This is a genomic window from Cupriavidus sp. C2SS-8b, assembly GCF_057073745.1.
The window spans coordinates 278,843-1,190,921 of record NZ_CP172717.1 but is presented as its reverse complement, the minus strand read 5'-3'; the positions used below and the strand labels follow the sequence as shown (position 1 = coordinate 1,190,921).

The window sequence follows — 912,079 nt, the reverse complement described above, 5'->3', positions numbered from 1 at the left end:
GCAATGGACTCGGCAGAGCGGCGCGCGTGCAGGGCGATCAGGCAGTCGGGCAGGGCGCCGCCCGGGCTGGCCGCCAACCATTCCGCGTCCAGTGTGACCGCATAGTCTTCCTGCAGGAACCGGGACCAGCGATGGGCGGTTTGCCAGTTGCCGTTGTTGGCTTTGCGCAGCGCCGGACTGATAATCGCGACGTTGGCCTTGGGAGGACGCATGACGACAGGTTCCGAGGGGGCGGTAGCAAGAAGGATAAACAAGTTCGGGCTCGATGCGGCGTTTGCCGGGGCGCACCGGCGCACCTGGGCCGTGCTTCAGGGTCTGTCGGCGTCGCAGTGGCAGGTTCCCTACGACGCGGGCATCAATCCGCCCTTGTGGGAGTATGCCCATATCGCCTGGTTCACGGAGCATTGGGTGCTGCGCGAGCCGCGTGCAGGGCAGGACGGCCGCTGGGTCGCGCGCCTCCCGTCCATGCTGCCGGACGCCGACCGCCTGTTCGATTCCATGCGCGTCGCCCACCAGGATCGGTGGCATCTGGCGCTGCCTCCGCTCGCCGAGATTCGCGACTACGCTGCCGCCGTGCTGGCGCACGTTCGCGCCAGGCTCGCCGCATCGGACGATACCGACGCGGCGCTCTATTTTTACCGGCTCGCCTTGTTCCACGAAGACATGCATGCGGAGGCGCTGACCTATATGCGCCAGACGCTCGACTATCCGCTGCATGCCCCGCTGGCCATGCCTGCCATGGCGCCGGACTCGGAGCCGGTCGCCGCAGGCGGCGACATGTTCCTGATGGGGACGTCCGATGGCGACGGCTTTGCCTTCGACAACGAGAAATGGGCCCACCCGGTCCACGTCGCGCCGTTCCGCATCGATCGTACGTGCGTGAGCAACGCCGCCTTCGCGGAATTCGTGAACGCCGGCGGCTACCGCGACCCTCGGTGGTGGTCCGACGACGGGCGCGCATGGCTGCGGCAGAGCGGACTGACGCATCCGGTGCGCTGGCGCGAGACGGATGGCGGGACCGCGCGGCAATGGGCTCTGCGCTGGTTCGGGCAATGGCTGCCGCTGCCGCCGGAACAGCCGGTGTGTCACGTCAATGCCTACGAGGCGGAAGCCTATTGCCGCTGGGCCGGCAAGCGCTTGCCTACGGAGTCCGAATGGGAATATGCGGCCACGCATGACCTGATCCAGTGGGGCGGCGCCGTGTGGGAATGGACGGCGGATCCGTTCGCGCCCTATGCAGGCTTCTCGCCCGACCCCTACCAGGAGTATTCCGCCCCCTGGTTCCACACGCATCGCTCCGTTCGTGGCGGATCGTTTGCCACGGATGCCCGCATGCAGCATCCTCGCTACCGGAATTTCTACCTGCCGCGCCGCAGCGACCTCTTTGTCGGATTCCGCTGCTGCGGTTGAGGGTGCAGGGCGGTAAGATCGTCTGACTCACGCGCCAAGGAGCATCGGATGCGGTTTCTCTGGCCACACATGCTCTGGCTGCTGGCCTTGCTTCCCCTGCTGTCAGCGGCCTACCTGTACCTGATTTCGCGACGCAAGAAGTACGCGCTGGTGTACGCCAGCCTTGCGCTGCCGCGGGCAGCGCTGGGCCGCAGGCAACGGCTGCGGCGCCACCTCCCGCCCCTGCTCCTGCTGGTCTCGCTGGGTGCGGCCCTGCTGGGTTGCGCGCGGCCCATGGCGACCCTTACGCTGCCGTCCGACACCATCACGCTGGTACTGGCCATGGACGTGTCGCGCAGCATGGCGGCGACGGATGTCGCGCCCACGCGGATCGGCGCCGCCCAGCAAGCTGCCCGGGATTTCATTGTCGAGCTGCCGGCCAGCGTGCGGCTGGGTATTGTCTCCTTTGCCGCGACGGCGATCGTCATCCTGCCGCCTACCGAGAACCGGCAGGACATGCTCGACGCGGTCGACCGCTTCCAGCTGCAGCAGGGCACGGCCACAGGCAGCGGACTGATCCAGGCGCTGTCCGTGCTGTTGCCCGACGATGGCATCGACCTGGAGGCGATTCTCTTCAGCGGCGAGTCGCTCGCGCCCGGCGCCGCAGGAAGATCGCTGACAGAGGCTGCGGCGGCGGATGCCGTCCGCGAGCGCGAACAGGAAGGGCGGACCATCCAGGCGGGCGCTTACCGGCACGGTGCGGTGATCCTGCTCAGCGATGGCCGCCGTACCACCGGGCCCGACCCGCTGGACGCCGCGCGCATGGCCGCCCAGCGCGGCGTGCGCGTCTTTACCGTGGGTTTCGGTGCACCGCCGGATAGCAGTGCGGCGGCATCGGGCATGGACTTCACCATGCAGCCGGATGAATCCACCTTGCGCTCCGTCGCGATGCTCACGGAGGGCGAATACTTCGCGGCGGGGTCGTCCGCGGACCTGAAGCAGGTGTATCGCCAGTTGAGTGCGCGCTTCGTGCTGGAGCGCAAGGAAATCGAGATCAGTGCCTTGCTGGCGGCAGCTTCCGCCTCGCTGCTGGTGGTAGCGTGCGCTTTGTCGCTGCTGTGGTTCCGGCGGTGAACTTGGCCGCCAGCGCCGGGTTCAAAGGGGGCGGTTTATCGGCATTTATCCAATTCCGATAAATCATCGCTGCCAAATAAATGGCGATAAATGCTCCGGCCGCCATCGGTGTCGGAGACCATGCCGAGGCAAGTGATGCCCGGTGAACGCAGTGGACGCGGCCGGAACGAAGGGCGCCTGAGGGAAAGGCGCGGGCAAATATCCGGTGCCCGGCGCGCCGGCTCAGGGAACGGTTGTTGCTTGAGCATGGCCATTGCCCATTGTCAGTTTCGTCGCCGTTTGGCGAATGCCCGCGTGATTTTCCCTGGACACCTTTCACTTCGAGCCGCCGCGGAGCTGATCCGTGACAGCGTGAATTCATGGATCGATGACTACGCGCCGAGCATGGGCGCGGCCCTCGCGTACTACACCGTGTTTTCGATCGCGCCGTTGCTGGTGATCGTCATCACCGTCGCCGGCGTCATATTTGGCACGGATGCGGCACGTAACCAGGTGGTCGGTGAATTGACCGGCCTCATCGGCGATCAAGGGGCAGAGGCGATACAAGAGATGCTGGTGGCGGTCAGCAAGCCGGCCGCCAGTACGCTGACGGCCGTCCTCGGCGTACTGGCGCTGCTGGTTGGCGCGACGACCGTCTTTGCCGAACTGCAGTCAGCGCTCGACCGCATCTGGCGGGTCCCGCAGCGACAGAAGATATCAGGACTGATCTCGCTGATCCGCGCGCGACTGCTTTCCTTCGGCATGATCCTTGGCATCGGGTTCCTGCTGGTGGTGTCGTTGCTGTTCAGCGCGGCCCTTTCTGCCCTGGGGAGGGAGTGGGGGCCGCTGCTCGGCGTCAACGAAGCCGTCGGACATGTCCTGGACAGCATCGTCAGCCTGGTTCTGCTCACCGTGGTGTTCGCGATGATCTACAAGATCATGCCGCGCACGAAGATACGCTGGTTCGACGTGTGGCTCGGTGCGGCCGTGACCGCCGTGTTGTTTACGCTGGGAAAGTTTCTGATCGGCTTGTATATCGGGAAAACCGCCGTAGCCAGCGGTTATGGCGCGGCGGGATCACTGGTGGTCCTGCTGGTGTGGGTGTATTACGCTGCGCAGATATTTCTTCTTGGGGCGGAATTTACCTGGCACTTCGCTCGCCGGTTTGGCTCTTTAAGGCACAGTGATCTGCAGTCACCCGTGCGCGACGTCTCCCCGGATCCAGCAAAGGATGCCGGGCGTTCCCCTTCCGATTAGCGGGCTGTCCGGAATGCGGCAGTTGTGGCCCGGATCTCCTATTGCGCCGGATCTATGCTTAGTACGACCATCGTGGGGCATCGCGTGGCCCGGCCGGCTGGCAACGAATCGGTCGTGCGCACGTCGATGCACGCGAGTCGCTTAGCCGGCTCCGGCAACGGATCATAGAACCGAAACGCCATTTCCATCGGGCAGTTCGTTACGGCGAATGCCGCTTCCCGGCATAAGAAAAATGTCGGCCCAGGCAGGCCGACAACTCCGCATTGCGCATTGGGGGACACGCTGCGGGTGACGAAAGCATCGCGAGGTTGTGAACGGCGCACTGACGGCGCGGCATTGATGCGCCAGCCGTTTTGCACGGCGTCGCTTTCCCCGCTGTTCGGATGAGACGACCGACCGTTCAACCGTAGCCGAACTGAAGCATATTTGCAGCATTTCACCCGATGCTTCCTTTGCGGCGCAATAGCGTCATGCATGGCGAGTGGGGTACATTTGTTTTTGGTAATTGTAATTAAAGGATCTGGGAAGATGGGATGGTTTTTGTTTAACAAAAGCAAGAATAATTTTTACCATTTCTCCAGTAATTATTGATGTGATTTTACGAATCTTTAGGCGTAAGGCAGACATGGATAAATCGATGCAAGCATTAAGGGCGTATCAGCTGTGATACGGAATTGGCCAAGCACCACCCTAGCCGAAAAAAGGTGGAACCCCGTTCGCTGGACACCGACTGGACTCTTGCAATGGAACAAGCTCGAAGGCTTCAAAAAAATCAAGGAGACGTCTTCCTTTTTTTCTGTCGGTGGCGGAACGCCTTCTCGCGCCGCCTTGCTGCACTTTCGACGTGGCGGCTGTGGCACGCGAGCATTTCGCAGTTCCACGTGTGATACGGAATGGCGCGGAGGCCGACCGTGAGCCCGACCGTCGAGAGCGGGAATCGCCCTGTGGCCGCCAGTTTTGTGTGCTTGGCACAAGCTTCGCTAATGGCCTCCGCATGCTGCCCTCCAGTGTTCGATATCCCCGGGTATGTAGGCGGCGCGAGTGCGGTGCATCGAAGGCTTCCATGCGTCCCATGCTCACGAACCGAAGATCAACATACCTCGGCGTAATCGCTGGAGGAGGAGCTTGTCATGCAGAAGGTCCTCGCTGTGTTTGGCACGCGTCCCGAAGCCATCAAGATGGCACCGCTGATCCACCGGCTGCAGAGTTCGCCTGACTTCGACTTGCGGGTATGCGTGACTGGCCAGCATCGGCAAATGCTCGACCAGGTGCTTCAGCTCTTCAGGATCGTGCCGGACTTTGACCTCAACGTGATTTGCAAAAGCCAAAGCCTTTCCGACATCACCACAAGAGTGCTGGCTGGCGTCCAAACGGTTCTTGAAGAATTCACGCCCGACACAATGCTGGTTCATGGAGATACCACCACGACATTGGCGGCGACGCTGGCGGCGTTCTATCGGAGCGTCCCGGTCGGCCATGTCGAGGCCGGATTGCGAACCGGAGACCTGACCGCGCCCTGGCCCGAGGAAATGAACCGGCGCGTGACGGACATCATGGCATCGTGGCATTTCGCGCCGACGCAGCAGGCGCATGACACGCTGTTGCGCGAAGGGGTCAACCCGATCCGCGTCCGGTTGACTGGCAATACAGGCATTGACGCCCTGCTCGAGGTCAAGCAGCAGATCGACGCCGATTCGCATACGCGCGCGCGCCTGGCCGACAGTTTTCCGTTCCTGGATGAATCGCTACGGCTGGTGCTGGTCACCGGGCATCGGCGCGAAAATTTTGGCGCGCCATTCGAGCGCTTCTGTACCGCGCTGCGCATGCTCGCCGATCGGAACAAGGACATCCAGGTCGTCTATCCGGTCCACCTGAATCCCCGGGTACGCGAGCCGGTCAATGCCATCCTGAGCCAGCATCCCCGGATTCACCTGATCGATCCGCAGGACTACCAGCCGTTCGTGTTCCTGATGTCGGCTGCTTACCTGATCGTGACGGACTCGGGCGGGATCCAGGAAGAGGCGCCGGCCCTGGGCAAGCCAGTCGTCGTGACGCGCGAGACCACGGAGCGCCCCGAAGCGGTGGTGGCCGGTACGGCGCGCCTGGTGGGAACGGATACCGACCGGATCGTCATGGCTGTCGAACTGCTGCTTCGTGATCACGAAGTGTATTCCCGCATGTCGCGTGCCCACAATCCGTTTGGAGACGGGCGTGCCAGCGAGCGAATTATCAGTGCCCTGCAACAACCTGTTAAGGCGATGTGTACCGCCGCCTTCTCTCGCGCAATGCACGCGGCGCCGGTAACGGACCCGCGCGTCATCCAGCTGGACGGCAACATCGCAACCTGGAGGAAAACATCATGAAATCTGCAGCGACCTTGGCGGCGGCCATCCTTGTTGCAGGCGTGTGGGCCGCGGGGCCGGCGCACGCCCAATTGTCGCCGGAGGCGGCCGCGGTGATGTCCGGGCCGATTCTCTATCTTCCGGCAAGCCCGTCCGATCCGGGCGGTGTGAATGGCTACGACCACGACCGGCAGTTCGTCGGTGTCGAAGCCGACGACCCTGGCAAGAACAAGGCGAAGCGCGCCAACCTGATAAAGAAGCCCAACAAGGCCGTGGCCGGTCCGAAAGTCAACGCCGGCACTTACGTGCTGTCGACTGCCCCGGGGGAGGTCAAGAAGTAAGAGGCCTGTGGCGCCCGGTTTAACACAGATGTTCGGGGACGTCCGCCATGGCTGACATTCAGCCCCTGGCATATCCGGCCCCGGTTTCCGCTTCGCGCTCTGGAGACGATCGTGTTCCATAAACTGCGTTTGATGCTGCTGCGACTCAGCACCGTGGTCTTCATGGTGCTGCTGGTGGCCACCACGGGACCCGCCCGAGCCGCCACCAACCTGATTGCCATGGTGGTACCCGACAACTATTCGCCGACCGATCCGCGCATCACCGCGTGGCTCGACGCCGCACTGGAAGAGGGGCTGCAGATCAAGCTGATCACCGACACGCAGGTGCTTCAGGGCGTCACGCCGGCCCAGTACCCGGGCATGATCCTGCCGGATCAGGTGCATCCCAACGCCAGCGATGCCATGGTGACGGCGATCGAGACGTATGCGAATCAAGGCGGCAATGTGATGCTCGTCTACGACTTCGGCGCGCTGACGACAACCGGCTTCTATGCTTCGCAACGCAGCCGCTTCAGTAATCTGGCTGGCGTGAACTACGTTCTCTACGACCAGTACGGCGGCAACATGATCGGTCTCGGACCGATCACCGGGCTGAGCAGCACCTTGCGCGCCATCCAGGTTCCCCCCGGCAAGTCCATGGCCTGGACGACCACATCGTCCAGTGACCCGGTGGAGGGTGTGTCGGGCTATGTCTATGGCTTCCTGACCTACCCAAGCTATGTCACGCAGGGGGCTTACACGGGCAAGGCTTTCCTGACGTCGCCAAACTTCGGACTGGTTGCCGGTCTGCGTTCGTTCGGTTCCGGCCAGGTGCTCTTCGTCAATCTTCCGCTCACGTACCTGAAGGGACAAACCGACGGCGTGCTGATGCACGGGTTCGTACGCTACTTCGGTGAAAGCATGATGGTCATGCCACGGCTCTCGGCACAGCCCAAAGGCCTGGCCGGTCTGGTGCTGAACTGGCACTTCTGCGCGGGCGACCAGATCGCGCCAGCCTACCAGCTCAAGAACTGGGGCATTTTCAACAATGGCCCGTTCTCCGTCGTGATTACCGCCGGGCCGGACCAGATCAACTTCGGCGACGGCAAGGGGGTGAACCTCTCCAACAACGCCTCGGCGAAGCAGCTGGTCGCTTACCTGATGAACAAGGGTCACCATATTGGCGACCATGGCGGATGGATCCACGACTACTACGGGGACAATGCCAGCGAGACCAACCAGTCGACGTTCCAGCAGTACCTGGTGCTAAACAAGCAGAGCGTTTCCGCGGTGACAGGGATGAATACCGTCGAGTATGCGGCGCCACAAGGCAACACGCCGCAGTGGTCGCTCAACTGGCTGGAGCAGAACGGTGACACCGGCTACTACTTTGTCGGCCATACCGGCATGGCGCCCACGCGCAGCTACCGCAATGGCGCCTTGCTGAACCAGACCATTCGCGCGTTCCCGGTCGTGCCGTTCGGATCGAATGCGACGTTCGAGGAGTTCGAGGATTTCAACGTTCCGACGGCCAGCATCAGCGCCTGGTACCGCCAGCTGACAGACTTCGTGGTGAAGAACCGCACCAGCCGGCTGATCTACATGCATCCACTCGGCGCCGTGGACTACCGGAGCGTGCTCAATGGCATCTTCTCCTATGCCAACACCCTCAAGGGGCAGGGCGTGTTCAAGTGGTACACCATCAACGAACTCGCCGTGTTCGGGCAGCGGCGCCAGCAAACCACGTGGCAATCGACTGACATGGGCAACAGCTGGAGCTTCCAGGCAAGCAACCCCGCCGGGTTGACCGACATCACCTGGGTGCTGCCGAAGATTGCCTACACGCAGCCGGTCGTGACGCAGGGCGCCGCAACCGTGACGTGGGACTCGACCAACTGGCTGGTCACGGCAGGGGCGGGCAACACCGTGGCGTTCACCAGCGGCAAGCAATGACAGCTGGCCACCTCGCTTCCGTCTGCCGGGCGGCAATGTAACGCCGTCCGGCGATTTCCCCGGACACAGTGGATCACTCATGCCTCGATCACTAAGCACTATCCTGCTGCTGGGCGCGGTGTTTTCCGCGATGGTCCATGCTTCGCCGGGCGCCGCCGAGCCGCACGCTACACACGCGGTTGTCGCGAGAAGGGTGGCACCGGCTGACATCGCGCAAAGCGACAGAGTGCCGGCAGGCCCGGTGAAGGACACTCCAGCGATGGTCGCTGTGCGACAGCCTGCGGGCAGCTTCAAGGACGAGCCCGACGATACCCTCGAGCAACCGCCTGCCCCGGTCTTTGAAAAGCCGGTGACCGGTACGAAGGCGGGTCACATCGCTGTCTCGACGATGACGGGGCTGCTGACCCTGATCATGATCCTCATCGTGCTTTACGCAGTGCGGCACTACATCTTCACGCTGAACCGCCTGTTCGGCAGGCAGCGGCATCCCTATCTCGATATCGATGTGGCGGAATGGCCGTCGCTGACTGTCATGATCGCCGCGCACAACGAGGAAGCGGTGATCGCCGGCTCCCTGCAGTGCCTGCTGCGGACGGACTATCCGGCGGACCGGCTGACGATCATGCCCGTCAATGACCGCTCGAACGACCGCACGCGCGAGATCATCGAAGGATTCGCCGCGCGGCATCCCGGCCGCATCCACCCGTTTCACCGGATCGCCGGGAAACCCGGCAAGGCTGCCGCGCTCAAGGATGCGAGCGAGACCGTCAAGACCGACATCATTGTCGTCTTCGATGCCGACTACCTGCCTCCGGTCGGCCTGCTCAAGCAACTGGTGGCCCCGTTCTTCGATCCCGAGGTCGGCGCGACCATGGGCCGGGTCGTGCCACTGAATCTCGGCAGCAACCTGCTGACGAGGTTGCTCGATATGGAGCGCTCCGGTGGTTACCAGGTGGACCAGCAGGCGCGCATGAACCTCTGGCTCGTGCCCCAGTACGGCGGTACGGTCGGCGGCGTCCGTGTGCGCGCGCTGCGCAGCGTGGGTGGCTGGCACGATGACGTGCTGGCCGAAGACACCGACCTGACGTACCGGCTGCTGCTGGGAAACTGGAAGACGATCTACCAGAACTGGGCCGAATGCTACGAAGAGGTCCCCGAAGCGTGGCCGGTCCGCATCCGGCAGATCATGCGCTGGACCAAGGGCCACAACCAGTCGTTCTACCGTCACGCCCGCCGTGTGGCTGCGTGTCCGGGACACGGACTGCTGGAACGCCTGGATGGCGTGGCGCTGCTTGCCATCTACACCATGGCACCGGTCATGCTGCTGGGCTGGGCGCTGACGATCTTCCTGTTCTACACGAGCGGCTTCGCGCTGCATAGCACGCTCATCCTGCTCGCGCTGATGTCTTACGGCACGCTGGGCAACTTCGCGGCATTCTTCGAAATTGCAGCGGCCGTTCACCTCGACGGCGGCCGCGAACGCATCCGCTTGCTGCCGTTCAATTACTTCGGATTCATCGTCAGTGCGTTCACGATCGCGAGAGCCATGTTCGACCAGGTGATCGTCGATGTCCTGTTTCAACGCAAGCTGTATTGGGACAAGACCAAACGCTACCGCCAGGGCGGCTGAAAAGGAGCTGAAAAAATGTGGCCAATCCTGCTGGTCGTCCTGACCTTCCTGGCTTTCGGTCTGCCTCTGATGCCGGCCTACGTGGAATGGCGGCGGCGCCGTGATATCTCGCCGCTGGCGATCGATGGTGAGCTGACGCTGGACGTCCGCGCCGTCGCGGCCGAGTTCCGTGCCATGCTGGATGCCAATCCGGGCGATATGGTCAGGGCAGGGGCGTTGCGCGACGACGTGCTGGAAGTCGGCGTCGACTGGGTACCGACATCCTCGGAGATGACGCGCAAGCGCTGCGATCGCGTGCTGCTGGCCCAGGGCGACCTGGAGTTGCCGGACAACTTCACCTTTACGCGCGACCTGTATGCGAAGCGCAATGTCCACAGCGGGGAATGGAACCGCCTGCGCGTGGTCGTGGCCGAAGGCGGCCTGGTGCTTCGCGAGGGCAGCGTGCTGGACCATTGGGCGCATGCGCGCACGGCGCATGTCGCGGCGAACTGCCGCTTGATTGGTCCGTTGGCTGCCTTGCAGGGGGTTGTCGTGGAAGAGGGGTGCAAGTTCACCTCGCTGGCGGGAAGCACGATCCGTTTCGGCAATCCGGATCATCGCAAGGACGCCACCGTCAATGGCCAGCGCCGGCCTGTGCTGGAGCCCAGGGAGCGAACGGGCGCGGGACCATCCGCGGATCTCGGCCGCCGCATCATGGAGCATGACTATTATCTTCCGCCCGACATCCGCTACGACGGAGACCTGATCGTCCACGGCAACCTGAAGATCGGGAGCGGGACGCGGATAGCGGGGAGCGTCAAGGCAACCGGTTCCATCCGGGTCGGGGCGCGTGTCCGCATCGACGGCACGCTGGTGTGCGGTACCGCGCTTTATGTCGCACCTTGCTGTGCCATCATGGGCCCCGTTGCCGCGGAAGAGTCGGCCAGCATTGCCGAGAACTGCCTGATAGGCCTCTTGTCCAGCCCCACCTCACTGGCTGCTCCCGAGGTCTATGTCTGGAGTGGGACGACGGTGCATGGCGCGGTGAGCGCGATTGTCGGAGGAAGGGTAATGCCGGCCACCACGGCTTCGCCGAGCGACGAGCATGAATAGATTCTGCGGGCTCCTTCTCCTCTGCGCTTCCATGCTCGGCCTGAATGGCTACGCTGCGGAACTGCGCCTGACCGGATACCAGCGGCCAGACGGTGCCATCACGACCTACTACGGCGGTGACTCGGTCGATCCATACTTTGCCATGAAAGCGCTGCTGGTCGCGTCGGATATCGGCCTGGACGCCAACGCCGCCGCGCGCCGGTGGATCAACTGGCTGATGCCACGACAGCTGAAGAGCGGACAGTTCGAGCGCTACTGCCTGACGCGCGGCCGTTTTGCGTCGTGCCGCCGGGCGGACGCGGACGATGCCCTGCTTGCCACCTGGATGGAGCTGCTGGTCCGGTTTTCACCGCCCGGGGGCATGCCGCCGGCGTGGAAACGGAGCTTCGACAAGGCGAGCCGCTATCTCGACAGTTTGCGCGATCCGCAACTTGGGGTTTTCCATATTGCCGCAGACCTGCCTGTTTCCCTCATGATGGACAACGTCGAGATCTACAGCGCATTCAGGGCCGTGGGCAAATACTCGGCAGATGCCGAGGACACCGAAGCTGCGCAGAAGTGGACGGTGAAGGCCGACCAACTCGAGCAGAACATCCTGAAAGTGTTCTGGCGGCCGGGCTTTGGCTATCAGGTCAGCACCCAGGAGCGCGACAAGGTCGAGTTCTATCCAGACACAGTTGCGCAGATATTTCCTATCCTTGCTGGGGTAGCGCCCGATGACCAGCCGGCTAAGGTGCGTTACGCGGCCTGGATGGCGCAACACCGCTTTGTCTGGCTACAGTTGCCGGAGACCGATTTTCCCTGGGGCCTGGTGGCCCAGGTGGCCGACAAGATGGGGGACCAGGATGCCATCACCTGCTGGCGCGTGCGTGCAACCCAGTTCCGGCACGGGACGCACTGGAACGTCCTGGAGGAGGCGCTATACCAGGCCTTTGTCGCCCGATTGACCCCGGAACAGGCTATCGCGCCTGTGCCGGCCGGCTTGCGGTGTCGATAGCCCTTCCTAAAGACGGGCGGGTCCGTAACGATCAAGCAGGGCTCCCCAGAGTTGCGCCGTAGGCATTGGGGCCATGACCACTGGAGGGTGATGACAATATGCGCCACGGAAAGCTGCGGGGAATCCATGCCGCCCACGGAAGCCGAACCTGGCTTCCCGTGCTGGGCATGCTGATGGTAGTGACGTCAACCAATGCCTTTGCCCAGGTGGAGGGCACCGGGCCGCGCACCTTCGCGCCGCTGCTGACGGGGTTTATCGAGGGTGGCCTCGGGCATGCCAACCTGACTGGCGATAACCCGAACTGGAACGACCAGTACCTTCGGGGCGGTGTAAACCTGACGCCCAACGATTACGTGACCGGCGAGATCAGCCATCAGAGTCACTTCGGTGATCAGGGCACGTTCTTTGGCCTGGGCTACACGCGGACGTTCAATGAGGACTGGTACGCGTTCCTCAGCGGCGGCACCAGTGCGGGTGGCTTCTTCCTGCCGGATTACCGTTTTGACGGGATGCTGTTTCGCAAGCTCCTGCCCAAAAAGAACCTGGTGGCGGGCCTGGGCTTTACCTACTACAAGGCCAAGGAAGTCTATGACGACAAGACTTTGCTGGTGGGCCTGACCTACTACTTTGACCAGCCCTTCATCGTTCAGCTTCTCGGGCGGTTCAACCGCAGCGACCCTGGCAATGTCCGGTCCAATCGCGGCGTCATTGCGCTGACCTATGGCCGCGACAAGGATCAGTTCATCACCTTCAAGTACGAAGGTGGCAATGAAGCGTATCAACTGACTGGCCAGCAAACCTTGCTGAATGATTTCAACAGCCAGGAATTCACACTAACGTGGCGCAAGTGGATCACCAAGACGTGGGGGTTCAATGTGCGCGCGATCTACTATGACAACCCGTCCTACAAGCGCAAGCAAGCGGAGGCGGGGGTCTTCGTGGAGTTTTAGCCATGATGCATGCATCCACGCAAATTTCCGCCGCCCCTGACAAGGGCGAGTCCCTGGGCCGTACCGTGATCAGTGTCGCGAGGCACCGATCGCTGGATCGCCTGAGCCTTTCGGCGCCGACCATAGCGGCGATCGTGCTGGTTCCCTTGCTGTTCAACGCGATCGAATGGATCCTGCACGACGATATCAGTGCCGCCTGGGCCGGCACCTTCGCCTTCTGGCTCGATAAGCTCGAAATCCCGGGCGCCGTCGGGGAGCGCCTGACCAGCGTGGCTGGGCTGGACTTGTCGCTGCCCCACCTTGACGTGGTGGCGGGTCTGCCCGACGTGGTGACGTGGCGCATGTCGGCGGCGCTGACGGTCCTTGGCGGCCTGCTCACCTTGCGCATGCCGGACAGGATGCTGCCGCTGCGCTATTTCCTGCTGTTCGGGATCCTGATCCAGTTCACGGCGCTCGCCTTCTTTGCCGTCATGCCCGAGAAGTTTCCCTACACCGTGAGCAGCTTTATCGACAACGGGATGAAAGCCGCGGTCGGCTTCCTGATCGTCCTGCCCTGGGCGCATGCGCTGGTCTACTACATCTTCGATTATTCATGGCCGAAGAAGATTGCCTTGACCGTTATCACGCTGGCTTTTGTGGCAGTCGCGGTCCCATTGCAGCTGATGCTGCATGTCTACATCGTGCAGAAGTTCTCGATGTTGTGGCTGCCCGTGTTGTCGTTCCTGTTCGGCCCGACGCTTGTCATCTTTTCCTGTATCGCGTTGTACGGGTGGGGGATGAGCTGGCAGCGACTAAGGGCTGCGCGCACTCAGTGAAAACCGAGGGAAGACAAGAGAAGAAACGGAAGCACCAGCATCGGCGCCGTTGATGCCGTCCCGCCTGCCGACTAGAGAGCCGCGCAGCAGCCGAAGGCGATGATGCGATATCGCGGGCAGTGTCGGGCCACGGACAGGTTCGGGGCTGGTTCAATCATTGTTGGAGAGCCTGTAGGCGGACGCGCACCACGCGGCAGGCAGCGGGGCAGACTCTGAAGCGAGTACCCGTACGAAATTCCTCGCACGCTACGATCAATATTCGCCCGTTAGGGCAAGTCAACGCGTTTTTTGGTTACTTTTTGTCGCTCGGACAAAAAGTGACTCGCAGGCTGTGCCTGCGAAACAGCGGCATTTGCCAAGAGCGACGACTCGATCATGACCACGGAGCCCCGCCCGGCTGTGCCTGCGAAACAGCGGCATCTGCCAAGAGCGATGACCCGATCATAACCAGCGCCCCCAACCAATTTAAAGCGTGGCGAACTGGCCACCAATACAGCGATCGCACAGCGACCCTGCTATCAGTGAAGCGTTGACATCAACTCTGTACAAAAAAGGCGGACCGACGCCGGGGAAACGCCGGTCCGGGCTGGGTCGACAAGCAAAAGTCCGCACAATTGCCGTAACCCAGATTCAAGCGATTGTTTGGTCTCATTCGGCTTTCGCTAATGTAATACCCCGTGCCCGGCAAGCTCGCACGAGCCAAGCGAAGCTGTCCCGTTTTATCGGCGCATCTTGTATTGGGGGAGGCGTCATTCCGGTGCCAGGGCCGAAAGAGCCTGCGTCGGTCCGGGGAGGGAGCGGGCACATCAAGATAGCGGATGGCCTGCGTCTAGCACTCGGGCATGCCTGAATAATATTCGCCCGGATTAGCGAGGCGTTCGTTCAGAACGTATTCATTCTGAACGCCGAATTCGCTCCACCGACATAGCAGGCATCATCACTAAGTGGTCTGGCCGGGCGGCTCGTCATCCGTCGATGCCTCGAGCAAGGCCCGTATGCATCAATTTCCTTTTGCGTTCGCGCCTGGCTTTCCGCGATCTTCGCGGGCGTCACTTCGCCGTCGATAAATTCGACCGACACCTGGTTCACACGCGAATCCTTGGAAGAGCGGAATATACCGCACGGCCGCGCAATGCAGGCCTCTGCTTGAGCAGCTTGCCGAAGTACAAAGGGCAGCGCCGTGCCGGGTCCGCGCAATGTTCGGTAGGGCACATCGCGGGTCCCTGCGCGGTCCCCTCCTTTCCTATCCTCATTGCTGATGCGTCCGGACCCTGTCCACCTTGTCGCCGAGGGTGAGCGCAGGCCACCGGGCCACGCCATCGGGACGATGGGCTGATCGTTGTCGCCATATTTGTCGGCAATGCCGGTATCTGTGCACTGGCTTGCCTGACACGTGCCGTCACGTAGACCGAAACCCGTCCACGCCATAACAAGACTCAATGCTCGAACAACCCGCGTCGGCGCGAGGCCAGGGTCCCGTGCCGCGCAAGGCTGGAGAGGAAAGGTGATGGCCGCACAGACGGATGGTCAGGCGTCGACAGATGCTCTGGAACCCGGTCCCCGCTTTGCACTGGAAAGGCCGGCACTCTCGGTCCGGATCCTGGTGGCGGCCTATATTGTCAGCGGCATCATCTACTTCATCTGGCGTAGCGGCACCTTCAACCCGGAAGCGATAGGGTTGTCGCTGGCCCTGTACGCCGCCGAGCTGTTCGGCTTCGTGAACGGCCTGTGCTACGTGATGATGACCTTCCGGATGAGCGTCCGGGAGGCGCCGCCTGCGCTGAGTGGCGTCAGCGTCGATGTCTTCGTGCCGACCTTTGACGAGTCCGCGGAGCTCGTGCGCAGGACGCTGCTGGCCGCCAAGAACATCCAGTACCCCCATGTGACGTGGCTGCTCGATGACGGCAATCGGGACGAAATGCGCAAGCTGGCGGCGCAACTCGACTGCAAGTATCTCGCGCGCGGCGTGAATGCAAACGGCAAGGCCGGCAATCTCAACCACGCATTGCTGTACAGCGGCGGCGAATTCGTCGCTATCTTCGATACCGACCACGCCCCGCGCAAGGACTTCCTGTCCAAGACGCTCGGATACTTCTCCGATCCGGAGGTGGCGTTCGTGCAGACGCCGCAGGACTTCTACAACGTCGACGCCTTCAGCCATCGTGTTGCCGGCGAGGCGGTCTGGAGCGAGCAGTCGGTATTCTACAAGGTGATCCAGCGCGGCAAGGACACCTGGAACGCCAGCTTTCTCTGCGGCAGCTGCGTGCTGCTGCGCAGGTCCGCGCTCGAAGCCGTCGGCGGCTTTGCGGTCGACACGGTGACCGAGGATATCCATACGTCGATCCGGCTCCACAAGAAGGGGTTCCGCTCGGTCTACCACGCGGAGTCGCTCGCCTATGGCCTGGCGCCCCACAACATCGATACCTACCTGAGCCAGCGCATACGCTGGGGCACGGGCGCCATGCAGGTGCTGCGGCGCGAGGGTGTGGTCTTCAGCCGCGGCCTGAGCCTTGGGCAGCGGCTGAATTACCTGGCGTCCATGCTGATCTATTTCGAGGGCTGGCAGAAGCTGGTCTTCTTCCTGACGCCGCCGGCGGTGCTGGGCTTCGGCATGCTGCCGATCATCGGCTCGACATGGACCTTCTTCGCGATCTTCTCCGTTTACTACCTGGCGTCCCTGCTGGTCTTCCTGGAGCTGGGCAGGGGCTACGTCTCCTTCCTGCTCAACGAGCAGTACGGCATGGCGCGTTTTTTCGCGTTCATGCTGACGATCACGGGCCTGTTCCGCAGGAGGGTGTCGTTCGCCGTGACCTGCAAGGACTTCAACAAGCGCGGCAGGACCTGGCTGTGGCTGGCCCCGTCGCTGGGCGTCGGCGTGCTGAACGTCGCATGCATTCCGGCTGGCATTGCCCGCATGCTGCAGGAGGAGATTCCGCTCGGTGCCGGGATCATCTCGATTTTCTGGGCAAGCGTGACGGTCTGGACAGCGATCCTGCTGGCGCGCTTCAGTCTGCGGGTCGGCCGCCGGGCCGGCGGGGATTATCGCTTTCCGCTGCGCATTCCGCTGACGCTCACCATGCAGAACCAGTCGTTCTTTGGCCTGACCGTGGACCTGTCGGCCAGCAGCGCGCTCTACCGCGGCGAAGTCGTGCCGGCACTCCCGCACGAGGCCAAGGTCGATGTGGAGGTGCACCTGCCCAACGCCGTGGTCCGCTGTGATGCGGCTGCCACCTTCACGTCGCGGCAAGGTGCCTCCGGCCAGGAGGATTGCCTGATCGAACTGCACTTGCAGTGGGCGTCTCCCGAAGCACGGCGAATGCTTGACACCTTCCTGTTCGGCAGCAGCCTCCAGTTCGAAATGGGGCGGCTGCGCGAAAGGCAGGCGCCGCCACTGGCGCGGCTGGCAAGCGCGCTGCGGCGCGATCCCAGCCTGCCGGCGAACGACGAGATCTGGGAGCCCGGCCTGCTGTCGCAGCAAGGCAGCGATGCCGCCTCGCCGATTGCCGTCGCCTACGCGAAGGGCGAGGCCGGGCATGCGCTGTCGATGATCGCGAGCGGCATGGCCTTCGACGTGCGTGCGGATACGGTGCTGCGCCAGCGCATCGCGGGGCGGCAGTCCGAGCAGCACATCAGCCTGAGTCCGGCGGGAATGCTGGAAACACCGACCGGCGCGATCCATCTCTACAACGCCGCGCCCGCCACGTTGGCGCGCCAGCCACAGCAACCACGGCAACAATAGGACCGTTCCAGGGAGGGCGGGCTGGTGTGGTGTTTACGCCGGCTTGCCAGGCAAGTCGTGTTGCCAGCAGCCGCGCGCCCGGCCAGAATCGTGTCACCACATTCTGGCAACCTCACCGGGGAGGGCCGTGCATGAACCGCAGCCGGCGGCACTGGATCGCGAGCACCCTGGCATTTTCCGCGGCCATCGGGTGTCGCATTCGATTCGCGCGGGCCATCTCCCAGCCGTCGTGGGCGCTGTGGGATCGCTATGCCAGCGACGCCATCAGTCCGGACGGGCGCGTCATCGAGCACGCCCGCGAGGCCCGCACGACATCCGAGGGCCAGGCCTATGCCTTGTTTTTTGCCCTGGTCGCCAATGACAAGGCTCGCTTCGACCTGCTGCTGGACTGGACGCTGAACCACCTCTGGACTGACCGGGCGCAACCGCCGGCATGGCTGTGGGGGCAGCGCAAGGACGGCAACTGGGGCACCCTCGACAGCAATACCGCGACCGACGCCGAACTCTGGATGGCGTACACCTTGCTTGAGGCGGGGCGCATGTGGGAGCGCCCGGCATGCCGGCAACTGGGCACGGAAATGCTTGCCGCCATCCGGTCCAGCGACATGGCGCGCCTGGCTGACGGCAGCTTTATCCTGATCCCGGGCAAAAGCGGATTCCGCCTGGACGAGCGGACCTACCTGCTGAATCCGAGCTATGCCCCGGTGCAGCTGTTGCGCCGTCTTGCCTCGCACCAGCCCGAGGGCCCCTGGCAGTCGGTCGCCGCGAATCAGGCCAAGCTGCTGGCCCAAAGCGCTCCTGCCGGCTACGCACCGGACTGGTGCCGTTTCAGGGACGGCGCCGGCTTTTCGTTCGAGCCATCCAAGGGTCCGACCGGTGGCTATGACGCCATCAGGACATACCTTTGGGCAGGCATGCTGAATCCGGCAGATCCGTCCGCCGCGCAACTGCTGAACGCGCTCGGCGGCATGGCGAAGACGTTTGCCGCCAGCGGCCGGGTGCCGCACTACGTGAACGTGCAGACGGGCGAAGTGTTCGGCGAGGGCCCGGCGGGATTCTCTGCCGCCGTCTATCCGTTCCTGGTTGCCGCGGGACAGGCGCAACTCGCCGACAGGCTGCGGCAAAAAATGGAAAGCGATATCGAGCGCCAGTGGCCGTCGCTTGGCTATTACGACAGGAATCTCCTGCTGTTTGCCTCGGGGTGGGCGCAGCAGCGATACCGGTTCGACGTGGGCGGTTTTCTTCAGGGGAACGCATTTCCCGTCAGCGTGTCAACCTTCGGCGTCCGATAGCCATTAAGGGAACAAGCCGGCAGCATGACGGGGAGACCGGGGCAAAGCATTGTGCCGTAGCCAGAACCTGCCAGGCCAGGATGCCCCCTGACTGAGCAGCGGTTCCGGTACCGCACTGGAAAGATACGAAGGCCGCAGTGAATAACATTGTCATCATCGGCTCGGGCGGACACGCCAAGTCCATCATCGATGTCGTGGAAAAGCAGTTAAAGCACCGCATTGTCGGCCTCATCGATGGGACTCCCCGAGACGTAATGGGTTATCGCGTGATCGGCGATGAGGGTTCGCTTGAGTCACTCGTGAAGGCATACCAGATCGATGGCGCGCTGATTGCCGTTGGCGACAACAGCGTGCGCGCCCAGGTGGCGGAACGCGTGCAGGCGCTGTGCCCCGACCTCCCATTTGCCGTTGCCATCCATCCCGCGGCCATTATCGGCAGGGATACCGTGATCGGCGCCGGCACGGTCGTCATGGCGGGCGTGGTGATCAACGCCTGCTCGACCATCGGCGGCCATTGCATCATCAACACCCGGGCGTCCATCGATCATGACTGCGAACTTGGCGATTTTGTCAGCCTTGCGCCAGGGGTCGTCACAGGGGGGGAATGCAGGATCGGCGCCTATGCCGCCATCGGATTGGGAGCCAGCCTGATCCACGGCGTCGCCATCGGAGAGGATGCCGTCATCGGCGCTGGGGCGATGGTCGCAAGGGACATCGAAAGCCGGGCCGTCGCATATGGCGTTCCTGCCAGGGTGGTCCGCTTGCGCCAGCATGGCGATCGGTATCTCGGGTGACGGGAGACGCGCCTACTTCAGCAGCTTGCTGAAGTCCCGGTCCAGCCGGGCCAGCGATGCATCGATGGTGCCGCGCGTGGTTCTGATCCAGGCCTCCTGCTGGGCAAGCCGCTGGTCTGCCTCCTTCAGCATGCGTGCCATCTCCGCAGGTTGCGGACCGCCGCTCGTCACGCGGTGGTTGACGATCGCGACCGGATCCAGCGCCGCGCGAAATTCCGTCTCTCTCATCGGGAAGTCGGTATTGCTGCTGTAGTCGCGCACGGACGCGGCGTAGATGCGCCGCGCCTCGGCGTAGGGGAAGGCGCTCGGCCGGATGTCATGCGCCTTTGCGTACTCGACGAGTTCCGAGGCGAAATGGTGCCCGACGCGAAATGGGAGCTTGTACTTGCGCATGAGTTCGTCGGCCAGTTCCTGCGATGCGGTCCAGTCGCTGTCGAGTTCCTCCAGCGCGCGCTTTGGGTCGATGACCAGGGCCTGCATGATCCTGTCCCAGCCCTGCAACACGCGGATCGCGCTGTCGACCATCTCGCCGTTGACGACGGCGTCCTTGGCATCCGACATGCCCGGCGGCAGGTTGTGCGCGCGCATGACCGGCCCCATCGCCAGTGTCAGCGCGGTCGACGCGCGCTCTCGCGTGGAATTCAGCAGCCCGGGATTCTGCTTCTGCGGCATCGCGCTCGACACGTAGGTATTGCCGCCACCTTCGCGCAGGAGAATCCAGGGGTGCGGCTGGGCGTATTGCGTCATGACGTCCTCGACGAAGCTGCCGGCGTGCAGCGCTATGCTGGTCACGATCGATGCCGCCTCGACCGGCAGGTCCACGGCGCTGATCTGCGACGCGTCATAGGCATTGTCGACCAGCGCGGAAAATCCGAGGTAGCCCGCCATCCTGGTTCGATTCAGCGGCCAGCCGGTGCCGTTCAGCACTGTGGTGCCCATCGGCGAGCGGTCGATGCGGCGATAGGCTTCGCGGATGCGCTCGGCATCGCGGTCCAGCCCCGCCGTGATACCCAGCAGGTAATGCCCGTAGCTGTTCGGCTGCGCCGCCACGCCATTGGTGTAGTTGGGCACGATGGTGCCGGCATGCTTCCTGGCCAGTCCGACGATGGTGGCGGAGGTCTGGTTCAGCTGATCGGCCAGCGCCAGCATTTTCTCGCGCAGCATCGCCGCGCGCACCGTGGCAAGCATGTCCTGGCTGGAGCGTCCGGCGTGCAGCAGCGTGACTTCCTGGCCGGCCGCCTGGATCATCAGCGGCTCGAACGTGATCACGGTGGACGGGCGCTTGCCGCCGGGCTTGTCGCCGTTGGCCAGCACGGTTGCAATCCCGCCGGCGACTCTCGGCGCCAGCGACTTGTCCAGCAGGCCTTCGTCGGTATTGATGACGGCGGACGCCTTGTTGATCTCGCCGAGCCAGTAGAAGGCATCATGGCGAACGTTGTCGGCGGCCAGTGCGGCATGGGGGAGTATCGACGCATGTATCGACGCGGCAGCAGCGATGAAGCCGGACGACTTCAGGATGCGGGAGGCGTTGTGCTTCCACCGTGTAAGGGGCATGGCTTGTCCTGGGGCTTGTGGGGTTGAAGGCCTCGACGTATCAGATCCCGGCCACGGTATGACGTAGCACGTATTCTGGGGTAATAGTCGGTAGCGCCTATTGTCTCTTGCCACGGCCCCCGGGCGCCAGGCGCTTATCCCCGTCAGTGGACCATGACGACAAAACCGTGGCTGGAGATTGCCGAGAATTTGTATTGAATGCGATGGACCGTCAGGTAGGCCATATAGTCGCTGGCCAGGGCCGCGGTGGAAAAGACCGTCTTTTGCATGAGATGCCTCGTCGTAGAGGAAGGTGCGTGCGATCGGTGAAACGTCAGGTTCGTCAGAGCCCGATCAGGCCATCAGTTCATCGACTTCGATTGCCAGCATGGTGCAGGCCACCTGTTCGAACGTGGCAAGGGAGACAGACCTCGGCAATACGTGCGAGATGCCGGGCCGCGCATGAACCGGCGCGTGCAGCCACATATTGTCGGACAGGATCAGCAGGCGCTTCGGCACCAGCATTTCGTTGATGTTCCGGAGCACGCGCAAGCTGCTTCGCAAATCCGCCGCGATGCCGAAGACCAGAAGGTCCGGCTCCCGCATGGAGGCGCCCAACATGAGCAGGTCCTCCGGATCGAGCGACTCCACCACATCGAGCGTTTTGATGTTTTGCAGCGTCTGGAGCATGCCCTGCCGGAACAATGCAGTGTCGTCGATGACCACCGCCCGGCCGATGTCACGACACGGCCATGCTTGCGGTTGTGTTTGCTCGGCGGGTAGCGCGGGCGTGGCGGCACTGGCGTTCGTCTTGTCCATGGTCCCTTCCTGTTTCGTTCTTGAAGCACTGCTTGCCCACAAGAGAAACAGCAACGGACGTGCCAGCTTGTCGAAAGGGCCGTTTGTGGCCCGAGGCAGCGGGATCTTCGCCGAACTTCCGCGAAAACGGCAACTGGTTCGGATGGCGGGACTCCGCCAGGACGTTACGTGTAACGTAACACGTTCCCCGTTTTTCGCCCGGCTCCTTGGGGCAAGCGGTCTCGTTACGCAAGCGCATCGCGTTTGTCCACCGCAAACAAAAATGACAGCGGCTGCCGATGAAGAAAATCCGGTTGCGGGGCGTGTGCGAGGCGTTCCGGAATCCGTTATCCGTTAAAGCTAATTCAGGGCAGAGCGTTCCAGCGGTTATACTCCGCGCTCCACAACCAACGGGTAATAAATATGGTCGTAGCAACCAAAGCCGCCGCTCCGAAGGCCGCAGTCGCCAAGAGCAAGCCTGCCGCGAAGAAGATCGCCGCACCGAAGCAAAAGGCCAGCGTGCTGGCACGCGAAGCCGTGGCGGCGAAGAAGCGCCTGCTGAAGCTGCGCGCCGACACGAAGAAGGCCATCGAAGCGGCCAAGCGCGAAGTCGCCCAGGCAGCCGAAGCCGCCAAGTCGGCGCTGCGTTTCGAGAAGCAGGCCGCCAAGGACAAGCTCGCGGCGAAGAAGGCAAAGACCGCCGGCGCCGCCAAGGCAACGCGCAAGACCGCCGCCACCAAGGCCGCGCCGAAGAAGGCCGCGCCCGCCAAGGCTGCCGCGAAAGCCGCGCCGAAGAAGGCCGCTGCAAAGCCTGCTGCACCGAAGCGTGCCGCCGTGAAGAAGGCAGCGCCGAAGGCCGCCGCCGTTACGCCCCAGGCTTCGGCCTGATGCTTGCCTCGGCCGGCTAGTTATTCCCTGCCGGCCCATTGACGCCAGAAGGGCGCACGGTCACCGTCCAGGTCCCTGTACCGCGGGGCCGTGCATCGAACCCCCTGGCTCAATCTGCTTTACGCTGTATCGCCCAAACGCGTTTCCCACGCCGCCGGGCGATGCAAGACTGAAAAATCTTTCCGCGTCCCGCGCGACAAGACGGATGCAAGATACCGACGACACGCTTCCCGAGGACGAATCCTCCGCCATTCACGAGCCTCGGCTCTGGCGAGACAAGGGCTGGACGGCCCGGGTGATCAAGAACGAGGATGGCGATGGCTGGGCGGTCGAGATGATCCGCGACGGCAGCGCCGAACCCGCCCTGGTCGGTCCGTGGACCATGGGGCGCAACAAGGTCGATCCGAAGCCGCTCGATGCCACCGCCCACCAGACGCTGGTGAAGACCGCATCGGAAGTCATCCGCCGGCACGAGCAGCAGCTGCACGCGCAGCTCAACAAGCAGTGCCATATCGAAACCGAATCGGGCACGCTGACAATCAGGCTGGTTGTTACGCCTGACGAGTTCGAGCCTTACGGCACGCTCACGGCCGTCGACGCCTTTGGCGAGGTCGTCGCCACCGTCAAGGTCGCGCCTGACTTCCGGCTGACACGCGAGCGCGCTGCACGCTGGGCAGCGGATGGCTTCGGCCGGGTGGCCTGAGACCTTTCGCAGGCCCGGAAGTCCATTGGGGCGATTCGCTTACCGCCCACAATCCGCTGCCCCGGCAGATCTTCGGGGCGGGCCCGCACACCTCCCATCGCATTGTGTGCGCGATGCCACACGCAATGGCCCCATGCTCGCAGGCCAGCCGTTATATAAAGAACCTGACGGGTCCAGATAATAAGAAACGCTGCTGCTCGCTGCGGCTATGCCGGGGGATTCTGACCCGATACGGCAATTTGCGAGAGGCGTCGTGAGCGAAAACGTCAAGACCAGCGTGCTGTCCTTCGCCTTGCTGGGGGCGATCTTCTACGGCCTGATCACCGTGTTGGGCTTTGAATCCACGATTTCCGACATCGGCAGCCGGCTCATGCAGGCCGCGAGCCAGCTGATGTACCGGCTATTGCTGTAAGCCGTGGCCATCGCAAAGGGGAGGGCCAGGCGGCCATCTCCCCCCGATCAAGCATCAGCCCAGTCCGGTTGCGTACCGGCTGGCCGCGATCGATTCCCGGTCGCTGGCGGCGTCCTGCAGGCGAAAGTCGAACTGCACGCGGGTAAACGGACCGCTCAGGCCCAGCGATTCATAGCCGGCCGCATCCTGCACGGGCTGCAGTGCCACCACGAGCCCGTCGCGCGTGGCGAAAGCGAAATCGTCGTCGAGGAAGGTGTCGCCGGGGATATTGACCTGCGTGGTCAGCGCGCGTTTGCCTTTGCCCGAAACCAGGAAGTGGATGTGCGCCGGGCGGTTGCCGTGGCGGCCCAGCAGTGCAAACAGCTCGGACACGGGACTGCCCGGCGGAATCGCATAGCCCGGCGGCAGGAAGCTGCGGAAACGGTAGCGACCCGCATCATCGGCCTGGATGCGGCGGCGCAGGTTGTAATCGGGCTGCGACGGGTCGAAGTGCGAGTAGCGGCCGAACTCGTTGCAGTGCCAGACGTCGACCGTGGCATGCGGCACCGGACGGCCTTCGGTGTCGAGCACCCGGCCTTCCATGACAAACGGGGCGCCCTTGTCTTCATTGCCGGCGTCCAGGCGGACTTCCTTCTCCGACAGCGGCGCGCCGGGCACATAAAGCGGACCTTCGATCGCGCGCGGCGTGCCGGCGGCGCGTTCGGCGGCCTGGTCGGCTTCGTCCAGACGAATGTCGAGCAGGCGGTCGAAGCCGAGGCCGGCGGTGATGAGGCCGATCATGTCGGCCTGCCCCAGGCGGGTCAGCCATTTGACGGCGTTCCAGAACTCGTCCGGCTGGACGTCGAATTCGTCGATGGTGCGGAACAGGTCGCCGACGATCCGGGCGGTGATGGCGCGCACGCGCTCATCGCCGTCGTCGCCGAGGCGGCGGCTGTTGACCCGTTCAAGCAGCAGGGCGGCACTCATTTCAGCCATGGCTTTGTCTCCTTGTTGTGTTGTGCCCGCGAGGGGCAGTGGGGATGGTTACTACAGGTCCAGTACGATCCGGGCCGTGCGCGCACGCGAGACGCAGGCACAGATCTGCTTGTTCGAAGCTTTCTCTTTCTTCGAGAGGCAGTTGTCGCGGTGATCCGGCTCGCCGTCGAGCACGGGCACCACGCAAGTACCGCAGATGCCTTCGCGGCATTCGGTGTCGATCTCGCAGCCGGCCGCGATCAGCGCGTCGACCAGCGTGGTACCTTCCCGGACGACGATGACCTTGCCGCTCTGCGCCAGCTCGGCCTCGAAGGCGCCAGCGGGCAGGCTGGCCGCGGACGGGTCGGCCTGGAAGTGCTCCAGGTGCACGGTGTCGGGGCCCAGCACGCGCTCGCCTTCCTCGACCACGCGCGCCATAAAGGCGGACGGGCCGCAGGTATAGGCCAGCGCGCCCGCGCCGGCACCCGCCATGCAGTCGCCCAGCACTTGCCCGAGCGCTTCGCGCTCCACGCCGAGGTGCAGCGTCACCTTGCCTTCGAACGGCGCGGACTCCAGCAGCCGCAGGAACGCGGCGTGCTCGCGCGAGCGGGCGAAGTAATGCAGGTGATAGGGGCTGCCCTCGCGGTTGAGCTTGTAGGCCATGCTCAGCAGCGGCGTGATGCCGATGCCGGCGGCGAACAGCAGGAATGCGCTGGCCTGCGGCGCGAGGCTGAACAGATTGCGCGGCGCGCTGATGGCCAGTTCGGCGCCTTCCTGCACGTTGTCATGCAGGGCCGCGGAGCCGCCACGCGAGGCATCCTCCCGCTTGACTGCGATCAGGTAGCCGGACGCATCGTCGGGCGGGCTGCACAGGGAATACTGGCGCGTGACGCCGGTCGGGCCCAGCACGTCCACGTGGGCACCGGGCTCATAAGGGGCGAGCGCCGCGCCATCACAGGGCACGAGACGGAACGAACGAATGCCGACCGCCTCTTCCACAACCTTTTCGACTCTGACTTTCAACATGGCTACCCTTCCAAAACGACTACCTTGATTCAGATGGCGACGCGCAACGGCTTACCGCATCAGCAGGCCGCCGTTCGCATCCCAGTTGGCGCCCGTGATGGCGCCCGCGGAGTCGGACGCCAGCAACAGCACCATGTCCGCCACGCACTCCGGCGAGCCCAGCCGCTGGACCGGGATCGACTTGCAGATCGCCTCCAGGCGCTCGCGCGGAACGGTCTCGTGGACGACGGGCAGGTCGAGCGGGCCGGGCGACACGCAGTTCACCGTGACCCCCTGCGGCGCGAGTTCGCGCGCGAAGATCTTGGTCAGCACGCCCACTCCGCCCTTGGCCGCCGCGTAGTGCGCGCCGGTCGCCGTGCCGCCGTTCTGGCCGGCCAGCGAGCCGATGTTGACGATGCGTCCGAAGCCCCGCGCGGCGAAGTGCGCGCCGAACACCTGCGAGCCGGCGAAGGTGCCGCGCAGGTTGATGGCCACCACCTGGTCGAACTCCTCCGGGCTGATGTCCATCAGCGCTGACACCTGCGACTTGCCGGCGTTGTTGACCAGCACGTCGGTGCCGCCCCAGCGCTCCTCCAGCGCGGCCCTGGCCGACTCGAACGCGGCCTTGTCGGTCACATCGAGGGCGAGCGCCATGGCGGTGTCGCCGGTGGGGTCTAGTGAATCCGCCACGGCGCCGGCGTCCCGCGCATTGCGGTCGCCGATGGCGACCCGGTAGCCGGCCGCGTGCATGCGGCGGGCGATGACTTCGCCCAGGCCGCGTGCGCCGCCAGTGATCAGGGCAACTCGCCTCATCACGTCTCCTTAGAGCAGGAAGCCGAGAGCGCTGAGGCTGTCGGTCGAGTTGATCAGGCGCACCACCTTCTGTTCCAGGCGGATGCCGGCCTGCGTGAAGCGCAGGCGGTGGGTGAGGTCGGCGGCGAACAGCGTGTGGCGCTCGCGCTTGTAGGCGACCAGGATCTGCGCGGAGCGGACCTCGATGACATTGGCCCCGCTCGACACCTCGGTGAAGCGCGACACGGTGCGCACCGTGCGCGCCGCATCCACGGCCGAGACGGCGTGGCCCGATGTCAGGCGCTCGATGCGCATGGCGCGCATGCGGGCATCGTCGTAGGCGTAGTTCAGCGCGGCTTCGAAATCGGTCGTGTCCGGATCGATGGGGATCACGTAGTGGCCGCTGTCGCTCCACAAGCCGGACCACTGCGGGTAGTCCTTGCGGTCAAGCAGCTCGGCCTCGCGCCAGATGAACTCGGTGGCCTGTTGCAGCGAGGGCGCGACCCGGTTCAGTTCGTTGGCATTATTCATCGCTCATCATCCTTTTCCACATCCGATAGGCTTCGCGCATGCCGCCTTCGTCGGTGGCATGCGAGACCTTGTCGCCGTTCGCGGCGACGATTTCGCGGTTCAGGCCGCGGTTGACCAGGATCGGCACGTTCTTGCCGGCGTACGAGCCGCGTTGCACGCGCTCCCAGGCTTCGGCATCGTCCGGGCTGCCAAAGCCGAGCGGGCCCTGGAAATGCTCATGGATGCGCAGGCGCTCTCGGTTGGCGATCTCGGGGCCGCCATCCATGCCGAGCGCGACATGGCGGATCTCGGTCTCGGTGGCCGACACCGGATGCAGCACGCGGAAGAAGGCCATCGACATCGCCACGTTGGGGAACAGGTTCAGGTTGAAGCCCGCGCCATGCAGCGAGCGGACGATGCGGCGGACCTGCTCGGGCGGCATCTCCTTTGACAGCGCCTCGGTGATGTGGGCGAAGCGTTCCTGCAGCGGCTCGGTGCCGTCGTCCTGGTCCAGGTCGACGTGTTCGGGCACCATCACCATCACGCTGTGGCCGTTGCCGAGCGCGTGCGTGACGGCCTTTTCGTCGGTCATGAACGACAGCATCTCGGAGGTCTCTTCATCGACCGACGACATCCACGACTTGTGCACGATCGGGAAGTGATAGCCGTCGGTGGTGTTCTCGAGCTGGATCTTCCAGTTACCGCGGAAGCTGAACTTGTGCTCGCCCTGCGTCTTGACCGGGAAGCCCGCGCCCTGTTTCATGAACAGGTCGATCCAGTGCTTCGCTTCGCCGAGGAAGTCGCCCAGCGGCTCCACGTCCTGGTTGAAGCTGGCGAACACCATGCCGGCGTAACTGTCCACGCGCAGCGCGCGCAGCGGCAGCTCGGACTTGTCGAGAATGTCCTCGTAGCCATCCGGGTAGGGCAGGGCGCGCAGCTTGCCGTCCAGGGCATAGGACCAGCTGTGGTACGGGCAGGTGAAGCCGGTGGCGTTGCCCTTGCTCTTCTCGCACAAGGTGGCGCCGCGATGGCGGCAGCGGTTTTCCAGCACGCGGATCTGGCCGGTCTTGTCGCGCACGACGATGACGGGCTGGCGGCCGATCTTCGTGGTCCGGAAGTCGCCCGGGTTGCGGATCTCGCTTTCGTGCGCGACCCAGACCCAGGTCTTGTAGAAAATGCGTTCGAGCTCGGTTTCAAACAGCGACGGCTCGTAGTACATCGAACCGTCGACGCGGTCGTCCTGCACTAGTTGCCCGGGCTTGGCCGTGAACGTCACCGGCTGGTAGTTGTCGTGGGAACACATGCTAGTTCTCCGTGGGGTCATTGGGAGGCGACAGGGTCAGTCAAGGCGCGCTCGATCCGGGATGCGATGGCGCAGAGCGTCTCGTCCGCGCCCTTGCGGCCCACCAGTTGCAGACCGGCCTTGATGGCGGCGCCGGCGACGGGCACGGGCAGCGTGAGCGCGGGATGGCCGCTCAGGTTGAAGGGGCGGACCAGCGATGTCAGGCCCAGGATCGACACGCCGGCGCGGACTGCCGCGAGCGTCGGCGGCAGTTCGGGCAGGGTGGGCAGCACGATGGCGTCCACCTTGCCGAGCACGGCATCGACCTGCGAAGTGAAGGCGCGGCGCACGCCTTCCGCTTGCGCGACATCGTCGCGGCTGACGGCACTGGCGGCCCGCAGGCGCTGTTCGACGTCAGGCTGGAGTGCGCCCGCGCCGGTCAGGTGGCCGCAGGCGGCCCAGGTCTCGGCGTTGATGACCTGCATGCCGGCCTGGTAGGCCGCGACCATGCCATCGAGGCGCACCGGCTGGATGTCGAAGCCGGCCTGGCGCAAGGCGCTGGCGATGGCATCGAGGATGGCGGCATCGGCCTGCACCTCTTCGAGCAGGCCGATACGGAACGGCTGGCCGCTATTGCGTGCCTGCGCGGCGTCGAAGTCCGGCGCGATCACCGCCATCGCGGCGACGATGCCTTCGATCGAATCCGCGAACGGGCCGACGCAATCGAGCGATGACTCTGCGGGATGCGCGCCACGGCGGCTGACGCGGCCGAAGGTCGGCTTCATTCCGGCCACGCCACAGCACGCCGCCGGCATGCGGATGGAGCCGCCGGTGTCGGTGCCCAGCGCGATATGGACTTCGCCCGACGCGACCGCGGCGGCGGAGCCGCTGGACGAGCCACCCGGAATGCGGTCGGGCGCTTGCGGGTTGACCGGCGTGCCGGCGAAATCATTGATGCCCGAGATGCCGAACGCGAGTTCGTGCATCGTAGTCTTGCCGACGATCGACCAGCCGGCCTCGACGAGGCGGCCAACCACGTCCGCGTGCGCGGCGGCCGGTGCAGCGTTGCTCAGTGCCCGGCTGCCGGCGACGGTCGGGTAGCCCGCGATATCGATCGAATCCTTGATGGCGATGGCAGGACCGTCGCCCCCCAGGCGAAAGCGGGAGACAAAGGCGGTCATATCCCTGCCTCCGCGAGCGTCTGGCACGACAGCCGCTCCGTCTGGAAATGCCGCATGCGTGCGGCGCCGTCATTGTCAATGACGAATTCGACCGCCAGCCGCGCCGAGATCAATTCTGTCTTGCCGCCGACATAGACCGACAGTTGCTGCATGATCCAGTGGCCGCGCACCACGCTGCCATCCGCGACCAGCGCCTCGCTGGTCAGGCCATGCACGTTGCGCTCGAAATGCGCGACGGGCGGCAGGTACCTGCGCAGGAACGCGCCGATGGCGGCGGGGCCGGCATGGCGGCCGAAGCCCGACGCGTACGCCGCGCCGACGCCTTCCCACACGGCGTCCTCGGTGAAGAGGGTCGGCAGTTCGCCATCACCGGCATCGGCCGGCGCCGGCACGTCGCACAGCGACATGTAGCGGGACAGCGTGCGCCGTGCCGCGCTTTCGGCTTCGAGGGCCGCCAGGCGCCGGCCGAGGTCGGCGACGCTTGCGGGGTTCTGTGCGTTGGTCATGGCGTCAGGCTCGCGTCAGGCGGCTTCGGCCGGAATCTCTAGTGCGCGGCCGACGCGCGCCTCGATCTTGGCGTAGCGCCACAGGCTGTGCTCGCCGACCGGTGTGGTGCGGAACAGGTTGCAGGCCGCGACGACGGTGTCGTAGTCCTTCACGTCGGCCATGATGTACACGGTCCACGGCGACGCCGTGGAAGGCCCGACCATCAGGCGGTCGTCATCGATGGCGCCGAGGACGGAGACGCCGGGCATGGCGCCCATCGACTTCATCATGGCGCTGAATCCCTTCCACACTTCAATGCCCTGGCCGGTCGGCAGGTCGAAGAAGTTCTGCGTGATGCCGATGCAGAAAAGGACGCGCAGGGGGCTTTGGGCGGGTTGCGACATATTGGCTCCGGTCGGTATCAGGTTCGGTGTGGAGGCTGGTGCAAGGTGGCAATTCAGATGTAGCCAGGCATAGGCGGCACGCCGAGGCTGACCGCGCCGGCGGCGTCGTACAGGCCTTCGCCGAGGAAGGCGTGCTGCGTGACGACCATCGCGTCGCGCAGGTAGCGCTGCAGCGGATGGCCGTCGTAGATCGCGGCGGTACCGGCGAGCAGGTAGGCCGCCTGCACGGCGCTGGCGCCGGAGCGTGCCGCCTGCACCGCCGACAGGCGCAGCAGGCTGGTCTGTTCCGGGGTAACGTCGTCGCCCTTGAGGATCGTGTCCCAGGCGGACCCGGTGGCGTCGTAGAAGAAGGCGCGTGCCGAGCGCAGTTCGGCTTCGGCCCTGGCGACCGAAATTCGCAGGTAGGCACGGTCGGCCATCTTCGGAGCGCCGGTGATGCCGGTGCGGCCACCAGCCATGCGCAACACTTCATCCAGCGCGGCACGGGCTACGCCGAGGTTGACCACCGCCAGCACCTGCGCGGCGTAGGCAATGGACGGATAGCGGTACAGCGGTTCGTCGATGCTGGGCGCACCGCCGCGCACGAAGGTCCACTCGTCGGCGACAAAGACATCGTTGACGCGCAGGTCATGGCTGCCAGTGCCGCGCAGGCCGATCACTTCCCAGTTCTCGATGATTTCCACGTCCTGCGGACGCAGTACCGCGGTACGTGGCTTGCCGCCCTGGCCCGCGCCAATGCCGACGCCCAGGATGTCGGCGCCCTTGCAGCCGCTGGCGAACTTCCACAGGCCATTGACACGGTAGCCGCCCTCCGCCGCTTCGGCCGGCTGGATCGGGAACAATCCGCCGGCGAAGGCGACATCCGGCCCGTCGGCGTACAGCGTGGCGAGGGTCTCGCGAGGCAGGGCGGCGAGATAGACCGCTGCCGAACCGAAGCTGGCGACCCAGCCCGCGGAGCCATCGGCTTCGGAGATGGTCTCGATCAGCTTAAGGAATTCCGCAGGGGAGCACGCGTCGCCGCCGAAGCAGCGCGGCGTCGCGGCGCGGTAGACGCCCAGCTGCTTGAGGTGGGCTACCATATCGCGCGGCACGTGCCGCTTCGCATCGAACTCTTCGCGGCGGGCGCGGATCTCGGCCAGCACGCGGTCGAGCGTGGCCTGGCGCGACACGGTCGGCTCGGCAGGGGGTGTGGCAACGACGGGGCGCTCATACAGGAGGCTGTCCGTCACGGCGGAATGCAGCATGGTTGTCTCCGGTGGACGTTGTGGGCCGGCCAGGGACCGGCTTGGGGTCCGGTTCTGACGGCGTGGACCGTTGAATGCAGTCTATCGACGGGCAATGGCAGGGAACAATTGGAGCGGGGCGTGCATTGCCGGGCGGTTTTCCGGGGGTGCATAAAGGAATTACCTATACGGCGCGGGCTCCACCGGCGCTACGCTGCGGGTTAGGTTCATTCCGCCGTCATGGCTTTGGGCAACACATGTATCGATTCGGACAAGACGACTTCTTCCGCATGGTCGAGGCGCTGATATTGCGCGTGATCGTCCATGACGCCGACACCAAGTCCATCCTGTGGGCGAACCGCGCAGCGCGCGAGGCCCTGGGGTTCACGCTGGAGGAATTTCCGGCGCTGAAGGCACCGGATATGACCAGCAGTGCAGAGAAGTACCGGCGCGAGGTCGGGCTCAAGTGGCTGGACGAGGCGGCCCGCACGGGCCAGAGCGTGATCGAGTGGTGCTACCGTGCCAAGAACGGCAGCGAGATCCTGTCGGAGGCCGTCGCCACGCGCGTGTCGCTGGAGGCGCGCGACGTGCTGATGGTGCAGTTCCGCGATATCTCGGCGGAAGAAACGCTGAAGCGCGAGCTGCGCCGCTCCGAGAGCCGGCTCCGCGCATTCATGCAGGACCTGGCCGAAGGCGTGGTGGTGGTGGATCCGCACGGGCGCGTGGCCTATGTCAGCGAGTCGGGGTGCCGGGTGCTGGGACGGACGGAAGAGCAGGTGCTCGGCGCCGAATTCGACAGCTTCTGCGAAGTGCCGCTGATGCCCGTGCTGCGCGACCATGTGGCACCGGACGCGACCGCACGGGGCGCATTCTCCACGCGCTTCCAGGTGCGCACCGCTAGCGGCGAGTTTCGCTGGCACCAGGCTGTCACGCGCTACGTGGAAATCCAGGACGACGTGACCGGCTACCTGCTGCTGTTCCGCGACGTAACCGCGCAGGTCGAAGCCGAGTCACTGGAGCGCGAACGCGAGCGCGAGATCGAATACCTCGCGCGCTACAACGCGATGGGCGAAATGGCCATGACAATCGCGCACGAGCTGAGCCAGCCGCTGGCGGCCACGCGCAACTTCATCGAAGGCGCGTCCATGCGGCTCGCGAAGAACCATGCCGATCCGGAGCAGATCCGCTTCGGCCTGGAGGCGGCCGCACGCCAGGTGGAACATGCGTCGCTGATCATCAAGAGCATCCGCGAGTATGTGGTCAAGCTGGAGCAGGCCGAGGCGCTGGTCGACCTGAATGACATCGTCCATGACAGCGCCTATTTCATCTCGCTGAAGTGTGAAGAGGCCGAGGTCAGCCTGGAACTGGCACTGTCGCCAGATCCGCTGCCGATCAGCTGCGAAAAAGTGCTGATCGGCCAGGTGATCCTGAATATCGCGTTCAACGCGATCGAGGAGATGGCGGCGCTGCCAGCCGACCGGCGCACGCTGCGCATCGAGACCTGCACGACAGGCGATGATGATGACAAGGCCATGCTGATCGTGCACGACCTCGGGCGCGGGCTGCCGCAGGCGGCGAGCCAGCGAATCTTTGACGGCTTCTTCTCTGGCAAGCCCGGCGGCAACGGCATCGGGCTGGCGCTCTGCAAGAGCATCGTGTCGCGGCATCGCGGCGATATCTGGGCGCAGAATCGCGTGCCGTTCGGCACGTCGTTCGCGTTCTCGGTGCCCTTGTGCGCCGATTTGGCGGATAGCCAGGGCCGCCGCCCGGCGCGCTAGCCGAGCGCGCTGGTCTTCGACGACGCCCAGACCTCCATCACTTCCCGCACCAGCGTGGCCGTGCTCACCACGCCGAGCTTCTCGCGAATCTTGGTGCGGTGGACATCCACGGTTTTCACGCTGATGTGCAGTTCGTCGGCAATGATCTTGCTCGCCTTGCCGTCCAGCACGCGGCACAGGATCTCCTGCTCGCGCGCGGTCAGCTTGTCCAGCTTGGCGCGGATCTTCTGGCGCTGCTCGGCGCTGTCGTGCAGCTGGATGGCCTGCTTCAGCGCGCCCTGGATTTTCTCCAGCATCTGCTGCGGGTTGTAGGGCTTTTCGACGAAGTCGATGGCGCCGTTCTGCAGTGCCTTCACGGACATCGGGATGTCGCCGTGCGCCGAGACGAACAGGATCGGCAGCGTGGCGCCCCGGTCGTTGAGAATCTGCTGGAGCTGGAAGCCGCCGGTCTCGGGCATGCGTACGTCGAGTACCAGGCAGGCCGGCCGCTTCGGATCGTAGCCGGCGAGGAATTCCCGCGCGCCGGCGAAGCACTCAGCCTGGACGGACACGGTCTCGAGGAGCCAGGCCAGGGAGGTGCGGAGGTCTTTGTCATCGTCGACGATATAGACGATAGCCGAGGAAGCGGTCATGACAGGGGCAGTCTTGATAAGGCGGAATTCATTTCGGCCGGTGCGCATCTGTTGTGCGGTTTGCCGGGCAGGATGCTTGAGGTCTTAAGCGTACACCAGGGACTACCGGGTCCACGATAAAGAAAACACGTAGAAGGTGGCGTACAAGCCTGCGAATCAGGGTAGATCCTATGAATAGCGGGTGGCGGGGGCATTGCCCTAGGCTTTCGTACAAGCCGGCAACGAGGTCGGCAACCGGCCGACGCGCCCCCTAGCGAGATCACCCGATGAATGCCGTCAATCAAACCGAATTCCGCCAGGCTATGGCGCACTTGCCCGCAGGGGTCAATATCGTCACCACGCAGGGCGACGCCGGCCGGTGCGGCATCACCGCCAGCGCGGTGTGTTCGGTTACCGACTCGCCGCCGACGATCCTGGTCTGTGTCAACCGCGGCAGTGCCTCGCACGGCATTTTCCAGCGCAATGGCCGCCTCTGCGTCAATGTCCTGAACAGCGAGCAGGAGGAGCTTGCCCGGCACTTCTCCGGCATGACCAAGGTGCCGATGGAGGACCGTTTCTCCTGGGACATCTGGGATGACGGCGACGCCGACCAGCCGGCCCTGCGCGACGCCATCGTCAAGCTGCAGGGCACGATCAGCGACTGCAAGGAGGTGGGCTCGCACTCGGTCGTGTTCGTCACGCTCGACCGCGTCGCGGTCAATGGGGACAAGGGCGGCCTGGTTTATTTCAACCGCGATTTCCATCGCGTGAACGGTTCGCGATAGTCGTTCGCAGCTGCTGCCCTGTGTCCCTGAGCCAAGCGCCCCGACAGGGGCGTCTTCGTTGCATGCCTGCGAGCGTGCCGCGGTGACGACGGCCTTCGGGTGCCGCCTAAAGGAAATACGTAGGCACCCCGTCGGAACCCTCAGCCGAGCGCATACGCGACCCAATATCGCCCATTCGCGGTACGTCTTACGCTGCGCTGGGATGACCAACCCGAGTCAACCGAAGTCCAGAACCAACGAACCGCACAAAGGAGACACGCCGTGCCAGTCATGCAGATTTACCTGATCGAGGGCCGTACACAGGAGCAAAAGGAGGCCTTTATCACCGACGTTACCGACGCCGCGGTCAATGCGCTGGGCGTGGACCGTTCTTCGGTCCGGGTGATGTTCCTGGACGTACCGAAGACCGACTACGCCATCGGCGGCCAGACCGCGAAGGCACTGGGGCGCTAGGCGCCCAGCCAGCCTGGCAAGGGGTGCCACGCACTGCGGCAATACAGAGGCTTTAGCCCCCCGCGGTCGTTGCGCCCGGTATCCACAAAGGAACTAGGAGACAAGTCATGAGACCAGATGGCGATCTGACGATCGATGCCACGCAGGCCCCCACCGCATCGCGCACCCTGCAGGGCGAGCGATTCCCAGAGGCGCATACCGCCCTCGCCACCGATGCCGCGGCGGACGAAGCCGTCGTAGGAAAGATCTACCGACGCCTGATCGGCTTCCTGTTCGTGCTGTTCGTGTTTTCGTTCCTCGACCGCATCAACATCGGCTTCGCGGGACTGACCATGGGGCGCGATCTCGGGCTGTCGGCCACGGCCTTCGGCCTGGCCTCCACGGTGTTCTACGGCGCCTACATCCTGTTCGGCATTCCAAGCAACATCATGCTCGGCAAGCTCGGCGCGCGCCGCTGGATCGCCATCATCATGGCGGCGTGGGGGATCGCGTCCACCGCGACCATGTTCGCGTGGGATGCCAATAGCCTCTACCTGTTGCGCATTCTCGTCGGCATTACCGAGGCTGGCTTCCTGCCGGGCGTGCTGCTTTACATGACGTTCTGGTTTCCCGCGGCGCATCGCGCGCGTGCCAATGCCTTCTTCATGATCGCGATGCCGGTGACATCGGCGCTTGGCGCCGTCGTCTCCGGCTACCTGCTGAAGCTGGACGGCCTGCACGGGTTGCATGGCTGGCAGTGGCTGTTCATGCTGGAAGGCCTGCCGTCGGTGCTGCTTGGTGTCGCGGTCTGGCTGTACCTTGATGACACGCCTGAAAAGGCAAAGTGGCTGACCCCGGCCGAACGCGCGCGGCTGGCGGCGATGTTGGAAAAGGATGCCGCCAGCAGCCCGGCCCGGAAGGCGGGAGGGCAGGAGGTATCGCTGAGCCAGGCATTGTTCTCGCTGCCCGTCATGCAACTGGCCGTGGCCTACTTCCTGCTGGTCAACACGCTGGGCATGATCAGCACCTGGGTGCCGCAGATCGTCAAGAGCTTCAACCAGGGCAGCAGCGACCTCGCCATCGGCATGCTGACGGCGGTGCCGCATGTCGTTACCATCGCGGCGATGGTTGTGTGGGGACGCCGTTCCGACAAGCACCAGGAGCGCCGCTGGCACGTCGCGCTGCCAATGCTGTTCGCCGCGGCCGGCTGGGCGCTGACCTCGGTCGCCTCCGACCCGATGGTCAAGCTGGCCGGCCTGTGCGCAGCGTCCGCGGGCGCCTATGCTTCCATGACGATCTTCTGGACGCTGCCCGACATGGCGATGGCCGCGAACCATCGCGCCATCGGCATTGCCTTCATCAATGCGGCGGGCATTGTCGGCGCGGCGCTGAACGCGGTCATCGTTGGCTATCTGCGCGACGTGACCAGCAGCTTCACGTCGGGGCTGCTGTACGCGGCGGCGGTACTCGTGCTGGGCGCCTTGGTGGTGGTCACGTTCGCACGCGCCGGCTCGGCCGCGAAGGGCGCCGCCTGATTCCTGCGTGCCTTGCCAATCCGGCGCAAGCCGTGCCAACGTGCGGCTTGTGCCCGATGACGCAATTGCGCAAGGAAATCCACGAGGCCTTCATCGCGGGCTGCATCCTGCTGATCCCGCAACGCGCGTCGCGCCGGGCGGCTTCGTCATAGTGTCGATGCGGGCGCCAACGGGCCTAAGCGGATTCCGTCTCTTCCAGACGTTTCGCCGATGCCTCGAGGCCCTCGAAAATCCGGTCGGAAACCCGGGCCGGGAATCCGGCAGGGAGGCTTTCTGCCACGCTCGAAATCACCGAAGGAACTTTGGCAAGCAAATCCCGAAGGATCGGCTCCGCGGTTTCGCCGGCATAACACCTGGCAGCCATGGCATTGAAATGGCGGCGCCGGATATCTTTCAGGTGGTAATGGCGGTTTTTGCCATCCACTGCCATGGCCAGCTTGGCCTTGTGGTAGGAGATGTGATTCGGCCCGTCGCCGATAATCGGCCAGGCAGACAAGACATCGTAGAGTGGCGTGAGGGTGTAGCGCCCGCCTGGCAGCATATGGATGCTGAAGTTCTTGGCGTGTCCGTCGGTTGCGGCCAGCAACCAGAACAGGATTTGCGCGGACAGGAACGTTTCGAGATCCTGGTCAGGCGTCTGCGATTGCCGCAGGACTCCCGTGATGTCGACCATCCCCGGGCCGCCTTCGGCTTCGTATTTCAAATGCGGAGGCACGCCGAGCGCCTGGCAAAAGTCTTCCTGTGGCAATCGCATGATCCAGTTGCCGCTGCGATGTAGCTGCCGGTCGAACCGCTCCACGACCAGCACCTTTTGCTTGCCGAAAGTCACTATCTCGCAATCGGGCACCGGAAGCCCGAACGCCCTGACCAACTGCATGCAGAGCCATTCGTTCTCTACCGAAGTCGTCAGGTCCGCCTTGCGGTTGCCGACCAGGCCGAGCGGCAGCTTGACAATATGCGTGGTCGGCGTGGCGCCATGCGGAAGCAGCCACCGGCCTTCATGCCGGAGCAGGGCGGTTTTTTCCTGGGCGCCGGCAATGGAGATGCGGAAATCCTCGTCTTCCTTCAGCGTCCCGGGCCCCGTCGTCGTGACGGTGTTCTGTAGCAGTCTTTCGATGTCGGCATCGGACAGCGGGGTGCCTTCGATCCGGTCGACATGCTGCGGCGCCTCATCTTCCGTGAGCAGCTGAACGGCGCCCACGCAATCGCGCCCAATCGCTTCCAGCAAGTCGAAGGCATCGGTGGAGCCGGTCTGAAAGCGGGTGGCCAGCCGCCTGCGGATGTTGTCGTTATCTGGCAGGAGGTTGTCAAAGTAGTTTCGGACCCGCTCCCCCTTCAAAGGCGAGTCGTCAACACCAAACGGTAGCGACAGGGACAAGGGACGGCCCGCGGCCGATTCCATCCAGTCTTTGTCGTACTGGAACTCCATCGGACTGTGCGCAGGGATGCGCCAGGTGCCAACCCGAAGACCGTTGGCCCAGACTGACAGCGCCCGGGTGTGTGACTTTCTTCCCACTGCGCTTACCAGTCCGTCTTTTCGGATGCCGGGGCGGCGTCCTTGGACTGGATGATCAGTTCCAGCCCATAAAGGTTCACCAAAGCCAGCAGCTGTTCCGCGGAAATCGCTTTAGGCACAAGTTCCAGGGCGGACAGCCGGCTTTGGCTCAGGCCCAGCCGGATTGCGGCCTGGCCTTGCGTGAGTTTCCTGGCCCGACGCGCCGAGCGCAGAATCTGGCCCAGTTGGGGAGTCGTCGAAAGCACTTGCGTCATAGGGAATACCTGCTATACGGATAAGTCAATGTTAGCGGCATTGCAGGTAAAAGCAAGTTACCTGTATTGCGCGTATTCAAGATTTAGTCTTATTGCAGGTACTGGGCGATGGATGGCGATGCGGCGCACAGCCATGGGCAGGCCGACCCCGTACGGAATGGCTCGCCCAGGATGCTTCAGCTTCAGTCCATATGCTGCCCGCCGTTCATGGCGAGATTGGCTCCGGTCAGGTAGGCCGCGTCGTCGGAGCACAGGAAAGCCACCAGTCCCGCCACCTCTTCGGGCTTGCCAAGGCGCCCCATTGGAATTTGCGGCAGGATCTTGCTGTCCATGACGTCTTTCGGCACGGCCATCACCATCTTGGTGGCCAGATAACCCGGTGACACCGTGTTCACCGTCACGCCTTTCCTCGCGACTTCAAGGGCCAATGCCTTGGTGAATCCATGCATGCCGGCCTTTGCGGCGGAATAGTTGGTCTGACCAAAGGCGCCTTTGGAGCCGTTGACCGAAGAGATGTTGATAATGCGGCCCCAGCCGCGCTCGACCATGCCTTCGCAAAGTGGCTTGGTGACATTGAACACGGAATCGAGATTGGTCCTCATTACGGCATCCCAGTCGGGCTTGCCCATTTTCTTGAAGGCCATGTCGCGCGTGATGCCGGCATTGTTCACGAGGATGTCAACCTGACCCACATCGCCCAGGATTTTCGCCATGCATGCCTGGCAGCTTTCGAAGTCGGCCACATCGACTTCGTATGCACCCATTTCGCGACCGTTCGCTGCCATGGTGGCAAGCCATTCCTGGACCTTGGTATTGCCGGGCGAATGCGTCACCACAACCTTATGGCCTGCGTCATGCAAGCGGATGGAAATGGCCTCTCCCAGGCCGCCCATGCCGCCCGTAACGACTGCGATTTTCTTCGTCATGCTGATTTCTCCTCTGAGAGCTAAAAGACCCCGGGCCTGCGGAGTTCGCAGGCCGACGTAATGGACCGACAACGGTGATAACGCTGTAACCCTGCTGGGGAAAGGTGCTGGCCTCTTGTGACCGGTAGGGCCATGAATCCGGCCCTGACCGTTCCGCTGAGTGCTCTCTTGTAAAAATTTCCGGCGGCCGAGGAGGTTGATCTTAGCGAGGGTGATGGACAACCGGGATGTCCGGAATGCACCCCTTGTGGCGGTGCGGCAAGGGGACTTTGAAGGCGATCCGCGACACGATGCGCGTGACTTTTTATTAACTTGCAGCATAAAGCGAGATTCCCTTGTTACGTCGCCGGCGGTAAAATCGACGCGACCTTTATGCGCCGGCCGCGAGAATGCATACCCATTACGATAATCTGAAGATTTCTCGTGACGCCCCGCCCGAGGTTATTCGCGCGGCATACGAGGCATTAAGTCAAAAGCACCATCCGGACCGGAACCGGGATTCGTCCGATTCCCATCGGGTCATGACGATTATCAACTCGGCTTACGAGGTCCTGATGGACCCCGCCAGGCGCGCCCAGCACGATGCCTGGATCCTGGCGCAGGAACAGGCCGCGGCGTCGGTCCGTGCCGCGCAACGCGCCCGGCCGGCTTCCTCGGCCTCCGGGGCACCCAACGGGACGGCCTCCAAGTCAGGTTCGGCGGCGCGCCAGGCCTCTGCCGCTACCGGGGCTTCAACAGCCGCCCGGGCCTCGGGGAATGCCAAGGGCATGACCAAGCCGGCTGGGAATCGCACGATTTCAAAGTCGCTGTTCGTGCTGGTGGTGGCGGGGGTCGCGATTTACCTGATCATTCCGACCTCGCGCACGCCAGTGGAGAATTCCGGGCAGTCCGCGACGGTGCCCGCAGCGCCCGCCGAGTCGCGCACGCTTTCCGCCACGCCGGGAAAGTCGCCAGAAGCGCTGCCGCGCTATGCACGCCAGCCCACGGCGCCGAACGGCCAGTCGTGGCCGGCATGGTCCAGCTACGTTCCCGGCTATCCCATCCGCAAGACGGGGGGATTGTCGTCGCTGACGGTCGACAACTCGCGCAACCCGTCCGACGTCTTTCTGAAGGTGTTCTCGCTGGAAGGGGGCAGCCCGGTCCCGGTGCGCTTCGCGCTGATCAAGGCGGGCGCGTCCTTCGAGTTTTCCAATATGGCTTCGGGCAACTTTGATGTGCGCTTCATGGACCTGGATACCGGGCAGCTTTCCAGGTCGGAGCCCTTCGCGCTGGAAGAAATCGCTGAGGGCAATGGCACGCGATACAGCCGGATGTCGCTCACCCTGAATACCGCGCGCAGCGGCAATGCACGAACCCAGGCAATCGGCGAAAGCGAGTTTTAGGCGGGGCGTCGAGTCGCGCAGAGGCGCTCGCCAAGGGGCGGGGATCCCCTTGGCTGTCCTGATTGGCGGCCGCCGAATGGCAGCCGCGACCGGGCTTGCCGGTTCGGTCAGGCAAGCGCCGGATAGTCCGTATAGCCTTCTGCACCAGGGTGATAGAACGTCTCCGGGCGCGGCGCATTGAGCGATGCGTCGAGCTTGAGGCGGCGCGGCAGGTCCGGGTTTGCGATGAACAACTGGCCGAATGCCACGGCATCGGCTTCGCCGGCGGCCAGCACGCGCTCGGCGGTCTGCTTGGTCATCTTTTCGTTGGCGATGTAGACGCCGCCGAACGCTGCCTTCAGCGCCGGACCGAGGCGATTGTCGCCCAGTGCCTCGCGCGAGCAGATAAACGCGATGCCACGCTTGCCGAGTTCGCGCGCGACGTAGCCGAACGTCGCGGCAAGGTCGGAATCGCCCATGGTATGCACGTCGCCGCGTGGCGACAGGTGCACGCCCACGCGGTTGGCGCCCCACACCTCGATGCAGGCGTCGGTCACTTCCAGCAGCAGCCGCGCACGATTTTCGATCGGGCCGCCGTAGACGTCCGTCCGCTTGTTGGTGGAATCCTGCAGGAACTGGTCGAGCAGGTAGCCGTTGGCGCCGTGGACTTCAACGCCGTCGAAGCCCGCCTTCTTGGCATTCTCGGCACCGTGGCGGTAGGCCGCGACCACGCCCGCGATTTCCTCGGTTTCCAGCGCGCGCGGCGTGACATAGGCGCGCTGCGGGCGCACCAGGCTGACATAGCCGCCCGCCGCGATGGCGCTCGGCGCCACCGGCAGTTCGCCGTCCAGGAAGATCGGGTCGGAGATCCGGCCGACGTGCCAGAGCTGCAGGAAGATGCGGCCGCCGGCGGCGTGGACGGCGTCGGTCACCTGCTTCCAGCCTGCGACCTGCGCATCGGTCCAGATGCCCGGCGTGTCGGCATAGCCCACGCCCTGCGGGGTCACCGCGGTGGCTTCGGAAATGATCAGGCCGGCCGAAGCGCGCTGCACGTAGTACTCGGTCATCAAGGCGTTCGGCACGCGCTCGCCGCCCACCGCGCGTGAACGCGTCAGCGGCGCCATGATGACGCGGTTGGGAAGGTCGAGGTCGCCGATGCGGATGGGGTCGAAGAGAGTAGGCATAGGATCCTGGTTTTTGTCGGGAGGGAAGAACGCACGGGTCTGTGCAATGGCAAGACGCGGGTAGCGCCGGGCCGGTACGAATCTGAGCCTCAGAGCGTCAGGGCGTCAGAGGTCCTGATGGATATGGTCGAGAAAAGCCTGGATCGTCTCTTCGTCACGCTTGAAGAAAACCCATTGGCCAATGCGCCGGCCACGGATCAGCCCGGCACGCTGCAGCGTCGCGAGGTGCGCCGAGACCGTCGATTGCGACAGCCCGCAGTGCGCGTCGATCAGCCCCGCGCAGACGCCCATGTCGAGCGGGTACTCCTGCGCGGCGAAGTACGCTTCCGGCGTGCGCAGGCAGGCCAGGATGTTCCGCCGCACCGGATTGGCCAGGGCCTTGTGGATGGCATCCACGTCGATCTCTGGCTTGGCAGGGGCGGTGTCCGTCGCGGGTTGTTTCGGTGATTCGCGAACCATATATCGGGAAGCAACAAACTGTATATCGGGACTATACGATATAAGTGGGCAGTCTGCATGACCCCTTGAAGGGTGCGGGTTTGTTCAACAGATTTTTCCCACCGCCCAAGGATTTTTGTCATTCCCGCCGCATCGGCACGTTTTTTTGCACCGGTATGCGAAGAGGGCTGCCCAATTGCCCGGGCAGCCCTTGAAGTCCTTAGGCCAGTGACACCGCGCGTGCCGCCGTCAGCCGCCGCGGAGCATATGTTTCTGGATCTTGCCGCTCGTAGTCTTGGGCAGCGCGTCCAGGAAATGGTACCGACGCGGCCGCTTGTAGGCGGCCAGCCGGTCCCCTTGCAGCAGGTACGCATCAAGCTGTTCGGCACTGACCTGCGCGTCCGGCCGCGTGACGACATAGGCGCCGACCACCTGGCCCCACGTCGCATCCGATTCGCCGACGACCGCGACCTCCAGCACGGCAGGATGCTCGATCAGCGCGTCTTCCACTTCGCGCGGGTAAACGTTCTCGGCGCCCGAATTGATCATGTAGTCGATACGATCGCGGATCCAGAGGTAGCCGTCGTGGTCCAGGCTGCCCAGGTCGCCGGTGTGGTACCAGCCATGGGCTAGCGCCCGTGCGTTGGCATCGGGCCGGTTCAGGTAGCCGCGCATCATGCACGGCCCGCGCACCAGGACTTCGCCCACCTCGCCGGCTTCGCATCGCTGGGAGGGATCGGTCGGCTCGCCGTCGTCGCGCAGGCGGGCCACCACAAGGTCGTGGCCCAGCGACGGCAGGCCCGCCGAGCCCGCGTGGCTCAGTTGCTCGTGCGGATAAAGCACGGACATGCAGGGACCCATCTCGGTCGTGCCGTAGACCTGCACCAGGCCGGCGCCGATCTTGCGATCCCATTCGCGGATCAGGTGCGGGGCCATCGAGGCGCCGCCATATTCCACGAGCCGCAGCGAAGACAGGTCGCGCCGCGCCGCGTCGGGATGGTTCAGCAGCATGCCAACCATGGTCGGCGCGGCGAAGAAGTGCGTCACGCGCTCGGCCTCGACCAGCGCCCAGGCCTCCCCCGCATCGAAACGCCGCTGCAGCACCTGTGTGGCGCCGAGTTGCAACCGGGGCAGGAAGCTCGTGTGCAGCTCGGCGGTGTGGTTGAGCGGGGCCATCGACAGGCCCACGTCCTCGCGCGTCAGGCCCATGGCCTGATGCATCATCGCGTTGTGGAACAGCTTGCTGCGATGGGTATGGACCACGCCCTTGGGCCGGCCCGTGGTGCCGCTGGTGTACATGAGGATGCAGGGATCCTCCTCGTGCACGATGACCTCCGGCGCCGTGGTGGCCTGGCTGGCGGCCAGCGTGGACAGGTGGTGCGTGGCAAACGACGGCGCCTCGCCGTCGTCCGCATAGATCCGCAGCGGCGTGCCGGTGGCCTGCGCCGCGGCCTTTTCCGCGACCGTCGCGACTTCGCGCTCGAACACCAGCGCCCCGGCCTTGCCATCGTTCAGGATGTAGGCCAGTTCCTGCGCGGCCAGGCGATAGTTGACCGGGTTGAACACCGCGCCGATGCGGGCACAGGCCAGCAGCGTGAAGACGAAGGCCGGCGTGTTGTAGAGAAAGGCCGCTACGACGTCGCCCTTGCCAAGGCCGATCGAAAGCAGGGCATTGGCGTGGCGATTGACTTCGGCATCCAGGCCGGCATAGGTCCACGCGCGCCGTGCCGTACCGGTGCCGGTGACCAGCGCGGTCTTGCGCGGCAGGTAGCGCGCGGGCCAGGAAAGGGTGTCGCCAAGCGTCAGGCCGTCAGTCAACTTTGTACTCCAGGGGCGCGGGCAAGCGTGCCCATACGCCCGTTTCGTTCGCGTGAATCGCGAACTATAAGGCGGGGATTACCTGGATGTGAAATAACGATTTCCTCTTTTCTTATGCGTGAAGCGGCACACATGGCGCCCGCCGTTGCTGGAGGAAGCTGGCCTGAAGGACGGTGGCATGGCAAACTCCCCCGCCGGTACGGTAGTTGCTTCGCAGCATGCAACAAGCCGCCTGCATGGAAAGACATAACCCCCGCTTCCGGGAGGACACGCTGCGATGCCAATGACCGACCAATACCTTTCCGACGCGCCCCTGCGTGCGGAGATCGACGCCCTGCCTGGTGCCACGGTGCTTGAATTCGGCACCGGCTGGTGCGGCTATTGCCAGCGTGCCCAGCCTGCGCTGGCCCAGGCCTTTGCCAGCTACCCCGGCCTGCGGCACATCAAGGTGGAAGACGGCAGCGGCCGCCCGCTCGGGCGCTCGTTCCGGGTCAAGCTGTGGCCCACGCTCGTGTTCCTGCGCGATGGCCAGGAGGTATCGCGCCTGGTCAGGCCCGCCGATGCCGCGCCCATTCTGGAGGCCATGGCGGCCATTGCCTGAGTCCGCCCGGCTTGCCGGGCTCCCCCGGAGCAAAGATAAGCGTGCTTGCAATCCCCGCTTCAGGAGGGAACAGGTTTCGCTCGTTCCGGCCGATTCTTCGATTGGCGAACCCTGCGGGTGGCAGCACTCCCCGTGGGCGCCTGGTCCCTGAATCCGGCACATGGCTGCTTCGCACATCGGCGAGGCGGCCGGCCAATCCTAAGCCTTGAACATGAGCGCCGACAGCCCCGAGCAGCGACCCACCGTCCTAGTCGTCGACGACATTCCCGAGAACATTGCCGCCATGGTGGCAATGCTGCAGGACCAGTACCGCGTGCGCGTGGCCAACCGCGGCGCCAGGGCGCTGCAGCTGGCCGCCTCGTCGGCGCCGGACCTGATCCTGATGGACGTATCGATGCCCGAGATGGATGGCTATGAAACCTGCCGCCAACTCAAGGCCAACCCGGCCACCGCGCATGTCCCGGTGATCTTCCTGACCGCCCGCACGGACGAACGCGATGAAGCGCGCGGGTTCGAGGTCGGCGCGGTCGACTACATCATGAAGCCGGTCAGCCCGCCCGTGGCCCGCGCCCGCATTGCCAGCCAGCTCACGCTCAAGCAGGCGCACGATTTCCTGCGCGACCGGTCGGCGTACCTGGAGGCCGAGGTTCAGCGGCGCACGCGTGAAATCACGCAGATCGAAGACGCCACCATCATTGCGCTGGCCGCGCTGGCCGAAACGCGCGACAACGAGACCGGCAACCATATCCGCCGGACCCAGCACTACGTCAGGGCCCTGGCCCGCGCGCTGCGCCACGACCCGCGCTTCAGCGCGCAGCTGGACGACCGCACCATCGACCTGCTGTTCAAGTCCGCGCCGCTGCACGATATCGGCAAGGTCGGCATTCCGGATCGGATCCTGCTCAAGCCCGGCAAGCTGACCGCGGAAGAATTCGAGACCATGAAGTCCCACACGCTGCTGGGACGCGATGCCATTGCCGATGCCGAGGCCCAGTGCGGCACGGGCGATTCCTTCCTGCGCTATGCACGCGAAATCGCCCAGTACCACCATGAGAAATGGGATGGCACCGGCTATCCGGAGGGGCTTGCCGGCGATGCCATTCCCGTATCGGCCCGCCTGATGGCGCTGGCCGATGTCTATGACGCGCTGATTTCACGGCGCGTCTACAAGCCGGCCTTCTCGCACCAGGACGCCGTGCGAATCATCCTGGAAGGCCGCGGCCGGCATTTCGACCCCGGCATGGTCGACGCATTCGAGGGCATCGCCGACGATTTCCACGCCATTGCGCTGCGCTTTGCCGATCCCGCGGACGCGCCGCAGCGCCAGGCCGTGCCCGCCATCTGAACGATGTCCAAGCCCGATTCCCACGCAGGCTTCTGGCTGCGCGGCTCGCTGCCGGCCTACGGCGCGCTGCTAATCCTGGCGGTCTGGCTGGTGGCGTTCGCCGCCATGTCAATGGTGCGCCAGAACGAGCAGGCCAGCGTCGGTGCGCGCCTGGGCGCCACCGTGAACACCACCGCGCGCCAGCTTGAGACCTGGGCCGCCGACCAGCGTCGCCGCGCCGTCTCCATGAGCACGCTGGACGAGACAGTGCGCCTGGCGCGGCCGCTGCTGGCCAAGGGCGCGCAGCCCAGTCCCGAGCAATTGCGCGACTTCATCAACTGGATCACGCCGCTGTACCGCTCCAACGGCTATATCGGCTACGGCCTGATCACGATGGATAACCGCATACTGGTGTCGGACCTGGCCGAGCGCAACGGCAAGACGCTGCAGCCCGAAGCCGCCGCCACCGCGACGCGTGCGCGTGAGAACGGCGCGTCGGTGTCGGCGCCGTACCCGGGGCCGCTGCTCCAGGACGGGCCGGTCGGACCGGCGGGCCACAGTCCGTTCCAGATCGTGTGTTCGCGCCTGTGGGACCATGATCGCGTGGTCGGCGCGCTATGCCTGCGCATCGATCCGTATGCCGTGATGCTGCAGATCCTCAAGGCCGCGCGCTTCGGCAACTCGGGCGAGCTGTATGTGATCGACCGCGACGGCCGCCTCAGTTCGCCGAGCCGCTTCGACGAGACGCTGGCCGGACAGGGGCTGCTCCAGCCAGGCGATGCTTCCATGTTCAACCTGCGCCTGCGCGTGCCGACCGACCTGGGCAACGGCCGCTGGCGTGCCGCCGATGACGCGCCGCTGACGAACATGGCGCAGCAGGTGCTGCAATCGGAAACCCTGCAGCTGGCCTTTGGCTACCGCGACTACCGCGGCCAGCGCGCGGCCGGGGCGGGGCTATGGATACCGGCACTAGGGTGCGGGCTGATCCTGGAGCAGGACATGGAGGAGGCGCTCAGCTCCTACCTGTCCACGCGCACCGTGGTGGCCAGCATGGCGGGCGCCATCATGCTGCTGATCGCCGTGGCGGCCTGGGCCCTGCGCAAGAGCCAGCACAAGCTGGCGCAGAGCGAAGAGCGGCTGCGCGCCTTGCTGGACCATTCGCCGGCCATCATGCACCTGAAGGACCGCAACCATGCCTTCCTGCAGCTCAATCCGTCCCTGGAGGCCCTGCTCGGGCAAGAGCGCGATGCGCTTCTGGGCAAGACCGACCGCGAGCTCGCGGTCATGCCCGGCGGCACGCAGGAGCGCTGGGAGATCGAGGAACGCGTGATGGCCACCGGCCAGGCCGAAGAGCAGATCTACGCGCTGGCCTCGCCGGAAGGCACCCGCCAGCTGCGGATGATGCGTTTCCCGGTACAGGACCCGACCAGCAAGGCCGTGGTGGGAGTGGGCGCGGTAGGCATCGATATTACCGAGCAGGAGCGTGCCAATCGCGAACTGAAGGAGATGTCGCAGACGCTCGAGCACAAGGTGTGGGAGCGCACCCGTGAGCTGGCCGTGGCCAACGCCGAGCTGGCCAAGGCCAAGAACGAAGCCGAGTCCGCCGCCCAGGCCAAGGCGAGCTTCCTGGCTAATATGAGCCACGAGATCCGGACGCCGATGAACGCGGTGATCGGCATGGCGCACCTGGCGCTTAGCACCGATCTCGACTCCCAGCAGCGCGACTACATCGAGAAGATCCAGCGTGCGGGCCAGCACCTGCTCGGCATCCTGAACGACATCCTGGACCTGTCGAAGATCGAGGCCGGCAAGCTGGAGATCGAGCAGATCGATTTTTCGCTGGAGCGCCTGCTGCGCACGGTCGGCGACCTCGTCAGCGAACGCGCCGCCGCCAAGCAGCTGGAACTGGTGGTCGACGTGCAGCGCGACGTGCCCAATTCGCTGCGCGGCGATCCGCTGCGCATCCGCCAGGTGCTGATCAACTTCACCACCAATGCGGTCAAGTTTACCGAGCGCGGCGAGATTGCCATCCGCGTCGCGCGCTGCGCCGGCGAAGACGCCGAGACGCGGGTCCGGCTGCATTTCGAGGTGCGCGATACGGGCATCGGTATCGATGCCGATGCCATGCCGCGACTGTTCCGCAGCTTCGAACAGGCGGACAGCTCCACCACGCGGCAATATGGCGGCAGCGGACTGGGGCTGGCCATCAGCCAGCGCCTGGTCACGCTCATGGGCGGCACGATCGGCGTGCAGAGCGAGGCCGGCAAGGGCAGCACATTCTGGTTCGAGCTGTCGCTGCTGCCGGGCACCAGGTGGGCGCCGGCACTGCTGGTGCAACCCGAACTCGCAGGGCGCCGCCTGCTGGTGGTCGATGACCACGGCTATGCGCGCCAGGTGATTGCCTCCATGCTGCGCGGCTTCGGCTTCCGCGCGGACGAAGCCGAATCGGGCGAAAAGGCGCTGGCCGCGATCCAGCATGCGGATGCCGTGTCCGATCCCTACCATGCGGTCTACATCGACTGGCGCATGCCCGGGCTGGACGGCATCGAAACCGTGCGCAGGCTGGCCGCGATGTCGTTGCAGGGCCAGCGTCCGCGCCCGCTGATGATTACCGCCAACGGCCGCGAAGAGGTCGTGCGCGAAGGCCAGCGCAATGGCTTCGAGACCGCGCTGCACAAGCCGGTCAGCCCGTCGGTCCTGTTTGACGCGACCATGCGCGTGCTGGCGTCGGAGCCGGGGCGCATGGCCGACCGGGGCGCACCGAAGTCCGTGACGGGGCCAGGCTGGACGCTGCCGCATGCGCGCGTGCTGCTGGTCGAAGACAACGAGATCAATCGCGAGGTCGCCACCCACCTGCTCCAGCAGGCCGGCATCACGCCCGATACGGCGGCGAACGGCGCGATCGCACTCGAACTGCTGGCCGGGCAGGACTACGACCTGGTGCTGATGGACATGCAGATGCCGGTCATGGACGGCTTCGAAGCCACGCGCCACATCCGCGCCAATCCTCGGCTGGCGTCGATGCCCGTGGTGGCGATGACGGCCAACGCCTTGCCCGAAGACCGCAACCGCTGCCTGGCGGCGGGCATGGACGACCATATCCCCAAGCCCATCAGTCCCGCCACCTTCTTCACGACGCTGCACCGCTGGCTGACCGGCACGCCGTCAAGGACTGGCGCCGGCACGCACGAGGCCGCAGGCTGGCATGACGATCCGCACGTCGTGCACGACGCAATCGTGGCACGCCCAGGGAATGCGCCGGACTGGACCCTCGCATTGGCTGCCACGGGCCTGGTCGATGTCGATGGCGCCGTCGCCCGGGTGGGCGGGAGCATCGACACGTTCCGCCAGTTGCTGAAACGCCTGCTTTCAGGCTATGCCCGCACACCGGAGCGGATCGCCGAGTTGCTGCGGGGCGGCGAGCCTACCGAGGCCGCGCGCCTGGCGCACACGCTGGCCGGACTGGCCGGCAACCTTGGCGCCAGGCACGTTGCCGGGGCCTCGGCATCGCTGGAGTGCGCGCTGACGGGAATGGGGTCGGAAGATCCGTCTGCCTTGCTGCAGACGCTGGAACAGGCGCATGCCAGCCTGTGCGAAGCCTTGCGCGAGCACCTGCCGCCGGATACCCCGGAACCCGCCGGCCCGGTTTCCACCCAGTCCGTCAGTACCGCGGACGTCCTCGACTGTCTGCGCCGCCAGCTGGCCGATGGCGCCAGCGAGGCCAGCCTGACGCTTGTGGCCCACCGTCAGCGGCTGGCGGATGCGTTGGATGCCGATCGCTTCGGCCGCCTGTGCGAGGCGGTGGAGAACTATGACTTCGACGGGGCGGTGGAGATTCTGGCTGACGGGGAAGGCTAGGGACGCGCCTTGGTGGATCGGGCAAACGAGCCGCACGGATAGCGCAGTCCGGCAGGTTGGCTACAGCGGCATCAACGGCCGTGCGGCCACCGCGCTGATCAACCGTGGTGCGTAGCGCCGGGCGCGCTCGCCGCCGTGATTCTGGTCGGACGCTGGTGGGTGCCGGTGCACGGATGCGCCGCTCGCGCCGCTGCGCGACCGCGCTCGATGACGGCCCAGTCGGGGCCGGCCATGGCGGGCCACGCCGCCGTGACAGCCGCGGCGCCAAGCAGCGCCAGCAGGATGGTCTTCATTGCGATCTCTGGAAGGAATGGTGCGCGCAGGCTTCGTGGCAAACGAGGCCTGCGCCGGTATGCGTTCTGATTACGCGTTGGCGTCCGAGAGCGCTGCGCCATGTGCGGGCGGCGCAGACACGCCGGAGTGGTCCATGCCAGCGATGTTCATGCCGGCACCCGCGCTGTGGCCGCCGTCGGTGAAGGCGTCGCGCTTGTCGGTGACGTGGCCGCCGTCGGTGAACGGGTCACGCTTGCCGATGGCGTTGGCGCCGTCCGTGAACGGGTCGGGCTTACCTTGGCGCATTACGTAGCCGTAGCGGTCCCCGGAGATGCCACGGTCCTGCATGCCTTGGGCGCAAGCCTGGCCGGCGATGGCGCTGGCACCGAGGATGATGGCGGAAAGGAGGAGGGCGTTGAGAGTCTTGTTGTGCATGGTTGCTGCTTCTTCTGACTGATTTCAGGCGGCATTCCCCGTGTGACTGGTGGGGGCGCGGGGCGGCGGATCTGCCGCCCTGCATGCCGTCCAGTTCGCCTTGTGAGCGGTGCCGTAGTGTTTTTTGTGCGGCACGGAAGCTAGTGTAATCACGCACAGCTATTCCGATGATGATTTAAATGGCGATTTTGAAGTCGTTTTTTTCATCGTTTGGATCGGCCTTCCGGCGCACGCTCAGGGTTACCCCGCTCCATCGCCGGGCGTGCCGTGCGTAGGGTCTCGGCGGGAGTCTTCGGCCACCGTTGCGCCGGCAGGCGGCCGGGCCTTGCGCCCCGGCTTCCCGCGGCGCATGCGCTGGCGTGCAGCGCCAGGATGGGCAATCGGCATACCGGGGAAATGACTGAGTGGGCGGTGGGGGCCGGGCAACGGAGGGTTCCATGCGCCGTCATGGCGCACGCTTCGCCTTCAGTCAGGGCTGGAGGGGTGACCGGGAGGCGTTGCTGCGCCGTGCCGGAGCATGGTCGCGTCTGGCGGACTATCCGATTTTGGCAACGGGTGCGGGGCGCTAGCCCGGCGTTGCGCCGGTGGCGGCACGCGGATCGGGAGGTTTTGACTGCTGCCACCCCCCGCCAAGCGCCAGGAACAGATCGATCTGCCGCATGGCCACCAGGCTGTCCGACTCCGCCACGGCGGCCTCGGCATCGGCCAGCGACCGTTCCGCATCCAGCCGTGCCAGGTAAGGGGTCCGGCCAGCCTCATAGCGCCGCCGTTCCTGCCGCGCTGCATCCGCGGCCTGGTCGCGCGCCAGGCGCAGCGCCTGCTGGCGCTCCAGCGCGCGCGTGTAGGCGCTGAGCGCGGTTTCCGTCTCCTGCAGGGCCCGCAGCACCACCCCATCAAAGTGCGCCAGCGCCGCATCCGCGCCGGCTTCCATGCGCGCAATGCGCGGCCGCACGCCGTTGGTCGGGAAATTCCAGCTCAGCATCGGACCGAGGCTCCAGCGCGCCGTGGGCCCGCTGCCGAGATCGCTCAGCAGCCCGGTCAGGCCGGCCGACGCGCCGATCCGGATGCTCGGATACAGGTCGGCCGTGGCTACGCCGATCTTTGCCGTGGCCGCGGCCAGTTCGCGTTCGGCCTGGCGGATATCGGGCCGGCGCTTGAGCAGCGCGGCGCCGTCGCCCACTGGCAGTGGCTGTGTCAGTGCCGGTTCCTCATGGCATTCGATGTCCTTTGGCGCCAGCGCCGCCGGCGGCTTGCCGAGCACCAGCGCCAGCTTGAACCTGGCCGCTTCGCGCGCGGCCTCCAGCGGGGGCAAGGCAGCGCGCAACGCATCGGCGCGCGATCGGGCGCGGATGGCATCGGTGGGCTCGGCGCGGCCCGCGGCCGCCAGCCTTTGCGTAGCGTCGGCCGCGCGCGCCTGCAGCGCGATCTGCTCGCGAGCAACTTCCAGTTCGTGGCTGGCTGCGCAACCCTGCACGTAGGCGCGGACTGTCTGCGCGACCACGCCGACGCGGGCCAGCTCCAGGGCGGCCTCGCTGGCCTGCACGTTCGCATGCGCGGCTTCGTCGGCCCGCGCGAGCTTGCCGAAGAAATCGATCAGGTAGGACACGCCCGGGCCGATATCGCCCAGGTTGAAGACCGGCGGCTTGGTGGTCTGCAGATAGCTCTCGCCCGATAGCTGGGCCCGCGCCAGGCTCGCGCCGATGCCGCCCTGCGGCAGGTTCTCGGCCTCGACCTCGTGGAACGCGGCCGTGGCCCGGCGCAGGTTGGCCGACGCCACGCGGAGGTCGGTATTGGCCGCCAGCGCTTCGCGCACCAGGCGGTCGAGGCGCGGGTCGTCATAGAGCTGCCACCACGCGTCGGGAACGGGGCCGACCGATACTGCCGGACTCGATGCGCCCGTGAGTTTGCCGTTGGCGTCGGGCGTGCGGACCGCTGCACGATCCGGGACGTGGTAGTCGGGGCCGACCGTGGTGCAGGCGAACAGCAGCGGGACCAGCGGCACCAGCCACGCGCAATGCCATGTCTTCACGGGCGGTGCCCCGCGGAGGGTTGCTGCACGGATACCGTGGCCGTGCGTCCCGACACCAGCCGCACGTCCGCGGGGACCGCGTCGAGCGTGATGCGCACCGGCACGCGCTGCGCCAGCCTTACCCAGTTGAACGTCGGGTTCACGTTGGGCAACAGGTTGGATCCGGCGCTGCGATCGCGGTCCTCGATACCGGCCGCAATGCTCTGCACATGCCCGCGCAGGTGGCGCGGCTCGCCCATGATGTGCACATCCACCGGGCTGCCGATGCGGATGCGGTGCAGCTTGGTTTCCTCGAAATAGCCTTCCACATGGAACGACGCCGCATCGACCATGGACAAGACCGGCCGTCCGGTCGAGACATAGTCGCCCAGGCGCGGCAGGCGGTCATTGAGGTAGCCGTCGGCGGGGCTCAGCACGCGGGTGCGCTCCAGGTTCAGGCGGGCCAGGCGCACGCTGGCGTCGGCCTGGGTGAGCGCGGCTTCGGCCTGTTCGACGCGGGCGCGCCCCTGTTCGGCGACTTCGCCGGCGACCAGGCCATCGAGCGACCGGTTGCGCGCGGATTCGCGCCGCGCCTGCGCCAGCGTTGCGCGCAGGGCGGCGGCATTGGCCGTGGCCTGCTGCAGCGCCAGCGCGTAGCGGTCGCGGTCGATCTCGAACAGTACCTCGCCGCGCCGCACCGGCTGGTTGTCGCGCACCAGCACGCGCGTCACCAGTCCCGAGACATCGGGGGCGATCTGGACGATATCGGCGCGCACGTGGCCATCGCGCGTCCAGGGTGCGGCCGTGTAGTAGTCCCACAGGTGCCGCAGCACCACGACAGCGGCGACGACTGCCACCAGCGTGGGCAGCAGCTTGAGGACGGAGCGAGTTCTTGGTGTCATGTCGGCAGCTTGAGACCGAGGGCGACCACGCCGCCCAGGACAATCACATAGAGGCAGAGATTGAAGAGAGAGCGATGCCACACGTGCCGGTAGAAGCCCACGCGCGCCAGCAGCAGGCGCACGCACGTCGTGAGCGCGAAGGCGGCGAGCATCACCACCAGCAGGGCCGGCACGAATACGCCGTACAGGTCGATCTCAGTGTTCAACGCCAGCTCCTGAAGCGGTCGTGACGGACATGGCGGCCATGTCCGGCTCATGCAGCGTGACGCGCAGGACCACCAGCGCGGCAATGGCGTCGTCATGATTGCCGGGCAGCGCGCCGACCTGGGCCATGGCTGCATCGATACTGCCCGGCAGCGCGGCGGATGTCGCTATGGCGTCCGCGTGGCGAAGGCGTGCGCGGTAGTGGCGCGCCACCAGTGCCAGCACGCGCCGCACCGGACGTCGCGCGGCCGATGGCATGGACGGCAGCGCGCGTCGCAGCGCCAGCGCGCAAAAGCCCACATGCAGTTCGTTGAATCCATCGGGGCCCGTACTGCTGGCGCCGAGCCGCGGGACCAACTGGCCGAGGCGGTCCAGCATGCGCGCGCCAAGCTTGGCGTCATGGTCCGCGCCGGGCCAGGCGGCGGCGCCGGCCAGGTCCTGCCAGCTTGCGCGGATCAGCCGGTGCGCGGCCACGCTGGCGCCGAACGGACGCGTCGCCAGGGCCCACAACGGCGCGAACAGCATGGCCGCGGCATTGACCAGGCTGCCGTTGAAGGTGCCGAGGAAATTGGCGTCGTAGACGCTCTGGATATTGGCGAACGAAGCGGTGTTCACCGACAACAGCATCGCGATCAGGTTGAAGCCCGGACGGGCGATCAACATGCCGATGCCGAGGTAAGGCACGGCCAGCATCCCCGCCAGCGTCTCGAAGCTCTGCGCGTGCGGCACCACCAGGAACAGGTAGAACGAGGCCACCACCAGGCAGACGGCACTCCAGCGCAGGAAGGAGCGCGCCACCGGCCGCGGCTCGTCGATGGTGGCAAAAAAGCAGCAGGCAATGGACGCCACCGCGACCGCGCCGGCGCCCTCGGTCCATCCGGAAAAGATCCAGAGCAACCCGGCACAGAACACGGCCAGGCCCGTGGAGACAGCACCAAACAACAGCATGCCGTGGTCATGATGGTGGGCACTTCCGGCGGGTACCGCGTCAGCGGCCGGCATCGCGCTGAGCGTCGGAAACGGCCGGTCGGGCCGGTCGCCGATACCGTGCTGCAGTGCTGCGCAGTCCGCGCATAGCGCCGCCAGCCGGGCGAGCTGGCTGCTTGCCGCCGTCAACAGGCGTCCATGCCAGCCATCCGTGGCGGCATCAGCCATTGCGGTTCGGTCGACCTGTGGTGCAGGACCCGTCATCCCCGTTCGCAGCCACTGCGACAGCCTGGCCAGTACGAGCGAGAGCGAGTCGGGTACACCGGCCGGATGCCTGCGCAGCGCTTGCAGCACCGCGGACAGCGCGGACAGCAGCGGCATCAGCGCGGTCATGCGCGTGCGCAGCGCACGGGCATGACGCAGCGACGCGGCGCTCTCGGTGTCGTAAGAAAGCTGGGCAATCAACTGGTCCAGCGCCAGGATGTCGGCCGCGAGCCGGTGGCGGCCGGCGTCGGCGCGCGGGTCCGCGCACAGGATGTCGTCCGCCCACGCGGCGGCGTCCGCCAGCCAGCTCGCAGCACGCGCGCGCAGGGCCGGCGCCACTTTGGCCGGCAGGAGGATCGACCCGACCAGCCCCGCGCAGACAATGCCGATCACGATCTCTTCGATGCGCGCCACGGCGACATCGAAGATCTGCGCGGGCTGGTCCACCGCCGGCAGCGCCACGATCGGCAGCGTATAGGCCGCCAGCAGGAACACATAGGCGCGCGGCGAGCGCTGCAGCGTGGACAGGTAGACCAGCGCGACGATCCACAGCGAGATGGCGGCCATCAGCACGATCGGCATATTGACCAGCAGCGGCACGGTGGCCACTGCCGCCGCCGCGCCCAGCACCGTTCCCGCCACGCGATAGGCGGCCTTGGAGCGCGTGGCGCCGGTCAGCGGATGCGAGACGAAATACACCGTCGCCATGGCCCAGTAGGGGCGCGGCAGGCCGAGGGCCAGCGCGATATAGAGCGCGAGCATGGCGGCCAGGAATGCCTTCAGCGAAAACAGCCACTGTCGGGCCATTGGCCGCATCGCCATGGGTAGGAATCGCACAGTTCGTGATTGGGGGCGCATCGTGTGCGCCTGGCCGGTCTGGTTGCCGGCTGCAGGCACAAGCGAAGCGTGGAAGCGAAGTGTAGTCAAATGGCGCGCATTCCAATCATGATTTAAAATTCCCGACTTCATTCCATATTTTCATGGAAGTGCCAAATTCGCCATGCCCATCGATATCCGTGCCCTGCGTTACTTTGTTGAAACCGCGCGCTTGAGGAGCTTTACGCAAGCGGCGACCTCGCTGTTCGTCACGCAGTCGACCATCAGCAAGATGGTGCGGCAGCTGGAAGACGAAGTCGGGCAGCCCTTGCTGATCCGTGAGGGCAAGACGGTGCGCCTGACCGACGTGGGCCGCGTGGTGTACGACCGCGGCCAGGAGGCGCTTGGTGTCGTGCACCGCCTGACGCTGGAGGTAGCGGATCTGTCTTCGCTGGGCCGCGGCCAGTTGACCGTGGGGATCCCACCGATGGTCAACCTGTTCTTCTCGCCAGCGGTGAGCGCCTTCCGCAAGCGCTATCCGAACCTTGAGCTGAGCCTGGCCGAGCATGGCGGCCATCTGGTGGAGCAGATGGTGGCCAGCGGGACGCTGGAAGTGGGCGCCACGGTGCTACCGGTGGACAGTGGGCTGGAACTGGCCACGCAGACGTTCGCCAAGTACCCGATCTGGGCGGTGGGGCCGCGCAAGGCGCCGTGGGCGCGCGGGAAGACGGTGAGCCTGGCGGCGCTGAGCGACGAGCCGCTGGTGTTGCTGACCGAGGAATTTTCGCTGACGCACAAGTTGCGGCAGGCGTTCCTGGAGGCACGCATCGAGCCGCGCGTGGTGGCGCAGAGCGGCCATTGGGATTTCCTGGCTTCGATGGCGGCAGCGGGTCTGGGAACTACGTTCCTGCCCGAGCCGTTCCTCACCCGGCTGCAGGACCGCGACAACCTGGCCGTGGCGCGGCTGACCGAGCCGGATATGGACTGGGCGCTGGCGCATGCGTGGCTGCCAGGGCGGTATCTGTCGCATGCCGCAAGGGCCTGGCTGGCGGTGTGCGAGGAGGTGCTGGGCGGAAACGGGGTGTCGTCCTGAGCCTCTCCGCCGGCGTGTCGGGAAAGGGCCAGTGCCGCAAGTCTGTCTCGCGAATCATGCAGGACGGAGACTCACCACCGAAGCAGGCGCGGCGCCAGCAATGCGCCGATTGCGGCAGGCGCCAGCATGCCGAGGACGTACCACACGCCCCAGAACGCCACGCCCATCTCCGGACAATGCAGGCAGTAGGCCAGCGTCGCGACCGCGCCGGACAGCAGGCCACCCACGGCGCCTGTCAGCCGCAACCGCGTCGGCGCCAGTCCGCGCAAGGCCCAGAACACGGCAATGAACACCGGCACGGACAGCATGGCGATATTGAACGGGCAGACGCGCCAGGTTTCTCCCAGCACCGCCGCGGCGCGTTCGCCGGCCGGCGTCCGGGTCAGCACATAGAGCGCTGCCAGCCAGACGGCCGCGAAGGGCACGGTAACGCCTGGCCAGCAAGCACCGGTTGCCATGCCGGGACGCGCGAGCCGCGTCGTCATCCACAATGCACCCAATGCCAGCGAAAGCGGCAGCGCCACCTTGGCCCAGAACAGCGGGGTGGCGGCGACCTCGGCCAGGTCGGAGCGAAAATGCAGCGTGGCGGCCACCAGCACGGCCGCCAATGCCGCGCCCGTCGCCACGGCCAGGCCAAAGCGTCGCGCGACCGCGTGGCGGTCCACGGGGGCGATGCCTTGGGCCAGCAGGGCAATCAAGTGGTCTGTCTTCATCGCGTTCCTCGAATCTTCGCCGCGAGCGCCTTTAGCCCGCGATGCACGCCAACCTTCACCGCCGATTCCGACATCCCGGTCATCTTCGCGGCCTCGCTGACGGACAATCCCTCCAGCTTCACGTGCACGATCGGCAAGCGCTGACGGTCCGGTAGCTGCTCGAGCAGCAGGTTCAGGTCCCGCTTCGCCTGTGCAGGCTCCAGGTCGGGCGCTGCCAGCACGTCCTGCGCCGAATCCAGGGGATCGCTTAGGGCATCGTGTCGCGCATACGCGCGAAAATGGTCGGCGAGCTTGTACCGGGCGATGGCATGCACCCACGCCGTGAGCGGTTGTCCCGGCAGGTAGGTATGGCGCGCGTTATGCACGGCCAGCAGGACTTCCTGCGTCAGGTCCTCGACGTCGCCCGCTTGCTGCGGGAGACGGTTGCGGAAGTAGCCGCGCAACATGGCGGCCAGTTCGGTGAGACATTGCGCGTACGCCATCTGGTCGCCGGCCAAGCCGTCCGTAAACAGGTCGAGCAGGCGAGCCTCCCGCCTTTTCAGCGCATCCTGTTCGACAGTTCGCTCCATCGATCGGTTTGGTTACACCTGGCCATGTGGATGGCGCGAATTCTACGCTGCGGTGGCGGTTATGCGTGTTGCAAGGCGCATGAGTGATGGGGTGGTACCGCGTACGTTCTTCGGCGAATTGCGGCTGGCGTCGTGCTTGGCAGGCGCCGCTGTTTCGCAGGCGTAGCCTGCGAGTCACTTTTTGTCCGAGCGACAAAAAGTAACCAAAAAACGCGTCGCTTGTCCTAACGGACGAATATTGATCGTAGCGTGCGAAGAATTTCGTACGGGTACTCGCTTCAGAGTCTGCCCCGCTGCCTGCCGCGTGGTGCGCGTCCGCCTGCAGGCTCTCCAGCAATGATTGAACCAGCCCCGAACCTGTCCGTGGCCCGACACTGCCACCGTTATCGCATCATCGCCTTCGGCTGCTGCGCGGCTCACAAGTCGGTTAGGCGGGGGTATCACCGGCGCTGATGCTGGCGCTTCGTCCCCGCAATTCAGCGACGAACCAAAAAATCTCCGACCGCTGTAACCGAAGGCGCTCCTGCCGCGAATTTCCCATCAGACGCACACAGACGTGTGAATCTGGCACCCGCCGATACGGCGTGGCGCAATGTTCCATCCACCGGGACGCCCCGGTCCAACACTCAACAACGAGGAATCAAGATGAACAAGATCGCTATCGCCGTGGTTTCCACAGCGTTCCTGATTGGCGGCACCACCGCATACGCCCAGACCGGCGGCTCGATGGCCAAGGATTCGATGGCCAAGGACTCGATGTCGAAAGACAGCATGTCGAAGGACACGATGTCCAAGGACGCCATGTCGAAGGACAGCATGCACAAGGACGGCATGCACAAGGACAAGATGGGCAAATCGAAGTCGCACGACAAGATGGGCAAGGAAGGCGATGCCATGTCCGGCGGCATGAACAAGTAGCACTGGACCGGGCAAGCTTGACCAGCCACCGCGCGCGGCATCGTGTCGTGCACGGCGTCTGGATTCCTGAGGAGGCCGACATGGAACTCTCGCATGACGCTGTCGATTCGCGCGCTGCCCCGCGCAAGATCCAGCCGGGGTGGCTGCGACTCTCCCACTGGCTCAACGCGCTGGCCGCCGTGGTGATGATGCTTTCCGGCTGGCGCATCTACAACGCCTCCCCCGTGTTCGCCGGGTTTCGCTTTCCGGCCGACTTCACGCTGGGCGGATGGCTGGGTGGCGCGCTGCTCTGGCATTTCGCGGCCATGTGGCTGCTGTTTTTCAACGGGCTGTTCTACCTGGCGATGAACGTCGCCACGGGGCGGCTTGCCCGCAAGTTCTTTCCGTTAAGCCCGCGCGCCGTGCGGGACGATCTGGTTGCCGCGCTGCGAGGACGCCTTTCTCATGCGGATCTGAGCCACTACAACGCCGTGCAGAAGCTCGCCTACCTGCTGGTGATGATCGTGCTGCTCGTACTGGTGCTTTCCGGCATCGCCATCTGGAAGCCCGTGCAATTCCCGCTGCTGCGCGAACTGATGGGCGGCTACGACTTCGCGCGCGTGGTCCATTTCTGCGCCATGTCGTTGCTTGCCGCCTTTATCGTCGTGCATATCGTGATGGTGGCGCTCGTGCCGCGCAGCCTGCTGACCATGATTCGCGGACGCTGACATAACCGGAGCCTGAATCGTGAATCCGAGACCTTCCCGACGAACGGCCGTCGACCGCGCGTCGCTGATCATCGATGTGCGTCGGGAACTCGACGCGCCGTCGCGCCGCCTGTTCGGCAAGCGCCTCCTTACGCTGGGCGGCCTGGCCATGCTCACCGGCTGCAGCCTGAGCGACGATGCCTCCGTGGAGACCTTCCTCTCGCGTGTGTCGCGCATCAACGACAAGGTACAGGCCTGGCTGTTCGACCCGAACCGGCTGGCGCCAACCTATACCGAAGCGCAGATCACGCGCCCGTTTCCGTTCAACGCGTTCTACGGCATCGATGAGGTCACCGTGGTCAACGGCGACGACTTCCGGCTCAAGGTCGGTGGACTGGTGCGGGAAAAGAAGAGCTGGACGCTTGAAGAACTCTACGCCCTGCCAAACGCCGAGCAGATCACGCGGCACATCTGCGTGGAAGGCTGGAGTGCCATCGGGCGGTGGGGCGGCACGCCGTTTGCCGGCTTCCTGAAGCGGATCGGCGCCGATACCAGCGCGAAGTATGTGGGATTCCGGTGTGCCGACGACTATTACGAGAGCATCGACATGGCGACGGCGCTGCATCCGCAAACCTTGCTGACGTTCACGTATGACGGCGAACGCCTGCCGCCCAAGTATGGCTATCCGATGAAGCTGCGGATGCCGACCAAGCTCGGCTACAAGAATCCCAAGCACATCATGGAGCTGTTCGTCACCAACACCTACACCGGCGGCTACTGGGAGGACCAGGGCTACAACTGGTTCGGCGGATCCTGAAAAAGGGCCTGGAGACCTTCAGGAGCCAATGCCTTCCGTACACCGGCCCGGCGGGACGTGCAGCGTCACCAGCGGCTCCTGGCCGGCCATGTAGCGGTAGTCCAGCGTCACGCCAAGCTTGCCGAGCACCGGCACATCCGGGTTCCGGCAGATCCCGCGTTCAAGGATGGGCCTGGCCGAGACCATGAAGTTCCGGGTGTCCTCGCGCCGCGGATCGACCCCCGTCACCTGCAGGTGAAACTCGACGACCTTGCCGGCCCGCACGGCGCAGCCGGACAGGCGCGTGGAGTCGTCCAGCACCATCGGTGCCATCCGTGCCAATTCCGCACAGGCCATGCCGAGTTGCCGCTCGGCGTCGCGGGCGGTCAGCCGGGTCACGCCCGACATGCCGCTTGGCTTGCCGCGTACGGTGCCCAGCAGCAGGCTGGCCAATTCGGACAGCGGCGGGGCGGCCATGCCGAGGGAAGATCCTGCGCCGATAAAGAGGGCCAGCAGGCTAATGGCCAGCGGCTTGACGACTGGGAAACCAGGGAAGGGCATGGGGCGCAATGCATTCGGAAGCATCCCGGAACGGGCGATGCCACTGTAGCGCGCGCCGTGGCCGATTGTTGTCAGGCTCTGTCCTACGCCGCAACAGCCTTCGCCGGCACGGCGGCCGGGCTATTGCGTCCAGTAGACGTCCACCGGCGTACTGTCCTGGTGGAGCAGGTAGCTGACCGGCAGCATCGGCGTGGGCTCCATGGTGGCGGCATCGAATACCTGCTTCTTCCACGGGCCACTGAAGCTCAGCAAGACGCGGCGTGCGCCCAGCAGCGCGCTCAGGTTCAGGCTGACGCGGCGGTGCGGCGCGGCGCGCGGGTTCAGCGCCAGATATCCCGCCGGCTCGGTCAGCGACAGGCCAACCGGCAGTTCCGGAGCATCCGCGAACAGCGAAGCCGTGTGCCCGTCGTCGCCCATGGCCAGGACAACCACATCGGGCTGGCGGTAATTGCGGTTCAGCTCGGAAACCACGGCCGAAGGATCGATTTCGTCGATTTCCATGCAGAACGATGGCACCGGCGGATGGAAGGAGGCGCGCGACGCGGCTTCCCGCAACAGCGCGTCGCAGACCAGGCGCGCATTGCTGTCGTCGTGGCCAAGGGGCACCATGCGCTCGTCGACGAGCATCACGCTGATGCGATCCCACGGCAGCGCCCGTTGCTGCAGCGCCTTGAACAGCGGCAACGGCAGGCGGTCGCCCGCGATGGCCAGGCAAGCATGTTCCTGGCTGGCCAGCGTGCGCTCCAGCTCGCACGCCACGGCTCGCGCCATGGCATCGGCATGGGCGCAGGCATCGTTCAATTCGATCTGGCGCATGGCTTCCTCCCTGTTGGTGGCGAGCATGGCAGGACGCAACCTGCCATGGCCGCTGGCGGCGGGACAGCGCTGTCATGCGGCTGTACCGGCGCAATGACCGGGTCGCGCCTTGGCCCGGATCGGCTGGCTGCCGGGCTCAACGCTTGTTGGTGGATTCGATTCTATGTGCCAAACGGTGCGGCGCACAATGAGGCGTGCGCTGACATGGCGAGCAAGACGCTCGTTGCAGCCGAATCGCCCTCAACTATGCGCAAAACCGCACAAAATTGCGACGCATAGCGCGTATGAAGGCCGCAGCGACGCCCGACCGGCCCGCTGCTGCGGCGCGATAATGCGGCTCAGGAAGCGCCGCGGCCGACCAGCACAACGGTGACGAGCAAGGACGTATTGGTGATCGCCGTGACATCGTGGGCGGCCGACGCGCCCAGGTACAGCAAGTCACCCGGATGCAGCCGGCGCTGGCTGCCGTCGATGCCGATTTCCGCTTCGCCTTCCAGGCACTGGATGGTCGATGGTCCGGCGACCGCATGCGTGGCGACATGCTTGCCCGCCGGCAGCACCATGCGCATCACTTCCAGCTGCGGTTCCTTGAACAGCGCGGCGCTTGGCGTCTGTGCGAGCTGTTTGCCCAGCGGCAGCACGCTGGCGACTTCACCGGAAGACAAGTGGGGCAGGGACATGGCGGGGCTCCTCGTGGCGGTGTGGCGTTTATGAAAGGCCTCAGGTCATTGTAGGAGGCCGCGTCGCGCCGCCAGCTTTGGGCAACGCCGGCCCGCCAACATTGCGCGGGCCGGCCAGCGGCGTTCAGGACGACGGCCCCGGCGCAGCAGGGGGCGCCGCGTCGGTTGCGCTGCGGGTCTCGTCATGCCAGCCACCCCCGAGCGCCTTGTACAGGTTGACCTCGCTGGTCAGCTGCTCCTGCCGCGCAACGATCAGCAACTGCTGCGCGTTGTAAAGAGAGCGCTGCGCATCCAGCACCGCCAGGTAGCTGTCCACGCCCGTGCGATAGCGGCGGTCGGCGAGGTTGTAGGCGTCCTGCGCCGCTTCGACAAAGCGCACCTGCGCTTCCAGCTGGCTCATGTACGTGCCGCGCGCGGCCAGGCCGTCGGCGACCTCGCGGAAGGCCGTCTGCACGGTGCGTTCGTACTGCGCGACGTTGATGTCCTTCTGGATGCTCGCGTAGTCCAGGCTGGCCTTGAGGCTGCCCGCCGTAAACAGCGGCAGGCTGATCTGTGGCTGGAACAGCCAGGTGCCCGAGCCGCCTGCGAACAGGCCCGACAGCTGGTTGCTCGCCGTGCCGGCCGAAGCGGTCAGCGCAATGCGCGGGAAGAACGCCGCGCGCGCCGCGCCGATATTGGCGTTGGCCGACCGCAGGCGGTGCTCGGCAGCGAGCACGTCGGGCCGGTTCTGGAGCAGGTCGGACGGCAACCCGGGGGGGACATCGGCCGTGAGCTTCTCCTGCAGGCCAAGCGGCGGCGGCAGGTCCGCCGGCATGCCGGTGCCCAGCAGCAGCACGATGGCATTCTCGTCCTGCGCCACCAGCCGCGTGTAGCGCGCCAGGCTCGCACGCGCATTTTCTACAGCGGTCTGGGATTGCCGCAGGTCCAGGCGCGAGGCAATGCCTTCCTCGTAGCTGCGCCGCGTCAGGCCATAGCTGCGCTCGTAGTTGGCCAGGGTATCGCGCGTCAGCGCCAGCAGCGCCTCGTCGGCGCGCTGCGCCAGGTAGGCATTGGCCACGCTGGCCACCAGCGCGATCTGCGCGCTCCGGCGCGTCTCGTCGCTGGCGAAGTACTGTTCCAGCGCCGCTTCGCTGAGGCTGCGGATGCGGCCGAACAGGTCGAGTTCCCATGCGGTCGTGCCCAGCGATATCCCGTACTGGCTCGTGATCAGGCGCCGGCCGGTGGTGGACAGGTCGGCGGGAATGCGCTGGCGCGTTTCCTGCGCGGCGACGCCGATGGCGGGGAACAGGTCGGCGCGTTCGATCCGGTATTGCGCGCGGAACGCTGCCACATTCAGCGCGGCCACGCGCAGGTCGCGGTTGTTCTCCAGCGCGACCTCGATCAGGCGGCGCAGCCGCGCATCGGCGAAGAAGTCGTGCCAGCCGAGATCCACGGCGCGAACCTGCTGCGCCTGCGCCGTGGCGTCGGCCGCCGGATAGGCGGTGCCTTGCGGATACGCCTGCGCGACCGGCAGGTCCGGTTGCCGGTAGGTGGGGATCAGGCTGCAGCCGGCCAGCAGGGCGACGGCGGCAGCGCAGGTCAGCGTCTTCTTCATGGCAGCGCGCCTTTCTCCGCGGGGCCATCGGGCCGGGTCGGCTTGCGCTTGCGTTCGACCAGTGCATTGACCACCACAAAGAACAACGGCACCCAGAAGATCGCGAGCACCGTGGCGGTAATCATGCCGCCGATCACGCCGGTGCCGATGGCGTGCTGGCTGCCCGCGCCGGCCCCGGTCGAGACCGCCAGCGGGAACACGCCCAGCATGAAGGCCAGCGAGGTCATCACGATCGGGCGCAAACGCATGCGGCAGGCTTCGATCGCGGCGTCCACCAGGCTCTTGCCGTGCTCGTGCAGGCTCTTGGCGAATTCCACGATCAGGATGGCGTTCTTGGCCGACAGGCCGATGGTGGTCAGCAGGCCAACCTGGAAGAACACGTCGTTGGACAAGCCGCGGCCCATGGTGGCGAGCAGCGCGCCGATCACGCCTAGCGGCACCACCAGCATCACCGAAAACGGGATCGTCCAGCTTTCATACAAGGCCGCCAGGCACAGGAACACCACCAGTAGCGACAGCCCATACAGCGCCGGCGCCTGCGAGCCCGACAGCCGTTCTTCATAGGACAGCCCGGTCCAGGCGTAGCCCACGCCCGGTGGCATCTGCTTCATGATTGCCTCGATCGCCTTCATCGCCTCGCCCGAGCTGCGGCCAGCAGCCGGCTCGCCCAGCACCTCCACCGCCGGCACGCCGTTATAGCGCTGCAGCTTCGGCGACCCGTAATCCCACTTGCCTTCGGCAAACGCGGAGAACGGCACCATCTCGCCCTTGTCGTTGCGCACGAACCATTTGTCGACATCATCGGGGTTCATGCGTGAATCCGGACGACCCTGTACGTAGACACGCTTGACGCGGCCGCGGTCGATAAAGTCGTTCACATAGCTTGAACCCCAGGCGATCGTCACCGTGCTGTTGATGTCGGCCAGCGAGAGCCCCAGCGCACGCGCCTTTTCATCGTCGATGACGAGCTGGTACTGCGGCTGGTCATTGAGGCCGTTGGGACGCACGCGCTGCAGCATCGGGTCTTTCGCGGCCAGCCCCAGGAACTTGTCGCGCGCGTTCATCAGGGCCTGGTGGCCCAGGCCGGCCTGGTCCTGCAGGTACAGGTCGAAGCCAGTGGCGTTGCCCAGCTCCTGCACGGCCGGCGGGGGGAACGCGAACGACATGGAGTCGCGGAAGGTCGCGAACTTGCGCTGGGCGCGCGCCGCCAGGTCGAAGACGCTGGTGTGGTCGCCGCTGCGCTCCTCCCACGGCTTGAGCAGGATGAAGGCAAGGCCGGAGTTCTGGCCGCGCCCCGCGAAGTTGAAGCCGCTCACGGTGAAGAGCGAATCCACCACGCCGCCTTCGTCCTTGAGCAGGTAGTCGCGCATTTCGTTGAGCACCTTCTGGGTGCGTTCGGCAGTGGCCCCCGGCGGCGTCTGCACCTGCGCGTAGAGCACGCCCTGGTCTTCATCGGGCAGGAACGACGTGGGAATGTGCGTGAACAGGAAGGCCATCACCGCGAGGATCGCCAGGTAGATCAGCACGAACGGCAGGCGGCGCTTCAGGATGGTCGACACCCCGCGTTCGTACCCTTGCGTGGTCGCGATGAACTTGCGGTTGAACCAGCCAAAGAAACCGCCCTTGTTCTCGCCATGGTCGCCTTTCTCGATCGGCTGCAGCATGGTGGCGCACAGCGCCGGCGTCAGCACCAGCGCGACCAGCACCGACAGCACCATCGACGAGACGATGGTGATGGAGAACTGCCGGTAGATCACGCCGGTCGAGCCGCCGAAGAACGCCATCGGCAGGAACACCGCCGACAGCACCATGGCGATTCCGACCAGCGCGCCCTGGATCTGCCCCATCGAGCGCCGCGCCGCCTCCTTGGGCGGCAGGCCGTCCTCGGCCATCACCCGCTCGACGTTTTCCACGACCACGATGGCGTCGTCCACCAGCAGGCCGATGGCCAGCACCATGCCGAACATCGTCAAGGTGTTGATGGTGTACCCGAACGCGGCCAGCACGCCGAACGTGCCCAGCAGCACCACCGGCACGGCGATGGTCGGGATCAGCGTGGCACGGACGTTCTGCAGGAACAGGTACATCACCAGGAACACCAGCGCGATCGCTTCCATCAGCGTCTTCACCACCTCCTTGATTGAGCCCGAGATCACCGGCGAGGTGTCGTACGGGTAGACCACCTTCATGCCGGCAGGGAAGAATGGCTCCAGGCCGTCGAGCGTCTTGCGGATGGCGCGCACCGTCTCAAGCGCGTTGGCGCCGGCGGCCAGGCGCACGGCAATGCCCGAGGCCGGCTGGCCGTTGTACTGCGCGTTGATGTTGTAGTCCTGGCCGCCCAGGCCGACATCGGCCACATCCTTCAGGCGCACCTGCGAGCCGTCCGGGTTGACCTTGAGCAGGATGTTGCCGAACTGCTCGCTGGTTTGCAGGCGGGTCTTGCCGATCACGCTGGCGTTGAGCTGCTGGCCCTTGACCGCGGGCAGGCCGCCAAGCTGTCCCGAGGCGACCTGGACATTCTGTGCCTTGATGGCGTTGCTCACGTCCAGCGGCGTGAGCTGGTAGCTGTTGAGCCGGGCCGGGTCGATCCAGACCCGCATGGCGTACTGCGAGCCGAACACCTGGAAGTCGCCGACGCCATACGTGCGCGACAACGGGTCCTGGATATTCGAGACGATGTAGTTCGACAAGTCTTCCCGCGTGATCTTGGGATCGGTGGAGATCAGGCCGACGATCAGCAGGAAGTTGCGCACCGACTTCGTCACGCGGATGCCTTGCTGCTGGACTTCCTGCGGCAGCAGCGGCTGCGCGAGCGCAAGCTTGTTCTGCACCTGCACCTGGGCGATATCGGGGTTGGTGCCTTGCTCGAACGTGACCGTGATGGTCATGCTGCCGTCGGCGTTGCTTTCCGACGAGATGTAGCGCAGGCGGTCCAGGCCGTTGAGCTGCTGCTCGATGACCTGGACCACCGTGTCCTGCACGGTTTCGGCCGACGCGCCCGGGTAGTTGACCGAGATGGCGATGGTCGGCGGCGCAATGGCCGGATACTGGCTGATCGGCAGCGAGCGGATCGACAGCACGCCGGCCAGCATGATGACCAGCGCGATCACCCACGCGAAGATGGGTCGATCGATAAAGAAATTGGACATGAATGCTCCCTCGCCCTGGTGATGCCGTCAGGGCTTGGCCGCGACCGCGGCGGATGCAGCCGACGCCGCCGACGCAGCGGCGGGCGGGTTGCCTGGCCCGCTGCCGGCCTGTGCCACGCGGACCTTCGCGCCGGGCTTGACGAACTGCAGGCCCTCGACGATGACGCGGTCGCCGGCCTTGAGGCCGTCCGCCACCAGCCATTTGTCGCCGATCACGCGGTCGGTGCGGATCTGGCGCAGCTCCACCTCGTCCTTGGCGTTGACCACCAGCGCCGTGGCCTGGCCCTTCATGTCGCGCGTCACGCCTTGTTGCGGCACGAGCAGGCCATCGGCCTTCACGCCGTCGCGCAGGCGCGCGTGGACGAACATGCCGGGCAGCAGTTCATGGCGCGGATTCGGGAACACGGCGCGCAGCGTGACCGAGCCCGTGCCCTGGTCCACGGCGACCTCCGAGAACTCCAGCCGGCCGACTTCCGGATATTTGGTGCCGTCCTCCAGCACCAGGTTGACCTGCGCCGCGTTGGCGCCGGCGCTTTGCAGGGTGCCGTTGGCGAGCTCGCGTCGCAGCCGCAGCAGCGATGCCGAGGGCTGGGTCACGTCGACGTAGATCGGATCGATCTGCTGCACCACCGACAGGGCCCCGGCCTGGCCGTTGGTCACCAGCGCGCCCTCGGTCACGTTGGAGCGTCCGATGCGCCCCGAAATCGGCGCCAGCACTTTCGTATAGCGCAGGTTGATCTGCGCGCGGTCCACGGTCGCCTGCGCCTGCAGCCAGGCAGCCCTGGCCTCGTCATACTGCTGCTTGCTGACGGCCTCGTCGCCCACCAGGCGCCCATAGCGCTCGGCCAGCAGCTTCGCCGATTCCAGCGAGGCCTTGGCGCTCTTGTAGGTCGCGTCGTAGGTGGAAGGGTCGATCTGGTAGAGCTGCTGGCCCTGGGTCACGTCGCTGCCTTCCTTGAACAGCCGGCGCAGGATGATGCCATCCACCTGTGGCCGCACTTCGGCAATGCGGAAGGCCGAGGTACGGCCGGGCAACTGCGTGTCCAGCGTGACCGGTTCGGTCTTGAGCGTGACCACGCTGACCTGCGGCGGGGGCGGGGCCGCGGCCTCCTTCTTGCTGCCGCATGCGGCGAGCGTCGAGAGGGCGATGGCCAGCGTAACCGGAACCCAGGCCCGGCAGCCGCGTGATCGTTGCATTGCGATTTCCTGCGAAAAAATCCTGCGAGTCATGGTGTCGGCGTGCCGGAGCCGGGCAGGGGGCGAGCGTCATGCGCGGGGCCGCTTCCGGAACCAACCGGGCAGCCCATCCGAATGCAGCAAGCCCCGCCGCGGCCCTGCGTAGCCGAGAAGTCTATCCCGACTTACGGAAACGTTTCGGCCGATTATCGGCTTTCCATATTTCAGATTCTTTCAAGGAATTTATAGGGCATGGCCACGGATGGGTTTTCGCGAAAGCGTTGCGCATGCCGCACATCTTTGCCATGGTCTTTCCCGGAGCGCTGTCATTCGGAATCGAGCTATCACCCGTCCGGGGGTGTCTTTGCGCACGGCGACCTGTGAGAATCCGGCACTGAGAGACTCCACTCAAGTCCTCAAGCCCTTATGCCCGTGCTCTGCACGGGCTTTTTCTTAGTTCATCGTTGAATTGCGGGGACGGCGTGTTTGGCAGACGGGGAGCTGAGGTTACGACAAGACGAAGGGGAAGAGAGGGGCCAGCGCCGGTGATACCCCCGACTAACCGACTAGTGAGCCGCGCAGCAGCCGAAGGCGATGATGCGATAACGGTGGCAGTGTCGGGCCACGGACAGGTTCGGGGCTGGTTCAATCATTGCTGGAGAGCCTGCAGGCGGACGCGCACCACGCGGCAGGCAGCGTGGCAGACTCTGAAGCGAGTACCCGTACGAAATTCTTCGCACGCTACGATCAATATTCGTCCGTTAGGACAAGCGACGCGTTTTTTGGTTACTTTTTGTCGCTCGGACAAAAAGTGACTCGCAGGCTACGCCTGCGAAACAGCGGCGCCTGCCAAGCACGACGACCCAGTCTCTACGCGAGCATCAGGTTCAGGTTTTGAATCGCAGCGCCGGAGGCACCCTTTCCAAGATTGTCGAACACGGCAGACAGCAGGACGTGTCCGTGTTCCTTGCCAGGAAATACGCTCAGGCGCATCTCGTCCGTCCCGTTCAGCCGTTGCGGAACCAGATGCTTCATGGCGCACGATTCCTCCAGCGACGAGACATGTACGTGGTCCGCTTCGGCATAGTGCTGCGTGAGGCATGCGTGCAACGTGGCGCCATTCACGCCCGGTGCCAGCATCCGCAACGCCAGCGGGACCGTCAGCACGATGCCCTGGCGGAACGCCCCGTATGCCGGGACGAAAATAGGAGGCTGCGCGAGCCCGGCGTGCTGCCGGATTTCCGGCGTGTGCTTGTGGGCGAGTTCCAGCCCATAGACCTGGTATGAAGGCGCGTCAGCGGCTCCCGGCCCTTCATATTCCTCCACGCCGGCGCGTCCGCGTCCGGAGTAGCCGGATACCGCATGAATGCTGATGGGGTAATCGCCCGGTATGAGTCCAGCCTGCACCAACGGGCGCAGCAGGCCGATCGCACCGGTCGGATAGCAGCCAGGGTTAGTGACCCGACGTGCGTTGGCAATGCTCTCGGCCTGCTCCGGCGTCATCTCCGGAAATCCGTAAGTCCAGTCCGGATGTGTACGGTGGGCGGAGCTTGCATCGATGACGCGCACCGCAGGATTGACAATGGCGGCCACTGCCTCGCGCGCGGCGGCGTCCGGCAAACAGAGGATGGCGATGTCGCAGGCGTTGAGGGCTTCTGTGCGACGCCGCAGATCTTTGCGCTCCGCAGCAGCCAGCGTCATCAGCCTGATGTCGGTCCGGTTACGCAGCCGTTCGTGGATCAGCAAGCCGGTGGTGCCTTGGTCGCCGTCGATAAAAACAACGGGAGAGCTCATGGGTGAAAGACTCCGATGATGTTGGATGACAGTAAGCAGAACGAAGAACCGTTCCCATATTGGGCTGAACGCTACAATAGAGAAAGTTGAATTTCATGACCTCCACATTCAGCTTTTCTGAATCAGGACGCCGCTATGCGAGAGATCAGCCTGGACCGCTTGCGTACCCTGGTCGCGATTGCGGACCGGGGCTCATTTGCCGACGCGGCGCGTGCGTTGCATCTGGCCCCGCCAACAGTCAGCCTCCATATCGCTGACCTTGAAGACCGCATTGGTGCTCCGCTCCTGTCGCGCAAGCGCGGGCAGGTCAGGCCCTCGGCGATAGGAGAAGTGCTGGTGGAGCGCGCGCGCCGGCTGCTGGCCGACGCGGAGCAGGCGTTGGACGATATTCAACGCCAGGTGCAGGGACTCGAAGGCCGCGTGCGGATCGGTGCGTCGACGGGCGCGATTGCGCACCTGTTGCCGCAAGCGCTCGAGGGGCTGCGCCAGCACCATCCCGCTATCGACATTCAGATTGCAGTGTTGACGTCCCAGGAAACGTTGTCCCGATTGGGGGATGGGACGCTGGACGTGGGGCTGGTCGCACTGCCTCAGCCCTCGGTGGCGGGACTCGTGATCAAGCCTTGGCGGCGCGACCCCGTGATGGCCTTTGTGCCGGCGCATTGGCAATGCCCGGCTCGCGTCACGCCTGAATGGCTCGCTTCTCAACCGCTCATTCTCAATGATGCGACCACGCGTCTTTCCCGTCTGACTGCGGAGTGGTTCGCGACCGGTGGGTATCAGCCTGCGCCGCGCATCCAGCTCAACTACAACGACGCGATCAAGAGTCTGGTCGCTGCCGGTTACGGCGCCTCGCTGTTGCCGCATGAGGCGACGGCGCCATTACCTGACCCGCGCATTGTCATGCGTCCGCTGCGCCCGGCGTTGTGGCGACGGCTCGGCGTTGCCCATCGCGCGGGGTACGTCGAGCGCTCCACGCAGCACGTATTGGATATGTTGCGGGATCTGCGATTAGCCTAGGCTTCAGACTGGAGCACGGTGATGAACGGGGACAGCGCCGTTGCCGTCTGAGAAGGGGTATCGATCCGTCACTTGCCATCAAGGGAACCAGAAAAATGAAGACTCTTATGCGCTTCTTCACGGTCGTCCATGGGCTGATGGCAGTGCTCTTCACCTGCGCGGCGCTGATGTTGATTGCGATTGCTGCTCGCATTGGATTGACCGTGTTTGCAAGTCAATGGGACCAGGCAAGCGCGCTATCCGTCATTGAAGCTTTGGGGTTGCTGGCAGGCGCCGTTGTCGCATTGCAGATCGCCGAGACCATCGTTGAGGAAGAGGTCATCCGGGAGGCTGACGTGAGCGCGCCGACACGGGTACGGCGTTTCATGTCGCGATTCCTGGTGGTGGTGGTCGTCGCGCTTGCCATCGAAGGGCTGGTGGCGACCTTCAAGGCGCTGCATCACGATCCATCGCAGCTTCGCTATGCGGCCGGGCTGATTGCATCGACCGCCTTGCTGCTTGGCTCGTGGGGGCTGTTCGTTCACCTGAACCGGTCCGCCGAAGAGCTGGAGCCGGAGGCCATGGCGGAAGCGAAACGCGAGGATAAGAAGGTGCAGTAGGGTGGTGCCGAATGTGCTGACCTGATCGGGGCATTTCGACGCTCAGCAATTTGGGTGAGTGGCACTGCCCTTGGTACAGCTGACAAAGTCAAAATCCCGAGGGTTGTCTCCCCTCTCCCGTTTATGGGAGAGGGGCGGGGGAGAGAGCAGGCGTTTCCACGAAGTGTGGCGCCACGGTGCTTGCCATGCGCCTGCCCTCCCCCCAACCCCTCTCCCGCAAGCGGGAGAGGGGAGCAAACAGGCTGGAGTTTCAGTGCTGCAGGGCCTGCACGATGCCGCCCACATTGTTAATGGTGTTCGTCATCGTCTTCAGATCGACATTGGTGCGGGTCGAGGCATCGACCTGCGTAACCGGCGCGAAGATCGTGTTCGGGCTGGCGAACGAAACGCCACTGCCACCGGTGATGGCGTTCACGCCAGAATTCACGAAGATGCTGCCGCCGCGCACGGCGCCCATCTTGGCGTGGTCAAGGTCTTGTTCGAGCGAGAGGTTCTGGATGGTCAAGGACATGATGGTCTCCTGGGGAAGGCTGGAATCAACGAGATGAGAGGGACGCGATTTAGTGCTGCGCGGCCTGCACGATGCCGCCGACGTTGTTGAGCAGGTTGCTGATGCTCGTGAGGTCGACATTGGTGCGGGTCGAGGCATCGACCTGCGTGACAGGCGCCACGATGATGTTGGGGCTGGCGAAGGACACGCCGGAGCCGCCGAGGATCGCGTTGACGCCATTGTTCAGGAACAGGCTGCCGCCGCGGACGGCGCCCATCTCGGCGTGGTCCAGGTCTTGTTCGAGGGGCAGGTTCTGGATGGTGAGGGACATGATGTGACTCCTTGGGTAGGCTGGTCTTGCTTAGGTTAGAGAGCATCTGGTGTTGCGCTCGAGGTCATATACGCATGGGATGTGCCAGCCCGCGGCCCAGACCATCAAGAAGTCATCAAGTCATTGAAAATAAAGCAGAAAAATACCTCCTGCCGCGGAGGGACATGCGGAGGCGCCGCCCATGCATGTTGGACGCCCGCAAACAGGTCCGTGCTCTGTTGTCTGGATACGGCAAACACATGCGCACGCGTCGCGCTTTAAAGAACCCCCGCGCCGCGCAGCCTTTCCATGTCGCGGCACGTCAGGCCCACCTCCGCGTAGACTTCCGCGTTGTGCTCGCCGACTGCAGGCCCGGTTCTCGGTGGAAGCGGCGCATAGCCGGAGAAGCGCGGAACCTGGCAAGGCGCGGGAATGGAGCCGAGGTCCGGGTCGGGCAGGCGGACGATTGCCTGACGGGCACGGAAGTGCGGATCTTCAACAATGTCCGCGATCGAGAAGATCTTGCTGAACGGTATCTCGCGCGCAGTCAGCGCCGCGGCAACCGCCTGGTAGTCATGCGCGGCGAACCAGCCGCCGATGATGAGGTCGAGCGATTCAAGGTGCCGCACGCGTTCGGGGTTCGTGGCGAAACGCGGATCGTCCGCCAGCTCCGGATGGCCGATCGCCGCGCACAGGCGCCCGAAGATCGGGTTCGATGACGCGACCATCGACACCCATTGCCCGTCCGCCGTCGCGTACATGTTGGAGGGCGCGGTATAGGTGGCCCGGTTGCCCGCGCGCTGCCGGACCTGACCGAGCTGCTCGTACTCCACGGCGAGCGGCTCCAGCAGGCGGAACAGCGCTTCGGTGGCGGACAGGTCGATCTCGCGGCACGGTGCGTCCGGGTGCAGACGGCGTTCCGCTGCGGCCGTGGCGATGGCGAAGGCGCCGAACAGCCCTGCCATGACATCGCCCGCCGGATAGTTCATATGTAGCGGCTGCCCGCCGGCGTCGCCGGTCAGGTTGGTGAAGCCGCTCATGGCCTCGAATACGCGGGCGAAGCCGGCGCGCGCGGCGTAGGGACCGGTCTGCCCGAAGCCAGTGAGGCGAAGAATGATCAGGCGCGGATTGGCCGCGCGCAGCGTGTCGAGATCCAGGCCCCAGCGATCGAGCGTGCCGGTGCGGAAATTTTCGACCAGCACATCGAATCCGGGAAGCAGCTTGAGGAACAGTTCCCGGCCTTCCGGCTGCCGTACATCCAGCGAGATGCCGCGCTTGCCGCGGTTCGCGACCTTCCAGTAGAGCGGCAGGCCGTCCTTGACAGGGGCCAGTCCGCGCAGCGGGTCGCTGCCGTCGGGGAGTTCGAGCTTGACCACATCGGCGCCCATGTCGGCGCACAGCGTGCAGGCGAACGGCGCGGCCAGCACGGTGGCCATGTCCAGGATGCGCAGGCCCGCGAGCGGGCCTTGCGCAGGCGAGTCTGCCCTGGCGTGGTCCATAGTCGTTTGGGAGGGAGGGTTCATGCATCCACCTTGATGTCGCGAGCCTTGATCAGCGCGGACAGCCGCGTCGATTCGGACTGGATGAAACTGTCGAACTGCCGGGCGTCGAGCGCGAGGATTTCGGCATCGAGCGCGGCCAGCTTGTTGCGCACGTCCGTGGTGGCCAGGGCCGACTGCAAGGCGTTGCCGAGGTAGTCGACAATGGCCGGCGCGGTGCGCGCATGGACGGCCAGGCCATACCATGACTGCACCAGGGCCTCGGGATAGCCCGCTTCGGCAATGGTGGGAATGTCCGGCAGCGACCGCGTGCGCCGCGTGGCGTTCACTGCCAGCGGGCGCACGCGCTTCGACTGGATCAGCGGCAGCGCCAGGTTCTGCGACAGCAGCGCAAACTGCAGTTGCCCGCGCCCGAGGTCCAGCACCGAAGGCGGCTGGCCCTTGTAGCCGACGTTGGTCACGCGCACGCCGGCGGATTCAAAGAACAGTTCCTGCGCGAGATGGAGCGAGCTGCCCGTGCCGGGCACCGGGACGTTGACCGCGCCGGGCCGTGCCTTGGCCCACGCCGCGAACTCCTTGAGCGTCTTCGCGGGGACGTCGTTGTGGACGACAAACACCGAGGGCACTGCACCGATCGAACCAACCGCGCGGAAGTTCTGGATGCGGATGCCGGACTCCGGATAGAGCGTCTGGGCCACCGCAAGAACCGGCGACACGCCGAGCAGCGTATATCCGTCCGCAGGCGCCCGGCCGGCAAATTCGATGGCAATGCGTCCATCCGCGCCGGGACGGTTCTCGACCACCACGCGCTGCGGCAGGTCAAGCGACAGGCGGTCGAGCGCGGCGCGCAAGGTCACGTCGACCACGCCGCCGACCGGATAGGGCACCACGGCGTGCAGCGGCCGGGCGGGAAAGCCTCCCGGCCCTGCCGCAGCGGCCGCGCGTGCCAGGGCCGGCAAGCCGGGGAGGGACGTCATCAGCGCTGCCTGAAAGGCAGTCCTGGCAAAGGTGCGGCGATTCATAGATTTCCTCCTGTTCGTAGTCCGGTCTGGTGCCGAGGCATTCGCTCAAGCCCGCAGATAGGGACGAAGGTGGTCGAGCGACTGTCGCGTTTCGCGCACCAGCCGGGCCATGATCTGCGCCACGGGTTCTATCTCATGCACCCATGCAACGCTTTGTCCGGCCGCCTCATACATCAGCGGTGCGACCTCGTGCTCTTCGACTGCTGCCAGCAGCCGCCCGGTCAGGGCTTGCTGATAGGGCATGTCTAGCGGCGACGGCGCATCAGGGGCTTCCCACGCATCGGAGAATGCGCTGCGCACCACGCGGCACGGCTTGCCGCTGTGCGCCCGTGTGATCACCGTGTCCTCGCTCCTGGCGGCTATCAGCTTGTCGGTGAGCGCGGCCGGGAGCCGATGCTCGGCGCTGCCAAGCCAGACCGTACCGAGCCATGCGCCTTCTGCCCCCATGGCAAGGGCGGCGGCGATCTGGCTTCCCGCGCCGACGCCACCCGCGGCCAGAACCGGCCGGCCTTGCGCAGCGGCGATGATCTGCGGCACCAGCGTGAAGGTGCCGATGGCACCGGTATGGCCGCCTGCGTCATAGCCTTGCGCCACCAGCACGTCCACGCCGGCCTCGATGGCCTTGCGCGCATGCTTGACCGCTCCGACCAGTGCGATGGTGGTCTTGCCGGCCTGGCGCACCCGCGCAAGGCAGCCGGCGGGCGTGCCCACGCCCGCCGCGAAGACGTCCATGCGGCTCTCCGCCACGGCCGTGACCTGCTCCTCGAACAAGGCCTGCGAGCGCACGTATTGCGAAAAGAAGTTGCCCTGCGTGGCCGCAGGGACCTCGAATCGATCGAACAGCCCATCGACAAAGCGGCGATGCCCGTCCGGGATGGCCGCCGCCAGGTCATCGGGCGTGGTGGCGCCGGGCAATGAGGTCGGCAGCAGCAGGTCAACGCCGACCGGTGCCTCGGGGCACAGCGCGCGCAGTGCGGACAGCTTGTGGGCGAGTTCATTGGGGCCGTCGCGCGCAGCGGCATAGACGCCGAGACCGCCGGCGTTCGAGATGGCCGCCGCCACTTCGATGCTGTGCGCCAGCCCGAAAATCGGGTATCGGATGCCAAGGCGCGCGCACAGCGCGTTGGTCAGGGAATCGGACACGGGGGCGTTATCAATTGTCGCCATCACTGGGCTCCAAACAAGTCCGGTTCGAAGTCCAGGCACGGATGCTGCGCCATGGCCGATGCGGTCTTCATGATGTAGCGGCCGATCAGGTTCTTGTGGACTTCGCTGGTGCCTTCGCCAATCTGGTTCATCTTGGCGTCGCGCAGGAAGCGCTCGATCGGATACGCGTTCAGGTAGCCGTTGCCGCCGAACAGCTGCGCGCAATCGACCACTACGCGCATGCACAGGTCCGTGCTGTGCATCTTGGCGATCGATGCGTGGATCGAGGTCTCGGGGTCCGTGCGGTCATAGCGCTGCGCGGCGCTGTAGACGAGGCAGCGCGCGGCTTCGATGCGGGCGGCCATGTCGGCCAGCATCCATTGAATGCCCTGGTGCTCGCCCACTGCCTTGCCGGACACCTGGCGGTGCCCCGCATACTGCGCCGCAAGCTGCAGCGCGCCAGTCATGCGCCCGAGCGCGATGGCTGCATGGCCCACACGTGCCCGGACCAGCGTGTCCTGCGCCAGCGCCATGCCCTGGCCTTCTTCGCCAAGGCGATGCGAAGCCGGCACCCGGACGTTGTCGAGCCGCACTTCGGCAATCGGCACGCCATGCCAGCCGAGCTTGGGGATGATGGGCGAGACCGACAATCCTTCGGCGTCGCGCGGCACCAGGAAGGCCGTGAGGCCGCGGCTGCCGCCGGGGCCGTCGGCGAGCGAGGCCACCACCACGAACATATCGGCCACCGTGGCGCGCGTAATGAATTTCTTCACGCCCGTGAGGCGGTAGTCGCCCGCATCACGGGTTGCCGTCGTGCCCAGCCGCGCCAGGTCCGACCCGGCGCCGGGTTCGGTCAGCGCAAACGCGGACTGCGTTTCGCCGCGGGCCAGCTCCGGGACGATCCGTGCGCAGAGGTCCGGGGAACCGCCGGCCACGATGGGCCGCGACGACAGGTCGGTGCCGGTGATGATCGACGCCGCGGTGCTGCACACCCGTGCAATCTCCTCGATGATCCTGACGCGCAGCAGCATGGACGCCTCGGAGCCGCCCAGTTCCCGAGGGAACGCCGTGGCGACGATGCCGGTGTCCGCCAGCGTGCGGAAGGTCTCCCAGGCGAAGTCATCATCGCGGTTCACGGCATTGGCCTTGGGACCGATGGTGTCCTGCACCAGTTGCTGCACACGGCCAAGCAACGCGGCGTCCTGCGCATTGAGCGGCGCCAGCGGGTGGTTGTGAGCGGTCAGCGGCATGTGGGCTTGTCTCCTTGGTATTTTGTGTGGGGGGTGGTTGCTTCTTACGATAAAGAGCCGATATCCTGCGATCAATGACGAATCGAGAAAGCAGATATCTCTTGATTGGATAGCGGGGAAGACGGATGCAGGCAGAGACGGAACAGGAACTCACACTGAAGGCGCTGGCGACGTTTATTGCCGTGGCGCATGCGCGCAGCGTCTCGGGCGCCGCCGCGCAGCTTGGCCTCGCGCAGTCGGCCATCAGCCGGCAGATCGGCCTGCTGGAAAAGACGTTCGGGGGCGCGCTGTTCTATCGCACGGGTCGCGGCGTGCGGCCGACGGCGCTGGCGGAGCAGGTGCTGGGCGATGCGGAGCCGTTGCTTGCCGGCGCCCGGCAACTGGTGGAGTCGGCGCGCGCGCAGGCCGGCAACGTGACTGGCGTGCTGACGGTCGGGCTGGTGCCGGCGGTGGCGCCGTTGATGTCGAGCCGCCTTTTCGCGGCAGTGCAGGCGCGCATGCCGGCAGTGCGCTTGCGCATCGTGGAGGGCTACAGCGGTGAAATCGAGGCTCGCCTGACACAGGGCAGCATCGACCTGGCCGTGGTGAACCGCTATCGGGCGGAGGGCCGGAACAGTTACCGCCGGCTGCTGGAAACGCCGCTGATGCTGGTCGGGCGGCGCGATGCAATGCGCGCGCACTGGCGCGCCACGGGCGCGGCGCCGGCTGCCATGCAGCTACGCCAGCTCGGCGGGCTGCCGCTTGTGTTGCCGGTGCCGCCGAATGCCATCCGCAGCCTGCTCGAGGAAATGACCAGCGCGCAGGACGTTAGCCTCGACGTCTGCATGGAAGCCTCGTCATCCGTCGTGATCAAGCGCATGGTCACGGATCATGCCGCCTTTACCGTGTTGCCGTATCACGCGGTAAGCGCCGAACTGGAAAGCGGGATGTTCGAAGCGGTGCCAATGGCGGACCGTGCCATGCGGCAGACCGTGGTGCTGGCCACGAGCAGCCAGCGACCGTTCACCACGGCGGCGCGGCGCGTGGCGCAAATGATTCCGGGGATCGCGGATGCCTTGATCCGTGAAGGGCAGTGGCGACGGTAAAGGGGCCGCTGTCTGCCGGGCACCGACACCCGGCGCGTTGCCAAGCCATGGGCGGGCTTCGGGAAAGCTAGAATGTGCGTCTTGGCTTCAGGAGCGCGGACATGAAGAACCCCGAGGTGCAGGACGGCAAGTCTCCTTCCCAACTGATCGACGAGAGAATCCGTGAGCTGGACGACTGGCGCGGCGAAATGCTCGCCCGCATCCGCAAGCTCATCCGGGCCGCGGATCCGGACGTGGTTGAAGAGTGGAAGTGGCGGGGCGTTCCGGTGTGGTCGCACGCCGGCATCGTCTGTACCGGAGAGACCTACAAGAACGTCGTGAAGATGACCTTCGCCAAGGGGGCGTCGCTGGCGGACCCTTCGCAGCTTTTCAATTCGAGCCTGGAAGGGAATACCCGGCGCGCCATCGATCTGCACGAGGGCGAAGACATCGACGAGGCGGCGCTGAAGGCACTGATCCAGGCCGCCGTGGCGCTGAATCAGTCGAAGCACCGGCGCTGACCGCCGGCCTCGCCGACGCCGGTGCGGTCGTCCAGGGCCAGCGCGTATCCGGAGAGCGGGATGGTGGTGCTGCAGGTGGCCGAATTCGGCCTGTTTGGACCGTTGCATGAGGCCATGGCCCGGCAGTTCCCCACGGCAAGGTGCGACTTGCCGGTGACGTATTTCCCGCGCAAGCCGAAGTGAAGGCGGAAACAGCCAGGGTTCGCCCCGACGTCACCTGGCAGGATCGGCGCCGGCGCTGCGCAGGATCTCGGCCAGCGCATCGATATCGACCGGCTTGACGATGTGTCCGTGAAAGCCGGCCTGCGACGTTTCTTCCCTGATGCCAGGCTCGCCAAAACCCGTGAGGGCGTAGAAACGGGTGTGGTGAAGGTGCGCGTAGTCGCGCAGCTCGCGCATGAGTTCGAATCCGTCCATGTCAGGCATGGCAAGGTCAATCAACGCCACGTCCGGCGTGAAGTCTTCCACGCTGCGCAGGGCCGTGACGCCGTCATAGGCCACCTTGATGGCATGGCCGGTCATCTGGAGCAGCAGCCCCATGCTGTCGGCCGCATCGCGATTGTCGTCGACCACCAGGATGTTGAGCCCGGCACGGGTACGGGCGATGAACGGCGCAGCAGAAGTGTGCCGCTCGGTGACGATCGGCAGCCTGACGCTGAACGTGCTGCCCAGGCCGACGCCCGGGCTCGCCGCCGTAATCGAACCTTCGTGCAGCTCGATGATCGACCGGCACAACGACAATCCGATACCGAGTCCGCCAGTGCCGGTCTGGCCCGGATGGCCGCCCTGCACGAACAGGTTGAACACTTTTGACAGGGCCTCCTGAGCGATGCCGCAACCCTGGTCGTTAATGGAAACCTGCCCGGTGCGCCCATTGAGTTGGGTGCGCAGCGTGATCGTGGTCCCTTCCGGCGAAAACTTGGACGCGTTGATCAGCAGGTTCTGCAGCACTTGCGCCAGCCGCGTGAGATCGCCGAAGACGTGGAATTCCACGTTGTCCGGATCCATGGCGAGGCGCTGCGCCCTGGCGTCGAGTGCCGGCGCGCTTCCCTCGACAGCGGCCGCGATGACCTCGCGGATGGCAATCACCGAGCGGCGCAGTTCGAGCTTGCCGGCGGCGATGCGGCCAACGTCGAGCAGATCGTCCACGAGCCGGGTAAGGTGCCTGAGCTGGCGCGCAACGATGCCGAGATTGGCCCTGACCAGCGCTTCGTCCCCGGGCGCCCGTTCCATCACGGACGTGGCGCTGTACATCGGCGCCAGCGGGTTGCGCAGTTCGTGGGCCAGGGTGGCAAGGAATTCCTTCATGCGCTGCGCCGAGGCTTCGACCTCTTCGAGCTTCTTGCGCTCGCTCATGTCGCGAGTCACTTTCGCGAAGCCGCGCAACTGGCGATGCTCGTCGTAGATGGCCGTGAGCGTGACATTGGCCCAGAGCAGCGAGCCGTCCTTGCGGACCCGCCAGCCTTCGTCCTGCACGCTGCCATCCTCGCGGGCTCTCTGGATCAGCCGCTCCGGCTTGCCCGCCGCAATATCCTCGGGCAGGTAGAACACGGAAAAATGCCGGCCAACGATTTCGCTGCTCAGGTAGCCCTTGATCTGCGCCGCGCCAGCGTTCCAGCTGATGACATGGCCGTGCGGGTCGAGCATGAAGATCGCGTAGTCCTTGACGTTCAGCACCAGCAGCCGAAACGTCTCGTCGCTTTCGCGCAGCTTGGCTGCGCCTTTCATCTGCTCGGTCATGTCCCGCGCGACCTTGGCAAAGCCGATCACTTCACCGGCCTCGTTGTGCAGGGCGGTGATCAGGACATTGGCCCAGAAGCGGGTACCGTCCTTGCGGATGCGCCAGCCTTCGTCTTCCAGGCGGCCATGCCGCCGGGCCAGCTCCAGCTCTTTCTGCGGCCAGCCGCGCGCGATGGCGTCCTCGGAATAGAAGCGCGAGAAATGTGAGCCAATGATCTCCGCCGCCTCGTACCCCTTGATGCGCTGCGCACCCCGGTTCCAGCTCATGACCGTACCGTCCGTGTCGAGCAGGAAGATCGCGTAGTCCGAAATCGTTTCGACGAGCGTGCGGAAGATATCGCGCCGTTCAGGCGCGACGACGGGGCTGGCGGGCGGGCCGGATGGCGACATGGAGGGATCAGCGATAGGGCTCCCGCAATAGTGGCCTAAAGCCCGCCGGTCTGCTGTCCGGTTCCATCCTACATGCCGCCCGTCGTTCGGTGCACATTGCCCCGGGGCTGATTTGAGCAACGCGTCCGGATGCCGTATCGCGTACAAGCAAAGGCCCAATACGGGCAAGGCGATAGGACGGCCCGATAATGCGCCAGGGTTCAGAACAGGTGGCGGATGCCGACGCGTGACAGGAACTGCTTGTCCGAGGACGAAGTTCCCGCCATGGCGATCGACGCCACCGTGCCCGAGGCGCCGCTGGCGCGCTGGGCGTGCAGGTCGAGATACACGTCGGTTCGCTTGGAGAACCGGTAGTCGACCCCGGCGGAAAGCGTGATCCAGCGCGAGCTGTCGAGCCGGTCGAGCGAGACCTTGCCGGACAGCAGGACGTTGCCATTGAACTGGTATTCGCCGCCCATGTGGAGAACCTGGTCGCGCGAGTGGTGGCCGGCAAACGCCAGGTCCGTATTGGTATAGAGCGCCGACAGCTTCAGCGACTGCAGTTGGTAGGACGCGCCCGTGGCAATGATGCGCTGCTTATCGGCAAACAGCGTGGTGGCTGGCGTCAGCGGACGGCCAAACATGGCGGGGGCGCCCGTCAGGCCCGCATAGACCGGCGCGCCGTTGATATCGGTGTAGGCAACGCCAGCCGAAAAAGCTGCCGCACTGTACTGGGCCAGCCCGCTGATGGCGCGGCCCTTGTTGGTCGACGAATTGCCGGAGTCCGTGCCGAAGCTGTAGATGCCCCCGAACCGCAAGCCACCGAATTCCTTGCTCAGGAACTGGATCGAATCGTTAAGGCGCTGTCCCGAGACACGGTCCAGGTCGGCGTTCTCGACGCTGTGGATGCCGCACTGCAGGCACGGCAGGTAGCGCAGCATCTGATAGGCGAAGTCGTACTGGCGACCCAGCGAGATATCGCCGATGTCCCGGTCGCCGAGGCCGACCAATGCCTGCTTGCCGAACATCAGGCCGCCTTGTCCGAGCGCACCCGTGTCGACCGAGAAGCCGTTTTCCAGCCGGAAGAAGGCCTGCTTGCCGCCGCCCAGATCTTCCGATCCGGTAAAGCCAAGGGCATTTGCCTTGTTGATGCCGTCCTGGGTCGCCACCAGGGAATGGCCGCGAACATTGCTGGTGTAGGTAATGCCCTCGTCGACGCTGCCGTAGATGCTGACGCCTTGTTCGGCGTGCGCGGCCGTGCCGAGGCACGCCAGTGCCAGGCTGGTGATGGTAAATCGCTTCACGGATTCTCCCTTGGTCTCTGCATGTCGTCGTTGCGGGCAAGACGTTTCCCCGCGGCCCCCGGCGGGGCCGTGCTTTTTCTGAGCGAACGGTGGGGGCGCGGCGGGATCAACGGATCCCGCGCCGCATCAGATTTCTACATCGCGGGTTTCGGGCAGCATCCACATCGCCACCAGGCTGACAAGGCTGGTGATGGCCAGGTACCAGGCCGGCGACATCGGGTTGCCGGTCCAGGCCAGCAGCCCGGTCACCGCGAACTGCGTGGTGCCGCCGAAAAGCGTCGTGCCGATGGCGTAGACGAGGGAAATGCCGGTGCTGCGGAACGACGCGGGCAGCAGTTCGGGAATGACGACCATGGCCGCCGCCGCACTCATGGCGGTCAGCGCGGCGATCACCGCCGTTACGGTCAGGAAGCTGAACGCGCTGGGCGCCGCGATCAGCCACGAGAACATCGGCACGATCAGCAGCATCAGCAGCACCCGGGGCAGCACCAGCACGATCTTGCGGCCGCGGCGATCGCACAGCCAGCCACCCAGCAGCGCGAACACGAAGGTCAGTGCGCCGCCTGCCAGCGCGCTGGTCTGCGCCAGCGTCGCGGGCAGGTGCAGGGTCTGGATGGCATAGGTGGTCATGTAGTTGCCGATCTGCGACGACACCGCGCCGGCCAGCGTCATGAGCACGCCAAGGATCAGGTAGCTGCGGTAGCGGCGCACCACGCCGCCAAGGATCTCGCCGGTGCTGTGAGTGGTGCCGGCCTCGAAGGTCTCGGGCAGGCTGCGCCGGATCTTCACGGCCACGGGCACCAGCACGATGCTGATCAGGAACGGCACGCGCCATCCCCACGCCGCCAGTTGCTCGGCCGTCAACGCCAGCGATACGGCGACGCCCAGCAAGCCGCCGACAGCGACCGCGATGCCTTGGCTGGCCAGCTGCCAGCTCGCATACAGGGCGCGCTGGCCCGGCGGCGCGGCCTCGACCAGCAACGCCGTGGCGGGGCCGACTTCACCGCCCAGCGCGAGGCCCTGCAGCAGCCGGCATGCCACGACGATCAGCGGTGCCGCGATGCCGATCGAGGCATAGCTGGGTGTTGCGGCCATGCCCAGCGTGCCGACCGTGATGAGCGCGACGGTCAGGATCATGGCCGGCTTGCGTCCGGCGCGGTCCGCCAGCGCGCCGATCAGGATCGCGCCGAGCGGCCGGGTAAAGAAGCCGACGCCAAAGGTGGCGGCCGACAGCAGCAGGCTGCCGAACTCGCCACCGACCGGGAAGAAGGCACGGCCGATATAGACGGCGAAGTAGGCGTAGATGACGAAGTCGTAGAACTCCAGCGCGTTGCCGGCGACGGCGGCGGCCACGGCGGCGCGGCCGATCACCGGGCGCGCGGCGGCCGGTGCGGGCGGGTGCCCCGTATCGAGTAGGGTGGAAGCGGGCATGTTGTCTCCGTAATGCATGGCTGTCGTTGTTCTGCGCGGCGGCGCAATCAGGCCGCGCCGGCGGTGGTCTCGGCGAGCCCGCGCACGGTCTGCAGGAATACCTCGCACCCCTGTTCCCAGATGTCGCGCTGCCAGTCGTCGGCCTGGGGATAGAAGGCGTCCTTCAGGGTCTGGCGGATGGATGCGGCCTGCCTGCTGTCCGTGCTGCCGCGGCGCTGCAGCCAGTGTTCGGCGCGCATGGCGCCGATGACCTGCTGCGTCGGATACGTTCCGAACTCAAGGCAGACATTGGTCTGGACCGCCTGCGGGCATTCCTCGTACAAGGCGTACTGGATCGGCCCGGTCATCGGGATGCTGGTGGAGCTGCCGGTATTGACCGACGTCACCTGCTCGCCCCACCAGCGGCGTGCGCGCTCGAGCGCGCCGTCCGTGTCCACGCACGCAAAAATGCGCTCGCCCACGCCGTACGGGCCAAGGCCCGTGTGGATGTCGATGGAGCCGATCTGCCGGCTTTGCGCGGCGTAGCGGCGCAGGATGCGGCGGAACGTGACGTTGCTCCACGCCGGCGCCTGGCCGCCGAAATGCATGCCGTCGGCAAACGCGTACTGGCCCAGTGACACGGCGCGCTGGAAGCCGCGTGCGCCCACCTTCTGACGGTAGCCGTCGAGGATGGCCTCGTTGGCGTCGACGGGCGGCCACGCGTCGGGCAGCAGCAAGTCATGGATTTCCGCATAGGGCGCGTTGACCGGGAGCGGGGCCGAGAAGTCGACGAAGTTGCGGTTGAGGTCGACATTTTCCTGCGTGGCGCGCCGCGAGTAGGAGAACCCGTACGGGTTGACCGCGTGGACATGCAGCACCGCGGTGTGCGCCGCATGGGTGGCGCCCAGCCCGAGCAGGCCGGTCTGGATCGCGGAGCCGCAATAGCCTTCCACCCCGTGTACGCCGCTGATGACGATCAGCAAGTTGCGCGCATCGGCCGGCCCATCGAGCACGACGTCGGTCGCCAGCGTCTCGCCGTCGGCCCCGCGCATCGGGAGTTCGAACGACTCCACGGCCAGGCCACGGCGCGCCGCTGCGCCGAGGAATTTTTCGCGCGCTTCGGCGTAGTTGCGGCTGAAGAGCGATCGGAGGTCGAGGATGTGCATGGATGCTGCGCTTCTACAGTAGGGACGGGGTACTCATTGGCCGGCGCGGGCACGGGCGCGCTGCGCGCACGCGTCGCCGAACGCGGCAAAGATGCGGTGCGCCAGGGCGCTGTCGCCCACGCGCATTTCCGGGTGCCATTGCACGGCCAGCGTGAACTGCGGCGCTGCCGCGACCGACAAGGCCTCCACCAGCCCGTCCGGGGCGGTGGCTTCGACACGCAGGCCGTCGCCGAGGCGCTCGATGCCCTGGTGGTGCAGGGAGTTGACGAGGCAGGAGCCGTCCGGCGCAATCGCCGCCAGCCGGCCGCCGGGCACGACCTGGATCGCATGGCGATCCTCGTACCACTGCGCGATCGGCCGCTCGTGATCACCTTCCCGGTGGTCGAGCCGTCCCGGCTGGTCGTGCACGGCGCGCTCCAGCGTGCCGCCGTAGACCACGTTCAGTTCCTGGAATCCACGGCAGATGCCAAGCAGTGGCACGCCAGCGGCGATGAGCCGTGGCAACAGCGGCAACACCGTGGCGTCGCGGGCCAGGTCCTGCTTGGTGGAGGCCGGTAGCGGCGCGGCGCCGTAGCGCTCCGCCGCCACGTTGGACGGGCTGCCGGTCAGCAGGATGCCGTCCACCGCGTCGATCAGCGTGTCGGCGTCCATGGCTTCCGGGCAGGCCGGCAGCAACAGCGGCAGCGCCCCTGCCGCCGATGCGACGGCGCGAACGTAGCCATCGAAGGCCGAATAGGCGACGTGGTTATACAGTTCGATGCGGTCGGTGATGATGGCCACGACCGGGCGACGGGCGGGGGAACGATGTGCGGCTGGCATGGCTCGGCGTGCATGGGAAGACGAGCGCAGTGTAGGGAGGCGGCATACTTCTGTATATTGCAACTAAATTGATATTTGGTTGCAGACTCCGCAAGCCACCATGAACACACGGCAATTGCGTCACTTTCTGGCGGTTCTCGATAGCGGCTCGCTGCTCGCGGCGGCGGAAACCGTCCACCTGAGCCTGCCCGCCCTGTCGCGCAGCATCCGCGCGCTGGAAGACGGGTTGGGCGTACCGTTGTTCGATCGCAGCGACCGGCGGCTGCAACCCACCGTTTACGCCCACGCCTACGCTTCCCGCGCACGCCGGATGGTGCTGGATGAAAAAGAAGCGATCCGGACGCTCGACCTCATGCGCACCGGCGATCTCGGCACGGTGTCGATGGGGATGGGTTCGTCGCTCGCGGAACCGATACTCCGGCCGATGCTGGCGGAGCTGCTGAGGACCTCTCCCGGCTTGCGGCTGCGCAGCCTGATCGAAACGTCTGACCGCCTGCTCGACGCCCTGCTGGCCGAGCGGCTGGACTTCTTCGTTGGCGACATCCGCATGGCGCAGGGGCATCCGGAACTCTCCGTCGAGCCGCTGCATCGCAGCACCTTCGGCTGGTACGCCCGCACCGGCCATCCGCTGGCCGGGGAGCGCGAGATCGACAGCAAGACGCTGCGCCGGTATCCGCTGATCGCGACCGGCTATGTGGAACCATCCATGCTGATGCAGCTGGGGCAACGCTATGACTTGCCGGCGCCGGTGCTCGACCAGTTTGCGTTGATTGCCGATGACCTGGGCACGGTCCGGGAGATCGTCGCATCCAGCGACGCGATCGTGCCGGCGACTGACATTGCCATGCTGGCCGCCGTGCGCTCGGGCGTCATGGCGACACTCGATGTGACGCCGCCGCTAACGCTGGACATGACCCTGGGCATTGTCCGGCCGAGCCAACGAACCCTGGCCCCCGCGACCGAAAAGGCGTTCGGACTGGTGCGCCGCCTGTTTGACGCCGTGGCAGGCGAAATCGCGGCGGCCAGGGCAAGCGCCGGCCGGCCAGGATAGGCGGGGCATGGCTCGCCGGCATTAGCGTGGGCTACCGGCGGCCGCCGCCGCGTCCTCCACGTCCGCCGCCAAATCCACCACCGCGGCCCGCGCCGGACCGCAGGCTGGAGCTGCCCCGATTGAAGTCCCGCTGCACGGCACCGCCGCCAGCGCCCACGCCCTGGAAGCCATTGTCCCGGCCGCCGCCCGCATCGCGCCCGCGAAAGCCGCTGCGACCCGACGCGCCGGCCGTGCTCCGGCCAAACTTCTCGCGCGTGGCATTGTCGCGGTAGGCAACGCCCTGGCGGTGCCGCGCGTCGTGCTGCCAGCGGTCGCCCTGGAGCTTGCTCGCGTCGAAGTTGCGGTCGATGTTCCTGGCCTTGTGGTGCTCCACATGGACCCCGCCGTTGTTCCAGTCGCAGTTGCCGAAGATCGCGGCGGCGGCGGCCAGGCCGATGCCAAAGGCGATGCCGCTGCCGATAGCGGCGCCGGGCGGGTAATAGGCGCCATAGGGCGGCCAGTAGTAGTACGGATACGCCGGATAGCCCCAGCCCCCGTAGACGACGGCCGGATCGTAGGCCGGCACATACACCACGTCCGGGTTGGTGGGCTCGATGCGCACGATGGTCTGCGGCGCGCCGGCCCCGCCGGCCGTTGCGACGGTCACGGTCTGCTGCGGCCCAGACTCCAGGTGCCCGGCCTGCCGCGCACGCGCGCGCAGGCGTTGCACGGCATCGAACACGTCCTTTTGCTGGGCCAGGAAGGCATCGCCCAGCTTCTGGGTCCAGTCGAGCTTGTCGCTCATCGGTTCCAGGATCTGCGGGAACGCCACCAGCGACTTCACGCTGACATCCCACGTTTCACCCTGTACCGACTTGACCGCCGCGTCGCCCTTGAGATCCGGATGCGCCTTGACCCACCGCGCGGCCAGCGTGACTTCAAGCGGGTAGGTCGACGCCATCAGGACCTGCGCGAGCAGGGGATCCGGGTAGAGCGCAATCGGCGCGACCATGGCCTCGATCTCTTCAGCCTTGTAGGGCGCCGGCTCGCCCTGCGCTTGCGGCACGGGAGCGCCGGGCACTGCGGGCGCCGGTCCCGCTGAGGATGGCGGCGCAGCGGTCTGGCATGCGCCCAGCATCAGCACGGCACAGCAGGCGGTGGTCAGGATGCGCGGCTTCATGGCGACACCTTCTTCCAGCCGGGCGCCGGATCGAAGGACTTCGTCGCCGCGGCCTTGGCGGCGGTGCCGGGACCAAGGTCGCGCTGGTAGACCTGCCCGTTGTGGTTGACGATGAAGCTCATCACGCCGGTGTCGCCATAGCGGACCGGCCACGCCATGACAGCGAAGCCGCCGAACAGCCTGCCGTCGACCATGTAGTTCAAGGCACCGCCATCGCCGTGCGGCCCTTGAGCGGTCAGCAGCTTGTACTGGTAGCCGTGGTAGCCCTCCGGGCTGGCGTTGCGCGCGCCGGCGTCGCGGAAGGCGGGGCCGAGCGGGCTGGGTGCCTCCTGCGGGCCGGTCGGCCAGTAAAGGCCATCGTGCTTGCCGGGGGAACTCGACAGCATGCTGGCATAGACCATCCGCTTCTCGCCGTCATGGGTGGTCTGCGCGTACTCGTCCTGCGCATCGCAGATAGCCTGCAGGGTCTGGATCACGGCCAGTTCGTTCCGGCCTATGCGGCGCACGCGCATTTCGCGGGCGCCGGCCTGGGTGTCGAACTGCCATCCCTTGCCCGACTGAACCAGTGGCACGGGCAGGGTCCAGCCGTCGTTGCCCACGGCGATCGTGGCGCGCTTGCCAGTTTGCTGCACGCGGTGCGACACGGCCCAGGCACTGTCGAAGCGGCTGCGAACGCCGGCGCCGGCTGGCGGAATGATGTCGCGATAGTTGGCGCCCAGCATGCCCTGCATTGCCGCTTCGTCATTGTCGCGGATCGCCTTGCCGAAGGCATTCATGGCAGCGTCCGGGGTGTCGAAATACTGCACTGCCAGGGCATGCGTGGCGGCCAGGCCGAGCAGGCAGGTACAACTCAGTGCAGCGATGGACTTCCTCAGGTTACCCGATGGTCTTTTCATAATCCCCAGCCAGTGGTCACGAATTTCCGTCCGGCGTAGTGCGACGCTGAGCATGACCGGAAGTATCGCGGTCGCGTGCGCGGTGACGCTGGCGACCAGAAAAAGGGGGTTCCAGTAAGCAAGCATGCGACGCTCCCTTTGCAAAACCCTCCGCTGTGCTAGGGTTTATATGACCTTTTCGGCGGAAACGCCAGTATGGCGCCTACGGCGCCTCCGACAGGGGCGAGAAGATGGGACTGGTTCGTATGAGCATCGAAGGGCGCCCGGTCGAGGCGCCCGCCAATTGCTCCATCCTGCAGGCGTTCGTGCATGCCGGCGAAACGCTGGTCGAAGGCGTCGGCTGCATGGGCCAGGGCGTATGCGGTTCCTGCCGCGTCATGGTGCGGCGCACCGGCGATCCCGACGTGAAGACCGCGCTGGCCTGCGAGACGCTGGTCGAAGACGGCATGCAGGTGGCCTTCCTGGACTATTTCACGGAGTCGGAGCGGCACGTCTACCGCATCGAGGAGATCGGCGACAGCTGGGACGCATTGGGCACGATCGCCAGCGTATTCCCGGAGGCTGCCCATTGCCGTCATTGCAGCGGCTGCGATCGCGCGTGCCCGAAGGGACTCGAAGTACAAGAGGGCGTGCGCAGCGCCGTAGAAGGCAGGCTGACCGCGGCGAGCCGGGTGTTCGACGAATGCGTCATGTGCAACCTGTGCACGCTGGCTTGCCCGGAGCATATCCGCCCCAACCATCTCGGCCTGTTCGTGCGGCGCATGATCGCCGCGCAGACGCTGCGCCCGGGCAACCTGATGCTGCGGCTCCAGCAGATCGAGAGCGGCCAGATGGGGATCGATTTCGACGCGCCCGGCGCGCGGCCACCTGCCTGAGGGAGCCCGATCATGCCAGCGGGCATTCCCTACGTAGACGCGCGCAGCCGCTACCGTCCCGGCGTGGCGCGGACCCTGCGCAGCGACGATATCGGCGTCGATGAACTGCTCAAGGGCTACCACCCCGATCACGGGCCCAATGCGCGCGTGGCGCTGGCGGTGGGCGTCAATCGCGGTGACCCATGCCAGCCCGATCTCGCGCGCACCCTGCAGGCCAATGCGCTGATCGACGACGTCGACATGGCCGGCGCGCAGCTGGTGTCGACCGATGTGCTGGTCATCGGCGGCGGCGGTGGCGGCTGCGCGGCGGCGCTGACCGCGGCCGGGCAGGGCGCGAAGGTGATCCTGGCCACCAAGCTGCGCCTCGGCGACAGCAATACCGTGATGGCGGAAGGCGGCATCCAGGCGGCCATTGGCGAGGACGACAGCCCGCAGCTCCATTTCGAGGACACGCTGCGCGCCGGGCATTTCCGCGGCGATCCCGAGCTGGTCGCGCAGATGGTGATGGACGGGCCCGACGTGGTCCGCTGGCTGATCAAGCTGGGCATGATGTTCGACCAGGAAGAGGAGCGGCCCTTCGGCGGCGACCTGTTGCGCAAGAAACCGGGCGGCGCCTCGGCCGCGCGGATCCTTTCCTACCGCGACTACACCGGGCTGGAAATGATGCGCGTGCTGCGCGAGGCCGTCGACATGGAGCCCGGCGTCGCGGTCTGGAACCGCTGCCCGGCGGTCGAGTTGCTGTCCGACGAGCGGGGCCGCTGCGCCGGAGCCGTGCTCTACAACCTGGAGTGGCGCACCTTCGTGCTGGTGCGCGCGCGTGCCGTGATCCTGGCCACCGGTGGAGCGGGGCGCCTGCACCTGAATGCGTTCCCGACCTCCAACCATTACGGCGCCACGGCCGACGGGCTGGTGCTGGCCTACCGGCTCGGAGCGCGCCTGCGCGAACTCGACTCGTTCCAGTACCACCCGACCGGCATCGCCTATCCGCCGCACCTGGCCGGCGGCCTGATCTCGGAAGCGGCACGCTCGGCCGGCGCGAAGCTGCTCAATGGCGAGGGCGAGCGCTTTGTCGACGAACTCAAGCCGCGCGACGTGGTGGCCTCGGCAATCCTGCGGGAATGCGCGCAGGGGCGGGGCATCGTGCGCGGCGAACAGGTTGGGGTGTTCCTCGATACACCGACGCTGGAGATGGAGAATCCCGGCATCCTTGAAAAGCGGCTCGTGACGCTGCGCCACCTGGCGCACAAGTGCGGGCAGGATGCCGCGCAAGAACCTTTCCTGGTCTATCCAACCTTGCACTACCAGAACGGGGGCATCGCAATCGACAAGACCGGTGCGACCAGCGTGCCGGGGCTGTATTGCGTCGGCGAGGTCACGGGCGGCATCCACGGCCGCAACCGGCTGATGGGCAATGCCTTGCTCGACATCCTGAGCATGGGCCGGCGCGCCGGCGCCGATGCCGCGCGGAGCAAAGGAAGCCTGATGGCGGCGCGCGCGGGAATCGGCCATGTGCATGCGTGGCAGCGCGAACTGACGCTGGCCGGGCTGCCGCTGCATGTCAAGGCGCCCCAGCTTTTCCCGGGGTATGCGCATTTCGACCTGCGCGTCGATGCAGGACTGAACGCCGGCGCCCGTGGCCGGGCAGTCGGCGGCACGCGGTAATCGGTCCACGGAGCGCACGATGGATAGCTTGAATCAGGTACTGCTTAACGAGGACATCCGGGTCGGCGCGGACCTGGAAGCGTGGCTTGCGCGCGGCGGCGGCGAAGGTCTGGCCGCAGCGCTGCGCGATCCGGGCGCTATCCTTGGCATCATCGAACAGGCGGACCTGCGCGGCATGGGGGGGGCGGGCTTTTCCACGCATCGCAAATGGGCGCCTGTAGCGGCCGTGGCGGACGGCGACAAGTACATCATCTGCAATGGCAACGAGGACGAGCCCGGCACCTTCAAGGACCGGTTCCTGCTCGAGCACACGCCGCACCAGGTGATCGAGGGCGCATTGATCGCCGCGGCCGCGACCCGCGCCAATCATGTGGTGCTGTACGTCAACCCGCATCAGCCGGTGTCGCTTGCGATGGCCCGCGAGGCGGTCCGGCAATGGCAAGCGCATCCGCTGTTCGCGGAACTTGCGCGGCGGGTCGGCGGGGCAGTATCGCTCGGCGTGGTGCCGAGCTCGGGCCTGTATATCGGCGGCGAGGAAACCGCGGTGATCGCCAGTGTCGAGGGCGGCTTCCCGTTCCCGCGCCGCAAGCCGCCTTTTCCCGCCCAGCATGGCGTGCATGGCGCGCCGACCGTCGTGAACAACACCGAGACGCTGGCCCATGTGCCGGGCATCCTGCGCCACGGGGCGCAGTGGTATCGGGACCTGGGCATCGGCCAAGCCGCCGGCATCAAGCTGTATTCGCTCTCGGGCGATGTCCTGCGGCCCGGCCTGTACGAACTGCCGATGGGCACCAGCCTGGAGACCCTGGTGTTCCGGCACGGCGGCGGCATGCTGCAGGGCAAGGAGTTCAAGGCCGTGTTCACGGGCGGCCCCTCCAATACCTTGCTGACCAAGCGCGACCTGGACGTGGCGCTGGACTTCGACTCGGTCCGGCAACGGCGTTCGCGGCTGGGCACCGGGGCCATGATCGTGGTCTCGGAAGGGACAAGCATCGTGCGCAAGGTGGCCGAGTACGTGAGCTTCTTCGCGCAGGGTTCCTGCGGCCAGTGCCCGCCGTGCAAGGGCGGGACCTTCCAGCTGATGCGGCTGCTCAACCGCATCGATACCGGCCGCGGCGTGCGCGCGGACCTGGAAGCGCTGGAAAATCTCTGCCGCATCCTGCCCGGCAGCGGACGCTGCGGCCTGATCGACGGCGCGGTGACCGTGGTGGACAGTTCGCTCCATCAGTTCCGGGACGAATACGATGCGCTGCTGATGGCTTAGGGCAGGGGAGTCCCTTGCCGGCGTATCGCGGCTGCCATCTATATCTATTGGCGCGCTGCAATAGCGTCTAGAATTCGCCCATCATCCGACACGAACGGAAAAGCGAATCATGGGTCTCCTCGTTGACGCCGTGCTGTTCCTGGCCGCTGCCCTGGTTGCGGTGCCGATATCGGTCAGACTGGGGTTCGGCTCCGTGCTGGGCTATCTGGTTGCTGGCGTGGCGATCGGGCCCTCGGTTCTCGGCCTGGTCACGGAGGTGGACCCGGTTTTCCACGTGTCCGAACTCGGCATCGTGCTGATGATGTTTGTCATCGGCATCGAGATGGATGTCCGTAAGCTGTGGGAGATGCGGCAGTCCATTTTCGGCTACGGCGGGATCCAGGTCGCGCTGTGCGCAGCACTATTGGCGATCGCTTTCATCAGCTTCGGCGTGAACTGGCGCGTCGGCATTGCCGCGGGATTTGCGCTGTCCTTGTCGTCCACGGCCATGGTCATTGCGATTCTGGAGCAACAGGGCCTGATGCATACGCGTCTTGGCCAGACCAGCTTCGGGATCCTGCTGTTCCAGGACATCGCCGCGATTCCGATGATCGCACTGTTGCCGCTGCTTTCGCCCGTGCCGGCCGCAAATGCCTCGAATGACGGCTGGAGTGTCGCCCTCAAGGCGCTGGCCATGCTGGCCGCGGTCATCGTGATCGGCAGCTTGCTATTGCGTTATGTGCTGCCTTTCATCCGGCGCAGCGGCACCCGGGACACGCTGACGGTATTCGCGCTGCTCTGGGTGATCGGCATTGCGCTGCTGATGCACCATGTCCACCTGTCGATGTCGCTCGGTGCGTTCCTGGCCGGTGTGCTGCTGGCCGGGTCCGATTGCCGCGAGGAAATCGAATCGGATATCGCGCCATTCAAAGGCGTGCTGCTCGGCTTGTTCTTCATGGCCGTGGGCATGTCCATCGATTTTGGCGTGCTGGCAAGAAATCCGCTGCTGGTCGCGGTACTGGTTGTCTTGCTGGTAGGCACCAAGCTGGGGGCCTTGCTGTATCTGGCAAAACAGTTCCAGGTGCCGCAGCGCGAGCGTTTGTATTTCGCGATCCTGATTTCCCAGGGCGGAGAATTTGCGTTTGTCGTCATGGCCGCTGCGGAGTCGTCGCGACTGGTCAACGGCGAGCAGATGTCCATCGTCACTGCAGTGGTGGCGCTATCGATGGCCGCCACGCCGCTATTGATGATGGCCCAGCGCGGTATGGCACGCCGGAAACAGGGCGATCCGTACGGGGTTGCGGAAAAGCCGGCCGGGGAGGCGCACGATGTGGATTTGCGGTGACAGGCATGTCGTCATGCCCTTCGGTAAATACAAAGGCCGCCTCAGCGCTGGCTAACCGGGCCTCACCTCAAGTCCTGCGAACAGCAGTCGCCAGCGATCCAACCATTGGCCCCGCGTCCAGAGGAAGCGGCCGCTGGGCTAGTTACCTGACCCCGTCACGCGGGCTGGCCGCTTACGTCAAGCACTCGAGTGGAGACGTAGGTGCGGGCCCCGTCTGGCCATTCCACGCGCACCTCGGTTGGGCTCACGACGCTGGTAACGGTCAGGCGCTTGCCGCGAAATACCCAACGGGTGCCGGGCTTGTAAAGGCTCGCGCGGCATGCCGCGCGGCGTTGTCTGCTGTTCATGGTTGGGGTCCGGCCCGCCGTTCGGGCGGGTAGTGGTTTTTGTCAGGTCGGTACCGCGTCGGTCCGAGCACGTATTGATGGTGCGTCAGGCCAGCGGCAGGCAGTCCTGATATTCGTCGTGCAGCCGGCGCACCGGCTCCATGCTTGCTGGATCGCCGGATAGGATGGCCGCGAACTGAACCGCCAGACACACAAGCCCGTTGGCGTTACGCACGACATTGGTGACCAGTTCGTCGGGGTATCCCAGGGCCGAGCGGGACATCGGGTGCTTGCCGCCGTGGGTGAAGCTGTTCAGGGCTTTCCAATTCACGCCGCGGTATTGATCGAGATTCGCCACGACTGCGCGCACGTCCGGCCGATCTATTGTGGCCAGTTCGTCGAACATTTCCTTCACATCTGGCGCTCTGTCGGCGGCATTTACCGAGGAAGCGGTCAATGGTTCGTGATACTGCCGTACCCATTTCTCGTCAGCGGCGTAAAGCAGCCAGATGCCACGAAGCAGGGTCTCAAACTGCGGGCGCAAAAGGGCGAGAGCGGCGTTCGGCAATCCCATGGACAGCAAGGCCAGCATGCCCGATGAATGCTCGATGGACATGAGCGCGCACTGGTAGGCCGGGACAGACCGCTCGCCGTCAACCGGCTGTGACAACGCCATGCAGCCGACCGCCGCGTTGTGGAATGACGCTGTCCTCTCAAGGAATTCGTTGCTCGACATGGTCTCTTTGTTGCACCTTATGCTTTGGTTGCCGCCCAGGGCGGCTCGCCTCCCGCATCCGGCTATTCTGGCCCCGCGTCCCTGGGCCGCCTCTTCAGGATTCTACCGGTTGGAATGGCTCCGCACCGGCCCATCACATCGCGCACGACCACTTTTGACCCCTTGAGCCGGGCGGCAACTAAGAGCGAGGTAGACGTAACGGGCGGCGCTCGTCTTTGATCATGTGTGCTGACACCGCGAAGGCGCAGCGGACTCAGGCCTAGGCGTGTCGCGGCAATGCCGGTCTTCGGGTGACCGTCCGCCAAGGCCTGCAAGACCTTGAGTCGATCCAATTGGCGCATCGTCATGGTGATCGTGTCCGGTCGCATGGCGGCTCCCTGGCAGGCTGCGACTGGACAGGGTACCTTGCCAGGACTCGGACATTTGAATCTGGCTATAAGCGGACATTAGAATCTGGCCACAACACATGTTGTCCAGCCGGTTTTGAAAGGTCCTCGGTTCCGCTAATTTCAAATGTCGGCACGGGCGTGCTTTTTGTGCGGGTTTTGATGCTTTTTGGGTGTGCCTGTCGGGCGGTGTTGCTGGCCTGACGTGACAGAGTTGGGATCCGGGTGGGGCGGTTCCGTCACCGTGGGCAACATTAAAATGTCCGCCTGCTGCGTGAGCGGCGAGGCCGTCCCCATCGCGCGCTCCAGATCCAGCCGGTTGATCTGCCGCTGGCGCTTGGTGTTCGGCGCTGGCTGGTGCGGGCGCGGCGGTTCCCCCGCCAGCGTGCGTGACGGCCCGATAGTCTGGCGGCTGTCGCGCAACGCCTGCACCTGGGCGGCCACCGCCAGCGCGTGGCCGAGCCGGCTTGTGCTCGACGACCGCGCCCTGGTCAATCTCGGACAGGCGGTCATAGGTGGTGTAGGGCAGAGCAGTGCCATCGGCCCACAGCGCGATCCTGCCGTCCGGATATTCGGCCACCTCGAGGTAGCGGTGGACCAGGCGACGGTGCTCGGGGCGGTCCTCGAGCAGGTACATCACCTTCTTGTACTGCAGGGTCAGGCTCTGCGAGACCTTGCGCCATTCGCGCCAGCTGAAGATCCGCTCCAGATCCTCATCGCCGCGCAAGGCGCGGTGGGCATCAAAGTCGCTCTTCGGCACCTTGGCAAAGCGTGCATTGAAATCGGCCATGAAGGCCGGTGCATAGGCATTGGCGGCGGCCATCGTGCTGATCCCGCGCAGGCGCAGCTCCTTCACCAGCCGGTCCTGCAGCGTGCCGTTCATCCGCTCCACGCGGCCCTTGGCCGGGCTCGAATTGGCGCACAGGATATCGATGTTCAGCTCGAACAGCGCACGCCCGAACTGGGTGTAGCCGCGGCCTTCGGCGTTGTCCTGGGCGTTGACGCGGAAGATGCCGGCCTTGTCGGAATAGAACGTGAGCGGCTTGCCGTGGCGCTCGACATAGGCCCGCGTGGCGGCGAAATACGCGGTCGTCGATTCGGTCGGCACGAACAGCAGTTGCATCAACTGGCTGGTCGCGTCATCGACAAACACCAGCAGCGTGCAGGCCGGCGCGCGGTCCTCGAACCAGGCGTGGTCGCTGCCGTCGATCTGGACCAGCTCACCCAAACAGGCGCGGCGGTTGCGCGGCTGGTGGACCTTGGGCGGGCGCAGCTTGCGCGGCACCCAGAAACCGGCGTCGATCATGATCCGGCGCACGCAGGCCGGCGAGATCTCGATGCCGTGGCGCTCGCGCAGCTTCTCCCAGGCGAGGGTCGGGCCAAAGTCGGCATAGCTGTCGCGGATCAGACCACGGACACGGGATTCCAGGCCGGGGGGCAACTGGTTGTGGCCGGGTTGGCCCCATTTGCGCGAGACGAGTCCTCTGGGACCGTCCTGCCGGTAACGCTGCACCAATCGCTCGACCTGGCGCCTGGAAATGCCAAGCTTCTCGGCGGCGCGCCAGACCATCAGGCCGTCCTGAACGACGGCTTCGATGACCTTGCAGCGATCCAGTTCCCGCATGCTCATGGTGATCGTGTCGGGTCGGCCCATGATCGCGCTCCTGGCTCGGCAACAAGGCTGCCAGCTTGGCATGATCCGGGACGGGGTACGACATTTGAATTCATCCCAAGTACGACACTACAAAAAACGGCCAACACATATGTGTCGCATAATACATCTTATGTTAAATCAAAGATCATGCAAATAAGCAGGCATCCGACAGCTTGACCGCTGGTACCCGGACACAGTCGCGCTGTAACGCTCTGCTCCTGAGGGGTTTATGCTGATTGGGCATAACGAAGAACCAGTCAGCACCAATCCATGAAATCTCCGCATTGGCTGTGGTGCCGGTGCGGCCGGTTCCATAGACTGTTTCCCAGCATTGCCTCTACGCAAGGAGCGTAACCATGACCGCCGGACTCTTCAGAATCGAACATGATCTCCTGGGGGACCGCGAGGTTCCGGTCCAGGCCTACTACGGCGTACACACCCTGCGCGCGGTCGAGAATTTTCCGATCACAGGCACCCCGATTTCCATCTACCCCGAACTGATCAAGGCGCTGGCCGCAATCAAGCAGGCCGCCGCACAGGCCAACCATGACCTGGGCCTGCTCGACACCGCCCGTTGCGACGCCATAGTCGGTGCCTGCCAGGAACTGATTGGCGGAAAGCTGCATGACCAGTTCGTCGTCGATGTGATTCAGGGCGGCGCCGGCACCTCGACCAACATGAACGCCAATGAGGTCATTGCCAACCGCGCCCTCGAATTGCTCGGATACCAGCGTGGCGAGTACCAGCACCTGCACCCGAACGAACACGTCAACATCGGGCAGAGCACGAACGATGTTTACCCCAGCGCGCTCAAGGTCGCTACGTGGTTCGGCATCATCGGACTCGTGGACGCCATGGCGGTGCTGCGGCGTGCCTTCGAGGCCAAGGCCGATGAGTTCGCCCACATCATCAAGATGGGGCGCACCCAACTGCAGGACGCCGTGCCGATGACGCTGGGCCAGGAATTCAGCACCTACGCCGTGATGCTCGGAGAGGATGAAGCCCGCCTGCGCGAAGCCGCCATGCTGATTTGCGAGATCAACCTGGGCGCGACGGCCATCGGCACCGGCATCACCGCACATCCTTCGTATGCCCCGGTGGTGCTGCGGCGCCTGCGCGAGATCACGGGCATCCCTCTGCAAACCGCGCCCAATCTCATTGAAGCGACACAGGACTGCGGCGCTTTCGTGCAGCTTTCCGGCGTGTTGAAGCGCGTTGCCGTGAAGCTCTCAAAGACGTGCAACGACCTGCGGCTGCTGTCGAGCGGCCCGCGTGCGGGGCTGGGCGAGATCAACCTGCCACCGATGCAGGCCGGCTCCAGCATCATGCCCGGCAAGGTGAATCCCGTGATCCCCGAAGTCGTGAACCAAATCGCCTTCGAGGTCATCGGCAATGACATCACGGTCAGCTTTGCGGCCGAGGCGGGCCAGCTTCAGCTCAATGCGTTCGAGCCGATCATCGCGCACAGCCTGTTCAAAAGCATCAGCCATCTGCGCAACGGCTGCCTGACGCTTGCCGAGCGCTGCGTCAACGGCATCACCGCGAATGCCGACCGGCTGCGCGCCACGGTCGAGAACTCGATCGGCGTCGTGACGGCGCTCAACCCGTACATCGGCTATGCGAATGCGACGGCCGTTGCCCAGGAGGCCCATGCCACGGGCGGCAGCGTGTACGAGATCGTCTTGCGCAAGGGCTTGCTGTCGAAGGAAGAACTCGACCGGATCCTGCGGCCTGAGACGCTGACGCAACCGGTGCCGCTGGACTTGCACGGTAAATTGCATTGAGCGCGATCTCCGCGGCAGGCGGAGCGTTTCCCATATAGACGATGCCGGTGGGCGTATAAGGCCCCCCTCCTCTGTTCCCGGCTTCTGCGCCCTCCCCGGATTCGCGTTAACATTCCGCAGTCCCCGCACCCGGCTTGACTTCCTCATGAGCAACCTCAACCAGCAATCGGTACTTACCGTTCACCACTGGACAGACACGCTGTTCAGCTTTACCTGCACCCGCGATCCCGGCTTTCGCTTCGAGAATGGCCAGTTCGCCATGGTCGGCCTGGAAGTCAATGGCCGCCCCTTGTTGCGCGCCTACAGTATTGCCAGCGCCAATTACGAAGAGACGCTGGAGTTCTTCAGCATCAAGGTTCCGGGCGGTCCGCTGACGTCTCGTTTGCAGCACCTGAAAGTCGGCGACCCGGTTTTCGTCGGTAAAAAGCCGACCGGCACCTTGCTGGTCGACAATCTGCTGCCAGGCAAGACGCTATGGCTGCTCGCCACCGGCACTGGCCTGGCTCCGTTTCTCTCGATCATCCGCGACCCGGAGGTGTACGAGCGCTACGACAAGATCGTGTTGACCCATACCTGCCGGTATGTGGAAGAGCTGGCCTATCAGGAACTGATTTCAGAGCACCTGCCGCAGCACGAATACCTCGGTGAACTGGTACGCGAGAAGCTGGTCTATTTCCCGACCGTCACCCGCGAGGATTTCCACACCCGAGGCCGGATTACCGAACTGATCGAGACCGGCGAGCTGTTCGACCGGCTGGAGGTTGGGCCCTTTTCGACCGAACGCGATCGCGTCATGCTGTGCGGCAGCCCGGACATGCTCAAGGAAATTCGCGCCCTGCTCGAAGCGCGCGGCTTCGTGGAAGGGAATATGAACCACCCGGGCCATTTCGTGCTCGAAAAGGCCTTTGTCGGGTAGGCATCAGGCTTGCCGGCGTCGAAGGCATGGGTGATCGCCGGCAAGAAAGACACCCGGCGAAATCCCGTTCACCCTCCCCCGCCGGAAAACATCGTCATTCGCTGCGAGATATGGTCCAGCAGCGCCAGCGCCGCCGCCGGTAAAGGGCGGCCGGCCTTGACCAGCAACCGCGCCTGCGTTCCCTGGAAAAGCGGATGGTCAAGCGGCACCACAGCGAGGGTGCCGGCCGCGATCTCCCGATACGCGGCGAACTCCCCGATCAGCGTCATGAAGTTTTCGTAGGCGACGAACTGCTTGAGCGCGGTGAGGGAATTGCTCACCAGCGTCGGGCGAATCCGGATGTTCTCGGCAAATTCCAGCATCTGCAGCGCGTGCCCGACGCCGAACGATGGCGGCATCATCGCCAGCGGATAGGACTGCAGGTCCCCAATGCTGGCCGGGCCGCCCCGCAAGGCCAGTGGATGGTCGCGCCGGAGCAGCAGCACCACGGGCTGCGATGCGCTCGCCCGGTACGCGATGCGCGGATGCGGCGGCGGATTGTAGGCCAGGCCGATGTGCGCGCGGCTTTCCGCGACTTCGTTCAGCACGTCATCGACCGGCAGGATATCGAGCCTGATGTCGAGCTCCGGGTATTGGGCGCAGAACGGCGCCAGGACTTCATTGACCAGCGGATCCACATAGCCCTCGCTCATCGCCAGGTGGACCTCGCCTTGCCGCAGCCCCTGCAGCGCGTGCAGCTCGTCTTCCAGTTTCTCCTGGTGCGATCGGTAGCCGCGCCAGAACTCAATCAGGTGCGCGGCCGCGGCTGTTGGACGCAGGCCCCGCGGCTCCCGCTCGAACAGCGTCGCCCCCAGTTCTTCTTCCAATAGCCGGATCTGGCGCGTGATGACGGACGGCGAGGTGTTGAGGCTGTCCGCCGCCCCACGGATGGTCCCGTGCGCCAGCACCTCCCGGAAATACCGCAAGCGCTGCTGGTTGATCTCACGCATTCTGGAATGTCCGCAGGACCGATGTGTGTCGGGAACGCCCACCTTACCCGAACCACGCGGCTTGTGCGCATCATGGCTCGCCGCCGTGCGATGTGCCAGTCATCTGCGTTGCTCAAAAGGCAACGACCTGTGTCCACAGTTGCTGTTTGCCGGAACACTCCGCGCTGTCACGATCCGTTTCCAGAAGACGCCATTCCCAGGCGATACCAAGGAGACAGGCATGTTTGCAAACCCGACCGCAAGCGCCGTTGACAGCGCGACCGCGCTTTACAGCAAGATCAACTGGCGGCTGCTTCCCTTCCTGCTGATCTGCTATCTGTTCGCTTACCTTGACCGGGTCAACGTGGGCTTTGCCAAACTGCAGATGCAGAGCGACCTTGGCTTCTCCGATGCGGCGTACGGCGTCGGCGCCGGCATCTTCTTCATCGGCTATGTGCTGTTCGAAATACCGAGCAACCTGATGCTGCCTCGCATTGGCGCGCGCAAGACGTTCAGCCGAATCCTGGTGCTGTGGGGCATCACCTCCGCCTGCATGCTGTTCGTGCGCAATGTGCCGATGTTCTATGCCATGCGCTTCCTGCTGGGCATCTTCGAGGCTGGCTTCGCCCCCGGGATGATCTACTACCTGTCCTGCTGGTATGGGCCGCAACGCATGGCCCGGGCGATCGCCATTGTCTTCCTGGCGGGGCCGATCGGTGGCATTGTCGGCGGTCCGGCCTCGGCGTGGCTGATGACCACGCTCGCCGGCACCGGCGGCCTGGCGGGCTGGCAGTGGATGTTCCTGATCGAGGGCCTGCCCTGCATCCTGCTCGGCATTCTTTCGCTCCGGTTCGTGCCAAACCGCCCGGCGGACGCCACCTGGCTGACCACGCAGGAACAGCGCCTGCTCGAAGCCGAACTCGGAGTTCCCATCGGCCACAAGCACGCCTTCAGGGCCGTGGCCCGGGACGCGCGCGTCTATGTGCTGGCACTGGCCTACTTCTGCCTGATTGCCGCGATCTATGCCATCAGCTTCTGGCTCCCGAGCCTGATCAAGGCGCTCGGCGTGTCCGACACGGTGCAGCTTGGCTGGTACTCGGCCATCCCCTACGTCGCTGCCGCGTTTGGCATGTATTTCATGGGGCGCAGGTCCGACCGGGTAGGCGAGCGACGCATCCACTGCGCGGTACCCGCCATGGCGGCCGGGCTGTTGCTGGGCGCATCGACACTGGCCGGTGGCAGTCTCGCCGTCTCGCTGGTCTTGCTCACCCTCGCCACGATGTGCCTGTGGATGGCCTACACCGTGTTCTGGGCCATGCCCGCCGAGTACATCAAAGGCCCGGCGGCAGCCGGTGGCATCGCGCTGATCAACACCATCGGATTGTCGGGCGGCTTCTGGGGCCCGGCAATCATCGGGTGGGCCAAGACGGCGACCGGCACCCTGCACGCCGGCTTGCTCGTGCTTGCCTTCCTCCCATTGGCCTCGGCGCTGGTCATTCTGGCGAACAAGCTGCCCGCAAAGCGGTAATCAACCTGCAGGCAGCGTGCGCCGCCATGTCAAACTGTCCGATTCTGGTAGAGCGGACGAGGAAAAAGGAGTCACAACCATGCTTTTACATCTGTCGACCTGGTCTGAAATCGAGCGGTTCCTGCAGCGTAGCCGCACCATCGTCATCCCGATCGGTTCCAACGAGCAGCATGGCCCCACCGGCCTGCTCGGGACCGACTGGCTGTGCCCGGAGATCATTGCGCGCCAAGCCGAGAAAGCCGCCGACATCCTGGTCGGGCCGACGTTCAATATCGGCATGGCCCAGCATCACCTGGGCTTTCCGGGCACCATCAGCCTGCGGCCGTCCACCTTCATTGCCGCGATCGGTGACTGGACGCGCTCGCTGGTAGGCCATGGCTTCGAGAAGATCCTGTTTCTCAACGGGCACGGCGGCAATATCGCCTCGATCGAAGCCGCGTTCTCCGAAATCTACGCCGAGGCGAGCTTTGGACGGCGACGCGCGGGTTTCGCCCTGAAGCTCTGCAACTGGTGGGACCTGGATGGCGTGGGCGACCTGGCGCGCGAGCAGTTTCCGAGCGGCCATGGGTCGCACGCCACCCCCTCGGAAATCGCCATTACGCAATGGGCCTTCCCCGATGCCATCAAGCACGCCGACTACGTGCCACGAATCGCCCCGTCAGGCCCAATCCGCGATGCACTCGACTTCCGTGCGCGCTACCCCGACGGCCGCATCGGCTCCGACCCTGGACAGGCCACTCCGGAAAAAGGCGAGGCACTCGTCATGCTGGCCGCGCAAAGCCTGGCGCGCGAACTGGAAAGCTTCGGCAGCGAGCCCATTCCGGCCTGATAGCGTCCGTGACGACTGCCGAGGGGTGAGGAAATCCACTGGCTAGCAGATCCGCAATGCCTCGCCCCCCTGCTCCCCTACTCCGCCCGGATGTCCGCGCGCGCCGCCACCGCGCGCATTTCCGGCAATTCCTTCTCGACTCGCGCCTTGACCGCCGCGCCATTGCCATAAGCCGGTGTCAGGCCCAGTTCGACCATCCGCGCCCGGGTCGCCGGCGCATTGGCGACCTCCTCCAGCGCCTTCTCCAGCTTCTGCTGCACCGGTGCAGGCAGCCCGGCGGGCGCCATCAAGGCGAACCAGGTGCCCATCTGGAAGCCCGGGTAGCCGCTTTCCGCCACCGTGGGCACTTGCGGCAACGCCGGCAGCCGCTGCGCCGACAGCACCGCCAGCGGCTTGATCTTGCCGCCCTTGATCAGCGGCAGGCTGGCCACCACGGTGTCCACCGCGACCTGCACCTGGCCGCCGGCCAGCGCGGTCAGGCTGGGTGCGCTGCCATTGAACGGGACATGGACCATGCGCGTGCCGGTGGCTGCCTTCAGCATCTCGCCGCCGAAATGGACCGACGAGCCCGCGCCGAAGGAGCCATAGGAAAACTTGTCGGGATTCGCCTTCGCCTGGGTCACGAGGTCCTTCAGCGAATTGACGGGGATCCCGGGGTTGGCCACCAGTACCAGGCTCATGTCCGCGACCAGTCCCAGTGGCGCAAAGCTCTTGAGCGGGTCGTACGCCAGGTTGTGCCGGATCGCCGGGTTCAGTGTCAGCGTGGTGCTCGCGGCGAGCAGCAGCGTGTAACCGTCCGGCGTGGCCTTGGCCACCTGCGTGGCGCCGATGACCGTGCTGGCCCCTGGCTTGTTTTCCACCACCACGGATTGCCCAAGCTTCTCGCTCAGGCCGACCGCCAGCAAGCGGCCCAGCACGTCGGTCGCGCCGCCGGCCGCAAAAGGCACCACGAGCCGGATCGGATGCTCGGGCCAGTGGGCCCCCTGCGCCGCGGCCGGCGTCGTGGCCAGCGCGGCGGCCAGGCCGGCGCATGCAAGGAAAAGCTTCGTGGGCGTTGCGGTCATCGTTCAACTCCTGCCTGCAGTTTTTTGGGGGAAAGCGGGGGAAACGGGAGAAAGCGAAGCAATGCGCGTGGCGGCGTGCCACCCGCTCGACAAACTTGACGCCTGGGGAACCTACCCCAGCAACGGGCTGCGCAGGCGAGAGAAGCCGCTCGCCTGGTCATAGGCATGGCCGAGCTGAAGCACCGCAGCGTCGGTCTGCGCGGGTCCGATGATCTGGATGCCGGCAGGCAGCCCCTGGTGGCCGAAACCCGCTGGCGCCGCCAGGGCCGGCAGTCCCGCCATGGTTGCCGGCACCACGGCCTGCATCCAGCGGTGATAGGTGTCCATGTCGCGGCCGTCGATGGCGTGCGGCCAGTCCAGCTCGGCGTTGAACGGGAAGACCTGCGCCGCCGGCATGACCAGGTAGTCGAAGCGCTCGAACAGCGTGCGCAATGCCTGGTACCACGCGCTGCGCTCGCTCATGGCCTCATACACGCGCGGACCGGACAGTGCCAGCCCGCGTTCGATTTCCCAGACGGCCTCCGGCTTGAGCTGGGCGCGCGTGGCGGGATCACGGTAGAGCGCGTGGTTGGCGCCCGCCACGGCAAAGCTGCGCAGGTCGATCCACGCATGCCAGAGGCGCTCCAGGTCGAAGTCCGGCAGCGCAGCGTCGACCGTGCAGCCCAGCGCACGCAGGTGACTGAGCGCCATGACGCACGTGTCGAGCAAGCCGGCTTCGGTTGGCAAATGGCCGCCAAGGTCGCCCAGCCAGCCGATGCGCACGCCCGTCCAGTCTCTCTCCGGCGGCAGGACGAAACTGCCCGGGGCCTCGGCGCGGCGCGTCAGCGGCAGGCGCGCGTCGAACCCCGCCTGCACCGACAGCAGCAGCGCCAGGTCCGGCACATTGCGCGCCATCGGCCCCGCCACGCTGAATTGCTGGAAGAAGACCTCGTCGGATGGCCCGTGCGGCACGCAGCCGAACGAGGTGCGCAGGCCATAGACATGGTTGAACGCGGCCGGTGTGCGCAGCGATCCCATCATGTCCGAGCCATCGGCCACCGGCAGCATGCGCAGCGCCACCGCGACGGCCGCCCCGCCGCTGCTGCCGCCGGCCGAGCGCGCCGGCTCCCAGGCGTTGCGGGTGGTGCCATAGACCGGGTTGTAGGTATGGCCGCCCAGCCCGAACTCGGGCGAATTGGTGCGGCCGACGAACAGCGCGCCGCCGGCGCGCATGCGCTCGAAAATCACGGCGTCGGTCTGGCTGACCTGCCCCGCGAAGATCGGCGACCCCTTGGTGGTGACCATGCCGGCGGCCGGCGAGATGTCCTTGGGCGCCTGCGGGAAGCCGTGCAACGGGCCGCGGCTGGCGCCCCGGGCGAGTTCGTCGTCGAGTCCTGCCGCTTGCTTGCGCAGCGTGTCCCGGTCCACCGGCGCGACGATGGCGTTGACGCGCGGATTGTGGCGGTCGATCTGCGCCAGGTACGCATCGAGCACCTCGGCGCACGATACCTCGCGCGCCTGGATGGCCCGTGACAGGGCAACGGCGTCGAGTTCGACGATGGAATCGGTATCGGTCGCGGTGCCGGGAATCGCGTTCATGGAAGCCTGTCTCCTCTGTCCTTGTGTCAGGAAAGAGCATAGGGGCGGCGTGGGTTTCCCACAATCGACGATTTTTTCAAATACTCTTGCGTAAAACGCAAACCTCAACCCTTGAACATCACCGATGCTCTCGCACCGCCTGCAGGACACCTCGCTGCGCTATTTCCTGGAAGTCGTCCGCACGGGTTCGCTGACCGACGCGGCGCACCGGCTCAACGTCACCGTGTCCGCGGTGAGCCGCCAGGTGGCGGCCATGGAAGCCTTGCTGGGCGTGCCGCTGTTCGAGCGCCGTCCGCGCGGCATGGTGGCCAGCGCCGCAGGCGAACTGCTGGCCGCCTATGCACTGCGCAATGCGCTGGAGGCCGATCGGGTGGTGACGGAGATCGCCGCGCTGCAGGGCTTGCGGCGGGGGCGCGTGCGGGTGGCCAGTTCGGCGGGATTCGCCATCGAGTTCCTGCCGCGCGCCATTGCCGACTTCCGCGAGCGCTATCCGGGCTTGCACTTCCATGTGCGCGTGGCCCCGCCGGCGGAGGTCACGGGCATCGTGCTGCATGGCGACGCAGATATCGGCATTACGTACAGCCGGGCCGCCGAGCAAGGGATACGGGTCGAACACCGCCAGGCGGCGCCGGTGATTGCCATCATGCGGCCCGATCATCCGCTGGCGCGGTTTCGAAGCCTCACGCTGGCGCAAATGCAGCCGTATCCGCTGGCGCTGCCGGAAGGCGACAACACCGTGCGCCAGCTCTTCGACATTGCCTGCGGCGAACGCGGCATCGCCTTCGAGCCGGTGCTGGTCAGCAACCAGTTCGAGACCCTGACCAGCTTCGTGCTGCACGGCGGCGGATTGTCGATCTCGGGCGGGGTCACGGTGGGCGACCGCCTGCGCCGCGGCGAACTGCACGCCGCGACGATCCGCGAACGCGGCATGAAAAGCCGCGCGATCGAACTGCAGTCCCTGGCCGGGCGGACCCTGCCCGATGGCGTGCGAACGTTCCTCGACTTCGTGCGTGACCGGCTGGTGGAGGAAGCCGCCCTCGCCGCCTGAGCGCGCCCCGCGCGCCGGCTTACTTCGCGAACAGCGAGGACATGTCGGCAAACGCCTTCAGCTCCAGCGCGTTGCCCGACGGGTCCAGGAAGAACATGGTGGCCTGCTCGCCGACCTCGCCCTTGAAGCGGATATGCGGTTCGATGACGAATTTCACGCCGGCCGCGGCAAGCCGGTGCGCCGCGGCTTGCCAGGCTTCCATCGACAGCACGACGCCGAAATGGCGCACGGGCACGGCGTGGCCGTCCACGGCACTGGTGCCATGGTGGCCGCATTCCTCGGGCGACAGGTGCGCCACGATCTGGTGGCCGTAGAAGTTGAAGTCGATCCACGCGTCCGAGCTGCGGCCTTCGGGGCAGCCGAGCAAGACGCCATAGAATTCGCGCGCGCTGGCAAGGTCGTGGACCGGGAAGGCCAGGTGGAACGGGGGCAGGACGGCGGTGGTGACGCTCATGGTTTCGGGGCTCTCGAGGATAAAAACGTTGGAAGGAGGCCGGCCCAGGCCGGGCCGGCGTCCACAGAACGCAAGTCTATGTATGACGAATGATGATGAAAAGCGATATATTTTCACGCTGAGCCACATCACAATTGATCAATCGGCATGCTGCGAGAACTACGCACCTTTATCGCCGTCGCCCGGCACGGCACCTTTGCCGGCGCTGGCGCACGGATCGGGCTGACCCAATCGGCGGTCAGCGCGCAGATCCACCGGCTGGAAGAGGAATTGGGTTTTCCGCTGTTCGACCGCACCGGGCGCTCGGCCCGCCTCAATGCCGCGGGCCGGGACACGCTCGGACTCGCCGAGGAACTGGTCGCGCTGTATGAGCGGATCGGCCACCAGGGACCCGATGCGCAAGGCGGCATGGTGCGCATCGGCGCCATTGCGTCGGCGCAGGTGACTTTCCTGCCCGATGCCATCGCCCGCTTTCGGGCCGAACTGCCGGGCTGCCGCGTGCGCATGGTGCCGGGCGTCTCGCTGAGCCTGCTGGGCCAGGTCGATGCCGGCGACATCGATATTGCCGTGCTGATCCGGCCGCCCTATGCGCTGCCGGCAGAACTGGACTGGCGCCCGCTGCTGCGCGAGCCGTTCGAGCTGCTGGTGCCGCCGGCCATGGCGCACTGCGACTGGCGCGACGCCATCCAGTCGGCGCCGTTCATCCGCTACGACCGCGGATCGTTCGGCGGCCGGCTGGTCGACCAGTTCCTGCGCCAGCAGCGCGTGGTGGTGCAGGAAGCGGTCGAACTCGACGAACTGGAAGGTATCGTGCAGCTCGTGGCGCGCGGCCTGGGCGTGGGGCTGTCCCCGCGCACGTTTGCCGCGGCGCCATGGCCGCCGGGCGTCGTGGCGCTGCCGCTCGGTGCGGACACGTTCTATCGCGAGGTCGGCCTGGTCGAGCGGGCGCCGCACAGCCGCCAGCCGGTCGCCAGCCGGCTCGCCGAGCGCATTGCCGAAGCGGCGCGGGCGCTCGCCGGATAGCGTTACTGCCCGGCTACCGCCAGAATAGAACCCTCTGCGCAAGCCCGACCGGGGAATGACCTGGCGCGTGCAGGCAAGGCAACCGAATCAAAGGACCCAACCATGACCACACAATCCGAAATCGCCATCCTGGCAGGCGGCTGCTTCTGGGGCATGCAAGATCTGCTGCGGCGGTATCCGGGCATACTCGCCACGCGCGTGGGCTACACCGGCGGCGACGTGCCGAACGCCACCTACCGTCACCACGGCACCCACGCGGAAGCCATCGAGATCGTCTTCGACGCCAAGCAGATCAGCTATCGCCAGATCCTGGAGTTCTTCTTCCAGATCCACGATCCGACCACGAAGAACCGCCAGGGCAACGACATCGGCACGAGCTACCGGTCCGCCATCTTCTATCGCGACGATGCGCAGAAGCAGGCGGCGGAAGACACGATTGCCGATGTCGATGCGTCCGGACTGTGGCCCGGCAAGGTCGTGACCGAGGTGGCGCCCGCAGGTCCGTTCTGGGAAGCCGAGCCGGAGCACCAGGACTATCTGGAACGCTATCCCAACGGCTACACCTGCCATTTCATCCGGCCGGGCTGGAAGCTTCCCAAACGCGCCTGACGGCACGGCAGTCCGGGCGGCGTGGCCTGCAGAGCCGCGCCGCTCCCGCTCAAAGGGCAACCACCACGCTCACCAGCAGTGAAGCCCACATCAGCGCAGTGGCGAGCCACGCGAGCGAATGCACCAGTACGGGCGTACGGAACTCTCCCACTACGGCCTGGCGTCGGGACATCAGCTGAAGCATCACCATGGCGGGCGCCGCGGCGACACCGTTCAGCACCGCACTCCACACCAGCATTTTCGCGGGCTCGATGGGCAACCAGCACAGCGTGGTGCCGATGAGCATCGTGATGGCGATCACCGCGTAGAAACTCCTGGCCGATAGCGGCTTCTCTTCCAGGCTGCGTCGCCAGCGCAGCGCCTCGGCGGCCGCATAGCCGACGGATCCGGCCAGGACGGGGACGGCGAGCAGCCCGGTTCCGATAATGCCCAGGCTGAACAGCAGCACTGCCCACTTTCCGGCTACCGGCTCCAGCGCCTTCGCCGCGGCTGCCGAACTGTCGATGTCCAGGACGCCGGCCTGATGCAAGGCATACGAAGCGGTGATCATGATGCAAAGGGCGATGGCCGCGGACACGACCATGCCCGTGACGGTGTCGACGTTGATGCGCCGGAATTGCTCACTGGCCTGCTCTGGCGCATCGTGAAGCGGCAACGCGGCACTGTCGATGCCTATCTCCTCCACTTCGGTGGCGGCCTGCCAGACGAACAGGTAGGGGCTGATGGTGGTGCCGAGCACGGCAACGACGATGGCCACATAGCTGCCGGAGAGTTCGAAGCGCGGCCATACCGCTGCCAGGGCGGCTTCGCGCCAGTCGATGTGGAGCAGGAACATCGCGGCGACATACACAAGCAGCGAGAGACTGAGCCAGCGGAGATAGCTCGCGTACTTCCGGTACGGGACGAATAGTTGCAGCCCCAGGGACACCGCTGCGAAGACCACCGTGTAGAGCCAGCGCGAGCCGCCCGCCACCAGCGCCAGGGCGTCGCCCATGGCCGCCAGGTCCGCGCCGACATTGAGCGTGTTGGCAACGACCAGCAAGACCACGAAGCCGTACGCGAGCGGTCGCGACTGATGGCGGCGAATATTGGCGACGACGCCCCGCCCGGAAATGCGGGCCAGCCTGGCGCAGACCAGCTGTATGGCGATCATCAGCGGGAGCGTCAACAGCACGCTCCAGAGCAAGCCATTGCCGAACTGCGCGCCGGCCTGGGCGTAGGTAACGATGCCGCTGGGATCATCATCAGCCGCGCCCGTCACCAGGCCCGGCCCCATGAGCTTGTACCAGGGCACGTTGCCGTCGGGTTTTGTTCCGGCCGCGGCCCCTGATTCGGCAACCACGCCTGCGTTGGGCTTATCCACGAGCGGCTCCCCGGTTAGCAACGCCCGCCGTGCCACGGCGCTGGCCCGCACGACGCAGATACCGCGGCAGGAAGCGGCGCACGCCGTCATCGGGAAAGCGCACTTCCACCCACTCCGCGGACACGGCGACCACCGTGCCTGCACCGAAGCGCCGCGCGCGCACCTCGTCGCCCTCGGCGAACGGGGCTGGCGTCGTGCTGGGCAACACCGCCTGATCGACGTTGCTCTGATGCGCCGTGGCCTCTGCGAGGCGCCGGCAACTATCGCAGGTGCCGCAGCGCTCCGGCCCTTCGGTTTCGTCGTAGTACTCCAGAAGCAGCTTCCAGCGGCAGCGCCCGCTATGCGCATAGTCAAGCATGGCCTGCAGCGTCTCGCGGTCTTCGCGGCTGCGCGCGTCGTAGCGCGCGACGATGTTCTCGATGTCCCCGGCCTGGCCGTCGCGCAAGGAGAAGCGGCCGTCGCGGCCACGCTTCACGATGCCGAAGTCCGCCAGCATTCTCATGCCCGCCTGCAATCGCCGTGCGCCAATCTGCGGCAGCGCCGTCCGCATTGCCGGCAGGGCCATGGGAGTGCCCCGCAAGGCCGTTGCCATTTGCCGCAGGTCGGAGGCCGCCGGATAGCGGTTGGCCAGGAAGAAATGGTGGATGCGCTTGTCCTTCTCGTCGAAAACCAGCGTACAGCGCGCGGTCCCGCCGTCGCGCCCGGCTCTCCCGGACTCCTGGTAATAGGCATCGAGGCTGCCCGGACACTGCGCATGGACGATGAAACGCACGTCGGGTTTGTCGATGCCCATGCCGAAGGCGTTGGTCGCGACCATCACGTCCGCGCGCCCCGCCATGAACGCCTGCTGTGCCTCGCGGCGCTGGGCGGCCGTGCGGCGGCCATGATAGAGCGCCACGTTTTTCCCTGCCTGCTGCAGGTCGCCGTAAAGTTGCTCCGCCAGCGCGACCGTGGCGGTGTAGACAATGCCCGCGCCGCGCCCGGCTGCCACCTGTCGCAGTACGGCCTCCAGCCGCTCGGACTCGCCCGACACATGCTCGACCGAATAGACCAGGTTGGCCCGGAACAGCGGCGCTCGCACGATGCAAGGCTTGCGCATGCGCAGGTGGGCGGCGATGTCCTTGACGACCGCGTCTGTCGCCGTGGCGGTAAGCGCCAGGATGGTCGGTCGCGACAATGCCATGGCGGCATCGCCCAGCCCAAGATAAGCCGTTCGAAAATCGTGTCCCCATTGCGAGATGCAATGCGCTTCATCCACCACGAACAAGCGGACGTCGTTGCGGCGCACGGCTTCCATGACCGCCTTGTCCTCGAGTTGCTCCGGCGTCGTCAGCAAGATGCGCTCGCCCCCTCGTGCGAGGCTGTCCAGCGCGGCATCCCCTACGGCACTGTTGACCACCGCGGGCGGCAGATCCAGCCGATCCAGCTTGCCTGCCTGGTCCTGCATCAATGCAATGAGCGGTGAAACGACCACGGTGAGTCCTTGCTGCAACAGCGCAGGCAACTGGAAACACAGAGACTTGCCGCTGCCGGTCGGCATGATGGCGATCGTGTCGTGGCCCCGCAGCACACTGGCAAGGACGTCGGCCTGCCCGGGACGCAGGTGCGTCACGCCAAAGCGGTCACGCAGGATCTGCATCAGGGCGCGCGGCAACGTCTGCGGCATGGGCGTCGGAAGAAAGTATCTCCCTGAGCCAGCAATATCCGTGCCGCTCGTGCATTGGCTTGCGGCCCTTGCCTGGGATTGGAGCGGACCATGGCGCGCCCGTTGAAAAGGCAGCCTTTTTGCGACGGCTCTGGCCCGAACTTACATTCCCGCGCGTGCCGACCCGTTCGCGCTGTCTGCAATGCCCGGATTACGAACATCCGGCGACCATTTCAATTTGCGCGGAATTTCACTAGCCTGATTTCCCTGGGAGGCTTGCGCGAATCACTTTTCCACAAGACGGAAACACGCGCACGCATCACCGCACAACGAAAAAACTGGAGAAGAGATCATGCGTTCAGTATTTCATCCAGCCAGTCCGGAAAAGGTCGCCGCGAAGGAACTGCAGCAGATGCGCCTCACCCTGTTCCAGTCGGAGCGCCGCCTGCTCAATGCGCAGATGCAGGCGGCTTACTACCGCGATATCGTCGCCTTTATGGAGGATGTCGCCTCAAGCGGACTGGAAAGCGTCGTCGACAGGCGGGCTGCGCCGCCGCAACCTGCCCCTGACCTTCCTGCCCCGCCCTTGCTCGAATCCGCCACGGTCCCCATCGCCCCTGTCGCGGCGTAACGAGCCTGGCCACGCCACTGCCCGGCCCCGCTACGCAATCGCGCGGAACTGCGCGCAGAGCCGGAACACGTCTTCGGTCAGCGCGATCTGCTTTGCCTTGACGTAGCGCGTCGCGAGTTTCATCAGTTCCTTGATGTCGCGTCCGCTCGCGTTCGGATAGGCAGCGGTCAGGGCCTCCACCAGTGCATCGCACAGCGACGCGCCGCACTGCTCGGCCTGCAGGCGCCACAGGCGCGCCGCATCGTCCCGGCCCGGGCTCTCGTAGTGGATCGTGGCGATGCAGCGCGACAGGATCGCGTCGTCGACATCGCCGGTGCGGTTCGTGGTCATGAACAGCAGGCCGCTGAAATACTCCAGCGTGCGCAGGAATTCCGCGACGATGGCGTTGTGCTCCAGGTCGTTGTCGCGGCGGCGGATATAGACGTCGGCCTCGTCGAGCAGCAGCACCGCATTCCAGCGCATGGCACGGCGCAGGATTTCCATGAGCGATGCGCCCACCGAGGCCGCGGTCGTGCCGAGCTGCCCCGAATGCACGCGATACAGCGGCTTGCCGACGACTTCCGCATACACCTCGGCAGTCAGTGTCTTGCCGAGTCCGGGCGCTCCCTGGCACAGGATGGTCGTGCCGCCCGACTTGCCGGGCACGAAGTCCTGCACCAGCACGTCCATGTGCGAGGTCAGGATATCGATCAGGTCGCGATGGTGATCCGGCAGTACCAGCTTGTCGCGCAGTTCGGGCCGGTACCGGTATTCGGCCAGGTGCTGGACATGGACCAAGACGTTCTGGTGCCACTCCAGGTGGAACAGGTGGACGTAGCCGTGCAGCGGCACTTTCTCGAAGCCGCTGGGAACGCCAGCCCTGCGCCAGAACTCGGCATCGCAGGCCACTTCGAAACGGCGTTCGAGCCGTTCCTCGTCATTGATGCAGCGTGCGGCCACGCCATCGCCAAGGCGCGCCAGCGCGACGTTGCCCTTGCCCTCGACGGTGAAGGCGGCTCCCGTCGCGATGAACTGCGCGCCAAAGCGGCGCTGGTAGCGCATGAAGCGCTGCGCGTGCAATTCGTACTCCTGCCGGAACTCCGCGCACTCCTTGAAGAAGCCGAAGTCCGCGAGCAATTCGGGAATGGTGCGGTCGACGATCTCGTCGCGCGTGATGACGATCGAAGTCGTCATGCCTCCTCTGCGGCGGGTCGGATCGGTGAGGGTCGAGTTGGCCGACAGCATGGTGTTTGCCAGCATGTCGATGGCGACATACGGCATGCCCTGCTCCGGCTCCACATGGCGGATGCGCAGGACCAGCCACGGCAGCAGCACGCCATCGCGGCCGCGCTGGTACAGCCACCCATCGATGGCATCGCGCGACAGATAGGCAACCAGCCCGGCCACCAGCATCTCCAGGCCCGGTATGGTGCGCGCCTGCGGTGCGTTGTAGATGTTGTCGAGCGCCAGCATCTGGAACAGCAGCTCGCGCTCGTTCTGCGCCTTGCTCAATGTATAGAGCGAACTCAGCGACTGTGCATCGAACAGGCGCGCCGACACCAGCATGTTGCCGTGGCAGAGCCCGTGTTCCCTGAGCTGCCGCGCCAGTGGCGATTCGGCCTCGATCATGGCGAGCAGCGGATGGATCAGGGACTGCGGGATTTCGAAGTTCATGGGTTGCGCTCCGTTAGCGTCGTACCCCCGGGCCACGCAACGGTGCGCTATGCCAGGAAGAAGCGGACGGCCTCGCCGACCACGGCCGGCTGGATGGCATGCGGGCCGTCAAACTCGACATACTCGACATCGTAGCCGGCCGCCTGCAGCTTGGCGGCATGGGTCCGCCCGCCGGTCTGCACGGGCAATTGCTCGTCGCTCGATCCATGCGCGATGAAGATCCTGGGCGCGCCCTCCTGCATGAACACGGACATGAAGCCGCCCGAAAAGGCGATCACGTGGCTGGCGATATCGCCATTGGTAATGCCGATCGAGAGCGCGTAGCTCGCCCCATCCGAAAAACCGGCAAACGCGAGCCGGTCGCGCCGGATCGGGTAACGCGCCCCGACCGCCGCCAGTGCGCGATGCAGTTGCTGCAGGTCGGGACCGTTGCCGCCAATCACGATGTCCCACGTGGGAAAGGTCGAATGCGGCGCGAGGATCAGGAACTTGTGCGCATCCGCATGGGGTTCGATAAACGGCAGCACCTTCTCCGGAAACCCGCCCGCACCGTGGAACATGATCCACAGTGGCACCGGCGCATCCACCGGGATGCCTTCGGGCACGTACAGCACCGCGTCGCGTTCGCCGGCGACGCCAAGGCGATGGCGGCCCGGGGGCAATGGCAGGTCCGACGGACTGGCGTGCGTAAAGGCCATCCGGCCGAGCAGGGAAGGATCGAACATGGCGAAAACCGAGCAAGGATCACATTGTGATATGTAATATATCACCATGTTGTGCGCAAGGCGACCTTTGGGGGCCGTTGCCCGGTGACGCCATCAATGCGTGAGATCGTGCTGATAAACGACGCGCTGGCCGTCGGCGTTGGCCGCTGCCACCGCTTCGATGGCCGCGCTTTCGGGCAAGGGCCCGGTCAGGCTCAGTTCGATCTGATCGTCAAGCATCGGGCGTGCCATCAGGAGTCGTTCGTGGTGCCGGCAATACAGCGCGAAGCTGACGCCACGGCCCATCGCATGCCTGGCCCCGGCACAGAAGCGGCCGACGCAGATCGGGCAGTTCCAGTGCCAGGCACCCGGGGCGGACTCCGGCGCATGGGCGTAGCACTGGATGAATTGTGAGGGTGTCGCCATGAAATCCCCGGGCTTCTCGGGATGAGACCTTCACCAGCGTAGGACAAAGGCGCCGGGATTGCGGCCCTTTTTCGGCAGCATTTGACCGGACACCATCGCGATGTCCGGCAGCCTGCATTGCACCATGAGCGGCGCCAGCAGGACTGCTGCGCTAACGGCTAGTAGCGCCCGTATCGGCCGCCATAAAACGAGCCACTGCGCGGATTGGAGATGATGAATGCGCGGCTTCGCGCCCACGTTTGAGCAGCGAGGAAGACTTCAGGTTCGCGCTGGCTCCAGTCGCTCACCATCAGCGGGTCCGCGCCGTCTTCCGACGTCGGATAAACAGCCGCCCTGTGCAGGGCCGCCTGTCCGGGAGTGCCCGGCACCGTAATCATACGAATCGTCACGCGCATCAGCGATTGCATCAAAGCCCGATTGAGGAGGATTCTGTAAAGCGATTATGACTGTTGCGTGACGAAATTCAACTACACGTTTTCTCGCCCTTTCCTTGCGGCAGCCCTGTCATTCGTCATCGTTCTGTCATGGCTGGCAGCCAGAATGCGCACGTCATTCAAGCAAGGGAGTCAGATGATGCATGCCATCGAAGTGCGCGGCCTGACCAAGTCGTTCCGCGCCGACCGCAAGGCGCTAGACGATGTCACGCTGCACATCGCGCCCGGCGAAATGGTCGCACTGCTGGGCGCTTCGGGCTCCGGCAAGTCTACGCTGCTGCGACACATCGCCGGCTTTGTTACCAGCGATGCGCGCTGCGGCGAGATCCTCGTGAACGGCCGCACCGTCCAGAGCCACGGACGTCTCGCGCGCAACGTACGCAGCGTTCGCTCGGAAATCGGTTTTGTGTTTCAGCAGTTCAACCTGGTCGGGCGCTTGCCGGTCATGACCAATGTGCTGGTCGGCATGCTCTCGCGCCTGCCGAAGTGGCGCAGCCTGTTGCGCATGTTCAAGGCCGACGAGATCCAGGCGGGCCTCGATGCGCTTGCCCAGGTTGGTATAGACGACTATGCGTTCCAACGGGCCTCGACGCTGTCGGGTGGCCAGCAGCAGCGCGCCGCCATCGCGCGCACGCTGGTGCAGAACGCCCGCGTGATCCTGGCCGACGAGCCGATCGCCTCGCTGGACCCGGAATCGTCGCGCCGCGTGATGTCGTTGCTGTCGCAGATCAACCGCACGCGCGAGGTGGCCGTGGTGGTATCGCTGCACCAGGTCGACGTGGCCATGCGCTACTGCCCGCGCGTGGTCGCGCTGCGCCATGGCAAGGTCGTCTACGACGGCCCGTCCGCCGCGCTCACGCCTGACATGCTGCGCGAGCTGTACGGTACCGAGGCGGAAGAGCTGCTGCACGACACCCTGGACCGCGAGCCGGAAAGCGTGCCCGTTGCCGCGCCCGTGCTGGCACCCATGAATCTCGCGACGGCCTGAAAGCGGTCGCGCGTCGCTCTTTTTTTCAGACGTACCCTAGACGTTCTCCACATCGAATTCCAAACGGAGTCATCCCATGCTTCGCAGAACTTTTCTCGCCGTGGTGGCATCGGGCGTGGTCGCCATGCCCGCTTTTGCGCAGGACGCCAAGACGCTGAACATTGGCTTTATCTCGACGGAGTCGTCGTCGAACCTGAAGTCGGCCTGGCAGCCGCTGATCGATGACCTCAGCAAGTCGCTGGGCGTCACCATCAAGCCTTTCTTTGCCTCGGACTACGCCGGCATCATCGAAGGCATGCGCTTCAACAAGGTGCAGATCGCATGGTTCGGCAACAAGTCGGCCATGGAAGCCGTGGACCGCGCCAACGGCGAAGTCTTCGCCTCGGTGATCGACAAGGACGGCAACCCGGGTTACTGGTCGCTGCTGATCGTCAACAAGGACAGCGACCTCAAGAGCGTGGAAGACGTCATCAAGCGCGGCAAGGAACTGAGCTACGGTGCCGGCGACCCGAACTCCACGTCGGGCACGGCTGTGCCGGGTTACTACCTGTGGGCCGCCAACAAGGTCGAGCCGAAATCCCTGTTCAAGGCTGTGCGCGCCAGCAACCACGAAACCAACCTGCTGTCCGTGCTGAACAAGCAGGTCGACGTGGCCGTCAACAACTCTGAGAACTTCGAGCGCTACCGCATCAACACGGGCAAGAACCCGTATGACCAGGTGCGCGTGTTGTGGAAGTCCCCGCTGATCCCGGCGGACCCGCTGGTCTACCGCAGGGACCTGCCGGCCGACCTGAAGAAAAAGATCCAGACCTTCTTCGTCAACTACGGCAAGGGCGCCGACGCCGCACGCGAAAAGCAGGTGCTGGCCACGCTGACCTACCAGGGCTTCCGTGCGTCCAGCGACGCGCAGCTCGTGCCGATCCGCCAGATCGAACTGGCCAGGGAAAAGGCGCGCATCGAGACCGATACCACGCTGGCGGCCGCCGACAAGCAGAAGCAGCTTGCCGACGTATCGCGCCGCCTGGCCGAACTCGACAAGGCCGTCAGCACGCAGTAACCACCCTGGCGGCTGGCGCGCGCACGTTGCGCCAGCCGCCGCATTTTGTCTCGTCTTCTTGCCACATTGGATTGTCCCCCATGACCGCCACCACCCAGCGCGCCCAGCCGCCCTCCCCGAACAGCCAGGCCCGGCCGCCGCGCACGCCGCTTTCCGTGATGCTGATCTGGGCGATCGTGCTGGCCATGCTGGTCCTGTCCTGGAACGGCGCCGACATGCGTCCGCTGGATCTGCTGCGCGATTCCGGCAACATGGCGAAGTTTGCCGCCGACTTTTTCCCGCCTGATTTCCGCGACTGGCGCCACTACCTGGACGAAATGCTCGTGACCGTGCAGATCGCGGTATGGGGCACCGCCATCGCTGTCTTCATGGCCGTGCCGCTGGGTCTGCTGTGCTCGGCCAATATCGTGCCGGCATGGGTCTACCAGCCCGCCCGCCGCGTCATGGACGCGTGCCGCGCCATCAACGAGATGGTCTTCGCCATGCTGTTCATCGTGGCCGTTGGCCTGGGTCCTTTCGCCGGCGTGCTGGCGCTTTGGGTCCACACCACCGGCGTACTGGCCAAGCTTTTCGCCGAGGCCGTGGAGGCCATTGATCCGCGCCCCGTCGAAGGCGTGCGCGCCACCGGTGCCGGTCCGCTGGAAGAGATCGTCTACGGCGTGATTCCGCAGGTGCTGCCGCTGTGGCTGTCGTTCGCGCTGTACCGCTTCGAGTCGAATGTGCGCTCGGCTTCGGTTGTAGGCATTGTCGGCGCCGGCGGCATTGGCACCGTGCTGTGGGAAATTATCCGCAGCTTCCAGTACGGGCAGACGTGCGCCGTGATGATCATTATCATTGTGTTCGTGACCGCGATCGACGTGGTCTCGGCGCAGATCCGCAAGGTGCTGGTCTGACCTCTCGAACCCAAGTCCCTCTTCTTGCAGAATCCGATGCTGACCCTGCCCCGCATTGAATCCCTGTTTGCCCGCCACGGCACCGCCTACTACGGCGGCGAGGCCATCAGCCAGACCGCCCACGCGCTGCAATGCGCGCAACTGGCCGAACAGGCCGGCGAACCGGAACCGCTGATCGTCGCCGCGCTGCTGCACGACGTCGGCCACCTCATGCTGGCCGAAAGCAGCACCACCGACATGCGGCACCAGGAAGCGGCCGCCGACGCGCTGGCCGGACTCTTTGACGCGGCCGTCACCGAGCCGATCCGCTTGCACGTCGCCGCCAAGCGCTACCTGTGCACGGTGGATGCGAACTACTTCGGCACCCTGTCGCCGGCGTCGGTCCACAGCCTGGCCCTGCAGGGCGGCCCGTACGACGCGACCCAGGCCGCCACGTTCGCCGCGGGCCCGCATGCCGACACAGCGGTGCGGCTGCGCCGCTACGACGACCTGGCCAAGGTGGTGGACTTGCCCACGCCTTCGCTCGCCCACTACCTCGACATGGCCGCACGCTGCACGCGCGCCGCGGCATGAGCGATCCGGCGATGACGCTGCGCGAGGTGCAGGGCAGCGACGAAGAGCTTCAGCAGCTTGCCGCCCTGCTCGCGACCATGGACAACGAGCCGGAACTGCCGCTCGCCACCCTGCGCGAGCGCTTCGCGGCGATGCGGGCGTTCCCGTCCTATCGCTGCTACCTCATGGTCGATGCGAATGGCGTGCCGCTGGGCACCTTCAGCCTTCTGCTGTTTCCGGTCATGGTCCACGACGGACGTCCGGAAGCCATCGTCGAAGGCGTGGTGGTCGCCCCCGCCATGCGCGGCACGGGCATTGGCAAGGCCATGATGCTGGAAGCCATGCGGCTGGCACGTGAGGCCGGGGCGTGCAAGCTGGCCCTGTCCTCAAGCGCGCGCCGACTGCGCGCCCATGCGTTCTATCGGAGGCTCGGGTTTACCGAGCACGGCATCAGCTTCAGTACGGCGCTATAGGCGCTGGCGGCTACGCAGTCAGACGCCGACCAGGCGCGCGAAGGCTTCCGTCGAGTCGGCCAGTGCGCCGCTATTGTCGATCTCCACCAGCCGGCATTGCGCCGGCACGGCAAAGTCTTCCGTCGCGCGTGCCAGGCGCCGCGCGATCGCCTCTTCCGATTCCCGGCCGCGCTGGCGCAGGCGTGCCGCCAGCACTTCCGGCTTGACGCGGACATGGACGGCGCATAGCGCCGGATAGCGCGCCACCGCATGCGGCAGGTACTCGCGCGAGCCGTTGACGATGACCTTCAGGCCGCGCGCCAGCCACGGCTCGATCTCCACGCCGATGCCATAGTGCAGGCCATGGCTGCGCCAGTGCAACGCCAGGCAGCCCAGGCCGGCCCGGCGCTCGAACTCGCCAGTGGTAAGGGAGACGGAGGCCTCGTTGGCGTCCGCATCACGGGTAATGTAGCGATGGGCCACGACCACCCGGTCATCCGGCCCCAGCCGCGAATGCAGCGCGCGCAGCAGCGAATCCTTGCCGCTGCCTGAAGGTCCCATCACGTAGAACAGGCCGTTGCCATCGATGCGCATGGGTTGGCTCACGGTTCGAGATAGGGGGTGCCAACGCCGTCCACCACGCCGCCGTCGAAGCGGTAGTGCCTGCCGACGACGAAGTCTTCGCCGGCTTCCGGCTGCACGAAGACGCTCACACCGTCCACGTGCAACGGCGCTTGCAGCAGCGTGCGGCAATCGGCGGACAGCCTGGCAAGCGCGGCGCCGGCCTCCTCTGGCGTCAGCATGCCGGTCAGCGTGATATGGAATTTGAAGGTGTCGAAGACATAGGGGTAGCCCCATATCTCCAGCATCTGGCGCTGCGCGGGCGTGAGTTGATCGGGCTTGCGGCGGGCCAGTTCCTCGGCAGTGGCCGGTGCGCGGAACGGCTCGAAGGCCTGTACGCAGGCATCGGCCAATGCGTGTGTCGCACGGGCGCCGGCGGTGTTCTCGTCCAGGCACCAGGCCAGGAACCCGCGCAGCGAGTGCAAGACCAGCGGCGCATCGAACGCGGCGTGTTCGCGGGCAAAGGCGCGGGCCGCGGCGTCCAGCATCGGCGCCGACGTGCCCGCGGCCAGCCTGAACGGCGGCTTCAGGGTGGCGTGCAGGCCGTAGTGCGCTGGCGCGTCGATCCATGCCTGCGGCCGGTCCGGGTTAGGCAGCGCGGTGCCGGTGTCGGCGTCGCGGCCGAGCCACTGGCTGCCGAAGGCGCGGTACGGATCGCCGGGGGCGAGGTAGATGGCGTAGCGATGCGCTTGCATGATCAGGCCGCCTTGCTGTCGTTGCCGGCGAACCGGGCATCGGAGATGTCGATGACGGGCAGCGACATGGCGGCGTGCCTGACCTCGCCGCCAACGATCGTTGCGACGACGCGCGGCAGGCCAGGCTGGCGGTCATCAACCACGATCGCGTCGGCGCGCAGGCCCGGGGCCAGCGTGCCGCGATCGCGCAGGCCCGCGGCACGCGCCGGATTGCGCGAGACCAGATTCCAGGCGGCCGGAAGATCCGCCACCCCGAGTTGCACCAGCCGGAACGCGGCCTGCAGGGGCGCCGGATAGTAGTAGTCGGATGCGAGCACCGTGCACAGGCCGGCCGATACCATTTCCGTGGCATTGGGCGCGCCGGTGTGGCTGGTGCCACGCACCACATTGGGTGCGCCGAACACGACATCGTCGCCTAGCTGGCGCGCCAGTCGCGCGGTCTCGACCGTCATCGGGAACTCCGCAATGCGGCAACCCTGCCGGTGGTAGTGCTGCCGTGTGGCGAGGTCCGGGTCGTCATGCGACGCCACGGGCAGCCCAGCGCTGCAGGCTGCCGCAACCAGCCGGGACATCGCTGCCGGCACGTCCTGTGCGTGGCGGCTGGCCGTGCGCAGACGATTGCGGAACGTCTCCATGTCGCACTCCGCGCGCTCCGCGTACTGCAGGACCTTGCGCTCGTCGCCGATGCGGCGGGCCATGGTCGGCAGGTGGTCGTTGATCGCCAGCAGCCCGACGCGCCCCGCTTCCATCCAGGCCAGCGCGGTTTCCACGCCATCGAGGTGACAGGCCTCGAAACGCAGGTGCACCTTGTGCGAGGCACCCAGCACCGGCCCGAGCTGCGCCAGCGCTTCGAACATCCGCAGCGCGTAGGCCTCGCCGCGCAGGCCGCCTTCCCACGACAGCGTCACGCCGTGGAACTCCGTCGTGATGCCGTGCGCGAGCAACTGGCGATCCACGTCGAGCAGCGCGCCCGCATAGGGAAAGCTCACGCCGGGGCGCGGCATCACGGCACGCTCGAAGGCATCGCCATGGATATCGACGATGCCGGGCAGCACGAGCAAGTCGCCTGCATCGAGGCAAGTCCCCGCCTGCGGCACCTGTTGCGCCACGCCGCCGTCGTGGAACCCCAGCGTGGCCGGGACGATGCCGCCCGTGCCGAGCACGCGGCGGCTGGTTATCCCCGCAAGCGGGGGCGTAGTGGATGGGCTAGTGATAGGCATGGTCGATACGTTAGCGCCGGCAGGTGACAGCCAGATGTCTAGACCAATGCTTCAGATCGAGATCGTTCCAGGCCGTCATGAAGGTGCTCCCGATGCGCGTGGCTCGATGGGCTATTCGTTGTCGGAAACGGTGAGCTGCACCCAGTCACCGGCAAAACGGGTCATGCTGTACTGCAATGGCGCGCCGTCGATATCGACATTCAGCGCTTCCACCTGCAGGATGGGACGTGTCTTGGGCTGGTTGAGCAGCCGCGCAACGGGTGCGGTGGGCATCGATGCGGTGATGCGCGACCATTTGCGCGTGTAGTCGGCAATGCCGAAATGCGCCAGCCCGCGCGAGATCGACAGCTTTTCGCGCACTTGCTCGGCCAGGCCGGGAAAGCGCTTGTTGTCGAAGTAATGGTCGGCGACGTCGATGGTGCGGTCTTCCGCCTTGCCGATCATCTGTACGTGCAGGATATCCGCCGTGCGCGGCAGGCCAAGCTGCTTTGCCATGTCGGGCGCACGCATGACGCGGCTGTCCAGGATCTCGATATGGCCGCGCATGCCCTGCGCCGCAAGGTTCTGTGAAAAGCGCGTGCGGCGCCCGATCGCATAATCGATCGCGTGTTCCTGCACGAAGGTGCCGCGGCCCTGCTCGATCCGCACCAGCCCGTTCAGTTCCAGCTCGCCCATGGCGCGGCGGATGGTGTGGCGGTTGACCGCGAAGCGGCTGGCCAGCTCCGGCTCCGGCGGCAGTTGTTCACCGGGGCCATAGAGCTTGTTGCGGATGTCTTCGGCCAGTGCCTCGCCAATCTGGCGCCATACCGCAACGCCGGAACCCCGTTCGACTTCTCGATCAGACATTGTCTTGCCTTGCCCTTTGTCATCAAGCATTCACCGGAGCGGATTCCACTAGAGGCATGCAAAAGACTTCCCTGCCTTTGTCCGTTCCATCCCCGCAATTGTGCCTCAGCCCCGGCGCGCAACGTTCGAGTCCGAGCATTGGGCGGGTCCGTCACAAAAGCTTCATACCCGTGTGTTCTAGTGTCGCCGTGTTGAGACTGCTAACATCTAAACGTATAGACGTATAGGGGTGACAATGGAAGACGATACCACGGCAGATGCCAACGCAGCCCGCGCTGCGTGGCTGCGCATCCTGGCGCTGGCGCCGCCGGATGCGCTCGATGCGGCCTACGTGCAGCTTTCCCGGCAGGACGCCCTGCCCGCCTATCGGCTGCTGCGCAAGCCGGAAGCCGGCATGGCCATGGTGCGCGCCCGTGCCGGCGGTACCGGTGCGCAGTTCAACCTGGGCGAAATCTCGGTGACGCGCTGCGCCGTCGTGCTCGACGGCGGCACGGCGGGCGTTGCCTACGTGCAAGGGCGCGGCACGCGCCATGCCGAGCAGGCAGCCGTGCTGGACGCCCTGCTCCAGCGCGCCGACTGGCACCGCCGAGTGCACGACGTGGTGCTCGCGCCGCTCGCCCGGGCTCACGCCGAGCGCGCGGCCAGCCGCGCGGGCGTTGCCGCACAGACGCGCGTGGAGTTTTTCACCATGGTTCGCGGAGAAGACTGACATGCAAACGCTTCAAACAACCTCCGCCGCCGCGAGCGGAGCATTGCTGCCCGGCTTCGGCAACCCGGTCGAAGACGCCCAGCAGGTATTCCGCCATACGCTGGATGCCATGGCACGGCCTGGCACCGTGCAGCCGCTGCCGGTGACCAGCGGCGTGCCGGAAGGCCTCTCGCCGGCCCAGGCCGCGCTGCTTCTGTCCTTGGCGGACGCCGACACACCGGTCTGGCTGCCAGCGGGCGTGCCCGCCGCGGTGCGCGCCTTCCTGCGTTTCCACTGCGGCTGCCCGCTGGTGGACGACGTGGGCGCCGCCACCTTTGTTTGCGTTCCCGCCGGCCACGCCCGGCCGCCGCTGTCCGCTTGCGCGCAGGGCGAACCCGCCTATCCGGACCGGTCCGCCACGCTCATCGTGGAAGTCGCGTCGCTTGACGTCGGTGAGGCGCTGTCGCTGCGCGGCCCTGGCATCGAGACTACTCGAGCGCTTCGCGTGGCGGGCCTGCCCGAAGACTTCCGCGCGCAATGGGGCGCCAACCATGCTGCATTCCCGCTGGGCGTCGACCTGCTGCTAACCAGCGGCGACCAATTCTGCGCGCTGGCCCGCACCACGCAACTGGAGGACTGACATGTACGTAGCCGTCAAAGGGGGCGAACGTGCCATCCTCAATTCCTACCAAATGCTCGATGCCTACCGCCGTGGCGACACCGCGGTGCCCGAGCTGACGCTGGCGCAGATCCGTGAGCAGATGCCGTTGGCGGTCTCGCGCGTGATGGCCGAGGGTTCGCTATACGATCCGCACCTGGCGGCGCTGGCGCTCAAGCAAGCCGCTGGGGACCAGATCGAAGCGATCTTCCTGCTGCGCGCCTACCGCACCACGCTGCCGCGCTTCGGCTACACCCAGGCCGTCGAAACGGGCAAGATGCGCCTGGAGCGCCGGATCTCGTCGACCTTCAAGGACGTTCCGGGCGGACAGGTACTCGGCCCGACCTACGACTACACGCAGCGCCTGCTGGACTTCTCGCTCGAAGCCGAACGCGATCCGGCGCCGCTGCCACCGTCGCCCGAACCGCTGGCCTCCGACATGCCACGCGTGACCGCGCTGCTCGAAGCCGATGAACTGGTCGAGGCCGATGCCATCCCAGCCGGCGATCCGGCCCCGCTCGACCTGACCCGCGAGGCGCTGACGCTGCCGGCGGATCGCGCCGCCCGGCTGCAGAACCTGGCACGCGCGGATGAAGGCTTCCTGCTGTCGATGGGCTACTCCACGCAGCGCGGCTACGGTAATTCGCACCCGTTCGCGGCGGAGATCCGCTATGGCACGGCCGAAGTCGAGCTGTTCGTGGAAGAGCTTGGCTTTGCGGTGACGATCGGCGAAGTCGAGCTTACCGAATGCCAGATGGTCAGCCAGTTCACCGGCAACGCCAGCGAGGCACCGCGCTTCACGCGCGGCTACGGCCTGGTGTTCGGCTACGGCGAACGCAAGGCCATGTCGATGGCGCTGGCCGACCGCGCCATGCGCGCCGGCGAGCTTGGCGAAGCCGCCGACGCGCCAGCCAATGACGTGGAATTCATGCTCTACCACAGCGATAACGTCGAGGCCTCCGGCTTCGTGCAGCACCTGAAGCTGCCGCATTACGTGGACTTCCAGGCCAACCTGGAACTGCTGCGCCGGCTGCGCGCGGAACAGGAAGCGGCCCGGCCCGATGCGGTGCCTGCCGCAGCTACGTCCGATACCCAGCCCCAGGAGGAGACGCTGGCATGAGTCAGACCAACGCTACCGCCGCGCCGGCCACCGTGGACCGCGACGACCACTACAACTTCGGCTACCTCGACGAGTCGACCAAGCGCATGCTGCGCCGCGCGCTGCTTAAAGCCGTCGCCATCCCCGGCTACCAGGTGCCGTTCGGCAGCCGCGAAATGCCGCTGCCGTATGGCTGGGGCACGGGCGGCATCCAGGTCACGGCCGCCATCATCGGCACGCAGGACGTGCTCAAGGTGATCGACCAGGGCTCGGACGACACCACCAACGCCATCAATATCCGCCGCTTCTTCGGTCGCGTGACCGGCGTGAAGACCACCGAGCGCACGGCCGAGGCCAGCATCATCCAGACCCGCCACCGCATTCCCGAATCGCCGTTGCGCGCGGGCCAGGTGATGGTGTTCCAGGTGCCGATTCCGGAGCCGTTGCGCTGGCTGGAACCGAGCGAGCGCGAAACCCGCACCATGCATGCGCTGGCCGAGTATGGCTCGATGCATGTCAAGCTGTACGAGGACATCGCCCATCATGGGCATATTGCGACGACTTACGACTATCCCGTGATCGTCAACCAGCGCTACATGATGCGGCCATCGCCAATCCCGAAATTCGACAATCCGAAGCTCGACCGCAGCCCAGCGCTGATGCTGTTCGGCGCCGGGCGCGAAAAGCGCGTCTATGCGGTACCGCCGTACACCTCGGTCAAGAGCCTCGATTTCGTCGACCACCCGTTCACGGTCGAGACATGGAGCCACTGCTGCGCCCAGTGCGGCGCGACCGACAGCTTTCTCGACGAGATCATTACCGATGACGCCGGCACGCGCATGTTCGTGTGCTCGGACACCGAGTACTGCGGCGACCGCGTCGCCGCGCAGCAGGCTGCAGGAGCCGCACAATGAGCGCCAGGCCACTGCTTTCCGTCCGCGGCCTCACGCGCACCTGGGACGGCGTACATGGCTGCCACGACGTGAATTTCGATCTCTACCCCGGCGAAGTGCTGTGCGTGGTGGGCGAATCGGGCTCAGGCAAGAGCACGCTGCTGCAAGCCCTGTCGATGCAGGCTCCGCCGCAACGCGGCACCGTCAGCTACGACATGCGCGAAAGCGGCCTGACCGACCTGGCCACGCTTTCCAGCGCGCGCATGCGCCTGCTGGCGCGGACCGACTGGGGCTTCGTGCGCCAGCATGCTAGAGACGGGCTGCGCATGCAGGTCAGCGCCGGCGCCAATATCGCCGAACGGCTGATGGCCGTGGGCGAGCGCCACTATGGCGACCTGCGCGAGATCGCCGGCGCGTGGCTGGAGAAGATGGAAATCGACCTGGCCCGCCTGGACGACGTACCATCGACGTTCTCGGGCGGCATGCAGCAGCGCCTGCAGATCGCGCGCAACCTGGTCACGCATCCGCGGCTGGTGTTCATGGATGAGCCGACGGCGTCGCTCGATGTCTCGGTGCAGGCGCGCCTGCTGGACCTGCTGCGCCGCCTGGTGACCGATCTCGACCTGGCCGCCATCCTGGTCACGCACGACCTGGCCGTGGCCCGGCTGCTGGCGCATCGCACGCTGGTCATGCAAGGCGGCCGCGTGGTGGAGCAAGGCCTGACCGACCAGATCCTCGACGACCCGCAGCACCCGTACACGCAGTTGCTGGTTTCGTCCATCCTGCAAGGCTGACCCATGACACGAGCCGAACCCAAGCAATCCATGATCGAGGTCCGCGGCCTCGGCAAGATGTTCACGCTGCACAACCAGGGCGGCATCCGCCTGCCCGTGCTGCGCGCCATTGATTTCGATGCGGCAGCCGGCGAATGCCTGGTTCTGTCGGGCCCGTCCGGCACCGGCAAGAGCACGCTGCTGCGCTGCCTGTATGGCAACTACCTGGCCACCGAAGGCACGATCCGCCTGCGCGATACCGCTGCGCCGGACGCGCCGTGGGTCATGCTGAGCCATGCGCCCGAGCAGGTCATCCTGAAGCTGCGCCGCGACGTGATCGGCTATGTCAGCCAGTTCCTGCGCGCGATTCCGCGCGTGGCGGCGCTCGATGTCGTGGCCGACCCGCTGCAGCAGCGCGGCACCGGCCGCGACGAGGCCCGTACCCGCGCCGCGGCGTTGCTGGAGCGGCTGAACCTGCCGCGCCGCTTGTGGGATCTGCCGCCGGCGACGTTCTCGGGCGGCGAACAGCAGCGCGTGAACATTGCGCGCGGGCTGATCGGCGGACACCCGATCCTGCTGCTCGACGAGCCGACGGCATCGCTCGACGCCGACAACCGCGCCGTGGTGGTGGCGTTGATCCGCGAGGCCCTGGCTGAGGGCCGCTGCCTGATCGGCATCTTCCACGACGACGCCGTGCGCGAAGCCGTCGCGACGCGCCTGCTTCCGCTGCAGCCGGCCACGGCCATCGCCTGAATTGCCTGCCTACCGAAACAGGAACCGGAATTGGAACTGGAAATGTCTTCCACCTACCTGACGCACGCCACACTTGTCCTGCCCGACCGCGTGCTGCATGACAGCGCGCTCCTGATCGAGAACGGCCGCATTGCCGCCATCGAGCCGGCACCGCATGCCGTGCCCGCCGCCGCACAGGTCGTCGACCTGCACGGCCACACCGTGATGCCTGGCCTGATCGACGTCCATTCCGATGCCATCGAGAAGGAAGCCGAGCCACGCGCGGGCGTGATGTTCCCGCTGGACTTCGCCGTGGCACAGGTCGACCGCCGCATTGGGGCGGCCGGCATCACCACGCCGTACCACGCGCTGTCGTTCGCCAGCAACCAGTTCGGCGTGCGCAACAACCAGACGGCTGCCACGCTTGTGCGTACTGTGGCCGCCTACCGCAGCCACGGCCTGGTCGACAACCGCATCCACTGCCGCTACGAGGTGACGGATGCCTCCGCCGTGCCGGTACTCGAAGCGCTGATGGCCGAAGGCGTGGTTGACCTGCTCTCGGTCATGGACCATTCGCCCGGACAAGGCCAATTCAAGACACTGGAAGCCTACCTGTCGTACATGATGGGCAACCATGGCATGAGCCGCGAGGAAGCCGTCGACGCCGCGCAAAGGAAAACCGCGCAGCTCGAAGGCGCCAACGAGCGCGTGCAGCGCCTGCTGGCGGCGGCGCAAGCTTTGCAGATTCCTACAGCTAGCCACGACGACGATTCGCCGCAGCGCATTGCCGCCATGCACGCGCTGGGCGTGCGCATGAGCGAATTCCCAATCAACGTCGAGACAGCGCAGGCAGCGGCCGATCGCTTGCTGCCAACCATCCTGGGCGCGCCCAATGTGCTGCGCGGCAAAAGCCAGAGCGGTTCAATGCGCGCGATCGATGCCGTCCATGCGGGCGTCGGCCATATCCTGTGCTCGGATTACCAGCCATCAACGCTGATCGCCGCCGCGTTCGCCGCAGCGCAACAGGCGGAACTGCCGCTGAACGAAGCGCTGGCGCTGGTCACGTCCAATCCGGCCGATGCCTGCCTGCTGAATGACCGCGGCCGGCTGGTGGCGGGCGCGCGCGCCGACGTGATTGCCGTGGCGGCCATCGCGGGCCAGCCGCTGGTGACGCATACCTGGTGCGCCGGCCGGCTGGTGTTCTCGGCCGGCTATCCGGTGGTGCAGCATGCGCGCGCGCACGCGCCGGTGGCGGTGCCACAGACGGCCGAGCGCGAGGTTGCCTGACGTGCCGCGGCCACCGCACCGCTCGCTGGAGCGGGTGTAGCCGGCGCTCAACGATGGTGATGGACTAGAAACGCTCGGGCACGCGACGGTACGCGTGGTCCGGCTCCTTGTAGCCCTCCGGCTTCTGCCGGGCCGGCAGTTTCGGCTTCTTGCGCGGAATCGCTTCGTAGGGAATGCGGTCGAGAACATGGCTGATGATGTTCAGCCGGGCGCGCCGCTTGTCGTCGGAGCGGGTCACGAACCAAGGCGATTCGTCGGTGTCCGTGGCCGCGAACATGGCATCGCGCGCGCGGGAATAGTCGTACCAGCGCGAGTACGACTTGAGATCCATGTCGGTCAGCTTCCAGGTCTTGCGCTGGTCGGTGATGCGGTCCTCCAGCCTGCGTGTCTGCTCTTGCTCGCTGACTTCCAGCCAGTATTTGAGCAGTACCACGCCCGACTGGATGATGGCCCGCTCGACTAGCGGTACACCACGCAAGAAGACGTCCACCTGCTCCTCGCTGCAAAATCCCATGACCCGTTCCACGCCCGCCCGGTTGTACCAGCTGCGGTCGAAGATCACGATCTCTCCGGCGGCGGGCAGGTGCGGGATATAGCGCTGCACGTACATCTGGCTCTGTTCGCGCTCGGTCGGCGCCGGCAGCGCCACCACGCGAAACACGCGCGGGCTCACGCGCTCGGTCATGGCCTTGATCACCCCGCCCTTGCCGGCGCCGTCGCGGCCCTCGAACAGGATGCAGACCTTGGCGCCGGTCGCCTTGACCCAGTCCTGCAGCTTGACCAGCTCGACATGCAGCCGGAACAGCTCCTCGTCATACTGCTTGCCGGTCATCTTCCCGCCGGCGGCGCCGGAATGGTCTGCATCGCGCTCGCCCTGCTTCTTTTTGCCCATACCCAGTCTCCCGTGGATGACCGGCCGCGCCGGCCCACTTGCTACTTTGGTGCCTCGGACGCCATAGGGCAAGTCTTCGTTGCGCTGCCGGGCGGCGTACGCCCTGGCATCGGCGCGTATGCGCACGCTGCAGGTGACCGGGACCGGGACCGGGCCGTGTGCCGGGCCGATTCACGCAGACGCATTCGTGTCCGTCTTGCGCCGCCATCGTTTAGCGGGTCCCGGCCGTGACATTGCCCGCCAGCCAGATGCGCGCGGTGGCTTCGCCGGCCCGCGTCAGCGTCATGCGGTAGTCATGGCAGTGCGGCCGGTACAGGCCGCACAGCCATTGCACGGGATAGCCGTCGACATCCCGCACGACACGCACCACAGACAGCAAGGCCGAGCCTACCGGCTCTTGCAGCAGCGGCGCCGAGAACGCATCGGCCGGGCAACTCGACACCGATTGCTCGGCGGCGCCAATGCGTATGCCGCCCTGCTCCAGCAGCGCGAGCATTGGCTGCTGCGCAAGCGCGTGCGGCGGCAGCAACGGCGACATGTGTGTCGGCAGATAGGTCATGATCAGCGACACCGGCTTGTCCTGATGGCAGCGCAGGCGCAGGACCCGCAACGCATTCTGTCCCTCCGTCAGCGATAGCCCCGCAGCGGCCTCGGCCGGGCATGGCTGCACCCCGTACTCGAGCAGGCGGACCGTGGTCTGCGCGGCCGAGTCAATCACGTTGTCCAGCAGTCCTAGAATCCTGGGCTGGCCTTCCGCTCGGCTCGGGTGGTCAGGCTTCACGAAGGTGCCCTGCCCCGGCCGACGGTAAACCATGCCCTCCCTGACCAGCTCGATGATGGCGCGGCGCACCGTTACCCGCGCCACCTGGTATTGCTCCATCAGCCTCAGTTCGGGGGGCAAGCCGGTCCTGTCGTAGAGACCGCTCACAATCTGGTGGCGCAGTGCCACGTAGATCTGGTGGTAACGGGGCATGGATGAGCGAGGTGGGCAGTCCAGTGTTATCCGATGGCGTCGATGCCTCTGCCATATGGCGATGGCAATACTCGTCCACGGCAGGAGGTAATCCTGGCCGCCATGACTTTCCTGAAACAGTGGAATTATCGGAATGGCGCTAAAGGTATATCAGCGCCATTGTTATCTCAACAGGACATGAAATAGGACATCCAAAATATCTCCATAACGGGAGATTTTCATGGGTGCCAGTCTCGCCGGCGTCCGTTTTCAGCGTTTGCTGAGTATGCGCAACAACTCGGACGCCTGCGGCGAGTACGCGGATCTCGACAATACGTAATCAGAAAAATTGATAAATGACGGTAGGTCATTCCGACGCGATATTCTGCGCGATTTTCCGCACGGGATGCTGTCGATTAGCTGTCAGTCCCTGTCATATCACTGTCATTTCGGTGTCGAATGGCTGGAAAGGCGACTGTGATTATTGGAGGGCGATGGAGAGAATTACTGAAAGACCGCAAATATAAAACAAAAATTGCACGCAAACCGGACGGCTGGCTGCCGGCGCCCGCACCCGGCGGCTGGCCTGGTGCCGGAGGATTCGACCCGGACGCGTAGCCGGCTTTACTTGCTGCCGTCGCGGGAATCGCCGCCCAGCGGGTCCACGATGATCATGGTGCGGTCCAGTACGCCCCGGTCATCGAAATAGGCGCTGAAGTGCGCGGGCTGGTAACCGGCGACGTAGAGACGGTACGACCACGCCTCGCGCTTCATCAACGGGTAATACTGCACCGGCTCACGCGGCGAGCCGAAGCGTTCGGCGACATCGCGCTTGGTCCAGACGCCGGGACGCGCGCTGTAGATCTCCTCCTCCGTCAGCATCTGGCGAAAGTTCGTCAGCTTGCCGCCGGCATCGAAGTCGGCCGCGTACACCGCGAAGCCCAGCGGCTGCTTCGAGTAGATCCAGCGGCTGCTGCCCTCATTGAGCGTAAAGGTCTCCGTAGGCTGGCCAAAGGCATCGCGCACGCTGGCCTGCGTGCTGCCGATCATCTTCTGGCCGGTCTCGACCGGCTGCAGGGTTGCGCACGCGCTCAGCACGAGCGCGGCGGCTGCCAGCCAACTGCCATTTCGGAATTGCATGACCTTTCTCCAGTGTCGGCCAGCGCCGTGGCGCCGGGGGCCCACGACCTCAGCATAGTCCTCCGGCAGTGGATGCGCCGGACGACCCTACGGGTAAACACCTGCAGGGCCTAAAATATTCCGGCCCAGACGGCGCGAACGCGAAAATTCCGCCGCGACTATCGGAAGTGACCTGATTGCCACGCGATTTTCGCACCAAAATTGGGCAAATTGGCGATTCCCGCGCAAGAAATGCGCTGGAAGTCAGCCGCCCGAAAGCAAAGTCAGGCAAAATTCTGTGTTTGCCGGAGGGCTGATTGGTCCAGCCGCCGGCGCGTGGTTCTATTCTTTGACATCCCCCCGATCAAGAGGCAAGCAATGAGTACGCAGCAACCCACCATCATTTACACCCTGACTGACGAAGCCCCCCTGCTGGCGACCAGTGCTTTCCTACCCATCATCCGCACGTTCACCAAGCCGGCCGGCGTTGAAGTCACGACCAGCGACATCTCGGTGGCCGGCCGTATCCTGGGCGAGTTCCCCGAGTTCCTGAGCGAAGAGCAGCGCGTGCCGGACAACCTCGCCGAACTGGGCCGCCTGACCCAGCTGGACGACACCAACATCATCAAGCTGCCGAACATCAGCGCATCGGTGTTCCAGCTGATGAGCGCCATCAAGGAACTGCAGGGCAAGGGCTACAAGATTCCGGATTACCCCGAAGACCCGAAGACCGAGGAAGAGAAGGCCATCCAGAAGCGCTACTCCAAGTGCCTGGGCAGCGCCGTGAACCCGGTCCTGCGCGAGGGCAACTCCGACCGCCGCGCCCCGGCCGCCGTCAAGAACTACGCGCGCAAGCATCCGCACAGCATGGGCGAGTGGAGCATGGCCTCGCGCACGCACGTGGCCCATATGAAGCACGGCGACTTCTACCACGGCGAAAAGTCCATCACCCTGGACAAGGCGCGTGAAGTGCGCATGGAACTGCTGACCAAGAGCGGCAAGACCATCGTGCTCAAGCCGAAAGTTTCGCTGCTGGCGGGCGAGATCGTCGACAGCATGTTCATGAGCAAGAAGGCCCTGCTGGCCTTCTACGAAGACCAGATGGAAGACGCGCGCAAGACCGGCGTCATGCTGAGCCTGCACGTCAAGGCGACGATGATGAAGGTGTCGCACCCGATCGTGTTCGGCCACGCCGTCAAGGTCTTCTACAAGGACGCTTTCGCCAAACACCAGAAGCTGTTCGACGAACTGGGCGTGAACGTCAATAACGGCCTGGTGGACCTGTACACCAAGATCGAAACGCTGCCGGAATCCAAGAAGGAAGAAGTCATCCGTGACATGCACGCGTGCCACGAACATCGTCCGGAACTGGCAATGGTGGACTCGGCCAAGGGCATTTCGAACCTGCACGCGCCGAACGACGTGATCGTCGACGCCTCGATGCCGGCCATGATCCGGATCGGCGGCAAGATGTGGGGCGCCGATGGCCGCACCAAGGACACCAAGTGCCTGATCCCGGAATCGACCTTCGCCCGCATCTATCAGGAAATCATCAACTTCTGCAAGACCAACGGCGCCTTTGATCCGGTCACGATGGGCACCGTGCCGAACGTGGGCCTGATGGCGCAGAAGGCTGAAGAGTACGGCTCGCACGACAAGACCTTCGAGATCGCCGAAGACGGCGAAGCCCGCATCGTCGACAACGCCACCGGCGAAGTGCTGACGGCGCTGACGCAGCAGGTCGAGCAGGGCGACATCTGGCGCATGTGCCAGGTCAAGGACGCCCCGATCCGCGACTGGGTCAAGCTGGCCGTCACGCGCGCGCGCAACTCGGGCATGCCGGCCGTGTTCTGGCTGGATGCGTACCGTCCGCACGAGGCCGAGCTGATCAAGAAGGTCGAAACCTACCTGAAGGACTACGACACCAAGGGTCTCGACATCCAGATCATGTCGCAGGTTCGCGCCATGCGTTACACGCTCGAGCGCGTGATCCGCGGTCTGGATACCATTTCGGTGACCGGCAACATCCTGCGCGACTACCTGACCGACCTGTTCCCGATCATGGAACTGGGCACCAGCGCCAAGATGCTGTCGATCGTCCCGCTGATGGCCGGTGGCGGCATGTACGAAACCGGCGCAGGCGGTTCGGCGCCGAAGCATGTGCAACAACTCGTGGAAGAAAACCACCTGCGCTGGGACTCGCTCGGTGAATTCCTGGCGCTGGCCGTGTCGCTCGAAGAGCTGGGCATCAAGTCGGGCAACGACAAGGCCAAGGTCCTGGCCAAGACGCTGGACGCAGCGACCGGCAAGCTGCTGGACAACGCCAAGAGCCCGTCGCCCAAGACCGGCCAACTCGACAACCGTGGCAGCCAGTTCTACCTGGCCATGTACTGGGCCCAGGAACTCGCCGCGCAAACCGAAGACGCCGGCCTGGCCGCGACGTTCGCGCCGCTCGCCAGGCAGCTCACCGAAAATGAGAAGACCATTATTGGCGAACTGTCGGACGTACAAGGCAAGCCCGTGGACATCGGCGGCTACTACATGCCGGACGCTGAAAAGCTGTCCGCCATCATGCGCCCGAGCAAGACGCTGAACGCGGCCCTGGCATCGGTCCAGGCCTGATCGGCACATCCGATCCCGCAGGCGCCGCCAGGTGCCTGCCTGAAGCCGGAGGTTGGCATCCAGATGCCGGCTCCGGCTTTTTTTTGGTTCTTTGGCGGATTGCGGGGACGTCGTGCTTGGCAGACGCGGCTGTTTCGCCGGCGTAGCCGGCGAGTCACTTCTTGTCCAAGCGACAAGAAGTAACCAAGAAACGCGTTTACTTGCCCTAACGGGCGAATATTGATCGTAGTGTGCGAAGAATTTCGTACGGGTACTCGCTTCAGAGTCTGCCCCGCTGCCTGCCGCGTGGTGCGCGTCCGCCTGCAGGCTCTCCAGCAATGATTGAACCAGCCCCGAACCTGTCCGTGGCCCGACACTGCCACCGTTATCGCATCATCGCCTTCGGCTGCTACGCGGCTCACAAGTCGGTCAGTCGGAGTCATCAACCACGCTGACGCCGGTGCTTCCGTTTCTTACCTTCCCTCTGTCTTGACTGAGTGCGCGCAGCGCAGCCGTAGGCGTCCTCCCGATGGCGGGATTAGCAGGAGAGTAATCCGGGCTCGCTCATCCACAGCCACACCGATTGTTCAAATTTATTGAATCATTAGCCCTAATCTAGCCTCGAATAGACCGCGGCTTCCGGCCTATATTTCCGTACATGAACGACACACCTCAAAAGCAATCGTTCTGAAAAATTCAACCAAATCGGAGATCATCATGTCGCGCGCTATCGTTGTCCGTACCGTTGCATCCGCCCTCCTCTTTTCGCTCGCTGCCGCCGTCGGCACGGCGTACGCAGCCCCGTCGACGAGCACCCATGCCGGAGACCGATACGGCTACGAGTTCCGCGTCGGCAATGCCAATCCGTACAGCGATGGTGCCCGCATTGTGGCCGACACCCACTCCGGCGACCGCTACGGCTACCAGTTCCGGACGGCAGATCCGTACATCGACGGCGCCCGTACAGTGGCCGGCCTTGATCGCGGCGGTGTTTCGAGCAGCCCGGCGCGCGGCTTCGATCCTTATAGCGACGGCGCGCACGCCTGAAACACACCCCCGCTCATCCACCGAAACTGGAGGTAATCATGACCCTTCGTGACAATGCACTGATCCTGGGCGGGTGGGTGATGCTCTGCCTCGGCAGCGGCGTGCTGATGAAGCTGGCCGCCCAAGCCCTTGCTTTCTGAGCCGTCACGCGCCTTCACGCTGAAGGCGCTACCCCGCCCCTCGCCGGACTTGATCTTCGGCAAACCATGTAGCCGCCCGGCGCGCCATACTGATCGCAACATTTTCGTTGCACCGGCACAGCGTCCCGCCCCGACCGCATCATGGCAAAGAAATTCCCGATCCACCCAAGCCATCCCGAACGCATCTGCTGGGGTTGCGACAAGTATTGCCCGGTCGACGCCATGGGCTGTGGCAATGGGTCCAGCCGCACCCAACATCCCGCCGAACTGCTCGGCGATGACTGGCTGGAATTTGGCGATTGGGGCATCGAGCCCGATCAACCCAAGGCGGTTGATTTGCGTTAGCGCGATCACAGCCAGCACACCGTCTCAACTTCTATAGCTTCGCTCCCGCCGTCGCCGATCGGCGAGGCTATCCCGCATCCATGTTCCGCCGTGGTGGCGCGATCCATGCATGAACGATGGCATCCGGGCAGTTCCGGGCCGGGCTTGCACTAGCCATCCACAACTCCCTCACACCACAAAGCATCGCAAGCGCTACGCCGGGCCAGCCCGCCACCATGTCTGGCGGCGATTACAATGCCTGAATCGCGCCAACCCCTCCCGGCAGTCTTTTCAATGGACGAACGACCATGCTGAAGCTCCAAGACCCCACCCTGCTGCGCCAGCAGTGCTATCTCGACGGACGCTGGATCGACGGCGAACGCCACATTGACGTGACCAACCCCGCCACCGGCGAACGCGTGGCGCAGGTGCCGCAGCTCGGCGCCGCGGAAGCCCGGCAGGCTGTCGAAGCCGCCAACCGCGCGCTGCCGGCCTGGCGCGCGCGCGTAGCCAAGGAGCGCTCGGCGTTGCTGCGCAAGTGGTTCGAACTGATCCTGGCCAACCAGGATGACCTGGCCCGCATCATGACCGCCGAGCAAGGCAAGCCGTTTGCCGAGGCCAAGGGCGAGATCGCCTATGCGGCGTCGTTCATCGAATGGTTTGCCGAGGAAGGCAAGCGCGTCTACGGGGAAACGATTCCGGCGCCGATCAGCACGCAGCGCATTGTCGTGACCAAGGAACCGGTGGGCGTGTGCGCGGCGATCACGCCGTGGAATTTTCCGGCGGCCATGATCACCCGCAAGGCCGGCCCGGCATTGGCCGCCGGCTGCACCATGGTGGTCAAGCCGGCGTCGCAAACCCCGCTGACCGCGCTGGCGCTTGCCGTGCTGGCGGAACGCGCCGGCATCCCGGCCGGGGTGCTGTCCGTGGTAACCGGGTCGGCTAGTGCCATCGGCGGTGAACTGAGCAGCAACCCACTGGTGCGCAAGCTGACCTTCACGGGCTCCACCGAAGTCGGCCGCGTGCTGATGGCGCAGACCGCATCTACCATCAAGAAGGTATCGATGGAACTCGGCGGCAATGCGCCCTTTATCGTGTTCGATGATGCCGACCTGGATGCCGCGGTCGAAGGCGCCATCATCTCCAAGTACCGGAACGCGGGCCAGACCTGCGTCTGCGCCAACCGGATCTACGTCCAGGACAAGGTCTACGACGCGTTTGCCGAGAAGCTGGTCGCGGCGGTCGCCAGGCTGAAAGTCGGCAATGGCATGGACGAAGGCGTGCGCATCGGGCCGCTGATCGACGAGAAGGCCGTGGCCAAGGTCGAAGAGCATATTGCCGACGCCCTTGGCAAGGGCGCGCGCGTGCTGGAGGGCGGCCACCGGCACGCGCTTGGCCACACGTTCTTCGAGCCGACCATCCTGGCCGACGTCGCGCCCGGCATGCTGGTGGCGCGTGAGGAAACCTTTGGCCCGCTGGCGCCGCTGTTTCGCTTCAAGACCGAAGACGATGTCGTGGCCATGGCCAACGACACGGAGTTCGGCCTGGCCAGCTATTTCTATGCGCGCGATCTTGGCCGCGTCTGGCGTGTCTCGGAACGGCTCGAGTACGGCATGGTCGGCGTGAACACCGGGCTGATTTCGAACGAGGTCGCGCCGTTTGGTGGCGTGAAGCAGTCCGGCGTGGGCCGCGAGGGCTCGCACTACGGGATCGAGGACTACCTGGTGATCAAGTACACCTGCATGGCGGGCATCTGAACGAAGCCCACCTCCGCGCGTTCAGCGTTTGCCGTTGGCGCAGGCCACGGTGCGGGTCAGGTCGGCCCAGTCGCCGGCGCCCGGCAGGCAGGTCTTGCGGAACCGTTCGAGCTGCTCGTGGAAGCGCCGCATCAGCTCGAACTGGTACGACGCGCTCTCGAAAGTGAAGCGGGTGCCAAACTCATAGAGCGCGCCTTCGGCAGCGTGCGACAGCCGCTCCAGCCGCTGGGCCAGGGCGCGCCCTTCTACGCTGCGATGCCGCCGCAGCCGCCAGCTCAGGGCCTCCTGGCCATCCTCCAGCAAGCTCTGGTCGAGATAGCCGAGGCGGCCCGCCGCGGCGCGCGCCTCATACATCGCGGACAGGTAGGCACAGACCACCGACAAGCGCTGGTTCATCTCTCCGTCGCGCAGCAACAGGTCGCGCGCGCAGGCGCGCAAGTGCTCGGCGGTGCCATGGTCGTCCTGCACGCCTGCGTGGCGCGCGTACTCCACCAGCGGACGGATGCCCAGGGACAGCCCCGGCGGCAGTACGCTGGTGATGCATTCGGCCAGTCGGGTCTGCAGCGCACCGTCCAGTTCGCAGCAGGTTCCGCAGTCGGCGTCAAGATAGAAATCCAGGCTGATCCACCGGCCCGGTCCCGTGGTGATCACGGTGCGGACCGGCTTGTGGCCGGCGCTTTCCAGCACCTCCAGGCCAACCTGTACGCATCGTTCCCGCTCCTCGTCGCCACCCAACGCGTTGACGATGTCGCGCGATCTTGTGGGCCCGAGGAACTCCGTGCGCGTGATCGGGTGCATGGTCGGTCCGAGCCGGTGCGATGCGCCGGCACGCGCCGGCAGCAGCAGTGTCTCGGGGTGGCTGGTTCCATTGACTGTCATTGGGCCTCCGGTGTCAGTGGGGCGACCCGGACTTCCGGGCGTGTATCCAGTAGCAGCGATGCCGGGGGCAATCGCGATCGTACCGCTGCGCTCATAGGACGGGCACCATGCCGAATGCCTGCCCCATGGCGGGGGGCAGGCTGCCAAGGCCGGGCGAGGCAGGTTCCGCCACCCTGCTCGGCGCCGGGCGGCGCGTCCCGCGGCGCACGCGTGATGGGGGCTCGCACAGGCTGCAGATAAACGAGCCCTGCGGTTCATGGGCATGCGTGACAAAGCGGCCGCCGCAGCAACGGCACGTGGACAACTGCAGCAGCCCTCCTTCGCGAAAGCGCACCAGCGTCCAGAAGCGCGTGAAGCTGATCAGGCACGCCTCGTCGCTGGCGCGCATATGGCCCGCATAGACGCGGTAGCTGTTGAGCACTGCGCGTATGCCCCGCAGCCCCGCCCGCTGCTGCATGAACTCATGGACGTTCAGCAGGTACGACGCGTGCGCGTTGGGGCGCCAGGTCACGAACCAGTCGGCCGAGAACGGCAGCATGCCCTTTGGCGGGGATCCCCCCGTCAGCTCCCGATACAGCCGGTACACGCGGCTGCGTGACAGCGCCACTTCCGCTTCCACGACCTGGGGCCGGGCTCCCAGGCCGATCAGTTCGATCGCAAGCTGGGTGTCGCTGGCATCCTGCAGTGCACTGCGCGCCGGTGCCGATTGCGCGGTGTTTTTCATCGTCCCTCCTCCAGGGCTTGCGCGGCCAGCACGATGGCCGTATGCATATTGCACAGCTCGTGCCGCGGCCGGATGCCCGCCAGCGCTTCGAGCAATGAACAGTTGTCAAGGCGGAAGCGGCACAGCACCATGCTCGAGCGCGCAAGCCCCAGTAATTGCGCCGGCGTCAACGCCAGCAGTGCCTGCGCCACCTCTTTGCGCAGGCCGAGCCGCAACAGGGCCTCGGGCTCGTTCTGGCGCATCAGCCGCTGCACCAGCAGCAGATAGGCCAGGTTCACGTCCTTGATCTCACCTACCAGGTCACTGCTGTCCATTGCCGGCCTCCCAAGCGAAAGGAATTATCTTCACACCGTCAGCGTGCCGGGTGCCGGCCGCGGACTGGGGCAAGACCCGCGCCGTCCACGGTTGAGCGGACACCAAGGCTCCCGTTCCCTGCGCCGGCACGCGCTGCCCACCCGCGCGCCGGCCGGTGGCAACAGGCCCTACGGCAGAGATCGCCGGACGGGCGGCAATGGCGCGCAGCCCTGCCTTGTCGACCAGCACCACGCTGCGGTGCTTGACCCGGATCAGTCCGCCTTCCGCAAGCCGGGAAAACTGACGGCTGACCGTCTCGAGCGTCAGGCCGATATAACTGCCGATTTCTTCGCGACTCATGCGAAGGATGAATTCGCTCGATGAAAAGCCGCGCGCCGACTGTCCTTCGGAGATCCACAGCAGGAACGTCACCAGGCGCTCTTCCGCCGTCATCAGCGCCAGCAGGGTCTGCAAGGCACGCGTCCGGTGCGCGTGGCGGTCCAGTGCCAGGAACACCCGGCTGGCGAAGATCGGCGTGCTCGCCGCCCGCGTGCGCAGCGTATCCATGGGGATCATGCAAACCTTGGTGTCTTCCAGCGCCGTCGCATAAGAGGCGTACTGGCGGCGGCCGATACTGTCCAGGCCGACCATTTCGCCAGGGAAATGGAATCCGACCACCTGCGTGCGTCCGTCTTCCGTGGCGACGTGCGTCTTGATCGTACCCACGCGGATCGCGAACAGGGCCGCCACCGCATCGCCAAGCAGATACAGCGGCTCGCCCTTGCGCAATCGAATCACGCGCTGGGCGAGCCTGTCGGCCAGTTCGATGCCGCCGGGCGCACGCTCGCCAAGCAAGCAGAAGCGCGCCATGGAGCAGCCGGCACAGCACGGGATCGAATCAGGCGGTGTCGGACAGGTTGTCAGGGTCATGGTGGGCGCCTCGGAAGATGGAATTTCAGGGAAAGGTTTCCGGCGACTCTTCGGAGGTGGCTCCTAGTCAATTGGATTGGCTACGGAAATCAAATCACGAAAACCTTAAATTCAATTCTATTGACGTGTACCCGCAGAACAATCTGTAGTTTCTGAATATCCATTAGGAGTTTTCCTACTCTACTGCGGCAAAGTCCTCGACGGCCCTCCGAAACGGCCGGAAAGCCCCGCCACGCCGGCATTGTTGGCGCGGATCAAGGACGTTGCGGAAACGCCTTCCTATCATCGCGGCGATTTCTTATTGATTCTGGCTGCCTCAGATTCGAAATGGATTTTCGCAGTGCCGTTAAAAGGCGCCGTGAAATTCATTCTGCGCATTCGGTACATAAATCCGCATCCGGAAATTGCCGGCTTCCTTCTGGAATATTCCCATGCAAGACCCGCTTCCCGCCTTGTCCGACCTGCCCATGCCCGGTCCTCGCGATGCCGAGGTGCTGCACTTCGGGCGCCAGGCCATCGTGAGTGCCGCCGGCGACCCGCAGGCCTATGAGCTGCTGTACCGCGAAGCCGGCCGAAACTGGGCGAACGTCCTCGACGACACCGCGGCAACCGCCCACGTGATAGCGCGGGCGCTGGGCGGCACGGGCCTGGACTGGGCCTTGCGCAAGCATGCGGGCTTCGTGAACCTTGGTCGCCAACTGCTGCTCGACGATCTGCTGTTGTTGGTCCCGCCGGAGCACTTCGTGCTTGAAGTGCTCGAAAGCGTGCCCATGGATGCCTGTGTAATGCGCCGGCTGGCGTGGCTGCGAGAGGCCGGCTACCGCCTGGCCCTCGACGACGTCGCGGCGCTGACCGACGATGTTCGCAAGGCGCTGCCGGCCGTCGACTTCGTCAAGGTCGATTTCCGGCTTGCCCGGCGCACAGATCTTCCGCGCCTGGCCGAGGCGGTGCTGAGCGCGGACCGCCTGTTGATTGGCGAGAAGATCGAAACCGCCGACGACTTCGCACTCGCGCAACAGCTTGGATTTCACCTGTTCCAGGGCTTCCACTTTGCGCGCCCCGAACCCTTGACGGCGCCATGGCCGCACCTGGATCACGGCGCGCTGGCGCGGCTGCAGGCGCTGCTGATGCAAGGCGCGGACACCGATGCCCTGCTTGCCGAACTGCATGCCGCTCCCGGCATGGTGGCCCAGTTGCTGCGGCTTTCGGTCGCGACCGGCGTGCAGCCGGGCGTCGGCTTTGCCAGCGTGCGTGGGCTGCTGGCGGCGATTGGTCCCGACAGCCTGCTCCGCTGGGTGCGGCTGCTGCAGATTTCCGATGGTTTCCGCCTGCCCGGCGAACCGACCGTGCGCAGTCAGGCGGCACACCGGCGCGGGACCTTCATGGAACAGGCCGCGCGCCGGGTCCGCCCGCACGATACGGCGTTCGCCGAAGCTGCCTTCCTGACCGGCGTACTGTCGCTGGCCCCGCTGCCGCCCCACGGTACGCGGCGTGATATCCAGGACACATTTCCAGTGACCCGGACCATCCGGGATGCCGTTCTCCACGGGCATGGCGAACTGGGCGCGCTGCTGAAGGCCGCCCAGGTTTACGAGTGCGGCGGCAAGGCAATGGCCATGCCGGGCCTGCCCATCACGTAACGGCCTCACGCCGCGCGGCGGCGAAACTTCGCCACCACGCAGCCGCAAACCCCGCCTTTGCCAATTCGAAACCCGCGTCCGCGCGCGCTGCGACACACTGCCGCTTTCCATCGCCAAAACATGACAAGGGGAGACAGCGATGAAGAGCTGGTTCAAGCATGCGGCCGCAGGGCTGCTGGTCTCACTGGCAGCTGCCGGCAGCGCTTTCGCGGCGTACCCGGATAAACCGGTGCGGCTGGTGGTGCCGTTTCCGCCCGGCGGCGCCACGGACCTCCTGGCGCGCGAGATCGGCAACGCGCTGTCGGTGCGGCTGGGACAACCGGTCGTGGTCGACAACCGTCCGGGCGCCGGTGGCAATCTTGCAGCGATTGCCGTGGCGCGTGCGCCGGCCGACGGCTATACGCTGTTGTTCGGCACCTTCGGCTCGCTGGCCGTCAACAAGAGCCTCTACGACAAGCCTGGCTACGATCCGCTCAAGGATTTCGCCCCGGTGGCCTCCGTCGCCTATCTGCCCAACGTGCTGGTCGTGCACCCGTCGGTGCCCGCGCGGACCGTGCCGGAGTTGCTGGCGCTGGCGCGCAAGGAGCCCGGCAAGCTGACCTATGGCTCGTTCGGCAACGGTTCGTCGTCCCATCTGGCGGGTGAGCTGTTCACGCACATGGCCGGGGTCGAGATCACGCATATCCCGTACAAGGGCAGCGCCGCGTCCATGACGGACCTGATCGGCGGCCGCCTGACCATGATGTTCGACAGCGTATCGACCGCGCTGCCGTATATCCGCGACGGCCGCGTGCGCCCGCTGGCGGTCACGACGCAGAAGCCGTCCGAACAGTTGCCCGGGGTGCCGACGATGGCGGCTGCCGGCGTACCGGGGTACGAACTGACGGCCTGGTTCGGCGTCGTGGCGCCGGCCGGCACGCCGAAGGCCGTCGTCGACCGGCTCAATGCCGAGATCGTGGCTTCACTGAAGCAGCCGGAAATGGCAAGCAAGCTGGCAAGCCAGGGCACGGTGCCGTTCCCGGCCACGCCCGCCCAGTTCGGCAGCTATATCCGGGCCCAGTACGAGAAATGGGATGGGCTGATCAAGTCGGCCCATATCCGCGTGGACCAATAAGCCGGTCCGCCGCCAACACGCTCAGGCCGGCGACTGCATGGCGCCAAAGCGCCACGAGAGCCGGTGCGCCGCCTGGCGCACCAGTCCGGCGGTGGCACCTTGCGTGCGGCTGTCGAAACTGCCGGTCGAGCCCATCACCGCCACCACCAGGGCCAGGCTGCCCGTATGGTCGAACACCGGCGCGGCGAGCGTGTCGATGCCGGGCACAGGCCGGCTCAGCGCGTTGTCGACCTGCTCCCGGCGCACTTGCGCAAGACGGCCGGCATAGCCCGAAGCAAGCCTCCCGTCATCGCCAAGCACCTCTGACGGCGCGGCGCCGGCCATGCGCAGGTCGTCACGCGCAAGCAGGCCAGCCAGCACGTTCTCGGGCAAGTACGCCGCCATGGTGCGTCCGATCGCGGTATGGACCAGCGACAGGACCGTGCCGACGCGCAAGCTCACATGCTGCGGACGGGCCGATTCCTCCAGCCGCACCACGGTAGGCCCCAGCGGCCCAAGCACCGCCATCGCCACGCTCAGGCCCGTGGCGACTGCAAGTTCGATGATTTCCGGCTCGGCTTCACGCGTGGGCGACAGGCGCTGCAGGGCGATCAGCCCCAGTTCCAGGCTCAGGGGCCCGCACATAAAGTTGCCCGCGGCATCGCGCGCGAGCAGGCCGGTCTTCTGCAGGCTGACCAGGTGCGGAAAGGCCTTGGCCGGCGCCATGCCGGCCGCCTGTGCCAGGTCGCGCAGCGACAGCGGCCGGCCCGCCTCCACCAGCGCCGCCAGCAGTTGTCCGGTACTGTCGAGCGACTGGATGCCGCGCTGGGGCTTGCCGGCATCGCCGGCCCGGTCATCGTTCGGGGTCGCTTGCGTGCTCATGCTTGTCCCAGGTGCGTGCCGATGGCGTGGGCAGTCGCCCGCAGCGCCGCCGCCACCGGTCCCTGCCAGTCCACATCGATGGTGCCGGTGGAGCCCACGATGGTCAGCACCAGCCGCAGCGCGCCGCCCGCATCGAGCACCGGCACGCTCAGGCTGCTGATGGCCGGGCTCGGGGCGTCGATGCTGCGTTCGATCCCGCGTGCGCGAATGGCTTCGAGCGTGGCATCGAACGCGGCGCGATCCGCGGCGCTCGCCTGCGGCTGTTGCTGCCGCCAGCTCGCTTCCCAATCCGCGCGCGGCCGGAATGCGCAATAGACGCGACCCGTTGCGGTAGCGGCCAGCGCCATCACGGTGCCGACGTGCAGGTTCACGTGCAGCGGCGCAGCGGCCGGCACATAGCGCACGATGGCGGGCCCCTGCGGGCCGGCAATGCTGATGGCAACGCTGAACCCCGTGGCTTCGGCCAGTTCGTCCACGCGCGGCACGGCGGCGCGGTAGGCCGGGTCGGAATCCAGGTGCATCATGCCAAGCTGCAGCGACAGCGGGCCCGGCTCGTACCGGCCCGACAAATGGTCGCGCTTGATCAGCCCGAGCCGCGTCAGGCTGACCAGGTACGCATGGGCCTGCGCCGGCGCCAGTTCCGCCGCCTCCGCCAGTTCGGCGAGCATCATCGGCGCCCGCGCGGCCGCGAGCGCGCCCAGGAAACGGCCGGCGACTTCCACGCTCTGGATGCCACGCTGCACCTTCTCCTCGCGTTCTGCCTGCGCCGCCTTGCGCCCCGCTGTTGCCATCGTGCTCTCCGGAAAGCCCAGATATTAATCGAACGTCACCGGGGTCAGGTCTCCCGATCGGTGTTTACCCGCGATTCGTCGCTTCAAGCCCATAATTATCCATAGGCTAATCGCTTAGCTATTGATTAATTTTTGATGGTTTCCTAATATGGCACTACCCCGTCGCGCAGCGCAACGTACGCGCTGCGACCCAAGATCAACGAACGGGGCGAGACAGCCGCGCCATACCGCGCATTGGCATTGCGTGCCGCTGTCCCGCCTGCCCCACGAAAAGGACTGACAGCATGAGCAAGGCATTCGCATCCCAGGCCGACCTGGAAGCCAAGCAGATCACCTTCACCCAGTTGTCCGAGAACGCCTATGCCTACACGGCCGAAGGCGACCCGAACTCCGGCGTGATCATCGGCGACGATGGCGTGATCATCATCGACACCACGGCCACCCCGGCCATGGCGCAGGACCTGATCGCCAGGATCCGTTCGGTCACCGACAAGCCGATCAAGTACGTCGTGCTCTCGCACTACCACGCGGTGCGTGTGCTGGGCGCGTCCGCGTATTTCGCCGAGGGCGCGCAGCAGATCATCGCCAGCCGCGGCACCTACGAAATGATCGTGGAGCGTGGCGAAGCCGACATGAAGTCGGAAATCGAACGCTTCCCGCGCCTGTTCGCCGGCGTCGAGACCGTGCCGGGCCTGACCTGGCCGACGCTGGTGTTCGAGAAGGAGATCACGCTGTTCCTGGGCAAGCTGGAAGTGCGCATCGCCCATCTCGGCTCGGGCCATACCAAGGGCGACACCGTAGTGTGGCTGCCGTCGCAGAAGGTGCTGTTCTCGGGCGACCTGGTCGAATATGACGCGGCCTGCTACTGCGGCGACGCCCAGCTTGCCGAATGGCCGGCGACGCTCGACGCGCTGGCTGCGCTGCAGCCCGAAAAGCTCGTCCCCGGCCGCGGTCCGGCATTGACCACGCCGGAAGAAGTCAGCCAGGGCATTGCCTATACCAAGGACTTTGTCACCACGCTGTTCCAGGCCGGCAAGGAAGCCGTGGCCGACAAGCTCGACCTGAAGGCCGCCATGGCCCACACGCGCCGCGCGATGGACCCGAAGTTCGGCCAGGTGTTCATCTATGAACACTGCCTGCCGTTCGATGTGTCGCGCGCGTTCGACGAAGCCAGCGGCATCCGCCATCCGCGCATCTGGACCGCGCAGCGCGACAAGGACATGTGGGCCGCGCTGCAGGACTGAGGCGCGCACCTCACGACAAGACAGAACACTGAACGAGAGTGGACGGAGACCTAGGCATGACCATCGATTACCAGCGCCTGTCATTCGAGTACCAGCCCTGCGCGGAACAGCGCGACGGGCAAGCGGGCGGCACGATCCATCCCGTTGTCGTGGTCGGGGCCGGGCCTATCGGCCTGGCCACCGCGATCGACCTGGCGCAACGCGGCGTGCGCGTGGTGCTGGTCGACGACGACTGCACGCTGTCGACCGGATCGCGCGCCATCTGCTTTGCCAAGCGGACGCTGGACATCTTTGACCGCCTGGGCTGCGGCCAGCGCATGGTCGACACCGGCATCAGCTGGAACGTGGGCCGCGTGTTCCTGCGCGACCAGCAGGTCTACAGCTTTGACCTGCTGCCCGAGGCGGGCCATCACCGCCCCGCCTTCATCAACCTCCAGCAGTATTACGTCGAAGGCTACCTGCTCGAACGCGCGCTGGAATTGCCTAACATCGAGATCCGCTGGCGCAACAAGCTCGTCGGGCTCGAACAGCGCCAGTCGGGCACGGCCGACGAGAGCGTCGCGCTGACGATTGAAACGCCGGACGGCTGCTACACGCTGGCAGCGCGCTACGTGGTGGCGGCCGACGGCTCGCGCAGCCCGGTGCGCAAGCTGCTCGGCCTGGACAGCAAGGGCCGCACCTTCAGGGACCGCTTCCTGATCGCCGACGTGAAGATGGAAGCGGACTTCCCGACCGAGCGCTGGTTCTGGTTCGACCCGCCCTTCCACCCGAACCAGTCAGTGCTGCTCCACCGCCAGCCCGACAATGTCTGGCGCATCGACTTCCAGCTCGGCTGGGATGCCGACCCCGTCCTGGAGAAAGCGCCCGAGCGCGTGATCCCGCGCGTGCGGGCACTGCTGGGCCCCGACGCGAAATTCACGCTGGAATGGGTCAGCGTCTATACGTTCTCGTGCCTGCGCATGGACAGCTTCCGGCACGGCAACGTGCTGTTCGCCGGCGATTCCGCGCACGGTGTCTCGCCGTTCGGTGCACGCGGCGCCAACAGCGGCGTGCAGGACGCCGAGAACCTGGCCTGGAAGCTTGCCTACGTGCTCCAGGGCCGCGCCGCGGACAGCCTGCTCGACACCTATGCCAGCGAGCGCGAGTACGCCGCCGACGAGAACCTGCTGAACTCCACCCGCGCGACGGATTTCATCACGCCCAAGAGCCCGGTAAGCCGGCTGTTCCGCGATGCGGTGCTCGGCCTGTCGCGTCGCCATGCCTTTGCACGCGGCCTGGTCAACAGCGGCCGGCTGTCGGTGCCGGCGGTGCTGCACGGATCGCCGCTCAACACGCCCGACGCGGACGGCCTGGGCGGCGCCATGGTGCCCGGCGCGGCCTGCGTGGACGCCCCGGTTTCCGATGCGCATGGCGCGGGCTGGCTGCTCCAGCATCTCGGTGGAGAGTTCACCGGGATGGTGTTCGGCACGCCGGACAGCCTCGACAGCGACAGCCGCGCCGCACTCGGCCAGCTGGAGCAGTCTGGCTTGCCGATTCGCCTGCTGTACCTCGGCACGCCGGCGCAGCCTGCCTACGGCAGCGCTGTCCTGCGCGATGATGAGGGGCTTGCGGCGCAGCGCTACAGCGCCGCACCGGGCACCTTCTACCTGATCCGCCCGGACCAGCATGTTTGCGCCCGCTGGCGCCATATCGACGCGCAATGCATTGGCGATGCACTGGCACGCGCCAGCGGGGCGCACCTGTCTGGCAATGCAAAGCAACCGGCCGCCATGGCGGCATAAGCCGACGGACACAACATTCGGAGACCACGCCATGCCAAGCCAAACCGAGGCACACGCGCTCAACACCCAACCCAACCTGGCCCGTCCTGACGACTTCTACGAAGCACTGATCGACATGCATCGCGACCTGGACGACGCGCAGAGCCAGGCCGCCAACGCCCAGCTCATCCTGCTGCTCGCCAACCATATCGGCGATCACCAGGTACTGCTCGCGGCCATGCAGGCCGCCCGCGAAGGCATCGCCGGCAACACCGCCGCCGCAAGCTGACCCTGCGGGCACGCACACGCGTGCCCCAACCCTTCCCGCCGCACCCGTAGCGAAGGCCTGCCAAAAGGCCTGCGCGGGGCGGCGCTCACACCGGAGACAAAGCAATGAGCAATCTGGCCTCAGGGGCGATTGCGGCCCCCGCTTACGCCGCGCATGACGAAGACGCGCTATACCGCAAGATCTGGCTGCGCCTGATCCCGTTCCTGTTCGTGTGCTACGTGGTTTCATTCCTGGACCGAATCAACATTGGCTTTGCCCAGTTGCAGATGAAGCAGGACCTGGGCTTCAGCGACGCCATGTACGGCCTGGGCGCCGCGGTGTTCTACGTCGGCTACGTGCTGTGCGAGGTGCCCAGCAATATGCTGCTGGCACGCTTTGGCGCGCGCCGCACGTTCACGCGCATCATGGTGCTGTGGGGTGTGGCCTCGGTCGCGATGATGGCCGTGTCCTCGCCGGCGCAGTTCTATACGCTGCGCTTCCTGCTCGGCGTGTTCGAAGCGGGTTTCTTTCCCGGCATCGTGCTCTACCTGACCTACTGGTTCCCGGCAAAGCGGCGCGCCGCCGTGATGGCCATCTTCTTCGCGGGCGTCGCCGTTGCCGGCGTGCTGGGCGGGCTGGTGTCGGGCTGGATCATGCGCGACATGGCTGGCGTGCTCGGCATGCAGGGCTGGAAGTGGATGTTCGCGATCGAAGGCGCACCGGCCATCGCGCTCGGCGTGCTCGCCGCCTTTGTCCTGGTCGATGAACCCCGCCAGGCAAGCTGGCTCACCGACAGTGAGAAGGCATTCCTGACACGGGCCCGCACCGAAGGTCATGACATCAAGGCGCATTCGCTGCAGGCGCTGCTGCAGGTCCTGCGCAACCCGCGCATCTACCTGTTCGCGTTCATCTACTTTTCGCTGACCTGTGGCTCGCTGGCGCTGAGCTTCTGGATGCCGCTGATGATCCGCGACTTCGGCGTCACCGATGTGGTCTCGATCAGCCTCTACTCGGTCGTGCCCAATGCGGTGGGCGCGATCGGCCTGATCCTGATCGCGCGGCATTCCGACCGCAGCGGCGAGCGCCACCGGCATTTCCTGCTGTGCACGGCAGGCGGCGCACTGGCGCTGGCCGCGCTGACACTGCACCTGCATAGCCTGGCCGCGATGCTGGCCATCCTGTCCGTGGCCGCGGTCCTGATCTTTGCCGCGCTGCCGGTGTTCTGGTCGCTGCCGCCCAGCTATCTGCCCGCCAGCGGCGCAGCCGCCGGCATTGCCTTCATCAGCAGCGTGGGGATTACCAGCGGTATCGTCAGCCCCTGGGTGATCGGGCAAATCAAGGTGCAGACCGGAAGCCTCGACAATGCGCTATACCTGCTGGCTGCGTTGCTGCTTGCGAGCGGCCTGTCGATGTGGCTTGGCGTGCCACGCCAGCCGGATCAATCTTGACGCCACGTGGCCGCGCCCGGCCCGCCCCCCTGCGGGTTGCGGCCGGGGGTTCCACTAATGCGGATGGCCGCAAGGAATCACGCCGGCGATTTCCTCGCGCATGACTTCCACTACGTCGTCGATCTCCAGCCCTTCCGCGGTGACCAGGACTTCCTGTCCACGGCTGATCGCATAGACCACGCCGCGCCAGCGCCCGGACGCAACGACTTCGCTCAGGCGGATGTCGAACGCCGTGTCCTGGCCCTGGCTGTAGACTGTCACCAGGTCCCCGACCTGGGGCATCCAGCCAACTTCGCCGTCGAAAGCGCGGGCCACCACAGTCACTGGAGACTGTGTCAGTCCCCGCGCAAAACTTGCACGCATGGCTAGCTCCTTTACAGGCGATTTCCAGTCCAGCTTACAAGAGCAAGCCCAAATGACCAGAAATTTTCGACCATAAGTCGACCTTGCTGCTCCTGGCTTGTCAGAGGGTGACTGATAGACAGCGGCGCCAATGAGGCCACAATGAAAGAGCCGACGCCTTGCGCCGGCGCCTCAGGAGACAAAGATGGGCAGCAACCTACACGTCGTGCCTTACGAAAATGGGTGGGACGTCATTCATGAAGGCGCGCGTTACGCGGAATCCCACCACGCGACGCAGGAGGCCGCGATCCAGGCGGCTACCTCGGTGGCGCGGCGCAAAAAGGTCGAGCTGCTGATTCATGCGAAGGACGGCACTGTCCGGGCGCGCAGCAGCTATGCGGGCCGCGACCTTAGCGCCATTGCCGGCTAGGCAGCCTGGCCACGCAAGGCGATCGCACCCGGCGATGCCGGGGCGGCCGGCTTATCGGTTCAGGACGACGACGGTTTGGCCGGGCCGCCACGGCAGACACGCAGGCGATTGAACAGGTCGCGCACGCCAAAGACGTCGTCCACGATATCCTCGACACGGTACTTCTGCAGGCGATCCGGCACGCTACCTTCGAGCCTGACCACGCCGCTGTCGACGTGGACTTCGACGTCGCGTACATCGAGGCGGCCACTGCGCGTCAGGCGGTCACAGATGTCCTCCAGGATCCGCGCATCGCTGCGCTGGTATCCGCGCGGCCCCACTGGCCGGTAGCGCGGCGAAGTACCCTGCCTGCCACGCGACGCGCGTTCATTGAACCCCGTGAACTGCTGGTAAGCCTGCCCGGATCCGTAGCCTTCCGAAGGCTCCTGCTGCGGCGCCGGCCGCGCGCGTGGCCATTGGCGGCCTTCCTCGCGTAGCCCCGCGAACTCGGCGGGATCCACCGGCTGGTCGTAATCGAAGACGCCATACGCCCCGACGTAATGGCTGCGCCAGTCGGCATCTTCGGGCAGCGGTCCTTCACGCCATGGCGTGTCCGGTAAGGCGGTTCGGCGGCTTCGGTCCATATCTGTCTCCGGCGTTCACTGCGGGAACACAGGTCCTGCCATGCAAGATGGACGCCACATTGTCCGGCGCGGGTACGGTCCTGCGCGCATGCTGGTGCGCGGCAGGAATTACAAGATCCATTGCGCCCTTGCACGTACATTCTTCTGCCCAGCGTGTCCATGCAGCAGCAGCGAGCGGCGATGTGCCTGACACGGCTGGCACGGAAACTGCCGCCGCGTCAGTCATCGACAACCGACGCAACGTGCCATGGATTCACTGACCGGCCTCGTGCTCGCCCTGATGGGAGAAGGCGACCACCTCACGTGGTGGCAGGGCGCGGTGCGCGCCTTCGTCGTCTTCCTGTCTACCTGGCTGCTACTGCGCGTGGCAGGCCGCCGCGCGTTTGCCCAGAAGACCGCGTTCGACCTGTGCGTGGTGCTGCTGCTTGGCGCGGTGCTATCGCGCGCCATCATCGGCGCGACCGCCTTTGCAACCGCCTTCGCGGCGTCCCTGGTGCTGGTGCTGATGCACCGGGCGGTCGGATGGCTGTCGTCGCGCTACGCCGCCTTCGACCGCATTACGGGCGGATACGCGATCGACCTGATCGAGGATGGCGAGGTCGACCGCTCGCGCATCGCGCAGGCCATGGTCAGCGAGGAAGACCTGAAGGCCAACCTGCGCGCGACGTTGCAGAAGGAATCGCTGGAGGGCGTCACCCGCGTGGTGCTGGAGCGCGATGGCGCCCTGACCTTCGTGCGTGAAGCGAAAAAGCCATCGGCGACCGGCGGTCGGGCAAAGCAGGCCCATGCCGACGACAGAGACACGCCAGCCTCACGGCATACCGTTGAAAACGCCGACAAGGTCAATGGCACGTCGGTCTCCCGCTGCTCCGGGCGATGAGTATGCCCCGGGGCCCGCGCCTGCACCGACCTGCCTTCTCGCCGCCATCCGCGCCCGGCCCAGTGCCTGGCAACGGCGTGCGGCGCATCACCGTGCGCGAGGCCGCCGCCGATTGGGCGCTGGGGCGGCTGTGCCACTACTGCGAACTGGCCCGACGTGGCAACACCAGCCGTGGCTGCCAGAACACCAGCGCCGTACTTTCGTCGCCTGACGATAACCGGAGACCGACATGAAACGGATCCTCGCCACCACTGCACTGGTGATCGGCGCCGCGCTTTGCCTGCCCGCCTTTGGCCAGCAAGCCCCGGCATCCCCCAATGCGCCAAACCCGAGCGCCCCGCCGGCGCCAGAAGGCGCGGGCACCTCTCGCAACGCGCCCGCCATGACAACCCCTGGCTCGACCGACATGCACAGCGGCACCGGCATGGCATCGGACCAGCCAAAGCACAAGGCCAAGAAGCACAGCGGCACGCAATCCGGCACCACCGCGCGCTACAAGAAGCCACGCGAGCAAGGCACGCCGCCCGCGCCGACCGCCGAAGCCCCGAGTGGCCCGAAGGGGGACTCGCCTGACCCGCTGCCGAAGCAGTAATCCGCGCGCATGACCAACGGGGTGTCTCGTGCCGCCTGGCGCGCGACGCCCCGTTGCTTACCCCGGCCGCCGGGCGCCGGCACGCGCGGTGTCTTGCCAGGCCTTGGCGGCCTTGCGCATGCCGCGCACGTTCATGGCGACCAGCGCGACTTGCAGCACCATCAGTGCGTACGCGTCGCCCTGCCAGCCCCATGCTATCCACAGGACATTGCTGAACAGGAACACCCAGAACCCCGCACGCCTGCGCGCGCCCGAGCGCGATCCCACCAGCCACGTCCCGATCACGGTGGCCACCATGGCAGGCCATTGCATCGCTTCCAGCCAGTCCTGCATGGTTTCCCTCCGTGCATGTCCGGCCCCGGACCGAGCATGAATCGTACCCATACGCCCCGGCGGATCGGCGACACGCACCGCAAGCGCGGTGCTGCGAACGCAATTTTTGCAATGCCGGCCGCGCTCCCTGAAGTTTTTACACGCCGCGCATCGCGGTTGGGTCGCGCCTGTCACAGCAAGGCTGCGGTTGCTGCCCTTGCCCACGCTCGGATATGCCGGACGCGCTGCTCGCAGGCGCCGCGCTTGGCACGCGCTTCGCATGGCTCGGTTTAATTTCATCCCGCCGGGGATGGGGGCATGCGGGCCGATATCGATATCGGCATCGGTACCTGAATCGGTATTGGCTCGGTATTGGCGCCGGATGTCGGCCTGCCCTTGTTGGCCAACAGCCAAGGGAATACTACGTGCGGATCTGCCTGCTCAATATCGACCGAATCACCGAACTCTCCGATGCCCAGCACGACATGCTCCGGCGCGTCGCCGCGCTGGGATTCGACCATGTCCTGCTGTCCGGCCGCGCCGCTGCCCTGCCCGGAAACCCCGACACGCTGTCCGCGCTGGCGGCGCTCTGCGCGGACAGCGTGCGGCAAGGCCTCACCCCGTTGCTCGATATCTCGCTGGACCGCTTTCCGGAGCATGGCAACGGTATCGATCCGACATGGATCGATCGCGCCGCGCCGGCCTTCACGCCGCACGATACCGACAACCACCTGCCCGGGGTGCGCCTGCGGTGGCAGTCGCCCGCGGTGGCTGCAGCGCTGGTGGAGTGGTGGGCCACGCAACTGCGCGCCGCACTGGCGGCCGGCATTGCCGGCTTCTGCCTGCGTGCGCCGGCACGGGTACCCGGCCGATGCTGGGCCACGCTGACCACCGCGCTGCGCGGCGATGGCCTCGCGCCGCAAGGCCCGCGCCCGATCTTCCTGGCCTGGACGCCGGGCCTGACGCCGGCACAACTCGACGACCTGATGCCTGGGCAGTTCGACGGCGCCTTCTGCTCGCTGCCATGGTGGGACTTCCGCAGCCCGTGGCTGACCGAGGAGATCGCACGCCTGCGTCCGTTCGGACGCGTGCTGGCGGCGCCCTCGCAGTCGCCGGCCAGCCAGGATGCGTTGTCCGCGCGGCGCGCCTTGTGGACCGCCGCCGCGATCGGCGATGGCCTGCTGGTGCCCGAGGGCTTCGAGACCGGCGGCACGAACGCCCATGACCCCCTGGCCGATGATGGCGGCGCCCGGGACGGCGCACCGTACGACATCACGCATGAAGTGCTGCAGGCCAACGCCTGGCTGGCCACGCGCCCGTCCGCGCCGGCGGTGTCGGTCAGGCTGCTGAGCGGGCCCGACGCCGCGCTGACCGTGCTGGCGCGGCTGCAGGCGCCGGACAGGCGCGACGGCGACAGCGCCGCGCTGACGGAATCCGCGCTGACGATCGTGGTCAACCCGGACACGCAGGAACCCGGCACGCTCGGCGTCGACCGCGTGCTGGCGACGCTGCCGTGTGCATCGTCCCGACTGGCGTTGTCGGACGGCGGCCCCGGCGGCAGCATGGACGCGGTCGACGCCCTCGATGCGCTGGCCGACATGACGCTGGCGCCCGCCGACATCCGGCTCTATCGCGCGGTCCCGGCGCACACGCGTCATGCTCCGCGCATGCCGCAGCCCGGCGACGCCGTCAGCGCGAGCGGCCTGGGCAGCGTGGTGGCCGCGCTCGAGGCGCCGCGCATTGCGATCGAAGCGGTCGAGCCTGCGTGCGATAGCGGACGCTTCCCGGTGCGCCGCGTGGTGGGCGAGCGCGTCGAGGTCAGCGCGGATATCTGGATGGATGGCCACGACAAGCTGGCCGCCGCCATCCTGTGGCGCGCGCCGGGCGATGAAACCTGGCAGGAAGCGCCGATGCGCCCGCTGGTCAATGACCGCTGGGTCGGCAGTTTCCCGCTGGTCGGGCTGGGCCGCCACGCGTTCACAGTGGAAGCCTGGCGCGACACCTTTGCCAGCTGGCTCGACGAGATCGGAAAGAAGCGCGCCGCGGGCGTGGATATTTCGCTGGAGATCGAGGAAGGGGCACGGCTCGTGGCCGATGCGCTGATGCCCGCGCAGGGCGACACGCCTCCCGACAGCGAGTTGTCCGTGCTGGTCGATGAACTGACCGCCAGCGCCGGAGACGACAACGCGCGGCTCGAAATCCTGCTGTCGCCGCGTACCGCCGCGGCCATGCATGCCGCCATGCAGAAGCCCGAGGGACGCCCGTTCGCGAGCCGGCATCCGGTGCCGATGCCCGTGGAAGCGGAACGGCTGGCCAGCCGCTTTGCCAGCTGGTACGAACTGTTCCCGCGCTCCGCCAGCAACGACGAAAGCCGCCACGGCACCTTCGATGATGTGATCGCCCGACTGCCATCGATCCGCGCGATGGGCTTCGACGTGCTGTACTTCACGCCCATCCACCCGATCGGCAAGACCCATCGCAAGGGCCGCAACAACAGCCTGCGCGCGCAGCCCGACGACCCGGGCAGCCCGTACGCGATCGGCGCCGAGGATGGCGGCCACGATGCCCTGCACGCCCAGCTCGGCACCTTCGAGGACTTCGAGCGCCTGCGCATTGCCGCTGCCGCGGCAGGGCTGGAACTGGCGCTCGACTTCGCGATCCAGTGCTCGCCGGACCATCCGTGGCTCAGGCAGCATCCGGAATGGTTCGCGCACCGTCCGGACGGTTCGCTGCGCTATGCCGAGAACCCGCCGAAAAAATACGAGGACATCGTCAACGTCGACTTCTACGCGGCAGCGCCCGCGGCCGCCGCGCTGTGGCAGGCGCTGCGCGACGTGGTGATGTTCTGGGTCGAGCACGGCGTGCGCATTTTCCGCGTGGACAATCCGCACACCAAGCCGCTGCCGTTCTGGGAATGGATGATTGCCGACGTGCGCGCGCGGCACCCCGACACTATCTTCCTGGCCGAAGCCTTCACGCGCCCCAAGATGATGGCGCGGCTGGCCAAGCTGGGCTTCAGCCAGTCCTATACGTACTTCACGTGGCGCAATACGCGCGCCGAGCTGGCCGAGTACATGACCGAGCTGACGCAAGGCCCGCTGCGCGAGTTCTTCCGGCCGCATTTCTTCGTCAACACGCCCGATATCAACCCGTACTTCCTGCACCGCGGCGGCCGCCCGGCCTTCCTGATCCGCGCGGCGCTGGCCACGCTGCTGTCGGGGCTGTGGGGCATGTACAGCGGCTTCGAGCTGTGCGAGTCCGCGCCGTTCGTGCTTGACGGCAAGGAGCGCGAGGAATACCTGGACTCCGAGAAATACCAGCTGCGCGCGCGCAACTGGCACCAGCCGGGCAACATCGTGGCCGAGATCACGCGGCTGAACCACATCCGCCTGGGCCACCCTGCGCTGCAGAGCCACCTGGGGCTGCGCATCTATCCGGCCGGCAATGACGCGGTGCTGTACTTCGCGCGCTTCGTTCCCGGCACGGGCTCGACCTTCGGCGACGACGTGCTGCTGGCCGCGATCAGCATGGACCCGTTCGCCGCGCAGGAAGCCACCGTCGACATCCCGCTGTGGGAATGGGGCCTGCCCGACCACGGCAGCGTCGCGGTGCAGGACCTGATGGACGAGCATCGCTTCGCGTGGCACGGCAAGCGCCAGCGCATCCGGCTCGATCCGGCGCGGCTGCCGTTTGCGCTGTGGCACCTGACCCCGATCGGGCAGCCGGTACGGCGCGAAGCCATACCGTCGCCGGCTTACGATCCGCACGGCGCGTAATGCGGCGACAACCCCAGGCACTGGCATACCTGGCAGAACCAAGGCATGGAGATACGGATGAAACGCCTGACCGAACCCGCCAACGCCCTGCTGCTCAATGCCGATCCGCTCTGGTACAAGGACGCCGTCATCTACCAGCTCCACATCAAGTCCTTCTACGATGCGAATGGCGATGGCGTCGGCGATTTCGCCGGCCTGCTGGCCAAGCTGGACTACCTGGTGGACCTTGGCGTCGACACCATCTGGCTGCTGCCGTTCTACCCGTCGCCGCGCCGCGACGACGGCTACGATATCGCCGACTACCGCAGCGTGCATCCCGACTACGGCACGCTGGCCGAAGCGCGCCGCTTCGTGGCGGCGGCGCATGCGCGCGGCATCCGCGTGATCACGGAACTGGTCATCAACCACACCTCGGACCAGCATCCATGGTTCCAGCGCGCGCGCAAGGCCAAGCCAGGCTCCGCCGCGCGCCGCTACTACGTCTGGGCCGACAACGACCAGGCCTACGCCGGCACGCGCATCATCTTCTGCGATACCGAAAAGTCCAACTGGAGCTGGGACGCCGTGGCGGGCGCGTACTTCTGGCACCGCTTCTATTCGCACCAGCCGGACCTGAATTTCGATAATCCGCAGGTGATGAACGAAGTGCTGTCGGTCATGCGATTCTGGCTGGACATCGGCGTGGATGGGCTGCGCCTGGACGCCGTGCCCTATCTGGTGGAGCGCGAGGGCACCAGCAACGAGAACCTGCCCGAGACCCATGCGGTCATCCGCCATGTGCGCGCCCACCTGGATTCGCATTACCACGGCCGCATTCTGCTGGCCGAGGCCAATATGTGGCCCGAGGACGCGCAGCAATATTTCGGCCGCACGAGCGCCGATACGAGCACGGGTACAAGCACGGACGATCGCGGCGACGAATGCCACATGGCCTTCCACTTCCCGCTGATGCCCCGCATGTACATGGCGATCGCGCGCGAGGACCGCTTCCCGATCACCGACATCATGCGCCAGACCCCGGAGCTGCCCACCGACTGCCAGTGGGCCATCTTCCTGCGCAACCACGACGAGCTGACGCTGGAGATGGTGACCAGCAGCGAGCGCGACTATCTCTGGGAGGTCTACGCCTCCGACCGGCGCGCGCGCATCAACCTTGGCATCCGGCGCAGGCTGGCCCCGCTGATGGAGCGCGACCGGCGCCGCATCGAGCTGATGAACAGCCTGCTGTTTTCCATGCCCGGCACGCCGGTGATCTACTACGGCGACGAGATCGGCATGGGCGACAACATCCACCTCGGCGACCGCGACGGCGTGCGCACGCCGATGCAGTGGTCCCCGGACCGCAATGGCGGCTTCTCGCACGCCGACCCCGAACGGCTCGTGCTGCCGCCGCTGCAGGGGCCGCTCTATGGCTACGAGGCGGTCAATGTCGAAGCGCAGGCGCGTGATCCGCATTCGCTGCTCAACTGGATGCGCCGCATGCTGGCGCTGCGGCGCAAGCACCGCGCCTTCGGCCGCGGCACGCTGCGCTTCCTGTTCCCTGGCAACCGCAAGATCCTGGCCTACCTGCGCGAATACGAGGACGAGCACATCCTGTGCGTGGCCAACCTGTCGCGCGCGCCGCAGGCCGTCGAACTCGACCTGGCCAGCTTCAACGGCCGCGTGCCCGTGGAGATGATGGGGGCGACGCCGTTCCCGGCCATCGGCACGCTCACCTACCTGCTCACGCTGCCGCCCTATGGCTTCTACTGGTTCGTGCTCAGCGACGAGGCGCATCCGCCCGCGTGGCACGTGAGCGCGCCCGAACAGCTGCCTGACCAGATCACGCTGGTCCTGCAGAACAAGGGGCGGCTCGAACTGACCGAGGCCTCGCGCCAGATCCTCAACGCCGAAGTGCTGCCGCCCTATATCCGCCGCCGGCGCTGGTTCGGTGCCAAGGACGAAAGCATCCACAGCGCCTCGCTTGCATACCTGGTGCCGTTTGCGCGGGGCGCCGCGGGCGAGGAGATCTATCTTGGCGAAGTCGAGGTCCGGCTATCCGGCGGGCGCACCGAGCGCTACCAGCTTCCGGTTGGGCTGCTGTGGGACCGCGAGAGCGCCGATGGCGTGTCCCAGCTTGCGCATGGGCTGTCGATGGCCCGCGTGCGCCAGGGCAGCCGCATCGGCCTGGCCACCGATGGCTTCGTGCTGGAGCCGTTCGCGCGCGAGGTGATCCAGGCCTTGCGCGCCGGCGTCGAGCTGCACGGCCCGCAGGAAACCATCCGCTTCCGTGCGGAGCCGGGCTTGTCGGCGCTCCAGCCAGAACAGGAAGAGATCCAGTGGATGTCGGCCGAGCAGTCCAACAGCTCGCTCTCCTACGACAGCACCGCCGTGCTCAAGCTGGTGCGGCGCCTGTCCGGTGGCATGCATCCGGAAGTCGAGATGACGCGCTACCTGACCGCGCAGGGCTATCCGCATGCGGCGCCGCTGCTCGGCGAAGTGTCGCGCACCGGCAGTGACGGCATTCCGCACACGCTGATGCTGGTGCAGGGCTATATCCTCAACCAGGGCAATGGCTGGGACTGGACGCTGGACTACCTGAGCCGCGTGATCGACGACGCGCTCCCCGCCGACGAAAACCAGGACGAGTTCACCGAAGCCATGAACGGCTACGTCACCATGGCCGGCACGCTCGGGCGCCGGCTGGCCGAGCTGCATGCCGTGCTGGCGCGGCCCACGGACGACCCGGCCTTCGCGCCGCAAGCCGCCACCGAGGCGGAAACGGCGCAGTGGGCCGAACAGGCGATGGCGGCCCTGTCGCGCGCGCTCGCGCTGCTCGAAACGCGTCCACACGACGATCCAAAATCCGCCAGCAAGCGTTTCGAAGTCGATGTCGACACGCTGATGAAGGCCCGCGAAGCCCTGCCCGAACTGGTGGCGCGGCTTGCGGCCGCCGCGCCCGGAAGCCTGCAGACCCGCATCCATGGCGACTTCCACCTGGGCCAGGTGCTGATCGCACAGAACGACACCTACCTCGTCGACTTCGAAGGCGAGCCCGGGCTGCCGCTCGACTGGCGGCGACGCAAGACTTCGCCGCTGCGCGACGTGGCCGGATTGCTGCGTTCGATCGACTACGCCGCGGCCACGGTCGGCACCGACCGCCAGGAGCGCACCCATGCCGAACTGCCTCCGGCGCTGGCCGAGCGGCGCGGCGGTCTGCTGGAGCGATTCCGCTCGACCGCCAGCGACGCGTTCCTGGCCTGCTACAGCCAGCACATGGAGGCCTCCGGCGCGCCCTGGGTGCAAGCGGAGCAGCTCCGCCCGCTGCTCGACCTGTTCCTGCTGGAACGCGCCGCCTACGAAGTCGAGTATGAAGCCGCCAACCGCGTGGCGTGGATCGACCTGCCCGCCAGCGGGCTTGCGCGCATGGTGCGCAAGCTGTTGGCCGGGAACCTGGAGGCCCAATGAGCCGCGTCGAAAACCCGGCCGCCGAGCGGCGGACCGATACCCTCCCCGAAGACGCGCTGAATGCGCTGCTGGCTGGCCGCCACGGCGACCCGTTCGCCGTGCTGGGGCCGCACCAGGACGGCGATACGCTGGTGGTGCGCGCCTGCGTACCGGGCGCGCAAGCCGTGACGCTGACCGATGCGCAGGGTACGCCGCTGGCGGACATGACGGCCCTGCACGATGGCGGGGTGTTCAGCGGACGCATTGCCGCCGGCCACCCGGACTACCAGTTGCAGATGCGCTGGCCCGACGGCCGAACACAGCTCAGCCGCGACCCCTATGCCTTCGGGCTGCTGCTCGGCGAACTGGACCTGCACCTGATCGCCGAGGGGCGGCATTTCGAGCTGGGTTCCTGCCTGGGCGCGCAGTGGCGCCGGATCGACGGCGTCGAAGGCGTGCGCTTTGCCGTGTGGGCGCCCAATGCGCGGCGCGTATCGGTGATCGGCGAGTTCAATGGCTGGCACCCTGCCCGCCACCCGATGCGCCTGCGCCAACCGAGCGGCGTCTGGGAGCTGTTCATCCCGGCGGCCATGGGCGCAAAGCCCGGCTGCCACTACAAGTTCGACCTGCTCGACCCGCACGGCGCCGAACTGCCCGACAAGGCGGACCCGCTCGCGCTGGCCACCGAGCCGCCCCCGGCCACCGCATCGGTCGTGGCCGAGCCCGCGGTGTCCGCCCCGCCCTTCCCCTGGCAGGACGATGACTGGATGCGCCTGCGCAATGCCGTCGAGCCGTACGCGGCGCCGCTGTCGATCTATGAAGTCCATGCCGGGTCCTGGCTGCGAGCGGCCAATGATCCCGCGCACGGCTGGGACATCCTGGCCGAGCGGCTGATTCCCTACGTCTGCGAACTCGGCTTCACGCACATCGAGCTGTTGCCGGTGACCGAGCACCCGTTCGGCGGCTCATGGGGCTACCAGCCGCTGTCGCTCTACGCGCCCACGGCGCGCCTCGGGCCGCCGCAGGCGTTCGCCGCGTTCATCGACCGTTGCCACCGCAGCGGCATCGGCATCATCCTGGACTGGGTGCCGGCGCATTTCCCGACCGATCCGCACGGGCTCGCGCATTTCGACGGCACCGCGCTCTACGAACACCAGGACCCGCGCGAAGGCTTCCACCAGGACTGGAACACGCTGATCTACAACCTCGGCCGCAATGAAGTGCGCGGTTTCCTGCTGGCCGGCGCGCTGCACTGGCTCGAGCACTTCCACATCGACGGGCTGCGCGTGGATGCAGTGGCATCCATGCTCTATCGCGACTACAGCCGTGCGGCCGGCCAGTGGGTGCCCAACCGCTTCGGCGGCCGTGAAAACCTGGAAGCCGTGGCGTTCCTGCGCGAACTCAACTCGGTCGTGCATGAGCGCTGCCCCGGCGCGCTCACCATCGCCGAGGAGTCAACCGCGTGGCCCGGCGTCACGGCCAGCACCGCCAGCGGCGGGCTCGGCTTCGACTTCAAGTGGAACATGGGCTGGATGCACGATACGCTGCGCTACCTGGCGCTGGACCCGATCCATCGCGCCTGGCACCACCAGGACATGACATTCGGCACGGTCTACGCCTGGTCCGAGGCCTTCGTGCTGCCGCTGTCGCACGACGAGGTCGTGCACGGCAAGGGATCGATGATCGGCAAGGCCCCCGGCGACGACTGGCAGCGGTTTGCCGGCCTGCGCGCGTACTACGGATTCATGTGGGCGCACCCTGGCAAGAAACTGCTGTTCATGGGCGGCGAGCTTGCGCAGTGGCAGGAATGGAACCACGACGCGGAACTCGACTGGGCGCTGCTCGACCACCCGATGCACCGTGGCGTCCACACGCTCGTGCGCGACCTCAACGCGCTGTACCGCGAACTGCCCGCGCTGCACGAACTCGACCATTCGCCCACGGGATTCCAGTGGGTGGTCGGCGACGATCACCAGAACAGCGTCTTCGCCTGGCTGCGCCGCCCCGCGCCCGGCAGCGGCGACGTGGTGCTGGCCGTGGCCAACATGACCCCGGTGCCGCGCTACGGTTACCGCGTCGGCGTGCCCTTTACCGGCTGCTGGCACGAACGCCTGAATACCGATGCGGCCTGCTATGGCGGCAGTAATGTCGGCAATGAAGGCGCGCTCCTGGCCGAGCCCGTGCCGGCGCATGGGCAGGAGGCCTCCCTGTCGCTCACCCTGCCGCCGCTGGGCATGCTGGTGCTCCAGCATGCCGGCGCGCAGGCATGACCATGGCGCTCCAGCCCGCGGACCGCCTGCTGGCCGGCAAGCCTTACCCGCTCGGCGCCCACTGGGACGGGCTCGGGGTGAACTTTGCCGTGTTCTCGGCCAATGCCTCGCGCATCGACCTGTGCCTGTTCTCCGGCAACGGACGCAAGGAACTGTCGCGCATGCCGCTGCCCGAATGCACCGACGAGGTCTGGCACGGCTACCTGCCCAACGCCGCGCTGGGCACGCTGTACGGATACCGTGCCTTCGGGCCGTATGACCCCGTGCGCGGCCACCGCTTCAACGCGCACAAGCTGCTGCTCGATCCTTACGCGCGCCAGCTCAGCGGACCGGTGCGGTGGTCCGACGCCTTGTTCGGCTACCGCCTGCACAGCGCGCGCGGCGACCTGACGCCCGACCGCCGCGACAGCGCCCCCACGATGCCCAAGGCCGTGGTGGTCGACGAGAGTTTCCACTGGGGCAACGACCGGCCGCCCGACGTGCCGTGGCGCGACACGGTCATCTACGAGGCGCATCTGCGCGGGGTATCGATGCTGCGCGAAGATGTCTTGCCGCACCAGCGCGGCACGTTCGCCGCGCTGTGCGATCCTCGTTTCCTGGACCACCTGCTGAGCCTGGGCGTCACCGCCGTGGAGTTGCTGCCGGTGCATGCCATCCTGCAGGACCGCTTCCTGCTGGAGCGCGGCCTGCGCAACTACTGGGGCTACAACACGCTGGCGTACTTCGCGCCGGAGCCGTCCTACCTGGCCACGAACCAGCTCCACGAACTCAAGGTCGCGGTGCGGCGGCTGCACGCGGCCGGCATCGAAGTCATCCTCGACGTGGTCTACAACCACACCTGCGAAGGCAATGAATTCGGCCCGACGGTGTCGTGGCGCGGCCTGGACAACGCCAGCTACTACCACCTCGTGCCCGGCGACGAACGTCACTATCTCAACGATACCGGCTGCGGCAACATGCTCAACCTGCCCCATCCGCGCGTGCTGCAGATGGTGCTGGATTCGCTGCGCTACTGGGTCGAGTGCTACCACGTCGACGGCTTCCGCTTCGACCTGGGCACCACGCTCGGCCGCGAGCAGAACGGCTTCGACCCGGGCGCCACGTTCTTCGGTGCGGTGCTGCAGGACCCGGTGCTCAGCCGCGTCAAGCTGATCTCCGAGCCGTGGGACCTCGGCCCGGGCGGGTACCAGCTCGGCAACCAGCCGCCCGGCTTCGCCGAGTGGAACGACAAATTCCGCGACACCGTGCGGCGCTTCTGGCGCGGCGACGCCGGCCAGCGCGGCGAACTGGCGGCGCGGCTGGCCGGCTCGGCCGACCTGTTCGACCGCCGCTACCGGCGGCCGTGGTCGAGCATCAACTTCATTACCGCGCATGACGGCTTCACGCTGGCCGACCTGGTCAGCTACAACGGAAAACACAACGAAGCCAACGGCGAAGACAACCGCGACGGCACCGACAACAACCACAGCGCGAACTGGAGCCCGGACGGCACCGTGGAAGGCCCCACGGACGATCCCGCCATCCTCGAACTGCGCGCGCGCGTGGCCCGGGCCATGATGGCCACGCTGTTGCTGGCCCAGGGCACGCCGATGCTGACCGCCGGCGACGAGTGGGGCCGCAGCCAGGACGGCAACAACAATGCGTACTGCCAGGACAACGCGCTGTCCTGGCTGGACTGGAAGCAGGCGCAGACGCCCGAAGGCCAGACCTTGCAGGAAATGGTGCGCCGGCTGCTGTCGCTGCGGCGGCGGCTGTACGCCATCGGCGCCCACCGCTTCGCGCACGGCAACCATGAGCCGATGCCGGGCATCGACGATATTGCGTGGTTCGACACGGACGGACAGCCGCCGAGCCCCGACGCCTGGGCCGACCCTGAAATCCGCACGCTCGCAATGCGCCGGGCGGAACGTCCGGAACCAGCCCGGCGCGCCGGGCGCAACGGCCAGGGAGGACCGGTGCAGGTGACGCTGTTGCTGCTCAATTCCGGTGACACCGACGCGGTGTTCCGCCTGCCTGAGCCCGCGCTGGACTGGCAGTTGCTCTTTGACAGCAGCCAGCCGGAACTGCCCGAAGCCGGCCGGTCGGCGGCCGGCGTGACGTTGCAGGCCGTGCCCGCCCACGCGCTGGTCCTGCTCGCCGCCCAGGCCGAGCCGCAGCGGCAAGCGCGCCCGGCCGCCCCGCCACGCAGCCCCTCGCAGGAGCCAGACGCATGACCTTGCCAACCGCCTCGGCGTTGCACGCGCTGGCACTGCGCGCCGGCCTGCAGCCGCACTGGCTCGATGCCTGGGGCCACCCGCAGCAGGTCGCGGATGCGACGCTGCGCCGCCTGTTGCAAGGCCTGGCGCTGGCTTGCGACACGCCCGCGCAGTGCCGTGCCTCCGGGGCACGGATGGACGCCGAGGACGGCGCCCTTGGCCTGCCCCCGCTGATCACGGCGGACCAGGGGCGGCCCGCCGCGGTGCCCTGGCCCGATGGCGCCGAAGCGCGGCCGTACCGGATCGAGCTTGAAGACGGCGGCCAGCTCGACGGCACGGCGGAGCCCGCCGCGGACGGGACGCTGCGCCTCGCGCCGATCCCCGCATGCGGCTACCACCGCCTGCACATCGGCGATGCGCAGACCGTGCTGGCCGTGGCCCCGCCACGCTGCTTTGGCGTGGACGATGCGCTGCGCGCGGCGGGCCACCGCTCGACCTTCGCGGCAGGCGAACGCGCGTGGGGCCTGGCGGTGCAGCTCTATGGCCTGCGCCGCGGCGCACCGACCGGCATGGGCGACCTCTCGGCGCTGGCGCAGTGCTGCCAGGCCGCCGCCGCCGAGCACGCCGATGCGGTGGCGATCAATCCGCTTCATGCGGGCTTTGCCGCGCTGCCGGAGCGCTACAGCCCTTATTCGCCGTCCAGCCGGCTGTTCCACAACCCGCTCTATGCGGACCCCGCCGCCGTCTTCGGACAGGACGCGGTCGACAGCGCCATCGCGGCGCTGAGCGCGGGCGCGGCCTTCGCGGAGCACGAGGCCCGCAGCGAGATCGACTGGCCGCACCTGTCGCGATTGCGCCTGTCCGTGCTGCGCTGGTTGTGGGAACACCGCGAGCAGCTGCTACCGCCTTCCGCGCTGGACGCCTGTGCCGCGTTCCGCGCGCGCGGCGGCACTGCGCTGCATGCGCACGCGTGCTATGAAGCGATCCAGGCCGCACGCCTGGCCGAAGCGGCCAACGGCATGAACGCCAACGGTGCGGCGGACTGGCGCTGCTGGCCGGTGACGCTGCGCTCACCCGCTGATGCGGCCGTGACCGCATTCGCGATGGCCCACCCGCAGGAAATCGATTACCACGCATTCCTGCAATGGCTGGCCGACGACGGACGCGCGCGTGCGCAGCAGGCCGCGCGCGATGCAGGCATGGCGATCGGCGTGATTGCCGACCTGGCCGTGGGGGCCGACCCGGGCGGCAGCCAGGCATGGTCGCGCCAGCAGGACTTCCTGGACGGCTTCCACGCCGGCGCGCCGCCCGATGTCTACAACCCGCACGGACAGGACTGGGGTGTGACGGTGTTTTCGCCCCGAAGCCTGCACCGGCACGGCTATGGCGCCTTCATCGAGATGCTGCGCGCCAACCTGGCCCATGCCGGCGGCTTGCGCATCGATCATGTGCTGGGCCTGGCGCGCATGTGGCTGGTGCCCGCCGGCGCGTCGGCACGCGACGGAGCGTATCTCGAATTTCCGCTGCAGGTCCTGTTGCGGCTGGTGGCGCTTGAATCATGGCGGCACCGCGCCATCATCATCGGCGAGAACCTGGGCACGGTGCCGGCCCACCTGGACAGCGCGCTGGCCGCGCGCGGCGTGCTTGGCATCGACGTACTGTGGTTTGCGCGTGCCGCACCGGCATTGACGGAAGCAGACGGCACCGAACCCGATGCTCCGGCCGAAGTGGCGTCGACGGATACGCCGCCGTTCCTGCGCGCCGAGGACTGGCCCAGGCACGCGGTCGCGACCACCTCGACCCACGACCTGCCGACGGTCGCGGGCTGGTGGCAAGGACGAGACCTGGCATGGCGCGAACGTCTTGGCTTGCTCGCGCCGGACGAAACGCCCCAGGGCGTGCGTGACGCGCGTGTGCGCGAGCGCACCGCGCTGTGGCAAGCGCTGCGCGACGCTGGGCTTGCCGGCGCGGACATGCCCGGCCCGGAACATCCGCCGCTTGAGACCGTGCTGGCCTGGCTTGGCCGCACGCGCACGCCGCTGCGCCTGTTGCCATTGGAGGACCTCCTTGGCGTGGCCGAACAAGCCAACCTGCCCGGCACCACGGCCGGCCATCCCAACTGGCAGCGCAGGCTCGATGCCGATGTGCGCCGGCTGTTCGATGAGCCGGCCCTGCGTGCAAGGGCACGCGCGGTGCGCCAGGGCCAGCTGCCCGGCGCGCGGCGCGCGCGCTGAGCCGCCTTGATACGGAGGTCGCCCCATGACGGAAGCCAGCCGGTCCGAGCATGCCGACGATACCCGCACCGCCCTGTCGAGTGCCACGATCCGCCGCGCCTTCCTGGACCATGTGTTCCATACCCAGGGCAAGCCGCCCGAGCATGCCAGCCAGAACGACTTCTACCAGGCGCTGGCCCATACCGTGCGGGACCGGCTCGTGCAGCGCTGGATCAGCACCGCCGAGGCCTACCTTGACCAGCCTTCGCGCACCGTCGCCTACCTGTCCGCCGAGTTCCTGATGGGCCCGCACCTGGGCAACAACCTGATCAACCTGGGCATCTACAGCGAGGTGGAGGCCGCGATGCAGGCGCTCGGGCTGAACCTGGAGCAGATCCTCGCGCAGGAGATCGAGCCCGGGCTTGGCAACGGCGGCCTGGGGCGGCTGGCCGCCTGCTTCATGGATTCGCTGGCGACGCTGGAAATTCCGGCGCTGGGCTACGGTATCCGCTACGAATACGGCATCTTCCAGCAGGCCATCATCGACGGCATGCAGGTCGAGAAGACCGATAGCTGGCTGCGCCATGGCAACCCGTGGGAGATCCAGCGTTCGGAGTGGGCGGTGCAGGTGCGCCTGGGCGGCCATACCGAGCACTACACCGACGACCGCGGGCACTATCGCGTGCGCTGGGTGCCGGCCAAGACGGTGGTGGGCGTGCCGTTCGATTCGCCGATCCTCGGGTACCGCGTCAATACCGTGAACACGCTGCGGCTGTGGCGCGCCGATGCCACCGAGGCGTTCGACTTCCCGACCTTCAATCGCGGCGACTACCTTGGCGCGGTCAGCAAGAAGATCACCTCGGAAAACCTGACCAAGGTGCTCTATCCCAACGACGAAACCGAACAGGGCAAGGAGCTGCGGCTGGAGCAGCAGTACTTTTTCGTCGCGTGCTCGCTGCAGGACATGCTGCGCCTGCTCGCGGCCGACCGCATGCCAGTGTCGCGCTTCCACGAGAAATTCGCGGTCCAGCTCAACGACACGCATCCGGCCGTCGGCATTGCCGAGCTGATGCGCCTGCTCGTGGACGAGCATGACCTGCCCTGGGAAGAGGCCTGGGACGTCACGCGCCGCGCCTTCGCGTATACGAACCACACGCTGTTGCCCGAAGCGCTGGAGCAATGGCCACTGCCGTTGTTCGGCCGCGTGCTGCCGCGCCATCTCGAAATCATCTTCGAGATCAACATGCGCTTCCTGGAAGCGGTCCGCATCCGCTTCTATGGCGACGACTCGCGCCTGGCGCGCCTGTCGCTGATCAACGAGCATGGCGAGCGGCATGTGCGCATGGCGCACCTGGCGTGCGTCGGCAGCCACGCCATCAATGGCGTCGCGGAACTGCACTCGCGCCTGATGCGTGAAGACGTGCTCAAGGACTTCCACGACATGTGGCCGGAGAAATTCACCAGCATCACCAACGGTGTCACGCCGCGTCGCTGGCTGGCGTTGTCGAACCCGCGCCTGTCGCGGCTGGTGACCGATGCCATCGGCGAGGGCTGGGTCACGGACCTGGAACGGCTGCGCGTGCTGGAGCCCTTCGCCGACGACGCGGGGTTCCGCGACCAATGGCAGGCCGTGCGGCACGCCAACAAGGTGACGCTGGCGGAACTGGTGCGCGACAGCACGGGCGTGGTCATCGACCCGTCGTCGATGTTCGACGTCATGGTCAAGCGCATCCACGAGTACAAGCGCCAGCACCTGGCCGTGCTGCACATCATCGCGCTCTATCACAGGATCAAATCCGCCCCCAATCTCGACCTGGCGCCACGCACGTTCCTGTTCGCCGGCAAGGCCGCGCCGGGCTACCAGTATGCCAAGCTGATGATCCGCTTCATCACCAGCGTGGCCGATGTCGTGAACCGCGACCCGCAGGTGCGGGACCGGCTCAAGGTGGTGTTCCTGCCCAACTTCAACGTCACCTACGGTCAACGCATCTATCCGGCCGCGGACCTGTCGGAGCAGATTTCGCTGGCCGGCAAGGAAGCGTCGGGCACCGGCAACATGAAGCTCGCCATGAACGGTGCGCTGACCATCGGCACCATGGACGGCGCCAATATCGAGTTGTGCAATGCCGTCGGCGACGACAATTTCTTCGGCTTCGGGCTGACCGCCCCAGAGGTCTATGCCTTGCGCGCCGCCGGCTACGATCCGGCGCTCTACTACCACCGCAACCCTGAACTGCGCGCGGTGATCGACCTGATCGAGCAGGGCTTCTTCTCGCATGGCGATCCCGCGGTCTTCCGTCAGCTGTTCGACGGGCATCCGCGGCATGACCCGTACTTGCTGCTGGCGGATTTCGACGCTTATATCGCCTGCCAGCAGCGCGTCTGCGAAGCCTATATGCAGCCGCAGCGCTGGCAGCGCATGTCGGTGCTGTCGTGTGCGCGCTCGGGGCACTTTTCGTCGGACCGTGCCATCCGCGAGTACTGCGAACGGATCTGGAAGGTCAGGCCCGTGCCGGTTCACCTGCTGCACCGCGCCAGCGGCACGCGGCCGCATGCGGACAGCCGCATGCATGCCGTGGACAAGGACCGTTAGCGCCATGCATGTTCTACAAGGCCGCGCGCAGATGCGCCTCCCGACCATGCAACGGCAAGCCCGCCACGCGGCGGGCCGCGACCCCTGGCCTGGCATGGACTTCGCAACGCCGAAGCAATGCCCGGCTCCTGCCGCCTTCCGCCTTCCACAAACGGTCCGCGCCCTTCCGGCCACCACTGTCTGGAGCTGATCTTGAACCCGCATTCGTTTTTCCTCGGCACCGGTGCCACCTCGGCAACGCCCCGGCTGTCGCCGCTGGACAGCTTTTCGGCTGGCGCACCGCAAGTGCCCGCGGCCAACGACGATCCGCACGGCTATGCGTTTGGCCCGGTATGGCTGCCCGACGGGCGCATCGGCTTCCGGCTGTGGGCACCGGACGCCGCCCAGCGTGGCGAGTCGGTGCGGCTGGAAATCGCCGGCATGGGGCCCGTGCACATGACAACTGGCGGTGACGGCTGGTTCAGCGCCGTCGTGCCGTGCGGCCATGGCACCCGCTACTGGTTCCGGCTCGATGACGGCACCGCCTTTCCCGATCCGGCTTCGCGATGGCAGCCCGGCGACGTGCATGGCCCCAGTGTCGCGTGCCAGCCCAAGGCCGACACCTATCCATGGACCTGCCCGGACTGGCGCGGGCGGCCGTGGCACGAGGCCGTGATCTGCGAGCTCCACGTTGGCCTGTGCGGCGGCTACACGGGTGCCATGCAGCAACTGCAGCGGCTAGCGGCGCTGGGGTTCACCGCCGTGGAACTGATGCCGCTCGCCGAGTTTCCCGGCGCACGCAACTGGGGCTATGACGGCGTGCTGCCGTTTGCGCCCGAATCCGGCTATGGCACGCCGGACCAGCTGCGTGCGCTAGTGGATCATGCGCACAGCCTTGGCATGATGGTGCTGCTCGACGTGGTCTATAACCACTTCGGACCTGAAGGCAACTACCTGCACCACTATGCGAGCGCCTTTTTCCGGGACGACCGGACGACGCCGTGGGGACCCGCGATCGATTTCCGCCGTCCGGAAGTGCGCCGCTTCTTTACCGAGAACGCGCGCTACTGGCTGGAAGAGTTCCGCTTCGACGGCCTGCGCCTGGACGCCGTGCATGCCATCGACGACGAAGGCTGGCTGACCACGCTGCCCTCGGACCTGCGCGCATCGCCGGGCGTGGCCGGGCGCCATGTCCATCTCGTGCTGGAGAACGACCACAACGACGCGTCGCGCCTCTCGGCCGGGTTCGATGCCCAGTGGAATGATGACGCGCACCATGCGATGCATGTGCTGCTGACCGGCGAGGACGACGGCTACTATCGCGACTACGCCGCAGAGCCCGGGCAGCGCGACCGCCCGTCGAGCCCGTCTTCGCCGCTGCGGCACCTGGCCCGCGTACTGGCCGAAGGCTTCGCCTACCAGGGCGAAGTGTCGCCGTTCCGCTCGGCCGCCGGCGATTCGCGCGCGCCGGTCCGGCGCGGCCAGCCCAGCGGCCACCTGCCGCCCACGGCCTTTGTCTCGTTCCTGCAGAACCACGACCAGATCGGCAACCGCGCCTTCGGCGAGCGGCTAGCCACGCTGGCCGACGCCGATGCGCTGCGCGCCGCGGTGGCGCTGCAGCTGCTCTGCCCACAGGTGCCGCTGGTGTTCATGGGCGAGGAATGCGGGGCGCAGACGCCGTTCTACTATTTCACCAGCCATCCGCCGGCACTGGCCGAGGCCGTGCGCCAGGGACGCAGGCAGGAGTTCGCCAGCGTGGCGGCGTTCGGAGACGAGGCGCGGGCGCAGGAGATCCCCGATCCCAACGACCCGGCAACATTCGAAGCCTCGCGGCCGCCGATGGACATCGAGAACGACTGGTCCCGCTACTATCGCCGGCTGCTTGCGATCCGCCAGGAATGGCTCATGCACCGGCTGCCGCGCGCCCGCAGCGCGGGCGTCGACGTGCTGGGACGCGCCGCGCTGCGCGCACGCTGGCGCCTGGGCGACGGCGCATGCCTGTCGATCTGGCTGAACCTGGGCCGGCAGGCCGTGACCTGCCAGCCGCCGGCGCCCGGCTACGCCATGCTTCACGAAACCGCAGCTGGCCACGCCGATGCGCTAGCCAGCGGATCGCTGCCCGCGCTGAGCTGCATCGCCCTGCTGTCCGGCCACGGCAAGCCAGGCCATGGCGTCGACGCCAGCGTCCGCTGACCGGACTGCGGAGCCAGGCGCGCCAGGCGCGCCATTAGCGCCGCGCGCCACCGCGCGCCTGCAACTGCACCCTGGCTTCACGCTCGCGGACGCGGCGGGCGTGGTTGGCTACTACGCGGCGCTCGGCGTCAGCCATCTCTATCTCTCGCCGGTGTGCGAGGCACGGCCGGGCTCCACGCACGGCTATGACGTGACCGATTTCACGCGTGTGCGCGCCGAGCTTGGCGGCGAGACCGCGCTGCGCGCGCTGGCCCATCGCGCGCGGGCCGCCGGTCTCGGGCTGATCCTCGACATCGTGCCCAACCACATGGCCGCCGACGCGACGCACAACGCGTGGTGGCGCGACGTGCTGGCGTACGGGCAGGACAGTCCACACGCCGCCTGCTTCGATATCGACTGGCAGCCGCCCGATCCGACGCTTCATGGCAAGGTGCTGGTACCCGTGCTCGGGCAGCCATACTGGGAAACCCTCTCGCGCGGCGAGCTGCGCGTGACCCAGGCAGCGGGAAGCGATACGCCAACGCTGCGCTACTTCGAGCACGATTTTCCGTTGGCCCCCGACGACGTCTCCAACAACGCCGCGAACCGTCCGGACTGGTTCGATGCCACGCACGATGCCGGCCGCGGCCGCCTGCATGCCTTGCTCGAGCGCCAGCACTACCGCCTGGCCTGGTGGCGCACGGCGGCAACGGCGCTCAACCGGCGGCGCTTCTTCGAGATCAGCGACCTGGTCGGCATCCGGCAGGAAGACGAGGCCGTTTTCGCCGCTACGCACGCACTGGTCTTCCGCTTGCTGCGCGAAGGCCTGATCGATGGCGTGCGGGTCGACCACGTCGACGGACTTGCCGACCCCGCGGCCTATTGCCGCCAGTTGCGTGCCTGCCTGGATGCGCATGCGGCCCATCGGGCCTCCGCGCCGGCCCGCGCGCGCCCATGGCTGGTGGTGGAGAAAATCCTGGCTCCCAGCGAAATCCTGCCCGCCGACTGGGAGGTCGACGGCACCACCGGCTATGACTTCATGGACCAAGTCAGCGGCGTGCTGCACACCGAGGCCGGCGCCGTCCCGCTTGCGGCGTTGTGGCAACGGGCCGGCGGCCGGCCCACGCGCTATCCGGCCGCCTTCGCCGATGCGCGACGACAGATCCTGCAGCATCACCTGGTCGCGGAGCTCGAAGGCGCCTGCGCGCGTCTGCACGCTTGCGCGGCTGGCGCGCCCTCCACGCGTGACCTGACCCAGCCGGCGCTGCGGCAGGCATTAGCCGGGCTGCTGGAAGCCATCCCCGTTTATCGGACCTATCTTGACGGCGCCCCTTCGAGCCGTGACGCGGTCGCGCTGCATGCCGAACAGGCAATGCTCGACACGGCAACCCGCAGCGCCCGGGCCGCGCTCGCACCGGAACAGGCAGCGGCGCTCGACTTCATCCTGGCCTGCCTGCACACCGCCGAGCCAGACGCCAGCGCGCCGGCGCAGGCGCGGCGCCGTGTGCAGCAACTGATGCCGGCGCTGGCCGCCAAGGCCGGCGAAGACACGGCGTTCTACCGCTACGGGCCGCTGCTGTCGCGCAATGAGGTCGGCAGCCATCCAGCTGTGCTGGCCCTCTCGCCGGAGGACTTCCATGCCGCCATGGCCGTGCGGCGCCGGACGTTTCCGCATGCGATGCTGGCCACCGCGACGCATGATCACAAGCGTGGCGAAGACGCGCGCATGCGCCTGGCCGTGTTGAGCGAGCTGCCGCACGAGTGGGCCGCAGCCGTGCGCGCCTGCGAGGCCGATGGCGCGCGGCTGCTGGCATCGCTGCCGCGCGCTCCGGACCCTGCCGACCGGCTGATGCTGTACCAGACGCTGGTCGGCGCCTGGCCCATGCAGGCCGATGCGCTGGCGCTCCCTGAGGCGATGTCGGCATTCCTCCAGCGCATCGGGCAGTGGCAGCGCAAAGCCATTCGCGAAGCCAAGCTGCATGGCAACTGGACTCAACCGGACCCCGGCTACGAAGACGCTTGCGACGCCTTCCTCCACGGGCTTGCCGCGGACTGGCCGCATGGCGGCCCGCTGGTGTCAATCGGCCGGTTCGCGGCACGCACTGCCCCGGCCGGCGCCATGAACAGCCTTGCGCAGGCCATGATCCAGCTCACGGCGCCAGGCGTGCCAGACCGCTACCAGGGTTGCGAAGACTGGGACCTGAGCCTGGTCGATCCGGACAACCGCCGACCGCCCGACTATGCGCGCCTGCAAGCGCAACTGGACGGCGGCGGCGCGGGATGGGATGCATGGCTGCCGCACTGGCGCGACGGGCGGGTGAAGCAGCAACTGTTGCGGCACGTGCTGGCGGCACGCCGCGCGCACCCAGCGCTGTTCCTGGAGGGCGACTACCAGCCTCGCTTGGCGCAGGGTCCGCTGGCGGACCATGTACTCGCCTTTGCGCGCACGCTTGGCGGCCGCGAAGCATTGACCGTGGTGTCACGCCTTGGCGCGGCCCTCGTCGGCCATGACCTGCCCCGCATCCCGCCGGCCCGCTGGGACCACACCTCGCTCGACGTGGGCGAGCAGCCGCTGGCAAGCTGGGTGAACGCCTTGACGGGGCAAACCTTCATGGCCGGGAGGGACGGAACGCTGCCCCTGCGGGAGGTGCTTGCCGGACTGCCTGTCGCACTGTTGCTGCAGCAGGCGTAGCCCGCAGGCAATGCCCCTTCACAATAAAGGCGTGATGCCAGAGGTGCGCTGGCGAGCGAGCGGCGTCAGCGGCAAGTCCGCCCGCGCCTCGGTAGGCGACGCACCCTGCTGCTGCGGCAGGTATGGCCGGATCACCAGTGCCACGTAGTCGTCTTCCTTCGGCGTGACGACGATGTACGCCAGGCCCGACATCACCAGGCCGACCTCGCCGAGTTCGGTGGAGATGCGTGCGACGATGAAGCGTTGCAGCAAGCGCGGATCGATCGAGTTGTCGATCGCCAGGGCCGCCGTGCAGATGGTCAGGAAGCAGCGCTCCACTTCCTGGCAGACCACCACGACCTCGTCGAGCGCATAGCCGGACTGGCTCGCGCGCACCAGCACCGAGACACCGGTGCTTGGCGCGGCCCGGTGCCAACCCGATTTGACCTTGAAGGAAGGAAGCGTGAGTCCCGAGCCAGTGTCATGGGCGACGGTATTGAAGCGCTGCGAAAAGGCCGAGGGCGTCATGGCGAGCAATTGCCGCTCGACGGGCGTCGACGACACCGCCACGGACGAGGCGAGAACAAGGGAAGACAGGACGGCGGCCAAATGCATAGCTTCCTCCCAATCTGTGAGCCGCTTTTCCCCCGGGCCGGCTGCCTGGACGTCACCCCGCGAACGTTTCAAGGCCAGCATTGTTCTTCACTATAGACGTGGCTGCACGCAATTGCCGCGCCACATACAAGCGCACTACGCGGCGGCGCCACCACCTCCCGCCACTGCGCCCGACGCCCATGCAGTTTCTTCAGCCGCGGTAAAAAGTACTGCAGCGCTGCAGCGTTCGCGCCACCCTGGGCCCACGCCTGCGTTGTCGGTGCCCCGGAATGAAGCTTGCAGCGATAAGGGCAAGGGCCGGCCAAGCGCAGGGGCATGCGGCCGTTGCTGTCGCTGCATGTCGCCTTGAGCATGGGCTGGCCGTCATCCGGAGGACTCGCCATGAACACATGCCTGCGCGCCAAACTCGCCACGCCAGCCGTGGCAGCCGCGCTGCTGTTCGCCGGCAGCGCTATCCAGGCCGCGCCAACCGATCCGGTCGCGGCGCCATCATCGCCTGGCCGGACCGCCGAACCCCGTGACACCCAGGCCAGCAGTGACCGTGACATCACCACGGAAGTCCGGGCGCGGCTGGCGTCAAGCCGGGCTATCGACCCCGCCAATATCCGCGTCAGCACGACCGACGGCGTGGTGCGGCTTGAGGGCACGGTGCGCGACGACGCGCAACGCGCGCGGGTGATGGACATGGCGCGCGGCGTTCGCGGCGTCACCGCGGTATCCGATGAATTGAAGGCCCGCACCGACCACTTTTGAGGAGGCCAGCGACAATGCATACGCACCGTCAGCACGAGCACCGTCAGCACGAACACGATAACCAGCAGGATCTCAAGCGGACCACACACAAGGGGCCCGATGTCGACCATGAGCGCGGCAAGCCCGGCCGTGACCCCCGACGCAGCGTGGAACGCGAGCACGACGTTCCCGACGAAAACGGCGAGCCGCCGTCCGTGCGTCGCGGTGGCAACCCCGAAGCCAAGGAGCCGCCGGTCGAGAACACCTGAACCAATCTGAACGCAATCGGAGAGCAGGATGAGCAAGACTGTACGAACCGGAGGACGCGCCGACAAGCGGGCGTCCGCGGCGTCACGCCCCCAACCCGGCAGTGCCCCCCGCGCCCCCAGCGTCCCAACGCGCCCGCGCAATGCGGAACGCAAGCGCAGCGACGCGCGCAGTTCCAGGGAGGCGACTGGCGGCAATGTGCCCAGCACGCTCGACCCTGACCTGACCGAGCCGGCCGAGGATATCGACGCCGAACTGGAGCAGATCGACCATGAGCGCCATGAGCCGCCCGACGAAGAAGCGCTGCCCGAGGAACTGATCAGCGAAGAGATCGAGCGCGCGGCGGAGCGCCTGCCCGCTGATGTGCCCGTCGACAAGGCCGACCGCACCGACGAACGCGAGGAGCGTCCGCCTTCGCCACCGAAAATCGGCTAGATCGATCCCACATGCGAAAGAAGGAAAAGCGCCCCGGCATCGCCGGGGCGCTTCAGTGATGGCTTCAGTCGCGTGAAAACGGCCTACTCCGAGGCCAGCATGCCGTAGCGGTGCACGTGGATATGGTTTCGCACATCGCGTACGCCGAACACCGACTCCGCGACGTCTTCGATCGCGTACTTGCTGCGCCGGTCGTTCACCGTCCCCTCCATCGTCACCACGCCGTCGTGGACATGGACCGTGACTTCGCTCACATCGAGCCCGTGTTCATGCGCGAGCCGCGTGCACACATCGTCGTGGATGCGGTCATCGGCGCGCTGATAGTTGCGCGGGCCTTCGCCGCGGCGGTATCCCGGGTCGCCACGCCCGTATTGGCGGCGTTGGCGCTCCCGCTCGCGTTGCTCCTCGATCCCGCACTGGAGATAGCGGCCCGGCTCATGGCGCGGATCAAGGCGGGCATCCTCGTACTCGTCGCGCCTGGAAGCCCCGTACCGGGCTCTGTTCCACCCTTCGGCATAGTCGCCGCCCCACCGCTCATCGGGCATTCTTTCCTGCCGCCCTCCCAGGCCACGCCCGGCTTCGCGCGGCAACCGCTCTTCAGGGTTGCCATGCTGTGCGGAGAGATGGCGCATGCGTTCGCTTCGCGCATGCGCCGGCAAATTGCTGTAGCCCTGGTCATTGCTGCCGTACTTGCGCTGGGCCGACCTGCGCAGGTAATCGTCATCGCCGCGCGGGAAGTCGTCATCACGGCGGCGATCGGGATAATCGCTTCGTCTCATTGGTTGATCTCCTTTGCCTGCGCCGGCGCCATGGCAATGATTTCAAGCAGCGGTAAGAACGACCTCGTGAGGCGGCGACGCGTCAGCGGCCGCCCCGCGACGCTTAAGCCCCGTCCAGGAAGTAGCTTGGGCGCCCCATGGGCCGTCCAAGGTTCGGGCTGACCCACTGCGCGCCGTTGCCATACGGGTCAGGCATCCGCTGCTGCATGGTGCCCGGCATATTGACGTCTGGTTGCATCGGCATGGCGCCAGGCTGTGCCGGCATGGTCGAAGGCTGCGATTCGGGAGCCAGGTCCTGGCGCGTCGTCGCATTGGTGCCCTGCGTATAAGGATCGAACTTGTCGCCTACGCGTGCGCCCTGCGTATAGGGGTCGCGCGGCGCTGCCGGCGTCTGTGCCATGGCAGGAATCGCCGCCGCGGCGAGCACCGCGGCCAATAACGCGCGGCTCGGTCGTAAATACTTCATGGTTACCTCCGTTCGCGCGCACCAGTGCGCGCGTGTCGCCTTTATCTAGCGAAAGGCATGCCCGGCGCGGAGGAGAAGTGGTGCACGTGGCGCACCGAATCCGGAAGCAAAACCCGGAACTGCCTCGACAGGTCCGCGGGACGGCCCTGTCGAGGCAATCGGCATGCCGGCGTTCAGCCGACGCTGGCGCGTGCCGGCTCCTCGGTACGTGCCAGCACGGGCACCAGCGCCGCGCCGGTGTGGCTGGCGGGCAGGCGCGACAGCGACTCCGGATCGGTCGCGCCGACAATGGTGCCGCCGCCTGCGCCGCCTTCGGGGCCCAGGTCGATGATCCAGTCGGCCTCGGCGATCACGTCGAGGTCATGCTCGATCACCACCACGCTGTGACCACCGTCGGTGAGCCGGTGCAGCACGCGGATCAGACGCGCCACGTCGGCCATGTGAAGGCCCACGGTCGGCTCGTCCAGTACGTACAGCGTATGCGGTGCCTTCTGCCCGCGCCGCGTGATGTCATCGCGCACCTTGCTCAGTTCCGTGACCAGCTTGATGCGCTGCGCTTCGCCGCCCGACAGCGTGGGGGACGGCTGGCCGAGCGTCAGGTAGCCCAGGCCGACGTCCTTCATGAGCTGTAGCGGATGAGCGATGTTCGACATCGCGGAGAAAAACTCCACCGCTTCGTCAATCTCCATCGTCAGCACTTCGCCGATGTTCTTGCCGCGCCAGGTCACGGCCAGGGTCTCGGGGTTGAAGCGCTGGCCGTGGCAGACATCGCATGGCACCTTGACGTCCGGGAGGAAGCTCATGCCGATAGTGCGCACGCCCTGCCCTTCGCAGGCCGGGCAGCGGCCGTCGCCGGTATTGAACGAGAAGCGCGACGCGGTGTAGCCACGCGCACGCGCTTCCAGCGTGTCGGCGAACAGGCGGCGAATGGTGTCCCACACACCGATATACGTGGCCGGACACGAGCGCGGCGTCTTGCCAATGGGGGTCTGGTCGACTTCCAGCACGCGGTCGATCGATTCCCAACCCGTGATCGCGTCGCAGCCGTACCAGTCGTGCTCGACCTTCAGCGCCTTCTTCTCTGCCCGGGCACCCTTGGCGCCGGCCGCCTGCTGCGCGGCATTGCGTGCGCGGCGCGTGGCCGGCGACGACATCACCGAACGGCCCACCGCATCGAGCAGGTTGGTCATCAGCACATCGCGCGCGAGGGTGGATTTGCCCGAACCGCTCACGCCCGTGATCGCGACCAGACGCGCCAGGGGAACGCGCGCCGTGACGTCGCGCAGGTTGTGCAGCGACGCACGATGGACGGTCAGCCATTCGGACGGATCGGCAGGCTTGCCGGCCGCGCCTGGCCTGACCGTGCGCCGCGCCTGCAGCGGATGGACGATGGGACGGGCCAGGAACTGCCCCGTGGTGGAATCCGCAGCGGCGGCCAGGTCCGCCACACCGCCCTGCGCCACCAGCGTGCCGCCACGCTTGCCCGCGCCCGGACCGATATCGATGATGTGGTCGGCACGACGGATGGTGTCTTCGTCGTGCTCCACCACCACCAGCGTATTGCCCTTGTCGCCGAGCTTGCGCAGCGCATCGAGCAGGATCTTGTTGTCGCGCGGGTGCAGGCCGATGGTCGGTTCATCCAGCACATAGCACACGCCCTGAAGGTTGCTGCCGAGCTGCGCGGCCAGGCGGATGCGCTGTGCCTCGCCGCCGGACAGGCTCGGCGCGGCACGGTCCAGGCTCAGGTAGCCAAGCCCGACTTCCTCCAGGAACTGCAGGCGGCTGCCGATCTCGCTGATGACATCGCGCGCAATGTCGGCGTCGCGACCGTTGAGGCGCAGGCCATCGACCCAGCGGCGGGTGTCCGACACCGTCCACTGCGCCACGTCGACAATCGCGTTCTCGTCGAACGTCACGGCCCGCGCGACCAGGTTCAGACGCGTACCGTGGCAGTCCGGGCACGGGGTATCGCCCACGCCTTCCGGCTCCTGCTCCTCGGACGGCAGGCTCTGCTCGCGGCCACGGTCATCGCCGGCCAGGACGGTGTCGTCGAACACCGCGCGCTGCTCGCGCGTGAGCGTCAGGCCCGTGCCCACGCAGGTGGTGCACCAGCCATGCTTGCTGTTGTAAGAGAACATGCGCGGGTCCAGCTCGGGGTAGCTGGTGCCACAAACGGGGCAGGCGCGCTTGGTCGAAAACACCTTGACCTCGCCCACATGCGCGGTGCCGTCGCCGCCATGCATGGCGTCGTGCAGGCCGTCGAGCGGCGCCAGCAGGTGCATCACGCCCTTGCCGGCTTCAAGCGCCTGCGCGAGCAAGGCGCGCAACTGCCCTTCGTTGTCGGGCGAAACCACCAGGTCGCCCACGGGAAGCTCGATGGTGTGCTCGTGGAAGCGGTCCAGACGTGGCCATGGATCGACCGGCAGGAATTCGCCGTCCACGCGCAAGTGCGTGTTGCCGCGCGCCTTGGCCCATTTGGCGAGATCGGTATAGACGCCCTTGCGGTTCACCACCAGCGGCGCCAGGAAACCGACATGCTCGCCGCGATGGTCGCGCAGGAGCTGCGCGGCGATGGAGTCAGGACTTTGCGAGGTCACCGGCGCGCCGTCATGCACGCAGTGCTGGATGCCCAGCTTCACATACAGCAAGCGCAGGAAGTGCCAGACTTCCGATGTGGTCGCGACCGTGCTCTTGCGGCCGCCGCGCGACAGGCGCTGCTCGATCGCGACGGTCGGCGGGATGCCGTAGACCGCGTCGACCTCCGGCCGGCCCGCCGGCTGCACGATCGAACGCGCATAGGCATTGAGCGACTCCAGGTAGCGGCGCTGCCCTTCGTGGAACAGGATGTCGAACGCGAGCGTCGACTTGCCCGAACCCGATACGCCTGTCACCACGTTGAACTTGCCGTGCGGAATATCGACGTTGAGCGATTTCAGGTTGTGTTCGTGCGCGTTGACGATGCGCACCACGTCCTCGCCTTCGATCGCCCGGCGTGCGCGCCGCGCCTGCAGTGCGGCTTGCAGCGGCACGCCGTCGCTTTCGGCGCGCTCGGCGGCCAGCGTCCCGGCCTCGCCCAGCGCGGCGTCGTAGTGGATCAGCGCCTGGCCGGTATGCGACTCCGCGCAACCCTTCACATCGTCCGGCGTGCCCGTGCAGACCACCCGCCCGCCGGCATCACCGCCTTCCGGGCCCAGGTCGATCAGCCAGTCAGCAGCGCGGACCACGTCAAGGTTGTGTTCGATCACCACTAGCGAATGGCCTCCGTCGAGCAGCTTCCCGAACGCGCGCATCAGCTTGGCGATATCGTCGAAATGGAGGCCCGTGGTGGGCTCGTCGAACATGAACAGGCGCTTGGGGGATGTGTCCGGGCGAATCACGCGGCCCTTGGGCTGCGCCGCCTGCGCGGCTTCGGCCAGGAAGCCCGCGAGCTTGAGGCGCTGCGCCTCGCCGCCCGACAACGTCGGCACGGGCTGGCCCAGCTTCACGTACTCGAGGCCGACATCGACGATGGGTTGCAGCACGCGCAATACCGCAGCGTCAGCAGCGAAATAGGCAGCGGCTTCCGACACCGTGATTTCCAGCACATCGGCCACGCTCAGTGCGCGCGAAGGCTGTCCCGGCACCGTGCGCTCGATCTTCACTTCCAGCACTTCGGGACGGTAGCGGGTGCCGTCGCAATCCGGACAGCGCAGGTAGACGTCGCTGAGGAATTGCATCTCGACGTGCTCGAAGCCCGAGCCGCCGCAGGTCGGGCAGCGCCCGTCGCCCGAGTTGAAGCTGAAGGTGCCGGCCGTATAGCTGCGCTGTATCGCCATCGGCGCCTTGGCGAATATCTTCCGGATCTCGTCGAATGCGCCCACATAGCTGGCCGGATTGGAACGCGCGGTCTTGCCGATCGGCGACTGGTCGACGAACACCACGTCATCGACGAGGTCCGCGCCACGCAGCGCGCGATGCGCGCCGGGCGATTCCGTGGCCTTGCCGAAATGGCGCGCCATAGCGGGGTACAGCACGTCCTGCAGCAGCGTGGATTTGCCCGAGCCGGACACGCCTGTCACGCACACCAGCCGCTGCAGGGGGATGTCCACCGTCACGTCCTGCAGGTTGTGCTCGGTCGCGCCTTCCAGCACGATGCGCGGCACGGTGTCATCCACCGGGCGACGCTGCCAGTGCGAAGCGTCGGCCACGCGCTTGCGTCCCCCCAGGTAGTCGCCGGTGAGCGTGCCCGCGGCGCGGATGTCCTTGGGCGTGCCGTCGAAGATGATGGTGCCACCCCGTTCGCCCGGGCCCGGGCCCATGTCGATCAGGCGATCGGCGGCCAGCATCACCGACGGGTCGTGTTCGACCACCACGAGCGTGTTGCCGGCATCGCGAAGGCGGTGCATGGCCTCGACAATGCGGTTCAGGTCGCGCGGGTGCAGGCCGATGCTAGGCTCGTCCAGCACGAACAGCGTGTTGACCAGCGAGGTGCCGAGTGCCGTGGTCAGGTTGATGCGCTGGACCTCGCCGCCGGACAGCGTGCGGCTCTGGCGGTCGAGTGTCAGGTAGCCCAGGCCCACGTCGCACAAATACTTGAGTCGTGTGCGGACTTCGGCCAGCAGCAGCTTGAGCGCATCGTCGAGCATGCTGCTCGATAGCGTCAGGTCATCGAAGAAACGGCGGATGCGCGCGATCGGCATCAGCATCAGGTCATGCACGGTCAGGCCGGGCAATGCCTCGAGCTGCGTGCGGTCCCAGTCCACGCCGCGCGGCAGGAAGCGCCGGTCCGGCGCGAGCACGGTGTCGGCGTTGTCCTTCGACCCCAGCCGCCACAGCAGCGATTCGGTCTTCAGGCGCGCACCGCCACAGGTTTCGCACGGCGTGTAGCTGCGGTACTTGGACAGCAGCACGCGGATATGCATCTTGTACGCCTTGGACTCCAGATAACTGAAAAAGCGCATGACGCCGTACCACTGCTTGTTCCACTGGCCATTCCAGTCGGGCGAGCCATGCACGACCCAGTGACGCTGGGCATCGGTCAGCTCCGACCACGGCGTGTCGCGCGGGATGTCGGCCTTGATGGCGTAGCGCATCAGGTCGTCCTGGCATTCCTTCCACGCCGGCGTCTGCATCGGCTTGATGGCGCCCTGGCGCAGGCTCTTGCGCAAGTCCGGAATGACCAGCCCGAGGTCCACGCCGATCACGCGGCCAAACCCGCGGCAGGTCTCGCAGGCGCCATAGGCGGAGTTGAACGAGAACAGCGCCGGCTGCGGATCGGCATAGCGCAGGTCGCTGTCGGGGCTGTGCAGCCCAGTGGAAAAGCGCCAGATGGGGCCCTCGCCTTCCTCGGCCAGGACGTAGATGTTGACGCGGCCGCCGCCACGCCGCAGCGAGGCTTCGATGGCTTCCACCGCGCGCGCCTTTTCGACCGCCCCGATGCGGAAGCGATCGGCCACCACGTCGAGCATCTTGCGCGTCCCGGTCGGCGATTCGACCACGCGCTGCGCCTGCACGCGCGTATAGCCGCTGACCGACAGCCATTGCTGGACTTCCTCTTCGGTGGTCGACTCGGGCAGCTCGACCGGGAACGTCACGACCAGGCGCGCATCGTGGTGCGGCTGGCCATCGGCCGTGCGGGAGACCAGTTCCGCATAAATCGTTTCCGGCGAATCGTGCCGCACGGGCTGCGCGGTCTGCCGGTCGAACAGTTCCGCGGCGCGCGCATAAAGCAGCTTCAGGTGGTCGTTCAGCTCGGTCATCGTTCCGACCGTCGAGCGTGAACTGCGCACCGGGTTGGTCTGGTCGATGGCAATGGCCGGCGGTACGCCATCCACGCGCTCCACCTGCGGACGGTCCATGCGGTCGAGGAACTGGCGCGCGTAGGCGCTGAACGTTTCCACGTAGCGCCGCTGGCCCTCCGCATAGAGTGTGTCGAACACCAGGCTGGACTTGCCCGACCCGGAGGGGCCGGTCACCACCGTCATCTCGCCGGGGCGGAGATCGAGGTCGACATCCTTGAGGTTGTGCTGGCGGGCGCCCCGAATACGGATCAGCTGCTTGCTCGACACGTTTTTCTCTTTTGGATCAAATGGTTAATCGGCCAACGGGCGTGCCGGGCCGCGCGAGAAAAATACCTTAGCACAGCGGTAGGCGGGCGCATGCACGCCCTTTGGGGACCGCTCCAAACTCACGGAACCCGCGCCGCGCAACCACTGTATATCCATACAGTTTAACACTCTGGAAAGGAACAAGACACGCTTCTTGCGGCATCAGCGGAAAGCACTATCGTGGCGGGATCGACAACTCAATGCGTTTCGTTTATTGCGAATTTCGTTTGTTTCGAATAGAGTGTCCGGACTGCTGCTGAAACCAATGAGATTCCGAAAATGACCGCCAACCTGACCACCATGAGCCTTCCCGGAGAAAAGGAAGTCCAGGCCGCCGAACTGGGCCAGCGCATGCTGGCCGCCTACCTGGCGACCGGCTTCGATATCCAGAAGATCCAGATCTTCGACGACAGGAATGAACCCCACCAGATCGAGCTGCCCACCACGGCGCTGCGGCTGCTGGTGGATATCCTGGCTCAACTGGCCGATGGCAACGCCGTGCAGGTCGTCCCGGTTCATGCGGAACTGACCACCCAGGAAGCGGCCGATCTGCTCAATGTCTCCCGGCCGTACCTGGTCAAACTGCTTGAAGACGGCGCGCTGCCTTTCCACAAGACCGGCAAGCACCGGCGGGTACGTTTTCACGACCTGATGGAGTACAAGCAAAAACGCGATCGGGTCAGTACCGATGCAATGACCGAGCTCGCCGCACAGGCACAAGCACTGGGAATGGGCTACGAGTGAGGCATTCCACATTTACGGTGTTGTACGATGCCTGTGTCCTCTACCCGGCGCCGCTGCGCGATTTGCTCGTTTGGCTGGCGCTTTCGGGGCGCTTCCGCGCGCGCTGGAGCGCGCGCATCCATGAGGAATGGAAACGCAATCTGCTGAAGAACCGGCCGGACCTGTCGCGCTACCAGCTCGATCGGACATCCACCCTGATGGACACCGCCGTACCGGATGCGGTGGTGTCTGGCTATGAGAACCTGATGGCGGGCCTGGCATTGCCAGACCCCAACGACCACCACGTCCTCGCGGCCGCCATACGCTGCAGCGCCAGCGTGATCGTCACGTTCAATCTCGGAGATTTCCCGTCACGCGTGCTGGATCCGCTCGGCATGGAAGCGCAGCATCCGGATGAGTTCGTGGAGAACCTGCTCGATCTCGACGCTGCGGCAGTGGTCGGTGCTGTGCAGAACCACCGGCGCACCCTCAAACATCCTGCGCTCGGTACTGCCGGCTATCTGGAAACCTTGTCAAGGCAAGGTCTGCCGCGCACGGTGCGCGGTCTGGAACCCTACGGGCCAACCTTGTAGCAGGCCCGGCCAGAGGCTCAATCCAGTAAATGCCCCATCCGGGACCGCTTGGTCGCCAGGTATTTTTCGTTCTCGGCGTTGGACGGCACGATATGCCGCAACTGCTCTTTCACGACGATGCCGGCCTTCTCCAGTGCATCGGCCTTGAGCGGGTTATTGCTCATCAGGCGCACGGATTTCACGCCCCACTGGTGCAGCAGGTCGGCGGCGAACGCATAGTTGCGTGCGTCGATGGCCTGGCCGAGTGCCAGGTTGGCGTCGACCGTATCGAGCCCGGTGTCTTGCAACGCGTAGGCGCGGATCTTTTCCGCCAGGCCAATACCGCGGCCTTCGTGGCCACGCAGGTAAAGCAGGATCCCGCGCCCTTCGGCGGCGATCTTCTCCATCGCCAGTTCCAGTTGGGGACCGCAGTCGCAGCGGCAGGATCCGAACACGTCACCGGTCAGGCACTCCGAGTGCATGCGGATCAGCACATCTTCGCCCGTGATGTCACCCACGCTGAGGGCAAGGTGCTCGATGCCCGAATCTACGCCCTTGAAGGCGTGTGCCGTAAATTCGCCGAATCGGGTGGGCAGGCGCGCCGAATCGATCAGCGTAATTTCTGTGTCATTCATACCGGTATTCAAGGAAATCAGGGGCCGACGGGGCCGGCGCCGCTCGATATTATGAGCGGAATTGTATCTTGGCGCTTGCGGACGGCGCCCACAGGCGCTTTGAACGCCTTGTTCAGAAGCCTGCAATCGCCTTATGCAAACCGCTGGAATCGACCTAAGGCGCGACGGACGGCTCTCTTTTCAAGGTGCGCAGTATGAACGTCGAGTGACTGTGGCGAAGGCCTGGCAGCTTGTAGAGCTTGTGCCGCAGGAACTCCTCGTAGCCCTCGGTGCCGGCTACGGCCACCTTGATCAGGTAGTCATACTCGCCTGTCAGCAGATGGGCCTCCAGCACTTCCGGCAATTCGGCCAGCGCCTTGCCGAAACGGTCGAACATTTCGTCGTCGTGGCGCTCCAGCGTGACCTCGATCAGGACCGTATCCGGCAGGCCCAGCGCCTTCTGGTTCAGCAGCGCCGCGTAGCCTTCGATCACGCCGCTTTCTTCAAGTGCGCGTACGCGGTTCCAGCACGGCGTGGCGGACAGGCCAACCTGCTCCGCGAGCCTGGCATTCGACAACCGGCCATCGCGCCGCAGCTCCCGCAGGATGCGGCGGTCGATTTCGTCGAGCTTGGGGGCAGATGCCACGGGATATCTCCAAAGAAAGGAATCATCTTTTGAGTATTCTATTTCATAAAGATGATTCTTCTCGTGATATCGCCATTTCGCAGGTATTTCAGAAGCTCATTTTCCTGGCAGGCTGGTAAATTTACCTGACCGATACACTTGCTTCCCAAGCCACATGCCCGCCACCTCCCGCCCCACCTTGCGACTCGATTTCCGCCTGAACGACGACGAACTGCTCGGCGCCATGGAGTGGGTATTGGCCAATGCGCGTCGCACGGGCCTTTCGCTGCAGCAGTTGCGCTTCGATGCCGCCGCACGGCATCTGGTGAATGCCACGCTGACCGCGCCGGATGTGGATCTGCTGCACTTGTTCGTGCGGCGCCTGGGCAACGGCATGGACGTCGAAATCGTGATGGCCGATTTCGGGGAGGCCGAGCGCGACGAGTACGCCGCCGTCCCGGCCGCGTTCGAACCAGCCCTTGCCCTGCACGCCTGACCGGTCAGTTCAGCCCGGCGGGAGCAGTTCGATGCCGTCCAGCTGCGCGGCGCAGATATCCCGGACGATCGACACGAAATCCGCCACATAAGGCCGCTGCGAGAGGGCGGCCGGGACCGTGGCGTACAACTCGCTCCACAGCCCTTTCGTGCCAATGCGTTTGGCCAGCACGTAATCGTGGTCGACGTAATTCTTCACGCCCCAGTTCGGCAGTGCCGCCACGCCACGGCGACTGGCGACCAGTTGAAGCACGGCCACAGTCAGCTCGGCGGTACGCCGCTGCAGGTGGATTCCCGCCGGTTCCAGCACCTCGCGAATCAAGTCGATACGCGGCTCGGGCACCGGATAGGTGATCAGGGTCTCGCCCTCCAGGTCAGCCGCCTCGATGCGCCGCTTGTTGCGCAGCCGGTGCTCGTTGGCCAGCACGGCCAGGATCTCGAAGCGGAACAGCGGCGCCACTTCAAGGCCGCGTCGCGTCGCCGGCATGGAGCCGATCACCATGTCGGCCCGCCCTTCGCCGAGCAAGGCGATCGGATCCGCGTGAAAGCCCGCCACGAGGTCGACTTCCACCTCCGGCCAGCGCCGGCGGAACTCGTCCATTACCGGCATCAGCCAGTCAAAGCAGGTGTGGCACTCCAGCACTACCCGCAGTTCGCCGCGTGTATCGCCCTTGAGCCGCTCGATATCGCGATCGGCCGCGCTGACGGCGGCCAGCACCTCGCGCGCCAGCGCCAGCAGGCGTTCGCCCGCTGGCGTGAACCGCAGCCCCTGGCGGGTGCGGTCGAACAGCGGGAGCCCGTAGTGCGCCTCAATCGCCTTGATCTGGTGGGACAACGCCGACTGGCTCACGTGCACGCGCTCGGCGGCTGTCGCCAGCTTGCCCGATTCCGCGATCGCCACCAGCGAGCGGAAATGCCTGACCTCGATCACCGCTGGCCCCTTGCGCCGGCAAGCTGCCGGTTCTTGATATGAAATACATTCATACTTTGTTTAAAACATGTCGCTTGATTCATTTTACGGTGAAACCGACACTGTGCGCCAGACAAAACCTTTGGGAGCATCGTCATGGCACGCACACATATCCTCGGCTTTCCGCGCATTGGCGCGCGCCGTGAACTGAAATTCGCGCAGGAGTCGTTCTGGCGCGGCGAAAGCACGGAAGCGGACCTGCGCACCGTGGCGGCCGGACTGCGCCGCCGCCACTGGCAACTGCAAGCGGACAGCGGCCTGGACTCGGTCGCCACCGGCGACTTTGCCTATTACGATCAGATGCTCGGCCTGACCACGCTGCTCGGCGCGCTGCCGCGCCGCTTCGGCTTTGATGCGGCCGGCCTGACGCTGGCCCAGTACTTTGAACTGGCCCGTGGCAACCGCGAGCAGCCGGCGATGGAAATGACCAAGTGGTTCGATACCAACTATCACTACCTGGTACCGGAACTGGACTCGGCCACCCGCTTCGACGGCGGCCCTGACTGGTTCTTCGAGGAGATTGAAGAAGCGCTGGCGCTTGGCCTGAAGGCGCGGCCGGTGCTGATCGGGCCGGTCACCTACTTGTGGCTGTCCAAGACGCATGAAGAGGGGTTCGACAAGCTGTCGCTGCTGCCGCAACTGGCGCAGGCCTACCAGCGCATTCTTGCCCGCCTGAAGGCCCGTGGCATCGAGTGGGTGCAGATTGACGAGCCGGCGCTGAGCCTGGACCTCGACGCCGACTGGCTGAACGCCTTTGACCAGGCCTACGCCTTGCTGGCCCAATCCGGTGTGAAGCTGCTGCTGGCCACCTATTTCGACAGCGCGGCCGACCATGCCGCCCGCGCCGCCACGCTGCCCGTGCAAGGCTTCCATATCGACCTGGTGCGTGCGCCCGCCCAGCTCGACGCCTGGCGCCAGGCGCTTCCGGCCGATGCCGTGCTGTCCGTCGGCGTGATCGACGGCCGCAATATCTGGCGTACCGACCTGCGCCGTGCGCTCGATACGCTGCGGCCGTTGCACGCCGAACTGGGCGAGCGGCTGTGGATCGCGCCGTCGTGCTCGCTGCTGCATGTGCCGGTATCGCTCGAACATGAAGTGCGCCTAGACGCCGAGCTGAAATCCTGGCTGGCCTTTGCCACGGAGAAGCTGGGCGAGCTGCGCGTGCTGGCCACGGCGCTGAACCAGGGCGAGGCCAGCGTCGCTGCCCATCTCAAGGCATCGGATGCTGTCCAGGCTTCGCGCCGCCAGTCGCGCCGCGTGGTCAATCCGCGTGTGCAGCAGCGCCTGGCCGCGGTCACGCCTGACATGGCCGACCGCGCCAGTCCGTTCGATGCGCGCATCGAACGCCAGCGCCAGGCCCTGCAACTGCCGCTGTTGCCCACCACCACGATCGGCTCGTTCCCGCAGACCGCCACCATCCGCCAGACCCGTGCGGCGTTCAAGCGCGGCGACATCGGCGCGCTGGAGTACCTGCAGCGCATCCGTGGCGCCATCGAACTGGCCGTGCGCAAGCAGGAAGCGCTGGGGCTGGACGTGCTGGTCCACGGCGAAGCCGAGCGCAACGACATGGTCGAATACTTCGGCGAGCAGCTGTGCGGCTACGCCTTCACGGAAAACGGCTGGGTCCAGAGCTACGGCTCGCGTTGCGTCAAGCCGCCCGTCATCTACGGTGACGTGTACCGCCCCGAGCCGATGACCGTGGACACGGCGCGCTATGCCCAGTCGCTGACCGACCGCCCGATGAAAGGCATGCTGACCGGCCCGGTCACCATGCTGCAGTGGTCGTTCGTGCGCGACGACCAGCCGCGTGCCGATACCGCGCGTCAACTGGCCCTGGTGATCCGCGACGAGGTGTGCGACCTGGAGCAGGCCGGCATCCGCGTGATCCAGATCGACGAGCCGGCGCTGCGCGAGGGCCTGCCTCTGCGCCGTGCCGACTGGGATGCCTACCTGGCGTGGGCGGTCAATGCCTTCCGGCTGTCGGCGGCGGGCGTGGCGGACCAGACCCAGATCCACACCCATATGTGTTATGCGGAGTTCAACGACATCCTGCCGTCGATCGCGGCCATGGACGCGGACGTGATCACAATCGAGACGTCGCGCTCGGCCATGGAACTGCTGGAAGGGTTCGGCGATTTCGATTACCCGAACGAGATCGGACCGGGCGTCTATGACATCCACTCGCCCCGCGTACCGTCGGTGGAGGCCATGGAAACGCTGCTCGACCGCGCCTGTGAAGTCGTGACGCCGCAGCGCTTGTGGGTCAATCCCGACTGCGGATTGAAGACGCGCGGCTGGGAAGAAACCGAGGCGGCGCTGGCCAATATGGTGTCGGCGGCCCGCAAGCTGCGCAGCCGCCTGGCCGGGCAGGATGCGTTGGTATGGCAGCGCGTATCGCGCCCGCGGGCGGTCCCTGCGGCACATCGCCACGGCGCGGACTGCGGCTGCAACGCGCGCGCTGCCTGAGCGGCGCGAGGCCCGCCGACTGTGACCCCCGCGCCGCCTGTGCGGCGCTGTGTCACATAGCCGCGGCGCCCCGCGCTCCGTATCCTTGCCGGCTGTCGAATTACACTCAGAGCACCGGCGTCCGTTCCTGGCGGATGCCGATGTGCCGGCAAAGGGAAATCATGAAGAGAGCCAGACACTGGCGGCGCGCGGCGGCGCTGCCAGCCGCCGCACTGACCGGCGCTGCCATCGCGCAGTCCGTTCCTGTCACTGGAGCGGAGCCGGTCACGCTGCCCACGGTCACCGCCACGGCCAAGGCCGAAGGCTCGCTGACCGCGCCGGGCGTCGCCAGGCAGCGCGAATCGCTGTACCAGTCGGCCGGCTCGGTCGGCTTTGTCGATGCGGAAAGCTACGCCAACACCTACGCCAGCAACCTGCGCGATGTCCTCAAGGACGCTCCCGGCGTCTATGTGCAGGAGCGCTATGGCCAGGAATTGCGGCTTTCGATTCGCGGATCCGGCATTGCGCGCGGCTACCACACGCGCGGCCTGGAGATCCTGCAGGACGGCGTGCCGACCAACTTCGCCGATGGCAGCGGCGACTTCTACCAGATCGACCCGATCGGCCTGAACGCGGCCGAGGTCTACAAAGGCGGCAACGGCCTGGCGTATGGCAGTTCCACGCTCGGGGGCGCGATCAACTTCACCACGCCTACGGCCTCCACGGTGGAGGCGCCCAACCAGGTGCGCGTCGACGGCGGCAGCTTCGGCACCGTGCGCGCGGCCGGCCAGGTCTCGCGCCAGATCGGCAACTTCGATTTCCTCGCCAACCTGAGCGTGGACCACTCGGAAGGCTATCGTGACCACGAGCGCGGGCAGTATGAGCAGCTCAACGCCAACTTCGGCTATCGCTTCAGCCCGACGGTCGAAACGCGCTTCTATGTGGGCGCCTATGTCGTGGACCAGCTCCTGCCTGGCACGCTGTCGCTGCAAGAGGCGCTGAACACCCCGACCAAGGCCTCCGCCAGTGCGCTGGCCGGCGACCAGGCGCGCAATACGCGCACCGAGCGGCTGGCCAACGTCACCACGGTCAAGCTCGACAGCGGCCAGCTCGATTTTTCCACGTGGGTCATCCATAAGAGCCTGTACCACCCGATCTTCCAGGTCATCGACCAGGATTACTGGACCTATGGCTTCGCGCCGCGCTATACCGGCACGCAGACGGTAGGCGGCATGCGCAACCAGGTCATCGCCGGGGCCAGGTTCTTCGGCGGCAACAATGACGCGCGCCAGTATGTCAACGTCTCGGGCAACCGCGGCGCCCAGACGCTCGATGCCAGGCAGGATGCCTACAACTACGAGGCCTACCTGGAAGACCGCCTTTACGTGGTGCCAACCGTCGCGCTGATGGCCGGTGCCAAGGCCTACTACAACGAGCGCCGCTACAAGGACTTCGGCGGCCTGGCCGCCAACCCCGTGCCCAAGGCGGACGACACCAGCTACAGCGGCGTGAACCCCAAGTTCGGCGTGCTGTGGGAGCCCGTCAAGGACGTGCAGGCCTTTGCCGACATCACGCGCAGCGCCGATGTGCCGGATTTCAGCGACTTGAACCAGACCATCAGCACCACCACGCAATTCGTCCCGCTCTCGGCACAGCACGGCTGGACCCTGGAGCTGGGCACGCGCGGGCGCCGGGAGCGTCTGGCCTGGGATCTCACGCTGTACCGCTCGCTGGTGCGCGACCAATTGCTGCAGTACACGACCAACCCCAACGTGCCGGCCGCCACCTTCAATGCCAACCGCACCACGCTGCAGGGCGTGGAACTGGGCTTGACTGCCGACCTGCTGCAAAACGTCGCCACCACGGCCGACAAGGTCACGCTGTCGCAACTGTGGAACTACAGCGATTTCCGCTTCGACAACGATCCGCAGTACGGCAACAACCGCATTGCCGGCGTGCCCGAGCACGTGCTGCGCACCACGCTGGCGTACAGCCAGGCGTCGGGGCTGCGCATCGCCGGCACGATCGACTGGGTACCGACCGGCGCCTTCGTCGACTACGCGAACACCCTGAAGGTGCCGTCGTACGTACTGTTCGGTGTGCAGGCGAGCTACGACTTCAAGCAGGGCCTGACCGTCTTCCTGGATGCGCGCAACCTTGGCAACAAGCGTTACGTGAGCGACTTCAGCACGGTTACCGATGCGCGCACGGCCAATACGGCAGTGTTCTATCCGGGCACCGGGCGCGCGCTTTATGCAGGCGTGCGATACAAGTTCTGACCGAATTGCAAGGCAGTCGAAGCAAAAGGCCGCGTCGCTGGGACGCGGCCCTTTTTTTTTTGCGATCGGCAACCGCCTCAGTTCGCTCGCACCACCGGCGGCGGCATCCACGAGCCATCGAGCAGCGCCTGCTCCGGCCAGTACGCGCGCAAGGTCATATTGAGGCCATCGGGCGGGGCCGGCAGCCAGTTGGCCACCCTGCCACCCTCCGGGCGCTCATGCTGGATATAGATGTCAAGCGAGCCGTCGCGGTTGTAGCGCAGCCGGTCCCGGCTGCCGATGGCGTAGCGGCCAATCGGATTTTCAACGAAGGCCTGGCGCTGGTTATACAGCGACAGCGACCAGAACGCCTTGGCAGGCGGCAACTGGTCCTTGGCGAAGTGCAGGACGTAGCTGGAGCTGCCTTGCAGCGCCCTGCCGCCGGCATCCGTGCGGGTCGAAGCATAGATCGCGTCTTCCGGCAGGTTGGCGCCCAGCCCGACCATGGCCGTGACCGCGCGGCGCCCGTAGTTGGCGCCGTAGTTGCCCAGGTCGCGGTGCATGACCCAGCCATTGCCGGCGTCGGCGTTGCCCCGGCGGGACATCTCGTAGATCCCCTGCAGCGCCGCGGTCGCGCCTTCCTGCACGGCACGCGCAGTGGCAGGTTCAAGCACCGTGGTCTTGAACGGCACGCCCGGCTCCAGCCCCATGCGGCGAATTTTCTCCACCATGGCGGCATCCGCGGGGGCGGGCGGATTGGCCGGCAACAGGCTCGCAAAGCGGCTGAAGAACGCCTGCGCGTCCATGGCCGCGACCTGCTCGACCGGCGGGGATTGCGTGTCCAGCGTTGGCGAAGGCGCTGCCGGCTTCACCGGCGCCGCGCGTACGCCCATCTGCCACGCGGACAGCGGCGTCAGCCGGTACTGGTCCTGCAGGCGGTGCACGGCGGGGAAATCCTTCTTGCCGTTGGCCTGCGTGCGGCCGATCAGCCATACCATGGCCGTGGGCGATTTGATCTCCTTCATGCCCTTGGGCAGCGACCCTTCCCAGCCCGGACCGGTGATGACGAAGTTGCCGCGCTGCGTGCCGGTGGTGCGCTTGCCGGGCGAGGCGAAGACGTTGGTCCACGCGTCCATCAGCGGCATCAGGTAGTAGCGGCCGCGGGTATCGGGCACCGACAGCACCACGGGCTCCTTGGACAGGTCCAGCCAGGCCGACGAATACAGCGTGTCGGCATTGGGGGTGACCACTTCGGTGAAGCTGGCGTCCGGGAAGGTGCGCTTGTGGCTGAAGGTATTGGGTGGCGTGCGCAGGCTCATCAGCTCGCGCGTCACGTCCATCAGCACCAGCGGGTAGGCGTAGGTGAAGACTTCGGCGGAGAGCGCCTTCATGGCCTGGTTCGACGGCGGCTGCTCGGCGGCAACCGGCGCGACAGGTTCATGCGTGGTGGAGCAGGCGCCGAGCAGGAGGGCGAGCGCCGCGACGCCCGCCATGTGGCGGATGGAAGGATTCATGACCCCGATTCCCTGATTTGTTCTTGGCGCCCTTCTTGCGGGGTGGACCATGGCATGAGCCAAGTTACCCCGGAGGCGCATCTATTCCGACCGAATCATGTCCGCCCACCCCGTATGTGTCAATTCCTATGAGGCACAGATGCGAGGGGAAGCGAACCAAGCAGCGCCGGAAAGGCGCCATTGCCCATCAACTGTAGGCCTGCTGCAACAGATTGCAACACGATGCGCAGATCTTCGCGGAAGCTCTGCCGTGGAGGCGCTCAATAGCGCAATTGCACGTCGTCGACGCGGGCCGTGCGCCCGTTGTAGAGGCAGGTGAAGCGGAATCCGATCGAGGCCTGGCTGTTGTCCGGTTCGAACGTGCCTTCCCCAGTGACTGCGGCCATGCCGCCGGGGCGCGGGCTGACCTGTTCGCGGTCTTCCAGCAGGAAGAGGCTGCCGGGCTCGGGGTGTCCCCTTTTCACATTGCTGGTAACGGCCTGCTCGCAGGCGTCGGCCGCCACCTTCGGCACGATCCTGGGCTCCGGCGCCGGGTGCAACACGGTCCGGGTCGCCTGCTGCGGCGGCGTCTCGCAAGCGGCCAGCAGCAACGCGAAGGCCAGGCATAGGTACGAGGCTCGGGACACAGCGGGCATCCTCCTAAAAGTGCAGTACTGCAATCAGATTAGGTCTTCCTGGCCGGAAATGCCAAATGCACAACTCTGCACCAGCGCGGCCATACAGAAATCCCCGGGTCGGAGCGAATCTGCCATCGCCGCTACACTATGGGGCTGCCTGCCACGAAACATCGCAAGAACCTAGCACCGGCGCCAGACCGGTCCTGCCACATCCAGCCGCGCGGCCCCCGCGCGCCGACACAATGACAACGACAGAGACAACCCAGATCCAGCCTGCCAGACCATCCACCCTATTGCGCGCCGCTGCCAGCCTGCTGGTGGTGCGCGATGGCGCGCAGGGCATGGAAATCCTGCTGGTCCGCCGCGTCGAGCGTGCCAACGACCGCAGCAGTGGCGCCTATGTATTTCCCGGCGGCACGCTGGATCCGCAAGACGAGGCCCTGCATCGCCATGCCGCGGGGCTCGACGATGCCGCCGCCAGCGAGCGCCTGAACCTGCCGGCCAAGGGTCTGGACTTCTACCTGGCGGCCGTGCGCGAATGCTTTGAAGAAGCCGGCTTGCTGCTGGCTTACCACCGCGACGGCGAGATGCTGGCGCCGGGCCACCTCGATGCCGCCCAGCAGGACTTCCTGCGCCAGGCGGTGCAGCGCGGCGGCCCCGGGCTGGCGCACGCTTGCGCGGAACTGGGCCTGCGGCTGGCGCCGGACCGCCTGGCTTACCACAGCTACTGGCTCACGCCGCCCGGCCTGCCCAAGCGCTTCGACACGCGATTCTTCGTCGCGATCGCGCCCACCGGCCAGGTCGCGATCCACGACGGCATGGAGATCGTCGAGCATCGCTGGATCCGCCCCGGCGAAGCCGCGGACCCGGCCAGCGGCTTGCCGATGATGCATGTCACGCGCCGCACGCTGCAGTCCATTGCCCACTTCGAGACGGCGCACGACTGCTTTGCCAGCACCGCGAAGTTGCGCGACATCGCCTGCATCATGCCGCGGCTGGCCACCGGCGCGGCCGGCGTGCGGCCGGTCATGCCCAACGAATCGAGCTATGCGGAGATCGGCCGCATCGACCCGGAAGGCAGGACCCACGCGCGTTACGAGCTGGCCCCCGGCGAGCCCGTGCAGCTTTCGGAGCGGGTCTGGCGCGTCACGGCCAATAACGGCAGCGTCATGACAGGCCCCGGCACCAATACCTACCTGGTCGGCGGTGGCGCGCGCAACGAGTGGGCCGTGATCGATCCGGGCCCCGACGATGCCGCCCATGTCCGGGCCGTGCTGGCGGCCGCGCCAGGCCCGATTCGCTGGATCGTGGTCACGCACACGCATCTGGACCATTCGCCCGCGGCCGCCGCGCTGCAGGCCGCCACCGGCGCCACGGTACTCGGCCGGGCCGCGCCGGCGACCCAATGGCAGGACACCGGCTTTGTCGCCGCGCGCGAGCTGCAGCATGGCGAGCGCCTCGCCATTGGCGACGATTGCACGCTGCGCGTCATCCATACGCCGGGCCATGCGTCGAACCATCTTTGCTATTTGCTCGAGGAAGAAAAGACCCTCTTCACCGGCGACCATGTGATGCAGGGTTCCACGGTCGTGATCGCCCCGCCCGACGGCGATATGCGCGCCTACATCGATTCGCTGGCTGTCCTGCAGGAAGAAGACCTGGAGTGGCTGGCGCCGGGCCACGGCTTCCTGATCGCACGCCCGCAGGAAGCCATCCGCCTGCTCATGCGGCACCGGCTGCATCGCGAGGCCAAGGTCGTCAACGCGCTGCGCGATCTCGGCCCGGCTCCGATCGAGGCCCTGCTGCCGCGCGTCTATGACGATGTGCCGGAGCGCATGCACCCGGTGGCCCAGCGTTCGCTGCTGGCGCACCTGCTCAAGCTGGCGGTGGACGGCAAGGCCATCGAAACAGCGGGCCTCTGGCAAACCGCTTGATCCGCCCGGCCGGACCACCGCGCCGCTAGCGCAGCGGCGCGGCGGGCGCACCCGCCTGCCAGGCCCGGCGCAGCGCACGCAGGTCCTCGGCGGAGGCATCGGTAATGGCCAGGAACCGCATGCCGTCGGCGTCCCAGCTTTCGAGCTGGTAGCCCTGCCGCGATCCCGATACCCTCGGCGGCAGGCTTGCCGCGCCCTCCGGGAAGACGAACACATCGACGGGATGCTGGTTGCGCCGGTACACCACCACGGCCACCGGTCGGCCATCGAGGTAATCGAGCCTTCCGCCGGCCAGCACGAACCCTTGCGTCGAGAGGTCCCGCACGACTGGCGCATAGTCCAGCCGGCCGTTGAACCACGGCTTGACCGTATGCTGGTCCAGCGACGCCACGTCGAGCGGCCTGCCCGAGAGCAGCGCCCGAACGTGGCTGGACACCATCTCGCGGGCTACCGCGTCCCCTTCGTACCGGTAGCGGGCCAGTTGCCCCGCGCCGAGCGCCACGGCGAGCACCATGGCCAGCGCCAGGCCGAGGCGTGCCGGATTGCCCCAGGAGATCCACCTGCCCAGCTTGCCCCACGTCGTACCGGAACGTTCCCGCGGCGGCGCCGGCAGGCTTGCCATCAGCCGCGCCCGCAATGCGCTGTCGGCGCGATGATAGGTGGCACCTTCGCGCACCACGTCGCGCATGGCACGGATGCGGGCCATCTCCCCGGCGCAGGTGGGACACGACGCCAGATGCGGATCCAGCCGCGCCAGGTCGGCCGGGCCGAGTTCCCCGTCCGCGCCGGCATGCAGCAACCACCGAGCCTCATTGCAGTCCATTGCCCACCTCCCCGGCCGTTCCTGCCAGGCCATCCGGCCGGGCCGCTTCCGCCGGCGGCACGCCGGCCCGCTCCACGCGCAGTGCCGATATCGCGGCGGCCAGCGCATGCCGTGCCCGGGCCAGCCGCGACATGACCGTGCCAAGCGGGATCGCGGCAACCTGCGCGATATCGCGGTAGCACAGGTCCTCCAGTTCGCGCAGGACGATCACCTCCCGCAGCGGCGCCGGCAGGCGCGCCAGCGCCTCGTGCACCAGGCGGACATCCTCGGCGCGCAGCAGGCAGCCCAGCGGCTCGCGCTCGCCGGCGTCCTGCCAGCCGGGCCACGCCTGGGCGACGTCGATGCCGTCTTCATACGGCGCGGCATCGCGGGCGGCCCGATCGCGGTTCCAGGCGGAGAACCAGGTATTGCGCACGATGGCCAGCAGCCACGGTCGCGGCCGGTCGCCGTGATAGCTGCCGAAATAGGTGTAGGCGCGCAGCAGCGCCTCCTGCACCACGTCTTCCGCCTCGGCCGCGCCACCGCTCAGCCATCGCGCAAGGTTGTAGGCCGCATCTAGGTGCGGCAGGACCAGCTCGGCAAACCGGCGGCGCTCGTCAGCGGCGTTCACGGCACTCCTTAGTCCAGACCCGGCGGAGTCCGCGCGATGGCCTCCGTCCGCCGTGTTTACCGGCGTCGGTAGCAGTTTATTCCGTTGCCCCGCTTTGTCGGCATGTCCGCAAGCCAGCGGGAATAGAAGCGGGCCCGGCGCGGTATGACAGGCATGCGGCCTTGTGCCGGACTCCCGAGGAGAACACCATGCCTTCCAACCCCGTTCCGAACCGGCGCGATTTCCTGCGCCTTGCCAGGCTGGGCGGCGGCGCCGGGCAAGGACTTCTACTTCGTGCAGCTTTCCGACCTGCACTGGGGCTTCCAGGGGCCGCCGAACCCCGACGCGCGCGGCACGCTGCCCAAGGCCATCGCGGCCGTCAACGCACTGCCCGCCCCACCCGATTTCATCGTCTTTACGGGCGACCTGACCCACACCACCGACGACCCCGACGAACGGCGCCGGCGCATGCGTGAAGTCAAGGCGCAGATCGACACGCTCCAGGTCAAGACCCGCTACCTGATGCCCGGCGAACACGATGCCAGCCTGGATCAAGGCAAGGCCTTCCAGGAGTTCTTTGGCCCCACGCATTACACCTTCGACCACCAGGGCGTCCACTTCATCGTGCTCGACAACGTCTCCGACCCGGGCGGGCGCGTCGGCGCGGCCCAGCTCGACTGGCTGGCCTCGGACCTGTCCCGCCAGCAGCGCGACGCCCCGATCGTCGTGTTCACGCACCGGCCGCTGTTCGACCTGTATCCGCAATGGGACTGGGCGACGCGCGACGGCGCCGACGTCCTGCAGCGCCTGGACCCGTACCGCAACGTCACGGTCTTCTATGGCCACATCCACCAGGAACACCATCACCAGACCGGCCACATCGGGCACCACGCGGCGCGTTCGCTGATGTTCCCGCTGCCGCCGCCGGCCTCGCAGCCGATGCGCCAGCCCGTGCCGTGGGATGCCGAACACCCATACCGGGGATTGGGATGGCGCCAGGTCGCGACGCAACAGCCACCGTTGCGCCTGGCACTGGAAGAACGGCCCATCGCTACCTGACCGCGGCCCGAAAAGGAGAATGACGATGATCGAGCAAACGCCCTTCCGCCCCGCGCGCCGCCGCAGCCTGGCCTGGCTGGCGGCGCTGGCCGCATCGGTACCATTCTGGACCGCGTCGGCCGCCGTGCCGCGGCGTATCCCCGTCACCGCGCGGCGCTTTGTGTTCACACCGAACCAGATTGCCCTGCGCAACAATGAATCCGTGATCCTCGAGCTGACCGCGCTCGACGTCATCATGGGCTTCAGCGTGCCGGACCTTGGCATCCGCGTGGACCTGCCGCCCGGCAAGAAGGTGGAGGTTCCGATCCATGCCACGGCAGCCGGGTCCCACGTGTTCCTGTGCGACATCTTCTGCGGCTCGGGGCATGAATCGATGAACGGGCAAATCGAGATCCGTTGACCGTCGCGCCATGGCGGCGCCCGTTGTGGCTGCCGACCGCCTAGCATGGAAGCAATCGGCCGGGCCAGCGCGGTCCGGCCCCAGCTGGGAGACAACCATGCCGCAGCGCGACAGCGACAAGTTCACGGGTGCCGTTCCCGAACTGTATGAGCGGTACCTCGTGCCGATGATCTTCGCCCCATACGCCGCGGACCTCGCCTGCCGGGCGGCCGCTCTGCAACCGGCCAGGGTGCTGGAAATGGCGGCCGGCACCGGCGCACTGACGCGCGAGCTGGCCCGGCAGCTGCCGCCACAGGCGTCCATCGTGGCAACGGACCTCAACCCGCCCATGCTGGAACGGGCGCGGGCCGCCGGCACCAGCCGCCCGGTCGACTGGCAAGTGGCCAATGCCATGCAGTTGCCGTTCGATAACGGGAGTTTCGATCTGGTTGCCTGCCAGTTCGGCGTCATGTTCTTTCCCGACAAGCCCGCCGCATTTGCCGAAGCGCGACGCGTGCTGGCCCCGGGCGGCACGCTCTTGTTCAACGTGTGGGACCGCATCGAGGACAACCACTTCACCGATATCGTCTGCCAGGCACTCGCCACGCTGTTTCCGGACGATCCCCCGCTATTCATGACGCGCACGCCCCACGGCTATCACCGGCTGGCCGAGATCGCCGGGCACCTGCGGCAAGGCGGCTTTGTCGCGGCGCCTGCCATGGAAACGCTGCCACAGACCAGCGTCGCGGAATCGGCGCGTATCGCGGCGGTGGCCTTATGCCAGGGGACGCCGCTGCGCCCGGACCTGGAGTCGCGCGGGCCGGACGCATTGCAGCGCGCCACCGACCATTGCGAGCAGGCGCTGGTGCAGGCCTTCGGTACGGGCGTCATCGAAGGCCGCATGCAGGCGCATGTGGTCGCCGTCGTCGCGTGACGGCGAGGCCGGCACGCCCCACCTTGGCAGGGGATCCCCCAAACAGGTGATGTGGCCGTAGGCACTGTTTTCCATAATCCCTGCTCGACCGGCCATAGAGCCGGCGCCTGAAGGGGTCAGTCATGGAAACCATCACCTTGCTGGGCGGCTATATGGTCGCCGTCCTTGTCGCATTGCTGGTCGCTGCGCGCTGGCGGCTCAAGCATGACCCGGCGCTGCGCATGGATCCGCCGCCGGATTCCCCTGGCCAGCCCTCGTCTCCACCTGGCGACTGACACGGCGAGGGCCGCGCTCCGTATCATTGCGGTTTTGCCCTGCGGGGCCATCCCGCCCCTGGATTTCGCCTGATGTCCGTTCCTACCGCGCTGCTGGTCATCACCGCGGCCCTCAGCGCCATGATGCTGGCGATCGTCTGGTCCCTGCGCCGCTGCGGCTTGCCTGGCGTCGCGGACTGGTGCCATGCCAACCTGATCGTCACCCTCGCCCTGGCGCTGTTCGCGCTGCGTGGCCAGATCAGCGACCTGCTGTCCATCGTGCTCGCCAATACCGCGCTTTGCTGGGCGCTGGCAATGTTCTATGCGGGCTGCGTGCGCTTCACCGGCGGGCAGCCGCGCTGGGGCCGGCTGGCCGCGGGCACGCTGGCCACCATGGCCGTGGTGGTGGCCTGGCGCTATGTCTTCGACGTCTTCACCACGCGCGTGGTCGCGGTCTCCGCCTTTCATGCGGTGCTGTGCGCGCTGACCGGCATCACGCTGATCCGCAGGCGGCCGCGCGGCGGTGCCGGCAACTATCACCTGACCACCGCCGCCTTCGCGCTCTTTTTCGCCGCCGGTCACACCGCACGCGGCCTGCTGTCGGCGCTTTCGCTGATGGGCGACCCGTACAGCCTCCAATCGCCGGGACTGAACACGCTGTTTCTTACGCTCGGCGCGCTGGTGATGCCGGCACTGACCATGGGCGCAGTGCTGATGATCCACGACACCATGGTGCGCAAGCTCGAGGCCATTGCCAACACCGACGGGCTCACCGGCGTCATGTCGCGCAAGGCCTGGGAGGAAATGGCCAGCCGCGCGATCGCCAAGGCCGGCCACGGCAACGCAACGCTTGCCCTCGTCATTGTCGACATCGACCGCTTCAAGACCGTCAACGATACCTACGGCCATGCCGCCGGCGATGCCGTGCTGCGCGGATTCGCCGGGCTGGCCGCGGCACAGGTGCGCGCCGCCGACTGCGTGGGCCGGCTGGGCGGCGAAGAGTTCGCCGTGCTGCTGCCCGCCACGCGCCTGGCCGATGCACTGCCCGTTGCGGAGCGCATCCGCACTGGCGCGGAACAGCAACGCGTGCGGATCGGGGACCACGGCGCCACCGTGCGCTACACGATCAGCGGCGGTGTCGCCGTCCTGCACGCTGGCGAATCGCTGGCGCAGCTGTGCGCCCGCGCCGATGCGGCGCTGTACCGGGCCAAGCTGGAAGGCCGCAACCGCATCGTCGTGCATGACGACCGGCAGACAGGCTCCGGGATGGTTACCCCGGTGCGCGAAGCACTCCCGGCCTGAGCGGGAAAGCAACGGACGGACTCAGCCCTCGCCTGCCGTGCCGCGATACGCACCGGGCCGCGAGCCGGTCCAGCGCCGGAACGCGCGATGAAAGGCGCCGGGCTCGGCAAAACCCAGTTCCGCAGCAATATCGGCCACAGGCTTGCTGGTACGGCTGAGCGCGTCGATCGCCAGGTCGCGCCGGAGCTGGTCCTTGAGTTCCTGGTAGCTCGCGCCTTCGTCCATCAGGCGCCGGCGCAGCGATGACGCCGAGAGATTCAGGCTCAGTGCCAGCGCCTCGAAGGTCGGCCACTGCTCCGGGCGCTGGTTGCGCAACTGGCGCCGCACGCGGGCAGCCACGCTGCTGCGATCCGAATATTTCACGACCACGTTATGCGGCGCGTCGCGCAGGAATGACTTGAGGCTGCGCTCGTCCTGACGCACCGGCTGGTCGAGCAGTCCTGCGTCGAATACCAATGCCGTCGCGGGCTGGTCGAATGCCGTCTGGCGCGAGTACATGACCCGGTATTCCGCGCCATACGGCGGCTCCGGATAGGCAAAGGACGCCAGCAGGATCGGCACGCGACGGTGCAGCAGCCAGCTCATCAGGCCCTGCAGCATGATCAGCATGGTTTCCTGCGCGAACACGCCTGGCAGCCGGCCCTGCGCAGCGGACGGCGCGGTCAGTAGCAGCGCCGCGCGGTCTTCGTGCCGGTCCAGCCGCACGCCGAGATCATCGAGCAGCAGGCCGAAATAGCGCGCCACCCGTTCCAGTGCCTGGGCAAAAGTCCGGCTTCCCGCCACCGCGTGGCACAGCATCGCAAAACTGCCGCACTTCATGCTGCGCGAATCCTGGCCGAAGAATTCATCGTCGAGCGCGGCGGCCACGGCCATCCACAGGTCGCTGTAGCTGGCCGTGGAGACACGCGCCTGCGGCACCGCCAGCAGCGCCGGCGCGATGCCGGCGCTGCGCAGCACCGGCTCGGGATCCATCCCGCGGGCCTGCAGCCCCGAGATGGCGTGGTGGACAAAGCAAATCGCGACGCTGCCTTTTTCCATGGTGCGGCCACGCTCCGGGCAACCGCAAGGCGCCGGAGGGATGGCATTCGAGTTCACAAAGAATGGCGGATTTTGGCATAGGAGCGCCGGCTTGCGGTTTCTACACTGCGCCTGTTCGATACGAAGACCGCCAAAGACCCCTCAATCGCGCCAGCCGCGCCCCAGCCATGCACAGCGACTACACCGAAGAGCAAACCATGATCCGCGACAGCGCGCGCGCCTTTGCCAGCGAGCGGCTCGCCGCGGGCGCCGCCGAATGGGACCGCGCAGGACGGCTGCCCGCGGACGTGGTCGCCGAGATGGGTGCGCTCGGCCTGCTCGGCATGATCGTGCCGGAGGAATGGGGCGGCACCTATACCGACTACGTCGCCTATGCGCTGGCCATCGAGGAAATCGCCGCCGGCTGCGCCGCGTGCGCCACGCTGATGAGCGTGCATAACTCGGTCGGCTGCGGGCCGGTCCTGCACTACGGCACCGACGCCCAGAAGCAGCGCTACCTGCAGCGCCTGGCCAGCGGCGAGATGATCGGCGCCTTCTGCCTGACCGAGCCGCAGGCGGGCTCCGAGGCCCACAACCTGCGCACGCGCGCCCAGCCCACCGAGCGCGGCTGGGTGCTGAACGGCAGCAAGCAGTTCGTCACCAACGGCCAGCGCGCCGGCGTGGCCGTGGTGTTCGCCGCCACCGAGCCGGAACGCGGCAAGAAAGGCATCTCGGCCTTCCTGGTGCCGACGGACACGCCGGGTTTTATCGTCCACGCACCCGAGAAGAAGCTGGGCATCCGCGCCTCGGACACCTGCGCGATCACGCTGGAAGATTGCGAAGTGCCGCATGACGCGCTGCTCGGCGAGCCTGGCGAGGGCTTGCGCATCGCGCTGTCCAACCTGGAAGGCGGGCGCATCGGCATTGCCGCGCAGGCCATCGGCATCGCGCGTTCCGCGTTCGAGGCCGCGTGCCGCTATGCCTCGGAGCGCGTGCAGTTCGGACGGCCGCTGCGCGAACACCCGCCCATCGCCAACATGCTGGCCGACATGGCCACCGAACTCAACGCGGCGCGCCTGCTCGTGCATCGCGCCGCGCGGATGCGCACGCAAGGGCTGCCGTGCCTGTCGGAAGCGTCGCAGGCCAAGCTCTATGCCTCCGAGCTGGCCGAACGCGTGTGCTCCAAGGCGCTGCAGATCCACGGCGGCTACGGCTACCTGGAGGACTACCCCGTCGAGCGCCACTACCGCGACGCGCGCATCACGCAGATCTACGAAGGCACCAGCGAGATCCAGCGCATGCTGATCGCGCGCAGCCTGTAGCACCGGCTTGACCCATCGAAACCGCCTGACTTGCATCCCCATCCAGAACCGACCGGAGACATCATGAGTGCACTGCCCCAGACCGCCAACGCCGTTCCGACCGTCCCGCTGCTGATCAACGGCGAGTGGGTGGAGTCGTCCGCCACGGAGTTCCGCAACGTGGTCAACCCCGCCACGCAAGAGGTTCTGGCCCGCGTGCCGCTGGCCACGGCCAGCGAAGTCGCCGCGGCGGTGGAGTCGGCCCAACGCGCCTTTGCCACCTGGCGCCATACGCCGATCGGCGCGCGCCTGCGCATCATGCTGCGCTACCAGGCACTGATCCGCGAACACAGCAAGCGCATCGCCGCCATCCTCACGGCCGAACAGGGCAAGACGCTGGCCGATGCGGAAGGCGACATCTTCCGCGGCCTCGAAGTGGTGGAGCACGCATGCTCGATCGGCACGCTGCAGCAAGGCGGCTTTGCCGAGAACGTGGCGGCCACGGTCGATACCTACACTCTGCAGCAGCCCATCGGCGTGTGCGCGGGCATCACGCCGTTCAACTTCCCGGCCATGATCCCGCTGTGGATGTTCCCGATGGCCATCGTCTGCGGCAATACCTTCGTGCTCAAGCCGTCGGAGCAGGATCCGCTGTCGACCATGGAACTGGTCAAGCTGGCCGTGGAAGCCGGCGTGCCGCCGGGCGTGCTGAACGTGGTGCAAGGCGCCAAGGAAGTGGTCGACGCGCTGTGCACGCACCCGGATATCAAGGCCGTGTCTTTCGTCGGATCGACTGCGGTCGGTACCCATGTCTACAACCTGGGGAGCGCGCATGGCAAGCGCGTGCAGTCAATGATGGGCGCCAAGAACCACGCCGTGGTGCTGCCCGACGCGCACAAGGAGCAAACGCTGAACGCGCTGGCAGGCGCGGGCTTTGGTGCTGCCGGGCAACGCTGCATGGCGACCTCGGTCATCGTACTGGTCGGCGCCGCACGCGAATGGGTGCCTGAACTCGTGGCGAAGGCGAAGACGCTCAAGGTCGGCGCGGGTGCGGAAGCAGGCACCGATGTCGGCCCGGTCGTTTCGGTGGCGGCCAAAGAACGCATCCTCGGTCTGATCGCCGCCGGCGAGAAGGAAGGCGCCACGCTGGTGCTGGACGGCCGCAACGTCGACGTGCCGGGCTACCCGCAAGGCAATTTCATCGGCCCGACCATCTTCACCGATGTCACGACCGACATGTCGGTCTACACCAACGAGATCTTCGGCCCGGTGCTGGTGGTCATTGGCGTCGAGACGCTGGACGAGGCCATTGCACTGGTCAACCGCAACCCGTTCGGCAACGGCACTGGCGTATTCACGCAGAGCGGCGCCGCGGCGCGCAAGTTCCAGAGCGAGATCGATGTCGGCCAGGTCGGCATCAACATCCCCATTCCGGTGCCCGTGCCCTACTTCAGCTTCACCGGCTCGCGCGGCTCCAAGCTTGGCGACCTGGGCCCGTATGGCAAGCAGGTGGTGCAGTTCTACACCCAGACCAAGACCGTGACGGCGCGCTGGTTCGACGATGCCACCGTGAATGACGGCGTGAACACGACCATCAGCCTGAAGTAAGCGCGCCCGCACCGACCCGCCAGAACATATCCAGGAGACCCGACATGCATATCGCCTTCATCGGCCTCGGCAACATGGGCGCCCCCATGGCGCGCAACCTGCTCAAGGCCGGCCACGCGCTGACTGTGTTCGACCTGAACGCAGCTACCGTGGCATCGCTGCGCGCCGATGGCGCGGCAGCGGCCGACTCCGCCCGCAAGGCGGTGGCGGAGGCCGACTTCGTCATCACCATGCTGCCCGCGGCCGCACATGTCCGCACGGCCTATCTTGGTGAGGAAGGCGTGCTGGCGGGTGTGCGCCCCGGCGTGCCGCTGGTCGATTCCAGCACCATCGACCCGGCCACTGTGCGCGAACTGGCCGCTGCAGCCGCCGCGCATGGCAATGCGCTGGCCGACGCACCGGTGTCCGGCGGCACCGGTGGCGCGCAGGCCGGCACGCTGACCTTCATGGTCGGCGCGACGCCGGCGCTGTTCGAGCAGGTCAAGCCTGTGCTCGCCAATATGGGCCGCAACCTCGTTCATTGCGGTGACACTGGCACAGGACAGGTCGCGAAGATCTGCAACAACCTGATCCTCGGGATCTCGATGATCGGCGTGTCGGAGGCCATGGCACTCGGCGTGCGGCTGGGCATCGATGCCAATGTGCTGGCAGGCATCGTCAATACCTCGACGGGCCGCTGCTGGTCGTCGGACACCTACAACCCGTATCCCGGCGTGATCGAGACCGCGCCTTCGTCGCGCGGCTACACGGGAGGCTTCGGCGCGGAGTTGATGCTCAAGGATCTGGGCCTGGCGGCCGATGCCGCACGCAGCGTCAAGCAGCCGCTGTTCCTCGGCGCACTCGCGCAGGAGCTCTATCAGGCCATGAGCCAGGCCGGCGACGGCCAGCTCGATTTCTCCGGGGTGATCCGGCAATACCAGCCCAGGACCGGGACCTGACCGAGACAACTCATGATCGAATTCTCCCTGGACGGGCACATCGCCCGCCTCACGCTCAGCCGCCCGCCGGCCAATGCCTTCACGGCCGAGGGACTGCTGCAGTTGCAGGATCTTGTCGCGAAGATTGACGTCGACCCGGAAGTCCGCGCCGTCGTCATCACCGGCAGCGGAGACCGCTTCTTCAGTGCCGGCGCGGACCTCAATGGCTTCGCCGAAGGCGACCGCGCCCATGCGCGCGTCATGGCGCAGCGTTTTGGCGCGGCGTTCGAAGCGCTGCAGAATGCGCGGCCACTCGTGATCGCCGCGATCAATGGCTACGCCATGGGCGGCGGGCTCGAATGCGCGCTCGCCTGCGATGTGCGCATCGCCGAAGAGCAGGCGCAGATGGCCTTGCCTGAGGCGGCCGTGGGCCTGTTGCCCTGCGGCTGCGGCACGCAAACCCTGCCGTGGCTGGTCGGCGAAGGCTGGGCCAAGCGCATGATCCTCACCAATGAGCGCGTGGATGCTCCAACGGCGCTGCGCATCGGGCTGGTGGAAGAAGTGGTGCCACGCGGCAAGGCGCTGGACGCCGCGCTGGCCATGGCCGAACGCGCCTGCGCCGTGAGCCCGCGCGCGGCGGCCTACAGCAAGCAGCTCGTACATCTTGCGCGCCAGGGCGTGCCGCGCCAGGCCGCACTCGCGCTGGAACGCGAGCGCTTTGTCGATCTCTTCGATGGCGAGGACCAGCGTGAAGGCGTCAATGCCTTCCTGCAGAAACGCACGCCGCAATGGCGCAACGGCTAGGAAGCGATCATGCGACTGACACCGGAAAGCACCGCTGCCAACTCCGCCATCGACGCCGAGCCCGAAGTCCTGTTCGAGGTCATCAACCGCGTCGGCCTGGTCACGCTGAACCGGCCACGCCAGCTCAATGCGCTGTCCTACCCGATGATCACGATGCTGGCGGCGCAGCTCGATGCATGGGCCGGCCAAGACGAAATCGAAGCCGTGGTCCTGCGCGGCGCCGGGCCCAAGGCCTTCTGCGCGGGCGGCGATATCCGCGCGCTGTATGACAGCCATCGCGACGGCACGCCGCTGCAGCGCCAGTTCTTCATCGACGAATACCAGCTTGATTACCGCCTGCACCGCTATCCCAAGCCGGTGGTGGCGCTGATGGATGGCATCGTGATGGGCGGCGGCATGGGCTTGTCGCAGGCGGCGCACCTGCGCATCGTCACCGAACGCTCGCGCGTGGCGATGCCGGAGACTGGCATCGGGCTCGTGCCGGATGTCGGCGCGAGCCATTTCATGTCGAAGATGCCGGTCCAGCTGGCGCTCTATCTCGGCCTGACCGGCGTAACCCTTGGCGCCGAGGATGCCTTGCTATGCGGTCTGGCCGATGCTGCGGTCAACAGCGTGACGCTGGCCGGCCTCGAAGACACCTTGCGGACGGTACGTTGGAACGGCGAGCCGCTGGATGACCTGCGCCGCACGCTGGTACGCGAGCCGATCTGCAGCGCGGCGGACGCGCCGCTGCTCGATGTGCTCCCGGCTCTGATGCGGCATTTCCCGGCTGATGCGAGGCTCCCCGAGATCATCGCCGGCCTGGCTTGCCAGGATGATCCGCGCTACGCCGAATTGGCGACCCGCACGGCGGATATCTTGCGCAAGCGTTCGCCGCTAGCCGCATGCGCCACGCGTGAACTGCTGCTGCGGGGCCGCCGGCTCGACCTGGCCAACTGCTTCCGCATGGAACTGGCGGTGGTGGTGCAGTCGTTCACCCGTGGCGATTTCATCGAGGGCGTGCGCGCGCTGATCGTAGACAAGGACAACGCGCCGAACTGGCGTGTGAGCAGCTACGACGCCGTGGACCAAAGTGCGGTCGATGCGCTGTTCGCGCGCTGGTGGCAACCGGGCGACGATCCGCTGCACAAGTTGCGCTGAGGCCAGTGCTGGATCCGGAAGGCCTGCGCCGTTACCACGCAGGCCTGCTTCCCGCCCCTCAGGCTTTATTTTTGCCGTGCCCGTCCGCGGGCTCGGCGACTGGCACCTTGACCAGCCCATCCGCCCGGAACATCGCCTTGATGCCGCGCACGGCCTGCCGGATGCGGGCTTCGTTCTCGATCAGCGCGAAGCGCACGTATTCATCGCCATAGTCGCCGAAGCCAATGCCCGGCGAGACCGAGACTTTCGCCTTGGCCAGCAGCTGCTTGGCGAACTCCAGCGAACCCAGCGAGCGGTATGGCTCGGGGATGCGCGCCCAGATATACATCGACGCCTTCGGGATATCCACCGGCCAGCCCGACTCGATCAGTCCTTTCGCCAGCACGTCACGACGCGACTGGTAGTGCGCGGCAATTTCCTTCACGCATTCCTGGTCGCCCTCCAGCGCGGCAATCGCCGCCACCTGCACCGGCGTGAAGGTGCCGTAGTCGTGATAGCTCTTGATGCGCGTGAGCGCGGCCACCAGGTCGGGGTTGCCGACCATGAAGCCGATGCGCCAGCCCGCCATGTTGTAGCTCTTGGACAGCGTGAAGAACTCCACGGCAATATCCTTCGCGCCCGGCACCTGCATGATCGACGGCGCCTTCCAGCCGTCGAAGACAATGTCGGCATAGGCCAGGTCGTGGACAACAAAGATGTCGTGCTTGCGCGCCAGCGCGATAACGCGCTCGAAGAAATCCAGCTCCACGCACTGCGCGGTGGGGTTCGACGGGAAGCCGAGCACGATCATCTTCGGCTTCGGATAGCTGCCGCGGATGGTGCGCTCCAGCTCCGCGAAGAAATCGACGCCCGGCACCAGCGGCACGGAACGGATATCGGCGCCGGCAATCACCGCGCCATAGATATGGATCGGGTAGCTCGGATCAGGCACCAGCACGGAGTCGCCGCGATCGAGCGTGGCCAGCATCAGGTGCGCCAGGCCTTCCTTGGAACCGATGGTGACGATGGCTTCGGTATCCGGATCGATCTCCACGTCATAGCGCTCGCGATACCAGTGCGAGATCGCGCGCCGCAGGCGCGGTATGCCCTTCGACGTGGAGTAGCCATGCGTATCCGGCCGTTGCGCCGCCTCTACCAGCTTGGCGACGATATGCGGCGGCGTGGCCCCGTCGGGGTTGCCCATGCTCATGTCGATGATGTCCTCGCCACGGCGGCGGGCGGCCATCTTCAACTCGGCGGTGATATTGAAAACGTATGGGGGAAGGCGATCGATGCGCGCAAAGCGGCGCTTGCCAGAGCTGGCAGTCATGAAAGAGTCCTTTACGTAAGCGCCCGGAACCGTCCGAGCGACGTCGGCAACCGCTGTCTCGGCTGCCGGGGGACCATGTTAGCGGGGATGGGGGGATTGCACAACGGGGGAATGGCGCTCAGCGGCGTCGGCTACCAGATCGTCTTCACGTGTTTGTAGGCACGGATCTTTTCGTCCTTTGTGACCAGAGGCGCCGCGAGCCTGCGCGCTGTAGCGACGATCATGCGGTCCGCCGGATCCTTGTGAAACTCTCCCGGCAACTGGACCGATTTGATGGAGATATCGACGTCGACCGGGAAGAAGCAGACCGCATCAATATCCGCCACCGTGTCCAGCCAGATCTCCACGTCCATGGACAGCACGAGCTTCTCGCGCTCCACCAGCATCGTGATCTCCCATGCCGAAATCGCCGAAACGACGATTTGCCCTTCCCGACATTCGCGGTCGATCGCCGACTTCGCCTTTGCACTCAGCTCTGCGCTTCCACTCGCCCACCAGACCAGGGCATGCGTGTCCAGCACGATCACTGGCCCGCCTCCCATTCCACGTCGATCGGGTCCGTCGGGTTGTCATAGCGGACGACCGTGCCGGACAGGATTTCCAGTGGGTCCCGGTCAAGGCCGTGAAAGGGACTTATTACCAGCGCGGGCTTGCCGTGGTCCGTCACGACCACATGCTCACCAGACTGCTCGATTTGCCGAAAGTATTCCAGCGCCTTCGCCTTGAACTCCGTTTTGGAAACCTGGATGCCTTGCATGGTAAGCCCTCGAGTTTTCTTCGAACGCATCATCGCACCCTAAATGACTAGATTGAATAGTCATTTTACGACATGAGGCCGAGATTAGTCTTGCAATCGGAAAGGCCCATGCAAATCGGCCCGTGTGCGAGGTGCCAGGCAGCTTGCCGCTCTGTTACAGCAACTTTCCGCCTGGCGGACTGCTCGGCCGATCCGCCGGCAAGTGCTGGATGATGCAGTCCAGCGCCCGCGTATCCGCCTTGCCAGCACCCAGCGTCCCGCCGACCGAAGTGCGGTACTGCGCCGGACTGATCCGCCTGTAGTAAAGGCGCGAGGTCTGGTCCAGCCAGTAGACGTAGTCGTCGTCCCCTGTGCTTCCGCTGTTGCGTAGCCACTCGCTGATGTTGTTGGTGCCGATGACCATATTGGGACAGGCCATCTTCAGCGAATCCAGGTAGGCATTGAAACCCTTGGCCTCGATGTTGCGGACAGAGTCCGGTGCGCAGGCGGCCAGCGTCAGGGCAACGCCTGCCGCCGCGGCAGCTTGAATCCATTTCCAGCCCGAGGGGATGTTCGGCACAGCAGCCTCCTTGCGAGTTGCGTTGCCGTCATCTTAGGGCATTCGGGCCCAGGTCAGTCTTCAAGAGTTTCGTGCACCGCCGCCGCGCCGCGCTTCCAGTAGCTCGAAGCGCGGATGCGCGTTTTCGCAATGCCACGCTCGGCAACAAGATGCTGGCGAACTGCCTTGATCGCGGCCGACTCCCCGGCCGCCCAGACATAACCTTCGCCATGCGGCAGGCCGATCTTGCGCAACGCCGGTTCCAGCAAGCTGCCCTCGGGCGCATTGCCCCGGTGCAGCCAGTGGACCTCCACATTCGCGGCGCTCGGCAGGGGGATTTCGGCCGTTGCGTCAGGCACTTCTATGACCACCAGTGCGCGGGTATTCGCTCCCAGTTCCTCCAGCCGGCGCCCGATGGCTGGCAAAGCGGTTTCATCGCCAACCAGCAGGTGCCAGTCGAACTCCGTGGGGACCACGAAGGAGCCGCGCGGCCCCCCTACGCCAAGGTACTGTCCCGGCTGCGCCTGGGCGGCCCATGTCGAGGCGGGCCCATCGCCATGCAAAACGAATTCGATATCCAGTTCCTGCGCGGCCGGATCGTAGCGGCGCGGCGTGTAGTCGCGCGCGGGCGGCCGTGGCTTGCCCTCGGCAAAGACCGGACCATTGGGGCCGACCTCCGGCATTGCCGGCTTTTCGGCGCCGCCTTGCGGGAAGAAGACCTTCACATGGTCGTCAAACGAGGCCGAGATAAAGTCGGCGAGATCGGGGCCGTGCAGGGTCACGCGCAGCAATTGCGGGGAAACAAGCCGGGTACGCACGACCTGGAGCATCCGCATCTTCAGCGGATGACGCACCCGCTGCACGCTCAGGTCGCGAGGGGCTGGATTGGTTTCTGTCGGTGTGGTCATGGAATTCCTCAGGTGACGGGCGCTCGCCGCCCACGGCGGACGCGAAGGTCAACGCCACGATTCAGCGCTTAGGGCCGGCTTCGATTTCCGCCGTGGCTTGCGCGAGGATCGCGGCGATGCGCCGCTGCTCATCGGGCGAGGCATCGCTGCGCAGCGCCAGCGCGCGCTTGAGCGCTACACGAGCCTGGACAAACTCGGGTGCCCAGCCGCCCTGCTCCGGCTCCACTTGCGGCTCGCCAGCCATGGCGCGACGAATCCAGTCCATTTTGCGCGCGGCATGGCGCAGGCGTCCCAGCATCAGATCGAGCCGGTCCTTGTTGGCGACAAGGTAGGTTCGGCCGGCATCGGAAAGGTGGTAGCGCTTCTTGTTGCCCTCGGTATCCACCGTGGCGTAGCCGACTTCTTCCAGATAGGTCAGCGCCGGATAAACCATGCCGGGGCTGGGCTTGTAGAACCCGCTGGTGCGCGTCTCCAGCGCCTTAATAAGCTCGTAGCCGTGGCTGGGCTTTTCTTCCAGCAAGGCGAGCAGCAGCAATTGCAGATCTTCGGCGCTGAACTTGCGGCCGCGCCGCCAGCCCTCGCCGTCAAAGTCACCGGGACCGTCAAACCCGTCGCCGCTACCTTGACCGCCCCAAGATCCGCCGCCATGTGAATGCCGCCCAATCGCATGGCGCGGGAAATGATGAGAAGGCCGCATTCCGAGACGGTGACCGAGGCCGGAATGGTCGAATGGAGCAAATAGATGTCGCACGAACGCCTCCGATATATCTTAAAACATATCTTAAGATATATATCGGAGTCGCCGAAGTCAAGTTTTGCAGCCCGCCGGATGGGGCTAGGACTGGCGGTACCGCTACTTCATCCGGTACCAGTGGAATCCGTCTTGCCCGGTTTCCCGGATCGCCTCGCCCCGGTGCATCAGATAGTTCAGGTGCGCGATGCTCTCGCCCGTTGCCATGCTGAGCAAGCCGGGGCTGTCGATGGGGCGTGAAAACAGCTGACCGAATACGTCGATGGCACGCCGCGGCTCCGACAGTGCATCGCGCAGGCGGTCCAGCGCCTGATGCTGGCTGCGCGACAGGTAGTCCAGGCGGGCGTGCAGGCCACGGAACGGCTCATTGTGCGCGGGCAGGACCAGCACGTCGTCCGGCACCTCGCGCCGGACCTTGTCGAGCGAGTCCAGCCAGTCACCCATCGGGTCAGCTTCGGGTTCGGTCGGGAACACCGAGACATTGGACGAAATGCGCGGCAGGACCTGATCGCCGGAGATCAGCAACTTCAGCGACGGGCAGTACAGGCAGGCATGTTCGGGGGAATGCCCCTTGCCGACGACCACGCGCCATTCATGTTCGCCGATGCGTAGCACGTCGCCATCCGTCAGGCGCTGGAAGCTCTCGGGCAGCGCGTGCACATACTTGCCGAAGCCGCCAAAACGGGCCCGGTAAACTTCGATGTCGTCCTCGGTCCACCCTGCCTGCCGGTAGAATTCGACGCCTTCCTGCGGCGCGGCGCGGCCGGTATCCGCGGCCAGTACGCGGCACATCAGGTATTCCATCGACGACATCCAGAGCCGGCAGCCGAACTTCCGCGTGAGCCAGCCGGCCATGCCAATATGGTCCGGATGCATGTGGGTGACGAACAGTCGCGTCAGGCCGCCGCCGGCCAGCGCGCCGCCATCGGCGAACAGCGCGCGCCACGCCGCCGCGGTCTCGGGCGTCTGCAGGCCGGAATCCACCGCCGCCCAGCCGGCGCCATCGCGGATGGCCCAGAGATTGATGTGGTTCAGTCCCAGCGGCATCGGCATGCGCAGCCAGCGCACGCCGGGCGCGACTTCATGCGCCTGGCCCGGCGCGGGCGCGTCGCCGCAGGGATAGTCGAGGGTGGGCTTTTCGAGAGGAGACTGCGTGGTAGGGGCGTGCTGGCTCATGCTTTCTCGGCCTTGTCAGAGTCGGGCTGTGCGCCCGGGTGACAGCCGCTGCGGCCAGCCCCGGGTCTCTTTTCCAGCAGACACCTTAGCCGAGTTGGACCATTCGTGTCACGCCCCGATTCAGCGGGTTACTGACGTTGCGCCGGCAGTACCTTGCCCGGATTGAGCAAGTTGCGCGGGTCCAGCGCCTGCTTTACCTGCCACATCAGTTCGATTTCCACGGTGGATTTGAACTGCGTGAGGTCATCGCGCTTGACCACGCCGATGCCGTGTTCGGCCGAGATCGAGCCGTTCTCGGCATGCGCCATGGCGTCAACCAGACCGGAGATGCGCGCGTACCACTGCGCCAGGAATTCCTTCGCCGGCTGATCCTTCGGACGCAGCGGATTGAAGTGGACGTTGCCATCGCCCATATGCCCGTAGATCACCATGCGGGCCGACGGCTCCAGCGCCAGCACCTGCGCCGACGCCTCTTCGACAAAGGCCGCGATGCGCGACAGCGGCACCGAGACATCGCACTTGATGCTGCCGCCCGTGCGGGTCTGCGCGTCGGAAATCTCTTCGCGGATGCGCCAGAAGTTCTGCGCATCGGACAGGCTGGCCGCGACGGCTGCGTCCAGTACCAGTCCTTGCTCGAAGCCCGACTCCAGGACCTCCATCAACGTAGCATTGAGGCTTTCGGCATCGGTGCCCGACGTCAGTTCGATCAGTACCATCCAGTCGTGCATCGCGGGCAGCGGCGAGGGGACGTTGCCCAGGTACTCGAGCACCAGTTCGAGCGCCGGGCGCGAGATCAGCTCGAACGCGGTCACGGCTTGGCCGGACAAGCGCTTGGCCTCGCCAAGCAACTGCACGGCCGCCGCGGGGCTCTGTACCGCAACGAATGCGACCGCCGCACTGCGCGGCTGCGGCATCAGCTTGAGCACCGCGCCGGTGATGATGCCGAGCGTGCCTTCCGCACCGATGAACAGGTGCTTGAGGTCATAGCCGGTGTTGTCCTTGCGCAGGCCGCGCAGCTGCGAGTAGATGCGCCCGTCCGGCAGCACCGCTTCGATGCCCAGCACCAGGTCGCGCATATTGCCATAGCGCAGCACAGCGGTGCCGCCGGCATTGGTGGACAGGTTGCCGCCGATCTGGCACGAGCCTTCCGAACCGATGCGCAGCGGAAACAGGCGCTGCTCCGCTTCCGCCGCGCCGCGCGCCGCGCTAAGCGTGACGCCAGCCTGCAGCGTCATGGTGTCGTTCACGGTGTCGATAGCCAGCACGCGGCTCATTCGCCGCAGGTTGATGACCACGGCCGCGCCCGTGCCGTCAGGCACCGCGCCGCCCATCAGCGATGTGTTGCCGCCTTGCGGCACGACCGGCACGTGGTTGGCATAGCACCACTGCATGACCTGGCTGACTTCTTCCGTCGACGCAGGCAGCACCACCACCTGCGCCTTGCCATGGTAGATGCCGCGGTAGTCGGTGACGAAGGGCTGCATGTCGGCGTCGCCGCTCAGGCAGGCGTTCTCGCCGACTATGGCCTGCATTGCGCGCAGAGTGGTTTCCGGATTCGTGGCTTGGGCTTCGGCTGGCATGTTGCGATGGGAATTCGAGGGTCGTGTTCAATAAGCGGCGGAAGGTGCGGCAACCGTGCTGCCGGCCTGCTGCGGCTTGAATTCTGCCGCCAGGCGCCGCGCCGCGTTGGCGTACATCGTCACGTCGACGCCGGTTGCCACGAAGGTGCAGCCCAGCTCCAGGTAGCGGCGCGCCAGCACCGGGTCGGAAGTCAGCGTGCCGGCGGCCTTGCCGGAGGCAATGATGGTCCGCATCGCACCCTCGATCGCAGCCTGCACTTCCGGATGTCCCGGCTTGCCGCGATAGCCCATCGACGCAGCCAGATCCGCGGGGCCGATGAACACACCCTCCACGCCATCCACCGCGCAGATTTCCTCAAGGTTCTTCAGCGCCGTCACGGTTTCGGCCTGCACCAGCAGGCAAACCTCGTCATCGGCCACGTCCAGATAGTCCGTGCGGCTGCTCCAACGTGAAGCGCGCCCCACCGCACTGCCCACGCCGCGGATGCCTTGCGGCGGGTAGCGCGTGGCACTGACCATCATGCGCGCCTGCTCGGCCGTATCGACCATCGGCACCAGCAATGTCTTCGCGCCGATATCGAGCAGCTGCTTGATCAGCGCGACCTCGCCTGCCACCGCGCGCACCACCGGCTGCGACGCATACGGTGCAACGACCTGCAGCGCCTGCAGGGTCGAGCGCAGGTCGTTCGGCGCGTGTTCGCCGTCGATCAGCAGCCAGTCGAAACCGGCGGTGGCCGACACTTCGGCCAGGTAGGGCGTAGCCATCGAGAGCCAAAGGCCGATCTGCGCCTGGCGGGCCGCCAGCGCGGCCTTGAACGAATTATGTGCGGGCATGATGCTCTGTATTCTTGGTACGGGAGTACTGGGTGTTGCCGCTCAGCCGAGCTGGCCCTGGCAAAGGTACTTGGTATGCAGGTAGTCGTCCAGCCCGTGGCGGGAGCCTTCACGCCCATAGCCGGACTCTTTGACACCGCCAAACGGCGCGGCCTCTGCGGCGATTGCGCCTTCGTTGATGCCGACCATGCCGGTCTCCAGCGCCTGCGCCACGCGCCAGATGCGGCGCAAATCGTTCGAGTAGAAGTACGCGGCCAGCCCGAACGGCGTGTCGTTCGCGTCGCGGATCACCTCGGCTTCGTCGCGGAAGCGGAACACCGGCGCCACCGGCCCGAAGGTCTCTTCGCAGGACAGCTCCATCTCGGGCGTGGCATCGACCAGCACGGTCGGCGCGTAGTAGTGCGGGCCGTCAGCCGTGCGCACACGGCGTCCGCCCGTCACCACGCGCGCCCCCTTGGCCACCGCGTCCTCAACGTGCCGCGCGATCTTGTCGACCGCGCGCGCATTGATCATCGGCCCGATCTGCGCGTTCTCGTCCGTGGCCGGCCCGACGTGCAGCACGCCCACGCGGCGTGCCAGCCGTTCGACAAAGTCGTCATGCACTGTGTCGTGCACGTAGACGCGGTTCGGGCATACGCAGGTCTGCCCGCCATTGCGGAACTTGGAGGCCATCAGGCCATCGACCGCCGCGTCGAGGTCGGCATCCTCGAACACAATGAACGGCGCATTGCCGCCGAGTTCCAGCGACAGCTTCTTGAGGGTGCCAGCCGATTCGCGGGCGAGATGCTTGCCCACGGGCGTTGAGCCCGTGAACGTGATCTTGCGCACGCGGCTGTCGGCCAGCCACGCATCGACCACGGTCGGCGTACTTTGGCGCGACGCCGTGACGATATTGAGCACGCCCGCCGGCAGGCCGGCCTGCTCGGCAAGCCAGACCAGCGCAAGCGCGGTCAGCGGCGTGTCCTCGGCGGGCTTGGCCACCACCGTGCAGCCCGCGGCCAGCGCCGGGGCAATCTTGCGGGCGATCATCGCCAGCGGGAAATTCCAGGGCGTAATCGCCGCCACCACGCCTACCGGTTCCTTGAGCACCAGCAGCTTGCGGCCCGGCACGGCCTCCGCGACGATGTCGCCGCAGATGCGCGTGGCCTCTTCGGCAAACCACTCGACGTAAGACGCGCCGTACAGCACCTCACCAAGCGCTTCCTTCAACGGCTTGCCCTGCTCGGTCGAGATGATGCGCGCCAGGTCTTCCTGGTTCGCCAGGATCAGCGCGTGCCAGCGCTTGATCAGTTGCGCACGCTCGCGCGCCGGTCGGGCGCTCCAGGCGGGGAACGCTTCGGCGGCAGCGTCCGCTGCACGGCCCGCGTCGTCATCGTCGCTGTCAGGCACATGGGCGAATACTTCGCCCGTGGCCGGATTGGTGACCTCAAAGCGGGCGCCCTGCCCGGCATCGCGCCATTGCTGGTTGATGAAATTCTGGCTGCGCAGCAGCGCGGTATTGGCAAGCGTCAGGGACATGGAAGATGCGTAAAAGGTGCAAAACAACGGCGGATACAGCGATCAGCTGACGATGCCCATGTGCCAGGGCACGAACTCATTGTCGCCCAGCCCCAGCAGCTCGCTCTTGGTCGGCTGCCCGGACGCGGCCTGCAGGATATGTTCGAAAATGCGCTGCCCCATTTGCTCGATCGTCAGCACGCCGTCGATCACAAGCCCGCAGTTGATATCCATGTCCTCCTGCAGGCGGGTGTACATGGGCGAGTTCGACGCGAGCTTGATGGTGGGCGCCGGCTTGGAGCCGAACATCGAGCCTCGGCCCGTTGTGAAGCAGATCAGGTTGGCACCGCTCGCAATCTGGCCAGTCACGGCCACCGGATCGTAGCCGGGCGAGTCCATGAAAACAAAGCCGGCCTTGTCGATCGGCTCGGCGTATTCGTACACCGCCTGCAAAGGCGTGGTGCCGCCCTTCATGGCCGACCCGAGCGACTTCTCGAAGATGTTCGCCAGGCCGCCCTGCTGGTTGCCGTGGCCGACCACGCCGTTGAACTGGGCGTTGTGCCCGGCGGTGTAGCGCTCCCACCAGGCCAGGCGGTCGAGCAGCTTCTGGCCGACTTCCGGCGTCACCGCGCGGCGCGTCAGCATGAATTCGACACCGTGGATCTCCGGCGTCTCCGACAGGATCGCGGTGCCGCCGTGGCGCACCAGGATATCCATGGCCGCGCCCAGCGCAGGATTCGCGCTGATGCCGGAAAAGCCATCCGAGCCGCCGCATTCCAGCCCGATCTTCAGGTGGCTGGCCGGCACGCGCTGGCGCACCGCATGGTTCGCGGCCGGCAGCATCGATGCCACGGCGCGGATGCCGGCCTGGATGGTCTCGCGCGTGCCGCCAGTGTCCTGCATGACCAGCGTCTGCATGGCTGCGCCCGGTTCCAGCCCTTGCGATTCCACCAGCCCGGCCACCTGGTTGCGCTCGCAGCCCAGCCCCACGATCAGCACGCCAGCCAGGTTCGGATGCCGCGCATAGCCGGCCAGCGTCCGGCGCAGCACGTCGAAATGCTCGCTCGGCGACGACATGCCGCAGCCGCTGGTCTGCGCAAAGGCCACCACGCCATCGACGTTCGGATAGGCCGCCAGCCGCTCCGGCGTGAAATGCGCGGCGATCTGCCGGATCACCGTCGACGAGCAGTTCACCGACGACAGGATGCCGATGAAGTTGCGCGTGCCGACACGGCCATCCGGGCGCACGAAGCCCATGAACGTGGCCCGCTCCGCTTCGGGCACGTAGTCGATTGCACGGACGTCCTGGCAAAAGCCAGGATCACGGTAGAAGTCCACCAGCTTCAGGTTGTGCGAATGCACGTGGTCTCCGGCCGCAATGTCGCGCGCCGCAACGCCGATCACGGTGTCGTACTTGCGCACCGGCGTGCCGGCGGCAATGGCGCGCGCAGCGATCTTGTGGCCGGCCGGGACTTGCGCGCGCACGCGCAGCGCCGGATCGGACAACTGCTGCCCCAGCGCCAGTTCGCCTCGGGCAATCAGGACGTTGTCGTTCGCGTGCAGCCGGATGACGGGATTCGTTTTCACTTGGCAATCAACCTTGCTGCAGCAATTCCTTGAGCCTCAGCTTCTGGATGAGCTGGGTTTCCTGGGCGTAGACGGTTGCCACGTACTTCTTGTAGTCGGGGCCATCGAGATACATCACGGGTGCGTCCAGGCGCGCCGCCACGTTGTGGAACTCGGCGCTCGCCACCGCGGCGCGGAAGGCGTCGCGCAGCTTCTTCTCCACTGCAGGCGGCAGCCCCTTCGGCGCGCCGATACCGTTCGGCGCCTCCACCACCACGTCGTAGCCAAGTTCCCTCAGCGTCGGCGTGTCCTTGAAGCGCGTGGCGCGCTGCTCGCCCCAGGTGGACAGCAGGCGCAGCTTGCCGGCCTCGACATGCGGGGCCCACGAACTGGAATCGGCCAACAGGTCCACCTGTCCGGCCAGCACGTCCTGCAGCGCCGCGGCACCGCCCTTGTAGGCGATGGCGTTGAACTTCACGCCCGCCGCCAGCGCGAACTGCTCCATACCCACATGCGTGGCGCCGCCGATGCCTGCATGGGCATAAGTGATCCGGCCCGGATTGGACTTGGCCGCCGCCACCACGTCCTGCATGGTCTTGAAGCGCGAGTTGACCGGCACGGCAATGCCGAAGGTCTGCCCGGAAGTCCGCGCCAGGTAGGTCAGCTCGGTGCGCGGATCGAGCTGCAGCATGCCGAGCTGCGAGAAGCGCGTGACCGAGATCGGGATCTGGCCGATGGTGTAGCCGTCAGGATTGGCCCGCGCCAGTGCCTTGGTGCCGATCATGCCGGACGCGCCCGCGCGGTTCTCGACCACGATCGACTGTTTCATGATGCCCGATGCCACCTGGCACAGGGCACGCATTGACTGGTCGGCGGTCCCGCCAACGGGCCACGGGCAGATGAACGTGATCGGACGCTCGGGATACTCCGCCGGGGCAGCCTGAGCCGCGCCGGGCAGCAGCATGCCGGCCGTACCCGCGGCGGCGGCCGCCGCACCGCCGATGAGCAGTTGACGACGCTTCGGATTGAAGGGGAGTCCTTGGGTCATGTGGGGTGTCTCGCTTGTTATGCGGCGGAGGGTCCGACCGCGCTGTGCCGTGCATTGTGTTCTCGCCTAACATAACAATCCAATCACAAACTGGCATTGCTTCATAACATCTTCATTATGTAGACTCGGGCATGGCCAACATCGATCGCGCGCTGCGCTCCAACATCAAGTTACGCCACCTGCAACTGCTGGTGGCGCTCGACGAATTCCGGCACCTGGGCCGCACGGCGGAATTCCTGTCCGTCAGCCAGCCTGCCGTTTCGCGGGTGCTGACCGAGGTCGAGAAGATGCTGGGCATGGCGCTGTTCACGCGTTCCACGCGCGGGACCGAACCGACGGCGGCCGGCGAATCGCTGGTGCGGTTTGCGCGCTCGGTGCTGGCGCAATACGAGCAGACGCGCGACGAAATCGCGGCCGTGGAAAGCGGTGCGTCGGGGCGCATCCGCATCGGCTCGATGGGGGCGGCGCTGCCGGCCTTGCTGGCGCGCGCGGTTGGCATGCTGAAGGAGCGCTCGCCGCGCGCCACCGTGCTGATCGAGGAAGGCGACCTGCCCCACCTGCTGCCCAAACTGCGCCTCAGCGAGCTGGACCTGATCGTGGGCCGGCTGGAACCTGGTTACGCCGCCCCCGACCTGCTGGCCGAAGCCTTGTATGCCGATCCGATGGTGGCCGTGGTCAGGCGCGGGCACCGTCTCACGCGCAAGGCCAACCCCGGTTGGCGCGACCTGGCGGAGGTGCCGTGCGTGCTGCCGCCGCCCTGGGCCTCGCTGCGGGTCAAGATCGAGCAGGCTTTCCACCAGCACGGCCTGCATCCGCCGCAGGACGTGATCGAATCGTCGTCCTACCTGACCCTGGCCACCTTTGCCGTCGCACGCGACGCCGCGGGCTTCATGGCCCACTCCGCGGCGCAGGCGCTGGAGGCCGAAGGCCGCCTGCGGATCCTCGCCATGGAAGTGCCGGTCGAACTGCCGCCGGTTGGCGTCATGACCTTGCGCGAACGCCCGCTGACCAGCAGCGCGGTGCAGATGATCGACTACTTGCGGCGAACAGCGGCGGCGTTGAAGCCATCCGGCGGCGTGTCGTGAATCGTTGCGCTAGGTCAAATGCAGCTGCCAGCGCCCCGGTAAGCTGCTACGCCTCAGCCAATCAGCGAGGAATGACCATGAGCACGGCCCACCCGCCCTTCCTGTTCGACGCCAGGGGCATTTCGAAGCGCTTTCGCCATGCCGCCATCTTTGGCGCGCTGGAATCCCTGGGCGACGGGGAAACGATGCGCTTCGTCAACGACCACGACCCGCAGCCACTGCTGGAACAACTGCGCCAGCGCTACCGCAACCAGATTCAGATCGAGTACGTCCAGCGCGACCAGGAGGCTGTGGTGATCGATTTTGTCGTCCACCCCTTCAAGGCCGAACAGGCAGCCGGCGGCTCCTGTGGCGGCGGGGGCGGCGGCTGTGGCTGCAGCGGCGGCTGACACCAGCCGATTGACGCTTGCATGGCCCATACCTTCCGGCAGACCGGCCTCTAGGGCTACCATACCGCTTTGCCCCGATCATCGAGCGCACGCCATGCAAGATCCGCAGACCTCTACTCACAGCACGGCCGAGGGCTGGCCAAGGCCCTCGGACCGCACCAGCGTATCCGACGACGCCCGCGTCGACGACATCATCCCGTTGCCGCCGCCTGAACACCTGATCCGGTTCTTTCCCATCAGCGGTACGCCGGTTGAATCGCTGGTCACGACCACGCGGCAACGCATTTCCCGCATCCTGCACGGGCAGGATGACCGGCTGCTCGTCATCATGGGGCCTTGCTCTATCCACGACCCGCACGCCGCGCTCGACTACGCGCAGCGGCTGATGGCGCAACGCGTTCGCCACGCCGCGACGCTGGAAATCGTGATGCGGGTGTACTTTGAAAAGCCCCGTACCACGGTCGGCTGGAAAGGCCTGATCAACGACCCGTATCTCGACGAAAGCTACCGCATCGACGAGGGACTCCGCATGGCGCGCCATCTGCTGGTCGACATCAATCGACTCGGCCTGCCGGCGGCGGGCGAGTTCCTGGACGTGATCTCGCCTCAATACATCGGTGACCTGATCAGCTGGGGCGCCATCGGCGCACGTACGACGGAAAGCCAGATCCACCGTGAACTGGCATCGGGCACGTCGGCGCCGATCGGCTTCAAGAATGGTACCGACGGCAATATCAAGATCGCGATCGACGCAATCCAGGCCGGCTCGCGTCCGCACCATTTCCTTGGGGTGCACAAGAACGGGCAGGTCGCGACGGTACACACGCGCGGCAATCCGGACTGCCACGTCATCCTGCGTGGCGGGAAGGCCCCGAACTATGACGCCGATTCCGTGGAATCCGCCTGCAAGGAGCTGGAAGCGGCCGGCCTTGACCGCCGCCTGATGGTCGATTGCAGTCACGCCAACAGTAGCAAGCAGCACCAGCGCCAGGTCGACGTCGCGCGCGACGTGGCGCAACAGGTCAGCGGCGGCAGCCGCTCGGTCTTTGGCGTGATGGTCGAGAGCCACCTGGTTCCTGGCGCGCAAAAGTTCACGCCCGGTCAGCACAACCCGCGCGAACTGACCTACGGCCAGAGCATCACCGACGCCTGCATCGGATGGGAAGACTCCGTTGCAGTCCTTGACATGCTGGCGGACGCAGTCACGGCTCGGCAGCAAAAGACAAATTCCTGACCCTTCCCGCTCAGATACACGCAATACGACGCGCATCGGGCCCAATCGACTCGATGTTGCACCGCACCATCGAGTTACACTTCTTCCTGTTCCCGGACGAGGGGTCGGTTATGCGTCGTTATCGCCGCTTTTTTGCCTGAAGCCGGGACTCTAATCTTGCACGCATTGCATCGGAAATCCGGAATCCCATCCGAAGACGAAGAGACACAGAAACATGAGCGCTGACAACCAATTGCAGTTCACCGTGGAACGTCACCCCAACCCCACGCCGGCCGACAAGATCGCGGCCGCGCTGGTCGACCCCGCCTTCGGACGCGTATTCACCGACCACATGGTCACGATCCGCTGGACCGAAGGCCGTGGCTGGCATGACGCCAAGGTGGAAGCGCGACGTCCGTTCCAGATCGACCCGGCCTGCGCCGTCCTGCACTACGCGCAGGAAATCTTCGAAGGCATGAAGGCTTACCGCGGCGCGGACGGCAAGATCTCGCTGTTCCGCCCGCAGGAAAACGCCAAGCGTTTCCGCGCCTCGGCCGCCCGCATGTCGATGGCCGACCTGCCGGAAGCCGATTTCCTGCGCGCCGTCGAGGCGCTCGTGGACATCGACCGCGACTGGATTCCCGGCGGCGACGGCAGCCTGTACCTGCGTCCGTTCATGTTCGCCAACGAGACCTTCCTGGGCGTGCGTGCCGCGGCCGAGTATGTGTTCTGCGTGATCGCCTGCCCGGTCGGCCCGTACTTCAAGGGCGGCAAGTCGGCCGTCACGGTGTGGGTGTCGGACCAGTACACGCGTGCGGCGCCCGGCGGCACCGGCGCGGCGAAGTGCGGCGGCAACTATGCAGCCAGCCTGATCGCGCAGACCGAGGCATCGCAGAAAGGCTGTGACCAGGTCGTATTCCTGGATGCCGCGGAACACCGCTGGATCGAGGAACTCGGCGGCATGAACGTGTTCTTCGTCATGGACGACGGCTCGCTGCAGACCCCGCCGCTGTCCGGCACGATCCTGCCCGGCATCACGCGCGCCTCGATCATCGAACTGGCTCGCCGCGAAGGCCTCAAGGTTTCCGAAACCCCGTACGCGTTCGAAGCCTGGCAGGCTGATGCCAAGAGCGGCCGCGTCAAGGAAACCTTCGCATGCGGCACCGCGGCCGTGGTGACCGCCATCGGCACCGTGCGCCATGCCGCTGGTGAATTCTCGATCGGCGACGGCGGCGAAGGTGAAGTTACGCGCCGCATCCGTTCGCTGCTGACCGGCATCCAGCGCGGCAAGGAGGCCGACACCTTCGGCTGGGTCCACCACATCGCCTGAGAACTGTGCCCTGCCCCAGACTGACCGGGTCAGGGCCGGGCCAGCAGCCCCGGCAGCGAGGAGCCCAGCAGGACCACGCCTGACGCCGTCAGCAGCGTCAGCACGATCTTGCGGAAGGCGGCCTCGCTGATGCCCAGGTAGACCCGGGCGCCGAGCAGCGACGGAATCAGCATCGCCGGCGCCACCACCAGGAACATCGGCAACATGTCGCGCGTGACAATACCCTTGCCGACGTAGGTGGCCATGGTCACCGCCAGCGTGGCCAGGTTGAAATTCTGGATCACGGCGCGCTGCTCGTCCTTGTCGAACCCCCGCAGCGTGCACCACAGCGTGGGAATGACGCCGGTAAAGCCGCCGATCCCGCCCATAACACCTCCGGCAGCCCCCGCCACGCTATCTGCCAGACGCCCGCCATGCCTAATCGCAGGCAAGCGCTGCGCCATCAGCATCACCGGACACCACAGCGTCAGGAAGGCACCGAACACGGCCTTGAAAAGCTGGGCATTCAATGCCGGCAAGATTGCCACGCCAATAGGAATGCCGACCAGCCCACCCGCCACGAACGGCCACAAGCGGCGCAGCGACAGGCCGCGCCGTACCGAAAAAGCTGATAGAAGCTGCCCGGTCAGCGCGCCGAATACCGTCATCGCCGACGCCATGTGTGGTTCGATGGTCCACGCCCAGAACGACATCGCGACCATGCCGAAGGCAAACCCCGACAGCCCCTGCACAAAGCCGGCGACGGCGGCACCGAGGATGACGATGATGAGTGTGAATTCCATGCGGGTAGCAATCGGCGGAAAGCGGAAAGTTGACGAATATGCGCTTTTTGCCAGGCGTTGTCACGGCCCGCATCTGATATGGTCTTTTTCTCATCTATTGCCTCTGTTTTCCCGGCAGGCTCACGCTTAGCATCGAACCGTGCGACAAAGGCCCGGCGACGTCATGCGACGATATGTCGCCCGGCGTCCGGCGCCCTTGCCGGCACATGGCGGCGCATGCGGCGTACACTACGCTCACCGCACGCGCCAACGGCCCGCGCCCCTGGCGCGCTGTCGGCCAACCTCCACGCCTTATGGGCATGACGGTGCAGCCGACGACGTGCAAAGGGCCAGCGCCACGGAGAACAAGACATGTTTGGCTTCACCGCGCTCGAACTCGCCCGTATCCAGTTCGGCTTCACCATTTCCTTCCACATCATCTTTCCGGCCATCACCATCGGCCTGGCCGCGTATCTCGCGGTGCTCGAGGGCTGCTGGCTGCGCACGCAGCGACCGGTCTACCGCGACCTGTACCACTTCTGGTCGAAGATCTTCGCGGTCAATTTCGGCATGGGCGTGGTGTCGGGTCTCGTCATGGCGTACCAGTTCGGCACCAACTGGAGCTTTTTCTCGGAGTTCGCGGGCAGCATCACCGGCCCGTTGCTGACCTATGAAGTGCTGACCGCCTTCTTCCTCGAAGCAGGCTTCCTCGGCGTCATGCTGTTCGGCTGGAACCGCGTCGGACCGGGGCTGCATTTCTTCGCGACCGTCATGGTCGCGCTCGGCACGCTGATTTCCGCGACCTGGATCCTCGCTTCCAACAGCTGGATGCAGACGCCGCAAGGCTACGAAATCATCAATGGCCGGGTCGTGCCGACCGACTGGTTCCAGGTCATCTTCAACCCGTCGTTCCCCTACCGCCTGGTGCATATGAGCGTGGCAGCCTTCCTCGCCACGGCCTTGTTCGTCGGCGCATCGGGGGCGTGGCACCTGCTGCGTGGCCGCGACAACCCCGCCATTCGCAAGATGCTGTCGATGGCGATGTGGATGCTGCTGATCGTTGCGCCGATCCAGGCCGTGATCGGCGACATGCATGGCATCAACACGCTCAAGCACCAGCCGGCCAAGATTGCCGCGATGGAAGGCCATTGGGAAAGCCACGGCGAGCAGGGTTTCCCGCTGCTGCTGTTCGGCTGGCCCGACATGGAGCGTGAAGAAACGCGCTTCGCCGTTGGCATTCCGCGCCTGGGCAGCCTGATCCTCACGCACAGCCTCGATGGGCAGATCCGGGGCCTGAAGGACTTTGCGCCGCAGGACCGGCCCAACTCCACCATCCTGTTCTGGTCATTCCGCGTGATGGTCGGGCTGGGCGTGCTGATGATCCTGCTGGGCCTGTGGAGCCTGTGGCTGAGACGCGGCAAGCGGCTGTTCCAGTCAAGGCCGTTCCTGCGCGTGGCGCTGTGGATGGGGCCGGCGGGACTGGTCGCGATCCTGGCGGGCTGGTTCACCACCGAGATCGGCCGCCAGCCGTGGGTCGTCTACGGCCTGCAGCGCACCGCCGATGCCGTCACGCCGCACAACGTGCCCGAACTCGCGCTGACGCTCGGCCTGTTCATCGTGGCCTACTTCTTCGTGTTCGGCGTGGGCATTGCGTACATGTTGCGCCTGGTGCGCAAGGGGCCGGTGATCGACGAAGGCAAGCATGAGCCCCAGGGCGGCCCAGGCCGCGGACATACGCCGGCCCGACCGCTTTCGGCCATCGAGGACGACGATGTGATGGCGCCCAACCAACCCGCTCGCAGCAGGAGCTGACACCATGGGCATCGACCTTTCCCTTCTCTGGATCCTCATCATCTTCTTCGGCGTGATGATGTATGTCGTCATGGACGGCTTCGACCTGGGCATCGGAATGCTGTTTCCGTTCATGCCTGATCGCCATGACCGCGATGTCATGATGAACACCGTCGCCCCGGTCTGGGACGGCAACGAGACATGGCTGGTCCTCGGTGGCGCGGGCCTGCTGGCGGCGTTCCCGCTGGCCTATGCCGTGGTGCTGAGCGCGCTCTACCTGCCGCTCATGCTGATGCTGCTGGGCCTGATCTTCCGCGGCGTGGCGTTCGAGTTCCGCTTCAAGGCCAATGACCGCGAGCGGCCGGTATGGGATGCCGCGTTCATCGGCGGTTCGCTCACCGCATCGTTCTTCCAGGGCGTGGCGCTCGGCGCGTATATCGACGGCATCCGCATGGAAGGCCACCGCTTTGCCGGTGGGCCATTGGACTGGCTCGCGCCGTTCCCGCTGTTCTGCGGCGTGGGCGTGGTTGTGGCTTACACCGTGCTCGGCGGCACCTGGCTGATCATGAAGACCGAAGGTGGCCTGCAACAGCGCATGGTACGGCTGGCCGGCACGATGGGCTGGGTACTGCTGGCCGTTATCGCAATCATCAGCGTATGGACCCCGCTCACGCACCCCGAAATTGCCGAGCGCTGGTTCCGCCTGCCGAACCTGGTGTGGTTCTCGCCGGTGCCGCTGCTGGTGGTGCTGTGCGTGTTGGGGCTGATGCGTTCGCTGCGCCGGTCGCACCATATCGCACCGTTCCTGTACGCGCTGGGCCTGGTTTTCCTGGGCTATACAGGCCTTGCCATCAGTGTCTGGCCGAACATCATTCCGCCCGGCATCTCGATCTGGGAGGCCGCCGGGCCGCCGCAGAGCCAAGGCTTTGCGCTGGTGGGCGCGCTGTTCATCATCCCGTTCATCCTGATGTACACGGTGTGGGCCTACTACGTGTTCCGCGGCAAGGTCCGCCACGGCGAGGGGTACCACTGATGGGCACCCAAACGGGCGGCGCCCGCCTGTGGCTCAAACGCGTCGGCTGGCTCCTGCTGATCTGGGCGGCCAGCGTTGCGGCACTGGGCGCAGCAGCCTGGCTGCTGCGGCTGCTGATGGCGGGCGCCGGCTTCCACCGCTGAGCTGTACGGCAGGCTCCCGCGCCCCGCCGGAGATTGCCACTTCCTTCCCCTACCGACCCTGAAAGAGCCGCGCGGCACTGCCCGCGCGGCCTTGTCACGCCTGCATTGTCTGCAATGTCCGCAAGATTCCGAATGCCGGAATCAGGATTCTTTGCCCCTCTGTCACCCCGGTGACAACCGCCTCTCTTACTCTGCCAGCGCATTGCCGGCTGCCAAGCCCGCCACGCAATGCCAAGCGCAGAGCCGCGCAGACCGAACACCCCCATTCCCTGAAGAGAACACGATCATGACAAACCCACTCAGCATGCTGGCGCGCTCGCGCTGGATAGGCGCCGTACTGCTGTGCACGGCACTGACCGCCTGCGGCGGCGACGGCGCGGACAGCGGTGGACAAGGGCCTCTTACACCCAGCAGTGCCGGGCAAAACCCGAATCAGGGCGGTGGCAACCAGCCCAACCAGCCGCCTGCCGCCAAGCCGGTCATGCGCTGCGCGCCCTGAACGGCGCCGGCCCGGTTTCCAGACATATACGCCGCCCACCAACCTATCCGGCTACCGAACCCCATGAACTCCAACAGCAGACGCAATTTCCTCAAGCTCGCCGGCACCGGCGCCGCCGCCACTGCCGCGCTGGCCGCCTTTCCGCCGGCGATCCGGCGAGCGCTCGCCATCCCCGCCAACAATGCCACTCGCTCCATCCGCGACGTCGAGCACGTGGTGATCCTGATGCAGGAAAACCGTTCGTTTGACAACTATTTCGGTACGCTCAGGGGCGTACGCGGCTTTGGCGACAGGTTCCCGATCCCGCTCGCGGGCGGGCTCAATGCGTTCCAGCAGACGTATATCAGCAATGGCGCCAGCCGCGTGGTGCTGCCCTACCACCTGGACAGCACTGCCGGCAATGCCCAGCGCGTCAACGGCACGCCGCACAGCTACCCCGACGCCCAGAACGCCTGGGACCTGGGTCGGATGAACAAGTGGCCCACCTACAAGAAAACGCAGTCGATGGGCTACTACACCGAAGCCGAGGCCGATTTCCAGTTCGCGCTGGCCAATGCCTTCACGATCTGCGACGCCTACCACTGCTCCTTCCATGGCGGCACCAATACCAACCGGCTATTCCACTGGACCGGCACCAACGATCCGACCGGAGCGATGGGCGGCCCGGTCATCGACAACAGCGGCGACTCGCTCGACGCCACCAAAGTCAGCTACCGCTGGACCACCTACCCGGAGCGCCTGCAGGCTGCCGGCGTGAGCTGGAAGGTCTATCAGAACCTGCCGGACAACTTCACCGACAATCCGCTGGCCGGCTTCAAGCAATACCGCGACGCCAACGCCGCGCGCGGCAACCAGCCCAACGGCAGCCCGTACCCCCCGTACAGCCCCGCCGACGAGGCCGTCAGCCCGTTGCTCAAGGGCATTGGCAATACCATGCCCGACGGCGGGTTCCTGCAGGCGCTGAAGGACGATATTGCCGCAGGCACGCTGCCGCAGGTGTCATGGATCGTGGCTCCTGCCACCTACTCGGAGCACCCGGGGCCATCCAGCCCGGTGCAGGGCGCCTGGTACACGCAGGAAGTCCTGAACGCGCTGACCGACAATCCGCACGTGTGGAGCAAAACCGTGCTGCTGGTCAATTTCGACGAGAACGACGGCTTCTTCGACCACTTGCCGCCTCCCTGCGCGCCAGCCTATGAAAACGGGGTGCTGGCTGGCGCCTCCACCGTGTCGACGGCCGGCGAATACCACACCGACCAGAAACCGTACGGCCCCGGCCCGCGCGTGCCGATGTATGTGCTCTCGCCGTGGAGCCGCGGTGGCTGGGTCAACTCGCAGGTGTTCGACCATACTTCGGTTCTGCGCTTCCTGGAAGCCCGCTTTGGCGTTCAGGAGCCCAATATCAGCGCCTATCGCCGCGCGGTGGCTGGCGACCTGACTTCCGCTTTCAACTTCCTCGATCCCAACTCCGGCGCAGTTCCTTCCCTGCCCAACCGCGACAGGCTCAGCGCCGATGCCATCCGTACCGCTCAGGGTGCCCTGCCCCAGGTGCCGTTGCCCTCGGCGGACAGCCAGCAAATGCCGGTCCAGCAGACGGGCATACGGCCTTCGCGCGCGCTGCCCTACGAGCTGCATGTCAGCGCCCGCGAAGACGCCGCCGCACGCAAGCTCTGGCTGCTTTTCAGCAATACCGGCACGCAGGCCGCCGTATTTCATGTTTACGACCGCCTGCACCTGGACCGCGTCCCACGCCGCTATATGGTTGAGGCAGGCAAGGACCTGAACGGCAGCTGGGACACATTCGCCGGCGACAACGGCAAGTATGACCTGTGGGTGCTCGGTCCCAACGGATTCCACCGTGCCTTCAGCGGCGACGTCAGTGCCGGGGTGGCCGCCGGAGCCAGCGCGCCGGAGATCCGGGTGTGTTACGACATCGCCAACGCAGCCGTGTACCTCACCATGATCAACACGGGCAGCGCCCCTTGCACCTTTACGGTCCGGCCCGATGCCTATCGTACCGACGGGCCCTGGTCCTACGAGATTCCCGCCGGCAAGCAGTTGGAACAGCACTGGCCGGTGGGCAGGCAGGGCAACTGGTACGACTTCAGCGTGAGCACGGAGCAAGGCGGCTTCACGCGCCGCTTCGCGGGGCGGCTCGAGACCGGCGAAGACAGTGTGTCGGATCCGGCAATGGGCACGGGAGGCTGACGTCGCCGCGTCGTGGGCCGGCAATGGCGCGCCCATGTGCCGCCCGACTACTTCCCTCTCCCAAGAAGGGAGAGGGACTGGGGAAGGGGAAACCGTGTTGGTATCGGGAAGTGCCGCGGGAAGGCCTTAGCTGTTCTGTCATATTGGACCGCTAGACTGCGCCGTCGCAGCGCGTCTGCCGCCTCCCAGCCCCTACTCCCCGGAATCTCAATGCTCGGCGACCTTCTCACGACCTTCTTCGAAGTGGCACGCCAGGGCAGCATTACCACGGCTGCCCGGCAACTCGGCGTGAGCCAGCCCACGGTCACGGCGCGCATCCGCCAGCTTGAGGATGCCTATGGCGTGGAGCTGTTCTATCGCCGTGCGAGCCGGATCGACCTGAGCGACGTCGGTGTCGCGCTGATGCCGGTGGTGGAGCAGTTGATGCAACAGGAAAGCAATGCCGACTATCTGCTGCGCAACGCCGGGAACCTGCGTTTCGGCAACCTGCGCATCGGCGCGACCGGACCCTACTACATCCTGCGCAGCGTGGCCGCGTTCCGGCAACGCTTCCCGGCGGTCGAGGTCAGCATCGAGATCGGCAATTCGCAGCAGATGATCGAGGCGCTGCTGGAGTACCGCATCGACGCCGCGGTCTCCTCGCACGCCGTCGAGGATGGCCGGCTGGCGCGTACCCGCCTGGCTTCCGATCCGATGGTGCTCGTGGTCCATGCGGACCACCCGTTCGCGCGGCTGCCGCATGTCGATATCGCCCGGCTCGCCGAATGCCACCTGCTCGTGCGCGAGCATGGTTCGATGACCCGCCAGGCCACCGAGGCGGCGCTGTCCGCCTGCGGCCAGGAATTGCCGCGCCATATGGTCATCGGCAGCCGCGAGGCCATCTACGAAGCCATCCGGCAGAACCTCGGGGCGAGCGTCGTGCCCGCCGGCGAGGTGCCGCGCGACCCGACCCTGCGCATCGTGCTATTTGCGCAGCGTCCGCCCGTCCTGCACGAATACCTGTACTGCCTGGAAAGCCGGCGCCATACGCGCCTGGTGGGCGCCTTCCTGGAATGCGTGAATGCCCTGGCGCCTGACCCACAGGCACAGGCCGCCTGAGCGATGCGGGGCGCGCCCTGCGCGGCGGCCACGTGGCCGCCACGCCGCCCAGCGCCTATATTGGTGCCATGAGCGAGCACGCCGCTTTTGCCGAATACGAACAGTTGCTGGGCCTGCTGGATGCGGGCAGCCGCGTGCTGGACGCGCGCGCGGTTTGCGAAACCTCGGTGCGCGGCCATCGCTTCTCGGTCTATGCGGCCACTGTCGGCGCCACGGCGCCCGACGCGCCGGCCATCGGCATCTTCGGCGGCATCCACGGACTGGAGCGCATCGGCACGCAACTCGTGCTGGACTACCTGCGCTCGCTGCTCTGGCGCCTGGAGTGGGATGAGTTGCTGCACGAGGAGCTGCAGTCGGTGCGGCTGGTCTTCATGCCCATCGTCAACCCGGGCGGCATGTGGGCCGCCACCCGCGCCAACCCCAACGGCGTCGACCTGATGCGCAATGCGCCGCAGGACGCCGACGCGCGCGTGCCATTCCTTGCCGGCGGCCAGCGCATCGGCGCCTGGCTGCCATGGTTTCGCGGCCGGGCCGGTCTCCCGATGGAAGTGGAAAGCCAGGCCTTGCTGAGGGTGGTGCAAAGCGAGCTGCTGTCGCGGCCGCTCAGCTTCGCGGTGGATTGCCATTCGGGCTACGGCTGGCGCGACAGCATCTGGTTCCCGTATGCGCGCACGCACCGCCCCATGCCGCACCTGCCCGAGATGTACCTGCTCAAGACCATGTTCGAGCAGGCCCATCCGCACCATGGCTATGCATTCGAGCCACAGAGCCACCAGTACCTGCTGCACGGCGACCTGTGGGACTACGCGTATGACCTGGCGCCGCCGGAGAACCTGTTCCTGCCGATGACGCTGGAGCTGGGCTCGTGGCTGTGGATCAAGAAGAATCCGCGGCAACTGTTCTCGCGCGATGGCATTTTCAACCCGATCAAGGCACACCGCACCGCGCGGGTACTGCGCCGCCATGTGAGCCTGTTCGATTTCCTTGGCCGCATCGCCTTTGCGCCACAGCGCTGGCTGCCGACCGGCGAGCGCCGCGCGCAGTTGCAAGAGCAGGCGCGGGCGCACTGGAACCAGCAGCCCAATACATGACGGATTGGGTATTCCTGCGCGGCCTTACGCGCGAAAGCCGGCACTGGGGCACGCTGCCCCAGCGGTGGCAGGCATCCGGGCTGGGCACGCCGCTGGCGCTGGACCTGCCCGGCAATGGCACGCTCTGTCACGAAGTCTCGCCGGCAAGCGTGCCGGGACTCGTAGCGTCGGTCCGGGAGAGTTTGAGACAGGCAGGACAGCCGCGACACTGCCGGGTGCTGGCGATGTCGCTGGGTGCGATGGTGGCGGCGGAATGGGCGCGCCGGTTCCCCGACGAGGTGGCCGCGCTGGTCCTGATCAACACCAGCATGCGGCCCTTCAGCACCATGACGCAGCGCCTGCGTCCGGCCAACTGGCCTGACCTGCTGCGCATGGCTGCCGCCTGGGAGAACCGGGATTATTGCGAGCCCACCATCCACGGGCTGACCTGCGCACGCAGCGATGCAAAACAGGCCGACATTCAAGCGTGGAGGCAAATCGCGACCAGCGCGCCAGTCAGCCGAAGTTCGGCGCTACGGCAACTGCTGGCGGCTGCACGCTACCGCGCCGATCGCCGGTCGCCCTGCCCGTCCACCCTGCTGATTGCTTCGGATGCCGACCGTCTGGTCGACCCGGTCTGCTCCGACCATCTGGCGCGCATGTGGAAGGTGCCGCTGCTACGCCACCCATGGGCAGGTCATGACCTGCCGCATGATGATCCCGACTGGCTGTGCGAAACGGTAGCGCGCCAGCTCGCGCTTACGGCATGACCCCGGCAAGCACGGCCGCGGCAGCTTCGAGACGCTCATGCGTGCCGAACAGCCTTGCGGCCATCAACCCGTTCTGCAGCGAGCCGTAGACCACTTGCGCCAGTTGCGCGGGCGGCACCGGATACGGCTTGTCGCGCAGCGGCTGGGCGCGTTCAAACAAGCCGGTCAGCCACTTCTCATGCATGTGAACGTACTCGCGCATTGTCGCGCGCACCGGCTCGGAGAGCGACAGCACATCGGCCGACAGCATCCCCACCAGGCAGGCCTGATCGGTGCCGAAGCCCGCGCGGACCGGCTCCAGGTATTGCCGCGCCTGTTCCGCGGGAGGCAGCCGGGTGTCGATCGCGCGGATGCGCTCCTGGACGCGCGCGCTGTATTCACGCACCGCCTCGAGCACGAGATCGTCCTTGGACGGGAAATAGTAGTGAATGCTCGAGGTCTTGACGCCCACCAGCTCGGCGAGGTCGCGATAGCTGAAGCCGTTGAAGCCCTTGCGACGGATCAGCACCAGCGTGTGCTCGATCAGTTGTTCGCGAACGGATAGTGTTTTCATGGCTTCAGACCCCTTGCAATGGACTGCCGGTCAGGCCGGCAGCGTTTGCGCGAGTAGCGTGATGAGTGAACCGCTGAAGAGGCAGAGCCCCACCCATCCAACCAGTATCAGCGCGCTGTCACGCAAACTCATGATGTTCCCCTTGGGAGCGGGCGACGTACCGCCCGCTGTGAATCTCAGTTGGCCGGCCGCTCTGGTCAGGCGAGTGCGCCGTCGGTGTACGGGTCGAACTTGCCGACCTTGGCGCCGTCCAGGTACGGATCAACGCTGCGTGCCGGCGTAGCCGAGACGCCACGCGTATCCAGGCCGGCTACCGTGCGGGCGCCGTCGGTGTATGGGTCGGTCTTGCCAACCTTGGCACCGTCCAGGTACGGATCAACACTGCGTGCGGGCGATGCCGAGACACCATGCGTATCCAGGCCGGCTACCGTACGGGCACCGTCCGTGTACGGATCAGGCTTGCCGACGCGTGCGCCATCGGTGTAGGGATCAGCCTTCCCCACGCGTGCGCCATCGGTGTACGGGTCGAATTTGCCAACCTTGGCGCCGTCGGTGAATGCATCGACCTTGCCGACGCGGTAGTTGTAGCCATAAGTGTCTCCGGCAGAACCGCTGCCGTTCGGGGCGGCGGCCTGCGCGAGGCCAGTGGCGAGTGCGGCGGCAAGGGTGGCTGCAGTGATAACGGTCTTGGCGAACTTGGCATTCATGATGGGCTCCTGGGCTGGCGACCTCCCGGTGGGCGTCGCCTGGGTTCGGTTCAATTTCAGGTCTTCTTTTGATCCCGCATCTACTAGTAGATAGATAATCGGATTCAAAAAAAGACCGTCTTCACGGTATTGCGATGGTCCCGTTGCAGGACCGGCTTCCTTTTTTCTTGCCGGTGGAGCAGCGCTTCCATGAGCCAAATACTATCTACTACTAGGTAGATAGTCAAGGAAAAAGATTCCTATCGCACCGATAGGCATTCCGTGATGGCTTTAACCCCGTGATAAATAACGATATGGCCGCCCCCCTTAATGCCAGCGGGGGCCTTGCATCGATGCCCATTCCACAAACAAAAAAAGCTGCCATGCAGCACTCGCCACATGGCAGCTTTACGCCGTTCTATCTGACGCGGCGTCAACCGGCTACGGCAGCCAGTAGGGTATCCGCGGCAGACTCCACCCGGTCAGACGTACCGAACAGGCGCGCCGAAATCAATCCGCTCTGCAGCGAGCCGAACACGACCTGCGCCAGTCGCGCAGGCGGCACCGGGAACGGCGTCGTCCTTTGCGGTTGGGCGCGTTCCAGCAAGCCCGTCAGCCACCGCTCGTTCATCAGGAAAAAGCTCTGCAGCAATTCGTGGACGGACTCAGGCAGGCACAAGGTCTCGGCCGACAGCATGCCGCACAGGCAGATCTGGTCCGAGCCGCAGCTGGCGCGGAACGGGGCCAGGTAGATGGCGGCCTGCTCGGTTACGGGCAGCGTGGTATCGATCGACCGCAGGCGTTCCGACATGGCCGCGCTATATGTCTTGACGGCCTCCAGGACGAGATCGTCCTTGGTCGGAAAGTAATAGTGGATGCTCGACGTCTTGACGCCGACCAGTTCCGCCAGGTCCCGGTAGCTGAAGCCATTGAAGCCCCGGCGCCGGATCAGGACGAGCGTGTGCTCGAGCAGTTGCTCTCGTACGGTTTGCGTTTTCATGAGGCCAGTTTATCTACATGAAGATAGACGCTCAAGGAGAACGCCTGAAGGCGCGGGTAATCCCTTAGGACCGGTGCCGGGCAGAGACCCGCGCACCCGGATTTGCCGGCGCCCCCGACGGGCACAGCCCCGGCATAACCGGGGCGTGCCATGGTGAATCGGTTCAATCAGGCGGCTTAACCTGGCAGGACCTGCGCGGCGAAGGTGATCATCGAGCCACTCGTCACGCAGACCAGCAGCCATCCGCCGAGCAGAAGGATACTGTCACGCACATTCATGATGGACTCCATTGCGGCCAGCCAGGTCCTGCGTGGACCTGGCGGCCGTGGCGAAAGAATGCCGCCGGCCTGCAAGGCCGGCAGACGGATCAGGCGAGCGCGCCGTCGGTGTACGGGTCAAACTTGCCGACCTTGGCACCGTCCAGATACGGGTCCGCACTGCGGGCCGGCGTGGCCGATACACCGCGCGTATCCAGACCGGCTACCGTGCGGGCGCCGTCCGTGTACGGGTCGAACTTGCCAACCTTGGCGCCGTCCAGGTACGGATCAACGCTGCGCGCCGGCGTGGCCGACACACCGCGCGTGTCCAGACCAGCGACAGTGCGGGCACCGTCGGTGTACGGGTCGGTTTTGCCGACCTTGGCACCATCGGTGTACGGGTCGAACTTGCCAACCTTGGCGCCGTCGGTGAACGCATCGACCTTCCCGACGCGGAAGCTGTAGCCGTACTTGTCACCGGCAAAGTTGCCGTCGCGCGGGCCCGAAGCCTGGGCGACACCGCTGGCGAGCGCGGCGGCAAGGGTTGCGGCAGTGATGACGGTCTTGGCAAACTTGGCATTCATGATGGGCTCCTTGGCTGGCGACCTCCCCCTTGGGCGTCGCGGAATCGGTTCTCGACTGGGGTCTCTCTTTGATCTCGCATCTACTAGTAGATAGACGACTGGATCTAAAAAAAGACCGCTTTCACGGTATTGCGATGGTCCCGTTGCAGGACCGGCTTCCTTTTTTCTTGCCGGTGGAGCAGCGCTTCCATGACCCGAATACTATCTACTACTAGGTAGATAGTCAAGGAAAAAGTTTTCTATCGGCCCGATAGCTGATGTTCGGATGACTGGCGAGCCATTGCAGGTCGATCGCCTCACACTTATGGCTGTGCCAATTGCGCGACACCTGATAGCCTTGACAGGCACCCGCGCACACCGGCAACCATGCAGCCTCCCCGCCAATCTCCACTTCCCCGCTGGCTGGCCAGTACGGCCGGCATTGCCGTATTGGCCGGGCTTGCACGCCACCTGCTGTTCCGCGCAGTCGAAGGCGAGGCATTCGTCACGCCGGCCAGCGCGCCGCCGGAGCCCGACCAACCCGATGCCAGGCTGCAACACAGCACGTTTCTCAGTGGCGCTCGCGTGCTCCATGCCGCTTACGCGCCTGCGGAACACGGGCAGGCACCGGCGCTGATGGTGTGCCACGGCGACGACGAATGCCTGTCCGACTGGGCGCCCGTGCAAGCCATGCTGGCGGATTCCGGCATCAGCAGCTTCGTATTCGATTACAGCGGCTACGGCGCGAGCAGCGGACGCCCCAGCGTCCGGCACCTGCGTGAAGACGCACGCGCGGCCTATCGGATGTTCCGGGCGGCAACGCCGGACGCAACGCGGCACTACGTTCTCGGCCACTCGCTGGGGTCCGGGGTGTTGCTGGATGTCGCGCGCGGGTTCACGCCAGCCCCTGACGGGATGATCATCGCCTCGGGTTTCAGTTCTGCGCGTGCCGCCGCGGTCCAGACCGGCCGTGTGCCCGCGCGGCTGGCGTGGCTGCTGCCAGATCCGTGGAACAACGCGGCGCGCCTGCGCCGGATCGGATTGCCGCTGATTGTCGTGCACAGCCGCGCCGACCAGGTCCTTCCACTGGCCCATGCCGAACGTCTTGCGCAGGCGGCTGCGAATCTTCAGGAACTGGTCTTGTTTGACGGCATGCCGCATGACGCGGCTATCCTGGCCGACCACATGCATGCGTACTGGGCGCCCGTCATCGCATTCATGCTTGGCCGCAGGCACGGCCTCGATCGGGACCCGACAATCTAACCGAGTCTGTGCACCGCGGCAATCATCCTTGTGGGCGAGGCGCGACGCATGGGCAGGCTGAGATTCTTTTCCCGATTTCTTGTCTATATTTGTTCTCATGGCAAAAGCATCGGTTAATCGCTGTTGAACAGCATTGGAGGGAATGCCATGCGCCGGCTTGCAAACTTGTTCAGTCCGCCGACCCCGGAAAAGATTGCCGAAAGGGAACTGCAAGACATGAGGCTGACGTTGTTCCAGGCCGAGCGACGCCTGCTCGAGGCGCAAATGCAGGTCGCCTACTATCGCGACATGGTCGCGTTCCTGGAAGACGTGGCGACCAAGGGCGTCGAGGACGTGGTGGACAAGCGCCGCGCCGCCCCGCCGGCCGCCATCGAGACCTTCTCGGCACCGCGTGTCGCGCCAGGACTGACCACCGTCCCGATCGTGCCCTCGGCCGCCTAGCGGGCCGAGTATGCGGCGGCAAATTGCCTGACCTACGGCGGAGTCCTTCGTACTCCGCCCGTCATTGATAGCGCCGCACGGCTCGCGGGAACGCGTGCCGACCTGTGCGATACTCGCGCTGCCCGCCGCGCAAGCCGGCTGGCGCACCGTCACACAGGAGCCCCCCATGAACGAACTGCTGCCCGCGATCGAGATCGAGACCGCGCCGAATCCCGCTTTCACCGTGATCTGGATGCACGGCCTGGGCGCGGATGGCAATGACTTCGTGCCGGTGGTTCCCGAGCTTGGCCTGGGAGACACGCCAGGCGTGCGCTTCATCTTTCCCCATGCACCGGCCATTCCCGTCACCTGCAACGGCGGTTACGTCATGCCGGCCTGGTATGACATCTACTCGTTCGACGAAGCCGGCCGGCGTGCCGATGAAACGGGCATCCGGGTTTCGTGCGAGCGCATCCGGGCGCTGATCGCGCGCGAAAATGCCCGCGGTATCGCGACGGACCACATCGTGCTGGCCGGCTTTTCGCAGGGCGGCGCAATCGCTTACACCACCGCCATCACCCATCCGGACGCGCTTGCGGGCATCGTCGCCCTGTCCACGTATATCCCCGCTCCGGACACGCTGGCAGCGCAGGCGACCGCCGCCAACGCCGCCATCCCCGTCTTCGCCGCCCACGGCACGCAGGATGATGTTGTGCCGCTGCAGCTTGGCGAACAGGCGCGCGACTTCCTGCAGGCACGCCGGATTCCGGTGGCATGGCACACCTATGCCATGCCGCATTCGGTCTGCATGGAAGAAATCGCCGCCATCGGCGCGTGGCTCCGGGCCACGTTCGCCCGCATCACGCAGCAATCGGCGCAAGGCTGAGCCCCGCCACGGTCATCCCCATGAACATGAAAGCAGCACCGCTTCTGAAGATCGATTTCAACACCCGCAAGGCACTCGTGTTTGCGCTGACGGCCGAGCGGCTGTCCGCCTACTACGAACATGGCAAGTGGCTCACCGATGCGCAGGGCGCCACGCTGGCGGGAGAATGGCTGTCACGCTCGAAGCTGCAGCTCGCCCTGTCGGAGCGCCGCCTGCTCTCGGAACTGAGCGACCAGTTCGCACGCCAGCTGGCGGAGACGCTATCGCGCGAAGCGGGGCTTTATGCCTCGCACGAAATGATGGAAGCGCTCGACCCGAACTACCAGTCCGCGTTCGCGCACGACATGCTCGACGAATGCGAGCGCCTGTTGCGCGAGAACGGCGTCAACGAGTAGCAACGAACCATCGCCTCAAACCCGCGGGAACGCCTTCACCACATGACGCAGCAGGCGGTCCGCCACCGGTGACAGCGGCCGCCCAGTCCGGGTGATCACATGGATGCGGCTGTTGTTCAGGATCGGGTTGGCAAGCGGCAGCGACACCAGGTCCGCGAATTGCGCGCCCTTCAGCGGCACCGAGCGCGGCGTCATGATGTAGCCCAGCCCGAGCGCAGCGAATTCCCACAGCACCTTGAACGAGTTGGTGGTGAGCATATGGTTCAGCGTGATGTGCTCTTCGACCTCGGCTGCCTCGATATGCTTGCGCACGCCGAACGATTCAGTCAGGGACGCGCCCTGGTGCGGCGCCAGGTCGGCCAGCGTCAGCGCGCCCCGCTTGCGTGCCAGCGGATGGTCCTTGCGCACATGGACGCGGATCGGTGCCAGCCGTGAATAGTGCGAACGCAGCCGCACGTCGTCCGGCGGCTGGAACACCAGGCCGATATGCGCCAGGTCCTCCAGGATGCAACGCACGGTCTCTTCCGTCCCCGCCACGCGGATGTTGTACGTGACATCGGGGTACTGGTGCTGGAACCCCCGCAGTACCGGCTCCAGTACCAGATCGATAAAGCCCTCGCCGAAAACGACTTCCACGTGGCCGCGCTGGGCGTTCTTCAGGTTATTGACCTCCGCCAGGAAGGTGTCGCTCAGATCCTGCTGGCGCCTGGCGAACAGCGCCAGCAGCCGCCCCGCATCCGTCGCCACGACGCCCCGGCCACGCCGTTCGAGCAGCGCCAGGCCGGTGTCCTGCTCCAGCTTGGCCACGGCGCGGCTCACCACTGACGGGTCCAGTTCCAGCACATCGGCCGCGCCGCGCACCGAGCCGGTCTCGATGATCTGCAGCAGGCACAGCGCCCGCTTGCGGTCCAGGACATCGTCCATCGTTCTCCCCTCCTCGTCTCGCAATCGTTGCAATATACACAACGTTTTACCGCAATCGTTGTCATGGATGCCGCGGGCCGGCGCAGCGAGAATATGAACACGATCCCATTCGCCGAACCCATGAACCCATCCAGCCTTGCAGACCTGCGGCAGTCCATCCAGACCCTTTCGCCGGAATTTGTCGATATCCGCCGCAAGATCCACGCACATCCCGAGCTGGCCTTCGAGGAGCGCCGGACCAGCGATCTCGTTGCCGAATGCCTTGCGGCATGGGGCTACGAGGTGCATCGCGGCCTGGGCACCACCGGCCTTGTCGGCAAGCTGAAGAAGGGAGCAGGGACAAAGGCGCTCGGCATCCGCGCCGACATGGACGCACTGCCGATCCAGGAGAAGACCGGCCTGGACTATGCGAGCACCCTCCCCGGCAAGATGCACGCATGCGGGCACGATGGCCATACGGCCATCCTGCTCTGTGCGGCCCGCTACCTGGCCGAGTCCGCCGATTTCAATGGCACGCTGAACCTGATCTTCCAGCCCGCGGAAGAGAACGAAGGCGGTGCGCTACGCATGCTGGAGGACGGCTTGTTCGAGCGTTTCCCGTGCGACGAGATCTACGCGCTGCACAACGCCCCGGGATTGCCAGTCGGCCAGATCGGTGTCAGCGCCGGGCCCGCCATGGCCTCGTTCGACCGCGCCACGGTGACGCTGCGCGGACGTGGCGCGCACGGCGCCATGCCGCATCACGGCATCGACCCCATGCAGTGCGCCGCGAGCATCGTGCTGGGGCTGCAATCGATCGTCAGCCGCGAAATCGATGCGCTCAAGTCCGCCGTGATCACAGTCGGATCGATCCAGGCCGGCGCCACTTACAACGTCGTGCCGGAAAGCGCGCTGATCAAGATCGGCGTGCGCACGCTCGATCCGCGGGTACGCACGCTTGTCGAAACGCGTATCCAGCAATTCGTGAGCGCGCAGGCCGAGAGCTTCGGGCTGCAGTCCGAGGTCGTCTACGAACGCAAGTATCCGGTGCTGGTCAACCATGCCGCACAGACCGAGCGCGCGCGCGAGGCCGCCATCCGGCTGGTTGGCGAAGCCAATGTCGTGGCGCGCCCGCCGGTCATGGGCAGCGAGGACTTCGCCTACATGCTCGAACATCGCCCCGGCGCTTACGTCCGGCTCGGCAACGGCCTGGGCGAGGATGGGGGCTGCATGGTCCACAACCCGCTCTATGACTTCAACGACAAGGCCTTGCCCGTGGGCGCCGCATTCTGGGTGCACCTGGCGCAGAGCTACCTGGCCTGAACCAGCCACCAGCCTGAAAACAAACCAAGAACGGGGACAACCATGCATTCGCTCAACCGCCGCCGCTTTCTCCAATACGCAGGATTCGCCGCGGGCAGCACCGCGCTCGGCAGCCTGCCTGCGTTCGCGGCCGAAGCCTTTCCGACCAAGCCGCTCTCGCTCGTGGTGCCCTACCCGGCCGGGGGCGCCAGCGACACGTCCGCACGCATCTTCGGTGAATCGATCAGCAAGAGCGTCAAGCAGCAGGTGCTGGTCGAGAACTACGGCGGCGGCACCGGACTGATCGGCGCCAACAAGGTGCTGGCCGCGCCGGCCGATGGCTATACCTTCTTCCATGGCTCGATCAACGAGGTCTTCCTGGCCCCGCTGCTCAATCCGGCCGCACGCTACAAACCGCAGGACTTCATGCTGGCCGCACCGATCAGCGACGCCAACATCGTGCTGATGGTCCGCAACGGCATTCCCGCCGATACGCTCGACAAGTTCATCGACTACGCGAAACAGAACAAGGGCAAGCCGCTGACCTACGCGACCGTCGGCATCGACTCCATCTACCACCTGATGGGCGACGCGCTGGGCGCGCGCCTGGGCCTGAACTTCCTGCACGTGCCGTACAAGGGTGCCGCGCCGGCGCTGCAAGGACTGGCAGGCGGCGAAGTGGACTTTGCGATCCTGCCTTACCAGTCGAGCTTCGACGCCATGCAGCAGCAAGGCCGGCTAAAGGTGCTGACGAGCTTCTCGAAGACGCTGCCCGCATCGCTGAAGCACATTGCGCTGATCTCCCAAAGCCGGACAGTGCCTGACTTCGAGTACATGATCAGCGGCGGCTACTTCGTCAAGCAAGGCACGCCCGCGGATCGCGTGGCGGTACTGCGCAAGGCCATCGGCGAAGCGTTGAGCAAGCCTGAACTACGCGCCAAGCTGGAGGCGGAGGGACGCACCGTGGTCCAGCCCGTCGACAGCCAGCAGCAGGCGAACCAGTTCTTCGACCAGTACCAGGCGCGTGTCACGCAGCTGATCCGCAACGTCGGACGCAAGACCAACGCGGCCTGATTGCGGCGCATTCATGGCGTGCGCGCCGCAGCAGGCGCCGCACGCCTTCCCTTGCCGAGTTCCACGACATCCAGCCGCCGGAACACGAGCGCCGACAGCAGCGTGATGGTTCCTACCACGACAAACGCCAGCCGGAAGGCCGGACCGGCCTCGCCGAACTGCGCGCTGAACAGCGTCACCAGTCCGCCGCCGACCGTCACGCCCAGGCCGATGGCCAGCATCTGCACCATCGAAAACAGGCTGTTGCCGCTGCCTGCATCCTCTACGCTCAGGCCCTTGAGCGTGACACTGTTCATCGCCGCGAACTGCATCGAGTTGGTCGCGCCGAACAGGGCGAGCTGCGCGATCGACAGCGCCAGCGGCCAGCCCGGCGACATCGCGCCGAACGATGCGATCGACGCCCCCACCAGCGCCGTGTTCACCAGCAAAAATTTCTCATAGCCGAAGCGCGTCACCAGCGGCACGATCCAGCGCTTGGACAGCGTCCCGGCCAGTGCGGCCGGCAGCAGCATCAGGCCGGCGTGAAACGGCGTGTAGCCAAGCTGCATTTGCATCAGCAGCGGCAGCAGGAACGGCACCGCGCCGGAACCGATGCGGCAGACGAGATTGCCAGCCAGTCCCACGCTGAAATTCGGCTCGCGGAACAGCGCCAGACGGAACAGTGGCGCGTGGCTGCGGCGCGCATGGGGGATATACAGCAGCGCGGCGGCCACGCTGAGCGCGGCAAGGCCAGCGTTCCAGCCGGCGTGGCTCGCCTGTGCATCCAGGGCGAGCGAGAACGCCACCATGCACAGGGACAGCAGTCCGCAGCCAATCCAGTCGAACGGCGGCGCGCCGGCCGTGTCGCCCGCGGGCAGGTAGCGGCGCACGGCGAGCAGGCCGACCACGCCGACCGGCACATTGATCAGGAAGATCCAGTGCCAGGAGACATGCTGTACCAGCCAGCCGCCCAGCACGGGCCCGAAGATCGGGCCCACTTGTCCCGCGATCGAGACGAAGGCCAGCGCGGCGATGTACTGCTCGCCCGATACATTGCGCAGCACGGCAAGCCGTCCGATCGGCAGCAGCATGGAGCCGCCAATGCCCTGCACCACGCGCGCGATCACCAGTTGCGGCAACGTCTGCGCCCCGGCGCAGAACAACGACCCCAGCACGAAGATCAGGATGGCGCTGAAGTAGACCCGTCGCGTGCCGAAGCGGTCCGCAAGCCAGCCTGACGCCGGCGTGAGCATGGCCATGGTGAGCGTGTAGGCCACCACCACCGGTTGCAGGTCCAGCGGCTTGCGTCCGAGGCTGTGCGCCATCGACGGCAATGCGGTATTGACGATGGTGGTGTCGAGCGTCTGCATGAAGAAACCCGCAGCGACGATCCACAACATGGCCTTGAGAGAGGGAGTGGAAGCTTGGCTCATGGGGGGCATGTGCTTGGCGCGGCGTGCAGGCTGGAGACAATCTGCAAAGCCCTGGCAGCCGTGTCATGGAATCGATCATAGCTGCCGCCAGCCGATCGGGAACCCTGCCAGATATACTGACTGCCATCGGATATGCCGATAACAATATTCCCCCATGCTCAACCCTGTCTGGATCCAAACCTTCGCCACGGTGGCGGCCGCACGCAGTTTCTCCGAGGCCGGCCGGCAGCTGGACCTGTCGCAGTCGAGCGTCAGCGACCATATCCGGCGGCTGGAGCAAAGCGTCGGGCGTCGCCTGTTTATCCGCGATACGCACTCGCTGTCGATGACGCCCGACGGCGAAGCGCTGCTCGTGCATGCGCGGCTGATCCTGGAGGCGATTGCACGCGCGGAGTCGCAGTTCACCGCGCCCCGGTTGCGTGGCCGTGTCCGGCTCGGGACTTCGGAGGACCTGGCGCAGGGGCCGCTGTCGGGCGTGCTGTCGGCGTTCCGCAATACGCATCCCGACGTGGAGATGGAAATCACCATCGCCATGACCAGCAAACTGTACGAGCTGATGGATGCCGGCGCGCTCGACCTGATGCTCGGCAAGCGCCGCCAGGGCGACCGCCGCGGCGTACCGCTGTTTCGCGGCTCGCTGGAATGGCTCGCGCGCCCCGGGACCCTGGTGGACCTGTCCCAGCCCTTGCCGCTGATCCTGGTGCACGAACCGAGCGTGACGCGCTCGGTCGTGCTCGATACCCTGGCCAAGGCGGGCTGCCAGTGGCAGGTGGTCTGCAGTAGCAGCAGCCATTCCGGGTGCCTTGCCGCTGCCCGCGGCGGCCTTGGGCTGACGGTACGCTCGCGCTATCTCTACGGCGAAGGCGTGGCGCCGCCGCTCAATTGGGAACGCCTGCCGACGCTGCCCGAGGTGGAGTTCATTTCGCTGTCGGCGCGCCGGCTGAGCCAGCCGGCCGAGACCTTGCTGCGGCTGCTGCAGAAGAGCGATTTGCGCGCCGCCAGCAACCGCATCGCTGGTTAGCGCTGCGCCAGTTCGTCCAGCGCCTCGTATGCGGTAGCGAGGTGGTACGGCGACGTGGACGGCATTTCGGCCCGCACCACTTCGCCGGACGGGGCCACGCATTCGTGCCAGCCGCCCGCGTGCAGGAAACGGCTACGGTATTGGCGCAACTGTGCCTCCAGTGTCGCCAGCGACTCCGGTGTCCCATCGACGGCCAGCGCGCGGGCGAATTCCGTCTGCGCCCAGATGCGTTCGGTGCCGTCGAGCAGGCTGCCATCGGCATTCAGCGCGGCGCTGACGCCCAGTGTGCCGGGGACTACGCCATGCGCCTGCGCGAAAACAAAGGCGCGCTGCAGCGAAGCGCCAAGCGGCGCGCCCTCGAACAATGCAGGGTTGCCGGCGACGAGCGAAAACCACTCGAACTGATGGCCGGGCTCGATGCGATTACCCGCCGTCTCCTGCGGCAGCTCGGCGATGCAACCACTGGCCGGATCCACGAACCGGCCCTGCACGGCCGCGGCGATCTCGCGCAGACGCACGGCATACCACTCGTCGCCGGTAGCCTCCAGCGCCGCGAGGTAAGCCTCGGTCAAATGCATGATGGGGTTCTGCTGCACGCCCGCGCCCTTGTCCTTGAAAAACTCCGACAGCGCCGCGTGGTACAGCCCGAAACCGTCTGCAAAGCGCTGCTCGACCAGCTCGCGCGTTTCCTGCAGGATGGCCAGCGCGTCCTCGTTGCCGCCGCAGGCGTAGTAGTGCGCGCACGCGAAGATCACGAAGGCATGCGTATAAAGGTCGCGTGTCGAGTCCAGCGGCATGCCGGCCGCATCGACACTGTAGATCCAGCCGCCGTCGCCGGTGCTGAAGTAGGCCTGCAGCGAACCGAACAGCGTATCGGCGTGGTCGAGCTGGCCGGCCACCGAAAACACATAGATCTGACGCGCACAGGCCATGGCCCGGTAACGCACCGGCGGCAGGGCATCGCCGCTGGCGCCATCCAACGCTTCATAGGGCAGCAGCAGTTCCGCGTTCCAGCCTTTGGCGGTCCAGTGCGGCAGGATGGCGGTGTCATAGTGTGCGCGCAGCGACGCAACCAGTTCGGCAAGTTCAGGTGAGATGGGCATGCGGGTCCGGAGAAGCGGGCGCCACCCGGCGCCCCGGAGCAGACGATACTGGAAACCGCGCGGCGGCGGAAGATGCACGGTTCTGCACGGCGCCGCTAGCAACGGGGCTTCTGCGCTGGAATTGGGTTCGCGCAATTGCTAGCATCTAGGGGTCGCCGTTATCGGAGACCGTCATGTCGACCCAGCCCCTGACCCTTGCCGACAGCCACCGCACACTCGTGCTCCATGTCCTCGAAGATCCGCCGGGCCTGTACACCTGGCGCATCGTGATGGAAGAGCACTGCGGCGCGGCGGATGCCGACTGCACCATCGAAGCCACTTCCGCTTACGGCTCCGAAGCCGAAGCGGAAGCCGCCTGCTGGGCAGCAGGCAATTACATGCTCGACGGGCCACGCGCCGCCGGAGAAGTGCGGCTATCGTGACCTCTGGCGTCCGGCTACTTTGCTCCGCCGGGCGCATCGCCTAATCTGAAATCGTTGGCAGTGGCAACGTGGAGGCATTTTTTCTCCACGTTCCTCCGGCCACCCCGATCCTGCGGGGCTCATGCCATTGCCCGAAATATTCCTGGCCTTTACTACCGCGTATGCCGGCCCCGTGCACGTAAGATGCGCCCGACGGCAGCGCCGCAGGAGTCAGCTATGGAAAAGCCGGTCGTCAGTCCGCAGCGCTTTGTCGAGTTGATGAACGAGCGCCTGTCCAGGCACCCTCTGTTCCAGGAGGGCATGCACGTGTACGCCATCCCGCAGCACACCGATCATCCGCGCAGCCTGGTCTGCGTGGGGCCGCGCGGTACTGCGGGCGTCTGCGCCACGATAGAGAATATCGTTCGTGGCGAATGCGAGGTGTTCCCTGATATATCGCAGGAGTGGCACAGGCCAGGCGCCGTGCCGCAGCAGGCAGCGAGTTTGCGCTGAAATCCAGCAGCCATGCCGAGCGGATCACACGAGCATAGCGACAGCTATCGTGGCTACCGCATCCATATCGTAGCGTTGCGCTACGGCGGCCAGCACGACGGCTGGTGGACGCTGCGTGCGCGCATCTGGCAGCACGGCCACGCCCTGCCCTTCGCGGACCCGGACGCTGGCGTGCGCTTTGCCTGCGCCGCCGACGCCAGCCGTGCGGGGCTGGCGTGGGGCCGCGAGGTCATCGACCGGCTGATTGCCGGCCAGCAGGCCGCCGAAGAGGCCGCCTTCTCCTGACCGCCGCTTCAGACGTCGATCGCGGCATCCGACTTGACCTTGCGGCGCAATTCGAACTTCTGGATTTTGCCCGTCGAGGTCTTGGGCAGCGGACCGAAGTACACCGCCTTGGGCACCTTGAAGCCCGCCAGCAGCGTGCGGCAGTGCGCCATCAGTTCCTCGGCGGTTGCGCTGGCGCCCTCTTTCAATTCGACGAACGCGCAAGGCGTCTCGCCCCACTTAGCATCCGGCTGCGCGACCACCGCTACGGCCAGCACGGCCGGATGACGATAGAGCGCATCCTCCACCTCGACACTGGAAATGTTTTCTCCGCCCGAGATGATGATGTCCTTGCTGCGATCCTTGATCTTGATGTAGCCGTCCGGCATGCATACGCCAAGATCGCCGGTGTGGAACCAGCCGCCCGCGAAGGCCTCGCGCGTGGCCTTCTCGTTCTTGAGGTAGCCCTTCATGCAGATGTTGCCGCGGAACATGATCTCGCCGATGGTCTCGCCATCGGCCGGCACCGGCTGCATCGAATCGGGATCGAGCACCGTCACGCCCGCCTGCAGGTGGTAGCGCACACCCTGTCGGGCCTTCTTCACGGCACGTTCTTCCTGCGACAGGCTGCTCCAGTCGTCCTGCTCCGCGCATACGGCGGCCGGGCCGTACACCTCGGTCAGGCCGTACACATGGGTCAGTTCGAAGCCCATCGCTTCCATCTGCGCCAGCACCGCGGCAGGCGGCGGTGCGCCGGCCACCATGCCACGCACGGGACCGCGCAGGCCTTCGCGCCACGACGGCGGCGCGTTGACCAGTGCGGTGTGCACGATCGGCGCTGCGCAGTAATGCGTCACGCCTTCGTCGCGCATCAGGTCAAAGACCAGACGCGGCTCGAACTTGCGCAGGCAAACGTTGACGCCCGCGCGCGCGGCCACGGTCCACGGGAAGCACCAGCCGTTGCAGTGGAACATCGGCAGCGTCCACAGGTAGACCGGGTGCTTGGGCAGGTCCCACTCGAGGATGTTCGAGATCGCGTTCATGGCCGCGCCGCGGTGGTGGTACACCACGCCCTTGGGGTCGCCGGTCGTGCCCGAGGTGTAGTTCAGTGCAATGGCGTCCCACTCGTCGGCAGGCATCTTCCACGCGTAGTCCGGATCGCCCGAGGCGAGGAAGGACTCGTAATCGGTATCGCCAAAGGGCTCGGCCCGTGGCCCCAGCGCGTCTTCCACGGCGATGACCTTCAAACCCGGGATTTCCAGCGACACCTGCCGGGCAAGGTCGGCGAACTCCGTATCGGCCAGCAGGACGCGCGCCTCGCCATGGCGCAGCATGAACACCAGGTTGGCGGCGTCGAGGCGGATATTCAGGGCGTTCAGCACGGCACCCGCCATCGGCACACCAAAGTGCGCTTCGACCATGGCCGGCGTATTGGGCAGCAGCGCCGCCACGGTATCGCCCTTGCCGATACCGGCGCGCGCCAGCGCACTCGCCAGGCGCCGCGCGCGGGCATAGGTGTCGCGCCAGTTCTGGCGTACCGGGCCGTGCACGATGGCTAGCCTGTCGCCATACACCTCGGCCGCACGGACCAGGAAATCGATCGGGGTAATCGGCACGAAATTGGCCGCATTGCGGCCCAGGCCGCTGTCGAAATCTGTGGGCATTGCTTGTGTCTCCGCTGAACTCTTCTGTACCGGGGCGCTGTTACTTTTTCGTGCACAAGGCTATCATCGCACACGCCCGGGCTCTGTCATCCGGATGACAAATCGCCCGGAAACCCGCGCCAGGCAAGGCTTACAGGATTCTTACACGGCCAGGGCCATGGTCACGCAAGGCCGCCTTTCCTGACCGCCCAACCCGCCTTCGATGACCGCGTCCGACTGTTCCCCGCCCACCTCGCCACTGGCAGGCCATGCCTGGTTCCATGCGCTTGCACCGGAGCATCAGGCGCTGGCCACGCGCACCACGATCCTGCAGGAGTTCGCCGCCGGCGCCCTGATCGCCCGGCGCGGGGAACCGTCGCGCGACTGGATCGGCGTCGACAGCGGGCTGATCAAGCTGGCCGTCTACACCCCGGACGGCCGGGGCTGCACGTTTTCCGGCGTGCCCGCGGGGGGCTGGTGCGGCGAAGGCAGTGTGATCAAGCGCGAGCTGCGCCGCTATGACGTGATCGCCATCCGCGATTCGCGCGTGCTGCTGGTGCCAGAGCCCGTGTTCAACACCTTGCTCGCCCAGAGCCTGCCATTCTCGAGTTTCGTGGTCACGCAGCTGAACGAGCGCATGGGGCAGTTCATTGCCACCGTGCAGAACGACCGCCTGCTCAGCGCCGATGCGCGCGTGGCGCAGGCTATCGCGCAGCTTTTCCATCCGTCGCTGTATCCGCGCACCAGTCCCGTGCTGGAACTGTCGCAGGAGGAAATCGGGCTGCTGACCGGCCTGTCGCGCCAGCGGGTCAACCAGGCGTTGCGGCGGCTGGCCAACGAGGGTCTGGTGCACCTGGCGTACCAGACCATTCGCGTGACCGACCTGCCACGGCTGCGTCACTTCGGGCTGTCCGAACTGTAAGCGGGCGCTCCGGCGGCCTGCGCCGACAGTTGCGCGGCCCGTCGAATGCTGCGACAGTAACCGGCTGCGCTCCAGCCACTGCCCGCATGCCCATTGTCAGCCGCAACCCCGTCCGCATTACCCGCCTGCGTTTTCCGTTCGCCGTGCGCGTGGAAGCCCAGCAGGGCGCGGCGCGGCTGCGCGACGCCAATGCACGGCGCGACGTGCGGCCTGGCGATCCCTTTGTGGTGCCTGCGTTTGCCTATTTCGACTGCGAGTTGCAATCCGCCCCGGGCCAGGCGTGCGCTATGACGTTCGAGGCGGTGCCCGATGCGGTCTGCCCGCGCATGAATGCGATCCATCATGACAAGCACTGGTCCCGCGCGCTCGCGCGGCTGGTGTTCGAGCAGCCGACCGTCGACTGGAATGCCGCGCGGCTCAGCGAAGACTGGCAGGTGGCCCAGCGGCTGGTCCGTGCGCGCCTGTTTGCCGAAGGCGAAGCGCTGCATCCGCTGGTGCGCGAGCAACGCGCGGCGCGGGCGCTCTACCTGCTGGCGCTGCCCGAGGCGAGGCCTGAGCCGACGCCCGCCCGGCTCGATTTACTTGCCACCCAGTCCGGCCTGCGCTCCGCCGCGGCATTCGCGAGCGCGTGCGCCAACCTGTTTGGCGTGGAGCTGGCGCAATTGCTCCCCGGCAAGTCCGATCACCGGCGTCCCGATGCCTCGGCCTGGCCCGGCTGGCCGGTTCCCGCTGCGGCCTGGCTTCGCACAAACGGTTGAAGGGCCTTCGCCGTTCGGCAGGCGCGGTTATCGCCGCAGGCTGAGCACGATCACTCCGGCGGCGACCAGGCCGATGCCCAGCCACTCACGCGGGCAGGCCGTTCGCCCAGGAACAGCACCGCGAACAATGCCACCAGCACCAGGCTGAACTTGTCGACGGGGGCCACCTTGGAGGCATCGCCAATCTTCAGCGCACGGAAGTAGCAGACCCAGGAGGCGCCGGTCGCCAGGCCCGACAGCGTGAGGAAGATCCAGTTGCGGGCCGAGAACGTCGACGGGTCCATCCATTTGCCGGTAGCCACCACGAACGCGGCCAGCACCACGAAGATGATGACCACGCGCACCAGCGTGGCCATGTCGGAATCGATGCCGGACAAGCCGACCTTGGCGAAGATCGCGGTCAGGGCCGCGAACACCGCGGACAGCGCGGCCCAGGCGAACCAGCTCGATGCGGCAGGCATCATCGTGAATGCTCCGAGATTGGCGGGCGCCACGGCCCGGCGGAGCCTGAAGTATATCGGCGCGGCGTCGGCGCTACGCGAGCCGGGGCATAGGGGCCGCCGTCCGCGCGGCCCCTCTTCCGACACTATGCGTGCGCCGGATGCGCAGCCGGTGCCGCGCTCGCATGCTGCTGCAAGCCGGCCATCCGCAGCTTCGAGCGCTCCGGGTTGATCATGGCCGCACCGGCAAAGCCGCCCACGATCATCAGTGCGCCGCACACCGCGAAGCCCGTCTCGTAGCCATGCGCGCCGGTGGCGTTCTGCACGAGGTAGCCCGTCACCAGCGGCGCCAGGATGCCGGCAATCGATGAGATCGAAGCGTCGATCGACAGCAGCGCGCCGCGCTGTGCCGGCGGGCAGACCTCGGCCAGCATGGCCGGGCCCAGCGAATAGATCGACGGTGCCAGCGCGCAGCTTGCCGCCAGCAGCGCCACGCGCTGCCAGGTGACCAGGCCGGGCGACAACAGCGCGGCCAGGCAGAGCCCCGCGCCCACGAGCATCAGCGCGGCCAGGCGGCCTCGGGCGATGCGCGATGGCATGCCTCGGCGCAGCATGCGCTGCGACCACCATGCCACGCCGAGCGTCACCGGCATGTTCGCCGCGATGATCGCCGCGAACAACCGGCCCGAGGTGGCATGGTCAAAGCCGAGTCCGCGCTGCAGGTATGCGGCGAACCACGTCAGCGACAGCGCCAGGCTCCAGTAGGCGACAAAGCGCAGCAGGAAGCAGCCCAGCACCGTGGCGTCGCCGAGCAAAGCGCGGTATGGCACGCGCGGCTGGCCCGCGGTGTCGGCCGAAACCTGGTCGACCTTGCCCTCGCCGCCGAACAACAGCCACAGCACGGTCCAGGCGGCGCCCAGCGCGGCCAGCACGTAGAAGTTGGCGCGCCAGCCCCAATGCGCCGTGATGTAGGGAATGGTGATGCCGGCCAGGATCAGGCCGGTGGCGCCGCCTTGCGTAAAGAAGGCCACGGGGAGCGTGCGGCGATCATCGGGAAACCACTTGTAGGCCGCGTGAATGGCAATGGCCGTGGACGGTCCCTCGGCAATGCCCAGCAGCACACGCGCGGCGATCAGCACCGCCAGGCTCGACGACCACGCCAGCGGCAGCTGGAACACCGACCAGGCGATGGCCATCAGCAACAGCAGCAGCGTGCAGGACACGCGGTTGGCCACGAAGCCGCCCGCCACACCGGCCACGGCGAACAGCCAGAAGAAGCTGCTGCCGACCAGCCCGAACTGGGACGGCGTCAGGCCCAGTTCATCCATCATCGGGCCGGCAAGCAGGCCGACGCTGATCTTGTCGAGGAAATTGACCACGACGAACAGGAACAGCAGCACGGTAACGACCCATGCCCGGCCCCGTTGATAGGTTGCACTCATTCGCTCTTGTCTCCGATTTCTTGTCCATGGACCCGGGCCAAAGCGCGGGTGTCGGAAAAATTCTGGACAGGGTCCGGTGAGGGTTACTCGTCGTATCCGACGATTTGCCGGGCGGATCGGGGAATGCCTGAGGGCGCGGAGAGCGAATTTGCTAGCGGGGGCGCGGTGGTTTTGGTTGAGGCAAGTGAATTATTGCGAAGCCTGCATGGGGGCGGGACTACGCGCCAATGGCGATTGTTCTGTGGGGTTCCAGGGAAGCAGGCGATGAGACCGGCAGCGCCGCCACTTATGAAGTCAGCAGAAAGGCACGTCGCATGGCAGCTGGCCATCGACGAGGCGCTTCCTGGTTCTGGCGGCTTTGGTTTCGCGAGGCCGGACTATGGCGAACTTGCTGCGCAGACTTATCCCGCAGCGTGCATCGGCGAGAGGGAATACGCGAGTACCAGCACAGCGACAATAGCCGGAGACCCCAGCCTTATCGCATTGCTTCGCGTGAGTACGCCAAGATAGACGTACAAGCACACCAGCACCATCGCAGTCAGGTACAAGAGGCCGTCATAGACTTGCATGGATGTCTCCCGTGGGGTCTTGCCCCGGATGTTTTTATTGGTCTACATCGTGCTGCCGCCAGGCTGCTTCTTTGGGGGGACGCCCTGGCGCAATGCCTTTGCTGTCTGTTGCGGTCCATGATTGCCACTTCAAAGCCGGGTGGCAATCATGGAAATCCCTGCGAAATAAGGTAAATCGTTGGTGCGATGCGCAAAATCACAGGAACGATTTGCCCTGCGAAAGTATCTTTTCGCAAACCTGTTCGGTGGCCTTCGCCTTCAGGCCGGTGCCGCTGATGTCCAATGTCTTGCCGTGGCCGTCCTGGAGAATGCCTCTCGTGCCATTGCCATAGCCGCTATCGGTCGATGCCTTCGACGGGCCGCCAAGCTTGTCCATCAGCTTGTCCTTGACCGAACCCGCCCCGCCCGCGCCCAGGTAGTTGTTCTTGATGCAGAAGTCGAGCAGCCCGGCCACATTGCCCAGGCTGCCCGAGGAAAGCGACTGCAGCGAAAGACCGCCGCCCAGTCCGCCCAGCGCACTGCCCGCGCTTTCCGCCCCGCCACCACCCATGGGGTTCTTGAGTACGTCCCCCAACTGCGCGTGCGAAGCCGGAGACAGACCGGTCAGCACCGCCGCCAGTGCCATCGCGGCAGCGCGCCGCGCCCGCCCGAGCGTTGTCTTGCCTGCCTTCATGGTGCCAGCCCTCCGTCTATGCGCCGCGTAGGATCCGCTACCACTATAGTGCGCGCACCAGCCTTGCGCCGTGCCCCGCACTTTCGCCCGCGATCAGTCGGCTGGCAGCATCTGAGGGTTCCAGGCGACCTCCCAGAGATGGCCGTCCGGGTCGGCGAAATAGCCGGCGTAGCCGCCCCAGAAGGTCGTCTGCGCGGGCTTGACGATGGTGGCGCCGGCAGCGGCTGCCTGCTGCATCACCGCGTCCACCTCGCCCTGGCTGCCAACGTTGTGCGCCAGGGAAGCGCCCGCCGCCGCGCGGACGGACAGCGGCAGGCCGGTGTCGTGGGCGAGGCTTGCGCGTGGCCAGATGGCCAGCTTGAGGCCGGGCTGCAGGTCGAAGAAGGCCACCGCGCCATGCTCGAACTGCGTGCCGATAATGCCCTCGGTCGGCAGGCCCAGCCCGTCGCGGTAGAAGCGCAGCGAGCGCTCCAGGTCATCGACGCCGAGCGTAATCAGGGTGACACGGGGTTTCATGCGGTCTCCTCTTCCTCTTTCGGCTTCGGCTGAAGATGGCTCAGCGCTGGCCGAAGCTCGCGTCCGAAAACAGGTCTTTCAGTTCGCGTGGCTGCGAGCGCCAGTATTGCTTCGGCGCTATCACGCTCGCGCCCAGCCTGGCGGCGGCATGCCACGGCCAGCGCGGGTCGTATAGCATCGCGCGGGCCAGCGACACCGCATCGGCCTCGTTGCCGGTGATGATCGACTCGGCTTGCTCCGGTTCCGTGATCAGGCCCACGGCAATGGTAGGCAGGCCTACCTCAGCCTTCACGCGCTGGGCGTAGGGCACCTGGTAGCCCGGCCCCAGCTTGATCGCCTGCGCTGGCGACACGCCGCCGGTGGTGACATGGATGGCCGCACAGCCGCGCGCCTTGAGCGCCTTCGACAGCGCCACCGTACCGTCGATATCCCAGCCGCCCGGCACCCAGTCCGTCGCGGAAATGCGCATCCACACCGGAACGTCCGCGGGCACGGCCGCACGCACGGCGTCAAAGACCTCGATCGGGAAACGCATGCGATTTTCCAGGCTGCCGCCGTACGCGTCATCGCGATGATTGGCCAGCGGCGACAGAAACTGGTGCAACAGGTAGCCGTGCGCCCCATGGATCTCGATGCCCTGGATGCCCAGCCGCACCGCGCGCACCGCGGCCGCGACGAAATCATCGCGCACCTTGTCCATGCCCGCGCGGTCCAGCGCGGCCGGCGGCACTTCGTCCTGCGCATGCGGCACGGGTGACGGCGCCACGGTGTGCCACCCCTCGGGCGCGTCGGGCCGGACCTGCTTGCCGCCTTCCCATGGCCGCTGGCTCGACGCTTTGCGCCCGGCGTGTGCGAGCTGGATGGCGACGGCGATCGGCGAGTGCGCGCGCATGGCTCTGAGTACGCGGCCCAGCGCGGCCTCGTTGTCGTCATCGTAGAGGCCCAGGTCCCCGGCGGTGATACGGCCTTCCGGCGATACCGCCGTGGCTTCAATGATCAGCATCCCCGCGCCGGACAGCGCCAGCGAGCCGAGGTGGATCATGTGCCAGTCGCCGGCATTGCCGTCCTGCGCCGAGTACTGGCACATCGGCGCAATGATGATGCGGTTGGACAGGCTCAGCTTGCCGATATCGAGGGGATCGAACAGATGGCTCATGGGGATACCTTGTCTTGCGGATCTGGGCACTGCGCGTGGCCGCGCCGCGTTAAGAGGATGCCTGCAGTGGAATGGGTGATTCTAGGCCGACGGCGACTTTGCCGCTTGCCGCCGCCCTACAGGGATTGGAGTTCAGCCAGTCAATGCTTGACCGGGGGCATCGCCAGCCGCAGGCCGCTGGCAATGGCCGCGACGCCTGCAAACCCGGCGCCCAGCGCTAGCGCCAGTCCCGGCCCATGGTCGCCCGCAAGGCCGAAGCTGAGCGCCACAAGTGCCGCGCCCGTGGACTGGCCCAGCAGCCGCGCGGTCGCGATCACGCCGCTGGCGCCGCCGCTGCGCTCGCGCGGGGCGCTGGCCATCAGCGCCTTGAGGTTCGGCGACTGGAAGAAGCCGAAGCCCGCGCCGCAGATGCACATGCGGATGCCGATCTCCAATGAGCTCGGATTGGCCGGCATCAGGGCCAGCGACGCCATGCCCGCGCTCATCACGGCAAGCCCGACAGCGCCCAGCAGACCCGGCGGATAGCGATCGGAAAGCCGGCCGGCGATCGGGGCCATCAGCGCCACCACCACGGACCACGGTGTCAGCAGGAATCCGGTTTCCACCTGGCCGCGCCCGAGCACGTGCTGGAAATAAAACGGCAGCGAGACAAAGGCCAGCCCCTGCGCCGCAAACGAACAGATCGCGGTCAGCGTCGACAGCGCGAACATCGGCCGGCGGAACAGGTCGACCGGCAGCATCGGTGCGGGGTGGCCGCGCTCGCGCCACAGCAGCAGGCCGAACGCCACGACAAAGACCGCCGCCGCGGCCAGCGACTCCGCCAGCGGCGCGCGCTGGGCGCCCTCGCCCAGCGCGAAGATCAGCGCGGCGAATGCCACCACGTTCAGCATCGCGGCCACGCGGTCGAACCCGTGCTGGCTGCGCGGCGTCTGCGGCAGCGCGCCACGCGCGATACCAAGCGCCAGCAGGCCGATCGGAAGATTGACGGCAAACAGCCACGGCCACGTGCCGAAGGACAGGATCACCGAAGCCACGGTCGGCCCGAGCGCAAATGACACGCCAACCACGAGCGCATTCAGCCCGACCCCGCGCCCGAGCCGCTGGATCGGGAAGATCGCGCTGATCAGCGCGGTATTGACGCTCATGATCGCGCTGGCCCCGATGCCCTGCAGCACGCGCGCCGCCGCCAGCGATGGCAGCGACCACGCCAGTGCGCAGACCACGGAGGCCGCAATGAACACCGTCACGCCGCCGATATAGACGCGCCGGTGCCCGAGGATGCCTCCCAGTGCCGCGAACGGCAACAGCGTGGCCACCATCGCCAGCTGGTAGGCGTTGATGACCCAGACCGACGCCGCGGGCGTGGCGTTCAGGTCCGCGGCAATGGAAGGCAACGCGGTATTGGCGATCGCCGTGTCCAGCGTGGCCAGCGCCACGGCGATCATGATGGCCGCCATGCCGCGGCGCTCGCGAGCAGTCATGGCAGGCGAGCCAATGGCGGCTGGCGCCGGGGTTGAGGCAGTTTGGAAGGGAGCGGGACTGGACACGGCGCGAGTCGGGTTGCGGCCGGAGTGCTGCCCGGCACGGATCAACCGAGACAATACGGGAAATCCCTTCAACGCGCTGAAGACGGCTTCATATGTATGCACATTTCAAGCCGCTCACATCGATTTAAATTACCACCAACATTTATTGAACAAATTATGACCATCATCTAAACTGCGTCAAACATCAATTTTCGAAGAGGCCTTCAGATGGCGCGCGCATCACGGGAACAGGTCGACAAGAATCGGGAAGCCATCGAACAGGCGTCGTCGCGGCTGTTCCGCGAACGGGGGCTCAATGGGGTCAGCGTGGCCGAACTGATGGCGGGCGCGGGGCTGACGCATGGTGGTTTCTATGGGCATTTCGCCTCGAAGGACGCCCTCGCGGCGCAAGCCTGCAAACGCGCGTTCGAGGAATCGGCCGCGCGCTGGGAGCGCCGGATCGAGCGTGCCGCCGGCGACCCGCAAGCCATCCTGGCCAGCCTGATCGAGCCGTACCTGACGCAGGCCCATTGCGCCGATCCTGGCCACGGCTGTGCGGCCGTTGCACTGGCCAGCGACGTGGCAAGGGAGCCGGCGGACAAGCCGGTACGGTTGGCTTACCTGGAGGGGCTCCGGTCCCTGGTCAAGGACATGGAATCGACCGTGGCCAGCGACAACGCGGACACGTGCCGCCACGAAGCGCTGATTCGCATGGCCATGCTGGTCGGCGCCGTTACGCTGGCGCGCGCCGTGGAAGGCGACACCTTGTCGGACAACATCCTGGACGCCGTCCGCGAACGGTTGCTCGGGCCATCCTCCGGCTGATCGGCCGACCTTCCGGAAGCACCTGAACCACCAATCTCCGCGCCCCCGCCGGAACGCGGATGGGCCGAGGCACCCTGACGCCCCGCAAGCGCCCCTGACAGAGAGAAACCCATGTTCGCCCAGGCAATTTCCAGCCGGCTCGACCGGCGCGGCATCCACTATGCATGGCTCATCGCCGCCGTCACCTTCCTAGTCATGCTCACCACGTCGGCAGCGCTAGGCCTGCCCGGCGCCTTCCTCAAGCCGCTGACGCGCGAAATGGGATGGAACACGGACCAGATTTCATCGATCCTGGCCTTCCGTTTCGCGCTGTTCGGATTGATGGCGCCGTTCTCGGCGATCCTGATGGAGCGCTTTGGCGTGCGCAACGTAGTCTGCGCAGCGCTGGCGCTGATTGCCGGCGGCATGGCGCTGGCCACCGTCGTCACGCAACTGTGGCAGTTGTTCCTGGCATGGGGCGTGATGCTCGGCATCGGCTCCGGCATGACCGCGCTGGTGCTGGGTGCCGTCGTGGCCAATCGCTGGTTCAGCGCGCGGCGCGGGCTGGTGATCGGCCTGCTCACGGCCAGCTCGGCCACCGGCCAGCTCGCATTCCTGCCGCTGGCCGCCTGGCTGATCGAACATATGGGCTGGCGTGTCGCGGTGCTTCCGGTGCTGGTTGGCTGCGCGGTACTGGCCGTGCTGGTGTTCGCGTTCATGCGCAACCGGCCCGCCGACGTCGGTCTGGCCGCATTCGGCGAAGTGCCCGCTGCAGTCGCCGTTGCCCCTGCCGCACCGCCCGCCCCGCTCACGCTGCGCGGCCCCTTCGTCGTGCTGCGCGATGCCATGCGCAACCAGACGTTCTGGGTACTGGCCGGCACCTTCTTCATCTGCGGCCTGTCCACCAACGGGCTGATCCAGACCCACTTCATCGCGCTCTGCGGAGACTTCGGCATGGGCCCCGTGCCGGCCGCCTCGGCCCTGGCCATGATGGGCGCGTTCGACTTTGTCGGCACCATCCTGTCCGGCTGGCTGTCGGACCGCTATGACAGCCGCAAGCTGCTGTTCTGGTACTACGGGCTGCGCGGCCTGTCATTGCTGTGGCTGCCGCATTCGACCTTCACGCTGTACGGCCTGTCGATCTTCGCGATGTTTTACGGCCTGGATTGGATCGCCACCGTACCGCCCACGGTCAAGCTGGCCGCCACCGCTTTCGGCCGCGATCGCGCGCCAATGGTTTTCGGCTGGATCTTTGCCGCCCACCAGATCGGCGCGGCCACCGCGGCGTTCGGCGCGGGCCTGAGCCGTACGCTGCTGTTGACCTATACGCCGGCGCTGTATGCCGCGGGCGCGGCGTGCTTCGTCGCGGCGCTGCTGGCACTGTTCGCCAGGCGTGCCGCGACGTCAGGCAATGCGGCCGCGGCGCAAGCCGCTAACGGCTGACCGCGGCGCGCCACAGCGTCAGAACTTGGGGATCCTCAGGGTCTTGCTGACCATCAGCGACCCCGACAGCGCGAACAGCAGCACCAGCGGGTGCAAGTCCGCGGGGCCGATGGTCCATGAACCGCCGGGCAGCGCCACGTCGAGGCGTTGCTGCGCGGCGCACCAGGCCAGCACGCCGGTCAGCAGCACGCTGGTGGGAATCGGCGTGCCTTCGAAATACTTGACCTTGTCGCTGCCGGCCGACAGCGTTTCCGCGGTGACGTTGAATCGTGCGAGCCGGCTGACGCCGCAGCAGACAAAGAAAATCAGCACCGCCAGGTCCCAGCCGCCGCGCATGCCGGCGGCAAACGCCAGCGTGGCCGGGCCGACCCCGAAGGAGATGATGTCGGCCAGCGAATCGAGCTCGCGCCCGAGCGCCGAATGCTGGTGCCGCCAGCGCGCGATGCGCCCGTCCAGCACGTCGAAGATGAAGGCCAGCGGCGCCAGCGCGGCCGCCGTGAAAAAATGCGACGGCGTCGGCGTGGCCACATAGAACATGGCGAAGAACACCGATGCCATCCCGCAGGCGGCATTGCCCAGCGTGAACACGTCCGCAAGCTGCAGCTCGCGCAGCATGGAGAAATGGCGGGGCCGCTCCTGAGGCGTCGGCATCGGGGAGCCGGCTCAGAGAACCTTGGACACGTGGCCGACTTGCGGCGGCGCCGCGAAGCAGTCGCTGACGAGCGCGCGCCACTCCTGGAATTCAGGCGCTTCGCGGAAATGCACCATGTGGTTCTCGACCGTCTCCCATTCGACCACGAGCGTGTATTGCTGCGGCTGCTCGATCGAGCGGAACAATTGCACGCCGTGGCAGCCGCGCGAACGCAGGAACAGCGGCTTGGCCTTGCCCACGCCCTCCTCGAACTGGCTTTCGCTGCCGGGCTTGACGGTGATTTGCGCGATTTCCTTGATCATGATGTCCCTGTGTGTGGTTGGGGGCTGCCGACGCATGCCGGCGGGATGACACTACCTTAGCACGATCGAGCGCGCGGGTCGTGGCCGCAATCCTTTCGTTACTCGCGCACCGTAGCATCGCGGCTTCCGTTGAATCCGTGAGGAACGCCATGTCGATGAAGCCACTGAATGCCTTGAAGGCCGGACTGTTTTTCGCCGGTCACGCCACCTGTGCCCTTGCGGCCGCTGCGCCGTGCGGTGCGCCGTCCACCTTCATCGCCGACGTGCGGGCGGCATCGGCCACTTCCCCGCTGGCGGGCAAGCTGGTGGAGATCGAGGCGGTGGTCACGGCCGACTACAGTGGTCCCGATGGGTTCATGGGCTTCTTTGTCCAGCAGGCCGACGCGCAGCGACAGCATCGGGCGGGCGTATCCGAGGGCCTGTTCGTCTACGCGCCGCGCTACGCTGCGCGCGCCGGCGACCAGTTGCGGCTGGCCGGCACCGTGGAGGAGCGCTACGGACAAACCCAGCTGGCCTTGTCGGGCCTGCCATCGGTCTGCGCTTCCGGGCGCTCGGTCACGCCGGCCACTCTCGCCCTGCCCTTCTCCAACGACATGTCACCGAGGGCGCTCGAGGGGATGCTGGTCACCGTGCCGCAAACGCTGACCGTCAACGACACGCATGACCTGGGCCGCTATGGCAGCCTGCTGCTCGGACACGGGCGCCTGCACATTCCCACCGCGATCGCCGCGCCGCGTGAAGGTGCCGCGCAGCTTGCGGCAGACAACGCGCTGAACCGGCTGGTGCTCGACGATGGGTCCAGCCAGCAGAACCCCGCGATCGTTCCTTACCCCGCACCGGCACTGAGCACCGCAAACCCGGTGCGTGCCGGCGACACCGTGACCGCCCTGCGCGGCGTGCTGGAGAAGCGCTACGGCAACTGGCGCTTGCAGCCTGTGCCCGGTGCGGCGCCGATCCGGTTCACTGCCGCCAATCCACGCCAGCCCGCCCCCATACGAGCCGCCGGCACCGACGCGCGCGTGGCCGCGTTCAACGTGCTCAACTACTTCAACGGCAATGGCCAGGGCGGCGGCTTCGATGCGCCCGACAACCGTGGCGCGCGCAACGCCGCCGACTTCGCGCGACAGGAAGCCAAGCTGCTTGCGGCACTGCGCGCGCTCGACGCAGACGTGATCGGCCTGATTGAGGTGGAGAACAACGGCTTTGGTCCGCGCAGCGCCGTGCAGCGCCTTGCGTCCCAACTAGGACCGGACTGGCGCGCCGTCGAGCCCGGCACGCCAAGGCTTGGCCTGGATGCTATCTCGGTCGCGCTGCTCTATAACCAGCGCACCGTGATGCCGCTTGGCACGCCTGCGACCACAGTGCTGGAAGCACGCAGCCGGCAACCGCTCGCGCAGACATTCGCGCCAGTCGGCAATCCCTCGCAGTCGTTCACCGTCGTGGTCAACCACCTCAAGTCCAAGAGCTGCGCGGATGCCGAGGGACCCGAGCGCGACCAGGCCGACGGCCAGGGCTGCTGGAACGCGGCCCGCTCGCGTGCGGCCCGGACGCTGGCCGACTGGCTCAAGAGCTCGCCAACCGGCGTCGCTGCCGCGGGCACGCTGGTGATCGGCGACCTCAACAGCTACGCCCGGGAAGAGCCGATCCGACTGCTGGCAGAAGAGGGATACGAAGACATGGTGGCAAGGCTGGCCGGACGCGACGCCTACACCTATGTATTCGAGGGCCAGGCGGGCTACCTCGACTACGCGCTGGCCGACGCTGCCCTTGCCCGGCGCGTCCGGAGCATCAGCATCTGGCATGTCAATGCCGACGAACCCGCTGCCTTTGCCTATGCGCAGGCGTATCGCAGCGCTGCCCAGCAGCAGCGCTACTACGCGCCGGATGCCTGGCGTGCTTCGGATCACGACCCCGTGCTGGTGGACCTGTCCTGGCGCGCGTCCGCGCCGGACACCGCACCCGCCCAGGGCGCAGGCGGCAACGCCGTGGCCGAGCCCGAAGGCGGCGGCGGCAGTGTCGGCGCCGTCGCGCTGCTGGCGATCTTGCTCGCCGCCAGTACGGCGCTCGTCATACCGGCGCTGCGCCGCCGGTCGATGTGAGAGCCGATCGCCTTCAAAATACCAAGAGAAAACCCCAATACAACTTCACAAAAATATAATCCAATAATCAATCGAGCCGCATCACAGCGTTATATTTCTATCCGCGCAATACGTGTCGCCGATTCGTGGTGGAGTCGGACACGCGCCTCAGCCCGCACGCCCAGCCTGCGGGCTTTTTTTTGCGTAGCGGTTCATTCCGAACACGCGTCAATCGCATTTTCCACAACATCTCTGAATAAATACATTCACATAAATATCTGGATGTTCTTTTTCTCTTGACTTGCATGATATATCACATATTGTGTATCCCTATGCGGAGCGCCAAGGCGCTCTGGCACAAGAGAACATGACAATTTTGTCATCTGGCGATAAGCACGCGATTTTTGGAGAGGTACAACCAGACATTTATTCAACCATTTGCCGGAAACCAGATCGGTCGATCTGAAAAATCCATTTTGATCCATTTTCGGCAGCCGGAATATATACCGGAGAGCCAGGGTATTTTACGTCCTGAAAATGCAGAAATACCCAAACCGATAAGCCGATGGAACAGGAGACATGAATATGACAGCGACCCGCGCCAGACCCCCAGAAATCCGCCTGCCGACGCAGGCCTGCGCCATTGAACCGGCTGAATCAACCGATACAAGGAGCGCGCAATGAATCATCCGTCGGAAGCAACCCTCCGCCCGCAGCAGGGTTCCGAACGCACGCGCTGGATGCAGCTGTTCGTCGGCGTCGTCTGCATGATCGCCACGGCGAACATCCAGTACGCGTGGACGCTGTTTGTCCCGGAGATCCAGGAGACCTATGGCTGGTCCCGCGCCAGCATCCAGATTGCCTTTACGGTGTTCGTGCTGGTCCAGACCTGGCTCGCGCCGATCGAAGGCTACTTCATCGACAAGTTCGGCCCGCGCATGATGGTCGCGTTCGGCGCGATCTTCATCGGCACGGCGTGGGTCATCAACTCACAGGCCACCACGCTGATGGGGTTCTACATCGGCGCGGCCGTCGGCGGTCTTGGCGTGGGTTCGATCTACGCGACCTGCATCAACAATGCGCTCAAGTGGTTCCCGGATCGTCGCGGCCTCGCCGTGGGCCTGACAGCAGGCGGCTATGGCGCGGGCTCCGCGGCAACGATTCTCCCGATCGCGGCGATGATCGAGTCGTCCGGCTTCCAGCCCACCTTCCTGTTCTTCGGCATCCTGCAAGGATCGCTCGCCTTTGTCGCGGCATGGTTCCTGCGCTCGCCCAAGGCCAATGAAGTCAGGGCGTCGCAGAAGCTGGTCCAGGCCACGCGCGACTACACGCTCAAGGAAGCCATGAGCACGAAACTGTTCTGGCTGATGCTGGTGATGTTCGTGCTGGTCGTCACCGGCGGCATGATGGCCGTCGCGCAACTCGGCGTCATCGCCAAGGACCTTGGCGTGAAGGAGTTCAAGGTTGACCTGCATTTCTTCGTGATGGCCGCACTGCCGCTCGCGCTGATGCTGGACCGCATCATGAACGGCATTTCGCGTCCGCTGTTCGGCTGGGTCTCCGACAATATCGGCCGCGAGAAGACCATGGTCATCGCGTTCACGCTGGAGGGCCTGGGCATCATCGCGCTCGGGTACTTCGGCAGCAATCCGTATGCGTTCCTGATCCTGTCCGGCGTGGTGTTCCTGGCCTGGGGCGAGGTGTATTCGCTGTTCTCGGCGCTGGCCGGCGATGCGTTCGGCACCAAGCACATCGGCAAGATCTACGGCGTGCTCTACACGGCCAAGGGCATCGGCGCGCTGTTTGTCCCGATCGGCAACCTGCTGATGGAGGCCACCGGCACGTGGTCAACCGTGCTTTACACGGTCGCCGCCATGGACCTTACCGCCGCGTGCCTGGCCATGATGGTCCTGCGCCCGGTCCTGGCGGCGCATGTGGCCACGGCAAGGAGTCTTCATTCAAAGGAGATGGCCGCGACGGGTGCGCAGGTTCCGGCGTGACACGCGCGGCATCGGCATCGCAATGAAAGAGCGGGCTTCTTCGGAAGCCCGCTCTTTGGTCTGGACCGGCTTGTTCCCCGCCCTTCGGCTGTCACGACTTGACTTCGTGGCGCGCCAGCCCTTTCACCAGGTACAGCACCACCAGCAGATTCGCCACGGCCAGGCTTGCATGGATCCAGCTCGGATGCACCAACGCTTCGTAGAGTTCCAGAGGCAGGTAGATGCCGCCGGAAAACACGCCCAGCCAGTTGCCCCAGGCCAGCCGGTGCCACAGTCCCCACGCTTCGGCAAAGCGCATCAGCGCGTACACCGCAGCCGAGCCGCCGATGGCCCACAGGCGCGCATCGCTCGGGTGCGACAGCAAGGCCAGGAAAATCGTCGGGTAGCGGCTGGCCGGGTTGACGTGCAGCCGCATGATGATCGACTCGGCCAGCGCCTGCGCATCACGGTGGAGAAACGCTACCAGCCCCAGGCCGGCCACGATGACCAGCGCGCCTTTGGCCGCTTCGAACAGCGCAATGGTCCTGAGGCCGAATATGTCCTGCTTCGCCATGACGTGGCTCCGGGGTGGGGTGTGATCCGAGGCCCATATTGTGCAATACGGGCCGCCCCGGACACCACTGCCCTGGCCATGCGCGCGCGTCAGCGTGCGTACTCGCGCTCCTGCATCGGGCCATCCGCTTCAATGCCGCCGTTCGCTTCCAGCGGGCCATCGACGGAAATGGGCCCGTCGACATTGAGGTCGCCCTTGATCACGAGGTTGCCATGCACGGTCAGCGGCCCGTTGAAGACCTTGAGGTAGCCCGCTGCATAGGGCAGCCCCCGGGCTGTGGCGGGGCCGGAGAAAAATGCGGCGGACAGCGGGCCGCGCGCATGCACCCGTCCCGCGACGATCAGCGTGCCGTGCACAGTCACCGGCCCGCGCACATGCGCCGATCCGCCCACGGTGATCGATCCGGTTTCCTGCGGCTGGGCCCGCAACGCCATGGCTGAGCACAAGGCCAGCGCCGCCGCCAGTGCCAGGCTCACAGCGCGTACCTGTGCGGCATGCATCGGAAGATGTGGGGTTTTCATTTGGCCTTTTCGCGTCACCACGTCATCACGTCACGCCGCTCCGCAGACCACCAGCCAGCCGCGCAACGGAGCCGGCAATGTGATCCCCGCGGACTGCGGCCGGCCGCGGCCGACCAGGAGGGTAATTTCAACTTAGTGCGGATCCTGGCGCGGCGCAAGGCGCATGGCGCCTGGTCAACGCGAGGCTTCGAGCTTTGCCTTGAGCCGCCTCACGGCTTCCGCCGATTCCGCCTCGATGCGTGGGCGCAGCATCAGGCGGTTGAGCAGGACGAACAGCAAGGTGGGCGACTGGTAGCTGAATTCCCGCTCGAAGCGCGTGCTTTCCTCGCTCGGCGTGAGTGAAGGCGTGAGGGCCGGGGTCAGCGTATAGGCCACCGAGCCGGCCTTGCGTCCCGCGATCTCGCCTTCGATCCGCCAGGTTCGGGGCGGCTCGCTCTTCGTCACGGTCCACACCACCACGCCGCTGCGTCCCGCCACCACGAAGGTCTCGGTCACGCGCTCGCCGGGGCGCAGCGAGTGATCGGTGGCACCCGCCACGCCCAGCGAAGACGGGTGCCATGCCGGCCAGTTTCCGGGCGTGGACACGTAGTCGAACACCGCCGCCGGCGGCCGGGCAATGACCACCTCATTGCGGATGCGCGTGGTGTCGGCCCAAGGCAGCGGCACGAACAAAGCGGCGGCGCCTGTGGCTACTGCAATCAAAATCCAGAACAGCGTCTTGTGTCGTCGCATGGAGGCGTGAGGCGCACGCACGTTCGGTGGCGTGGCGCATTGCTTTCAGTGTAGTGAACCGATTGCATCGCGCCACCCCGCCGCCTCCAGGACGACCGCCGCTGTCAGGGCGTGGAAGCCACCGCTTCCGATGCCGGAACGGGCCCCCACCCTCCGCCGAGGCTGCGCACCAGCGCCACCGTCGCCGCGGCCCGCAATCCGGCCACGGCGTTGGCGTCGCGTTGCGATTGCAGCACCGTGCGGTCGGCGTCGATGACGGTCAGGTAGTCCACCGCGCCTGCGTCATAACGGCTGCGCGAAATGCGCTGGGCCCGCCTTGCGCCAGCCAGTGCGCCGTCGAGCGCCGTGGATTGCTGGCTGAGCCAGCGGACATCGGCCAGGCTGTCTTCGACTTCGCGGAAGGCCACCAGCACGGTCTGGCGGTAGCGCGCGACGCTTTCCTCATGCCCGGCACGCGCGCCGGCCAGGTTCGCGCTGTTGCGGCCACCGTCAAACACCGTTTGCGCGATGGTCGAGCCCACGAGCGGTCCGAGTGCCCACGTGCGCGATGACCACTTGAACAGGTTCGACAGGTCCGCCGACTCGAAGCCGAACAGCGCCGTCAGCGAAATGCGCGGGAAGAACGCAGCCTTCGCGATGCCGATGCGGGCATTGGCCGCCGACATCTGCCGTTCCGCCGCCGCGATGTCGGGACGGCGTTCGAGCAGTTCCGACGGCAGGCCCGCGGGCACGGCCACCGGTGCGGCGTCGAACGGCTTCGCGGCCAGGCCGAACTGCGACGGCGATACGCCGGTCAGCACCGCCAGCGCATGCTCCTGGTTGGCGCGACGGCGCTCGATGCCGGCCAGGTCGGCGCGCGCCGTGCCAAGTTCGGCTTCGGCGCGGGCTGGGTCCAGGTCCGTCGTCTCGCCCGCCTGGTAGCGTTTGCGCAGCAACGACAGCGCATCTTCACGCAATTGGATCGTAGCGTTGAGCAGTTCGCGTTCGCTGTCGAGTGTACGAAGCGCGAAATACGCTTGCGCCGTATCGGCCTGCAGCGCGAGCTGCACCGAGCGATACAGATCCTCGGCGCCCCGCTCTTCGGCGCGCGCCGCGTTGACGCTGCTGGCCACCCGGCCAAACAGGTCCAGCTCGTAGCTGGCGAATGCGCGGGCCTTGAGCACGGTCTGCGGTGCGACGCGGGTGCCGTCCGGCAGCCCCTGCGACGCCGCCGAGGGTTGGGCGCGGGTCGGGTCCAGACCGACGCTCAGTTGCGGATACAGGTCCGCTTCCGTGGCGCCGGTGAACGCGCGCGCCTGCTTGAGACGCGCCGCCGCGGCAGCGAGATCCTGATTGTAGGTGTTGGCCGCGTCGATCAGCCGGTCGAGTTCGGCATCGCCGAAAATCTTCCACCAGTCGCCGCGATGCTGGCCTTCGGCCGGCGCCGCGGTCTTCCATTGCGCGCCTTCGGCGGCCGCGGCATCGGCCTCCTTGAAGGTCGCGGCGGTGGGCGTTTCCGGCACCTTGTAGGTCGGCGCCAGCGAGCAGCCCGCCAGCACCAGCGCTGCGGCCAGTGTGGCCAGCCTCGGCAGGTATTGCGTCATCACGTTCTTCATATTGATCACCATCACTCTGCGGACGGCATGGCGTGCGAGGCCGATGCATGGTTGGCCAGGGCCTCGCGGCGCTGCTTGCGCGTCGCCAGCAAGCGTAGCGCCACATAGAACACCGGCGTCAGGAACAGGCCGAAGAAGGTCACCCCGAGCATGCCGGCGAACACCGCCACGCCCATCGCATGGCGCATCTCCGCCCCGGCGCCGGTCGACACCACCAGCGGCACCACACCCATGATGAACGCGAACGAGGTCATCAGGATCGGGCGCAGGCGCAGGCGGCTGGCTTCGATCGCGGCCTGCACCACGGTGCGGCCGTGGTGCTCCAGCTCCCGGGCGAATTCCACGATCAGGATCGCGTTCTTCGCCGACAAGCCGACCAGCACGATGAAGCCGATCTGCGTGAAGATGTTGTTGTCCCCACGCGTCAGCCACACGCCCGTCATGGCGGCCAGCAGGCTCATCGGCACGATAAGGATCACCGCCAGCGGCAGCGTCAGGCTTTCATACTGGGCGGCCAGCACCAGGAACACCAGAAGCACGCACAGCGGGAAGATCCACACGCCCGCGTTGCCGGCCAGGATGTCCTGGTAGGTCAGCTCGGTCCACTCGAAGCCGATGCCCTTCGGCAGCGTTTCGGCGGCAATCCGCTCCGCCGCGGCCTGCGCCTGGCCCGACGAGAAGCCCGGGGCCGGGCCACCGTTCATGTCGGCCGCGGTAAAGCCGTTGTAGCGGCTCACGCTGTCCGGGCCAAAGCCCTGCTTCACCTTCACCAGCGACGACAGCGGCACCATCTCGCCACTGGCGCTGCGCGCCTTGAGCTGCAGGATGTCCTCGGCATGCTGGCGGAACTGCGCATCCGCCTGCACCTTGACCTGGTACGTGCGGCCGAACTTGTTGAAGTCGTTCACGTAGGCCGAGCCGAGATAGGTCTGCAGCGTCTCGAACACGTCGGTGACCGGCACGCCGAGCTGCTTGGCCTTGGTGCGGTCGAGCTGCACGTCCAGCTGCGGCACGTTGACCTGGTAGTTGCTGAAGATGCCGGCCAGTTCAGGCGTGGCGCGCGCTTTGCCCATGAAGGCATTGGTGGCCTCGAACAACGCGTCATAGCCCAGTGCGGCGCGGTCCTCGATCATCATCTTGAAGCCGCCGATCGTGCCCAGCCCCTGCACCGGCGGCGGCGGGAACACGGCGATAAACGCATCCTGGATCGAGCCGTACTGCTTGTTCAGGTCCGCGGCGATCGCGCCGCCGGACAGCGCCTTGCCCTTGCGCTTCTCGAACGGGTCCAGCGTGACAAAGACGATGCCGGCGCTCGGGCTGTTGGTGAAGCCGTTGATCGACAGGCCCGGGAACGCCACCGCCGATTCCACGCCCGGATGCTTGAGCGCGATGTCCGACATGCGGCGGATCACATCCTCGGTCCGGTCCAGCGTGGCGCCATCCGGCAGCTTGGCAAAGCTCACCAGGTACTGCTTGTCCTGCGCCGGCACGAAGCCCTTCGGCACCATCTGGAACACGCCCCAGGTGGCCACCAGCATTACCGCATACACGCCGAAGACCGAGCCCTTGCGGCGGATCACGCCCTTCACGCCGCGGCCATAGCTGTCGGAGCTGCGGCCGAAGAAGCGGTTGAAGCGCGCGAAGAAGCCGCCGAGCACCTTGTCCATGCCGCGCGTGAGCCAGTCCTTGGGCGCGTCGTGGCCCCTCAGCAGCAGGGCGGACAGCGCCGGCGACAGCGTCAGCGAGTTGAAGGCCGAGATGATCGTCGAGATCGAGATCGTCAGCGCGAACTGCTTATAGAACTGGCCGGTCAGGCCGGTCATGAAGGCCAGCGGCACGAACACGGCGATCAGCGTCAGCGCGATGGCGATGATCGGGCCGCTGACTTCGCGCATGGCCTTGTAGGTGGCTTCCTTCGGCGTGAGCCCTTCCTCGATGTTCCGCTCGACGTTCTCCACCACCACGATGGCATCATCAACCACGATACCGATCGCCAGCACCAACCCGAACAGGCTCAGCGCGTTGATCGAGAAGCCGAACGCATGCATCAGGCCGAACGTGCCGACGATCGACACCGGCACCGCCAGCAGCGGGATGATCGATGCGCGCCACGTCTGCAGGAACAGGATCACCACCAGCACCACGAGCAGGATGGCCTCGAACAGCGTATGGACCACGGCCTCGATGCTGTGGCGCACGAACTGCGTCGGGTCATAGACGATGCTGTAGTCCACGCCTTCCGGCATGTTCTGCTTCAGCTCTTCCATGGTCTTGCGTACATCGTTCGAGATCTGGATCGCGTTCGAACCGGGAGCCTGGAAGATCGGGATCGCGACCGCGGACTTGTTGTCCAGCAGCGAACGCAGCGCGTATTCCGAGGCGCCGAGTTCGATGCGCGCGATGTCCTTCAGGTACGTCACTACGCCGTCGGGCGAGGTCTTGACGATGATGTCGCCAAACTCCTCCACGGTCTGCAGGCGGCCCTGCGCGTTCACCGACAGTTGCAGGTCGGTGCCCGGCAGCGTCGGAGACTGGCCGATCACGCCGGCCGCCACCTGCACGTTCTGTTCGCGAATGGCCTTGACCACGTCAGATGCCGACAAGTTGCGCTCGGCGATCTTCTCCGGGTTCAGCCAGACGCGCATCGAATAGTCGCCCGAGCCAAACATCTGCACCTGGCCCACGCCCTGGATCCGCGCGAGGCGGTCCTTCACGTTGATCAGCGCGTAGTTGCGCAGGTAGGTCATGTCGTAGCGGTCGTTCGGCGAGACCAGGTGGACCACCATGGTCAGGTCCGGCGAACTCTTGACCGTGGTGATGCCCAGGCGGCGCACGTCTTCCGGCAGGCGCGGCTCGGCCTGCGACACGCGGTTCTGCACGAGCTGCTGCGCCTTGTCCGGGTCGGTGCCCAGCTTGAAGGTCACGGTCAGCGTGAGCGAGCCGTCGCTGTTGGCCTGCGAGTTCATATACAGCATGTCCTCGACGCCGTTGATCTGCTCTTCGAGCGGCGTGGCCACGGTCTCGGCGATCACCTTCGGGTTGGCGCCCGGGAACTGCGCGCGCACCACGACCGAGGGCGGCACCACTTCCGGGTACTCCGAAATCGGCAGCTTGAACATCGAGATGGCGCCGATCAGGAAGATCAGCACCGACAACACGCCCGCGAAAATCGGGCGGTCGATAAAGAATTTCGAGAGATTCATCTTGGTCTCTGAAAAAAGCGCTCCCCCTGGCGGCCCGCTTGTGGCGGGCACCATCAACAGCTTGGGGGACGATACAAATTAGGGCGCTGGTAGTGCGGACTCAGGTGGCTGCCATTTACGACAGCATCAAACATCGCTCAGGCCGGCCCCCTCTCCCCTCAGCGGGAGAGGGAAGGAAACCATTGGCTTGCATGCCTCAGCTCACAGGCTTCAAGTCTGCTTCGCCTTTCCCGCTCGCAGCCTGCTTGCGATCGGGCGCGGAAGCCCGCGGCTCCAGCTCGCTGCGGAATGCCATCGACACCGGCTTCGGCGCCACCGTATCGCCGGGGCGCACACGCTGCAGGCCGTTCACGACGACGCTCTCGCCAGGCTTCAGGCCCTTGCGGATCACGCGCAGCCCTTCATAGGTCGGTCCAAGGTCCACTTCGCGATAGGCCAGCTTGTTGGCCTGGTCCACCACCAGCACGAATTTCTTGCCCTGGTCGGTGCCGATCGCGCGGTCGTTGATCAGCACGGCATCGTGCGGGGCGCCGCCACCCAGCTTGACCTTCGCATACAGGCCCGGCAGCAGGCGGCCATCGGCGTTGTCGAACACGGCGCGCACGCGGATGGTGCCGCTGCGCGTATCGAGCCGGTTGTCGACCGAATGGATCTTGCCCTCATGGGGATTGCCGTCCTCGTTGGCCAGGCCCAGGAATACCGGCAGCCCGTCCTTGCCGCCGCCGGCCCCCGGCGCGGTGTAGCGCAGGTAGCTTTGCTCGTCCACTTCGAAGCTCGCATACACCGGCGAGACCGACACCACCGTCGTCAGCGGCGGCGACGCAGTGCCGGCCGCCACGAGGTTGCCGACCGTGATTTCCGCGCGCGATACCTTGCCCGTGACCGGCGCCACGATGCGCGTATAGCTCAGGTTCAGCCTCGCCACTTCCAGCGCCGCCAGCGCGCCGCGCACGTCGGCCGAGGTTTCGCTGGCCGCGTTGATGCGCTCGTCGAACTCGCGCCGCGAGATCGCGTTGTCGTCGAGCAGGCGCTGGGCGCGGGCCTTTTCCGTCTGCGCGTGCGAAGCGCGCACCTGGGCCGCGGCGACCGCGGCTTCGGCCTTGGCCACTTCAGCGGCATAAGGACGCGGGTCGATGGTAAACAGCGGGTCGCCCTTCTTCACGATCGAGCCTTCGCGGAAATGCACGGTTTCGATGGTGCCCGAGACGCGCGGACGAATCTCCACGCGGTCAACCGCTTCGATGCGGCCGGAGAACTCATCCCATTCGGTGATGGTCTTGCCGACCACGCTGGCCACTTCGATGGTCGGGGCCGGCGGCGGCGTATTGGCATGCGCCTCGCCGCCATGCCACGGCCGCAGCATGGAGGTGGCGACGCCGGCGCCGAGGACGATCACGATCGCTATCGCGATCCACGTGCGTCGATTCTGGATACTCATTTTTCTTCACTCCTGTTGCGGGTTTTCTTCAACTGGGAAAGCAAAAGCGCGAACGCCGCCCACCGGGCCGCAAGATTGCGGTCCGGAGCTTGTCGGACAGATCAGCAAGTCTGTTTGCCGGATGCCGCGCAGTTTGTGCTGGCGGCATCAGTACCGGCTGGCGGTGTTACCCGGAAGGCCTCAGCCGGGAGGCTCGTTCCGGGTCCGGCTTTCGCGCCGGGATGAGGTGTCGTCGGCCGCGGCCAGACATCGCCGCAGGAACCGCGCACCTTCGTCGACCCACGACTGACAATCCTCGTGGGACTCTTCTACCCCGTCGCCACAGGCGCCGGGCATGATCATGGCCTCGGCCGGTACGCCGGCCTTGGCAAGGCGCCCCGCGAAGGCTTCGCCTTCAGCGCGCAGCGCGTCCACTTCGGCCACCTGCACCAGCGTGCGCGGCAGCCCTGCCAGGCGCGAGGCCAGCGCCGGCGCGGCATACGGATGCACGCTGGCGGCCGGCGTCGGCAGGTATTCGCGATAGTTGCAGGCCAGCCGCTGCAGGGTTTCCAGCGGCACCTGCCCGCCAGCCGTGCATGACGCGTGCTGCAGGCACGGGTCCGTCACGGGGCGGATCAACCATTGCCCCCGCGGCTGCGCGGCGCATCGGTCGCGCAGCATCTGCGACAGCGCGATCGCCAGGTTGCCGCCGGCTTCCTCGCCGACCAGCGCGAAGCGGGTCTTGTCCACCTTCAGCCGGCGCGCGTAGCGCAGCACCCATTCCACGGTGCTGAACGCGTCTTCGGGCGCGGCCGGGAACGGATGATCGGGCGCCAGCGAATACGCCGGCGTCACCACCACCGCGGGCACCGACGCCGCCAGCGACTGCACCAGCTGCCGGGTCTTCTCCAGGCCGCCGTCCACAAACCCGCCCGCGTGCAGGTACACCAGCCACGGCAGCAACGCGCTGCCTTCCGTAGCCAGCCCCGGATAGCCCGGGGGGTAGCAGACGCACACCGAGATCTCGCGCTCGCCGCTGGCGATCCTGTGTTCCACGACGCGCGCCGACCCGTTGCCTTGAGCCGGCGGGGCGGCGGGTGAACGTTGGCTGGGCGACTGGGACATGGGCACCTTGGCGGGCGTGCCGAAATCCATTGGCACGCCTATCATGTGTTGCGATGGAATGGATTATGGTGATTGACGCCGATGGGATAAAGCGAGAGATTGCCAACGCACTGTTCCGCGTTTGGAATAATCGGCCCGCTGAGACCCCACGCATGACAAGGTCTTGGAAAATGTGATTCACTGCCGCTCTCGCGGTTGCTCCCCTGTCGGGCGCAGCCGGCCAGCGCCCCAGTCGCAGGCGCCGGGCAGCCAGTCACACCGCCTGACGCGCCTATCCCCGGCTGCCAGCCCGCATAGCATCAGTCAGGTCGCCCCGTTCGGCGAGCCCTCAGCAAACATCGGTCGGAAGCACATCATGGATCGTCTCGTCTCAATGCAGGCCTTCACCCGGGTGGTCGACATGGGCAGCTTCGCGCGTGCCGCCGATTCGCTCGACCTGCCCAAGGCCACCCTCACCCGCCTGATCCAGAACCTGGAGACCCATCTGGGGGTCAAGCTGCTGCACCGGACCACGCGGCGCATCAGCGTGACCAGCGACGGCGCAGCGTACTACGAGCGCTGCGTGCGCATCCTGGCCGATGTGGAAGAGGCCGAGCAGTCGCTGACGCGCCATAACAAATCCCCCAAGGGCACGCTGTCGGTCGACACCACCGCCGCGCTGGCGCGGCTCGCGCTGATCCCGAACCTGCAGGAGTTCTTCACGAGCTACCCGGAACTGAAGCTGGACCTGACCATCAACGGCAAGCCGATCGACCTGCTGCAGGAAGGCGTCGACGTGGTGCTGCGCGTGGGCGCGGTGGACGAATCGATGGTGGCGCGCCGTGTCGGCCAGCTCAAGCTGGCGTTCTACGCATCGCCGATCTACCTGAACCGCTTCGGCACCCCGCACGAACTCGCCGACCTGGCCCAGCACAAGGCCGTGAACCACCTGTCCAACCGCACCGGACGCGAATGGCCATGGCAGCTCGCGCGCGGCGGGGAAAGCACCGAGATCCTGCTGCCCTCCGCGATCTCGACCAATGACGGCGAGATCTATGTCGAATGCGCGGTGGCCGGCCACGGGCTGGCCTGCCTGTCGCGCGTCATGGCGGAGCCCTACGTGGACAGCGGCCGACTCGTGGAGGTCATGGCCGACTGGCAGACCGAGGAACTGCCGATCTCCGCGATGTACCCCCAGAACCGCCACCTGTCGGCCAAGGTGCGGGTCTTCGTCAACTGGGTTGCGGACATCTTCGCGCGGCATCCGCATTTCGGCGCCGCGCCGCAGCCCAGCCCAGTCTCGCAGCTGGCCGCATAGGACCGTCCGATAAGCCGCTCAACGAGCGCCCGTGGGCAGGCGTCGCATCCTATACTGTTTCTTCCGCAATAACGTCAAAGGGAGGGTTCCGATGAAACGCGCACTTTTCGGCCTGGCGGCCACGGCAGCGGTAGCGATGACGCTGGCGGGCTGCGCCGGTACGGGGATGACGAGCAGTGCCGGCGGTACCGGCGGTGCCAGGGCCACCGCGGCGCTCACGCCGAAGAGCGGCACCAGCACCGGCGGCACGGTCACCTTCACGCAGCAGTCCGGCGGCGTGATGATGGTGGCGTCGGTCACCGGCCTGCCGCCCAACACCACGCATGGCTTCCACGTGCACGAAAAGGGCGACTGCTCGGCGCCCGACGCAATGAGCGCCGGTGGGCATTTCAATCCGGCTGGCAAGCAGCACGGGCAGATGACCATGCCGGACCACCATGCCGGCGACATGAACAACCTGACGGCCGACGCGAACGGCAATGCGCGCGCAAGTTTCCTGCTGCCTGACCTGACCGTGGGCGCCGGCCCGAACAGCGTCATCGGCCGCGCCGTGGTCGTGCACAAGGACCCGGACGACTACAAGACGCAGCCGACCGGAAATGCGGGCGGACGCATTGCTTGTGGGGTGGTGGCGGCGTCCTGAGCCTGGACGACCCGCTGCATGGGCCGGCGCATCGCTGATGCCGCCATCGCGCCGGCCGCCCGCTTTGGCCTTACCATAGCGGGCCGTTCCCGATTCCCTGTCATGCCCCGCCCGCTCCGCCACCTCCTGCTTTGCCTCGCTGCCTGCGGCCTCTCGCTTGCCGGCAACGCGTACGCCACCGACATCGACTGCGATCCGGCAGCGGCCCCCCAAAACCAGATGCCATCGCACCGCCTGATCTGCGAATCCGCGCTGTTTTCCATGGGTTATCAACGCATCTATGCCGATCAGCAGCGCATGCTCAAGGCGGGGCAAGTGAGCGAAACGGATATCACCGCATTCCGTGCGAAGCGCGATGGCTGCAAGTCGGCCGCGTGCCTGGACACGGTGTTCCGCGAATGGAAGGCCAACGCGGCCAACGCCAGCCGCAAACCCTGACGTGCGTTCAGGCCTCGCTGAAGGCGCGAGCCGGCATGGCGGCCTGCGCCTCGGCATCGCGCTCGAAGCGCAGCCGCGGCAGGTGCTCGGGGAACTCTCGCTGCATGAAGTCGATCAGCGCTTCGCGGATGCGGCAGCGCAGGTCCCACGCCAGCCCCGACGACGCCGCGGTGCACAGCACGCGAAGCTGCATGGTGCGCTCGGTGGCATCGGTGACGACCAGGTTGAAGAAGCGCTGGTCCCACTCCGGCGCGGCGTGCACGACGCGCTCCAGTTCCTGGCGCAGCGGTGCCAGCGGCATGCCGTAGTCGACGTGGAAAAAGACCGAGCCCATGATCTGCGCGCTGTTGCGTGTCCAGTTCTGGAATGGCTTCTCGATGAAGTACTGCAGCGGGACGATCAAACGTCGCTCATCCCACAGCCGCATCACGACGTACGTCCCGGTGATTTCTTCTACGCGGCCCCACTCGCCTTCGACGATCAGCACATCATCGAGCCGGATCGGCTGCGTCAGCGCGAGTTGCAGCCCCGCGATCATATTGCTGAACACGGGCTTGGCCGCGAAGCCAGCGATCAGCCCGACCACGCCGGCTGAAGCAAGCAGACTGGCCCCGACCTGCCTCGCCCCAGGAAAGGTCATCAGCAGCATGGCCGCACCCATGACGATGGCAAGCGTCATCGCAATGCGCGACAGCACGCGCGTCTGCGTATGGATGCGCCGCGCCCCCATGTTGTCCACGACATCGACCGGGTGCCGATCCATCACGCCCTGCGCGAAGCCGGCAATGATGCGGACCACCAGCCATGTCGTCGCCGCAATCATCAACAGGCCATTGAGATGGCGCACGGAGTCGATCCAGCGCAGTTCGTCCGGCGCCGCCTGCCACACGGTCTGCAAGGCCAGCAACGGCAGCACGACGATCGACGGCGCGCGCGCTTTCCTGACGATCGCATGCAGCACCGGCGCCGGGCGGGTCAGGCGCAACAGCAGCAGTCCGCCCAGGCGATGCACGATCAGCGCGACGAACACAGCGGCCACGGCGGCTGCCCATGTGCCAAACCAGGGGTGTGCGAGGAGGAATCCAATATCCATCGGTCATCCTTGAACAGGCTGGGAAATGCGCGGAGAAATGCGCGGGAAAATGCGCGAAGAAGCGTCCCGAACGCTGTTCGGGAAGGCTGGCGGCCGCCAGCCTGGCGCTAGGAGCGAATACCGAACAAGCCCTGCCAGAACGACTCAAACGCGCCTGGTTGACGATCGCTTCGCCTGGCGTCTTCCGCCTGTGGCGCCGCGGAGGCCGGTTCCTCCGGAGCCATCTCCGGCTCGTCAGCGTCAGCGGCCTGCGCATGCGCGCGGCGCGACTCCTGCAAGGCCCATACGCTGTCCGCGATACGCGCGGCAAGGTCGGCCTCGCAATCCTGGCCAAGCAGCACGCCGAACAGGACATCGCGGTTGTGGCCAGCGCCGGCAAAGCGCATGGCCATCGCGACCATCTTCTCGTAATGCTCCTGCGCGATACGCTGGGCTTCGCGCTGCGCCGCCCGCTCCTGCGCTTCCTGCTCCGCGTGCTCGGCCTGCCAGCGGCGCATCTCCTGCGCGAACACGTCGTCGTAGACGCGCCGTTGCTCCGCGTCGGAAAGGATGGCGTAGGCGTCGCGGAGTTCCTGGAAGGCCGCATGCGCCTCGGCCTCGCGGCCAGGATTGCGGTCAGGGTGCCACTTCATGGCGCCACGGCGGTAGGCGCGCTTGATCTCGTCCAGGGTAGCGTCCGATTCGACGCCGAGGGTTGCGTACAGGGTGGTCATTGGCCGAGGGGGCAGCGGCTGCGGAAGGGTTCATCCTAGCATGCGATTTCGTGGATACCCCGCGCCACAAGGGCGCATCCACACCGATGCAGCGACTAAACTGCCTCAGGCGCTACTTCGCGTCATGGCGGCGCATCCAAAGAGACGCCAATCCCGCCAATATTGACGGTTATTACAATATTAGACATACTGTTTAACTCCAATCTGCGCAGCGCCACACGCCCTGCCGCTCCATCCCCGCTACCCGCTGAACGGACCCTCCCATGACCACACTGGATCTCCCCACCTACGCCGACGTCGAGGCCGCAGCCAAACGGCTGGAAGGCGTCGCGCATCGCACGCCGGTCAATACCTCGCGCACGCTCGATGAGCGGCTCGGCGCCGAGGTCTTCATCAAGTGCGAGAACTTCCAGCGCATGGGCGCTTTCAAGTTCCGCGGCGCCTACAACGCCCTGTCGAAATTCAGCCCGGAACAGCGCCGCGCGGGCGTGGTCGCGTTTTCGTCGGGGAACCATGCGCAGGGCATCGCGCTGTCGGCCCGCTTGCTGGGCATTCCCGCGACGATCGTGATGCCGCACGATGCGCCCGCGGCCAAGGTGGCGGCCACCCGGGGCTACGGCGCCAACGTCGTTAGCTACGACCGCTACACCGAAGACCGCGAGGCCATCGGGCGCCGCCTGGCCGGCGAGCACGGCTTCACGCTGATTCCCCCCTATGACCATCCGGACGTCCTGGCCGGACAAGGCACCGCGGCACGCGAACTGTTCGAGGAAGTCGGCGCGCTGGACGCCCTTTTCTGCCCGCTGGGCGGCGGTGGCCTGCTGTCCGGCACGGCGCTGACGACGCGCGCGCTGGCCCCGCAATGCAAGCTCTATGGCGTGGAGCCCGAAGCGGGCAATGATGGCCAGCAATCGTTCGGCAGGGGTTCGATCGTGCATATCGACACGCCGAAGACGATTGCCGATGGCGCGCAGACCCAGCACCTGGGCGAGTACACCTTCGCCATTATCAAGCGCGACGTCGACGATATCCTGACGGCGACCGATGCCCAGCTGGTCGAGGTGATGAAGTTCTATGCGTCGCGCATGAAGATGATCGTCGAGCCCACGGGCTGCCTGGGCCTGGCCGCGGCCTTGCAGCAGACGGATGCGCTCAAGGGCAAGCGGGTAGGCATCCTGATCAGCGGCGGCAATATCGATCTCGAGCGTTTCTGCGAACTGGTGTCCGCGTAAGCGCTGCAGGCCGGTGCGATCCGGCCTGCCGTCATGGACTGGCGAGCGCCAGTCCGGTTGCCCTGGGGTCAGGCCTTGTCGGAGGCGCCCCGGCTTGCCGCGGCGGCAAGATTGCTGCGCGCCACGTCGGTCATCTGCTTCGAGATGGCCTGGGCCGATCGATAGGTGTTGCCGGCGGCGTCAACCGTCGACTGCAGCAGCGCGGAGATCGCTTCCGATCCGGCCGGTGCGTTCTTCACGAAGGTGTCGACGAAGGCCTGCAGGTTGCGGTGATTCTGTTCGTATTGCTCTTCCACCGCGCGGGCCAGTTCGGCCTGCGCCTGCGTGGCGATCTCGCAAACCTGGCGCGCATAGGTGATGGCCTTCTCGGCCGCCGGCTGAGCCACGCCGCTCTGCACCGCAAGCACGTCCCTCAGGTCTTTGCCGGCCAGCACAGCCTTCAGGTTCTCCTGGCCTTCGGTCAGCGCGGTTCTGGCTGTCTGCAGGTTCAGTTCGGTGAGTTTCTGGAAACCGTCGATGGTCGACTTGGACATCATGGCCAGGTTGGCCAGGTTGGACTTGTGGAGTGCCGCAAACTGATCGGACGTGAAGGCGGACATGCGTGGTTCTCCTTTAGAGCGACCGGCCAGAAAGGCGCCATGTGCCGCCATGGCGTTCTGACCGAAGTTGATTTTCCTCGACCACGGCGCGTCGGTCAGAGGCGCGCCGCATCGAGGAGGAAGAGATTAGAGGAATCTCTCTAAGTTGATCCCTAGGTAGTTACCCAGTGTCGCTCGATTTTGATGGCGTTTTGTGCCCTATACGCCATGTATCAAACATTTTCTTACGATAATTTGTGCGATGCGAGATGCGGGCGTCGCTCGGTCGCCACAGGGGAAAACCCTCTGACCCTGCATTGAGCTGCTGCAACTGCGTAACGGAGGGCAACACGGGCGGTCGCGCTACTGCCGGACCTCAGATTTGGTCGAGCAGGCTGCGCACGACATCGGCGAGCCGGCCGGCCCGCTGACGGCCGTTGGCATCAAGGTCCATCGCGCAACCGCTGGCCAGCGCCTTGAGTCCGAACAGCGCATCGCCGACGTCGCGCCAGCCCGGATAGTCGGCATGCACGCGCTCCAGCGCGGCCGCGCCGGCAGCCACCCTGGCCGGCACCGGCTGCCTGCCGGCGGCGAGTTCGTCGAGGGAGTCGGCGGCATCCTGCAAGCCCTTGCGGTTCATCTGCGTCCCCAGAAAATGGCGTGTCGTAGCCGCTGCGGTGGCGGCTGCCGCGGTCGTGGCCGCAGCAGCGACTGTAGCAGGCCGCGCGACACCACGGTCATTCGCTGGAGGCGTCAGCGCGTTAGGCGCCGACCGACCGTCGTCCCGCTTACCAATATCCCAGGATCTTCCACCAGACCCCACCCACCACGGCAAAGACAATCAGTTCGAGCACGCACATCACCGCGCCGACCCGCCACCACTGCCCCAATGTCGTATAGCCGCTGCCGAAGATGATCGGCGAGGTGCCGGTGGCGTAGTGGGTCAACGTCATCATGATCGCGGAGCCCGCCGCCATCATCAGCATGAACGGCGGGACATACTCGGGTGGGATCAGGTGCGCGCCGACGGTAAGGAAGGCCAGCATCATCGCGCTGATGTGTGCGGTCGTACTCGCGAACAGGTAGTGCGAAAACACGAACGCCAGCACCAGCACCGCGGCAGTCGGCAGCCAGCCCACGCCACTGGCGACGATGGCATCGCGCATATTGTTCGAGAACCAGGTAATGACGCCAAGCTTGTTGAGCTGCTCGGCGAGCATCACCAGGGCGCCGAACCAGATCAGGGTGTCCCAGGCGCTCTTTTCCGACAGCACGTCATCCCAGTCGAGCGTGCCGGTGATGATCAGCGCGAACAAGCCGAGAAAGGCGACCACGGTCGGATCGAGCGTGAAGGCCGGGCCAAAGATCATCGCCGGCACGTTGGCCCACAGCACCAGCATCACGGCGAAGACCCCCATCATGACCCGCTCTTTGCCGCTTAGCGGACCCATGCGGGCGAGTTCGCCCCTTGCATAGGCGATCGCATTGGGCGTTGCCTTCAGCTCCGGCGGGCACAGCAGGAAGATGACGAGCGGCATCAGCAACAGGCAGAGCAAGCCGGGCACCAGCATGCACAGCGCCCAGGTGGTCCAGCTCAGGTGCAGCGACTGACCGGTGGCCTTGGCCACGTAGTCGACGACGAGCGGGTTCGGCGCGGTGGCGGTAACGAACATGGCCGATGTGATCGGGTTGGCGTGGTAGTTGACCAGTGCCAGATAGGTGCCGACCTTGCCCTGCGTCCCCTTGGCGGGATCGGAGTCGAACGCGCCGGCGATCGAGCGCATGATCGGATGCACAATGCCGCCGCCGCGCGCCGTGTTGCTCGGCGTGAAGGGCGCCAGCACCAGCTCGCAGATCGCCAGGCCATAGCCGATGCCAATGGTGCGCTTGCCCAGCAGTTCGATGAACATCAGGCCGATGCGGTTGCCCAGGCCGGTTTTCTTCAGTCCGCGCGAGATCAGGATCGCCACGACGATCAGCCAGATCAGCGGATTCGAGAAACTGCTGAGCGCATCGGCGATGGCCCCCTTGGACGAGCCCGAGGTCACCTGCGCGAGCGACACGATCACGATGGCCATCATCGCCATGACGCCGATCGGCATCACCTTCAGAATGATGGCGACAATGGTGGTCAGGAAGATGGCCACGAGATCCCAGGCGTTGGCCTTCAGGCCCGCGGGCGGCGGTATCAGCAGCAGCGTGACCAGCACGACCGTACTGATGATGGCCGGCGTCAGCCGGAATGGCACCACCGACATGAAGTAGCGGTACGTCGCCACGATCTTTGCGAGCATCTGAATTTCCTCGAACAGGGCGCGCGGAATCCATTCAGCCGAAGTCCCGCGCCAATCGACGCGCATCGCGCGCGCCCCGCGGCATTGCATGGTGCCCAAGCAGGGGAATCGTGACCGATGTGATTTGTCAGCAGAAGTGAATCTTTTCGATCGGAAGATGAAAAGATTGCGAGCGGCATTCACCGGCGGCCGCTGCATCAGGTCGATGCCCCGGCCTCAGTGCCAGTGCGCCCTACCGCAGGCCAAACGTGAATGGCAACAGCAGGGCATTCACCAGGAGCAGGCCATACGTGATCTTCATGACCGGGGGCATCCGCCCGCGCGCCGCTTCGCCGCCAGCCTGCGGCGGGGCCCGCCTGCGCATCCATACCAGGCCGGCTCCCAGGCCAAGGACGGCAAGACCGGAGAGCAGGCTTTCCACCAGAAGGGGCGCCGGCCGGCGCGTGTTGCGATGCGGGGGTGTCACCAGGGAAATCGGCACTGCGGAGACGTTGGCGTCGGGGAAGATCTTAAGTGTGGTTATCGAGGAGGCCTTGTGCGCTGTCGATACGGGATGGGTGCCACGCGCCCTGTGTGCCAACGGCGCATCGGGAGCGATGGAGGTCTCGGCAACGGAGGGTGCCACGACAGCCGCGGGCGCCGCAACGGGCGCGGTGGCCAGTGTATCGCGCGATGCGGCCTTCGCTGGCGCGGGGAGCGGCCGCGAAGCCGGCTCATGTCTTGCACCGCCCTGCGTTTGCGCGGCACCCTGCCGCGCCATGGCTGGCTTGCCCGGCGACTTCGGCATGGCATCGCGCTGGCGCCAGAACTGATGGAAGACACCATCCAGGCATCGCACCGAATCGCACGCATCGCGCCGGGCGCGCCATGCCGCAAGGTCGGCCGCCTGGATCGTGCCCTTCTGCAGCATCCTCTGCTGTTCCGCATAGATGCGCTCGTAGCGCTGCGACAGCATGGTGTACTCGCAGATCAGGTGGCCCTTGCGAACGCGCTGGGCGGGATGCGTTTCGCATCCCACGCCCGCACCGTAGGGCTCCTCGCAACGCGCCCCCGGCCCGCCGACCGGGGCGTTGCACGGGATATCGGACGCACGCGCGCCTTGCGCTGCGAACAAGCCCAGCAGCCCTGCCAGAACCTGGACCAGGCGCCCATTGCGTCTCACCATCGTCAGCCCTCAAAGCAGCGATGCGGACTTTTAACCGTAGTCGATGGTTTGTGGGCGCTCCAAGCTCCCATTGCAGCTTGCGTGCGGTAGGCCACTTGTCGTGCAAGGCCGACGACAGATGTGGATCATCTGCCTCGTGCCCGACCGCGACGTTCCGCCTGTAGCCAATCGGGCCAGCCCTGGCCCTTCGCTCACTGGTCAGCCCTTGCGCCCGAGCGCCTGACGATCTCCGCCCACTTCTTGCCTTCGGCTGCGTTGTACTGGGCAAAATCCCGCGGTGAAGAGCCGACTGGCTCCGCGCCCATGTCGGCATACTGCTGCCGCACGTCGGGGCGCTTCAGCGCGGCGGCGACATGCGTAGCCAGCTTTTCGACGATAGGCGCCGGCGTGCCGCGCGGTGCCCACAGGCGCAACGCGGGTGTCGACGAAGGCGACAGTGCCCAGGTGCTCGGCATCGGCGAGACGCTGGGCCGCACGCTGCTGACCCTGCCGCTGGGCTTCTGTGCCTATGTGCTGGGGCCGCTCGGCGAAGCCGTGCCGGAGCTGATGGCCTCCGGCACCGTGCTGCCGCTCGACCAATTTCCCGCAAGCGGACGCATCGACACCGGAGTCCATGATGGCCGCTTCGTCGACTATTACGGCCGGCGCGTCCACTACTACCGCGTGGCACCGCGCGATGCGGATCGCGCACGCTGGGTGATCCAGCGCTACGACGGCGCTGACGTGGACGTCGTCGATAGCCTCGACGCCTGCGTCGCGCTCGGCCGCCTGCCGGATGCCACGCCCGCAGCACAATGCGAGTTTTCCGTGCCGCCAGGGCAGATGAGCACCGTGCTGCGCCGGGCGCTCGCGCTCGGGCTCGCGGAAATGGTTGGCGCGGCCTCGGCGTCGCTGGACATGGCCATTGCCTACGCGCAGGAACGCCGGCAGTTCGGCCGCCTGATCGGCCAGTACCAGGCCATCAAGCATCCGCTTGCCAACGCCTGGGTAGCGCTCGACAACGGCCGGTATGCGATTCGCCAGCTGCTGGCCGAGGCGGCGGCTGGCGGCGCGACTGGAAGCGGCATCGAACAGACCGCGAACCGGCTGGTCACCTCGGCGGCGACGCAAGCGACCCGGCTGACCATCCAGGTCCACGGCGGCATCGGCTTCGCCTGGGAGCACGACGCCCACCTGTTCCTGAAGCGCGTCTACCGCATTGCCATGCGCACGCGCACGCTTGCGGCGATGCTGGGCGGCGCGGGCGCCAGGTGTTACGAACCCGCCAGTTACGAGCCCGCCTTGTAGTTCGTTTCCTTCACGATCTTCTTCCACCGCGCGGTATCGTCGGCAATGGTCCTGGCGAACTGTTCCGGCGTGCTGCCGACGGCTTCGTAGTCGATGGCAGCCAGTTTCTCTCGGATGTCGGGTTGCGCCACGATCCGGGTTACTTCCTTGCTCAGCCGCGCGACGATGTCCTTCGGGGTCTCCGCCGGGGCAAGCAGGCCGGCCCATGAGCCGAATGCCATGCCGCTGTAGCCGGCCTCCTGCATCGTCGGCACATCGGGCAGCGCGGGCGAACGCTTGTCGGACAGCACTGCCAGGGGGCGCAGCTTGCCGGCCTTGATCATGGCCATCGAATTGAACGGATCGATGGTCATGTCCACTTCTCCGGCCACCACGGCCTGCATCTGCGGGCCGGTGCCGCGATAAGACACGCTCACCACATCCGGCGTGCCGGCGCTCGCCTTGAAGCTCGCACCGATCAGCTCGATCATGCTGCTGCCCGCCGACAGGCTCAGCGGCCGGGTCTTGGACTTGGCCAGCGCGACGAATTCCTGCACCGACTTGGCCGGCACGGATGGATGCACCACCATCACGAAGCCGATATTGGAGATCAGCGAAATCGGCTCGAAGCTCTTGATCGGGTCATAGCTGGCCTTGTAGATCAGCGGGCTGAGCGTCTGCGCGCCAGCCGTGTTGAGCAGCAAGGTATAGCCGTCCGGCGCGGCGCGCGCGACGACGTCGGTGCCGATAATGCCGTTGGCCCCCGGCCGGTTCTCCACCACCACCGATTGCTTGAGCGCCTCGCCGAGCTTCTGCGAGATCAGGCGCGCCACCACGTCGGTGGCGCCGCCCGGGGCGAACGGCACCACCAGCCGGATCGGCTTGTTCGGATACGTATCGCTCCAGGCCAGTGCGGGCATTGCGCCCAGCACGGCAGCGCAAAGCATCAGGCGGCGACGGAAATTCGGCTTCATTAGGGTTGTCTCCAGTGCGGCGTTGACCTGGCCGGCCACCTTGGCCATTACCAGGTGATATTCATATTTATGAATTTATTTTTACCCAGCTGAAGTCTAGCGTCAATGTGGGTATCCACGGACGCGCGCCGCCCGATATGTCATCGCGGCGCAAACAGGGAGGAAGAATGTGTTGGAGATCGGCGTACAGCCGCTGGCGTGGAGATCGGCACGGCGACGCGGCAGTCTGCGCAGTTTCTCGTTTATTTTCAAACTGTTAGCGACTGATTGAACCGCTGGGACAGCAACTGGCACACCCCATGCGTATATGACCTCGAGCGCAACACCAGATGCTCTCTAACCCAAGCCAGACCAGCCTACCCAAGGAGTTACATCATGTCCCTCACCATCCAGAACCTGCCCCTCGAACAAGACCTGGACCACGCCGAGATGGGCGCCGTCCGCGGCGGCAGCCTGTTCCTGAACAATGGCGTCAACGCGATCCTCGGCGGCTCCGGCGTGTCCTTCGCCAGCCCCAACATCATCGTGGCGCCTGTCACGCAGGTCGATGCCTCGACCCGCACCAATGTCGACCTCACGAGCATCAGCAACCTGCTCAACAACGTCGGCGGCATCGTGCAGGCCGCGCAGCATTAAATCCAGCCCATCTCATCTCGTTGATTCCAGCCTATCCCAGGAGACCATCATGTCCTTGACCATCCAGAACCTCTCGCTCGAACAAGACCTCGACCACGCCAAGATGGGCGCCGTGCGCGGGGGCAGCATCTTCGTGAATTCTGGCGTGAACGCCATCACCGGTGGCAGCGGCGTTTCGTTCGCCAGCCCGAACACGATCTTCGCGCCGGTTACGCAGGTCGATGCCTCGACCCGCACCAATGTCGACATGAAGAGCGTTACGAACACCATCAACAACCTGGGCGGCATGGTCGCGGCCCTGCAGCATTGAGCGGCGACAGGAGGCAGAGCGAGCGGGGTCGCCCCACCCGCTCTGCCGCAACTACCCGCGCTCGCCGCGTGGCTTCAGTTGTTGCAGAGATCGCCCCTTGATGGGGCGATTCTTTTTGTCCATCACCGGAGTCCCGGAGAAAACCGATGAGCCGATGGCCGAGTCCGGCCCAATGCAGACGATGGGCCACGCTCACACGCGGACACTTGAACGACGGCTCTGCCCCTACACCGGCCTTTCATTCACAACAAATCTCGTGGCGTGACCGTATCAATTAGCAGCAAAAAAAGGGCACTCCATGTTAGAGCGAAGTCAGCGCAGGTCATCCCAGGCGCAGTAGCGATCCCCATTCCTGGCATGAAACAGGAATTCGTGATCGCGCGCTTCAGGCAGGAGTTCCACGGCGAGACATTGCGCGCTTTCGAAGGAGCAATGGAGCGAGAGCCTGCAGCCTTGTTTCAGGCAGATCTCCAGCATCGCCGAATCCTCTAAAAAAATCACTTGAGCGACGCCGGCTCGTTCCACGATGACCTGCAGACCAGGGCCGGGCAACTCGATCGTCACCGTCCCATCTCGCGCCAGGAATTTTAGGCCAGCCTCGTCGGGCCTGCAGAGGCCATCCATTGCCGCGCTACGCAAGCTCATGGGCTCACTCGCAACCTGACGAGAGCCATCACCGTTGCTATTGGAATGCACGCTGGTCATAGCGAATCCTTCTTCTCCAGGAAAAAAACCCCCACCTTGCGGGTAGGGGTGGGCCATTTGCAGCACCTAGTGGAGAACTCTTCTCTACTACTTCACTTTCACTACCGCTCACAGAACAACATTACGTCACGTTATTCAGCTGTGCCCTTTGGTCCCCTGACCTTCTGTGTGCTCATCCACCCGACATCAAGCCGTGGCCTTGACCATGTCCTCGACCACCTTCTTGGCGTCGCCGAACACCATCATGGTCTTGTCCATGTAGAACAGTTCGTTGTCCAGGCCGGCATAGCCGGCAGCCATCGAGCGCTTGTTCACGATGATGGTCTTGGCCTTGTAGGCCTCCAGGATCGGCATGCCCGCAATCGGGGACTTCGGATCGGTCTTGGCCGAGGGATTCACCACGTCGTTGGCGCCGAGCACCAGTACCACGTCGGCCTGGCCGAACTCGCTGTTGATGTCTTCCATCTCGAAGACCTGGTCGTACGGCACCTCGGCTTCGGCCAGCAGCACGTTCATGTGGCCCGGCATGCGGCCCGCCACGGGGTGGATCGCATACTTCACCGTCACGCCCTTCTCGGTCAGCTTCTCGGTCAGCTCCTTCAGCGCGTGCTGCGCGCGCGCCACGGCCAGGCCGTAGCCCGGCACGATGATCACGGTCTCGGCGTTGCCCATCAGGAACGAGGCGTCATCGGCCGAACCCGACTTCACATTGCGCTGGGCCTGCGCACCGGCCGCGCCGGTCGCTGCCGCTTCACCGCCGAAGCCGCCCAGGATCACGTTGAAGAACGAACGGTTCATCGCCTTGCACATGATGTACGAGAGGATGGCACCGCTTGAGCCCACCAGCGAGCCGGCAATGATCAGCATCGGGTTGTTCAGCGAGAAGCCGATGCCCGCCGCCGCCCAGCCCGAGTACGAGTTCAGCATCGACACCACCACCGGCATGTCGGCGCCGCCGATCGGGATGATGATCAGCACGCCGAGCACGAAGGCGATGGCCAGCATCACCAGGAACGGCAGCCAGTCCTGCGTCACGAAGAACGCGATGCCGAAGCCGACCATCGCGACGGCGAGCGCCAGGTTCAGCATGTGCTGGCCGGGGAACACCACCGGTGCGCCCTGGAACAGGCGGAACTTGTAGCGTCCGGCCAGCTTGCCGAAGGCGATCACGGAGCCCGAGAAGGTAATCGCACCGACGAAGCAGCCGATGAACAGCTCGATACGGTTGCCCATCGGGATCTCATGCGAGCCCGCCGCTGCGATGCCAAATGCGGCAGGTTCCGCGACGGCTGCCACGGCAATGCACACCGCGGCCATGCCGATCAGCGAGTGCATGGCGGCCACCAGTTCGGGCATCTTGGTCATCTCGACCTTCTTCGCCACATAGGCGCCGATGCCGCCGCCGACAACGAGCCCCGCGAGAATCAGCCCCAGTCCGGAACCTGCGCCCGTGCCACCGTCGGCAGCGAGGAATTCGCTCTTGAGCTTGGCAATCAGCGCCACCGTGGTCAGCGCCGCCACCGCCATGCCGATCATGCCAAAGGCATTGCCCTTGCGGGCTGAAGCCGGATGCGAGAGACCCTTCAAGGCCTGGATGAAGCACACCGACGCACCCAGGTAGAACAGCGTCACCATATTCATGGACAGGGCATTCATCGCGGCATCTCCACCAGTTCGCCGCCGCCATGCGGGGCCTTCGCGTTGCCTTCGGCCTTCACCTTGGGCGCCTTCTTGCGGAACATCTCCAGCATGCGTTGCGTGACCAGGAAGCCGCCGAACACATTGACCGCGGCCAGTGCCACCGCCAGCGTGCCCATCGTGCGGCCTACGCCGCCTTCGGTCAGGCCGGCTGCCAGCATGGCGCCGACGATGATGATGGCCGAAATAGCATTGGTTACCGCCATCAGCGGCGTATGCAGGGCGGGCGTTACCGTCCACACCACGTGGTAGCCCACGTAGATCGCCAGCACGAAGATGATCAGGTTGATCACCGTGTGGTTCACCATTTCCATGGATGTCTCCTTAGCAGGCCAATGCCTCTTCTTCCCGCCGCATCATCAGGCAGGCGGTGACGATATCGTCGTCCTTGTTGATTACGAACTGGCCGTCCTTGTCGATCACCAGCTTGAGGAAATCCAACACGTTGCGGGCGTAGAGCGCCGAGGCGTCGGCCGCGACCATGCTGGCGAGGTTGGTGTGACCGACGAAGGTCACGCCATGGCGCTCGACCACTTCGTCGGCCACGGTCAGCGGGCAGTTGCCGCCTTGCGCGGCGGCCAGGTCGACCACCACCGAGCCCGGCTTCATCTGCTGCACGGTGGCTTCCTGCAGCAGCACGGGCGCCTTGCGGCCCGGGATCAGTGCGGTAGTAATGATGATGTCCGCCTGCTTCGCCCGCTCATGCACCAGTTCAGCCTGACGGCGCATCCAGTCCGGCGGCATCGGACGGGCATAGCCCCCCACGCCTTGCGCGATCTCGCGCTCTTCGTCGGTGATGAACGGCACATCCAGGAACTTGCCGCCTAGCGATTCAATCTGCTCCTTCACGGCCGGCCGCACATCCGAAGCCTCGATCACCGCGCCCAGGCGCTTGGCCGTGGCGATGGCCTGCAGCCCAGCCACGCCGGCGCCGAGGATCAGCACGCGCGCCGCCTTGACGGTGCCGGCTGCGGTCATCAGCATCGGCATAAAGCGTTGATAGTGGTGCGCCGCCACTAGCACGGCCTTGTAGCCGGCGATATTGGCCTGCGACGACAGCACGTCCATGCTCTGCGCGCGCGTGGTGCGCGGCGCGGCTTCGAGCGCGAACGCGGTGATGCCGGCGGCGGCCATGCGCGCCTTGTTTTCGGTATCGAACGGATTGAGCATGCCGACCAGCGCCGAGCCCGGCTTCATCTGCGCCAGCTCCGCGGCTTGCGGTGCACGCACCTTCAGCACGAGATCAGCGCTAAACGCGTCGGCAGCGGTGCCGATGGTCGCGCCGACCGCCTCATAGGCGCTGTCAGGCTGGCTGGCCCGTGCACCAGCGCCGGCCTGCACAATCACCTTATGGCCTTGCGCCACGTACTTCTTCACGGTTTCCGGGGTCGCTGCCACGCGCGATTCGTACGTGTGCGTTTCTACTGGCACTCCGATATTCATATGCGCCTTCTTGGGATAGTTCATGAAAGTCGTGATCGCCTTGTGGCCTCATCGGCTTAAATCGTCAGGCCACCGTCGACGACAATGCACTCGCCGTTCGTATAGCTCGACGCGTTCGACACAAGATAGAGCACCGTCCCGGCCATTTCCCGCGGCTCCGCGTGACGCCGCAGCGGGATATCGGCAAGCCATCGTTCGTAGATCGCCTGATCCTCGAACAGGGCACCCGCGAATTTCGTCTTCGTGAGGCCTGGAAGCAGCGCGTTCACCCTGATGCCGAGCGGTCCGCATTCCTTTGCGAAAGCCTTCGTCATATTGACGACGGCTGCCTTCGTGATCGAATAGATGCCCTGTTTGTCGCCGGGCTGCAATGCGTGCACCGACGCGGTATTGACGATCGCACCGCCGCCTTGCGCCTTCATCATCTTGCCGGCTTCGACGGACATGAAGAAGTAGCCGCGCACGTTCACTTCGACCGTCTTCTCGTATGCGCTGATGTCGGTGTCGAGGATATGGCCGAAATACGGATTCGCCGCCGCGTTATTGACAAGGATGTCGAGGCGACCGTGCTTGTCGCGGATATGCGCAAACGTCGCGGCGATGTCCTCCACGCGGCCAACGTGGCACGCCAGCGCTTCAGCCTTGCCACCTGCCTCGACGATCTCGTCGGCAACCGCCTGACAGTCAGCGAGTTTGCGGCTGGACACGATCACGTGCGCACCCTGTTCGGCGAGCAGTTTCGCAATTTCCTCGCCAATGCCACGGCTCGCGCCGGTCACGAGCGCGATCTTTCCGGTCAAGTCGAACAGATTCGTTGCCATGTTTCTCTCTTCCAATTGCTTCAGTATTCGATGCACTTCGTTGATGCGGCTCTTGCCAGCCGCGAATGCCCGCATGTCAGCCGCGCACACCGATGACGCGCACGCCCTCTTCCGCCAGGTCTCCCGCCATGGTGCCGACTCTCAGGGCCGCAGTATTCGACGCATTTCCCTTCAGCGCGCGCGCCTTTACCCCTTGCGCGATCGCCGCGAGCCTGAAGAAGCTGAAGGCGAGATAGAAATCCCAGTCACGGATCGGTTCGATGCCGCGCAGCTCGCAATAGCGCGCGACAATCTCCGCTTCCTGAGGCACGCCGAGCGCGACACGATCCTGATTGGCGAGACCTGGGACCGGGCCATCGGACGGCAGACGCAGACACATGCAGAAATAGGCGAGATCAGCGAGCGGATTGCCCAGCGTCGACAACTCCCAATCCAGGACAGCCTTCACACGGTAGCTATCGCTCCCAAACATCACGTTGTCGAGCCGGAAGTCGCCATGCACGAGCGTCGCTGGACCGGCATCCTCCGGGCACGCCATCGGCAGCCAGTCAATCAGCGCTTCCATCGCGTCGAGGCGATCGGTCTCTGCCGCACGGTACTGCTTTGTCCAGACGCCGATCTGACGCTGGAAGTAATTGTCCGGGCGGCCGTAGCCAGCGAGTCCGGCCGCTTCGACGTCAATGTCATGCAGCGCGACCATTGTCCGAAGCACCGCGTCGTAGCAGCCTGCGCGATCACTCCGCGGCAGTTCCGGCAAGGCGGGATTCCAGAAGATGCGCCCGTCCTCGAAGCTCATGACATAGAACATGCTGCCAATCACGCCGCGGTCCACGCACAGGTGATATGGACGCGGGACCGGAACCTCGGTCCCTGACAGCGCGGTCAGGACCCGGAATTCCCGATCCACCGCGTGTGCGGACTTCAGCAGCTCGCCAGGCGGCTGCCGCCTTAGCACATAACGGCCGCTGCGTGACTGCAGCAGAAAGGTAGGGTTCGACTGGCCGCCTGCAAATTTCTCCGCGTCGATGGGCCCCTCGAAACCTGGTACATGGTCTTCCAGATAGCGCGCCAGGCTGGCGACATCGAGTTGTTGAGACATACTGGTCATCGTTGAATTTGATTTGCCCTGTGTGTTGCCGCTGCGAAACCGCGATCATCATGACGACGCCGAGCCGACGGGCAAATCGTTAGCTATCGCTAACGTTGGGCGCCCACCCCACGGGAGGTAGTTGGCAGCCGCAACCCATGTCTACTTCAGGCCGCGCATGGTTGGACGCCGGCGTGTAGCGCTCTTTTTGTCGAAATCGCCTTACAGGCCTGCCAGCACACCCATGCTTGAGAACAGAATCGGCCGGCCAGCTGCATCGATCAGCGCGGCGGTCAGCGCAGCCCGATCCGCGCGCTGCGCGACCTCCAGGGGCGCACCGCCTTCACGCTGCTTCACCACCACCCCATCGAGCCCAACGGCAATGAGCCCCTTGCCCGCTGCGGCAAGACTGGTGACCGAACTCTTGGTTTCTGCCTTCAACGGTTGCCAAGTGGCCCCGCCATCGCTGCTCTGGAACAGGCTGCCGAGCAGGCCACCCACAACGATCCGACCATCGGGCATCGCCACGCCTGACCACAGCGAGCCCTTCCCCCCCGTTGCGAGATAGTCCCAGTTCGCACCACCGTCGGTCGACTTGAGCACGGTCCCCTGCTCGGCGGAGACATAGAGCGCTCCTTGCCGATCGGCAAACACGTGGTAGAGATTGCGGTCCGCCTTGCCGCCGCCGGGCGGCTTGGGCAGCGTGGTACGAGCCCACGTCTTGCCGCCATCATGGGTCTGAAGCATCAATGACCACAGGCCCACAGCAATGCCGTCGTGGTCGTTCGTAAAGAGCACCGAGAACAGCGGCTGATCGACCGCCGTGTCCATGCGCTGCTTGCTCCAGGTTTCACCGCCGTCGTTGGTCGCAAGGATCACGCCCCACTGCCCCACGATCCAGCCGTGCCGGTCATCGGTAAACGTGACGGCGGACAGCGTGGCGGAAACCGGCACCGTACGAGCCTGCCGATAGGTCTTGCCGTCGTCGTCGGAGAGCAGAACGATGCCGTGCTCCCCCACGGCGACGATGCGTTTGCCGGCGCGCGTGGCGTCCAGCAGCATCATGTGGGTTGGCGCGCTCCACGTGTACGCGGGCTTCGCAGCCCACGTGGCGACCGTGCCTTCCGATGGTGCTTGTGCAATTGCTGCCGTGGCGATGCACAGCGCAATGCTGGTCACAAAAGTCTTGATCATGGCTGTGTCTCCGGGTCAGTGGCTGAGCAGGCCCGGCACGCGTGCCGGCTTGCGGCGCGGGAACCAACGCTCCAGCACCGAGGCCAGCGCGGGCAATGCCGTCATCGCCATCACCAGGTTGACGATAAACATGAAGGCCAGCAGCTTGCCCATATCGGCCTGGAACTTGAGGGCCGAGAAGCTCCACGTCGCCACGCCCACCGCCAGCGTGATGGCGGTAAAGATGGTCGCCACGCACTCGAACTCCAGCGCACGCTCCATGGCCCGCTCGATCGGGTCGCCCTCGGCCAAGTGCCGCTGCAGCCGGTTGTAGATGTACAGCGCATAGTCCACACCGATGCCCACGGCCAGCACCATCACCGGCAAGGTCGCTACCGTCAGGCCGATCTTGAGCTCCTTCATGAACCAGTAGCCGATGAAGGTGGCGACGGTGAGCGGCACGCAGCAGGCCAGCATCGAGCGCCAGTCGCGGTAAGCGAGGAACACGAGAATCACGATCGCGGCGTACACGTACAGCATCATCGGCAGCTCGCTGCGCTCCACCTCGTCATTGGTGGCGGCCAGCACGCCGGCATTGCCCGCGGCCAGGCGGATGTTGACCCCCGGGAACCGGTGCGACATGCGGTAGTGCTTCACAGCGTCGATCACCCGGTTGATGGTCGTCGCCTTGTGATCGGCCAGGTACAGGTGGACGGCAGTCATGCTGCAGTCGGCCTTCATGAAGCCCTTCAGGCGTGCCACGTCAACCGACACCGCACCGTAGTTGTCCGGATCGATCGGCACGACGTTCATCTTTGGATAGTCTTCGTTGTAGCCCGCGTTGTAGGTACGCAGCATCCCCGAGTACGATTGAGCGGACACCACACCGGGCTCGGTGCGCATGGCGGCGGTGAATTCGTCCTCGTACAAGCCGACGGCCGGGTTGTCGCACGCCTTGCCGCTCGATTCGATCGCCACCGACAGCCAGTCCAGACCCATGTCGTAGTTGCCGGCGATCGACGTCGCATCCCGGTTGAAACGCGCTTCCTCGCGCAGCTCGGGCGCACCGGGCTGCAGCGTGCCGATCACGCGGTCGCGGCTCTGCCAGACCGAGACCCCAAACACCACCAGCGTGATCAACAGCGTGGCGCCCGCGAACTTCGGTTTGGCCACCAGCGACAGCGGACGCAGCAGCTCCGAGCGACGCGCACTACGCTTGAGTGCGCTATCAGCGTAGGCCTGGGTGAAGTTGAAGCACGATGCGGCGATCGGCAGCAGGATCAGGTTGGTGACGATCTTGTAGGCCACGCCCAGCGAAGCCGTGATGGCCAGTTCGCGCACCATCGGGATCGGGATCAACAGCAGCGTGACAAACGACACGAAGGCGGTGACGAGTGCCAGCACACCGGGGATCAGCAGGCCAGTGAAACTGTGGCGCGCGGCATCGAACGAGCTATTGCCGCGCGCGATTTCACGCACGATGAAGTTAACCTGCTGTACACCGTGCGAGACCCCAATGGCAAACACCAGGAAGGGCACCAGCACCGCGAGCGGATCCAGACCAAAGCCCAGCAGGCGCAACGTGCCGAATTGCCAGACCAGCGACGACAGGGAGCAGACAATCAGCAGCACCGTGAAGCGCACCGAATGGCAGTACCAGTAAACCGCGAGCGCAGTCAGCAGCAGCGCGATCGCGCAGAAACTGAGCACGGCCACTGCGCCATCGGCAATGTCACCGATCTGCTTGGCAAAACCGATGATCTGGACTTCGTAGCCGGCATCCTCGAACGGCTTGCGGATCTTCTCTTCGAGCGTATGGTTGAACGCAACATAGTCGAGCACCTTGCCGGTGCCGTCGCGCTCGTTCAGCTCGGCGGTGACCATCGCGCTGTCTTCGTTATGCGAGACGAGCGTACCGACATAGCCGCCCAGCGTGGTCGCGTGGCGAATGTTCTCAACCACCGCCGGCGTCAGTTGGTCGGGCGTGATCGTGCCCGAGATGATCGGCTCCGCCCGGAAACCTTCTTCGGTGATTTCGTTGACGAATGCGTTCGGTGTCCAGAGCGAGCGCACACCGCCCCGGTCCACGTTCGGCAGATACGTGACTGCCTGGGTCACCTTGTACAAGCGCGTCAATCCCTCCGGCGTCCAGATCGAACCTTTCCGCGCGCGCACGACTACGGTGATCCGGTTGGCCCCAAGCAGATCGGAACGGTATTTCTGGAAAGTCTGGACGTATTCATGGCCAATCGGCATCTGCTTCTCGAAGCCCGCGTCCATACGCAACTGGACGGCGAATACCGCCATCACGACCGTGAACAGGCCGATCACAGCAAGCACGATTGCACGATGGCCGAAAAAGATCCTTTCCAGACCACTGACAAGACGATTCAACACGACACTACTCCTTCAAGTATCCCGACGGCGCACCGTGTGCGCCACCTCGGGCGGGCGACCGCGTCAGAAATTCCGGGTCACGAACAAGCCGACGAAGTTTCGATCCGAGTAAGGATTGCCCACCGTGTTGTGTCCGCCCCAGAACATGGTGTAGTTGACGCCCGCCTGCCATTTGGTCGGGTTCTGGTTGAACAGGATGTAGAGGTTTGCCGACTTCAGACCCTGCAGGTAGTTGGCCGAGAACGTCGGCGTGTAGCCATAGAGTCCGGCCGAGAACGTCACCCCGGGCGTGACCTGCCAGCCGGGGATCAGCGTGCCGTCATAGGTCCAGTTGAAATCGATCGTCGTGCCCACCGAACTCGACGTACCCTGACCCATGCCGATCGGATAACCCGTGCCAGAGTTGTTGTTCAGCCAGGTCAGATATCCCGCCTGGGGCAACTGCATGACCTGCTGCCCATTGACGGTCCGCGTGACGCCGTTCTGGCTCAGGCCCGGGTAGTAGATCCACGTCAGCTCTGCCGTCAAGGTTCCCGAATCCGCGCCGATCCATTTGAGGAACGGATACTCGCTGCGCGTAAGCGCCAGCAGGCCATTGATACCGAACTGGAATTTCTTCTTGTCGGCCCACTGCTGGCAGTCGACCCCTCCCGGGTTCACGTTCAGATCGGGCGGACCGCCGGCGCCGTAGCAGCTTGACAGCGCCACGGCGTCTCGCGGGCGATACGACAGCTCGGTGCCGATAGCCCAAGGGCCAAGCGGGAAGTTGGCACTGACACCAAAGAGCTGACGGTTCTCGAGGTTCGACCACTGCAGCGTATTGTTCGCGAAGGAAGTCAGCACCGGCGACTTGTCGGTGTAGTTTTCGTAGTAGAACGCGAAGTTCGCATCGATGCTACGCGGCGCGTAGTTGAACTTTACGCCGAACTGCGGCTTGTACTTCGACGGCAGTATGCTGGAGATGGGAAGACCGAACGAATTGGCAAACTCGCCGTTGACGAGTCCATTGTTGATTGCGGCGATCGTGGCCGGATCATGGGCGTTCTGTCCCGTCATGCCCGCGATGGTACCGGCGCTGGGGCCGTTCGCATTGAAGTTGTTCGGATTGACCGTGAACGGTTCGGCACCGCGGCCAACGGCGTTTGACACGGACCAGTACGACCCGACCGGCGGGATGCGGTTGCCTTTCCAGATGAACTGATAGTAGGCCTCGGTGCTTACACCGTGGGACAGGTCGCTGGAAAAGCTCAACATCGGCGCCGGCAGCACTGCCTGCTTGAGCTGCGAGCCTGGGACCAAGAGCTTCTGCATATCGAGCGAGTTGGTGGCATTGATGCCGCCAGTGGCGAACATGCTCTCGCCCCAGTTGATCACCTGGTTGCCGAGGCGGACGTGCGCGTTTCGATCGCCAATGGTGAAGTCCTTCTGGGCCCACAGGTCGAGCAAATACGCGTCGTAGACGACCTGTGCCCGTGCGTCGCTTGCCAGCTCCGTGCGCTGCGTGTTCTTGGCCATGAAGTCGTACATGCCCGTGCCGCGCGCCATAAACTTCAGCCCTTCGCCCGGCATCGTCAACAGCAGCTCGCTGGTCGCGCTCAGGTAGGTGCTGTATGGCTTCCCCTTCTTGTAGTTCAGGTCACCGTTGTCGCCGGCGCCCCACTGATCGACGTTCGCCGCGGTGCCGCAGCCGTTCGCATTCGGGTCTCCGGTAAGCGCGCAACTCGGGTTCTTGGTCCGGCTCGCCGCGCCAGCCGTGATATTGGTCACCAGCGATCCCTTGATGGCATCGTCAGGTCCTGCCGTAAAATCGAAGGCATGCGCGCTCGGCGCCACTGTGCCCAGAACGACGAGGGAAATCGTCGCCTGCCGGCAATTCTTTATGGTTTTCATCTCTCCCCCCAACCTGTTTGACGCCGACGCGCGCCTCCTACGCGCGTCGGCCCCGCCTATGCGGCAATCTTCAACGCTCGCTGACCGCCCTCAGTGTTTCGGATGTGAAGTAGTCCGCCTTGAAGCGCGGATCATTGACTTGCTGATACCAGCGGATATCTTTGCCTTGACCGAAGGTTGATGAATCCAGCAGATAACGTCCGTTGGTCAGGTCGTACTGCGTCCAGGCTTGGTTATCACACGTGCCGCCCAGCTCCCAGACCGGAATCGAGTAGCTTTCCCGCACCTTCCACAACTGGCCCTGGGCGTCGTAGTCTTCGCCCGCGACGGCCAGCCAGCTGTCCTCGTCCAGATAGAGAACCTTCTTCGATGCAGCGTGGCGGGCGGAGGACTTTAGCGTCGCCTCGACCACCCAGACCCGGTGCATTTCATAGCGGCGGTTTCCGGCAGCGATCCCATCAGGCTTGGCAACGTCGTGCAGCTTGTCCTTGAACTTGTACATGCCGAACACGTTGTACGGCACGATCATTTCCTTCTTGCCGACCAGCTTCCAGTTGAATCGGTCGAGCGCACCGTTGAACATGTTGAACTCATCGACCAGGTACTGGTTCTCGAAGCCGATCAACGGCGCGTCGTGCGTGTAGGCCGGCATGCGACGCACGCGACGCTGCCCGGGGAAGTAATAGAACGTCTCGGACGGCTTGTTGAAATACTGGCGTTGCACAAAGGCCTGCCCGGCCAGCGCCGGCGGCGATTGCATCTTGAAGAAGAGCGCGTTGCTGAGCTGGTCGACGTCCTGCGGGGTGGTCTTGCCAACCTTGCCCGTCGGGAAGTAGTACACCTGCGGGCCGACCACATCGATCGATTCGCCGCCACCCGGGCGAGACGAGACGGTCGTTTGATCCGTCGGCCATTCAATGCCTTCGCCCCGGTATCGCGTTTCGTAGTTCAGGATCGCTTCGACGCCGTTTTTCGGCTGCGGGAAGGCAACGCCTGGAAAGACCGCGGTCTGCAACTGCTCGCCAGTCGAGTCGAGCTTCGCCGCCGTGAGGTTCGCCTTGGAGTTCTGCGCAACGAAGTCCGGCACCTGACACTCGCGATGCGATGGATACACGTCCATCCGGTAGCCCTTCTTCTGTTTGACTAGCGCGATCTGGCCCGGTGTCAGTTGCGCGGCGTACTTGTCGACATTCGATGCATCGATCGAATAGAGGGGTTTCTCGTTCTTGTGTTTCCAGAAATCAGCGCGAACCTTGCCCCATTCCCAGCCCGCATCGGGTGACTGCTTGCCTGTATAGGCCGGTACGGCGCCATCCTTGCCCGCGGCACGGTCACCGCCTTCCGGCGTGAGGTCTTCCGCCAGGGCGGTAGTACCCATCACAAGACAGGCGGCGGCCGCGATCATGGATGCGGCTCCAACTCCGTACTTTTTCATCATGGTTCTCCTTCCGATTCCGCCTTCGATCGCTCACCGAAGATTGATCGCATAAGGCGGAGGTAAAAGCATGTTGCCTTCGATAAGTACTACTTCACTGGCAGACTGGGGCGACGTCCTCTGCCGTGCTACGGGTCAAGTGGTCACTCCTTGCCGGACCCCGCTACTGCCACCGCACGAATCTCCACGCGCAGTTCCGGCAGCGCCAGCTGCGTGACGCCCACGGCCGTCCAGGACGGATAGCGGTTGGGGAAGTACGCGTCCTTGACTGCCGTGAACTCCGCGAGCTCGCCGCGAAGATCCAGATGAAAGGTCGTCAGTTCAACGACGTCGGCCAAGCTGGCGCCCGCTTCCTCGAGAACGAGTTTCAAACACTCGAACGCGATCTGGGCTTGCGCCTGCATCCCCTCGCCAGGCTTGCCCTGCGCATCGATCCCGACCTGGCCGGACACCCAGACCATGTCGCCCACGCGCGTTGCCGGCGAGAAGTGGTAGGCGTCGTAGAACGACTGGAATGGGGCGGGGACGATGGATTGCCGTGTGTTGTTCGTTGCCATGGATTGAACCTCTTTGCCTAGATGAGTTGACGGAAACACGGAGCCCTGAACGGATCACCCGCCTTGAGATGCGAGAGCTCTTCGACGAACAGAAAACCCGCTGTGCTGTAGCCCGAGCGGCTGTTCTCAGGCAGCGGACTGAAGGTGGCGTCGTCGCCAAAGAAGCGCAGCACAAGCGTGTGACGATCGGGAAAATCAGCATCTGTTCCTCCGCCGCCATGCAATGAGGCCGGATGCAGCAGCAGCACATCGCCCGGATTCGTGGCCCACGAGATGATGTCGTAGGCACCCGGGTTGGCACGGCGTTCAGCCTCGATGTCGGGCATGCGCGGCCACACATCGCCGCCGTGCAGCGGGTCCGTCGGGTCGTTAGGGTCCAGGAACGTGGTGCCGTCATGACGTGTACCGACATACGATCCGCGAATGACCTCCAGCGCGTTGCGTTTCGGTACGGCTTCAAAGCTGATCCAGGCATTGGCCCAATGCTTGCCCGCCCACGGCAAATACGAAGTGTCCTGATGCCAGGAAGAGCGTGCGGCTTTGCCGCCAGCCTTGAGGAAGAGTTCCTCGGCGAAGTACCACACGTGCTTGGAACCCCACAGTTCCGCGAGCAGCTTGGCAAACGGCAGCTCGGCGACGAGATTATCCAGCCGCTGCTTCGCATTGGGATTGGCATTGTCGACGTGCGATCTGCATTCGGTTCCGTCAAACATGGCCGTCACCATGGGACCCGGGTTCGCAATTCCCCAGTCAAAGACTTCCCTGCACTGTGCGAGCTCGTCTTTGTTAAGACAGCCCTCAATGAGAACAGCGCCATCTTCCGCGAAGGCCCTGCGCTTGAATTCGTCCATCAGTGATCTCCTCATCCGTTTAACTGGCAACCTGACTGCAAATGCTTGCGGTCGCGCCTTTCGCAAAAGCGGAGCAGGCGGCCCGCCTGCCGTCTCCCAAACCACGCGGCATCCAACCCAGCGCCGAGCGGCCAAAAACCCATCCCATCGCTTCACCCATTCGCCGCGGAGGCCTTTCTATCCATATGTATCGGCGACCTAGATAATACGTTTTGATGACCTAATCGTAGCGGTGACACGACCTAATATCAAGATGCGGAAAGGTAGGGGAAATACCAACTCAGCCTCGGCGCAGACGATGTTGAATCGAGTGAATTCCGCGTCGTCAAACGCGGGATCTCCCAGTAGTTGGGAATGCTCAGCGCAAGTCTGAGTAGGTGGCGGTGCACAGAAAGTCACCGTGGCGCGCATGTTGCAGACCGGCGTGATGTCCAGGGACACCACATCGGCCGCGATCTACACCGGGATCCTGTCCGGTCCCGCGCGTTTACCCGCCGCGTAGGGATGGCATGGCAACGCCATGCCTTTCATGCCGCCTGCCGCAGGTATGACTTCGATGGTAGAGGCCACGCGCGGCAAGCGCGCACCAGCGTGACGTCGCCTGCTGCATCGCCAGGCCGCACAACTTGAGCAGGCGCGCCCGAGCCAGAGCAAAGCATGCTCTGATGTCAGTGGCTGTAACGAGCAACCCTGTTCAAAGCGATGCCCTCGTCCTTTGCGCGCTCAAGAGCGCAATAGGCGAAATAAATGGCCGGCATCCAATAAGCCCAGGTGCATAGCGCCAACGTATAAAAATTGAACACGACGTTCGTTTCGTCACCGGGGATCTTATAAAAATCGTAGATGCATGCGATCGCTTGGGAAGTCACCAGAGCCACCAGAAGGGCCATCGCCTGCAACACCGCTCCAATATCAAGCAATCTCTTGACGACGAAGGCGAGGTAGACTGAGAGCAGCCCCCACATCACCACGTAGTAGTAGGGCAATACCCCTTGAACAAAGGGCGCCCAGACCAGAACGCAAGTGGCCGCGAACGAAGCCACAAACGCCAGCACGTCCTGGCGGATCGACGGTTTATATCCATGCGTGATGACCATCATGCCCGCCACCACGATGAGCGGCAGGCCGAAGCCCCGGGAAAACGCATCGAAAAAATGCGCCACTTCGTAGGAAGTCGCGTTCCCCGTCGCAAAGTAGCCTACGGCATTCGTCGCAGAGGTTCCAACAACCCACATCTCGATCCCCAGCAGATAGTTGTGCTTCTTCACAAACTTCCAGCCGAAGACAAACGAACTCAACGCCAGCAAGGCGCTGGAAAACATAAGAATGAGAGACCTGAGATCCATGATTTGAAATCCAATGCCAGTGATTAATTGAGCTTGATACGTCAAGGCTGTTTCGGTTCAAGACTCGCGAGATAGGTAGCAATTGCCTTGCGGTCTTCTGGCGAAGCGCCGTCGGCAATGCGCTTCATCATGCCGGTGGGTTCGCTGCGCGTACCGGAGGCAAACGCGTCGAACTGCGCGACGAGGTAGTCATAGCCTTGACCGGCCAAGCGGGGGAATTGGTCATGCCCCATCAGTTGCGCGCCGTGGCATGACGCGCAATTCCCGCCCGCCACCAATTGCTCCCCCTTCGCGCGCAATTGCGCATCCGGCTTGAAGTAGTGGTTTGCGACGGGCGGCACCTTGGAGAAGTAATCCGCCAGGTCTTTGATCTGCGCGTTGTCCATCGTCATCGACAGCGGCCCCATGTTCGGATTGCGTCGCGCGCCACTCGCAAAATTGTGGAGCTGCGTCTCCAGATAGGTGGCAGGCTGCCCCGCCAGGCTCGGATAGCCTTGGTGGAGCGAGTTGCCTTTTGCGCCATGGCATATGAAGCAGGTGTCGTTCACGTGCGGCCACGGCCCGCCGTCAGCCTCGTACGCCTTGGCAGACGCGTCGACAAAGCGATCCAGTCGATAGAGACCGAGCAGATCCGGACCAAAAAAAGCGAGCGCCCCAACAGCCGCGATAGCCGCGATGGCCGCAACGCCAATCACAATGCGTTTCTTCATGTCTGCACCCTTATGCTCGACGCAGTGCATTGAGCACCTGGAGAGAGGCTTGATGTCCCGAACGCACCGCGCCATCCATGTAGCCGGCCCAAATCTCCGCCGTCTCGGTCCCTGACCAGATCAGGTTGCCGCACGACGGGCGCAGCGCTTCACCGTGAGTGCTCCAGAAGCCGGGCGGAATGGCGGAGACACAGGTGATCGTCCAGGGATCGTCGCGGCTCCAGTCCTGATCGTGATAGGCCACCGGCGACAGGGCTTCATGCCCCCATGCCCGGGCGTAGAGCTCGGTCAGGATTGACTTTGCCGCGTCCGGCTCCGACGGAAGCTGTGCATTCACAATAAAGGCGTTAATGACCCCGATTTCGCCGCCCGGAGGCGAGTTGTCAAAAGCCCAGATGACAGGCCCACCCACCCCGAAGATGTGTCCATTCAATCCCTTGTCACGCCAGAACGGGCGGCGGTAGACCATGGCCACCTTGCGGGCGGGCGAATGCGCCGGCCAGGCACGCTGCAAGGCGGCACGCTTTTCCGGCAGTGGCGGGTTGAACTGCAGCTGGTTACACAGGGCCGGATGGATCGCCATGATGACTTTGCGGGCACGCACCTCACCATGGTCCGTCCGCAACGTCACGACATCGCGGTCCCAACCGGAAATCTCGCGCACCGGCGTCGACAGGCGCACCTTGTCGCCCAGTTGCTTAGCCATCTTGATGCTGAGGATCTGCGAGCCGCCCACGAAGCGGGTTTCCTGCGCGCTGTGCTTGATGCTGTCGAGCTGCGTGTAGTCGCAATCGGCCGAGTTGATCATCGACAGGAAATGCAGGAGCCCCATCTTGGTCGGTGCTGCGCCACCAGACAGGGTGATACTTGCGTTCCAACCGACCTGTTCCTCAGGCTTGATGCTCTGCTTTCCCAGCCAATCCCCCACCGAGAGCTTGTCCAGTTCGCCGACTTTCTGCGATTTCCAAGGGGCGCCCGACGGCACGTCGCGCGACAGCTGGCTGAGCTTTTCGCTGACCGCCTCGTCTGTACCGAGCGTACCTTTTAGATCGATTTCCGCCCGGCCATCGCCGCCCAGGATGACAGTCTTTCCCTCGTAGTAGCTCGGGAACGTACCGACCTCTAGTTGGCGGGCGAGATCGGCCACGGCGGTCTGTCCGGGCCCGATCCACTGGCCGCCGACTTCAGAGACGTAGCCGCCTTCGATGTTGTAGTTGAGCGTCCGCCCGCCTACGCGGTCCCGCGCTTCGAGGACCACGAAGGAATGACAGCCAGCCAGTTGCAAGTCGCGCGCGGCCGTCAAGCCCGCCAGCCCCGCGCCGATGATGGCGACGTCAATCACGCCGGCCGATGTCTGTTCAGACTCGGCCGCACCAGCATTAACTTGCGAGAAACGTAGGGCCAAGCCACCTGCGGCGGCCGCGGTGCCGGCATATTTCAGCCATTGCCTGCGCGGCAGGTTGGCTGGTGTGTTGGGGGGAGATTTCTCTGACATGTTGTTTCCGTAACTGCGATGAACCTGTTGTTGCTTCTGCTTCATTGAGCGTCGACCGCGAACCTGCGGGCTGTTCGACCGCCTCGGATGCTACGGTGTCGGACAGCCCAGACCAGACCGCGCAACGTCTGTTGATTGGCCATCTGCACGGCAGCGGTGCATTGCTCCAGAACCTCTTGTTCTGGGAACAACATGAATTCCGCCGCGCTCCCTAACACCAACGCAATCTCAAACGGCGAACGCGTCACCAGGGCCTGCCGCAGCAGGCCGGACAGGCATCGCTCAATGGCGGCACCACCCGTCAGCAAGTCGTTCGCCGCATCCTTGCGGATGCTCTCCACTGACGCCCGGATAAGGTGGAGCATTTCCTTTGCGGTGGGCTGTCGCCCCCAGGACGCCGCCGCGCTGCCGGAACATGTCGTCATGACAACGTCTCCCATGCGAATACCCTGTCAGTCGCGGCGTGGTCACTTCCTGGCGGATGCGGCTGCCCGCACTCCAGCGCGACGCTTACTCCTTTGTCCAGCCGTTCTGATAGAGGCGGCTTGCCAGCAGGCCCAGCCGCATCGTGAGGTGGTAGTTTTCGCCGTCTTCGATCAACGCGGAGCGGACGTCGCGGAAGAGCTTCTCGATCGGATACTCGCGCGTGGTGCCGTTGCCGCCGAAGAGTTGGAACGCCTCGTGCGTGATCTTCATCGCCTCTTCGGTCACGCTGACCTTGGCCTGCGCAGTCGCGTAAGGATGGGTCTGCGGCGACATCCGCGCGAATGCCAGGCTGCGGCGAGCAATGGCGCGCGCCATCTCCAGCCGGCGTAGCATTTCGCCCAGGCGCAGTTGCGTCATCTGGTGTTCGATGAGGAAGCCGCCGCCCTGCTTGCGCTCGTGGCAATAGGCCAGCGCCAACTCAAACGCAGCGCGCGCGGCGCCGGTGAAGACCTGGCACATATGCGTTCCGCCGAACGACCAAGCCGGGGTCAGGTTGCCCAGGTAGTCGTCCTTCAGCGCGATTGCGAAACGCTTCGGCACCTTGACGTTGTCGAAGAAGATCTCGCCTTGCGGCAGCGAGCGCTGGCCAATCTTGTCCAGCGGCTTGCCGCGAGAGATGCCCGGCAGATCGAGCGGAATGATCATGCCGATGCCGTTTGTCTGGGCAGCGTTCTCCCCGGTGCCGTAGAAACCATCGCCATAGTCCGCCGCCATGTAGGCGAGCGCGACCTGCGCCACAGAACCGTTCGACACCCAAGACGAGTACTGCCCGTTGATGACGATTTCATCGGCACCAACCTTCGCGGTGACGTTCCCGACCGGCTGCTTGCCGTGCGCACTGATTTCCTCGCGGTAGAGAATCGCGCCGTCGGAGCCGCGGTCGGGCTGCGTGTTCGCCCAGCAGCCGATCTTGCCCGTACACATGTCGATCAGTTCCTGGTTGCCGACCGTGTGAGCCATCATCAGCGGCATCCCCGCGACGCCAAGCGAAACGGCCAGGCCAGAATCGCCCCAGCCGAGTTCTTCGCCGATCATGGATTCGATCCGTACGCCCATTTCGGGCGGGAACTGCGCAATCAGTTGCGGATCGAGCCCGAGCTTGGCGCTCTCGATCATGGCCGTCCAATACGGAGACCCGGGGGCAATCACTTCCTCGGGTGTCAGGCGATCAAGCTCCCGGCCGATGGGGCGCAGCACGTCACGCGCAAAGCGATGGACGGTGCTCTGGATCGCAGTTTCCTCTTCGCTCAGCGGCGTTTCGAAACCGGTCAGGCCGACCGATGGCAGCTCCACGTTCTTCTTCAGGCGAATCATGTTGTGCTCCTCCTTTTCATAGTGCAGTTAAAGCGCTCGCATTCAGGCTGAAGCGTCGCGCGCCTTGCGGTTCACCCAGTCGTCCATGGCGGCAGCCCCACCCAACGCCCCTTTCAACACACACCACCGGAGCGGTTCGGGCAATGTGGAAGGCGTTTCGTGACGCACCGCCGCCAGCAGCGGGGGCTCGGTACCGCGAATCCGCTGGGCGATCATGTGACCGACCATGGACTGGGCGGCCACGCCATGCCCGGAACACCCGGCTGAGTAAAAGATGTTCTGGTTCGATCCCGTCGTGCCGACCACCGGCAGAGCATCGTTGGCGAAGCTGATATAGCCGCTCCAACACGCCCGCACAGCGAGGTCTTTCAAGGTCGGGAAGCGGTCACGCATGGCGGTCCTCAGCTCGCGGTACTGGTCGTAGTCGGGCACATTCGGCGTCTTCGAGCCGTACGGATAGCGGAGTCGCTTGGTAGTCACCAGAAGCGTGTTCTGGGCCGTCACACGATGGCTTTCCATGACCCAATGCGCAGTCATGACACCTTCGCGTCGCGCCCAGCCCAACGATTTCAATTGCGCGGGGGAAAGCGGTTCAGTCTCGATGGCCGACACCCGCAAAGGCACCACCTTGTCCGCAAGAAGGCCAAGCTGCGGGGTATAGGCATTCGTTGCGAGCATCAGCACCGGAGCGCTCGCGCTGCCTCGCGGGGTCTTCACCTGGATCACGGGACCTTCGATGTAAGACAGCAGTGGCGTGTTCTCGTAGATCTTGACGCCCGCACGCAGGGCAGCGCGCCGCAACCCCATCACGTACTTCCCGGGGTGGAGCGTGCCGCCGCGCGGCGTGTATTCGCCAAACAGAAACGCCGGGGGAATGCCCCGTGCCCGCATTTGGGCTTCGTCCAGGAACACCGACTGGACCCCAAACTCCGCACTGGCCCGTATGCCCTCACGCACCTTCTCTTCCTGTGACGGATGAATGCCCGCGCGAATCAGCCCGGACGGGTTGTAGTCGCAGTCGATCCCATATTCCTTGAGCTTGCCCTCAACGAAGGGGACGGCATCTTCGTAGTAGCGAACGATTTCCTTCGCGCGCGCCTGACCGACGTCCTTGAGGAACAGGTCGTACTCGAGCGCGATGCCGCCGCCCAGGTAACCGGCGTTGCGCCCGCTCGCGCCGAAGCCGGCAAACTCACGCTCAAGGACGATCACTTTCGCGCCTTGCCTGGCGAGCTCCAGTGCAGCGGAAAGCCCTGCAAAGCCGGCGCCGGCAATGACCACATCCGCACTGACATCGCCCTCCAGCGCGGGCTGCATGTCGTCGGGCTTTTCCACCCATCCACCCAGCGCGCGATACTTTTCCAGGTCGGCCGTCTCCTTGGCGCTCTCCACCGGCTCCGCCCCGGGGCTTTGCATCGCCGCAATGGCGGGCACCACGACCGCTGTGGCCGCCGCACCTTTCACGAACATGCGCCGGGTCATGCCAGCGTGCCCGGTCTTCCCTAACTGCGTGCCATCGAGACTCTTGGTCATCTCGAACTCCCTCAATCCTTGCTCAAGATGTGCACTGCCAGCGCGGCTTCTTCGATGCCCTGGAAGCCACCACCGTTTTCTTGAATCGCATGCCGCGCGCCTTGCACCTGGCGTGAATCAGCTTCCCCGCGTAATTGGGTGACCAGTTCATGGAGCTGGCCGATACCTGTAGCACCCAGCGGATGCCCCTTGGATTCCAGCCCGCCTGACGTATTGATGGGGATGCGTCCCCCGATCGTGAAATCACCTCGCTCGGCTGCCGGGCCACCTTGACCCAGCGGCACTAGCCCCAGGTTTTCGGCCTGGATGATTTCTCCCATGGCCGAAGCATCGTGAACTTCGGCGACATCCATGTCCTCGGGGCTCAGGCCGGCCTGCTCGTATGCCTGCAGCGCGGCCAGGCGACCAATGTTCTTCTCCGGCTCGTCGATGCGCCGATGCGTGAAGCTGCGGATCACGCTTGCCGCAATCCGGATGCAACGCTTGCGATCGGCGCCGATGCGGCGCAACCCATCCTCCGTACAGAGGATGGCCGCAGCGGCCCCGTCCGTAATCGGTGCACACATCGGCAGCGTGATCGGATAGGTGATCGGCGGCGCCGCGAGTATCTCGTCGATCGTGAACGGCTTGCGGAACTGCGAAAGCGGGTTATGCACCGAGTGCCCGTGGTTCTTTGCCGAGACCGCGGCGATCTGGCGCTGCGTCGTGCCGTAGGTCTTCATGTGATACCGGCACAGTGCCGCGTAGACCGACATGAAACGGCTGTAGGGCCGGTCGGATTCGGACCCCGGCGGTGGCTCGACGCCCTCACCCAGCCGCATCAGGCTGGCGAAGTTTTCTTCGACGCGGGACACGTCCCACCCGCCCTCGAACAGCGCGAACGACTTCGCCTTGTCCGGCACGTTCATCTTCTCCGCGCCGATGGCCAATGCCACGTCGCATACACCAGCCTTCAGGCTTTGCACCGCCAAATGCACGGCGGTGCTGCCCGAGGCACAGGCATTCTCGACGTTGAACACCGGAATACCTTCCAGACCGATCTTGCTGAACACAACCTGGCCCGGGATCGACAGTTGGCCTTGAAGCTGGCCATTGGTCATGCCGGAGTAGTAGGCCGTGCCAATCGCATCGGCGCCACAGCCGGCGTCCTGCAACGCACCGCGCAGCGCTTCGCCCGCGAGGTCTTCGATGCTGCGCTCCAGGTGCCGGCCGAACACCGTCATGGCGACACCGGCAATGTAGATCTTGCTCATCGTTGATCGCTCGTCTCAGATTTTGCGTTGCTGGCCTTGCCAGTACTGCTCGCGCAGGTCTTTCTTCAGCACCTTGCCGACCGTGCTGCGCGGCAACGCGGCCACGAAATCCACGCTTTTTGGCGCCTTGACCGAGCCCAGCTTGTCCTTGCACAGCGCGACGAGCGCTTCAGCACTCACGGTGTGGCCCGCGTTGAGTTCCACCACTGCCTTCACCGCTTCGCCCCACTTATCATCGGGCACCCCGATCACCGCGCAGTCCTGCACCGCCGGGTGCGCCCAGATGACTTGCTCGACCTCGCTCGGGTACACGTTGAAGCCGCCGCTGATGATCATGTCTTTCTTGCGGTCGGTGATATGCAGGTAGCCGTCGGCATCGAGATGGCCGATGTCGCCGGTGTGCAGCCACCCGTCGACGATCGTCTCGGCCGTCTTGTCGGGCGCCTTGTAATAGCCCTTCATGATGAGGTCGCCGCGCACGCAGATTTCACCGGTCTCGCCTTGCGGCAGCACCTCGCCCCGGTCATTCAGGATCTCGACGCGGATCAGAGGGTTCGGGCGGCCCACCGAAGACAACCGCTCATCGGATGCGACCTTGCCGTCGACGAAATGCTCGGCCGGCGTCATGTTGGAGATCGATGCCGCGGCTTCGGTCTGCCCATAGCCTCCCGCCATGACCGGACCAAACACCTCGATCGCGCGCTTGAGCTTTTCCACCGACATGGGTGCGGCGCCGTAAAGGAAGTACTTGAGCGACGAGAAGTCCTGCTGTTCGATGCCGGGGATATCGAGCAGACGGTAGATGACCGTCGGCGGCAGGAAGAATTCAGTAACGCGGTGCTTGGCAATGGCGGCAAGCAGGAGCACCGGGTCGGGCTTCGGCAGCACGACCACGGTGCCCCCGCGCGCGGTACACGGCAGCGACATCATCCCCGCGGTATGCGTCATCGGCGCGGCGGCGAGGTTCACCGGGCGCTGCGTGCCATATGGGAACGCGATCATGAACTGCGCGAAGTAGGTTTGGAACGCGCGATGCGTGTTCATGACGCCCTTGGGCGCGCCCGTCGTGCCACCGGTAGCCGACAGCGTGACGATGTCATCCATGTCGTACTCGACGCGCGGCATGGTCGAAGGTTGGCCCGCGCTCCATGTGGCAAGCGACGGCGCCCACGGCAGTTCAGCGTCAATGCACACCCACAGCTTGACCATCGGCAGGCTGGAGCGAAGTTCTTCGAGCATCGGTGCGAATGCCTGCGTGAAGAACAGCGCTTCACAGTCGAAGGCGTCGAGCACGTACTGGTTCTCGGCCGGTGCGTTGCGCCCGTTCACGGGGATGTACACGATGCCCGCGCGCCACATGCCGAGTGCGCAGCCCCAACCGACCACATCGTTGTCGGCCCAGACCGCTGCCTTCGCTTCCTTTTCCAACCCGGCAGCCAGCAGTCCATTGGCGACGCGGCACGAGAGTTCACCGATCTCCTGGAACGAGAAGCTGCGCTCGCCCTGGATATAGGCGATGCCGTGGGGATTGATGCGCCACCCACGGTCAAAAAAATCAATGATTGCCATTTACGTGTTCCTTTGGAGCCATAACAGGTCAGTGCCGGGTTGGCCCATGCCGTCCGTGTATGGGTCGAACCGGCCCGCGCGCTGGCCTTGCGTGTAAGGGTCGAAGCGGCCTGAATCGGCGCCATCGGTGCCGGCGTCTGTGTGCGAATCCTGTGCCGCCAACTCGAACGTACCGATGCGGCCGGTCGGCGTCGATGGGCCGCCTGATGCCAGCCCGCCCGCCACGATCACTGCGGCAATACCAAGGTGCTTGAGTCGCATGGCGAACTCCTTCTTCAACTGAATTTCGGCGCCGCCCCAAAGACAGCACCTGGGGCGTGCTTCGTGTGTTCAGCTACGGCCCGACGATCAGGTCGGGCCCGCATGACAGAGACGGTTACAACTGCGAGATCGTGGCGCGCGCCAGCCCACGCTGCTCCAGGAAGCCGAGCAGGTAGCGGTGCCCAAACGCTTTCGAGCCGGAGGCAAAGCCGACCTTGGCCGAATCGCCGTCAATAAGCTTGATGGCGCCGGCAGCCTGAATGGCCCCGGTTGCGATATACGGCGTAATGCCGTGCACCGTCGCCCGCACCGCCGCGAGCTGGCCGCGTCCGATGGCGAAATCCACGGTGCGATGCATCGAAGTGCGCTCGCGCGGCGGCATGGACGGCGTCACGGAATCGACGAGCTGCTTGAGCACGGCATCCTGCTGCTCGCGCGGCAGGTGCGCGTACTCCGCGTCCCACTTCTGGCCGAGCCCGTGCACCATCTGCATCGCGTTGCTGTCGTAAAAGCCCACACATGAGATGCAGCTACGCACACGCGCGTCATGCTCGAAGTACACCGGCAGCGACGTGCCACCCCACGGCAGCGCGAACACCGGCTGTACGAAATCAGGCGAGGCGACATTGAACGAAGCGTGCTTGTCATGCGGCACCAGCGCCTTTTCCCACAGATAGCTGGATTCCTGGCGATAGCTTTCAAAGATGGTGGCCGTGGAGCCCACGCTCACGCCGGCGCCCACTCCGCGCAGACCCCGCGCCAGGGTCGCCGTCTCCAGTGCATCGACGCCGGGCGTCTCAAGCGCCAGCTCGGCGGCAATTTCAGCGAACGTGTACATGTACGCGTTTGACGGCGACACCAGCAACCCGGCCTGACGGAACTGCTCGCCAAATTGGTCGCGCACCTGGCGGATGAACTGTTGCTCGCCGGTGGTATCGAGGTAATGGCACCCTGCCTTGAGCGCCGCTTCCACCCCAACCAGTCCGAAGTTGGAGAACGGCCCGACGGTGTTGCACACGACCTTCGCGCCTTGGAAGGCCTTCACGAGCGAATCCACGTTGTGTTCCGCTTCAAGGATTTCGTAGTTGGCCGACTCGAGGCGCACGACACGCTGCGCCATCATTTCCTTTGTCCGGCCTGCGTTGCGCGCCACAGCGGTAAACGGGATGTTCTGGTCGATCAGCCAGTCCATGATCAGCATGCCGGTGTAACCGCTTGCGCCATAGATGACGACAGGATGCTTTGCCATTGTTTGTCTCCTGATACTTCAGTTGTTAAGGGGTAGGGTTAGTCAAACGTGAGCCGATGCGGGGAGCTGCCTTGCGTGTCGCTCGGTCTACGCCTGTTCTCATCGTGGGTGACCAGGAGCGGCGATGCCCCTCTGCCCTCCAGGTCCGCCATTCGTTCTGCGCTTCTCATGCATTCATATTTGTAGGACGTTCATTCAAACATAGGACAAATTACAAATATGAGAACAACATGAAAAGGCAGCGATTCTCTTCTGCCCGATCTCTTGGTCTTGCGATCCGACTGCGTGCCTCTCTGCCCGGCAGCTTTCCTTCGATGGGCGACACGCCTCCAGCTGTCCGGAATGCGCTGGAATATCGTGGGGTGAGGGAAGCAACCCCCCTATCCCCAATCGGGGCCCATGATCATGCTTCTTCACACGTATCCATGACCTACATATTACGTGTTCGTGACCAAATAGTAGCGGTGCATTGACCTAATTTCAAGGTGATCGATGTTAGGGGAAACACCAACCCAACCCTGCGCAAACGATGTCGAATCGAGCCGGCCTCGCCGGCCATAGGGCCCGTTGTGCCGCGTCGGAAGCGCTTCCGGCGCCGGGACCGCCATGGATCGGCTGGAATCCATGGCTTGGGAGCATCAGATGAAGGCAAGGTGCGGCTCCAGATCCGTTGGAGCCGGGCACCGGAGTGCGAGTCGGCTACGCGAAAATTTGTTCAACAAGCATGCGCGCAAGCAAAGAAGAACTGCCACGGCGTCTCGACCTTCCGTCGGGATGACCTATAATGCAGACAATTTCGTGTGAGCTTCTGGAGAACCAACGTGCAACAGAGGGCGGTCAAGCAAGGGCTTCCTGACCATTTCGAGGTAGCAAAACCCGACATGCAGTCTGCAACGCAACGAAAACGGGAACTGCGCATCCGGGAGATTATTGATGCCGCCCGCCAGGTATTTCAGGATGATGGCTATGCCGGGTTCGCGACACGCCGCGTGGCGGATCGCGTTGGTATCACGCTTGGCAATCTCCAGTACTACTTCCGGACCAAAGAAGAACTGTTGCGCACAGCGCTCCTGGCCTATGTGAGCCAGGTGATAGAGGACTACACGGCGATCGCGAATCGCCCGGGAATTGGCGCTGCGCAACGTTGCACTGCTCTGATTAATCGTATTTTTCAGAACATCAACGAGACCGATTTACCAAAGTTCATGGTCGAGATCGAAGCTTTCTCTTCGCATGAACCCTATGCGGAGGAACTGCTGAACGATATGCAGGCACGGTTTCGCGGCATTTTTGCAAAGTTGCTGGCAGAACTCCACCCGGCGCTGACTAGCGAAGCGTGCCTGCTGCGCGCCGCCGTGATCGTCGCCCAGATGGAAGGTATGACGATGTTCGCCTCCCACGGCGATTACCCCGGAAGAGACTATGTCGAGTTCGTTCGCCTGGCGAAGCGCACCGTAAAAATGGTTGTGAGCGCTTCGACGCAGACCCTGGATAGCGAAGCGCCTCGTCGTCGTTCCCATCTTCGTGGTGCTCACGCCAGCAGACCGGCACAACTAGAGCTGCGGTCGCATCAATCGGCTCACAGCGCCCTCCCTTACCGGCCGACGGCTCAAGGGAAGCGCAGAGAACTCAAGATCAACGAGATCATTTCTACCGCCGCTAACCTGTTGGCCACGGAGGGTTATGCAAACTTCACCTTGGCGCGAGTGGCGAAAGAACTCGGGATGTTGCCGTCGGCTCTTCAGAACTACTTTCCGACCTATGATGACCTGCTTCGCACGACCATTGGCGCGCTGGGGCAGGCTTATCTGGACCGCTACACGGAAATTGGCAAGCCAAGCAGCAAACCGGAGCGGGAACGTCTGATTGAAATCGCCGCAGAAGTCTTCGAAGAAGCCTGTGACCCTGCGGTGTATCGACTCTGGGCAGAGATGTTTGCGCTGGCCCAGCATTCGGATATCACACGTGAAATTGTGCGAAGCGTCTATGCAGCCTACCGGGTAGGCTACGCTGATCTCATCCGGGAAATCGATTCCTCGGCGACCGCTCGTGAGTGCCTCGCTCGCGCGACACTCATCGCGGCACTGGTGGACGGTGCGTCGACGCTCAGGTTTGGTTCGCAGACACAACCTGTGAACCTGGACCGCGTATTCGAGCTGATCGTGGCGATGACGGCTCGGATCGCACATGGACAAGTTGCCATAAGCAGTCCGGCCCAAGATTGACTTCCAAATCACACCGACCAAGACTGGCCCTGATGGCCATTGAGGATGGGCACCATGGTGTTTCGCTGCTTCCTGTGCCTCATTGCGAGTCGAGCGCGAACCTCCGAGCGCCCGTCCCGCTTCTCATGCTTCTGTGCCTGACAGCCCAGACGAGCCCGCGCAGTGCTTGCTGGTCGGCCTGTTGAACGGCGGCTGTACATCGCTCCAGGACGTCTGGTTCCGGGAACAACATGAGCTCGGCCGCGCTCCCCAGTACCAACGCGATCTCGAAAGGCGATCCCGCGGCCAGCGCGTGCCTCAGAAGGGTCGACAAGCGGCGCTCGATGCCGGCGCCGTTTGCGGCATCCACGCGAATACGGGCGACCGAGGCGCGGATCCGGTGGAGCAGTTCGCTGGAGCCGGGGTGCCGCCCCCATGCGGCTGCACTCGCGCTGGAATTTGTCGTCATGGCTGCTTGTCAATGAGGAAACGTGCGTTTACCAGCGTGCTTCACGGATCCGGCCACACGTTAATTAGAACACGTTACAAAACATAGGTCATGTTGCCAAACATTAAGGCGAAGAAAAAGACAGGGTATTCCCTGTCTCTGTAAGTCCGCCGCGCGGCGTTTCGCCCTTCCTGCGGCTCGCTGCCACCGTCAGTTGACTTCGCCCCCCAGCACGAGACGATTGACTGTCGCCCGGAATGCGGCGTCGAGGCCGCGCGGGTAGTCGCGCTTGTGCCGTCCCGCGCCGAGTTGCAGCGCGAGGCCGTCAGCCAGGGCGATGAGCAGCGAGGCAGTGTGCAGGCTTTCGGTCATCTTGAATTTCGGATTCACGCCACGCACCAGTTCGGCAATGCCGCGCGTCAGCTTGTCATACCACTCGTCGAACATCCGCGCACACTCGGGATCGGTCGACGCCAGAGAAACGAAGTGCCACCACAGCGCCGAGTCCTTGGCATTTCTCGCATCGCTGAGCACCTTCTGCAGCAGTGCGTCGAGCGATTCGCGTGGCGAGGCGCCATTTTCCAGCGCGCGGTTCAGGTCCTCGATATAGCTGTCGATGATCGGCGCCATGACCGCCCGCAGCACGGCCTGTCTGGTCGGAAAGTAATACTGGAGGTTGCTGATGCTGATCCCGGCACCGAGGGCGACGGCGCGCAGCGAGAACTCCAGGCTGCCGCTTTCCAGCAGCAGCTTTCTGGCAACGCGGACGATGGCATTGCGCGTGCGCAAGCCTTGGGCCCGCAACCCTTCGGGAGCGGCTCGCGCAAGCGCCTCGCTCGAGGGTTGACGCTTCCTGGTGGTGCGCCGCGCAACAGGCGTCTTCGTTGTCTCCGTCATGTTTGTACACCTTGCCTAACGAAAGGCGTAATGATAGCGCGTCGCCGCGTTTGCACAACGCCACCTGACAACAACCTATTACGCCCGTACCGCGCTGATCTGCAGCATCGGCGCAATGTTCGTGTAGTTCGGCACGTCCGCAAGGATTGCGTTCGCGTGCGGCCCGAATGCAGACTGGAACGCGTCCACCGAGTCGAAATACATGTGCGCGGCGGCGCGGTAGGTCGGCGGCTGTCCGGGCGCGCCGCCGGCGAGCCCCTCCTCGACTTCGCTGCGCTTGCATGCGTCTCCCAGCAGACGCCGCACCATTGGCATATGCTCGTCCAGGTAATAGGCGAAGTTGAGAGTGCCGCCGTCGTGATTCGGGTAAAACACGCTGACTTTGATCATTGTTGTTGCTCCATTCAGGTAAAGATGGTCGTCGGCTAGCGGCTTGCAGCGACATCGCGTTCGGGCGAGACGCTCGCCAGGTACCGCACCACCGCGGGAACGTCGTCGCTCGATAATGTCGCGGCAATGCCGTTCATGGCGCCGGTCGGATCCTTGCGCGCGCCCGTTTTGAAGTCGGCAAGCTGCTTCGCAAGATAATCCGCCCCTTGCCCCACCAGACGCGGCGCCTGATCCTTGCCCATCAGCTTCTCGCCATGGCAAGCCTGGCAGCTCCGCGCCTGGACGAGGGCCCGCCCGCGTTGCTGCAGGTTCGCGTCGGCGGGAACGTCTTCATTCCGCGTCGGCACTTGCCGAGCGAAATAGGTGGCGAGTGCATCGATCTGCGCGTCGGACATCTCCTTGGCAATTGGCCCCATATATGGATTGGGCCGCTGGTCGTTGGCGAACGCATGCAACTGGGCTGCGAGGTATGCCTTCGGCTGGCCCGACAGCGCCGGATACCACGCGTTGAGCGATTGTCCGCGCGGACCATGGCAGACAAAACAGGTTTCGTGCGGCTGTGGCCACGAGCCCGCATTGGCCTTGTCGGTTTCACCAATCTGGGCCATGGCTTTTTCGTACTGCATGCCGTCCAGAATATCGCGTCCGTAAAGCGCGCCCGCGCCAACCGCTGCCGTAATCGCCACGATGGCGACGATGATCAGGATCCGCTTCATTTACGCCACCTTGCCTTGATGAGCCAGAGCGGCAAGCGCCTGCAACGCAGCCCGGTGGCCGGAGCGCACCGCGCCGTCCATCGAGCCGGCCCAGAGGTCGGCGGTTTCAGTGCCTGACCAGATCACCCGGCCGACCGACGGATGGAGGAATTGTCCCCACTTCGTCAGGAAGCCGGGTGGCAGCGGATGAATGCATTGCAGCGTCCACGGGTCGACCCTGCCCCAGTCATGGTCGTGGAACTGCTTCGGGTGCAGCGCCTTCTGCCCGAACGCCCTGGCATAGGTCGCCGACAGTGTCCGCTCCGCGGCTTTGGGGTCGCTGGGCAGCGACCCCGGCGACACGAACGCGCTGATGATGCCGACTGACAGGTCCGGAGGCGAGTTGTCGTAGGCCATGGAAACAGGGCCACCGACCTGGAAGATCTGGCCGTTCAGACCACCATCCCTCCAGAACGGCTTGTCATAGACGTGAACTGTCTTGCGCATCGGCGCGTTCGCGGGCCAACGCCGCTGCAAATGCGAGCGCCCTTCGGGCAGCGGGGGATCGTAGACAACCTGGTTGCACAGCGCCGGATTCATCGCAACAATGACGCGGCGTGCGCGCACCACACCCTGGTCGGTGTGGACTTCCACAACGTCACCATTCCAGCTTGCAATCTTGCGTACCGGACAGGACAACCTGACCTTGTCGCCAAGGTTCTTCGCCATCTTGATGCTGAGGATCTGCGAGCCACCGACGAAGCGTGTTTCCTGGGCGCCGCCCTTGGTGGATTCGAGCTGTTCCAGGCTGTTGCCTGCGCTGTTGATCATCGATAAATAGAACAGCAGCCCAAGCTGGGCCGGAGCGCCGCCCGTCGTCAGCTTCGCGGCCAGGCCCATGAAGTATCCATCCTCGTACTTCAACCCTTGTTTCAACAGCCAGTCACCATACGTCAGCTTGTCAAGCTCGGCCGCATCCTTCGCTTTCCACGGTGCGCCCGACGGCACACCGCGCGCCAGCTCAGCAAGCTTGGCGCCAATCGCTTCGTCGGTGCCAATGCCGCCATGAAAATCCTGCGCCACCCGGCTATCGCCGGCCAGCACCGTGGTCTTGCCCGCGTAGAAGGTCGGGAACGTATCGACTTCAAGCTCGCGCGCCAGATCGGCAATGGCCGTCTGGCCGGGGCCGATCCACTGGCCGCCCGCTTCGGAAATGACACGATTCCCGAGGTCATGGTTGTACGTACGCCCACCAACGCGGTTACGTGCCTCCAGAACGACGAACGATTCGCAACCCGCCCGCTTTAAATCGCGCGCGGCGGTCAGCCCCGCCAGGCCTGCGCCGATGATCGCGACGTCCAGCACGCCCCGATCCGCTGATGCCGTCGCGGACCCCTCTGCCATCACGACCTTTGCCGCGGCCAGCGACGCGGCGCCCACGGCTGCCATGCGCAGGAGTTGACGCCGGCCCGGTATCTCCGGTTGGCCTTCCGGCATCACGCTCGATGCCTCGCAGTTCTTCATTCCATTGTTCCTCGTCAAGCACGTTCAGTTCGACTGAATCGAACGCTCCATTAGTAGAACCAAACACCAAAGTTAGGTCAGTATGGCAAATATAGGGAATGAGAAAAAGACAGGGTATTCCCTGTCATGACTAGTCACAAGCGAAGAGGCGAGCACAAAGGATTCCTCCAACAATTTGCATTGCATCGGAAGGGAGCCAGCCACGCCTCGACTCCATTCCGGTTCGCGGCCGGGCTGGCCATCCCCCCACAGGGAAGACCCCAGTTTCTCTTTTTTCGTACTTTGTCATTATGACCTATCTTTGTCTTCCTGTTTGACAATGGAATTGCCAGAATTCGAGCCCTCACCGATGCCGGAGAGGGTCAAGTCGAGTCATTGGCGCCATCTTGTCGAACGAAGACATCCCGGCATTTGCCAGTTACCTCGTCAGGATGTCACCTGACCGCGGGGAGATCGGAGCTCGATAGGGTCCGACATCGCAGCAAGGGTCGTTGGCCAGATGCGCGGGTCAGACAGGAGATGGGATATGCGCGGATACACACCGTCCTGGCTGACCGCCGGCGTGGCGGCAGTCCTCACGCTTTGCATGGCGGCAGCCATGGGCGTGGCGCCGTACAGCGCCTACCACGACCCGGGTGCGCCACGCCGGCTGGATGCCATTCCAATGCCCGACGTACGCGACCAGCTCGAAAAGCTGGCGGATGCGGGTGCCACCTACATCCACGAGGAGCGCGTGCGGCGCGGCGACACGATCCCCACATTGCTCAGACGGCTCGGCGTGGAAGATCCCGACGCACAGCAGTTCATTGCCAGGGATGCGGCGGCGCACACCCTTTTCAACCTGCAGCCGGACGAGGTTGTCCAGGCAGAGGTCGACCAGGACAACCTGCTGGTCTCGTTGCGAGCGACCGTTGACGGCAACGCCACCGTTTCGCGCGAACTAGTGATCCGGCGGGCCGGCGGCTCGCAGAAGTCCGCCTTCGAGGCGAACTTGCAGGCTGTCAGGAACGAACTGCGTTACGAGATGCGTTCCGGCGCGATCACGGCGCGCGGATTCTTCAGGACAATGGACGCCACCAATGTGCCCGACGACATCGTACGGCAGTTGATCTCGATCTTCTCGGGCGTGGTCGACTTCCAGCACGACATCGTTCCGGGCGATCGCTTTCGCATTGTCTATGAAGCGGGATTCCGGGATGGCGCACTGGTGCGCAACGGCCGCGTCGTGGCAGTCGAACTCGTCAACCGCGCCCAGCTCTACCAGGCCTTGTGGTACGACGGCGCAGATGGCCGCAGCACCGGGGCCTACTACACTTTCGACGGACGGGGCATGGCGCGCCCGTTTCTCCGCTCTCCGGTTGAGTTCTCGCGCTTGTCGTCGGGCTTCGGCTGGCGCAACCACCCGCTGCACCACCAATGGATCCAGCACAAGGGCGTCGACTTTGCCGCGCCGACGGGAACTCGGGTCTTCGCCACAGCGGCCGGGACCGTCGACTTTGTCGGCCAGCAGACCGGTTATGGGAATATCGTCATCCTGAAGCATCCTGAAGGCTACTCGACGTACTACGCACATCTGTCGGGCTTCGCTGGCATCCAGACCGGCCAGCGCATCGCGCAGGGACAGCTGATCGCGTACGTCGGCCAGACCGGCTGGGCGACCGGTCCGCATCTGCACTACGAGCTTCGCTTCAACGACGTGCCGCAGAATCCGCTGAGCGTCATGCTGATGGAACCCGTCACGCTGACCGGGCGCGCCCGCCAGGGCTTCCTGCGCCAGGCGAGCGACGCGCTGAGCCGCATCCATATCCTGCGCGCCATGGAAGTGGCATCCAGCGTCGGCTGATCTGCACGAAGTGACGCACTACCAACTCGTCGGGTCGACCAGCGGCCTCCCCGCGCAGGCCGGTTTGCAGCGTCAGTAGCAGCGCGTATTCTTTCCTTGTGACGCGGATTCCGGCTGACCTGCCGTCGCTTCTTGCACGCAGACGCCAGACCGCCGACTGCGGGGGCAGAGCATGCGCAGGCAGACTCATGACGGAGCGGGAGAGGATGGTCCTTCCACGCTCGACTTCACGCAGGGCGAGCAGCACTTCAGGCTGATCGCCGACGGCATCCCGCACATGGTCATGACCGGTGATGCGCAGGGACACATCGATTACTGCAACCGTCGGTGGACCAGCTACACCGGCCTCAGTCTTGAGCAAACCCAGGCCGGCGCCTGGAGATCGGCCATCCACCCCGAGGATTTCGCACGCAATATCGTCCATTGGGAAGACGCAGTGGCGAGAGGCTGCGAGTACGAAATCGAATATCGCCTGAAACGGGCATGCGACGGCGCCTACCGCTGGCACCTCGAACGCGGGTCGCCACTGAAGGATGCTGACGGAAAGATCGTAAAGTGGATGGCATCCAGCACCGACATCGAAGCGCTGAAGCAGGCCCAGGCCGCTGCTGAAGGTGCCAACCATGCGAAGTCGGAGTTTCTATCCAGCATGAGCCATGAGTTGCGCAATCCCCTGAACGCCATCCTTGGCTTCGCGCAGCTGATGGCCTCCGAATCTCCGCCTCCGACTGCGTCTCAGCAGTCCAGCATCGACCAGATCCTGAAAGCGGGCTGGCATTTGCTGGAGCTCATCAACGAGGTTCTCGACCTGGCCAGGATAGAAGCCGGTCACGCGTCGCTTTCCCCGGAGCCGGTATCGGTTATCGACACCTTGCACGAGTGCCAGGCAATGCTTGAGCAGCAGGCACTGAAGCGCACGATCCGCATGCGGTTTCCTGCAGCCGAACCAGCCTGCTTCGTCCGTGCCGACCGGACCCGCCTGAAGCAGATCCTGCTCAACCTGCTTTCCAACGCTATCAAGTACAACCGGGACCAGGGCCTAGTCGATGTGCAGGTGGCGACCACCGACCATCGCGTAAGCGTCAGCGTCCATGACACAGGCGCAGGCTTGACACCGGAGCGGCTGGCCCAGCTATTCCAGCCGTTCAACCGCCTGGGGCATGAGGCGAGCTCCGTGGAGGGCACCGGGATCGGCCTCGTAGTGGCCAGGCGGCTGGCCGAGCTGATGGGAGGCACCATCGACGTCGAAAGCACGCCCGGCGTGGGCAGCGTGTTCCGGGTTGAACTGCCCGCTGCCGCCCCACCGGCAATGGCTGACGAGCACGCGGAAACGGCCGCGCCCGTTCGGTCGTCAATCGAAGCCCCGTCCACGGTGCACACCCTGCTGTATGTGGAAGACAACCCCGCCAACCTCAAGCTCCTTGAGCAACTAGTCGCTCGCCGGGTAGATGTGCATTTGCTGTCCGCGGCTACAGGGACACTCGGCGTCGAGCTCGCGCGCACGGCTCTGCCTGAGGTGATCGTGATGGACATCCATCTGCCCGACATCAACGGCATCGAAGCGCTGCGGCGCCTGCGCGACGACCCGCAGACGATGCATATTCCGGTCATCGCCCTCAGTGCCAACGCGATGCCGCGCGACATCGAACGGGGCATGAAGGCAGGATTCTTCCGGTACCTGACCAAGCCAATCAGGATCCAGGAGTTCACGGACGCACTGGATGCGGCGCTCGAACGGCCTCGAACAGACTTGCCATGATCCAGACAACGGACATCCTGGCGGCGAGAATCCTGGTCGTTGACGATCTGGAGGCCAACGTCCTGCTGCTCGAAAGGATGCTGCGCGCGGCGGGCTACACTTGTGTCGAGTCAACCACCGATCCACGCACGGTCAGCGAGCTTCACAGCAGGAATCACTATGACCTGATCGTGCTGGATCTCCAGATGCCTGGCATGGACGGGTTCGAGGTCATGGAGCATCTCAAGGCCATCCAGCCGAACAACTACCTTCCGGTAATCGTCATCACCGCCCAGCCCGCTCACAATCTGCGGGCACTGCGGGCTGGCGCAAAGGACTTCATCAGCAAGCCGTTCGATCTCGGCGAGGTACTGATGCGAGTTCAGAACATGCTGGAGGTGCGGCTGCTGCACAGGGAGTCCTTGCAGCATGGCAAGGAACTCGAGCGCAAGGTATGTGAACTGGAAGCGAGCCGGGAAACGATCGTTCGCCAGAGTGATGAACTCAGGGGCCTCTACGAAAAGCTCGTTCGCGAGCAACAGGTCACGGAACGGCTGCTCCTCAACGTGCTGCCATCGCCCATCGCCGAACGCCTGAAGCTGCGAACCGATCTCATCGCAGCCGGCCCACCGGAAATCATCGCCGACAGGTTCGACGAAGTCTCGGTGCTGTTTGCCGACCTTGTCCAGTTCACCCGCTTCTCTCCCGGTCTGAGCCCCGAAGGACTGGTGGCGGTACTCAACGAGATTTTTGCTCACTTTGACGATATCGCCGACGACCGCGGGCTCGAAAAGATCAAAACGATCGGCGACGCCTATATGGCAGCCGCTGGCCTGCCCGTTCCTGCTGCCGACCACGCAGCCAGGGCCGCTCATATGGCACTGGACATGATGGAATTCCTGCGCCGGTTCAACGAGCGATGCGGCTACGGCTTGCAACTGCGGGTTGGCATCCACAGCGGCGCGGTCGTTGCCGGTGTCATCGGTCGACGGAAATTCATCTATGACCTGTGGGGCGAAACCGTCAATATTGCGAGCCGGATGGAGTCCCACGGTATTGCCGGCCGGGTTCAGATAACGGATGCCACTCGGCAACGGCTTGGAAATCCGTTCCTGCTGGAAGCGCGCGGGCCCATTAACGCGAAGGGCATCGGCGAGCTACGTACGTGGCTTGTCGCCGGACGAACCCCTGACGCCTCCCGGTAATCGCATGCTGGCCGCGGCGCCACTAAAGTTGATGGGCGATTTTTTTATCCATCACAGATTTCCGGAGAAAACCGATGAGCCGATGGCCGAGTCCGGCCGAGGCTGTGTGAAAACGCTTTGATTGCCTAGACTAGATCAACGTTTGGCGACGGGGGCAATGATGAAGCGCTATATCGAAGGCGAGGATCGTAAGCAAGTGACATTGCTACCGGAATGTCTCGATGACTTTGTCGTCGAGGATAACCCGGTGCGCGTGATCGACGCATTTGTAGAGGAACTCGATCTGACTGCCCTCGGTTTCGAAGGTGCGACTCCAGCAACTACCGGTAGGCCGTCTTACCATCCATCTGTACTGCTGAAGATCTACATCTACGGCTATCTCAATCGAGTGCAGTCGAGTCGTCGCCTGGAGCGCGAATGCCAGCGAAATGTCGAGTTGATGTGGCTGACCGGTCGGCTCGGCCCGGACTTCAAGACCATTGCAGACTTCAGGCGCGTCAACGGTGCGGGCATTCGCAACGTATGTCGACGCTTCGTGACGCTCTGCCGCGACCTGAAACTATTCACCCAAGCCGTTGTGGCCGTCGATAGCAGCAAGTTCAAGGCAGTCAACAGCCGCGATCGTAACTTCACGCCGAACAAGATCGAGAAGCGCCAGCAGCAGATCGAGCAAAGCATACAGCGCTACCTGGACGCGTTAGAGACGGCGGACCGCACGCAACCTGTCGAGGTCGAAGCAAAGACAGAGAGGTTGCGAGAGAAGATTGAAAAATTGCGTGAGCAGATGCGAAATCTGGATTGCACTGCAGAATCCCTACAACGCGTGCCAGACAAGCAAATCTCGCTGACCGACTCCGATGCGCGCTCGATGATCTCGCAGGCCAAGGGGACGGGCGTAGTGGGATACAACGTTCAGGTTGCCGTCGACGCCAAACATCATCTGATCGTCGCCCACGAGGTCACGAACGTCGGCAGTGACCGAGCTCAGTTGAGCAAAATGGCTCGGGCTGCCCGCGACGCCATGGGAAAAAAGAAGATTAAGGCAATGGCGGACCGCGGTTACTTTAATGCCCCTGAGATCAAATCATGCGAGGACGCTGGCATTGCTGCGTTCGTGCCAAAATCGACTACCTCAAGCGCAAAGGCCGATGGCCGCTTTGATAGAGCCGACTTCATCTATATCGCTAGAGATGACGAGTACCAATGCCCTGCCGGCCAGCGCGCGATCTACCGATACAGCTCGATCGAGCGCGGCGGGTTGACGCTGCGAACCTACTGGAGCAGTGAGTGCCCGCACTGCCCCATTAAGGACCAATGTACGCCGGCGGATTACCGACGCATCCGCCGATGGGAACACGAAGTGGTACTCGAAGCGATGCAGCGTCGACTGGATCGCATGCCGGATGCTATGACACTGAGACGCCGAACGGTCGAACATGTATTCGGGACGCTCAAGCACTGGATGGGCTCGACGCACTTCCTGACACGCAGGCTGGACAACGTATCAACCGAAATGAGCTTGCAGGTGCTCGCCTACAATCTCAAGCGAGTCATCAGAATACTGGGATTCGCAAAGATGATGCGTGCCATGAAGCTGTGCGGCGCCTGAGTTGCCGCACCAGGTCAAAAAAAACTGGCGCGTACCAATCACGGACCGATTCCACGTCCAATTGACGCAGCGACAACTTGCACCTGCGGCATCACGCTAACCCTTCCGACTTGCCGTGCCGGCTGTTTCTACACAGCCTCGGCCATATGCGGACGCTCGTGCGACTTGGGTAAGGCTTCAAGGCCAACACTCGGGTTACCGCACGAGGTCACCTCGAGCCATCGCCTACTCGTCCTTGCAATCATGGCGCTTCCCGTGCTCACCTTCGCATTCGATGGGAGGGCGACTGCCAGGCATGGAAGGGAATACCGAAACAGGAGCGCGTAGACGATCCCCACCAGCGGCGTCGCACGCCATAGCGTGGGCAGACGACTTGCCGAACTTTGCGGCGAGACTGGCCAGGATACCCAGTGTTCCGATCGTTAACAACAAGGGGTCGAGCATGGTTTCCTCACACGGAATCAGCGATGCAGCAGCGTGGGCGCGTACGTTTTCACGAAAAACGCCAGCGTGATGCAGGAGGTGGCAAGCAGCGTGATGGCGCGGATGATGCCCGGTGGCGCGCGTCGCCCGATGTGCGCGCCACCAAGTCCACCGATGATTGCGCCCACCAGCATGACCAGCGTTTCAGGCCAGCGCACCGCGTTGGCCACGATGAAAGCGAGTACCGCCACCACATTGGCCGCACTGACCAGCAGCGTACGCGGCGCGTTGAGGTGCTTCAGGTCGGTGCTTTCGAGCAGCCCCCACATCGCAATCATCATGATCCCGACCGCGCCGCCAAAGTAGCCGCCATAGATGCCAAGAGCGAACTGGACGACCAATACCGCGTGCGCGTGAATGTGCCAGCGTGCGCGCAATGCCTCGCCAATGCGTCGCCCGAACGCGAGCGCAATGGATGCAACCAGCAGCAGCCACGGCAGCACGAACGTAAACGCCGCCGATGACGTGCGCAGCAATAGCAGCGCTCCGACCAAGCCGCCGCACAGCGTCGTCGCCAGCAGCGTACGCAGGGATACAGCGCCGACCGGCCGCAGCCCGTCGCGATATGCCCATGCGCTGGCTAGGCCACCGGGAAACAGCGCGACCGTACTGGAAGTATTCGCCTGAACCGGAGGCACGCCCGCCGCGATGAGCGCCGGCAAACTGACGAACGATCCGCCCCCGGCCAGCGCATTCATCGCACCCGCTACCATTCCAGCGGAAAAAACCAAAATCATCGTGTCCATAGAAACGATGTTAGTCACCGGGCCGCGTTCTCACAATCTGGCTATTCCGGTGCTAGACTTTGGAAATTCCGAAAGCAGGAAACCTGGTGATGCGTTTTGACCTGACCGATCTGCGACTATTTCTGACCGTAGTGGAATGCGGCAGCCTGACAGAAGGTGCTCGCACGATACATCTGGCGCTAGCATCGGTCAGTGAGCGCATTGCTGGCATGGAAGCGGCATTGGGTGCGTCATTACTGGACCGTAACCGTCGTGGCGTGCGTGCCACTGCTGCGGGCGAGGCGTTGGTCCGGCATGCCCGTTCAATCCTGGGCCAGGTCGAACAGATGCGGGGTGAACTGCGAAGCTACGCAACGGGCCTGAAAGGCCGCATCAGGTTGCTGTCCAACACCGCCGCCATGGCAGGGTTCCTGCCTCCGCAGCTTTGCCAATTTCTGGCGGTTCATCCCGACCTGTCAATCGACTTGGAAGAGCGGCCCAGTGCAGACATCGTTCAGGCCCTGGCGGACAGGCGCGCCGATCTGGGTATCGTCGCTGACATCACGGATCTTGGCATGCTGCAGACACACCTGATTGCCAGTGACCAGCTTGTCGTAGTCGCCAGCCATTCGCATCGCGTGGCCCGGCAATCGAACGTGGCCTTTGCCGATCTCCTTGGCGAGCCAATCGTGGGCATGGCGGACACCGCGCTCGAAACGCATCTCGCGGAACGTGCATCGCGCCTGGGCCGCCAGCTTGACTACCGCATTCAGTTGCGCAACGCCGAACATGTGGCCATGCACGTCGAAGCTGGCATCGGCATTTCGATCCTCTCCGAGGGGTTGGCCAGGACACTTCGCGGTGACTTGGCCATCCTGCCGCTGTCGGAAGCCTGGGCCACACGGCGGCTCTACCTTTGTGCACGCGACTTTTCCACACTGACCCCGCACGCCGACCTGCTTGCGCAGCAACTGCTGCAGCACGCGCCGTAGACGTCCTTCCGCGCGAGGTTCCAACCTGTGTATCGCTTTCGTTGAACGGCCGCTGCACGGTTAGCGACTCGCTGCACGAGTTCAAACGCGGCTTTTCGCCCGAAAGCATGTGTATCGGACCCGCCGCCGGGTGGTCGATGCTGCCGTCTACGTGGGGTTGTGCGATGTCACCCATTTCGATCCGCAGGCGCTGAACGGCGGCAATCACGTGCACCTGGGGCGTATTCGGCAACCGCGAGCACGAACAAGTGCTGCTGGCAGCGGTATTCGACAACCTCGGCAAGGGTGCTGGGGGGCGGCCGTGCAGAACCTCGACCTCATGCTGGCCGGCACGCCCTAGTACTCCAGCTTCGGATACCAGTCTTTGCCCCGCCCTTCCGGCGTCGTGTCCAGCAGGCTCCTCAACGGATCAAGATCCGGTGCACCGCGGGGATCCTGCCCGGGGTCCGGCGGGATGCCAAACAGCTCACCGCTCCAGAAATGCCGGACCTTGCCGTCCCGGCGCGTGAAGACCGTGTAGGCCGGCATGTCGGCATCATCGGGACTGACATAGTCGCGCGTGAAATCCCCGTCGGTGTCCGCATACACCCGCAGTTTCGTCCAGCCGCGCGCCCGTTTGGCGGCCACCAGCCGGTCGATCGGCGAGCGGGCCACCATGGCCAGCGCGACGCGCTGCTCGATATCCGGCACCTTGTGATCCCACGATGCCATGATCGACGTGCACATGGGACACGGTTTCTCGCGCTGCGGCCCGAACATGTAGCTGTAGATGATCAGCGTGTCCTTGTCGCCGAACAGGTCGGCAAGCGTAACCGGACCGTTCTCGCCCTGGAACGTATAGCGTTTCGTCACCTCCCCACCGGGTGGCAGCCGGCGCCGCAGCGCGGCCACGCGTTCAATGTGACGACGCAATTCAATCTCTTCCGCGAGCAACGCATTGCGCGCCTGGCGGTACTCGGCGCTTTCGTTGGGCAAGCGGACGGGGTTCCGTTGCGCGAGTTCGATTGCGGGAACCAGTTCTGTCTTTGCATGCATGTGAGCCCTCCTTCCTGCCGAAACATGTCAGTCAATGCGAGACCATCGCTCCCGGCAGTGACAACGCATTCCACGGCCTTGTCCTGATTCGTGTCGGCCGCGGGCAAATCGTTCCGCGAATCGGCTCGCGATTCGGCACAGGCCACTGCGGGTGTCGGCCTGACGCGAACACGCTCGCCCTGCAGTGTCGGTGCCAGGCAGACAGCGAGGCTGACCATGCCGTCCCCCTTCTCGCACCAAAATTCACGATTTTTCTTTCTATTTCAATGCCTTGAAGGCGCAATGCCGTTGCGCACCGCGCCCTGGCACACCCCATGCATATATCTCTCCGAGCGCAACATCTGATGCTCACCACCGAAAGCCAAGCCAGACCATCAAGGAGTTAATCATGTCCCTCACCATCCAGAACCTGCCCCTCGAACAAGACCTCGACCACGCCAGGATGGGCGCCGTGCGCGGCGGCAGCGTCTTCGTCAATTCCGCCATCAATGCCATCACCGGCGGCTCGGGCGTCTCGTTCGCCAGCCCGAACACGATCGTCGCGCCGGTCACGCAAGTCGATGCGTCGACCCGCACCAGCGTCGACATGAAGACCGTCAACAACATGCTCAACAACGTCGGCGGCATCGTCCAGGCGCTGCAGCACTGATCCCGCACCCAATCCACGCCACCTTCCCAGGAGACCATCATGTCCTTGACCATCCAGAACCTGCCGCTCGAACAAGACCTCGACCACGCCAAGATGGGCGCCGTACGCGGCGGCAGCGTCTTCGTGAACTCCGGCATCAACGCCATCACCAACGGCGCTGGCGTCTCGTTCGCCAGCCCGAACACGATCTTCGCGCCGGTCACGCAGGCCGACGCCTCGACCCGCACCAGCGTCGACATGAAGACCGTGACCAACACGATCAATAACGTGGGGGGCGTGGTCGCGGCCTTGCAGCACTGAGCCGCGCCGCAGGGGACGGAGCCGCCGGCGCCAGTCCGCGCGCTCCGTTTCAGGCTGGCCGGGCGCCTGGCGCCGGGCCCGTCTTGAAGGACCGTCCTGTCATGGACGGTCCTTGTTCTTCGCAGGATTCCCCGGAAGTCTAGCCACCACCGCCCCTGCCCCGATATCCCGACCCCAGGCCGTTCACTCCAGCGATACGCCCAGCTTGCGGATCAGCTCACCCCAGCGCTTGCTGCCCGCAGCCAGCCACTGCGCGGCCTGGGCGCCATCCGTCGCCTGGGGCCGCAACGCGCTGGGACAGCAGCGTAACGAGATCGAGCGCACCCGGACCACCATGCGCGTGATGACTGACGGTTTATGGAGGCGCTGGTGGCGGCGGGACGTTAACCGCTTCGCGCGACGGCTCGCACAGGTCACAAGCGAGCAAGGAAAGCAAGAGGCCATTTGACGCCCCGCCTACTCGTCAATCGATACGACTGACCTCGTCTTGAATCGCCGCCGCGAGCGCGAGTAGCGGCTTGGCAAGAGCGGCTGAGACCTCTGCAATCTCCTGCTGTGTCGATACGCTGGCGTTGAGGATATACGTACCGTAGCCCTCAAGTTGCATTGGTGTCGCAACCGCAACCACCTGAGGCTGCCAGGACGCTACGCAGTAGCCCTTCTCCCGCACCGACTGGATCGCCAGTTTGATTTCCTTGCGAATGGCCAACCATGCACGTCCAGGATGCCGCCCAGCCATCTCGCTCATCGTACGGTCAAGGCATTCTGCTGGCAGTGTTGCCAGGTAGGCTCGCCCCAACGACGTTAGCGCCATCGGAATACGGAGACCGCGAACGATGGTCCGCAAAGATTGCCGACGGCTGTAGCGAAAAGACTCCAGGTACACCATGTCGCCCTCATCCGCCACGGCCAGGCCGACGTTAATCTTGTAACGCATAGCGACTTCCGTCATGAGCGGAGTCGCAATCTTCAGAACGCTCGAACCTTCACTCATGGCATGCGCCATGCTCAAGACAGGAACGCCCAGCCGATAGGCTCGAAACCGAGGTACGTACTCCAGCATCCCCGCTTGAACTAGCGTCTGCGTCAGTCGGCTTACGGTCGACCGCGAAAGTCCGGTTCGGTCCGCGATTTCACTATTACCGAGCATGGACGACCCTGCACGGAACGCGCGCAGGACCGCAATGCCGCGCTCCAATGACCGATTAGGCGTAGCCATGCCCTTCCCTGGCTTCAGACGATCCGGATTTTTGATGGTACCGGGCATGGCGGTTCGAAGTTCATCGAGACTTTTCAAACTGGATCCTTCCCTTGTCTCCCCTTATGTGTAACTTTATCGTTTAGCTGGAGAAATCAACAGTCAGATCACGGTCGACACGCCAAAGTCTCGCCGCAAGCCTTTCGGCTGCTGACCGCCCCAGCACAGGAGACGCGAGTTCAAGCAACTTCGCATCGAGGTCCTTGTCGGTGAGGGGGTCCTCGGGATCGCCTTTTCGATTCGGCTGGAACTGCTCGACAACCTGTCCGTCGACGGTCTCAATTCGAATGATTGCAGCGCGTTTCCCCGGGAAGGCTGCATCGATCTCTGGATCGACCTCGACGGTCATGCAGGCCATTAGTCTGCGGGTTTCCTCATCGGTCAACCGGTCTGGCTGGTAAGCCGCGAGCCTCACACTGCCAAAGGCCAGTGCTGTGGCGACAATGTACTTCAGGCTGAATTTCGCTTCGTTCTCTGTTTTTGGATCGAGATTACAAGCAATATCGAGCGCCGGCCGGTATGTCGCGACGTGGATGTGCTTGATCTTACGGGTCTCTATCCCGGCGCTGGCCTTCAACGCCAGTGCGCCGTCAATTGCTGCGAACGTGTGTCCACAACCAATATGATTTTTGAAAGTCATCCGGCAGATATGAAAATCGCTACCGAGCGTTGCAGCGACTGCGCTCCAGTCCGCATTGTCGGACATCGCTTTTCCAAACCCGGCCGCACCATCCAGGACGTCCAGCGATCCCGTTGCTCCCGCGACTGCAGACTTCGCGGCAAGCAGGCCACCCTCCGCCGCGCGACCTACATGCATCGGCTTCGACATCGAATCCATCCTGAAGGCTTGCTGAAGACCTGCGGAGAATGTTGCGGCCGTCGCAAGAGCATGAGCCAACTGGGAAGCCGTCGCCCCGTAGATGAAGGCGGACGCGGCAGCAGCGCCAAACACGCCAACGGTCGCGGTGTTGTGCCAATATTTGTAGTGGCCGCGCCCAAGTGCCACACCTATACGCGTAGAAATCTCGTAGCCAACGACGATACCCTTGAGTAATGTCTCGCCGCTTGCGCCGACGTCCTGGGCTGCCGCAATGGCCGCGGCAATCGTTGGAGCGCCGGGGTGATACATCGCGTCCTTGAAGCTATCATCGATTTCGGCAGCATGTGCGGCAGCGCCATTGATGAGCGCCGCGGCCCTGGCCGTCGCAGGTCTCCCTGATGCCAGCCTGGCCCTTCCCGACGTCAGTTCCTCTTCCAGCACGCGCTCCAGGATTGCAACGGCTTCATGGTGAATTCCCGGATACACCGAAGCATGCCAATCCACGAGGGCTCGCTTTGCATGGTGGATAGGTTCTGGGGGAAGCGGAGCTGACTGGACCGTGGAATAGAACTGGCCAAAGGCCTCTGTTGCGTACACGTTCAGACTCCTTGCCTGGCAATGGCCGGGCGACGTTCTGTGTCCTGCCAGAACTGCAGCAAGCGTTCGTTCACGAATTGGTGGGCCTCATACTGGACCCAATGCCCTGCGTCGGGGACAACACAGACTCGGGGTTGACTGTAGGAGCCCCGGGTATCGGCGCTGGTTCGAGAGGCGCTGACAATCTCTGGAATCTCCGCCGGAGTAACCGTCACATCGGCCTCTCCCCAAGCCATGAGAAGCGGCCCGTCAAAGCTTGAGATGACCTTCTGAAGCCCACCCGCACGGGAGATGGCCTTGCTACGGAATCGGGTGGATTGGCACGCCGTTGTGTGGATGTCGAGCGCTTCGTCGTCAATCTTGTCCTGGTCAGCGATCATGAATGCAGCAAGGTTGTGCCGCATTGCATCAGCGAGCGCTTCGGGCCCTTCGGCACGCCTCCAGTCAATCAGTTCGCTCGCCAGCCGGCGAGCACCACCGTGTCCAGCGGGGCCCAGTAACGCCAGGCTTGTGACTTCCAGGGCTGGGATTTCGCTGCTTGCAAGATAGGCCGCGGCAAGGCCTCCAAAGGAAAAGCCCACCAGGTCGACGCCATCGTCGCCAGTGGGAAGTTGGCGGATGGATTTCGCCAGCAGGCCAACGAATCCGACCATGTCCTTGAACGATGACGTATCGGATTCACCGAAACCCGGCATATCGGGAACCAGTAGCCGACGCACCCTGGACAATGACTCGACATTGCGAGCCCAGTGCCGCCACGATCCATGTCCGCCGTGCAGAAGGATCGCGGGCGGCCCTTCACCGAAGGTCCGCCATACGACCTTGCAACCGTCCACCGAGGTAGCGAAGACCTCAGGAACCAAGGACTGCGACCGCATCGCCTGCCACCACGCCGCGACCTTCGGGCAGTACGAAGACCGGATTGATCTCAGCCTCAAGCAAGTTATCCCCAAGCAAGGCCACCATATCCGAGAACGCTACGATCGCGGCCGCCAGTGCGTCGACATCCGCCTTCGGACGGCCACGATATCCCTCCAGCAAGGGCGCCGTCTTCAAGGAGCGAATCATCTCAAACGCGGCCGCCTTCGACAAACCGCGACCCGGCGCAAGCAGACGCAGTGTCGTGTCCTCGAACAGTTCGGCCGTCACCCCGCCCATACCAAGGAGAATCCCGGTACCAAGGGGATCGCGATGCATGCCTAGAATGACTTCGACACCCCCGCTCACCATTTCCTGGACGAGAAAGCGAGTGGGCCGCTTGCCGACCGCCTTCTCTACCTGGTCGCCCATTTGAGTCAAACACGCCCCTATCCGGGAGGGCTCCACATTCACCGCAACGCCGCCCACATCGCTCTTGTGGGTGATTTCGCCAGAAAGAATCTTGAGAACCACCCCGCCTTCGAACTGCTTTGCGGCCACCACAGCTTCCTCCGGTGTCGTCACGACTGTTTCCCGTGTCACGGGCACTCCGAACGTGCTGAACAGCGTCTTGGCGGCGGCTTCGTCGAGCGATCCAGCGCCGAAGTCTTGCAGATTTGGAACGGACGCGGCGGCCGTATCCGAATCCTCTGCAATTCGAGACGATCCCGCGCGCAGCATCGCCTGGAAAGCAACCGTGCATGCCTCCGGGGCGAAAAACGCTGGCACTGCGCAACGATTGAGCAGCGACGCCACCTCGGGCGCGTGCGGGCTGACATAGGCGATCACCGGCTTGGCGCTGGTCGGGAGGCAATCACGAATGGCGCTGGCCATCAAATCGGGCATGGCAAGACTGGACGAGCCAACGATCACCGTTACTGCGTCATAGCTTGGGCTGTCCAGCAGAATGCGAATTGCTGCGCGAAGGAGGTCGGGCTGCAGGCCGGCCAGCGTCACGTCAATCGGATTACGGTCCAACGCCGCATGGTCACCCTTTTGCAGCGCGCGCAGCTTTGCCGCGGTTTCCTCGTCCGGAGCCGGCGTTTCGAATCCCGCCACGCCCAGGCTGTCCGAGACCAGCGTACCCGCCCCGCCCGTAGACGTGAGAATTGCGATCCGCTTACCCGCCAGTTTCCGGCCTGAGGAAAGTGCTGCCGGAATATCCAGCAGATCGGCAAAGGTCTGGGCGCGAATCACGCCGACCTGGTCAAACAGGGCATCGTACATTCGGTCTGCGCCCGCAAGCGCGCCGGTGTGCGACACAGCCGCGCGCGCCCCGCTCTCCGACCGTCCGATTTTGAACGCCACCACTGGCTTTCCCGCGCGAGCGGCCTTTAGCGCAGCGCGCCTGAATGCGTCCGGATTTCGGATGCTCTCGACGTAAAGCGCGATGACCTTGGTGGCTTCGTCATCCGCGAGGTAATCGATGAAATCTGCCAGCTCGAGGTCCACCTCATTGCTCGTGGAAACAAGCTTGGACATACCAATACCGCGGGCTGCAGCGCGCGACAGCAGAGCACCCAGGATGCCGCCGCTCTGGGACACGACTCCGATGTTTCCGGCCGGGAACTTGTCCATCTCCAAGGCACCACTCGCCGAAAGCGGAATGCCGTCGGTCAGGTTGACCAAGCCGATTGTGTTCGGGCCCAGCAAACGCATATCGCCCGCCGCTTCGATCAGCTCCGCTTGACGTCGCGCCCCCTCGGGGCCCGTTTCGGTATACCCGCTTGCCAGCACGATGGCTGCACGCGCACCCTTGGCAGCAAGGTCACGAACCGCGAGGTGTGCCCGCTCGGCACCGAGCAGCACGATGCCGACGTCCGGCACCTCCGGCAGCGACGCCACATCGGGGTAGCAGCGCAAACCGTCAATCTCGGCGACCTTTGGGTTGACCGGATAGATGGCGCCGGCGAAGCCATGCTTGCGCAGGTACTGCACGGGACGGCCAGCGGTTTTTCCAGGGTCAGCGGAAGCACCGATTACCGCGACGCTACGCGGCGTCACAAGGCGTTGAATTGCATCCATGGCTCAACCCTTGTCAGCGAGTTTGTTCAGGAAAGCGAGCACGGACTCGCGGTGTTCGGCGCTGGTGTAGCAGATGCCTTGAGCCTGGCTGCCCTGTGCGAAGATCTGGTCCGCCGGCAATTCGTATGACTGATTCATGATGGTCTTGCCCAGGGCAATCGCAGTCGGGGAACCTTCGCTCAGTTCCTTCGCCCAGGCCACCGCTTCCGCGACCAGACGGTCGGCCTGGCTGACACGATCCACAATCCCAATTTCCCTGGCCTCTTCAATCGCGACCTTTCGACCTGTGAACACCAGTTCCTTTGCTTTCGCCAGGCCAACGCGACGCGGGAGAAAGTACATACCGCCGCCGTCCGGAATCAGGCCGCGATGGATGTACGACCAGGAGAACGATGCATGTTCCGATGCCATGACGAAGTCGCAGCAAAGAGCGGTGTCAGCGCCAAGCCCGGCAGCAGCCCCGTTGACAGCAGCGATAGTCGGCTTCGGCATGGTGTGCAGCAGCTTCTGGGTGTAATGCACACGCTGCTGACGGCTCCAGCCGTTGAAGCCAACCTCGCCTTGCGGCGCTTCCATACGGCGCTTCATACCGGATACGTCGCCGCCGGCACAGAATCCCTTGCCGTTTCCGGTAATCACCAGTGCACGGATGGTTTTGTCTGCCGTGATGCGCTCGAGCGCATCAATAAACTCGGTGCGCATGTCATCGCTCATCGCATTGCGCTTCTCGGGACGGTTCAAGGCAATCACCGCGACGCCAGACTCGCACTTCAGTTCGATAAGGGAATAGTTTTCCACGATTCAATCCTGTTCTCGTTACAGCGCCGCAGCTTAGTCAGCGGTGATGTTTGCTTCCTTGATGATCTTGTTCCAACGCTGACTTTCGCCTGCAACGTATCGACCGAGTTCTTCGGGGGTGCCTGCACTGACGGTCAGGCCCTCCTGCTCTGCGCGCTTGCGAAAGGCTTCGGTACGCACGGCCTTCCTGGCGGCAGCGTTCAGACGAGCGATAACATCCTTCGGGGTGCCAGCGGGCACGAAGAGCCCATACCAGCTGTCGGCCGAATACCCGGGGACTCCGCTTTCTGCGATGGTCGGAATCCTGCTGAGGCCGCCCGCTTGCGAGCGCTGCGCCGTCGTCACAGCAATCGCCCGAAGCTTTCCGCTCTCAAGGTGCGGCGCCACGGCAGCTGCGGTAGCGAACATCACGTCTACCTGGCCACCAAGGAGATCGGTAATTGCCGGACCTGCGCCGCGGTACGGAATATGGTTCATATCGACCTTGGCCAGCGACTTGAAGAGTTCACCAGCCAGGTGTGCTGACGTGCCTGCGCCTTGCGATGCGTAGTTGATCTTCCCGGGCTTCACCTTGGCCGCCGCGATGAGATCCTGTAAGGACTTGATAGGGCTATCGGGGCGAACCACCAGCACGTTGGGCGAGCGACCGACAAGCATCACCGGAGCAAATGCCTTTTCCGTGTCAAAAGGCAGCTTCTTGTGAAGGCTCGGATTGACAGCATGCGCCATCGTGGCCATCACCATGGTGTAGCCGTCCGGGGCGCTTTTTGCGACGGCATCGGTGCCGATGATCGTGCTGCCGCCCGGCTTGTTATCAACAATCACCGGTTGACCAAGTTCCTCCCCCATGGTGATGCCCATGGCTCGGGCGACCAGATCGGTACCTCCGCCCGGAGCAAAGGGAACGACCAGGCGAATCGGCTTGTCGGGGTATGCGGCCGACGCGGCCGATGGCGCAGCTGCAACGGCGAGCGGAATCAATGCAAGTGCGATGCGTCGTACGAAAGCCGCACGGATCCGGTTCATTCTTGTCTCCTGTTGACGAATGCTTGAGCGCGTCGGAGCTGGTACTTCTCTCATCCAATCGCGTTCGCTGGTTAGAAACAGGTTAGCGACAAGCGGGACATCGGACATCCCCGCAATTCCATAGCGTGGAATTGTGCAACGCAGCATTGAAGCTGAATCGCCGGGCTAGCCCTGCCTCCATTCGCATGGACAGGTGTCAATGAGTTCGGTTTGAATCACTAAGGCTCCGCGAATCGGCAGTCGCCACGCCGGTGTCGGTCTGCCGCGAACATGCCCCGATGCAGTGTCGGTTCCGGGCAGACAACGGGATTCGGGCATGCCGTCTCCTTCTCGCACAAGAAATCGCGATTTTTCCTTTTATTTCAATGGCTTGATGGCGCAATGCCGTCGCGCGCCACGCCCTGGCACACCCCATGCGTATATCCCTCCGAGCGCAACAACTGATGCTCACCAACCCAAGCCCGACCAGTACACCCCAGGAGTTTGATCATGTCCCTCACCATCCAGAACCTGCCCCTCGAACAAGACCTCGCCCATGCCACGATGGGCACCGTGCGCGGCGGCAGTGTCTTCGTGAATTCCGGCGTGAACGCCATTACCGGTGGCAGTGGCGTTTCGTTCGCCAGCCCGAACACGATCTTCGCGCCGGTTACGCAGGTCGATGCATCGACCCGCACCAATGTCGACATGAAGAGCGTGACGAACACCATCAACAACCTGGGCGGCATGGTCGCGGCCCTGCAGCACTGAGCGGCGACAGGAGGCAGAGCGAGCGGGGTCGCCCACCGCTCTGCCGCCACTACCCGCGCTCCGCGTGGCTTCAGCTGCTGCAAAGATCGCCCTTTTGATGGGCGATTCTTTTTGTCATCACCGATTTCTGGGGCTGAAGAAATTGCTGAAGGCGCAGGGATAGGGAACCCCCTGCCCCACATTCAACTATGCCGCCGCTGCTGCTTCGATCCCATCGCCAACTTCGCTGATTCTGTCTGCCAGCAGCGCTAGGGCGGCCTGGCACAGGCCTCTCAGGGCATCGGCGCTGGTCGGTCGTAGCGCCACGATCCCATCATCCTGCGCATTGCAATCGCTCTGAGCGAGCAGAGTCAGGACACACACCGCGCCACATACGACTGAGTGGGCATGATCAAGCAGGTTGAGCAACCGCAGTTGCCGAGGAATGGATAGTGCATCCGTCCGCGCTGCGCGCAGGGTTTCAGGACTGAAGTAGGAAATTGGCTCGTCCCTTTCCGAACGGCCTATCCGGCCGACCAGTTACTCGATGACTCGGTCAGCCCTCTTCAGTAAATCGGGAGGAATTGTCAATCCAAGCTCGCGAGCAGTCCTGAGGTTGATAGCGAGTTCGCGACGTGAGACGACTTCGAACGGCATGTCCGCAGGTTTCGCACCCTTGAATATCCGATCAATGATGGCCGGCAAGCGCGGAAAGTTCGCTGAGACGCTTGTGCCGTAGCTGAACAGCCCGCCCGAGTCTTCGGCTCCCCCCCAGAACATGGTTGGCAGCCGACGGTTCGTAGCCAATGCCGCAATGCCCTTGCGCGCCGCCAGCGGCGCGGGGACTTCGAGCACGATCAGCGCCTGGGCGCGATCACTTTGCATGGCATCAAATGCAGCCTCCAGGTCGGGCTTTGGCCCACGTACTTTCAGTACTTGCGGGACCATGCCAGCCGTGCGCGCGGCGGCAACATTGGTCCGCTCGATGGGGGCCAAGCCGTTGGTATCAACTCCCGGAATGTCTGGGTCGCTAAGGATGGCAACGCGCTCGAGTCCGGGGATGAGCGCCTTGAGGATGTCCAACTGTCGCGACGGAAGCTCGGGGTCATTGTTTGTCGCCCCGGTGATGTTACCGCCAGGTCTTTCGAGCGTCGCGGCGACGCCAATCGCCACCGGATCGGCAACGATAGAGGCTACGATCGGAACCGTCGCGGTGGCCTTTCGTGCCGCGTTGGTGGCTGGGCCACCATAGGTGGCTATAACGTCGACACCTTTGGCGACCAGTTCAATCGCTAGCTCGGGCAGGCGTTCGAGCATCCCTTCGGCAAAGCGCGCCTCATAAATGACATCGGCGCCTTCGACGTATCCGAGTTGCGCCAGACCACGGCGTAATCCTTCGAGCACCGGCTGGGGCCTTCCATCGACGACGGCCGCCCCGTTAAACAGCGCACCAACCCGGAAAGGCTTCCGAAGTTGCTGTGCCTGCGTCACGCCGTGGCCAGCAAGGAACACGGCGGCTGATGCTGCGGCACCGGCGAGGATAGCGCGTCTGTCCATGCGTATCTCCTTTTGTTGCCATTCTTCGATCCAGGACGTTCTGCTCGCCCAGGCTACCGATGGGCCTGTGTTCGCCACCAAATCGGCAAGCATGGATAGACAGGCCGACACTCGGGCGTTAGCGAACGCGGCCCAGTCGATCGGTCGATGAACATTTTCAGGTCGAAGTCCAACTTAGAATCTCGCACGCCCACCGGACATGTCGAAGATAGCTCCCGCGTTGAACCGACTGGCGTCGGAACATAGCCATGCCACCAGGTGCGCCACCTCGGCTGGATCGCCCAGACGCCCGGCGGGGCTGTCACGGACCATGGCCGCCACTTGGTCATTTCCGAGCGCATGGATCATGTCCGTATCAAAGGGGCTGGGTGCCACGCAATTCACGTAGATATTTCGCCCTATAAGCTCGCGACCGATCGCCTTGGTCAGCGCCACCACGCCACCGCTGGCCGCGGAGTATGCGGCCAATCCTGCCAAGCCCTCCTTGCCGGCCATCGAACCCATATTAATGATGCGGCCCCCGCCCCAGCGCAACATATGCGGCAGCATAGCCTGTAAGACGTGCATGGTCCCGAGGAGATTCACGGCAATAATACGGTGCCATTGCCGGGTCTCGTGAGTCTCGAAAGGCTGCATCGAACCCAGGTAGCCGGCATTGTTGACAAGAATGTCGAAGCGAAAACCTGCGTCGACCAGGCGCGCGAGCGCCAACGCCACCTGCCCAGCGTCGGAGATATCGACGACTTCAGTGCTGACGCCTTCCATCTGGAATGGCAGGATATCCCAGGCGTGTACGCTCGCCCCGCTTTCGATCATTTGCGTAACGATCGCGCGGCCAAGACCTTTTGCACCGCCAGTCACAAGCGCGGTCTTTCCTGCCAAATCGTAACGATTGGACATGGCATTCTCCGAGCCGCCTATTCATTCGCGTCCAGACACGCCCCTTCGAGATGACACTCGACGTCGCGCCAGTCATCTTGCCGAGTCCATCTAGTACACCCCACAGGTATTCAGCGTAACCACCCCTATCGCATTCGCTCGGTGCGTTTGCTAACAAATGACCGCAAATGACCTCGCACCAACCAACAAGGGACCGCAAGCCGGCCCGCCAACATCGGGGTTCCGTTTGTTCAGCATCGTCTGCTTCGATGCCGGGGAAGCCATAGTGCCGCGACGCTACTCTGATTTTCATACCCGCCGACCATCGGGGCAAAGTTCAGCGAGGTTGTAAAGTGGTTATCACTCATCTATACATCCGTGGAGAACGTCGCCCTGACTGCCATTTTCTCAAGTTTCAAGTGGCCCGAGACAGACTGGGCTCGGCAGCATGAGGACGCCGAGCCGTGGAGAGAGAGAATATGCGGAATGCTGTTAACGAGGCCATAAAAGCCCATTATGGCCGGCCGGATTTGGCGACCGTCATTCTTGCCGCCCTGGAAAAAGCGGGAGCCGATATAGAGAAACTCTCTCTTGAGGAGTTGGCTCCAATCGATGAATTCCATATTCGCGGCCGCGCGGCGACTCTGGAACTCGCAAAGGCGGCAGACTTACGTGCGACAAAGCGTGTGTTGGATATCGGCAGTGGTATTGGCGGGACCTCGCGGTGCCTGGCGACGGAATTTGGTTGCCGCGTCACGGGCATCGACCTGACGGATGAATACTGTCAGGTTGCATCGATGCTTACGGCAAAGGTTGGCCTCGATGGACTGGTCGACTATCGCCAGGGAGACGCGACGAATCTTCCATTCGAAGACAATGAGTTCGATGTCGTCTGGACCGAGCACGTGGCAATGAATATTTCAGACAAGCATCGGTTTTACAGCGAAATCTACCGGGTCCTGAGACCAGGGGGTACGCTGGCAATCTATGATGTCCTTGCCGGCGCTTCAGAGCCAGTCCTGTTCCCGGTCCCATGGGCCCGTACGCCGGACACAAGTTTTCTTGTGTCACCAGATGAGTTGCGCGATTTGCTTCAAGATGCTGGATTTACCATTACAGACTGGAAGGACACGACAGCAGAAGCGCGCGATTGGTTTGTAAATCTGGCTCAGCGTATACGCCGAGAAGGCTTTCCTGCCCTGGGATTCCACTTGCTGATGGGTGATGACTTCCGGACGATGGCGCAAAACCAGGGTCGTAACCTTGAAGAGGGGCGAATTTCACTCTGGCAAATTATTTCAGTGAAATGAAAAGGGGTAGGAGCAGGTACTCGGTTCATGGCAGCCCCACTGAGGAAGTCGTCGTCCGATCGTTAAGCGCTTGCGGCCAGTTTCGGCCAGCCGCCCGTCGTGACCCAACGACGGAGGTTTGGTCCGGGAAGTCCTCCATGGTTTAGCGCGATATAGCCGCGTAGATCGCCTGTATTGCAGCGATGAAGGCCGCTGACGATTCCAGCGGTCGACCGTGTGCCGCTACGCTCCCGGTTGTTTCCGCGGTAGCGTTGCGAGGTGCCGCATCGGGACTCGAAGAAAATTTCACCACAGTCAGCTCCTTTTTCGGATTGATGTAGATCTTCTGCCCGAACCGCCCGCCGGCCTCGACGGAGCCGTCGCCATCGTTGACCTGGTACCAGTAGTCACCGTATGCATATCCAGGCTTGCCAGCCGCGAGCCGGCCCTTGGCGAACCCCGCCTGGTTTCCGCGCGGCTGCAATGCGACACGGACCGCTTGAACAGAAATTCCTGCGTTCGCATCGCCGTCATGTGCGCGTCGGACTGCCTCAGCAAAACGGGCCGCATCGCGCAGCGTTGTGCTAAGGCCGCCGCTTGCCATTTCTGTTCCGAGCGAATCGACCTGGATGTAGGCGTCGTCCTGGGCGAGCTTCGACCAAATTCGTTCCTGAGCCAGTTCCGCCCAGGATTTGCCAGAAATTCGGCGCATTGCCCACGCGACCGCTTCCGGCGAGCCGTTTTGATAGAACCAGTAGTTCGCCGCAACAGCCTCCTTGTCGGCCGAAACGGTCTTTAGAAAATCGTAAATGTTGTCTGGCGTGCCGGCGCGGCGCGGAATAATTCCGACTGCCCCGAACAGTCCCAGGTCGGGTGGAAGCTGCGGCGAATATGCGACAGCCACTTCCATGTCGAGGTTTTTTTCTAGCGTGGCATCGCCGAACGGATTGCCGGTCAACTCGGGCACATAGGTGGCCAACTTTGCTTCGGGGTCGAGTCTGCCTTCGACAATCAGCATGGCCGCCATCAGGCCGGTGACTGATTTGGTCATTGACGCCCAGATGTGTGGCTGCGCAGGCCCGAAGCCTTCCAGGTAGCGCTCAAAAACTATCTGGCCTTTGTGCAGCACGATGAAGCCGTCGGTGTGGGTGTCCCTAAGATAACCAGACAATTTGACTTGCCGTCCTTCCACGCCGAATTGCACGTCATCGAGCTTCTCTCCGGGCCGCTCCGGCAAATTCATCGGAGTAGGAGCATGGCGGATTCCCGCTGTCGGCGACGTTTCTCGGACATGGCGGAAGGCCCAGCGCATATACGGCGGCTCAAATGCGTTGGTCTTGTTCACCCGCATCGCCTGAGGCGGGGGAAAGCCCTGCATGACGCCTGCCCCCTTCGGTTCGTTACCTTGGCCGCGCTCCAGCGGCTGTGCCTGGACCCCGCCCGTCACAGTGAGGAGCGCCATCGTGACTGCTGCCCGGTACTTGCGCTGCCAATGTGCGCGGTGGCGAGGTGCGGGATCCATTCATACTCCTGTGCAAAGGGTGCTCAGGAGTATGAAACCCAGGATCCTACCTAACAAGAATCAGAGGGGCATCAAGTCATAACCGATGGGAATCCCCGCCAGCGAAGCAACATCCCTTCCCGGCCAGCTACGGACGTTCGAGTCAGTTGGTTTCAATTACCGTAGTTGGGCCAAAGCGGTCCTTTCATACACCTAAAAGATTGCACCCGCCTGAAACCTCAACCGACCCGTAAGTGGTTTGGGCCGTTACGCTTCTACCACTTACCGACCACAATTCAAGCGCGACACCTGTCGCGCTTGAATTCATGCTGGCTGGGGAAATCAAAGAGCCGTGGCTACTGCGGACCGCAGCTCTGGCCGATGACTTGAACCGTTTGGCTGACGGAAAACGGAATGGGTGCCGCTTGTGCAGTGTTCCCTTTCACGGTCCCTGTTAGCGTGATGCTATAGGTTCCCGGAGCGAGGGTCAGGGTAGCCGGATCCATGATGGCCCAAGCGAGAGCACCCCCGTCGGCTCCTCCATTATTATTCCCCGCGAAACCATCCGTGTTCAAAATGGTTCTGGCATCGCCGTTCTGCAGGAGCGAGACCGCACCATTTGACCCCGCGTTTGTCGTGTATGCGAAGTCCACCGCCCCCGGGGTGCCGGCCAGCGCGCCTGGCGCGTTTGCGACCACCGTGCTGGTTGCCGGGAAGGAGGAAACTCCATTTGAGACGACGAGATTGACTACACGATTGAACGACGACGAATCCAGAAGACTTGCTGAGCGACGGGCCATCCTTCCAGCCGAAACATCCCAGTCAATGCGAGACCATCGCTGCGACGACGCATTCCACGGCCTTGTCCTATTCATGTCGGCCACGGGGCAAATCGTTCCGCAAATCAGCTCGCAATTCGGCGGACGCCACGCAGGTGTCGGCTCGCCGCGAACACGCTCGCACTGCAGTGTCGGTGCCGGGCGGACAGCGAGGCTGACCATGCCGTCCCCCTTCTCGCACCAAAATTCACGATTTTTCTTTCTATTTCAATGCCTTGAAGGCGCAATGCCGCTCCGCGCCCCGCCCTGGCACACCCCATGCATATACCCCTCCGAGCGCAACATCTGATGCTCACCACCGAAAGCCAAGCCAGACCATCAAGGAGTTAATCATGTCCCTCACCATCCAGAACCTGCCCCTCGAACAAGACCTCGACCACGCCAGGATGGGCACCGTGCGCGGCGGCAGCGTCTTCGTCAATTCCGCCATCAATGCCATCACCGGCGGCTCGGGCGTCTCGTTCGCCAGCCCGAACACGATCGTCGCGCCGGTCACGCAAGTCGATGCGTCGACCCGCACCAGCGTCGACATGAAGACCGTCAACAACATGCTCAACAACGTCGGCGGCATCGTCCAGGCGCTGCAGCACTGATCCCGCACCCAATCCACGCCACCTTCCCAGGAGACCATCATGTCCTTGACCATCCAGAACCTGCCGCTCGAACAAGACCTCGACCACGCCAAGATGGGCGCCGTACGCGGCGGCAGCGTCTTCGTGAACTCCGGCATCAACGCCATCACCAACGGCGCTGGCGTCTCGTTCGCCAGCCCGAACACGATCTTCGCGCCGGTCACGCAGGCCGACGCCTCGACCCGCACCAGCGTCGACATGAAGACCGTGACCAACACGATCAATAACGTGGGGGGCGTGGTCGCGGCCTTGCAGCACTGAGCCGCGCCGCAGAGGACGGAGCCGCCGGCGCCAGTCCACGCGCTCCGTTTCAGGCTGGCCGGGCGCCTGGCGTCGGGCCCGTCTTGAAGGACCGTCCTTTCATGGACGGTCCCGCGTCTCTTCCCACCTGAGCTTGCGCCGTCGCGCCAGTGGATGCGTGAGGCCGGCGATGACGCGGATGGGTTTCGGGATACAGCAAGTCGCAGCGCAGCGGTACGTCAGTCCAGCCGCCCCTCTCGCAGCGCGGGCAGCATGTCTTCCACCGTGCCTTCGGCAAGGGTCAGGTGCTTCGTGACTGGGCGCACCGAGGTGCAAGGCATCGGCCCTATACCTGGTTCGGGCCACCGGTGAACAGCCAGATCCGGCGCGAGCTTGACTATGAACTCGCACTGGCCGGCGAGCCTGCGCCCACGGTCCGTATCGAGAGCGCCACCGTGCTGGCCAATGTGTCGCTCTTGCAGCAAGGTGAACTGCTGGCAGTGATGTCAGGACGGATGACGAAGTTCTTCCACGCGCTGGGCCAGGTGGTGCCGTTGCCGCTTCCATACCGGCGCGAGGGCACGGTCGGCGTGTTGCGGCACCGCGATGCCGAGCAAACGCCGATGCAGCAGGGGTTTATGGAGGCGCTGGTGGCGGCGGGACGTTAGCGCTTTACGGTGCCCCTCACCCAATTGAGCCAGCGCGCGCGGCGGGTTACAGTCTGATCCGCGTCCGGACAGGACCGCACCAGGCCAGGGGGCCGGCGGCATGATCCCGGGCGCGGGAGACCAAGGCATGAACGCGTGGATAGCAAGGACGTTGGGCAGGATCGGCTTCGCGGCCGCCATGGCAATCGGCATGGCAACGCTGGCGGCGCCGGCGGTCGCGGCTGGCCCCGGTACGCTGACCATTACGTCAGGCACGCAGCAACGAAGCTGGACGGTCGACCAGCTGCTGCATGACCGCCGCCTCGCCGACATCAGTGTCGAGGACGAGAACCTGAAGCAGCGCGTGACCCTCAAGGCGATCCCGTTCGCCGCCCTGCTCGCCGGTCTGCCGGCGACGGCCGATGGCAGCGCCACCACGGCAGCCTCCGACGGCTACGTGTCGCACCTGCCGATGGCCATGCTGCTGGCCGAGGGCAAGGCGCAGCCGCGTGCGTGGCTGGCGGTCGAGAATCCCGCCGCGCCGTGGCCAAAGCTCAAGGGCCAGGGCATCGGACCGTTCCGGCTGGTATGGACCGGTCCGGCCGGACGCGCCGGAAAGGTCACGGAGAGCTACTGGACCTATAACATCGAGCGCATTGACATTGCCGCTTCGCCCGCCGCGCGCTATCCGGCCATCCGTCCGGCCGCGGGATTGCCCGCCGATGGCCCGGTCATGCGCGGCTTTGCGGCGTTCCAGCGCGTCTGCCTGTCCTGCCATTCGCTGAACCGCGAGGGCGACTCCCACCTCGGCCCAGACCTGAACCTGCCATACAGCCCGGTCGAATATCTCGGCGACGACAAGCTCGCGGGGCTGATCCGCAATCCGCAGTCGCTGCGCTGGTGGCCCGAGGCCCGCATGCCCTCGATCGACCCGCAGACACTGCCCGATGCCGAACTCCGGGACCTGCTTGCTTATTTCCATCACATGGCGACCCACCGCAAACCCGAAGCCACCGCTGCCGGGCCTCGGCAGTAACGCTAACTGGCCCCTTGCGCGGTCCGCTGGCCACGGCGGATCGCGCCTGGTGCCGAGGCGCGTCCGGGATCGGATAAGATACGCCCCGTTTTACCAACCAACGGAGTGCTTCAGTGATCCAGCCCACGCCTGTATTCAAGGACAACCTCGCCCAGATGCCCGCGATCGACGCCGTCGCGCGCATCGACCTGATCGACGGCAGCGGCGCGGTGGAGGCCAGCATCGAAAACCAGCCGGGCAAGCAGGGCTCGCTGGCCGTGTATCACTACCTGCAACAGGCCTTCGGCACGCTCGATGCCAAGGCGGCGGAATATGGCCTGGCGCTGTTCGCCGAACATACCCTCGACGCCCGCAATCGCCCCGGCGCCCATCCGAACGTCGACCGCCTGCTGGCAATCGTCGCGGGCGCACAGGCGCTGCGCATCGACGTGGTAGCCAAGGCCTGAAGCCGTCCGGCTATCAAGTGACCGCATCAACGCGCCGTAAGACTCTCCAGATTCCGCCCGGAGAATTGCCCAAATGAAGAAGGTTTTCCTGTTCGCCGCCGCGTTTTCGGCGTCCATCGCCTGTGCCGAAACGCCGGGCAACCTCGCCGCACCGCTCGGCCTGGAACTCGGCAAGACGCACTGCGCGCGGCTGACCCCGGGCCCGAACCGCGTAACGACCGGCAAGACGCCGTGGGCCGGCGGAGACGCCATCGAACTCCGGAACCTCGACCGGTTCAACCTGCCGGGCCTGAGCCGCGCAATCGTCAACTGCGATGCCCAGGACACCGTGGCGCTGGTCAGCCTGACCTTCGACCACTCGGCGCTGCAAGTGGTGACCGGCAAGCTTGACGCGCGCTATGAGTCGAAGCGCAAGACCGAAGCCAATGCCGAGAATGCCTATGCCGAATGGGCAGCGGCCAACGGCAGCCTTGAGCTGCTGTCTGCGCGCGACGGCAAGCATTTCACCGTCGCGTACTGGGCCAGGGGCGCCAAGGCAAAGTACTTCGCTTACAGCGGCACGCCCGCCGAGACCAAGCCCGCCGCTCCGGCCGCGCCGGCTCCGAAGCAGCCGGCGCCGTTGTAAGGGACCGACCAGGGCCTGATTCTCGTCATGCGGACCAGGCCTGGCGCAGCCTCCCACGAAGCCGCCATCCACCAGGCCGCCGCCGCTCAGTTCCGCAGCGCGATATGGTTCACGACGTTCTCCACGCCGTGCACATACCAGGCGTCGCGCTCGATCTGCTTGCGCGCATAGTCGGTCGCCGCATAGCCTTCGAGCGTCACGACATGGTTCTCGGTGCGAGCGGTGATGCGGCCCGCATCGACGAACGGATCGGTTTCCAGCACAAGCATCAGCGCCTCGGTGATCTCGTCGTCGCGATCGGTCTCGGCCGGTGCCACCACCAGTTCATTGACGACGCAGCGGCAACCACGCGACCACCACGCCAGCACGCCGGCCAGGCGCATATGCGACAGGCTGATGACTTGCCCGCTGAGCGTGACCACGCCGTTGCTGGCGGCCACCTCGATCCAGCCGCTACGCTCGCCCACGGCCTCGCGCATGGGCTCGAGCTGTCCCTTCACCTTCGCGCAGATCTTGCAATTGCGGAAATCGATAGCGTTCAGCAAGCGCTCGCAGACCGCATCGCGCAGCTCGCCGTCCCCTACCGGTGTGGTGCCGTCGGCCACGCGCAGGTGGTCGATTACGCTGGTCACCCCATCCACGCGCCGCACCAGGGCGGCCGCACGCGTCTTGTCGACAATGTCCGCCACCTCGCCTTCCAGGATCAGCGCGCCGTCGGAAAGCCGCAAATGGATCTCGGGATGGAGGTGGTGACCCTGATAAGGCACATGTGCTAATGCTGCGCGCGCCTGCGTCAGCACCGCTTCGCTACTCTGCATGATGTCTGCCTCGCCTGATGGTCTGGAGCTGGGAAGGAGCGCGCCCCTGCCTGCCGGCACGCCTGGCGCGGCGCCGGCCTGCTACCGATGACCCATAGCAGGCCGGCGCCGCCTCCCCATTATAGGAAGCCGTATGGCGGCCTTCCTGACGCGTTGGCGGGCCGCTGGCGGCGTCAGGCCGCCGGGGCGAGGCCTTGCGCGTCGCGCGCCTTGGCCACCTCCTGGTTGCGCAGGATAAAGCGCTGCACCTTGCCGCTCGGCGTCTTGGGCAGTTCCGCCAGGAACTCGATCTCGCGCGGGTAGGCGTGGGCCGCCAGGCGATTGCGCACATGCAGGCGCAATTCCTCGGCCAGTTCCGGCGTCGGCCGGTATTGCGGATCGAGCACGACGAAGGCCTTGATCAGTTCCGTGCGCTCCGGATCGGGCTTGCCGATCACGGCGGTTTCGACCACGGCCGGATGCTCGATCAGCGCGCTCTCCACGTCGAACGGCCCGACCCGGTAACCCGAGGTGGTGATGACGTCGTCGGCGCGGCCGATGAAGCTGATGCTGCCATCGTCGTTGAGCTCGGCGGAATCGCCGGTCAGGTAGTAGTTGCCGACAAAGGCGCGCGTGGCCGTGCCGTGGTAGCCGGGGAACCAGCACATCGGCGACTGCGTGAGATCCAGCGCCAGCGTGCCCGGCTGGCCCGCGGGGAGTTCGCGGTGCTCGTCGTCCAGCACCACCACGCGGTGGCCCGGGCTGGCAAAGCCGGCCGCGCCCATGCGCACCGTATGCGCCAGCGCATGGTGATTGCACAGCACCATGCCGGTTTCGGTCTGGCCATAGTGGTCATGGATGGTCACGCCCAGCTCGTTGGCGAACCAGCGGATGACTTCCGGGTTGAGCGGCTCGCCGGCGCTGCTGACCGCGCGCAGCTGGCCGCGCAGCGGTCCCGACACCGCCTTGCCGGCCGCGATCAGCAAACGGTAGGCGGTAGGCGAACCGGCCAGGTTGGTGATGCCGTATTTCCGGATCACGCGGCATGTGCTTTCGATCGTGAACGGGCCATCGTAGAACGTGGTCGGATGGCCCAGCGCGAGGGGCCCGGTCACCGCGTAATACAGCCCATAGGCCCAGCCGGGATCGGCCAGGTTCCAGAAGGCGTCCTGCTCGCGCAGGTCGACCGCGTCGCGCATATAGCCCGCGAACGCCACGATAGCCTTCAGCGGCACCTGCAGCGGCTTGGCCGGCCCGGTGGTGCCCGAGGTGAACATCATCAGGAACGGATCGTCGCCGCGCCGCATGACGGGCTCGAACTGCGCGGGCTGCCGCTCCACTTCGGCCCAGAAGCTGAAATCGCCGCGCACTAGGCCGCGGCCCTTCTCGCCGGCCACGGTGAGGATAGGCGGACAGTCGGCGACATCGTCGAGCTTGCCGCGGTTGGCGCCATCGGTTACCACCAGCTTCGCGCCCGAGGTGTTCAGCCGGTGCTCGATGGCCTTGGGTCCGAACGCGGTGAACAGTGGCTGGTAGACCGCACCGGCCCGCCACACGCCGAGAATGGTGGCGAGCAGTTCCGGCGTGCGCGGCAGCAGGCCGGCCACGCGATCGCCCGGCTGCACGCCCTGCGCCTTCAGGAAGCCCGCCACCTGCGCGGAGAGCGCCTGCAGTTGCGTGAACGTCCAGGTCTCGGAAGTCCCGTCGCGCCCTTCCCAGAACAGGGCGATGCGGCCCGGCAGCGCATGCCGGTCGCAACACTCCACGCAGGCATTGATGGCATCGAGATTGCCGTGCAGCTGGCGGCTGACGGTGTCCGGGTATGAGAATCCGGAAAAGGCTTCGGTGTAGTCGCGCATGGTGTCTCCAACCTTGTCATAGCTGTTCTGCGGCGCGGTGCATTGAGCTCGCCCTGGGGCACGCGCCTGTGCTGCACGAGTGTGTGCCAGCGGCCTGCACGCGGCAATAGCCGATTGCACCAGCACCGCTGACGGTTTTTGCCATGTGCGCGGCGTCCGGCACTTTCGCCGGGCCGCGAAGGTTGACGCTTCCTGCCTGCAGGGCTAGACTGCGCGCTGTTTAAAGCCTTGGGGTTCCAATTGGACTCAGCCAGTTGTCCTGACGGACATCACCGGTAACCCTCGCCAGACCCGCATCCCTCCGCACTGCTGACGCTTGCGCCAGCACCACATCAAAGGGCCACCGTCTGGCAGGAATTGCCTGACGGTGCGCATCGATCGCGGCATTCGCCGCGCACGTTTCTCCCGCACCACTCGAATTTGCATCGCATGTCCGGCACGCTCGCGCCACAAGTCGCCGCGAGTGGCCGCGCATGCCCGCTTTGCCCGACCTGGCCTGCCGCCAGCATGCGCACGCATGCCGTCCGTGGCCGCAGCCGTGCGCCTTGCGCGAGCCTTGCCGGCACGCGTATCGCCCATGCCGATCCACCTGAACCGGAGCTTTCCATGCCCGACGACCCTTGTAGTCCCTTACCGACGCCGGCGCGCACCGGGGCCTGCCCGCGCGCCGTTCCCGCAAGCTCCCGCTTCCGGCCGCCGCAACACTGAACGTTGGCGCCGGATCGGGAATCCCATCGGAAACCTGCCATGAAGTTCTCAATCCTGCTGCCTGACTTCCGCCACCCCGACGTAGCCGCGCACGACGCCGACCGCCTGCGCGCCATGCGCGACCTGTCCCGCCCGGGACGCCTGCGCCGCGCGCTGAAGCGTCTGGGCGCGATGCTGCGCGGCTGCCGCCTGCAACCGCGCTGATATCCCCAAGGTGCCGGCGTCGCCACGGCGGATCGCCGCGAAGACGCTGGCACCCCTCTTCATCGTTCCTCTGGTAGAACTCTGATAACGGATTCAGGGGTCTACAACTCGTTTCGTCCCAGTTCTATGCTTTCTCCATCGACCCGGCACCGCCGGTCAGCGAAACAGAAGGAGATGGCAATGAAGAGAATCCTCGGCGTCTACAGCGCTCCGCGTCCCCACTGGGTAGGCGATGGCTTCCCGGTCCGTTCGATGTTTTCCTACCAGAGCCACGGCAAGCAGCTCAGCCCGTTCCTGCTGCTCGACTACGCCGGTCCGGCCGACTTCACGCCGACCAGCCAGCCGCGTGGCGTGGGCGTGCATCCGCACCGCGGCTTCGAGACCGTGACCATCGTCTACAAGGGCGAAGTCGCGCACCGCGACTCGACCGGCCAGGGCGGCGTGATCGGCCCCGGCGACGTGCAGTGGATGACGGCTGGTGCGGGCATCCTGCATGAAGAGTTCCACTCGAAGGCGTTCTCCGAATCGGGCGGGCCGCTCGAGATGGTGCAGTTGTGGGTGAACCTGCCGGCGCGCGACAAGATGGCGACGCCGGGTTACCAGGCCATCACCAGCGACGACATTCCCGCCGTGGCGCTGCCGGCCGGTGCCGGCACCGTGCGCGTGATCGCCGGTGGCTTCGACGGCCATGCCGGACCCGCGCATACCTTTACGCCGCTGCAGGTGTGGGACATGCGCCTGAACCAGGGCGGCATCAACGAGCTGCCGGTGCCCGATGGCTGGAACGCCGCGCTGATCGTGCTGCGCGGCACCGTGCGCGTCAATGGCGACACCGTAGCCGGCGAAGCGCAGATGGTCCTGCTCGACCGTGCCGGCGAAGGCACCTGTGTCGAAGCCAGCACCGATGCCACGGTGATCCTGCTGGCGGGCGAGCCGATCGATGAACCGATCGTCGGCTATGGCCCGTTCGTGATGAACACCGAGCAGGAAATCCAGCAGGCGCTGGGCGACCTCAACAGCGGCCGCTTCGCCAGCATGGCGCGCCAGCCCGCCAACAGCTAGTTTCCGTGGGCTTCGCCCACGCTCTATCGCCCGCCGCCGACCGGTGGCGGGCTTCAACGACAGCCTGTGCCCAGGCACCCGACGTTCAAGGAGATTCACCATGAGCAGCCCTGCCAACTTCAACGGCAAGCGCCCCGTCATTGATCCGGCCGATACGGCCATGCTGCTGATCGACCACCAGAGCGGCCTGTTCCAGACCGTGGGCGACATGCCGATGCCCGAACTGCGCCAGCGCGCCGCCGCGCTGGCCAAGATGGCGACGCTGAGCAAACTACCGGTCATCACTACTGCCTCGGTGCCGCAAGGCCCGAACGGTCCGCTGATCCCCGAGATCCACGAAAACGCCCCGCACGCGAAATACGTCGCACGCAAGGGCGAGATCAACGCCTGGGACAACCCCGAATTCGTCGCCGCCGTCGAAGCCACCGGCAAGAAGACGCTGATCATCGCCGGCACCATCACCAGCGTATGCATGGCCTTCCCGGCCATCAGCGCCGTGGCCGACGGCTACAAGGTCTTTGCGGTGGTCGATGCCTCGGGCACGTACTCGAAGATGGCGCAGGAAATCACGCTGGCGCGCGTGGTGCAGGCCGGCGTCGTACCGATGGATACGGCAGCCGTCGCCTCGGAACTGCAGCACACCTGGAACCGCGATGACGCACTGCAATGGGCCGAGGTCTACACGAAGATCTTCCCGGCCTACCAGTTGCTGATCGAAAGCTATATGAAGGCGCAGGCCGTGCAGAAGGACGGCGAAGTCCTGGATTCGGCGCGCTGAGACCCGGTCGCAGCAGTTGAACCCCCGTCGTTCCCGCGCAGGCGAGAACGACGGTAGTGCGCGCCACTGCTGTCCGGCGGCGCGCTCAGTTGTCCTTCGAACGCGCAAGCCTGCTTCTGGCCTGGCCTACGCCAGGACGCGTGCTCGGCATCGCTTCAATCGCCGATCTCCGATTGCCGACGTAGTCACTCACCACCATGCGCAGGGCCGCCGAGCCCGCGCCGACGTCCCGCAGCGCGACCTCCTCCTCGCCCGCTCAAGCCCTCGCTCCGGGGCATCCGAGCCCATTCACCTGCCTCCCGCCCAAGCGCATGCCGCAGCGGCCCCGCTTTAGCGCGGGGCTGCGGCGGCAGCCTGTTCCGCGTCATCCGAATGTTGACATCGTCCATGACGCCGCTATACTCGACATAATGTTCGAACGTTCGCACGTTCGTACGATAAATAAAACGACAGAGACAAGCAGGAACTCCATGTATCCCTTCAACTTGCCGTACCGGCAGGAGGACGCGGCATGACCGGCGCCAGCCCGCCGGCACCGCTGTACTTCATGGTGATCGGCACCGACAAGCCCGGCGCCCTGCCCCTGCGCGTGGCAACACGCGCACGCCACCGCGACTGGCTGCGTGGCCGGCACGAGCGCGTGACGGTGGTGCTCAGCGGCGCCTCGCTCGAACGCGACAGCACCACCATGAACGGCTCGCTGCTGGTGGTGGCCGCCGCATGCTACGAGGACGTGCTTGCTTTCAGCCAGGCCGACCCGTATGCACACGCCGGCCTCTTCGCCAGCGTGGAAATCCGGCGCTGGGACTGGACCTTCGGCAATCCGAACGGCCCCACCGCTTCCGTCAATCCCATCTGAACCTACTCGAAAGGCCAGACCGCCATGCACTGGATCATCTATGCCGTCGACAAGCCCGGCATGCTCGCGACGCGCACTGCGCACGTGGACAAGCACCGGCAATACCTGAGCAGTCATCCGATCCGCACGCTGGTCTCGGGACCGCTGGTGGACGATACCGGCACCGACATGATCGGCAGCTTCTTCCTGGTCGAAGCCGATACCCGCGCCGAAGTGGAGGCCTTCAACCGCAACGACCCGTTCTGGGCACTGGGCATCTGGGAAGCCGTGCATATCCATGCGTTCTACAAGCGCGTGGACGACCGCGCCGCCGGAGCCGCGCAATGAACGGCGCAGTAATAGCCGGACGCATCCGCTACCACCGCGACCACCGCGACCACCGGAGCGCAGCATGAAACTTGGCTGGATCGGGGCGGGAAAAATGGGCCTGCCCATGCTGGCGAGCGTGCTGGCCGCCGGGCACGCCGTCAGCGTGGTCGAACCGCAGGCCGAGGCGCGCGAACGCGCCCGGGAACTGGGGGCGACGCCGGTGCCGCTCCCTGCGGACGCGGCAGCGGGCGCACAGGCGGTGGTGACGTCCTTGCCGGACGATGCCGCGTTGCTGGCCGTCGCCGCCCAGGTCATCGAAAGTGCGCCCGCGGGAATGATCTATGTCGATACCAGTACCGTCTCGCCGCAGGCATCGGCCACCGTGGCACGGGCCGCGCAGGCGGCCGGCGTGCAGTACCTGCGCGCACCGGTATCCGGCACGCCGGTGCAGGCGCAGGCGCGCGCACTGACCACCATCGTGTCGGGCCCGGCCGATGCTTTCGAAGCGGCACGCCCGCTGCTGGCGCAATGGGGCGAGCGCATCCACTACGTCGGCACGGCGGAGCAGGCGCGCAGCATGAAGCTGGTGCTGAACCTGATGGTCGCCGCCACCGCGGCCATGATGGGCGAGGCGCTGGCGCTCGGCAGCAAGGGCGGCATTGCGTGGGAAGACATGCTCGACGTGATGCAAAGCAGTGCGGTGGCCTCTCCGCTGCTCAAGGTCAAGACTGCGTCGCTGCGCGAACGCGACTTCCGTCCGCTGTTCTCGTGCGAGCAGATGGCCAAGGACCTGCGCCTGATCCTGGCAGCCGGCAGCGACGCCAGCGTGCCGTTGCCGCTCGCCGCGCTGGCCAGCCAGCTCAACACGGCGTCCATCGCGCAGGGCCGCGGCGAGCTCGACTACATTGCCGGCGTGCTCACTGCCGAAGCCTTGGCCGGCACCGGCCCCGTGCCGCGCGCGGCGCCTTCCGGACAGTCGACGCCATGACGATGACTGAATGGGACTACCTGATCGTTGGCGCTGGCGCCGCCGGCTCCGTGCTGGCCAACCGGCTGTCGGCGCATCCGGGCAACCGCGTCTTGCTGCTGGAAGCCGGCAACGACATCCGGCCCGGCGAAGAGCCCGAGGACATCCGCAGCATCTTCCCGTTGTCGACCTTCAACCCGGCCTATACGTGGCCTGACACGCGCGTGCATTGGGGCAGCGCGTCGGCGGGCGCGCCGTCGTTCTTCCCGCAGGGCCGCGTGCTTGGCGGCACGTCGCAGATCATGGGCATGTTCGCGCTGCGCGGCCGGCCCGATGACTACGACGACTGGGCGCGCCAGGGCGCCACCGGTTGGGGCTGGGACGACGTCCTGCCCTACTTCCGCAAGCTCGAAGCCGACCAGGACTTCCAGGGCCCGCTGCACGGACAGGATGGCCCGGTGCCAATCCGGCGCGAGCCGCCGCAGCGCTGGTCGCCGCTGGCCACGCGGCTGCAGGCCGTGGTGCAGGCACGCAACCTTGGCCATGTCGCCGACATGAACGCCGATTTCGGCGATGGTCACGGCACGCTGCCCATCAGCCGCTTCGACGACAAGCGCGGCTCGGCAGGCATCTGCTACCTGGATGCGGCGGCGCGCGCGCGCGGCAACCTGTCGGTGCAGGCCGGCACCACGGTCACGCGGCTGCTGACCGAACGGCACGACGGCGCGCTGCGCTGCGTTGGCGTCGTCGCCACCGATGCGCAGGGCACCACGCGCGAGATCCGCGCGCGCCGCGTACTGCTGGCCGCGGGCGCGCTGCGCAGCCCCGCGCTGCTGCTGCGCTCCGGCATCGGACCCGCGCACGACCTGGCGCAGGCGGGGATCGCGCCCGTGCTGGACCGCCTGGGCGTGGGCCGCAACCTGCAGAACCACGCCATCCTCTATGTAGTGTCGTTCCTGCGGCCTGGTGGACGCGAACGGCCCGGCGTGCGCCCCGCCTGCGCGACCACGCTGCGATGGAGTTCCGGCACGGATGGCGGTACGCCCGGCGACATGGGCATGTATGTCCGCAGCTGGCTGTCATGGCATGCGCTGGGCCACCGCATGGCATCGCTCGCGCCGGTCCTGAACAAGCCGTGGTCGCGTGGCACGGTGACGCTATGCCCGAAAAGCCCGCAGGCCGAGAGCGTGGTCGCCTTTAACCTGCTCTCTGATGCGCGCGACCTGGCGCGCATGACGGACGCGTTCCGCTTTACCGCGTCGCTGTTTCCGGAACTCGGCACGGTATGCGGCACGCCCTATGTGCTCGGCGATGCCGGCAACCTGAGCCGGCTTATGCGCTTCAACGAACCGACCCGCGCCAACGCCATGCGCGCGGCGGTCGCGGCCGGACTCATCGACGCGCTGCCGCGGCTCGGACAACGCACCATCACACGCCTGTCGAAGATGACGCCGGCCGCCGACATGCTGCGCAGCGAGGAACGGCTGGCCGACTATGCGCGCAGCAGCATCAGCGGCACCGGGCACGTCAGCGGCACCTGCCGCATGGGCGCCGCACGCGATCCGTTCGCCGTGGTCGATCCACACGGGCAACTGCACGGCATGCACGGGCTCTATGTGGCGGACGCGTCCATCATGCCGTCCGTGCCGAGCGCCAACACCCACCTGCCGACCATCATGGTGGCCGAAAAAATCGCCCAACACCTGCTCGCCTGACTCGATGCGCGGCACCCAGGCTTCACCTTCATTCGCAAGCACCGAACGCCTGAACATTCGCCAAACCCCATAAAAAACAAGGGAGACACCCATGCTGAAACGCACCCTCATCCGCAATGCCACGGTCATTACCGTCGACCCGAAGCTCGGCGACCTTGACCATGGCGACATCCTGATCGAAGGCAGCAAGATTGCCGCGGTCGGCACCGGCCTGGAGGCCGGCGGCGCCGAGATCATCGACGGCACCGGCACCATCGTCATGCCTGGCATGGTCGATACCCACCGCCATGTCTGGCAGACCACGCTGCGCAATATCGCCGCCGACTGGACGCTGGACCAGTATTTCGCCGGCGTGCGCGGCCAGCTGGGCGAGCATTTCTGTGCGGAGGACATGTACACGTCCAACCTCGCGGGCGCGTGCGAAGCGCTCAATGCCGGCATTACCACCGTGCTGGACTGGTCGCACAACATGAACACGCCGGCGCACACCGATGGCGCCGTCAATGGCCTGCGCGATTCGGGCGGCCGCTTCGTCATGTGCTACGGCAATTCCAACGCCGAATGGCTGCCGGTCAGCAACCTGCCAACCTCGCGCGACGCGTACCGCGTCAAGCAGGAATACTTCTCCGATGCCGACGGCCTGGTGCAGATGGGCATGGCGCTGCGCGGACCGCAGTATGCGACCGAATCCGTGACGGTCGACGACTGGGCGCTGGCGCGCGACATCGACGCCCTGATCTCCGTGCACGTCGGCGACGGGGCGTGGGGCAAGAACCGTCCGGTGGCGTGGCTCGCGCAACAGGGCCTGCTCGAAGGCGTGGTCTGCGTGCACTGCAACTCGCTCGCGGACGACGAGTTCCGCATCATGGCGGACCACGGCGCGTGGGCCTCGATGACGCCCGATATCGAACTGCAGATGGGCCATGGCTGGCCCGCCACCGGCCGCCTGATCAAGGCAGGCCTGGCACCGACGCTCGGCGTCGATATCGTGACCTCCAACAGCGGCCACCTGTTCCAGGTCATGCGCACGGTGCTGCTGCTCGAACGTGCCTGGGCCCACCACCATGCCGACCAGGCCGGCACCACGGTGCAGCGCCTGCCCATCGATACCAGCGACGTACTGGCCTTTGCCACCATCAACGGCGCGCGCGCGCTCGGCATGGAGGACCGCATTGGCTCGCTCACGCCCGGCAAGGAAGCCGACCTGTGCATGCTGCGCGCCGACAACCTTGAAATGGCGCCGCTGAACAACCCGGTCGGCGCGGTGGTGCTGGCCGGCCACCCGGGCCTGGTCGATTCCGTCTGGGTCGCCGGCAAGGCGGTCAAGCGCCAAGGCAAGCTGGTCAACGTGGACGTGGCCCGCCTGATCGGCGAGCTCGAGCGTTCGCGCGACCGCGTGCTGGCGCTGGCCGGCGTTGCGCCCGGCGGACGCTTTATCCCCGCGCCCTACCAGGCCGCTCACTGAACAGGAGAACACCATGCGAAACATGACAGAAACCGAGTTGACCGAAGTTGTCGTGCAGCGCTACCAGAACACGCCCGACCCGCGCCTGCGCGAAATCCTGCAGTCGCTGGTGCGGCACCTGCACGCCTTTGTGCGGGACGTGAGGCTGACCGAGGAAGAATGGATGGGTGGCATCCAGTTCCTGACCGCGGTCGGCCAGATCTGCGACGACAAGCGCCAGGAGATGATCCTGCTGTCCGATAACCTGGGCGTGTCCATGCTGGTCAATATGGTCAGCGCCGGCGTTGCGCCGGCCGCCACCGAGTCGACCGTGGTGGGCCCGTTCTACGTGCCCGGCACGCCGGCGCGCGAATGGGGCCAGTCGATTCAACAACTGCCGTCCGACGAGATGCCGCTGTTCGTGCGCGGCCGTGTGATGGATCTGTCGGGGGCGCCGGTGCCCGGCGCGCAGATCGAAGTCTGGCAGACCAACTCGAACGGCATGTATGACATCCAGGACCCGGAGCAGCCGGTCAATAACCTGCGTGGCTGGTATCGCACCAACGATGACGGCGAATTTCTCGTGCGTACGGTGCGTCCGGTGCGCTACCCAATCCCGACGGACGGGCCGATCGGCGATCTGCTGCGCGCCACCGACCGCCACCCGTGGCGCCCGGCCCATCTGCACGCGAGGGTTACCGCGGCAGGCTGCAAGCCACTGATCACGCATATCTTCGATGCAGAGGACCCGTACCTGGAGTCTGACGTGGTGTTCGCGGTGAAGCAGTCGCTGGTCTGCAGGTTCGAGTCTGTGCCCGCCGGCGCGCGCGAGCGCGAGTATGGATATGCTGGTCCTTGCCTGGAGCTTGGCTACGACTTCGTGCTGGAGCGCGGTACGGACACGGGTATCGTGTCGCCCGCCTGAGGCACGGCGCCGCCGGGCATCACCCGGCGGCGCCGTGGCAGAGTCTTACTTTACCTTTGCGACGCACGCGGCAGCCACGGATAGCGCCCGGTGTCGTTGTCACCGTAGTCCGGATCGAGATACACGTAGCACCGCTGGATGCGGAAATCGCGGATCTCGAAAACATCGCACCAGTGGCCCGCATGGGTGACACCCGCACGCCACGCCTGGCCCGATTTCATGGTGCCGCTTGAGGTTCCCTCCACCACAACCCTATCGCCCTGCTGGATGACATTGGCATGCGCGATATCGTGGCTCACCGATTCCAGGATTCCCATCAGGTCCCCGAACAACGATTCGATCTGCGCGCGTCCGCGCGCGATGCCCCATTTCGGGAAGTAGAATTCGGCATGCTCGTCGAATAGATCTACAACGCTTTCGCCACGATCCATGCGGCGGAAGTACTCCAATGCAATGGCCTTGCGCTGCTCGTCGGTCATTGGTTTGGTTTCCATGGTGGTTGTTTCTCCTTGTCTTATTTAAAAAATTCTTCGTTCGATATTTGGGGTTTTTGGGATTGATTGGGGTGGGGTGCTTGGCGGGCGCTGCTGTTTCGACGGCGGAGCCGTCGAGTCACTTTTTGTCCGAGCGACAAAAAGTAACCAAAAAACGCGTTTACTTGCCCTAACGGGCGAATATTGATCGTAGTGTGCGAAGAATTTCGTACGGGTATTCGCTTCAGAGTTTGCCTGGCTGCCTGCCGCGTAGTGCGCATCCGTTTGCAGGCTCTCGGGCAATGATTGAACGAGCCCTGAACCTGTCCGTGGCCCGGGCTCTCCAGCCATATCGCATCATCGCCTTCGGCTGCGCTACGCGCGGCTCAGTAGTCTGAGCGCGCACGCCAGAGCTGAATTACAAGACAATGGCCTGCCCTTGGCGCCAGTGCTGGTGATGCGCCAGCTAACAGACTGGTGAGCCGCGTAGCAGCCGTAGGCGATGATGCGACAGCGTTGGCAGTGTCGGGCCACGGACAAGTTCAGGGCTCGTTCAATCATTGCCTGAGAGCCTACATACGGGTGCGCACTATGCGGCAGGCAGCCAGGCAAACTCTGAAGCGAATACCCGTACGAAATTCTTCGCACACTACGATCAATATTCGTCCGCTAGGACAAGTAAACGCGTTTTTTGGTTACTTTTTGTCGCTCGGACAAAAAGTGACTCGACGGCTACGCCGGCGAAACAGCAGCGCATGCCAAGCGCCCCGCCCCAATCAATCCCAAAAACCCCGCATTTCAGCGGCGAAGAACCATAAAACGGCACACCGGCGATAACGCCGGCGCACCCTACACCTTATTTACTTGGCAATCGTCTCCAACGCGCTATAGCTCATATCAGTCTCCTTAATCTTCGCCTCATTAAGCTTGTAGCTGCGGAAGAGATAAATCGAAGCATGACGAGCCTTGAAGTCAATGATATCCCCCTGGACAGACGACGAGTATTTCGTCCCATCCTCCCCCACCGACGGCGCCATATGGAAGTTGATGAACTTCCAGAACTCCCCCTTCTTGTCATAGGCTTCGCCCATATAAATGCGCGGATAGTTCACATCCATGTAGACAATCTTCTTGCCATAAGGATGCTCCGTAGGCGGCGTCCCCTCGATCACCCAAACCTCGCGCGGCTGCCACGTCTGCACCGGATTCCAGTGCGGCGCGTTGGCCAGGTCTACCGTCTTCCACTCCTCCGGCGTCCCCTTCTTCGACGCGTTGTAGCCAAGCTTCGCGTCCGAAATCGCCAGGATCCAGCGGCGGCCCACCAGCTTGACCTTCGGATACCACGATGGGCGTGCATTCCACACATAGATATCGTCGTTCAGCACATCCAGGCCGCCCACCGGATCCATCCATGCGCCGCCGGACAAGCGGCGAGTCCGGCGGGCCGACTTGATGTACGCCCAGCTGTCCTCGAGCTTGGGGCTGTCGTAGCGCACGGTGAAGGTGCCGACCCCCTTGATGTCCTCCGGCGCCGTCGCCACAAACAGTGTCTTACTCAGGACCCCGCCATCGCCCACCACCGGCTTGTCGCCGCTGATCCGGCCCTTCATGTAGTAACGGATAAACAACCAGTCCTGGGTCGACTCAAGGCCTTTGTCGCCGTTGACCATCAGGAACGTCGCCTTGTTGTCGATGACGTCACCCTCCGGCGAGGCGTAATAGAAGTTCCAGATCAGCTTGTCGCCGGCAAAGGGATCGTTCTGGCTGACTTCAGGGAAGGGGATGCCCGCCACCCAGCCGGTCACTTCGCGGGTCTTCTCGTCGAACTGGGCCTTGCCCGCGTTCTTCTTCGTCGCCTCGATGTACTTCGGGTCGAGCTGCACGGGCTTGGCATGGCCAAGGGGAATCTTCAGGCCCGTATTGCGGATCTGCCATTCGAGCTTGTCGGTCAGCAGGCTCGCGATCGTGTGGCCGTCGAACGTGTCGTTCTTGACCTTGTCGATATTGCCCTTGTCGATCACGGTGCCGGCCGGCAATTCCGCCGCGCCGGCAACGGCCGCGGCGGCGCTCAGCGCGGCGATGGCGCACAGCGCAAGGGCTTTCTTCCTGAGGGATTGCATGGTTTGTCTCCTGCTTAGAACTGTCGCGTCAGGCGAGCGACGAATTGGTCATTGTTGGCAAACGATCCGAACAGGCCGGTCGAGTTTTCGATCTGGCCTGGCTGGCGCTTGTGTTTCGAGAAAAAGAGATCGGCCTCCAGCACCAGTCTCCAGTGGTCCCCATACGCGAACTCCACGCTCGGAATCAGGAAGCCGCCGCCGCCCTGCAGCGATGCGCCGGCTGCCAGCTGGGGATTGATCTTGTCGTTCTTGTAGTTCAGGCCAAGGATGACGGTGGCGATGGTCGAGTGCTGGCTCGCCGCCCTGCCATAGCCAACCATGTTGACGATGTCATCCGAGCGCTTGTAGTTCTGGATCCACTTGTCGAACACCTGGACCGAGAAGAACGACGGCCGGCTGGTGCCGAGGAACTTCATGAGGTTCAGGTTCTTGTCCATGCGGACCATGGTCGTGACCAGGTCCTTCTTGATGATCCCGCCGAAACCGGGCAGCGCACCGCCGAAGAAATTGGTGCCGATGTTGTAGGGCGCATTGCGCGTATAGACCAGTTCCGTGCTCAGCACGGAATCGATAGCCGGCACATAGCCGCTGGCCGTGGCGCCGATCAGGTCGATCTTGGGAAAGATGAAATCGCCAAGCGCGCCGGTCGGGGTAGATCCCGAGGGCGCGAACGCCGAATTGACGACGGGATCGTTGTTGAAGGTCTTCAGATAGGCCAGCGAGTAGTTCACGGGGCCAGCCATCCCCTCCCATCGGACCCCGCCGGTCATGTCGGAGACCTTGGCACCAGGCGCGCGATAGTTGTAGTTCAGCGCGCCCGGCGCGAGGAAGTCCACGCCCTTGTAGGGTTGCCCCGCCCAGCGGCCGCCATAGAGGTCGTAGTTGTTGCCGACGTCGCGCAGGCGGTCGATGCCAGGCCGGAACAGCAATTGCAGGCTGCCGTCGGCCTCATGCACATCGACCTTGGCCTTGATCAGGAAGAGCGGCTTGCGCAGTTCATCGCCCTCGCGCTCCAGGAACGAGCGCCAGCGATAGTCGAAGCCATTGACCAGGTCGAGCGCGCGGAAGAAGTCCGTCTCGCCCCACACGACTTGCTGCTTGCCGATGCGCAGGCTCACGCGGTCCACCGGCGAGAAGTCCGCGTAGTATTCGCGCAGCTCGGCCTGGTTGTACTGGTCCATGAGCTGGCTGCCAGGCCCGCCCGGGGAGTTCTGCCGGTTGAGAGTCTCCAGGTCGCGCAAATAGGTGGTCTTGTACTCCTGGTCCGCGCGTCCGACCACCTTCCAAGCAATCGGTCCGGTTTTCGCGTCCGCATCAAGCAGCAGCGAGCCGCGCACCATCGACGGCGAGAACCTGTCGTTGCGGCTGGTCTCCGGATGGTCCTGCAGATTGAAGGACGTCCAGGCGCGGGCGTACCCGCCGAGGTGGAAGCTGTAGTTCTCGTCCGCTTCGCCATTGCCGCGCGTTTCAGCGCCCGCGACAGCAGGCTCGTCCGTCAGTGCCGCCCGGACATTGCCGGATCCCGCAAGGCAGGCAAATACCAGGCCCGCCGCGCCGGATCTCCGGCCAATCTCGTACCATTGATTCAGTTTCATCGTCTCCTCCAGCCAATATCGGTTTTTTTCTGTGTATCGATCCTGGGACTACTCTTGCGGTGACTACGCTTGGGGTATCACGCGGATACGGCAACCTCCCCGACACCGCCTGCCTCGCGCTTGCGCTCCGTCCTGACGATGAACGCCGGCCGGAACACCAGCACCATCGCCGGCATGATGAACAGCGCGCTGATCGCCGACACGAACAACCAGATGGCCATCAGCACGCCCATGTCTGCCTGGAACCGCAGCGAAGACGCGCACCACAGCACGACGCTGGTGGTCAGCGTCAGGGCCGTCACCATCACGCCGCGTCCGGCACCGTGCAACGAGGCAATCGTCGCCGCCGTCAGGTCCTTGCCCTCGGCCAGCTTTTCCTTGATGCCATCGACGATGTAGAAGGCGTAGTCGACGCCCAGGCCGATACCCAGCGCGGCGACCGGAAGCGTGCTGAGGTTCATGCCGATGCCTTTCCACGCCATGTAGCTGAAGGTGATGGTGTTCGAGAGAATCACCGGCACCATGAAGAACATGCCCGCCGTCATCGAGCGGTAGGCCACCGCGCAGCACACCACCAGCACCAGCAGGGCGAGCGCGATGCTCTCGATCTGCCCGGCCAGGATCACTTCGTTGACCGCCGCCAGCACGCCGACCAGGCCGCCTGCCAGGCGGTAAGTGCCTTCGGCCAGCGGATGGGCTTCGACGTAGGCCTTGAGCCGCGCCATGGCCGTGCGGATGCTGTCGCCGCGGTGGTCGCGGAAAAAGAACGTCACCGACGCATCCTTCGCCTGGATGTCCGTGAAGCGGGCCATGTCGCCCGGATCGGAGCCGGACACGAACATGTACATCAGCTCCCCGTTCTCCTCGGCGGTACGGCCGGGCTCGAGGTAGCGCGGGTTGTTCTCGTTCAGCACGCGCCGCACCATTGGAATGACGTCGCCAATCGACATGCTTCCGCCGATTTCAGGCTGCGCCGCCATGTAGCGCTGCAGTCCGGCCATGCTCTCGAGTACGTGCGGTTCCTTCACCGCATTCGGCTTGTTCCCTGAAAACACCGCGTAGAGCCGGTCGGCGCCCTGGAACTGGCGGTTGATGGCGGCCGCGTCGCGGTTATAGGAGGAGTCCTGCCACAGGATCGGCGAACCCGGCTGGGCATCGCCGACCTGAATGCGCGCGGCATACCAGGCGGATACGCCGAACACGGCTACCGTCGCGCTCAGCACGGCGTAGCGCCACCGCGTCGTGGCCGTGCGCACGCATAGGTCCAGCACGCGGTCCAGGTAAGGCCCCAGATCGAGCCGGTGGGCGTAGCCGCGCGGGTAGCGCACCCATGACAGCAGGACCGGCGTCATGACGCAGGCGCTGATCGCGATGGTCATGACCCATACCGTGCCGATGATCGACACCTTGTGCATCAGCGGGATCGGCGTCAACACCACCACGATCATGCAGCCGGCGTCGGCAATCACCCCCAGCATGCCCGGCTTGAACAGCTGCAGCATGCTGGCCTTCGCTGCCGCCCGGGTCGTCGGCGCGCCCGCGGCGAGTTCCTCGTCGAAGCGCGACACCAGCTGCACGGCGTGCGAGATGGCGCGTGCGGTGATCAGGAAGGCGATGACGATCACCAGCGGGTCCAGATTGAAGCCGAGCAGGCGCGCCGTGCCCAGCGCCCAGGCAGCACTGCTGACGCCTGCCAGCAATGGCAGCAGCGTGCCGCGCCAGGTGCGGGCAATGATGAACAGCAGCAGCACCAGGCAGCCAATGGTGAACAGGAAGATCTGCAGCGTCTCCGGCAGGAAGTGCTTGACCCAGCCGTAGAGGATCGGCTCGCCGGTCACTCGTACGCGCACGCCGTCGCCGCGCACCGAATCGGCGATCGACATCACTTGCGGGAAAATCTTGTTGTAGTCGGCCGCGTTCTCGTAGAAGTCGACGGTCACCAGGGCCGACTTGAGGTCGCGCGAAACATAGGCGCCATAGACCAGCGGATTGTTCAGGACGGCCTGTTTCAGCTTGTCGATCCCCGCCTGGTCTTGCGGCACATCGGGCCACATCAGCGGATTGGAGTCGATCGCATCGGTGGAGCCGCGGATCTCCTTGAGCTTGCGCGAGGCCAGCGAGACGATCTGGAACTGGTTGGCGCCATCGACCTGCTGCAAGGCAGTCGTCACCCGCTTGACCTTGTTCAGGAACGGCGTGCTGAAGATGTCCCCGCTCTCGGCTTCCAGCACGACGCTGACCACGTTAGAGCCGCCGAACGCGTGCTTGTACTGTTCGTGCACCTGGATGTAGGGGTGGCTGCGCGGCAGCAGGTCTTCAAAAACGGTCCTGACCTCGACCTTGGTCGCAATCCCCAGCATCGCGGCGGTCGCCAGGAAGAAGATCCCCGCGACCCACGCACGTCGGTTGATGCAGAACTCGACAAAGCGTTCGAGCCTGCTTTCCAGCATTCTTTTCATGTCTTCCTCCAGATACTCTGTTTGGCGCCTTACAGGGCGTTTGCGTCTTTGGCGCCCAGCCGCGATCCGGCCACGTAGTACTTGCCGTTCTGCGCCCGCACCCGGGTGTACCAGCCGCGATCGTCCGGGGCGAGGCGCGTCAGCCGCCATTTGCCCGCGTCGCTTCCCGCCTGGCTTCCCGCTTCGCCGATCAGCACCGCCCCCTTGTCGCCGACGGCGATCCAGCGCTTGCCGTCCCAGGCCACATCGAAGAGATCCTCGTCCGTGGCCTTGCCTGCCGGCTTCCATGTCGAACCGCCGTCGTCGCTGACCAGCACGATTCCACTGAGCCCGACCGCCACTGCCTGGCCAGCATCGTTGAACCGCACGGACATCAGGCTTTGCTTGACGGGACTTGCAACGCTGGTCCAGCTTTCACCGCCGTCCGCGGTAATGCTGATGCGACCGAATTCGCCCACGACGCAGCCGCGCCGGCCCTGGAGCGCGATGCCGTTCCACGCGGCGTCCTCGCCCTGCACCGGCGCTTCCCAATGTTTCCCGTAGTCGCGCGAGCGCATCAGCACGCCCCCGCTGCCGACTGCCCAGGCGCTGCCGTCCTGGTTCGTCTGCACCCGCATCAGCTTGTTGCCTGCGGCCGCTTTCGGCGTTTGCGCCGCGGTCCAGCTTTGCCCCGCGTCATCGGTCGTGAGGACCACGCCCTCGTTGCCGACCGCGACCGCGCGGCGGCTGTCCCACGCGGCGATGTCCTGCAGGGTTTCCTGGCCAGGGGCGGCTTGCCGGCGCCAGCTGGTGCCGGCATCCGTGCTGTAGAGAATCTTGCCGTTGGAGCCGGCGGCCCACAGGGCGCCATCGGGCAACGTTGCAATGCCGTAGAAGGCATCGCCCCGCTCGACGAGCGGCTGTTCCACCGCGTTACCAACCGGCTTCGGCTTGACGAACAGACCGGCATACAGCAGCCCGCCGATGATGACCACCGGCATGCCGGACAACATGATGCGTTTGATGCGTTTCATGATTCACTGCTTCATCGTGAAAACTTCGACGGAAGAAATCCGCTGCGAACGGTATGCGAACCGATTTCAAGGCGAGCGTCGCCCTGCCGGCCTGCAGCACATTTCCTTTGGGCGCAGCTCACCCTGCAGGGTGGTTCTGCGTCGTTTCAGCTTGATTGGGCGATGGCCCGCAGGCATTGCCGCGCGTGGGCACGGCAGGCCCACGTAGGCGAGCGCCAGGCGGGATCAGGCGCCGGTACGGCTACCGGCCGTTGGATGGCATGGTCATGATGTCTCCTGCGGATGCGCGATGCGGGGGCACCGGTATCTCGATTTTTTTTAATGGATGGGTGGTCCTTGCCGGACCTGCCGTGCCGTGTGGCGCGCGCCTCAGCCAGTCGCCACGCGGCTCGCCGCTGCCAGGGCCTTCTCCAGTTCCTCATGCAGGACGCGCGGGTTCGGATGCGGGGCAAACTGGAGCACGCGTTCGACCTCCACGTGTTCCAGCAGGTCGGCGCGGTAATAGGGTTCGTTGAAGATGAATGCCTCCGCCTGCTCACGTTCCTCGCAGTCGAGCACCAGGAACAGGCCACGGGGCAGCCGGTCTTCACCGCACAAGGCGCCCGCGCAGACAATGCCGGGCAGCGCCGAGATGACATAGCGGATATGGTCCGGCCGGACCTTCAGCCGCGCTTCTCCAACGCCTGCGCGGAAATTGCCGCGAACGATGTATGACATGGTGGCTCCTTCAAGCTGTTCGCGGCGATCAAACCGGCATCAGGCCGTCGTACGCACGTTGCAGCAGTGCGCGGATCGGCGCCCGTTCGAACGGGCGTGGATTGGGATACGGGGCGGCCACCACCAGGTCCGCCGCCCGGTCCAGGCCGTCGGCCGGCATGCCGATCTCGCGCAGCGAGCGCGGCACCCCCAGTGCGGAACCCAGCTCCCACATTGCCGCCGGCGCGGCAGCGCGCCCCAGCGCGCGCGCGATGCGCGCCATGGCTTGCGGCGCCGACGCCGCGTTGTAGGCCAGCGCATAAGGCAGGATGACGGTGTGGACTTCCGCATGCGGCAAATTGAAACTGCCGCCCAGCGTATGGCACAGCTTGTGGTGCAAGCCCATCTGCAGGTTGCCCAGCACGGTGCCGCACAGCCATGCGCCATACAGCGCATCGCCGCGGGCATCGACGTCCTGCGGCGCTTCGCGCAGGCGCGGCAACGCCGTGGCCAGGGCGCGGATGCCCTCTTCCGCCATCAGGCTGTAGACCGGATTGCCGTCCGGCGCGTACAACGCCTCCGCGGCATGCGCCATGGCGTTCATGCCGCTGGTCATGCTGAGCGCGGCCGGCAGAGTAAGTGTCAGCTCGGGGTCGTAGACCACTGCCCGCGGCGCGACGCGCCAGTCCCGTCCGGCCTTTTTGAGCCCCGCTTCCGTGATGCCATACAACGGCGTCATCTCGGAGCCGGCATAGGTCGTCGGCACGGCGATGATCGGCAGGTCGGACTCCAGCGCAATAGCCTTCGCCAGGCCGATGGTGGAGCCGCCCCCCACCGCGAGACAGCCGTCCGCGCCAAGCTCGGCAGCGGCGGCCACGGCTGCCCGCGCGACCTCGGCGGGCACATGCATCACGGCCTTGCTGTACACGCCGACGGACCGGTCACCCAGCAACCCGGCGATCTGGCCGCCGAGCGCGGCCTGTTCCGGGGTGGTCAGGACAAGCACGCGCCTGATCCCCAGATGTTCGAGTTCACGCGGCAATGACCGGCGTGTTCCGGGACCAAAGACTACGCGCGATGCGCGCGTTTCGTGGACAAACGGCTCCATGCTGACAACTCCGGTTTCAATCTGCTTGCGGCGCGCAGCGCGCCAATGCAATGTTTGCGAACGTAAGCTCGGGGTCGCGGATCGCGTGCTCGCATCCCGGCTCGACCACCAGCCTGACGTCGGCGCCCGCGCTACGGAACAGCCCGGCCGATTCCTGCACGCTGTCCAGCGGCACATGCGGATCCTGCGCACAGGTGGAGAGCAGCACCGGCATCTCCCGCAGATGCGTCGGCACGACCTGCCTGGGCATCTGCGGCGGCCCGATCAACCCGCCCGTGAAGGCAATCAGGGCGCCATAGCGGCGGTCCTGGCGCCAGACGAATTCGCTGCACAGGCAGGCGCCCTGCGAGAAGCCAATCAGGACTTGCGACGCGTACGGGAAGCCGAGCGCGACCAGCTCGCTGGACAGGCGGTCCAGGCGCTCCAGCGCTTGCGAAAGCCGCGGTTCGTTGCGCGACACCGGTTCTATGAAGCGCTCCGGATACCAGGTGCTGTCCGCCGCCGCCGGGGCAAACCAGGCGATATCGGACCGTCCGCTGCGGTCCACCACCATCTCCTTCATCAGCGCCGGCGACTGGCCGCGGCCATGCACCAGGATTGCCGCCACGGCGGCATCCCGAGGCGGCGCGCCAAAGACACTCACCGGCATGCGCAGGTGTGGGTTGAGTTCTGACATATGATTCGGGCCGTGTCGGGATGCGCGCGGGCGCCGGCACAGTGCCGGCCGCTCGCGCTGTTGGCGATCAGTACTTCAGCGATTCCAGCGAACGCAGGATGCTCTCGCGCTGGCTTTCGAACTGCGGCGCGATCTGCACCACGGCGCCGAGCGTCTCGTACGGTTCGTCGATCAGGAAAGCCTGCGGCTTCGACACCGTGGCCTCGAACAGGGCCCCGCTCGGGGTGCGCACGTAGATCGATTCGAAATACCCGCGATCCTTGCGTTCCGACGTGTCGGTGAAGCCAAGGCCTTCGAGCCTGCGCTTGAAGTGGTCCTGCGCAGCGTGGTCGTCGACCTGGAACGCGCAGTGGTGGACCGTACCCGAGCCATAGGTCCAGCTCGCCTGCGGCATGGCCGTTTCCAGCGCATAGTCGACGAACTTGCCGGAGCCGCCTTCGCCGAATGCATAGCGCGCGTACTTGCCGTCGCGCGCCACTTCGCGCGCCGACCAGCCGGCATCCATGAATTCCTGCGACGACTCCATCTCGCGCACATTCACCGCGATGGTGTGCAGGCCGCGGATCGCCAGCTCGGCCGGTACTTCGCCGTTGGAATACGGCTTGCGCGCATCATCGGCAATGCCGATCAGCTCGTACTCGATGCCGCACGGATGCGCGAACGCCAGCACGTGTTCGCCAAAGCGCTCGGAGCGGCGGACGTCGAAGCCGTGGTCGCGCAGCCGCTTCTCCCAGAACGGGATGGCGGACACCGGCACCGACAGCGCCAGGCTGCCGATCTGCCCCGTGCCGCGCGTGCCCTTGCGCCCGAAATGCGCCACCGGAAAGCAGGTGATCAGCGTGCTTTCCTCGCCGATATCGTTGCCGTAGTAGAGGTGGTAGAAAGGCGTGCCACCGTCGTAGATCAAGGTCTTCTTCACGCTCTTGAGCGAAAGGACCTTGGTGTGGAAGTCATAGTCTTCCTGGGCCGTGCCAACGCTCAACGTGATGTGGTGATGGCGCTGAATGGCCGGGGTAGCTTGAGTCATGATTGGTCTCCAATGGTTTGTTGTGCCGGGTGCGCGGCGCCCCCGGGGTCAGGACGCTCGCACCATCGTTCTTGCTCAGCCTGGTGTATGCGCGCCGGTCATGGCGTCATCGACCAGGTCCCAGATAAACCGGCCGGATGGGTCGCGCTGTTCTTCGGCGATATGCGCGATCAGGCCGGCAGCGCGGCTCAGCACGGCAAATCCACGCATCAGCGCCGCGGGAATGCCGATATCGCCGAGAATGGCGGCAATCGCGCCGGTGGCATTGATGGTGATGTGGCGTCCCGCGGTCTCGTCCACTTCGGTGGCCAGCAGTGCCAGCGCAGCGCATCGCTGGCCGTAAGTGCCGAGCTCGCGCGCGAGGCCCAGCAGCCTGATCGCGCGCGGATCATCCGGGCGGTGCAGGTGATGGCCAAAGCCGGGCACCGCGCGGCGGCTGGCCCGGAATTCGCCGGCAATGCGCTTCGCTTCTGCAGCTTCCCCTTCGCCCGCCGCGACAATACGGTCGAGCAAGGCAGCGGCCGGTTCCATGGTCCCGACAAACTGGCTGGCAACCGCGAGCAGACCCGCCGCCACGCCGGCCTGCAGGTTTTCCGGCGAGCTGGCGTAGATCATGCGCGAAGCAATCGCGCTGGGCGTCATGCCGTGTTCCATCAGCGTCACCAGCACGGCTTCGACGATCTGCCGCTCGGCCGCCGACGGCACCTTGCCGAAGGTCTGCTTCATGAAGACATCGACGAAGCTTGCGCGGCCGAGCAGGTCCGCCACCAGATTGTCTTCGCCGTAGTAGACCGCCTGTTCCGTGTAGTGGCACAGCTTCGTGGCGGGCGCGGGTTTCGCGTCGGTATGGGCCATCATTTGCTCCCGTTGTTCACGATGATTTCCCGGACGGCCGGCTTCAGCACCTTGCCGACCGCGCTGCGCGGCAGCGCCTCGAACAGGTGGACCTGCTTGGGGGTCTTGACCGAACCGAGTTCGCGCTTGACCAGCGCGATCAGGTCGTCGGTATCGACGTTCATCCCCGGACGCAACTGCACCGCCGCATGAACGGCCTCGCCCCATTTGGCATCGGGCACACCGACCACCGAACAATCCGCCACGGCCGGATGGGCTGACAGCACCACCTCGACATCGCTCGGATAGACGTTGAACCCGCCGGTAATGATCACGTCGCGGATGCGGTCACGCAGGAAGAGATAACCGCGCTCGTCCAGGACGCCTGCATCGCCCGTGCGCAGCCAGCCATTGACGAGGGTCTTGCGGGTCTCCGCTTCGGCGTTCAGGTAGCCGCTCATCACCAGGTCGCCGCGCACGGCGATTTCACCCTCCTCGCCGGCTGGCAGCGGCCGGCCTTCCTTGTCGACGATGGCGACGCAGGTCAGCAGTGACGGACGCCCCACCGAGGCCAGGTTGTCTCCGGTCATTTCGTCCGGGGGCAGGAAGGTGATGATCTGTGGCGCTTCGGTCTGGCCAAACGAGGTGCACACCACCGGCCCGAATGCCGACTGCGCATCGCGGATCTGCTCGGGGCGCATGGGCGCACCGCCATAGACCAGGTATCGCAAGGCGCGCAGCGCACGGGGCAAGCGGCGCTGCTCTTCCACCAGCGCCATGACCAGCGTGGGCGGTGCAAAGAACAGCGTGGCGTCGTGCGCGTTCGCGGCATCGAGCAATGCCGGCGCCTTGACGTACGCCGGGAAGATCAGCGCGCCGCCTGCACCGAGCAACGGCAGCATATAAGTCGAGGTGCCATGGGTAAGCGGCGCGGCGACGAGGTAGCGGTCGTCCGGCGTCAGTCCCAGTTCGTGGATCTGGGTGGCAATGTTCGTGTTCCAGGCTCGCAGCGGCTGGATCACGCCCTTCGGGAACCCGGTCGTGCCCCCGGTGAACTTGATCGCCTGGGCTTCGGCCAGGTCGATGCCGGCATGCGAGCGCGGCCCCATCATGACCGCGGCGGTATCGCCCGACTGCCCGGCAAGATCCTCCAGCGCACGCAGGCTGGCCGGGATGCCCGCCAGTCGCTGTGCCATCTCGCCGTCGGCCAGGACCAGCGACGGCTCGACGAACTCGACGATACGGCGCAGCTCGGGATCGCCGTTGCGCGGATTGAGCGGTACCCATACTTTTCCGGCGGCCAGGATGGCCAGGATGGCCACCAGGTGATCGACGGAATTGGCCGCCCCCACGCAAACCCTGCTGCGCGGTTGCGGGTCGATTGCCGTGAGTGCCGCAGCCCGTTCCAGGACGAGGTCGGCCAACGCCCGGAAGGACAGATCGCCTGTGGGGCTGATGACGGCCACCCGGTTCGGGTGTCGGGCGGCGGCGCGCCACAGAAAGTCGATTGGATACATGCTCTGGAAATCTCCGTAAGACCAGGACTGGGTGCCGTGCGAACTGGAACTCGACAGGCACCGCATCGATGGTCGAACTATAGGACTTTGTTCGAACAATCGAATATTAGGAGAAACCCTGCCGACTGCGATATCATGTGGCTATCCCGGCAACGAAGCCGCCGCAATCAGCGATCGCCATGGAAATCGATATCGACACCTACCCCGCCGCTTTGGCGGCCACGTCGCCGCGTCACCTGGACCTGGCGCGGACCCTGATGCAAGCCATTGCGAATGGCCAGCCTCCCGTCGGCGAACTGCTGCCGACCGAGGTTGAACTGTGCGAGAAGTGGAACCTGAGCCGCTATGCCGTGCGCCAGGCGATACAGAAGCTAAGCAGCCTTGGCATGGTGACCAAGCAGGCCGGCATCGGCACCCGTGTCGTCTCGGACCGGCCGCGGGAACGCTACCTGCAGGTCATGGACACGCCCGCCGACCTGGTCGGCTACGCACAGGGCACCACGCTGCGAACCTCTGCTTGCGAACGGATCAAGGCCGACGCCACGCAGGCCGCACTGCTCCGATGCGAGACCGGCGCATCGTGGCTGCATATCGCGGGGATCCGGTTTGGCGCCGATGCCGCGCAAGAGCCCATTGCGCTGGTCGACATCTATGTCGACCACGCCTACAGCAAGCTGCCGAAGCTTGGCGAGGTACTGAGCGCTCCCGTGTACACGATGATCGAAAAGGCGTACGGGATCAAAGTGACGCGTGTCGAGCAGGAACTGCAGGGCTACCTTGTGACTGGCCCGCAGGCCGAGTGCCTGCGGGTCGAGGACCGCTCCGCCGGGCTGCGCATCATCCGCACGTATTTCCTGCGCGACAAGGTGATCGCCGTGACCACCGGCATCCATCCCGCAAGCCGGTTCAGCTATTCGATGAGCTACCAGCTGACCCAGGAACTCAGGTAAGCGTCGAAGCAGCGGAAGGCCCCCCGGTCACGCCGCGCGCCGCTTCGATCCGTCCCCACGTTGTCCGCGCCCCTGTAGGACAGCACCCACTGAACATTCGCCACCCGCTCCATACAATGAAATGGTCCGGCGCACCGCCCGGTGCGCCGCTGGCCTGCACAAGGAGCGGAGCAATGCGAGCATCGGAAGGCTGCTGCGCCGAGGCCACCCTGGTGGGTGGCATGGACGAAGACGCCCGGGCCGCATTGCGCGAAGCAGGCCTGCACTACGTGGACGACAGCATGCCGGGCATTACCCGGCGCCGCCGCGGCAGCGGCTTCACCTATGTCGACGCGCACGGCAATCGCGTGCGCGACGCCGCCACGCTCGCCCGCATTGCCGCACTGGCCATTCCACCCGCCTATGAATCCGTCTGGATCTGCGCCGACGCCAACGGGCACCTCCAGGCCACGGGCCGCGATGCGCGCGGCCGCAAGCAGTACGTCTACCACGCCGACTGGGGCGCGCTGCGCGACACCGACAAATATGCGCGCCTGCCCGAGTTTGGCAGGACCCTGCCGCGGCTGCGCGGGCGGGTCGAGCGCGACCTTGGCCGCAACGGCATGCCGCGCGAGAAGGTCATTGCCGCGGTCGTGCGCCTGCTCGACGCCACGCTGGTGCGCGTCGGCTCGCCGCGCTACGCGCAGCAGAACCGCACCTACGGCCTGACCACGCTGCGGCGGCGGCACGTCAGCGTGCATGGCAGCAAGCTGCGGCTGCAGTTCACCGGCAAGAGCGGCATCACGCACGACGTGTCGGTCAATGATCCGCGCGTGGCCCGTGTCGTGCGCAGTTGCGCCGAGTTGCCGGGCCAGTGCCTGTTCAAGTATGTCGACAGCGAAGGCGACGTGCGCGAGATCGGCTCCGCCGACGTCAACGCCTACCTGCGCGACGTCACCGGCGGAGACTTCACCGCCAAGGATTTCCGTACCTGGGCCGGCAGCGTCCATGCCCTGGCGCTCCTGCGCGAGGCCGCACGCGCACCCGCGGCGACCGAGGCCCAGCGCCGCAAGGCCGTGGCCGACGCCATCAAGACGGTGGCGCAGCGCCTGCGCAACACCGTCGCGGTCTGCCGCAAATGCTATGTCCATCCCGCGGTCATCGACGCCTTTCTCGCCGACGCTACGGAAGGTGCCGCAGGTCCCTCCCGGACACACCTGCGCGCGGACGAAGCACGGCTGCTCAGGCTGCTGGAGAAAGCCGGCACCGCGTGACGTTCCCATTCCGGGTGTGACATGCGACACCCCCAGTCGCGCCCCTACTGAACCCACGAAAGTGCTGTTGTCACCGTTCTCGCGGCTCCGTACCGTCCACTGTACGAAAGGCGCGAAATACGGACAGTTTCCGGACACTTGCTCCGCGTTTAATTCGCCAATATGACTGGAATATGAAATGGAGCCCAATATGTCCGACTTCCGAGACGCAGTCGTACTCAATCGCTACATTGGCGAAACCCGGGCAAAGGTGAAGGCGCAGGAGAGTCGGCTGAAAAAGCTGAAGGAAGCCGGTCAGGAGGACCAGGAGGCCGACAGGTTGCTACAGGTGTTGCGAGGCGCCCTTGCCGCCCTCGAAACGCGCGCCGCACAAGCGTTGCAGACAATGAAGTGACCGCCCCGGCGGTTCCCCGCGCCGGCTTGCCTCAGTGAGCGCCAGGGCGGGGACCGAGAACGGACTGACGCTGCGCGCGCGCTTCCCACAAGCCCACTGCCAGCAGCACGCTGGTGGCCAGTCCACCGACGATCACCAAAGCTCCTTGCCTAGGCGCTCCTTTCGCTCACTTCCCGACCCGACCGGCCGCGGGGCGGCACCGCGTCCGGCTTACTTGGTCGTGTAGCCACCATTGATCAGGATGGTCTGCCCGGTGATCCACCAGCCGTCGCTCACCAGATGGCGAATGAAGGGCACCACGTCCTCGATATCGGTCAGCCCGGTCTTGCTGAATGGAGACAGCGCCGCGGCCGTCTTGTGATAGGCCTGCGCGTCATGGCTCTCCTGGCCATAGAAGAACGGCGTGTCCATCGGGCCCGGGCCCACGGCAGTGACGGAGATGCCGCGTTCGCCGAACTCCTTGGCCGCCGCCCGGGTAAAGTGCTCGACGGGTGCCTTGGTGCCGGCATAGGAGGCGTAGAACGGCGTGAAGGCGCCCAGCAACGAAGTGACCAACGTGCAGATCTTGCCGCCGTCGTTGACATGCTTGCCGGCTTCCTTCAGGAAGAAAAAGGCCGACTTGGCATTGACCGCGCTCATCTCATCGTATTCGGCTTCGCTGATCTCGACCATCGGCTTCTTGAGTACCTTGCCCACCGTGTTGATGGCGATGTCGGGGCGGCCGACGGCGGCTACGGCTTCGGCGAACAGCTTCTCGACGGCGCCGGCCGTGGTCAGGTCGGCCTGCAGCGCGACGGCCCTGGCACCCGCCTGCTCGAGGGCGGCCACCGTGGCCTCCGCGTCGGCCTTGCTGGCGGCGCTGTTGTAGTGAATTGCCACAGCCTTGGCGCCGTGGGCAACGAGGTCACGGGCGATCAGGCCGCCCAGGTTCTTGGCGCCGCCTGCGATCAGGACGACTTTGCCTTGAATGCTGTGCTTGGACATCGGGGACTCCAGTCAGTGTGGATGATGGGAGGATTCTATTGGTCATGGATTGACCGATAAACGTCAAATCACTAGATTGACTAGCCATGATTCATTACCAATCGCGCCATGGACCTGATCGACCAACTGCGCATCTTCCAGCGCGTGGCACACAGCGGCGGCTTCACTGTTGCGTCCGACCAGATGGGCCTCCCGCGACCTACCGTGTCGCTGGCCGTTCAGCAGTTGGAAGCGCGCCTGGGCGTGCGCTTGCTCAATCGCACGACGCGGCGCGTCAGCGTGACGCAGGATGGCGAGGCGCTACTGCAACGCGCCGCCACGCTGGTGGCGGATGCCGAAGAACTGGAGCAGTTGTTCCGGCCGCAAGGCATGGCGCTCACCGGGCGCCTGCGGGTTGACGTGCCCAGCCGCATCGCGCGCCGGTTGGTGGCCCCGGCATTGCCAGAGTTCTTCGAGCGGCATCCGGGCATGGTTGTGGAACTGGGCTCGAGCGATCGTATGGTCGATCTCGTGCACGAAGGCATCGACTGCGCCCTTCGCGTGGGGAATCTGTCCGCCAGCAGCCTGGTGGCGCGGCCATTGGGCCAACTACAGCTCGTCAACTGCGCCAGCCCGGCCTATTTGTTGAAGCGCGGCGTGCCCCAGTCGCCTGCGGATTTGCCCGGGCATCAAGCCGTGAACTACGTCTCGCCCACAACCGGCCGCGCCGTACCCTGGGCGTGGACGGAGCACGGGTCATCGCGGACCCTGCAAATGGATGGTGTGGTGGTGGTGAACAACGCCGAGACGTACATCGCCAGCTGCCTGGCCGGGTTGGGCTTGATCCAGATCCCAGCCTTCGACGTCCAGGAGCACCTGACGGCGGGCGAGCTGGTCGAGGTGCTGCAGGCGTGGCCAGCACCGTCGATTTCGATCCAGCTGGTCTATCCGCATCGCCGACACTTGTCGCGCCGGCTCCAGGTGTTCAGCGAGTGGTTGACGGAGGTCTTGAAAGTGGCTGTTGGCTGAAGGTTTGGAGTTTCCCGGGGGCCAGGCGGGCGGATGTCGCTATGAATTGCCAGATAATGCGATCTTTAAAGCACTCACGCCCACGCGCGTTGACAAGACCTTTTAACAGATCTATTGTTGGACCACTTAACCAGTCTATTCGGAGTGTCGATATGGAAACGATCCTTGCGAATCAATCGGTGGGAATCTCGGAACTCAAGTCGAACCCGAACCTGGTCATCGCGCACGCCGAGGAAGGCGTCGTGGCTGTGCTGAACCGCAACAAGCCAGTCGCATACTTGCTGACCGCAAGGCAATACGAAGTGCTGACGGAGCGCCTGGAAGACTACGAGCTCGCCGAGTTGGCGCGAGAGCGCTTGAACGAGCCTAGCGTCGAGGTGGATCTGGATGCGCTATAGGCTTGAGTTCAAGCTCTCAGCAAAGAGGGAATGGGACAAGCTTGATGGCGACATACGCACGCAACTCGCAAAGAAGCTGAAGGAGCGCTTGGAACATCCCCGTGTTCCAGCTGCTGCACTTCACGGCTTGCCCGACTGCTACAAGATCAAGCTGCGTGCGCGGGGATATCGGCTTGTCTACCAAGTAAGGGACGATGTTGTCGTGGTGGTAGTGCTAGCGGTAGGTAGGCGCGACGATATCTATGACGACATCCAGAGGCATCTTTCACAGTAGCCTGACTGCGGCCCGCGCATGGCGGGCCTGCGCGCCCGTGTAGCATTTCAGCGTCCGCCTCCAGCGCCAGCGCCACCACCGCTTGCACCAGTGCCTGCGGCGCCACCAGTTCCCGTGCCGGTGCCGGGGGAACCGCCGCCCATTCCGGTGCCTGCACCGGTGCCGGTGCCCATGCCGGTTCCGCCTGGCGTACCGGTTCCAGGGGGTGTACCCGTCCCACTGCGAGTCCCGGTGCTACCCCGCGTGCCGTTGGACCCTCTCATATCGCGCGAGCCATGCGTGCCGCCGGTGCCAGTGGCGCTGCTCGTGCCATCCGTGCTGCCCCGAATATCCGGCGAACTGGCGCCACCGCGCCTGGCGCCCGGCGTGGTTGGATAGCCGGTTCCGGGTTCGGTGCCGGTGCCGCCGCCCGTGGCGGAGGAACCCGTGCTGCCAGGGCCCGCGGTGCCACCGGCGCCGCCTGGCGTGCTGGGCCTGGTCTGGGCAAGAACGGACGCGCTGAACAGCAGTACGGCCGCGGACGCGCACAACATCCTGGAAATTGACATCTCCGTCTCCTCATGACTGTCTGGTGACGCGGCGGTTGCCGCCCCCGTGCCGACGCAACGGGCATGCCACGGCGTGGCGCGCCTGCGATGGGCTGGCGATAGCACGGGCCGTGTGAAAGCTGCACCGGCTCCATCCCCCGGTTGCAAGGCCGGGGCGTCCAGAACCGTGGTCAGCACAGCCGGCCGATATAGCCCGGCAGTGTCCGGGCTTCTTCACTTTGGGCCAGGCGAAACGCGCGCACCAGCGCGGCCGCGAAGGACTGCTGCGAGTCCAGCGGGCCGTCGATGTGGCGCCGGAAGAAGTCCGCCCACCGGAAATCGGGATACGCCTCGCGGACCTTGCGGTAGCCGCCCGCCAGCTGCACGAACGCTTCGAGGCTGCGATACGGGTCGTCGCGCATGTCGTGGATGGACGCCGGCAGCTCGGTCAGCGGCCGGCGTTGCCCGTGCTCGTCATACGGATGCACCATGTGCTTCGCCACCATCCATTGCCAGAACGCGTGCGCGTCGAGCCGGCTCAGGTCACGGCGGACAATCGCCGGTGCGTGCGTCAGGCCCAGGTCGTGCCACGCGCGCACCCAGTGGTGATGATCGACCACGTAGGGCACCTGCTCCGGGCCGATGATCACATGCACGCGATGCCGGTCCAGGAACGCCGGCCTGCGCGCAGGCGCTATGCGGCGCGTCACGTGGACCTTCTGGGCAACGTGGTAGGCGCCTACCGTGATCTGTGTCGGATGCAAGGCGTCGAGCGGCATCATGAGCTTGCTGCCGTCGCGAAGGACACGGGGTTGGCGCATGCTGGCACGGCGTTGAGATGGCGCGGCGGCCCAGGCCGCCGTGCCGTGTGGCTCAACTCTTGTTAAGCGTGCGGTTGGGCGGCGTGTCCGCGCCTTCCAGGTGGCCCGCTACGGGACCCGCGCGTTCCGTCCCCTGGTTGCGCTGCACGCGCAGCCGGTTCTCGACCTCGTTCACGCCGAACACCGCCTCCGCGATTTCCTCGATCTCGTATTTTTCGCGCCGGGCCTGTACCGTGCCTTCGAGCACGACGACGCCATCGGAGACTTCCACCGAGACGTCGGAGACGTCGACGTTCGGGTTCATCGCCAGCCGTTCGCACACATCCTCGTGCACGCGTTCATCGGGACGCCGGTAGCCCTTGGGTCCGACCGGCCGCCGCACGGCACCCGACGCGCCGCCGCTGCGGCCGCGGTCGCCCGCATCGTCACGGTACACGCGCTGACCGCCGCTGTACGACTGGCCGCCGCTGCGCGAATCACCAAAATACCCGCCGCCATAGGCAGGCTGGCCGCCGCGCTGTGCGCGGTCGCGCGCCATGCCTTCATCCCAGTGCATCGCGCGGCCACCGCGCCCGCCTTGCATGCGGCGTGCATCGTCGCTTTCGCGGCCACGGCCGCTACGGCTGCCCGCGCCGGAATCGAAGCTGCCCTCATAGCTGCCCGAGTCGAAGCCGCCCCGTCCCCACTGCCCGCGCTGCGAGCCTTGAGACCCTTGAGAACCCTGGGAGCCCTGGGAGCCCTGCGAGCGCCGCTCGTGCTGCTGGTACCCGCTGTCTCGCGCAGACGGCTGGTAGCCGCCATAGGTGTCGCTGTAGGGATTGCCCCGGCCGCCCATGTCCGCGGCGCCGTACCCCTGTTCTCCCCAGCTGCCGCGCGGCTGGCCTGCCGGCGTGTCCTGCTGGTGCCAGGCGCTGCCGCGCGACGATTCGCCGCGCCAGTCCTCGCCCCACTCCTGGCCCCAGTCCTCGGAACCGCTGCCCTGGCCTTCATCGCGCCCGGCACCGTGTCTTTGCTCACCCTGTCTTTGCTGCTCCTGCCGCCCGTAGTCGCCGCCTTCGCTGCCGCTGCCGCGGCCCTTGCGGAAGTTGAACATGTCTAGCCTCCTTGCAATCGTGGCCGGGCGGCTGCCTCCCGCCCGACCGCATCGAGTACCAGCACACCGCAAGAACCGTGCCCCGCAGCCTTTGCGGCGGCGTGGCGGGCATCCCAACGGTAGTTCCTGCACACCGGCGTCGCGCTGCGGTAAGGATTTCCATGCGGTGTAAGGCTTACGGCAGCCTGCCTCGCTGGCCGCACAGTGACGCAGGGCCGCGCTGGCGGCACAAAACTTGCGCGAGGCCCGTCGAAACGCCGCTTTCAGGAGCACGCCATGTCGACGCCCAAAGACCTTCCTCCGCAACACCAGGACCGGCAGCCGGGCCTGGAGAGCCCCATGCACCCGCAGCCCGACAGCGGTGCCGATGACTATGTCGGCAGCGGCCGGCTCGCCGGCAAGGTCGCGCTCGTCACCGGCGGCGACAGCGGCATTGGCCGCGCCATTGCCGTGGCGTTCGCGCGCGAAGGCGCCGATGTCGCCATCGCGTACCTGAACGAGCACGCCGACGCGCGCGAGACCGTCAGGCTGGTCGAAGATGCGGGACGCAAATGCGTGTCACTGGCCGGCGATCTCGCCGACGGCAGCCATGCCGAGGCCGTCGCCGCGCGCGTGATCGACGCCTACGGCCGCCTCGACATCCTGGTCAACAACGCCGCCGAACAGCATCCGAAGCCGTCGCTGGAAGACGTCGACGCCGAGCAGGTGGAAGCCACGTTCCGCACCAACGTCTTCGCGATGTTCCACCTCACGCGGGCGCTGCTGCCGCATCTGAAGAAGGGCTCGGCCATCCTCAACACCACCTCGGTCACCGCGTACCGCGGCAGCGCCCATTTGCTCGATTACTCGGCCACCAAGGGCGCCATCGTGTCGTTCACGCGTTCGCTGGCGCTGCAGGTCGTCGGGCGCGGCATCCGCGTCAACGGCGTGGCCCCCGGCCCGATCTGGACGCCGCTGATCCCGTCCACGTTCAGCGCCGAAGAGGTCGAGGAATTCGGCAAGAAGACGCCCATGGGCCGCCCCGGCCAGCCGTTCGAGGTCGCCGCGGGTTTTGTGTTCCTGGCGTCGGACGCGGCCAGCTATATCACCGGGCAGATCCTGCATATCAACGGCGGCGAGGTGGTGAACGGATAGCAGCATCCGCTCCGCCGGGGCAGGCCAGGCGCTGCGCCGGCGGCACAGATTGATCGATTGCAGCAGGAGAGCAGCCATGTCACCGATCGTATTCGGACGGTTCGAGACCGTCGCCAGCGCCGAAGATGCCGCGCGCGCCCTGTACGCGCACGGTTTTTCCGTCTGGGACGTCTCGATCCTCTCAGCCGCGCCGGAGGCCCGGCACGCGGGCGTGAAGCCGCGCGTGGTGCTCGCGGCGTGCGTGCGCCGGGCCAATCCGTCGGTCGCCGCCGACGTGCTGCGCGAAGCCGGCGCCATGGACCTGGACCGCACGCAAGGCAACTGGGACGGCGGGCGCTGGACCGATTTCGACCCGGCCCTGCACGGTCAGCGCCGCGATGGCGCCCAGCCGGTGGCGCGCGAAGCGGTCGACTCCGAAAGCACCGGCAACGAAGACCCCGGCAGCGAACTGGAGCAGTACGTCGACCAGCAGCGCGCCAGCCATGACTAAACGGCGCAAGGCGATCGCCGAACTGGCACGGCTGCGCCCGACCCAGCTCACGCTGGGCTACATCCATGTGCGCGACAAGATCGTCGCGACGCGCCGCCACCAGGACCCCGGCGACCACGCCGCGCTGCGCCGCTTCCTGCGCTGCCACCGCATCAAGACCGTGATCGGTCCGGGGGGCACGCTGTTCATCGCCGATCATCACCATTGGGCCCGGGCATGGATGGAACTCGGCTATCGCCGGGCTCCCGTGTGCATCCTGCATGACCTGAGCAAGCTTTCCCCATCGGCGTTCTGGAAGCGCATGGATGCGCTCGGCTACGTGCACCCCTACGACGAACTCGGGCAGCGGCTGGGCGTCAGGGCGCTGCCCGCCAGCGTCATGGGCATGCGCGACGACGCGTACCGCAGCCTGGCGGCCTTCGCCCGCCAGGCCGGCGCCTATCGCAAGCCTCCCGATGCGGCCGGCGACTTCCGCTGGGCGGGATTCCTGCGCGAACGGGTGGCGGAAGACATGAGCTCGATCGGCGGCTTCGCGCTGGCGTTGTCACAGTCCATCCGCCTGGCACGCAGCAACGCCGCGCGCCGGCTGCCCGGTTACTGCGGCGCCGTGTCTGCCTGAGCATCCCGGCGCCCCCGATTTGCCGTGCCATGTCTGCGGCTGCACACCGGCCAACGTCGCCAGTGGCATCAATGCCACAAAACGCACCGGCATTCCGTTCCGATGACGCAAAAGTAGGAGCCCGGCGGACGGCGGAGGGGGGGCCCTGCCGTGTAAAACACAGGCATGGGTTCGCATCGGAGGTGCTTAAATGTCCAGCCAGAGTTGCTCCGTTCAGGTATTCCAGACTGAAGCCGGCCAGTGGTCAGTGCAATCGGATGCGCCCGGCGCCGACCTCGTCGACTACCCCACGCAGGGCGATGCCATCACGGCGGGTGTGCGCATGGCCATGGCCGAAGGCGCCCTGCTCACGATCCACGCCGCCAACGACGCCGGCGGCAAGAGCAAGAGCGAGATCGACTTCGCCGGTTGCCGCGCACCGCAGATGGCCTGACGGCGGCCGGCTCGCACGTTCCGCCTACTTCGGGCGTGGCGCAACCAGGTCGCCGCCCACGGCCGGCAACTTTCCTTCACGCCGCAGCTTGACCGCCTCCGCCACGGCGGCGCCGGCGTTCTCCGCCTCGCGCTGCACGCCCGCGTCCTCATCCAGCGCGCGGTGCGAGGTCGCATACGGCGTGTAGTAGCCGATGTAGCGGTCGAGTTGCGCCAGCGGCCCGGCATCGATCAGCCCCATCCAGCCGAGCCAGTCGCCCAGCGCGCGGCGCACGCTTCCCACGCCGGCCACGTCCCCATGCACGATCAGTCCGTAGACACGGCCGGCCAGATGCTTGGGGTAATCCCACCCCTTCAGCTCCAGCGCCTTGGCCTCCGCCACGGTCTTGCCATGCGTGCTGCTCGGGTCGGGATTGCCGCCATCCGCGCACACCAGCCGGTCGATCATCAGCTTGAGCGGGCTGGCCGCCTGGTACCAGTAGGTCGGCGTCACGATCAACACGCCATGCGCCGCGACCCAGCGCGGGTAGATCTCGTTCATCCAGTCGTTGACCTGGCCGAGCGCATGGTTTGGATAGCAGCTGCACGGCCAGTGGCACAACGGCATGGCGGTGGAAACGCAGCCCTTGCAAGGGTGGATATGGCGGTCCGGATCGGAAGCCAGCAGGCTCAGGTCGAGCGTATCGACCGTGATCCCCATGGTCTCCATGCGCGCACATGCCAGCTTGGCCAGACGCCAGGACTTGGACACTTCACCCGGGCAGGTGAAGTCATTGCGCGACGCGCAGATCACCAGCAGCACACGCGGGTCCGCTTTGGGATCGTCGTGGCGGCGCGCGGCGTCGCGCACGGCATCGCGCGCCTGGCGCCACTCGACGGAGAGGTCATAGCCCGGGTCCGCCGCGCCGGCACCGGCCTTCTCGGTGACGGGCGCCTTGCGGCCCTGGCTATACGCATCCCAGGCGATCGCCTCCAGCCGGTCGATCGACGCGTCTTCCTTGCGGAACGCCGGATCGAAATAGCGCGCACGAAAGCGCGCGCGGAATGCCTCGCGAGACATGAATTCGACGACCTGTCCCTTGCGTATGTCGTGCGCCGCATCGGCGCTGGCGTTTTCTTGCTTGGCCATGGCGGTAAGGGCCTCGGGTGTCGCACCGTGGCCCGGTGGGTTCATGTGGCGTCCTGCGAAGAGGCCGAAGCGCGCCCCACGCGAATCTGGTTGTCGATGTCCCGGACGCCAAACACCGTATCGACGACTTCCTCGATGCGGTACTTCTGCCCGCGTTCCCTGACCTTGCCGCTCAGTGTCACGATGCCGTCCGCGACAGCCACCTCGACCTCGCTCACGTCGAACCAGCTATGTGCCAGCCGTTCGCACACCTCGTCCTGGATGCGCCCGTCCGGGCGGTGATAGCCCTTGGGCCCGGAAGCCTGGCGCTGGCCGGCTGCGTGCTCGGGGCGCCCGAAGTCCATGGGCTCCCATGGCGCCGCGCCGGCGAACGGCACATAGCCGTGTTCACCCTGGCCGGTGTCCCGGGGCGCACGGCTGGCGCCCCACTCCTCGCGCTGGGTGCGCAACAGCCGTTCCCGGTCGTCGCCGTATCCGGAATCGTTGCCGCCGCCCTGGTGCCAGTCCCGGCGCGAACGCCAGTTCGGATCGCGCGGCGCGGGCGGGGCACTGACTTCAGTCGCTTCGGTGCGGGCGCCGCGACGCGGCGCGCCTGGCGAACGCGGCGATGTCGACCAGCCGTTGGCCGGTTGCCGCGCCCCGGCCTGCCAGCGCGGATCGGCGCCGGCGCCGCGCTGCCGGCTGACCGCCTCATCGTCAAAATTGTCTGGCGGGTCCTGGTCGGACGCGTCGTGGCGCCGGCGGTCACCATATTCGCCTCGGTTCATCGATCACTCCGGTTGAGTTGGGGTGGGCCCGGCGCCGGTGGCGCCGTCCCTTGCGCCCGACGTCGCCGCAAGTTCCATACCTCCGCGCTGCGCGCGCAGCCACGCCGCCTGCGCACCCGGGGCGCCGTGTGATTTACATCGCTACCGGGAAAACTTGCATGCGCCGCTCGGCAAGCCAGCAAGCCACCAACGCACCAAGGCGTCATCCGGCCACGTCACGGAACGCGGACTGCCAGTCGGCCACGAAGCGTCCAATGCCAAAGCGTTCGTGCGCCGTGCGCGCCGCCGCCTGCCCCCAGCGCGCCGCGAGCACGGGCTCCTCGATCAGCGCCCGCATGACTTCCACCAGGCTCTCCGTGCGCGTATCGACATAGCCATTGGAGCCGTTGCGGATCACCGTCGACAACTCCGTGGTCGCCAGCCCCACGACGGGCATGCCGATCATCATCGCCTCCACCACGGCGAGCCCGAGGCTGGTGTAGCGGATCGGGTGGAAGAAAAACCGGTATCGCGCCATGAACCCCGCGAGCTGATCGTTCGGGACCTCGCCCAGGCCACCGGACGCTTCCGCTTCCATGCCGACCAGGTCGAGCGCCACCATGCGCCGGGCTTCGGCAAACACATCCGCCCCGAGCCGGCGCCCGCGCCGGCCCAGGTGGTTAACGACGCTGATGCCGCGCGCGAGCGCGCCGGTGTACCGCACCGATGCGTCGACCACCACGCCATGCTCGATCACGCGCGTGGGCGTGACGCCGCTGTCCCACATCAACGCGTTGAACGGCGTCACATGCACGAGCAGCACATTCGGGTCCTGGACCGGATGAAGCGTGTTGGTGGGGTGCTCCTGCGGAGGATCGTGTTCGAGATAGAGCGTGGGCAGGTTGCGCTGCACGGGCGTGAGCAGCGCTTCCCGGTCGTGTTCATAGTGGCTGCGGTGCTGGTAGAGCACGCAGTCGAACTCCGTCGCGGCCACGCGCTCCCAGGGCACCTCATGCACATTGCGTCCCCACGGCAGCGAGCCGCCCACGCCGGCATAGCCGGGCGGATACCCCTCGCGCGTCACCAGGTAGAACTCATGCGGTACCTGCGACAGGTAGTACAGGTAATTGCCGTGGACATGCCACGTGAGGATGCGCAATCGTCTAGGCATGGTCATAGCTCTGCAACGCCAGCCCGAGCGCGGCGGCCTCAACCGCATCGACCGTGATCGCCGTCGCGCATTCGTGGCGGATCGGGCATTTCTGCCAGCCACAGGGGCGGCATGGCGGGTACGAGGCAAGCACGTGGTGCAAGGTGATGTCCAGCGGTGCCCAGCGTTGGCTGTCGCCGCCGCACGAGACCACCACGCTCGGCGTATCGAGCGCGGCGGCGAGGTGCGACGGGCCGGTGTCATTGCACAGCAGCAGCCGCGCATGCGCGATCAGCGCGGCCAGTTCGCCAAGCGCCGTGACGCCGGTGAGGTTCACCACGTCGCCACCGACCAGCGAGCACAGCCGGTGCGTCAGCATGATTTCGTCGGGCGCGCCGGTGACCACCACCTTCCAGTGCGCGCGCAGCCGCCGCGCGACTTCGGCAAAGCGTTCGACCGGCCAGCGGCGCGACAGCATCCGCGCGCCCGGATGCACGCAGATGTACTCGCCGCCGATCAGCCCGTGCTGCTCGGCAAGCCGTTCCCAGCCGGCATGGTCCTGCGGCCGCAGCGGAAACGAAAGGTGCGTGTCGACGTCCGGATATCCCAGTGCGCGCGTCAGGCCCAGCAGGCGTTCGATCTCGTTGCCGTCGGGCCATGGAACAAGCCGCTCCGTCTCGCCGGCCAGCCCCGCGTCCGCCGCGCTGGCGCAGAACCCGGCCATGGCCCGCGCGCCCAGCTGGCGCACCACATCGTTGCTGAGCGTTCCGCTGCCATGGAGCTGGATGGCAAGGTCGAACCGGTGGGCGCGCGCCGCGGCATGGAAGGCCGCCTGTGCCGCCCCGTCCACAGGCTGTTCGGGAAAGCCTGGCGCGCCCGGGAACACCAGCACCTCGTCGATCAGGTGCGCGAAGCGGCTGGCGAACTCGCGTGCCCACGGCAGGCCGATCAGCGTGATCTGCGCATCGGGCTCGCCTTCGCGCAACGCGCGCAGGGCCGGCACGGCGCAGAGCATGTCGCCGAGCTGCAGCGCGCGAAACACCGCGATACGGCGACCGGCGCGGCCCCACGCGGGGCTGGCAGACGGCAATGGCAGCACCGCGGCCTCGCCCAATCCCGCGCCATCGCCTCTTTCCATGTTCCTCAACAACAGCGGCGCGTTCATAGGAACCTCGTCTGGAAAGCTACCGCGCCGCGCAGGCGCCAGTAGAGTGACAACGGCGGAATCAGGATCGATGTGACGACCATCTCCGCGACATGCGAAGGCGTCAGCGCCGCCCCTTGCAGGCGGCGCCGGCAGAACATGGCGGTCAGCACCAGCCAGAGCGCCGCGGCCATCCCCGCAGCGCGCCACGCGCCAGCGGCCGCGGCCACCCCCATCACGGCCATGGCCAGCCCGATCACGTAGTACTGCCACGGCGGGACACGGCGGATCCGCGCCCGGTAAAGCGCGGGGTGCTTCTTGTAGAGCAGCGCATCGAAATACACCTTGGCCTGCGCGGCCAGGCTGCTGCCCCACGGCGCGGGACGGATCGGATGCACGACGACGGCGGCCGGGGCCCGGCCCACCGGCCCGACCTGTTCTTCGAGCCGGAACTGCAGGTCCGAATCCTCGCGCCAGGCGCGCGTAAAGCGCTCGTCGAACCCGCCCACGCGCACCAGCGCCTGACGCCGCACGAAGCAGTTGGCCGTCACGAACTCGGCGGTGGCCAGGCCGGCGGTGTCGCGCTCATGGTCGGTGGGCCGCGGCGGCGTCGGCACCACGGTGCGCCCGGACGCGGCGCTCCATGCGGGCCGGGACGCCAGCGTGCGGCGGCCTTCCCGCACCCAGGCCGGCGCCGGGATCGTATCGTCGTCGGTGAAGGCGATGATGGCGCCACGCGCGAGCCGGGCGCCCGCATTGCGCGCGCCGGCCGGCCCCTGCGTGTCTGGCACTGCGACGTAGCGCAGCGCCATGTGCGGATGTTCGTCCGCCAGTTCCGCCACCAGCTGCGCGATGCGCGCCTCGCAGCCGTCGTCGCAGACAATGACTTCGAACGCGCCGGCTTCGATGTCCTGCGCGCACAGCGCGCGCAGGCACCGCTCCAGCAGGTCGGGCCGCCGGTAGGTGGGGATGACGACCGAGACGGCAGGATCAGGCGCCGGCATCGGCCATCTCCGCTGCCGTGGCAGGCGTCGTAGCGGCCGATGCCGCCGGCGCGGCCGGCTTCTCCAGCAGGAACGAGCCGATCACCAGCGCATCGAGCGGCGAGGTCCAGAAGCACTCGACCGCATCGCGCGGCGTACAGACGATCGGCTCGCCGCGTGTGTTGAACGAGGTGTTGACCAGGATCGGCACGCCGGTGCGGCGCTCGAACGCTGCCAGCACGTCGTAGTAGGCGGCATTCTGGTCGCGACGGATGGTCTGGACGCGCGCGGTGCCGTCGACGTGCGTGACGGCGGGAATCCGCGCGGCCATGTCCGGCTTGACGTCATAGACGAACAACATGAACGGCGCGGTGCCGTCGCCGGGCTTGTCGGCGTGGAACCACTCGGCCATGCGCTCTTGCAGGACCACGGGCGCCACCGGCCGGAAATCCTCGCGGTCCTTGATCTGGTTCAGCCGCTGCTGCATGCCCGCGTCGATCGGCGAGGCCAGGATCGAGCGCGCGCCCAGCGCGCGCGGCCCGAACTCCATGCGGCCCTGGAACCAGCCGATGATCCGGTTCTGCGCGAGCAGCGCGGCGGTGGTCTCGGCCACGTTGTCCAGCCGCGTATACGGCAACTTGGCCCAGTCGAGGAAGGCCGCGATCTCGTCGTCGCCAAAGGCGGGGCCGAGGTAGGCGTGGTCCATCTGCCAGTGCCGCTGCGGCCGGCCGCGCTGCTCGAAGTCGACCCACAATGCCGCGCCCAGCGCCGTGCCCGCGTCACCCGCGGCCGGCTGTACCCACACCGCGTCGAACGGACTCTGGTCGCGCACGCGCGCGTTCATCACGCAGTTCAGCGCCACGCCGCCCGCCATCGCCAGGCAACGTTCGCCGGAGGTCTGCGCGAGCCACGTCGCCATGCCGACCACGGTTTCCTCGAGCACCTGCTGCAATGACCGCGCGATATCGAAGTGCCGGCCGGTCATGGCGCTGCCGCGCGCGCGTGCGGGGCCCAGCACGGCATCGAGATCAGCTTCGGCGACGCGGTAGCCGCCCGCGCCGTCCGGCGTCACCATCTCGCGGAACGTGTCGAGATAGGCTGGCTTGCCATAGGAGGCAAGTGCCATGACCTTGTACTCGTCGGACGAGTGCAGGAAGCCGAGATGCCGCGTGATGCGTTCATACAGCAGGCCGAGCGAATCGGGCAGGTCGATCTGCCGGATGCGGCGATACGCGCTGCCATCGAACACGCCGTAGCTGGTGGTGGCGCGCTCGCCGCGGCCGTCCATGGTCAGCACCGCGCAGCGCTGGAACGGGGCGGCCAGGAACGCGCTGGCTTCGTGCGCCATATGATGTTCGACGAAGTGCCAGCGGAACGGGCCGTCATGGCGCACGCCGTGGAACCTGGCCTGCAGGTGATGCGGCGCGCCCGACGCGAGTTGCCGCGGCGCGTTGACGATATAGGACAGGAACAGCGGCTCCCACGGCGCCGCCGCGCTGGCGCGGGACGGTTCCAGCGGCAGCGACAGGGCTTCATCGTCGCGACGCTCGCCGAGCAACAGCGCGGGATCGTAGGAGTAGGCGATGTGGTCCACATCGGCCAGCGCGATGCCTGCCTGCGCCAGGCAGTAGTCGATGGCGTGGTACGGCAGTTCCCAGGTGCTGAACGGCACCGGCCGCTTGCCGTGCTTGATGTGGGTGAAGCGCTCGTCCTCGGCGGCGGCAATCACCTCGCCGTCGCGCACGAGGCAGGCGGCGGAATCGTGGTAGGCGGCGTTAATGCCAAGCGTATACATGCGTCCTCTCCTCGACGGTGGAAACCGGCTGGCTGTCCGGCACCGGGTCTTGCGGCCATGGCATCGGGCTTTCGGCGGGGCTGTCTCCGCCGAGCAGCGCCAGCGCCGCGGCCACTACCGCTTGCGGGCCGACGCCGCGCAGGCAGCGGTGATGGCCTTGCGGGCACGTGCTCTTGTAGCAGTAGCGGCACGGAACGTCCTGGAACAGCGTGTGGTGCGGCACCTGCCATGGCGTGTGCTGCGGGTTGGTCAGCGCGTACAGGTCCACCACGGGCGTGCCGAGCGCCGCCGCGATATGCACGGGGCCACTGTTGTTCGACACCAGCAGGTCCGCGGATTCGAGCAGGGCCGCGAACTCACCCAATGGCAGCACGCCGGCCAGCGGCACGACGCCGGATGACCCGGCGTTGCGGCAGACGTCTTCGACCACCTCGCGCTCGGCTTCCGAGCCGGTCACGAAGACGGTGGCCCCCGTCTCCCGCGCCAGTTGGCCGGCGACTGCCGCGAAGTGTTCCGCCGGCCATCGGCGCGACGGCGCGGTAGCGCCGGGGTGCACCACGATCCTGGCTTTGCCGGCAGCTTGCAGGCCCCGTGCCGAGAGTTCGGCACGGTCCGCGTCGCGCACCGCAAACCGCAGTCGCCTGTCCGAAGTGTGCGCACCGACCTGCGCGACCAGGTCGAGCTGGCGCTGGGCTTCGTGTCGTGGCCGCCCTCCGGGGTCGGTCTCGGGCGCCCAGTCGCTGAGCAGCGCATAGGGGTTCTCGCGGCAGTGCGCGAGCCGCAGCGGAATTCCCGCCAGCACGCACAGCATGGCGGCGGGCAACGCGCTCTGGCTGTAGACCGTAAAGATCACGGCCGCGTCGAAGCGCCCTGCGGCAAGTTGCGCGGCGCACGCGCGCAGTCGCCGCGCCGATTCTTCGGGGCCGGGCGACTCGGCATGCCGCACCCACGGCGCGTCCCAGCCGATCACGTCGCTGACCATCGGCAGGTGCGGCGCGAGCCGGGCCGATGCCAATGAAGTCAGCAGGGTCAGCCGGCGCCCCGGCACCGCTTCGGCGAGTGCCTGCATGGCGGGCGTCGTCATCAGGACGTCGCCCATATTGTCCAGCCGGACACACAGGAGCCGGCGTGCGCGCGCCCACGTCGTCATGCCGGCCTCGCTACGAACGGCGCGGCCGGCACGTGCTCGCCGGCAACGATCCGCGCCGCATGCGCCAGCGTCGGCACCACGAAATCCGGCGTGCGCCAGGCCCCGCCGACCCATTCGGTTTCACCGCCGCAGTCGACCAGGATCGTGTTGCAGCCCGCGCGCCGGCCCGCCTCGACATCGTCGAGGATGTCGCCGATCATCCACGACGCCTCCAGGTCGAAGCCCAGCACCGACGCCGCCGCGCGCAACATGCCCGGCGAAGGCTTGCGGCAACTGCACGCCACGGCATACTGCGCCACCGCGCCTTCCGGATGGTGCGGACAGTAGAAGAAGCCCGAGAGCCTGGCCCCATGAAGTCGGAACAACGCCGCAAGCTTCCGGTGGACGGCCTGCAGTGCCTGCTCTTCAAAGCCGCCGAGCGCCACGCCCGGCTGGTTGCTGACCACCACCAGTGGCACGCCCAGGTCGCCAAGCACGCGCAGCGCGTCCCCGGCGGTGTCCGCAAGGACCATCTCGTCGGGGTCCACGTTGTACGGCACGTTCCGGAGCAGGGTGCCGTCCTTGTCGAGCAGGACGGCGCCCTTGCGCGTGCGGATCAGGGCCATGACGTCTCCTTCATCGGCAGGACCATGAGTTCCGGGATCACGGTCTCTTCCGGCTGCGTCAGCACGAAGCGCACGGCGCGCGCGACATTGGCCGGGTCCTGCAGCGTCGAGGTGTCGATATCGGGAAAGCGGTCGAGCAGGAACGGCGTGCGCATGCCCCCGGCGACGATGGCGCAGACCTTGATGCCATGCGGGCGCAGTTCGGCGTGCAGCGCGTGCGAGAAGCCCAGCACGCCCCACTTGGTGGCGTGGTAGGCCGATGCATTGGGCCATGCCCGCTTGGACGCGGTCGACGCGATATTGACGATGTGCCCACTGCCCTGCGCTTTCATCAGTGGCACGGCGGCGTGCGCCAGCAGATACGGCCCGTACAGGTTGACCATCAGCACGCGGCGCCACTGTTCGGTGTCGACTTCCTCGACCGGCAGTGTGATGTCGATGGCGGCGTTGTTGATGATGCCGTCGAGGTGGCCGGCCAGCCTGCCGCCGGCGCGTGCGATCTCCGCGAACAGCCGGTCGACGGCGTCGGCGTCGGACACGTCCACGCCGATGGCCTCCACGTCCGCGCCGGTTTCCCGCAGCGAAGCCGCGCACGCGCTCGCGCGCGACAGGTCGAGGTCGGCGATGATTACGCGCGCGCCGGCTTCGCCGAGTACGCGGCAGATCTCGCCACCGAGGCCGCGGCCGCCGCCGCTCACTAGGAATCGCTTGCCTTCCAGCAGTGGGTCTTTGCCCGCCATGTTATTTCTCCGGTGCGAGGGTCGAGGGTCAAGGGTCAAGGGTCAAGGGTCAAGGGTCGATACCAGGCCGCCCCGGGCGGCCGGACTGCGTGAGCCGAGCGAAATGCATGCCAGTGCGCGGCTACGGCCGGTGCGCGTGCGCGTGCGCGTGCCCGATCGCCGCCGCACGCAGCAACGCGGCGATGCAGCGCGCGAAGGCCTCGTCATACCAGCCGTTCGCGCCACTGACCGCCACGACGATGCCGTCGAGCACGATGCCACCCGCCAGCGCCATGTCGCCGGCGACGAGCAGGTGCGGGGATTGCGTGGCCACCACGCCGGAGTCGGCCTGGGTACGCCACGCGATACGCGCCTTCTCGCGCGCGTAATACGCATAATCGGCATCCCAGCTTTCCGGCGAGGGCAGCGAGTGTTCATAGAGGATTGCGTCCTCGAACGTGCCCGTGCCGAAGGGGCTGCATGGGTCCATCACGACGATATGCATGCAGCGGCTCTCGCCGACATCGCGGTCGGTGAGACTGGCAGTGAGCATCGGGAGGGCGAGAGCAACCGCGCGGCGCGCGGTCTCGGCATCGGCGAAGCGGGAGGTCATCGCGCGCTCCAGGCTAGGGTCGGGGGCCGCTATGATGCAACCTCTATGCCTGTGGCAGCCAAAAGGGTTCTGCGCGAATTGCGGGGGCATTGTGCTTGGCTGGCGCTGCTGTTTCGCCGGCGTAGCCGGCGAAACAGCAGCGCCTGCCAAGCACAACGCCCCCGCAGTTTCATCGAAGAACCCAACAAAAAAACCCGTCACCCCAAGAGAGACGCTTCTACATAAGCCTGGTAGAAAGCGCGACCGGGAACTTCAAACCCCCGGCACGGGGCTTGCCCGGCAGCGCACGCGTTGGTGGTCGGCCCGAGAACCGCTATAACGCTGCTGCTTCGGTTCCCTCGCATTGCGGCATCGAGGGCTTCCCAACAGCGCACAACACCTCTGGCATATATGCTGCAGAGCCGGGCTACCGATCCCCCACCCGACCGGAGGCCGCCATGCAGCGCATCGCCATGATCAGTGAACATGCCTCGCCGCTGGCGAGCATCGGAAGCGTCGACAGCGGCGGACAGAACGTCTACGTCGCGCATCTGGCGCGCCAGCTCGGCAAGAGCGGCTATCTGGTCGATGTGTTCACGCGGCGCGACAAGGCACTGCTACCGGACATCGTGACGTTCGCACCCAATGTCCGTGTGGTCCATGTGCCCGCCGGGCCTGCGGTGTATGTGCCCAAGGAGCAATTGCTGCCATACATGCCCGACTTCGGCGACTTCATGGTGGCGTTCATGCGCGGCGATGCGATCGGCTACGACGTGCTGCACGCCAACTTCTTCATGTCGGGCGTGGCCGCCATGCGCGCGCGCCAGGTGCTCGATATCCCGCTGGTCATGACGTTCCACGCACTCGGCAAGGTGCGCAGGCTGCATCAGGGCAGCGCCGACGGCTTCCCGGACAACCGCTTCGACATCGAGGACGACCTCGTGCGCCACGCCGACCGCGTGGTGGCCGAATGTCCGCAGGACCTGGACGACCTGGTCACCCTGTACCACGGCGATCCCGAGCGCATCGACATCGTCCCATGCGGGTTCGACGAAGATGAGTTCGCCCCGATCGAACGCGATGAAGCACGCCGCACGCTGGCGTGGGATGCCGACGCCTTCACCGTGCTGCAGCTCGGCCGCCTGGTGCCGCGCAAAGGCATCGACAACGTCATCCGCGCGATCGGGCACCTGCGCCATGGGCATGGCATCCAGGCCCGGCTGTTTGTCGTGGGCGGCAACGCCGACCAGCCGAGCGTGGCGGCGACGCCGGAAATCGGCCGGCTCCAGGCCGTGGCCGAAGACGCGGGCGTGGCGGACTGCGTCACCTTCGTCGGACGGCGCCGGCGCTCGCAGCTGTGCGGTTTCTACAGCGCCGCCGACGTGTTCGTCACCACGCCGTGGTACGAGCCGTTCGGCATTACGCCGGTCGAGGCCATGGCCTGTGGCGTACCGGTCATCGGCGCCGACGTCGGCGGCATCCGCTCGACGGTGGTCGACGGCGAAACCGGCTTCCTGGTGCCGCCGCATGCGCCCGAGGCGCTAGCGGAGCGGCTCGCGCGGCTGGCCTGCGACCGCGAGCTTGCGCGCGGCATGGGCATGGCCGGCCGGCAACGCGTGCAGGCAGAGTTCACGTGGATGCACGTGGCCCGCCAGATGGAGCAAGTCTATGCCCGCGTCGCGGGTGCCGAACGTCCGGCGCGCCGCGTGGCGGCCTGAGTGGAGAGAGCCATGCGGGAAGCCGATCGCAAGCGCGTCCTCGTCACCGGCGGTGCGGGGTTCCTCGGTTCACACTTGTGCGAACGCCTGGTGGAACTCGGCCACGATGTACTTTGCGTTGATAACTTCTACACGGGCAGCAAGGAGAATATCGCCCACCTGCTCCCTCTCTACAATTTCGAGCTGCTGCGCCACGATGTGACGTTCCCGCTCTATGTCGAGGTCGACCAGATCTACAACCTCGCCTGCCCCGCGTCGCCGGTCCACTACCAGAGCGATCCGGTGCAGACCACCAAGACCAGCGTGCACGGCGCAATCAACATGCTGGGGCTGGCCAAGCGCGTCAAGGCGCGCATTCTCCAGGCCTCCACCAGCGAGGTCTATGGCGACCCCGACAACCACCCCCAGCAGGAAAGCTACTGGGGGCACGTCAACCCGGTCGGGCGGCGCGCCTGCTACGACGAAGGCAAGCGCTGCGCGGAAACGCTGTTCATGGACTATCACCGCCAGCACGGCGTGGACGTGCGCATCGCGCGCATCTTCAACACCTATGGCCCGCGCATGCATCCGGCCGACGGCCGCGTGGTGTCGAACTTCATCTCGCAGGCACTGAACGGCGAGCCGCTCACGTTGTACGGCGACGGCTCGCAGACGCGCTCGTTCTGCTATGTCGACGACCTCGTCGACGGACTGGTCCGATTAATGGAATCCGACGCCGCGGCTACGCCCGTGAATCTCGGCAACCCGTGCGAAAGCACGATGCGCGAGATCGCCAGCGAGATCCTGCAGGCCACGGGCTCCGGCTCGGCCATCGAGAACCGTCCCTTGCCGGAAGACGATCCGCGGCAACGCTGCCCCGATATCACGCTCGCGCGCACGCTGCTGCAATGGAACCCGGCGACTCCTCTTTCCCAGGGCCTGCGGCTGACCGTTGCCTATTTCGTCTCGCGGCTGGCCGGGCGCGTCCGGCGGCAGAAGCTGGCCGGGCAGCCGTCAGCGCCATCGAAACCCGCCGAGCCCGCGCGGCACCAACCCGCTTCGGACGTGTCCTGACGCGATGGCGACCTTCCATGCCCCGGAGCGGATGACGATCCTCTCCCCCCACCTGGACGACGCCGTCTTCAGCTGCGGATGCCTGATCGCGGCCGGCAACAATCCGAGCGTGCTGACCGTGTTCGCCGGGCTGCCGTCCGCGCAGATCCCGTTGCCGGAATGGGACCGCGCGGCCGGCTTCGCCAGTGCGCGCGAAGCCGTGCTGTCGCGCCGCCATGAAGACGCGCGCGCGCTCGGCCAGCTGGGCGGCCACCCGCTCTGGCTGGACCTGCTCGACAGCCAGTACCGGCACACCTATACGATCGAATCCATCGCGGCCCGCATCGTCGAGTGCCAGGTGCTGCGCGAAAGCCGTACCGTGATCGCGCCGATGGGCCTGTTCCACAGCGACCATATCCTCACACATGCCGCCAGCCTGCTGCTGTGCCGGCCGGCCCTGGTGTCCGTGGGCGGCGATGACGAAGACCGCGCCGCCCTCGGTCACCAGGGCCCGCAATGGCTGTTCTATGAGGACGCGATCTACCGGCGACTGCCCGGCCTGGTGCAGAGCCAGCTTGCCGCGTGGCAGCGCGCGGGACTGCTCGCGACACCGGTGTCTTTCGCCACGGCGCCGTTCCTGCCGCGCAAGATGGAGGCCGTCAAGGCCTACGCCAGCCAGCTTCCGCTGTTCAGCGAAGCGCAGATCGCCGATATCGGCGCGCCCGAGCGCTACTGGTCGCTGACCGTCGCGGAACGGAGCCCGTCATGACCGCCCCTTGCATCAGCGTGGTCGTGCTGACCCACAACCGCCGCGATACGCTCGCGCACACGCTGCGCCAGCTCACCGCGCTACCGGAGCGGCCGCGCGTCGCGGTGGTGGACAACGGCTCGACCGACGGGACCTGCGCCATGCTGGCGCGGCAGTTTCCGGAAGTGGCCTGCCTGTCCTGCAGCACCAACCTGGGTGCCGCGGGCCGCAACCTCGGCGCCCAGTGGGCGTCCACGCCGTACGTGGCCTTCTGCGACGACGATTGCTGGTGGCAGGCCGGCGCGCTGGCCCGCGCCTGCGCAATGTTCGACAAGAATCCCGAGATTGGCGCGCTGACCGCCCGCATCCTGGTCGGCGAGAGCGAGCGCGAGGACCCGACCAGTACCGCGATGTCGCACAGCCCCCTGCCCTCCGCCGGCCTGCCCGGACGCATGATCCTGGGCGTGATGGCCGGGGCCACCGCCTTCCGTACGGGCGCCTTCCTGGAGGCCGGCGGCTACGATTCGCGCCTCTTCATCGGCGGCGAGGAAACGCTGCTCTCGCTGCGCCTCGCCGCGCTGGGGTGGGCGCTGGTCTACGCGCCCGAACTGGTGGTGCACCACCATCCCAGCGCCGCGCGCGACGCGCAGCGGCGCCGCGCCATGCTGGCGCGCAATGCGGTGTGGTCGGCCTGGCTGTGCCTGCCCGCGCCAATGGCCGTGGCGGAAACGCTCGGTGTCCTGCCGCAGCTGGCCACGCAGCTGGAGCCCAGCGACTGGGGCGATCTCCTGCGCGGCATGCGCTGGGTGCTGCAGGAACGCGAGGTCGTGCCGCGCCACATCGCCGCGGCGCTGCGGCTGGTGCGCGCCGCGGCGCGCTGAGCTTCGCAGCGCCGCTATTCTTCGTTCACATCCGACCCTGGCGCCCTGTGCGCCTGGATCGCCGCAATCAGTTCGGCCATGCGGACCGGCTTCGGCAAGTGCACCTGAAATCCGGCCATCATCGCGCGGATACGGTCCTGCGGCTGCGCATGCCCCGACAGCGCGATGGCGGTCAGCCGGTGCAGCAGGGGCACTTCGCGCCGGCTTTCGAGCCGCCGCACCGCGCGCAGGACCGTATAGCCGTCTTCTTCATCGAGCGCGATATCGCACAGCAGCACATTGGGCCAGTCGGCAGGCGGCGTGCCGGCGAGATCCTGCAGCAGATCCCTGCCGTGCCCGTAGGCCAGCGCGCGTGCGCCGAGATCTTCGAGCGCTTCGACCAGGATCTCGCGCGTGGTCGCATCGTCGTCAAGTACCAGGATGCACAGGTCGCGCAGCGAATGCGGGCCGGGCGCCGGGAACTCGTCGGGCACCGGCAAGGCTGGGGCGACCGCTTCGCGGACCGGCCGCATCGGCATGCGGAAGCACCAGGTCTGTCGGGCCGCGTCGGCCGTGAGCCGCACGCCCGCGTCGGCAAGCCGCACCTGCAGCCGCTGCACGTCGGCCGGCGGCACGCGCCGCCCCTCGGCGGGCTGGGTCGCGGCGAGCGTCAGGCCGGCATCGCCGTCCAGCCGTTCGAGCCGGAGTTCGAGCCGTCCGCCTGGGTCCATGGTATCGATCACGCTTCCGCACAGCTGCCAGATGGCCTGCTGCAGCACGCCGGGGTCGCCGGTCACGCGCAGTTCCGCGTCGTTCACGATCGTAAACAGGTGGATGTTGCGTTCCGCGATGATGTCGCGCAGGCCGTCCACCACCCCGGCCACCAGCGTATCGAGCCGGATCGGCTGCATCGCGAGCCGCTCTTCCGTGCGTTCCAGTTCGCGTTGCTGCTGCTGCAGGCGCCACATCTGCGCATAGACGCCGCCGCGCGCGAGCAGCGCCTCGTGCGTGCCGGCTTCCACGACGCGGCCGTGTTCCATGACGAGGATGTGGTTGGCCTCGGCAATGGTCGACAGCCGGTGGGCAATGATGAACGCGGTGCGCCCCCGGGCCACGGCGGTCAGCTCCTGCTGGATCGCCCGCTCGGTGCGCGTATCGAGCGCGGACGTCGCTTCGTCGAAGACGATGATCGGCGGCTTCTTCAGCATGGCGCGGGCAATCGCCACGCGCTGGCGCTCGCCGCCCGAGAGCCGCACGCCGCGTTCGCCGACCATGGTGTCGTAGCCATCGGGCAGGCGGTCGACCAGGGTGTCGAGCTGCGCGGCGCGCGCGGCGTCCACCACGTCGGCGCGGGTCGCGCCTTCCCGGCCGTAGGCAATGTTGTAGGCGATGGTGTCGTTGAACAGGATGGTGTCCTGCGGCACGATGCCGACCACCTCGCGCAGGCTGCGCTGCGTGACCAGCCTCAAGTCCTGCCCGTCGATCAAAATGCGGCCCGAATCGGGCTGGTAGAGCCGGAACAGCAGCCGCGCCAGCGTCGACTTGCCTGATCCGCTGCCGCCGACCACGGCCACGGTCTGACCGGCGCGCACATGAAAGCTGACATCCCAGAGCGTATGCCGGCTCGGGTCATAGCTGAAATTGACGTTCTCGAACACGATCGTGCCCTGGCTGACCTGCAGTGCCGAAGCGCCCGGTGCATCGGTGTCCTCGCCGGCGCGGCCCTTGGCGTCGAGCAGCGCGAACAGGCGCTCGACATTGGTCATGGCGTCGTTCGATTCGCGGAAGATGAAGCCGAGCGTATTGAGCGGCAGCACGACCTGGATGATGTACGCGTTGATCAGCACCAGGTCGCCGACGGTCAGCATGCCGTGCAGGACCTTGTCGACGCCCATCAGCATGACGCCGGCCACGCCGACCGCGATGCATGCGCTCTGCGCGATATGCAGGGTGGACAGCGCATACTGGTTCTCCACGCTGATGTCAACCCAGCGGCCCAGCAGCCGCCCCAGCCGCTCGGATTCGAACGACTCGCGCGCGAAGTACTTGACCGTGTCGTAGTTCAGCAGGCTGTCCACCACCTTGCTGTTGGTCTGCGCCTCAAGGCTGTTGACATGGCGCTGCACGCGCATGCGGCGGCGCGCGAGCAGCACCGTGCAACCCGCGTACAGCGCGAATACCACGACGATGATCCCGGCAAAGGCCGCCCCATAGCCGGCCACCATGATGATCAGCACCGAGCCGATCTCCAGCAGCGTAGGCACGATGGTGAATACCGACACGCCCAGCAGGAAGCCGATTGCCGCCGTGCCCTTCTCCAGGTCGCGGATCACGCCGCCGGTTTCGCGCCGCGCGTGGAACCGGGCGCCGAGCTTGTGCAGGTGCGCGAAGGTGCGGGCCATGAAGCTGGCCACCGTGTTCTGCGCGACATTGGCGAAGACCACGTCGCGCAGTTCGTTGAATGCGTTGCCAAGCAGGCGCAGCACGGCGTAGGCCAGCACCAGGTACGCCGGCATCGTCACCACGAGCCGTGCCACGGATGCGGGCTCCGCGCCCGTGCCCGCGTGCGCAAGCGTGCGCACCGGCGACAGCTCGTCGACGATCAGCTTGAGGACCAGCGGGACCGCGACCGTTGCCGCCTTCGCGAGCAGCAACAGGGCGATGGCCACGACCACGCGCGCGCGGAACTTCCAGATCGCGCGCCACAGCTCGCCCGCGATCCGGCGGCGCGAGACGCGAGGCGTGTTCGGCATTCCCGCCTGCCGGGTAGCGCGCCGGGGCGGCTCAGCGATCGGGTTCGGACGGGTTGGAGACCTCGGTCAGCGTGTCGCCGGCCTTGGCGATGTCGCCGGACTTGGTCGCGATATCGCCGAGCGATACGATGCCCACCAGCCGGTCGTCCTTGTCGATCACGGGCACCCGGCGGATCTGCCGTTCGGCCATCTTCGCGCGCGCGTCGTCGACCGTGTCGTCATCGCGGCACCATAGCGGGCCTTCCGACATCGCCTCGGCGATCCGTGTCTGCGGGTCCTTGCCCACGGCGATGCAGCGGCACGTGATATCGCGGTCGGTCACCATGCCACGCAGATGACCGTCGACGCACACGGGCAGCGTGCCGACATTGAGGTCATCCATGATCCGGGCCGCCTCCTGCAGCGTGCAGTCAGGCGTGACGTACTTCGGATCGGCGGTCATCACGTCGCGCAGCCGCAGCTGCAGCGTTTTCGAGGCAGGCGTGGAGGCATGCTGGGTTCGGGTGGCCATCAGTTTCTCCATGTGGTCGGTTCGCGTTCTTTTTCGTGGCGCAGGCAAGGGATCGCAACGACCATGCCTGTCGCTCGCGCCACGCACGGGCGGCGCGCGCGGCGCAAGTCGCGAGGGGATTTGCAGTCCGACATGGAAAGATTTACCGCCGGTGGGCAGCGCGGCAGCCCGGATTACCCCCGTACGCGATGCGCTTTCCCTGACCGGCCTTCGCCAGCAAGGCGGACCGCCTGGCGCAGGCTGGCCACGATGCGTGCGAACGCGGCCTCGCGTGCTTCCTCGCTGCGCTGGCGGAGGACGAACGACGGGTGGTACGTGACGACGACGAGGTGGCCGTCCTGCTCGACCGGCGTGTCCAGCAGTGCCGACAAGGCCACGCGCTTCTTGCCGAGCACGGCGCCGGTGGCGGTCGCGCCCAGCGCCACGATAACGGCGGGGCCGACCGCGTGGATCTCCTGCTCCAACCACATGCCGCACGCTTCGATCTCGAGCTGGCCCGGGGTCTTGTGCAGACGGCGCTTGCCGCGCAACTGGAACTTGAAGTGCTTGACGGCGTTGGTCAGGTAGACGTCCTCACGCTGAAGGCCGGCCTGCGCGAGCGCCTCGCCCAGCAGGCGGCCCGCTGGCCCGACGAAGGGCTCGCCCTGCAGGTCCTCCTCATTGCCGGGCTGTTCGCCGACGAGCATGAGGCGGGCGCTGGCTGGGCCCGCTCCTGGTACGCCCTGCGTGGCATCGTGCCAAAGCGGGCAGCGCCGGCAGGCATTGAGCTGCGGGCGCTCGGGAACGGAGTCGGTGGATTTTTCGGCGCGGCGGGGCATGAGTGCATACACTGGCGGCAGGCAGTCAGGGACGATTCAAGATGCATGCCGGATCGCGGCACGCGCCGCTGGCACGACAGCTGCAGGGTTCTGGGTTCTGGGTGCTGATGCCGATTGACAGGCTCCCGTCGATCGCGGGTACTATCCTCGGCTTCACCGTTGCCCACGCCATCAGAACTTGCCAGGGGAAATGCGGCCAGCCGCGCCGCGGTTCATTTCAGGGAGCCAGAATGCAAGCACTGAAGCAAGCACTGAAACCGCTGAAGCCGAAAGTCAGGGCCACCATCGTCTGCATCCGGCACGACTGCGTGCTGCTCGTTTCGAAGGACGGCGTGCGATGGGCACTGCCTGGCGGCCGGCCTGGCAAGGAGGAGTCGCCGGAGCAAACGGCACGGCGCGAGCTGCAGCAGGAAACGGCGCTGAAGACCAAGGCGCTGGTGGGGGTTTTCCAGTTCATCGGCGCGACCACGGTGCATCACGTGTTCACCGCCGACATTGATGCGTCGGCGCGGCCGAAGGCGGGGCATGAAATCAAGTCGCTGCAATGGCTGCCGCATGAGAAGCTTGGCGAAGTCGAAACCAGTGCGACGACGCGGCAGATTGTGTCGCAGTTTTTTCAGACTGAAATACGGTAGCAATGCACTTTGGGCGGCGAAACACCGTCGCAGGCGCGCGACAGTCGCTGGAATTGACGCCTTGTCTAGCCGCGGTTCGCGACTACACTCGTTGCTGGGGCGGGCAACGGGCACGCCCCAACCACTTCGAGCCCTCGACCACCCCGGCCGAGGGCTTTTTTATGGTTCTTCGAGGGATTGAGGGGGGCGGGGTGCCTGGGGCCTTGTCGCTCTTGGCAGGCGCGGCTGTTTCGCCGGCGTAGCCGGCGAGTCACTTTTTGTCCGAGCGACAAAAAGTAACCAAAAAACGCGTCGCTTGCCCTAACGGGCGAATATTGATCGTAGCGTGCGAGGAATTTCGTACGGGTATTCGCTTCAGAGACTGCCCGGCTGCCTGCCGCATGGAGCGCGTCCGTATGCAGGCTCTCCGGCAATGATTGAACCAGCCCCGAGCCTGTCCGTGGCTCGACACTGCCCGCGATATCGCATCATCGCCTTCGGCTGCTACGCGGCTCCCTAGTCGGCAGGCGGGACGACATCAACGGCGCAGATGCCTACTCGGCGCCATCTTCGCCCTGGTCACGATTGAACCCGCGAAATCGCCGTCATTCAATGCGAATTTCGCTCAATTTGTCGCAATTTTCGGGAACTGATTCGCGCTCCACTTGCCTTATCACAGCCGTCACGGCGCTCCACCGTGACGGATAACCCTTCTGCTTCGTGCCGGGCCGCGGCTCCGCACGTCCCTTGCCACCGCTCGGTGGCGCCCAGAACACCAAAACAAGAAAGGAAAAACAGGGATGGCACTGACTTCCAACAAGCTGCCGGCTTGGACCGTGTGGGCCCCGCTTGCGGCGGCGGCAATCCTCGCCGCCGGACTTGCGCTGCCCGGACAGGGCTGGCTGATCCTGCTCATGGCCCCCGCGCTCGCGGGCGCAGTGTTCGCTGCGGTGCACCACGCGGAGGTGGTTGCGCACCGCGTCGGCGAGCCGTTCGGCACGCTTGTCCTGGCCATCGCCGTGACAGTGATCGAAGTGGCGCTGATCGTCTCGGTGATGCTGTCGCCAGGACCGGAAAAAGCCGGCCTCGCGCGCGACACCGTGTTCGCCGCCGTCATGCTGATCTGCAACGGGATCGTGGGGCTATGCCTGTTCGTCGGCGGCCTGCACCATCGCGAGCAGGCGTTCCAGGCGCCGGGCGCCAATGCCGCCATGGCCGTACTGGCGGCGCTGCTCGTGCTGACCATGGTGCTACCCAACTACACCAGCAGTTCGCCGGGCCCGGTGTTGACGCCGGCGCAACTCGGCTTCGCCGGCGTGATGTCTCTCGTGCTGTACGGCTCGTTCGTGTTCGTGCAGACCGTGCGGCACCGCGACTATTTCCTGGCCGACGACAGTTCGGACGAGGACGTCCATGCGCCGCCGCCGCCGGGCCGCGTCGCCGCCACCAGTGGCCTGCTGCTCGTGGTCTGCCTGGTGCTTGTCGTCGGCCTGGCCAAGCTGCTGTCGCCATCGGTGGAGGCGGCCGTGCTGCACGCGGGCGCACCGGCGGCGGTGGTCGGCATCATTATCGCGGCCACGGTGCTGTTGCCCGAGGGCCTGGCCGCACTGCGCGCGGCACGCGCCGATCGCATCCAGACCAGCCTGAACCTCGCGCTCGGCTCGGCGCTGGCCAGCATCGGCCTGACCATTCCCTCAGTCGCCGCGGTCTTTATCTGGATCGGACAGCCGCTTGAACTGGGGCTGGGACCAAAGGAAACGGTGCTGCTGATGCTGACGCTGATCGTGTCGTCGCTGACGCTGGGCAGGGGCCGCACCACGATCCTGCAGGGTGTGGTGCACCTCGCCATCCTGGCCGCCTACCTGTTCCTGTCAGTGGTGCCCTGAGCGGGCCTTCAGGCGTTCTTGCGCCGGTAGTGCGCGAGCTTGTCTTCATCAAGCGCAAGGCCCAGCCCCGGGCCTTCCGGCAGATGGAGGCTGAAGTCGCGGTAGGTGGGCCGCTCGACCACGATGTCATCCTTCAGCAGCAGCGGGCCAAACAGCTCCGTGCCCCACGCCAGCTGCGGCAGCGTGCAGAAGCCATGCGCCGCGGCAATCGTGCCCACGCTGCCCTCGAGCATCGTGCCGCCATACAGCGCGATGCCCGCGGCATCGCCGACGGCGGCCGTGCGCAGCATGCCGAAGATGCCGCCCGACTTGGCGATCTTCAGCGCGAACACGTCGGCGCCGCCGATGCGCGCGAGTTCCATCGCATCCTCGGGCCCGCACACGGCTTCGTCGGCCATGATGGGCACCACGAAGCGCGCCGCCAGCCGCGCCAGCGCCGTGCGCTGCTCGCGCGGCGTGGGCTGCTCGATCAGGTCGATGCCCGCGGCTTCGAGCATGGCGATGCCGCCAGCGGCATCGGCCTCGTTCCAGGCCTGGTTGATGTCCACGGTCACACGCGCCCGGTCACCGAGCGCGCGCTTGATCGCCGACACGTGCGCCACGTCGTCGCGCACGCTGCGCCGGCCGATCTTGAGCTTGAAGGTGTTGTGACGGCGCTCGGCCAGCAGGCGCTCGGCTTCGTCGATGTCCTTCGCGGTATCGCCGCTGGCCAGCGTCCACAGCACCGGCAGCGTGGCGCGCACTGCGCCCCCAAGCAACGTGGCGAGTGGCACGCCCAGGCGCTTGCCCTGTGCATCGAGCAGCGCGGTTTCCAGCGCCGACTTGGCAAAGCGATTGCCCCGCGCGATCTTGTTCAGGCGGGCCATCGCCGCGTGCACGTTGGTGGCATCCTCACCCACCAGCGCAGGCGCCAGGTAAGTGTCGATGGCCAGCTTGATGCCTTCGGGACTCTCGTCGCCATACGACAAGCCGCCGATGGTGGTGGCCTCGCCGATGCCCTCGATGCCGTCGCTGCAGCGCAGCCGCACGATCACCAGCGTCTGCTGCTGCATGGTGGCCATGGCCAGTTGATGGGCCCGGATGGTGGGCAGGTCGACCAGGATGGCTTCGACCGAGGTAATCGTGGCTGTCATAGCTTCTCGATACAGTGGATGTATGGGTTGGACGACGTCATGAGCTGCGCTGCTGGACGCGCGCAACGATGGCCCGGTCATCCGTTGTGGCCTGGACCGCCTTGCCTTCGATGACCGACGCCGAGCGCTGGTGGTCGATCAGCAGGACAGCCAGCACGGCGATGACCGCAGGCACTGCCATCGCGGCGAAATTCTGCTGGAGCGGCAGGGACAGGCTGACCAGCACGCCGATGACGATGGGCGCGAGGATGGCGCCGCTGCGGCCGACACCGGAGGCCCAGCCAATGCCCGTGCCCCGCACCGTCGCCGGATAGAACTGCCCGGCATAGGCGTAGGTCACGATCTGCGTGCCGATGGTTGAGGCGCCGGCCAGCGCGACCACGAAGAACAAGGCCTCGGTCGGCATCCTGAAACCAAGCAGCGTGATGGAGACCGCAGCCAGCGCGTACATGCCCACCAGCACGTACTTGATATTGAACCTGTCCGCGAGCCAACCGCCACCGATGGCGCCGCCCATCGCGCCAAAGTTCAACACCAGCACGAAAGTCAATGCGGAGCCGAGGCTATAGCCTGCGCCCGCCATGAGCTTGGTGAGCCAGGAGCTCAAGGCATAGACCATGAACAGGCACATGAAGAAGGCAACCCACAGCATCACGGTGCTGAAGCCGCGCCCGTCACGGAACAGCATGCTGATGGGTGCGCTGGTCCCTTTCTCGGCCTGCGGCAAGTCGAACCGGTCCGAGGCCTGAGCGCGGTAGGCGGGGACCATCTTGACCAGGACGGCCTTCAGCGTGTCCAGGCGATTCCGCTGGATCAGGAACGGCAATGACTCCGGCATCAGCTTCAGCACGGCAGGGATGATGAGCACGGGCGCGCTGGCGGCCAGGAACACCGATTGCCAGCCGTACGTCTCGATCAGGGACTTGCCCATCAATGCGGCCAGCATCCCGCCCACGGAGTACCCGCTGAACATGAGCGTGACCATCGTGCCGCGGATCTTGCGCGGCGAAAACTCGGTCATCTGTGCGACGACGTTGGGCATCACGCCGCCGATGCCGAGTCCGGCAAAGAAGCGTGTCACGCTGAACGAGACCGGATCATGCGTCATGCCCGCCGCGGCCGTAAACACGCTGAACAGCGCGATGCAGATGGCAATGGCCTTGGGCCGGCCGATGCGGTCGGCGACGGTGCCCATGATTACCGCGCCGAACATCATGCCGAACAGGGCCGAACTGACCATGAAACCTGCACGGGTCGCGTCTACGCCCATGTCTTTCATGATCGAGGGCAGCGCAATGCCCACCACGGCAAGGTCGTAGCCGTCAAAGATGATGATGAGCGCGCACCAGAACAGCAGGCCCGCGTGGAATCTGTTGAAGCGCGCGTCGTCCGCCAGCTTGTGGACGTCAATGTGTCGCATGTTTTGTCTCCGTTGTCGTTTTTTGGATGGCCGCGGCGGCCAGGCTGAATGCAGCCGGCCGCGCCTGCTTCTTTTATGAGCTTTAGCCGTTGTCGCCGCCCGCAACCGGCAGCACCGCGCCTGTGATGTAGCCGGCTTCGTCCGAGGCAAGGAAGAGAATCGGCGCGATCTGTTCGTCCAGCGTGCCGTACCGTTTGAAAAAGGTCGACTCGGCAACCTGCTTCACCGCCTCGCTCATCCACGCTTTCTCCTGCTCGCTGTCTCCCGCCGCGTTGCGCGGCACGCGCCGTGGCGGCGCCTCGGTGCCACCGGGCGCTGCGGCGACCACGCGGATGTTGTGCTCGCCATATTCCATGGCCAGCGACTGGGTCATCGCGTTGACGCCGCCCTTGGCAGCCGAGTACGGAACGCGTCGGATGCCGCGCGTGGCATTCGAGGAGATATTCACGATGGTTCCGCCTCCCTGCGCCAGCATGTGCGGAAGGACCGCGTGGCAGGCGTACAGCGTAGGCATGAGCGAGCGGCGGATTTCCGCGTCGATCTGCGCCGGCTCGAACTCGGCATAGGGCCGCATCCGGATGGCCCCGCCCACGCCGTTGACCAGAATATCGATGCGGCCAAACTTCTCCACCGCCAAGGCCATCGTGGCGGCCGCGCCTTCATAGGTCTCCATGTCGGCAATGAAGCCGGCGGTGTCGGCCCCGACAGCTTCCGCAGCGACCTCGCGGACGAAGTCGGCGCGATCGACGAACAGGACGCTGGCACCTTCCGCCGCGGCGCGCAGCGCCACGCCACGGCCGATACCCTGCGCCGCGCCGGTGACGACCATCACCTTGCCTTCGAATCGGCGGGCGTTCATGCGGTCACCGCAACGGCGTTGGGCGTGAACTTCTCGTAGTGGAAGCTGTTGGGCTTCACGCCGTTGTCATCGAAATGCTTGCGCACGGCGTCGACCATCGGCGGCGGTCCGCACAGGTACACGTCGACATCCCCGTCGTTCAGGCATTCCGCCGGCATATGCTGGGTGACCCAGCCCTTGCGCGGATGGCTCGATTCCGCTTCGGCGACCACGGTGCTGAACGTGAAGTTCGGCAACTTCGCGACGTAGGCCTCGATCGCATCGACCTGGACCAGGTCGAGGTCTCGTGTCACGCCGTAGATCAGATGCACCTTCTGCTGCGAGTTCGCGCGCACCAGCACTTCCAGCATCGACAGGAACGGCGCGAGGCCCGTGCCGCCCGCCAGGAACAGCAGCGGACGCTCCACGGCCCGAAGGTAGAAGCTGCCCAGCGGGCCAGTCAGCTGCACCTTGTGTCCCGGCTGCGCCGATTCAAGCCAGGTGCTCATCACACCGCCGGCAATCTTCTTGATCAGGAAGCTGATCTTCGAGGCACCCGGCGCGGACGAGAACGAATACGAGCGGTGCGCCCCGCTACCGGGAACGTCGATGTTCACATACTGGCCGGCGAGGAAGACCGGAGGAATGCTGTCCACGTCCAGTTCAAGCACTACGGCCGCATCATTGTGCTGCTCGACCTTGGTGACCGTCGCGGCAAACTTGCTTTGTTCGGTCTTGCACACTGTGGACGACGCCGGCACGGCGATGACGCAATCGCTCTGCGGCACCATCTGGCACGTCAGCACGAGCCCGCTGGCTTTCTCGTCGTCGTTCAGCGCGTCCTCGATGTAGTCATCGCCGAGGTCGTAGCTGCCGCTCTCGGCGCGGCATTTACAGGTGCCGCAGACGCCGTCGGAGCAATCCATCGGCAGGTTGATCTTGGCGCGAAACGCGGCGTCGAGGACCTTCTCGCCGGCCTTGCATTCGACAAAGCGGGTGACGCCGTCTTCAAAATTCAGTGCGATGTTGTAGCTGGACATATTGCCTCCTGCGTCCGTTCTCATTCCGACCCGTAGCCTCAGACGTGGTAGACGTCGAGCACCTGGCGGATGTAGTCATTCTTGAGCGCGATCTTCTTGCTCGAAATCAGCAAGCGGTCGCCCACCCTCCGCAAGGTGAGATAGACCGTTCCGAAGTACTGGTCTGTCACCCTGTAGCGATGGCTCAGCGTGTTGAAGTTGTAGCGAATGTCGACTTCTTCCTCGCGCTGCGCCAGCACTTCGACATTGGTGACGTTGTGGCTGGTGCGCGGTTCCGGCATCGACGCGCTGCTGCGCTCTGTCCGGATGCGGAACACCCGGTCTTCCAGGCCGCCGCGGTCCGGGTAGTACATCAGTGAGATCTGGCTTTGCGGGTCCTGGGTAAGCTGGTCATCGTCGTCCCACGCCGGCATCCAGTAGGTGACGTCTTCCGCGTAGCAGGCCAGCCACTCGTCCCATTGGCGGTCATCGAGAAAGCGCGCTTCCTGATAGAGCGCCTGGCAGATGGTTTGGTAGTCGATGTTCATACCGCCGCCTCCGCCTGTTCCTTGCGCAGGGCTTCACGCATGACCTGCCTCCAGTATTCGTGTTGCACCACGAAGAGCCCTTCGTCTTCACTTCGCTCGCCCGAGATGAGCGGGTTCAAACCCATGCCTTTGGCGTTCTCGTCCGGTCCGTGGACCCACAGCGGTGCGCCACGCGACATGTCGTTCCACATCGTCGTGGTGTTGGCGTAGCCCGCCTGGCACGCGCGGAATTCTTCAAGGTCGTCGCTGGTGCCCATGCCCGAGACGTTGAAGAAATCTTCGTACTGGCGAATGCGGATGGCGCGGCTTTCGGCGCTTTCGCCCTTCGGGGCGAAGCAGAAGATGTTGACTTCAGTCTTGTCGACACTGATCGGGCGGACCACGCGGATCTGCGTGCTGAACTGGTCCATCAGGAACACGTTCGGATACAGGCACAGGTTGCGTGTCTGGTTCACGATGTAGTTCGCCTTGTCTTCGCCGACACGCGCGGCGATCTCGTCGCGATGCTGATAAACCGGGCGGACTTCAGGGTTCATCGTGTTGGTCCACAGCAGGATGTGGCCATGCTCGAAGCCATACACGCCGGCGATCGACTTGCTCCAGCCGTTGGCATCGACGGCCTTGGTGCCTTCGACCTTGCGGCGGCCCATGGTGGCGGCGTAGTTCCAGTGCACGGTGCTGACGTGATAGCCGTCGCAGCCATTTTCCATCTGCATCTTCCAGTTGCCGTCGTAGATGTAGGAAGAGTTGCCGCGCAGCACTTCGAGGCCTTCCGGTGCTTGCGAGACGATCTGGTCGATGATGACCTTCGTTTCGCCGAGGTAGTCCTCGAGCGGCATCACGTCTTCGCTCAGGCTGCCGAACAGGAAGCCGCGGTAGTTCTGGAAGCGCGCCACCTTCTTCAGGTCGTGCGAGCCCTGCTTGTTGAACTGCACCGGATATTCGGTGGTCTTCTCGTCCTTGACCTTCAGCAGCTTGCCGGCATTCGAGAACGTCCAGCCGTGGAACGGGCAAGTGAAGCTGCCCTTGTTGCCGTGCTTGCGACGGCACAGCATGGCGCCCTTGTGGGCGCAGGCATTGATCACCGCATGCAGTTCGCCGGTCTTGTCACGCGTGATGACGATCGGCTGGCGACCGATCCACGTGGTGTAGTAATCGTTGTTGTTGGGAACCTGGCTTTCATGCGCCAGGTAGACCCAGTTGCGCTCGAAGATGTGCTTCATCTCGAGTTCGTACAGATCGGCGTTGGTAAAGATGTCACGGCGGCAGCGGAAGACGCCATTTTCCTTGTCATCCTGGACGGCATTGCTCAGCAGATCGTCCAGTTGTCGTGCTTTGTCGAGTGTTGCGGACATGAGTCGTCTCCCTATGCAGGCTTCCCGGGGGAAGCCTGTGGCATCGGTTCAGATAGTTCGTGCGGAGAGTTGGGCGGCCTGCGAGAGAGGCCGCCGGGGCGAGGCTTACAGCGGCTTACGCCGTGGCGGCGACGCGCGGGCGATTCACAAGCTGGTTGTCCTTGCCCTGCACCAGCGGAGTCAACGCGATGTTGAACTCGATTTCCTTGTACGCGTCGGCCTTGAGGCCGAGCGCTGCGCCGCCGGTCTTTTCGACCACATGCGGCACCAGCTCTTCACGCGTGGCGTAGGCGAAGTCATCCCAGATCAGCGGGTCGCCTTCGATGTTGATCTGCGTCGTGAGCTTGCGGGTCTTGTCGCTCGTGACGAAGAAGTGCACGTGCGCCGGGCGGTTGCCGTGGCGGGCCATCGCGTCAAGCAGCTGTTGCGTGGCACCCTGCGGCGGGCAGCCGTAGCCGACGGGCATCAGCGTGCGGAATTCATACTTGCCGTCGGCCCCGGTCTTCACCGCGCCGCGCAGGTTGAAATCGTCTTGCGCGCCGGTCGGGTCGAAGTGCGAGTAGAAGCCCTTCGAATTGGCGTGCCAGCATTCGACCACCGCATCGGCCACGGGCTTGCCGTCCGGTCCGGTCACGGTGCCACGGATGACCAGCGGGCCCGCATCTTCGTCAGCATTGAGATCGATCCGGGAGACGCCGTCACGCACCGGTGCACCGGCCACATACAGCGGTCCTTCAATCGTGCGCGGCGTGCCGCCGTGGATATCGGCTTCGCGGTCCTGGGCATCCATGCGGATGTCGAGATACTTCTCCAGACCCAGACCAGCGGCCAGCAGGGCCGCCTCGCCATCCTGGCCGAGCTTGTTGAAGTAATTCACGCCGACCCACACTTCGTCGGGGGTCATGTCAAGGTCGTCGATGGCCTTGAACAGGTCGCTCAGCACACGATGCGTGATCTGCTTGGTACGAGCGTTGCCCTCGTTGCTGCCCAGATTGGCGGCGGCCTTCAACAGGTCCTGCACTTCCTTCGCGTCGAATACCTTGGCACTCATGTCTGCTCCTAGCTGTCTGTGTTTTTGCTGGGGTTAACCCTCATTTCAAGTCGGTCTTAATCTACCCAGAAGGTATAATTTGCCGCTGAAACTGAGCTTGAATGCAGAATAGAGTCGTAAAACGCGTCAGTCCAACACCGTTTTAGTATCAGGCTATATCCAGGAGGTATTGTATGGAGCTACGGCATCTCCGCTACTTCGTCGCCGTCGCGGAAGAGCGCAACTTCACGCGCGCCGCAAAACGGCTCCATATCGCCCAGCCACCGCTCAGCCGGCAGATACAGCAGCTCGAAGAGGCACTCGGCGTGCAGCTGTTCGAGCGGAACTCCCGTCCGCTCAAGCTCACCGAGACCGGCAAGTTCTTTTATTCGCACGCGGTCCACCTGCTCGCGCAGACCAGCGAACTGGAATCGATGACGCGGCGCGTGGGCAACATCGAGCGCAGCCTGTCTGTCGGCTTCGTCGGTTCGACGCTCTACGGCATGCTGCCAAAGATCATCCGTCGCTTCCGCGACGAAAACAAAGCGGTCGAGCTCAGCCTGCACGAAATGTCGACCATGGACCAGATCCGCGCATTGAAGGACGGACGCATCGATGTCGGGTTCGGCCGCATCCGGCACGAGGACGCGAATATCCGCCGGGTCATCCTGCGCGAGGAAAAGATGATCGTGGCCCTCCCCGTTGGTCATCCGCTCTCGCTGTCCAAGCCGCAGCTCTCGCTGCGGGACCTGATCTACGAAACACTGATCGTGTTCCCGAAGGCGCCGCGGCCCAGCTTTGCGGACCAGGTCCTGTCGGCGTTCCAGGAGCGCGCGCTGACGCCCCGGCGCGTTTATGACGTGCGTGAGTTGCAGATTGCTTTGGGGCTGGTCGCGGCAGGAGAAGGGATCTCCGTCGTGCCGAGCAGTGTCTATGGGCTCAAGCGCGACGACGTGAGCTACATGGAACTCGATGACCCGACCCTCACCTCGCCGATCATCATGAGCATGCGCGCGATGGACGAGTCGCGCGATATCAGGGAAATGCTCGACCTGATCTATCGGCTCTACGAAGAAGAGCAGATTCCGTATGTGGCTCGAACGGACTTGGGCTAAGGTATGAGTCATTTATGCGCTATATAGCACTTTAAGTAAAATGGTATGCCCCTTATACTGGGCATTCTTCTCGAAATGCCCCTCATATTAGATATTTTTCGCTGACGCCACTGGCTGGAATGCTGTTCAGCGAGTAGCCGTCGTTTGTGCTACTCTCTTTGTGCATTCTGATCAAAAAGCACAAGGAGAGCGGCATGAGCCTCCAGACTGAACTCACTGCGGCTCGCAAGGCCTCTGGCCTCACGCAGCAACAACTTGCCGACAAGGCGGGATTGAACCGAAACACCGTGCTAAGGACCGAGACGGCGGAGTTCGACCCGCGCATTTCGACGGTAGTCGAGATGGCGCGAGCGCTGGGAATGGACGTCATGCTGGTGCCAACCATCTTGCGTCAGGATCTCGAAAATTTCGTGCGCTCGGGCGGGCGGTTCCTCGGGCAGCCTGCCGGTAGCGATGCCCCGCCCTCGATCATCGACACGATCACTTCGAGATGACGACTTCGATCCGTTACCTCCGGATGCTTATCCACACGCCGCAAGGCCGCCGCGGCATTGGGTATCTGTCCCAATACGGCGACATCCTGCGGGTATCGTTCGACAAGGACTATATCGACGACGCGAGTCGGCCGACCTTGTCCCTGATCTATCAGGGCGCGAACGAGGCGGCAACCCGAGCCATTCTCACTGCAACGCGAGATGCGCGCGTGGTTCGCACGGACGGTCACTGGCCGGTCTATTTCGAGAATCTCCTGCCCGAAGGTGCCAATCGCACGCGCTTGGCGAATGAACGCGGCTGCAGCCCGGACAACGAGTTCGAATTGCTGGCGGCAGCCGGACATGACCTGCCCGGCGCAATCGAGGTCGAGCCTGTGCCGCCGTCGGAAGGCATCCCCGACGTCGTGCGCAACTGGCACACAGCCCAAGGGTTGGACGTCCTCGAACCGGGCTTTGTCGAGGATCCCGTCGAGGATGCGGCAGCGCTGCCCGGCGTCGTGACAAAGTTCTCCGCTGTCCAGCATGGCCGCCGCTACGTCGTCAAGCGCCGCGGCGAGGCGGGCGACTTTATCCTCAAGCTTCCGTCCACGCGGCACCCGGACCTGGTCGAGAACGAATTTACCGGTTACCGCCTCTGCCAGGCGTTGGGGATCAGCTGCGCGGAAGCGACGATCATTACCCGCGAGGAAGCGGAGCTGCCGGAACACATTCCGTTCGATCGCATCCTCGCGGTCAAGCGATTCGACCGCGCCCCTGGCGGGCATCGCATTCACATGGAGGAATTTGCACAGATACTTGGCTATCCGACCAGCAAGAAATATGGCCGTGAGCTGAATGCCGATTACGGCAACATGGTGCGCGTCCTGGATGCCGTGTCGGGTCGCCCAGCCCAGGATGTCCAGGAGTTCTGCAAACGGTTCGTGGCATTTATCCTGATGGGAAACACCGATGCCCATCTGAAAAATTGGGCGGTGGTTTATCCGGACGGTCGAATCCCCGTGCTCGCACCGCTCTATGACCCCGTCTGCGTGACAGCATTCTTCGACGATGTTCCGGTCACAGACTACGGGATCAATCGAGCGATCGATAAAACGTTGCGGGAGTTCTCACTCGATAGCCTTGAGAACCTGTTCCGTTCCGCAGGGCTAGCCCGCGCCTCCCGCCTGACGAAAATCGCCAAGGACACCGTTCGCGATGCCAAGTCACTGTGGCCGAAGATTCTCGCTGAAGCCCCTGCCGCGGTCGGCAGGTCGGTGCTGGAGCGTATCGCGGGCGGGGTTGCGCTCGCAAGAACGTGAGGTGCGGGGGTGACAGGTCGAACTGGACGTGTCGCGATCGCAATCGACCCACCCACGCCTGAGCCCCGTCTGCGCCTAAACTGAAAAATCCCGGGCCGCCCGCCCACGTACCGGAGCGCCTTATGCCAGACGTCGCCATCACGGCCGCCGACCATGCAGTCGGCCCCGACACCGCCAGGGTTACTGTCGTCGAGTACGGAGATTTCGAGTGCGAGTATTGCCGCATGGCCTATGGCGCCATGAAGATCCTGATGGAGCACTACGGTCCGCAGGTGCGCTTCGTCTATCGCCACTATCCGATGTCGCACTGGCATCCGTCGGCCGAAGCCGCCGCCGAATGCGCGGAAGCGGCAGGCGCGCAGCAGAAGTTCTGGCCGATGTACCGCCTGCTGCATGAAAAGCCGGACGGCCTAAAACCCGACGCGTTGCGCCACTACGCCGGCATGCTTGGCATGGACCTGGACCGATATGACGAGGACATGTCCGCGCACGCGCACCTGCCGCACATCCGCGACGACATGCACGGCGCTGCGCAGTGGCTGGTGCGCGGCACGCCGTCATTCTTCGTCAATGGCATGGTGCAGGACGTGACGTTCGGCATGGAGCGGCTGCAGCGTGCTATTGATGCGGCACTGGCCGCATGACCGTGCCGGGCGTCCGCGGCAGCCGCTGAATCTCAAGCGATGAGACTCAGCTCGCCCGCTGCGGCGCTTTCCCGCAAGCGGAACTTCTGGATCTTGCCGGATCCGGTCAGCGGGAATGCCTCGCACAGGAACCATGCCTCCGGCGCTTTTTGCGGCGCCAGGGCCGCGCGGCAATGGTCACGCAGTTCGGCAGCTGCGGGCGGCACTGCATCCGCGTGCAGGCGGATTGCGGCAGCCACAATCTCCCCCCAGGTCGGGTCGGACAGGCCAAAGACCGCCACATCCGATACGGTGGGATGCTCCAGCAGCCGCGCCTCGACTTCAGCGGGATAGATGTTCTCGCCACCGCGGATGATCATGTCTTTCAGGCGCCCCGTGATACGCACATAGCCCCTCTGGTCCATGGTTCCGAGGTCGCCCGTGCGCAACCAGCCATCGGCGGTAATGGTTTGAGCGGTCGCATCCGGCATGCCGAAGTAGCCGATCATGGCTTGATAGCCCCTCGCCTGGACTTCGCCTTCGACCCCGGTCGGCAGTATCTCTTCGCCCGCCGGATCGGCAATGCAGACTTCGACGTGCCACAAGGGCCGGCCCGCCGTGTTGGCCTTGTCTTCCAGCGAGTCCTCCGGCCCCGTCTGGCAGACGATCGGGCTCAGCTCGGTCTGGCCGTAGACCGTCAGCAGGTCGCATCCGAACCCGGCCTCGATGCGGCGCAGCAGTTCGGGCGGCACCGGTGCGCCGCCGGACATCGCTATGCGCAGGCTGGAAACGTCATAAGGATGATCCTTCAGATATTCCAGCAGCGCGATGTGCATCGTCGGCACGCCGGCCAGCATCTGCGCGCGTTCGCTTTGCACAGCCTGCAGGATGGTCGGCGGATCGAACATCAATGGCAGGACAAGGGTCGACATGGTCGTCAGGCAGCCAAGCACCGTGGTCCCCGATCCTGCCGTGTGAAAAAGCGGCATGGGACTGACCCTGACGCTCCGGTATAGCCCGGTGCGGGCCGCAACGAAGCTGGCATTTGTCAGCAGCCCCATGTGGTGCAGCAGGGCACCCTTCGGCCTGCCGGTAGTGCCGGAGGTGAACTGGATCTGCGCGGGAGCGTCCGGCGAGACGATGGGCAAGGTGCCGTTGGGGGCGTGCCTCGCCACCACGCTTTGCCAGTCTGCCAGGCAAAACCTAAAGCGCACCTCCTGCGCAACGCTGCGGGCGATCGCAGCCATATCGGTACCGCGAAACGCCGGCGCATGAATCAGGCCCGCCGAGCGCGACTGCCGCAGAACATAGCGCAACTCGTCCTCGCGCAGCGCGGGATTCGCCGTCACCAGCACCAGCCCGGCCAGCGCGGCACCGTATTGGAGGATGACCCATTCGGGCACATTCGGCGCCCACAGGCAGACATGCTCGCCCGGCTCGAAATGCGACAGCAGCCAGTGCGCGCAGTGCTGTGCATCGTCAAGCAGCTGCCCGTATGTCCATCGCCGATCCGTACTGGCGGCGCCGGTCAGGGAAGCCATCCCTTCCGGAACCACCTCGACCAGCGCCGTGCGGTCCGGCTCCGCTTCGGCGGCGCGGCGCAGGGCCTCGCCAATCGATATCGCCAGTACGTCGCGGGTCTTGTCGGCAGGCCAGTACGATTGCGTCAGCGATGCGTCCTTTCGGGTCATGCGTTGGCTCCAGTCAGTATGCTGCGGTTGCGGATCAAACTTCGGCTTGGAAATCCTGCTCGAGCAAAAGCCTTGCGGCCCATATCCATTGGCCAATCAACTGCTGCCGTCGCGCAGGACTGCGGCGAAGCACGCCGGAGATGGCAAGGCCGCGCAGGAATTCGAGCGTCATGGCCACCACGGGTGCATATCCGGGCTTGTCACGTACCTGGGCAAAGACTTCGGACACGACACGCTCGCCGTCCTTGCGCGCACGGCGTTCGGCCACGCCAAGCGCCGCACGCAGTTCCGTATCCGTGCGCGCGACCGCCCATAGTTCAAGCTCGGCCATGTAAGACGGCTGCGAGACGATCGCCGCCAGCGTCAGCACTGCACGCGCAACGGGATCGACCTGCTGCCCGAGGCGCGCGCGCGTCTCCCGCACCGCGGCCTCGTTGCGCCGGACGAGTTCTTCGACGGTCTCGCACAACATCTGCGCATGATTGGGAAAGTGATGGAGCAGCGCGCCGCGGCTCACGCCGGCGCGTCGCTGGACCTCCAGCGTCGTGGTGCGCGCCACGCCGCTCTCGATCAGCGAGGCAACCGCCGCGTCAAGCAGCCGGGCCCGTGTTGCCTGGCGGGACATTTCGCGCAGATTCGGCTTGCTATCAACGGTGGCCATCATTGCGTTCCTTGGAGCGTTCTTTGCGTCATTCATGGGGCGAAGTCTATTGACAGTTAGTGTTGACTGTCAATCCTGATTTCCATACAGTCACGGTTGACTGTGTGAGGGATTGCCCTCGCATTTCCCACCGATCAATCCTTACTGAAGGAGCATGAGATGCCGGATTTCTCCACCTTGAAGATCGAGCAGGATGCGGATTCGCCCCGCATCGCACGACTGTTGCTGAACCGCCCGGAGCGGCTCAATGCCATCAATGGCGACACCCCGCGAGAGATCCGCGCCGCAGTCGAGTGGGCGCAAGCCAATGACGAGGTGCATGTCATTGTGGTGGAAGGCGCAGGGAAAGGATTCTGTGGCGGCTACGACCTCGCCGGCTCGGCGGAACAGCACATCGAACACCCGTGCCAGCAGGAGGCATACCCCTGGGACCCGATGGCCGACTATGCGCACATGAAGCGCAATACCGAGGACTTCATGAGCCTGTGGCGCTGCAGCAAGCCCACCATTGCGAAAGTGCATGGCCATGCCGTGGCCGGGGGCAGCGACATCGCCCTGTGCTGCGACCTGCTGGTGATGGCCGACGACGCGCGCATCGGCTATATGCCAACCCGGGTCTGGGGATGCCCGACCACCGCCATGTGGACCTACCGGCTTGGGCCGGCCCGTGCAAAGCAAATGATGTTCACCGGCGACACGATCGACGGGCACACTGCGCTCGCCTGGGGCCTGGCCAATGAGGCCGTTCCGCGTGACGCGCTGGAAGCCGCGACGATGCGGCTCGTCTACCGTATCGCCGGCGTGCCGCGCGGCCACCTAGCCATGCACAAGATGGTGGTCAACCAGGTCATGCTGACCATGGGACTTGAGCAGTCCCAGATGATGGCGACCGTGTTCGACGGCATCACGCGGCACAACCCCGAAGGGCTCTGGTTCCGCCGCTACGCGCAGGCCGAGGGCTTCAAGGCCGCAGTGCAGTGGCGCGACAGCGGCCAGCCGATTCCCGAAGGGGATGAAGCGCGGGCGCTGATCCGGGAGCTTGAAGCCAGAGGCGCCAGATGAGAGAGGGGTCGGCTCCCGCCGCCCCGGGGGCGTTGGCCCGCTCAGCCCTCCAGCTTTGCCGCCGCATCGCGCAACGCCGTACGCAGGCCCTCTTCCACCACCGGGTGATAGAACGGCATGCCCAGCATCTGCGCGATGGTCAGGCCCTGCTGATATGACCACGCCAGCAGGTGCGCAATGTTCTCCGCTCGCGGGCCAGTCCATTCGGCGCCCAGGAAACAGCCGCTCGCCTTGTCGGCATACACGTGCATCAGGCCGCGGTTCTTCAGCATGACGCGGCTGCGGCCCTGGTCCTCGAAGCTGACCTCGCCGGTGACGAAGCTGCCTTCGGCCAGGTCGGCAAAGCGCTGGCCGACCATGGCGATCTGCGGGTCCGAGAACACCACCGCAATCGGCGCGCGGCGCGCGAGCGGCTTCACCTGAGGGTACGCGGCAGCGTTCTCGCCAGCGGCCTTGCCTTCATCGGCGGCTTCGTGCAGCAGCGGCACGATATTGTTGGCATCGCCGGCAATGAACACCGGCGATACGCCGCACTGCAGCGTGGCCGGATCGAACACCGGCACGCCGCGCGCATCGAGTTCCAGGCCCGCGTTTTCCAGCCCCAGGCCGCGCACATTGGGCTCGCGGCCGGTCGCGCACAGCACGTAGTCGAACGTCTCCGTGACGGACTTGCCCTCGCGGTCGGTGTAGGTGATGCGAGCCAGGTCGCCTTCACGGGCCATGTCCGTGACATCGGCCTCGGTATCGAGGTAGAACTCATTGCGGAAGGTCTCGTTCGCATGGCTGCGGATGACAGGGTCGGTCAGCGGGCCGAGCGAGCCGCGCACGCCGAATACCCGGACCCGCACGCCAAGGCGCGACAGTGCCTGGCCAAGCTCCAGGCCGATCACGCCGGGGCCGAACACGACGACGCTGCGCGGCAAGTCTTCCCACGCAAAGACATCGTCGTTGACGATCAGGCGGTCGCCGAACACCTTGAACGGCGCCGGCACGACCGGACGCGAACCGGTGGCGATCACCACGCGGCTGGCGCGCACGGTGATGTCACCATCGGCGGCGGCCACCTCCAGCGTGGTGTTGTCGATAAAGCGGGCATAGCCACGCACGCGGTCCGCCGCGGGAATGGTTTCCACGCCGCGCTCCACGAAACCGACAAAGCGGTCGCGTTCGCTGCGGACGCGGGCCATGACTTCGCGGCCATCGATGCGAATATTGCCGTCCACATGCACGCCGAACGGGGCCGTGTGGCGCAGTTCGTGCGCGGCGTCGGCGGCGGCGATCAGCAGCTTGGACGGCATGCAACCCACGCGGGCGCAGGTGGTGCCATAGGGGCCGCCTTCGATGATCACGGCGCGCTTGCCTGCCGCAATGGCGGCGCGATAGGCGGCGAGGCCGGCGGTGCCTGCTCCGATGACGGCGACGTCGGTCTGGATGGTCTTCATGGCGTGCGGTTCCTTCCCTTCAGGGTTGTGCTTGAAATCGATCAGTCATCAATCGGCGGGCTGGATGGCGCCACGCAGGCAGCGCGGTGCCATCGGGTCCGGCGACTGCCGGACCGCGAAGTGCGGTCGTGATACCGGAGTTACCTGGCCAGGTACTGTTCAAGCGCGGCGGCGCCGCCGACCAGCTTGCCGTTGATGAACACCTGCGGCGCGGTCATTTCACCTGACACGGCGCCCAGCACCTTGCCGCGCACCTTATTGTCCAGCGGCACTTCGATGTACTCGTAGCCGGCATCCGAAAGTTGCTGCTTGGCCTTGGCGCAGAACGAGCAGCCCACTTTGGAGAACACAACGACCTGGTCCGGGCGCTTCGCATCGGGGGCGATGTGGTTCAGCATGGTGTCCGCGTCAGACACCTTGAACGGGTCGCCCGGCTCATCCGGCTCGATGAACATCTTTTCGACCACGCCGTCGCGGACCAGCATCGAATAGCGCCAACTGCGCTTGCCGAAGCCCAGGTCGGCCTTGTCCACCAGCATGCCCATGCCTTCGGTGAACTCGCCATTGCCATCGGGGATCATGGTGATGTTCGCGGACTCCTGGTCCTTGGCCCACTCGTTCATCACGAAGGTATCGTTGACCGAGACGCACAGGATCTCGTCCACGCCCTGCTTCGCAAACGCGGGCGCCAGTTCGTTGTAGCGCGGCAGGTGGGTCGACGAGCAGGTCGGCGTGAAGGCGCCGGGCAGCGAGAACAGCACGACGGTCTTGCCGTTGAACAACTCACCGGTGGTGACCGTCTTCCATTCGTTGTCCTGGCGGATACGGAAAGCGACATTGGGAACGCGTTGGCCTTCACGGGATTGCAGCATCGTAATGACTCCTTGGTTTCTGTGGTTTGCTGCGTGCTGCAGCGATGAACCACATTCTGTCGATCGCGATGTGATTTGTATGATTCATCGTTTAAACCGATGCAATTAGTAATAGCTATCACAACGTGATCAGGCTCCCATTACCGACAGCAAAAAGCGTCCATAAAGTCACGCACATTTTTCTACCGAACACAAAAGTGCCCTATCATGCGGCCATCTCCCGATATCCATCGGAATCACCGGTAGTCCTGATGCTCCGCCCATCCCCCCTGAATGCCGGCCGCCGCCATGGCCGGCTGATCTCCCTGCTTGCGTTATCGCTGGCGCTGGCGTGCCCGGCCGGGGCCGAGACGCTGCGCAAGCCCGCCCTCGACACCCTGATCGCCACCTATAAATCGGGCCCGCCGGCCAGCCTGGAAGCTTTCCTGGCGAGCGCGGCCAAGGCAGAATCGGCCGCGGCGCCGGCCGTGGCCGCCTGGCAGGCCGGGACCCCGCTCAGTGGCGACAACCTTGTCAATATGGGGCGCTTGCTTGGTGTCTATAACCGGCTGCGCAACGAGGCGGCGGTGATCGACGCCCTGGGCAAGATGGTCGCGCTGCGCACGGTGCGCGACGACAAGGTTCCGCCGCACGAGAGTCCCGCCATCATTGAGTTCGGCAAGCTGGTCGAGGGCATGGCGAAGTCCTTCGGCCTGGTCTATCGCAATATCGACAACCGCGTGTTCGAAGTCACGCTGCCTGGCGCGGGCCTGGACACCTTCGGCATCCTGACCCATGCGGACGTCGTGCCGGCGGTCGCCGACGAATGGGTGCTCGACAACGGCACCCGGCTGGATCCGTTCACCGTCACGCGCGTGGACGGCTACCTGTACGGCCGCGGCACCATCGACGACAAGGGATCGATTGCCGCGGCGCTCTACGCCATGAAGACCGTCAAGGAAAGCGGCCTGCCGCTGGAGCGCAGCGTGCGCCTGATGATCGAGACCACCGAGGAAACCGGTGGCGACGGCATGAAGTACTACCGCGAACGCAACGCGCTGCCCGACTACAACATCGTGCTCGACAGCAAGTACCCGGCCGTGGTGGCAGAGAAGGGTTCCGGCGCGCTGCGCGTCATGTTCCCGGCGCTGCGCACCGACGGCAAGCAGCCGGCCATCGTGTCCATGCGCGGCGCCGCATCGGCCAACAGCGTGCCCGAGACGGCCGTCGCGCGCATCGCCGGCGGCAATCCGGCGACCGTGATGGCGGCGCTCGACGGCGCCCGCGCCGCCTTCCTGCGCAAGACCACGCCGCAGGGCGGCAAGTTCAGCATCGACCTGAAGCGCGATGGCGATGATGTCGAGGTCAAGGTCACGGGCGTGTCGGCCCACGGCTCGCGCCCCGAGGAAGGCGTCAACCCGCTGCCGCGCCTGGCCATGTTCCTGCAGGCTGGAGGCCTGCAGCTCGCCGACAACCAGTACCTGCGGGCCGCGCGCTACATCGCCGACCTGTATGGCCTGGGCTACCTGGGCGAGAAGATGGGGCTGGCCTATCGCGATCCGTTCATGGGCCCGCTGACCATGTCCCCGACCCAGGTGCGCGAGCAAGCCGACTCCGTCGAGGTCGTCACCAATGTGCGCATGCCGCGCGGCAGCACGCCCGAGGCGCTGAGCGGCAAGGCCGTGCAGCGCATCTACAAGTGGGCGGCGTCCACGGGTTCGACGGTCGAGATCAAGTATGACCAGGGCAACTGGATGGCCCGCGACCCCAAGGGTGCCTGGCTTGCCACGCTGCTCAACATCTTCGGCGACACTACCGGGCTCGAAGCCAAACCCGTGGCCACCGCCGGCAGCACCACCGCCAAGCTGCTGCCCAATGCCATCAACTTCGGGCCAGCGATGCCGGGTAAGAAATACACCGCCCACAACGCCAGGGAGTACAAGGAAGTCGCCGATCTCGACCTGGACCTGCAAATGTTCACCGAGATGATGGTGCGGATCGGTAACCTGGCGAAGATGCAGTAAGGCGGCAGGGAAACGCCGAGGCCGTCCGGGTAAAGGCGACCCGAGGCTGCCATCTTCGCGCTTGCCGCGTGGCCGATCCGAAGCCGCATCAAGCGGCTCCGCAACGCATCAACGCTGCCACGGCGCCGCGGGCAATACATCCTTGCCGTACTTGCGCATGGCCTCGCCGTGCTTGACCGGATCAACTTCGGCCAGCGCCGCAAGCACGATGTGCTGGCGGTCCACTTCGAAGAAGCGGCGCAGCCCCGGGCGGGTGTCGCTGCGGCCGAAGCCGTCGGTGCCGAGCGCGATGTACGGCGCCTGCACATAAGGCGCGATCAGCTGCGCGTAGGCGCGCACGTAGTCGCTGGCCGCGACCACCGGCGCATCGCCAGCCAGGCAACGCTCGACGTGGCTGGTCTCGGGGTCTTCCGGCGCGAACAGGCGCGTGCGCTGGGCCGCCTGCGCCTCGCGTGCCAGTTCCGAGAAACTGGTCACGCTCCAGATCTCGGCGCTCACGCCCCATTCGTCGGCGAGCATGCCGGCAGCGGCGATCACCTCGCGCAGGATCGCGCCGGAACCGAGCAAGCGCACCGCGGGCGCGCCGGTGCCGCTGGCGCCGTGGCGGCGCATGCCGCGGATCACGTCGGCGTGCTGCGCAGGGTCGATCGGCGCCTGTGCATAGTTCTCGTTGGTGACGGTCAGGTAGTAGAACTCGTCGTGCTGCTGCTCCAGCATGCGGCGGCTGCCATGGTCGATGATGACCGCGGCCTCGCCGGAGAAGGCGGGGTCGTAGGCGCGGCAGTTGGGGATGGTCGAAGCAATCAGGTGGCTGGTGCCGTCCTGGTGCTGCAGGCCTTCGCCCGACAGCGTCGTGCGGCCCGCGGTGGCGCCGATTAGGAAGCCGCGCGCACGCTGGTCGGCCGCAGCCCAGATCAGGTCGCCGATGCGCTGGAAGCCGAACATCGAGTAGTAGATGTAGAACGGCAGCATGGCCACGCCGTTCACGCTGTACGAGGTGGCAGCCGCCGTCCATGACGAGACCGCGCCGGCCTCGGTGATGCCCTCCTCCAGCAACTGGCCGTCCTTCGACTCCTTGTAATAGAGCATCGAGGCCGCGTCCTCGGGCTCATAGAGCTGGCCCAGCGGCGAGTAGATGCCCACCTGGCGGAACAGGTTGGCCATGCCGAAGGTGCGCGCCTCGTCGGCCACGATCGGCACGATGCGCGGGCCGAGCGCCTTGTCCTTGAGCAGGTTGGTGAACAGGCGTACCACGGCGGTGGTGGTCGACACCTCGCGGCCATCCGGCTGCAGCGCGAACTGTGCATAGCTTTCGAGCGGCGGCACCGGCACGGCGGGCGCCGTGGTGCTGCGCCGGGGCATGTAGCCGCCCAGTTCGGCACGGCGGGCATGCAGGTAGCGCTGCTCCGGGCTGTCGTCCGCGGGCTTCAGGAAGCGCATGGCCTCTACGGCTTCGTCATCGAGCGGGAGCTGGAAGCGGTCGCGGAACGCGCGCAGCGCTTCCACGTCGAGCTTCTTCTGCTGGTGCGAGGTGTTGCGCGACTCGCCCGCCTGGCCCATGCCGTAGCCCTTCTTGGTTTTGGCCAGGATGACGGTGGGTCGCCCCGGGTGCTGCCGTGCGGCGTCGAAGGCGGCATACAGCTTGCGGAAGTCGTGCCCGCCGCGGCGCAGACTGTCGATCTCCGCGGGCGACATATGCGCCGCCAGCGCCTGCAGGTCCGGATCCAGGTCGAAGAAGTGGGCACGGTTGTAGGCGCCATCGTTGGCGCCCAGGGTCTGGTACTGCCCGTCTACCATGCTGGCGAAGCGGCGCAGCAGCACGTGGTTGCGGTCGCGCGCGAACAGCGCGTCCCAGTCCGAGCCCCAGACCACCTTGATCACATTCCAGCCGGCGCCCGCGAACAGCGATTCGAGTTCCTGGATGATCTGGCCGTTGCCCCGCACCGGGCCATCGAGCCGCTGCAGGTTGCAGTTGATGACGAACGTGAGATTGTCGAGCTTCTCGCGCGCGGCCAGCGACAGCGCGGCGATCGACTCGGGCTCGTCCATCTCGCCGTCGCCGAATACGCCCCACACGCGCCGCCCGGCCGTCTCGGCGATGCCGCGATGCTCCAGGTAACGCAGGAAGCGGGCCTGGTAGATGGCGCTGATCGGCCCGATCCCCATCGAACCGGTGGGGAATTGCCAGAAATCCGGCATCAGCCACGGATGCGGATACGAACACAGGCCGCCGCCGTCCACCTCTTGCCGGTAGCGGCTCAGCTGCGCTTCGTCCAGCCGTCCTTCGAGATACGCGCGGGCATAGACACCGGGCGCCGAATGCGGCTGGAAATAGACCAGGTCGCCCTTGCCCGCTTCGCCATCGGCACGAAAGAAGTGGTTGAAGCCGATCTCGAAGATCTCGGCAGCCGACGCATAGCTGGCGATGTGGCCGCCCAGCTCGCCATAGGCCTTGTTGGCGCGCACCACCATGGCCAGGGCATTCCAGCGCACGATCGCGGTGATGCGTTCTTCCATGGCGACGTCGCCGGGATACTGCGGCTGCTGGTCGAGCGGGATGGTGTTGACGTAGGGCGTGCTGCCGTGCGCCTTGATCGGCAGGCCCAATGCGGGCGCCTTGTCCAGCAGCCGTGCCAGCAGGTAGCGGCCACGCTCGTGCCCGCATTGCGCGACCACGCCCTCGAGCGCGTCAAGCCATTCGCGCGTTTCCTGCGGGTCGGCGTCCCCTTGCCCTTCGATCTGGGCATGCAACCCGGCCTGGGCCAGAGCATTGTTCGTCATCGCGGTGTCTCCATTAGTGACACCCATTCTAGGGACGGTGCCACGGCATGGGATGCCGAGATGCCCGGCGCCCGCGGCCGCTCGAAGCACAAATCACGGCGAACGGCAGGCATGACAGAAGGCTATGCCGCCAATCGCATCCGACCCGTTATTTCAGCTCGATGCCGACCTTGAGCCTGTTCACGGCCGGAAGGTATCGGCAGGCATTCGATTCACGAATTCGCTGGCACGCCTGAGGTGATCGCGCATCAACTGGGCGGACTTGTCGGCATCGCCACTTACGATCGCCTGGGCAATCTGGCGGTGCTCATTGACGGATTCCTGCAGCGGCTCGCCGCTGGAGCTGGACGTCGCCATAGAAGGTGGCGAAGCCGGCGTCGTAGTTGGCCGCCAGCGTGGTGGTCCTGCTGGTGGCGGTGGCAGCGGGGTTGTTGGTGTTGTAGAGGGACAGTCCGACACTGAGCCGGGAAGCCTGGTACATCAGGTTTCGACGCCGGGTGCCGGCCGCGTGCTGGTGGTCGACGTGGGTGGCTCACTTCGCATCGGCGTGTTTGGCGACCGGCTGGCAGGCCTGGCGGCAAAGAACGGCTGGGCCGGGCTGGTCATCCATGGCGTTATTCGCGACAGCAAGACCGTCAATGGCATCGACATCGGGGTCAAGGCACTGGGCACGACGGCATTGCGCAATGCCGCCGAGCAACCGGGGCGCCGAAGACGATATCGCCCTGGCCTTCGGCGGCGTGACGTTCTGGCCTGGTGAATGGGTCTATTGCGACGCGGATGCCGTGCTCATCAGCCCGGAGGCGATCAGCGCGACGGCGGCGGATCAGCAGTACTGAACTGCGCTCACTGGAAGGAGATTCTGCATTCCGTCCCATCGGAAAAGGCTCTTCGGGGAATTGCGGGGGCGGCTTTCTTGCCAGGCGCCGCTGTTTCGCCGGCGTAGCCGGCGACCTACTTTCTTGTCCGAGCGACAAGAAAGTAGGCAAAGAAACGCGTTGACTTGTCCTAGCGGACGAATATTGATCGTAGCGTGCGAAGAATTTCGTACGGGTATGAACTTCAGAGACTGCGCGGCTGCCTGCCGCGTGGAGCGCGCCCGCCTGCAGGCTCTCCAACAATGATTGAACCAGCCCCGAACCTGTCCGTGGCCCGACACTGCCACCGCCATCGCATCATCGCCTTCGGCTGCTGCGCGGCTCAGTAGTCGGCAGACGGGACGACATCAACGGCGCAGATGCTGGTGCTTCCGTTTCGCCTCTTCTCTTCCCTTCCCTCGGTGTTCACTGAGTGCGCGCAGCGCAGCCGTAGGCGTCCGACCGATGGTGGGATGATCATCGCCCCAACCAGCTGGCAGATTCAGTGCCGCCGCGGCGGCGGCACGTCGGTGCAGGTCCCTTCGTAGATTTCCGCGGCCATGCCGATCGACTCGCCGAGGGTCGGGTGCGGGTGGATCGTCTTGCCGATATCCACCGCGTCCGCGCCCATCTCGATCGCCAGGCAGACTTCGCTGATCAGGTCGCCGGCATGCGTGCCGACGATGCCGCCACCGATGATGCGATGGGTTTCCTCATCGAAAATCAGCTTGGTGAAGCCCTCGTCGCGGCCATTCGCAATGGCACGGCCCGAAGCAGCCCACGGGAACACGCCCTTGCTGTACTTGATGCCCTGCTCCTTGCACTGGTCCTCGGTCAGGCCGGCCCAGGCCACTTCCGGATCGGTGAAGGCCACCGACGGAATCTGCTTGGCGTCGAAGTAGGCCTTCTCGCCGTGCGCGGCTTCCGCGGCCACGTGGGCCTCGTGCACCGCCTTGTGCGCCAGCATCGGCTGGCCGACCACGTCGCCAATCGCGAAGATGTTCGGCACATTGGTGCGCATCTGCGCATCGACATTGATGAAGCCGCGATCGGTCACGGCCACGCCGGCCTTCTCGGCGCCGATGCGCTTGCCGTTGGGCGAACGGCCCACCGACACCAGCACCAGGTCGTAGCGCTGCGCCTCGGCCGGGGCCTGATCGCCTTCGAACTTCACGTAGATGCCGTCCGGCTTGGCTTCCACCGCGACGGTCTTCGTGTTCAGCATCACCTTGCCGAAACGGTCCTTGTTCTTCTTCTCCCAGACCTTGACCAGGTCGCGGTCGGCGCCGTTCATCAGGCCCGGCAGCATTTCCACGACGTCGATGTCCGCGCCCAGCGTGCTATACACCGTGGCCATTTCCAGGCCGATGATGCCGCCGCCGATGACCAGCATCTTGTTCGGCACCTCGGGCAGTTCCAGCGCGCCGGTCGAATCGACGATGCGCGGATCTTCCGGGATGAACGGCAGCTTCACCGCCTGGCTACCGGCGGCGATGATGGCCTTCTCGAAGCGGATCACGGTCTTCTTGCCCGTGGCCTGCTTGCCCTCGCCTTCGGTCGCATCGACTTCCAGGTGGTGCGGATCGAGGAACGTGCCGTTGCCGCGCACCACCTGCACCTTGCGTGCCTTGGCCATGCGCCCCCCTTGACCGTGACTTCCTTGACCACGCCGCCTTGCGGGGACGGCACGTCCATGGTCGCCTTGTCCGATTCCAGCGTGACCAGCGCGTCTTCCACGTTGACGCTTTCGCCGGGCTTCACATGCACCTCGATGACGGGCACTGCACCAAAGTCGCCGATGTCCGGCACCTTGATTTCGAAAACCTGAATCATTCCTTCCCTCGTGATCATTAGCCGCCCCTGGGCTCTGGCGCTCAGTCACATCACGCACACATGGAGCCCGCATCTGCCGCCATCCGGCCTATGCTTCGGCGTGGATGTCCCGCCTTTTGGCCATGCATGACCGAGAAGATCTTAGATCGATATCCGCAGCACTTTCCCCTGTGTTTCATTGGCTTTGCCGACCATCACGGCACAAGATGCTGGTCTCGCTCGAATTTCGTAAGGGAAAATTCCGGCGCCTCTTTTCCGGGGCGCTGCGGCCGGGCAAGGTGGAGGGACAGGCCTGGCAGAAACTGGCCCGCACGTTCCCCCTACCCACTCATCGCGTAGCTGTTGCCAAGGGAAGGCTGGTGGGGCTACGTGGTAAGTCATCGCGAACCTTCCGCGATTTGTGTGGCGACGGCAAACTCGCGTGGACGACTTTGCCGCCGTCTTGCCCGCCCGCTACTACGATGCTTATTGACTCGGGCCGTGCCATGCTTTGCGTAGCGCTGTTGGCGCGTCGGCACCAGTGAGGCGCAACCGCGTGCGGGCATGAATAACGTGGCCCGCTCAGGCCCCGTCGAGGAACGGGCTGCGCCGGCCAAGGCGGGTGCCGAGCGCATCGGGCGCCAGGCTCGCGCTGGCCGGATCGATGCCCTGGCCCGCGCCGCCGGCCACGGTCGGATCGACCGGTCCGGTCGTCATTCCCGGCTGGCTCGGCTGTCCAGCGGTCTGCGCGTAGGTATTGCCGCCGGCAGGCATGGCCCCGGCTGCGGCATTGGCTGCCGCGGGTGCGGGCTGGATTGCCTGAGCGCCTTGCATCGGCTGAGCCGCAGGCGCCGGCTGGATCGATTGCATCGGCTGAGTCGGCTGAGCGGGCTGGACCTGCTGTGCGAACAGCGGGTACGACGCGAGCATCGCGCCGGCCATCAACAGGGATTTCGCCAGATGTTGCTTCATTCGATTACCTCCTGGAATAGCCCTAAGGCCTGGGAGTAATCACTGTAGCGGCACGGCCTCTGACATTCTGTTCGATTTTGCAACGGGCATTTACGAGGCTTGCCATCGGGCATGCGAGGCGTTATTCGCGCGCAACGGTGCGAATCTGATCAAGCCGGCTTCCATACAGGCGAAGCCGGCACTGTCACCTTGTAGCAATTCAGGTTTGCACCGGCGGCCAACGCGAACGACGGCACTGCGTCCGCCACGTCCGCCGTCAGATGACTGGTGCTCTAATCCAGTCGCTTGCCCGCCGTCTCCGGCACCATCAACAGCCCGCACAGCGATAGCACGCCGCAGCCAATCACATACAGCGCCGGCGCGCTGGCATTGCCGGTCAGGTCGATCAGCCAGGTGGCGATCAGCTGTGCGAAGCCGCCGAACACCAGCACGCCAATGCAATAGACGACCGACAGGCCACTGGCGCGGATGCGGCGGGGGAACAGCTCGGTGATGAGCACTACGGATGGCACCACGTTCAGCACCAGCGGCAAAGCCAGCATGGCGACCACGGCAAGCAGCGTGCCAAGCGATGGCCTGGCGTTGAGCAGCAGGAAGGCGGGATAGACCAGCACCAGCATAGCGAGGCGGGACCACAAGATGGCGGGCTTGCGCCCGATGCGGTCGGACAGCCTGCCGGCGTACGAGGACAATGCCACTTGCACCAGGGCTGCGACACAGCCTGCGCTCATGCTGAGCCCGAGCGGGATCTTCAGCACAGTCGCCGCGTAGCTGGTCATGTAGTGCAGCACGATATAGGTAGCGGAGGTGCCGCCAATCGTCAGCAGAACGCCAGCTACCACCACGCGGCCGTGCCCACGGAAGACCTCGGCCAGGCCGGCGCGTTCGTGGCCCGTCGCCGTTGCGGCGGCGGGCGCTTCGGCGGTTTCCTCCAGGTGCCGGCGGATATAGAGGCCGAGCGGAATGACCAGGATGCCGATTGCGAACGGCACGCGCCACCCCCAGCTTTGCAGCGCATCGGGCGACAGGCCGTTAGTCAGTGACAGCCCCACCACTGCACCGAGCAGCACGCTGACGCCCTGGCTGAACAACTGCCAGCTGCCGTAGTAGCCGCGTGAATGGTCGTCGGCGTACTCCATCAGCAGCGCTGTGGATGCACCGACCTCGCCGCCCAGTGCAAACCCCTGCAGCAGCCGCGCCAATACGATCAGCATCGGCGCGGCCAGCCCGGCCTGTGCGTAGGTCGGCGAAACCACGAACAGCAGCGAGCCCAGCCCCATCAGCCAGAGCGTCAACGTCATGGCCGGCTTGCGTCCGGCCCGGTCGGCGTAGAGCCCGATCATCAGGCCGCCGAGCGGGCGGGCAACGAAACCCACGCCAAACGTGGCCAGCGAAAGCATCAGCTGGCCGAAGCTGCCGCTGACGGGGAAGAAGAGCTTGCCGATCAGCACCGCGAAAAAGCTGTAGACGGTGAAATCGTAGAACTCAAGGCCGTTGCCGATGGTGATGGCGGCAATGACGCGACGGCGCGGTACGGCGCGGCCAGCCGGGTGCGCGGCGCAAGCGCCGTCCAGCGGCTGCGCAGGCAGGGAAGCGGGCATTCGGTGTCTCCGTGGGTGAGGTGGCGCCGGCCTTTGAGGGCCGGTCATTGGCGATGGCGATTGGGGTGCGGCTCAGCGGATTGCGGCTCAGCGCAGGTAGCGCTCGACCAGCTTGACCCAATAGGTGGCGGCAAGCGGCAGGCATTCGTCGTTGAAGTCGTAGCCGGGGTTGTGGACCATGCAGCCGCCCTCGCCGTCACCGTTGCCGACGATCAGGTAGCAGCCAGGACACGCCTCCAGCATGAAAGAGAAGTCTTCGCTGCCGGTCAGCGGCACCATGTCGCCGATCAGACCGCTCTCGCCCAGCCACTCGCGGGCAACCTCGCGCGCCAGTTCCGTGGTGGCCGGGTCGTTGACCAGCACCGGGTAGCGGCGGTCGTAATGCACCTCGGCGCTGGCACCAAAGCTGTCCGCCTGGGCATGCGCCAGCGCGGTGATGCGCGCCTGCAGCAGGTCGCGCACTTCGGCCTTCAGCGCGCGCACCGACAGCCGCAGCTCGGCACTCTCGGGAATGACGTTAGGCGCCTTGCCGGCTTCGATCGCGCCGACGGTTACGATGGCCATGTCCAGCGGGTTGACGTTGCGCGACACCACCGACTGCAACGCCATCACCATCGACGCGCAGGCCACCACCGGATCGACCGCCCGATGCGGAACCGCACCGTGGCCACCGCGCCCCGTCACGCGGATCGTGACCGTGTCGGAGGACGCCATGAACGCGCCGGACAAGAAGCCGAACTTGCCGGTCGGGTGTCCGGGCATGTTGTGCAGCGCGAACACCGCATCGCACGGGAACAGCCGGAACAGCCCGTCCTTGATCATCTCGCGCGCGCCGCCCATGCCCTCCTCGGCCGGCTGGAAGATCACGTGCAGCGTGCCCTGGAAGGACTTGTGCCCGGCCAGGTAGCGCGCCGCGGCCAGCAGCGTGGCAGTGTGGCCGTCATGGCCGCAGGCGTGCATCTTGCCGTCGATCTTGCTGGCATACGGCAGGCCCGTGGTTTCACGGATCGGCAGCGCATCCATGTCGGCGCGCAGGCCGATGGAGGGGCCGTCGCCGTGGCGCAGCGTGCCGACCACGCCGGTGCCGCCCAGGCCGCGATGTACGGCATAACCCCATGCCTGCAGGCACTCGGCCACCAGGTCGCTGGTGGCGAATTCCTCGAAGCCCAGCTCGGGATGGGCATGGATGCGGTGGCGCAGGTCCACCATCTCGGCTTCGATGGCGCGGATGCCGGGCAGGACGGGATCTGGATGCATGGGGTCTCCGGGGATGTTATTAGCGGGGAATTGCGAGATTGCGTGCCGCGATCTTAGGCATCGCCCGCCCGGGCTGATAGCCGCAAAACTGTTATCCTGACAACCCCTGGTTGTCACCCACCCATCCATCATGTCGATGAAACTGCACCAGATCCAGGCGCTGGTCGCCGTTGCCGATGCCGGCAGCATCCGCGCCGCCGCACGTGTGGCCGGACTGTCGCAGGCAGCGGTTACCAAGGCGCTGCGCGAACTGGAAAGCGAAGCCCGGCTGCCCTTGCTCTCGCGCACTGCGAGCGGCGTGGCGCTGACCGCGGCGGGTCAGCGGATGCTCGGCCATGCACGTCTGGTGGTGGGCCAGCTTGCACGCGCCAGTGAAGAGCTGGCCACGCTGCGTGGCGAAGGCGTGGGGCGGCTGTGCATCAGCGTCACGCCGTGGGTCATGCTGACGTTCCTGTCGCGGGTGCTGCTGCGTTTTCGCGAACGCATGCCGGGCGTGCAGGTGGAGATCTTCGAGGGCCTGACCGCGGTGGCCTTGCCGCGCTTGCGCGAAGGCACGCTGGACTTTGCCGTGGGGCCGTTCACGGCCGCGATGTCCACGCAAGAATTCGAGTGCGAGCCGCTGCTTGCGTACACCTCGTGCGTGATCGCCCGGCGCGGCCATCCGTGCGCGCAGGCATGCAAGCTGCACGAACTGCTGGGGCAGGATTGGGTCGTCAACTACACAGCAGCCACCTACGAGTCCTTTATGCGCAACCTCTTCTGGCAGCATGATGCACAGATTGACCCGTCCCGGCTGCATCGCGCGCACTCCACCGCGTTGCTGCCGGAACTGGTCCGCAATGCCGACATGATCAGTTATTGCCCGCGGCCACTACTGCTGTCCGAGCCGATGCGCGGCTGGGTCCACGCCTTTGCCCTGGCCGAGCAGTTCGAGACCAGCCGGCTCGGCATCATCACGCGCCACAACGCGGTGCGCAGTCCCGCGGCGCAGTGCTTCACCGACTGCCTGCTGCAGGAGATCCGGCGCCGTGCGCGCTCGGCAGCGCAGAAGGACAGCGAGCTGTTCGACGAGCTGGAGGTGTTGTACTGAGCGTCAGCGTTCGAGCTCTCATGATTCGTGGCGTACCGAATTGTTATGTACGCGTCGGTCCGTGGCGGCTATCCGCTTGCGCTCAGGCCGCCTTATCGGCCTTACCGGCGGCTTGGGCGAAGCGGGCCAGGAACTTGTCGAGCAAGAACGGTTCCGTGTGACGGTCTTCGGCGCTTTCCTTGCGGCGAATCGCGTTGCGGACCAGCAGTGACCCAAGGTAACGCACCGGTTCGGGAGGAAACTGGCCAAGGGGGCCCTTGGCAAGGCCCGAACGCGTCCAGGCATTGTCTTCCCCCAATGCCAGCGAGGACAGCAGTTGGCCACCCATATAGCTTGGCGCCACGCCATTGCCGGAATAGCCGAAGCCGTAGGAAATTGCCCGGTTTCCGTTCAGGTAACCGAAGAAAGGGAATCCGGTTGCAGACCGGTCCGAGGGGCCGTTCCAGCTGGCAATCACCGGCACATCGCTCAGGGCCGGGAAGAACGCGCGCAGACTGTGCGTGAGCATGGTCTCGTACGGGGATGCCTGGTTAAAGACCGGCACGATGCGCCCCCGGTAGGAAAACGTGTTGCCTCCCTTGCCAAGCATGAGGCGCCCGTCGCGGGTGGTGCGGTAGTAATAGACGAACGTGCGTGAATCCAGCACCGAGGTGCCATGATCCAGACCGATGCTGGCAAGCAGGTCGGGACAGCGATCGGTCATGATCATGTCGCTCGACACAATGGCTACCGAGCGCTCGAACTGTGGGAACACAGTTGGCATCCAGGCATTGAGTGCCAGCACAACGTGGCCGGCTTCAACGCGTCCACTCGGCGTCACGACGGCGGGACGCGCGGCATCCACCATGGATATCATCGGCGAGCGCTCGTGGATCTCGATGCCCTGGCTCAGCGCCACGCGACGCAGGCCGCGAACCAGCTTTCCCGGATGTACCGTGCCGGCCAACGGTGAAAAGAAGCCGGAGCGGTTGCGGGCGGAGCCCGTTCGCGTAGCAATTTCGCTGGTGCTCAGGCGCTGCCAGCTATTCAGCCCCCACGCCTCCAGCGCTTGCACGACCGGATCGAGCAAACCCTCCTGCGCAGGATTGGTGGCGGTATAGATGGTGCCATCCATGCGCAACTCGGCGTCGATGCCATGAGCGCGGCAAAACTCGGCGATGGCGGGGATCGCATCCTCGGACGCCCGTATCAGCCGCCTTGCTTCCGTTTCCCCGAACAGCCGGGCCAGCGTAAAGAGCTTGGTTGACCAGGTCAGCATGCAACCGCCGTTCCGTCCACTTGCCCCTGCACCACAGATGTCTGCTTCGAGAACGGTAATCTTCAGGGACGGTCGCTTTTGCCTGAGTTGCAGCGCTGTCCACAGGCCGGTGAATCCGCCGCCAACGATGCAGATGTCGGCCTGCCTGGTTCCGCGCAATGCAGGGGCGAGATCCGTATCGCCGAGAAGGGCTTGTTCCAGCCAGAAAGGGCGCATGGATGGCTCCGAAGTTGCAATGCCGGTACGGTGGTGCTGCCGTCCTACCAGGGCAGCGAGTAGGTCTTGGTATTGCAGAAGCTTTTCATCGCTTCGAGCACGCCTTCCTTGTAGCCCAGGCCGGAGTCCTTGATGCCGCCGAACGGCGTCATCTCCAGCCGATAGCCCGGGACTTCGCGCACGTTGACCGTGCCCACGTGCAGTTCGCGGATAAAGCGGGTGATGTAGTCGAGCCGGTTGGTGCAGACCGCCGACGACAGCCCATAGGCCGTGCCATTGGAAATCCGGATGGCGTCGTCGATATCCTTGAAACGGATCACCGGCGAGACGGGGCCAAAGGTCTCGTGCCTGACCACGGCCATTTCCGGGTCCACGTGGTCGAGCACGGTAGGCGCGTAAAGTGCGCCGTCGCGCTTGTGGCCGGCCAGCAGGCGCGCGCCGCCTGCGATGGCGGCATTCACCACCGACTCGAACTGGATGGCGGCTGCCTCGTCGATCACCGTGCCCATGTCCGTCGCGGGATCCAGCGGATCGCCGTACTTCACTTCCTGCGTCTTGGCCACCAGCAATTCAACAAAGCGGTCGGCCACGGATTCCTGCACCAGCATCCGCTTCACCGCGGTGCAGCGCTGGCCGGAGTTCTTGTACGACCCGCCCGCAGCCAGCGTGGCGGCTTCTTCCAGGTCGGCATCTTCCATCACGATGATCGGATCGTTGCCGCCCAGCTCCAGTACCTGGCGCTTGTAGGCGGCCTTGCCAGCAATGTACTTGCCGATCGACACGCCGCCGGTGAAGGTCACAAGATCCACGTAGGGGCTGGTCAGCAGTTCGTCGGCGATCTCGCGGGGGTCGCCGGTGATGACCGACAACATCTGCGGCGGCAGGCCGGCCTCATAGAGGATGTCGGCCAGCGCGAACGCGGCCAGCGGCGTCTTCTCGCTCGGCTTGAGGACCATGCGGTTATTGGTAGCCACCGCCGGCGCCACTTTATGAATCACCTGGTTAAGCGGGTGATTGAATGGCGTGATGGCCGAAATGGCGCCCAGCAGCGGTTCCTTGAGCGTATAGACCTTGCGGCTCTTGCCATGGGGTGTGAGATCGCACGAAAAAACCTGGCCGTCGTCCACCAGCGCCTGGTTGGCGGCGAACAGCAGCACGTCGGAAGCGCGGCCAACCTCGTAGAGCGTGTCCTTGAGCGACAGTCCCGATTCCAGGGTGATCAGGGTCGCGATCTCTTCCTTGCGCTGCGCGATGATCTCGCCGGCGCGCATCAGGATGCGATAGCGGTCGTAGCGGGTCAGCGTCGAGCGGTACTGGTGGGCGATGCGCAGGGCTTGGCGCACGTCTTCAATGGTGGCCTTTGGCACCGTGGCGATCACTTCGCCGGTGTAGGGATAGGTCACCTCGATCACGCGATCGCGATAAACCTTTTCGCCGGCAATGCGCAGCGCTTCGTGACGGATGCCGGAGGTGGCTGGCGTGTTCATGTTGGTCTCCTTTTGATCTCGATATCAACCACCCCCGTCATTCCCGCGCAGGCGGGAATCCAGCGTCGTTAACGTCCCCTTCGGGGATGAAGTCACTGGGTTCCCGCCTACGCGGGAACGACGGGGGTTGGCTCTGAACTGCATTCGCCGTCAGGCGGCGTAATTCAACGCGAGGTCGAGCGCGTCGAAGTTACGCAGGCGGCGGGCCGGCTTCAGCCCGACCATCACGCGGTTGCAGAGCAGTGGCACGACCTGCTCCGACACCCCGCCATGGGAGCGCAGCGGCGCGTCCAGGCCGGACAGGTCGTGCCTGGACTTGGATGTGCCGATCACGACGTTCTGCCGCGAGACCGCGACGATGTCGCCGATGCGATCGGGCGGCAGTCCGAAGCGCTCGGCGGCCTCCTCGCGTGTGAGCACGCTTTCCATGCCGTCGATGTCCGCGATGCGCGGAATCCAGCGGGCCGCGCTCTCGGCATCCGGCGCATAGATGGTGGCGAACGAGCCCAAGGCGCCATGGTGGACCACATAGGGATCGGTAATAGGCAGGATGACGCGGGCCGCACCCTCGCCGTACCAGTCGTCGAGCTGGTCCTGCAGGTAGATGACGTTGGGCTCGCCGGTGGCGCCGTGCTTGTCGTTCATGCCGTGGTCGGCGGTCAGCACAATCGTCGCGCCCAGCGCGTCGAGCTGGCTCAGGTAGCCGTCCATCATCTGGTAGAACGCGTTTGCCGCCTGGCTGCCCGGGGCAGCCTTGTGTTGAACGTAGTCCGTGGTGGACAGATACATCAGGTCAGGCCGCTCACGCTCCATCAGCCTGACGCCGGCGGCAAATACGAACTCGGACAGCTCGGCACTGTAGACCGACGGTACCGGCATGCCCACCATCTCCACGACACCGGTGATGCCGTTCTCCGCCTGCGTGACCTGATCGGCCTTCTCCGACGAAAAGCAGATGCCGCGCATGCCATGGCCGAGCAGCTTGCGCAGCTTGTCCTTGGCGGTGACCACTGCCACTTTCGCCCCGGCGTTCGCGAAGGCCGCCAGCACAGTGCCGGCGCGCAGGTACTTCGGATCGTTCATCATGACTTCTGCGCCGAGCTCGCGATCGAAGAAATAGTTGCCGCAGATGCCGTGGACCGATGGCGGCGCCCCGGTCACGATGGAAAGGTTGTTGGGGTTGGTGAACGAGGGAATCACGCAGTCGCCCAGCAGGCTCGTCCCGTCCTGCATGACGGTCCGCAGGAAAGGCGCCACGCCCGCTTCGGTGGCAGCATGCAGGTATTCCGGCGCGCAGCCGTCCACGCATACCACGACCACCGGGCGGTCCATCCAGCGGTAGGTCCTGCCATTGACTTCGATGCTCTCGGCCTTCGTCGTTCCCATTTCCAATCCCCTTGATAATGAGCGTCAGCTCATGGTTCCTTGTTACTGCCCGGATGCGCCTTCCGGTGCGCCTTGAGCATGCGTCCACGGCTCGCGGCCACGTGCGCGCGCAGCGCGGCGCCGGCGCGGCGGGCATCGCCCGCGACGATGGCGTCCACGATCGTGCGGTGTTCGTCGGCGGAGACATCAAGTCCCCCGCCCTGGGTCAGCGCCTGCATGCGAAACAGGTGCAGCTCCTTCACCAGGCGCTGGTAGGTCTCGGTCAGCTTGTTGCTGCCCGCGTGTTCCAGCAGCAGTTCATGGAACCGCAGGTTCAGCGACGCGTACTCGGCCGCTTCCTTCTGGTTGGCGACCTCCTCCATGGCGCCCAGGAGCTGCTTCAGTTCGCTCACCAGCGTTGCGTTGACGCGCTGCGCCACACGCTTGCCGATGATTTCCTCCAGGGCCTCGCGCAGCTCGTAGATTTCATCGGCCTCTTCCACCGAAATCTCGCGCACAAAGACCCCGCGGTTCTTCTCGTTGCGGACTAGCCCCGCTTCCTCCAGCGCCCGCAACGCTTCGCGAATCGGACCCCGGCTCGTGCCATAGCGGGCAGCGATGTCGCTCTCGTTGATGCGCGTGCCCGGCGGCAGTTCGCCAGTCATGATCAGGCGTTCGATCTCCTCCTGCACCAGCATTGGCAGCGAGCTTGAACGCAGTAATTGGATGGCGTCGGACATTCCCATGGCTCCCATTAAAGTTCGCGAATTGTAAATTGTCAACAGTTGGCAATCTTACGTTGACAGTCTTCGGCCTACGTTCTACATTGATTTCATCTTACCGCAGGGGTGCCAAACGACACACCGACACACCGGGAAAGGCAGCAGGCAGACGACAGATCTGGCTAACAGGAGACAGAGCATGAAGAATTCCTTCGCCATGGCGCTTTGCGCCTCCGCGCTGGTAGTGACTACGGGCATCGCCTCCGCCCAGCAGAAGACCACGCTCACGGTCTATACCGCGCTCGAAACGGACGCGATGAAGCTTTACAAGGACGGTTTCGAGAAAGCCAACCCGGATATCGAAGTGCGCTGGGTGCGGGATTCCACCGGCATCGTGACCGCCCGCCTGCTGGCAGAAAAGGCCAACCCGCAGGCCGACGTGGTCGCCGGGCTTGCCGCCAGCAGCCTGGTGCTGCTGTCACAGGAAGGCATGCTGCAGGGCTACGAGCCCAAGGGCTTCCAGCAACTGACCCCCAACTATTCCGATACCGCCCGGCCGCCGCAGTGGGTCGGCATGGACGTCTGGGCGGCCACGATCTGCTTCAACCGGGTGGAGGCGCAGAAGCTGGGCCTGCCCAAGCCGGAGAGCTGGAAGGACCTGGCCAAGCCGGTCTATAAGGGCCGCATCTCGATGCCCCACCCGGCTTCCAGCGGCACTGGCTATCTCGATGTGGCGGCCTGGCTGCAGATGTGGGGAGAGGCCGATGGCTGGAAGTACATGGACGGCCTGCACGAGAATATCGCCCAGTATGTGCACTCCGGTTCGAAGCCGTGCAAGCAGGCGGCTACGGGCGAATTCCCGATCGGCATCTCGTTCGAGTTCCGGGGTCACCAGGTGCGCAAGTCCGGCGCCCCGGTCGACCTGATCTTCCCCACCGAGGGCCTGGGTTGGGACATCGAGGCCACCAGCATCATGAAGACGACGAAGAAGCTGGCGGAGGCGAGGCGTTTCGCCGACTGGATGGCCAGTCGCGATGCGAACCAGATCAGCGCCAACTGGTGGGCTGTCGTGGCCTACCCCGGCGTTGCCAAGCCATTGGACGGCATTCCCCCCAACTATGAGAGCCGCTTCGCCCGCAACGACTTCCAGTGGGCCGCCAAGAATCGCTCGCGCATCCTTGCCGAGTGGAGCAAGCGCTACGATAGCAAGGCCGAAGCCAAGTAAGCCACGCTCACGGGGCGCCAGGGCGCCCCGCTCATCATCGCCATCGTAGCCATCACCACACTGTGGGGACACACATGGAAATGACCAGCGCCAAGTTCGTCGCTACCCGCGCCGGCGGCGTGCCCGCTCTCGAGATCCGGGGCGTGCGCAAGGAATTCGAAACGTTCACCGCCCTGCGGCATATCGACCTGACCGTTTGCCAGGGCGAGATGCTGTGTTTCCTTGGACCGTCGGGCTGCGGCAAGACCACGCTGCTGCGCATCATCGCCGGATTGGAGAAGCAAAGCGCCGGCACCATCCTCCAGCTCGGGCGCGACATTTCCGTGCTGCCTCCCGCCCGGCGCGACTATGGCATCGTATTCCAGTCGTATGCCCTGTTCCCTAACCTCACGATCGCCGACAACGTGGCCTACGGTCTCGCGAACCGTCGCAACAGCCGGGCCGAGATTGCGCATCGGGTGCAGGAACTGCTCGACTTGGTGGGGCTGCCGACCTCCGGGCGCAAGTATCCCAGCCAGCTTTCCGGTGGCCAGCAACAGCGCGTCGCGCTGGCGCGCGCGCTGGCCACCCGGCCCGGCCTGCTGCTGCTCGACGAGCCGCTGTCAGCGCTCGATGCCCTTGAACGCGTGCGCCTGCGCGGCGAGATCCGGCGCCTGCAGCAACAGGTGGGCGTGACCACCATCATGGTCACGCACGACCAGGAAGAGGCACTGTCCATGGCCGACCGGATCGTCGTCATGAACCACGGGGTGATCGAGCAGGTCGGCACGCCGCTGGAGGTCTACGAACGCCCGGCCACGCCCTTCGTGGCGGACTTTGTCGGGCGCGTGAACGTGCTGGCCGGCACTGCGCTCGGTGGCCGGCGCTACCGCGTGGGCACGCTGGAACTGATCTGCGATGGCTGCAGCCGCGAGTTCGAGCCAGGCACGGCCATCAATCTCTACCTTCGGCCTGAAGACCGGCATATCGGCCAGATCGCGAGCGACACGCCCAATCAGCTGACCGTCAACATCGAAAAGGTCGAGTTCCTGGGCGACACCTGCATGGCCGAGGTGAGCTGCGAGCAGCTGGCGGGGCAGTCGCTAAGCCTGCAGTTCTCCCTGGACCAGTTCCACGACCATGGCATCCGCGCCGGCCAGCCCCTGAGCATTGCGCTGCGCGCCAGCCGCATCCAGGCCTTCGCGGCGAGCGGAGCAAGACGATGAAAGAGATCGCGCTGCCCCAGACGCCCCGATCACCCCAAGCGCCCGAAATGACCCACGCTGGCTGGCTGGCCCGCTGGAACTGGGACGAAATCGTCGCCCGCGCCGTGCTGGCCTGCGTGCTGCTGGCGCTGTTCCTTTTCCTGCTGGCGCCGATGTGCGCCATCCTTGCCAATGCCGTGCTCGATCGTGATGGCCATTTTGTCGGGCTCGCTCACTTTGCCGCCTACATCAGGACGCCGTCCCTGATGCAGTCGGCGCGCAACTCGGTGGTGCTTGCAGCCAGCGTGGTCGGCATCTCGGTGCCGCTGGCCTTCGTCTTCGCCTATGCACTGACGCGCAGCACCCTGCCGGCGCCGCTCAAGGCAGTGTTCCGCCTGGTCGCGCTGATCCCGTTGCTGGCGCCGTCCCTGCTTTCCGCCATCTCGTTCGTGCAATGGTTCGGCAACCAGGGCTTGCTCAAGCCGCTGCTTGGGGGGGCATCGATCTACGGCGCGCGGGGCATCATCATCGCGGAGGTCTACAACACCTTCCCCCATGCGCTGATGATCCTGGTCACGGCGCTGTCGCTGGCGGACGGGCGCCTCTACGAAGCGGCCAGCGCCCTCGGCGCCAGTACCCGGCGCACGTTCTTTACCGTTACCCTGCCCTCGTGCAAGTACGGCCTGATCAGCGCGGCGACGGTGACTTTCACGTACGTCATCTCCGACTTCGGTGCGCCCAAGGTGATCGGCGGCGACTTCAACGTGCTGGCCATCGACGTCTTCAAGCAGGTGATCGGCCAGCAGAACTTTTCGATGGGCGCGGTGGTGGGCGTGCTGCTGCTGGTGCCATCCGTGCTCTCTTTCATGATCGATACCGTGGTGCGCCGCAAGCTGCGGGCCCAACTCACGGCACGGTCGGTGCCTTACGTGCCCAAGCCCAATGCCTGGGCCAACGCCCTGCTGGGCGCCTACTGCGCACTGGTTTGCGCCTTGCTGCTCGCAGTGGTCGGCATGGCCGTCTACACCTCGCTGATCAAGCTGTGGCCCTATGACCTGACGCTCGGCCTCCAGAACTACCGCATCGTGCTGTTCGAAAGCGACATGGCCAGCGCCTACAAGAACAGCCTGGTGCTTGCCACGGCTACGGCGCTGACTGGCTCGCTCATTGTCTTCACGGGCGCCTACCTGATCGAGAAGACCCGCAACCTGGGGCTGATGCGGCCGGTCATGCATTTTCTGGCCGTACTGTCGATGGCTGTGCCGGGACTGGTGCTTGGCCTGGGCTATGTGATCTTCTTCAACCACCCCGCGAATCCCCTCAACTTCCTCTACAACACGATGGCCCTGGTGATCCAGTCGACCATCATTCACTACTACACATCCAGCCACCTGACAGCCATTACCGCGCTCAAGCAGATCGATGATGAATTCGAAGCGGTATCGGCGTCGCTCAAGGTCCCGCAATGGCGCACCTTCCTGCGTGTCACGCTGCCGGTATGCCTGCCGGCGGTGCTCGATATCGCCCGGTATTACTTCGTGGTGTCGATGGCCACGCTGTCCTGCGTGATCTTTCTCTACACGCCTGAAACCATCCTGGCCTCCGTTGCCATCATGCATATGGACGATGCCGGCGACATCGGTCCCGCAGCAGCCCTTGCCAGCCTGATCGTGCTGACCTCCACCGCTATCTGCCTGGTCTATGCCCTGTGCACCCGCGTGCTGCTGCGACGCACGCAAGGCTGGCGCGACCTGGCCCGCCACTGAACGCTACGCTATGACATACCGATATGCCGACAGACCGACCGCCTGAAACCCAACGTCAGGAGACACCCGTGACCGCCACGCCCTGCCCTATTCTGCTCACTCCCGGCCCCCTCACCACCTCGGACCGAACGCGCGAAGCCATGCTGCGCGACTGGGGCTCGTGGGACTCTGACTTCAACGCCATTACCACCCGCATTCGCCAGCGGGTGCTGGCCATCGTCCACGGCGAAGGCACGCACGAATGCGTGCCCATGCAAGGCAGTGGAACCTTTTCCGTGGAGGCCGCCATCGGCACGCTGGTGCCGCGCGACGGCCATGTGCTGGTGCCCGTGAACGGCGCGTATTGCCAGCGCATCGCCAGGATCTGCAAGACGCTTGGCCGGCGCCTGTCCACGATCGAGTATCCCGAGGACCGGCCGATGCGGGCCGCGGACATCGATCGGCTGCTGGCAGCGGACCGTTCCATTACCCACGTCGCCGTGGTCCACTGCGAAACCGGTACCGGCGTGCTCAACCCGCTCGATGAAATCGCCCAGGTCGTGGCGAAGCACGGGCGCGGATTGATCGTCGATGCGATGAGCTCGTTCGGCGCCATCGATATCGACGCCCGCACCACCCCGTTTGACGCCGTCATTGCCGCCTCGGGCAAATGCCTGGAGGGGGTGCCGGGGATGGGTTTCGTGATCGCCCGCCGCATCGCGCTGGAGCGCTGCGAAGGCAACAGCCACTCGCTCTCGCTCGACCTCTATGACCAGTGGAAATACATGGAGAGAACCACGCAGTGGCGCTTCACGCCGCCGACGCACGTGGTCGCGGCGCTGGACCAGGCGCTCCAGCAATATGTGGAAGAAGGCGGACTCCCGGCCCGCGGTGCGCGCTACGCCCGCAACTGCGAATTGCTGGTGGGCGGCATGGAGGCGCTTGGCTTGAAGCCCTACCTCGAGCGCGAGGTGCAGGCACCGATCATCGTCACGTTCCATGCGCCGGCCGATTCCCGTTACGACTTCAAGACCTTCTATCAGGCCGTGAAGCAGCGCGGCTACATCCTGTATCCGGGCAAGCTGACCGAGATCGAGACCTTCCGCGTAGGATGCATCGGCCATTTCGGCGACGCCGGCATCCCCGGCGCGGTGAAGGCTATCGGCGAAGTCCTGGCCGGGATGGGCATCGAGATCGGGCCGGCCGTTGCCGCGTGACGGTTGAGCCGGGACGATTGGAAGATCTTCGTGCCATGACATAGCAGAGCGCCGCCGGGGATTGGCCCCGGCGCACGAAGCCGGACTCTTTGTAACCTGACGGCGCGGGCAAGGTAACGGCCAGGAATGCATTGCCAGAGAACGTCGCCCCGGTGCGCGACGCTCGCAAGCCTCCTATCATAGAGAGCACCGCAGCAGCGATTCGCGGTGGACAAGCAGCACCAGTGGGTTTCACTTCGTGCCATGGACGGAGTCCGGGACTCGCAGTTGAAGCCCCCTCTCTTGGGCCCGGTCGTTCAAATCACCAATAAAGGAGTCCGTATGGCAACCTATAAAGTCGGCTACCTGATCGGAAGCCTGGCCAAGGCTTCCATCAATCGCACGCTTTCCAGGGCGCTGATCAAGCTGGCCCCGCCGGAGTTGGAATTTGCCGAGATTTCGTTCAAGGAGCTTCCGCTCTACAGCTACGACTATGACGACAACTTCCCACCGGCGGCCAAGGCATTCAAGCAGGCCATCGCGGATGTCGATGCGGTGCTGTTCATTACGCCCGAGTACAACCGCTCGATACCCGGCGGCCTCAAGAACGCCATTGACTGGGCCAGCCGTCCGTATGGGAAGAACTCCTTCACCCACAAGCCCTCGGCCGTCATTGGCACGTCCCCGGGAGCCATCGGTACCGCGGTGGCGCAGCAGCACCTGCGCGGCCTGCTGAGTTTCTGCAATTCACCGCAAATGAACGCGCCGGAAGCCTATATCCAGTTCCGGCCCGGCCTGATCACCGAGGCGGGAGAGGTCACCGATGCCTCGACGGAAGAGTTCCTGCGTCATTACATGTCAGAGTTCCATGCCTTTGTCGTCAGGGTTCTGACGGTACTGCCGAGAACCACCTAGCCCGACATTCCGGCTGGCGCAGCGGCGCGCCTTGGCAGCGGCGCGTCGCTGCAGCGCCTCATGGCTTTTTCGCGCCGTCCGTATAGGGGTCGCTCTTGCCCGTTTTCGCACCATCCGTGTACGGGTCGGCCTTGCCCATCTTCGCGGTCGGCGCCCGGCCCAAGGCTAGCCAGCCGGCCGCATGCAGCGGCCCGGCCCGGACCGCACCATCGCGTGTCGTGTCCCGGACGAGTCAGCGGGCATTGACGGTCAGGCCGCCGTCGATCGCAAGTTTGGCTCCGTTGATGTAGCGCCCAAGGTCCGAGGCGACGAACGCCGCGAGGGCGCCGATTTCCTCGACCGTGCCCCAGCGGCCGGACAGGATGCCCTTGTCGCGGCAGAAATCGCGCAGCCATTGCGCCTTGCTCTTGCCCGCCTGCGCGGCGACACCGTCCGCCCAGGCTTCGCGCCATTCGGTGCCCACCAGCCCGGGCACGATGGCATTGACGGTAATGTCCTCCTCCGCCAGGTCCGCGGCGAGGTAGCCGCTGACGTGCATCAGCGCGGCATTGTTCAGGCCGTAGGTCAGCGCGGGCATCCACGCCATGGCGCCCGAGGCGCCCGCGATATTGATGATGCGTCCGGTGCCGTCGCGCGGCACCAGCGGCAGGAATTCCCGGATCATGCGCAGCGCGCCGACCGACTTGATCTCCACCTGGTTGATCCAGTCGCCGTCGTCCCAGGTGATCTCGCGGTCCTGGCGGCGGATGGCCGCGCCAGCGTTGTTGACGAGGATGTTGGCCCGGCCGAAGTGCTCGCGCACCTGCGCGGCAGCCGCGCGCATCGACGCGGTGTCCGTCACGTCCGCTTCCACCGGCAGCGCCTGCACATGCAACTCGCCCGCGATTTCCTCCGCCGCCTGCACCAGCGCTTCGCGCCCGCGCGCGATCAGGGCAATGTTCACCCCTTCCGCCGCCAGCGCCCGTGCCACGCCCTTGCCAACGCCCTTGCTCGCACCGGTGATCACGGCCACCCGGCCTTTCAGATTCAGTTCCATGACTTGCGCTCCATCTGCCGGCAGGCGCCGGCGTCTACGAAAAATTACATTTCACTGAAATATATATTTAAATAGTTTTTGCATATCTTATGGAAAACCCTTACCGGGCCCGTAAGTGATCAGCTTGCCCACGGCATAAGTCGGGTTGTCCATGGGGCCGGGCAGGGCGCCGGCCCCGCAATGCCCGCGTACACATCACTTCCACCGTGCCGCGGAATCCGCTCGCCAGCCGATCAATATTCAAGTCTTGTTTTTATATATTTTTCTGATTAGTATAGCTTTTAAGAGCAGAGACCCAGGGCAGCCCCGCCTCGCCGGAAAGACCTGCCGGCACCGAGCCGGCCGGACATACAAGACGCAGAAAACGCAGGAGACGACAAACGTGGACACTCATCGCGCCGATGCTGCACAACGCTCGCAAGTACCAGCGGCAGAACCGCGCCATGCCGTGCATTCGATCGACCACTACGCGCTCGAGGTGCCGGACCTGGCCGTGGCCGAGCACTTCCTCGACGCGTTCGGGCTGACGGTGCTGCGCACGCCGGACTGCCTGGAGGTCTACGCCGCCGACCAGCGTCGCTGGGCCCGCTTCTATCCGGGCGAGCGCAAGCGCCTGGCCTACCTGAGCTTCAACTGCTTCGAAGACGATTTCGCGGGCATCGCGCGGCAGCTGGCCGCGAGCGACACGGCCCTGGTCGAGGACACGCGCTTCGGCGACAAGTCCGGGATCTGGTTCCTGGACCCCGACGGCAACCTGGTCCAGGTCAAGATCGGCCCGAAGACTTCACCCGACAGCAAGCCGCCCGTGCCGCTGGAAAGCGCCCCCGGCGGCCAGCGCGGCGCGGTGGTGCGCAGCCAGGTGCAGCGCGTGCAGCCGCGCCGCCTTTCGCATGTGCTGTTGTTCACGCAGGATGTCCAGCGCGCGCTGGACTTCTACCACGACGCGCTGGGTCTGCGCCTGTCGGACCGCTCCGACGACATCATCGCCTTCACGCATGCGCCCCATGGCAGCGACCATCACCTGCTGGCGCTGGTGAAGAGCTCGGCCAAGGGCTGGCATCACGCCGCATGGGACGTCGACAGCGTCAACCACGTCGGCCAGGGCGCTAGCCAGATGGCGAAAGCGGGCTACGCGCAGGGCTGGGGCACCGGGCGCCACGTGCTCGGCTCGAACTACTTCTTCTACGTGCTCGACCCGTGGGGTTCGTTCTGCGAGTACTCCGCGGATATCGACTACATCCCGTCCGGGCAGGCCTGGCCGGCGGGGAATTTTGCCGCCGAGGACTCCCTGTACCAGTGGGGGCCCGACGTCCCCGAGTACTTCGTCCGCAATACCGAAGCCTGAGCCGCGCCGCGCATGGCGCGGGCCGCGCGTCCAACCTTGCAACAATCCCCGCCGCGCATGGCGGCATCAATTCCGACTGGAGCTGGAAAATGAAATTGGCAACGTTTCTGCTGGATGGCCAGCAACGAGTGGGCCTGGTGTCCGATGAAGGCGTCTTTGCCCTGCCGCCGGCTGCCGGCAAGGATGTCGGCGCCCTCATCGACGCCGGTCTTGGTCCGCAGCAATGGCACAGTCTGATGGCGCAGGCATCGCCGGTGCCGGCCACGGCCACGCTGGCGTGGCTGCCGCCGGTGATGAACCCGCGCAAGATTCTTTGTGTCGGCCTCAACTATGCCGACCATACCAAGGAGTCCCCCTACGAGCAGCCGGACTATCCGACGCTGTTCCTGCGCGTGGCGACCAGCATGGTCGGACATGACGGCGCCATCGTGCGCCCGCTGGCCAGCGACACGCTCGACTACGAGGGCGAGCTCGCCGTGGTCATCGGCAAGGGCGGCAAGCATATTGCCCGCGAAGACGCCCTCGGCCATGTGTTCGGCTATTCCGTCTTCAACGACGGCTCGGTGCGCGAGTACCAGTTCAAATCCCCGCAATGGACGGTGGGCAAGAACTTCGACGCGACCGGCGGCTTCGGCCCCTATGTCGTGACGGCCGACGAACTGCCGCCGGGCGCCGCCGGGCTGAAGCTGGAAACGCGGCTCAATGGCAAGGTGGTCCAGTCCGCCAGCACGTCCGACATGCTGTACGACGTGGCGTCGCTGATCACGATCATCAGCGAAGCCATCACGCTCGAACCCGGCGACGTCATCGTGGCCGGCACGCCGTCCGGCATCGGCTGGGCGCGCGACCCCAGGCTGCTGATGCGCCATGGCGACGTGTGCGAAGTCAGCATCGAGCGGATCGGCACGCTGTCCAATCCGATTGCCGACGAACAGGGCCGCTGAGGCTGACTGGCATGATGACGGAGGAGACCGCCGTGAAGACGATTGAAGTACCGGTACTCGTGGTGGGCGCCGGTCCCGCAGGCCTGACCGCTACGGCCCTGCTTGCCACCTATGGCGTTCGCACGCTGACCATCACCAAGTACCCGGGCACCGCGAATTCCCCGCGTGCCCACATTACCAACCAGCGCACCATGGAGGTGTTCCGCGACCTGGGCATCGAGGATCGCGTACGGCAGCTGGCCACGCCACACGAGTTGATGAGCCATTGCATCTGGGCCACCAGCTTTGCCGGCACCGAGATTGCCCGCCTGCACGCCTGGGGCGGCTCGGAACAGCGCCAGGCCGACTATGCGCTGGCCAGCCCGTCGCAGATGTGCAATGCGCCCCAGCACCTGATGGAGCCCGAGCTCCTCGCCTGTGCGCAAGCACGCGGGGCCGAGTTCCTCTTCAACACCGAACTGACGCAGATCTCCCAGGATGCAGACCACGTCACCGCCATCCTGAAGGACCGCATCACCGGCGAAACCACCCAGGTCAAGGCGCGCTACGCCATTGGCGCGGATGGCGGCGCCAGCACCGTGGTGCCCCAGTGCGGCTTCGAGATGGAAGGCGAAATGGGGCTGGGCGCAGCGGTCAACTGCTGGCTGGAGGTCGATCTGGCCCGGTACTGCGAACAACGTCCCGGCACCCTGTACTGGATGACGCAGCCCGGCAATGACTACTGGGTCGGCAGCGGCACGTATATCTGCGTGCGGCCCTGGAACGAATGGGTGCTGCTGTTCATGTACAACCCGGCCGAAGGCGAACCCGACCTGAGCGAAGAGGCCGTGATCCGGCGCGCGCGCGCCACCATCGGCGACGACTCGCTGCCGATCAAGGTCAAGGCGGTCAGCAAGTGGCAGATCAACCACGTTGCGGCGAAGACCATGCGCAAGGGGCGCGTGTTCATTGCCGGCGATGCCGCCCACCGGCACCCTCCGGCCAACGGTCTCGGCACCAATACGTCGATCCAGGACGCCTTCAACCTGGCCTGGAAGCTCGCGCATGTCATCCGCGGCAGCGCGGACGACGCCCTGCTCGACAGCTACTCCGCCGAACGCCAGCCGGTGGCCCGGCAAGTGGTGAACCGCGCCATGCAATCTGTGCGCAATATGCTGCCGATCTCCAGGGCGCTGGGGTTCGAACCCGGCCAGAGCGAAGCGCAAGGGTGGGCGAACATCGATGAACTGTTCAGCGACACCGAACACGGCCGCAAGCGCCGGGACGACCTGCGGGACGCCGTCGAGCTGCAGAACTACCAGTTCAACTGCCACGGCGTGGAACTCGGACAGGCATACCGGTCGGCGGCGGTGGTACCGGACGGACGCCCGCACGAACCCTTCACGCGCGACCCGGAGCTGTATTACCACCCGAGCTCGGCGCCAGGCAGCGTGGTGCCCCATGCATGGCTGGAGCATCACAAGGAGCGCGTTTCCACGCTGGACCTGGTCGGCCACGGACGCTTCACGCTGCTGACCGGCGTCGGCGGGCAGGACTGGCGCGGCATCGCGGAAGGCGTCGCCAAGGAACTGGGCATCGAGATCGACGTGGTCAGCATCGGCGGCCCGAACTGCGATGCCCACGATGTCTACGGCGCCTGGCAAACCCTGCGCGACACCACGGACGCCGGCGCGGTCCTGGTGCGCCCAGACCGCTTCGTCTGCTGGCGGCGGCAGGATTGCGACGCACAGGCCGGCCATGAACTGTCGGAAGCGATGCTGCGCATCCTGGGCCACCATGCCGGCGGCGCCGACCGCCGCCAGGCGGCATAGCCACGCGGGCGCCGTGCCGGGCGCCGCGAGCCGGCGCCCGGGCCTCGTGAAAATATATAATGATGCCAACCATCTATCTTTCTACGAGCCCGCACGTGCCGACGAGATCTGCGAAGACCGCCGCCAAGACCGCCACCAGGACCGCTGCGAAGACCGCTGCGAAGACCGCCGCCAGGACCGCCGCCATGGACGCCGACGCCACCGTGCTGCCGGACCTTGGCGGCCGCACCTGGGCGTCCGTCCTGGAGCAGGCGGTCCGCGAGGACATCATCAGCGGGCGCCTGCCGGCGGGCAGCAAGCTGCGCCTGAAGGAGCTGGCCGAACACTACCAGGCTGGCGTGATCCCGCTACGCGAGGCCCTGTCCCGGCTCTGCACCACCGGCTTCGTGCTGGCCATCGACCAGAAGGGCTTCCGCGTGGCCGAGCTGTCGCCCGAGGAACTGCTCGATATCACCCGCGTGCGGCAGCAGCTCGAAAGCCAGGCACTGCGCGAGTCAATCAGGCTGGCGGACATCGCCTGGGAAAGCGAAGTGGTGGCGGCGCACCATCGCCTGACGCGCATTCCGATGGTGCTGCGCGGCGAGGGCGGTGCGATGAACCCTGAGTGGGAAGCCGCGCATGTGGCTTTTCACGATGCGTTGATCGGCGGCTGCCATTCCCCGTGGCTGCGCCGCTTTTCGGCCGTGCTGCGCGACCAGACGGCGCGCTACCGTTTCCTGTCCCTTGCCGTGCCCAAGGCCGAGCGGACCCGCGACGTGGCAGCCGAGCACGAGGCCATCGTCAGGGCCGTGGTGGCGCGAAACGCCGACCGGGCCTGCAAGCTGTTGTCCGACCATTTCCAGCAGACCACCGACCTGGTGCTGCGGTACCTTGCGCAACAGAAGGAGAAGGCAGGCGCCGCGCCGGCACGCAAGCGCAAGGCCGCGGCCGAAGCCACCGCCTGACTCTGCCTTGGCCTGACGCGGATGGCGGCCTGCGCGCGCCGCGTTCTTTCGCGCAGAACAGCGTGTTCTGCCGCTGCCTATCACACCCGGGGCGCACGCTCGCCTATCCTGCACGAGCCCCCGGCCCGCACCCTGCCGGAAAGGCGCGTCCATTTCGGGAAGCCCCCATGTCCGACTACTATCTCCTTGCCGGCCGTCTGTTCATCGCATTCATGTTCGTGCTCAGCGGCGCCAACAAGCTGCTGTTCTTCGGCCACGGACTGGACGAGGTCAAGGCGCGCAACCTGCCCTTCCCGCGCCTGGCGCTGTCCGCCACCATCATCGTCCAGCTGGTCTGCGGGCTGGCCATCATGGCCGGCTACCAGACCACGGCGGCGTCGCTGCTGCTGGCGCTGTTCACGCTCGCCACGGCCGTGATCTTCTATGATTTCTGGAACCAGCAAGGGCCCCAGCGCACGTTGATGTTCACGGGCTTCCTGGAACATGTCAGCATCATCGGCGGCTTCGCCATCCTGATGGGCGCGGGTCCCGGCAACATCGTGCTGCATCCCTGAGGACTTCCATGAATGCCAGGGCGCTACAGTCCGGCACATGGCCGGCTACACTGGCCGCGACGGCCCGTTCGTACTGGCAGGCCGACAGCGCCCGCTGGCTGCATGCCGGCAAGACCGCGCTGGCCGTGCTCATGGCCACGTGGCTGAGCATGCGGCTGGAACTGTCGTCGCCGCGCACCGCCATGGTCTCCGTGGTGATCCTGATGATGCACCAGCACAGCGGCATGGTGCTGGCACGCGGCTTCTACCGCGCGGTGGGCATGCTGGCGGGCAGCCTGGCCGCGCTCGCCCTGTTCCACGCTTTCCCGCAGGAGCGCGTGCTGTTCTTCGGCTGCCTGTCCATATGGATCGGGCTGTGCGTCGGGGGCGCGGCCTACTACCGCAACTACCAGTCGTACGGCTTTGTCCTGTCCGGCTACGCCACCTGCATTGCCGCAGTGCCGTCGATCAACAATCCCTACGGCATCTTTGACAATGTCGTGGTCAGCCTCAGCGAGGTGTCCATCGGCATCCTGTGCGCAGGGCTGGCGAGCGGCCTGGTGTTTCCGCAGCGCGTCACGGCCATGCTGCTCGGCGCGGGGCAGCGGCATGTCGCGGGCTTCATCGGCTTCATCCGCCAGGCGCTGCGCGGCGAGCAGGACCGCGACGCTCTGCAGCTGGCCCACCTGCGCCTGATGGGCGAGCGCGCCCAGCTGGAAAACCTGCGCAGCGCCACCGTCTTCGAAAGCCCGGAAATGCGTGCGAACAATGCGCTGATGATCCGGCTGAACCATGACTTCCTGGATGCGGTCGCGCGCTTCCACAGCCTCCACCAGCTGCAGGCGCGCGTCGCGCGGGTAGCGGACCATCGGGCCGGAGAAGCGCTGCAAGCGCTGTCCGGGCGCGTGCTCGACGTGCTGCCGGCGCTTGAGCCGGGTGCCGCGCTCGGCATGGAGCAGGCGCGCACCCTGCACGCCCGCCTGCAGGCCCTGCACGACGACCTGCCCGGGCACATCCTGTCGGCACGCGCCAGCCTGGCGGATGCCGCAGCCGCTACGCGCGACCGCTTCGCCGCGGGCGCGCTGGTGCTCGACGACGGCGTGGCCGACCTGCTTGACTTCACCGGCCACTATGTGGCGCTGCGCAGCCCGCGACCCGCGGACGCGCCGCCCGCCACCGCCGATCGCCCGGACAGGCTCCTGAGCTCGGCCAACCGGGCCTTTGCCATGGCGTCGGGGCTGCGCGCGGCCGTCGCCATCCTGGCCTGCTCGTGGATCTGGGTCGCCTCGGGCTGGAGCAACGGCGGTTCCGCGCTGATCTCCACGACCATCGCCATTGCGCTCTATTCGATCATGCCCAGCCCCACCACCGTAGCCCGGCACATGCTGATCGGCTGCCTGGCGGCCTGGCTCGCCGGCATGGTGTTCAACTTCTACCTGCTGCCCCGGCTTGACGGCTTCGTGCTGCTGTCCGCCTGCCTGGCGCCGTTTATCCTGGCCGGCAGCTTCCTGGGCACATTCCCGCCCACCGCCATCATCGGACTGGGCTTCGGCATCTACTTCTGCTTTCTCACCAACCTGGCCAACCCCACGGTCTACAACCCGGTGGCCTACATGGACGCCGGCCTCGCCACGCTGCTCGGCATCGGACTGGCGTCCGTGGCGTTCGCCACCATCGTGCCCGCCGGCAGCCACTGGCTGGCCGACCGCTACCTGCGGCAGCTGCTTGCGCTGGTGGCCTCGCGGGTCTGCTACGGCTCGCAGGCTGGGCTGCGCCTGACCTTCGAGAGCAATCTGCGCGACTTTATCCAGTACGCCGGCACGCGGCCGCCCACCGGCCGTGCCAGCCGGGCGGCGATGCTGAACTGGTCGTTCGCCGCGCTGGAGATCGGGCTGGCCGTGATCTACATCCGGGAAGCCGTGGCGCGCCATGTCATGCCAGGCCCGTGGCAGGCGCAGCAGGATCTGCTGCTGGCGGCCGTGGCGGCGCTGTTCCAGGCGCCGTCGCCCGATACGCTGCAACGGGCGATGGCGACGGTCGAGCAGGTAATCCGCGAGACCGCGGAGTCCGCCGACTGGGGCAGCGATGCCTCCGGCGCACTCACCGCAGGCCCGGCCCGGGTGCGCGCCCAGCTGCATGTCATCCGCCTGTCCCTGCTCGACGACGCGTTTCCGCCGCTGGAAGCTGCAGCGCAACCCGAAGGACAGGCTGCCTGAATCTTTCCCATGGTATCCGCTGCATCCACTGTCCCCCGAACCCGGTTCATCGCCTGCTGCGCAGCCGCCCTGGTACTTGCCGGCTGCGCCGACACGGGCGGCATCGCCCCCGCATCCACGCCCCTCGATGCCGCCGCGCTAGACCCCGGCGCGGCGCTGCGCGCCACCCAGCAGGACGCCGGCTGGCCCCGCCAGGCCTGGTGGGAGCACATGGGAGACGCCAGGCTGAACGCGCTGGTCACGCAATCGGTCGCCGGCAATCCGGACATGCGCATCGCCCTGGCGCGCAGCGAACTGGCCGAGGGCCTGGCCGGGGTGGCGGGTGCCGCGACCGAGCCGAACCTCAGCGCGGGCGGCGCCTTCGGCCGGACCCGCTTTCCGCGGCTGGCCACGCCGCAGCCGCTTGGCGGCCACAACACCTGGAACAACCACATCAGCGTCGACCTGTCCTACGACCTCGATCTCTGGGGCCGCAACCGCGCCGTGCTGCAAGGCGCGCTGGACGGCGTGCAGGCGGCCGCCGCCGAGGCCCGCGCCGTGCAGATCGGCCTGGAAACCTCGGTGGTGCGGGCCTACGTGGACCTGGCGCTGCAATATGCCTTGCTCGATGTCAGCCAGGCCAACCTGGCGCGGCAGCGCAACATCTACGACATCATCCGCAAGCGTGCCAGCCGCGGCCTGGCCAGCGAACTGGAGCTGAGCCAGGCGCAGACCCCGATTGCCTCGCTGGAAGCCCTGGTCCTGCAGGCGGAACGGCAGATCGCGCTGGCCAGGAACCAGATCGCCATCCTCAGCGGCCAGGGCCCCGGCGCCGGCGATTCGCTGGAGCGGCCCCGCCTGCTGCTGGACACCCCGGTTGCCGTCCCGGCGTCATTGCCGGCCGAACTCGTGGGGCACCGGCCCGACGTGGTGGCGCAGCGCTGGCGCGTGCAGGCCGCGGCGCAGGGCATCAAGGCCGCCAAGGCGGACTTCTACCCGAACATCAACCTGGTGGCGAGCGTCGGGCTGGCCTCGGCCGCGTTCGGCAATTTCTTCACCTTTGTCAGCCGCGACGCGATCGGCCACAACGTGGGCGCGGCGTTTTCGCTGCCGCTGTTCGACGGCGGCCGGCGCCGCGGCAACTACACCGTGGCCACCGCCAACTACGACGTGGCCGTGGAGACCTACAACAAGACCGTGCTTGCGGCGTTCCAGGGCGTGGCCGACCAGGTCATCTCGCTGCAGTCGCTGGGCCGCCAGCAGCAAGGCATCGAGGCCTCGCTGAAGTCCGCGCAGCGCGCCTATGACCTGGCGGAGAAAGGCTACCGCGGCGGCTTCACCGACTACCTGAACGTGCTCGCTACCGAGAACGAACTGCGGCGGCAGCAGCTGGCGCTGGCGCTGGTGCAGGCCGCGCGGCTGGACGCATGGGCGCGGCTGATGCTGGCGCTGGGCGGCGGCTTCGACGCCGCGCAGGCGCAACCCTGAGCCGAGCTGGTGCCATGCCCAGAGAAATCGCCCTGTTCTACGTGCTGATGCCATCGCTGCTGCCGGTGTTCCTGGCCTGCGGGGCGCTGTACTGGCTGCTCGACCGGCTCCTGACGCGCATCGGCGTGTATCGCCGGGTCTGGCATCCGGCGCTGTTCCGCGCCGCGCTCTTTGTCTGCCTTTTCAGCGGCATCGGCCTCCTGCTCTGGGACTGAGCGGGACCGATGCACCGAACCACGCCATGACATTCAATCTGCAATCCCTGCTCCGCATCCTGGCCACCTGCCTGGTCGCCGCCGCCGCCATTGCCCTGGGCTACAGCCTGTGGGTCCACTACATGTATTCGCCATGGACGCGCGACGGACGTGTGCGGGCCGAGGTCATCAACATTGCCGCGGACGTCTCGGGGCTGGTGGCGCGTGTCGCCGTGCGCGACAACCAGGAGGTGCATCGCGGCGACCTGCTTTTCACCATCGACCAGGAGCGCTTCCGCCAGGCCCTGGCACAGGCCGAGGCCCAGGCGCAGGCGCGCAAGGCAGAGCTCGACATGCGGCACCTGCAGGCTGTGCGGCGGCGTGGCCTGGACAGTTCGGTGGTCTCCGTCGAGAGCCGCGAAGACGTCGGCTCACAGGAAAAGCAGGCCCAGGCCAACTACCACGCCAGCCTGGCGGCGCTGGACACAGCCCGGCTCAACCTGCAGCGCAGCGAAGTGCGTTCACCGGTGGATGGGTATGTGACCAACCTGAACCTGTTCGCCGGCGACTACGTCAGCGCCGGCACCGCACGGATGGCGGTGATCGACAAGCATTCTTACTGGGTCTATGGCTACTTCGAGGAAACCAAGCTCGCCAATGTGAAGGTCGGCGCAAAGGTGGAAGTCCGCCTGATGTCCGGCGGCGACCCGCTGAAAGGACACGTGGAAAGCCTGGCGCGCGGCATTGCCGACCGCGACAACCCCACCGGCGCAGGGCTGCTCGCCGATGTGAACCCGGTGTTCACGTGGATCCGGCTGGCCCAGCGGGTGCCGGTGCGGATCCACCTGGACGAAGAGCCGGCCGGATTGCCCCTGGCCATGGGCACGACCTGCACCGTCACGGTGTTGCAGGACAAGCCGTAGCGCGGCCCCTGCGGCGGCGTGCGCCGTCCGCCGGGCCGGACTGCGCGCTTACTCGACCTTCAGTCCCGCCAGGTCCACGACCCGCCGCGTCTGCACGGTCTGGTCCTGGATATAGCGCGAGAACTGCTCGGGCGCGAAGCGCATCGGCACCATGCCCTGTGCCGCGAATTTCTTCTCGACGAAGTCGCGGTCATCAAGGATCTCGACAATGGTCGCGTTCAGCTTCGCCACCACCGGCTTGGGCACCTTGGCCGGCGCCAGCACGCCGTAGACCGCGGAGATGTTCATGTCGCGGAACCCGGCCTCGGCAAAGGTCGGCACCTCCGGCAGCGCCTGCGTACGCTTGTCCCCGCTGACGGCCAGCACCTTGAGCTAGCCGGCTTCCAGGAAACTCTGGATCGTCGGCAGCGCCGGGAACGTGAACAGCACCTGGCCGCCGACGACATCGCTGACAGCCGGCGCCGAGCCCTTGTACGGCACATGGGTCAGGTCCGCCCCGGCAAGCTTGTTGAACAGTTCGCCCATCAGGTGCGGCTGGCTGCCGTTGCCGAACGAGCCATAGCCGAGCGCGTGCGGCCGGCTCTTCGCGTAGGCGGCCAGTTCCTTCATGTTGTTGACCGGCAGGCTGCCCTGCACGGCAAGCACCAGCGGCACGTAGCCGATCGCCGCAACCGGCGCGAAGTCGCGCGAAACGTTGTACGTCAGGCCCGGCAGCACCAGCGGGTTCAGCACGAAGGTCGCGTCGTTGGTCAGCAGCAGCGTGTAGCCGTCGGCCCGTGCGCGCGCCACCAGATCGGCGCCGATGGCGGTGTTGGCACCGCTGCGGTTCTCGACGATGACCTGCTGGCCGAGCTTCTCCGTCATGCGGTGCGCCAGTTGCCTGGCGATGATGTCGGTGGTGCCGCCAGGCGCGTAGGGCACCACCAGGCGGATCGGCTGGTTGGGATAGCTCTGGGCCTGCGCGGCGCCGGCACCCGCCAGCAAGCAAAGGCTGAGCAGGGCAAAGCGCTTCCAGCGGGGCGGGCGATGCGTGGCCTGGCCCTGTCGCGCCGGCAATGGGTTGCAATGCATGGTGTCTCCTGTGTTGTTGTCGATGTGGATGTTGCGAGTGGATATTGCGAAGGCGGGATGGCGAGTCCGCTCAGGCGAACAGCCACGGCTCGCGCCGGGCCCGCTCCTGTTCGTAGCCCCGGATCGCGTCCTGGTGCTGCAAGGCGAGCGCGATGTCGTCCAGCCCGTTCAGCAGGCAGTACTTCCTGAACGGGTCGAGCGTGAAGGGAATGACCTCGCCTGCCGGGGTCGTCACGAGCTGCGCGGCCAGGTCGATGTGCAGCCGGTATCCCGGTGAAGCGGCGACCTCGGCGAACAGCCGGTCGACTGCGCCGGCGTCGAGCACGATCGGCAGCAGGCCGTTCTTCATGCAGTTGTTATGGAAGATGTCGGCAAAGCTCGGCGCAATCAGCGCGCGCAGCCCGAAGTCCTCCAGCGCCCAGGGCGCGTGTTCGCGCGACGATCCGCAGCCGAAGTTCTCGCGCGCCAGCAGCACCGAAGCGCCCTGGTAGCGCGGCTGGTTCAGCGCGAAGTCCGGGTTGCGCGGGCGCAGCGAGCAGTCCTGCCCCGGTTCGCCATGATCGAGATAGCGCCACTCGTCGAACAGGTACGGGCCGAAGCCGCTGCGCTGGATGGATTTGAGGAACTGCTTGGGCAGGATGGCGTCCGTGTCCACGTTGGCGCGGTCAAGCGGTGCCACCAGCCCGTCGAGGACGGTAAAGGGCTTCATGCTGATTTCTCCTGCTGCAGGCTGCGCACGTCGACGAAATGCCCGGCCACGGCTGCGGCCGCAGCCATCTGCGGGCTGACCAGGTGCGTGCGGCCGCCCGGCCCCTGCCGGCCTTCGAAATTCCGGTTGGAGGTGGATGCGCAGCGCTCGCCCGGGGCGAGACGGTCGTCGTTCATGCCCAGGCACATCGAGCAGCCCGGCTCGCGCCACTCGAAGCCGGCGTCGATGAAGACCTTGTCCAGGCCTTCCGCTTCCGCCTGCGACTTCACCAGCCCGGAGCCGGGCACGGCCAGCGCCTGGCGGATATTGGCCGCGACATGGCGGCCGCGCAGCACGGCGGCAGCGGCGCGCAGGTCTTCCAGCCGTGCGTTGGTGCATGAGCCGATGAAGACCTTGTCGAGCGCAATGTCGGCCACTGGCGTGCCCGGCTGCAGCCCCATATAGGCCAGCGCCTGCTCCATGCCGCGGCGCCTGACGGGATCGACCTCCTGTTGCGGGTCGGGCACGCGCCCGCCGATCGCCACCACCATCTCGGGGGAAGTGCCCCAGGTCACGTTCGGCTGGATCGACGCGGCGTCGATCTCCACCACCGCGTCGAAGGCGGCATCCGGGTCGCTGCGAAGCATGCGCCAGTAGGCGCTGGCGCGATCCCATTCCTCGCCTTGCGGCGCCTGCGGGCGATGGGCGAGGTAGGCCAACGTGGTGTCGTCCACAGCTACCATGCCGGTACGCGCGCCCGCCTCGATGGCCATATTGCACACCGTCATGCGCGCTTCCATGCTCAGGCCGCGGATGGTGCTGCCGGCAAACTCGATCACGTGTCCGGTCGCGCCGGCCGTGCCGATGCGGCCGATCAGCGCCAGCGCGATGTCCTTGGCCGCGACGCCGGCCGGCAACTCGCCATCCACCCGCACCAGCATCGAGCGCGGCTTCTTCATCCACAGGCACTGCGCGCCAAGCACCTGCTCGACCTCCGACGTGCCGATGCCGAAGGCAAAGGCCGCGAACGCGCCGTGAGTGGACGTGTGCGAGTCGCCGCAGGCGATGGTCATGCCGGGCAGCGTCGCGCCGCGCTCGGGGCCGACCACGTGCAGGATGCCCTGGCGCGGATCGTTCATGCCGAAATTGACGATGCCAGCCTCCGCGCAGTTGCGGTCGAGCGCATCGACCTGGATGCGGCTGACCGGGTCGGCAATGCCCGCCGCCCGATCGGTGGTCGGCACGTTATGGTCCGCGGTGGCCAGCACCGATGCCGCGCGCCACACCTTGCGGCCATGCAGCCGCAGTCCTTCGAACGCCTGCGGACTGGTCACCTCATTGACGAGGTGCCGGTCGATATAGATCAGCGACGGCCCATCGGCCTGCTCGTGGATCACGTGGCTGGCCCACAGCTTGTCGAGCAGGCTGGCCGGTTGATTGGCTTGCACCATGCTGCTTGTCTCCTCTTGAAATCGTCATTGGCCGGCGCCAACAGCCGGCGCCGGAAAGAGCTGGGTTCGCTTGCCGGCCTTGAGCACCTGTCCGGCGACATCGTGGCCCACCACCTCCGGCAATACTCGTGCGACGCCCAGCAGCCGGTCCAGGTCGACACCGGTCGGGATGCCGGACGACTCGAGCATGTGCACCAGGTCTTCGGTGCAGATGTTGCCGGTCGCGCCCGGCGCGAACGGGCAGCCGCCCAGCCCGCCCAGCGAGGCATCGAAGCTGGTCGCGCCGGCGGCCAGCCCGGCCAGCACATTGGCCAGCCCCATGCCGCGCGTGTTGTGGAAATGCAGGGTCAGCGGCACGCCGGGGAACCACTCGCGGAACGCCGACACCAGCTCGCCGACCTGGCGCGGATCGGCCATGCCGGTGGTATCGGCCAGCGTGATCGCGTGCATGCCCATGGCCAGGTACTGCTCGGCGGCCCAGCGCACGCGCGCCGGCGCAATATCGCCTTCGAACGGGCAGCCGAACGACGTGGCGACGCAACCGCTCACGGCCATGCCGGTGCCGCGCACCAGGTCCATCACGCCGCGGAACTGCGCCAGCGACTGCTCGCAGGTCATGCGCATATTGGCGCGGTTGTGGGTTTCGCTGGCGGACATCACCAGGTTGATTTCGTCCAGTCCGCACTCCAACGCGCGCTCGCCGCCGCGCGCGTTGGGCACCAGCGCGACGTACGTCACGTCGTCGTGGCGGCGGATCTGCTTCGCGACCGCCTCGGCATCGCGCAGGTTCGGGATGGCCTTGGGCGAGACAAACGATGTGATCTCGATCTTGGCCAGACCCGTCGCCGACAATGCATCGATCAGCGCGATCTTCTGCTCGGTCGGCACGAACTGCGGCTCGATCTGGAAGCCGTCCCGTACCGATACCTCGTTGATGAACACCCGTTGCGGGGCCTCTGCAAACCACATGGTGATCTCCTCTTGAATGGCCGCGTGTCAGACCACGCCTGATTCGCGCAGCGCCTGGAAGTCCTTGCCGGCGATGCCGATCGAGGCCAGGACTTCCTCGGTATGGGCGCCCAGTCCGGGGCCAACCCAGCGGGTCTGGCCCGGCGTTTCGCTCAGGCGCGGCACGATGCCCGGCAGCGAGACGGCTTCGCCGTCAGGCAAGGTGTGGCTCTCGATCATGTCGCGCGCCTGGTAGTGCGGATCGGCGCAGATGTCCTCCGCGGTATAGATGCGTCCGCAGGGAACGGCGGCGGCTTCGAGCACGTCGAGCACTTCGTCCAGGCTGCGTTCGCGGGTCCACGCGGTGATGGCGTCGTCGAGCATGGCGTTGTGCGCGACGCGCCCGTCGTTGTGGGCCAGGCGCGGATCCTGTCCCAGATCCACGCGTCCGATCGCCGTCATGAAGCGGCGGAAAATGGCGTCGCCGTTGCCGGCGATGATCACATAATGGCCGTCCTGGCACGGATAGGTGTTGGACGGCGAGATGCCCGGCAGGCTTGCGCCGGAGCGCTCGCGCACATGGCCGAACATGGCGTACTCGGGCACCAGGCTTTCCATCACCGCGAACACCGATTCGTACAGCGCCACGTCGATGAACTGCCCTTCCCCGCCATTGGCGCGCAGGTGGTGCATGGCCAGCAGGGCGCCGATCACGCCATAGAGCGAAGCCAGCGTGTCGCCGATGCTTACGCCCGAACGTACCGGCGGGCGGTCCGGATAGCCGGACACATAGCGCAGCCCGCCCATCGACTCCGCAATCGCGGCAAAGCCCGGGCGGTCCTTGTAGGGCCCGGTCTGCCCGTAGCCCGACACCCGCACCATGACCAGCGCAGGATTGACGGCGCGCAGGTCTTCCCAGCCCAGGCCCCATTTCTCGAGCGTGCCGGGACGGAAGTTCTCGACCACGATATCGGCCTCGGCGACCAGCTTGCGCACAATGTCTTGCCCCGCCGGCGAACGCAGGTCCAGCGTGACGGACTTCTTGTTGCGGCTCTGGCTGTACCACCACAGCGAGGTGCCGTCATGCAGCTTGCGCCATTTGCGCAGCGGGTCGCCGTCCTGCGGCGGTTCGATCTTCAGCACTTCGGCGCCGAACTGCGCCAGCAGACCAGCCGCATACGGGCCGGCGATCAGTGATCCGAGCTCGATCACGCGAACCCCTTCGAGCGGCAATGGCCGCGCGGTGCCGGGCGTGCTGCCGGACATTGTTTCAGCCTGGGTCATTCTGCTACCTCACACATTTTGTCTCGTTCATCAAAACGGGGCATTCGTCCAAGTGCGGATAAAATGCCGCCATGACATCGACCGACCAGCCCCGCCCCCGCACCAGTGAAGAGCCGCCGTCCCGGCTCGACGAGGGCCATCGTGACTACGTGGCGGCCCTGGCGCGCGGCCTGGCCGTGATCCAGGCGTTCACCGAAGGCTCGCCTGAAATGACGCTCAGCGAAGTCGCCCAGGCCACCGGCATGAGCCCAGCCACGGCCCGCCGCGCGCTGCTGACGCTGCAATCGCTCGGCTACGTCGGCGCCAACGGCCGGCGCTTCCTGCTGCTGCCCAAGGTGCTGTCGCTGGGCGCGGCCTATCTCAGCTCCATGAACCTGCGCGACGTCGTCCAGCCGTTCCTGCAGGAGGTGGCCGACCGCTTCCGCGACTCGGTCTCGCTGGCGATCCTCGATGGCGACAGCGTGGTCTACCTCGCGCACGTGCCGAGCAGCCGCCGCATCGTGTTCCGGGCCTCCGTCGGCTACCGCCTGCCCGTGCACTGCACCTCGCTCGGCCTCGCCCTGCTGGCCCACGCGCCGCAGGCGCAGCAGGATGCAGTGCTGGCCCGGGCGCCCTTCCAGAAGTACACCCCGATGACGCTGAGCGAAGCCGAGCCGTTGCGCACCGCACTGGAGCAGGTGCGCGAACAAGGCTATGCGCTGCAGGAAAGCCAGCTGGAGATCGGCGTGCTGTCGGTTGCGGTGCCGGTGCGGGACGCATCCCGCCGCGTGATCGCAGCGATCAATTGCTCCACCGAATCCGGGCGCGCCAGCTCGCAGGACCTGCTGTCCGAGCGGCTGCCGGCACTGCGCCAGGCCGCTGCCATGATCGAATCCGCACTGGTGCGCGCGCCGGCGCTGGCGCATTCGATCACCGCTGCCGGCTAGACGGCGGGCTCCAGCGCAATATCCAGCGTCACCAGCTGATGGCCATCGCGCTCCGGATGCGCGATGACTTCCACGATATGTTCCGCAATGGTCGAGAAGATGCAGTCGACCGGATTGGCGGGATCGCCAGCGAAGTAGATCTGCGAGGTCAGGGTCTGGTACCCGGGGTGCGCCACGCGGTAGTGGATGTGCGGCGCGCGCTGGCGGTTGCGGCCCAGCTGCGCCATCAGCATGCCCACCGCGGTATCTTCGCGGCCGATGATGTAGCCGCCCGGGCGCACCGTGAATACCTTGAACCCGCCTTGCGCGTCGCAGCGCAGCTTGCCGCGCAGGTTGTCCTCGGACTGCGAGTCGTCTTCGTTCTCATAGCGGCCGTACTGGTTGGGCTGCCAGACGATAAGCTGGGCGCCGGGCAGTACGCGGCCGCTCACCGCGTCCCTCACCTGGCCCCGCAGCTCCATCCGCTGGCCGGGTTCGTCTTCGGTGGCAAGCTGGCAAGGATTCGGGCCTTCGGCAACGCCATCCTTCGGGAAGGGCCCGGTCACGTTCTGCGCGGTCGCGTCGCTGCCGGTGCGCGCAAGGTCGAGCGAACGCATCGTCAGTCCCATCATGTCGCAGAGCATGATCAGCTCGTCATCGCGGGCCACGTGCCCGAGCCAGCCGGCGATGCGGTAAAGCTGCTCGTCGGTCAGCCGCAGCTCGTCGAGCATCGCGTGGAAATGGCGCAGCGCAATCGCGAACTTCGCCTGCAGGGCCGGATCGGCGCCGTCGGCATCGGCGCACATCGCTTCGAGTGCGCGGGTCAGTGTGGGGTTGTTGGCTTGGTCCATCTTGGTCTCCAGTCTTGTCAGGCCTGCCGCATGCGGGCAGTTGTTATGCGGTTTTCGCTCAGCCGGCACCGCCGGCAAGGTCTGTTGCGCGTGCGAGCAGGCCGGCATCCGCCTTGAGGCGGTGCTTGGCCGGCTTGTGCGTGGGGGTGTGGGGAATCTGCTCCACCTGCACCACGTAGCGAGGCAGCTTGTGCGCGGCCAGGCGGTCGCGCACCCAGTCCACCAGTTCGGCCGCACTGACTGCCTTGCCGGGGCGCCACTGCACGGCCAGCAGGATTTCTTCCTCGCCAAGTTCGGCGGGCACGCCGATCGCCGCGGCTTCCTCGACCGCCGGGTGCTCGCCGAACACGCGGTCGAGCTCGGCGCCGGAGACGTTTTCGCCCTTGCGGCGGATCACGTCCTTCTTGCGTGCGACAAAGACGTAGTAGCCGTCGGCGTCCTGGCGGACCAGATCGCCGGTGGCAAACCAGCCTTCGCGGAAGGCGCTCTCGGTCTGGGCGCTGTCGCGGTAGTAGCCCTGCATCAGCGTGGGCGTGCGGATCAGCAGTTCGCCCGCGTCGCCGGACGCAACGTCCTTGCCATCTTCGTCGACAATGCGCGCCTGCGGCGCAGCGATGCCGGGGTCGGGATGGCGCGAGATCAGGCCCATCGTGCCCAGCTTGTGCGGACCATTGAACGGGTTGGCGATCACGCCGGGAATCTCCGTCATGCCATAGCACTCGATCAGCCGCGCGACGTGGAACTCGTTGCGCATCACGCCCACCATCTCGCGCGTCTGCGGCGCGATGAACATCTTGGTGATACGGTGGCCAGGCACGAACTCATCGCGTGGCCGCCGCGCCAGGATGCTGCCGGCCGCAGCGACGAGGTTGACCTCGGTCGCGCCGCTTTCCGCCGCGAAGCGCCAGAACGACGATGCCGAAAACCTGCGCACCAGCACCAGGCAGCCGCCGCACGCCAGCGCGCCGCCGACCGAGTACATCACCGCGTTGATGTGGAACAGCGGCATCACGCACATCACGCGCTCGTTCGGCTGCAGGTGCATGCGGCCGACGAAGGCTTCGGCAGTCAGTACATAGCCGCGCTGGCCATGCATGGCGCCCTTGGGAAAGCCGGTCGTGCCCGAGGTATAGATGATCATCGCCGTGGCCCCGGCACTGGCGTCGGAACCGGTATCGGCTTCGGATTCGCCGATCAGCGCCTGCGGGTGCGCGCCGGCTTCGTTGGCACGCAGCCAGGTGCGGCCGCCAAGCTGTGACACCACGGCCTTGGCCGTGTCCAGCGTGGCCGGGGAACACACCAGCCCGCAGATCTGCGCATGCTCGAAGACGTACAGCGCCTCGTCCAGCCGGTAGTCGGGATTGGCGGGGACCAGCGTGGCGCCAAGCCGCGCCAGCGCGAACATCAGCACGACCGTGGACGGATGGTTGGCCGACAGCACGCCGACCCGGTCGCCGGCACCGACCTGCATGTCGTGCGCAAGCCATGCCGCGGTGCGCGCGATGCGGGCAGCCAGTTCGCCGTAGCTCCAGGTCTCGCCCTCGAACAGCAGGGCCGGCTTGTCCGGATGCTGCGCGACGCGCGCGGCCAGGAAATCGGTCAGCGTGAAGTCATGTGCGCGGTATTGCCGCAGCACTTCCAGGGGCGGCACTGCCTGAGCCTCGACGGCGTTCGCGAGCGGGTTCATGCCGTGCAGGCCTCCGGCCCGGTGTAGGCGATGGCGTGCTCGGCGGCATCGGCCAGCGCGAAGCCGATCGGCTGCCGCGATTCCTCCTGGAGGTGCGCGATCAGGCTGGCCACCCGGGCCAGCAGCGGCACGCCCTTGAGCGCGCCGGGCGGATAGCCCGCATCCAGGAGGACAGCGGGAATCGCGCCGGAAACATTGAGCGGCAAGGCACGGGAAAAATGTCGCGGCACCGCGTCGGCCACGGCTTCCAGCGCCGCCACGTGCGCGCCCGCCAGGCCAAGTCCGCGCGCCACCTCGAGCAGGCGATGCGCGCGCGGATCGCCTTCCTTGTGCGTCGGGTGGCCAAAGCCCGGCAAGGGCTTGCGCTCGAGGCGCACCGCCGCCACCACGGCATCGGCACTCGCCGCGAGCGTGCCTTCGCCCTGTCCGGCCAGCACGTCCTGGAGCATCCGGCCAGCCGTCTCCGAAGCGCCCAGGATGACCGAGCCGCAGCCGAGCAAGCCTGCTGCCACCGCGCCTTGCAGGGCGTCTGGTGCCGCGGCCAGCGTCATGCGTGCAGCCTGCACCGACGGCACCAGGCCGTGCTCGGCAATCGCGACCAGGCACGCATTGGTGGCCGCCACCAGGCCGCTGTCGGGCACGCGGCTCGTCAGCAGGAAGAGGAAGTATTCGGTGAAATCCATGCGGCCGATCAGTTCGCGGCTGAGATTGCGGCCGTGTACCGACACGCCATGGGCGTCCACAAAGGCGATTGCGGTCGCCGGCTGCGGTTTTTCGCTGGGAGAAGCGGACATACTTTTGTCTCCGTTTTTGCGCTACGCGCATAATTAATCGCTATACGCAAATACTAGGCGGACTCCTCGGGCTACGCAAGGAAAATATTTCCGTACCGTACGGTATTAATCGGTGCCAAAAAAAACGCCTGACTGGCAGGCGAAATGGGGAATGACCACGGAGTGCGGGCTCGCTCGCATGAGCGGGCCCGTGGAGCACTTACTCCGTGCGGTCGTACGAGAACTGGATGCCGGCGGTGCCGCCGGTCTCGATGAACAGGTTCATGAAGGCGGGCACGGTCTCCTTGCGCGACCAGTCGCGCTGCAGTTCGCAGAACAGCTGGGCCACGCTGATCATCTTGGCGCCGGCCTGCTCTACGCGCCGCAGCGCAGCCTCGTGCGCGGCCACCGAGGTGCCGCCGACCGCATCGGCCACGACATAGACTTCATAGCCTTCGGCCAGTGCGTCGAGGGCCGGGAACGTCAGGCATGCCTCAGTCCACAGCGCGGTCATGATGAGCTTCTTGCGGCCGGTCGCTTCCACCGCCGCGCGGAACTCGACGTCTTCCCACGAGTTGATGCTGGTACGGTCGTAGGTCGGATATTCCTTCAGCACCTTGGCCAGTTGGCCGATGGGCGGCTTGTTCAGGCCGGTCTTGACGTTGACCGTCGAATGCACGATCGGCAGCTTGTAGGCGACGGCCGCCTTGGCCGTGCCGACGATGTTGTTGATCAGCAGTTGCCGGTCCATCGAGGCAATCGAGTTCACCTGTACCGGCTGGTAGTCGATGATGACGAAAGCGGAATTCTGCGGCGTGAGCAAATGGTCCTTGAGAGGATCGCGGATGGGTTCGCTGGCCATGGTGGTCTCCGGAGAAAATTGGCAAATGCCCGCTATGCGGTGAGCGATGGCGCCGCTGGTCAGTCACCGACTGCAGCGAGCCTTTGCAGCATATGTGAGGACTGCACGGATGCGTGATAGCCGTTCGCAGAACCCGCCGTTCGATGCTGCCGAACGGCGCGCGACAAACTTGCCACCGGCACATTCCTTGTCTAGCCTGCCCCTACACGACCGTTCTGAAACCGGGGAACCAGCATGGACGAGAGTTTCTTTGTGCTTGTAGTGCTCTATGCGAAAGCCGGCAGGGAAGCGGAACTGCGCGAGAAACTCGCCGCCGTCGTGGAGCCTTCGCGCCGCGACGCGGGCAACCTGCGCTATGAGCTGTTTGAACAACAGGACGACCCGCGCCGCTTCGTCTTCGTCGAGCACTGGGCGAGCCCGCAGGCCCAGGAGGCCCACCATACCCAGACCGAGCACATCCGCCGCTTCCAGGAAGAAGGCGGCGATGCGGTGGAGCGCGTCGAATTGTTCTATCGGATGCAGCGGCTGGCCTAGCGGCTCAGGCCGCTGCGCCAGGCTTTGCCACGATCAGGTCGATAGCGGAGTTGACGAGGGCTTCGATCTGCGAAGCGTCCGGGCGCTGGCCGGTGGCCAGCGTGCGGTGCAGGACACCGGCAATGACCATGCTGTGGAAGTGCTGCGCGGCGACTTCGGGCGTGGCGTTCAGCTTCGTTCCCGCGGCCTGTTGCGCGGCGAGGTAGCCCGCCACGTACTGGCAGGTGGCCACCGGGCCGCGCGCGTACCAGACCTGGCCGATTTCCGGGAAACGGCGCGCTTCGGCAATGATCAGCCGCAGGAACGCCTGGTGGCTGTCCTGCAGCAATGAGTCGAGGAAGCTGTGCGCGAGCGCGCGCAGGCCCTGCGCCGTATCGCTGCGCGCCGGTTCGATCTGCTCGACCTTCTCGAGGAAGCGGTCGCACAGCGCTTCGACCACTGCCACGAACAATCCGTCCTTGCCGCCGAAATAGCTGTAGACGTTGGTCTTCGAGCCCCCGCAGGCCTTCACGATCTCGTCCACGCTGACGCCGTCATAGCCATGCGCCAGGAACAGTTCCGAGGCTGTCTCGAGGATGGCGGCACGCTTGACCTCTCCACGGCGCGTGATGCGCGCAGCGGGCTGGTCTGCGGCGGCGGACGGTCTCGGCGTGGGCGGCGTAGTTTTCACGGAATCGGTACGGACGGATGGAGTGACGGCGCAGTCTACCAAAAGCGATCTGCGCGCATGCTGGCATTCCAGTTCCCAGGGCGGATCTGCGGCTCGATAACAACAGTACTGTACCGTACGGTTTGTGCTATAGTGGGGTCGTGGCCGGCGCTGCGTCCTGCGCGGCCCGCCAACCGCACTGCTTCCCTAGCCAAAGGATCCAAGACCATGAAGACCATTTTCCTGACCACTGCCGCCCTGCTGATTGCCACGGCCACCGCGCACGCCACCACACGAAAGCCTGACCCGTTCACCGATGGCGCGCACGCCGAGGTGGCCGCCCGGCAACTCGCGGCACGTACCGCTTCACCGCGACTCACCGACGAACAGTTCCGCACACTGGCCCTGCGCAAGGTCGATCCGTATACCGATGGTGCCGTGCGCAGCGCCGATCCCTATACCGACGGTGCCGCCAGGCCGGTCGACACGTTCACCAATGGCGCCTGACGGCGTCATCCCGGCCGCGGCAGAACGCCTGTGCGCACGCTCGCGTTCCCGGATGCCGAACACCCTGTTCGCCGCGGCGCACCTTACCCGGGCCGGGCCGCGGTGCTAGTCTTCCCAGGTTGCTCTCTCCCCACTCATTAGCGCGGCCCAGCCCGCACCTTACGCCCATGCCGGGCTGACAGGAGACCACCATGGCGTCAGCGATGCCCATCCCGTCCTCCGATAACGACACCGATGCACAGGAAACCCGCGAGTGGCTGGATGCGCTCGAAGGCGTGATCGCCCAGGAAGGCCCCGAACGCGCGCATTTCCTGATCGAACAACTGATCCGGCGCGCGCATGGCGCCGGCATCTACTTGCCGTTCAGCGCCAATACCGCTTACCTGAATACGATTCCGCTGCAGACCCAGGCGCGCAGTCCGGGCGACCACCAGCTCGAGCACCGCATCCGCTCGTATATCCGCTGGAATGCCATTGCCGTTGTGCTGCGCGCGGGACGCGATACCAATGTGGGCGGCCATATCGCCAGCTTCGCCTCGGCGGCGACGCTGTATGAAGTCGGCTTCAACCACTTCTGGCACGCGCCCTCGGCCGAGCATGGCGGCGATCTCGTGTTCTTCCAGGGACATTCCGCGCCCGGCTTCTATGCGCGCGCGTTCCTGGAGGGACGGCTGAGCGAGTCGCAGATGGACCATTTCCGCCAGGAAGTGGGCGGACAAGGCATTTCCTCGTACCCGCACCCGTGGCTGATGCCGGATTTCTGGCAGTTCCCGACCGTGTCGATGGGCCTCGGCCCGATCATGGGCATCTACCAGGCCCGCTTCATGAAGTACCTGCAGGACCGTGGCTTTGGCCAGCACGACACGCGCAAGGTGTGGGTGTTCTGCGGCGACGGCGAGATGGACGAGCCCGAGTCGCGCGGCGCGCTGGGCATGGCCGGACGCGAACAGCTCGACAACCTGGTCTTCGTCATCAACTGCAACCTGCAGCGCCTGGACGGGCCGGTGCGCGGCAACGGCAAGATCATCCAGGAACTGGAATCGGAGTTCCGCGGCGCCGGCTGGAACGTGATCAAGGTGGTCTGGGGCAGCAAGTGGGACCCGCTGCTGGCACGCGACAAGCAAGGCATTCTCGCCCAGCGCATGATGGAATGCGTCGACGGCGACTACCAGACCTTCAAGTCGAAGGACGGCGCCTACGTGCGCGAGCATTTCTTCAACACGCCCGAACTCAAGGCCCTGGTGGCGGACTGGTCCGACGAGGACATCTGGCTGCTCAATCGCGGCGGCCATGATCCGCACAAGGTCTACGCGGCCTACCAGGCCGCGGCGAACCACACGGGCCAGCCCACGGTGATCCTGGCCAAGACGATCAAGGGCTACGGCATGGGCGAGGCCGGCGAGGCGCAGAACATCACGCACCAGCAAAAGCACATGCGCGTCGAGACCCTGGCGCACTTCCGCGACCGCTTCCGCCTGCCGCTCAGCGACGAGCAGCTGGCCGACCTGAGCTACCTGAAGTTCGACGAGGGCTCGCCCGAGCATGCCTACCTGCACCAGCGCCGCGAGGCGCTGGGCGGTTACCTGCCAGCACGCCGCCGCACGGGACCGGAACTGCCGGTGCCGGCGCTGTCGGCGTTCGACAGCCAGCTCAAGGCCAGCGGCGAGGGCCGCGAGTTCTCCACCGCGATGAGCTTCGTGCGCATCCTCAACGTGCTGTTGCGCGACAAGGCACTGGGCCGGCGCATCGTGCCGATCGTCTCGGACGAGTCGCGCACGTTCGGCATGGAGGGCCTGTTCCGCCAGATCGGCATCTGGTCGCAGCAGGGGCAGACCTACACGCCGCAAGACGCGTCGCAGCTGAGCTTCTACAAGGAGTCGAAGGACGGGCAGATCCTGCAGGAGGGCATCAACGAAGCGGGCGCGATGGCCGACTGGATCGCCGCCGCCACGTCGTACAGCACGCACGGCGAGCCGATGATCCCGTTCTTCATCTTCTACTCGATCTTCGGCTTCCAGCGCTTTGGCGACCTGGCGTGGGCCGCCGGCGACCAGCGTGCGCGCGGCTTCCTGCTCGGCGGCACCGCGGGACGCACCACGCTGAACGGCGAAGGCCTGCAGCATGAGGACGGTCACAGCCTGGTATGGGGCGGCACGATTCCCAACTGCGTCAGCTATGACCCGACCTTCGCCTTCGAACTCGCGGTGATCATCCAGGACGGCCTGCGCCGCATGCTGCAGGTGCAGGAGGACGTCTACTACTACATCACCGTGATGAACGAGAACTACGAACATCCGGCGATGCCAGAGGGTGCCGCGCCAGACATCCTGAAAGGCATGTACGCGTTCCGCCGCGCCCCCGACGGCACCGGCCCGCGCGTGCAGTTGCTGGGCGCGGGCACGATCTTCCGCGAGGTCATCGCCGCGGCCGCCATGCTGGAGCAGGACTGGGGCGTGCAGGCTGACCTGTGGGGCTGCCCGAGCCTCACCGAACTGGCGCGCGACGGCAATGCGGCGGTGCGCTGGAACCTGCTGCATCCGGACGAAACGCCGCGGCAGTCGCACGTGGAGCGTTGCCTGGCCGAAACGCACGGCCCGGTGATTGCCGCGACCGATTACGTGCGCATGCTGGCGGAGCAAATCCGCCCGTTCGTGCCGCGCGCCTATACCGTGCTGGGCACCGACGGCTATGGGCGCTCGGACACGCGCGAGCAGCTGCGCGATTTCTTCGAGGTGGACCGCCGCTGGATCACGCTGGCGGCCCTGAAGGCGCTGGTGGACGAAGGCACGCTGGAACGCGGCGTGCTGCGCGAGGCCATCGGCAAGTACGGGATCGATCCGGAGAAGCCCAATCCGTTGCTTGCCTGAGCGGCCGCCGGCGCCGCCGCGCGGCTCAGGCGGCGCCGCCTTGCAACAGCCTGAGCGGCCCGGCCCCGGCCCCGGCAAATTCCGGGTCTTCCCACGGCGGCCGCGCCAGCGAGGCCTGGAGATATTGCACCAGCGTGCGCAGCTTGACCGAGCCGAAGCCGCTGCGCGGATAGACGGCAAAGATGCCGTCGTCCACGGGCGGCAGCTCCGGCAGCACTTCCACCAGGCGGCCGGCACGCAGATCATCCCAGACGATGAAGCGCGGCAGCACGGCCAGGCCCTGCCCGGCCAGCGCCGCATCGCGCAGCACTTCGCCGTTATTGGCGGTGAACACGCCGCGCGGCGTGATGCTGCGCTGGCCGCCCTTTGCCGACGGATCGGCGAAAGCCCACACCTGCCCCGGCGGCGAGTTGCTGTAGGCCAGGCAGGCGTGCTGCGCGATATCGTCGAGCCCCCGCGGCAGGCCCGCGCGGTCGGCGTATGCGGGACTGCAGCACAGCACGCGCCGGCTGACAGCAAGCTGGCGCGCAATCAGCGAACTGTCGCCAAGACGCGTGATGCGGATGGCCACGTCGTAGCGCTCATAGCCCACATCGGCGAGCTTGTCGTCGAGTTCGAGAATCAGGTTCAGGCGCGGATGGTCGCGCGCAAAGGCCGCAATCAGCGGCGACAGCCAGCGCGTGCCAAAAGTCATCGGCGCCAGCACGCGTAATTCGCCGCACAGCTCGCGCGCGGCGTCGGAGACCGCCTGCGCCGCATGGTCGAGCTGGCTCAGCGCGGCGCGCGCCTGCTCGTAGAAGTAGCGGCCGCTCTCCGACGGCCGGATGCTGCGCGAGGAGCGCTGCAGCAGCGATACTCCCAGCTCGCGCTCCAGGTCGCTGATGCGCTTGCTGACCACGGACTTGGACAAACCCATGCGCCGTGCCGCGGCGCTGATGCCGCCAAGCTCGACCACATAGAGATAGGCCTGGATATCTTCGGTTCGCAATGACATCAATGTCCCCTTGCACGTCCGCCGAGGCCGCCCGCCTTGGCGGCGCCCCATGATGGTGGACCTCTGTTGCTCGATACGACAGTTCAAGCATAGTATTGGGACGAATTCGCCTCTAGATGGCAATTCCGCGCATCAGAGTCCTGTTTCATGAACGATAAGGACACGGTTTGCAAGACCTGAACGACCTCTACCTCTATGTGCAGGCCGTCGACCATGGCGGCTTCGCGCCGGCCGGCCGCGCGCTGGGCATGCCGAAATCCCGCCTGAGCCGCCGCATGGCGATGCTGGAGGAACGGCTTGGCGTGCGCCTGATCCAGCGCTCGACGCGCCGTTTTGCCGTCACGGAGATCGGCCGCATCTACTACGAGCACTGCAAGGCCATGCTGGTGCAGGCGGAGGCCGCGCAGGAAGCCATTGAAGTCACGCGTGCCGAGCCGCGCGGCACGGTCCGCGTGACTTGCCCGGTCGCGCTGCTGCAGGCCCATGTGGGAACGATGCTGGGCGAGTTCATGGCGCGGCATCCGCTGGTGGCCATCCATCTGGAGGCCACCAACCGGCGTGTCGATCCGGTGGCGGAAGCTATCGATGTCGCTATCCGCGTGCGCCCGCCACCGCTCGAAGACAGCGACCTGGTCATCCGCCCGCTGGCGGAGCGCAGCCAGTGCCTGGTGGCCAGTCCGTCGCTGGTGCGGGCATTCGGCATGCCGCAGTTTCCCGCCGCGCTTCATGACTGGCCGAGCCTGGCCGTTGGCACCCCGCAGGCGGACCACGCCTGGCGGCTGTTCGGCCCCGACGGCGAGCAGGCCAACATCCATCACCGCCCGCGCTATGTCACCGGCGACATGGTGGCCGTGCGGAATGCGGCCGTCGCGGGCGTCGGGGTCTGCCAGCTGCCGGTGATGATGGTGCGCGACCAGCTCGGCGACGGCTCGCTGGTGAAGGTCCTGCCAGGGTGGGCGCCGCGGCGCGAGATCCTGCATGCCGTCTTTGCCTCGCGGCGGGGTCTGCTGCCGGCGGTCAGAATGCTGATCGACCACCTGGCCGAGCGCTTCGGAGGGATGGAGGAAGAGTAGCCGGCGGAATCCCCCACCTCCGGGCCGCAGATCAGGCGGCCTGTGTGGCCGGCAGTCCGGCGAGATAGCTGTGGATCTGCGCGACCACGGCTGCGCCCTCGCCTACCGCCGCGGCGACACGCTTGGTCGACCCCGAACGCACGTCACCGATCGCGAATACGCCTGGCACGCTGGTCTGCAAGGGATACGGCACTGCCGACGCGCAGCCCAGCGCGCCCCCGCCCGTGCGCACGAAGCCCTTGTCGTCGGTCTCCACATTGCAGGTACGCAGCCACGACGCATTGGGATCGGCACCGATAAACAGGAACAGGTGGCGCACTGGCAGCGACACCAGCGCATCGCTTTCCGTGGGGGCGTGATAGCGCACGTCGGAAAGCCAGCCGTCCCCGTTGAGCGCACGGATTTCCGCATGGTTGTGAAGTTGTACGTTCGGCAGCCCGGCGATCCGGTCGATCAGGTAGCGCGACATGGTGGCAGCAAGCCCCTGTCCACGCACCAGCATATGCACTTGCGCCGCATGCGTCGCCAGGTACACGGCGGCCTGTCCGGCGGAGTTGCCGCCGCCCACCAGCATCACCGGCTCGTTCTTGCACAGCTTGGCCTCCACGGGCGAGGCCCAGTAGTACACGCCGCGTCCCTCGAAGCGCTCGAGCGCGGCAATCGCCGGCCGGCGGTATTGGGCGCCGGTGGCGATGACCACCGTGTGCGTCGCGATCATGCGGCCGTCGGCCAGCTCCAGCCGGATCGGGTCCGATCCGCAATGCAGGGCCTTGACCTCGAGCGGAATGGCAATGTGGGCGCCGAACTTGAGCGCCTGCACGAATGCGCGCCCGGCCAGCGCCTGGCCGGAAATGCCGGTGGGAAAGCCAAGGTAGTTCTCGATGCGCGCGCTGGCACCGGCCTGCCCGCCCGGCGAACGGCAATCGATCACGGCCACCGACAGGCCTTCGGACGCGGCATACACCGCTGTGGCCAAACCGGCCGGGCCCGCGCCCACCACGACCACGTCATAGACGTGCGCCGGGTCGAATTCGGGCAGCAGGCCGAGGCAGGAGGCCAGTTGGCCTTCGTCGGGCGCGCGCAGTACGCGGCCGTCCGGGCAGATCACGAGCGGAAAGTCCGACGCCGGCGCGTTCGCGAACTCGCTCAGGCAGGTGCAATCGCGCTCGGTGTCCATGTCGATCACCGTGTACGGATGCCCATTGCGGCGCAGGAACGCCTGCAGCGTCAGCAGCAATGGCTCCGTGCCGTGCCCGACCAGCACCGGACCGCTGCCGGACTCGATCAGCCCGACCCGGCGCAGGATCAGCGCGCGCATGATGCGCTCGCCTAGTTCGGCCTCCGCCACCAGCAGCGCGCGCAGCCGGTCGGGCGGAATGACGAAGCCCTCGGAATCGTCCAGTGCGCGGCCGTCCACCAGCGACGGACGGCCGCTCAGGGTGCCGACTTCGGCCGAGAACATGCCCGGACCGAGGTCGGTGATCAGGTTCTCGCGCCCGAGGCCGTCGCGACGGACGATCTGGATGCTGCCACGGACCACCACGTACATGCCGCGGCCGGCCTGCCCGACCGAAAACAGGTGCTCGCCGGCGTGCCAGTGCTGCATGGTGCCGAAATGGCGCATGCGAGCGACTTCCTCGGCGCTGAGCGTCGGGAACATCTGGTGCTGCCGCGATTCCAGCGTCGAATAGGGCGCGTCGAGGCCGGCTGCCGCCTCGGTGCCCTGCCCTTCAACGCCCGCCGTCAGTTCCGCTTGCGCCATGCTTGCCCCCCATCATCCATGGATTTGTCGGCCTGCGCGCACAGCCGGCGCGGCCGACCATCGCACCTCATCGATAGTAGTCCGCAGCGGCGAGGAAGCGAGCGCTGGGGCGCGAGGGAGCCGCCTCAGGGCCGCCGGGAGTTGCGCATTCCGCCAGCTTGCGCTTGAATGTCCGCCTTGCCGGCTTCGGCCCACTGCACTACGACACGGACCCTTGATGAGCGCCACGCCTGAAAATCCTTCCCGCCAGCCGATCCGGACCCTGACCCCGATCGAAGGGCGCGTACTTGGCGTCCTGCTGGAAAAGCAGCACACCGTGCCAGACACCTATCCGCTCTCGCTCAATGCGCTGACCGCGGGCTGCAACCAGAAGACGGCGCGTTCGCCGGTCATGAACGTCACGGAAGCGGAAGTGGTGGTCGCCATCGACGGCCTGAAAGGACTGAGCCTGGTTTTTGAAGGCAGCAGCAGCCGCGTGCCGCGCTTTGAACACAATATGGGCCGCGTGCTGGGCGTGCCGTCGCAATCGGCGGCGCTGCTCGCCATGCTGCTCCTGCGCGGTGCGCAGACGGCGGCGGAGCTGCGCCTGAACACGGTGCGACTGCATGCCTTCGCGGATATCTCGTCGGTCGAAGCCTTTCTTGACGAGCTGGCTGAACACGAACCGCCCTATGTCGTGAAGCTGGCGCGCGCACCGGGCGAGCGCGAGCATCGCTGGATGCACCTGCTCGGTGGCGAAATCAGCGCGGAGTCCCTGGCCCTGAGCGGGTCAGCCTCGGCCGAAGAATCGGTGGCACCGTCCGAACTCGAACGGCTGCGCGCCGAGCAGCGCGAGCTTTCCAACCGCGTCCAGCGGCTGGAAGCCCTGGTGGAGCACATGGCCAGCCAGCTGGGCATCGACCCCGACGCGCTGGCCGGCTGACCAGCGAGGGCGACGGCTTAGCCCGCCCCCTTCGTACAGGCCGATGCGACCGCAGGTCGATTTATAGTGTGGGGGAAATTCCTGTCGGTTAATTGCGCAAACGATCGCCGGCCGTGGTGTCGCCTAAGCTTTGCTCAGGACGACTTCAACCAGCCGGCGCTTACATGCGCCGGACCCATACCATGGAAAAAACCGCTTTCGTCTTTGCCGGTGGCGGCAGCCTGGGTGCGATCCAGGTCGGCATGCTGCGGGAACTGGTCGCGTCGGGCCTGACCCCCGACCTCGTGATCGGGGCCTCCGCAGGGGCCATCAACGGGGCCTATTTCGCCTGCAACCCGGGGCGCGACGGGGCAGCGCGGCTCGAACAGCTGTGGCGCACGATCCGGCGCGCGGAGATCATGCCGTGGTCCTGGCGCAGCGTACTGGGCATGCTGGGCGGCAGCCGCGGCTACCTGGTGGACGCCTACGGCTTGCGCACGCTGCTGAGCCGCAATTTTGGCGACGCGCGGCTGGAAGGCTCCGCGCTTCCACTGCACGTCGTGGCCACCGACATGCAGAGCGGCGCGGAAGTCCTGCTTTCCAGCGGCGCGATCGTGGATGCGGTGCTGGCCAGTGCGGCCATTCCCGGCGTCTTCCCGCCCGTGCAGTTCGAGGGACGCACGCTGATCGATGGCGGCGTGGCGAACAATACGCCAGTGTCGACCGCCGTGCGGCTCGGGGCCACGCGCGTGATCGTGCTGCCGGCGGGCTTTACGTGCTCCGAGCGGCGGCCGCCGCGTGGGGCGCTGGAGCATGCTTTCAATGCGCTCTCGCTGCTGGTCGCGCGCCAGCTCGTCCACGACCTGCAGCACTGGGGCAGCCACGCGCATATCTCCGTGGTGCCGCCGCTTTGCCCGCTCGATATCTCGCCCTACGATTACTCGCGCTGCGGCGAGCTGATCGACCGCGCGGCCAGCACCACTGCACTGTGGCTGTCGCATGACGGGCTCGAAAGCGAGAATGTGCCAGGGGCGCTCCATCCGCATACGCATACGCACGATGCGGACGCGCCGAACTGCAGTGCCGACATGACGCCGCCCCGGCCGCCGCAGGCATCGTCCGGCGCGGAACACCACCTATAGCGCGCCGGGCTTTCACTCCACCCTCACTCCACCTTCACGCCGCCCTTCTTCACCACCTCGCCCCAGCGCACCGACTCCTCCCTGATGAAGGCCTGGAACTGGTCAGCCTTGCCGCCGACCGGGTCGATGCCGTAGTCGATCAAGCGGGCGCGGACGTCAGGCTGGTGCAGCACGGCATCCATCTCCGCGGAAATCTTCGCCAGCACCGCGGGCGGCGTTTTGGCCGGCGCGATCAGGCCGATCCAGCTGCTGGCCGTCACGGTCGGATAACCGGCCTCGGCCATGGTCGGCACGTCCGGCGCAGCCGGCCAGCGCGTGGGGCTGGAGATGGCCAGCGCGCGCACCTTGCCGGCCTTCACCTGCGGCATCATGGTCTGCACCGAATCGAAGATGATGGCCACCTGCCCCGAGAACAGGTCGGGCAGCGCCGGCGAAATCCCCTTGTATGGCACGTGGACCATCTTCACGCCCGTAGTCTGCGCGAACAGTTCGCCGGCCAGGTGGGCACCCGAGCCATTGCCGCTCGAAGCAAAGGTCAGCTTGTCCGGATGGGCCTTGCCCCAGCTCACAAGCTCCTTCACGTTGGTGGGCGGCAGTTGCGCGCTCGACACCAGCAGCAGCGGAATGCGGCCGATCAGGCTGACGCCGGTCAGGTCCCTGACCGGGTCGTAGCTCATGCGCGGATACAGGCTCGGGTTGATCGCGTGCGCCGCCACCACGACCAGCAGCGAGTAGCCGTCCGGCGCGGACTTGGCGACGTTGTCCGAGCCGATCATGCCATTGGCGCCGGGGCGGTTTTCCACCACCACCGGCTGGCCGATGCGCTCGGCCAGTTTCTGCATCACGAGCCGCGTGACGGCGTCGGAAACGCCGCCCGGCGTGTAGGGCACGACCACGCGCACCGGATGGCTCGGCCAGTTGTCGCCTTGCGCGATGGCCGGCATCGCGCCGGCCATCAATCCTGCGAACAGGCCAAGGCCCAGCAATCTGCGGATGCGCCCGTTGGGCTTGTTGTGCGTCATGTCTCCTCCTTGTCGGATGAGCGCCTGTTGCCGGCGCGTCGGTTCTGTCAATCAGTCGCTCAAGTCCTGCACCCAGCTCTGCGGGATGGAAACCGGGAAATCCAGCAGCATCTGCGCGAAGCTCTTGCCAAGCGGGTCGGAGCGCAGGCTCGCGACACCGCCGCCGCCCAGCGCCCCATGCATCAGGAAATTCAGCGCATGCAGCCCTGGCACCTCGAACCGCTCGACCTCGCCATGCACGAGATGGGCAAAGTACGCACGCACAGCCTGCGGCGTAAGCTGTTCGCGCAACAGCGCGAGGTACTCAGGCCGGCGCGCGATCACGCCGATGTTTTCGTCATCACCCTTGTCGCCACTGCGGGCGTAGGCCAGCGCGACCAGCGGGCACGCCACGCGGGGTCCATCAGGTACCGGCGGCAGAGCAGGCATGTCGATGACCGCGGGAGCTGCCTCGTCGCCACACAGTGCGGCCTTGGCCAGGAGGATCTCGCCGCCATCGAACCCCACGCGCATCGGCACGTCCGCCTTCGGCACCAGGAAGGAAAACACTTTGACCACGGGCTGGATGTCGACCCGCCCCGAGAACGACGAGCGCGTGCCCGCCGCCATCGAGGTGCCGGCGGACGAGCACTCGCGCTGCAGGAAGGCCAGCGCCTTGGCCTGTTCATGGCGTGCGCCGATGCGCAGCACCACCTCTCTCGTGGGCAGGTCGCGCGCATGCGGCCCGTATTGCGATTCACAGCCAAGCAACTCGACGATGGTCTCGCTGTAGTCCGGCAGGCCGCGCGCGGCCAGCATGTCACGCGTGCGCCGGAGCAGCGCATCGGCCGTGCGGCGCGCCTTGGCGGGGGCATCGATGCCGCGGATCGCCATCATCAAGCTGATCTGGTAGCCGTCCTGCCAGGTGGCGTTGCCCTTGTAATGGCTGCCGGGCGCCCGGCCGCGCGCGCCCGATACGCGCACCCTGCCAGGTGCGGCCAGTTCGGTGCGCACCGCGCGGAAGTCGCAGGTCACGTCGGGCATCAGGTAGTTGGCGGGATCGCCGACCTCGTACAAGACCTGCTCCGCCACCGCGGCCGGATCGACCAGTCCGCCGGTGTCGTCCGGCTTGCTCAGCAGGAAACTGCCGTCGTGCGCGCAGTCGATCACCGGATAGCCCATGCGGTCCCAGTCCGGCACGCGCTGCCAGTCGGTGAACAAGCCGCCCGTGGCCTGCGCGCCGCACTCGATCACATGACCGGCCAGCGTCCCGGCGGCCAGGCGGTCCCAGTCGGTCCAGTCCCATTCGAACTCGTGGGCCAGCACGCCCACCACCACCGCGCTGTCCACGCAGCGTCCGGCGACGACGATGTCCGCCCCAAGCCCCAGCGCGCGCGCAATGCCCTGCGCGCCGGTGTAGACGTTGGCGGACCATGGCTCCATGGTCGGCACCGGCTGGCCGCCAAGATCCGTCAGCCCTTGCTCGCACCATTGCGCGAACTGCGCCTGCACGTCGTCCCCCGTCACCACCGCGATGCGCGGCGACAGCCCTTGCTGCGCGGCCACCTTCAGGAGCGCATCGCGGCACGCCTGGGGATTCAGGCCACCGGCATTGGCGACGACGCGGATGCCGCGGCCCAGGATCTCGCCAAGGTTCGGTGCCATGGCGGCGTTCACGAAATCCGTCGCATAGCCCAACGCAGGATCCTTGGCACGGGCGCGCGCCAGGATCGACATGGTCGTCTCGGCCAGGTAGTCGTAGACCAGGTACTGCATGCCCGGCACAGTCAGCAACTGCGGCGTGGCAATCGCGGAATCCCCCCAGAAGCCCGAGGCGCCGCCGATGCGGATGGTCTTGGCGGTATCGGTCATGCACGCTCCTTGCCGGCGTCAGCTTCCACGCGGGCCAGCAGCGCCCCCGCGCTGGCTTGTCCGCCTGCGCGTGCGGCCAGTTCAGCCACCACGCCCGCGAATGGGGCAGCAATGATGTGCTCCATCTTCATGGCTTCCAGCACCACGAGCGGCTCGCCGGCTGCCACGCGGTCGCCTTCGGCGACGTGCACGGACACGATGCGCGCCGTCAGCGGGGCCTGCAGAAGGCCGTCGGCATCGCCGCTATCGCCGATACCGCGCCGGCGGCGCGGATCATGGCGCTGGAACCTCCACGCGCGGCCGGCCTGGAACAGGTGCAGCGCAGGCTGGTCCACTGCGAACACCAGCGGATACGCGACGCCGTCGCACTCCACCAACGCGGTGCCGTCCTGCGGGTCGGCACGCAGCACGCGCACCACGCAGGTTTCGGCCGGCGCATCGCCATCACGCTCGCGCAGGCTGACATGCCAGCCGTCGCCTGCAGCGTGCAGCATCACGTTCCACGACTGGCCCGCTGCACCCAGCGCGATGCTGGACGCCGTTCGGGCCAACGCCGCCGGCTGGCTGCCACCGTCCAGCACGCCCGCGGCGACCAGCGCGGCGCTTGCCGCGACGTGCGGCGGCGGCACCGTGGCGGTCAGCGCGGCCGGCATATGCGTGTAGACAAAACCAGTGTGGACGTCGTTGCCGGCAAAGGCCGGGCTGGCCAGGCAATCAGCCAGGAAAGCCTGGTTGGACGGCACTCCCAGCAGCACGCAATCTTCCACCGCGCGCAGCAGCTTGCGCCGCGCCTCTTCGCGGTTGGCGCCGTGCGCGACCAGCTTGGCGATCATCGAGTCATAGTGCGTAGGAATGGCCCCACCCTCTTCCAGCGCGTGGTCCACGCGCACGTCGCGGCCCGTGGCAGGCGGGCGCCAGCGCATCAGCGGTCCGCCCTGTGGCAGGAAGCCGGCAGGGACGTCTTCCGCGGTGAGCCGGACCTCGATCGCATGGCCGTTCAGCCGCACGTCGTCCTGCGCGACCGGTAGCGGTTCGCCTGCGGCCACCCGCAGTTGCCACTCGACCAGGTCGAACCCCGTGATCGCTTCCGTGACAGCATGTTCGACCTGCAGGCGCGTGTTCATCTCCATGAAATAGAAGTTGGCGTCGCCATCGAGCAGGAACTCCATGGTGCCCGCGCCGACATAGCCGATCGCGCGCGCGGCGCGCACGGCGGCGTCACCCATGCGCGCACGCAGCGCGGGACCGACGGCCGGCGACGGTGCCTCTTCGATGACCTTCTGATGGCGGCGCTGCACCGAGCAGTCGCGCTCGCCAAGGTGGATCACATTGCCGTGGGTATCGGCGAACACCTGGATTTCCACGTGGCGCGGCGCGATCACGGCGCGTTCCAGGATCAGTTCGCCGGAACCGAACGCGGTCAGCGCTTCAGAGCGGGCGCTGGCCAGTGCCGCGGGCAGGCCTGCGGCATCGCGCACCAGCCGCATGCCGCGCCCGCCACCACCGGCTGCTGCCTTGACCATCAGCGGAAAGCCGATCTGGCCCGACTGCGCCAGCAGTGTGGCGTCGTCCTGCGCGGTGCCCTGGTAGCCAGGCACGCACGGCATGTCGGCGGCGAGCATCAGGCGCTTGGCCTCGGCCTTGTTGCCCATGGCGCGGATGGCCTGCGCCGGCGGACCGACGAAGACCAGCCCGGCGGCCACGACGGCCTCGGCAAACTCGGCATTCTCGGCCAGGAAGCCGTAGCCCGGATGCACGGCATCGGCGCCGCTCCTGCGCGCGGCATCGAGGATCGCCGCAATATTCAGGTACGACTCGCGCGGCGCGGCGGCGCCGATCCAGACGGCGCGGTCCGCTGCAGCCACATGCGGGCTATGCCTGTCGGCCTCGGAATAGACAGCCACCGTGGCCAGGCCGAGGCGGCGCGCGGTGCGCATGATGCGCACGGCAATCTCGCCGCGGTTGGCGACAAGCAGCGTATGGAAAGGTCGGCGGGTAGCGGACATGAAGGAATCCCGTGAATCTCTTTTGAAAGCCTCAGGCAATAGCCTGCGCGGCGCGGACGGTGTCGGCATCGAAGCGCGCCACCCAGCTCGCGTCGCGCTTCTCGCGGAAGGCCGCAACGCCTTCGGCGCCTTCGCGCCGCATGCATTGCGCGAACAGGCGCGATGCCTCGTCCAGCAGCGGCGAGACGGATGAGAGCGGCTCCTGGCCACAACGGCCCACCAGCGTCTTGAACGTGCGGTTGGCGTGCGGCCCGCACCGGCCAATGCGCGTCAGCCATTCGGCGATCAGCGCATCCAGTTCGGCACTGTCTTCAGCAAGCTGGTCGACCAGGCCGATGGCCACCGCCGATGGGCCGCTGACGCGCTCGCCGGTCAGCCCGAGCCGGCGCGTGGCCACAGCGCCCAGGCGCTGCACCACGAACGGCGCAATCTGCGCGGCGATAATGCCCAGCGTCGTCTCCGACAGCGCGAAACGTGCATCACGCGTAGCCAGAACGATGTCCGCCGCGCACGCCAAACCCATGCCGCCGCCCATGGCCGCGCCATCGACGGCGACAATCACGGGCACCTGCAGTTCCGACAGGCGCTCCATGAAGTAGCCGAACTGGCGATTGCGCGTGGCGACCGGATCTTCCTGGCTGGCATCGGCCTGCAAGCGTGCCTGGAAATTGCCGACGTTGCCGCCGGCGCTGAAGATGCCGCCGGCGCCGCGCAGCACCAGTGCACGGATTTCAGGATCGGACTCCGCCTGTTCCACGGCGGCGGCCAGCGCGGCCACGACTTCAGGCGCGAGCGCATTGCGCGTGGCGGGAATGTTCAGCGTCGCGAACAGGACGCCGCTGGCGCGGCGAACGATCACGCCGTCGTTCTGCGAGGTGTCTGGCATGGCAGTGTGTCGTTGATGAGGGTCCGTCAAGCGCTCAGCCGCGCGACATCAGGCCCATCTGCTTGGCGATGACCTGCAGCATCACTTCATCGGCGCCGCCGCCGATCGAACCGAGGCGGAAATCGCGATAGGCGCGCGACGCGTGGTTGTCCCACGTGTAGCCCATGCCGCCCTGGAACTGCATGCACCAGTCCGCCACCTCGCGCGACAGGCGCCCTGCCTTGAGCTTGGCCATCGACGCCAGCTCGGTCACCTCGCCACCGTTGATATAGGTCTGCGTGGCCACGTAGACCAGCGCGCGCAGCGCCTCCATCTCGGTCTTGAGCTCGGCCAGCTTGAACTGGATAAACTGGTTGTCCAGCAGCGGCTTGCCGAAAGCGACGCGCTGGCGCAAGTATTCGGCGGTCTCCTCGATCAGCGCCGTGCAGGCCAGGCGGCGCGCGGCGCCGTTCAGGCGCTCTTCCTGGAACTGCTTCATCTGGTAGATAAAGCCCATGCCCTCTTCGCCGATGCGGTTGCGCACCGGCACACGCACTTCGTCGAAGAAGATCTGCGCGGTGTCGGAGCACCACATGCCAAACTTCCTGATCTTCTGCACTTCCACGCCCTTCACGCGCTTGCCGTTCTCCTTGAGCGGCACCACGATCAGCGACTTGTTCTTATGCACCGGGCCGTCGGAGGTGTTGCACAGCAGGCAGATCCAATCGGACTGCGTGCCGTTGGTGATCCACATCTTGGAGCCGCTGATGACGTAGTCGTCGCCGTCGCGGCGCGCGCGCGTCTTGAGCGACGCCACATCGGAGCCGGCCCCGGCTTCCGACACCCCGATCGAGCACACCATGTCGCCCGCAATGGCCGGGGCCAGGAATTCGCGCTTGAGCGCGTCGGAACCGAACGCGGTCAGCGCCGGCGTGGCCATGTCGGTCTGCACGCCTACGCCCATGCCGATGCCTTGCGCACGCGCATAGCCCAGCGCCTCCGCCGCGGCAACGGCATAGGAGAAGTCGAGCCCCAGGCCGCCGTATTCGACTGGCTTGGTGATGCCCAGGAAGCCAAGATTGCCCATCTTCTTGAACAGCTCGTGCGCGGGGAAAATCTCGGCGGCCTCCCATTCTTCGACGTGCGGGTCGATCTCCGCCGACACGAAGCGGCGGATGCTGTCCATGATATTGCGGTGGTCTTCGGTGTACAGCATGCTGGTCTCCAGGGATTCTTGTTGGCTTGATGTTCGTTGCAGTATGGCCGGGCGCGCTTACATGCGAGCCACACCGAATTGCATGGCGCGCGGCTGACGCAAGTTCGCTTCGCGCGCGGTGGCCAGCACGAAGGCAAGCACGGCACGCGTGTCACGCGGGTCGATCACGCCGTCATCCAGCAACAGGCCGCTGGTGACAAAGGCGCTGGCCTGGCGTTCGAAGTTGGCGACGATATCCTCGGTCTGCGCGGCAAGCTGCGCTTCATCGACCGCCTTGCCCTTGCGCTCGGCCTGCTGTCGCGCCACGATCTCCAGCGTCATGGCGGCCTGCTCGCCGCCCATCACCGCGGTGCGTGCGTTGGGCCACGAGAAGCAGAAGCGCGGGTGGAAGCCGCGGCCGCACATGCCGAAATTGCCCGCGCCGAATGAGGCGCCGCAGTAGATCGTGATCTGCGGCACGGTCGAGTTGGACAGTGCCTGGATCATCTTCGAGCCGTGCTTGATCATGCCCGCCTCTTCCGAGGCGCGGCCCACGATGAAGCCGGTGGTGTTCTGCAGGAACACGATCGGCGTGCCCGACTGGTTGCACAGCTGGATGAACTGCGCGGCCTTGGTCGCGCCGGCCGGGTCGATCGGACCATTGTTGGTGATGAAGCCAACCGCATGGCCTACGATGCGCGCATGGCCGCACACGGTGCCGGGGCCGTAATCGGGCTTGAACGGCAGCCATGCGGAATCGTCGACGATGCGCGCGATCACCTCGCGCATGTCGACGGGACGCTTCATGTCCAGCGTCATCACGCCATCGAGTTCGGCCGGGTCCAGGCGCGGCGCACGCACCGGCTGCGCCGGCGCCGGCGACACGTCCGGCCAGTCGAGGCTGGCCACGATGTCGCGCGCGGTGGCAATGGCGTGCTCGTCGTCCTCGGCCAGGTATTCGGCCAGGCCGCTGACGGTGGCGTGCAAGTCCGCGCCGCCGAGCTCTTCATCGGTTGCAATCTCGCCGGTGGCGGCCTTGAGCAGCGGCGGGCCCGCCAGGAACGCGCGGGCGCGGTTGCGCACCATGACCACGTAGTCCGACAGGCCGGGCATGTAGGCACCGCCGGCCGTCGACGAACCGTGCACCACAGTGATCACCGGCAGTCCGGCCGCCGACAGGCGCGCGAGGTTGTAGAAGATGCTGCCGCCGCGGATGAACTTGTCCACGCGGTACTTGCGCAGGTTGGCGCCGGCCGACTCCACCAAATGGATGAACGGCAGCCGGTTTTCCAGCGCGATCTCCTGGCAGCGCATCAGCTTCATGTTGCCGGCCTCGGTCATGGCGCCGGCGTCGATGCCGGAATCGGTGGCCAGCACCATGCAGCGCACGCCGCAGACGATGCCGATGCCGGCCACGAGCGAACCGCCCGGCACCGATGTGTCGGGGTTCGGATCATCCATGCCGAAACCGGCCAGGCTCGCCAGCGGCAGGAACGGCGCGCCGGCGTCGAGCAGGCGTCCGATGCGTTCGCGCGGCAGCAGCGCGCCACGTTTGGCAAAGGCCGGACGGGCACGCTCCGAGGCGGCCACGGCCCGCTGCTCCAGGCTGTGCAGGCGGTTGATCAGCGCCTGCATGCCGGCACGCTGTCTGGCAAACGAGTCGGATGACGGGTCGATGCGGGTTTCGATGGGAATCATGGTGCTGGCCTGGTTTGCGTGATGGGAGGATTGCAAACCACGGCACGGCGCACGACAACTTCAATCGCTCAGTTTGTGCATAATGTGCACGCCAAGCCCGATCCCGTCCAACCACACGCCCCTGCGCATGCCCGCCAAGCCCTCCACGCCCAATGGGGTCCAGAGCCTCACCCGTGCCTTCGCCCTGCTGGAACGGCTGGCCGAGCATCATGAAGCTGGGTTAACCCTGCAAGACCTGGCGTCCCAGGCCGGGATCGACCGCACCACGGCGCATCGCATGGCCCGCTTCCTGGAGGCCGCCGGCTATGTCGAGCGGGAACCAGGCAGCAAACGCCTGCATCTGGGCACGACCGCCATGTCGCTGGGGCTGCGCGCGATGAACCGGCCGCCGCCGGGCAGCATGCTGGTGACCCGGATGAAGGCGCTGGCGCGCCTGACCGGCGACGCGGTCTTCCTGATCGTGCGCATCGGCGATCACGGCCACTGCCTGCATACCGAGGAAGGCAGCCACCGCATCAAGTCCTTCCACATGCTGACCGGCAGCTCGCGCCTGCTGGGCCAGGGCACCGGCAGCATGGCCTTGCTGGCGCGTCTTGGCAATGATGCGGTCCGGGCGCACTACGAACGCCACCGCGCCGAATACGAAGCCGGCGGGCTGAGCCTGATGAAGCTCATGCGCGGCGTGGAACGCAGCCGCGCATGCGGCTATGCGTTGGCGGGCGCCGACGGCGTGGCCGGCGTGGGCTACGCGCTGCCCATGGCCATGCACGCGGAGGCCGCCATCAGCATCGTGTCGGCGGCTTCACGCATGCCCGTGGCGCGCCGGCATGAGATGGGACGGATCCTTGGCGAGATGTTCGCGGCGGACTGAAGGCAACCCATTGCATCGCCAACGCCGGTCCTGACTTCCCCCTTTACGGCGGTAAAGCGAACTGCTGTCTTGAATGAAAAGGCTGCCCGAACAGCCGCTTCGTTCAAGCGTTGGAGAGCACGCGTCTGGACAATCTGCGGACCGACATCCCCTTTCCAGGAACGCCCCATGGTTCGCACGTTAGCAATGCTCTCCTTCCTCTTTGCCGGCTACGGCTGCACGACCCCGCCACAGGACCTTGACCTCTCCCGCGACAAGTCTTCCGACGCCGGCCGCTACCAGGTCGCGATCGTCGCGCCGACGCCGTCGCCCGCGGTCAACCAGATGCACAGCTGGAAGGTCCGCCTGACGACGCCGGACGGCCATCCCGTGCACGGCGCGCAATTCTCGGTGGCGGGCGGCATGCCGCAGCACGGCCACGGCTACCCCACTCAACCGCGCGTGACGCGCGAAGTCGACGACGGTACCTACCTGCTCGAAGGCATGAAGTTCAGCATGCGTGGCTGGTGGGACCTCAAGCTTGCCATCCGCGCGCAGCCAGGCCCCGATCAGGTGGCTTTCAACATCGTCGTCGATCCGCGGTCGCAGCGCCCGTGAACGCGCGACCTCCTGCACCGCCTCCACGTTTCTGGTCATCCGCCATGCCTGCTCGAGCCGGTTCAGCACCCCGTCCAGCGCATCGTCGCCCAGCAACTCGACTTGTCCGCCCATGCGCGCCGACAGCGCGCGTCCCGCCGGTGTCTCCGGTTCGATAAACAACACGGCGGTCCAGTCGCATGACGAGACATCGATGCTGTGCACCGCGCGGGACGGCACCAGCGCCCCCTGGCAAGGCATCAGTGGCCCGCGCTGGCCCGACTGAACCCGAAGACCCGACGGGGCCGCGATGACCAGCTGGATCGCGTAATGCGCGTGGGGCGCCACGGGTCCGCCGCCCGTGCCGATGAACATGCAGCCACCGGTCCAGGCGACATAGTCGCCCTGGTATCGATCCGGCCGGCTGCTCATCGCGCGGCGATTGCAGGATTGGCCCGGATGATCGGCTCACGTCGGGAATCGCGTCGATTCATGCCTTGTTTGATGTCAATGCGCAGGTGACGGCATCATACCGCTGCAGCCACCGCGATACGCATCCATGCATCGCAAGGTTCGGCTCAGGGCAGGCGTGCCAGCAAGCGGTCGCGCAAGCTCGGCGGCAGCACGAGCCGGCCCTTGCCGTCGACGGCGCCCGGGTCGAAGACCAGCACGCCGCGGTCCCAGTGCAGGTGCACAGGGCCGGAGTTCGCGAACGTGCGCTGGGCCAGCAGGACGTTGCGGCGGGCGCTGTACACGCGCACCAGCACCTTGTGCTCGGAAAGGTAGCAATACTCGGCCTCGTAGCGCGCCGAAGCGTCGGGCGTGGGCAGGCGCCGGCAGTTGTGGGCGTCCGCGCGCTCCCAGGCGCCGTTGCCGTAGAGAATCGCCGTCCACGTTGCCCCGAGCGCCAGCCCCCAGCGCGTCCCGGTGGCGGCTAGCTGCATCGCTCGCCCGCGCCGTCCGTCGGCACGGGAAAACACGAACCACATTGCATGTGCCACCCCCACGGCCAGCAGCAGCATTGCCACCCCGGCCAGATGGAAGTAAAAGGAGGATTCCGGCATGGCCGCCATGGCATGAGTCATGACCCGTCCCCAGACAAGCGTGAATGGAAACCCGAAGGGAAAATACCTGGAGGGCCGCGACGCGCGACGAGAAGCCATTACCCGGGACGCGGGCCTCCGCTATTCATTCCGCACCCTCATATAAAGACCGATTTAATTCTTTATATTAATATTTCGACGCGGAATTTAAATAATAATAATTCCGGCAATGGATTTTTAAATCCGGTGAATTACTGAATCCAAACGCCCGGGTTATTCGCCGGCTCCGCCAACCAGCATGGCGTGGAATTCGCGGGCGGTCGGGGTGAATATCGCGGCCACCGCGCTGGCCAGCGCGGCATCGCCGCTGCGGGCGGCATTTTCCAGCCTCTGCGCGAGCCGTTGGAAGCCCTGGCAGTCGACAAGGTGTGCCGACGCTTTCACGCGATGCGCCACGCTGCGCAGGCTTTCCAGGCTGTCGCCTTCCGTCTGGAGCCTTTCGAGGTCGGATTCTGTCGATGTCGCAAGCGCCTGCACCAGTTCCGCGGCAAGCGCGGGATCGCCGAATGACTGGCGCGCAATGGCATCGGCCAGACCTGCGCGCTCACTGCCTGAAATGGCCAGGTAGCCATGCCGGGCCAGCAGGCGGAAGACGGCTTCCTCGGTGACAGGCTCGGCCAGGGCATCGTCGCAGAAGTCGCCCTGCGCCTGGCCTACACAGACCAGCAGCACGCCATCCCGGCGCGCGCGCTGCAGCAGGCACGTGGCGACGAAGTCCGGAGCGGCCACGATCAGGCGCGGGACCGCAGCGGCAAGGACCGCGTCCGCCTCCGCGGCCGTCACGCATTGCGCGGACAAACCCGCGTCACCAAGCCACTGCGCCAGCCGCTCGCTCCAGGCGCTGCCCGACTGGGCCAGGATGAATGCGTCATGCATGGCAATTCCTTCTTCACCCGATGGCGATATGGTGCCGCCGGGCGAAATCGATGACATCGACCAGCGAGCGCGCGCCCAGTTTTTCCATGATGCGGGTCTTGTGCGTACTGACGGTCTTGTTGGAAATGAACAGGACCTCGCCGATCTGCTTGTTGGACATGCCCTTGGCCAGCATCTGCAGGATCACCAGTTCCTTGTCGGACAGGCTGCCGAGGCGGCCCGCCTCGTCGCCCCCTTCCACGCGTCCAACAGCGGCGTCGGGCATGACCGAGTAGCCGGCCAGCACCGATTCCACGCAGCGGACAATCTCCGGCAGCTCCTGGGTCTTGCTGACAAACCCGTTTGCGCCGGCCTGCCGCGCACGCGGGGCAAAGGTGTTCTGGTCCTGGCCGGAGATCACCAGGATACGCACGGTCGGCTGAATTGCCTTCAGCCGCGGGATGACGTCCAGTCCGTTGATGCGCGGAATGTCCAGGTCCAGGATCACCACGTCGGGCGCATACTGGCGCACGATTTCGACGGCGGCCTGGCCATTGTCCGCCTCGAGAACGTGCGTCACGCCGAGGACCTGCGACAGGTGCGTCTTCAGCACGACACGCACCGCGGGGTGGTCGTCGACGATCAGGATTGTGGCCAAGGCAAGGGCTCCGTCTCTAATAGCATTGCCTGCAACGGGAACGGCAGGCATTTATTGTCTGGCACACCATTGTGTTCAGCATTTTTCCGCGCAGGCGCAGGAAATTTCCGAGTGCCGGTACGACTTTTCCCGATTCAACAAAACGTTAACAATTAAGCACTTTTGAGATTTTGAGCTCGTCCCCCGCGATCATTGCCGATCGCATCATGATGCGCCCTAACGCGCCCAGCGGGCAATGCAGGCGCGCAGTGTTTCCATGCGCACGGGTTTCTCCAGACAGGCGTCCATGCCCGCGTCGCGACACTGCTGCACGATCTCGGTGCCCACCGAGGCCGTCAGCGCAACGATCGGCACGTCGGCATTGGCTTCGGGCCCGGACGCCCGGATCCGGGCCGCCAGTTCGAAGCCATCCATCCCGGGCATCTGGCAGTCCGTGAGCACCAGGGCGAAGGCGTGTTGCCCAAGCAGTTCCAGTGCCGCTTCGCCGTCCGACGCCACGGTGCAGTCCTGGCCCAGCTTTTCCAGCTGGCGCCGCATGATGACCTGGAACGGCAGGTGGTCTTCCACCACCAGGATGGCCTTGCACGCTTCGAGGGGCGCGATCGACAAGGGCTGCGGTGCAGCCGGATCTCCCGCCGCAAGCGCCGGTACGGGTTCGGCCACCGGCAAGGCCACGCACAGGGAGACCGTCGTGCCCGCGCCAGGCTCGCTGCTGAGTGTCAGCGTGCCGCCCATGCGCTGCGCCAGCCGCCGGCAGATCGCCAGGCCCAGCCCGCTGCCGCCGAAGCGGCGCGAGATGGTGCTGTCCGCCTGGGAGAACGGCGCGAACAGCAGTGCCTGCTGCTCGGGCGCGATGCCGACGCCCGTATCGGCCACACTGAGCGCCACGCGCTGGCGCTCGCCCTGGTCTTCCAGCAGCGCCAGCCGGACCCGGATCCCGCCGTGTGCCGTGAACTTGACTGCGTTGCCGATCAGGTTGAGCAGAATCTCCTTGAGCCGCGTGGGATCGCCAAGCAAGGCCGCGGCGACGTGCGGATCCGCATCGAACGTGAAAGCCAGCCCCTTGGCCGCGATCGCGGGCCGATGGACGGCCATAACGGATTCGACGAGCGCGCGCGGATCAACCGGCAGCGATTCCAGCTCCAGCTGCCCGGCCTCCAGCCGCGAATAGTCCAGGATGCCGCCGAGGATCTCCATCAGCAGGCGCGCGGCATTGTCCGCCAGCGCGACCTCCGAGGCTTGCTGCGCGCTCATCGGGCTGCCGCGCAGCAATTCCAGCGCACCGATCACGGCGGCCAGCGGGGTGCGGATCTCATGCGTCATGGTCGCCAGGAAGCGCGCCTTGGCCTGCGCCGCCGCTTCCGCGGTCGCGCGCGCTGCGGCCAGCGCGTCGAGCTGCCGATGTTCGTCGGTGGCGTCGCCGGCGTAGCCACTCCAGCGCAGTTGCCCCGACCCGGTCCGCACGGGCGCGCCGACGAACAGCCGCAGCCAGCGGATTTCGCCATCGACCAGGATGCGCAGCTCGAACTGGGCTGCCGACTGCGCGGCCGCGGACTGGCGCAGGGATTCGGCCATCTTGAGCCGGTCGTCGGGCAGCACGGACGCATACCGGCCATCCACCACCGCGAGCAGCCGCTCGGCCGACCAGCCGCGGTAGCGCTCGGCCTTGGCCGAGAAATACGAGAACCAATACCGGCCGTCGGGATCGGCGCAAAGCTGGAACGACGCCACCGGCAAGGCATCGGCGATCTCGTCGAGCATGCGCTTGGCATCGAGCGCGGCACGTTCCGCGGCCAGTTGCCCGGTGATGTCGATGGTCGCCGACACGACGCACGCCACGTTGCCATCCGGCAGTCGCAGCGGCTGTGTGGCAAACAGGAGGTCGTGCCAGTCGCCGGCGGCGTCCTGCACGTGCAGGACTTCCTCGACGCGCTGTCCCGACGCCTGGGCTTGCCCGATGGGCGACGCCACGGCCGCGATGATATTGGCGGCCAAGTCGACCTCTGCGAGGGTCCTGCCTAGCATCTTCTCGCGGCCGATGCCAAGAAAAGACTCGAGCGCCGCGTTGACCACCATGTAACGGCCATGCTCGTCGCGCGCGGCGATCGGATAGGGCGCGGCATCGACAATGGCAGCCAGCACATCGCGCTGTTTGTCCAGCGCGCGCAGGCGCCGATAGAGGCGAGCCAGGCAGGCGCCCATCAGCACCAGGCAGGCCGCCAGCAGGCCAGTCAATGCAGTCGGCATCGCAAGCTCCATCGCTAAGGGGGACGCGCAGAACAATCATACCGCTCCACAGTGCCTTGCACGCCGCACTACAGGCTACTGGCAAGGTGTCTCGGCATGGGAAGCCCACACCCTAATAGGAAATTTCCGCACAGAAACTCAGACGATTCTGAAACTGCGGCGATGCAGGCATCCATAGAGTGTGCAGATAGAGATTGCGCCCGGCGACTTCCATGCCGTGCGGCGCGATCCTTCATGCCCGGTTGCCTGCCTCCTCAATGCTGTCCGCCCTGCCCCCGCCGCTCCTCTGGCTGGCCGTGTGCCTGCCGGTGCTGCTCGTGTCCGCGCTGCTTGGCGCGCGGCTGCGCGTGCTGCGGCGCCGGCTTGCGCGCAGCCAGGCCAGCGCGGCAAGGCTGCGGCAGCGCCTGGCGCTTCAAACCGCGGTGCTGGACAGCATCCCGCAGCCGGTCTACGTGCGCGATGCCGAACAGCGGCTCATCACCTGCAACCGCCGCTACGAGGAACTGGTCGGGGCCTCGCTGGCTTCGCTGCGCGGCCAGCCGCCGGACACGCCGGGACAGCTTGCGGGCGTGATCGACGATATCGCCGAACTGTCGGAAGACTATCGTGCCGTCATTGCTTCGGGCCACCCGCTCAGCAAGGATCGCTGCCTGCATATCCAGGGCGCAAAGCGGCACGTGCTGAACTGGGTCGCGCCCTTGCCCGGCCCCGGCAAGACGGTGACGGCCCTGGCCGGCGGCTGGGTGGACCTGACCGAGCGCCACGACATGCTGGCGCAGTTGGCCGAAGCCAAGGCGCGCGCCGAAGCCGCCAGCCGCGCCAAGTCCACCTTCCTTGCTTCGGTCAGCCATGAGATCCGGACCCCGATGAACGCGGTGGCCGGCATGCTGGAGCTGGCGCTGAAACGGCCAGGCCTGCCGCCCGAGGATCAACGCATGCTGTCGACCGCGCATGATTCGGCGCTGGCATTGCTGGCCCTGATCGATGACATCCTCGACCTGTCGAAGATGGAGGCCGGCAAACTGCGCGTCCACGCCGTGCCGGCAAGCGTGCCGCAACTCGTGGACGAGGTGCTGCAGATGCTTGGGCCGGTGGCCGCGCAGAAGCGATTGCCGCTGGTACCGGTCATCGAACCCGGCGTCGCGCCCGGGCACAAGGTCGATCCGCTTCGCTTCAGGCAGATCCTTGGCAATCTGGTTTCCAACGCCATCCGCTTTACCGATCACGGCGAGGTCCGCGTGCATCTGCGGGGCGGCCGAGTGCATGCGGGCATGCAGGAAATCCAACTGACGGTGTCCGATACCGGCATCGGCATCGCGCGCGCCGACCAGGGCCGCCTGTTCCAGCCATTCGAGCAGGCGCACGACCGCTCGCGCCCGCAATCCGGCGGCACCGGACTGGGCCTGGCCATCTGCCGACGCCTGGTCGCGGCCATGGGCGGCCGCATCCGCCTGGAGAGCGAACCGGGCTCCGGCACGCATGTGCAGGTCAGCCTGCGGCTGCCAACGGCCTGCGCACCGGCCACGGCCCCGGGACCGATCGCGCCGCCGCCTGGCGCCGCAGCCACCAGTCCGCTGCATGTCCTGGTCGTCGACGACCATGCGCCCAACCGCCTGTTGCTGAAGTGGCAGTTCGAACACCTGGGCCACCGTGTCGAGACCGCCGCCGACGGCCGCGAGGCCCTCGCACGGTTGGTCACGCCCGCGTCCGGGCAAGACGATCCGTTCGACCTGATCCTTTGCGACTGCGCCATGCCGGTCATGGACGGCCTGGCGTTCGTCCGGGCGCTGCGCGGGCGCAACGACGCGCTGGCGCGCATTCCCGTGATCGGCTGCACCGCCAGCGCCGTGCCCGAGGATCACCATGCCGCGCTGCAGGCGGGTATGGACGGCATTCTGGTCAAGCCGGTCGGATTGCAGGTGCTGGGAGAAGCCGTGCGCACTTATGCCTGCGGCGGCGGCCCCGCTCCGGCATCCACGCCTGTGGCCCTTCCGTGGCCCTGCGGCGAGACGTCGTTGCCGTCTCCGGCCCCCGCATCGGACCGATGGTGCGAGATCTGCGAGGCCATGAATGTGCAGTGCAACCGGTTCCGCCAGTCGTCTCAGTAACCGGCAAGCGGCCAGCCAGGAACAGGCCAGCAGGGAAAGGATCTTCCAACGGTGGTATCATGGACCCCACTTGCCATTCATCGATACCTGTCGGACTGAATGTGCTGGCCGCCAGACCACACCGGTCAACAGCGTGATCGAATATGCATTGGCGGTCTGTCGGGCGTACACCCGATTCCTCAGGGCGACACTCGCCCCACCACCCTATCGACCGGCGGCACGTCCGCTCCGCAATCATCGCGCATGTACCTGGCGCGTCGGCTTGCGCAAGCACGGTCCTCTCACGCCAGTTGTGCCGCCCGCGCCTGATGCACGGGACGCGACACTGACTGTTCATCCATGGCGCCCGCATGCCGGGCAAGCACGCACGGTATATGGCGTGCGCGACGCTGCCCAAGGCCGCGCCACTAGCAGGAGACAATTTGAATCTCAACATCACACCCTTCACCGTTTCGGTGTATCCCATCCAGCAGCAACCGGGTGTCTGGTTTGCGAACTACATGATCGCCGAGTACCGGAACGGCGCCGAGCGCATTGTGGCCAACGTCTCGATGCGGCACGCCACGCACCGCTCTGAAGCCGATGCCAGGAAGGCCGCCCGCCGCGCCGGCGAAACCGCGGTCGCGCGGATGCGCCAGCAGCGCTCGCCGCACCGGCAGGCATAGTCGTCAACGCAGGGCCGAGCGGACCGGCGCTATCGTGCCCGGCCCGGTGCACCCCCGCCTACCGGCCTCAGTTCGCCATCCCAAGGCGCGGCATGCAGATCCAGGACAGAATCGCCTTCGCGCGTCTTTTCGTAGAGATGGTCCCGGACCGCTTGCCCGATTGCCAGGCGGCATAGTGTCTCGCTGTTCTGCGGGATCATGTCCGGCGACAAACCGGTTGCCACCATCACGCCGAATGAACGCCTGCCATCTCCGACAAAGCTGGCGAACCTGACGCCGGTGGGATGTCCCGCCGCGGCAAAACAGGTGGCGACATGGTAGGCAATCCCTTTGCCTGCGCCCGGCAGCGTGCACAGGAAACTCGATGACTCCGCGACTTTGTTCATGGTTGTACTGGCGCTCCAGGCGGCCTCATGCCGCCGTTGTCCCAGTGACCTCATGGGCGCGATTGAGAATTCCCGTCGACGATACTCAGAGGGAAACGACGGATTGGCCGGGAATGGCGCCGTTGATGATGTCCTCGGCATAGCGAAGCACTGCGCGCCGTGCCGCCCCAACGTTGTCCCAGGGCGTTTCATCAAGACGGAAGGTACGCGCCTGCTCGCCTTCCGGCTGTCCGCCTTCACGGCAGATCACGACGGCTGCGTTGAAGGACCGGTCTGGCTTCGGCTCCATCCAGGCCCGTTCCGCAGTATGTCTGTACACCAGAGGGTAAAGGTCATACCCCTTGTAAGTGGCAGTCGGAAAAGCATCCATGACACGCTCCGGGGCGTTTGCGATGTATTGCCCACTCTACTCCTGTTGCAGGCCGTGAGTGCCTTTATTTCTCCCGGGATCGCAACTGTGCGACAGTGCCGGAGAAAGGCTTTGCAATGCGAAGTCATTTATGGCCACTCCTTTCCGATCCTGCAATGCGAATATGCAGGCCATATCGTGATGCGTGCTACAGTGAGCCTTCCCTAATGCAAGAGGCCAGCATGTCGCTCTGTGCAAACTGTCTCGCACTGATACCCGACACACCCGGCGTCGCTGGCCACCCCGCACTGCGCATCGTGGATACCCAGCGGCGCAAGGTTCCGCGCTCGGTCACCGTCACCCTGAGTACATTCCGCTGCACGGACTGCGGCGCGATGTGGCGTTACCGCGAAGCGAAGGATGATGGTCCGCAAGGCTGGGCGCGCGTGACGGCGGAAAGCCCGCAGCCTGACTGACAAGCCCGCGGATTGCCGCAGCGATGCACGCCGGCAGGCGCCTGCGCTGCCTTAGTGCAGCGCAGGCGCCATCGCACTACGGCAGCACAGGGGGCGAATACTGCAGGGTGCCGGCAAGGGCCCACAGCATAAGTAGCACCAGCGGCGTGTGGGTGAGGAACTGTGCGAACGTGAAGCCCACGAGATCGCGTGCCTTCAGGCCGAGAATGCCGAGCAGCGGCAGCATCCAGAACGGGTTGATGAGATTGGGCAGCGCCTCCGCGGCGTTATATATCTGTACAGCCCAGCCGAGATGGACATGGAGGTCATTGGCAGCCTGCATGACATACGGCGCCTCGATGATCCACTTTCCTCCCCCGGACGGCACGAAGAACCCGAGCACGGACGAATAGATGCCCATCATCAGCGGATAGCTTTCCCCCGACGAGATGCCGACGAACAGGGTCGACAGATGGTGCGACAGCGACGCGCCTTCCGGCCCCTGCGCCGTGGTCAGCATGCTGGCGATGGCGCCGTAGAGCGGGAACTGGATCAGCACGCCGGCGGTAGCCGGCACCGCCCTCGCCACCGCATCGAGGAAACTGCGCGGCCGCCAGTGCAGCAGCATGCCAACCAGCAGGAAGACCAGGTTATAGGTATTGAGTCCCGAGATCGCCACCAGCAGCGGCTTGCCGGACAGCTCATGCCAGATCCAACCCGCCCCTAATGCCACCAGCGCGAACGTCAGCAGCGGGCTGTGCTCCAGCCACTCGCCGGGACGCCTGCAGACGGGTGCAGCATGTTTGGCCGGCTCGATCACGACACCGAGTTCGGCGGCCGTCTTCGCACGCGACGGCCCCGGCGCGGTCCAGTATGCAACCAGCGTCGAGACCACGAGCAGCACCGCCGTCACGACCAGGCTTTGCCACAGGAAGATGGTCTGGCTGAATGGAATCACCCCGGTGATCTGCAGCAAGCTCGGCGGAATGCTGGCCGGGTTCGCCTGCAGTTGCGCCGCCGATGAGCTGAGCCCCATCGCCCATGTCGCGCCGATGCCAAGATACGCCGCCGCGCCGGCCGCGCGATAATCCATGCGCAGATCCGTGCGGCGTGCCAGGGCCTTTGCCAGCAATCCGGCGAAAATGAGGCTGATGGCCCAGTGGAGCAGCGACGCCACCACGCTGATGAACGCCACGTAGGCAACCGCCGAGCGCCCATTGCGCGGCACCTGCGCCGCACGCTCGACGAGCCGCGCCATCGGCGGGGAACTGGCGATGACATAGCCGGTGATGGCAACCATCGCCATCTGCATCGTGAACGGGATCAGGGTCCAGAAGCCATTGCCGAACGCGACGGATACCGCGCGGGGCGACGCACCGATTGCCATCGCCCCCAGCGCAACCGCCACCACGGTCAGCGCGACGAACACATAGGCGTCCGGATACCACTTCTCGCACCAGGCTGTCACGCGCAGCGCGAGCCGTTCGAGCGCCGGCGTGTCGGGTGCGGCGCTGCCAGTCATGCCGCCGCCCGCGCGCATCTCCTGCGGTACGGGTGTGGCCGCAGCAATCTCTTCATGTCGTGCCATGGCTGATCTCCTTCCGACTAGGCGTGCTGGCCTGCTGCCATCACGGCACGCGGCGTGTGCGACCCCATGCCGAGCGACTGCTCCAGCAGGTGAGCGGCGCCGAGCAGATCGAAGTCGCCACGGGGGCGCCCCATGAGCTGGAGTCCGACCGGGCGGCCGTCCGATGTCAGGCCGACGGGGATGGAAATCACGGGACAGCCGGTCAGGGTCAACACGAAGGTCAGGTACATCCAGTCGATATACGACTGCAGCGGCTCCCCATCGATCTGCGTCGGGAAGCGCTGCGCCACCGGGAACGGCGCCACGGCGACCGTCGGGCACGCAAGCACGTCGTAATCCCGAAAGAACGCGGCCACGCGCTGGAACAGTTCCCCGCGCAAACGGTCGGCGCGGGCGACATCGGCGCCGGTCTGGTTCAAGCCCTTTTCGATGTTCCAGATGATCTCGTCACAGATCTGCGGACGGTGTGCGTCGAGCAGCGGGCCGCGCACCGCGGCCACGAGATTGGCGCGCAAGGTCTGGAAAGATTCGAAGGCCCCGGTGAAGTCCGGATGCGCGGCGTCCACCTCCGTGCCGTGATCGGCGAACCGCAAGGCTGCATTCCGGCACAGCGCGGCGACCTCGGCTTCCACCTTGCCAATACCCAGGTTGGTGGAGAAGGCCACGCGGGCCGGCGCACGCGGTTCGGCAATGGCCCGCACGAAGGGAACCGCCGGGGCGGGCCACGACAGCGGGTCACGCATGTCGAAATGCGCCTGGGCATCGAGCATCAGCGCGACATCGGCCACGCTGCGCCCCATCGGCCCCTCGACCCAAAGCGGATCGTAGGGCATCACCGAGGATGGGCGCGGCACCCTGCCGACGCTCGGCCGCATGCCCACGATCCCGCAGAAGCTGGCCGGGATCCTGAGGCTGCCGCCGAGGTCATTGCCCGTGGCCAGCCACACCATGCCGCCCGCCAGCGCCGCGGCGGAACCGCCGGACGAGCCGCCGGCGGAGAGTTCCGGGTTCCATGGATTGCGCGTTGCACCGAAGACGGTATTGAAGGTATTGGCGCCGGCGAATTCGGGCACGTTTGACTTGGCGAGCGGGATGGCGCCGCGTTGCTCGAGGTTGGATACCATGAGGTCCGAGTACGCGGCCACGTTGCCGGCGTAGATCGGCGAGCCGTAGGTGGTGGGCGTGCCGGACAGGTCGTTGTAGTCCTTGACGGCGATGGGCAGGCCCGCCAGCCAGCCTGGCGCTTCGGCGGTCGTGGCGTCCGGCTTCGGGAAGTCGCGCGCGGCCTCGCGAGCAGCTTCGAAGCGCCGGATCGGCAAGGCATTGATGAGGGGATCGGCCGCCTCGATGCGCGCGATGGCTGCGTCGACCAGCTCCAGCGGCGACAGCTCCCGTCTCCTGAGCAGGCGGACCGCTTCCGTGGCGCTGAGCTCGCAGAGGGAATCGCTTTGGGCCTCGGCGATGTCGATGGCGCCGTGAGTGCTGTTCATGCTTGTCTCCTGTTTATTGTGGTCGCCCGGGCCGTCGCATGGCTGGATTGTCGTGCCGGGTCGAAAGCAGGATAATTGCCGCCACCCTCCGGGCGGAAATCACATCTTCTGATGACGTCCATAAGCTGGGCTTCACTGTGGTCTGACCGCCTGAACAATTCATGGACATCCGGCAACTTCGCACCTTCATCACGGTCGCCCGGTTCGGCAACGTCACCCGGGCTGCCGAGGCCCTGCACATCACGCAGCCGGCCGTCAGCGGACAGCTGCGCCAGATGGAAGAGGACCTGGGCCTGCAACTGTTCGACCGGACCAAGGCCTCCGTCATGCTGACCCAATCCGGACAGGCATTGCTGGTGCGCGCCGAGAAGGCGCTGGAGGCGTTTGGCGATTTCCTGCACGCGGCCAAGGCGCTGCACGGGCAAATCGAAGGGAATCTGCGCATCGGCGTCGTGATGTTCGATCCGGGCATGCTGCGCATCGGGCCGCTGCTGGCACTGCTGGTGCAACAATGTCCGGCGCTGAAAATCGACTTGCAGGTCGGGCGTACGCCCTGGCTGCGCACGGCGCTGCAAGCGTCGGAAATCGACGCGGCGATCATGGTCGCGCGCGCGGCGCCAAAAGGCACCAGCATGCTGGTGCTGGCGCCGCTGAAGTTCCGCGTCGTTGCGCCGGCGGCCTGGGAAGCACGCACGCGTTCGACAGAGGAACTGACGCGACTGCCCTGGATTCGCATGACGCCGCACAGCGCGCATGAGGAACTGCTGAACGAGATCCTCGCACGTGCCGGCATAACGCCGGTCGAATCGGTGCTGGCCGACCACGAGCTGATGATCCGCGAGCTGGTCACGGCCGGTGTCGGCGTCGGCCTGTTGCGTGAGGACCTTGCCCTGGCCGCGCAGGCAGCCGGCGAACTGGTCTTCGTCGGAAACTACAGCGCCGATTCGAACCTCGCCCTGCTCTATCCGGAGGAACGTGAGAACGAGCCGGCCATCCGTACTGTGTGCGAGGCGTTGCGCACGATATGGCAGTAGGGGAAAGTCGGCGAAGCGCGACTGCGTTGACAGCTGCGTTTGCGGGCGGCGGCGCTACAATGCCCGCCACGCTCAGCCCCCCGAAATCACCTGCCATGCTGCCGGACAGCGAATCCCTTCTCCTGCTTGTCACCCGCCAGATGCCGTTCGGCAAACACAAGGGCACGCTGATCGCCGACCTGCCCGGCAACTACCTGAACTGGTTCGCGCGCGAGGGCTTTCCGCCCGGTGAAATCGGCCGCTTGCTGGCGCTGATGCACGAACTTGACCACAACGGCCTGACGGACCTGCTCAAGCCGCTGCGCGGCAGGACCTGAACGTCAGATCCCCAACCCGCCGAGCGATTTTCCGCCGTCGACGAAAAGCGTCTGCCCGGTGATGAAGCGCGTGCCAGGCGACGCAAGAAAGGCTATCGCATTCGCAATGTCATCCGGCGACGCGGCAGCGCCGCTGGATTCCAGCGACACGGCGGTAGCGTACTGGTCCGGCGGCATGGTGCGCGTCATTGGGGTATCGGTAAAGCCAGGGGCGATCGAGTTCACGGCGATCTTCCTGCCGCGCAGTTCCATCGCCATCGCACGCGTGAGGCCGATCACGCCGGCCTTGGATGCCACGTAGTCGGGGAAGCCCAGACCGCCCAGTGCCCCGCGCGAAGATACTGTGACGATGCGGCCGCCCTCGCGCATCCGCCGCGCGCCTTCCTGCGCCGGCACAAACACGCCGATCAGGTTGACCTCCAGCGTCTGGCGAAAATCGTCATCCGTCACCTCGTCAAAGCTGCGGGGCTTGTAAATGCCCGCCGCGCAGACGACGACATCGACGCGTCCCTGCGCATCCATCGCGCGCGCCAGACCGCTGCGGTCGCATACATCGAGCGCGTAGCCGACGACGTCCAGCTCCATCTGTCGAAGCGCCGACTCGACTGCGCTGACGGCGGCGGCATTGCGATCGATGATCGCCACACGGAAGCCATCCCGCGCCAGGCGCTCCACGGTGGCGCGCCCGATGCCGAACGCGCCACCGGTGACGAAAGCGATTTCACGATCCGTCGTGCCGGACTGCTTTGCATCCATGCTTCTCTCCACGCTATGTCTGTGCCGCCATGCGGCCAGGAATAAAAGAGGCCCGGCGGGCGGCCATGATATGCCGCGCAACCGGAGCCAAACCCCGCAAGCTTGCACACTCGCGGAACGGTAGTCAGAAGATGTGGTTCATGCCCAGGCTGAACGCCGAATTGCCGGCGGCGGCATTGCCGACGTCGTTCGCATTCCACACCCGATAAAAGCCGGATGTCGCGGTATTCGGCGCACGGTTCCAGATATGCGCATATGACGTATAAAGGCTGGTGCGCTTCGATAACCGGTACACGTAGCCGATGCCAGCCTGCTGGGCATCATTGTTGGCGGCGGTCCGGTCATTCTTGTAAATATAAGACGCGACGATGCGGCCCGCGCCCACTGGAATCGACGCGCCGACCAGGATGTCCTCTGACTTGTAGTTCGGCGTACCGGGGACAATCGCCCCGCGATTGATCACGTAATTGAGATAGCCCGTGGCAACACCGAAATCGTACTTGGCACCGAAGAACACCTCGCGGGCGTCCTTGCCGGGCCCGTTGGCATCATGCGCGTCCGCATACGCGACGCGCCCCATGAATCGTTCGTTCGAGTAACCGAGCGATGCGCCGAACTGCCCGTTGGTGCTCACGCTGCCGGGGGTCTCGCCGAAGCTGTACGACACTTCGCCATCGAGCCCGCCGAGCGTGTTCGGCAGGTTGTATTTGATACCGTTGTCGAAGCGGTTGCTGCCACCGCGGCCACCGGCCGAGATCAGGTTGGCGGATGTGCCCGCCAGGCCGGTCACGAATGGATCGAATTCAACCTGGGCAAGCGCCAGTGTCGTGTATTGCCGCCCCAGCGTCATGCGACCGGCCCGGGCATCGAGGCCCACATAAGCCTGCCGGCCGAACAGCAGGCCGCCCTGCCCCGATGCCCCGGTATCCATCAGGACGCCGGCCTCGAGCGTGAAGAACGCTGCCGTGCCACCACCGAGTTCTTCGCGGCCACGCATGCCGATGCGCGAACCCGACATCATGCCGCTTGTCACCTTCGTCACCGAACCCGCCGCTGCCCCGTTTTCATGGACCAGGCCGACATCGGCCACGCCATACAGGTTAACCGAAGACGACTGCGCCCATGCCGTGCCGCACGCGCCGAATGCCGCCAACGCTCCCGCCAGAATTGCCCGCTTCCTCATTGCACTTTCCTTCCTGTCGTAGGGTTGCAAACCTGGATTTCCAAATTCACGTTTTCCTTATAAATTCGTGCCGCGCGCGCACGAAACCCTGCCCCGGTACAAGAGCCTTACGGGCTTAAACGGAAAGGGATTGCCGCGCGCGCGGCGGATCGGGTCAGTCGGCCTGGATGCCGAATTCCTTCACGAGCTTGCCGTAGCGCGCATAGTCGTTTGCGATCAGCGTGCGCAGCGCGGCGGGGTCGCCGCCGACGGGTGTCGTGGCAATGGTCGCCATGCGCGCCACTACCTCGGGCATTTTCAGGATCTCGTTGAGATGGCGGTTGAGCGTGCCGACCAGTTCGGCGGACATGCCCTTGGGCCCGAGCACGGCCTGCCATGCGCCGACCTCGACATCCTTGTAGCCGAGTTCGGCCAGGGTCGGCACGTTGGGCGCGAACGGCGAACGTTTGGTATCCGCGACGGCCAGCGGACGAAGCTTGCCGGACTGGAAATACTGAGCCACCGGGCCCAGGGTCGAGTACATCATCGGCACCTGGCCGCCCAGCAGGTCGACAATGGCAGGCGCGCTGCCGCGATATGGCACCTGTGCGATCTTCACACCCGCGGACTTATTGAACAGTTCACCGAGGATGTGCATGGGCGAGCCATTGCCGGGGCTGGCATAACTTTGCAGACCGCCGGACCTGGCGCGCGCGACAAGCTCCGACATCCGGGAGACGCCGGCCTCCTTGTTCACGATGACAAACAGCGACTGCGTTCCCAGTTCGACGATCGGCGTCAGGTCCCTCTGCGGATCGTAGCTCGCGCCGGTGCCTGGCCGGAGCACCAGTGGCGAAATCGCCAGCGTATTCGGGGCGAACAGCAGCGTGTAACCGTCAGCCGGAGCCTTGGCCACGTAAGCGCTCCCGATCGTGCCGCCCGCGCCGGTACGGTTCTCTACCACCACCGGCTGGCCCAGGCGCGCGGTCAGCTTTTCGGCGAACAGGCGAGCCAGCACGTCAGTATCGCCTCCGGCCGGATAGGCCACGACGAGCGTGACAGGCCGGTTTGGATAGCCTCCCTGAGCAACAGCGCTGCCCCCCAGAGTGGCCGCAGCCATCGCAGCCAGTGCGATCAGCACACGGCGTCTTGCAGTCTTGTTCATGGTGTCATTCTCCCCGCTCCGATTTTCGTTTCACATATAAAACATGGTTTCACTAAACTCGTAGAAATTATAAATTTTCTTACATCAAATAAAAGATGGCGTTTACCCGGTCTGCGAATCAAAGTGATCCAGTGGATGCGCAATAGTGCAAAATTTCGTTGACGCGGTTAAATTTATTAAATTCTTCAGGGCCGGCAGTTCAAGACCATGCGAACGCCGGGCTTCCCCATTCACTTGCCGCCCCAATGCAGAACCACTATGCGGACTTCCGACCTGCGCAGCAGACCCCAGACCCCCGAACCGGCACCAAGCCAGACCATTTCCGGCAAGGCCTATCAGCTGCTGCGCGCCGACATCATTGCGGGCAGCCTCGCGCCGGGAGAAAAGCTGCGCCTGCAGGCGCTGCAGGACCGCTACGAACTCGGCCTCAGCCCGATCCGCGAGGCGCTGATGCTGCTGTGCGGGGAAGGGCTGGTCAGCAATGAAGGCCAGCGCGGCTTCAGCGTGTCGAAGTTGTCAAAGAGCGACCTGCTCGATCTGATGCATGCGCGCACCTCGATCGAGCTGCAGTTACTGGCGGACGCCATCGAGCACGGCGACGATGACTGGGGCGCCAACATCATGGCCGCCTACTACAAGCTGACCAAGGCACGCCTGCCGACCGACGCGTCCGACACGGTCGCGGTGGAACTCTGGGAAACCGCGCACCGGCGCTTCCACTTCGCACTGGTCGCGGCGGCCCGTTCGAGATGGCTGCTGCGCATCGACGAACAGCTGGTGGACCATTCCGAGCGCTACCGCCGCATCCGCCTTGCCTATCGGGAATCCAGCAAGGCGCTGGCCGACGATGTCATGCAGGAACACCTCGATCTGATGGAAGCGGTGCTCGCGCGCGATACCGCCAGGGCGTCCGAACTGCTGCGGCACCACCTCATGCGCACCGCGGATGTCCTGAGCCAGCGCTTCGCGGACTAGGTCGCGACGCCGGCCAGCGCGACATAGGCCACGATCTCGATGCGCATCCCGGGCACGACCAGCGCCTTGGCGATCACGGTCGAGCGGTTCGGATACGGGGCGGCGAAGAATTCCCGGTACACAGCATCGACCACTGGCACGTCATCGGCTTCGACCAGCGTGACGAGCACCTGCGCCACGCTTCGCAGGTCCGCGCCGGCCGCTTCGGCTGCCTTGCGCAGGTTCTCGAAAGTCAGGCGCGCCTGCTGCGCGACATCTCCGGTGTCCACCGTGCCATCGGACCGTACCGGACCATGCGCGGTGAACATCAGGCCGGCGGCGCTGACCGCCCAGGAAAACGGCTGCGCCGGCATGGGCAGGCCGGTGTCGATCATCTTCCTCATTGCGACGTCTCTTTGACGAGTTGTGCCAGCCGCGCGTACCACGGATGGCCCGGATCGGCGAGCGCGGTATGCGTGCCGAAATGATCTTCACCGGCATGCTCGTGGCAACGGACGGTGTCTTGCTGAGTCGTGAGCATGGCGTACAGGCTGCGGTTGGACCGGATGACGCGTTCGCTGTCATGCTCGCCATAGCTCAGTACCATCGGTATCTTGCTGCCAGCGGACCAGGTCAGCGGGCTCATCACGGCATCGGACTCCGGCGCGTCGAGCAGCAAGGTGTAGACGCGTTCTTCGAGACTGCCGGGCGAGGGGCTCGGGTGGTACAGGTTCATGATGCCGCTGATCGGCAGGCAGCCGCGCAGATTTCCTGGCACAACGCCCGCTGTCGTCAGTGCGGACTGCCGCATGGCAGTCATCGCGGCAATGCCGCCGCCGGCCGAATGCCCGGCCAGATAGAGGCGCGCCGGGTCACCGCCCCACCTGGCAATGTCCCGCTGGACCGTGGCCAGCAGCATTGCGCCATCGTCGAACGCAGCCGGCAGCCGGTGCATCGGCGCCAGCCGGTAAGTGGGCGCGACCAGCACCATGCCGAGTGCCGTCACCAGCGGCGCCATGAAAGAGACATACTCCTTGTAGCCATTGGTCCAGCCACCGCCGTGCCAGAACACGAGCACCGGTGCATGGCGTAGTGCGTCGGTGGTAAAGACGTCATAGCGATGTTGCCGGGATGGGCCGTACGGCACGTCCCGAACCGCCGAGACATGGCCCGGCAGCGCGTTGGCCCAGTCGAGCACGGTCTGCTCGTAGGCAATCGCCGCTTCGAACGGAAGCGGCGGCTGGGGCGGCACGGCGGAGGTGCCGGTCTGGACTGACGTCATCTATGTCCTGTCTCATTCTGTTTGAGGTTTGTCGCCGGGAAGGTGGCAGTGCGCGACACCTCCCAACGTCAGGAAAGAATATACACACTCAATATATTTCCAAGCAATAACATTATTTATAAATAATTACGCTGAGCAAGTCAGAACGCATGTGTTCTTCAGATCACCTATATCTATGAGATGGCGCTATTCGCACAGTCCTTGCCGTGCTCGACAGCGAAGCAGCCGGGCCGATTTACATCCCGCGGTAAGAACGCGCCGGCCGACCCGGCCTGTCACCGCCACGCACCGCGCCTCCCGTGTCAAGAAGATCACCTGACCCGCAGGCACGTCTCGTGCAAGAACGCGTGGATATGCGGCGGCATCGGGACCGCCGCCGACCCGTTCATCTTCGAAGGAGAGGCATCCATGCGTACAGGAAACCGCAACCTCATCGATCTGGCCGTCGCGGCAATAGGCGGCGCCGCGCTGATGTACCTGCTCGATCCGGAGCTCGGCGCGAGGCGGCGAGCCATGCTTCGGGACAAGGCGGAGGCAAAAAGCCATGACCTGAGCGACTACGCGCAAGCCCAGGCGAAGCGCGTGCTCGATCACGCGCGTGGCCTCGCCACAAGGGCGCAAACCTCCATGGCAGAGGGCCAAAAAACGCGCTCGGGCGATTACGAGCTGGGCGAGCGGATCCGGACGCGGCTGGACGAAGTGGCAGGCCATCCCCGCGCTATCTGTGTCGATGTGGCCGGCGGGTCCGTCTGCCTGAGCGGCCATGTCCTCCGGCATGAGCACGACGCGGTGCTGACCGCCGTGTGGGCGGTGCCCGGCGTCGCGGACATTGAAGACGGACTGACCGTGCACGAGGAAGCGGGCAACATTCCGGCGCTGCAAGGCTAGCTTCGCCCTGATAGTGGCGTTCGGGCGGCAGCGCGCGCGGGCACAGGCCTACAACACCCGCCCGAACCACCACAACGACAGCAGCCCCGCACAGGCCGCCAGCAACGCTCCCGCGGCGGCGAAGAACGCGGTCACTTCGACCTGGTCGCGCTTGTCGAAGGCCAGCCTCGCATTGAGCGCGCGATACACCCGCTTCAACGAGGCTGCATCTTCGAGCCGGAAGTATTCGGCCCCGGTCGCGTCGGCGACCTGCTTCAGCACCTTCTCGTCCAGCCTGACGCGCGCGGACCAGCCCTCCGCCGACAGCACGACACCCTCGGTCGTGCCGACGCCGACGGTATAGACCCGCACGCCATACATCGCCGCGAGCTGGGCGGCCTGCTCCGCGGCCGGGCCCGCATTGTTTTCGCCATCGGAGAACAGGACGATCGCGCCCGAAGCATAGGAGCCGGGCGCTGGCGGGTCCTCGTCGCGGGACGCCCCCGGCTTCTTCACTTGCGGGACATCGCCGCCATTCATCAGTCGCTCGGCCTCGTCGGCGGCCTCCGGCAGCAGCGTCGTGAGCGCGATCAGCAGGCCATTACCCAGGGCGGTGCCACCCTGCGGCTTCAGCCCTTCAATGGCCGCGGCCACGTCGTCCTTGCTGCGGCTGGGCGCCTGTGCCAGCGCGGCCGTGCCCGCCATCGCCACCACGCCCACGCTCACGCCCGCCGGCTGGGCGTCGAGCAGCACCCGGGCGGCCTGCTGGGCAGCGCGGATGCGGCTCGGATGCACATCCTGCGCGCGCATGCTGCCCGACAGGTCCATGACGAGGATGACGGTCTTGATGCGCGAGGGCAGCGTCATCACCGCCTGGGGACGGGCAATGGCAAAGATGAGCGCACTCAGCGCCAGCAGCGTCAGCACGGCCGGCACATGACGGCGCCAGCCCGTGCCGCCCTTCATGGCCATGCCGATGGCGCGCATGGCCGGATGGTCGACCGTTGTTCGCCGCCGGCGCAGGTCGAGCCAGACGTAGCCCGCGCCGAGCACCAGCACCAGCGCGAGCAGCCACAGCATGCTGGGCCAGAGGAAGCTGAACAGCGGCAGCCGGTTGAGGCTCTCGGTCATGTCGCCCCCACTGGCGCGCCCCTGGCCGCCCCTTGGCGGAAGCGGCGCTCGCGCATGAACTGCAGCAGCGCCAGGTCAATCGGCGCGTAGGTCGAAAGCGTCAGGCATTCCACGCCGGCGCGCGCGAACGCGAGGCGCAGCTCGGACTCGCGCTCCTGGGCGATCGCAGCGAAGCGTTTGCGAAACGCGGGATCGTGCGTATCGATGAACATCTGCTCGCCGGATTCCGCATCCTGCAGCACGACCAGCCCGAGGTCGGGCAACGCCATCTCCAGCGGATCGACCAGCCGTACCGCGACGACTTCATGGCGCCGGGCCAGCATGGCGAGCGACGTCTGCCATCCCTGAGCGCTGATGAAGTCCGACACGATGAACATCACCGAGCGCCGTTTGGCGACGGCACGCGCGCGCTCCAGCAGGTCGCGCAGGCGGGTCTCGCCGGGGCACACGGCCGGGGTGGTGTGCATGCGGTCAAGCAGGTGCAGCAACTGGCGGCGGCCGGAGCGCGGCGGAATCATCGACGCCTGCGCGTCGCTTGCGCCGCCATCGAGCACGGCGCCGATGCGGTTGCCATAGCGCGTCAGCAGCAAGGCCATGACGGTCGTGAAGTCGCTCAGCAGGTCACGCTTGCGCACCTTGCCGGAACCGAACTCCACCGACCCGCTCAGGTCGAGCACGAACCACGCCGAGAGATCGCGATCCTCCTGGAACTCGCGCACGTGCGGCACCTGCAGCCGCGCCGTCACGTTCCAGTCGATGTGCCGGACGTCGTCGCCGGGACGGTATTCGCGCAGGTCGGCAAGATCCAGCCCGAAGCCGCGGAACAGCGTGCGGTAGTCGCCCTGCAGCAGCCCGTCGAGACGCCGCACCACGGTCCACTCCAGCCGCCGCAGCAGCGTCTCGGCCTGCCGTGCTCCGACGCTCGCCAGTGCCGCGCCCGGACGGGCGGGCGCGGTGGCCGCCGGCGCGTCGCCGCGCGGACGCTTACCGAACAGCCGCGCGAACATGGGATTCGAGCGGGCGCTCCGGAACCGGCAGCGCCTGCAGGATGCGCGTGATGAGCTGGTCCGCCGTCGCGCCATCCGACATGGCCTCGTACGACAGCGACAGGCGGTGGCGCAATACATCGGGCACGAGATCGATCACGTCTTCGGGCACGGCATAGTTGCGGCCGCGCAGGAACGCCAGCGCCCGCGCGCCTTCCACCAGCCCGATGGTGGCCCGAGGGCTCGCGCCGAACGCGATGTAGCGCCCCATGTCTTCCAGGCCGTAGTTGCCCGGCTTGCGCGTGGCCGCCACCAGCCGCACCGCGTACTGGACCAGCGACGGATCCACGTAGACGCGGCGGCACTCTTCCTGCAAGGCCGCCAGGTGCTCCGGCGTGGCAATCGCACTCACGCTGATGCGGGCCCCGGTGACGCGATTGACGATGACGACCTCTTCCTCCTCGCTCGGATACCCGACCAGCACCTTCATCATGAAGCGATCGACCTGCGCCTCGGGCAGCGGATAGGTGCCTTCGGTCTCGATCGGATTCTGCGTCGCCATGACCAGGAACGGCGTGGGCACGCGATGGGTCTCGCCGGCAATGGTGACCTGCTTTTCCTGCATGACTTCCAGCAGTGCGCTCTGCACCTTGGCCGGCGCGCGATTGATTTCGTCGGCCAGCAGCAGGTTGGCGAAGACCGGCCCGCGCACGGTCGAGAACTCGCCCGTGCCCTGGTTGTACATGCGCGTGCCGACCAGGTCGGCCGGCAGCAGGTCCGGCGTGAACTGGATGCGCTTGAAGGTCCCGCTCATGGTGCGGGCCAGCGTATTGACGGTCAGCGTCTTGGCGAGGCCGGGCACGCCCTCCACCAGCAGGTGGCCGCCGGCCAGCATGGCCACCAGCACGCGTTCGAGAAAGTGGTCTTGCCCAACCACTACCCGCTTCACCTCGTACAGCAGGCGCTCCATCAGGTCGGCGCTGTCTGTCGCGCCATGGGCTTGCTCGTTCATGGGCCTCCGCGTCTAGAAAGGAGAAGTTCCGATAGAAGCGCCGGCGCTTTCGATCGTGACGGCAAAGCCGATCCCGAGGAAGGTGCCGCTCTGGTTGGGGTTGAGGATGGCGGTGACGATGCCGACCACCTCGCCATCCATGTTCACCAGCGGGCCGCCCGAATTGCCGGGATTGGCGGCCGCGTCGAACTGGATCAGGTTGTCCAGGCTCTGCGTCTTGTCGGGCGACACGAACTGCCGGCCGAGCCCGGACACCACGCCGGCGGACACCGACGGCCCGATGCCGAACGGAAAGCCGACCGCCACCACCTCGGAGCCCGGCGCAAGGTTGCGGCTGGAGCCGAGTGTCGCGGGCGGCAAGTCGTCGGGAATGGATTTCGGCCTGACGAGGGCGAGGTCTTTCTCGGGGATCGCCTGCATCACCGTCGCCTCGGAAGTCTGGCCATCGTAGAAGCGAATCTCCACGCGCTTGGCATCGGCAACCACGTGGTAGCTGGTCAGCACCAGTCCGCTTTCGGTCACGACCACGCCGGAGCCGATGTGACGCGCTTCGCGCTTGTCCTGCTTGTCCTGCTTGTCCTTTGCAGCGTCCTTGTCGGCCTGCGGATCGCTCTTTGCGAGTTCGTTGGAGGGCGTGCGTCGCGATGGCGGCGAGGGCTTCTGCCGGGTGGCCGGAGGATCACGCCGGGCACGCGGGGCGGACGCGGCTTCGGCCTCCGGCTCCGCCGGCGAGAAGCTGCGCACCTCCACCACGGATTCGCGGATGGCTTCCGCCGCGCGTGCGGTGCGCGATGGCAGGCTCTTGGTCTGCAGCGTATGCAGCACCGCAGCATCGATATCCGCCTGCGTCAGCACCCGTGGCGACGGCCTCGATAGCCACGCAAGGCCCAGCGCCGCCGCGACCATCACCGCGACCGCAGCCGAGATCCATCCGTAGATCGTCACACGCTTCATCGCACGCTCCCGAGGTCCCGTGCCGCCTTAAAAAATACAGTACCATCCTCTTAACCATGCGCCAAGGAGCAGGGCATGCAGTTTCTCTGGCCGCAAATGCTCTGGTTGCTGCTTGCGCTTCCGTTGCTGGCAGCCGCTTACCTGTACCTGATCGCGCGACGCAAGAAGTCTGCCCTGCTTTACGCCAGCCTTGCGTTGCCCCGCGCTGCGCTCCGCACCGGCCAACGCCTGCGGCGTCACATTCCCCCACTGCTGTTCCTGTTTGCCCTGGGCGCCGCCCTGCTGGCCTGTGCCCGGCCGACCGCCACCCTCACGCTGCCGTCCGACACCATCACGCTGGTGCTGGCGATGGACGTCTCGCGCAGCATGGAAGCCACCGACGTGGCGCCCACGCGCCTCAGCGCCGCGCAGCAGGCGGCGCGCGAACTGATCGTCGGGCTGCCGGGCAGCGTCCGCCTCGGCATCGTCTCGTTCGCCGCGACGGCTACCGTAGTCCTGCGCCCCACCAGCAACCGGCAGGACATGCTCGACGCGATCGACCGGTTCCAGCTCCAGCGCGGCACGGCGACCGGCAGCGGGCTGATCCAGGCGCTGGCCGTGCTGTTTCCGGACGATGGCATCGACCTCGAAGCAATCCTGTTCAACGACGACCCGCCCTTCGCCTCCGCGCGCCGGGCCACGCCACTCGATGAAGCCGCCGCGGCCGACGCCGCGCGCAAGCGCGCGCAGGACCGGCCGCCGGCGCAACCGGGTTCCTATCGGCACGGCGCGGTCATCCTGCTCAGCGATGGCCGCCGCACCACCGGCCCGGACCCGATCGACGCCGCGCGCATGGCGGCCCAGCGTGGCGTGCGTGTCTATACCGTAGGCTTCGGCACGCTGGGCGGCAATGCGCCCGAGACCAGCCTGTCCTACTACATGCAGCTCGACGAGCCCGCCTTGCGCGCGGTGGCCACGCTGACCGGGGCCGAGTACTTCCAGGCAGGATCGGCGGCGGACCTGAGCCAGGTGTACCGGCAACTGAGCGCGCGCTTCGCGATGGAGCGCCGCGAGACCGAGGTCAGCGCGCTGCTGGCCGCGGCGTCGGTCGTGCTGCTGGTCCTGGCTTGCGCACTCTCGATGTTGTGGTTCCGTCGTTGACGGGCATTGACGATATCGGCGGAGCGGCGGCGCTGGCGCGCGCACCTTGCTTCGCCTGTCAACGAGCGTCCACACCCCCCATCGGCGCCCTCCCGATGCCATCGTGTTGAGGTATGCTTTCGCCCTCCAAAACGATCTTCTCCAGAGGGACCCATGCGGCGCGTCGTGTTCAATCAGAAAGGTGGCGTGGGCAAGTCGACCATCGTATGCAACCTCGCCGCGATCAGCGCCCGTGAAGGCTTGCGCACGCTTGTCGTCGACCTCGACGCGCAATGCAACTCGACCCAGTACCTGATGGGCGCAAAGGCCGCCGAGGCAAACCCGACCGCGGCGCACTTCTTCGAGTCGTCGCTGACCTACAGCTTCAAGCCAGTCGACCTGGGCAGCTTCATCCACGCCACGCCGTTCGAGAATCTCGATGTGATGCCGGCGCATCCTGACCTCGACGCGCTGCATGGCAAGCTGGAATCCCGCTACAAGATCTACAAGCTGCGCGATGCCCTGATCGAACTGGAGTCAGTCTATGACGCGATCTACATCGACACGCCGCCGGCGCTCAACTTCTACACGCGGTCCGCGCTGATCGCGGTGGAGCGCTGCCTGATCCCGTTCGACTGCGACGACTTCTCTCGCCGGGCACTGTACACGCTGCTCGACAACGTGAAGGAAATCCAGCAGGACCACAACGACGCCCTGCACGTCGAGGGCATCGTCATCAACCAGTTCCAGCCGCGCGCGAGCCTGCCGGTCAAGCTGGTCGAGGAGCTGGTCGGCGAAGGGCTGCCGGTGCTGGCATCGCGGCTGTCGTCATCGGTGAAGATCCGCGAATCGCACCAGCACGCCACGCCCATGATTCACCTGGATCCGCGACACAAGCTGTCGCAGGAGTACCTGGCGCTGCACAGCGAATTGGCTGGCTGAGGTACACGGTAGGTCCACCCGCTGGAGATGGCCGCGTCAGTCCAGCGCCAGGCCGCCGTGCGCCAGCACTTGGCGGAATACCTCCAGCCGCGCGTCACCGGTCTCCGCCAACCTGTGGCAAATGTGAATGTACTTGTCCATGTCGCTGTGTCCGCGCAGGGCTTCCTCGCACTCCTGCTCCGAGACTTCCAGGTGGACACCGGTCAGGACCGCGCGGCCCTGCCCGACCCGCGTGCTGACGATGGCCGGTGGCGTGCCCTCCATATCCGCATAGACGGCCAACACTTCCGTATCGGCAGCGGGCGCGCCGTCGAAATCGAAGCGGCAGCCACCGTGATAGTGCGTGTAGACCGACATCGGCGCCGCGGCCAGCCGCTCGGTGGTCCGTAGTTCGACCGCGGCCGTGGTGCGCGGCGTGCCGTCATAGAGGCGGCCGCCGGTCAGTTCGGGCAGCGAGCCAACCGCGACGGCGTCGACGAAGCCCAGTTCGCGCGGACCACAGATCGCCCCGCGAGTGCCCGCGTGGAACGCCAGTTCCCTGCATGCGTAGTACGCGCCCGCGCAGATGCCCAGGTAGGTGCCGCCGTTCTCAACAAAGCGCCGGATGCGCGCGTTGGGGGCGCCATTGAGTTTCGCGCAGTACGGCAGGTCGGCCCCGCCCGGCATGACGAACATGACCGCGTCGTCGAACAGCGTCGGGTCGTGCCGGATGTCCGAGGCCATGACGGCGCGCATCTCATACATGCCGGACTGCAGCTGCTGGCCGATCGTGCGCATCAGGCAGGCGGTCCAGTCGGAGGCGCCGGCATCGATATAGGTCAGGATGTGGGGCTTGGGCATCTTCGGGGGCAGAGGTCGGGCCGCATTGGCACGCTGAACCGAGTGTATTCCACGGATGGGCGCCCAGCCGCATGCGCCTTACATATCGAGCGGCACGGCGCTCGTACATTTGATTTCGTCGAGGCAAACGCTGGACTTCACGCCGCTCACGCCCGGAATGCGCATCAGCGTATCGAGCAGGAAATCCGACAGCGACTTGAGGTCCTTCGCGACCACCTTCAGCACGTAGTCGATATCGCCCGTCACCGAGAAGCATTCCTGGATCTGCGCCAGCTCCGCCACCAGGCTCTTGAAGTTCGACAGGTCGCGGATATGGCCGCGCTCCATGGTCACGTGGATGAACGCGACCACGCCAAGTCCCAGGCTCGCCGCGTCGAGCCGCGCCTCGTAGCACTTGATGATGCCGCTCTCTTCCAGGCGGCGGTGGCGCCGCAGCGTTTGTGCCGGCGACAGCGCAATCGCCTCGGACAATTCCAGGTTCGAAGCCCGCCCCTGCTCCTGCAAAACGCCCAGCAGGCGGCGGTCCGTACGGTCAAGCTCGATGGCAGGCACTTTTATTTCCTCTATTAAAGACTATACGAAATCAGATTTCTCGTTTCAGGGTTTCCCTGCGTGAGGAATGAAATCCAATTTTGCCGGCCAGAATATACACTGCATTCCAGATTGGCAATGCCAGCGAGGAGCCAGAGAGACTTCCCGACATTGCCGGAACGCGCCGCAGGCCAGGATCGCGGCGCACTGTTCGCAATATTATTTCCCGGCCGCCTGGCCGGTAAAGACAGCGCCCCATGAACCTCCGCACACCGTCCCTGCCGCGTCCGCATGCCCGCCATCTCGACGCCCGGCCCCGGACGCCCGCGTGTTGATCGAGGCGGCCTGCCCGATTTCCTTGCCCCCGCCGCCGACGGCACTCCGCCCGGTGCGCGAGATCGAAACCCTTACCTTCCCCTGTGAGACACACCATGGCCGATCTCTTTGACAACCCGATGCAACTGATGGGCTTCGAATTCGTCGAATTCGCCTCGCCCACCCCCAATGTGCTGGAGCCGCTGTTCGAGAGGATGGGCTTCACGCTGGTGGCGCGCCATCGCTCCAAGGACGTGGTGCTGTATCGCCAGGGCGAGGTCAACTTCATCGTCAACCGCGAGCCCCACAGCCACGCCGCCTACTTTGCCGCCGAGCACGGCCCGAGCGCCTGCGGCATGGCGTTCCGCGTGAAGGATTCGCACAAGGCCTATGCCCGCGCGCTGGAACTGGGCGCGCAGCCGGTGGAAATCCCGACCGGCCCGATGGAACTGCGCCTGCCCGCGATCAAGGGCATCGGCGGTGCGCCGCTGTACCTGATCGACCGCTTCGAGGAAGGCAAGTCGATCTATGACATCGACTTCGAGTTCATCGAAGGCGTGGACCGCCACCCCGAAGGCCACGGCCTGAAGCTGATCGACCACCTGACGCACAACGTCTACCGCGGCCGCATGGCCTACTGGGCCAGCTTCTACGAGAAGCTGTTCAACTTCCGCGAGATCCGCTACTTCGACATCAAGGGCGAGTACACCGGCCTGACCTCCAAGGCCATGACCGCGCCGGACGGCAAGATCCGCATCCCGCTGAACGAGGAATCATCCAAGGGCGCCGGCCAGATCGAGGAATTCCTGATGGCCTTCAACGGCGAGGGCATCCAGCACATCGCCTTCCTGACCGACAACCTGCTCGAAGTCATCGACAACCTGCAACTGGCCGGCGTGGAACTGATGACGGCGCCGAACGACTACTACTACCAGGCCCTGGAAAACCGCCTGCCCGGCCACGGCCAGCCGGTGGACCAGCTCAAGGCCCGCGGCATCCTGCTAGACGGCACCACCGAAGGCGGCAAGCCGCGCCTCCTGCTGCAGATCTTCTCGAAGACCGTGCTCGGCCCGGTGTTCTTCGAGTACATCCAGCGCAGCGGCGACGACGGCTTCGGCGAAGGCAACTTCAAGGCGCTGTTCGAATCGCTGGAACGCGACCAGATCGCGCGCGGCACGCTAAAGGTCGAGGCCTGACCGGCACGGCCCGTCCACCGTCGCCGGGCGCGGCACCCCGTGCCCGGCGATCCTTAAGGCCCAGGCGTCCTACCCTCGACAGCAAGAGACGCCAGGCCCCGCATGCCATTCCATAAGAATGGGTAGAGGAAACAAGACAGATGGTTGAAAGCAACAATGACGGCACGCTCAAGCGTGGCCTCAAGAACCGGCACATCCAGCTGATCGCGCTCGGCGGCGCGATTGGCACCGGGCTGTTCCTGGGCATCGCCCAGACGATCAAGATGGCCGGCCCCTCGGTCCTGCTCGGCTATGCCGTGGCGGGCATCGTGGCCTTCTTCATCATGCGCCAGCTCGGCGAGATGGTGGTGGACGAGCCCGTCGCCGGCTCCTTCAGCTACTTCGCCAACAAGTACTGCGGCCACTTCGCCGGCTTCATGTCGGGCTGGAACTACTGGGTGCTGTACATCCTGGTGAGCATGGCCGAGCTGTCGGCGGTGGGCATCTACGTGCAGTACTGGTGGCCCGGCATCCCCACATGGATCTCGGCGCTGGCCTTCTTCCTGATCATCAACGCCATCAACCTGTCGAGCGTGAAGTCCTTCGGCGAGATGGAGTTCTGGTTCTCGATCGTCAAGGTCGCGGCGATCGTCGGCATGATCGGCTTCGGCGGCTACCTGCTGATGTCGGGCAATGCCGGCCCGCAGGCCAGCATCACCAACCTGTGGCAGCACGGCGGCTTCTTCCCGAATGGCCTGGGCGGACTGGTCATGGCCATGGCGGTGATCATGTTCTCGTTCGGCGGCCTTGAACTAGTGGGCATCACGGCGGCGGAAGCGGACCAGCCGGAAAAGAGCATCCCGAAGGCGACCAACCAGGTCATCTACCGCATCCTGATCTTCTACGTCGGCGCGCTGGCCGTACTGCTGTCGCTGTACCCGTGGGAAAACGTCGTCACCGGCGGCAGCCCGTTCGTGCTGATCTTCCATGCGCTGAACAGCAACTGGGTGGCCAATGTGCTGAACGTGGTGGTGCTGACGGCGGCGCTGTCGGTCTACAACAGCGGCGTGTACTGCAACAGCCGCATGCTGTTCGGCCTGGCCCAGCAGGGCAATGCGCCGAAGTCGCTGCTCAAGGTCAGCAAGCGCGGCATTCCGCTGACGGCGCTGGGCGTCTCGGCGGCCGCCACTGGCCTGTGTGTGCTGATCAACTACTTCATGCCCGGCAAGGCGTTCGAACTGCTGATGGGCCTGGTGGTCTCGGCCCTGATCATCAACTGGGCCATGATCAGCATCATCCACCTGAAGTTCCGCGCCGATAAGCGCAAGGCCCGCCAGGAAACGCGCTTCAAGAGCTTTGGCTACCCGCTCACGAACTACCTGTGCCTGGCCTTCCTGGGCGGCATCCTGTACGTGATGTACCTGACGGATGGCCTGCGCATCTCGGTGTACCTGATCCCGGTGTGGCTCGCCGTGCTCGGCATCAGCTACCGCCTGCGCCAGAAGAACGCAGTGCCCGCCCTGCAGGGCAGCGTCTCGACCCAGTAAGGCAAGACACCGGCGGCGCTGCATCGCGCGCCGCCGGTTACACTTCAGCCTGTGCGTCCGGGCCTGAAATCCTGTTCCGCACGCGCCCCAGCCCCGTCCAAGAATCCAGAGAATCCCATGTTTGCACATATCGAAGCCTTTCCCGGCGACCCGATCCTCTCGCTCAACGAAGACTTCCAGAAAGACCCGCGCACCGAGAAAGTCAACCTGAGCATCGGCATCTACTTCGACGACAACGGCCGCCTGCCGGTGATGGAAGCCGTCGAAAAGGCCGAGGCCGCGCTGCTGGCCGACATGGGCCCGCGCCCCTACCTGCCGATGTCGGGCCTGGTGGCCTACCGCAATGCCGTGCAGGCACTGGTGTTCGGCGAAGACAGCCCCGCCCGCGCCGCCGGCCGCATCGCCACGCTGCAGACGCTGGGCGGCTCGGGCGCGCTGCGCGTGGGCGCCGATTTCCTCAAGCGCTACTTCCCGCAGTCGCAGGTATGGATCAGCGACCCGAGCTGGGAAAACCACCGCGTAGTGTTCGAGCGCGCGGGCTTCACCGTCAACACCTACCCTTACTATGACGATGCCACCGGCGGCCTGAAGTTCGACGCCATGGTCGATGCCATCGGCAAGCTGCCGAAGCAAAGCATCGTGCTGCTGCATGCGTGCTGCCACAACCCGACTGGCGTAGACCTGAACCAGGACCAGTGGCGCCAGCTGATCGGCGTGCTCAAGGCGAAGGAACTGCTGCCGTTCATCGACATGGCCTACCAGGGCTTTGGCGAGGGCCTGGACGACGACGCGTTCGCCATCCGCGAGCTGGAGCGCCAGGGCGTGCCGGGGCTGGTGGCCAACTCGTTCTCGAAGAACTTCTCGCTGTACGGCGAGCGCTGCGGCGGCCTGAGCGTGGTGTGCAACAGCGCCTCCGAAGCCGCCAACGTGCTGGGCCAGCTGACCGGCGCGGTGCGCGCCAACTACAGCAACCCGCCGACGCACGGCGCGCGCGTGGTGGCCAAGGTGCTGACCACGCCGGAACTGCGCTCGCTGTGGCAGCAGGAACTGGCGGCGATGTGTAGCCGCATTGCCCGCATGCGCGAGGCCATCCACCACAACCTGCGCGACCATGTCAGTGGCGAGGCGCTGTCGCGCTACCTGACACAGCGCGGCATGTTCACCTACACGGGGCTCAATGCGGCTCAGGCCGACCGCCTGCGCGAGGAGCATGGCGTGTACCTGCTGCGTTCGGGCCGCATGTGCGTGGCCGGTCTCAACGAGCGCAATGTGACGGTAGTGGCCAAGGCCATTGCCGCCGTGCTCGGCGGCAAGTAAAGCACGCATTGCGTTGGGATGTGGACGGCCGGTGTTACCCGCCGCCCACATCAACGTAACTCTTACACCTGCAATGCAATTCTGACCCGCCTGAACCACCAGGCTACACAGATCTGGCGCCCGCATATTGGGCACCGATCTTGCGGCCCTTGGCGAAATCAACGAAGCCGCCCCGCCCGGGGACAAAAGCGCTTCGCGAAAGTCCCAAGGAGCGCGCATGCCCTGCCCCCATCCCGACGGCCCGGACCGCCCCACCCGCCGCCGCTTCCTGCAGTCCGCCGCGCTGAGCGCAACCGCAGCAGCCTTGGCCACCACGCAGGCGGCCGAATCCGCCGCTTTACCCAATGCGGCACCGGCACAAGCTGCCGTGCCAGCCCGCCCGGTCCGCCTCCATATCAACGGCAAGGAACATGCACTGTCGCTGGAGCCGCGCGTCACGCTGCTCGATGCACTGCGTGAAGTCATCGGCCTGACCGGCGCCAAGAAAGGCTGCGACCGCGGCCAGTGCGGCGCCTGCACCGTCCTCAGCGACGGCCGGCGCATCAACGCTTGCCTCACGCTTGCAGTCATGCAGGAAGGCCGGCATATCACCACCATCGAAGGCCTGGCCCAGGGCCAGGCGCTGCACCCGATGCAGGCCGCTTTCGTCGCCCGCGATGCACTGCAATGCGGCTTCTGCACGCCCGGCCAGATCTGCTCGGCCGTCGGCATGCTGGCCGAGGCGCGGGCCGGCGCGGCCAGTACGGTGCAGCCGCCGCCAGCGGCCTTGCCGACCGCGCTGAACGACGCCGAGATCCGCGAGCGCATGAGCGGCAATATCTGCCGCTGCGGCGCCTACCAGAACATCGTCGCCGCCGTGCAGGACGCCGCCGGCGCCACGCGCCGCGCATGAGGCGTCACGATGATCCCGTTCACCTACCACCGCGCCACCACCGTTGAAGAAGCGCTGCAGCTCGGGCGCCAGCCCGGCACGCGCTATATCGGTGGCGGCACCAACCTGCTCGACCTGGCCAAGGCCGGCGTCGAGCAGCCGCTGCACCTGGTCGATGTCGGCTGGCTTCCGCTCGCAACGATCGAGCCGCTGCCCGATGGCGGGGTGCGCATCGGCGCCACGGCCAGCAACACCGACACCGCCAACCACACGCTGATTCGCGAGCGCTATCCGCTGCTGTCGCAGGCGCTGCTGGCCGGGGCTTCGGGCCAGTTGCGCAATATGGCAACGGTGGGCGGCAACCTGATGCAGCGCACGCGCTGCCATTATTTCTACGACCCCGGCTTCAGCGCCTGCAACAAGCGGGCGCCGGGCTCGGGCTGCGGCGCGCTGCAAGGCGTGCATCGCACGCACGCCATCCTTGGCGCAAGCGAGCAATGCGTAGCCGTGAATCCATCCGACATGAGCGTGGCGCTGGCTGCGCTGGAAGCCGTGGTGGTGGTGCGCGGCGACGCTGGCGAGCGGCGCATTCCACTGGCCGATTTCCACCGCCTGCCGGGCACCACGCCGCAGTTCGACACGACGCTGAGGCCCGGGGAAATGATCATCGCGGTGGATCTGCCGCCATCGCGCCTCGCCGCGCATTGCCATTACCTCAAGGTCCGTGACCGCGCCAGCTACGCGTTCGCGCTGGTGTCGGTGGCCGCCGCGCTGGAGCTCGACGGCGGCACGGTACGCACCGCGCGGCTGGCGCTCGGCGGCGTCGCGCACAAGCCGTGGCGCGCCCCGGCGGCCGAGCAAGCCCTGATCGGGCGTCCGATCGATGCCGGCAGTGCCGGCGAGGCGGCCCGGCTGCTGCTGGATGGCGCCAGGCCGCTTCCCCAGAACACCTACAAGCTTGCCCTGGCGCAGCGCGCCATCGTGCGGGCGCTTGGCATTGCCGCAGGAGACAACACATGAGCGTGATCGGCGCCCCGCTTGACCGCACGGACGGCGTGCTCAAGGTCACCGGGCAGGCGCGCTACGCCGCGGACCATCCGCTGCCGGGCCTGCTGCATGCCGTCCTTGTGACCAGCACCATCGCCAGCGGCGAGATCTCCGCCATGGACACTGCCATGGCCGAACGCATGCCGGGCGTGCGCAAGGTCATGACGCCGTTCAATGCGCCGCGGCTGCCGGAACACGGCAAGGCCGCATCGGGCACCCCACCGGCCGGCCGCGTGCTGAACCTGCTGCAGGACCCGGTCGTCCACTACAACAACCAGCCCGTGGCCGTGGTCATCGCCGACACGCTGGAACAAGCACGCGATGCCGCCGCGCACCTCGCCATCCACTACCGCGCGCAGACCCCTGCGCTGGATTTCGCCGCGGCCCGTGCGGGCGCCTACAAGCCGGAACAGGCCCAGGACCAGCCCGCCGATACCACGCGCGGTAACGCCTCCGCCGCCAACGGCGCGGCGGCAAGCATCGATGAAACCTACACCACGCCGTTCGAGATCCACAACCCGATGGAGCCGCATGCCACCGTAGCCGCGTGGCAAGGCGACATGCTCACACTGTACGACGCCACGCAATACGTGAGCGGCGTGCGCAAGACCGTTGCCAGGACACTGGGCCTGCAGCCATCGCATGTGCGCGTGGTGTGCCCCTACGTCGGCGGCGGCTTCGGTTGCAAAGGCTCGGTGTGGTCGCACGTGGTGCTGGCGGCCATGGCCGCGCGCGAGACGAGGCATCCGGTCAAGCTGGTGCTGGAACGCCCGCAGATGTTCGGCCCGGTAGGCGGACGGCCCCACACAGAGCAGCACGTCGTGCTGGCCGCCGGCGCCGACGGCACGCTCACGGCCATGCGGCACGAGGTCATGGCCAGCACCTCGTTCATGGAAGACTGGCTGGAATCCTGCGCGCTGGTGACACGGATGCTCTATGCCGTGCCGAACCAGCAGACCAGCCACCGGCTGCTCAAGCTCAATGTCGGCACGCCCACGTTCATGCGCGCGCCGGGCGAGGCATCGGGCAGCTTCGCGCTGGAGTGCGCGATGGATGAGCTGGCCTACAAGCTGGGAATGGACCCGGTGGCCCTGCGCCTGCGCAACTACGCGGACACGGACCCCGGCAAGGGACTGCCGTTCTCGAGCAAATCGCTGCGCGAATGCTACCGCGACGCGGCCGAGCGCTTTGGCTGGGCGCATCGCAATCCCGCGCCGCGCTCCATGCGGGCCGATGGCCGGCTCGTGGGCATGGGCATGGCCACCACGACCTATCCGGCCAATCGCTCGGCCGCCAGCGCGCTCGCGCGCATCCTGTCCGACGGCACCGCGCTGGTCCAGTCGGGTTCGCAGGACCTGGGGACCGGCACCTTCACCGTGATGACGCAGGTGTCCGCCGACGCGCTCGGCCTGCCGCCCGACAAGGTGCGCTTTGAACTGGGGGACACCAACTTCCCTGAAGCGCCGGTGTCCGGCGGCTCGCAGTCCGTCGCCAGCGTGTCGCCCGCGGTGCAGGCCGCCTGCGCGGCGGCGCGGCTGGATCTGGTGAAGCTGGCGGTCGCCGACCGGGCGTCTCCGCTTGCCGGCGCATCGCCCGAGGACGTGGACATCGTCGATGGCTGGCTGCTGCGCCGCTCCGACCCGTCGCGCCGCGAGCCGATCGCGGCGCCGATCGCGCGCCGCGGCGGGCAGCCCGTCGAAGCCCGCATGACCGCGCGGCCCGGCGACGAAAGCAAGACGTTCTCGATGCACAGCTTCGGCGCCGTGTTCGCCGAAGTCCACGTCGACCCGGATCTCGGCGAAATCCGCGTGCAGCGGATCGTGGCGACCTACGGCGTGGGCCGGCTGCTGAACCGGAAAACCGCCCACAGCCAGCTCATGGGCGGTATCGTCTGGGGCATCAGCATGGCGCTGCACGAGCAGGCCGAACTGGACCCGGCCAGCGGACGCATCGCCAATGCCAACCTGGCCGAGTACCATGTGCCGGTCAATGCCGATATCGTCGCTATCGACATCGTCGTGCTGGACGAGGATGATCCGCATATCAACGCGCTCGGCACCAAGGGCATCGGCGAGATCGGCATTGTCGGCGTGGCGGCGGCGGTCGCCAACGCGGTGTATCACGCCACCGGACGGCGCATCCGCGACCTGCCGCTGACCGTCGACAAGTTGATGACCTGAGCGCCTGTGGCGCATGCGAACGAATAAACGGGAGAGACCCTTGGCAGAGCTGGAAACCCTCACGCCTCGCGGCGGCATGCGCGCGCGGCGGCCGCGAACGGTCCGGCCGTGGCTGTTTGCCCTGTCCGCGCTGGCAGCAGCTCCGGCCTGCGCGCAGACCCCGGCCCCGCTGGCCGAATGGCAGTTCTCGGTCGGCATACCGCTTGAAAAGCTGTACGAAGACACGATTCCGGAATGGGAAGTCCGCCTCGGCGCCGCGGCAATGCTGCGCCCGCGCTATGACGGCTCGTCGAAATACATCGTGATCGCCGGGCCCAGCATTGATATCCGCTACCGCGATATCGCGTTCGCCTCGATCGGCGAAGGCTTCGGCGTCAACATCCTGCGCGGCAAGAACTACCGGGCGGGGATTGCGCTGACCTACAACCTGGGCCGGCGCGCCGAGGAGAATTCGCCGCTGCTGGACGGCATGAAGAACATCAACCCGGCGCCGGAAGCCAAGCTCTTTGCGGAATACGCCGTGTCCAAGGAATTTCCGCTGGTGATGCGCGTCGACGCGCGGCGCAGCATGGGCGGCTCGGACGGCTGGATCGGCGACATCGGCGCCTACATGCCGCTGCCGGGCAGCTCCGAGAAGTTCTACTGGTTCGCCGGCCCGACGCTGACACTGGCGGACTCGCGCTACATGAATGCCTGGTACGGCGTGAGCGCGTCACAGGCGCGGGCCGGCCGTCCGCAGTTCAATCCCGCTGGCGGCGTGCGTTCCTACGGGTTCGGCCTCAGCGCGGTCTGGTTCTTTGACAAGCACTGGTTCGCCAGCAGCGACGTGTCAATCGTGCAGCTGGTGGGCGATGCGAAGCGCAGTCCGCTGACGCAGAGCTCGACGGGCGGAGCCTTCGATCTGTCGATCAACTATCAGTTCTGAGCGGCACCGCACAAAAAATTGGTTCTTCGCTGAATTGCGGGGGTGTCGTGCTTGGCAGGCGCGGCTGTTTCGCCGGCGTAGCCGGCGACTTACTTTCTTGTCCGAGCGACAAGAAAGTAGGCAAAGAAACGCGTTTACTTGTCCTAGCGGACGAATATTGATCGTAGCGTGCTGAGGGTGTTGTACGGGTATGAACTTCAGAGCGTGCCCCGCTGCCTGCCGCATGGAGCGCGTCCGCATGCAGGCTTTCAAGCCGTGATTGAACGAGCCCTGAACCTGTCCGTGGCCCCTGCTTCCACCGCTATCGCATCATCGCCTACGGCTGCTACGCGGCTCACTAGTCAGTAAGTCAGGGGCATCAGCGGCGCTGGCGACGGTGCTTCCGTTACCTCGCTTTTCTGGCTTTTTACTGAGCGCGCAGCAGCCGAAGGCGATGATGCGATAGCGCGCCCACTGCCGGGCCACGGACAGTTTCGGGGCTCGTTCAATCATTGTGTGAGAGCCTGCATACGGACGCGCTCCATGCGGCAGGCAGCCGGGCAGTCTCTGAAGCGAATACCCGTACGAAATTCCTCGCACACTACGATCAATATTCGTCCGCTAGGACAAGTAAACGCGTTTTTTGGTTACTTTTTGTCGCTCGGACAAAAAGTGACTCGCAGGCTACGCCTGCGAAACAGCCCCGCCTGCCAAGCACGACATCCCCGCAATTCAGCGAAGAACGAAAAAATGCGGCGGGGCCTCCTGCCGAGGCCGCGCCGCGCGGCAAACCCATCAGCCGGGCACTTATTGCGCCGCTGCCTTGTCGGCGGCGGGTTTCTTCGCGTGCTTGTGAGCGTGGGTCTTCTCCTTGTGGGTGCTCTTCTCCACCTTGGCGGGTTCCTTCGACTCCGGCGCGGCAGCCGGCGCTTGCGCATACGCACCAGCGGCAAACAGGCCCAGGGTCAGGATGGCAAGTACTTTCTTCATTGTCGGTCTCCGGATGGACGCGCGAGGTTGCGCGCTGCTTGTGAAAACGTCGACCGGCGGCGCACTGTTGACGGTCCCTCGACGGATGTGTGTAACGGAATATTTCAGTCCATCGTACTGCCTTGCGCTACCGCAATGTCCTATCAATGTGACTTAAAGTTGGCAATCTGCTGCCGATAACGGTGAAATCCCCCGCGTAGACCTTTCTACCCTCGTACCTACGTTGCCCCCGGCGTGGCGTGCGGCAACCCGCAGTCCATCAACAGGAGCACCCTCATGAGCATGATCGAAGCCACCACGGCAAGCCCGCCTGCCTCCCTCTCCATGGCGGCCACCGCCACGGCGCAAGATCTCTCCGCGGATTTCGCTGATCCCACGAACGCCGCCAATGCGGCCAGCAACATGCCGGGCAGCGCCACGGCGCAGCCCAGCGCCGATGTCAGGATTTCCATGTCCGGCAGCGCGCTGGCTTCCGGGCGCGGCGCTGACAAGGCAGCCGCCAGGGACAGCGACATCGACAACAGCAACCTGCCCGACAACGTGAAGAAGCTGGTCAAGCGGCTGCGTGAGCTGCGCGAGAAGCTCGAGCAGAAGGCCCAGGAACTGCAGGAACTGAGCAACAGCACCACGGGCAACGCCGAGCAGCGCCGCATGCGCATCGAAGCGCTGCGGGCCGAGGTCGGCGCGCTGACCTCGGCCATGAACAGCGTCAGCGCCGACCTTGCCCAGGCTACGCGCAAGTTCAGCAGCGATGAGAAGGCTGCCTTGGCCGGGCTGATCATGGGCTAGGCCCCACTGCAAGGCCACGTCCCGGTCCCCACACCGCTCCCCAAATCGCCTAGTCTGAGAGGGACACCAGCGTTTCGGGGAGACCCAGTGCCCGCAGCCAGATCCACGCGCCAGTCCGGCAAGCAGCGCCGCCACGGCCGCCATGCGCGACGCTGGTCAAAACAAGTCAGCGAGCACAGCGACGCGCTCGACCTGCAACCCGACCTCTTCAAAGGCACCGACCCGAAGGCAATCGCCGCTTCGCTGAAGCGCTCGGCGGAGCACAGCCGCCGGCGCAAGGGCACGGCGTTCCAGTCGGCCATGTCGATGCTCAATTTCTACATCAACCGCGCGGGCCGCAACCTGCCCAAGACGCAGCTGGCCGTCCTGCAGCGGGCCAAGGGCAAGCTGCGCGAGGCCTTCGGGCGCGCGCCGTGAACGCACTTCAGGAGATGCCATGGATACCGCAAGCGAACTGCAGGCAACGGTGACGGCAATGGTGCAGCCGGGCAAGGGATTGCTCGCGGCCGATGAAAGCGGCCCGACCATTGCCAAACGCTTCACCACGATCGGCGTGGAATCCAATGAAGAGAACCGCCGTGCGTGGCGCAGCCTGCTGTTATCGACACCGGGCCTCGGCGCGCATATCAGCGGCGTGATCCTGTACGAGGAAACGCTCGGCCAGCGCGCCGACGACGGCACGCCCCTGCCAGAGCTCTGCGCGCGCCAGGGCATCGTGCCCGGCATCAAGGTCGACAAGGGCAAGGTGCCGCTCGTGAATGCGCCCGGAGACGAGATCACCGAAGGGCTCGACGGCTTGCCGAAGCGGCTGGACACCTACCGCCAGCAGGGCGCGCGCTTTGCCAAATGGCGCGCGGTGATCAATGTCTCGGACACCTTGCCCAGCGCGCTGGCGGTGCAGGCCAACGCGCAGGTGTTGGCTGCGTATGCGGCCATCTGCCAGGCATCGGGCATCGTGCCGATCGTCGAGCCGGAGGTGCTGATGGACGGCGATCACAGCATGGCGCGCAGTGCGGCCGTGACCGAGCGCGTGCTGCATGCGGTGTTCCATGCGCTGCATCGCCATGGCGTGGTGTTCGAACACATGGTGCTCAAGCCCAGCATGGTGATCGCCGGCAAGAAGTGCGCGCAGCAGGCATCGGTGCAGGACGTGGCCAGCGAAACCGTGCGCGTGCTCAAGCGCACGGTGCCGGCGGCGGTGCCCGGCATTTTCTTTCTGTCGGGCGGACAGACGCCCGAACAGGCAACGGCGAATCTCGATGCGATGAACCGGCTCGGCCCGCTGCCGTGGCCGCTGAGCTTTTCCTACGGACGCGCGCTGCAGGAACCGCCCCTGGCCGCATGGGGCGGCAAGGCCGCGAACCTTGAACCGGCGCAGCAGGCGCTGCTGAAGCGCTCGCTGCTGAATGGCAAGGCTTGCCTGGGGCAGTATGAAGCGGCGCAGGAGACGATGACAAAAGTCGCCTGACGGCGGGTCGCTAAGCGTCGGGGTTCCGGCGCTTGCGCCCGGTCAGCATCGCCAGCACCAGGTTCTCCTTGCTGGTCACGCTGAACACGACGGCGGCGAGCACGTGGACCACGATCAGCGCCATCAGCGTGTCCGCGAGCGCGGCATGGATGCTGATCGGCCAGTCCTCGCCCCACAGGGCATCGAGCCTCGACATCCATCCGGTGACGGCCAGCGCCAGGATCAATGCCCACATCAGCAGCATCATGACCGCGCCGAGCGGCGTGTGGCTCAGGAAGCGCGGCGCGCGGCGCTGCAGCAGCGCCTTGCCGTAGGCCAGCACGCCGGCCGGCCGCGGCACCCAGGCACGAAAGCGTGCGTGTTCGCTGCCGACAACGCCCCAGAGCAGGCGCACCAGAACGAGACCCGCGGCCACGTAGCCGAGCATGCGGTGCAGTTGGCCGCCGGAATCCTCGATCAGGTCCCAGATGACGATGGCCGCCACGCTCCAGTGCGTGAGGCGGACCACCAGGTCCCAGACGCGGACCGATGCGTTATCCGGCATGGCGGCAGCGAGGCGGCAGGCGTTACTTCCCGATCTCGGACTTCACGATATCCAGGGTCTTGGTATCGAAATAGATTTCGGCTTTCTTGCCGTCCTTGGTGGTGCCGTAGATCTCGTAGCAGTTGCCGTCCACCTTGAATTTCTTGATGACATAACCCTGCGCCTCGATCTTGGCCTTGGCATCGGCCTCGGTCATCCATTCAGCCTTGGGGTGGGCCACGCATTTGGCGCTGGCAAAAGCGCCGGTGGAAAATGCGGCGGCCGCGGCGAAGGCGATGAACTTGAGCATGGGAAGTCTCCGACGATTGCCCGGAACGGGCGATGTCAGGAGAGTACTTGCAAACGGGAACGATTCTCAATGGCGGGTTTCCCCTAGGTTGCCTTGCCATTCCGCAGCTGCGCAGGCGGTTGCCGAGCGTGCCGCAGGCTGATGCGCAGGCGGGCGAGCCCCGCTTATCCCGTCAACAACGCCTGCCCGCGCCGCAGCGCCGCAACGATCGACGCCACGCCGGATTCCACACGGTGGATCGGCCCGGCCACAGACATCCCGTACACAGCGCCACCGATCTCTACCGGCACCGCAATCGCCCCGAGGTCCGGAAACGATTCGCCGAAGTTCGGATACCAGCCCTGCTGCTGCCACTGCGCGATGGCCTGCTCCAGCGCCTCGCGCGAGGCCACGGTGCGCTCGGTGCGCGGCTGGAACGAGACCTTCGACAACGCGGCATCGCGCGCCGGCCCGGGCAGCGCACCGAGAATCGCGCGGCCGATGGAGTTGATATGCACATCGCGCAACTCACCTGGCGTGGCGATATAGCGCACCGGGTTCTGTGACTCGCGTACCTCCAGGTAGAGCACGCGTCCGTCATCCTGCAGCTTGCCGAAGATGACGGTTTCGCCGGTAGCATCGCGCAGCGATTCCAGCACGGGCTGCACGCGTTCAAGCAAGGGATCGTTGCGCGAGATGCGCTGGGCGATACTGAGCAGCCGGCTGGTCGGATAGTAGCCCTGCCGCCGCCCGGTCTCGTAGAGATAGCCGAGCGACGCCAGCGTGCGGATCAGGCCGAGGCAGCTCGACATCGGCGCGCCCAGCAGTTTCGCCAGTTCCGTCAGCGTGAGCGAGCGGCCTTCGCGCGCATAGATCTCCATGATCTCGATCACGCGCAGCGCCGTCTTCACGCTGGCCTGCCCTGCCTTGTCGCCCGTCTCGGATTCCGCCATCTCCCTGTTCCCGTCAGCCTTGCCGTGCGCGGATTGTACGCGTCTTCAGGCGTCGTCCGACGACGCCGGCGGCAGCGGCTGCGCCCATGCGCGGATATTTCCGGGCGTGCGCGAGAAACGCGTCGGGATGCCGATGCCGCGCAGGCGCCCTTCGCTCGGATGCTCGTACTCGAACACCATGCCGGTGGCGCGCAGGTGCGGGTCTTCGATCACGTCCTCGAATGCTGGCACTTCGCTGTGCGGGATATCGGCGTCGGCCAGCAGCGCGAGCCACTGCGCCGTGGTCTTGCCGCTGACGATTTCGGCCAGCGTCGCATACAGCGTGTCGATATTGGCGCTGCGCGCGGCCGGGTCGAGGTAGCGAGGGTCCTGCGCGAGTTCCGGGTGACCCGAGAGCGCGAAGAAACGCGCCCATTGCGGCGTGGTGTACGGCAGCAGCGCGATATAGCCGTCCTGCGTGCGATACGGCTTGCGGTGCGGCGACATCACGCGCGGATAGCCGCACGCGCCCTGCCCGGGTACGAACGTCTGGCCGCCCAGTTGTTCCGGCGCCAGGAACGACACCAGCGTCTCGAACATCGGCACTTCGATGGACTGGCCCTGCCCCGAGCGCTCGCGCTCGTACAGCGCCATCGGGATGGCATAGGCCACCGTCAAGCCGGCGACCTTGTCGGCCAGGATGGTGTTGACGTACTGCGGCCCTTCGGCGCTGTTGGCGCCCTGGAACTGCGCCAGGCCGCTGCGTGCCTGGATGATGTCGTCGAACGCGGGCATGCCGGCATACGGGCCCGTTTCCGAGTAGCCGTACGCACCGCAGTAGATCAGGCGCGCATTGGACGCGCGCAGCGACTCATAATCCAGCCCCAGCTTGCGCAGCGATTGCGGGCGCACGTTGGAGATAAACACGTCGGCCCCGGCGATCAGGTCCTTCAGCCGCGCCAGGTCTTGCGCGCGTTTCACGTCCAGCACCACGAACTGCTTGTTGCGGTTCAGGTTCAGGAAGGTGGCGCCCATGCCCGCGTGCAGCGCGGGCTCCGCATGGCGAAAGACATCGCCGGCCGGTGCTTCGACCTTGATGACCTCCGCGCCCATGTCGGCGAGGATCTGCGTGGCATACGGCCCCATGCCGACCGAAGTCATGTCGACCACGCGCACGCCTGCCAGCGGCCCGGTTGCCTTTGCCGCTTCCGCGTTCTGCATCGTCATCGTTGCCTCCCGCTCAGTACGACTTGGGCAGGCCCAGCACCCGCTCCGCGATAAAGCACATGATGAGCTGCGGGCTGACCGGCGCGATGCGCGGGATATACGACTCGCGCAGCAGCCGCTCGACGCGGTATTCACGCGAATAGCCCATGCCACCCAGCGTCAGGATGGCGGTCTGGCAGGCGTTGTGGCCCGCTTCGGCCGCGAGGTACTTGGCGGTGTTGGCCTCGGCGCCGCAGGACTGGCCCGCGTCGTAGCGCGCGGCGGCCTTGAGCATCATCAGGTTGGCCGCTTCGAGCTGCATCCACGCCTGCGCCAGCGGATGCTGCACGCCCTGGTTCATGCCGATGGGCCGGCCGAATACCACGCGCTCCTTCGCGTACTGTGTCGCAATGGCGAGCGCCGCACGGCCCAGGCCGATGGCTTCTGCGGCGATCAGGATGCGCTCCGGGTTCAGGCCATGCAGGATGTACTCAAAGCCGCGCCCTTCCTCGCCGATGCGGTCTGCTTCGGGGATGAACAGGTCGTCGATGAACAGCATGTTGGTATCGACGGCCGAGCGGCCCATCTTGTCGATCTCTCGGATCTCGATCTTGCTGCGGTCCACCTTCGTGTAGAACAGCGACAGGCCTTCGGTCGGTTTCTTGACCGATTCCAGCGGCGTGGTGCGCGCCAGCAGCAGCATGCGGTCGGCCACCTGCGCAGTGGAAATCCAGATCTTGCGGCCCGTCACCGAATAGCCGCCATCGACTTTGCGCGCGTAGGTCTTGAGCTTGGTGGTGTCCAGGCCCGCGTCGGGCTCGGTCACGCCGAAGCAAGCCTTCTCCTTGCCGGCGATCAGCGGCGGCAGGAAGCGCGCCTTCTGCTCGTCGGTGCCGAACACCACCACCGGGTTCAGGCCGAACACGTTCATGTGCACGGCCGAGGCGCCGCTCATGCCCGCGCCGGACTCGGAGATGGTCTGCATGACCAGCGCCGCTTCCAGGATGCCCAGCCCCGCGCCGCCGTACTGCTCCGGCATGGCCACGCCCAGCCAGCCGCCTTCGCACAAGCTCTTGTAGAACTCGTGCGGATAGGTGTGGGAGACGTCGAGCTTGTTCCAGTACTCCATGTCGAACTGCGTGCAGACCTGCTGCACGGCTTCGACGATCGACTGCTGTTCGGCGGAGAGATCGAAATTCATGTTGGTGTTCCTATTGTTTTCTGGGCGCGCTTTGCCTGTGGCCACTTGTTTGCTCCCCTCGCCCACGCCAGTGGGAGAGGGGGAGCAGGCCTGCGGTCAATCTTTTGTGGTGGCCCTTATTCGGCCTGGATACCCGCGTCCTTCACCAGCCGCGACCATTTCTGCAATTCCGCCACGACGAACTGGCCCAGCTCGCCCGGCGTGCTGCCGAACGGTTCGAAGCCGAAAGCGTGGAACTGCGGCGCGTATTGCTTGTTGGACGCAATCGCAACCAGCTCATGGTTCAGGCGTTCAACCACCGGCGCGGGCGTGCCGGCCGGCGCAAACACCCCGTTCCACGACGTAATGTCGAAGCCCTTGAATTCAGGCTCGCTCGCCAGCGGCGGCAGGTCAGGCAGCAGCGCGCTGCGCTGCGCGGTGGTCACGGCCAGCGCATGCAGCTTGCCGGCCTTGACGTTGGCGATGCCGGCGGCGAAGTCCACGAACATCACCTGCACCTGGCCGCCGATCACGTCTGTCATCGCCGGCGGCGTGCTCTTGTACGGCACGTGCAGCATCTTCAGCCCGGCCATCTTCGACATCGTCGCGCCAGCCACGATGCCGGTGCTGTTCCCGCTCGCATACGACATGCCCGGGTGCGCCTTGGCGTAGGCAACGAATTCCGACAGCGTCTTGACCGGCAGCGACGGGCTGACCACCAGCATGAACGGCAGGTTGCCCATGCGCGAGACCGGCGTGAAATCCTTCACCGGGTCATAGCGCAGCTGCTTCATCAGCGACGGGTTGGCCGAATGCGTGGTGTTGGTGGTCATGAACAACGTGTAGCCGTCCGCGGGCGCCTTGGCCACGAACTCAGCGGCAATGGTGCCGTTGGCGCCGGGCCGGTTGTCCACGACCACCGGCTGCTTGAGGGCTTCGCCGAGGTACTTGGCCGTCAGGCGCGCGACGGCATCCGTGCCGCTGCCCGCGGCAAACGGCACCACCAGCCGCAGCGGCTTGGACGGGAACGGATCGGCCGCGCCCGCCGGGGAAATCATCGCCATGGCGGCACCACAACCCACCGCCAGGGTGAGCAAAGCCTGTTTTGCGAACTTCACGATGCTGGTCTCCTGTTTTCAGCGTGTCCGTGACGGTCTGTGGCGCCGGCTGCCGGACGGGTAAATCGGAAGCTGGGCGAGCGGCGCTATGCGGGCCGCACGACGCGCTCCGGGGATTCTTCGTAAGGCGGGGAATAGATCACGAGGATCTTGGCGGGCTCGTCGCTCACGACGGTGAAGATGTGCATGGTGTCCGGCGGGAAAAAGCAGCAATCGCCTGGCCCCATCTCCTTGCGCTGGCCGCCGACTTCCGCGATGGCACGGCCTTCGAGCACGTAGACGACCTGTTCGATACCGGGGTGCGCATGCGGCAGCGCGCCCTTGCCCTTCTCGATCGTGCCGTGCAGCACTTCCAGGTGGCGCGCGCCGACGGTCTCGGGAGAAATCAGACGGCGGTTGAGCGTGCCGGTGTGGTTGGCCGGGTGATAGCCCGGGGTGTCCTCGGTGGAAACGAAGTAGACGGGAGGCTGCGGCATGGGCGTGTCTCTAATTCATGTCTGTGAATTTTAGTTTATCACTATGAATTTATGAGGCAAGCCAGATGAGCCGGATATCGGGTTTACACCGGTGCCGGATGCTGCGCTCAGTCCGCCAGCGCCATGGCGACCTGCTGCCGCAGCCGCGGCACCACGTCGGTCTCGAACCACGGGTTGCGCCGCAGCCAGAGCCGGTTGCGCGGGCTCGGGTGCGGCAAGGGCAGGAATTGCGGCAAGTAATCGGCATAGGCCGCGACCGTTTCGGTCAGCGTCGGCCTGGCGTTGTCCCGCAGGTAATACGCCTGTGCGTAGCGGCCGATCAGGAGCGTCAGCCGGATATGGGGCATGGTCGCCAGCAACTGCGCGTGCCACAGCGGCGCGCACTCGGTCCGGGGCGGCAAGTCGCCGCTTGCGCCCTTGCCGGGGTAGCAGAAGCCCATTGGCACGATTGCCACCCGGCTGGTGTCATAGAACTCGTCGCGCGTCATGTTCAGCCACGTGCGCAACTGGTCGCCGGATGGGTCGTTCCACGGGATGCCGGTTTCATGCACGCGCCGGCCGGGCGCCTGACCGACGATCAGCACGCGCGCGCTGGCGGCCGCACGCACCACGGGGCGCGGTCCGAACGGCAAGTCGCAGGCGCGGCAGCCGGTGATGTCGTTGAGGAGGATGTCGAGCGGGGAACGGGGCGTGGCGGGCAATGTGCGCGTGCGATATCTGTCGGGAGGTTTCAGTGTAGTCCCCCCCTCCCCGCCCGCCGGCTTCCGCCGCGGCCGCCCCTGATCAGAAAGGAGGGTCTCCGATGATCGTTGCGCGGTCCATCCGCCGGTGGCACGGCGGATAGTCCATGACGGCGTAATGCTGGGTCGACCGGTTGTCCCAGATCGCCACGCTGTTCTTTTTCCAGCGCCAGCGGACCTGGTACTCGGGGATGGTCGCCTGCGTGACCAGGTAGCGCAGCAGGTCCGCCGCCCCGGGGTTGTTGTCCTGCCCGAAACGCACGCGTGCCGGCGTGTGGAAGTTGGTGAAGTGCGTGGTAAACCCGTTGACGAACAGCACCTTCTCGCCGGTCTCGGGGTGGGTCCGTACCACCGGGTGCTCGGCATCAGGAAACTGGCTCTTCAATGCCAGGCGCTTTTCGATGGGCATGGCGGCGCCAAAGCTCGCCTCGATGCTGTGACGCGCCCGCAGGCCGGCGATCTGCTCCTTGACGTGGGCCGGCAGGTTTTCGTACGCCAGCGCCATGTTGGCCCACATCGTGTCGCCCCCGACCGGCGGGCATTCGCGGCACCGCAGGACAGCGCCAAGCGGCGGTGCTTCGCGCCAGGTGCCGTCCGTGTGCCAGGCGTTCTCGTAGCGATCCGGCGGGTTCTCGGGCGTCTTGTAGATCTGCACCAGCCCCGGATTCTCCGGATCGCTGCCCGTCACGGGGTGATCCTCCAGATTTCCGAAGCGCCGGGCAAAGGCCACGTGCTGGGCGGCCGTGATGTCCTGGTCGCGCAGGAACAGCACGCGGTGCCTGAGCAGCGCCGCGCGAATACCGGTGAACAGACCGTCGTCATGGATCGCATCGGCCAGGCTGACCCCGATGAGTTCGGCACCGATTGCGCAGGTAAGTTGTTCAACTCGCATGGTCGTTCGGTGTCATTCCGGCTGGATATGGAACGCCTTCACGATGCGGGCGTTGCGCTCGAAATCGGCGCGCAGATCCTGGCTGAGCTGGCCAAGGCTCTGCGGCTGCAGCGGCTCGAACCCGAGCGCGGCAATCCGTTCCTGCACGCTGGCCCGGGTGGCTGCCTTGTAGACCGCGGCCTGGATCTTCTCGGTCAGCTCTGCCGGCACCCTGGACGACACGAACACGCCGGTCCAGTTGCTGAAGTCAACTTCCGGATAGCCCAGTTCGGCGAAGGTCGGCACCTGAGGAAGCATCGGCAGGCGCTGCTTCGCCGCCACGGCATAAGCTTTGAGCTTGCCCGCCTTGAGGTACGGCAGCGAGGTCACCATGCCGTCGTACATCACGGCGATCTGCCCGCCCATCACCTGTGTCAAGGCCGGCGGCGATCCCGGGAACGGGATGTTCTGAAGATCCATCCCAGCCTTCTGGTTCATGATCATGCCGGCGTACTGCGAGGCCGTGCCCGGGCCGTAGTTGGCGAAGCTCAGGCTGCCAGGATGCGCTTTTACGTAGCTAATCAATCCCGGCAGGTCCTTGGCTGGGAGGCTCGGCGCACTGACAAGCAGCAGAGTCGACCGGGCCGCGGCAGCAACCGGCTTCACGTCCTTCATCGGATCGTAGGGCACTTTCATCACGTGCGGGATTTCCGCGAACACGTTGGTCGCCGACACCAGGATGGTCTGACCATCGGGCGGCGCCGCCAGCATTGCGCCGACCGCGATGGCGCCGCCGGCTCCCGGCTTGTTGTCGACGATCACCGGCTGGCCGAGGTCTGCCGTGAGTTGTTCGGACAACATGCGGGCCATCACATCCATCGTGCCGCCGGCAGGCGCTGGCACCAGCACCCGCACCGGTTTGTTGGTCCAGGCCATGGCGGCAGGCATGGCAAGCGCCAGGATCGTCGCGGCGACGACGCGGCGCACGCGCGGGAAGGCAGGTCGATTCGGCATCTCTAGTCTCCGTTTTGGAACATCCGGCAATGTGCACTTGCCTTGTTGAAAGCAGCCGCCCTATGGAACCTACGGCACCAGTACCGTCGCGCCGCTCGTCTGCCTGTTCTCCAGCGCGCGATGGGCCTGCGCGGCGTCCTCCAGTGCAAACTGCTGCTTCGGCTCGCTGGTGATCTTTCCGGCCATCACCATGTCGAACACCTCGTTGGCCATGGCGAGCATGTGCGAGCGCGGCGTGGCGTAGTGCACCATGGCCGGACGCGTGACCCACAGCGAGCCTTTCGCCGCAAGCGTGCGGCTGTCGATCTCGACGGGGCCGGAAGTCGTGCCGTTGCTGACCAGCGTGCCGCGCACCTGCAGGCAGGAGAGCGACGCGTCCAGCGTTGACTTGCCGACCGAATCGAACACCACCGGGACCTTCTTGCCGTCGGTGATTTCCATCACGCGCTCGACGATGTTCTCGCGCGAGGTGACGATGACGTGCGAGCAGCCGTTGGCCCTGGCCAGTTCCGCCTTCTCGTCGGTGCTGACCGTGCCGATCATGTTCACGCCAAGCGCGCGTGCCCACTGGCAGGCGATCAGTCCCACGCCGCCGGCCGCGGCGTGATAGAGGATGGTCTCGCCGCCCTTGAGCGGATAGACCTGGCGAAACAGGTATTGCGCCGTCATCCCCTTCATGATGAGCGTGGAGGCAACGCGGTCGGAGACGCCATCCGGCAGGGGAATCAGCCACTCGGCAGGCATGACCCGCACGTCCGAGTAGGCGCCCTGGGGGCCGAGCAGGTAGCCCACGCGGTCGCCCACGCGGATGTCCGTCACGCCCGGCCCCACCGCCTCGACCACACCAACGGCGTCGGAGCCCAGTCCGTTAGGCAGTTCCAGGGGATAGTGGCCAGTGCGGAAATAGATGTCGATGAAGTTGACGGCGATATAGGTATGGCGTACGCGAGCCTGCCCCGGGCCGGGATCACCTACCTCCACGGACTCGAGCTTGAGGACATCCGCGCTGCCTGTTTCGTGAAATCGAATTGCCTTTGCCATGATTTGTCTCCTGCAAACTTAGCCGGCTCAGGCGGCGTTGCGCAGCGGCACGTTCTTGACACCAGGCTTGCGGTTCGGCGTCATACCGTTGGCGGCCAGGGTTTCATCGACATCGCTGTACCAGGTACCAATGCGGTAAATTTCACGCGCTTCCTTGCCATTGGCGATTTCGCGGCCCAGTTCCTTGGCGATACGCACGATCTGCTGGATCTGCTGCACCGAGGTGAAGCGATTGCCATGCTGATCGATGAGGGTATCCTCGATGCCGCAGCGCACATGCATGCCCATTGCCAGCGCCATCGTGTTCCACGGCAGTACGTTCTTGAACAACGACTCGGCGGTGATGGTGCAGCCATCCGGCGCACGCTGGATAAAGTCGAACAGGTTGTACGGATGCGGTCCGTGGTGGCCACCGCCGATGCCGATGCAGGTCAGGTTCAGCGGGCCCTTGTAGAGGCCCCTGCGGACCATGCGGTCCAGCGTTTCGAGCGCATGCATGCCGACCAGCTGGAAGTGCGGCTGGATGCCGGCCTCCTGCAGGCGGCGCAGGTGCTCTTCCGCCCAGGCCGGACCGGCGGGAACAATCATTTCACGGTACGCGTCGTAGACGGCCGGGTTGGCCATGTGCGTGCTCTCGTAGAACTCGGGATAGATCAACTCCATGATGTTCATCTGGATGGTGTTGAGTGCCACCGTCACCTGGTCCGGCTTTGGGTCGAGGTCCGCCAGCGCGTGACGCGTATCGTCATCGAGCCACTTCGCCGCCTGGCCTTCGTCTTCCGGTGCGAACGAGATCGAGCCGCCGACCTGGATGATCATGTCCGGCACCGCCTTGCGCACGCCGGCGATCAGTTCGTTGAACATGGACAGGCGCTTGGAGCCCTTGCCATCCGGCTCGCGCACGTGCAGGTGCAGCACGCTGGCGCCGGCCTCATAGCAATCCACCGCTTTCTGGATCTGCTCTTCCATGGTCACCGGGATGTCTTCCGGGAAATCTTCCGGCATCCACTCGGGGCCATACGGGGCCACGGTGATGACGACCTTGTCCATGTTTTCCGGGTGCAGCGAATCGTCCAGGAACTGCATTGCTCTTCTCCTTGATAAGGGATTTATTTATCCGCGTTCTGACTGGCTGCCATGGGCTTCCGCCGGTCGTCGATTTACGCGATCAGTCTAGTAATCCCGGGTCGGCCGTAGCCTCTCATTTCACGACATTCATGTCTCATTTCGTGACAGAATGCCGGAGCATTCGGGTTTCCCCGGAATAATGGTTCCGGGTTAAACCGCATAAGGGAGCAGCAATGGGCACATTGATTCGCACTGGCGTACTGACGCACTATTTCAAGGTTGCGCAGCAACTGAAGCTGGACCCGCGGCCGTTGCTGCGCAAGCTTGGGTTGAGCAGCGAGATGCTTGCGGATCCGGACCACTGGATTTCAGGAAGTGCGGCCGTGACCTTGCTGGAAGCGTCAGCGCGACTCGCGCAATGCCCGACATTCGGGCTGCGCATGGCCGACCTGTGGCAACTGTCCGACCTCGGTGTCGTCAGCGTGTTGCTGACGCATCAGAAAACGCTGCGGGACGCGCTTGGAACCATGGTTCAGTATCGCCACCTGATGAATGAGTTCCTGGTCATCCGCATCGAGGAAACACGCGGGAAGGTCATCGTGCGGGAGGACGTCGTCGCGGATGAAGCCGGGCCGACCGTGCAGTCGGTCGAGCTGGCACTGGGCACGCTTTCACGTCTGTGCAGCACCCTGATCGGCACGTCCTGGCAACCGCTTGGCGTTCATTTCACTCATGACGCGCCCGATGATCTGCGGCTGCACCGCCGCATCTTCGGGGGAAAGCTTGAGTTCGCAAGCGCTTTCAATGGCCTGATCTGCCGCGCTGCCGACCTGGACTTGCCCAATCCTATTGCCGACCCTGTCATGGCACGCCATGCGCAACGCCTGCTTGCAGGTCTGCCAGGGGCCAACGAGCCGTCAATCGTGCTCGAGGTGCGCAAGGCAATCTACCTGATGCTGCCGGCAGGACGCGCGACGATCGAGCAGGTTGCCCAGGGCCTGGGGATGAACGTGCGTACCCTGCAGCGCCAGCTCGAAGGCGCCGGGAAGGTCTTCTCGGACATGGTCACCGGTGTGCGGCGCGATCTCGTTATCCACTACATGGAAAACCGAAGCGACTCGCTCGGACGCATTGCCGAATCGCTTGGCTACTCCACTTATGGCTCGTTCGTGCGCTGGTTCGCTGCGCAGTTCGGGATGACGCCGACGCAGTGGCGCAACAGCAGGCCGGCAAGAACGAGGTGAGCCGCAAGCCCTGGCTGGCGCCCCCGTCCCGCGCCGCGCTCAGAGCTCCAGCACGATCTTGCCGAAATGCCGCTGTGCCGCCTGGTAGCGGAACGCCTCGGCGATCTCATGCAGCGGAAACTGGCGGTCGATGACAGGCCGGATGCCCGTGGCGTTCAGCGCCCGCACCATGTCGAGCTGATGGCGGCGGCTGCCGACAAGCAGGCCCGTGATCCGCAACTGCTTGCGCAGGATCATCCTGACGTTGAACGGCGAATCCGCGCCCGACAGGACGCCGATGATGGCCACGTGCCCGCCGGTACGTACCGCGGCGACCGACTGTTCCAGCGTCGCCGCACCGCCCACTTCAATGACGTGGTCCACGCCGGCGCCGCCGGTCAGCGTACGTACCGTCTCGCCCCACGCGGGGTCGTCGCGGTAGTTGATCACATGGTCCGCGCCAAGACTGCGCAGGCGCGCAAGCTTGTCGTCCGAACCGGAGGTCGCAATCACGCAGGCACCTGCGGCCTTGGCAAACTGGAGCGCGAATATCGACACGCCACCCGTACCCAGGACCAGCACGGTTTCTCCGGGCTTGAGCGCGCCGTCAACGAACAGTGCGCGCCAGGCAGTCAGTCCCGCAGTCGTCAGCGTCGCAGCCTCGGCATGGCTATAGCCAGCGGGCGCATGCGTGAAAGCGGTCGCGGGCAGCGTCACGATCTCTCGTGCAAAGCCGTCGATGCCATCACCGGGAACGGTGGCAAAATCGGACAGGGAAGGCTCACCATCGAGCCATGTCGGGAAAAACGTGCTGACCACGCGGTCGCCGGTCGTGAATTCCTTCACGCCTGCCCCCACTTCCGTGATGACCCCTGCGCCATCCGACATCGGAATGCGCCGCACGTCCCCGACTCCGCGGCTGACAACGCCGAAGTCGTGATAGTTCAGCGAGCTTGCGTGAATACGCACCGTGACTTCGCCAGGGCCAGGCGGGTGCGCTGCGGCGGTTCCCAGGACCAGGCGGTCAAGCCCTCCAGGCGGATCGAGGTAAACGGCTTTCATGACGGTCAACGGTGTTTCCTCCGCAGGCTTTCACAACGGAACCTGCTTGCTCGTAACGGCTCATGAGTATGAGCGAAGATTCGGCTCGCCGTTTGACAACTCGGGACCGCCGCTTGATGCGTTGGGACACCCCGGGGGAAACCCCGACACTGAGGGCTTCTGGCGCATCGGCCCGGCAACTCAGTGAAAATCACGACTCCCCACCATCAACCGCCCCAGCATCGGACTCAGATCAATCAGCTCCTGCGCCACCAGATGGCGCACATCGCCCTGCCGCTGCCAGATACCGACCACGCCCAGCAGCGTCGCCCCAAGCACTTCCTTGCGCTGCCGCTCGATCAGGTCGGGCCAGTAGATCAGGTTGACGGTGCCGGTCTCATCCTCGATGGTGGCGAAGATCGTGCCGCTGGCCGTGGCGGGCCGCTGCCGCACAGTGACGATGCCGCAGGCGCGCACGCGCCGGCCATTGCGGCAGTGGGACAGCTGCTCCGCCGTGGCGTAATCCATGGCATCGAGCTTCGCGCGCAGCAACGCAAGCGGATGGGACTTGAGCGACAGCCCCGTGGTGGCGTAGTCGGCAGCCACCTCTTCACCGAGCCGGGGCGCCGGCAGCGACAGCTGCTGCTCGATCAGCGGGGCCTCATGGAGCAAGTCCCGATGCGCCACCTGCAGCGCCGCGGCGCTGGCCTGCCAGCGGGCCTGGCGCCGGTTGCCGGCCAGTGCCGCCAGCGCATCGGAGGCGGCGAGCACATCGATATCGTGCCGGTCCAGCCGGGCGCGCAGGGCCAGGTCTTCCACGCTGTCGAACCGGCGTTGCGCACGCGCAGCCTCGATGCGCAGCGCGGCATCCTCGCGCATCCCCTTGACGCGGTTCATGCCCAGGCGCACCGGCGGCTTGCCGGCGCCGGTCTGGCCCGGCGCGGGTTCCAGCGTGCTGTCCCAGTTGCTGACCGTGACATCGACCGGCAATGCCACCACGCCATGGCGCGCGGCATCCTGCACGAGCTGCGACGGTGAATAGAAGCCCATCGGCTGGCTGTTCAGCAGCGCGCACAGGAAGGCCGACGGATGGTGGCACTTGAGCCATGCGCTGATATAGACCAGCTTGGCGAAACTGGCCGCGTGGCTTTCCGGAAAGCCATATTCGCCAAACCCCTCGATCTGCTTGCAGATGCCCAGCGCAAAGGACATCGGATAGCCGTGTCCGGTCAGGCCCTTGATCAGCGCCTCCTGATGTCGGCCCAGGTCGCCCCGTCGGCGCCAGGCGGCCATCGAGCGGCGCAGCTGGTCGGCCTCCCCCGGGGTGAAACCGGCCCCGTCGATGGCCAGCTGCATCACCTGTTCCTGGAAGATCGGAATGCCCAGCGTGCGGCCCAGCACCTTCTCGATCACGTCGTCATAGTAGGCCGGCGGCTTCTTCGTGAGGCGGAACGCTTCACGCCGCTTCAGGTACGGATGGACCATGCCGCCCTGGATCGGGCCCGGCCGCACGATGGCCACTTCCACCACCAGGTCGTAATAGGTGCGCGGCTGCAGGCGCGGCAGCATCGACTGCTGGGCGCGCGATTCGATCTGGAACACGCCGACGGTGTCGGCACGGCAGATCATCTCGTAGGTTTCATCGTCTTCCCTCGGGATATCTTCCATCCGCGCCGGCACGCCGGCGCGGGCCAGGTTTTCGTCCGGATTCGGAATCATGGCCAGCCCGCGCCGGATGGCCGACAGCATGCCCAGCGCAAGAACGTCCACCTTGAGCAGGCCGAGCGATTCCAGGTCGTCCTTGTCCCATTGGATCACGCTGCGCTCGGCCATGGCCGCGTTCTCGATCGGCACCAGCCGGGACAGCTTGTCGCGCGCCATCACGAAGCCGCCCACGTGCTGCGACAGGTGGCGCGGAAAGCCATGCAGTTGCGTCGTCAGGCTGGCCCACTGCTGCACCGCCGGCGATTCGCGGTCCAGCCCATAGCGGCCGATGCGATCCAGGAAGCCCTGCCCGCTTTCCCACCACGCCTGGCCCTTGACCACCTGCTCCACCACGCTGGCATCGATGCCCAGCGCGCGCCCGACGTCGCGCAGCGCGCTGCGCGAGCGGTAGGTGATCAGCGACGCGGCCAGCGCGGTGCGGTCGCGGCCGTACTTGCCGTAGATGTACTGGATGATCTCTTCGCGCCGCTGGTGCTCGAAGTCGACGTCGATATCGGGCGGCTCGTCGCGTTCGCGCGAAAGAAAGCGGCCGAACAGCAGGTTGGCCTGCTCGGGGCTGACCTCGGTGATGTAAAGGCAGTAGCAGACCAGCGAATTCGCCGCGGAGCCGCGGCCCTGGCACAGGATGCCCAGCCTGCGCGCCTCGCGCACGATGTCGTGCACGGTCAGGAAGAAGTGCTCATATTGCATTTCCTCGATCAGCTTCAGCTCGTTTTCGAGCTGGACTTCCCACTCCGGCTTCAGCCCGTTGGGGAAGCGCACGCGCTTGCCGGCCTCCACTTCCTTGCGCAGGTAGCTGATTGGCGTCTCGCCTTCGGGCACCAGTTCCTGGGGATACTCATAGCGCAGCGTATCCAGCGAGAAATCGCACAGCTGCGCAATCTTCAGCGTCTGCGCCAGCCCCTCGCGCGGATACAGGCGCGACAGCACCTGCCGCATGCGCAGATGCTGCTCCGCATTGGGCGCGAGCGCCATGCCGCATTCGGGCAGCGGCTTGCCCAGTCGGATCGCGGTCAGCACGTCGGACAGCGGCTTGCGCGAACGCACGTGCATGGTCACCGCGCCCGATGCCACCAGCGGCACGCCGGACTGTGCGGAAGCCGCCTCGATGCGGCTGCGATGGAGCGCATCGGCATGGCCTTGCAGCTGCTCCAGCGCGATCCATGCGCGCTCGCCAAAGACCTCGCGGCACCATTGCGCCTGCGCCAGCAAATGCGCCGGATCGGGGCAGTAGTCGGGCAGCAGCACGGCCAGGCAACCCGGCATGCCGCGCAGGTGCTCCAGCTTTTCGCCTGGCGCGGACAGGTCTTCCGGATGCAGCCGGTAGCTGCCCTTCTGCGCGCGCATGCGGCCCAGCGTGATCAGCTCGCACAGGTTGCCGAAGCCTTCGCGATGCTGCGCAATCAGGATCAGCCGCAGCGGCGGCCGTTCGTCCGCGCCCGCTGGCGCGGTCAGGCTGAAGCGGCTGCCGATCAGCAACTGGAAGGCATTGGCGGCTGCGGCGTGTTCCTTCAGCGCGTTGAGCTCGCCGTCGTCCTGCGCTTCGCCGGCGGCCTCGCACTGTCCGACCGCATCGTGCAGTTCCTTGCGCAGTGTCTTGATGGCGTCATGCGCACGCGCGGTACCGGCCACCGAGCATTCGTCGGTCAGCGCGATGCCGCGGTAGCCGAGCTGGAAGGCGCGCTCGACCAGTTCGACCGGATGCGACGCACCGTTCAGGAACGTGAAATTGGAAATGCAGTGCAGCTCGACGTAGTCGGGCAGCGTGGGCAGCCACGCGGACAGCTCGGGCACGCTCATGCGAACAACCCATGCAGGAACCAGCGGTACTCGCCGCCATCCTCCTGCCCGTCGCGTCCCGGATGGCCGGGGCGCTCGCGATAGACCCAGCAGCGCAGGCCGTCGGCGCGCTCGGCGATGAAGTAGTCGCGCGTGGCCAGGCCGCCGTCCCACCAGCCGGCTTCGATGCGCTCCGGCCGGGTCAGCATGCTCAGCGGCCCGCCGTGGTTCGGACGGTGGTTGCGCACCGGCAGCGGCTGCGGTTGCGGCAACAGCCACAGCGGGCGCTCGGGCAATGGCGGCAGCGGCGCGTCCGCTGGCTTGCCTGCGGCCTCGTCGAGCGGGCGCCAGCGGTTGGCGCACTCGGGCCGGTGGTCGGCCAGTGGCTGCGGCTGCAGCACGTTGTCGCGGCCCAGGCGGGCCACCAGCGTGTCGAGCACGCGTCCGAGTTCGGCCGGCGTGCCGCCGGGCTCAGGGAACAGCGCGTCGCTTTGCGGCAGGTATTCGGCCATGGCTTCCACGCGCAGCGCCAGGCCTGTCACCGGGGCATGGAAATTCAGCTTGTCGAGCTTTTCCCGCAGCAGGCGCGACAGGTGCGCCGGATCGCGGCTGGGCTGGGCCAGGCCCACCGTCACGGGCGTGCCCACGGTCTCGGCGCCGAGCCGGTAGCGTTCATGTTCGAGCACCAGCACGCAGCGCGTCACGCCGGCCTGCTGCACCGCCAGCCAGCCGGCCAGCGCCAGCAGCAGGCGTTGCGCGCCGGCCAGCACGCCTTCGGCCGACTCTATGCGTCCCGGCAGGTCCATCCGCTGCGCGAACGCGGGCGGCGCGGCAAACCAGGTGAAGCTGGCCGTGGCGTCGCCATAGGCCTGGTCCAGCCGGGCCAGCAGTGCCGGGCCCAGCCGGCGTGACAAGCCGGCGCGCGGCAGGCGCCGCACCTCGCCCAGCGTGCGGCAGCCGATGCCGTCGAGCCAGGCCGGATCGGCCAGCAGGCGCAGCGCCTCGACCGGCAGGCGATCCAGCAGGCGCCCCGTGCGCGCGGGCTGCACTGCCCGCCGCGCCGGCCGCACGATGCCGCGGCGGGTGCGGCGCATGGGCTGGCGCGCGAGCCATGCCGCGCCGTGGGCCGTGGCCCCGCTGCCCACCTGCGCGAACGTGCCGAGTTGCCGCACGCAGGCGCGCCCGCCCGGCACAGCGCGCGGTGGCCGCCGAACAGGCGCAGGCTGGCGGTGACGTCGAGCATCAGCGTGGCCGCTTCCGGGTCTTCATCGAACGTGACAAGCGGCGTGAAATGCAGCAGCGCCAGCGCCGCCGCGTGCAGCAGCCCGGCTTCGGCGGCCGGGTCGCGTTCCAGTTGCACCACGTCGGCCGAGAGCGCCTGCACGCCGCCGCGCCGCATGCCGAACGCCACGCCCAGCGCCATGGCCGGGGCGTTGGCCAGCATCACGCGCTCGCGCTCCATCACCACCACCGGCACGGCATGGTGCAGCGTGCCGAGGGGGGAGGAAGGCGTGGAGGAAGGCAACGCGGAAGGCGCCGTGGCCGGCTCAGGCCAGCTCGGCTGCAGCGCGTCCAGCGACAGGCGCGGCAGATGCACCGCGATCCAGTACGACATGGGCGGAACCTCCCGCAACAACAGGTGAAACATTTGGGGCCGGCGTGGCATGACTGCCGCGGCGGGCGCCCTCCAGGCCATCCAGCCGCAAGCGCAGCGGTGCTTCGCGCACCGGGCCGCGCCGCTTGTGGAAAACGATGGACAGTTCGTTGCCCGGCAACGGCGACAGCAGCAAGCGCAGCACGGCCGGCGACGACTCGCGCAGCGCCGCGGCCGGGCGCATGGCCCACACCGCGGCGTCGCCGGCCTGTGCCAGCACTTGCAGGCGGCGCATCGCCTCGGGCCGCGCGGTCGGCAGCCACACCAGCACCGCGCCGAACGCCTGGCTGCGCAGCATCTGTTCGGCTGCCCACAGGACATCGGCCTGCTGCGCCTGCTTGCCGGCGCTGGCGGCCGGGCGCACCCAGTAGAGCTGGCGGGCCGGCAAACCGGCCGCGGCCATCCCATCGCATTGGGCAGGTAAGGCGGCCCCACCAGCCCGATGCGCCGCCCCGCCTCCGCCAGCGCCCGCAGCGCGGGCAGCAGCAGGCGCAGTTCGCCCGCACCGCCCTGGGTGGTCAGCAACTCCGTTACCCCGCCAACCGGCCAGCCGCCACCGGGCAGTTCCGCCGCCAGCGTGGCATAGCCGGCCGGCCACACCGGCTGGCTGCCGGCGCGACCAAGCTGGCCGGCGCGCCACAGGCTGGGGTAACGATGCTCGAGCGCCGCCATGGCCTCCTCCCGGCTTGCCGGGGGCTGCTGGTCAGGCGAAGGGAAAGCGGGAGCCTCCGCGGCGGGGGCTGCGGGTGCGGTCATGAGGATTGTTTGGGTTTCGCCTGGAGGGGGCGGGGTGGTTTTTACGATAACTGTATATTTATACAGTATTCGTCGGAACGCAAGGGGATAGGGGAATGTGATGGAGGGACTTTGGGGCGGGCGCTGGCGGGGACTCTGGTTATGACTGGGGCGTCGCTCTTGGCAGACGCCGCTGTTTCGCAGGCGTAGCCTGCGAGTTACTTTTTGTCCGAGCGACAAAAAGTAACCAAAAAACGCGTTGCTTGCCCTAACGGGCGAATATTGATCGTAGCGTGCGAAGAATTTCGTACGGGTATTCGCTTCAGAGTTTGCCTGGCTGCCTGCCGCGTGGTGCGCGTCCGTATGCAGGCTCTCCAGCAATGATTGAACGAGCCCTGAACCTGTCCGTGGCCCGCGCTCTCCAGCCCTATCGCATCATCGCCTTCGGCTGCGCTACGCGCGGCTCAGTAGTCTGAGCGCACAGGCCAAGCTACCAAGACAATGGCCCGTGCTCTTGTGCGCCAGCGATGGTGATGCGCCAGTTAACAGACTAGTGAGCCGCGTAGCAGCCGTAGGCGATGATGCGACAGCGTTGGCAGTGTCGGGCCACGGACAGGTTCGGGGCTCGTTCAATCATTGCTGGAGAGCCTGCATACGGACGCGCACCATGCGGCAGGCAGCCAGGCAGTCTCTGAAGCGAATACCCGTACGAAATTCTTCGCACGCTACGATCAATATTCGTCCGTTAGGACAAGTAAACGCGTTTTTTGGTTACTTTTTGTCGCTCGGACAAAAAGTGACTCGACGGCTACGCCGGCGAAACAGCGGCGCCTGCCAAGCACGACAGCGCTACCATCACCAAAACCCAACCTTGTCATTTCTCCGGCATCGCCGAAGAATGATGACTCGTAATCAGCCACTGCGACCCGTCCCATCGATACGTATAGGTATATCGCGCCTTAACCACAGCCCCCGTCCGCGCAAACGTAAACGTATAAAGCCCCGCATCCACCGCCGAATTGCACCCCAGCTCGATCCGCCGGAAGTCAATCCTCCCCGAAGGCCGGTCCTGCAGGAAATGCTGGAAATAATCTTCCCTCTCCGCCACCGTCAGCCTGGGCTTGTTGGAGACCGTCGCCAGCAGAATCGACCGTTCCGCATAATTGGCCGCGACCTTGCGCGGATCCCCCGACTGCAGCGACTGGTTCCACCGGTCGAACAACGCTGCGATCTCCTGTTCCGAGGTCGCCTTGCAGCTTGCCGCGGGCGATACCTGCGCGTTGCCCTGCGTACCCTGATTCATGGCGCACCCTGCGAGCGCGGCCGCCAGCACTGCGATGGGAAGCAGCTTCATGGCAATGTTCCTCCGTTTGGTATCCGGCGCCTGGCCCAGGCTCACCGCATCAAAAGTATGGAACATCCCGCCAGCAAGTGTTAGGCCTATCCGGTCGGGCCTTTCCGGCGAGCACCATCGCCGCGCCGGGTGCCCCGCCACTCTCAACGGTCCCCTTGCGCTGTTGTATCCTCCCGGCACTGTTTCCGGAAATGGCATGTCCGACCCCAACACCCCCTCTTCGTCCGACCCGGCCGACAAGCCGCGCCGCCTCACCATCCACGATGTCGCGCGCGCGGCCGGCGTATCCCTGACCACCGTTTCCCACGCGCTCAATGACCGCGGCGTGGTGGACCCGGAAACGCGCGCACGCGTCAAGCGCATTGCGGCCGAGCTTGGCTACCGACCCAGCGTGCGCGCGCGGCGCCTGCAGTCGGGCCGCGCGAACTGCATCGCGCTGCTGTCGTCGATGCCGTTCGCCGTGGCCGGCGGCACATCGCGCCTGGGCTTCATGATGGAAGTCGCGGCCATCGCCGCGGAAGCGGCCATGGCACGCGGGCTGGGCGTGGTGCTGGTGCCGCCGCTGGAAGGCGCCGGCGGCTTGCTCGAAACGCTCGACATCGACGGCGCGGTGGTAATCGAGCCCGTAGCCGGCGACCCGCATATCGCACGCCTGCGCGAACGCGGCGTGAGCATCGTGTCGATCGGCCGCGAACCGCTGACCGATCATCCGGTGCCGTATGTGGACCTGCAATCGGCGCAGACGGCACGCCTGCTGCTGGAGCATCTGCATGCACACGGCCGCAGGCAGATCGGCCTGATGATCGGTGACGGCGCGCGGCAGTCTTACGTGGAGACCGAACGCGTCTACCGCGAATTCACGCAAGAGATGGGTCTGCCATGCGAACTGGTCAAGGCGCCCGAAGCGCTTGGCGAAGCCGCCGGCGCCGAAGCCTGCGCTCAATTGCTCGCGCAGATGCCGGGCCTGGATGCGCTGTGCGCGCCCGTCGATGCATTCGCCGTGGGCGCCATGGGCCATCTCCATGCAATAGGCAAGCACATTCCGGAAGACGTGCAGGTGGTGACGCGCTACGACGGCATCCGCGCACGCACCGCGCAACCACCGCTCACCGCCGTCGACCTGCACCTTGAACGCGTCGCCGCGCTGGCCGTGGAACTGCTGTTCGCGCACCTGTCGGGCGATCGCAGCCAGCATGCCATTGCCGCGCCGGCACCGGAACTGCTGGTGCGAGCGTCGTCGGCAACGGCCTAGCCGCGCAGCAGCACCACCGCCCCCGATACCAGCGCAAACACCAGCACGCCCACGCGCAGCATGCGCTGGTTGATGCGCCGGTGGACCAGGTGGCTGGCCACCATGCCCGCCGCCAGCACGGGCAACAGTTCCATCGCATAGACCACCTGCTCCATGCCGAGACGGCCGCCCACGGCCAGCACCACGAGCGAAAGTGTCTCGCCCACCAGGAAGCACAGCGCCACCGTGGCACGCAGCGTCGCCACGGGCGCGTGCTGGTACGCCAGCGCCAGCGGCGGCCCGCCGACACCGGTGGCGGTTTCGGTCACGCCCGTGATCAGGCCGGTGGAGGCGAAGGTCAGCCGGCCCGGCGTGAACGCCGGCGCCAGCAACGACACGAGCGCGGCGGCAATGGTGCTGCCGCCCACGATCATGTTGAGCCACGCCATCGGCATCCCCACCAGCACCCACAGCCCGCCGAAGGTGCCAGCCACGCGCCCCGCGCTGATCCACCCCGCGCCGCCGAGGTCGATGGCGTGACGCTCGCGCCAGGCCACGTAGGCGTTGAGCGGCAGCATGGCGAGCAGCAGCGCGCCGGGCAGCATGTCCGGCGCCGCCAGCGCCAGCACCGGCACGACGATCAGCGCGAAGCCCATGCCGGTCGCGCCCTGGATCAGCGCGCCGGAGAACACCGCGACGCAGACACTGAACAACGTCATCTCCATGGTCATGCTCCCGCCTGGCCAACACGCGGCGTTTGCGCGTGGCGCGCGCGGTGCGCATCGGCGGGCTCGTGCAGCTTGCGGATCGGCGCGCCGGCAATGGTGTCGCCGGCCATCGCGCGGATATCGCGCATCAGTGCGCGCGCGTCCCAGTCCACCGGCCAGCCGTCCCACAGGCGCAGCTCTCCGTCGACGAACACCGCGCGGATCTGGTCGCGGCTGGCCTGGCGCACCAGTTCCCACGTCAGGTCCCACGAAGGCGTCAGCTCCGGCACGTCGAGATCTACCAGCAGGAAGTCCGCGCGCTTGCCCGCGGCAATCTCTCCCGTTACTGCACCAAGGCCCACGACATCGGCGGCATCGTGCGTCGCCATGTCAAGCCAGCGCCAGCCCGCGCCGCAGGAAGAATCGCCCACGCCGATGCCGAAGGCGTAGCGTTGCGCCGCTTCAGCATGGTCGAGCAGCCGGAAGCCGTCGCTGCGCGTGCCATCGGTGCCCAGCCCCAGCCGCACGCCGAACGTCGCCATGGTTTCGGCCGGCGCCACGGCATTGCCTTTCCACGCACTCGCCACCGGGTTGTAGGCCACGGCGGCGCCGCTATCGGCCAGCAGGCGGATTTCATGCGGCGTGACCAGCGTGGCGTGAGCCAGCAGCGCGGCCGGCCCCAGCGCGCCGACGGCCGCCAGGTGTTCGATCGGCCGGCGGCCACACGCATTGAGCGAACGCTCGACCGCCACCAGGTGCTCGTTGGCGTGCGTCTGGAAGACGCGGCCCGATTCCATGCACAGGTGATGGACGTGGTGCAGCATGGCATCGCTCGCCACCTCGGGGATCGAGATCGCCAGCGACGGCGTCACCAGCGCATGGTGATCGTAGCGGCCAAGGTGATCGACAGCGCGGCGCAGGATGGGACCGGCATCGAGCGTTTCGGCGCCCGGCCTGTCATTGCAGATCAGGCCCAGCACGCAGCGGACGCCGGCATCGGACACCGCCCGCGCGATGGCATCGAGCCCCGCGTCGCTACGCGTGCCCGCATCGACCACCGTCGTGAAGCCGCCGCGCAGCGCTTCCAGCGCCGCAAGTTTCGACGACAAGTACAGATGCTCGGCCTTGAGGCTGCCTTCCAGCGGCACCCAGACGCGCCGGAAGATCTCCGATGGCTCTCCGAAGACGAGCGACTTGCCGAACGATTGCGTCAGGTGGTGATGGGTGTCGATCATGCCCGGCATCAACAGCATGCGCGGCAACGCCAGCGTCTTCAGCGACGGAAACTGCGCGGCAACGTCCTCGGAACGACCCACTGCCGTGAAGCGCCCACCTTCGACCACGGCCGCATGGTCCCGCACGGCACCGTGACGCAACAGCATCCATTCGGGTTGCAGGATATGCGGTTCGGCAAAGCTTGCCGGGTCCAGGGAAGGCGCCACGGCGCCGGGCCATGCAGGTTGGAATTCAGCTGGATAAGTCATACAGATCTACGGATACGGGTTCAGTGCGTGGCAGGTGCCACCTCGGCCACGCGCCGGGCGCCCGTGTGGAAGAACAGGAAATTGAGCAGGGCCGCGGTGAAGGCGCCCATTGCCACGCCATTGCCCAGCAGGATGCGCAGGTTGGCCGGCAGTGCGCCGTAGATGCCGGGCACGAGGATCGGCAGCAGGCCCGCCGCCAGCGCCACGGCCACCACGTACATATTGGCGTGGTCGCGCAGGTCGACGCGGCGCAGCACGTCGATGCCCATGGTGCCCACGATGCAGAACACCACCAGGCCTGTGCCGCCGACCACCGCCTCGGGAATCGCGCTGATCAGCGCCGACACCGGCACCAGCAGCCCGAACGCGACCAGGATCGCGCCCGACATCGCCGTGACATAGCGCGAGCGCACGCCGGTGGCGCGCACGATGCCGATGTTTTCGCCGCTGGTGATGATCAGCGACGTGCCGAACACGCCGCCGAGCAGCGACGTCAGCGCATCGCCGCGGATCGTGCGCGGGACGTCGCGCTCGCCGTCGACAGGCCGGCCCACGGCATCGCTGATGGCGAGCGTCTGGCCGGTGGCCTCGACCATCGAGATCACGGCGAACACCATCAGGGGGATGGCGGCCACGACATCGAACTGCGGCCAGCCGAATGGGAATGGCGTGGGCAAGGCCAGCCACGGCGACAGCGCCACCTGCCCGGTGTGAAATACGCCGAGCGCCATCGCCGACACTGCACCGCCCACCAGCCCGAGCAGGATTGCAAGCCGTGCGAGCGTGCCGCCAAACCAGCGCGACGCGGCAACGGTACAGGCGATGGTCACGAAGGCCAGCAACAGGTTCACCGGGTCGACCGCCGCGCCCGCGGCCGGGTGCCCGGCGATGAGCCGGCCCGAGACCTGCGCGAGGTTGATCGCCACGAGCAGCAGCATGGTCCCCACCACCACGGGCGGGAAATAGCGCAAGCAACGCCGGAACACCGGAAGCGCGCAAAAATAGAACACGCCGGTCAGGATCACCGCGCCGGCCGCGGTCTGCACGCTGGTCTGCTGGGCGATCAGGATGAACAGCACGATGGGCGCGCCACCGGGCAGCATCACGAACGGCAGGCGCGCGCCGATGCCGCGCCGCCCCAGCGACTGCAGCAGCGTGCCAAGCCCGCAAATCACGAACGTCGCGCTCAGCAACTGCACCGACAGCGCGGGCGCAAGGCCCAATGCCTTGCTCATCAGGAAGACCGCCGCGATCGGCGACGCGGCCATCACCAGCACGTGCTGGAGGCCGAAGACGAACAGCTGCCGCCATGGCAAGCGTTCGTCCACGGGGGCGGGGGCGGTTTGGGACATGTCGTTTTGCTCCTCGATTTGGTGGGTCAGTCGTGCACCGGTGACCGTCTCGGGCGCTGTCTTGCGTCTATGCGCAATTCGCCACTTATTTTGACGTTTCTTCCTAACCAAAACGTTTTGGTTAATGTAATCGATGCCCGATGGAAGCGCAAGGAACGAATTCGACGATTGCCGGCAGCCGAACTGGCGTCCGTGAACCAGCGCGGGTGTGATCAAAAACCCATATCATGAAACTTTGGTTTCACACTTTCTTTTATTTGACGCCAAAGTTTCATTCACCTATATTTCTGAAACCGAAGTTTCATTCGGACCCAATCATGACCTCATCGTTGCAAGACAAGATCCTCGCGCTGAACGACCAGCTCACCGAAAGCGAACGCCGCCTGGCCGCCGTCACCCTGGAGTGCATCGGCAACCTGGCCGCCTATTCGGCGACGGAACTTGCGCAGAAAGCCGGCGTTTCGAAAGCGACGGCCGGGCGCTTCTTCCGCCGGCTCGGCTATGAGAATTTCAACGAGGTCCGCGCGCTGGTGCGCGACGAGGCGGACCGTGGTTCGCCGCTGTATGAACTCGCTGGCGTGCAGGCGCCGTCGGAAGACCAGACGCCGCTGGCGCGCCATCTCTCCAACGACCTTCAGAATCTCGCGCAGACCTTTGACCGGCTGAACGTGGCCGACGTCGAACGCGCCATTGCGCTGTTCGCTGAGTCAAAGCGCGTCTTTATCGCGGGTTTCCGCAACGGCCGCGTGCTGGCGCAATACGCGTGGGCGCTGCTTACGCAGCTGCGCCCCGGCGTGACGCTGGCCCCCGGCGCGGGGCTGAACCTTGCCGAAGACCTGGCCGACCTCGGCGCCGGCGACGTGCTGCTGGTGATGGATTTCCGCCGCCGCGTGACATTGCTGTGGCCGATGGTCGCGCACGCCAACCGCGTCGGCGCCAAGGTCGTGATCCTGACCGACCCCAGCGCCACGGATTTGCCCGCGCGCTCGGACGTGGTGCTTCGCTGCGTCAACCATGGCGCGGCGGTGTTCGACTCCTACGTCGCCGCCGTCAGCCTGATCAACCACCTTTGCACGAATCTCGCGCTCGTCCTCGGCGACGCGGCGCGCGAGCGGCTTGAAGAAATCGAGTCGCTGCATGACCACTACGGCGATCTGCATCGCTAGCGGATCGCTGCCCCAACCCGAACCAAGGAGACTGTCTTGAACCATCCGCTCCCCAACCTGAAGCTGCAATGCGCGCTGAACCCGGCCGCCCGCCCCGGCACGCCGTATGGCGCGCGCCAGCAGGCGGTGCTCGGCGGCGAGGCCTTTGCCCGCGCCGCCACGCAGATCCGCCGCTGGCCGGGCTACGCGCCGACGCCGCTGGTCGCGCTCGATGGCCTCGCCCGTGCAGCCGGTGTCGCGCAGATCCTCTACAAGGATGAAGGCGGCCGTTTCGGGCTGGGCAGCTTCAAGGCACTCGGCGGCGCCTACGCCGTCAGCCGCCTGCTGGTGCGCGAGATCGGCAGCCGGCTCGGCATCGCCGACGTATCGTTCGACGACCTGCTCGCGGGCCGCTACGCCGACACGGTGCGCGACATCACCGTGACCTGCGCGACCGACGGCAACCACGGCCGTTCGGTGGCCTGGGGCGCGCAGCGCTTCGGCTGCCAGTGCGTGATCTATATCCACGCCACCGTCAGCGAAGGCCGCAAGGAAGCCATCCAGCAATACGGTGCGCAGGTGGTCCGCACCGCGGGCAACTATGACGACTCCGTGCGCCAGGCTGCGGAAGACGCGGCACGGCTGGGCCGCTTCGTGGTGTCCGACACCTCCTACGAAGGCTATATGGAAGTGCCGAAGGACGTGATGCAGGGCTACGCCGTGATGGCCGATGAAGCGCTGCAGCAACTGCCGGCAGGCGAGCTTCCGACCCACGTATTCCTGCAAGGCGGCGTGGGCGGCCTGGCCGCCGCCGTCAGCGCGCATTTCTGGGAAGTGCTGGGCGACGCGCGCCCGCGCTTCATCGTGGTGGAGCCGGACAAGGCTGCCTGCCTGTACGAAAGCGCGCGCGCCGGCAAGCCGGTGGCGGTGCATGGCGATCTCGACACGGTGATGGCGGGCCTGGCTTGCGGCGAGGTCTCGCTGCTGGCCTGGGAAATCCTGCATCCGGGCGCGCATGCGTTCCTGACCATCGATGATGAGTCGGCACTGGACAGCGTGCGCCTGCTTGCTGACAGCCCTTATGGCGACGAACCTGTGGTGGCCGGCGAATCAGCTGTCGCCGGCCTGGCTGGATGCCTTGGCGCCCTCGCCGATGCCGCCACGCGAGACGCGCTCGGCCTCGATGCCAACAGCCGCGTGCTGGTGTTCGGCAGCGAAGGCGCCACCGACGTCGCGCTGTATGCGCGCATCGTTGGCCGCCTGCCCGAAGAGGTGAGGAACGCGAGGAAAGCAGCGTGATCCCGAACCACGACCTCCAGCGGACAGCGCGGATCGACCTGCCCCGCCTGCTGCGCCGGATCGCCGCGCTCGGCCAAGTCGGAGCGATTGACGGCGGCGGCGTCTGCCGGCTCGCGCTGACCGACGAGGATCGCGCCGGGCGCGACCTCGTGGTGTCGTGGATGCGCGAACTGGGCCTGTCGGTCAGCATCGACGGCATCGGCAACGTGGTCGGAGTGCGTGCCGGACAGGAAGACCTGCCACCCGTCATGACCGGTTCGCACATCGACACCGTGCGTACCGGCGGGCGCTACGACGGCAACCTCGGCGTGCTTGCGGGACTGGAAGTCATGGCCGCGCTCGACGATGCGGGCATCGTCACGCGCCGGCCGCTCGCGGTCGCCTTCTTCACGAACGAAGAAGGCGCGCGCTTCGCGCCCGACATGATGGGCAGCCTCGTCTACCAGGGCGACCTGCCGCTGCAGCAGGCACTGGAAACGCGCGGCATCGACGGCACCACGGTCGGCGACAACCTCGCCCGCATCGGCTATGCCGGCCCCGCGCCGGTTGGCTGCAACAGCGTGCATGCCTTTGTCGAACTGCATGTGGAACAGGGCCCGGTGCTGGAGCATGAGGACGTCACCATTGGCGCCGTTACCGGCGTGCAAGGCATTCACTGGACCGAGTTCACCGTCGAAGGCACATCGAACCATGCCGGCACGACGCCGATGCGGCTGCGTCACGACGCGGGGCTGGTCGCGGCACGCGTGGCCTGCTTCGTGCGCGACCTGTCGCGCGAACTGGGCGGCGCCCAGCTCGCGACGGTTGGACAGGTGCAGTTTTTCCCGAACCTCGTCAACGTGATTCCCAACCGCGCGGTGTTCATGGTGGACCTGCGCAATACCGACGGTGCTGTGCTGACTGACGCGGTGGCCCGCACGCTCGCTTATGCATGCGACGTGGCGAAGGCCGAAGGCGTGCGCCTGTCCCAACGCACGCTGGCCGACTTTGCGCCGGTGGCGTTCGACGATGGCATGGTCGCCCGCGTCGAGGCCATCGCGCGACAGCGCGGCCACAGCGTGCGCCGCATGCCCAGCGGCGCCGGGCACGATGCGCAGATCCTGGCGCGCATGTGCCCTGCCGGCATGATTTTCGTGCCAAGCGTGGCCGGCCTGTCGCACAACGTTGCCGAACTGACCCACGACCACGACATCGGGGCCGGCGCCGGCGTGCTGCTTGACCTGATGCTCGAACTGGCCGCCTGACGGCCTGACCGACTGACATTCACCGCATAACAGGAGACTCCCGATCATGTCCCGCCTTGTCCATGTCGCCGCAGCGCAGCTCGGCCCGATCCAGCGCAGCGACTCGCGCCGCGACGTCGTCGCGCGCCTGCTCGCACACTTGCACCACGCCCATGAGATGGGCTGCCATCTTGTGGTGTTTCCCGAACTCGCGCTGACCACGTTCTTCCCGCGCTGGTTCATGGAAGACCCCGCGGAACTGAACGCCTTCTACGAACGCGAAATGCCCGGGCCCGAGACCCGTATCCTGTTCGACACCGCCGCGCGCCTGGGCATCGGCTTCTATCTCGGCTACGCGGAACTGGCGGTCGAGCAAGGCGTCGAGCGCCGCTACAACACCGCGATCCTGGTCGGCCGCGACGGCAAGATCATCGGCAAGTACCGCAAGGTCCATCTGCCCGGCCATGACCAGCATGAACCGTGGCGCGCGTTCCAGCACCTGGAAAAGCGCTACTTCGAGCCGGGCGACGACTTCGGCGTCTGGCACGGCTTCGGCGGCGTCATGGGCATGGCGCTGTGCAACGACCGCCGCTGGTCCGAGACCTACCGCGTGATGGGCCTGCAAGGCGCCGAGATGATCCTGCTCGGCTACAACACGCCCGTGCATAACCCGCCCGCGCCGGAGCACGACGACCTGTCGATGTTTCACAACCACCTTGTCATGCAGGCCGGCGCGTACCAGAACGGTACGTGGGTGGTCGGCGTGGCCAAAGGCGGCAACGAGGAAGGCTGCGAGATGATCGGCGGCACCTGCATCATCGCGCCGTCCGGCGAGATCGTGGCGGCGTGCTCGACCAAGGGCGACGAACTGGCCATCGCACGCTGCGACCTGGACCTGTGCCAGTCGTACAAGAGCACCACCTTCAACTTCGACCGGCACCGCCGCCCCGAGGCCTACGGCCGCATCACCAGCCAGCGCGGCGCCACGCCGCCGCAAGCCATGGCCGCATAAAGAAGCGCTAGCCGCCCCCTTCCCCCGACCCATAAAAAAAGCAAGATGCAGGCGCTTCCGGGCGCCCGCAGGGGGGCGTTTTTGTCTCACCAAATCCAAAGGAGGAACATAGTGAGCGATTCCCTGCATTCCGCGCAGACGCTGCGCAACCCGGCCACGACCACGGCGACGACGGACACGATGGATGCGTACGACAACACGCTCTACCGCAAGGTAGCGTGGCGGCTGCTGCCGTTCCTGATGGCCTGCTATATCGCGGCCTTCCTGGATCGCGTCAACGTCGGCTTCGCCAAGCTCCAGATGCTGGACCAGCTGAACTTCAGCGACACGGTCTATGGCCTGGGCGCGGGCATCTTCTTTATCGGCTACTTCCTGTTCGAAGTGCCGAGCAACGTGCTGATGCACCGCATCGGCGCGAAGAAGACGCTCGCGCGCATCATGATCCTGTGGGCCTGCATCTCCGCTGCCATGGCGCTGACCCAGACGCCGACGCAGTTCTATATCCTGCGCTTCCTGCTTGGCGCCGCCGAGGCCGGCTTCTACCCGGGCATCATCCTGTACCTGACCTACTGGTTCCCGTCCCATCGCCGCGGCCAGGTCATCGCCGTGTTCATGACGGCGGTGCCGTTCGCCGGCATCCTCGGCGGCCCGCTGTCGGGCTGGATCATGGAATCGCTGCACGACCATCACGGCTTCGCTGGCTGGCAGTGGATGTTCCTGATCGAAGCGATTCCCTCGATCGTGCTCGGCCTGGCCGTGCTCTGGTATCTCGACGACCGCATCACGGACGCGCGCTGGCTGTCCGCCGCCGAGAAGAACCGGCTGGCGCACAACATTGCAGCGGAGAAGACCACCAAGGTCGAGCATGTGTCGCTGCTGAAGCTGTTCCGCGACCGTCGCGTGATCCATATGGCGCTGATCTGCTATTGCACGGTGTCCAGCCTGTCGGGCCTGGCCTTCTGGATTCCGTCGGTGATCCGCTCCACGGGCGTGGTCTCGCTGCTGGATGTCGGGCTGCTGACCGCGATCCCGAACGCCTGCGCGGTCGTGTCGATGATCCTGGTGTGCCGCCATTCGGACCGTACCCGCGAGCGCCGCTGGCATATGGTCATCCCGTTCCTGGTCGGCGGCGCCGGCCTGGCGCTCAGCACGCTGTTCAGCCACAACCCGACGCTCGCGGTGGCCATGCTGTCCATCGCCGCCGCAGGCTGCATGGTTTGCTCGCCGCTGTTCTGGAGCCTGCCGACCGCGTTCCTCGAAGGCCGCAGCGCGGCGGCCGGCATTGCGGCGATCAACGCCTTCGCCGGACTTGCCGCATTCGCCAGTCCGTATGCGATCGGCTGGATCAAGGACCTGACCGGATCGACCGACTGGGGCATGTACTTCCTCGCCTCCTTCACCGTGATCGGCGCACTGCTGGTGCTGCGCGTGCCGGCCACGCTGGTCAACCGTTGATTGCACAAGACCTCCCACCATGAATGATCAGACTACAAGCAACCCCGCTGAACTCAGCGACGTCACCGCGCTGACGCGCGAGCTGGTGCGCATCCCCAGCCTCTCCGGCCGGGAAGGCGATGTGGCCGCGCTGCTGGCGCGCCGCATGACCGAAGCCGGCTTCACCTCGGTGACCACGGACCGCAATGGCAGCGTGCTTGGCTATATCGGCCCCGAAGACGCCGAGATCGCCCTGCTCTTCGACGGGCACATGGATGTCGTGCCCGTGACGGGACAGTGGCGCTTCGACCCGTTCGGCGGCACCGTCCACGACGGCCGGCTCTATGGACGCGGCAGCACCGACATGAAGGGCGGCATTGCCGCGGCTATCTGCGGCGTGGCGGCCGCCGCGCGCGAACGTCCGCTGCGCCGGCGCATTGCCGTCTCCGCGAGCGTGCTCGAAGAAGTCATCGAGGGACACGCGCTGTCCACCGTGCTCGATCGCTGCCAGCCCGCGGCGGTAGTGATCTGCGAGCCCTCGAAGCTGCAGGTCAAGCGCGGACAGAAAGGCCGGCTCGAGATCCTGCTGACCTTCCACGGCAAACCCGCGCACGCGGCCACGCCGCACCTCGGCGTGAACCCGCTGCATGCCGCCGCGCGGGCGCTGGGCGCGCTGGAAGGCCTGCGCCTGCCGACCGATCCGGTGCTCGGGCCGGCGTTGCTGGTGCCGACGGATATCGTGTCGTCGCCCTATCCATCGATCTCCATGATCCCGACTTCCACCACGATCCGCTTCGACCGCCGCACGCTCGACGGCGAAACGCGCGAGGACGTGCTGGGCGAGATCGACGCCTGCCTGCGCACCGCCGGCCTGCACGATTTCACGCTGGCCGTGTCGGACGATGAAGTCCGCACCTTCACCGGCGAATCGGCGCGGCCAACGCGCTGGCTGCCGGCGTGGCACCAGCCGGACAACGCGCCGCTGGTGCAGGCCGCCGTGCGGGCTATCGAGCAAGCGGGCCGCACGCCGCAGGTCGGGACCTGGGCCTTCTGCACCAATGGCTCCGAATCCGCGGGACGGCGCCAGATCCCGACCATCGGGCTGGGGCCAGGGTGCGAGGAAGATGCGCACACCATCGATGAATCGATCGCGCTGGAGCAGCTGGAAGGCGCTCGGGAGATCTATCGCAACCTGGTGCTGGCGATGGCGTGACAGCCGGCCCGCGTTCTACGGGCAGTCTCCGGCCGCCGTCATGAGGCCGCCCTGAACATCGACTTCCGGATAATGGCATGCACCCCCCAGTTGCCGTTGACGACCTGCGTGACGCCGAAGTCGACGGCGACTGAAATCAGCGTGACCGCCTCGTCCTCGCTAAGCCCCTTGACCGTCATGAGGAAGCGGCGCGCCTTGCGGAACGCGTCGCGCATGGCGTCGTCGAGCGTCGATTTCTGGTAGATGTGGCTCTGCGCCATCTGGCCGAGTTCGGCCAGATGGTTCGGCGAGCTGAAGCCGTGCAGGATCCACTCGTCGGCCGTTTCCACCAGCGGATAGCTCAGGTCGGCAAACGGGGCGCCGGGCTCGATCATCGTGCTCTTGTGGAGCACGAGCTGGAAGTCGCCCGTCAGCGAGCATTCGATGGCGGTTCCGCAAAGTTCGGAGTCGCCCTGCGAAGCATGCGGATCGCCAATCGACAGCAGCGCGCCCGGCACCGCCACCCGCAGGTAGACACTTGCGCCGCGCGTGACGCGCCAGTTGTCGAGATTCCCGGCAAAGCTCGATGGCGGGATGGAATCGATCAGCCCGTCCTGCGCAGGCGCCACCGCAATCACGCCGAAATGCGGGCGCACCGGGATCTCGACATCGCGCAGCACGTCGTAGTCCTTGACGATGGTGGCAGGGTCGACCGGCACGCCGGGGTAGTCGATGGTGCGATGCAGTACGCCGAAAGGATCGCGCTGCGGCGTCCAGCGGAAGCTGTAGACCGCACGCGCGCGGCCATCGGCACGCTCGCAGTCGATTTCGAAGACCGTCACCACCTCGCGTTCGCGCGGCTCGGTCAGCATGTCGCGGTAGTGAAAGCCCCACCAAGTTGCGGCGTTGCTGCCGAACGCCCGCCCCGCGAAATGCGGATTGGCGCAGGGGCGCGGCCGGATGTCGAGGATGCGCACCTCCAGCACATCGCCGGGCATGGCGCCGCGCACCGCGACCGGCCCCGTGCAGATATGGACGCCGAAACCTTCGCCGGCACCGCGGCCATAGACCGAAGCGTCGATCGGCCCGGCGCCGCGCCGGTCGACGTTCTTCTGCTCCGCGGTCCAGTGGAACACGCTTTCCGCGCCAGGGTCGCCGTCGATCATGCGCTCGCGGTCGTCGGACGCATGCTGCGTCAGCGTTTCGATGGTGACGGTGTCGCCCGACGCCACCTCCAGCACCGGTGGCAGTTCGTGACTAAGGTAGCCCCAGTGCACGGTCTTGTCCGTGGCCTGCAGCCAGTGGTGCCTGCGCTCGGCCTGTGCGGCGTGCGCACGTCCCTGCGCAATGGGCACCACGGTGGCAGGACGCTGTGCCCGCGCAAGCGGGCCGTCGTTGGCCGGCGCCGCTTTCGCACTGGGCGGCAGGCCGCGCGATATGTTCTGCAGTGGAGGCGGTGCCGGCGCGATGGTCATCTGGTCGCGGTAGCCGCGCGGCGAGATCCCGAACTGCTCGCGGAACGCGTGGCTGAAGTAGGACGGGTCATTGAAGCCCCATCGATAGCAAATGTCGGAAACCGACAGCTTGTCGTACTGCGGGTTCGCCAGGTCGGCCCGGCATCGCTCCAGCCGGCTGGTGCGCAGGTAGGAAGAGAAGCTGCTGCCCGACTTCTCGAACAGCTTCTGCAGGTAGCGGGCCGACATGTGCTCGTCCGCCGCAATCGCTGCCAGGCTGAGTTCCGGCTCCGAAAGCCGCGCGTCGATGCGGCTGCAGACGCGCGCAAACACGGTCGCGCGCGACGGCGTCATGCCGGCGGACGGCGCAGACTGGTTGTCCGCGAGCGCCGCGGCAAGATACGCGGTGATCATGCTCTCGAACGGCTGGATCGCCCGGGCATCCGCCGACACGACCGTATCGAAGCTCGCCGCCAGCGACTGGAGCAGCCGGCCGAAGAGTTCCGCCGTATCGCCGGCCAACCTTAGCACGCCCGCCGGCAAGGGCGCGGTCATGCGCACTCCCGGCAACGCCTCGGCGATATGCACGAGCAGCAGCCGGAAGCTCGTGGCGAATATGAGCTTGCGCGTGGCGTGTGCGGGGATGCATACGATGTGGCCAGGCCTCAGGGCGTCCCGCTGGTCCGGCGTGGCCAGCGCCGCCTCGCCTTCGACCAGCATCAGCAGCATCAGCCCGCGGCCGCCTCCCGCAGCGAGGGCCATCGTCTGGGGCACCGATGCAAGGCAGGTCAGTTCGATGCCGCCGGGTGTGGTTCTGGACTGAATCGTGCCGTGCAGCGTGTGGTCGGCGCACAGGCTCTCGCATTGCAGGCGAGCCGCCTTGAGTTCGTCGCGCCAGGCGGCGCCGCGCCGGTTATGCGGATAGGCTTCGGTCGAAAAGCGCAACAGTTGCAATTCAGCCTCCCAGGCAATGTCCCGCGACTGCGAGAAGCGAACGAAGCGCCGGGACGGACACGTTGCCCGTCCCGGATACGTCCGACGTGAAGCCCCTTGCGCGCCGCTAACCGAACATCAGTTGCCCGCGCATGGCTGCCACCAGCACGAATCCCGCGAAGGTGCCGAAGATGGCGAAGATGCCGCCGAGTACATTCGGCGCGGGAATCGGCGCACGCACAGCAGTGTAGACAACACCGGTGACCAGGCCAACGGCAGCAGCCTGCAATTCAGTCGTACCTAAAGTGAGCTCAATCATGGCCTTCCCCGCTTCATGAGTTGCCGGCGATGCGTGACGGCGGCCGCCCGAACGCGATGGTCTTGCGCCACGCGTGCACCAGCAGGTAGCCGATATAGGTGAAGAGGATGGCGCAGATGCCGCCAGCCACGTTCGGCGCGGGGATCGGCAGGTTCAGCCAGGAATACAGCGTGCCGGTGACCAGGCCGACAAACAGCGCAACGATCTCGTTGCGCCCGATGTAGACGTATTGCATGGTTTGCTCTCCTGTCGTATTGCCGCACGGACGCCGCACAGGCAGCGCGGCGTCCGTGGGCGCATGGGGATGCGGTGCCGAAGCCGTTCAGGACTTGCCTTTCGGCGGGAACATCGCGCGCGGCATGGTGCAGTGGATGCCCTGCGTGCCGTCGACCACCTGCGTCACGCCGAAGTCGCCCGACACGCTCAGCAGCGAGTAGGCATCGTCGCGCGACAGGCCCTGCTGCTCGGTCAGCAGCCGGATCATGTCGCGGGCCGCGTTCTTGCCGGCTTCGTCGAGGTCTTCGTGGAAGCCATGGACCACCCAGCAGTCCGGCGTCTCCAGCAGCGGCGACGGGAAGTGGAAGTCCTTGCGCACGACCACCTGGAACAGCACGTTCAGCGACGCTTCGATGGCCGTGCCGCTGACCTCGCCGTCGCCCTGCGAAATATGCGGATCGCCGATCGAGAACAGTGCGCCGTCGACCTGCACCGGGTAGTACATGGTGGCGCCGGCACCGATGCGCCAGTTGTCGATATTGCCGCCATGCAGGCCGGGCTCTACCGTCGTGACGCGACCGGCCTTGTCAGGCGCGACCCCGGCCGTGCCGAGATGCGGCCGCACGGGCACGCGCACGCCGGCCAGCGCCGGCTGCCGGCAGCACTCGCGGTCGTCGACGACCTTGCCCGGGATGGTCAGCTTGCCTGGATAGTCGTAGGCGTACAGCGCGTGTGCCGTGTTCGAAGCCTTGTCGAGTTCATAGATGGTGACCCGCTCCTTCTCGAATTCCTTGTAGAGTTGGCCCCAGCTGGCTGCCACGTTGGCGCCGAAGCGAAAGCGCGGAATCATCTGCAGATAGCGGACTTCCAGCACGTCGCCCGGCTTCGCATCCTCGATGTAGATCGGCCCGGTCATGATGTGGACGCCGGGATTGCGGTCGTCCTCCGGGACCGTGCGATAGATCTCGCGGATGGCAGCGTCCATCATGAGGTCCGGCGCGTCGCCCGCGTGATGGGTCACTGCCTCGGCGCGGATGAAGTCGCCGCTTTTCACGGTCAGGGCGGGCGCCTTGGTGGCATCGAAGTAGCCCCAGTGGATGGTCTCGGGGCGGGCGGGTAGGTCGTGCAGCATGCTGTCTCCTGGAATTTTTATGCGACCGCACCCGCAGCCATTCACGGGGTGAACGGCTGTCCTCGGTATTGGTGGAGGGAGTGCGGTGATGCGTGGTACCGATGAATCGCCGGATTCAGTCCGGCGGCTCATGTCCGGGCAAGAAGCCCCGGGTACCGTGCTGCATGTTTCCTGGCGCCGCACGGTGGTTCCATACTAGGAACACCGCCCGCCGCACCGGTAGGTCGATACGCCCCAAACTCTTGTGCTGGCGCGTACTAGGGTAAACCTGCGCGCATTCAACGCGTCTCGGCGGCCTTTGCCGGTGCGCAGCAACGCTGGATATCGATGGCTCGGCCCCGGCATGCAGGCAGCCCTGGCTGGCTCTTGCACAGGAGGCGGGCGGCCGGGCCCGCATACGTGAACCGCTGTTCGACCATGCATAGCTCGGCTGCGGCGATGTCATTCAGCAGCATGTTGTCGAACGGCCTGCCGACCTCGGTATAGCCGCACGCCAGCATGGCGCGTTTGACACCTTCGCGATCGGTATCGGCGCGGCTCCAGTAGGAATAAGCGGGCGGCATCGACGCGTGCCGCCTGACCTGGGCCGGATCGAAATCCGGGTCCGAGCCGAAGGTCTTGCCGCGCGGCACGCTCGCGCACGCGGGCAACTCCGGGTTATCGGCACACAGGATGCGCCGGTCCTGGTAGAGGAACCCTTTGTCGAGCATGCAAAGCTCCGCGCGGGCCTGGGCGTTGGTCGTCATCACGGTCTTGTCGACGTAGGCCGAATCGGCAAAGCCGCAGCCAAGCATGGCGCTGCGCACGCCCTGCCCGCTCACGCCCGGCTTGGCCCACAGCTTGTACAGCGGCGGGGGCGGCTGGAACGGCCGCGTGGTGCAGGCCGTCAGGGCGAGAAGGATGGCGGCGAACCCCGCAAGGCGGAGGGCGTTCGCATGGCGATGCAATGAGGGTTTCGACATACTGCTGGCAGTCGGAGTCCCGGGAGACCGGTCACTCCAGGTTTGATCGGATGGCGCGACATACGTCGCCCTTCAGGGCGGGGAAGGATAGCGCTAACGCCGCAGGCGTCCTTTGTGCACCCTTCCCTGGCCTGCAGCCGCCCGAACGGCAGCGCCCGACGTTGTTGGCAAAATAATACAAAGCCTCCGTAGCATTTGACCTGGGACCCGGTTGACAAGACAATCGCGGCCGCGCTAGTGCTTCACCGCAGTGCAACCCTGTTGATGCCGGGTTGCCCGTCGCGTAGTCGCTTTGTGCCCCTTGCCGCACCGGTGTCTATCCTCCCCTGAGGCTGACAAACACCGTTCGCTGCATTCGCTGCGACATGGTTTCGGGGGAAACCGGATCACCGCGGCGGGGCGATGAGCTCTATCTCCTGTCATGACCTGCTTCGCCTTCCAGAAGATGTTGTGACGTGCAACACGTTGATAAAAAACACAAAATGGCGGAAGTCGGCTCCGGCAAATCATCGCGCATCTATCTTTCGGTGCGAGTCAAGTTTGCGATTGCCTTTGGCGTAGCGATCGGCTGGACGGCCTTCTCCGTGTGGGCGGCGCAAGACTGGCTGACATCGCTTGGGTCCCACATCGGCATGGCGGGCGCCTGGGTGGTCATCGGCGGTATCGCCATTGTCCCGGGCTTCATGAATGCCTTCCTGATCGGCAGCCTGGCCATGGACCGGCGTCCGACGCGCCGCCACCTGGACGCCTACCCGCCACTGACGATCCTGATCGCCGCCTATAACGAGGAAACCTCGATCATCGACACGATCGCCAGCATCGATCGCCAGAAGTATCCGGCACCGCTGCAGGTCATCGTCATCAACGACGGCTCCCGCGACCAGACCGCTACGCTGGTGCGCGAAGCCGAAGCCACGTATCCATGGCTGCGCCTTCTCGACATGCCGAAGAATGGCGGCAAGGCCAAGGCATTGAACGAAGGACTGAAGCTGGCCACGAACCAGCTGGTCGTGACCGTCGATGCGGACTCCTACCTGCATCGCCAGGCGCTGACCAGTATTGTCGAGCGCTACCGCCTGGACCCGCCCAACACCCGCGCCGTAGCCGGCAAGATCCTGGTGCGCAATTCGCGCCGGAACTGGCTGACGCGTTGCCAGGAATGGGACTACTTCCAGGGCATCGCGGCCATCAAGCGCATGCAGTCGCTGTACCACGGCACGCTGGTCGCGCAAGGCGCCTTCTCGATCTACGATCGCGACGCCCTTAATGAAGTCGGTGGCTGGGCGGACTGCGTGGGTGAGGACATCGTGCTGACCTGGGCCTTGCTGAAGGCCGGCTATCGCATAGGCCATTGCGAGGACGCCTGCATTTTCACGAATGTGCCCGAGAACGTGGGCCAGTTCGTGCGCCAGCGCCAGCGCTGGGCGCGCGGCATGATGGAAGCCTTCCGCCAGCATCCCAACATCCTGCTGGTGCCGCGCTTGTCGACGTTCTTCGTCTACTGGAACCTTTTCTATCCCTGGCTGGACCTGGCTTTCACGCTGGGCTTCATCCCCGGACTCGTGCTGGCCCTGTTCGGTTACCACTGGATTGTCGGGCCCATGACGCTCGCGCTGCTGCCGCTGGCTGTGCTGATGAGCTACCTGATGTTCTCGATCGAGAAAGAAATGTTCGATCGCCTGGGCCTGAAGGTAAGGCGCAACCGCGTTGGCCTGTGCATGTACATGATCTTCTATAGCCTGCTGCTGCAACCCGCCAGCGTGCTGGGCTATATCGACGAGATTTTCAAGACCAGAAAGACCTGGGGTACCAAGTGAAACGCAGCGCATTCGCGATTCTGAACACGGTGCTGGCGTTGCTGTTCACCAAGGCGGCGCTGGCTGAGGAAGAAAAAGTCCTCGATCAGGGCATCGGCCCCGAATTCCTCGCCAGCTACGATAGCGAGAAGTTCTCGATCCACAAGGTGTCGCTCGAATACCTGCCGAGCATGTCGCACGCCGACAGCCTGTTCGGCGTACGCGCGAGCGACTATCGCTACCAGCAAGACGACTGGACCCGCCACGGCCAGAAGATCAGCGTGCTGGGACGCCAACTGGATCCCGCCACGCTGAACGGCTGGAACCTGGAGGGCGGCGTCTTCACGCAGGGTGGACACACGCTGGCGACCGTCGACGGCAACTACCGGCTGTCGCTGGCCAAGCGCACCTCGCTCGAAGTCTTCGTCAACCGGGACTGGGTGGAAACGCAGACCGCACTGGATCGCGGCGTCAGCTACACGTTTGGCGGCCTGGCGCTGGACCAGGGCATCGGGCCGCACGTCACGCTGGTGGGCGTGGCGGGCCAGCAGTATTTCTCCGATGGCAACCGCCGCGACCATGGCCGCGTGCGCATCATCTACCAGCCGCTGCTGGACCTGGGCCTGACCCTGCAGGCGCGCTACCGCGCCTATCACAGCTCGCGGGAGGATGTCGGCCGCGCCTACTTCAACCCGGATCACTACGCCGAAGGCATGCTGGCAATCGGCTGGCGCCAGCGCTACAAGGGCTGGACCGGACTGCTGGTCGCGGGCCTGGGCCGGGAAAAAGTCGCTGATGCCACGCAGCAGCCGACGCGGCTGTTTGAAGTCGGCCTGCAGAGCCCGGTCCGCGGCGCGCAGTCGCTGCGCCTGCGTGCAGGCTACAACCGCAGCGCCTCGTTCAACGGGCCGAACTACCACTACCGCTACGCCCTGGGCGAGTGGATCATTCGCTTCTGAGCGGGCTGCCTTGGCGCTCGCGCCAGGCCTCATAGAGATCCGGGCCTTCGTCGCGCGCGGGCACATAGGCCAGCTTCATCTCGCGCAATTCCGGCGGCCGCGCCAGTTCGACATAGCCGCGTTCCGCGGACAGGTCATAAGGCGCGCCGTCTTCGTTGGAATAGGCGTAGTAGACCGCCCCGACGCCGGCCAGGTACATCGCCGTCAGGCACATCGGGCACGGATAGCCGCTGGCGTACACCGTGCAACCGGTCAAATCCGGCTTGCCGAGGGCCCGGCTGGCGGCGCGCACGGCCTGCATCTCCGCATGCGCGCTCGGGTCGCAGGTGGCGTCCACCTCGTTGACCGCTCGCGCCACCACCTGTCCATCCTTGACCACCACGGCGCCGAAGGGCCAGGTATTGCGCTCGCGCACGTTCTCCATGGCAAGGCGGATGGAGTCGATCAGATAGGTTTCCGTGTCAGACACGCGTTATCTCCCGTCAATGGCCTGGCCCCGGCAGGTGACTGGAAAGGGGCCTGCCGACTATAGGACAGCGCGGGCCCGCGGCGTGCGCCGGATTGTTATACGGCGTATTCGATTCGCCGCGATCAGTGCGACATCATTGCCTGCCCCATGAACGCCTCGATCTGCGGCAGCGTTACATAGCCATTGCGCTGCGCGTCGATCTGGTCGAAGTGCTGCGCAACCCTCGGCATGCCGGCGGCGGCCTGCTCGCGCGTGAGCTTGCCGTCATGCGTGGTATTTGCGCTGGCAAAGCGCGCCTGCAATTGCTGCATCGCACGCTCCATACGCGGACTGGCGGCGGGCATTGGGGCACCTTGGGCAAACGCGCCTGCGGAAGCCATGCACAGGGCGAGCACTGCAATCATCTTCTTCATCACGTTTTCTCCGTAAAGGATGGCCGGGCCTTGCCGGCGAGTGTTGAACGTTGGCCAGTGCGGCGGCAACGGACCGAACTATAGGAAGCCATCCCGCCCCTGTCGCCGTGGAAAACATGTCGCGGTATTTCACGGCGCGGCGCACCTGCGCCCATGACACATGGCGAAATATTTGATGCATGGCGCCCGGCGCCGCGGCCCACTACATTGGCCTCACCGACGCAGCGATGCGGCTCCGCAAAGCCAGGCGTCCCCGCTCCCACACAGGACGATCATGCACAACCTCCACAAGATCACCCTCCTCGCCACGGCCTTCGTCGTGTCGGTCTCATTAGTCGAAGCCCTCTTCCTGGCACGCAGGGCGCGCCGGCAAGGCAAGGCCTATCCCTGGCATGAAATGGGACTGTCGCTGGTTGACATGATCGGCCGCAAGCTGATGGTCCTGCTGCCGCTGTCGCTGGCCACGCCGATCTTCGCCTTCGCCTGGGACCACCGCCTCTTCACCGTCGAGATCAACAGCGTGCTGGCCGTGCTGCTGCTCTTCATCGGCCAGGAGTTCTGCTACTACTGGTACCACCGCGCGTCGCACCGCATCCGCTTCTTCTGGGCAACGCACGCGGTGCACCACTCGCCGAACGAACTGACGCTGGGCACCGCGTACCGCCTGGGCTGGACCGGCAAGCTCACCGGCACCGCCGTCTTCTTCACGCCGCTGGTTCTCCTTGGCGTGCGCCCGGAAGTCGTGCTGGCCACGCTGAGCCTGAACCTGCTGTACCAGTTCTGGCTGCACACCACCTGGATCCCCAAGCTCGGCTGGTTCGAATACGTGTTCAACACCCCGTCGGCGCACCGCGTGCACCATGCTTCGAATATCGATTACCTCGATGCCAACTATGGCGGCGTGCTGGTCGTCTTCGATCGCCTGTTCGGCACCTATGTGGAAGAGCGTGAAGACGAGCCGTGCCGCTTCGGCCTGGTCCACCCGACCACCACGCATAACCCGCTGGTCAACCAGTTCGAGCACTGGGTCAGCCTGGGCCAGGACATGATGAAGTCGGGCAGCTTGATGCATGCGATCGGCTACCTGACGATGCCGCCGGGCTGGGCACCGGATGGAAAGGGGCAGACGACTGAAGCGCTGCGCCAGCAGCAAGCCGACGAGCGGCTGGTGGCGAGCGTGCGGTAACGGGAGCGGGTGGGAAAACAGAACGGGCAGCCTGGGCTGCCCGTTCTGTTTATGGGAACCGCCGGCGCTCACTCCCGCGCGGCGCGCGCAAAGGCCTCGCGCGCGGTCACGCGACCGACGTAGTCCTCGATCACCTTGCTGTCCCCGACAAGCGGCGCCCCGAACCTGCCCGCCCAGGCCAGCGACGCCCCGAGATAGACGTCCGCCGCACTGAACGCCGCGCCGAGCACGAACGGCCCGGGTGTCAGGGCCTTTTCGATGGTGGCGATGACATCGTCGTAATCGCCCCAGCCAACCGCCTGCCTGGACAGCGGCGCATCCTTGCGCATCATGCGGTCCGTCAGCGCAGGTTCGAAGCAACTGCCACAGAAGAACAGCCACCGCAGGACAGTCCCGCGTGCGGACGCCCCCGGCGGCGGCATCAGCCCGGCCTGCGGAAAGGCGTCGGCCAGCCAGGCGATGATGGCGCCATTCTCGGTCAGGACGGTGCCGTCATCCAGCACCAGCGTCGGGATCTTTCCCATCGGATTGATGGCGAGGAATTCAGGCGACCGGCTCTCCCCTTTGGTGAAATCGATGTGCTGCAACCGGTAGTCGGCCCCGACCTCCTCCAGCATCCAGCGCGCTACCGACGCGCGGCTCTGGGGGTTGTAGTAGAGCGTCATGGTCATACTGTCCTCCTGCTGGTGGTTCGGTGAAGTGATGCGACCGCAGCAGGATAGCATCGTGGTCTTACACAGACGGGGCCATGTCGGTTCAAGTGTTCTGGTCTGACGGTATAAAACTGGCTATGTTCATCAAACCGGAAGCGCGGCACACTGTCGCCGGCGTCGCGCCCGTGACGACGCCCGTTCAGACCGGACCGTCCCATGTACCTGCCCAATCATTTCGCCGAGCCGCGCGCCGAAGCCCTGCATCGCATCATGCAGGAGCATCCGTTTGCCACGCTTGTCACCCATACCGCCGCTGGCTTAGACGCCAATCACCTGCCCTTCCTGTTCGAACCTGGAGAAGGCGATTGTGGCGTGCTGCACGCGCATGTGGCACGCGCCAATCCGGTCTGGCGCGAAGTGGCCGACGGCTCGCCGGTGCTCGTGATCTTCACCGGCGCGCAAGGCTACATCACGCCCAACTGGTACCCCGGCAAGCAGGAGACGCACCGCCGTGTCCCGACCTGGAACTACGAGGTCGTGCATGCGCACGGCACGCTGCATATCCGGGACGATGAAAAATTCGTCCGCGGCGTCGTGGCCCGCCTGACCCGGCAGCACGAAGCCAGTCAGCCGCAGCCGTGGAAGATGGGCGACGCGCCTGCCGATTACATCGCCGAGCAACTGCGCCATATCGTGGGCATTGAGGTGCGCGTGTCACGGCTCGAAGGCAAGCGCAAGCTGAACCAGCACCATGAGGTGCCGGATCGGGAGGGCGCGATTCAGGGGCTGGAGGCGCAAGGGAACCGTGAACTGGCCCAGGCGATGAAGGACACGGCCGCCACACGGGAATGAGGCGGACGCCCGGCCTACCCCGCGTGCTCCGCATCGAGCCGCGCCGCCGCCCGCGCAAGCCGGCGCACGCCTTCGTCAACCTGCGCTGCATCCGTGCTGGCAAATGACAGCCTGATAGCCGCGCGCGCGCGGCGCGCCGCATAAAATCCGGTCCCCGGAACGAACAGGACATTCTCCGCAATGGCGTGCGGCAACAGCGTGGCGGCATCCTCAACACCATCCAGCGCAGCCCACAGGAACATGCCGCCGGCTGGCAGCGCGAAGCGGATCCGCTCGCCAAACGCCGCGCGCAGCGCCGCCGCCAGCCGGTCGCGCTTGTCCCGGTAGAACGCCACTTCGGCGGCCACCTGCCCCGCAAGCCGGCCCGACTGCAGGTATTGCGCGGCGGTCAGCTGGATCCAGGGCGGCGTGCACAGGTCGGACACCTGCTTGGCAATCACCGCGCGGCGAACGATCTCCGGCGCGGCGATCATCCAGCCGATGCGCAGCCCCGGCGCCAGCGTCTTCGACAAGCTGGCGAGATGCACCACCCACGGACGCGCGTCGGGCACCTGCGCGCACAGCGCCAACAGCGACGCCGGCGGCGGGCCATCGAAGCTCAGCGCGCCGTACGGATCGTCCTCGACCAGCACCACGCGATACCGCGCCACCAGTTCCAGCAGCCGCAGGCGACGTGCGTGGGTCAGCGTCGCGCCCGTGGGATTGGCGAAGGTCGGCACCGTGTAGATCAGGCGCGGACGCAGCGACGGATCGGCCAGCAGGGCCTCCAGCGCATCGACGTCCATGCCGTCGTGGTCGGCCGGGACACCGCGCACATCGGCGCCGGCAAGCCGCAATGCCTGCAGGGTCGCCGGATAGGTCGGCTCCTCCACGAGCACCACGCTGCCCGGCTCCACCAGCGAGCGCACCAGGAAGTCGAAGCCCTGCTGCGATCCCGTGGTGACCAGCAATTCCTCCGCCGCCACGACCGCGCCGCGCTCCGCCATCAACGCCACCAGGGCGCCGCGCAGCGCCGGCGCGCCTTCGGTCGCGCCGTACTGCAGGCATTCCGCGGGCCGCTCGCGCAGCACCTGCGCCGAGGCGGCGCCGATGCCCTCGGCATCGAACAGGGCGGCGGACGGGTAGCCGCCCGCGAACGAGATCATCGCCGGGTCGGACAGGTACTTGAACAGCTCCCGGATCGGCGATCCTTCGGGCTCCCGCAAGGCCGGCACGAACGGATAAGCGGTCATGGCGTGTCCCTCCTCAGCAAGCCGCGGCGGTCATCCTGAAGATGCCCTGCGCATTGCCTGCGTCAAAGCCCAGGTCGGTACGCGAAACCGCCTGTGCGTCATCGACATAACGGTCGCGGGTGATGAACTCGTAGAACGAGCCCGGCACCTCGCGCACGACCTCGGCGCCTGCGGCGTCGATGAACACGCGCTGCACGGGGTCTGCACGGAACGCCGTCTGGCGCACACGCCCGCTCTGCGACACCTCAACCTTTTCCTTCATCGGGCGGCCGATGCGCTTCTGCTGCTCGGCCAGCGCGAACACGTCTTCCACGCGGTCGGTCGCGTGATTGAAGGCATTGCCTTCGGTCGCGATCCACGCCATTTCCGGCGACTCGGCCAGCAGTCGCTCATAGTCATCCAGGCGCGGCGCGGCGTGCTGACGGTCGAAACAGCGCGCCAGTGCGCCGATCAGCTCGGCGGCGGCTTCCAGCGACAGCGAACCCTCGCGCTCCAGCTCCCACAGCAGCGACTGGGCGCGCGGTGTCAACGGATCCTCCGAGGTGCCGGTGACACGGCTGACGGCCTGCCGGAAGTCCTCGCTGAAGCGCTCGGGATGCAGTTCGCTGACAAAGAACTGCGCGATCTCTTCCGGCGCGTCTTCATGCGCGTACGAGCGGCCGGTCATGCCGATGCGGTCGAGCGGATAGGTGCCGTTGAGCCGGTAGCCGAGCGGACGCAGGATGCGCGTGAATGCCGCCTCGCCAGCCGGCAGCGCGCCATTGTCCTGCCAGCGCACCGTGCGCAGCGCGCCGTGGTCGAAATACACTTTGCCGCCGGCCGTGGCCACGTCATCGGTATAAGCCTTGCCCGTCGGCACGCGTTCCAGGATGCCGGCGAACAGCACCAGGTTCAACGCGTGCGCGACTTCCGCGCGCGACGGGCGCCCCGCTTCGCCGGCGGGAAGTCCGTCCGGCGTGGCGACCAGTTGCGCCAGACGATCCGCGGCCGAAGCGCCAAGGTGGAGGGAAAGGAGAGGAACGACGTTCTTGTCAGACATGATCAATGCAGCAGGAAATAAAAGGGAAAAGCCGTGCGGTGTCAGTCCACCGACGCGCCCGACAGGCGAACGATGTCGCCCCACTTCTGGCGATCCTTCTTCAGCACCTCGGCAAACGCGTCCGGCGTGCTGGGCGCGGGCTCGGCACCGAGCTCGCGCATCTTGGCCTGCACCGCTGGATCGCCGAGCGCGCGCGTCAGGTCCTGGCTGATCTTCTGCGCCACCGTGGCGGGAATGCCGCGCGGCGCGAGCAGGCCGAACCACGGGCTGGCGTCAAAGCCCTGCACGGGGCCGGCGGCCGCGACGGTCGGCACATTGGGCAGCGCCGACGAGCGCGCCGGCGTGGTCACGGCCAGCGGCTTGAGCTTGCCGGAGCGGATAAAGGGCAGCGATGCCGGCAGGTTGTCGAACATGACATCGACACTGCCGCCCATCAGGTCGGAGATGGCCGGGCTGCTGCCCTTGTAGGCCACGTGGCTCATCTCGGTACCGGTCATGCGCTGGAACAGTTCGCCGGCCAGGTGCGTCGAGGTGCCATTGCCCGCCGACGCCATATTGACGCGCTTCGGGTTGGCCTTCAGGTAAGCGATGAACTCCGCCAGCGTCTGTACGCGGGCCCGTTCGGCGAAGGCCGGCGACAGCACCACCACGTTCGGAACGCGCGCCACCATCGTGACCGGCGCGAAATCCGCGGCGGCGTCATAAGGCAGCTTCTTGTACAGCGTGGGATTGATGCCGAACTCCCCGACCGAGCCCATCAGCAGCGTATAGCCGTCCGCCGTCGACTTGGCGGCGGCCCCGGTGCCCACGATGCCGCCCGCGCCGGGACGGTTGTCGACCAGCACGGCCTGCTTCCACTGGATGGCAAGCTGCTCGCCGATCAGTCGCGCCACCATGTCGGTGGTGCCGCCCGGCGGGTACGGCACGATGATGCGGACCGGCTTGGCGGGAAAATCCTCGGCGCACGCGATGCCGGGCACGGTGGCGCCCACGGCGAGGGTCGTTGCGGCGAGCGCGCTGAACAAGCGTTTCATGCTGTCTCCTGTCTACCTGATGTTGTCGTTATTAGTGGCCGCAATCGAATACCGAATACGGTCAAGCAAGGACCGAATGATTTCTCATCAACTGAACGAGTTCAAGCGAGATTTCGGTATAGGATGATGACCTTTAGTCATCAACTCCGCTATCGCCCCCATGCGGCATCGACTTCCCAGCCTTTCCAGCCTGCGCGCCTTTGAAGCCGCCGCGCTGCACCTGAACCTGCGCCGTGCGGCGGCCGACCTGTTCATCACCGAAAGCGCGGTATCGCGCCAGATCGCGGCGCTGGAGAGCCTGCTCGGCGTGCAGCTCTTTCACCGCGCCAACCAGCGCATCACGCTGACGGCGGCCGGCGCGCTCTACAGCGGACAGGTGCGCGAGATGCTGCGCAAGCTGCAGCGCGACACGCTGGACGTCATGGCGCATGAAGGCGCGGGCGGCACTGTGGAGCTGGCATGCGTGCCGACGCTGGCGGTCGAGTGGCTGATCCCGCGGCTGCCCGATTTCTACGCGCGCCATCCGGGGATCGTGGTCAACATCAGCGCGCAGTCCGACGTGTTCCTGTTCGATGGCACGCCCTACGATGCGGCGATCCACTTTGGCGAAGCGGTGTATCCCGGCGCGCACGCGGACCTGATGTTCAACGAGGAATCCGTGGCGATTTGCCATCCGGACTTCTTCGGACGCAGGAAGCGAATCGATGCCGCGGACATTGCGCGCGCGCCGCTGCTGCACCTTGCCACGCGCAGCTTCGGCTGGAAGCAGTGGATGGACGCGGCCGGGATAGACGAGGTCAATGCCATGCGCGGCGCCCGCTACGATCACCACAGCATGGTGATTGCCGCCGCGCGTGCGCGGCTGGGCATCGGACTGGTGCCGCGCTTTCTCGTCGGGGAATACCTGTCCAGCCGCCAGCTGGTGATGCCGGTTGCGCGCACGCTGCGCTCGACCCGCGCCTATTACCTGGTCTTGCCCGATTCGCGGCCGATGAGCGCCGCGATGCAGCATTTGCGCGCCTGGCTGCTGGAAGCCGCTGGCGCGTTTGCCGTGGCGCAGTCGGCGGCGGATGCCGGGCCCGCATCGCGTTAGCAAGGTTTGCACCCGGCATCCCTTCTTACATGCTCTGCAATCGTTGCAATGCTTCGGGGGCCACAAAGGTCGCCTGAAGCCCAGCAAACACCGTCCCCTGCCAGGCTTGCACTCGGTACGAATCTTGCCGCTTTCCCGATACACGCCCATGCGAGAGCGGGCGCGATCGTGTCCGCGCGATCGTGTCCGTGTTCGCAACAGGCATCTCCCCGGAGGACGAGCATGAGCAACTATTACGACGACGCGCGCGAACGCGGCAAGCAGTGGGACGACGACGACTGGCAACCGGAATCCGGACGCGACACCTGGCAATCGGAACGCATGCGCAGGCAAATGACTCCTGGCCAGACCAGCTATGGCGGGCCTGCCCGCCAGCAAGGCGGCGATGACGAACGCTATCAGGGGTCGTACGGCCAGCGATCAGGACGCCAGTCGGGCAATCCCGACGACAGGTACAGCGGTTATGGCGCGCAGCGCTCCGGGTTTTCCGAGCGTGATCCTTATGGGCAGCGCTATGGTGAGCGCTATGGTGAGCGCTATGAGCAGCGCTACGGCGGCCGCGACGAAGGACGCTCCTCGCAACGCGAGGAATACCGTGGCAGCAATCGCGAGGACGAAGATCGTCGCCAGGGCAGCGACCTGCGCGCCGGCATGAACGGTGGCTACGGCTGGGAGCGCGCCCGCGGATGGCGCGATCCGAACGCGTGGCAGCGCGATGACAGGCAAGCCGAGCGCAATTGGCGCCAAAGCACTGAGCGCACGCGCGAGCGAGATCGCGGCATGGGTTACCAGGGTCCCTACTTCCGCGACCTGCGCAGCGATACGCGCTACTGGACCGACCCGGACGACGACCGGACCGACGATCAACGCCGCGGCCGCCACTACAGCCGCGAGGCGGCGCAGCAGCGCGGTTGGGAAGTCGACGACGATCGCGATCGGGATCGGGATCGGGACGAAGACCATGGCACGCTCTACAACTTCGGGCGCCGCATTGGCGAGGCCGTGGGCGACTTGTTCGGCACCTCGGAACGGCATGAGCGCCCGACCGGCCCGCGCGGCTACAAGCGCAGCGACGACCGCATCCGCGACGATGTCTGCGAACGCCTGAGCTACGCGCACCGGCTGGACGTCAGCGATGTCAGCGTCGAGGTGAAGGACGGCGTGGTGACGTTGTCCGGGAACGTGAACGACCGCAGCCAGAAGTACGACATCGAAGAACTGGTCGATGCGACCTACGGGGTCAGCGAAGTCAACAACGACATCCGCGTGCGCCGCGATGCCGGCAGCACATCGCAGTCTGGCAGCGACGCGTCGTCGGGCAGCACGTGGCGTGCATGACTCGGGTAGTTCGCAGTGAAAACGGTACGGCCCGCGGCGCGGGCCGCGGCCTGGATGTGTGACCGTCTTGCCGGGCGCGTCGCGAAATGCCTCCGCCCGGAGCGGGTATTGACGCTGTCCGATGAAGAAGTAAGGTTCGGTTCTGGGGTGATGACCGGATCATCGCGCTTGGCAGGCGCGGCTGTTTCGCAGGCGTAGCCTGCGACCTACTTCCGAGGAGGAATAGCTGAGGGAAAACGGAAGCACCAGCATCTGCGCCGTTGATGTCATCTCGCCTGCCGACTAGTGAGCCGCGCAGCAGCCGAAGGCGATGATGCGATGGCGTTCGCAGTGTCGGGCCACGGACAGGTTCGGGGCTGGTTCAATCATTGTCGGAGAGCCTGCAGGCGGGCGCGCACCACGCGGCAGGCAGCCGGGCTATCTCTGAAGCGAGTACCCGTACGAAATTCTTCGCACGCTACGATCAATATTCGTCCGTTAGGACAAGTAAACGCGTTTTTTGGTTACTTTTTGTCGCTCGGACAAAAAGTGACTCGCAGGCTACGCCTGCGAAACAGCCGCGCCTGCCAAGCGCGATGATCCGGTCATCACCACGGAACCCCGCCCGCCCGCGCCGGCAAAGCAGCGCTTGCCAAGCACGATCTCCCGCAATTCGGCGATGAACCAGAAGAAAGGCCTACACCAGGCAGGCCGCATCATGCGTCGCCGTGAAAACGGCTAGTGCGCTTCGACATGCCTCTTGAAATTGTCCAGAATGCTCTGCCACCCGCTCTTCTGCTGCTCGATCGGAAACTCCGATTCGGCATCGAAGCTCACGCGCACAGTAACGCCCCGCGGGGTATCGGCGAACTCGACCTGCGCGGTGCGGTCGCCAAAGGCGTACTCGATCAGCCTGTGCTCCTCGATCCTGGTGTAGGTGCCGGCAAAGTCGAATCCCATGCTGCCATCCTTCGCTTCCATCCGCGAAGAGAAGTCGCCGCCCACGCGCAGATCGACCGTGGCGGCCGTGGTATGCCAGTCCTCTGACGCGGCATTCCATTGCTTGATGTCCGCCGGCGTGGTGTAGGCGCGCCAGACCTTCTCCATGGGGGCCGCGACCGTGGTTTCTACCTGGATCTTCATGGTTTTCCTTTTGTGGTCAATCCGACTTAATTCAGCATGCACCATGTTCGTTCCCACCGACACACGTGCAGGCAGTAATATGACCGCTCCCTCTCTCAATTGGAAGTATCGCGATGCAAGTCCTGGTCGATGCAGACGCCTGCCCGGTGGTCGTGAAAGACATGCTGTACCGCGCCGCACAACGGGTCGAAGTCTGCGTCACGCTGGTGGCCAACCAGTATATGCGCACGCCCCCTTCCCGCTTTATCAAGGCCCTGCAGGTACCGGCGGGCTTCGATGTCGCCGATGACCGCATCATCGAGCTGGCCGCCAGCGGGGACCTCGTCATTACGGCGGACATCCCGCTTGCCGCCGCCGCGCTCGACAAGGGCGCCCATGTGCTCGACCCGCGCGGCAGCTGGTTCAGCCGCGAGAACATCCAGGAACGCCTGACCATGCGCGAGGTGATGGAGCAGTTGCGCAGCGCGGGCGTCGATACCGGCGGCCCCGCACCCTACTCGCCCCAGGATGGCAAGACCTTCGCAAGCCAGCTCGACCGCTTCCTGGCACGCCATGCGCCGCGGGCTGGCACCGCGTGAAGCCTGGCAGCCCGCAGGCCTTCAGCGTGCCGGAACCGACCGCATGCGCTTGCGATTCAGCAACAGCGGAATGGCGCCGATGGCAATGCCGCCCATGCCGACGACATTGGTGACCCAGTCGAAGGTCGGGATGCTGTAGAGCGCGATGAAGAACAGGAAGATGCCGCTGGCCGCCGGCCAGATCACGTGGCTCACGGCCAGCCACGGTCCACGGGCCAGCATCCCGCGGTAGTACCAACCGCAGGCCAGCCCGGTCAGCCCGAGATAGAAGCAGATCTGGAAGCCGATGGCCGTGATCGAATCCTGCAGGATGACGTTGATGGTTGGCAGGTAAGACGACACGAACAGCAGCACGAGCCCGGTGATCCAGATAAAGAAGATGGCGATGTGCGGCGTGTGCCAGCGCGGATGCAGGCGCGCATAGCGCGGGTGCAGCGCGCCGTCGCGGCTCTTGGCAAACAACGTGCGCGTGAACTGCAGCATCTGCGTCTCGACCGTTCCCACCGTGCTCAGCAAGACCGCGATGATCGAGACATAGCCCCAGGTCGGTCCGAACAGCTTCTGCGCGATGGCGAAAATGACGTTGGTGTTGTAGTGCTGAATCTCGGCATCGGACAGGCCGAGCAGCGTGATGACGATGAAGACCAGGAAGAACGCCATCAGGAACACCATCGACCAGAACGCGGCACGGCCGGGGATGCGGTTGGCGTCGCGCGTCTCCTCGCTGAGGTTCATGGTCACGTCCCAGCCGTAGAAAAAGAAGATCGCCACCAGCGCGCCGTTGGCAAACAACCTGGGTGTGAACGCGAAGGGCGAGAACCACGCCAGCGAGAACGGGTGCTGCGGCGCACGCGGGAACATGACGAAACTCGCGACGATGATCGCCAGCAGGATGATGGCCTCGATGATCGTCATCAGCACCTGTACGTAGCTGGTGAGCTTGATGCCCTTGACGACGACCGCGCTGACAAAGGTCAGCCATGCCGCCGCGATCAGCGTCACGTAGTGCACGTTGTTCATCATCGGCCGGTCAAGGATCAGCAGCGTGGCGTTGGCCGCCGGGATCATGGCCGAAACCATGAACACGCAGCACAGCACCAGCAGCGCCCAGCCCGCAAAAAATCCGAGCGTACGTCCGAACACCATGCTGACCCATGAATAGGACGTGCCGGCACTGGCCAGCGCGCGGTTCAGGTTGATGAACGCGTAGGCAATGCCGAACATGACGACCCCGCACACCAGGATGCTCGCCGGTGCCAGCGTGCCCGCCGTCCCGATGATCGTCGAAGTCGTGATCTCGATGCTGTAGGCCGGCGCCGTGCCGGCGATGCCCATGATCACCGATTCGACGATGCCCAGCGAATCGGCGTTGAGCCTGGCGGGTTCGTCCATAGGTTTCACGACCGCACCTGCTTCAGCGCGTCCATGCGCAGGCGATAGCTTCGCAGCAGGCAAGCCTTGTCGCTGCACAAATTGCGCGAACCGCGCAGCCAGTCCCGTTGATCCGCACGCAGCCGCGCCTTGTTCGCGGACGCGCTCAGCTTCTGCTCGTAGAGCCCCGCCAGCGCCTGGTCGGCACTGGCCAGTTCCGCATCGCCGCAGATCAGCTGGGCCGGAACGGAAATAAGCTGGCTGCAGGTAAAACTGCGCATCAGCGCAGGCTTTGACTCGCTCCGGGTTTCAAGCAGCCCCGCCTTGCACAACCCTTGCAACGACCTGCAAGCGACATTGCGGTGAATCCACGCCATGTCTTGCGCGCCATACTGCTTGACGAACTGGTTGATGGCGGCGTGGCTGACCCCGCGCTGCATGGCGTTTGCCGCGATCACCTCGTTGCAGAGCGAGTCCTCGGTGATGGTCCTCCCGTTGCGCCGGTAGCAACTGTGAAAGCCCAGCTGCCCCGTGCCCACGACGCTGCGGCGTTCGCCGGAAGCGAACAGGATCGAGGCGCAAGCGGACGCGCACCTGGCGTTGTCCGGAACGGCGGTGTAGACGCGTACCTTGTCCATGGCATCGACCATCCGGAACGCGGCTTCGACATTGCCACCGGGACTGTTCAGGACGAGCGGGACGAGTCCCTCGCCGTCGCGGCCAGCCATGCGCGCGACCGCGAGGAACCGGTCCGCGTCGCCGTCCTGGATCTTTCCCTCGCCGATGATCATCTTCAGATCCAGTTGCGGCTGGTGATAGATCCTGAACTCCATTCCCATCACCCCGCCCGGCGACATCAGCACGGCGAGACCCAGCGCCCGGAACCACAGCCGGCTTGCAAGCCAACCCACCACGCCCCTCGCCGCCGGGTGCCCGCTGCTGCGCATAGACGTCTCCTCCGCTGTGAAGGTTGAACGCATAACCACGACCAGCTGCCTGACAGATCCAGACCTTACGCAGAACTTTGATCCAGATCAGAGAGAGGCGCGGGCGGAAGCATAGTGTTCAGCGTGAGGCTTCGATATGACGTGGCCTCAAAGGCGCCAAACTTAACCGATGGAGTCCCGCCATGGCCACCCCGCTTTCCACCTGGCATGAAGACCATGTCCATTTCGCCCGACTGCTGGACCTCCTGGAAAGCCAGGTCATCCTGTTCAATCGGGGAGAGCGGCCGAACTACAGCCTGATGGCGTCGATTATCCATTACATGCGGCATTTCGGTGATCGTGTGCACCATCCGCGCGAGGATATTGCCTACGCCCGTCTGGTCGAGCGCGATCCCGACATGGAGATCGTGGTAAACCGACTCCAGCAGGAGCACCGTGTCATCGCGAACGTCGGCGAGACGCTGGTGGACCGCCTGAACGAGGCCGAGAGCGACATGATCAGTTCGCGCGCGGCCCTTGAGGCGGCCGCGGCCATGTACCTGGTGTACTACCGCAACCATCTTTCCTCCGAGGAGCGGCACGTCATGCCGCGCACGGCCCGGTTGCTGACGGCCGCGGACTGGAAAGACGTCGACGAGGCCGTTCCGGCCAGCGCGGACCCGCTCTTTGGCGCGGATGTGCACCAGCGCTTCATGGTCCTGCGCGCGCAGATCGAAAGCGAGGAGCGCGCGGCGTCCAGTCCGGGCTGAAACTACGAACTCCCCAGGTCCTTCGGCCAGAACGTGATCCGGATCTCGGGCGGCGCGGCACCGCTTTCGTCGCGGGGCAACGGGTCGGAAAGCGACACGGCGCGCAGCACGGCGTTGTCCCACGCGGCATTGCCGCTCGACCTGGCAAGCCTGGCGGACAGGATCGAGCCGTCGGGTGCCATGCGCACCGCCACGACGGCCGCCGGATTGCCGTTGATCTCTTCGCTGAACAGGATGTTTGGCTTGACCCGCCGCCGGACGCGCTCGGCATAGCCGGACGATGGCTTTCCGGACGTGCCGGTACCGTTGTTCGGTTCGGCGCCCCCGGCCTGCGCGCGCAGGCGCGACAGTTCGCTGGCGCGTTCGGCGTTGCTGGCCTGGCGCTGCGCTTCCATTGCATTGTGCTGCGCTTCGCGTTGCGCGGCCTTGCGGGCGGCCTCGGCACGGACCTGCGCTTCGTGCTGCGCCTTCTGTTCATCACGCGCCGCACGTTCCTTGCGCGCTTTTTCCTGCAGCGAGATATCGGCGCTTTGCTGTTCCACCGGCTTCACGGCCGGAGCCGGCTTGACCGGGGGCTCAGCGGGCACGTTCGGGACGGCCTCGGGGACCGCGTCCCACAGTTCGGCGGATACCCCTTCCGGCACCGCGTTGTGCCAATGCACGCCGTAGTACAGCAGTGCGCCAAGCAGCACGTGCATGAACAATGCCGCCAGGAAACAAGGCAGGGAGCCCCGTTCCTGGACGGGCTGTAAGGGAAGGACGCCGGTCTGCATGGATCACCTGCCTCGCCGCGGTTCGGTGTCGGGATGGCAACCATCTCGTACGATGCGACGTGCGCCCCAGGCGGGTCAAGCTTCGCTACACTCGACGAAGCAGGACAGGCCCGAAGGCCGCACTTCATGGTCCATTCTATGAAGTGCGGCGCAGGAGCGGAAATATTCCGGATGGCCGCGCCAGGACCAGGCGGGCAACATGCCCGCCCGTGATGCGCGACCGATCCGATGTGCCTAGGAAGGATCCTTCGTGCGCGTGCGGGAAACAGCGGCCATGATGCCAAGGCCGAGGATGACCAGGCAGGCAATGCCGATGTACACGGGCGCCACGCCCGCGATCGACAGCCCCCAGGCGATCCCGCCCACCAGTACCAGCAGTCCGATCAGGAAGAGCGCGAATGACATAACTATCTCCGGCAGTGAATCGGCTAAAGTCAATGTAGTTGCCGATGCTCCGACGCAGCATCGGCGGGAGGCGCAAAGGTGCGTAGGCGGGTTCTGACTCCAGACGTGCCGCAACCACCACGACGCAAGTCGCGGCAGGACCGTGCATCCCCTGGCATGCCCTATGCTGGTTCGCCCAATGTTAGCGGCCGGAGTCCCGGCAAATCATCGCCAGAAGGCTCCCCGCCTTGTCAAAACGATACGGTCATGTCTACGCGCGGCGGCAATCTGTGGAAGCGGTTCCTGGACATCGCCAAGCCATACTGGCTGTCCCGGGAGAAGTGGAAGGCATGGGCACTGTTGTCGGTGCTGGTGTGCCTGCTGCTCGGGCAAACCTGGACCAATGTGCGATTCAACGAGCAGACCGGCGAGTTCGCCTCGGCGCTCGCCGCCGGCGACGCGGACCGCTTCTGGTACGCCATCCAGATCTTCATCTACGTGCTGATCGCCGCCGTCCCGGTCTACGCGTTTTATTACTACACGCGCAACCGGCTGTTCATGCAGTGGCGGACCTGGATGACGCACCAGTACCTGGACAAATATTTCGGCGGCTGCGCGTTCTACACGCTGAGTGCCAGCACCGCCATCGACAACCCGGACCAGCGCATCTCGGAAGACATCAGCACCTTCACGCAGCAGTCCCTGTACTTCCTGCTGCTGATGCTGGGCTCGGTGCTGCAGCTGGTAGCGTTCAGCGAGGTGCTGTGGTCGATCTCGCGCGAGCTGGTGCTATTCCTGGTGCTCTATGCCGTGTGCGGCACGGTGGTCTCGGTGATGTGCTTCGGCAAGGTGCTGATCGGCCTGAACTTCTACCAGCTCAAGCGCGAGGCCGACTTCCGCTTCAGCCTGATCCGGGTGCGCGAGCATGCGGAGTCGATTACCTTCCACCGCGGCGAGCAGCATGAATCCGATCACGTGCGCGGCCGGTTCCAGCATGTATTCGCCAACTACAACCGCCTGAACCGCTGGCAACTGAACCTCTACCTGTTCCAGTACGCCTATGCGTTCCTGACGCTGATGCTGCCCAGCGTCATCGTCGCCAACCGCGTGCTGGACGGCGAACTCGAAGTCGGCAGCGCGATCCAGGCCGCTGGCGCCTTCACGGCCGTGCTGGCAGCGCTGACGGTGATCGTCGACAACTTCGAGAGCCTGAGCCGTTTCGTGGCGGGCCTGGACCGGCTGGCCACGTTTGCGTCGTCGCTGGCGCACACGCGCGTGCTGCGGCGCAAGCCGGGCAGCCAGATCGAGCGCCGCCGGGGCGACACCTTGTCGGTCGAGCACCTGACCCTGCATACGCCCGATTACGGCCGTACCTTGCTTAAAGACCTTACCGTCACGGTAGGCGCGGGGCAGAGCCTGCTGATCGTCGGGCCCAGCGGCGGCGGCAAGAGTTCGCTGATGCGGGCCGTCAACGGCCTGTGGAACTGCGGCAGCGGCCGCATCGTGCACCCCGGGCCCGGGCAGATGCTGATCCTGCCTCAGCATCCGTACATGGCGGTCGGCAACCTGCGCTGCCAGTTGCTGTACCCACGCCACGAGGAGCGCAACATCGCGGACAGCGAACTGTTGAAGCTGCTCGAGATGGTCAACCTGCCCGACCTGGCCGAGCGCGTCGGCGGACTGGATGCGGAACTCGACTGGAGCAAGGTCCTGTCGCTCGGCGAGCAGCAACGCCTGGCGTTCGCGCGCCTGCTGCTGGCGCGTCCGCGCTACGCGCTGCTCGATGAAGCCACCAGCGCGCTGGACGTCGACAACGAAGCCCGGCTCTACAGCCATCTCGCCAGCGGCCCCACCACGATCGTCAGCATCAGCCACCGCCCCACCCTGCTCAAGTATCACGTCCAGGTGCTGGAACTGCGCGGCAATGGCGACTGGCAGCTGCAGCCGGCGCACGACTACCGCTTCGCCTGGTAGGCTCCGCCCGCGCAGGTGGCATTGCCCGCACGCGCGAGGCGCATCCGTCACCGCCAGCACACATTGGAGTTTTCCGGCACAATGCGCACTCGCGCTGCGCCGGAGCGCGCTGGCAGCACGAGGCAGGACGCAGATCCCGCCCGCCAGCGAGCAGCGACTGGACCAATACAAGATCTCGCGCTCCCCCATGACGGCTCCTCACGGCACCTCCGATTCCCTTTCCGCGCCCTCGTCCGGCAACACCCTCTCCGCCTCGCAAAGCCGCCGTGCCCTGCTGGCCCTCGGCGTAGGCAGCTTCGGCATCGGCACCGGCGAATTCGTGATCATGGGCCTGCTGCCCGACGCCGCGCGCGATCTGGCCATTTCGATCCCGCAGGCCGGCCACCTGATCAGCGCCTATGCGCTGGGCGTCGTGATCGGCGCCCCGCTGCTGGCCGTGCTGGGCGCGCGCTGGCCGCGGCGCAACCTGCTGATCGCGCTGATGGCGGCCTTTGCCGCCGGCAATTTCGCCAGCGCGGTCGCGCCCGCCTATGCCTCCATGCTGATGGCGCGGCTGCTGACCGGTTTTCCGCATGGCACCTACTTCGGCGTGGCGGCGCTGGTCGCGGCCGGACTGGTGCCGCGCGAGCGCCGCGCCCAGGCGGTGGGCCTGGTCATGCTCGGGCTGACCGTCGCGACGCTGGTCGGCGTGCCGATTGCAGCGGCCGTCGGCGCCTGGCTCGGCTGGCGCGCCGCCTTCGTGATCGTGGGCACCATCGGCCTGCTCACCGTGGGGCTGGTGTGGCGCTGGGTGCCATTCGTCCCGGCGGACCGGTCCGCCAGCCCGCTGCGCGAACTGACGGCGCTGCGGCGCAAGCAGGTATGGCTGACGCTGGGCATCGGCGCCATCGGCTTCGGCGGCATGTTCGCCGTCTTCAGCTACATCAAGCCCACCATGCTCGAAGTGGCCCAACTGCCGCCGGGCGCCATTCCGGTGGTCCTGGCGCTGTTCGGCGCGGGCATGGTGGCGGGCAACCTGGCTGGCGCCTGGCTGGCGGACAAGGCGCTGACGCCGGCCATCGGCGGTGTGCTGGTGTGGTCCGCGCTGGTCCTGGGCGCCTTCACCCTGACCGCGCCGTATCCGTGGCTGGCTTCGGCCAATGTGCTGCTGATCGGCACGGTTGTGGCGCTCGGGCCAGCGCTGCAGATCCGCCTGATGGACGTGGCCGGCGACGCCCAGACGCTGGCCGCCGCCCTCAACCACTCGGCCTTCAACCTGGCCAATGCGCTGGGTGCGTGGCTTGGCGGCGTGAGCATCGCCGCGGGCCTGGGCTGGACCTCCACCGGCTGGGTCGGCGCGCTGCTGGCGATGGGCGGGCTGGCCGTGTTTGCCTGGTCGGTGCTGGCCATGCAGCGCGGCGGCATGACGGTGCCGCAGGCGTCCTGATCGTGCCATCTCGCGCCCCGGACATCCTGACGTCGTTCTTCTGGAGCGGCGACTGCCTCAGAAGCCGGAGCGTGAGCGATATCGTGCTGTCCGGCACCCTCGACATACCGGCGCCGCCGGCGCGCCTGCTAGCGGATTGGGCACGCGAAATTTCGCGCCACATGACGCTGGACGCGGGCGATGTCGAGGTCATGCCGCTCGCCCGGGCGCGGGCACGCTGGCCCGAATACGCGTACTGCGTGCAGGCGGTGTCCGACTGGACGGCGCAGCTTGGGCTGGCCGGCGTACTGGCCACCAGCGACGTGGCCCTCATGGTTTGCCGCGGCGCCAGGTATCACCATGACGGCGAGCAGTATGGCGGCGCGGCCTTCTGCAACCTCTTCCTGAGCGAGGACAAGGGGCAGGACGTACATTTCCCGTCACTGGACCTGCGCATCCCGCTGCGCCGGGGGACGGCGCTGGTCTTCGACACCTGCCAGCCGCATGGCGTGCTCCCGCGCGGCAGCAAGGGCTTTGACGAGGCCGACTTCGCGGACGGGCAGGATTGCACCCAGTTGTTCCTGACGTGGGAGCTTCCGGTCGAGGACCTCCGCATTGCGCGCGCGCTCGATATCGCCTTCGACGTGGCTGCGTCGACCGCGACAACATTGGACGAAGAACAGGTCTGGCTGCATGGCGAATGCGTGAGCGTCCGCCATGACTCTGGCCAGTGGTGCCGGGCGGATTAAGTCAGCCGGGCAGCGAAGCTGCGCATGTTGTCCGGTCAGAACTGGATCGACGCCCGCCCGATGCCATCGAATTCCGCCGTTACCAGGTCGCCGGCCGCCGCGGGAAGGATCCCCACCCATGTTCCCGTCGTGACAACGGTGCCGGCCTCCACACGCTGCCCATCGCGCGTGGCATGGCGCAGCCACTCCCCCAGCCCATAAGCCGGATCGCCCAGCGCGTGCGTACCCGTGCGCTCGAAGCTCTGCGCGCCGATCCGGACATGGCAGCGTTGCGTGGTCCAGTCGAGCGCCCTGTAGGGACGCCATTCGCCCAGCACCAGCGCACCGTGCGCCTGCAAGTCGGCAAGCTTCAGCAGCGAAGGCGCGTCGGTGTACTGCTGCCAGCGCGAATCCACGACTTCGATGGAGACCGCCATGCCATCGACGAAGTTCGCTGCGCTGTCGCTATCGAATGCGGCGGCTTCTTCCGCACTGACCGGACGGCCGAGACGCAGGGCGATCTCGGCCTCGATGCCGCGCCAGGTGAAATTCCAGTTCGCCGCGTTTGCGGGGCTATTCCACACACCGTCGGCAGGCAGTTGCGCGTGCGTCAACCGGGCCTGCCGTGAAGCGCCGCCTGACTTCCAGTAGCCCGGGCCGGCTGCATGCCAGCCCTGTGACGCGGCAACTGCCGCCTGCACGGCATAGGCGTCATCCGGGGTGGCAAGCGCCGTGGCGAATGCCTGCGCATCGGCGCAGCGCTGCTCGCGGCGCGCGTGAATCAGTGTCTGGGCGACTGCATCAATCTGGGTCTTGGTCATGCCAGGGACAACTCCTTGATGGAAAAAATGTGAATGGTGATGGGGGTCATTGCCGCGCCACCGCGCGCAAGACCGCTTCACACGCGGCCGGAACAGGCCCGATCACGGGAATGGCGAATTGCTCGCCCAGCGCCTGCGCCGCGCGGCCGAGCGGACCGCCGCCGATGACCACAGCGCGTGCGCCATCGATCTCCACGCAGGCCTGCACGGCGGCCGCCAGCGCGGTTTCCAGTGCCGCAGGGTCCTGGCCGAGCCGCCAGGGATCGCCCGGCGTCAGGCGCACGCCGGTAAAGGCGGCTTCCAGCCCGAACTGCCGGACCTTGCCTTCGATCGACGCGGCCAGCGCCGGCGTGGTTGTGGCGATGCCAAAGCGCCCATGCTGCGCCGCCTCGCGCATGGCCGCCTCGCCGATGCCGACCACCGGCACCGCGAGCCGGCGCCGCAGCAACTCGGCGCCGGGATCGCCAAAGGCAGCGACGATGACACCACAGGCGTCGCCCACGTCCAGCGCGCCGACCACCTCCGCGGCCGTGTGCAGGTCAGCTTCGCCCACGATCATGGGCACCCCGCTTGGCGCGGTCAGGCCACGGACTTCCGCCCGTCCGTCGAGACTCGCACGCGCGATCTCCAGCATCATCTGCGTGGTCGCCTGCGACGTATTCGGGTTGATCAGCAGGATATGGGGCATTTCATCCACGGGTTCAGGATTGGCCGGCGCTGGCGGTACGCGTGTCGACGGCCAGTTGCGGCTCGTCTTCCACCTCGGGCTCGCCCATCGGCCTGCCAAACGTCTCCGGCGCGAACTGTACGCTCACGGCGAATACCGCGTACATAGCGGCCAGCATGCTGAACATGCCGCCCACGCCGTAGGTTTCAAACACGCGCCCGCTCACCAGCGGCGTCAGCGCGCCAGCCAGTGTACCGAGCGCCAGGATCAGCGAGGTGCCGAAGGCGCGGACGTCGGTCGGATACTGCTCCGGCGCGAAGATCCAGATCGAGGTATTCAGCAGCACCACGCAGAACGTGAAGCAGGCCCCGAACAGCAGCACCAGCCCTACGTTGAACGTCAGGAAGCCGAAGCTGAGTCCCGCCGCACATGCCAGCCCGGCGCCAATGGTCAGCACGCGCTTGCGCGGAAAGTGATAGCCGCAATATGAGGCCGCCAGCGCGCCGAACAGGCTGCCGCTTTGCATCACCATCGTGAACAGCAGGCTTTTCGAGATGGTGTAGCCCTGCGACATCAGGATGGTCGGCATCAGCGTCAGCACCGAGATCTGCGCGCCATACGTCATCGACACCGCGATACCGAGCGCGATCGTGCGCCGGCCCAGCCGGCCCTGGAACACGTCGCGCAGCCGCACACGGGCCCGGGGCGAGTCGTCCCGGACGGCTTCCTTGATGTATGGCGTCGGCTCGCCGCGCAGCTTGCCTAGCCGCCCGGAGGCAAGGCCGGAGAGCACGGCATTGGCCTCATCCACGCGGCCCTTGGACAGAAGGAAGCGCGGAGTCTCCGGGATGAAGCGACGGTAGAACACCACGAAGATGGCAGGCGCCACCAGGCAGCCGAACAGCCAGCGCCAGCTGTCCGGTCCCGGGAACAGCGCGAACACAGCCAGACCGAAGGCAGGCGCGAGCATATTGCCCAGCCCCCCGCTGCCTACGCTGACCATGCCGACCGCGGTGCCGCGAAAGCGCGTGGAGCACAACTCGGCCAGGATCGTCACGGCGACCGAGATTTCACCGCCGAGCCCGATGCCGACGATAAACCGGCCCGCTGCCAGCACCGTGTAGTTCGGCGCGAGCGCGCAGATGATCGCGCCCAGCGTGAACAGCAGCAGGTTCACGTTCAGCATCGTGCGGCGGCCGTAGCTGTCCGCGATATAGCCGGACGCCACGCGCCCCAGCGCGGCCGCGCTGAAGGTCAGCGTATTGAGAAAGCCGATATGCGCGACCGATATGCCCCATTGCTCGCGCAAGATGGGTCCGACCAGGCCCACGGCGTTCTGCTCGAAGACATCGAACATCACGCCCAGCATGATCAGGAAAATGATTTTCTTGTGTGCGGCGGTAACGCCGATGCCATCCATTGCCCGGTCGAGTTCGTGCTGCTGGGGGGAACGCGACGATTGAACATTCACTTCTGCGCCCATGTTGTCTCCTCCTCGAATTGAGGTCAGTCACGGTGTATCCGCAAACCTGTCGCCGGCATCGTTGGCCGGTCTTGGCAGAGCAGCAAAGAAAGTGCGCCTGCGGCGCCGTGCTACCTCAGCGCCGGCGCGCAGCTGGGCGGCCGTCGTGCGCCGATGGCCTGCTCGGCCGCATAGGCCAATCGCAACAGCACGCTCTCGGAGAACGGCCGGCCGAAGAACTCCAGACCGACCGGAACGCCATGCGGCGCATTGGCGTCCGGCTCGGAGAAGCCACCCGGTATGACGATGGCCGGAAAGCCCGTGGCCGAGGCCAGCACGCCATTGCGCTCGGCCTGGGCCTCGCCCACGGGCGCGACCAGTCGCCGCTGGTGCGGAAACGCCAGCGCATCGAGACGATGCATCGCCATCAACCCCAGGATGCGATCGCGCAAGGCTTGCTGGCGCTGCAGACGCTCGCGGTATTCGCGCTCGTTGCCTGCCAGCGCCACGGCGTTCTTCAGCGTCCCGGCGACGCCGGGATGCACGGTCCCGCAAGCGATCATGTCCGCCATCGAGCGGACCGGCACGGCGGACGGCACGTTGGCAAGGTAGGCGTCGAGATCGGCCTGCATTTCGTACAGGTGCACCAGCGTGTCGGCCAGCAGCGTGTCGGGGTGGATCGGCTCGTCGATCTCGACCAACTCGGCGCCGCGGGCCGCGATGGTGGCCAGCGCGCGCTGCATGACGGCATTGACCGCGCGATGCTCCGCCCCATCGCCAAAGAACGAGCGCAGCACGCCGATGCGTGCCCCTTTGAGGCCATCGCGGTCAAGCCCATCGGTGTAGCTTCGCGGGAGATGCGCAGGCGCGTGGCTGGTCACCGGGTCGGCCGGATCGTGGCCGGCAATGACGTCGAGCAGCAGCGCGGCATCGGCCACGGTGCGCGTGAGCGGACCGATGGTGTCTTGCGTCAGCCCGCACGGGACCAGTCCGCTGCGGCTGACCAGCCCCATGGTCGGGCGCAGGCCGACAAGGTTGTTCGCCGACGCCGGCGAGCGCACCGAGTTGATGCCATCCGTGCCGATGCCAAGCAGCCCGAAGTTGGCGGCGATACCGGCACCGGTGCCGCCGCTGGAGCCACCGGGCGTGCGCGTCAGGTCATAGGGGTTCAGGGTCTGCCCGCCCAGCGTGCTGACGGTCTCGCCGCCCGAAGCCAGCTCGTGCAGGTTGGTCTTGGCCAGCACGATGGCGCCGGCCTCGCGCAGGCGGCGCACGATAAAGGCATCCTCCCGCGCCACGTTGCCCTGCAGGCAACGCGCGCCTGCCGTCGTCTCGACGCCGGCGCATTCGATGTTGTCCTTGATCAGCACGGGGATGCCATGCAAAGGCGCAAGCGGCGCGGACGGGCTTGCCGCGGCATGCGCATCGAGCTGGTCGGCGTCCGCCAGCGCCTGCGGATTGAGCTGCAGCACGCTGTGGATGCGCGGGCCGGCCTTGTCATAGGCCGTAATCCGGTCCAGATAGCCCTGCACCAGCTCGCGCGCGGTGAGCCGGCCTTCGCGCATGGCGGCATGCACGCCGTACACGGTGGCCTCCATGACGCTGGTGCCGGATTCGAGGTTGGATTCCATGTTTGCTTTCCTTGCACCCGACGCGCAGGCGCCGGGTGGTTGAGTCGTTGGGAGCGGCATGCCGCCCCCCTGATGCGCTACCGGTTGACCAGCTTTGCCGGCAAGGTCCAGATAAGAAATGCGCCGAGAATAAGCATGCCCGCGATCATGTAGTACGCGCTGCTGCTGCTCTGGGTCAGGTCACGGAGATACCCGATCATGTAGCCGCTGGTAAAGCCGGCCAGGTTGCCGATCGAGTTGCTCATGGCGATCGCCGTGGCCGCTGCCGCGCCGCTGAGGAACGCCGTGGGCAGTGACCAGAACAGCGGCGAACAGGTCAGGATGCCGGCCGCGGCAATCGACAGGAACACCAGCGAGAGCGCCGTGCTATGCATGATCCATGGCAGCGCCAGGAAACCGATGGCGCCCATCATGCACGGCACGATCAGGTGCCAGCGCCGTTCGCGGTGCTTGTCCGCGCTCTTGGCGAAGAAGTACATGGTGATGATCGCCGCAATATACGGGATCGCGCTGAGCAGCCCGATCTGTATCGGGTCGGAGACGCCAGTCGACTTGATGAACGTCGGCAGCCACAGCGTGATGCCGTACTGGCCGGTGACGTAGCAGAAGCAGATCAGGCTGATCAGCCAGACCCGCGGGTCGGTGAAGACATTGCCCACGCGCGCCACGGGGCCCGCGGCCTTGTTGTCCTCCGCCTTGGCGCGTTCGAGCACCTGCTTCTCGTCGTCACTGAGCCATTTGGCCTTGGCGATGGAGCTGTCCAGGTACCAGAAGCACGTCAGGCCGAGCAGCACGGCGGGCACGGCTTCGATGAAGAACATCCACTGCCACCCCGCCCAGCCCGCGATGCCGCCCATGCTGCCCATCAGGAAGCCCGACAGCGGGTTGCCGATGATGCCCGACAGCGGCGAGCCCATGCAGTAGATCGCCATGATCTTGGCGCGGCGGTGCGACGGGTACCAGCACGTCAGGTAGTACACGATGCCGGGCGTAAAGCCGGCTTCCGCCAGGCCCAGCAGGAAACGCAGGGTATAGAAGGCGGTCGGCGTCTCCACGAACACGAAGCATGCCGACAGCAAACCCCATGTGACCATGATGCGGCCGATCCAGACCTTGGCGCCGAAGCGGTGGAGCGCCAGGTTGCTGGGGATTTCGAAGAGAAAATATCCGATGAAGAAAATGCCGGCGCCAAGGCCGTAGACGGTTTCGCTGAAGCCAAGATCCTGCGACATCTGGAGCTTGGCGAAGCCGACGTTGACTCGGTCGAGATAGGCAATCAGGAAGCAAAGCATCAGGAACGGCACGAGGCGCCAGCTTACCTTGCGATAAACGGCGTCTTCGTACGAACTCACCTTTGCCCCGGCCTGCAGGGTAGTTTCCACAGCGTCTCCTTTTGTATTGTCAGGTACGTCAGTGCTGCTGCGCCGATCCTGATTCGATCAGTGCTGTGTGGAACAAGCCTGTACCGCCGGAGCCGGCGACCGCGCGCGTGCCAACCTGCTGGCGACCGGTTCGCTGAAAGGCCCTCCCCGGCCTTGCGATGCGAACCGGTGCGCGCCGCGGCAACCTGCCCCGGCGGCCCGCGTCAGGCGGCGGCCCTCAAAGGCAAGGGGCACGCGTGGGCGGCGAGATAGTCCATGGCGGCGGCAACGCCGCTGGCGGCCAGCGGGACGCCTGACAGCTTCAGCCCCATCTCGCAACCGGACAGCGTGGCCATGAGCGTGAGATCGTTGCAGTCGCCGAGATGGCCGATGCGGAACATGCGGCCCTTCATCTTGCCCAGCGCCGCGCCAAGCGACATGTTGAAGCGGTCATAGATGGTCCGGCGCACGGCGTCCGCGTCGATGCCGTCGGGCATCATCACGCCGGTCAGCACCGGGCTGTAGACCGACGGGTCCGCGCACTGGATCTCCAGCCCCCACGCGCGCACCGCGCGGCGGCACGCTTCCGCCAGGCGCTGGTGGCGCGCGAAGACGTGGTCGAGCCCCTCTTCCAGGATCATGTCCAGCGCTTCCGACAGGCCATAGAGCAGGTTCGTGCTCGGCGTGTACGGCCAGTAGCCGGTCTGGTTCATGGCGATGATTTCTTCCCAGTCCCAGAAGCTGCGGGGCAGCCGCGCCGTCTTGGCGACTTCGATCGCCTTGGGCGATACGGCGTTGAAGCTGATCCCCGGCGGCAGCATCAGGCCCTTCTGCGAGCCCGAGACCGTCACGTCCACGCCCCACTCGTCATGGCGATAGTCGGCGGAAGCCAGCCCCGAGATCGTGTCGACCATCAGCAGGGCCGGATGCCCTGCCGCGTCAATCGCCTTGCGCACGGCGGCGATATCCGAGGTGACGCCGGTCGAGGTTTCGTTGTGCACCACGCACACGGCCTTGATGGCATGGCCGCTGTCCTGGCGCAGGCGCGCCTCGATGATGTCGGCCTGCACGCCGCGTCGCCAGCCCTCGATGCCCGGCAGGCCAAGGAATTCCGGACGCAGGCCGAGCTTCTCGGCCATCTTCTTCCAGAGCGTGGCGAAGTGGCCGGTCTCGAACATGAGCACGGTATCGCCCGGGCTCAGCGTATTGGACAGCGCGGCTTCCCAGGCACCCGTCCCGGAGGCGGGATAGATCACGACCGGCTGCTCGGTCTTGAAGATCTGGCGGATGCCGGCCAGCACCTTCAGCCCCAGCGCACCGAACTCGGGACCGCGGTGGTCAATGGTCGGGTAGCTGATGGCGCGCAGGATGCGGTCCGGCACCGGGCTCGGTCCGGGGATCTGCAGGAAATGACGGCCAGCGGGATGGAAGTCCAGTTTCAGCATTTACTCCTCCTGTTGAATTTTGCATTCAAAATACTTTAGCAGGCGGAGCCAATAAGGGAAGGGGCGGGCAACAAGAAAAAGGCGCAGTGTTTACCCCGATCCATCAAGGACTTGTCTTGTCGGCAGTGTGCTAGGCGTCTGATAGAATCGCGAGGAAACCGACCCTCGTTGCGACCCTCGTTGGACTTTGCATGCAAGATCCCATTTCTTCCGGCGAAACTTCGTTCGCGTCCGTGCTCCCCAAGGTTGAGCGGCAGCGCCTGCATGACACCGTGGTGGGCCACCTGCGCAACTTCATCGTGGAGGGGGTGCTGAAGGCCGGCACCAAGCTCAACGAGCGCGAGCTGTGCGAAACGCTTGGCATTTCGCGCACCCCGCTGCGCGAGGCGTTCAAGGTGCTGGCAGCCGAAGGGCTGATCGACATCTCGCCCAATCGCGGCGCCACGGTCGCCAGCCTGTCGGCCGCGGAGATCCTGGACACGTTCGAGCTGATGAGCGGCCTGGAGGCGATGTCGGGCGAACTCGCTTGCGAACGCATCACGCCGGTGGATCTCGCGGAGATCAAGGCCCTGCACTACGCCATGCTGGCGTGCCGCGCGCAGGAGGACTTGTCGGGCTATTACAACTACAACCGCCAGATCCACGACCGCATCAACCAGGCCGCGCGCAACAGCGCACTGCGCCAGACCTACCTGGCTGTGAATCGCAGGCTGCAGGCCTTGCGGTTCCGTTCGAACTTCCAGAAATCGAAGTGGGACAGCGCAATCCACGACCACAACGAGATGCTGGTGGCGCTGGAAGCGCGTGACGGCAAGCGCCTTGCAGCAATCCTGCGCCAGCATCTGCTCGACAAGCGCGACGCCGTGCTGAACCTGCAGGCGGCCGAGGCGGAAGCGGCGGAAGCGGGATCCCGCGACTGAGATTCAGCGCCGCCGGCCAAGCACGCCCGAGCCCGTCAGGCCACGCCACTGAGCCCTGACGGGAGAACGGCTCCCGCGTTTCTGTCACCTTTTGCCGCCTCGCGCGTCTAATGTTCAGGAACGATAAAAAGGAGCCGCCCTTTCCCGTATGGACACTGCTCGGAATGCCCGGACACCCCAGTCGACTGCGGCCGATCCCCGCACGGATGCCGAGCTGATCGTCGGCGCGCAGGCCGGCGATGCGTCGGCCTTCGAAGTCATCATGCGACGCAACAATCGTTTGCTGTTCAGGACGGCGCGTGGCGTGGTGCCGGATGATGACGAAGCGCAGGACGTGGTGCAGGAAGCGTATCTGCGCGCCTTCACCAACCTCCATACCTTTCGCAGCGAGGCCGCGCTGAGCACCTGGCTTGCGCGCATCGCGATCAACGTCGCCCTGACCGCGCAGCGCACCAGAGGCCGGATCGTGCAGATGGAAGCGCTGGTCGACGAACCAGACCTGCCCGACGAACCCGCACTGGAGAACGTCATGTCCCATCGCACCCCCGACGACCAATCGCCCGAGGTCATGGCCGAGCGCAGCGAGGTGCGCAACATCCTGCAGTCCGCGGTCGAAACCTTGCCGGCGATCTACCGCAGCGTATTCATCTTGCGCGCCGTCGAAGACATGAGCGTCGAGGAGACCGCCTACTGCCTGGGCGTCAGCCACGACGTGGTGAAGACCCGCTTCCTGCGCGCGCGCACGATGCTGCGCCAGTCGCTTGCCGAACAGGTGAAGCCTTATCTGCAGCAGACCTTCAGCTTTGCCGGCCCGCGCTGCGACGCGGTGGTCCATCACGTGCTTGGCACCCTTCACCGCCACGGGGTGGTCCGCCCCCATGGATAAGCGACGCCATCTGGCGCGCGTGTTGTGCAGTGACTCACCCAACCAGGAGGAAACACCATGAAGATCGCCAGCATTCTCGTATCCAGCCTGCTCGCGGTGACAGCCAATGTCGCCACGGCGCAGAGCGCCGCCCCCAACGACGCCCAGATCGCCGCCATCGTCGTCACGGCCAACCAGGTCGATATCGATGCCGGAAAACTCGCCGAGTCCAAAGCCTCGAACAAGGACGTAAAGGCGTTCGGCAAGGAGATGGTCACGGACCATACAGGTGTCAACAAGTCCGCCACCGCACTGGTCAAGAAGCTCAATGTCACCCCCGAGGACAACCCGACCAGCCAGAGTCTCAAGGCCGGTGGCGACAAGAACATGGAGAACCTGAAGGGGCTGAAGGGCGCGCAATTTGACCGCGCCTATGTCGACAACGAGGTGACGTACCACCAGGCCGTGATCGATGCCATGGACAAGACGCTCATCCCGAACGCCAAGAACGAGGAACTCAAGGCCTTGCTGGTCAAGGTGCGTCCCGCCTTCGTCGCGCACCTGGAACATGCCAAGCATATCCAGACCGAACTCGCCAAGAAATAACGGTTCCAGGCCATGCGATACCCGTATATCGCCCTACTTTTCTCATGGGGCTTGATGCTCGCCGGCCCGGCGCCCGTCAGCGCCGCGCCGGCGACCCACACCGTCACGATCGACGCCACGGCATACGCGCCGCAGAAACTGGCTGTCAACGTGGGGGACACCGTTGTCTGGGTCAACAAGGATCCGTTCCCCCACACCGTGACCTCCCCGGCCGGCGGGTTCGACTCGAAGAGTATTGGGCCGGGAGAATCGTGGCGATACAAGGCGACCAGGAAGGGCGCTTATCCCTACGTCTGCACATTCCATCCGACGATGAAGGGGATGTTGCGGGTCAAGTAGGCACCGCAAGCCCGTTGCCGACGCGGACGTTCGCGGTCAGTCCCCGCCCCGGCGCCACCAGGGCGGTTCTCCCTTTGGACCAGCAAATGCCTGGCAGAGGCCAGCGTCAGGACAGTTTTCGACGCCTTCTCACCTGATATATCACATATCTGATAGGATGCCCGTGAGATCCACGCAGCCGGCGGCGTGCGGTTGAGGGGAAGTCGCCGGTTGGAAAACGAGTCCAGCCGAACATGACAACGACGATTGTTTACACCCACACCGCCTGTCTCGAACACCGGCCCGGGCCGCACCATCCCGAGTCGCCAGAACGCCTGAAAGCCGTCGTGCAGGCGTTGCGAACGCCCGAGTTCGCTGCGCTGGAATGGCGCGATGCGCCGATGGGCACCGTCGAGCAGCTGCAATTGATCCACGATTCGCACTACATCGACGAGATCGCGCAAAGCGCCCCCTCGCGTGGATACGTGCCGCTTGACGCGGGCGACACCGTCATGTCGCCGGGCTCATGGGAGGCCGTCATGCGGTGCGTCGGGGCGGCTTGCGCGGGGGTCGATGCGGTGATGGACGGGCAGGCGCGCAACGTGTTCTGCGCGACCCGGCCGTGCGGGCATCACGCTGAACCGGCGAAGGCGATGGGCTTCTGCATTTTCAACCAGGCCGCCATCGCGGCGGCCTACGCCTTTGAGGTGCACAAACTCGAGCGCGTCGCCGTGGTCGATTTCGATGTGCATCACGGCAACGGCACCCAGGCAGCATTCTTCGACCGCCCCGAGCTGTTCTACGCCTCCAGCCACCAGTCGCCTTTCTATCCAGGCACGGGAGCCCGGTCTGAAACAGGGGTGGACCACAATATCGTCAACATCCCGCTGCCGCGCGGCTGTGAGCCCGCGCAGTTCCGTGCCGCGATTTCCACCCTGCTGCTTCCCGCGCTAAGGGCGTTCGCCCCCGACATCGTCATTGTCTCCGCGGGCTTCGACGCGCATCGCCTGGATCCGCTCGCCGGCATGAACCTGGAGGACAGCGACTTCCACTGGATCACGCGGGAACTGATGCAGATTGCCGACGAAACCTGCAACGGCCGCATCGTGTCGATCCTGGAAGGCGGCTACAGCCTGGACGCATTGGCCACGAGTACGGTGGCCCATGTCAGCGCGCTGATGGCGTAAAGGTGTTGGGCGGCAGCGCGCCTTTATGAGAAGATTTGTGCGCCGCAAGCGCCACGAAACATAACCGGCGGCCCCGTTGCAGCCGGTTATTTTCATACGTGCCAACACAAAACCATAGGCACGGTTATTCATTGGCGTCTTGGGCAATGTCGTTGGCAGCGTTCGCTTACGCAGCATTTACCAGGAGACTCCATGAATCCGAAGCCAGGCTTGCGGTGGTTCACCGCCGCGATTGCATCCCTCTGTCTGACGACCAGCTTCGCGCCGTCATCGTATGCGGCTTCCGTCGCGCCGGTCGCCGCCGAGAACGGCATGGTCGTCACCGCGCAGCACCTGGCTACCCGAGTCGGCGTCGATGTGCTGAAGCGCGGCGGCAATGCGGTCGACGCCGCAGTGGCGGTGGGTTATGCGCTGGCCGTGGTGTATCCGGCCGCGGGCAACCTCGGTGGCGGCGGATTCATGACCATCCAGCTGGCCGATGGCCGCAAGACATTCCTTGACTTCCGGGAGGTCGCGCCCAAGGGTGCGACGGCGAACATGTACCTGGACAAGGACGGCAACGTGATCAAGGGCGCCTCCACCAAGGGACATCTGGCCGTGGGCGTGCCCGGCACGGTGTCAGGCATGGAGTACGCGCGCCGCAAATATGGAACGATGAAGCGCGCCGACCTGATCGCCCCGGCCATCAAGTTCGCGGAGAACGGCTTCACGCTCCAGCAGGGCGACGTGGATATGCTGCTCACCGCAACCAAGGACTTCGAGCAAGACCCGGCTTCCGGCGCAATCTTCCTGAACAAGGGCCAACCGTTCCAGGTGGGACAGAAGCTGGTGCAACGCGACCTGGCCAAGACGCTGCGTGCGATCAGCAACGGGGGCACCGAAGGCTTCTACCAGGGCTGGGTAGGGAAGGCGATCGTTGCCTCCAGCCAGGCTGGAAAGGGCCTGATCACGCAGGCAGATCTCGATGATTACAAGACGCGCGAACTGGCACCGGTCGAGTGCGATTACCGTGGCTATCACGTCGTGTCGGCGCCCCCGCCCAGCTCGGGCGGCGTGGTCATCTGCGAGATGCTCAACATTCTGGAAGGCTACCCGCTCAAGGAACTGGGCTACCACTCCGCGCAGGCGGTGCACTACCAGATCGAAGCCATGCGCCACGCCTATGTCGACCGCAACAGCTACCTGGGCGATCCGGACTTCGTGAAAAACCCGCTGGACCGCCTGCTGGACAAGAACTACGCCGCGAAGATTCGCGCCGCGATCGATCCGAAAAAGGCAGGCGTTTCGAAGGACATCAAACCCGGCGTGCCGCCGCATGAAGGCAGCAACACCACGCATTACTCGATCGCCGACAAGGACGGCAACGCCGTTTCCGTCACGTACACGCTCAACGACTGGTTTGGCGCGAAAGTGACGGCGGCAACGACAGGCGTGGTCCTGAACGATGAGATGGACGACTTTACCGCCAAAGTTGGCGTGCCGAACCTCTATGGCCTGGTCCAGGGCGAGGCCAATTCCATCGCCCCGGGCAAGCGCCCGCTCTCGTCGATGAGTCCGACCATCGTCACCAAGGACGGCAAGCCGGTGATGGTGGTGGGCACGCCAGGCGGCAGCCGCATCATCACAGCGGTACTGCTGACCATGATCAACGCCATCGACTACAACATGAACGTGCAGGAAGCCGTGGACATGCCGCGCTTCCATCAGCAATGGCTGCCGGACCTGACCAATTTGGAGGACTACACATTGTCCCCGGATACGCGCAAGATCCTGGAAGACATGGGGCATCGCTTCGGCCCGCCACAGCCTGCCAACCACCTGGCGGCCATCATCGTCGGCGCCCCGGCGCTCGGTGGCAAGCCGGTCGGAAACAACCGGTTCTATGGCGCCAATGACCCGCGTCGCAACACCGGGCTGGCCGCCGGTTATTGATTCGGCATTGCACGCTGGCCGCCCTTTGGGCGGCCACGAACGATGTAAACGGCGCGAGACCACCCGGCTCGCGCCGTTTGCTTTTCAGCGTGGGGGGATCGACCTGCGGTCTTGGGTCACTGCGCGCATTCCGCCTGAGTGGCCCATAAGGCTGCCCGCCTTCCGCCGACCCACGTGACGCTTTGATCCCCTTCTCCCGCATGGCCAGCAAACCTGCGGGCAACCTGGGGTAAGGTATCGGTGAGGTATTGGTGCGAAGGCGGACGTCGGCACTATTATTCTGAGATAAACGGGGAGTCGCCAATGAATCACAAGACTGTCGCGTCGAAGGCTTCGACCGGGATACCCGGTCTCGACGAAATTCTTGGCGGCGGATTTTCCCGGGGACATGCGTTCCTGCTGGAGGGAAGTCCCGGCACGGGCAAGACGACAATCGGCCTGCAGTTTCTGCTGGCAGAACCGAACGATGCGGCGCTGTACCTGACGCTCTCGGAAACCGAACAGGAATTGCGGGAAGGCGCACGTTCGCACGGATGGCAGCTCGGCGACAACATCACGATCTTCGAACTGGTCCCGCCAGAAAGCCTGTTAAGTGCGGAGCAGCAGCAGAGCCTGCTTCATTCGTATGATCTCGAACTTGGCGAGACCACCAGGCAGATCTTCGAAGTCTTCGAGAAGGTGCGCCCCGCAAGGGTGGTGCTGGACAGCTTGTCGGAGATACGGCTGCTGGCACAGAGTTCCTTGCGCTACCGGCGACAGATTCTGGCCCTCAAGCATTACTTTTCACGTCAGGGCGCAACCGTCCTGCTGCTTGACGACCTGACCGCCGAGTCGATGGACAAGACGGTCCACAGCGTTGCGCACGGAGTCGTCAATCTCGAACAACTGGCCCCGGAGTACGGATCCGAACGCCGGCGCTTGCGCGTCTCGAAATATCGTGGCCAGGCATTCCGCGGGGGCTATCACGATTTCACCATCCGGCCCGGGGGCGTCACGGTTTTTCCGCGTCTTGTCGCCGCAGAACATCGCACCGAGTTCGCGCGCACGCTGATGAAGTCCGATATACCGGAGCTGGATGCCTTGCTGGGCGGCGGCCTGGAACAGGGTTCGAGCGCGCTGATCCTCGGGCCGGCAGGCACCGGCAAGAGTACCTTCGTGTTCCAGTTTATTGCGGCCGCCGTTCGCCGCGGCGAGCGCGCGGCCGTCTTTGTATTCGATGAAGAGCTTGGCCTGCTGTTCGAGCGCACCCGCGCCGTGGGGATCGACTTGCAAAGCATGCAGGCGTCCGGCGCACTGCATATCGAGCAACTCGACGCGGCCGAGCTTTCCCCCGGCGAGTTCTCCCATCGCGTGCGGGAGCGGGTGGATTTTGCGCATGCGAAAACCGTGGCCATCGACAGCCTTAACGGCTACCAGGCTGCGATGCCCGAGGAACGCGCGCTCGTCCTGCACATACACGAACTCCTGCAGTACCTGAACCGGCAAGGCGCCACGACGTTCCTCACGGTGGCGCAACACGGCCTGGTCGGGAACATGAAAGCCCCGGTTGACGTCACCTACCTGGCCGACACAGTCATCCTGCTTCGCTACTTCGAAGCCTTCGGGAAGGTGCGCCGCGCTGTGTCCGTAGTAAAGAAGCGCACCGGTGCCCACGAATCCACGATTCGCGAGTTTGGCATTGGCGCCGCAGGGCTGCACCTGGGCGCACCGCTGGAGCGCTTCCAGGGCGTGCTGAACGGGGTGCCAAGCTTCGTCGGTGACCGCGGGCCTCTGCTGGGGACGGAGCCGGGACGCAATGCCTGACTGGGCGCAAACCGTGCATCGCGCGTTGGTCGTGGCGCCGCTGGGGCGCGATGGCGCCATCCTGCTCTCGCTGCTGCATGACGTGGGCGTCAGCGCGCAGTCGCTCCCCGACCTGGCGTCCTGTGAAAGCCATCTCGATGACGACGTGTGCTTTTGCGTCATTACCGAAGAAGCCCTCCTTCAATCGCCGCATCGTGGCCCGCTCCGATGGCTGGCCGCTCAGCCGAGCTGGTCGGACCTGCCGTTCATCGTGCTGGCGCATGCGCAGGGCAGCGCGCACCGCATCGACATTGCGTCCCATATCTGCACCTTGCTCGGCAACGTGACATTCGTCGAGCGCCCCTTCCATCCGACGACCTTTGTGAGCGTCGCGCGCACCGCGGTGAAGACGCGTCTGCGCCAATACGAGGCGCGCGCCCGTATTGAAGAACTGAAGGAGGGCGAGCAGCGCTTGCGCACCGCGCTGTCGGCGGGACAACTGGGATCCTGGGAACTTGACCTGGAACGTTGGACGCTGACGGCTTCCGATGTCTGCAAGGCAATGTTCGGACGTTCCCCGGCGTCCCTCTTTCGCTACCCGGACTTGCTGGCGAGCGTCCATGCGGAAGACCGTCCGGCGATGCGGGCCGCCGTGCGAAAGAGCGTGGAAACCGGTGCCGAGTATTCGACCGAGCACCGGATCGTGTGGCCGGATGGATCGACCCATTGGGTCGAGATGCGCGCGAGGCGCGTGCCGACCACCACGGCGACGGGCCAATCGTATCGGCTGGTGGGCGTCTCGCGCGACATCACCAGCAGCAAGACCGCGCAGCAGACCCTCAAGCTGCTGAACAGCAGCCTGGAAGCCCGTGTGGCGGAGCGCACGGCTGCGCTCGAGCAAGCGCATCAAAAAATCCTGGAGGAAATTGCCCAGCGCGAACGAACGGAGGAATTGCTGCGGCAATCCCAGAAAATGGAAATGCTGGGACAGCTGACCGGTGGTATCGCGCATGACTTCAACAATCTGCTGATGGCAGTGCTCGGCAACCTGGAGCTCCTTCGCAAGCAGGTTCCGGCGAATGCCCGCGTGATGCGCCTGATCGACGGCGCGATTCACGGCACGAACCGCGGTGCCGCGCTGACCCAGCGCTTGCTGGCGTTCGCCCGGCGGCAAGACCTGACCATCGCGCCCGTCGACGTGGCAAAACTCCTTGGCGGCATGCATGCGCTGATCGAGCGCTCGGCCGGCCCCGGCATCGAACTGGTCACCGCGCTATCGCCAGACATGCCCATGGCATTGATCGACGCGAATCAACTGGAGCTTGCCATTCTCAACCTGGTCGTCAACGCGCGCGACGCCATGCCCCGCGGCGGCATGCTGACGATCCGTTCGACGGTCGTGGACGCGCCCGCGGCGGCCGATCTTGCTGCCGGAAGATATATTTGCCTGAGCGTCACCGACAACGGCGCAGGCATGGACGCCGCCACGCTGGCGCGGGCCACCGAGCCTTTCTTTTCGACCAAGGAGATCGGCAAGGGCACCGGGCTGGGACTCTCCATGGTCCATGGCCTCGCGCGGCAGCTGAAAGGCACGCTACGCCTCAGGAGCGAACCGGGACGGGGAACCAGCGCCGAATTGTGGTTGCCCGTGACGGACAAGGCCGAGAGCGTTGCGACAGTCGTGGAGGCCGCCGGGGACACGCAGGGCGTGAAAGGCTTGACGATTCTCGTCGTCGACGACGACCCGCTGGTGTGTGCGAGTACCGCCGCCCTGCTGGAAGACCTTGGACACATCGTCATCGAGGCGGAAACGGGTGCGCAGGCGATCGATATCCTGCGTGCAGGCAATCCCGTCGATCTCCTCATCACGGACTATTCGATGCCCGGCATGACCGGTGTCGAGTTGGTCAGGGCCGCCCGGGAGCTATCACCGGGCTTGCCGGCATTTCTTGCGACCGGCTATGCAGAAGCACTGGCCGACACCGCGCCGGAGCTGCCGAAACTGCGAAAGCCTTATCGGCAATCCCAGGTCTCTGCCCAGATCGCGGAACTCTTCGGGTCTCGTGCGCAGGCTGTCTCTTCTACGAACGGGAAGCGGCGCTCAATCATTCTCGTGGTCGACGATGACCGCATCGTCCGCGAAAGCACGGCCGCGATGCTGGAGGACCTTGGATTCGACACGATCGAAATGGAATCCGGCGAGGATGCGCTCGACCTCTTGCGCACTGGCCACACCGTGGACCTGATCATCGCGGACTACTCGATGGGCGGGATGACCGGCACCGAACTGGCGCGATCGGCCAGGACGATCCTCTCCGACTTGCCAGTCCTGATTACGACCGGCTACGGAGACATACCCGTTCACAAGGATGACGCGAAGCTGCCGATGCTGCGCAAACCCTATGGCCCGTCGCAGGTCATGGGAGAGATCGAAAAAATTCTCGGCTCGCGTCGTCCGGCTGCAGGATCGGCTGGAACGGCGCGATGACGGCCAGCCCGCGCACGCCGCCTCACAAACGGTTACAACCGCGCACGCGTGGAACCCCTATGCTCTCGTCCGCAAGCGGCCAGCGGTGGCCAAGGCATGACGGAGCGAACTCAATGGGCAGGATCGGGGTACTAGGCCTGGTGGCGTCTGCAGCGACGCTGTTGTGTGCTGGCGGGAATGCCTTCGGCCAGCAGGTCGTGGGCGGCATGGGCGAGCCGGTTCATGTCGGCGCGTTCGGTACGCATGCCGATAGCCCCCTGGCGGTCCGCAATCCGGCGACAAAACCATCGGCCAAGGCGCGGCGCCCCCGCAATCCCGAAATGGCGGGCGCGCCTGCGCGGCAAGCGACACCTACCTTGCCGGGAAGGCATCTGCGCTAGCCCGGGACAGCACGAAGCCGTCGCAGCCAGCCGCCGATGCCCTCGCGATGCATCAAGCCGCGGGTTTAGCCGTGGTGGTCTTCGTCGTGGTGGTTGTGATGATAGCCATGGTTATGGTGATGATGGTGGCGGTTCCACTCATCACGTTCCCACCAGCGATGACCATCCCAATAGCGGTCGCCGTGCCAGCCAGCGCGCGTGCCGGCCACAATGGTGCTGGGCCGCGCGTGGTCGACCGGTGCCGGCTGGACATAGACCGGAGCCCCCCGTTCATCCACATAGTCGCGCGCCAGCGCGGTCGTGGTGGCGGCCGCGGCAAGCACGCCGAGAGTCAGGCAAGCAGCGTAGCGTCGGATCATGATTTACCTCCGTGGAAGACGAATCAGTATCTTCAATCTACGGCGTGGATCCCGCCCGCCATCTGCCATGGCGGCTGAAAGCCTTGTCGGTGCCTGTCCGATATCGCGACACGCTTGCGAGCCGGCCGTGAAACGCTTGCAAATGTTTCCGATTCGCCGACGGAGCGGCGTGTTGAGGAATGCCTGGCTACAACCTAGGTGGCGCCCACAACATCTGGCGCTGCCGCATCGGCACCGCACCTATCACGGCAACTCGGCGGAACAGGGACGCCTTCCCTACCCGCGAAACAGTGCCATCTGGCCGGTCAGCAGCGTCTCGAAATCCTCATCGAGGAACGGCAGGATCGCGTCGGCAATCGGCTGAAGCTGCTTGCCGACGTAGTGGCTGTAGTCGATCGGCGCTGAGCGTGCTTCGAGCGGCTCCGGCCCGGCTGTGGTCATCACATAGCTGATCCAGCCGCCACGCTGGTATTGCAGCGGGCGGCCGTGGCGTTCGTTATAGGCATCGGCCATGCGCGCGGCGCGGACGTGCGGCGGCACGTTGCGCTGGTAGTCGTCGAGCTTGCGGCGCAGGCGCTTGCGATAGACGAGCTGTTCGTCAAGCTCGCCGGCCAGCGTGCGGCGCACGATGTCCCGCACGTAGTCCTGGTAGGGCTCGCGGTTGAAGATCTTTTCATAGAGCGTCTGCTGGAACTGCTGGGCGAGCGGCGACCAGTCCGTGCGCACGGTCTCCAGTCCCTTGAACACCATTTCGAGCTTGCCATCCGGCCGCTGCACCTGCCCTGCATAACGCTTCTTGCTGCCCAGGTCCGTGCCGCGGATCGTCGGCATCAGGAAACGCCGGTAGTGGGTTTCGAACTGCAGCTCCAGCGCGCTGTCCAGGCCATGGGCCTGCGCCAGGTGCTCGCGCCACCAGTCGTTGACGTGGGCGACCAGGCTGCGGCCGATCCGTGCGGCGTCGGCCTCGGTGCGCGCGCGGCGCAGCCAGACGAAGGTGGAATCCGTGTCGCCATAGATGACCTCGTAGCCGCGAGCCTCGATCAGCGCCCGGGTCTGTTGCATGATCTCGTGCCCGCGCATGGTGATCGACGAAGCGAGCCGCGGATCGAAGAAGCGGCAGCCGCTCGAACCGAGCACGCCATAGAACGCGTTCATGATGATCTTGAGCGCCTGCGAGAGCGGCTTGTTGCCGTCACGCTTGGCGATGTCCCGGCCTTGCCAGACCCGGGAGACGATCGCCGGCAGGCAGTGTTTCGTGCGGGAAAAGCGCGCGCCCCGGAACCCGGCCACGGAGTCGGCATCGTCGGGATGCGCCAGCCCTTCCACCAGCCCGACCGGGTCGATCAGGAAGGTGCGGATGATGGACGGATAGAGGCTCTTGTAGTCCAGCACCAGCACCGATTCATACAGGCCGGGACGCGAATCCATGACAAAGCCGCCGGGACTGGCCTCCGGCGCCTTCTCGCCGAGGTTCGGCGCGACATAGCCCTGGCGGTGCATCAGCGGCATGTACAGGTGCGTGAAGGCAGCCACCGACCCGCCGCTGCGGTCCACCGGCAGGCCGGTCACGGTGGCGCGTTCCAGCAGGAACGTCAGCAGCTCCGTCTGCGCAAAGATCCGCGTCACCAGTTCGCAGTCGCGCAGGTTGTAGCGCGCCAGGGCCGGCTTGTCGTGCTCGAACATGCGGTCGATGGCGTCCATGCGGTCATACGGATTGTCGATCGCCTTGCCTTCGCCCAGCAGCGCCTGTGCCACCGATTCGAGGCTGAACGACGGAAAACTCCAAGTCGCGGAGCGCAGCGCCTCGATGCCGTCGATGATCAGGCGCCCTGCCGCGCCCGCGAAATAATGCTGCTGGCTGGTGTGTTCGCGCCACTCCATTTCCGCGCCGCCACGGCCAAGGCGCAGGGGAATCTGCAGCTGGCGCGCATGCTCCTGCAACACGCGCAGATCGAACTGCACCAGGTTCCAGCCGATGATCGCGTCGGGATCATGGCGGGCCACCCACTCGTTCAGCCTTTCAAGCAGGACCTGCCGTGTGGCGCAATATTCGAGCGAGAAGTCGACCTCCGCGGGGGCCGGCGGTGCCGCGCCGAGCATGTAGACCTGGCGCTGGCCGCAGCTTTCGAGCGCAATCGAATAGAGATCGCCGAACGCGTTGGTTTCGATGTCGAGCGAGACCACGCGCAGCGTCGGCCGATAGTCGGGCGCGGGCTTCATCTGCGCGTTGCGCAGCACGCCGCTGCTGTCGGCTTCGCCGGCATAGGACACCGGCGCGGTGATGAAGCGCTCCATCAGGTAGCGCTCATGCGGCCGGATATCGGCTTCGTAGACATCCACGCCGGCATCGCGCAGCGCGCGACTGTGCTGGCCCAGTTGCCGGTACTGGCGGCAGTAAAGGCCCAGGACGGGCCTGCGCTGGAAATCCCGGAGCCCGAGCGTGCGCAGCTCGGCCTGGCCGTCGCCGTGCAGCATCGCCTCGGCGCGCTCGCGCTGCGCCTCGGGGATGAACGCAATGGCCGGCTGGGGCGGCAGGCGCAGCAGGCGCGGCCCGTCGTCGGTCGCCAGCCAGATCTCGACCTCCGTTCCAGCCGGCGTATCCCGCCAATGCCGGGTCAGGATAAAACCCTGTTGAAGTGCCACGCCGCAAACCTTAAGAACCGCTTTGGGCAGGATTCTATCGGAGAGACGGAGCTGGAACCGATCAGGCGCGGAACAGCATCGCCAGCCGCACCAGGTCCACGACGCGGCTGCACTGCATCTTGGCCTTCAGGCTGGCAATCTGCTTGCGGACGGTGTGCTCGGAAACCGAGTTCGCCACCGCGACCTCCAGCGGCGTGCATCCGCCCACCAGTGCGGCCAGCACGCGCGCCTCGGCCCGGGTAATGCCGAACTCTGCAACAAGGCAGGACAGGTCAAGCGCCTGGCCCGCGGTGCTCCGGCGCAACCGGATCAGCGCCAGCGGCTCGCCGACCATCTGCAACTTGGCCGGAGCGGGCGCGATATCGAGCGACAGCGACTCTCCCGACGAAAGCGCGACGGACGCCCTGGTGCGTGACCGGGTGCTGATGGCCAGGCGCAGCTGATCGAGGACCTGCGCACCGACCGCGCCGTTCGGATGCGACAGGCGCCCATGCCGGATGGTCAACCCCTGCCGGCTGTCGAACAGCGCGCCACACAACGGCGACATCCGCACCACCGTGCCGCCCTGCGACACCAGGCAAACCGCCTCGCCAAAGGCACCGAACGTCTCTTCCAGAATGTCGATGTTCTCCGCAATCAGGGCTTGCTTGGAGGCCAGCGCCGCCCGGAACGCACGGACATAAGTCCCGATGTCGCCACGGCTCAGCCGCTCGCGGGCGTCCGTCTCGATCGACGCCCGCTGGAAGCTCATGGCGGTCAGCCGGGAGCCATTGCGCTCGAGCAGCAGCGCCAGGATCTGGCGCTGGCCGTTGGGTCGCAGGTAATCGTTGTGGAACGCCGAACGCAGCAGCGTCGTGCGCGGGATGGCCTCGTCGCTGTCGATCCAGGCGCCTACGTCCTGATTTGCGGCTACTTGCGTCAGCAAGTCGTGCCGGTGGAAATGCTCTTCGTATGCCTTCAGCGTGGCGTCGGCCAGCCCGACATGGCTGACATGCATGAGATCGCGGACCCCATCGACCATGAGGATTCGCCCGCATGTGGGGAAGCGGAAAGTTCAGCGGCCAGCTGGTGGGCGCCGATCATCCGGTGGCCGATACAGACGTAGTCGAACTGCATGCGTAGACGCTGGCCTTGGGGTGCGGCGGCAGGCGGCGTCTCAGGGATGCCCCACCGTACATGTCCTGCAGACACCGGAATTGGCCGGGCGATGATGACCTAAACTAGATATCCGTCATTCGCGTGCTCGGGTGCCGCATTGACGCAGCGCGAAGTCGCTGGCAACCGATCAGAGCAGGCGAACGGCAATGGCTCAGGCAACATACGGGCATCTGCTGCCTGAATCGTCTGAAACTGATGTTCAAAGGGGGCATCATGTTGCAAGCCAGTGAAATCCAGAAGCGTTTTACCCATCTGCAGCAAACTATCGGCGAGGCCTCACGGGTCTGTCACGCCGACGCGACCATTCCGAAAGACTTGATGAACTCGATGGACGAGCTCGACAAGGAGTGCCAATCGGCAACGCGGGTCATGTCGTCCAGCGACGAGGACCGAATCCGGCAATGCGTCGATGATCTCGAGCGAATCGGCGATCGTGCTGAGCGCGCATGCGAACAGGCCGGCATGCTCGACACCAAGGTCAAGGATGCGGTTAGTTCGATGCATTCCGAACTTTCCGACCTGAAGCGTCAGTTGCACTGACCTCGACCTATCTGACAGCCCTGGTCCAACACGCCGGGGCTGTCTGCATCTCAGCGCTGCCACGGATTATCCGACGGAACGACCCGCCCACAAGCTGTGGGGATGCCGGCCGTCACAGCACGAGAATTGCGCAGCCGCTATCAGCCTATGGCCGAGGGGCCACCCGCTTACGCAACAACAAGCTCGTCGGTGGCCGTCTGAACGCGCACCGATCCATTGCCAACGACTATTCCCTCTTGTCGCGCTGTTCAGTGGTCGAAGAAGTTAAGTTCGTGGATGCGCCCGTCGCGGCCATGGTCAGCCCGCCCCCGTCGCGTTCGCGCGGCGCGACGCGCAAGGTGGCCAGCGACTGGCGCGCGAGCGCCGCTTCCGCTTTGCGTCGCTCGGCCCTCCGCCGCGCCACCAAGAACTCAGCTTGCCCGGGCGTCCAGACCGCCCGCTGCCTTGCGATACGCCTGAGCCGATCGGCTACCCGCGGCGTGGGCTTCTGCCTGACCTCACCGATGCCCCCCTTAAAGTGTCCGATTAGGCGCTAAAGATGCCGAAATCCTGGGTTGCATGACCTGCCAAACAGAAAAAATGTACCGATTCAGGCAGGCAATCGTGGAAATGTCGTCTACTCTTTACCACAGGGGCAACCTGAAGAAAGATTGCGCGCAGCCAGCCGAATGGCGTGACCGTTCGCAAATGGCTGATCGAAGCAACGGCAGGATGGCGGCAGTCTGGTGGAGGAACACAGTAAGTGCACTGGCCGCGACGGCATGTAGTCGGAATAGCGCGATATGCGCTCCTTTCCTGATTGCGGGCGTCCGCGTGCCGATAGCAATTGCTTGCAATTGCCAACGGACTCTGTTCCACGCGCCTGGATGCCGACATGAAGACCGAGCAGCCAAAACCTTATATCGCCTGCCTTGTCGCAATCTATGTGGGTTGCGGCCTGGTGTACTTGGTTTGGCGGATCGGCACCCTCAATCAGGAGGCACCATGGCTCTCGATCCCGCTCTACGCCGCGGAAATCTATGGTTACCTAAGCGGGCTGCTGTTCGTGCTGATGACTTACCGAATCAGCGTACGCGAGCCGGTGCCGCCTGAGGAAGGGCTCAAGGTCGACGTCTTCGTTCCGACCTACAACGAATCGGTCGACCTGCTGCGCCGCACGCTGCTGGCAGCCAAATGGATGGACTACCCGCACGAGACCTGGCTGCTCGACGACGGGCGCCGCGAGAGCATGCGAGCCCTTGCCGCGGAACTGGGCTGCCGCTACCTTTCACGCGAAGGCAATCTGCACGCCAAGGCGGGCAACCTGAACCATGCGCTCAAGTCCGCTGACGGCGATCTCATCGCGATCTTCGATGCCGACCACGCGCCGCGCCGCGATTTCCTGCTAAAGACCCTGGGGTTTTTCCGCGACCGGAAGGTGGCATTCGTACAAACGCCGCAGGACTTCTTCAACATCGATTCCTTCGGTCACCGGCTCGGCAAGAAGCGGGTCTGGGACGAGCAGGCCTTGTTTTTCAAGATCATCCAGCGCGGCAAGGACGTCCTGAACGCCGCCTTCTTCTGCGGCAGCTGCGCAGTGATCCGCCGCTCGGCACTGGACGAAATCGGCGGATTTGCCACGGAGACAGTGACGGAGGACGTCCACACCGCCATCAAGCTGCACAAGCGCGGGTACCGGTCGGTCTACTATGGGGAATCGCTGGCTTTCGGCCTGGCACCGCACAGCATTGATACATACCTGAAGCAGAGGATGCGCTGGGGCATGGGATCCATGCAAGTGTTCCGACGGGAGAACATCCTGTTTGGGCGCGGGCTCACGCTGGGCCAGCGGCTGAACTATTTCGCCTCGGCGCTGTTCTTTTTCGAGGGCTGGCAGAAGCTGATCTTCTTTCTGACGCCGCCGGCCGTGTTCCTGTTCGGCAAACTGCCCATCGTCGCTCCACTTAGCACATTCCTCCTGCTGTTCTGCCTGTACTACCTCCTGTCGATCCTGGTCCATCTGGAGCTGGGACGCGGCTACAACTCTCTGTTCCTCAGCGAGCAGTACGCAATGGCGCGGTTCTTCGCCTTCATGTCTACCAGCCTGGGGCTGTTTCGCCGCGATATCCCGTTTGCGGTCACCGACAAGCAGTTGTCCGACACCGGCAAGGTGTGGTTGTGGTTGTCGCCGCTGCTGATGCTCGCCGGCATTGGGGCCATCAGCGTGCCAATAGGGTTGTACCGGATGCATTCAGGCAGCATTCCGGTCGGTGCTGGCATTGTCACGATGATCTGGACGCTGGTCACGCTGGCGACGGCGGTTTCGGTGGCCGCGTTCGCTCACCGCCATGCCGCCAACCGTCGCGGCGAGTACAGGTTTCCGCTGCGCTTACCGGTCACGATCGAAGTGGGTGGGGCGACATTCCTTGGGCTCACCTCGGACCTGTCTCCCAATGGTGCGCTTTATGTCGGACAACACGTTCCCGAGCTGGCGCGCGGCGCTACCGTGGATGTGCTCATTCACCTTCCTAACTTGATCGTGCAGGACGTAGCCGTGGCCACATTTGTCGGCCATCGCAGCAGCGGCCCAGGCGGCGCCGCCTCGGTCGGGCTGCGCTTCAAGTGGGATGCGCGCGGCAATACAGGCGCGCTGGAGACCTTCCTGTACGGCAGTCGGCTGCAGCTCGACATGGGGAACCTGACGGAAACCGAGACACCGCCACTGACGCGGTTGGCCGAACTCCTGCACAGGCAAGGCAACGGACCATTGTTTGCGCAGAGCTGGGCCGCCGGGATGCTGCTGCAGCCGCTGCGCTCGGGCATGCTACCAGTCGCCATTGCCACCATCGAAGGGGCTGCGCCGCTGCTGTTCAGCAGCATTGAACTGGACCTGAGGAACGGCATCACGTTGCGCCAGTGCGCTGCCGGGAAGCTGACCGATCAGTCCGTGAGCCTTACCCCTACCGGCCGGCTCAGCACGCCCACCGGAGATTTTCACTTGTACAACATCACGCCGCACGCCAGCGCGGTCTAAAAAGGAGAATCCTGATGACGCGGTGCACGCGCAAGCCACTTCGGGCCCATTCTGCTGGTGCTTTCCTTGCGCCCCTGACGCTTCAACTGGCCATGGCCCTGCTGGCCGGCGCTGCGACCACCACTCCGCTGCCGGCGCGAGCCGGTACCCTGTTCGGGGGCGCCAGCTTCTCCGGTGGCGGCGAGCGCAGCGAGTTGTTAGGCGTGACTTCAAACTGGCTGCCTGTTCCATACCTGACGCAGAAGCTGGTCGTGAGCGATTACCACTACAGCTACGGCTCCAATGGCACCTCGGTGTCGGTGAACGGGCAAGCCGCCGAGGCGGCGCTGGGACTTCAGAAGGGCTGGGACACTGGCTGGGTGGAGGCTACCGCCGGAGCGCGCTACCGCTACAACCGTGTCTCGCCGGAAGGCGCCGACAACCGAAACGACGGCGGCGAATGGGGTTTAGCGCTGACCGTGTTGGGGCAACAGGAGTATGCGCAGCGGTGGCTCGTCAACGGCATCGCCTCATACACCTTCGGCCCTCAGGCATACTGGGCGCGCGGGCGCCTAATGTACAAAGTGTTCGGCAAGGCTTGGGCCGGCGTTGAGCTGATCAAGCATGGCGACCCGTTTTACCACTCCACACAGGGCGGCTTGGTCTTGACCGGGATCCCGCTTACGCAAACTCTGAATCTTGGTTTCTTCACCGGCGTAAAGAAGACGTCCGGTGTGTCTCGCGCCTTCTACGGGGGACTCGAGCTCAGTAAGTCGTTCTGAAGGCCGGACAATCGATTCGGCGCCAGATCACCAGTCCCCGGCTGGAAGCCAAATTGGCGACTGCCCGGCAGCAGATGGAGACGGCCGCGGCCGCCCAGCGCCGTCGAGAATTGGGGGACGCACCGCTTCGACACCTGTCTCGCACCTTGCGACACTCGCTTCACAGGGCACGCGACGCAAAAGCAGCGAAAGAATCCTAAAATGACAGGAAATGCTGTTCCGACAACATAGGGGCGACGCATGTTCAAGCACGTACTGGTACCCACCGACGGTTCTGACCTTTCTGGGAAGGCCGCAGCCGCTGCGATCGAGTTTGCCAAGGGAATGGGCGCAAAGATCACGGCGTTCACTTGCATGAATGAGTACCCCTTCCTGACATCATCCGACTCGGGCCACCAGACCCGCAAGGCATTCGAGGAGCATGCAGCGATCGAGGCAAGGCAGAGGCTCGACTTTGTCGTGACGGCCGCGCGGGCGGCTGGCGTTGACTGCAGTACCGATACGGCGATCACGACGACGCCGTACAAAGAGATTATCGAAGCCGCCAACCGGCACGGATGCGATGTGATTTTCATGGCATCCCATGGTCGTCGCGGCCTCGAAGGACTGCTGGTTGGCAGCGAAACGCAGAAGGTGCTAACGCATTGTGCGATCCCTGTGCTGGTGTACCGGTAGTGGCGATGGGCAGCCCCGACGACCGGGCTTCCAGCGGGATATGCAGTCTTGTAGAGCGATGGCCTTTGAACGGCCACTTTCCCGGTGGAGGCAGTCCATGGTTGAATAGTGACTGCCATTGTGTTTCACCGAGGCTCCTCCATGGCCGCCACCACACTCATCAACAGCCCGCTTGAGCTTACGACTATCTTGATTCGCCACCACGGCATTCATAGAGGGCTATGGACCTTGAGCGTGAGCTTCCACGTTCAAGGCACGAATATCCGGGCGAACGAACCGGATGGACAGGCTTTTCCGGGCGCCCTGCTTGCCGTCCAAGGCGTCGGCATCCGCGAGGTCGAGGTGCCGGACTCACTGACAGTCGATGCGGCTGCGGTGAATCCTGCTCCCGGCACCGTCTAACCGGCCGGCGACATAGGTAGCAGCTCGCCCAGGCCGCGTCGCGACGAGCCAGTATTGTATGAGCGGCAGGTACGGGCTTTGCGGGACACGTCGGCGTTGGACAAACTGAGGGCCGTCAGGAGCCGTTCCTGCGACCCGCTCAGTTTCCGGTCGGCACTGACCAGTCCTCCACCACCAGACCAGGGACGCGCAGGAACGCCTTGTCATTGCTCACCTATGCGTGAGTGCCGACTTGAGTTTCTACAAGAGAGCCTCGTTGTGCCCCCAGGAGTCAACCCTGCGCATAAGCACTGAATTGAATTTGAGAACACGGCGCCGAATGCCGCCTTTTTTCGAGGTGTCCAAAGCGGCGCCGTAGCCCAACCAAATCAAAGCTTGGGTGTATCAGTAGGATCGACCGGCGCGCCTGGTTTGCCCTGATGCTGCGCGGCCAGCTCCAATTCACGAATCAGGGCCTGCTGGCTGGCTGGCGTCAACCGTGCATGCCTGACATTGTCGAGCGCCGGAAGAACAAAATCCTTGACCATGCGTCGGATCGCAAGGACATTCTTCGATTCGCGTAAGCCGCCCTCGATGGGGAGCATGCTGGTCATGACTACCACGGCGTTCCGCTCGGGCAAGGTCACAATGAACTGGCCCTTGAAGCCCATCGCATGTATTTCAGGTTCAGTAGCAACGATGTCATTGATCCACCAATAGAGCCCGTACCATGGTGCGGACGAAGGGGCCGTCATGGTCCGCACCCACGCCTGTGAAACGATCTGGCGGTCATTCCAACGACCGCCGCTCAGCACCAGCATGCCGATTTTGGCCATGTCGACAGCCCGCAGACGAAGACCCCATCCGGAAGATACCAGTCCTTTTTCGTCGGCGCGCTCCCAGGCGTAGTGCGTCATGCCCATCGGCTTGAAGATTCTCTCCTCGGAAAAATGCTGCAGCGGCATGCCTGCATCCGCGCCCAGGGTGGCGCTTGCCAGGATCGGGTTCACGTCGGTGTAGTCAAAGATCTCGCCGGGCGAACGCTTGGGAGCCGTCTCGACTGCAAGCTTCAGGCGATCGGGGGCGCCATAGTAGATCGGGTCGTCGGTGGGCTTGAAGTTATAGAACAGTCCAGTGGACATCGAGAGGACATGCCGCAGCTCGATGGCCTGCTTGTCTGCCAAGGCCTCCTTCAGGTCAGGACGCACTTTGCCTAGCACCGGGGCAACCTTTTCATCGAGGCGGGTGCGACCCTCGTCGACCAGCACACCGGCGGCTATCGCGGTGACATTCTTGGTGATTGAGTAGAGCTCGTAGTTGTAGTCGCGGCTGAGTCCCTTGCCATAGCGCTCGAAGATCAGCTTGCCATCCTTGACGACCAGGAAGCTGCGTACGTCGAAGTCTTCCTTGCGGATCCACTCCGATAGCTGTACCAGCGGGCGTGAATCGACGCCCACGCTTTCGGGCCACGCGTGAGGCAAATCGGTCGCTGGCGGCGGATTGTTGGCTTGGGCGCGATTGTTGTCCGCGGCCAACGCAGGATCTACGGCAAGAGGCATGGCAAGAGCGGCAGTCATGGCCCAGGCCACAGTACTGCGGGCAGGTGATTTCAAGAAAATTCTCGAGGGGGATGACCGCATGCCAGGACGGATCTGTTTGCTCATTATTGGACCTTTGGGTTGGTGTACCTGCACCGCCTCGGATGCGGTGCCATGGCGGGGCGGAGTGGTCTTATCGCTCACGGGGTGCGATGCCATCGATCCCATCCGAGACCGGGTTCGCTAGGAATTTTCGGGAAGTGCTGCTACGCGTGATCGTCGTCACGGCTCTGCTCGTCAATTGCATGACAGGGTCTCCTTGCTCCTCCGCGGGCGCGTTCCAGAGCGTTCTTGTTTTATGGCTCGACACAACCCGGCTCAGTATAGGATGCGTAATCTGTAATTACAACATCAATAAATAACTGATTTTTATGCAATTGTTAATGTATCTTTGCCGGATGGCGTCGACAACAGTCCTGGCGCCTGGCAACGCCCTTACTGCATGCTGCAATGCTGGAATACCCGAGGAAGGCATCGACCTTGAGCCGCGCGAAGGCCAGCGGGCGGCGCAGCTTGTGCGAACTCGGCCAGGATCGCACCGCGCGAGTCGTTGCTTAAGCGGGGGCCAACGCCGGGGTTTTACGTGGTCGGATAAGAGCCATCGTCCGTGAGCGCGCACGCCGTCAATTACAGTGCGAGCAGACCGCTCCTGGGCTGCTATTCCGGCAACCCGGCAGTGCGAAGCGCATCGCCCAGCGATGCTGCAAGCGAGGGAGCGCAATTGACGCCCAGGAACTGGCGGCCATAACGAAACGTAGGGTGAAGTTCCAGAACCCTCGCCGCGGCCGCCCTTGCCTCTTCCAACCGCCCGAGTCTGACGAGCGACGCCGCCAGCTGCACATAGGTGATGCTATGCGCGGGGTTGGCCTGAACGGATCGGTAAGCCGCGTGAGCCGCCTCTTCATAGCGGCCGCGGTGGAAATGAGCCAGTGCCTGTGCGTCAAACGCTGCCCAGGTCCACGAATCGAACGGGCTGAGCCGCACGCCGCGTTCGCTCCACGCTATCGCGCGCTCAGCTTCCCCGCCCCACCCTAGCATGACGCTGCCGAGAATATAGGTCAGCGCAGATGACGGACTGATGGCCAGCGCGGCTTCCAGCGCCGTGAATGCTGCGGAGCGGTCGTGCCCGTCCATGCCGATGGAAAATCCGGCCCAGGTCAGTGCAAGCGCATCGTCCTGTCCATGAATGATCGCCAATCGGGCGTGGCGGATCGAAGCGGTACGATCAACCTCCTGCAGGCCGGCGCGAAGGAACCGGCAATGGTGACACATTGCGGCATTGCCATGCGCAAGCGCATAAGACGGCTCGAGCGCGATCGCACGTTCAAGCAGCGCCAGTGCCCTGGTCACCTGCTCCGGCATTCCGGAGTCGACGTCGGGCTGGGCCCTCAGGACAAGATCATAGGCATCGAGGCTTTCGGGGCGCTTGCGGTTGACTCTTTTGATTTCGGCGCGCCGCAGGCTCGGCGCAATGGCGCCGACAACTGACAATGCGATTTCATCCTGGAGAGCAAAGATGTCGTCAGACCGATGATCGTAGCGCTCGGCCCACACAGTCGCTCCGCTGCAAGCGTCGATCAACTGAACCGTAATGCGCACGCGCTCGGGCGCCCTGCGCACGCTGCCTTCCAGCACGTAGCGCACGCCGAGATCGCGGCCGACCTGTTTCACGTCCACCATCCGGCCTTTGTAGGTGAACGTCGAGTTTCGCGCGATGACAAAGATCCAGTTGATGCGCGACAAGCCGGTAATGATGTCATCGACGATTGCGTCGATGAGGTAATCCTGGCCGGCGTCACCACTCAGATTCGCGAACGGCAACACCGCAACCGACGGCTTGTCCGGTAAGGTCAGGGCCGCTGAGGCCAGCGCCCCCGGGGTGTGATCCTGATGCGTCGCCGTGACTGCCGGTCCGACGTAACGGTACCCCCGGCGCGGCAAGGTCTCTATCCAATCCGCGCCCCCCGCCAAGTCATCGAAGACTCGCCGCACCGCGGCAATCTGGACGGTCAGATTACTGTCCTCGACCACCAGACCGGGCCACGCCGCCGCAATCAAGGCTTCCTTGGACATCGGCGCGCCAGCTCGTTCCATGAGCAAAACAAGGAGCGCAACCGCCCGCCGGCCGAGCGGCGTCGGCTCGGCGCCGTAGAGCAGCAATCCGGCATCGGCGTCGAGGCGGAACGGACCAAACTCAAGGATCGTTGCCATGGCTACAGAAAATACCCTTTGCAAACGTTTCGCAAGTATTTCGGAACGGCTTCGCGACTTGCCGGCGTCCCCGGCCGATCCTGACGACAATGCTTCAAGGAAGGAGCAGCGAACATGGAGGATCACATGAGCGCCACACCTGTCATTCGCATGCCTGCCGAGAACGAAGGCGTCACGCTGGGCGGCTATCCGATGGTCTTCCTCGTGACGGGGCAAGACTCCAGGCACACCAGCATGTTCGATTGGACCATCCCGCCGGAGTTTGCCACGGGCCTACACGTTCATCGCGTGCAGGAAGAGACCTTCTATCTACTGGAGGGCGAGTGCGAATGGCGTGTCGGCGATCGCGTGGTGCGAGCGACGCCGGGAACCTATTTGTTCGTTCCTCCGGGTGTAGCGCACAACATCGCAAACATCACCACCAAGCCGGCCCGCGTGCTCATGACCGTCTCGCCGCCCGGTCATGAACACTACTTCAGGAAACTTGCCGAACTGGCCGCACAGGCCGGCCGCCCGGACGCGCAAGCCGTTGGCGAATTGCGGGCCCACTATGACACGGATCAGTTGTCGGCGTTGTCCGCGGGCCCACAAGCGCCAGTGAATGGGGTTCATAAGGCGGACAACTAAGTAGAGCCTCAAAAATGTGAACCCGCCCGCTCGACCGCACCTGCAGCACCTTGGCCGCCGAAGCTATGCTGCCTTTGCGCTGTCTATTCGTGTACGTCCATCCCTGCCTTCCTGCGTCGTACCGTTCTGCCTTGTCATGCTTTGCAGACCGATCGACGCTCCGCTGGTGTCTGTCACGCGGGAAAGTTCGCGATAGGCATTGCACGTGGTCTGGGAGCGGGACGAACTTCGCTTCGCGCGCCAGTTGGTCGCCGTGCAGGCTAGTCCCAGCCAGACAGTCTGATAGACAAACAAGAAACGGTGTTCGTGGCTTATGTCTGTAGCCTGTGATACTTGGAAGCCGAGTAGCACCTGCGGAACGACCAGAAAATTGATATTGAGCGAGTCTCGGCATCTCGGTCGGCTCTGTACCCTCGTGGCCCAGCGCTCGGCAGTAGACATAAGGGGGTTAGGTCAAAACTCCGGAACGGGGAGCGCCTGCGTTGCAGCGGTGGTGTCCCAATGCATCTGACCGCACCCGGCCAGTTACCGCCGCTCGCTGTTCCTGTCGCATGGTCATTCGAGCGGCGGGTCTGCATCGAACAGCGACCGCTCACTGGAGCGTCCAATGGAGAGTGCCTATAACGGACCAATGTGGATCGCCGCATAGTGCTGCGGTGCAATGCACTGCGACGCATGCACCCGCGCACCCTTGGCATGCTTATTGGGAAGAGTCGGCGACGCTTCCAATTAGCCTTATACAATTTCCCGCCGCAGACTTGGGAAGGAAATGAGTTCACTGTCGGATCCTTTCGTTTAAGTTCATGCGCTCAAGGAGCTTGCGCAGTTGTTGCGCTCCACTTGCTCCCTTATAAGCGACCTTCCAGAGGCGCTCGATCATCTGCTGGTACATCCGAACAGCTTCAGGCGACGCCGTGACCGTGGCAATCCCATTACGCACGTTGGGCAGCTCACCAAATCGAAACGGGCTCACTGCCAGCACCGTTTGGCGCGCTCCAGAAAACACCTGGAACGTCGCCGCAGGCATGGAGTCGTCAATGATCCCGATCTGGACATCCAGCGGCTCGCTTTCCATCAAGGAGGCAATGCGAAGTACCTCTTGTCGTGCCGCCTTAATCCGTTCCGCCCGCACCTTTCCTGGTAGATCCAGGCGCCCGACTAGCCCCGTGTCCACAAAGCGACCAATTTCCCGCAGTCCGATTAGGCTGACAATGTGGGGGCGGCGCTTTTCAAAGAACGCCTTGCGCTCAGTGAGGATTTGCAAAAGCTTCTCGATTTCCTCCGGCTTTGAGCCCTTACCGGCTTTTTGCGGCGCCGCCTCGAGCAGCATCTCGCGTAGATAGTCCAGGTATTCGCTGGATGTGAGTAGTAAGGAGATCGGCTCGAAATGCGAGACAATACGATCGGAGGCCTGCTCGAGCTGGCGCATCCGCTCCGTCAAGCCAAGGACCGTAGAGTAGTACTCCACCTCCACCCCAAGCAAGGATGCCATTGAGGTACCCAGCAGGTTCGCCAAGCGCTCAAGGGTCTCAATCTTGACGATTTCCCCCTTCTCCATGCGATAGACGACGGCGCGGGAGACCCCTAGCTGCTCGGCAACATCCTCCGCAAGCAGGGAGGCACCAATGCGGTAAGCGCGCAACCTTTCCCCCAATGCTTGATAGTCGAATGACGAGACAAAAGCCTCGGCGGAAGTAACCATCTCATTTTCTCGTTTTGGATCGAAAACGATACTATAGGCTACCTCGTGCTGGGAGTAAGAAAACCCCGCCCGAGCCGGTCAAACGTGACCGTCGATCACAGTTGATCCTCCGGTGCCGTAGGCCAAGGGCAGAATCAAAATTTCGTGACGCAGCATCTCGTCCAATTGCGCTGCAGTCATCAAGTGACGTCGCAGAACAACCTCGCGCACATTGATGCCCTTGGCGAAGGCACGCCGCTACCGAGGTCGCCTCCTTGTAGCCAATGATTGGATTCAAGGCACTCACCAGTGAGATCGAGCGCTCAATGATTTTGCGCAAGCGCTCGGGATTCGCCGTAATGCCCACGACACAGGCGTCCGCAATCACCGGATTCACTTTTCCCGTCGTAATCGAGGAGCCCACTTGCATCGGCGGGAGATTGATTTCACCAAATCCATAAACGTGGTCCACTGGATAGCAGACGCAGGTCATTGCAAATCTTTGAGAGCTTGACCGCGATGCGCTTGAGCACGCCTGACAACTGGACGAAGGCACCACAGTCTTGGATGGCCTCGATAAGGTTCGGTGCTGTTACGAGGCCAGTTATTTCCCGCAGTGCCAAGAGCGCCTTGCTCGCGTATGCCGGAGGCGCGGTAATACCCGTACCAATGGCAGTGGCGCCAAGATTGATCTCCCGGATCAGGACCGACGCTTCAGACAGCCGTGCTACGTCCTCCTCGATCATGACTGCATATCTCGAGAACGCCTGTCACAGGGTCATCGGCACCGCGTCCTGCAACTGGGTCCGACCAATCTCAGTAGGTCAGCAAACTCTACAGCCTTGGCGGCAAACGTGATCCATGGCCAAGATCAGGTCCTCGATCGCGAAGCAAGCGGCAATGCGGTATCGCGGTCGGATAACGGATCCGTGGCGCTGAACTGCTCAGGCAGCGGTTCAGCATCGGGATTGGCAAGTGCCCGCCTTGCCTGCTCCAGGTCAAGGGCACCTTCCATACGGGATAACGTGATCGTCGCAACGACGTTTCCGCAAAAGTTGGTGAATGCGCGAGCTTCAGACATGAATCTGTCAACACCGAGCAGCAGGATCATCGCTTCGACCGGGACCTTGCCGGCGACCGTCGCCAGGGTTGCAGCCAAAGTGACGAAGCCACCGCCAGTTACCGTTGCCGACCCCTTGGAGGTCAGCAACAGAACACCGAAAATTGTGAGTTGGTCGACCCAGGTAAGATGAATATTGAGCGCCTGCGACATAAATGCGATCGCCATCGTGTAGTAGATGCATGCGCCGTCAAGGTTCATCGCATAACTCATGGGAAGGACTAGGCCAACAACGGCCTTCTTGCATCCGAGCCTTTGCATCTTTTCCACCAGCGCTGGCAATACGGCTTCATTCGACGCACATCCGAACACAATGAGGGCCTCATTCTTGAAGTACCTCAGAATTTTCCACAACGAGAAGCCGGATAGCCGGGTAATGATTCCTAGAACGACAACAATGAAGATCGCGCAGGTGATGTAGAAGCAAGCCATCAGCAACCCCAGACTTTTCAGGGAACCTACTCCGAACTTGCCAATGGTGAACGCCATGGCCCCGAATGCCCCGACCGGCGCAAATCGCATGACCATCGCAACGATCTTGAAGAGGGGAACCGTTGCTCGCTCAAGGAACTCAGTCAGCTTGGCTCCAGCTTCGCCGCTCATGGCTAATGCGAACCCGCCGATGACTGCTAGGAACAAAACCTGAAGCATCTCGCCTTTGTAAAAAGGTTCGATCAGCGACGTGGGAACGATGTTGATAAGAAATTCGACCGTAGAAAACGGATGGCCGGCGTTTCTGTAAGAGGCGACAGCGCTTGTGTCCATCGAAGCCAGATCCACGTTCATCCCATGCCCAGGCTTTAAGATCAATCCGACCGCTAGCCCCGCTACCATGGCCAGCGTGGTAACGATCTCAAAGTAAATGATCGTCTTAAGCCCAAGGCGACCCAATTTGACCGCTGCGCCGCCGTGTGCTTTAGCAATGCCAACTGCAACGGTGACAAAGATGATTGGTGCCACCATCATCTTGATCATTCGGATGAAAAGGTCTCCAAGCGGTTTGAACTCGACAGACAGATGAGGCGCGAAATGCCCCAGCATGATGCCAAGGGCGATAGCTATTAGAACCTGTATGTACAGGCTTTTGGACTGCTTGACTTGCATAGTTTGTGTCTACCCTTTTGGGGCATTAATGTCGGTGAGGGCGAATAGGAGCAGCAATGATTCGTCCCGCTAGCTGGAAGCGATCATCTCGACGGTGTCGCTCAGCACTTGCACCCCGAGCATAAAATCATCCATCTCCATAGCCTCATGTGGGTTGTGCGAACCGTTCTGATTTCGCACAAAGAGCATCCCTGTGGGGACTCCTGCGTTTGCGAATAGCGATGCGTCATGGCCGGCGCCACTTGCAATCATCTCGAATGCGATGGTCCGTTCGGCGCAGGCAGACGAGAGCATGCCACTGATCTTGCTGTCCATCGTTGCAGGATCGCTCAGAAGCCTGCGATCAAACTTGAACCGCACACCCCTCTCGCGACCAATTGACGCACACTCGGCTCGCATAAGCTGGTAGAAGGCTTCCAAGGTGTCTGTACTTTTGCTCCTCGCTTCCAGCGAAAAACTGACTTGTCCTGGAATGCGCGAAATGGAATGCTCCGCGGGATCTGTGGTAACAATGCCGGCAGTCACTACAAGGTCCGTGCCACGTTCCAAAAGCGAACGCCAATGTTCATCCAAACGCATGATGAGATCAGCGACCGCGAACATTGCGTCGTGCCGTAGCCACCGCGGTACCACTCCGGAATGTTGCGCATCCCCAACGCAAGTGACACGGTTATGTCTAACATTGCCGCGGATACCGGAGACAACAGCGAGCGGCATCTGCCGCGCGATCATCACCGGCCCTTGTTCGATATGGAGTTCTAGATACGCCTTGATTTTTCCCTTGTCGATAAGCGTTTGCTGCGCACCGATGGCATCCACGTCGGCACCACACTTGCGCATGCACTCGGCCATCGTCTCACCTGTGCTGCGTTGCTTTAGCTCTAGGTCAGCCGCACTGACTTTGCCAAACAGCGCTCCAGATCCCATGTAGGATTTGCCGAACCACGCACTCTCCTCGCCACGAAAAGCGACTACGTCGAGCGGAATCTTAGCGACATGTCCCTGCCTCCGACGAGCGACCAGGCATAGTAGTCCGGCTACGATTCCCGCAAGGCCGTCGAAATTGCCGCCTTGTGGAACCGAGTCGATATGGGAGCCAGTCCAGATCACTGGCGTTTCGAGCGCGGGCTCATGTTGCCGGAACACGAGGTTTGCCGCTTGATCCGCCTCCACAACCAAGCCCTCCGACAAGGCGAATTCGCGCAGATAGTCTGCAGCAGCAGATTCTCCTCGCCCGTAGCTCTCGCGCGTGACGCCTACACCGTCAAAAGACAATTGACGCAGATCGGCGAATAGTTTGTCTGCTATCGGCCGGAGAGAGCTGAGATTCATGACGGGTATGAGTGGATGAGAGATTTTGGGCTACCGTAGTGCGCCGCATTTATTCCTTGATCTTCGCGTCAGCAACGATCTTTCGATACGTCTCGGTTTCTTTTGCGATGAACGCACCGAATGCAGGGCCGTCCAGGGGATCGAGCTCCACACCAGATTCGGACAACTTGCTTTTCACCTCTGGCGCCGCAAGTGCTTTGCTAAGGGCTATGGAGAGCTTGTCCGTCACCTCCTTCGAAGTGCCTTTTGGCGCGAACACACCAAACCAAAGACGCATATTCACTGACGCAAAAATCTTGTTCTCGGCCAGCGCGGGAATACTTGGGGCTGCGGGTGAGCGTTGGGCGGACGTCACACCAATGGCCTCCAACTTCCCGGAGTTAATGAAAGGCAAGGCGGTGGAGAGGACCAGCACGCTAAGCTCAATCTGATTAGCCATCAAATCCGAAATGGCGGGTGCACCCCCTTTATAGGGGACGTGCGTCATATCGATCTTGCTGGCCGCGCGAATCAGTTCTCCTGACAGGTGGAGCGGCGTGCCAATGCCGGATGTGCCATAGCTCACTGCCTTCTTCGTCTTGGACAGAGCCAGTAGACCATCGACGCCTTTGATTCCCGACTTCGGGCCAGTGACGAGCACCATTGGTTGGGAGCCCACCATCCGAACCGGAACAAGATCGCGCTGACCGTTATATCTGACCAGTGAATTGGTCAACTTAGCAATTGAGATCTCACTATTGGACCCTAGCAAAAGGGTGTAACCGTCAGGCTTTGCATTGACGGTTTTTGCCGCACCGATGGTGCCACTCGCGCCGGCCGCATTCTCCACCACCACTGACACACCCAGTTCCTTGCTCAGACTTTGACTGAGCACTCGCGCTACCAGGTCGTTGCTGCCACCTGCCGCATATGGAACAACCATCGTAATTGGACGGTCCGGATAGCCAGCCGCAGCGACTGGCGCTGGAACGAGCATCAAGACACTAGTCGCCGTGGCGACAGACAATAGGGACTGAATGTGGCGCTTCATTGGCTTTGCTCCATCGGTAATTGCGGCGTCTCAATTGGGCTGGCATTGCAGAGCCTTGCCAGCGCCGCAGGTGCCACCTCCTTATTGTTTCTTTTTAGATTCTAGTCTATTTTTTGATACCACAAAGGCGGGTAAACCCCTGTCGCCAGTTTGGACTTATGACTACCAAACACCAGGGATACCCCGCCGGTGGCATTAGGCATCAAGAGTGAGCCTTACAGCATCGGACAAAGCTCGCGCGCGTAGCTGTATAGCCCGGGAAAGGCGGCCCGTCAGATAACTAGTCGGCCGTAGGCCTCCTCAATGGGCGAACGTCAGATTGAGCGATTGAACCTCCTGTGGGATACCCGCAAGCGCCGTAAGCGTCCGCTGATGGCCGTGTAGACGCGAGAGTCGAACCTATCCAGAGTAGTTCCCATCAGAAATCTGGCGGGGACTACTTTGGAGACCGTGGCAAAGCGTGGTGGCCGCGTGCGCGGCACCCGCAATCATCCGATCGAACTGAAGCAAAGGCTTGCAGAAGCTGCGTGCGTGCCAGGCGTCTCGGTTTCAAAGCTGGCGCTGGAACACGGTCTAAACGTGAACATGGTCTTTCGGTGGCGTCGCATGCTTCGAGCAGGCCAACTAGGCGTCCCCCATGTTGGTGACACCCCAGTGTTGTTCCCCGTTGTGGTCAGAGGCCCCGGAGTCGAAGAACCGTCCGTCGCGTCGCTCACGGGAAAGCCATGCGAGCGACCGGAAGCGTTGCCAGCAGGAGTCATCCGATTGCACTTGGCCAAGGGCCAGGTGAGCATTGAAGGCCGAGTCGATCCGGAAACCCTGCGCATGGTGGTGCAGTGCCTGAGCTAACGATGGAGCCGCCGGCAAACACCCGGATCTGGGTTGCCGCAGGATTTACGGACATGCGATGTGGCTTCGATGGCCTGGCTGCCAAGGTACAGACAGTACTGCAAAAGGACCCATTCTCTGGCCACGTTTTTATCTTCAGGGGCAAACGTGGTGATCTGCTCAAGTGCCTGTACTGGCGGGACGGTGGTTTGTGCCTGTTCGCCAAACGTTTGGAACGAGGTCGGTTCGCCTGGCCGCGTGCCGAAGGTGGCGTGGTGGCCCTGACGAATGCGCAACTCGGACTTCTGTTGGAGGGATTCGACTGGCGGCAGCCCATCGATGCTGCCCGTCCATGCAGTGCTTTGTAAACGTCTGTGACAACACACGTAGGAGGTGATGCTGGCGCCTAGACTGCTTGCATGAGCTCCAGTAACGCTTCGCTTCCCGACGACATCGACGCCTTGAAGGCCCTGCTTCTGGCTCGGGAAACGACGCTTCGTGAGCGCGACAGCGACTTAGAGAATCTACGCGACACGGTCGCGACGCTGCAGAAGACACTCTCAGATCGGGCGCTGGAAATCGAGAGCCTGAAGGTGTGGATCGCAAAGCTCCAACGAATGCAGTTCGGGCGCAAATCCGAGAAGATTGATCGCCAGATCGAACAACTGGAATTGCGTCTGGAGGATCTGCAGGCCGACGAAGGCGCAGGGGTGCTCGACACAAGCAAGCAGCGCTCAAAGGACGCGACCAGGCCGACTGGACGCAGAGCCCTCCCTGATCATTTACCGCGCGAAGATATCGTCCATCAACCTGACGAGGTGTGCTGTCCGCAGTGCGGCGGAACGCTCAACGAGCTTGGCGAAGACATTGCCGAGCAACTCGAGTACGTGCCCGGGCACTGGCGAGTGATCCGCCATCGTCGACCAAAGAAGGCCTGTGCCTGCTGTGACTGCATCGTACAGGCACCGGCGCCCAGCCGACCCATTGATCGCGGTATGCCGGGTCCTGGCCTGCTCGCCCATGTCCTGGTTGGAAAGTTCTGCGACCATCTTCCCCTGTACCGGCAGTCGGCGATATACGCGCGGGATGGCGTCGAGTTGAGACGCTCGACACTCGCCGACTGGGTCGGACAAGCCAGCGCACTATTGCGCCCGCTGGTCGATGCAATCCGGCAGTACGTGATGGCGGCCTCGAAGATCCACGCTGACGATACGCCGGTACCCGTACTCGAACCCGGGAACGGCAAGACCAAGACAGGCCGACTCTGGACCTATGTACGTGACGACAGGCCCGCTGGTTCGGTGGACGCGCCAGCCGTATGGTTTGCGTACAGCCCGAGTCGGTCAGGCGAATATCCGCAAGCTCACCTGAAAGGCTTCAGGGGAATCCTGCAAGCTGACGCATTCGCAGGCTACAACTCGATTTACAGAGATGGCGAGGTGCAAGAGGCTGGATGTGTCGCTCACGCGAGACGAAAGTTCCACGATCTGTACCTGGCACGCAGGAACGACGTCAACACTGAGGCGCTGCGCCGGATCGGTGAACTTTACGCAATTGAGGCTGATATCCGCGGGAAGCCTCCCGACGAGCGAAGGCGCGTCCGACAGGAACGGGCGCGTCCATTGCTCGAAGCCTTCGAAATCTGGCTACGTTCGACGCTCAGCAAGGTGTCGCCCAAAAGCGATACCGCGAAGGCCATTGGCTACGCATTGAATCAGTGGTCGGCATTGACCCTGTATGCCAGTGACGGTCACGTTGAGATCGACAACAACGCAGCGGAGCGTGCGCTGCGGGCCGTTGCCCTCGGCCGAAAGAACTTCCTGCACTTCGGCTCTGACAGTGGCGGTGAACGCGGTGCCGCTATCTACTCGCTGGTGGCCTCAGCCAAGTTGAGCGGCCTCGACCCAGAGGCCTACCTGCGCCACGTCATTGCGCGCATCGCCGACCACCCTGTCAATCGCGTCAGCGAACTGCTGCCATGGGCCATGGCTGAGCAGATCAGCTCGACCGCCGCCTGAAAGCAACCCCGTCGTCAAGAACGCTGTCCGTCGGACGGTTACCAAGCGCCTGCAATTCGTCGGCCAGATGAAGGACCTGGACACGTCCATGCGGGGCGGGATGGTATGGAAGACCGTCAAAAGGAAGGAATACCTGGTCCGGACGGGCGCTGCGGCAGCCAGAAGGGCCTGGGCCCAAGGTCGCCAAAGACCGAGGAGATGTACAGCAGTTTCACTAAGCGAAAGGAGGAAGGCCACGTCTTCACCGCTGTGAACGCGAAGGGTTTTGAGGTGACCTTCATTCGCCAGGAGGCCCGCGATGTGGATCCGCACCCGCTACGGCTCACCGACGACGAGGACGATCTTTGGGCGGTCGAGGCGAAGCGTTCCCATGCCCTGCTAACCTCCCCGACGTCTCCCGTCCCCATCGTCTCCACTAACGGCAAGATCGCTAGGATGATGCGCACCGTGGCGCCGGACACCTTCGTCAAATTTAAGCTGTGGATGGCCGGCCAGCGCGACCGCGATCCGCGGAAGGTGCCACGGGACAAGCTGGAGGCTTCCATCGTGGAACGCCTGGCGGCCGAGCGCCTGTAAGTTGACGCCCCAGCCCGCTCGACGGCTCATTCTGACCTAGCCTTGTTCTATCCCCCGACAGCACGATCTGGTGACAACGCTACTCGGCCAGGAACCACCAGTCGCGCCCAACTGTCGGGCGACCGTTCCGGGCTCGGTATCCGCCTGCTGAGCGCCTTCTACATCCCTACCCTGATCGCGCTCCATCCTCGTCATCTTTCCGTTACCGAGGCGCGTTCTATGAACCGAACTCGGAGACGGGCAAATCCGTATGGTGGAAGATGCGGCCTGCATGACGACGAACCGTTTGCGAATTACCTCCTTGTGGCGTGTGTGGCCCCATGGCGCCCTCCGTGCCGACGCTTAATGTCGATCACCATCCAATGGTGAAGTGGTTCCAGCAGATGAGAAGCGCGCCATAGTCCTGCTTCCTCAGGCCATTGGGACGACTGGCTTAGCTGCAGAGCAGGCTCGTAGGTCCCTTCGCCTGTACCCGGCGGACGCACTCATAGCCTAGCCGACATCGAAGCACGGTCGCTTTTCGCGGAGCATGTCCGGAAAACCTGCCGAATGCCGAACCATTGCTCTGAATCGGTTTTGGATTAAAACAACTGACGCTTGATGTCATAGTCGATAACGATGCGATTTAGAGCCTCGAAAACGGCCTTGCTGTCACCCAGCGCTTGCCTCACGGCTTCCATGTATCCGCTCAACTGAGCTTGCGCTGCTCCGGCGACCTCCGGCGTGATGCCCTCGTCATCATGAAGGATCACGTACGACCGAGCGAAGCCGTAAATGACAAAGTATGCGGCGGCGTTCTGGGGATCCGATTTCATCAGGTCAAGGCAATGCTTCTTGACGTTAAGGAACGAATCGGTACCCGGGACACTTTTTGCGAACTCGGCGGTAAGGGCTTTGAAGTCCATCTGTTCTCTCTACAAAGGTTGAAGTCAAACTTGTTGCAACATGCGACGCAAGAGCTCAGCGGCGTTTGGGCCCTTATACGCCCGTTGCCATAGCGCCTCGACCATGCTGGTATAGAGTGCTACGGCTTCAGGTGCCGCCGTTACGGATGCAATACCGCCCGAAATATTGGGAAACTCACCAAAACGGAATGGGCTTATTGCCACGTACGAGGTACCGGGCCGCTCAAAGATCTGGAAGGTAGCGTTGGGCATGCTTTCATTGACAATGCCAATTTGCATGCCAGCCGGTTGTCGCTCCAGGAGATCCGCAATCCGTTCCACTTCCGCCCGAGCGGCGAGGGAACGCTCCATACGAGTTGCAGGGGGCAGATCCATGCGGCCAATCAGCCCGAAATGAACAAAACGCTCCAATTCCCGCAAGCCAATCAGGCTGACGATGGGCGCTGGCTGCGATGTATAGGACGCCTTACGCTCCCGCAGCAGCGCCATCATGGCTTGAATACGGCTCTCGTCGTTGTCGCCGCTTTCCTTCAGCATCTGCTCAAGGTAGCGGTCGTAGTCCGGCGAGGTCAGCAGGAACGAGATGGGTTCAAAATGCGCCAGGATGCGCGTCGCTCCGTGCTCCAACTGCCGCATCCGCTCGATATACGCGATCGCAGACGGGTAGTATTCCGTCCCCGCCCCCAAAAGAGACTCTAGCGATGTACCGAGAATTCCGGCCAGTCGTTCGAGCGTCTCAATCTTCACAATTTCGCCCTTTTCCATGCGATAGACCGCCGCACGGGAGATGCGAAGCGTGTCCGCTATCTGTTCGGCCCGCAATTGCGCGCCGAGACGGTAGGCGCGAAGCCGGGCGCCGATCGCCTCAAAATCGATACCATCTGACGGCGTAGTCCGACGCTCCATGGGTGTCTCATTAATTAGAATCAATTGCACTATAGCATGGGTGTCGTGGGATGCAATTCCGATAGCACGAGAGATAAGTGTAAACCCGGATAAATGGGATTAGCGCTTGCAATCCCAACGCGCCCCGCATAGTCTAAAAAATAAGATTATCCACTGCAGAAGGACAAGACCCCCCCCAGCGGGCTTGTACGTGTCCCTTCGCAGTGGTTTTTCTGACACTTACAGTCTAAAAATGGAGACAGACGTGAGAAGTGAATCCCTTTCCCAATCAGCGTCCGAAGCGGAAGCGCCTACGTCGCCTTACGCTTGGAAGGCGTTGGCGGGCTCTGCCATCGGCTACGCGATGGACGGCTTCGATCTGCTGATCCTGGGCTTCATGCTGCCCGCGATCAGCGCCGCGTTGGCATTGAGCACCAGCCAGTCGGGTGCGCTCGTCACCTGGACACTCATCGGAGCCGTCGCCGGCGGCATCATATTCGGTGCGCTCAGCGATCGATACGGTCGAGTGCGAGTCCTGACTTGGACCATCGTCCTATTTGCCGTCTTCACTGGTATGTGCGCCTTTGCTCAAGGGTTCTACGACCTTCTGGCTTATCGAACCATCGCGGGCATCGGCCTCGGCGGCGAGTTCGGCATCGGTATGGCCCTCGCCGCGGAAGCATGGCCGGCCAGTAAGCGAGCACGAGTGTCGTCATATGTCGCGTTGGGGTGGCAATCGGGCGTACTGATGGCTGCCTTGCTCACTCCGCTCCTGTTGCCTGTTGTGGGTTGGCGAGGCATGTTCGTCATCGGTGTGATCCCCGCCCTAGTAGCGTGGTTTATCCGCAATCGTCTGCACGAGCCTGAGGTATTTGTACGAAACGCACGCAATGATAAGAAGCCGAATGCATTCAAGCTACTCGTTGCAGACCGCAAGACAACGCGTATCAGCCTCGGAATCGTGGTGCTTTGTTCGGTTCAGAATTTTGGCTACTACGGCATCATGATCTGGCTGCCGACATACCTTGGGAAGACGCTCGGCTTCTCGCTTACAAAGTCGGCCATGTGGACCTCGGTCACCATCGTGGGCATGATGATTGGCGTCGTCGTGTTCGGCCACCTGGCAGACCGGATCGGCCGGAAGCCGACCTTTCTGATCTTCCAGGCCGGGTCCGTCGCAATGGTGCTCCTGTACGCACAGATGTCTGATCCGATGACGATGCTCTGGGCCGGTGCGGTGATGGGAATGTTTGTCAACGGGATGATCGGCGGCTATGGCGCCTTGATTTCCGAAGCCTACCCCACGGCCGCACGCGCAACGGCACAAAACGTACTGTTCAATATCGGCCGCGCAGTGGGAGGCTTGGGACCGATCGTAGTTGGCGCAATCGCGGCGACCTATTCGTTCCAACTCGCCATCGCGCTGCTCGCGAGCATCTACGTACTCGACATGATCGCAACGATCTTCCTTATCCCCGAGCTCAGGGGCGTCGAACTGGAATAAGCGCCGGGTTACCCAAGCTTTCCTTGGCTGCGCCATCCGGCGCAGCGCATTTCTCAGGAGTCACCAACATGTGTGCCACACTGTGTAGCGCGGATTCCGCAGCTACCGTAGCCTCCTATCGCTGTCAGATTGTTGAGCATTACTGGGTCAACCAGCGATACAAGTACATCAGGCTCGAATCCGACGCGCCGATCGCTTCGATTACCCGGCCAGGCCAGTTCTACCAGCTTAACTGCCCGACGACGGCGGAAGAGCAACCCTTCCTGCTGCGTCCGATGAGTGTCTACGGTGCAGGACCCGAGAGCGGCCGCATCGAATTCCTCTACAACGTTACCGGTGTCGGCACGCGCGCGATGGCCACGCTTCCTGTGGGCGGGCAAATGGACATCGTCGGCCCGCTCGGCAACACCTTTACCTTCCAGGAGACGTTCCGCCGGATTCTAGTGGTCGCTCGCGGCGTTGGGTTGGCAACCATGGCCCCCTTGATCCAGCAAGCTGCTGACGCAGGCGTTGGCATCACGGCGATCATGTCTGCGCGCAGTCGGGCTGACCTGATGGAGAAGGAGTTTTTGCGTGGTGCGCCGGCGGAAGTCCACGCCGTTTTCGATGCCGACGGAACATCTTCCGTGGAGTCAATCGACGCGCTGGTGCGACGGTTGATTGACGATCAACGACCCGATGCGATCTATACCTGCGGCTCGCACCGTCTCTTGATGCTCCTGCAGCGAATCCTTCAGGATCACCCGAAAGTTCAGGGAGAAGTCGCCATGGAACAGCGCATGGCATGCGGCATGGGCGTGTGCCTGTCCTGCGTACGCCTCTTCGATTGTGAGGGCGACAAGCAATTCCTTCGTGTATGCCGCGAAGGCCCGGTTTTCAAGATGCGAGAAGTAGTCGGGGAGGTGGAATTTGGCTAATTTAACTGTGCGGATTGGCGATCTCACGCTGCGCAACCCCGTTATGCCCGCCTCGGGCTGCTTCGCCATCGAATATCGCGAAGCGATGGATCTGAACAACCTGGGCGCGCTCGTCATAAAGAGTGTCTCGCCGAAGTCTCGCGCTGGCAATCCAACGCCCCGCGTCGCCGAGACTTATAGCGGCATGCTGAATTCGATCGGCATCCCGAGCAAAGGTCTTGACTTCTATCGCCGGGAGGTACTTCCGCCCTACACCCAATACGACACACCGGTCATTGTGTCCATTTCTGCCGACACCGCCGAAGAATTTGGTGAGGCGTGCGAAGAGATGTCACTGCCTGAGGTCACCGCCATCGAGGCAAATATCTCCTGCCCTAACCTAGAGGCAGACGGCATGGCGTTTGCCATGCTGCCTGAAACGACCTACAACGCCGTGTCGGCGATCAGGCGTCGCACCAAGCACCCTTTCTGGGTGAAGCTCACACCGAACGCCGGCAACATCGCGTCGGTCGCGCGCGCTGCAGAGGAAGCCGGTGCCGATGCCATCGTCATGGGTAACACGGTCCTGGGCATGTCGATCGACGTGCGAACGCGCAAGCCGAAACTCGGCAACGTAATGGGAGGACTTTCCGGTCCAGCAATCAAGCCCATCGCGTTGCGCATGGTTCACCAGTGCTATCGGGCCGTCCGCATCCCGATCATTGGCTGCGGCGGCATTCAGAGTGCAGAAGACGCCGTCGAATTCATGCTAGCCGGCGCCTCGGCTATTCAGGTTGGAACCGCATCCTTCCGTGACCCCGCAGCAATGCAGAAAATTATCGACGGCCTGCAGACGTACTGCGACGCCGCCGGCGTTGAGTCGATTCGTGATCTGACAGGCCAAGTAATACTAGATCGCCAACTCAGCGACCGTTGGCTGCGCTTCGCCCAGCAATCGGGCTGAACACTGGAAGATGAGCATGGACATCCTGGAACTGAAGCCCATGGCGGAAAAGCTGTTCGCCGATATCCGCGCCCTCTCATTTGACGGAGTCGGAATCACGCGTGACAGCTATGGTGCGGGGGAATCGGCGGCTGCCGAATACCTGCAGCGCTTCGCCGAGGCCCAAGGTATCGCGGTAGAGGTGGACAAGGCTGCCAATCTAACCTTCTCATTGCCAGAAGAAGATTCGAACTTGCCCGCTGTTTGGGTGGGATCACACGTCGATTCCGTGCCACAAGGCGGAAATTTTGACGGCTTGGCGGGCATCGTAGCCGGACTGCTATGCCAGGTGGCCAGAAAACATCAAGCGACCGACGCTGCTCCGCTGCGGGTCATAGCGTTCCGCGGCGAAGAGAGTGCCTGGTTCGGAAAGGCCTACATGGGATCGGGCGCCGCGCTCGGCAAACTGACGGCCGACGACCTCGCGCTCAAACACCGCAGCTCAGGAAAGACCTTGGGCGAATGCATGGCACAGGTTGGCGCAAACATAGAGTCGATTGCTGCACAACAGACATTCTTTGACAAGGACAATGCGGCAGCCTATATGGAACTGCACATTGAACAGGGTCCAGTGATGGTAGCGCGTCAGTTGCCGCTCGCCGTCGTGCCGGGTATCAGAGGAAATGTACGGCATAACCGCGTGACATGCACGGGGGAGCCAGGCCATTCAGGCGCCGTGCCGCGGTGGCTACGCAAAGACGCGATGTTTGCCGTTGCCGATCTCATCACCCGACTGGACGAGCATTGGAAGGTCCTCCTGGAACGCGGTAGCGATCTCGTCGTCACCACCGGCATCGTATCCACAGATCCAGCCGAGCACTCAATCTCTCGCATCCCTGGGAAAGTCGAGTTCAGCTTCGAAGTCCGAAGCAAGAGCATTGACACGCTCGAAGGCTTTTACCAGCTCTTCCGGACTGAATGCAAAGCAATCAGCAGAGACCGCGGCGTCGCGTTCCAACTTGATCGCCGTATTGAATCGGCGCCAGCAACGATGGATCCCGCGCTCTCCGGTTTGCTGCGCGATGTCTGCATCGAGGAGAAGGTCCCTGCGGAAATGGTGCCAAGCGGCGCCGGCCACGACGCTTCGCTGTTCGCAAACGCCGGAATCCCGACGGCAATGCTCTTCGTTCGCAATGAGCATGGCTCTCACAATCCCGACGAAGCCATGGACATCGACGACTTCATGCTGGGTACCAAAGTACTTGCCGCCGCCATGGACCGTATCCCGGCTGGGAAGAAATCATGACCCTAGACGTTCTGACAATTCGCCGTCCCGATGATTGGCATCTGCATCTGCGGGACGAAGATGTGCTGCGCGCTGTCCTGCTGGCCACTGCGAGCCAATTCGGCCGTGCAATTGTCATGCCGAACCTCAAGCCGCCCGTGACCACAGCGGCGGCGGCTGAGGCATACAGAGCTCGCATCCTGGGCGCTTTGCCTCCCGACTCCGATTTCACGCCGTTGATGACTTGCTATCTCTGTGACAACACTGACCCGATGGATGTCAAATCAGGCTTTGAGCGTGGCATCTTTACGGCGGCAAAACTGTATCCTGCTGGCGCCACCACTCATTCCGAGTACGGCGTAACAGCGGTCGAGCGTGTTGCTAATGTCCTGGCCGCCATGCAGGAGATCGGCATGCCCCTGCTCGTGCATGGCGAGAGCACTGATCCCGACGTTGACGTATTCGACCGGGAGGCAGCTTTTGTCCAGACCACGCTGATGCAAATCCTTCGCGGCTTCCCGAGACTCAAGGTCGTCCTGGAACATATCACTACCGAGGACGCAGCAGAATTCGTGATGCAGGATGAAAGCGGGCGGCTGGCGGCCACTATCACCCCCCAACATTTGATGTTCAACCGAAACGCCATGTTCACGGGCGGGATCCGGCCACACTATTACTGCCTGCCTGTGCTTAAGCGCGAACGCCATCGCCAAGCATTGCGACGCGCTGCCACATCCGGTTGTCCCAACTTCTTTCTTGGCACCGATTCTGCGCCCCACGATACCGACGCAAAGGAAGCCGCGTGCGGCTGCGCCGGCATCTTTAGCGCTCCGTCTGCCTTGCAAGCCTACCTCACCGTTTTCGATCAGGAGAATGCGCTCGACCGCTTTGAGTCCTTCACCAGCGAACGTGGTGCACGCTTCTACGGTCTCCCGCTCAACGAAGGCACTATCACCTTCCGTCGTGAGGAGACCCGGATACGCGGAAACGTCGAGCTGCCGGATGGCCGCCGCATCCAATCCTTCCTCACGGGCGATACGCTGCCCTGGGCGATTGCGTAGCAATTGTCCGCCCCGTTACACAGGATCTCACAGTGAAAAATTATCGAACGGAATCCGACCTGCTCGGCGAGCGTCAAGTCCCTACAGACGCATACTACGGCGTACACACGCTGCGTGCATACGAGAACTTCCAGATTACGGGCACGCCGATCTCCACCTGGCCGGAGTTGCTCATCGCGCTCGCGAGCGTCAAGCAAGCTGCTGCAGAGGCCAATGCAGACTTGGGTCTTCTGCCAACGAGGCTGAAAGATGCGATCGTAGCTGCCTGCCACGACGTTCGCGATGGCCGACTGCACAATCAGTTCATCATCGATGTTATCCAGGGTGGTGCTGGGACGTCGACGAACATGAACGCCAACGAGGTGATCTGTAACCGAGCGCTCGAACACTTGGGATTCCGAAAGGGCGAGTATGCCCATTTGCATCCCAATGAACACGTCAACATGGCACAAAGCACGAATGACGTGTATCCAACTGCTATCCGGATCGCCACATGCTTTGCCATCGAACATCTGCTCGAGGCCATGGAAGTGCTCAGGTCCGCTTTCGAGAAAAAGGCGACAGAATTTGCTGGCCTGCTCAAGCTTGGGCGCACCCAACTCCAGGACGCGGTGCCAATGACACTCGGTCAGGAGTTCTCGACTTACGCGGTCATGCTAGAGGAAGACATGGCCCGGCTTCGCGAGACCGCACCGCTGATCCGGGAGATCAACCTTGGCGCAACTGCTATCGGTACGGGCATCACGGCGCATCCCGAGTACGCAAATCGGGCTGTCGCGGCTCTGAATCGGATCACGGGCATTGAACTTGCGCTAGCCCCCAATCTAGTGGAGGCCACACAAGACTGCGGAGCTTTCGTCCAACTATCTGGCGTACTTAAGCGTATCGCAGTCAAGCTCTCGAAAACGTGTAACGACCTTCGCCTTCTTTCCAGCGGGCCGCGCGCGGGTTTCGGCGAGATCAACCTTCCGCCCATGCAGGCCGGCTCTTCGATCATGCCGGGCAAAGTGAATCCGGTTATCCCAGAAGTTGTGAACCAGATCGCTTTCGAGGTGTTTGGGAACGACACAACTATCACCTTTGCCGCGGAAGCGGGCCAGCTTCAACTCAACGCATTCGAACCCGTCATCGCCGCCAGCCTGTTGCGTAGCTTCCGGCACCTCACAAACGGATGCTTGACACTGGCGAGCAAATGCGTATCGGGTATCACGGCCAATCCAGAGCGGCTGCGGGACACCATCGAGCGTTCCATTGCGCTCGTGACGGCACTCAATCCCATCATTGGCTATAAGAACGCCACGGCGGTAGCTGCACAGGCCTTTGCTGAGGGCACGACGATACGCCAGGTTGTCTTGTCCAAAGGGTTGATGACTGCGGAGCAACTGGATGAGGCATTGCGGCCCGAAGCACTCACTCAGCCTCGTGCGGACATGCAAGCAGGCAAGTAATCAAGGAGGCAGCCATGCCCATCACTAGACACAATGCGATGCCCGGCTCCGTGAGTCGCTTGTTGCTCGACGCTGGATGCGTTCGCTTTCGTAGCGACGAGCCATTCCGTCTTCCATCTGGTTGGACCAGTCCCGTCTATATCGATTGCCGGCGCCTGATTTCATACCCGGCCAGCAGGCGTGCGCTTGTCCAACGAGGCCTCGAACTGTTGCGGGACCGCGAACGGCTCGCCGGCATCGACGTCATTGCCGGTGGCGAATCCAGCGGTATTGCCTTCGCAGCATGGGTTGCAGAAACGCTCGATCTGCCCATGGTCTACGTGCGGAAGGAAGCCCGCGGAATGGGTCCCGCCGCGCAAGTTGTCGGAAACATCCGGCCCGCCGACAAGGTGCTGCTCGTTGATGACATGATGGCCGCCGGCCGAACCAAGGCGGCCTTCTGTGAAGCATTGTCTTCCGCAGGTGCAGTGGTGCAGGACATTTTTGTCCTGTTTGAATACGGCACTTTCACCACTGACGCCGTTCTTTCGAAGTGGAATCCGGGCCTGCACTCGCTGGCGACGTGGAACGACATCCTTGAGGAACTGGAGCGTTCGAGAGAGCTTTCAGAGAGTCAGCTTGCTGAACTACGCGACTTCCTGAGCGACCCGCCGAAATGGTCTAGCTCCCACGGAGGCATCTCCGGCTAGTTCGACACGCTAGATCCCTGCATTTACACGCCAACGCCCGCGGCTCGTCCCCGGGCGTGGAGCTCCCTTTTTCTCAAAACTTACGCGACTCACATGGACGACTCTTTCAAGAAGCGCGCCCTTGCCTATCACCGCATGACATCGCCGGGCAAGATCTCCATCGCCCCGACCAAGCCCCTGACGAATCAGGCGGACCTCGCTCTTGCCTACTCGCCGGGCGTCGCGGTGGCTTGCGAAGCCATCCACGCCGATCCCCTCGAAGCTCAGCACTACACCGCACGGAACAATCTGGTGGGTGTAATCACGAACGGCACCGCCGTACTCGGTCTAGGCAATATTGGCCCGCTGGCGGCAAAGCCCGTGATGGAGGGCAAAGCCTGTTTGTTCAAGGTGTTCGCAGACATCGACGTTTTCGACCTTGAGCTCGCGGAGAGGGACCCAAACAAGCTCGTTGACGCCATTGCCATGCTGGAACCCACATTTGGCGGCATCAATCTCGAAGACATCAAGGCGCCCGAGTGTTTCTATATCGAGCAAGCGTTATGCGAGCGTATGCACATTCCAGTGTTTCACGATGACCAACACGGCACGGCCATCATCGCCGCTGCCGCCATCCTGAATGGACTGAAGGTCGTCGGCAAGTCCCTACACAACGTAAAGCTGGTCTGCTCTGGGGCTGGCGCCGCGGCAATTGCCTGCCTGGATCTTCTCGTGAGCCTTGGCTTTCCGAGGGCCAACATTTCGGTACTCGATTCACGCGGTGTCATTCTTGCGGAGAGAGAAGGCCTGGATCCCAGCAAGCGGCGATTCGCCCAGGACGGCACAGCTTACCTGGCACGAACGCTCGGAGAGGCCCTGGAAGGGGCGGACGTGTTCCTGGGGTGTTCGAGCGCTGGCGTCCTCAAGCCGAACATGCTGCGCGGCATGGCGGACCAACCATTGCTTCTGGCTCTGGCCAATCCGAAGCCGGAAATCAGACCCGAAGAAGCGCGCCGGGTCCGCCCTGATTGCGTCATCGCAACCGGACGCTCCGACTATCCGAACCAGGTTAACAACGTCCTGTGTTTCCCCTTCATCTTCCGCGGGGCATTGGACGTCGGCGCGACGACGATCACGGACTCGATGAAGCTCGCATGCGTGCACGCCTTGGCCGCATTGGCCGAGGAGCCCCCGGGCGACGAGGTCGCAAACGCTTACCCCGGCGAGTCGTTTGTCTTCGGTCCCGAATACCTGATCCCCAAGCCCTTCGATCCCCGTCTGATCACCCGCTTGGCCCCGGCCGTTGCGGTTGCGGCGATGGCCGCCGGCGTCGCCCGCCGCCCGGTCTCGGACATCGAGGCATATCGAACGCAACTGGCTGGACGCCGATTCACCTTTTCCCCGTCGCAATAGCCATCAGAGATTCGCCAGCCAAAAAACCAAAGGAGGAGATATATGCTTGCCAAAAGTAGCCTTGCAGTCATTGCGGCAGCCGCTGCTGCGGGCTTTGCCCAACCGGTGTCAGCACAATCCAGTGTGACGCTCTACGGACAGGTAGACGCGTTTGTCGGTTCCACTCGTGCCTCGGGCGGTGACCGCGCCGCGATTGTCGGTGCCGGTGGAATGCAGACGTCCTATTGGGGGATACGTGGTGCGGAGGACCTCGGCGATGGGCTGAAAGCGATCTTTGATCTAAACGGCTTCTACCGTGTCGACACGGGGCGCTTTGGCCGCAGTGACACTGACGGCTTCTTGACGCGCAACGCCTACATTGGATTGCAATCACCGAGCTACGGCTCGGTACGCCTTGGCCGGAACACCACACCGTATTTCGTATCGACCATTCTGTTCAATCCGCTCGTCGACTCGTACAACTTTGGCCCTTCGATTTTCCAGACGTACAAGACGGCTACCGATGGCCGGGTTTTCGACCCAGGGATCATTGGTGATTCGGGCTGGTCCAATTCCGTCGTTTATTCATCGCCGAACATGGGGGGCCTGACGGTCAACCTCATCTACGCGTTCGGCGAACAGCCGGGAAGCACCGGCCTGAACAAATGGGGAGGGAACCTAACCTATTTCAGGGGTAGGTTTGCCGCTACAGCAGCATTCCAGCAAGCAAGGTTCAATGTTGTGCCCGGCGATGTAACCACGCCGGCAGCGCTGGCAGGATTCGACAAACAAACCGCAGCACAGTTTGGCCTGAGCTACGATTTTGGCGTAGCCAAGCTCTTTGGGCAGGCGCAATACATCAGGACCTCGGTGAACGGCGCGCAAGGAGATATCCGCCATGCCAACGGGCAATTGGGCGCATCGTTCCCGGTGAGCGCTGGCAATATCCTGACGTCCTATGCCTATGGCAATACGCGCAACGACACGGCCGCCTTCGGGCGACACACGGCCAGCATCGCTTACGACTACAACCTTTCGAAGCGCACCGACATCTATGCAGCGTACTTCTACGATCGCGTGACGACTATGTCGCATGCGGAGACCTTCGGTGTCGGCATGAGGCATCGCTTCTGACCCGCGACTGCTACGGCGCGCACGCGCACACCCTTCCAAGCGGCTTAGTTCGAAGTGTCCGGGCCGTAGCGGTCTCGCTTTTTCATCCAAGTGCACCGGGACCTGCAGCGATAGTCAGATCTGCCTCTGTTGCCACTTTCTGCTTCGCAGAAGTCTGGGAAACCAAGGTCCCGTATCGGACCTATTGCGGTCGCTCGAGGTAGTCACGCCGAACGGCGGTAACGGGTCGCAATGAATAGATATGCATAGCAACCCCTATGCGCATGTCGCAACTATGCGTAGGTCGCGGTGAAGCGTATGGTCGAGTCCGCCGGCGGCGCGGGTTCTTGGATGATTGATCATTGCATACCTGCGCATAGTTTCCGCTGCCGATCGGGGTGGGCGTCACTTGAGGGGCTACGGTGGCAGCCAGCGGGCTGGCGTGCCGAACAAGGGCATCACACTCGCGCCCGGCCAGCAGAACACCACGACCGCGTCACCGTTATGTAGATTCCAAACCTGGGAGAAGGACGACGGCCGTTGCGTGAATGGCGCCCGCCCACATCACGACCATCGATGATGGGCGTACGGACGTTATCCTTCGCCTTTTCAGAGTTCGCCCGTCAGCGATCGCGGCATCCGTTCACGCCATCAGGCCGTCCCACTCGGCGGGACTCAACCGCGTAGTGCCTCACGTTCACTCGCCCGACTCAACGCGATATCAGGTGTTGATCGGCACATCACCGCCCCGCTGCCGCACCCCGCGCGGCTCGCCATGATCGATGAATACCACTGCAATCAACGCGATCAACGCCGGAACAGCCATCGCTATGAAACTATGCTGCAGCGACAGCGACATGCTCACCAGTACGCCAATGAGGATCGGTGCCAGAATGGCGCCGGTGCGACCGACGCCGACGGCCCAGCCGATACCGGTCGCCCGGATGCGCATCGGGTAGTACTGGCCGGCGTACGCGTACCCCACGATCTGGGTGCCGATGGTGCAGCCGCCAGCCGTGGCCACCAGAAAATACAACAGCATCGTCGACTTGGCGTAGCCGAGCCCGGCAATCGATAGCGCGGCAAGAATGTACATGCCGATCAGCACGGCCTTGATATTGACGCGATCCGCCAGCCAGCCACCGACGAGGGCGCCGACAACGGCGCCGAAGTTCATCACCAAAACGAATGTCAGCGCCGAGCCGAGGCTATAGCCGGCAGACGCCATCAGCTTCGTCAGCCATGCACTCAGCCCGTACACCATGAACAGGCACATGATGTAGGAGACCCAGAACATAATGGTGCTGACGCCCCGTCCGTTCAGGAACAGTTCGCGAACCGGAGCACCAGCGCCCGTGTCGGCAGCGGGCAGGACGTACGTGTCACCTGGTGTCCGCCGGTAGCGTGAGTTGATCTTGCCGATAATGCAGCCGATGGCCTCGTCGTCGCCCTTTCCAAGCAGGAATGGCGTGGATTCTGGCATCATTTTCCAGAAAAATGGCACCAGTAGCGTCGGGACGGCGGCGGCAAAGAATACCGATTCCCATCCATAGCGCATCAGCAAGCCTTTTCCGATCAGTGCGGCCACCACGCCACCAATCGAGAATCCGGTGAACATCATTGTGACCAGCGTGCACTGGATCCGGCGGGGGGAATACTCCATCATCGTCGCGGTGATGCAGGGCGTAACGCCGCCGATGCCGGCACCGGCGAGAAAGCGCATTACGCTGAAGGTAACCGGATCCTTGGTCAAACCTGCTGCGGCGGTGCAGAGGCTGAAAAGCAGCACACTGGCAACGATGGTCCAGCGCCTGCCGATTCGGTCGGCAATGGTGCCTAGACAAATCGCGCCAAACATCATCCCGAAGAGTGCGGAACTCACCATGAAGCCAGCACTCGTTGGATCTACGTTCATGTCTTTCATGATCGACGGCAAGGCGATGCCTGCGATCGCGAGATCATAGCCGTCGATCACAACGATCAACGCCGACCAAAATAGCAGCATGGCGTGGAATCGGCCCGGACGAGCTTGCTCGACCACGGCTCGCAGATCAATCTGGCGCATACAATGTCTCCTTATCTATCTTTGTATTGTTGAAGCCAGTCAGCTTGCGGACGACTGGCACTCATCTTTCATGGCATTCAGGTATCCGGCGCTGCGACTGGCATGAACTTTCTGGGATCGAATATGTGCGCAGGTTCCTCTGCACGCGGGCGGTCGCGGCGTAGTCGGCCTAGCATGGGTTCGATCGATCGGTAAGCCTGTACGAGATCTTCGAGGCAGTCTGCTTCGAGGTTCAGCCCGCCCATCCTGGCGAGATCGGCGATTTCATTGCGGCTCAGTTCGCGGTAGTTCATGCTGGTGTCCATGTCCGTTCCAACCTCAATCGATTTCGGGTGAGTGACCACGCAGTCCGTGCTTCCGCTCGAATGCGTCGCCCGCTCGCAGCAGCGTGACCTCGTCGAAAGGCCGGGCCGCGAGCTGCAGTCCAAGTGGAAGGCCGCAAGGCGTCATTCCACATGGGACGCTCAAGACAGGATTGCCCGCCAGACTGAAAGGCAGCGTGATGGGCGGCCGGCGCAAATGAGCGCCGGCCGCGCCTGGCTCCGCAAGTTCCGCTTCCTGCAGCCATCCTGCTGTCAGGAGCAAATCGAATCCTGAAAACTGCCGGAACATCCTCGACACGAGTTCCGTGCGCCAACGCATTGCCTGAATGTAGTCTTCGGCGCGCAGCAGCGCGCCAGCGATGAAACTCCGGCGAAAGGGGCGGCCGAAGCTGTGCGGATTGCGTTTCAACTCGCCTTCGTGCACCGCGTAAAGCTCGCTGGTCCCGATGATCGTCCTGCAGTCGATGTAGTCCTGCACCGGGTCGAGGCGTACCTCGTCAACATGGGCGCCAAGCCGGGCGAACGTCCGGGCCGCCTCATCCATCGCGGACTCAACTTCTGATGTAGCTATGCCTGCGTACCAGTGCTTGACCAGTCCGATGCGTAATCCAGCGATATCGCCCGTCAATGCACGTCGGTAGTCGCCGACGGGCTCGTCCGCGCTGGACGGGTCGCGCGGGTCATACCCTGCCATTGCGCCGAGCAGGATGGCGCAATCCTCCACCGTACGGGCCATCGGTCCACAGTGGTCCATCGAGAAGGTGTTGGGATGCAAGCCGCGGCGGCTGACACGGCCGTAGGTTGGCTTGAGTCCCACGATGCCACAGACGGCAGACGGATACCGGATCGAGCCGCCGGTGTCCGTGCCCAGGGCGGCAGGCACCATGCGTGCCGCCACCGCTGCGCCCGAACCGGACGACGAGCCACCCGGCAGGTGCGCGAGATTCCACGGATTTAATGCTGGAGGCCATGGCAGATCCCAGCAAGGCCCGCCCTGCGTAAACTCCCAAGTTGCCGTCTTGCCGATCAGAATCGCCCCTGTCTGGTCAAGCTGCGAGACGACGTGCGCGTCTTCCTCAGGCACGTGCCGCATCAGCAATCGCGAGTTTGACGTCGTTGGAACGCCGGCTGTCTCAATGCAGTCCTTAACGGCTAACGGTATGCCGTCCATATCGCCTAGATAGCGCCCATTCCCGATCCTGATCTCGGCCTCACGTGCGGCAGATCTCGCCTGATCCGCCGTCACCTCAAGGAAAGCATGCAGGCGACTGTCGAGCCGCTCGATCCGATCCAGACAGGCATCGACGATTTCCACAGGCGACACCTGGCGTCGCCGGATCCGCTCGCCGAGCTCGGCGATGGTCAGGGCGGTCAAGTTGGCGGATTCGATTTCAGACACGCTTACGGCCCCGGCAATTGAAGTTGGGATGAATACTGCACGCTGACGTCACGCAATAGTCGGTAGGAACTTGCCATGGCATCGCGGCTTGTCAGCGCAGTGTTGAGCCCGCTCGGCGGACGGTCAACTCAACCTCGACAGATGTTCCGTCGTGCGACGCGGGCCCTATACCGCGCGGCCAGTGGCGCCCTCAGCATTTCCACCAAAGCCTGCGCGGCCTCATTGAGCATCAATGTGAATCCGGGCTCAGTTGGGCAACTCGAGCACCGTCCTGGCCAGGATGTTGCGCTGCACTTCATTCGCCCCGCCGTATATCCGTGCCGCACTGGCATTGAAGAGCGGGGCCAGCAGGTGCACGTCGCTACCACCGATGTCCACCGCTTCCGCCAATGCGGCGACGCTGCCGGCATGACGCACAATCGCCAGGCCAATGCGCTGGTAGGTATCGGTGGCCCAGATCTTCAGCATCGATACGGAGGGCGGTAGTTGCTCTCCACGCTTGACGTAGTCCGCGTACCTTGCGTAGAGCGACGCGAGATCGGCAACGTCCAATGCGAGCTCGCCATAGGCTGCGCGAAAAGCGGCGTCTTGCATCAATTCGCCCTTCTCACCCAACGTCCGGAGGTGGCCAAGCGCGTGCTGCGACTGCTTGGGACTCCCAAGGTGCAGCCGCTCGAAGCCGAGAAGCGCCTTGGCGATCGTCCAGCCCTCGTTGACCCTGCCGACCAGGTTCCTGCGCGGCACGCGCACGCCGTCGAAGAACACTTCGCAGAGTTCGCTATGCCCGGCAAGATCACGGATCGGGCGGACGGTGATGCCGGGTGTCTTGAGGTCGCAGAGCAGGAAGCTGATTCCCGCCTGCGGTTTGGCAGACTTGTCCGTCCGCACCAGCATGAAGATGTGCGTCGCATCCTGCGCGAGCGTAGTCCAGATCTTCTGCCCGGAAACGATGAAGTGGTCCCCATCGACAATGGCTTCGGTGCGCAGGCTCGCGAGGTCCGAGCCCGCATTCGGCTCGGAATAGCCCTGGCACCAGATGTTCTCGCCGCTCAGGATGTGTGGAAGGAATTCCTCTTGCTGTTCCGGCGTGCCGTACTGCATCAGGATTGGGCCCACCATCAGGATGCCCTGGTCTGGCGCGCGTGCGACGCCGTATGATTCGAACTCCTCGAACCACGCGATCAGCTTGGCAGGCGGGAGCCCCATACCGCCATGTGCCACCGGCCATGCCGGAGCGATCCACCCCTGCCGCGACAGGCAGCTATACCATTCGCCGATCTCGTCCCAATGGACGCGTCGCGGCATGTGGCGCAGCCCGGCAGGATAGTGCTGTGACAGGAACGCTCGAAGCATGCTGCGGAACTCCTGTTCGGGCATCGCGTTCCAATCCGCCGATTGCGGAAACGCTCCCTGCCATTCGCCGGACTGGCCGCCGTCCGCCGTGATTTCGCTGGCAAGTTCAAGCCAGCGCGCCTGCAGCGTCCGCTCGTCGCCGAGCCGCGGAATCAGCGCCAGGATGCGTTTGAAGTAGAGGCCAACGTCGCATTCGTCCGTGATACCCATCGCGCCGTGAAGATGTATGGCGGCGAGTGCCGAATCGATTGCGGCACGACTGGCCCGCAGCTTTGCTCGAAGCGCCCGCAAATCCCCTGAGACCGCATTCTCATCTCCGAATGCCGACTTCACTGCCTCCTCAAGACAGGCGCGGGCGAGCTCGATCTGGACACGTACATCGACGCAGCGATGCTGGAGTACCTGGAAGCTGCCGATGGGTCGGCCAAACTGCTTGCGCTGCTTCAGGTACTCCAGCGTCATCTCGTGCAACTGTTCCGCCGCCCCGACGAGTTCGGCCGCAAAAAGCACGTACCCGACGCGCACCGCTCGCTCCAGTAGGGCGGCGACGCCCTCTCCTTCCGTCAGGACCGCCGATGCCTGCAGCACTACGCCGTCAAACGTGAGCCGTGCCCGGCATCGTCCATCCGCTTCCAGCAACGGCTCGACGGTCACGCCAGCATCGCGGCCCAGCACGTGCAGCAACGCTGGCTGGCGCCGCTCGTTTGCCGCGATGATGAGCCAACCGTCGGCCGGATCGGCCGGGGCGACATACGGTGCAGCGCCGGACAGCCGCCGCCCGCCGTCCGCGGCGCGCTCGATCCTGCAGGCTCCCATGCGTGATTCGACGGCGCCATCGAGATCTAGCGCCACGCCGACGATATGCTCCCCGCTCATCACGGACTGGAGCAATCCATGTGCGGCCGGCAGATCGGCAAGCAACGTCGTGACCAGGCCTGCAGTGACCGTGTACGGCTCGGGAGCCAGCCACCGGCCCACCTTGGCTGCCAACGCCGCAGCAGCCCGCAAATCCAGCCCGAGGCCGCCGGAGTCAACGGGGACAAGTATCCCGAGCCACCCGAGCGCCGCGATCTCCCGCCAGTCTTCTCGTCCGAACTCGCCACGCGACGTCGCGTCGTGCGCCGGCAGTCGCCAGCGGCGGGGAAACGCAAGTCCGCCACGGCCGCTCAGGAACCGTTCCGCCGTGTCTTCGATGGCCGCCAGCAGCGCATCGGATTCCGTCTGTGTATCAAGCGAATTTTCCATTGAGATTCAGGCGCCTCCAGGCGCTCCGCACGTTGTACCTGCGCAGAGTTTGGTCGTCCTGCCGCATCAAGCCAAGCTGCGGATGGTGAACACGGGAGTCGCCCACGGAGAACGCGTGCTGCATTCCCCTTTCCCGGCACGGTGTCGGGAAACACGAACACCCACGTTCGTGACTTTCGATTTGTCCGCAAGCATGCGCCTCGCTACATTGCAACGGACGGAACCTGTTCGACCCGGACAGTCCTTCACAACGCGAATCACCCACGCATCGAACTGTCCGGCCCCGATAGGGGCCGGCAACAATCCAAACTATCGGAGGGACTTGTGTCTACCTTGAAAACGCCCCTGTGCGACCTGCTCAATATCGATTTCCCCATTCTCCAGGCCGGCATGGGCGGCGTGGCGTTCGGCCCTCTGGCGGCCGCCGTTTCCGAAGCGGGCGGCTTGGGAACCATTGCCGCCATCTCCCCAACACCTGAACGGGTCGAACAGGAAATCAAGCTGGCACGCAGCCTGACGAAAAAGCCGATCTGCGTCGATATCGGCTTTCCGCTGCGCGCACCGAAGGAGAAGTCGGAGGTCAACCTTCCGGAGCTGCCGGGCCCACTCAAGCAACTGCAGAATGAAATCGAAGCGCTCGGTGTCAAGATCAAGCCGACCGACGACCAGGCCATGAGCATCGAGGATGCGCGAGCGAAGCTGGAGATTTGCTTCAAGCACGGCGTGGAAGTCATCGCGTGTGCGCTCGGCACGCCGAAGTGGGTGGTGGAGGAGTGTCACGCACGCGGTGTGAAGGTCATCAGTCTCGTGGGGCGCGCTTCCCACGCCGCATCGGCTATTCGTGCCGGTACCGACATCGTTGTAGTCCAGGGAACCGAAGGCGGTGGCCATACCGGAGATGTCGGCCTCATCACGCTGTTGGCGGAAGTGCTGGAATTCTCCACCGTACCGGTTGTCGCGGCGGGCGGCATCGTCAATGGCTCCCAGATTGCCGGCGTGCTGACGCAAGGCGCGCAAGGCGTCTGGGTTGGCACGCGCTTCATTGCCACGCACGAATCCAGCGTCGGGCCGAACTACAAGGCGTCGCTGGTGGAAGCGGAAAACGACAGCACGATCCGCTCGCTGCTGTTCGATGGCCTCTACGTCCGTCAGTTGCAGAACCGGTTCACCGAAGTGTGGGCAGGTCACGAGAATGAGTTGCAGCCCTACCCCATCCAGCGCATCGTCGTGGCCCCCGCACGCTTCGCCGCGGCCGCCGCCGACCTGAAAGACCACCAACCGCTGCCTGCGGGACAAGGCTCCGGGTTGATCCACGACCTGCTGCCCGCCGGCGAGGTGCTGCATCGCCTGGTCGAGGAGACTGTGACCGCGCTCAAGCAGTCGCGTGGCCGCATCGAGCTGGCTGCCTGACAGATTAGTGACCATCGGGGCTCGTCGCGGCCGCTGCGGCACGGACGACGCCCCGGGATCGCACCAGCAACGGGGCCGGAAGGACTGCAGATGTTGACAGAGAGATCTTCCGCAAACGGCCGGGCGCCCGCATCGCTCTCCGGATGCCCTGCTCCGGTGATCCGAACACTGGACCGCGGCCTCGAGATTCTGCGCGCGTTCCGCGCCGAGCGCATCCCGATGACAAACGCTGACCTCGTCCGGCGCACTGGCCTGCCAAAAGCTACTATCTCACGCATGACCGGCACCCTCGTCGCGCTAGGCTTTCTGCGCCGCGTGGGCGGAGGTCCAAAGTTCGCGCTGGCTACTGGCGCCCAGCGTATCGGCCAGGCCTACATCGAAGCCAGCCCGGTCGCGCAGTGCGTGACGGCTTTCATGCAGGATGTCGCGGACCGCCATCGCGTGTCCGTCTCTCTTGCCGTACCTGACCGGCTCGACATGCTGTATATCGCCCAATGCACGAGCGCACACATCGCCACCCTTCGCATCGGCGTCGGCTCGCTGTTGCCCATGGGTTGGACAGCCAGCGGCCGTGCATGGCTGTCCGGCTTAAATCCAGATGTCCAGGCACATTACATCGAATCACTCCGGCAGGTGGCTGGAAGTCGGGCCGACGAGATGGAGAAAGGGATCCGGAGCGCCTTCAACGAGCTGAACACCACCGGCGTCTGCACATCGTTCGGCAACTTCCAGCGCGACGCATTCGGCGTTGCACTGCCTGTCACTGTGGGTCGGTCCGCCACGCTGATGGCCTTCGCATGTGGTGCGGTCGTACAGGAAGCCGACACCGCGGCCATCCGGTCCCGCATCGCGCCCGAGTTGAAGATCGCGTCGAAGGTCCTGGTGGATCTGCTGCGCGACCTCGACGCACAGCCGTAATTGTCGAGTCGGGCGACCGGACAGGTTGCCACCCCGATTCCTCCCGCCCTTCTTCGGATCATCTTCCCCACTGCTCGCGCAGCGCAATCGCCATCGCCATCAATCGCGGGGCCAGTTCCCGCTGGATCTTGCTGCGCGCCATGTGGGCGGAACGGCCGATGCACGCGAGCACAACTGGCGGAAGGTCCGGAACACAAACGGGCACAGCAACCGATACCAGGCCAGGCCTGTCGGTCATCGGCGACATGCAATAGCCTGCGTTGTGCAACTGCGATAAGCCTTCGGCTATCCTGCGCCGCCGCGACGGCCAGTCGCTCCCGCTCCTTCGCTCCACATTGCCTAGCAGATAGAAGCGCTCTGGCTCGGGCAGCGCCGCGAGCAGCGCCCACCCCATCGGCCCCGAGCACAATGGCGCGCATATGCCAGCGGACAGTCCCAGGTCGAGCAGGGCATGCCTGCCGATCTGTGCTTCAAGCACCATCAAATCCAACCGGTCGCGCGTTCCCAGCACGACGCAGGTGTCGGTCGCATCGGCAAATGCCTGCATCGGAATACGTGCGGCTCCTACCATATCGGTCGGTGCAGCCGCCGCATAGCCCAGCGCCAGCGCGCTGGCGGTGAGTCGGCATTTCTTGTGGATGGGATCGCGATGGAGATACGCGAGCAATACCAGCGATTGCACGATCCGAGTGACCGTGGGAACCGGAATCCCGGTCTCCCTGGCAATGTCGCGATTGGTCATCCAGTACTGATCCGGGCTGAACGCTCCTAAGACCGCAAGGGCTCTCGCAAGGGGCATGTTGCACGTGCTCGGCGGATCGCCCAGGCCGGCATCTCCCGCGGGACACGCAGGCTGGCTTGCCGGACGCGGGTCCAGCGAGACTGAGGTTGCTTTCGGCATAGTCGCCTCCCACACCAACCGCCAGCGCAGACTGAACACGCGCCGGCGCCATCTCCCTTGTCGGGGCGATGCTTACGCGTCGAGGTTGAAATTAATCGTCTTGAGCTCCGTGAAGGCCTCGATGGTCGGCCAGCCACCTTCCCGCCCGAGACCGGAGCGCTTCAGCCCGCCCATCGGAGCGTTCGGAATGCTGGCGTAGCCGTTGATGCCGATCGAGCCGCTACGAATCGCACGGGCCACGCGGAAGGCGCGGCTCACGTCGGTCGTATAGACGCAGCCGGCGAGGCCGTATTCGCTGTCATTCGCTATCCGTATGGCCTGGTCCTCGGTCTCGAACGGGATGACGCTGAGTACCGGGCCGAAGATCTCCTCCCGCGCGATCGTCATGCCGTTATCCACGTCGGCAAACAAGGCGGGATTGATCCAGTTGCCTTGGGCGAGATCGCCATCCGGGGTATCACCGCCGAACATCAGACGCGCACCTTCGGCCTTTCCGCTTTCGACATAGCCGAGTATGCGCGATACCTGCCGCCTGGAAATGATTGGCGCGGATGTCGTCGCTGGGTCGAACGGGTTGCCGAACTTGACCCTCCCGACCTGCTCGCCTGCGTAGTGAAGGAATTCGTCGAGGATTGAGACGTGCACAACCGCGCGCGACGGCGTTGAGCAGACCTGGCCGGACAGGAAAGTCGAGCACAGGCCCATCAGCGACGCGGCAGTCGTGGCAACGCTGCGCGTATCGGGGAACACGAGCGCGGCGCTCTTGCCGCCCAGCTCGAGCGATAGTCGCTTCATGTTGGCGCCGCTGACCATCAGGATCCGCTCGCCGGTTGCCGCACTGCCAGTGAAGGTCACCTTGTCCACGCCCGGATGCGACGATAGCGCTGCGCCGGTCTCCGCGCCGCCGGTAACGAAATTGAACACGCCTGGTGGCAGGTCGCACTCCGCGACAATCTGCGCGAGCCTCTGTGCCGCCAGGTTCGTGTATTCGGAAGGCTTGACGACAACGGTGCAGCCGCAAGCCAGTGCCGGAGCCACCTTCATCGAGAACATCAATAGCGGCGCGTTCCAGGCGAGAATGGCACCGACTACGCCGACCGGCTCGCGGAAACTCATGTAGTGCATATTGGATGCCCCGGAAAACTGCGGATAGGTTTCCCCATTGATCTTGTCGGCCCAGCCCGCGTAATGGTCAAATACATCCGCCGCAGCCTTGGCTGAGACTCGGGTGTTGCGGCTGAAGTGAAACGGAATGCCGTTGTCGAGTGTCTGCAGCTTCGCGAGTTCGAGTTCGGATTCGTACAGGCGGTCGATGATTCGCTGGAGCATCCGCTTGCGGTCCTGCGCCGGCATACGTGGCCACGGGCCTTCGTCGAATGCCTTCCTGGCCGCCATCACGGCGAGATCGACGCCATGCGCACCGGCTTCGGCGAACGTCGTCATGACTTCGTTGGTCGCCGGGTGAACCTGGTCGAAGTGCGAGCCGTCCCACCCGTGCCACGCACCGCCGACAAACAGCTTGCCGGGGCGGACGTCCAGTTCATCCCGGACGGGGATCAGGCTGAAAGGCATCGCGTTGTCTCCATCTTATGATCTTCGTCGATGCTAGCGGCCCACCCGTCCTCCACTCAAGTTCTCTCTCGCGATCACCACGTTCGCATATCGCGACGCTCCGTGGTTCATCACATCAAACCACTCCTGCCTCGCGCAGCGCTCGGATCTGCGCCGCGTCGTAGCCTGCCTCGGCCAACACTTCGTCGGTGTGTTCGCCGATGGTTGGTGGCCGACGCTTAACTTCGGGCGGTGTCCGCGATAGCACCGCTGGCGGCGCCACGATTGGTGCCGGGCGGCAGAGGCCCGGGTAATCGGTCCAGACATAGGCGCCGGACTCCTGGATCGAGACATCATCGAGCGCTTCGCGCGGCGAGTAAATCGGGGCCGCCGGGATCTTCGCCCTCTCCAGTTGCGACAGCGCGTCGGCCCTAGTGCGAACGGCACACCACTCGCCCATCAACGCGCTCAGGGTCTCGCCATGCTGGCCACGGCTCAGGTCGTCGCGGAAACGCGGATCGTCGGCCAACTCCGGCTTCCCGATCAGCGCCGCCCAGCGCCGGAACAAGGGCTGCCCGATCACCTGCGCGATGATCCAGCCGTCGGAAGTGCGGAAGATGTCCGAGGGTCCATACGACGGGCTGCGGTTGCCGGTGGCCTGTCGATTGACGGCGAGCGTGGCTTCCTCGATCAGTGCGCCGCTTGACAGGTTCAGCGCCGTGCGCAGCAGCGACGCTTCCACGCACTGGCCACGGTCGCTCACGCGCCGCTCGTACAGTGCCATGACCGTGCCGAGCGCGCACGAGAGTGCCGTGGAAAAGTCCACCACCGGCACCATCGCCTTGGTGGGATTCCCTGGGCTTCCCGACATGTACACCGCCCCGCTCAACGCTTGTCCGACGCCATCGAATCCCACGCGATGGCCGGCGCCTTCGTGCGAGCCGAAGGCAGTGGATGCGGTGAGGATGATGTCCGGCTTGATCGCGCACAGCGTCTCGTAGTCGAGCCCCAGGCTCCGGAGGCTCCGAGGGGGCATGTTGGCGACCACCACGTCGGCCGTCTTCACCAGCCGGCGCACCACTTCCCGGCCGGCTGCACTGTCAATGTCGAGCGTGATCGACCGCTTGTTGCGATTCGCCTGGAGGAACAAGGCGCCCTCGCCAGAATCGGTCACCGGCACGATGAAGCGGTCCTCGCTGCCGCCCACGCGATCGATGCGAATGACATCGGCACCATAGTCGGCGAGCAAGGCCGCGCAGAACGGCCCCGCGATGAAGCGTCCGAAATCGAGTACGCGGATACCTTCAAGAACCTTCGACATCTTGTTCACTCTCTATTCAATCATTTTCCGCGTGATACCCCATCCCTACATGCGGGGTCGTCGAACGAATCGTGAGGCGCCCCTTCGCGCGGGTCAATCCAACAATGGTCAACGTTCCGTGCTGCGATCCGGCCGCCATGAAGCAAATGTCGCCACGCTGCTAAATCACCCGCCGGGTGCCGAATCGCCGCGCGGAACACAAGCGTGGTTTGAATTGCCGCCGAGGCAACCTCCATCCAGCATCCACATGCACGCGTGTTGGAACGCGAATGCGCATGACAAATCGTGAGAGCGATCCATGGCCTTCGGGAAGCTGGAGAAGCCTATACCTATGAGACACAGGAGGAGATACATGAAGTCGATCGATCGCGGCAACCATTGCAAGACATGGCTTGCCGCAATCCCCGCATTGCTGGTCAGCGGCCTCAGCCACGCCCAGACTGGTGTCACGCTGTACGGCGTGATAGACACGAACATCGAGTACGTAACCAACATGTCATCCGTCGTGCCATCCGCCGCCAATGGCTTCGCGACGGGACCCGGCCACGACGTTGTTCGCCTGAACTCAGGTGGGCTGTCGGGTTCGCGCTGGGGCCTGCGCGGCGTGGAAGACCTTGGCGGTGGCCTCAAAGCGCTGTTCGTCCTGGAAAGCGGCTTCGGCGTGGACGATGGCAAGAGCACGCAGGGCGGGCGGCTGTTCGGCCGGCAAGGTTTCATCGGTCTCGAGCATGCCACAGTGGGCAAGTTCACCTTCGGCCGCCAGTACACCACGCTGTTCGACGCGCTGACAAGCTTTTCGCCGATGAACTTCGCCGTACAGTACGAACCGCTCATTCTGGAGACGGGTGTCAACTTCCGGTCGGACAACGTAGCCAAGTACACGGGACAGTTCGGTCCCGTGACCGCCATGGCGCATTGGACTTTCGGCAACGGCGTGGCCGGGGGCGGAGAAGTGCCGGGGCAGTTCCGCCGCGATTCCGGCTATGGCGCCGCGCTAAGCTACGCCGGCGGCAACTTCGGCGCGACCCTCGCTTATGACCAGTACAACCCCACACTGAACGCCGCGGGTGGCACCGGCACGGTCAGGAAGGCCGCCGCGGCGGCGAGCTACACCTTCGGCAATGCCAAGGTCATGGGCGGCTACCGCTGGGGCCGAAACACGAGCCCGACCGATGCCACGCTGCTGCGCGACAACTTCTACTGGATCGGCGGAACCTGGCAGGCCACCTCGGCGCTCGGCCTGACTCTCGCGTATTACTACGACGATGCGATGAACCTGGCGGGAACAAACATCAAGAATCCCTGGCAGGTCTCGTTCCTGGCCGACTACAGCTTCTCCAAGCGAACCGACGTCTACCTGACCACGGCCTTCGCAAAGAACGGTGGTCTGAATTTCGACACCTCGGCCATCAGCTTTGCCAACGGCTATTTCCCCGGCAATGACAAGAACAACATGTTCGGTGTAGGCCTGGGGATTCGCCACAAGTTCTGACGGACGACCGAAATAAAAGAGGGACCACCGCGAGGTGGTCCCGGAAGGTCCCTGCTGGCCGGAGTTTCACCAGAAGGACCACTGGAGCCTGGTCCGCCTAGACGATTCGCATCTCCTGCAGCGCTTCGAGTTCCTTCGGATCGAGCTTGAGCAGGCCGCAGTAGACCTCCTCGTTCGCGCCACCGAGTGTCATGGCCGGCTGGTCGAACTGCGAAGGCGTGGCCGAGAAGCGGATAGGCAGGCCCATGCCTACCGCATCGACCTCGCCAAAGTCTGGGTGGACGAGCTTCACCAGCGCGCCGCTGTCATGCAAGCGATGGTCATGAAGCACCTCGTCGGGCTTGCGCACTGGTGCACATGGCACGCCACGCCGTTCGAGCAGTTCCCGCACCACTTCCACAGTGCTGCGCTGCTGCGTCCATGCGGCAATGATGTCGTTAAGCACCGCAGCGTTGCGCATGCGAGGGCCTCGCCCGCTGAAGCGCGGGTCGTGGAGCAACGCCGGCTCCCCGATGGCTTCCAGCAGTCCACGCATCCAGTCCGGCTGGAAGGCAACGATGGCGATCTGGCCATCGAGCGCGGGATAGACGCCGAATGGAACCAGCCGGTCATGGCAGTTGCCCGTGCGCGACGGATATCCCGCACGACCCATGACATCAAAGTGCTCCTCCGCCACCCACGACGCCAGGCAATCAAGCATCGATACCTGCACGCTCTGGCCTTCGCCGGTGCGTCCGCGGTGGATCAGCGCGGCCAGGACGCCGTTGACGGCGTACATGGGCGCCACCAGGTCCGCGATCGGCAATCCGCAGCGCGTCGGCGGACCATCGGCAAAGCCGGTGACCTCCATGATCCCGCTCAACGCCTGGACGATGATGTCCATGCCCTTCAGACCCGGAAACGCGCTCGGCTCTCCCATCGCCTTGATTGACGCATACACGATGCGCGGGTTGCGCTGCCGGACCTGTTCGTAGTCGATGCCGAGCCGGGCGGTGGCGCCTTCGCTGAAGTTTTCGATCACCACGTCGGCCTGCTCCGCGAGCCGCATGAACAGCTCGCGGCCCGGATCCGACTTCAGGTCAAGGGTGACGCTCTTTTTGTTGCGCGCGCGGTTGAGGATGGTGAGCGATACGTCGCCGTCCTCGCGCTGCCCGAAGTGGATGCTCTCACTGCCCACGTACGGGGGATTGGTGCGTGCGATGTCGCCACCGCCAGGGGCCTCGACGCGGATCACTTCCGCACCCATGCCGCCGAGCATCATCGAGGCGTATGGCCCGGCCAGGGCGACGGTCAGATCCAGTACGCGAATGCCGTCGAGCGGCCGCGGTTGTCTTGCTGCCACGGATATCTCCTGTCGAATTGGCCGAGGGCCCGCGTTCCTTTCGGGGCCCTCGCCGTTTCACTGCTTCGGGCGCAGCTTCATCAGGCCGGTTCGCGTGGCCACGCAGACTTCTTCGTCTCGCTGATTCAAGCCCACGTGGCGGAAGGTCACGATGCCGGAGTCGGTCCGGCTCTTCGACAGGCGGGCATTCAGGATCTCGGTACGTACGCGGATCGTGTCGCCGTGGAAGGTCGGCTTGGGGAACTTGATCTCCTGGAAGCCCAGGTTGCCCAGCGTGGTACCCAGCGTGGTTTCGTACACTGTGACGCCTGCCACCAGCGCCAGCAGGAACATGCTGTTGACGAGCCGTTGGCCATAGATCGAGTCCTTGCTGTACTCGGCATCGATGTGCAGGGGCGCGCAGTTATAGGTCAGGGCCGAGAACAGGACGTTGTCGGTCTCCGTAACCGTGCGACGGATCGCGTGCTCGACCACGAGGCCTTCGCGGCAATCCTCGAAATACAATCCAGCCATGGGTAATCTCCGGTAAATGGGTCAGGCGTTGAAGGATCTGGCGAGCGCGACAATCTCGCGCGCGGTCTTGACGTGGGCGATGTCGATGTGTTCGCCGTCATAGATGCAGGAAGCGCGACCGTTGGCCTGCGCCTCGTCGAGGGCCGCAATCATGCCCTCGTAGAATGCAACGGACTCCGGCGAAGGGGTATAGACCTCGTTGATGCTCGCGACATTGGAAGGATGAAGCGCAAGTTCGCCCGCCATGCCGAGGTTGCGGTCCAGCAGTGACGATTGCTTCAAGCCCTCGAGGTCCCGAACCTGCTGCCAGACGCCACCGATGGGCAACTTTCCCGCGGCGCGTGCGGCCATCACGGCGCGCGACTTGAAGTAAAGGCTTTCGCGGCCGCCCGGCGTCCATTCGTAGCCCAGTGCGCGCGCCACGTCAGCATTCTTTGCGGTAGCACCACAGATAGCACCCACGCGGTCGCGTTTAGCGATCTCGAAGGCCAGTTCGAGCGAGCGCGCCGTCTCGAGCAGCGGAATGATTCGCGTCGTGCCAGCTTCCAGCCCATTGCGGTACTCGGCCTCCGACAGCATCATAGAGACGCAATCGACGTCTTCGGGCCCGCACGGCTTCGAGATCACGATACCCTCCACGTGCGGGCCGACTACCGCCAGGATGTCGTCGAAGTCATAGAGATGGGGGGAGCGGTTGATGCGCACATAGATGCGCTGGTTCTGCCCGGCAAGCCACGCCAGCTTCGAGCGGACCACGCCGCGGGCCTCGACCTTCAGGTCGGGGGGGACACTGTCTTCCAGGTCCAGGATCAGGGCGTCCGCCTTCGCAGCGATCGACTTTTCGATCCAGTCAGGTTTGTTGCCCGGCACGAACAACAGTGATCGTGCCGGCTTCATTGCGCCATGACTCATCTTCGTCTCCTTCTCTGATTACATTCGTTTCGCGGGATTACTTCACGTACCGGCGGAAATCCGGCGGCCGCTTTTCGAGGAACGCGCGCACGCCTTCGCGTGACTCCTCGGTGTCATACATGTAGGAAACCGTCTGCATGCCCATCCAGCTAATGCCGCGAATGCTCTCGCTGTCGGCATTGAACGACCGCTTTGCGATCGCCAGCGCGGAAGGACTGTGTTCGAGAATGCGGCCGCACCAGTCCGCGACCTCGGCATCGAGCTTGTCATCAGGCACCACGGCATTGACCAGGCCCATTGCCTGCGCCTCGCGCGCGGGGTAGCGCTTGCACAGGTACCAGATCTCGCGCGCCTTCTTTTCCCCAACGATGCGGGCGAGATAGGCGGTCCCGAATCCCGGGTCGACCGATCCAACGCGCGGTCCGACCTGCCCGAACACCGCCGATTCGGCTGCGATCGTGAGGTCGCAGATCGTCGCCAGCACATTGCCGCCGCCGATGGCATAGCCTTGCACGCGGGCGATCACCGGCTTGGGCACGTCTCGGATGGCGGACTGCAACGCTTCGATCTGCATGCCGATGGTGCCGCGTCCGCTGTACTGTCCGTTGTGGGCACCCTGGTCGCCCCCAGTACAAAAAGCCTTGTCGCCGGCGCCCGTCAGGACGATCACGCCGATGGCGCGATCCCAGCCCGTGTTACCGATGGCGTCGATCAGCTCGTCGACGGTCTGCGCGCGCATCGCGTTCATGACCTTCGGCCGGTTGATCGTGATGGTCGCTACGCGCCCGGTGACTTCGACGACGATATCTTCATACTGATGGTTCATTGCTTCTCCACGGCTTGGGAAAGACCGGCGGCGTGGGCCGCCAGCGCGATGGCTTCCAGCGCCTCGGGATTGGCCAGCGACGACAGGTCGCCAGCGTCGAGGCCCAGCGCGGCCGCGCGCACGGCGCGGCGCATGATCTTCATGTTGCGGGTCTTCGGGAGGTCGCCGACGAACAGCACGGCTGTCGGGCGAAACGCCGCGCCCAGTCCTGCGACGACGGCGTCGGAGAGGGTCTTGCGCATCGGCTCGTCTGCGTCGTTCCCCGGCATTGGCGTGACCACGAGGCCCACCGTCTCGCCCTTGACTGCATCCGGCATGCCGATGGCTGCCACCTCCGCCACCTTGCCGGTTGCCATGACGAGTGTCTCGATCTCGGACGGGCCGGTTCGCTTGCCGGCCACCTTCAGCGTGTCGTCCGACCGTCCCAACACGTACCAGTAGCCATCGCTGTCGATGGCGGCGCGGTCGCCGTGCATCCACACACCGGGCACCCGGCTCCAGTAGCTGTCGAGATAGCGTTGGCGGTCGTGCCACAGGCCGCGCGTGAGTCCGATCGACGACGAGCGCAGGGCCAGTTCCCCCGTGCCGCCGGGGCTGACCGACCTGCCTTGCTCGTCGACGATATCGGCGCCCATGCCCGGCACCGGCCCGGCAAACGCGCAAGGCTTGAGCGGATGGATCACGGTGCCGGTTACGATGCCGCCCCCCACCTCCGTCCCGCCCGAGTAATTGATGATGGGCCGGGTGCCGCCACAGACGCGCTCGAACATCCAGCGCCACGCGTCGATGGTCCATGCTTCGCCAGTGGACAGTGCGAGCCTCAGTGCGGACAGGTCATATTTCTCGATGTCCGCGCCGCCGACCGACATGAAGCTGCGTACGATGGTCGGCGCGATACCGAGTACGGTCACGCGATGCTGCTCCATCAGACGCCAGAAGCGACCCTTGTCCGGAAAGTCATGGGCTCCCTCGGCCATGATCATCGTCCCGCCCAGCAGCGTGGTGCCATAGATCAGCATCGGGCCAACCAGCCAGCCCATGTCGCTCAGCCACATCAGCCTGTCGCCGGCGCGCATGTCGGCGCACAGGCCCATGTCGAGCGCGAGCTTGGCGATGAAGCCGCAATGCGAATGGACAGTGCCCTTGGGCTTGCCGGTAGTCCCCGACGTGTACATCAGCATCATCGGCGCATCGGCGGGCATCTCGGTGGTGGGCGCATCGTCTGGCTGTCCCTCCGTCAACTCGTGCCACCAGTGGTCGAAGCCCGTCTGCCATGCCACCTCGACGCCGAGATTGCGCAGTACCACGACATGCTTCAGCGTCGGCACTTCGGCGCGCGCGGCATCGATGGTCTGTTTCATCGGACTGGCCTTGCCGCGGCGCGAGCTGGCATCGGCCGTCAGTACTGCCACCGCGCCACCGTCTCGCAGCCGCCCGGCCACGGCCTGGGCACCGAAGCCCGAGAACAGCGGCAGCACCACGCCGCCGATCTTGGCGATCGCGAGCAGCGCTGCGGCGGCCTCCGGCACCATTGGCATGTAGACACCGATCACGTCACCCGGCTTGCAACCGATTTGCCGCAAGCCAGCCGCAAGCCGGCTGGTCTGCGCATCAAGTTCCGCGTAAGTCCAGCGGCGCACTTCGCCGCCCTCGCCTTCCCACACCACAGCTTCCTGATGGTCGCGCCGGGTGCCGCGATAACGGTCCAGACAGTTGAGGACCGCGTTCGTCGTGCCGCCCATGCACCACTTCGTCCACTCCACACCTTCGCCAGCGTCCAGCACTGACTGGTACGGTTGGTAGAAGCGCAGGTCCATGTGGCGGATCAGCGCGTTCCAGAAGTCCTCGGGGCGGGTGGCGGCGAAGTCCAGCAACTGCCGATAGCTGTCCGGGTCGGCGTGCCCGATGCCCACGGCGCGCATGAAGGCCGCCAGCGCGCTGGCCTGCGCGGCTTCGGCATCCGGGCGCCATGCCACGTCGTATGCTTGCCAGGCTGCTTCCATCAGTGTCTCCGCTTTGAGTTGTGCTTTCGCTTGGAACCCATGCTAGAGGCCGGGCCGGCTTGCGCTCAAGCGGTCACTGACGAACACGCGCGTCGCATTCTGCGAACACACCGGATGGACAGCCGGCGTTCTCGATTGGGCAACACGGCGGTCATGATTTGCCACTTGAGTCGGGTCGCACTGAACTCCTAGCATTGCTGCACGACCGACCGCCCTATACCGCGAGGCGCCGGCAATAGGACAGTTCAGGAGACAACGTTGAACGAGAATGCAGGGGCTGGCCCACTGACCGGTCTGAAAGTCATCGAACTGGGCGGCATCGGTCCGGGCCCGTTTTGCGCCATGCTGCTGGCGGATATGGGGGCGGACGTGTTACGCCTCGACCGGATCGTGCCGTCTGACAGTGGCGTCCACATGGACCATCGCTTCAATCTGCTGCATCGCAGCCGCCGTTCCGTGGCCATCGACCTGAAGCGGCCGGAAGCCGTCGAACTGGTGCATCGGCTGACCGCATCGGCGGATGCGGCGCTGGAGGGCTTCCGCCCTGGCGTAGCGGAGCGGCTCGGGATAGGGCCCGGGGATCTGCTCGCTCGCAATCCGCGGCTGGTCTACGGCCGCATGACGGGCTGGGGACAGGACGGCCCGTTGGCACAGGCGCCAGGCCACGACATGAACTACATCTCCCTGAGCGGCGCCCTGCATGCCATCGGCGAACGCGATGGCCCGCCGTTGCCGCCGCTGAATCTCGTCGGGGATTTCGGCGGCGGTGCGATGTACCTCGCGTTCGGCATGGTCTGCGCAATGCTCGAAGCCACGCGATCGGGACGCGGCCAGGTCGTGGATGCAGCCATGGTCGACGGCTCTGCCCACCTGATGACACTGATCTATGGGATGTTTGCTGCCGGTGCCTGGTCCGACCGGCGCGGCGACAACCGTCTCGACTCCGGTGCCCCGTGGTACAGCGTCTATGAGACGCGGGACGGCCGCCATGTGTCGCTCGCGTCGAACGAGGCACGCTTTTACCGGCAGACGCTCGAACTGCTCGACCTGGCCAGTGAAGCACTGCCAGACCAGCACGACAAGAAAGGCTGGCCCATTCTTCGAGCGAAATTCACGGAGGCGTTCCGCCGAAGAACGCGCGACGAGTGGTGCGAACTGGTCAAGGGCACCGACGTATGCCTTGCGCCGGTGCTGTCGCTGGCGGAGGCCCCGCATCACCCGCACAACGTCGCACGCGGCACGTTCGTCGAGTACGACGGCATCGTGCAGCCCGCTCCGGCGCCGCGCTTCAGCCGCACGCGGCCGGAACTGCGTCGCGGTCCGGCCGCGCCAGGCGCGCACACTGCGGAGGCGCTTGGCGATTGGGGCATTGATCCTGCAGAGATCCGTGTGTTGACCCAGGCTGGAGTCGTGCGATGAATGCAGAGTCGAATATGTCCAACAATGCCCTGCGCCCGCTGGATGGCGTGCGTGTGCTGGCCGTCGAGAACTTCATCGCCGGACCGTTCGCCTCGATGTGGCTGGCGGACGCGGGCGCCGAGGTCGTCAAGGTCGAGTCCTGCGAAGGCGGAGACTTTTCGCGTAGCACCAGCCCGGTCAAGGTCGCCGAGGACGGTACCGTGCATGGCCTTTCCTTCCTGCGCTCAAACCGCAACAAGAAAAGCGTCACGTTGGATCTCAAGCATCCGGAGGGCAAGCAGGTTTTCATGAAACTGGCGGCCGTTGCCGACATCGTCGTCGAGAACCTGCGCCCCGGTGTGATGGACCGGCTGGGCGTTGGCTACGACGCACTGCGGGAACGCAATCCACGCCTCATCTACGTCGCCATCTCCGGCTTCGGGCACACCGATGTGAAGCCGAGCCCCTATACCGACTATCCGGCATTCGACATCGTCGGACAGGCTCTGAGCGGGCTCATGTACCGGCCGGAACGACAAGGCGACCGCCCGACCTACCTCGGCTTCTCGTTGGCCGACTTGCAGGGTGGCATTCTCGCCGCGCAGGGCGCATTGCTGGCCCTGTACCAGCGAGAACGCACCGGTCGCGGCAAGAAAGTAGACATCTCGCTCTACGACGCTTCCCTCATCCAGAATGAGATCTCCGTCGCCATGTACTCGGCGTTTCGCAAGTCCGCGCCGCCTGGCGTGCATGCGGTAACCGCACCGTTCGGGACTTACCGGGCCAGTGACGGCTATATCGTCATCGCCGTGCTCGGCGAGCATATCTGGAAGCGGTTTTGCGAAGTGATCGGCAAATCCGACCTCCCAAACGATCCACGCTTTGCCGACGGCGTGTCCAGACGCAAGCACAGCGATGCGCTCAACCCTCACATCGACGCTTGGCTCGCCACGCGCACGCGTGCCGATGCGGTCAAGGCGCTATGCGACGGCGGCGTGCCGGCCTCGATGGTCAACGATATTGCTGACGTGTTCGAGTGCCCGCACGTTGCGGCCCGTGAAATGTTGATGACCCTGGACGATCCGGTCTGGGGACCGATCCATGTCGCCGGAAACCCGATCAAGATGTCGGGCGTGCCTGAGCCTGAAGCAGGCTTGCCGCCGCAACTCGGGGAGCACACGAACGCAGTATTGAGTCACTGGCTGCGCATGGACGCGCAACAACTCGACGCGCTCCGGGCGCAGGCCGTCATCTGATCACGCCGCAGGTTTTCGCGGCACAGCAGGCTGGCCGCGGCACACACTACGAGCGGGCGCAGCATTGACACGCCATTTCAAAGGGATAGTACATGCCTCCCATCATCAACTTGCTCTTCGCAATTTCTATCGCTCTGGGAACACTGGCGCCAGGTACGGCGTCGGCCCAGGCATTCAAGTCGACGATCCGGATCGTGGTGCCACAGGCGCCGGGCGGGGGTACCGACCTCGTAGCCAGAATCCTTGCACCTGGCTTGTCCAGCGAGCTTGGACAGACTGTGATCGTCGAGAACCGTGCAGGTGCCAGCGGACAGGTCGGCACCCAACTCGTGAAGAGCGCGCCGCCAGACGGAACGACGATTCTGCTAGCTGTCGACCACTCCCTGATCATTGTGCCCCTGACGGTGCCCGGTGCCCGCTACAACGTGCAAACTGACTTTGTGTCGCTTGGACAAGCGGTGCGCACCTACTGGACCCTGATCATTCCGCCGAATGCGGCCTACAAGAACTTCAAGGACTACATCGCCACGATCAGGACGGATCCAAATTCGCGCTCCTATGGGGTGCCACTCGCGGGCGGCGCGACAATGGCAATCGGCGAAGCTATCAGTAAGTACGCCGGCGTCGGCCTGGTGGAAGTACCTTTCCACGGCTCCGCACCGCTGCTGCAGAACGTGCTGGCCGGGCAGTTGCCCGCCGGGATAACCGGCATGCCAGAAGCCATCGCCGCGCACCGTTCCGGCAAGGCCAGGGTCATCGCGGTCTCCGGGTCCGCGCGGTCGCAGTTGATGCCCGACGTTCCAACCTTCAAGGAACTCGGCGTCGATGGCCTTGAGTTCCGGACCTTCGTTGGCTTCTTCGCGCCGCGGGGTCTGCCGTCGGCAATGGCACAGCAGTTCAACGCCGCCCTCCGGAAGACGTTGGCCGATACCGCGGTACAGCAAAAGATCATGCAACTTGCATTGCAACCGGCGCCGACCACGATCGAGGAAGCCAGCCGGGAAGTCGGTGAAATGGCGGTCTTCTGGAAGACCGCGCTCGCGGCCCGATAGTAGGCCCCAGGCAATACAACAACTATTCAAAGGAGACTCCATGCTTACCCGCCGTACCATGCTCTGCCTGCTACCCGCGCTCGGCGCGCCATGGGCGCGTAAGGGATTCGCGCAAATCTACCCTGCCCGACCTGTCCGCTTCGTCGTCCCGGTGGCACCGAGTTCGGCAACGGACCTTGTGGCACGCCAGGTCTCGGTGTTGCTGAGCAAACTGTGGGGTCAATCGGTGGTGGTGGAAAATCGTCCGGGCGCTGGTGGCGCAATCGGAGCCGACGCGGTGGCGAAAGCGCTGCCAGACGGGTATACCGTGCTATTCACGTTCTCCACGCATTACACGACTCCCTGGCTGGAGAAGACGCCATATGACCCGGTCAAGGATTTCGAGCCCGTAGCGCGGTTGGCGAGCACCGCCCTGGTCATGGTGACGGCTACCGATTCACCATACAAGACGGTGCGCGACGTCATCGCAGCGGCAAAACGTGAGCCGAGGTCCATCAGCTATGCCTCGGCGGGCGATGGCTCCGCGTCGCATATGAGCGGCGCGCTTCTGAATGCCATTGCCGGCATTCAGATGACCCATGCGCCCTACAAGAACGGAGCACAGGCCATGGTCGAGACCGCCAGCGGTCAGGTACAGGTGGCCTTTGCAGGGCAGGCGGCGCTTCCGCTGATCCGTGCCGGGAAGCTTCGCGTGCTCGCCGTCACCAGCGCACAACCTTCCGCGTTGATGCCGAATGCGCCGCCGATGAACAAGGCGGCTGGTATCGAAGGCTACGATATGACTTCGCCGGTGTGGGCTTTTGCGCCAAAAGGGACGCCGGCAGCCATCGTCGACAAACTCTCGGACGCGTTCGGCACCATTGTTGCCTCTCCGGAATTCAAGGCGTTTTGCACCGCGCAGGCGCTCGATCCGGGTTTCATGCCGGCTGCGGCGGTGCGTGCAGGCGTAGCAGCCGAGGCGGAGAAATGGCATCGTCTGGTCCAATTGACCCGTGCGTGAGCCCATCCGGCCAGGCAAGCCGATTGACCTCATGTGGGGCTGGCGATACCCTCTCCCGCACGGGCGGCGCCGAGATCGCCCAAGCTTCAGGAGACATACATGAGCACGTTGAGCGTGCATGGCCTCACCCGCCGGGTAGACCTGTTCACACTACGGCTGTTCCTGACAGTCGTCGAGGAACGCCAGATCCGACGCGCTGCCGTGCGCGAGAACATCGCCCCTTCCGCAGCCACGAAACGCATCCAGGATCTCGAGGACGTCGCCGGCGTGCAGCTTTTCGAACGCCAGCCCACTGGCATGGTGACCAGCGCCGCGGGCGAGGTGCTGGCGCGCCACCTGCGGCTGCTATTCGAGAACCTGGACGACATGCGGCGTGAACTCCAGGAGTTCTCGGAGGGCGTGCGGGGATATATCACGATCGCGGTCACCGGCTCCATCATCGTGCAGTACCTTGCGCGGGAGATCGGCGAGTTCTCGCGCAGTTTCCCCTTGGTCGAGTTCGATATCCAGCAGGATCTCAATACGAACGTGGTCAAGGGCGTCGTGGCCGGCGATGCCGATCTGGCGGTCTATGTGGCCAGCAGCGACATCGACGAAAGCGGGCTCGACGTTCTCCCATATCGTACAAACCGCCTGGTGGCACTAGTCCCACGCGGCCATCCGCTCGCAGAATTCCCGGAAGTGCCGTTCGCGGACCTGATACGAGAGCCGTTCATCGGCATTCCTTCTTCCACCACGCTGATGGCGGACCTCCATCGCGGGGCAAGCGACCTGGGCCGGACATTCCAGCCAAAGCTGACGGTCGGTACGGTTGAGGCAGCACGTGCCCTGGTGGAAGCCGGCATGGGCGTCACGGTTCAACCAGACTGCATGTTCCCAGTTGAATCCGTCCCGCAGGTAGCGGTCGTGCCGCTCGCAGACTCGTGGGCGGTACGGCCCGTGCATATCGGAACGCGCACCGGCCGCCCAATGACGGCGGCCACGCGAGCCTTTATTCGTCAACTCACCGAGCAGCCTGTGCTGCCTGTTGAAAGCTGAAACCGGAACAGGGTTCGCGGACGGCGAACCCACGGGTCGCGGATGAAAACTTGGCGGCTGTGCGGCGTGCGGAATAACCTTCCGGCACGGACCTGTGCCGCGGGGGCACCGGATCGCTTACTTCGCGGAGACAACACGATGGAAACGCCTGCGTCCGGTCATTACTTCGAAGAGTTCTCGATCGGAGATGCTTACCTGCACGAAATCGAAAGAACGCTGACCGAAGCCGACAACCTGCTGTTCAGCACGCTCACCCACAGCGCGGAGCCATGGCACCTGGATGAGATGTATGGCCAGCATTCGATGTATGGCAGCCGCGTCGTCAACAGCATCTTCACCCTGATGTGGGCCTGCAGTGTCGGCATCGATCGACTGACGCACGGCACGATGCTCGGCAATCTTGGCTTTAGCGACGTTCAGTTTACGCGCCCGGTGTTCTTTGGCGACACGCTGCGCGCAGAGAGCGAAGTTCTCGACAAGCGAGTGGCCGGCCCGGATGCCGATGCTGGGATTATCGAACTGGAGAGCCGTGCGTACAACCAGCGACGGGAGATGGTGACCCGGTTTCGCAGTGTGCAGCTTGTCAGGAGGCTAAGCGTGGGAAGTTGAACTGGCGCGAGGCCGGTGTCTCAAAGATGGCTCTTTCCCGCCATTCGCTTAGGGCTTGATGGAATGGCCGAGTTGGGTCGGGTGGCGCCGACCGGATCGCCCTCCCTTCGTCGAAGTCGGCCACAAGCTGCGCTCGGCCGATCCTTGATGGAGACGTTCGCGCTATCTGAATTCCTCGGTGCAGCTTCAGCTGTGCTTGTGTGCCACGTCGTTGCACATGCACGCGTAGTGCGAGTCGTTTCATGCATTGCCCAGGATGATGCTGCAGAAGTTCATGCGGCCGAAACCTGGGTCCTTCATAGCAAGGACGTCGTCGTTCACCGTGCCGAAGGTCGAATCCGGTCGATACTTCATTTCCTCGTTGAACGCATTGATGATCTGCTCCTTGAAGTTCTCCCCACGAGGGTGAGCGGTGACCACTAGCGTGAGTTGCGCTTCGGTGAACTCGTCGTATGCGAGTCCAAGAACGTCCATTTCGACACCTGCGGTCACCAGTTGACCCACCGGCTTCTTGAACTGGGGAATACCGGGAGTTGTATCTTCATGCGCGGCATTGGAATACTGCGCGCGGCTTTTGCCGAAGTCGGGGCGTTTGTACGCTGCCCAAACCCGCGAGGCGTTTTACTGTTCCATCACGGCCTGAGGCGTGTTCCGGAAGCTGATCGCCATACGGTTATAGGTATTCATCAGGCTGATGGCGATGGTCAGGTCAACCAGTTCATGTTCATTGAACACGGCGCGGGCGGCCTCGTAGGCTGCGTCCGGCACTCCGGTCTGTGCCACCAGCGTGACCGATTCGGACCATGCGAGTGCTGCGCGCTCGCGGTCGTCGAATAGATGGCCCGCTTCCCTCCATGCCTGCACGAGCGCCAGCTTTTCGACCTTCACTCCTTTTTTCAGCAGGTCGCGTGTATGCATGTCGAGGCAATAGGCGCAGTTGTTGATCTGCGAGACGCGCAGGTAGACCAGGTCGACGAGAACCGGCGACAGGTCGCTCTGCATGACGTAGCCGTAGACGCTGCCAAGGGCTTTGACGCCCGCGGGCGCAATCTGGGTGTAGTCGAGGCGCTTGCTCATGTGGTGACTCCTTGAGGCGGTGGTTTACTTGATGGGAGTGGTCAGGGCTTTGTCGCTGCTGTCCGCGACGAACACGGCGAGCAACTTTGCAGGCATTGTTTCACTCGCGTTTCGGCTTATGCGGTGAACGGCGCCGGGCTCCTCGAAGAAGCTCTCGCCGGCATGGTAGACCCGCTTCGAACCGTCATTTACCTGTGACTCGATGTCCCCCGATAAGACGTAGGCATAGATGAAAGCCGAGCCCGCATGCCGGTGCGCGGGCGACGCTGCACCGGGTGCGTAATCAACGACGACGGCGGTCAACGACTTTCCCGGAATGTTGGGAATGGCCCGCTGAAAATTCGGTGTGACGGTTTCAGCCGCGCCATGTGCTGCGGCCGGCACCGCGATGGCGAAGGCCATGGCTGTTCCGGCGGCTCTTACGATGGATTGAATGTTCATAGATGTCGAACTCCTTTGTGCTCCTGCATTGTCGGGCGACATGGGGGCACGCAAAAGCACCAGGAATGAACATTTTCGCTGCACCAAGAAGCGATGGCAAAGTAGGTGTCGCTGGTCCGTCAGTGGCGCCCGAGAACGAGCTCCAGCAGGCGGGAACAGTTGGCCGGCAGCGTTCTTTCATTCAGATTCGTCACGCCAAGCAATAGCCCCTGCTGCCCAGGATTGCTCATGTACCAAGGTGAGAGAGGAACTGGGGCCAGCCCGAAAGCTCGCGCCCGCAAAGCGATATCGATATCTGATACGGATTGTGGAAGCGCGGCCACGACAGTCATGCCGGCGGCAGCCTGCACCTTGATTGAATCCGAAGCCAGTTCCTTCAGAGAACGAACCAGAGCTTCCCGTCGGGCAGCGTAAAGACGTTTCATTCGTCGCAGATGGCGAAGATAGTGTCCTTCGTGCATGAACTCGGTCACGGCGTGCTGCACGGATGCAGCTGGCGCTGGCGCAAGGCACGCCGCGACGTCGCCGAAGCGGCGTGCCATGGCTGGCGGGACAACGAGAAACCCCAGGCGCAGTGCCGGGCTAATCGCCTTGCTAAAGGTCCCGATGTGCAACACTCGTCCGTCCTGATCGAGCGAGGCGAGCGCCGGCGCGGCCCGTCCTTTCAACTGCAGCTCGCCAAGATAATCGTCTTCGACAATCCAGGCGTCGTTTTGTTTGGCCCAGCCGAGCAGCGAAAGCCGTCGAGGTAGCGACATCGTCATTCCGAGCGGCGCCTGCTGGCCCGGTGTCACCACCGCGACGGTGGCTTCTGGCGCGATCCGGATGCCCGCGTGGATATCGAGCCCGTCCGCGTCCACCGGCACCCCTGCGACGGTCATGCCTGCGAGCCCAAGCGCCGTACGCGTGAGCGGAAAGCCGGGGTCTTCCATCCAGGCCTGTCTGCCTTCCACGCGCAGGCCGCGAATCGCCAGATTGAGTGCGCCGGAGAAACCTGCCGTAACGAAGACCTGGGAGGGAATGCATCGAAGCCCACGTGAGACGCCAAGATACGCCGCGATCTCCTGTCGCAAATCCGGCTCGCCGCGGGGATCGGGGTATCCGACAGGAGCCGCTGCCGCCCGGCGCGCCGCGCGTGCCTGAATGCGTGACCAGAGCTTGAACGGAAAGGCGTCCTGGGAGGGCACACCCATTTGAAACGCCAAAGGCGCCGCGCTGAAATCGTAGAACAGATCTGGTAGCGGCGGCGCCTCCGGCGACCATCCGGTCGTCGCCGGCAAGGGCCGCGCGGCTACCCGGGTGCCAGCCGCGCCCTGTCCGATCGCGAACTGCTCGTCGATCAGGCGTTCATAAGCGGCTCGTACCGTACCCCGGGAGACGCCAAGCTGGGTGGACAGGTCCGACCAGGAGGGCAGCCGCGCGCCGGCGGCAAGCTGGCCCGACTCGATCGCATCTCGAATCGAGCCGTAAATTTGCACCGATAGAGAGATGCGTGCGGAGCGATCGAGGCCAATAGAAAGCTTTGTCATGGATGCGATAGTACATTCGGATTGTTCGATCTTGGGCCTTCTCCATGACCCAAGGTAACCGTAACCTTCTCGGTGTAGCGCCGCCAAACAATTCCCCTTCGGGATCAGCGGACCACGCGGCGCGGTCCGGAAGTCATGCGTGCTGCAGGAATCGCACGCTCTCTACAGCTCGAGGAACCCGATGAAGCAGGATAAAGAAGCGCCGGCGAACGATATGCCCGGCGTCGTCATTCCCGACAGCCAACTGGCGCGCGAGGTAGCGCAGCTCATTCGCGACACCGAAAGCGAATTGCTGTTTAACCACTCGACACGAGTCTATCTATGGGGCGCGCTGCTGGGAAAACGAAAGGGTGCCGCCTTCGACCCGGAGCTGCTCTACGTTGCGGCCATGTTCCACGACATCGGTTTGACGTCCGCCTATCGCGAAAGCGAACTGCGTTTCGAAGTGGACGGCGCCAATGCCGCGCGCGATTTTCTGCGCAGCCATCATGTCGACGAGGCGGACGTAGCGAAGGTGTGGACCGCTGTGGCGCTCCATACGACGCCCGGCATTCCCGAGCACATGCACGGTGAAATCGCGCTGGTGCAAGCCGGAGCTGGAATGGACGTGGCGGGACGGGGCTTCGATGCGTTTTCTGAGGAGCAGCGCGCGGCGGTGATCGCAGCTTATCCGCGCGGCGCCGATTTCGCCAGCAACATGATCGATGCCTTCTACGACGGCATGAAGCATCGACCAGACACCACATTCGGCACCTTTAACGACGATTTCCTCGCGCACAAGGATCCGCACTTCGAGCGCGTGAACGTGTGCAGCATCATTTTGCATTCGAGCTGGGGCTGACTTCGGACCCCACGGGCTTTCATCCCAACAATCTTAGGATTTCCGAAATGCTCAGACGTACGTTTTTGGTCACAGGCGCAAGCAAGGGTATCGGGCGCGCGTTGTCAAACCGGCTCGCCGCCGACGGACATCAGGTCATCGGTCTTGCACGCGGGGCCGATGATCCGAGTTTCCCCGGCACACTGGTTTCCGTCGATCTGACCGATCGCGATGCGACGGCGAGCGTGCTCAAGGGGCTGGTCGAACGTTACGCCTTCGATGGCGTCATCAACAACGCGGGTTTCGTCCGGCTGGCCGGAGTTGAAGCGGTCGATCTCGACGATCTCGAGGCGTCCTTCCGACACAACCTCATCTCCGCCGTGCAGACCGTGCAAGCCTTGCTACCTGGCATGCGGGACCGAGGGTGGGGACGAATCGTCAATCTCTCGAGTCTTGTCGTGCTTGGCGTCGCCAATCGCACGGCCTACGCTGCGGCGAAAGCCGCGATGATGAGCTTTACGCGCACTTGGGCGCTGGAGCTTGCGCAGACCGGCATTACAGTCAATGCCGTCGCGCCCGGACCCACCGAGACCGAACTGTTCCGGCAGAACACGCCCGTCGGCAGCGAAGCGGAGCAGCGCTTTCTGTCGCTGGTGCCGATGAACCGATTCGGCAAGCCTGAGGAATTAGCGTCGGCCGTGGCATTTCTTTTGTCCGAGGATGCGGGCTTTATCACCGGACAGACCTTGTTCGTTGATGGTGGCGCGTCGGTGGGCAAGGCGGCATTCTGATCGCTGGCCTCCTAAATGTCCTTGAAAGAACGCGAGGGCACAACACGGTGGCCCTCGAGTAATATCGCCAGCAGCGACTTGGCGACTGACGCTTTCGTTTTACGATTTGTCATGCTCTGCCTCGATTCGGCAGGCACCTCGACACAAGGAAGCCGAGTCGTAATATCGACCAAATTCACTGCCAGTGAACGATGCGGATGGCCTGACCAAGACCAAGGCGTATGTGGTCCTCAAACCCGATTCAAATGGCTTTGGTCCGCTGCGACAGGCGTGACTTATACCGCTTCCGCCTGCGGGTCAGCCGTTATGTAGTCCCGCCTGCGCGCTCGCTCAGCGCACAGATGCGCAGCCTCGGCACAAGCCAAAGCGACTGCAACCAGGGCCGCCCCGACGAGACTGACGTACTGCCGGTCGACGAAATGAAGCACAATGCCGCCGAGAACGCCCGAGCATGCTAGTCCCCCGTAGGTAGCCGTATTGTTAAGGGCGAGCAGCAGCGGAGCCACCTCCGGCGCGATCTTGACCAGCCGGTGTTGTTGCGGCACGATCAATCCCCATCCGACCAGCCCCCAGACAATCAGGGCGGCCACGGCGGTAACCATATATGCGGAAGTCCACGGCAGCGCGCAGAAATTCAGGATGCCCACGCAAAGCCCCGCGTTGATGATCTTGCGGCCTTCGAAACGATCGACGAGACGGCCGGCAAACATGTTCCCGACTGTCGCGGCGCAGCCCCAGACGAGAAGCATGCCAGCGAGCACGCGTTCGTCGCCGCCGGTGACCGGCTCCAGCACCAGTCCGGCATAGGTATAGACCATCAGGAATCCGCCAAAGGCGAACAGCGATGTGAGCAAGGCGAGCGCAACGCGAACGTCGCGCAAGGGAGCCAGCCGCTCGCGCAGCGTAAACCGTGCGGGCTGAGGCACCGAGCGCAGCATGGCCCCTACCCCGACCATCGCGATCAGCCCAAGGAGCGCGACGAACCAGAGGGTGCTTCTCCAGCCCCCGAATCCGCTGATAAACGTGCCGATCGGGGCGCCCAGCGCCGTTGCTCCGGCAAGACCGGCCGTTACGGTGGCAAGCGCGCGCCCTCTCCTATCAGGCTCTACAAGCAAGGTGGCAACGCCGAGTGCGGTGGGAGAAAACATCGCCGCGCCAAGGCCGGCCAGCCCGCGGCTGAACAGGACCGTATTCAGATCCGCTGCGAGCGCCGTGATGACGTTGCCGACGACAAAGATGCCGAGCGCGGAGACCAGCATCAGCTTCCTGGGCCACCGCCCTGCGACAGCGGCCATCACCGGAGCCAGGATCGCATAGGAGAGGGCATAGACGGTGACCATCTGGCCGGCCAGGCTGACGGTGGTGTGCAGTGATTCAGCGACGCCAGGAAGAATACCTGCGACAACGAAGTTGTCCGTCCCCATGGCGAACATGCCTAAGGCAAGCATGAGCAGTCGACGATCCATTTGATTGACCTTTTACGTGGTTCGGTAAGCGTGATATCGGCCGCGAGCTAGAAGCTGTACGACTGGCCGTCCTCCGGCACCAGCACGCGCCGCGGATTCATTCCCTTCTCGCCGATGTAGTCGCGCAGTTCCTGGCGGGATTGCGTGCAGTGGGCAAGCGCCTCCATATGGCTGGCAACCACTGTGGTTCCGGGCGCCGCCTGGTAGACGCGATAGAGGTCTTCCTTGCCCATGATGAAAGCACCGTCATAACCGACCAGGCGTCCAAAGCAGGCGTTCAGGATCGCGACGTCTGGCCGGTATCGCGAGAGGGCCTCCTCCACATATCGGTTCCACACCGTGTCGCCCGCCACGTACACCGTCTTGTATCCTGGCCGCTCGAATACGACGCCCGAAGACTTTCCCAGGCGCTTTCCCCGACCTTCCACCATCGCGTCACTGCCGTGCTCGCCACCAGTCTTGCTCAAGCGTGTCCCATGAAAGTCGACGTTAGCGGTAAGCACGCGCACGTTCTCAAAGCCATCCTTGCGAAGGCTTTCGGCATCTTCGTCGCTCTGCGTAAAGATCGGAATGTCCTTGGGGAGACTGCGCCTGGCGGCTTCATCCCAGTGATCGTAGTGCTGTGCGTGGGTGACGATAACCGCGTCGGCCTTGATGACTTCGTCCAGTGGGATCGGCAGGTCAACCAACGGATTCCTGAGCTGGCTGTTGTAGGTACCCTCGAATCCGGGGTATGCGCCTTTCCTGGCGAGCATTGGGTCGATGAGGAAGGTGGCCCCGGCGTACTCCACCTTGATCGTGGCATTGCGAATCTGACTGAATCGCACCACCGACCCCTCTGCGGCGGGGGTCGTGTTGGCGACGGACTCAGTGGTAACGATGTCCGCGCAGCCGCCTAGCAGGATGGTGCACGCCGCGGCAACTGCGATCTGTAAGTGCGTCGAACTATTCATTGGTATCCTTTGCATTACCGGGAATGTTCCGGCAACGGCGCCGCTTCCCATGGCCCGAATTCTGTGCGTATCGCTCGTGAGCGAACAGTATTCTGGAGGCCCAGCTTCGATATAATCGGGCCATGCGGAAAACAGCCTCTACACCTCGACGCCTGAGAGTTGCTGTCATTGCCTTCGACGGCATAACGCCTTTCCACTTGTCGGTGCCATGCCTGATTTTTGGCGGCAATCTAAGTGATCCTGGGGTATCGGCTTTCGAGGTGATGGTTTGCGCAGCGGACGCGGTGCCGCTACGCACTACCGCCGGCTTTGCCATCGACACTCCGTGCGACCTTGCGGCCGTGGACTCGGCCGATCTCGTGATCATGCCTTCCTGGCATGACGACTGCCGTCAGGCGCCATCCGACTTGCTTGAAGCTCTGCGTCGTGCGCATCGTCGCGGCGCGAGGGTGGTGGGCTTATGCCTGGGGGCATTTCCGCTGGCCCAGGCCGGCCTGCTGGATAGCAAGACCGCGACAACTCACTGGGAATGTGCCGGCACACTGTCGGAACGACATCCGAAGGTCAGAGTGGATCCGGACGTGCTGTATGTCGACGAGGGCGATGTTCTCACCTCGGCGGGCGTCGCTGCAGGCATAGATTGCTGCTTGCATCTGTTACGCCAGATTTCCGGCGCAGAGATTGCCAATCGTCGCGCCAAACGGCTGTTAATCGCCCCACATCGACAGGGAGGGCAGGCACAGTTTATCGAGCGACCATTACCGGTCACCCACAGCGACGACCGGCTCGCCCAGGTTCTCGAATGGGTGACGCACCATCTCGAGATAGCCCATACCATCGAATCGCTCGCAGAGCGCGCAGCCATGAGCCGACGCAACTTTACCCGCCATTTTCGCCAGACCACCGGCACGTCGTTCAAGCAGTGGATATTGCACCAGCGGCTGGCGCGTGCTCAGCATTTGCTTGAAAGCAGCGACGCCTCGATTGAATTCATCGCGCAAGAGACGGGCTTTGGAACAGGGCTGTCGCTGCGTCAGCATTTTCGCTCCGCCCTGCTCATCTCGCCGTCGGCCTACCGCAAGCAATTCCGGTCGGATCCGTCAACCTAGCCAGGAAGCCCCGGGCCCTGGTCCCAGAGCTGCCGGATCAGTGTTCCGTGCGCTGCCTCGATGATGGCGCCCGCCTGCAACAGTCGCATTTCACGGAACGCCGGCGCAACGAGCTGTACCCCAAGGGGCAACCCACGAGCCAGCCCCGTCGGAACGTGCAGACCCGGCAACCCGCACACTGCCACGGCCATCAGCGGACTCTGCACGTCCAGCAAGGCACGCATTTCATCGACTGCCCCCTGGTCGGCGTCCCAACGCAATGGCAGGCGGCACGACGTAGGCATCAGGACCAGCGGATAGCGCCGGAACAGGATATTCCACTTGCGGCGCATTTCATCGCGAGAGGCAATGGCCTCGGCATAGCCGGCCAGGCTCAGGTCTGGCGCACAGGCTGCCATGTTATGGACCGGCGTACTGATGGTCGCATCGCCAATAGCGTCCACGGCGTCAAGCATACCGAGCCTGCATTCCGACATGACGATGCTTTCCCAAAGCTCCATCCCTTGCTTAAGATCTGGCAAGGGAACCCGCTCAACCGTGTAACCCGCGCTGGCCAACGCGGCGGCGGCCGACAGCAGTGCCTGTTGAATCTCCGGATCGATATCGATGCCACCGATCTCGTCTACGAGAGCGACATGGGTTGGTCGCTCGTCATCCTCATAGTTGAGGCGTGCATCGACCCAGATCGGATCAATGCCGCCATCACACGCCATCGCCTCCAGAGCCAGCCGTGCGTCCGAAATAGTACGCGTGAGCGGACCCTGCGCAGACATCGCCTGAAGTCCGAAGAAGCGTCGTGGCGCCGTGGCCTGGAATGAGGGAATGCGACCAGTCGTTGCCCGCAAGCCCACAACACCATTGACATATGCCGGATAGCGGATCGACCCCGCTATATCAGTGCCGTGAGCGATCGGACCCATACCACTCGCCACGGCTGCGCCGGCGCCACCGCTCGAGCCACCTGATGTCACCCCGGCCGACCAGGGATTGCGCGTACGTCCATAAACCGGATTCTCGGTGAACCAGCGGAAAGAGTGTGGCGGCGTGTTCGTGCGCCCTATGACCACCGCCCCCGCGCGGCGCAGGTTGGATACAACGCCACTGTCTGCACCGGCAATCCGATTGAGCCATAGCGGATTGCCGTTGCTCGTCGCCTCGCCGGCGACATCGACGTTCAGCTTGATCGAGACAGGCACTCCGGCAAGCGGCCCCAACGGCTCGCCCGCATTGCGCCGGCGATCCAGCGCTCCGGCTTCGGCCAGCGCACGTTCCCTGTCCATATGGACGATGCTGTTGATCACGGGATTCACCACGTCAGCACGCGCGTAAACGCTCTCCACGACCTCTACAGCCGAAATGTCGCCACGACGAACCGCGTCGCCTATTTCTGCGCCAGACCAGCGCCAGAGATCGCTGGCAACGTCGCTCGCGCGTTTGCTGCTTTCAGTTTGATTCGCTGACATCATTTCCTTCCAGTTTCCTCTGGTGACAGGCAGCCCTTGTTGGCATCGGCAAGCCGCCAACTGAGGGCGCCGCATGGTGTTCGAGCCAAGTTTGGAAGCGTGTCAGGTCAACGCGCGTTGCAAGGCTGAACACTACCTTCCTCCGGACGCGTGGCAGTGACCGTCATCGAATTCGGTCGTCGGTCAATTAATGCGACTGCAACCATTGCGATAGCAGCTGGAATCGCCATAAGCAGGAAGTTTTGATGAAGCGGGAGTTGCATCCCGACCACGGCGCCCAGGACGACGGGCGCTGAGATGGCGCCAATCCGGCCCATCCCGGAACCGATACCGATGCCAGTCGAACGAACCGACAACGGATAGTACTGTCCCGCATAAGCGTAGACGACAATCTGCGTGCCAATTGTCGATGCGCCCGCTACGCACAGGAGGAAATACAGCACCGGTGTTGATGACTTGAAGCCCAGCAGCGTGATGGAAACACCGGCCAATGCGAACATGAAGATGAGCACACTGCGAATCTTCATGCGGTCTGCAAGCATGCCACCACCAATTGCGCCAAGCATGCCACCAATATTCAGGATGAGAACAAACGTCAACGCCGATCCCAGGCTATAGCCCGCGTTGGCCATGAGCTTCGCCAGCCAGGAACTCAGGGCGTAGACCATGAACAAGCACATGAAGAACACAATCCAGAACATGCATGTACTCAGGGCCCTTCCATCGCTGAACAGGGTGCGCAGCGACGCCTCGCCATCGCGGTTCGCGCCAATAACGAATTGATCATCGTGGCGGAACACGTAGGTGCTATCCAGCTTTGCACAGATGCCGCTCAACTCCTGCCGGCGATCGTGCTTTACCAGGTAAGCGATCGACTCCGGAACATACTTCAAGACCCATGGAACCACCAATACAGGCGCTGCCGCTGCGTAGAAGACCGCCTGCCATCCGTAGCTTTCGATGAGCCCCTTGCCGAGCAGGGCCGCGACCATGCCTCCGACAGAGTAGCCACTGAACATCACCGTAACCAGCGTGGTCTTCAACTTGCGCGGGGAGTATTCCGTCATCTGTGCCACAACCGCGGGCATCACGCCACCGATGCCAAGTCCGGCAATAAATCGCGCAATGCCAAAGGCCACCGGATTTGTGGCCATGCCAGCTATCGCTGTAAACAGACTGAAGAGCGAAACGCACAGCGCGATTGCACGACGTCGCCCGATACGGTCAGCAAGGGTGCCGAGCAACACCGCGCCGCACATCGCCCCAAACAGTGCTGAACTGACCATCATGCCGGCGCCAGTGGCGTTGATATGCAGGTCGCGCATGATGGATGGCAGCGCTATCCCCGCAACAGCGAGGTCATAACCATCGAAGATAATGATCAGCGCGCACCACGCCAGTACCAGTGTATGGAAAGCGCTGAACTTTGCATCGTCCGCGACTTTTAGCAAATCGATAGAGCGCCCTGTTCGTTTTTCGTCCACCGTTGTCTCCTTTCTAATATCGCCTGATTGAATGCAAAATGGCTCCCCAATCCTGGAGACCCTTCATCGCCAGGAATTGCACTGCTGACAATCTCGAGTCACGCGGTTATGGTCGTCTCGTGCAGGCGCTCATCAGGTCGCACCTTGCGCTGACTGTGCGTCCGGGTCGCTGAAGACGGATCAAGAAAATGTGCGCGATAGTCCTGGGGTGAAATTCCCAGGCGCCGCCGAAATACCGAACGCATTCGGTGCGCGCTGCAGAACCCGCACTGGTACGCGATGGTCTTGATGGGCTTCGATGAAGTTTCGAGCAGGCTTCTTGCCGCATCTATCCGGACGGCCTCGACGAATTCCATGACGCTGAGGTTGGACTGGCGCATGAAGATTCGCGTGAAGTGGCGAACGCTCATTCTCGCGACGTCCGCCAGAACGTTGAGCGACAGATCAGCAGCCAGATTGGCAAATACGTACTGCTGTACCTGCGAGACCAGTGAATTCGGCTCTACCGAGATATTGAGGTAGGAACTGAACTGGGACTGTCCCCCTGCCCGATGGGTAAAGAGCAACAACTGCTTGGCCACGTTGACGGCGACTTCCCGACCATGGTCTCGCGCGAGCAGATAGAGGCTCATGTCAATGCCGGCAGTCACTCCGGCAGACGTGACCAGGTTACCGTCCTGGATATATAGTCTGTCAGCATTTACCACGGCGGACGGACATTCCCTTGCAAGACTGGCTGCGTCGTTCCAGTGAGTCGTGACATGCTTGCCATCGAGCACGCCAGCTCTGGCCAAGAGAAAGGTGCCATTACAGATGGTGCAAACACATGCTGAATTTACGGAGGCCGTCCGCAACCAGGCATACAAGGACGGCACAAAGCGCTGTTCAGGCAACGTAGGACTAAAGTGGACCCACGATTTGAGACAGTGATCAGGCGGTGGTTTAAGCTGTTGTCCTTGACGGGATGATGGCAAATGAGTGAAGGCAAGAAGCGCAAGGTACACACGGCAGAATTCAAGGCCAAGGTTGGTCTGGAAGCCGTGCGCGGGGTGAAGACGATCAGCGAGATTGCGCAGACATACGGCGTGCATCCGGTGTTGGTTGGGCAATGGAAGAAGGAAATTCTTGAGCGGGCCGGCGCCCTGTTCGAAACCAAGCGTGGCCCCAAGCCGGCCGAGGAAAAAAGCGACGAGGATCGCCTGTACGGCGAGATCGGGCGGCTGAAAATGGAAGTGGACTGGCTTAAAAAAAAGTTGGGGGAGTGAGCCGGGAAGCGCGAATGGGGTGGATCGATGGTGCGGAGGAACTGCCTTTGAGCCGGCAGTGCGACCTGGCGGAAGTGTCGCGCGCAACGGTGTATCGGAGGCAGGGCAAGACGACGCGGGAAAAGCGCGACGAGGATCTGCGGCTGTGCCGGTTGATCGACGAGGAATATACGAACCGGCCGTTCTACGGCAGCCGGCGCATGGCGGTATTCCTGCGCGGCCAGGGCTGCGTGGTGAGCCGCAAGCGGGTGCAGCGCCTGATGCGCGAGATGGGGTTGGCGGGCATGGCGCCGGGGCCGGCGACGAGCGCCAAGCATCCGAAGCACAAGGTCTATCCGTACCTGCTGCGCGGGGTCGAGGTGACGCGACCGAACCAGGTGTGGTCGACCGACGTGACCTATATTCGCCTGGCGCGCGGTTTTGCCTACCTGGTGGCGATCATCGACTGGTACAGCCGGAGGGTGCTGTCCTGGCGCCTGAGCAACAGCATGGACGCGTCGTTCTGCGTGGACTGCCTGGAGGATGCGCTGCGGGAGCACGGAAGGCCGGAGGTGTTCAACAGTGACCAGGGCTCCCAGTTCACGAGCCACGTCTTCACGGGCGTGCTCAAGCGCGAAGGCATCGCCATCAGCATGGATGGTCGCGGCCGGGCGCTGGACAACATCTTCGTCGAACGGCTGTGGCGCAACGTGAAGCACGAGGATGTGTACCTGAAGGGGTACGCCAACATGGCGGAGCTGATGATCGGGCTGGCGCAGTACTTCTCGTATTACAACGAGGAACGGCCGCACCAGTCGCTGGGCTACAAAACGCCGAAGGCCGTCTATGCCAGCGGCGAGGGCGGCGGGGCAATGATTGTCGATAAATTCGGCGGTGCGCGGGGAGAATCCCCTGCTCCGCTACGCTGCGCAGGGGATTCTCCCCGCGCAAAATCAGGGCAGCGCTGTTCCGCTGCATGTGAAGAAATGGATGCAGCTTAAACTCGGTTGAAATCTGTCTTGACCGAGGGGTCCACTTTAGACCTCCTGCTATGAGCAACAGGTCGTAGGCGCCATCCGAGTCCGAAAACAAGCGGTTGGCATGGATTTCCAGGCCGTTCGAGCAACGTACGCGGCCGCTCTCCGTGCCCAGGATTTCAAAGCTGTACTGATCGTCTGCAGAAAGAAAGCGATTCGCTTCCGCAAAGACATCGAGCGGCCCGGAGACATCCAGACCCTGAACCTCCGGGAATACCAATATGGCTGCGGTTTTCATGTACGGGCCTGCACTTCCGGTGATCTCAAACCACGGCACCTCTACAAAGCCGCACTGGCCGTCTTCCCGTCACCCGGGACCGGGCCGGCTTGCCTGGCGGGTCCGTCATACAGATCGGCAAATCTTCCGCTCCGGCTTGCTTGCTCAAGCACGCGTTCCGGAATCAGTGTGACAAGGAAGTATGTTGTGTACCCGCCGAACAGCAGCGCCAGCAAAAAGTACGTCACGGAAAGTAGCGCGAACATTGAATGGTCCCAGAAACCTGAAGAAAGTGCGCTATAACGTCCTTCTCGAGACGGTCCAGCGACACGCTGATTGGCCCGTCGCATTCCCTGTATGCAGGGACGGGCCTTCAACGGCAGTGTAGGCGGTATGGAACGCGTCTCTCGTGGCAGAGGGCGAACGAATCCGGCCAAAGTACGGTGGTTTCGGGTCGCGGTGGCTTGGACCATATCCCAGAGGGATACGGCACAGCATTTTGTGAGGGATCCTGCCACCGCACCTCAGATTGTGACTAGCCCCAAGCCGAGTTATCGGTAGTCCGCGTCTTCCAGCAGCATGTCCTCGAAGAACGCGCCGAATCGTTTCCGCGGATCGCGTAGATGGATCTCGAGAATCCAGCGCATTGCCGCCGGACGGTCTTCGAAATCGGCCAGCGAGCCGGTGTGGATCGTGGCGTGAGGAAAGTCCGACACACGGTGACCCGGCAGATCGAAGTTGAGTTTCCAGCCCATCGACTTCGCCATGCGGTCCGCTTCGGCGTACAGCGCGTGTCCGGTCAGACGATCTCGCTTCCAGGCACTGCGTACCTCGTGGAACAGTACCTCGGCATCGCGTGCACAACGTTCGTACTCCGTATGCTGCCCCACCACGAATGACGCCCCGCCGTCGCCTTCCCAGGCGTCCACGCGCGGGGCGATGTCAATGAAGAAGATGTCGTTCTCCTGCAGGATCACGCCTGGCTCCGACGCCAGCTTCATCGGCTTGATGGTGTTGCGGCCGAAGCGGACACGCGTGGGATGCCAGCTAAGGACGAGGCCTGCGTCAAGCATGACGCCCTTGGCCATCTCGACGGCGTCTTCCTCCACCATGCCTGGAGTAACGCATGCCGCGATTCGGGCGATTGCCTGGCGCGTCTTGTTGCGCGCGAGCAGCATGCCATCGACAGTAAAGGCCGGGCCGACGCGCTCGGCGAGGGATGCGGGAACTGCGCTCATTCAATGCTCTCCTGTGAGAAGGCCGAAACCGCTTCGGCCTTGAGCAGTGATTGTTCGCGCGTTCGTCGTTCCAGGCAGCGCAGACAGACCGCTGGGGCGTGCCATTCAGCGTGCCTTTCGTGCCAGTCTCAAGTGGCCGCGATGTCAGCGGAGATTTCGGGCCAAAATGCGTGCAATTCCGGCTATGGCAGAGGAGCTGCGATGGCTCGAACCGAGGCTTTCCGATATCGTTGGAGATTCAACAAAGCCCTCGTCCGCCGCCCTCCGCATCTGCGCCCGTGACCCGAACTGTTGCCCTCCTCGTTTTCCCCGGCGTGCAGGCGCTGGACGTCGGCGGTCCGATGGACGTGTTTGCCGAGGCGAACCACTTCGTCCCAGAGGACGCTCGCTACGAGATTGAAGTCATCGGCATAGGCGTTGATGGGTTGATCGCCTGCTCCAATGGCTTGCTGCTCAAAGCGCATCGTGCGTATGGCGACGTCGACCCCGTGGTAAGCAGCTACGACCTGGTCCTGACAGCGGGCGGGCCAGACTTTCCCAAGGTCATATGGAATGCCGGTGTCTATGACTGGTTGCGGCGCATCTGCGCCGTATCGCGGCGTTACGGGTCCATCTGTAACGGCGCCTTCGCTCTCGCGCGTGCAGGCCTGCTCGACGAACGCACCGTCACCACGCACTGGAGCGATGCAGGGGAGCTTGCGAACCTATGTCCGAAAGCTCGCGTGGAGGCAGACCGGATCTTCGTGCGTGACGGCAATCTTTATACGTCGGCGGGCGTGACGGCGGGTATTGACCTCTCCCTGTACCTGGTGGCTAAGGACCATGGCGACGATGTAGCCCTCAACGTCGCCAGACGCCTCGTCGTGTTCAGGCAGCGCGCGGGTGGGCAGTCGCAGTTCAGTCCCTACCTCACTCCCTGCGCGGAGCCGACTTCGCCCGTCGCGCAAGTGCAGGAATACGTGCTTGAGCACCTGTCGGAAGAGCTGAGCGTCCGCGTCCTCGCCGGCGTTGCGAGGATGAGCTTGCGCAACTTCGCGCGGGTCTTTGCGCGGGAATCCAGGATGACACCAGCCGCCTTCGTTGAAAGTGCTCGTGTCGATGCGGCGCGTGCCATGCTCGAGAAAGGCAAGGCACCGCTCAAGCGCATCGCTTACGAATGCGGATTCGGCGATGCCCACAATATGCGACAGATCTTCAAGCGGCGCTTCGGCGTGTCTCCTCAGCAGTATCGCGCCACCTTCTCTGCACCGCCACCTGACTCCGTCTTACCAATACGTTGACGTCAATGCTGAGGCTGGCACGAAGGCAATGCAGTTTGGCCTGAATCGTCCCCCTGTCGCGACGCCGTCGCTCGCCTCCATTGCCATACTTGTGGCAGATGCAGGCAATCCGGCTCGCATCCCTGTATTAGACACACGACTTCATGTTAAAGCGACTTCTTCTATCAGTTCTTATCGTGGCGAACCCGCTGCTCCCGAGCGCGGCGACCGCTGCCAATGCTGCCAGTCAGTCCCTCGCCAGTCCCGAAGCCACACCAGACGATTACTTCCATACCGGCGCAGGGGCGCGCTATCTGCGTCGCGCCGATGCCGATCTGGTCGTTCAACCCTTGCGCGGAAACATCACCGTCCTGATGGGATCCGGCGGCAATATCACGGTGCTGTCGGCCAAGGAAGGAAAGTTCCTGGTTGACGCCGGTATCAGCAAGTCGGAGGAGAAACTGCGGGCTGCGCTCATGAAGATCAGCCCGACTCCGCCAAGGTTTGTCGTGAACACACATTGGCACTGGGACCACACCGACGGCAATGCGTGGATGCATGCGGCGGGCGCCACCATCGTCGCGCAAGAGAATACCTTCAGGCATCTGACCGAAACCACGCATGTGAACGCCTGGAACTGGACATTCGATCCGGTGCCGGAAGCGGCCCGTCCAACGCTGCTGGTTAAGGACGAAAAAACTTTTACTTTCGGCGGCACCCGAGTCGAAGTCGAGAATTTCGGCCATGGCCATACCGATGGCGATCTATGGGTCTACTTCAAGGATGCAGACGTACTGGCGCTCGGCGACACCTTCTGGAACGGCTTCTATCCGTATATCGACAATGAGGACGGCGGCAGTATCGACGGCGCAATCAAATGGGCCAACAAGGCTGTCGCGCGTACCACGGCGGACACCATTGTCATTCCCGGCCACGGTGCGATCGGCACGCGCACGCAGCTGGTCGAGTTTCGAGACATGCTGGTCACGGTACGCAACAACGTGGCCGTCCTGAAAATGCAAGGCAAGTCGCTCGACCAGGTCATCGCGGCAAAGCCGACGGCCGCGTTCGACGCGAAATGGGGAAAATTTGTGTTCAATGGCGACCAGTTCACAAAGATGGTCTATGCCGGTTTGTAAGGGCGGAACATAAAACGGGGGCGCCTTTCGTCTCGGCGAAGCTTCATCGACATCACATCGATCCGAGATCAAAGCGATGGTTGAGCGTCACGCGCGGCTGTCGGCCGGCCGAGACCGGGGCGGAGTGGTGTCCGAATCCTGATTGGGGCCGTTCCGGACGCTGCCCTCGTGGACGTTGTCGATTACGCCGAATCGGTTGCGGGGAATCTTCACGACGTAGGTGCCGAAGTCAAATACGTTGCGGTTTCGCCCGCCCCAGAAGCTGCACAACGATGCGCTTCGGCGCCTGCACCTTGCCGTCCAGGCCTCGGACACTCTCTTCTTCGTTATTCGACCCGCGGCCTGTGTACGCGATGCCTTGCCGGTACCGCTGCGCCTTTTCTTGGAACCGCCCTTCTCGTATATCCGCTTGCTTCAGCCTGGTTCCATGCCGTTCTTCCGTATGACCGGCGCCGCGACGGGAGAACTGAGGTACTTGACGAATGCCTTGGCCGCAGTGGGCTCCTTCGCATCGACAAAGATGCCACTCGAAAACACCGTGAAATACTGCACGTCCGCCGGAAGCGGTCCCAGATAATCAATGCCGACGACATGAATCAGTTCGCTCACCTGCTGGAAGCCGATGTCGGCTTCGCCGCGTGCCACCATTTCGCCTACTGACGCGCCGGATGGGGGCCGTTTGAGTTTTGGCTTTAGCTCGTCCGTAATGCCCATGCGCTGAAAAAGAGCATCGAGGTAGACGCCGCTCGGACCCGTGGAATACGCGATTGACTTTGCAGAGAGAAGGACCTGCTTCAGCGCCTCACTGGAGCCGATTTCTGGTCTGGGCATACCTGCACGTATGGCAACGCCCACCCCGGATTTCATCAGACTGACGCGGCTATCCGGTGCGATTTTGCCAAGGCTGATCAATTCGTCAATCGAATTCGACCCGACGATGATCAGGTCCGCACTCTCACCAGCCTTCACGCGTTTCATGATGTCAGCGGTGCCGGACCAGATGGTCACGACCTTGTCATTGCTCGCTTTTTCGAATTCCGGCACCAACTCTAGATAGGTTTCCTTGACAGCCGCCGACGCAATCACTTTGAGTTCGGCAGAATGAACAACTCCCAAATGCATGAGGACAGCCATGCCAGCCATCGCGGCCAGTTTCTTGCTTACGCAATTTCTCACGATACTTTCCCCCAATGCTGTTGCCGGTGTACCAAATGTCCCCGATTCTCGTGGACCGTGTTAAAGCATGGACAATGCCGGTCCTTTCGGCAAGACTTAGCAACGAGCATGGTGCTGACCGACGCAACTGGCCCGCGACAGCAGCAAGTTGTATTGGTCGTCTCACCTGAGAACCCTTCTCGAACCCGGCTTCGACCTGGAGTCCAAGACGCTCGCACAGTTCATGGCAGAACTTCTGCTCCACCGACCCGACCGAAATGAAATGGCGATCGGCACACTGGTAGGTGTTGTACCAGTGCGGCCCATCTAGCAGGCTCTGGCGTGGCCTGCATCTGTCCTGCAGCCTGCAGCGCCAGCAGCAACGTGGTCATATGGGCCTGCCGTCAACGATGGCGGCATCGTCACATACGAATTGGCCAGCCGGTAGGCCCGCAAGCAATGCCGCCTGAATGTTCATGGCAGGCGGGCTCCAGATGAATGCTGCAGGAATGCCCACATAGGCGCCGGACGTTCACCTGGCTGCCGTGCGCTCTTAAGCGTAGAAAATCATCCCAGGCATCGCGTCATCGGAACCGACGACAAAAGGAAGGTTCTGCTGAGCGAAAGCTCATCGGCAGCAGTGCTACTGCCAAAGGCGCGCGCAATTGCACAGTAGTGGATGGCGCGATGACGTCGGAGACTTGCAGGGCACGTGATGTCCTTAACGCCGTCTATGGCGTGGCACTTTGCAGCGCTGCCAGTTCTGCCTTGCAGAGCGCGACTTCATTGGTGACCCGGCTTTCGTTCCAGCCCAGCAAGCTGCCGATTGTCTGACCAATGCGGTCGAAATCCGTCTCCTCCAGCTTTCTGTACCAAGGCAGGCCACTACGGCGCAGTAGCGCATCCGAGAGATGTACGATCATTTCCTCTTCCGCCATCGTCTTCAACCACTTGGGTGTCGGCACCACTCCCGTCAACGCTGCAAAGACGTCCTCTGGGGAGAGCTTCGGAAAAGCAGACGCGAATTGTGGGATATTCGGAGCCTCTGCCAGTCCTTCCAGTTGCGAAGATACCGCGTCGGCGATCTCGACGCCGGCCGAGCGATGTGTCATGAGCGGTCCGCCGGTCATCGCAAACACGCCCTGCAGGCCATCGCCTGACAAGTCATGAAGTACTCGATTCCGGTTTCCGCCGGGAAGATGCGCGTCCCACGTTAATGGACGCACGCCCGACCAGGTGAAGATCACGTCCTTGGCTGTCAGATTGAAGGTTGGGAAAAGATGATTCGCTTCACCAAGCAGCCAGTCCCTCTCTGCTTCCACAGTCCGGATGTCATCGAGGTCGTCCTGATAAAGCAGTTCGGTCGGTCCAATGTAGTGATACTCACCCCACGGAAGACAATAAAAAGGTTCGCTTTTCCGGTTGATCGTCGCCACCCCGATTCCACGACATTCGTTGGGCAAGCGCACGACAATATGGGAGCCCTTGGTTCCCAGGACCTTGGGCGTTTTCCCCGATCGGTGTTTCGCCAGGACCTGATCGATCCAGATGCCCGCCGTATTGACGACACACTTGGCGGTCACTGTCGCCTCGCCCATTTCGATCATGTCCTGAAGACGTACCTGCCAGCCGGCGGAACTTCGTTCAAGCAATTCCGCCCTGGTGTAATTGATCGCGGTCGCGCCCATGCGGTGCGCGTCTATCGCAATGTCAACCGTCACACGCTCCGGCCATGAAATCTGGTATTCGTCGTAGCAGGCGACGCTTTCGAGCCGTTCGAAGTTGGCCAGCTTGTTGACGAGCGGAATCGAACTTGCGTGGCGACCTTTGATCCGGCTGTAGTTGAGCGGCGTCTTGCCTCGGTTGAAATATTCGAGCGTCTTGAAGGCAACGTCCACCTGCCAGCCCGAGTACGCACCGCCTTTGAAAATCGGGAAATACAACTTCGCAAGTTGTACGCGCGTGGGAGTCGTCGCAATGAACTCATCGCGCGACTCGACGGCCATACGCGCCATCTTCATCCCCGTAGCCAGCCGCGAAGGATTCGCCACGAATTCCCATGGGGAACGACCTTGCGCCAGATACCGGAGGCCGCAGTGCAACAGGCGACTCGATCGGCTGCTGGATCCTGAGCCGAAGTCTCCTTTGTCGACCAACAGAACGCGTCGACCGCGGGCGGCGAGCTGTTGCGCGCCCGCCGCACCATTGATGCCGCCACCAATGATGACGACATCGAACTGACGCCCATCCAGATTATTGACAGAGATCCGATTATTCATCTCGCACTCGTTTCATGTAATGCCCATTCGTTGCAGGTTGGTTGGCGCTCTAGTTGAAGTCCGCTCACAGCCACGCCTTCGACACAGGAAGAGCGGCATCGACATCGCTACAGTCGATGCCGTTTCGCAGCATGCCAATCAGGTACGCGCCTCTCTTGTCGGATGAGAACGCGCTGCTGTGCCGGGTCCTGTCGCCGGAGCGTTTGTAGCGCCGAGCGACACGTCGCGCGTCTCTGGAGCCATACGGACCGACACAAGCAGCCCGACCAGGCTAATCCCACCCGCGACCATCAGGCCGGTGGCGCTGCCATAGCTGGTGAGTACCGTGGGAAGCATGAACGTGCCGGCTGCTGCCCCGATGCGGCTCGCAGACATGGCAAGCCCCATTCCCGTAGCACGAAGGTCGGTCGGGAAAATTTCGTTCGGATAGATGAATTGCAGGCCGGAACCGGCGGCTTCAGCCATGGTGAACAGAATAAACAACCCGATCGCAACCGCCGCAACGCTCGACATAGGCGTTGCGAGAAGAAAGAGAGCCAGCGTTGCAAGAACAAAGGAAGCCAGGCAAAGCGTACGTCGTCCAACCTTGTTGACAATAACCATGCCAATCGCGGTTCCAACGATGGCGAAGGAAATGATGATGAGCGATCCGGCGAGAGGTTGCGTGGCGCCAAGGGACTTCAACAACATTGGCTGAAACGTCTTGATGGCGAATGACGGCGCAATCTGGCACATCCAGAAGATCGAACAGAACACCAGCATGCGTCCATAGCCGCGCGAAAGCAGTTCGCGAATGCTCGAGAGTCCGAGGCCTCGCCTGGACGTGCTGATGCGGGTTTCGGCAACGAGGGCAGCGAAGTCAACCTGCGGGCCCAGATGCTCGGTCACGATGCGGCGTGCGTCTTCTGTACGGCCCGCCGAGATGAGCCAGCGCGGCGATTCAGGAATATTCAAGCGCAGCAGCAAGAAAATCATGGAAGGGATCGCTGCGCTGGCAAGAATGTAGCGCCATACGCCGGCCGTGCTACCGCTCACGAACAACCCCGTTGAAAGGCTCAGCGTATAGCCGACCCAGAGCAGAAGTACGAGGCTCGCGAGCACTGGCCCGCGAAGCCTCCTCGGCAAGAATTCGGCGGCAAGCGCCGTCGCAATCGGATAGTCGGCGCCCAAGGCGATCCCCATCACGAAACGAAGAATGAATAGCGCCGTGATGTCTTGCACCAGCAGGTGCGCCAATGAGCAGATGACAAATACCGCGAGATTCAGAACGTACATCTTCTGGCGGCCGAAGCGGTCCGTCATCGGCCCGAATACGACGCCGCCTACAAACATGCCAACGAGGCTTGCCGCGCCGATCAGGCCAATTTGAAGCGCATTCAATGCGAGGTCCTGCGCAATGAACGGCAGCGCCACAACGATGATGCCCAACAGGTAGCCGTCGCAGAACGGACCGCCAGCCGCTACAAGGGCGATTCTCTTATGGAAGCGGCTCGCAGGAAGATCCTCGATACCTATGAGTGTGTTTGCCATGTCTCCCTCCGGGATCTGAGCGATCCGTACTTTGAAAAGTGTTTTTTTGCTTTGAGACGAGTCTAGGCAGGGGCAAAATATCGGTCAATGGTGAAGTTTCATCACCGTATATCGAAGGATTAGATATGTTGTTCAGTGACGAAATAAATACTTTCCTGGCGGTCGTCCAGTCCGGAAGCCTGCTACAGGCGGCAGAGATCGTTTGTACGACGCAGTCGACCGTGTCCTATCGCATTCAGTCACTGGAACGCCGGATAGGCCACGCTCTGCTGCGTCGCTCCCGTGGGGCTCGAAACATCTCGTTGACTTCAGATGGCGAGCGCTTTCTTGATATTGCCGAGCGCTGGAAGATGCTGGAACTGGAAGCGGAACAGCTACGGGCCAATCAGGAGCGACACCTTGCTGTCGGCTCGGTGGATGCGGTGGCGATCAATGTGCTTCCGCCTTTTGTGGCGGCACTATGCGACGAAGTGCCGCCTGTCCGCCTTCACATGGAAAGCTCCGTTTATTTTCAGCTTGCCAACCGCGTGGCGTCAGGCCATCTCGACGTAGCCTTTACATTGTCTCCAGCGGAACACGTGGATCTCGTTTCGAAGAAGATCCGCGATTACCCGATGCTCCTCGTCTACGCATCCTCTGGTAACCCTTCTTTGCCCGAAGTGCTGGACATGACGGACCTGGAACCGTCGAGGGAAATTTATTTGCCGTGGTCGGCGCAGTTCGATCTTTGGCGTAACCGGCGCGGGTTGTCACGACACGTCAATTGGGTCGAGAAGGCACACATGCTGGCGCCGATGCTCAGGAATGGCGCGTGGGCCATCGTTCCGAGTTTCCTGACCACGCCATTGGCGAGGCAAACGGACTGCACCATTCATCGGATGGCGCCAAACCCGCCCGATCCGCTTTCTCTTTATATGATTGTGCGCAAGCAAAGTGGCGACGAAACCGCCCGACAGCAACAACTTATCGAAATGGCTCTCGCCGCCCTGGAATGATCCGGGCCGGGTGTAATCCTCTTCGGAGCCAGGGCGCAGAGGTGGTGACAAATCTTGTCACTTCCTGGAACGACGAGTGGCAAAATTTGTCCTGCCATCCCATCAAGACCCAGCGTCAATCCAGCGAGCGAGCGTCTTCAGCCAACGTGAGCGCTTATTTGGTCGTGAACTCGATGCTGACGTCTTTGGACTCGCCAATTCCACGCGGTTCGGCCAGTTCCTGCCATGTACGTCTGGACTCGCTATCGACGCACGGCGAGCCTACCAGCAAATATCGGCGCCCACTGGCAGTCACACCGATTCCAGTACGGCGGTTGAAAGACTCAATCGCCGTGCTCACCCTGTACTCCTGGTTTTCAAGGCAGTACCCCACGAAATGCTTTCGGCCAGAGCCTGTCTCGCGTATTCCCCACCGCACGAGTGTGACTACTGGGTGTGCGTCAACAGCCGCAATCGCCTTGTTCTTCATTGGGTGCCTATCTGGGATTCACTGCGGACCATGGCCACGAAGAATGCGGTGGTTTGATGCTGCCGCTTTAGTGCCGGATGTAAAAGTAGACTTCGCGCACGCTCACGCAAATGGCATGCCAAGCCCCAAACGCTTTGTCAGCGGTCGCGTTGCGCGGCGGTGGTGAGCTCAGGCCTGCGCTGCAACATTCCGTGCAGGTTTTTTTGTTATTGGTCTTGTCCGTCATCGCTTCCGATGACGCGGCGTTCAAAACGATTTCATAAGCTTACGAGCAACCCGAATTCCTCGACGAACCGAGCGCGGTAAATAACCGACGCTCCGTCGAGCCGGATGTCGGGTAATGGCCGAAAGCTAGCCAACTCAGTCATTCACGGCCAACAAGGCAACAAGCGCAATGGCTTCTGCGAGAGTGGGCTAGGGACTCGCAGTCTGCCGCCACCGATACGGAGCCGCTGATGAATCCTGATCCCCTTCTGCGCACAACCTGGCGCCATGTTGTCGCCATGGGCGCACTGACATTCTGCGCTGCCGCATATGGCGAGCCGGCGGCAACCCCGGAACAGAAATTCCCGCCCGGCTACCTGGAAGCTTGCTCGACCGGATACGACAACGGTCAGGCCACCCACGAACCTGCTCCAGACAAGACGCAAGCCATGACCCCTGGTCCGGTGCTCCGGACCTCACTGGTGGCCCACCCTCCAACACCGGGTTCTTCGCCAAACAAAGCGAAGACCGGGAAGTGACCAGGCGGATTTCGGGATAAAAAAGGGACATGCCGATTGCGTCGACATGTCCCTTTTCCTATCTCAGCGTGAACGGCGCCTTGCCACCGAGATCCTCGACGCCGCGGATGCCCCAACGCGACGCGACAAGCCGATCTGTCCAATCATGTCGAAGCCAATCCGGGGCGTCTTGAGCCAGCGCATTGGCTGGAGCAGAATGGCATGCAATCTGCGAACGCTGCAGCGCCGATCTGCGCAAGGCGTTCCTTTAATGGGTATTCCAAATTTTCGCAAAGGAAGAACATGAGCACGCAAGGAAGCCCGATCCGTCCATCGCTGGCCGTCCACTCGCGCGAGAACGGCAAACTGGTTTCGGCACGCGAAGCCGTGCGCCTGATTCGCGATGGCGATACCGTGGCGACCGGCGGCTTCGTCGGGATTGGCTTTGCGGAAGAAATCGCCATCGCCATCGAAACGCTCTGCCTCGCGCAGGATGACGAGGCCCCGGTCAGCATGGCCAAGCCCCGCAACCTGACGCTGGTTTACGCTGCGGGGCAAGGCGACGGCAAGGACCGGGGCCTGAACCATCTGGCGCAGCCTGGCCTGGTGAAGCGCGTCATCGGCGGGCATTGGGGGCTGGTGCCAAAGCTGCAGCAGCTCGCGGTCGGCAACCAGATCGAGGCCTACAACCTGCCGCAAGGCGTGATTACCCATCTGTTCCGCGATATCGCGGCAGGAAAGCCGGGACACCTCTCGCGCGTCGGGCTGGGCACCTTCGTCGATCCCCGCTATGGCGGCGGCAAGCTCAACGAGCGCACGACCGAGGACCTGGTCGAACTGATGCGCATCGGTGACCAGGACTACCTTTTCTACAAGGCCTTCCCGATCAACGTGGCGATCGTGCGCGGCACCACGGCTGATCCGGACGGCAATATCACCATGGAGCGCGAAGCCCTGACGCTCGAAGCCCTGGCGATTGCCATGGCCGCGCACAACTGCGGCGGCCTGGTGATCGTGCAGGTGGAGCGCATCGCCGAACGCGGCTCGCTCAATCCGCGCCAGGTGAAGATCCCCGGCGTGCTGGTGGACTGCGTGGTCCTGGCGCAACCCGAAAACCACCAGCAAACGTTTTCCACGCCCTACAACCCGGCGTTTTCCGGCGAGGTCCGCGTGCCGGTGAGCAGCGTGGCGCCGATGCCGATGAGCGAGCGCAAGATCATCGCGCGGCGCGCGGCCATGGAACTCAAGCCGAACAGCGTGGTAAACCTCGGCATCGGCATGCCGGAAGGCATTTCGAGCATCGCCAACGAGGAAAGGATCCTCGACCTGATGACCCTCACCGCGGAGCCCGGCGTGATCGGCGGCATCCCTGCCGGAGGGCTCAACTTTGGCGCGGCCACCAATCCGGACGCGATCATCGACCAGCCCTACCAGTTCGATTTCTATGACGGCGGCGGCCTCGATCTCGCGTTCCTGGGGCTGGCGCAGGCCGATCGCCTGGGCAACCTGAACGTATCCAGGTTCGGGCCGCGCCTGGCCGGCGCCGGGGGCTTTATCAACATCAGCCAGAATGCGAAGAAGGTGGTTTTTGTCGGCACCTTCATGGCAGGCGGCAGCGAGATCGCGGTGATCGATGGCAAGCTGCAGATTCACCGCGATGGCATCGCCAGGAAGTTCGTCGAGGAAGTCGAACATCGCACGTTCTCAGGCCCGCACGCAGCCGCATCCGGCAAGCCGGTGCTCTATATCACCGAGCGCTGCGTATTCGAGCTGACCGCGCAGGGCCTGGAACTCATCGAGATTGCGCCCGGCGTCGACCTGGAGCGCGACATCCTTGCGAAGATGGATTTCACGCCGATCGTGCGCTCGCCTGCCCTGATGGATGCTCGGATCTTCAGCCCCGAGCCGATGGGACTGCGCGCGGACGTGTTGCGCCTGCCGCTGGAAGCACGTGTCGACTACGATCCGGACAAGAACATCCTGTTCCTGAACTTCGAGCAGCTCGAGGTGAAGCGCGCCGAGGATATCGCCGCGATCCGCACGCAGGTATGCCGCGTCTGCGAGCCGCTGGGCCACAGGGTCTATACCGTCGTCAACTACGAGGGTTTCGTGCTTGACCGCGGCGTGGAGGACGCCTACGTGGAAATGATCGATGAAATGGTGCAGCGCTTTTATATGGGCGTGACCCGCTTCACCACCAGTGCCTTCATGCGCGCCAAGCTCGGCGACACGCTCGCCCGCCGCGGACTGGCGCCCTATGTCTACGAGACCGAGGCCGAGGCGCAGGCGTCCTTGCGCGACCAGTCGGCCTGACGACTGCCCAAGCCGGCGGGCCGGGGCTGATCGCGGCGGAAGCACAGCAACCGGTCCCAGTCGGCCTCCGTAATGCCGGATATCCAGCTGTCGTGTGTCGCCTTGGGCAACACCAGCAAGGTGGACGGCCCCTGCCCGGCGAGTTCCTTCTGCAATGCGAGTCCCGCCTGGGGGCCAACCAGCTCGTCCTGGCCAGCGACCAGCACCGACGAACGCCCATGGTATTGCCTGAGCGCGGCGGCGGAATCAAACGGGGATTTCAATAGCAGGCCGACCGGGATAAACCACATGATCCGAGCCGCGGTCTCGCGCAGGCTGTGGAACGGCGTGATGAGCACCAGCTCTTCTATGCTGGCGGGCATGGCCGCGGCCACCTGCGCCGCCACGCCACTCCCCAGGGACTCGCCGACCAGCGTCACCGGGCCGGGCCAACGCCGGGACACCTCGCCCATCAACGCCAACGCAGCGGGAACAATGGTGGCCTGCGACGGATTTCCGGGGTTGGGGCCAAACCCGGGATACTCGGCGAGAACCAGGCGGTACCCGCGGTTGTTGAAAACCCTGGCGAGGCTGAGCCGCTCCAGGGCATTGCCGTCGTTTCCGTGGAAGAAAAGGGCTGTTTTCGTCGAGGCGTCAACAACTGGCGGCTCCACGACTATCGCGTTCACGCCGGGAATGATCTGGGCCCCGGCATGGGCGACCTGTTCCCGCCACAAGGACGCCTCGCTCGTGACCGGGAAGTAGATGAAGCGGTCCTGGCGCACATACATCCACACCAGGACCAGGCAATAGCCGAGCACGGCAATGTGCAGCGTGTTTCTCAATGTCAGCCGAACTTGCATGGTGGGGCCCCTGCAAACGTGAGACACAGCACTGTGAGCGCCCGCGCAAAGCGAAAAAAAGCTCCGAACGGCCGGCCCATGGGCGATGGTACGCCGTCAACATCATTGATGGGGCATCCGGGCTGCAATCCGGGCCGCGGGATCCGCGACGCGACGCCCCGGCCATCCGCTCAGGAGGCTACGGATTGCCCCGAACCATGGCCCTCAGACTCCGACAGATAGGCCGCGGCAAATTCCGCGAACACCGGACACGCCGGATTGTGGTTGGCATCGCGCCAGACCAGATGCACCTCGGCCCGCACGTCATCGCGCCAGATCGGGCGGAACACCACGTCGGGAAAATGCAGATGCTGCGCCGACGCCGGCACCAGCGCCACCCCCAGCCCCGCGCGCACCAGCGCGAGCACGCTATGGGTCTGGCTCATCTGCTGCACCACGCGCGGGGGCCGGCCGGTGCCGGCCAGCACGGCGCCGATCAGGTCGTGGAAGTACTTGCCCTCGGTGGCGGAATACTGGATAAACGGCTGCCCCGCGAGATCGCCCCCCGCGATGCGCTCGCGCGCGGCCAGCGCGTGCGTCGCCTGCACGGCAAGCAGCAGCGGCTCGCTGACCGCCGGCCGGCACTGCAGGTCGGGCTCCATGTCGCCGAGCAGCCGCAGGAAGCCGATATCGATGGTGCCCGTGCGCAAGGCGTCGATCTGCGCGACCGACACCATCTCATGCAAGGTCACCTCGATCTCGGGCAAGGCTTCACCGGCCCTGGCGATCAGCTTCGGCACGAGGTCGTAGCCCGCCACGGCGGTGAAGCCGATGCGCACTTTGCCGCTGGCGCCCCGGTCGATCCGCCGCGCCACGTCCACCGCGTGCCCCGCCAGGGACAGCAGGCGCCGCGCATCGTCGAGCAATGCCGTGCCCGCCGCAGTCAGGCGCACCACGCGGCTGTTGCGGTCGAACAGCCGCACACCGAGCGACTCCTCCAGCATGCGGATCTGCCGGCTCAATGGCGATTGCGTCATGAAGAGCCGCGTCGCCGCGCGGCCGAAATGCAGCTCCTCGCCCACGGCGATAAAGCAGCGCAACTGGTTCAGGTCGGGGATCATTGCATCATGCCAAAAGTTAGATTGATCGATGCAAACTATAGCTTAGACATGCAACGATCGGGTTTCTATACTCGGGCAAATCGACAACCTGCCGAGATGCCCGCCAGTGAAACCCGCCATCCTGCTCACCCAGCCCGTCGTCCCGAGCCTTGAAACCGGCCTCCAGGCAGCCTATGAGATCCACCGCCTGTATGGCACGCCTTCGCCCGACGCGCTGCTCGACGAAATCGGGCCGCGCATCGAGGCGGTCGTTACCGGCGGCTCGCTCGGCCTGAAGGAATCGGTGATGCGCCGGCTGCCGGCGTTGAAGATCGTCGCGGTGTCGGGCGTCGGCACCGACGCGGTCGACCTGTCGTATGCCCGCGAGCACGGCATCCACGTCACCACCACGCCGGACGTACTGACCGCAGATGTCGCCGACCAGGCCCTCGGCCTGCTGATCTCGGTGTACCGCCGGCTGACCGAAGCCGAGCGCTATGTGCGTGCGGGCCAGTGGGGCAAGTCGTCCCTGTCGCTCGCGCGGCGCTTCAGCGGCAAGCGCATCGGCATCGTCGGCCTGGGCCGCGTGGGCCGTGCGATCGCCGTGCGCGCGGCGGCGTTTGGCTGCCCGTTGTCGTACACCGACCTGCGCGCGCAGCCGGACGTGCCCTACACGTTCCTGCCGGACATCGTCTCGCTGGCCACCCATTGCGATGCGCTGGTGCTGGCGGCGTCCGCCGACGGTGCGAAGCCGGTGGTCGATGCCGCCGTGCTCGATGCGCTGGGGCCGGACGGCGTGCTGATCAACGTGGCGCGCGGACGGCTCGTCGACGAGCCGGAGCTGGTGCGCGCGCTGGAAACGGGCCGCATCGCCGGTGCCGGACTCGACGTGTTCTTCGACGAGCCGGCCGTGCCGTCCGCGCTGCTTGGCATGGACAACGTCGTGATCCAGCCGCACCGCGCCAGCGCCACGTGGGAGACGCGCGATGCCATGGGCGAGATCGTGCTGGCCAACCTGCGCGCCTGCCTGGCCGGCGAACGTCCGCCGACCACGGTGCTGGCATAAGCCCCGCCCTTCCCTCATTCCCATTGAACAGGCGCCACAGAGCGCCGTGACAAAATCCAGGAGACACCATGCAAACCCGCGCATTCCCGGCCTCAGTCCTCTCGGCCATCCCGTCTGTTTCTGCAAAGTCCGTTCGTGCCGTCCTGCCGGCGCTGGGCATGCTGGCCGTGGCCACGCTCGCCACGCTGGCGCCCCAGCCCGCGCTGGCCGGCGGCGCCTATCCCGAGAAGCCGGTGACCATCGTCGTGCCCTTCCCGCCCGGCGGCGGCACCGACACCGGTGCACGCCTGCTGGCGCAGCGCCTGACCGAGATGTGGGGCAAGGCGGTCGTCATCGAAAACAAGCCCGGCGCCGCCGGCCAGATCGGCAGCGACTACGTGGCCCGTGCGAAGCCGGACGGCTATACGCTGCTGATGGGCAATGTCGGCACGCATGCGATCAACCCGTCGCTGTACAAGTCGTCCTATGACACGGTCATGAGCTTCGCGCCGGTATCACTGGTGGCCGAACTGCCGCAGATCATGGTGACCGCCCCCGGCAACCCCGCCGCGACCGTGCCGCAGGCGATTGCGGCAGGCAAACGGGAGCCGGGCAAGGTTACGTACAGCAGTTCCGGCAGCGGCAGCTCGATGCATCTGGCGGGGGCCATGTTCGCGCGCCAGGCCGGCGTGGAGATGCTGCACGTGGCCTACAAGGGCGGCGGTCCGGCCGTGTCCGATGTGATGGCCGGCCATGTGAACTACACGTTCGCGACGCTGTACGAAACCATGGGCATGATCAAGGGCGGCAAGCTCAAGGCAGTGGCCGTGACCGGCGACAAGCGCGCGGCCGCCATGCCCAACGTGCCGACCGTGGCCGAAGCCGGCCTGGCCGGTTATGAAGCGGTGTCGTGGATCGGCCTGCTCGCGCCGGCGGGCACGCCGCCCGCGCTCGTCGGCAAGATCTCGCAGGACGTGCGCACGGCACTGGCCGACCCTAAGGTGAAACAGATGCTGACCGACCAGGGCGCGGTCCCGGCGACCAGCACGCCAGAGGCCTTTGCGTCGCTGATTGCGCACGATACGGCGCGCTATGCGAAGCTGATCCGCGACCTCGGGATCAAGGCCGAGTGATCGCCTGAATCAGGCGTCCCTCATGTCGAGCCGCGTTCGACGATGCGAAATCCCACATCGACGATCGGCTCGGCCACTGACTCGCCGCGGCAGCGGTCCAGCAGCAACCGCGCCGCCCGCGCACCGATGGCAGCGCCATCGACCTGCACCGTCGTCAGCGACGGATTCAAGTACGCCGCGAAGTCGGCATCGCCAAAGCCGCAGATCGCCAGGTCTTCAGGAATGCGCAGCCCGCGCGCCAGCGCCTCGACCATGACGCCCTGCGCCAGCTGGTCGGAACTGCAATAGATCGCCTCGATCGTCGGATCCTTCTCCAGCAGATCGGCCAGGGCCTGGCGGCCGAGCGCCAGGCTGCTCGGCGCCGGGACGACGACGGTCGGGACGTCATGCCCTACCGTCGAAACCAGGCCCTCGCGCCGTACCGACGCGCGATGATCGTCGCCGGTCGCGATGCCTAGGCGGCGCCAGCCCTTGCTCAGGAAGTATCCCGCGATGGCGCTGCCCACCTTGAGGTGGGAGAACCCCACCACCATGTCGACCGGCCGGTCGCTGAGATCCCACATCTCGACGACCGGGATGCCGGCGCGCCGCAGGCGCTCGCGCGAGGCCTGCGCGTGGACCAGCCCGATCAAGGCGATGCCGTCCGGGCGGCGACTGATCATGGTGCCCAGCAGCGCTTCTTCGCGCGCGTGATCGTAGCCCGTCTGACCGAGGATCAACTGGTAGCCGGCCGCATCGAGCGCATCGGTCAGCGCCTTGACCGTGGGCAGGAACTGCGCCACCGCGATGTTCGGCACCAGCGCCGCCACCATCAGGCTGCGCTTCGACTTGAGCCCGCCCGCCAGCAGGTTGGGGATATAGCCCGTTGTCTCGACCGCCTTCCGTACCCGCGCGATGGTCTTTTCCGACACCATGCCGGGGTTGCCGAGCGCGCGCGACGCGGTAATCAACGAGACGCCGGCCTCGCGCGCCACATCATGCAGCGTCACGGATTTCGGCCCATTGGAATTCGACATGCGGATCCTGAATCAGGGTAAATCGCTACCGGCGACACGCGTTAAAGCGATTGACGCTCGGGAATGACAACGTTAGCATTTCCTCCATTCCCGCGATGGCCGCTCTCGCTGCCGCGCATAGGAATGACGTATGGATTATATCAGTCCCTTCGCCTTGAAATGATAACGTTGTCATTCAGCAAGTCGGAACTGACCCTCTCCCCCTTGTTGCCTGCACCCATGACGAACCTTGCCGCTCAAACCGCCGACGCCATCGCCTCGATCCGGCTTTCCTCGTGCTACCTGCCGCTGGCCACGCCGATCAGCGATGCCAAGGTCCTGACCGGCCGGCAGAAGCCGATGACCGAGGTGGTGATCCTGTTTGCCGAGATCCGGACGCGCGACGGACACGAAGGCATCGGCTTCAGCTATGCGAAGCGCGCCGGTGGCCCCGGCCAGTTCGCCCATGCCCGCGAGATCGCCCCGGCGCTGATCGGCGAAGACCCGAGCGATATCGCGCGGCTGTGGGACAAGCTTTGCTGGGCGGGCGCGTCGGTCGGCCGCAGCGGCCTGTCGACGCAGGCCATCGGCGCGTTCGATGTCGCGCTGTGGGATCTGAAGGCGAAGCGCGCGGGCCTGTCGCTAGCCAAGCTGCTGGGCGCCCATCGCGATGCCGTGCGCTGCTACAACACGTCGGGCGGTTTCCTGCACACGCCGCTGGACCAGTTGCTGGTCAATGCGGCGGCGTCGGTCGAGCGCGGCATCGGCGGGATCAAGCTGAAGGTCGGCCAGCCCAATGGCGCGCTCGATATCCAGCGCGTGGCCGCGGTGCGCGAGCGTCTGGGCGATGCGGTGCCGATCATGGTCGATGCCAACCAGCAATGGGACCGTCCGACCGCGCAGCGCATGTGCCGCACATTCGAGTCCTTTAACCTGGTCTGGATCGAGGAGCCGCTGGACGCCTACGACCACGAAGGCCACGCCGCGCTGGCGACGCAGTTCGACACGCCGATCGCGACCGGTGAAATGCTGACCAGCGCAGCCGAACACTGGGACCTGATCCGCCATCGCGCCGCCGATTACCTGATGCCCGATGCGCCGCGCGTCGGCGGCATCACGCCATTCCTGAAGGTCTGCGCGCTGGCCGAGCATGCGGGCCTGATGATCGCGCCGCATTTCGCGATGGAGCTGCACGTGCACCTTGCCGCCGCTTACCCGCGCGAACCGTGGGTCGAGCACTTCGACTGGCTCGAACCGTTGTTCAACGAACGGCTGGACATCCGCGACGGACGCATCATCGTGCCGACCCGGCCGGGCCTGGGCATCACCATCAGCGAACAGGCGCGCGCCTGGACGCGCGAACAGGCGGTATTCGGCGAGCACGCCTGACATTGCCGCTGCATTTCATACGCTTCCCATACAAGACGGACAAGGAGACAGGACATGAAGAAGCTGATTGCATCCGCATTGATGACCCTCGCCATGACAGGGGCGCAGGCCGCGTGGCCTGAGAAGCCGGTCACGCTGGTGGTGCCTTTCCCCGCTGGCGGCTCGACTGACAACGTGGCGCGCATCCTCAGCGCGAAGTACCAGGCGCAGTTCGGCGGCAGCTTCGTGGTCGACAACCGGCCCGGCGCGGCCGGCATGATCGGCGCGGCCGCGGTCAAGCGCGCGCCGGCCGATGGCTACACCGTGTTCGTCTCCTCGCTCGGACCATTCGTGATCGGCCCGCACCTGATGAAGAACGCGGGCTACGATCCGCTCAAGGACTTCGACTACATCAGCGTTGCGGTGCAGGCGCCGAACGTGCTGGCCGTGCCCGCGAATTCGCGCTTCAAGACGATCCAGGATGTCGTCGCCTACGAGAAGGCCAATCCAAACAAGCTGACGTTCGCGTCCGCCGGCAACGGCACCAGCGACCATCTCACGGCAGAGTTGTTCTGGCAGCAAACCGGCACGACCGGCATCCATGTGCCGTACAAGGGCGGCGCCCCTGCGATGAACGACCTGCTCGGCGGGCAGGTCGATGCGACTTTCATGAACATCAACACGGCGGTGCCGCACATCAAGGCGGGCAAGCTGCGCGCGCTGGCCATCACCAGCAGCGCGCGCTCGCCGATCCTGCCCGATGTGCCCACCATGGACGAATCCGGCATCAAGGGCGTGACGGTCTACTCGTGGCAGGCTGTGGCAGCGCCCAAGGGATTGCCGCCGGAGGTCAAGGCGAAGCTGCATAGCGCCACGGTCGCGGCGCTCAATGACCCGGCGGTCAAGGCCAGGCTGCTTGAAGTCGGCTTCGAGATCGTCGCCAATACGCCGGAGCAGTTCACCGCGTTCCAGGCGTCGGAGTTCGCACGCTGGAAGAAGGTGATCGAGGTGGGCAAGATCACGGCGGACTGACAGCCCGCCGCAAGGACGCGATTCAGCCTGCGCTTTTCGCGCCGTGGTGCCCGGCGCCGTTCGACCGCTTGGTGCGCCGGATCACCATGAACACCAGCAGCACGACCGGCGCGATCAGCAGCCCTTCGACCAGCTCCGGGTCCATGCCCAGGTGCAGCGCATGCAGCGAGCGCAGGCCGACCGCCGTCAGCGACAGTACATAGTAGGAAATCGCAGCCACGGACAGCCCTTCCACCGCGTGCTGCAGATGGAGCTGTGTGCGCGCGGTGCGATCCATCCCCGCCAGCAGCCGCATGGTATTGCCTTCCTGTGCGAGGCTGACCCGTGTGCGCAGCAGGTCGACCGCGCGGGCGACGCGGGTCGTGAATTGCTCCAGGCGGTTCGCGCTGGCGCGGCAGGTGTCCATGGCCGGCGTGAAGCGGCGTTCCATGAATTCGGCGATGGTCGGGATGCCTTCGATGCGTTCCTCGCGCAGTTCCTGGATGCGCGCCATCACCAGCCGCTCGTAGGCGCGGCTCGCGCTGAAGCGGTGGCTCGACTCCGCCAGCGCCTCGCCGCGCACGGCGAGGTGCGTGAGTTCCTGCAGCAGGTTGGCGTCCACCTTGTCGTCCGGCGCGGAGTCCATGCGGTGCATCAGCCCGGCCAGCGAGCGTTGCAGCACATCGAGCGAACGCCCCAGGTCGCGCGCGGCGGGCAGCGCCAGCAGGGCCATCATGCGATAGGTCTCGATCTCGTAGAGTCGTTGCAGCAGGCGGCCGCCCTGCGCCTCGCGGAAGCCCTCGTCGATGACCAGGAAACGCGAAAAGCCATCGGGCTTGATGGTCCAGTCGCAATAGACCTCGCCGTTGCCCAGCACGCGGCTGCCGACCTTGATCGGGCCGTCGATCCACTTCCGGTAGTCATTACGCGCAATCGGGGCATTCTTCCCGGACACCAGTTCCATGCGGATGGCGACGAACCGCTTGCCCGCAATCAGCTCGAACCAGGCCGGCGGTATGTGTTCGGTGGCCAGCCCGGAGAAGTAATCGGTGTCGTGCCGGCTGGCCACGAACGTGTAGGTCGAGAATTCCGTGTGGCGTTCCCACTTCAGCTGGCGCTCGCCATTCCATTGCGCGGCATAGTGCGTACTGCCCGCCTCCGGCGGCGGCATGCCGGTGAGTTCGCACAACGCCGTCAGCAACTGCTCATGTACGGCGGCATCATCGGCCGCATAGATCGCCAGATGAGCGAGGGCGACGGAGCCTGACAAGCGCAGGAAAGGTCTTGCGTGCAGTTCGTTGGCAAGGCTGGCGCGCAGGGCGTGGTCCATATAGTCGGTCTTTCGGAAGGTTTCGGTCAGGGAGCGTCCGTCAGGATATCAGTCGAAGATGACCGAACGTCGGCACCGAACGTTAGCAAGACCCGGGCCAGAACCCTGAAATTTATCCTTCCCCGCCTTCTGCGGGCGCCACGGTCGCCCCCCGGATGCCGTGACGCGCCAGCGCACCGGCCACCACGCCGGTCGCCTTCATCGCTTCGACAAAGCCAGCGAGAAAAACCGCCGCGCGCTCGCCACGCGACTTCGGCATCCCCATCGCCTGCCGGATCACCATGAAGCGCTCGCCGAGCAGCCGCAGGCCATCCTTTCCCGCCGCATCGGATTCCAGTTGCTGCCTGACCCCCGCGGCCACCTCGGCGCCTTGCTCAAGGAAGGTCTGCACCACCGTCGGCGACGTCGGCGCGCGCACGATCTCCGCATGCCGCAGTTCCCGGGTCAGATAGAGGTCATAAGCACTGCCCTTGCCGACCACGACACGCACGCCGGGCTGGTCGACATCGGCATTGGACACGACCGGCGAATCCGTCCGCACCAGATAGCAGCCTTCGATCAGCACATAGGGCGCGGTGAACGCAATCGATGCACCGCGATTGGGGTCGATCGCGAAGAAGCCGACGTCCGCCTGCTCATTGCTCACCACGTCGACCGACTTGCCGGCGGCATTCACCACCACCAGTTCCAGCGGCACGCCCAGCCGGTCCGCCAGGGCCCCGGCCAGGTCGACCGATACGCCGCATGCGGCACCGTCGGCGGCACGCCCGGCAAGGATCGGATTGCCGAGGTTGATCGAGGCGCGCAGCACCCCGGTGGGGGCGAAAGCGGTCAGCAGGTCTTGGTCTATGGTCATGGCATGGGGCCGGCAACGGCCGGTGCTAGGGTTCGAGGATCTCGCTGATTTTCGCCAGCGCGTCGAGGGTATGTTCGAGGTGTTCACGCATCGCCGCCGAAGCCTCCTCATTGCGCTCGCGCGCGAGCAAGTCCAGCAGGTGCAAGTGCTGCTTCGCGTGTTCTGCGTAACGTTCGCGATGCCGCATGGACCGGTACGACAACAGGCGGCGCACGCGGTTGACGCGGCGGATGGTATCGACAAAAAACGGATTGCCCGAGGCCTCGACCAGCGACTCGTGGAAGCGCACGCCACGGTCATGAAGCTGGTCCGCGGAGTCGGTTTCGATGCCGCCGTTGAGCAGGTGGTTTTCCGCCGCGCGCAGGCGCTCGATGGTCTTGCGCTCGATGCGATAGCCTGGCTCCATCAGCGCCGCCGGCTCCAGCGCCAGGCGCAGCCGGTACGACTGCAGCAGCGAATCCGGCGTGGTCAGCATCGACGAAAATTCCCAGCCATAGCCGGGCTTGCGCTCCGCCCAGCCCTCCTGCGCAATCCGCTTGAGCACCGTATTGAGCTGCGTCGCGGTCAGGCCGTAGCGGGACCTGAGCAACTGCTCGGAGACCTCGTTGTCGAGCTTGCCCCGCAACAGGTCTTCAGCCATCTGGAAATAGGCGGCAGCAGCCACGTCGGGCTCGGCAAGGCCCAGCTGCGTAGCCAGTTCACCGGCCGGCGCCGCGACTTCGCGCGCCAGGAAAAAGCCGCGGTTGCGCTCGCGCGTGAGCACGCCCTTCTCGTGCAGCAGGGCCAGCGCCTCGTTGACGGGCGAGCGCGACACGCGCAGCTTGTCGGCCAGCATCTGCGCCGGCAGGTGGGCGCCGACCGGCATGCCTTCTGCCTGGATCAGCTCGACAATCCGCGTCGCAATGGATCGATCGTGGTTCATGGGTGGTTCGGCACGCCGGCCGGGAGCGGTCACGGTATAGCCACGTCGCTCCGCTGCCCTGCCAGCGTCTTCTGCAGGATGGATGGAATCACGCCACCACGCCGCAACAGCTCGATCTCGAGCCGCGTTTCCACGGCGGCGGTGGCTTCGAAGGCATCCACCGACCCGTTCGCGCGCACGATGCGCACCGGGACCCTGCCACGCGGCACGAGCGCTTCGGGCATGGCACTGACATGGACCTTATCGCCGGGACGGATGTCCAGCGACTGCGGCGTCACGGCTTCCGGCCACCGCAGTGGCAGGATGCCCATGCCGATCAGGTTGGAACGGTGAATGCGCTCGAAGCTTACCGCAATCACCGCGCGGATTCCCAACAGGCGCTGCCCCTTGGCAGCCCAGTCGCGCGATGAGCCCGTGCCGTAGCGGGCGCCAGCGACCAGCACCACGGCGTCGCCGTCCTGCCGGTAGCGCCGGGCGACCTCGAAGATCGGCTGCACATCGCCGCTGGGCACGTGCACGGTGTTTGCCGTCGGCGCGTCGGGCTGCAGCAGGTTGACCAGCGTCTTGTTGTAGAACGCGGCCCGCATCATCACTTCCCAGTTGCCGCGACGCGAAGCAAACACGTTGAGGTCGTCGCGGGTGGCGCCGCGGCTCACCAAAAAGTCGGCGACGAAACTGTCCTTGGGGATCGCGCTCGCCGGAGAGATATGGTCGGTGGTGATGTCATCGCCGAGCACCAGCAGCGGATACGCCGCGTAGTCGCCAAGCTGCGTACCCTGGTCGAGCGAGGCGAACGGCGGACGCCGCAGCGCGGTCGAGGCCTCGTCCCACGGGTAACGCGGCGTGGCCGGCGACGGCAGCGCGGCCCAGGCTGGATTGCGCGATGCCACCGCGAAGGCCTTCCGGTAATCGGAAGGCTCGGCCCCGGCGGCCACCAGCGCCGCGATCTCCTCGCGCGCGGGCCACAGGTCGCGCAGGTGGACCGGCGTGCCATCGGCCGCAATCTGGACCGGCTCGGTGCCGAGGTTGCGCTCGGCATCGCCGGCCAGCGCAAACGCCACTACCAGTGGCGGCGACATGATGAAGCCCAGGCTAAGGTCCGGATGCACGCGGCCAGGGAAATTGCGGTTGCCCGACAGGATCGCGACCGGCTGTGCCGAGGCTTCGGCAATCACTTGCCGGATCGGCTCTGTCAACGGCCCCGGATTGCCGATGCAGGTCGTGCAGCCGAAGCCGACGATATCGAAGCCCACTGCGGAGAGATCGCCGATCAGGCCCGCGCGCTCCAGGTACCGCGCCGCTGCGGGCGATCCCGGCGCAAGCGAGGTCTTGATCCACGACGGCACCCGCAAGCCCAGTGCCCTCGCCTTGCGCGCGACCAGTCCGGCCGCGACCAGCAGGGCCGGGTCCGAGGTATTGGTGCAGCTGGTAATGGCGGCAATCGCAACCGGACGACGTGGCATGCCATCGCGCTGCATCTTCTGCTCGAACGGAATGGCGGCAAGCGCGCGTGCAGTATCCGTATAGGGAAGCAAGTCCTGCGGGCGGCGCGGACCGGCTACGTGCATGCCGATGCGATCCAGGTCGATATGGAGCACCCGCGTGTAGCGCGGCTCGGCATCGGGCTCGAACCATAATCCAGCGCGGCGCGCAAAGGCCTCCACCAGTGCGATGGAGGCGGCATCGCGGCCGGTGGTGCGCAGGTAATCCAGCGTGTGGCCATCGATCGGGAAGAAGCCGGTGGTCGCGCCATACTCGGGCGCCATATTGGCCACGACCGAGCGGTCGCCCGCCGACAGCGTGGCAACGCCCGGCCCGAAGAATTCGACGAACTCGCCCGACACACCGATGCCCCGCAGTTGCTGCGTGACGGTCAGGGCCAGATCGGTCGCCAGCGTGCCGGCCGGCAGCGCGCCCGTCAGCCTGACACCGATCACATCGGGAATGCGCTGCATCACCGGCATGCCGAACATCACGGTCTGCGCCTCCAGCCCGCCGACACCCCAGCCCAGCACGCCGATGCCGTTGATCATCGGCGTGTGGCTGTCGGTGCCGATCAGCGTGTCGGGCACGGCCCACGCTTCACCGTCGCGCTGCACGGTCGTCACGACCGTCGCCAGTTGCTCCAGGTTGATCGTATGCATGATCCCCGTGCCCGGCGGATGGATGCGCACGCCGCGCAGCGCCTTCGACGCCCAGCGCAGGAAGCTGTAGCGCTCGGCATTGCGCCGGCTCTCCACATCGAGGTTCAGGCTGGCCGCGTCCGGGCGGGCGAAGTACTCCACCGCGAGCGAGTGGTCGACCGAGGAGTCCACCGGCAGGACCGGATTGAGCGCATCGGGATCGGCGCCGGCTTCCGCCAGCGCATCGCGCATGGCGGCGATGTCGACCAGGGCCGGCGTGCTGGTGGTGTCGTGCATCAGCACGCGGCCAGGCTGGAACGCGATCTCGTCTTCGCTCGTGCCGTGATCCAGCCAGCCGACGATGGCGGCGATGGCTGCGTCGCGCTCCTCGTCCTCCATATTGCGAATCACATTCTCCATAAGCAGGCGCAGGACGACCGGCAGCCGTCGCAGCGTACCGCCCAGCATGGCGGGCAGGTCCACGAACCGGTATGTGGCGTCGCCAGCGCTGAACTGGCCATCGACGAGGCGGTATGAGGGGCGGTAGGTGTTTTCCATGACTGTACTTTGCACATGTTTACGCAAAAATGCAATCAAGTGCAAACCCGAATCCCACGGAAACCGGAGACGATCCCTTGAACCCCACCGCTTCCCGCGACGCGCTGCCGCCGTCCGACCCCACACGCCGCCGATTGCTCCGGGGCGGCACCTCCGCCGCGGCGCTCGCCCTGCTCGGCATGGGCGCCACGGAGGCACAGGGGGCTCAGCCGGATACCCGCACAACGTCAGCGAAAGAAACCACACGCCCCGAAGGAACAGTGATGTACGCATACGTAGGCTCGCGAACGACGCGCGAACGCAATGCCCGCGGCGACGGTATCAGCGTCTACCGCGTCGATACCGCGACCGGCGCACTCCAGATGACCCAACTGGTCGGCGACTTGGTCAACCCATCGTTCCTCGCCCTGAACCGCGACGGCGACCGGCTCTACACGGTCCATGGCGACCTGAGCAACATCAGTGCCTTCGCCGTCGACAAGGCCAGCGGCAAGCTGGAATTCATCAACCGGCAAAGCACGCAGGGCAAGAACCCGGTCCACCTGGCAATCGACCCGAGCGGGCGCCATGTCGTGGTCTCGAACCACATCGGCGCCAGTCTTGCGGTGCTGCCGCTGAATGCGGACGGCTCGCTCGGCGAACTGACGCAGCTGGTGAAGCTCGATGGCCCCATCGGCCCGCATCGCGTCGAGCAGAAGCAGGCCAAACCCCACTTCAACCCGTTCGACCCGAACGGCCGGTTCGTGATCGTTCCGGACAAGGGCCTGGACCGGACCTTCACCTTCCGCTTCGCCGACGGCCAGCTGTCCCCGGCGTCACCCGCCTTCGTCGGCGCGCGCGAAGGCGCCGGGCCGCGCCATATCGCCTTCCATCCGGGCGGCCGCTTTGCCTATGTCGTCAACGAACTCGATTCGACCGTCACGGCCTACGCGTATGACGCAACCTCAGGCGCGCTGACGCCCCTGCAGGTCCTGTCGAGCCTGCCCGACACGTTCACCGGCAACAGCCGCGCATCGGAGATCGAGGTCGATGCCAGCGGGCGCTACGTCTATGCGTCGAACCGCGGGCACGACAGCGTGGCGATCTTCCAGGTGGATCCGCGCAGCGGCCACCTGCGCTTCGTTGGCGCCGATCCGTCGCAGGGCCGCACGCCGCGCTTCTTCACCGCATCGCCGGACGGCCGCTTCATGTATGTGCTGAACGAAGACAGCGATTCGATCGTCGCCATGCGCATCGACCATGCATCGGGCCGCCTGCACCCGACCGGATTCAGCGTGCAATCGGGCAGCCCCGTCTGCATGGTGTTCTCGCGGCGCCACGCATGACATCGCCGCGCCCCCTCCCCGCCACGCCTTATGCACCGGGCAGCACCCGCGCCGGTCCTCACGCCATGCAAGACTCCACCACGCAAAACGAAGCGGCCATCGTCAGGAAGATCACCTCGCGCATCATTCCGTTCGTCTTCATCCTGTACATCATCTCGTATCTGGACCGCGCCAATATCGGCTACGCGGCGCTGCAGATGAACAAGGAACTGGCGCTCTCCAGCGAGGCCTTCGGCTTCGTGTCCGGCATCTTCTTTATCGGCTACTTCCTGTTCGAGGTGCCCAGCAACGTGATGCTGAACAGGTTCGGCGCGCGCCGCTGGATCGCGCGCATCCTGCTGACGTGGGGCGTGGTTGCCGTGGCCAGCGCGTTCGTGCAGAGCGCGAACCAGCTCTACGTGCTGCGCTTCCTGCTCGGCGTGGCCGAAGCGGGCTTCTTCCCCGGCATCATCGTCTACCTGACGTACTGGTTCCGCGCGAAGGAACTCGCCACCACGGTGGCCCTGTTCACGGCGGCGATTCCGGTCTCGTACATCGTCGGCGCGCCGCTGAGCACGTGGATCATGGACAACGTGCACTGGCTGCAATGGAGCGGCTGGCGCTGGATGCTGCTGCTGGAAGGGGCACCGGCAATCATCGGCGGCGTACTCTGCTACTTCTGCCTGACCGATCGCCCCAAGGACGCGAAGTGGCTGACCGAGGCCGAGAAAACGTGGCTGACCGACCAGCTCGAGCGCGACCGCCAGGCCCGGCCGAATGCCGAGCACCTCGGCGCGCTCAAGGTCATGCGCAACCCAAAGGTGCTGTACCTGTCGTTCATCTACTTCGTGTACCAGTGCGGCAGCCTGGGCGTGGGGTACTGGATGCCGCAGATCATCAAGGGCTTCTCGGCGAACCTGACGCATACGCAGGTCGGGCTGATCGCGATGGTGCCTTACCTGTTCGCGACCATCGTGATGATCGTTTGGTCGCGCAGTTCCGACCGCCGCAATGAGCGGCGCCTGCACTCCGCCATTCCGCTTGGCGTCGCCGCAGTGGCGCTGCTCGGCGCGGGGCTGCTGCCCGATCCTGTCGTTGCCATCACGCTGGTCAGCGTGAGCCTGGCCGGCCTCTATGCGTTCAAGTCGCCGTTCTGGGCGCTGCCCACGCTGTTCCTGACGCGCTCGACGGCCGCGGTCTCGATCGCGGTGATTAACTCGATCGGCAACCTCGGCGGTTTCGTCGGGCCGTTCGCGATCGGCTACATCAAGGGTCAGAGCCACTCGGCCACGACGGGCCTGATTTTCCTTGCCGGGCTGCTGGTGGTCTCGTTTCTGATGACAGTCTTTATTCGCATCGCCGAAACCCGCCCGGTGCAGGAGGTCGCGACGACGTCCGGCCAGACACCTTGAGCCACCACGGCGGCCTATGCGCAGCGGTGCCCCTGCACAGGATCATCCTGCGCGAAGTACCGGACCAGCACTCTGGTGCCGAGACCAGTCATCGGGCGGCGGCCCCTTGTTCCGATATCGCTGCGTTCATGTCGCCTACCGAAACAGGCTTCGCGGGCTTGCGAACAATGCCTTTGAGAGCGGTTACCGAGCAGTTGGCCGGGACGATTTCATAGCGTCCCGTTTGTTCATTGAACACGAATTCGATCCGGTCCCCGGTAGACAGGCCAAGATGCGTCCGCACATCCACAGGGATCGTGACCTGCCCTTTCGATGTCATGGTTGCAGAAGCCATAGCACCTCCTGATATTTGCATGGATGGGAGGCCTACTCGCCGCGGTGCCCCAGTCGCTTCGAGATCGCCCCCACGCAACGGCGCAGCGCCTGTGCGACAGGGCCGTCCCAGTCGGTATCGACCGTGCCGGTCGGTCCCATGATGGTGACCGTCAGCGCAATGTTCCCCGAATAGTCAAAGACCGGCGCCGAGAACGCGACGATCCCCGGCGTCGGATGATTGAGGCTGCGGGACATGAGGCGCGTCCGCGCTTCCACAATCATTTCCTCGACCACGGCCGCGTCGAGCGGATGGGCGATGTCCGGACCCAACCGGACGCGGTCGTCCAGCAACAGCTGCTCGGTGACCTTGCGCGGCAGGAATGCCGAGAAGACGCGCCCTGTCGCCGTATTGGCCAGCGACATGACCGTCCCGGTCCGGATATTCGTGTGGATCGGATAGGACGCCTCGATCAGCCGCACGATCACCGGCCCGAGATTGCCCCACACGGCCAGCGCCACCGCATGCGAGGTCTCCTCGGACAATGCTTCCGCGAACGGCGTCGCCTCGCGGATCGGGTTCAGCGTCTGCAGGCTGGTCAGCCCGAGCTGGATCGCCATCGGGCCCAGCAAGTAGTGCCCGGTGACCGGGTCCTGCGCGACCAGCCCGATTTTCCCGAAGCTGACCAGGTACGGGTGGATCTTGCCGGACGGCATGCTGGCCGCCTTGACGAGATCGCGCAGCGCCATCGGCCGCGCCTCGGCCGCGAGCACCTTCAGGATTTCTCCCCCGACTTCAATCGACTGTATGCCGCGGCGCTCCCGCTCGGGAGCCGGCTCGGTGTGGTCCACGTGTGTCCTGCCAGGAATGGGAATGAGAGGCCAGTATAGCACTAGACATTATCTAGCGCATAAGCGCCGGGTTAACGTGTAGATATTTTCAATCGCGCTAGGATTAATCTAGCAAACATGGCGTGGCCGCCAGACGCCGGTCCCGCCCGCACTTGAACGGAGAAGTCGATGTCTACACAGCAAGAGGAAACCTGCGATGTCCTGGTGATCGGATCGGGCGTGGCCGGCATGTCGGCGGCCATCACAGCCGCCAGTCGCGGACTGAAGGTGGTCGTGGTCGAGAAGGCCAGCTACTACGGCGGCACCACCGCCCGCTCGGGTGGTTGGCTTTGGATTCCGAACACGCACCTGGCGAGGGCCTATGGCCATCACGAACTGCCCGACCAGGCGCTGACCTATATCCGCAACCAGGCCGGCGCGGGCTTTGACGAGGCGCGCGTGCGCGCCTTCCTGGCCAATGGCCCGAAGGCCGTCGAGTTCTTCATGTCGAAGACCGCTGTCCAGTTCGACATGCCGCTTACGTTCCCCGACTATCACGCCGAAGCGCCCGGGGCCGCGCAGGGCGGGCGCTCGATGGTCACGCGGCCCTATGACGCGCGCGAACTGGGCCCGCTGCTCAAGACGCTTGGCCCGGTGCTGCCGGAATTGACGGTGTTCGGCGTGACGATCGGCTCGGGCAAGGAAATCGTCCACTTCATGCGGGTTACGCGCTCGCTGGCGTCGGCCTGGTATGTCGCCAAACGGCTGACCCGGCATTTCATGGAGGTGATGAAGTACGGGCGCGGCATGACGCTGACCAACGGCAATGCGCTGGCCGCGCGGCTGGCGAAGTCAGCCTCGGACCTGTCGATCCCGGTGTGGTTGTCTTCGCCGGCCTCGCGGCTGCTGTATGACGGCGAGCGCGTCACCGGTGCCGTGATCGAGCGCAACGGGCAGCGCGTCAGCGTAAAGGCGCGCCACGGCGTGGTCCTGGCCAGCGGCGGATTCCCGCACAACAACGAACGTCTCAAGGAGACTTACCCGCACGTGAAGGCCGGCCATGGCCATTTTTCGCCCACACCGCAGACCAACGTGGGCGATGGCGCGCGCATGGCCGAGGAAGTCGGCGGCCTGTTCGACAAAAGCCTGTCGAATGCCGCGGCCTGGACGCCGATGTCGCTGGTGCCGCGCAAGGACGGCACGACCGGCATCATGCCCCACTTCATCGACCGCGCGAAACCGGGCGTGATCGCCGTCAGCCTGGACGGCCGGCGCTTCGCCAACGAGTCGAACTCGTACCACGATCTGGTGCAGGCCATGATCGCCGCGTCGCGCGGCAAGCGCGAGACCGCGTGCTGGCTGATTGCCGATCATGCCGCCATCCGCCGCTACGGGCTGGGCTATGTGAAGCCGTTCCCGCTGCCGCTCGGTCCGCACCTGCGCAATGGCTACCTGCGGCGCGGCCGGACCATCGCGGCGCTCGCACAGCAGATCGGCGTCGATCCGGCCACGCTCGCCACCACCATCCGCCAGTACAACGACCACGCGCAGTATGGGCGCGATCCCGAGTTCGGGCGCGGCAGCAAGGCGTACAACCGCTATCAGGGCGATGCCTTGCACGCGCCCAACCCGTGTGTCGCGCCACTGGCCACCGGACCGTTCTACGCGCTCAAGCTCGTCCCGGGCGATCTCGGTTCCTTCATGGGCCTGCGCACCAACGAGCACGCGCAGGTCGTGAGCGCGGACGGCTGTGCAATTGCCGGGCTGTACGCCGCCGGCAACGATGCGGCGAGCATCATGGGCGGCGAGTACAGCGGTGCGGGCATCACGCTTGGCCCCGGCCTGACTTTCGGCTACATCGTGGGCAACCACATCGCCGACCACATCGAGGCGTCGCCACGCGAACCTGTCGCCGCGCCAGCGCGCAAACCCGCTGGCGAAGCTGTAGCGATGCACTGATCGCCACGCGCCTTGCCGTCCCGCGACTGCCGCCGGTGGTCGCGGTCAATCCGATCCTGTCTCCATATCCATCATGAACATTCCCTCACTCCTCACCGGGAAAATCGCTTTCGTCACCGGCGCAGGCCAGGGTAACGGCCGGGCCATTGCCCTCGGCCTTGCCGAAGCCGGCGCAAGCGTCGTCGTCACCGACATGGACGAAGCCAATGTCCGCGACACGGCGGCGATGATCGAAGCACGCGGACACCGTGCGCACGCGTGCGCGCTGGACGTGACAGACGCCGCCCAATGCAGCACCGTTGCCGAGAGCATCACCGCGACTGTCGGCCAGGTCGACGTGCTCGTGAACAACGCCGGCATCCTGATCCGCGATGGCATCGACAGCGCCAATGCACTGGCCAACCTGCAGCGCGTCATGCGGGTCAACCACGAAGGCACTTTCAACGTCTGCCACGCATGGCTGCCGTCGCTGCGCAAGACGCGGGGCGCGATCGTCAATGTCGCGTCCATCGCGTCCTTCTCGGGGCAGGCAAACACCCTGGGCTACTCGCCGTCGAAAGGCGCGGTGAAGATGCTCACGCAATCGCTGGCAGCCGACCTGGCGAAGGATGGCGTGCGCGTCAATGCGATCGCGCCGGGCGTGATCGAAACGCCGATGACCGTCACGACGCGATCCGATCCGGCAAAGCTCGAACGCTTCATGGCCCGCATTCCCATGAACCGCGTCGGCAAACCCGAGGAACTGGTGGGGGCGGTGCTGTTCCTGGCTTCGTCGATGTCCACCTACGTCACGGGCGTAACGCTGCCTGTGGATGGCGGCTATCTCGCCGCCTGATTACTGAAACCGAAAACAGAGGCAAGCCGCACAGCGCTTGCCCGCCATCCAGGAGACAACCGATGAAACAGGCCTCCCGCACGATCGACGTGCAGGCGTTCATCGACGCCGAACGCTTTTCGCCCTGCCAATGGCTGGTGCTCATCTTCTGCTTCCTGATCGTCGCGGCGGATGGCTACGACACCGCGGCCATCGGCTTTATTGCGCCATCGCTCGCACAGGAATGGGGGATTCCACGCAGCGAACTCGGCACCGTCATGAGTGCTGCACTCGCGGGCCTGAGTCTCGGCGCGATCTTCGCCGGCCCCATTGCGGACCGCATTGGCCGCAAGACGGTGCTGGTCGCGGCGGTCGCAGCGTTCGGCGCCTGGACGCTCGCCGCGGCCCATGCGCAATCGCTCGCCATGCTGACGGCTCTTCGCTTCCTGACGGGATTGGGCCTGGGCGCGGCGATGCCCACGACCATCACCATGATGTCCGAGTACGCGCCGAAGCGTCTGCGCGCGTTCACGGTCAACGCCATGTACTGCGGTTTTTCCTTTGGCCTGGTTTCGGGCGGAGCGGCTTCCGCCTGGCTGATTCCGCATTTCGGCTGGCGCAGCGTGCTGACGGCTGGCGGCATCGGGCCGCTGGCTCTGGCGGTGCTGCTGCTCGCGCTGCTGCCGGAGTCGGCACAGTTCCTGGCAGTGCGCCCGGGCACGCGCGACAAGATCGCACGCATTCTCCAGCGGATCGCCCCGGGCCAGCGTCTGGACGCCTGTGCGTTCGTCGCGCGGGTGGGTCAGGAAGCCCCCGGGAACCAAGGCTCGGCACTTGCGCTCATCCTGTCGGAACCGTATCGGCGGCGCACACTGCTGCTTTGGCTGTCGTGCTTCATGGGGCTGGTGATCTACTACCTCATGACGAACTGGATGCCGACGCTATTCCGCGAGGCCGGCTTCAGCATCGAGCACGGCGCCCTGCTGGCTGCGGTGTTCCCGCTTGGCGGCCTGCTCGGCAACCTCGTGGCGGGCTGGCTGATGGACCGCTTCGATGCGAATCGCACCATCGTGGTTGCGTACGTGCTGGCGGCGGTACTGGTCGCCGTAGTCGGGCGGTGCGTCGACCATCCCGCCTACCTGGGCGCGTCGTTGTTTGCGTGCGGCACGCTGGTCACGAGCGCGGCGACGTCGATGTCGACGTATGCCGCGAGCCTCTATCCGACCGAGGCGCGCACGACCGGCGTCGCCTGGATGCAAGGCATCGGCCGGATCGGTGGCGTGGCCGGATCATTTGCCGGCGGGGCGCTGTTGGGCATTGGCTGGGATTTCGGCGCGGTGTTCGGCTTGCTGGCCGTTCCGGCCCTGGCGGCTGCATGGGCGGTTTTCATGATTGCGCGGCCACGGCAGGCTTATGCGGTCACAAGTGCAGCGAAGTGAGGCTGACGCACCCGGCATCGCCGGGTGTCTTCTTCTATTTTTCTACTCGTGTCCCGTCACCGCGCGCTTGGTCGCGTGAAAACCCTGCTTGGTCGCATCACCGACTGCATGCGCACCTGACTTCACGCCGCGGCCGATCGCGAATGTTGCATCGCGCACGGCATGGCCACCTTTCTTGCCAGCCGCCTTGATGTTGTCCTTGAATGCATGGGCATCCCCGGACAGGCTCGCCTGCGCGAACGGGGTGGCTGCGGCGAGGGTGATCGCGATAATCAGCGTCTTGGCTTTCCTCATGTCAACGTGTCCGATTCTGTCGTGTCAATCCCCGGCACCAGCCATCCCGGCCGGCGCCCATATCGACATTTTAGACGGTGCCCGCGATGGTCCGCGCTCGACGCGCCGCAGGCCCCGCTTCGGTGATGGCGCTGTAGACCAGCGTGCGCAGTTGGCGCCGCACTGGATACGCCGAAGAAGGCAGAAGCTGGGTCAGGAAGAGACCGATCAGTTCCTCCTGCGGATCCACCCAGAAGAAAGTGCTGGCCGCGCCGCCCCAGAAGAAATCACCGGCGCTTCCGGGAATCAGCGTGGATTCGGGCCGCACCGTGGTGGCAAAACCGAGCCCGAAGCCCACGCCGTCATAGGTGGCCTCGCTGAACATCGAGCGCGACAAGGCCGGCAGGTCCACTCCGCCGGGCAGGTGGTTGGCCGTCATCAGCTTCAGCGTCTTCGGCGACAGCAGCCGCACGCCGTCGAGTTCGCCGCCTTGCAGCAGCATGCGTGCGAAGCGCATGTAGTCCGCGGCCGTCGACACCAGGCCGCCGCCGCCCGAGATAAAGCTGGGCGGCTTGAGGTAAGGACTCGTCCGCGGGTCGTCCTGCAGCATCGGTCCCTTTTTCGACACGACTTTCGAACCGAGAACACCCACCGCGTAGCATGCGCAGAAGCGCGATGCCTTGTCTTCCGGCACATGGAAATCCGTGTCGACCATGCCGAGCGGATCGAAGATGCGCTGCTTCAGGAAAGTCTCGAACGGCATGCCGCTGACCTTGCCGACCAGGTAGCCGAGCACGTCGGTCGATACGGAGTAATTCCACGCCTCGCCCGGCGAAAATTCGAGCGGCAGCGTGGCAAGCTTGTCGATCATCTCGTCGAGCGTGCCATCGGTGGCCAGTTCGCCGAGCTTCAGCTTGCGATACGCGGCGTCGACGTTGGTGTTCTGCTGGAAGCCGTAGGTCAGGCCCGAGGTGTGCCGCAGCAGGTCGACCACCAGCATCGGCCGTGCCGGCGCACGCGTCTGGAAGCTTTCCATGAAGCCGCCCGCATGGACGCCGAGGTTTTCCCACGCAGGGATGTATTTGCTGACCGGATCATCCAGCGCGATCCTGCATTCCTCGACCAGCATCATGATCGCCACCGACGTCACGGGCTTGGTCATCGAGTAGATGCGGAAGATCGAATCCTGCGCGAGCGGCACCTGCCGCTCTCGGTCGGCGAGGCCGAGCACCGAGTTCAGCGCCAGTTCGCCGCGCCGCCAGACCTGGATCAGCGCGCCGGGCAGCTTGCCGGTGGCGATATAGGATTCGTGGATGAAGCGTTCAACGCGTGCAAGCCGCTCGCGGGACATCCCCTGCGTTTCCCTGCTCTGCATATTTGTCTGTCTCCCGGTTTTGCCGTGGCCGGCGTGCCGCCGCTGGCGGCGCCTGTCCCGCCATCATGACATCGGGTGACCGTTCGCGCCATGCGTACACCTCAGGAGCCTGGGCTAGCGGCCCGATCGCCCCACGAGCCGACAGTATCCACTAGCATTGGATGGTTCGCGGATGTCTTTCAAACGGAGATCACATCATGCACGCATGGAAACCAGGATTCACCGCGCTGGCGGTTGCGATGGCGCTGACCGCATGGTCTGGAATGTCCTCGGCCACGGAGCAGGGAGAGCAACGCCGCGCCGCACGCGATGTCCGGCAAGATACGCGCCAGGACTCACGGCATACCAAGCAGGATTGCCGCGCGGCCAACCAGAAGAGCAATGCTGGCTGCCGGCAGGACAAGCGGGAGACCAAGCAAGGTGGCCGGCAGACGGCCCGCGACATCAAGTACTGATGCTGCGTGCTGACAGGCGGACACCTGCCTCGCCTGTCAGCCTCCCAATACCCTGCCCCCGCCGTAGCTCGACTGCGTGGGCGCCGTCCCGCCAAGGGTCACCTTGATCGCGCAGTACTTGAACTCAGGGATCTTGCCGAATGGGTCCAGCGCCGCATTGGTGAGCTTGTTGATGGCCGCCTCGTAGTAGCAGAACGGCACGAACACGGCCCCGCGCGGCGTGCCGGCATCGGCGCGCGCGTACAGCGACACCTGTCCGCGCCGCGAGGCCAGCGTGACGACGTCGCCCGGCTGGCCACCGAGATCGGCCAGGTCGAGCGGATGGACAAGCGCCACCGGATCGGGCTCGATGGCATCGAGCACGCCCGCGCGCCGCGTCATGCTGCCGGTGTGCCAGTGTTCGAGCTGGCGTCCGGTGATCAGCACCATCGGATAGTCCGTGTCGGGCCGTTCGTCCGCGGGAACGATGTCCGCCGGAACAAAACGGCCGCGTCCGGTGGCGGTCGGGAACCGGTCGGTGAAGATCACCGGCTCGCCCGGATCGCCTTCGGCGCGGCAGGGATAGGTCACCGCGCCCGACGCCTGCAACCGGTCCCACGTCACGCCGCCAATGCTCGGCATGGCATGGCGCATCTCGTCGAACACGTCGGCCACGCTGCCGTACTGCCACTCCAACCCAAGGCCTTGCGCCATCTGCTGGATGATCCACAGGTCTTGCCTGGCCTGCCCCGGCGGCAACAGTGCCTGACGCCCGAGCTGCACGGTGCGGTCCGTGTTGGTGAAGGTCCCGGTCTTTTCCGGGAAGGCCGATGCCGGCAGCACCACGTCGGCCAGGTAGGCGGTCTCGGTCAGGAAGATGTCCTGCACCACGAGGTGGTCCAGCGCGGCCAGCGCCTCGCGCGCATGTTCGGCATCCGGGTCGGACATGGCCGGGTTCTCGCCCATGATATACATGCCGCGCACCTCGCCACGCCCGATCGCATCCATGATCTCGACCACGGTCAGGCCCGGCTGATGGTCGAGCGGCATGCCCCACAGCTTCTCAAAGCTGGCAATGGCGTCGGGGTCGTCCACGCGGCGGTAATCCGGGTACATCATCGGGATCAGGCCCGCATCGGACGCGCCCTGCACGTTGTTCTGGCCGCGCAGCGGATGCAGGCCGGTGCCGGGACGGCCGATCTGGCCCGTCATCAGCGCCAGCGCAATCAGGCAGCGCGCGTTGTCGGTGCCGTGCACGTGCTGCGACACGCCCATGCCCCACAGGATCATCGAGCCCTTCGACGTGGCATAGGCGCGCGCGACTTCGCGGATGGTCTGCGCATCGATGCCGCATACCGGCGCCATCAATTCGGGGCTGAACGCAGCCACGTTGCGCCGCAGCTCGTCGAAGCCGATGGTGCGGCTGTCGATGAAGTCCTGGTTGACCAGGCCTTCTGTGACGATCACATGCATCATCGCGTTGAGCAGCGCGACATCCGCGTCCGGCGTGAACTGCAGGAAACGCCACGCAAAGCGCGCCAGGTCCGAGCGCCGCGGATCGGCCACGATGAGCTTCGTGCCGTTTTTCACCGCGTTCTTGATCCAGCTTGCCGCTACGGGGTGGTTCACGGTCGGGTTCGCGCCGATCACGATCACGACCTCGGCGCGGTCCACGTCCATCACCGGGTTCGACACCGCGCCGGAACCGATGCCTTCGAGCAGCGCCGCGACCGACGACGCGTGGCACAGCCGCGTGCAGTGGTCGACGTTGTTGCTGCCGAAGCCCGTGCGCACGAGCTTCTGGAACAGGTAGGCCTCTTCATTGCTGCCCTTGGCCGAGCCGAAGCCGGCCAGCGCGCGCTTGCCGTGCGTATCGCGGATCTGCACAAGCTTGCCGCTGGCCCGCGCGAGCGCTTCTTCCCAGGTCGCTTCGCGGAACACGTCCATCACGTGGTCCGGGTCCATGACGAAGTCGCCGCGCTTTGGCACGCCTTCGCGCCGGATCAGCGGCACGGTCAGGCGCTGCGGATGCTGCACGTAGTCGAAGCCATAGCGGCCCTTCACGCACAGGCGCGCGTGGTTGGCCGGGCCATCGCGCCCCTCGACATAGAGGATGCGGTTGTCCTTGATGTTGTAGGTGAGCTGGCAGCCCACGCCGCAGTATGGGCACACGGACTCCACCTGCTTGTCCGGCACCGCCAGCGCCGCGTCGCGCGCCGGCATCAGCGCGCCGGTCGGGCACGCCTGCACGCATTCGCCGCAGGCCACGCACGTGGATGCGCCCATCGGGTCGTCCATATCGAAGACGATCCGCGCCGCGTCACCACGCAGCGCCAGGCCGATTACGTCGTTGACCTGCTCGTCGCGGCACGCGCGCACGCAGCGCGTGCATTGAATGCAGGCGTCCAGGTTGACGGCGATGGCGGGATGCGAGAGATCCGCGGCTACGCGCTCGCGCGGCGCGAAGCGCGGCTTGCCGACTTCCAGGCGTGCGGACCACTGGTCCAGTTCGTTGTTCCGCGTGTATTCGGCTTCCGGCATGTCCGACTGCAGCAACTCCAGCACCGTGCGCTGGGCGCGCCGCGCGCGCTCGGATTCCGTCTGCACGGTCATGCCCTGCGACGGATACCGGCAGCACGACGGCGCCAGGACGCGCTCGCCCTGTATCTCGACCATGCAGGCGCGGCAATTGCCGGCTGGCTCCAGTCCGTCCTTGTAGCAAAGATGGGGTACGTCAAAGCCTTCGCGCTGTGCCACCTTCAGCAGGCTCTCGCCCGGCTGTGCAGTCACTTCACGGCCGTTCAGCGTAAACGAGACGGAAGGCTCGGTGGATTCGACCAGCGCGCGTTCGGCGCGCGTCAGCGCATTCATGCCTGTGCCTCCGGGCGCTGCGGCGCCGCTTGCAATTCATGAGGGAAATAGCGGATCACGCAATCGACCGGGTTCGGCGCGGCCTGCCCGAGGCCGCAGATCGATGCATCGCGCATCACGGCCGACAGATCCTCCAGCGCGGGCAGGTCCCATTGCGGCGCGCGGATCAGGTCGTATGCCTTGGCCGTGCCCACGCGGCAAGGCGTGCATTGGCCGCACGACTCATGCCGGAAGAAATGCATCAGGTTGCGCGCCGCGCCGACGGCGCTATCCTGGTCGGACAGCACCACGATCGCCGCCGAGCCGATAAAGCAGCCATGCGGCTGCAGCGTGTCGAAATCCAGCGGGATATTGCCCATCGACGCGGGCAGGATGCCGCCCGACGCGCCGCCGGGCAGGTAAGCATAGAAGCTGTGCCCGTCGAGCATGCCGCCGCAGTATTCGTCGATCAGCTCGCGCACCGTGATGCCGGCCGGTGCGAGGTGCACGCCAGGCCGGCGAACGCGGCCGGACACCGAGAACGAGCGCAGCCCCTTGCGGCCATGCCTGCCCTGCGACGCGAACCATTCGGCGCCGTTTTCCAGGATGTCGCGCACCCAGTAGAGCGTTTCAAAGTTGTGTTCGAGCGTGGGCCGGCCAAACAAGCCCACCTGCGCCACGTACGGCGGCCGCAGGCGCGGCATGCCGCGCTTGCCTTCGATCGATTCGATCATGGCCGACTCTTCGCCGCAGATATAGGCGCCCGCGCCGCGGCGCAGTTCGATCTGCGGCAGGCCCCCCACGGGTGGATCGTCGCGCAGTTCCTGCAGCGCCTGCGTGAGGATAGCGCGGCACCCCGCATATTCGTCGCGCAGGTAGATATAGATCGCCGACACCTGCACCACCGCCGCGGCAATCAGCATGCCTTCCAGGAAGCGGTGCGGATCGCGTTCCAGGTAAACGCGGTCCTTGAACGTGCCGGGCTCGCCTTCGTCGATATTGACAGCCATGAGGCGCGGCGCCGGCTCGTTGCCGACGATGCGCCATTTGCGGCCGGTCGGGAAACCCGCGCCACCGAGGCCGCGCAGCCCGGAGTCCTCCATCGTGCAAAGCACGGCGGCCGGTTCGAGCGTGCCTTGCGCCAGCGCGTCGAGCAGCGCGTAGCCGCCGCTTGCACGGTAGTCGGCATAGCCGGTCTGCGCCACGGATTCATCGTGGATGGTTCCGGCGGCCACGCACGCCTCCACGGCGGCAACCGTGGCGCCGTCCAGCGGCTTTTGCCCGATCAGCGCAGCCGGCGCTTTCTCGCATCGGCCGATGCAGGGCGCCGCGACCACGCGCACATCCGTGCCAAGCAACGCGGGGAGTTTGTCCAGCAGCGACTGTGCACCAGCCATCTCGCACGCAATGCCTTCGCACACGCGCACCGTCAGCGAAGGCGGCGGTGCGATCTGCCCGTCGGCGTCTTCACGGACGACGTCGAAGTGGTGGTAGAACGTGGCGACCTCGTACACCTCGGTCATGGCCAGCCCCAGTTCCTGCGCCAGCGCGACCAGATGCGGCATCGCCAGTTGGCCGTAGCGGTCCTGGATGCAGTGCAGATGCTCGATCAGCAGGTCGCGGCGGCGCGGCGTGTCGCCAAGCGCGGCCCGGACTTCCGCCAGCGCGGCGGCGTCGACCTGCCGGCCCTTGGGCTGGCGCCGCTTGCGCAGCCGCCCGAGCCCGGTGGCGTCGATGGGAATGACAACCTGATTCATGGAATGCGTGTCTCCTGCGGGCGCTATGAAGGCGTTCAGGAAGGCGCCCTTGCGGGCAGCCTTCCTGTCGCTCTTTCTCTTTTCCTTCCTCGTATTGTGCTACCGGCGGCGCCGCCTGTGTACGGTGATGGCGGCGGCACGCCGTACGGCTTTCTTCATCAGGTCAGGTCCTCCGGCACCGCGCGGTACCCCATCGGGCTCGCGGTATTGGCATGCACATGCTTGCGGGCATGCGCTTCGCGCATCGGCTTGAGGACAAACAGCGCGAGGAAGGCGGACAGGCCAGCCATGGCCGAGGCCAGCACGAACACCGCATGCCAGTCGCCCGTCGCCGCCGTGATCACGCTGGAGAACGGCACCAGCAGCGCGGCCGTGCCCTTGGCCGTGTACAGCAGGCCGGCATTGGTGGCGGCGAACTTCGGCCCGAAGGTGTCGCCGCAAGTCGCGGGGAACAGGCTGTAGATCTCGCCCCAGGCGAAGAACACGATGCCGGTCAGCACCACGAACGCCACCGGGTTGTGGCCATACTTGGACAGCAGCAGGATGCCGACTGCCTCCACCGCGAAGGCGAAGAACATGGTGCGCTCGCGGCCGATATGGTCCGAGATCCAGCCGAAGAACGGACGCGTCAGGCCGTTGAGCACGCGGTCGATGGTCAGCGCGAAGGTCAGCGCGGGCAGCGTCAGGCCGAGGATCGACACCGGCGAATCATGCAGGCCGAAGTCCTTGGCGATCGGGCCGAGCTGCGCGGTCGCCATCAGTCCCCCGGCGGCCATCATCACGAACATCGCGTACATGATCCAGAAGATCGGCGACTTCAGCACCTGGCGCGGCGTGGCGTTGTAGGTCGCGGCAGCCTTGAGGGTCGACTTGACCTCGCTCAGGATCTTGGCCGACGGCGGATACAGGGCCATGCCCAGGAAGAACACGATCAGGCCCTGGCCCAGGCCGAACCACAGGAACGTGGCTTCGTAGCCCGAGGACTTGATCATGTTGGCGATGGGCACCACCGTCATCGCGGATCCCGCGCCGAAGCCCGCTGCGGTAATCCCCGCGGCCAGCCCGCGCCGGTTCGGGAACCACTTCAGCGCATTGCCCACGCAGGTGCCATAGACCGCGCCCGCGCCGACACCGCCGATGGCCGCCGCGAAGTACAGCATCGGCAGCGACGACGCCATCGAGTTCAACACCCAGGCCACGGCGCAAAGCAGACCGCCACCCACGACCACAGGGCGCGGACCATACTTGTCCACCAGGTAGCCTTCGATCGGCACCAGCCAGGTCTCGGTCACGACGAAGATGGTGAACGCAACCTGGATCGCGGTGCGGCCCCAGTGGTACTTGTCATCGATCGGGTTCACGAACAGCGTCCACCCGTACTGCATGTTGGCAATCATCGCCATACAGATGACGCCGAAGACCAGCTGTACCCACGGCGACGCAAAGCGCGACGTGGACTCCCTCTGCTGCAGTTCCATTGATGTCTCCTTCTAGGCAGTCGCAACCGCCTGTGGTGGAAGATATGGGCGCCTTCTGACGCCTCTCGATACCGCCTTGCTCGAACAGCTGAGCCGTTCTAGTGCTATACGGTATGTGATATATCAACCAAGTCAAGCGTATTCTTCGCGGCTCTGCAGCATGACTTTTCCGCAAAAAAGGAGCGTGTCGCGACGGGCTTGCGCGACTGGTGCGTGGCACGCATCAACCGTGCTGCTTTTCCATATCCGAAAGCTTTTGGAATCAAGCGGTTAGGGTCATTTGTCGCATCAATCCGGAGGGCCGCACCTGACTTCAGCATGACGCGATTCGCAGCGCTGGAAATCGGGGAAAACAACCGGGCTGGGGAAAGTCCCTAGATAGATACAACTAAGACATTACCCGTTTGTATGGACAAAATCGGAAGGGGACGAAGATGCCGGGCGATCCGGCGACTGGGACGGCGGCATGCGCGAATGCGCTGCCACGACGGAGATAGCGGCCGATCTGCATGGTGCCTGCGCTGTCCCTGGGCGTGTATCAGCTGCCAAGGCTCTTACATCAATGCAGGATGCAGGTGCTGCTCCAAGGGTTGCCGGCCGCTACAACCCTTATAGGATGCGCCGTTCAGTCATGACGGCGTCGAATGCCGGCAGGTCAGGCGTATGCCAGTTCGCCGGCAGCCGCCACCGTGCGCGACGGACGAACGCGTCCGACGCCATCGTCTTTCTGGTTCGAACCCAGACCGGCGAAGCGACCGTGTGCCTGCGCGGTCACGAGCGCATCCATCGGCAGGCGCGTAGCGAGCAGCGTCGTCATGCCGACGCCAGCAGCGATCAGGCCAAGGCCAAGAACGAAGAGAAGAGCGACTTCCATCTGAAAACTCCAGTTGCGTTGTGGTTAGGAGTTTTCATTATATGCTGCGCCGCAGTATGTGTAAATATCCTGTATGTAATATATCAGTAGAGTTTTGCATCAATGCAACAACGCCGCACCGGGCCTGCTGCGCCCGGCTTTCCTAGGCTTCCTGCACCAGCGGAGGTTGGCGGCTCGGCTCGACCGTGTCCTTGTACTCGAGTCCACGCAGTGCATCCCAGATCGCCGCGGCATTCGGTTTCAGCGACCGGCTCTTGCGCCGCACCAACATCACCGTAGATGTCACCTGAGGCCGCAGCGGCCGCATGACGGCGGCCGGATGCAGCCCCCCGGCCTGCGCGCGCGAAGGCACTACGCCGATGCCGAGGCCCAGCGCCACCATGCCGAATACGGCGGCGAAGTGTCCCAGCAACTGCAACGAACCCGCGCGCACATGATGATGGCTGAGCGCCTTTTCCACAGCGGGCTGGACTCCGCATTGCTGGTCCAGCGTGAGCACGTTGGCATTGCATAAGTCGCCCCACGCAATGGCGTCGCGCGACGCGAGCGGATGCTCTGCCGGCAGCACGGCGTGATACGGATCGATGCACAGCGGTTCGCAATACAGGTCGTCGCCCGATTGCGGATCGGTGGCGATGCCGAAGTCCACTTCGCCGCTGCGCACGCTTTGCAGCACGGATTCCTGCGAACGATCCTTCAGGTGGATCGCGATCGCGGGCCAGGCCTTGCGGCAACCGGCCAGCCATCCCGGCACCGACATCGAACTGAGCACGGGATCGGTCGCGATCTGCACCAGCCCTTGCGACGGCCGCGCCGCACCCTGGCTGTCGCGCAAGGTCTGCTCGACTTCTTCGATCAGGTGGCAGATCCGTTGCGACAGGTGCTGGCCCGCATCGGTCAGCTCGACCTGGCGCGTGGTGCGGTCGAACAGGCGCTGGTCGATCTCCTCTTCCAGTTCGCGCACGCTGCGGCTCACGGCCGATTGCGTCAGGCCCAGTTCGGCGGCGGCGCGCGTGAAGCTCTTGTGCCGCGCGACCGCGGCGAACGCCTTCAGTTGGGGAAGCGAGATATTCATGGCCGCCCTCCTCCGCCCTGGGTCCATTGCGGCAACGGCAGCGCCAGGCTGCGATGCTGTCCTGCGGCAAGCGTGGATGATTGCAGTCTGCTCACGGCTGTCTCCTTGGCGGCCCGTCCGCCTGTTTTATGTGTTGTTTTGTGTGGTTGTTCCCCTGGCCCACATGGCAAAAGGCCTGCGCCATGCGCAGACCGCTTGCCGGGGGCATGGGGGGCTCGGAGACATGTCCGCGCCCACCCAATCTCTCGCGCACACCGTCTTATTCGGCTTCTCTCCGCGCCATGAACGTGGCATCCGAGACCGCCACCGCGTCCGAATGGCCCGTGATGAACCGTTTGCGCATCGGCGCCAGCACCAGCTTCGCCGACAGGCCCGCCGCGATCGTCACCACCGCTGCAACCGTGAACACGGCATCCCAGCCACCGCGCGCCGACAGCACCGAGGCGAGCGGGACCAGCATCGCCGCCGTGCCTTTCGCCGTGTACAAGGTGCCTGCATTGGCTGCAGCGAACTTGCTGCCGAACGTGTCTGCGCACAGCGCCGGGAAGATTGAGAAGATCTCGCCCCAGAACAGGAACGTCAGCGCGGCGAAGAACATGAAGGCGTATGGGTCGTGGCCGAACTTCATCAGGCCAAGCAGGGCCAGGCCTTCGCCGATAAAGATCACGAACATCGTGTTCTCGCGGCCGAAGCGGTCCGACAGGAAGCCGCACAACGGACGGGTGAAGCCGTTGCACAGGTTGTCGATCGACAGCGTCATCGTCAGCAGCGGCAGCGTCATGCCCAGCATCGTGATCGGCATCGAGGCGAAGCCGAAGTCCTTGGCGATCGGGCCCAGCTGCGCCGTGGCCATGATGCCGCCCGCGGCCACCGCCACGAAGCTCACATAGATCAGCCAGAACACCGGCGTCTTGACCATCTGTCCGGGCGTGAATTCCACCGGGTTGGTCAGCACGGCCTTCGCCGCCACCGCACCCTTCGGCGCACGCGGCTTCACCAGCAGCAGCGACAGCGCGAAGATCGCCACGCCCTGCAGGATGCCGAAGAACAGGAAGGCATGTTCATAGCCGGAGCTCTGGATCATGCTGGCGATCGGAATCACCGTGATCGCCGAGCCCGCGCCAAAGCCCGCGGCAGTCAGGCCTGCAGCCAGACCGCGCTTGTCCGGGAACCACTTCAGCGCATTGCCGACGCAGGTGCCATACACGCCACCGGCGCCGATACCAGCGATCACGGCTGCCGCATACAACTCCGGCAGCGTCGTCGCATACGCGTTCATCACCCATGCCAGGCCGGCGCAAAGCGCGCCGCCAGCGACCACCGGCCGCGGGCCGAACTTGTCCACCAGCCAGCCTTCCAACGGCACGAGCCAGGTTTCGGTCACGATAAATATGGAAAACGCCACCTGGATTGCGGACGTGCCCCAGTGATGCTTGGCGTCCATCGGTGACACGAAGAGGGTCCAGCCATACTGCAGGTTTGCCACCAAACCCATGCAAACCACGCCTACGGCCAACTGGAACCAACGGTTTTGCAGCCCACGTCCGTTCCCGGTCGTGGCCGCCGTTTCTTGATGCGCCATCTACTGTCTCCTGGTGCTGTTCATGCGTTCCCCTGGCGGAACGCTTTTCGGGGCCTCTGTGGGGTGGGCCCTACACAATGAGATCGGCGCCTGACATTGCGGCATGCAAATCTGTGGGATTGATGCTACTTCAATCTAAGATTCAGACCGCTTAAAGTTTTTTATCATATGCATTGACGAACGTTTATATATTGCACGGAACGACATGAAGAACGCCACGCTGCGACAGCTGAAAGTCTTTGAAACCGTTGCCCGGCACATGAGCTTTTCGCGCGCCGCCGAAGAGCTGCACCTGACCCAGCCCGCTGTCTCGACGCAGGTCCGGCAACTGGAAAACCACGTCGGCCTGCCGTTGTTCGAGCAGTTGGGCAAGAAGATCTATCTCACGCCCGCGGGGCACGAAATGCTGCATTACAGCCGCAGCATCATCCAGCAATTCCGCGAAGCCGAAGATGCCATGTCCCAGCTCAAGGGCATTTCGGGCGGCCGGCTGAACGTTGCGGTGATCAGCGCGGGCGATTATTTCTTTCCGCGGCTGCTGGCGGAATTCATGGAGCGCCACGATGGCGTGACGCTGAATCTTGCAGTGCACAACCGCGAGGAACTGATGCACCAGCTGGCCGGCAACCTCACCGACCTCGCCATCATGGTGCGCCCGCCCGAGGGCATGGACACGATCAACGAGACCTTCGCGCCGCACCCTTATGTGATCGTCGCGGCGCCTACCCATCCGCTGGTCGGACAGCGCAATATCCCGCTGTCGGAGCTGACCGACGAGGCGTTCGTCTCGCGCGAGAAAGGGTCCGACACCTGGAACTCGATGCAGGAAGGTTTTGCCGGCAAGCTGTCCAACCTGCGCATCGCGATGGAGATCAAGAGCACGGAGACCATCAAGCAGGCGGTCATCGCCAACATGGGCATTGCCTTTCTCTCCGCCCATACCGTGGGACTCGAACTGCAGGCCGGCAAGCTTGCCGTGCTCGACATCCAGGGCTTTCCGGTCATGCTCAACTGGTATGTGGTGCACCGCAAGAACAAGCGGTTGCCGCCCGTGGCGCTCGCCTTCAAGCAATTCCTGATGGAAGAAGGCGCCAGCCTGATCCAGCGCATCACCGGCGTTGAGGGCCTGATCCGGCACGAGGATATATAAACAACGACTTATGATTTCTCGGTGAAACTTTAATTATCGTAAATCCATGGCCACCCCTATGCTTCCCTCAACCCACCGCTAGAGCGAAGACAGGAGACACGCCATGAACCAGGTCCACATCGAACACCAGCCGGCCGCCACGCTCGGTCATGACAACCAGCCGCTTCCGCGTGCCACCCAGCTCGCGGCCTACAACGCAGCGTTCATCGAGCTGGGCCTGCGCTTCCGTTGGGACGAGGCCATGTACGAATGGCTGTGCGGCATCGAATGCGAGAAGGCACGCGTGGCGCGCTATATCGAGGAACACCATACCCATTTGCTGAAGGCTTACGACGCAGCCTTCCTGAGCCAGCTGATCTTCGACAAGAAAAACGAGTACCTGCGAGCGGTCGGACATCTCAACTGAGACGCCCGGCCACATTTGAAGCGAGCGCGCTCACGGGGCGCGCTCGCTTTTTTTGTTTTCTAGTCATGAATGTCGCGGACGGTAAGACTTCTGCGCCTGGTTGATAACCTGGTTCAGGCGCGCTACGACCGAAGGCGGCGTGCCCTTCGGCACGAACGCCGCCATCCAGCCCACGACCTCGGACCCCGGCACACCGGATTCGGCGATCGTCGGTTCACCACCGTGCGGCGGGTATGCAGGATGCCCTTGGAGCGCCCGGTGGTGCCGCCCGTGTACGAGAGCTTGGTGATCTCGGTCGCATCGCCGCTCGGCTCGCAGGTCCGAGCCATCCATGCCGGCCGCCCCGGTGGCCAGGCCGGCAACGGCTTCGCTGTCATGGAGCGACAGGATGCGCGGCACCACGCCGCGCGCCGCAATGGCGTCCGCACGCGCGGCAAATCCGGCGTTGTCCACGACCAGCGCCTGCACGGCATGAGCGCCGCGGTCAGTCGGGGCGAACACCGCACAGCAGAGAGATTCGCGTGAAGAAATGCAATTTCTTCACGCATTGCGCCCCATGAAGCACATTTTTAAGGTGGAAAATAGCTATAAACACCACTTTTATCGCATCCATCTATCGTCCTTGTCATTAAATACGAATGATTCGTATTTGTCTTTTGATTTATACCGCCTTATACTCACGCCCCGTCATGGATGACTTCAATGAAAGGCTTCTACGCGGCCTGAACTTGTGTTCATAACCATGCATTGATGAACCAGAAAGGGAAGGTAGAACGTGAAAGGACAACAGGACACATTGCGGCTGAATCCGCTCGCCTCGGCGCTGGCCGGTGCGGTGGCAGCCTTTGCCATGCAGGGTGCCGGGGCCCAGGAAAGCAAGGCGGCCGCCGGGGCAACGACTGAAACCAAGCCGGTGACGTTGCAGAGCGTGACCGTGACGGGCGCGAGGGACGACGGCTACAAGGTCGATACAGCCCAGTCGTCCAAGTTCACCGCCCCGCTGCTCGACACCCCGAAGTCCGTCACGGTGGTACCCGCCGAAGTCGTGCAGCAAACTGGTTCAGGTTCCCTGCAGGAGGCGTTGCGGACCACGCCGGGCATTACCTTTGGCGCCGGCGAGGGCGGCAACCCGATCGGCGATCGTCCTTTCATCCGCGGCTTCGACTCGATGTCGAGCATCTACGTCGACGGCGTGCGCGACACCGCTTCGCAGACGCGCGACACCTTCAATATCGACCGCATCGAGGTCATCAAGGGCCCCAGCTCGGCCTTCGGCGGCAAGGGATCGGCCGGCGGCATGATCAATATCGTGTCCAAGCTGCCGACGGCCGAGACCTTCACGCAGGGATCGCTGGGCGTCGGCACGGACTCGTACTTCCGCGCGACGGCGGACGGCAACTACCTGCTCAACGACAACACCGCCGTGCGTCTGAACGCCATGGGCCAGAGCTTCGACGTGCCCGGCCGCAATGAAGTCGACCAGCGCTCGTGGGGCTTTGCGCCGTCGGTGACGTTCGGCCTGAATTCGCCGACCCAGATCACGCTGCAGTACTACCACCTGCAAGGCAACGGCATGCCCGACTACAGCATCCCGTACAACCGTGGCTCGGCGGCGCCGACGAAAGAGAACCCGATCGGTCCGGCGAACGTCAATCGCAACAACTTCTACGGCCTGACCGACCGCGACTTCCAGAAGACGCAATCGGACATCGCCACCGCGATCATCAAGCATGATTTCCGCAACGGCCTGGTGTTCAGCAACACCACGCGCTGGGGCCGTGCCAGCAACAACTACATCGTCACCAATCCCGATGACAGCCGTGGCAATGTGGTGAATGGCTACGTGTACCGCAGCACCAAGAGCCGCGACTCGAGTACCGAGACGCTCACCAACGCCACTGACCTGAGCGCCGAGTTCCATACCGGCCCGCTCAAGCACAACGCCAGCTTCGGCTTCGAGTTCAGCCGCGACAACACCGAGAACAATCCGTACAACGTGGTCTCGGCCGGCCCGTCAGGCAGCACCTGCAATGCGGGATTGCTGGCCAGCTTCGACTGCACGTCGCTGTACAACCCGACCCCGAACGACCCGTGGCGCGGCAGCATCTCCAAGATGCCGTACACCACGACCACGACCACCAGCACCCAATCGGTCTACCTGTTCGACACCGTCGAGATCACCAGGCAATGGCTGGTCAACGGCGGCGTGCGCTACGACAACTACAACACCCACGCCTTCACTCCGGCTTACAAGAACCCGAACACAGGTGCGGCCGTGGCGGTGGCGGATATCCGCAACAACTCGCACTTCTTCAACTACCAGGCCGGCATCGTCTACAAGCCGGTGGAGTACGGCAGCATCTACCTGTCGTATGGCACGGCGTCGACACCGCCGGGCTCGACCAATGGCGACGGCGCCGACAATATCGCCGCGACGCAACGCAGTCTGGACCCGGAGCGCTCGCGCGCGATCGAACTCGGCACCAAGTGGGACCTGTTGTCGCGCCGCCTGTCGCTGACCGGCGCCATCTTCCAGATCGAGAAGAACAACGCCCGCGTGGCGCTGGACGCCAACACCACCATCAACGCCGGCAAGCAGCGCGTGAAGGGTTTCGAGCTGGGCTTCGCAGGTAACCTCACGGACAAGTGGGGCGTGTTCGGCGGCTATACCTACCTGGACAGCGAACTGATCGACAACGGTCCGCAGGCAGCGAATGCCATCAACAATGGCAACCAGTTTCCCAATACGCCGAAGAACAGCTTCAGCCTGTGGTCGACCTACCAGGTCCTGCCAGCCTTGACGGTGGGTGGCGGCGCCTACTATGTCAGCCAGGTGTATGGCAACGCGGCCAACTCGCTGTATGTGCCAGCGTACTGGCGCTTTGATCTGATGGGCGCCTACCGCGTCAACAAGAACCTGACGCTGCAGCTGAATATCCAGAACCTGTTCGACAAGACGTACTACACCAAGGCCTACGCGTCGCACTATGCGGCGCTGGCACCGGGGCGGTTTGGGATGTTGACGGCAAACTTCAGGTTCTAAAGATGCCCTCGCGGGATTGATGCAACCATTGCGAGTGACCGCGGGTTTCGGCGTCATGCCGGGCCCGCGGGCTTTTTGGTTTTGGATTTGAACGGGCGTCGTTCTTGGCGGGCGCCGCTGTTTCGCAGGCGTAGCCTGCGAGTCACTTTTTGTCCGAGCGACAAAAAGTAACCAAAAAACGCGTTTACTTGTCCTAACGGACGAATATTGATCGTAGTGTGCGAAGGATTTCGTACGGGTATTCGCTTCAGAGTCTGCCCCGCTGCCTGCCGCGTGGAGCGCGTCCGTATGCAGGCTCTCCGGCAATGATTGAACCAGCCCCGAACCTGTCCGTGGCCCGACACTGCGCGCGTTATCGCATCATCGCCTTCGGTTGCTGCGCGGCTCAGTAGTCGACAGAAGGGACGTCATCAGCGGCGCAGATGCTGGTACTTCCGTTTCTTCTCTTGCCTTCCCTCCCCTCGGTTTCACTTAGTGCGCGCAGCCCAGTGTGAACGAAGCCACGCAATTCAGCGAAGAACCTTTTTTCGCGACGCAGGCAGCGAACTGCCATGCAATCGGTCAAGCATCAGCCCATCGCCGCAGGAGATTGTGATACACCCCGGTCAACCCAACCACGTCGGCATCCTTCTGTCCCATCGCCTGCGCAACATGCTGGATGCGCGTATCGAGCTCAAACAGCAAGGCGCGTTGTCCATCGTCGCGCACCATGCTCTGGATCCAGAAGAACGATGACACGCGCGCGCCGCGCGTGACCGGCGTGACGTGGTGCAGGCTCGTGGCCGGATACAGCACCATGTGCCCCGCCGGCAGTTTGACGCGATGCTGGCCGTAGGTGTCTTCCACCACCAGCTCGCCACCGTCGTAGTCTTCCAGCTCCGTCAGGAACAGCGTCGCCGACAGGTCGCTGCGTATCCGAAAGCCGGTACCGCGCAAGTAGCGGATGGCGTTGTCGACATGGTTGTCGAACGCGTGGCCGCCTTCGTAGCGGTTGAACAAGGGCGGAAACACCTTCAGCGGCAACGCTGCGGCGAAGAACGTCGCGTTGGCACCCAGCGCATCCTGGATCAGGTCGCCCACTTGCCGCGCAACCGGCGAACCCTCCGGCAATTGCATATTGCGCTTGGCGAGCGCCGACTGATGTCCGGATGTTGCATTGCCGTCAGTCCATTCCGCGGCATCCATCAGTTGCCGGCATTGCGCCACCTGGATCTTGGACAGGACGTCCGGAATCTGCAGCATCATGCTTGACCCACCTTCTCGAATCGGGGTTGTGAGCAGAACAGAGCGCCGATTGTAGGGAAAAACGCCACCCAATACAAACGAGAATCATTCCTTACTGACCCGGGTCAAGCGCCATGTGATGGCATAACTCGCAGTCCGGTCGCTTTTGGCCGGACTGCGCGCCTTAGCCTGCCGCCATCGGCCGGAACGGCTCGTTGGCGGGGGCGGGAAACGTGCGGGGCAGCAGGGCTCCGACACCGTCGACGCCGCGTTCGTCTTCACCGAGGAACTGCGCCACGGTCTCGGCGACCAGCCGCCGGTCGTTGTCGATACTGAGCATGTGATAGCTCTCTTCGACGACCAGCAGCCGCGACGCGTGGATCTGCCGGTTCAGGTAGTAGGCCGAACGCAGGCTGGTCAGCTCGTCTTCGCGCGCATGGATGATCATGGCCGGGCGCGGCACGTAGCGCGCGCACTTGCGCACATGGCGGCGCAGGCGATCAAGTTCGCGGATGCAGGCGAGCGGTGTCCAGGAATAGTGGAAGGTATCGCCCCGCAGGAAGCGGGCCTTGATCGCCGCGCGCAAGACGCCGTTCTTGACGCCAAACGGCTCGGATTCCTTCACGCGGTAACGGTCGCGCAAGCTGGGAACGTGATAGGCCAGATGCCGCACCCAGCGGTACCAGGGCAGCGACCAGCCATCCAGGAACACCGGCGTCGCCAGGGCCACGACCCTTCCCCGCTTCTCGCCGACCAGTTGACTGAGCGCCAGCGCCAGCAAGGCGCCCATGCACATGCCGACGATGTGGACGGTATCGTGCCTGGCACGCAAGTCCAGGTATTGCGCGGAAACGGCTTCGATCCAGTGCTCGAATCGCACGCCGACGAGATCCTCGGGACGCGTGCCGTGTCCCGGCAGTACGGCGCACTTCGTTTCGTATCCTTTTCCCTTCAGTGCCTTCTCTACCAGCCGCAGTTCATGTTCCGTGCCGCCAAGTCCGGGGATCAAAAGAGCCGCCGTCGTATTGCGTGAACCGGTGACATCGCCATTCAACAACTTTGCATCCACTTTTTTATTCACTTTCATTCGAGGCACTGCGGCGGGCAGCACTGTGCAGCGTCTTCGCCACTTAGCACGTAATCGTTTGTAAACGAAACAAAGCGTCATCTCGTTGACATTCGCGGGCACCTAGTCTGTCACGCCAGGCGTGGCTTTTATGTGAGGATTTACCCGCCTCCCGCAACAAGGGCGAGCCAGGCATGCGGCCAAATGCGTGCCCAGCCACGCATCCGGAGCCTTTAGAGGCAATCCATATCCGATTCAGGAATAATCATTGTTTTATTTTTAATATTATTCCGAGAAAATCACGCCCCTATGCGCGCGAGAGTCAGATTTGCGATCTACTTGCGAACAGCCAGATGCAGTCCTCGCCGAACAACTGCGCGAGCAGCACGAAAACGGTGCGATTGAGGGCATCCATGTTGCAAGCTCGGGCAAGACTCAGGATGCGACTGTATGGAAGAAGACTTAGGCGGGGCTGAGCGGCAAGCCGCGACAGGTACGCCGCCCAGTGGCTTTGATAGTGGACCGGACAGATTTGGATACAAATTGCCCCGGATTCCGCGTCATCGGACAGCGCCGCGGTCCCGTTAGCGGCTCAAGCGGGATCAGACGGGGACCGGCTGGCGGCCCCTCCCGACCTCACGAGGCATTTGACCATGAAGAAGTTCCTGACCATCGGCCTGCTGGCCGGACTTTCAGCCCTTGCATCGGCCAGCGCGCAAGCCCACGTTGACGTCGGCATCGGCATCGGGCTGCCCGGGCCGGTCCTTGTCGCCCCACCGGTCTATGCGGCGCCTGTCTACGCGCCGCCACCGCCCGTGGTCGTCCAGCCGCAGCCGGTTGTTGTTGCCCCGGGTTACTACGGCGGCTGGCGCGACCGCGAGTGGCGTGAGCACGAATGGCGCGAGCAGCGTTGGCGCGAGCACGAATGGCGTGAGCGTCACCGGGAATGGCGCCACTGGCGCGAGGACGACTGAACGTCCTTCATGCGTGCCCCGGAAGGGCACCTCAGGCCCCCGGCAGGCGCGCCGGCCATTGTGCTCCTACGCCGAAATGCCGTTCATATAAGGTATCAACCACCACGTCATTCCCGCGCAGGCGGGAATCCAGCGTCGTTTGAAGGCACTGGGTTCCCGCCTGCGCGGGAATGACAGTGGTTAACTGAACGGCATTAGCACCTACGCCGCGGTCTTAACCTGCGCCTCGAGTTCGGCAATCTTCTTGCGCAAGGCCCGCTCCTCCTGGAAGCGCACCGTCTCATCGCGAATGGTGGCCACGATTCCCGAGATCTGCCCGTCTGGTCCGTGCAGCAGCGCCACGGTGAAGGCAATCGACATCGCCTTGCCGTCCTTGTCCACCGCCGGCACTTTCAGCAGATCGCTTCCGTAGCGCGTGATGCCGGTGGCCATGGTCTTGTCGTAGCCCTCCCAGTGACGGCCGCGCAGACGCTCCGGGATGATCAGATCCAGCGACTGGCCCATGGCTTCAGCCTGCGTATAGCCGAACATGCGCTCGGCCGCCGGGTTCCAGAGCGTAATGGCGCCCTTGGCGTCGGAGATGATGATGGCGTCGCCAATGGCGGACACCAGTTGCTCGTAGTCGATGCTGGCTTGCATGGGAATCCCCTCTTTGCCGGACATTGCGGCAGGGTGTATGGGTTGGTTGACAGTAGTGCGTTCGCGTGCCGCGACACAGTTTGGCACAGCTGCGCGTTGCAGTAAAAAACGCCGGAGACCGCTTGCGCGGCACTCCGGCGTTCAGTCCCGTTCAGGCATGGGCAAACCGGCTCAGATCACCTGGCTTTCGCGCAGGCGCTTGATGTCTTCCGCGCCGTAACCGAGGCCTGCCAGCACTTCTTCGCTGTGCTCGCCCAGCAGCGGTGAACCCGTGATTTCCGGCTTGAGGTCCGAGAACTTGATCGGGCTGCCCACGGTCAGGTAGGTACCGCGCTCCTTGTGCTCCACTTCGGTGATCGAGCCGCTGGCGCGCAGCGACGGATCGGCGGCAATTTCCTTCATCGACAGGACCGGCGAGCAGGGAATGTCGTACTTGCGCAGGATGTCCACCGCTTCGTACTTGGTCTTGTCCGCGAGCCAGTCCTCGATGGTCTTGAAGATATCGAAGATATGCGGCTGGCGTGCCTTGGCCGTGGCGTAGTTCGGGTCGGTGATCCATTCCGGCTTGCCCAGCGCCTTGCAGATCGGCTCCCAGGCATGGCCCTGGATGGTGAAGTAGATATACGCGTTCGGGTCGTTCTCCCAGCCCTTGCACTTCAGCACCCAGCCCGGCTGGCCACCACCGCCGGCGTTGCCGCCGCGAGGCACCACGTCGCTGAACTCGCCATGCGGGTACTGCGGATACTCTTCCAGGAAGCCCAGGCGGTCCAGGCGCTGCTGGTCGCGCAGCTTCACGCGGCACAGATTCAGCACGGCGTCCTGCATCGACACGGCCACCTTCTGGCCCTTGCCGGACTGCTGGCGGCCGATGATGGCGGTCAGGATGCCGATGGCCAGGTGCATGCCGGTGTTCGAATCGCCCAGCGCGGCGGCCGACACGGTCGGGGGACCGTCCCAGAAGCCGGTGGTCGACGCCGCACCGCCGGCGCATTGCGCCACGTTCTCGTAGACCTTCAGGTCTTCATAGTGGTGGCCGTCGCTGAAGCCCTTGACCGACGCCACGATCATCTTCGGGTTCAGTTCGTTGATGCGTTCCCACGAGAAGCCCATGCGATCGAGCGCGCCCGGGCCGAAGTTCTCGACCAGCACATCCGATTCGCGGATCAGCTGCTCCAGGATCTTCTTGCCGTCGGGCTTCTTCGTATCCAGCGTGAGCGAACGCTTGTTGCTGTTGAGCATGGTGAAGTACAGCGCATCGACATCGGGGATATCGCGCAGCTGCGTGCGAGTGACATCGCCCGAACCGGGACGCTCCACCTTGATCACGTCCGCGCCGAACCAGGCGAGCAGCTGCGTGCAGGCGGGACCGGCCTGGACGTGCGTGAAGTCGATGATCTTGATACCTTTCAGTGGGAGGCTCATTTTCGTTCTCCTATTGGATAAGAAGGATGAAATTCGGGTGGATTCGGGTGGGGGTGGATTACTTCTTCGCCGAGCTTTGCGGATTCAGGTTGGTCAGGCGGCCGCTTTCGGTGCCGGCCGACGGGTCGATGACGGCGTTGACCAGCGTGGGCTTGCCCGAGCGCAGGGCTTCGTTCACCGCGGCTTCGAGTTCCGCCGTCGTGGTGACGTTGGCGCCGACACCGCCGAACGCTTCCATCATCTTGTCGTAGCGCGCGCCCGGGACGAACGTCGTCACGGCCGGATCCGCGCCACCGGTCGGGTTCTTGTCGATGCCCTTGTAGATGCCGTTGTTGTTGAAGATGACGATGCAGACCGGCAGGTTGTAGCGGCAGATCGTCTCGACTTCCATGCCCGAGAAACCGAACGCGCTGTCACCGCACAGCGCCAGCACCGGCTTCTTCGTCTCAACCGCCGCGGCCACCGCGTAGCCCATGCCCACGCCCATCACGCCCCAGGTGCCGACGTCCAGGCGCTTGCGCGGCTCGTACATGTCGATCACGGCGCGGGCGTAGTCCAGCGTGTTGGCGCCTTCATTGACGAACGAGATGCTCGGATTGGCCTTGATGACATCCTTCAGCACGCGCAGCGCGGTGTGGAAGTTCATCGGCGAGACTTCCTTGTTCAGCATCTCGCCCATCTTCGCCAGGTTCTTGTCCTTGCGCTCGTACACGGCATTCAGCCATTCGGCAGGCGGCTTGGCGAAGTCATTGCCGACCTTGCCGAGGATGGCGGAGACGCACGAACCGATATCACCCACCACCGGCGCGGCGATGGCGACGTTGCTGTCCATCTCGGTCGGCGAGATGTCGATCTGGATGAACTGCTTCGGGCCGCCCCAGGTCTTGCCCTTGCCGTGCGCCAGCAGCCAGTTCAGGCGCGCGCCCACCAGCAGCACCACGTCGGCTTCAGCCAGTACATACGAGCGTGCCGCCGAGGCCGATTGCGGGTGCGTGTCAGGCAGCAGGCCCTTGGCCATCGACATCGGCAGGTACGGAATGCCGGTCTTCTCGACCAGCGCGCGGATATCCTCGTCGGCGCGGGCGTAGGCGGCGCCCTTGCCCAGCAGGATCAGCGGACGCTTTGCGCCCTTCAGCAGCGCGACAGCACGGTCAACCGAGTCCGGTGCCGGCAATTGGCGCGGGGCCGGATCCACGACCTTGATCAGCGATTTCTTGCCCTTCTCGGCGTCCAGCGACTGGCCCAGCAGCTTGGCCGGCAGGTCCAGGTAGACACCGCCCGGACGGCCCGAGACCGCGGCACGAATGGCGCGGGCGATACCGACACCGATGTCTTCGGCGTGCAGCACGCGGAAGGCTGCCTTGGCGTGCGGACGGGCGATGGCCAGCTGGTCCATCTCTTCGTAGTCACCCTGCTGCAGATCGACGATCTCGCGCTCGCTCGAGCCGCTGATCAGGATCATCGGGAAGCAGTTGGTGGTGGCGTGCGCCAGCGCGGTCAGGCCGTTCAGGAAGCCAGGCGCCGACACGGTCAGGCAAACGCCCGGCTTTTGCGAGATAAAGCCGGCAATCGCTGCGGCGTTGCCCGCGTTCTGCTCGTGGCGGAAGCTGATGACGCGCATGCCGTTGGCCTGCGCCAGACGCGCCAGATCGGTGACCGGAATGCCGGGCAGGCCGTAGATGTTTTCGATGCCGTTCAGCTTGAGCGCGTCGATGACCAGATGAAAACCATCGGTTTGTGCCTGATGTTCTTCCGCGGCGTGACGCTGCAGCTCATTTCCGACTTCTGCCATGGTTGCTTCCTTCTATACAAATTGACTGGGGTTGGAATTCTTTTATTTCAGGGTGTCTTGCGCGGTGGTGGTCCTGTACCGCTTCGCTTCGCCTTCTGACATACCTGGTCTCCTCGTTGGACGCGTCTTGCTGCTGCGTGGGGCCTGTCCCCTTGCTTCAACCCGCCGGTCCGTTCAACCGTCTTGATGACATACGGTATGTGATATATCAGAGAACGGCAAGCTATTTTCCTACTCTGCGATCAACTTTCGTCGGTGCACCGCAGCAAATCTGATTCTATCTACGCCTAAATCAGCACAACTCCTGAATCCGTGCCATTCATTCGCCATTCGCACAGATGTCAGTTCTTAATTCGCGCGCTGGCTGCATTGCGCATGACATCGTTTAGATATATTACATACCACGTTTTCAAACGCTTTAAGGCCTTCTGAAAAGCCTTCCAACGTCCGTCCTCAACAGCTCATGCCTGCCCTGCTCCGAGGCGCTTGCGCCTGATGGCCTGGCGCAAGCGCCAGGCCTCCTGGAAACATCAATACCTCGCGACAGGTACGGTCATGCCCGGATCAATCACCGCCGCGCCTGGCCGATGCGCTCGCAAGGAAGGGCATGTCCGACACCGGCATGCGCGCTTCCGAATGGCCCGTGATAAACCGCTTGCGCATCGGCGCCAGCACCAGCTTTGCCGACAGGCCTGCTGCGATGGTCACCACGGCTGCGACCGTGAAGACCGCGTCCCAGCCTCCGTGCGCAGACAGGATGGAAGCCAGCGGCACAAGCATCGCCGCCGTGCCTTTCGCCGTGTACAAGGTGCCGGCGTTAGCCGCCGCGAACTTGCTGCCGAACGTATCCGCGCACAGCGCCGGGAAGATCGAGAAGATCTCGCCCCAGAACAGGAACGTCAGCGCCGCGAAGAACATGAACGCATAGGGATTCTGGCCAAACTGCATGAGCCCGAGCAGCGCCAGGCCCTCGCCGATAAAGATTACGAACATCGTGTTCTCGCGGCCGAAGCGGTCCGACAGGAAGCCGCACAGCGGACGCGTGAAGCCGTTGCACAGGTTGTCGATCGACAGCGTCATCGTCAGCAGCGGCAGCGTCATGCCCAGCATCGTGATCGGCATCGAGGCGAAGCCGAAGTCCTTGGCGATCGGGCCCAGCTGCGCCGTGGCCATGATGCCGCCCGCGGCCACCGCGACGAAGCAGATATAGATCAGCCAGAACACGGGCGTCTTCATCATCTGCCCCGGCGTGAATTCCACCGGGTTGGTCAGCACGGCCTTCGCCGCCACCGCACCCTTCGGCGCCTTAGGCTTCACCAGCAGCAGCGCCAGCGCGAAGATCGCAACGCCCTGCAGGATGCCGAAGAACAGGAACGCTTGCTCGTATCCCGCGCTATGGATCATGTTCGCGATCGGAATCACCGTGATCGCAGCGCCCGCGCCAAAGCCCGCGGCAGTCAGGCCTGCAGCCAGGCCTCGCTTGTCCGGGAACCACTTCAGCGCGTTGCCGACGCAGGTGCCATATACGCCACCGGCGCCAATGCCCGCGATCACTGCGGCCGCGTACAACTCCGGCAGCGTCGTCGCATATGCATTCATGACCCACGCCAGCCCCGCGCAGAGCGCACCGCCCGCCACCACCGGACGCGGGCCGAACTTGTCCACCAGCCAGCCTTCCAGCGGCACCAGCCAGGTTTCGGTCACGATGAAAATGGAAAATGCCACCTGGATTGCGGACGTGCCCCAATGATGCTTGGCGTCCATAGGTGACACAAATAGAGTCCAGCCATACTGCAGGTTTGCCACCAAACCCATGCAAACCACGCCTACGGCCAGCTGGAACCAACGGTTCTGCAGGCCACGTCCTTCACCGGACGCGACTACCGCTTCTTGATGCGCCATCTACCTGTCTCCTGGTGCTTTTTCTGCGTCCTCGTCGGGACTGCTTAGGGTCTCTTAACTTCGGAGCCCTTGTTCACAACTGGATCGGCGCCTGACATTGCGGCACGTAAATCTCGGAATTGATGCTACCTGATGCTTAATTTCGTCAGGCTTAAACTTTTTTATCGTATGTATTTACGATCGTTTATATATTGCAGATTTCGCATCAATCTCATGCCAGGCCGCCGCATGACTGCGCTTTGATACATAAGCGATCGTCATCAACGGCGGCCGTCAGCGCGCGAAATCAGGCCGGAACCTCCTCGAGCTGGCGCAACAGCGCGTCCACGCTGCCCTTGGCATCGCCGAACCACATCCGCGTGTTCTCCTTGTAAAACAAGGGGTTGTCCACGCCCGCATAGCCGGCGGCCATGCTGCGCTTGGAGACCACCACGGTGCGCGCCTTCCAGACTTCGAGCACCGGCATGCCGGCGATGGGACTGGCCGGGTCTTCGAGCGCCCCCGGGTTAACGATATCGTTGGCGCCGACCACCAGGACGACATCGGCGTGCTCGAAGTCCTCGTTGATCTCCTCCATTTCGAGCACGATGTCATAGGGCACGCGCGCCTCCGCCAGCAGCACGTTCATGTGCCCCGGAAGACGGCCGGCCACGGGATGGATGCCGAAGCGCACATTGACACCCTGCGCCTTGAGCCGCTTTGCGATCTCGCTGATGGTGCCCTGTGCCTGCGCCACCGCCATGCCGTAGCCGGGAACGATGATGACCTCGTTCGCGTCCTTCAGCAGTGCGCTGACTTCGTCGCTGGAGACCGGCAGCACTTCGCCCTGCTCCGTCGCCGTGCCCTTGGCCTGCGTCGCGCCGAACCCGCCCAGGATCACCGACAGGAACTTGCGGTTCATGGCCTTGCACATGATGTAGCTGAGGATGGCGCCGCTCGACCCCACCAACGCGCCGGTGATGATCAGCAGGTCATTGCCGAGCATGAAGCCGGTCGCCGCTGCCGCCCAGCCCGAATAGCTGTTCAGCATCGACACCACCACCGGCATGTCGGCCCCGCCGATCGCCGCGACCAGGTGCGCGCCCACCAGCAGCGCGATCACCGTCATCACGCCCAGCGGCACCAGCCCGTCCTGCGCCGACCCCGCGTTGATGAACTGGTAGCCCAGCACCACGCACGCTGCGAGCGCCACCGCATTGAGCAGGTGGCGGCCCGGCAGCAGCGTCGGCTTGCCGCCGAGCGTGCCGCGCAGCTTGAGGAAGGCGATCACCGAGCCCGTGAAGGTCACCGCGCCGATCAGGATGCCGAGGTAGGTCTCCACTTCGTGGATCACTTTCTCGGCGCCCGTGAGCGCATGCGAATCGAGGTAGTTGGCGTAGCCCACCAGCACCGCGGCCAGTCCGACGAAGCTGTGCAGCACCGCCACCAGCTCGGGCATCTGCGTCATCTCGACGCGCCGGGCCAGCACCGCGCCGGCGCCTGCGCCGAGCACCATCGCGCCGATGATGATGGGCACCCCGTCAGGGCTGCCTGCCAGCACCGTGGTGAGGATGGCGATGGCCATGCCGGCGATGCCGAGCAGGTTGCCGCGCCTGGCGGTGGCCGGATGGCTCAGCCCGCTCAGGCTGAGGATGAAGAGCGCGCTCGCGCCCAGGTAAGCAATATTGCTGATTCCCGAAGGCATGTCTGTCTCCTCAGTCGCGCTGGAACATCTTCAGCATGCGCTGCGTCACCAGGAAGCCGCCCGCGATGTTGATGGTGGCGATCAGCACCGCCGCGCCGGCGATGATGGCGGTGGCGAGCGTCGGCTTGCCGAGTTGCACCAGCGCGCCGACCACGATGATCCCGCTGATCGCGTTGGTCACGCTCATCAGGGGCGTATGCAGGGCGGCGGTCACGTTCCACACGACCTGGTAGCCGACGAAGATCGCCAGCACGAACACCGTGAAGTGCGCCATGAAAGCCGGCGGTGCCACGGCACCGAGCCCGAGCAGCGCAATCACGGCGATCGCCAGCGCAATCAGCGTCGAGCCGGTCCGACTGGGTGCTTCGGCAGGCTCGGCCTGTACCGGTGCTTCGGCCGCTGGCGCCGGTGGCGGCAGGGTCTTCAGCGGTGGCGGCGGCCACGTCACGTCGCCCTGGTGCAGCACGGTGGCGCCACGGATCATCTCGTCATCCATGTCGACCACGAGCTGGCCATCCTTGCCAGGCGTCAGTTCCGTCAGCAGGTGCCGGATATTGGTGGCGTAGAGCTGGCTCGACTGCGCCGCCATGCGGCTCGGCAGGTCGGTGTAGCCGACGATGGTGACGCCCTGGTGCGTCACCGACTCGCCGGGCACGGTCAGCACGCAATTGCCGCCCTGCTCGGCGGCCAGGTCCACCACCACGCTGCCGGGACGCATCAGCGCCACCGTATCGGCTTCGAGCAGGCGCGGTGCGGGCTTGCCGGGGATCAGCGCGGTGGTGATGATGATGTCGACCTCGCGCGCCTGCTCGGCGAACAGCTTCATCTCGGCCTCGATGAACGCCGGGCTCATCTCCTTGGCATAGCCGCCGCCGCCGTTGCCGTCTTCCTCGATTTCCACCGTCAGAAATTCGGCGCCGAGGCTTTCGATCTGCTGGCGCACCACCGGCCGCGTGTCGAACGCGCGCACGACGGCACCCAGGCTGCGCGCCGCGCCGATCGCAGCGAGGCCCGCCACGCCCGCGCCGATCACCAGCACGCGTGCGGGCGGGATCTTGCCCGCTGCCGTGATCTGCCCGGCAAACGGACGGCCGAAAGCATGCGCGGCTTCGATCACCGCGCGATAGCCCGCCATATTGGCCATCGAGCTGAGCGCGTCCAGCTTCTGCGCGCGCGAGATGCGCGGCACGCAGTCCATCGCGAGCACCGTGGCGCCGCGTTGCGACAGCCGTTCGAGCAGCGTCATCTGCTGCGCGGGCCAGACAAAGCTGATCAGCGTGGCGTGCTTCTTGAGCAGTGCCGCTTCTTCCACGCCCAGGCCCGGATGCACCTGGGGCGGGCGCACCTTGATCATGACATCGACCGATGCCCACAGGCTGGCGGCATCCACGATGGCCGCGCCGGCGGCCCGGTAAGCATCGTCCGAAAACGACGCCTGCTGGCCGGCGCCGGATTCCACTGCCACCTCATAACCGAGCTTGGTCAGTTCCCTGACCGAATCGGGCGTCGCGGCAACACGCCGCTCCCCGGGATGAACCTCCCGGGGGACACCAATTGTCATTGGCATGGCTTTCCCTTTGATTGTTGGGCGCTGTTGGGCAATTACCCGCGCACGTGATTCACCAGCGAGCCGATGCCTTCGATGCTCACCTCGACCACCGCGCCGTCCTTCATCGAACCCACGCCCAGTGATGTGCCAACGGCGATCACATCGCCCGGCATCAACGTCAGGTCCTGCGAGATGCGGCTGACCTGCTCCTCGGGCGAAAAGATCATGTCCGAGAGCGGGTAGTTCTGCCGCTCCACGCCATCGAGCCGCGTCTTCACGCTGGCGGCGCGCCAGTTGAAGCCGGGCACGATGGCCGGGCCGATGCAGCCGAAGGTGTCGAAACCCTTGGCACGCGTCCACTGCGGGAAATTGGGATCGGCGGCGATCAGCTCCGCCGCGGTCACGTCATTGACCACGGTGTAGCCGAAGATGTGCGACGCCGCCTCGGCCACCGACACATTGCGCGCCTTCTTGCCGATCACGATGCCAAGCTCGCCCTCGTAGACGATCTTGCCGTCATAGCTGCGCGGGCGCTCCACGGCGTCGCCGGGGCCGGCCAGCGAAGTGCCCGGCTTGATCAGGAACAGCGGGTGCGTCGGCACGGGCTTTTCCAGCTTGCGCGCCAGCGCGTGAAAGTTGTTCCATAGCGCCACGACCTTGCCCGGCTCGCAGGGCGCGAACAGGTGCAGCTCGCCAAGCTTGTGGATGGCGCCGGTGGGTTGAGGGTCGGCATAACCGGGGCCATCGTATTCAATGACGCGGTCGCTATCGGCACCTTCGGTGCGGCCGTGGCCGACACTGCCGTCTGCACGGCGGAAACGAATCCAGGATTGCACAGCACGAACTCCTCCGGCGGGCACGCGTCAGGCATGCCCGCTCGGTGTGGGAAACAGAGGGAGAGAGGGACTGTCGGGCGCTCAGACGGCGCCGGCCAGCTTCATCGCGGCGATCTGGGCCGGCGTGCGGCCCAGCCACTCCAGGATTTCCTCGGTGTGCTCGCCCAGCAGCGGGGCACGCTCGACCTTCACTGGGGAGTCGGACAGCGCGATCGGCGAGCCGAGCTGCACATACTTGCCGCGCGTCGGGTGCTCCAGTTCCACCAGGTAGCCGCGCTCGTACATCGACTGGTCCTCGATCAGGTCCTTCATCGACAGGATCGGGCCGCACGGCACATCGACTTCGTTGAGCGCGTTCATCACTTCGAACTTGGTCAGGCTCGAGGTCCACTGCTCGATGATGCCGAAGCACTGCCCCAGCTTCTTCAGGCGGACTTCCGGCGAGGCGAACTCCGGATCGGTGATCAGCTCTTCGCGCCCGCACAGGCGCATCAGCGGCTCCCAGCCCTGCGGCTGGATGATGACGTAGACGTAGTCGTTGGGGCCGCCCGGCGAGCAGCGCAGCGCGGCGCCCGGCTGGCCACCGCCCGATGCATTGCCCGCGCGCGGCACGTGATCGTCGAACTGTTCGTTGGGGTACTCGCGCAGCGGGCCGGCATCGAGCCGTTGCTGGTCGCGCAGCTTCACGCGGCACAGGTTCAGCACGGCATCCTGCATGGCGACTTCCACGCGCTGGCCGCGCCCGGAATGCTCGCGCTGCAGCAGCGCGGCCAGGATGCCGACCACGCAGTGCACGCCGGTGCCCGAATCGCCGATCTGGGCGCCGGTGACCGTCGGCACGCCGGCGGCGTCGCCGGTGGTAGAGGCCGAACCGCCCATGCATTGCGCCACGTTCTCATACGCCTTGCAGTCTTGATACGGACCGGGGCCGAAGCCCTTGATCGACGCATAGATCAGGCGCGGATTCAGGTCCTGCAGGTGGTCCCAGTCGAAGCCCGCGCGCGCCAGCACGCCGGGACCGAAATTCTCGATCAGCACGTCGCTGCGCTGGACCAGGTCTTCGAGCAACGCCTTGCCTTCAGCCGTCTTCATGTTCAGCGTCAGGCTGCGCTTGTTGCTGTTGAGCATGGTGAAGTACAAGCTGTCGGCGTTCGGCACGTCGCGCAGCTGGCTGCGCGTGATGTCTCCCCGGCCCGGCATTTCGACCTTGATCACGTCGGCGCCCATCCAGGCCATCAGCTGCGTGGCCGATGGGCCGGCCTGGACGTGCGTCATGTCCAGGATCCGGATGCCCTCCAGTGCTTTTCTTTCCATGGCGATGTCTCCTCTGCTTTGTTTAACTTGTGCCGGTCATTTCGACCCGTCTTGATGACATACGGTATGTGATATATCAGAAGACGGCAAGTAATTTTCCTGCCCAGCAGTGAACTTTCGTCGCTGCAATGCAGCAAAACCACCGGCACCCGCGGCCGGTGCGCTTCGGCGCAAGCCCTTGTCCGGCCTGAGCTGGCGGGCGCAAACCGCGATCAGGAAGAGGAGCGAGACCAATCATTCCGAAAATGTAGCGTCATGTACACTGATATATCACATACCAAAGTTCAAGACGCGAGGGAAACTCAGAATGCAAGAACGGCGGACAAAGTCCGCCGTCCGGCAGGTGGGCCACTGCGTGTTGTCGGCAGCTCAGTCCAGGAAATCGCAGTGCTTCTCGACGTAGTCAGCCAGGTCCAGCGAGTGCTGTCGAACCAGCCGCTCGGCCAGTTCGGTATCGCGCTTTTCCAGTGCCTCGATGATGCGCAGGTGATCGACGATCGAGCGCGAGGCCCGGTCGCTCTGCGAGATGGTCATTTTCCGGATGGCCCGCACATGGATAAAGATATTGCGGATCGTGTCCATGATGATCTGCGACTTCGACATCTGCACGATCGCCTGGTGGAACACGATATTGGCATCCGAGTATTCCTCGATATGCTCGGCCGGCGTCGAATCGCGGAAGCTGTCGAACATGCGCCGCAACTGGGCGATCTCGGCATCGGTGGCATTCAGCGTGGCAAGGCGCGCCGCCATGCTTTCCAGCGCCGCCCACATCTGGATCATCTCGACGATCTCGCGCTTGGTCTTGCGCATGATGTAGATGCCGCGCCGGGGCACGGTGCGCAGGAAGCCCTCCTGCTCGAGCAGCGTCATGGCCTCGCGGATCGGCGTGCGGCTCACGCCCATGGCCTCGCTCAGTACGCGCTCGTCCAGCCGGATCTCATCGCGCGACTGATAGATATCCGCGTCGGCAATGGCCTGGCGCAACATGGCGTAGGCCTGGTCGCGCAGGCTGGCGCCGGCGTTGATGGGTTGCACGGACAGGGCCAGTGCTGGCGGCTGGACAATCGGTTGGCTTTGCGCAGACATGAATAAGCTCGTGTGAGACCGGTGGCGCGGCAGCCACAATGGCAGCCCGCCGCATTCCTGCACAGCTTAGCAAAATCGCCTGGAGTCATTCCCGAATCGCATCAAACCCGGATGGGGTTCGATGGCGGCGTCCGCGCGGTGCCCGGTCTGTCGTATATGGTATATCACAATGGCTATCCCTTCCCGACGGCGAAGCCAAGAAAACGTGACTTTTGCCGCCGATGCCATGACGAAACGCGCCCGCCCGGACCATACGGATATGGGCCGGGCGGCGTGGCGCAGTGGTCGATCAGGCCGCCAGTCGCGCCATCTCGTCGCGCTGCTTGATCAAGCCGAGAACGGCGTCGCACATCGGCGTGGGATGTTCGACCAGCCGGCCCATCTCCTGCACCACCGTCAGCAGCGGATCGATTTCCATCGCCCGGCCGGCTTCCAGGTCCTGCAGCATCGACGTCTTGTGCGCGCCCACGGCGCCCGCGCCGTTGATGCGCCGTTCCACGTCGACGCGGAACTTCACGCCAAAGGACTCGGCAATGCTCTGGGCTTCCAGCATCATCTGGCGCGACAGTGCGCGCGTGGCGGGATTGGCGGTGATCACGTCGAGCGTGGCGTGGGTCAGCGCGCTGATCGGGTTGAAGCACAGGTTGCCCCACAGCTTGAGCCAGATCTCGTCGCGAATGTTGTCGCGCACCGGCGCATCCAGGTCGGCGGCCATCATCATCTGGCTGAGTCGCGTCACGCGCTCGGACTGGCTGCCGTCGGGCTCGCCCAGCGGAAACTTCTTGCCGTACACGTGCTTGATCACGCCGGGCTCGATGATTTCAGCGGCGGGATAGACCACGCAGCCGATCGCGCGCTCGGGTCCGAAACCGCGCCATTGCCGGCCGCCGGGGTCCACGCTTTCCAGCGTCGAGCCGGCCAGCTGGCCGCCATGCTTGTAGAAGTACCAGTACGGAATGCCATTGACGCCCGTAACGATGGCAGTCTGCGGGCCCAGCAGCGGCTGGATCAGGTCCACCACGCCGGGCACCGAATGCGCCTTGAGGGTGATGAACACATAATCCTGCGGCCCGAGTTCGCGCGGGTCGCTGGTGCAGTTCACCTTGGCCACGCGCTCCTCGCCGTCGATCAGCAGGCGCACGCCGTTGGACTGCATGGCGGCCAGGTGCGGGCCGCGCGCGACGAAACTGACGTCCGCCCCGGCGCGCGCCAGCTGAGCACCGACATAGCCACCGATGGCCCCTGCCCCATAGATGCACACTTTCATTGCCTGTCTCCTTGATGGCTCGATAGTATCATTGATATATCACATACTATATTCCACAAAGGCAGACGACAACCTTAATCTTCATGTTCGAGTTTTCCGTCGTCACAAGCACTTGCTACCATGTCTACGACACTGCGCTTGCGGGCCAGCGGCAAGGGCCCTCCTACACTCGATCGGAGTTCACATGGAATCGTCCCTTGCATTGCTGCAGGATCCCGCCGCCTGGGCTGCGCTGGCCACGCTGGTGGCGATGGAGATCGTGCTGGGCATCGACAACCTGATCTTCATCTCCATCCTCACCAACAAGCTGCCGGAAACCATGCGGGAGAAGGCGCGGCGCGTTGGCATTGGCCTGGCCCTGATCCTGCGCCTGGCGCTGCTGGCGACGATTGCCGTGATCGTTACGCTGACCGAGCCGCTCTTCACCGTGCTGGGACGCGGCATTTCCTGGCGCGGCCTGATCCTGATCGCCGGCGGCGTGTTTCTCGTCTGGAAGGCCACGCGTGAAATCCACCATCACGTCGCGGGCGAGCCTGAAGGCGGCGACGACACTGGCAAGGCGAGCGCCACCCAGAGCTTCGCCAGCGCCATCGGGCAGATCCTGGTGCTGGACCTGGTGTTCTCGATCGACAGCATCATCACCGCCGTCGGCATGACCGAACACGTCGAGATCATGTTCATCGCCGTGATTGCGGCCGTCACGGCGATGTTGTTTGCCGCCACGCCGCTGGCGAACTTCATCAACCGCAACCCGACCATCGTGATGCTGGCGCTGGCGTTCCTGATGATGATCGGCATGACGCTGATCGCCGAAGGCCTCGGCACCCATGTGCCCAAGGGCTATATCTATACGGCGATGGTGTTCTCGGCCGCGGTGGAGGGGCTGAACATGATCTCGCGGAAGCGGCGGGCGCAACGCAGGGTCCGCGCCGGCGAGTGACTGAGCCGCCCTCTCGCTGTAACAGTCGGTGTCCGAACTTTCGCCGGACCGGGGCGTCTCTTACAGTTCTGCACTGACGCAAGACGAAAAAAGGACGCTGACGCCACATGATGAATCGCCGCACCCTGCTGGTTTCCGCCACCGCCTCCGCTGCCCTGGCCGCACTGGGCATCACTCCGTCGGCGTTGGCCGCCAGCGGGATCAAGCTGGGCGAGCCGCGCCCGTTCAGCTTCGACGCCCTCATCGACCAGGCCCGCGCGCTGGCCGGCAAGCCCTACGCGGCGCCGCCGGCGCCCCCGCCCGACGTGCTCGACCGGATCGACTACGACGCCCACGGCAAGATCCGCTTCCGTCCCGAGAACGCGCTCTTCGCCGACGGCCCCGGCCAGTTCCCGGTCACGTTCTTCCACCTGGGCACCTACTTCCGCACGCCGGTCCGCATGCATGTGATCGACCGCGGCCGCGAGGGCAAGGGCAATGCGCGCGAGATCGTCTACGAAGAAAGCTACTTCGACATGCCCGCCGACAGCCCCGCGCACAAGCTGCCGCGCGGCAGCGGCTTTGCCGGGTTTCGCTTCCAGGAAAGCCGCGTGGGCGACCAGAAAGCGAGGGACTGGAAAAAGAACGACTGGGTTGCCTTCCTGGGCGCGTCGTATTTCCGGGCGATCGGTGAGCTGTACCAGTACGGCCTGTCCGCGCGCGGCATCGCCATCGACGTGGCCGAGGCGGGCAAGGCCGAGGAATTCCCGAACTTCACCCATTTCTATTTCGAGACGCCCGAAGGCAAGAGCGACACCGTGACGGTCTATGCCTTGCTCGACGGACCGAGCATCGCCGGCGCCTACCGCTTCGTCATGCAGCGCGGCAAGGCCGTGGTGATGGACGTGGAATGCGCGCTGTTCCTGCGCAAGGACGTGGCGCGTCTCGGCCTGGCACCGCTCACCTCGATGTACTGGTTCTCCGAAACCATGAAGGGCACCGCGGTCGACTGGCGCCCCGAAGTCCATGATTCCGACGGCCTGGCGCTCTGGAACGGCGCCGGCGAGCATATCTGGCGCCCGCTCAACAACCCGCCGCGGACCATGGCTTCGGCCTTCGCCGACGACAACCCGCGCGGCTTCGGCCTGCTGCAGCGGGACCGCCAGTTCGATCACTACCAGGACGGCGTCAACTACGAACGCCGGCCCAGCCTGTGGGTCGAGCCGCGCGACGGCTGGGGCGCCGGGGCGGTGCAGCTGATCGAACTGCGCACCGACGACGAGATCCACGACAACATCGTGGCCATGTGGGTACCCAAGGCTCCGGCGCGCGCCGGCAATACCTACCGTCTGCGCTACCGCCTGCACTGGCTCGCCGACGAACCGTTCCCGAGCCCGCTCGCGCGCTGCGTGGCCACGCGCATGGGCAACGGCGGCCAGCCCGGGCAGCCGCGCCCGCAGGGCGTGCGCAAGTTCATGGTCGAGTTCAAGGGCGCCCCGCTGGAAAAGCTGCCGTTCGGCGTCAAGCCGGAAGCGGTACTGAGCGCATCGCGCGGCAAGTTCTCCTATGTCTTCACGGAAGCCGTGCCCAACGGCGTGCCGGGCCACTGGCGTGCGCAGTTCGACCTGGCGGCCGACGGCAGGGAGCCGGTCGACCTGCGGCTGTTCCTGCGGCTCGGCGGCAAGCCGCTGTCGGAAACCTGGCTTTATCAGTACCACCCGTTCCAGTCGCCGGCGGGCTACGGCGCCTGACACGGCTTCGCGGCGGAGGTCGCGTTGATGGCTCCAGGCAAGGCCCCGCCCGCGGTGCGCACTATTGCGTCGCAGTGATGTCAGCGGCCCGCGAGCGGGTATGATGACCGCTTACACGGGTCCATCAGCCAGCTTCACATGATCTCCACCGATTTTTCCGGCGGCGCCGATGCCGGCCAGGCTTCGTCGCTGCCGCGTTCCGAGCGCGCCTACCAGCAATTGCGTGCGGCCATCCAGGCCGGACAGCTGTCCCCGGGTACGCGCCTGCGCGAGGTGGAACTGGCCGAATCGCTGGGCCTCTCGCGCACGCCGGTTCGCGAAGCGCTGTCGCGGCTGGAATCCGAAGGGCTGGTCGTCAACGAGCCCAACCGCGGCATGATGGTCACCCAGCTCGACGCCAGCATGGTCAGCGAGCTCTATGTCATGCGCGAAGTGCTGGAAGGCACCGCGGCCGCGCTGGCCGCCCGCCACGCCACGGACGTCGAGATCTCGCTGCTGCGCGATATTGTCGAGCGCGACCTGTCGATGGCCGACGACCCTGACCGCCTGGCCGCCAACAACCGGCTGTTCCACGAAACCCTGCATCGCTGCGCGCACAACCGCTACCTGCTCAAGACGCTGCGCTCGCTGCACGAATCGATGGCGCTGCTCGGCCGCACCACGCTCGCGGTGCCGGGCCGGGCCCGCGTTTCCTACGAAGAACACCTGGCGCTGGTCGAAGCCCTGGAAAAGCGCGACCCCGCGCTCGCCGAGCAGATCACGCGCCGCCATATCCAGCAGGCGTACAAGGTACGCCTGTCACTCTGGATCGAAGAGCAATCGTCCTCGCTCTGACCGGATCGGCGCCGCTCAGGCCGCCGCTTCGGCACGGGCGGCGCGCAGGCTGCCGCTACCCAGCACGGCCAGCGCCACGGGCGGATTGACGTCGACCTGGCTTGTCGCCAGCATCTGGCTCACGTTCGTGACCAGGTACATGCAGGCGGAAAACGCCACCAGCGAACCCATCGGCGGCATTTTTCGGGCCCTCACGCCGCGGCGGTGCCCGAACGCCACATACCGGACAACTTCCACATCACACGTTGCTTTTCTCGCATACGTACTTTTACGTAATGCTGCAACGCCACAATTCCTTTGCTACAATCAGGGAAAACCCCATGAGGGTAATCCCTGTAAGGAAGGACGTCATGAACACCCAATCCGATATCAAGCTGACCGATCAACTGGAACGCGACCTGATCGAGCGCGAACTGGGCTACCGTGGCCTGGGCATTTCGAACGACGTGAAGCGCGCCATTGCCTTTGTGCAAACCGTGCTGACCCGTCTGCAGACGCAAGCCCGCAAGGCCAAGGTAAGCTACGCCAACGGTTGAGCCAGGCGCTCCCAGGAAGTACCGGTCTCGTCAACGAGGCCAAATGAAGCCGGCAAGTGCGGCCCGCAAGGGCGAGCAACGCCGGCTTTTCCGTTTGAAAGCACGCGCTGTCCGGTCCGTTCTAGCCTGGAATCCATCCCTCGGCCGAAGCCATGCCAAGCCGTAGCCGCGGGTGGTCGTTCAGCACCTGCAGAATCAGCGCGCGATGGCACCGCTGCGCGGCCACGGAACTGCATAGCGCCGCCAGCGTCTGGCGTGCCAGTGTCGTCTCGAGGGTGCCGGCTTGCAGTCCCCTCATCAGCGCGATCTGGCGGCGGATGCGCTCGCGCCCCTCGTTGATATGCTTTTCGCAGCGCTCCAGATCGCGGAGCTCTGTCGCCAGATCAAGCATGCTGCTCTCCAGGTGGTGCTGCCTCAGTGACCGCATAAGAACCGTGGCCGCTCATCTCTGATATAGCGATCGGATCGTCCGAAATCCAGATACATCGCTTCAAGACAAACTGCACTTCAAGGCCGGTTGGCATAGCGTTTGCGTGGGGATGGGGCACCACCATTGCGTGGAAGAGGGCCACGGCGCTGACGCGCATCTGGGGAATGTGATGGTCGAGCCTGCTTCCGGTTTCACCAGTCATGCCCGCTTTGACGGGCGCATGCTCATCGTCGGCTTCGGCTGCATCGCCAGTTCCCTGCTGCCCTTGCTGCTCCGCCATATCGCGGTGGAGCCGTCGCAGATCACCGTGCTCTGCCCTCCCGGAACGCCGGTCGAGATCGCGCGGGAATATGGCGTGCAAGTGGTCGAACAAGGACTGAACGAGAAGAACCATCGCGAGATTCTCCAGCGCCACACCGGCAAGGGCGATTTCCTGCTGAACCTGTCGGTCAACGTTTCCAGCGAAGCCCTGGTGCGGTATTGCTGGGAACACGGCGTGCTTTACCTCGACACCTCTATCGAGCCATGGCATGGCGGCTCGGTGGACCCCAATGCCTCGCTATCGCGCCGCAGCAACTATGCCTTGCGCGAAGGCGTGTTCGCATTCCGCCTGGACAAGCGCAACGGGCCGACGGCGATCATGACGCAAGGCGCCAATCCCGGCCTGATCTCCGCGCTGCTGAAGCAGGCGCTCGTCAACCTGGCCGCCGACAACGACCTGCACTACGCGCCGCCCCGGTCTTTCGAGGACTGGGCGACGCTGGCGCGGCGCCTCGGCATCAAAGCCATCCATATCGCCGAGCGCGACACGCAGGTCTCCACCGCGCGCAAGGGCGACAACGAGTTCGTCAACACCTGGTCGGTGGATGGCTTTATCGAGGAAGGCACGCAGCCCGCCGAACTGGGCTGGGGCACGCATGAACGATACTGGCCCGACGATGCGCAACGGCATGGCTTCGGTTCCGATGCCGCGGTGTACCTGACCCGTCCCGGCTTCAGCACGCGCGTGCGCAGCTGGACGCCGCTCGGCGGGCCGTTCCACGGCTTCCTGATCACGCACGGCGAATCCATCTCGATGGCCGACCACCTGACGCTGCGGGAAAACGGCGAAGTGGTCTACCGGCCGACCGTTCACTATGCCTACCGCCCCTGCGACGACACCCTGCTGTCGATCGACGAACTGGCCGGACACGGCTGGCGCAGGCAGGACAAGCAGCGCATCCTGCGCGACGACATCACCGACGGCATGGACGAGCTCGGTGTCCTGCTGATGGGGAACGAGCGCGGTGTCTACTGGTATGGCTCGCGGTTGTCGATCGCGCAGGCGCGCGAGCTGGCGCCGCACAACACGGCTACCAGCCTGCAGGTCGTGGCCGGCATTCTCGGCGGCATGGTCTGGGCGCTGGAAAATCCGCAAGCCGGCGTGGTCGAGCCCGACGATCTCGATTACCAGACCGTGCTGCGCATCGCCTGCCCTTATCTCGGCGAAGTCGTGGGCGTCTACGGCGACTGGACACCGCTGGCCCAGCACTCCGAGCTGTACCAGGAACCGGCGGATGAAGATCCCTGGCAGTTCATCAACGTTCGCGTGACGTAGCGAACCCGGCCCGAGGAGGACAAGCGGATGTCTGGCTTGTTGCATAAGGAACTGGGCGTCATCGAGAACTCCTACTACGAGGCGAGCGTGCAGCGCCCCGTTCCGAACCGGCCGCTGCAGGGGCATGTCAAGGCCGATGTGTGCGTCGTCGGCGGCGGCTATGCGGGACTGTCCTGTGCGATCGAGCTCGCCGAGCGGGGCTTCAGCGTGGCACTGCTCGAAGCGCAGCGAATCGGCTGGGGGGCGTCAGGGCGCAACGGCGGCCAGGCGATCGTCGGCTTCGGGTCCGAGGGGGAGCGGGCGATCGAGCGCCAGTGCAAGAAGGACATCGCCAAAGCGGCCTGGGACGTGTCCGTCGAGGGCATCGACCTGCTGCGCCAGCGCATCGCGCACTTCGGCATCGACTGCGACTATGTGCACGGCTACCTGACCCTCGCGCCACGCGAAGGAAAGGTGCGCGACCTGGAGGCATGGGTCCGGCATACCCGTGAACTCTATGGCTACCCGCTCGAATGGATCGGCAACGGCCAGCTGCCGCAGTACGTCGGCAGCAGCCGCTTTGTTGCCGGCGCCTACGATGCGCACTCGGGCCACCTGCATCCGCTGAAGTACTGCCTCGGGCTGGGCGCGGCCGCTGTGCGCAAAGGCGTCCGGGTGTTCGAGAACTCGGCGGCCTACCGGCTCGAAGCGGGGGAAGACGCCGTCGTGAAAACCGCCGAAGGCGAGATCGAATGCAAGCAGGCGGTGCTGGCGGGCAACGTGTACCTTGGTGAATTCGGCGACCACATGGCACCGGAAATCCAGGCGCGCATCATGCCCGTGGGCACGTACATGATTGCGACCGAGCCCATGGAACGCGCCAGTGCCGCTGCGCTGATGCCCGCCATGGCGGCCGCATCGGACAACAACCTCATCGTCGATTACTTCCGCGTCAGCGCGGACCACCGCCTGTTGTTCGGTGCCGGCGAGACCTTCAGTGCCCGTCCGCCCCGCAACCTGGTGGACCGTATCCGGGCGCGCATGGTGCGGGTCTTCCCTCAGACCGAGGAGCTGAAGGTCGATTACGCCTGGGGCGGCTTCATCGATATCACCATGAACCGCGCACCGGACCTGGGGCGCGTCGGCAAGTGCCTCTACTATGCGCAAGGCTTCTCCGGTCACGGCGTGGTGTTCGCCGGCATGGCGGGAAAACTGATTGCGGAAGCCGTCAGCGGCGATGCCACCCGCTTCGACGTATTTACGCGCATCCGGCATCACCGCTTTCCGGGCGGTGATGCCTTGCGCACGCCCGCGCTCGTGCTAGGCATGTGGTACTACAAACTTCGCGACCTGCTCTGACGGCGCGGACCGGATTGCAGAACCGGCGGTGCAATCCTTCTCGTTCGCGCAGAATGGTCAGTCCGTCAGCGACGCCGGCAGCTTGCCGCCATTCGCCGCCAGCTCCTGCATCAGCCGCTTGTGCAACCACGTGTTCATCGACGCCGAGTCGTTGGTGTCGCCCGTGTAATTCAGTTCATGCGCGAGCGCCTTGCGATGCTCAAGGCTGCTGTCGATGCCCAGCGCCTTGAGCGTATCGACGATCGATGTGCGCCAGTTCAGCGCCTGGCCCGATTCGCTCACAGCCCGGTCCATGACCGCCTCCACGTCGACCTGCGACAACGGCCGCTGGCCAGCCGCGCCAGAGGATGCCGGTGTCCCGCCCGCCGACGAAGCCGCGCCGCCGGCAGATGGGCTCGCACCGGACGGCGCCGTGCCTGAAGCGGCCTGAGCGCCTGCGGTGCCTGATGCCGTACCCCCGGCCGTACCCGTACCCCCGGCCGTACCTCCAGCCGAACCCGTGGACGTGCCAGGCGAAGTGCCGGCGGTCGTGCCGGGCGCCGCGCCCGGGCTCGCGGTCGAAGTGGTCTGCGGTTGCGCAGCCTGCCCCCTGTGAAGCAGCTTGTTCAGGATGTCTTTGAAGATGCTCATCTCAGCCTCCATACCAGGTGTAAGCCTTGCCTTCGTGCAATTTTCGTTCCCTCCGCGGCAGGCGTGCGCGCAGCACGCCTGCGCCGACATGGCGGCTCGCGCGACCTAGCGCTTCCCGGTCTCGGACCCGGAATCGGGTTCGTCCGACTCGGACTCCGCCCCATCCGCACCGAGATCGGCGCCCGTGACCGGATCGCTGTGGACGTCGGACGCGTCGCGCATGGCAAACGCCGCGACAGCCGACTCCTCCTCCTGCGTCAGACGGACGGTGGCCGAGCCATCTCCGCCATCCACGGCGGGCGGCGGGTCTTCGACGAACTCGAAATTCCTGTCGTCGTTCCACGGCCCGCGCTTCGGTTCGGTGCCCTGCGACATCCTGTAATAGACCGAATCAAACGGCTCGACGCCCGGAGTCTTGCCCGGTGGGAAGTTGCCCGCGATCGAGTACAGCGCGCGTTCGAATGACTTCTGGTGCGCGATCTCGCGCGTCATCAGGAAGCCAAGCGCCTCGCTGACGCTGGGATCGTCGCTTAGATTCATCAGGCGCTCGTAGATGATCTTGGCACGCGCTTCCGCGGCGATGTTGGAGCGCAGGTCGGCGGTGGGCTCGCCGATCGTATCGATATAGGCCGAGGTCCATGGCACGCCCGCCGAGTTCACGAGCGCCGGGCCGCCGCCGAACAGAAGCTGCGTGACATGGCTGTCGTTGCCAGCGCCGGACAGGGACCGATACAGCTCGGCTTCCTGCTCGGACCCTTCGGCCAGCTGGCCCTTCGCGCCCCGGTTCAGCATCGCGATCAGGGACCCGATCACTTCCAGGTGGCTGAGTTCCTCGGTGGCGATGTCCAGCAGCATGTCCTTGCGGCCGGGATCTTCCTCGCTCAACGCCTGCGTGAAATAGCGCGTTGCCGCCGCCAGTTCTCCTTGCGGGCCACCGAATTGCTCCAGCAGGAGGTTCGCCAGGCCAGGGTCTGCACGCGACACGCGCACGGTATATTGCAATCGCTTGTTGTGTATGAACATGGTCAGCTCCAGGGTGTGTCCAGACGCGCCTTGTCCCAGCACAGGCGCAGCCGTGCCGCTGCATTGACCATGCCAGTTACGGCCCGCCGCACGGCGATTTCAACGGGAGCCATCCGGCGCGGGCCGCCGCCGAGGCGCGGGCGTGTAGGAATTGCAGGGCGCGGCATGATGGCATGCCGTTCCTTGCGAGGGGAACGGCTTAATGCCGGGGCGCCGCCAGCATCCACAGCAAGGCGGCATTCATCGTCACGATGATGGCCACGGCCGTCCACGCAAGCCCGATCAGCCAGCGCGGATTCACGTGCTCGCCCATTTGCGCGCGGCTGCTGGTGTAGCGCACCAGCGGGATCGCGGCAAACGGAAGCTGCAGGCAAAGAATCACCTGGCTCAGCAGCAGCAGCTGCGCCATGCCGCGCTCGGCATAGAGCGTCGCCACCACGAACGCCGGCACGATGGCGACGCAGCGCGTGACCAGCCGTCGCAGCCAGGGCGGCAGGCGGGTCTGCAGGAAGCCCTCCATCACCACCTGGCCGGCAAGCGTAGCGGTCACCGCCGAACACTGCCCCGACGCCAGCAGCGCCACGCCAAACACCAGGCTGGCCCAGGCCGCGCCCGTCAGCGGACTGAGGAGGCGGTACGCCTCCTGGATCTCGGCGACGTCGGTACGCCCCGCCTGATGGAACACGCCTGCTGCCGTGACCAGGATGGCGGCGTTGATGACAAAGGCCAGCGACAGCGCCACCACCGTGTCGATGGCCATGAAGCGCAGCGCCCGGCGCAGGTCCGCCGTGCTGCCATCGAGCGCACGCGTGCGCACCGCCGCCGAATGGAGATAGAGGTTGTGCGGCATGACCGTGGCGCCGATGATCCCGATGCCGATATAGAGCGCGGCAGGATCGCGCAACGTGGGCCCGTGGGGCAGCAGTCCGGCCGCCACGTCCTGCCACGCCGGCCGCGCGATCAGCAGCATCGCGACAAAACACGCCAGTACCAGTGCCACCATGCTGATGACGAAGGCCTCCAGGCGCCGATAGCCGCGTTGCTGCAGGACGAGCACCAGCAGCACGTCGAACACGGTCAGCGCGACGCCCCATGCGAGCGGCAGGCCGAACAGCAGGTTCAGCGCTATGGCGGTGCCGATGACCTCGGCCAGGTCGGCCGCGCAGATGGCGATCTCGCACAACACCCACTGCGCCAGCGCCGAGCGTCGCGAACTGTGGTGGCGGCACGCCTGCGCCAGGTCCATGCCGCAGACCAGGCCGAGCCGGCTGGCGAGCACCTGCAACAGCACGGCCATGCAGCTCGACATGGCGATGACCCATAGCAGGCGATAGCCGTAGGCGGAACCGCCGGCGAGATCGGTCGCCCAGTTGCCGGGGTCCATGTAGCCGACCGCCACGAGATAACCCGGTCCCGCGAAGCGCAACATGCCGCGCCAGCCATCGCTCGCCGCGCTTTCCGTTGCGACGACTGAAGCGCAATGCTCGGGAGGAGGCATCTCAGCCAAGCAAGTCGCACAGGCGGATGAAAAGCGACATGGCCCCGCCGCCCAGCACCAGCATGCCGGCGGTCATCCGGTACGGATGGGCGCGCCAGAACCGGTGCGCCGGATAGATCGACATGGCGCCCCTCCCTCGGCGCACGCGGCGCCGCAGTAATCCAGAACGACGATGGAGGTGCACGACTCGTGCCAGCGCCAGAAGAAGGGGTTCAATACCAGTGCGTCACTTTTCTGTTCGGAATGGGGCCATTCCGGAGTGGCGTACCGGCGATGCGGAATGTGTATCCTGAGTGAAGACCAATCGCGGAGAATTGCGATGCCTGACCAGGAGACCCGCGCTCCGGACCTTGCAACTTGCGATCGATATATCAAAGAAGGCCGCGAGCGCGTACGGCGCCAGATTGCACTGGTGAGAGAGCTTGACAGGGACGGGCATGACACCACCGTCGCACGCCAGCTTCTGGCCGCACTGCGAGAGACCGTGACCGCCCAACGGCGACATCGGGATCTGATTGCCGAACTTGACGGCCGTCTCGCTCCCGTCAAGATTGCCGGGATTCCGATCGAAGTCCGCAGCAGAGCCGGAGAGCCATGAGCTCGTCGCTATAACCGCTATGACGGGACGGTCACCCGCAGCTCGCGGTGTCCACGGAACCTGGTGTCGGTTTCGATCACGCCCTTGTTCCGCAAGCGCCTCGCATGTCACAGTGCGATGGGATGTTCCGTGCGTCGCCGCGACCCATGGCGCTTTGCATCGCATATTCACAATATGAACGACTGTGAACCGTAAGCCCCCAAGAAATCAGGCTACCCGTAGCGATGTCATATACCGCATATATTCACATTATGAACAAAAAAGGATGCCGTGCTTTACCACAGTGAGCGCGGATGTCGATACTGGTCTCACAGCAAATACGATCAGGTAGACATCCGGAGACAAGATGAAACTTGCACTATGTATCGCCCCAGCCTGCTTTGCGCTACTGGCGCCTTTAAGCGGGTTCGCCCAGCCGGACGCCTATCCGGCCAAGCCGGTCAAGATTCTGGTGGGATATCCGCCTGGCGGCGCCTCGGATACCATCAGCCGCATCATCGGACAAGAACTTTCAAAGCTGAACGGCGAGTCATTCGTGATCGAAAACCGGCCTGGCGTCGGGGGCATGCTGGCCATGAGCCTCGTGGCCAAAGCGCCTGCCGACGGTTACACGCTGGGCCTGGCCGTCAGCGGCACGCTGACCACCGGGCCGCATCTCCAGAGTGCCAAGCTCTACAACCCCCTGACTGATTTCGCGCCCATCGGCATGGTGGCCAAGGCGCCGATGGTGTTGCTGGCCGGTCCTGCCAGCGGCTACGACAGCGTGAATGCCGTCGTGCTCGATGCAAAGAAGCGGCCCGGGCAGCTGATGTTTGCATCGGGGGCGCAGGCGTTTGAATTGGCGGGCCAATTGTTCAAGTCCAAGGCCGGCATTGACATCACCACCGTGTCCTACCAGGGAGGCGCTCCCGCGTCCATCGACGTGATGTCCGGTCGCGCCCAGCTGATGGTCGACACCATCGGCGCGCAGCGGGAAAACATCAAGGCCGGCAAGCTGCGCGCGCTGGCAGTACTGGACAGCACGCGTTCGCCGATCGCTCCCAATGTACCGACGATGGCGGAAGCCGGCGTCAAGGGCTATGAAGCGCTGGGCTGGACTGCCCTCGTTGCACCCAAGGGAACGTCGCCGGCCGTGATCAACAAGCTCAACGGCCAGCTGCGGGATATCCTGAAAATGCCGCAGGTCAAGGACAAACTCGATGCGCTGGCATTCGAGCCCTGGCCCAGCACGCCTCAGTTCATGCAGAAGACGGTTGCCGCAGAGTATGCCAAATGGGGCGAGGTGGTACGTGTCTCCGGCATGAACCAGAAATAGCCCTCCCCTCTTTCCTCTGAATTGCCACAGGTTCCGGCGGATGTCCAAACCCGCCGTGGCTCCCTTTTGCCTAAAAAAGATGAATACGATGACCTCAATGTCCGACCGCCAGTGGATCAGCCAGCTCGACGAAGCACTGCCGACAGCCAATGTGCCCACGCTGCTCATGGTGCTGCTTCACCTGACCGGCGACAGGCAATGGCTGTCCGAGCGTTATCAATGCACCCATATCCGCGGCATCGATGACCATGATTCGGGCGGACTGCCCGCGGACGTCCAGGACGAAGTCCGCTCGGCCGCGCGCGAAGCCTTGCTGGCATGGAAAGCCGGCCGCCCCGCCGCCCTGCCCGACCCGGGCCTTGACGAACTGGTCGAGATGATGCGGCGCAGCGTTGGCGAACAGGTGCCGGATTCCTATGGCCCGATGGTCGGTGCCTGGCTTGGGCTGGACCCCGCCTTCCGGATCGACCAGCGCAGCGAATACCGCGTGCCGAAGAACTTCCACGTGGTGATCATTGGCTCCGGCGTCGCGGGTCTGTGCGCGTCCATCCGGCTGCACGGCGCGGGCATTCCCCACACGGTGATCGAGAAGAACGCCGAGGTCGGCGGCACCTGGTATGAGAACCGCTACCCGGGCGCGGGCGTCGACACGCCCAACCATATCTATTCCTACTCGTTCGCCAATGGCGACTGGACCCGATATTTTGCGTTGCGCGAAGAGATCCACGCCTACTTCGTCGAGGTGTCGCATCGTTTCGGCGTGCGGCAGTTCATCCGCTTCAACACCGAGGTGAAGTCCGCGGTGTACAACGAGCGCACCATGGACTGGACGGTCAGCGTGTCGGATGCCCACGGCAACACCGAAGCGTTGCGCGCGAACGTGGTGATCAGCGCAGTGGGGCTGCTCAACGTGCCCAAGCTGCCCGATATTCCCGGACTCGATTCGTTCGAAGGCCCGAGCTTCCACAGCGCGCGGTGGCCCGACGGGATGGACGTCAGCGGCAAGCGCGTGGCCGTTATCGGCAACGGCGCCAGTGCAATGCAGATCGTGCCGGCGGTTGCGCCGCACGTGGCGCAGATCACGGTCTTCCAGCGTTCGAAGCAATGGGCGGCACCGTTCGAGCGCTTCAAGAAGCCGGTGCCTTCCGCCTCGCGCTTCCTGCTGAAGGAGGTGCCGTATTATCAGCCGTGGTATCGGCAGCGCCTGGCCTGGATCTTCAACGACCGCATCCACGCCTCGCTGCAGGTCGACCCCGAGTGGCCGCACCCCGACCAGTCGATCAACAAGCGCAACGACAAGCACCGCGAGTTCTTCATCGACTACGTGAAGCAGGAACTTGGCGCGCGGCAGGAATTGCTCGATGACGTCCTGCCTGACTACCCGCCCTTTGGCAAACGGATGCTGATGGACAATGGCTGGTTCCGCACCGCGACGCGTGACAACGTACGCATCGTCAACGACGGGATTCAGAAGATCGAAGGCAATGCCGTGGTCACGGCCGATGGGCAGCGTCATGAAGCAGACGTGCTCGTGATCTGCACGGGCTTTGACGCCGTGAACCTGCTCTCCTCCTTCCGCCTGATTGGCCGCGAAGGCCGGAACGTCCGCGACAACTGGGACGCCAATGGCGCACAAGCCTACCTTGGCGTGGCGACGCCCGGCTTCCCCAATTTCTTCATGCTCGCGGGCCCGAACACGGCGCTGGGCCACGGCGGCAGCGTGGTGGCGCTGCTCGAAACCCAGGTGCAGTACGTGATGTCGCTGCTCAAAACGGCCATGAACGAATACGAGGCAGGCTTCGCGATCGAGGTCCGCCAGGACGTGCACGACCGATACAACGCGCGCGTGCAGGATGCACACGCGCGCATGATCTGGACGCACAAGGGCATGTCGAACTGGTATCGCAACACCAAGGGCCGAGTGGTGGCGCCGACGCCCTTCCGCAATGACGATTACTGGCACATGACCCGCAATTCGGGGCTGAACGACTACGTTGTGCGCGACGCGCGCACCGAAGACGCCACGCAGGAATGCGCGGAAGGGGCGGCATGATGACGCACAACGCAATGAGCCGGGGCCCAGGCCCTCACCTGCTAAGCGGGCTGCGCATCCTGGACCTTGGCACGATGGTCGCCGGCCCGGTGGCGGCCACGCTGTTTGGCGACTTCGGCGCGGAGGTCATCAAGGTCGAGGTACCGCGGCGCGGCGACACGGTGCGCGATCTCGGCCCGTTCGTCGACGGCCAGTGCCTGTACTGGAGCGTGGAGAACCGCAACAAGAAGTCCATCACCCTGGACCTGCGCAAGCCGGAAGGCCGTGACCTGCTGCTGCAGCTGGTGGAGCAGGCCGATGCGGTGGTGGAGAATTTCCGGCCCGGCACGCTCGAGAAGTGGGGGTTGGGCTGGGAGGCGATGAAGGCGCGCAATCCGAAGCTCATCATGCTGCGGATCTCCGGCTTCGGGCAGACCGGTCCTTATCGCGAACGCGCCGGCTATGACCGCATCGCCCTTGCCTTTGGCGGACTCATGGGCATCACCGGGTTCCCGGACCGCCCGCCCGTGCGCATTGGCACATCGATTGCGGATTATCAGTCGGCGATCCTTGGCGCCTTTTCCTTGATGATGGCGATTTATCACCGCGACATGCACGACGGCGAAGGGCAGCAGATCGACCTGGCGATGTACGAGTCGATCATCCGTTTTACGGAAGTATTGGTGCCCGCCTACGACCGCCTTGGCACGGTGCGCGAGCGCCGCGGCAACAAGCATTTCGCGGCGGCGCCGGGCGAGCATTTCCGCACGTCGGACGGACGCTACATCATCCTGACCGTATCGGCCGACGCGGGATTCCAGCGGCTGGCGCAGGCGATGGGACGCGCCGACTGGCTGACCGATCCGCGCTTTGCCACGCACGAGCAGCGCTGGCTGCACGTCGACGAACTCAACGGCGCGCTTGCGGCCTGGATCGAATCGCTGCCTGTGGAGGCGCTCTGCATGAAGCTCGACGAAGCCAAGCTGGCGTATTCATTCATCTACAGCATCGAGGACATCATGGCCGATCCGCACTACCAGGCGCGCGGCACCATAGCGTCGGTCCCCGATCCGCGCATCGGCCCGGTCAAGATGGCGGGAGTGATTCCGAAGTTTCCCGACCGGCAGGAAAAGCCGATCGAACCGGCGCCCGATCTTGGCCAGCACAATGCCGCGATCTATGGCGAACTGCTGGGGATGTCCGATCACGACATGGCAGCGCTGGCCGAAGCGGGGGTGATATGAGCCGCGCCGTCGTACTGGGAGGCGGCGGCGTCGCGGGCGTCGCATGGGCCACCGGCGTCGCCGCGGGCATGGCCCGCAAGGGCGTCGATATCTCGCAAGCCGACGCCATCGTGGGCACTTCGGCGGGCTCGGTGGTTGGCGTGCAGATCGCGTCGGGTGTCGGCCTCGAAGTCCTGCTTGCGGGGCAACGGCTTCCGGCTTCGCAGTCGCGGGAGATGGCGCGGCAATATTCGCAATCCGAGGCCGACGCCCTCAATCGAAAACTGATCGAGAAAGTGTCGGGCGACGTCGCCGCGGCACGCCGGCGCATCGGCGCCTATGCGCTGCGCAGCGAGACCGTGCCCGTGGAAGTCCGGCGCGAGATCATCGCCGCTCGCCTGCCCGGCGCGACGTGGCCGGCTCGGGCCGTGCATGTGGTGGCGGTCGACGCCCAGACCGGTGAACACGTGGTGTTCCATCGGCATAGCGGCATCGAGCTGGTGGACGCCGTTGCCGCAAGCTGTGCAGTGCCGGGAAGCTGGCCAGTCGTGCCGATAAACAGCCGTTCCTATATGGACGGCGGTATCCGGTCGCTGACCAATGCCGATCTCGCACCCGTTGCGAAAAGCGTCCTGGTTATCGCGCCGCTCGGCTATGCGGACGGCAACCCTGTCAGCGGACATCTGCGCGCAGAAGTGGCAACCCTGGAGTCACGGGGCGCGAGAGTCGCCGTCGTTGTGCCGGACGCTGCCTCCTGGGAAGCGATGACTGACAACGTCCTGGACCCTTCGCGCTGCGAGCCTAGCGCCAATGCGGGGCTGGCCCAGGGGTTGCGCATTGCCGACGACATTGCAACCGCCTGGCATCTTTGACGAACGACGGCATGAGCGCTGCCACGACGAACCGTCTGGCAGCGTTGGGAGGCTCGGGATGATAACCTTGCCTCATTTGCCACAAGCCGCTTTGCCGAAGCGGCGTTCGTGAAAGCGCTCTGCTGGGCAAGTCCGCGGGGTGCCGTATCCTGTCTATTCCATTTTGAGGTTGTACCCGTCCTCGGCGGCACCCGCCCGTGGGGCTCCATGGGAGTCGTATTGTGAATATCCAGCGTGTTACCGAGGCCGAGCCGGAGCGGACACGTGGTGCCCAGGCCGTTTTTCGCGCCATCGACCTGCTCAAGCTCGTGGGCCTGAACCATGAGCACGGGATATCGCTTGCGTCACTGGTGGCGGCAACGGGGCTGGATCGCGGCACCGCGTATCGGCTGTTGAGTTCGCTCCTCCAAAGCGGCATGGTGGCGCGCGACGACGACAAGCTCTACCGGCTCGGACTCGAATCGATGCAATTGGGGCTGGCTACCATGAGCCGCGCGCCGATCATGGACCGCTGCCGGCCCGCCATGATCCGCATTGCGCGCCGCACGGAGGATACGGTCTACCTGGTGGTGCGCAACGGCGACTATGCCCACTGCGTGCACTACGAGCAGGGCACGTTTCCCATCAAGGCGCTGGTATTGCAGGTAGGCGGCCTGCGCCTGCTCGGCGTTGGCTCCGCGGGCACGGCCTTGATGTCGACGCTGACCGACGCCGAACTGGCGTCTTTCCATGCGCGCCATGCGAGCAAGCTGCCGGCCGAACGAAGCTCGCTATCCCATCTGCGCCGGCAGATGGCGCTGATCCGCAAGCAAGGCTACGCATGCACCGACAACCTCGTGGCCACCGGCGTGAGCGGCGTGGGCATGGCATTTCAAGTCACCCCCGGTACGTACGCCGCGATCAGCGTAGGTGCCATTCGTTCACGATTGGACGACGAGCGACGAGAATGGATAGCAGGGCTGATGAAAGAGGAGTTGCAGAACAGCGGATGGGGAGTGATCTAGGGGGACACTTCGCGCGCATATCGGAGGCTCCTGCGCCTGCGGCCCATCGTGCACCCCAGGCGTCGTGGTCAGACAGACCTGCCATTACCCGGCGACAGGCGGAAACACATACCAGGCGCCATCCCCATGGCGGAAGAAGGCAATGGACAAGCGCCGCGTGGTTCGCGTCGATTCGACACACACCAGGCAGCCCTTGTGATTGGCAAGGTGCTTGAAGCAGGTAACCCGCGCCGGACTGTCGTCGCTGGGCGACAGCCACTTCTCTACCAGCGCGCGTAGCGAATTTTCTGATCTGCGCATCGTGTCACTCCTTCCGGGGCTCTGAGGCACATTCCACTGGCACCGACACTGCTTCGGCACCTCCTTGATTCAAGGCTAGAAGGGGAACCTCGCCAATGCCTTCAGTGGGGGACGACAAAGCGGAGCGAGATGAACTGAATCACGCGTAGGAGGTTCCTGACAGCACCGCTGACGTAGCGGGTGGTCTCGACGAACTTGCGGAACTCGGCGTTGGTGACATGGTGGAACCGCGTCCATCGCAATGCTCAGATCGCCACTACGGCCTCGCCGACAATCTTCGGATTGCCATACTGGTTCGCAGTCTGGATCTCGACGCGTACGCGCCGCTCGCCGTCGGCCTCGAACTTCTCGACCACGCGTCCGCAGCAGGTGATGCGGTTGCCCAGGTGCGTGATGCCCTGGAAACGCACGTCGAAGCGGCGCAGGCGTGCCTGCGGCACCCACTGCGTCAGCAGGCGGCCAAGCCAGGCCATGCCGAGCATGCCTTGCGCAAACACGTCAGGCATGCCGGCGCGCCGCGCAAAGTCCGTATCGATATGGATGGGGTTGTGATCGCCGGACGCGCCGCCGAAGAGCGCGAGCGTGGTGCGGTCGACTGCGGGCAGCACCAGTTCCGGCAGCAGGTCGCCAATCTGCACGGTGTCATAGCCAGGTTTCATCATCGCAAAATCTCTCAGTTGCGGCACACCAGCACGGTGTGCATTTCGGCGACCAGTTCGCCGCGCTGGTTGGTGGCGCGCGAGGTCTTCACGACAAACTCGAGTGCACCGTTCTTCTTGTCGTAGATGTCCTCGATACGCGAGCGCACGGTGACGGTGTCGCCCACGCATGCGGCCGCGTGATAGGTGAAGCCCTGCTCTCCATGCAGCAGCTTCGCCACCGGCACCCCGAGCCGCTCCAGCATCAGGTCGATGGCGCCCGAGTCCAGTTCCGCCGCGAACAGGAACGTCGGCGGCGCCGGCAGATCCGGATAGCCCGCATCCCGCGCCACGATCTCTTCGGTGTAGACCGGATCGGTCTCGCCGATGGCCTTGGCAAAGAAGCGCAGGCGTGTGCGCTCGACGGGCAATACCGACGATGGCAGTTCGTGCCCGATCCATTTCTTGTCGATCATGTCCGCCTCCTCAGACGCGCTCGTACAGCGTCACCACGCAGGCGCCGCCCAGGCCAAGGTTGTGCTGCAGCGCGAGACGTGCCCCTTCGACCTGGCGCTTGTCCGCCTTGCCGCGCAATTGCTGGACCAGTTCCGTGCACTGCGCCAGGCCTGTTGCGCCCAGCGGGTGGCCCTTCGAAAGCAGTCCGCCCGACGGATTGGTCACGACCTTGCCGCCATAGGTGTTGTCGCCGTCGCGGATGAACTTCTCCGCCCCGCCCACTGGACACAGGCCCAGCGACTCATAGGTGATCAGCTCGTTGTGCGCGAAGCAGTCGTGCAGTTCGACGACATCCAGGTCCTGCGGGCCGATGCCGGCGGCTTCATACACCTGCCTGGCCGCCTCCTGCCCCATGCTGAAGCCCACCACCTCGCGCATGTCGCGCGCCTCGAAGGTGACGGCGCGGTCCGTCGTCATGGCTTGCGCCTTGATGCGCACGCCGCGATTCAGGCCATGACGGCGCGCGAACGCATCCGAGCAGATGATGGCCGCGGCCGCTCCGCAGGTAGGCGGACACGCCATCAGGCGGGTCATCACGCCGGGCCACACGGCGGGCGATGCCAGCACCTCTTCCTCGGTGACAACCGTGCGGAACAGTGCCAGCGGGTTGTTGGCGGCGTGGCGGCTTGCCTTGGCGCGGATGCTGGCGAACGTCGACAGCTGCGTGCCGTACTGCTGCATGTGGGCAAGGCCTGCGCCACCGAAATAGCGCAGCGCGAGCGGAACCTCGCCGTTGCCGACGAGCTCGTCGGTAATCTGCTCGAAGCGGTCGAAGGGGCTGGGCCGGTCTTCGAAATAGGCCCCCAGCGCACCCGGCTTCATCTGCTCGAAGCCCAGTGCGAGCACGCACTCGGCCGCACCGCTTGCAACGGCCTGGCGGGCGAGGTACAGCGCGGATGAACCGGTCGAGCAGTTGTTGTTGACATTGACGACCGGAATGCCGGTCATGCCCACTTCATAGAGCGCGCGCTGCCCCGCCGTGGAATCGCCATAGACATAGCCGACGTAGGCCTGCTGCACCTTGTCGTAGGCAATGCCGGCATCGGCCAGCGCGGCGGCGGTCGCCTTGGCGGCCATTTGCGAATAGGGCTCATTGGCCCCCGGCTTGGTGAAGGCGATCATGCCGACACCGGCCACAATGACATCGTGGGTCACGATTTACTCCAGAGGAAAAGCGATGGATCGAGAGAGTCAGGAAACCTGGCGCAGGTGGTCGCGCCAATAGGGTTCCCGCAAAGCGGTCTTGAGGATCTTGCCGGCGCCCGACAAGGGCAGCGCTTCGACGAAGCTCACGCTGCGCGGGCATTTGTAGCCAGCGATCAGCGTCTTGCAGTGGGCAATCAGCTGTTCCGCGGCGACCTGCTGGTCCGGCTTCGCGACCACTGCGGCGTGCACGGTCTCGCCCCAGTCCGCGCTGGGTATGCCGATGACTGCGCAGGCGGCAACAGCGGGATGCTGGGCCAGTGCGTTCTCGACTTCGCACGAGAAGATGTTCTCGCCGCCGCTGATGATCATGTCCTTCAGGCGGTCGACAACAAAGATGAAGCCATCTTCATCCATATAGGCGCCGTCGCCGGTATGCATCCAGCCATCGCGTACCGCGGCGGCGGTCAGCTCGGGCTTGTTCCAGTAACCCTGCATCACGTTGGGGCCGCGCACGATGACCTCGCCGACAGTGCCGCGCGGTACTTCGTGGCCTTCGTGGTCGACGATACGCACTTCCACGCACGCGCCGGCACGCCCGGCCGCCCGCATCTTGCCAAGCTTGCGGCCCTCCTTGGTGTGGTAGCGGGACGGCAGTACCGTCGCCAGCGGCGACAGCTCGGTCATGCCGTAGGCCTGCACGAAGCCGACATTGGGCAAGGCCTCCATGGCGCGGTCGAGCACAGCCTCGGACATTGGCGAGGCGCCATAGATGATCATCTGCAGGCTGCTCAAGTCGCGCGGCTGCCGCATGGCCGGATGATCCACCAGCATCTGGATCATGGTGGGCACCAGGATCACATGCGTCACGCGGTCGCGCTCGATGGTCTGCAGCAGTGCTTCCGGGCTGAATGCCGACAGGATCGAATGCGTGTTGCCGACCACCCAATGCGCGCCGGCCACGCCCATGTCGGCCAGGTGGAACATCGGTGCTGCATGCAGGTACACCGCATCGCTGGGCCCCACTTCCTCGACGGCCAGGGCGAGCGCCGAACTGACGATATTGTCGTGGCTCAGCATCACGCCTTTCGGGAAGCCTGTCGTGCCGCCCGTATAGAAAATGCCGGCCAGGTCTTCGCCGTGGCGCGTGGCGTCGGGAACCGGCTCATGGTTGGCGATCAGTGCCTCATAGCCGTGCATGCCCGGCGGCAGCTGCGCATCGCCGCAATAGATGATCTCGCGCAGGCAGGTGGTTTGCTGGCGTATCGGATCGACCAGCGCACGCAAGGCCTCGTCCACCAGCAGTATGGTGGTCTCGGAATCCTCAAGCGAATACGCGATCTCCGCCGCGGACCAGCGGGTGTTGCAGGGGTTGAGCGCGCCGCCGGCCCACGGCACCGCCATCTGGTATTCCAGGTAGCGGTCCGAATTGAGCGCCAGCATGGCAACGCGGCCGCCGGGCTGCAGGCCAAGGGCCTGCAGGGCCCCGGCCAGCCGCGCGACGCGGTCCGCGAATTCCCGGAAGGTGCGCGTGCGTTCGCCGAACCGCACCGCAGTCTGATCCGGTCGCTGCTGCACCGCCCGGTGCAGCGCCTGCGTCATGTACATCATGGTTTGCTGTCTCCGTTGTTTTCTCTTGGAATGACTGAATCGCAGGACCAGAAGGCGCCGTGGGCTCGGGCCAGCGAGTCGAGTTGACCAGGGCCGATGCCTTCGAACTCGACGATGCGGATACCCGTGAGCGGCGGCGTCATAGCGGCAGCTTCCGCGCGATCAGTTCCTTCATGATCTCGTTGGCGCCGCCGTAGATCTTCTGCACGCGCGAGTCCGCATACAGCCGTGCGATCGGATACTCGGCCATGTAGCCATAGCCGCCAAACAGCTGCAGGCACTCGTCGGTCACCTTGCACTGCTGCTCGGTACACCACCACTTGGCCATGTAGGCGGCGGTCTCGTCGAGTTCGCCATCGAGCAGGCGCTGGATGCAGTCATTGACGAACGAGCGCACCACATGAGCCAGCGTGGCGCATTCCGCGAGCTTGAAGCGCGTGTTCTGGAAGCCATAGAGCGGCTGCCCGAATGCCTTGCGCTGCTGCGTGTACTCGAGCGTCAGCTCGACCGCGCGTTCGATGACGGCCGCTGCGGGCACGGCCAGCAGCAGGCGTTCATATGGCAGCTGGCTCATCAGTTGCCCGAAGCCCTTGCCTTCGACTTCGCCAAGCAGGTGATTCGCCGGCACGCGGACGCCGTCGAACGACAGCTCGGCCGTATCCGATGCGTGCTGCCCCAGCTTCTCCAGCCGCCGCCCGACCTGGAAGCCCTTCAGGTTCTCGGTCTCCAGCACGATCAGTGACACCCCGCGGCTGCCCGCGTCGCCGGTGCGCACGGCCACCACCAGCAGGTTGGCCGTGAAGCCATTGGTGATGAAGGTCTTGGCACCATCGATGACGTACTCGTCGCCCTCGCGCCTGGCGCGCGTGCGCAGCGCCTGCAGGTCGGAGCCGCAGCCCGGCTCGGTCAGCGCAATGCCGGCCAGCATCTCGCCGCTGGCCAGCTTCGGCAGCCAGCGCTGCTTCTGGGCTTCGGTGCCGTAGTCCAGCAGGTAGTGCGCGGCGATCGTGTGCACCGCCGTATTGGCCGGCACTTCCGCCTTGGCCAGTTCGTCCTGCACCACGAGCTGGTAGGCAAGGCTCGCGCCCACGCCGCCGTAATCCTCGTCGATCTCGGGCAGCAGGAATCCCATGTCGCCGAACGGACGCCAGACTTCGCGCGGGATATACCCCTGGCGGCGCCAGCCGTCCAGGTGCGGCGACAGCTCGCCCGCGACATAGCGGCGTACCTGTTCACGGAACGCTTCGATATCGTCATCCATCCCGGGATGACGGAGCAGCTTGGGCAGCATGGCGATGTCTCCTTCAGGTTCAGATGCCGGTGAGGCCGCCGGTGCACATCAGCGTCTGGCCGCTGACGTAGTCGGACTCCGGCACGCAGAACAGGTACACCGCGCCGGCGGCCTCCTCCGGGGTGCCACCGCGGCCCAGCGGAATCCCGCGTTCCATGGCGGCCATCAGGTCCGGGTTGACGCCCACCTTGATCTCGCGCCCCTCGATACTGGCCGTGGCATTGCCGCCGGCCGTGGCCTCGGTCAGGCGCGTCTTGATCAGGCCGTAGGCCACGCAGTTCACCGTGACGTTCATGCGGCCCCACTCCTTGGCCAGGGTCTCGGTCATGCCGATGATGCCGGCCTTGGCCGTCGAGTAATTGGTCTGGCCGGCGTTGCCGAAGATGCCTGCCACCGACGAGATGTTGACCACCTTGCGCACCACGCGCCGGCCGGCCTCGGCATCGGCCTTCGACAACTGGCGGATCACCGGCTGCGCGGCGCGCAGGATACGGAACGGCGCCGTCAGGTGGCAGTCAAGGATGGCGTACCACTGCTCGTCCGTCATCTTCTGGATCACGTTGTCCCAGGTATAGCCGGCGTTGTTGACGATGATGTCCAGGCCCTTGTATTCGCTGATGGCCGTACCGACAAAGCGCTCGGCGAAATCCGGCGCGGTCACCGAGCCGGCGCAGACTACTGCCTGCCCGCCGGCGGCGCGGACCTCGGCCGCCACTTCCTCGGCCGGTGCGGCGTCGAGGTCATTGATGACCAGCCGCGCGCCTTCGCTGGCCAGCTTGAGGGCGATCGAGCGGCCGATACCGCGGCCGGAACCGGTGACAAGGGCAACCTTGCCGTCGAGCTTGAGAGTCATGGAATTTGTCTCCGTCAATGCGTCAGGAAAAATCGGACCGCAGCGCAACCCGCCTCCGCATGCTGCGGCGCACGATGCCGGATCCGGCCAGCGTGCTGGCGCGTCCGCGTGGCGCGCAAGTGCGGATTGCCTGCCCGGTGTTCGCCATGTTAGAAACACGCCCCGGAGCCAGCAATTACGCATTACATCGATCGCATGGCAGAAAACCTCAACCCCGGAGGCAATCCCAAAGTGACTGCGCGAGCCCCTGTAACGATATCGGTCATCTTCCTGCGTGGCCTGCTGTCGGGCGTGCAGGCGCAAGGGCAGCGCATTGACGAACTGCTGGCCGAAGCGGGCGTATCGGCGGAGTTGCTCACGCACGCGGGGGCTCGTGTGACCGCGGCGCAGTACGCTGCCGTGTTCCGCATGGTGATCGAGCGCTTCGGCGATGAATGCCTTGGCTTCCTGTCCAGGCCGCTGAAGCGCGGCAGCTTTGCGCTGATGGGCCGCAGCGCACTGAGCGCGCAAACGCTGGAAGTTGCCCTTCGGCGTATCGCGCATACGTTCTGGCTGTTGCAGGACGACGTCGTGGCGGAGGTCCATCGCGACAACGGGGCCGCATGCGTGGCGTTTCGCTTCACCAATGCAGAGACGGAGCAGAAGGCGTTCGTCCACGAACTGCTGCTGCGGGTGTTCTGGCGACTGATTGCCTGGGTGGCGGGCGGCCGCCTGCCGGTCACGCGGTTCGACTTCGCCTTTGCACGCCCGCCGTATGCAGGCAGCTACGGCAAGATTTTCCCCGCAGAGATGGCCTTCGAACGGCCGCTGACGGCATTCTGGTTTGACGCATCGTGGCTGCAGCGTCCGGTGCGGCGAGACGAAGCGGCGCTGCGCGCCTTCATGGCCGACGCGCAAACCAACATACTTGTGCCGCGCCGCGCCGACGAAGTCACCAGTACCCGTGTGCGCGGTTACCTGCAGCGTTCGCAGCCTGCGTGGCCAGACCTGGCGGCGACCGCCGAGTCCCTGCACATCTCCACTGCGACACTGCAGCGCAAACTGGCGCTGGAGGGTACGTCATTCCAGGCCTTGAAGGACGACCTGCGGCGCGATATCGCCATCGTGCGTCTCAATACCAGCGCCGTGCCGTTGTCGGAACTGGCGCAGGAACTGGGGTTTACGGACAGTGCCGCTTTTCAGCGCGCGTTCAAGTCGTGGACGGGGAGCGCGCCGGGGGCCTATCGGCGGGGAAAGAGCCCTCAGGATTGCATTGCATAAATGGCGTTAAGCGCCTTCTTCCAGCCATGTGAAAGTTTTTGTTGGTGCGTGCCAGGGAGCAGCCCATGCAGATAATGGAATCGCCCATTCGCAGCGCGACAAGCCATGTCACCCACACGAACCACAAGCTGCCTGCCCGAAGATCCGCGCCGCCTTAGCCGGCGGGAATTCCTGGCGCTGAGTGCCGGTGCCACCGCGCTCGGCGCACTTGGCTGGCCCGAGTGCCTCGCGGCACGCGAAGATGGTTGGAACGCAGGGCAACTCATGCACCTGATTCCGACCGCCAGCCATGACCGGTTCCTGATCAAGGCATCGTTCAGGCAACCGCTGCAGGCGGCACCGCAACTGGCCATCGGCGGCAGGCTGGTGGAGGGTGCGCGGACCGATCCGGACGGCCGCTTCTGGCGATTCGACGTGGCATCGCTCAGCCCCGCAACGCAGTACGAACTGCGGATTGTGGATCCCGGAGGCGCACCGCTTTGCGATGCATGGCCATTGAAGACCTTCCCTGCGCCCGATTCCGTCCCGGAGCGCTTGCGGATCCTGTGCTACACCTGCGCCGGCGGCTACGACGGCAAGGCACTGGAGGAAGGAAAGACAACCTGGCTCGACATGGGCGCGCGGCGCCGGCTGCTCGCCAAGGCCATGTCGTTCCACCCCGACGTGGTCATTGCCAATGGCGACCACATCTACTGGGACCAGTTGACCTCCCTGAACAAGGGCGCCGAGTTTGCCAGGCACGTGCGCGCGAACTTCTGGGACAAGTTCGGCGGCCCGATGGATCTCTCGGTACCGATGCTGCATCCGAGAAACCGTCCGATCTTCCTTGGCGTCTGCGATTACCAGATTCCGGGTCTTTATGGCACCGCGTTGCGGTCCACGCCGTCGTTCTTCCTGACGGACGATCACGACAACTTCGAGAACGACGAATTCGACGCAACGCTTGCAGCGTTGCCGCCTGACAGCTATGGCACGGTCGGCGCGGAGCAAACGCAGCATCTGTATTACCCGGAGTTCCTGCCCGATCGAAACCAACCGGAGTGGCTGCCCGGTGGAGACAAGGCAAGTGCCCCCGCCGGGACGAACATCTGCTTCGGCACGTTGCGTTACGGCAAGCTGCTCGAAGTGGTGCTTTACGATTGCCGGCGCTATCTCGACCAGAAGGGACAGCACGCAAAAGTCGTCCCGCAATGGGTCGAGGACTGGCTGGTTGCGCGGACCCGCGCGGAGGACACCGTGCATTTCATGCACTGCCCGTCGCTGCCGTTTGGCTACTCCTCTGGCAAGCTCGGCGACTGGTATCCCGATGCGCTCGATCCGCAGGCCGGCAAGCTGGTGATGTACCGGTCCAAGCCTGGCTGGCAGAGCGGCTGGCTGGCACAGCATCAGCGCCTCATCGCGGCGCTGGCGGCGCAGCGCAAGCGCCAGCCGGTCCTCATCCAGGGCGACTTCCATGCGTCTTCGGCCGGAAAAATCCTGCGCTCCGGTGAACTGCGGCTGGCACGCCCAGTCCATGCCATCCTGACCGGCACGCTGGGTACGGGGGACATGGCTTTCCCCTCCTCATTCCGGAAGATGGAATCCACGCCGTCGCAACTCGTCAGCATGGACGAAGCACTCAAAGCCACGGAGAAAAATGGCTTTACCATCATCGATGTCAGCCCGGACAGGCTCAGGTTCAGCCTGTTCCTGTGGAGACCACCGCAGTCCGTGGAACTGATCGACAGGATGGAGCCGGCACTGGTGTACGAGGTCCCTCGCTGACCATCGTGCCGCACCGGCTCACGCCACGTCAGGCTCTGCCGGGTCGCATCCGCCGATGTGCCGTCCAGAACAGAACCCGCAAGGCATAGCCACCTGCTCGCCTCGCTGAACCTGAGTGTCCGTGGCCGCTTCAGTCGGCAATGGTCTCCAGCGCCCTACCCCGGGTCTCGATGCCGAACCGGGACACGATTCCCGCTGCCGCGAGAAAACACAAGGCGCCCAGACAGAACACGCCAGTTTGCCCCGCGACCGGCAATACCAAGCCGACGAGTGCCGGCCCGAGCAACGAACCCAGGCGCCCCACCGTCGATGCCATCCCGCAACCCGAGGCGCGCGCACGCGTCGGATAGAGCTCGGGCGTGTAGGTATAGAGCACCGCCCACATGCCGAACATGAAAAACTGCATCATGCCGCCGGACAGGAACAACGCCGTGGCATCAGTCCCGGAACCCGCGACCCTGCCGTAAATGAACACCATGCAGGCACCGCCTACCAGGGTCGCCACGCATGTCGGCTTGCGTCCCAGGCGCTCCACGGCCCATGCTGCGCACAGGAACCCGGGGATGCCGCCAATGGAGATATAGACCGTATAAAGGACGGATTTGGTGACACCGACGCCGGACTGCTGCAGCAATGCACCGATCCAGGTATTCAAGCCATAGAACCCCAGCAGCGCGAAGAACCAAAGGCCCCACACGGTCAGCGTCCGGCTGCGATACGCCTGCGACCACAGTACGCGCAGACCCGATGCGGCTTGCTCTGCCTCGGCGATCATGGGGGTGACTTCGGGCAGCGCGTCGAGCTTCAACCGGCGCATCACCGACTTCTCGATACGTTCCACCACCTCGGCCGCCTCCGCATGCCGGCCTCGCGATTCCAGCCAGCGCGGGGATTCCGGCACATAGCGGCGGATCACGAGCAGGAAGACCGCCGGTACCGCGCCGAGCAGGAACATGGTCCGCCAGCTATAGGCGCTCAGGACGTAGTAGGACATCAAGCCCGCACAAATGAACGCGATCGGCCAGTTCCCGTCCATCAATGCCAGATACTTGCCGCGCTGGCGTGCCGGAATGAATTCCGACATCAGCGTCTGGGCCAACGGCAACTCCATGCCCATGCCCAGGCCCAGCAGGACGCGATAAGCGCCGAGCTCCATGGGGCTGCTGGCGGTGGAGCAAAGATAGCTGCCGACGCCCCAGATAATCATGCTGACCTGGAATACCGGCTTCCGGCCGAACCGGTCCGCCAGGACCCCGGAACAGATAGCCCCGATGGCCATGCCGACGAAGCTCGCACTGCCGAGCATCCCGGCCTGGGCAGAAGACAATCCGAACTCCGTCCGGATCGAGCCCAGCAGATAGGTCATCATGGCCAGGTCGAGATTATCGAAGAAGAAGGCCAACGCAATGACGGCGAACAGAAAACGGTGGTAGCCGCATACGGGTAGCCGTTCCAGCCGGTCGCCGGTGCGCACGCGCATCAGCTCGAGTGGGGTGTGTTTCATCTTGTCTCCAGTAGTTTCAATGCCCGCGCTTGTAGGCGCTGATGGCGTTGCGATACGCATTGATGCGTGATCGCCTGCTACTGTCGCGTGGAGACGCCCCAGAGGCCCGTGCGAGAACGCCAAGCTATGTCTCGCAGGTGCCAAGCGATTTTCTTTGGTCCCAAAAAAGAGAGATGCCGAAGCATCTCTCGTATCGTCGGATATCCGCGGCCTACCTCGCAGCGAACTTGTGAGGATCGAACGCCTCGGGTCCCAGGCCGGAAAGCGTGGCGCCGGACGGGAAGGGATAGCGCAAATACGGCGCCTTCGGCTGGCCCGGCGGCGAGTACTGGCCGTCAGCCAAGATGCGCTTCTTCGCGCTCAGCTCACGAATTTCGCATCGATAGGCAACGATCTGGCTGGCTGCGCCATCCTCGATCGGCGAATAGTCCTTCTCGGGCCGGAATTTGTCCAGCGCCTGGTTTTGGTGGGCACGCACTTCCTCCGTGCTCTCCCGAAGTCTCACTTCGCATCGTGCAATGACGCTGTAGTACTCGAGGCTCGTGTTCTGCCCCTTGGGCGCCTTCAGTAGCGCCACCGGCCGATCCACCTCGATCGTCACGCGCGGATTCGCCCGAATCGCTGACGCAAGCTTGCCGAATCGCGAACTGTGGATCAGGAACGCGTCACCGGTAAAGGTAAAGCTCTGTGCAGTGACGTAGGGAAACGGCTCGTCATGCACCGCAACCCGGCAGATCAGTTCATCCTTGAGGAACGCCTCGATGGCTGGCCAGTCCGTCCAGGCCAGGTCGGCACGACGCATTTCACTGTGAAAGTAGGAGGGTGTCTCGATGGTCATGATATGGCTTGCTGTTGAGCCCGGAATTGCCGCATCTGCGCACGTTCAGGACCTAGTCCAATGCCCCGCAGCGGCAGGCGGAGGGCCTCCTCCAGCCATTCCAGCAGGGCTTCCAGTTGCGGGGGCAGCGGCGAAGCGTCGTCACGCGGAATGGCGTCCGCTTCGAAAGCCGGAAACCGCATCACTCGCGCGCCTTCGCCATCGCATGCGTCAACGACGACAGGAATGCATCGATCGCGCGTCCGCGCGAAGGCCGCCAGGCTGTCGCATTTGTTCAGGTAGATCTCGTCGACTCCGAATTGCCGGACGGCAAGCTGGAGTTGAGCGACGCCGAGCAGTCCTACGCGACGTGGCCGTCCGGTCCCTGTGCCATATTCGTTCGACAGCATCCTGATTGCCACGCCGATGGAGAACGGGTCCTCTTGCGCGAGCAACGCGTGTGGATCGAAGCGCCGAGCCTCGTCGGCCTTTCCGCGTCCGCTGCGCGCCGCCTCCGCACAGTAGGTCTCGGATCGCTGCGCGCCGAGTTCCGTAGGCAACGGCCCGCTGCCAACGCGGGAGACGATGGCCTTGGCCACGCCGATGGTCTTGCGGTGATAGCGGCATGGAAGGTCGCCGCCCACGTAGGCATAGGAAGGCAAGGTATGGCTGGACGTCACCCACGGCTGGGTGCCCTGCACGACATCGAGCATGACCGATTGCGCGCCCTCGAAGAGAACCCGCGCACCGCCTTCCACACGCCGCAGCAGCGAGAGCGGATCGTCGCTCACGAAGGGCCGGACCACCCGCCACGCGTGACGCATCCCATGCATGAAGACCGGGACACTGTCGTCTTCGCGCTGGGCCACTAACCGCATCATCTGTTCGAGTACCAGGCTTTCGTCCTGCGCCAGGTCGCGCAGTTGAAACGCCGATCGCTCACCGCCCCGCATGCGTGCCGCCAGGTCCGCATAGCAGGGTCCGATGCCGTTGCCCGTGGTGCCAATATGCCCGCCATCCTGGCGGTCGGACAGGATATGGGCGGGCTGGACGACTGGACACCGGTCGCTGATGGTCAGCCGTCCGGCCAGGTCGATCCCTTGCGCGGTCAGCATTTCGATTTCGGACGCCAGTTGCTGCAAGCCGATCACGCAGCCTGACCCAATGTAAAGCGACGCACGCGGATGCAGCACGCCGGAAGGGACCTGGCGTAGCCGCAAGGTGCCGTCAGGCGTGACGATGGTATGGCCCGCATTGGCGCCACCGTTGAAGCGCGCAATCACGTCATACTCCCCGGCGAGGTGGTCGATCACCCGGGCCTTGCCCTCATCGCCGTATTGCAGCCCTACCAGCACGTCCGCATACCCTGCTCTGGTTTCGGTGCCCATCGACTACAAGTCCAGCGCAAACGTTGCTTCGATCTCGACCGGAGCGCCAAACGGAAGGCTCGCTACGCCCATCGCCACGCGTGCGTGGCGCCCACGCTCGCCGAAGATCCGGTTCAGAAGTTCAGACGCTGCGTTGATGACCAGCGGCGCATCGTTGAACCCGGGTTTCGCCGCAACGTAGCCGCCCACACGAACCACGCCGCGGATCCGTTCGAAGTCTCCGTCTACTGCCGCGGCAACCCAGCCCAGCAAGTTGGCCAGGCACAGTCCCGCCGCTTCCTGTGCGGTTTCGACCGTGATGGCGTCGGGAACCGTGCCGACGAACGCCGGTTTGCCGTGCTGTAGCGGCAGTTGTCCCGATACCGTCAGGAAACCATGGTGCAGCGTGTAGGGAACATAATGCGCCTTGGGAATTTCGGCCGCGGGCAAGACAATGCCGGCAGCCTGGATACGATCCATCACTGACATACTGACTCCTCGACTTGGAAAGATGCCGACGGAGCTTGCATGGTGCATGGTGCTGGCCATCCGCCGACACCCCGACTGTGCCGCACGGTGCCCCATGCGAATCGCGCGGGGACGCCAGTTGATGTCGCGCAGACGCCAAACTGCCTGCGCTGACTATTCCCCTGCCATATCCCTGAAGTACTCGGTGGGTGTCATGCCGAGCGCGCGCCTGAACATGGCACTGAAGGCACTCGGACTCTCGTAGCCAAGCTGCAAGGCAATGTCCGTGACATGGCATCCCTCGGCGAGCAGCCGTACCGCCGCCATCAGCCTTGCCTGCTGCTTCCAGCGGCTGTAGGTCATGCCTGTTTCGTCCGGAAACAGGCGGATGATGGTCCGCTCGCTCGCGCCCACCGACCGGCTCCACGCTTCTACGGAGGTCTCATCGGACGGATCCTCGAGAATCTTCGCGCAGATCTTGCCTAGCCGCGGATCCTTGGGCATCGGCAAGTGCAGCGGCACGACGGAAAGCGGCCGCAGGTCCTGCAAAAGCAATTCGACCACGATGCCATCACGACCGCTTTCGTCGTAGGCCACGGGCATGCGGACCACCGCCGAAATCAGCTCTCTCAGCAAGGGCGGGACGGCGACGACGCAACAGTCGCGCAGCTCTCCCGGAATGGCATCGGCACGGATATAGACCGTTCGCATCTCGACGTCGCCGCAGGCTTGCATGGCATGCTCGACGTCACAGGGCACCCACACCGCGCGCTGCGGCGGGACCACCCACGATCCGAAGTCGGTGGTCACCAGGATGGCGCCGACATAGGCGTAAATCAGCTGGCCGCGTGGGTGGGAATGCGCGCCGATATAGAATCCATCCTGCAGCTTGCGCGCCATGCCGCCCACCGGCCGGTCTATCGCCTGGTAGTCATCCCGGTTTTCGCTCTTTCCAAACATGGCGTCTTTGCGATCGTCGTTGTCATCCAGGGGCGCGCCGCACCGTACGCCGGCAAGTATCTTTGGCCGGACGCAAATTGCGTCGCAATGATCGAATGGAATCGAAACATCGATCCAACAGTCTGGAGCCAAATGTAATGTCAGTGTATCGAAACTTCAATCAGGAACAGCTGGACCAGCAGTACAACGTCAGGGCGGGCATCCCCGGCTTCCAGGACATCTTCGAAGCATGGGAGAAGACCAGCGCGGCGTTTCGCCGCGCTAATCCGGTAAGGGAAAATCTTGCCTACGGTCCGGACATCAAGCAGGCGCTGGACTTCTTTCCTGCGCGCACCGCAGGCCGTCCGTTGCTCGTCTTTATCCATGGCGGCTATTGGCAATCGCTGGACAAGTCCGACTTCAGCTACGTTGCGGCGCCCTACCTGCAGCACGATGTCAATGTGGCTGTGGTGAACTACCGCCTGGCCCCTGATGTCGGCATGGCGGAAATCGTGCGCGACAATCGCGATGCCGTGGCCTGGCTTTATCGCCACGCAGCGGAACTGGGATTCGACGCGAACCGGATTTTTATCTCGGGCCACTCGGCCGGCGGACATCTGACCGCCACGCTCGCGGGAACCGATTGGGAAACGCTCGGCGTACCTGCGGATGTCGTCAAGGGCGGCTGCGCGATCAGTGGCCTGTATGACCTGGAGCCCATCCGCCTGTGCTATCTCAACAAGGCGGTCCGCTTGACCGAAGCGGACGTGGCAAGCTACAGCCCGATACACCATCTCCCGCTGGTAAAACTGCCGATGATCCTGACGGTCGGCGGAGATGAGTCTCCGGAGTACCACCGGCTCCAGCGTGAATACCAGGCACTGCTGACCGAATGCGGCTTTGACGTGCAGATTGTGCCGCAGGATGGCGGGCATCACTTCGATGCGGTCGATCTGCTTGGCAATAGCAACGGAGCCCTTTCAGCGGCTGTCCTGTGCATGATCGAGCCTGGCTGAAGGCTGAGTTCCGACCCGCCCGCACGCTTGCCGTCGCTAACCCGGCCAGCCATTGCAAGCGAACCGGCCGATCTCTCGCGAACGAATCGCTATCGGCCGGCGGTGAACCACATGTCGTCAAGCGTATGACGCGCAGAATGAAGTCTTTAAAACAAATACCGCATACCAGCATTGAACAGCCACCCCTGCACGCCCGCCGTACCCAGTGCATGCTGGTATGAAACCCGCCCGTAGAGCGACACCTTGCCTGTCGGCATGCCATTGATCCCCACCGACAACTGGTAGGCATCCCCAAGCTTCCCCGATTCAAAGCGCTCTTCGCCGACCTGTACGTTGGTGCCGCCCGTGAAGGCGTGAAAAAGGTCGAAGCCGAAGTACGGCGTCAGGCGCCCGGCCGCAACCGCTACGGGCCGGGTCAGGCGCAAGCCCGCGCGGCCTACCAGCTGATTCTGCGCGCCGATGTTGACCTCTAGGTCATCGATGTCGATGGTGTTGCGGAAGCCCACATGCTGCCCGACCAGTTGGAGCTGCGGCTCCAGATTCAATCCATAGGCCAGCGCGAACGGATAGCCCGCCTCGACCGACGCGGCAAAAAGGCTCCCGTTCATCGAACTGGCTCTGCCGCGTGCTTGCGTGGCGACGTCGCCGTCAAACCAGCCTCCCGAGAGGATGCTGTCTACGTACCACCCCGCGTTGCTCTGGTAAGTGCCGTAGCCGCTGACACGGTAGGTCGTGGCGCGCGTCCGGCTTTGGCCGTCCACGGCATAAGGTGAAACGTGAAGCCATCCGACCGAGCCCGCGAGGCCGAAGCGCCAGATGCCGTCCTCGCCCTCCTGCCTGAACACGTTGCCGCCCAGATGGATCGCCGCATAGTCGCCCGCGGCATCGTACCCATACCGCTCGAACGGCAGGTTCGTGGAATAGCGGAAGTTGCCACCATAGGCGCGAAAGAACATCTCCCCCGGGCCGTTGTCGCGCGCCACGTCGCGGTCGTCCCGGATCTCGCCAAGGCGGCGGTGCAGGGAGTCGATGTCGATCATCCCCGCGTGCAGGAATGCCGCGGGCGCACTGAGATACGAAGCGACCTGCGGCGCCACTTCCGGCCGGGCGTCGGCAGGCAGCGGCTCGTCCGGGCCGGGGTCCACGGGACCATCGGGCTCGACGTACGCACTCTGCAACCTGAAATCCCAATACGCCGACGCATTGCCGACCAGGGACGCGTTGGCATCGGCCGCCCCGAGCGCCGAGGCAGGACCATAGGCATACAGCCGATAGGCGTGCGGCGAGTTGGCCGCGGTGACATAGCCGCCCGCAAGCGAAAACGTATTCGCGGCAGCGCTGCCGGCAACCTGCACCACCGAGATCCCTTCCCTCGCATCGATAATGCCGTTGGGCGATGTCACGGCACCGGTGCTCGTCGCCACCGGCTTGATCCGGACAGCGGTGGTGCCGCTGGCATTGCCCGATATCAGCAGGCGATCCGAAAACTGCCGGGACAAGCTGCCGCCCGTATCGAGGAACGTATTGAGCGCTACCACGCCGTTGTTTCCCGCGTAGTCGGCGGTGACCGAGACGGTCCGGTACGCGTTGCCCGGTATCGGGCTCACTGCCTCGATCCTCCGTCGTCCCAACGGCAAGCCGGGCGCCGCCTGGACATCGATCACGCTGTTGTCGTTGCCGAGGTTCGTCAGCACGGAATTGCCCGTGACGTTCCAGCGGCTGCCATTCGACAGGTTCAATGTCGACCGGCTGTCGGCGCTGGTCAGCGCGGCGCCCGTAAGCGTCGATGCGCTGGCGTTCAGCGTGGCAATGCCTGGCACAGTCACCGGCGTACCGCCGGAGCTGTCCAGCCGGCCCTGCACCTGCAACGCGGCCACGCCGCTGATGACCGAACTGGTCGCGGTGATCGTGGCGGAACCGCCGGCTACGTTGATGGCGGCACCCGCATCGGACACGACCGAGCTGCCGGTCAGCGTAACCGACTCCGTGGTGTTCTGCGCTTGTCCCAGCAACGGCACCGGCGGCAACCCTGGCGACGGCGTCGGCGAGCCGTCGTCATTGGGCGGTGCCACGGGAGCCGCTGCCAAGGGGGCGTTGGCGATGGCGGTGGCCGAAGCCGCATCGGCAACGCCGAGCAGGTAGAGGCCTGCAGCACCGGCGCCTGCAGCATGCAGCGACGCATTGGTCGCGCTCAGGCGCCCGCCTGAGCTGATCCGTACCGCATGCGCCGCGGCGCCGCCTGTCGTCACGCTGACGCCGGCACCCTGTGCGTTCGATGTCAGATCGACCGCGGCATTGTCGATGTAGATGCCGTGGGCAGACGTGGCCGCACCTGTATCGATACGCCCGCCCGCCACGCTCACGGTGCTCTTCTGCCACGCGTAGAGGCCGATGCCGCCCCCAGTGGTCGCGATGTCGAAATCGCTGCCGGTATAGGTGCTGGCGCCGCCTTCGAAGATCGCGCCGTGGGCGCCGGCGCCGGAGGTCCGCACCGTCATGCCGTCGATGTTCGCCGAAGGCGCCCCGATCAGACGCAAGCCGTAGGCGTTCTGCCCCTGCGTGTTGAGCACGAGATTGCGAGCCTGCAGCGCGGAGCCGTTATAGGCATAGACGGCGTGGTCTTCGGCCGTCGCGGTGTTGACCGTCACGTCGCTCAGCTCCAGTACCGAGCCCGTCGCCTGCACGCCACGGGTCGCGCCATTGCCCGCGGTGATGACCGTGCCGTTCGCACGCAGCGTCGCGCCGTCGGACAGGTAGACGCCGTAGGCGCCGCCGAATACGGTGCCGCGCGTCAGTTCCACGGTGGTGCCTACCGCATAGACGCCAACGGCGGCGCCGCTGGAGATCGCCGTGTCCGTGGCGCGCAGGACGCCGCCGCTGCTGACGTAGGCGCCGTGGCCGTTCGCCTGCGTGCCGCTCAGGGAACCGCCTGTCATCGTGAGCGATGAGCCCGCACCATTGACCCACGTTCCCATGCCGGCGTCCCCTTGCGCGCCGAAGCGGCTCTGGGTCGCCACGGCGACCGCGCCGCCCGCGACGTAGATTCCGCGCGCGCTGGCCCCGGTGGCAGTGACTGTGGTGTTGTTCATGTTGAGCGATCCGCTGCTCACGAAGATGCCGTGCGCGCTGGTGCCCGCCGTGGTGATCGACGTGCCATCGACGGTCGTGGTTGTGTTGCCGTACAGGTACAGGCCGTACGCCGAGTTGCCACGGGTCCCGACTGCGCCGCCGGTCACCGACAGGTTCGTCGTCACGGCCTGGATGCCATAGGCATTGGCGCCTTGCGTGGTGACGATGGTGCCATTGAGCTTGCCTGTGGCCCCGTTGAGATACAGCCCGCGGGCATCGGCCAGACTGGTATTGACCGTGCCGCCGGTCGTCTCGATGGTGGCGCCAAGGTACGCGTAGATGCCGTACGCGCCTGCGCCCTGCACCGTGACATCGGTGTTGTTCAGCCTGACCAGCGCATTGGTCCACGCCAGCACGCCGTGGCCGTTGCCGGTGGTCAGCAAGGTGGAGTCGGAAACGGTGGCCGATGCAAAGCCGCCATAGGCGCGGATGGCATTGGCATCGGTACCGTCGGCAGACATGAACATGCGCGCACCCTCGAACACGGACGGACCGGTTTCTCCGGGGATGTAGATGCCGTGCGCGCTTTCGCCGTAGCCCTGCGCATAGGTGAGCCGCGACGGATCACTGCTGCCGACCACCGTCAACCTGCCGTTGGCCACGTACAGTGCGGTGTTGGGGGCTCCGGCGCGATAGTCGGACCGGATGTAGATGGACCCCGGCCCAGGGCCGAGGTCGGGATTGATCGTCGCGGCTCCGAGCCTCGCCACCGACACCCCGGCACCACCGAATCCCGTCGGGTATGGCGGCTCGGGATAGATGGTCGTGCCGCCCTGTATGACCCCGTCGGTGCCGAAGAACTGAAACGCCGTGCCGTAGTAGCCTGGCCCATACGTGCCGGAAGGCGTGACATTGGACTGGCCATGCACGGAGCCGGCGTAGACAAGTCCGGCGACCACCTTTGCCAGCGATGTCAACCGATGCTTGCCCACTCCTGCACGCCTGCGAGCAGTTCGTCGCCTGTTCTGCACGACCAGCATAAGCATCACCTTTCGCGGGCTGCTCAGTGACCATAGCGGGTAATTCGCCACAGAGCCCAGACCATGGCTGCCAATTCCATCTGGATTCGGATACCCCCACAGGCCGACGCCGGCGTGCCTGGCCGGTATCTGGCTATTTCATGATGTGGTAATGCAGATGGAAAGGGCAATTCACTATTTCTTTGGTGACATTTAAATGTTTTGTTTGGCCATTGGCGCCTTCAGTGTCGATCGCGGGGCGCTGGTCGCATGTTTTTGCACGCTACCCCATGCGAGGAACCCGGTCACCCGGACGGGTGACATTCTTGCGTAATCCGCTGCCGGCACGGCTGGCATTGCGCATGGTGCAAAATTGCACAACCCGATTAACGAAACCCACTTCACCTGGAGTCAGCATGAGTGAGCACCGAATCCCGACCGCCGGCCTGCATCGATGGGTCGTCGACCTCTGGCTGGCGGCCGGGTCCGATCAACGCGAGGCCGTGTTGACCGCCGACCATCTGGTCGGGGCCAACCTGTCAGGCCACGATTCGCATGGCGTGGGCATGATCCCCAAGTACGTGATGTCGTGGCAGGGAGATCAGTTGCAGCTGAACCAGCAGGTCAGCGTGGTGCATGAATCGGGCGGCATCCTGAGCCTCGATGGCAATCGTGGCATGGGCCAGGCCGTGACCGAGCAGGCGATGCGGCTGGGCATCGAGCGCGCGCGCGAGCATGGCGTATGCGTGCTGGGGTTGCGCCGCTCGCACCACCTCGGGCGCGTGGGCCACTGGGCCGAACAGGCGACTGCGGCCGGCATGATCTCGATCCACTTCGTGAACGTGCTGTCCAAGCCAATCGTCGCGCCGCATGGCGGCTATGATCCGCGCTTCGGCACCAACCCGTTCACGATCGGCGTGCCGGTGGCCGGACAGCCGCCGCTGGTGCTCGACTTTGCCACCAGCGCCATCGCGCTGGGCAAGGTGCGCGTGGCCAACAACAAGGGCGTGCCGGTGCCGCCCGGCTGCCTGATGGACGCGAACGGCCATCCGACCGACGACCCTGCCGTCATGTTTCCGCACCCTGGTACGCCGCAAGGCGCGCTGCGCACGTTCGGCGAGCACAAGGGTTACGTGCTGGCCGTGATGTGCGAACTGCTGGGCGCGGCCGTGACGGGCGGCCACACGATCCGGCCCGAGACGCTCACACACGAGCACGCGGTCTGGAACAACATGCTGGCCATCATCTTCGATCCGGCGCGGCTCGGCAGCAGCATCACGTTCGGCCATGAAGTGGAAGCGTTCGTCGAGTGGATGAAGGCCTCGCGCCTCCAGCCGGGGAACGATGCCATCCAGTTACCTGGCGATCCCGAGCGGGCCTGGCGCCGTGAACGTGCTGAATGGATTCCCGTGGATAGCGGCACGCTGACCCAGCTGGACGATGCCGCTGCGCGCGTGTTGCAGGCACGCGGCAAGTCGCCCGGCCCGCTTTCCGCCCTTGCGGCCAACTGAACAGGAGTTCCGACGATGACCACTACCCCGCATCTGCCCCAGATCCATCCGCTGCCTAACAAGTTTCGCGCCGACATCCTGGCACGCAAGCGCCTGATCGGCTTGTGGAGTTCGCTTGGGCAGCCCGTGACCAGCGAGATCATCGGCCTGGCCGGCTTCGACTGGTTGCTGCTCGATGGCGAGCATTCGCCCAACGATGTGCTGACGCTCGCACCGCAGCTGATGGCGCTGAAGGACAGCGTCAGTGCGCCGGTGGTGCGGCCGCCGTGGAATGACCCGGTCATGATCAAGCGGCTGCTGGATATCGGCTTCTACAATTTCCTGATCCCGTTCGTGGAGTCAGCGGAAGAAGCGCGTCGCGCGGTGCGCGCGACGCGTTATCCGCCGGATGGGGTGCGGGGCGTGTCGGGTGTGCAGCGGCAGAATCGCTATGGCACGCTGCCGGACTTCTTCAAGACTATCAACGAGAACATCTGCGTGCTGGTGCAGATTGAAAGCCGCAAGGGGGTGGAGGCGATTGCCGAGATCTGCGCGGAGCCGGGGGTGGATGGGATTCTTATTGGCCCGAACGATCTGGCGGCGGGGTATGGGCATCTTGGCAATCCGAATCACGCCGAGGTGCAGGCCGCTGTGCAGCAGGTGTGCGATGCGGCCAATCAGGCCGGGAAAGCGATCGGGACGCTAACGGCGGTGGAGGCGGATGCGCGGCGGTATCTCGATATGGGGATGCATTTTGTGGCTGTGGGGTTGGATCATGTTTTGTTGAGGGATGCGGCTAGGGGGTTGAGGGAGAGGTTTGCGTGATGGCGTTCTCTGGTTATGACCGGGTCGTCGCTCTTGGCTGGCGCCGCTGTTTTGCCGGCGTAGCCGGCGGGGCGTCTCTGGCAATGATTGGGTTTTCGCTCTTGGCAAACGCCGCTGTTTCGCCGGCGTAGCCGGCGAGTTACTTCTTGTCCAAGCGACAAGAAGTAACCAAGAAACGCGTTGACTTGCCCTAACGGGCGAATATTGATCGTAGCGTGCGAAGAATTTCGTACGGGTATTCGCTTCAGAGTCTGCCCGGCTGCCTGCCGCGTGGAGCGCGTCAGTCTGCAGGCTCTCCAGCAATGATTGAACCAGCCCCGAACCTGTCCGTGGCTCGACACTGCCCGCGATATCGCATCATCGCCTTCGGCTGCTGCGCGGCTCACTATTCGGCCAGCGGGACGACATCAACGGCGCAGATGCTGGTGCTTCCATTTCATGCCGTCCCCTTCGGTTTTCACTGAGTGCGCGCAGCGGCGCCGACACCATTCGATACTCTCCCCGTATCGTTGCAAACCCAATCAGTATTGGACGCAGCCCGGCAGCCGCTCATACGATGCAAGCATGGTGTCGAGCAATACGGACACCAGCACAGCGCCAACCGAGCGCCAGAGGTCGCCTCCCAGTGTCCCCGGAGGCACCGGCCGAAATGCCCCCCAGCCATCTTACTGAGATCAAGCATGACCAAGCCCTGCATCATTTCTGTCGCGATCACGGGATCCCTGCCGCGCAAGAAAGACAATCCGGCCGTGCCGATCACAGTGAGCGAACAGGTGGAATCGACCCAGGCAGCATTCGAAGCGGGGGCGACCCTGGTTCATCTCCATGTCCGCAACGATGACGAAACCCCCACGTCCAATCCCGATCGCTTTGCCCTGGTGCTTGACGGCATTCGCAAGCACGCGCCCGGCATGATTACCCAGGTGTCCACCGGCGGTCGCTCCGGGGCCGGCAATGAGCGCGGCGCCATGCTGTCGCTGCGGCCCGACATGGCATCGCTGGCGACCGGCTCGGTCAATTTCCCCACCCGCGTCTATGACAACCCGCCTGACCTGGTCGACTGGCTCGCCGCCGAAATGAAGGCCTACGGCATCAAGCCCGAAGTCGAGGCCTTCGACCTGTCGATGATCTTCCAGGCGGCAGCAATGCAGGCGGCGGACGCGATCGTCGGTCCCCTGCACATCCAGTTCGTCATGGGCATCAAGAACGCTATGCCCGTCGACCGCGACGTGCTCGAGTTCTACATTCGTACCCTCAAGCGCCTTTCGCCCGATGCGACATGGACCGGCGCCGGCATTGGACGCCATCAAATGACGATGGCTCGCTGGTCACTCGAACTCGGCGGCCACTGCCGCACCGGACTCGAGGACAATGTGCGGATGGACAAGAACACGCTCGCCCCATCCAATGCCGCGCTCGTGCGCCAGGTTGCCGAGCTGTGCGAGGAGTATGGTCGCCCGGTCGCGACCGCCGCTCAGGCGCGCGAGATGCTGAATCTGAACTGAGCCGTATCGGCGCATCGCGCGCGACAAGCGGGACGAGCGGAACGTCAACAGACACAGCAGCGTGATCGCGCCGAATTCGAGCTGTTCCGGCACCAGGCTACGCAGCTGCGCAGCCTGCGGAACGGATCCTAGTCGAGCGAGATCTTGCCCGCCTTGACGATTGCACCGTAACGCGCAATGTCCCGATCGATCAGCTTGCGAAACTCGTCCGGCGTACCACTCACCGGCACGAAGCCCAGGTCGGTCAGCTTCTTCGCCACATCCGGGTTGCGCACGGCCATGGCGATCTCCTTTGCCATCCGGTCGACAATTGCCGGTGGCGTGCCTGCCGGCGCGAGGAGTCCGGTCCACGAGCTCATCACGAAGCCCGGAAAGCCCGCTTCTTCCATGGTCGGGATGTTCGGCTCGCCAGGCCAGCGCTTGGCCGAGGCGACCGCCAGCACGTTGATCTTGCCCTGCTTCGCATGCGGCATCGGCACGAGCAACGGATCGAACGCCACCGAGACCTCGCCCGAAACGAGCGCCGGCAAGATCGGCGCGCTACCGTTGTACGGGATGTGGGTCATCTTCACCTTCGATTCCATCGCGAAGCGCTCGCCGGTCAGGTGCGCCGAGCTGCCGACGCCGCTGGAGCCAAAGGTCAGCGTGTCAGGATGCGCCTTGCCGTAGGCGACGAGCTCGGACACCGTTTTGACGGGGAGCTTCTTGCTGGAAAACAGGAACAGCGGCAGCTCCGCCATTTGCGCAACCGGCACCAGGTCGGACGGCTTGTAGCTCAGCTTTGAATACAACGACATGTTGGCGCTGTACGCGGCAAGGATCGACACAAAGGTATAGCCGTCCGCCGCCGAGCGGGCCGCGACGCCGACCCCCAGCGTGCTGTTCGCGCCCGGCTTGTTCTCGATGATGATCGGCTGCCCGAGACTTTGGGAGACCTTCTCGAACACCACGCGCGACACCGTGTCGGTCGATCCGCCCGGCGTATAGGGAACGATCACTTTGATCGGCTTGGCGGGCCAGGCATCCGCGGCGACGGCATGGTTACCCAACGCCACGCAGGCGATTGCCGCAATCTGCACCATGCTGACCCAATGTTTCTTGACGCTCAATTTCATCTCCATCCTTCATTGTCATGCGCGCCCTGCCTTCTTCCTGGAGGGCATTCACAGCCGATCCGATCGGCGGATCCATTTTCCGTGCGGCGGCGTCGGAGAGGTAGGCAAGAACAACGGTCTGCGTGGAGATTTGCGCGATAAGCGAACAAAGGCAGGGGAAGTCCATGGGCGCCCGCTCCGTTGCAGCTGAGGCTCCAATCGCCACTTGAGTCATGCGGACGTGGCGAGTGCTGCGCTCTCGCCGGATCGGCCTGGGTAGCCTCTGCGCTCGTGCCATCGAAAGATGTAATCGTCTGTAAATACCGGCGCCACGGCCGCCATTTGCCGGTGGAAGCCCCCGGAGGCTTTGGTACGATCGCGCTTTTCTTCAGCCCCTGCCGCCGTGAATCGCCGCCCTGTCATTGTGTTTCGCGCGCATTGCGCACGGTGGCTCGCCCGCATCCGTCCTTTGGCGGCAGCCTGCAAAGCGACATCCGGGCGCCTTCTCGACAGTGCCCGAAGCCAGCTTCGCCACCCGACACGACGCGGCGTCACCCTCGCGCTCGTCGCCTTGTCGGCACTCTTCCTGCTGTTTACGCTCGCACTCATCCGCTCGACGCCGACGCTCGGTGACATCCGCAAGGCCCGCATCGATCGGCCCGCTTTGATCCTGTCGGCTGACGGCAAAATCCTGGATGAACTCAAGCCGGTCAATCGCGCGTGGGTGCCGCTCAGGCAAATCTCGCCCCACGTCGTGGCCGCATTGATCGCGACGGAAGATCGCCGCTTCTATGACCATCACGGCATCGACTTGATGCGGACGGCGGCGGCTGCACTGCATACGTTTTCCGGCGACCGGCAGGGTGGTTCGACGATTACGCAGCAACTGGCGCGCAACCTCTACCCCGACGACATCGGCCGTGCGCCAACGCTGACTCGCAAGCTGAGGGAAGCCATCACGGCCTTCAAGATCGAATCGGTGTACAGCAAGGACCAGATCCTCGAGACCTACCTGAACACGGTACCGTTCCTGTACAACGCCTACGGTGTTGAAATGGCCGCCCGCACCTACTTCGGAAAATCGGCCGACCGGCTCGATATTCTTGAAAGCGCGACGCTCGTCGGCATGCTGAAGGCCAACAGCACCTATAACCCGGTCCTCAATCCCGAGCGGGCACTGCAGCGGCGAAACACCGTACTCGGGCAGATGCACAAGTACGGCAAGCTCGAGGCCGATGCCTACGCCCGGCTCGAACGCGCGCCGCTCCACGTCGAATTCGCGCCGCAGACCGAGCCGCCGGGTGCCGCACCGCATTTTGCGGCGCAGTTGCGTAAATGGTTGAGCGCGTGGGCCGATCGCAATGGCTACAACCTCTACGCCGATGGGCTGGTGGTGCGCACGACGATCGATTTCCGCTTGCAATCCATGGCCACGCAGGCGTTGGCCTGGCAGACGAATCAGTTGCAATGGATCGCGAACCAGGCATGGAACGAGCATACGGGCTGCTGGCCAGGCAATGACCTGTTCCAGGCATTCATGCGGCAGACTTCCGAATACCGCGCCGCACGCGGGGCCGGACAAACGGACCTGAGCGCACTCAGGAACCTCGCGTCCAATCCCAGCTTCGTACGCGCACTCTGCCGCGGCAAGACCCAGGTCCAGGCCGGGTTCGTCGCGATCGATCCACGCAGCGGTGATATCAAGGCCTGGGTCGGCAGCCCCGACTTCCGTGCCGAGCCGTTCGATCACGTGCAACAGGCGCGCCGCCAGCCGGGCTCGACATTCAAACCGTTCGTCTATGGCGCAGCGTTCGCAGGCGGCGCCCAGCCAGGCGATACCATCGTCGACCGCAACGTGGCCATCCCGCTGGCCGATCATGCCGTCTGGCGGCCGACCGACGCCGAACCCCCTACCGACCGGCCCATGACGCTGCGCGACGCGCTGGCGTTCTCGCGCAATCGCATCACGGCGCAGCTCATGCAAAAGCAGGGCCCCGAAAAGGTCGCACGCCTGGCGCAGGCGATGGGCGTACGCGAGAGCCCGCTCGAACCGGTGCCTTCGCTTGCGCTCGGCACGAGCCCGGTGACGCTCAGGGAAATGGTTTCGGCATACGCGACGATCGCCAACCGTGGCAACTATGTCGCGCCGCGCATGGTGACCCGCATCGAGGATCCCCATGGCAAGGTTCTGGCCGAGTTTGCGGGCGCCGCGCCAGCCGCTGCGCTACCCACCGGCGCCGCGCTGACGCTGGTCGACGTGATGCGCGATGTCGTCACGCGCGGCACCGGCTCGGATATCCGAACGCGCTTCGGGATTCGCGCTGACGTGGCCGGCAAGACGGGAACGACGCAGGACAACGCCGATAGCTGGTTCATCCTCATGCACCCGCAGCTCGTCGCGGGCGCGTGGGTGGGCTTCGACGATGGACGCGTGACCCTTGGCAGCTATTGGAGCCAGGGGGCGCGCAGCGCCCTGCCAATGGTGGGCGCCTTCTATGACATGGCGCTGCGCGCGAAGGCGATTGATCCCGGCGCGCGCTTCAGCCCCGCAAAGCGCCCTCCTCCCGCGGCCAGGCCCCGGCAGCATCGCTTCCTCTTCTGGCGATTCTGACAGGACATCAGCGCCCGGATTCAGCCTCCTGCGCGGCTTCAGGTCGCGCCGAGGCGGTCGCGGGTGCGGCGCGCGACGTTTTTGGTCCAGGGAAATGCCGACCAGTACTTGTCCGCGAACGCTTCAATCTCGTCGCGGTGCTTCAGCGAAAGACCAATCATGTCGAGGCCTTCGATAAACATGCGGCGGTGCCGCTCGGACAACTGGAACGGATGCTCGCCCACGGGGGTCTTCACGCGCAAGGTCTCCACATCGATGTGGATCGTGTTTCCGCTATCCGCATCCGCCGCATCCATCAGCGCCTCGATGACATCGCGCGGCAGCATCACCAGCAGCAAGCGGTTGTTCATCGCATTGGAGTAGAAAATCTCTCCATAGCTCGGCGCAATCACGGCCTGGATGCCGAATTGCTGCAGCCCCCAGACGGCATGCTCGCGGCTCGACCCGCAACCGAAATTGGCGCCGCCGACCAGGATGCTCGTGCCCGCGTACTCGGGACGATTCAATACAAAGTCCGCGCGCGGATTGCCGTTTCCATCGAAGCGATGGTCGTACAGAATCCCCTTGTCGAGGCCTGCCTTGTCAATGCCGCGAAGAAACTGCTTCGGGATGATCTGGTCGGTGTCGAGGTTCTCGAAGCGGATGGCGGCCGCCTTGCCGGTGATGCGGGCGTACTCAGACATTGGCGATCTCCAGCTTGCGGACGTCGGTAATCTTGCCGGTGATGGCAGCGGCTGCAGCCATGGCCGGGCTCATCAGGTGCGTCATGGCGCCACGCCCCTGCCTGCCTTCGAAATTTCGATTGGTGGTCGATGCGCAACGGATGCCATCCGCCAGCACATCATCGTTCATGGCCAGGCACATGGAACAGCCAGGCTGCCTCCATTCAAACCCCGCCGCGATCAGGATTTCCGCAATCCCCTCGCGCTCGGCCTGGGCCTTCACCGCGCCGGACCCCGGCACGACCATCGCCCGCACGCCGCTGGCCACCCGCTTGCCGCGCACGACGCCAGCAACCGCCCGGAGATCTTCGATCCGGCCGTTCGTGCAGGAGCCGATGAAGACATGCTGGATGGCGGTGCCTTCAAGCACCGAGCCGGGCGAGAGGCGCGTATAGGAGAGTGCGCGCTCGACTGCGCGCTTGTCAGCCTCGTCGATCTGGTCCTCCGCGAACGGGATACGTCCTGACACCGGCACCACCTGGTCGGGACTGGTGCCCCAGGTCACATAGGGCTCGATATCGCCGGCGTCGAACGCGAACTCGAGGTCGTATGCCGCGTCCGGGTCGCTCTTCAGCGTCTGCCAGTACGCCAGGGCCGCTGAGCGCTGGGCATCGGCCATGTCCGGCGCGCGGCGCAAGACGTAATCGGTCGACACCGCGTCCGGCGCAATCAGCGCGCCGCGCGCGGCCGCTTCCACCGTCATGTTGCAAAGCGTGAAACGCGCCTCGACGCTGAGATCGCGGATGGCCGAGCCGCAGTATTCCACCACGTAGCCGCGTGCCCCCTGCGCGCCGATCCTGCCGATGATCATGAGGATCAGGTCCTTGGCCGTCGTGCCGGCCGGGAGCTTGCCGTCCACGCGGATGCGCATGGTCCTGGCCATGCGGTAGACCAGCGTCTGCGTAGCCAGCACGTGCTCGACTTCCGACGTGCCGATGCCAAAGCCCAACGCGCCCAGCGCGCCGTAGGTGGTGGTGTGGCTGTCGCCGCAGATCACCACCATGCCCGGACGGATCATGCCGTGCTCGGGCGCGATGACGTGCTCGATGCCTTGCAGCGTATCGTTGGTATCGAACAGCGGGATGCCGTGCTTCTCGCAGTTGGCGCGCAGGTTCGTCGCCTGCAGCGACGAGGCAGGGTCCGCGATCACGCGGATCTTCGTCGGATGCGTCGGGATGATGTGGCTGACGACGCTGACGTTCTGCCCCGGCATCAACACGCCGCGGTCCTGCTCGTGCAACCCGGCAAAGGCCTGCGGACTCGTGTACTCGTTCATCAAGTGCAAGTCGCAGTACAGCAGGACGTTATCGTCGTCGAGCCGGGTGACGGTGTGGGCGTCGACCAGCTTGTGGTACAGAGTTCGTGGGGACATCGCTGCTACCTGTTGTGCAATCGTTCGGCAATCATTCGGCGGTGATGCCGCGCTGCCTGATCAAATCGGCCCACATCGGCATCTCCTTCTCGAGCCGTTTGCGCGCCGCGTCGGGCGTGGTGGGCGTGGGTTCGAAGCCTTCCTTCAGCATCCGGTCCCGGGTCGCCTGCGCCGTGAGCGTGGCGTTCAGGGCGGCGTTCAGCTTGTCGATCACCGGCCTGGGCGTGCCGGCCGGCGCGAATACCATGAACCACGTTTCGAAGTTGTAGCCCGGCAGGCCCGCTTCGGCCGCGGTCGGCACGTTCGGCAACAGCGCCGAGCGCTTCGAACCCGTGACGGCGAGCGCGGTGAGTTTGCCGGCAAGCACATGCTGCTGCGCGGCGGACACTACGGGAAAGCTCATGTCGACCTGGCCGGCAATCGTGTCGACCAGGGCCGGGCCGCCGCCACGATAGGGCACGTGGACGATCGATACATTGGCCACCGACTTGAACAACTCGGCGGACATGTGGAACGTGCTGCCATTGCCGGCGGAGCCATAGGTCAGCTTATCCGGCTTCGTCTTGGCAAGAGCGATCAGCTCCTGCAGGTTTTTCGCCGGGACCTTGTTGTTGATGACCAGCACATGCTGCGAGCCGGCCACCATGCCAATCGGCGCCAGGTCCTTGAGCGTGTCGTATGGCATGCGCGGGAACAGGCCGGGATTGATGGCCAGCGAAACCGTCTGCAGGCCGATGGTGTAGCCGTCGGCCGGCGACTTGGCTACCGCGTCCACGCCAATATTGCCGCCCGCGCCAGCGCGGTTCTCGACGACGATGGTGCCGCCCAGGTTCTTCGACCACACATCCGACACAAGCCGGGCGGCGATATCGGCACTGCCGCCGGGCGCGTAAGGCACGATCAGGCGAACCGGGCGCTGCGGATACGACTGCGCCGATGCGGTTCCCAGCATGGCTGCATAAGCGGCGGCACAAGCGGCGAACGCGGCAAGTCGGGCAAGGCTCATGGGGTGTCTCCTTGAACTGATTTTTGTCCGAGGAATCGTAGCACTTGCCTTCAGAATCATAATTTAGGCAAAATCCATTCTTTATTGCCTGGCATTCATGAATGGACAGCTTCTCCGACGTCGCCTTCTTCATGGCGATCAACAAGCAAGGGAGCCTGGCCGCAGCGGCGCAGGAGCTTGGGGTGACGCCATCGGCGGTCAGCAAGCGCCTGCTCGCCCTTGAGTCGCGCCTCGGCGTCAGGCTGTTGAACCGGACGACCCGGCGCATCAGCCTGACGGCCGAAGGGGAGAACTATCTGGTCGAGGGTGCGCGCATCCTTGCCGAGCTGGAGACGCTGGAGCGGTCGGTGGGCGGCAGCAGCAGCACGCCGCATGGGCTGTTGAAGATCGGCGCAACGCTGGGCTTTGGACGTCGCCATATCGCGCCTGCGCTGGCAGCGTTCTCCAGGGCGTTCCCGAAGATCGAAATCCAGCTCCACCTCAGCGAGCGGCCGTTGAACCTGACCGAAATGGGCCTGGATGCAGTCGTGCATTTTGGCGAAATGCCCGATGTGCGGCTTACCGCGCGGCTGCTCGCCAACAACCGGCGGCTGCTCTGCGCCGCACCGTCCTACCTGGCGCGGGCGGGCCTGCCCGGCAGTCCGCGCGACCTCGCCCGGCACAGCTGCATCTTCATCCGGGAGGCGGACGAAACCTTCGGCACCTGGCACATGCGCAACGGCTCGCAGCAGGAGACCGTCAAGGTGCGCGGCCCCATGAGCACGAACGACGGCGAATCGGCGGTGGTCTGGGCGCTTGAAGGACAAGGGCTCGTGGTGCGGTCCGAATGGGATATCGCGGAACCGTTGCGGACCGGCGCCCTGTGCAGGGTGCTGCCACAGTGGCAGTTCACGCCGGCCGATATCTATCTGGTCTACGGCGCCGGCAAGACCCGGTCAGACCGGGTGAAAGTGCTCGTCGACTTTCTGCTCGATCGCTTTGCGTGCCATCGACAGGAAAAGCCAGGCGGCGATGGCGGGTGGTAGGGACAGAAGGCCGGCACGTGGCACGGCGCCATGACAACGATGCGCAGCCGTGCCCTACTCCCGTGCGTCGGATCGCCACCGTCCGACCGGAGCCACCCGCTTCGCCTCCGCCACGCCGAAGAAGCGTACCGACACCGCGCTGCCCGGCATGGGCGCAAACCCGGCGTCGCTGAACACCCGCCCCATGCCGTCGGTTTCGCTCAGGTGCACTAGCGCCCGGCTCCAGCGTCCGGTGCCAGCCTGAACGCTGACCGCGCCGGCATATTGACCCGCGGGCGGCAGGCAAATGCCCTCCGGAAGACGGATCTGCGCCGCGCCGCTGGCGCGCGCTGGCGCCCTGGCCACCACCTTGGCTCGGATCTCGTGCGGGCGCGCCAGCAATGCCGCCGCGGCGCGCACGTCGCCGCTCTGGATCAGGCGACGCGCCTCCGTGGAGGAACAGCGGACCGCTGCATCGGTGGCCCGCAATGGCACGGGGTCGACGGTATATCCATTCGCTTCGCCAAGCTGCCCGAGATAATCGATATCACCTTGCCGGCCCCGCCCGCAGCGGAAATTCGCCCCCACGACGAGCCGCCGCATGCCCAGGCGCTCAAGCAGCCATCCACGCACAAAGTCTTCCGCATTGGCTTCGCTGAGGGCGCGGTCGAACGGCAGCACCAGGCAGTGGTCGACGGCGTTGCTGTCCGTCAGCAGCGCGATACGGTCATCCACGGTGGAGATCATGCGCGGCGCGCTCTGCGGTTGCAGGAAGGCGCGTGGATGCGGGTCAAACGTCAGCAATACGGTCGGCAGCCCAAGCGCACGCCCGGCAGCGCGCAGCTCTGCCAACACAGCGCGGTGCCCGCGGTGCACGCCGTCGAACGTGCCGATCGAAACTACGGATGCGGCCAGCCGCAGCGGCGCGGCCCCTCTTGTCACTTGCATGGTGGTCTCCTCCTCTTGTCATGAGCCCCATGCTAGGAGTCGACGGCCCGGGACGCCAATCCCTTGCCTTCATGAGGACTATAACCAGCGCTCATTACCCGATGTCCGCCCCCGCAACCGCGCCCGCCATCGCCTCGTGGCGTGCGAACAGCCTGTGCACCAGCGCCCGGATCCACTGGTTGCCCGGCTCACGGTGCACGCGATCGTGCCAGTGCTGGGCGATGTCCATGCCGGGCAGCGTCAGCGGCGGCACCACCACGGCCAGCCCCAGGTCGTCGCATAGCGCGCGCGCCAACGTCAGCGGCAGGATCGCCACGGAGTCCGAATGCCGGGCGATAAGGGCCGCAGTCGCGAAACTCGGCACGCGGCAGATGATGTTGGTGTTTGGCACGGCGGCCTCGATGGCGCGTTCGACGCTGAGGTGCTCATGGCCCGTACCGACCGCGGAAACCAGCACATGCTTTTCGGCGACGAACACCTGCGCCTCGCCAAGCTGCGCCAGCCGCGGATGGTCCTTGCGCACGACGGCGCCGTAGACCTCGTGCCACAGCAGTTGGCGGCGGATGCTCTGTGTCAGCGTGGGGAACGAGCCGATCGCCAGGTCGACCAGGCCATTCTCCAGCCAGACGTCGAGATGCGTGGCGTCGGCATTGACTGCCTGCACCTGGATGCCCGGCGCTTCCTCCGCCAGTTGGCGCAGCAGCCGCGGCAGCATCTGCGAGGCGCCCGCATCGAGCAGGAAGAAGCTGAAGCTGCGCTGGCTGGTGCGCGGATCAAAGCTGACATGGTCGGAGCGCAATGCACGCACGCTCCGGAGAATCGACCGCACCGGCTCGCCCAGCTCCAGCGCCTTGGGTGTCGGCTCCATGCGCAGGCCAACGCGGACGAACAGCGGATCACCGAAGTACTGGCGCAGGCGCGCCAGCGTCTTGCTCAGCGCCGGCTGGGTCAGGTTGAGCACGCGCGCCGCCTTGGTGAGGCTGCGTTCGCTCAGCAAAACGTCCAGCACCAGCAGATGGTTCAGGCTCAGTTCGTCTTCATGACGCTGCGGAATAGTGTCCATGACGCGAGGTGATTAGCAAACGGGCCGGCTCGGCTGTAGTCTAGTTTCACACAGCTGACGCAGATCAGAAAGCTGGTATCCAGAGACGAAACTTCATTCTCCGCCTTGTCGCAGCGCGAGGATGAAAGCCCTATCAGGAGGAGATTGCCATGTCATCAGCCGTATCCATCGCAGCCGTCGCGAGCCGCGTTGCGGAAGCCGCCTTCGATGCCGCCAGCTTCCGCGATGCCTTGTCGCGTGCCGTCACCGCGGTGACCGTCATCGCTACCGACGGCGCCGGTGGCCGCGCCGGCGTCACCTGCTCGGCGGTCTGTTCGGTCAGCGACTCGCCGCCCACGGTGCTCTTCTGCATCAACCACCGCAGTGCCGCCAACGGCGTGATCAAGTCCAACGGCGTGGTCAGCATCAACTGGCTGCACGCCAGCCAGACCGCCGTATCGCAGCTGTTCGCCGGGGCTGGTGCGGTGCCGATGGCGCAGCGCTTCGACGCGGACAGCTGGGGCGTATTCGCCACCGGCGCGCCCTACAGCAAAGCCGCCATGGTCGCCCTCGACTGCAAGGTGGTCGACCAGATCGAAATCGGCACGCACAGCGTCTTCGTCGCGCAGGTATTCGGCAGCGCCGGCGCCGAAAGCCGCAACGACACGCCACTGGTGTACTGCCGCCGCAGCTACGCCACTACGCAGCCGGTCGCAGCCTGATCCGCGCCGCTCGGCGCAACACCCGATTTTCATCCCGTATCCGCATGCCCTCCTCCAGGGCAGGGACTGTCACACCCTAGAACTCACCAAGGAGACCCGCGATGATTCGCACTGGCAAGCAGTACCTGGAATCGCTCAACGACGGCCGCAACGTATGGGTCGGCAACGAGAAGATCGACAACGTCGCGACCCACCCCAAGACGCGGGACTACGCGCAGCGCCATGCCGACTTCTACGACCTGCACCATCGTCCCGACCTGCAGGACGTGATGACCTTCGTCGACACGGACGGCGAACGCCGCACCATGCAGTGGTTCGGCCACTTCGACAAGGAGCAGCTGCGCCGCAAGCGCAAGTACCACGAGACCATCATGCGCGAAATGGCCGGCGCTTCGTTCCCGCGCACGCCGGACGTCAACAACTACGTGCTCCAGACCTACATCGACGACCCGTCGCCGTGGGAAACGCAGACGATCGGTGCCGAAGGAAAAATCAAGGCGAAGAACATCGTAGACTTCGTCAACTTCGCCAAGCAGCACGATTTGAACTGCGCGCCGCAGTTCGTCGACCCCCAGATGGACCGCTCCAACCCGGACGCGCAGCAGCGCTCGCCCGGCTTGCGTGTCATCGAGAAGAACGACAAGGGCATCGTCGTGTCGGGGGTCAAGGCGATCGGCACGGGCGTCGCCTTTGCGGACTGGATCCACATCGGCGTGTTTTTCCGGCCCGGCATCCCCGGCGACCAGATCATCTTTGCCGCCACGCCGGTCAATACCCCGGGCGTGACCATTGTCTGTCGCGAGAGCGTGGTGAAGGATGATCCCATCGAGCACCCGCTGGCCTCGCAGGGCGACGAGCTGGACGGCATGACCGTGTTCGACAACGTCTTTATCCCGTGGTCGCACGTGTTTCACCTGGGCAACCCCGAGCACGCCAAGCTCTACCCGCAGCGCGTGTTCGACTGGCTGCACTATCACGCCCTGATCCGCCAGTCGGTGCGTGCCGAACTGATGGCGGGCCTGGCGATCCTGATCACCGAGCATATCGGCACCAACAAGATCCCGGCCGTGCAGACCCGAGTGGCCAAGCTGATCGGCTTCCACCAGGCCATGCTCGCGCACATCGTCGCCAGCGAGGAACTGGGCTTCCATACGCCCGGGGGCGCCTACAAGCCGAACATCCTGATCTATGACTTCGGCCGCGCGCTTTACCTCGAAAATTTCTCGGAGATGATCTACGAGCTGGTCGACCTCTCCGGACGCAGCGCGCTGATCTTTGCCAGCGAAGACCAGTGGAACGACCAGGCGCTTAATGGCTGGTTCGAGCGCATGAACAGCGGCCCGGTCGGCAAGCCGCACGACCGCGTGAAGATCGGCCGCGTGATCCGCGACCTGTTCCTGACCGACTGGGGCAACCGCCTGTTCGTCTTCGAGAACTTCAACGGCACCCCGCTGCAGGCCATCCGCATGCTCACCATGCAACGCGCCGAGTTCTCTGGCGCAGGGCCCTACGGCACCCTCGCGCGCAAGGTCTGCGGCATTGAACTCGGCGAAGACCACGAGAGCGAATACAAGGCCACGGCGGGCTATGCCCAGGCACTGGATTCCGCGCGCCACCAGGAAAAGCTCGCCCTGAGCGGCACGATGACGGTCTGACCGGCTGACCTTCCGGCCGGCTCCGTCCGGCCGGGACACCTTACCCATGCAAGGAGTACAAGATGCAAACCCATGAACTGCTCGACAAGATCTTCCGCGGCGCGCGTAGCCAGAATGGCTGGCTGCCGACACCGGTGCCGGACAGCAAGCTGCAGGAAGTGTATGACCTGATGAAGTTCGGCCCCACCTCGGTCAACTGCTCGCCGGCCCGGCTGGTGTTCGTGCGCACCGAGGAAGGCCGGGCCAAACTGCGTCCGGCACTGGCGCCCGGCAACGTCGACAAGACCATGGCCGCGCCGGTGGTCGCCATCGTTGGCTACGACACCCGCTTTTACGAACGCCTGCCGGAGCTGTTCCCGCATAACCCCGCGGTCAAGGCATGGTTCGAAGGCGACGAGAAGGTGGAATTCGCCAACACCACCGCGTTTCGCAACGGCACGCTGCAAGGCGGCTATCTCATCGCCGCGGCCCGCGCAGTCGGCCTCGATTGCGGCCCGATGTCGGGCTTCAACAACCAGGCCGTCGACCAGGCGTTCTTTGCCGGCACCAGCATCCGCTCGAACTTTATCTGCGGCCTTGGCCATGGCGACCCCGAAAAAGTGTTCGCCCGCAGTCCACGCCTGTCGTTCGACCAGGCCTGCCAACTCGCCTGATGGCCCGGAGTCTCGCCATGCAAGAGTACGACCAGAATAACCTGACCCAGGCCGTCATTGCCCGCCTGGCCGATACGCCGGATGCGCGCACCAGGACGATCATGACCAGCCTGGTGCGGCACCTGCACGACTTCGCTCGCGAGGTGAGGTTGACCGAGCGCGAATGGATGCGGGGGATCGGGTTCCTTACCGCCACCGGGCAACTGTGCGACGACAAGCGCCAGGAGTTCATCCTGCTCAGCGATGTGCTGGGCCTCTCGATGCTGACGGTGGCGATGAACCACGAAAAGCCGGACGGCTGCACCGAGTCGACCGTGTTCGGCCCCTTCCACGTCGAGGGCGCGCCGCACTATGAGCACGGCGCGGATCTCGCGAACGGCGCAAAGGGAGAGCCCTGCGTGGTCCATGGACGCGTCACGGGGCTGGATGGCGAGCCGATTGCGGATGCCGTGGTGGAGGCCTGGCAGGCGGACGCCGACGGCCACTATGACGTGCAGTACGAAGGGCTCGAAGTGGCCCAGGGGCGCGGCGTGCTGAAGTCGGGCGGCGATGGCCGCTTCCACTTCCGCACTGTCGTCGCGCAGGCTTATCCGATTCCTGACGATGGCCCCGTTGGCGAGTTGCTGCGCGCCACGGGCCGACATCCCTGGCGGCCTGCGCACCTGCACTTCATGATCAAGGCGCCTGGCTACGAGACCCTTGTCACGCACGTCTTCCGGCGCGGCGACAAGTATCTCGATTCGGACGCCGTGTTCGGCGTGCGCAAGTCGCTGGTCGGCGACTGGGTCCGCCTGGCCGATGGCACCTACCGGCTGGACTTCGACTTCGTGCTCAATCCGGCCCGCTAGTGCCGGCCCCCGCCGCCCTTGCGGGCGGCGCGGCTCAAATTGCGCACCGCGCCAGCGCGCCCGGTGTATCACGCGGTCTTTCGGAGTGGCAAATGGATTCGATAGATGGCACGAAGGCGTGGCGCACCCGCGCACCGCTGCCGGTCCGGTTCGGGCGGCTGGCGCTTGTCGCCGCATGCGCAGCGGCTAGCGTGCCGGCGCGCGCCACCGAGGGTGGCGGCAATTCCTACCCCATCGGGGTCGACAATCTGTATTCCGGCCTGATGCTGCCCGAGGGCGCCAACTGGCTGCTGTTCTACCAGCATTACGATGCGGGAAGCTCCAGGGACAATGCCGGCCACGACAACCCGAAGCTGGCCAGCTTCCACCTGCAGCTCGATGCACTGGCGCCACGGCTTTCCTATGTGTGGCCCGGCGTGAAGGTACTGGGTGCGAACCTGGAAACGCGCGTGGTGGTGCCCATCGTGTCGGCGAATCTGGACATGTCCGTTGCCCGGCCAGCACCCCTGCCTCCACTCGGCAAAGGCGGCAACAAGACCGGCCTGGCGGACATGACGCTGGCCCCCGTCATGCTCGGCTGGCACAGCGGCTCGTTTCACCAGATCGCTGGCATCGAGTTCCACCTGAAGACCGGCGCCTACGATGTCCATGACCCGGTCAATATCGGCCGCAACTACTACCAGATTGCGCCGAGCTACGCGTTCACCTGGTTCCCGACCCGCAATGTCGACATCAGCGCCAAGTTCCGCTACGGCTTCAACACGCGCAACCAGGCAACCAAGTATCGGTCCGGCGACGAAGCCACCATCGAGTTCAGTGCTGGCTACCACGTCACGCCAAGACTGACGCTCGGCCTGAACGGCTATTACTACATTCAGACCACCAACGACACGCAGGACGGCGTGCGCGTCAACGGCAACGGCAACCGGGGCCGCGTCACAGCGCTGGGGCCGGATATCTGCTTCCAGCTCACCGACAAGATCAGCTTCTCGCTCAAGGGGCAGTTCGAGTTCGGCGCACGCAACCGCCCCGAAGGCAACCGGATCTGGGCCATGGGCCGCGTGTCGTTCTGACCGGCCTTGAATCGCCCCCGAACAGCATTGGAAAACCACGATGAACCCATTTCAGTATTCCGCCCGGGCACAACGCGTTGTCTTCGGCGCCGGCACCATCGCGCAGGTCGGCAAGGAGATCGATACGCTGGGCGCATCCAGCGCCCTGGTGCTCAGTACACCCGAGCAGCGCCCGCTGGCGGAACGCGTGGCGGGCCTGCTTGGCGCTCGCGCGATCGGTATCTTTGACCGTGCCGCGATGCACGTTCCGGTCGAGACGGCGCGCGCTGCCTGTGCCACGGCATTCGAGCTTGGCGCCGACAGCGTGGTGGCGATCGGCGGCGGCTCGACCACGGGGCTGGCCAAGGCCATCGCCCTCGAGATGAGCCTGCCGGTGCTGGCGATCCCGACTACTTATGCCGGCTCCGAGATGACCGCGATCTATGGCCTCACCGATGCCGGCCTCAAGCGCACAGGCACCGATGCGAAAGTGCTGCCGCGCACCGTCATCTACGACCCGGAACTCACTTACTCTCTGCCGGTTGCGGTCAGCGTCACCAGTGGCATCAACGCGCTGGCCCACGCCGCCGAGGGCTTGTACGCGCATGACCGCAATCCGGTCTCGGACCTGATGGCGAAGGAAGGAATACGTGCGATCGCGGCGGCGCTTCCGGTGCTGGTATCCGGGCGCGATACCGCCGCGCTGCGCGAGGCGCGCGCGCAAGCTCTGTATGGTGCGTGGTTGTGCGGTGCCGTGCTCGGCAGCGTAGGCGTGGCCCTGCATCACAAGCTCTGCCATACGCTCGGCGGCAGCTTCAACCTGCCGCATGCGGAAACGCACACCATCATCCTGCCGCACGCGCTGGCCTACAACGCCAGGGCGGCACCGGGCGCCATGAGCGCCATCGCGCAGGCCATTGGTGCAGAGGGTGCGGCACAAGGCGCGTTCGATCTTGCACGCACGACGGGTGCCCCGCTCGCGTTGCAGCAGATCGGCATGCGGGAGGATGACCTCGACAAGGCGTGTGAAATCACCTTGCGCAACCAGTACCCGAATCCGCGGCCACTCGAAGCCGTGGCGATCCGCGAACTCCTGCAAAACGCCTGGGAGGGCCGGCGCCCGGCATGATGCGCGTCACCGCTCCGCGGCAACTACTGAAAGGTACGACATGTGGAAGGTCCCAAAGGCATACAACCACTTTGCGTTCGGCGCGATCCAGGCTGGCGTCACGTGCGCGGTGGCATCCGCAATTGCCAGCATGCAGTTCGCGGCGCAGGGCACTTTTGTTTCGCACTGGCTGCGTGCGTACTTGATTTCGTGGGCTGCGATGCTGCCCGTCGTGGTAGTCGCGGCCCCATTTATTCGCTGGCTCGCAAACCGGATCACACGCTGAACGCTGGTGGTGGTTCGCTCGACGATGCCAATCAATCGGTTGATGGCGATGATCAAGCATATCGTGATGTGGAAGGTGAACGGCACAACGCCGGAAGAGAAGAACGCAGGCGTGCGCCGCATACAGGCGGCGTTCCATGGACTGGTCGGCGTGATTCCGGGCCTGATGGCACTGGAGGTGGGCGCCGACGTCAGCCGCATTGACTACGCTTGCGATGCGGTGCTCTACACGGAGTTCGAATCAAGGGAGGCACTGGACGCCTACGCGATCCATCCTGACCACTTGAGGATCAAGCGCGAACTGGCGGATGTCCGGATCGACCGCCACCAGGTCGACTATGTTGGCTTCACCAGTATTTCCCGTGAGAGGCCCCTGCCATAGCTACCGCCAAAGCGGGACCTCAGGCCTTCGGGCCTGCGCAGGATTGGCCACTTGCCCTGACATCAGCCGGACAGAAGGCTCGCTCTAGTGTTGGCCATGTCCGGCGCGGCCCCTGCAAGGCTGCGAATGGTACACATCGCGGATATAGTGAGCCTTGATCCGAAGCCAGCGCGGCGAGCCACGCAGTGTTGCTCCGCTGTACGACCAGGGTGCACGCCGGAGGCGCGGCCGAAGGCGGTGATCGCGGCACTGGAACGCGCCATCACGGGCTGCCAGACTGCGCTGCCGAATCCCAAATCCTCCGTGGTCGTCAAGCACGCCGGCACCAACTCGATCGAATATGAGATGACCTGCTATGTCGCGACCCTGGCGAACAAGCTGGTCGCGACGAACCAGCTCTTTGACCTGGCCCACCGCCATCTGGCCGCGGCGGATATCAGCCTGCGTTCGCTCGGCGTTCCCGGCAACGTCCCGCCGGCCGTGGACCGTCGGGTCCGGTTGCTTTCGACGGTGGGCATCTTCCAGGCCGTTGGCGCCGACGAACTGACGCAATTGTCCGGGCGCCTGTCGCGGCACGAGTACGCGTCGGGCCAGGTTGTCGTGACGAGTTCGGATGTCACCGACTACCTGCTTCTCGTCGATTCCGGCGTACTGTCGGTCCACCAGCTGCGCGACGGGCAAGCCGCGGAAACCAACCGCCTGGGACCGGGCGACGCATTGGGCGAACCGGGCGTGCTGGCCGGCATCGCCATGGACGCCACCATCGAGGCGGTCACCGATGCCGTGCTCTACCGGCTGGACAAGGCAGATCTCACGCCAATCCTGAAATCGCGACCGGAAGTGGGAGCCCAGATGTGCCAGCTTCTCTCCCAGCGGCGTGAAGCCGGCCAGGACCTGGCAAGCATCCAGCCACCGCCAGCGAGCAAGGTGGGCATCATCCAGTGGCTGCAGGACAAGATGCACGGCATCCACCATCTCACCGGGGATCACAGAACGTGAACCGGGGGCTCTGCCGGCCGCCGTCCCCTGTACTTGCATGCGATCCGTTGTCGGCTATGGTGAATTGATGACGGGGCTGGTTCCGTGCAAGTCGTAAGGACATGCTCCGCCACATTCGGTGAGGACCGCGACATGAGCGCACAGCTAAACCACACCATCGTCTGGTGCAGCGACAAGCAGAAATCGGCAAGTTTCCTCGTGGACATGCTGGAGCTTCCAGCACCCATCGAATTCGGGCCGATGCTGGTCGTTCCACTCGACAACGGCGTCTCGCTCGACTTCTATGAAAGCGACGGCGCGATAGCCATGCAGCACTATGCGTTCCTGATCAGCGAAGAAGAATTCGACCGCGTCTTTGCCCGGATCCGTGACAAGGGGCTTCAGTACTGGGCCGATCCCGGCAAACAACGGGCTGGCGAGACCTATGTGCACAACGGCGGGCGCGGGTTTTACTTCGACGATCCTGACGGCCATTTTCTTGAGGTGCTGACTCGCCCTTACAAGATCGGCGCCTGACACGACCAAAGTCACCGGCTGGGCTCAGTCCGCGAATTTCAGCCGTCCAGGCACGCGCGCAACGTCCGCGCAAGACAGCTCGCTTCCGCTGCATCGGAGATGTTCGCGAAGCCCATCACCAGGCCGCGTGGCGTATGCCGCGTGCGGCCGCTCGCATACCAGATCGACAGTGGCAGCACCGCCAGCCCGGCTTCGCGTGCCCGCGCTGCCACGGCGACATCATCGACAGGGCCATCGGCCCCTTCGGCGAATTGCACGGCGAACTGGATTCCGCCGGGCGGCAACTCGACCATCAGCCGGTCGCCAAACGCCTGCTCCAGCGCTTGCGCGATCAACACGCGCCGCTGCCCGTACAACGCACGCATCCGCTTTACATGCCGCGCAAAATGTCCCTGCTCGATAAAGTCTGCCAGGGCAGACTGCAATAGCAGCGGCGAGCCCGCGTTCATGCTGCACGCGACGCGTCCGACGCGTTCCACGGCGCGTTCGGGTACCACCGCATACGCCAGCCTCAGGCCGGGAAACATCACCTTGCTGAACGTGCCGCAATAGATCACGCGATCATGCCGGTCCAGGCTCTTCAACGCCGGCAGTGGCCGGCCCAGATAGCGGAATTCGCTGTCGTAGTCGTCCTCGATGATCCAGCGGGACCCTTTCTGTGCCCAATCGAGCAGCGCCATGCGTCGTTCCAGCGAGAGCGTGCGCCCGAGCGGGCTCTGGTGCGATGGCGTGACCATCGCGAAGCGCGCCTCCGGATCCAGTGCCAGGCCACGCGCGACGTCGATGCCTTCGTCGTCGACCGGCACCGGCACGAGCTGCACGCCGGTCTCCGCCAGGAAGCCACGCGCGAGCAGGTAGCCGGGATCCTCGAACCACGCGCGATCATTGGGGCTCGCCAGGCTGCGCAACACGAGTTCGAGGGTTGCGCGATAGCCGCTGGTGACGAACACCTGTTCCGGCACGCAGCTTACGCCGCGCGACAGGCCCAGATAGGTGGCGATGTGTTCGCGCAGCGGCCGATAGCCAACCGGATCCGGGTAAGCCAGCATGGCCCGCTCGCCACTGCGCCCGCGACGCGAAACAAACCGGTTCCAGATCTTGCGCGGAAATGCGTCCAGCGCGGGCAGCCCCGGCTGCAAGGGCCGCGGCTCGCCGCTCATGGCGACGCTGATCGCCGGCTGTCGCGGCGCAGGCCAGGCGCCGCGCGATGCGTCCGGCATCGTCAGCGCACCCGCGTCTTCAGTGGCCGGCCCGTCGAGCACTGGCGCGCGGCCCTGCCCGGACGCCGAACGCGTCACCGACTCCGGCAGTAACGGCGACACGAACGTGCCCGCCGCGCCGCGCATCTGCAGGTAGCCCTCGTCGACCAGGATCGTATAGGCCAGTTCGACGGTGCCCCGCGCGGTGTTCAGCTGCATGGCGAGGCCGCGCAACGCGGGCACGCGGTCGCCGGGGCGCAGGTGCCCTGCCGTGATCGCCGTCCTGAAGCGCTCGCAGATCTGCAGGTAGATCGGCAACGGCTTCTGCCGATCGATTTCTATAGCCAACGCGGGGGTTCGTACACTCATGGCGGTCTGTCAGGCACGGGGACTCGGCAAGGACTTGGCCTAGTCATATTGATAATTCTTGGCCCTTATTACTAGGGCATCAGTGTCCCACAATGAGCTGAGCGATGCGGCGGTGTCAGGGAGCTCTACCCCAGGTTGTGCCCTTGAGCGCCCCGCACGTTTCCTTTCCCTCATATGGAGACTCTGCCATGAAGATCGTCGTAATCGGTGGTTCCGGCCTGATCGGCTCACGTGTTGTCCGGCTGCTCGGCGAAGCGGGCCATACGGCAATCGCCGCGTCGCCGCGTACTGGCGTCAACGCCGTGACGGGCGAAGGCCTGGGCAACGCCCTGGCGGGTGCGGATGTCGTCGTCGATGTGACGAACGCGCCCTCATGGGAGCCCCAGGCGGTGCTCGACTTTTTCCGCACCTCGGCGCGCAATCTCGGCAAGGCCGAAGTGGCCGCGGGCGTGCGCCATCACGTCGCGCTGTCGATCGTCGGCGCCGAGCGCATGCCGGACAATGCGTACTTCATTGCCAAGGTCGCGCAGGAAGCCGTGATCGAAGCGGCTGGCGTGCCCTACACGATCGTGCGCGCGACCCAGTTCATGGAGTTCATCGGCGGCATCGCGGATTTCGGCACGGAGGCCGGCACGGTACGCCTCGGCGACGGACTGTTCCAGCCCATCGCGGCGGACGACGTTGCTGCCATCCTCGCACAGGTCGCGCTCGCGGCGCCGCTGAATGGCTCGATCGACATAGCCGGTCCGGATCGGGCGCCGTTTGCGGAGATCGTGGCGCGTTACCTGAAAGCGGCTGGCGACGCCCGGCCAGTCGTGACCGATCCCGATGCACGGTACTACGGTGGCCAGGTCGAGGAACTGTCGCTCGTGCCGCTGGGCGATGCGCGGATCGGCCGCATCGGCCTCCAGCAATGGCTCGATCAAGCGCACGCGGAGTAAGGCCATGAAAACGATCCTGTCGATTGCGGCCGCCATGATGCTGTCGTGCGTGATGGTCGGGCAGCCGGCCATGGCCGCACCGGAAGCCAGTGTCACGCCGCTGCGCACCGATGCCTTGCCCGAGTACCCGGGCAAGGAAGTCCAGATGATCGTCGTGGACTATCCGCCCGGCGCGGTAGACCCCGTGCATCGTCATGACGCCCACGCCTTTGTCTACGTGCTGGACGGAAGCATTGTCATGGGCGTCAAGGGCGGCAAGGAGGTGACCCTCAAACCCGGGGATACTTTCCACGAACGCCCCGACGACATTCACACGGTCGGTCGCAACGCCAGCTCCGCGCAACCGGCCCGGTTTGTGGTGTTCCTGATCAAGAACAAGGGCGCGCCGATCCTGACGCCCGTGAAGTAACAGGCTCGTTGACGCAGGCACCGGCGCTGCCGGACCTGCGCGTGATTCAGGGCTCGTCAAGCCTGCCTTGTCGGGCCAAACCCCTCCCTAATTTCCTTCCCTGAAAGCGCGTTTCACATTACGAAATTTGCGCGAATTTTTCCCCGCGATATTTTTCGTTTCCCGAAAACGCGTTCCACATCGCAAAATCACATGCCTATCCCATTGAAAAATAAGGAAAAACTAAGTCTTATGTCTTATATAAGACCTTGCCGCGCTGCACCAGATAGGCCCTACAATTACTCCACGCTGCTTGCTTCGACATCGGTAGCGACACACCGAATCCCTATTCTGAAACGCGCCTCATCCCTTAGGAAATTGACATGGCCCAGTATCAAGACGACATCAAGGCAGTTGCCGGTTTGAAAGAGAAGCACGGCAGCGCGTGGGACGCCATCAATCCCGAGTACGCCGCACGCATGCGCGCCCAGAACAAGTTCAAGACGGGCCTGGACATCGCCAAGTACACCGCCAAGATCATGCGCGCCGACATGGCCGCCTACGATGCGGATCCGTCGAAGTACACGCAGTCGCTGGGTTGCTGGCACGGTTTCATCGGCCAGCAGAAGATGATTTCCATCAAGAAGCATTTCAACAACAACACCGACCGCCGCTACCTGTACCTGTCGGGCTGGATGGTTGCCGCGCTGCGCTCGGAGTTCGGCCCGCTGCCGGACCAGTCGATGCACGAGAAGACTTCCGTCAGCGCGCTGATCCGCGAGCTGTACACCTTCCTGCGGCAGGCCGACGCCCGTGAACTGGGCGGCCTGTTCCGCGAACTCGACGCCGCCAAGGACGCCGCCGCCAAGGCCGCCATCCAGGCCAAGATCGACAACCACGTCACCCACGTGGTGCCCATCATCGCCGACATCGACGCCGGCTTTGGCAACGCCGAAGCGACGTACCTGCTGGCCAAGCAGTTCATCGAAGCTGGCGCCTGCTGCATCCAGATCGAGAACCAGGTGTCCGACGAGAAGCAATGCGGCCACCAGGACGGCAAGGTCACCGTGCCGCACGAAGACTTCCTGGCCAAGGTGCGCGCCGTTCGCTACGCGTTCCTGGAACTGGGCGTGGACGATGGCGTGATCGTGACGCGTACCGACTCGCTGGGCGCCGGCCTGACCAAGCAGATCGCCGTGACCCACACGCCGGGCGACCTGGGCGACCAGTACAACTCGTTCCTCGACTGCGAAGAAATATCGGCCGACGCTCTTGGCAATGGTGACGTCGTCATCAAGCGCGAAGGCAAGCTGCTGCGTCCGAAGCGCCTGCCGAGCAACCTGTTCCAGTTCCGCGCCGGCACGGGCGAAGCGCGCTGCGTGCTGGACAGCATCACGTCGCTGCAGAACGGTGCCGACCTGCTGTGGATCGAAACCGAAAAGCCGCATATCGAGCAGATCGCCGGCATGGTCCGCGAAATCCGCAAGGTCATCCCGAACGCCAAGCTGGTGTACAACAACAGCCCGTCGTTCAACTGGACCCTGAACTTCCGCCAGCAGGCATATGACGCGATGAAGGCCGCGGGCAAGGATGTGTCGGCCTACGAGCGCAGCCAGCTGATGAGCGTGGAATATGACGAAACGGAACTGGCCAAGGCCGCTGATGAAAAGATCCGCACCTTCCAGGCCGACGCCGCCCGCGAAGCCGGCATCTTCCACCACCTGATCACGCTGCCGACGTACCACACCGCCGCACTGTCGACCGACAACCTGGCCAAGGAATACTTCGGCGAGCAAGGCATGCTGGGTTATGTGGCTGGCGTGCAGCGCAAGGAAATCCGCCAGGGCATCGCCTGCGTCAAGCACCAGAACATGTCGGGCTCGGATATCGGCGACGACCACAAGGAGTACTTCAGCGGCGAAGCGGCGCTGAAGGCGGCGGGTAAGGACAACACGATGAACCAGTTCTGATACTGGCCATACCCCGCAAGGAAGAACGCCAACCCGTGATGGGTTGGCGTTTTTTTTAACCTCGCTAAGCCACAGGTATCGAGGGCATGTTAGCCCCCAAGGGCTCGCCGCGAGTCAGCTACGCCAACTAGTGCAGTTCTCCGGTCGCATTTGTTGCATGCATTTCATCTGATGCACCAGGCCGCATCCCTGCGGCAATCAGGCAGGTTGCAACGCCCCAAAAAGGACGTATCCTTGCGACTATCGCGCCTTCGGCAAATAACTCGTGCGTCACTCGGCCCGCCGGCATCCCTTGTTTGCCGGCATCCTTCTCATTGTTTTCCTGACAGCCCAACTGGCAGCGGCCGCGTACGCCTGTACCGGTAGCCGCTACCAGATGGAAAGCAGCGGCACACCGGCGGCGATGACCGAATCGTGTGCCGATATGGCGGCTGACAGTGAAGACAAGGGCGCTGACCAGAGTGTTCTTTGCCTGGCGCACTGCCAGGCAGATTCCAAGAGTGCGGACCATGTGTCGCCGCAGCTTCCGGCATTCCTGCCGGTGTTGATGAGCATCGTTGAACCGACGAGAGTGGTGCTTGCCGAAGTCCGCGTCGCGCTGCGCACGGAACGGGAAGCGCGCGGCCCGCCGCCCCTCAATATCCTTCACTGCAGCTTCCAGACGTAGCCTCCTGAACGACCCCATTCGGTGCTACCCGCGAGATTCGGGTAGCTGTCGTCGTTCATGGAGGCTTTATGCTTTTCCCACGTCGCCTGACGCTGGCGCTGCTTTGCGCGCCTGCCTTCGGCCTGGCGGTGTCGCATGCCGTGGCTGCGCCATCCGCCCCTTCCCTTTCCCTCGCGGAAACCGTCGCGCTTGCGTCCAGCCGCGCCGGCGACGCTGAATCCTCGCGCGGCGCCGTCGAGGCGGCCGTCCAGATGGCGGTATCCGCCGGCCAGTTGCCGGACCCGGTGCTCAAGTTCGGTCTCAACAATGTCCCCGTGACCGGGCCGGACCAGTTCTCGCTCACCCGGGACTTCATGACCATGCGGTCGATCAGCGTGATGCAGGAATTCACGCGCTCGGACAAGCGCCGCGCGAAGGCGGCCCGCTTTGAAGCCGAGGCGACTGCTGCCGACGCGCAGCGTGCGGTTGGACTGGCCAACGTGCAGCGCAATGCCGTCGGCGCCTGGCTCGACCGCTGGTACGCCGAGCGCACTGGTGCCCTGCTCGGCCATCATGGCCATCCCGTGGACCTGGCGCTCCAGGCAGCGACCGCCGCCTATCGCAGCGGACGCGGCACGCGCGCCGATGTCCTGGCGATGGAGCTGGAAATCCAGAAGCTGCATGACCGCCTGGACGAAAACCGCGCCGCGGTGGCCACGGCCATGCTCAATCTGGAACGCTGGGTCGGGCCGGCGGCCAACCGTCCGCTGTCGGAACGCCCGCCACTCGACGTGCCGCAAAGCGTCCAACAACTGGCAAAAGGCGAATTCGACGCGGTGCCCGAGATCGTAGCCGCGCAACAAGACGTGGCCCTGGCCGAGTCGGAGATTCAGGTGGCCACGCAGGCCAGGAAGCCGGATGTGACGGTCGAGCTGATGTACAGCCAGCGCGGCCCGGCGTTCTCCAACATGGGGTCGCTGAACGTCAGCTTCCCGGTGCCATGGGACCGGGGCAATCGCCAGGACCGCGACGTCGCTGCCAGGCTGGCACAGGCCAACGAGGCGCGTGCCAGGGCCGAAATCATCCGGCGCAATACCCAGGCCATGGTAGGCGCCAAGTTCACCGAACTGCAGCGCAACCTTGAGCGGCTCAAACGCTACGACGAGAGGACGCTGCCGCTCGCCAACGCGCAGGCGGAAGCCGCGCTCACGGCCTACCGGGCCAATACAGGATCGCTGCTGGCCGTCGCCGAGGCCAACCATCGCGTCATCGACATGGAGGTGGAGCGGCTGACGCTGGAGGCCAAGACGGCAAAGCTGTGGGCCGACTTGACCTTCCTGGTCCCGCTGCCTACCGCACAGACCGAGCCGGCCACCAAGGAACTCAAATGAAGACACCAGTCATTGCAACGGTGGCAGGCGTCGTTGTCGCCGGCGCCGCCCTCTATGGCGCCTACCAGCTTGGCATCACGCGCGGCACACAATCTGCGCAGCCTTCGCAATCTTCGACCTCGCCCGCCGCGACGCCTGCGCTCAAGGCAGGCGACACCGATCCGAAGACCGGCAAGAAAATCTTGTACTGGCATGATCCCATGGTGCCCGGCCAACGCTTCGACAAACCGGGCAAGTCTCCCTTCATGGACATGCAACTCGTGCCCGTCTATGCGGACGGGGATGGCGCAGGCGCTGGCGTCACGGTCGACAGCCGAGTGGCGCAGAATCTTGGGATCCGCACGGCCGAGGTCAAGGCCAGCCGCATGACCGCCGTGCTCGAGGCGCCCGGCAATGTCGCCATCGACGAGCGCAGCGTCAAGGTAATCCAGGCGCGAACCAATGCCTTCGTCCAGCATGTCGCGGTCAAAGCGACCCTCGACCCGGTTCGGCGCGGCCAGGCGCTGGTGACACTGTATTCGCCCGACTGGGTGGCCGCGCAAGAGGAATTTCTCGCCGTGTCTCGCATGGCCGGTGGGCAATCCGACCTGCGTGGCGCAGCCAGGGCCCGGATGCTGCAAGCTGGCATGACGCCGGGCCAGGTCAGCGCGGTCGAGTCGTCCGGCAAGCTCCAGTCCAACCTTGGCATTTTGAGCCCGGTCGATGGGCTCGTGACCGAGGTCGCGGTCCGCGAAGGCATGACCGTGTCCCCCGGCATGACACTATTCCGCCTGGCTGACCTGAGCCAGGTCTGGGTGATTGCCGAGGTACCGGAGGGACAAGCCCGCGCCATCGCCCCGGGCACGCCTGTCAAGGTATTGCCGACCGGCGCCATCGAGCCACTCGTTGGCAAGGTCGACACCGTGCTGCCCGACATCGACGTGACCACTCGGACCATCAAGGTGCGCGTTGTCCTGCCTAACAAGGGCAGGCACCTGTTGCCGGGCATGTTCGTCACGGTCCGGTTTGACAGTGGCGACCAGAAGGAAGTGCTGGTGATTCCGCTGGAGGCCGTCATCCGCACTGGTCAGCGCAGCATCGTCATGGTCGATGCCGGCAAGGCAGGTTTTGTGGCAACGGACGTCAAGACAGGACGCGAGGCCGCGGGCATGGTCGAGATCCTTCAGGGACTCCAGGCCGGCCAGAAGATCGTCACCTCGGGGCAGTTCCTCATCGATTCGGAGGCCAGCTTGCGCGGCACCACCGAACGCATGGGCGCCACGCCAGCGGTTTCCGCGCCGGCATCGCCCCCGGCTGCGTCGGCAGTCGAGCACGAGGGCCTTGGACGCATCGAAGCCGTGAACGGCTCGGAGAGCCTGACCATTTCGCACGGACCCATCCCGTCGGCACAGTGGGGGGCGATGACGATGGATTTCGCTGCGCCGCCCTCCGGCCTGCCCAAGGGGCTCAAGGCTGGCGACCGCATCCGCTTCCATTTCCACCTGAACAGCGACGGCGCAGCGATCCTGTCCTCGGTTGAGCCGGCTGACACCCCTCGGGGGGCCAATCCATGATCGCGCGGCTTATCCTCGCGTCCATCCGCAACCGCTTCCTGGTCCTGCTGACAACAGTCCTGCTGACTGCATGGGGACTGTGGGCCGTGCGCAGCACGCCGCTCGATGCCTTGCCGGACCTGTCCGATGTGCAGGTGATCATCCGCACGCCGTTTCCCGGCCAGGCCCCGCAGATCGTGGAGAACCAGGTCACCTACCCGCTGACCACCACCATGCTGTCCGTGCCGGGAGCGAAAACGGTGCGCGGTTATTCGTTCTTTGGCGACTCGTTCGTCTACGTGCTGTTCGAAGATGGCACCGACCTCTATTGGGCACGTTCGCGCGTGCTCGAATACCTGAACCAGGTGCAATCCCGCCTGCCCGCCGCGGCCAAGCCGGCGCTCGGCCCGGATGCCACCGGTGTCGGCTGGATCTATGAGTACGCGCTGGTGGACAAGACCGGCCAGCATGACCTTGCCCAACTGCGCGCGCTGCAGGACTGGTTCCTGCGCTTCGAGCTGAAATCACTGCCCAATGTCGCCGAAGTCGCCTCGCTGGGCGGCATGGTGAAGCAATTCCAGGTGGTGCTGATGCCGGACCGGCTGCGCGCCTACAACCTCTCGCAGGCAAAGATCCTTGCGGCGCTAAAGGGCGCCAATCAGGAGGCCGGCGGTTCGGTGATGGAACTGGGCGAGGCGGAGTACATGGTCCGGGCAAGCGGCTACCTGAAGACACTGGATGACTTCCGGCAGATCCCGCTGGTGACCAGCAATGCCGGCATTCCGGTACGGCTCGGTGACGTTGCCACGATCCAGCTCGGCCCAGAGACACGGCGCGGCATCGCCGAACTGGACGGCCAGGGAGAAGTGGCTGGGGGTGTGATTGTGATGCGCTCGGGCAAGAATGCCCTGGAGACCATCGAGGCGGTCAAGGCCAGGCTTGCCACGCTACAGAAGAGCCTGCCGGCAGGCGTCCAGGTCGTTACGACCTACGATCGCTCGGCTCTGATCAACCGCGCGGTCAAGAATCTGACGCACAAGCTGATTGAAGAGTTCATCGTCGTCGCGCTGGTCTGCCTGGTATTCCTTTTTCACCTGCGCTCGGCCGTGGTGGCGATTGTTTCGCTGCCGCTGGGTGTGCTGGCCGCTTTCCTGGTCATGCGATACCAGGGCGTCAATGCCAACATCATGTCGCTGGGCGGCATTGCCATTGCCATCGGCGCCATGGTCGACGCCGCCGTCGTCATGATCGAGAACGCGCACAAGCATCTGGAACACTGGCATGCGGACAACCCCGGACGGGAACTCTCCGGGCATCAGCGCTGGAGCGTGATCGGTGAGTCGGCTGCCGAGGTCGGACCCGCACTGTTCTTCTCGCTGCTGATCATCACGCTCTCATTCATTCCCGTGTTCACGCTGGAGGCGCAGGAGGGCCGGCTGTTCTCGCCGCTCGCCTTTACCAAGACCTACTCCATGGCCGCGGCGGCGGGTCTTTCCATCACCCTCGTGCCGGTCCTGATGGGCTATTTGATCCGCGGGAGGGTTCCCACAGAGCAGTCCAATCCCCTGAATCGGTGGCTGATCCGTGCCTATCGGCCGCTGCTGGCATGGGTCCTGGCCTGGCCGAAGACGACCGTGATGATCGCGGCATTGCTGCTCCTCGCGACCGCCTGGCCGATCATGCGAATCGGCGGCGAGTTTATGCCGCCCCTCGACGAGGGTGACCTGCTGTATATGCCTTCGGCATTGCCGGGCCTCTCCGCCGGCAAGGCGGCGCAGTTGCTGCAGCAGACTGACCGTCTCATCAAGACCGTGCCTGAGGTCGCCACCGTGTTTGGCAAGGCGGGTCGCGCCGACTCCGCGACCGACCCGGCGCCCATCGAGATGTTCGAAACCACCATTCAGTTCAAGCCACGCGACCAGTGGCGCGCCGGCATGACGACAGACAAGCTGGTCGAGGAGCTTGATCGCGTGGTGAAGGTGCCGGGACTGTCCAACATCTGGGTCCCGCCGATCCGCAACCGGATCGATATGCTTGCCACGGGCATCAAAAGTCCGGTCGGCATCAAGGTGGCGGGCACCGACCTGAAGGAGATTGACCGGCTGGCCACGCGCATTGAAGAAGTCGTCAAGACCGTGCCGGGCGTTACCTCGGCACTGGCCGAGCGCCTGTCTGGCGGACGCTATGTCGATGTCGACATCGACCGTATGGCGGCCGGACGGTATGGGCTCAACATCGAGGACGTGCAGAGCATCGTATCGTCAGCGATCGGTGGCGACAACGTGGGGGAAGTCATCGACGGGCTGGCGCGCTTTCCAATCAATGTGCGCTACCCACGCGACTACCGCGACTCGGTGGAACAACTGCGAAGCCTCCCCATCGTGACCGACAGGGGGCAGCAGATCACGTTGTCCGACGTCGCGCGCCTTCAGGTGGAGCAGGGTCCGCCAATGCTGCGCAGCGAGAACGCCCGCTTGTCCGGCTGGGTGTACGTGGACATTCGCGGACGCGATCTGCGCTCGGCCGTGCGGGACATGCAAACGGCTGTGGCCAAGGCGGTGCCGATGCCGGCGGGCTACGCCCTCAGTTGGTCAGGGCAGTTTGAATACCTGGAGAGAGCCACCGCCAAGCTGCAGGTGGTGGTTCCGTTCACGCTGCTCATCATCTTCGTGCTGCTCTACCTGGTGTTCGGTCGCCTTGACGAGGCCCTCCTTATCATGGCAACGCTGCCACTGGCACTGATCGGCGGCTTCTGGCTGCTTTATCTGCTGGGCTACAACCTGTCGGTCGCCGGTGTCGTCGGTTTCATTGCCCTGGCCGGCGTGGCGGCCGAGTTTGGCGTGATCATGCTGCTCTACCTGAAACAAGCCTGGAGCAAGCGCGAGGAGCGCGGGGAGGTCAGCGTGTCCTCGCTGCTGGATGCTATCCAGGAAGGTGCCGTGCTGCGCGTACGCCCCAAGGCCATGACCGTCGCGGTCGTTCTCGCGGGCCTGATTCCCATCATGTGGTCACACGGCACGGGATCGGAAGTCATGCAGCGCATTGCTGCCCCAATGGTCGGCGGTATGGTAACCGCGCCCTTGCTTTCCCTGTTTGTGGTGCCGGCTGTGTATCTGCTGATACGCCGGCGTCAGATAAAACCTGGTTCAAGTTCAACCCACCCCTCATTTCAGGAGGAAACACAATGAAACTGATCAAGACGCTCACGCTCATGCTTGCCCTCGCTGCCGCGCCGACAGCATTTGCCGCCGGCGCTGCAGGCGGTATGGACATGAAAGGCATGGACATGAAGCCATCTGCCGAAGCATCGAAGGCGCCGCACCCCGTCGCCGCGGAAATCAAGAAGATCGATCTGCAGGCCGGCAAGGTTACGCTCAAACATGGCCCTATCGAGAATCTCGGCATGGCCGCCATGACCATGGCCTTTCCGGTCAAGGACCGCGCATCGCTCAAGAACTTCAAAGAGGGCGAAGCGGTCACGGTCATGTTCGACAAGGTCGACGGCAAGCCGACCGTCGTTGACATGCAGCGCAAGTAAGCGCAGTCAATGGCTTGCCGCCGGCCTGGCGGCAAGCGTTCAGGCGATCATGCTCGGCCGATGAACGCTTCCCGGCCGTTTCAAGAACCCGGCGCGGTGTCCGATATCAGCGTTCCATACAACGCCTGCGCAGCAGGCTGCAATGGCCTGTCACGGCGCCGTATCAGTGCAAGGATCCGGTCTACGGTGGGTTCCACCAGCGGAATGCCACAAAGGCGGGGATGATCGTGCGGCAGCGCCATGCCAGGCAGCACTGCCATCCCTAGCCCGGCCTCTACCAGGGCCAGCACGCCAACAACGTGGTTGGCTTCGTAGTGGATGGTGGGGCGTCGTTCCAGGTGGGCGATGGCGTTCTCGATCAAGTTGCGATTACCACTTTGTTTCGACACGCTCACCATGCGTTGGCCCGCCAATTCTTCCCAGGCAATGCAGTCCCGTCCGGACCATGGGTGGTCGCGCCGCAACGCCAGCCGGTAGGGCTCGGCGCGGACAGCATGAAATTCGATGTTGGGTTCCTGGGCACCCATGAAGTTGATTCCAAAATCGGACTCTCCCGACATGACGCTCGCCAGTACGGCATTCGCGTTTTCATCGATCACGTGCACACGCACGCCCGGATGCTGGTTGCCAAACCGATGGATAGCGTCGGGCAGGAAGTGCAGCGCTGCCGACGGTATCGCCGCCACAGTCACCAGCCCGCGCTGGAGAGAGACCTCGTCGCCGAGTCGCAGCACCGCGCTGTCAAGAATAGCCAGCGCAGCACGGGCCTCCTCCAGGAACTGCCGTCCGATGTGGGTCGTCTCCACCCGGCGCGTGGTCCGCTCGAGCAGGCGCGAGCCGAGCGTTCTCTCCAGCTTCTCGATACGCCGGCTGAGCGCAGGCTGGGAAATATGCAGCGCCTCCGCGGCCATTCGAAAGCTGCCTTTTTCCGCGATGGCGACAAACGCCTGAAGGTCTTCGAGACCAAAATTAATGCGTGTCATGCATCAATTATTGAAAACATTGCAATTCACAGATTAGTCGTAACGCAATACGCTTGCAATGCCTTGGCGGGACGTCTTCACGTGCCGTGAAGTGCATAACAAGCACGCATCCCGGAGACCTACCTTGAAACTCGCAGTTCGCACTCTGTTGCTCGCCCTGAGCCTTGCCGCCAGTAGCGTGACCGCCAGCGCCGAAACCTGGCCGGCCAAGCCCGTGAAGTTTGTCGTGCCGTTTGGCCCAGGCGGCGCCAACGACCTGGTTGCCCGCGCCGTGGCCGACGCGGCGTCAAAGCAGCTTGGGCAGCCCATCATCGTGGAGAACAAGCCGGGCGCCGGCTCGGTACTGGGTGCCGACTATGTCGCCAAGTCAGCCCCGGACGGCTATACGTTCCTGGCGCCGGCGGCCGGCGTCATCACCAACGCCATGATCAAGGCACACCTGCCGTACAAGGAGCAAGACCTGGTACCGGTGGCCTTGCTTGCAGTTAGCCCGTCGATCATCGTGGTGCCGGCCGACTCGCCGATCAAGGACCTCAAGAGCCTGGTCGCCCTCGGCAAAGGGAGCAAAAGCCTGAACTTTGCTACGGCGGGCACCGGCAGCACGCCGCATTTCGTCGCCGAGATGCTGAAGGTGGCGACCGGCGCCAAGCTCGAGATCATCCCCTACAAGAGCGGGTCGGAAGGCATGGTGGCCGTGGTCGGCAAGCAGGTGGACGCGACTTCGGAAGCCAGTGTCGTGGTGCTCCCGCAGGTAAAAGGCGGCAAGCTGCGGGCCATCGCTTCAACCTGGAATACGCGCATTGCCGCAATGCCCGATGTGCCCACCACTGCCGAACTCGGCTATTCCGGCATCTTCATCGGCCACTGGTCTGGTGTCTTCGCACCGCGCGGCACCCCCGAGGCAATTCTCGACAAGATGAACAAGGCCATCGACTCCGCCCTCAAGTCACCGGAACTGCGCGCCCGCCTGATCCCGCAAGGCATTCAGCCGATGGGCGGAACGCGGGCGGACTTTTCCAAATTCCTGGCGGCGGAAAAGGGCCGCCTCGGCCCGATCGCGCGTGCCGCCAACATGAAGGAAGACTGACGAGCGGTGCAGTGCACTGCCATCAGTCGGAGGAGACAGCATGAAATTCGCAACGTCTGCAGCCAGGCACGCCATCCCGGTCCTGCTGCTCTGGTTGGCAGGTCCAGCCTGGGCGGATGAGATCCGTGTCATTACTTCGGGCGGCTTCACGGCCGCCTACCAGAAACTTGTGCCGCTGTACGAGGCCGCCACGCAGGATCACGTCATCACCGCGTACGGCGCATCGATGGGCAATGCCCCCGATTCCATTCCCAGCCGGCTAGCCCGCGGCGAGACATTTGATGTCGTAATCCTGGCGGACTCAGGGCTCGACAAGCTGGTAGAGGAAGGCAAAGTGGCGCGAGGGAGTCGGGTCGATCTGGCGCGCTCACTAATCGGCATGTCCGTGCGCAAGGGGACGCCGAAGCCGGATATCAGCACCACGGAAGCCGTGAAGCAAACCCTGCTCAACGCCAGATCGATCGCCTATTCCGCCAGCGCCAGCGGCACCTATCTTTCCAACGAGCTGTTTCCCCGGCTCGGCGTCGCGGACAAGATCAAGGACAAGGCCCACAAGATCTACAGCGAGCGCGTCGGGACCGTGGTCGCGCGTGGCGACGCGGACATCGGCTTTCAGCAGGTAAGCGAATTGCTGCCGTTCAAGGAACTGGATTTCGTCGGCCCGTTGCCAGAGGAACTGCAACAGAAAGTCTTCTTCTCAGCCGGAACGATTGCAGGTCGGCAGACAACGGCCACCTCGCGCTTCGTCAGATTCCTGGCCTCGCCAGCGGCGGCTGCAATTGTCGGCAGCACCGGACTCGAACCTGTGGCGACCCCGCTGCCACCGCCAGCGCCGCCGGTGCTTGGACAATCGCCGAAGCCCTGATGCATGCGGGGCCGCTCCGATGTGCCCCGCACGCTTCATCCACGAGACACCAGACTTCCTTTACGCGCGCCCAGTGAGCGCAAGTGCGTCAACCAGGCCGCCAGGGATGCAAGTGAACTACCGTCGCCCCATCCGCACGATCCCTTCTTCCGGCGGCGATATCTCCAACGTTGCCAGCAGCAGCCCCATGCCCGCCAGAATGTGATACTGGCTGGCAATCTCCGTGTACTCGCTGGTCACATAGGCAGTGCGCGCACTGAAGTATTCGTTCTCGGCGTTGAGCAGGTCCAGCAGGCTGCGTTGCCCAATCCGGAACTGCTTGGCATAGCTGACCCGGGTCGCATCGCTGGATTCGACATATTGCCCAAGGATGGCAACACGGTCATGCGCGGTAAGGTAGGCATTGTAGGCCTGCGACACGCCTTCCTGCACCTGCCTTCGAATGCTATCGAGGTTTTGCATCGCTTCCTGTATCTGGTACCCGGCCTCGTTGATACGCGCCTTGTCGGCATTGCCGCGAAAAATGTTGTAGCGCAGGCGGAGCATGACGCTGCGCTCGTCAGTGGTGCCAAGCACGCGGTCACGGTCCCGGTTCATGCTGACTTCGAGATCCAACCTCGGATACATCGCCGACTTGGCGAGCGATCGTGTTGCCTCGGCCGCGGCAATATCGGCCTGCGCGGCATTCAGTGATGGATGGCTGGCATAGGCGACCTGCACGGCTTGAACTTCCGTCGCGGGCAGCGCGGCGGCGAGAGAGGTCGGCCGGGTCAATTCCTGCGGTAATACGCCCACCACGCGCCGGTATGCGGTCAGGGCGTCCTGGAGACTGCCTTGCTCCGCCCTGAGGGCGGCGCGGGCCTGCGCCAGACGGCTTTCGGCCTGGAACAGGTCGGCGCGGCGCAGCACGCCGTTCTCCGCGCCCGTCCGGATGTGCTCATGGATGCGCTCGTGTGTCTCAAGGTTGGCCATGGCGATCGCCACGGTTTCCCGGCGGCGCATCACTTCCATATAGACCGCGACCGTTCGCAGTGCGATGTCCTCCGCCGTGGCGCCGACACGGTATGCGGCCCCGTCGATCTTCGCGCCCTGGCGGTCCACTTCGCTGCTGACGGCAAAGCCGTCGAACAGCATCTGCGAGATCGTGACGCCGGCGGCATGGCTGGCATAGTTCGAGTCGGCCAGCCCCATCAGGCGCGTGTTGTGGCTGTCCAGCCGCACCTGGCCGGTAGCCGCATTCACATCGACACGGGGCAGGTAGCCGGCCTGCGCCTGCTTCAGCCCCTCATCGGCGGCAAGCCGCCGGCTCCCCGCGGCCAGTACCTCGGGATTGGTATGCACGGCCTGGTCCACCGCCTGCCGCAATGCCTGCGGGGCGGCCGCGGTCGGCAACAGCATGGCGACCCACAGCAGCACGCATGCCAGCCGGCATGGCGTCGATCCCATAATTTCCCCAATCGGGCGCTCTTGCGGCTTGCCTGCCGGCCAGGCCCGGCAAGCCGTCCGTCACCCTTATTTTGCCCTTCTCAACCGTGTTTCCGGTATTGCTGACGCATCACCTGCTTGTTGGCATGCAGCTGGCGACGCGCTTAAACCGTGTGGATATTTCCATTGCTCAGCAGCGTATTGAGATCGACGCCTGCGACGCCTTGCAGCACGGCTACATCCTGGAATGCCGCACCGGTGCCACCGCCATCCCGATCCACGCTGACCACCGTGTTGCCGCCGACCTCCGACAGATGAATGAACTGGGCCGCGTTCGCGCCCGTTACGTTCATGCCCGATAGCAGGTCCGAAAGATCCAGCACGTCGCCGCCGGCAGCCGTGGGATTGACGTTGAAATCGGTGATGGTATCGACGGAAGCTGCGTCCGCCCGGAGAAAGCCGAAGGTATCGGTGCCGGCCCCGCCTGTGAGTGTGTCGGCGCCGGCGCCGCCAACCAGGGTGTCATTGCCGTCCCCGCCGAGCAGGATATCGTTGCCGGCGCCGCCGCGCAGCACATCGTTTCCGGCTGAACCGGTCAGCGTGTCGTTGAACGACGAACCGATTACGCCCTCCATGTTTTTGTAGGTGTCGGTCCCCAGTCCAACGCCGGCCAGGTTCACCGCGGTGGCGGTGCTGCCCTGGACCAGCGTGAAATTGAGCGCGCCGGTAGCATCCGAGAAGTCCAGCAGGTCGATGCCAGCGCCGCCATCGATCATGTCATTACCCGCGCCGCCGCGGAGAATGTCATTGGCGTTGCTACCGGTGAGCGTATCGTTGTACTTGGATCCGATCACGCCTTCCATGTTGCTGTAGGTGTCTTTGTCGAGACCGACGCTGGTCAGGTCGACCTGGGTACTCCCGCTGCCCTGTACCAGGGTAAAAGCGAAGCCTGCGGTGGCATCGGAGAAATCGAGCATATCGATGCCGGCGCCGCCGTCCAGAATATCGTTCCCGGCGCCTCCACGCAGCGTGTCGTCGCCCGCGCCGCCCTTCAACGTGTCCGCCGCAGCGCCACCCACGAAGAAGTCGCTCACCCCGGCGCCTGTCAACGCGTCGCTGTTGCTCCCGCCATCGAGGTAGGACGCCTGGTAGCTCACGTCGGCCAGGGATACCGTCGCGGCTCCGTTGGTCGATGAAATATTCACGGTGACCGTGGCGGTGCTGGTGCCGCCGGCACCATCGGAGACCGTGTAGGTGAAGCTGCCGGAGCTGCTGTTGCCGGTCTGGAATGTGATGAAGGAATCGTTGGTTCCAGGCGCGAACTGGACGCCGGAGACCCCGCCCGAACCGGCGCCGAGCGCGGTAATAGTCAGGGCGCTACCGTCGATGTCGGCATCGTTGCCAAGAAGCGCGCTCACGGGTATCAGGATGCCGCTGGTGTTGTTCGATGCATAGATGACATCGCCAGCCGCCACGGGCGCATCGTTGACGGGATGGATCGCGATCGCCACGGAGTCGGTGTCCACGGCGGTTCCATCGTCGGTTCGGATCTGAAGCGATGCGGCGCCCGCATAATCCTTGTCGCCGAGGAACGACATGCCATCCAGCGCGGCTTGGATGGCGGCGTCGCTACCGGTGAACGTCATGGTACTGTCCGAGGAACCGTCACCCGCCAGGAACGTCAGGCCAGCAGTGCCGTCCAGCGTAAGCGCGCCATGGGTGACGCTTAGCGTTACGGTGTGGGTCGAATTGTCTACGTCCGAGAAGCTGATGCCGTTGCCGTTTGCGGCGCTGAATACCAGGGGCGTATCCTCATCGACCGCCTGCGCGGCGGGGACGACGTTGACCGCCGTGTCATTGCTGCCGGTAATGTTGACCGTCACGGTCTGCTGCGCAGTCAGATCCGCCGAATGCACCGTGAGAGAATCGGTCACTTGCTGGCCGGCAGTGAGGCCATCGGCCTTCGTGTTGTCCAGCGTGTAGGTCCATGCGCCGGAATTGCTGTCGAAGGTGAAGGTGCCATAGGTGCCGGTGAGGCTGTCCGGCGCCACCGTGGCGAAGTGGGCTTCGCCGCTGTCCACATCATGCACAGTCAGCGTGCCGCTGGCCGAGGGGTCGCCTGCGACCGCGTTGTTAGCGCCGCCCGCTTCGGTCACGGCCACATCTTCGCTGGCCGACGCGGTGATGGTTGCGCTGTCATTGCTGCCGGTGATGTTTACCGTAATCGTCTGCTGCGTGGACTCGTCGGCCGAGTGCACCGTGAGCGAATCATTCACCTGCTGACCGACGGTCAATGCATCGGCCTTGGTGTTGTCCAGCGTGTAAGTCCAGGCGCCGGAGCTGCTGTCGAAGGTGAAGGTGCCGTACGTGCCCGTCAGGCTCTCCGGTGCCACCGTGGCGAAGTGGGCTTCGCCGCTATCCACATCATGCACGGTCAGCGTGCCGCTGGCCGAGGGGTCGCCTGCGACCGCGTTGTTAGCGCCGCCCGCTTCGGTCACGGCCACATCTTCGCTGGCCGACGCGGTGATGGTTGCGCTGTCATTGCTGCCGGTGATGTTTACCGTAATCGTCTGCTGCGTGGACTCGTCGGCCGAGTGCACCGTGAGCGAATCATTCACCTGCTGACCGACGGTCAATGCATCGGCCTTGGTGTTGTCCAGCGTGTAAGTCCAGGCGCCGGAACTGCTGTCGAAGGTGAAGGTGCCGTACGTGCCCGTCAGGCTCTCCGGTGCCACCGTGGCGAAGTGGGCTTCGCCGCTATCCACATCATGCACGGTCAGCGTGCCGCTGGCCGAGGGGTCGCCCGCGACCGCGTTGTTCGAGCCGCCGGCTTCGGTCACGGCCACATCTTCGCTGTCCGATGCGCTGATGGTCGCGCTGTCATTGCTGCCGGTGATGTTCACCGTAATTGTCTGCTGCGTGGTTTGGTCGGCCGAGTTCACCGTCAGCGAATCATTCACCTGCTGACCCACGGTCAATGCATCGGCCTTGGTGTTGTCCAGCGTGTAAGTCCAGGCGCCGGAGTTGCTGTCAAAGGTGAAGGTGCCGTATGTGCCCGTCAGGCTTTCCGACGCCACCGTGGCGAAGTGGGCTTCGCCGCTGTCCACATCATGCACAGTCAGCGTGCCGCTGGCCGAGGGGTCGCCTGCGACCGCGTTGTTATTGCCGCCGGCTTCGGTCACGGCCACATCCTCGCTGGCCGACGCGGTGATGGTCGCGCTGTCATTGCTGCCGGTGATGTTCACCGTAATCGTCTGCTGCGCGGTCTGGTCGGCCGAGTGCACCGTGAGCGAATCATTCACCTGCTGACCGACGGTCAATGCATCGGCCTTGGTGTTGTCCAGCGTGTAAGTCCAGGCGCCGGAGCTGCTGTCGAAGGTGAAGGTGCCGTACGTGCCCGTCAGGCTTTCCGGCGCCACCGTGGCGAAGTGGGCTTCGCCGCTGTCCACATCATGCACAGTCAGCGTGCCACTGGCCGAAGGGTCGCCTGCGACCGCGTTGTTACTGCCGCCGGCTTCGGTCACGGCCACATCTTCGCTGGCCGACGCCGTGATGGTGGCGGCAACCGGTGCGCTGACCTCATAGCCCGCGAAGTCGGCCTTCGTCAGCTCATGCAGGCCGTTCAGCCGAATGACCATTTCCGGCTGGCCCGGGTTGCCGTCGACATCGACATAGACATAGGTATTGCCGCCCGATTGCTCGAACCAGGCGCCGTGGGCCGTCGGAGTCCCTCCGCCCCATTGGAACCCTGAACTCCCAAGGACGGGCCGCAAATCGATCTGGTCCGATCCCCGGACAAAATCGGTGATGACGTCCATGCTCGCCGCGGTCGAATCGGATACGGCGGAATAAACGAAGACGTCGCGGCCGCTTCCGCCACTCAGCTTGTCGGCGCCCGCGCCGCCCTGGATGGTGTCGTTGCCGCCTTCGCCATAGATGGTGTCGTTGCCTTTTCCGCCGTATAGAAAGTCGTTTCCGCCCATCACGGCGTTGTCGCCGTTGTCTCCATAAATCAGGTCATCACCGTTGCCCCCATAGACGCGGTCATTGCCCGGCTGGGTCGATTCATGGCCGCGCCCAAGCAAATAGTCGGCGTAGGTGTCAAAGCCGTCGCCATACAATGTGTCGCCACCATTGTCGGTGCCAGCAGATTCGGTGTCGCCGTTCAGGCTGCCGATCACGTCGTCGCCACTGCCGCCGTACACGGCGTCAACCCCGTTTCCGCCCAGGAGGACGTCATTGCCGAGTCCGCCGAACACACGGTCCTTGCCATTGCCGCCCAGCAGCGTGTCGTCGCCGCTGCCGCCCTCGATGATGTCATCGCCGTTGCCACCGTCGACGTAGTCATTGCCGGCCCCGGCAGAGACGTAATCATTGCCATTGCCACTGAGGATCGTGTCGGTCCCGGCCGTGCCCAGGATATTGTCCGCCGAATTGGTACCGGTCAGTGTTGCCATATTTCCTCCGTCCTTAAATAGATGGCGGCCCGTTTGCCAGGCCATGCCTGTTATCGTGCTGCGCGGGTTCGCACGCCCGCGCAAGGGGTCAGCGTTCGCGCAATGCCAGTTCTTTGGTCTTGATAATCGGTTTGAGCAGGTAGTGCAGCACCGTCTTCTGGCCGGTCAGCACATCCACCGTAGCCACCATGCCGGGCAGGATGGGCACCTGCGTAGTGCTGCCGGTGGGGCGGTTGTCCCGGGTGCGCACCCGCACCAGGTAATAGCTCTCCGGGCGTTCGCCCGGACGCTCCGGCATCAGCGTATCGGCGCTGATATGCTCCACCGTTCCCGGAAAGCCGCCGTAGATGGAAAAGTCGTATGCCGACAGCTTCACCATGGCAGGCTGCCCGGGCCGCAGGAATGCGATGTCGGCCGGTCGCACGCGTGCCTCGACGAGCAACGTGTCTTCCAATGGCACGATTTCCATCAGGTCCATGCCGGGCTGGATGACGCCGCCCACGGTATTGACCTTGAGCTGCTTCACGATTCCCGCCATCGGCGCTTTCACCAGCGTACGGTCCACGCGGTCCTGCAACGCGGTATTGGTAGCGCTCTGCGCCTGTTGCTCTGCCTTGGCCTGGTTGAGGTCCTGCATGGCCTCGGCGCGGAAATGCGTGGTGAGTTCCTCGAGCTTCTTCTGGCTCTCGCGATAGGCGGCATCCAGTCGCGGCATGGCCAGGCGTGTCGCGTCAAGCTCGCCCTGCAGGTCGTTGGCCTGGCGTTCCAGCCGCAGCAGGTCCACCTCGGAGACCACGCCCTGCGCCACCATGGGCCGCATCATGGCCAGTTCCCGCGATACGAGCTGGTGGCTCTGCCGCAGTTGCTGCTCGCGCGAACGCTTCTCGGCCAGTTCCTGCCGGCGCTGGTCCGACTGCTGGCGCACCACAGCGAGGTTGGCTTCCAGCGCGCGCTTGCGGGATTCGAACAGCGAGCGCTCCTCCGTCACAAAGGCCCGGTTCGCGGCATTGCCGATCGCACCGTCATCGAACGACACGCCGCCAGCTTCGGCGCTCAGCCGGGCGATGCGGGCAACCAGGGCGTCGTCCTTGGTTCTGCCCTCCTTGAAGGAAGCCGTGAAACGGGTATCGTCGATGCGCATCAGCGGCTCGTCCTTGCGCACGACCTGGCCCGGCCGCACCATGATTTCCGCGACGATCCCCCCTTCCAGGTTCTGCACGACCTGGACCTGGCTCGAGGGAATGATCTTGCCCTCGCCCACGGTCACTTCGTCCACCCGTGCCAGACCGGCCCACAGGAGCGCAATCAGCACGAAGGCCAGCGTAGCCCAGAGGATCCAATGCGCAAACGGCCGCGGTGCGGCGCAGGCCGCGGCGTGGCGCTCGCTCATGAAGGCGCTGTCGTCGGCCCGCGCCCGCAGGGCCGTGACGATGCGCCGCAACAGCGAAGCGCGCCGGCGTTCAGGCTGAGGCGACATGAAGCTTCCTCCCGGCCAGTGCGTTGAGCACTTCGGCCTTGGGACCATCGGCGACGATACGGCCCTGGTCCATCACGATCAGCCGGTCAACCAGGCTGAGCAACGAGCCGCGATGCGTGACCAACACCAGCGTGCGGTCTCCGAGCGCCGACGCCAGCCTGGCCTTGAACAGCTCTTCGGTACGGTTGTCCATCGCGCTGCTGGGCTCGTCGAGCAGCAGCAGCGGCGGCTGCAGCAGTTCGGCGCGCGCGATGGCGATGGCCTGGCGCTGTCCGCCCGAAAGCCCTTCGCCGCGTTCGCCCAGGCGCAGGTCGAAGCCGTCCGGCAAGCGATCGATGAAGTCGCTGACGCCGCCCAGCCGCGCCGCCCGCAGTACTGCCTCGTCATCGGCATGGGGCGCGGCCATGACGATGTTGTCGCGCACGGTGCCGCTGAACAGCATCACGTCCTGCGGCACATAGCCGATATCGCGGCGCAAGGCCGTCGGGTCGAGCTGGCGCACTTCTGCGCCGTCGACCAGCACGGTGCCGGCATCGGGAGCATAGAGCCCGAGAACAAGCTTCTCGATCGTCGTCTTGCCGGAACCGATGCGCCCGATCAGGCCCACGCGCTCGCCGCTGGCGATCCGGAACGATACGCTGTCCAGCGCCGCATTGGCGCGCCCCGGATATTGGAAGCTGACTTCGCGAAATTCAATCTCGCCGCGCAGCTTGGGGCGGTGGACGAAATGTTTTTCGGGTGGCCGCTCCACGGGCCATTGCATCACCTTTTCCAGCCCGGCCAGCGCGGTCCGGGCCTGGTGGTAGCGCGTGGTCAGTGCCGCCATTTGCGACAAAGGCGCCAGTGCCCTGCCGGCGAGGATGGTGCATGCAATCAGTCCGCCCGTCGTGAGCCGATCTTCCGTAATCAGATAAACGCCGAGCACTACCACCGCCAGCGACGCCGCTTGCTGGGCGAACAGCGAGACATTGATCACGCAGGCCGACAGCAGGCGGGACTTCAGCCCCAGCCTTGCCATCTGCCCGATCACTTGCTCCCAGTTGCGCTGCGCCGCGCCCTCCGCACCAAGCGTCTTGATGGTCTCCAGGCCCACCAGCGCCTCGACCAGCGCCGCCTGGCGCTGGGCCGCACAGGCGCTGCTTGCGCGAACGGCCCGCGACAGCGGTCCCTGCAACGCCAGGCTCATCCCGATGACGACCGGCACGGTCAGCAGCGGCACCCAGGCCAGCGGGCCGCCGACCCAGAACATGGCGGCAATGAAGACCACCGCGAACGGCAGGTCGATCAGGGTGGTGATGGTGGCCGACGTCAGGAATTCGCGCACCGACTCGAACTCGTGCAGCTGGCTGCTGAGGCTCCCGACCGACGCGGGCCGCGCCTTCATCTGGATGCCTAGCACGCGCTCGAACACGCTGGCGGAGACCGTGACATCGATCCGCCTGCCGGCCACATCGACAAAATAGCCGCGCAAGGTACGCATCACGAGGTCAAACCCGATCACAAGACCGACACCGATCGCCAACGCCCACAGTGTCTCCATCGCGTGATTCGGCACCACGCGGTCGTACACGTTCATGGTGAACAGGGGCATGGCCAGTGCGAACAGGCTGGTCAGCAACGAGGCGACCAGCACTTCCCCGTAGAGCGGCCATGATTGGCGAACTGCATCCCAGAACCACTGGCGCGGCTGGGCGGGGCCGGCTTCGGCGCCAGCGTCGGCACGATGGGCGGGCCGTGCAAAGATCGCATGGCCGCTGTAGCGGCATGCCAGCCTGTCGCGCGCGATCTCCTGCTCGCCGTCGCCCGTTTCGGGCAGTGCGATCAGCAGGGTGCCGTTTTCGAGGCGGCGCAGCAAGACACAGGCCTCGCGCTCGTCAAGCAGCAGGATCGCCGGCAGCACGAGGTCGGGGATATCGTCGAGCCCGCGCCTGACCAGCCGGGCAGACAGGCCCGCCCGTGCCGCGGCGCGGGGAAACAGTTCGGGAGTCAGGCGGTTCGTTTCGAGTGGCAGGCCGGCCACCAGGGCTTGCGCCGATACCGCACGGTGAAAGGATCGCGCCAGCCAAATCAGACAACCCAGCAGAGGATCGTCCGACGCAGCGTGCAGCGCTGAAGACGGAAGATCCCAGTCGGCGCCCGCAGTGGGCGCGGCGGTAGCGGTGTGCATGGTGCCCCGCCTTCCGTCAGGAATCACCGGCGCCAGGCAGGCGACCGGCGCTGTCTTGCCAGCGCATCAGCGCGCACGATTTTAACGGCGCGGACAGCGTGCGCCCCGGTTCCAAACACCCATCCATGGTTACCCCCCGGTCCCAATGGTGTGATGTTCAGGAAGCTTAAGTGAAGAGTCCGGCGGAACGCATCATCCAAAAGGTTGGGTTGGCAAGGCTAAAAGTGAGGAGGTCCTCGTCCATCCGTCTATGGCCCGGATGACCAGCTCATCCCATACCTGGTTTCTGCACCGCCTCCATCCTCGGAGAGCGGCCAGCATGCTGCGACCCACACGAAGGCAGGAAAGGGTCATGGCACCGGCGGGGGCGCCAAACAGCGTCATGGTGGCTAGCGCTTTCGCTGCGCCGTAGGACCACCATAGAAAAACCCCTCGGCGCGGGGTGGCTCCGAGGGGCTGAAGGCCTGTAGACAGGAGGAGATCCAGCGCCTACGCGGCCAGTGTACGGGGCTGCCAGCAAGGGGCGCATCCCCCAAGCGGGTCACCTCTTTCAAGTTTGTCTTTCTGCGCCGTGCAGGCCGCCAGGGTTCCCGGGTGCCGTCGGGTAAGCTGAGCGGGAAGCCGTCGAAATTTTCCGGACATTTCGGCAATTCAAATCCATCAGGCCCAGCGAGATGCACAGTCCGACACTCACGTTCCCCGATCAGGAAGCCTGGGAAGCCTGGCTCGAAGCCAACGCAGAGGCTGCGCCCGGTGTCTGGCTGCGCATTGCAAAGCGATCTGCCGAATCGTCCACCGTTTCTTATGCCCAGGCACTCGAGAGCGCGCTTTGCTACGGTTGGATCGATGGGCAGAAGCAGGCTGAAAGCGAGCACTACTGGTTACAACGATTTACGCCCCGGACGGCCAGAAGCATCTGGTCCAGGATCAACAAGGCAAAAGCCGAGGCATTGATTTCCGCCGGGAGGATGCGCCCCGCAGGGCTTCGCGCAATCGATCGGGCCAGGCGCGACGGACGTTGGGAGGCCGCCTATGCATCCGCCAGTGCGGCGACCTTGCCCGATGATCTGCGGCAGGCCCTCGACGCCAACCCCAAGGCAAAGCAGTTCTTCGCTACCCTGAATAGCCAGAACCGGTACGCCATCCTGTTCAGGCTCCAGAACGTAAAGAGGGCCGAAACGCGCGCAAAGAAAATTTCTCAATTCATCGACATGCTGAACCGTGGCGAAAAGATCCACCCATAGCCTCTAGCCGCATTCTGTGGTGCTACTTCGACCACGGCGCCGTACACCACTGCTGCTCGCAAGGCACCCCATCATGGTTGCCGTCCATCTTCGTATCGGGACAGTTCTTCAGAAAGAATTTCGCTTCGCCACACGATGTCATTTGCGAGCAATGGGTTCGGCCGTCACAGCGGAATTGAACTTGTGCCACCTCGCCCGTATCGGAAGGCGCAGCCGCCTCGGCAACGCGCCATTCCTTGCTGCGTGCATGCTGACTATAGGTGGAGTAGGCGTAGGCGCCAATCGCGATTGCCAACGCCAGCGCAATCAGCCTGGGCGTGAATGAGCGGCGATTCCGTACCTGTTGTACCCGTGTATGCGGCCGCTTCACGGCTTGTCCCACTACCTTCCGATACACCCGGATCGCCGCGGGCTTGCCGTCCTTGCCGGCCCCGACCTCATAGTCCAGCGACTCTCCGACTGTTGGCCGCAAGCCGTCCCGGGGAAATGCACTGATGTGAACGAAAACTTCGCGGCCAGGGGCTGCGGGCGCAATAAAGCCGAAGCCGCGATCGTCATTCCAGGATTTGAGCTTGCCCGTAAGTCGCATGGGGAGAATCGCAAAAAAAACCTGAGACGATCCAGGCGAGCGTTTCAGGCTTCATTCCGTAGGGATAAGCGCTGCCTGCGCCGCGCAATGTAGTGGCATCGCATATCGAGTGTCAATATGCCACCTGCGACCAGGCGGCTGCACGCAATGCATCCACGCTGCCTGTCTCCGGGTCTTTTCTCCGGCTTTTAAAGCAGGAATCGAATGTATGGTTCTTTAAATCAGCTTGCCCCTGCTTCTCAGAAGCCAACGGTCAGGGAAGCCAGCACGATCCGTGGATCCGCAACCGTCAGGCCGCCGTAGGCGTCGACGGCGGTCCAGCCGCGGAGGTTCAGGACATTCTGGATGGTAAGCCGCCAGGTTGCGGCCCCACCGGATCCGGGATAACCCTAGTCCTGTATGACGGCGAAATGACAGCTTGGATCTCTAGCATCGCCGTCCCATAGCCCTCCATGGGCATTGGTCATAGGAGACAACTGTCATGCGCATCGCCGGCATGGTTGAGAGATCACAGCGATCACGACAAGTCGCGTTCGCCGCGTCGCGTGCGGTAGAGCACACAGCACGGCTTCGCGCGGGCCTCTCGCGCAACATACACTGCCGCAGTGCCGACGCAGTGACCGGAGCGTCGCAGTCCCGGATGCGAAGCACTGTTTTGGCCGCCGGCCACCCCGGCGAGCGCAAGCCTGATGCTGCGCGCGCCGCTGCATCGGCCTGCCGGTTCGCGAACTTCGCAGCGCCTGAGGAACGCCCATGCTGACCGCCATCGCCTACACGATGATCATCGTCTTCATGGCGCTGATCATGACCAAGCGCCTATCGGCGATGGTTGCCCTGATTTTGGTGCCGATCGTCTTCGGGCTGCTGGCGGGCTTCGGGCTCGAACTCGGCCCGATGATGCTGGAGGGCATCAAGAAGCTCGCCCCGACCGGCGTCATGCTGATGTTCGCGATCCTGTTCTTCGGGATCATGATCGACGCCGGCCTGTTCGACCCGGCCGTGCGGGTCATCCTCCGGCTGGTCGGCAATGATCCGACCAAGATCGTGATGGGGACGTTCGTGCTGGCGACGGTAGTCTCGCTCGACGGCGACGGCTCTACCACCTACATGATCACGTGCGCGGCCATGCTGCCACTGTACAAGCGCCTGGGCCTGAGCCGCCTGGTGCTGGCCTGCGTCATCATGATGGCCGGCGGGCTCATGAACATCCTGCCGTGGGGCGGCCCGACCGCGCGCGCAGCCAGTTCGCTGGGCGTGGATGTTGGCCAGCTGTTCGTGCCGATGATCCTGCCGATGATCGTCACCGGCGTGTGGGGCCTGTTCGTCGCGGGTCTGCTGGGGCGCCGGGAAAAGAAGCGGCTCGGTGCCCTGGCCCTGCAGCAAGCCGGCGAGCCGGCCGACGGTGCCCCCGCAGTCACGGCCAGCGACCCGGTCACCGCGCGGCCGCGGCTGCTGTGGTTCAACCTTGCGCTGACGGTAGCTCTGATGGCGCTGCTGATCCACGGCGCGATCCCGCTGCAGGTGCTGTTCATGGTCGCCTCGGCCATCGCCCTGATGGTCAACTACCCCAATATGCAGGACCAGAAGGAACGGCTCGCTGCGCATGCCGGCAATATCGTCCCGGTCGTTTCGCTGATTTTCGCCGCGGGTATTTTCGTGGGCATCCTGTCGGGCACGAAAATGGTGGATGCCATCGCCGCCAGCGTGATTGCCGGCCTGCCCAACTGGCTGGAGCCGTATCTCGCGGTGGTGACGGCGGTGCTGAGCGTGCCGTTCACGTTCTTCATCTCGAACGATGCTTTCTACTTCGGCATCCTGCCGATCCTGGCCAAGGCCGGTGCCGTGCACGGCATTACCGCGGCGGAACTCGGCCGCGCTTCGCTGATCGGCCAGCAGGTCCACCTGCTCAGCCCGCTGGTGGCGTCTACCTACCTGCTGGTCGGCCTGGCCGAGGTCGAGTTCGGCGACCATCAGCGTTTTACGCTGTTGTGGGCACTGTCGGCGGCGGTAGTGATGCTGGCCGCGTGCATTGTCTTCGGCGTGATCCCGTTCATGGGCCGGACCTGAGGCACTGTCATGCAAAATCACCGCACCTCACGGCTCGCCCGCCGACGCGCCCTGCTCGGGCTGGCGCTGGGCTGGCCGCTGGCATCGTCCGCGCAGAACGCCAATGAATTGCTGGACTATGCGCCGCGGGCCAAGCCGCCGCCAGGCTACGACTCCGCCTATGCCGACGTGGTCCGCGCGGCCGAGGACGAAGGCCGGCTGGTGATCTACGCGACCACGGACGCCGACGTGGTGCGGCCGCTGCTGGCCGATTTCCAGGCAATGTATCCGCGCGTCCGGGTCGAGTACGACGACCTGACCAGCACCGAGCTGTATCACCGCTACCTGGCCGAGACGCAGCTCGGGACCGAGTCCGCCGACGTCCTGTGGAGCTCGGCGATGGACCTGCAGGCCAGCCTGGCCAGGCGCGGCTATGCCATGACCTACGCCTCGCCGGAGGCATCCGCCCTGCCCGCCTGGGCCCGCTGGCAGGATCAGGGCTGGGCGACCAGCATTGACCCGGTGGCGATCGCCTACAACCGGAAGCTGCTGCGCGCCGCGCAGGTACCGCGCACGCACGCCGACCTGGCGAAGCTGCTGGCCACGCAGGCTAGCCAGCTGCGCCGCAAGGTCATCACCTACGACATCGAGAAATCCGGCCTCGGATTCCTGCTGGCCACGCAGGATGCCGCGGCCGGACCGGCCTTGTGGGACATCGCCACGGCACTGGGCAAGCTCGACACCCGCTATGTGTCCACCACCGCCGCCATGCTGCGCCAGGTCGCCAGCGGCAGCGTGGCGCTCGCCTACAACGTGCTTGGCGCGTACGCGCTTGGCCAGGCGCGGAACAACGCCGCCATTGGCGTCGCCTTCCTGACCGACTACACGCTGGTGCTGTCGCGCATCCAGCTGATCAGCCAGCGCGCGCGCCACCCGAACGCGGCGCGCTTGTGGATCGACTATACGCTGTCGCGGCGCGGCCAGACCCTGATGGCGCAGCGCGCCGGGCTGTACGCCGTGCGCAGCGATGTCGGCGGCGACACCACCGCCGCCCGGCTGGTGACGCAGCTCGGCACCAGCATGCGGCCGATCCTGAACGACGCTGACCTGACGCGTCATCTCGATATCGCGGCCTATCGCGAGTTCGTGACACGCTGGCGCACCGCCACGGGCCAGAAGTAGCACCACCGGGACACCCGCCGCTTCAGGCGGGTTTCTTGTATCCGCATATTGGCCCGCCACGCGCCTATACACAGAGATACAAAGCCCCGGGATTCCCGACACATGCCGCTTGCCGCGGCCTCCTAGACTCGTGCTCAGGTTGATCAAGCACACAGGAGAAACAGATGTCGGAACGAATCGATGTGCCCCGCCGGGGCTTTCTGGGCGTCGCGGCGGCAACGCTGGCCGCAGCGCAATTGGGCCTTTCGCAAGCCGCCCGGGCACAGGCCAGCGTAGCGAAGGCCGCACCCCTGCCCCGGACCAGGCCTGGCGCGCATACGGGCTTCGCACCCATCCGGCAAGTCAACGCCGGCGTGCTGAACGTGGGCTACGCCGAGGCCGGCCCGGCCGACGGGCCGGTTGCGCTGCTGTTGCACGGCTGGCCCTACGACATCCACAGCTTCGTCGACGTGGCGCCGCTGCTGGCGGCGCGCGGCTATCGCGTGATCATGCCCTTCCTGCGCGGCAATGGCTCTACCACCTTCCTGTCGGCGGACACCCAGCGCAATGGCCAGCCCTCGGCCATCGCCGCCGACATGATCGCGCTGATGGATGCACTCGCCATCCGCCACGCCGTGGTGGCCGGCTTCGACTGGGGCGCGCGCACCGCAGATATCATGGCCGCGCTGTGGCCGGACCGCTGCCGCGGGCTGGTGTCGGTGAGCGGCTACCTGATCGGCAGCCAGGCCGCCGGCACGCTGCCGCTGCCGCCCGAGGCCGAACTGCAATGGTGGTACCAGTTCTACTTCGCCACGGACCGCGGCGCGGCCGGCTACCGCAAGTACACGCGGCAGTTCGCCAAACTGATCTGGAAGCTGGCATCGCCGCAATGGAACTTCGACGACGCCACCTTCGAGCGCAGCGCGGCCGCATTCGACAACCCCGATCACGTGGATATCACCCTCCACAACTACCGCTGGCGGCAAGGGCTGGCCACCGGCGAAGCGCGGTTCGATGACATCGAGAAGAGGCTCGCCACGGCGCCGGCCATCATCGTGCCGACCATCACCATGGAAGGCGATGCCAATGGCGCGCCCCATCCCGTGCCCAGCGCCTATGCCAGCAAGTTCACCGGCCGGTACGAGCACCGCAACCTGACCGGCGGCATCGGCCACAACCTGCCGCAGGAAGCGCCTGCCGCCTTTGCGCAGGCCGTCCTTGACGTAGACCGGCGCTGAGGCGGGACGATGGTTCGATGCGCGAAGCGCCCGCTAGTTACAGCGGCTCGACCTTTGGCGGGCCTTTCGGCTGGAACGGGAATCCCGGCGGAAACTCGGGCAGTGCCGGCATTGGCGGCATCGGGGGGAACGATGGCAATGGCGGCATCGCGGGCATCGGCGGCATCGACCCGTTAGGGTTGGGCTCACCCACGGCGATGTTTGGCATGGTGGCATAGCCGCCGCGGATGGCGGCGCGCGCAGCAAGATCCAGTTCGCGGGCGTGTGTCAGGTTCTCGATCAGTAGTGTGGACATGGGAGTCTCCTGTAGTCATGGAAAGCGAACGGCGGAAACGACGTTCGACCGGGACTATGCAGATGCCGTGCCATGGAAGGCACGGGTCTTCAGGTGCGCGCTACGGCCTTGCGTGCAGGGATTCTGGTGGGGCGCGGCCAACAACCGCGCGAAACGTCAGCGCGGCCCGAACAGCCGTATCCACCTGCCTTGTTCCTAAGCGCCAACCTGCTCGATGGTCGGCTCGCACAGGATCGGAAAATTGACCGAGTTGGCAATGAAGCATTGCTCGTGTGCGGCATGGTGCAGCTGCTTCGCCAGTTCGGGATCATCCGAGGCGCGGATGGCGACGCGCGGCCGCAGCACGATCTGCGTGAACTGGCTGCGCTCGCCCTCGACCATCATGCCCTGCGCTTCATCCGCATACGCCAGCACGGCGATGCCCGCGTCGGCGCACAGGTGCAGGTACCAGAGCTTGTGGCACGCCGCCACGGAAGCCACCAGCAAATCCTCGGGATTCCAGCGAGCCGCGTCTCCGAGGAACGCCGGGTCCGACGAGCCGGGAATGGCTGGCTTGGCCCCCGAGCGGATCATGTAGTCGCGTGCATAAGCCCGGTAGCCCGACGTCCCGCTTCCCTTGTTGCCGGTCCATTCGACCGAGACCCGATAGTGATGTTCACGCTTGGCCATGTCTGCGCTGCTCCTGGTCGATGCCGTTGAAGTGCAACGCATGACGGGCCCCGCCGGCCCTGCGTCGCGGGACTCCATTATTCCAAAGGACACGAAAACGGGGTCGACAGGCCGCTGCGCCGGGTGCGGAAAGCGGCTCAGGCGATCGAGCGCCGCAGTACGCGCGACGGATGGCTCGCCAGCCGCCGCGCCGTCTGCAAGGAGACGCCGAAGCGGTCATAGAACGCGGATTCCACATCGCCGGCCGCAGGCCAGCCGACAAAGCGCTTCAGGTCCGCCATGGCGACGTCGCCGGTCATGGCTTCGAACAGCAGGCGCATTAGCCGTTGCGTGCGGCAAAGGTCCGTCAGCGCCGTGCCTTGCGAGAACAGCAGGCGGCGCAGCTGCGCCGCGGGCATGTCGAGCCGTTCCGCGATAAATTCGGCGCTCCACGCATATTGGGGCTGGAGAAACACGCGGCGGGAGATCCGTTGATGCAGGGCGTCCTGCGGTGCGCCGGGCATGCCGCGCCGGATCTCGAAGGTGCAGGACGACGGCTGCGCACCGCTACCATCCAGGTGCATGTCGATGGTTTCAAACGGCTCGATCGTGACTTCCTGCCCAGGCATCAGCAGGCGTTCGTAGCCACGCCGCCGGATGACCGACCTGCCCTGCGTGGGCACGACCGTCAGCGGAAACGCCAGGAACAGGCGCTGCAGGCTGACGTGCGAGTGGGACTGCAGGTGGGCGCGCATGGTGGAGCGGAAATCTGTCGCAAGTCGGTCGGTATGGGCAGCATCATCGCCGCTAACAGCGCGGCGCACCATCTGCAATTTCCGAACGCACCGTTTGCCTGCGCCACACGCAGCGGCCCCGGCCCGGACCCGTTCCAGGCCATTCCCAGGCGTTCCGCGCGAACCCGTTCGACAGGATTGCCGCCGGATGCCGTTATCATGAGGGGGCCTGGTATGTCTGCCGGCGCACGGCAGACCCATCGTTGCCTGAATGGCAAGGGGCTGCCGGGCCCGCCGCAGGACCGCTGCCGTTTTCAATCCGCCGCTCCCATTCGTCCTGCATGGAACACAACATACCTCTTATCACCACGCTTGCCGCCGGCTTCGGCATCGCCCTCGTCCTTGGCTACCTGGCCGAGCGATTCAAGGTGCCGGCGCTGGTCGGCTACCTGGTCGCCGGCATCATCATCGGCCCGGGCACGCCGGGCTTCGTCGCCGACGTCCACCTGGCGTCCCAGCTTTCCGAAATCGGCGTGATGCTGCTGATGTTCGGCGTGGGGCTGCATTTCTCGCTGAAAGACCTGTTGGCGGTCAAGCGCATCGCCGTGCCCGGCGCGGTGGTGCAAATGGCACTGGCGACGGCGCTCGGTGCGGGCGTGGCGTGGCTATGGGACTGGCATTGGGGCAGCGGGCTGATCTTCGGGCTCTCGCTGTCGTGCGCCAGCACGGTGGTGCTGCTCAAGGCGCTGGAGACGCGCGGCGTGCTCGAAAGCATGAACGGCCGCATCGCCGTGGGCTGGCTGGTGGTTGAAGACCTGGCCACGGTGCTGGTGCTGGTCCTGCTGCCGCCGTTGGCCGGGATTCTCGGCGGATCGACGGGCACCGAAGCGGCGGAAGCCACGTCGCTGTGGACCACCATCGCGCTGACGCTGCTGCAGGTGGGCGCCTTCATCGCGCTGATGCTGGTGGCGGGCCGACGCGTGCTGCCGTGGTTCCTGTGGCTGGTGGCGCGCACCGGCTCGCGCGAGCTGTTCACGCTGTCGGTCATCGCCGCCGCCATCGGCATCGCCTATGGCGCGGCGCAGCTGTTCAGCGTCTCGTTCGCGCTGGGCGCGTTCTTCGCGGGCATGGTCATGCGCGAATCCGAGTTCAGCCACCGCGCCGCGCAGGAATCGCTGCCGCTGCGCGACGCGTTCTCGGTGCTGTTCTTCGTCTCGGTCGGCATGCTGTTCAAGCCGGCGATCCTGATCGAGCAGCCGCTGCACGTGTTGGCCACCGTGGCGATCATCATCCTGGGCAAATCGGCTGCGGCCTTCGGGCTCGTGCTGGCCTTCCGCTATCCGCTCAATACCGCGCTGACGGTATCGGCCAGCCTTGCGCAGATCGGCGAGTTCTCGTTCATCCTGGCCGGCCTGGGCCTGTCGCTCGGGCTGCTGCCGGCCGATGGCATGAGCCTGGTGCTGGCGGCCGCGCTGATCTCGATCGCGCTGAACCCGGTGCTGTTCGCCGTCAACGAACCGTTCCGGCGCTGGATCCTCAAGCGCTCGGCACTGGCCCGGGGCCTGGAGCAGCGCGGCGACCCCTACGCCGAACTGCCGATGAGCACCGAGCGCAAGTACCTGGAAGGCCAGGTGGTGCTGGTCGGCTATGGCCGCGTGGGCCGGCGCATTGCCAGTGCGCTGCAGGGGCGCGGCATTCCGTATGTGGTCGCGGAGCAAAACCGGGAGCTGGTGGAAAGCCTGCGCAATCGCGGCATCGCGGCGGTCTCCGGCAATGCCTCCGAGCCCGCCGTCCTGATCCAGGCCCATATCGCGCGCGCCGCGATGCTGGTGGTGGCCATTGCCGATCCGATCGATGTGCGCCAGATGGCGAGCATCGCGCGCACGCTCAATCCGTCGATCGAGGTCGTCCTGCGCACGCACAACGAGGACGAATCGGTCATGCTGCGCAAGGAAGAGATCGGCACGGTCTTCTATGGCGAGGAGGAACTGGCCAGGGGCATGACCGCCCATGTGCTGGAGCGCTTTGCGCCAGGGCCGCAGGTTCACGCCGCGGGCCATGCGGCCTGAGCTACAGGACTTGAAAACGCGCGGGGCATTGCGACCCCGCCATCAATCCGCGGCGGCACCCGACGACTTCGCCACCTTCGTCCACCGCAGCGTCTCCTTGCCGATGAAATCGCCCAGTTGCGCCGGCGTCATGTCGCCAGCGGTCACGCCCTGCTCCTCGAAGCGTTTCAGCACATCCGGCTGCTTCAGCGCCTTCGCCAGCTCCGTGCCCAGCCGCTGCGTCACCGCGGCGGGCGTACCGCGCGGCGCCATCAGCGCAAACCAGGTGGTCACCTCGTAACCCTTGATCCCGCTTTCCTCCAGTGTGGGCACGCCCGGGTAGGCCGGGGAACGTTTCGCGGTGGTGACGGCCAGCGCCCTGACCTTGCCCGAACGGACATGGGGCGCGGCCGAAGGGCTGGTTTCAATGGCCATCTGGATCTGCCCGGCGATCAGGTCGGTCATCATCGGTGCGCCCCCCTTGTATGGGACGTGGACGATGTCCGTGCCTGTCATGGACCGGAACAGTTCCCCCGACAGATGCTCGGTACTGCCCGGTCCGGCGGAGCCGTAGTTGACCTGTCCGCGATGGGACTTGATATAGGCGATCAGCTCCGCCACGGATTTCACGGGCAGCGACGGGCTGACCAGCAGCACATTGGGCGTCAGCGCCACCAGGCCAACCGGCACCAGGTCGCGCGTGAAGTCGTAGGGCAGCGACTTGTAGATGCCGGGCGCCATGGTATGCGCCACGGTGGCCAGCAGCACCGTGTAGCCATCCGGCGTGGCGCGCGCGACGTTGGCCGCGCCAAGCGTGCCGCCGGCGCCGGGGCGGTTGTCCACCACCACGGGCTGGTGCAGGGCCTCGCCGAGTTTCTGTCCGATGGTGCGGGCGATGATGTCTGTGGTGCCGCCGGAGGCGAACGGCACGACGAGGGTGACAGGCTTGTCGGGCCAGCTCTGGGCGGCGGCGGGTGCCAGGCCGGACAGTGCCAGGCCCGCTCCGAGCAGGCAGGCCAGGGCAGTGCGGCGAACGGTGTTGGTCATTGGACGGTCTCCTTGGGGATAGATGGTTTTCTTGTTGGTGGCGCAGCGTTGAGCTTCAGTCCGAGCCGAGCTGCAACGCATTGGGCTGGCGCTTTTCGATGGCGGACTTCAGCAGCGCCGCGCAACGGTAGATGCCGTGTGCAAATTTGCCGAACGGCAGCGTGGCGAAAAGCGCCATCACCACGCCCAGGTGCACGGCCAGCAGCATGGCCATGGCACCGGTATCGCGGCCAGCCAGCAAGGCCAGGCCGGAAGCCGCGGTGAGCAGCAGCAGCGCGATGAAGCCGCGATCCATGGGGCGCTGGGCCGCATCCCCGCGGGCCGGATCGCGCCGCAGGTTCAGCCACAGGAGCCCGGCCGGGCCGGCGAGCAGCCCGATGCCGCCGGCCATGCCCAGCAGCACGGGCAGGCTGGCCACCGGATAAGGTGCATGCAGATCCAGGAAATAGTGGTACAGCGTGGCCACCGCGGTCGATGCAAAGCACGCCATGAAGCCGTAGAACGTGAGGTGGTGAAAGCGTCGGCGTGCCAGCGTGAAACGATCATCTTGCTCGTTGCAGCCCTGGCCGTGCCCGCCGTCCAGGTACCGAAGCGTGAGCGCGTCGCGGGCGGCTTCGCCGATGGCGGGCGAGGTGGCTCTCCCCGGCGACACGTCGCGCCAGAACGTCCGCACCCCGATGCCCAGCGACAGCACCGCAAAGCCAAAGACCGCGCCGAACATCGCGGCCATCATGTTGTGCGGGAAGATCGCGTAGAAGTTGCCGGCCAGCGGCGCGTGCCACAGCGATCCCTGCCGCGCGATGACGAGCAGCAGGAACAGCGCCAGGCCGAAGGCGAGTGCCAGTGCCACGGTCAGGCCATTGCGCCGGTACAGCGCGCCCAGCGGCGCCGGCCATGCGTACTCGGCATAGGTCTCGCCGCGGACCCGCGCCATGGCCTGCGGGACATTCACCGCGAATTCATGCGGCGGTGCGTACTGGCAGGCGTGATAGCAGGCGCCGCAGTTGTGGCACAGGTTGGCCAGGTAGTTCACGTCCGCCTTGCCGAAGGAAAGCCTCCGCGTCATGGCGGGGAACACCGCGCAAAAGCCCTCGCAGTAGCGGCAGGCATTGCAGATCTGCATTTGCCGGGCTACCTCGGCTTCGTTGCCGCTGAGGGGCAGTACGCGGATGGGGATGGTTTTCCTGCCATCGGCGCCTTGCCGGGCAATGCCGCCTGCGGCTTCTTCGCCGGCCTCGCGTACCAGCGCTTCAAGCTGCTTCACGTTGTGCTCCTTTCGATTGTGCGGCCGCCCGTGCCGCCTGCGTGCCCGCGATGCGGCCGAACGCCGTGCCGATCGACATGCCGACCCCGGCCGTATAGCCTTTGCCCAGCACATTGCCGGCCATCATCTCGCCCGCTACGAACAGGTTGTCGCTGGGCTCTCCGTTGAAATGGACCGCGGCGTGCTCGTCGACCTTCAGGCCAAGGTAGGTAAAGGTGATGCCCGGGCGCAGCGCGTAGCCGTAGAACGGCGCGGTGTCGATGGGGCGTGCCCAGTGCGTCTTCGGCGGCAGCAGGCCTTCCGTGCGGCAGTCATCCAGCGTCGTGTGGTCGAAGGTGCCGTTGCGGCAGGCGGCGTTGTAGGCCGCCACGCTGTCCACGAAGGCCTGCTCGGGCAGACCCAGCTTGCGGGCCAGTTCAGGGAGGCTATCGGCCGTCGTGCCGGGAAACACCGGTGGCATGAAGCGGCCCACGGCCTTGGCATCGATGATCGAGTAGGCGATCTGGCCGGGCTGCTGGGCCACCAGGCGGCCCCAGATGGCGTAGCGCTTGGGCCAGAAGTCCTCGCCCTCGTCGTAGAAGCGCTCGGCATCGCGATTGACCACCACGCCCAGCGATACACAGTCGATGCGCGTGCAGATGCCGCCGTCATACAACGGCGCGCGCGCGTCGATGGCCACGCAGTGCGACTGCGACGGATCGCCGATCGCGTCCGCGCCGGACTCGATCATGTGCTTGAGCAGCACACCCATGTTGAAGCGCGTGCCGCGGATCAGGAAATTGTCGGCCGGCCATTCGCCGCGCTCGTTCTGGCCCCACGCTTCGCGCAGCCATTCTCGATTCGATTCGAAGCCGCCCGCAGCCAGCACGCACGCGCGCGCCTCGAAACGCTGGTCGCCGCTGCGCGCGGCCACGAAGCGACTGCTGTCGAGTTCGATGGCATCGATCGGTGTCTCGTATCGGACCTGGACGCCCATGGCCTCGGCACTGCGGTAGTAGGCATTGACCAGCGCCTTGCCGCCGCCCATGAAGAAGGCATTGGTGCGGGCCACGTGCAGCGCTCCCGAGAGCGGCGACTGGAAATGCACGCCATGGCGGCGCATCCACGGGCGGCAGGTCGACGATGCGCGGATGACCAGCCGCGCCAGTGCCTCATTGGTGAGTCCGCCGGTGACCTTGAGCAGGTCCTGCCAGTACTCCTCTTCCGGGTAGCTGTCGACCAGCACGTCCTGCGGCGCATCGTGCATGCAGCGCAGGTTGCGCGTGTGCTGGGAATTGCCGCCGCGCCAGGCCTTTGGGGCGGCCTCCAGCATCAGCACGCTGGCGCCGGCCTCGCGCGCCATCAGTGCGGCGCATAGGGCGGCGTTGCCCCCGCCGATTACGAGTACGTCCCACATCAGTACAGTCTCCGTGATTTACGGCGACTGTACTGAGCGGCCCGATCTCCCGCCAGAAGGGATCGGGCAACGGGTGTTTACGAATCGTGAAGGGCTGCCCCGGGCCAGCGGCGCTCGCGCACCAGATCGCGCGCCACGGCGGCCAGGGTGCCGCGCGCGGCCAGGCCCGCCGGAGACAACTCATCGTCCGACAGGCTCGCCAACAGGTTCGGGCGCCGCGCCGCGGTGTCGGCGATGGGGATCATCACCAAGGGCTCGCCGCCCAGGCGCGCAACCGCCGCGCCAGGCTGCACCGTGGCGCCAAGGCCCGCGCGCACGGCATCCATCAGCATGGCCAGGCCATCGATTTCCGCCACCACGTTGGGCTGCTGGCGGCCCCGAGCGAAGGCGGCATCGAGCACGGAACGCAGCCCGTGCGGGCTGCTGGGCAGGATCAGCGGAAGCCCGCGCAGTTGCGCGAGCCTTGCTGTCTTGCCCGCCGGCAGACCGGGCATGTCATCACGGCTGATCAGGAACAAGCGCTCGGTCAGCAGCGGCGCGAGGCTCCAGCGGTGATGGCCTTCGGCCTGGAACAGGACGGCTAGGTCAAGTTGGCGGGTGCCGATCATCGTCGCCAGGTTGCCGGACAGGCTTTCCACGAGATGCAGCCGGATGTCGGGATAGCGCTCACGCATGGCCTGCATGAAAGGCAGGCCCAGCACGCTGATGGTGCTTGGCGCCATGCCTACGCTGACGTGGCCGGAGAGCCTGGCGAGCTGGGCGGCACGCACCGCGTCATCGGCATGGCGCACGGCCAGCTGTGCCTGCCGCCAGAATGCCAGTCCGGCGTCGGTTGGCACGACGCCCGTCGAAGTGCGCCGCAGCAGGCGCGTGGAAAGCTCGCCCTCCAGGCGGCTGATCTGCTGACTGAGGGCCGATGTGACCACGCCAAGCTTTTGGGCGGCCTGCCCCATGCTGCCGAGTTCGACGACCTGCAGGAAATACCGCAATTGCCTTAGCTCCATCCGCCCTCCTCTCAACCAGTTCCCTTCAAGGCACGCGGACGATCCGTGGCAGCGGCCCGTGATCATTATCCGTGAACGCCACGAACACCCCGTAAACTTCAATAGAATCCCGGTTGGTTCGCATTCGCGCAGCGCCATGACGCTGCGCCCCCTTGGAGGAAACATGAAGGCAGTCAACATCCTGGAAACCATCGGCAATACGCCGCATATCCGCATCAACCGGCTGTTCGGCAATGGCCACGAAGTCTGGATCAAATCGGAACGGTCAAACCCAGGCGGCTCGATCAAGGACCGCATCGCGCTGTCGATGGTGGAAGATGCCGAACGCCGTGGCGTGCTTAAGCCGGGCGGCACCATTGTCGAGCCGACCTCGGGCAATACCGGCATCGGCCTGGCGATGGTGGCCGCGGTCAAGGGCTACAAGCTGATCCTGGTGATGCCCGACAGCATGTCCCTCGAACGCCGCCGCCTGATGCTGGCCTATGGCGCGACCTTCGACCTGACCCCGCGCGAAAAAGGCATGAAGGGCGCGATCGCCCGCGCCGAGGAACTGATCGCCGCCATTCCCGGCGCCTGGATGCCCCAGCAGTTCGAGAACGCGGCCAACATCGAAGTCCATGCGCGTACCACCGCCCAGGAAATCCTGGAGGATTTCCCGGAAGGGCTCGACGTGCTGATTACCGGTGTCGGCACGGGCGGCCATATTTCCGGCTGCGCGCAGGTGCTCAAGCAGAAGTGGCCACAGCTCAAGGTATTCGCCGTAGAGCCGTCGGCTTCGCCGGTGATTTCCGGCGGCGCACCGGCACCGCATCCGATCCAGGGCCTCGGCGCCGGCTTTATCCCGGCCAACCTCAAGACCGGCCTGCTCGATGGCGTGATCCAGGTGGATGCCGAACCGGCCCGCGACATGGCGCGCCGCTGCGCCAGCGAAGAAGGCATCCTGGTCGGCATTTCGTCGGGTGCCACCCTCGCCGCGATCGCCGGCAAGCTATCCGAGTTGCCGGCCGGCGCACGCGTGCTGGGCTTCAACTATGACACCGGCGAGCGCTACCTGACGGTCGAGGGTTTCCTGCCCGCCTGAGGCGGGCGTGAGTGCACCGGCAGGCAACGCCGGTGCACGGTTTAGTGCGCTCCATCGGATCCCGCGGCAGCAGATCTCCGCTCGCCCCGGTGCGTCCAAGTCTTGATGCCGGTCAAGCTGCCATCGCCCGCGGCGACTACGCTGGATCAGAAGGGCCAACGCGGTGCCTCTTCCGATTTGCCGCTCCGACCACTCGCCACGACTCACCGGAGGTTTCCCCATGTATCAGCGCATCCTGCTAGCCGTAGATGGCAGCCAGTCTTCCGATCTCGCATTGAGCCAGGCCATCACCCTTGCCACGGCCACCGGCGCGGAGGTCAAGGCCTTGTTCGTGGCTGATGACAGCGACGCATTCTTCGATGTCGCCTACTTCGACGCCAGGGCCCTGATGGAAAGCATCCGCACCTTCGGCCGCAAGGTCCTGACGGAGGCCGAGGACAAGCTGGAGGCGGCCGGCATCAGGCATACGACCCAGCTTGTGGAGAAGCCAGTGGCGCCCGGCCAGATCTCCGCGACCATCGTCGCCCAGGCCGATGCGTGGAGCGCCGACCTGATCGTGCTGGGCACGCATGGCCGGCGTGGCGTGCGGCGCCTGCTGATGGGCAGCGTCTCCGAAGGCGTGGTGAGCAAGTCCAGCCGGCCGGTGCTGCTGATCCGCAGCGAAGTCGAAGGCTAGCGCACCCGGTCCGCGCGCCGCCTTCCCGCGGCGACGCGGCGCCGCGGGCCTATTGCGCACTTTGCTCCACTGGCCGGACAATCCGGCCATGCGGGATCTCCCCGCCTGGAGCCCTTGATGAGAATCCGCCTGGCATACGTGGCCTCCCTGGCGTGCGTCGCAGCCCTGATCCTGAGCGGCTGCTCGGCGCTGCAACCGGAACAGACCGGCCAGCGGCTGGTCGGCAGCGACCAGAGCGCCGTGCGCAATACATTCGGCGAGCCCACCGATACCTTCCGTTTCCCGAATGGCACGTCGCGCTGGCTCTACTCCCAGCAGCCGCTCGGTCATGCGGTCTACGCGGCGGACTTTGACGCCACCGGCAAACTGGTGAGCTATCGGCAGATGCTGACGGAAGCCGAAATCTATCAGGCCAAGATCGGTGCCTGGACCAAGCAGGATGTGCTCGAGCGCTTCGGCAAGCCGCGCGAACCTATCCAGTATTACCCGCTGATGAAGCGCGAGGCCTGGAGCTACCGGATGTTCCAGGGCGGCTACCAGACCGCGCATTTCAGTTGCTACTTCGACGACAGCGGCGTGCTGCAGCAGACCATGATCATCGTCGACCCGCTCGGCGGCGACCGCCGCGGGCGCTCGCGCTAGCCGTCGCGCCCCAAGGGAGCCAATGCTGGCGGAAGGGGCTCCCGGACTGCGGCGGCGTTTTCGCGCAGAATAGACCTTGCCGCGACGCAGCAAAGACTGCGCGCGCCTTCCCTGATCTCTTCTTGCGCGGAACCTGAACGTGACTACTGCGATCCTGCTTGAAAACATCCACCCAAGCGCCACGGCGCGCCTGGGCGAAGCCGGCCTGACGGTCGAACACCGCAGCGGCGCGCTGGCCGGCGACGAACTGCGCCAGGTGCTGTCCAGCCATGACCTGGTGGGCATCCGTTCCGCCACGCACCTGCGCGCGGACGACATCCGCAGCGCGCCGGAGCTGCTCAGCGTCGGCTGCTTCTGCATCGGCACCTCGCAGGTCGACCTGGACGCCGCGACGGCGGCAGGCATTCCGGTCTTCAATGCGCCGTTCTCCAACACGCGTTCGGTGGCCGAGCTGGTCGTGTCCGAAGCCGTGATGCTGCTGCGCAAGATACCCGAGAAAAATGCGCTCGCGCATGCCGGCAAGTGGGCCAAGGGCGCCAGCGGCGCGTTCGAGGCGCGCGGCAAGACCATCGCCATCGTCGGCTACGGCAATATCGGCTCGCAGGTCGGCGTACTGGCCGAGTCGATGGGCATGCGCGTGGTGTACTACGACGTGCTGGCCAGGCTGTCGCTCGGCTCGGCGCGCGCGGCCGGCACACTGGAAGAGGCTGTGTCGCAGGCGGACGTGGTCACGCTGCACGTTCCCGCCACGGCACGCACGCGCAAGATGATCGACGCTGACGTGCTCGCGCGCTTCAAGCCTGGCGCGATCCTGATCAATGCCTCACGCGGGACCGTGGTCGACATCGATGCCCTGGCGGCTGCGCTGCGCGCCAGGCACCTCGGCGGTGCGGCGATCGACGTCTTCCCCGAAGAGCCGAAGACCAACAACGATCCGTTCACCAGCCCGCTGCAGCAACTGCCCAACGTCCTGCTGACACCGCATATCGGCGGCAGCACCGAGGAAGCACAGGAGAACATCGGCACCGAGGTATCCGCCAAGCTGCTGCACTACCTGACCACCGGCGGTACCATCGGCGCGGTGAATTTCCCGGAGGTGGATCCCGGTCCGCTGCACGCGCCGGCACGGCTGCTCAATATCCACAGCAACGCGCCCGGTGCGCTGGCCGCCCTCAACACGCTGCTGGCACAGGACGGCGTCAACATCAACGGCCAGCACCTGCAGACGCGCGGCCATACCGGCTACGTCGTTACGGACCTCGACCGGGTGCCGTCCGACGCGCTGATGGGGGCCTTGCGCACCCACGCCGGCTTCGTGCGTTCGCGCCTGCTGGTCCGGTAAGTCCCGCCGCCTCACCCGACCGTCCACATTCCACCTCATCCGCTATCCGGCCGCAGGCAAGGCCTGGGACTCGATAGCGGATAGCGACCTGGTGCGCGCATGCCCGCCTCGCACCCTTCGAAGTGACAAATTTGTAATATTTTTGAGGGAATTGCTAAAGCCACGCCCTATCAAACCGCTATCCGGGACAGGAGCGACTGAGACGCAGTTGCGCTTCGTGCCACGCGGCAGTGGCCGGGTGGCATCCACATGAGGGAGTTCGATATGGACGGAAGAGAAAGGCGCGTGCCGGCATGGGCACGCCGGTTCGGACTATCGTTGTGGCTCGCCGCCGGCATCGCCGGCTCCGCGGCCGCGCAATCCGGCACCATCACTTTCCGGGGAGCCATTACGGAACCCTCTTGCGGATTCGAGACCGGGGCTCAGGTGGTGCACGCCACCTGCATGTCACCCGGCAGCGGGCCTGTCAGCACGGATCTCAACGCGGCGACTGCCGGAAAACAGGCCAGCACCCGGGTCGGCGCCGCCCGGCTGAAACTGGAGCGGCTTGCCGGCAGCCGGGGCAACGCCTACATCGTCGTAGCCACCTACCTGTAAAGCCGCCGTCGGGGTCGCGCATGGCGCTTCCCCGACGTGGCCGAACCACGTTAGCGGCCCGCCCGGACCAGCTCGGCCGCCTTCTCGGCGATCATGATCGCCGGTGCGTTGGTGTTGCCCGCGACCAGCGTGGGCATGATGGAAGCGTCGACCACGCGAAGGCTCTGCACGCCGCGCACGCGCAACGCCGGATCGACCACGGCCATCGCATCGACCCCCATCTTGCAGGTGCCGACCGGATGGTAGACGCTGTCGGTACGTTCACGCACAAAGGCCTCGATCGCCTGCTGGCTGCCCTCGCCCGGACCGAAGTCGTCGGTGAACAGCTCGTGGCCACCGGCACTGGCCAGCGCCTGCTGGGCAAAGATCCGGCGGATGGCGCGCACGCCCGCCACCATGCCGGCCATGTCTTCCTCATCGCTCAGGAAGCGCGGATCGATCATTGGCGCCTCGCGCATGTCGCGCGAGCGCAGGCGCACCTCCCCGCGGCTCTTCGGCCGCAGCACGCAGGCGTGGCAGGAATAGCCGTGACCGAGCTTCTTCCTGTCGCCGCCATGGTTGAGCAGCGCCGGAACGAAATGCAACTGGATGTCCGGTACGGCCAGGCCCTGCCGGCTCCGGATAAATGCACCCGCTTCCGCGAAGTTGCTGCTCGGCATGCCGGTGCGCTTGCGCCGATAGCGCAGCAGTTCCAGGGACAGCCTGGCAAAGCCGGGCAGCGAATGTCCGAACAGGTCCAGCGAACGCACCTGCTTGTTGAGGATGACGTCGGGATGGTCCTGCAGGTTCTTGCCAACGCCCGGCAGGTCGGCCACGACATTGATGCCCAGCTCGCGCAGTTCCTGCGCCGGCCCCACGCCCGAAGCCAGCAGCAACTGCGGCGAATTGAAGGCGCCGGCACTGACGATGATCTCCTGCCGCGCCACCAGCTTCTGCTCCACGCCGCCCCGCACCACGGTAAGGCCCGTCGCACGCGTGCCATCGAAGTCGATGCGCAGCACCTGCGTCTCCACCAGCACCGTCAGGTTGCGCCGGCCGCCGCTTAGCGTCGCGTCGCCGGCGTCGCCCCGGTGCAGATAGGCACGCGCCGTGTTCCAGCGCTCGCCACGGCGTTGCGTGACGTGGTACAGGCCCGCGCCTTCCTGCTCCGCGCCATTGAAGTCGCCGTTCGCCGGATAGCCTGCCTGGATCGCCGCCTGGACAAAGCGGTTCGAGAACGGATTGGGCGAGCGCAGGTTGCTGACCCAAAGCGGACCCGAGCCCCCATGCCAGCGGTTGTCGTCGCGGCCCTGGTAGTCCTCATGGCTTTCGCTGCGCCGGAAGTACGGCAGCACGTCTTCATAGCCCCAGCCGGTGCAGCCCAGGCTGGCCCAGTCGTCATAGTCGTTGCGGTGACCACGGATATAGACCATGCCGTTGATCGACGAACTGCCGCCCAGGCCCTTGCCGCGCGGCTGGTAGCCCTGCCGGCCATTGAGGCCGGCCTGCGGCGCGGTATGGTAGCCCCAGTTGCGCACGCCGGCCTTGGGCACCGTCGACGCCATGCCGATCGGCATCCACACGCTGATGTGGTGATCGCTCGGCCCCGCCTCGACCAGCGCTACCGTTACCGCGGGATCTTCGGCCAGCCGCGCCGCGATGGCGCAGCCCGCCGAGCCAGCGCCTACGACCAGATAGTCAAACGTATCCATGTAAGCGGTCACTCCCTTATGCGTCCGCGGCACAGCCGGCGACCGATTTGTACTCCAGGAACTCCGCCAGGCCATAGGCGCCGAACTCGCGGCCGTTGCCCGAAGCCTTGTAGCCGCCGAACGGAGCCGTGAAGTCCATCCGGGCGCCGTTGATCTGCACAGAGCCGGCACGCAGTTCGCCCGCTACGCGCCGCGCGCGCACCGGGTCTCCAGACCAGACGTAAGCGGCCAGCCCGTACGGCGTGTCGTTGGCGATGCGGATCGCCTCGGCCTCGTCGTCGTAGGGAATCATCACCAGCACCGGCCCGAAGATCTCTTCGCGGGCGATGGTCATGTCGTTGTTGACATCGGCGAAGACGGTCGGGCGGTTGTAGAAGCCCTGCGCCAGCCCGTCAGGCCGGCCGGGACCCCCCGCGATAACGCGAGCGCCCTCGCCTATGCCCGCTTCGATCATGCGCTGCACGCGCTCGTACTGGGCCCGGTTGGAGCTGGGGCCCAGCTTGCTGTCCGGCGCGGCGGGGTCGCCCACCGTCAGCGCCTGCGCGGTCGCCTGGGCGATTGCGATGGCGGTCTGGTACTGCGCGCGCGGCACCAGCATGCGCGTCGGCGCCGTGCAGGTCTGGCCCGAATTGAGCATGCAACTGACCACGCCCGCCGAAACCGCGGCCTTAAGGTCGGCATCGTCCAGGATCAGGTTGGGCGACTTGCCGCCCAGCTCCTGCGCCACGCGCTTGACCGTCGGCGCGGCCTGCACGGCCACGTCGACGCCGGCACGCGTCGAGCCCGTGATCGAGACCATCTCCACGCCGGGATGGCGCGACAGCGCCGCGCCCACCGCCAGGCCCGTGCCGAACAGCATGTTGAACACGCCTGCCGGCGCGCCGGCTTCATGCACGATCTCGGCAAAGATGCGCGCATCGAGCGGTGCGATCTCCGACGGCTTGAGCGCCACCGTGCAGCCCGCCGCCAGTGCCGGGGCCACCTTGGCGGCGATCTGGTTGATCGGCCAGTTCCACGGTGTGATCAGCGCCGTCACGCCGACCGGCTCGCGCACCACCTGCGTGGTGCCGCTGACGGTGACGAAATCAAAGGCTTCCAGCGCGGCAATGGCCGACTGGATCTGTACCAGCCCCATCGGCGCCTGGTACTCGCGGCACAGCCACAGCGGCGCACCGATCTCCGTGCTGATGGCCAGGGCGATCTCGCCGATGCGCGCCTTGTAGCCATCGGCAATGCGGCGCAGCAGCGCCAGCCGTTCCTCGCGGCTGGACCGGGACCACGCCGGGAAGGCGTCGCGTGCCGCGGTCACTGCCCGATCGACGTCGGCCACGCCGCCCATGGCAACCGTGCCGATCACCGCTTCCGTCGCCGGGTTGACGATATCCGCCAGCGAGAAGCCGTCAGCGGGTGTCACCCACTCGCCCCCGATATAGAACGTATTGAGATTGTGCATCGATCGTAGCTCCTGGAAGTGGGGGCGCTTCAGAAAGGTTTGTCGCCGATGATGGTGGCGCGCATCATGCGGCGCACCGCGGGGAAATAGTCCTGCACGGCGTAATGCTGCGTCGAGCGGTTGTCCCAGAACGCAATGGTGTTGGGCTGCCACTTCAGGCGGACCTGGTACTCGGGGACCGCGGCCTGGCGGAACAGGTATTGCAGCAGGTCCAGCTCGCCATAGCGGAAATCGAAGCCCACGCGGAACTGGGCCTTCTCGCCGAAGTTCGCAAGGTGCGTGACGAAGCCTTCATTGACATAGAGGATCTTTTCACCGCTCTCCGGGTGCGTGCGCACGACCGGGTGGGTGACGGCCGGGAATTTCTTGCGGTTGATCTCGCGCTCCTCGGGCGTCATGCGCGCGCCGAAACCGGGCATGATGTCGTGCACGGCGTAGAGACCTTCGATCCGTTCCTTGACCGCGTCGGGCAGTGCCGCATAGGCGCGTGCCATGTCGACCCAGATGGTGTCGCCACCGGACTCCGGGCATTCCACGCAGCGTAGCATCGACGCCATCGACGGCACCTCTCGCCACGATACGTCGGAGTGGTAGATGTTCTCGCGCCTGCGCATGTCCTTGGTGCCGCCCAGCAGCACCAGTTCCGGATGGTCCGCGTGGTGCGGGAACACGGGATGCACCTCGAGTTCGCCGAAGCGGCGCGCAAGCTCGACGTGCTGCGCCGGCGTGATGTCCTGGTCGCGGAAGAACAGCACCTTGTGGCGCACCAGCGCCTGGCGCAGCGACGTCAGGGTCGCGTCGTCCAGCCGCTCGCGCAGGTCGATGTCGTCGATCTCAACGCCGATCGTGGGCGTCATCCGGGTGACGGTGAAGCCGTGGTAGCCCAAGGACGCGACGTCAGCCGATACATCCTTCAATTGGACCGCTGCGTTGCTGTTGCTCATGTTGTCTCCTCGATAAGATGCGAGAGCCACGGTGCGAGGTTGCCGCGCCATGGCCAGTTCTGTGGCGTGCCGGCGCGTATCAGTCCAGGCGAATGTCCGAAGCGCGGATGGCTTCGGCCCAGTAGATTTGCTCGGCCTTGACGACGTCGGCAAAAGCCGCGGGCGTGCTGCCCCTGAGTACGATACCCAGATCCACCATGCGCGCGCGGAAATCCGGGTTGGCCAGCGTTCGGTTGACGTCCGCGGAGACCTTCTCCACGATGGCGCGCGGCGTCGCAGCAGGGGCGAACATGCCGACCCATCCCTGACGCTCAAGGCCACGCACGCCGGCTTCGGCGAACGTCGGCGCATCGGGCAGCAGCGGCGAGCGTGCCGCGCCGGCCACCGCCAGTACGCGCAGCTTGCCGGCGGCGGCATGCTGGCGCGCGCTCACCGCCGCGATCATGCCGGCGGGAAGCTGCCCGCCGAGCAGGTCGTTGATCAATGGCGCCTCGCCCTTGTAGGGGACGTGCGTGAGCGCGACCTTGGTGTTGCGCGCGAAGATCTCCATGTACAGGTGGCCGCTTGAACCGAGTCCATACGAACCATACGCAAGCGGCTTGCCCTGCTTGCCTATGTAGTCGATGAGCTGCTTGACGCTGCTCACTCCCAGCGACGGCTGCACCACCAGCGCAAGGTTCGACGTGCCCAGTTCCGAAATAGGTGCGAAATCACGCACCGGGTTGTACGTTGCCTTGCTGTACAGGCTGGGCGCCTGCACCATGCCGGTCAGCGTCAGCAGCAGCGTGTGGCCATCAGGCTCGGCCTTGGCCACCATGTCCGCGCCAATCATGCCGCCGGCGCCAGGGCGGTTATCGACGATGACCGGCTTGCCCCAGGCCTTGGCGAGGCCTTCGGCAATCTGCCGCGCGACGACGTCACCGGTTCCACCCGCCTGATATGGGTACACCACGCGTACCGGGCGCGTCGGATATCCCGCTACACTGGCCTGCGCCCTGGCATTGAGGCCGACGCCACCGAGCGCCGCGCCAGCCAGCCCGAGTCCCAACTGCTGCAAAACCTTGCGCCTTTGCTGCTGCATCTTGCTGTCTCCACATTGTCTTTGTTCTTCCGCGTGCCGGACGGCACGGGTTCGACTGACTGCGCTGCGGCGGCACCCGGCCTCTGTCGGGCCTGGTCATGCCGCCGCAGTCCTGCACACCGCTGGCCTCAGAGCGTGCGCGCGATGATCTCTTTCATGATCTCGTTCGAGCCGCCGAAGATCTTGCTCACGCGGGCATTCACGTACATGCGGGCAATCGGGTACTCCATCATGTAGCCGTAACCGCCGTGCAGCTGCAGGCATTCGTCGATGATCTCGCAGCTGGTCTGCGTGCCCCACCACTTGGCCATGGCCGCGGTCTCCGCATCGAGTTCCTCGCGCAGGACCTTGGCCATGCAGTCGTCGACGAAAGCGCCGGCGATCACGGCCTTGGTCTTGCACTCGGCCAGCTTGAAGCGGGTGTTCTGCATATCGAGAAGCGTTGCGCCGAAGACCTTGCGCTCGCGCACGTACTCGGTCGTCAGATCGACCGCGCGCTCCATGGCCGACAGCGCCCCCAGCGCGATGATCATGCGTTCCTGCGGCAGCTGCTGCATGAGCTGGTAGAAGCCCTTGCCTTCTTCCGTGCCCAGCAGGTTGGCGCACGGCACGCGTACGTCGTCGAAGAACAGCTCGGCGGTGTCCTGCCCCTTCTGGCCGATTTTTTCGAGGATGCGTCCGCGGCGGAAGCCGGGCAGGTTCCCGGTCTCGACCACCAGGATCGACACACCCTTGGCGCCCTTGTCCGGATCGGTCTTGCAGACCACCAGGATCAGGTCCGCCAGGAAGCCGTTGGTGATGAAGGTCTTGGAGCCATTCAGCACGTAGTGGTCGCCGTCGCGCTGCGCGCGGGCCTTGATGCTCTTGAGGTCCGAGCCCGCGCCGGGCTCCGACATGGCAATGGCCGCGACCATCTCGCCGCTGGCCATCTTCGGCAGCCAGTGGCGCTTCTGCGCTTCGGTGCCGTAGCGCAGGATGTAGTGCGCGACGATGCCGCTGTGGACGTTGGTGCCCAGGCTGCTTACGCCGGCGCGCGACTGCTCCAGCGTGATGATGGCCTCATGCGCGAAGTTGCCGCCGCCACCGCCGTATTCCTCGGGAATGCTCGCGCACAGCATGCCCATCTCGCCAGCCTTGCGCCAGATCTCGCGGTCCACGTGCTGCTGCTTCCACCAGCGGTCCTCGTGCGGGACCAGTTCGCGTTCGATGAACTTGCGGATGCCGTCCTGGAACATGGCCAGGTCATCGGTGATCCAGGGTCTTTGGTTGAATGCCATGATGTCGCTCCTCGCCGATCAGGGACGGCCACCGCCACAGATCAGGACCTGGCCGGTGATGTAGTTGGATTCCGGAATGCACAGCAGGTACACCGAGCCGGCCGCCTCGACCGGGGTGCCGCCACGGCCCAGCGGGATCATCGCTTCGATGTTCTTCATCAGTTGCGGGTTCACGCCGACCTTGATCTCGTTGCCGCCGATGTTCAGCGTCGACGTGTTGTCCGAGCCGGCGGTGGCTTCGGTCAGGCGGGTCTTGATCAGGCCGAAGGCCACGCTGTTGACGTTGACCTTGTAGCGGCCCCATTCCTTGGCAAGTGCCTTGGTCAGTCCGTTGATGGCGGCCTTGCCGGCCGAGTAGTTGGCCTGGCCGGCGTTGCCCATCACGCCCGAGACCGACGAGATATTGACCACCTTGCGGAATACTTCCTGGCCGGCCTCGGCTTCCTTCTTCGCGGCTTCGCGGAAGTAGTCGGCAGCGGCGCGCAGAATGCGGAACGGCGCGGTCACGTGCACGTCCATGATGGCCGACCACTGCTCGTCGGTCATCTTCTGGATCACGTTGTCCCAAGTGTAGCCGGCGTTGTTGACGATGATGTCGAGACGACCGAAAGTCTGCAGCGCGGTCCCCACGAAGCGCGTGCCGAAGTCGGCTTCCGTAACGCTGCCCAAGCAGGCCACGGCCTTGCCGCCGGCGGCGACGATTTCCTGCACCACGGCCTGCGCCGGTTCGGCATCGAGGTCGTTGATGACCAGCGCCGCGCCTTCGCTGGCGAGTTTCAGTGCGATCTCGCGGCCGATACCGCGGCCCGAACCCGAAACAATGGCGACCTTGTCGACAAGCTTGCTCATTTCCCTATGCTCCTTTGCTGATCTGTTGAATGTCCCGGCAGTGCGGTGCCGCTTCAGGCGGCGAGGGCGATCAGTGCATCGCCCGACAGCTTGGTTTCGCCCGCCTGGTTGCGGGTCTGCAGTGCCACGCGCACGGTGCGCGTGGCCTGATCCTTCTCCACGACCTTGCCGGTGCAGGCGATCTCGTCGCCCACATGCGTGATGGCCGCAAAGCGCACCGAGAAGCTGCGGATGGCCTGCTGCGGCACCCAGTTGGTCAGCAGGCGGCCGAGATAGGCCATCGACAGCATGCCGTGCGCGAAGACGTCTGGCATGCCGGCCTGGCGTGCGAAATCGATATCGACGTGGATGGGGTTGTGGTCGCCGGAAGCGCCTGCATACAGCGCCAGCGTGAGCCGGGTCAGCGGCGGCGCGGTGAAGGACGGCAGTTCCGAGCCGACCTCGATCTCATCAAACCGGAGGGTCTGCATGGCTGTCTCCTTAGCTGTTGCGCACGACGATGGTGCTGCGCAGGTCGGCGACCGGGTCGCCCTTGGCATCGGTCACGCGGGTTTCGCGCACCACGAACTCCAGCGCGCCGCCCTTCTTGGCGTAGATGTCGGCCACGCGCGTTTCGAAGGTCAGGCGCTCGCCTGCATAGGCCATGCGGTGATACTCGAAGTGCTGCTGGCCATGCAGGACCTTGCCGATGTCGATGTTCAACCGCTCGATCATCGCGCGCGGATTGGGCGACTCCATCTCCAGGCAGAACAGGAAAGTCGGCGGCACCGGCAGGCCCGGATAGCCCGCGGCCTCGGCCGCGGCCAGGTCGGTGTAGCGCGCGTCGGCCTGGCCCGTCGCCTTGGAGAAGAAGCGAAGACGCCCCGCCTCCACATCAACGGAATGGCGCGAGATCAGCGCGCCGATATGCATCGTGTCGATCATGACTTGGCTTCCTTTGGTTTACTGCTGGCGTTCGTACAGCGTCACCACGCACGCGCCGCCGAGGCCGAGGTTGTGCTGCAGCGCCAGGCGAGCGCCGTCGACCTGGCGCTCGCCAGCCTTGCCGCGCAATTGCCAGACCAGCTCGGCGCACTGCGCAAGACCGGTGGCGCCGAGCGGGTGGCCCTTGGACAGCAGGCCGCCAGAAGGGTTGGTCACCACGCGTCCGCCGTAGGTGTTATCGCCGTCGACAATGAACTTCTCGGCGGTGCCAACCGGCGTCAGGCCGAGGCCTTCATACGTGATCAGCTCGTTGGCCGTGAAGCAGTCGTGCAGTTCGACCACGTCGATGTCGGTCGGCGCCACGCCTGCCTTTTCGTAGACGGCATTCGCGGCGGCTGCCGTCATGTCGTAACCCACTACCTTGCGCATATCGCCTTCGTCGAAGGTGCTGTTGCGGTCCGTGGTCATGGCCTGCGCGGCGATCTTCACGCGGGTGTCCAGGCCATGCTTGCGCGCAAACGATTCCGAGCACAGGATGGCGGCGGCCGCGCCGCAGGTCGGAGGGCAGCATTGGAGGCGCGTGAGCGGATCGAACACGGTCGGCGCTGCCATCACCTCATCCAGCGTCACCGTGTTGCGGAACACCGCGAACGGGTTGCGCGCGGCGTGCTGGCGTGCCTTGACCGAGATGCGCGCGAAGGTGTCCGGGCGGATGCCGTATTCCTTCATGTACGCGCGGCCGGCGCCGCCGAAGAACTGTGCCGCGCGCGGTGCCTGCTCGTCGAAGCCCTGAACCTGCGCCATGGTCTTGGCGAAGCGCTCCATCGGACCCGGCCGGTCGGTATAGGCGCCCTTGAGCGCGCCCGGCACCATCTGCTCGAAGCCGACTGCGATCGCGCATTCGACCGCGCCGCTTTCCACCGCCTGGCGCGCCAGGAATAGCGCGGTCGAGCCGGTGGCGCAGTTGTTGTTCACGTTGATGACCGGGATACCGGTCAGGCCGACGCCATAGATGGCGGCCTGGCCGGACGTGGAGTCGCCGAACACATAGCCCACGTAAGCCTGCTCTACCAGCGCGTAGTCGATGCCCGCGTCGGCCAGCGCGGCCTTGGCGGCGTGGGCGCCCATCACGCCATAGTCATCGCTGGCGCCCGGCTTGGTGAAGGGAATCATGCCGACGCCGGCCACTACCACGTTGTTGCTCATGTCGATTTCCTGCTGAAGATGAAAGGAGGCAGCCGCTTCAGTTGACTTGCCGGGTGTTGTCTTGCCAGTACGGCGAGCGCAGGTCGCGCTTGAGGATCTTGCCGGCCGCGGACAGCGGCATCTCGCCGCGGAACTCGATGCTCTTCGGGCACTTGTAGCCGGCAATGAACTGGCGGCAATGCTCGCGCAGGCCCGCTTCATCCACCTGGGTGCCGGGCTTGAGCACGACCACGGCGTGCACGGCCTCGCCCCAGCGCGCATCGGGCACGCCGATCACGGCACACGACGCCACCGCCGGATGGCGCGACAGCACGTTCTCGACTTCCGCCGAATAGACGTTCTCGCCACCGCTGACGATCATGTCCTTGAGACGGTCGACGATGAACAGGTAGCCGTTTTCATCCATGTAGGCGCCGTCGCCGGTGTGCAGCCAACCGCCACGCAGCGTGTCGGCAGTTTCGCCCGGCTTGTTCCAATAGCCCTGCATGACGTTGGGGCCGCGCACTACGATTTCGCCCACGGCGTTGCGCGGGACTTCAACGCCCCGCTCATCGACGATCTTCACGGTGACGCCGTAGCCGGGACGGCCAGCCGAGCGGTACAGGCCGCTGGCGCGGCCTTCGGGGCCATGGTTGGCGGGCGGATTCACGGAGACCACCGGGGCAGCTTCGGTCAGGCCATAGGCGTGATAGAACTGAACCTGCGGCAGTGCGGCCAGCGCCGCGTCCAGCAGGCCGGCGCTGATCGGCGAGGCGCCGTAGTTGATGCGCTGCAGGCCGCTCAGGTCGTGGTTCGCAAACTCCGGATGCGACAGCACCGCCTGCAGCATGGTGGGCACGAGCAGGATCTCATTGACCTTCTCGCTCACCATGGTTTCCAGCACTTCCCGGGCGTCGAAAGCCGGAATCAGCGCGTGCGTGGCGCCGGCGATGAACAGCGTCACGGCCTTGGCCATGGCCGCCGTATGGAACAGCGGGCAGGCGTGCAGCGTGATGGTGTCTTCGGGACACGGGTACTGCGCCATGCGCGAAATCGCCGACGACCACAGGTTCATGTGCGACTGCATCACGCCCTTGGGCTTGCCCGTGGTACCGCCGGTGTACATGATGGCGGCGAGGTCTTCACCGCCGCGCAGCGCGTCATCGACCGGCGTGGCGTCGGCCACCAGTTGCTCGTACGACAGCATGCCATCGGGCGCCGGGCCGTCGCCGGCGTGGATCAGCAGCGGCTTGCGGCGCGCGCCGGCCATAATGCCCGCCACCATCGGCAGGAAATGGTCGTCGACGATCAGGATGCCGGTGTCGCAATCGTCCAGCGAATAGACAATCTCCGGCACGCTCCAGCGGGTATTGACGGGATTGAGGACGCCGCCGCCCCACCAGACGGACAGCATGTATTCGATGTAGCGGTCGGAGTTCAGCGCCAGCATGCTGACGCGGTCCCCGGGCGCCATGCCGAGCTGGCGCAGCGCGCCGGCCAGGCGCGCGACGCGGTCGCCAAGCTGGCGGAAGGTCTGGCGGCGATTGCGGAAAACGGTGGCGGTGCGTTCGGGCGTTTGCTGCAGGCAGCGATGCAGCCCCTGGGTCAGGTACATACTACGAAGTCTCCGGTGATACGGTGGCGCAGATGGCAATGGCGCGGCGGGCGGACGTAGCGCCCCGCTGTAGTGGGCCACTTTAGGAGCCGCCCCGTCGGCTGTCGTCCGCCGAAGGGAGGAAAATCCCGCCGGCCGCCAAATCGTCCAAAGGAACTACGACAGGCGTACGCCACCGTGGAACAATCGCGCCTTTCCTGAGCCCGGCGCGTCAAAATGCGTATGATTGAGCACAAATGTGCGAAATCCCGGGAAGTTGCGTCGATCAGCCATGCCCACAGGAGTAGAGGAGATTCCCTTGTCCGCCCACCCCGCCTCGTCCGGCACCCTCAGCGAATCCAGCCTGCCGGGACTCGTGGCCTCCAAGCTGGTGCCGCCGGCCAGTGGACCGACGACGCTCGCGCGGCCGCAGCTGGTGCAGGGGATGCTCGATGCCAGCGCCGCGCGCCTGATCCTGATCCGCGCGGCCGCCGGCTTCGGCAAGACCACGCTGATGCAGCAGTACGCGGCCCAATGCGCAGCCCGCCAGCGCGGCACGGCGTGGCTGCGCGTGGATGGCGGCGACAATGACCTGCAGCGTTTCCTGGTCCACCTGGACGCCGGCCTGCAGGCCCTGCCTGGCCGGCGCAAGGCCGCGCGCCCCGCCGCGCCCGCCAGCGAGCCCGCCGGCCCGTGGTTGGCGCACCGCATCATCGAGCAGCTGGCGGGCGCCGTGCTGCCCTTCAGCATCCTGCTCGACGACTTCGAGGCCGTGCAAAGCGCCTCGGTCCTCAATTTCATCCAGCAACTCGTCGAGGCCATGCCGCCTTGCGGGACGCTGGTGATCGCGTCGCGCGTGACCCCCGAGATCGGCCTGGGGCGCATCCGCGCGCGCGGGCACCTGCTCGAGATCCACCCGGCGCAACTGCGCTTCACGCTGGAAGAAGCCACCGCCCTGATCCGCGAGCGCTGCCACCTGCCGTTGCGCGACAACGAGATCGCAACGCTGCATCGCTGCACCGAAGGCTGGGCCACCGCGATCTACCTGGCCACGCTGTCGCTGCAGACCCGCACGGACCACGCAGCTTTCGTGGCCTCGTTCTCGGGCACCAATCTTGAACTGGCCGAGTACTTGGCCGAGGACATCCTGGCGCAGCAGGGCGAGGCTTGCCGGACCTTCCTGCTGGAAACCAGCGTGCTGGGCCAGCTCAGCGCGCCGCTCTGCGACGCGGTGACGGGCCGGCAGGACAGCCGCGCGATGATCGACTATCTCGAGCGCGCCAACCTTCTGCTGTTCCCGCTCGATGGCGACCGGACCTGGTATCGCTATCACCCGCTCTTCGCCAGCTTCCTGCAGCACCGGCTGGAACTGCAGCAGCCGGGCCGCGCCACCACGCTGCACCGCGCGGCGGCACGCTGGTACCTGGAACAGAATCGCCCCGTGCCGGCAGTGGACCATCTGCTCCAGGCCGGCCTGCACGACGAGGCGTTGCCCGAGATCGCGCGCCAGGCCGATACGCTGCTGGCCGGGGGCCGCGTGCGGCTGCTGGTGCGCTGGCTGGACCAGATCGACCCCGAGGCGCTGGCCCCCTATCCGCGCGTGCGGCTCGCGCGTGCCTGGGCACTGTTGCTCAACCGGCGCTATCCCGAAGCCCTGCAGGCCGTCGAATCGATCCAGGCGGAGCCCGACGACAGCGCCAATGGCGCAGACAACGAGCGGCTCGCCGTGGAGGCCGAAACCATCCGCTGCGTACTGCTGGTAATGACCGACCAGGTCGAAGCCTGCCGCCAGGCCAGCATGGGCCAGATTAACCGGCTCGGACCCGATGACCTGTTCCAGTACTGCATCCTGGCCAATTCGCTCGCGTACAGCCAGATCTGCACGCACCGCTACGACGATGCGCGCAGCGTGCTGTCGCGCGCGATCCAGCGCGGCGCCAGCGAGCGCTCGGTGTTCATGCGCAGCATTGCCGATTGCCTCGAGGGCATCATCGACCTGGTACAGGGCCGGCTGGGCAACGCGCTGGCGCGCTTCCACACCGCGTCCACGCGCACGTGGGATGACGCGCGCGGCGATATCACCGGCGACAAACCGGCCATCGACACCTCATGGGCACTGGCCCTGTACGAAAACGACGCGCTCGACGAGATGGCGCGTCTGCTGGCCGACGCACTCCCTTACACCAAGGCCAACGGACCGCCCGACTCCGTCATCAGCTGCCACGTGCTAAGCGCGCGGCTGGCGCTGCTGCGTGGCGACAAGGAGCAGTGGCTGCGTGTGCTGGCCGAGCTGGAGCAACTGGGCCAGCAGGTCAACGCCGAGCGTTCGGTGTGCTCCGCCTGGCTGGAGCGGGCCCGCGTGGCCACGCTGGAGGGCCGGCTCGAGGCCGCCGAGCAGGCGCTGCGCGCCGTCGATCTCTATGGCGGCTGGGAAGCGCTCGATACCGCCGGCCACGCCAGCGACATCGACCGTCCGTCGATCGCGCGGCGCCGGCTGGAGATTGCGCAGGGACAGCATGCCCAGGCACTCGCCGCGCTGGACCCGGCCATTGCCGCCGCGACCGCGCACCAGCGTTACTGGCGCCTGATCAAGCTGCGCATCCTGCGCGCTGCTGCGCTGGACGGCCTGGCGCGCCGCGAAGAGGCGCTGCAGGAAATCACCGAAGCGCTGCGCCTGGCTAGCCACGAAGACTTCCTGCGCACGTTCCTCGATGAAGGCGACGGCGTCGCTGCGCTCGTGCGCGCCTGGGCTTCGGCACACCAGGCGCAGGCGGCGGTCCTAGGTATCGCGCCTTCGTTCGTCACGCGATTGCTCGGCAAGCTGGCAGGCGCTTGCGCCAGTCACGACACCGAACCCGCGCTGGTGGCGGGCCTGTCGGACAGCCTCACGGCGCGCGAACTGGAAGTCCTTCAGATGTTGTCGGCGGGGCTGCGCAACCGCGCCATCGCCGAGCGGCTGTTCCTGTCCGAACTGACGGTCAAGTCCCACCTGCGCAAGATCAACACCAAGCTGGGGGCGCAAAACCGCACCGAAGCGGTGGCGATCGGGCGCGCCCGCGGGCTGATTCCGTAAGGCTCAAGAGGAAAGACCCGGCACATTGTGCCGGTCCCCTTCTCGAACCTGGTGCCCGTCGACCCATCATCCTCAACGCCGAAACACGCTGACTGCTTCAACAAGCCAAGTAGCCTGCAGCTTCAGGCTCTCCGCTGCTGCCGCACTCTGCTCGACCAGGGCAGCATTCTGCTGGGTGATATGGTCCAGGTCGGTAACCGCGCCGCCCACTTGCGTGATGCCGCTGCTTTGCTCCGCGGTCGCGGCACTGATCTCGGCAATCAGGTCGGAGACGCGCTTGACCTGTGCCACGATGTCTTCCATGGTCTTTCCCGCAGCGTCTACCAGACCGACGCCTGACTCTACGTTCTGCACGCTGACGTCGATCAGTCCTTTGATTTCCTTGGCTGCGTTCGCGCTTCGCTGGGCCAGGCTGCGCACTTCTCCGGCCACCACCGCGAATCCACGACCCTGCTCGCCAGCGCGCGCGGCTTCCACAGCGGCATTGAGGGCAAGGATATTGGTCTGGAATGCGATACCGTCGATCACCCCGATAATGTCGGCGATGCGCTTGGAGCTATCGGTAATCATGCTCATCGTGCTGACCACCTGTGACACGGCGCGCCCCCCGCGCTCCGCCGCTTCGCTGGCTGCGCCGGACAGCGTGTTGGCCTGTGCCGCCGTCTCCGCGTTGCTCTTGACCGTGGCGGTCATTTGCGTCATCGACGATGCCGTTTCCTGCACATTGGACGCAGCCTGCTCGGTGCGCGCGCTCAAGTCAGTGTTTCCGCGTGCGATCTCGTCGCTGGCAGCCTGTACGTTGATCACCTGCTCACTAACGTCGTCAATCAACCAGCGAAACATCAGGCCTAGCTGACCAATGGTTCGCAGTGTCATGCCGATCTCGTCCACACGGTTCATGTGCTCGGTCTTCTGGCTCTCGCCGGATGCCACGCGCAGTGCCTGCTGCAAAACCTGCTCGAGCGGCGTCGAGATCTGCGCCTGCAGCCACCAGGACGCAAGTAGCGAGACAAAAGCCATGATGCCCGCAAAGCCGCCCAGCGCCATGCCGGCAAGGCCCATGCACCACGCCGCCGCCGTGCTGGCGGGAAGCAGCGCCAGTAATGCCAGTCTCAGCCGCCAGCGCACAGGCATGGTCTGGAACATCGACGTCCAGCCCATTAGTCCTTTTCTGACAACCAACCCCTTGTGGAACTGGCGGTTGCTGGCATGGCCCTCACGGAAATCCTTATATAGCGCCTCGGCTGCGGCGATCTCTTCGCGCGACGCCTTGGTACGTACCGACATATAGCCGACCGGGCGCCCGTTTCGCACAACCGGGGTGGCATTGGCACGTACCCAATAGTGATCACCATTCTTGCGGCGGTTCTTTACCAGCGCAGTCCAGGGCTCGCCGCTTTTGAGCGTCGCCCACATGTCAGAAAAGGCTTCCTTGGGCATGTCGGGGTGACGCACGAGATTATGCGGCTGCCCCTTAATCTCCTCGCGCGTGAAACCACTGACTTCGACGAATGCTGCGTTGGCATAGTTGATATAGCTCTGTGTATCCGTGGTGGACATCAGCGTCGCATTGTCCGGAAACTCGAACTCACGCTGAGTGACTGGCTGGTTGTTGCGCAAGGCAAATCTCCCTATCAAGGATTTTCAGTAGGGGGGCATAGACCGTTCTGAAGGACTTACCTCTTCACAGCGCACAGGTATTTCAGGCGCTGACATCGCCGCCCGCGCGGACAGATTTCCGGCGCTGTCTGACGCCCCCATCTTGGTGCGTTATCGGTGTGCGCGCATCTGGCTACCCCCCACTTGCGAGGGGCGGTGACGAAATGCACTCGAATGAATTAGCAGCCGTGTTCCGGCGGATCTCGTCCCCCCTGTGGTCACCAGCGATGAAGTGCTCCCCGAGTTCCAGGAAGCGTGCCGGCGCGAACGTAATGCCGTCGGGCGGAGTGCCCGAAAATCCTCATTTGGCACGGCCTTCTTCTCCACCAGGTCTATCAGTACGATGGGGCCGTGCGCCCTTGGATTCCATGCTTTCTGGAGTATCATACGATGATAATTTCATTATCATCATATGCAACTACGAAGCACCTCTGCATCCGGCCGCTGCGGCGACGCGCACGACGGTTCGGATAAGGGTTCGGGGTGCACTATTTCTTGATGAGGGTTCAGTGGTAGAAGTGACGATCGAACCCCCTGCGAGGGACGCATTTCAGGGACGGAACTCCGCGCGGTTGGCTTTCGTGGCGAGTCAATTCGAATGTGACATCCTGCTTACGAGCGGCGCCTGGATTGCAAATGCCAAGGACGTCATGGACGTCATGCGGCTGTCCGCCCGCGCCGGCACGCACATACGAATCCAGACGACCGGACCGGACGAGGCGGCGGCCCTCGTTACCATCGCCGCATTGCTGAGGGGGAAGGCGCTTCCCAAGACTCTCTAATGGGCACCGACACGATGCAAGCGGACCGCTCCTCATTCGAGGCCTACCTGAAATTCCTGTCCGAGTCGGCCAACGACGGTACGCCGCAAGTATTGGAAACCCGGCACGCGCTGTCGCTGCATTTCGACGCACTGGCCACCCAAAGCTTCATGTCGCGCAAGGATCCCCACAAGCTGGTGCTCGGTTACACCAGGACGATGATGGGATTCCTGCTATTGCAGCCGACTCCCGCGAGAATCTCGATGATCGGCTTGGGCGGCGGTTCCCTTGCCAAATACTGCTACCGGCATCTCGCCAACACCAAAGTTGTGGCAATCGAGATCAATCCGGCCGTGATCGCCTTGCGCGAGCAGTTCCAAATCCCGCCGGACGACGAACGGCTCGAGGTGGTTTGCGCGGATGGCGCCGAGTATGTAGCAAACCAGAATGCACATCCCGACGTAATCCTGGTGGACGGATTCCTGGCCGACGGCATGCCGGAACAGCTTGGCACCGCGGACTTCTATGCCGCCTGCTACGCACGCCTCGCCGATAACGGTGTGCTGGTCGCGAATTTTCTTGAGAGCGATCCCGACATACCGCTTTATCTGGAGGAGGTCGGTACCGCATTTGGCAAGTCCATGTCGCTTTCCCTTGCTGAAGACAGTGCCAACTACACGTTGTTCGCCTGGAAAGGACCGAACAAGCTGCCCTCACTGGATGCACTGCTGGCACGTGCGCGCGTTCTGCAAACCTCGCATCCGCTGAACCTGACCGCGGCCGCCCGCCGGCTGAAACGCGGCGAGCGCGTTGCGTCGGATCGCGCCTCCTGGCCCAAGCCGCCGAGGCGCCAGATTCAGTATTGACGAGCCCCCCGCACAAGCTTCTGATCAGCCCAGCCATGCCCATCCCGCACCTGCGTAAGCTAACCGGAAAGGAGCGCAGCCCCGGAAGCAATCGGCAACTGGCTTGTTACCTCACCTTTGTTGCCGGAGCGACCAATGCCGGAGGCTTCCTGGCCGTGCATCAGTACACCTCGCACATGTCCGGCATTGTGTCCGCCATGGCCGACAACCTGGCACTGGGCAGTCTCTGGCTGATGCTGGATGGCCTGGGGACCATGCTGTCATTCCTGGCGGGCGCCGCCTGTTCGGCAGTTCTGGTCAACTGGGGCCGCCGCGAACGCCTGCAAAGCGAATATGCGTTGCCGCTCATGCTGGAAGCCGCGCTGCTGCTGTGTTTTGGCCTGCTTGGAAGCAATCTCGAGCGCCATGAATGGCTGTTCGTGCCGGCAACGGCCATGGTGCTCTGCTTCATCATGGGCTTGCAAAATGCTCTGGTCACCAAGTTGTCGAATGCAGAGATCCGCACCACGCACGTGACCGGCATGGTCACGGACATCGGTATCGAACTGGGCAAGCTCTTTTATTGGAACCTGTCCAGGGGCAACTCGAGCAAACCACCAGTACTCGCCAATCGGCACAAACTGCGAGTTCTCATCACGCTGGTCACACTGTTCTTCGCTGGAGGCGTCATTGGCGCCATAGGGTTCAAGCACATCGGGTTCAGCGCCACGCTTGCTTTGGCGATCCTGCTGCTCGCCCTCGCGGCAGTGCCAGTGCTGGACGATGTCCGTCTCCACTTATGGCGCAGCGACCTGCTGCCTCACCTGGCCGCACGCTCCCGGCGTTGGGCTCGCACAGTAAAAGATGAGGCGCACGCCGTATGGTTGGCTGCACAAGATCCCCGCACGCCATGGTATGCGAAAGCGCTAGCCTCGTTGACCGCCGCCTATGCCTTGTCGCCCATTGACCTGATTCCCGATTTCGTTCCCGTGCTTGGCTATGTCGAGGACGTGGTGCTGGTGCCTCTCGCCTTGTCGCTGGCAATGCGGCTTATCCCGATTGAGGTGATGCGTCAGCATCGCGCCACAGCAGCAGCGACCAGCGAGCGCCCAGTCAGTCGCGTTGCAGCGCTGGTGATCGTGACGCTCTGGGGTATTGCCACGGTATTGGCATCGGTCTGGCTCGTACGACATCACCCTTGGCGGTAAGGCGGTGCTGCAAGATCATTGATGCCCAAGATCAACCGCCTGTTTATTCCGCATCGCACAATGCCGCATGACCTTGCTTGCCCAAGCAAGCATTCGCGCCCAAGCTGAAGGCTCGAATGGAGGAACATCATGCAACCCACCAACTTTGTCTGGCACTACACGGTCGGCACGAGGTTGCCCGCGATCGCGGAAACCGGCGTGCTGATTCCGTCCAGGTCGCCGCATGCCGCGGCGTCGCTGGGCGTGTTGTGGTTCTCGCGGCGGCAGACCTGGGAGCCGTCCACGGCCCGCACCGGCTGGAAGCGTCACGCCGCCAGCAAGCTCGCGTTCCCAGAAACGGAAGGCCTGTTCCGCTTCGGCCTGCACGCCGCGGACAGCCGTCTCGTGCCGTGGCCGGCGGTCACGCGCCTGGCCGATATCGATATTCCGGAAGCCATGTCCATGGTCTCGGCGGGGCTGCGCCGCGGCGCCAGCCCGACCGACTGGCTCGGCGTGCTGACGCAGGTTCCGCTCGAGGATCTGCGCTTCCAGCGCTGGGACGGCGCGGCATGGTGCGATGCACAGCTGGATGACATCGACCTCGCGGCGCTTGCCGCGATGCGGCCGGTAGTTCCGGTCGGGCACGGCAGGCGCGTTTCCGTCGCCCCGCCCCGAGGCGGCTCGATGCAAGACGTCCATTGATGCCGTACCTTCCGCCGCGATGCAAGTGAAGTGCCGTTGGCACGCGCCCCCGGAGCGCCGCTTGCGAGTGCAGTCTTGACACCTTGCGAACGGCTTCCTTTAATGGGTAACACGCATCACGCCTGTCGCACGAAAGGCCCCACCCATTACATCAAGCCATGATCCAACCTGGCGGCGTTGAAGATCCGCAGCGCAAGAAGGAAGAACTGCGCAGCTTCCTGTTCCTCACCGCGGTGATGGTGCCGGTACTGTCGGTCATCATCGTGGCAGGCTACGGCTTTATTGTGTGGATGAGCCAGCTGATCAGCGGCCCGCCTTCGCATTGAGCCGACCACCCCGCAAGAGCATCCATATCGGCAACCATAAAAAGGCTGCAATACAGAATTAAACGGCCTTTAGCTGGAGTTACCGCATGCCAGCTGCAAGACCCAGCATTCCCATCGGGCTGATCCCATCCACCGAAGAGTGGCATATAGCAGGGATCGTGGTATACGCGCACCCTCAAAGCGTGGCCCATGTTCGCGCCGCCGTCGAAGCCATGACCGGCGTGGAGATCCATGCTGCCAGCGACAACGGCAAGATGGTGGTCACCGTCGAAGCCCCTACCTCCCGCGCCATCGCCGCTCATCTCACCTGCCTTCACCAGCTTGAGGGCGTGCTGTCCGCCACCCTGGTCTACCAGCACAACGAAGACGCCGAAGCCATGAACGAGGAGATCTCCGAATGAAAGTCTCTCGTCGGGAATTCATCAAGCAGACCGCCGTCGCGGCGGCGGCATCGGTAGCCGGCATTCAGTTGCCCGCCGAGGCCGCCAACTTCGTCACGGACAGCGAAGTCACCAAGCTGAAATGGTCGAAGGCGCCGTGCCGTTTCTGCGGTACAGGCTGCGGCGTGACCGTGGCCGTGCGCGACAACAAGGTGGTGGCCACCCAGGGCGACCCGCAGTGCGAGGTCAACAAGGGCCTGAACTGCGTCAAGGGCTACTTCCTGTCGAAGATCATGTACGGGCAGGACCGGCTGACCAAGCCGCTGCTGCGCATGAAGAACGGCAAGTACGACAAGAACGGCGAATTCGCCCCGGTCACTTGGGACCAGGCGTTCGACGAGATGGAACGCCAGTTCAAGCGCGTGCTCAAGGAAAAGGGCCCCACCGCCCTGGGCATGTTCGGCTCGGGCCAGTGGACCGTATGGGAGGGCTACGCGGCGTCCAAGCTGTTCAAGGCGGGCTTCCGCTCCAACAATATCGATCCCAATGCGCGCCATTGCATGGCATCGGCCGTGCAGGGCTTCATGCGCACCTTCGGCATGGACGAGCCGATGGGCTGCTATGACGATATCGAGGCCGCCGATGCGTTCGTGCTGTGGGGCTCGAACATGGCCGAGATGCACCCGATCCTGTGGACGCGCATCACAGACCGCCGCCTGAGCCACCCGAAGACGCGCGTGGCCGTGCTGTCGACGTTCACGCACCGTTCGTTCGACCTGGCGGACCTGCCCATCATCTTCACGCCGCAGACCGACCTGGCGATGCTGAACTTCATCGCCAACTACATCATCCGCAATAACAAGGTCAACAAGGACTTCGTCAACAAGCACACGGTGTTCAAGGAAGGCGTGACCGACATCGGCTATGGCCTGCGCCCCGAACATCCGCTGCAGAAAGCCGCGAAAAATGCCGCCAATCCCGGCGACTCCAAGCCGATCACGTTCGACGATTTCGCGAAGTTCGTCTCCAAGTACGACGTCGACTACGTCAGCAAGCTTTCCGGCGTGCCGAAGGACAAGCTGAACCAGCTCGCCGAGCTGTACGCCGACCCGAACATCAAGGTGATGTCGTTGTGGACCATGGGGTTCAACCAGCATACGCGCGGCAGCTGGGTCAACAGCATGGCCTACAACGTCCACCTGCTGACCGGCAAGATCGCCACGCCCGGCAACAGCCCGTTCTCGCTGACCGGGCAGCCGTCCGCGTGCGGCACGGCGCGTGAAGTCGGCACGTTCTCGCACCGGCTGCCGGCCGACATGGTGGTCACCAACCCGAAGCACCGCGAGGAAGCCGAGCGCATCTGGAAGCTGCCGCCGGGCACCATCGTCGAGAAGCCTGGCTATCACGCCGTACTGCAGAACCGCATGCTCAAGGACGGCAAGCTCAATGCCTACTGGGTGCAGGTCAACAACAATATGCAGGCGGCCGCCAACATCATGGAGGAAGCCCTCCCCGGCTACCGCAATCCTTCCAATTTCATCGTCGTGTCGGACGCCTACCCGACCGTGACGGCCTTGTCGGCGGACCTGATTTTGCCCAGCGCGATGTGGGTGGAGAAGGAAGGCGCCTATGGCAACGCCGAACGCCGCACGCAGTTCTGGCACCAGCTCGTCGATGCCCCGGGCGATTCCCGCTCGGACTTGTGGCAGCTGATGGAGTTCTCCAAGCGCTTCAAGGTTGACGAAGTCTGGCCGGCGGAGCTGCTGGCCAAGAAGCCCGAGTACAAGGGCAAGACGCTGTTCGACGTGCTTTACCGCAACGGCCAGGTCGACAAGTTCCCGATCAAGGAAGTCAACGCCGAGTACAACAACGCGGAATCGAAGGCCTTCGGCTTCTACGTGCAAAAGGGCCTGTTCGAGGAATACGCGAGCTTCGGCCGCGGACACGGCCATGACCTGGCACCGTTCGACCGGTACCACGAAGAGCGCGGGCTGCGCTGGCCGGTGGTCAATGGCAAGGAAACGCGCTGGCGCTACCGCGAAGGCAGCGACCCCTATGTCAAGGCCGGCACCGGCTTCCAGTTCTACGGCAATCCGGACGGCAAGGCCGTGATCTTCGCGCTGCCGTACGAGCCGCCGCCCGAATCGCCGGACAAGGAGTACCCGTTCTGGCTGGCCACAGGCCGCGTGCTGGAGCACTGGCACTCCGGGTCGATGACACGGCGCGTGCCGGAGTTGTACCGTGCCTTCCCGAACGCCGTGGTGTTCATGCATCCCGAGGACGCCAAGGCCATGGGGCTGCGGCGCGGCGTCGAGGTCGAGGTGGTATCGCGGCGCGGGCGCATGCGTTCGCGCGTGGAAACACGCGGGCGGGACGCGCCGCCGCGCGGCCTGGTGTTCGTGCCGTGGTTCGATGCCAGCCAGCTCATCAACAAGGTCACGCTCGACGCCACCTGTCCGATCTCGCTGCAGACCGACTACAAGAAGTGCGCGGTAAAAATCGTCAAGGTGTAACCGCCCACGCCAACCCACAATAGGAGACGCCATGATGCCGAGCCGATCCTGGTCACGCCTGCTGGCCTTATGTACGTGGCTGCTGGCCGCCTTCGCCATGTTCGCGGCCGCGCCCGCCGGCGCGCAGGGCCTGGTGGATTCCATGCGCGGTCCTACGCCCGTGGCCAGCGAGTCCAAGGCCCCGATCCTCTACCCGACCGAGAACAAGGACGTCCGGCGCAACCGCAACTACACCATGCAGCCGCCGACGATCCCGCACAAGATCGACGGCTACCAGCTCGACAAGGACTTCAACCGCTGCATGTTCTGCCATGCGCGCACGCGCACGGAAGAGACGCAGGCGATCCCGATCAGCATCACGCACTACATGGACCGCAATAACAACGTGCTGGCCGAAGTCTCGCCGCGGCGCTACTTCTGCACGCAGTGCCATGTGCCGCAGGCCGATGCCAAGCCGCTGGTCGGCAACAGCTTCGTCGATGTGGAAACGATGCTCAAGCGTACGCCCGGCGGCAAGAGCGCAGGCAAATAAACCACAACACAGGTGCGCGCCATGCTGGATCTCATCAAGCGCTACTGGCGGACCATCAACCGGCCCAGCGCCTATTTCAGCCTGGGCTTCCTGACGCTGGGCGGCTTCGTCGCCGGGGTAGTGTTCTGGGGCGCGTTCAATACCGCGCTGGAACTGACCAACACCGAGCAGTTCTGCACGGGCTGCCATGAAATGCGCGACAACGTGTACCAGGAATTGCAGGGCACCATCCACTTCACCAACCGCAGCGGCGTGCGCGCCAAGTGCTCGGACTGCCACGTCCCGCATAACTGGACCACCAAGATGGCGCGCAAGATGCAGGCGTCGAAGGAAGTGTGGGGCAAGATCTTCGGCACCATCGACACGCGCGAGAAATTCCTTTCGCACCGGCTGGAACTGGCCCAGCACGAATGGGCGCGCTTCAAGGCCAATGACTCGCTGGAATGCCGCAACTGCCACGATTACCAGTCGATGGACTTCACGCGCCAGAGCCCGCGCGCGCAGGCCATGCATTCCACCTACCTGGAAAACAAGGAGAAGACCTGCATCGACTGCCACAAGGGCATTGCCCACCACCTCCCCGACGTATCGAAAGCGGAGGAAAAGTAGCGCGTGCCAACCCGTTTGTCCGGGATCTCCTGTGATGGCATGGCCCGCGGCCCGGCGCTGCGGGCCAGCGGACTGGCATTTTCCCGTTCAGGGCGCCCGGTCTTCGCCGGCATCGAGCTGGCGCTCGACGCCAGCGGACTGGTGCAGGTGCTGGGCACGAACGGCAGCGGCAAGTCCACGCTGCTGCGCGTGCTGAGCGGGCTGCTGCCGCCCGCCGAAGGCAGCGTCAGCTGGCAAGGCTTGCCTGTACGCACCGGCGACCCGGCCTACCTGCAGTCGCTGGCCTATCTGGGCCATGCCGACGGGATCGACACCGACCTGAGCGCCGCCGAGAACCTTCGCTTCGCCGCGCGGCTGGCGGGCCTGCGCCCATCGCCGGACGCCGTGCGTGCCGCGCTGGCACGGCTTGGCATGGAGCGCGCGATGCTGGCCCCGGCACGAACCCTTTCACAAGGCCAGCGCCGGCGCGTCGCGCTGGCCCGGCTGGCATTGATTCCGCGCACCCTGTGGCTGCTGGACGAACCGCTGACCTCGGTCGACGACCAGTCGGCCAGCCGCTTTCATGAACTGCTCGACGCGCACCTGCAAGACGGGGGCATGGCCGTGATCGCCACGCACCGGCTGCTTCCCGGCGGCGGCGATATCCTCGAACTCGGCGAAGCGACAGCGCTCGCTCCCGCGTAAGGACATCATGATTGCCACCCTCGGCGCCATCGTCATGCATGACCTCTCGCTCGCCTGGCGGCGGCGCGGCAGCCTGCTGGGCAGCGTGGTGTTCTTCGTCATCGCGGCGAGCCTGTTCCCGCTCGCCATCGGCCCCGACCCGCAGCAACTGCGCGCATTGGCGCCCGGCATCCTGTGGGTCGCTGCACTGCTGGCGTCGATGCTGTCGCTATCGCGGCTGTTCGCGCAGGAGTATGCCGATGGCAGCCTGGACCAGCTGCTGCTGTCGCCCCAGCCACTGGCCTTGCTGGTGCTGGCGAAAATCTGCGCGCACTGGCTGACCAGCGGCGTGCCGCTGCTGTTGCTGACGCCGCTGCTGGCCCAGCAATACAGCCTGCCCGCAGGATCGGCGCTGCTGCTGTCCGCATCGCTGCTGGTTGGCACGCCCGCGCTGAGCCTGATCGGCGCGGTCGGCGCGGCGCTCACGCTCGGCGTGCGCGGCGGCGCCGTCTTGCTGTGCATCCTGGTATTGCCGCTGTGCGTGCCGGTGCTGGTGTTCGGCGCCAGCGCCGGCGCGGCGGCCGACGCCGGGCTGGATGTCATGCCGCAGTTCTCGCTGCTGGGCGCCTGCCTGGCGCTGTCGCTGTTCCTCTGCCCGCTCGCGACCGCAGCGGGGCTTCGCATCGCCATGGAGTAGGCCGCATGAGCCAACCGCTGCACTCCGCCCACGCAACCGGTCACCGGGGACATGCCCGTCGACCGCGCTGGCTGGCCTTTGCCGCGCCAGTGCGCTTTTATCCGCTCGCGGGCCGGCTCGCGCCGTGGTTCTTCGCGGCTGCCGCGCTGTTGCTGGCAGCCGGCCTGTGGCTGGGCTTCGTCGTGGCGCCGACCGACGCGCAGCAAGGCGAGGTCTACCGCATTATCTTCATCCACGTGCCGGCGGCGTGGATGTCGATGTTCATCTACCTGGTCATGGCCGGCTACTGCGCGCTGGCGCTGGTGCTGCGCACGCGCCTGTCGTCGATGATGGCTTCGGCGCTGGCGCCCACCGGCGCACTGTTCACCGCCATTGCGCTGTGGACCGGCGCGCTGTGGGGCAAACCGACCTGGGGTACGTGGTGGGTGTGGGATGCGCGCCTGACCTCCGAACTGCTCCTGCTGTTTCTCTACCTCGGCTTTATCGCGCTGGAGGCCGCCATCGACGAGCCGCGCCGCGCAGAGCGCGCGTGCGCCGTGCTGGCGCTGGTCGGCGTGGCAAATATTCCGGTGATCTACTTTTCGGTGCAGTGGTGGAACACGCTGCACCAGGGCGCCTCGGTCAGCCTGACCGCGGCGCCGTCGATGGCCGCGACCATGCTGGCCGGCATGCTGGTGATGACGCTGGCGTGCTGGATGTACACCATCGCCGTGGCGCTGGTGCGCGTGCGCTGCATCCTGCGCGAGCGCGGCGAAGCCGGCACGCTGCCGGCCGATCCTCGGGAGACTGCACCATGAGTGGCTTCACGCTGGCTTCGCTGTCGGGCCATGCCGGCTATATTGCCGCCGCGTTCGGCATGACCTTCGCCCTGATCGGCATCGAACTGGTGCTGCTGCGCCGGCGCAGCAGCACCAGCAAGGCCGGGCACTCGCCGCGATGATGCAACGATGACACCACGACGCCGCCGCCTCGGCATGCTGCTCGCCGCGCTGGCCTGCGCCGGCGTGGCACTTGCACTGGTGCTCAATGCGTTCCGCTCCAACCTGGTGTTCTTTTTCAGCCCCAGCCAGGTCGCCGCGCACGAAGCCCCCGCCGCGCGCAGCTTCCGCCTTGGCGGGCTGGTCGCGCCGGGCTCCATCCGCCGCGAGGGCGATGGCATGACCATCCGTTTCATTGTCACCGACAAGGCGCGCGAGGTGTCCGTGGTCTATCGCGGCCTGCTGCCCGACCTGTTTCGCGAGGGCAAGGGCGTGGTCGCGCGCGGCACGCTCGACGGCAGCGGCACGTTCGTCGCCAGTGAAGTGCTCGCCAAGCATGACGAGAACTACATGCCACCCGAAGCAGCCGATGCCTTGAAGCAGGCGGAGCAGGTCAACCGCCGCATGGCCGGCCAGCTCGCGGAAGGCGACCGGGGGATGCAACGGTGAATCCGGAACTCGGGCATTTCGCGCTGATCGTGGCCCTGCTGGCGGCCGTGGTGCAAGCCGCGCTGCCGCTGGCCGGCGCCGCGCGCGGCAATCCGGCATGGATGTCGGTCGCCCGGCCTGCCGCACGCGTGCAGTGCGCACTGGTGGTGCTGGCCTATGTGTCGCTGACCATCGCTTTTGCCGACAGTGATTTCAGCGTGCGCTATGTCGCCGCGAACTCGAACAGCGACCTGCCGCTCGCCTATCGTCTGGCGGCCGTGTGGGGCGGACATGAAGGCTCGATGCTGCTGTGGACGCTGATGCTGGCCCTGTGGTCTCTCGCCGTCTCGGTCTTCAGCCGCCGCCTGCCGCTTCCAGTGGTGGCGCGCGTGCTCGGCGTGATGGGTGCGATCAGCAGCGGCCTGCTGCTGTTCCTGCTGTTCGCGTCCAACCCGTTCATCCGCCTGCTGCCGCCGGCCATGGCCGGACGCGACCTGAACCCGCTGCTGCAGGACCCGGGCATGGTGTTCCATCCGCCCATGCTCTACATGGGATACGTCGGCTTTGCCGTGACCTTTGCCTTCGCCGTGGTGGCGTTGCTCGAAGGACGCCTGGACGCCGCGTGGGCACGCTGGGCGCGGCCGTGGACCACGGTGGCGTGGATGTTCCTGACGCTCGGCATCATGCTCGGCAGCGCCTGGGCCTATTACGAACTCGGCTGGGGCGGCTGGTGGTTCTGGGACCCCGTGGAAAACGCGTCGTTCATGCCGTGGCTTGCCGGCACGGCGCTGATGCATTCGCTCGCGGTGACCGAGAAGCGCGGCGCGTTCCGCGCGTGGACCGCCCTGCTCGCGATCTTCACGTTCTCGCTGAGCCTGCTGGGCACTTTCCTGGTGCGCTCCGGCGTGTTGACTTCGGTCCATGCCTTCGCGGTCGACCCCAAGCGCGGCATCTTCATCCTGACGCTGCTAGGGCTCGTGACCGGACTCGCGCTGGCGCTGTTCGCGTGGCGCGCGCCAAAGCTCTCGCGGCGCACGGACTTCAGCCTGGTCTCGCGCGAGTCCTTCCTGCTGGCCAACAACGTGCTGCTGGCCGTGGCCGCGGCCACCGTGCTGCTCGGCACGCTCTATCCGCTGCTGCTCGACGTGCTGGGCCTCGGCAAGATCTCGGTGGGGCCTGCGTACTTCGAACAGGTGTTCGTGCCGCTGATGGCGCCTGCGGTCCTGCTGATGGGTGCCGCGCCGCTGGCGCGCTGGCGGCATGGCGAGCTGCCGGATATGACACGCCGGCTGCGCTGGGCCGCGGTCGCCAGCGCCGTCATCGCTCTCGTCCTGCTGCTGGTGCTGCGCAATGCTTCAGCGCTGACCGGGCTCGGCCTGCTGCTCGCGACGTGGTGCGCTGCCAGCGCGGCAGCCAGCCTCGTGGCGCGGTTGCGTAACCAGCGTGGTCGCCGCCTGTCGACGCTGCGCCAGTTGCCGGCCGGCTACTACGGCATGCTGCTGGCCCATATGGGCGTGGGCGTGTTCATCGCCGGCGTGACGCTGGTCAGCAGCCAGGAAAGCCTGCGCGAACTGCCGATGCGGCCCGGCGAGACGGTAACGGTCGGCAGCTACGATTTCCGTTTCGATGGCGTGGCGCCAGGCACTGGCCCTAACTACGAAGCACTGCGCGGTGCCGTCAGCGTGTCGCGCCACGGCAGCACCGTTGCCACGCTGGCGCCGGAGCGACGCATCTACCGTAGCCAGGACATGCCGACCACCGAGGCCGCCATCGACAGCGGCATCACGCGCGACCTGTACGTGGCGCTGGGTGAATCGCTCGGGGACGGACGTTGGGCAGTGCGCGTCCATGTGAAGCCATTCGTCGACTGGATCTGGGGCGGATGCGTCCTGATGGCGCTGGGCGGGCTGCTTGCCGCAAGCGACAAGCGCTACCGCCTGCGTCGCCAGGTCGCCAGCACAGCCACGCCGGCCGCCGACGCCGCGCAAGCTCAAGCGCCCGCGCTGGCACTGGCCGGCCGGGAGGAGACCCCGACATGACGCGTTTCCTGCTGCCGCTTGCGGTGTTCCTGGCGCTTGCGATCGCGCTTGCCGCGGGACTGCGGCATGACCCGCGCGAGCTGCCGTCGCCGCTGGTCGGCAAACCGGCACCGGCGTTCGTGCTGCCGGTGCTGGACCAGGACGGCCACAAGCTCTCGACGGCGGACATGCGCGGCAAGGTGTGGCTGCTCAATGTCTGGGCGTCGTGGTGCACCGCCTGCCGCGCCGAGCACCCGGTGCTGGTCGACTTCGCCGCGCGCTCGCGCGTGCCGCTCTACGGCCTCAACTACAAGGACCAGGATGGCGCCGCGCGTGAATGGCTGCAGCGCATGGGCAATCCGTACGCGGCGTCGCTCGTGGATACCGACGGGCGCGTGGGCATCGACTTCGGCGTGTATGGCGTGCCGGAGACCTTCGTCATCGACCAGGCCGGCGTGGTGCGCTACAAGCAGGTCGGCCCGGTGACGAAGGAAGTGCTTGAGCAAAAGCTGATTCCGTTGCTGGAATCGCTGGAGAAGGGGGATGGTCATGCGTAGCGCCGCCCTCGCCTGCTGCGCGCTTGCATTCGCCCTGCACGCAAGCGCCGCCACCCCGACCGACGCCGAACTCGACGCGCGCGTCCACGCCTTGTCCGAGCAACTGCGCTGCCTCGTCTGCCAGAACCAGACGCTGGCAGATTCCAATGCCGAGCTGGCGGTCGACTTGCGCCGTCAGGTACGCGAACAGTTGCGCCAGGGCGCCAGCGACGACGAAGTGAAGCAGTATCTCGTTCAGCGCTACGGTGATTTCGTGCTCTACAAGCCGCCGCTCAAGCCGCTGACGTGGCTGCTGTGGTTCGGTCCCCTGCTGTTGCTAGTCGCAGTCGGGGCGGCCCTGTGGCGCGTCCGCTCTCGCCGCACCGACCCCGCAGCGCCGCTCGACGATGCCGAACGCCGCAGGCTCGCGGAGTTGCTCGACGAGCCGCCGCCCCGTGCGCCGGCGCCCCCAGCCCCCCTGCCCCCGCTATCGCCGCCATGACCACATTCTGGTTCCTTGCTGCCGCGCTGATAGCCGTCACCATGGCCGGGCTGCTGTGGCCGCTATTACGCCAGCCTTTGGTTGCCGCGGTGGCGGACCGCCCTGCCCCGGCCTTGCGCGATGTCTATCGCGACCAGTTGCGCGAACTCGACGCCGACCTGCGCGCCGGTACGCTGAGCCCCGCGCGCCACGCGGAGGCGCGCGATGAACTCGCCCACCGCTTGCTCGAGGACGCCGGACAGCCCGTCACCACGCGGAGCGAGCATCGTTCTTCCACGCTGCTCGCAGCGGCGCTGCTGGCATTGCTGCCGAGCGCGGCCATCCTGCTCTACCTGCACCTGGGCAATCCGGTCGCGCTGTGGGGCGCGGGCGACATGCACGCGGCCGAAGACAGCCAGCATGAAATGAGCGTCGCACAGATCGAGGGCATGGTGAACCAGCTCGCCACGCGGCTGCGCGACAAGCCCGACGATCCCGAAGGCTGGTCGATGCTCGCCCGCTCGTACACGGCGCTGCAGCGCTATGACGATGCGGCCGCTGCTTACGGCAAGGCCATTGCACTCGCGCCCGACGTGGCGGCACTGCGCTCGGACTTTGCCGACGTGCTGGGCAGCGTGAACGGCGGCTCGCTCGAAGGCCCGGCCATGGAACAGATCCGCCGCGCCCTGGCGCTCGATCCCGACGATCCCAAGGGACTCGCGCTAGCTGCCAGCGCGGCGGCAGAGCGTGGCGAGACCAGCGAGGCCATCGCCTACTGGGAACGCCTGTACCACCTGTTGCCGCCGGACTCGCAAACCGCGGCACGGGTCGCGGCCAACCTGGCAGCCGCGCGTGGCGTCGGCAAGCCGCCGGCCACGGCAAGCATCCGCGGCACGCTTGTGCTCGCGTCCGATGCCGGCAGGACACCGGGCCCCGACGAAACCGTCTTCCTCTACGCTCGCGCCGTGGAAGGTCCGCGCATGCCGCTCGCCGTGCTGCGCCGGACCGTGCGCGACCTGCCGCTGCAATTCACGCTGGACGATTCGCAGGCGCTGACGCCGGAACACAAGCTGTCGGGACAGCAGCAGGTCATGGTGGAGGCGCGCATCTCGGCAAGCGGCAATGCGACGCCGCAGGCGGGTGACCTCGTCGGCCAGGCAGGACCGGTACGGCTCGGTGCCGACGATGTACGCGTCGTGATCGGCGGCACGCAGCCTGCCGAGCGCTGAGCGGGCGGTCGCCAGCAACGGGCCGAGACGCGGAAGTAGAATCCCCCCATCTTCTGCCACCCTGGCGCCCCCAACGGGCTCTGTACTGCGCGTATGCGAATTCCACCGATGAAGGCGGTCATCGCCTTCGAGAGCGTTGCAAGAACCAAGAGCGTCAGCCGTGCCTCCGAGGAACTGGGATTGACGCCCTCGGCCGTGAGCCACCAGATCAGCAATCTCGAAGCGGTCATCGGCCGTCCGCTGTTCTTCCGGCAGGGACGGGGACTGGTGCTGACGCCGGTGGGCGAACAGTACCTGCGCGAGGTCACGGGTGCGCTCGCTGACCTGAACCGCGCGACAGAACGGGCGTCGAGCCAGCCCGACGTAGAGATCCTGCGGGTCCATTCGAGCCCCAGCTTCGGGCTGATGTGGCTGCTGCCGCGGCTGGCCTCGTTCCAGGGCGAGCATGGCGATATCCGCCTGAACCTCTCGTGCTCCTACGAAGACGTCTCGTTCACGAGCGGCTTCTACGATGTCGATATCCGCTATGGCTACGCCCACTGGCGCGACCTCCAGGTCAAGACGCTGCGCCCCGAGTTCATCGTGCCGCTGGCCTCGCCAGCCTATCTCGGCCAGCACGAGATCCGTAGCCCGGAAGACTTGCCCGGCCAGCGCCTGATCTGCTCCGAGACACCTCTGGTCCAATGGCAGCAATGGTTCGCCCGATCCGGCATCAACCATGCGCGCAAGAACTTCGACTTCTCGTTCGACCGCAGCTACATGTCGCTCGAAACCGCCGCGCTGGGTCTCGGTATCGCGCTGGAAAGCACGCTGCTGGCCTCTGTCCTGATCCGCTCCGGCCGCCTGGTGCCCGTGCTGGACGACTCCCATGCGGTGGAGGTCGGCGGCCATCACGTCGTTTACCCGGCACAAAACGCGGACCTGCCGCGCGTGGCCCGCTTCCTGTCCTGGATGGACCGGGAACTCGCCGCCAGCAGCGTGTGAGGGCGCGGCCACGCCAGTTGGCCGGCTATCTTCGTGCGCCCCGCAAGCCACGCCGGCTGAGCGCAGGAACCTCCGACATCTGAAAATTTCTCAGCCATAGTTGAGGCAGACCGCGTTGATCCTCAAGCGGGCGTCGCCCACACTCGATCCATCATTTCAAACGTCAGGAGACAAGAAATGCTGGTCGAAAACAAAGTCATCGTCGTCACCGGCGCCGCGTCCCCGCGTGGCATCGGCAAGGCCACCGCCCGCGCGCTAGTCGCCCAGGGCGCGAATGTGGTGATTCTGGACTTGCGCCCGGAAGACGCCCGTGCTGCCGCTGAAGAACTTGGCGCGCGCCATCTGGGGCTGGCTTGCGACGTGACCGACAAGGCGGCCTGCGAGCGGGCAGCGCTGGCCGTGGTGGAGCGGTATGGCCGCATTGACGGCCTGGTGAACAACGCTGGCATCACCGAGCCGCTGCGCACGCTGGACATCGGGCCGGCCAACTTCGACGCCGTGGTGGACGTGAACCTGCGCGGCACGCTGTACATGTCGCAAGCCGTGCTGCCGCAGATGAAGGAGCAGAAAGGCGGCAGCATCGTCTGCATGTCGTCGGTTTCCGCGCAGCGCGGCGGCGGCATCTTTGGCGGCCCGCACTACAGCGCCGCCAAGGCTGGCGTGCTGGGCCTGGCACGCGCCATGGCACGCGAGTTCGGCGGCGACAGCATCCGTGTGAATTCCATCACCCCAGGCCTGATCCAGACCGACATCACCGGCGACAAGCTGACCACCGAGATGCGCGCGGACATTATCAAGGGCATTCCGCTGGGCCGCCTTGGCGATGCCGGCGACGTGGCCAACGCCTGCCTGTTCCTGCTCAGCGACCTGTCGGCCTACCTGACCGGCATCACGCTGGACGTCAACGGCGGCATGCTGATCCACTAAATTTCCATGGAGACCGCCCGCAGAGGCGGCTCCTTTCAGACGCCCGTGCTTCCGTAACCATCCGGAGCCCATGGCAGGAGACAACAATGAAGACCAAGTATGCAACGTCGCCGCTCGCAGGCGAGGCGACGCCGCACGCCGATGCGGCCACCTTCGAGTCGCGCACCTACGCCAGGGTGGTCCGCCGGCTGATTCCCTTCCTGATGCTGTGCTACCTCGGGGCCTACCTGGACCGGGTCAATGTCGGCTTCGCCAAACTGCAGATGCTGAGCGACCTGCACTTCAGCGAAACCATCTACGGCCTCGGCGCCGGCATTTTCTTCCTTGGCTACTTCCTCTTCGAAGTGCCGAGCAATGTCATCCTTCACAAGGTCGGCGCCAAGAAATGGCTGGCGCGCATCATGCTGACTTGGGCGGTGATCTCCGCGTGCTTCGCCTTCGTCAGCACACCAACGCAGTTCTATATCCTGCGCTTCCTGCTTGGCGTGGCCGAGGCCGGATTCGCCCCCGGCGTGATCCTGTACATGACCTACTGGTTCCCGTCCGAGCGGCGCGCCAAGGCCCTGTCGATGTTCTTCATGGCCATCCCGCTGGCCGGCATCGTGGGCGGCCCGCTTTCCGGCTACATCCTGCATGCATTCCACGGCGCCACCGGCCTGGCCGGATGGAAATGGCTGTTCCTGATCGAAGCCGTACCGTCGCTGGTGCTGGGCGTGGCCATCCTGTTCTACCTGGACAACGGCATCCGCAGCGCCAGGTGGCTGACCGAGGCGGAGAAGGCACTGCTGGAGCGCAATATCGAAGGCGACAACGCCCACAAGCACGTTCATCTCTCGATCCGCGACTTCCTGGCCGACCGCCGGCTCTGGCTGATGGCGGCGATCTATTTCTGCGTGGTGCTCGGGCAGTACGGCCTGACCTTCTGGCTGCCGACGATCATCCGCAAATCAGGCGTGGCCGACCCCTTGTGGGTGGGCGTCTTCACCGCCCTGCCCTACCTGTGCGCCATCGTGGCCCTGCCGCTGATCGGCATGAGCGCGGACCGGCGCCGCGAACGTCGCCTGCACCTGGTTGTGCCCATGCTGGTGTCGGCCGCCGGCTTTGCCACCCTGCCGTTCCTGGGCGGTGTCGGGTCTTCGCTGCTGTGCCTGTGTGTCGCGGCGGCCGGCATCCTGGCTTCGTCCTCGCAGTTCTGGGCGTTGCCGACCGCACTGCTCGGTGGCATGTCGGCGGCGGCGGGCATCGCGGCGGTCAATTGCGTGGCCAACCTCGCCGGCTTTTTTTCGCCGGCGATCGTGGGGTGGCTGAATGACCTCACGGGGAAGTCCACGGCGGGCCTCGTGTTCATCTCGGCCACCGTCGTGACCGGTGCCCTGCTTGTCTTCCTGGTCCCCGCCCGGGCAGTCAACCGCTGACCCGGCTTCGCGCACCGCATTCTTTCCCTGATCCCTGTATCCGAAGGAGACACCATGCATCACGCACTCAACGAGGTAGCCGTTCCCCTCAGGGAACGCGCCTACCGTATCCGGCGCAACGCCTTGCTGATGGGCGAAGTCCAGGGCCAGGGCTACATCGGCCAGGCCCTCGACATTGCCGACGTCCTCGCCGTCGCCTACTTCGGCGCCATGCGCTACCGCCCGGAAGACCCGGAATGGGAAGGCCGAGACCGCTTCCTGCTGTCGAATGGCCACTACGCCATCGCGCTGTACGCGGCACTGCTCGAAGCCGGCATCCTGCCGATCGAAGAACTGGAAACGTATGGCAGCGACGACAGCCGCCTGCCGATGTCAGGCATGGCCAGCTACACACCTGGCATGGAGATGTCCGGCGGGTCGCTGGGCCAGGGCCTGACCATCGCGGTCGGGCGCTGCCTGGGCCTCAAGCGCAAGGGCTCGGAGGCTTTCGTCTATACCCTGTTCTCCGATGGCGAACTCGATGAGGGCGCGATCTGGGAGGGCATCCAGTCGGCCAGCCACTGGAAGCTCGACAACCTGATCGGCATCGTCGACGTCAATAACCAGCAGGCGGATGGTCCGTCGAGCCAGGTCATGGCATTCGAGCCCCTGGTCGAAAAAATGCAGGCCTTCGGCTGGTTCACGCAGCGCGTCGACGGCAACGACATCGACGCCGTGGCGACCGCCTTCGATGCCGCACGCAAGCATCCCGGCGAGCAGCCTCGCATGATCGTCTGCGATACCCGCATGGGTTGCGGGGTACCGTTCCTTGAACAACGCGAGAAGAACCATTTCATCCGGGTCGATGCCCACGAATGGCAACTCGCCCTGCAGGCCCTGGAAGCCGGGAGACAAGCATGAGCCGCAACACCAACGGCAAGCCGAAGCTGAAGACATCGGCAATGATCGCCTCCATCGCGGGCGAAGGACAGGCAACCCGTCCGGCACCGTTCGGCCATGCGCTGGTGGAACTGGCCAGGCAGAAGTCCAACGTTATCGGCATGACCGCCGATCTGGGCAAGTACACCGACCTGCATATCCTGGCGCAGGCCATGCCCGAGCGCTATTACCAGATGGGCATGGCCGAACAGTTGCTGATGGGCGCAGCGGCGGGCTTCGCGCATGAAGGTGCGCAGCCCTTCGTCACGACTTACGCGGTATTCGCCACGCGCCGGGCCTATGACTTCATGCACCAGACCATCGCCGAGGACAACCTCGATGTGAAGATCGTCTGCGCGTTGCCCGGCCTTACCACCGGCTACGGTCCCAGCCACCAGGCCGCCGAGGATCTGGCACTGATGCGCGCGATGCCGAACATGACCGTGATCGATCCGTGCGACGCGCTCGACATCGAGCAGATGGTGCCCGCCATCGCCGTCCATCCGGGCCCCGTGTACGCCCGCCTTCTACGCGGCAACGTGCCGGTGGTGCTGGATGAGTACGACTACAAGTTCGAAATCGGCAAGGCCAAGCTGCTGCGCGACGGCGCCGACGTGCTGGTGATCTCGTCGGGCATCATGACGATGCGCGCGCTGGAAGTTGCCAAGGCGCTGGAGGCCGATCGCGTGGGCGTGGCGGTACTGCACGTGCCGACGATCAAGCCGCTGGATACCGAAACCATCGTGCGCGAGGCGCGGCGCTCCGGCAGGCTGGTCGTGGTGGCGGAGAACCATACTGTCATCGGTGGCCTGGGCGAAGCCGTCGCCACGGCACTGATGCAGGCCGGCGTGCATCCGCCCTTCCGCCAGGTGGCCCTGCCCGACCTGTTCCTCGATGCCGGCGCGTTGCCGACGCTGCATGACCGCTATGGCATCTCGTCGCAGGTCATGGCATCGTCCATCCGGGGATGGCTGGCGTAGATCGCCGCTAGTTGGACGGATGCGCCAGGCCAACGGTCTGGCGCAGGTTTTCCAGCATATCCCGGACCATCTCCTCCAACCCGTACTGCGGTGCCCAGCCCCAGTCGCGCCGTGCCACCGCATCCTCGATCGAGTCCGGCCAGCCCTGTGCAATCGCCTGCCGGTAGTCCGGCTCGTACCGCACCTCGAATCCCGGCACTTCCATGCGGATGGCCGCTGCAATCTCGGCCGGCGTGAAGCTCACGCCGGCAACGTTGTAACTGCCGCGCTCGGTCAGCTTATCGGCCGGCGCCTCCATCAGCTCGATGGTCGCGCGGATGGCGTCGGGCATGTACATCATCGGCAGCCGCTCGTCTTCGCGCAGGAAGCAGGTATAGGGCTCGCCCTTCACCGCCGAATGGAAGATGTCCACGGCATAGTCGGTGGTGCCGCCGCCGGGCGGGGTCTTGTGCGAGATCAGGCCCGGATAGCGCAGGCTGCGCACGTCCACGCCATGGTTGTCGTGGTACCAGCGGCACCAGCCCTCGCCCGCCTGCTTGGAAATGCCGTAGACGGTGGTGGGCTCCATCACGGTCTTCTGCGGCGTGTTTTCGCGCGGCGTGGTCGGACCGAAGGCGGCGATCGAACTCGGCCAGAACACGCGCTCGATGCCAAACTGCCGCGCGTGCTCCAGCACGTTCAGCAGGCTGGTCATGTTGAGGTTCCACGCCCACTGCGGCGCCTTCTCGCCGGTAGCCGACAACGCCGCGGCCAGCAGATAGATCTGCGTGATGCCATGGCGTTCGACGACGGTCGCCAGCCCGCCGCGGTCGGTGGCGTTGAGCATCTCGTGCGTCAGGTGCACATGGCGGCCAGTCGGCACCACGTCGGACGTGATGACGTTGGTTCTTCCATAACGCTCGGCCAGTGCCAGCGCCAGTTCAGAACCGATCTGTCCGTTGGCGCCGACGATCAGGATTTTCGGTGCCACGTCGCTCATCTGGCCAGCCCCAGTTCCCGGCCGGCCTGGCCGAACGCATCGAGCGCCGCCTGCAGCGCCGCTTCGTCGTGCAGCGCGCTCATCTGCACGCGGATGCGCGCCTGGCCCTTGGGCACCACGGGATAGAAAAAGCCGACGACATATACGCCAAGCTCCAGCAGCCGCTGCGCGAGCTGCTGGGCTTTTTCCGCGTCGTAGACCATGATCGGGATGATCGGGTGCTCGCCCGGCTTCACGTCGAAGCCGAGCGTGGCCAGCCCCTTGCGGAAGAATGCGGTGTTGCGCTCCAGCCGGTCGCGCAGTTCCGTGCTGCCTTCCAGGATGTCGAGCACCGCGATCGACGCGCCCACGATGGCCGGCGCCACCGTGTTCGAAAACAGGTACGGCCGCGAGCGCTGGCGCAGCAGCGCGACCACTTCCTTGCGCGCGCTGGTAAAGCCGCCGGACGCGCCGCCGAGCGCCTTGCCCAGCGTGCCGGTGATGATGTCGATCTTGCCGAACAGGCCACGCAGTTCATGCGTGCCGCGCCCGCGCGCGCCGAGGAAACCCGTGGCATGGCATTCGTCGATGCCGAGCAGCGCGCCATGCGCGTCGCAGAGCGTGCGCATCTTGTCCAGGCGCGCAATGGTGCCGTCCATCGAGAACACGCCGTCGGTGAACACCAGCTTGTGGCGCACGCCGTCGGCCTGCGCCTGCGCCAGTTGCGCACGCAGGTCGTCCATGTCGTTGTGCTTGTAGCGGTAGCGGCGCGCCTTGCTCAGGCGGATGCCGTCGATGATGGACGCGTGGTTGAGTTCGTCGCTGATGATCGCGTCTTCCGCGCCCAGCAGGGTTTCGAACAAGCCGCCGTTGGCATCGAACGCCGAGCCGTAGAGGATGGTGTCTTCGGTGCCGAGGAAACTGGCGAGCCGGGCTTCGAGCGTCTTGTGCAGGTCCTGCGTGCCGCAGATGAAGCGCACCGAACTCAGGCCGAAACCGTGCGTGCGCAGCGCCTCGTGCGCGGCCTCGATCACGCGCGGATGGGAGGACAAGCCAAGGTAGTTGTTGGCGCACAGGTTGATGACCTCGCGGCCATCGGTGGTGCGCACGCGCGCGCCCTGCGGCGTGGCGATGACGCGCTCTTCCTTGTACAGCCCTGCCTGGCGGATGGCGTCAAGCTCTGCACGCACGGATGCGTAGAATGCCTCGGCACTCGACATGGTTTGGCTCCCGATGCTAGGATCTGATCGATAAATCGAACACGTTCGTTATAAAGAACGTTTTATGCAATATAACGAACCGCTCGCCATGACGCAACCCCTTACCCAGAAGCCGCAGGGCGATGGACCGCCCGCCGTCGGCGCCGCGCTGCAGGCGCTGCGCCAGGCACAGCAACTTTCGCTCGACGACCTGTCGCGCCGCGCCGGCGTGTCCAAGTCGATGCTGTCGCAGATCGAACGCAACCTGACCAACCCGACCGTGGCGGTGCTCTGGCGGCTGGCCAACGCATTGCGTATCAATCTTGCCGACCTCCTGTCCGCCGATGCAGGCGGTCGCCCGGCCGGCGGCATCGCGCTGGTGCAACCGCACGCCATCCCCTCGCTCAAGAGCCCTGACGGGCACTGCGAGCTGAAGATCCTCGGACCGATCGAACTGGCCGGGCGCTTCGAATGGTATGAGCTGACGATCCAGGCCGGCGGCGTGCTCGCTTCGGAGGCGCACGAAACCGGCACACAGGAACACCTTTCGGTGCTCAATGGCGCCATGTCGGTGCAAGCGGGAGCAGAGGAAAAGAAATTGCGGCATGGTGAAACGGCGCGCTATGCGGCGGACGTGCCACACGCCATCCGCAACCACGGCAAGGCGACGGCAACGGCCTTATTGGTTGTAGTGCACCCGGCTTAACTGCGGCAAGCACGGAAGGTTGATCTTCAGCGGAACCGGGCCGCTGACCCGGCGTCAAACGCCTTAGTCTTCGGAAACGCATTGACGCGCCGCAGCATCGGGCGAGACCGGATGTGCGGCGCAGGCATGTGTCTTGCATAATTCCGTGGCTTCGAGCGCGCGGCTATCCGCCGCGTCAGTCCCAGCAAAGCGGCCCCCTTCATTCAAGGAGACGAACGTGCTGAGCCCGCATGAACTTGCTACGCTGCTGCTCATCAGCGGCGGCGCCGAATCCCTCGATACCACCGACTCCCGGCAGATTGATCCGGTCGACCTGCACGCGCTGGTCGACAAGGAACTCGTCCGGCTGGAAATCCTGCATGGCCAGCGGCAGAGTCCGCGCCTGACGAACGACGGCCACTCGATGTTGCGCGCCATGGGTTGCAGCCGCTGAGCCGCTCCCGGGCTGCTCCCATCACCGAACGCCGTCACCGAACGCCGTCACCGAACGCCTATACTGACCCGCATCGGCCCACGCATGGCTGCGTGCGGGCCTGGCTTCGGACGCTGATATTTCGACGCGAGGCAACCCCTACTCCCTCCCGAACGGCGCGCAGCACGACATCCCCGCGCGCCTCGACCGTCTGCCCTGGTCGCGCTGGCACTGGCGCGTGGTGCTGGCGCTTGGCATCGCGTGGGTGCTCGATGGCCTCGAGGTCACGCTGGTCGGCTCGGTCGGTGCCGTGCTCGAACGGCGCGACACACTGGCACTGAGCGCCACCGAAGTCGGCTGGACCGGTTCGCTCTATATCGGCGGCGCCGTGCTCGGTGCGCTCGTGTTCGGCCGCATGGCGGACCGTCTGGGCCGCAAGCGGCTGTTCCTGGCCACGCTCCTTGTCTATCTGGTGGCGACGCTGGCCACGGCGTTTTCATCGGGCTTCGCCATGTTTGCGCTGTGCCGCTTCTGCACGGGCCTGGGCATCGGCGGCGAATATGCAGCCATCAACTCCGCCATCGACGAATTGATTCCGGCGCGCGTGCGCGGCCGCGTGAACCTGGCCATCAACGGGAGCTTCTGGCTGGGCGCGGCGCTCGGTGCCGGGCTGAGCCTGTTGCTGCTTGACCCGCGCGTGCTCGGGCCGGTGTGGGGCTGGCGCGCGTGTTTCGCGCTGGGCGCGGTGCTGGCCGTCGCCATCATGCTGGTGCGCCGGCACGTGCCGGAGAGCCCGCGCTGGCTGGCCACGCATGGACGGCTGGCCGATGCGGAGCGGGTGATTGCCGACATCGAGGCGCAGGTGTACCCGACGCGCAAGGTTCCTCCACTCGCGCCAGCCATACGTTGCGAACCGTTCCACGCATCCACCTCCCCGTCCGTGCGCGACGTGATGCATCTGCTGATGCGGCGCTATCGGCAGCGCAGCCTGATCACGCTCGCACTGATGCTGGCGCAGGCCTTCTTCTATAACGCCATCTTCTTCACCTACGCACTTGTGCTTACGCGCTTCTATGGCGTGCCGGATGGCCGCGTGGCGCTCTACATCTTCCCGTTCGCGCTCGGCAATGCGGCGGGGCCACTGTTGTTGGGCCCGCTCTTCGACGAGGTCGGCCGGCGTCGCATGATCGCCATCACCTACGTGTTGTCGGGCATCGGCCTGGCGGCAACCGGATGGGCCTTCACGCAAGGCTGGCTCGATGCCTCGGGCCTGGCCCTGTGCTGGTCCGCGGTGTTCTTCCTGGCGTCGGCAGCGGCCAGCTCCGCGTACCTGACGGCGAGCGAAGTCTTCCCGCTGGAAATGCGCGCGCTCGCCATCTCGATTTTCTATGCACTGGGGACGGGGATGGGCGGCTTCATCGCGCCGGTACTGCTCGGGGCATTGATCGAACGCGGCAGCCGCGACGCGGTGGCGGCGGGCTATGGCCTTGGGGCCGCGCTGGTCATCGCCGCGGGGCTGCTGGCCTTGCGCTATGGGGTCGATGCGGAACGCCGGCCGCTCGAAGACGTGGCACGGCCGCTGGGAAATGACTGGCGCAACACACCGGATTGATATGGGCGGAGTGCTCCCAATTTAGCTTCCGAAAATTACGGAATGCCGCGCGCGCTCATTGTCGCGTTACTATAAAAAATCATTCTTTCATTCCGATGAATGATGGATGATTTTTTCGAACAGACTGACCAATCAATCCAAAGATGAAAATTACACTTGATGCGCTTCAGGTGGTGGAGTCCATTGCGCGCTGCGGCACGTTCGGACTGGCCGGCAAGGAGCTGCATAAGGCCCCGTCTTCGCTGAGCTATGTCGTGCAGAAACTCGAAAGCGACCTGGGCGTCACGGTGTTCGACCGCAGTGCGCACCGCGTCAGCCTGACCACCGCGGGCGAAGTCCTGCTCGAAGAAGGCCGCCGGCTGCTGCGCGCCGCGAACGACCTCGAGGAGCGCGTCAGGCGCGCCGAAGCCGGCTGGGAATCCGAACTCAGGATCGCCACCGACGCGCTGGTACCGTTCAATGCGGTGCTGCCCTTCATCTCGGCATTCCAGGCCGAAAACAGCTATACCCGGCTGCTGTTCTCGCAGGAGATGCTGGGCAATAACTGGAAGGCGCTGGCATCGGACAGCGTCGACCTGCTGATCGGCGCCGTGGGCGATCCGCCCGCAGTCCAGGGCCTGTTCTCCGTGCCGGCCGGCAGCGTACGGTCTGTCTTCGTCGTCGCGCCGGGGCATCCGCTGGCGGCGGCCGAAGAGCCGATCGATTGCGCCGTGCTGTGGCAGCACCAGTTCGTGGAAGTCAGCCTGCCGCAGGAAGACGCCGCACAAGCTGCGCCGGCCCGTCCGCTCGTGGACGGGCAGCGGCACATCAGCGTGCCGACGCTCGATGCCAAGCTCTCGGTGCTGCTGTCCGGGCTGGCGTGCGGCTACCTGCCGGCCTGCGCGGCGCAGCCGTACCTTGACAAGGGGCAGCTCGTGGCCAGGCGGCTGGGCGAGGAACGTCCGCCGCAGATGCTGCATATCGCCTGGCGCAGCACGGACCCCGGCCGGGCCATCGGCTGGTGGATCGAGCGCAAGGACATGCTGGCCGAGACCCTGCGGCAGCAGCTGGGCCTGCAGGCCCCCGGCGGCTCCCGCGATCAAGACCGGTCATCGACCATCGAGCGCATGCCAGCCACGTGACTGGCGCCCGCGCTCGCACTGCACTCAGGACCTGTCGCGCAGATCGTGCCAGGCGACCAGCAGGAATCCGCCCACCAGTCCCAGGTGTTCGAAGAACGCGTTCGCCATCATGAAGCGCGCGTCGCCTGAGACTTCCCAGAAGCGATTGGCCAGGAACGTGGCCATCAGCGTGAAGCCCGCCAGGCCCAGTGCGCCGAGCCAGCGGTAGAAGCCCGTCAGGATCATGACGGAGGCGCCCAGTTCCAGCGCGATGGTCGCTGCCGCCAGCGGCCCGGCGGGCGCCAGGCCGAAATGCTGCATCTCCGCAATGGCGGCCGGGAAGTCCAGCGCCTTGTTCAGACCGCCCTGCAGATAGGCGGCGCACAGTCCCAGCATGGCCACCCAGCGCACGGCCGGCGTGGCGAACCGGGATACCCCGGTCCCGGTAGCGGGCGAGGTGACACGGCCTTGTTCGATCATCGCAGACCCTCCCTGTTCGGCAGTGCTTGCACCCGGCCCGCTGCGGCGCCGCCCGGCGAAGCGATGCCATATTAATTCATCATGCGTTGGTTAAAGGGTGTCGTTCACGAGTTTATTTTCTCGACGCCGGCCCACTATGGTTGCATTGATTGATCACCGCCTCTCCATTCGATCTTCCATCCAGTTCTTCGAATAGTCTGTTCGAAATAATTCGTTATGCCGGCCACCGATGCGTCGATATACTTTCGCCACGCGACGTGGACGGTCCGGCGAGTACACCGTTCCATGCGTCGTGCGGATATCGTTGCCAGCACGCAGACTCGCACAGTCAGCCGAAACGCATCGCCCCGCCATGCCGCCGTGCGCGCCCGCGTGCCAGACCGGTGACATGGCTGTCTTTCCACCCCAGGAGAAAACCGTGAGCAATCCGAAGCTTGAAGTCCTGACCCCGCAGAACTGCCAGTTGATCTTCATTGACCAGCAGCCACAGATGGCATTCGGCGTGCAGTCGATCGACCGGCAAACCCTGAAGAACAATGTGGTCGGGCTGGCCAAGGCCGCCAAGATCTTCAATATCCCAACCACCATCACCACGGTGGAAAGCGAGAGCTTCTCCGGCTTCACGTATCCCGAGCTGCTGGACGTGTTCCCCGACCACAAGCTGCTGGAACGCACCTCGATGAACTCGTGGGACGACCAGAAGGTGCGTGACGCGCTCGCGGCGGCAAACCGCAAAAAGGTGGTGGTTTCGGGACTGTGGACCGAAGTGTGCAACAACACCTTCGCGCTCAGCGCGATGCACGATGCCGACTATGAGATCTACATGGTCGCCGATGCGTCGGGCGGCACCTCGAAGGAAGCGCACGACTACGCGATGCAGCGCATGATCCAGGCCGGGGTCGTGCCCGTTACCTGGCAGCAGGTCCTGCTCGAGTGGCAGCGCGACTGGGCGCACCGCGACACCTATGAGGCTGTGATGGCGCTGGTCAAGGAACACTCGGGTGCCTATGGCATGGGTGTGGACTACGCGTACACCATGGTCCACAAGGCGCCGCAACGCACGGCGAAGACGCACGAGGCCATTCCTGCCGTTCCTGCGCGCTGACACCATCGCCAGCTGAGCGCGGGCGCCGCGGCGATGGCCGTGGCGCCCGGCCCGCCGCCAGTTCTTTGCCGCAGCGACCGCGCCTGGCGCGACGACTGCCCACAGGAGTTTCTCCATGAATGCCTCGACCGCGCCGGACCTGATTCTCGTCAACGGCAAGTTCACCACGCTGGACCGGGCCAATCCGCAAGCCGAAGCCGTCGCCATCCGCGATGGCCGCTTTGCCGCCGTCGGCACGAAGCAGGAAATCATGCAGACCGCCGCCGGCGACACGCGCGTGATCGACCTCGGCGGTCGCCGCGTGATTCCCGGGCTGATCGACAGCCACATGCACATCATCCGTGGCGGCCTGAACTACAACATGGAGCTGCGCTGGGACGGCGTGCGGTCGCTGGCCGACGCCATGCGCATGCTGCGCGACCAGGTGGCGCGCACGCCCGCGCCACAGTGGGTGCGCGTGGTCGGCGGCTTCACCGAGCACCAGTTCGCCGAGAAGCGCCTGCCGACCATCGACGAACTGAACACGGCGGCGCCGGACACGCCCGTATTCATCCTGCACCTGTATGACCGCGCCATCCTGAACGGCGCCGCGCTGCGTGCGGTCGGCTACACGAAAGACACGCCAAACCCGCCGGGTGGCGAGATCATCCGCGACGCGCGTGGCAATCCCACCGGTCTGCTGCTGGCCAAGCCCAACGCCACCATTCTCTACGCCACGCTCGCCAAGGGACCGAAGCTGCCGCCCGAGTACCAGAAGAACTCCACGCGCCATTTCATGCGCGAAGTGAACCGCCTGGGCGTGACGGGCGTGATCGATGCGGGCGGTGGCTACCAGAACTACCCCGAGGACTACAGCATCATCGAAGAACTCCATCGGGAAGGCCAACTCACCGTACGGCTTGCATACAATCTCTTCACGCAGAAGCCAAAAGACGAGCTGAGCGATTTCCGCAACTGGGCCGGCAAGGTCAAGCCCGGACAGGGCGACGACCTGTACCGGCACAACGGCGCCGGCGAGATGCTGGTCTATACCGCCGCCGACTTCGAGGACTTCCGCGTCGAGCGGCCGGAGATGCCGCCGTCGATGGAAGGCGACCTGGAGCCCGTGATCCGCCTGCTGGTGGAGAACCGCTGGCCGTGGCGCCTGCATGCCACCTATGACGAGACCATCTCGCGCGCGCTGGACGTCTACGAGAAGGTGGCGCGCGACATGCCTTTCAATGGCCTGCACTGGTTCTTCGACCATGCCGAGACCATCACCGACCGCAATATCGACCGCATCGCGGCGCTCGGCGGCGGCATTGCCGTGCAGCACCGCATGGCCTACCAGGGCGAGTACTTCGTCGAACGCTATGGCGCGAAGCCGGCCGAGCACACGCCGCCGGTGAAGAAGATGCTGGAACGCGGCGTCAAGGTCGGCGCGGGCACCGATGCCACGCGCGTGGCCTCCTACAACCCGTGGGTGTCGCTGTACTGGCTCACCACCGGCAAGACCGTGGGCGGCTTGTCGATGTATCCGCAGGCCAACGTGCTCGACCGCGAAACCGCGCTGCGGCTCTGGACCGAAGCCAACACGTGGTTCTCGAACGAGGAAGGCAAGAAGGGACAGCTTGCCGTGGGCCAGCTGGCGGACCTTGCGGTGCTTTCGCAGGATTACTTTGCCGTGCCCGGCGACGATATCCAGGACATCACTTCCGTGCTGACCGTGCTCGGCGGCAAAGTGGTCCACGGCGACGGCGACTTCGGCAAGCATGCGCCGGACCTGCCGCCGCCCATGCCGGACTGGTCGCCGGTCCGGCATGTGGGCGGCTACCAGCCGCGCCCGACGGCGCAGGCCCGCGCGCTGGCGCTGGGCACCGCGTGCGGCTGCTACAGCGCCTGCGGCGTGCATGGCCACGGGCATGCCAGGGCATGGACTTCCGATATGCCGGTTTCGGACGAAGACACATTCTGGGGCGCGCTCGGCTGTTCATGCTGGGCATTCTGATCCGGCCCGCTCACCACCGGAAGCGGTCCTCACCCAAAGGAGGCCAATGATGAAGGTCTATATCGTCTCTCTCGCCGCCGGCATCCTTGTCGGCGTCATCTATGCCCTGATCCAGGTACGCTCCCCGGCGCCGCCGGCCATCGCGCTGATCGGCTTGCTCGGCATGCTGATCGGCGAACAGGTCGTGCCGACGGTGAAACGGATGGTTGCCGGCGAACCGGTCACCGCCGCGTGGTTCCGCAGCGAATGCGTGCCCAAGATCACGGGCGCGCCACCCAAGGCGGATGGCACTGCCGAATCGCCGGTCACGCTCGCCTCGCGCGGCAAGGAAGGCGGCCCGTGAGCGAGCGCCGCCACAGACCTGGCAGGCGGCATCGATGACAACCCGCGCCAACCGGCGGTGCCGCTGCCTTGCCGCAGTGGCCGCGGCGCAATGCGCCATGGCAGCAGCACCGGCGCTGGCAGACAATGCCGTGACCCTCTATGGCCGGCTCAACACAGCCGCGGAGTACGTGACCGTAACCACGGCCACCGACGGCACCAGGCCCGGCAACCTCTCGCGCCTGACGAACAACCGTTCGGTATTCGGCCTGCGCGGCGAAGAAGAACTCGGCTACGGGATGAAGGCGATCTGGCAGATCGAGAGCACGCTGTCGATCGACACCGGTGCTGGCCAGATCGCCGCGCGCGATACGCGGCTTGGCCTGCAGGGCCATTTCGGCACGCTGTTCATGGGCAACTGGGACACGCCCTATACCAGTTCGACCAAGGGCTACGACCCGTACTACCCGACCACGGCCGGCTATATGGCGCTGATGGGCAATGGCGCCGCAGCCACCACCAACAACGTCGAGAACACCAGTTCCTTCGACCGGCGCCAGAAGAACTCGCTGCACTACCAGACCCCAAAGTGGAATGGCCTGGGCGGCGCGTTTGCGTGGGGACTCCCGGAGGAACGGAACACCGTGCCGCGCAACCCGGCGCTGTATTCGTTCGCGGCGGGCTATGACCGCGGCCCGCTCAACCTGACCCTGGCCTACGAGATCCACCACGCCTACCAGACCGCCGGCCGCAACGACGATGCGATCAAGGCCGGCGTGTCCTACCAGTTTCCCTCCACGCGCATCAGTGCCGCCTACGAGCGCCTGCACTACCGCACCGCCACCGGCGACCTGACGCGCAACGGCTACTATGTCGCACTGGTGCAGCAGCTCGGCACCGGCAGCGTGCGCGCCGGCTTCACCTTCGCGTCCGACGGTGCGGGCAGCGCCACCGAGACGATTGGCTCGGTGCGCAGCGGCGCGCAGACCGGCGCGTTCCAGGTGACGTTCGGATATGACTATCCGCTGTCCAGGCGCACCGCCATCTATGCTTACTACAGTCGCATCAACAACCGCAGCAACGCCGCCTATGACTTTGCCATCAACAGCGTTGGCGTCCACGCGGGCGCGGACCCGCAGACCTTCGCGCTCGGCATGCGCCACAATTTCTGACGGGCGCGCCGCGCCGTCGCGGAGACAGCCTTGAGCCCCGCCCAGCCCGCTGACGCCGCCGCTCCCGTGGCAGGGCCGGCGACCGGCTACATCCTGTCCTTTATCGCGGGCTATGTGGACGTGGTCGGGTTCATCTCGCTGTTTGGCCTGTTCACGGCACATGTGACAGGCAACTTCATCATGATCGGGGTCGATATCACCGGCCATGCGCCGGGCCTGCTGGCCAAGCTGCTGGCATTGCCGGCTTTCGTGCTGGCCGTCGCGGCGACCCGGGTGGCGGAGGTGCGCATCGCCCGGACGGGACGCTCCCCGGTTGCGCCGCTGCTGCTGGCGGAAGCCGTGCTGCTGGCACTGTTCATGGCCGCCAGCCTCCACGCGGCGCCGGTCACCGACCCATCGGCGCCGGCCGCGATCGTGGCCGGCATGCTGGCCGTCCTGGCCATGGGCATGCAGAACGCGCTGTCGCGGACTTCCCTGCTGGATCTGGGCCCGACCACGATCATGACGGGGAATACGACGCAGATCGTGGTCGATCTCGTGGACCTGCCGGGCGCATCCGGTCCACAGCGGGACGCGATCCGGCGCAGGCTGCGCAAGATGGGGCCAGCCCTGGCCGCCTTCGCGCTGGGTGCCATCCTCGGTGCGCTCGGCTTTGCCAGGTTTTCGGTCTGGTGCATGCTGCTGCCCACCGCCTTGCTGGTCGCGGTCTGCGTTCCGGCCTGGCGGCGCGGCCAGGTGTCCGCAACCGGCTGAACGGAGCCCACATAGCCTGGAGTGCCAGACGACCACCCTGCCATCCTCTTCGGCGCGTTCGACCGTCACAACTTCGGTGACCTGCTGCTGGCACATGTCGTCGCCCACGTCACGGCAAAGGACATGAACGGGCGCGCGCTGCACTATTGCGGACTGGCGGAGCGCGACCTGTCGACGTGCGGCGGCCACGCGGTGCAGGCGCTGGCGCAACTGGCCGCGCGCGTGGGTGAGACGCCGGTCGACATTCTCCATGTCGGTGGCGAGATCCTGACCTGCAGCGCCTGGGAGGCTGCCGTGATGCTGCTCCCGCCCACCCAGGCGCCAGCCGTCATCGCGCAGCTCGATGCCGATCCGGCCGGACGCGCGGCCTGGGCACGCGAGCAGCTTGGACTGCACGATCTCGCGCCCTACCTGCTGCCCGATGGCCTGTTTGCCAACGTCGTGAAGGTGAGCTACCACGCGATCGGGGGGATCGATCTCGACCGGCTGGAGGCCCCCATGCGCGCCGAAGTCGTGGCCAAGCTCAAGGCCGCGAACTGCGTTGGCGTGCGAGACCGGCACACCCACGCGATCCTGGAATTCGCGGGCGTCGGCTGCCATCTCGAGCCGGACCCTGCCGTGATGGTGGCCGAGCTGTTTGCGCCACGCATCGGCCGGCATGCGCGGCGCGGCGAGCCGGCCGGCGTCGTGGCCGCATTCCCGCACGGCTACCTGGCCGTGCAGTGCAGCGCAGACTTTGGCGACGACGCCACGCTGACGACGCTTGCCCGTCAACTCGAACAATTGGCCCGGGCGGAAAATCTTGGCATCGTGCTGTTCCGCGCGGGCGCCGCGCCCTGGCATGACGACCTGGACGTCTACCGGCGGCTGGCAACGCGCATGAACGGCGTGCACGTAGCCCTGTTCAGCTCGCTCGACCTGTGGGATATCTGCGCGCTGATCGCCCATAGCCGCGGCTTTGCCGGCAGCAGTTTGCATGGCGGCATCGTCGCCGGCGCCTGGGCGCTCCCGCGCATGGGACTGCTGCGTCCGGGGCAATCGCTCGCAGCAAGCAAGCAGGCCGCCTTCGATGCGACCTGGGGCACCGCCAGTACACCCTCGGCAGTGCCGGTCGACGCGCTTGCGTCCGGCATGGCGCAAGCCATGGCCGAGCCGCCGGCGCCGCGCGAGTCGCTGGCCCGGAACCTGGTGCAGGCCTGCCGGGCGGGCTTCGCCGCGCACGCGTGACCCGTCAGCCCTCGGCCATCACACGCGTTCGACGCGCACGAAGAACTCGACCCCTTCCTCGGTATTGTCCAGCGCTTGGCCAAACGTGATCCAGCCGTGACTGCGCAGCATGACGTCGTCGCGGCGCAGGATGAAGCTGTCTTCGCCGTCGAGGGTGACATGCGTGCCGTTCGAACTGCGGTCCACCAGCACATAGCGGCCGCCGCGCGTCTCCACGGTGGCCTGGAAGCGCGAGGCGCGGCGGTCCGACACCACGATCGTCATGCCGCTGTCGCGACCGATGGTGACCGGCGCCGAGGCAAGATTCATCTCCACCACCGCCGAGCGATAGCGCAGCGTGAGAAACACCGAGCAGGCGGTCCGGGGGCTTTCGGTGTCGATCAGCGTCAGGTCGGTGGCCTGCTGCCAGATCGCCTCGAACAATTCGACGGGTTGCTCGCGGCCGCGCACTTGAGTCGGGTACAGGTAGCGCGTGGCCTGGCGCAGCCAGTCGGGAAGCTGCTCCACGGATTCCGCGCTGGTGATGATCTGTCCGCGCGACGCCAGCTTGCACAGCCGCGCGGCAAGGTTGACGGTGTCGCCGAACACGTCGCCCGATGCGTCGGACAGCACCGGACCATGGTGAAAGCCGATATGGATCGACATCGGCACGCCGGACACCGGCGGCAGCTGCGACACCGCGAACTGCATGTCGAGCGCGGCCTGCAGCGCGCGCGCGGCCGCTGGAAACAGCACCATGATCTCGTCGCCGATGGTCTTGACGATGCGCCCGCCGGCCGCTTCGGAGCAGGACCGCATGACGCCCAGACACCGCGCGACCGCGGCCATGGCCGCCGCATTGCCGGCCACCTCGTACAGCCTGGTGCTGCCGCTGAGGTCAGCGAACATCACCGACCCGTCCGGCACCTCGTTAAGCGGTTCTCGTTCCATTTGCGCCCTGGCCCGCCACCGGTCCGGCGGGCCGGGTCCTCCATGCAGTCACGCGATCACGCCATGCTGGAATTCTGGCACCGCGGCCGGCGATGCTCAACCTGAATGGCTGGCCACCACGGCCTCCATGTCCACCCGGAATTCAGCTCAGGCCATCGAGCACGAGATGCTGCCCATGCACGGACGCCGCCGCATCGGATGCCAGCATCGCCACCATGCGCGCGGCTGACCCGGTCGATACCCAGCGCGCCGGATCCGAATCCGGCATGTCGCGCCGGTTGGCCGGCGTATCGAGCACGCTCGGGGCAATGCTGTTGACGTTGATGCCGGCGCCGCGCACTTCGCGCGACAGGCTTTCGACCAGCCGCTGCAGCGCGCTCTTGGACGCAATGTATGCGCCCATGGACGCCGCGCCTGCCGACGCACTGCGCGCCGTCACGGCAATGACCTTGCCGCTGCCCCGCGCCTGCATCGCGGGAATGAACGGACGCGTCACGGCGATGAAGGACCACGCGTTCAGGTCCATCATCCGCGACCACGATTCGCGGCTGATGGCGTGCGTGGCCTCGCCCATCTCGAAGCCGCCGGCCACGTGGACCACGACATCGACCGCGCCGAAGGTGTCCAGGATCTCGGCGCCGACCGCGGCCATGGCGCTTTCGGACGTGACATCGGCCTCGCGCAGCAGCATGCCGCCGTCCCCGTCCGGATGGGCAAAGACGCTTTGCAAGTGCTGCAGCTTGTGGTCGAGCAGGGCCAGGCGGCAGCCCTCTGCGGCGAAACGGCTGGCCACTGCGCGGCCCAGGGCGCCGGCGGCGCCGGTGATGACGACATGACGAACGGCGGTTTCCATCTCCCGGCTCCCGTGGCAAAGGACTGACTCCACCATAGTCGGGCCGCGCCGAAAGGGAAATCCCGGATGTCGCGCGAACTGTACAGCACGGAATTGCTTCACCCGTCTATGGCGCCCGGCGCGCGCGTGGCGCAAGATGCGGCTGCGTCACCTAACCCAGGATCTCCAATTGCCTCTGAACCGCTTGCGGCAAAGCGCCACCCTTCTCGCCGTCGTGGCGCTGACCGGCTCGATGGCCTCGCTGTGCATCGGGACCTCGTTCGCCAAGTCGCTGTTCTCCGCGCTCGGCGCGCAAGGCACCACCGCGCTGCGCGTGGGCTTTTCGGCGCTGATCCTGCTGGCCGTGTGGCGCCCGTGGCGGATACCGCTGTCCGCCGCCAATGCGCGGGCCATTGCGCTGTATGGTGCCGCGCTGGGCGCGACCAACCTGCTGTTCTACATGTCGCTGCGCACCATTCCCCTCGGCCTGGCGATTGCCGTCGAATTCACCGGCCCGCTCACCGTGGCGGTGCTGTCATCGCGGCGCGCCATCGATTTCCTGTGGATTGCGTTTGCCGTCACCGGGCTGCTGTTGCTGCTGCCGCTGGGCGAGGCCTCGACCCATCTGGACCCGGTCGGCATCGGCTTCGCGCTGGCGGCCGGCGTCGGTTGGGCGCTCTATATCATCTTCGGCCAACGCGCCGGCAACGCACACGGCGGCCAGGCGACCTCGCTCGGGCTGACCGCGGCGGCCCTGGTGGTGCTGCCGTTCGGCGTGGCGCATGCCGGCACGGCGATGTTCAGTCCGCCGCTGCTGCTGGCCGGGCTGGCCGTGGGCGTGCTTTCGAGCGCGATTCCCTACTCGCTTGAAATGGTGGCGCTCAAGCGCCTGCCGCGACGCACCTTCGGCATCCTGCTCAGCATGGAGCCCGCCATGGGCGCGCTGGCCGGACTGGTGTTCCTGCACGAGCAGCTCAGCATGATCCAGTGGTTGGCAATCGGCAGCATCATCGTGGCCTCGATCGGGTGCACGGCTACGGCGCGCGGCAAGTCTGCAGGCTGACGGGCGCTGGGGATCGGCCGGAACGTTCTGGCCAGGATTCATCCGATTTGCTCCGAGAAACCCCGCCATTCATGGCGTGGAGGGTTTTCCCTCTGCTCCGCGCGCTTGACTGAACTTGGGACGCGCTCCAAATTGGACCGCTCGGTACAGCACCGGCCTTCCATAAAAAAGGAGACAGCGCATGCGAACCATCAAGGTGGCACTGGCAGCAATCGGACTCATGACCGGACTCTATTCGGTCGCCTCGGCCCAGACCTGGCCGGCCAAGCCGATCACCATGGTCTTGCCGTTCCCCGCCGGCGGTTCCGCCGATGTCGTCGGACGCGCCATGGCCGACGAAATGGGCAAGCGGCTCGGACAACCCGTAGTGGTGGAGAACCGTGCCGGCGCAAGCGGCATCGTCGGAGCCAGCTATGTCGCCAAGGCTCCCGCCGACGGCTACACCGTGATGTTCACGACCACGCTGCCCATCATGACCAACCAGTTCGTGTTCGCGAAGCTGCCTTACGATCCGCGCAAGGACTTCGCGCTGATCTCGCAGGTGGCCACGGGCCAGCTGGTGCTGGCCGTGCCCGCGAGGTCGGTGCAGGCAAAGAGCGTGAAGGAATTTGTCGAGTGGGCGCAACAGAACAAGGGCAAGGTCAACTACGGCTCGTGGGGCGTGGGCTCGGCGGCGCATTTGATGGGCGCGTTCATGAGCAACAGCCGCGGCATGGAGATGAGCCATATCGCCTACAAGGGCGAGGCGCCGATGCTGCAGGACCTGATCGGCGGACAGGTGCAGATGGCAATCGGCTCGTATATGTCGATCAAGCCTTATCTGGAGTCCGGGAAGCTGCGCGCGCTCGCGGTGACGGGCGACAAGCGCATCGACGGCATCCCGGACGTGCCGACGTTCCAGCAGGCCGGACTGACCGAGCCCGAGTTCCGGCCGGTCGGCTGGCTGGTGCTGGTCGCACCGGCGGCGACGCCGGCGCCGGTGCTGGCCCGGCTGGAAAAGGAAGCCATCGCGGCCGCCAACACCACCGCGGTCAAGGCTCGCTTGCAGGTGGCCGGGCTGGAGGCCATGGGCACGACCTCGGCCCGCTTCCGCGACGACTACCAGACCGCCATGCCGGTACTGGAGCGCATCGTGAAAGTCTCGGGCGCGCGCGTGGAGTAGCTCGACGCCTGGCTCAGCGGGCAGTGGCCCAGTCAGCCGGCATCGATGTGGCAAGGTTGGCCGCGGTGGCACCGAGCGCAAGCGTGGCCTCGTGGAGGTAGCTGTCCTCTGGGTTGCGCCGGCAGCTGAACCCCAGGCCGCGCAGGATGGCCAGCATGCGCCGGTTCTCGCTGAGCACATCGCCGCGCATGCAGCGCACGCCGGCCGCCTGCGCCAGTTGCAGCAGCCTGGCGATCAGGCGACGGCCAAGCCCCTGGCCTTGCCAGGCATCGGCCACGAGCACGGCGAACTCCGCCGTGCCGTGGCTGGTCACCACGAACTGGCCGTTGGCGATCACCGCTTCGGCTGCACCGTCAGCGCCCGCTGCCGTCACCACAAGGGCAACGCCATTGGCGCCAGACGAGACCAGTCCTTCCACAACGCCATCAGCCACGCGGCCGCCCGTCAGGAAGCGGTAATAGCGGCTTTCACGCGACAGGCCCTCGACCATGCTGCGTACCGCTGCGCCGTCCTGCGCTCGCGCGGCGCGCAACGTCACCGGCTCACCGCGCCGCAGGGTCCAGTTTTCGTTGCCGATGGGCCGTGATGTCCGTGCTGCCCGTCCCAGCCATGATTCGACCATCATCGCCACCTGACTTCATCATTTGTAGTCAGAGTATAGGCAAACCCCTGACTTTTGCAAATGAAGTCAGCGTGCTATGCTCCGTGCATCATGAAAGCCACGGCCACTGACCTTCGCGACTGTTCGATCGCTGCCACGCTCGCGCTGATCGGCGAGAAGTGGACGATCCTGGTCCTGCGCGACATCTTCCAGGGTGTCAGCCGCTTTGATGATTTCCTGCACCGGCTGGAATGCTCGCCCGCCGTGCTGTCCGCCCGCCTGAAGACGCTGACCGAGGCCGGCCTGCTGCGCCGGGTTGGCTACAAGGAGCCGGGCGAGCGCGAGCGCTTCGAGTACCGGCCGACCCGCGCCGCGGTGGAACTGCTGCCCGTACTGGTCGGGCTGATGCAATGGGGAGACCGCCACCTGGCGGCCGATGGCACTGGCCCGGTGGAGATCCGCTCGCGCCGCAACGGCCAGCGCGTCAGCGCGGCACTGGTCGACGAAGACGGCCACGCGGTGTCGCCCTCGGACATGAACGTCATCCGACTCCCGCCCGCGGGCACGCCACAAGACTGATTACGGCACCGCTGCGATACATTGCAGCGCACCATGACTGTGCCATGCCGGCCGACGCGCCCCATCTGAGCGCGCCGGCAGCACCCACACCCCGCCCGATCGCGGCGAAACATCCCGTTCACCATCACTTCGCCCCTGGCATAGCGCTTGCGTAAATGACGCGGGCGGATCAACGGCGATCCCCCCACCCCACAAACGCGGCGGCTATGCCAAGTAGCCGCTGACTGGACAACGGCGTCCCCTGAACCGGCATCACTCTGGTTTTGCGGGACGCCTTTTGTTTTCTGGGCGGTGCGTACGCACCGCTCCTCGGAGCGAAAGAGATGACTGGCAAAGCCACCCGCATCGACCTGCTGAGCCTGCGCACGCCGCAGATGCGCGCCTTCCACCTGACCTGGATGGCGTTCTTCGTCTGCTTCTTTGCGTGGTTCGCCTGCGCGCCGCTGATGCCTGTGCTCAAGGGCGAGTTCGGCCTGACACCGGCGCAGATCGCCAACATCAATATCGCGGCCGTGGCGGTGACCATCCTCGTGCGCCTGGTGATCGGCCCGATGTGCGACCGCTTCGGTCCGCGCAAGACCTACACCGGCCTGCTGGCCCTGGGCGCGCTGCCGGTGATCGGCGTGGCGTTCGCGCAAAGCTACGAGACCTTCCTCGCGTTCCGCCTGCTGATCGGCGCGGTCGGCGCGAGCTTCGTTATCACGCAGTACCACACCTCGGTCATGTTCGCGCCCAACGTGGTCGGCACGGCCAACGCCGCGGCGGCCGGCTGGGGCAATGCCGGCGGCGGTGCCGCACAGGCGCTGATGCCGATGCTGCTGGGCGCTGTACTGATGCTGGGCGTCGACCATACGATGGGCTGGCGCGTGGCGCTGCTGGTGCCGGGCGTGCTGATGCTGGTGATGGCCGTCATCTACTGGTGCTTCACGCAGGACTGCCCGGAAGGCAACTACGCCGACATGCGCGCGCGCGGCCAGGCCATCACGGGCAGCGGCAAGGGCGGCGGCTGGGACAGCTTCCGCATGGCCAGCGCCAACTACCGCGTGTGGCTGCTGTTCATTACCTACGGCGCCTGCTTCGGCGTGGAGATCTTCATCCATAACATCGCCGCCACGTTCTACGTGGACCGCTTCGGCCTGAGCCTGAAGGCAGCAGGCCTGGCGGCCGGCAGCTTCGGCCTGCTGGCGCTGTTTGCCCGTGCGCTGGGCGGCTGGCTGTCCGACAAGGCGGCGCGCCGCCGCGGCCTGGATGCGCGCGCATCGCTGCTGTTCGTGCTGATCCTCGGCGAAGGCCTGGGCCTGCTGTGGTTTGCGCAAGCGGGCAATGTCACGCTGGCCGTAATCGCCATGCTGCTGTTCGGCCTGTTCACCCACATGGCCTGCGGCGCGACGTATGCGCTGGTGCCGTTCATCGATCGCAAGGCGCTCGGCGGCGTGGCCGGCATCATCGGCGCCGGCGGCAATGTGGGCGCGGTGGCCGCGGGCTTCCTGCTCAAGGGCCTGGGCGACCTGCAGCAGACGCTGACCGTCCTGGGCGTGCTGGCCGCACTGGCCGCGCTGTGCGCCATCGCGATCCGCTTCAGCGCCGAGCATAAGGCGCAGGAACAGGCGCTGTACGACAGCGCGCTGGCCAACTGAATCCCCCGCATCTCCACGAACACAGCATCCAGAGCAGCTCAGACTGACCAACGGACAAGGAACGCATCATGAAACTGATCATCGTCGGCCACGGCATGGTGGGTCACAAATTCCTAGAATGCCTGGCGGACGCCGGCGCGCAGAACCTGGAAGTGACCGTGCTATGCGAAGAACCGCGTCCCGCCTACGATCGCGTGCACCTGTCCGAGTTCTTCGCCGGCAAGTCCGCCGACGATCTCTCGCTGGTGCCGGAGGGCTTCTTCGAGCAGCACAACAACATGCTGCTGCGCCTGAATGCGCGTGCAGTGTCGATCGACCGCGCCGCGCGCACCGTGACGGTGTCGACCGGCGAGACGCTGTCCTATGACAAGCTGATCCTTGCCACCGGCTCGTATCCGTTTGTGCCGCCGGTGCCGGGCAAGGACCGCAAGGACTGCTTTGTCTACCGCACCATCGAAGACCTGGAAGCGATGCGCGAATGCGGCGCACGCTCGAAGACCGGCGTGGTGATCGGCGGCGGCCTGCTGGGCCTGGAATGCGCCAAGGCGCTGCGCGACATGGATCTGCAGACCCACGTGGTGGAGTTCGCGCCGCGCCTGATGGCGGTACAGGTCGACGAAGGCGGCGGCCGCATGCTGCGCCAGAAGATCGAAGGCCTGGGCGTGACCGCGCACACGGGCAAGAATACGCTGGAGATCGTCGACGGCGAAGACGGCACGCACCGCATGGTGTTTGCCGACGGCACGCACCTCGACACCGACATGATCGTGTTCTCGGCCGGCATCCGCCCGCGCGACGAACTGGCCCGTGCCTGTGGCTTGACGGTGGGCGAGCGTGGCGGCATTGCGGTGGATAACAACTGCCGCACCTCCGACCCGGACGTCTATGCCATCGGCGAATGCGCGCTGTGGCAAGGCAAGATCTATGGCCTGGTCGCGCCCGGCTACGACATGGCGCGCGTGGCCGCCCGCCACCTGCGCGGCGAGACCGTGGAGTTCGGCGGCGCCGACATGAGCACCAAGCTCAAGCTGATGGGCGTGGACGTCGCCAGCATCGGCGATCCGCACGGCGCCGTGCCGGGCGCCCGCATCTACCAGTTCAGCGACGACCGCAAGGAGGTCTACAAGAAGCTGGTGGTATCGGACTGCGGCAAGTATTTGCTGGGCGGCGTGCTGATCGGCGATGCGAGCGAGTACGGCACGCTGCTGCAGATGATGCTGAACAAGATCGAACTGCCGGAGTCGCCAGAGTTCCTGATCCTGCCCGACAGCAGCGGCAAGGCCCGCCCGGCGCTGGGCGCCGACGCGCTGCCCGACACCGCGCAGATCTGCTCGTGCAACAACGTCTCCAAGGGCGAGATCTGCGGCGCCGTGTGCGACGGCGCCACCAGCATCGGCGCGCTCAAGACCTGCACCAAGGCCGGTACGGCGTGCGGCGGTTGCGTGCCGCTGGTCACGCAGATCATGAAGGCCGAGATGAAGAAGCAGGGCATGGCCGTCAACAACCATCTGTGCGAGCACTTCCCGTACTCGCGCCAGGAGCTTTACCACCTGGTGCGCGTGGGCAAGTTCAAGTCCTTCGATGCGTTGCTGGAAGCGCATGGCAATGGCATGGGCTGCGATATCTGCAAGCCGACCGTGGGCAGCATCCTGGCGTCGTGCTGGAACGAATTCGTGCTCAAGGAAGAGCACGCCAGCCTGCAGGACTCCAACGACTACTACCTGGCCAACATCCAGAAGGACGGCACATACTCCGTGGTGCCGCGCATGCCGGGCGGCGAAGTCACGCCCGAGGGGCTGATCGCCGTGGGACAGGTCGCCAAGAAGTACGGCCTCTACACCAAGATCACGGGCGGCCAGCGCGTGGACCTGTTTGGTGCACGTGCTGAAGAACTGCCCTATATCTGGGAAGAACTGATCGAGGCAGGCTTCGAATCCGGGCATGCCTATGGCAAGGCGCTGCGCACGGTGAAGTCCTGCGTCGGCTCGACGTGGTGCCGGTATGGCGTGGACGACTCGGTCGGCCTGGCGGTCGCGCTGGAGAATCGCTACAAGGGCCTGCGCGCGCCGCACAAGATCAAGTTCGGCGTATCGGGCTGCACGCGCGAATGCGCCGAAGCGCAGGGCAAGGATGTCGGGGTGATCGCCACCGAGAAGGGCTGGAACCTCTATGTGTGCGGCAACGGCGGCATGAAGCCGCGCCATGCCGAACTGCTGGCGGTCGACCTGGACCGGGCCACGCTGATCCGCTACATCGACCGCTTCCTGATGTTCTACGTGCGCACCGCCGACCGCCTGCAGCGCACCAGCGTGTGGCGCGACAACCTGGAAGGCGGCCTGGACTACCTGAAGGCCGTCGTCCTCGACGACAAGCTGGGCATCGCCGCCGACCTGGAAGCGGACATGCAGCACGTGGTCGACACCTATGAAGACGAGTGGAAGAAGGCCGTCACCGACCCGGAAACGCGCAAGCGCTTCCGCCACTTCGTCAACAGCGAGCGCCGCGACGACAACCTGGTCTTTATCGAGGAGCGCGGACAGATCCGCCCGGCTACGCCGGAGGAACGGAACTTGCAACGTTCCCGCCTGAGCCACATTCCAGTGGTAGCCGTGCCCGCTTAAGCGGCCTGAATGCAGCCGAACTCAAGGAGAACGTGATGAGCCATCCCCACTATCCCGAAACCTGGACCGCGATCTGCACCTTGCGCGATATCGTGCCCAATACTGGTGTCTGCGCGCTGGTCGACGAGCAGCAGGTCGCGGTGTTCCGCATCGGCCGCGGCGAAGAGGTCTACGCGATCGAGAACTTCGACCCGAATTCGCAGGCAGCCGTGCTGTCGCGCGGCCTGGTCGGCAACCTGGGCGAACGTCTGGTGGTGGCGTCGCCGATCTACAAGCAGCACTTCGACCTGCGCACCGGCGAATGCCTGGAGGCGCCGCAACACTCGGTCAACGCCTACCCGGCCCGCGTCTATGACGGCAAGGTCTGGGTAGCCGCCGATCTCGCCATGCGCGAAGTCGAAGAAGAACTCGCAGCCTGACAAAACCTGTTCCTGAAGGAGACCTTGCGCATGACGCCATCCGCCCCCTCGCAGCCCCGGCCCCGGCTGGTCGTCGTTGGCAACGGCATGGCCGGCATGCGCACGGTCGAGGAACTGCTCAAGCTGGCGCCTGACCTGTACGACATCACCGTGTTCGGCGCCGAGCCGCACGGCAACTACAACCGCATCCTGCTGTCCCCGGTGCTGGCGGGAGAAAAGACCGTCGACGACATCATGCTCAATACGCGCGAGTGGTATGAGCAGAACGGCATCGAGCTGCTGGCCGGCGACCCGGTGGTGGCCATCGACCGCCCGCGCCGCACGGTGCGCGCACAGTCCGGGCGCGAAGTGCGCTACGACCGTCTGCTGCTGGCCACGGGCTCCAAGCCTTTCATCCTGCCTGTGCCCGGCCACCAGCTTGATGGCGTGATCGCGTTTCGGGATATCCAGGATGTCGAGACCATGCTGCACGCGGCACGCAACCATCGCCACGCCGTAGTGATCGGTGGCGGGCTACTGGGGCTGGAGGCCGCCAACGGGCTGCTGCGCCAGGGCATGGACGTGACCGTGGTGCACCTGTGCGACAGCCTGATGGAGCGCCAGCTCGACAAGCCTGCCGCGACCCTCCTCAAGGGCGCGCTGGAACGCAAGGGGCTGCGCTTCATGCTCGGTGCGCAGACCGGCGAGATTCTTGGCGACACGCGCGTGACCGGCGTGCGCTTCAAGGACGGCAGCGAGATCCCGGCGGACCTGGTGGTGATGACGGCCGGCGTACGTCCCAACATCGAGCTTGCGGCTGGTGCCGGCCTGCACTGCGAACGTGCCATCGTCGTCGATGACACGCTGCAGACCTACGACCCGCGCATCTATGCCGTGGGCGAATGCGTGCAGCATCGCCAGGCCACCTTCGGCCTGGTTGCGCCGATCTGGGACCAGGCGCGCGTATGCGCCGCGCATCTGGCTGGCTCAGGGCATCGCCGCTATATCCAGCAATCCACGGCGACCAAGCTCAAGGTGACCGGCGTGGACCTGTACTCGGCCGGCGACTTCATCGGCGGCGAAGGCAGCGAGGACCTGGTGCTGCGCGACGCGCGGCGCGGCGTCTACAAGCGGCTGGTGCTGCAGGACGGCCGCCTGATCGGCGCGGTGCTGTACGGCGACGTGCAGGACGGGCCGTGGTACTTCGACCTGATCCAGCAGCGCGCGCCGGTCGCAGCGCTGCGCCAGCGCCTGCTGTTCGGCAAGGCCCAGTGCGAGGCGCTTGCCGCCTGAAGCACGACCCACCCGCTGACAACGACATCGCCCCCACGGAGAAAGCGTGAATCTGTCCGACATCCCGGTGGTATCCGCCACCCCGACCACCACCACCGCCACCACTTGCCCCTACTGCGGCGTCGGCTGCGGCGTGCGCGCCACGGTGCGCGCCGACGGACAGGTCGAGATTGCTGGGGATGTGGAGCATCCATCCAATCGAGGCCGGCTTTGTGTCAAGGGCTCCGCCCTCGGCGAGACGGTGGACCTGCAAGGCCGCCTGCTGCATCCGAAGATGCGCGGCGCGGACGGCGCGCTCGAACAGGTGTCGTGGGACCACGCGCTCGACACGGTCGCGCAAGGGTTCGCGCGCATCGTCGGCGAACACGGTCCCGATGCCGTCGCCCTCTATGTGTCCGGCCAATTGTTGACGGAGGACTACTACGTCGCCAACAAGCTGATGAAGGGCTTCATCGGCACGGCCAATATCGACACCAATTCACGCCTGTGCATGTCGTCGGCGGTGGCCGGCCACAAGCGCGCATTCGGTGAGGACCTGGTGCCCGGCAACTACGAAGACCTGGAACTCGCGGACCTCGTCGTGCTGGTCGGGTCCAACACGGCCTGGTGTCATCCGATCGTATTCCAGCGCCTGGTGAAAGCCAAGGAAGCGCGGCCCGAGATGAAGATCGTCGCCATCGACCCGCGCCGCACGGCCACGTGCGAACTGGCCGACCTGCATCTGGCGGTGCGCCCGGGCACCGATGTCTGGCTCTTCAACGGGCTCCTGAGCTATCTCGCGCGCGAAGGCCACGCCAACAACACCTTCGTCGGCGCCAGTACGTCGGGCCTTGATGACGCGCTGCAGGCAACGATCGATTGCAGCGACCCGAAGGCCGTCGCGCGCGCCTGCAAGCTCGACGTCGAGGACGTGCTGGCCTTCTATCGCCTGTTCGGCGAGACCGAGAAGGTCGTGACGGCCTTCTCGCAGGGCGTCAATCAGTCATCCGCCGGCACCGACAAGGTCAACAGCATCATCAACTGCCACCTGCTGACCGGCCGCATCGGCCGCGCCGGCATGGGCCCGTTCTCGCTGACCGGGCAGCCGAACGCGATGGGCGGCCGTGAAGTCGGCGGCCTGGCCAATATGCTGGCCGCGCATATGGAGCTGGCCAACCCGCTGCACCGGGAAATCGTGCAGGACCTGTGGCAAGCGCCGGTCATGGCCGATCGCGTGGGCCTCAAGGCCGTCGAACTGTTCAATGCGATCGAGCAGGGCCGCGTCAAGGCCGTGTGGGTGATCGCCACCAATCCCGTGGTCAGCCTGCCCGATGCAGACCAGGTCCGTCGCGCATTGGCCAAGTGCGAACTGGTGGTCAGTTCCGACATCATCGAGCGCACCGATACCAACGACGCCGCGCACGTGCTGCTGCCGGCGCTGGGCTGGGGCGAGAAGGACGGCACGGTCACCAACTCGGAGCGCCGCATCTCGCGCCAGCGTGCCTTCCTGCCAGCGCCCGGCGAGGCTCGCGCGGACTGGCGCATCCTGTGCGACGTGGCTCGCCGCATGGGCTTTTCCGGCTTCGACTATGCAGGTCAGCATGAGATTTTCGACGAGCATGCCCGCCTGAGCGCCTGGCGCAATGACGAGGCTCCGCGTGCGTTCGATATCAGCGGCATGGCGGGCATGGATAAGGACAGCTATGACAATTTCGAACCCGTGCAGTGGCCGGTGGTTGCGGGTTCGTCGGCCGGGACGCGCCGGCTGTTCGAAGATGGCCGCTATGCTCACGCCGACGGACTGGCGCGCTTTGTCGCCACGCCGCCGCGTGCGCCGGCACACGCGCCGGACGACGACTATCCGCTGATCCTCAACACCGGCCGCGTGCGCGACCAGTGGCACACCATGACGCGCACCGGCAAGTCGGCCCGCCTCGCGGACCACCTGCCCGAACCCTTCGTCGATATGCATCCGCAAGACGCGCTGCTTTGCGGCGTCGGCGAAGGCAAGCTCGCGCGCGTTTCCACGCGCTGGGGCGCGATGGTGGCGCGCGTGCGGCATGGCGGCGGCATTCCGCGCGGCAGCGTGTTTGTGCCGATCCACTGGAACGGGCAGTTCAGCTCCGACGCGCGCGTCGGCGCGCTGGTCAACCCGGTGGTCGACCCGGTGTCCGGCGAACCCGAGTTCAAGCACACGCCGGTGTGCGTGGAGCCGTTCGGCGTCAACTGGCACGGCTTCGTGCTGAGCCGCAAGGAACTGCCCGCCGACACCCTCACCTACTGGACGCGCGTGCAAGGACAGCGCTTCCAGCGCTACGAATTCGCCGGGCGCGAAGCCATTGCCGATCGTGCCGCTTGGGCACGCAGCCTGCTCGGCGTCACGGATGCGGACGCGGACTGGCTTGAGTATGAGGACCGCAGCGCCGGCACGTTTCACGCCGGCTATGTCGTCAATGACAGGCTGGAGGCGTGCGTCTACATCGCTACGCGTCCCGATCTCCCCTCGCGCTCCTGGCTGGCGGAGCTGTTCGGCCGCGAGCGTCTGGAAGACGCCGACCGCATCGGCCTGCTGATGGGACAGCCGATGCAAAAGGGCGCCGACGCCGGCCCGACCGTGTGCTCGTGCTTCGGCGTGGGCCGCAACACCATCTGCGACGCGGTGCGAGAGCATGGCCTGACCACCCCGGCCGAGATCACGGCCTGCGTCAAGGCCGGGGGCAACTGCGGCTCTTGCGTGCCGGAGTTGAAGAAGCTGCTGGTGGAGGTTCGGGTGGCGGAGGCTGCCTGATTTCCCGCAGGCGAGCGGCCTCGCCGCTCGCTGTCCGCTCTGTTGCGATTCCCCAACGCATTGTGAACAACTGTGATATCTGACGTCCGGCGCGCGTTGCACCTGCGCCATGCCATAGAGTTCACCGTCGGATAAGCAAGATTGCGTCACCATTAACGCCTCAGCTCTCGCTTCGAGAAGTCTGAGGCGGTCAATGCCCCCTTCCCGACCGCGCTGATCCAAGCGATCGTCGCCGGCTGTCCTTCGAAGAATCCAGCGATTATCCGTCCACATCCGCCGAATCTCTGCGCCCAAATTGGCTTAGAGTGCTGCCTGGCTCCGTCGCTTCCTGTTCAAGCGTGGGCTATGAACTGGCTTTGACCGATCGAAGGAAATCACATGAAGAAACTGACTGCAGTATCTCTGGCGACCGCTGCCGGCCTCCTGGCCATGCTCGGCGGCTGCGCCACGGAATCCTCCACGGCGCTGCCCGTGCAGAAGGTCGAAAGCGCCAGCCGGCCGTACAACGGCGTGCGCACGCCGATTGCCGTGGGCAAGTTCGACAATCGCTCGAACTACATGCGTGGCGTGTTCTCGGACGGCATCGACCGCCTGAGCGGCCAGGCCAAGACCAGCCTGGTCACCCACCTCCAGCAAACCAACCGCTTCAACGTGCTCGAGCGCGAAAACCTCGACGAGATCAAGCGCGAGGCGTCAATCAAGAACCAGGCGCAACGCCTGAAGGGCGCCGATTACGTGGTAACGGGCGACATCACGGAATTCGGCCGCAAGGAAGTCGGCGATGTGCAGCTGTTCGGCATTCTCGGCCGGGGCCGCGAGCAAGTGGCCTATGCCAAGGTCAACCTGAACATCATCAACATCAGCACCTCCGAGGTCGTGTATTCGACGCAGGGCGCCGGCGAATACAAGCTGTCGAATCGCGAAGTG

817 protein-coding genes and 14 pseudogenes (2 of these 831 cut by a window edge) are annotated in these 912,079 nt (G+C 65.2%); 397 read left to right on the top strand and 434 right to left on the bottom strand.

From position 1 onward, the window contains the following. Positions 1-212, bottom strand: partial view of a selenoneine biosynthesis selenosugar synthase SenB gene (gene senB / locus ACIGJB_RS22415; protein WP_483734475.1) — the 5' portion only. The gene continues 802 nt to the left of window position 1, outside the view; the window shows 212 of its 1,014 coding nt (coding positions 1-212); it begins with the start codon at positions 210-212; the stop codon falls past the left edge of the window. Between senB and senA the strand changes: the two genes are divergently transcribed. The 11 genes from senA (at position 211) to ACIGJB_RS22360 (ending at position 13,858) form a co-directional block, all read left to right on the top strand. Continuing rightward, positions 211-1,410, top strand: coding sequence for a selenoneine synthase SenA (gene senA, locus ACIGJB_RS22410; protein ID WP_483734474.1), 1,200 nt, complete (start codon positions 211-213; stop codon positions 1,408-1,410). The two genes, senB and senA, sit on opposite strands and share 2 nt — an antisense overlap. Before the next feature lie 48 nt (positions 1,411-1,458). Continuing rightward, a complete protein-coding gene (locus ACIGJB_RS22405; RefSeq protein ID WP_483734473.1) occupies positions 1,459-2,523 on the top strand; it encodes a VWA domain-containing protein in 1,065 nt (354 codons plus the stop codon). Positions 2,524-2,763: 240 nt separating this feature from the next. Continuing rightward, positions 2,764-3,759 (top strand): YihY/virulence factor BrkB family protein, encoded by a 996-nt coding sequence (locus ACIGJB_RS22400; protein ID WP_483734472.1) that lies wholly within the window; start codon positions 2,764-2,766, stop codon positions 3,757-3,759. 1,130 nt (positions 3,760-4,889) lie between these two features. After that, complete coding sequence (gene wecB, locus ACIGJB_RS22395; protein ID WP_483734471.1) at positions 4,890-6,122, top strand: non-hydrolyzing UDP-N-acetylglucosamine 2-epimerase; 1,233 nt, start codon at positions 4,890-4,892, stop codon at positions 6,120-6,122. Then, on the top strand, positions 6,119-6,442 hold the full coding sequence (locus ACIGJB_RS22390; protein ID WP_483734470.1) for a hypothetical protein: 324 nt from the start codon (positions 6,119-6,121) through the stop codon (positions 6,440-6,442). The genes wecB and ACIGJB_RS22390 overlap by 4 nt, the downstream gene beginning before the upstream one ends. A 162-nt stretch (positions 6,443-6,604) precedes the next feature. Continuing rightward, on the top strand, positions 6,605-8,374 hold the full coding sequence (locus tag ACIGJB_RS22385) for a polysaccharide deacetylase family protein (protein WP_483734759.1): 1,770 nt from the start codon (positions 6,605-6,607) through the stop codon (positions 8,372-8,374). 79 nt (positions 8,375-8,453) lie between these two features. Then, a complete protein-coding gene (locus ACIGJB_RS22380; protein WP_483734469.1) occupies positions 8,454-10,004 on the top strand; it encodes a glycosyltransferase family 2 protein in 1,551 nt (516 codons plus the stop codon). Positions 10,005-10,019: 15 nt separating this feature from the next. Continuing rightward, a complete protein-coding gene (locus ACIGJB_RS22375; protein WP_483734468.1) occupies positions 10,020-11,096 on the top strand; it encodes a bactofilin family protein in 1,077 nt (358 codons plus the stop codon). Between the two features lie 142 nt (positions 11,097-11,238). Continuing rightward, complete coding sequence (locus tag ACIGJB_RS22370) at positions 11,239-12,093, top strand: hypothetical protein (protein WP_483734467.1); 855 nt, start codon at positions 11,239-11,241, stop codon at positions 12,091-12,093. A 98-nt stretch (positions 12,094-12,191) separates the two neighbouring features. Next, the gene (locus tag ACIGJB_RS22365; protein ID WP_483734466.1) at positions 12,192-13,043 is read left to right on the top strand and encodes a YaiO family outer membrane beta-barrel protein; all 852 of its coding nucleotides are present in this window, start codon (positions 12,192-12,194) and stop codon (positions 13,041-13,043) included. 2 nt (positions 13,044-13,045) lie between these two features. Continuing rightward, the gene (locus ACIGJB_RS22360; protein WP_483734465.1) at positions 13,046-13,858 is read left to right on the top strand and encodes a hypothetical protein; all 813 of its coding nucleotides are present in this window, start codon (positions 13,046-13,048) and stop codon (positions 13,856-13,858) included. Positions 13,859-14,740: 882 nt separating this feature from the next. On the opposite strand, the gene ACIGJB_RS22355 is transcribed toward ACIGJB_RS22360, so the two are convergent. After that, complete coding sequence (locus tag ACIGJB_RS22355) at positions 14,741-14,947, bottom strand: hypothetical protein (protein WP_483734464.1); 207 nt, start codon at positions 14,945-14,947, stop codon at positions 14,741-14,743. A 418-nt stretch (positions 14,948-15,365) separates the two neighbouring features. Between ACIGJB_RS22355 and ACIGJB_RS22350 the strand changes: the two genes are divergently transcribed. The 3 genes from ACIGJB_RS22350 (at position 15,366) to ACIGJB_RS22340 (ending at position 19,683) form a co-directional block, all read left to right on the top strand. After that, positions 15,366-17,597 (top strand): glycosyltransferase, encoded by a 2,232-nt coding sequence (locus ACIGJB_RS22350; protein WP_483734463.1) that lies wholly within the window; start codon positions 15,366-15,368, stop codon positions 17,595-17,597. 131 nt (positions 17,598-17,728) lie between these two features. Beyond that, positions 17,729-18,889, top strand: a complete 1,161-nt coding sequence (gene bcsZ, locus ACIGJB_RS22345) for a cellulose synthase complex periplasmic endoglucanase BcsZ (RefSeq protein ID WP_483734462.1) — start codon at positions 17,729-17,731, stop codon at positions 18,887-18,889. Positions 18,890-19,026: 137 nt separating this feature from the next. Next, complete coding sequence (locus ACIGJB_RS22340) at positions 19,027-19,683, top strand: acetyltransferase (protein WP_483734461.1); 657 nt, start codon at positions 19,027-19,029, stop codon at positions 19,681-19,683. A gap of 12 nt (positions 19,684-19,695) precedes the next feature. Here ACIGJB_RS22340 and ACIGJB_RS22335 read toward each other — a convergent pair whose 3' ends face one another. From ACIGJB_RS22335 to ACIGJB_RS22325, 3 genes are all read right to left on the bottom strand, one after another. Beyond that, positions 19,696-21,237 carry an argininosuccinate lyase gene (locus tag ACIGJB_RS22335; protein WP_483734460.1) on the bottom strand — a complete coding sequence of 514 codons (1,542 nt, stop codon included), beginning with the start codon at positions 21,235-21,237 and terminating at the stop codon, positions 19,696-19,698. Positions 21,238-21,380: 143 nt separating this feature from the next. Continuing rightward, entirely contained in the window at positions 21,381-21,506 is a 126-nt protein-coding gene (locus ACIGJB_RS22330) for a hypothetical protein (protein ID WP_483734459.1), read from the bottom strand. A 64-nt stretch (positions 21,507-21,570) separates the two neighbouring features. Continuing rightward, positions 21,571-22,035 carry a DNA-binding response regulator gene (locus ACIGJB_RS22325; RefSeq protein ID WP_483734458.1) on the bottom strand — a complete coding sequence of 155 codons (465 nt, stop codon included), beginning with the start codon at positions 22,033-22,035 and terminating at the stop codon, positions 21,571-21,573. Positions 22,036-22,437: 402 nt separating this feature from the next. On the opposite strand from ACIGJB_RS22325, the gene ACIGJB_RS22320 reads away from it, so the two are divergent. The 3 genes from ACIGJB_RS22320 (at position 22,438) to ACIGJB_RS22310 (ending at position 24,017) form a co-directional block, all read left to right on the top strand. Beyond that, entirely contained in the window at positions 22,438-22,902 is a 465-nt protein-coding gene (locus tag ACIGJB_RS22320; protein WP_483734457.1) for a fumarate hydratase, read from the top strand. Positions 22,903-23,107: 205 nt separating this feature from the next. Next, positions 23,108-23,605 carry a hypothetical protein gene (locus ACIGJB_RS22315; RefSeq protein WP_483734456.1) on the top strand — a complete coding sequence of 166 codons (498 nt, stop codon included), beginning with the start codon at positions 23,108-23,110 and terminating at the stop codon, positions 23,603-23,605. 253 nt (positions 23,606-23,858) lie between these two features. Further along, positions 23,859-24,017, top strand: coding sequence for a hypothetical protein (locus tag ACIGJB_RS22310; protein WP_483711618.1), 159 nt, complete (start codon positions 23,859-23,861; stop codon positions 24,015-24,017). 54 nt (positions 24,018-24,071) lie between these two features. Here the strand turns inward: ACIGJB_RS22310 and ACIGJB_RS22305 are convergent, their stop codons facing one another. From ACIGJB_RS22305 to ACIGJB_RS22265, 9 genes are read right to left on the bottom strand one after another with little or no spacing between them, the layout of a single operon-like run. Continuing rightward, positions 24,072-24,992: a dioxygenase family protein gene (locus ACIGJB_RS22305; RefSeq protein WP_483734455.1), complete on the bottom strand. Its 921-nt coding sequence runs from the start codon at positions 24,990-24,992 to the stop codon at positions 24,072-24,074. Between the two features lie 51 nt (positions 24,993-25,043). Next, positions 25,044-25,997, bottom strand: coding sequence for a PDR/VanB family oxidoreductase (locus ACIGJB_RS22300; RefSeq protein WP_483734454.1), 954 nt, complete (start codon positions 25,995-25,997; stop codon positions 25,044-25,046). 51 nt (positions 25,998-26,048) lie between these two features. After that, entirely contained in the window at positions 26,049-26,792 is a 744-nt protein-coding gene (locus ACIGJB_RS22295) for an SDR family NAD(P)-dependent oxidoreductase (RefSeq protein ID WP_483734453.1), read from the bottom strand. A gap of 6 nt (positions 26,793-26,798) precedes the next feature. Further along, positions 26,799-27,299 carry an aromatic-ring-hydroxylating dioxygenase subunit beta gene (locus ACIGJB_RS22290; protein ID WP_483734452.1) on the bottom strand — a complete coding sequence of 167 codons (501 nt, stop codon included), beginning with the start codon at positions 27,297-27,299 and terminating at the stop codon, positions 26,799-26,801. Beyond that, the gene (locus tag ACIGJB_RS22285) at positions 27,292-28,581 is read right to left on the bottom strand and encodes an aromatic ring-hydroxylating oxygenase subunit alpha (protein ID WP_483734451.1); all 1,290 of its coding nucleotides are present in this window, start codon (positions 28,579-28,581) and stop codon (positions 27,292-27,294) included. The genes ACIGJB_RS22290 and ACIGJB_RS22285 overlap by 8 nt, the downstream gene beginning before the upstream one ends. Before the next feature lie 17 nt (positions 28,582-28,598). Then, positions 28,599-29,741 (bottom strand): amidase, encoded by a 1,143-nt coding sequence (locus ACIGJB_RS22280; protein ID WP_483734450.1) that lies wholly within the window; start codon positions 29,739-29,741, stop codon positions 28,599-28,601. Beyond that, a complete protein-coding gene (locus ACIGJB_RS22275) occupies positions 29,738-30,247 on the bottom strand; it encodes a nuclear transport factor 2 family protein (protein ID WP_483734449.1) in 510 nt (169 codons plus the stop codon). Before ACIGJB_RS22275 ends, ACIGJB_RS22280 begins: the two co-directional genes overlap by 4 nt. A 15-nt stretch (positions 30,248-30,262) precedes the next feature. Next, entirely contained in the window at positions 30,263-30,631 is a 369-nt protein-coding gene (locus ACIGJB_RS22270; RefSeq protein WP_483734448.1) for a hypothetical protein, read from the bottom strand. 53 nt (positions 30,632-30,684) lie between these two features. Continuing rightward, positions 30,685-31,875: an acyl-CoA dehydrogenase family protein gene (locus ACIGJB_RS22265; RefSeq protein ID WP_483734447.1), complete on the bottom strand. Its 1,191-nt coding sequence runs from the start codon at positions 31,873-31,875 to the stop codon at positions 30,685-30,687. Positions 31,876-32,111: 236 nt separating this feature from the next. On the opposite strand from ACIGJB_RS22265, the gene ACIGJB_RS22260 reads away from it, so the two are divergent. Further along, positions 32,112-33,632 (top strand): sensor histidine kinase, encoded by a 1,521-nt coding sequence (locus tag ACIGJB_RS22260; protein WP_483734446.1) that lies wholly within the window; start codon positions 32,112-32,114, stop codon positions 33,630-33,632. Here the strand turns inward: ACIGJB_RS22260 and ACIGJB_RS22255 are convergent. Then, on the bottom strand, positions 33,629-34,264 hold the full coding sequence (locus ACIGJB_RS22255) for a response regulator transcription factor (protein WP_483734445.1): 636 nt from the start codon (positions 34,262-34,264) through the stop codon (positions 33,629-33,631). The genes ACIGJB_RS22260 and ACIGJB_RS22255 overlap by 4 nt on opposite strands. A 266-nt stretch (positions 34,265-34,530) precedes the next feature. On the opposite strand from ACIGJB_RS22255, the gene hpaC reads away from it, so the two are divergent. From hpaC to ACIGJB_RS22240, 3 genes are all read left to right on the top strand, one after another. Next, complete coding sequence (gene hpaC, locus ACIGJB_RS22250) at positions 34,531-35,028, top strand: 4-hydroxyphenylacetate 3-monooxygenase, reductase component (RefSeq protein WP_483734444.1); 498 nt, start codon at positions 34,531-34,533, stop codon at positions 35,026-35,028. A 192-nt stretch (positions 35,029-35,220) separates the two neighbouring features. Further along, positions 35,221-35,481, top strand: coding sequence for a tautomerase family protein (locus ACIGJB_RS22245; protein ID WP_483734758.1), 261 nt, complete (start codon positions 35,221-35,223; stop codon positions 35,479-35,481). A gap of 107 nt (positions 35,482-35,588) precedes the next feature. After that, complete coding sequence (locus tag ACIGJB_RS22240; RefSeq protein ID WP_483734443.1) at positions 35,589-36,995, top strand: MFS transporter; 1,407 nt, start codon at positions 35,589-35,591, stop codon at positions 36,993-36,995. Positions 36,996-37,170: 175 nt separating this feature from the next. On the opposite strand, the gene ACIGJB_RS22235 is transcribed toward ACIGJB_RS22240, so the two are convergent. The 3 genes from ACIGJB_RS22235 to phbB form a co-directional block, all read right to left on the bottom strand. Further along, a complete protein-coding gene (locus ACIGJB_RS22235) occupies positions 37,171-38,511 on the bottom strand; it encodes a type II toxin-antitoxin system HipA family toxin (protein WP_483734442.1) in 1,341 nt (446 codons plus the stop codon). A 5-nt stretch (positions 38,512-38,516) separates the two neighbouring features. Beyond that, positions 38,517-38,765 (bottom strand): helix-turn-helix domain-containing protein, encoded by a 249-nt coding sequence (locus ACIGJB_RS22230; RefSeq protein WP_483734441.1) that lies wholly within the window; start codon positions 38,763-38,765, stop codon positions 38,517-38,519. Between the two features lie 182 nt (positions 38,766-38,947). Next, entirely contained in the window at positions 38,948-39,691 is a 744-nt protein-coding gene (gene phbB, locus ACIGJB_RS22225) for an acetoacetyl-CoA reductase (protein WP_483734757.1), read from the bottom strand. 389 nt (positions 39,692-40,080) lie between these two features. Between phbB and ACIGJB_RS22220 the strand changes: the two genes are divergently transcribed. Continuing rightward, positions 40,081-41,073: a J domain-containing protein gene (locus ACIGJB_RS22220; RefSeq protein ID WP_483734440.1), complete on the top strand. Its 993-nt coding sequence runs from the start codon at positions 40,081-40,083 to the stop codon at positions 41,071-41,073. 107 nt (positions 41,074-41,180) lie between these two features. On the opposite strand, the gene ACIGJB_RS22215 is transcribed toward ACIGJB_RS22220, so the two are convergent. From ACIGJB_RS22215 to ACIGJB_RS22205, 3 genes are all read right to left on the bottom strand, one after another. Then, a complete protein-coding gene (locus ACIGJB_RS22215) occupies positions 41,181-42,236 on the bottom strand; it encodes an alkene reductase (protein ID WP_483734439.1) in 1,056 nt (351 codons plus the stop codon). Between the two features lie 105 nt (positions 42,237-42,341). Further along, on the bottom strand, positions 42,342-42,695 hold the full coding sequence (locus ACIGJB_RS22210) for an ArsR/SmtB family transcription factor (RefSeq protein ID WP_483734438.1): 354 nt from the start codon (positions 42,693-42,695) through the stop codon (positions 42,342-42,344). 228 nt (positions 42,696-42,923) lie between these two features. Next, positions 42,924-44,492 carry a fatty acid--CoA ligase gene (locus ACIGJB_RS22205; protein ID WP_483734437.1) on the bottom strand — a complete coding sequence of 523 codons (1,569 nt, stop codon included), beginning with the start codon at positions 44,490-44,492 and terminating at the stop codon, positions 42,924-42,926. 277 nt (positions 44,493-44,769) lie between these two features. On the opposite strand from ACIGJB_RS22205, the gene ACIGJB_RS22200 reads away from it, so the two are divergent. The 3 genes from ACIGJB_RS22200 to ACIGJB_RS22190 all read left to right on the top strand — a co-directional run bounded on the left by ACIGJB_RS22200 (position 44,770) and on the right by ACIGJB_RS22190 (position 50,275). Next, on the top strand, positions 44,770-45,093 hold the full coding sequence (locus ACIGJB_RS22200) for a thioredoxin family protein (protein ID WP_483734436.1): 324 nt from the start codon (positions 44,770-44,772) through the stop codon (positions 45,091-45,093). Positions 45,094-45,304: 211 nt separating this feature from the next. Beyond that, on the top strand, positions 45,305-46,438 hold the full coding sequence (locus tag ACIGJB_RS22195) for a response regulator (protein WP_483734435.1): 1,134 nt from the start codon (positions 45,305-45,307) through the stop codon (positions 46,436-46,438). A 3-nt stretch (positions 46,439-46,441) separates the two neighbouring features. Next, positions 46,442-50,275 carry a response regulator gene (locus ACIGJB_RS22190; RefSeq protein ID WP_483734434.1) on the top strand — a complete coding sequence of 1,278 codons (3,834 nt, stop codon included), beginning with the start codon at positions 46,442-46,444 and terminating at the stop codon, positions 50,273-50,275. Positions 50,276-50,373: 98 nt separating this feature from the next. Here the strand turns inward: ACIGJB_RS22190 and ACIGJB_RS22185 are convergent, their stop codons facing one another. From ACIGJB_RS22185 to ACIGJB_RS22160, 6 genes are all read right to left on the bottom strand, one after another. After that, entirely contained in the window at positions 50,374-50,568 is a 195-nt protein-coding gene (locus tag ACIGJB_RS22185; RefSeq protein WP_483734433.1) for a hypothetical protein, read from the bottom strand. Positions 50,569-50,638: 70 nt separating this feature from the next. Continuing rightward, positions 50,639-50,983 carry a hypothetical protein gene (locus ACIGJB_RS22180; protein WP_483734432.1) on the bottom strand — a complete coding sequence of 115 codons (345 nt, stop codon included), beginning with the start codon at positions 50,981-50,983 and terminating at the stop codon, positions 50,639-50,641. A 565-nt stretch (positions 50,984-51,548) separates the two neighbouring features. After that, the gene (locus tag ACIGJB_RS22175; RefSeq protein ID WP_483734431.1) at positions 51,549-53,012 is read right to left on the bottom strand and encodes an efflux transporter outer membrane subunit; all 1,464 of its coding nucleotides are present in this window, start codon (positions 53,010-53,012) and stop codon (positions 51,549-51,551) included. Beyond that, complete coding sequence (locus ACIGJB_RS22170) at positions 53,009-53,893, bottom strand: efflux RND transporter periplasmic adaptor subunit (protein ID WP_483734430.1); 885 nt, start codon at positions 53,891-53,893, stop codon at positions 53,009-53,011. Before ACIGJB_RS22170 ends, ACIGJB_RS22175 begins: the two co-directional genes overlap by 4 nt. Beyond that, positions 53,890-54,099: a DUF1656 domain-containing protein gene (locus ACIGJB_RS22165; RefSeq protein WP_483711596.1), complete on the bottom strand. Its 210-nt coding sequence runs from the start codon at positions 54,097-54,099 to the stop codon at positions 53,890-53,892. Before ACIGJB_RS22165 ends, ACIGJB_RS22170 begins: the two co-directional genes overlap by 4 nt. Beyond that, entirely contained in the window at positions 54,089-56,110 is a 2,022-nt protein-coding gene (locus tag ACIGJB_RS22160; RefSeq protein ID WP_483734429.1) for an FUSC family protein, read from the bottom strand. Before ACIGJB_RS22160 ends, ACIGJB_RS22165 begins: the two co-directional genes overlap by 11 nt. A gap of 178 nt (positions 56,111-56,288) precedes the next feature. On the opposite strand from ACIGJB_RS22160, the gene ACIGJB_RS22155 reads away from it, so the two are divergent. After that, positions 56,289-57,197, top strand: coding sequence for a LysR family transcriptional regulator (locus ACIGJB_RS22155; protein WP_483734428.1), 909 nt, complete (start codon positions 56,289-56,291; stop codon positions 57,195-57,197). A gap of 71 nt (positions 57,198-57,268) precedes the next feature. Here ACIGJB_RS22155 and ACIGJB_RS22150 read toward each other — a convergent pair whose 3' ends face one another. Both ACIGJB_RS22150 and ACIGJB_RS22145 read right to left on the bottom strand, forming a co-directional pair. Next, positions 57,269-57,910: a DUF1109 domain-containing protein gene (locus ACIGJB_RS22150; RefSeq protein WP_483734427.1), complete on the bottom strand. Its 642-nt coding sequence runs from the start codon at positions 57,908-57,910 to the stop codon at positions 57,269-57,271. Beyond that, positions 57,907-58,479, bottom strand: a complete 573-nt coding sequence (locus ACIGJB_RS22145; RefSeq protein WP_483734426.1) for a sigma-70 family RNA polymerase sigma factor — start codon at positions 58,477-58,479, stop codon at positions 57,907-57,909. The genes ACIGJB_RS22150 and ACIGJB_RS22145 overlap by 4 nt, the downstream gene beginning before the upstream one ends. Before the next feature lie 645 nt (positions 58,480-59,124). On the opposite strand from ACIGJB_RS22145, the gene ACIGJB_RS22140 reads away from it, so the two are divergent. The 3 genes from ACIGJB_RS22140 to ACIGJB_RS22130 all read left to right on the top strand — a co-directional run bounded on the left by ACIGJB_RS22140 (position 59,125) and on the right by ACIGJB_RS22130 (position 60,900). Continuing rightward, positions 59,125-59,397, top strand: coding sequence for a pentapeptide MXKDX repeat protein (locus ACIGJB_RS22140; protein WP_483734425.1), 273 nt, complete (start codon positions 59,125-59,127; stop codon positions 59,395-59,397). Positions 59,398-59,477: 80 nt separating this feature from the next. Further along, positions 59,478-60,104 (top strand): cytochrome b/b6 domain-containing protein, encoded by a 627-nt coding sequence (locus tag ACIGJB_RS22135; RefSeq protein WP_483734424.1) that lies wholly within the window; start codon positions 59,478-59,480, stop codon positions 60,102-60,104. Positions 60,105-60,123: 19 nt separating this feature from the next. Next, the gene (locus ACIGJB_RS22130) at positions 60,124-60,900 is read left to right on the top strand and encodes a molybdopterin-dependent oxidoreductase (RefSeq protein ID WP_483734423.1); all 777 of its coding nucleotides are present in this window, start codon (positions 60,124-60,126) and stop codon (positions 60,898-60,900) included. Positions 60,901-60,918: 18 nt separating this feature from the next. On the opposite strand, the gene ACIGJB_RS22125 is transcribed toward ACIGJB_RS22130, so the two are convergent. The 7 genes from ACIGJB_RS22125 to argC all read right to left on the bottom strand — a co-directional run bounded on the left by ACIGJB_RS22125 (position 60,919) and on the right by argC (position 70,649). After that, positions 60,919-61,440, bottom strand: a complete 522-nt coding sequence (locus tag ACIGJB_RS22125; protein WP_483734422.1) for a hypothetical protein — start codon at positions 61,438-61,440, stop codon at positions 60,919-60,921. Positions 61,441-61,560: 120 nt separating this feature from the next. Next, complete coding sequence (pgl, locus tag ACIGJB_RS22120) at positions 61,561-62,283, bottom strand: 6-phosphogluconolactonase (protein ID WP_483734421.1); 723 nt, start codon at positions 62,281-62,283, stop codon at positions 61,561-61,563. A gap of 311 nt (positions 62,284-62,594) precedes the next feature. Beyond that, a complete protein-coding gene (locus ACIGJB_RS22115) occupies positions 62,595-62,936 on the bottom strand; it encodes a cupin domain-containing protein (RefSeq protein WP_483734420.1) in 342 nt (113 codons plus the stop codon). A gap of 124 nt (positions 62,937-63,060) precedes the next feature. Beyond that, on the bottom strand, positions 63,061-64,530 hold the full coding sequence (gene adeC / locus ACIGJB_RS22110) for an AdeC/AdeK/OprM family multidrug efflux complex outer membrane factor (protein WP_483734419.1): 1,470 nt from the start codon (positions 64,528-64,530) through the stop codon (positions 63,061-63,063). Continuing rightward, positions 64,527-67,679 carry an efflux RND transporter permease subunit gene (locus ACIGJB_RS22105; protein ID WP_483734418.1) on the bottom strand — a complete coding sequence of 1,051 codons (3,153 nt, stop codon included), beginning with the start codon at positions 67,677-67,679 and terminating at the stop codon, positions 64,527-64,529. The genes adeC and ACIGJB_RS22105 overlap by 4 nt, the downstream gene beginning before the upstream one ends. Before the next feature lie 27 nt (positions 67,680-67,706). Beyond that, positions 67,707-68,876, bottom strand: coding sequence for an efflux RND transporter periplasmic adaptor subunit (locus tag ACIGJB_RS22100; protein WP_483734417.1), 1,170 nt, complete (start codon positions 68,874-68,876; stop codon positions 67,707-67,709). An 849-nt stretch (positions 68,877-69,725) separates the two neighbouring features. After that, a complete protein-coding gene (argC, locus tag ACIGJB_RS22095) occupies positions 69,726-70,649 on the bottom strand; it encodes an N-acetyl-gamma-glutamyl-phosphate reductase (protein WP_483734416.1) in 924 nt (307 codons plus the stop codon). Positions 70,650-70,784: 135 nt separating this feature from the next. Between argC and ACIGJB_RS22090 the strand changes: the two genes are divergently transcribed. Beyond that, positions 70,785-71,669, top strand: coding sequence for a LysR family transcriptional regulator (locus ACIGJB_RS22090; RefSeq protein WP_483734415.1), 885 nt, complete (start codon positions 70,785-70,787; stop codon positions 71,667-71,669). A 95-nt stretch (positions 71,670-71,764) separates the two neighbouring features. Then, complete coding sequence (locus ACIGJB_RS22085) at positions 71,765-72,268, top strand: hypothetical protein (protein WP_483734414.1); 504 nt, start codon at positions 71,765-71,767, stop codon at positions 72,266-72,268. 250 nt (positions 72,269-72,518) lie between these two features. Here ACIGJB_RS22085 and ACIGJB_RS22080 read toward each other — a convergent pair whose 3' ends face one another. The 6 genes from ACIGJB_RS22080 to ACIGJB_RS22055 all read right to left on the bottom strand — a co-directional run bounded on the left by ACIGJB_RS22080 (position 72,519) and on the right by ACIGJB_RS22055 (position 77,985). Then, positions 72,519-72,779, bottom strand: a complete 261-nt coding sequence (locus ACIGJB_RS22080) for a hypothetical protein (RefSeq protein WP_483734413.1) — start codon at positions 72,777-72,779, stop codon at positions 72,519-72,521. Positions 72,780-72,828: 49 nt separating this feature from the next. Continuing rightward, positions 72,829-73,089 (bottom strand): hypothetical protein, encoded by a 261-nt coding sequence (locus ACIGJB_RS22075; protein ID WP_483734228.1) that lies wholly within the window; start codon positions 73,087-73,089, stop codon positions 72,829-72,831. A 257-nt stretch (positions 73,090-73,346) separates the two neighbouring features. Further along, positions 73,347-74,591, bottom strand: a complete 1,245-nt coding sequence (locus ACIGJB_RS22070) for a CaiB/BaiF CoA transferase family protein (RefSeq protein ID WP_483734412.1) — start codon at positions 74,589-74,591, stop codon at positions 73,347-73,349. Then, positions 74,588-75,589 carry a Bug family tripartite tricarboxylate transporter substrate binding protein gene (locus ACIGJB_RS22065; RefSeq protein WP_483734411.1) on the bottom strand — a complete coding sequence of 334 codons (1,002 nt, stop codon included), beginning with the start codon at positions 75,587-75,589 and terminating at the stop codon, positions 74,588-74,590. The genes ACIGJB_RS22070 and ACIGJB_RS22065 overlap by 4 nt, the downstream gene beginning before the upstream one ends. Positions 75,590-75,634: 45 nt before the next feature. After that, a complete protein-coding gene (locus ACIGJB_RS22060) occupies positions 75,635-76,756 on the bottom strand; it encodes an NAD(P)H-dependent flavin oxidoreductase (protein ID WP_483734410.1) in 1,122 nt (373 codons plus the stop codon). Further along, on the bottom strand, positions 76,756-77,985 hold the full coding sequence (locus tag ACIGJB_RS22055) for an acyl-CoA dehydrogenase family protein (RefSeq protein ID WP_483734409.1): 1,230 nt from the start codon (positions 77,983-77,985) through the stop codon (positions 76,756-76,758). The genes ACIGJB_RS22060 and ACIGJB_RS22055 overlap by 1 nt, the downstream gene beginning before the upstream one ends. Positions 77,986-78,110: 125 nt before the next feature. Between ACIGJB_RS22055 and ACIGJB_RS22050 the strand changes: the two genes are divergently transcribed. From ACIGJB_RS22050 to ACIGJB_RS22040, 3 genes are all read left to right on the top strand, one after another. Further along, a complete protein-coding gene (locus ACIGJB_RS22050) occupies positions 78,111-79,070 on the top strand; it encodes a LysR family transcriptional regulator (protein ID WP_483734408.1) in 960 nt (319 codons plus the stop codon). A 101-nt stretch (positions 79,071-79,171) separates the two neighbouring features. Further along, a complete protein-coding gene (locus tag ACIGJB_RS22045; RefSeq protein ID WP_483734407.1) occupies positions 79,172-79,570 on the top strand; it encodes a DUF1801 domain-containing protein in 399 nt (132 codons plus the stop codon). A gap of 60 nt (positions 79,571-79,630) precedes the next feature. Further along, entirely contained in the window at positions 79,631-79,753 is a 123-nt protein-coding gene (locus ACIGJB_RS22040; RefSeq protein WP_483734406.1) for a hypothetical protein, read from the top strand. A gap of 30 nt (positions 79,754-79,783) precedes the next feature. Here ACIGJB_RS22040 and ACIGJB_RS22035 read toward each other — a convergent pair whose 3' ends face one another. From ACIGJB_RS22035 to ACIGJB_RS22015, 5 genes are all read right to left on the bottom strand, one after another. After that, positions 79,784-81,700, bottom strand: coding sequence for a PAS domain S-box protein (locus ACIGJB_RS22035; RefSeq protein WP_483734405.1), 1,917 nt, complete (start codon positions 81,698-81,700; stop codon positions 79,784-79,786). 200 nt (positions 81,701-81,900) lie between these two features. Then, positions 81,901-82,983: a porin gene (locus ACIGJB_RS22030; protein WP_483734404.1), complete on the bottom strand. Its 1,083-nt coding sequence runs from the start codon at positions 82,981-82,983 to the stop codon at positions 81,901-81,903. A gap of 126 nt (positions 82,984-83,109) precedes the next feature. Further along, positions 83,110-84,414: an MFS transporter gene (locus ACIGJB_RS22025; protein ID WP_483734403.1), complete on the bottom strand. Its 1,305-nt coding sequence runs from the start codon at positions 84,412-84,414 to the stop codon at positions 83,110-83,112. Between the two features lie 47 nt (positions 84,415-84,461). Continuing rightward, the gene (locus ACIGJB_RS22020; RefSeq protein WP_483734402.1) at positions 84,462-85,559 is read right to left on the bottom strand and encodes a M14 family metallopeptidase; all 1,098 of its coding nucleotides are present in this window, start codon (positions 85,557-85,559) and stop codon (positions 84,462-84,464) included. Between the two features lie 33 nt (positions 85,560-85,592). Next, positions 85,593-86,378 carry a gamma-glutamyl-gamma-aminobutyrate hydrolase family protein gene (locus ACIGJB_RS22015; protein WP_483734401.1) on the bottom strand — a complete coding sequence of 262 codons (786 nt, stop codon included), beginning with the start codon at positions 86,376-86,378 and terminating at the stop codon, positions 85,593-85,595. Positions 86,379-86,478: 100 nt separating this feature from the next. On the opposite strand from ACIGJB_RS22015, the gene ACIGJB_RS22010 reads away from it, so the two are divergent. Then, positions 86,479-87,429, top strand: a complete 951-nt coding sequence (locus ACIGJB_RS22010; protein WP_483734400.1) for a LysR family transcriptional regulator — start codon at positions 86,479-86,481, stop codon at positions 87,427-87,429. Positions 87,430-87,460: 31 nt separating this feature from the next. Here the strand turns inward: ACIGJB_RS22010 and ACIGJB_RS22005 are convergent, their stop codons facing one another. Both ACIGJB_RS22005 and ACIGJB_RS22000 read right to left on the bottom strand, forming a co-directional pair. Further along, on the bottom strand, positions 87,461-88,588 hold the full coding sequence (locus ACIGJB_RS22005) for a DUF3300 domain-containing protein (RefSeq protein ID WP_483734399.1): 1,128 nt from the start codon (positions 88,586-88,588) through the stop codon (positions 87,461-87,463). Continuing rightward, positions 88,585-89,484: a DUF2950 domain-containing protein gene (locus ACIGJB_RS22000; protein ID WP_483734398.1), complete on the bottom strand. Its 900-nt coding sequence runs from the start codon at positions 89,482-89,484 to the stop codon at positions 88,585-88,587. The genes ACIGJB_RS22005 and ACIGJB_RS22000 overlap by 4 nt, the downstream gene beginning before the upstream one ends. Before the next feature lie 236 nt (positions 89,485-89,720). Here ACIGJB_RS22000 and ACIGJB_RS21995 point away from each other — a divergent pair, with 236 nt between their 5' ends. The 4 genes from ACIGJB_RS21995 (at position 89,721) to ACIGJB_RS21980 (ending at position 94,609) form a co-directional block, all read left to right on the top strand. Beyond that, a complete protein-coding gene (locus tag ACIGJB_RS21995; protein ID WP_483734756.1) occupies positions 89,721-90,359 on the top strand; it encodes a 2Fe-2S iron-sulfur cluster-binding protein in 639 nt (212 codons plus the stop codon). Positions 90,360-90,371: 12 nt separating this feature from the next. After that, positions 90,372-92,021, top strand: coding sequence for an FAD-binding protein (locus tag ACIGJB_RS21990; protein WP_483734397.1), 1,650 nt, complete (start codon positions 90,372-90,374; stop codon positions 92,019-92,021). A 19-nt stretch (positions 92,022-92,040) separates the two neighbouring features. Beyond that, a complete protein-coding gene (locus ACIGJB_RS21985) occupies positions 92,041-93,285 on the top strand; it encodes a complex I 51 kDa subunit family protein (RefSeq protein WP_483734396.1) in 1,245 nt (414 codons plus the stop codon). Between the two features lie 109 nt (positions 93,286-93,394). Further along, positions 93,395-94,609 (top strand): monovalent cation:proton antiporter-2 (CPA2) family protein, encoded by a 1,215-nt coding sequence (locus ACIGJB_RS21980; protein ID WP_483734395.1) that lies wholly within the window; start codon positions 93,395-93,397, stop codon positions 94,607-94,609. A gap of 155 nt (positions 94,610-94,764) precedes the next feature. Here ACIGJB_RS21980 and ACIGJB_RS21975 read toward each other — a convergent pair whose 3' ends face one another. The 3 genes and pseudogenes from ACIGJB_RS21975 to ACIGJB_RS21965 all read right to left on the bottom strand — a co-directional run bounded on the left by ACIGJB_RS21975 (position 94,765) and on the right by ACIGJB_RS21965 (position 97,711). Further along, positions 94,765-94,956: a hypothetical protein gene (locus tag ACIGJB_RS21975; protein ID WP_483734394.1), complete on the bottom strand. Its 192-nt coding sequence runs from the start codon at positions 94,954-94,956 to the stop codon at positions 94,765-94,767. A gap of 85 nt (positions 94,957-95,041) precedes the next feature. Further along, positions 95,042-95,671 (bottom strand): DUF6988 family protein, encoded by a 630-nt coding sequence (locus ACIGJB_RS21970; protein ID WP_483734393.1) that lies wholly within the window; start codon positions 95,669-95,671, stop codon positions 95,042-95,044. Between the two features lie 509 nt (positions 95,672-96,180). After that, positions 96,181-97,711 (bottom strand): annotated as a pseudogene (locus ACIGJB_RS21965) (ISNCY family transposase). 356 nt (positions 97,712-98,067) lie between these two features. Here ACIGJB_RS21965 and aspA (ACIGJB_RS21960) point away from each other — a divergent pair. Then, positions 98,068-99,495 carry an aspartate ammonia-lyase gene (gene aspA, locus ACIGJB_RS21960; protein WP_483734392.1) on the top strand — a complete coding sequence of 476 codons (1,428 nt, stop codon included), beginning with the start codon at positions 98,068-98,070 and terminating at the stop codon, positions 99,493-99,495. Positions 99,496-99,640: 145 nt separating this feature from the next. Continuing rightward, complete coding sequence (locus ACIGJB_RS21955) at positions 99,641-100,411, top strand: ferredoxin--NADP reductase (RefSeq protein WP_483734391.1); 771 nt, start codon at positions 99,641-99,643, stop codon at positions 100,409-100,411. A 68-nt stretch (positions 100,412-100,479) separates the two neighbouring features. On the opposite strand, the gene ACIGJB_RS21950 is transcribed toward ACIGJB_RS21955, so the two are convergent. Then, the gene (locus tag ACIGJB_RS21950) at positions 100,480-101,400 is read right to left on the bottom strand and encodes a LysR family transcriptional regulator (RefSeq protein ID WP_483734390.1); all 921 of its coding nucleotides are present in this window, start codon (positions 101,398-101,400) and stop codon (positions 100,480-100,482) included. A 220-nt stretch (positions 101,401-101,620) separates the two neighbouring features. Between ACIGJB_RS21950 and ACIGJB_RS21945 the strand changes: the two genes are divergently transcribed. Both ACIGJB_RS21945 and ACIGJB_RS21940 read left to right on the top strand, forming a co-directional pair. Next, positions 101,621-102,907, top strand: coding sequence for an MFS transporter (locus ACIGJB_RS21945; RefSeq protein ID WP_483734389.1), 1,287 nt, complete (start codon positions 101,621-101,623; stop codon positions 102,905-102,907). Between the two features lie 79 nt (positions 102,908-102,986). Beyond that, a complete protein-coding gene (locus tag ACIGJB_RS21940) occupies positions 102,987-103,736 on the top strand; it encodes a creatininase family protein (RefSeq protein ID WP_483734388.1) in 750 nt (249 codons plus the stop codon). Between the two features lie 77 nt (positions 103,737-103,813). On the opposite strand, the gene ACIGJB_RS21935 is transcribed toward ACIGJB_RS21940, so the two are convergent. Both ACIGJB_RS21935 and ACIGJB_RS21930 read right to left on the bottom strand, forming a co-directional pair. Continuing rightward, positions 103,814-104,800 (bottom strand): Bug family tripartite tricarboxylate transporter substrate binding protein, encoded by a 987-nt coding sequence (locus ACIGJB_RS21935; protein WP_483734387.1) that lies wholly within the window; start codon positions 104,798-104,800, stop codon positions 103,814-103,816. Between the two features lie 111 nt (positions 104,801-104,911). Further along, positions 104,912-106,378: an amidase gene (locus ACIGJB_RS21930; protein WP_483734386.1), complete on the bottom strand. Its 1,467-nt coding sequence runs from the start codon at positions 106,376-106,378 to the stop codon at positions 104,912-104,914. 124 nt (positions 106,379-106,502) lie between these two features. Here ACIGJB_RS21930 and ACIGJB_RS21925 point away from each other — a divergent pair, with 124 nt between their 5' ends. After that, positions 106,503-107,426, top strand: a complete 924-nt coding sequence (locus tag ACIGJB_RS21925; protein ID WP_483734385.1) for a LysR family transcriptional regulator — start codon at positions 106,503-106,505, stop codon at positions 107,424-107,426. A 19-nt stretch (positions 107,427-107,445) separates the two neighbouring features. On the opposite strand, the gene ACIGJB_RS21920 is transcribed toward ACIGJB_RS21925, so the two are convergent. Further along, the gene (locus ACIGJB_RS21920) at positions 107,446-107,880 is read right to left on the bottom strand and encodes a VOC family protein (RefSeq protein WP_483734384.1); all 435 of its coding nucleotides are present in this window, start codon (positions 107,878-107,880) and stop codon (positions 107,446-107,448) included. A gap of 147 nt (positions 107,881-108,027) precedes the next feature. Between ACIGJB_RS21920 and ACIGJB_RS21915 the strand changes: the two genes are divergently transcribed. After that, on the top strand, positions 108,028-108,903 hold the full coding sequence (locus tag ACIGJB_RS21915; protein ID WP_483734383.1) for a LysR family transcriptional regulator: 876 nt from the start codon (positions 108,028-108,030) through the stop codon (positions 108,901-108,903). Positions 108,904-109,005: 102 nt separating this feature from the next. Continuing rightward, complete coding sequence (msrA, locus tag ACIGJB_RS21910) at positions 109,006-109,512, top strand: peptide-methionine (S)-S-oxide reductase MsrA (protein ID WP_483734382.1); 507 nt, start codon at positions 109,006-109,008, stop codon at positions 109,510-109,512. Positions 109,513-109,561: 49 nt separating this feature from the next. Here msrA and ACIGJB_RS21905 read toward each other — a convergent pair whose 3' ends face one another. Together ACIGJB_RS21905 and ACIGJB_RS21900 are read right to left on the bottom strand one after the other, a co-directional pair. Further along, the gene (locus ACIGJB_RS21905; RefSeq protein ID WP_483734755.1) at positions 109,562-110,788 is read right to left on the bottom strand and encodes an NRAMP family divalent metal transporter; all 1,227 of its coding nucleotides are present in this window, start codon (positions 110,786-110,788) and stop codon (positions 109,562-109,564) included. A 79-nt stretch (positions 110,789-110,867) separates the two neighbouring features. Further along, entirely contained in the window at positions 110,868-112,541 is a 1,674-nt protein-coding gene (locus ACIGJB_RS21900) for a RecQ family ATP-dependent DNA helicase (RefSeq protein WP_483734381.1), read from the bottom strand. Positions 112,542-112,872: 331 nt separating this feature from the next. On the opposite strand from ACIGJB_RS21900, the gene ACIGJB_RS21895 reads away from it, so the two are divergent. Next, entirely contained in the window at positions 112,873-113,151 is a 279-nt protein-coding gene (locus ACIGJB_RS21895; RefSeq protein WP_483734380.1) for a hypothetical protein, read from the top strand. 30 nt (positions 113,152-113,181) lie between these two features. On the opposite strand, the gene ACIGJB_RS21890 is transcribed toward ACIGJB_RS21895, so the two are convergent. From ACIGJB_RS21890 to ACIGJB_RS21875, 4 genes are all read right to left on the bottom strand, one after another. Continuing rightward, positions 113,182-114,804 carry an AAA family ATPase gene (locus ACIGJB_RS21890; protein ID WP_483734379.1) on the bottom strand — a complete coding sequence of 541 codons (1,623 nt, stop codon included), beginning with the start codon at positions 114,802-114,804 and terminating at the stop codon, positions 113,182-113,184. 47 nt (positions 114,805-114,851) lie between these two features. After that, positions 114,852-115,529, bottom strand: coding sequence for an alpha/beta hydrolase (locus ACIGJB_RS21885; RefSeq protein WP_483734378.1), 678 nt, complete (start codon positions 115,527-115,529; stop codon positions 114,852-114,854). A 93-nt stretch (positions 115,530-115,622) separates the two neighbouring features. Next, positions 115,623-115,934: a hypothetical protein gene (locus ACIGJB_RS21880; protein ID WP_483734377.1), complete on the bottom strand. Its 312-nt coding sequence runs from the start codon at positions 115,932-115,934 to the stop codon at positions 115,623-115,625. 158 nt (positions 115,935-116,092) lie between these two features. After that, positions 116,093-116,341, bottom strand: coding sequence for a CDP-diacylglycerol pyrophosphatase (locus ACIGJB_RS21875; protein WP_483714314.1), 249 nt, complete (start codon positions 116,339-116,341; stop codon positions 116,093-116,095). Positions 116,342-116,504: 163 nt separating this feature from the next. Between ACIGJB_RS21875 and phnC the strand changes: the two genes are divergently transcribed. From phnC to ACIGJB_RS21850, 5 genes are all read left to right on the top strand, one after another. After that, on the top strand, positions 116,505-117,356 hold the full coding sequence (gene phnC / locus ACIGJB_RS21870) for a phosphonate ABC transporter ATP-binding protein (protein ID WP_483734376.1): 852 nt from the start codon (positions 116,505-116,507) through the stop codon (positions 117,354-117,356). A gap of 76 nt (positions 117,357-117,432) precedes the next feature. Continuing rightward, positions 117,433-118,413 (top strand): phosphonate ABC transporter substrate-binding protein, encoded by a 981-nt coding sequence (gene phnD / locus ACIGJB_RS21865; protein ID WP_483734375.1) that lies wholly within the window; start codon positions 117,433-117,435, stop codon positions 118,411-118,413. A gap of 80 nt (positions 118,414-118,493) precedes the next feature. Next, on the top strand, positions 118,494-119,306 hold the full coding sequence (phnE, locus tag ACIGJB_RS21860; RefSeq protein WP_483734374.1) for a phosphonate ABC transporter, permease protein PhnE: 813 nt from the start codon (positions 118,494-118,496) through the stop codon (positions 119,304-119,306). A gap of 36 nt (positions 119,307-119,342) precedes the next feature. Further along, positions 119,343-119,879: a phosphonate degradation HD-domain oxygenase gene (locus ACIGJB_RS21855; RefSeq protein ID WP_483734373.1), complete on the top strand. Its 537-nt coding sequence runs from the start codon at positions 119,343-119,345 to the stop codon at positions 119,877-119,879. Beyond that, a complete protein-coding gene (locus ACIGJB_RS21850) occupies positions 119,876-120,331 on the top strand; it encodes an N-acetyltransferase family protein (RefSeq protein ID WP_483734372.1) in 456 nt (151 codons plus the stop codon). Before ACIGJB_RS21855 ends, ACIGJB_RS21850 begins: the two co-directional genes overlap by 4 nt. An 18-nt stretch (positions 120,332-120,349) precedes the next feature. On the opposite strand, the gene phnN is transcribed toward ACIGJB_RS21850, so the two are convergent. The 4 genes from phnN to phnF form a co-directional block, all read right to left on the bottom strand. Further along, a complete protein-coding gene (gene phnN / locus ACIGJB_RS21845) occupies positions 120,350-120,904 on the bottom strand; it encodes a phosphonate metabolism protein/1,5-bisphosphokinase (PRPP-forming) PhnN (protein ID WP_483734754.1) in 555 nt (184 codons plus the stop codon). An 8-nt stretch (positions 120,905-120,912) separates the two neighbouring features. Further along, positions 120,913-121,632 (bottom strand): DUF1045 domain-containing protein, encoded by a 720-nt coding sequence (locus tag ACIGJB_RS21840; RefSeq protein WP_483734753.1) that lies wholly within the window; start codon positions 121,630-121,632, stop codon positions 120,913-120,915. Further along, positions 121,629-122,846, bottom strand: a complete 1,218-nt coding sequence (locus tag ACIGJB_RS21835; protein ID WP_483734371.1) for an alpha-D-ribose 1-methylphosphonate 5-triphosphate diphosphatase — start codon at positions 122,844-122,846, stop codon at positions 121,629-121,631. The genes ACIGJB_RS21840 and ACIGJB_RS21835 overlap by 4 nt, the downstream gene beginning before the upstream one ends. Before the next feature lie 111 nt (positions 122,847-122,957). Continuing rightward, on the bottom strand, positions 122,958-123,692 hold the full coding sequence (phnF, locus tag ACIGJB_RS21830; protein ID WP_483734370.1) for a phosphonate metabolism transcriptional regulator PhnF: 735 nt from the start codon (positions 123,690-123,692) through the stop codon (positions 122,958-122,960). A 235-nt stretch (positions 123,693-123,927) separates the two neighbouring features. On the opposite strand from phnF, the gene phnG reads away from it, so the two are divergent. Genes phnG through ACIGJB_RS21795 form a run of 7 tightly spaced genes read left to right on the top strand, consistent with a single transcriptional unit; the run spans position 123,928 to position 129,822 of the window. After that, on the top strand, positions 123,928-124,401 hold the full coding sequence (gene phnG / locus ACIGJB_RS21825; protein WP_483734369.1) for a phosphonate C-P lyase system protein PhnG: 474 nt from the start codon (positions 123,928-123,930) through the stop codon (positions 124,399-124,401). Position 124,402: 1 nt separating this feature from the next. Next, the gene (phnH, locus tag ACIGJB_RS21820; protein WP_483734368.1) at positions 124,403-125,020 is read left to right on the top strand and encodes a phosphonate C-P lyase system protein PhnH; all 618 of its coding nucleotides are present in this window, start codon (positions 124,403-124,405) and stop codon (positions 125,018-125,020) included. 1 nt (position 125,021) lies between these two features. Then, complete coding sequence (locus ACIGJB_RS21815; protein WP_483734367.1) at positions 125,022-126,158, top strand: carbon-phosphorus lyase complex subunit; 1,137 nt, start codon at positions 125,022-125,024, stop codon at positions 126,156-126,158. Further along, entirely contained in the window at positions 126,155-127,051 is an 897-nt protein-coding gene (locus tag ACIGJB_RS21810) for an alpha-D-ribose 1-methylphosphonate 5-phosphate C-P-lyase PhnJ (RefSeq protein WP_483734366.1), read from the top strand. Before ACIGJB_RS21815 ends, ACIGJB_RS21810 begins: the two co-directional genes overlap by 4 nt. Beyond that, positions 127,048-127,824 carry a phosphonate C-P lyase system protein PhnK gene (phnK, locus tag ACIGJB_RS21805; protein ID WP_483734365.1) on the top strand — a complete coding sequence of 259 codons (777 nt, stop codon included), beginning with the start codon at positions 127,048-127,050 and terminating at the stop codon, positions 127,822-127,824. The genes ACIGJB_RS21810 and phnK overlap by 4 nt, the downstream gene beginning before the upstream one ends. A 3-nt stretch (positions 127,825-127,827) precedes the next feature. Next, positions 127,828-128,556, top strand: a complete 729-nt coding sequence (gene phnL / locus ACIGJB_RS21800; RefSeq protein ID WP_483734364.1) for a phosphonate C-P lyase system protein PhnL — start codon at positions 127,828-127,830, stop codon at positions 128,554-128,556. A gap of 42 nt (positions 128,557-128,598) precedes the next feature. After that, complete coding sequence (locus ACIGJB_RS21795; protein ID WP_483734363.1) at positions 128,599-129,822, top strand: alpha-D-ribose 1-methylphosphonate 5-triphosphate diphosphatase; 1,224 nt, start codon at positions 128,599-128,601, stop codon at positions 129,820-129,822. 64 nt (positions 129,823-129,886) lie between these two features. Here the strand turns inward: ACIGJB_RS21795 and ppk2 are convergent, their stop codons facing one another. The 3 genes from ppk2 to ACIGJB_RS21780 all read right to left on the bottom strand — a co-directional run bounded on the left by ppk2 (position 129,887) and on the right by ACIGJB_RS21780 (position 132,806). Further along, entirely contained in the window at positions 129,887-130,654 is a 768-nt protein-coding gene (gene ppk2 / locus ACIGJB_RS21790; RefSeq protein WP_483734752.1) for a polyphosphate kinase 2, read from the bottom strand. Between the two features lie 271 nt (positions 130,655-130,925). Beyond that, positions 130,926-131,687 carry a GntR family transcriptional regulator gene (locus tag ACIGJB_RS21785; protein WP_483734362.1) on the bottom strand — a complete coding sequence of 254 codons (762 nt, stop codon included), beginning with the start codon at positions 131,685-131,687 and terminating at the stop codon, positions 130,926-130,928. A gap of 603 nt (positions 131,688-132,290) precedes the next feature. Beyond that, the gene (locus tag ACIGJB_RS21780) at positions 132,291-132,806 is read right to left on the bottom strand and encodes a hypothetical protein (protein WP_483734361.1); all 516 of its coding nucleotides are present in this window, start codon (positions 132,804-132,806) and stop codon (positions 132,291-132,293) included. A 357-nt stretch (positions 132,807-133,163) separates the two neighbouring features. Between ACIGJB_RS21780 and ACIGJB_RS21775 the strand changes: the two genes are divergently transcribed. The 4 genes from ACIGJB_RS21775 (at position 133,164) to gabD (ending at position 138,654) form a co-directional block, all read left to right on the top strand. Next, complete coding sequence (locus tag ACIGJB_RS21775; protein ID WP_483734360.1) at positions 133,164-135,407, top strand: NADP-dependent isocitrate dehydrogenase; 2,244 nt, start codon at positions 133,164-133,166, stop codon at positions 135,405-135,407. Between the two features lie 696 nt (positions 135,408-136,103). Then, on the top strand, positions 136,104-136,433 hold the full coding sequence (locus ACIGJB_RS21770; RefSeq protein WP_483734359.1) for a hypothetical protein: 330 nt from the start codon (positions 136,104-136,106) through the stop codon (positions 136,431-136,433). 281 nt (positions 136,434-136,714) lie between these two features. Continuing rightward, positions 136,715-136,918: a DUF3079 domain-containing protein gene (locus ACIGJB_RS21765; protein ID WP_483734358.1), complete on the top strand. Its 204-nt coding sequence runs from the start codon at positions 136,715-136,717 to the stop codon at positions 136,916-136,918. Between the two features lie 287 nt (positions 136,919-137,205). Continuing rightward, the gene (gene gabD, locus ACIGJB_RS21760; protein ID WP_483734357.1) at positions 137,206-138,654 is read left to right on the top strand and encodes an NADP-dependent succinate-semialdehyde dehydrogenase; all 1,449 of its coding nucleotides are present in this window, start codon (positions 137,206-137,208) and stop codon (positions 138,652-138,654) included. A gap of 21 nt (positions 138,655-138,675) precedes the next feature. On the opposite strand, the gene ACIGJB_RS21755 is transcribed toward gabD, so the two are convergent. From ACIGJB_RS21755 to ACIGJB_RS21740, 4 genes are all read right to left on the bottom strand, one after another. Continuing rightward, positions 138,676-139,533, bottom strand: a complete 858-nt coding sequence (locus ACIGJB_RS21755; RefSeq protein ID WP_483734356.1) for a hypothetical protein — start codon at positions 139,531-139,533, stop codon at positions 138,676-138,678. A gap of 91 nt (positions 139,534-139,624) precedes the next feature. Beyond that, on the bottom strand, positions 139,625-140,257 hold the full coding sequence (gene flhC / locus ACIGJB_RS21750) for a flagellar transcriptional regulator FlhC (protein WP_483734355.1): 633 nt from the start codon (positions 140,255-140,257) through the stop codon (positions 139,625-139,627). Continuing rightward, on the bottom strand, positions 140,254-140,571 hold the full coding sequence (gene flhD / locus ACIGJB_RS21745; RefSeq protein ID WP_483734354.1) for a flagellar transcriptional regulator FlhD: 318 nt from the start codon (positions 140,569-140,571) through the stop codon (positions 140,254-140,256). The genes flhC and flhD overlap by 4 nt, the downstream gene beginning before the upstream one ends. Then, the gene (locus ACIGJB_RS21740) at positions 140,558-141,481 is read right to left on the bottom strand and encodes a helix-turn-helix domain-containing protein (RefSeq protein ID WP_483734353.1); all 924 of its coding nucleotides are present in this window, start codon (positions 141,479-141,481) and stop codon (positions 140,558-140,560) included. Before ACIGJB_RS21740 ends, flhD begins: the two co-directional genes overlap by 14 nt. Before the next feature lie 431 nt (positions 141,482-141,912). Here ACIGJB_RS21740 and ACIGJB_RS21735 point away from each other — a divergent pair, with 431 nt between their 5' ends. Together ACIGJB_RS21735 and ACIGJB_RS21730 are read left to right on the top strand one after the other, a co-directional pair. Further along, the gene (locus tag ACIGJB_RS21735; protein ID WP_483734352.1) at positions 141,913-143,121 is read left to right on the top strand and encodes an EAL and HDOD domain-containing protein; all 1,209 of its coding nucleotides are present in this window, start codon (positions 141,913-141,915) and stop codon (positions 143,119-143,121) included. A 139-nt stretch (positions 143,122-143,260) separates the two neighbouring features. Continuing rightward, a complete protein-coding gene (locus tag ACIGJB_RS21730; protein WP_483734351.1) occupies positions 143,261-144,235 on the top strand; it encodes a Bug family tripartite tricarboxylate transporter substrate binding protein in 975 nt (324 codons plus the stop codon). A gap of 21 nt (positions 144,236-144,256) precedes the next feature. On the opposite strand, the gene ACIGJB_RS21725 is transcribed toward ACIGJB_RS21730, so the two are convergent. Continuing rightward, positions 144,257-145,096, bottom strand: a complete 840-nt coding sequence (locus ACIGJB_RS21725; protein WP_483734350.1) for an IclR family transcriptional regulator — start codon at positions 145,094-145,096, stop codon at positions 144,257-144,259. Further along, positions 145,093-145,887, bottom strand: coding sequence for an IclR family transcriptional regulator (locus tag ACIGJB_RS21720; protein ID WP_483734349.1), 795 nt, complete (start codon positions 145,885-145,887; stop codon positions 145,093-145,095). The genes ACIGJB_RS21725 and ACIGJB_RS21720 overlap by 4 nt, the downstream gene beginning before the upstream one ends. 284 nt (positions 145,888-146,171) lie before the next feature. Here ACIGJB_RS21720 and ACIGJB_RS21715 point away from each other — a divergent pair, with 284 nt between their 5' ends. From ACIGJB_RS21715 to ACIGJB_RS21700, 4 genes are all read left to right on the top strand, one after another. Continuing rightward, positions 146,172-147,131 (top strand): MBL fold metallo-hydrolase, encoded by a 960-nt coding sequence (locus ACIGJB_RS21715; protein WP_483734348.1) that lies wholly within the window; start codon positions 146,172-146,174, stop codon positions 147,129-147,131. Positions 147,132-147,187: 56 nt separating this feature from the next. Continuing rightward, complete coding sequence (locus ACIGJB_RS21710) at positions 147,188-148,912, top strand: FAD-dependent oxidoreductase (protein ID WP_483734347.1); 1,725 nt, start codon at positions 147,188-147,190, stop codon at positions 148,910-148,912. Between the two features lie 31 nt (positions 148,913-148,943). Further along, a complete protein-coding gene (locus ACIGJB_RS21705) occupies positions 148,944-149,180 on the top strand; it encodes a DUF2783 domain-containing protein (protein WP_483734346.1) in 237 nt (78 codons plus the stop codon). Between the two features lie 104 nt (positions 149,181-149,284). Then, entirely contained in the window at positions 149,285-150,607 is a 1,323-nt protein-coding gene (locus ACIGJB_RS21700; RefSeq protein WP_483734345.1) for an MFS transporter, read from the top strand. Positions 150,608-150,661: 54 nt separating this feature from the next. On the opposite strand, the gene ACIGJB_RS21695 is transcribed toward ACIGJB_RS21700, so the two are convergent. Next, positions 150,662-150,970, bottom strand: coding sequence for a hypothetical protein (locus ACIGJB_RS21695; RefSeq protein WP_483734344.1), 309 nt, complete (start codon positions 150,968-150,970; stop codon positions 150,662-150,664). Between the two features lie 184 nt (positions 150,971-151,154). On the opposite strand from ACIGJB_RS21695, the gene ACIGJB_RS21690 reads away from it, so the two are divergent. Further along, positions 151,155-151,379, top strand: coding sequence for a DUF2188 domain-containing protein (locus ACIGJB_RS21690; protein ID WP_483734343.1), 225 nt, complete (start codon positions 151,155-151,157; stop codon positions 151,377-151,379). Positions 151,380-151,438: 59 nt separating this feature from the next. Here ACIGJB_RS21690 and ACIGJB_RS21685 read toward each other — a convergent pair whose 3' ends face one another. Beyond that, positions 151,439-152,002, bottom strand: a complete 564-nt coding sequence (locus tag ACIGJB_RS21685) for a BON domain-containing protein (RefSeq protein ID WP_483734342.1) — start codon at positions 152,000-152,002, stop codon at positions 151,439-151,441. Positions 152,003-152,249: 247 nt separating this feature from the next. On the opposite strand from ACIGJB_RS21685, the gene ACIGJB_RS21680 reads away from it, so the two are divergent. Both ACIGJB_RS21680 and ACIGJB_RS21675 read left to right on the top strand, forming a co-directional pair. After that, on the top strand, positions 152,250-152,882 hold the full coding sequence (locus tag ACIGJB_RS21680) for a DUF421 domain-containing protein (RefSeq protein ID WP_483734341.1): 633 nt from the start codon (positions 152,250-152,252) through the stop codon (positions 152,880-152,882). Between the two features lie 229 nt (positions 152,883-153,111). After that, positions 153,112-153,474 (top strand): hypothetical protein, encoded by a 363-nt coding sequence (locus ACIGJB_RS21675; RefSeq protein WP_483734340.1) that lies wholly within the window; start codon positions 153,112-153,114, stop codon positions 153,472-153,474. Positions 153,475-153,531: 57 nt separating this feature from the next. On the opposite strand, the gene ACIGJB_RS21670 is transcribed toward ACIGJB_RS21675, so the two are convergent. Next, the gene (locus ACIGJB_RS21670) at positions 153,532-153,807 is read right to left on the bottom strand and encodes a hypothetical protein (RefSeq protein WP_483734339.1); all 276 of its coding nucleotides are present in this window, start codon (positions 153,805-153,807) and stop codon (positions 153,532-153,534) included. A gap of 404 nt (positions 153,808-154,211) precedes the next feature. Between ACIGJB_RS21670 and ACIGJB_RS21665 the strand changes: the two genes are divergently transcribed. The 8 genes from ACIGJB_RS21665 to treY all read left to right on the top strand — a co-directional run bounded on the left by ACIGJB_RS21665 (position 154,212) and on the right by treY (position 175,102). Continuing rightward, positions 154,212-157,562, top strand: a complete 3,351-nt coding sequence (locus ACIGJB_RS21665; protein ID WP_483734338.1) for a maltotransferase domain-containing protein — start codon at positions 154,212-154,214, stop codon at positions 157,560-157,562. A gap of 57 nt (positions 157,563-157,619) precedes the next feature. Beyond that, positions 157,620-161,009, top strand: a complete 3,390-nt coding sequence (treS, locus tag ACIGJB_RS21660; protein WP_483734337.1) for a maltose alpha-D-glucosyltransferase — start codon at positions 157,620-157,622, stop codon at positions 161,007-161,009. Beyond that, the gene (glgB, locus tag ACIGJB_RS21655; protein WP_483734336.1) at positions 161,006-163,258 is read left to right on the top strand and encodes a 1,4-alpha-glucan branching protein GlgB; all 2,253 of its coding nucleotides are present in this window, start codon (positions 161,006-161,008) and stop codon (positions 163,256-163,258) included. Before treS ends, glgB begins: the two co-directional genes overlap by 4 nt. Before the next feature lie 2 nt (positions 163,259-163,260). After that, complete coding sequence (gene glgX / locus ACIGJB_RS21650) at positions 163,261-165,471, top strand: glycogen debranching protein GlgX (protein ID WP_483734751.1); 2,211 nt, start codon at positions 163,261-163,263, stop codon at positions 165,469-165,471. Further along, the gene (malQ, locus tag ACIGJB_RS21645; protein WP_483734335.1) at positions 165,468-167,687 is read left to right on the top strand and encodes a 4-alpha-glucanotransferase; all 2,220 of its coding nucleotides are present in this window, start codon (positions 165,468-165,470) and stop codon (positions 167,685-167,687) included. Before glgX ends, malQ begins: the two co-directional genes overlap by 4 nt. A 25-nt stretch (positions 167,688-167,712) precedes the next feature. Then, entirely contained in the window at positions 167,713-170,259 is a 2,547-nt protein-coding gene (locus ACIGJB_RS21640) for a glycogen/starch/alpha-glucan phosphorylase (protein ID WP_483734334.1), read from the top strand. A 192-nt stretch (positions 170,260-170,451) separates the two neighbouring features. After that, positions 170,452-172,431, top strand: a complete 1,980-nt coding sequence (treZ, locus tag ACIGJB_RS21635) for a malto-oligosyltrehalose trehalohydrolase (RefSeq protein WP_483734333.1) — start codon at positions 170,452-170,454, stop codon at positions 172,429-172,431. Then, on the top strand, positions 172,406-175,102 hold the full coding sequence (gene treY, locus ACIGJB_RS21630; protein ID WP_483734332.1) for a malto-oligosyltrehalose synthase: 2,697 nt from the start codon (positions 172,406-172,408) through the stop codon (positions 175,100-175,102). Before treZ ends, treY begins: the two co-directional genes overlap by 26 nt. An 18-nt stretch (positions 175,103-175,120) precedes the next feature. On the opposite strand, the gene ACIGJB_RS21625 is transcribed toward treY, so the two are convergent. After that, positions 175,121-175,696 carry a malto-oligosyltrehalose synthase gene (locus tag ACIGJB_RS21625; RefSeq protein WP_483734331.1) on the bottom strand — a complete coding sequence of 192 codons (576 nt, stop codon included), beginning with the start codon at positions 175,694-175,696 and terminating at the stop codon, positions 175,121-175,123. Between the two features lie 381 nt (positions 175,697-176,077). Here ACIGJB_RS21625 and ACIGJB_RS21620 point away from each other — a divergent pair, with 381 nt between their 5' ends. From ACIGJB_RS21620 to ACIGJB_RS21610, 3 genes are read left to right on the top strand one after another with little or no spacing between them, the layout of a single operon-like run. Continuing rightward, positions 176,078-176,449, top strand: a complete 372-nt coding sequence (locus tag ACIGJB_RS21620) for a BON domain-containing protein (protein ID WP_483734330.1) — start codon at positions 176,078-176,080, stop codon at positions 176,447-176,449. Between the two features lie 14 nt (positions 176,450-176,463). After that, positions 176,464-176,697: a hypothetical protein gene (locus tag ACIGJB_RS21615; protein WP_483734329.1), complete on the top strand. Its 234-nt coding sequence runs from the start codon at positions 176,464-176,466 to the stop codon at positions 176,695-176,697. 28 nt (positions 176,698-176,725) lie between these two features. Beyond that, on the top strand, positions 176,726-177,130 hold the full coding sequence (locus tag ACIGJB_RS21610) for a hypothetical protein (RefSeq protein ID WP_483734328.1): 405 nt from the start codon (positions 176,726-176,728) through the stop codon (positions 177,128-177,130). An 83-nt stretch (positions 177,131-177,213) separates the two neighbouring features. Here the strand turns inward: ACIGJB_RS21610 and ACIGJB_RS21605 are convergent, their stop codons facing one another. From ACIGJB_RS21605 to uvrA, 3 genes are all read right to left on the bottom strand, one after another. Beyond that, positions 177,214-177,909 (bottom strand): BON domain-containing protein, encoded by a 696-nt coding sequence (locus ACIGJB_RS21605; RefSeq protein WP_483734327.1) that lies wholly within the window; start codon positions 177,907-177,909, stop codon positions 177,214-177,216. Positions 177,910-178,012: 103 nt separating this feature from the next. Continuing rightward, entirely contained in the window at positions 178,013-178,375 is a 363-nt protein-coding gene (locus ACIGJB_RS21600) for an endonuclease (RefSeq protein ID WP_483734326.1), read from the bottom strand. Positions 178,376-178,548: 173 nt separating this feature from the next. After that, entirely contained in the window at positions 178,549-184,422 is a 5,874-nt protein-coding gene (uvrA, locus tag ACIGJB_RS21595) for an excinuclease ABC subunit UvrA (RefSeq protein ID WP_483734325.1), read from the bottom strand. A gap of 318 nt (positions 184,423-184,740) precedes the next feature. Between uvrA and ACIGJB_RS21590 the strand changes: the two genes are divergently transcribed. Together ACIGJB_RS21590 and ACIGJB_RS21585 are read left to right on the top strand one after the other, a co-directional pair. Continuing rightward, a complete protein-coding gene (locus tag ACIGJB_RS21590) occupies positions 184,741-185,205 on the top strand; it encodes a helix-turn-helix domain-containing protein (RefSeq protein ID WP_483734324.1) in 465 nt (154 codons plus the stop codon). Continuing rightward, complete coding sequence (locus tag ACIGJB_RS21585) at positions 185,202-185,777, top strand: PIN domain-containing protein (protein WP_483734323.1); 576 nt, start codon at positions 185,202-185,204, stop codon at positions 185,775-185,777. Before ACIGJB_RS21590 ends, ACIGJB_RS21585 begins: the two co-directional genes overlap by 4 nt. A 17-nt stretch (positions 185,778-185,794) precedes the next feature. Here ACIGJB_RS21585 and ribA read toward each other — a convergent pair whose 3' ends face one another. After that, positions 185,795-186,391 carry a GTP cyclohydrolase II gene (gene ribA / locus ACIGJB_RS21580; RefSeq protein WP_483734322.1) on the bottom strand — a complete coding sequence of 199 codons (597 nt, stop codon included), beginning with the start codon at positions 186,389-186,391 and terminating at the stop codon, positions 185,795-185,797. 154 nt (positions 186,392-186,545) lie between these two features. Continuing rightward, a complete protein-coding gene (locus ACIGJB_RS21575) occupies positions 186,546-187,016 on the bottom strand; it encodes an Lrp/AsnC family transcriptional regulator (protein WP_483734321.1) in 471 nt (156 codons plus the stop codon). A gap of 154 nt (positions 187,017-187,170) precedes the next feature. Between ACIGJB_RS21575 and ACIGJB_RS21570 the strand changes: the two genes are divergently transcribed. Continuing rightward, positions 187,171-187,491, top strand: a complete 321-nt coding sequence (locus ACIGJB_RS21570) for an AsnC family transcriptional regulator (RefSeq protein ID WP_483734320.1) — start codon at positions 187,171-187,173, stop codon at positions 187,489-187,491. A gap of 9 nt (positions 187,492-187,500) precedes the next feature. Here ACIGJB_RS21570 and ACIGJB_RS21565 read toward each other — a convergent pair whose 3' ends face one another. After that, the gene (locus ACIGJB_RS21565; protein ID WP_483734319.1) at positions 187,501-188,421 is read right to left on the bottom strand and encodes a LysR family transcriptional regulator; all 921 of its coding nucleotides are present in this window, start codon (positions 188,419-188,421) and stop codon (positions 187,501-187,503) included. 135 nt (positions 188,422-188,556) lie between these two features. On the opposite strand from ACIGJB_RS21565, the gene metE reads away from it, so the two are divergent. Beyond that, on the top strand, positions 188,557-190,926 hold the full coding sequence (metE, locus tag ACIGJB_RS21560; protein WP_483734318.1) for a 5-methyltetrahydropteroyltriglutamate--homocysteine S-methyltransferase: 2,370 nt from the start codon (positions 188,557-188,559) through the stop codon (positions 190,924-190,926). Between the two features lie 161 nt (positions 190,927-191,087). After that, positions 191,088-193,184 carry a TonB-dependent receptor family protein gene (locus ACIGJB_RS21555; RefSeq protein ID WP_483734317.1) on the top strand — a complete coding sequence of 699 codons (2,097 nt, stop codon included), beginning with the start codon at positions 191,088-191,090 and terminating at the stop codon, positions 193,182-193,184. A 77-nt stretch (positions 193,185-193,261) separates the two neighbouring features. On the opposite strand, the gene ACIGJB_RS21550 is transcribed toward ACIGJB_RS21555, so the two are convergent. Then, positions 193,262-194,677, bottom strand: coding sequence for a DUF1254 domain-containing protein (locus ACIGJB_RS21550; RefSeq protein ID WP_483734316.1), 1,416 nt, complete (start codon positions 194,675-194,677; stop codon positions 193,262-193,264). Between the two features lie 260 nt (positions 194,678-194,937). Next, on the bottom strand, positions 194,938-195,312 hold the full coding sequence (locus ACIGJB_RS21545; protein ID WP_483734315.1) for a short-chain fatty acid transporter: 375 nt from the start codon (positions 195,310-195,312) through the stop codon (positions 194,938-194,940). A 224-nt stretch (positions 195,313-195,536) separates the two neighbouring features. Here ACIGJB_RS21545 and ACIGJB_RS21540 point away from each other — a divergent pair, with 224 nt between their 5' ends. Further along, a complete protein-coding gene (locus ACIGJB_RS21540; RefSeq protein ID WP_483734314.1) occupies positions 195,537-197,228 on the top strand; it encodes an MBL fold metallo-hydrolase in 1,692 nt (563 codons plus the stop codon). A gap of 25 nt (positions 197,229-197,253) precedes the next feature. On the opposite strand, the gene ACIGJB_RS21535 is transcribed toward ACIGJB_RS21540, so the two are convergent. Next, positions 197,254-198,051, bottom strand: a complete 798-nt coding sequence (locus ACIGJB_RS21535; RefSeq protein ID WP_483734313.1) for an anti-sigma factor family protein — start codon at positions 198,049-198,051, stop codon at positions 197,254-197,256. Continuing rightward, positions 198,038-198,661, bottom strand: a complete 624-nt coding sequence (locus tag ACIGJB_RS21530) for an RNA polymerase sigma factor (RefSeq protein ID WP_483734312.1) — start codon at positions 198,659-198,661, stop codon at positions 198,038-198,040. The genes ACIGJB_RS21535 and ACIGJB_RS21530 overlap by 14 nt, the downstream gene beginning before the upstream one ends. Positions 198,662-198,814: 153 nt before the next feature. Here ACIGJB_RS21530 and ACIGJB_RS21525 point away from each other — a divergent pair, with 153 nt between their 5' ends. From ACIGJB_RS21525 to ACIGJB_RS21505, 5 genes are all read left to right on the top strand, one after another. Further along, positions 198,815-199,699, top strand: coding sequence for a metallophosphoesterase family protein (locus tag ACIGJB_RS21525; protein ID WP_483734311.1), 885 nt, complete (start codon positions 198,815-198,817; stop codon positions 199,697-199,699). 25 nt (positions 199,700-199,724) lie between these two features. After that, positions 199,725-200,099, top strand: a complete 375-nt coding sequence (locus ACIGJB_RS21520; RefSeq protein WP_483734310.1) for a cupredoxin domain-containing protein — start codon at positions 199,725-199,727, stop codon at positions 200,097-200,099. 97 nt (positions 200,100-200,196) lie between these two features. Continuing rightward, positions 200,197-201,012 carry a class I SAM-dependent methyltransferase gene (locus ACIGJB_RS21515; protein ID WP_483734309.1) on the top strand — a complete coding sequence of 272 codons (816 nt, stop codon included), beginning with the start codon at positions 200,197-200,199 and terminating at the stop codon, positions 201,010-201,012. A 122-nt stretch (positions 201,013-201,134) separates the two neighbouring features. Beyond that, positions 201,135-201,287, top strand: a complete 153-nt coding sequence (locus ACIGJB_RS21510; protein WP_483734308.1) for a hypothetical protein — start codon at positions 201,135-201,137, stop codon at positions 201,285-201,287. A 72-nt stretch (positions 201,288-201,359) separates the two neighbouring features. Further along, positions 201,360-202,568, top strand: coding sequence for a GGDEF domain-containing protein (locus ACIGJB_RS21505; protein WP_483734307.1), 1,209 nt, complete (start codon positions 201,360-201,362; stop codon positions 202,566-202,568). A 21-nt stretch (positions 202,569-202,589) separates the two neighbouring features. Here ACIGJB_RS21505 and ACIGJB_RS21500 read toward each other — a convergent pair whose 3' ends face one another. Continuing rightward, positions 202,590-203,606 carry an AraC family transcriptional regulator gene (locus ACIGJB_RS21500; RefSeq protein WP_483734306.1) on the bottom strand — a complete coding sequence of 339 codons (1,017 nt, stop codon included), beginning with the start codon at positions 203,604-203,606 and terminating at the stop codon, positions 202,590-202,592. A gap of 167 nt (positions 203,607-203,773) precedes the next feature. On the opposite strand from ACIGJB_RS21500, the gene ACIGJB_RS21495 reads away from it, so the two are divergent. The 5 genes from ACIGJB_RS21495 to ACIGJB_RS21475 all read left to right on the top strand — a co-directional run bounded on the left by ACIGJB_RS21495 (position 203,774) and on the right by ACIGJB_RS21475 (position 209,355). Then, positions 203,774-204,907, top strand: coding sequence for an acyl-CoA dehydrogenase family protein (locus ACIGJB_RS21495; protein ID WP_483734305.1), 1,134 nt, complete (start codon positions 203,774-203,776; stop codon positions 204,905-204,907). Positions 204,908-204,970: 63 nt separating this feature from the next. Continuing rightward, the gene (locus ACIGJB_RS21490; RefSeq protein WP_483734304.1) at positions 204,971-206,494 is read left to right on the top strand and encodes a CoA-acylating methylmalonate-semialdehyde dehydrogenase; all 1,524 of its coding nucleotides are present in this window, start codon (positions 204,971-204,973) and stop codon (positions 206,492-206,494) included. A gap of 44 nt (positions 206,495-206,538) precedes the next feature. Continuing rightward, positions 206,539-207,432, top strand: a complete 894-nt coding sequence (mmsB, locus tag ACIGJB_RS21485) for a 3-hydroxyisobutyrate dehydrogenase (RefSeq protein ID WP_483734303.1) — start codon at positions 206,539-206,541, stop codon at positions 207,430-207,432. Positions 207,433-207,444: 12 nt separating this feature from the next. Then, on the top strand, positions 207,445-208,215 hold the full coding sequence (locus tag ACIGJB_RS21480; protein ID WP_483734302.1) for an enoyl-CoA hydratase: 771 nt from the start codon (positions 207,445-207,447) through the stop codon (positions 208,213-208,215). 9 nt (positions 208,216-208,224) lie between these two features. After that, positions 208,225-209,355 carry an enoyl-CoA hydratase/isomerase family protein gene (locus tag ACIGJB_RS21475; RefSeq protein ID WP_483734301.1) on the top strand — a complete coding sequence of 377 codons (1,131 nt, stop codon included), beginning with the start codon at positions 208,225-208,227 and terminating at the stop codon, positions 209,353-209,355. Between the two features lie 58 nt (positions 209,356-209,413). Here ACIGJB_RS21475 and alaC read toward each other — a convergent pair whose 3' ends face one another. The 12 genes from alaC to ACIGJB_RS21415 all read right to left on the bottom strand — a co-directional run bounded on the left by alaC (position 209,414) and on the right by ACIGJB_RS21415 (position 221,319). Beyond that, entirely contained in the window at positions 209,414-210,664 is a 1,251-nt protein-coding gene (gene alaC / locus ACIGJB_RS21470) for an alanine transaminase (protein ID WP_483734300.1), read from the bottom strand. Between the two features lie 131 nt (positions 210,665-210,795). Beyond that, positions 210,796-211,191, bottom strand: a complete 396-nt coding sequence (locus tag ACIGJB_RS21465) for a type II toxin-antitoxin system VapC family toxin (RefSeq protein WP_483734299.1) — start codon at positions 211,189-211,191, stop codon at positions 210,796-210,798. Next, positions 211,188-211,421: a type II toxin-antitoxin system Phd/YefM family antitoxin gene (locus ACIGJB_RS21460; protein ID WP_483734298.1), complete on the bottom strand. Its 234-nt coding sequence runs from the start codon at positions 211,419-211,421 to the stop codon at positions 211,188-211,190. The genes ACIGJB_RS21465 and ACIGJB_RS21460 overlap by 4 nt, the downstream gene beginning before the upstream one ends. 154 nt (positions 211,422-211,575) lie before the next feature. After that, on the bottom strand, positions 211,576-211,980 hold the full coding sequence (locus ACIGJB_RS21455; RefSeq protein WP_483734297.1) for a hypothetical protein: 405 nt from the start codon (positions 211,978-211,980) through the stop codon (positions 211,576-211,578). A 53-nt stretch (positions 211,981-212,033) separates the two neighbouring features. Next, a complete protein-coding gene (locus tag ACIGJB_RS21450) occupies positions 212,034-212,867 on the bottom strand; it encodes a siderophore-interacting protein (protein ID WP_483734296.1) in 834 nt (277 codons plus the stop codon). Positions 212,868-212,928: 61 nt separating this feature from the next. Further along, entirely contained in the window at positions 212,929-213,564 is a 636-nt protein-coding gene (locus ACIGJB_RS21445; protein ID WP_483734295.1) for a PadR family transcriptional regulator, read from the bottom strand. Positions 213,565-213,720: 156 nt separating this feature from the next. Continuing rightward, positions 213,721-214,794 carry an MBL fold metallo-hydrolase gene (locus tag ACIGJB_RS21440; RefSeq protein ID WP_483734294.1) on the bottom strand — a complete coding sequence of 358 codons (1,074 nt, stop codon included), beginning with the start codon at positions 214,792-214,794 and terminating at the stop codon, positions 213,721-213,723. 128 nt (positions 214,795-214,922) lie between these two features. Next, positions 214,923-216,326 carry an FAD-binding oxidoreductase gene (locus tag ACIGJB_RS21435; protein ID WP_483734293.1) on the bottom strand — a complete coding sequence of 468 codons (1,404 nt, stop codon included), beginning with the start codon at positions 216,324-216,326 and terminating at the stop codon, positions 214,923-214,925. Positions 216,327-216,401: 75 nt separating this feature from the next. Beyond that, positions 216,402-217,208 carry a 4-hydroxy-2-oxoheptanedioate aldolase gene (hpaI, locus tag ACIGJB_RS21430; RefSeq protein ID WP_483734292.1) on the bottom strand — a complete coding sequence of 269 codons (807 nt, stop codon included), beginning with the start codon at positions 217,206-217,208 and terminating at the stop codon, positions 216,402-216,404. Positions 217,209-217,250: 42 nt separating this feature from the next. Beyond that, the gene (locus ACIGJB_RS21425) at positions 217,251-218,726 is read right to left on the bottom strand and encodes an NAD-dependent succinate-semialdehyde dehydrogenase (protein WP_483734291.1); all 1,476 of its coding nucleotides are present in this window, start codon (positions 218,724-218,726) and stop codon (positions 217,251-217,253) included. Between the two features lie 42 nt (positions 218,727-218,768). Next, on the bottom strand, positions 218,769-220,292 hold the full coding sequence (locus tag ACIGJB_RS21420) for a UxaA family hydrolase (RefSeq protein WP_483734290.1): 1,524 nt from the start codon (positions 220,290-220,292) through the stop codon (positions 218,769-218,771). A 7-nt stretch (positions 220,293-220,299) separates the two neighbouring features. Then, positions 220,300-221,319: a tripartite tricarboxylate transporter substrate binding protein gene (locus tag ACIGJB_RS21415; protein ID WP_483734289.1), complete on the bottom strand. Its 1,020-nt coding sequence runs from the start codon at positions 221,317-221,319 to the stop codon at positions 220,300-220,302. A 131-nt stretch (positions 221,320-221,450) separates the two neighbouring features. Here ACIGJB_RS21415 and ACIGJB_RS21410 point away from each other — a divergent pair, with 131 nt between their 5' ends. The 4 genes and pseudogenes from ACIGJB_RS21410 to ACIGJB_RS21395 all read left to right on the top strand — a co-directional run bounded on the left by ACIGJB_RS21410 (position 221,451) and on the right by ACIGJB_RS21395 (position 225,336). Beyond that, complete coding sequence (locus ACIGJB_RS21410) at positions 221,451-222,404, top strand: LysR substrate-binding domain-containing protein (RefSeq protein WP_483734288.1); 954 nt, start codon at positions 221,451-221,453, stop codon at positions 222,402-222,404. Positions 222,405-222,475: 71 nt separating this feature from the next. Further along, positions 222,476-222,715 (top strand): annotated as a pseudogene (locus ACIGJB_RS21405) (DUF2249 domain-containing protein); the annotation flags it as partial. A 172-nt stretch (positions 222,716-222,887) separates the two neighbouring features. Next, positions 222,888-224,027, top strand: coding sequence for a 3-deoxy-7-phosphoheptulonate synthase (locus tag ACIGJB_RS21400; protein WP_483734287.1), 1,140 nt, complete (start codon positions 222,888-222,890; stop codon positions 224,025-224,027). Between the two features lie 214 nt (positions 224,028-224,241). Further along, complete coding sequence (locus ACIGJB_RS21395) at positions 224,242-225,336, top strand: branched-chain amino acid aminotransferase (protein ID WP_483734286.1); 1,095 nt, start codon at positions 224,242-224,244, stop codon at positions 225,334-225,336. Positions 225,337-225,365: 29 nt separating this feature from the next. On the opposite strand, the gene ACIGJB_RS21390 is transcribed toward ACIGJB_RS21395, so the two are convergent. Then, positions 225,366-226,118 carry a sulfite exporter TauE/SafE family protein gene (locus ACIGJB_RS21390; protein ID WP_483734285.1) on the bottom strand — a complete coding sequence of 251 codons (753 nt, stop codon included), beginning with the start codon at positions 226,116-226,118 and terminating at the stop codon, positions 225,366-225,368. A 351-nt stretch (positions 226,119-226,469) separates the two neighbouring features. Here ACIGJB_RS21390 and ACIGJB_RS21385 point away from each other — a divergent pair, with 351 nt between their 5' ends. The 8 genes from ACIGJB_RS21385 to ACIGJB_RS21350 all read left to right on the top strand — a co-directional run bounded on the left by ACIGJB_RS21385 (position 226,470) and on the right by ACIGJB_RS21350 (position 234,709). Continuing rightward, complete coding sequence (locus ACIGJB_RS21385; protein WP_483734284.1) at positions 226,470-227,909, top strand: cytochrome ubiquinol oxidase subunit I; 1,440 nt, start codon at positions 226,470-226,472, stop codon at positions 227,907-227,909. Between the two features lie 4 nt (positions 227,910-227,913). After that, on the top strand, positions 227,914-228,921 hold the full coding sequence (gene cydB / locus ACIGJB_RS21380) for a cytochrome d ubiquinol oxidase subunit II (RefSeq protein ID WP_483734283.1): 1,008 nt from the start codon (positions 227,914-227,916) through the stop codon (positions 228,919-228,921). Continuing rightward, positions 228,921-229,064, top strand: a complete 144-nt coding sequence (locus ACIGJB_RS21375) for a DUF2474 family protein (protein WP_483734282.1) — start codon at positions 228,921-228,923, stop codon at positions 229,062-229,064. The genes cydB and ACIGJB_RS21375 overlap by 1 nt, the downstream gene beginning before the upstream one ends. A gap of 286 nt (positions 229,065-229,350) precedes the next feature. Then, positions 229,351-229,563 carry a hypothetical protein gene (locus ACIGJB_RS21370; RefSeq protein ID WP_483734281.1) on the top strand — a complete coding sequence of 71 codons (213 nt, stop codon included), beginning with the start codon at positions 229,351-229,353 and terminating at the stop codon, positions 229,561-229,563. 63 nt (positions 229,564-229,626) lie between these two features. After that, positions 229,627-231,771 carry a phosphocholine-specific phospholipase C gene (locus ACIGJB_RS21365; RefSeq protein WP_483734280.1) on the top strand — a complete coding sequence of 715 codons (2,145 nt, stop codon included), beginning with the start codon at positions 229,627-229,629 and terminating at the stop codon, positions 231,769-231,771. Between the two features lie 210 nt (positions 231,772-231,981). After that, the gene (locus ACIGJB_RS21360; RefSeq protein ID WP_483734279.1) at positions 231,982-232,869 is read left to right on the top strand and encodes a LysR substrate-binding domain-containing protein; all 888 of its coding nucleotides are present in this window, start codon (positions 231,982-231,984) and stop codon (positions 232,867-232,869) included. A gap of 68 nt (positions 232,870-232,937) precedes the next feature. Continuing rightward, a complete protein-coding gene (locus ACIGJB_RS21355; protein WP_483734750.1) occupies positions 232,938-233,960 on the top strand; it encodes a M14 family zinc carboxypeptidase in 1,023 nt (340 codons plus the stop codon). Then, positions 233,957-234,709, top strand: a complete 753-nt coding sequence (locus tag ACIGJB_RS21350) for an alpha/beta fold hydrolase (protein ID WP_483734278.1) — start codon at positions 233,957-233,959, stop codon at positions 234,707-234,709. Before ACIGJB_RS21355 ends, ACIGJB_RS21350 begins: the two co-directional genes overlap by 4 nt. Here the strand turns inward: ACIGJB_RS21350 and ACIGJB_RS21345 are convergent. The 4 genes from ACIGJB_RS21345 to ACIGJB_RS21330 form a co-directional block, all read right to left on the bottom strand. After that, a complete protein-coding gene (locus ACIGJB_RS21345) occupies positions 234,699-235,262 on the bottom strand; it encodes a TetR/AcrR family transcriptional regulator (protein ID WP_483734277.1) in 564 nt (187 codons plus the stop codon). The genes ACIGJB_RS21350 and ACIGJB_RS21345 overlap by 11 nt on opposite strands. A 197-nt stretch (positions 235,263-235,459) precedes the next feature. Continuing rightward, on the bottom strand, positions 235,460-235,969 hold the full coding sequence (locus tag ACIGJB_RS21340) for a copper resistance protein CopQ (protein ID WP_483734276.1): 510 nt from the start codon (positions 235,967-235,969) through the stop codon (positions 235,460-235,462). 412 nt (positions 235,970-236,381) lie between these two features. Beyond that, entirely contained in the window at positions 236,382-236,948 is a 567-nt protein-coding gene (locus ACIGJB_RS21335; RefSeq protein WP_483734275.1) for a TetR/AcrR family transcriptional regulator, read from the bottom strand. A 367-nt stretch (positions 236,949-237,315) separates the two neighbouring features. Then, positions 237,316-237,789, bottom strand: a complete 474-nt coding sequence (locus ACIGJB_RS21330; RefSeq protein WP_483734274.1) for a copper resistance protein CopQ — start codon at positions 237,787-237,789, stop codon at positions 237,316-237,318. Positions 237,790-238,155: 366 nt separating this feature from the next. On the opposite strand from ACIGJB_RS21330, the gene ACIGJB_RS21325 reads away from it, so the two are divergent. The 4 genes from ACIGJB_RS21325 (at position 238,156) to ACIGJB_RS21310 (ending at position 240,732) form a co-directional block, all read left to right on the top strand. After that, the gene (locus tag ACIGJB_RS21325; protein ID WP_483734273.1) at positions 238,156-239,031 is read left to right on the top strand and encodes an alpha/beta hydrolase; all 876 of its coding nucleotides are present in this window, start codon (positions 238,156-238,158) and stop codon (positions 239,029-239,031) included. 147 nt (positions 239,032-239,178) lie between these two features. Further along, positions 239,179-239,472, top strand: coding sequence for a hypothetical protein (locus ACIGJB_RS21320; RefSeq protein ID WP_483734272.1), 294 nt, complete (start codon positions 239,179-239,181; stop codon positions 239,470-239,472). 166 nt (positions 239,473-239,638) lie between these two features. Then, positions 239,639-240,337 carry an alpha/beta hydrolase gene (locus ACIGJB_RS21315; protein WP_483734271.1) on the top strand — a complete coding sequence of 233 codons (699 nt, stop codon included), beginning with the start codon at positions 239,639-239,641 and terminating at the stop codon, positions 240,335-240,337. Between the two features lie 26 nt (positions 240,338-240,363). Further along, positions 240,364-240,732: a hypothetical protein gene (locus ACIGJB_RS21310; RefSeq protein ID WP_483734749.1), complete on the top strand. Its 369-nt coding sequence runs from the start codon at positions 240,364-240,366 to the stop codon at positions 240,730-240,732. A gap of 15 nt (positions 240,733-240,747) precedes the next feature. Here the strand turns inward: ACIGJB_RS21310 and ACIGJB_RS21305 are convergent, their stop codons facing one another. Beyond that, the gene (locus tag ACIGJB_RS21305; RefSeq protein ID WP_483734270.1) at positions 240,748-241,656 is read right to left on the bottom strand and encodes a LysR family transcriptional regulator; all 909 of its coding nucleotides are present in this window, start codon (positions 241,654-241,656) and stop codon (positions 240,748-240,750) included. A gap of 93 nt (positions 241,657-241,749) precedes the next feature. Between ACIGJB_RS21305 and ACIGJB_RS21300 the strand changes: the two genes are divergently transcribed. Further along, a complete protein-coding gene (locus ACIGJB_RS21300; protein ID WP_483734269.1) occupies positions 241,750-242,958 on the top strand; it encodes a M20 aminoacylase family protein in 1,209 nt (402 codons plus the stop codon). Between the two features lie 42 nt (positions 242,959-243,000). Continuing rightward, a complete protein-coding gene (locus tag ACIGJB_RS21295) occupies positions 243,001-244,011 on the top strand; it encodes a Bug family tripartite tricarboxylate transporter substrate binding protein (protein ID WP_483734268.1) in 1,011 nt (336 codons plus the stop codon). Between the two features lie 11 nt (positions 244,012-244,022). On the opposite strand, the gene mdtD is transcribed toward ACIGJB_RS21295, so the two are convergent. Then, a complete protein-coding gene (gene mdtD, locus ACIGJB_RS21290; RefSeq protein WP_483734267.1) occupies positions 244,023-245,423 on the bottom strand; it encodes a multidrug transporter subunit MdtD in 1,401 nt (466 codons plus the stop codon). 154 nt (positions 245,424-245,577) lie between these two features. Here mdtD and ACIGJB_RS21285 point away from each other — a divergent pair, with 154 nt between their 5' ends. Continuing rightward, positions 245,578-246,444 (top strand): LysR family transcriptional regulator, encoded by an 867-nt coding sequence (locus ACIGJB_RS21285; protein WP_483734266.1) that lies wholly within the window; start codon positions 245,578-245,580, stop codon positions 246,442-246,444. Here ACIGJB_RS21285 and ACIGJB_RS21280 read toward each other — a convergent pair. Beyond that, positions 246,441-247,547 carry an AGE family epimerase/isomerase gene (locus ACIGJB_RS21280; RefSeq protein WP_483734265.1) on the bottom strand — a complete coding sequence of 369 codons (1,107 nt, stop codon included), beginning with the start codon at positions 247,545-247,547 and terminating at the stop codon, positions 246,441-246,443. The genes ACIGJB_RS21285 and ACIGJB_RS21280 overlap by 4 nt on opposite strands. 173 nt (positions 247,548-247,720) lie before the next feature. Between ACIGJB_RS21280 and ACIGJB_RS21275 the strand changes: the two genes are divergently transcribed. The 3 genes from ACIGJB_RS21275 to ACIGJB_RS21265 all read left to right on the top strand — a co-directional run bounded on the left by ACIGJB_RS21275 (position 247,721) and on the right by ACIGJB_RS21265 (position 248,746). After that, positions 247,721-247,969: a hypothetical protein gene (locus ACIGJB_RS21275; RefSeq protein WP_483734264.1), complete on the top strand. Its 249-nt coding sequence runs from the start codon at positions 247,721-247,723 to the stop codon at positions 247,967-247,969. A gap of 216 nt (positions 247,970-248,185) precedes the next feature. After that, complete coding sequence (locus ACIGJB_RS21270; protein WP_483734263.1) at positions 248,186-248,461, top strand: hypothetical protein; 276 nt, start codon at positions 248,186-248,188, stop codon at positions 248,459-248,461. Positions 248,462-248,473: 12 nt separating this feature from the next. Beyond that, positions 248,474-248,746 (top strand): hypothetical protein, encoded by a 273-nt coding sequence (locus ACIGJB_RS21265; RefSeq protein ID WP_483734262.1) that lies wholly within the window; start codon positions 248,474-248,476, stop codon positions 248,744-248,746. A gap of 8 nt (positions 248,747-248,754) precedes the next feature. Here ACIGJB_RS21265 and ACIGJB_RS21260 read toward each other — a convergent pair whose 3' ends face one another. Then, positions 248,755-250,389, bottom strand: coding sequence for an acyl-CoA synthetase (locus tag ACIGJB_RS21260; RefSeq protein WP_483734261.1), 1,635 nt, complete (start codon positions 250,387-250,389; stop codon positions 248,755-248,757). Positions 250,390-250,591: 202 nt separating this feature from the next. Between ACIGJB_RS21260 and ACIGJB_RS21255 the strand changes: the two genes are divergently transcribed. Next, on the top strand, positions 250,592-251,290 hold the full coding sequence (locus ACIGJB_RS21255; RefSeq protein ID WP_483734260.1) for a Crp/Fnr family transcriptional regulator: 699 nt from the start codon (positions 250,592-250,594) through the stop codon (positions 251,288-251,290). Positions 251,291-251,376: 86 nt separating this feature from the next. Continuing rightward, positions 251,377-252,048, top strand: a complete 672-nt coding sequence (locus ACIGJB_RS21250; RefSeq protein WP_483734259.1) for an AraC family transcriptional regulator — start codon at positions 251,377-251,379, stop codon at positions 252,046-252,048. 50 nt (positions 252,049-252,098) lie between these two features. On the opposite strand, the gene ACIGJB_RS21245 is transcribed toward ACIGJB_RS21250, so the two are convergent. The 6 genes from ACIGJB_RS21245 to ACIGJB_RS21220 all read right to left on the bottom strand — a co-directional run bounded on the left by ACIGJB_RS21245 (position 252,099) and on the right by ACIGJB_RS21220 (position 258,325). Continuing rightward, positions 252,099-252,512: an EamA family transporter gene (locus ACIGJB_RS21245; RefSeq protein WP_483734258.1), complete on the bottom strand. Its 414-nt coding sequence runs from the start codon at positions 252,510-252,512 to the stop codon at positions 252,099-252,101. A 122-nt stretch (positions 252,513-252,634) separates the two neighbouring features. Next, a complete protein-coding gene (locus tag ACIGJB_RS21240; RefSeq protein WP_483734257.1) occupies positions 252,635-253,930 on the bottom strand; it encodes an MFS transporter in 1,296 nt (431 codons plus the stop codon). A 765-nt stretch (positions 253,931-254,695) separates the two neighbouring features. Continuing rightward, the gene (locus tag ACIGJB_RS21235; protein WP_483734256.1) at positions 254,696-255,172 is read right to left on the bottom strand and encodes a DUF2501 domain-containing protein; all 477 of its coding nucleotides are present in this window, start codon (positions 255,170-255,172) and stop codon (positions 254,696-254,698) included. Between the two features lie 93 nt (positions 255,173-255,265). Next, positions 255,266-255,688: a VOC family protein gene (locus ACIGJB_RS21230; RefSeq protein WP_483734255.1), complete on the bottom strand. Its 423-nt coding sequence runs from the start codon at positions 255,686-255,688 to the stop codon at positions 255,266-255,268. Positions 255,689-255,728: 40 nt separating this feature from the next. Further along, complete coding sequence (locus tag ACIGJB_RS21225) at positions 255,729-256,844, bottom strand: NADH:flavin oxidoreductase/NADH oxidase (RefSeq protein WP_483734254.1); 1,116 nt, start codon at positions 256,842-256,844, stop codon at positions 255,729-255,731. A 140-nt stretch (positions 256,845-256,984) separates the two neighbouring features. Beyond that, a complete protein-coding gene (locus ACIGJB_RS21220) occupies positions 256,985-258,325 on the bottom strand; it encodes an MFS transporter (protein WP_483734253.1) in 1,341 nt (446 codons plus the stop codon). A 273-nt stretch (positions 258,326-258,598) separates the two neighbouring features. On the opposite strand from ACIGJB_RS21220, the gene ACIGJB_RS21215 reads away from it, so the two are divergent. Both ACIGJB_RS21215 and ACIGJB_RS21210 read left to right on the top strand, forming a co-directional pair. Further along, positions 258,599-259,195 carry a TetR/AcrR family transcriptional regulator gene (locus ACIGJB_RS21215; protein ID WP_483734252.1) on the top strand — a complete coding sequence of 199 codons (597 nt, stop codon included), beginning with the start codon at positions 258,599-258,601 and terminating at the stop codon, positions 259,193-259,195. Between the two features lie 111 nt (positions 259,196-259,306). Continuing rightward, the gene (locus ACIGJB_RS21210) at positions 259,307-260,617 is read left to right on the top strand and encodes an MFS transporter (protein WP_483734251.1); all 1,311 of its coding nucleotides are present in this window, start codon (positions 259,307-259,309) and stop codon (positions 260,615-260,617) included. Positions 260,618-260,635: 18 nt separating this feature from the next. Here the strand turns inward: ACIGJB_RS21210 and ACIGJB_RS21205 are convergent, their stop codons facing one another. Further along, positions 260,636-261,268, bottom strand: a complete 633-nt coding sequence (locus ACIGJB_RS21205; protein ID WP_483734250.1) for a CDP-alcohol phosphatidyltransferase family protein — start codon at positions 261,266-261,268, stop codon at positions 260,636-260,638. Positions 261,269-261,280: 12 nt separating this feature from the next. Then, a complete protein-coding gene (locus ACIGJB_RS21200; protein WP_483734249.1) occupies positions 261,281-261,571 on the bottom strand; it encodes an antibiotic biosynthesis monooxygenase family protein in 291 nt (96 codons plus the stop codon). 155 nt (positions 261,572-261,726) lie between these two features. Between ACIGJB_RS21200 and ACIGJB_RS21195 the strand changes: the two genes are divergently transcribed. Further along, positions 261,727-263,670 carry an ExeM/NucH family extracellular endonuclease gene (locus ACIGJB_RS21195; protein ID WP_483734748.1) on the top strand — a complete coding sequence of 648 codons (1,944 nt, stop codon included), beginning with the start codon at positions 261,727-261,729 and terminating at the stop codon, positions 263,668-263,670. A 659-nt stretch (positions 263,671-264,329) separates the two neighbouring features. After that, on the top strand, positions 264,330-265,649 hold the full coding sequence (gene oxlT, locus ACIGJB_RS21190; protein WP_483734248.1) for an oxalate/formate MFS antiporter: 1,320 nt from the start codon (positions 264,330-264,332) through the stop codon (positions 265,647-265,649). A 91-nt stretch (positions 265,650-265,740) separates the two neighbouring features. On the opposite strand, the gene ACIGJB_RS21185 is transcribed toward oxlT (ACIGJB_RS21190), so the two are convergent. From ACIGJB_RS21185 to ACIGJB_RS21155, 7 genes are all read right to left on the bottom strand, one after another. Further along, positions 265,741-266,202 carry a DUF2127 domain-containing protein gene (locus ACIGJB_RS21185; RefSeq protein ID WP_483734247.1) on the bottom strand — a complete coding sequence of 154 codons (462 nt, stop codon included), beginning with the start codon at positions 266,200-266,202 and terminating at the stop codon, positions 265,741-265,743. 89 nt (positions 266,203-266,291) lie between these two features. Next, on the bottom strand, positions 266,292-266,723 hold the full coding sequence (locus ACIGJB_RS21180; RefSeq protein WP_483734246.1) for a hypothetical protein: 432 nt from the start codon (positions 266,721-266,723) through the stop codon (positions 266,292-266,294). A 174-nt stretch (positions 266,724-266,897) separates the two neighbouring features. After that, on the bottom strand, positions 266,898-267,455 hold the full coding sequence (locus ACIGJB_RS21175) for an SRPBCC family protein (protein WP_483734245.1): 558 nt from the start codon (positions 267,453-267,455) through the stop codon (positions 266,898-266,900). Between the two features lie 104 nt (positions 267,456-267,559). Beyond that, positions 267,560-269,050 carry an efflux transporter outer membrane subunit gene (locus ACIGJB_RS21170; RefSeq protein ID WP_483734244.1) on the bottom strand — a complete coding sequence of 497 codons (1,491 nt, stop codon included), beginning with the start codon at positions 269,048-269,050 and terminating at the stop codon, positions 267,560-267,562. 11 nt (positions 269,051-269,061) lie between these two features. Further along, positions 269,062-272,253 (bottom strand): efflux RND transporter permease subunit, encoded by a 3,192-nt coding sequence (locus tag ACIGJB_RS21165; protein WP_483734243.1) that lies wholly within the window; start codon positions 272,251-272,253, stop codon positions 269,062-269,064. 196 nt (positions 272,254-272,449) lie between these two features. Further along, on the bottom strand, positions 272,450-273,691 hold the full coding sequence (locus ACIGJB_RS21160; RefSeq protein WP_483734242.1) for an efflux RND transporter periplasmic adaptor subunit: 1,242 nt from the start codon (positions 273,689-273,691) through the stop codon (positions 272,450-272,452). Positions 273,692-273,871: 180 nt separating this feature from the next. Further along, positions 273,872-274,795 carry an alpha/beta hydrolase gene (locus ACIGJB_RS21155; protein WP_483734747.1) on the bottom strand — a complete coding sequence of 308 codons (924 nt, stop codon included), beginning with the start codon at positions 274,793-274,795 and terminating at the stop codon, positions 273,872-273,874. Positions 274,796-275,150: 355 nt separating this feature from the next. Here ACIGJB_RS21155 and ACIGJB_RS21150 point away from each other — a divergent pair, with 355 nt between their 5' ends. The 3 genes from ACIGJB_RS21150 to ACIGJB_RS21140 all read left to right on the top strand — a co-directional run bounded on the left by ACIGJB_RS21150 (position 275,151) and on the right by ACIGJB_RS21140 (position 277,173). Then, complete coding sequence (locus ACIGJB_RS21150; protein ID WP_483734241.1) at positions 275,151-276,092, top strand: LysR family transcriptional regulator; 942 nt, start codon at positions 275,151-275,153, stop codon at positions 276,090-276,092. A 91-nt stretch (positions 276,093-276,183) separates the two neighbouring features. After that, positions 276,184-276,735 carry a superoxide dismutase family protein gene (locus tag ACIGJB_RS21145; RefSeq protein WP_483734240.1) on the top strand — a complete coding sequence of 184 codons (552 nt, stop codon included), beginning with the start codon at positions 276,184-276,186 and terminating at the stop codon, positions 276,733-276,735. Between the two features lie 18 nt (positions 276,736-276,753). Beyond that, positions 276,754-277,173, top strand: coding sequence for a hypothetical protein (locus tag ACIGJB_RS21140; RefSeq protein ID WP_483734239.1), 420 nt, complete (start codon positions 276,754-276,756; stop codon positions 277,171-277,173). A 7-nt stretch (positions 277,174-277,180) separates the two neighbouring features. On the opposite strand, the gene ACIGJB_RS21135 is transcribed toward ACIGJB_RS21140, so the two are convergent. Beyond that, positions 277,181-278,266: a mechanosensitive ion channel family protein gene (locus tag ACIGJB_RS21135; RefSeq protein WP_483734238.1), complete on the bottom strand. Its 1,086-nt coding sequence runs from the start codon at positions 278,264-278,266 to the stop codon at positions 277,181-277,183. Between the two features lie 107 nt (positions 278,267-278,373). After that, positions 278,374-278,979 carry a J domain-containing protein gene (locus ACIGJB_RS21130; RefSeq protein ID WP_483734237.1) on the bottom strand — a complete coding sequence of 202 codons (606 nt, stop codon included), beginning with the start codon at positions 278,977-278,979 and terminating at the stop codon, positions 278,374-278,376. Positions 278,980-279,242: 263 nt separating this feature from the next. Between ACIGJB_RS21130 and ACIGJB_RS21125 the strand changes: the two genes are divergently transcribed. Continuing rightward, positions 279,243-280,211: a threo-3-hydroxy-L-aspartate ammonia-lyase gene (locus ACIGJB_RS21125; protein ID WP_483734236.1), complete on the top strand. Its 969-nt coding sequence runs from the start codon at positions 279,243-279,245 to the stop codon at positions 280,209-280,211. A gap of 68 nt (positions 280,212-280,279) precedes the next feature. On the opposite strand, the gene phaP is transcribed toward ACIGJB_RS21125, so the two are convergent. From phaP to ACIGJB_RS21100, 5 genes are all read right to left on the bottom strand, one after another. Next, on the bottom strand, positions 280,280-280,810 hold the full coding sequence (phaP, locus tag ACIGJB_RS21120) for a TIGR01841 family phasin (protein WP_483734235.1): 531 nt from the start codon (positions 280,808-280,810) through the stop codon (positions 280,280-280,282). Positions 280,811-281,165: 355 nt separating this feature from the next. Then, a complete protein-coding gene (locus tag ACIGJB_RS21115) occupies positions 281,166-281,429 on the bottom strand; it encodes a hypothetical protein (protein ID WP_483734234.1) in 264 nt (87 codons plus the stop codon). A 148-nt stretch (positions 281,430-281,577) separates the two neighbouring features. After that, positions 281,578-283,083: a DASS family sodium-coupled anion symporter gene (locus ACIGJB_RS21110; protein ID WP_483734233.1), complete on the bottom strand. Its 1,506-nt coding sequence runs from the start codon at positions 283,081-283,083 to the stop codon at positions 281,578-281,580. 232 nt (positions 283,084-283,315) lie between these two features. After that, positions 283,316-284,038, bottom strand: coding sequence for a GntR family transcriptional regulator (locus tag ACIGJB_RS21105; RefSeq protein WP_483734232.1), 723 nt, complete (start codon positions 284,036-284,038; stop codon positions 283,316-283,318). 401 nt (positions 284,039-284,439) lie between these two features. Continuing rightward, on the bottom strand, positions 284,440-284,703 hold the full coding sequence (locus ACIGJB_RS21100) for a tripartite tricarboxylate transporter substrate-binding protein (RefSeq protein WP_483734231.1): 264 nt from the start codon (positions 284,701-284,703) through the stop codon (positions 284,440-284,442). On the opposite strand from ACIGJB_RS21100, the gene ACIGJB_RS21095 reads away from it, so the two are divergent. Beyond that, complete coding sequence (locus ACIGJB_RS21095) at positions 284,693-285,535, top strand: acyl-CoA dehydrogenase family protein (protein ID WP_483734230.1); 843 nt, start codon at positions 284,693-284,695, stop codon at positions 285,533-285,535. The genes ACIGJB_RS21100 and ACIGJB_RS21095 overlap by 11 nt on opposite strands. Here the strand turns inward: ACIGJB_RS21095 and ACIGJB_RS21090 are convergent. Beyond that, positions 285,517-286,488, bottom strand: a complete 972-nt coding sequence (locus ACIGJB_RS21090; protein WP_483734229.1) for a Bug family tripartite tricarboxylate transporter substrate binding protein — start codon at positions 286,486-286,488, stop codon at positions 285,517-285,519. The genes ACIGJB_RS21095 and ACIGJB_RS21090 overlap by 19 nt on opposite strands. A gap of 375 nt (positions 286,489-286,863) precedes the next feature. Between ACIGJB_RS21090 and ACIGJB_RS21085 the strand changes: the two genes are divergently transcribed. Then, positions 286,864-287,124, top strand: coding sequence for a hypothetical protein (locus ACIGJB_RS21085; protein ID WP_483734228.1), 261 nt, complete (start codon positions 286,864-286,866; stop codon positions 287,122-287,124). Between the two features lie 49 nt (positions 287,125-287,173). Next, on the top strand, positions 287,174-287,434 hold the full coding sequence (locus ACIGJB_RS21080; protein ID WP_483714139.1) for a hypothetical protein: 261 nt from the start codon (positions 287,174-287,176) through the stop codon (positions 287,432-287,434). Positions 287,435-287,746: 312 nt separating this feature from the next. Here the strand turns inward: ACIGJB_RS21080 and ACIGJB_RS21075 are convergent, their stop codons facing one another. The 22 genes from ACIGJB_RS21075 to ACIGJB_RS20970 form a co-directional block, all read right to left on the bottom strand. After that, the gene (locus ACIGJB_RS21075; protein WP_483734227.1) at positions 287,747-288,139 is read right to left on the bottom strand and encodes a hypothetical protein; all 393 of its coding nucleotides are present in this window, start codon (positions 288,137-288,139) and stop codon (positions 287,747-287,749) included. 186 nt (positions 288,140-288,325) lie between these two features. Next, entirely contained in the window at positions 288,326-289,795 is a 1,470-nt protein-coding gene (locus ACIGJB_RS21070) for an NAD(P)(+) transhydrogenase (Re/Si-specific) subunit beta (RefSeq protein WP_483734226.1), read from the bottom strand. Continuing rightward, complete coding sequence (locus ACIGJB_RS21065) at positions 289,792-290,151, bottom strand: NAD(P) transhydrogenase subunit alpha part 2 (RefSeq protein ID WP_483733425.1); 360 nt, start codon at positions 290,149-290,151, stop codon at positions 289,792-289,794. The genes ACIGJB_RS21070 and ACIGJB_RS21065 overlap by 4 nt, the downstream gene beginning before the upstream one ends. A gap of 10 nt (positions 290,152-290,161) precedes the next feature. Next, the gene (locus ACIGJB_RS21060) at positions 290,162-291,280 is read right to left on the bottom strand and encodes a Re/Si-specific NAD(P)(+) transhydrogenase subunit alpha (RefSeq protein ID WP_483734746.1); all 1,119 of its coding nucleotides are present in this window, start codon (positions 291,278-291,280) and stop codon (positions 290,162-290,164) included. 56 nt (positions 291,281-291,336) lie between these two features. Next, a complete protein-coding gene (locus ACIGJB_RS21055; protein ID WP_483734745.1) occupies positions 291,337-292,101 on the bottom strand; it encodes an SDR family oxidoreductase in 765 nt (254 codons plus the stop codon). A gap of 76 nt (positions 292,102-292,177) precedes the next feature. Further along, positions 292,178-293,209: a phosphotransferase gene (locus tag ACIGJB_RS21050; protein ID WP_483734225.1), complete on the bottom strand. Its 1,032-nt coding sequence runs from the start codon at positions 293,207-293,209 to the stop codon at positions 292,178-292,180. A gap of 201 nt (positions 293,210-293,410) precedes the next feature. Continuing rightward, on the bottom strand, positions 293,411-294,382 hold the full coding sequence (locus tag ACIGJB_RS21045) for a WD40/YVTN/BNR-like repeat-containing protein (RefSeq protein WP_483734224.1): 972 nt from the start codon (positions 294,380-294,382) through the stop codon (positions 293,411-293,413). A gap of 15 nt (positions 294,383-294,397) precedes the next feature. Continuing rightward, on the bottom strand, positions 294,398-296,758 hold the full coding sequence (locus tag ACIGJB_RS21040) for an efflux RND transporter permease subunit (RefSeq protein ID WP_483734223.1): 2,361 nt from the start codon (positions 296,756-296,758) through the stop codon (positions 294,398-294,400). Positions 296,759-296,821: 63 nt separating this feature from the next. Beyond that, positions 296,822-298,648, bottom strand: a complete 1,827-nt coding sequence (locus tag ACIGJB_RS21035) for a DUF1302 domain-containing protein (RefSeq protein ID WP_483734222.1) — start codon at positions 298,646-298,648, stop codon at positions 296,822-296,824. A 70-nt stretch (positions 298,649-298,718) separates the two neighbouring features. Next, the gene (locus tag ACIGJB_RS21030; protein ID WP_483734221.1) at positions 298,719-300,086 is read right to left on the bottom strand and encodes a DUF1329 domain-containing protein; all 1,368 of its coding nucleotides are present in this window, start codon (positions 300,084-300,086) and stop codon (positions 298,719-298,721) included. Between the two features lie 140 nt (positions 300,087-300,226). Continuing rightward, positions 300,227-300,640, bottom strand: coding sequence for a RidA family protein (locus ACIGJB_RS21025; RefSeq protein ID WP_483734220.1), 414 nt, complete (start codon positions 300,638-300,640; stop codon positions 300,227-300,229). A gap of 17 nt (positions 300,641-300,657) precedes the next feature. Beyond that, positions 300,658-301,491: a phytanoyl-CoA dioxygenase family protein gene (locus ACIGJB_RS21020; RefSeq protein ID WP_483734219.1), complete on the bottom strand. Its 834-nt coding sequence runs from the start codon at positions 301,489-301,491 to the stop codon at positions 300,658-300,660. Between the two features lie 668 nt (positions 301,492-302,159). Next, positions 302,160-302,837, bottom strand: a complete 678-nt coding sequence (locus tag ACIGJB_RS21015; protein WP_483734744.1) for a hypothetical protein — start codon at positions 302,835-302,837, stop codon at positions 302,160-302,162. A gap of 41 nt (positions 302,838-302,878) precedes the next feature. Continuing rightward, complete coding sequence (locus ACIGJB_RS21010) at positions 302,879-303,547, bottom strand: c-type cytochrome (protein ID WP_483734218.1); 669 nt, start codon at positions 303,545-303,547, stop codon at positions 302,879-302,881. Between the two features lie 10 nt (positions 303,548-303,557). Next, positions 303,558-305,042, bottom strand: a complete 1,485-nt coding sequence (locus ACIGJB_RS21005; protein ID WP_483734743.1) for a flavin monoamine oxidase family protein — start codon at positions 305,040-305,042, stop codon at positions 303,558-303,560. A 41-nt stretch (positions 305,043-305,083) separates the two neighbouring features. Continuing rightward, on the bottom strand, positions 305,084-305,467 hold the full coding sequence (locus ACIGJB_RS21000) for a hypothetical protein (protein ID WP_483734217.1): 384 nt from the start codon (positions 305,465-305,467) through the stop codon (positions 305,084-305,086). 85 nt (positions 305,468-305,552) lie between these two features. Next, entirely contained in the window at positions 305,553-306,842 is a 1,290-nt protein-coding gene (locus tag ACIGJB_RS20995; protein WP_483734216.1) for an acyl-CoA dehydrogenase family protein, read from the bottom strand. A 42-nt stretch (positions 306,843-306,884) separates the two neighbouring features. After that, a complete protein-coding gene (locus ACIGJB_RS20990; protein WP_483734215.1) occupies positions 306,885-308,375 on the bottom strand; it encodes an NAD(P)/FAD-dependent oxidoreductase in 1,491 nt (496 codons plus the stop codon). A gap of 11 nt (positions 308,376-308,386) precedes the next feature. Beyond that, positions 308,387-309,628 carry a thiolase family protein gene (locus tag ACIGJB_RS20985; RefSeq protein WP_483734214.1) on the bottom strand — a complete coding sequence of 414 codons (1,242 nt, stop codon included), beginning with the start codon at positions 309,626-309,628 and terminating at the stop codon, positions 308,387-308,389. 15 nt (positions 309,629-309,643) lie between these two features. After that, positions 309,644-311,197: a class I adenylate-forming enzyme family protein gene (locus tag ACIGJB_RS20980; protein ID WP_483734213.1), complete on the bottom strand. Its 1,554-nt coding sequence runs from the start codon at positions 311,195-311,197 to the stop codon at positions 309,644-309,646. Next, complete coding sequence (locus tag ACIGJB_RS20975) at positions 311,198-311,458, bottom strand: hypothetical protein (RefSeq protein WP_483734212.1); 261 nt, start codon at positions 311,456-311,458, stop codon at positions 311,198-311,200. It lies immediately after the preceding gene. Positions 311,459-311,573: 115 nt separating this feature from the next. Next, entirely contained in the window at positions 311,574-312,707 is a 1,134-nt protein-coding gene (locus ACIGJB_RS20970) for a saccharopine dehydrogenase family protein (protein ID WP_483734211.1), read from the bottom strand. An 821-nt stretch (positions 312,708-313,528) separates the two neighbouring features. Here ACIGJB_RS20970 and ACIGJB_RS20965 point away from each other — a divergent pair. Next, on the top strand, positions 313,529-314,932 hold the full coding sequence (locus ACIGJB_RS20965; RefSeq protein ID WP_483734210.1) for a TetR/AcrR family transcriptional regulator: 1,404 nt from the start codon (positions 313,529-313,531) through the stop codon (positions 314,930-314,932). A gap of 79 nt (positions 314,933-315,011) precedes the next feature. Here the strand turns inward: ACIGJB_RS20965 and ACIGJB_RS20960 are convergent, their stop codons facing one another. The 5 genes from ACIGJB_RS20960 to ACIGJB_RS20940 form a co-directional block, all read right to left on the bottom strand. Then, positions 315,012-315,380 (bottom strand): hypothetical protein, encoded by a 369-nt coding sequence (locus tag ACIGJB_RS20960; protein WP_483734209.1) that lies wholly within the window; start codon positions 315,378-315,380, stop codon positions 315,012-315,014. A gap of 189 nt (positions 315,381-315,569) precedes the next feature. Next, the gene (locus ACIGJB_RS20955; RefSeq protein ID WP_483734208.1) at positions 315,570-316,256 is read right to left on the bottom strand and encodes a TetR/AcrR family transcriptional regulator; all 687 of its coding nucleotides are present in this window, start codon (positions 316,254-316,256) and stop codon (positions 315,570-315,572) included. Between the two features lie 78 nt (positions 316,257-316,334). Next, positions 316,335-316,646: an EthD family reductase gene (locus ACIGJB_RS20950; protein ID WP_483734207.1), complete on the bottom strand. Its 312-nt coding sequence runs from the start codon at positions 316,644-316,646 to the stop codon at positions 316,335-316,337. 35 nt (positions 316,647-316,681) lie between these two features. Then, positions 316,682-317,362 (bottom strand): c-type cytochrome, encoded by a 681-nt coding sequence (locus ACIGJB_RS20945; RefSeq protein WP_483734206.1) that lies wholly within the window; start codon positions 317,360-317,362, stop codon positions 316,682-316,684. Next, a complete protein-coding gene (locus tag ACIGJB_RS20940; RefSeq protein WP_483734742.1) occupies positions 317,363-318,838 on the bottom strand; it encodes a flavin monoamine oxidase family protein in 1,476 nt (491 codons plus the stop codon). 553 nt (positions 318,839-319,391) lie between these two features. Between ACIGJB_RS20940 and ACIGJB_RS20935 the strand changes: the two genes are divergently transcribed. The 4 genes from ACIGJB_RS20935 to ACIGJB_RS20920 all read left to right on the top strand — a co-directional run bounded on the left by ACIGJB_RS20935 (position 319,392) and on the right by ACIGJB_RS20920 (position 325,260). Then, positions 319,392-320,708 (top strand): M23 family metallopeptidase, encoded by a 1,317-nt coding sequence (locus ACIGJB_RS20935; RefSeq protein ID WP_483734205.1) that lies wholly within the window; start codon positions 319,392-319,394, stop codon positions 320,706-320,708. 172 nt (positions 320,709-320,880) lie between these two features. Then, entirely contained in the window at positions 320,881-322,467 is a 1,587-nt protein-coding gene (locus ACIGJB_RS20930; protein WP_483734204.1) for an ATP-binding response regulator, read from the top strand. Next, positions 322,464-323,651 carry an adenylate/guanylate cyclase domain-containing protein gene (locus tag ACIGJB_RS20925; RefSeq protein ID WP_483734203.1) on the top strand — a complete coding sequence of 396 codons (1,188 nt, stop codon included), beginning with the start codon at positions 322,464-322,466 and terminating at the stop codon, positions 323,649-323,651. The genes ACIGJB_RS20930 and ACIGJB_RS20925 overlap by 4 nt, the downstream gene beginning before the upstream one ends. 160 nt (positions 323,652-323,811) lie before the next feature. Further along, positions 323,812-325,260 (top strand): IS1182 family transposase, encoded by a 1,449-nt coding sequence (locus ACIGJB_RS20920; RefSeq protein WP_483734741.1) that lies wholly within the window; start codon positions 323,812-323,814, stop codon positions 325,258-325,260. 461 nt (positions 325,261-325,721) lie between these two features. Here the strand turns inward: ACIGJB_RS20920 and ACIGJB_RS20915 are convergent, their stop codons facing one another. Further along, on the bottom strand, positions 325,722-326,489 hold the full coding sequence (locus tag ACIGJB_RS20915) for a sulfite exporter TauE/SafE family protein (protein ID WP_483734202.1): 768 nt from the start codon (positions 326,487-326,489) through the stop codon (positions 325,722-325,724). Positions 326,490-326,578: 89 nt separating this feature from the next. Between ACIGJB_RS20915 and ACIGJB_RS20910 the strand changes: the two genes are divergently transcribed. Together ACIGJB_RS20910 and ACIGJB_RS20905 are read left to right on the top strand one after the other, a co-directional pair. Beyond that, positions 326,579-327,460 carry a LysR substrate-binding domain-containing protein gene (locus ACIGJB_RS20910; RefSeq protein ID WP_483734201.1) on the top strand — a complete coding sequence of 294 codons (882 nt, stop codon included), beginning with the start codon at positions 326,579-326,581 and terminating at the stop codon, positions 327,458-327,460. Between the two features lie 169 nt (positions 327,461-327,629). Then, positions 327,630-327,800, top strand: a pseudogene (locus ACIGJB_RS20905) (N-acetyl-gamma-glutamyl-phosphate reductase); the annotation flags it as partial. Here the strand turns inward: ACIGJB_RS20905 and ACIGJB_RS20900 are convergent. Then, entirely contained in the window at positions 327,797-328,495 is a 699-nt protein-coding gene (locus ACIGJB_RS20900) for a DUF899 family protein (RefSeq protein WP_483734200.1), read from the bottom strand. The pseudogene ACIGJB_RS20905 and the gene ACIGJB_RS20900 overlap by 4 nt on opposite strands. Positions 328,496-328,883: 388 nt before the next feature. On the opposite strand from ACIGJB_RS20900, the gene ACIGJB_RS20895 reads away from it, so the two are divergent. Continuing rightward, positions 328,884-329,144, top strand: coding sequence for a hypothetical protein (locus tag ACIGJB_RS20895; protein ID WP_483734199.1), 261 nt, complete (start codon positions 328,884-328,886; stop codon positions 329,142-329,144). A gap of 39 nt (positions 329,145-329,183) precedes the next feature. Beyond that, complete coding sequence (locus ACIGJB_RS20890; RefSeq protein WP_483734186.1) at positions 329,184-329,444, top strand: hypothetical protein; 261 nt, start codon at positions 329,184-329,186, stop codon at positions 329,442-329,444. A gap of 183 nt (positions 329,445-329,627) precedes the next feature. On the opposite strand, the gene ACIGJB_RS20885 is transcribed toward ACIGJB_RS20890, so the two are convergent. The 7 genes from ACIGJB_RS20885 to ACIGJB_RS20855 all read right to left on the bottom strand — a co-directional run bounded on the left by ACIGJB_RS20885 (position 329,628) and on the right by ACIGJB_RS20855 (position 336,886). Continuing rightward, the gene (locus ACIGJB_RS20885; protein ID WP_483734198.1) at positions 329,628-329,780 is read right to left on the bottom strand and encodes a hypothetical protein; all 153 of its coding nucleotides are present in this window, start codon (positions 329,778-329,780) and stop codon (positions 329,628-329,630) included. Positions 329,781-329,907: 127 nt separating this feature from the next. Then, positions 329,908-330,711: an IclR family transcriptional regulator gene (locus ACIGJB_RS20880; RefSeq protein ID WP_483734740.1), complete on the bottom strand. Its 804-nt coding sequence runs from the start codon at positions 330,709-330,711 to the stop codon at positions 329,908-329,910. Positions 330,712-330,784: 73 nt separating this feature from the next. Beyond that, positions 330,785-332,119: an MmgE/PrpD family protein gene (locus tag ACIGJB_RS20875; RefSeq protein WP_483734197.1), complete on the bottom strand. Its 1,335-nt coding sequence runs from the start codon at positions 332,117-332,119 to the stop codon at positions 330,785-330,787. 2 nt (positions 332,120-332,121) lie between these two features. Continuing rightward, positions 332,122-332,997: an alpha/beta fold hydrolase gene (locus ACIGJB_RS20870; protein WP_483734196.1), complete on the bottom strand. Its 876-nt coding sequence runs from the start codon at positions 332,995-332,997 to the stop codon at positions 332,122-332,124. After that, positions 332,972-335,062 (bottom strand): acetate--CoA ligase family protein, encoded by a 2,091-nt coding sequence (locus tag ACIGJB_RS20865; RefSeq protein WP_483734195.1) that lies wholly within the window; start codon positions 335,060-335,062, stop codon positions 332,972-332,974. The genes ACIGJB_RS20870 and ACIGJB_RS20865 overlap by 26 nt, the downstream gene beginning before the upstream one ends. A gap of 3 nt (positions 335,063-335,065) precedes the next feature. Beyond that, entirely contained in the window at positions 335,066-335,860 is a 795-nt protein-coding gene (locus ACIGJB_RS20860; RefSeq protein WP_483734194.1) for an enoyl-CoA hydratase/isomerase family protein, read from the bottom strand. Between the two features lie 33 nt (positions 335,861-335,893). Continuing rightward, positions 335,894-336,886 (bottom strand): tripartite tricarboxylate transporter substrate binding protein, encoded by a 993-nt coding sequence (locus tag ACIGJB_RS20855; RefSeq protein WP_483734193.1) that lies wholly within the window; start codon positions 336,884-336,886, stop codon positions 335,894-335,896. 489 nt (positions 336,887-337,375) lie between these two features. Between ACIGJB_RS20855 and ACIGJB_RS20850 the strand changes: the two genes are divergently transcribed. Then, entirely contained in the window at positions 337,376-337,636 is a 261-nt protein-coding gene (locus tag ACIGJB_RS20850) for a hypothetical protein (protein WP_483734192.1), read from the top strand. 519 nt (positions 337,637-338,155) lie between these two features. Here ACIGJB_RS20850 and ACIGJB_RS20845 read toward each other — a convergent pair. Further along, the gene (locus ACIGJB_RS20845) at positions 338,156-339,172 is read right to left on the bottom strand and encodes an ABC transporter substrate-binding protein (RefSeq protein ID WP_483734191.1); all 1,017 of its coding nucleotides are present in this window, start codon (positions 339,170-339,172) and stop codon (positions 338,156-338,158) included. Positions 339,173-339,346: 174 nt separating this feature from the next. Next, positions 339,347-340,072 carry an SDR family NAD(P)-dependent oxidoreductase gene (locus tag ACIGJB_RS20840; protein WP_483734190.1) on the bottom strand — a complete coding sequence of 242 codons (726 nt, stop codon included), beginning with the start codon at positions 340,070-340,072 and terminating at the stop codon, positions 339,347-339,349. A gap of 458 nt (positions 340,073-340,530) precedes the next feature. On the opposite strand from ACIGJB_RS20840, the gene ACIGJB_RS20835 reads away from it, so the two are divergent. Continuing rightward, complete coding sequence (locus tag ACIGJB_RS20835) at positions 340,531-341,361, top strand: class I SAM-dependent methyltransferase (RefSeq protein ID WP_483734189.1); 831 nt, start codon at positions 340,531-340,533, stop codon at positions 341,359-341,361. A 142-nt stretch (positions 341,362-341,503) separates the two neighbouring features. On the opposite strand, the gene ACIGJB_RS20830 is transcribed toward ACIGJB_RS20835, so the two are convergent. Next, entirely contained in the window at positions 341,504-342,862 is a 1,359-nt protein-coding gene (locus tag ACIGJB_RS20830) for a serine hydrolase domain-containing protein (RefSeq protein WP_483734188.1), read from the bottom strand. A gap of 1,150 nt (positions 342,863-344,012) precedes the next feature. Here ACIGJB_RS20830 and ACIGJB_RS20825 point away from each other — a divergent pair. From ACIGJB_RS20825 to ACIGJB_RS20800, 6 genes are all read left to right on the top strand, one after another. Then, positions 344,013-344,273, top strand: coding sequence for a hypothetical protein (locus tag ACIGJB_RS20825; protein WP_483734187.1), 261 nt, complete (start codon positions 344,013-344,015; stop codon positions 344,271-344,273). Between the two features lie 39 nt (positions 344,274-344,312). After that, complete coding sequence (locus ACIGJB_RS20820; RefSeq protein ID WP_483734186.1) at positions 344,313-344,573, top strand: hypothetical protein; 261 nt, start codon at positions 344,313-344,315, stop codon at positions 344,571-344,573. A gap of 284 nt (positions 344,574-344,857) precedes the next feature. Further along, positions 344,858-345,220: a LysR substrate-binding domain-containing protein gene (locus ACIGJB_RS20815; protein WP_483734185.1), complete on the top strand. Its 363-nt coding sequence runs from the start codon at positions 344,858-344,860 to the stop codon at positions 345,218-345,220. A gap of 127 nt (positions 345,221-345,347) precedes the next feature. Next, positions 345,348-346,235 (top strand): c-type cytochrome, encoded by an 888-nt coding sequence (locus ACIGJB_RS20810; RefSeq protein WP_483734184.1) that lies wholly within the window; start codon positions 345,348-345,350, stop codon positions 346,233-346,235. Between the two features lie 113 nt (positions 346,236-346,348). Then, positions 346,349-346,681: a DUF2322 family protein gene (locus ACIGJB_RS20805; protein WP_483734183.1), complete on the top strand. Its 333-nt coding sequence runs from the start codon at positions 346,349-346,351 to the stop codon at positions 346,679-346,681. A 73-nt stretch (positions 346,682-346,754) separates the two neighbouring features. Beyond that, on the top strand, positions 346,755-347,306 hold the full coding sequence (locus tag ACIGJB_RS20800; RefSeq protein ID WP_483734182.1) for a hypothetical protein: 552 nt from the start codon (positions 346,755-346,757) through the stop codon (positions 347,304-347,306). Positions 347,307-347,392: 86 nt separating this feature from the next. Here the strand turns inward: ACIGJB_RS20800 and ACIGJB_RS20795 are convergent, their stop codons facing one another. Both ACIGJB_RS20795 and ACIGJB_RS20790 read right to left on the bottom strand, forming a co-directional pair. Then, positions 347,393-348,124 (bottom strand): BON domain-containing protein, encoded by a 732-nt coding sequence (locus tag ACIGJB_RS20795; protein WP_483734181.1) that lies wholly within the window; start codon positions 348,122-348,124, stop codon positions 347,393-347,395. Positions 348,125-348,297: 173 nt separating this feature from the next. Next, on the bottom strand, positions 348,298-349,962 hold the full coding sequence (locus ACIGJB_RS20790) for an AMP-binding protein (protein ID WP_483734180.1): 1,665 nt from the start codon (positions 349,960-349,962) through the stop codon (positions 348,298-348,300). A gap of 747 nt (positions 349,963-350,709) precedes the next feature. Between ACIGJB_RS20790 and ACIGJB_RS20785 the strand changes: the two genes are divergently transcribed. From ACIGJB_RS20785 to ACIGJB_RS20745, 9 genes are all read left to right on the top strand, one after another. Beyond that, a complete protein-coding gene (locus ACIGJB_RS20785; protein ID WP_483734179.1) occupies positions 350,710-350,874 on the top strand; it encodes a hypothetical protein in 165 nt (54 codons plus the stop codon). Between the two features lie 180 nt (positions 350,875-351,054). Next, positions 351,055-351,936: a pirin family protein gene (locus ACIGJB_RS20780; RefSeq protein WP_483734178.1), complete on the top strand. Its 882-nt coding sequence runs from the start codon at positions 351,055-351,057 to the stop codon at positions 351,934-351,936. A 100-nt stretch (positions 351,937-352,036) separates the two neighbouring features. Then, positions 352,037-352,714: a hydrolase gene (locus tag ACIGJB_RS20775; RefSeq protein WP_483734177.1), complete on the top strand. Its 678-nt coding sequence runs from the start codon at positions 352,037-352,039 to the stop codon at positions 352,712-352,714. Positions 352,715-353,225: 511 nt separating this feature from the next. Beyond that, complete coding sequence (locus tag ACIGJB_RS20770; protein ID WP_483734176.1) at positions 353,226-353,573, top strand: YciI family protein; 348 nt, start codon at positions 353,226-353,228, stop codon at positions 353,571-353,573. 24 nt (positions 353,574-353,597) lie between these two features. Beyond that, a complete protein-coding gene (locus ACIGJB_RS20765) occupies positions 353,598-353,900 on the top strand; it encodes a YciI family protein (protein ID WP_483734175.1) in 303 nt (100 codons plus the stop codon). Between the two features lie 64 nt (positions 353,901-353,964). Next, positions 353,965-354,870, top strand: a complete 906-nt coding sequence (locus tag ACIGJB_RS20760) for an NAD(P)-dependent oxidoreductase (protein WP_483734174.1) — start codon at positions 353,965-353,967, stop codon at positions 354,868-354,870. Continuing rightward, a complete protein-coding gene (locus tag ACIGJB_RS20755; protein WP_483734173.1) occupies positions 354,867-356,564 on the top strand; it encodes a GMC family oxidoreductase in 1,698 nt (565 codons plus the stop codon). The genes ACIGJB_RS20760 and ACIGJB_RS20755 overlap by 4 nt, the downstream gene beginning before the upstream one ends. Before the next feature lie 91 nt (positions 356,565-356,655). Continuing rightward, entirely contained in the window at positions 356,656-358,029 is a 1,374-nt protein-coding gene (locus ACIGJB_RS20750) for an amidohydrolase family protein (protein WP_483734172.1), read from the top strand. Between the two features lie 13 nt (positions 358,030-358,042). Further along, positions 358,043-358,933, top strand: coding sequence for an intradiol ring-cleavage dioxygenase (locus tag ACIGJB_RS20745; RefSeq protein WP_483734171.1), 891 nt, complete (start codon positions 358,043-358,045; stop codon positions 358,931-358,933). A gap of 50 nt (positions 358,934-358,983) precedes the next feature. On the opposite strand, the gene ACIGJB_RS20740 is transcribed toward ACIGJB_RS20745, so the two are convergent. From ACIGJB_RS20740 to ACIGJB_RS20690, 11 genes are all read right to left on the bottom strand, one after another. Then, positions 358,984-359,427 (bottom strand): nuclear transport factor 2 family protein, encoded by a 444-nt coding sequence (locus ACIGJB_RS20740; RefSeq protein ID WP_483734170.1) that lies wholly within the window; start codon positions 359,425-359,427, stop codon positions 358,984-358,986. 839 nt (positions 359,428-360,266) lie between these two features. After that, on the bottom strand, positions 360,267-361,526 hold the full coding sequence (locus ACIGJB_RS20735) for a DUF1329 domain-containing protein (RefSeq protein ID WP_483734169.1): 1,260 nt from the start codon (positions 361,524-361,526) through the stop codon (positions 360,267-360,269). 14 nt (positions 361,527-361,540) lie between these two features. Then, positions 361,541-363,121: a DUF1302 family protein gene (locus ACIGJB_RS20730; RefSeq protein WP_483734168.1), complete on the bottom strand. Its 1,581-nt coding sequence runs from the start codon at positions 363,119-363,121 to the stop codon at positions 361,541-361,543. Positions 363,122-363,198: 77 nt separating this feature from the next. Further along, positions 363,199-365,580: an efflux RND transporter permease subunit gene (locus ACIGJB_RS20725; RefSeq protein WP_483734167.1), complete on the bottom strand. Its 2,382-nt coding sequence runs from the start codon at positions 365,578-365,580 to the stop codon at positions 363,199-363,201. Positions 365,581-365,609: 29 nt separating this feature from the next. Beyond that, the gene (locus ACIGJB_RS20720; protein ID WP_483734166.1) at positions 365,610-366,572 is read right to left on the bottom strand and encodes a WD40/YVTN/BNR-like repeat-containing protein; all 963 of its coding nucleotides are present in this window, start codon (positions 366,570-366,572) and stop codon (positions 365,610-365,612) included. A gap of 390 nt (positions 366,573-366,962) precedes the next feature. Continuing rightward, positions 366,963-367,310, bottom strand: coding sequence for a YciI family protein (locus tag ACIGJB_RS20715; protein WP_483734165.1), 348 nt, complete (start codon positions 367,308-367,310; stop codon positions 366,963-366,965). A 28-nt stretch (positions 367,311-367,338) separates the two neighbouring features. After that, a complete protein-coding gene (locus ACIGJB_RS20710; protein WP_483734164.1) occupies positions 367,339-368,397 on the bottom strand; it encodes a maleylacetate reductase in 1,059 nt (352 codons plus the stop codon). A 16-nt stretch (positions 368,398-368,413) separates the two neighbouring features. Then, positions 368,414-369,073 (bottom strand): alpha/beta hydrolase, encoded by a 660-nt coding sequence (locus ACIGJB_RS20705; RefSeq protein WP_483734163.1) that lies wholly within the window; start codon positions 369,071-369,073, stop codon positions 368,414-368,416. Positions 369,074-369,140: 67 nt separating this feature from the next. Next, complete coding sequence (locus tag ACIGJB_RS20700; protein WP_483734162.1) at positions 369,141-370,100, bottom strand: VOC family protein; 960 nt, start codon at positions 370,098-370,100, stop codon at positions 369,141-369,143. Positions 370,101-370,175: 75 nt separating this feature from the next. Further along, positions 370,176-370,955 (bottom strand): citryl-CoA lyase, encoded by a 780-nt coding sequence (locus ACIGJB_RS20695; protein WP_483734739.1) that lies wholly within the window; start codon positions 370,953-370,955, stop codon positions 370,176-370,178. Further along, a complete protein-coding gene (locus tag ACIGJB_RS20690) occupies positions 370,955-372,451 on the bottom strand; it encodes a class I adenylate-forming enzyme family protein (protein ID WP_483734161.1) in 1,497 nt (498 codons plus the stop codon). The genes ACIGJB_RS20695 and ACIGJB_RS20690 overlap by 1 nt, the downstream gene beginning before the upstream one ends. 179 nt (positions 372,452-372,630) lie before the next feature. On the opposite strand from ACIGJB_RS20690, the gene ACIGJB_RS20685 reads away from it, so the two are divergent. The 3 genes from ACIGJB_RS20685 (at position 372,631) to ACIGJB_RS20675 (ending at position 375,048) form a co-directional block, all read left to right on the top strand. After that, positions 372,631-373,401, top strand: a complete 771-nt coding sequence (locus tag ACIGJB_RS20685; protein ID WP_483734160.1) for a GntR family transcriptional regulator — start codon at positions 372,631-372,633, stop codon at positions 373,399-373,401. A gap of 221 nt (positions 373,402-373,622) precedes the next feature. Further along, positions 373,623-374,654, top strand: a complete 1,032-nt coding sequence (locus ACIGJB_RS20680) for a DNA topoisomerase IB (RefSeq protein WP_483734738.1) — start codon at positions 373,623-373,625, stop codon at positions 374,652-374,654. Positions 374,655-374,844: 190 nt separating this feature from the next. Then, positions 374,845-375,048, top strand: coding sequence for a hypothetical protein (locus tag ACIGJB_RS20675; RefSeq protein WP_483734159.1), 204 nt, complete (start codon positions 374,845-374,847; stop codon positions 375,046-375,048). Between the two features lie 210 nt (positions 375,049-375,258). Here ACIGJB_RS20675 and ACIGJB_RS20670 read toward each other — a convergent pair whose 3' ends face one another. Continuing rightward, on the bottom strand, positions 375,259-376,032 hold the full coding sequence (locus ACIGJB_RS20670; protein WP_483734158.1) for an SDR family oxidoreductase: 774 nt from the start codon (positions 376,030-376,032) through the stop codon (positions 375,259-375,261). A 108-nt stretch (positions 376,033-376,140) separates the two neighbouring features. On the opposite strand from ACIGJB_RS20670, the gene ACIGJB_RS20665 reads away from it, so the two are divergent. The 3 genes from ACIGJB_RS20665 (at position 376,141) to ACIGJB_RS20655 (ending at position 377,712) form a co-directional block, all read left to right on the top strand. Continuing rightward, entirely contained in the window at positions 376,141-377,040 is a 900-nt protein-coding gene (locus ACIGJB_RS20665) for a LysR family transcriptional regulator (RefSeq protein WP_483734157.1), read from the top strand. Positions 377,041-377,192: 152 nt separating this feature from the next. Continuing rightward, positions 377,193-377,438: a type II toxin-antitoxin system prevent-host-death family antitoxin gene (locus ACIGJB_RS20660; RefSeq protein WP_483734156.1), complete on the top strand. Its 246-nt coding sequence runs from the start codon at positions 377,193-377,195 to the stop codon at positions 377,436-377,438. Further along, complete coding sequence (locus tag ACIGJB_RS20655) at positions 377,428-377,712, top strand: type II toxin-antitoxin system RelE family toxin (protein ID WP_483734155.1); 285 nt, start codon at positions 377,428-377,430, stop codon at positions 377,710-377,712. Before ACIGJB_RS20660 ends, ACIGJB_RS20655 begins: the two co-directional genes overlap by 11 nt. A 47-nt stretch (positions 377,713-377,759) precedes the next feature. On the opposite strand, the gene ACIGJB_RS20650 is transcribed toward ACIGJB_RS20655, so the two are convergent. The 3 genes from ACIGJB_RS20650 to ACIGJB_RS20640 all read right to left on the bottom strand — a co-directional run bounded on the left by ACIGJB_RS20650 (position 377,760) and on the right by ACIGJB_RS20640 (position 380,153). Then, positions 377,760-378,260: a hypothetical protein gene (locus tag ACIGJB_RS20650; RefSeq protein WP_483734154.1), complete on the bottom strand. Its 501-nt coding sequence runs from the start codon at positions 378,258-378,260 to the stop codon at positions 377,760-377,762. Positions 378,261-378,430: 170 nt separating this feature from the next. Then, a complete protein-coding gene (locus tag ACIGJB_RS20645) occupies positions 378,431-379,060 on the bottom strand; it encodes a ParB-like protein (protein WP_483734153.1) in 630 nt (209 codons plus the stop codon). 52 nt (positions 379,061-379,112) lie between these two features. Then, positions 379,113-380,153 carry a BON domain-containing protein gene (locus ACIGJB_RS20640; RefSeq protein ID WP_483734152.1) on the bottom strand — a complete coding sequence of 347 codons (1,041 nt, stop codon included), beginning with the start codon at positions 380,151-380,153 and terminating at the stop codon, positions 379,113-379,115. Positions 380,154-380,429: 276 nt separating this feature from the next. Between ACIGJB_RS20640 and ACIGJB_RS20635 the strand changes: the two genes are divergently transcribed. From ACIGJB_RS20635 to ACIGJB_RS20620, 4 genes are all read left to right on the top strand, one after another. Beyond that, on the top strand, positions 380,430-381,287 hold the full coding sequence (locus ACIGJB_RS20635; RefSeq protein ID WP_483734151.1) for an SDR family oxidoreductase: 858 nt from the start codon (positions 380,430-380,432) through the stop codon (positions 381,285-381,287). A 76-nt stretch (positions 381,288-381,363) separates the two neighbouring features. Further along, positions 381,364-381,777 carry a hypothetical protein gene (locus ACIGJB_RS20630; protein WP_483734150.1) on the top strand — a complete coding sequence of 138 codons (414 nt, stop codon included), beginning with the start codon at positions 381,364-381,366 and terminating at the stop codon, positions 381,775-381,777. Next, a complete protein-coding gene (locus ACIGJB_RS20625; RefSeq protein WP_483734149.1) occupies positions 381,770-382,396 on the top strand; it encodes a ParB-like protein in 627 nt (208 codons plus the stop codon). Before ACIGJB_RS20630 ends, ACIGJB_RS20625 begins: the two co-directional genes overlap by 8 nt. Positions 382,397-382,586: 190 nt before the next feature. Continuing rightward, a complete protein-coding gene (locus ACIGJB_RS20620) occupies positions 382,587-382,829 on the top strand; it encodes a DUF2188 domain-containing protein (protein WP_483734148.1) in 243 nt (80 codons plus the stop codon). Positions 382,830-382,853: 24 nt separating this feature from the next. Here ACIGJB_RS20620 and ACIGJB_RS20615 read toward each other — a convergent pair whose 3' ends face one another. The 10 genes from ACIGJB_RS20615 to ACIGJB_RS20570 form a co-directional block, all read right to left on the bottom strand. Then, positions 382,854-383,957 carry a flavodoxin family protein gene (locus tag ACIGJB_RS20615; RefSeq protein WP_483734147.1) on the bottom strand — a complete coding sequence of 368 codons (1,104 nt, stop codon included), beginning with the start codon at positions 383,955-383,957 and terminating at the stop codon, positions 382,854-382,856. Positions 383,958-383,998: 41 nt separating this feature from the next. After that, entirely contained in the window at positions 383,999-384,724 is a 726-nt protein-coding gene (locus ACIGJB_RS20610; protein ID WP_483734146.1) for a BON domain-containing protein, read from the bottom strand. Between the two features lie 202 nt (positions 384,725-384,926). Beyond that, positions 384,927-385,874: a glycosyltransferase family 4 protein gene (locus ACIGJB_RS20605; protein ID WP_483714101.1), complete on the bottom strand. Its 948-nt coding sequence runs from the start codon at positions 385,872-385,874 to the stop codon at positions 384,927-384,929. Next, complete coding sequence (locus tag ACIGJB_RS20600) at positions 385,867-387,018, bottom strand: glycosyltransferase family 9 protein (RefSeq protein WP_483734145.1); 1,152 nt, start codon at positions 387,016-387,018, stop codon at positions 385,867-385,869. Before ACIGJB_RS20600 ends, ACIGJB_RS20605 begins: the two co-directional genes overlap by 8 nt. After that, on the bottom strand, positions 387,015-388,001 hold the full coding sequence (locus ACIGJB_RS20595; protein WP_483734144.1) for a glycosyltransferase family 2 protein: 987 nt from the start codon (positions 387,999-388,001) through the stop codon (positions 387,015-387,017). The genes ACIGJB_RS20600 and ACIGJB_RS20595 overlap by 4 nt, the downstream gene beginning before the upstream one ends. After that, positions 387,988-389,775, bottom strand: a complete 1,788-nt coding sequence (locus ACIGJB_RS20590) for a carbamoyltransferase family protein (protein WP_483734143.1) — start codon at positions 389,773-389,775, stop codon at positions 387,988-387,990. Before ACIGJB_RS20590 ends, ACIGJB_RS20595 begins: the two co-directional genes overlap by 14 nt. Beyond that, positions 389,756-390,925, bottom strand: a complete 1,170-nt coding sequence (gene waaF, locus ACIGJB_RS20585; protein WP_483734142.1) for a lipopolysaccharide heptosyltransferase II — start codon at positions 390,923-390,925, stop codon at positions 389,756-389,758. Before waaF ends, ACIGJB_RS20590 begins: the two co-directional genes overlap by 20 nt. Next, positions 390,922-391,530 (bottom strand): D-glycero-alpha-D-manno-heptose-1,7-bisphosphate 7-phosphatase, encoded by a 609-nt coding sequence (locus ACIGJB_RS20580; RefSeq protein ID WP_483734141.1) that lies wholly within the window; start codon positions 391,528-391,530, stop codon positions 390,922-390,924. Before ACIGJB_RS20580 ends, waaF begins: the two co-directional genes overlap by 4 nt. Beyond that, positions 391,521-392,270, bottom strand: a complete 750-nt coding sequence (locus ACIGJB_RS20575) for an SDR family oxidoreductase (protein ID WP_483734140.1) — start codon at positions 392,268-392,270, stop codon at positions 391,521-391,523. The genes ACIGJB_RS20580 and ACIGJB_RS20575 overlap by 10 nt, the downstream gene beginning before the upstream one ends. 121 nt (positions 392,271-392,391) lie before the next feature. After that, a complete protein-coding gene (locus tag ACIGJB_RS20570; protein ID WP_483734139.1) occupies positions 392,392-392,862 on the bottom strand; it encodes a hypothetical protein in 471 nt (156 codons plus the stop codon). 437 nt (positions 392,863-393,299) lie between these two features. Here ACIGJB_RS20570 and ACIGJB_RS20565 point away from each other — a divergent pair, with 437 nt between their 5' ends. Genes ACIGJB_RS20565 through ACIGJB_RS20550 form a run of 4 tightly spaced genes read left to right on the top strand, consistent with a single transcriptional unit; the run spans position 393,300 to position 397,220 of the window. Continuing rightward, the gene (locus tag ACIGJB_RS20565) at positions 393,300-394,559 is read left to right on the top strand and encodes a glycosyltransferase family 4 protein (RefSeq protein WP_483734138.1); all 1,260 of its coding nucleotides are present in this window, start codon (positions 393,300-393,302) and stop codon (positions 394,557-394,559) included. A gap of 12 nt (positions 394,560-394,571) precedes the next feature. Next, entirely contained in the window at positions 394,572-395,612 is a 1,041-nt protein-coding gene (locus tag ACIGJB_RS20560; protein WP_483734137.1) for a UDP-glucuronic acid decarboxylase family protein, read from the top strand. Between the two features lie 31 nt (positions 395,613-395,643). Beyond that, the gene (locus ACIGJB_RS20555) at positions 395,644-396,360 is read left to right on the top strand and encodes a PIG-L deacetylase family protein (RefSeq protein WP_483734136.1); all 717 of its coding nucleotides are present in this window, start codon (positions 395,644-395,646) and stop codon (positions 396,358-396,360) included. Then, on the top strand, positions 396,357-397,220 hold the full coding sequence (locus ACIGJB_RS20550) for a glycosyltransferase family 2 protein (RefSeq protein WP_483734135.1): 864 nt from the start codon (positions 396,357-396,359) through the stop codon (positions 397,218-397,220). The genes ACIGJB_RS20555 and ACIGJB_RS20550 overlap by 4 nt, the downstream gene beginning before the upstream one ends. A gap of 14 nt (positions 397,221-397,234) precedes the next feature. Here ACIGJB_RS20550 and ACIGJB_RS20545 read toward each other — a convergent pair whose 3' ends face one another. The 3 genes from ACIGJB_RS20545 to ACIGJB_RS20535 form a co-directional block, all read right to left on the bottom strand. Then, positions 397,235-399,952 carry an ATP-binding cassette domain-containing protein gene (locus ACIGJB_RS20545; RefSeq protein ID WP_483734134.1) on the bottom strand — a complete coding sequence of 906 codons (2,718 nt, stop codon included), beginning with the start codon at positions 399,950-399,952 and terminating at the stop codon, positions 397,235-397,237. Positions 399,953-399,983: 31 nt separating this feature from the next. Then, complete coding sequence (locus ACIGJB_RS20540; RefSeq protein WP_483734133.1) at positions 399,984-400,463, bottom strand: CBS domain-containing protein; 480 nt, start codon at positions 400,461-400,463, stop codon at positions 399,984-399,986. 173 nt (positions 400,464-400,636) lie between these two features. Further along, positions 400,637-401,281: a UdgX family uracil-DNA binding protein gene (locus tag ACIGJB_RS20535; RefSeq protein WP_483734737.1), complete on the bottom strand. Its 645-nt coding sequence runs from the start codon at positions 401,279-401,281 to the stop codon at positions 400,637-400,639. Between the two features lie 230 nt (positions 401,282-401,511). On the opposite strand from ACIGJB_RS20535, the gene ACIGJB_RS20530 reads away from it, so the two are divergent. Continuing rightward, on the top strand, positions 401,512-401,916 hold the full coding sequence (locus ACIGJB_RS20530; protein ID WP_483734132.1) for an NUDIX domain-containing protein: 405 nt from the start codon (positions 401,512-401,514) through the stop codon (positions 401,914-401,916). A 779-nt stretch (positions 401,917-402,695) separates the two neighbouring features. Continuing rightward, the gene (locus ACIGJB_RS20525) at positions 402,696-403,781 is read left to right on the top strand and encodes a calcium:cation antiporter (RefSeq protein WP_483734131.1); all 1,086 of its coding nucleotides are present in this window, start codon (positions 402,696-402,698) and stop codon (positions 403,779-403,781) included. 8 nt (positions 403,782-403,789) lie between these two features. Here the strand turns inward: ACIGJB_RS20525 and ACIGJB_RS20520 are convergent, their stop codons facing one another. The 7 genes from ACIGJB_RS20520 to catA form a co-directional block, all read right to left on the bottom strand. Beyond that, positions 403,790-404,914: a muconate/chloromuconate family cycloisomerase gene (locus ACIGJB_RS20520; RefSeq protein ID WP_483734130.1), complete on the bottom strand. Its 1,125-nt coding sequence runs from the start codon at positions 404,912-404,914 to the stop codon at positions 403,790-403,792. Between the two features lie 37 nt (positions 404,915-404,951). Then, positions 404,952-406,334, bottom strand: a complete 1,383-nt coding sequence (locus ACIGJB_RS20515; protein ID WP_483734129.1) for an MFS transporter — start codon at positions 406,332-406,334, stop codon at positions 404,952-404,954. A gap of 82 nt (positions 406,335-406,416) precedes the next feature. Further along, positions 406,417-407,193 carry a benzoate diol dehydrogenase BenD gene (benD, locus tag ACIGJB_RS20510; protein ID WP_483734128.1) on the bottom strand — a complete coding sequence of 259 codons (777 nt, stop codon included), beginning with the start codon at positions 407,191-407,193 and terminating at the stop codon, positions 406,417-406,419. Further along, positions 407,190-408,212 carry a benzoate 1,2-dioxygenase electron transfer component BenC gene (benC, locus tag ACIGJB_RS20505; RefSeq protein ID WP_483734127.1) on the bottom strand — a complete coding sequence of 341 codons (1,023 nt, stop codon included), beginning with the start codon at positions 408,210-408,212 and terminating at the stop codon, positions 407,190-407,192. The genes benD and benC overlap by 4 nt, the downstream gene beginning before the upstream one ends. 38 nt (positions 408,213-408,250) lie before the next feature. Beyond that, positions 408,251-408,739, bottom strand: coding sequence for a benzoate 1,2-dioxygenase small subunit (gene benB, locus ACIGJB_RS20500; protein ID WP_483734126.1), 489 nt, complete (start codon positions 408,737-408,739; stop codon positions 408,251-408,253). After that, the gene (locus ACIGJB_RS20495; RefSeq protein WP_483734125.1) at positions 408,736-410,094 is read right to left on the bottom strand and encodes a Rieske 2Fe-2S domain-containing protein; all 1,359 of its coding nucleotides are present in this window, start codon (positions 410,092-410,094) and stop codon (positions 408,736-408,738) included. Before ACIGJB_RS20495 ends, benB begins: the two co-directional genes overlap by 4 nt. Positions 410,095-410,209: 115 nt before the next feature. Continuing rightward, entirely contained in the window at positions 410,210-411,145 is a 936-nt protein-coding gene (gene catA, locus ACIGJB_RS20490; protein ID WP_483734124.1) for a catechol 1,2-dioxygenase, read from the bottom strand. Between the two features lie 173 nt (positions 411,146-411,318). Between catA and ACIGJB_RS20485 the strand changes: the two genes are divergently transcribed. The 4 genes from ACIGJB_RS20485 (at position 411,319) to ACIGJB_RS20470 (ending at position 414,675) form a co-directional block, all read left to right on the top strand. Beyond that, positions 411,319-412,239, top strand: coding sequence for a LysR family transcriptional regulator (locus ACIGJB_RS20485; protein WP_483734123.1), 921 nt, complete (start codon positions 411,319-411,321; stop codon positions 412,237-412,239). Positions 412,240-412,433: 194 nt separating this feature from the next. Then, positions 412,434-412,733 (top strand): helix-turn-helix domain-containing protein, encoded by a 300-nt coding sequence (locus ACIGJB_RS20480; protein WP_483734122.1) that lies wholly within the window; start codon positions 412,434-412,436, stop codon positions 412,731-412,733. Then, positions 412,730-414,031 carry a type II toxin-antitoxin system HipA family toxin gene (locus ACIGJB_RS20475; protein ID WP_483734121.1) on the top strand — a complete coding sequence of 434 codons (1,302 nt, stop codon included), beginning with the start codon at positions 412,730-412,732 and terminating at the stop codon, positions 414,029-414,031. The genes ACIGJB_RS20480 and ACIGJB_RS20475 overlap by 4 nt, the downstream gene beginning before the upstream one ends. A gap of 122 nt (positions 414,032-414,153) precedes the next feature. Beyond that, positions 414,154-414,675: a DsbA family protein gene (locus tag ACIGJB_RS20470; RefSeq protein WP_483734120.1), complete on the top strand. Its 522-nt coding sequence runs from the start codon at positions 414,154-414,156 to the stop codon at positions 414,673-414,675. A 32-nt stretch (positions 414,676-414,707) separates the two neighbouring features. On the opposite strand, the gene ACIGJB_RS20465 is transcribed toward ACIGJB_RS20470, so the two are convergent. After that, positions 414,708-416,345: an AMP-binding protein gene (locus ACIGJB_RS20465; protein WP_483734119.1), complete on the bottom strand. Its 1,638-nt coding sequence runs from the start codon at positions 416,343-416,345 to the stop codon at positions 414,708-414,710. 34 nt (positions 416,346-416,379) lie between these two features. Next, complete coding sequence (locus ACIGJB_RS20460; protein ID WP_483734118.1) at positions 416,380-417,009, bottom strand: TetR/AcrR family transcriptional regulator; 630 nt, start codon at positions 417,007-417,009, stop codon at positions 416,380-416,382. Positions 417,010-417,165: 156 nt separating this feature from the next. Here ACIGJB_RS20460 and ACIGJB_RS20455 point away from each other — a divergent pair, with 156 nt between their 5' ends. Then, positions 417,166-418,068 carry a crotonase/enoyl-CoA hydratase family protein gene (locus ACIGJB_RS20455; protein WP_483734117.1) on the top strand — a complete coding sequence of 301 codons (903 nt, stop codon included), beginning with the start codon at positions 417,166-417,168 and terminating at the stop codon, positions 418,066-418,068. A gap of 41 nt (positions 418,069-418,109) precedes the next feature. On the opposite strand, the gene ACIGJB_RS20450 is transcribed toward ACIGJB_RS20455, so the two are convergent. Both ACIGJB_RS20450 and ACIGJB_RS20445 read right to left on the bottom strand, forming a co-directional pair. After that, on the bottom strand, positions 418,110-419,510 hold the full coding sequence (locus ACIGJB_RS20450) for a dihydrolipoyl dehydrogenase (RefSeq protein WP_483734116.1): 1,401 nt from the start codon (positions 419,508-419,510) through the stop codon (positions 418,110-418,112). Between the two features lie 140 nt (positions 419,511-419,650). Then, positions 419,651-420,382 (bottom strand): glutathione peroxidase, encoded by a 732-nt coding sequence (locus tag ACIGJB_RS20445; RefSeq protein WP_483734115.1) that lies wholly within the window; start codon positions 420,380-420,382, stop codon positions 419,651-419,653. A 251-nt stretch (positions 420,383-420,633) separates the two neighbouring features. Here ACIGJB_RS20445 and ACIGJB_RS20440 point away from each other — a divergent pair, with 251 nt between their 5' ends. Further along, the gene (locus tag ACIGJB_RS20440; RefSeq protein ID WP_483734114.1) at positions 420,634-422,385 is read left to right on the top strand and encodes a dipeptidase; all 1,752 of its coding nucleotides are present in this window, start codon (positions 420,634-420,636) and stop codon (positions 422,383-422,385) included. A gap of 108 nt (positions 422,386-422,493) precedes the next feature. Here the strand turns inward: ACIGJB_RS20440 and mdeB are convergent, their stop codons facing one another. The 3 genes from mdeB to ACIGJB_RS20425 all read right to left on the bottom strand — a co-directional run bounded on the left by mdeB (position 422,494) and on the right by ACIGJB_RS20425 (position 425,647). Further along, the gene (mdeB, locus tag ACIGJB_RS20435) at positions 422,494-425,166 is read right to left on the bottom strand and encodes an alpha-ketoglutarate dehydrogenase (protein WP_483734113.1); all 2,673 of its coding nucleotides are present in this window, start codon (positions 425,164-425,166) and stop codon (positions 422,494-422,496) included. Between the two features lie 180 nt (positions 425,167-425,346). Then, entirely contained in the window at positions 425,347-425,523 is a 177-nt protein-coding gene (locus tag ACIGJB_RS20430) for an FCD domain-containing protein (protein WP_483734112.1), read from the bottom strand. Next, on the bottom strand, positions 425,474-425,647 hold the full coding sequence (locus tag ACIGJB_RS20425) for a hypothetical protein (RefSeq protein WP_483734111.1): 174 nt from the start codon (positions 425,645-425,647) through the stop codon (positions 425,474-425,476). Before ACIGJB_RS20425 ends, ACIGJB_RS20430 begins: the two co-directional genes overlap by 50 nt. 27 nt (positions 425,648-425,674) lie before the next feature. On the opposite strand from ACIGJB_RS20425, the gene ACIGJB_RS20420 reads away from it, so the two are divergent. Continuing rightward, the gene (locus ACIGJB_RS20420; RefSeq protein ID WP_483734110.1) at positions 425,675-425,926 is read left to right on the top strand and encodes an RraA family protein; all 252 of its coding nucleotides are present in this window, start codon (positions 425,675-425,677) and stop codon (positions 425,924-425,926) included. A 599-nt stretch (positions 425,927-426,525) separates the two neighbouring features. Here the strand turns inward: ACIGJB_RS20420 and ACIGJB_RS20415 are convergent. The 5 genes and pseudogenes from ACIGJB_RS20415 to ACIGJB_RS20395 form a co-directional block, all read right to left on the bottom strand. After that, positions 426,526-427,659 (bottom strand): annotated as a pseudogene (locus ACIGJB_RS20415) (dihydrolipoyl dehydrogenase family protein); the annotation flags it as partial. A 2-nt stretch (positions 427,660-427,661) separates the two neighbouring features. After that, positions 427,662-427,856 (bottom strand): annotated as a pseudogene (locus ACIGJB_RS20410) (biotin/lipoyl-containing protein); the annotation flags it as partial. 561 nt (positions 427,857-428,417) lie between these two features. Next, positions 428,418-428,807, bottom strand: a complete 390-nt coding sequence (locus ACIGJB_RS20405) for a hypothetical protein (RefSeq protein WP_483734109.1) — start codon at positions 428,805-428,807, stop codon at positions 428,418-428,420. A gap of 272 nt (positions 428,808-429,079) precedes the next feature. Continuing rightward, positions 429,080-430,408 carry an MFS transporter gene (locus tag ACIGJB_RS20400; protein ID WP_483734108.1) on the bottom strand — a complete coding sequence of 443 codons (1,329 nt, stop codon included), beginning with the start codon at positions 430,406-430,408 and terminating at the stop codon, positions 429,080-429,082. An 87-nt stretch (positions 430,409-430,495) separates the two neighbouring features. Continuing rightward, positions 430,496-431,665: a M20 aminoacylase family protein gene (locus tag ACIGJB_RS20395; protein ID WP_483734107.1), complete on the bottom strand. Its 1,170-nt coding sequence runs from the start codon at positions 431,663-431,665 to the stop codon at positions 430,496-430,498. 130 nt (positions 431,666-431,795) lie between these two features. On the opposite strand from ACIGJB_RS20395, the gene ACIGJB_RS20390 reads away from it, so the two are divergent. Then, a complete protein-coding gene (locus tag ACIGJB_RS20390) occupies positions 431,796-432,755 on the top strand; it encodes a LysR family transcriptional regulator (RefSeq protein WP_483734106.1) in 960 nt (319 codons plus the stop codon). An 82-nt stretch (positions 432,756-432,837) separates the two neighbouring features. Here the strand turns inward: ACIGJB_RS20390 and ACIGJB_RS20385 are convergent, their stop codons facing one another. The 4 genes from ACIGJB_RS20385 to ACIGJB_RS20370 form a co-directional block, all read right to left on the bottom strand. Beyond that, a complete protein-coding gene (locus ACIGJB_RS20385; protein WP_483734105.1) occupies positions 432,838-434,229 on the bottom strand; it encodes an FAD-dependent oxidoreductase in 1,392 nt (463 codons plus the stop codon). A 44-nt stretch (positions 434,230-434,273) separates the two neighbouring features. Then, positions 434,274-435,716, bottom strand: a complete 1,443-nt coding sequence (gene phnY, locus ACIGJB_RS20380) for a phosphonoacetaldehyde dehydrogenase (RefSeq protein WP_483734104.1) — start codon at positions 435,714-435,716, stop codon at positions 434,274-434,276. A 150-nt stretch (positions 435,717-435,866) separates the two neighbouring features. After that, positions 435,867-437,102, bottom strand: coding sequence for a phosphonoacetate hydrolase (gene phnA / locus ACIGJB_RS20375; protein WP_483734103.1), 1,236 nt, complete (start codon positions 437,100-437,102; stop codon positions 435,867-435,869). Positions 437,103-437,131: 29 nt separating this feature from the next. Then, positions 437,132-437,821 (bottom strand): phosphonate utilization associated transcriptional regulator, encoded by a 690-nt coding sequence (locus ACIGJB_RS20370; RefSeq protein ID WP_483734102.1) that lies wholly within the window; start codon positions 437,819-437,821, stop codon positions 437,132-437,134. Between the two features lie 181 nt (positions 437,822-438,002). Here ACIGJB_RS20370 and ACIGJB_RS20365 point away from each other — a divergent pair, with 181 nt between their 5' ends. From ACIGJB_RS20365 to ACIGJB_RS20345, 5 genes are all read left to right on the top strand, one after another. Continuing rightward, the gene (locus tag ACIGJB_RS20365) at positions 438,003-439,028 is read left to right on the top strand and encodes a putative 2-aminoethylphosphonate ABC transporter substrate-binding protein (RefSeq protein WP_483734101.1); all 1,026 of its coding nucleotides are present in this window, start codon (positions 438,003-438,005) and stop codon (positions 439,026-439,028) included. A 74-nt stretch (positions 439,029-439,102) separates the two neighbouring features. After that, on the top strand, positions 439,103-440,233 hold the full coding sequence (locus tag ACIGJB_RS20360; RefSeq protein WP_483734100.1) for a putative 2-aminoethylphosphonate ABC transporter ATP-binding protein: 1,131 nt from the start codon (positions 439,103-439,105) through the stop codon (positions 440,231-440,233). After that, positions 440,230-441,978, top strand: coding sequence for a putative 2-aminoethylphosphonate ABC transporter permease subunit (locus ACIGJB_RS20355; RefSeq protein ID WP_483734099.1), 1,749 nt, complete (start codon positions 440,230-440,232; stop codon positions 441,976-441,978). The genes ACIGJB_RS20360 and ACIGJB_RS20355 overlap by 4 nt, the downstream gene beginning before the upstream one ends. 68 nt (positions 441,979-442,046) lie before the next feature. Further along, positions 442,047-443,174, top strand: coding sequence for a 2-aminoethylphosphonate--pyruvate transaminase (locus ACIGJB_RS20350; RefSeq protein ID WP_483734098.1), 1,128 nt, complete (start codon positions 442,047-442,049; stop codon positions 443,172-443,174). 321 nt (positions 443,175-443,495) lie between these two features. After that, positions 443,496-444,068 (top strand): NADPH-dependent FMN reductase, encoded by a 573-nt coding sequence (locus ACIGJB_RS20345; RefSeq protein ID WP_483734097.1) that lies wholly within the window; start codon positions 443,496-443,498, stop codon positions 444,066-444,068. Between the two features lie 232 nt (positions 444,069-444,300). On the opposite strand, the gene ACIGJB_RS20340 is transcribed toward ACIGJB_RS20345, so the two are convergent. Beyond that, complete coding sequence (locus ACIGJB_RS20340; protein WP_483734096.1) at positions 444,301-445,104, bottom strand: SDR family NAD(P)-dependent oxidoreductase; 804 nt, start codon at positions 445,102-445,104, stop codon at positions 444,301-444,303. A gap of 382 nt (positions 445,105-445,486) precedes the next feature. Between ACIGJB_RS20340 and ACIGJB_RS20335 the strand changes: the two genes are divergently transcribed. The 9 genes from ACIGJB_RS20335 (at position 445,487) to ACIGJB_RS20295 (ending at position 455,481) form a co-directional block, all read left to right on the top strand. Further along, complete coding sequence (locus ACIGJB_RS20335) at positions 445,487-446,449, top strand: VOC family protein (RefSeq protein ID WP_483734095.1); 963 nt, start codon at positions 445,487-445,489, stop codon at positions 446,447-446,449. Positions 446,450-446,538: 89 nt separating this feature from the next. Then, a complete protein-coding gene (locus ACIGJB_RS20330) occupies positions 446,539-447,393 on the top strand; it encodes a fumarylacetoacetate hydrolase family protein (RefSeq protein ID WP_483734094.1) in 855 nt (284 codons plus the stop codon). 32 nt (positions 447,394-447,425) lie between these two features. Beyond that, complete coding sequence (locus ACIGJB_RS20325) at positions 447,426-449,204, top strand: FAD-dependent oxidoreductase (RefSeq protein ID WP_483734093.1); 1,779 nt, start codon at positions 447,426-447,428, stop codon at positions 449,202-449,204. A gap of 185 nt (positions 449,205-449,389) precedes the next feature. Then, on the top strand, positions 449,390-450,148 hold the full coding sequence (locus ACIGJB_RS20320; RefSeq protein WP_483734736.1) for a GntR family transcriptional regulator: 759 nt from the start codon (positions 449,390-449,392) through the stop codon (positions 450,146-450,148). 167 nt (positions 450,149-450,315) lie between these two features. After that, entirely contained in the window at positions 450,316-450,702 is a 387-nt protein-coding gene (locus ACIGJB_RS20315; protein WP_483734092.1) for a DoxX family protein, read from the top strand. A gap of 8 nt (positions 450,703-450,710) precedes the next feature. Next, the gene (locus ACIGJB_RS20310) at positions 450,711-452,897 is read left to right on the top strand and encodes an FUSC family protein (RefSeq protein ID WP_483734091.1); all 2,187 of its coding nucleotides are present in this window, start codon (positions 450,711-450,713) and stop codon (positions 452,895-452,897) included. A 9-nt stretch (positions 452,898-452,906) separates the two neighbouring features. After that, positions 452,907-454,364 carry an efflux transporter outer membrane subunit gene (locus ACIGJB_RS20305; RefSeq protein WP_483734090.1) on the top strand — a complete coding sequence of 486 codons (1,458 nt, stop codon included), beginning with the start codon at positions 452,907-452,909 and terminating at the stop codon, positions 454,362-454,364. A gap of 14 nt (positions 454,365-454,378) precedes the next feature. Beyond that, entirely contained in the window at positions 454,379-454,579 is a 201-nt protein-coding gene (locus tag ACIGJB_RS20300) for a DUF1656 domain-containing protein (protein WP_483734089.1), read from the top strand. A 26-nt stretch (positions 454,580-454,605) separates the two neighbouring features. Beyond that, positions 454,606-455,481, top strand: coding sequence for an efflux RND transporter periplasmic adaptor subunit (locus ACIGJB_RS20295; protein ID WP_483734088.1), 876 nt, complete (start codon positions 454,606-454,608; stop codon positions 455,479-455,481). Positions 455,482-455,529: 48 nt separating this feature from the next. On the opposite strand, the pseudogene ACIGJB_RS20290 reads toward ACIGJB_RS20295, so the two are convergent. The 5 genes and pseudogenes from ACIGJB_RS20290 to ACIGJB_RS20270 all read right to left on the bottom strand — a co-directional run bounded on the left by ACIGJB_RS20290 (position 455,530) and on the right by ACIGJB_RS20270 (position 460,923). Further along, a pseudogene (locus tag ACIGJB_RS20290) lies at positions 455,530-456,552 on the bottom strand (Bug family tripartite tricarboxylate transporter substrate binding protein). A 70-nt stretch (positions 456,553-456,622) separates the two neighbouring features. Further along, positions 456,623-457,261, bottom strand: coding sequence for a 3-isopropylmalate dehydratase small subunit (gene leuD, locus ACIGJB_RS20285; protein WP_483734087.1), 639 nt, complete (start codon positions 457,259-457,261; stop codon positions 456,623-456,625). After that, positions 457,258-458,691, bottom strand: coding sequence for a 3-isopropylmalate dehydratase large subunit (leuC, locus tag ACIGJB_RS20280; protein WP_483734086.1), 1,434 nt, complete (start codon positions 458,689-458,691; stop codon positions 457,258-457,260). The genes leuD (ACIGJB_RS20285) and leuC (ACIGJB_RS20280) overlap by 4 nt, the downstream gene beginning before the upstream one ends. A 24-nt stretch (positions 458,692-458,715) precedes the next feature. Further along, a complete protein-coding gene (locus tag ACIGJB_RS20275; protein WP_483734085.1) occupies positions 458,716-459,660 on the bottom strand; it encodes a hydroxymethylglutaryl-CoA lyase in 945 nt (314 codons plus the stop codon). A 27-nt stretch (positions 459,661-459,687) separates the two neighbouring features. Further along, the gene (locus ACIGJB_RS20270) at positions 459,688-460,923 is read right to left on the bottom strand and encodes a CaiB/BaiF CoA transferase family protein (protein WP_483734084.1); all 1,236 of its coding nucleotides are present in this window, start codon (positions 460,921-460,923) and stop codon (positions 459,688-459,690) included. A gap of 71 nt (positions 460,924-460,994) precedes the next feature. Between ACIGJB_RS20270 and ACIGJB_RS20265 the strand changes: the two genes are divergently transcribed. Further along, positions 460,995-461,849 (top strand): IclR family transcriptional regulator domain-containing protein, encoded by an 855-nt coding sequence (locus ACIGJB_RS20265; protein WP_483734083.1) that lies wholly within the window; start codon positions 460,995-460,997, stop codon positions 461,847-461,849. Here ACIGJB_RS20265 and ACIGJB_RS20260 read toward each other — a convergent pair. The 4 genes from ACIGJB_RS20260 to ACIGJB_RS20245 form a co-directional block, all read right to left on the bottom strand. Next, a complete protein-coding gene (locus ACIGJB_RS20260) occupies positions 461,846-462,679 on the bottom strand; it encodes a dioxygenase family protein (protein WP_483734082.1) in 834 nt (277 codons plus the stop codon). The genes ACIGJB_RS20265 and ACIGJB_RS20260 overlap by 4 nt on opposite strands. Positions 462,680-462,737: 58 nt before the next feature. Further along, entirely contained in the window at positions 462,738-464,366 is a 1,629-nt protein-coding gene (locus tag ACIGJB_RS20255) for a class I adenylate-forming enzyme family protein (protein WP_483734081.1), read from the bottom strand. Next, positions 464,363-465,160, bottom strand: a complete 798-nt coding sequence (locus tag ACIGJB_RS20250) for a citryl-CoA lyase (RefSeq protein ID WP_483734080.1) — start codon at positions 465,158-465,160, stop codon at positions 464,363-464,365. The genes ACIGJB_RS20255 and ACIGJB_RS20250 overlap by 4 nt, the downstream gene beginning before the upstream one ends. A 199-nt stretch (positions 465,161-465,359) precedes the next feature. Continuing rightward, positions 465,360-466,001: a hydrolase gene (locus ACIGJB_RS20245; protein WP_483734079.1), complete on the bottom strand. Its 642-nt coding sequence runs from the start codon at positions 465,999-466,001 to the stop codon at positions 465,360-465,362. Between the two features lie 234 nt (positions 466,002-466,235). Between ACIGJB_RS20245 and ACIGJB_RS20240 the strand changes: the two genes are divergently transcribed. Then, complete coding sequence (locus ACIGJB_RS20240) at positions 466,236-466,535, top strand: putative quinol monooxygenase (RefSeq protein WP_483734078.1); 300 nt, start codon at positions 466,236-466,238, stop codon at positions 466,533-466,535. A gap of 4 nt (positions 466,536-466,539) precedes the next feature. Here the strand turns inward: ACIGJB_RS20240 and ACIGJB_RS20235 are convergent, their stop codons facing one another. Next, positions 466,540-467,205, bottom strand: coding sequence for a TetR/AcrR family transcriptional regulator (locus tag ACIGJB_RS20235; protein ID WP_483734077.1), 666 nt, complete (start codon positions 467,203-467,205; stop codon positions 466,540-466,542). A gap of 207 nt (positions 467,206-467,412) precedes the next feature. Between ACIGJB_RS20235 and ACIGJB_RS20230 the strand changes: the two genes are divergently transcribed. Both ACIGJB_RS20230 and aceE read left to right on the top strand, forming a co-directional pair. Next, positions 467,413-467,691: a hypothetical protein gene (locus ACIGJB_RS20230; protein WP_483734076.1), complete on the top strand. Its 279-nt coding sequence runs from the start codon at positions 467,413-467,415 to the stop codon at positions 467,689-467,691. Between the two features lie 191 nt (positions 467,692-467,882). After that, positions 467,883-470,558 (top strand): pyruvate dehydrogenase (acetyl-transferring), homodimeric type, encoded by a 2,676-nt coding sequence (gene aceE / locus ACIGJB_RS20225; protein ID WP_483734075.1) that lies wholly within the window; start codon positions 467,883-467,885, stop codon positions 470,556-470,558. A 25-nt stretch (positions 470,559-470,583) separates the two neighbouring features. On the opposite strand, the gene ACIGJB_RS20220 is transcribed toward aceE, so the two are convergent. Continuing rightward, on the bottom strand, positions 470,584-471,552 hold the full coding sequence (locus tag ACIGJB_RS20220) for a LysR family transcriptional regulator (protein WP_483734074.1): 969 nt from the start codon (positions 471,550-471,552) through the stop codon (positions 470,584-470,586). 167 nt (positions 471,553-471,719) lie between these two features. On the opposite strand from ACIGJB_RS20220, the gene ACIGJB_RS20215 reads away from it, so the two are divergent. Then, positions 471,720-472,625, top strand: coding sequence for a LysR family transcriptional regulator (locus ACIGJB_RS20215; protein ID WP_483734073.1), 906 nt, complete (start codon positions 471,720-471,722; stop codon positions 472,623-472,625). A 31-nt stretch (positions 472,626-472,656) separates the two neighbouring features. Here the strand turns inward: ACIGJB_RS20215 and ACIGJB_RS20210 are convergent, their stop codons facing one another. Further along, positions 472,657-474,387 carry an FAD-dependent oxidoreductase gene (locus ACIGJB_RS20210; protein WP_483734072.1) on the bottom strand — a complete coding sequence of 577 codons (1,731 nt, stop codon included), beginning with the start codon at positions 474,385-474,387 and terminating at the stop codon, positions 472,657-472,659. A gap of 217 nt (positions 474,388-474,604) precedes the next feature. Between ACIGJB_RS20210 and ACIGJB_RS20205 the strand changes: the two genes are divergently transcribed. Together ACIGJB_RS20205 and ACIGJB_RS20200 are read left to right on the top strand one after the other, a co-directional pair. Continuing rightward, positions 474,605-475,309 carry a YceH family protein gene (locus tag ACIGJB_RS20205; RefSeq protein WP_483734071.1) on the top strand — a complete coding sequence of 235 codons (705 nt, stop codon included), beginning with the start codon at positions 474,605-474,607 and terminating at the stop codon, positions 475,307-475,309. 182 nt (positions 475,310-475,491) lie between these two features. Then, positions 475,492-476,430 carry a patatin-like phospholipase family protein gene (locus tag ACIGJB_RS20200; protein WP_483734070.1) on the top strand — a complete coding sequence of 313 codons (939 nt, stop codon included), beginning with the start codon at positions 475,492-475,494 and terminating at the stop codon, positions 476,428-476,430. 23 nt (positions 476,431-476,453) lie between these two features. Here the strand turns inward: ACIGJB_RS20200 and ACIGJB_RS20195 are convergent, their stop codons facing one another. Genes ACIGJB_RS20195 through ACIGJB_RS20170 form a run of 6 tightly spaced genes read right to left on the bottom strand, consistent with a single transcriptional unit; the run spans position 476,454 to position 485,067 of the window. Beyond that, entirely contained in the window at positions 476,454-477,452 is a 999-nt protein-coding gene (locus ACIGJB_RS20195) for a tripartite tricarboxylate transporter substrate binding protein (protein ID WP_483734069.1), read from the bottom strand. A gap of 51 nt (positions 477,453-477,503) precedes the next feature. Then, positions 477,504-479,303: an acyclic terpene utilization AtuA family protein gene (locus ACIGJB_RS20190; RefSeq protein WP_483734068.1), complete on the bottom strand. Its 1,800-nt coding sequence runs from the start codon at positions 479,301-479,303 to the stop codon at positions 477,504-477,506. Then, positions 479,300-481,309 carry an acetyl/propionyl/methylcrotonyl-CoA carboxylase subunit alpha gene (locus ACIGJB_RS20185; protein ID WP_483734067.1) on the bottom strand — a complete coding sequence of 670 codons (2,010 nt, stop codon included), beginning with the start codon at positions 481,307-481,309 and terminating at the stop codon, positions 479,300-479,302. The genes ACIGJB_RS20190 and ACIGJB_RS20185 overlap by 4 nt, the downstream gene beginning before the upstream one ends. 31 nt (positions 481,310-481,340) lie before the next feature. Next, positions 481,341-482,195 (bottom strand): enoyl-CoA hydratase/isomerase family protein, encoded by an 855-nt coding sequence (locus ACIGJB_RS20180; RefSeq protein ID WP_483734066.1) that lies wholly within the window; start codon positions 482,193-482,195, stop codon positions 481,341-481,343. 34 nt (positions 482,196-482,229) lie between these two features. Next, the gene (locus ACIGJB_RS20175) at positions 482,230-483,390 is read right to left on the bottom strand and encodes an acyl-CoA dehydrogenase family protein (RefSeq protein ID WP_483734065.1); all 1,161 of its coding nucleotides are present in this window, start codon (positions 483,388-483,390) and stop codon (positions 482,230-482,232) included. A 57-nt stretch (positions 483,391-483,447) separates the two neighbouring features. Further along, positions 483,448-485,067, bottom strand: coding sequence for an acyl-CoA carboxylase subunit beta (locus tag ACIGJB_RS20170; RefSeq protein WP_483734064.1), 1,620 nt, complete (start codon positions 485,065-485,067; stop codon positions 483,448-483,450). Between the two features lie 127 nt (positions 485,068-485,194). Between ACIGJB_RS20170 and ACIGJB_RS20165 the strand changes: the two genes are divergently transcribed. Then, positions 485,195-485,938, top strand: coding sequence for an IclR family transcriptional regulator (locus ACIGJB_RS20165; RefSeq protein WP_483734063.1), 744 nt, complete (start codon positions 485,195-485,197; stop codon positions 485,936-485,938). 168 nt (positions 485,939-486,106) lie between these two features. After that, positions 486,107-486,535: a FixH family protein gene (locus ACIGJB_RS20160; protein WP_483734062.1), complete on the top strand. Its 429-nt coding sequence runs from the start codon at positions 486,107-486,109 to the stop codon at positions 486,533-486,535. A 557-nt stretch (positions 486,536-487,092) separates the two neighbouring features. On the opposite strand, the gene ACIGJB_RS20155 is transcribed toward ACIGJB_RS20160, so the two are convergent. The 4 genes from ACIGJB_RS20155 to ACIGJB_RS20140 all read right to left on the bottom strand — a co-directional run bounded on the left by ACIGJB_RS20155 (position 487,093) and on the right by ACIGJB_RS20140 (position 491,377). Next, entirely contained in the window at positions 487,093-487,599 is a 507-nt protein-coding gene (locus tag ACIGJB_RS20155; protein ID WP_483734061.1) for a hypothetical protein, read from the bottom strand. A gap of 231 nt (positions 487,600-487,830) precedes the next feature. Further along, positions 487,831-488,493 carry an Hpt domain-containing protein gene (locus ACIGJB_RS20150; protein ID WP_483734060.1) on the bottom strand — a complete coding sequence of 221 codons (663 nt, stop codon included), beginning with the start codon at positions 488,491-488,493 and terminating at the stop codon, positions 487,831-487,833. A 13-nt stretch (positions 488,494-488,506) separates the two neighbouring features. Further along, entirely contained in the window at positions 488,507-489,130 is a 624-nt protein-coding gene (locus tag ACIGJB_RS20145; protein WP_483714009.1) for a response regulator, read from the bottom strand. Between the two features lie 216 nt (positions 489,131-489,346). Beyond that, positions 489,347-491,377, bottom strand: a complete 2,031-nt coding sequence (locus ACIGJB_RS20140; RefSeq protein ID WP_483734059.1) for a hybrid sensor histidine kinase/response regulator — start codon at positions 491,375-491,377, stop codon at positions 489,347-489,349. A gap of 257 nt (positions 491,378-491,634) precedes the next feature. Between ACIGJB_RS20140 and ACIGJB_RS20135 the strand changes: the two genes are divergently transcribed. Together ACIGJB_RS20135 and ACIGJB_RS20130 are read left to right on the top strand one after the other, a co-directional pair. Beyond that, positions 491,635-493,485: an ATP-binding protein gene (locus ACIGJB_RS20135; protein WP_483734058.1), complete on the top strand. Its 1,851-nt coding sequence runs from the start codon at positions 491,635-491,637 to the stop codon at positions 493,483-493,485. 422 nt (positions 493,486-493,907) lie between these two features. Next, positions 493,908-494,150, top strand: a complete 243-nt coding sequence (locus tag ACIGJB_RS20130; RefSeq protein ID WP_483734057.1) for an isochorismatase — start codon at positions 493,908-493,910, stop codon at positions 494,148-494,150. A gap of 29 nt (positions 494,151-494,179) precedes the next feature. On the opposite strand, the gene ACIGJB_RS20125 is transcribed toward ACIGJB_RS20130, so the two are convergent. Next, complete coding sequence (locus tag ACIGJB_RS20125; protein WP_483734056.1) at positions 494,180-494,536, bottom strand: hypothetical protein; 357 nt, start codon at positions 494,534-494,536, stop codon at positions 494,180-494,182. An 85-nt stretch (positions 494,537-494,621) separates the two neighbouring features. Beyond that, positions 494,622-494,906 carry a hypothetical protein gene (locus tag ACIGJB_RS20120; protein WP_483734055.1) on the bottom strand — a complete coding sequence of 95 codons (285 nt, stop codon included), beginning with the start codon at positions 494,904-494,906 and terminating at the stop codon, positions 494,622-494,624. Between the two features lie 221 nt (positions 494,907-495,127). Here ACIGJB_RS20120 and ACIGJB_RS20115 point away from each other — a divergent pair, with 221 nt between their 5' ends. Next, a complete protein-coding gene (locus ACIGJB_RS20115; protein ID WP_483734054.1) occupies positions 495,128-495,361 on the top strand; it encodes a hypothetical protein in 234 nt (77 codons plus the stop codon). A 76-nt stretch (positions 495,362-495,437) separates the two neighbouring features. Here the strand turns inward: ACIGJB_RS20115 and ACIGJB_RS20110 are convergent, their stop codons facing one another. Together ACIGJB_RS20110 and ACIGJB_RS20105 are read right to left on the bottom strand one after the other, a co-directional pair. Then, complete coding sequence (locus tag ACIGJB_RS20110; RefSeq protein WP_483734735.1) at positions 495,438-496,880, bottom strand: short-chain fatty acid transporter; 1,443 nt, start codon at positions 496,878-496,880, stop codon at positions 495,438-495,440. Between the two features lie 65 nt (positions 496,881-496,945). Next, positions 496,946-498,418, bottom strand: coding sequence for an amidase (locus ACIGJB_RS20105; RefSeq protein WP_483734053.1), 1,473 nt, complete (start codon positions 498,416-498,418; stop codon positions 496,946-496,948). Between the two features lie 161 nt (positions 498,419-498,579). Between ACIGJB_RS20105 and ACIGJB_RS20100 the strand changes: the two genes are divergently transcribed. Next, positions 498,580-499,452 (top strand): LysR family transcriptional regulator, encoded by an 873-nt coding sequence (locus ACIGJB_RS20100; RefSeq protein ID WP_483734052.1) that lies wholly within the window; start codon positions 498,580-498,582, stop codon positions 499,450-499,452. Positions 499,453-499,547: 95 nt separating this feature from the next. Further along, on the top strand, positions 499,548-499,769 hold the full coding sequence (locus ACIGJB_RS20095) for a DUF3820 family protein (protein ID WP_483734734.1): 222 nt from the start codon (positions 499,548-499,550) through the stop codon (positions 499,767-499,769). Between the two features lie 3 nt (positions 499,770-499,772). Here the strand turns inward: ACIGJB_RS20095 and ACIGJB_RS20090 are convergent, their stop codons facing one another. The 3 genes from ACIGJB_RS20090 to ACIGJB_RS20080 all read right to left on the bottom strand — a co-directional run bounded on the left by ACIGJB_RS20090 (position 499,773) and on the right by ACIGJB_RS20080 (position 502,852). Beyond that, positions 499,773-500,525, bottom strand: coding sequence for an SDR family NAD(P)-dependent oxidoreductase (locus tag ACIGJB_RS20090; protein WP_483734051.1), 753 nt, complete (start codon positions 500,523-500,525; stop codon positions 499,773-499,775). A 124-nt stretch (positions 500,526-500,649) separates the two neighbouring features. After that, on the bottom strand, positions 500,650-501,708 hold the full coding sequence (locus ACIGJB_RS20085; protein ID WP_483734050.1) for a porin: 1,059 nt from the start codon (positions 501,706-501,708) through the stop codon (positions 500,650-500,652). A 154-nt stretch (positions 501,709-501,862) separates the two neighbouring features. After that, complete coding sequence (locus ACIGJB_RS20080) at positions 501,863-502,852, bottom strand: Bug family tripartite tricarboxylate transporter substrate binding protein (RefSeq protein WP_483734049.1); 990 nt, start codon at positions 502,850-502,852, stop codon at positions 501,863-501,865. A 258-nt stretch (positions 502,853-503,110) separates the two neighbouring features. On the opposite strand from ACIGJB_RS20080, the gene ACIGJB_RS20075 reads away from it, so the two are divergent. Continuing rightward, entirely contained in the window at positions 503,111-503,827 is a 717-nt protein-coding gene (locus ACIGJB_RS20075) for an FCD domain-containing protein (RefSeq protein ID WP_483734048.1), read from the top strand. Here ACIGJB_RS20075 and ACIGJB_RS20070 read toward each other — a convergent pair. Further along, complete coding sequence (locus ACIGJB_RS20070; protein WP_483734047.1) at positions 503,824-504,210, bottom strand: RidA family protein; 387 nt, start codon at positions 504,208-504,210, stop codon at positions 503,824-503,826. The two genes, ACIGJB_RS20075 and ACIGJB_RS20070, sit on opposite strands and share 4 nt — an antisense overlap. Further along, the gene (locus ACIGJB_RS20065) at positions 504,207-505,088 is read right to left on the bottom strand and encodes an alpha/beta hydrolase (protein ID WP_483734046.1); all 882 of its coding nucleotides are present in this window, start codon (positions 505,086-505,088) and stop codon (positions 504,207-504,209) included. The genes ACIGJB_RS20070 and ACIGJB_RS20065 overlap by 4 nt, the downstream gene beginning before the upstream one ends. 432 nt (positions 505,089-505,520) lie before the next feature. Here ACIGJB_RS20065 and ACIGJB_RS20060 point away from each other — a divergent pair, with 432 nt between their 5' ends. Continuing rightward, positions 505,521-505,976 carry a BON domain-containing protein gene (locus tag ACIGJB_RS20060; RefSeq protein WP_483734733.1) on the top strand — a complete coding sequence of 152 codons (456 nt, stop codon included), beginning with the start codon at positions 505,521-505,523 and terminating at the stop codon, positions 505,974-505,976. A gap of 48 nt (positions 505,977-506,024) precedes the next feature. Here ACIGJB_RS20060 and ACIGJB_RS20055 read toward each other — a convergent pair whose 3' ends face one another. The 4 genes from ACIGJB_RS20055 to ACIGJB_RS20040 are packed head-to-tail and all read right to left on the bottom strand — an operon-like array spanning position 506,025 to position 510,038. Then, a complete protein-coding gene (locus ACIGJB_RS20055) occupies positions 506,025-507,086 on the bottom strand; it encodes a VWA domain-containing protein (RefSeq protein WP_483734045.1) in 1,062 nt (353 codons plus the stop codon). Next, the gene (locus tag ACIGJB_RS20050; RefSeq protein WP_483734044.1) at positions 507,083-508,093 is read right to left on the bottom strand and encodes a DUF58 domain-containing protein; all 1,011 of its coding nucleotides are present in this window, start codon (positions 508,091-508,093) and stop codon (positions 507,083-507,085) included. The genes ACIGJB_RS20055 and ACIGJB_RS20050 overlap by 4 nt, the downstream gene beginning before the upstream one ends. After that, entirely contained in the window at positions 508,071-509,084 is a 1,014-nt protein-coding gene (locus tag ACIGJB_RS20045) for an AAA family ATPase (RefSeq protein WP_483713993.1), read from the bottom strand. Before ACIGJB_RS20045 ends, ACIGJB_RS20050 begins: the two co-directional genes overlap by 23 nt. A gap of 12 nt (positions 509,085-509,096) precedes the next feature. Next, a complete protein-coding gene (locus tag ACIGJB_RS20040) occupies positions 509,097-510,038 on the bottom strand; it encodes a S1C family serine protease (RefSeq protein WP_483734043.1) in 942 nt (313 codons plus the stop codon). A gap of 75 nt (positions 510,039-510,113) precedes the next feature. Between ACIGJB_RS20040 and ACIGJB_RS20035 the strand changes: the two genes are divergently transcribed. Together ACIGJB_RS20035 and ACIGJB_RS20030 are read left to right on the top strand one after the other, a co-directional pair. Then, on the top strand, positions 510,114-511,178 hold the full coding sequence (locus tag ACIGJB_RS20035) for a VWA domain-containing protein (protein ID WP_483734042.1): 1,065 nt from the start codon (positions 510,114-510,116) through the stop codon (positions 511,176-511,178). 153 nt (positions 511,179-511,331) lie between these two features. Beyond that, complete coding sequence (locus ACIGJB_RS20030) at positions 511,332-512,099, top strand: ParA family protein (protein WP_483734041.1); 768 nt, start codon at positions 511,332-511,334, stop codon at positions 512,097-512,099. A 36-nt stretch (positions 512,100-512,135) separates the two neighbouring features. Here ACIGJB_RS20030 and ACIGJB_RS20025 read toward each other — a convergent pair whose 3' ends face one another. Continuing rightward, entirely contained in the window at positions 512,136-512,939 is an 804-nt protein-coding gene (locus tag ACIGJB_RS20025) for a BPL-N domain-containing protein (RefSeq protein ID WP_483734040.1), read from the bottom strand. 78 nt (positions 512,940-513,017) lie between these two features. Further along, entirely contained in the window at positions 513,018-513,491 is a 474-nt protein-coding gene (locus tag ACIGJB_RS20020; RefSeq protein ID WP_483734039.1) for an Lrp/AsnC family transcriptional regulator, read from the bottom strand. Positions 513,492-513,901: 410 nt separating this feature from the next. Between ACIGJB_RS20020 and hppD the strand changes: the two genes are divergently transcribed. From hppD to ACIGJB_RS19985, 7 genes are all read left to right on the top strand, one after another. Further along, on the top strand, positions 513,902-514,981 hold the full coding sequence (gene hppD, locus ACIGJB_RS20015) for a 4-hydroxyphenylpyruvate dioxygenase (RefSeq protein WP_483734038.1): 1,080 nt from the start codon (positions 513,902-513,904) through the stop codon (positions 514,979-514,981). A gap of 140 nt (positions 514,982-515,121) precedes the next feature. Then, positions 515,122-516,507, top strand: a complete 1,386-nt coding sequence (locus ACIGJB_RS20010) for an amino acid permease (protein ID WP_483734037.1) — start codon at positions 515,122-515,124, stop codon at positions 516,505-516,507. A 117-nt stretch (positions 516,508-516,624) separates the two neighbouring features. After that, positions 516,625-517,824, top strand: coding sequence for an amino acid aminotransferase (locus ACIGJB_RS20005; RefSeq protein WP_483734036.1), 1,200 nt, complete (start codon positions 516,625-516,627; stop codon positions 517,822-517,824). Positions 517,825-518,041: 217 nt separating this feature from the next. After that, entirely contained in the window at positions 518,042-518,716 is a 675-nt protein-coding gene (locus ACIGJB_RS20000) for a (2Fe-2S)-binding protein (RefSeq protein ID WP_483734035.1), read from the top strand. Between the two features lie 9 nt (positions 518,717-518,725). Beyond that, positions 518,726-519,715 carry an FAD binding domain-containing protein gene (locus tag ACIGJB_RS19995; RefSeq protein WP_483734034.1) on the top strand — a complete coding sequence of 330 codons (990 nt, stop codon included), beginning with the start codon at positions 518,726-518,728 and terminating at the stop codon, positions 519,713-519,715. Beyond that, positions 519,712-521,922 (top strand): xanthine dehydrogenase family protein molybdopterin-binding subunit, encoded by a 2,211-nt coding sequence (locus tag ACIGJB_RS19990; protein ID WP_483734033.1) that lies wholly within the window; start codon positions 519,712-519,714, stop codon positions 521,920-521,922. Before ACIGJB_RS19995 ends, ACIGJB_RS19990 begins: the two co-directional genes overlap by 4 nt. Before the next feature lie 76 nt (positions 521,923-521,998). Beyond that, positions 521,999-522,847 (top strand): MipA/OmpV family protein, encoded by an 849-nt coding sequence (locus ACIGJB_RS19985; RefSeq protein ID WP_483734732.1) that lies wholly within the window; start codon positions 521,999-522,001, stop codon positions 522,845-522,847. Positions 522,848-523,633: 786 nt separating this feature from the next. Here ACIGJB_RS19985 and ACIGJB_RS19980 read toward each other — a convergent pair. Next, entirely contained in the window at positions 523,634-523,816 is a 183-nt protein-coding gene (locus tag ACIGJB_RS19980) for a hypothetical protein (protein WP_483734032.1), read from the bottom strand. Between the two features lie 276 nt (positions 523,817-524,092). Here ACIGJB_RS19980 and ACIGJB_RS19975 point away from each other — a divergent pair, with 276 nt between their 5' ends. The 3 genes from ACIGJB_RS19975 (at position 524,093) to ACIGJB_RS19965 (ending at position 526,073) form a co-directional block, all read left to right on the top strand. Beyond that, positions 524,093-524,605, top strand: coding sequence for a hypothetical protein (locus ACIGJB_RS19975; protein ID WP_483734031.1), 513 nt, complete (start codon positions 524,093-524,095; stop codon positions 524,603-524,605). An 87-nt stretch (positions 524,606-524,692) separates the two neighbouring features. Further along, on the top strand, positions 524,693-525,022 hold the full coding sequence (locus ACIGJB_RS19970; protein WP_483734030.1) for a DUF3175 domain-containing protein: 330 nt from the start codon (positions 524,693-524,695) through the stop codon (positions 525,020-525,022). 19 nt (positions 525,023-525,041) lie between these two features. Further along, the gene (locus ACIGJB_RS19965) at positions 525,042-526,073 is read left to right on the top strand and encodes a class I fructose-bisphosphate aldolase (RefSeq protein WP_483734029.1); all 1,032 of its coding nucleotides are present in this window, start codon (positions 525,042-525,044) and stop codon (positions 526,071-526,073) included. A gap of 10 nt (positions 526,074-526,083) precedes the next feature. Here ACIGJB_RS19965 and ACIGJB_RS19960 read toward each other — a convergent pair whose 3' ends face one another. The 12 genes from ACIGJB_RS19960 to ACIGJB_RS19905 form a co-directional block, all read right to left on the bottom strand. Then, positions 526,084-526,617 (bottom strand): cytochrome b/b6 domain-containing protein, encoded by a 534-nt coding sequence (locus ACIGJB_RS19960; protein WP_483734028.1) that lies wholly within the window; start codon positions 526,615-526,617, stop codon positions 526,084-526,086. Between the two features lie 22 nt (positions 526,618-526,639). Next, positions 526,640-526,906 (bottom strand): PepSY domain-containing protein, encoded by a 267-nt coding sequence (locus ACIGJB_RS19955; RefSeq protein WP_483734027.1) that lies wholly within the window; start codon positions 526,904-526,906, stop codon positions 526,640-526,642. Between the two features lie 164 nt (positions 526,907-527,070). Next, positions 527,071-527,838, bottom strand: coding sequence for an IclR family transcriptional regulator (locus ACIGJB_RS19950; RefSeq protein WP_483734026.1), 768 nt, complete (start codon positions 527,836-527,838; stop codon positions 527,071-527,073). A gap of 45 nt (positions 527,839-527,883) precedes the next feature. Next, positions 527,884-529,044 (bottom strand): CaiB/BaiF CoA transferase family protein, encoded by a 1,161-nt coding sequence (locus ACIGJB_RS19945; RefSeq protein WP_483734025.1) that lies wholly within the window; start codon positions 529,042-529,044, stop codon positions 527,884-527,886. Positions 529,045-529,057: 13 nt separating this feature from the next. Beyond that, complete coding sequence (locus ACIGJB_RS19940; protein ID WP_483734024.1) at positions 529,058-530,224, bottom strand: acyl-CoA dehydrogenase family protein; 1,167 nt, start codon at positions 530,222-530,224, stop codon at positions 529,058-529,060. Positions 530,225-530,340: 116 nt separating this feature from the next. Next, positions 530,341-531,321, bottom strand: coding sequence for a Bug family tripartite tricarboxylate transporter substrate binding protein (locus tag ACIGJB_RS19935; protein WP_483734023.1), 981 nt, complete (start codon positions 531,319-531,321; stop codon positions 530,341-530,343). A gap of 86 nt (positions 531,322-531,407) precedes the next feature. Beyond that, the gene (locus tag ACIGJB_RS19930) at positions 531,408-531,797 is read right to left on the bottom strand and encodes a cupin domain-containing protein (RefSeq protein WP_483734022.1); all 390 of its coding nucleotides are present in this window, start codon (positions 531,795-531,797) and stop codon (positions 531,408-531,410) included. A gap of 107 nt (positions 531,798-531,904) precedes the next feature. Further along, complete coding sequence (locus ACIGJB_RS19925; RefSeq protein WP_483734021.1) at positions 531,905-532,498, bottom strand: uracil-DNA glycosylase family protein; 594 nt, start codon at positions 532,496-532,498, stop codon at positions 531,905-531,907. A gap of 82 nt (positions 532,499-532,580) precedes the next feature. After that, entirely contained in the window at positions 532,581-533,429 is an 849-nt protein-coding gene (locus ACIGJB_RS19920) for a TauD/TfdA dioxygenase family protein (protein ID WP_483734020.1), read from the bottom strand. A gap of 12 nt (positions 533,430-533,441) precedes the next feature. Continuing rightward, positions 533,442-534,422 carry a tripartite tricarboxylate transporter substrate binding protein gene (locus tag ACIGJB_RS19915; protein WP_483734019.1) on the bottom strand — a complete coding sequence of 327 codons (981 nt, stop codon included), beginning with the start codon at positions 534,420-534,422 and terminating at the stop codon, positions 533,442-533,444. Positions 534,423-534,491: 69 nt separating this feature from the next. After that, positions 534,492-535,463, bottom strand: coding sequence for a quinone oxidoreductase family protein (locus tag ACIGJB_RS19910; RefSeq protein WP_483734018.1), 972 nt, complete (start codon positions 535,461-535,463; stop codon positions 534,492-534,494). A 27-nt stretch (positions 535,464-535,490) separates the two neighbouring features. Then, positions 535,491-536,549, bottom strand: a complete 1,059-nt coding sequence (locus ACIGJB_RS19905; RefSeq protein ID WP_483713957.1) for a beta-keto acid cleavage family enzyme — start codon at positions 536,547-536,549, stop codon at positions 535,491-535,493. A 215-nt stretch (positions 536,550-536,764) separates the two neighbouring features. Here ACIGJB_RS19905 and ACIGJB_RS19900 point away from each other — a divergent pair, with 215 nt between their 5' ends. Further along, positions 536,765-537,775: an AraC family transcriptional regulator gene (locus tag ACIGJB_RS19900; protein WP_483734017.1), complete on the top strand. Its 1,011-nt coding sequence runs from the start codon at positions 536,765-536,767 to the stop codon at positions 537,773-537,775. Between the two features lie 39 nt (positions 537,776-537,814). Here ACIGJB_RS19900 and ACIGJB_RS19895 read toward each other — a convergent pair whose 3' ends face one another. From ACIGJB_RS19895 to ACIGJB_RS19875, 5 genes and pseudogenes are all read right to left on the bottom strand, one after another. Beyond that, positions 537,815-538,816, bottom strand: coding sequence for a zinc-dependent alcohol dehydrogenase family protein (locus tag ACIGJB_RS19895; protein WP_483734016.1), 1,002 nt, complete (start codon positions 538,814-538,816; stop codon positions 537,815-537,817). A 180-nt stretch (positions 538,817-538,996) separates the two neighbouring features. Further along, the gene (locus ACIGJB_RS19890) at positions 538,997-542,320 is read right to left on the bottom strand and encodes an error-prone DNA polymerase (protein WP_483734015.1); all 3,324 of its coding nucleotides are present in this window, start codon (positions 542,318-542,320) and stop codon (positions 538,997-538,999) included. Beyond that, a pseudogene (locus tag ACIGJB_RS19885) lies at positions 542,317-543,914 on the bottom strand (Y-family DNA polymerase). The gene ACIGJB_RS19890 and the pseudogene ACIGJB_RS19885 overlap by 4 nt, the downstream one beginning before the upstream one ends. Beyond that, positions 543,847-544,709: pseudogene (gene imuA, locus ACIGJB_RS19880) on the bottom strand (translesion DNA synthesis-associated protein ImuA). Before imuA ends, ACIGJB_RS19885 begins: the two co-directional pseudogenes overlap by 68 nt. 853 nt (positions 544,710-545,562) lie before the next feature. After that, on the bottom strand, positions 545,563-546,042 hold the full coding sequence (locus tag ACIGJB_RS19875; RefSeq protein WP_483734014.1) for an SgcJ/EcaC family oxidoreductase: 480 nt from the start codon (positions 546,040-546,042) through the stop codon (positions 545,563-545,565). A gap of 196 nt (positions 546,043-546,238) precedes the next feature. Between ACIGJB_RS19875 and ACIGJB_RS19870 the strand changes: the two genes are divergently transcribed. After that, positions 546,239-547,294, top strand: coding sequence for a LacI family DNA-binding transcriptional regulator (locus tag ACIGJB_RS19870; protein WP_483734013.1), 1,056 nt, complete (start codon positions 546,239-546,241; stop codon positions 547,292-547,294). On the opposite strand, the gene ACIGJB_RS19865 is transcribed toward ACIGJB_RS19870, so the two are convergent. From ACIGJB_RS19865 to ACIGJB_RS19855, 3 genes are read right to left on the bottom strand one after another with little or no spacing between them, the layout of a single operon-like run. Further along, on the bottom strand, positions 547,291-547,998 hold the full coding sequence (locus ACIGJB_RS19865) for a sulfite exporter TauE/SafE family protein (protein WP_483734012.1): 708 nt from the start codon (positions 547,996-547,998) through the stop codon (positions 547,291-547,293). The genes ACIGJB_RS19870 and ACIGJB_RS19865 overlap by 4 nt on opposite strands. Before the next feature lie 2 nt (positions 547,999-548,000). After that, positions 548,001-549,464: an amidohydrolase family protein gene (locus tag ACIGJB_RS19860; protein ID WP_483734011.1), complete on the bottom strand. Its 1,464-nt coding sequence runs from the start codon at positions 549,462-549,464 to the stop codon at positions 548,001-548,003. Positions 549,465-549,484: 20 nt separating this feature from the next. Next, positions 549,485-550,816 carry a uracil-xanthine permease family protein gene (locus ACIGJB_RS19855; protein ID WP_483734010.1) on the bottom strand — a complete coding sequence of 444 codons (1,332 nt, stop codon included), beginning with the start codon at positions 550,814-550,816 and terminating at the stop codon, positions 549,485-549,487. Positions 550,817-551,133: 317 nt separating this feature from the next. Between ACIGJB_RS19855 and ACIGJB_RS19850 the strand changes: the two genes are divergently transcribed. The 6 genes from ACIGJB_RS19850 to ACIGJB_RS19825 all read left to right on the top strand — a co-directional run bounded on the left by ACIGJB_RS19850 (position 551,134) and on the right by ACIGJB_RS19825 (position 558,142). Further along, positions 551,134-551,982 carry a MurR/RpiR family transcriptional regulator gene (locus ACIGJB_RS19850; protein WP_483734009.1) on the top strand — a complete coding sequence of 283 codons (849 nt, stop codon included), beginning with the start codon at positions 551,134-551,136 and terminating at the stop codon, positions 551,980-551,982. A gap of 36 nt (positions 551,983-552,018) precedes the next feature. After that, a complete protein-coding gene (locus ACIGJB_RS19845; RefSeq protein WP_483734008.1) occupies positions 552,019-553,260 on the top strand; it encodes a diaminopropionate ammonia-lyase in 1,242 nt (413 codons plus the stop codon). Further along, positions 553,257-554,504, top strand: a complete 1,248-nt coding sequence (locus ACIGJB_RS19840) for a M20 family metallo-hydrolase (RefSeq protein ID WP_483734007.1) — start codon at positions 553,257-553,259, stop codon at positions 554,502-554,504. Before ACIGJB_RS19845 ends, ACIGJB_RS19840 begins: the two co-directional genes overlap by 4 nt. A gap of 46 nt (positions 554,505-554,550) precedes the next feature. Beyond that, a complete protein-coding gene (locus tag ACIGJB_RS19835) occupies positions 554,551-555,495 on the top strand; it encodes an N-carbamoyl-D-amino-acid hydrolase (RefSeq protein ID WP_483734006.1) in 945 nt (314 codons plus the stop codon). Positions 555,496-555,675: 180 nt separating this feature from the next. Next, positions 555,676-556,950, top strand: a complete 1,275-nt coding sequence (locus ACIGJB_RS19830) for an MFS transporter (RefSeq protein ID WP_483734731.1) — start codon at positions 555,676-555,678, stop codon at positions 556,948-556,950. 19 nt (positions 556,951-556,969) lie between these two features. After that, on the top strand, positions 556,970-558,142 hold the full coding sequence (locus tag ACIGJB_RS19825; protein ID WP_483734005.1) for a YgeY family selenium metabolism-linked hydrolase: 1,173 nt from the start codon (positions 556,970-556,972) through the stop codon (positions 558,140-558,142). Positions 558,143-558,180: 38 nt separating this feature from the next. Here ACIGJB_RS19825 and ACIGJB_RS19820 read toward each other — a convergent pair whose 3' ends face one another. The 5 genes from ACIGJB_RS19820 to ACIGJB_RS19800 all read right to left on the bottom strand — a co-directional run bounded on the left by ACIGJB_RS19820 (position 558,181) and on the right by ACIGJB_RS19800 (position 563,137). After that, positions 558,181-560,529, bottom strand: a complete 2,349-nt coding sequence (locus ACIGJB_RS19820; RefSeq protein ID WP_483734004.1) for an acetamidase/formamidase family protein — start codon at positions 560,527-560,529, stop codon at positions 558,181-558,183. A 106-nt stretch (positions 560,530-560,635) separates the two neighbouring features. Further along, positions 560,636-560,827, bottom strand: coding sequence for a DUF1427 family protein (locus tag ACIGJB_RS19815; RefSeq protein WP_483734003.1), 192 nt, complete (start codon positions 560,825-560,827; stop codon positions 560,636-560,638). A 13-nt stretch (positions 560,828-560,840) separates the two neighbouring features. Continuing rightward, entirely contained in the window at positions 560,841-561,062 is a 222-nt protein-coding gene (locus tag ACIGJB_RS19810) for a XapX domain-containing protein (RefSeq protein WP_483734002.1), read from the bottom strand. 87 nt (positions 561,063-561,149) lie between these two features. Then, positions 561,150-562,175, bottom strand: coding sequence for an acetamidase/formamidase family protein (locus ACIGJB_RS19805; RefSeq protein ID WP_483734001.1), 1,026 nt, complete (start codon positions 562,173-562,175; stop codon positions 561,150-561,152). A gap of 278 nt (positions 562,176-562,453) precedes the next feature. Next, complete coding sequence (locus tag ACIGJB_RS19800; RefSeq protein WP_483734000.1) at positions 562,454-563,137, bottom strand: hypothetical protein; 684 nt, start codon at positions 563,135-563,137, stop codon at positions 562,454-562,456. Between the two features lie 482 nt (positions 563,138-563,619). On the opposite strand from ACIGJB_RS19800, the gene ACIGJB_RS19795 reads away from it, so the two are divergent. Both ACIGJB_RS19795 and ACIGJB_RS19790 read left to right on the top strand, forming a co-directional pair. Beyond that, positions 563,620-564,954 (top strand): glycosyltransferase family 2 protein, encoded by a 1,335-nt coding sequence (locus ACIGJB_RS19795; protein WP_483733999.1) that lies wholly within the window; start codon positions 563,620-563,622, stop codon positions 564,952-564,954. Beyond that, on the top strand, positions 564,951-565,892 hold the full coding sequence (locus tag ACIGJB_RS19790; RefSeq protein WP_483733998.1) for a hypothetical protein: 942 nt from the start codon (positions 564,951-564,953) through the stop codon (positions 565,890-565,892). The genes ACIGJB_RS19795 and ACIGJB_RS19790 overlap by 4 nt, the downstream gene beginning before the upstream one ends. On the opposite strand, the gene ACIGJB_RS19785 is transcribed toward ACIGJB_RS19790, so the two are convergent. Together ACIGJB_RS19785 and ACIGJB_RS19780 are read right to left on the bottom strand one after the other, a co-directional pair. After that, positions 565,879-566,361, bottom strand: coding sequence for a nucleoside deaminase (locus ACIGJB_RS19785; protein WP_483733997.1), 483 nt, complete (start codon positions 566,359-566,361; stop codon positions 565,879-565,881). The genes ACIGJB_RS19790 and ACIGJB_RS19785 overlap by 14 nt on opposite strands. Before the next feature lie 122 nt (positions 566,362-566,483). Then, a complete protein-coding gene (locus ACIGJB_RS19780; RefSeq protein ID WP_483733996.1) occupies positions 566,484-566,774 on the bottom strand; it encodes an EF-hand domain-containing protein in 291 nt (96 codons plus the stop codon). A 274-nt stretch (positions 566,775-567,048) separates the two neighbouring features. Between ACIGJB_RS19780 and ACIGJB_RS19775 the strand changes: the two genes are divergently transcribed. Continuing rightward, the gene (locus ACIGJB_RS19775) at positions 567,049-567,960 is read left to right on the top strand and encodes a sterol desaturase family protein (RefSeq protein WP_483733995.1); all 912 of its coding nucleotides are present in this window, start codon (positions 567,049-567,051) and stop codon (positions 567,958-567,960) included. Between the two features lie 68 nt (positions 567,961-568,028). On the opposite strand, the gene ACIGJB_RS19770 is transcribed toward ACIGJB_RS19775, so the two are convergent. Further along, complete coding sequence (locus ACIGJB_RS19770; RefSeq protein WP_483733994.1) at positions 568,029-568,631, bottom strand: glutathione S-transferase family protein; 603 nt, start codon at positions 568,629-568,631, stop codon at positions 568,029-568,031. A gap of 198 nt (positions 568,632-568,829) precedes the next feature. Here ACIGJB_RS19770 and ACIGJB_RS19765 point away from each other — a divergent pair, with 198 nt between their 5' ends. Then, entirely contained in the window at positions 568,830-569,465 is a 636-nt protein-coding gene (locus tag ACIGJB_RS19765; protein WP_483733993.1) for an FMN-binding negative transcriptional regulator, read from the top strand. 14 nt (positions 569,466-569,479) lie between these two features. Here ACIGJB_RS19765 and ACIGJB_RS19760 read toward each other — a convergent pair whose 3' ends face one another. Genes ACIGJB_RS19760 through ACIGJB_RS19750 form a run of 3 tightly spaced genes read right to left on the bottom strand, consistent with a single transcriptional unit; the run spans position 569,480 to position 572,770 of the window. Beyond that, the gene (locus tag ACIGJB_RS19760) at positions 569,480-570,697 is read right to left on the bottom strand and encodes an aminotransferase-like domain-containing protein (RefSeq protein ID WP_483733992.1); all 1,218 of its coding nucleotides are present in this window, start codon (positions 570,695-570,697) and stop codon (positions 569,480-569,482) included. A 13-nt stretch (positions 570,698-570,710) separates the two neighbouring features. Then, positions 570,711-571,736 (bottom strand): 2-oxoadipate dioxygenase/decarboxylase family protein, encoded by a 1,026-nt coding sequence (locus ACIGJB_RS19755; RefSeq protein WP_483733991.1) that lies wholly within the window; start codon positions 571,734-571,736, stop codon positions 570,711-570,713. A 41-nt stretch (positions 571,737-571,777) separates the two neighbouring features. Beyond that, positions 571,778-572,770 carry a Bug family tripartite tricarboxylate transporter substrate binding protein gene (locus ACIGJB_RS19750; RefSeq protein ID WP_483733990.1) on the bottom strand — a complete coding sequence of 331 codons (993 nt, stop codon included), beginning with the start codon at positions 572,768-572,770 and terminating at the stop codon, positions 571,778-571,780. A gap of 160 nt (positions 572,771-572,930) precedes the next feature. On the opposite strand from ACIGJB_RS19750, the gene ACIGJB_RS19745 reads away from it, so the two are divergent. Together ACIGJB_RS19745 and ACIGJB_RS19740 are read left to right on the top strand one after the other, a co-directional pair. Then, positions 572,931-573,863, top strand: a complete 933-nt coding sequence (locus tag ACIGJB_RS19745) for a LysR substrate-binding domain-containing protein (protein ID WP_483733989.1) — start codon at positions 572,931-572,933, stop codon at positions 573,861-573,863. A gap of 222 nt (positions 573,864-574,085) precedes the next feature. Continuing rightward, positions 574,086-575,201 carry a BON domain-containing protein gene (locus ACIGJB_RS19740; RefSeq protein ID WP_483733988.1) on the top strand — a complete coding sequence of 372 codons (1,116 nt, stop codon included), beginning with the start codon at positions 574,086-574,088 and terminating at the stop codon, positions 575,199-575,201. Between the two features lie 717 nt (positions 575,202-575,918). On the opposite strand, the gene ACIGJB_RS19735 is transcribed toward ACIGJB_RS19740, so the two are convergent. Further along, positions 575,919-576,323, bottom strand: coding sequence for an SRPBCC family protein (locus ACIGJB_RS19735; protein WP_483733987.1), 405 nt, complete (start codon positions 576,321-576,323; stop codon positions 575,919-575,921). 113 nt (positions 576,324-576,436) lie between these two features. Here ACIGJB_RS19735 and ACIGJB_RS19730 point away from each other — a divergent pair, with 113 nt between their 5' ends. Next, on the top strand, positions 576,437-576,901 hold the full coding sequence (locus ACIGJB_RS19730) for a YaiI/YqxD family protein (protein ID WP_483733986.1): 465 nt from the start codon (positions 576,437-576,439) through the stop codon (positions 576,899-576,901). A gap of 21 nt (positions 576,902-576,922) precedes the next feature. On the opposite strand, the gene ACIGJB_RS19725 is transcribed toward ACIGJB_RS19730, so the two are convergent. Continuing rightward, entirely contained in the window at positions 576,923-578,293 is a 1,371-nt protein-coding gene (locus ACIGJB_RS19725) for an APC family permease (protein WP_483734730.1), read from the bottom strand. Between the two features lie 5 nt (positions 578,294-578,298). After that, the gene (locus ACIGJB_RS19720) at positions 578,299-579,219 is read right to left on the bottom strand and encodes a hypothetical protein (protein WP_483733985.1); all 921 of its coding nucleotides are present in this window, start codon (positions 579,217-579,219) and stop codon (positions 578,299-578,301) included. 182 nt (positions 579,220-579,401) lie between these two features. On the opposite strand from ACIGJB_RS19720, the gene ACIGJB_RS19715 reads away from it, so the two are divergent. Then, the gene (locus ACIGJB_RS19715) at positions 579,402-579,968 is read left to right on the top strand and encodes a hemerythrin domain-containing protein (protein WP_483733984.1); all 567 of its coding nucleotides are present in this window, start codon (positions 579,402-579,404) and stop codon (positions 579,966-579,968) included. 2 nt (positions 579,969-579,970) lie between these two features. Here ACIGJB_RS19715 and tolA read toward each other — a convergent pair whose 3' ends face one another. Beyond that, positions 579,971-580,741 (bottom strand): cell envelope integrity protein TolA, encoded by a 771-nt coding sequence (gene tolA / locus ACIGJB_RS19710; RefSeq protein ID WP_483733983.1) that lies wholly within the window; start codon positions 580,739-580,741, stop codon positions 579,971-579,973. Positions 580,742-580,975: 234 nt separating this feature from the next. Beyond that, on the bottom strand, positions 580,976-581,146 hold the full coding sequence (locus ACIGJB_RS19705) for a hypothetical protein (RefSeq protein WP_483733982.1): 171 nt from the start codon (positions 581,144-581,146) through the stop codon (positions 580,976-580,978). Positions 581,147-581,392: 246 nt separating this feature from the next. On the opposite strand from ACIGJB_RS19705, the gene ACIGJB_RS19700 reads away from it, so the two are divergent. From ACIGJB_RS19700 to ACIGJB_RS19690, 3 genes are all read left to right on the top strand, one after another. Beyond that, complete coding sequence (locus ACIGJB_RS19700) at positions 581,393-583,099, top strand: ABC transporter ATP-binding protein/permease (RefSeq protein ID WP_483733981.1); 1,707 nt, start codon at positions 581,393-581,395, stop codon at positions 583,097-583,099. Positions 583,100-583,286: 187 nt separating this feature from the next. Next, positions 583,287-584,525 carry an MFS transporter gene (locus tag ACIGJB_RS19695; protein WP_483733980.1) on the top strand — a complete coding sequence of 413 codons (1,239 nt, stop codon included), beginning with the start codon at positions 583,287-583,289 and terminating at the stop codon, positions 584,523-584,525. Positions 584,526-584,527: 2 nt separating this feature from the next. Beyond that, positions 584,528-585,253 carry a hypothetical protein gene (locus tag ACIGJB_RS19690; RefSeq protein ID WP_483733979.1) on the top strand — a complete coding sequence of 242 codons (726 nt, stop codon included), beginning with the start codon at positions 584,528-584,530 and terminating at the stop codon, positions 585,251-585,253. A 35-nt stretch (positions 585,254-585,288) separates the two neighbouring features. Here the strand turns inward: ACIGJB_RS19690 and ACIGJB_RS19685 are convergent, their stop codons facing one another. From ACIGJB_RS19685 to ACIGJB_RS19660, 6 genes are all read right to left on the bottom strand, one after another. Continuing rightward, complete coding sequence (locus tag ACIGJB_RS19685; RefSeq protein ID WP_483733978.1) at positions 585,289-586,053, bottom strand: fumarylacetoacetate hydrolase family protein; 765 nt, start codon at positions 586,051-586,053, stop codon at positions 585,289-585,291. Between the two features lie 46 nt (positions 586,054-586,099). Next, entirely contained in the window at positions 586,100-586,741 is a 642-nt protein-coding gene (locus tag ACIGJB_RS19680; protein ID WP_483733977.1) for an aspartate/glutamate racemase family protein, read from the bottom strand. Between the two features lie 13 nt (positions 586,742-586,754). Then, on the bottom strand, positions 586,755-588,203 hold the full coding sequence (locus ACIGJB_RS19675) for an MFS transporter (protein ID WP_483733976.1): 1,449 nt from the start codon (positions 588,201-588,203) through the stop codon (positions 586,755-586,757). 110 nt (positions 588,204-588,313) lie between these two features. Beyond that, a complete protein-coding gene (locus tag ACIGJB_RS19670) occupies positions 588,314-589,813 on the bottom strand; it encodes an amidase family protein (protein ID WP_483733975.1) in 1,500 nt (499 codons plus the stop codon). Positions 589,814-589,890: 77 nt separating this feature from the next. Then, on the bottom strand, positions 589,891-591,195 hold the full coding sequence (locus ACIGJB_RS19665) for an MFS transporter (RefSeq protein WP_483733974.1): 1,305 nt from the start codon (positions 591,193-591,195) through the stop codon (positions 589,891-589,893). A gap of 203 nt (positions 591,196-591,398) precedes the next feature. Next, positions 591,399-592,619, bottom strand: coding sequence for a pyridoxal-phosphate-dependent aminotransferase family protein (locus ACIGJB_RS19660; protein WP_483733973.1), 1,221 nt, complete (start codon positions 592,617-592,619; stop codon positions 591,399-591,401). 191 nt (positions 592,620-592,810) lie between these two features. Here ACIGJB_RS19660 and ACIGJB_RS19655 point away from each other — a divergent pair, with 191 nt between their 5' ends. The 8 genes from ACIGJB_RS19655 (at position 592,811) to ACIGJB_RS19620 (ending at position 602,717) form a co-directional block, all read left to right on the top strand. Further along, a complete protein-coding gene (locus ACIGJB_RS19655; protein WP_483733972.1) occupies positions 592,811-593,539 on the top strand; it encodes a GntR family transcriptional regulator in 729 nt (242 codons plus the stop codon). A 148-nt stretch (positions 593,540-593,687) separates the two neighbouring features. Next, positions 593,688-594,425 carry an RNA polymerase sigma factor gene (locus ACIGJB_RS19650; protein ID WP_483733971.1) on the top strand — a complete coding sequence of 246 codons (738 nt, stop codon included), beginning with the start codon at positions 593,688-593,690 and terminating at the stop codon, positions 594,423-594,425. Positions 594,426-594,482: 57 nt separating this feature from the next. Then, positions 594,483-595,010, top strand: a complete 528-nt coding sequence (locus ACIGJB_RS19645; RefSeq protein WP_483733970.1) for a DUF4142 domain-containing protein — start codon at positions 594,483-594,485, stop codon at positions 595,008-595,010. A 12-nt stretch (positions 595,011-595,022) separates the two neighbouring features. Then, positions 595,023-595,349 carry a cupredoxin domain-containing protein gene (locus ACIGJB_RS19640; protein ID WP_483733969.1) on the top strand — a complete coding sequence of 109 codons (327 nt, stop codon included), beginning with the start codon at positions 595,023-595,025 and terminating at the stop codon, positions 595,347-595,349. Positions 595,350-595,582: 233 nt separating this feature from the next. Next, positions 595,583-596,515: a histone deacetylase family protein gene (locus tag ACIGJB_RS19635; protein WP_483733968.1), complete on the top strand. Its 933-nt coding sequence runs from the start codon at positions 595,583-595,585 to the stop codon at positions 596,513-596,515. 192 nt (positions 596,516-596,707) lie between these two features. Continuing rightward, the gene (gene ggt / locus ACIGJB_RS19630) at positions 596,708-598,447 is read left to right on the top strand and encodes a gamma-glutamyltransferase (protein WP_483733967.1); all 1,740 of its coding nucleotides are present in this window, start codon (positions 596,708-596,710) and stop codon (positions 598,445-598,447) included. Positions 598,448-598,750: 303 nt separating this feature from the next. Next, positions 598,751-600,250: an ATPase domain-containing protein gene (locus ACIGJB_RS19625; RefSeq protein ID WP_483733966.1), complete on the top strand. Its 1,500-nt coding sequence runs from the start codon at positions 598,751-598,753 to the stop codon at positions 600,248-600,250. After that, positions 600,243-602,717, top strand: a complete 2,475-nt coding sequence (locus ACIGJB_RS19620) for a response regulator (RefSeq protein WP_483733965.1) — start codon at positions 600,243-600,245, stop codon at positions 602,715-602,717. The genes ACIGJB_RS19625 and ACIGJB_RS19620 overlap by 8 nt, the downstream gene beginning before the upstream one ends. Positions 602,718-603,162: 445 nt before the next feature. Here the strand turns inward: ACIGJB_RS19620 and ACIGJB_RS19615 are convergent, their stop codons facing one another. The 3 genes from ACIGJB_RS19615 to ACIGJB_RS19605 form a co-directional block, all read right to left on the bottom strand. After that, entirely contained in the window at positions 603,163-603,456 is a 294-nt protein-coding gene (locus ACIGJB_RS19615) for a hypothetical protein (RefSeq protein ID WP_483733964.1), read from the bottom strand. A 276-nt stretch (positions 603,457-603,732) separates the two neighbouring features. Next, complete coding sequence (locus tag ACIGJB_RS19610; protein WP_483733963.1) at positions 603,733-606,099, bottom strand: DNA polymerase II; 2,367 nt, start codon at positions 606,097-606,099, stop codon at positions 603,733-603,735. A gap of 61 nt (positions 606,100-606,160) precedes the next feature. Further along, complete coding sequence (locus tag ACIGJB_RS19605; protein WP_483733962.1) at positions 606,161-607,120, bottom strand: helix-turn-helix transcriptional regulator; 960 nt, start codon at positions 607,118-607,120, stop codon at positions 606,161-606,163. Between the two features lie 350 nt (positions 607,121-607,470). Here ACIGJB_RS19605 and ACIGJB_RS19600 point away from each other — a divergent pair, with 350 nt between their 5' ends. From ACIGJB_RS19600 to ACIGJB_RS19580, 5 genes are all read left to right on the top strand, one after another. Then, the gene (locus ACIGJB_RS19600) at positions 607,471-607,797 is read left to right on the top strand and encodes a hypothetical protein (RefSeq protein ID WP_483733961.1); all 327 of its coding nucleotides are present in this window, start codon (positions 607,471-607,473) and stop codon (positions 607,795-607,797) included. Positions 607,798-608,671: 874 nt separating this feature from the next. Then, the gene (locus ACIGJB_RS19595; protein WP_483734729.1) at positions 608,672-610,810 is read left to right on the top strand and encodes a glycosyltransferase family 2 protein; all 2,139 of its coding nucleotides are present in this window, start codon (positions 608,672-608,674) and stop codon (positions 610,808-610,810) included. A 14-nt stretch (positions 610,811-610,824) separates the two neighbouring features. After that, entirely contained in the window at positions 610,825-611,571 is a 747-nt protein-coding gene (bcsS, locus tag ACIGJB_RS19590; RefSeq protein WP_483733960.1) for a cellulose biosynthesis protein BcsS, read from the top strand. A 240-nt stretch (positions 611,572-611,811) separates the two neighbouring features. Further along, positions 611,812-612,246 carry a universal stress protein gene (locus ACIGJB_RS19585; RefSeq protein WP_483733959.1) on the top strand — a complete coding sequence of 145 codons (435 nt, stop codon included), beginning with the start codon at positions 611,812-611,814 and terminating at the stop codon, positions 612,244-612,246. Positions 612,247-612,387: 141 nt separating this feature from the next. Continuing rightward, entirely contained in the window at positions 612,388-612,648 is a 261-nt protein-coding gene (locus ACIGJB_RS19580; RefSeq protein ID WP_483733958.1) for a hypothetical protein, read from the top strand. A 368-nt stretch (positions 612,649-613,016) separates the two neighbouring features. Here the strand turns inward: ACIGJB_RS19580 and ACIGJB_RS19575 are convergent, their stop codons facing one another. Continuing rightward, the gene (locus ACIGJB_RS19575) at positions 613,017-614,204 is read right to left on the bottom strand and encodes a serine hydrolase domain-containing protein (protein WP_483733957.1); all 1,188 of its coding nucleotides are present in this window, start codon (positions 614,202-614,204) and stop codon (positions 613,017-613,019) included. Positions 614,205-614,882: 678 nt separating this feature from the next. Further along, positions 614,883-616,436, bottom strand: coding sequence for a winged helix-turn-helix domain-containing tetratricopeptide repeat protein (locus ACIGJB_RS19570; RefSeq protein ID WP_483733956.1), 1,554 nt, complete (start codon positions 616,434-616,436; stop codon positions 614,883-614,885). 114 nt (positions 616,437-616,550) lie between these two features. On the opposite strand from ACIGJB_RS19570, the gene ACIGJB_RS19565 reads away from it, so the two are divergent. After that, positions 616,551-617,063 carry a cupin domain-containing protein gene (locus ACIGJB_RS19565; RefSeq protein ID WP_483733955.1) on the top strand — a complete coding sequence of 171 codons (513 nt, stop codon included), beginning with the start codon at positions 616,551-616,553 and terminating at the stop codon, positions 617,061-617,063. Positions 617,064-617,838: 775 nt separating this feature from the next. On the opposite strand, the gene ACIGJB_RS19560 is transcribed toward ACIGJB_RS19565, so the two are convergent. The 5 genes from ACIGJB_RS19560 to ACIGJB_RS19540 form a co-directional block, all read right to left on the bottom strand. After that, entirely contained in the window at positions 617,839-618,765 is a 927-nt protein-coding gene (locus tag ACIGJB_RS19560) for a helix-turn-helix domain-containing protein (protein ID WP_483733954.1), read from the bottom strand. A 425-nt stretch (positions 618,766-619,190) separates the two neighbouring features. Beyond that, positions 619,191-619,490, bottom strand: coding sequence for a lyase family protein (locus ACIGJB_RS19555; protein ID WP_483733953.1), 300 nt, complete (start codon positions 619,488-619,490; stop codon positions 619,191-619,193). Positions 619,491-619,615: 125 nt separating this feature from the next. Beyond that, positions 619,616-620,968, bottom strand: coding sequence for a C4-dicarboxylate transporter DctA (gene dctA, locus ACIGJB_RS19550; protein ID WP_483733952.1), 1,353 nt, complete (start codon positions 620,966-620,968; stop codon positions 619,616-619,618). Positions 620,969-621,037: 69 nt separating this feature from the next. Then, entirely contained in the window at positions 621,038-622,300 is a 1,263-nt protein-coding gene (locus ACIGJB_RS19545; protein ID WP_483733951.1) for a hydantoinase/carbamoylase family amidase, read from the bottom strand. 49 nt (positions 622,301-622,349) lie between these two features. Then, the gene (locus ACIGJB_RS19540; RefSeq protein ID WP_483733950.1) at positions 622,350-623,330 is read right to left on the bottom strand and encodes a Bug family tripartite tricarboxylate transporter substrate binding protein; all 981 of its coding nucleotides are present in this window, start codon (positions 623,328-623,330) and stop codon (positions 622,350-622,352) included. Between the two features lie 450 nt (positions 623,331-623,780). Here ACIGJB_RS19540 and tnpA point away from each other — a divergent pair, with 450 nt between their 5' ends. The 4 genes from tnpA to ACIGJB_RS19520 all read left to right on the top strand — a co-directional run bounded on the left by tnpA (position 623,781) and on the right by ACIGJB_RS19520 (position 626,752). Beyond that, complete coding sequence (gene tnpA / locus ACIGJB_RS19535; RefSeq protein ID WP_483733949.1) at positions 623,781-624,179, top strand: IS66-like element accessory protein TnpA; 399 nt, start codon at positions 623,781-623,783, stop codon at positions 624,177-624,179. Between the two features lie 2 nt (positions 624,180-624,181). Next, positions 624,182-624,526, top strand: a complete 345-nt coding sequence (tnpB, locus tag ACIGJB_RS19530; RefSeq protein WP_483733948.1) for an IS66 family insertion sequence element accessory protein TnpB — start codon at positions 624,182-624,184, stop codon at positions 624,524-624,526. A gap of 51 nt (positions 624,527-624,577) precedes the next feature. Next, positions 624,578-626,176 carry an IS66 family transposase gene (tnpC, locus tag ACIGJB_RS19525; protein WP_483733947.1) on the top strand — a complete coding sequence of 533 codons (1,599 nt, stop codon included), beginning with the start codon at positions 624,578-624,580 and terminating at the stop codon, positions 626,174-626,176. A 105-nt stretch (positions 626,177-626,281) separates the two neighbouring features. After that, positions 626,282-626,752, top strand: coding sequence for a GSU2403 family nucleotidyltransferase fold protein (locus tag ACIGJB_RS19520; RefSeq protein WP_483733946.1), 471 nt, complete (start codon positions 626,282-626,284; stop codon positions 626,750-626,752). A 581-nt stretch (positions 626,753-627,333) separates the two neighbouring features. On the opposite strand, the gene ACIGJB_RS19515 is transcribed toward ACIGJB_RS19520, so the two are convergent. Both ACIGJB_RS19515 and ACIGJB_RS19510 read right to left on the bottom strand, forming a co-directional pair. Further along, complete coding sequence (locus ACIGJB_RS19515; protein WP_483733945.1) at positions 627,334-627,657, bottom strand: hypothetical protein; 324 nt, start codon at positions 627,655-627,657, stop codon at positions 627,334-627,336. Between the two features lie 24 nt (positions 627,658-627,681). Next, positions 627,682-628,563 carry a helix-turn-helix domain-containing protein gene (locus tag ACIGJB_RS19510; protein ID WP_483733944.1) on the bottom strand — a complete coding sequence of 294 codons (882 nt, stop codon included), beginning with the start codon at positions 628,561-628,563 and terminating at the stop codon, positions 627,682-627,684. 232 nt (positions 628,564-628,795) lie between these two features. Between ACIGJB_RS19510 and ACIGJB_RS19505 the strand changes: the two genes are divergently transcribed. The 9 genes and pseudogenes from ACIGJB_RS19505 to ACIGJB_RS19465 all read left to right on the top strand — a co-directional run bounded on the left by ACIGJB_RS19505 (position 628,796) and on the right by ACIGJB_RS19465 (position 638,873). After that, on the top strand, positions 628,796-630,046 hold the full coding sequence (locus ACIGJB_RS19505; protein ID WP_483733943.1) for an MFS transporter: 1,251 nt from the start codon (positions 628,796-628,798) through the stop codon (positions 630,044-630,046). A 68-nt stretch (positions 630,047-630,114) separates the two neighbouring features. After that, positions 630,115-630,963 (top strand): dihydroorotate dehydrogenase electron transfer subunit, encoded by an 849-nt coding sequence (locus tag ACIGJB_RS19500; RefSeq protein WP_483733942.1) that lies wholly within the window; start codon positions 630,115-630,117, stop codon positions 630,961-630,963. Beyond that, positions 630,956-631,906: a dihydroorotate dehydrogenase gene (locus tag ACIGJB_RS19495; protein WP_483733941.1), complete on the top strand. Its 951-nt coding sequence runs from the start codon at positions 630,956-630,958 to the stop codon at positions 631,904-631,906. The genes ACIGJB_RS19500 and ACIGJB_RS19495 overlap by 8 nt, the downstream gene beginning before the upstream one ends. A 16-nt stretch (positions 631,907-631,922) precedes the next feature. Next, positions 631,923-633,191 carry a hydantoinase/carbamoylase family amidase gene (locus ACIGJB_RS19490; RefSeq protein ID WP_483733940.1) on the top strand — a complete coding sequence of 423 codons (1,269 nt, stop codon included), beginning with the start codon at positions 631,923-631,925 and terminating at the stop codon, positions 633,189-633,191. Then, positions 633,188-634,231: a dihydroorotase gene (gene pyrC / locus ACIGJB_RS19485; protein ID WP_483733939.1), complete on the top strand. Its 1,044-nt coding sequence runs from the start codon at positions 633,188-633,190 to the stop codon at positions 634,229-634,231. The genes ACIGJB_RS19490 and pyrC overlap by 4 nt, the downstream gene beginning before the upstream one ends. 32 nt (positions 634,232-634,263) lie before the next feature. Then, positions 634,264-635,679 carry an aspartate ammonia-lyase gene (aspA, locus tag ACIGJB_RS19480; protein ID WP_483733938.1) on the top strand — a complete coding sequence of 472 codons (1,416 nt, stop codon included), beginning with the start codon at positions 634,264-634,266 and terminating at the stop codon, positions 635,677-635,679. A 14-nt stretch (positions 635,680-635,693) separates the two neighbouring features. Next, the gene (locus tag ACIGJB_RS19475; protein WP_483733937.1) at positions 635,694-636,368 is read left to right on the top strand and encodes an orotate phosphoribosyltransferase; all 675 of its coding nucleotides are present in this window, start codon (positions 635,694-635,696) and stop codon (positions 636,366-636,368) included. Positions 636,369-636,461: 93 nt separating this feature from the next. Beyond that, positions 636,462-637,724, top strand: a pseudogene (locus tag ACIGJB_RS19470) (malic enzyme-like NAD(P)-binding protein); the annotation flags it as partial. A gap of 78 nt (positions 637,725-637,802) precedes the next feature. Further along, complete coding sequence (locus tag ACIGJB_RS19465; RefSeq protein WP_483733936.1) at positions 637,803-638,873, top strand: porin; 1,071 nt, start codon at positions 637,803-637,805, stop codon at positions 638,871-638,873. Between the two features lie 700 nt (positions 638,874-639,573). Here ACIGJB_RS19465 and ACIGJB_RS19460 read toward each other — a convergent pair. The 4 genes from ACIGJB_RS19460 to ACIGJB_RS19445 form a co-directional block, all read right to left on the bottom strand. Beyond that, a complete protein-coding gene (locus ACIGJB_RS19460; protein ID WP_483733935.1) occupies positions 639,574-640,917 on the bottom strand; it encodes an MFS transporter in 1,344 nt (447 codons plus the stop codon). A gap of 77 nt (positions 640,918-640,994) precedes the next feature. Further along, complete coding sequence (locus tag ACIGJB_RS19455; RefSeq protein ID WP_483733934.1) at positions 640,995-641,222, bottom strand: hypothetical protein; 228 nt, start codon at positions 641,220-641,222, stop codon at positions 640,995-640,997. Positions 641,223-641,235: 13 nt separating this feature from the next. Beyond that, positions 641,236-642,639, bottom strand: coding sequence for an amidase (locus ACIGJB_RS19450; RefSeq protein WP_483733933.1), 1,404 nt, complete (start codon positions 642,637-642,639; stop codon positions 641,236-641,238). A gap of 246 nt (positions 642,640-642,885) precedes the next feature. Then, positions 642,886-645,237, bottom strand: a complete 2,352-nt coding sequence (locus ACIGJB_RS19445) for an acyl-CoA dehydrogenase family protein (RefSeq protein WP_483733932.1) — start codon at positions 645,235-645,237, stop codon at positions 642,886-642,888. A 324-nt stretch (positions 645,238-645,561) separates the two neighbouring features. Between ACIGJB_RS19445 and ACIGJB_RS19440 the strand changes: the two genes are divergently transcribed. Then, a complete protein-coding gene (locus tag ACIGJB_RS19440) occupies positions 645,562-646,647 on the top strand; it encodes an NAD(P)H-dependent flavin oxidoreductase (RefSeq protein ID WP_483733931.1) in 1,086 nt (361 codons plus the stop codon). 156 nt (positions 646,648-646,803) lie between these two features. Then, entirely contained in the window at positions 646,804-647,565 is a 762-nt protein-coding gene (locus ACIGJB_RS19435) for an IclR family transcriptional regulator (protein ID WP_483733930.1), read from the top strand. 58 nt (positions 647,566-647,623) lie between these two features. On the opposite strand, the gene ACIGJB_RS19430 is transcribed toward ACIGJB_RS19435, so the two are convergent. The 3 genes from ACIGJB_RS19430 to ACIGJB_RS19420 form a co-directional block, all read right to left on the bottom strand. Then, a complete protein-coding gene (locus ACIGJB_RS19430; protein ID WP_483733929.1) occupies positions 647,624-648,466 on the bottom strand; it encodes an IclR family transcriptional regulator in 843 nt (280 codons plus the stop codon). Between the two features lie 72 nt (positions 648,467-648,538). Further along, entirely contained in the window at positions 648,539-650,038 is a 1,500-nt protein-coding gene (locus tag ACIGJB_RS19425; protein ID WP_483733928.1) for an aldehyde dehydrogenase family protein, read from the bottom strand. 115 nt (positions 650,039-650,153) lie between these two features. Continuing rightward, complete coding sequence (locus ACIGJB_RS19420; protein WP_483733927.1) at positions 650,154-651,338, bottom strand: CaiB/BaiF CoA transferase family protein; 1,185 nt, start codon at positions 651,336-651,338, stop codon at positions 650,154-650,156. Positions 651,339-651,690: 352 nt separating this feature from the next. On the opposite strand from ACIGJB_RS19420, the gene ACIGJB_RS19415 reads away from it, so the two are divergent. Then, entirely contained in the window at positions 651,691-652,830 is a 1,140-nt protein-coding gene (locus tag ACIGJB_RS19415; RefSeq protein ID WP_483733926.1) for a porin, read from the top strand. Between the two features lie 97 nt (positions 652,831-652,927). Here the strand turns inward: ACIGJB_RS19415 and ACIGJB_RS19410 are convergent, their stop codons facing one another. Genes ACIGJB_RS19410 through ACIGJB_RS19390 form a run of 5 tightly spaced genes read right to left on the bottom strand, consistent with a single transcriptional unit; the run spans position 652,928 to position 658,426 of the window. Continuing rightward, a complete protein-coding gene (locus tag ACIGJB_RS19410) occupies positions 652,928-654,172 on the bottom strand; it encodes a CaiB/BaiF CoA transferase family protein (protein WP_483733925.1) in 1,245 nt (414 codons plus the stop codon). Between the two features lie 57 nt (positions 654,173-654,229). Next, positions 654,230-654,685 carry a MaoC family dehydratase gene (locus tag ACIGJB_RS19405; protein ID WP_483733924.1) on the bottom strand — a complete coding sequence of 152 codons (456 nt, stop codon included), beginning with the start codon at positions 654,683-654,685 and terminating at the stop codon, positions 654,230-654,232. Positions 654,686-654,706: 21 nt separating this feature from the next. Next, a complete protein-coding gene (locus ACIGJB_RS19400; RefSeq protein ID WP_483733923.1) occupies positions 654,707-655,597 on the bottom strand; it encodes an HpcH/HpaI aldolase/citrate lyase family protein in 891 nt (296 codons plus the stop codon). A gap of 37 nt (positions 655,598-655,634) precedes the next feature. After that, positions 655,635-656,423 carry an enoyl-CoA hydratase-related protein gene (locus ACIGJB_RS19395; RefSeq protein WP_483733922.1) on the bottom strand — a complete coding sequence of 263 codons (789 nt, stop codon included), beginning with the start codon at positions 656,421-656,423 and terminating at the stop codon, positions 655,635-655,637. Beyond that, on the bottom strand, positions 656,420-658,426 hold the full coding sequence (locus ACIGJB_RS19390) for an AMP-binding protein (protein ID WP_483733921.1): 2,007 nt from the start codon (positions 658,424-658,426) through the stop codon (positions 656,420-656,422). Before ACIGJB_RS19390 ends, ACIGJB_RS19395 begins: the two co-directional genes overlap by 4 nt. 258 nt (positions 658,427-658,684) lie before the next feature. Here ACIGJB_RS19390 and ACIGJB_RS19385 point away from each other — a divergent pair, with 258 nt between their 5' ends. The 6 genes from ACIGJB_RS19385 (at position 658,685) to ACIGJB_RS19360 (ending at position 664,779) form a co-directional block, all read left to right on the top strand. Beyond that, on the top strand, positions 658,685-659,845 hold the full coding sequence (locus tag ACIGJB_RS19385; protein WP_483733920.1) for a CaiB/BaiF CoA transferase family protein: 1,161 nt from the start codon (positions 658,685-658,687) through the stop codon (positions 659,843-659,845). Between the two features lie 14 nt (positions 659,846-659,859). Then, entirely contained in the window at positions 659,860-661,080 is a 1,221-nt protein-coding gene (locus ACIGJB_RS19380) for a CaiB/BaiF CoA transferase family protein (RefSeq protein ID WP_483733919.1), read from the top strand. Between the two features lie 92 nt (positions 661,081-661,172). Then, positions 661,173-662,132, top strand: coding sequence for a tripartite tricarboxylate transporter substrate-binding protein (locus ACIGJB_RS19375; protein ID WP_483733918.1), 960 nt, complete (start codon positions 661,173-661,175; stop codon positions 662,130-662,132). A gap of 40 nt (positions 662,133-662,172) precedes the next feature. Further along, the gene (locus ACIGJB_RS19370; protein ID WP_483733917.1) at positions 662,173-663,132 is read left to right on the top strand and encodes a Bug family tripartite tricarboxylate transporter substrate binding protein; all 960 of its coding nucleotides are present in this window, start codon (positions 662,173-662,175) and stop codon (positions 663,130-663,132) included. A gap of 99 nt (positions 663,133-663,231) precedes the next feature. Next, entirely contained in the window at positions 663,232-664,170 is a 939-nt protein-coding gene (locus ACIGJB_RS19365) for a LysR family transcriptional regulator (protein WP_483733916.1), read from the top strand. Between the two features lie 138 nt (positions 664,171-664,308). Continuing rightward, on the top strand, positions 664,309-664,779 hold the full coding sequence (locus ACIGJB_RS19360; RefSeq protein ID WP_483733915.1) for a MaoC family dehydratase: 471 nt from the start codon (positions 664,309-664,311) through the stop codon (positions 664,777-664,779). A gap of 240 nt (positions 664,780-665,019) precedes the next feature. Here ACIGJB_RS19360 and ACIGJB_RS19355 read toward each other — a convergent pair. The 4 genes and pseudogenes from ACIGJB_RS19355 to pdxR (ACIGJB_RS19340) form a co-directional block, all read right to left on the bottom strand. Next, positions 665,020-665,316: pseudogene (locus tag ACIGJB_RS19355) on the bottom strand (HD domain-containing protein); the annotation flags it as partial. Between the two features lie 84 nt (positions 665,317-665,400). Further along, a complete protein-coding gene (locus ACIGJB_RS19350; RefSeq protein ID WP_483733914.1) occupies positions 665,401-665,856 on the bottom strand; it encodes a carboxymuconolactone decarboxylase family protein in 456 nt (151 codons plus the stop codon). A gap of 24 nt (positions 665,857-665,880) precedes the next feature. Next, the gene (locus tag ACIGJB_RS19345) at positions 665,881-666,297 is read right to left on the bottom strand and encodes a cupin domain-containing protein (RefSeq protein ID WP_483733913.1); all 417 of its coding nucleotides are present in this window, start codon (positions 666,295-666,297) and stop codon (positions 665,881-665,883) included. A 119-nt stretch (positions 666,298-666,416) separates the two neighbouring features. After that, positions 666,417-667,826 (bottom strand): MocR-like pyridoxine biosynthesis transcription factor PdxR, encoded by a 1,410-nt coding sequence (gene pdxR, locus ACIGJB_RS19340; RefSeq protein WP_483733912.1) that lies wholly within the window; start codon positions 667,824-667,826, stop codon positions 666,417-666,419. Positions 667,827-668,007: 181 nt separating this feature from the next. Here pdxR (ACIGJB_RS19340) and ACIGJB_RS19335 point away from each other — a divergent pair, with 181 nt between their 5' ends. Continuing rightward, complete coding sequence (locus tag ACIGJB_RS19335) at positions 668,008-668,667, top strand: HD domain-containing protein (protein ID WP_483733911.1); 660 nt, start codon at positions 668,008-668,010, stop codon at positions 668,665-668,667. Between the two features lie 47 nt (positions 668,668-668,714). Next, on the top strand, positions 668,715-669,437 hold the full coding sequence (locus ACIGJB_RS19330; RefSeq protein ID WP_483733910.1) for an SDR family oxidoreductase: 723 nt from the start codon (positions 668,715-668,717) through the stop codon (positions 669,435-669,437). Positions 669,438-669,712: 275 nt separating this feature from the next. Here ACIGJB_RS19330 and ACIGJB_RS19325 read toward each other — a convergent pair whose 3' ends face one another. Together ACIGJB_RS19325 and ACIGJB_RS19320 are read right to left on the bottom strand one after the other, a co-directional pair. Next, positions 669,713-670,903, bottom strand: a complete 1,191-nt coding sequence (locus ACIGJB_RS19325) for an MFS transporter (RefSeq protein WP_483733909.1) — start codon at positions 670,901-670,903, stop codon at positions 669,713-669,715. Between the two features lie 47 nt (positions 670,904-670,950). Next, positions 670,951-671,856 (bottom strand): MBL fold metallo-hydrolase, encoded by a 906-nt coding sequence (locus ACIGJB_RS19320; protein ID WP_483733908.1) that lies wholly within the window; start codon positions 671,854-671,856, stop codon positions 670,951-670,953. 122 nt (positions 671,857-671,978) lie between these two features. Here ACIGJB_RS19320 and ACIGJB_RS19315 point away from each other — a divergent pair, with 122 nt between their 5' ends. After that, positions 671,979-672,965 (top strand): GlxA family transcriptional regulator, encoded by a 987-nt coding sequence (locus ACIGJB_RS19315; RefSeq protein WP_483733907.1) that lies wholly within the window; start codon positions 671,979-671,981, stop codon positions 672,963-672,965. Here ACIGJB_RS19315 and ACIGJB_RS19310 read toward each other — a convergent pair. From ACIGJB_RS19310 to ACIGJB_RS19295, 4 genes and pseudogenes are all read right to left on the bottom strand, one after another. Then, on the bottom strand, positions 672,962-674,431 hold the full coding sequence (locus ACIGJB_RS19310; RefSeq protein ID WP_483733906.1) for an amidase family protein: 1,470 nt from the start codon (positions 674,429-674,431) through the stop codon (positions 672,962-672,964). The genes ACIGJB_RS19315 and ACIGJB_RS19310 overlap by 4 nt on opposite strands. Positions 674,432-674,535: 104 nt before the next feature. After that, a complete protein-coding gene (locus ACIGJB_RS19305) occupies positions 674,536-675,912 on the bottom strand; it encodes an MFS transporter (RefSeq protein ID WP_483733905.1) in 1,377 nt (458 codons plus the stop codon). Between the two features lie 98 nt (positions 675,913-676,010). Beyond that, on the bottom strand, positions 676,011-676,544 hold the full coding sequence (locus ACIGJB_RS19300; RefSeq protein ID WP_483734728.1) for a GlxA family transcriptional regulator: 534 nt from the start codon (positions 676,542-676,544) through the stop codon (positions 676,011-676,013). 42 nt (positions 676,545-676,586) lie between these two features. Beyond that, positions 676,587-677,003, bottom strand: a pseudogene (locus ACIGJB_RS19295) (DJ-1/PfpI family protein); the annotation flags it as partial. Here ACIGJB_RS19295 and ACIGJB_RS19290 point away from each other — a divergent pair. Next, positions 676,887-678,073 (top strand): annotated as a pseudogene (locus ACIGJB_RS19290) (IS3 family transposase); the annotation flags it as partial. The pseudogenes ACIGJB_RS19295 and ACIGJB_RS19290 overlap by 117 nt on opposite strands. Positions 678,074-678,182: 109 nt before the next feature. Here ACIGJB_RS19290 and ACIGJB_RS19285 read toward each other — a convergent pair. Together ACIGJB_RS19285 and ACIGJB_RS19280 are read right to left on the bottom strand one after the other, a co-directional pair. Further along, positions 678,183-678,431 (bottom strand): annotated as a pseudogene (locus ACIGJB_RS19285) (DJ-1/PfpI family protein); the annotation flags it as partial. Between the two features lie 530 nt (positions 678,432-678,961). Beyond that, positions 678,962-679,648 carry a M24 family metallopeptidase gene (locus ACIGJB_RS19280; RefSeq protein ID WP_483733904.1) on the bottom strand — a complete coding sequence of 229 codons (687 nt, stop codon included), beginning with the start codon at positions 679,646-679,648 and terminating at the stop codon, positions 678,962-678,964. A 278-nt stretch (positions 679,649-679,926) separates the two neighbouring features. On the opposite strand from ACIGJB_RS19280, the gene ACIGJB_RS19275 reads away from it, so the two are divergent. Continuing rightward, complete coding sequence (locus ACIGJB_RS19275; protein ID WP_483733903.1) at positions 679,927-680,928, top strand: GlxA family transcriptional regulator; 1,002 nt, start codon at positions 679,927-679,929, stop codon at positions 680,926-680,928. 176 nt (positions 680,929-681,104) lie between these two features. Then, positions 681,105-682,046, top strand: a complete 942-nt coding sequence (locus ACIGJB_RS19270) for an MBL fold metallo-hydrolase (RefSeq protein WP_483733902.1) — start codon at positions 681,105-681,107, stop codon at positions 682,044-682,046. A 414-nt stretch (positions 682,047-682,460) separates the two neighbouring features. On the opposite strand, the gene ACIGJB_RS19265 is transcribed toward ACIGJB_RS19270, so the two are convergent. The 3 genes from ACIGJB_RS19265 to ACIGJB_RS19255 form a co-directional block, all read right to left on the bottom strand. Next, a complete protein-coding gene (locus ACIGJB_RS19265) occupies positions 682,461-683,222 on the bottom strand; it encodes a substrate-binding domain-containing protein (protein WP_483733901.1) in 762 nt (253 codons plus the stop codon). 710 nt (positions 683,223-683,932) lie between these two features. Then, positions 683,933-685,480, bottom strand: a complete 1,548-nt coding sequence (locus ACIGJB_RS19260) for an FAD-dependent oxidoreductase (RefSeq protein ID WP_483733900.1) — start codon at positions 685,478-685,480, stop codon at positions 683,933-683,935. 138 nt (positions 685,481-685,618) lie between these two features. Then, positions 685,619-687,010, bottom strand: coding sequence for an MFS transporter (locus ACIGJB_RS19255; RefSeq protein WP_483733899.1), 1,392 nt, complete (start codon positions 687,008-687,010; stop codon positions 685,619-685,621). 125 nt (positions 687,011-687,135) lie between these two features. Here ACIGJB_RS19255 and ACIGJB_RS19250 point away from each other — a divergent pair, with 125 nt between their 5' ends. The 3 genes from ACIGJB_RS19250 (at position 687,136) to ACIGJB_RS19240 (ending at position 691,509) form a co-directional block, all read left to right on the top strand. Beyond that, positions 687,136-688,005, top strand: coding sequence for a LysR family transcriptional regulator (locus ACIGJB_RS19250; protein WP_483733898.1), 870 nt, complete (start codon positions 687,136-687,138; stop codon positions 688,003-688,005). Between the two features lie 924 nt (positions 688,006-688,929). After that, positions 688,930-689,217 (top strand): hypothetical protein, encoded by a 288-nt coding sequence (locus ACIGJB_RS19245; protein WP_483733897.1) that lies wholly within the window; start codon positions 688,930-688,932, stop codon positions 689,215-689,217. Positions 689,218-689,499: 282 nt separating this feature from the next. Further along, positions 689,500-691,509, top strand: a complete 2,010-nt coding sequence (locus ACIGJB_RS19240) for an acyl CoA:acetate/3-ketoacid CoA transferase (RefSeq protein WP_483733896.1) — start codon at positions 689,500-689,502, stop codon at positions 691,507-691,509. On the opposite strand, the gene ACIGJB_RS19235 is transcribed toward ACIGJB_RS19240, so the two are convergent. Then, positions 691,458-692,351 carry an alpha/beta fold hydrolase gene (locus tag ACIGJB_RS19235; protein ID WP_483733895.1) on the bottom strand — a complete coding sequence of 298 codons (894 nt, stop codon included), beginning with the start codon at positions 692,349-692,351 and terminating at the stop codon, positions 691,458-691,460. The two genes, ACIGJB_RS19240 and ACIGJB_RS19235, sit on opposite strands and share 52 nt — an antisense overlap. 170 nt (positions 692,352-692,521) lie before the next feature. Then, a complete protein-coding gene (locus tag ACIGJB_RS19230; protein ID WP_483733894.1) occupies positions 692,522-693,451 on the bottom strand; it encodes a LysR family transcriptional regulator in 930 nt (309 codons plus the stop codon). A 106-nt stretch (positions 693,452-693,557) separates the two neighbouring features. Here ACIGJB_RS19230 and ACIGJB_RS19225 point away from each other — a divergent pair, with 106 nt between their 5' ends. Continuing rightward, a complete protein-coding gene (locus ACIGJB_RS19225) occupies positions 693,558-694,496 on the top strand; it encodes a 2-hydroxyacid dehydrogenase (protein WP_483733893.1) in 939 nt (312 codons plus the stop codon). Between the two features lie 158 nt (positions 694,497-694,654). After that, entirely contained in the window at positions 694,655-695,608 is a 954-nt protein-coding gene (locus ACIGJB_RS19220) for a Bug family tripartite tricarboxylate transporter substrate binding protein (RefSeq protein WP_483734727.1), read from the top strand. Positions 695,609-695,628: 20 nt separating this feature from the next. Here the strand turns inward: ACIGJB_RS19220 and ACIGJB_RS19215 are convergent, their stop codons facing one another. Next, complete coding sequence (locus tag ACIGJB_RS19215; RefSeq protein WP_483733892.1) at positions 695,629-696,624, bottom strand: LacI family DNA-binding transcriptional regulator; 996 nt, start codon at positions 696,622-696,624, stop codon at positions 695,629-695,631. 219 nt (positions 696,625-696,843) lie between these two features. Between ACIGJB_RS19215 and ACIGJB_RS19210 the strand changes: the two genes are divergently transcribed. Continuing rightward, positions 696,844-697,992, top strand: a complete 1,149-nt coding sequence (locus ACIGJB_RS19210; protein WP_483733891.1) for an L-talarate/galactarate dehydratase — start codon at positions 696,844-696,846, stop codon at positions 697,990-697,992. 54 nt (positions 697,993-698,046) lie between these two features. Further along, positions 698,047-699,003, top strand: coding sequence for a Bug family tripartite tricarboxylate transporter substrate binding protein (locus tag ACIGJB_RS19205; RefSeq protein WP_483733890.1), 957 nt, complete (start codon positions 698,047-698,049; stop codon positions 699,001-699,003). A 22-nt stretch (positions 699,004-699,025) separates the two neighbouring features. Here the strand turns inward: ACIGJB_RS19205 and ACIGJB_RS19200 are convergent, their stop codons facing one another. The 4 genes from ACIGJB_RS19200 to acnA form a co-directional block, all read right to left on the bottom strand. After that, complete coding sequence (locus ACIGJB_RS19200) at positions 699,026-700,312, bottom strand: DUF3422 family protein (protein WP_483733889.1); 1,287 nt, start codon at positions 700,310-700,312, stop codon at positions 699,026-699,028. A gap of 112 nt (positions 700,313-700,424) precedes the next feature. Continuing rightward, positions 700,425-701,168: an ABC transporter substrate-binding protein gene (locus ACIGJB_RS19195; protein ID WP_483733888.1), complete on the bottom strand. Its 744-nt coding sequence runs from the start codon at positions 701,166-701,168 to the stop codon at positions 700,425-700,427. A gap of 25 nt (positions 701,169-701,193) precedes the next feature. Further along, positions 701,194-702,090, bottom strand: coding sequence for a GntR family transcriptional regulator (locus ACIGJB_RS19190; protein ID WP_483733887.1), 897 nt, complete (start codon positions 702,088-702,090; stop codon positions 701,194-701,196). Between the two features lie 29 nt (positions 702,091-702,119). Further along, positions 702,120-704,771: an aconitate hydratase AcnA gene (gene acnA / locus ACIGJB_RS19185; protein WP_483733886.1), complete on the bottom strand. Its 2,652-nt coding sequence runs from the start codon at positions 704,769-704,771 to the stop codon at positions 702,120-702,122. A gap of 263 nt (positions 704,772-705,034) precedes the next feature. Between acnA and ACIGJB_RS19180 the strand changes: the two genes are divergently transcribed. Together ACIGJB_RS19180 and ACIGJB_RS19175 are read left to right on the top strand one after the other, a co-directional pair. Beyond that, entirely contained in the window at positions 705,035-706,096 is a 1,062-nt protein-coding gene (locus tag ACIGJB_RS19180; RefSeq protein ID WP_483733885.1) for a lactonase family protein, read from the top strand. Positions 706,097-706,161: 65 nt separating this feature from the next. Then, positions 706,162-707,487 carry an MFS transporter gene (locus tag ACIGJB_RS19175; RefSeq protein ID WP_483733884.1) on the top strand — a complete coding sequence of 442 codons (1,326 nt, stop codon included), beginning with the start codon at positions 706,162-706,164 and terminating at the stop codon, positions 707,485-707,487. An 88-nt stretch (positions 707,488-707,575) separates the two neighbouring features. Here the strand turns inward: ACIGJB_RS19175 and ACIGJB_RS19170 are convergent, their stop codons facing one another. Both ACIGJB_RS19170 and ACIGJB_RS19165 read right to left on the bottom strand, forming a co-directional pair. Next, entirely contained in the window at positions 707,576-707,821 is a 246-nt protein-coding gene (locus tag ACIGJB_RS19170) for an AbrB/MazE/SpoVT family DNA-binding domain-containing protein (protein WP_483733883.1), read from the bottom strand. Positions 707,822-707,853: 32 nt separating this feature from the next. Continuing rightward, a complete protein-coding gene (locus ACIGJB_RS19165) occupies positions 707,854-708,651 on the bottom strand; it encodes an IclR family transcriptional regulator (protein ID WP_483733882.1) in 798 nt (265 codons plus the stop codon). A gap of 168 nt (positions 708,652-708,819) precedes the next feature. Here ACIGJB_RS19165 and ACIGJB_RS19160 point away from each other — a divergent pair, with 168 nt between their 5' ends. The 3 genes from ACIGJB_RS19160 (at position 708,820) to ACIGJB_RS19150 (ending at position 712,842) form a co-directional block, all read left to right on the top strand. Continuing rightward, positions 708,820-710,589, top strand: coding sequence for an FAD-dependent oxidoreductase (locus tag ACIGJB_RS19160; protein WP_483733881.1), 1,770 nt, complete (start codon positions 708,820-708,822; stop codon positions 710,587-710,589). Between the two features lie 73 nt (positions 710,590-710,662). Continuing rightward, entirely contained in the window at positions 710,663-711,424 is a 762-nt protein-coding gene (locus tag ACIGJB_RS19155) for an SDR family NAD(P)-dependent oxidoreductase (protein ID WP_483733880.1), read from the top strand. Between the two features lie 62 nt (positions 711,425-711,486). Further along, the gene (locus ACIGJB_RS19150) at positions 711,487-712,842 is read left to right on the top strand and encodes an MFS transporter (RefSeq protein WP_483733879.1); all 1,356 of its coding nucleotides are present in this window, start codon (positions 711,487-711,489) and stop codon (positions 712,840-712,842) included. Between the two features lie 42 nt (positions 712,843-712,884). Here ACIGJB_RS19150 and ACIGJB_RS19145 read toward each other — a convergent pair whose 3' ends face one another. Then, positions 712,885-713,136 (bottom strand): hypothetical protein, encoded by a 252-nt coding sequence (locus ACIGJB_RS19145; RefSeq protein ID WP_483733878.1) that lies wholly within the window; start codon positions 713,134-713,136, stop codon positions 712,885-712,887. 70 nt (positions 713,137-713,206) lie between these two features. Next, the gene (locus ACIGJB_RS19140; RefSeq protein ID WP_483733877.1) at positions 713,207-714,490 is read right to left on the bottom strand and encodes a serine hydrolase domain-containing protein; all 1,284 of its coding nucleotides are present in this window, start codon (positions 714,488-714,490) and stop codon (positions 713,207-713,209) included. A gap of 239 nt (positions 714,491-714,729) precedes the next feature. On the opposite strand from ACIGJB_RS19140, the gene ACIGJB_RS19135 reads away from it, so the two are divergent. Then, complete coding sequence (locus ACIGJB_RS19135; RefSeq protein WP_483734726.1) at positions 714,730-714,945, top strand: hypothetical protein; 216 nt, start codon at positions 714,730-714,732, stop codon at positions 714,943-714,945. Positions 714,946-714,981: 36 nt separating this feature from the next. Here ACIGJB_RS19135 and fdhF read toward each other — a convergent pair whose 3' ends face one another. The 6 genes from fdhF to oxlT (ACIGJB_RS19105) form a co-directional block, all read right to left on the bottom strand. Beyond that, positions 714,982-717,795 (bottom strand): formate dehydrogenase subunit alpha, encoded by a 2,814-nt coding sequence (gene fdhF / locus ACIGJB_RS19130; protein ID WP_483733876.1) that lies wholly within the window; start codon positions 717,793-717,795, stop codon positions 714,982-714,984. Beyond that, positions 717,792-719,531, bottom strand: coding sequence for an NADH-ubiquinone oxidoreductase-F iron-sulfur binding region domain-containing protein (locus tag ACIGJB_RS19125; RefSeq protein ID WP_483733875.1), 1,740 nt, complete (start codon positions 719,529-719,531; stop codon positions 717,792-717,794). Before ACIGJB_RS19125 ends, fdhF begins: the two co-directional genes overlap by 4 nt. 158 nt (positions 719,532-719,689) lie before the next feature. Continuing rightward, the gene (gene oxlT / locus ACIGJB_RS19120) at positions 719,690-721,009 is read right to left on the bottom strand and encodes an oxalate/formate MFS antiporter (protein WP_483733874.1); all 1,320 of its coding nucleotides are present in this window, start codon (positions 721,007-721,009) and stop codon (positions 719,690-719,692) included. A 655-nt stretch (positions 721,010-721,664) separates the two neighbouring features. Next, positions 721,665-721,883, bottom strand: coding sequence for a hypothetical protein (locus ACIGJB_RS19115; RefSeq protein ID WP_483733873.1), 219 nt, complete (start codon positions 721,881-721,883; stop codon positions 721,665-721,667). 142 nt (positions 721,884-722,025) lie between these two features. Further along, a complete protein-coding gene (locus ACIGJB_RS19110) occupies positions 722,026-722,958 on the bottom strand; it encodes a LysR family transcriptional regulator (RefSeq protein WP_483733872.1) in 933 nt (310 codons plus the stop codon). Positions 722,959-723,217: 259 nt separating this feature from the next. Then, complete coding sequence (oxlT, locus tag ACIGJB_RS19105; protein ID WP_483733871.1) at positions 723,218-724,540, bottom strand: oxalate/formate MFS antiporter; 1,323 nt, start codon at positions 724,538-724,540, stop codon at positions 723,218-723,220. Between the two features lie 205 nt (positions 724,541-724,745). On the opposite strand from oxlT (ACIGJB_RS19105), the gene ACIGJB_RS19100 reads away from it, so the two are divergent. Beyond that, positions 724,746-725,690 (top strand): LysR family transcriptional regulator, encoded by a 945-nt coding sequence (locus ACIGJB_RS19100; RefSeq protein ID WP_483733870.1) that lies wholly within the window; start codon positions 724,746-724,748, stop codon positions 725,688-725,690. A gap of 103 nt (positions 725,691-725,793) precedes the next feature. Continuing rightward, entirely contained in the window at positions 725,794-726,096 is a 303-nt protein-coding gene (locus ACIGJB_RS19095) for a LysR family transcriptional regulator (RefSeq protein WP_483713875.1), read from the top strand. A gap of 63 nt (positions 726,097-726,159) precedes the next feature. On the opposite strand, the gene ACIGJB_RS19090 is transcribed toward ACIGJB_RS19095, so the two are convergent. Then, positions 726,160-726,549, bottom strand: coding sequence for a hypothetical protein (locus ACIGJB_RS19090; RefSeq protein ID WP_483733869.1), 390 nt, complete (start codon positions 726,547-726,549; stop codon positions 726,160-726,162). Between the two features lie 322 nt (positions 726,550-726,871). Between ACIGJB_RS19090 and ACIGJB_RS19085 the strand changes: the two genes are divergently transcribed. Further along, positions 726,872-729,139, top strand: a complete 2,268-nt coding sequence (locus ACIGJB_RS19085; protein WP_483733868.1) for a TonB-dependent receptor — start codon at positions 726,872-726,874, stop codon at positions 729,137-729,139. A gap of 561 nt (positions 729,140-729,700) precedes the next feature. Here the strand turns inward: ACIGJB_RS19085 and ACIGJB_RS19080 are convergent. Together ACIGJB_RS19080 and ACIGJB_RS19075 are read right to left on the bottom strand one after the other, a co-directional pair. Further along, entirely contained in the window at positions 729,701-730,384 is a 684-nt protein-coding gene (locus tag ACIGJB_RS19080; RefSeq protein WP_483733867.1) for a Fe2+-dependent dioxygenase, read from the bottom strand. Positions 730,385-730,547: 163 nt separating this feature from the next. Further along, complete coding sequence (locus ACIGJB_RS19075) at positions 730,548-731,450, bottom strand: alpha/beta hydrolase (RefSeq protein ID WP_483733866.1); 903 nt, start codon at positions 731,448-731,450, stop codon at positions 730,548-730,550. Between the two features lie 632 nt (positions 731,451-732,082). Between ACIGJB_RS19075 and ACIGJB_RS19070 the strand changes: the two genes are divergently transcribed. After that, positions 732,083-732,403 carry a hypothetical protein gene (locus ACIGJB_RS19070; protein WP_483733865.1) on the top strand — a complete coding sequence of 107 codons (321 nt, stop codon included), beginning with the start codon at positions 732,083-732,085 and terminating at the stop codon, positions 732,401-732,403. A gap of 201 nt (positions 732,404-732,604) precedes the next feature. On the opposite strand, the gene ACIGJB_RS19065 is transcribed toward ACIGJB_RS19070, so the two are convergent. The 10 genes from ACIGJB_RS19065 to ACIGJB_RS19020 form a co-directional block, all read right to left on the bottom strand. Beyond that, a complete protein-coding gene (locus ACIGJB_RS19065) occupies positions 732,605-733,042 on the bottom strand; it encodes a PAS domain-containing protein (RefSeq protein WP_483733864.1) in 438 nt (145 codons plus the stop codon). 171 nt (positions 733,043-733,213) lie between these two features. Then, the gene (frc, locus tag ACIGJB_RS19060; RefSeq protein WP_483733863.1) at positions 733,214-734,464 is read right to left on the bottom strand and encodes a formyl-CoA transferase; all 1,251 of its coding nucleotides are present in this window, start codon (positions 734,462-734,464) and stop codon (positions 733,214-733,216) included. A gap of 58 nt (positions 734,465-734,522) precedes the next feature. Continuing rightward, entirely contained in the window at positions 734,523-736,256 is a 1,734-nt protein-coding gene (gene oxc / locus ACIGJB_RS19055; RefSeq protein WP_483733862.1) for an oxalyl-CoA decarboxylase, read from the bottom strand. A 564-nt stretch (positions 736,257-736,820) separates the two neighbouring features. Beyond that, positions 736,821-738,158 carry an oxalate/formate MFS antiporter gene (oxlT, locus tag ACIGJB_RS19050; RefSeq protein WP_483733861.1) on the bottom strand — a complete coding sequence of 446 codons (1,338 nt, stop codon included), beginning with the start codon at positions 738,156-738,158 and terminating at the stop codon, positions 736,821-736,823. A 286-nt stretch (positions 738,159-738,444) separates the two neighbouring features. Beyond that, entirely contained in the window at positions 738,445-739,842 is a 1,398-nt protein-coding gene (gene pntB, locus ACIGJB_RS19045) for a Re/Si-specific NAD(P)(+) transhydrogenase subunit beta (RefSeq protein WP_483733860.1), read from the bottom strand. Between the two features lie 10 nt (positions 739,843-739,852). Then, complete coding sequence (locus tag ACIGJB_RS19040) at positions 739,853-741,409, bottom strand: Re/Si-specific NAD(P)(+) transhydrogenase subunit alpha (RefSeq protein WP_483733859.1); 1,557 nt, start codon at positions 741,407-741,409, stop codon at positions 739,853-739,855. A 35-nt stretch (positions 741,410-741,444) separates the two neighbouring features. Next, positions 741,445-742,227, bottom strand: coding sequence for a fumarylacetoacetate hydrolase family protein (locus ACIGJB_RS19035; protein ID WP_483733858.1), 783 nt, complete (start codon positions 742,225-742,227; stop codon positions 741,445-741,447). Positions 742,228-742,308: 81 nt separating this feature from the next. Next, entirely contained in the window at positions 742,309-743,541 is a 1,233-nt protein-coding gene (frc, locus tag ACIGJB_RS19030) for a formyl-CoA transferase (RefSeq protein WP_483733857.1), read from the bottom strand. Between the two features lie 369 nt (positions 743,542-743,910). Next, a complete protein-coding gene (locus ACIGJB_RS19025) occupies positions 743,911-744,630 on the bottom strand; it encodes a GntR family transcriptional regulator (protein WP_483733856.1) in 720 nt (239 codons plus the stop codon). Positions 744,631-744,919: 289 nt separating this feature from the next. Beyond that, the gene (locus ACIGJB_RS19020; RefSeq protein ID WP_483733855.1) at positions 744,920-745,897 is read right to left on the bottom strand and encodes a 2-dehydropantoate 2-reductase; all 978 of its coding nucleotides are present in this window, start codon (positions 745,895-745,897) and stop codon (positions 744,920-744,922) included. Between the two features lie 184 nt (positions 745,898-746,081). Between ACIGJB_RS19020 and ACIGJB_RS19015 the strand changes: the two genes are divergently transcribed. The 3 genes from ACIGJB_RS19015 (at position 746,082) to ACIGJB_RS19005 (ending at position 749,401) form a co-directional block, all read left to right on the top strand. Then, positions 746,082-746,837, top strand: a complete 756-nt coding sequence (locus ACIGJB_RS19015; protein ID WP_483733854.1) for a TerC family protein — start codon at positions 746,082-746,084, stop codon at positions 746,835-746,837. A 107-nt stretch (positions 746,838-746,944) separates the two neighbouring features. After that, complete coding sequence (locus ACIGJB_RS19010) at positions 746,945-748,567, top strand: OpgD/OpgG family glucan biosynthesis protein (RefSeq protein ID WP_483733853.1); 1,623 nt, start codon at positions 746,945-746,947, stop codon at positions 748,565-748,567. Between the two features lie 138 nt (positions 748,568-748,705). After that, positions 748,706-749,401 (top strand): GntR family transcriptional regulator, encoded by a 696-nt coding sequence (locus tag ACIGJB_RS19005; protein ID WP_483733852.1) that lies wholly within the window; start codon positions 748,706-748,708, stop codon positions 749,399-749,401. Between the two features lie 15 nt (positions 749,402-749,416). Here ACIGJB_RS19005 and ACIGJB_RS19000 read toward each other — a convergent pair whose 3' ends face one another. Then, positions 749,417-749,581, bottom strand: coding sequence for a hypothetical protein (locus ACIGJB_RS19000; protein ID WP_483733851.1), 165 nt, complete (start codon positions 749,579-749,581; stop codon positions 749,417-749,419). Between the two features lie 170 nt (positions 749,582-749,751). Here ACIGJB_RS19000 and ACIGJB_RS18995 point away from each other — a divergent pair, with 170 nt between their 5' ends. Next, positions 749,752-749,937, top strand: a complete 186-nt coding sequence (locus tag ACIGJB_RS18995) for a hypothetical protein (protein WP_483733850.1) — start codon at positions 749,752-749,754, stop codon at positions 749,935-749,937. Positions 749,938-750,058: 121 nt separating this feature from the next. On the opposite strand, the gene ACIGJB_RS18990 is transcribed toward ACIGJB_RS18995, so the two are convergent. Continuing rightward, the gene (locus tag ACIGJB_RS18990; protein ID WP_483733849.1) at positions 750,059-750,328 is read right to left on the bottom strand and encodes a hypothetical protein; all 270 of its coding nucleotides are present in this window, start codon (positions 750,326-750,328) and stop codon (positions 750,059-750,061) included. A 208-nt stretch (positions 750,329-750,536) separates the two neighbouring features. Here ACIGJB_RS18990 and ACIGJB_RS18985 point away from each other — a divergent pair, with 208 nt between their 5' ends. Together ACIGJB_RS18985 and ACIGJB_RS18980 are read left to right on the top strand one after the other, a co-directional pair. Next, on the top strand, positions 750,537-751,964 hold the full coding sequence (locus ACIGJB_RS18985; protein WP_483733848.1) for a homospermidine synthase: 1,428 nt from the start codon (positions 750,537-750,539) through the stop codon (positions 751,962-751,964). A 27-nt stretch (positions 751,965-751,991) separates the two neighbouring features. Then, positions 751,992-753,302: an NAD(P)/FAD-dependent oxidoreductase gene (locus ACIGJB_RS18980; protein WP_483733847.1), complete on the top strand. Its 1,311-nt coding sequence runs from the start codon at positions 751,992-751,994 to the stop codon at positions 753,300-753,302. Positions 753,303-753,359: 57 nt separating this feature from the next. Here the strand turns inward: ACIGJB_RS18980 and ACIGJB_RS18975 are convergent. The 4 genes and pseudogenes from ACIGJB_RS18975 to ACIGJB_RS18960 all read right to left on the bottom strand — a co-directional run. After that, positions 753,360-753,731, bottom strand: a pseudogene (locus tag ACIGJB_RS18975) (DUF3597 domain-containing protein); the annotation flags it as partial. 306 nt (positions 753,732-754,037) lie between these two features. Next, on the bottom strand, positions 754,038-754,955 hold the full coding sequence (locus ACIGJB_RS18970; protein WP_483733846.1) for a manganese catalase family protein: 918 nt from the start codon (positions 754,953-754,955) through the stop codon (positions 754,038-754,040). A gap of 199 nt (positions 754,956-755,154) precedes the next feature. Continuing rightward, positions 755,155-756,453, bottom strand: coding sequence for an Nramp family divalent metal transporter (locus ACIGJB_RS18965; RefSeq protein WP_483734725.1), 1,299 nt, complete (start codon positions 756,451-756,453; stop codon positions 755,155-755,157). A 1-nt stretch (position 756,454) separates the two neighbouring features. Continuing rightward, a complete protein-coding gene (locus tag ACIGJB_RS18960; protein WP_483733845.1) occupies positions 756,455-756,577 on the bottom strand; it encodes a hypothetical protein in 123 nt (40 codons plus the stop codon). Positions 756,578-756,772: 195 nt separating this feature from the next. Here ACIGJB_RS18960 and ACIGJB_RS18955 point away from each other — a divergent pair, with 195 nt between their 5' ends. The 6 genes from ACIGJB_RS18955 (at position 756,773) to ACIGJB_RS18930 (ending at position 763,497) form a co-directional block, all read left to right on the top strand. Beyond that, positions 756,773-757,051: a hypothetical protein gene (locus tag ACIGJB_RS18955; protein ID WP_483733844.1), complete on the top strand. Its 279-nt coding sequence runs from the start codon at positions 756,773-756,775 to the stop codon at positions 757,049-757,051. Positions 757,052-757,397: 346 nt separating this feature from the next. Beyond that, a complete protein-coding gene (locus tag ACIGJB_RS18950; RefSeq protein WP_483733843.1) occupies positions 757,398-758,366 on the top strand; it encodes a Bug family tripartite tricarboxylate transporter substrate binding protein in 969 nt (322 codons plus the stop codon). An 88-nt stretch (positions 758,367-758,454) separates the two neighbouring features. Further along, entirely contained in the window at positions 758,455-760,419 is a 1,965-nt protein-coding gene (locus ACIGJB_RS18945; protein WP_483733842.1) for a flavin-containing monooxygenase, read from the top strand. After that, positions 760,416-761,642, top strand: a complete 1,227-nt coding sequence (locus ACIGJB_RS18940) for a CaiB/BaiF CoA transferase family protein (protein WP_483733841.1) — start codon at positions 760,416-760,418, stop codon at positions 761,640-761,642. The genes ACIGJB_RS18945 and ACIGJB_RS18940 overlap by 4 nt, the downstream gene beginning before the upstream one ends. Further along, positions 761,639-762,493 carry a patatin-like phospholipase family protein gene (locus tag ACIGJB_RS18935; protein WP_483733840.1) on the top strand — a complete coding sequence of 285 codons (855 nt, stop codon included), beginning with the start codon at positions 761,639-761,641 and terminating at the stop codon, positions 762,491-762,493. Before ACIGJB_RS18940 ends, ACIGJB_RS18935 begins: the two co-directional genes overlap by 4 nt. 221 nt (positions 762,494-762,714) lie before the next feature. Continuing rightward, a complete protein-coding gene (locus ACIGJB_RS18930) occupies positions 762,715-763,497 on the top strand; it encodes an IclR family transcriptional regulator (protein WP_483733839.1) in 783 nt (260 codons plus the stop codon). Positions 763,498-763,581: 84 nt separating this feature from the next. Here the strand turns inward: ACIGJB_RS18930 and ACIGJB_RS18925 are convergent, their stop codons facing one another. From ACIGJB_RS18925 to ACIGJB_RS18890, 8 genes are all read right to left on the bottom strand, one after another. After that, positions 763,582-763,797 carry a hypothetical protein gene (locus tag ACIGJB_RS18925; protein ID WP_483733838.1) on the bottom strand — a complete coding sequence of 72 codons (216 nt, stop codon included), beginning with the start codon at positions 763,795-763,797 and terminating at the stop codon, positions 763,582-763,584. 245 nt (positions 763,798-764,042) lie between these two features. Beyond that, positions 764,043-764,459 carry a MaoC family dehydratase gene (locus tag ACIGJB_RS18920; RefSeq protein WP_483733837.1) on the bottom strand — a complete coding sequence of 139 codons (417 nt, stop codon included), beginning with the start codon at positions 764,457-764,459 and terminating at the stop codon, positions 764,043-764,045. A gap of 11 nt (positions 764,460-764,470) precedes the next feature. Further along, entirely contained in the window at positions 764,471-764,911 is a 441-nt protein-coding gene (locus tag ACIGJB_RS18915) for a MaoC family dehydratase N-terminal domain-containing protein (RefSeq protein ID WP_483733836.1), read from the bottom strand. 10 nt (positions 764,912-764,921) lie between these two features. Further along, positions 764,922-766,106 (bottom strand): lipid-transfer protein, encoded by a 1,185-nt coding sequence (locus ACIGJB_RS18910; RefSeq protein WP_483733835.1) that lies wholly within the window; start codon positions 766,104-766,106, stop codon positions 764,922-764,924. A 36-nt stretch (positions 766,107-766,142) separates the two neighbouring features. Beyond that, positions 766,143-767,702 (bottom strand): long-chain-fatty-acid--CoA ligase, encoded by a 1,560-nt coding sequence (locus ACIGJB_RS18905; RefSeq protein WP_483734724.1) that lies wholly within the window; start codon positions 767,700-767,702, stop codon positions 766,143-766,145. Beyond that, positions 767,702-767,848, bottom strand: coding sequence for a hypothetical protein (locus ACIGJB_RS18900; RefSeq protein ID WP_483733834.1), 147 nt, complete (start codon positions 767,846-767,848; stop codon positions 767,702-767,704). Before ACIGJB_RS18900 ends, ACIGJB_RS18905 begins: the two co-directional genes overlap by 1 nt. Continuing rightward, positions 767,845-768,996, bottom strand: coding sequence for an acyl-CoA dehydrogenase family protein (locus ACIGJB_RS18895; protein ID WP_483733833.1), 1,152 nt, complete (start codon positions 768,994-768,996; stop codon positions 767,845-767,847). The genes ACIGJB_RS18900 and ACIGJB_RS18895 overlap by 4 nt, the downstream gene beginning before the upstream one ends. A 19-nt stretch (positions 768,997-769,015) precedes the next feature. After that, entirely contained in the window at positions 769,016-769,849 is an 834-nt protein-coding gene (locus ACIGJB_RS18890; protein WP_483733832.1) for an SDR family NAD(P)-dependent oxidoreductase, read from the bottom strand. Positions 769,850-770,080: 231 nt separating this feature from the next. Here ACIGJB_RS18890 and ACIGJB_RS18885 point away from each other — a divergent pair, with 231 nt between their 5' ends. Both ACIGJB_RS18885 and ACIGJB_RS18880 read left to right on the top strand, forming a co-directional pair. Then, entirely contained in the window at positions 770,081-771,109 is a 1,029-nt protein-coding gene (locus ACIGJB_RS18885; RefSeq protein ID WP_483733831.1) for an AraC family transcriptional regulator, read from the top strand. A 105-nt stretch (positions 771,110-771,214) separates the two neighbouring features. Further along, positions 771,215-772,873 (top strand): alkaline phosphatase D family protein, encoded by a 1,659-nt coding sequence (locus ACIGJB_RS18880; RefSeq protein ID WP_483733830.1) that lies wholly within the window; start codon positions 771,215-771,217, stop codon positions 772,871-772,873. 130 nt (positions 772,874-773,003) lie between these two features. Here ACIGJB_RS18880 and ACIGJB_RS18875 read toward each other — a convergent pair whose 3' ends face one another. From ACIGJB_RS18875 to ACIGJB_RS18855, 5 genes are all read right to left on the bottom strand, one after another. Further along, positions 773,004-774,377, bottom strand: coding sequence for an MFS transporter (locus ACIGJB_RS18875; RefSeq protein ID WP_483733829.1), 1,374 nt, complete (start codon positions 774,375-774,377; stop codon positions 773,004-773,006). A 211-nt stretch (positions 774,378-774,588) separates the two neighbouring features. Continuing rightward, positions 774,589-775,215, bottom strand: coding sequence for a pyridoxamine 5'-phosphate oxidase family protein (locus tag ACIGJB_RS18870; RefSeq protein ID WP_483733828.1), 627 nt, complete (start codon positions 775,213-775,215; stop codon positions 774,589-774,591). Beyond that, positions 775,212-776,582 carry an adenylosuccinate synthetase gene (locus tag ACIGJB_RS18865; RefSeq protein ID WP_483733827.1) on the bottom strand — a complete coding sequence of 457 codons (1,371 nt, stop codon included), beginning with the start codon at positions 776,580-776,582 and terminating at the stop codon, positions 775,212-775,214. Before ACIGJB_RS18865 ends, ACIGJB_RS18870 begins: the two co-directional genes overlap by 4 nt. A 3-nt stretch (positions 776,583-776,585) precedes the next feature. Continuing rightward, a complete protein-coding gene (locus ACIGJB_RS18860) occupies positions 776,586-777,050 on the bottom strand; it encodes a RidA family protein (RefSeq protein WP_483733826.1) in 465 nt (154 codons plus the stop codon). A 153-nt stretch (positions 777,051-777,203) separates the two neighbouring features. Next, positions 777,204-777,989 carry an AraC family transcriptional regulator gene (locus tag ACIGJB_RS18855; protein ID WP_483733825.1) on the bottom strand — a complete coding sequence of 262 codons (786 nt, stop codon included), beginning with the start codon at positions 777,987-777,989 and terminating at the stop codon, positions 777,204-777,206. A gap of 137 nt (positions 777,990-778,126) precedes the next feature. On the opposite strand from ACIGJB_RS18855, the gene ACIGJB_RS18850 reads away from it, so the two are divergent. Next, positions 778,127-778,984 (top strand): alpha/beta hydrolase, encoded by an 858-nt coding sequence (locus tag ACIGJB_RS18850; RefSeq protein WP_483734723.1) that lies wholly within the window; start codon positions 778,127-778,129, stop codon positions 778,982-778,984. 146 nt (positions 778,985-779,130) lie between these two features. Here ACIGJB_RS18850 and ACIGJB_RS18845 read toward each other — a convergent pair whose 3' ends face one another. Next, entirely contained in the window at positions 779,131-783,030 is a 3,900-nt protein-coding gene (locus tag ACIGJB_RS18845) for an autotransporter outer membrane beta-barrel domain-containing protein (RefSeq protein ID WP_483733824.1), read from the bottom strand. A gap of 458 nt (positions 783,031-783,488) precedes the next feature. Here ACIGJB_RS18845 and ACIGJB_RS18840 point away from each other — a divergent pair, with 458 nt between their 5' ends. The 3 genes from ACIGJB_RS18840 to ACIGJB_RS18830 all read left to right on the top strand — a co-directional run bounded on the left by ACIGJB_RS18840 (position 783,489) and on the right by ACIGJB_RS18830 (position 786,892). Beyond that, the gene (locus ACIGJB_RS18840; RefSeq protein ID WP_483733823.1) at positions 783,489-784,583 is read left to right on the top strand and encodes a malate/lactate/ureidoglycolate dehydrogenase; all 1,095 of its coding nucleotides are present in this window, start codon (positions 783,489-783,491) and stop codon (positions 784,581-784,583) included. Positions 784,584-784,598: 15 nt separating this feature from the next. Further along, complete coding sequence (garL, locus tag ACIGJB_RS18835) at positions 784,599-785,387, top strand: 2-dehydro-3-deoxyglucarate aldolase (protein ID WP_483733822.1); 789 nt, start codon at positions 784,599-784,601, stop codon at positions 785,385-785,387. Between the two features lie 680 nt (positions 785,388-786,067). Further along, positions 786,068-786,892, top strand: a complete 825-nt coding sequence (locus tag ACIGJB_RS18830; protein ID WP_483733821.1) for a 3-oxoadipate:acetyl-CoA acetyltransferase — start codon at positions 786,068-786,070, stop codon at positions 786,890-786,892. A 128-nt stretch (positions 786,893-787,020) separates the two neighbouring features. On the opposite strand, the gene ACIGJB_RS18825 is transcribed toward ACIGJB_RS18830, so the two are convergent. Together ACIGJB_RS18825 and ACIGJB_RS18820 are read right to left on the bottom strand one after the other, a co-directional pair. Then, positions 787,021-788,007 (bottom strand): Bug family tripartite tricarboxylate transporter substrate binding protein, encoded by a 987-nt coding sequence (locus ACIGJB_RS18825; RefSeq protein ID WP_483733820.1) that lies wholly within the window; start codon positions 788,005-788,007, stop codon positions 787,021-787,023. Beyond that, positions 787,934-788,173 carry a hypothetical protein gene (locus ACIGJB_RS18820; RefSeq protein WP_483733819.1) on the bottom strand — a complete coding sequence of 80 codons (240 nt, stop codon included), beginning with the start codon at positions 788,171-788,173 and terminating at the stop codon, positions 787,934-787,936. The genes ACIGJB_RS18825 and ACIGJB_RS18820 overlap by 74 nt, the downstream gene beginning before the upstream one ends. Before the next feature lie 237 nt (positions 788,174-788,410). On the opposite strand from ACIGJB_RS18820, the gene ACIGJB_RS18815 reads away from it, so the two are divergent. Next, positions 788,411-790,597, top strand: a complete 2,187-nt coding sequence (locus ACIGJB_RS18815; RefSeq protein WP_483733818.1) for a penicillin-binding protein 1A — start codon at positions 788,411-788,413, stop codon at positions 790,595-790,597. 38 nt (positions 790,598-790,635) lie between these two features. Here ACIGJB_RS18815 and leuD (ACIGJB_RS18810) read toward each other — a convergent pair whose 3' ends face one another. Genes leuD (ACIGJB_RS18810) through ACIGJB_RS18800 form a run of 3 tightly spaced genes read right to left on the bottom strand, consistent with a single transcriptional unit; the run spans position 790,636 to position 793,697 of the window. Continuing rightward, a complete protein-coding gene (leuD, locus tag ACIGJB_RS18810) occupies positions 790,636-791,280 on the bottom strand; it encodes a 3-isopropylmalate dehydratase small subunit (protein ID WP_483733817.1) in 645 nt (214 codons plus the stop codon). Continuing rightward, complete coding sequence (gene leuC, locus ACIGJB_RS18805; RefSeq protein WP_483733816.1) at positions 791,273-792,691, bottom strand: 3-isopropylmalate dehydratase large subunit; 1,419 nt, start codon at positions 792,689-792,691, stop codon at positions 791,273-791,275. The genes leuD (ACIGJB_RS18810) and leuC (ACIGJB_RS18805) overlap by 8 nt, the downstream gene beginning before the upstream one ends. Positions 792,692-792,722: 31 nt before the next feature. Further along, positions 792,723-793,697, bottom strand: coding sequence for a tripartite tricarboxylate transporter substrate binding protein (locus ACIGJB_RS18800; protein ID WP_483733815.1), 975 nt, complete (start codon positions 793,695-793,697; stop codon positions 792,723-792,725). 101 nt (positions 793,698-793,798) lie between these two features. Here ACIGJB_RS18800 and ACIGJB_RS18795 point away from each other — a divergent pair, with 101 nt between their 5' ends. After that, positions 793,799-794,722, top strand: a complete 924-nt coding sequence (locus tag ACIGJB_RS18795; RefSeq protein WP_483733814.1) for a LysR family transcriptional regulator — start codon at positions 793,799-793,801, stop codon at positions 794,720-794,722. A gap of 54 nt (positions 794,723-794,776) precedes the next feature. Here the strand turns inward: ACIGJB_RS18795 and ACIGJB_RS18790 are convergent, their stop codons facing one another. Continuing rightward, positions 794,777-795,649, bottom strand: coding sequence for an FAD synthetase family protein (locus ACIGJB_RS18790; RefSeq protein ID WP_483733813.1), 873 nt, complete (start codon positions 795,647-795,649; stop codon positions 794,777-794,779). Between the two features lie 94 nt (positions 795,650-795,743). Then, positions 795,744-796,712, bottom strand: coding sequence for a LysR family transcriptional regulator (locus ACIGJB_RS18785; RefSeq protein WP_483733812.1), 969 nt, complete (start codon positions 796,710-796,712; stop codon positions 795,744-795,746). Between the two features lie 149 nt (positions 796,713-796,861). On the opposite strand from ACIGJB_RS18785, the gene ACIGJB_RS18780 reads away from it, so the two are divergent. The 10 genes from ACIGJB_RS18780 to ACIGJB_RS18735 all read left to right on the top strand — a co-directional run bounded on the left by ACIGJB_RS18780 (position 796,862) and on the right by ACIGJB_RS18735 (position 804,911). Beyond that, positions 796,862-797,413 carry a flavin reductase gene (locus ACIGJB_RS18780; RefSeq protein WP_483733811.1) on the top strand — a complete coding sequence of 184 codons (552 nt, stop codon included), beginning with the start codon at positions 796,862-796,864 and terminating at the stop codon, positions 797,411-797,413. Between the two features lie 101 nt (positions 797,414-797,514). Beyond that, entirely contained in the window at positions 797,515-799,068 is a 1,554-nt protein-coding gene (gene tcpA, locus ACIGJB_RS18775; RefSeq protein ID WP_483733810.1) for a 3,5,6-trichloro-2-pyridinol monooxygenase TcpA, read from the top strand. Positions 799,069-799,130: 62 nt separating this feature from the next. Continuing rightward, entirely contained in the window at positions 799,131-799,721 is a 591-nt protein-coding gene (locus tag ACIGJB_RS18770; RefSeq protein WP_483733809.1) for a malonic semialdehyde reductase, read from the top strand. A gap of 17 nt (positions 799,722-799,738) precedes the next feature. Next, a complete protein-coding gene (locus ACIGJB_RS18765; RefSeq protein WP_483733808.1) occupies positions 799,739-800,569 on the top strand; it encodes an intradiol ring-cleavage dioxygenase in 831 nt (276 codons plus the stop codon). A 92-nt stretch (positions 800,570-800,661) separates the two neighbouring features. After that, positions 800,662-801,642 carry a SphA family protein gene (locus ACIGJB_RS18760; RefSeq protein ID WP_483733807.1) on the top strand — a complete coding sequence of 327 codons (981 nt, stop codon included), beginning with the start codon at positions 800,662-800,664 and terminating at the stop codon, positions 801,640-801,642. Between the two features lie 40 nt (positions 801,643-801,682). Further along, positions 801,683-802,750: a maleylacetate reductase gene (locus tag ACIGJB_RS18755; RefSeq protein WP_483733806.1), complete on the top strand. Its 1,068-nt coding sequence runs from the start codon at positions 801,683-801,685 to the stop codon at positions 802,748-802,750. Positions 802,751-802,790: 40 nt separating this feature from the next. Next, positions 802,791-803,015 (top strand): DUF2798 domain-containing protein, encoded by a 225-nt coding sequence (locus ACIGJB_RS18750; protein ID WP_483733805.1) that lies wholly within the window; start codon positions 802,791-802,793, stop codon positions 803,013-803,015. 42 nt (positions 803,016-803,057) lie between these two features. Continuing rightward, the gene (locus ACIGJB_RS18745) at positions 803,058-803,396 is read left to right on the top strand and encodes a Dabb family protein (RefSeq protein ID WP_483733804.1); all 339 of its coding nucleotides are present in this window, start codon (positions 803,058-803,060) and stop codon (positions 803,394-803,396) included. Positions 803,397-803,633: 237 nt separating this feature from the next. Then, positions 803,634-804,395: a cyclic nucleotide-binding domain-containing protein gene (locus ACIGJB_RS18740; protein WP_483733803.1), complete on the top strand. Its 762-nt coding sequence runs from the start codon at positions 803,634-803,636 to the stop codon at positions 804,393-804,395. 132 nt (positions 804,396-804,527) lie between these two features. Further along, on the top strand, positions 804,528-804,911 hold the full coding sequence (locus tag ACIGJB_RS18735; protein WP_483733802.1) for a VOC family protein: 384 nt from the start codon (positions 804,528-804,530) through the stop codon (positions 804,909-804,911). 38 nt (positions 804,912-804,949) lie between these two features. Here the strand turns inward: ACIGJB_RS18735 and pdxR (ACIGJB_RS18730) are convergent, their stop codons facing one another. Beyond that, positions 804,950-806,479: a MocR-like pyridoxine biosynthesis transcription factor PdxR gene (gene pdxR / locus ACIGJB_RS18730; RefSeq protein WP_483733801.1), complete on the bottom strand. Its 1,530-nt coding sequence runs from the start codon at positions 806,477-806,479 to the stop codon at positions 804,950-804,952. 188 nt (positions 806,480-806,667) lie between these two features. Between pdxR (ACIGJB_RS18730) and ACIGJB_RS18725 the strand changes: the two genes are divergently transcribed. From ACIGJB_RS18725 to ACIGJB_RS18690, 8 genes are all read left to right on the top strand, one after another. Continuing rightward, positions 806,668-807,420, top strand: coding sequence for an SDR family oxidoreductase (locus tag ACIGJB_RS18725; RefSeq protein ID WP_483733800.1), 753 nt, complete (start codon positions 806,668-806,670; stop codon positions 807,418-807,420). 4 nt (positions 807,421-807,424) lie between these two features. Then, positions 807,425-807,829, top strand: coding sequence for a cupin domain-containing protein (locus ACIGJB_RS18720; RefSeq protein WP_483733799.1), 405 nt, complete (start codon positions 807,425-807,427; stop codon positions 807,827-807,829). Positions 807,830-808,191: 362 nt separating this feature from the next. Continuing rightward, entirely contained in the window at positions 808,192-809,778 is a 1,587-nt protein-coding gene (locus ACIGJB_RS18715) for an isocitrate lyase (protein ID WP_483733798.1), read from the top strand. Positions 809,779-810,043: 265 nt separating this feature from the next. Next, positions 810,044-810,445, top strand: coding sequence for a hypothetical protein (locus ACIGJB_RS18710; RefSeq protein WP_483733797.1), 402 nt, complete (start codon positions 810,044-810,046; stop codon positions 810,443-810,445). Between the two features lie 68 nt (positions 810,446-810,513). Then, positions 810,514-811,815 carry a TolC family protein gene (locus ACIGJB_RS18705; protein WP_483733796.1) on the top strand — a complete coding sequence of 434 codons (1,302 nt, stop codon included), beginning with the start codon at positions 810,514-810,516 and terminating at the stop codon, positions 811,813-811,815. Further along, positions 811,812-813,368 carry an efflux RND transporter periplasmic adaptor subunit gene (locus ACIGJB_RS18700; RefSeq protein WP_483733795.1) on the top strand — a complete coding sequence of 519 codons (1,557 nt, stop codon included), beginning with the start codon at positions 811,812-811,814 and terminating at the stop codon, positions 813,366-813,368. The genes ACIGJB_RS18705 and ACIGJB_RS18700 overlap by 4 nt, the downstream gene beginning before the upstream one ends. Then, on the top strand, positions 813,365-816,535 hold the full coding sequence (locus ACIGJB_RS18695) for an efflux RND transporter permease subunit (RefSeq protein ID WP_483733794.1): 3,171 nt from the start codon (positions 813,365-813,367) through the stop codon (positions 816,533-816,535). Before ACIGJB_RS18700 ends, ACIGJB_RS18695 begins: the two co-directional genes overlap by 4 nt. Beyond that, complete coding sequence (locus ACIGJB_RS18690; RefSeq protein ID WP_483733793.1) at positions 816,532-816,885, top strand: copper-binding protein; 354 nt, start codon at positions 816,532-816,534, stop codon at positions 816,883-816,885. The genes ACIGJB_RS18695 and ACIGJB_RS18690 overlap by 4 nt, the downstream gene beginning before the upstream one ends. An 80-nt stretch (positions 816,886-816,965) precedes the next feature. On the opposite strand, the gene ACIGJB_RS18685 is transcribed toward ACIGJB_RS18690, so the two are convergent. Continuing rightward, entirely contained in the window at positions 816,966-817,868 is a 903-nt protein-coding gene (locus ACIGJB_RS18685; protein ID WP_483733792.1) for a LysR family transcriptional regulator, read from the bottom strand. Between the two features lie 124 nt (positions 817,869-817,992). Here ACIGJB_RS18685 and ACIGJB_RS18680 point away from each other — a divergent pair, with 124 nt between their 5' ends. Continuing rightward, entirely contained in the window at positions 817,993-818,955 is a 963-nt protein-coding gene (locus tag ACIGJB_RS18680; protein WP_483733791.1) for a tripartite tricarboxylate transporter substrate binding protein, read from the top strand. 40 nt (positions 818,956-818,995) lie between these two features. Then, complete coding sequence (locus tag ACIGJB_RS18675; protein WP_483733790.1) at positions 818,996-819,820, top strand: substrate-binding domain-containing protein; 825 nt, start codon at positions 818,996-818,998, stop codon at positions 819,818-819,820. A gap of 117 nt (positions 819,821-819,937) precedes the next feature. Here ACIGJB_RS18675 and ACIGJB_RS18670 read toward each other — a convergent pair whose 3' ends face one another. From ACIGJB_RS18670 to ACIGJB_RS18655, 4 genes are all read right to left on the bottom strand, one after another. Then, a complete protein-coding gene (locus tag ACIGJB_RS18670; protein ID WP_483733789.1) occupies positions 819,938-821,266 on the bottom strand; it encodes a TolC family outer membrane protein in 1,329 nt (442 codons plus the stop codon). A 143-nt stretch (positions 821,267-821,409) separates the two neighbouring features. Beyond that, complete coding sequence (locus ACIGJB_RS18665) at positions 821,410-825,702, bottom strand: beta strand repeat-containing protein (protein WP_483733788.1); 4,293 nt, start codon at positions 825,700-825,702, stop codon at positions 821,410-821,412. Positions 825,703-825,790: 88 nt separating this feature from the next. Beyond that, positions 825,791-827,179: an HlyD family type I secretion periplasmic adaptor subunit gene (locus tag ACIGJB_RS18660; protein WP_483733787.1), complete on the bottom strand. Its 1,389-nt coding sequence runs from the start codon at positions 827,177-827,179 to the stop codon at positions 825,791-825,793. Continuing rightward, a complete protein-coding gene (locus ACIGJB_RS18655) occupies positions 827,163-829,346 on the bottom strand; it encodes a type I secretion system permease/ATPase (protein WP_483733786.1) in 2,184 nt (727 codons plus the stop codon). The genes ACIGJB_RS18660 and ACIGJB_RS18655 overlap by 17 nt, the downstream gene beginning before the upstream one ends. 674 nt (positions 829,347-830,020) lie before the next feature. Here ACIGJB_RS18655 and ACIGJB_RS18650 point away from each other — a divergent pair. Next, entirely contained in the window at positions 830,021-830,590 is a 570-nt protein-coding gene (locus ACIGJB_RS18650) for a YdeI/OmpD-associated family protein (RefSeq protein WP_483733785.1), read from the top strand. 22 nt (positions 830,591-830,612) lie between these two features. Here ACIGJB_RS18650 and ACIGJB_RS18645 read toward each other — a convergent pair whose 3' ends face one another. Next, on the bottom strand, positions 830,613-831,179 hold the full coding sequence (locus tag ACIGJB_RS18645; RefSeq protein ID WP_483733784.1) for an excalibur calcium-binding domain-containing protein: 567 nt from the start codon (positions 831,177-831,179) through the stop codon (positions 830,613-830,615). Between the two features lie 753 nt (positions 831,180-831,932). On the opposite strand from ACIGJB_RS18645, the gene ACIGJB_RS18640 reads away from it, so the two are divergent. From ACIGJB_RS18640 to ACIGJB_RS18630, 3 genes are all read left to right on the top strand, one after another. Further along, positions 831,933-833,246, top strand: a complete 1,314-nt coding sequence (locus ACIGJB_RS18640; RefSeq protein WP_483733783.1) for a CitMHS family transporter — start codon at positions 831,933-831,935, stop codon at positions 833,244-833,246. A 9-nt stretch (positions 833,247-833,255) separates the two neighbouring features. Next, positions 833,256-834,407: an ABC transporter substrate-binding protein gene (locus ACIGJB_RS18635; RefSeq protein WP_483733782.1), complete on the top strand. Its 1,152-nt coding sequence runs from the start codon at positions 833,256-833,258 to the stop codon at positions 834,405-834,407. A gap of 164 nt (positions 834,408-834,571) precedes the next feature. Further along, positions 834,572-835,624, top strand: coding sequence for an alpha/beta fold hydrolase (locus tag ACIGJB_RS18630; protein ID WP_483733781.1), 1,053 nt, complete (start codon positions 834,572-834,574; stop codon positions 835,622-835,624). 37 nt (positions 835,625-835,661) lie between these two features. On the opposite strand, the gene ACIGJB_RS18625 is transcribed toward ACIGJB_RS18630, so the two are convergent. The 3 genes from ACIGJB_RS18625 to ACIGJB_RS18615 all read right to left on the bottom strand — a co-directional run bounded on the left by ACIGJB_RS18625 (position 835,662) and on the right by ACIGJB_RS18615 (position 837,394). Beyond that, positions 835,662-835,919, bottom strand: coding sequence for a hypothetical protein (locus ACIGJB_RS18625; RefSeq protein WP_483733780.1), 258 nt, complete (start codon positions 835,917-835,919; stop codon positions 835,662-835,664). A gap of 195 nt (positions 835,920-836,114) precedes the next feature. Beyond that, positions 836,115-836,588, bottom strand: a complete 474-nt coding sequence (locus ACIGJB_RS18620; RefSeq protein WP_483733779.1) for an OsmC family protein — start codon at positions 836,586-836,588, stop codon at positions 836,115-836,117. Between the two features lie 137 nt (positions 836,589-836,725). After that, positions 836,726-837,394: an AraC family transcriptional regulator gene (locus tag ACIGJB_RS18615; RefSeq protein WP_483733778.1), complete on the bottom strand. Its 669-nt coding sequence runs from the start codon at positions 837,392-837,394 to the stop codon at positions 836,726-836,728. Positions 837,395-837,642: 248 nt separating this feature from the next. Between ACIGJB_RS18615 and ACIGJB_RS18610 the strand changes: the two genes are divergently transcribed. Next, on the top strand, positions 837,643-839,370 hold the full coding sequence (locus ACIGJB_RS18610) for a cation:proton antiporter domain-containing protein (RefSeq protein ID WP_483733777.1): 1,728 nt from the start codon (positions 837,643-837,645) through the stop codon (positions 839,368-839,370). A 42-nt stretch (positions 839,371-839,412) separates the two neighbouring features. On the opposite strand, the gene ACIGJB_RS18605 is transcribed toward ACIGJB_RS18610, so the two are convergent. From ACIGJB_RS18605 to ACIGJB_RS18590, 4 genes are all read right to left on the bottom strand, one after another. Next, positions 839,413-840,396: a Bug family tripartite tricarboxylate transporter substrate binding protein gene (locus ACIGJB_RS18605; RefSeq protein WP_483733776.1), complete on the bottom strand. Its 984-nt coding sequence runs from the start codon at positions 840,394-840,396 to the stop codon at positions 839,413-839,415. A 55-nt stretch (positions 840,397-840,451) separates the two neighbouring features. Next, positions 840,452-841,660, bottom strand: coding sequence for a tricarballylate utilization 4Fe-4S protein TcuB (tcuB, locus tag ACIGJB_RS18600; RefSeq protein WP_483733775.1), 1,209 nt, complete (start codon positions 841,658-841,660; stop codon positions 840,452-840,454). Continuing rightward, positions 841,647-843,056 (bottom strand): FAD-dependent tricarballylate dehydrogenase TcuA, encoded by a 1,410-nt coding sequence (gene tcuA, locus ACIGJB_RS18595; protein WP_483733774.1) that lies wholly within the window; start codon positions 843,054-843,056, stop codon positions 841,647-841,649. The genes tcuB and tcuA overlap by 14 nt, the downstream gene beginning before the upstream one ends. A 77-nt stretch (positions 843,057-843,133) precedes the next feature. Continuing rightward, a complete protein-coding gene (locus ACIGJB_RS18590) occupies positions 843,134-844,060 on the bottom strand; it encodes a LysR family transcriptional regulator (RefSeq protein WP_483733773.1) in 927 nt (308 codons plus the stop codon). Between the two features lie 163 nt (positions 844,061-844,223). On the opposite strand from ACIGJB_RS18590, the gene cysK reads away from it, so the two are divergent. The 5 genes from cysK to ACIGJB_RS18565 all read left to right on the top strand — a co-directional run bounded on the left by cysK (position 844,224) and on the right by ACIGJB_RS18565 (position 848,398). Then, positions 844,224-845,141, top strand: a complete 918-nt coding sequence (cysK, locus tag ACIGJB_RS18585; RefSeq protein WP_483733772.1) for a cysteine synthase A — start codon at positions 844,224-844,226, stop codon at positions 845,139-845,141. Positions 845,142-845,361: 220 nt separating this feature from the next. Beyond that, positions 845,362-845,817: a universal stress protein gene (locus tag ACIGJB_RS18580; RefSeq protein ID WP_483733771.1), complete on the top strand. Its 456-nt coding sequence runs from the start codon at positions 845,362-845,364 to the stop codon at positions 845,815-845,817. Positions 845,818-845,934: 117 nt separating this feature from the next. Next, the gene (locus tag ACIGJB_RS18575) at positions 845,935-846,459 is read left to right on the top strand and encodes a hypothetical protein (protein ID WP_483733770.1); all 525 of its coding nucleotides are present in this window, start codon (positions 845,935-845,937) and stop codon (positions 846,457-846,459) included. 139 nt (positions 846,460-846,598) lie between these two features. Continuing rightward, complete coding sequence (gene serA / locus ACIGJB_RS18570) at positions 846,599-847,801, top strand: phosphoglycerate dehydrogenase (RefSeq protein ID WP_483733769.1); 1,203 nt, start codon at positions 846,599-846,601, stop codon at positions 847,799-847,801. A gap of 249 nt (positions 847,802-848,050) precedes the next feature. Beyond that, a complete protein-coding gene (locus ACIGJB_RS18565) occupies positions 848,051-848,398 on the top strand; it encodes a hypothetical protein (protein ID WP_483733768.1) in 348 nt (115 codons plus the stop codon). A 50-nt stretch (positions 848,399-848,448) separates the two neighbouring features. On the opposite strand, the gene ACIGJB_RS18560 is transcribed toward ACIGJB_RS18565, so the two are convergent. From ACIGJB_RS18560 to ACIGJB_RS18515, 10 genes are all read right to left on the bottom strand, one after another. Further along, positions 848,449-850,089 (bottom strand): GMC family oxidoreductase, encoded by a 1,641-nt coding sequence (locus tag ACIGJB_RS18560; protein WP_483733767.1) that lies wholly within the window; start codon positions 850,087-850,089, stop codon positions 848,449-848,451. Positions 850,090-850,105: 16 nt separating this feature from the next. Next, positions 850,106-851,542 carry an aldehyde dehydrogenase family protein gene (locus ACIGJB_RS18555; protein WP_483733766.1) on the bottom strand — a complete coding sequence of 479 codons (1,437 nt, stop codon included), beginning with the start codon at positions 851,540-851,542 and terminating at the stop codon, positions 850,106-850,108. Positions 851,543-851,571: 29 nt separating this feature from the next. Then, on the bottom strand, positions 851,572-852,486 hold the full coding sequence (locus ACIGJB_RS18550) for a TauD/TfdA dioxygenase family protein (protein WP_483733765.1): 915 nt from the start codon (positions 852,484-852,486) through the stop codon (positions 851,572-851,574). Between the two features lie 79 nt (positions 852,487-852,565). After that, the gene (locus tag ACIGJB_RS18545) at positions 852,566-853,567 is read right to left on the bottom strand and encodes a Bug family tripartite tricarboxylate transporter substrate binding protein (protein ID WP_483733764.1); all 1,002 of its coding nucleotides are present in this window, start codon (positions 853,565-853,567) and stop codon (positions 852,566-852,568) included. A 128-nt stretch (positions 853,568-853,695) separates the two neighbouring features. Then, positions 853,696-854,844 carry an acyl-CoA dehydrogenase family protein gene (locus ACIGJB_RS18540; protein ID WP_483733763.1) on the bottom strand — a complete coding sequence of 383 codons (1,149 nt, stop codon included), beginning with the start codon at positions 854,842-854,844 and terminating at the stop codon, positions 853,696-853,698. An 18-nt stretch (positions 854,845-854,862) separates the two neighbouring features. Beyond that, positions 854,863-855,693, bottom strand: coding sequence for an SDR family NAD(P)-dependent oxidoreductase (locus tag ACIGJB_RS18535; RefSeq protein ID WP_483733762.1), 831 nt, complete (start codon positions 855,691-855,693; stop codon positions 854,863-854,865). Positions 855,694-855,746: 53 nt separating this feature from the next. Further along, on the bottom strand, positions 855,747-856,163 hold the full coding sequence (locus ACIGJB_RS18530; RefSeq protein ID WP_483733761.1) for a MaoC family dehydratase: 417 nt from the start codon (positions 856,161-856,163) through the stop codon (positions 855,747-855,749). Between the two features lie 10 nt (positions 856,164-856,173). Then, entirely contained in the window at positions 856,174-856,617 is a 444-nt protein-coding gene (locus ACIGJB_RS18525) for a MaoC family dehydratase N-terminal domain-containing protein (protein ID WP_483733760.1), read from the bottom strand. An 18-nt stretch (positions 856,618-856,635) separates the two neighbouring features. After that, the gene (locus ACIGJB_RS18520) at positions 856,636-857,823 is read right to left on the bottom strand and encodes a lipid-transfer protein (protein WP_483733759.1); all 1,188 of its coding nucleotides are present in this window, start codon (positions 857,821-857,823) and stop codon (positions 856,636-856,638) included. Between the two features lie 37 nt (positions 857,824-857,860). After that, positions 857,861-859,417: a long-chain-fatty-acid--CoA ligase gene (locus ACIGJB_RS18515; protein ID WP_483733758.1), complete on the bottom strand. Its 1,557-nt coding sequence runs from the start codon at positions 859,415-859,417 to the stop codon at positions 857,861-857,863. A gap of 298 nt (positions 859,418-859,715) precedes the next feature. Here ACIGJB_RS18515 and ACIGJB_RS18510 point away from each other — a divergent pair, with 298 nt between their 5' ends. Next, positions 859,716-862,469 (top strand): winged helix-turn-helix domain-containing protein, encoded by a 2,754-nt coding sequence (locus ACIGJB_RS18510; RefSeq protein ID WP_483733757.1) that lies wholly within the window; start codon positions 859,716-859,718, stop codon positions 862,467-862,469. Between the two features lie 72 nt (positions 862,470-862,541). Here ACIGJB_RS18510 and ACIGJB_RS18505 read toward each other — a convergent pair whose 3' ends face one another. After that, positions 862,542-864,089 (bottom strand): methyl-accepting chemotaxis protein, encoded by a 1,548-nt coding sequence (locus ACIGJB_RS18505; protein WP_483733756.1) that lies wholly within the window; start codon positions 864,087-864,089, stop codon positions 862,542-862,544. A gap of 407 nt (positions 864,090-864,496) precedes the next feature. Here ACIGJB_RS18505 and ACIGJB_RS18500 point away from each other — a divergent pair, with 407 nt between their 5' ends. The 23 genes from ACIGJB_RS18500 to ACIGJB_RS18390 all read left to right on the top strand — a co-directional run bounded on the left by ACIGJB_RS18500 (position 864,497) and on the right by ACIGJB_RS18390 (position 884,237). Further along, positions 864,497-864,910 carry an HPr family phosphocarrier protein gene (locus ACIGJB_RS18500; protein WP_483734722.1) on the top strand — a complete coding sequence of 138 codons (414 nt, stop codon included), beginning with the start codon at positions 864,497-864,499 and terminating at the stop codon, positions 864,908-864,910. 14 nt (positions 864,911-864,924) lie between these two features. Then, positions 864,925-865,755 (top strand): fused MFS/spermidine synthase, encoded by an 831-nt coding sequence (locus ACIGJB_RS18495; protein WP_483734721.1) that lies wholly within the window; start codon positions 864,925-864,927, stop codon positions 865,753-865,755. 35 nt (positions 865,756-865,790) lie between these two features. Then, complete coding sequence (locus tag ACIGJB_RS18490; RefSeq protein ID WP_483733755.1) at positions 865,791-866,942, top strand: DUF1275 domain-containing transporter; 1,152 nt, start codon at positions 865,791-865,793, stop codon at positions 866,940-866,942. Between the two features lie 129 nt (positions 866,943-867,071). Continuing rightward, positions 867,072-867,623 carry a hypothetical protein gene (locus tag ACIGJB_RS18485; protein ID WP_483733754.1) on the top strand — a complete coding sequence of 184 codons (552 nt, stop codon included), beginning with the start codon at positions 867,072-867,074 and terminating at the stop codon, positions 867,621-867,623. 158 nt (positions 867,624-867,781) lie between these two features. Further along, positions 867,782-867,949, top strand: a complete 168-nt coding sequence (gene napE, locus ACIGJB_RS18480; RefSeq protein ID WP_483733753.1) for a periplasmic nitrate reductase, NapE protein — start codon at positions 867,782-867,784, stop codon at positions 867,947-867,949. Positions 867,950-868,035: 86 nt separating this feature from the next. Continuing rightward, a complete protein-coding gene (locus ACIGJB_RS18475; protein ID WP_483733752.1) occupies positions 868,036-868,350 on the top strand; it encodes a chaperone NapD in 315 nt (104 codons plus the stop codon). Then, positions 868,347-870,842, top strand: coding sequence for a periplasmic nitrate reductase subunit alpha (gene napA / locus ACIGJB_RS18470; RefSeq protein WP_483733751.1), 2,496 nt, complete (start codon positions 868,347-868,349; stop codon positions 870,840-870,842). The genes ACIGJB_RS18475 and napA overlap by 4 nt, the downstream gene beginning before the upstream one ends. 31 nt (positions 870,843-870,873) lie before the next feature. Further along, positions 870,874-871,374, top strand: coding sequence for a nitrate reductase cytochrome c-type subunit (locus ACIGJB_RS18465; RefSeq protein WP_483733750.1), 501 nt, complete (start codon positions 870,874-870,876; stop codon positions 871,372-871,374). Positions 871,375-871,395: 21 nt separating this feature from the next. Next, positions 871,396-871,983: a cytochrome c3 family protein gene (locus ACIGJB_RS18460; protein ID WP_483733749.1), complete on the top strand. Its 588-nt coding sequence runs from the start codon at positions 871,396-871,398 to the stop codon at positions 871,981-871,983. Positions 871,984-872,022: 39 nt separating this feature from the next. Then, entirely contained in the window at positions 872,023-872,667 is a 645-nt protein-coding gene (gene ccmA / locus ACIGJB_RS18455) for a cytochrome c biogenesis heme-transporting ATPase CcmA (RefSeq protein WP_483734720.1), read from the top strand. A gap of 7 nt (positions 872,668-872,674) precedes the next feature. Beyond that, complete coding sequence (ccmB, locus tag ACIGJB_RS18450; RefSeq protein WP_483733748.1) at positions 872,675-873,343, top strand: heme exporter protein CcmB; 669 nt, start codon at positions 872,675-872,677, stop codon at positions 873,341-873,343. Between the two features lie 5 nt (positions 873,344-873,348). After that, positions 873,349-874,140, top strand: coding sequence for a heme ABC transporter permease CcmC (ccmC, locus tag ACIGJB_RS18445; protein ID WP_483733747.1), 792 nt, complete (start codon positions 873,349-873,351; stop codon positions 874,138-874,140). Further along, a complete protein-coding gene (locus tag ACIGJB_RS18440; RefSeq protein ID WP_483733746.1) occupies positions 874,137-874,283 on the top strand; it encodes a heme exporter protein CcmD in 147 nt (48 codons plus the stop codon). The genes ccmC and ACIGJB_RS18440 overlap by 4 nt, the downstream gene beginning before the upstream one ends. Positions 874,284-874,290: 7 nt before the next feature. Then, positions 874,291-874,770 (top strand): cytochrome c maturation protein CcmE, encoded by a 480-nt coding sequence (ccmE, locus tag ACIGJB_RS18435; RefSeq protein WP_483733745.1) that lies wholly within the window; start codon positions 874,291-874,293, stop codon positions 874,768-874,770. Continuing rightward, positions 874,767-876,788 (top strand): heme lyase CcmF/NrfE family subunit, encoded by a 2,022-nt coding sequence (locus tag ACIGJB_RS18430; RefSeq protein WP_483733744.1) that lies wholly within the window; start codon positions 874,767-874,769, stop codon positions 876,786-876,788. Before ccmE ends, ACIGJB_RS18430 begins: the two co-directional genes overlap by 4 nt. Continuing rightward, positions 876,785-877,324 carry a DsbE family thiol:disulfide interchange protein gene (locus ACIGJB_RS18425; RefSeq protein WP_483733743.1) on the top strand — a complete coding sequence of 180 codons (540 nt, stop codon included), beginning with the start codon at positions 876,785-876,787 and terminating at the stop codon, positions 877,322-877,324. Before ACIGJB_RS18430 ends, ACIGJB_RS18425 begins: the two co-directional genes overlap by 4 nt. After that, the gene (locus ACIGJB_RS18420; RefSeq protein ID WP_483733742.1) at positions 877,311-877,805 is read left to right on the top strand and encodes a cytochrome c-type biogenesis protein; all 495 of its coding nucleotides are present in this window, start codon (positions 877,311-877,313) and stop codon (positions 877,803-877,805) included. Before ACIGJB_RS18425 ends, ACIGJB_RS18420 begins: the two co-directional genes overlap by 14 nt. After that, a complete protein-coding gene (gene ccmI / locus ACIGJB_RS18415; RefSeq protein ID WP_483733741.1) occupies positions 877,802-879,013 on the top strand; it encodes a c-type cytochrome biogenesis protein CcmI in 1,212 nt (403 codons plus the stop codon). Before ACIGJB_RS18420 ends, ccmI begins: the two co-directional genes overlap by 4 nt. A gap of 93 nt (positions 879,014-879,106) precedes the next feature. Further along, positions 879,107-879,997, top strand: a complete 891-nt coding sequence (locus ACIGJB_RS18410; protein WP_483733740.1) for a LysR substrate-binding domain-containing protein — start codon at positions 879,107-879,109, stop codon at positions 879,995-879,997. A 177-nt stretch (positions 879,998-880,174) separates the two neighbouring features. After that, complete coding sequence (locus ACIGJB_RS18405; protein ID WP_483733739.1) at positions 880,175-880,924, top strand: SDR family NAD(P)-dependent oxidoreductase; 750 nt, start codon at positions 880,175-880,177, stop codon at positions 880,922-880,924. Positions 880,925-881,010: 86 nt separating this feature from the next. Then, complete coding sequence (locus ACIGJB_RS18400; protein ID WP_483733738.1) at positions 881,011-882,339, top strand: MFS transporter; 1,329 nt, start codon at positions 881,011-881,013, stop codon at positions 882,337-882,339. A gap of 54 nt (positions 882,340-882,393) precedes the next feature. Further along, entirely contained in the window at positions 882,394-883,239 is an 846-nt protein-coding gene (locus tag ACIGJB_RS18395; protein ID WP_483733737.1) for a transketolase, read from the top strand. Then, positions 883,236-884,237: a transketolase family protein gene (locus ACIGJB_RS18390; RefSeq protein ID WP_483733736.1), complete on the top strand. Its 1,002-nt coding sequence runs from the start codon at positions 883,236-883,238 to the stop codon at positions 884,235-884,237. Before ACIGJB_RS18395 ends, ACIGJB_RS18390 begins: the two co-directional genes overlap by 4 nt. A 7-nt stretch (positions 884,238-884,244) precedes the next feature. Here ACIGJB_RS18390 and ACIGJB_RS18385 read toward each other — a convergent pair whose 3' ends face one another. Together ACIGJB_RS18385 and kbl are read right to left on the bottom strand one after the other, a co-directional pair. Continuing rightward, entirely contained in the window at positions 884,245-885,216 is a 972-nt protein-coding gene (locus ACIGJB_RS18385; RefSeq protein WP_483733735.1) for an L-threonine 3-dehydrogenase, read from the bottom strand. Further along, positions 885,213-886,415 carry a glycine C-acetyltransferase gene (gene kbl / locus ACIGJB_RS18380; protein ID WP_483733734.1) on the bottom strand — a complete coding sequence of 401 codons (1,203 nt, stop codon included), beginning with the start codon at positions 886,413-886,415 and terminating at the stop codon, positions 885,213-885,215. Before kbl ends, ACIGJB_RS18385 begins: the two co-directional genes overlap by 4 nt. A gap of 88 nt (positions 886,416-886,503) precedes the next feature. On the opposite strand from kbl, the gene ACIGJB_RS18375 reads away from it, so the two are divergent. The 4 genes from ACIGJB_RS18375 to ACIGJB_RS18360 all read left to right on the top strand — a co-directional run bounded on the left by ACIGJB_RS18375 (position 886,504) and on the right by ACIGJB_RS18360 (position 890,245). Beyond that, on the top strand, positions 886,504-887,100 hold the full coding sequence (locus ACIGJB_RS18375; RefSeq protein WP_483733733.1) for a helix-turn-helix domain-containing protein: 597 nt from the start codon (positions 886,504-886,506) through the stop codon (positions 887,098-887,100). 217 nt (positions 887,101-887,317) lie between these two features. Next, a complete protein-coding gene (locus ACIGJB_RS18370) occupies positions 887,318-887,533 on the top strand; it encodes a hypothetical protein (RefSeq protein WP_483733732.1) in 216 nt (71 codons plus the stop codon). A gap of 118 nt (positions 887,534-887,651) precedes the next feature. Next, positions 887,652-889,124, top strand: coding sequence for an MFS transporter (locus tag ACIGJB_RS18365; RefSeq protein ID WP_483734719.1), 1,473 nt, complete (start codon positions 887,652-887,654; stop codon positions 889,122-889,124). Positions 889,125-889,267: 143 nt separating this feature from the next. Beyond that, positions 889,268-890,245, top strand: a complete 978-nt coding sequence (locus ACIGJB_RS18360; protein ID WP_483733731.1) for a LysR family transcriptional regulator — start codon at positions 889,268-889,270, stop codon at positions 890,243-890,245. Positions 890,246-890,269: 24 nt separating this feature from the next. Here the strand turns inward: ACIGJB_RS18360 and ACIGJB_RS18355 are convergent, their stop codons facing one another. Further along, complete coding sequence (locus ACIGJB_RS18355; RefSeq protein WP_483734718.1) at positions 890,270-890,620, bottom strand: DoxX family protein; 351 nt, start codon at positions 890,618-890,620, stop codon at positions 890,270-890,272. A 502-nt stretch (positions 890,621-891,122) separates the two neighbouring features. Between ACIGJB_RS18355 and ACIGJB_RS18350 the strand changes: the two genes are divergently transcribed. From ACIGJB_RS18350 to ACIGJB_RS18325, 6 genes are all read left to right on the top strand, one after another. Further along, positions 891,123-891,809 (top strand): hydrolase, encoded by a 687-nt coding sequence (locus ACIGJB_RS18350; RefSeq protein ID WP_483733730.1) that lies wholly within the window; start codon positions 891,123-891,125, stop codon positions 891,807-891,809. A gap of 115 nt (positions 891,810-891,924) precedes the next feature. Beyond that, complete coding sequence (locus ACIGJB_RS18345) at positions 891,925-893,796, top strand: amidohydrolase (protein ID WP_483733729.1); 1,872 nt, start codon at positions 891,925-891,927, stop codon at positions 893,794-893,796. Between the two features lie 49 nt (positions 893,797-893,845). Continuing rightward, positions 893,846-894,139: a XapX domain-containing protein gene (locus ACIGJB_RS18340; RefSeq protein WP_483734717.1), complete on the top strand. Its 294-nt coding sequence runs from the start codon at positions 893,846-893,848 to the stop codon at positions 894,137-894,139. Positions 894,140-894,173: 34 nt separating this feature from the next. Continuing rightward, entirely contained in the window at positions 894,174-895,289 is a 1,116-nt protein-coding gene (locus ACIGJB_RS18335; protein ID WP_483733728.1) for a porin, read from the top strand. Positions 895,290-895,319: 30 nt separating this feature from the next. Then, positions 895,320-896,042: a YoaK family protein gene (locus tag ACIGJB_RS18330; protein WP_483733727.1), complete on the top strand. Its 723-nt coding sequence runs from the start codon at positions 895,320-895,322 to the stop codon at positions 896,040-896,042. Between the two features lie 21 nt (positions 896,043-896,063). Then, the gene (locus ACIGJB_RS18325; protein WP_483733726.1) at positions 896,064-897,269 is read left to right on the top strand and encodes a polysaccharide pyruvyl transferase family protein; all 1,206 of its coding nucleotides are present in this window, start codon (positions 896,064-896,066) and stop codon (positions 897,267-897,269) included. Between the two features lie 18 nt (positions 897,270-897,287). Here the strand turns inward: ACIGJB_RS18325 and ACIGJB_RS18320 are convergent, their stop codons facing one another. After that, the gene (locus ACIGJB_RS18320; protein ID WP_483733725.1) at positions 897,288-898,199 is read right to left on the bottom strand and encodes an adenylate/guanylate cyclase domain-containing protein; all 912 of its coding nucleotides are present in this window, start codon (positions 898,197-898,199) and stop codon (positions 897,288-897,290) included. A 142-nt stretch (positions 898,200-898,341) separates the two neighbouring features. Further along, positions 898,342-899,052: an SDR family NAD(P)-dependent oxidoreductase gene (locus ACIGJB_RS18315; RefSeq protein ID WP_483733724.1), complete on the bottom strand. Its 711-nt coding sequence runs from the start codon at positions 899,050-899,052 to the stop codon at positions 898,342-898,344. A 169-nt stretch (positions 899,053-899,221) separates the two neighbouring features. On the opposite strand from ACIGJB_RS18315, the gene ACIGJB_RS18310 reads away from it, so the two are divergent. Together ACIGJB_RS18310 and ACIGJB_RS18305 are read left to right on the top strand one after the other, a co-directional pair. Further along, the gene (locus tag ACIGJB_RS18310) at positions 899,222-900,094 is read left to right on the top strand and encodes an EamA family transporter (RefSeq protein ID WP_483733723.1); all 873 of its coding nucleotides are present in this window, start codon (positions 899,222-899,224) and stop codon (positions 900,092-900,094) included. A 181-nt stretch (positions 900,095-900,275) separates the two neighbouring features. After that, the gene (locus tag ACIGJB_RS18305) at positions 900,276-901,256 is read left to right on the top strand and encodes a Bug family tripartite tricarboxylate transporter substrate binding protein (protein WP_483733722.1); all 981 of its coding nucleotides are present in this window, start codon (positions 900,276-900,278) and stop codon (positions 901,254-901,256) included. Between the two features lie 13 nt (positions 901,257-901,269). Here the strand turns inward: ACIGJB_RS18305 and ACIGJB_RS18300 are convergent, their stop codons facing one another. Next, positions 901,270-901,878: an N-acetyltransferase family protein gene (locus ACIGJB_RS18300; protein WP_483734716.1), complete on the bottom strand. Its 609-nt coding sequence runs from the start codon at positions 901,876-901,878 to the stop codon at positions 901,270-901,272. A gap of 90 nt (positions 901,879-901,968) precedes the next feature. Between ACIGJB_RS18300 and ACIGJB_RS18295 the strand changes: the two genes are divergently transcribed. The 7 genes from ACIGJB_RS18295 to ACIGJB_RS18265 all read left to right on the top strand — a co-directional run. Continuing rightward, on the top strand, positions 901,969-902,436 hold the full coding sequence (locus ACIGJB_RS18295) for a winged helix-turn-helix transcriptional regulator (RefSeq protein ID WP_483733721.1): 468 nt from the start codon (positions 901,969-901,971) through the stop codon (positions 902,434-902,436). Between the two features lie 323 nt (positions 902,437-902,759). Continuing rightward, positions 902,760-904,073 (top strand): MFS transporter, encoded by a 1,314-nt coding sequence (locus ACIGJB_RS18290; protein WP_483733720.1) that lies wholly within the window; start codon positions 902,760-902,762, stop codon positions 904,071-904,073. A gap of 68 nt (positions 904,074-904,141) precedes the next feature. Then, on the top strand, positions 904,142-906,694 hold the full coding sequence (nirB, locus tag ACIGJB_RS18285) for a nitrite reductase large subunit NirB (RefSeq protein ID WP_483733719.1): 2,553 nt from the start codon (positions 904,142-904,144) through the stop codon (positions 906,692-906,694). A 35-nt stretch (positions 906,695-906,729) separates the two neighbouring features. Continuing rightward, positions 906,730-907,113, top strand: coding sequence for a nitrite reductase small subunit NirD (nirD, locus tag ACIGJB_RS18280; RefSeq protein ID WP_483733718.1), 384 nt, complete (start codon positions 906,730-906,732; stop codon positions 907,111-907,113). A 30-nt stretch (positions 907,114-907,143) separates the two neighbouring features. Next, positions 907,144-908,385 (top strand): NAD(P)/FAD-dependent oxidoreductase, encoded by a 1,242-nt coding sequence (locus ACIGJB_RS18275; protein WP_483733717.1) that lies wholly within the window; start codon positions 907,144-907,146, stop codon positions 908,383-908,385. A gap of 46 nt (positions 908,386-908,431) precedes the next feature. Continuing rightward, on the top strand, positions 908,432-911,152 hold the full coding sequence (locus ACIGJB_RS18270; protein ID WP_483733716.1) for a molybdopterin-dependent oxidoreductase: 2,721 nt from the start codon (positions 908,432-908,434) through the stop codon (positions 911,150-911,152). Positions 911,153-911,530: 378 nt separating this feature from the next. Continuing rightward, positions 911,531-912,079, top strand: partial view of a CsgG/HfaB family protein gene (locus ACIGJB_RS18265; protein WP_483733715.1) — the 5' portion only. 129 nt of this gene lie beyond the right edge of the window; 549 of the gene's 678 nt are visible here — the first part of the coding sequence; it begins with the start codon at positions 911,531-911,533; its stop codon lies off the right edge, out of view.

Coding starts and splice junctions, on each gene's coding strand:
- metE (WP_483734318.1), top strand. CDS start 188,557: ATGGCACGCACACATATCCTCGGCTTTCCGCGCATTGGCGCGCGCCGT.
- bcsZ (WP_483734462.1), top strand. CDS start 17,729: ATGAACCGCAGCCGGCGGCACTGGATCGCGAGCACCCTGGCATTTTCC.
- ACIGJB_RS20330 (WP_483734094.1), top strand. CDS start 446,539: ATGAAATTGGCAACGTTTCTGCTGGATGGCCAGCAACGAGTGGGCCTG.
- ACIGJB_RS18650 (WP_483733785.1), top strand. CDS start 830,021: ATGCACAGTCCGACACTCACGTTCCCCGATCAGGAAGCCTGGGAAGCC.
- ACIGJB_RS18300 (WP_483734716.1), bottom strand. CDS start 901,878: ATGGTCGAATCATGGCTGGGACGGGCAGCACGGACATCACGGCCCATC.
- ACIGJB_RS21050 (WP_483734225.1), bottom strand. CDS start 293,209: ATGACCAGTATGTCTCAACAACTCGATGTCGCCAGCCTGGCGCGCTAT.
- ACIGJB_RS20970 (WP_483734211.1), bottom strand. CDS start 312,707: ATGGCAAAGCATCCTGTCGTCATCTATGGCGCAAGCGGTTACACCGGC.
- phbB (WP_483734757.1), bottom strand. CDS start 39,691: ATGACGAAGAAAATCGCAGTCGTTACGGGCGGCATGGGCGGCCTGGGA.
- ACIGJB_RS18410 (WP_483733740.1), top strand. CDS start 879,107: ATGCGAATTCCACCGATGAAGGCGGTCATCGCCTTCGAGAGCGTTGCA.
- ACIGJB_RS21975 (WP_483734394.1), bottom strand. CDS start 94,956: ATGAACAGCAGACAACGCCGCGCGGCATGCCGCGCGAGCCTTTACAAG.
- ACIGJB_RS20760 (WP_483734174.1), top strand. CDS start 353,965: ATGAAACTTGGCTGGATCGGGGCGGGAAAAATGGGCCTGCCCATGCTG.
- ACIGJB_RS21415 (WP_483734289.1), bottom strand. CDS start 221,319: ATGACCCAAGGACTCCCCTTCAATCCGAAGCGTCGTCAACTGCTCATC.
- ACIGJB_RS20865 (WP_483734195.1), bottom strand. CDS start 335,062: ATGGATGCAATTCAACGCCTTGTGACGCCGCGTAGCGTCGCGGTAATC.
- ACIGJB_RS20255 (WP_483734081.1), bottom strand. CDS start 464,366: ATGAACCCGCTCGCGAACGCCGTCGAGGCTCAGGCAGTGCCGCCCCTG.
- ACIGJB_RS22180 (WP_483734432.1), bottom strand. CDS start 50,983: ATGCACAACAAGACTCTCAACGCCCTCCTCCTTTCCGCCATCATCCTC.
- ACIGJB_RS20480 (WP_483734122.1), top strand. CDS start 412,434: ATGAGCCTCCAGACTGAACTCACTGCGGCTCGCAAGGCCTCTGGCCTC.
- ACIGJB_RS20175 (WP_483734065.1), bottom strand. CDS start 483,390: ATGCTGTACACCGAAGACCACCGCAATATCATGGACAGCATCCGCCGC.
- ACIGJB_RS20385 (WP_483734105.1), bottom strand. CDS start 434,229: ATGCGCCCTTTCTGGCTGGAACAAGCCCTTCTCGGCGATACGGATCTC.
- ACIGJB_RS22070 (WP_483734412.1), bottom strand. CDS start 74,591: ATGAACCCTCCCTCCCAAACGACTATGGACCACGCCAGGGCAGACTCG.
- ACIGJB_RS21340 (WP_483734276.1), bottom strand. CDS start 235,969: ATGAATGCCAAGTTCGCCAAGACCGTTATCACTGCAGCCACCCTTGCC.
- ACIGJB_RS20785 (WP_483734179.1), top strand. CDS start 350,710: ATGAAGTTCTCAATCCTGCTGCCTGACTTCCGCCACCCCGACGTAGCC.
- ACIGJB_RS20975 (WP_483734212.1), bottom strand. CDS start 311,458: ATGCGACTCAAGCACCTTGGTATTGCCGCAGTGATCGTGGCGGGCGGG.
- ACIGJB_RS20070 (WP_483734047.1), bottom strand. CDS start 504,210: ATGAGGAAGATGATCGACACCGGCCTGCCCATGCCGGCGCAGCCGTTT.
- ACIGJB_RS18745 (WP_483733804.1), top strand. CDS start 803,058: ATGGCGATGATCAAGCATATCGTGATGTGGAAGGTGAACGGCACAACG.
- ACIGJB_RS18850 (WP_483734723.1), top strand. CDS start 778,127: ATGTCAGTGTATCGAAACTTCAATCAGGAACAGCTGGACCAGCAGTAC.
- ACIGJB_RS22140 (WP_483734425.1), top strand. CDS start 59,125: ATGAACAAGATCGCTATCGCCGTGGTTTCCACAGCGTTCCTGATTGGC.
- ACIGJB_RS22365 (WP_483734466.1), top strand. CDS start 12,192: ATGCGCCACGGAAAGCTGCGGGGAATCCATGCCGCCCACGGAAGCCGA.
- ACIGJB_RS20935 (WP_483734205.1), top strand. CDS start 319,392: ATGCGCGGATACACACCGTCCTGGCTGACCGCCGGCGTGGCGGCAGTC.
- ACIGJB_RS20455 (WP_483734117.1), top strand. CDS start 417,166: ATGCCGGATTTCTCCACCTTGAAGATCGAGCAGGATGCGGATTCGCCC.
- ACIGJB_RS18905 (WP_483734724.1), bottom strand. CDS start 767,702: ATGTACATGACGCAGGCGCTGCACCGGGCGGTGCAGCAGCGACCGGAT.
- ACIGJB_RS19855 (WP_483734010.1), bottom strand. CDS start 550,816: ATGTCCCAAACCGCCCCCGCCCCCGTGGACGAACGCTTGCCATGGCGG.
- ACIGJB_RS18555 (WP_483733766.1), bottom strand. CDS start 851,542: ATGCACAATCTCAATACGTTCTATATCGGGGGCGAGTGGGTGACACCC.
- ACIGJB_RS18895 (WP_483733833.1), bottom strand. CDS start 768,996: ATGCTGCCCAAGCTGCTCCGTCATCCCGGGATGGATGACGATATCGAA.
- ACIGJB_RS20635 (WP_483734151.1), top strand. CDS start 380,430: ATGTCGACGCCCAAAGACCTTCCTCCGCAACACCAGGACCGGCAGCCG.
- ACIGJB_RS18565 (WP_483733768.1), top strand. CDS start 848,051: ATGAGGGAGTTCGATATGGACGGAAGAGAAAGGCGCGTGCCGGCATGG.
- ACIGJB_RS20300 (WP_483734089.1), top strand. CDS start 454,379: ATGCCCAGAGAAATCGCCCTGTTCTACGTGCTGATGCCATCGCTGCTG.
- ACIGJB_RS22195 (WP_483734435.1), top strand. CDS start 45,305: ATGAGCGCCGACAGCCCCGAGCAGCGACCCACCGTCCTAGTCGTCGAC.
- ACIGJB_RS22280 (WP_483734450.1), bottom strand. CDS start 29,741: ATGACCGCCTTTGTCTCCCGCTTTCGCCTGGGGGGCGACGGTCCTGCC.
- ACIGJB_RS22025 (WP_483734403.1), bottom strand. CDS start 84,414: ATGCCCGCTTCCACCCTACTCGATACGGGGCACCCGCCCGCACCGGCC.
- ACIGJB_RS20365 (WP_483734101.1), top strand. CDS start 438,003: ATGAAGAATTCCTTCGCCATGGCGCTTTGCGCCTCCGCGCTGGTAGTG.
- ACIGJB_RS20775 (WP_483734177.1), top strand. CDS start 352,037: ATGAGCAGCCCTGCCAACTTCAACGGCAAGCGCCCCGTCATTGATCCG.
- ACIGJB_RS21150 (WP_483734241.1), top strand. CDS start 275,151: ATGGATCGTCTCGTCTCAATGCAGGCCTTCACCCGGGTGGTCGACATG.
- ACIGJB_RS20485 (WP_483734123.1), top strand. CDS start 411,319: ATGGAGCTACGGCATCTCCGCTACTTCGTCGCCGTCGCGGAAGAGCGC.
- aspA (WP_483734392.1), top strand. CDS start 98,068: ATGACCGCCGGACTCTTCAGAATCGAACATGATCTCCTGGGGGACCGC.
- ACIGJB_RS21990 (WP_483734397.1), top strand. CDS start 90,372: ATGCCAGCGGGCATTCCCTACGTAGACGCGCGCAGCCGCTACCGTCCC.
- ACIGJB_RS18355 (WP_483734718.1), bottom strand. CDS start 890,620: ATGCTGGGACTGTGCGCCGCCTATCTGCAGGGCGGTCTGAACAAGGCG.
- ACIGJB_RS21445 (WP_483734295.1), bottom strand. CDS start 213,564: ATGCGGCCTTCTCATCATTTCCCGCGCCATGCGATTGGGCGGCATTCA.
- mdeB (WP_483734113.1), bottom strand. CDS start 425,166: ATGACGAACAATGCTCTGGCCCAGGCCGGGTTGCATGCCCAGATCGAA.
- ACIGJB_RS19600 (WP_483733961.1), top strand. CDS start 607,471: ATGTTGCAAGCCAGTGAAATCCAGAAGCGTTTTACCCATCTGCAGCAA.
- ACIGJB_RS21020 (WP_483734219.1), bottom strand. CDS start 301,491: ATGGACGAATTCAAGCGCAGGGCCTTCGCGGAAGATGGCGCTGTTCTC.
- ACIGJB_RS21270 (WP_483734263.1), top strand. CDS start 248,186: ATGGAAAAGCCGGTCGTCAGTCCGCAGCGCTTTGTCGAGTTGATGAAC.
- ACIGJB_RS20855 (WP_483734193.1), bottom strand. CDS start 336,886: ATGAACCGGATCCGTGCGGCTTTCGTACGACGCATCGCACTTGCATTG.
- ACIGJB_RS21280 (WP_483734265.1), bottom strand. CDS start 247,547: ATGCCCATCTCACCTGAACTTGCCGAACTGGTTGCGTCGCTGCGCGCA.
- ACIGJB_RS21080 (WP_483714139.1), top strand. CDS start 287,174: ATGTCCTTGACCATCCAGAACCTCTCGCTCGAACAAGACCTCGACCAC.
- ACIGJB_RS19705 (WP_483733982.1), bottom strand. CDS start 581,146: ATGTCATTCGCGCTCTTCCTGATCGGACTGCTGGTACTGGTGGGCGGG.
- ACIGJB_RS21915 (WP_483734383.1), top strand. CDS start 108,028: ATGCTGCGAGAACTACGCACCTTTATCGCCGTCGCCCGGCACGGCACC.
- ACIGJB_RS21770 (WP_483734359.1), top strand. CDS start 136,104: ATGTCGCGCGCTATCGTTGTCCGTACCGTTGCATCCGCCCTCCTCTTT.
- ACIGJB_RS20310 (WP_483734091.1), top strand. CDS start 450,711: ATGAATGCCAGGGCGCTACAGTCCGGCACATGGCCGGCTACACTGGCC.
- ACIGJB_RS19375 (WP_483733918.1), top strand. CDS start 661,173: ATGCCTCCCATCATCAACTTGCTCTTCGCAATTTCTATCGCTCTGGGA.
- ACIGJB_RS19115 (WP_483733873.1), bottom strand. CDS start 721,883: ATGGAAGTCGCTCTTCTCTTCGTTCTTGGCCTTGGCCTGATCGCTGCT.
- ACIGJB_RS22335 (WP_483734460.1), bottom strand. CDS start 21,237: ATGCCCCTTACACGGTGGAAGCACAACGCCTCCCGCATCCTGAAGTCG.
- ACIGJB_RS20560 (WP_483734137.1), top strand. CDS start 394,572: ATGCGGGAAGCCGATCGCAAGCGCGTCCTCGTCACCGGCGGTGCGGGG.
- ACIGJB_RS19730 (WP_483733986.1), top strand. CDS start 576,437: ATGCAAGTCCTGGTCGATGCAGACGCCTGCCCGGTGGTCGTGAAAGAC.
- ACIGJB_RS19875 (WP_483734014.1), bottom strand. CDS start 546,042: ATGAAGCTGCTTCCCATCGCAGTGCTGGCGGCCGCGCTCGCAGGGTGC.
- ACIGJB_RS18660 (WP_483733787.1), bottom strand. CDS start 827,179: ATGTCGCCTCAGCCTGAACGCCGGCGCGCTTCGCTGTTGCGGCGCATC.
- ACIGJB_RS18395 (WP_483733737.1), top strand. CDS start 882,394: ATGCATCACGCACTCAACGAGGTAGCCGTTCCCCTCAGGGAACGCGCC.
- ACIGJB_RS18335 (WP_483733728.1), top strand. CDS start 894,174: ATGACAACCCGCGCCAACCGGCGGTGCCGCTGCCTTGCCGCAGTGGCC.
- ACIGJB_RS18875 (WP_483733829.1), bottom strand. CDS start 774,377: ATGAAACACACCCCACTCGAGCTGATGCGCGTGCGCACCGGCGACCGG.
- ACIGJB_RS21905 (WP_483734755.1), bottom strand. CDS start 110,788: ATGGGGCCGGGCCTGGTGACGGGCGCGGCTGATGATGATCCCAGCGGC.
- leuC (WP_483733816.1), bottom strand. CDS start 792,691: ATGTCCCCACGAACTCTGTACCACAAGCTGGTCGACGCCCACACCGTC.
- ACIGJB_RS20430 (WP_483734112.1), bottom strand. CDS start 425,523: ATGGCGACGTCCAGCTCCAGCGGCGAGCCGCTGCAGGAATCCGTCAAT.
- pyrC (WP_483733939.1), top strand. CDS start 633,188: ATGACCCTAGACGTTCTGACAATTCGCCGTCCCGATGATTGGCATCTG.
- ACIGJB_RS18960 (WP_483733845.1), bottom strand. CDS start 756,577: ATGTCGATCTATCCGGCGCACCGGTTCTGGCGCGCCCATCCGTACCGG.
- ACIGJB_RS19930 (WP_483734022.1), bottom strand. CDS start 531,797: ATGCCGCAGCCTCCCGTCTACTTCGTTTCCACCGAGGACACCCCGGGC.
- ACIGJB_RS19720 (WP_483733985.1), bottom strand. CDS start 579,219: ATGCGCAGCAGCGGGCACCCGGCGGCGAGGGGCGTGGTGGGTTGGCTT.
- ACIGJB_RS21775 (WP_483734360.1), top strand. CDS start 133,164: ATGAGTACGCAGCAACCCACCATCATTTACACCCTGACTGACGAAGCC.
- ACIGJB_RS19395 (WP_483733922.1), bottom strand. CDS start 656,423: ATGAACCATCAGTATGAAGATATCGTCGTCGAAGTCACCGGGCGCGTA.
- ACIGJB_RS18820 (WP_483733819.1), bottom strand. CDS start 788,173: ATGGACTTCCCCTGCCTTTGTTCGCTTATCGCGCAAATCTCCACGCAG.
- ACIGJB_RS20390 (WP_483734106.1), top strand. CDS start 431,796: ATGTCGATGAAACTGCACCAGATCCAGGCGCTGGTCGCCGTTGCCGAT.
- ACIGJB_RS19070 (WP_483733865.1), top strand. CDS start 732,083: ATGAAGAAGTTCCTGACCATCGGCCTGCTGGCCGGACTTTCAGCCCTT.
- flhD (WP_483734354.1), bottom strand. CDS start 140,571: ATGGACAGCAGTGACCTGGTAGGTGAGATCAAGGACGTGAACCTGGCC.
- ACIGJB_RS20315 (WP_483734092.1), top strand. CDS start 450,316: ATGTCCGACTACTATCTCCTTGCCGGCCGTCTGTTCATCGCATTCATG.
- ACIGJB_RS22060 (WP_483734410.1), bottom strand. CDS start 76,756: ATGGCGACAATTGATAACGCCCCCGTGTCCGATTCCCTGACCAACGCG.
- ACIGJB_RS22405 (WP_483734473.1), top strand. CDS start 1,459: ATGCGGTTTCTCTGGCCACACATGCTCTGGCTGCTGGCCTTGCTTCCC.
- ACIGJB_RS18275 (WP_483733717.1), top strand. CDS start 907,144: ATGACGCCATCCGCCCCCTCGCAGCCCCGGCCCCGGCTGGTCGTCGTT.
- ccmC (WP_483733747.1), top strand. CDS start 873,349: ATGAGCCAACCGCTGCACTCCGCCCACGCAACCGGTCACCGGGGACAT.
- ACIGJB_RS19650 (WP_483733971.1), top strand. CDS start 593,688: ATGGACACTGCTCGGAATGCCCGGACACCCCAGTCGACTGCGGCCGAT.
- ACIGJB_RS20615 (WP_483734147.1), bottom strand. CDS start 383,957: ATGGCCAAGCAAGAAAACGCCAGCGCCGATGCGGCGCACGACATACGC.
- ACIGJB_RS20005 (WP_483734036.1), top strand. CDS start 516,625: ATGTTTGCACATATCGAAGCCTTTCCCGGCGACCCGATCCTCTCGCTC.
- ACIGJB_RS19330 (WP_483733910.1), top strand. CDS start 668,715: ATGCTCAGACGTACGTTTTTGGTCACAGGCGCAAGCAAGGGTATCGGG.
- ACIGJB_RS21360 (WP_483734279.1), top strand. CDS start 231,982: ATGCTCGGCGACCTTCTCACGACCTTCTTCGAAGTGGCACGCCAGGGC.
- ACIGJB_RS20135 (WP_483734058.1), top strand. CDS start 491,635: ATGCTGTCCGCCCTGCCCCCGCCGCTCCTCTGGCTGGCCGTGTGCCTG.
- ACIGJB_RS20950 (WP_483734207.1), bottom strand. CDS start 316,646: ATGATCAAAGTCAGCGTGTTTTACCCGAATCACGACGGCGGCACTCTC.
- ACIGJB_RS20445 (WP_483734115.1), bottom strand. CDS start 420,382: ATGCTGCAATCCCGTGAAGGCCAACGCGTTCCCAATGTCGCTTTCCGT.
- ACIGJB_RS20880 (WP_483734740.1), bottom strand. CDS start 330,711: ATGCCCGGTACCATCAAAAATCCGGATCGTCTGAAGCCAGGGAAGGGC.
- ACIGJB_RS21715 (WP_483734348.1), top strand. CDS start 146,172: ATGAGCAAGGCATTCGCATCCCAGGCCGACCTGGAAGCCAAGCAGATC.
- ACIGJB_RS21605 (WP_483734327.1), bottom strand. CDS start 177,909: ATGAGACGAAGCGATTATCCCGATCGCCGCCGTGATGACGACTTCCCG.
- ACIGJB_RS19015 (WP_483733854.1), top strand. CDS start 746,082: ATGGAATCGTCCCTTGCATTGCTGCAGGATCCCGCCGCCTGGGCTGCG.
- ACIGJB_RS20125 (WP_483734056.1), bottom strand. CDS start 494,536: ATGAACAAAGTCGCGGAGTCATCGAGTTTCCTGTGCACGCTGCCGGGC.
- ACIGJB_RS22035 (WP_483734405.1), bottom strand. CDS start 81,700: ATGTCGCCATCCGGCCCGCCCGCCAGCCCCGTCGTCGCGCCTGAACGG.
- ACIGJB_RS18340 (WP_483734717.1), top strand. CDS start 893,846: ATGAAGGTCTATATCGTCTCTCTCGCCGCCGGCATCCTTGTCGGCGTC.
- oxc (WP_483733862.1), bottom strand. CDS start 736,256: ATGGCAGAAGTCGGAAATGAGCTGCAGCGTCACGCCGCGGAAGAACAT.
- ACIGJB_RS21110 (WP_483734233.1), bottom strand. CDS start 283,083: ATGCTCGCAAAGATCGTGGCGACGTACCGCTACTTCATGTCGGTGGTG.
- ppk2 (WP_483734752.1), bottom strand. CDS start 130,654: ATGACCGGCAAGCAGTATGACGAGGAGCTGTTCCGGCTGCATGTCGAG.
- ACIGJB_RS19300 (WP_483734728.1), bottom strand. CDS start 676,544: ATGAGCCTCTATCTGCTCGCGCGAGACCATGGTCGGGAAGTCGCCGTC.
- ACIGJB_RS21555 (WP_483734317.1), top strand. CDS start 191,088: ATGAAGAGAGCCAGACACTGGCGGCGCGCGGCGGCGCTGCCAGCCGCC.
- ACIGJB_RS18675 (WP_483733790.1), top strand. CDS start 818,996: ATGAAATTCGCAACGTCTGCAGCCAGGCACGCCATCCCGGTCCTGCTG.
- ACIGJB_RS21735 (WP_483734352.1), top strand. CDS start 141,913: ATGCAAGACCCGCTTCCCGCCTTGTCCGACCTGCCCATGCCCGGTCCT.
- ACIGJB_RS19310 (WP_483733906.1), bottom strand. CDS start 674,431: ATGATGTCAGCGAATCAAACTGAAAGCAGCAAACGCGCGAGCGACGTT.
- ACIGJB_RS21850 (WP_483734372.1), top strand. CDS start 119,876: ATGAGCGATCCGGCGATGACGCTGCGCGAGGTGCAGGGCAGCGACGAA.
- ACIGJB_RS18610 (WP_483733777.1), top strand. CDS start 837,643: ATGGAACACAACATACCTCTTATCACCACGCTTGCCGCCGGCTTCGGC.
- ACIGJB_RS21795 (WP_483734363.1), top strand. CDS start 128,599: ATGTCTTCCACCTACCTGACGCACGCCACACTTGTCCTGCCCGACCGC.
- ACIGJB_RS18940 (WP_483733841.1), top strand. CDS start 760,416: ATGATGACGCACAACGCAATGAGCCGGGGCCCAGGCCCTCACCTGCTA.
- ACIGJB_RS18670 (WP_483733789.1), bottom strand. CDS start 821,266: ATGGGATCGACGCCATGCCGGCTGGCATGCGTGCTGCTGTGGGTCGCC.
- ACIGJB_RS20610 (WP_483734146.1), bottom strand. CDS start 384,724: ATGAACCGAGGCGAATATGGTGACCGCCGGCGCCACGACGCGTCCGAC.
- ACIGJB_RS21175 (WP_483734245.1), bottom strand. CDS start 267,455: ATGCGACGACACAAGACGCTGTTCTGGATTTTGATTGCAGTAGCCACA.
- ACIGJB_RS18880 (WP_483733830.1), top strand. CDS start 771,215: ATGTCACCCACACGAACCACAAGCTGCCTGCCCGAAGATCCGCGCCGC.
- ACIGJB_RS20545 (WP_483734134.1), bottom strand. CDS start 399,952: ATGCCGAACACGCCTCGCGTCTCGCGCCGCCGGATCGCGGGCGAGCTG.
- ACIGJB_RS19255 (WP_483733899.1), bottom strand. CDS start 687,010: ATGGCAAACACACTCATAGGTATCGAGGATCTTCCTGCGAGCCGCTTC.
- treS (WP_483734337.1), top strand. CDS start 157,620: ATGAAACGCCTGACCGAACCCGCCAACGCCCTGCTGCTCAATGCCGAT.
- ACIGJB_RS18440 (WP_483733746.1), top strand. CDS start 874,137: ATGAGTGGCTTCACGCTGGCTTCGCTGTCGGGCCATGCCGGCTATATT.
- ACIGJB_RS21520 (WP_483734310.1), top strand. CDS start 199,725: ATGATCGAGCAAACGCCCTTCCGCCCCGCGCGCCGCCGCAGCCTGGCC.
- ACIGJB_RS20110 (WP_483734735.1), bottom strand. CDS start 496,880: ATGCGCGCGGGCGGCGGCATGACTGGCAGCGCCGCACCCGACACGCCG.
- ACIGJB_RS21955 (WP_483734391.1), top strand. CDS start 99,641: ATGAGCAACCTCAACCAGCAATCGGTACTTACCGTTCACCACTGGACA.
- ACIGJB_RS18915 (WP_483733836.1), bottom strand. CDS start 764,911: ATGATCGACAAGAAATGGATCGGGCACGAACTGCCATCGTCGGTATTG.
- ACIGJB_RS19490 (WP_483733940.1), top strand. CDS start 631,923: ATGGACATCCTGGAACTGAAGCCCATGGCGGAAAAGCTGTTCGCCGAT.
- ACIGJB_RS21035 (WP_483734222.1), bottom strand. CDS start 298,648: ATGAAAACCATAAAGAATTGCCGGCAGGCGACGATTTCCCTCGTCGTT.
- ACIGJB_RS21855 (WP_483734373.1), top strand. CDS start 119,343: ATGCTGACCCTGCCCCGCATTGAATCCCTGTTTGCCCGCCACGGCACC.
- ACIGJB_RS21025 (WP_483734220.1), bottom strand. CDS start 300,640: ATGGCAACGAACAACACACGGCAATCCATCGTCCCCGCCCCATTCCAG.
- ACIGJB_RS19140 (WP_483733877.1), bottom strand. CDS start 714,490: ATGCAGAGCAGGGAAACGCAGGGGATGTCCCGCGAGCGGCTTGCACGC.
- ACIGJB_RS22285 (WP_483734451.1), bottom strand. CDS start 28,581: ATGTGTTCCCACGACAACTACCAGCCGGTGACGTTCACGGCCAAGCCC.
- ACIGJB_RS20440 (WP_483734114.1), top strand. CDS start 420,634: ATGCTCCGCCCATCCCCCCTGAATGCCGGCCGCCGCCATGGCCGGCTG.
- ACIGJB_RS19635 (WP_483733968.1), top strand. CDS start 595,583: ATGACAACGACGATTGTTTACACCCACACCGCCTGTCTCGAACACCGG.
- ribA (WP_483734322.1), bottom strand. CDS start 186,391: ATGAATGACACAGAAATTACGCTGATCGATTCGGCGCGCCTGCCCACC.
- ACIGJB_RS20690 (WP_483734161.1), bottom strand. CDS start 372,451: ATGTATCCAATCGACTTTCTGTGGCGCGCCGCCGCCCGACACCCGAAC.
- flhC (WP_483734355.1), bottom strand. CDS start 140,257: ATGAAAAACACCGCGCAATCGGCACCGGCGCGCAGTGCACTGCAGGAT.
- ACIGJB_RS20495 (WP_483734125.1), bottom strand. CDS start 410,094: ATGTCCGCAACACTCGACAAAGCACGACAACTGGACGATCTGCTGAGC.
- ACIGJB_RS19500 (WP_483733942.1), top strand. CDS start 630,115: ATGTGTGCCACACTGTGTAGCGCGGATTCCGCAGCTACCGTAGCCTCC.
- ACIGJB_RS21070 (WP_483734226.1), bottom strand. CDS start 289,795: ATGAATGCCCTGTCCATGAATATGGTGACGCTGTTCTACCTGGGTGCG.
- ACIGJB_RS22000 (WP_483734398.1), bottom strand. CDS start 89,484: ATGAAAAGACCATCGGGTAACCTGAGGAAGTCCATCGCTGCACTGAGT.
- ACIGJB_RS20910 (WP_483734201.1), top strand. CDS start 326,579: ATGCGTTTTGACCTGACCGATCTGCGACTATTTCTGACCGTAGTGGAA.
- ACIGJB_RS19860 (WP_483734011.1), bottom strand. CDS start 549,464: ATGACTTATCCAGCTGAATTCCAACCTGCATGGCCCGGCGCCGTGGCG.
- ACIGJB_RS20705 (WP_483734163.1), bottom strand. CDS start 369,073: ATGTCAGAACTCAACCCACACCTGCGCATGCCGGTGAGTGTCTTTGGC.
- napA (WP_483733751.1), top strand. CDS start 868,347: ATGAAAGTCTCTCGTCGGGAATTCATCAAGCAGACCGCCGTCGCGGCG.
- pdxR (WP_483733801.1), bottom strand. CDS start 806,479: ATGAGTGTACGAACCCCCGCGTTGGCTATAGAAATCGATCGGCAGAAG.
- ACIGJB_RS21180 (WP_483734246.1), bottom strand. CDS start 266,723: ATGAAAACCCCACATCTTCCGATGCATGCCGCACAGGTACGCGCTGTG.
- hpaC (WP_483734444.1), top strand. CDS start 34,531: ATGAATGCCGTCAATCAAACCGAATTCCGCCAGGCTATGGCGCACTTG.
- ACIGJB_RS21305 (WP_483734270.1), bottom strand. CDS start 241,656: ATGGACGATGTCCTGGACCGCAAGCGGGCGCTGTGCCTGCTGCAGATC.
- ACIGJB_RS19605 (WP_483733962.1), bottom strand. CDS start 607,120: ATGGTCGATGGGGTCCGCGATCTCATGCATGTCAGCCATGTCGGGCTG.
- aceE (WP_483734075.1), top strand. CDS start 467,883: ATGGCGTCAGCGATGCCCATCCCGTCCTCCGATAACGACACCGATGCA.
- ACIGJB_RS19415 (WP_483733926.1), top strand. CDS start 651,691: ATGAAGTCGATCGATCGCGGCAACCATTGCAAGACATGGCTTGCCGCA.
- ACIGJB_RS21490 (WP_483734304.1), top strand. CDS start 204,971: ATGAGTGCACTGCCCCAGACCGCCAACGCCGTTCCGACCGTCCCGCTG.
- ACIGJB_RS20885 (WP_483734198.1), bottom strand. CDS start 329,780: ATGGTGGTCCGGGTGCGCTCGATCTCGTTACGCTGCTGTCCCAGCGCG.
- ACIGJB_RS18955 (WP_483733844.1), top strand. CDS start 756,773: ATGCCTGACCAGGAGACCCGCGCTCCGGACCTTGCAACTTGCGATCGA.
- ACIGJB_RS22385 (WP_483734759.1), top strand. CDS start 6,605: ATGGTGCTGCTGGTGGCCACCACGGGACCCGCCCGAGCCGCCACCAAC.
- ACIGJB_RS21365 (WP_483734280.1), top strand. CDS start 229,627: ATGAACTCCAACAGCAGACGCAATTTCCTCAAGCTCGCCGGCACCGGC.
- ACIGJB_RS18485 (WP_483733754.1), top strand. CDS start 867,072: ATGCAACCCACCAACTTTGTCTGGCACTACACGGTCGGCACGAGGTTG.
- ACIGJB_RS22290 (WP_483734452.1), bottom strand. CDS start 27,299: ATGAATAATGCCAACGAACTGAACCGGGTCGCGCCCTCGCTGCAACAG.
- ACIGJB_RS21310 (WP_483734749.1), top strand. CDS start 240,364: ATGAAAGCAGCACCGCTTCTGAAGATCGATTTCAACACCCGCAAGGCA.
- ACIGJB_RS21315 (WP_483734271.1), top strand. CDS start 239,639: ATGAACGAACTGCTGCCCGCGATCGAGATCGAGACCGCGCCGAATCCC.
- ACIGJB_RS18640 (WP_483733783.1), top strand. CDS start 831,933: ATGCTGACCGCCATCGCCTACACGATGATCATCGTCTTCATGGCGCTG.
- ACIGJB_RS18970 (WP_483733846.1), bottom strand. CDS start 754,955: ATGTTCATACACAACAAGCGATTGCAATATACCGTGCGCGTGTCGCGT.
- ACIGJB_RS21010 (WP_483734218.1), bottom strand. CDS start 303,547: ATGAAGAAACGCATTGTGATTGGCGTTGCGGCCATCGCGGCTATCGCG.
- adeC (WP_483734419.1), bottom strand. CDS start 64,530: ATGAAGAAGACGCTGACCTGCGCTGCCGCCGTCGCCCTGCTGGCCGGC.
- ACIGJB_RS21590 (WP_483734324.1), top strand. CDS start 184,741: ATGACCGCCAACCTGACCACCATGAGCCTTCCCGGAGAAAAGGAAGTC.
- ACIGJB_RS20840 (WP_483734190.1), bottom strand. CDS start 340,072: ATGTCCAATCGTTACGATTTGGCAGGAAAGACCGCGCTTGTGACTGGC.
- ACIGJB_RS19065 (WP_483733864.1), bottom strand. CDS start 733,042: ATGCAAGCCAGCATCGACTACGAGCAACTGGTGTCCGCCATTGGCGAC.
- ccmB (WP_483733748.1), top strand. CDS start 872,675: ATGATTGCCACCCTCGGCGCCATCGTCATGCATGACCTCTCGCTCGCC.
- ACIGJB_RS18690 (WP_483733793.1), top strand. CDS start 816,532: ATGAAACTGATCAAGACGCTCACGCTCATGCTTGCCCTCGCTGCCGCG.
- ACIGJB_RS19725 (WP_483734730.1), bottom strand. CDS start 578,293: ATGGACGAACCCGCCAGGCTCAACGCCGATTCGCTGGGCATCGTCGAA.
- ACIGJB_RS20535 (WP_483734737.1), bottom strand. CDS start 401,281: ATGCCCCGCCGCGCCGAAAAATCCACCGACTCCGTTCCCGAGCGCCCG.
- ACIGJB_RS20160 (WP_483734062.1), top strand. CDS start 486,107: ATGGTTCGCACGTTAGCAATGCTCTCCTTCCTCTTTGCCGGCTACGGC.
- ACIGJB_RS21815 (WP_483734367.1), top strand. CDS start 125,022: ATGTACGTAGCCGTCAAAGGGGGCGAACGTGCCATCCTCAATTCCTAC.
- ACIGJB_RS20425 (WP_483734111.1), bottom strand. CDS start 425,647: ATGTACCAGGCTTCCCGGCTCAGTGTCGGACTGTCCCTCTACAACACC.
- ACIGJB_RS19895 (WP_483734016.1), bottom strand. CDS start 538,816: ATGAAAGCCGTTTACCTCGATCCGCCTGGAGGGCTTGACCGCCTGGTC.
- ACIGJB_RS20450 (WP_483734116.1), bottom strand. CDS start 419,510: ATGAAGACCATCCAGACCGACGTCGCCGTCATCGGAGCAGGCACCGCC.
- ACIGJB_RS18375 (WP_483733733.1), top strand. CDS start 886,504: ATGACGCAACCCCTTACCCAGAAGCCGCAGGGCGATGGACCGCCCGCC.
- ACIGJB_RS18385 (WP_483733735.1), bottom strand. CDS start 885,216: ATGAGCGACGTGGCACCGAAAATCCTGATCGTCGGCGCCAACGGACAG.
- ACIGJB_RS22105 (WP_483734418.1), bottom strand. CDS start 67,679: ATGTCCAATTTCTTTATCGATCGACCCATCTTCGCGTGGGTGATCGCG.
- ACIGJB_RS19100 (WP_483733870.1), top strand. CDS start 724,746: ATGAAGAACGCCACGCTGCGACAGCTGAAAGTCTTTGAAACCGTTGCC.
- ACIGJB_RS21900 (WP_483734381.1), bottom strand. CDS start 112,541: ATGCCGCAGACGTTGCCGCGCGCCCTGATGCAGATCCTGCGTGACCGC.
- ACIGJB_RS20660 (WP_483734156.1), top strand. CDS start 377,193: ATGGAAACGATCCTTGCGAATCAATCGGTGGGAATCTCGGAACTCAAG.
- ACIGJB_RS18495 (WP_483734721.1), top strand. CDS start 864,925: ATGCAAGCGGACCGCTCCTCATTCGAGGCCTACCTGAAATTCCTGTCC.
- ACIGJB_RS21620 (WP_483734330.1), top strand. CDS start 176,078: ATGAACACATGCCTGCGCGCCAAACTCGCCACGCCAGCCGTGGCAGCC.
- ACIGJB_RS21945 (WP_483734389.1), top strand. CDS start 101,621: ATGTTTGCAAACCCGACCGCAAGCGCCGTTGACAGCGCGACCGCGCTT.
- ACIGJB_RS19380 (WP_483733919.1), top strand. CDS start 659,860: ATGTCCAACAATGCCCTGCGCCCGCTGGATGGCGTGCGTGTGCTGGCC.
- ACIGJB_RS19360 (WP_483733915.1), top strand. CDS start 664,309: ATGGAAACGCCTGCGTCCGGTCATTACTTCGAAGAGTTCTCGATCGGA.
- ACIGJB_RS19735 (WP_483733987.1), bottom strand. CDS start 576,323: ATGAAGATCCAGGTAGAAACCACGGTCGCGGCCCCCATGGAGAAGGTC.
- ACIGJB_RS21235 (WP_483734256.1), bottom strand. CDS start 255,172: ATGAAGGCAGGCAAGACAACGCTCGGGCGGGCGCGGCGCGCTGCCGCG.
- ACIGJB_RS22350 (WP_483734463.1), top strand. CDS start 15,366: ATGGCCGCACAGACGGATGGTCAGGCGTCGACAGATGCTCTGGAACCC.
- ACIGJB_RS19160 (WP_483733881.1), top strand. CDS start 708,820: ATGTCTACACAGCAAGAGGAAACCTGCGATGTCCTGGTGATCGGATCG.
- ACIGJB_RS18525 (WP_483733760.1), bottom strand. CDS start 856,617: ATGATCGACACGATGCATATCGGCGCGCTGATCTCGCGCCATTCCGTT.
- catA (WP_483734124.1), bottom strand. CDS start 411,145: ATGAGTGCCAAGGTATTCGACGCGAAGGAAGTGCAGGACCTGTTGAAG.
- ACIGJB_RS21205 (WP_483734250.1), bottom strand. CDS start 261,268: ATGCCGACGCCTCAGGAGCGGCCCCGCCATTTCTCCATGCTGCGCGAG.
- ACIGJB_RS19150 (WP_483733879.1), top strand. CDS start 711,487: ATGAAACAGGCCTCCCGCACGATCGACGTGCAGGCGTTCATCGACGCC.
- ACIGJB_RS20895 (WP_483734199.1), top strand. CDS start 328,884: ATGTCCCTCACCATCCAGAACCTGCCCCTCGAACAAGACCTCGACCAC.
- ACIGJB_RS19080 (WP_483733867.1), bottom strand. CDS start 730,384: ATGATGCTGCAGATTCCGGACGTCCTGTCCAAGATCCAGGTGGCGCAA.
- ACIGJB_RS19200 (WP_483733889.1), bottom strand. CDS start 700,312: ATGGACCACGCCCTGCGCGCCAGCCTTGCCAACGAACTGCACGCAAGA.
- ACIGJB_RS18620 (WP_483733779.1), bottom strand. CDS start 836,588: ATGGCCAAGCGTGAACATCACTATCGGGTCTCGGTCGAATGGACCGGC.
- ACIGJB_RS19950 (WP_483734026.1), bottom strand. CDS start 527,838: ATGGCGGAATCCGAGACGGGCGACAAGGCAGGGCAGGCCAGCGTGAAG.
- ACIGJB_RS20075 (WP_483734048.1), top strand. CDS start 503,111: ATGCGGACTTCCGACCTGCGCAGCAGACCCCAGACCCCCGAACCGGCA.
- ACIGJB_RS21410 (WP_483734288.1), top strand. CDS start 221,451: ATGGCCAACATCGATCGCGCGCTGCGCTCCAACATCAAGTTACGCCAC.
- ACIGJB_RS18425 (WP_483733743.1), top strand. CDS start 876,785: ATGACGCGTTTCCTGCTGCCGCTTGCGGTGTTCCTGGCGCTTGCGATC.
- senA (WP_483734474.1), top strand. CDS start 211: ATGACGACAGGTTCCGAGGGGGCGGTAGCAAGAAGGATAAACAAGTTC.
- ACIGJB_RS19445 (WP_483733932.1), bottom strand. CDS start 645,237: ATGGAAAATTCGCTTGATACACAGACGGAATCCGATGCGCTGCTGGCG.
- ACIGJB_RS19155 (WP_483733880.1), top strand. CDS start 710,663: ATGAACATTCCCTCACTCCTCACCGGGAAAATCGCTTTCGTCACCGGC.
- phnH (WP_483734368.1), top strand. CDS start 124,403: ATGCAAACGCTTCAAACAACCTCCGCCGCCGCGAGCGGAGCATTGCTG.
- ACIGJB_RS22040 (WP_483734406.1), top strand. CDS start 79,631: ATGGTGGTGCTGCAGGTGGCCGAATTCGGCCTGTTTGGACCGTTGCAT.
- ACIGJB_RS19945 (WP_483734025.1), bottom strand. CDS start 529,044: ATGACGATGCAGAACGCGGAAGCGGCAAAGGCAACCGGGCCGCTGGCA.
- benD (WP_483734128.1), bottom strand. CDS start 407,193: ATGAACGCCCGCCGATTCGAAGGCAAGGTGATGGTCGTCACCGGCGCG.
- ACIGJB_RS21880 (WP_483734377.1), bottom strand. CDS start 115,934: ATGGCGACACCCTCACAATTCATCCAGTGCTACGCCCATGCGCCGGAG.
- ACIGJB_RS19520 (WP_483733946.1), top strand. CDS start 626,282: ATGGAAGACCGTCAAAAGGAAGGAATACCTGGTCCGGACGGGCGCTGC.
- ACIGJB_RS20710 (WP_483734164.1), bottom strand. CDS start 368,397: ATGGAGCCGTTTGTCCACGAAACGCGCGCATCGCGCGTAGTCTTTGGT.
- ACIGJB_RS22220 (WP_483734440.1), top strand. CDS start 40,081: ATGCATACCCATTACGATAATCTGAAGATTTCTCGTGACGCCCCGCCC.
- ACIGJB_RS19210 (WP_483733891.1), top strand. CDS start 696,844: ATGACGAACCTTGCCGCTCAAACCGCCGACGCCATCGCCTCGATCCGG.
- ACIGJB_RS19145 (WP_483733878.1), bottom strand. CDS start 713,136: ATGAGGAAAGCCAAGACGCTGATTATCGCGATCACCCTCGCCGCAGCC.
- ACIGJB_RS21890 (WP_483734379.1), bottom strand. CDS start 114,804: ATGAACTTCGAAATCCCGCAGTCCCTGATCCATCCGCTGCTCGCCATG.
- ACIGJB_RS20695 (WP_483734739.1), bottom strand. CDS start 370,955: ATGGCCCATACCGACGCGAAACCCGCGCCCGCCACGAAGCTGTGCCAC.
- ACIGJB_RS19760 (WP_483733992.1), bottom strand. CDS start 570,697: ATGACCGCTTATCCGTTCGTGCCGGCCTTGCGGGAGCCCGAAGGATCG.
- ACIGJB_RS21130 (WP_483734237.1), bottom strand. CDS start 278,979: ATGACCACCCTGTACGCAACCCTCGGCGTCGAATCGGACGCTACCCTG.
- ACIGJB_RS18590 (WP_483733773.1), bottom strand. CDS start 844,060: ATGGAGCTAAGGCAATTGCGGTATTTCCTGCAGGTCGTCGAACTCGGC.
- ACIGJB_RS18965 (WP_483734725.1), bottom strand. CDS start 756,453: ATGCCTCCTCCCGAGCATTGCGCTTCAGTCGTCGCAACGGAAAGCGCG.
- ACIGJB_RS19315 (WP_483733907.1), top strand. CDS start 671,979: ATGCGGAAAACAGCCTCTACACCTCGACGCCTGAGAGTTGCTGTCATT.
- ACIGJB_RS21000 (WP_483734217.1), bottom strand. CDS start 305,467: ATGACGACATGTTCCGGCAGCGCGGCGGCGTCCTGGGGGCGACAGCCC.
- ACIGJB_RS20155 (WP_483734061.1), bottom strand. CDS start 487,599: ATGACTCATGCCATGGCGGCCATGCCGGAATCCTCCTTTTACTTCCAT.
- ACIGJB_RS20550 (WP_483734135.1), top strand. CDS start 396,357: ATGACCGCCCCTTGCATCAGCGTGGTCGTGCTGACCCACAACCGCCGC.
- ACIGJB_RS18840 (WP_483733823.1), top strand. CDS start 783,489: ATGAGTGAGCACCGAATCCCGACCGCCGGCCTGCATCGATGGGTCGTC.
- ACIGJB_RS20735 (WP_483734169.1), bottom strand. CDS start 361,526: ATGCAATCCCTCAGGAAGAAAGCCCTTGCGCTGTGCGCCATCGCCGCG.
- ACIGJB_RS18545 (WP_483733764.1), bottom strand. CDS start 853,567: ATGCAGCAGCAAAGGCGCAAGGTTTTGCAGCAGTTGGGACTCGGGCTG.
- ACIGJB_RS19765 (WP_483733993.1), top strand. CDS start 568,830: ATGTACCTGCCCAATCATTTCGCCGAGCCGCGCGCCGAAGCCCTGCAT.
- ACIGJB_RS20470 (WP_483734120.1), top strand. CDS start 414,154: ATGCCAGACGTCGCCATCACGGCCGCCGACCATGCAGTCGGCCCCGAC.
- ACIGJB_RS19940 (WP_483734024.1), bottom strand. CDS start 530,224: ATGAATTTCGATCTCTCCGCCGAACAGCAGTCGATCGTCGAAGCCGTG.
- ACIGJB_RS21755 (WP_483734356.1), bottom strand. CDS start 139,533: ATGACAGTCAATGGAACCAGCCACCCCGAGACACTGCTGCTGCCGGCG.
- ACIGJB_RS20200 (WP_483734070.1), top strand. CDS start 475,492: ATGGAAAAAACCGCTTTCGTCTTTGCCGGTGGCGGCAGCCTGGGTGCG.
- ACIGJB_RS19565 (WP_483733955.1), top strand. CDS start 616,551: ATGGAGGATCACATGAGCGCCACACCTGTCATTCGCATGCCTGCCGAG.
- leuD (WP_483733817.1), bottom strand. CDS start 791,280: ATGTCTGAGTACGCCCGCATCACCGGCAAGGCGGCCGCCATCCGCTTC.
- ACIGJB_RS21980 (WP_483734395.1), top strand. CDS start 93,395: ATGGGTCTCCTCGTTGACGCCGTGCTGTTCCTGGCCGCTGCCCTGGTT.
- ACIGJB_RS19400 (WP_483733923.1), bottom strand. CDS start 655,597: ATGAGTCATGGCGCAATGAAGCCGGCACGATCACTGTTGTTCGTGCCG.
- ACIGJB_RS19740 (WP_483733988.1), top strand. CDS start 574,086: ATGAGCAACTATTACGACGACGCGCGCGAACGCGGCAAGCAGTGGGAC.
- ACIGJB_RS20890 (WP_483734186.1), top strand. CDS start 329,184: ATGTCCTTGACCATCCAGAACCTGCCGCTCGAACAAGACCTCGACCAC.
- ACIGJB_RS22380 (WP_483734469.1), top strand. CDS start 8,454: ATGCCTCGATCACTAAGCACTATCCTGCTGCTGGGCGCGGTGTTTTCC.
- ACIGJB_RS20590 (WP_483734143.1), bottom strand. CDS start 389,775: ATGTATACGCTTGGCATTAACGCCGCCTACCACGATTCCGCCGCCTGC.
- ACIGJB_RS21350 (WP_483734278.1), top strand. CDS start 233,957: ATGACGGATTGGGTATTCCTGCGCGGCCTTACGCGCGAAAGCCGGCAC.
- ACIGJB_RS19670 (WP_483733975.1), bottom strand. CDS start 589,813: ATGGAATCCAACCTCGAATCCGGCACCAGCGTCATGGAGGCCACCGTG.
- ACIGJB_RS20955 (WP_483734208.1), bottom strand. CDS start 316,256: ATGACGGAGACAACGAAGACGCCTGTTGCGCGGCGCACCACCAGGAAG.
- ACIGJB_RS22150 (WP_483734427.1), bottom strand. CDS start 57,910: ATGAAGACAGACCACTTGATTGCCCTGCTGGCCCAAGGCATCGCCCCC.
- ACIGJB_RS19975 (WP_483734031.1), top strand. CDS start 524,093: ATGAGCATGATCGAAGCCACCACGGCAAGCCCGCCTGCCTCCCTCTCC.
- msrA (WP_483734382.1), top strand. CDS start 109,006: ATGACCACACAATCCGAAATCGCCATCCTGGCAGGCGGCTGCTTCTGG.
- ACIGJB_RS20090 (WP_483734051.1), bottom strand. CDS start 500,525: ATGGATGCAAAGCAGTCCGGCACGACGGATCGTGAAATCGCTTTCGTC.
- ACIGJB_RS21220 (WP_483734253.1), bottom strand. CDS start 258,325: ATGACTGCTCGCGAGCGCCGCGGCATGGCGGCCATCATGATCGCCGTG.
- ACIGJB_RS21940 (WP_483734388.1), top strand. CDS start 102,987: ATGCTTTTACATCTGTCGACCTGGTCTGAAATCGAGCGGTTCCTGCAG.
- ACIGJB_RS19195 (WP_483733888.1), bottom strand. CDS start 701,168: ATGACCATAGACCAAGACCTGCTGACCGCTTTCGCCCCCACCGGGGTG.
- ACIGJB_RS18765 (WP_483733808.1), top strand. CDS start 799,739: ATGCAAGAGTACGACCAGAATAACCTGACCCAGGCCGTCATTGCCCGC.
- leuC (WP_483734086.1), bottom strand. CDS start 458,691: ATGGTGCAAGCCAATCAACCGGCCAGCCTGCTCGACAAGCTGTGGGCC.
- ACIGJB_RS21625 (WP_483734331.1), bottom strand. CDS start 175,696: ATGCATTTGGCCGCCGTCCTGTCTTCCCTTGTTCTCGCCTCGTCCGTG.
- ACIGJB_RS20010 (WP_483734037.1), top strand. CDS start 515,122: ATGGTTGAAAGCAACAATGACGGCACGCTCAAGCGTGGCCTCAAGAAC.
- ACIGJB_RS19920 (WP_483734020.1), bottom strand. CDS start 533,429: ATGCGAGTTGAACAACTTACCTGCGCAATCGGTGCCGAACTCATCGGG.
- napE (WP_483733753.1), top strand. CDS start 867,782: ATGATCCAACCTGGCGGCGTTGAAGATCCGCAGCGCAAGAAGGAAGAA.
- ACIGJB_RS20400 (WP_483734108.1), bottom strand. CDS start 430,408: ATGCCCGCTTCCCTGCCTGCGCAGCCGCTGGACGGCGCTTGCGCCGCG.
- ACIGJB_RS22215 (WP_483734439.1), bottom strand. CDS start 42,236: ATGCCTACTCTCTTCGACCCCATCCGCATCGGCGACCTCGACCTTCCC.
- ACIGJB_RS20930 (WP_483734204.1), top strand. CDS start 320,881: ATGCGCAGGCAGACTCATGACGGAGCGGGAGAGGATGGTCCTTCCACG.
- ACIGJB_RS20105 (WP_483734053.1), bottom strand. CDS start 498,418: ATGAACAGCACTCACGGCGCCATCGACATCGCCGAGGCCCAAAGCGAT.
- frc (WP_483733863.1), bottom strand. CDS start 734,464: ATGAGCCTCCCACTGAAAGGTATCAAGATCATCGACTTCACGCACGTC.
- ACIGJB_RS20355 (WP_483734099.1), top strand. CDS start 440,230: ATGAAAGAGATCGCGCTGCCCCAGACGCCCCGATCACCCCAAGCGCCC.
- ACIGJB_RS20720 (WP_483734166.1), bottom strand. CDS start 366,572: ATGTTGTCCGGCATGCCGGTGGTCATCATCGGCGGGCTGCTGTATGCC.
- ACIGJB_RS18320 (WP_483733725.1), bottom strand. CDS start 898,199: ATGGAACGAGAACCGCTTAACGAGGTGCCGGACGGGTCGGTGATGTTC.
- ACIGJB_RS21295 (WP_483734268.1), top strand. CDS start 243,001: ATGCATTCGCTCAACCGCCGCCGCTTTCTCCAATACGCAGGATTCGCC.
- ACIGJB_RS19260 (WP_483733900.1), bottom strand. CDS start 685,480: ATGAATAATCGGATCTCTGTCAATAATCTGGATGGGCGTCAGTTCGAT.
- ACIGJB_RS19990 (WP_483734033.1), top strand. CDS start 519,712: ATGAGCGTGATCGGCGCCCCGCTTGACCGCACGGACGGCGTGCTCAAG.
- bcsS (WP_483733960.1), top strand. CDS start 610,825: ATGACGCGGTGCACGCGCAAGCCACTTCGGGCCCATTCTGCTGGTGCT.
- ccmE (WP_483733745.1), top strand. CDS start 874,291: ATGACACCACGACGCCGCCGCCTCGGCATGCTGCTCGCCGCGCTGGCC.
- ACIGJB_RS18500 (WP_483734722.1), top strand. CDS start 864,497: ATGCTTTCTGGAGTATCATACGATGATAATTTCATTATCATCATATGC.
- phnC (WP_483734376.1), top strand. CDS start 116,505: ATGATGCATGCCATCGAAGTGCGCGGCCTGACCAAGTCGTTCCGCGCC.
- ACIGJB_RS20995 (WP_483734216.1), bottom strand. CDS start 306,842: ATGATTCGCCTGAAGAAGAACGTGGAGCTGCCATCGGTCGGCCTGACC.
- ACIGJB_RS22185 (WP_483734433.1), bottom strand. CDS start 50,568: ATGAAGACCATCCTGCTGGCGCTGCTTGGCGCCGCGGCTGTCACGGCG.
- ACIGJB_RS19505 (WP_483733943.1), top strand. CDS start 628,796: ATGGAGACAGACGTGAGAAGTGAATCCCTTTCCCAATCAGCGTCCGAA.
- ACIGJB_RS19365 (WP_483733916.1), top strand. CDS start 663,232: ATGAGCACGTTGAGCGTGCATGGCCTCACCCGCCGGGTAGACCTGTTC.
- ACIGJB_RS21265 (WP_483734262.1), top strand. CDS start 248,474: ATGCCGAGCGGATCACACGAGCATAGCGACAGCTATCGTGGCTACCGC.
- ACIGJB_RS21500 (WP_483734306.1), bottom strand. CDS start 203,606: ATGGAAAAAGGCAGCGTCGCGATTTGCTTTGTCCACCACGCCATCTCG.
- ACIGJB_RS22125 (WP_483734422.1), bottom strand. CDS start 61,440: ATGCCCTTCCCTGGTTTCCCAGTCGTCAAGCCGCTGGCCATTAGCCTG.
- ACIGJB_RS19800 (WP_483734000.1), bottom strand. CDS start 563,137: ATGTCGAAACCCTCATTGCATCGCCATGCGAACGCCCTCCGCCTTGCG.
- ACIGJB_RS21835 (WP_483734371.1), bottom strand. CDS start 122,846: ATGCCTATCACTAGCCCATCCACTACGCCCCCGCTTGCGGGGATAACC.
- ACIGJB_RS19780 (WP_483733996.1), bottom strand. CDS start 566,774: ATGAAGAAGATGATTGCAGTGCTCGCCCTGTGCATGGCTTCCGCAGGC.
- ACIGJB_RS22275 (WP_483734449.1), bottom strand. CDS start 30,247: ATGACCAACGCACAGAACCCCGCAAGCGTCGCCGACCTCGGCCGGCGC.
- ACIGJB_RS20580 (WP_483734141.1), bottom strand. CDS start 391,530: ATGGCCCTGATCCGCACGCGCAAGGGCGCCGTCCTGCTCGACAAGGAC.
- ACIGJB_RS18615 (WP_483733778.1), bottom strand. CDS start 837,394: ATGGTGCGCCGCGCTGTTAGCGGCGATGATGCTGCCCATACCGACCGA.
- ACIGJB_RS21930 (WP_483734386.1), bottom strand. CDS start 106,378: ATGAACGCGATTCCCGGCACCGCGACCGATACCGATTCCATCGTCGAA.
- ACIGJB_RS22170 (WP_483734430.1), bottom strand. CDS start 53,893: ATGACACCAAGAACTCGCTCCGTCCTCAAGCTGCTGCCCACGCTGGTG.
- ACIGJB_RS20830 (WP_483734188.1), bottom strand. CDS start 342,862: ATGGATCCCGCACCTCGCCACCGCGCACATTGGCAGCGCAAGTACCGG.
- ACIGJB_RS21345 (WP_483734277.1), bottom strand. CDS start 235,262: ATGAAAACACTATCCGTTCGCGAACAACTGATCGAGCACACGCTGGTG.
- ACIGJB_RS20810 (WP_483734184.1), top strand. CDS start 345,348: ATGAACGCGTGGATAGCAAGGACGTTGGGCAGGATCGGCTTCGCGGCC.
- ACIGJB_RS21680 (WP_483734341.1), top strand. CDS start 152,250: ATGGATTCACTGACCGGCCTCGTGCTCGCCCTGATGGGAGAAGGCGAC.
- ACIGJB_RS20140 (WP_483734059.1), bottom strand. CDS start 491,377: ATGCCGACTGCATTGACTGGCCTGCTGGCGGCCTGCCTGGTGCTGATG.
- ACIGJB_RS19325 (WP_483733909.1), bottom strand. CDS start 670,903: ATGGATCGTCGACTGCTCATGCTTGCCTTAGGCATGTTCGCCATGGGG.
- ACIGJB_RS21255 (WP_483734260.1), top strand. CDS start 250,592: ATGACCGCGTCCGACTGTTCCCCGCCCACCTCGCCACTGGCAGGCCAT.
- ACIGJB_RS21155 (WP_483734747.1), bottom strand. CDS start 274,795: ATGTCCCAGTCGCCCAGCCAACGTTCACCCGCCGCCCCGCCGGCTCAA.
- ACIGJB_RS20740 (WP_483734170.1), bottom strand. CDS start 359,427: ATGGAAACCAAACCAATGACCGACGAGCAGCGCAAGGCCATTGCATTG.
- ACIGJB_RS18645 (WP_483733784.1), bottom strand. CDS start 831,179: ATGCGACTTACGGGCAAGCTCAAATCCTGGAATGACGATCGCGGCTTC.
- ACIGJB_RS22045 (WP_483734407.1), top strand. CDS start 79,172: ATGAAGAACCCCGAGGTGCAGGACGGCAAGTCTCCTTCCCAACTGATC.
- ACIGJB_RS20540 (WP_483734133.1), bottom strand. CDS start 400,463: ATGGCCACCCGAACCCAGCATGCCTCCACGCCTGCCTCGAAAACGCTG.
- ACIGJB_RS18980 (WP_483733847.1), top strand. CDS start 751,992: ATGTCTGGCTTGTTGCATAAGGAACTGGGCGTCATCGAGAACTCCTAC.
- ACIGJB_RS19770 (WP_483733994.1), bottom strand. CDS start 568,631: ATGACCATGACGCTCTACTACAACCCCCAGAGCCGCGCGTCGGTAGCG.
- ACIGJB_RS22265 (WP_483734447.1), bottom strand. CDS start 31,875: ATGCTGCATTCCGCCGTGACGGACAGCCTCCTGTATGAGCGCCCCGTC.
- ACIGJB_RS20945 (WP_483734206.1), bottom strand. CDS start 317,362: ATGAAGCGGATCCTGATCATCGTCGCCATCGTGGCGATTACGGCAGCG.
- ACIGJB_RS22255 (WP_483734445.1), bottom strand. CDS start 34,264: ATGACCGCTTCCTCGGCTATCGTCTATATCGTCGACGATGACAAAGAC.
- ACIGJB_RS21695 (WP_483734344.1), bottom strand. CDS start 150,970: ATGCGTGCAAGTTTTGCGCGGGGACTGACACAGTCTCCAGTGACTGTG.
- ACIGJB_RS19025 (WP_483733856.1), bottom strand. CDS start 744,630: ATGTCTGCGCAAAGCCAACCGATTGTCCAGCCGCCAGCACTGGCCCTG.
- oxlT (WP_483733874.1), bottom strand. CDS start 721,009: ATGGAACTGCAGCAGAGGGAGTCCACGTCGCGCTTTGCGTCGCCGTGG.
- ACIGJB_RS20240 (WP_483734078.1), top strand. CDS start 466,236: ATGGACGAGAGTTTCTTTGTGCTTGTAGTGCTCTATGCGAAAGCCGGC.
- ACIGJB_RS20195 (WP_483734069.1), bottom strand. CDS start 477,452: ATGACGCACAACAAGCCCAACGGGCGCATCCGCAGATTGCTGGGCCTT.
- tnpB (WP_483733948.1), top strand. CDS start 624,182: ATGGAGCCGCCGGCAAACACCCGGATCTGGGTTGCCGCAGGATTTACG.
- ACIGJB_RS20625 (WP_483734149.1), top strand. CDS start 381,770: ATGACTAAACGGCGCAAGGCGATCGCCGAACTGGCACGGCTGCGCCCG.
- ACIGJB_RS22090 (WP_483734415.1), top strand. CDS start 70,785: ATGCGAGAGATCAGCCTGGACCGCTTGCGTACCCTGGTCGCGATTGCG.
- ACIGJB_RS22260 (WP_483734446.1), top strand. CDS start 32,112: ATGTATCGATTCGGACAAGACGACTTCTTCCGCATGGTCGAGGCGCTG.
- ACIGJB_RS20180 (WP_483734066.1), bottom strand. CDS start 482,195: ATGCCAGACACCTCGCAGAACGACGGCGTGATCGTTCGCCGCGCCAGC.
- ACIGJB_RS19830 (WP_483734731.1), top strand. CDS start 555,676: ATGGATGCGTACGACAACACGCTCTACCGCAAGGTAGCGTGGCGGCTG.
- ACIGJB_RS19625 (WP_483733966.1), top strand. CDS start 598,751: ATGAATCACAAGACTGTCGCGTCGAAGGCTTCGACCGGGATACCCGGT.
- ACIGJB_RS22390 (WP_483734470.1), top strand. CDS start 6,119: ATGAAATCTGCAGCGACCTTGGCGGCGGCCATCCTTGTTGCAGGCGTG.
- ACIGJB_RS18315 (WP_483733724.1), bottom strand. CDS start 899,052: ATGGAAACCGCCGTTCGTCATGTCGTCATCACCGGCGCCGCCGGCGCC.
- phnG (WP_483734369.1), top strand. CDS start 123,928: ATGGAAGACGATACCACGGCAGATGCCAACGCAGCCCGCGCTGCGTGG.
- ACIGJB_RS21400 (WP_483734287.1), top strand. CDS start 222,888: ATGCAAGATCCGCAGACCTCTACTCACAGCACGGCCGAGGGCTGGCCA.
- ACIGJB_RS21720 (WP_483734349.1), bottom strand. CDS start 145,887: ATGGCAACAGCGGGGCGCAAGGCGGCGCAGGCAGAACGCGAGGAGAAG.
- ACIGJB_RS21395 (WP_483734286.1), top strand. CDS start 224,242: ATGAGCGCTGACAACCAATTGCAGTTCACCGTGGAACGTCACCCCAAC.
- ACIGJB_RS21525 (WP_483734311.1), top strand. CDS start 198,815: ATGCGGCCTTGTGCCGGACTCCCGAGGAGAACACCATGCCTTCCAACC.
- ACIGJB_RS20570 (WP_483734139.1), bottom strand. CDS start 392,862: ATGACCTCCCGCTTCGCCGATGCCGAGACCGCGCGCCGCGCGGTTGCT.
- ACIGJB_RS20345 (WP_483734097.1), top strand. CDS start 443,496: ATGGCAACCTATAAAGTCGGCTACCTGATCGGAAGCCTGGCCAAGGCT.
- ACIGJB_RS22305 (WP_483734455.1), bottom strand. CDS start 24,992: ATGGCTGAAATGAGTGCCGCCCTGCTGCTTGAACGGGTCAACAGCCGC.
- dctA (WP_483733952.1), bottom strand. CDS start 620,968: ATGCAAGTCAAGCAGTCCAAAAGCCTGTACATACAGGTTCTAATAGCT.
- ACIGJB_RS18985 (WP_483733848.1), top strand. CDS start 750,537: ATGGTCGAGCCTGCTTCCGGTTTCACCAGTCATGCCCGCTTTGACGGG.
- ACIGJB_RS18360 (WP_483733731.1), top strand. CDS start 889,268: ATGAAAATTACACTTGATGCGCTTCAGGTGGTGGAGTCCATTGCGCGC.
- ACIGJB_RS21610 (WP_483734328.1), top strand. CDS start 176,726: ATGAGCAAGACTGTACGAACCGGAGGACGCGCCGACAAGCGGGCGTCC.
- ACIGJB_RS20800 (WP_483734182.1), top strand. CDS start 346,755: ATGAAGAAGGTTTTCCTGTTCGCCGCCGCGTTTTCGGCGTCCATCGCC.
- ACIGJB_RS20100 (WP_483734052.1), top strand. CDS start 498,580: ATGGACATCCGGCAACTTCGCACCTTCATCACGGTCGCCCGGTTCGGC.
- leuD (WP_483734087.1), bottom strand. CDS start 457,261: ATGAAGCCCTTTACCGTCCTCGACGGGCTGGTGGCACCGCTTGACCGC.
- ACIGJB_RS18695 (WP_483733794.1), top strand. CDS start 813,365: ATGATCGCGCGGCTTATCCTCGCGTCCATCCGCAACCGCTTCCTGGTC.
- alaC (WP_483734300.1), bottom strand. CDS start 210,664: ATGACTGCCAGCTCTGGCAAGCGCCGCTTTGCGCGCATCGATCGCCTT.
- ACIGJB_RS19125 (WP_483733875.1), bottom strand. CDS start 719,531: ATGAATCAGGTTGTCATTCCCATCGACGCCACCGGGCTCGGGCGGCTG.
- ACIGJB_RS18950 (WP_483733843.1), top strand. CDS start 757,398: ATGAAACTTGCACTATGTATCGCCCCAGCCTGCTTTGCGCTACTGGCG.
- ACIGJB_RS20165 (WP_483734063.1), top strand. CDS start 485,195: ATGCCCGCCAAGCCCTCCACGCCCAATGGGGTCCAGAGCCTCACCCGT.
- ACIGJB_RS20065 (WP_483734046.1), bottom strand. CDS start 505,088: ATGACGTCAGTCCAGACCGGCACCTCCGCCGTGCCGCCCCAGCCGCCG.
- ACIGJB_RS20725 (WP_483734167.1), bottom strand. CDS start 365,580: ATGAAAAGAATGCTGGAAAGCAGGCTCGAACGCTTTGTCGAGTTCTGC.
- ACIGJB_RS21185 (WP_483734247.1), bottom strand. CDS start 266,202: ATGGCGAAGCAGGACATATTCGGCCTCAGGACCATTGCGCTGTTCGAA.
- ACIGJB_RS22065 (WP_483734411.1), bottom strand. CDS start 75,589: ATGAATCGCCGCACCTTTGCCAGGACTGCCTTTCAGGCAGCGCTGATG.
- ACIGJB_RS20630 (WP_483734150.1), top strand. CDS start 381,364: ATGTCACCGATCGTATTCGGACGGTTCGAGACCGTCGCCAGCGCCGAA.
- phnL (WP_483734364.1), top strand. CDS start 127,828: ATGACACGAGCCGAACCCAAGCAATCCATGATCGAGGTCCGCGGCCTC.
- ACIGJB_RS18945 (WP_483733842.1), top strand. CDS start 758,455: ATGACCTCAATGTCCGACCGCCAGTGGATCAGCCAGCTCGACGAAGCA.
- ACIGJB_RS21550 (WP_483734316.1), bottom strand. CDS start 194,677: ATGAATCCTTCCATCCGCCACATGGCGGGCGTCGCGGCGCTCGCCCTC.
- ACIGJB_RS20795 (WP_483734181.1), bottom strand. CDS start 348,124: ATGCAGAGTAGCGAAGCGGTGCTGACGCAGGCGCGCGCAGCATTAGCA.
- ACIGJB_RS22360 (WP_483734465.1), top strand. CDS start 13,046: ATGATGCATGCATCCACGCAAATTTCCGCCGCCCCTGACAAGGGCGAG.
- ACIGJB_RS20675 (WP_483734159.1), top strand. CDS start 374,845: ATGTCCGACTTCCGAGACGCAGTCGTACTCAATCGCTACATTGGCGAA.
- fdhF (WP_483733876.1), bottom strand. CDS start 717,795: ATGAATGCGCTGACGCGCGCCGAACGCGCGCTGGTCGAATCCACCGAG.
- ACIGJB_RS20985 (WP_483734214.1), bottom strand. CDS start 309,628: ATGAGCAAGATCTACATTGCCGGTGTCGCCATGACGGTGTTCGGCCGG.
- ACIGJB_RS19390 (WP_483733921.1), bottom strand. CDS start 658,426: ATGGAAGCAGCCTGGCAAGCATACGACGTGGCATGGCGCCCGGATGCC.
- ACIGJB_RS20120 (WP_483734055.1), bottom strand. CDS start 494,906: ATGGATGCTTTTCCGACTGCCACTTACAAGGGGTATGACCTTTACCCT.
- ACIGJB_RS20640 (WP_483734152.1), bottom strand. CDS start 380,153: ATGTTCAACTTCCGCAAGGGCCGCGGCAGCGGCAGCGAAGGCGGCGAC.
- ACIGJB_RS22210 (WP_483734438.1), bottom strand. CDS start 42,695: ATGGTTCGCGAATCACCGAAACAACCCGCGACGGACACCGCCCCTGCC.
- ACIGJB_RS18715 (WP_483733798.1), top strand. CDS start 808,192: ATGGCCCAGTATCAAGACGACATCAAGGCAGTTGCCGGTTTGAAAGAG.
- ACIGJB_RS21245 (WP_483734258.1), bottom strand. CDS start 252,512: ATGATGCCTGCCGCATCGAGCTGGTTCGCCTGGGCCGCGCTGTCCGCG.
- ACIGJB_RS21210 (WP_483734251.1), top strand. CDS start 259,307: ATGTTCGCCCAGGCAATTTCCAGCCGGCTCGACCGGCGCGGCATCCAC.
- ACIGJB_RS19810 (WP_483734002.1), bottom strand. CDS start 561,062: ATGCAATACGTCTACATCGGGCGCAACGAGATCGTTGCGCTGTTTGTC.
- ACIGJB_RS20990 (WP_483734215.1), bottom strand. CDS start 308,375: ATGACCAAGAGTCTCGATGGCACGCAGTTAGGGAAGACCGGGCACGCT.
- ACIGJB_RS20340 (WP_483734096.1), bottom strand. CDS start 445,104: ATGGAACTGAATCTGAAAGGCCGGGTGGCCGTGATCACCGGTGCGAGC.
- ACIGJB_RS21765 (WP_483734358.1), top strand. CDS start 136,715: ATGGCAAAGAAATTCCCGATCCACCCAAGCCATCCCGAACGCATCTGC.
- ACIGJB_RS19795 (WP_483733999.1), top strand. CDS start 563,620: ATGGCGGAAGTCGGCTCCGGCAAATCATCGCGCATCTATCTTTCGGTG.
- ACIGJB_RS19575 (WP_483733957.1), bottom strand. CDS start 614,204: ATGACTGCCGCTCTTGCCATGCCTCTTGCCGTAGATCCTGCGTTGGCC.
- ACIGJB_RS19350 (WP_483733914.1), bottom strand. CDS start 665,856: ATGAGCAAGCGCCTCGACTACACCCAGATTGCGCCCGCGGGCGTCAAA.
- ACIGJB_RS20245 (WP_483734079.1), bottom strand. CDS start 466,001: ATGGCCAGCGAACCCATCCGCGATCCTCTCAAGGACCATTTGCTCACG.
- ACIGJB_RS20900 (WP_483734200.1), bottom strand. CDS start 328,495: ATGCATGCAAAGACAGAACTGGTTCCCGCAATCGAACTCGCGCAACGG.
- ACIGJB_RS21140 (WP_483734239.1), top strand. CDS start 276,754: ATGGGCCGGCGCATCGCTGATGCCGCCATCGCGCCGGCCGCCCGCTTT.
- ACIGJB_RS20025 (WP_483734040.1), bottom strand. CDS start 512,939: ATGCCCAAGCCCCACATCCTGACCTATATCGATGCCGGCGCCTCCGAC.
- ACIGJB_RS20920 (WP_483734741.1), top strand. CDS start 323,812: ATGAAGCGCTATATCGAAGGCGAGGATCGTAAGCAAGTGACATTGCTA.
- ACIGJB_RS21200 (WP_483734249.1), bottom strand. CDS start 261,571: ATGATCAAGGAAATCGCGCAAATCACCGTCAAGCCCGGCAGCGAAAGC.
- ACIGJB_RS20260 (WP_483734082.1), bottom strand. CDS start 462,679: ATGGACCAAGCCAACAACCCCACACTGACCCGCGCACTCGAAGCGATG.
- ACIGJB_RS22145 (WP_483734426.1), bottom strand. CDS start 58,479: ATGGAGCGAACTGTCGAACAGGATGCGCTGAAAAGGCGGGAGGCTCGC.
- ACIGJB_RS21115 (WP_483734234.1), bottom strand. CDS start 281,429: ATGAACCGCAAGGGCTTGCAGGATGCCGCCGACTCCCTCGACGAACTC.
- ACIGJB_RS20770 (WP_483734176.1), top strand. CDS start 353,226: ATGACCGGCGCCAGCCCGCCGGCACCGCTGTACTTCATGGTGATCGGC.
- ACIGJB_RS19890 (WP_483734015.1), bottom strand. CDS start 542,320: ATGAGCGTGCCCGAGCTGTCCGCGTGGCTGCCCACGCTGCCCGACTAC.
- ACIGJB_RS20835 (WP_483734189.1), top strand. CDS start 340,531: ATGCGGAATGCTGTTAACGAGGCCATAAAAGCCCATTATGGCCGGCCG.
- benC (WP_483734127.1), bottom strand. CDS start 408,212: ATGTCCAGCTACAACATCGCACTGAATTTTGAAGACGGCGTCACCCGC.
- ACIGJB_RS21215 (WP_483734252.1), top strand. CDS start 258,599: ATGGCGCGCGCATCACGGGAACAGGTCGACAAGAATCGGGAAGCCATC.
- ACIGJB_RS22155 (WP_483734428.1), top strand. CDS start 56,289: ATGCCCATCGATATCCGTGCCCTGCGTTACTTTGTTGAAACCGCGCGC.
- ACIGJB_RS18720 (WP_483733799.1), top strand. CDS start 807,425: ATGAAAACGATCCTGTCGATTGCGGCCGCCATGATGCTGTCGTGCGTG.
- oxlT (WP_483733861.1), bottom strand. CDS start 738,158: ATGGCGCATCAAGAAGCGGTAGTCGCGTCCGGTGAAGGACGTGGCCTG.
- ACIGJB_RS21275 (WP_483734264.1), top strand. CDS start 247,721: ATGTCGACCCAGCCCCTGACCCTTGCCGACAGCCACCGCACACTCGTG.
- tolA (WP_483733983.1), bottom strand. CDS start 580,741: ATGCAGACCGGCGTCCTTCCCTTACAGCCCGTCCAGGAACGGGGCTCC.
- ACIGJB_RS20000 (WP_483734035.1), top strand. CDS start 518,042: ATGCCCTGCCCCCATCCCGACGGCCCGGACCGCCCCACCCGCCGCCGC.
- ACIGJB_RS20595 (WP_483734144.1), bottom strand. CDS start 388,001: ATGCCGGCGCCTGATCCTGCCGTCTCGGTCGTCATCCCCACCTACCGG.
- ACIGJB_RS18530 (WP_483733761.1), bottom strand. CDS start 856,163: ATGCAGACCCTCCGGTTTGATGAGATCGAGGTCGGCTCGGAACTGCCG.
- ACIGJB_RS19585 (WP_483733959.1), top strand. CDS start 611,812: ATGTTCAAGCACGTACTGGTACCCACCGACGGTTCTGACCTTTCTGGG.
- ACIGJB_RS21780 (WP_483734361.1), bottom strand. CDS start 132,806: ATGCAATTCCGAAATGGCAGTTGGCTGGCAGCCGCCGCGCTCGTGCTG.
- ACIGJB_RS20460 (WP_483734118.1), bottom strand. CDS start 417,009: ATGATGGCCACCGTTGATAGCAAGCCGAATCTGCGCGAAATGTCCCGC.
- ACIGJB_RS21885 (WP_483734378.1), bottom strand. CDS start 115,529: ATGTTCGATCCTTCCCTGCTCGGCCGGATGGCCTTTACGCACGCCAGT.
- ACIGJB_RS19320 (WP_483733908.1), bottom strand. CDS start 671,856: ATGAATAGTTCGACGCACTTACAGATCGCAGTTGCCGCGGCGTGCACC.
- ACIGJB_RS21615 (WP_483734329.1), top strand. CDS start 176,464: ATGCATACGCACCGTCAGCACGAGCACCGTCAGCACGAACACGATAAC.
- ACIGJB_RS20465 (WP_483734119.1), bottom strand. CDS start 416,345: ATGACCCGAAAGGACGCATCGCTGACGCAATCGTACTGGCCTGCCGAC.
- ACIGJB_RS20780 (WP_483734178.1), top strand. CDS start 351,055: ATGAAGAGAATCCTCGGCGTCTACAGCGCTCCGCGTCCCCACTGGGTA.
- ACIGJB_RS19715 (WP_483733984.1), top strand. CDS start 579,402: ATGGCCACCCCGCTTTCCACCTGGCATGAAGACCATGTCCATTTCGCC.
- ACIGJB_RS19460 (WP_483733935.1), bottom strand. CDS start 640,917: ATGCGCCAGATTGATCTGCGAGCCGTGGTCGAGCAAGCTCGTCCGGGC.
- ACIGJB_RS18540 (WP_483733763.1), bottom strand. CDS start 854,844: ATGGCATTCAACCAAAGACCCTGGATCACCGATGACCTGGCCATGTTC.
- ACIGJB_RS19985 (WP_483734732.1), top strand. CDS start 521,999: ATGCGCGCGCGGCGGCCGCGAACGGTCCGGCCGTGGCTGTTTGCCCTG.
- ACIGJB_RS19245 (WP_483733897.1), top strand. CDS start 688,930: ATGAATCCTGATCCCCTTCTGCGCACAACCTGGCGCCATGTTGTCGCC.
- ACIGJB_RS21370 (WP_483734281.1), top strand. CDS start 229,351: ATGACAAACCCACTCAGCATGCTGGCGCGCTCGCGCTGGATAGGCGCC.
- ACIGJB_RS20940 (WP_483734742.1), bottom strand. CDS start 318,838: ATGCCGGAAGGCCAACCGGAGATACCGGGCCGGCGTCAACTCCTGCGC.
- ACIGJB_RS18785 (WP_483733812.1), bottom strand. CDS start 796,712: ATGGACACTATTCCGCAGCGTCATGAAGACGAACTGAGCCTGAACCAT.
- nirB (WP_483733719.1), top strand. CDS start 904,142: ATGAAACTGATCATCGTCGGCCACGGCATGGTGGGTCACAAATTCCTA.
- ACIGJB_RS18755 (WP_483733806.1), top strand. CDS start 801,683: ATGAACCCATTTCAGTATTCCGCCCGGGCACAACGCGTTGTCTTCGGC.
- phnE (WP_483734374.1), top strand. CDS start 118,494: ATGACCGCCACCACCCAGCGCGCCCAGCCGCCCTCCCCGAACAGCCAG.
- ACIGJB_RS18655 (WP_483733786.1), bottom strand. CDS start 829,346: ATGCACACCGCTACCGCCGCGCCCACTGCGGGCGCCGACTGGGATCTT.
- oxlT (WP_483734248.1), top strand. CDS start 264,330: ATGAATCATCCGTCGGAAGCAACCCTCCGCCCGCAGCAGGGTTCCGAA.
- cysK (WP_483733772.1), top strand. CDS start 844,224: ATGAAGGCAGTCAACATCCTGGAAACCATCGGCAATACGCCGCATATC.
- pgl (WP_483734421.1), bottom strand. CDS start 62,283: ATGCTCGCCACCAACAGGGAGGAAGCCATGCGCCAGATCGAATTGAAC.
- ACIGJB_RS19580 (WP_483733958.1), top strand. CDS start 612,388: ATGGCCGCCACCACACTCATCAACAGCCCGCTTGAGCTTACGACTATC.
- ACIGJB_RS21970 (WP_483734393.1), bottom strand. CDS start 95,671: ATGTCGAGCAACGAATTCCTTGAGAGGACAGCGTCATTCCACAACGCG.
- ACIGJB_RS18305 (WP_483733722.1), top strand. CDS start 900,276: ATGCGAACCATCAAGGTGGCACTGGCAGCAATCGGACTCATGACCGGA.
- ACIGJB_RS21090 (WP_483734229.1), bottom strand. CDS start 286,488: ATGAAGCCGAATTTCCGTCGCCGCCTGATGCTTTGCGCTGCCGTGCTG.
- ACIGJB_RS21170 (WP_483734244.1), bottom strand. CDS start 269,050: ATGAAGAACGTGATGACGCAATACCTGCCGAGGCTGGCCACACTGGCC.
- ACIGJB_RS19075 (WP_483733866.1), bottom strand. CDS start 731,450: ATGAAAGTGAATAAAAAAGTGGATGCAAAGTTGTTGAATGGCGATGTC.
- ACIGJB_RS18345 (WP_483733729.1), top strand. CDS start 891,925: ATGAATGCCTCGACCGCGCCGGACCTGATTCTCGTCAACGGCAAGTTC.
- ACIGJB_RS18405 (WP_483733739.1), top strand. CDS start 880,175: ATGCTGGTCGAAAACAAAGTCATCGTCGTCACCGGCGCCGCGTCCCCG.
- ACIGJB_RS19640 (WP_483733969.1), top strand. CDS start 595,023: ATGCGATACCCGTATATCGCCCTACTTTTCTCATGGGGCTTGATGCTC.
- ACIGJB_RS20670 (WP_483734158.1), bottom strand. CDS start 376,032: ATGTCCAAGCACAGCATTCAAGGCAAAGTCGTCCTGATCGCAGGCGGC.
- ACIGJB_RS19545 (WP_483733951.1), bottom strand. CDS start 622,300: ATGAATCTCAGCTCTCTCCGGCCGATAGCAGACAAACTATTCGCCGAT.
- ACIGJB_RS20265 (WP_483734083.1), top strand. CDS start 460,995: ATGACATCGACCGACCAGCCCCGCCCCCGCACCAGTGAAGAGCCGCCG.
- ACIGJB_RS19960 (WP_483734028.1), bottom strand. CDS start 526,617: ATGCCGGATAACGCATCGGTCCGCGTCTGGGACCTGGTGGTCCGCCTC.
- ACIGJB_RS21460 (WP_483734298.1), bottom strand. CDS start 211,421: ATGCAAGGCATCCAGGTTTCCAAAACGGAGTTCAAGGCGAAGGCGCTG.
- phnA (WP_483734103.1), bottom strand. CDS start 437,102: ATGGGAACGACGAAGGCCGAGAGCATCGAAGTCAATGGCAGGACCTAC.
- ACIGJB_RS22190 (WP_483734434.1), top strand. CDS start 46,442: ATGTCCAAGCCCGATTCCCACGCAGGCTTCTGGCTGCGCGGCTCGCTG.
- ACIGJB_RS19955 (WP_483734027.1), bottom strand. CDS start 526,906: ATGCTCAAGTTCATCGCCTTCGCCGCGGCCGCCGCATTTTCCACCGGC.
- benB (WP_483734126.1), bottom strand. CDS start 408,739: ATGAACATCGACTACCAAACCATCTGCCAGGCGCTCTATCAGGAAGCG.
- ACIGJB_RS20085 (WP_483734050.1), bottom strand. CDS start 501,708: ATGAGGAAGCGGGCAATTCTGGCGGGAGCGTTGGCGGCATTCGGCGCG.
- ACIGJB_RS18625 (WP_483733780.1), bottom strand. CDS start 835,919: ATGTCCACACTACTGATCGAGAACCTGACACACGCCCGCGAACTGGAT.
- pntB (WP_483733860.1), bottom strand. CDS start 739,842: ATGCCTTCGGGAATCAGCAATATTGCTTACCTGGGCGCGAGCGCGCTC.
- ACIGJB_RS21225 (WP_483734254.1), bottom strand. CDS start 256,844: ATGAGCCATCTGTTCGATCCCCTCGATATCGGCAAGCTGAGCCTGTCC.
- tcuA (WP_483733774.1), bottom strand. CDS start 843,056: ATGTGGGACGTACTCGTAATCGGCGGGGGCAACGCCGCCCTATGCGCC.
- ACIGJB_RS19465 (WP_483733936.1), top strand. CDS start 637,803: ATGCTTGCCAAAAGTAGCCTTGCAGTCATTGCGGCAGCCGCTGCTGCG.
- ACIGJB_RS19345 (WP_483733913.1), bottom strand. CDS start 666,297: ATGAACATTCAATCCATCGTAAGAGCCGCCGGAACAGCCATGGCCTTC.
- ACIGJB_RS18795 (WP_483733814.1), top strand. CDS start 793,799: ATGGACAGCTTCTCCGACGTCGCCTTCTTCATGGCGATCAACAAGCAA.
- ACIGJB_RS18635 (WP_483733782.1), top strand. CDS start 833,256: ATGCAAAATCACCGCACCTCACGGCTCGCCCGCCGACGCGCCCTGCTC.
- ACIGJB_RS18770 (WP_483733809.1), top strand. CDS start 799,131: ATGCAAACCCATGAACTGCTCGACAAGATCTTCCGCGGCGCGCGTAGC.
- ACIGJB_RS22160 (WP_483734429.1), bottom strand. CDS start 56,110: ATGGCGATGCGGCCAATGGCCCGACAGTGGCTGTTTTCGCTGAAGGCA.
- ACIGJB_RS20700 (WP_483734162.1), bottom strand. CDS start 370,100: ATGACTCAAGCTACCCCGGCCATTCAGCGCCATCACCACATCACGTTG.
- glgX (WP_483734751.1), top strand. CDS start 163,261: ATGGCGCTCCAGCCCGCGGACCGCCTGCTGGCCGGCAAGCCTTACCCG.
- ACIGJB_RS20080 (WP_483734049.1), bottom strand. CDS start 502,852: ATGAACAAGACTGCAAGACGCCGTGTGCTGATCGCACTGGCTGCGATG.
- ACIGJB_RS19700 (WP_483733981.1), top strand. CDS start 581,393: ATGTCTACGCGCGGCGGCAATCTGTGGAAGCGGTTCCTGGACATCGCC.
- ACIGJB_RS21725 (WP_483734350.1), bottom strand. CDS start 145,096: ATGAGCACGCAAGCGACCCCGAACGATGACCGGGCCGGCGATGCCGGC.
- ACIGJB_RS20870 (WP_483734196.1), bottom strand. CDS start 332,997: ATGCGGTCGCAGTCCTTGGTTCCTGAGGTCTTCGCTACCTCGGTGGAC.
- ACIGJB_RS19755 (WP_483733991.1), bottom strand. CDS start 571,736: ATGTCTGACAAGAACGTCGTTCCTCTCCTTTCCCTCCACCTTGGCGCT.
- ACIGJB_RS21105 (WP_483734232.1), bottom strand. CDS start 284,038: ATGCTGTCGCAGCGCTACGAGCGCATCTATGCGGAACAGCAGAGGATG.
- ACIGJB_RS20620 (WP_483734148.1), top strand. CDS start 382,587: ATGTCCAGCCAGAGTTGCTCCGTTCAGGTATTCCAGACTGAAGCCGGC.
- ACIGJB_RS21250 (WP_483734259.1), top strand. CDS start 251,377: ATGCCCATTGTCAGCCGCAACCCCGTCCGCATTACCCGCCTGCGTTTT.
- ACIGJB_RS19900 (WP_483734017.1), top strand. CDS start 536,765: ATGGGCACATTGATTCGCACTGGCGTACTGACGCACTATTTCAAGGTT.
- hppD (WP_483734038.1), top strand. CDS start 513,902: ATGGCCGATCTCTTTGACAACCCGATGCAACTGATGGGCTTCGAATTC.
- ACIGJB_RS21230 (WP_483734255.1), bottom strand. CDS start 255,688: ATGAAACCCCGTGTCACCCTGATTACGCTCGGCGTCGATGACCTGGAG.
- ACIGJB_RS18825 (WP_483733820.1), bottom strand. CDS start 788,007: ATGAAATTGAGCGTCAAGAAACATTGGGTCAGCATGGTGCAGATTGCG.
- ACIGJB_RS21985 (WP_483734396.1), top strand. CDS start 92,041: ATGGATAGCTTGAATCAGGTACTGCTTAACGAGGACATCCGGGTCGGC.
- ACIGJB_RS18390 (WP_483733736.1), top strand. CDS start 883,236: ATGAGCCGCAACACCAACGGCAAGCCGAAGCTGAAGACATCGGCAATG.
- ACIGJB_RS20515 (WP_483734129.1), bottom strand. CDS start 406,334: ATGCGACACATTGACGTCCACAAGCTGGCGGACGACGCGCGCTTCAAC.
- ccmI (WP_483733741.1), top strand. CDS start 877,802: ATGACCACATTCTGGTTCCTTGCTGCCGCGCTGATAGCCGTCACCATG.
- ACIGJB_RS20850 (WP_483734192.1), top strand. CDS start 337,376: ATGTCCCTCACCATCCAGAACCTGCCCCTCGAACAAGACCTCGCCCAT.
- ACIGJB_RS20650 (WP_483734154.1), bottom strand. CDS start 378,260: ATGTCAATTTCCAGGATGTTGTGCGCGTCCGCGGCCGTACTGCTGTTC.
- ACIGJB_RS20825 (WP_483734187.1), top strand. CDS start 344,013: ATGTCCCTCACCATCCAGAACCTGCCCCTCGAACAAGACCTCGACCAC.
- ACIGJB_RS20035 (WP_483734042.1), top strand. CDS start 510,114: ATGCAGTTTCTCTGGCCGCAAATGCTCTGGTTGCTGCTTGCGCTTCCG.
- phnK (WP_483734365.1), top strand. CDS start 127,048: ATGAGCGCCAGGCCACTGCTTTCCGTCCGCGGCCTCACGCGCACCTGG.
- ACIGJB_RS21030 (WP_483734221.1), bottom strand. CDS start 300,086: ATGATGAAAAAGTACGGAGTTGGAGCCGCATCCATGATCGCGGCCGCC.
- ACIGJB_RS19750 (WP_483733990.1), bottom strand. CDS start 572,770: ATGAAACGCTTGTTCAGCGCGCTCGCCGCAACGACCCTCGCCGTGGGC.
- ACIGJB_RS18750 (WP_483733805.1), top strand. CDS start 802,791: ATGTGGAAGGTCCCAAAGGCATACAACCACTTTGCGTTCGGCGCGATC.
- ACIGJB_RS21060 (WP_483734746.1), bottom strand. CDS start 291,280: ATGAATATCGGAGTGCCAGTAGAAACGCACACGTACGAATCGCGCGTG.
- ACIGJB_RS22375 (WP_483734468.1), top strand. CDS start 10,020: ATGTGGCCAATCCTGCTGGTCGTCCTGACCTTCCTGGCTTTCGGTCTG.
- ACIGJB_RS19220 (WP_483734727.1), top strand. CDS start 694,655: ATGCTGGCCGTGGCCACGCTCGCCACGCTGGCGCCCCAGCCCGCGCTG.
- ACIGJB_RS21925 (WP_483734385.1), top strand. CDS start 106,503: ATGCTCTCGCACCGCCTGCAGGACACCTCGCTGCGCTATTTCCTGGAA.
- ACIGJB_RS19005 (WP_483733852.1), top strand. CDS start 748,706: ATGATCTCCACCGATTTTTCCGGCGGCGCCGATGCCGGCCAGGCTTCG.
- ACIGJB_RS19910 (WP_483734018.1), bottom strand. CDS start 535,463: ATGGCAAAGGCAATTCGATTTCACGAAACAGGCAGCGCGGATGTCCTC.
- ACIGJB_RS20295 (WP_483734088.1), top strand. CDS start 454,606: ATGACATTCAATCTGCAATCCCTGCTCCGCATCCTGGCCACCTGCCTG.
- acnA (WP_483733886.1), bottom strand. CDS start 704,771: ATGGAAAACACCTACCGCCCCTCATACCGCCTCGTCGATGGCCAGTTC.
- waaF (WP_483734142.1), bottom strand. CDS start 390,925: ATGACGACGTGGGCGCGCGCACGCCGGCTCCTGTGTGTCCGGCTGGAC.
- ACIGJB_RS20600 (WP_483734145.1), bottom strand. CDS start 387,018: ATGAACGCGCCGCTGTTGTTGAGGAACATGGAAAGAGGCGATGGCGCG.
- wecB (WP_483734471.1), top strand. CDS start 4,890: ATGCAGAAGGTCCTCGCTGTGTTTGGCACGCGTCCCGAAGCCATCAAG.
- ACIGJB_RS21740 (WP_483734353.1), bottom strand. CDS start 141,481: ATGACCCTGACAACCTGTCCGACACCGCCTGATTCGATCCCGTGCTGT.
- ACIGJB_RS21450 (WP_483734296.1), bottom strand. CDS start 212,867: ATGACCACACCGACAGAAACCAATCCAGCCCCTCGCGACCTGAGCGTG.
- ACIGJB_RS22010 (WP_483734400.1), top strand. CDS start 86,479: ATGAACACACGGCAATTGCGTCACTTTCTGGCGGTTCTCGATAGCGGC.
- ACIGJB_RS18870 (WP_483733828.1), bottom strand. CDS start 775,215: ATGACCATCGAGACACCCTCCTACTTTCACAGTGAAATGCGTCGTGCC.
- ACIGJB_RS18800 (WP_483733815.1), bottom strand. CDS start 793,697: ATGAGCCTTGCCCGACTTGCCGCGTTCGCCGCTTGTGCCGCCGCTTAT.
- ACIGJB_RS21495 (WP_483734305.1), top strand. CDS start 203,774: ATGCACAGCGACTACACCGAAGAGCAAACCATGATCCGCGACAGCGCG.
- ACIGJB_RS19425 (WP_483733928.1), bottom strand. CDS start 650,038: ATGCCTTTCAGCCTGATCCCCGTCCGGGATGAACTGGACGTCCGCCCC.
- ACIGJB_RS18605 (WP_483733776.1), bottom strand. CDS start 840,396: ATGACCAACACCGTTCGCCGCACTGCCCTGGCCTGCCTGCTCGGAGCG.
- ACIGJB_RS18760 (WP_483733807.1), top strand. CDS start 800,662: ATGGATTCGATAGATGGCACGAAGGCGTGGCGCACCCGCGCACCGCTG.
- ACIGJB_RS18780 (WP_483733811.1), top strand. CDS start 796,862: ATGTCATCAGCCGTATCCATCGCAGCCGTCGCGAGCCGCGTTGCGGAA.
- ACIGJB_RS22115 (WP_483734420.1), bottom strand. CDS start 62,936: ATGTCCCTGCCCCACTTGTCTTCCGGTGAAGTCGCCAGCGTGCTGCCG.
- ACIGJB_RS22320 (WP_483734457.1), top strand. CDS start 22,438: ATGGTCGTAGCAACCAAAGCCGCCGCTCCGAAGGCCGCAGTCGCCAAG.
- ACIGJB_RS19980 (WP_483734032.1), bottom strand. CDS start 523,816: ATGAAGAAAGTACTTGCCATCCTGACCCTGGGCCTGTTTGCCGCTGGT.
- ACIGJB_RS21260 (WP_483734261.1), bottom strand. CDS start 250,389: ATGCCCACAGATTTCGACAGCGGCCTGGGCCGCAATGCGGCCAATTTC.
- ACIGJB_RS21640 (WP_483734334.1), top strand. CDS start 167,713: ATGACGGAAGCCAGCCGGTCCGAGCATGCCGACGATACCCGCACCGCC.
- ACIGJB_RS20520 (WP_483734130.1), bottom strand. CDS start 404,914: ATGACAGCCACGATTACCTCGGTCGAAGCCATCCTGGTCGACCTGCCC.
- glgB (WP_483734336.1), top strand. CDS start 161,006: ATGAGCCGCGTCGAAAACCCGGCCGCCGAGCGGCGGACCGATACCCTC.
- ACIGJB_RS22005 (WP_483734399.1), bottom strand. CDS start 88,588: ATGAAGCCGCGCATCCTGACCACCGCCTGCTGTGCCGTGCTGATGCTG.
- ACIGJB_RS18490 (WP_483733755.1), top strand. CDS start 865,791: ATGCCCATCCCGCACCTGCGTAAGCTAACCGGAAAGGAGCGCAGCCCC.
- ACIGJB_RS18290 (WP_483733720.1), top strand. CDS start 902,760: ATGACTGGCAAAGCCACCCGCATCGACCTGCTGAGCCTGCGCACGCCG.
- ACIGJB_RS21355 (WP_483734750.1), top strand. CDS start 232,938: ATGAGCGAGCACGCCGCTTTTGCCGAATACGAACAGTTGCTGGGCCTG.
- ACIGJB_RS18995 (WP_483733850.1), top strand. CDS start 749,752: ATGAACACCCAATCCGATATCAAGCTGACCGATCAACTGGAACGCGAC.
- ACIGJB_RS18400 (WP_483733738.1), top strand. CDS start 881,011: ATGAAGACCAAGTATGCAACGTCGCCGCTCGCAGGCGAGGCGACGCCG.
- ACIGJB_RS21125 (WP_483734236.1), top strand. CDS start 279,243: ATGACCACACTGGATCTCCCCACCTACGCCGACGTCGAGGCCGCAGCC.
- ACIGJB_RS19420 (WP_483733927.1), bottom strand. CDS start 651,338: ATGTCGAAGGTTCTTGAAGGTATCCGCGTACTCGATTTCGGACGCTTC.
- ACIGJB_RS21570 (WP_483734320.1), top strand. CDS start 187,171: ATGCCCGCCACCTCCCGCCCCACCTTGCGACTCGATTTCCGCCTGAAC.
- ACIGJB_RS21335 (WP_483734275.1), bottom strand. CDS start 236,948: ATGAAAACGCAAACCGTACGAGAGCAACTGCTCGAGCACACGCTCGTC.
- ACIGJB_RS22240 (WP_483734443.1), top strand. CDS start 35,589: ATGAGACCAGATGGCGATCTGACGATCGATGCCACGCAGGCCCCCACC.
- ACIGJB_RS19595 (WP_483734729.1), top strand. CDS start 608,672: ATGAAGACCGAGCAGCCAAAACCTTATATCGCCTGCCTTGTCGCAATC.
- treY (WP_483734332.1), top strand. CDS start 172,406: ATGGCGTCGACGCCAGCGTCCGCTGACCGGACTGCGGAGCCAGGCGCG.
- ACIGJB_RS21700 (WP_483734345.1), top strand. CDS start 149,285: ATGAGCAATCTGGCCTCAGGGGCGATTGCGGCCCCCGCTTACGCCGCG.
- ACIGJB_RS18790 (WP_483733813.1), bottom strand. CDS start 795,649: ATGCAAGTGACAAGAGGGGCCGCGCCGCTGCGGCTGGCCGCATCCGTA.
- ACIGJB_RS18460 (WP_483733749.1), top strand. CDS start 871,396: ATGCTGGATCTCATCAAGCGCTACTGGCGGACCATCAACCGGCCCAGC.
- ACIGJB_RS22330 (WP_483734459.1), bottom strand. CDS start 21,506: ATGCAAAAGACGGTCTTTTCCACCGCGGCCCTGGCCAGCGACTATATG.
- ACIGJB_RS18630 (WP_483733781.1), top strand. CDS start 834,572: ATGTCGGAACGAATCGATGTGCCCCGCCGGGGCTTTCTGGGCGTCGCG.
- ACIGJB_RS19995 (WP_483734034.1), top strand. CDS start 518,726: ATGATCCCGTTCACCTACCACCGCGCCACCACCGTTGAAGAAGCGCTG.
- ACIGJB_RS19570 (WP_483733956.1), bottom strand. CDS start 616,436: ATGGCAACGATCCTTGAGTTTGGTCCGTTCCGCCTCGACGCCGATGCC.
- pdxR (WP_483733912.1), bottom strand. CDS start 667,826: ATGACAAAGCTTTCTATTGGCCTCGATCGCTCCGCACGCATCTCTCTA.
- ACIGJB_RS20960 (WP_483734209.1), bottom strand. CDS start 315,380: ATGACGACAAATTCCAGCGCGAGTGCAGCCGCATGGGGGCGGCACCCC.
- ACIGJB_RS19695 (WP_483733980.1), top strand. CDS start 583,287: ATGACGGCTCCTCACGGCACCTCCGATTCCCTTTCCGCGCCCTCGTCC.
- ccmA (WP_483734720.1), top strand. CDS start 872,023: ATGGCCCGCGGCCCGGCGCTGCGGGCCAGCGGACTGGCATTTTCCCGT.
- ACIGJB_RS21675 (WP_483734340.1), top strand. CDS start 153,112: ATGAAACGGATCCTCGCCACCACTGCACTGGTGATCGGCGCCGCGCTT.
- ACIGJB_RS22050 (WP_483734408.1), top strand. CDS start 78,111: ATGCAGGCAGAGACGGAACAGGAACTCACACTGAAGGCGCTGGCGACG.
- ACIGJB_RS22270 (WP_483734448.1), bottom strand. CDS start 30,631: ATGTCGCAACCCGCCCAAAGCCCCCTGCGCGTCCTTTTCTGCATCGGC.
- oxlT (WP_483733871.1), bottom strand. CDS start 724,540: ATGGCGCATCAAGAAACGGCGGCCACGACCGGGAACGGACGTGGGCTG.
- ACIGJB_RS18855 (WP_483733825.1), bottom strand. CDS start 777,989: ATGTTTGGAAAGAGCGAAAACCGGGATGACTACCAGGCGATAGACCGG.
- ACIGJB_RS20360 (WP_483734100.1), top strand. CDS start 439,103: ATGGAAATGACCAGCGCCAAGTTCGTCGCTACCCGCGCCGGCGGCGTG.
- ACIGJB_RS20250 (WP_483734080.1), bottom strand. CDS start 465,160: ATGTCCGCTTCTCCCAGCGAAAAACCGCAGCCGGCGACCGCAATCGCC.
- ACIGJB_RS21810 (WP_483734366.1), top strand. CDS start 126,155: ATGAGTCAGACCAACGCTACCGCCGCGCCGGCCACCGTGGACCGCGAC.
- ACIGJB_RS20715 (WP_483734165.1), bottom strand. CDS start 367,310: ATGTCATACATCGTTCGCGGCAATTTCCGCGCAGGCGTTGGAGAAGCG.
- argC (WP_483734416.1), bottom strand. CDS start 70,649: ATGAGCTCTCCCGTTGTTTTTATCGACGGCGACCAAGGCACCACCGGC.
- ACIGJB_RS21085 (WP_483734228.1), top strand. CDS start 286,864: ATGTCCCTCACCATCCAGAACCTGCCCCTCGAACAAGACCTGGACCAC.
- ACIGJB_RS20205 (WP_483734071.1), top strand. CDS start 474,605: ATGAGCGCCACGCCTGAAAATCCTTCCCGCCAGCCGATCCGGACCCTG.
- ACIGJB_RS19825 (WP_483734005.1), top strand. CDS start 556,970: ATGAATGATCAGACTACAAGCAACCCCGCTGAACTCAGCGACGTCACC.
- ACIGJB_RS18925 (WP_483733838.1), bottom strand. CDS start 763,797: ATGCGCAGATCAGAAAATTCGCTACGCGCGCTGGTAGAGAAGTGGCTG.
- ACIGJB_RS21895 (WP_483734380.1), top strand. CDS start 112,873: ATGCGTTCAGTATTTCATCCAGCCAGTCCGGAAAAGGTCGCCGCGAAG.
- ACIGJB_RS19230 (WP_483733894.1), bottom strand. CDS start 693,451: ATGATCCCCGACCTGAACCAGTTGCGCTGCTTTATCGCCGTGGGCGAG.
- ACIGJB_RS20525 (WP_483734131.1), top strand. CDS start 402,696: ATGGCACTGACTTCCAACAAGCTGCCGGCTTGGACCGTGTGGGCCCCG.
- ACIGJB_RS22080 (WP_483734413.1), bottom strand. CDS start 72,779: ATGTCCTTGACCATCCAGAACCTCTCGCTCGAACAAGACCTTGACCAC.
- ACIGJB_RS19190 (WP_483733887.1), bottom strand. CDS start 702,090: ATGAACCACGATCGATCCATTGCGACGCGGATTGTCGAGCTGATCCAG.
- ACIGJB_RS21240 (WP_483734257.1), bottom strand. CDS start 253,930: ATGAGTGCAACCTATCAACGGGGCCGGGCATGGGTCGTTACCGTGCTG.
- ACIGJB_RS20555 (WP_483734136.1), top strand. CDS start 395,644: ATGACGATCCTCTCCCCCCACCTGGACGACGCCGTCTTCAGCTGCGGA.
- ACIGJB_RS21195 (WP_483734748.1), top strand. CDS start 261,727: ATGAAGCCACTGAATGCCTTGAAGGCCGGACTGTTTTTCGCCGGTCAC.
- ACIGJB_RS18990 (WP_483733849.1), bottom strand. CDS start 750,328: ATGCTTGATCTGGCGACAGAGCTCCGCGATCTGGAGCGCTGCGAAAAG.
- ACIGJB_RS19685 (WP_483733978.1), bottom strand. CDS start 586,053: ATGACCAAGACCCAGATTGATGCAGTCGCCCAGACACTGATTCACGCG.
- ACIGJB_RS19405 (WP_483733924.1), bottom strand. CDS start 654,685: ATGGCTGGATTGTATTTCGAGGATTGCCGCGAAGGCCTCGTGGTCGAG.
- ACIGJB_RS21440 (WP_483734294.1), bottom strand. CDS start 214,794: ATGAGCCAGCACGCCCCTACCACGCAGTCTCCTCTCGAAAAGCCCACC.
- ACIGJB_RS19250 (WP_483733898.1), top strand. CDS start 687,136: ATGTTGTTCAGTGACGAAATAAATACTTTCCTGGCGGTCGTCCAGTCC.
- ACIGJB_RS20190 (WP_483734068.1), bottom strand. CDS start 479,303: ATGACCGATACCGCCAAGACCATCCGCATCGGCGGCGCCTCGGGCTTC.
- ACIGJB_RS20755 (WP_483734173.1), top strand. CDS start 354,867: ATGACGATGACTGAATGGGACTACCTGATCGTTGGCGCTGGCGCCGCC.
- ACIGJB_RS19655 (WP_483733972.1), top strand. CDS start 592,811: ATGCAAGATCCCATTTCTTCCGGCGAAACTTCGTTCGCGTCCGTGCTC.
- ACIGJB_RS22315 (WP_483734456.1), top strand. CDS start 23,108: ATGCAAGATACCGACGACACGCTTCCCGAGGACGAATCCTCCGCCATT.
- ACIGJB_RS18580 (WP_483733771.1), top strand. CDS start 845,362: ATGTATCAGCGCATCCTGCTAGCCGTAGATGGCAGCCAGTCTTCCGAT.
- ACIGJB_RS21065 (WP_483733425.1), bottom strand. CDS start 290,151: ATGGAAATGGTGAACCACACGGTGATCAACCTGATCATCTTCGTGCTG.
- ACIGJB_RS19170 (WP_483733883.1), bottom strand. CDS start 707,821: ATGGCTTCTGCAACCATGACATCGAAAGGGCAGGTCACGATCCCTGTG.
- ACIGJB_RS19620 (WP_483733965.1), top strand. CDS start 600,243: ATGCCTGACTGGGCGCAAACCGTGCATCGCGCGTTGGTCGTGGCGCCG.
- ACIGJB_RS18550 (WP_483733765.1), bottom strand. CDS start 852,486: ATGAGCAACAGCAACGCAGCGGTCCAATTGAAGGATGTATCGGCTGAC.
- garL (WP_483733822.1), top strand. CDS start 784,599: ATGACCACTACCCCGCATCTGCCCCAGATCCATCCGCTGCCTAACAAG.
- phnF (WP_483734370.1), bottom strand. CDS start 123,692: ATGTCTGATCGAGAAGTCGAACGGGGTTCCGGCGTTGCGGTATGGCGC.
- ACIGJB_RS20475 (WP_483734121.1), top strand. CDS start 412,730: ATGACGACTTCGATCCGTTACCTCCGGATGCTTATCCACACGCCGCAA.
- ACIGJB_RS22015 (WP_483734401.1), bottom strand. CDS start 86,378: ATGCCAGCCGCACATCGTTCCCCCGCCCGTCGCCCGGTCGTGGCCATC.
- ACIGJB_RS20605 (WP_483714101.1), bottom strand. CDS start 385,874: ATGCCTAGACGATTGCGCATCCTCACGTGGCATGTCCACGGCAATTAC.
- ACIGJB_RS18475 (WP_483733752.1), top strand. CDS start 868,036: ATGCCAGCTGCAAGACCCAGCATTCCCATCGGGCTGATCCCATCCACC.
- ACIGJB_RS19660 (WP_483733973.1), bottom strand. CDS start 592,619: ATGCTGAAACTGGACTTCCATCCCGCTGGCCGTCATTTCCTGCAGATC.
- ACIGJB_RS18560 (WP_483733767.1), bottom strand. CDS start 850,089: ATGGATACGTTTGACTATCTGGTCGTAGGCGCTGGCTCGGCGGGCTGC.
- ACIGJB_RS19240 (WP_483733896.1), top strand. CDS start 689,500: ATGAGCACGCAAGGAAGCCCGATCCGTCCATCGCTGGCCGTCCACTCG.
- ACIGJB_RS21875 (WP_483714314.1), bottom strand. CDS start 116,341: ATGCAATCGCTGATGCGCGTGACGATTCGTATGATTACGGTGCCGGGC.
- ACIGJB_RS19745 (WP_483733989.1), top strand. CDS start 572,931: ATGCGGCATCGACTTCCCAGCCTTTCCAGCCTGCGCGCCTTTGAAGCC.
- ACIGJB_RS21390 (WP_483734285.1), bottom strand. CDS start 226,118: ATGGAATTCACACTCATCATCGTCATCCTCGGTGCCGCCGTCGCCGGC.
- ACIGJB_RS20730 (WP_483734168.1), bottom strand. CDS start 363,121: ATGAAACTGAATCAATGGTACGAGATTGGCCGGAGATCCGGCGCGGCG.
- phnD (WP_483734375.1), top strand. CDS start 117,433: ATGCTTCGCAGAACTTTTCTCGCCGTGGTGGCATCGGGCGTGGTCGCC.
- ACIGJB_RS21505 (WP_483734307.1), top strand. CDS start 201,360: ATGTCCGTTCCTACCGCGCTGCTGGTCATCACCGCGGCCCTCAGCGCC.
- ACIGJB_RS20745 (WP_483734171.1), top strand. CDS start 358,043: ATGCGAAACATGACAGAAACCGAGTTGACCGAAGTTGTCGTGCAGCGC.
- ACIGJB_RS18420 (WP_483733742.1), top strand. CDS start 877,311: ATGGTCATGCGTAGCGCCGCCCTCGCCTGCTGCGCGCTTGCATTCGCC.
- ACIGJB_RS21165 (WP_483734243.1), bottom strand. CDS start 272,253: ATGAATCTCTCGAAATTCTTTATCGACCGCCCGATTTTCGCGGGCGTG.
- ACIGJB_RS21920 (WP_483734384.1), bottom strand. CDS start 107,880: ATGAGCGTCACCACCGCCGTCCTGCCCCCGTTCCACCTGGCCTTCCCG.
- tcpA (WP_483733810.1), top strand. CDS start 797,515: ATGATTCGCACTGGCAAGCAGTACCTGGAATCGCTCAACGACGGCCGC.
- ACIGJB_RS20750 (WP_483734172.1), top strand. CDS start 356,656: ATGCTGAAACGCACCCTCATCCGCAATGCCACGGTCATTACCGTCGAC.
- ACIGJB_RS19815 (WP_483734003.1), bottom strand. CDS start 560,827: ATGATTGAGCTCACTTTAGGTACGACTGAATTGCAGGCTGCTGCCGTT.
- ACIGJB_RS21145 (WP_483734240.1), top strand. CDS start 276,184: ATGAAACGCGCACTTTTCGGCCTGGCGGCCACGGCAGCGGTAGCGATG.
- ACIGJB_RS19215 (WP_483733892.1), bottom strand. CDS start 696,624: ATGTCGAATTCCAATGGGCCGAAATCCGTGACGCTGCATGATGTGGCG.
- ACIGJB_RS18465 (WP_483733750.1), top strand. CDS start 870,874: ATGATGCCGAGCCGATCCTGGTCACGCCTGCTGGCCTTATGTACGTGG.
- hpaI (WP_483734292.1), bottom strand. CDS start 217,208: ATGCCCGCACATAATTCGTTCAAGGCCGCGCTGGCGGCCCGCCAGGCG.
- phnN (WP_483734754.1), bottom strand. CDS start 120,904: ATGCGCATCGATGGCAACGGCCTGTTCTACGTGATGGGACCTTCAGGC.
- ACIGJB_RS21535 (WP_483734313.1), bottom strand. CDS start 198,051: ATGGACTGCAATGAGGCTCGGTGGTTGCTGCATGCCGGCGCGGACGGG.
- ACIGJB_RS18935 (WP_483733840.1), top strand. CDS start 761,639: ATGAGCCGCGCCGTCGTACTGGGAGGCGGCGGCGTCGCGGGCGTCGCA.
- ACIGJB_RS21705 (WP_483734346.1), top strand. CDS start 148,944: ATGCCAAGCCAAACCGAGGCACACGCGCTCAACACCCAACCCAACCTG.
- ACIGJB_RS19515 (WP_483733945.1), bottom strand. CDS start 627,657: ATGGACTTCAAAGCCCTTACCGCCGAGTTCGCAAAAAGTGTCCCGGGT.
- ACIGJB_RS19235 (WP_483733895.1), bottom strand. CDS start 692,351: ATGCAAGTTCGGCTGACATTGAGAAACACGCTGCACATTGCCGTGCTC.
- ACIGJB_RS21785 (WP_483734362.1), bottom strand. CDS start 131,687: ATGCCCCGTTACCACCAGATCTACGTGGCACTGCGCCACCAGATTGTG.
- ACIGJB_RS20030 (WP_483734041.1), top strand. CDS start 511,332: ATGCGGCGCGTCGTGTTCAATCAGAAAGGTGGCGTGGGCAAGTCGACC.
- ACIGJB_RS20530 (WP_483734132.1), top strand. CDS start 401,512: ATGCAAGCACTGAAGCAAGCACTGAAACCGCTGAAGCCGAAAGTCAGG.
- ACIGJB_RS18725 (WP_483733800.1), top strand. CDS start 806,668: ATGAAGATCGTCGTAATCGGTGGTTCCGGCCTGATCGGCTCACGTGTT.
- ACIGJB_RS19560 (WP_483733954.1), bottom strand. CDS start 618,765: ATGGTTACTTCCGCCGAGGCTTTTGTCTCGTCATTCGACTATCAAGCA.
- ACIGJB_RS19870 (WP_483734013.1), top strand. CDS start 546,239: ATGTCCGACCCCAACACCCCCTCTTCGTCCGACCCGGCCGACAAGCCG.
- ACIGJB_RS20925 (WP_483734203.1), top strand. CDS start 322,464: ATGATCCAGACAACGGACATCCTGGCGGCGAGAATCCTGGTCGTTGAC.
- ACIGJB_RS21545 (WP_483734315.1), bottom strand. CDS start 195,312: ATGCCCGCTGTGTCCCGAGCCTCGTACCTATGCCTGGCCTTCGCGTTG.
- ACIGJB_RS20790 (WP_483734180.1), bottom strand. CDS start 349,962: ATGCGCGACTACACCGAAGCCTTTTCCGGATTCTCATACCCGGACACC.
- ACIGJB_RS18665 (WP_483733788.1), bottom strand. CDS start 825,702: ATGGCAACACTGACCGGTACCAATTCGGCGGACAATATCCTGGGCACG.
- ACIGJB_RS19180 (WP_483733885.1), top strand. CDS start 705,035: ATGTACGCATACGTAGGCTCGCGAACGACGCGCGAACGCAATGCCCGC.
- ACIGJB_RS18830 (WP_483733821.1), top strand. CDS start 786,068: ATGACCAAGCCCTGCATCATTTCTGTCGCGATCACGGGATCCCTGCCG.
- ACIGJB_RS20095 (WP_483734734.1), top strand. CDS start 499,548: ATGCTGCCGGACAGCGAATCCCTTCTCCTGCTTGTCACCCGCCAGATG.
- ACIGJB_RS19675 (WP_483733976.1), bottom strand. CDS start 588,203: ATGGGCGCAGAAGTGAATGTTCAATCGTCGCGTTCCCCCCAGCAGCAC.
- ACIGJB_RS19555 (WP_483733953.1), bottom strand. CDS start 619,490: ATGATCGAGGAGGACGTAGCACGGCTGTCTGAAGCGTCGGTCCTGATC.
- ACIGJB_RS19020 (WP_483733855.1), bottom strand. CDS start 745,897: ATGAAAGTGTGCATCTATGGGGCAGGGGCCATCGGTGGCTATGTCGGT.
- ACIGJB_RS18575 (WP_483733770.1), top strand. CDS start 845,935: ATGAGAATCCGCCTGGCATACGTGGCCTCCCTGGCGTGCGTCGCAGCC.
- ACIGJB_RS20575 (WP_483734140.1), bottom strand. CDS start 392,270: ATGGCGGGCAAAGACCCACTGCTGGAAGGCAAGCGATTCCTAGTGAGC.
- ACIGJB_RS18515 (WP_483733758.1), bottom strand. CDS start 859,417: ATGTACCTGACCCAGGGGCTGCATCGCTGCCTGCAGCAAACGCCCGAA.
- ACIGJB_RS20565 (WP_483734138.1), top strand. CDS start 393,300: ATGCAGCGCATCGCCATGATCAGTGAACATGCCTCGCCGCTGGCGAGC.
- ACIGJB_RS20665 (WP_483734157.1), top strand. CDS start 376,141: ATGGACCTGATCGACCAACTGCGCATCTTCCAGCGCGTGGCACACAGC.
- ACIGJB_RS20230 (WP_483734076.1), top strand. CDS start 467,413: ATGAAGACCATTTTCCTGACCACTGCCGCCCTGCTGATTGCCACGGCC.
- ACIGJB_RS22230 (WP_483734441.1), bottom strand. CDS start 38,765: ATGACGCAAGTGCTTTCGACGACTCCCCAACTGGGCCAGATTCTGCGC.
- ACIGJB_RS21710 (WP_483734347.1), top strand. CDS start 147,188: ATGACCATCGATTACCAGCGCCTGTCATTCGAGTACCAGCCCTGCGCG.
- ACIGJB_RS20680 (WP_483734738.1), top strand. CDS start 373,623: ATGGACGAAGACGCCCGGGCCGCATTGCGCGAAGCAGGCCTGCACTAC.
- ACIGJB_RS20275 (WP_483734085.1), bottom strand. CDS start 459,660: ATGTGGTTTGCAGAGGCCCCGCAACGGGTGTTCATCAACGAGGTATCG.
- ACIGJB_RS19775 (WP_483733995.1), top strand. CDS start 567,049: ATGCACAACCTCCACAAGATCACCCTCCTCGCCACGGCCTTCGTCGTG.
- ACIGJB_RS20820 (WP_483734186.1), top strand. CDS start 344,313: ATGTCCTTGACCATCCAGAACCTGCCGCTCGAACAAGACCTCGACCAC.
- ACIGJB_RS21730 (WP_483734351.1), top strand. CDS start 143,261: ATGAAGAGCTGGTTCAAGCATGCGGCCGCAGGGCTGCTGGTCTCACTG.
- ACIGJB_RS21540 (WP_483734314.1), top strand. CDS start 195,537: ATGACAACGACAGAGACAACCCAGATCCAGCCTGCCAGACCATCCACC.
- ACIGJB_RS20765 (WP_483734175.1), top strand. CDS start 353,598: ATGCACTGGATCATCTATGCCGTCGACAAGCCCGGCATGCTCGCGACG.
- ACIGJB_RS19135 (WP_483734726.1), top strand. CDS start 714,730: ATGGCGCTGACCGCATGGTCTGGAATGTCCTCGGCCACGGAGCAGGGA.
- ACIGJB_RS20040 (WP_483734043.1), bottom strand. CDS start 510,038: ATGAAGCGTGTGACGATCTACGGATGGATCTCGGCTGCGGTCGCGGTG.
- ACIGJB_RS19010 (WP_483733853.1), top strand. CDS start 746,945: ATGATGAATCGCCGCACCCTGCTGGTTTCCGCCACCGCCTCCGCTGCC.
- mdtD (WP_483734267.1), bottom strand. CDS start 245,423: ATGAGCCAAGCTTCCACTCCCTCTCTCAAGGCCATGTTGTGGATCGTC.
- ACIGJB_RS19615 (WP_483733964.1), bottom strand. CDS start 603,456: ATGATCCGACGCTACGCTGCTTGCCTGACTCTCGGCGTGCTTGCCGCG.
- ACIGJB_RS19835 (WP_483734006.1), top strand. CDS start 554,551: ATGTCCCGCCTTGTCCATGTCGCCGCAGCGCAGCTCGGCCCGATCCAG.
- tnpC (WP_483733947.1), top strand. CDS start 624,578: ATGAGCTCCAGTAACGCTTCGCTTCCCGACGACATCGACGCCTTGAAG.
- ACIGJB_RS19455 (WP_483733934.1), bottom strand. CDS start 641,222: ATGGACACCAGCATGAACTACCGCGAACTGAGCCGCAATGAAATCGCC.
- ACIGJB_RS19965 (WP_483734029.1), top strand. CDS start 525,042: ATGGATACCGCAAGCGAACTGCAGGCAACGGTGACGGCAATGGTGCAG.
- ACIGJB_RS19510 (WP_483733944.1), bottom strand. CDS start 628,563: ATGGAGCGTCGGACTACGCCGTCAGATGGTATCGATTTTGAGGCGATC.
- ACIGJB_RS19805 (WP_483734001.1), bottom strand. CDS start 562,175: ATGCTGCACGACCTACCCGCCCGCCCCGAGACCATCCACTGGGGCTAC.
- ACIGJB_RS21510 (WP_483734308.1), top strand. CDS start 201,135: ATGGAAACCATCACCTTGCTGGGCGGCTATATGGTCGCCGTCCTTGTC.
- ACIGJB_RS19430 (WP_483733929.1), bottom strand. CDS start 648,466: ATGCCGAAAGCAACCTCAGTCTCGCTGGACCCGCGTCCGGCAAGCCAG.
- ACIGJB_RS21015 (WP_483734744.1), bottom strand. CDS start 302,837: ATGGATCTCAGGTCTCTCATTCTTATGTTTTCCAGCGCCTTGCTGGCG.
- cydB (WP_483734283.1), top strand. CDS start 227,914: ATGGGCATCGACCTTTCCCTTCTCTGGATCCTCATCATCTTCTTCGGC.
- ACIGJB_RS21375 (WP_483734282.1), top strand. CDS start 228,921: ATGGGCACCCAAACGGGCGGCGCCCGCCTGTGGCTCAAACGCGTCGGC.
- ACIGJB_RS20210 (WP_483734072.1), bottom strand. CDS start 474,387: ATGGCGCAAGCGGAACTGACGGCGGGCGTTGAAGGGCAGGGCACCGAG.
- ACIGJB_RS20220 (WP_483734074.1), bottom strand. CDS start 471,552: ATGTCATTGCGAACCGAAGATATCCAGGCCTATCTCTATGTGGTCGAG.
- ACIGJB_RS19905 (WP_483713957.1), bottom strand. CDS start 536,549: ATGCAGTTCCTGGACGATTCGCTGCACCCGGAAAACATGGACAAGGTC.
- ACIGJB_RS21600 (WP_483734326.1), bottom strand. CDS start 178,375: ATGAAGTATTTACGACCGAGCCGCGCGTTATTGGCCGCGGTGCTCGCC.
- ACIGJB_RS21005 (WP_483734743.1), bottom strand. CDS start 305,042: ATGTCAGAGAAATCTCCCCCCAACACACCAGCCAACCTGCCGCGCAGG.
- ACIGJB_RS18865 (WP_483733827.1), bottom strand. CDS start 776,582: ATGGGCACCGAAACCAGAGCAGGGTATGCGGACGTGCTGGTAGGGCTG.
- ACIGJB_RS20370 (WP_483734102.1), bottom strand. CDS start 437,821: ATGTCCGACGCCATCCAATTACTGCGTTCAAGCTCGCTGCCAATGCTG.
- ACIGJB_RS20150 (WP_483734060.1), bottom strand. CDS start 488,493: ATGCATGACGCATTCATCCTGGCCCAGTCGGGCAGCGCCTGGAGCGAG.
- ACIGJB_RS18520 (WP_483733759.1), bottom strand. CDS start 857,823: ATGAGCAACAACGTGGTAGTGGCCGGCGTCGGCATGATTCCCTTCACC.
- ACIGJB_RS21515 (WP_483734309.1), top strand. CDS start 200,197: ATGCCGCAGCGCGACAGCGACAAGTTCACGGGTGCCGTTCCCGAACTG.
- ACIGJB_RS21690 (WP_483734343.1), top strand. CDS start 151,155: ATGGGCAGCAACCTACACGTCGTGCCTTACGAAAATGGGTGGGACGTC.
- ACIGJB_RS22100 (WP_483734417.1), bottom strand. CDS start 68,876: ATGCAACGATCACGCGGCTGCCGGGCCTGGGTTCCGGTTACGCTGGCC.
- ACIGJB_RS21300 (WP_483734269.1), top strand. CDS start 241,750: ATGAACACGATCCCATTCGCCGAACCCATGAACCCATCCAGCCTTGCA.
- ACIGJB_RS21330 (WP_483734274.1), bottom strand. CDS start 237,789: ATGAATGCCAAGTTTGCCAAGACCGTCATCACTGCCGCAACCCTTGCC.
- ACIGJB_RS19095 (WP_483713875.1), top strand. CDS start 725,794: ATGAACCAGGTCCACATCGAACACCAGCCGGCCGCCACGCTCGGTCAT.
- ACIGJB_RS21285 (WP_483734266.1), top strand. CDS start 245,578: ATGCTCAACCCTGTCTGGATCCAAACCTTCGCCACGGTGGCGGCCGCA.
- ACIGJB_RS19475 (WP_483733937.1), top strand. CDS start 635,694: ATGCCCATCACTAGACACAATGCGATGCCCGGCTCCGTGAGTCGCTTG.
- mmsB (WP_483734303.1), top strand. CDS start 206,539: ATGCATATCGCCTTCATCGGCCTCGGCAACATGGGCGCCCCCATGGCG.
- ACIGJB_RS21045 (WP_483734224.1), bottom strand. CDS start 294,382: ATGATCAAGACTTTTGTGACCAGCATTGCGCTGTGCATCGCCACGGCA.
- ACIGJB_RS21435 (WP_483734293.1), bottom strand. CDS start 216,326: ATGCAGGCCATAGTCGGCGAGAACGCCTGCCTGAGCGGCGACGCCGAC.
- ACIGJB_RS22200 (WP_483734436.1), top strand. CDS start 44,770: ATGCCAATGACCGACCAATACCTTTCCGACGCGCCCCTGCGTGCGGAG.
- ACIGJB_RS21385 (WP_483734284.1), top strand. CDS start 226,470: ATGTTTGGCTTCACCGCGCTCGAACTCGCCCGTATCCAGTTCGGCTTC.
- ACIGJB_RS20655 (WP_483734155.1), top strand. CDS start 377,428: ATGCGCTATAGGCTTGAGTTCAAGCTCTCAGCAAAGAGGGAATGGGAC.
- ACIGJB_RS22020 (WP_483734402.1), bottom strand. CDS start 85,559: ATGCACATCCTCGACCTCCGATCGCTCTTCAGCCGCAACTACGCCGAA.
- ACIGJB_RS19000 (WP_483733851.1), bottom strand. CDS start 749,581: ATGCCGCCGATGGGTTCGCTGGTGGCGTTTTCCGCCTGCATGTACCTG.
- ACIGJB_RS21685 (WP_483734342.1), bottom strand. CDS start 152,002: ATGGACCGAAGCCGCCGAACCGCCTTACCGGACACGCCATGGCGTGAA.
- ACIGJB_RS22135 (WP_483734424.1), top strand. CDS start 59,478: ATGGAACTCTCGCATGACGCTGTCGATTCGCGCGCTGCCCCGCGCAAG.
- ACIGJB_RS19680 (WP_483733977.1), bottom strand. CDS start 586,741: ATGCCCCATATCCTGCTGATCAACCCGAATACGTCGCAGGCGACCACG.
- ACIGJB_RS20645 (WP_483734153.1), bottom strand. CDS start 379,060: ATGCGCCAACCCCGTGTCCTTCGCGACGGCAGCAAGCTCATGATGCCG.
- phnY (WP_483734104.1), bottom strand. CDS start 435,716: ATGAACACGCCAGCCACCTCCGGCATCCGTCACGAAGCGCTGCGCATT.
- ACIGJB_RS18685 (WP_483733792.1), bottom strand. CDS start 817,868: ATGACACGCATTAATTTTGGTCTCGAAGACCTTCAGGCGTTTGTCGCC.
- ACIGJB_RS22075 (WP_483734228.1), bottom strand. CDS start 73,089: ATGTCCCTCACCATCCAGAACCTGCCCCTCGAACAAGACCTGGACCAC.
- ACIGJB_RS20305 (WP_483734090.1), top strand. CDS start 452,907: ATGGTATCCGCTGCATCCACTGTCCCCCGAACCCGGTTCATCGCCTGC.
- ACIGJB_RS21075 (WP_483734227.1), bottom strand. CDS start 288,139: ATGACCAGCGTGCATTCCAATAGCAACGGTGATGGCTCTCGTCAGGTT.
- ACIGJB_RS20050 (WP_483734044.1), bottom strand. CDS start 508,093: ATGTTCGCGCGGCTGTTCGGTAAGCGTCCGCGCGGCGACGCGCCGGCG.
- ACIGJB_RS19110 (WP_483733872.1), bottom strand. CDS start 722,958: ATGAATATCTCGCTTCCCCAACTGAAGGCGTTCGCCGCGGTCGCGCGG.
- gabD (WP_483734357.1), top strand. CDS start 137,206: ATGCTGAAGCTCCAAGACCCCACCCTGCTGCGCCAGCAGTGCTATCTC.
- ACIGJB_RS20845 (WP_483734191.1), bottom strand. CDS start 339,172: ATGGACAGACGCGCTATCCTCGCCGGTGCCGCAGCATCAGCCGCCGTG.
- ACIGJB_RS21160 (WP_483734242.1), bottom strand. CDS start 273,691: ATGAGTATCCAGAATCGACGCACGTGGATCGCGATAGCGATCGTGATC.
- ACIGJB_RS19370 (WP_483733917.1), top strand. CDS start 662,173: ATGCTTACCCGCCGTACCATGCTCTGCCTGCTACCCGCGCTCGGCGCG.
- kbl (WP_483733734.1), bottom strand. CDS start 886,415: ATGTCGAGTGCCGAGGCATTCTACGCATCCGTGCGTGCAGAGCTTGAC.
- ACIGJB_RS21670 (WP_483734339.1), bottom strand. CDS start 153,807: ATGCAGGACTGGCTGGAAGCGATGCAATGGCCTGCCATGGTGGCCACC.
- ACIGJB_RS18890 (WP_483733832.1), bottom strand. CDS start 769,849: ATGACTCTCAAGCTCGACGGCAAGGTTGCCCTTGTCACCGGTTCCGGC.
- ACIGJB_RS18900 (WP_483733834.1), bottom strand. CDS start 767,848: ATGACGCCGCCGCTCACGGGTATCCGCATCGTCGAGTTCGAAGGCATC.
- ACIGJB_RS22325 (WP_483734458.1), bottom strand. CDS start 22,035: ATGGACAAGACGAACGCCAGTGCCGCCACGCCCGCGCTACCCGCCGAG.
- ACIGJB_RS20320 (WP_483734736.1), top strand. CDS start 449,390: ATGGACGCCGACGCCACCGTGCTGCCGGACCTTGGCGGCCGCACCTGG.
- ACIGJB_RS18295 (WP_483733721.1), top strand. CDS start 901,969: ATGAAAGCCACGGCCACTGACCTTCGCGACTGTTCGATCGCTGCCACG.
- ACIGJB_RS20185 (WP_483734067.1), bottom strand. CDS start 481,309: ATGTCCGCTACCCGCCGACCTTTCCATACGCTGCTTGTCGCCAACCGC.
- ACIGJB_RS19645 (WP_483733970.1), top strand. CDS start 594,483: ATGAAGATCGCCAGCATTCTCGTATCCAGCCTGCTCGCGGTGACAGCC.
- ACIGJB_RS18920 (WP_483733837.1), bottom strand. CDS start 764,459: ATGATGAAACCTGGCTATGACACCGTGCAGATTGGCGACCTGCTGCCG.
- ACIGJB_RS18535 (WP_483733762.1), bottom strand. CDS start 855,693: ATGAGCAAGCTTGTCGACAAGGTCGCCATTGTTTCGGGTTCGGGCCGC.
- ACIGJB_RS20270 (WP_483734084.1), bottom strand. CDS start 460,923: ATGACCCAGGCTGAAACAATGTCCGGCAGCACGCCCGGCACCGCGCGG.
- frc (WP_483733857.1), bottom strand. CDS start 743,541: ATGGAAAGAAAAGCACTGGAGGGCATCCGGATCCTGGACATGACGCAC.
- ACIGJB_RS20915 (WP_483734202.1), bottom strand. CDS start 326,489: ATGGACACGATGATTTTGGTTTTTTCCGCTGGAATGGTAGCGGGTGCG.
- ACIGJB_RS22055 (WP_483734409.1), bottom strand. CDS start 77,985: ATGCCGCTGACCGCTCACAACCACCCGCTGGCGCCGCTCAATGCGCAG.
- ACIGJB_RS19205 (WP_483733890.1), top strand. CDS start 698,047: ATGAAGAAGCTGATTGCATCCGCATTGATGACCCTCGCCATGACAGGG.
- ACIGJB_RS22370 (WP_483734467.1), top strand. CDS start 11,239: ATGAAAGCGCTGCTGGTCGCGTCGGATATCGGCCTGGACGCCAACGCC.
- ACIGJB_RS20170 (WP_483734064.1), bottom strand. CDS start 485,067: ATGATTCCCATCGAAACCCGCATCGACCCGTCATCCGACTCGTTTGCC.
- ACIGJB_RS19915 (WP_483734019.1), bottom strand. CDS start 534,422: ATGCCGAATCGACCTGCCTTCCCGCGCGTGCGCCGCGTCGTCGCCGCG.
- ACIGJB_RS20405 (WP_483734109.1), bottom strand. CDS start 428,807: ATGAAGCAACATCTGGCGAAATCCCTGTTGATGGCCGGCGCGATGCTC.
- ACIGJB_RS22085 (WP_483734414.1), top strand. CDS start 71,765: ATGAAGACTCTTATGCGCTTCTTCACGGTCGTCCATGGGCTGATGGCA.
- ACIGJB_RS19040 (WP_483733859.1), bottom strand. CDS start 741,409: ATGCCAATGACAATTGGTGTCCCCCGGGAGGTTCATCCCGGGGAGCGG.
- ACIGJB_RS20115 (WP_483734054.1), top strand. CDS start 495,128: ATGTCGCTCTGTGCAAACTGTCTCGCACTGATACCCGACACACCCGGC.
- ACIGJB_RS21475 (WP_483734301.1), top strand. CDS start 208,225: ATGCGACTGACACCGGAAAGCACCGCTGCCAACTCCGCCATCGACGCC.
- ACIGJB_RS21325 (WP_483734273.1), top strand. CDS start 238,156: ATGCAGCCTCCCCGCCAATCTCCACTTCCCCGCTGGCTGGCCAGTACG.
- ACIGJB_RS20980 (WP_483734213.1), bottom strand. CDS start 311,197: ATGGCAATCATTGATTTTTTTGACCGTGGGTGGCGCATCAATCCCCAC.
- ACIGJB_RS18735 (WP_483733802.1), top strand. CDS start 804,528: ATGAGCGCACAGCTAAACCACACCATCGTCTGGTGCAGCGACAAGCAG.
- phaP (WP_483734235.1), bottom strand. CDS start 280,810: ATGTCCGCCTTCACGTCCGATCAGTTTGCGGCACTCCACAAGTCCAAC.
- ACIGJB_RS18860 (WP_483733826.1), bottom strand. CDS start 777,050: ATGTCAGTGATGGATCGTATCCAGGCTGCCGGCATTGTCTTGCCCGCG.
- ACIGJB_RS21950 (WP_483734390.1), bottom strand. CDS start 101,400: ATGCGTGAGATCAACCAGCAGCGCTTGCGGTATTTCCGGGAGGTGCTG.
- ACIGJB_RS20055 (WP_483734045.1), bottom strand. CDS start 507,086: ATGACCGAGAGCCTCAACCGGCTGCCGCTGTTCAGCTTCCTCTGGCCC.
- ACIGJB_RS20395 (WP_483734107.1), bottom strand. CDS start 431,665: ATGCATCCAGATCCCGTCCTGCCCGGCATCCGCGCCATCGAAGCCGAG.
- ACIGJB_RS19335 (WP_483733911.1), top strand. CDS start 668,008: ATGAAGCAGGATAAAGAAGCGCCGGCGAACGATATGCCCGGCGTCGTC.
- ACIGJB_RS18705 (WP_483733796.1), top strand. CDS start 810,514: ATGCTTTTCCCACGTCGCCTGACGCTGGCGCTGCTTTGCGCGCCTGCC.
- ACIGJB_RS21935 (WP_483734387.1), bottom strand. CDS start 104,800: ATGACCGCAACGCCCACGAAGCTTTTCCTTGCATGCGCCGGCCTGGCC.
- ACIGJB_RS19865 (WP_483734012.1), bottom strand. CDS start 547,998: ATGGAGATGACGTTGTTCAGTGTCTGCGTCGCGGTGTTCTCCGGCGCG.
- ACIGJB_RS19850 (WP_483734009.1), top strand. CDS start 551,134: ATGACCTCATCGTTGCAAGACAAGATCCTCGCGCTGAACGACCAGCTC.
- ACIGJB_RS19175 (WP_483733884.1), top strand. CDS start 706,162: ATGCAAGACTCCACCACGCAAAACGAAGCGGCCATCGTCAGGAAGATC.
- malQ (WP_483734335.1), top strand. CDS start 165,468: ATGACCTTGCCAACCGCCTCGGCGTTGCACGCGCTGGCACTGCGCGCC.
- ACIGJB_RS22300 (WP_483734454.1), bottom strand. CDS start 25,997: ATGTTGAAAGTCAGAGTCGAAAAGGTTGTGGAAGAGGCGGTCGGCATT.
- ACIGJB_RS20045 (WP_483713993.1), bottom strand. CDS start 509,084: ATGAACGAGCAAGCCCATGGCGCGACAGACAGCGCCGACCTGATGGAG.
- ACIGJB_RS21480 (WP_483734302.1), top strand. CDS start 207,445: ATGATCGAATTCTCCCTGGACGGGCACATCGCCCGCCTCACGCTCAGC.
- ACIGJB_RS21135 (WP_483734238.1), bottom strand. CDS start 278,266: ATGGATATTGGATTCCTCCTCGCACACCCCTGGTTTGGCACATGGGCA.
- ACIGJB_RS20685 (WP_483734160.1), top strand. CDS start 372,631: ATGGAAATCGATATCGACACCTACCCCGCCGCTTTGGCGGCCACGTCG.
- ACIGJB_RS21425 (WP_483734291.1), bottom strand. CDS start 218,726: ATGTCCCTGACGCTTGCCAATACCGCGCTGCTGCGCAGCCAGAATTTC.
- nirD (WP_483733718.1), top strand. CDS start 906,730: ATGAGCCATCCCCACTATCCCGAAACCTGGACCGCGATCTGCACCTTG.
- ACIGJB_RS21320 (WP_483734272.1), top strand. CDS start 239,179: ATGCGCCGGCTTGCAAACTTGTTCAGTCCGCCGACCCCGGAAAAGATT.
- ACIGJB_RS18700 (WP_483733795.1), top strand. CDS start 811,812: ATGAAGACACCAGTCATTGCAACGGTGGCAGGCGTCGTTGTCGCCGGC.
- ACIGJB_RS19280 (WP_483733904.1), bottom strand. CDS start 679,648: ATGAGCGCAGTTCCCGCATCCCTCGCCGAGCGCGTCGGCCCGGCCTTT.
- ggt (WP_483733967.1), top strand. CDS start 596,708: ATGAATCCGAAGCCAGGCTTGCGGTGGTTCACCGCCGCGATTGCATCC.
- ACIGJB_RS19540 (WP_483733950.1), bottom strand. CDS start 623,330: ATGAAGCGCCACATTCAGTCCCTATTGTCTGTCGCCACGGCGACTAGT.
- ACIGJB_RS21100 (WP_483734231.1), bottom strand. CDS start 284,703: ATGCCGAGCACCTGGGCACTGTCGCCTTCGTCGACACCCGCGTTGCGC.
- ACIGJB_RS21055 (WP_483734745.1), bottom strand. CDS start 292,101: ATGGCAACGAATCTGTTCGACTTGACCGGAAAGATCGCGCTCGTGACC.